Source organism: Bacillus sp. F56 (assembly GCF_001748205.1).
Lineage (GTDB): Bacteria > Bacillota > Bacilli > Bacillales > Bacillaceae > Bacillus > Bacillus stercoris.
On sequence record NZ_BDFC01000004.1, the window covers coordinates 1 to 873,366 of the forward strand.

The 873,366-nt window shown below is 44.3% G+C and carries 859 protein-coding genes, 5 tRNA genes, 1 other RNA gene, 22 pseudogenes, 7 riboswitches and 5 other annotated features; of the genes and pseudogenes, 626 read left to right on the forward strand and 261 right to left on the reverse strand.

The window, feature by feature from the left end:
- Positions 1–204: 204 nt before the first annotated feature.
- The 7 genes from gyrA to dnaA form a co-directional block, all read right to left on the reverse strand.
- Entirely contained in the window at positions 205–2,670 is a 2,466-nt protein-coding gene (gene gyrA / locus BFW96_RS00085) for a DNA topoisomerase (ATP-hydrolyzing) subunit A (RefSeq protein ID WP_014662458.1), read from the reverse strand.
- A 210-nt stretch (positions 2,671–2,880) separates the two neighbouring features.
- Positions 2,881–4,797, reverse strand: coding sequence for a DNA topoisomerase (ATP-hydrolyzing) subunit B (gene gyrB / locus BFW96_RS00090; RefSeq protein ID WP_014662457.1), 1,917 nt, complete (start codon positions 4,795–4,797; stop codon positions 2,881–2,883).
- A gap of 54 nt (positions 4,798–4,851) precedes the next feature.
- Positions 4,852–5,097 (reverse strand): extracellular matrix regulator RemB, encoded by a 246-nt coding sequence (remB, locus tag BFW96_RS00095; RefSeq protein WP_003219266.1) that lies wholly within the window; start codon positions 5,095–5,097, stop codon positions 4,852–4,854.
- Positions 5,098–5,114: 17 nt separating this feature from the next.
- On the reverse strand, positions 5,115–6,227 hold the full coding sequence (recF, locus tag BFW96_RS00100) for a DNA replication/repair protein RecF (RefSeq protein WP_040081112.1): 1,113 nt from the start codon (positions 6,225–6,227) through the stop codon (positions 5,115–5,117).
- A gap of 15 nt (positions 6,228–6,242) precedes the next feature.
- Positions 6,243–6,458, reverse strand: coding sequence for a ribosome maturation protein RlbA (rlbA, locus tag BFW96_RS00105; protein ID WP_003219264.1), 216 nt, complete (start codon positions 6,456–6,458; stop codon positions 6,243–6,245).
- Between the two features lie 130 nt (positions 6,459–6,588).
- The gene (gene dnaN / locus BFW96_RS00110) at positions 6,589–7,725 is read right to left on the reverse strand and encodes a DNA polymerase III subunit beta (RefSeq protein ID WP_014662455.1); all 1,137 of its coding nucleotides are present in this window, start codon (positions 7,723–7,725) and stop codon (positions 6,589–6,591) included.
- A gap of 188 nt (positions 7,726–7,913) precedes the next feature.
- Positions 7,914–9,254, reverse strand: coding sequence for a chromosomal replication initiator protein DnaA (dnaA, locus tag BFW96_RS00115; RefSeq protein WP_003242674.1), 1,341 nt, complete (start codon positions 9,252–9,254; stop codon positions 7,914–7,916).
- A gap of 626 nt (positions 9,255–9,880) precedes the next feature.
- On the opposite strand from dnaA, the gene rpmH reads away from it, so the two are divergent.
- The 8 genes from rpmH to noc all read left to right on the forward strand — a co-directional run bounded on the left by rpmH (position 9,881) and on the right by noc (position 17,369).
- Positions 9,881–10,015 carry a 50S ribosomal protein L34 gene (gene rpmH, locus BFW96_RS00120; protein WP_003178075.1) on the forward strand — a complete coding sequence of 45 codons (135 nt, stop codon included), beginning with the start codon at positions 9,881–9,883 and terminating at the stop codon, positions 10,013–10,015.
- Between the two features lie 150 nt (positions 10,016–10,165).
- Positions 10,166–10,516 (forward strand): ribonuclease P protein component, encoded by a 351-nt coding sequence (gene rnpA / locus BFW96_RS00125; protein ID WP_003242628.1) that lies wholly within the window; start codon positions 10,166–10,168, stop codon positions 10,514–10,516.
- 144 nt (positions 10,517–10,660) lie between these two features.
- Positions 10,661–11,446 (forward strand): YidC family membrane integrase SpoIIIJ, encoded by a 786-nt coding sequence (spoIIIJ, locus tag BFW96_RS00130; RefSeq protein ID WP_050982297.1) that lies wholly within the window; start codon positions 10,661–10,663, stop codon positions 11,444–11,446.
- Complete coding sequence (jag, locus tag BFW96_RS00135) at positions 11,443–12,069, forward strand: RNA-binding cell elongation regulator Jag/EloR (protein WP_069838277.1); 627 nt, start codon at positions 11,443–11,445, stop codon at positions 12,067–12,069. Before spoIIIJ ends, jag begins: the two co-directional genes overlap by 4 nt.
- Before the next feature lie 310 nt (positions 12,070–12,379).
- A complete protein-coding gene (gene mnmE / locus BFW96_RS00140) occupies positions 12,380–13,759 on the forward strand; it encodes a tRNA uridine-5-carboxymethylaminomethyl(34) synthesis GTPase MnmE (protein ID WP_069838278.1) in 1,380 nt (459 codons plus the stop codon).
- A gap of 20 nt (positions 13,760–13,779) precedes the next feature.
- Entirely contained in the window at positions 13,780–15,666 is a 1,887-nt protein-coding gene (gene mnmG / locus BFW96_RS00145; RefSeq protein WP_014666149.1) for a tRNA uridine-5-carboxymethylaminomethyl(34) synthesis enzyme MnmG, read from the forward strand.
- A gap of 13 nt (positions 15,667–15,679) precedes the next feature.
- Positions 15,680–16,399: a 16S rRNA (guanine(527)-N(7))-methyltransferase RsmG gene (gene rsmG / locus BFW96_RS00150; RefSeq protein ID WP_069838279.1), complete on the forward strand. Its 720-nt coding sequence runs from the start codon at positions 15,680–15,682 to the stop codon at positions 16,397–16,399.
- Between the two features lie 121 nt (positions 16,400–16,520).
- Positions 16,521–17,369, forward strand: coding sequence for a nucleoid occlusion protein (noc, locus tag BFW96_RS00155; RefSeq protein ID WP_040081122.1), 849 nt, complete (start codon positions 16,521–16,523; stop codon positions 17,367–17,369).
- Positions 17,370–17,419: 50 nt separating this feature from the next.
- Here the strand turns inward: noc and BFW96_RS00160 are convergent, their stop codons facing one another.
- Positions 17,420–17,860, reverse strand: coding sequence for a PH domain-containing protein (locus tag BFW96_RS00160; RefSeq protein ID WP_014666146.1), 441 nt, complete (start codon positions 17,858–17,860; stop codon positions 17,420–17,422).
- A gap of 248 nt (positions 17,861–18,108) precedes the next feature.
- Between BFW96_RS00160 and soj the strand changes: the two genes are divergently transcribed.
- Entirely contained in the window at positions 18,109–18,870 is a 762-nt protein-coding gene (gene soj / locus BFW96_RS00165; RefSeq protein ID WP_003219244.1) for a sporulation initiation inhibitor protein Soj, read from the forward strand.
- Positions 18,863–19,711, forward strand: a complete 849-nt coding sequence (gene spo0J / locus BFW96_RS00170; RefSeq protein WP_069838280.1) for a stage 0 sporulation protein Spo0J — start codon at positions 18,863–18,865, stop codon at positions 19,709–19,711. Before soj ends, spo0J begins: the two co-directional genes overlap by 8 nt.
- A gap of 38 nt (positions 19,712–19,749) precedes the next feature.
- Here the strand turns inward: spo0J and yyaC are convergent, their stop codons facing one another.
- Positions 19,750–20,367, reverse strand: coding sequence for a spore protease YyaC (gene yyaC / locus BFW96_RS00175; RefSeq protein WP_069838281.1), 618 nt, complete (start codon positions 20,365–20,367; stop codon positions 19,750–19,752).
- Between the two features lie 441 nt (positions 20,368–20,808).
- Here yyaC and BFW96_RS00180 point away from each other — a divergent pair, with 441 nt between their 5' ends.
- The 11 genes from BFW96_RS00180 (at position 20,809) to BFW96_RS00230 (ending at position 29,469) form a co-directional block, all read left to right on the forward strand.
- Positions 20,809–21,825: a YkvI family membrane protein gene (locus BFW96_RS00180; protein ID WP_040081127.1), complete on the forward strand. Its 1,017-nt coding sequence runs from the start codon at positions 20,809–20,811 to the stop codon at positions 21,823–21,825.
- Between the two features lie 93 nt (positions 21,826–21,918).
- Positions 21,919–22,125: a DUF951 domain-containing protein gene (locus BFW96_RS00185; RefSeq protein WP_003226838.1), complete on the forward strand. Its 207-nt coding sequence runs from the start codon at positions 21,919–21,921 to the stop codon at positions 22,123–22,125.
- Between the two features lie 50 nt (positions 22,126–22,175).
- Positions 22,176–24,179, forward strand: a complete 2,004-nt coding sequence (locus tag BFW96_RS00190) for a molybdopterin-dependent oxidoreductase (protein WP_069838282.1) — start codon at positions 22,176–22,178, stop codon at positions 24,177–24,179.
- Positions 24,180–24,305: 126 nt separating this feature from the next.
- A complete protein-coding gene (ychF, locus tag BFW96_RS00195; protein WP_014666140.1) occupies positions 24,306–25,406 on the forward strand; it encodes a redox-regulated ATPase YchF in 1,101 nt (366 codons plus the stop codon).
- Between the two features lie 110 nt (positions 25,407–25,516).
- Positions 25,517–25,804 (forward strand): 30S ribosomal protein S6, encoded by a 288-nt coding sequence (rpsF, locus tag BFW96_RS00200; RefSeq protein WP_014115888.1) that lies wholly within the window; start codon positions 25,517–25,519, stop codon positions 25,802–25,804.
- Positions 25,805–25,844: 40 nt separating this feature from the next.
- Positions 25,845–26,363 (forward strand): single-stranded DNA-binding protein SsbA, encoded by a 519-nt coding sequence (gene ssbA, locus BFW96_RS00205; protein WP_003219228.1) that lies wholly within the window; start codon positions 25,845–25,847, stop codon positions 26,361–26,363.
- A 43-nt stretch (positions 26,364–26,406) separates the two neighbouring features.
- The gene (gene rpsR, locus BFW96_RS00210) at positions 26,407–26,646 is read left to right on the forward strand and encodes a 30S ribosomal protein S18 (protein ID WP_003219224.1); all 240 of its coding nucleotides are present in this window, start codon (positions 26,407–26,409) and stop codon (positions 26,644–26,646) included.
- Positions 26,647–26,706: 60 nt separating this feature from the next.
- Positions 26,707–27,465 (forward strand): exodeoxyribonuclease III, encoded by a 759-nt coding sequence (xth, locus tag BFW96_RS00215; protein ID WP_069838283.1) that lies wholly within the window; start codon positions 26,707–26,709, stop codon positions 27,463–27,465.
- 61 nt (positions 27,466–27,526) lie between these two features.
- Positions 27,527–28,462 (forward strand): transcriptional regulator CcpB, encoded by a 936-nt coding sequence (gene ccpB, locus BFW96_RS00220; protein WP_069838284.1) that lies wholly within the window; start codon positions 27,527–27,529, stop codon positions 28,460–28,462.
- A gap of 54 nt (positions 28,463–28,516) precedes the next feature.
- A complete protein-coding gene (locus BFW96_RS00225; RefSeq protein ID WP_069838285.1) occupies positions 28,517–28,897 on the forward strand; it encodes a VOC family protein in 381 nt (126 codons plus the stop codon).
- A 17-nt stretch (positions 28,898–28,914) separates the two neighbouring features.
- Complete coding sequence (locus tag BFW96_RS00230) at positions 28,915–29,469, forward strand: sugar O-acetyltransferase (protein WP_069838286.1); 555 nt, start codon at positions 28,915–28,917, stop codon at positions 29,467–29,469.
- A gap of 33 nt (positions 29,470–29,502) precedes the next feature.
- Here the strand turns inward: BFW96_RS00230 and BFW96_RS00235 are convergent, their stop codons facing one another.
- The gene (locus tag BFW96_RS00235) at positions 29,503–30,858 is read right to left on the reverse strand and encodes an MFS transporter (protein ID WP_069838287.1); all 1,356 of its coding nucleotides are present in this window, start codon (positions 30,856–30,858) and stop codon (positions 29,503–29,505) included.
- 227 nt (positions 30,859–31,085) lie between these two features.
- On the opposite strand from BFW96_RS00235, the gene BFW96_RS00240 reads away from it, so the two are divergent.
- Positions 31,086–31,985, forward strand: coding sequence for a CPBP family intramembrane glutamic endopeptidase (locus BFW96_RS00240; RefSeq protein WP_069838288.1), 900 nt, complete (start codon positions 31,086–31,088; stop codon positions 31,983–31,985).
- Here the strand turns inward: BFW96_RS00240 and BFW96_RS00245 are convergent.
- The 6 genes and pseudogenes from BFW96_RS00245 to BFW96_RS00265 all read right to left on the reverse strand — a co-directional run bounded on the left by BFW96_RS00245 (position 31,982) and on the right by BFW96_RS00265 (position 37,089).
- Positions 31,982–34,051: a thioredoxin domain-containing protein gene (locus BFW96_RS00245; RefSeq protein ID WP_069838289.1), complete on the reverse strand. Its 2,070-nt coding sequence runs from the start codon at positions 34,049–34,051 to the stop codon at positions 31,982–31,984. The two genes, BFW96_RS00240 and BFW96_RS00245, sit on opposite strands and share 4 nt — an antisense overlap.
- Before the next feature lie 71 nt (positions 34,052–34,122).
- The gene (locus BFW96_RS00250; RefSeq protein WP_069838290.1) at positions 34,123–35,040 is read right to left on the reverse strand and encodes a DMT family transporter; all 918 of its coding nucleotides are present in this window, start codon (positions 35,038–35,040) and stop codon (positions 34,123–34,125) included.
- Positions 35,037–35,450, reverse strand: coding sequence for a MerR family transcriptional regulator (locus BFW96_RS00255; RefSeq protein ID WP_083252769.1), 414 nt, complete (start codon positions 35,448–35,450; stop codon positions 35,037–35,039). Before BFW96_RS00255 ends, BFW96_RS00250 begins: the two co-directional genes overlap by 4 nt.
- Positions 35,451–35,605: 155 nt before the next feature.
- Positions 35,606–35,751, reverse strand: a pseudogene (locus BFW96_RS21760) (hypothetical protein); the annotation flags it as partial.
- Between the two features lie 255 nt (positions 35,752–36,006).
- Entirely contained in the window at positions 36,007–36,573 is a 567-nt protein-coding gene (locus tag BFW96_RS00260; protein ID WP_069838291.1) for a dihydrofolate reductase family protein, read from the reverse strand.
- A gap of 159 nt (positions 36,574–36,732) precedes the next feature.
- Entirely contained in the window at positions 36,733–37,089 is a 357-nt protein-coding gene (locus BFW96_RS00265) for an MmcQ/YjbR family DNA-binding protein (protein ID WP_069838292.1), read from the reverse strand.
- A gap of 407 nt (positions 37,090–37,496) precedes the next feature.
- Here BFW96_RS00265 and satA point away from each other — a divergent pair, with 407 nt between their 5' ends.
- The gene (gene satA / locus BFW96_RS00270) at positions 37,497–38,018 is read left to right on the forward strand and encodes a streptothricin N-acetyltransferase SatA (protein ID WP_069838293.1); all 522 of its coding nucleotides are present in this window, start codon (positions 37,497–37,499) and stop codon (positions 38,016–38,018) included.
- Positions 38,019–38,113: 95 nt separating this feature from the next.
- On the opposite strand, the gene BFW96_RS00275 is transcribed toward satA, so the two are convergent.
- Together BFW96_RS00275 and BFW96_RS00280 are read right to left on the reverse strand one after the other, a co-directional pair.
- Positions 38,114–38,719 carry a YczE/YyaS/YitT family protein gene (locus BFW96_RS00275; protein WP_069838294.1) on the reverse strand — a complete coding sequence of 202 codons (606 nt, stop codon included), beginning with the start codon at positions 38,717–38,719 and terminating at the stop codon, positions 38,114–38,116.
- Positions 38,716–39,162: a GNAT family N-acetyltransferase gene (locus BFW96_RS00280; protein WP_069150705.1), complete on the reverse strand. Its 447-nt coding sequence runs from the start codon at positions 39,160–39,162 to the stop codon at positions 38,716–38,718. Before BFW96_RS00280 ends, BFW96_RS00275 begins: the two co-directional genes overlap by 4 nt.
- Positions 39,163–39,279: 117 nt before the next feature.
- On the opposite strand from BFW96_RS00280, the gene BFW96_RS00285 reads away from it, so the two are divergent.
- The 3 genes and pseudogenes from BFW96_RS00285 to BFW96_RS21765 all read left to right on the forward strand — a co-directional run.
- A complete protein-coding gene (locus tag BFW96_RS00285; protein WP_040081147.1) occupies positions 39,280–39,732 on the forward strand; it encodes a MarR family transcriptional regulator in 453 nt (150 codons plus the stop codon).
- Positions 39,733–39,898: 166 nt separating this feature from the next.
- Positions 39,899–40,561, forward strand: a complete 663-nt coding sequence (locus tag BFW96_RS00290; protein ID WP_069838295.1) for an MBL fold metallo-hydrolase — start codon at positions 39,899–39,901, stop codon at positions 40,559–40,561.
- A gap of 7 nt (positions 40,562–40,568) precedes the next feature.
- Positions 40,569–40,705: pseudogene (locus BFW96_RS21765) on the forward strand (LysR family transcriptional regulator); the annotation flags it as partial.
- A gap of 36 nt (positions 40,706–40,741) precedes the next feature.
- Here the strand turns inward: BFW96_RS21765 and BFW96_RS00295 are convergent.
- The 3 genes from BFW96_RS00295 to BFW96_RS00305 form a co-directional block, all read right to left on the reverse strand.
- Entirely contained in the window at positions 40,742–41,221 is a 480-nt protein-coding gene (locus BFW96_RS00295; RefSeq protein ID WP_069838296.1) for a DUF2798 domain-containing protein, read from the reverse strand.
- 82 nt (positions 41,222–41,303) lie between these two features.
- Positions 41,304–41,747, reverse strand: coding sequence for a GNAT family N-acetyltransferase (locus BFW96_RS00300; protein WP_014666120.1), 444 nt, complete (start codon positions 41,745–41,747; stop codon positions 41,304–41,306).
- A gap of 14 nt (positions 41,748–41,761) precedes the next feature.
- Positions 41,762–42,640 carry a LysR family transcriptional regulator gene (locus BFW96_RS00305; RefSeq protein ID WP_014666119.1) on the reverse strand — a complete coding sequence of 293 codons (879 nt, stop codon included), beginning with the start codon at positions 42,638–42,640 and terminating at the stop codon, positions 41,762–41,764.
- Positions 42,641–42,826: 186 nt separating this feature from the next.
- On the opposite strand from BFW96_RS00305, the gene BFW96_RS00310 reads away from it, so the two are divergent.
- Positions 42,827–44,041 carry an MFS transporter gene (locus tag BFW96_RS00310; protein WP_069838769.1) on the forward strand — a complete coding sequence of 405 codons (1,215 nt, stop codon included), beginning with the start codon at positions 42,827–42,829 and terminating at the stop codon, positions 44,039–44,041.
- A gap of 35 nt (positions 44,042–44,076) precedes the next feature.
- Here the strand turns inward: BFW96_RS00310 and BFW96_RS00315 are convergent, their stop codons facing one another.
- Positions 44,077–44,916, reverse strand: a complete 840-nt coding sequence (locus tag BFW96_RS00315) for a pentapeptide repeat-containing protein (RefSeq protein WP_069838297.1) — start codon at positions 44,914–44,916, stop codon at positions 44,077–44,079.
- Between the two features lie 146 nt (positions 44,917–45,062).
- On the opposite strand from BFW96_RS00315, the gene BFW96_RS00320 reads away from it, so the two are divergent.
- From BFW96_RS00320 to BFW96_RS00350, 7 genes are all read left to right on the forward strand, one after another.
- Positions 45,063–45,452 carry a YybH family protein gene (locus BFW96_RS00320; protein WP_040081156.1) on the forward strand — a complete coding sequence of 130 codons (390 nt, stop codon included), beginning with the start codon at positions 45,063–45,065 and terminating at the stop codon, positions 45,450–45,452.
- A 113-nt stretch (positions 45,453–45,565) separates the two neighbouring features.
- Entirely contained in the window at positions 45,566–46,036 is a 471-nt protein-coding gene (locus BFW96_RS00325) for a hypothetical protein (protein ID WP_040081157.1), read from the forward strand.
- 35 nt (positions 46,037–46,071) lie between these two features.
- Positions 46,072–46,317 carry a hypothetical protein gene (locus BFW96_RS00330; RefSeq protein WP_014666114.1) on the forward strand — a complete coding sequence of 82 codons (246 nt, stop codon included), beginning with the start codon at positions 46,072–46,074 and terminating at the stop codon, positions 46,315–46,317.
- 97 nt (positions 46,318–46,414) lie between these two features.
- Entirely contained in the window at positions 46,415–46,807 is a 393-nt protein-coding gene (locus BFW96_RS00335; RefSeq protein ID WP_069838298.1) for an Hsp20/alpha crystallin family protein, read from the forward strand.
- On the forward strand, positions 46,807–46,992 hold the full coding sequence (locus BFW96_RS00340) for a hypothetical protein (RefSeq protein WP_014666112.1): 186 nt from the start codon (positions 46,807–46,809) through the stop codon (positions 46,990–46,992). Before BFW96_RS00335 ends, BFW96_RS00340 begins: the two co-directional genes overlap by 1 nt.
- Before the next feature lie 15 nt (positions 46,993–47,007).
- Entirely contained in the window at positions 47,008–47,352 is a 345-nt protein-coding gene (locus BFW96_RS00345; RefSeq protein ID WP_069838299.1) for a hypothetical protein, read from the forward strand.
- A gap of 1 nt (position 47,353) precedes the next feature.
- Positions 47,354–47,701 (forward strand): hypothetical protein, encoded by a 348-nt coding sequence (locus BFW96_RS00350; protein WP_014666110.1) that lies wholly within the window; start codon positions 47,354–47,356, stop codon positions 47,699–47,701.
- 38 nt (positions 47,702–47,739) lie between these two features.
- Here the strand turns inward: BFW96_RS00350 and BFW96_RS00355 are convergent, their stop codons facing one another.
- Entirely contained in the window at positions 47,740–49,047 is a 1,308-nt protein-coding gene (locus tag BFW96_RS00355) for an MFS transporter (protein WP_069838300.1), read from the reverse strand.
- A 100-nt stretch (positions 49,048–49,147) separates the two neighbouring features.
- Between BFW96_RS00355 and BFW96_RS22050 the strand changes: the two genes are divergently transcribed.
- Positions 49,148–49,468, forward strand: a complete 321-nt coding sequence (locus tag BFW96_RS22050) for a hypothetical protein (RefSeq protein ID WP_069838301.1) — start codon at positions 49,148–49,150, stop codon at positions 49,466–49,468.
- Between the two features lie 11 nt (positions 49,469–49,479).
- The gene (locus BFW96_RS00365) at positions 49,480–49,926 is read left to right on the forward strand and encodes a DUF6376 family protein (protein WP_069838302.1); all 447 of its coding nucleotides are present in this window, start codon (positions 49,480–49,482) and stop codon (positions 49,924–49,926) included.
- Between the two features lie 32 nt (positions 49,927–49,958).
- On the opposite strand, the gene BFW96_RS00370 is transcribed toward BFW96_RS00365, so the two are convergent.
- Entirely contained in the window at positions 49,959–50,888 is a 930-nt protein-coding gene (locus BFW96_RS00370) for a manganese-dependent inorganic pyrophosphatase (protein WP_019716355.1), read from the reverse strand.
- 204 nt (positions 50,889–51,092) lie between these two features.
- Between BFW96_RS00370 and hypR the strand changes: the two genes are divergently transcribed.
- A complete protein-coding gene (gene hypR / locus BFW96_RS00375; RefSeq protein WP_069838303.1) occupies positions 51,093–51,470 on the forward strand; it encodes a transcriptional regulator HypR in 378 nt (125 codons plus the stop codon).
- Positions 51,471–51,499: 29 nt separating this feature from the next.
- Here hypR and cotF read toward each other — a convergent pair whose 3' ends face one another.
- Positions 51,500–51,982, reverse strand: coding sequence for a spore coat protein CotF (gene cotF / locus BFW96_RS00380; RefSeq protein ID WP_069838304.1), 483 nt, complete (start codon positions 51,980–51,982; stop codon positions 51,500–51,502).
- A 145-nt stretch (positions 51,983–52,127) separates the two neighbouring features.
- On the opposite strand from cotF, the gene BFW96_RS00385 reads away from it, so the two are divergent.
- The 4 genes from BFW96_RS00385 to rplI all read left to right on the forward strand — a co-directional run bounded on the left by BFW96_RS00385 (position 52,128) and on the right by rplI (position 55,896).
- Positions 52,128–52,277, forward strand: coding sequence for a hypothetical protein (locus BFW96_RS00385; RefSeq protein ID WP_003226909.1), 150 nt, complete (start codon positions 52,128–52,130; stop codon positions 52,275–52,277).
- Between the two features lie 227 nt (positions 52,278–52,504).
- Positions 52,505–53,434 carry a YybS family protein gene (locus BFW96_RS00390; RefSeq protein WP_069838305.1) on the forward strand — a complete coding sequence of 310 codons (930 nt, stop codon included), beginning with the start codon at positions 52,505–52,507 and terminating at the stop codon, positions 53,432–53,434.
- Positions 53,435–53,470: 36 nt separating this feature from the next.
- Positions 53,471–55,450 (forward strand): cyclic-di-AMP phosphodiesterase GdpP, encoded by a 1,980-nt coding sequence (gene gdpP / locus BFW96_RS00395; RefSeq protein ID WP_040081167.1) that lies wholly within the window; start codon positions 53,471–53,473, stop codon positions 55,448–55,450.
- A complete protein-coding gene (rplI, locus tag BFW96_RS00400) occupies positions 55,447–55,896 on the forward strand; it encodes a 50S ribosomal protein L9 (RefSeq protein ID WP_003226915.1) in 450 nt (149 codons plus the stop codon). The genes gdpP and rplI overlap by 4 nt, the downstream gene beginning before the upstream one ends.
- Before the next feature lie 36 nt (positions 55,897–55,932).
- Here rplI and BFW96_RS00405 read toward each other — a convergent pair whose 3' ends face one another.
- The 3 genes from BFW96_RS00405 to BFW96_RS00415 form a co-directional block, all read right to left on the reverse strand.
- Positions 55,933–57,993, reverse strand: coding sequence for an ArnT family glycosyltransferase (locus BFW96_RS00405; RefSeq protein ID WP_069838306.1), 2,061 nt, complete (start codon positions 57,991–57,993; stop codon positions 55,933–55,935).
- Between the two features lie 105 nt (positions 57,994–58,098).
- Positions 58,099–59,307 (reverse strand): CynX/NimT family MFS transporter, encoded by a 1,209-nt coding sequence (locus BFW96_RS00410; protein WP_069838307.1) that lies wholly within the window; start codon positions 59,305–59,307, stop codon positions 58,099–58,101.
- A 72-nt stretch (positions 59,308–59,379) separates the two neighbouring features.
- Positions 59,380–59,520, reverse strand: a complete 141-nt coding sequence (locus tag BFW96_RS00415) for a YycC family protein (RefSeq protein WP_003242786.1) — start codon at positions 59,518–59,520, stop codon at positions 59,380–59,382.
- A 120-nt stretch (positions 59,521–59,640) separates the two neighbouring features.
- Between BFW96_RS00415 and BFW96_RS00420 the strand changes: the two genes are divergently transcribed.
- Entirely contained in the window at positions 59,641–59,844 is a 204-nt protein-coding gene (locus BFW96_RS00420) for a hypothetical protein (protein ID WP_014666096.1), read from the forward strand.
- 47 nt (positions 59,845–59,891) lie between these two features.
- Here BFW96_RS00420 and BFW96_RS00425 read toward each other — a convergent pair whose 3' ends face one another.
- On the reverse strand, positions 59,892–60,092 hold the full coding sequence (locus BFW96_RS00425) for a DUF2188 domain-containing protein (protein WP_014666095.1): 201 nt from the start codon (positions 60,090–60,092) through the stop codon (positions 59,892–59,894).
- 169 nt (positions 60,093–60,261) lie between these two features.
- Between BFW96_RS00425 and dnaB the strand changes: the two genes are divergently transcribed.
- The 14 genes and pseudogenes from dnaB (at position 60,262) to BFW96_RS21350 (ending at position 71,680) form a co-directional block, all read left to right on the forward strand.
- On the forward strand, positions 60,262–61,626 hold the full coding sequence (gene dnaB, locus BFW96_RS00435) for a replicative DNA helicase (RefSeq protein ID WP_003226923.1): 1,365 nt from the start codon (positions 60,262–60,264) through the stop codon (positions 61,624–61,626).
- A gap of 120 nt (positions 61,627–61,746) precedes the next feature.
- The gene (locus tag BFW96_RS00440; protein ID WP_069838308.1) at positions 61,747–62,166 is read left to right on the forward strand and encodes a VOC family protein; all 420 of its coding nucleotides are present in this window, start codon (positions 61,747–61,749) and stop codon (positions 62,164–62,166) included.
- Positions 62,167–62,371: 205 nt separating this feature from the next.
- The gene (gene purA / locus BFW96_RS00445; RefSeq protein WP_014666093.1) at positions 62,372–63,664 is read left to right on the forward strand and encodes an adenylosuccinate synthase; all 1,293 of its coding nucleotides are present in this window, start codon (positions 62,372–62,374) and stop codon (positions 63,662–63,664) included.
- A 224-nt stretch (positions 63,665–63,888) separates the two neighbouring features.
- Positions 63,889–63,964, forward strand: a tRNA-Lys gene (locus BFW96_RS00450).
- A 9-nt stretch (positions 63,965–63,973) separates the two neighbouring features.
- A tRNA-Glu gene (locus tag BFW96_RS00455) sits at positions 63,974–64,045 on the forward strand.
- Between the two features lie 81 nt (positions 64,046–64,126).
- Positions 64,127–64,203: transfer RNA gene (locus BFW96_RS00460), tRNA-Asp, on the forward strand.
- Positions 64,204–64,238: 35 nt separating this feature from the next.
- A tRNA-Phe gene (locus tag BFW96_RS00465) sits at positions 64,239–64,311 on the forward strand.
- A gap of 383 nt (positions 64,312–64,694) precedes the next feature.
- Positions 64,695–65,402 carry a cell wall metabolism DNA-binding response regulator WalR gene (walR, locus tag BFW96_RS00470; RefSeq protein WP_003244363.1) on the forward strand — a complete coding sequence of 236 codons (708 nt, stop codon included), beginning with the start codon at positions 64,695–64,697 and terminating at the stop codon, positions 65,400–65,402.
- Between the two features lie 7 nt (positions 65,403–65,409).
- Positions 65,410–67,245 carry a cell wall metabolism sensor histidine kinase WalK gene (gene walK, locus BFW96_RS00475; RefSeq protein ID WP_014666092.1) on the forward strand — a complete coding sequence of 612 codons (1,836 nt, stop codon included), beginning with the start codon at positions 65,410–65,412 and terminating at the stop codon, positions 67,243–67,245.
- On the forward strand, positions 67,235–68,602 hold the full coding sequence (walH, locus tag BFW96_RS00480; RefSeq protein ID WP_014666091.1) for a WalRK two-component regulatory system regulator WalH: 1,368 nt from the start codon (positions 67,235–67,237) through the stop codon (positions 68,600–68,602). The genes walK and walH overlap by 11 nt, the downstream gene beginning before the upstream one ends.
- Complete coding sequence (gene walI, locus BFW96_RS00485) at positions 68,589–69,431, forward strand: WalRK two-component regulatory system regulator WalI (protein ID WP_014666090.1); 843 nt, start codon at positions 68,589–68,591, stop codon at positions 69,429–69,431. Before walH ends, walI begins: the two co-directional genes overlap by 14 nt.
- Before the next feature lie 21 nt (positions 69,432–69,452).
- Entirely contained in the window at positions 69,453–70,247 is a 795-nt protein-coding gene (locus BFW96_RS00490) for an MBL fold metallo-hydrolase (RefSeq protein WP_003226939.1), read from the forward strand.
- Between the two features lie 81 nt (positions 70,248–70,328).
- Positions 70,329–71,531 (forward strand): serine protease HtrC, encoded by a 1,203-nt coding sequence (gene htrC, locus BFW96_RS00495; protein ID WP_015250812.1) that lies wholly within the window; start codon positions 70,329–70,331, stop codon positions 71,529–71,531.
- A gap of 19 nt (positions 71,532–71,550) precedes the next feature.
- Positions 71,551–71,680: pseudogene (locus BFW96_RS21350) on the forward strand (hypothetical protein).
- On the opposite strand, the gene BFW96_RS00505 reads toward BFW96_RS21350, so the two are convergent.
- Both BFW96_RS00505 and BFW96_RS00510 read right to left on the reverse strand, forming a co-directional pair.
- Positions 71,677–72,177: a PepSY domain-containing protein gene (locus BFW96_RS00505; protein ID WP_069838309.1), complete on the reverse strand. Its 501-nt coding sequence runs from the start codon at positions 72,175–72,177 to the stop codon at positions 71,677–71,679. The pseudogene BFW96_RS21350 and the gene BFW96_RS00505 sit on opposite strands and share 4 nt — an antisense overlap.
- A gap of 159 nt (positions 72,178–72,336) precedes the next feature.
- The gene (locus BFW96_RS00510; protein ID WP_069838310.1) at positions 72,337–73,236 is read right to left on the reverse strand and encodes a PepSY domain-containing protein; all 900 of its coding nucleotides are present in this window, start codon (positions 73,234–73,236) and stop codon (positions 72,337–72,339) included.
- Positions 73,237–73,447: 211 nt separating this feature from the next.
- Here BFW96_RS00510 and BFW96_RS00515 point away from each other — a divergent pair, with 211 nt between their 5' ends.
- The gene (locus BFW96_RS00515) at positions 73,448–74,131 is read left to right on the forward strand and encodes a response regulator transcription factor (protein WP_014666085.1); all 684 of its coding nucleotides are present in this window, start codon (positions 73,448–73,450) and stop codon (positions 74,129–74,131) included.
- The gene (locus BFW96_RS00520; RefSeq protein ID WP_069838311.1) at positions 74,128–75,594 is read left to right on the forward strand and encodes a sensor histidine kinase; all 1,467 of its coding nucleotides are present in this window, start codon (positions 74,128–74,130) and stop codon (positions 75,592–75,594) included. The genes BFW96_RS00515 and BFW96_RS00520 overlap by 4 nt, the downstream gene beginning before the upstream one ends.
- Here the strand turns inward: BFW96_RS00520 and rocR are convergent.
- Positions 75,576–76,958, reverse strand: coding sequence for an arginine utilization regulatory protein RocR (gene rocR, locus BFW96_RS00525; RefSeq protein ID WP_069838312.1), 1,383 nt, complete (start codon positions 76,956–76,958; stop codon positions 75,576–75,578). The genes BFW96_RS00520 and rocR overlap by 19 nt on opposite strands.
- Before the next feature lie 240 nt (positions 76,959–77,198).
- On the opposite strand from rocR, the gene rocD reads away from it, so the two are divergent.
- From rocD to rocF, 3 genes are all read left to right on the forward strand, one after another.
- The gene (rocD, locus tag BFW96_RS00530; RefSeq protein ID WP_069838313.1) at positions 77,199–78,404 is read left to right on the forward strand and encodes an ornithine aminotransferase; all 1,206 of its coding nucleotides are present in this window, start codon (positions 77,199–77,201) and stop codon (positions 78,402–78,404) included.
- Positions 78,405–78,626: 222 nt separating this feature from the next.
- Entirely contained in the window at positions 78,627–80,030 is a 1,404-nt protein-coding gene (locus BFW96_RS00535) for an amino acid permease (RefSeq protein ID WP_069838314.1), read from the forward strand.
- Positions 80,031–80,102: 72 nt separating this feature from the next.
- On the forward strand, positions 80,103–80,993 hold the full coding sequence (gene rocF, locus BFW96_RS00540) for an arginase (RefSeq protein WP_003226959.1): 891 nt from the start codon (positions 80,103–80,105) through the stop codon (positions 80,991–80,993).
- A 35-nt stretch (positions 80,994–81,028) separates the two neighbouring features.
- Here rocF and BFW96_RS00545 read toward each other — a convergent pair whose 3' ends face one another.
- The gene (locus tag BFW96_RS00545) at positions 81,029–81,145 is read right to left on the reverse strand and encodes a Phr family secreted Rap phosphatase inhibitor (RefSeq protein WP_014666080.1); all 117 of its coding nucleotides are present in this window, start codon (positions 81,143–81,145) and stop codon (positions 81,029–81,031) included.
- Positions 81,146–82,243, reverse strand: coding sequence for a response regulator aspartate phosphatase RapG (gene rapG / locus BFW96_RS00550; protein ID WP_040081184.1), 1,098 nt, complete (start codon positions 82,241–82,243; stop codon positions 81,146–81,148).
- Between the two features lie 110 nt (positions 82,244–82,353).
- Between rapG and BFW96_RS00555 the strand changes: the two genes are divergently transcribed.
- From BFW96_RS00555 to fdhA, 6 genes are all read left to right on the forward strand, one after another.
- Positions 82,354–82,824 carry a GNAT family N-acetyltransferase gene (locus tag BFW96_RS00555; protein ID WP_069838315.1) on the forward strand — a complete coding sequence of 157 codons (471 nt, stop codon included), beginning with the start codon at positions 82,354–82,356 and terminating at the stop codon, positions 82,822–82,824.
- A 147-nt stretch (positions 82,825–82,971) separates the two neighbouring features.
- Positions 82,972–83,709, forward strand: coding sequence for a YiiX/YebB-like N1pC/P60 family cysteine hydrolase (locus BFW96_RS00560; RefSeq protein ID WP_069838316.1), 738 nt, complete (start codon positions 82,972–82,974; stop codon positions 83,707–83,709).
- 10 nt (positions 83,710–83,719) lie between these two features.
- The gene (locus BFW96_RS00565; protein ID WP_069838317.1) at positions 83,720–84,883 is read left to right on the forward strand and encodes a hypothetical protein; all 1,164 of its coding nucleotides are present in this window, start codon (positions 83,720–83,722) and stop codon (positions 84,881–84,883) included.
- Positions 84,884–84,898: 15 nt separating this feature from the next.
- Complete coding sequence (locus BFW96_RS00570) at positions 84,899–85,147, forward strand: DUF2651 family protein (RefSeq protein ID WP_069838318.1); 249 nt, start codon at positions 84,899–84,901, stop codon at positions 85,145–85,147.
- Between the two features lie 101 nt (positions 85,148–85,248).
- A complete protein-coding gene (locus BFW96_RS00575) occupies positions 85,249–85,419 on the forward strand; it encodes a hypothetical protein (protein ID WP_069838319.1) in 171 nt (56 codons plus the stop codon).
- 62 nt (positions 85,420–85,481) lie between these two features.
- Positions 85,482–86,708 (forward strand): formaldehyde dehydrogenase, glutathione-independent, encoded by a 1,227-nt coding sequence (gene fdhA, locus BFW96_RS00580; protein ID WP_083252771.1) that lies wholly within the window; start codon positions 85,482–85,484, stop codon positions 86,706–86,708.
- 33 nt (positions 86,709–86,741) lie between these two features.
- On the opposite strand, the gene BFW96_RS00585 is transcribed toward fdhA, so the two are convergent.
- Complete coding sequence (locus BFW96_RS00585) at positions 86,742–87,152, reverse strand: hypothetical protein (RefSeq protein WP_069838321.1); 411 nt, start codon at positions 87,150–87,152, stop codon at positions 86,742–86,744.
- Between the two features lie 184 nt (positions 87,153–87,336).
- Between BFW96_RS00585 and BFW96_RS00590 the strand changes: the two genes are divergently transcribed.
- The 4 genes from BFW96_RS00590 to BFW96_RS20845 all read left to right on the forward strand — a co-directional run bounded on the left by BFW96_RS00590 (position 87,337) and on the right by BFW96_RS20845 (position 91,758).
- Positions 87,337–87,507, forward strand: a complete 171-nt coding sequence (locus tag BFW96_RS00590) for a CxxH/CxxC protein (protein WP_003219122.1) — start codon at positions 87,337–87,339, stop codon at positions 87,505–87,507.
- Positions 87,508–87,587: 80 nt separating this feature from the next.
- Positions 87,588–88,067: a 23S rRNA (pseudouridine(1915)-N(3))-methyltransferase RlmH gene (gene rlmH / locus BFW96_RS00595; RefSeq protein ID WP_003226975.1), complete on the forward strand. Its 480-nt coding sequence runs from the start codon at positions 87,588–87,590 to the stop codon at positions 88,065–88,067.
- 99 nt (positions 88,068–88,166) lie between these two features.
- Positions 88,167–91,406, forward strand: coding sequence for a hypothetical protein (locus tag BFW96_RS00600; protein WP_069838322.1), 3,240 nt, complete (start codon positions 88,167–88,169; stop codon positions 91,404–91,406).
- 211 nt (positions 91,407–91,617) lie between these two features.
- A complete protein-coding gene (locus tag BFW96_RS20845; RefSeq protein WP_267888164.1) occupies positions 91,618–91,758 on the forward strand; it encodes a TdeIII family type II restriction endonuclease in 141 nt (46 codons plus the stop codon).
- A 254-nt stretch (positions 91,759–92,012) separates the two neighbouring features.
- Here BFW96_RS20845 and fbp read toward each other — a convergent pair whose 3' ends face one another.
- The 3 genes and pseudogenes from fbp to BFW96_RS00615 all read right to left on the reverse strand — a co-directional run bounded on the left by fbp (position 92,013) and on the right by BFW96_RS00615 (position 94,873).
- On the reverse strand, positions 92,013–93,938 hold the full coding sequence (gene fbp / locus BFW96_RS00605) for a fructose-1,6-bisphosphatase (protein WP_069838323.1): 1,926 nt from the start codon (positions 93,936–93,938) through the stop codon (positions 92,013–92,015).
- A gap of 203 nt (positions 93,939–94,141) precedes the next feature.
- Positions 94,142–94,303 (reverse strand): hypothetical protein, encoded by a 162-nt coding sequence (locus BFW96_RS00610; protein ID WP_069838324.1) that lies wholly within the window; start codon positions 94,301–94,303, stop codon positions 94,142–94,144.
- A gap of 40 nt (positions 94,304–94,343) precedes the next feature.
- Positions 94,344–94,873 (reverse strand): annotated as a pseudogene (locus BFW96_RS00615) (Pathogenicity island protein).
- Between the two features lie 239 nt (positions 94,874–95,112).
- Between BFW96_RS00615 and BFW96_RS21770 the strand changes: the two are divergent.
- Positions 95,113–95,234 (forward strand): annotated as a pseudogene (locus BFW96_RS21770) (hypothetical protein); the annotation flags it as partial.
- A 143-nt stretch (positions 95,235–95,377) separates the two neighbouring features.
- On the opposite strand, the gene ahpF reads toward BFW96_RS21770, so the two are convergent.
- From ahpF to gntR, 6 genes are all read right to left on the reverse strand, one after another.
- Complete coding sequence (ahpF, locus tag BFW96_RS00620) at positions 95,378–96,907, reverse strand: alkyl hydroperoxide reductase subunit F (protein ID WP_069838325.1); 1,530 nt, start codon at positions 96,905–96,907, stop codon at positions 95,378–95,380.
- Positions 96,908–96,920: 13 nt separating this feature from the next.
- A complete protein-coding gene (gene ahpC, locus BFW96_RS00625) occupies positions 96,921–97,484 on the reverse strand; it encodes an alkyl hydroperoxide reductase subunit C (RefSeq protein ID WP_014666061.1) in 564 nt (187 codons plus the stop codon).
- Between the two features lie 473 nt (positions 97,485–97,957).
- Positions 97,958–99,364 (reverse strand): decarboxylating NADP(+)-dependent phosphogluconate dehydrogenase, encoded by a 1,407-nt coding sequence (gene gnd, locus BFW96_RS00630; protein WP_069838326.1) that lies wholly within the window; start codon positions 99,362–99,364, stop codon positions 97,958–97,960.
- 22 nt (positions 99,365–99,386) lie between these two features.
- Positions 99,387–100,733 (reverse strand): gluconate permease GntP, encoded by a 1,347-nt coding sequence (gene gntP / locus BFW96_RS00635; RefSeq protein WP_014666059.1) that lies wholly within the window; start codon positions 100,731–100,733, stop codon positions 99,387–99,389.
- A 28-nt stretch (positions 100,734–100,761) separates the two neighbouring features.
- Positions 100,762–102,303, reverse strand: coding sequence for a gluconokinase (gene gntK, locus BFW96_RS00640; protein ID WP_069838327.1), 1,542 nt, complete (start codon positions 102,301–102,303; stop codon positions 100,762–100,764).
- Positions 102,296–103,027, reverse strand: a complete 732-nt coding sequence (gene gntR, locus BFW96_RS00645) for a gluconate operon transcriptional repressor GntR (RefSeq protein WP_069838328.1) — start codon at positions 103,025–103,027, stop codon at positions 102,296–102,298. Before gntR ends, gntK begins: the two co-directional genes overlap by 8 nt.
- 195 nt (positions 103,028–103,222) lie before the next feature.
- Between gntR and BFW96_RS00650 the strand changes: the two genes are divergently transcribed.
- Positions 103,223–104,371 carry a glycerate kinase gene (locus BFW96_RS00650; RefSeq protein ID WP_069838771.1) on the forward strand — a complete coding sequence of 383 codons (1,149 nt, stop codon included), beginning with the start codon at positions 103,223–103,225 and terminating at the stop codon, positions 104,369–104,371.
- 92 nt (positions 104,372–104,463) lie between these two features.
- Complete coding sequence (locus BFW96_RS00655) at positions 104,464–105,495, forward strand: polysaccharide pyruvyl transferase family protein (RefSeq protein ID WP_069838329.1); 1,032 nt, start codon at positions 104,464–104,466, stop codon at positions 105,493–105,495.
- 39 nt (positions 105,496–105,534) lie between these two features.
- Here the strand turns inward: BFW96_RS00655 and BFW96_RS00660 are convergent, their stop codons facing one another.
- From BFW96_RS00660 to BFW96_RS00670, 3 genes are all read right to left on the reverse strand, one after another.
- Positions 105,535–107,112 (reverse strand): Na+/H+ antiporter, encoded by a 1,578-nt coding sequence (locus BFW96_RS00660; protein WP_069838330.1) that lies wholly within the window; start codon positions 107,110–107,112, stop codon positions 105,535–105,537.
- Positions 107,113–107,254: 142 nt separating this feature from the next.
- Positions 107,255–107,665 carry a hypothetical protein gene (locus BFW96_RS00665; RefSeq protein WP_069838331.1) on the reverse strand — a complete coding sequence of 137 codons (411 nt, stop codon included), beginning with the start codon at positions 107,663–107,665 and terminating at the stop codon, positions 107,255–107,257.
- A gap of 14 nt (positions 107,666–107,679) precedes the next feature.
- Complete coding sequence (locus tag BFW96_RS00670) at positions 107,680–109,146, reverse strand: bifunctional DNA primase/polymerase (protein WP_069838332.1); 1,467 nt, start codon at positions 109,144–109,146, stop codon at positions 107,680–107,682.
- Between the two features lie 60 nt (positions 109,147–109,206).
- Between BFW96_RS00670 and BFW96_RS00675 the strand changes: the two genes are divergently transcribed.
- Both BFW96_RS00675 and BFW96_RS00680 read left to right on the forward strand, forming a co-directional pair.
- Positions 109,207–109,719 (forward strand): DUF1433 domain-containing protein, encoded by a 513-nt coding sequence (locus BFW96_RS00675; protein ID WP_069150669.1) that lies wholly within the window; start codon positions 109,207–109,209, stop codon positions 109,717–109,719.
- Positions 109,720–109,723: 4 nt separating this feature from the next.
- The gene (locus BFW96_RS00680; RefSeq protein ID WP_069838333.1) at positions 109,724–110,203 is read left to right on the forward strand and encodes a DUF1433 domain-containing protein; all 480 of its coding nucleotides are present in this window, start codon (positions 109,724–109,726) and stop codon (positions 110,201–110,203) included.
- Between the two features lie 97 nt (positions 110,204–110,300).
- Here BFW96_RS00680 and BFW96_RS00685 read toward each other — a convergent pair whose 3' ends face one another.
- Both BFW96_RS00685 and BFW96_RS00690 read right to left on the reverse strand, forming a co-directional pair.
- A complete protein-coding gene (locus BFW96_RS00685; protein WP_069150667.1) occupies positions 110,301–110,993 on the reverse strand; it encodes an LrgB family protein in 693 nt (230 codons plus the stop codon).
- Positions 110,966–111,367 carry a CidA/LrgA family holin-like protein gene (locus BFW96_RS00690; protein ID WP_069838334.1) on the reverse strand — a complete coding sequence of 134 codons (402 nt, stop codon included), beginning with the start codon at positions 111,365–111,367 and terminating at the stop codon, positions 110,966–110,968. Before BFW96_RS00690 ends, BFW96_RS00685 begins: the two co-directional genes overlap by 28 nt.
- A gap of 227 nt (positions 111,368–111,594) precedes the next feature.
- Here BFW96_RS00690 and BFW96_RS00695 point away from each other — a divergent pair, with 227 nt between their 5' ends.
- Positions 111,595–112,026 (forward strand): MarR family winged helix-turn-helix transcriptional regulator, encoded by a 432-nt coding sequence (locus BFW96_RS00695; protein WP_014666047.1) that lies wholly within the window; start codon positions 111,595–111,597, stop codon positions 112,024–112,026.
- A 55-nt stretch (positions 112,027–112,081) separates the two neighbouring features.
- Here BFW96_RS00695 and BFW96_RS00700 read toward each other — a convergent pair whose 3' ends face one another.
- Positions 112,082–113,152 (reverse strand): SDR family oxidoreductase, encoded by a 1,071-nt coding sequence (locus BFW96_RS00700; protein WP_069838335.1) that lies wholly within the window; start codon positions 113,150–113,152, stop codon positions 112,082–112,084.
- 129 nt (positions 113,153–113,281) lie between these two features.
- Here BFW96_RS00700 and yxaF point away from each other — a divergent pair, with 129 nt between their 5' ends.
- The 3 genes and pseudogenes from yxaF to BFW96_RS00715 all read left to right on the forward strand — a co-directional run bounded on the left by yxaF (position 113,282) and on the right by BFW96_RS00715 (position 116,268).
- Complete coding sequence (gene yxaF / locus BFW96_RS00705) at positions 113,282–113,857, forward strand: transcriptional regulator YxaF (protein ID WP_069838336.1); 576 nt, start codon at positions 113,282–113,284, stop codon at positions 113,855–113,857.
- A 91-nt stretch (positions 113,858–113,948) separates the two neighbouring features.
- Positions 113,949–114,952: pseudogene (locus tag BFW96_RS00710) on the forward strand (quercetin 2,3-dioxygenase).
- A 107-nt stretch (positions 114,953–115,059) separates the two neighbouring features.
- Entirely contained in the window at positions 115,060–116,268 is a 1,209-nt protein-coding gene (locus BFW96_RS00715; RefSeq protein WP_069838337.1) for a DUF418 domain-containing protein, read from the forward strand.
- A gap of 28 nt (positions 116,269–116,296) precedes the next feature.
- On the opposite strand, the gene BFW96_RS00720 is transcribed toward BFW96_RS00715, so the two are convergent.
- Positions 116,297–116,752 (reverse strand): RDD family protein, encoded by a 456-nt coding sequence (locus tag BFW96_RS00720; protein ID WP_069838338.1) that lies wholly within the window; start codon positions 116,750–116,752, stop codon positions 116,297–116,299.
- 254 nt (positions 116,753–117,006) lie between these two features.
- Here BFW96_RS00720 and BFW96_RS00725 point away from each other — a divergent pair, with 254 nt between their 5' ends.
- Positions 117,007–117,432 carry a DUF5391 family protein gene (locus BFW96_RS00725; RefSeq protein WP_069838339.1) on the forward strand — a complete coding sequence of 142 codons (426 nt, stop codon included), beginning with the start codon at positions 117,007–117,009 and terminating at the stop codon, positions 117,430–117,432.
- Positions 117,433–117,532: 100 nt separating this feature from the next.
- Positions 117,533–118,765, forward strand: a complete 1,233-nt coding sequence (locus BFW96_RS00730) for an outer membrane protein assembly factor BamB family protein (RefSeq protein ID WP_069838340.1) — start codon at positions 117,533–117,535, stop codon at positions 118,763–118,765.
- A gap of 43 nt (positions 118,766–118,808) precedes the next feature.
- On the opposite strand, the gene BFW96_RS00735 is transcribed toward BFW96_RS00730, so the two are convergent.
- Positions 118,809–119,276 (reverse strand): RDD family protein, encoded by a 468-nt coding sequence (locus tag BFW96_RS00735; RefSeq protein WP_040081231.1) that lies wholly within the window; start codon positions 119,274–119,276, stop codon positions 118,809–118,811.
- Positions 119,277–119,480: 204 nt separating this feature from the next.
- Entirely contained in the window at positions 119,481–120,818 is a 1,338-nt protein-coding gene (locus BFW96_RS00740) for an aldehyde dehydrogenase family protein (RefSeq protein WP_069838341.1), read from the reverse strand.
- A 142-nt stretch (positions 120,819–120,960) separates the two neighbouring features.
- Here BFW96_RS00740 and BFW96_RS00745 point away from each other — a divergent pair, with 142 nt between their 5' ends.
- On the forward strand, positions 120,961–122,103 hold the full coding sequence (locus tag BFW96_RS00745; RefSeq protein ID WP_069838342.1) for a TetR/AcrR family transcriptional regulator: 1,143 nt from the start codon (positions 120,961–120,963) through the stop codon (positions 122,101–122,103).
- A 517-nt stretch (positions 122,104–122,620) separates the two neighbouring features.
- Here BFW96_RS00745 and BFW96_RS00750 read toward each other — a convergent pair.
- The 5 genes from BFW96_RS00750 to BFW96_RS00770 form a co-directional block, all read right to left on the reverse strand.
- Positions 122,621–124,090 (reverse strand): beta-barrel domain-containing protein, encoded by a 1,470-nt coding sequence (locus BFW96_RS00750; RefSeq protein WP_069838343.1) that lies wholly within the window; start codon positions 124,088–124,090, stop codon positions 122,621–122,623.
- Positions 124,091–126,274 carry a peptidase domain-containing ABC transporter gene (locus tag BFW96_RS00755; protein ID WP_069838344.1) on the reverse strand — a complete coding sequence of 728 codons (2,184 nt, stop codon included), beginning with the start codon at positions 126,272–126,274 and terminating at the stop codon, positions 124,091–124,093. It lies immediately after the preceding gene.
- A gap of 81 nt (positions 126,275–126,355) precedes the next feature.
- Positions 126,356–126,601, reverse strand: coding sequence for a Blp family class II bacteriocin (locus BFW96_RS00760; protein ID WP_040081239.1), 246 nt, complete (start codon positions 126,599–126,601; stop codon positions 126,356–126,358).
- A gap of 23 nt (positions 126,602–126,624) precedes the next feature.
- Positions 126,625–126,822: a Blp family class II bacteriocin gene (locus BFW96_RS00765; protein WP_040081241.1), complete on the reverse strand. Its 198-nt coding sequence runs from the start codon at positions 126,820–126,822 to the stop codon at positions 126,625–126,627.
- 301 nt (positions 126,823–127,123) lie between these two features.
- Complete coding sequence (locus BFW96_RS00770; RefSeq protein ID WP_069838345.1) at positions 127,124–127,933, reverse strand: SDR family oxidoreductase; 810 nt, start codon at positions 127,931–127,933, stop codon at positions 127,124–127,126.
- A 117-nt stretch (positions 127,934–128,050) separates the two neighbouring features.
- Between BFW96_RS00770 and BFW96_RS00775 the strand changes: the two genes are divergently transcribed.
- Both BFW96_RS00775 and htpG read left to right on the forward strand, forming a co-directional pair.
- Entirely contained in the window at positions 128,051–128,302 is a 252-nt protein-coding gene (locus BFW96_RS00775; protein ID WP_069838346.1) for a hypothetical protein, read from the forward strand.
- A 168-nt stretch (positions 128,303–128,470) separates the two neighbouring features.
- Positions 128,471–130,351, forward strand: coding sequence for a molecular chaperone HtpG (htpG, locus tag BFW96_RS00780; RefSeq protein ID WP_069838347.1), 1,881 nt, complete (start codon positions 128,471–128,473; stop codon positions 130,349–130,351).
- 41 nt (positions 130,352–130,392) lie between these two features.
- Here the strand turns inward: htpG and BFW96_RS00785 are convergent, their stop codons facing one another.
- From BFW96_RS00785 to iolR, 5 genes are all read right to left on the reverse strand, one after another.
- Positions 130,393–131,778: a sugar porter family MFS transporter gene (locus tag BFW96_RS00785; protein WP_064671725.1), complete on the reverse strand. Its 1,386-nt coding sequence runs from the start codon at positions 131,776–131,778 to the stop codon at positions 130,393–130,395.
- Positions 131,779–132,016: 238 nt separating this feature from the next.
- Entirely contained in the window at positions 132,017–132,325 is a 309-nt protein-coding gene (locus tag BFW96_RS00790; RefSeq protein ID WP_069838348.1) for a DUF2653 family protein, read from the reverse strand.
- A gap of 3 nt (positions 132,326–132,328) precedes the next feature.
- The gene (locus BFW96_RS00795) at positions 132,329–132,973 is read right to left on the reverse strand and encodes a hypothetical protein (RefSeq protein WP_069838349.1); all 645 of its coding nucleotides are present in this window, start codon (positions 132,971–132,973) and stop codon (positions 132,329–132,331) included.
- A 257-nt stretch (positions 132,974–133,230) separates the two neighbouring features.
- Positions 133,231–134,163 (reverse strand): aldo/keto reductase, encoded by a 933-nt coding sequence (locus tag BFW96_RS00800; RefSeq protein ID WP_069838350.1) that lies wholly within the window; start codon positions 134,161–134,163, stop codon positions 133,231–133,233.
- Between the two features lie 52 nt (positions 134,164–134,215).
- On the reverse strand, positions 134,216–134,971 hold the full coding sequence (gene iolR / locus BFW96_RS00805) for a myo-inositol utilization transcriptional regulator IolR (protein ID WP_003227050.1): 756 nt from the start codon (positions 134,969–134,971) through the stop codon (positions 134,216–134,218).
- Positions 134,972–135,387: 416 nt separating this feature from the next.
- Between iolR and iolA the strand changes: the two genes are divergently transcribed.
- The 15 genes from iolA to BFW96_RS00880 all read left to right on the forward strand — a co-directional run bounded on the left by iolA (position 135,388) and on the right by BFW96_RS00880 (position 151,583).
- Positions 135,388–136,851, forward strand: a complete 1,464-nt coding sequence (iolA, locus tag BFW96_RS00810; protein ID WP_014666024.1) for a methylmalonate-semialdehyde dehydrogenase — start codon at positions 135,388–135,390, stop codon at positions 136,849–136,851.
- Between the two features lie 74 nt (positions 136,852–136,925).
- Complete coding sequence (gene iolB, locus BFW96_RS00815; protein ID WP_069838351.1) at positions 136,926–137,741, forward strand: 5-deoxy-glucuronate isomerase; 816 nt, start codon at positions 136,926–136,928, stop codon at positions 137,739–137,741.
- A gap of 23 nt (positions 137,742–137,764) precedes the next feature.
- The gene (gene iolC / locus BFW96_RS00820; RefSeq protein ID WP_014666022.1) at positions 137,765–138,742 is read left to right on the forward strand and encodes a 5-dehydro-2-deoxygluconokinase; all 978 of its coding nucleotides are present in this window, start codon (positions 137,765–137,767) and stop codon (positions 138,740–138,742) included.
- Positions 138,743–138,774: 32 nt separating this feature from the next.
- The gene (gene iolD, locus BFW96_RS00825) at positions 138,775–140,688 is read left to right on the forward strand and encodes a 3D-(3,5/4)-trihydroxycyclohexane-1,2-dione acylhydrolase (decyclizing) (protein ID WP_069838352.1); all 1,914 of its coding nucleotides are present in this window, start codon (positions 138,775–138,777) and stop codon (positions 140,686–140,688) included.
- A gap of 16 nt (positions 140,689–140,704) precedes the next feature.
- Positions 140,705–141,598 carry a myo-inosose-2 dehydratase gene (gene iolE, locus BFW96_RS00830; RefSeq protein ID WP_069838353.1) on the forward strand — a complete coding sequence of 298 codons (894 nt, stop codon included), beginning with the start codon at positions 140,705–140,707 and terminating at the stop codon, positions 141,596–141,598.
- A 14-nt stretch (positions 141,599–141,612) separates the two neighbouring features.
- Positions 141,613–142,929 (forward strand): myo-inositol transporter IolF, encoded by a 1,317-nt coding sequence (gene iolF, locus BFW96_RS00835; RefSeq protein ID WP_069838354.1) that lies wholly within the window; start codon positions 141,613–141,615, stop codon positions 142,927–142,929.
- A gap of 22 nt (positions 142,930–142,951) precedes the next feature.
- Positions 142,952–143,986 (forward strand): bifunctional inositol 2-dehydrogenase/D-chiro-inositol 1-dehydrogenase, encoded by a 1,035-nt coding sequence (iolG, locus tag BFW96_RS00840; protein ID WP_069838355.1) that lies wholly within the window; start codon positions 142,952–142,954, stop codon positions 143,984–143,986.
- 19 nt (positions 143,987–144,005) lie between these two features.
- On the forward strand, positions 144,006–144,875 hold the full coding sequence (locus BFW96_RS00845) for a sugar phosphate isomerase/epimerase family protein (protein WP_069838356.1): 870 nt from the start codon (positions 144,006–144,008) through the stop codon (positions 144,873–144,875).
- An 86-nt stretch (positions 144,876–144,961) separates the two neighbouring features.
- Positions 144,962–145,798 carry a 2-keto-myo-inositol isomerase gene (iolI, locus tag BFW96_RS00850; RefSeq protein WP_069838357.1) on the forward strand — a complete coding sequence of 279 codons (837 nt, stop codon included), beginning with the start codon at positions 144,962–144,964 and terminating at the stop codon, positions 145,796–145,798.
- Between the two features lie 20 nt (positions 145,799–145,818).
- On the forward strand, positions 145,819–146,691 hold the full coding sequence (gene iolJ / locus BFW96_RS00855) for a 6-phospho-5-dehydro-2-deoxy-D-gluconate aldolase (protein ID WP_069838358.1): 873 nt from the start codon (positions 145,819–145,821) through the stop codon (positions 146,689–146,691).
- 107 nt (positions 146,692–146,798) lie between these two features.
- Entirely contained in the window at positions 146,799–147,488 is a 690-nt protein-coding gene (yxdJ, locus tag BFW96_RS00860; RefSeq protein ID WP_014666014.1) for a two-component system response regulator YxdJ, read from the forward strand.
- Positions 147,485–148,462, forward strand: a complete 978-nt coding sequence (gene yxdK / locus BFW96_RS00865; protein WP_069838359.1) for a two-component system sensor histidine kinase YxdK — start codon at positions 147,485–147,487, stop codon at positions 148,460–148,462. Before yxdJ ends, yxdK begins: the two co-directional genes overlap by 4 nt.
- A gap of 143 nt (positions 148,463–148,605) precedes the next feature.
- Complete coding sequence (yxdL, locus tag BFW96_RS00870; protein WP_069838360.1) at positions 148,606–149,379, forward strand: ABC transporter ATP-binding protein YxdL; 774 nt, start codon at positions 148,606–148,608, stop codon at positions 149,377–149,379.
- Positions 149,354–151,222: an ABC transporter permease YxdM gene (gene yxdM, locus BFW96_RS00875; protein ID WP_069838361.1), complete on the forward strand. Its 1,869-nt coding sequence runs from the start codon at positions 149,354–149,356 to the stop codon at positions 151,220–151,222. The genes yxdL and yxdM overlap by 26 nt, the downstream gene beginning before the upstream one ends.
- 13 nt (positions 151,223–151,235) lie before the next feature.
- Positions 151,236–151,583 (forward strand): YxeA family protein, encoded by a 348-nt coding sequence (locus tag BFW96_RS00880; RefSeq protein WP_069838362.1) that lies wholly within the window; start codon positions 151,236–151,238, stop codon positions 151,581–151,583.
- A 42-nt stretch (positions 151,584–151,625) separates the two neighbouring features.
- Here BFW96_RS00880 and BFW96_RS00885 read toward each other — a convergent pair whose 3' ends face one another.
- On the reverse strand, positions 151,626–152,591 hold the full coding sequence (locus BFW96_RS00885) for an iron-hydroxamate ABC transporter substrate-binding protein (protein ID WP_040081278.1): 966 nt from the start codon (positions 152,589–152,591) through the stop codon (positions 151,626–151,628).
- Between the two features lie 176 nt (positions 152,592–152,767).
- Here BFW96_RS00885 and BFW96_RS00890 point away from each other — a divergent pair, with 176 nt between their 5' ends.
- Positions 152,768–153,166: a hypothetical protein gene (locus BFW96_RS00890; protein ID WP_069150640.1), complete on the forward strand. Its 399-nt coding sequence runs from the start codon at positions 152,768–152,770 to the stop codon at positions 153,164–153,166.
- A 42-nt stretch (positions 153,167–153,208) separates the two neighbouring features.
- Here BFW96_RS00890 and BFW96_RS00895 read toward each other — a convergent pair whose 3' ends face one another.
- Entirely contained in the window at positions 153,209–153,562 is a 354-nt protein-coding gene (locus BFW96_RS00895) for a hypothetical protein (protein ID WP_014666007.1), read from the reverse strand.
- Positions 153,563–153,809: 247 nt separating this feature from the next.
- Positions 153,810–154,175, reverse strand: a complete 366-nt coding sequence (gene cotNE, locus BFW96_RS00900) for an inner spore coat protein CotNE (RefSeq protein ID WP_014666005.1) — start codon at positions 154,173–154,175, stop codon at positions 153,810–153,812.
- A 90-nt stretch (positions 154,176–154,265) separates the two neighbouring features.
- On the opposite strand from cotNE, the gene BFW96_RS00905 reads away from it, so the two are divergent.
- The 17 genes from BFW96_RS00905 to BFW96_RS00985 all read left to right on the forward strand — a co-directional run bounded on the left by BFW96_RS00905 (position 154,266) and on the right by BFW96_RS00985 (position 171,001).
- The gene (locus BFW96_RS00905; RefSeq protein WP_014666004.1) at positions 154,266–154,691 is read left to right on the forward strand and encodes a DUF3255 family protein; all 426 of its coding nucleotides are present in this window, start codon (positions 154,266–154,268) and stop codon (positions 154,689–154,691) included.
- Complete coding sequence (locus BFW96_RS00910; RefSeq protein WP_069838363.1) at positions 154,681–155,238, forward strand: hypothetical protein; 558 nt, start codon at positions 154,681–154,683, stop codon at positions 155,236–155,238. Before BFW96_RS00905 ends, BFW96_RS00910 begins: the two co-directional genes overlap by 11 nt.
- 39 nt (positions 155,239–155,277) lie before the next feature.
- Positions 155,278–156,090 (forward strand): sugar-phosphatase, encoded by an 813-nt coding sequence (yidA, locus tag BFW96_RS00915; RefSeq protein WP_069838364.1) that lies wholly within the window; start codon positions 155,278–155,280, stop codon positions 156,088–156,090.
- A gap of 363 nt (positions 156,091–156,453) precedes the next feature.
- Positions 156,454–157,440: a choloylglycine hydrolase family protein gene (locus BFW96_RS00920; protein ID WP_069838365.1), complete on the forward strand. Its 987-nt coding sequence runs from the start codon at positions 156,454–156,456 to the stop codon at positions 157,438–157,440.
- A gap of 423 nt (positions 157,441–157,863) precedes the next feature.
- Entirely contained in the window at positions 157,864–159,189 is a 1,326-nt protein-coding gene (locus BFW96_RS00925; protein ID WP_069838366.1) for an LLM class flavin-dependent oxidoreductase, read from the forward strand.
- 13 nt (positions 159,190–159,202) lie between these two features.
- Complete coding sequence (snaB, locus tag BFW96_RS00930) at positions 159,203–159,700, forward strand: sulfur-containing aminoacid acetyltransferase SnaB (protein WP_069838367.1); 498 nt, start codon at positions 159,203–159,205, stop codon at positions 159,698–159,700.
- 24 nt (positions 159,701–159,724) lie between these two features.
- Positions 159,725–160,519, forward strand: a complete 795-nt coding sequence (locus BFW96_RS00935) for an amino acid ABC transporter substrate-binding protein (protein WP_003227109.1) — start codon at positions 159,725–159,727, stop codon at positions 160,517–160,519.
- Between the two features lie 22 nt (positions 160,520–160,541).
- Positions 160,542–161,216, forward strand: coding sequence for an amino acid ABC transporter permease (locus BFW96_RS00940; protein WP_015385098.1), 675 nt, complete (start codon positions 160,542–160,544; stop codon positions 161,214–161,216).
- Between the two features lie 12 nt (positions 161,217–161,228).
- Complete coding sequence (locus tag BFW96_RS00945) at positions 161,229–161,978, forward strand: amino acid ABC transporter ATP-binding protein (RefSeq protein WP_069838368.1); 750 nt, start codon at positions 161,229–161,231, stop codon at positions 161,976–161,978.
- 16 nt (positions 161,979–161,994) lie between these two features.
- Entirely contained in the window at positions 161,995–163,137 is a 1,143-nt protein-coding gene (sndB, locus tag BFW96_RS00950) for an N-acetyl-sulfur-metabolite deacetylase SndB (RefSeq protein ID WP_069838369.1), read from the forward strand.
- A complete protein-coding gene (locus BFW96_RS00955) occupies positions 163,134–164,471 on the forward strand; it encodes an MmgE/PrpD family protein (protein WP_069838370.1) in 1,338 nt (445 codons plus the stop codon). The genes sndB and BFW96_RS00955 overlap by 4 nt, the downstream gene beginning before the upstream one ends.
- Before the next feature lie 70 nt (positions 164,472–164,541).
- On the forward strand, positions 164,542–165,654 hold the full coding sequence (eutH, locus tag BFW96_RS00960) for an ethanolamine utilization protein EutH (RefSeq protein WP_069838371.1): 1,113 nt from the start codon (positions 164,542–164,544) through the stop codon (positions 165,652–165,654).
- Between the two features lie 72 nt (positions 165,655–165,726).
- Complete coding sequence (locus BFW96_RS00965; protein ID WP_069838372.1) at positions 165,727–166,554, forward strand: DUF1206 domain-containing protein; 828 nt, start codon at positions 165,727–165,729, stop codon at positions 166,552–166,554.
- Between the two features lie 134 nt (positions 166,555–166,688).
- Complete coding sequence (gene deoR, locus BFW96_RS00970) at positions 166,689–167,630, forward strand: DNA-binding transcriptional repressor DeoR (protein WP_069838373.1); 942 nt, start codon at positions 166,689–166,691, stop codon at positions 167,628–167,630.
- Between the two features lie 105 nt (positions 167,631–167,735).
- Entirely contained in the window at positions 167,736–168,407 is a 672-nt protein-coding gene (gene deoC, locus BFW96_RS00975) for a deoxyribose-phosphate aldolase (protein WP_040081299.1), read from the forward strand.
- 81 nt (positions 168,408–168,488) lie between these two features.
- Positions 168,489–169,670, forward strand: coding sequence for a nucleoside permease NupC (nupC, locus tag BFW96_RS00980; RefSeq protein ID WP_003244143.1), 1,182 nt, complete (start codon positions 168,489–168,491; stop codon positions 169,668–169,670).
- 29 nt (positions 169,671–169,699) lie between these two features.
- Positions 169,700–171,001 carry a pyrimidine-nucleoside phosphorylase gene (locus BFW96_RS00985; RefSeq protein ID WP_069838374.1) on the forward strand — a complete coding sequence of 434 codons (1,302 nt, stop codon included), beginning with the start codon at positions 169,700–169,702 and terminating at the stop codon, positions 170,999–171,001.
- Between the two features lie 43 nt (positions 171,002–171,044).
- On the opposite strand, the gene BFW96_RS00990 is transcribed toward BFW96_RS00985, so the two are convergent.
- The 6 genes from BFW96_RS00990 to hutP form a co-directional block, all read right to left on the reverse strand.
- On the reverse strand, positions 171,045–172,472 hold the full coding sequence (locus BFW96_RS00990; RefSeq protein WP_069838375.1) for an amino acid permease: 1,428 nt from the start codon (positions 172,470–172,472) through the stop codon (positions 171,045–171,047).
- A gap of 75 nt (positions 172,473–172,547) precedes the next feature.
- On the reverse strand, positions 172,548–173,507 hold the full coding sequence (hutG, locus tag BFW96_RS00995) for a formimidoylglutamase (RefSeq protein WP_069838376.1): 960 nt from the start codon (positions 173,505–173,507) through the stop codon (positions 172,548–172,550).
- Positions 173,500–174,765, reverse strand: a complete 1,266-nt coding sequence (hutI, locus tag BFW96_RS01000) for an imidazolonepropionase (protein WP_069838377.1) — start codon at positions 174,763–174,765, stop codon at positions 173,500–173,502. Before hutI ends, hutG begins: the two co-directional genes overlap by 8 nt.
- A 12-nt stretch (positions 174,766–174,777) precedes the next feature.
- A complete protein-coding gene (gene hutU / locus BFW96_RS01005) occupies positions 174,778–176,436 on the reverse strand; it encodes a urocanate hydratase (RefSeq protein WP_069838378.1) in 1,659 nt (552 codons plus the stop codon).
- Positions 176,433–177,959 carry a histidine ammonia-lyase gene (gene hutH / locus BFW96_RS01010; RefSeq protein WP_069838379.1) on the reverse strand — a complete coding sequence of 509 codons (1,527 nt, stop codon included), beginning with the start codon at positions 177,957–177,959 and terminating at the stop codon, positions 176,433–176,435. The genes hutU and hutH overlap by 4 nt, the downstream gene beginning before the upstream one ends.
- 112 nt (positions 177,960–178,071) lie before the next feature.
- Positions 178,072–178,518, reverse strand: a complete 447-nt coding sequence (gene hutP, locus BFW96_RS01015; RefSeq protein ID WP_069838380.1) for a histidine utilization transcription antiterminator HutP — start codon at positions 178,516–178,518, stop codon at positions 178,072–178,074.
- A gap of 287 nt (positions 178,519–178,805) precedes the next feature.
- Here hutP and BFW96_RS21355 point away from each other — a divergent pair.
- From BFW96_RS21355 to BFW96_RS01075, 12 genes and pseudogenes are all read left to right on the forward strand, one after another.
- Positions 178,806–178,932 (forward strand): annotated as a pseudogene (locus tag BFW96_RS21355) (hypothetical protein); the annotation flags it as partial.
- A gap of 161 nt (positions 178,933–179,093) precedes the next feature.
- On the forward strand, positions 179,094–180,503 hold the full coding sequence (gene abnB / locus BFW96_RS01025) for an arabinan endo-1,5-alpha-L-arabinosidase AbnB (RefSeq protein ID WP_069838381.1): 1,410 nt from the start codon (positions 179,094–179,096) through the stop codon (positions 180,501–180,503).
- 306 nt (positions 180,504–180,809) lie between these two features.
- On the forward strand, positions 180,810–181,175 hold the full coding sequence (locus BFW96_RS01030) for a YwqH-like family protein (RefSeq protein WP_069838382.1): 366 nt from the start codon (positions 180,810–180,812) through the stop codon (positions 181,173–181,175).
- 11 nt (positions 181,176–181,186) lie between these two features.
- Positions 181,187–181,456 carry a YwqI/YxiC family protein gene (locus BFW96_RS01035; protein ID WP_069838383.1) on the forward strand — a complete coding sequence of 90 codons (270 nt, stop codon included), beginning with the start codon at positions 181,187–181,189 and terminating at the stop codon, positions 181,454–181,456.
- Between the two features lie 19 nt (positions 181,457–181,475).
- Positions 181,476–183,092, forward strand: coding sequence for a ribonuclease YeeF family protein (locus BFW96_RS01040; protein ID WP_069838384.1), 1,617 nt, complete (start codon positions 181,476–181,478; stop codon positions 183,090–183,092).
- Between the two features lie 16 nt (positions 183,093–183,108).
- Positions 183,109–183,435, forward strand: coding sequence for an Imm8 family immunity protein (locus BFW96_RS01045; protein ID WP_014481380.1), 327 nt, complete (start codon positions 183,109–183,111; stop codon positions 183,433–183,435).
- 303 nt (positions 183,436–183,738) lie between these two features.
- Positions 183,739–183,987: pseudogene (locus BFW96_RS01050) on the forward strand (T7SS effector LXG polymorphic toxin); the annotation flags it as partial.
- A 136-nt stretch (positions 183,988–184,123) separates the two neighbouring features.
- On the forward strand, positions 184,124–184,567 hold the full coding sequence (gene yxxD, locus BFW96_RS01055) for a type II toxin-antitoxin system antitoxin YxxD (protein ID WP_069838386.1): 444 nt from the start codon (positions 184,124–184,126) through the stop codon (positions 184,565–184,567).
- Positions 184,568–184,612: 45 nt separating this feature from the next.
- Positions 184,613–184,921: a contact-dependent growth inhibition system immunity protein gene (locus BFW96_RS01060; protein WP_069838387.1), complete on the forward strand. Its 309-nt coding sequence runs from the start codon at positions 184,613–184,615 to the stop codon at positions 184,919–184,921.
- 374 nt (positions 184,922–185,295) lie between these two features.
- Entirely contained in the window at positions 185,296–187,125 is a 1,830-nt protein-coding gene (gene bglP, locus BFW96_RS01065) for a PTS beta-glucoside transporter subunit IIABC (RefSeq protein WP_069838388.1), read from the forward strand.
- A 21-nt stretch (positions 187,126–187,146) separates the two neighbouring features.
- Entirely contained in the window at positions 187,147–188,556 is a 1,410-nt protein-coding gene (bglH, locus tag BFW96_RS01070) for an aryl-phospho-beta-d-glucosidase (RefSeq protein ID WP_069838389.1), read from the forward strand.
- A gap of 102 nt (positions 188,557–188,658) precedes the next feature.
- Positions 188,659–189,105: a universal stress protein gene (locus BFW96_RS01075; RefSeq protein WP_040081325.1), complete on the forward strand. Its 447-nt coding sequence runs from the start codon at positions 188,659–188,661 to the stop codon at positions 189,103–189,105.
- Positions 189,106–189,138: 33 nt separating this feature from the next.
- On the opposite strand, the gene BFW96_RS01080 is transcribed toward BFW96_RS01075, so the two are convergent.
- Positions 189,139–189,870, reverse strand: coding sequence for a 2OG-Fe dioxygenase family protein (locus BFW96_RS01080; RefSeq protein ID WP_069838390.1), 732 nt, complete (start codon positions 189,868–189,870; stop codon positions 189,139–189,141).
- A 167-nt stretch (positions 189,871–190,037) separates the two neighbouring features.
- Between BFW96_RS01080 and BFW96_RS01085 the strand changes: the two genes are divergently transcribed.
- The 16 genes and pseudogenes from BFW96_RS01085 to dbpA all read left to right on the forward strand — a co-directional run bounded on the left by BFW96_RS01085 (position 190,038) and on the right by dbpA (position 200,521).
- A complete protein-coding gene (locus tag BFW96_RS01085; protein WP_069838391.1) occupies positions 190,038–190,781 on the forward strand; it encodes an SDR family NAD(P)-dependent oxidoreductase in 744 nt (247 codons plus the stop codon).
- Between the two features lie 67 nt (positions 190,782–190,848).
- Positions 190,849–191,784: a DMT family transporter gene (locus BFW96_RS01090; protein WP_069838392.1), complete on the forward strand. Its 936-nt coding sequence runs from the start codon at positions 190,849–190,851 to the stop codon at positions 191,782–191,784.
- 444 nt (positions 191,785–192,228) lie between these two features.
- Positions 192,229–192,699, forward strand: a complete 471-nt coding sequence (locus BFW96_RS01095; RefSeq protein WP_033881894.1) for a YxiF family protein — start codon at positions 192,229–192,231, stop codon at positions 192,697–192,699.
- A gap of 9 nt (positions 192,700–192,708) precedes the next feature.
- A complete protein-coding gene (locus BFW96_RS01100) occupies positions 192,709–193,071 on the forward strand; it encodes a hypothetical protein (protein WP_371326431.1) in 363 nt (120 codons plus the stop codon).
- Positions 193,072–193,117: 46 nt separating this feature from the next.
- A complete protein-coding gene (locus tag BFW96_RS01105; protein ID WP_069838393.1) occupies positions 193,118–193,534 on the forward strand; it encodes a YxiG family protein in 417 nt (138 codons plus the stop codon).
- A 41-nt stretch (positions 193,535–193,575) separates the two neighbouring features.
- A pseudogene (locus BFW96_RS20870) lies at positions 193,576–193,902 on the forward strand (DNA-binding protein); the annotation flags it as partial.
- Positions 193,903–193,974: 72 nt separating this feature from the next.
- A complete protein-coding gene (locus BFW96_RS20875) occupies positions 193,975–194,427 on the forward strand; it encodes a hypothetical protein (RefSeq protein ID WP_080478367.1) in 453 nt (150 codons plus the stop codon).
- 16 nt (positions 194,428–194,443) lie between these two features.
- Positions 194,444–194,932, forward strand: a complete 489-nt coding sequence (locus tag BFW96_RS01115; protein WP_083252773.1) for a DUF2716 domain-containing protein — start codon at positions 194,444–194,446, stop codon at positions 194,930–194,932.
- A gap of 25 nt (positions 194,933–194,957) precedes the next feature.
- Complete coding sequence (locus BFW96_RS01120) at positions 194,958–195,716, forward strand: hypothetical protein (RefSeq protein WP_069838396.1); 759 nt, start codon at positions 194,958–194,960, stop codon at positions 195,714–195,716.
- 28 nt (positions 195,717–195,744) lie between these two features.
- Entirely contained in the window at positions 195,745–196,227 is a 483-nt protein-coding gene (locus BFW96_RS01125; RefSeq protein WP_069838397.1) for a hypothetical protein, read from the forward strand.
- A 26-nt stretch (positions 196,228–196,253) separates the two neighbouring features.
- Entirely contained in the window at positions 196,254–196,565 is a 312-nt protein-coding gene (locus BFW96_RS01130; RefSeq protein ID WP_040081332.1) for a hypothetical protein, read from the forward strand.
- Between the two features lie 18 nt (positions 196,566–196,583).
- The gene (locus BFW96_RS01135; protein WP_069838398.1) at positions 196,584–196,880 is read left to right on the forward strand and encodes a YxiJ family protein; all 297 of its coding nucleotides are present in this window, start codon (positions 196,584–196,586) and stop codon (positions 196,878–196,880) included.
- Between the two features lie 15 nt (positions 196,881–196,895).
- Positions 196,896–197,357: a hypothetical protein gene (locus tag BFW96_RS01140; RefSeq protein WP_069838399.1), complete on the forward strand. Its 462-nt coding sequence runs from the start codon at positions 196,896–196,898 to the stop codon at positions 197,355–197,357.
- 11 nt (positions 197,358–197,368) lie between these two features.
- Positions 197,369–197,497 (forward strand): annotated as a pseudogene (locus tag BFW96_RS21775) (hypothetical protein); the annotation flags it as partial.
- A 353-nt stretch (positions 197,498–197,850) separates the two neighbouring features.
- Complete coding sequence (locus BFW96_RS01150) at positions 197,851–198,999, forward strand: rhamnogalacturonan acetylesterase (protein WP_069838401.1); 1,149 nt, start codon at positions 197,851–197,853, stop codon at positions 198,997–198,999.
- 82 nt (positions 199,000–199,081) lie between these two features.
- Entirely contained in the window at positions 199,082–200,521 is a 1,440-nt protein-coding gene (gene dbpA / locus BFW96_RS01155; protein WP_014665953.1) for an ATP-dependent RNA helicase DbpA, read from the forward strand.
- An 18-nt stretch (positions 200,522–200,539) separates the two neighbouring features.
- Here the strand turns inward: dbpA and BFW96_RS01160 are convergent, their stop codons facing one another.
- Entirely contained in the window at positions 200,540–201,826 is a 1,287-nt protein-coding gene (locus BFW96_RS01160; RefSeq protein WP_083252774.1) for an MFS transporter, read from the reverse strand.
- 205 nt (positions 201,827–202,031) lie between these two features.
- Here BFW96_RS01160 and BFW96_RS01165 point away from each other — a divergent pair, with 205 nt between their 5' ends.
- From BFW96_RS01165 to bglS, 3 genes are all read left to right on the forward strand, one after another.
- Positions 202,032–202,712 carry a hypothetical protein gene (locus BFW96_RS01165; RefSeq protein WP_069838403.1) on the forward strand — a complete coding sequence of 227 codons (681 nt, stop codon included), beginning with the start codon at positions 202,032–202,034 and terminating at the stop codon, positions 202,710–202,712.
- 94 nt (positions 202,713–202,806) lie between these two features.
- Positions 202,807–203,640, forward strand: coding sequence for a transcriptional antiterminator LicT (gene licT / locus BFW96_RS01170; protein ID WP_069150604.1), 834 nt, complete (start codon positions 202,807–202,809; stop codon positions 203,638–203,640).
- A gap of 283 nt (positions 203,641–203,923) precedes the next feature.
- Positions 203,924–204,652 (forward strand): beta-glucanase, encoded by a 729-nt coding sequence (gene bglS / locus BFW96_RS01175; RefSeq protein WP_069838404.1) that lies wholly within the window; start codon positions 203,924–203,926, stop codon positions 204,650–204,652.
- A 41-nt stretch (positions 204,653–204,693) separates the two neighbouring features.
- On the opposite strand, the gene citH is transcribed toward bglS, so the two are convergent.
- Positions 204,694–205,974 carry a citrate transporter CitH gene (gene citH, locus BFW96_RS01180; protein WP_069838405.1) on the reverse strand — a complete coding sequence of 427 codons (1,281 nt, stop codon included), beginning with the start codon at positions 205,972–205,974 and terminating at the stop codon, positions 204,694–204,696.
- A gap of 201 nt (positions 205,975–206,175) precedes the next feature.
- On the opposite strand from citH, the gene BFW96_RS01185 reads away from it, so the two are divergent.
- From BFW96_RS01185 to BFW96_RS01195, 3 genes are all read left to right on the forward strand, one after another.
- Positions 206,176–208,236, forward strand: coding sequence for a catalase (locus tag BFW96_RS01185; RefSeq protein WP_069838406.1), 2,061 nt, complete (start codon positions 206,176–206,178; stop codon positions 208,234–208,236).
- A 49-nt stretch (positions 208,237–208,285) separates the two neighbouring features.
- Entirely contained in the window at positions 208,286–208,570 is a 285-nt protein-coding gene (locus BFW96_RS01190) for a hypothetical protein (protein WP_069838407.1), read from the forward strand.
- 143 nt (positions 208,571–208,713) lie between these two features.
- Complete coding sequence (locus tag BFW96_RS01195; protein ID WP_040081349.1) at positions 208,714–209,385, forward strand: DUF3298 and DUF4163 domain-containing protein; 672 nt, start codon at positions 208,714–208,716, stop codon at positions 209,383–209,385.
- Positions 209,386–209,426: 41 nt separating this feature from the next.
- On the opposite strand, the gene BFW96_RS01200 is transcribed toward BFW96_RS01195, so the two are convergent.
- Positions 209,427–210,620 carry a NupC/NupG family nucleoside CNT transporter gene (locus tag BFW96_RS01200; protein WP_014665943.1) on the reverse strand — a complete coding sequence of 398 codons (1,194 nt, stop codon included), beginning with the start codon at positions 210,618–210,620 and terminating at the stop codon, positions 209,427–209,429.
- A gap of 127 nt (positions 210,621–210,747) precedes the next feature.
- Positions 210,748–210,849, reverse strand: a riboswitch (purine riboswitch).
- 152 nt (positions 210,850–211,001) lie between these two features.
- Here BFW96_RS01200 and BFW96_RS01205 point away from each other — a divergent pair.
- From BFW96_RS01205 to BFW96_RS01235, 6 genes are all read left to right on the forward strand, one after another.
- Positions 211,002–211,754, forward strand: a complete 753-nt coding sequence (locus BFW96_RS01205) for a (S)-benzoin forming benzil reductase (RefSeq protein ID WP_040081350.1) — start codon at positions 211,002–211,004, stop codon at positions 211,752–211,754.
- Positions 211,755–211,949: 195 nt separating this feature from the next.
- Entirely contained in the window at positions 211,950–212,798 is an 849-nt protein-coding gene (locus BFW96_RS01210; protein ID WP_069838408.1) for a methyltransferase domain-containing protein, read from the forward strand.
- 150 nt (positions 212,799–212,948) lie between these two features.
- Positions 212,949–214,364 carry a GntP family permease gene (locus BFW96_RS01220; RefSeq protein WP_069838409.1) on the forward strand — a complete coding sequence of 472 codons (1,416 nt, stop codon included), beginning with the start codon at positions 212,949–212,951 and terminating at the stop codon, positions 214,362–214,364.
- Between the two features lie 23 nt (positions 214,365–214,387).
- Entirely contained in the window at positions 214,388–215,104 is a 717-nt protein-coding gene (locus BFW96_RS01225) for a CoA transferase subunit A (protein ID WP_069838410.1), read from the forward strand.
- Positions 215,101–215,751, forward strand: coding sequence for a CoA transferase subunit B (locus BFW96_RS01230; RefSeq protein ID WP_014665937.1), 651 nt, complete (start codon positions 215,101–215,103; stop codon positions 215,749–215,751). Before BFW96_RS01225 ends, BFW96_RS01230 begins: the two co-directional genes overlap by 4 nt.
- 16 nt (positions 215,752–215,767) lie before the next feature.
- A complete protein-coding gene (locus BFW96_RS01235; RefSeq protein ID WP_069838411.1) occupies positions 215,768–216,541 on the forward strand; it encodes a 3-hydroxybutyrate dehydrogenase in 774 nt (257 codons plus the stop codon).
- Positions 216,542–216,590: 49 nt separating this feature from the next.
- Here the strand turns inward: BFW96_RS01235 and BFW96_RS01240 are convergent, their stop codons facing one another.
- The 9 genes from BFW96_RS01240 to BFW96_RS01280 all read right to left on the reverse strand — a co-directional run bounded on the left by BFW96_RS01240 (position 216,591) and on the right by BFW96_RS01280 (position 224,395).
- A complete protein-coding gene (locus BFW96_RS01240; RefSeq protein ID WP_069838412.1) occupies positions 216,591–217,727 on the reverse strand; it encodes a 5-methyltetrahydropteroyltriglutamate--homocysteine S-methyltransferase in 1,137 nt (378 codons plus the stop codon).
- A 77-nt stretch (positions 217,728–217,804) separates the two neighbouring features.
- A riboswitch (SAM riboswitch) is annotated at positions 217,805–217,911 on the reverse strand.
- A 61-nt stretch (positions 217,912–217,972) separates the two neighbouring features.
- The gene (locus BFW96_RS01245) at positions 217,973–219,100 is read right to left on the reverse strand and encodes a 5-methyltetrahydropteroyltriglutamate--homocysteine S-methyltransferase (protein WP_069838772.1); all 1,128 of its coding nucleotides are present in this window, start codon (positions 219,098–219,100) and stop codon (positions 217,973–217,975) included.
- Between the two features lie 81 nt (positions 219,101–219,181).
- Positions 219,182–219,288, reverse strand: a riboswitch (SAM riboswitch).
- Positions 219,289–219,353: 65 nt separating this feature from the next.
- The gene (locus BFW96_RS01250; protein ID WP_014665933.1) at positions 219,354–219,842 is read right to left on the reverse strand and encodes an LURP-one-related/scramblase family protein; all 489 of its coding nucleotides are present in this window, start codon (positions 219,840–219,842) and stop codon (positions 219,354–219,356) included.
- Between the two features lie 129 nt (positions 219,843–219,971).
- Complete coding sequence (locus tag BFW96_RS20880; protein ID WP_080478290.1) at positions 219,972–220,250, reverse strand: hypothetical protein; 279 nt, start codon at positions 220,248–220,250, stop codon at positions 219,972–219,974.
- Positions 220,251–220,527: 277 nt separating this feature from the next.
- The gene (locus BFW96_RS22000) at positions 220,528–220,653 is read right to left on the reverse strand and encodes a hypothetical protein (RefSeq protein WP_014665931.1); all 126 of its coding nucleotides are present in this window, start codon (positions 220,651–220,653) and stop codon (positions 220,528–220,530) included.
- A gap of 105 nt (positions 220,654–220,758) precedes the next feature.
- A complete protein-coding gene (gene pepT / locus BFW96_RS01265) occupies positions 220,759–221,991 on the reverse strand; it encodes a peptidase T (protein WP_069838413.1) in 1,233 nt (410 codons plus the stop codon).
- A gap of 49 nt (positions 221,992–222,040) precedes the next feature.
- Positions 222,041–222,697 carry a two-component system response regulator YxJL gene (gene yxjL / locus BFW96_RS01270; RefSeq protein ID WP_069838414.1) on the reverse strand — a complete coding sequence of 219 codons (657 nt, stop codon included), beginning with the start codon at positions 222,695–222,697 and terminating at the stop codon, positions 222,041–222,043.
- Entirely contained in the window at positions 222,684–223,904 is a 1,221-nt protein-coding gene (locus BFW96_RS01275; RefSeq protein WP_069838415.1) for a sensor histidine kinase, read from the reverse strand. Before BFW96_RS01275 ends, yxjL begins: the two co-directional genes overlap by 14 nt.
- Positions 223,905–223,921: 17 nt before the next feature.
- Entirely contained in the window at positions 223,922–224,395 is a 474-nt protein-coding gene (locus BFW96_RS01280; protein WP_069838416.1) for a CcdC protein domain-containing protein, read from the reverse strand.
- A 228-nt stretch (positions 224,396–224,623) separates the two neighbouring features.
- On the opposite strand from BFW96_RS01280, the gene galE reads away from it, so the two are divergent.
- The gene (galE, locus tag BFW96_RS01285; protein ID WP_069838417.1) at positions 224,624–225,643 is read left to right on the forward strand and encodes a UDP-glucose 4-epimerase GalE; all 1,020 of its coding nucleotides are present in this window, start codon (positions 224,624–224,626) and stop codon (positions 225,641–225,643) included.
- A gap of 30 nt (positions 225,644–225,673) precedes the next feature.
- On the opposite strand, the gene BFW96_RS01290 is transcribed toward galE, so the two are convergent.
- Entirely contained in the window at positions 225,674–226,603 is a 930-nt protein-coding gene (locus tag BFW96_RS01290) for a zinc ribbon domain-containing protein (RefSeq protein WP_083252775.1), read from the reverse strand.
- Between the two features lie 272 nt (positions 226,604–226,875).
- A riboswitch (guanidine-I (ykkC/yxkD leader) is annotated at positions 226,876–226,978 on the forward strand.
- Positions 226,979–227,054: 76 nt separating this feature from the next.
- On the opposite strand from BFW96_RS01290, the gene BFW96_RS01295 reads away from it, so the two are divergent.
- Entirely contained in the window at positions 227,055–227,891 is an 837-nt protein-coding gene (locus BFW96_RS01295; RefSeq protein WP_003242615.1) for a YitT family protein, read from the forward strand.
- A 41-nt stretch (positions 227,892–227,932) separates the two neighbouring features.
- Here BFW96_RS01295 and BFW96_RS01300 read toward each other — a convergent pair whose 3' ends face one another.
- Complete coding sequence (locus BFW96_RS01300; protein WP_069838418.1) at positions 227,933–229,390, reverse strand: aldehyde dehydrogenase family protein; 1,458 nt, start codon at positions 229,388–229,390, stop codon at positions 227,933–227,935.
- 183 nt (positions 229,391–229,573) lie between these two features.
- On the opposite strand from BFW96_RS01300, the gene BFW96_RS01305 reads away from it, so the two are divergent.
- From BFW96_RS01305 to BFW96_RS01320, 4 genes are all read left to right on the forward strand, one after another.
- On the forward strand, positions 229,574–230,467 hold the full coding sequence (locus BFW96_RS01305) for a PucR family transcriptional regulator (protein WP_069838419.1): 894 nt from the start codon (positions 229,574–229,576) through the stop codon (positions 230,465–230,467).
- A gap of 120 nt (positions 230,468–230,587) precedes the next feature.
- Positions 230,588–231,685 (forward strand): maltodextrin ABC transporter ATP-binding protein MsmX, encoded by a 1,098-nt coding sequence (gene msmX, locus BFW96_RS01310; protein ID WP_003242648.1) that lies wholly within the window; start codon positions 230,588–230,590, stop codon positions 231,683–231,685.
- A gap of 108 nt (positions 231,686–231,793) precedes the next feature.
- Positions 231,794–232,519 carry a ZIP family metal transporter gene (locus tag BFW96_RS01315; protein WP_041521454.1) on the forward strand — a complete coding sequence of 242 codons (726 nt, stop codon included), beginning with the start codon at positions 231,794–231,796 and terminating at the stop codon, positions 232,517–232,519.
- A gap of 102 nt (positions 232,520–232,621) precedes the next feature.
- The gene (locus tag BFW96_RS01320; RefSeq protein ID WP_069838420.1) at positions 232,622–233,461 is read left to right on the forward strand and encodes a polysaccharide deacetylase family protein; all 840 of its coding nucleotides are present in this window, start codon (positions 232,622–232,624) and stop codon (positions 233,459–233,461) included.
- Between the two features lie 13 nt (positions 233,462–233,474).
- Here BFW96_RS01320 and BFW96_RS01325 read toward each other — a convergent pair whose 3' ends face one another.
- The 3 genes from BFW96_RS01325 to cimH form a co-directional block, all read right to left on the reverse strand.
- On the reverse strand, positions 233,475–233,675 hold the full coding sequence (locus tag BFW96_RS01325; protein ID WP_069838421.1) for a hypothetical protein: 201 nt from the start codon (positions 233,673–233,675) through the stop codon (positions 233,475–233,477).
- Between the two features lie 57 nt (positions 233,676–233,732).
- Positions 233,733–235,421, reverse strand: coding sequence for a M56 family metallopeptidase (locus BFW96_RS01330; protein WP_083252776.1), 1,689 nt, complete (start codon positions 235,419–235,421; stop codon positions 233,733–233,735).
- Between the two features lie 122 nt (positions 235,422–235,543).
- Complete coding sequence (cimH, locus tag BFW96_RS01335; RefSeq protein ID WP_069838423.1) at positions 235,544–236,896, reverse strand: citrate/malate transporter CimH; 1,353 nt, start codon at positions 236,894–236,896, stop codon at positions 235,544–235,546.
- A gap of 555 nt (positions 236,897–237,451) precedes the next feature.
- On the opposite strand from cimH, the gene cydA reads away from it, so the two are divergent.
- From cydA to BFW96_RS01360, 5 genes are all read left to right on the forward strand, one after another.
- The gene (gene cydA / locus BFW96_RS01340; protein WP_069838424.1) at positions 237,452–238,858 is read left to right on the forward strand and encodes a cytochrome ubiquinol oxidase subunit I; all 1,407 of its coding nucleotides are present in this window, start codon (positions 237,452–237,454) and stop codon (positions 238,856–238,858) included.
- Positions 238,842–239,858, forward strand: coding sequence for a cytochrome d ubiquinol oxidase subunit II (gene cydB / locus BFW96_RS01345; protein ID WP_069838425.1), 1,017 nt, complete (start codon positions 238,842–238,844; stop codon positions 239,856–239,858). Before cydA ends, cydB begins: the two co-directional genes overlap by 17 nt.
- Entirely contained in the window at positions 239,858–241,561 is a 1,704-nt protein-coding gene (cydD, locus tag BFW96_RS01350; RefSeq protein WP_069838426.1) for a thiol reductant ABC exporter subunit CydD, read from the forward strand. Before cydB ends, cydD begins: the two co-directional genes overlap by 1 nt.
- On the forward strand, positions 241,558–243,285 hold the full coding sequence (gene cydC, locus BFW96_RS01355) for a thiol reductant ABC exporter subunit CydC (RefSeq protein WP_069838427.1): 1,728 nt from the start codon (positions 241,558–241,560) through the stop codon (positions 243,283–243,285). Before cydD ends, cydC begins: the two co-directional genes overlap by 4 nt.
- 85 nt (positions 243,286–243,370) lie before the next feature.
- Positions 243,371–244,201 carry an NAD(P)H-hydrate dehydratase gene (locus BFW96_RS01360; RefSeq protein WP_069838428.1) on the forward strand — a complete coding sequence of 277 codons (831 nt, stop codon included), beginning with the start codon at positions 243,371–243,373 and terminating at the stop codon, positions 244,199–244,201.
- Between the two features lie 13 nt (positions 244,202–244,214).
- Here the strand turns inward: BFW96_RS01360 and BFW96_RS01365 are convergent, their stop codons facing one another.
- Complete coding sequence (locus tag BFW96_RS01365; protein ID WP_040081383.1) at positions 244,215–245,588, reverse strand: cytosine permease; 1,374 nt, start codon at positions 245,586–245,588, stop codon at positions 244,215–244,217.
- Positions 245,589–245,801: 213 nt separating this feature from the next.
- On the opposite strand from BFW96_RS01365, the gene sigY reads away from it, so the two are divergent.
- The 6 genes from sigY to BFW96_RS01395 are packed head-to-tail and all read left to right on the forward strand — an operon-like array spanning position 245,802 to position 248,705.
- Positions 245,802–246,338 carry an RNA polymerase sigma factor SigY gene (gene sigY, locus BFW96_RS01370; RefSeq protein ID WP_014665908.1) on the forward strand — a complete coding sequence of 179 codons (537 nt, stop codon included), beginning with the start codon at positions 245,802–245,804 and terminating at the stop codon, positions 246,336–246,338.
- Positions 246,331–246,651: a YxlC family protein gene (locus BFW96_RS01375; RefSeq protein WP_040081385.1), complete on the forward strand. Its 321-nt coding sequence runs from the start codon at positions 246,331–246,333 to the stop codon at positions 246,649–246,651. Before sigY ends, BFW96_RS01375 begins: the two co-directional genes overlap by 8 nt.
- On the forward strand, positions 246,648–246,854 hold the full coding sequence (yxlD, locus tag BFW96_RS01380) for a sigma Y negative regulator YxlD (protein ID WP_069838429.1): 207 nt from the start codon (positions 246,648–246,650) through the stop codon (positions 246,852–246,854). The genes BFW96_RS01375 and yxlD overlap by 4 nt, the downstream gene beginning before the upstream one ends.
- On the forward strand, positions 246,851–247,039 hold the full coding sequence (gene yxlE, locus BFW96_RS01385; protein WP_003227293.1) for a sigma Y negative regulator YxlE: 189 nt from the start codon (positions 246,851–246,853) through the stop codon (positions 247,037–247,039). The genes yxlD and yxlE overlap by 4 nt, the downstream gene beginning before the upstream one ends.
- 5 nt (positions 247,040–247,044) lie before the next feature.
- Entirely contained in the window at positions 247,045–247,932 is an 888-nt protein-coding gene (locus tag BFW96_RS01390) for an ABC transporter ATP-binding protein (protein ID WP_069838430.1), read from the forward strand.
- Positions 247,929–248,705, forward strand: coding sequence for an ABC transporter permease (locus tag BFW96_RS01395; protein ID WP_069838431.1), 777 nt, complete (start codon positions 247,929–247,931; stop codon positions 248,703–248,705). Before BFW96_RS01390 ends, BFW96_RS01395 begins: the two co-directional genes overlap by 4 nt.
- Before the next feature lie 5 nt (positions 248,706–248,710).
- Here BFW96_RS01395 and BFW96_RS01400 read toward each other — a convergent pair.
- Positions 248,711–249,068 (reverse strand): annotated as a pseudogene (locus tag BFW96_RS01400) (MFS transporter); the annotation flags it as partial.
- 101 nt (positions 249,069–249,169) lie between these two features.
- A complete protein-coding gene (katX, locus tag BFW96_RS01405) occupies positions 249,170–250,813 on the reverse strand; it encodes a catalase KatX (RefSeq protein ID WP_069838433.1) in 1,644 nt (547 codons plus the stop codon).
- Between the two features lie 129 nt (positions 250,814–250,942).
- On the opposite strand from katX, the gene BFW96_RS01410 reads away from it, so the two are divergent.
- From BFW96_RS01410 to licH, 7 genes are all read left to right on the forward strand, one after another.
- The gene (locus BFW96_RS01410) at positions 250,943–251,533 is read left to right on the forward strand and encodes a DNA-3-methyladenine glycosylase (protein WP_083252777.1); all 591 of its coding nucleotides are present in this window, start codon (positions 250,943–250,945) and stop codon (positions 251,531–251,533) included.
- 28 nt (positions 251,534–251,561) lie between these two features.
- The gene (locus BFW96_RS01415; protein WP_014665900.1) at positions 251,562–251,720 is read left to right on the forward strand and encodes a hypothetical protein; all 159 of its coding nucleotides are present in this window, start codon (positions 251,562–251,564) and stop codon (positions 251,718–251,720) included.
- Positions 251,721–251,881: 161 nt separating this feature from the next.
- Positions 251,882–253,807 carry a transcriptional regulator LicR gene (licR, locus tag BFW96_RS01420; RefSeq protein WP_069838435.1) on the forward strand — a complete coding sequence of 642 codons (1,926 nt, stop codon included), beginning with the start codon at positions 251,882–251,884 and terminating at the stop codon, positions 253,805–253,807.
- Between the two features lie 128 nt (positions 253,808–253,935).
- Positions 253,936–254,244, forward strand: coding sequence for a PTS lichenan transporter subunit IIB (gene licB, locus BFW96_RS01425; RefSeq protein ID WP_069150575.1), 309 nt, complete (start codon positions 253,936–253,938; stop codon positions 254,242–254,244).
- A gap of 15 nt (positions 254,245–254,259) precedes the next feature.
- Positions 254,260–255,618: a PTS lichenan transporter subunit IIC gene (gene licC / locus BFW96_RS01430; RefSeq protein WP_014665896.1), complete on the forward strand. Its 1,359-nt coding sequence runs from the start codon at positions 254,260–254,262 to the stop codon at positions 255,616–255,618.
- An 18-nt stretch (positions 255,619–255,636) separates the two neighbouring features.
- Positions 255,637–255,969: a PTS lichenan transporter subunit IIA gene (gene licA / locus BFW96_RS01435; protein ID WP_040081398.1), complete on the forward strand. Its 333-nt coding sequence runs from the start codon at positions 255,637–255,639 to the stop codon at positions 255,967–255,969.
- Positions 255,966–257,294: a 6-phospho-beta-glucosidase LicH gene (gene licH, locus BFW96_RS01440; RefSeq protein WP_040081400.1), complete on the forward strand. Its 1,329-nt coding sequence runs from the start codon at positions 255,966–255,968 to the stop codon at positions 257,292–257,294. The genes licA and licH overlap by 4 nt, the downstream gene beginning before the upstream one ends.
- A gap of 32 nt (positions 257,295–257,326) precedes the next feature.
- Here licH and BFW96_RS01445 read toward each other — a convergent pair whose 3' ends face one another.
- The 7 genes from BFW96_RS01445 to BFW96_RS01475 all read right to left on the reverse strand — a co-directional run bounded on the left by BFW96_RS01445 (position 257,327) and on the right by BFW96_RS01475 (position 263,699).
- On the reverse strand, positions 257,327–258,418 hold the full coding sequence (locus BFW96_RS01445) for a branched-chain amino acid aminotransferase (protein WP_069838436.1): 1,092 nt from the start codon (positions 258,416–258,418) through the stop codon (positions 257,327–257,329).
- A 141-nt stretch (positions 258,419–258,559) separates the two neighbouring features.
- Entirely contained in the window at positions 258,560–259,318 is a 759-nt protein-coding gene (locus BFW96_RS01450) for an SDR family oxidoreductase (RefSeq protein WP_069838437.1), read from the reverse strand.
- 87 nt (positions 259,319–259,405) lie between these two features.
- A complete protein-coding gene (gene dltD, locus BFW96_RS01455; RefSeq protein WP_069838438.1) occupies positions 259,406–260,584 on the reverse strand; it encodes a D-alanyl-lipoteichoic acid biosynthesis protein DltD in 1,179 nt (392 codons plus the stop codon).
- Entirely contained in the window at positions 260,584–260,820 is a 237-nt protein-coding gene (gene dltC / locus BFW96_RS01460; RefSeq protein WP_003227325.1) for a D-alanine--poly(phosphoribitol) ligase subunit DltC, read from the reverse strand. Before dltC ends, dltD begins: the two co-directional genes overlap by 1 nt.
- 16 nt (positions 260,821–260,836) lie before the next feature.
- Positions 260,837–262,024 (reverse strand): D-alanyl-lipoteichoic acid biosynthesis protein DltB, encoded by a 1,188-nt coding sequence (dltB, locus tag BFW96_RS01465; protein ID WP_014665890.1) that lies wholly within the window; start codon positions 262,022–262,024, stop codon positions 260,837–260,839.
- Complete coding sequence (dltA, locus tag BFW96_RS01470; protein WP_069838439.1) at positions 262,021–263,532, reverse strand: D-alanine--poly(phosphoribitol) ligase subunit DltA; 1,512 nt, start codon at positions 263,530–263,532, stop codon at positions 262,021–262,023. Before dltA ends, dltB begins: the two co-directional genes overlap by 4 nt.
- A 17-nt stretch (positions 263,533–263,549) precedes the next feature.
- Entirely contained in the window at positions 263,550–263,699 is a 150-nt protein-coding gene (locus tag BFW96_RS01475; protein ID WP_003227330.1) for a teichoic acid D-Ala incorporation-associated protein DltX, read from the reverse strand.
- Positions 263,700–263,848: 149 nt separating this feature from the next.
- Between BFW96_RS01475 and BFW96_RS21360 the strand changes: the two genes are divergently transcribed.
- From BFW96_RS21360 to BFW96_RS01505, 6 genes are all read left to right on the forward strand, one after another.
- Positions 263,849–263,983, forward strand: a complete 135-nt coding sequence (locus BFW96_RS21360; protein ID WP_052438131.1) for a hypothetical protein — start codon at positions 263,849–263,851, stop codon at positions 263,981–263,983.
- Between the two features lie 161 nt (positions 263,984–264,144).
- A complete protein-coding gene (locus BFW96_RS01485) occupies positions 264,145–265,080 on the forward strand; it encodes a 1,4-dihydroxy-2-naphthoate polyprenyltransferase (protein WP_017697250.1) in 936 nt (311 codons plus the stop codon).
- A gap of 140 nt (positions 265,081–265,220) precedes the next feature.
- Positions 265,221–265,853: a GTP pyrophosphokinase YwaC gene (gene ywaC, locus BFW96_RS01490; RefSeq protein WP_014665885.1), complete on the forward strand. Its 633-nt coding sequence runs from the start codon at positions 265,221–265,223 to the stop codon at positions 265,851–265,853.
- A 138-nt stretch (positions 265,854–265,991) separates the two neighbouring features.
- Positions 265,992–267,185 (forward strand): MFS transporter, encoded by a 1,194-nt coding sequence (locus tag BFW96_RS01495; protein WP_069838440.1) that lies wholly within the window; start codon positions 265,992–265,994, stop codon positions 267,183–267,185.
- 6 nt (positions 267,186–267,191) lie between these two features.
- Positions 267,192–267,575: a carboxymuconolactone decarboxylase family protein gene (locus tag BFW96_RS01500; protein WP_014665883.1), complete on the forward strand. Its 384-nt coding sequence runs from the start codon at positions 267,192–267,194 to the stop codon at positions 267,573–267,575.
- A 67-nt stretch (positions 267,576–267,642) separates the two neighbouring features.
- On the forward strand, positions 267,643–268,482 hold the full coding sequence (locus tag BFW96_RS01505; RefSeq protein WP_069838441.1) for a helix-turn-helix transcriptional regulator: 840 nt from the start codon (positions 267,643–267,645) through the stop codon (positions 268,480–268,482).
- Between the two features lie 46 nt (positions 268,483–268,528).
- Here BFW96_RS01505 and ywaD read toward each other — a convergent pair whose 3' ends face one another.
- The 3 genes from ywaD to ywaE all read right to left on the reverse strand — a co-directional run bounded on the left by ywaD (position 268,529) and on the right by ywaE (position 272,058).
- Complete coding sequence (gene ywaD, locus BFW96_RS01510) at positions 268,529–269,896, reverse strand: aminopeptidase YwaD (RefSeq protein WP_069838442.1); 1,368 nt, start codon at positions 269,894–269,896, stop codon at positions 268,529–268,531.
- A gap of 149 nt (positions 269,897–270,045) precedes the next feature.
- The gene (tyrS, locus tag BFW96_RS01515; RefSeq protein ID WP_083252795.1) at positions 270,046–271,293 is read right to left on the reverse strand and encodes a tyrosine--tRNA ligase; all 1,248 of its coding nucleotides are present in this window, start codon (positions 271,291–271,293) and stop codon (positions 270,046–270,048) included.
- A 40-nt stretch (positions 271,294–271,333) separates the two neighbouring features.
- Positions 271,334–271,548 (reverse strand) — a binding site (T-box leader).
- Positions 271,543–272,058 carry a tyrZ transcriptional regulator YwaE gene (gene ywaE / locus BFW96_RS01520; RefSeq protein ID WP_069838444.1) on the reverse strand — a complete coding sequence of 172 codons (516 nt, stop codon included), beginning with the start codon at positions 272,056–272,058 and terminating at the stop codon, positions 271,543–271,545. It overlaps the preceding feature by 6 nt.
- Positions 272,059–272,208: 150 nt before the next feature.
- Between ywaE and BFW96_RS01525 the strand changes: the two genes are divergently transcribed.
- Positions 272,209–272,916, forward strand: coding sequence for a YwaF family protein (locus BFW96_RS01525; RefSeq protein WP_069838445.1), 708 nt, complete (start codon positions 272,209–272,211; stop codon positions 272,914–272,916).
- 115 nt (positions 272,917–273,031) lie between these two features.
- Positions 273,032–273,892: a glycosyltransferase family 8 protein gene (locus tag BFW96_RS01530; protein ID WP_040081424.1), complete on the forward strand. Its 861-nt coding sequence runs from the start codon at positions 273,032–273,034 to the stop codon at positions 273,890–273,892.
- A gap of 52 nt (positions 273,893–273,944) precedes the next feature.
- Here BFW96_RS01530 and sacY read toward each other — a convergent pair whose 3' ends face one another.
- The 3 genes from sacY to epr form a co-directional block, all read right to left on the reverse strand.
- Positions 273,945–274,787 carry a transcription antiterminator SacY gene (gene sacY, locus BFW96_RS01535; RefSeq protein ID WP_040081426.1) on the reverse strand — a complete coding sequence of 281 codons (843 nt, stop codon included), beginning with the start codon at positions 274,785–274,787 and terminating at the stop codon, positions 273,945–273,947.
- 53 nt (positions 274,788–274,840) lie between these two features.
- Positions 274,841–276,220: a SacY negative regulator SacX gene (gene sacX / locus BFW96_RS01540; RefSeq protein ID WP_014665875.1), complete on the reverse strand. Its 1,380-nt coding sequence runs from the start codon at positions 276,218–276,220 to the stop codon at positions 274,841–274,843.
- 430 nt (positions 276,221–276,650) lie between these two features.
- Positions 276,651–278,588, reverse strand: a complete 1,938-nt coding sequence (epr, locus tag BFW96_RS01545; protein WP_069838446.1) for a minor protease Epr — start codon at positions 278,586–278,588, stop codon at positions 276,651–276,653.
- Positions 278,589–278,815: 227 nt separating this feature from the next.
- Between epr and celB the strand changes: the two genes are divergently transcribed.
- Entirely contained in the window at positions 278,816–280,150 is a 1,335-nt protein-coding gene (gene celB, locus BFW96_RS01555; RefSeq protein WP_069838448.1) for a PTS cellobiose transporter subunit IIC, read from the forward strand.
- A gap of 78 nt (positions 280,151–280,228) precedes the next feature.
- Positions 280,229–280,905: pseudogene (locus tag BFW96_RS01560) on the forward strand (DUF2711 domain-containing protein).
- A gap of 38 nt (positions 280,906–280,943) precedes the next feature.
- On the opposite strand, the gene glxA reads toward BFW96_RS01560, so the two are convergent.
- A complete protein-coding gene (gene glxA, locus BFW96_RS01565) occupies positions 280,944–281,324 on the reverse strand; it encodes a glyoxalase GlxA (protein WP_014665869.1) in 381 nt (126 codons plus the stop codon).
- A 120-nt stretch (positions 281,325–281,444) separates the two neighbouring features.
- Here glxA and BFW96_RS01570 point away from each other — a divergent pair, with 120 nt between their 5' ends.
- Entirely contained in the window at positions 281,445–282,632 is a 1,188-nt protein-coding gene (locus BFW96_RS01570; RefSeq protein ID WP_069838449.1) for a class I SAM-dependent rRNA methyltransferase, read from the forward strand.
- 32 nt (positions 282,633–282,664) lie between these two features.
- Here BFW96_RS01570 and BFW96_RS01575 read toward each other — a convergent pair whose 3' ends face one another.
- From BFW96_RS01575 to BFW96_RS01590, 4 genes are all read right to left on the reverse strand, one after another.
- A complete protein-coding gene (locus BFW96_RS01575) occupies positions 282,665–282,862 on the reverse strand; it encodes a YwbE family protein (RefSeq protein WP_014481283.1) in 198 nt (65 codons plus the stop codon).
- A 33-nt stretch (positions 282,863–282,895) separates the two neighbouring features.
- Positions 282,896–284,098 carry an MFS transporter gene (locus BFW96_RS01580; RefSeq protein ID WP_014665866.1) on the reverse strand — a complete coding sequence of 401 codons (1,203 nt, stop codon included), beginning with the start codon at positions 284,096–284,098 and terminating at the stop codon, positions 282,896–282,898.
- Positions 284,099–284,199: 101 nt separating this feature from the next.
- Positions 284,200–284,877: a CidB/LrgB family autolysis modulator gene (locus BFW96_RS01585; RefSeq protein ID WP_014665858.1), complete on the reverse strand. Its 678-nt coding sequence runs from the start codon at positions 284,875–284,877 to the stop codon at positions 284,200–284,202.
- The gene (locus BFW96_RS01590; protein WP_003227375.1) at positions 284,859–285,245 is read right to left on the reverse strand and encodes a CidA/LrgA family holin-like protein; all 387 of its coding nucleotides are present in this window, start codon (positions 285,243–285,245) and stop codon (positions 284,859–284,861) included. The genes BFW96_RS01585 and BFW96_RS01590 overlap by 19 nt, the downstream gene beginning before the upstream one ends.
- Before the next feature lie 105 nt (positions 285,246–285,350).
- On the opposite strand from BFW96_RS01590, the gene cidR reads away from it, so the two are divergent.
- The 7 genes from cidR (at position 285,351) to BFW96_RS01625 (ending at position 292,464) form a co-directional block, all read left to right on the forward strand.
- Positions 285,351–286,256 carry a cidABC operon transcriptional activator CidR gene (gene cidR / locus BFW96_RS01595; RefSeq protein ID WP_040081438.1) on the forward strand — a complete coding sequence of 302 codons (906 nt, stop codon included), beginning with the start codon at positions 285,351–285,353 and terminating at the stop codon, positions 286,254–286,256.
- 7 nt (positions 286,257–286,263) lie between these two features.
- Positions 286,264–287,082, forward strand: coding sequence for a hydroxyethylthiazole kinase (gene thiM / locus BFW96_RS01600; protein ID WP_069838450.1), 819 nt, complete (start codon positions 286,264–286,266; stop codon positions 287,080–287,082).
- Complete coding sequence (gene thiE / locus BFW96_RS01605; protein WP_069838451.1) at positions 287,079–287,747, forward strand: thiamine phosphate synthase; 669 nt, start codon at positions 287,079–287,081, stop codon at positions 287,745–287,747. Before thiM ends, thiE begins: the two co-directional genes overlap by 4 nt.
- Positions 287,748–287,903: 156 nt before the next feature.
- Complete coding sequence (gene efeU / locus BFW96_RS01610) at positions 287,904–289,349, forward strand: ferrous ion permease EfeU (RefSeq protein WP_069838452.1); 1,446 nt, start codon at positions 287,904–287,906, stop codon at positions 289,347–289,349.
- Positions 289,346–290,503, forward strand: coding sequence for an iron uptake system protein EfeO (efeM, locus tag BFW96_RS01615; protein ID WP_069838453.1), 1,158 nt, complete (start codon positions 289,346–289,348; stop codon positions 290,501–290,503). Before efeU ends, efeM begins: the two co-directional genes overlap by 4 nt.
- An 18-nt stretch (positions 290,504–290,521) precedes the next feature.
- Entirely contained in the window at positions 290,522–291,772 is a 1,251-nt protein-coding gene (efeB, locus tag BFW96_RS01620) for an iron uptake transporter deferrochelatase/peroxidase subunit (protein ID WP_069838454.1), read from the forward strand.
- An 89-nt stretch (positions 291,773–291,861) separates the two neighbouring features.
- A complete protein-coding gene (locus BFW96_RS01625) occupies positions 291,862–292,464 on the forward strand; it encodes a DsbA family oxidoreductase (RefSeq protein WP_069838455.1) in 603 nt (200 codons plus the stop codon).
- A gap of 29 nt (positions 292,465–292,493) precedes the next feature.
- On the opposite strand, the gene BFW96_RS01630 is transcribed toward BFW96_RS01625, so the two are convergent.
- The 3 genes from BFW96_RS01630 to slrA form a co-directional block, all read right to left on the reverse strand.
- On the reverse strand, positions 292,494–294,035 hold the full coding sequence (locus tag BFW96_RS01630) for a solute symporter family protein (protein WP_069838456.1): 1,542 nt from the start codon (positions 294,033–294,035) through the stop codon (positions 292,494–292,496).
- Positions 294,032–294,340 carry a DUF485 domain-containing protein gene (locus BFW96_RS01635; protein WP_069838457.1) on the reverse strand — a complete coding sequence of 103 codons (309 nt, stop codon included), beginning with the start codon at positions 294,338–294,340 and terminating at the stop codon, positions 294,032–294,034. The genes BFW96_RS01630 and BFW96_RS01635 overlap by 4 nt, the downstream gene beginning before the upstream one ends.
- A 443-nt stretch (positions 294,341–294,783) precedes the next feature.
- The gene (gene slrA, locus BFW96_RS01640; RefSeq protein WP_014665849.1) at positions 294,784–294,942 is read right to left on the reverse strand and encodes a transcriptional regulator SlrA; all 159 of its coding nucleotides are present in this window, start codon (positions 294,940–294,942) and stop codon (positions 294,784–294,786) included.
- 354 nt (positions 294,943–295,296) lie between these two features.
- On the opposite strand from slrA, the gene slrC reads away from it, so the two are divergent.
- The 4 genes from slrC to galT all read left to right on the forward strand — a co-directional run bounded on the left by slrC (position 295,297) and on the right by galT (position 299,169).
- Positions 295,297–295,968, forward strand: a complete 672-nt coding sequence (slrC, locus tag BFW96_RS01645) for a transcriptional regulator SlrC (protein ID WP_014665848.1) — start codon at positions 295,297–295,299, stop codon at positions 295,966–295,968.
- A 17-nt stretch (positions 295,969–295,985) separates the two neighbouring features.
- On the forward strand, positions 295,986–296,369 hold the full coding sequence (locus tag BFW96_RS01650; RefSeq protein ID WP_014665847.1) for a GtrA family protein: 384 nt from the start codon (positions 295,986–295,988) through the stop codon (positions 296,367–296,369).
- A gap of 82 nt (positions 296,370–296,451) precedes the next feature.
- Positions 296,452–297,624: a galactokinase gene (locus BFW96_RS01655; protein ID WP_069838458.1), complete on the forward strand. Its 1,173-nt coding sequence runs from the start codon at positions 296,452–296,454 to the stop codon at positions 297,622–297,624.
- Between the two features lie 3 nt (positions 297,625–297,627).
- The gene (gene galT / locus BFW96_RS01660; protein WP_069838459.1) at positions 297,628–299,169 is read left to right on the forward strand and encodes a UDP-glucose--hexose-1-phosphate uridylyltransferase; all 1,542 of its coding nucleotides are present in this window, start codon (positions 297,628–297,630) and stop codon (positions 299,167–299,169) included.
- A gap of 71 nt (positions 299,170–299,240) precedes the next feature.
- On the opposite strand, the gene BFW96_RS01665 is transcribed toward galT, so the two are convergent.
- Positions 299,241–299,486 carry a GlsB/YeaQ/YmgE family stress response membrane protein gene (locus tag BFW96_RS01665; protein ID WP_009968363.1) on the reverse strand — a complete coding sequence of 82 codons (246 nt, stop codon included), beginning with the start codon at positions 299,484–299,486 and terminating at the stop codon, positions 299,241–299,243.
- Positions 299,487–299,999: 513 nt separating this feature from the next.
- Between BFW96_RS01665 and qoxA the strand changes: the two genes are divergently transcribed.
- From qoxA to qoxD, 4 genes are read left to right on the forward strand one after another with little or no spacing between them, the layout of a single operon-like run.
- Positions 300,000–300,965, forward strand: a complete 966-nt coding sequence (qoxA, locus tag BFW96_RS01670) for a cytochrome aa3 quinol oxidase subunit II (protein WP_010886637.1) — start codon at positions 300,000–300,002, stop codon at positions 300,963–300,965.
- A 27-nt stretch (positions 300,966–300,992) separates the two neighbouring features.
- Complete coding sequence (qoxB, locus tag BFW96_RS01675) at positions 300,993–302,942, forward strand: cytochrome aa3 quinol oxidase subunit I (protein WP_014665843.1); 1,950 nt, start codon at positions 300,993–300,995, stop codon at positions 302,940–302,942.
- A gap of 13 nt (positions 302,943–302,955) precedes the next feature.
- Positions 302,956–303,570, forward strand: coding sequence for a cytochrome aa3 quinol oxidase subunit III (gene qoxC, locus BFW96_RS01680; protein ID WP_069150551.1), 615 nt, complete (start codon positions 302,956–302,958; stop codon positions 303,568–303,570).
- Between the two features lies 1 nt (position 303,571).
- Positions 303,572–303,946, forward strand: coding sequence for a cytochrome aa3 quinol oxidase subunit IV (gene qoxD / locus BFW96_RS01685; RefSeq protein ID WP_014665842.1), 375 nt, complete (start codon positions 303,572–303,574; stop codon positions 303,944–303,946).
- Positions 303,947–303,987: 41 nt separating this feature from the next.
- On the opposite strand, the gene ywcE is transcribed toward qoxD, so the two are convergent.
- Entirely contained in the window at positions 303,988–304,251 is a 264-nt protein-coding gene (gene ywcE / locus BFW96_RS01690; protein WP_003227411.1) for a spore morphogenesis/germination protein YwcE, read from the reverse strand.
- A 227-nt stretch (positions 304,252–304,478) separates the two neighbouring features.
- Here ywcE and BFW96_RS01695 point away from each other — a divergent pair, with 227 nt between their 5' ends.
- The 4 genes from BFW96_RS01695 to BFW96_RS01710 all read left to right on the forward strand — a co-directional run bounded on the left by BFW96_RS01695 (position 304,479) and on the right by BFW96_RS01710 (position 309,047).
- Entirely contained in the window at positions 304,479–305,624 is a 1,146-nt protein-coding gene (locus BFW96_RS01695; protein ID WP_069838460.1) for a GNAT family N-acetyltransferase, read from the forward strand.
- A 207-nt stretch (positions 305,625–305,831) separates the two neighbouring features.
- Complete coding sequence (locus BFW96_RS01700) at positions 305,832–307,016, forward strand: FtsW/RodA/SpoVE family cell cycle protein (RefSeq protein ID WP_014665841.1); 1,185 nt, start codon at positions 305,832–305,834, stop codon at positions 307,014–307,016.
- A 105-nt stretch (positions 307,017–307,121) separates the two neighbouring features.
- Positions 307,122–307,871: an oxygen-insensitive NADPH nitroreductase gene (gene nfsA / locus BFW96_RS01705; RefSeq protein WP_014665840.1), complete on the forward strand. Its 750-nt coding sequence runs from the start codon at positions 307,122–307,124 to the stop codon at positions 307,869–307,871.
- 174 nt (positions 307,872–308,045) lie between these two features.
- The gene (locus tag BFW96_RS01710) at positions 308,046–309,047 is read left to right on the forward strand and encodes an LLM class flavin-dependent oxidoreductase (protein WP_069838461.1); all 1,002 of its coding nucleotides are present in this window, start codon (positions 308,046–308,048) and stop codon (positions 309,045–309,047) included.
- Between the two features lie 36 nt (positions 309,048–309,083).
- Here BFW96_RS01710 and vpr read toward each other — a convergent pair whose 3' ends face one another.
- Entirely contained in the window at positions 309,084–311,504 is a 2,421-nt protein-coding gene (gene vpr / locus BFW96_RS01715) for a serine protease Vpr (protein WP_069838462.1), read from the reverse strand.
- 530 nt (positions 311,505–312,034) lie between these two features.
- Here vpr and BFW96_RS01720 point away from each other — a divergent pair.
- Together BFW96_RS01720 and sacT are read left to right on the forward strand one after the other, a co-directional pair.
- A complete protein-coding gene (locus BFW96_RS01720; RefSeq protein ID WP_003222155.1) occupies positions 312,035–312,337 on the forward strand; it encodes a hypothetical protein in 303 nt (100 codons plus the stop codon).
- A 39-nt stretch (positions 312,338–312,376) separates the two neighbouring features.
- The gene (gene sacT, locus BFW96_RS01725) at positions 312,377–313,207 is read left to right on the forward strand and encodes a sac operon transcriptional antiterminator SacT (RefSeq protein ID WP_069838463.1); all 831 of its coding nucleotides are present in this window, start codon (positions 312,377–312,379) and stop codon (positions 313,205–313,207) included.
- Between the two features lie 39 nt (positions 313,208–313,246).
- Here sacT and BFW96_RS01730 read toward each other — a convergent pair whose 3' ends face one another.
- The gene (locus BFW96_RS01730) at positions 313,247–314,017 is read right to left on the reverse strand and encodes a formate/nitrite transporter family protein (RefSeq protein ID WP_069838464.1); all 771 of its coding nucleotides are present in this window, start codon (positions 314,015–314,017) and stop codon (positions 313,247–313,249) included.
- Between the two features lie 300 nt (positions 314,018–314,317).
- Here BFW96_RS01730 and scrA point away from each other — a divergent pair, with 300 nt between their 5' ends.
- From scrA to BFW96_RS01745, 3 genes are all read left to right on the forward strand, one after another.
- Positions 314,318–315,703: a PTS system sucrose transporter subunit IIBC gene (gene scrA, locus BFW96_RS01735; RefSeq protein ID WP_069838465.1), complete on the forward strand. Its 1,386-nt coding sequence runs from the start codon at positions 314,318–314,320 to the stop codon at positions 315,701–315,703.
- Positions 315,700–317,139, forward strand: coding sequence for a sucrose-6-phosphate hydrolase (sacA, locus tag BFW96_RS01740; protein ID WP_069838466.1), 1,440 nt, complete (start codon positions 315,700–315,702; stop codon positions 317,137–317,139). Before scrA ends, sacA begins: the two co-directional genes overlap by 4 nt.
- Before the next feature lie 93 nt (positions 317,140–317,232).
- A complete protein-coding gene (locus BFW96_RS01745; protein WP_014665831.1) occupies positions 317,233–317,481 on the forward strand; it encodes a hypothetical protein in 249 nt (82 codons plus the stop codon).
- 89 nt (positions 317,482–317,570) lie between these two features.
- On the opposite strand, the gene BFW96_RS01750 is transcribed toward BFW96_RS01745, so the two are convergent.
- Positions 317,571–318,386, reverse strand: a complete 816-nt coding sequence (locus BFW96_RS01750; protein WP_069838467.1) for a bifunctional hydroxymethylpyrimidine kinase/phosphomethylpyrimidine kinase — start codon at positions 318,384–318,386, stop codon at positions 317,571–317,573.
- A 177-nt stretch (positions 318,387–318,563) separates the two neighbouring features.
- On the opposite strand from BFW96_RS01750, the gene BFW96_RS01755 reads away from it, so the two are divergent.
- Together BFW96_RS01755 and BFW96_RS01760 are read left to right on the forward strand one after the other, a co-directional pair.
- Positions 318,564–319,370, forward strand: a complete 807-nt coding sequence (locus tag BFW96_RS01755; protein ID WP_069838468.1) for a glycosyltransferase family 2 protein — start codon at positions 318,564–318,566, stop codon at positions 319,368–319,370.
- A gap of 13 nt (positions 319,371–319,383) precedes the next feature.
- Positions 319,384–320,061, forward strand: a complete 678-nt coding sequence (locus tag BFW96_RS01760; RefSeq protein WP_014665828.1) for a uracil-DNA glycosylase — start codon at positions 319,384–319,386, stop codon at positions 320,059–320,061.
- 24 nt (positions 320,062–320,085) lie between these two features.
- Here BFW96_RS01760 and BFW96_RS01765 read toward each other — a convergent pair whose 3' ends face one another.
- Complete coding sequence (locus tag BFW96_RS01765) at positions 320,086–321,456, reverse strand: aldehyde dehydrogenase (RefSeq protein ID WP_069838469.1); 1,371 nt, start codon at positions 321,454–321,456, stop codon at positions 320,086–320,088.
- 166 nt (positions 321,457–321,622) lie between these two features.
- Between BFW96_RS01765 and BFW96_RS01770 the strand changes: the two genes are divergently transcribed.
- From BFW96_RS01770 to BFW96_RS01780, 3 genes are all read left to right on the forward strand, one after another.
- Positions 321,623–321,940, forward strand: coding sequence for a YwdI family protein (locus tag BFW96_RS01770; protein ID WP_069838470.1), 318 nt, complete (start codon positions 321,623–321,625; stop codon positions 321,938–321,940).
- Positions 321,941–321,959: 19 nt separating this feature from the next.
- On the forward strand, positions 321,960–323,282 hold the full coding sequence (locus BFW96_RS01775) for a purine/pyrimidine permease (RefSeq protein ID WP_040081477.1): 1,323 nt from the start codon (positions 321,960–321,962) through the stop codon (positions 323,280–323,282).
- A gap of 61 nt (positions 323,283–323,343) precedes the next feature.
- Positions 323,344–323,715 (forward strand): DUF423 domain-containing protein, encoded by a 372-nt coding sequence (locus tag BFW96_RS01780; RefSeq protein WP_014665823.1) that lies wholly within the window; start codon positions 323,344–323,346, stop codon positions 323,713–323,715.
- Positions 323,716–323,758: 43 nt separating this feature from the next.
- Here the strand turns inward: BFW96_RS01780 and gerQ are convergent, their stop codons facing one another.
- Entirely contained in the window at positions 323,759–324,295 is a 537-nt protein-coding gene (gerQ, locus tag BFW96_RS01785) for a spore coat protein GerQ (RefSeq protein WP_014665822.1), read from the reverse strand.
- A 319-nt stretch (positions 324,296–324,614) separates the two neighbouring features.
- Between gerQ and spsA the strand changes: the two genes are divergently transcribed.
- The 23 genes from spsA to bacF all read left to right on the forward strand — a co-directional run bounded on the left by spsA (position 324,615) and on the right by bacF (position 349,453).
- Positions 324,615–325,385: a spore coat dTDP-glycosyltransferase SpsA gene (spsA, locus tag BFW96_RS01795; protein ID WP_069838472.1), complete on the forward strand. Its 771-nt coding sequence runs from the start codon at positions 324,615–324,617 to the stop codon at positions 325,383–325,385.
- Between the two features lie 4 nt (positions 325,386–325,389).
- Positions 325,390–326,814, forward strand: coding sequence for a CDP-glycerol glycerophosphotransferase family protein (locus tag BFW96_RS01800; RefSeq protein ID WP_069838473.1), 1,425 nt, complete (start codon positions 325,390–325,392; stop codon positions 326,812–326,814).
- A gap of 20 nt (positions 326,815–326,834) precedes the next feature.
- A complete protein-coding gene (locus tag BFW96_RS01805; RefSeq protein ID WP_069150538.1) occupies positions 326,835–328,004 on the forward strand; it encodes a DegT/DnrJ/EryC1/StrS family aminotransferase in 1,170 nt (389 codons plus the stop codon).
- Positions 328,005–328,874: a GNAT family N-acetyltransferase gene (locus BFW96_RS01810; protein ID WP_069838474.1), complete on the forward strand. Its 870-nt coding sequence runs from the start codon at positions 328,005–328,007 to the stop codon at positions 328,872–328,874.
- On the forward strand, positions 328,874–329,995 hold the full coding sequence (locus BFW96_RS01815) for an N-acetylneuraminate synthase family protein (protein WP_069838475.1): 1,122 nt from the start codon (positions 328,874–328,876) through the stop codon (positions 329,993–329,995). Before BFW96_RS01810 ends, BFW96_RS01815 begins: the two co-directional genes overlap by 1 nt.
- Positions 329,988–330,710 carry a glycosyltransferase family protein gene (locus BFW96_RS01820; RefSeq protein ID WP_069838476.1) on the forward strand — a complete coding sequence of 241 codons (723 nt, stop codon included), beginning with the start codon at positions 329,988–329,990 and terminating at the stop codon, positions 330,708–330,710. The genes BFW96_RS01815 and BFW96_RS01820 overlap by 8 nt, the downstream gene beginning before the upstream one ends.
- A gap of 2 nt (positions 330,711–330,712) precedes the next feature.
- Positions 330,713–331,732 carry a PseG/SpsG family protein gene (locus tag BFW96_RS01825; RefSeq protein WP_069838477.1) on the forward strand — a complete coding sequence of 340 codons (1,020 nt, stop codon included), beginning with the start codon at positions 330,713–330,715 and terminating at the stop codon, positions 331,730–331,732.
- A gap of 24 nt (positions 331,733–331,756) precedes the next feature.
- Positions 331,757–332,497 carry a sugar phosphate nucleotidyltransferase gene (locus BFW96_RS01830; RefSeq protein ID WP_069838478.1) on the forward strand — a complete coding sequence of 247 codons (741 nt, stop codon included), beginning with the start codon at positions 331,757–331,759 and terminating at the stop codon, positions 332,495–332,497.
- On the forward strand, positions 332,497–333,444 hold the full coding sequence (rfbB, locus tag BFW96_RS01835) for a dTDP-glucose 4,6-dehydratase (protein WP_040081490.1): 948 nt from the start codon (positions 332,497–332,499) through the stop codon (positions 333,442–333,444). Before BFW96_RS01830 ends, rfbB begins: the two co-directional genes overlap by 1 nt.
- 13 nt (positions 333,445–333,457) lie before the next feature.
- Positions 333,458–334,309, forward strand: coding sequence for a dTDP-4-dehydrorhamnose reductase (gene rfbD / locus BFW96_RS01840; protein ID WP_069838479.1), 852 nt, complete (start codon positions 333,458–333,460; stop codon positions 334,307–334,309).
- The gene (locus BFW96_RS01845; protein ID WP_014665810.1) at positions 334,302–334,757 is read left to right on the forward strand and encodes a dTDP-4-dehydrorhamnose 3,5-epimerase family protein; all 456 of its coding nucleotides are present in this window, start codon (positions 334,302–334,304) and stop codon (positions 334,755–334,757) included. Before rfbD ends, BFW96_RS01845 begins: the two co-directional genes overlap by 8 nt.
- A gap of 324 nt (positions 334,758–335,081) precedes the next feature.
- On the forward strand, positions 335,082–335,546 hold the full coding sequence (gene bslB, locus BFW96_RS01850) for a biofilm surface layer hydrophobin BslB (protein ID WP_040081494.1): 465 nt from the start codon (positions 335,082–335,084) through the stop codon (positions 335,544–335,546).
- Between the two features lie 176 nt (positions 335,547–335,722).
- Positions 335,723–336,997 (forward strand): glutamate dehydrogenase, encoded by a 1,275-nt coding sequence (gene rocG / locus BFW96_RS01855; RefSeq protein WP_014665807.1) that lies wholly within the window; start codon positions 335,723–335,725, stop codon positions 336,995–336,997.
- A gap of 231 nt (positions 336,998–337,228) precedes the next feature.
- A complete protein-coding gene (gene pruA, locus BFW96_RS01860; protein WP_069838480.1) occupies positions 337,229–338,776 on the forward strand; it encodes an L-glutamate gamma-semialdehyde dehydrogenase in 1,548 nt (515 codons plus the stop codon).
- 73 nt (positions 338,777–338,849) lie between these two features.
- Positions 338,850–340,550, forward strand: coding sequence for a M20 family metallopeptidase (locus tag BFW96_RS01865; protein WP_040081498.1), 1,701 nt, complete (start codon positions 338,850–338,852; stop codon positions 340,548–340,550).
- On the forward strand, positions 340,550–341,962 hold the full coding sequence (locus tag BFW96_RS01870) for an amino acid permease (protein WP_069838481.1): 1,413 nt from the start codon (positions 340,550–340,552) through the stop codon (positions 341,960–341,962). The genes BFW96_RS01865 and BFW96_RS01870 overlap by 1 nt, the downstream gene beginning before the upstream one ends.
- 207 nt (positions 341,963–342,169) lie before the next feature.
- Positions 342,170–343,408 carry an MFS transporter gene (locus tag BFW96_RS01875; protein WP_014665803.1) on the forward strand — a complete coding sequence of 413 codons (1,239 nt, stop codon included), beginning with the start codon at positions 342,170–342,172 and terminating at the stop codon, positions 343,406–343,408.
- Positions 343,409–343,559: 151 nt separating this feature from the next.
- Entirely contained in the window at positions 343,560–344,174 is a 615-nt protein-coding gene (gene bacA / locus BFW96_RS01880) for a prephenate decarboxylase (protein ID WP_069838482.1), read from the forward strand.
- On the forward strand, positions 344,164–344,871 hold the full coding sequence (gene bacB / locus BFW96_RS01885; protein WP_014665800.1) for a 3-((4R)-4-hydroxycyclohexa-1,5-dien-1-yl)-2-oxopropanoate isomerase: 708 nt from the start codon (positions 344,164–344,166) through the stop codon (positions 344,869–344,871). The genes bacA and bacB overlap by 11 nt, the downstream gene beginning before the upstream one ends.
- 2 nt (positions 344,872–344,873) lie before the next feature.
- On the forward strand, positions 344,874–345,635 hold the full coding sequence (bacC, locus tag BFW96_RS01890) for a dihydroanticapsin 7-dehydrogenase (protein WP_069838483.1): 762 nt from the start codon (positions 344,874–344,876) through the stop codon (positions 345,633–345,635).
- 18 nt (positions 345,636–345,653) lie between these two features.
- On the forward strand, positions 345,654–347,072 hold the full coding sequence (gene bacD / locus BFW96_RS01895) for an alanine--anticapsin ligase (protein ID WP_040081504.1): 1,419 nt from the start codon (positions 345,654–345,656) through the stop codon (positions 347,070–347,072).
- The gene (gene bacE / locus BFW96_RS01900) at positions 347,069–348,253 is read left to right on the forward strand and encodes a bacilysin exporter BacE (protein WP_069838484.1); all 1,185 of its coding nucleotides are present in this window, start codon (positions 347,069–347,071) and stop codon (positions 348,251–348,253) included. Before bacD ends, bacE begins: the two co-directional genes overlap by 4 nt.
- Complete coding sequence (bacF, locus tag BFW96_RS01905) at positions 348,254–349,453, forward strand: transaminase BacF (RefSeq protein WP_069838485.1); 1,200 nt, start codon at positions 348,254–348,256, stop codon at positions 349,451–349,453.
- A 15-nt stretch (positions 349,454–349,468) separates the two neighbouring features.
- Here the strand turns inward: bacF and bacG are convergent, their stop codons facing one another.
- Entirely contained in the window at positions 349,469–350,248 is a 780-nt protein-coding gene (gene bacG / locus BFW96_RS01910) for an NADPH-dependent reductase BacG (protein WP_069838486.1), read from the reverse strand.
- 132 nt (positions 350,249–350,380) lie between these two features.
- Positions 350,381–351,145 (reverse strand): hydrogen peroxide-dependent heme synthase, encoded by a 765-nt coding sequence (hemQ, locus tag BFW96_RS01915; protein ID WP_069838487.1) that lies wholly within the window; start codon positions 351,143–351,145, stop codon positions 350,381–350,383.
- 269 nt (positions 351,146–351,414) lie between these two features.
- On the opposite strand from hemQ, the gene pta reads away from it, so the two are divergent.
- The 4 genes from pta to BFW96_RS01935 all read left to right on the forward strand — a co-directional run bounded on the left by pta (position 351,415) and on the right by BFW96_RS01935 (position 355,383).
- Positions 351,415–352,386 carry a phosphate acetyltransferase gene (gene pta / locus BFW96_RS01920; protein WP_014665793.1) on the forward strand — a complete coding sequence of 324 codons (972 nt, stop codon included), beginning with the start codon at positions 351,415–351,417 and terminating at the stop codon, positions 352,384–352,386.
- 145 nt (positions 352,387–352,531) lie between these two features.
- Positions 352,532–353,431 carry a cysJI operon transcriptional regulator CysL gene (gene cysL, locus BFW96_RS01925; RefSeq protein WP_069838488.1) on the forward strand — a complete coding sequence of 300 codons (900 nt, stop codon included), beginning with the start codon at positions 352,532–352,534 and terminating at the stop codon, positions 353,429–353,431.
- A 47-nt stretch (positions 353,432–353,478) separates the two neighbouring features.
- Positions 353,479–354,324: an octanoyl-[GcvH]:protein N-octanoyltransferase gene (ywfL, locus tag BFW96_RS01930; protein ID WP_014665791.1), complete on the forward strand. Its 846-nt coding sequence runs from the start codon at positions 353,479–353,481 to the stop codon at positions 354,322–354,324.
- A gap of 168 nt (positions 354,325–354,492) precedes the next feature.
- The gene (locus BFW96_RS01935) at positions 354,493–355,383 is read left to right on the forward strand and encodes a carboxylate/amino acid/amine transporter (protein ID WP_069838489.1); all 891 of its coding nucleotides are present in this window, start codon (positions 354,493–354,495) and stop codon (positions 355,381–355,383) included.
- Positions 355,384–355,527: 144 nt separating this feature from the next.
- Here BFW96_RS01935 and rsfA read toward each other — a convergent pair whose 3' ends face one another.
- Complete coding sequence (gene rsfA, locus BFW96_RS01940; protein ID WP_014665787.1) at positions 355,528–356,307, reverse strand: prespore-specific transcription regulator RsfA; 780 nt, start codon at positions 356,305–356,307, stop codon at positions 355,528–355,530.
- Positions 356,308–356,520: 213 nt separating this feature from the next.
- Here rsfA and BFW96_RS01945 point away from each other — a divergent pair, with 213 nt between their 5' ends.
- From BFW96_RS01945 to BFW96_RS01980, 7 genes are all read left to right on the forward strand, one after another.
- Positions 356,521–356,745 (forward strand): YuzB family protein, encoded by a 225-nt coding sequence (locus BFW96_RS01945; RefSeq protein WP_003222050.1) that lies wholly within the window; start codon positions 356,521–356,523, stop codon positions 356,743–356,745.
- Positions 356,746–356,906: 161 nt separating this feature from the next.
- Positions 356,907–358,208, forward strand: coding sequence for an HD domain-containing protein (locus BFW96_RS01950; protein ID WP_014665786.1), 1,302 nt, complete (start codon positions 356,907–356,909; stop codon positions 358,206–358,208).
- Between the two features lie 34 nt (positions 358,209–358,242).
- Entirely contained in the window at positions 358,243–358,743 is a 501-nt protein-coding gene (locus BFW96_RS01955; RefSeq protein ID WP_003227524.1) for a YwgA family protein, read from the forward strand.
- 111 nt (positions 358,744–358,854) lie between these two features.
- Positions 358,855–359,325 (forward strand): Rrf2 family transcriptional regulator, encoded by a 471-nt coding sequence (locus BFW96_RS01960; protein WP_069838490.1) that lies wholly within the window; start codon positions 358,855–358,857, stop codon positions 359,323–359,325.
- Positions 359,322–360,722 (forward strand): MFS transporter, encoded by a 1,401-nt coding sequence (locus BFW96_RS01965; protein ID WP_069838491.1) that lies wholly within the window; start codon positions 359,322–359,324, stop codon positions 360,720–360,722. The genes BFW96_RS01960 and BFW96_RS01965 overlap by 4 nt, the downstream gene beginning before the upstream one ends.
- 54 nt (positions 360,723–360,776) lie before the next feature.
- Positions 360,777–361,010: a binding site (T-box leader), on the forward strand.
- 33 nt (positions 361,011–361,043) lie between these two features.
- Positions 361,044–361,265, forward strand: a binding site (T-box leader).
- Positions 361,266–361,296: 31 nt separating this feature from the next.
- Positions 361,297–361,518 (forward strand) — a binding site (T-box leader).
- 53 nt (positions 361,519–361,571) lie between these two features.
- The gene (thrS, locus tag BFW96_RS01975; protein ID WP_069838492.1) at positions 361,572–363,488 is read left to right on the forward strand and encodes a threonine--tRNA ligase; all 1,917 of its coding nucleotides are present in this window, start codon (positions 361,572–361,574) and stop codon (positions 363,486–363,488) included.
- Positions 363,489–363,607: 119 nt separating this feature from the next.
- On the forward strand, positions 363,608–364,027 hold the full coding sequence (locus tag BFW96_RS01980; RefSeq protein ID WP_003242889.1) for a MarR family transcriptional regulator: 420 nt from the start codon (positions 363,608–363,610) through the stop codon (positions 364,025–364,027).
- 42 nt (positions 364,028–364,069) lie between these two features.
- Here the strand turns inward: BFW96_RS01980 and BFW96_RS01985 are convergent, their stop codons facing one another.
- On the reverse strand, positions 364,070–364,258 hold the full coding sequence (locus BFW96_RS01985; protein WP_040081512.1) for a 2-hydroxymuconate tautomerase: 189 nt from the start codon (positions 364,256–364,258) through the stop codon (positions 364,070–364,072).
- A gap of 108 nt (positions 364,259–364,366) precedes the next feature.
- Between BFW96_RS01985 and BFW96_RS01990 the strand changes: the two genes are divergently transcribed.
- Both BFW96_RS01990 and BFW96_RS01995 read left to right on the forward strand, forming a co-directional pair.
- The gene (locus BFW96_RS01990; protein ID WP_014665778.1) at positions 364,367–365,026 is read left to right on the forward strand and encodes a site-2 protease family protein; all 660 of its coding nucleotides are present in this window, start codon (positions 364,367–364,369) and stop codon (positions 365,024–365,026) included.
- Between the two features lie 13 nt (positions 365,027–365,039).
- Positions 365,040–365,558: a YwhD family protein gene (locus tag BFW96_RS01995; RefSeq protein ID WP_069838493.1), complete on the forward strand. Its 519-nt coding sequence runs from the start codon at positions 365,040–365,042 to the stop codon at positions 365,556–365,558.
- 316 nt (positions 365,559–365,874) lie between these two features.
- Here BFW96_RS01995 and BFW96_RS21780 read toward each other — a convergent pair.
- A pseudogene (locus tag BFW96_RS21780) lies at positions 365,875–366,449 on the reverse strand (serine hydrolase domain-containing protein); the annotation flags it as partial.
- Between the two features lie 246 nt (positions 366,450–366,695).
- Between BFW96_RS21780 and bla the strand changes: the two are divergent.
- Positions 366,696–367,625, forward strand: a complete 930-nt coding sequence (bla, locus tag BFW96_RS02010) for a class A beta-lactamase (protein WP_371326430.1) — start codon at positions 366,696–366,698, stop codon at positions 367,623–367,625.
- A 161-nt stretch (positions 367,626–367,786) separates the two neighbouring features.
- Here bla and BFW96_RS21785 read toward each other — a convergent pair.
- Positions 367,787–367,982: pseudogene (locus tag BFW96_RS21785) on the reverse strand (hypothetical protein); the annotation flags it as partial.
- A gap of 216 nt (positions 367,983–368,198) precedes the next feature.
- Between BFW96_RS21785 and BFW96_RS02015 the strand changes: the two are divergent.
- A pseudogene (locus BFW96_RS02015) lies at positions 368,199–368,621 on the forward strand (sensor domain-containing protein); the annotation flags it as partial.
- The gene (locus tag BFW96_RS21790) at positions 368,519–368,737 is read left to right on the forward strand and encodes a hypothetical protein (RefSeq protein WP_234698028.1); all 219 of its coding nucleotides are present in this window, start codon (positions 368,519–368,521) and stop codon (positions 368,735–368,737) included. The pseudogene BFW96_RS02015 and the gene BFW96_RS21790, both read left to right, overlap by 103 nt.
- Positions 368,738–369,104: 367 nt before the next feature.
- Here the strand turns inward: BFW96_RS21790 and BFW96_RS02020 are convergent, their stop codons facing one another.
- Positions 369,105–371,180, reverse strand: a complete 2,076-nt coding sequence (locus tag BFW96_RS02020; RefSeq protein WP_069838496.1) for a transglycosylase domain-containing protein — start codon at positions 371,178–371,180, stop codon at positions 369,105–369,107.
- Between the two features lie 201 nt (positions 371,181–371,381).
- Between BFW96_RS02020 and speE the strand changes: the two genes are divergently transcribed.
- The gene (gene speE, locus BFW96_RS02025; RefSeq protein WP_003227543.1) at positions 371,382–372,212 is read left to right on the forward strand and encodes a spermidine synthase; all 831 of its coding nucleotides are present in this window, start codon (positions 371,382–371,384) and stop codon (positions 372,210–372,212) included.
- 60 nt (positions 372,213–372,272) lie between these two features.
- A complete protein-coding gene (gene speB, locus BFW96_RS02030) occupies positions 372,273–373,145 on the forward strand; it encodes an agmatinase (protein WP_003227545.1) in 873 nt (290 codons plus the stop codon).
- Positions 373,146–373,176: 31 nt separating this feature from the next.
- Here the strand turns inward: speB and BFW96_RS02035 are convergent, their stop codons facing one another.
- From BFW96_RS02035 to BFW96_RS02045, 3 genes are all read right to left on the reverse strand, one after another.
- Positions 373,177–373,650 (reverse strand): YbaK/EbsC family protein, encoded by a 474-nt coding sequence (locus BFW96_RS02035; protein ID WP_069838497.1) that lies wholly within the window; start codon positions 373,648–373,650, stop codon positions 373,177–373,179.
- 97 nt (positions 373,651–373,747) lie between these two features.
- Positions 373,748–373,867, reverse strand: a complete 120-nt coding sequence (locus BFW96_RS02040; RefSeq protein ID WP_014665774.1) for a PhrC/PhrF family phosphatase-inhibitory pheromone — start codon at positions 373,865–373,867, stop codon at positions 373,748–373,750.
- Entirely contained in the window at positions 373,851–374,996 is a 1,146-nt protein-coding gene (locus BFW96_RS02045; protein ID WP_069838498.1) for a response regulator aspartate phosphatase, read from the reverse strand. Before BFW96_RS02045 ends, BFW96_RS02040 begins: the two co-directional genes overlap by 17 nt.
- A gap of 229 nt (positions 374,997–375,225) precedes the next feature.
- On the opposite strand from BFW96_RS02045, the gene BFW96_RS02055 reads away from it, so the two are divergent.
- Positions 375,226–376,581, forward strand: coding sequence for a YncE family protein (locus BFW96_RS02055; RefSeq protein WP_069838500.1), 1,356 nt, complete (start codon positions 375,226–375,228; stop codon positions 376,579–376,581).
- A 34-nt stretch (positions 376,582–376,615) separates the two neighbouring features.
- A pseudogene (locus tag BFW96_RS20905) lies at positions 376,616–376,825 on the forward strand (YncE family protein); the annotation flags it as partial.
- Between the two features lie 5 nt (positions 376,826–376,830).
- On the opposite strand, the gene BFW96_RS02060 reads toward BFW96_RS20905, so the two are convergent.
- Genes BFW96_RS02060 through sboA form a run of 9 tightly spaced genes read right to left on the reverse strand, consistent with a single transcriptional unit; the run spans position 376,831 to position 383,768 of the window.
- On the reverse strand, positions 376,831–377,532 hold the full coding sequence (locus BFW96_RS02060) for an antibiotic biosynthesis protein AlbG (protein WP_069838501.1): 702 nt from the start codon (positions 377,530–377,532) through the stop codon (positions 376,831–376,833).
- A complete protein-coding gene (locus BFW96_RS02065; RefSeq protein ID WP_069838502.1) occupies positions 377,529–378,809 on the reverse strand; it encodes a M16 family metallopeptidase in 1,281 nt (426 codons plus the stop codon). Before BFW96_RS02065 ends, BFW96_RS02060 begins: the two co-directional genes overlap by 4 nt.
- A gap of 4 nt (positions 378,810–378,813) precedes the next feature.
- On the reverse strand, positions 378,814–379,974 hold the full coding sequence (albE, locus tag BFW96_RS02070; protein WP_083252798.1) for an antilisterial bacteriocin subtilosin biosynthesis protein AlbE: 1,161 nt from the start codon (positions 379,972–379,974) through the stop codon (positions 378,814–378,816).
- Positions 379,964–381,274 (reverse strand): antilisterial bacteriocin subtilosin biosynthesis protein AlbD, encoded by a 1,311-nt coding sequence (gene albD, locus BFW96_RS02075; RefSeq protein ID WP_069838504.1) that lies wholly within the window; start codon positions 381,272–381,274, stop codon positions 379,964–379,966. The genes albE and albD overlap by 11 nt, the downstream gene beginning before the upstream one ends.
- Positions 381,267–381,986: an ATP-binding cassette domain-containing protein gene (locus BFW96_RS02080; protein WP_069838505.1), complete on the reverse strand. Its 720-nt coding sequence runs from the start codon at positions 381,984–381,986 to the stop codon at positions 381,267–381,269. The genes albD and BFW96_RS02080 overlap by 8 nt, the downstream gene beginning before the upstream one ends.
- Positions 381,983–382,144 carry an antilisterial bacteriocin subtilosin biosynthesis protein AlbB gene (albB, locus tag BFW96_RS02085; protein WP_003222006.1) on the reverse strand — a complete coding sequence of 54 codons (162 nt, stop codon included), beginning with the start codon at positions 382,142–382,144 and terminating at the stop codon, positions 381,983–381,985. The genes BFW96_RS02080 and albB overlap by 4 nt, the downstream gene beginning before the upstream one ends.
- 12 nt (positions 382,145–382,156) lie before the next feature.
- Positions 382,157–383,503 (reverse strand): subtilosin maturase AlbA, encoded by a 1,347-nt coding sequence (gene albA, locus BFW96_RS02090; protein WP_069838506.1) that lies wholly within the window; start codon positions 383,501–383,503, stop codon positions 382,157–382,159.
- A 39-nt stretch (positions 383,504–383,542) separates the two neighbouring features.
- On the reverse strand, positions 383,543–383,680 hold the full coding sequence (locus BFW96_RS20910) for a bacteriocin biosynthesis protein (RefSeq protein ID WP_083252778.1): 138 nt from the start codon (positions 383,678–383,680) through the stop codon (positions 383,543–383,545).
- Complete coding sequence (gene sboA / locus BFW96_RS02095) at positions 383,637–383,768, reverse strand: subtilosin A (protein WP_003222002.1); 132 nt, start codon at positions 383,766–383,768, stop codon at positions 383,637–383,639. Before sboA ends, BFW96_RS20910 begins: the two co-directional genes overlap by 44 nt.
- Positions 383,769–384,079: 311 nt before the next feature.
- Here sboA and BFW96_RS02100 point away from each other — a divergent pair, with 311 nt between their 5' ends.
- The 4 genes from BFW96_RS02100 to fnr all read left to right on the forward strand — a co-directional run bounded on the left by BFW96_RS02100 (position 384,080) and on the right by fnr (position 388,312).
- A complete protein-coding gene (locus BFW96_RS02100) occupies positions 384,080–384,508 on the forward strand; it encodes a YwiB family protein (protein ID WP_040081525.1) in 429 nt (142 codons plus the stop codon).
- On the forward strand, positions 384,505–386,175 hold the full coding sequence (gene argS / locus BFW96_RS02105) for an arginine--tRNA ligase (protein ID WP_069838507.1): 1,671 nt from the start codon (positions 384,505–384,507) through the stop codon (positions 386,173–386,175). Before BFW96_RS02100 ends, argS begins: the two co-directional genes overlap by 4 nt.
- A gap of 134 nt (positions 386,176–386,309) precedes the next feature.
- On the forward strand, positions 386,310–387,497 hold the full coding sequence (gene narK, locus BFW96_RS02110) for a nitrate transporter NarK (RefSeq protein WP_069150503.1): 1,188 nt from the start codon (positions 386,310–386,312) through the stop codon (positions 387,495–387,497).
- A gap of 98 nt (positions 387,498–387,595) precedes the next feature.
- A complete protein-coding gene (gene fnr, locus BFW96_RS02115) occupies positions 387,596–388,312 on the forward strand; it encodes a fumarate/nitrate reduction transcriptional regulator Fnr (protein ID WP_014665760.1) in 717 nt (238 codons plus the stop codon).
- Between the two features lie 31 nt (positions 388,313–388,343).
- Here fnr and BFW96_RS02120 read toward each other — a convergent pair whose 3' ends face one another.
- Complete coding sequence (locus BFW96_RS02120; RefSeq protein WP_069838508.1) at positions 388,344–389,063, reverse strand: YwiC-like family protein; 720 nt, start codon at positions 389,061–389,063, stop codon at positions 388,344–388,346.
- A gap of 143 nt (positions 389,064–389,206) precedes the next feature.
- Here BFW96_RS02120 and arfM point away from each other — a divergent pair, with 143 nt between their 5' ends.
- The 9 genes from arfM (at position 389,207) to BFW96_RS02165 (ending at position 400,999) form a co-directional block, all read left to right on the forward strand.
- Positions 389,207–389,683, forward strand: a complete 477-nt coding sequence (gene arfM / locus BFW96_RS02125) for a Crp/Fnr family transcriptional regulator ArfM (protein ID WP_069838509.1) — start codon at positions 389,207–389,209, stop codon at positions 389,681–389,683.
- 214 nt (positions 389,684–389,897) lie between these two features.
- Positions 389,898–393,584, forward strand: coding sequence for a nitrate reductase subunit alpha (locus BFW96_RS02130; RefSeq protein ID WP_069838510.1), 3,687 nt, complete (start codon positions 389,898–389,900; stop codon positions 393,582–393,584).
- Entirely contained in the window at positions 393,574–395,037 is a 1,464-nt protein-coding gene (narH, locus tag BFW96_RS02135) for a nitrate reductase subunit beta (protein ID WP_014665755.1), read from the forward strand. Before BFW96_RS02130 ends, narH begins: the two co-directional genes overlap by 11 nt.
- A gap of 25 nt (positions 395,038–395,062) precedes the next feature.
- Positions 395,063–395,617 (forward strand): nitrate reductase molybdenum cofactor assembly chaperone, encoded by a 555-nt coding sequence (gene narJ, locus BFW96_RS02140; RefSeq protein WP_069838511.1) that lies wholly within the window; start codon positions 395,063–395,065, stop codon positions 395,615–395,617.
- Entirely contained in the window at positions 395,614–396,285 is a 672-nt protein-coding gene (gene narI, locus BFW96_RS02145; protein ID WP_014665753.1) for a respiratory nitrate reductase subunit gamma, read from the forward strand. Before narJ ends, narI begins: the two co-directional genes overlap by 4 nt.
- Before the next feature lie 129 nt (positions 396,286–396,414).
- A complete protein-coding gene (locus BFW96_RS02150) occupies positions 396,415–397,044 on the forward strand; it encodes a YitT family protein (protein ID WP_069838512.1) in 630 nt (209 codons plus the stop codon).
- A gap of 102 nt (positions 397,045–397,146) precedes the next feature.
- Positions 397,147–398,649, forward strand: a complete 1,503-nt coding sequence (gene cls, locus BFW96_RS02155) for a cardiolipin synthase (RefSeq protein ID WP_069838513.1) — start codon at positions 397,147–397,149, stop codon at positions 398,647–398,649.
- A gap of 88 nt (positions 398,650–398,737) precedes the next feature.
- Positions 398,738–400,465 (forward strand): ABC transporter ATP-binding protein, encoded by a 1,728-nt coding sequence (locus tag BFW96_RS02160; RefSeq protein ID WP_040081533.1) that lies wholly within the window; start codon positions 398,738–398,740, stop codon positions 400,463–400,465.
- A gap of 9 nt (positions 400,466–400,474) precedes the next feature.
- Complete coding sequence (locus BFW96_RS02165; protein ID WP_069838514.1) at positions 400,475–400,999, forward strand: dihydrofolate reductase family protein; 525 nt, start codon at positions 400,475–400,477, stop codon at positions 400,997–400,999.
- A gap of 42 nt (positions 401,000–401,041) precedes the next feature.
- On the opposite strand, the gene BFW96_RS02170 is transcribed toward BFW96_RS02165, so the two are convergent.
- From BFW96_RS02170 to cls (BFW96_RS02180), 3 genes are all read right to left on the reverse strand, one after another.
- Entirely contained in the window at positions 401,042–401,314 is a 273-nt protein-coding gene (locus BFW96_RS02170) for a hypothetical protein (RefSeq protein ID WP_014665748.1), read from the reverse strand.
- An 80-nt stretch (positions 401,315–401,394) separates the two neighbouring features.
- Complete coding sequence (gene uvsE / locus BFW96_RS02175) at positions 401,395–402,357, reverse strand: UV DNA damage repair endonuclease UvsE (protein WP_069838515.1); 963 nt, start codon at positions 402,355–402,357, stop codon at positions 401,395–401,397.
- A gap of 12 nt (positions 402,358–402,369) precedes the next feature.
- Entirely contained in the window at positions 402,370–403,566 is a 1,197-nt protein-coding gene (gene cls, locus BFW96_RS02180; protein ID WP_069838516.1) for a cardiolipin synthase, read from the reverse strand.
- A 155-nt stretch (positions 403,567–403,721) separates the two neighbouring features.
- On the opposite strand from cls (BFW96_RS02180), the gene BFW96_RS02185 reads away from it, so the two are divergent.
- The 4 genes from BFW96_RS02185 (at position 403,722) to pyrG (ending at position 409,528) form a co-directional block, all read left to right on the forward strand.
- Entirely contained in the window at positions 403,722–405,839 is a 2,118-nt protein-coding gene (locus BFW96_RS02185; RefSeq protein WP_040081536.1) for a heterodisulfide reductase-related iron-sulfur binding cluster, read from the forward strand.
- Positions 405,836–406,975 (forward strand): acyl-CoA dehydrogenase AcdA, encoded by a 1,140-nt coding sequence (gene acdA, locus BFW96_RS02190; RefSeq protein ID WP_069838517.1) that lies wholly within the window; start codon positions 405,836–405,838, stop codon positions 406,973–406,975. Before BFW96_RS02185 ends, acdA begins: the two co-directional genes overlap by 4 nt.
- Before the next feature lie 182 nt (positions 406,976–407,157).
- On the forward strand, positions 407,158–407,679 hold the full coding sequence (rpoE, locus tag BFW96_RS02195; protein WP_069150494.1) for a DNA-directed RNA polymerase subunit delta: 522 nt from the start codon (positions 407,158–407,160) through the stop codon (positions 407,677–407,679).
- 241 nt (positions 407,680–407,920) lie between these two features.
- On the forward strand, positions 407,921–409,528 hold the full coding sequence (pyrG, locus tag BFW96_RS02200) for a glutamine hydrolyzing CTP synthase (RefSeq protein WP_069838518.1): 1,608 nt from the start codon (positions 407,921–407,923) through the stop codon (positions 409,526–409,528).
- 82 nt (positions 409,529–409,610) lie between these two features.
- On the opposite strand, the gene BFW96_RS02205 is transcribed toward pyrG, so the two are convergent.
- Positions 409,611–410,132, reverse strand: a complete 522-nt coding sequence (locus BFW96_RS02205) for a DUF2529 domain-containing protein (RefSeq protein ID WP_069838519.1) — start codon at positions 410,130–410,132, stop codon at positions 409,611–409,613.
- A 165-nt stretch (positions 410,133–410,297) separates the two neighbouring features.
- Between BFW96_RS02205 and spo0F the strand changes: the two genes are divergently transcribed.
- From spo0F to BFW96_RS02260, 11 genes are all read left to right on the forward strand, one after another.
- Positions 410,298–410,672, forward strand: a complete 375-nt coding sequence (spo0F, locus tag BFW96_RS02210) for a sporulation initiation phosphotransferase Spo0F (RefSeq protein WP_003227621.1) — start codon at positions 410,298–410,300, stop codon at positions 410,670–410,672.
- Positions 410,673–410,852: 180 nt separating this feature from the next.
- Positions 410,853–411,710, forward strand: a complete 858-nt coding sequence (locus BFW96_RS02215; RefSeq protein ID WP_003243339.1) for a class II fructose-bisphosphate aldolase — start codon at positions 410,853–410,855, stop codon at positions 411,708–411,710.
- A gap of 120 nt (positions 411,711–411,830) precedes the next feature.
- On the forward strand, positions 411,831–412,469 hold the full coding sequence (gene fsa / locus BFW96_RS02220) for a fructose-6-phosphate aldolase (protein ID WP_014665739.1): 639 nt from the start codon (positions 411,831–411,833) through the stop codon (positions 412,467–412,469).
- Between the two features lie 377 nt (positions 412,470–412,846).
- A complete protein-coding gene (locus BFW96_RS02225; protein WP_014665738.1) occupies positions 412,847–414,136 on the forward strand; it encodes a UDP-N-acetylglucosamine 1-carboxyvinyltransferase in 1,290 nt (429 codons plus the stop codon).
- Positions 414,137–414,166: 30 nt separating this feature from the next.
- Positions 414,167–415,132, forward strand: coding sequence for a class II fructose-bisphosphatase (glpX, locus tag BFW96_RS02230; protein WP_040081539.1), 966 nt, complete (start codon positions 414,167–414,169; stop codon positions 415,130–415,132).
- A 214-nt stretch (positions 415,133–415,346) separates the two neighbouring features.
- The gene (locus tag BFW96_RS21375; protein ID WP_003227632.1) at positions 415,347–415,508 is read left to right on the forward strand and encodes a hypothetical protein; all 162 of its coding nucleotides are present in this window, start codon (positions 415,347–415,349) and stop codon (positions 415,506–415,508) included.
- 30 nt (positions 415,509–415,538) lie between these two features.
- A complete protein-coding gene (rho, locus tag BFW96_RS02240; protein ID WP_003221939.1) occupies positions 415,539–416,822 on the forward strand; it encodes a transcription termination factor Rho in 1,284 nt (427 codons plus the stop codon).
- 118 nt (positions 416,823–416,940) lie between these two features.
- Positions 416,941–417,141 (forward strand): 50S ribosomal protein L31, encoded by a 201-nt coding sequence (gene rpmE, locus BFW96_RS02245; RefSeq protein WP_003151132.1) that lies wholly within the window; start codon positions 416,941–416,943, stop codon positions 417,139–417,141.
- 89 nt (positions 417,142–417,230) lie between these two features.
- A complete protein-coding gene (locus BFW96_RS02250) occupies positions 417,231–417,818 on the forward strand; it encodes a thymidine kinase (RefSeq protein ID WP_014478269.1) in 588 nt (195 codons plus the stop codon).
- 289 nt (positions 417,819–418,107) lie between these two features.
- A complete protein-coding gene (gene malS, locus BFW96_RS02255) occupies positions 418,108–419,805 on the forward strand; it encodes an oxaloacetate-decarboxylating malate dehydrogenase (protein ID WP_069838520.1) in 1,698 nt (565 codons plus the stop codon).
- Between the two features lie 81 nt (positions 419,806–419,886).
- Entirely contained in the window at positions 419,887–420,846 is a 960-nt protein-coding gene (locus BFW96_RS02260) for an AEC family transporter (protein ID WP_014478268.1), read from the forward strand.
- Positions 420,847–420,880: 34 nt separating this feature from the next.
- Here the strand turns inward: BFW96_RS02260 and racA are convergent, their stop codons facing one another.
- Positions 420,881–421,435 (reverse strand): chromosome-anchoring protein RacA, encoded by a 555-nt coding sequence (gene racA / locus BFW96_RS02265; RefSeq protein WP_069150493.1) that lies wholly within the window; start codon positions 421,433–421,435, stop codon positions 420,881–420,883.
- 121 nt (positions 421,436–421,556) lie between these two features.
- The gene (gene gloA2 / locus BFW96_RS02270; RefSeq protein ID WP_083252780.1) at positions 421,557–421,943 is read right to left on the reverse strand and encodes an SMU1112c/YaeR family gloxylase I-like metalloprotein; all 387 of its coding nucleotides are present in this window, start codon (positions 421,941–421,943) and stop codon (positions 421,557–421,559) included.
- Positions 421,944–422,068: 125 nt separating this feature from the next.
- Between gloA2 and prfA the strand changes: the two genes are divergently transcribed.
- From prfA to BFW96_RS02285, 3 genes are read left to right on the forward strand one after another with little or no spacing between them, the layout of a single operon-like run.
- Positions 422,069–423,139: a peptide chain release factor 1 gene (gene prfA, locus BFW96_RS02275; RefSeq protein ID WP_003227645.1), complete on the forward strand. Its 1,071-nt coding sequence runs from the start codon at positions 422,069–422,071 to the stop codon at positions 423,137–423,139.
- A gap of 1 nt (position 423,140) precedes the next feature.
- Entirely contained in the window at positions 423,141–424,007 is an 867-nt protein-coding gene (prmC, locus tag BFW96_RS02280; RefSeq protein ID WP_069838522.1) for a peptide chain release factor N(5)-glutamine methyltransferase, read from the forward strand.
- A gap of 59 nt (positions 424,008–424,066) precedes the next feature.
- Complete coding sequence (locus tag BFW96_RS02285; RefSeq protein WP_014665731.1) at positions 424,067–424,354, forward strand: DUF5316 family protein; 288 nt, start codon at positions 424,067–424,069, stop codon at positions 424,352–424,354.
- Positions 424,355–424,370: 16 nt separating this feature from the next.
- Here the strand turns inward: BFW96_RS02285 and BFW96_RS02290 are convergent, their stop codons facing one another.
- On the reverse strand, positions 424,371–424,733 hold the full coding sequence (locus BFW96_RS02290) for a UPF0715 family protein (protein ID WP_014665730.1): 363 nt from the start codon (positions 424,731–424,733) through the stop codon (positions 424,371–424,373).
- A gap of 140 nt (positions 424,734–424,873) precedes the next feature.
- Between BFW96_RS02290 and spoIIR the strand changes: the two genes are divergently transcribed.
- From spoIIR to BFW96_RS02385, 18 genes are all read left to right on the forward strand, one after another.
- Positions 424,874–425,548: a stage II sporulation protein R gene (gene spoIIR, locus BFW96_RS02295; protein WP_069838523.1), complete on the forward strand. Its 675-nt coding sequence runs from the start codon at positions 424,874–424,876 to the stop codon at positions 425,546–425,548.
- Positions 425,549–425,613: 65 nt separating this feature from the next.
- Positions 425,614–426,057, forward strand: a complete 444-nt coding sequence (locus tag BFW96_RS02300) for a GNAT family N-acetyltransferase (protein WP_069838524.1) — start codon at positions 425,614–425,616, stop codon at positions 426,055–426,057.
- A 156-nt stretch (positions 426,058–426,213) separates the two neighbouring features.
- Positions 426,214–427,254 carry an L-threonylcarbamoyladenylate synthase gene (locus BFW96_RS02305; RefSeq protein WP_069838525.1) on the forward strand — a complete coding sequence of 347 codons (1,041 nt, stop codon included), beginning with the start codon at positions 426,214–426,216 and terminating at the stop codon, positions 427,252–427,254.
- 78 nt (positions 427,255–427,332) lie between these two features.
- A complete protein-coding gene (locus BFW96_RS02310; RefSeq protein ID WP_069838526.1) occupies positions 427,333–427,890 on the forward strand; it encodes a manganese efflux pump MntP in 558 nt (185 codons plus the stop codon).
- Between the two features lie 75 nt (positions 427,891–427,965).
- A complete protein-coding gene (gene prpB / locus BFW96_RS02315) occupies positions 427,966–428,418 on the forward strand; it encodes a protein arginine phosphatase PrpB (RefSeq protein ID WP_069838527.1) in 453 nt (150 codons plus the stop codon).
- Positions 428,419–428,574: 156 nt separating this feature from the next.
- Positions 428,575–429,024: a ribose 5-phosphate isomerase B gene (gene rpiB / locus BFW96_RS02320; protein ID WP_014665723.1), complete on the forward strand. Its 450-nt coding sequence runs from the start codon at positions 428,575–428,577 to the stop codon at positions 429,022–429,024.
- Between the two features lie 12 nt (positions 429,025–429,036).
- Entirely contained in the window at positions 429,037–429,579 is a 543-nt protein-coding gene (locus BFW96_RS02325; protein WP_069838528.1) for a TIGR01440 family protein, read from the forward strand.
- A gap of 206 nt (positions 429,580–429,785) precedes the next feature.
- Positions 429,786–431,033: a serine hydroxymethyltransferase gene (gene glyA, locus BFW96_RS02330; protein WP_014665721.1), complete on the forward strand. Its 1,248-nt coding sequence runs from the start codon at positions 429,786–429,788 to the stop codon at positions 431,031–431,033.
- 136 nt (positions 431,034–431,169) lie between these two features.
- The gene (gene upp / locus BFW96_RS02335; RefSeq protein ID WP_003227670.1) at positions 431,170–431,799 is read left to right on the forward strand and encodes a uracil phosphoribosyltransferase; all 630 of its coding nucleotides are present in this window, start codon (positions 431,170–431,172) and stop codon (positions 431,797–431,799) included.
- Between the two features lie 424 nt (positions 431,800–432,223).
- Complete coding sequence (gene atpI, locus BFW96_RS02340) at positions 432,224–432,607, forward strand: ATP synthase subunit I (protein ID WP_003243159.1); 384 nt, start codon at positions 432,224–432,226, stop codon at positions 432,605–432,607.
- A gap of 7 nt (positions 432,608–432,614) precedes the next feature.
- Complete coding sequence (atpB, locus tag BFW96_RS02345; RefSeq protein WP_014665720.1) at positions 432,615–433,349, forward strand: F0F1 ATP synthase subunit A; 735 nt, start codon at positions 432,615–432,617, stop codon at positions 433,347–433,349.
- Between the two features lie 45 nt (positions 433,350–433,394).
- Entirely contained in the window at positions 433,395–433,607 is a 213-nt protein-coding gene (atpE, locus tag BFW96_RS02350; protein WP_003151167.1) for a F0F1 ATP synthase subunit C, read from the forward strand.
- Positions 433,608–433,769: 162 nt separating this feature from the next.
- Positions 433,770–434,282, forward strand: a complete 513-nt coding sequence (gene atpF / locus BFW96_RS02360; RefSeq protein WP_003244051.1) for a F0F1 ATP synthase subunit B — start codon at positions 433,770–433,772, stop codon at positions 434,280–434,282.
- Positions 434,279–434,824 carry a F0F1 ATP synthase subunit delta gene (locus BFW96_RS02365; protein WP_014665718.1) on the forward strand — a complete coding sequence of 182 codons (546 nt, stop codon included), beginning with the start codon at positions 434,279–434,281 and terminating at the stop codon, positions 434,822–434,824. The genes atpF and BFW96_RS02365 overlap by 4 nt, the downstream gene beginning before the upstream one ends.
- Before the next feature lie 16 nt (positions 434,825–434,840).
- Positions 434,841–436,349, forward strand: coding sequence for a F0F1 ATP synthase subunit alpha (gene atpA / locus BFW96_RS02370; RefSeq protein ID WP_040081551.1), 1,509 nt, complete (start codon positions 434,841–434,843; stop codon positions 436,347–436,349).
- Between the two features lie 76 nt (positions 436,350–436,425).
- Positions 436,426–437,289: an ATP synthase F1 subunit gamma gene (gene atpG / locus BFW96_RS02375; protein WP_069838529.1), complete on the forward strand. Its 864-nt coding sequence runs from the start codon at positions 436,426–436,428 to the stop codon at positions 437,287–437,289.
- A gap of 25 nt (positions 437,290–437,314) precedes the next feature.
- The gene (atpD, locus tag BFW96_RS02380; protein ID WP_014665715.1) at positions 437,315–438,736 is read left to right on the forward strand and encodes a F0F1 ATP synthase subunit beta; all 1,422 of its coding nucleotides are present in this window, start codon (positions 437,315–437,317) and stop codon (positions 438,734–438,736) included.
- Between the two features lie 23 nt (positions 438,737–438,759).
- Entirely contained in the window at positions 438,760–439,158 is a 399-nt protein-coding gene (locus BFW96_RS02385; RefSeq protein ID WP_014478254.1) for a F0F1 ATP synthase subunit epsilon, read from the forward strand.
- Positions 439,159–439,192: 34 nt separating this feature from the next.
- Here BFW96_RS02385 and BFW96_RS02390 read toward each other — a convergent pair whose 3' ends face one another.
- A complete protein-coding gene (locus BFW96_RS02390; RefSeq protein WP_040081553.1) occupies positions 439,193–439,666 on the reverse strand; it encodes a hypothetical protein in 474 nt (157 codons plus the stop codon).
- 169 nt (positions 439,667–439,835) lie between these two features.
- On the opposite strand from BFW96_RS02390, the gene BFW96_RS02395 reads away from it, so the two are divergent.
- The 22 genes from BFW96_RS02395 to BFW96_RS02505 all read left to right on the forward strand — a co-directional run bounded on the left by BFW96_RS02395 (position 439,836) and on the right by BFW96_RS02505 (position 458,640).
- Complete coding sequence (locus tag BFW96_RS02395) at positions 439,836–440,066, forward strand: DUF1146 family protein (RefSeq protein ID WP_003227691.1); 231 nt, start codon at positions 439,836–439,838, stop codon at positions 440,064–440,066.
- Between the two features lie 135 nt (positions 440,067–440,201).
- On the forward strand, positions 440,202–440,942 hold the full coding sequence (locus BFW96_RS02400; protein WP_040081554.1) for a YwmB family TATA-box binding protein: 741 nt from the start codon (positions 440,202–440,204) through the stop codon (positions 440,940–440,942).
- Positions 440,943–440,975: 33 nt separating this feature from the next.
- The gene (gene murA, locus BFW96_RS02405; protein WP_040081555.1) at positions 440,976–442,286 is read left to right on the forward strand and encodes a UDP-N-acetylglucosamine 1-carboxyvinyltransferase; all 1,311 of its coding nucleotides are present in this window, start codon (positions 440,976–440,978) and stop codon (positions 442,284–442,286) included.
- A 195-nt stretch (positions 442,287–442,481) separates the two neighbouring features.
- The gene (gene spoIID / locus BFW96_RS02410) at positions 442,482–443,513 is read left to right on the forward strand and encodes a stage II sporulation protein D (protein ID WP_069838530.1); all 1,032 of its coding nucleotides are present in this window, start codon (positions 442,482–442,484) and stop codon (positions 443,511–443,513) included.
- Positions 443,514–443,898: 385 nt separating this feature from the next.
- Complete coding sequence (locus BFW96_RS02415) at positions 443,899–444,582, forward strand: vWA domain-containing protein (protein WP_024571497.1); 684 nt, start codon at positions 443,899–443,901, stop codon at positions 444,580–444,582.
- 324 nt (positions 444,583–444,906) lie between these two features.
- On the forward strand, positions 444,907–445,581 hold the full coding sequence (locus BFW96_RS02425; protein WP_069838531.1) for a vWA domain-containing protein: 675 nt from the start codon (positions 444,907–444,909) through the stop codon (positions 445,579–445,581).
- 94 nt (positions 445,582–445,675) lie between these two features.
- The gene (locus BFW96_RS02430; RefSeq protein WP_014665707.1) at positions 445,676–445,837 is read left to right on the forward strand and encodes a hypothetical protein; all 162 of its coding nucleotides are present in this window, start codon (positions 445,676–445,678) and stop codon (positions 445,835–445,837) included.
- A gap of 102 nt (positions 445,838–445,939) precedes the next feature.
- On the forward strand, positions 445,940–446,728 hold the full coding sequence (gene fdhD / locus BFW96_RS02435) for a formate dehydrogenase accessory sulfurtransferase FdhD (protein WP_014665706.1): 789 nt from the start codon (positions 445,940–445,942) through the stop codon (positions 446,726–446,728).
- A 15-nt stretch (positions 446,729–446,743) separates the two neighbouring features.
- On the forward strand, positions 446,744–447,769 hold the full coding sequence (moaA, locus tag BFW96_RS02440; protein WP_040081560.1) for a GTP 3',8-cyclase MoaA: 1,026 nt from the start codon (positions 446,744–446,746) through the stop codon (positions 447,767–447,769).
- Between the two features lie 191 nt (positions 447,770–447,960).
- Positions 447,961–449,094 carry a response regulator aspartate phosphatase RapB gene (gene rapB / locus BFW96_RS02445; RefSeq protein WP_069838532.1) on the forward strand — a complete coding sequence of 378 codons (1,134 nt, stop codon included), beginning with the start codon at positions 447,961–447,963 and terminating at the stop codon, positions 449,092–449,094.
- 162 nt (positions 449,095–449,256) lie between these two features.
- Entirely contained in the window at positions 449,257–449,736 is a 480-nt protein-coding gene (locus tag BFW96_RS02450) for a hypothetical protein (RefSeq protein WP_069838533.1), read from the forward strand.
- A gap of 72 nt (positions 449,737–449,808) precedes the next feature.
- Positions 449,809–449,997: a stress response protein CsbD gene (locus tag BFW96_RS02455; protein ID WP_014665700.1), complete on the forward strand. Its 189-nt coding sequence runs from the start codon at positions 449,809–449,811 to the stop codon at positions 449,995–449,997.
- A 207-nt stretch (positions 449,998–450,204) separates the two neighbouring features.
- Entirely contained in the window at positions 450,205–451,461 is a 1,257-nt protein-coding gene (urtA, locus tag BFW96_RS02460) for an urea ABC transporter substrate-binding protein (protein ID WP_041351702.1), read from the forward strand.
- A 33-nt stretch (positions 451,462–451,494) separates the two neighbouring features.
- The gene (gene urtB / locus BFW96_RS02465) at positions 451,495–452,397 is read left to right on the forward strand and encodes an urea ABC transporter permease subunit UrtB (protein WP_069838534.1); all 903 of its coding nucleotides are present in this window, start codon (positions 451,495–451,497) and stop codon (positions 452,395–452,397) included.
- 11 nt (positions 452,398–452,408) lie between these two features.
- Positions 452,409–453,479, forward strand: coding sequence for an urea ABC transporter permease subunit UrtC (gene urtC, locus BFW96_RS02470; protein WP_069838535.1), 1,071 nt, complete (start codon positions 452,409–452,411; stop codon positions 453,477–453,479).
- Positions 453,454–454,203 (forward strand): urea ABC transporter ATP-binding protein UrtD, encoded by a 750-nt coding sequence (gene urtD, locus BFW96_RS02475; RefSeq protein ID WP_069838536.1) that lies wholly within the window; start codon positions 453,454–453,456, stop codon positions 454,201–454,203. The genes urtC and urtD overlap by 26 nt, the downstream gene beginning before the upstream one ends.
- Positions 454,200–454,901: an urea ABC transporter ATP-binding subunit UrtE gene (urtE, locus tag BFW96_RS02480; RefSeq protein ID WP_069838537.1), complete on the forward strand. Its 702-nt coding sequence runs from the start codon at positions 454,200–454,202 to the stop codon at positions 454,899–454,901. The genes urtD and urtE overlap by 4 nt, the downstream gene beginning before the upstream one ends.
- Before the next feature lie 99 nt (positions 454,902–455,000).
- Complete coding sequence (gene ureA / locus BFW96_RS02485) at positions 455,001–455,318, forward strand: urease subunit gamma (RefSeq protein ID WP_003227724.1); 318 nt, start codon at positions 455,001–455,003, stop codon at positions 455,316–455,318.
- On the forward strand, positions 455,315–455,689 hold the full coding sequence (ureB, locus tag BFW96_RS02490) for an urease subunit beta (protein ID WP_040081563.1): 375 nt from the start codon (positions 455,315–455,317) through the stop codon (positions 455,687–455,689). Before ureA ends, ureB begins: the two co-directional genes overlap by 4 nt.
- Entirely contained in the window at positions 455,686–457,395 is a 1,710-nt protein-coding gene (gene ureC, locus BFW96_RS02495; protein ID WP_014665692.1) for an urease subunit alpha, read from the forward strand. The genes ureB and ureC overlap by 4 nt, the downstream gene beginning before the upstream one ends.
- Positions 457,396–457,529: 134 nt before the next feature.
- Entirely contained in the window at positions 457,530–457,931 is a 402-nt protein-coding gene (locus BFW96_RS02500; protein ID WP_014665691.1) for an Rrf2 family transcriptional regulator, read from the forward strand.
- 67 nt (positions 457,932–457,998) lie between these two features.
- Positions 457,999–458,640: an NAD(P)-dependent oxidoreductase gene (locus tag BFW96_RS02505; RefSeq protein ID WP_069838538.1), complete on the forward strand. Its 642-nt coding sequence runs from the start codon at positions 457,999–458,001 to the stop codon at positions 458,638–458,640.
- 34 nt (positions 458,641–458,674) lie between these two features.
- On the opposite strand, the gene BFW96_RS02510 is transcribed toward BFW96_RS02505, so the two are convergent.
- Positions 458,675–459,058: a DUF5362 family protein gene (locus BFW96_RS02510; protein ID WP_040081566.1), complete on the reverse strand. Its 384-nt coding sequence runs from the start codon at positions 459,056–459,058 to the stop codon at positions 458,675–458,677.
- A 144-nt stretch (positions 459,059–459,202) separates the two neighbouring features.
- Between BFW96_RS02510 and mta the strand changes: the two genes are divergently transcribed.
- Positions 459,203–459,976, forward strand: coding sequence for a transcriptional activator Mta (gene mta / locus BFW96_RS02515; RefSeq protein ID WP_069838539.1), 774 nt, complete (start codon positions 459,203–459,205; stop codon positions 459,974–459,976).
- A gap of 21 nt (positions 459,977–459,997) precedes the next feature.
- Here mta and cls (BFW96_RS02520) read toward each other — a convergent pair whose 3' ends face one another.
- Entirely contained in the window at positions 459,998–461,446 is a 1,449-nt protein-coding gene (gene cls, locus BFW96_RS02520; RefSeq protein ID WP_042975513.1) for a cardiolipin synthase, read from the reverse strand.
- Positions 461,447–461,689: 243 nt separating this feature from the next.
- Here cls (BFW96_RS02520) and BFW96_RS02525 point away from each other — a divergent pair, with 243 nt between their 5' ends.
- Complete coding sequence (locus BFW96_RS02525; protein ID WP_014665686.1) at positions 461,690–462,127, forward strand: DUF5392 family protein; 438 nt, start codon at positions 461,690–461,692, stop codon at positions 462,125–462,127.
- A 77-nt stretch (positions 462,128–462,204) separates the two neighbouring features.
- Here BFW96_RS02525 and BFW96_RS20915 read toward each other — a convergent pair whose 3' ends face one another.
- From BFW96_RS20915 to BFW96_RS02540, 3 genes are all read right to left on the reverse strand, one after another.
- On the reverse strand, positions 462,205–463,992 hold the full coding sequence (locus tag BFW96_RS20915; protein ID WP_083252781.1) for an N-acetylneuraminate synthase family protein: 1,788 nt from the start codon (positions 463,990–463,992) through the stop codon (positions 462,205–462,207).
- 206 nt (positions 463,993–464,198) lie between these two features.
- The gene (locus BFW96_RS02535) at positions 464,199–464,717 is read right to left on the reverse strand and encodes a DUF5362 family protein (RefSeq protein ID WP_069838540.1); all 519 of its coding nucleotides are present in this window, start codon (positions 464,715–464,717) and stop codon (positions 464,199–464,201) included.
- Entirely contained in the window at positions 464,714–465,205 is a 492-nt protein-coding gene (locus BFW96_RS02540) for a GNAT family N-acetyltransferase (RefSeq protein ID WP_080488051.1), read from the reverse strand. The genes BFW96_RS02535 and BFW96_RS02540 overlap by 4 nt, the downstream gene beginning before the upstream one ends.
- Positions 465,206–465,347: 142 nt before the next feature.
- Here BFW96_RS02540 and spoIIQ point away from each other — a divergent pair, with 142 nt between their 5' ends.
- Both spoIIQ and BFW96_RS02550 read left to right on the forward strand, forming a co-directional pair.
- Entirely contained in the window at positions 465,348–466,220 is an 873-nt protein-coding gene (spoIIQ, locus tag BFW96_RS02545) for a stage II sporulation protein SpoIIQ (protein WP_014481160.1), read from the forward strand.
- A gap of 109 nt (positions 466,221–466,329) precedes the next feature.
- Positions 466,330–466,752, forward strand: coding sequence for a VanZ family protein (locus BFW96_RS02550; RefSeq protein WP_069838541.1), 423 nt, complete (start codon positions 466,330–466,332; stop codon positions 466,750–466,752).
- 39 nt (positions 466,753–466,791) lie between these two features.
- Here BFW96_RS02550 and bcrC read toward each other — a convergent pair whose 3' ends face one another.
- The 3 genes from bcrC to amtB form a co-directional block, all read right to left on the reverse strand.
- The gene (bcrC, locus tag BFW96_RS02555; protein ID WP_069838542.1) at positions 466,792–467,373 is read right to left on the reverse strand and encodes an undecaprenyl-diphosphate phosphatase BcrC; all 582 of its coding nucleotides are present in this window, start codon (positions 467,371–467,373) and stop codon (positions 466,792–466,794) included.
- A gap of 165 nt (positions 467,374–467,538) precedes the next feature.
- Positions 467,539–467,889 carry a P-II family nitrogen regulator gene (locus BFW96_RS02560; RefSeq protein WP_069838543.1) on the reverse strand — a complete coding sequence of 117 codons (351 nt, stop codon included), beginning with the start codon at positions 467,887–467,889 and terminating at the stop codon, positions 467,539–467,541.
- An 11-nt stretch (positions 467,890–467,900) separates the two neighbouring features.
- Positions 467,901–469,115, reverse strand: a complete 1,215-nt coding sequence (gene amtB, locus BFW96_RS02565) for an ammonium transporter AmtB (RefSeq protein ID WP_014665677.1) — start codon at positions 469,113–469,115, stop codon at positions 467,901–467,903.
- Between the two features lie 282 nt (positions 469,116–469,397).
- On the opposite strand from amtB, the gene BFW96_RS02570 reads away from it, so the two are divergent.
- From BFW96_RS02570 to BFW96_RS02590, 5 genes are all read left to right on the forward strand, one after another.
- On the forward strand, positions 469,398–469,859 hold the full coding sequence (locus BFW96_RS02570) for a hypothetical protein (RefSeq protein WP_083252782.1): 462 nt from the start codon (positions 469,398–469,400) through the stop codon (positions 469,857–469,859).
- A gap of 186 nt (positions 469,860–470,045) precedes the next feature.
- Complete coding sequence (locus BFW96_RS02575; RefSeq protein ID WP_069838545.1) at positions 470,046–470,615, forward strand: hydrolase; 570 nt, start codon at positions 470,046–470,048, stop codon at positions 470,613–470,615.
- On the forward strand, positions 470,615–471,973 hold the full coding sequence (locus tag BFW96_RS02580) for an MFS transporter (protein ID WP_069838776.1): 1,359 nt from the start codon (positions 470,615–470,617) through the stop codon (positions 471,971–471,973). The genes BFW96_RS02575 and BFW96_RS02580 overlap by 1 nt, the downstream gene beginning before the upstream one ends.
- 181 nt (positions 471,974–472,154) lie before the next feature.
- Positions 472,155–473,627: an allantoin permease gene (gene pucI, locus BFW96_RS02585; RefSeq protein ID WP_069838546.1), complete on the forward strand. Its 1,473-nt coding sequence runs from the start codon at positions 472,155–472,157 to the stop codon at positions 473,625–473,627.
- Positions 473,628–473,732: 105 nt separating this feature from the next.
- Entirely contained in the window at positions 473,733–475,139 is a 1,407-nt protein-coding gene (locus BFW96_RS02590; RefSeq protein ID WP_069838777.1) for a right-handed parallel beta-helix repeat-containing protein, read from the forward strand.
- A gap of 92 nt (positions 475,140–475,231) precedes the next feature.
- Here the strand turns inward: BFW96_RS02590 and BFW96_RS02595 are convergent, their stop codons facing one another.
- Positions 475,232–476,422 (reverse strand): MFS transporter, encoded by a 1,191-nt coding sequence (locus BFW96_RS02595; RefSeq protein ID WP_069838547.1) that lies wholly within the window; start codon positions 476,420–476,422, stop codon positions 475,232–475,234.
- 21 nt (positions 476,423–476,443) lie between these two features.
- Positions 476,444–476,857 (reverse strand): MarR family winged helix-turn-helix transcriptional regulator, encoded by a 414-nt coding sequence (locus tag BFW96_RS02600; RefSeq protein ID WP_003235672.1) that lies wholly within the window; start codon positions 476,855–476,857, stop codon positions 476,444–476,446.
- Between the two features lie 224 nt (positions 476,858–477,081).
- On the opposite strand from BFW96_RS02600, the gene BFW96_RS20920 reads away from it, so the two are divergent.
- The 5 genes from BFW96_RS20920 to flhP all read left to right on the forward strand — a co-directional run bounded on the left by BFW96_RS20920 (position 477,082) and on the right by flhP (position 480,471).
- Positions 477,082–477,192, forward strand: coding sequence for a protein usd (locus BFW96_RS20920; RefSeq protein WP_010886628.1), 111 nt, complete (start codon positions 477,082–477,084; stop codon positions 477,190–477,192).
- A 14-nt stretch (positions 477,193–477,206) separates the two neighbouring features.
- Entirely contained in the window at positions 477,207–477,488 is a 282-nt protein-coding gene (gene spoIIID, locus BFW96_RS02605) for a sporulation transcriptional regulator SpoIIID (protein ID WP_003221804.1), read from the forward strand.
- Positions 477,489–477,653: 165 nt separating this feature from the next.
- Positions 477,654–478,655, forward strand: a complete 1,002-nt coding sequence (gene mbl / locus BFW96_RS02610; RefSeq protein WP_014665668.1) for a cell shape-determining protein Mbl — start codon at positions 477,654–477,656, stop codon at positions 478,653–478,655.
- 160 nt (positions 478,656–478,815) lie between these two features.
- The gene (gene flhO, locus BFW96_RS02615; RefSeq protein WP_069838548.1) at positions 478,816–479,628 is read left to right on the forward strand and encodes a flagellar hook-basal body complex protein FlhO; all 813 of its coding nucleotides are present in this window, start codon (positions 478,816–478,818) and stop codon (positions 479,626–479,628) included.
- Between the two features lie 33 nt (positions 479,629–479,661).
- On the forward strand, positions 479,662–480,471 hold the full coding sequence (gene flhP / locus BFW96_RS02620; RefSeq protein WP_069838549.1) for a flagellar hook-basal body complex protein FlhP: 810 nt from the start codon (positions 479,662–479,664) through the stop codon (positions 480,469–480,471).
- 21 nt (positions 480,472–480,492) lie between these two features.
- Here the strand turns inward: flhP and rapD are convergent, their stop codons facing one another.
- Complete coding sequence (gene rapD / locus BFW96_RS02625; RefSeq protein WP_069838550.1) at positions 480,493–481,557, reverse strand: aspartate phosphatase RapD; 1,065 nt, start codon at positions 481,555–481,557, stop codon at positions 480,493–480,495.
- Between the two features lie 191 nt (positions 481,558–481,748).
- On the opposite strand from rapD, the gene fabZ reads away from it, so the two are divergent.
- Both fabZ and mscL read left to right on the forward strand, forming a co-directional pair.
- Positions 481,749–482,174, forward strand: a complete 426-nt coding sequence (fabZ, locus tag BFW96_RS02630; protein WP_003221796.1) for a 3-hydroxyacyl-ACP dehydratase FabZ — start codon at positions 481,749–481,751, stop codon at positions 482,172–482,174.
- Between the two features lie 70 nt (positions 482,175–482,244).
- Positions 482,245–482,640: a large conductance mechanosensitive channel protein MscL gene (gene mscL, locus BFW96_RS02635; protein ID WP_014665664.1), complete on the forward strand. Its 396-nt coding sequence runs from the start codon at positions 482,245–482,247 to the stop codon at positions 482,638–482,640.
- Between the two features lie 46 nt (positions 482,641–482,686).
- Here the strand turns inward: mscL and BFW96_RS21795 are convergent, their stop codons facing one another.
- Both BFW96_RS21795 and BFW96_RS21800 read right to left on the reverse strand, forming a co-directional pair.
- Entirely contained in the window at positions 482,687–483,658 is a 972-nt protein-coding gene (locus BFW96_RS21795) for a histidine kinase (RefSeq protein WP_234698026.1), read from the reverse strand.
- A gap of 177 nt (positions 483,659–483,835) precedes the next feature.
- Positions 483,836–485,773 (reverse strand): annotated as a pseudogene (locus BFW96_RS21800) (sensor histidine kinase); the annotation flags it as partial.
- A gap of 187 nt (positions 485,774–485,960) precedes the next feature.
- On the opposite strand from BFW96_RS21800, the gene BFW96_RS02645 reads away from it, so the two are divergent.
- The 3 genes from BFW96_RS02645 (at position 485,961) to BFW96_RS02655 (ending at position 494,062) form a co-directional block, all read left to right on the forward strand.
- Positions 485,961–487,037, forward strand: a complete 1,077-nt coding sequence (locus tag BFW96_RS02645) for a response regulator (RefSeq protein ID WP_069838552.1) — start codon at positions 485,961–485,963, stop codon at positions 487,035–487,037.
- Positions 487,038–487,357: 320 nt separating this feature from the next.
- Entirely contained in the window at positions 487,358–493,321 is a 5,964-nt protein-coding gene (locus tag BFW96_RS02650; protein WP_069838553.1) for a SpaA isopeptide-forming pilin-related protein, read from the forward strand.
- A 102-nt stretch (positions 493,322–493,423) separates the two neighbouring features.
- A complete protein-coding gene (locus BFW96_RS02655) occupies positions 493,424–494,062 on the forward strand; it encodes a class A sortase (protein ID WP_069838554.1) in 639 nt (212 codons plus the stop codon).
- 57 nt (positions 494,063–494,119) lie between these two features.
- On the opposite strand, the gene BFW96_RS02660 is transcribed toward BFW96_RS02655, so the two are convergent.
- The gene (locus BFW96_RS02660; protein WP_069838555.1) at positions 494,120–494,530 is read right to left on the reverse strand and encodes a YwpF-like family protein; all 411 of its coding nucleotides are present in this window, start codon (positions 494,528–494,530) and stop codon (positions 494,120–494,122) included.
- A gap of 174 nt (positions 494,531–494,704) precedes the next feature.
- On the opposite strand from BFW96_RS02660, the gene ywpG reads away from it, so the two are divergent.
- The 4 genes from ywpG to ywpJ all read left to right on the forward strand — a co-directional run bounded on the left by ywpG (position 494,705) and on the right by ywpJ (position 497,368).
- Positions 494,705–495,088, forward strand: a complete 384-nt coding sequence (gene ywpG, locus BFW96_RS02665) for a DynA interaction protein YwpG (RefSeq protein ID WP_014665658.1) — start codon at positions 494,705–494,707, stop codon at positions 495,086–495,088.
- Positions 495,089–495,164: 76 nt separating this feature from the next.
- Positions 495,165–495,506 (forward strand): single-stranded DNA-binding protein SsbB, encoded by a 342-nt coding sequence (ssbB, locus tag BFW96_RS02670; RefSeq protein ID WP_014665657.1) that lies wholly within the window; start codon positions 495,165–495,167, stop codon positions 495,504–495,506.
- A 222-nt stretch (positions 495,507–495,728) separates the two neighbouring features.
- Positions 495,729–496,505 carry a transcriptional regulator GlcR gene (gene glcR / locus BFW96_RS02675; protein ID WP_069838556.1) on the forward strand — a complete coding sequence of 259 codons (777 nt, stop codon included), beginning with the start codon at positions 495,729–495,731 and terminating at the stop codon, positions 496,503–496,505.
- A 5-nt stretch (positions 496,506–496,510) separates the two neighbouring features.
- Entirely contained in the window at positions 496,511–497,368 is an 858-nt protein-coding gene (gene ywpJ / locus BFW96_RS02680) for a phosphatase YwpJ (protein ID WP_069838557.1), read from the forward strand.
- Positions 497,369–497,492: 124 nt separating this feature from the next.
- Here ywpJ and BFW96_RS02685 read toward each other — a convergent pair whose 3' ends face one another.
- Both BFW96_RS02685 and BFW96_RS02690 read right to left on the reverse strand, forming a co-directional pair.
- Complete coding sequence (locus BFW96_RS02685) at positions 497,493–500,261, reverse strand: DEAD/DEAH box helicase (protein ID WP_069838558.1); 2,769 nt, start codon at positions 500,259–500,261, stop codon at positions 497,493–497,495.
- Positions 500,248–501,858 (reverse strand): SWIM zinc finger family protein, encoded by a 1,611-nt coding sequence (locus BFW96_RS02690; protein ID WP_069838559.1) that lies wholly within the window; start codon positions 501,856–501,858, stop codon positions 500,248–500,250. Before BFW96_RS02690 ends, BFW96_RS02685 begins: the two co-directional genes overlap by 14 nt.
- A 202-nt stretch (positions 501,859–502,060) precedes the next feature.
- Between BFW96_RS02690 and BFW96_RS02695 the strand changes: the two genes are divergently transcribed.
- From BFW96_RS02695 to BFW96_RS02750, 13 genes and pseudogenes are all read left to right on the forward strand, one after another.
- Positions 502,061–502,204, forward strand: a complete 144-nt coding sequence (locus tag BFW96_RS02695) for a YwzD family small protein (RefSeq protein WP_003242876.1) — start codon at positions 502,061–502,063, stop codon at positions 502,202–502,204.
- Between the two features lie 233 nt (positions 502,205–502,437).
- Positions 502,438–503,184, forward strand: a complete 747-nt coding sequence (tkmA, locus tag BFW96_RS02700) for a protein-tyrosine kinase activator TkmA (protein WP_069838560.1) — start codon at positions 502,438–502,440, stop codon at positions 503,182–503,184.
- Positions 503,174–503,890: a tyrosine-protein kinase PtkA gene (gene ptkA / locus BFW96_RS02705; RefSeq protein ID WP_069838561.1), complete on the forward strand. Its 717-nt coding sequence runs from the start codon at positions 503,174–503,176 to the stop codon at positions 503,888–503,890. The genes tkmA and ptkA overlap by 11 nt, the downstream gene beginning before the upstream one ends.
- Before the next feature lie 47 nt (positions 503,891–503,937).
- Entirely contained in the window at positions 503,938–504,702 is a 765-nt protein-coding gene (locus BFW96_RS02710) for a tyrosine-protein phosphatase (RefSeq protein WP_069838562.1), read from the forward strand.
- A gap of 194 nt (positions 504,703–504,896) precedes the next feature.
- Entirely contained in the window at positions 504,897–506,219 is a 1,323-nt protein-coding gene (gene uglF / locus BFW96_RS02715) for a UDP-glucose 6-dehydrogenase UglF (protein ID WP_069838563.1), read from the forward strand.
- A gap of 213 nt (positions 506,220–506,432) precedes the next feature.
- Positions 506,433–507,218 carry a YwqG family protein gene (locus tag BFW96_RS02720; protein ID WP_040081592.1) on the forward strand — a complete coding sequence of 262 codons (786 nt, stop codon included), beginning with the start codon at positions 506,433–506,435 and terminating at the stop codon, positions 507,216–507,218.
- Between the two features lie 57 nt (positions 507,219–507,275).
- Positions 507,276–507,380 (forward strand): annotated as a pseudogene (locus BFW96_RS21380) (hypothetical protein); the annotation flags it as partial.
- 219 nt (positions 507,381–507,599) lie between these two features.
- Positions 507,600–508,022, forward strand: a complete 423-nt coding sequence (locus BFW96_RS02725; protein ID WP_014665646.1) for a YwqH-like family protein — start codon at positions 507,600–507,602, stop codon at positions 508,020–508,022.
- Between the two features lie 9 nt (positions 508,023–508,031).
- Entirely contained in the window at positions 508,032–508,292 is a 261-nt protein-coding gene (locus BFW96_RS02730) for a YwqI/YxiC family protein (protein WP_003227825.1), read from the forward strand.
- An 18-nt stretch (positions 508,293–508,310) separates the two neighbouring features.
- Entirely contained in the window at positions 508,311–510,317 is a 2,007-nt protein-coding gene (locus BFW96_RS22005; RefSeq protein ID WP_069838564.1) for a T7SS effector LXG polymorphic toxin, read from the forward strand.
- On the forward strand, positions 510,317–510,802 hold the full coding sequence (locus BFW96_RS02740) for a hypothetical protein (RefSeq protein WP_069838565.1): 486 nt from the start codon (positions 510,317–510,319) through the stop codon (positions 510,800–510,802). The genes BFW96_RS22005 and BFW96_RS02740 overlap by 1 nt, the downstream gene beginning before the upstream one ends.
- A 190-nt stretch (positions 510,803–510,992) precedes the next feature.
- Entirely contained in the window at positions 510,993–511,649 is a 657-nt protein-coding gene (locus BFW96_RS02745; protein WP_069838566.1) for a hypothetical protein, read from the forward strand.
- A 104-nt stretch (positions 511,650–511,753) separates the two neighbouring features.
- The gene (locus BFW96_RS02750; protein ID WP_069838567.1) at positions 511,754–512,470 is read left to right on the forward strand and encodes an endonuclease V; all 717 of its coding nucleotides are present in this window, start codon (positions 511,754–511,756) and stop codon (positions 512,468–512,470) included.
- 84 nt (positions 512,471–512,554) lie between these two features.
- Here BFW96_RS02750 and BFW96_RS02755 read toward each other — a convergent pair whose 3' ends face one another.
- Complete coding sequence (locus tag BFW96_RS02755) at positions 512,555–513,436, reverse strand: LysR family transcriptional regulator (RefSeq protein ID WP_069838568.1); 882 nt, start codon at positions 513,434–513,436, stop codon at positions 512,555–512,557.
- A gap of 122 nt (positions 513,437–513,558) precedes the next feature.
- On the opposite strand from BFW96_RS02755, the gene BFW96_RS02760 reads away from it, so the two are divergent.
- Together BFW96_RS02760 and BFW96_RS02765 are read left to right on the forward strand one after the other, a co-directional pair.
- Positions 513,559–514,104, forward strand: a complete 546-nt coding sequence (locus BFW96_RS02760; protein WP_069838569.1) for a flavodoxin family protein — start codon at positions 513,559–513,561, stop codon at positions 514,102–514,104.
- Positions 514,101–514,322, forward strand: coding sequence for a hypothetical protein (locus tag BFW96_RS02765; RefSeq protein WP_024572835.1), 222 nt, complete (start codon positions 514,101–514,103; stop codon positions 514,320–514,322). The genes BFW96_RS02760 and BFW96_RS02765 overlap by 4 nt, the downstream gene beginning before the upstream one ends.
- A 26-nt stretch (positions 514,323–514,348) precedes the next feature.
- On the opposite strand, the gene chrA is transcribed toward BFW96_RS02765, so the two are convergent.
- Genes chrA through chrS form a run of 3 tightly spaced genes read right to left on the reverse strand, consistent with a single transcriptional unit; the run spans position 514,349 to position 515,959 of the window.
- Entirely contained in the window at positions 514,349–514,885 is a 537-nt protein-coding gene (chrA, locus tag BFW96_RS02770; protein WP_069838570.1) for a chromate resistance efflux protein ChrA, read from the reverse strand.
- Positions 514,882–515,469: a chromate efflux transporter subunit ChrB gene (gene chrB, locus BFW96_RS02775; protein WP_014665633.1), complete on the reverse strand. Its 588-nt coding sequence runs from the start codon at positions 515,467–515,469 to the stop codon at positions 514,882–514,884. The genes chrA and chrB overlap by 4 nt, the downstream gene beginning before the upstream one ends.
- Before the next feature lie 13 nt (positions 515,470–515,482).
- Positions 515,483–515,959, reverse strand: a complete 477-nt coding sequence (gene chrS / locus BFW96_RS02780; RefSeq protein WP_069838571.1) for a chromate efflux transcriptional regulator ChrS — start codon at positions 515,957–515,959, stop codon at positions 515,483–515,485.
- A 213-nt stretch (positions 515,960–516,172) separates the two neighbouring features.
- Here chrS and ggt point away from each other — a divergent pair, with 213 nt between their 5' ends.
- The gene (ggt, locus tag BFW96_RS02785; protein WP_069838778.1) at positions 516,173–517,750 is read left to right on the forward strand and encodes a gamma-glutamyltransferase; all 1,578 of its coding nucleotides are present in this window, start codon (positions 516,173–516,175) and stop codon (positions 517,748–517,750) included.
- 2 nt (positions 517,751–517,752) lie between these two features.
- On the opposite strand, the gene BFW96_RS02790 is transcribed toward ggt, so the two are convergent.
- The 3 genes from BFW96_RS02790 to BFW96_RS02800 all read right to left on the reverse strand — a co-directional run bounded on the left by BFW96_RS02790 (position 517,753) and on the right by BFW96_RS02800 (position 519,590).
- On the reverse strand, positions 517,753–518,097 hold the full coding sequence (locus BFW96_RS02790) for a DUF4181 domain-containing protein (RefSeq protein WP_014665630.1): 345 nt from the start codon (positions 518,095–518,097) through the stop codon (positions 517,753–517,755).
- Between the two features lie 156 nt (positions 518,098–518,253).
- Positions 518,254–518,871 (reverse strand): flavin reductase family protein, encoded by a 618-nt coding sequence (locus BFW96_RS02795; protein WP_069838572.1) that lies wholly within the window; start codon positions 518,869–518,871, stop codon positions 518,254–518,256.
- A 173-nt stretch (positions 518,872–519,044) separates the two neighbouring features.
- Entirely contained in the window at positions 519,045–519,590 is a 546-nt protein-coding gene (locus tag BFW96_RS02800; protein WP_083252783.1) for a CotG/ExsB N-terminal domain-containing protein, read from the reverse strand.
- A 141-nt stretch (positions 519,591–519,731) separates the two neighbouring features.
- On the opposite strand from BFW96_RS02800, the gene cotH reads away from it, so the two are divergent.
- The 3 genes from cotH to BFW96_RS02815 all read left to right on the forward strand — a co-directional run bounded on the left by cotH (position 519,732) and on the right by BFW96_RS02815 (position 522,820).
- Complete coding sequence (cotH, locus tag BFW96_RS02805; protein ID WP_069838573.1) at positions 519,732–520,820, forward strand: spore coat protein CotH; 1,089 nt, start codon at positions 519,732–519,734, stop codon at positions 520,818–520,820.
- Between the two features lie 127 nt (positions 520,821–520,947).
- Positions 520,948–522,084: a spore coat protein CotH gene (locus tag BFW96_RS02810; protein ID WP_069838574.1), complete on the forward strand. Its 1,137-nt coding sequence runs from the start codon at positions 520,948–520,950 to the stop codon at positions 522,082–522,084.
- Positions 522,085–522,142: 58 nt separating this feature from the next.
- On the forward strand, positions 522,143–522,820 hold the full coding sequence (locus tag BFW96_RS02815; protein ID WP_069838575.1) for a DUF2642 domain-containing protein: 678 nt from the start codon (positions 522,143–522,145) through the stop codon (positions 522,818–522,820).
- 54 nt (positions 522,821–522,874) lie between these two features.
- Here BFW96_RS02815 and BFW96_RS02820 read toward each other — a convergent pair whose 3' ends face one another.
- Positions 522,875–524,203, reverse strand: a complete 1,329-nt coding sequence (locus BFW96_RS02820) for an arsenic transporter (RefSeq protein WP_069838576.1) — start codon at positions 524,201–524,203, stop codon at positions 522,875–522,877.
- A 210-nt stretch (positions 524,204–524,413) separates the two neighbouring features.
- Positions 524,414–525,322 (reverse strand): acetoin biosynthesis transcriptional regulator AlsR, encoded by a 909-nt coding sequence (alsR, locus tag BFW96_RS02825; RefSeq protein ID WP_069838577.1) that lies wholly within the window; start codon positions 525,320–525,322, stop codon positions 524,414–524,416.
- 156 nt (positions 525,323–525,478) lie between these two features.
- On the opposite strand from alsR, the gene alsS reads away from it, so the two are divergent.
- From alsS to BFW96_RS02840, 3 genes are all read left to right on the forward strand, one after another.
- On the forward strand, positions 525,479–527,191 hold the full coding sequence (alsS, locus tag BFW96_RS02830; RefSeq protein WP_069838578.1) for an acetolactate synthase AlsS: 1,713 nt from the start codon (positions 525,479–525,481) through the stop codon (positions 527,189–527,191).
- A 61-nt stretch (positions 527,192–527,252) separates the two neighbouring features.
- Positions 527,253–528,020 (forward strand): acetolactate decarboxylase, encoded by a 768-nt coding sequence (gene budA, locus BFW96_RS02835; RefSeq protein WP_014665621.1) that lies wholly within the window; start codon positions 527,253–527,255, stop codon positions 528,018–528,020.
- A gap of 99 nt (positions 528,021–528,119) precedes the next feature.
- Complete coding sequence (locus BFW96_RS02840; RefSeq protein ID WP_069838579.1) at positions 528,120–528,647, forward strand: NAD(P)H-dependent oxidoreductase; 528 nt, start codon at positions 528,120–528,122, stop codon at positions 528,645–528,647.
- Positions 528,648–528,686: 39 nt separating this feature from the next.
- On the opposite strand, the gene BFW96_RS02845 is transcribed toward BFW96_RS02840, so the two are convergent.
- The 8 genes from BFW96_RS02845 to BFW96_RS02880 all read right to left on the reverse strand — a co-directional run bounded on the left by BFW96_RS02845 (position 528,687) and on the right by BFW96_RS02880 (position 535,409).
- Positions 528,687–528,983 (reverse strand): DUF3892 domain-containing protein, encoded by a 297-nt coding sequence (locus BFW96_RS02845; RefSeq protein WP_069838580.1) that lies wholly within the window; start codon positions 528,981–528,983, stop codon positions 528,687–528,689.
- A gap of 155 nt (positions 528,984–529,138) precedes the next feature.
- Complete coding sequence (locus tag BFW96_RS02850; protein WP_014665617.1) at positions 529,139–529,675, reverse strand: SH3 domain-containing protein; 537 nt, start codon at positions 529,673–529,675, stop codon at positions 529,139–529,141.
- A gap of 81 nt (positions 529,676–529,756) precedes the next feature.
- On the reverse strand, positions 529,757–530,674 hold the full coding sequence (gene rbsB, locus BFW96_RS02855; RefSeq protein ID WP_069838581.1) for a ribose ABC transporter substrate-binding protein RbsB: 918 nt from the start codon (positions 530,672–530,674) through the stop codon (positions 529,757–529,759).
- A 12-nt stretch (positions 530,675–530,686) separates the two neighbouring features.
- Positions 530,687–531,655 carry a ribose ABC transporter permease RbsC gene (gene rbsC / locus BFW96_RS02860; protein ID WP_069838582.1) on the reverse strand — a complete coding sequence of 323 codons (969 nt, stop codon included), beginning with the start codon at positions 531,653–531,655 and terminating at the stop codon, positions 530,687–530,689.
- A gap of 1 nt (position 531,656) precedes the next feature.
- Entirely contained in the window at positions 531,657–533,138 is a 1,482-nt protein-coding gene (gene rbsA / locus BFW96_RS02865; protein ID WP_069838583.1) for a ribose ABC transporter ATP-binding protein RbsA, read from the reverse strand.
- A 15-nt stretch (positions 533,139–533,153) separates the two neighbouring features.
- Positions 533,154–533,549 (reverse strand): D-ribose pyranase, encoded by a 396-nt coding sequence (rbsD, locus tag BFW96_RS02870; protein ID WP_069838584.1) that lies wholly within the window; start codon positions 533,547–533,549, stop codon positions 533,154–533,156.
- Positions 533,546–534,427, reverse strand: coding sequence for a ribokinase (gene rbsK / locus BFW96_RS02875; protein ID WP_040081619.1), 882 nt, complete (start codon positions 534,425–534,427; stop codon positions 533,546–533,548). The genes rbsD and rbsK overlap by 4 nt, the downstream gene beginning before the upstream one ends.
- Positions 534,420–535,409: a LacI family DNA-binding transcriptional regulator gene (locus BFW96_RS02880; RefSeq protein WP_069838585.1), complete on the reverse strand. Its 990-nt coding sequence runs from the start codon at positions 535,407–535,409 to the stop codon at positions 534,420–534,422. The genes rbsK and BFW96_RS02880 overlap by 8 nt, the downstream gene beginning before the upstream one ends.
- A 783-nt stretch (positions 535,410–536,192) precedes the next feature.
- Here BFW96_RS02880 and pgsB point away from each other — a divergent pair.
- From pgsB to pgdS, 5 genes are all read left to right on the forward strand, one after another.
- Entirely contained in the window at positions 536,193–537,374 is a 1,182-nt protein-coding gene (gene pgsB / locus BFW96_RS02885; protein ID WP_003227883.1) for a poly-gamma-glutamate synthase PgsB, read from the forward strand.
- A 14-nt stretch (positions 537,375–537,388) separates the two neighbouring features.
- Positions 537,389–537,838, forward strand: a complete 450-nt coding sequence (pgsC, locus tag BFW96_RS02890) for a poly-gamma-glutamate biosynthesis protein PgsC (RefSeq protein WP_003227889.1) — start codon at positions 537,389–537,391, stop codon at positions 537,836–537,838.
- Positions 537,839–537,856: 18 nt separating this feature from the next.
- Entirely contained in the window at positions 537,857–538,999 is a 1,143-nt protein-coding gene (pgsA, locus tag BFW96_RS02895; protein WP_069150442.1) for a capsular polyglutamate synthetase PgsA, read from the forward strand.
- A 14-nt stretch (positions 539,000–539,013) separates the two neighbouring features.
- Complete coding sequence (gene edmS / locus BFW96_RS02900) at positions 539,014–539,181, forward strand: extrachromosomal elements maintenance protein EdmS (RefSeq protein WP_014665607.1); 168 nt, start codon at positions 539,014–539,016, stop codon at positions 539,179–539,181.
- Positions 539,182–539,321: 140 nt separating this feature from the next.
- Positions 539,322–540,563 (forward strand): gamma-DL-glutamyl hydrolase, encoded by a 1,242-nt coding sequence (gene pgdS, locus BFW96_RS02905; protein ID WP_083252800.1) that lies wholly within the window; start codon positions 539,322–539,324, stop codon positions 540,561–540,563.
- Positions 540,564–540,598: 35 nt separating this feature from the next.
- Here the strand turns inward: pgdS and ywtE are convergent, their stop codons facing one another.
- The gene (gene ywtE / locus BFW96_RS02910; protein WP_069838586.1) at positions 540,599–541,459 is read right to left on the reverse strand and encodes a 5-amino-6-(5-phospho-D-ribitylamino)uracil phosphatase YwtE; all 861 of its coding nucleotides are present in this window, start codon (positions 541,457–541,459) and stop codon (positions 540,599–540,601) included.
- A 156-nt stretch (positions 541,460–541,615) separates the two neighbouring features.
- Positions 541,616–542,584, reverse strand: a complete 969-nt coding sequence (tagT, locus tag BFW96_RS02915; protein WP_014665604.1) for a polyisoprenyl-teichoic acid--peptidoglycan teichoic acid transferase TagT — start codon at positions 542,582–542,584, stop codon at positions 541,616–541,618.
- A 332-nt stretch (positions 542,585–542,916) separates the two neighbouring features.
- Between tagT and BFW96_RS02920 the strand changes: the two genes are divergently transcribed.
- Positions 542,917–544,290, forward strand: a complete 1,374-nt coding sequence (locus BFW96_RS02920; protein WP_040081624.1) for a sugar porter family MFS transporter — start codon at positions 542,917–542,919, stop codon at positions 544,288–544,290.
- Positions 544,291–544,325: 35 nt separating this feature from the next.
- Here the strand turns inward: BFW96_RS02920 and BFW96_RS02925 are convergent, their stop codons facing one another.
- Genes BFW96_RS02925 through gerBA form a run of 3 tightly spaced genes read right to left on the reverse strand, consistent with a single transcriptional unit; the run spans position 544,326 to position 548,010 of the window.
- A complete protein-coding gene (locus tag BFW96_RS02925) occupies positions 544,326–545,450 on the reverse strand; it encodes a spore germination protein GerBC (RefSeq protein WP_069838587.1) in 1,125 nt (374 codons plus the stop codon).
- Complete coding sequence (gene gerBB, locus BFW96_RS02930) at positions 545,447–546,553, reverse strand: spore germination protein GerBB (RefSeq protein WP_069838588.1); 1,107 nt, start codon at positions 546,551–546,553, stop codon at positions 545,447–545,449. The genes BFW96_RS02925 and gerBB overlap by 4 nt, the downstream gene beginning before the upstream one ends.
- 5 nt (positions 546,554–546,558) lie before the next feature.
- Positions 546,559–548,010: a spore germination protein GerBA gene (gerBA, locus tag BFW96_RS02935; protein WP_069838589.1), complete on the reverse strand. Its 1,452-nt coding sequence runs from the start codon at positions 548,008–548,010 to the stop codon at positions 546,559–546,561.
- 264 nt (positions 548,011–548,274) lie between these two features.
- On the opposite strand from gerBA, the gene manA reads away from it, so the two are divergent.
- The gene (manA, locus tag BFW96_RS02945; protein ID WP_040081630.1) at positions 548,275–549,225 is read left to right on the forward strand and encodes a mannose-6-phosphate isomerase, class I; all 951 of its coding nucleotides are present in this window, start codon (positions 548,275–548,277) and stop codon (positions 549,223–549,225) included.
- Between the two features lie 129 nt (positions 549,226–549,354).
- Positions 549,355–551,997 carry a beta-N-acetylglucosaminidase LytD gene (lytD, locus tag BFW96_RS02950; RefSeq protein WP_069838590.1) on the forward strand — a complete coding sequence of 881 codons (2,643 nt, stop codon included), beginning with the start codon at positions 549,355–549,357 and terminating at the stop codon, positions 551,995–551,997.
- 58 nt (positions 551,998–552,055) lie between these two features.
- On the opposite strand, the gene BFW96_RS02955 is transcribed toward lytD, so the two are convergent.
- The 3 genes from BFW96_RS02955 to tagA form a co-directional block, all read right to left on the reverse strand.
- The gene (locus BFW96_RS02955) at positions 552,056–553,384 is read right to left on the reverse strand and encodes a phage baseplate protein (protein ID WP_069838591.1); all 1,329 of its coding nucleotides are present in this window, start codon (positions 553,382–553,384) and stop codon (positions 552,056–552,058) included.
- 119 nt (positions 553,385–553,503) lie between these two features.
- On the reverse strand, positions 553,504–554,649 hold the full coding sequence (locus BFW96_RS02960; protein WP_069838592.1) for a CDP-glycerol glycerophosphotransferase family protein: 1,146 nt from the start codon (positions 554,647–554,649) through the stop codon (positions 553,504–553,506).
- A 33-nt stretch (positions 554,650–554,682) separates the two neighbouring features.
- The gene (tagA, locus tag BFW96_RS02965; RefSeq protein ID WP_069838593.1) at positions 554,683–555,453 is read right to left on the reverse strand and encodes an N-acetylglucosaminyldiphosphoundecaprenol N-acetyl-beta-D- mannosaminyltransferase; all 771 of its coding nucleotides are present in this window, start codon (positions 555,451–555,453) and stop codon (positions 554,683–554,685) included.
- Positions 555,454–555,853: 400 nt separating this feature from the next.
- Here tagA and tagD point away from each other — a divergent pair, with 400 nt between their 5' ends.
- The 5 genes from tagD to tagH all read left to right on the forward strand — a co-directional run bounded on the left by tagD (position 555,854) and on the right by tagH (position 563,269).
- Positions 555,854–556,243 (forward strand): glycerol-3-phosphate cytidylyltransferase, encoded by a 390-nt coding sequence (tagD, locus tag BFW96_RS02970; RefSeq protein WP_003227921.1) that lies wholly within the window; start codon positions 555,854–555,856, stop codon positions 556,241–556,243.
- A 160-nt stretch (positions 556,244–556,403) separates the two neighbouring features.
- Positions 556,404–558,422, forward strand: a complete 2,019-nt coding sequence (tagE, locus tag BFW96_RS02975; RefSeq protein ID WP_069838594.1) for a poly(glycerol-phosphate) alpha-glucosyltransferase — start codon at positions 556,404–556,406, stop codon at positions 558,420–558,422.
- A gap of 11 nt (positions 558,423–558,433) precedes the next feature.
- Positions 558,434–560,674, forward strand: a complete 2,241-nt coding sequence (tagF, locus tag BFW96_RS02980; protein WP_069838595.1) for a teichoic acid poly(glycerol phosphate) polymerase — start codon at positions 558,434–558,436, stop codon at positions 560,672–560,674.
- 164 nt (positions 560,675–560,838) lie between these two features.
- Positions 560,839–561,666, forward strand: coding sequence for a teichoic acids export ABC transporter permease subunit TagG (gene tagG / locus BFW96_RS02985; RefSeq protein ID WP_040081639.1), 828 nt, complete (start codon positions 560,839–560,841; stop codon positions 561,664–561,666).
- 19 nt (positions 561,667–561,685) lie between these two features.
- Positions 561,686–563,269, forward strand: a complete 1,584-nt coding sequence (tagH, locus tag BFW96_RS02990) for a teichoic acids export ABC transporter ATP-binding subunit TagH (RefSeq protein WP_069838596.1) — start codon at positions 561,686–561,688, stop codon at positions 563,267–563,269.
- A 37-nt stretch (positions 563,270–563,306) separates the two neighbouring features.
- On the opposite strand, the pseudogene BFW96_RS02995 reads toward tagH, so the two are convergent.
- Positions 563,307–563,891, reverse strand: a pseudogene (locus tag BFW96_RS02995) (UTP--glucose-1-phosphate uridylyltransferase); the annotation flags it as partial.
- 517 nt (positions 563,892–564,408) lie between these two features.
- Here BFW96_RS02995 and BFW96_RS21385 point away from each other — a divergent pair.
- From BFW96_RS21385 to BFW96_RS22055, 4 genes and pseudogenes are all read left to right on the forward strand, one after another.
- Positions 564,409–564,601: pseudogene (locus BFW96_RS21385) on the forward strand (adenylyltransferase/cytidyltransferase family protein).
- A gap of 965 nt (positions 564,602–565,566) precedes the next feature.
- Positions 565,567–566,907: a glycosyltransferase family 2 protein gene (locus tag BFW96_RS03005; protein ID WP_069838597.1), complete on the forward strand. Its 1,341-nt coding sequence runs from the start codon at positions 565,567–565,569 to the stop codon at positions 566,905–566,907.
- Positions 566,908–567,030: 123 nt separating this feature from the next.
- Positions 567,031–569,730 carry a poly(glucosyl N-acetylgalactosamine 1-phosphate) glucosyltransferase gene (locus tag BFW96_RS03010; RefSeq protein ID WP_069838598.1) on the forward strand — a complete coding sequence of 900 codons (2,700 nt, stop codon included), beginning with the start codon at positions 567,031–567,033 and terminating at the stop codon, positions 569,728–569,730.
- Between the two features lie 162 nt (positions 569,731–569,892).
- Positions 569,893–570,304, forward strand: a pseudogene (locus tag BFW96_RS22055) (Teichoic acid translocation permease TagG); the annotation flags it as partial.
- 116 nt (positions 570,305–570,420) lie between these two features.
- Here the strand turns inward: BFW96_RS22055 and galU are convergent.
- Positions 570,421–571,299 (reverse strand): UTP--glucose-1-phosphate uridylyltransferase GalU, encoded by an 879-nt coding sequence (gene galU, locus BFW96_RS03015; protein ID WP_040081646.1) that lies wholly within the window; start codon positions 571,297–571,299, stop codon positions 570,421–570,423.
- 246 nt (positions 571,300–571,545) lie between these two features.
- On the opposite strand from galU, the gene wecB reads away from it, so the two are divergent.
- A complete protein-coding gene (gene wecB, locus BFW96_RS03020; protein ID WP_069838599.1) occupies positions 571,546–572,688 on the forward strand; it encodes a non-hydrolyzing UDP-N-acetylglucosamine 2-epimerase in 1,143 nt (380 codons plus the stop codon).
- A 40-nt stretch (positions 572,689–572,728) separates the two neighbouring features.
- Here the strand turns inward: wecB and tagU are convergent, their stop codons facing one another.
- Positions 572,729–573,649, reverse strand: a complete 921-nt coding sequence (gene tagU / locus BFW96_RS03025) for a polyisoprenyl-teichoic acid--peptidoglycan teichoic acid transferase TagU (RefSeq protein ID WP_040081649.1) — start codon at positions 573,647–573,649, stop codon at positions 572,729–572,731.
- Positions 573,650–573,832: 183 nt separating this feature from the next.
- Between tagU and lytA the strand changes: the two genes are divergently transcribed.
- The 12 genes from lytA (at position 573,833) to BFW96_RS03085 (ending at position 588,301) form a co-directional block, all read left to right on the forward strand.
- A complete protein-coding gene (gene lytA, locus BFW96_RS03030) occupies positions 573,833–574,141 on the forward strand; it encodes a membrane-bound protein LytA (protein ID WP_040081650.1) in 309 nt (102 codons plus the stop codon).
- A 23-nt stretch (positions 574,142–574,164) separates the two neighbouring features.
- On the forward strand, positions 574,165–576,282 hold the full coding sequence (locus BFW96_RS03035) for a SpoIID/LytB domain-containing protein (protein ID WP_069150427.1): 2,118 nt from the start codon (positions 574,165–574,167) through the stop codon (positions 576,280–576,282).
- A 37-nt stretch (positions 576,283–576,319) separates the two neighbouring features.
- On the forward strand, positions 576,320–577,810 hold the full coding sequence (gene lytC, locus BFW96_RS03040) for an N-acetylmuramoyl-L-alanine amidase LytC (protein ID WP_040081652.1): 1,491 nt from the start codon (positions 576,320–576,322) through the stop codon (positions 577,808–577,810).
- Positions 577,811–578,036: 226 nt separating this feature from the next.
- Entirely contained in the window at positions 578,037–578,696 is a 660-nt protein-coding gene (locus BFW96_RS03045) for a sugar transferase (RefSeq protein WP_003242561.1), read from the forward strand.
- A gap of 55 nt (positions 578,697–578,751) precedes the next feature.
- Positions 578,752–580,203, forward strand: coding sequence for a teichuronic acid biosynthesis protein TuaB (tuaB, locus tag BFW96_RS03050; protein ID WP_041521536.1), 1,452 nt, complete (start codon positions 578,752–578,754; stop codon positions 580,201–580,203).
- A complete protein-coding gene (gene tuaC / locus BFW96_RS03055; RefSeq protein ID WP_069838600.1) occupies positions 580,200–581,369 on the forward strand; it encodes a teichuronic acid biosynthesis protein TuaC in 1,170 nt (389 codons plus the stop codon). The genes tuaB and tuaC overlap by 4 nt, the downstream gene beginning before the upstream one ends.
- Before the next feature lie 61 nt (positions 581,370–581,430).
- Positions 581,431–582,816 (forward strand): UDP-glucose 6-dehydrogenase TuaD, encoded by a 1,386-nt coding sequence (gene tuaD / locus BFW96_RS03060; RefSeq protein ID WP_082032967.1) that lies wholly within the window; start codon positions 581,431–581,433, stop codon positions 582,814–582,816.
- 84 nt (positions 582,817–582,900) lie between these two features.
- Positions 582,901–584,367 (forward strand): teichuronic acid biosynthesis protein TuaE, encoded by a 1,467-nt coding sequence (tuaE, locus tag BFW96_RS03065; protein ID WP_069838601.1) that lies wholly within the window; start codon positions 582,901–582,903, stop codon positions 584,365–584,367.
- A 28-nt stretch (positions 584,368–584,395) separates the two neighbouring features.
- Positions 584,396–585,076, forward strand: a complete 681-nt coding sequence (gene tuaF / locus BFW96_RS03070) for a teichuronic acid biosynthesis protein TuaF (RefSeq protein ID WP_069838602.1) — start codon at positions 584,396–584,398, stop codon at positions 585,074–585,076.
- A gap of 23 nt (positions 585,077–585,099) precedes the next feature.
- Positions 585,100–585,858 carry a teichuronic acid biosynthesis protein TuaG gene (gene tuaG / locus BFW96_RS03075; RefSeq protein WP_069838603.1) on the forward strand — a complete coding sequence of 253 codons (759 nt, stop codon included), beginning with the start codon at positions 585,100–585,102 and terminating at the stop codon, positions 585,856–585,858.
- A gap of 28 nt (positions 585,859–585,886) precedes the next feature.
- Complete coding sequence (gene tuaH / locus BFW96_RS03080; protein WP_083252801.1) at positions 585,887–587,080, forward strand: teichuronic acid biosynthesis protein TuaH; 1,194 nt, start codon at positions 585,887–585,889, stop codon at positions 587,078–587,080.
- Positions 587,081–587,224: 144 nt separating this feature from the next.
- Entirely contained in the window at positions 587,225–588,301 is a 1,077-nt protein-coding gene (locus BFW96_RS03085) for an MraY family glycosyltransferase (RefSeq protein ID WP_069838605.1), read from the forward strand.
- A 71-nt stretch (positions 588,302–588,372) separates the two neighbouring features.
- On the opposite strand, the gene tagV is transcribed toward BFW96_RS03085, so the two are convergent.
- Both tagV and BFW96_RS03095 read right to left on the reverse strand, forming a co-directional pair.
- The gene (gene tagV / locus BFW96_RS03090) at positions 588,373–589,548 is read right to left on the reverse strand and encodes a polyisoprenyl-teichoic acid--peptidoglycan teichoic acid transferase TagV (protein ID WP_014665565.1); all 1,176 of its coding nucleotides are present in this window, start codon (positions 589,546–589,548) and stop codon (positions 588,373–588,375) included.
- On the reverse strand, positions 589,548–590,201 hold the full coding sequence (locus BFW96_RS03095) for a YigZ family protein (protein WP_014665564.1): 654 nt from the start codon (positions 590,199–590,201) through the stop codon (positions 589,548–589,550). The genes tagV and BFW96_RS03095 overlap by 1 nt, the downstream gene beginning before the upstream one ends.
- A gap of 216 nt (positions 590,202–590,417) precedes the next feature.
- Here BFW96_RS03095 and degS point away from each other — a divergent pair, with 216 nt between their 5' ends.
- The 30 genes from degS to minJ all read left to right on the forward strand — a co-directional run bounded on the left by degS (position 590,418) and on the right by minJ (position 616,555).
- Positions 590,418–591,575, forward strand: a complete 1,158-nt coding sequence (gene degS, locus BFW96_RS03100) for a two-component sensor histidine kinase DegS (RefSeq protein ID WP_014665563.1) — start codon at positions 590,418–590,420, stop codon at positions 591,573–591,575.
- Between the two features lie 82 nt (positions 591,576–591,657).
- Entirely contained in the window at positions 591,658–592,347 is a 690-nt protein-coding gene (gene degU / locus BFW96_RS03105) for a two-component system response regulator DegU (protein ID WP_003219701.1), read from the forward strand.
- A gap of 97 nt (positions 592,348–592,444) precedes the next feature.
- Entirely contained in the window at positions 592,445–593,290 is an 846-nt protein-coding gene (locus tag BFW96_RS03110) for a DegV family protein (RefSeq protein WP_014665562.1), read from the forward strand.
- A gap of 106 nt (positions 593,291–593,396) precedes the next feature.
- Entirely contained in the window at positions 593,397–594,779 is a 1,383-nt protein-coding gene (comFA, locus tag BFW96_RS03115) for an ATP-dependent helicase ComFA (protein WP_069838606.1), read from the forward strand.
- 68 nt (positions 594,780–594,847) lie between these two features.
- Positions 594,848–595,144, forward strand: coding sequence for a late competence protein ComFB (gene comFB / locus BFW96_RS03120; protein WP_014665560.1), 297 nt, complete (start codon positions 594,848–594,850; stop codon positions 595,142–595,144).
- The gene (locus BFW96_RS03125; RefSeq protein WP_069838607.1) at positions 595,108–595,830 is read left to right on the forward strand and encodes a double zinc ribbon domain-containing protein; all 723 of its coding nucleotides are present in this window, start codon (positions 595,108–595,110) and stop codon (positions 595,828–595,830) included. The genes comFB and BFW96_RS03125 overlap by 37 nt, the downstream gene beginning before the upstream one ends.
- 73 nt (positions 595,831–595,903) lie before the next feature.
- Positions 595,904–596,323 carry a TIGR03826 family flagellar region protein gene (locus BFW96_RS03130; protein WP_069838608.1) on the forward strand — a complete coding sequence of 140 codons (420 nt, stop codon included), beginning with the start codon at positions 595,904–595,906 and terminating at the stop codon, positions 596,321–596,323.
- 80 nt (positions 596,324–596,403) lie between these two features.
- Positions 596,404–596,670: a flagellar biosynthesis anti-sigma factor FlgM gene (gene flgM / locus BFW96_RS03135; protein ID WP_069838609.1), complete on the forward strand. Its 267-nt coding sequence runs from the start codon at positions 596,404–596,406 to the stop codon at positions 596,668–596,670.
- A gap of 14 nt (positions 596,671–596,684) precedes the next feature.
- Positions 596,685–597,167 carry a flagellar protein FlgN gene (gene flgN / locus BFW96_RS03140; RefSeq protein ID WP_014665556.1) on the forward strand — a complete coding sequence of 161 codons (483 nt, stop codon included), beginning with the start codon at positions 596,685–596,687 and terminating at the stop codon, positions 597,165–597,167.
- Positions 597,168–597,185: 18 nt separating this feature from the next.
- A complete protein-coding gene (flgK, locus tag BFW96_RS03145; protein WP_069838610.1) occupies positions 597,186–598,709 on the forward strand; it encodes a flagellar hook-associated protein FlgK in 1,524 nt (507 codons plus the stop codon).
- 10 nt (positions 598,710–598,719) lie between these two features.
- Positions 598,720–599,616 carry a flagellar hook-associated protein FlgL gene (gene flgL, locus BFW96_RS03150; protein WP_069838611.1) on the forward strand — a complete coding sequence of 299 codons (897 nt, stop codon included), beginning with the start codon at positions 598,720–598,722 and terminating at the stop codon, positions 599,614–599,616.
- A gap of 46 nt (positions 599,617–599,662) precedes the next feature.
- A complete protein-coding gene (locus tag BFW96_RS03155; protein ID WP_069838612.1) occupies positions 599,663–600,238 on the forward strand; it encodes a DUF6470 family protein in 576 nt (191 codons plus the stop codon).
- Positions 600,239–600,258: 20 nt separating this feature from the next.
- Entirely contained in the window at positions 600,259–600,690 is a 432-nt protein-coding gene (gene fliW / locus BFW96_RS03160; RefSeq protein WP_069838613.1) for a flagellar assembly protein FliW, read from the forward strand.
- Entirely contained in the window at positions 600,684–600,908 is a 225-nt protein-coding gene (gene csrA, locus BFW96_RS03165) for a carbon storage regulator CsrA (RefSeq protein ID WP_069838614.1), read from the forward strand. The genes fliW and csrA overlap by 7 nt, the downstream gene beginning before the upstream one ends.
- Positions 600,909–601,051: 143 nt before the next feature.
- A complete protein-coding gene (hag, locus tag BFW96_RS03170; RefSeq protein WP_069838615.1) occupies positions 601,052–601,915 on the forward strand; it encodes a flagellin Hag in 864 nt (287 codons plus the stop codon).
- Between the two features lie 233 nt (positions 601,916–602,148).
- Positions 602,149–602,478, forward strand: a complete 330-nt coding sequence (flaG, locus tag BFW96_RS03175; protein ID WP_014665550.1) for a flagellar protein FlaG — start codon at positions 602,149–602,151, stop codon at positions 602,476–602,478.
- Between the two features lie 17 nt (positions 602,479–602,495).
- Entirely contained in the window at positions 602,496–603,992 is a 1,497-nt protein-coding gene (locus BFW96_RS03180) for a flagellar hook-associated protein 2 (protein WP_069838616.1), read from the forward strand.
- Between the two features lie 21 nt (positions 603,993–604,013).
- Positions 604,014–604,415, forward strand: a complete 402-nt coding sequence (gene fliS, locus BFW96_RS03185; protein ID WP_003243747.1) for a flagellar export chaperone FliS — start codon at positions 604,014–604,016, stop codon at positions 604,413–604,415.
- A complete protein-coding gene (gene fliT / locus BFW96_RS03190; protein WP_003242603.1) occupies positions 604,412–604,753 on the forward strand; it encodes a flagella biosynthesis regulatory protein FliT in 342 nt (113 codons plus the stop codon). The genes fliS and fliT overlap by 4 nt, the downstream gene beginning before the upstream one ends.
- A 9-nt stretch (positions 604,754–604,762) precedes the next feature.
- Positions 604,763–605,140, forward strand: a complete 378-nt coding sequence (locus BFW96_RS03195; protein WP_069838617.1) for a DUF8042 domain-containing protein — start codon at positions 604,763–604,765, stop codon at positions 605,138–605,140.
- A gap of 188 nt (positions 605,141–605,328) precedes the next feature.
- Positions 605,329–605,898, forward strand: a complete 570-nt coding sequence (gene hpf / locus BFW96_RS03200) for a ribosome hibernation promotion factor (RefSeq protein WP_014665545.1) — start codon at positions 605,329–605,331, stop codon at positions 605,896–605,898.
- 167 nt (positions 605,899–606,065) lie between these two features.
- Positions 606,066–608,591, forward strand: a complete 2,526-nt coding sequence (gene secA, locus BFW96_RS03205; protein WP_014665544.1) for a preprotein translocase subunit SecA — start codon at positions 606,066–606,068, stop codon at positions 608,589–608,591.
- A gap of 69 nt (positions 608,592–608,660) precedes the next feature.
- Positions 608,661–609,762, forward strand: a protein-coding gene (gene prfB, locus BFW96_RS03210; protein ID WP_010886623.1) for a peptide chain release factor 2 whose coding sequence is annotated in 2 segments (ribosomal slippage) — positions 608,661–608,732 and positions 608,734–609,762 — 1,101 coding nt in all. Because the reading frame shifts where the segments join, the coding sequence is not laid out codon by codon here.
- 166 nt (positions 609,763–609,928) lie between these two features.
- Complete coding sequence (locus tag BFW96_RS03215) at positions 609,929–610,774, forward strand: YitT family protein (RefSeq protein WP_040081675.1); 846 nt, start codon at positions 609,929–609,931, stop codon at positions 610,772–610,774.
- A gap of 48 nt (positions 610,775–610,822) precedes the next feature.
- Positions 610,823–611,161 (forward strand): cytochrome c551, encoded by a 339-nt coding sequence (gene cccB, locus BFW96_RS03220; RefSeq protein ID WP_014665540.1) that lies wholly within the window; start codon positions 610,823–610,825, stop codon positions 611,159–611,161.
- Between the two features lie 232 nt (positions 611,162–611,393).
- A complete protein-coding gene (gene ftsE, locus BFW96_RS03225; RefSeq protein ID WP_014665539.1) occupies positions 611,394–612,080 on the forward strand; it encodes a cell division ATP-binding protein FtsE in 687 nt (228 codons plus the stop codon).
- Positions 612,073–612,963: a permease-like cell division protein FtsX gene (gene ftsX, locus BFW96_RS03230; protein ID WP_015251119.1), complete on the forward strand. Its 891-nt coding sequence runs from the start codon at positions 612,073–612,075 to the stop codon at positions 612,961–612,963. Before ftsE ends, ftsX begins: the two co-directional genes overlap by 8 nt.
- 140 nt (positions 612,964–613,103) lie before the next feature.
- A complete protein-coding gene (gene ctpB / locus BFW96_RS03235; RefSeq protein WP_069838618.1) occupies positions 613,104–614,546 on the forward strand; it encodes a carboxy-terminal processing protease CtpB in 1,443 nt (480 codons plus the stop codon).
- 383 nt (positions 614,547–614,929) lie between these two features.
- On the forward strand, positions 614,930–615,283 hold the full coding sequence (gene swrA / locus BFW96_RS03240; protein WP_015251121.1) for a swarming motility protein SwrAA: 354 nt from the start codon (positions 614,930–614,932) through the stop codon (positions 615,281–615,283).
- Between the two features lie 78 nt (positions 615,284–615,361).
- Positions 615,362–616,555, forward strand: a complete 1,194-nt coding sequence (gene minJ, locus BFW96_RS03245) for a cell division topological determinant MinJ (protein WP_069838619.1) — start codon at positions 615,362–615,364, stop codon at positions 616,553–616,555.
- Positions 616,556–616,602: 47 nt separating this feature from the next.
- On the opposite strand, the gene BFW96_RS03250 is transcribed toward minJ, so the two are convergent.
- The 3 genes from BFW96_RS03250 to BFW96_RS03260 form a co-directional block, all read right to left on the reverse strand.
- The gene (locus BFW96_RS03250; protein ID WP_014665535.1) at positions 616,603–617,937 is read right to left on the reverse strand and encodes an MFS transporter; all 1,335 of its coding nucleotides are present in this window, start codon (positions 617,935–617,937) and stop codon (positions 616,603–616,605) included.
- 30 nt (positions 617,938–617,967) lie between these two features.
- Positions 617,968–618,537 carry a TetR/AcrR family transcriptional regulator gene (locus tag BFW96_RS03255; protein WP_069838620.1) on the reverse strand — a complete coding sequence of 190 codons (570 nt, stop codon included), beginning with the start codon at positions 618,535–618,537 and terminating at the stop codon, positions 617,968–617,970.
- Positions 618,538–618,611: 74 nt separating this feature from the next.
- A complete protein-coding gene (locus tag BFW96_RS03260; protein WP_069838621.1) occupies positions 618,612–621,107 on the reverse strand; it encodes a PEP/pyruvate-binding domain-containing protein in 2,496 nt (831 codons plus the stop codon).
- Between the two features lie 429 nt (positions 621,108–621,536).
- Between BFW96_RS03260 and BFW96_RS03265 the strand changes: the two genes are divergently transcribed.
- The 4 genes from BFW96_RS03265 to hag (BFW96_RS03280) all read left to right on the forward strand — a co-directional run bounded on the left by BFW96_RS03265 (position 621,537) and on the right by hag (BFW96_RS03280) (position 628,024).
- A complete protein-coding gene (locus BFW96_RS03265) occupies positions 621,537–621,767 on the forward strand; it encodes a CsbA family protein (protein WP_003228053.1) in 231 nt (76 codons plus the stop codon).
- Between the two features lie 184 nt (positions 621,768–621,951).
- Complete coding sequence (uvrB, locus tag BFW96_RS03270; protein WP_069838622.1) at positions 621,952–623,937, forward strand: excinuclease ABC subunit UvrB; 1,986 nt, start codon at positions 621,952–621,954, stop codon at positions 623,935–623,937.
- A 7-nt stretch (positions 623,938–623,944) separates the two neighbouring features.
- Positions 623,945–626,818: an excinuclease ABC subunit UvrA gene (uvrA, locus tag BFW96_RS03275; RefSeq protein WP_069838623.1), complete on the forward strand. Its 2,874-nt coding sequence runs from the start codon at positions 623,945–623,947 to the stop codon at positions 626,816–626,818.
- A gap of 336 nt (positions 626,819–627,154) precedes the next feature.
- Positions 627,155–628,024 carry a flagellin Hag gene (gene hag, locus BFW96_RS03280; protein WP_069838624.1) on the forward strand — a complete coding sequence of 290 codons (870 nt, stop codon included), beginning with the start codon at positions 627,155–627,157 and terminating at the stop codon, positions 628,022–628,024.
- Between the two features lie 198 nt (positions 628,025–628,222).
- Here hag (BFW96_RS03280) and BFW96_RS03285 read toward each other — a convergent pair whose 3' ends face one another.
- Positions 628,223–628,453: a hypothetical protein gene (locus BFW96_RS03285; RefSeq protein WP_040081687.1), complete on the reverse strand. Its 231-nt coding sequence runs from the start codon at positions 628,451–628,453 to the stop codon at positions 628,223–628,225.
- Between the two features lie 217 nt (positions 628,454–628,670).
- Here BFW96_RS03285 and yvlA point away from each other — a divergent pair, with 217 nt between their 5' ends.
- The 4 genes from yvlA to BFW96_RS03305 are packed head-to-tail and all read left to right on the forward strand — an operon-like array spanning position 628,671 to position 630,682.
- Positions 628,671–628,997, forward strand: coding sequence for a protein YvlA (gene yvlA, locus BFW96_RS03290; RefSeq protein ID WP_014665526.1), 327 nt, complete (start codon positions 628,671–628,673; stop codon positions 628,995–628,997).
- Positions 628,998–629,021: 24 nt separating this feature from the next.
- Positions 629,022–630,119, forward strand: a complete 1,098-nt coding sequence (locus tag BFW96_RS03295) for a DUF4097 family beta strand repeat-containing protein (RefSeq protein ID WP_069838625.1) — start codon at positions 629,022–629,024, stop codon at positions 630,117–630,119.
- Between the two features lie 4 nt (positions 630,120–630,123).
- Positions 630,124–630,321, forward strand: a complete 198-nt coding sequence (locus tag BFW96_RS03300) for a PspC domain-containing protein (RefSeq protein WP_003228065.1) — start codon at positions 630,124–630,126, stop codon at positions 630,319–630,321.
- Position 630,322: 1 nt separating this feature from the next.
- The gene (locus tag BFW96_RS03305) at positions 630,323–630,682 is read left to right on the forward strand and encodes a phage holin family protein (protein WP_069838626.1); all 360 of its coding nucleotides are present in this window, start codon (positions 630,323–630,325) and stop codon (positions 630,680–630,682) included.
- Between the two features lie 27 nt (positions 630,683–630,709).
- Here BFW96_RS03305 and BFW96_RS03310 read toward each other — a convergent pair whose 3' ends face one another.
- Together BFW96_RS03310 and BFW96_RS03315 are read right to left on the reverse strand one after the other, a co-directional pair.
- The gene (locus BFW96_RS03310) at positions 630,710–631,909 is read right to left on the reverse strand and encodes an MFS transporter (protein WP_069838627.1); all 1,200 of its coding nucleotides are present in this window, start codon (positions 631,907–631,909) and stop codon (positions 630,710–630,712) included.
- A gap of 20 nt (positions 631,910–631,929) precedes the next feature.
- Positions 631,930–632,448 carry a MarR family transcriptional regulator gene (locus BFW96_RS03315; protein ID WP_069838628.1) on the reverse strand — a complete coding sequence of 173 codons (519 nt, stop codon included), beginning with the start codon at positions 632,446–632,448 and terminating at the stop codon, positions 631,930–631,932.
- 429 nt (positions 632,449–632,877) lie between these two features.
- On the opposite strand from BFW96_RS03315, the gene pchC reads away from it, so the two are divergent.
- Together pchC and cypX are read left to right on the forward strand one after the other, a co-directional pair.
- Positions 632,878–633,624 (forward strand): cyclo(L-leucyl-L-leucyl) synthase, encoded by a 747-nt coding sequence (gene pchC, locus BFW96_RS03320; RefSeq protein WP_069838629.1) that lies wholly within the window; start codon positions 632,878–632,880, stop codon positions 633,622–633,624.
- 14 nt (positions 633,625–633,638) lie between these two features.
- On the forward strand, positions 633,639–634,859 hold the full coding sequence (gene cypX / locus BFW96_RS03325; RefSeq protein WP_069838630.1) for a pulcherriminic acid synthase: 1,221 nt from the start codon (positions 633,639–633,641) through the stop codon (positions 634,857–634,859).
- 36 nt (positions 634,860–634,895) lie between these two features.
- Here cypX and BFW96_RS03330 read toward each other — a convergent pair whose 3' ends face one another.
- A complete protein-coding gene (locus BFW96_RS03330) occupies positions 634,896–635,369 on the reverse strand; it encodes a MarR family transcriptional regulator (protein ID WP_069838631.1) in 474 nt (157 codons plus the stop codon).
- A gap of 164 nt (positions 635,370–635,533) precedes the next feature.
- On the opposite strand from BFW96_RS03330, the gene BFW96_RS03335 reads away from it, so the two are divergent.
- Complete coding sequence (locus BFW96_RS03335; RefSeq protein WP_069838632.1) at positions 635,534–639,403, forward strand: lamin tail domain-containing metallophosphoesterase family protein; 3,870 nt, start codon at positions 635,534–635,536, stop codon at positions 639,401–639,403.
- 19 nt (positions 639,404–639,422) lie between these two features.
- Here the strand turns inward: BFW96_RS03335 and nagR are convergent, their stop codons facing one another.
- From nagR to nagA, 3 genes are read right to left on the reverse strand one after another with little or no spacing between them, the layout of a single operon-like run.
- On the reverse strand, positions 639,423–640,154 hold the full coding sequence (nagR, locus tag BFW96_RS03340; protein WP_069838633.1) for an N-acetylglucosamine utilization transcriptional regulator NagR: 732 nt from the start codon (positions 640,152–640,154) through the stop codon (positions 639,423–639,425).
- Between the two features lie 17 nt (positions 640,155–640,171).
- Positions 640,172–640,900 (reverse strand): glucosamine-6-phosphate deaminase, encoded by a 729-nt coding sequence (gene nagB, locus BFW96_RS03345; protein ID WP_069838634.1) that lies wholly within the window; start codon positions 640,898–640,900, stop codon positions 640,172–640,174.
- Positions 640,897–642,087: an N-acetylglucosamine-6-phosphate deacetylase gene (gene nagA, locus BFW96_RS03350; protein ID WP_069838635.1), complete on the reverse strand. Its 1,191-nt coding sequence runs from the start codon at positions 642,085–642,087 to the stop codon at positions 640,897–640,899. The genes nagB and nagA overlap by 4 nt, the downstream gene beginning before the upstream one ends.
- 181 nt (positions 642,088–642,268) lie before the next feature.
- On the opposite strand from nagA, the gene hprK reads away from it, so the two are divergent.
- Genes hprK through hprF form a run of 5 tightly spaced genes read left to right on the forward strand, consistent with a single transcriptional unit; the run spans position 642,269 to position 646,155 of the window.
- A complete protein-coding gene (gene hprK / locus BFW96_RS03355; RefSeq protein ID WP_014665519.1) occupies positions 642,269–643,201 on the forward strand; it encodes an HPr(Ser) kinase/phosphatase in 933 nt (310 codons plus the stop codon).
- Positions 643,202–643,214: 13 nt separating this feature from the next.
- Positions 643,215–644,024 carry a prolipoprotein diacylglyceryl transferase gene (gene lgt, locus BFW96_RS03360; protein WP_014665518.1) on the forward strand — a complete coding sequence of 270 codons (810 nt, stop codon included), beginning with the start codon at positions 643,215–643,217 and terminating at the stop codon, positions 644,022–644,024.
- A 23-nt stretch (positions 644,025–644,047) separates the two neighbouring features.
- Entirely contained in the window at positions 644,048–644,986 is a 939-nt protein-coding gene (locus BFW96_RS03365) for a nucleoside recognition domain-containing protein (protein WP_014665517.1), read from the forward strand.
- A complete protein-coding gene (gene ppaX / locus BFW96_RS03370; protein WP_069838636.1) occupies positions 644,983–645,633 on the forward strand; it encodes a pyrophosphatase PpaX in 651 nt (216 codons plus the stop codon). The genes BFW96_RS03365 and ppaX overlap by 4 nt, the downstream gene beginning before the upstream one ends.
- A gap of 3 nt (positions 645,634–645,636) precedes the next feature.
- On the forward strand, positions 645,637–646,155 hold the full coding sequence (hprF, locus tag BFW96_RS03375) for a heptaprenylglyceryl phosphate O-acetyltransferase (protein ID WP_069838637.1): 519 nt from the start codon (positions 645,637–645,639) through the stop codon (positions 646,153–646,155).
- 19 nt (positions 646,156–646,174) lie between these two features.
- Here the strand turns inward: hprF and pelC are convergent, their stop codons facing one another.
- Both pelC and BFW96_RS03385 read right to left on the reverse strand, forming a co-directional pair.
- Positions 646,175–646,840, reverse strand: coding sequence for a pectate/pectin lyase PelC (gene pelC, locus BFW96_RS03380; RefSeq protein ID WP_069838638.1), 666 nt, complete (start codon positions 646,838–646,840; stop codon positions 646,175–646,177).
- 241 nt (positions 646,841–647,081) lie between these two features.
- Positions 647,082–647,834: a C39 family peptidase gene (locus BFW96_RS03385; protein WP_069838639.1), complete on the reverse strand. Its 753-nt coding sequence runs from the start codon at positions 647,832–647,834 to the stop codon at positions 647,082–647,084.
- 250 nt (positions 647,835–648,084) lie between these two features.
- Here BFW96_RS03385 and BFW96_RS03390 point away from each other — a divergent pair, with 250 nt between their 5' ends.
- From BFW96_RS03390 to BFW96_RS03505, 24 genes are all read left to right on the forward strand, one after another.
- Positions 648,085–649,260 carry an ATP phosphoribosyltransferase regulatory subunit gene (locus BFW96_RS03390; RefSeq protein WP_069838640.1) on the forward strand — a complete coding sequence of 392 codons (1,176 nt, stop codon included), beginning with the start codon at positions 648,085–648,087 and terminating at the stop codon, positions 649,258–649,260.
- Positions 649,253–649,894, forward strand: coding sequence for an ATP phosphoribosyltransferase (hisG, locus tag BFW96_RS03395; protein ID WP_040081700.1), 642 nt, complete (start codon positions 649,253–649,255; stop codon positions 649,892–649,894). The genes BFW96_RS03390 and hisG overlap by 8 nt, the downstream gene beginning before the upstream one ends.
- A complete protein-coding gene (gene hisD / locus BFW96_RS03400; protein ID WP_069838641.1) occupies positions 649,891–651,174 on the forward strand; it encodes a histidinol dehydrogenase in 1,284 nt (427 codons plus the stop codon). Before hisG ends, hisD begins: the two co-directional genes overlap by 4 nt.
- Positions 651,171–651,755, forward strand: a complete 585-nt coding sequence (hisB, locus tag BFW96_RS03405) for an imidazoleglycerol-phosphate dehydratase HisB (RefSeq protein WP_069838642.1) — start codon at positions 651,171–651,173, stop codon at positions 651,753–651,755. The genes hisD and hisB overlap by 4 nt, the downstream gene beginning before the upstream one ends.
- A complete protein-coding gene (hisH, locus tag BFW96_RS03410; protein WP_069838643.1) occupies positions 651,756–652,394 on the forward strand; it encodes an imidazole glycerol phosphate synthase subunit HisH in 639 nt (212 codons plus the stop codon).
- Entirely contained in the window at positions 652,391–653,128 is a 738-nt protein-coding gene (gene hisA / locus BFW96_RS03415; protein WP_069838644.1) for a 1-(5-phosphoribosyl)-5-[(5-phosphoribosylamino)methylideneamino]imidazole-4-carboxamide isomerase, read from the forward strand. Before hisH ends, hisA begins: the two co-directional genes overlap by 4 nt.
- On the forward strand, positions 653,125–653,883 hold the full coding sequence (gene hisF / locus BFW96_RS03420) for an imidazole glycerol phosphate synthase subunit HisF (protein WP_069838645.1): 759 nt from the start codon (positions 653,125–653,127) through the stop codon (positions 653,881–653,883). Before hisA ends, hisF begins: the two co-directional genes overlap by 4 nt.
- Complete coding sequence (hisIE, locus tag BFW96_RS03425) at positions 653,880–654,503, forward strand: bifunctional phosphoribosyl-AMP cyclohydrolase/phosphoribosyl-ATP diphosphatase HisIE (protein WP_024571940.1); 624 nt, start codon at positions 653,880–653,882, stop codon at positions 654,501–654,503. The genes hisF and hisIE overlap by 4 nt, the downstream gene beginning before the upstream one ends.
- A 263-nt stretch (positions 654,504–654,766) precedes the next feature.
- Complete coding sequence (locus BFW96_RS03430) at positions 654,767–656,425, forward strand: DUF2339 domain-containing protein (protein WP_069838646.1); 1,659 nt, start codon at positions 654,767–654,769, stop codon at positions 656,423–656,425.
- Between the two features lie 130 nt (positions 656,426–656,555).
- A complete protein-coding gene (locus BFW96_RS03435) occupies positions 656,556–657,287 on the forward strand; it encodes a lipoprotein YvcA (RefSeq protein WP_069838647.1) in 732 nt (243 codons plus the stop codon).
- Between the two features lie 133 nt (positions 657,288–657,420).
- Positions 657,421–658,116 (forward strand): lipoprotein YvcA, encoded by a 696-nt coding sequence (locus tag BFW96_RS03440; protein WP_069838648.1) that lies wholly within the window; start codon positions 657,421–657,423, stop codon positions 658,114–658,116.
- 387 nt (positions 658,117–658,503) lie between these two features.
- On the forward strand, positions 658,504–659,229 hold the full coding sequence (locus BFW96_RS03445) for a lipoprotein YvcA (RefSeq protein WP_069838649.1): 726 nt from the start codon (positions 658,504–658,506) through the stop codon (positions 659,227–659,229).
- A complete protein-coding gene (locus tag BFW96_RS03450; RefSeq protein WP_069838650.1) occupies positions 659,222–661,129 on the forward strand; it encodes a DUF6792 domain-containing protein in 1,908 nt (635 codons plus the stop codon). Before BFW96_RS03445 ends, BFW96_RS03450 begins: the two co-directional genes overlap by 8 nt.
- A 14-nt stretch (positions 661,130–661,143) precedes the next feature.
- On the forward strand, positions 661,144–661,503 hold the full coding sequence (locus BFW96_RS03455; protein WP_069838651.1) for a hypothetical protein: 360 nt from the start codon (positions 661,144–661,146) through the stop codon (positions 661,501–661,503).
- A 166-nt stretch (positions 661,504–661,669) separates the two neighbouring features.
- Positions 661,670–663,439, forward strand: a complete 1,770-nt coding sequence (gene bmrA / locus BFW96_RS03460) for a multidrug resistance ABC transporter ATP-binding protein/permease BmrA (protein WP_014665495.1) — start codon at positions 661,670–661,672, stop codon at positions 663,437–663,439.
- A 125-nt stretch (positions 663,440–663,564) separates the two neighbouring features.
- Positions 663,565–665,019 carry a tetratricopeptide repeat protein gene (locus BFW96_RS03465; protein WP_069838652.1) on the forward strand — a complete coding sequence of 485 codons (1,455 nt, stop codon included), beginning with the start codon at positions 663,565–663,567 and terminating at the stop codon, positions 665,017–665,019.
- 380 nt (positions 665,020–665,399) lie between these two features.
- Positions 665,400–666,809 carry a peptidoglycan DL-endopeptidase CwlO gene (gene cwlO, locus BFW96_RS03470; protein ID WP_069838653.1) on the forward strand — a complete coding sequence of 470 codons (1,410 nt, stop codon included), beginning with the start codon at positions 665,400–665,402 and terminating at the stop codon, positions 666,807–666,809.
- 217 nt (positions 666,810–667,026) lie between these two features.
- Positions 667,027–667,977, forward strand: a complete 951-nt coding sequence (gene trxB, locus BFW96_RS03475) for a thioredoxin-disulfide reductase (RefSeq protein ID WP_069150380.1) — start codon at positions 667,027–667,029, stop codon at positions 667,975–667,977.
- A 318-nt stretch (positions 667,978–668,295) separates the two neighbouring features.
- A complete protein-coding gene (locus BFW96_RS03480; RefSeq protein ID WP_080478281.1) occupies positions 668,296–668,772 on the forward strand; it encodes an 8-oxo-dGTP diphosphatase in 477 nt (158 codons plus the stop codon).
- A 24-nt stretch (positions 668,773–668,796) separates the two neighbouring features.
- Complete coding sequence (rapZ, locus tag BFW96_RS03485; protein WP_003235371.1) at positions 668,797–669,684, forward strand: RNase adapter RapZ; 888 nt, start codon at positions 668,797–668,799, stop codon at positions 669,682–669,684.
- A gap of 1 nt (position 669,685) precedes the next feature.
- A complete protein-coding gene (mgfK, locus tag BFW96_RS03490) occupies positions 669,686–670,639 on the forward strand; it encodes a gluconeogenesis morphogenetic factor (protein ID WP_040082505.1) in 954 nt (317 codons plus the stop codon).
- A 22-nt stretch (positions 670,640–670,661) separates the two neighbouring features.
- A complete protein-coding gene (gene whiA / locus BFW96_RS03495; RefSeq protein WP_003243775.1) occupies positions 670,662–671,612 on the forward strand; it encodes a DNA-binding protein WhiA in 951 nt (316 codons plus the stop codon).
- A gap of 23 nt (positions 671,613–671,635) precedes the next feature.
- Complete coding sequence (locus tag BFW96_RS03500; RefSeq protein WP_003219835.1) at positions 671,636–671,893, forward strand: HPr family phosphocarrier protein; 258 nt, start codon at positions 671,636–671,638, stop codon at positions 671,891–671,893.
- The gene (locus BFW96_RS03505; protein WP_082032946.1) at positions 671,894–672,658 is read left to right on the forward strand and encodes an arylamine N-acetyltransferase family protein; all 765 of its coding nucleotides are present in this window, start codon (positions 671,894–671,896) and stop codon (positions 672,656–672,658) included. It abuts the gene before it with no gap.
- 35 nt (positions 672,659–672,693) lie between these two features.
- On the opposite strand, the gene BFW96_RS03510 is transcribed toward BFW96_RS03505, so the two are convergent.
- Positions 672,694–672,903, reverse strand: coding sequence for a hypothetical protein (locus BFW96_RS03510; RefSeq protein WP_014665489.1), 210 nt, complete (start codon positions 672,901–672,903; stop codon positions 672,694–672,696).
- Between the two features lie 146 nt (positions 672,904–673,049).
- Between BFW96_RS03510 and psdR the strand changes: the two genes are divergently transcribed.
- From psdR to psdB, 4 genes are all read left to right on the forward strand, one after another.
- Complete coding sequence (gene psdR, locus BFW96_RS03515) at positions 673,050–673,763, forward strand: two-component system response regulator PsdR (protein ID WP_069838654.1); 714 nt, start codon at positions 673,050–673,052, stop codon at positions 673,761–673,763.
- Positions 673,757–674,827: a two-component sensor histidine kinase PsdS gene (psdS, locus tag BFW96_RS03520; RefSeq protein ID WP_069838655.1), complete on the forward strand. Its 1,071-nt coding sequence runs from the start codon at positions 673,757–673,759 to the stop codon at positions 674,825–674,827. Before psdR ends, psdS begins: the two co-directional genes overlap by 7 nt.
- An 82-nt stretch (positions 674,828–674,909) precedes the next feature.
- Positions 674,910–675,689, forward strand: coding sequence for a lantibiotic ABC transporter ATP-binding protein PsdA (gene psdA / locus BFW96_RS03525; protein WP_014665486.1), 780 nt, complete (start codon positions 674,910–674,912; stop codon positions 675,687–675,689).
- On the forward strand, positions 675,664–677,604 hold the full coding sequence (gene psdB, locus BFW96_RS03530; protein WP_069838656.1) for a lantibiotic ABC transporter permease PsdB: 1,941 nt from the start codon (positions 675,664–675,666) through the stop codon (positions 677,602–677,604). Before psdA ends, psdB begins: the two co-directional genes overlap by 26 nt.
- A 36-nt stretch (positions 677,605–677,640) precedes the next feature.
- On the opposite strand, the gene BFW96_RS03535 is transcribed toward psdB, so the two are convergent.
- Complete coding sequence (locus tag BFW96_RS03535) at positions 677,641–678,618, reverse strand: 2-hydroxyacid dehydrogenase (RefSeq protein WP_083252786.1); 978 nt, start codon at positions 678,616–678,618, stop codon at positions 677,641–677,643.
- 382 nt (positions 678,619–679,000) lie between these two features.
- Here BFW96_RS03535 and BFW96_RS03540 point away from each other — a divergent pair, with 382 nt between their 5' ends.
- Positions 679,001–679,594 carry a beta-class carbonic anhydrase gene (locus BFW96_RS03540; protein WP_083252787.1) on the forward strand — a complete coding sequence of 198 codons (594 nt, stop codon included), beginning with the start codon at positions 679,001–679,003 and terminating at the stop codon, positions 679,592–679,594.
- Positions 679,595–679,612: 18 nt separating this feature from the next.
- A complete protein-coding gene (locus tag BFW96_RS03545) occupies positions 679,613–681,205 on the forward strand; it encodes a SulP family inorganic anion transporter (RefSeq protein ID WP_069838659.1) in 1,593 nt (530 codons plus the stop codon).
- A gap of 27 nt (positions 681,206–681,232) precedes the next feature.
- Here BFW96_RS03545 and BFW96_RS03550 read toward each other — a convergent pair whose 3' ends face one another.
- The gene (locus BFW96_RS03550; protein ID WP_040081731.1) at positions 681,233–681,553 is read right to left on the reverse strand and encodes a MazG nucleotide pyrophosphohydrolase domain-containing protein; all 321 of its coding nucleotides are present in this window, start codon (positions 681,551–681,553) and stop codon (positions 681,233–681,235) included.
- Positions 681,554–681,669: 116 nt separating this feature from the next.
- Between BFW96_RS03550 and BFW96_RS03555 the strand changes: the two genes are divergently transcribed.
- From BFW96_RS03555 to pgmB, 10 genes are all read left to right on the forward strand, one after another.
- Complete coding sequence (locus tag BFW96_RS03555) at positions 681,670–682,245, forward strand: LOG family protein (RefSeq protein ID WP_014665480.1); 576 nt, start codon at positions 681,670–681,672, stop codon at positions 682,243–682,245.
- Positions 682,246–682,445: 200 nt separating this feature from the next.
- The gene (locus tag BFW96_RS03560; RefSeq protein WP_040081733.1) at positions 682,446–683,396 is read left to right on the forward strand and encodes a LacI family DNA-binding transcriptional regulator; all 951 of its coding nucleotides are present in this window, start codon (positions 682,446–682,448) and stop codon (positions 683,394–683,396) included.
- A 112-nt stretch (positions 683,397–683,508) separates the two neighbouring features.
- Positions 683,509–685,278, forward strand: a complete 1,770-nt coding sequence (mdxD, locus tag BFW96_RS03565) for a maltogenic alpha-amylase (protein WP_069838660.1) — start codon at positions 683,509–683,511, stop codon at positions 685,276–685,278.
- 95 nt (positions 685,279–685,373) lie between these two features.
- On the forward strand, positions 685,374–686,627 hold the full coding sequence (gene mdxE / locus BFW96_RS03570; RefSeq protein ID WP_069838661.1) for a maltodextrin ABC transporter substrate-binding protein MdxE: 1,254 nt from the start codon (positions 685,374–685,376) through the stop codon (positions 686,625–686,627).
- Positions 686,628–686,666: 39 nt separating this feature from the next.
- On the forward strand, positions 686,667–687,974 hold the full coding sequence (gene mdxF / locus BFW96_RS03575; RefSeq protein WP_040081736.1) for a maltodextrin ABC transporter permease MdxF: 1,308 nt from the start codon (positions 686,667–686,669) through the stop codon (positions 687,972–687,974).
- A complete protein-coding gene (gene mdxG, locus BFW96_RS03580) occupies positions 687,975–688,811 on the forward strand; it encodes a maltodextrin ABC transporter permease MdxG (protein ID WP_069838662.1) in 837 nt (278 codons plus the stop codon).
- A 4-nt stretch (positions 688,812–688,815) separates the two neighbouring features.
- Positions 688,816–689,700 (forward strand): DUF1189 domain-containing protein, encoded by an 885-nt coding sequence (locus BFW96_RS03585; protein WP_069838663.1) that lies wholly within the window; start codon positions 688,816–688,818, stop codon positions 689,698–689,700.
- Complete coding sequence (locus tag BFW96_RS03590) at positions 689,678–691,951, forward strand: glycoside hydrolase family 65 protein (RefSeq protein ID WP_069838664.1); 2,274 nt, start codon at positions 689,678–689,680, stop codon at positions 691,949–691,951. Before BFW96_RS03585 ends, BFW96_RS03590 begins: the two co-directional genes overlap by 23 nt.
- Positions 691,944–693,629 (forward strand): oligo-1,6-glucosidase, encoded by a 1,686-nt coding sequence (malL, locus tag BFW96_RS03595; protein ID WP_069838665.1) that lies wholly within the window; start codon positions 691,944–691,946, stop codon positions 693,627–693,629. Before BFW96_RS03590 ends, malL begins: the two co-directional genes overlap by 8 nt.
- Positions 693,626–694,300 (forward strand): beta-phosphoglucomutase, encoded by a 675-nt coding sequence (gene pgmB / locus BFW96_RS03600; RefSeq protein ID WP_069838666.1) that lies wholly within the window; start codon positions 693,626–693,628, stop codon positions 694,298–694,300. Before malL ends, pgmB begins: the two co-directional genes overlap by 4 nt.
- 46 nt (positions 694,301–694,346) lie before the next feature.
- On the opposite strand, the gene clpP is transcribed toward pgmB, so the two are convergent.
- Positions 694,347–694,937 (reverse strand): ATP-dependent Clp endopeptidase proteolytic subunit ClpP, encoded by a 591-nt coding sequence (clpP, locus tag BFW96_RS03605; RefSeq protein ID WP_014665471.1) that lies wholly within the window; start codon positions 694,935–694,937, stop codon positions 694,347–694,349.
- Between the two features lie 268 nt (positions 694,938–695,205).
- Between clpP and BFW96_RS03610 the strand changes: the two genes are divergently transcribed.
- Positions 695,206–695,281: transfer RNA gene (locus BFW96_RS03610), tRNA-Arg, on the forward strand.
- A 148-nt stretch (positions 695,282–695,429) separates the two neighbouring features.
- On the forward strand, positions 695,430–695,942 hold the full coding sequence (locus BFW96_RS03615) for a DUF3231 family protein (RefSeq protein ID WP_069838667.1): 513 nt from the start codon (positions 695,430–695,432) through the stop codon (positions 695,940–695,942).
- A gap of 35 nt (positions 695,943–695,977) precedes the next feature.
- Here the strand turns inward: BFW96_RS03615 and BFW96_RS03620 are convergent, their stop codons facing one another.
- The 6 genes from BFW96_RS03620 to sacB form a co-directional block, all read right to left on the reverse strand.
- Positions 695,978–696,298, reverse strand: coding sequence for a DMT family transporter (locus BFW96_RS03620; RefSeq protein ID WP_069150367.1), 321 nt, complete (start codon positions 696,296–696,298; stop codon positions 695,978–695,980).
- Positions 696,298–696,633 carry a QacE family quaternary ammonium compound efflux SMR transporter gene (locus BFW96_RS03625; protein WP_014665468.1) on the reverse strand — a complete coding sequence of 112 codons (336 nt, stop codon included), beginning with the start codon at positions 696,631–696,633 and terminating at the stop codon, positions 696,298–696,300. Before BFW96_RS03625 ends, BFW96_RS03620 begins: the two co-directional genes overlap by 1 nt.
- Positions 696,634–696,714: 81 nt before the next feature.
- The gene (locus BFW96_RS03630; protein WP_069838668.1) at positions 696,715–697,299 is read right to left on the reverse strand and encodes a TetR/AcrR family transcriptional regulator; all 585 of its coding nucleotides are present in this window, start codon (positions 697,297–697,299) and stop codon (positions 696,715–696,717) included.
- Positions 697,300–697,394: 95 nt separating this feature from the next.
- A complete protein-coding gene (gene aspP, locus BFW96_RS03635) occupies positions 697,395–698,957 on the reverse strand; it encodes an aspartate/proton symporter AspP (protein ID WP_069838669.1) in 1,563 nt (520 codons plus the stop codon).
- A gap of 107 nt (positions 698,958–699,064) precedes the next feature.
- Positions 699,065–700,615, reverse strand: coding sequence for a 2,6-beta-fructan 6-levanbiohydrolase (levB, locus tag BFW96_RS03640; RefSeq protein WP_069838670.1), 1,551 nt, complete (start codon positions 700,613–700,615; stop codon positions 699,065–699,067).
- Between the two features lie 79 nt (positions 700,616–700,694).
- The gene (gene sacB, locus BFW96_RS03645; RefSeq protein ID WP_040081740.1) at positions 700,695–702,113 is read right to left on the reverse strand and encodes a levansucrase; all 1,419 of its coding nucleotides are present in this window, start codon (positions 702,111–702,113) and stop codon (positions 700,695–700,697) included.
- Between the two features lie 538 nt (positions 702,114–702,651).
- On the opposite strand from sacB, the gene BFW96_RS03650 reads away from it, so the two are divergent.
- The 4 genes from BFW96_RS03650 to padC all read left to right on the forward strand — a co-directional run bounded on the left by BFW96_RS03650 (position 702,652) and on the right by padC (position 705,798).
- A complete protein-coding gene (locus tag BFW96_RS03650) occupies positions 702,652–704,007 on the forward strand; it encodes a serine hydrolase (protein ID WP_069838671.1) in 1,356 nt (451 codons plus the stop codon).
- 15 nt (positions 704,008–704,022) lie between these two features.
- Complete coding sequence (racX, locus tag BFW96_RS03655) at positions 704,023–704,706, forward strand: broad specificity amino-acid racemase RacX (protein ID WP_069838672.1); 684 nt, start codon at positions 704,023–704,025, stop codon at positions 704,704–704,706.
- Positions 704,707–704,834: 128 nt separating this feature from the next.
- A complete protein-coding gene (locus tag BFW96_RS03660; protein ID WP_069838673.1) occupies positions 704,835–705,290 on the forward strand; it encodes a DUF3237 domain-containing protein in 456 nt (151 codons plus the stop codon).
- Positions 705,291–705,312: 22 nt separating this feature from the next.
- Positions 705,313–705,798: a phenolic acid decarboxylase gene (padC, locus tag BFW96_RS03665; RefSeq protein WP_069838674.1), complete on the forward strand. Its 486-nt coding sequence runs from the start codon at positions 705,313–705,315 to the stop codon at positions 705,796–705,798.
- 26 nt (positions 705,799–705,824) lie between these two features.
- Here padC and BFW96_RS03670 read toward each other — a convergent pair whose 3' ends face one another.
- The 3 genes from BFW96_RS03670 to slrR all read right to left on the reverse strand — a co-directional run bounded on the left by BFW96_RS03670 (position 705,825) and on the right by slrR (position 708,022).
- Entirely contained in the window at positions 705,825–706,016 is a 192-nt protein-coding gene (locus BFW96_RS03670) for a hypothetical protein (RefSeq protein ID WP_069838675.1), read from the reverse strand.
- Positions 706,017–706,018: 2 nt separating this feature from the next.
- Positions 706,019–707,488: a para-nitrobenzyl esterase gene (pnbA, locus tag BFW96_RS03675; RefSeq protein WP_069838676.1), complete on the reverse strand. Its 1,470-nt coding sequence runs from the start codon at positions 707,486–707,488 to the stop codon at positions 706,019–706,021.
- A 75-nt stretch (positions 707,489–707,563) separates the two neighbouring features.
- Positions 707,564–708,022: an HTH-type transcriptional regulator SlrR gene (gene slrR / locus BFW96_RS03680; protein ID WP_014665457.1), complete on the reverse strand. Its 459-nt coding sequence runs from the start codon at positions 708,020–708,022 to the stop codon at positions 707,564–707,566.
- Between the two features lie 245 nt (positions 708,023–708,267).
- Here slrR and BFW96_RS03685 point away from each other — a divergent pair, with 245 nt between their 5' ends.
- The 15 genes from BFW96_RS03685 (at position 708,268) to BFW96_RS03755 (ending at position 724,008) form a co-directional block, all read left to right on the forward strand.
- On the forward strand, positions 708,268–708,972 hold the full coding sequence (locus tag BFW96_RS03685) for a YveK family protein (protein ID WP_069838677.1): 705 nt from the start codon (positions 708,268–708,270) through the stop codon (positions 708,970–708,972).
- Positions 708,973–708,977: 5 nt separating this feature from the next.
- Complete coding sequence (gene epsB / locus BFW96_RS03690) at positions 708,978–709,661, forward strand: protein tyrosine kinase EpsB (RefSeq protein ID WP_040081747.1); 684 nt, start codon at positions 708,978–708,980, stop codon at positions 709,659–709,661.
- Positions 709,662–709,895: 234 nt separating this feature from the next.
- Positions 709,896–711,716 (forward strand): polysaccharide biosynthesis protein, encoded by a 1,821-nt coding sequence (locus BFW96_RS03695; protein ID WP_200761845.1) that lies wholly within the window; start codon positions 709,896–709,898, stop codon positions 711,714–711,716.
- 11 nt (positions 711,717–711,727) lie between these two features.
- The gene (locus BFW96_RS03700) at positions 711,728–712,873 is read left to right on the forward strand and encodes a glycosyltransferase family 4 protein (RefSeq protein ID WP_069838679.1); all 1,146 of its coding nucleotides are present in this window, start codon (positions 711,728–711,730) and stop codon (positions 712,871–712,873) included.
- Positions 712,870–713,706, forward strand: a complete 837-nt coding sequence (gene epsE, locus BFW96_RS03705; protein ID WP_069838680.1) for a glycosyltransferase EpsE — start codon at positions 712,870–712,872, stop codon at positions 713,704–713,706. The genes BFW96_RS03700 and epsE overlap by 4 nt, the downstream gene beginning before the upstream one ends.
- Positions 713,699–714,853 (forward strand): glycosyltransferase family 1 protein, encoded by a 1,155-nt coding sequence (locus tag BFW96_RS03710; protein WP_069838681.1) that lies wholly within the window; start codon positions 713,699–713,701, stop codon positions 714,851–714,853. The genes epsE and BFW96_RS03710 overlap by 8 nt, the downstream gene beginning before the upstream one ends.
- On the forward strand, positions 714,850–715,953 hold the full coding sequence (gene epsG / locus BFW96_RS03715; RefSeq protein ID WP_069838682.1) for a biofilm exopolysaccharide biosynthesis protein EpsG: 1,104 nt from the start codon (positions 714,850–714,852) through the stop codon (positions 715,951–715,953). The genes BFW96_RS03710 and epsG overlap by 4 nt, the downstream gene beginning before the upstream one ends.
- Positions 715,954–715,977: 24 nt before the next feature.
- Positions 715,978–717,012 carry a glycosyltransferase family 2 protein gene (locus tag BFW96_RS03720; protein ID WP_069838683.1) on the forward strand — a complete coding sequence of 345 codons (1,035 nt, stop codon included), beginning with the start codon at positions 715,978–715,980 and terminating at the stop codon, positions 717,010–717,012.
- A gap of 4 nt (positions 717,013–717,016) precedes the next feature.
- Positions 717,017–718,093: a polysaccharide pyruvyl transferase family protein gene (locus BFW96_RS03725; RefSeq protein WP_069838684.1), complete on the forward strand. Its 1,077-nt coding sequence runs from the start codon at positions 717,017–717,019 to the stop codon at positions 718,091–718,093.
- Positions 718,090–719,124 carry a glycosyltransferase gene (locus BFW96_RS03730; protein ID WP_069838685.1) on the forward strand — a complete coding sequence of 345 codons (1,035 nt, stop codon included), beginning with the start codon at positions 718,090–718,092 and terminating at the stop codon, positions 719,122–719,124. Before BFW96_RS03725 ends, BFW96_RS03730 begins: the two co-directional genes overlap by 4 nt.
- Complete coding sequence (locus tag BFW96_RS03735) at positions 719,121–720,638, forward strand: MATE family efflux transporter (protein ID WP_014665447.1); 1,518 nt, start codon at positions 719,121–719,123, stop codon at positions 720,636–720,638. Before BFW96_RS03730 ends, BFW96_RS03735 begins: the two co-directional genes overlap by 4 nt.
- Positions 720,635–721,243, forward strand: a complete 609-nt coding sequence (locus BFW96_RS03740) for a sugar transferase (RefSeq protein ID WP_069838686.1) — start codon at positions 720,635–720,637, stop codon at positions 721,241–721,243. The genes BFW96_RS03735 and BFW96_RS03740 overlap by 4 nt, the downstream gene beginning before the upstream one ends.
- Positions 721,240–721,890, forward strand: coding sequence for an acetyltransferase (locus tag BFW96_RS03745; RefSeq protein ID WP_069838687.1), 651 nt, complete (start codon positions 721,240–721,242; stop codon positions 721,888–721,890). The genes BFW96_RS03740 and BFW96_RS03745 overlap by 4 nt, the downstream gene beginning before the upstream one ends.
- Before the next feature lie 4 nt (positions 721,891–721,894).
- Positions 721,895–723,061 (forward strand): DegT/DnrJ/EryC1/StrS family aminotransferase, encoded by a 1,167-nt coding sequence (locus BFW96_RS03750; RefSeq protein ID WP_069838688.1) that lies wholly within the window; start codon positions 721,895–721,897, stop codon positions 723,059–723,061.
- On the forward strand, positions 723,040–724,008 hold the full coding sequence (locus BFW96_RS03755) for a polysaccharide pyruvyl transferase family protein (RefSeq protein WP_069838689.1): 969 nt from the start codon (positions 723,040–723,042) through the stop codon (positions 724,006–724,008). Before BFW96_RS03750 ends, BFW96_RS03755 begins: the two co-directional genes overlap by 22 nt.
- A gap of 9 nt (positions 724,009–724,017) precedes the next feature.
- Here the strand turns inward: BFW96_RS03755 and yvfG are convergent, their stop codons facing one another.
- The gene (yvfG, locus tag BFW96_RS03760) at positions 724,018–724,236 is read right to left on the reverse strand and encodes a protein YvfG (protein ID WP_003219905.1); all 219 of its coding nucleotides are present in this window, start codon (positions 724,234–724,236) and stop codon (positions 724,018–724,020) included.
- 78 nt (positions 724,237–724,314) lie between these two features.
- Here yvfG and rpoN point away from each other — a divergent pair, with 78 nt between their 5' ends.
- Positions 724,315–725,625 carry an RNA polymerase factor sigma-54 gene (gene rpoN / locus BFW96_RS03765; RefSeq protein ID WP_069838690.1) on the forward strand — a complete coding sequence of 437 codons (1,311 nt, stop codon included), beginning with the start codon at positions 724,315–724,317 and terminating at the stop codon, positions 725,623–725,625.
- Positions 725,626–725,651: 26 nt separating this feature from the next.
- Here rpoN and lutP read toward each other — a convergent pair whose 3' ends face one another.
- On the reverse strand, positions 725,652–727,343 hold the full coding sequence (gene lutP, locus BFW96_RS03770) for an L-lactate permease LutP (RefSeq protein ID WP_069838691.1): 1,692 nt from the start codon (positions 727,341–727,343) through the stop codon (positions 725,652–725,654).
- 227 nt (positions 727,344–727,570) lie between these two features.
- On the opposite strand from lutP, the gene lutR reads away from it, so the two are divergent.
- The 7 genes from lutR (at position 727,571) to ganB (ending at position 736,476) form a co-directional block, all read left to right on the forward strand.
- Complete coding sequence (gene lutR / locus BFW96_RS03775; protein ID WP_069838692.1) at positions 727,571–728,293, forward strand: L-lactate utilization/bacilysin biosynthesis transcriptional regulator LutR; 723 nt, start codon at positions 727,571–727,573, stop codon at positions 728,291–728,293.
- Between the two features lie 181 nt (positions 728,294–728,474).
- Positions 728,475–729,467 (forward strand): galactan degradation operon transcriptional regulator GanR, encoded by a 993-nt coding sequence (gene ganR / locus BFW96_RS03780; RefSeq protein WP_069838693.1) that lies wholly within the window; start codon positions 728,475–728,477, stop codon positions 729,465–729,467.
- 141 nt (positions 729,468–729,608) lie between these two features.
- The gene (gene ganS, locus BFW96_RS03785) at positions 729,609–730,874 is read left to right on the forward strand and encodes an arabinogalactan oligomer ABC transporter substrate-binding protein GanS (RefSeq protein WP_069838694.1); all 1,266 of its coding nucleotides are present in this window, start codon (positions 729,609–729,611) and stop codon (positions 730,872–730,874) included.
- 39 nt (positions 730,875–730,913) lie between these two features.
- Positions 730,914–732,170 (forward strand): galactooligosaccharide ABC transporter permease GanP, encoded by a 1,257-nt coding sequence (ganP, locus tag BFW96_RS03790; RefSeq protein WP_040081765.1) that lies wholly within the window; start codon positions 730,914–730,916, stop codon positions 732,168–732,170.
- Positions 732,171–732,173: 3 nt separating this feature from the next.
- The gene (gene ganQ, locus BFW96_RS03795) at positions 732,174–733,025 is read left to right on the forward strand and encodes a galactooligosaccharide ABC transporter permease GanQ (RefSeq protein ID WP_014665437.1); all 852 of its coding nucleotides are present in this window, start codon (positions 732,174–732,176) and stop codon (positions 733,023–733,025) included.
- 18 nt (positions 733,026–733,043) lie between these two features.
- A complete protein-coding gene (gene ganA, locus BFW96_RS03800; protein ID WP_083252788.1) occupies positions 733,044–735,107 on the forward strand; it encodes a beta-galactosidase GanA in 2,064 nt (687 codons plus the stop codon).
- A gap of 79 nt (positions 735,108–735,186) precedes the next feature.
- Entirely contained in the window at positions 735,187–736,476 is a 1,290-nt protein-coding gene (gene ganB, locus BFW96_RS03805) for an arabinogalactan endo-beta-1,4-galactanase (protein ID WP_069838696.1), read from the forward strand.
- Between the two features lie 53 nt (positions 736,477–736,529).
- On the opposite strand, the gene rsbP is transcribed toward ganB, so the two are convergent.
- Positions 736,530–737,741, reverse strand: a complete 1,212-nt coding sequence (rsbP, locus tag BFW96_RS03810) for a phosphoserine phosphatase RsbP (RefSeq protein ID WP_069838697.1) — start codon at positions 737,739–737,741, stop codon at positions 736,530–736,532.
- A 34-nt stretch (positions 737,742–737,775) separates the two neighbouring features.
- Positions 737,776–738,585 (reverse strand): sigma factor SigB/phosphatase RsbP regulator RsbQ, encoded by an 810-nt coding sequence (gene rsbQ / locus BFW96_RS03815; RefSeq protein ID WP_069838698.1) that lies wholly within the window; start codon positions 738,583–738,585, stop codon positions 737,776–737,778.
- A 284-nt stretch (positions 738,586–738,869) separates the two neighbouring features.
- Here rsbQ and BFW96_RS03820 point away from each other — a divergent pair, with 284 nt between their 5' ends.
- The 9 genes from BFW96_RS03820 (at position 738,870) to BFW96_RS03860 (ending at position 748,234) form a co-directional block, all read left to right on the forward strand.
- Positions 738,870–739,775, forward strand: coding sequence for an ABC transporter ATP-binding protein (locus BFW96_RS03820; protein WP_083252789.1), 906 nt, complete (start codon positions 738,870–738,872; stop codon positions 739,773–739,775).
- Positions 739,776–740,513 (forward strand): ABC transporter permease, encoded by a 738-nt coding sequence (locus tag BFW96_RS03825; protein WP_069838700.1) that lies wholly within the window; start codon positions 739,776–739,778, stop codon positions 740,511–740,513.
- Between the two features lie 3 nt (positions 740,514–740,516).
- Positions 740,517–741,632: a two-component system sensor histidine kinase YvfT gene (yvfT, locus tag BFW96_RS03830; protein ID WP_069838701.1), complete on the forward strand. Its 1,116-nt coding sequence runs from the start codon at positions 740,517–740,519 to the stop codon at positions 741,630–741,632.
- Between the two features lie 16 nt (positions 741,633–741,648).
- Positions 741,649–742,251, forward strand: coding sequence for a two-component system response regulator YvfU (yvfU, locus tag BFW96_RS03835; protein WP_040081775.1), 603 nt, complete (start codon positions 741,649–741,651; stop codon positions 742,249–742,251).
- 189 nt (positions 742,252–742,440) lie between these two features.
- Positions 742,441–743,157, forward strand: a complete 717-nt coding sequence (gene lutA, locus BFW96_RS03840; RefSeq protein WP_014665428.1) for a lactate utilization iron-sulfur protein LutA — start codon at positions 742,441–742,443, stop codon at positions 743,155–743,157.
- A 26-nt stretch (positions 743,158–743,183) separates the two neighbouring features.
- Entirely contained in the window at positions 743,184–744,623 is a 1,440-nt protein-coding gene (lutB, locus tag BFW96_RS03845; RefSeq protein ID WP_014665427.1) for a lactate utilization iron-sulfur protein LutB, read from the forward strand.
- The gene (gene lutC, locus BFW96_RS03850) at positions 744,623–745,345 is read left to right on the forward strand and encodes a lactate utilization protein LutC (RefSeq protein ID WP_069838702.1); all 723 of its coding nucleotides are present in this window, start codon (positions 744,623–744,625) and stop codon (positions 745,343–745,345) included. The genes lutB and lutC overlap by 1 nt, the downstream gene beginning before the upstream one ends.
- A 109-nt stretch (positions 745,346–745,454) precedes the next feature.
- The gene (locus tag BFW96_RS03855) at positions 745,455–746,489 is read left to right on the forward strand and encodes a glycosyl hydrolase family 18 protein (protein ID WP_069838703.1); all 1,035 of its coding nucleotides are present in this window, start codon (positions 745,455–745,457) and stop codon (positions 746,487–746,489) included.
- A 97-nt stretch (positions 746,490–746,586) separates the two neighbouring features.
- Positions 746,587–746,822: a binding site (T-box leader), on the forward strand.
- A 68-nt stretch (positions 746,823–746,890) separates the two neighbouring features.
- Positions 746,891–748,234 carry an amino acid permease gene (locus tag BFW96_RS03860; protein ID WP_069838704.1) on the forward strand — a complete coding sequence of 448 codons (1,344 nt, stop codon included), beginning with the start codon at positions 746,891–746,893 and terminating at the stop codon, positions 748,232–748,234.
- 40 nt (positions 748,235–748,274) lie between these two features.
- Here the strand turns inward: BFW96_RS03860 and BFW96_RS03865 are convergent, their stop codons facing one another.
- Entirely contained in the window at positions 748,275–749,192 is a 918-nt protein-coding gene (locus tag BFW96_RS03865) for a DMT family transporter (RefSeq protein WP_069838705.1), read from the reverse strand.
- A gap of 99 nt (positions 749,193–749,291) precedes the next feature.
- Here BFW96_RS03865 and BFW96_RS03870 point away from each other — a divergent pair, with 99 nt between their 5' ends.
- Complete coding sequence (locus BFW96_RS03870) at positions 749,292–750,170, forward strand: LysR family transcriptional regulator (RefSeq protein WP_069838706.1); 879 nt, start codon at positions 749,292–749,294, stop codon at positions 750,168–750,170.
- 156 nt (positions 750,171–750,326) lie between these two features.
- Positions 750,327–751,337 carry an LLM class flavin-dependent oxidoreductase gene (locus tag BFW96_RS03875; RefSeq protein WP_069838707.1) on the forward strand — a complete coding sequence of 337 codons (1,011 nt, stop codon included), beginning with the start codon at positions 750,327–750,329 and terminating at the stop codon, positions 751,335–751,337.
- 48 nt (positions 751,338–751,385) lie between these two features.
- Here the strand turns inward: BFW96_RS03875 and araR are convergent, their stop codons facing one another.
- Complete coding sequence (gene araR / locus BFW96_RS03880) at positions 751,386–752,474, reverse strand: arabinose utilization transcriptional regulator AraR (protein WP_069838708.1); 1,089 nt, start codon at positions 752,472–752,474, stop codon at positions 751,386–751,388.
- Positions 752,475–752,678: 204 nt separating this feature from the next.
- Here araR and araE point away from each other — a divergent pair, with 204 nt between their 5' ends.
- The 7 genes from araE (at position 752,679) to eno (ending at position 761,591) form a co-directional block, all read left to right on the forward strand.
- Positions 752,679–754,073, forward strand: a complete 1,395-nt coding sequence (gene araE / locus BFW96_RS03885) for an arabinose-proton symporter AraE (RefSeq protein ID WP_069838709.1) — start codon at positions 752,679–752,681, stop codon at positions 754,071–754,073.
- Positions 754,074–754,370: 297 nt separating this feature from the next.
- Positions 754,371–755,393 carry a gapA transcriptional regulator CggR gene (cggR, locus tag BFW96_RS03890; RefSeq protein ID WP_014665418.1) on the forward strand — a complete coding sequence of 341 codons (1,023 nt, stop codon included), beginning with the start codon at positions 754,371–754,373 and terminating at the stop codon, positions 755,391–755,393.
- Between the two features lie 46 nt (positions 755,394–755,439).
- Entirely contained in the window at positions 755,440–756,447 is a 1,008-nt protein-coding gene (gap, locus tag BFW96_RS03895; protein ID WP_003219957.1) for a type I glyceraldehyde-3-phosphate dehydrogenase, read from the forward strand.
- A 317-nt stretch (positions 756,448–756,764) separates the two neighbouring features.
- Entirely contained in the window at positions 756,765–757,949 is a 1,185-nt protein-coding gene (locus BFW96_RS03905; protein WP_040081789.1) for a phosphoglycerate kinase, read from the forward strand.
- 30 nt (positions 757,950–757,979) lie between these two features.
- Positions 757,980–758,741, forward strand: a complete 762-nt coding sequence (tpiA, locus tag BFW96_RS03910) for a triose-phosphate isomerase (RefSeq protein ID WP_069838710.1) — start codon at positions 757,980–757,982, stop codon at positions 758,739–758,741.
- Entirely contained in the window at positions 758,734–760,269 is a 1,536-nt protein-coding gene (gpmI, locus tag BFW96_RS03915) for a 2,3-bisphosphoglycerate-independent phosphoglycerate mutase (protein WP_069838711.1), read from the forward strand. The genes tpiA and gpmI overlap by 8 nt, the downstream gene beginning before the upstream one ends.
- Before the next feature lie 29 nt (positions 760,270–760,298).
- Entirely contained in the window at positions 760,299–761,591 is a 1,293-nt protein-coding gene (gene eno / locus BFW96_RS03920; RefSeq protein WP_003151625.1) for a phosphopyruvate hydratase, read from the forward strand.
- Positions 761,592–761,960: 369 nt separating this feature from the next.
- Here eno and BFW96_RS03925 read toward each other — a convergent pair whose 3' ends face one another.
- Positions 761,961–762,425 (reverse strand): GNAT family N-acetyltransferase, encoded by a 465-nt coding sequence (locus BFW96_RS03925; protein WP_069838712.1) that lies wholly within the window; start codon positions 762,423–762,425, stop codon positions 761,961–761,963.
- A 126-nt stretch (positions 762,426–762,551) separates the two neighbouring features.
- Between BFW96_RS03925 and BFW96_RS03930 the strand changes: the two genes are divergently transcribed.
- Positions 762,552–764,369 carry a zinc ribbon domain-containing protein gene (locus BFW96_RS03930; RefSeq protein ID WP_069838713.1) on the forward strand — a complete coding sequence of 606 codons (1,818 nt, stop codon included), beginning with the start codon at positions 762,552–762,554 and terminating at the stop codon, positions 764,367–764,369.
- Between the two features lie 35 nt (positions 764,370–764,404).
- Here the strand turns inward: BFW96_RS03930 and BFW96_RS03935 are convergent, their stop codons facing one another.
- Complete coding sequence (locus BFW96_RS03935) at positions 764,405–765,103, reverse strand: zinc ribbon domain-containing protein (RefSeq protein WP_069838714.1); 699 nt, start codon at positions 765,101–765,103, stop codon at positions 764,405–764,407.
- Positions 765,104–765,235: 132 nt separating this feature from the next.
- Positions 765,236–765,514 (reverse strand): annotated as a pseudogene (locus tag BFW96_RS22060) (YvbH-like oligomerization domain-containing protein); the annotation flags it as partial.
- Positions 765,515–765,610: 96 nt separating this feature from the next.
- On the opposite strand from BFW96_RS22060, the gene BFW96_RS03940 reads away from it, so the two are divergent.
- Positions 765,611–766,246: an NAAT family transporter gene (locus BFW96_RS03940; protein WP_083252790.1), complete on the forward strand. Its 636-nt coding sequence runs from the start codon at positions 765,611–765,613 to the stop codon at positions 766,244–766,246.
- Between the two features lie 18 nt (positions 766,247–766,264).
- On the opposite strand, the gene opcR is transcribed toward BFW96_RS03940, so the two are convergent.
- A complete protein-coding gene (gene opcR, locus BFW96_RS03945; protein ID WP_069838716.1) occupies positions 766,265–766,822 on the reverse strand; it encodes an opuC operon transcriptional regulator OpcR in 558 nt (185 codons plus the stop codon).
- A 263-nt stretch (positions 766,823–767,085) separates the two neighbouring features.
- On the opposite strand from opcR, the gene opuCA reads away from it, so the two are divergent.
- The 4 genes from opuCA to opuCD all read left to right on the forward strand — a co-directional run bounded on the left by opuCA (position 767,086) and on the right by opuCD (position 770,521).
- Positions 767,086–768,228 carry an osmoprotectant ABC transporter ATP-binding protein OpuCA gene (gene opuCA / locus BFW96_RS03950; protein ID WP_069838717.1) on the forward strand — a complete coding sequence of 381 codons (1,143 nt, stop codon included), beginning with the start codon at positions 767,086–767,088 and terminating at the stop codon, positions 768,226–768,228.
- A 22-nt stretch (positions 768,229–768,250) separates the two neighbouring features.
- Complete coding sequence (opuCB, locus tag BFW96_RS03955; RefSeq protein WP_003228349.1) at positions 768,251–768,904, forward strand: glycine betaine/carnitine/choline/choline sulfate ABC transporter permease OpuCB; 654 nt, start codon at positions 768,251–768,253, stop codon at positions 768,902–768,904.
- Between the two features lie 64 nt (positions 768,905–768,968).
- Entirely contained in the window at positions 768,969–769,835 is an 867-nt protein-coding gene (opuCC, locus tag BFW96_RS03960) for an osmoprotectant ABC transporter substrate-binding lipoprotein OpuCC (protein WP_083252805.1), read from the forward strand.
- A gap of 17 nt (positions 769,836–769,852) precedes the next feature.
- The gene (opuCD, locus tag BFW96_RS03965; RefSeq protein WP_069838719.1) at positions 769,853–770,521 is read left to right on the forward strand and encodes a glycine betaine/carnitine/choline/choline sulfate ABC transporter permease OpuCD; all 669 of its coding nucleotides are present in this window, start codon (positions 769,853–769,855) and stop codon (positions 770,519–770,521) included.
- 31 nt (positions 770,522–770,552) lie between these two features.
- On the opposite strand, the gene BFW96_RS03970 is transcribed toward opuCD, so the two are convergent.
- Positions 770,553–771,086, reverse strand: a complete 534-nt coding sequence (locus BFW96_RS03970) for a GbsR/MarR family transcriptional regulator (RefSeq protein WP_003243347.1) — start codon at positions 771,084–771,086, stop codon at positions 770,553–770,555.
- Positions 771,087–771,369: 283 nt separating this feature from the next.
- Here BFW96_RS03970 and opuBA point away from each other — a divergent pair, with 283 nt between their 5' ends.
- Genes opuBA through opuBD form a run of 4 tightly spaced genes read left to right on the forward strand, consistent with a single transcriptional unit; the run spans position 771,370 to position 774,812 of the window.
- Complete coding sequence (gene opuBA, locus BFW96_RS03975; RefSeq protein ID WP_040081797.1) at positions 771,370–772,515, forward strand: choline ABC transporter ATP-binding protein OpuBA; 1,146 nt, start codon at positions 771,370–771,372, stop codon at positions 772,513–772,515.
- 14 nt (positions 772,516–772,529) lie between these two features.
- Positions 772,530–773,183, forward strand: a complete 654-nt coding sequence (gene opuBB, locus BFW96_RS03980; protein WP_069838720.1) for a choline ABC transporter permease OpuBB — start codon at positions 772,530–772,532, stop codon at positions 773,181–773,183.
- Between the two features lie 11 nt (positions 773,184–773,194).
- Positions 773,195–774,115 carry a choline ABC transporter substrate-binding lipoprotein OpuBC gene (gene opuBC / locus BFW96_RS03985; RefSeq protein ID WP_069838721.1) on the forward strand — a complete coding sequence of 307 codons (921 nt, stop codon included), beginning with the start codon at positions 773,195–773,197 and terminating at the stop codon, positions 774,113–774,115.
- 16 nt (positions 774,116–774,131) lie between these two features.
- A complete protein-coding gene (gene opuBD / locus BFW96_RS03990) occupies positions 774,132–774,812 on the forward strand; it encodes a choline ABC transporter permease OpuBD (RefSeq protein WP_040081801.1) in 681 nt (226 codons plus the stop codon).
- 39 nt (positions 774,813–774,851) lie between these two features.
- Here opuBD and BFW96_RS03995 read toward each other — a convergent pair whose 3' ends face one another.
- From BFW96_RS03995 to rghR, 4 genes are all read right to left on the reverse strand, one after another.
- On the reverse strand, positions 774,852–776,552 hold the full coding sequence (locus BFW96_RS03995; protein ID WP_069838722.1) for a methyl-accepting chemotaxis protein: 1,701 nt from the start codon (positions 776,550–776,552) through the stop codon (positions 774,852–774,854).
- Between the two features lie 133 nt (positions 776,553–776,685).
- Positions 776,686–777,012 carry a catDE operon transcriptional regulator CatR gene (gene catR, locus BFW96_RS04000; RefSeq protein ID WP_003242888.1) on the reverse strand — a complete coding sequence of 109 codons (327 nt, stop codon included), beginning with the start codon at positions 777,010–777,012 and terminating at the stop codon, positions 776,686–776,688.
- A gap of 91 nt (positions 777,013–777,103) precedes the next feature.
- Positions 777,104–777,523, reverse strand: a complete 420-nt coding sequence (locus BFW96_RS04005) for a helix-turn-helix domain-containing protein (RefSeq protein WP_014665398.1) — start codon at positions 777,521–777,523, stop codon at positions 777,104–777,106.
- 29 nt (positions 777,524–777,552) lie between these two features.
- Positions 777,553–777,960, reverse strand: a complete 408-nt coding sequence (gene rghR / locus BFW96_RS04010; RefSeq protein ID WP_069838723.1) for a transcriptional repressor RghR — start codon at positions 777,958–777,960, stop codon at positions 777,553–777,555.
- Between the two features lie 152 nt (positions 777,961–778,112).
- On the opposite strand from rghR, the gene BFW96_RS04015 reads away from it, so the two are divergent.
- Positions 778,113–778,346: a helix-turn-helix domain-containing protein gene (locus BFW96_RS04015; RefSeq protein WP_009968172.1), complete on the forward strand. Its 234-nt coding sequence runs from the start codon at positions 778,113–778,115 to the stop codon at positions 778,344–778,346.
- A 33-nt stretch (positions 778,347–778,379) separates the two neighbouring features.
- On the opposite strand, the gene BFW96_RS04020 is transcribed toward BFW96_RS04015, so the two are convergent.
- Positions 778,380–779,153, reverse strand: a complete 774-nt coding sequence (locus BFW96_RS04020; RefSeq protein ID WP_069838724.1) for an alpha/beta fold hydrolase — start codon at positions 779,151–779,153, stop codon at positions 778,380–778,382.
- Between the two features lie 148 nt (positions 779,154–779,301).
- On the opposite strand from BFW96_RS04020, the gene secG reads away from it, so the two are divergent.
- The 11 genes from secG to azoRB all read left to right on the forward strand — a co-directional run bounded on the left by secG (position 779,302) and on the right by azoRB (position 789,193).
- Positions 779,302–779,532: a preprotein translocase subunit SecG gene (secG, locus tag BFW96_RS04025; RefSeq protein WP_003220028.1), complete on the forward strand. Its 231-nt coding sequence runs from the start codon at positions 779,302–779,304 to the stop codon at positions 779,530–779,532.
- Positions 779,533–779,663: 131 nt separating this feature from the next.
- The gene (locus BFW96_RS04030) at positions 779,664–780,404 is read left to right on the forward strand and encodes an alpha/beta hydrolase (protein ID WP_003242610.1); all 741 of its coding nucleotides are present in this window, start codon (positions 779,664–779,666) and stop codon (positions 780,402–780,404) included.
- Positions 780,405–780,422: 18 nt separating this feature from the next.
- The gene (gene rnr, locus BFW96_RS04035) at positions 780,423–782,762 is read left to right on the forward strand and encodes a ribonuclease R (RefSeq protein ID WP_014665394.1); all 2,340 of its coding nucleotides are present in this window, start codon (positions 780,423–780,425) and stop codon (positions 782,760–782,762) included.
- 144 nt (positions 782,763–782,906) lie between these two features.
- Positions 782,907–783,377: an SsrA-binding protein gene (smpB, locus tag BFW96_RS04040; protein ID WP_003220025.1), complete on the forward strand. Its 471-nt coding sequence runs from the start codon at positions 782,907–782,909 to the stop codon at positions 783,375–783,377.
- Positions 783,378–783,553: 176 nt separating this feature from the next.
- Positions 783,554–783,916: a transfer-messenger RNA gene (gene ssrA, locus BFW96_RS04045) on the forward strand.
- 182 nt (positions 783,917–784,098) lie between these two features.
- Positions 784,099–784,893, forward strand: coding sequence for an SDR family NAD(P)-dependent oxidoreductase (locus tag BFW96_RS04050; protein ID WP_014665393.1), 795 nt, complete (start codon positions 784,099–784,101; stop codon positions 784,891–784,893).
- Positions 784,894–785,003: 110 nt separating this feature from the next.
- Positions 785,004–785,576, forward strand: coding sequence for a TetR/AcrR family transcriptional regulator (locus BFW96_RS04055; RefSeq protein ID WP_069838725.1), 573 nt, complete (start codon positions 785,004–785,006; stop codon positions 785,574–785,576).
- Positions 785,573–785,932, forward strand: coding sequence for a DMT family transporter (locus tag BFW96_RS04060; RefSeq protein WP_014665391.1), 360 nt, complete (start codon positions 785,573–785,575; stop codon positions 785,930–785,932). Before BFW96_RS04055 ends, BFW96_RS04060 begins: the two co-directional genes overlap by 4 nt.
- Positions 785,929–786,330, forward strand: a complete 402-nt coding sequence (locus tag BFW96_RS04065; RefSeq protein ID WP_040081811.1) for a YvaD family protein — start codon at positions 785,929–785,931, stop codon at positions 786,328–786,330. The genes BFW96_RS04060 and BFW96_RS04065 overlap by 4 nt, the downstream gene beginning before the upstream one ends.
- A gap of 172 nt (positions 786,331–786,502) precedes the next feature.
- A complete protein-coding gene (locus tag BFW96_RS04070; protein WP_069838726.1) occupies positions 786,503–788,398 on the forward strand; it encodes an FUSC family protein in 1,896 nt (631 codons plus the stop codon).
- A 159-nt stretch (positions 788,399–788,557) separates the two neighbouring features.
- Complete coding sequence (gene azoRB, locus BFW96_RS04075) at positions 788,558–789,193, forward strand: FMN-dependent NADH-azoreductase AzoRB (RefSeq protein ID WP_069838727.1); 636 nt, start codon at positions 788,558–788,560, stop codon at positions 789,191–789,193.
- Between the two features lie 35 nt (positions 789,194–789,228).
- On the opposite strand, the gene iolW is transcribed toward azoRB, so the two are convergent.
- Positions 789,229–790,305 carry a scyllo-inositol 2-dehydrogenase gene (gene iolW, locus BFW96_RS04080; protein ID WP_069838728.1) on the reverse strand — a complete coding sequence of 359 codons (1,077 nt, stop codon included), beginning with the start codon at positions 790,303–790,305 and terminating at the stop codon, positions 789,229–789,231.
- Between the two features lie 127 nt (positions 790,306–790,432).
- Here iolW and csoR point away from each other — a divergent pair, with 127 nt between their 5' ends.
- The 11 genes from csoR (at position 790,433) to BFW96_RS04135 (ending at position 806,289) form a co-directional block, all read left to right on the forward strand.
- Positions 790,433–790,738: a copper-sensing transcriptional repressor CsoR gene (csoR, locus tag BFW96_RS04085; protein WP_003228404.1), complete on the forward strand. Its 306-nt coding sequence runs from the start codon at positions 790,433–790,435 to the stop codon at positions 790,736–790,738.
- Between the two features lie 73 nt (positions 790,739–790,811).
- Entirely contained in the window at positions 790,812–791,021 is a 210-nt protein-coding gene (gene copZ / locus BFW96_RS04090) for a copper chaperone CopZ (RefSeq protein ID WP_040081817.1), read from the forward strand.
- A gap of 83 nt (positions 791,022–791,104) precedes the next feature.
- Positions 791,105–793,516 carry a copper-exporting P-type ATPase CopA gene (gene copA, locus BFW96_RS04095; RefSeq protein ID WP_069838729.1) on the forward strand — a complete coding sequence of 804 codons (2,412 nt, stop codon included), beginning with the start codon at positions 791,105–791,107 and terminating at the stop codon, positions 793,514–793,516.
- Positions 793,517–793,674: 158 nt separating this feature from the next.
- Positions 793,675–795,783 carry a heavy metal translocating P-type ATPase gene (locus BFW96_RS04100; RefSeq protein WP_139123522.1) on the forward strand — a complete coding sequence of 703 codons (2,109 nt, stop codon included), beginning with the start codon at positions 793,675–793,677 and terminating at the stop codon, positions 795,781–795,783.
- A 119-nt stretch (positions 795,784–795,902) separates the two neighbouring features.
- Positions 795,903–796,571, forward strand: coding sequence for a disulfide bond formation protein BdbD (gene bdbD, locus BFW96_RS04105; RefSeq protein ID WP_069838731.1), 669 nt, complete (start codon positions 795,903–795,905; stop codon positions 796,569–796,571).
- A gap of 4 nt (positions 796,572–796,575) precedes the next feature.
- Positions 796,576–796,992 (forward strand): disulfide oxidoreductase, encoded by a 417-nt coding sequence (locus tag BFW96_RS04110; RefSeq protein ID WP_069838732.1) that lies wholly within the window; start codon positions 796,576–796,578, stop codon positions 796,990–796,992.
- A 186-nt stretch (positions 796,993–797,178) separates the two neighbouring features.
- A complete protein-coding gene (locus tag BFW96_RS04115; RefSeq protein ID WP_069838733.1) occupies positions 797,179–797,787 on the forward strand; it encodes a trimeric intracellular cation channel family protein in 609 nt (202 codons plus the stop codon).
- A 192-nt stretch (positions 797,788–797,979) separates the two neighbouring features.
- A complete protein-coding gene (gene helD / locus BFW96_RS04120; RefSeq protein ID WP_069838734.1) occupies positions 797,980–800,304 on the forward strand; it encodes a DNA helicase IV in 2,325 nt (774 codons plus the stop codon).
- A 170-nt stretch (positions 800,305–800,474) separates the two neighbouring features.
- A complete protein-coding gene (locus BFW96_RS04125) occupies positions 800,475–802,292 on the forward strand; it encodes an assimilatory sulfite reductase (NADPH) flavoprotein subunit (protein ID WP_069838735.1) in 1,818 nt (605 codons plus the stop codon).
- A 25-nt stretch (positions 802,293–802,317) separates the two neighbouring features.
- A complete protein-coding gene (gene cysI / locus BFW96_RS04130) occupies positions 802,318–804,033 on the forward strand; it encodes an assimilatory sulfite reductase (NADPH) hemoprotein subunit (protein WP_014665377.1) in 1,716 nt (571 codons plus the stop codon).
- Between the two features lie 243 nt (positions 804,034–804,276).
- Positions 804,277–806,289: a Na+/H+ antiporter gene (locus BFW96_RS04135; protein WP_069838736.1), complete on the forward strand. Its 2,013-nt coding sequence runs from the start codon at positions 804,277–804,279 to the stop codon at positions 806,287–806,289.
- A gap of 46 nt (positions 806,290–806,335) precedes the next feature.
- Here BFW96_RS04135 and yvgO read toward each other — a convergent pair whose 3' ends face one another.
- Positions 806,336–806,821 (reverse strand): stress response protein YvgO, encoded by a 486-nt coding sequence (gene yvgO / locus BFW96_RS04140; RefSeq protein WP_014665375.1) that lies wholly within the window; start codon positions 806,819–806,821, stop codon positions 806,336–806,338.
- A gap of 222 nt (positions 806,822–807,043) precedes the next feature.
- Here yvgO and pgoN point away from each other — a divergent pair, with 222 nt between their 5' ends.
- Positions 807,044–807,874, forward strand: coding sequence for a glyoxal/methylglyoxal reductase (gene pgoN, locus BFW96_RS04145; RefSeq protein ID WP_040081825.1), 831 nt, complete (start codon positions 807,044–807,046; stop codon positions 807,872–807,874).
- Positions 807,875–807,903: 29 nt separating this feature from the next.
- On the opposite strand, the gene modB is transcribed toward pgoN, so the two are convergent.
- Positions 807,904–808,596, reverse strand: a complete 693-nt coding sequence (modB, locus tag BFW96_RS04150) for a molybdate ABC transporter permease subunit (RefSeq protein WP_134975116.1) — start codon at positions 808,594–808,596, stop codon at positions 807,904–807,906.
- On the reverse strand, positions 808,568–809,350 hold the full coding sequence (modA, locus tag BFW96_RS04155; RefSeq protein ID WP_069838738.1) for a molybdate ABC transporter substrate-binding protein: 783 nt from the start codon (positions 809,348–809,350) through the stop codon (positions 808,568–808,570). The genes modB and modA overlap by 29 nt, the downstream gene beginning before the upstream one ends.
- 110 nt (positions 809,351–809,460) lie before the next feature.
- On the opposite strand from modA, the gene BFW96_RS04160 reads away from it, so the two are divergent.
- The gene (locus BFW96_RS04160; protein WP_069838781.1) at positions 809,461–810,387 is read left to right on the forward strand and encodes a substrate-binding domain-containing protein; all 927 of its coding nucleotides are present in this window, start codon (positions 809,461–809,463) and stop codon (positions 810,385–810,387) included.
- Positions 810,388–810,416: 29 nt separating this feature from the next.
- Here BFW96_RS04160 and BFW96_RS04165 read toward each other — a convergent pair whose 3' ends face one another.
- Complete coding sequence (locus tag BFW96_RS04165) at positions 810,417–812,270, reverse strand: LTA synthase family protein (RefSeq protein WP_069838739.1); 1,854 nt, start codon at positions 812,268–812,270, stop codon at positions 810,417–810,419.
- 99 nt (positions 812,271–812,369) lie between these two features.
- Positions 812,370–812,852 carry a metal-dependent hydrolase gene (locus tag BFW96_RS04170; protein ID WP_014665369.1) on the reverse strand — a complete coding sequence of 161 codons (483 nt, stop codon included), beginning with the start codon at positions 812,850–812,852 and terminating at the stop codon, positions 812,370–812,372.
- Positions 812,853–813,017: 165 nt separating this feature from the next.
- On the opposite strand from BFW96_RS04170, the gene sspJ reads away from it, so the two are divergent.
- Positions 813,018–813,158: a small acid-soluble spore protein SspJ gene (sspJ, locus tag BFW96_RS04175; RefSeq protein ID WP_014665368.1), complete on the forward strand. Its 141-nt coding sequence runs from the start codon at positions 813,018–813,020 to the stop codon at positions 813,156–813,158.
- Between the two features lie 116 nt (positions 813,159–813,274).
- Positions 813,275–813,454: riboswitch (Lysine riboswitch) on the forward strand.
- Positions 813,455–813,557: 103 nt separating this feature from the next.
- Positions 813,558–814,967, forward strand: coding sequence for an amino acid permease (locus BFW96_RS04180; RefSeq protein WP_069150306.1), 1,410 nt, complete (start codon positions 813,558–813,560; stop codon positions 814,965–814,967).
- A 363-nt stretch (positions 814,968–815,330) separates the two neighbouring features.
- Here BFW96_RS04180 and BFW96_RS04190 read toward each other — a convergent pair whose 3' ends face one another.
- Positions 815,331–816,278 carry an iron-hydroxamate ABC transporter substrate-binding protein gene (locus BFW96_RS04190; protein WP_069838741.1) on the reverse strand — a complete coding sequence of 316 codons (948 nt, stop codon included), beginning with the start codon at positions 816,276–816,278 and terminating at the stop codon, positions 815,331–815,333.
- Positions 816,279–816,484: 206 nt separating this feature from the next.
- Here BFW96_RS04190 and BFW96_RS04195 point away from each other — a divergent pair, with 206 nt between their 5' ends.
- The 6 genes from BFW96_RS04195 (at position 816,485) to BFW96_RS04220 (ending at position 822,625) form a co-directional block, all read left to right on the forward strand.
- The gene (locus BFW96_RS04195) at positions 816,485–817,531 is read left to right on the forward strand and encodes a FecCD family ABC transporter permease (RefSeq protein ID WP_069150795.1); all 1,047 of its coding nucleotides are present in this window, start codon (positions 816,485–816,487) and stop codon (positions 817,529–817,531) included.
- Entirely contained in the window at positions 817,531–818,541 is a 1,011-nt protein-coding gene (locus tag BFW96_RS04200) for a FecCD family ABC transporter permease (protein WP_069838742.1), read from the forward strand. Before BFW96_RS04195 ends, BFW96_RS04200 begins: the two co-directional genes overlap by 1 nt.
- A gap of 14 nt (positions 818,542–818,555) precedes the next feature.
- Entirely contained in the window at positions 818,556–819,365 is an 810-nt protein-coding gene (locus BFW96_RS04205) for an ABC transporter ATP-binding protein (protein ID WP_069150302.1), read from the forward strand.
- A gap of 171 nt (positions 819,366–819,536) precedes the next feature.
- On the forward strand, positions 819,537–820,730 hold the full coding sequence (locus tag BFW96_RS04210) for an efflux RND transporter periplasmic adaptor subunit (RefSeq protein WP_069838743.1): 1,194 nt from the start codon (positions 819,537–819,539) through the stop codon (positions 820,728–820,730).
- The gene (locus tag BFW96_RS04215; protein WP_014480848.1) at positions 820,714–821,403 is read left to right on the forward strand and encodes an ABC transporter ATP-binding protein; all 690 of its coding nucleotides are present in this window, start codon (positions 820,714–820,716) and stop codon (positions 821,401–821,403) included. Before BFW96_RS04210 ends, BFW96_RS04215 begins: the two co-directional genes overlap by 17 nt.
- Entirely contained in the window at positions 821,396–822,625 is a 1,230-nt protein-coding gene (locus tag BFW96_RS04220; RefSeq protein ID WP_069838744.1) for an ABC transporter permease, read from the forward strand. The genes BFW96_RS04215 and BFW96_RS04220 overlap by 8 nt, the downstream gene beginning before the upstream one ends.
- Before the next feature lie 33 nt (positions 822,626–822,658).
- On the opposite strand, the gene BFW96_RS04225 is transcribed toward BFW96_RS04220, so the two are convergent.
- From BFW96_RS04225 to BFW96_RS04235, 3 genes are all read right to left on the reverse strand, one after another.
- Positions 822,659–823,069: a regulatory YrvL family protein gene (locus BFW96_RS04225; RefSeq protein WP_014665358.1), complete on the reverse strand. Its 411-nt coding sequence runs from the start codon at positions 823,067–823,069 to the stop codon at positions 822,659–822,661.
- Between the two features lie 60 nt (positions 823,070–823,129).
- Positions 823,130–824,287: an oxalate decarboxylase gene (gene oxdC / locus BFW96_RS04230; RefSeq protein ID WP_014477958.1), complete on the reverse strand. Its 1,158-nt coding sequence runs from the start codon at positions 824,285–824,287 to the stop codon at positions 823,130–823,132.
- A 120-nt stretch (positions 824,288–824,407) separates the two neighbouring features.
- Positions 824,408–824,560, reverse strand: coding sequence for a YvrJ family protein (locus BFW96_RS04235; RefSeq protein ID WP_003244090.1), 153 nt, complete (start codon positions 824,558–824,560; stop codon positions 824,408–824,410).
- 201 nt (positions 824,561–824,761) lie between these two features.
- On the opposite strand from BFW96_RS04235, the gene sigO reads away from it, so the two are divergent.
- The 5 genes from sigO (at position 824,762) to BFW96_RS04260 (ending at position 829,089) form a co-directional block, all read left to right on the forward strand.
- The gene (sigO, locus tag BFW96_RS04240) at positions 824,762–825,292 is read left to right on the forward strand and encodes an RNA polymerase sigma factor SigO (protein ID WP_003228469.1); all 531 of its coding nucleotides are present in this window, start codon (positions 824,762–824,764) and stop codon (positions 825,290–825,292) included.
- Positions 825,293–825,295: 3 nt separating this feature from the next.
- Positions 825,296–825,535 carry a sigma-O factor regulator RsoA gene (gene rsoA / locus BFW96_RS04245; RefSeq protein WP_014665355.1) on the forward strand — a complete coding sequence of 80 codons (240 nt, stop codon included), beginning with the start codon at positions 825,296–825,298 and terminating at the stop codon, positions 825,533–825,535.
- A gap of 151 nt (positions 825,536–825,686) precedes the next feature.
- Positions 825,687–826,400, forward strand: a complete 714-nt coding sequence (gene yvrH / locus BFW96_RS04250) for a two-component system response regulator YvrH (protein WP_041521425.1) — start codon at positions 825,687–825,689, stop codon at positions 826,398–826,400.
- On the forward strand, positions 826,397–828,139 hold the full coding sequence (yvrG, locus tag BFW96_RS04255) for a two-component system sensor histidine kinase YvrG (protein ID WP_069838745.1): 1,743 nt from the start codon (positions 826,397–826,399) through the stop codon (positions 828,137–828,139). Before yvrH ends, yvrG begins: the two co-directional genes overlap by 4 nt.
- Positions 828,140–828,210: 71 nt before the next feature.
- Positions 828,211–829,089, forward strand: coding sequence for an SMP-30/gluconolactonase/LRE family protein (locus BFW96_RS04260; RefSeq protein ID WP_069838746.1), 879 nt, complete (start codon positions 828,211–828,213; stop codon positions 829,087–829,089).
- A 37-nt stretch (positions 829,090–829,126) separates the two neighbouring features.
- Here the strand turns inward: BFW96_RS04260 and BFW96_RS04265 are convergent, their stop codons facing one another.
- Positions 829,127–829,918: an SDR family NAD(P)-dependent oxidoreductase gene (locus BFW96_RS04265; RefSeq protein WP_015384617.1), complete on the reverse strand. Its 792-nt coding sequence runs from the start codon at positions 829,916–829,918 to the stop codon at positions 829,127–829,129.
- Between the two features lie 152 nt (positions 829,919–830,070).
- A riboswitch (cobalamin riboswitch) is annotated at positions 830,071–830,210 on the forward strand.
- Positions 830,211–830,316: 106 nt separating this feature from the next.
- Here BFW96_RS04265 and BFW96_RS04270 point away from each other — a divergent pair.
- From BFW96_RS04270 to liaR, 11 genes are all read left to right on the forward strand, one after another.
- Positions 830,317–831,261, forward strand: a complete 945-nt coding sequence (locus tag BFW96_RS04270; RefSeq protein ID WP_069838747.1) for an ABC transporter substrate-binding protein — start codon at positions 830,317–830,319, stop codon at positions 831,259–831,261.
- On the forward strand, positions 831,224–832,285 hold the full coding sequence (locus BFW96_RS04275; protein ID WP_069838748.1) for a FecCD family ABC transporter permease: 1,062 nt from the start codon (positions 831,224–831,226) through the stop codon (positions 832,283–832,285). The genes BFW96_RS04270 and BFW96_RS04275 overlap by 38 nt, the downstream gene beginning before the upstream one ends.
- On the forward strand, positions 832,285–833,613 hold the full coding sequence (locus BFW96_RS04280) for an ABC transporter ATP-binding protein (protein WP_083252806.1): 1,329 nt from the start codon (positions 832,285–832,287) through the stop codon (positions 833,611–833,613). Before BFW96_RS04275 ends, BFW96_RS04280 begins: the two co-directional genes overlap by 1 nt.
- A 23-nt stretch (positions 833,614–833,636) precedes the next feature.
- Positions 833,637–834,224: a cob(I)yrinic acid a,c-diamide adenosyltransferase gene (locus BFW96_RS04285; RefSeq protein WP_069838750.1), complete on the forward strand. Its 588-nt coding sequence runs from the start codon at positions 833,637–833,639 to the stop codon at positions 834,222–834,224.
- Between the two features lie 168 nt (positions 834,225–834,392).
- Positions 834,393–835,661, forward strand: a complete 1,269-nt coding sequence (locus tag BFW96_RS04290; RefSeq protein WP_014665343.1) for an MFS transporter — start codon at positions 834,393–834,395, stop codon at positions 835,659–835,661.
- A gap of 161 nt (positions 835,662–835,822) precedes the next feature.
- A complete protein-coding gene (gene liaI, locus BFW96_RS04295) occupies positions 835,823–836,203 on the forward strand; it encodes a cell envelope stress-induced membrane anchor protein LiaI (protein WP_040081851.1) in 381 nt (126 codons plus the stop codon).
- A 26-nt stretch (positions 836,204–836,229) separates the two neighbouring features.
- Positions 836,230–836,907, forward strand: coding sequence for a stress responsive protein LiaH (liaH, locus tag BFW96_RS04300; protein WP_069838751.1), 678 nt, complete (start codon positions 836,230–836,232; stop codon positions 836,905–836,907).
- 100 nt (positions 836,908–837,007) lie between these two features.
- On the forward strand, positions 837,008–837,883 hold the full coding sequence (gene liaG / locus BFW96_RS04305; protein ID WP_069838752.1) for a LiaG family protein: 876 nt from the start codon (positions 837,008–837,010) through the stop codon (positions 837,881–837,883).
- 33 nt (positions 837,884–837,916) lie between these two features.
- The gene (gene liaF, locus BFW96_RS04310; protein ID WP_069838753.1) at positions 837,917–838,642 is read left to right on the forward strand and encodes a LiaRS two-component regulatory system accessory protein LiaF; all 726 of its coding nucleotides are present in this window, start codon (positions 837,917–837,919) and stop codon (positions 838,640–838,642) included.
- On the forward strand, positions 838,639–839,721 hold the full coding sequence (liaS, locus tag BFW96_RS04315) for a two-component system sensor histidine kinase LiaS (RefSeq protein ID WP_069838754.1): 1,083 nt from the start codon (positions 838,639–838,641) through the stop codon (positions 839,719–839,721). The genes liaF and liaS overlap by 4 nt, the downstream gene beginning before the upstream one ends.
- Positions 839,699–840,334, forward strand: a complete 636-nt coding sequence (gene liaR, locus BFW96_RS04320; protein WP_040081859.1) for a two-component system response regulator LiaR — start codon at positions 839,699–839,701, stop codon at positions 840,332–840,334. Before liaS ends, liaR begins: the two co-directional genes overlap by 23 nt.
- Before the next feature lie 7 nt (positions 840,335–840,341).
- On the opposite strand, the gene gerAC is transcribed toward liaR, so the two are convergent.
- From gerAC to gerAA, 3 genes are read right to left on the reverse strand one after another with little or no spacing between them, the layout of a single operon-like run.
- Entirely contained in the window at positions 840,342–841,463 is a 1,122-nt protein-coding gene (gene gerAC, locus BFW96_RS04325) for a spore germination receptor protein GerAC (protein ID WP_069838755.1), read from the reverse strand.
- Positions 841,460–842,557 (reverse strand): spore germination receptor protein GerAB, encoded by a 1,098-nt coding sequence (gene gerAB, locus BFW96_RS04330; RefSeq protein ID WP_069838756.1) that lies wholly within the window; start codon positions 842,555–842,557, stop codon positions 841,460–841,462. Before gerAB ends, gerAC begins: the two co-directional genes overlap by 4 nt.
- Positions 842,526–843,974 (reverse strand): spore germination receptor protein GerAA, encoded by a 1,449-nt coding sequence (gerAA, locus tag BFW96_RS04335; RefSeq protein WP_032726836.1) that lies wholly within the window; start codon positions 843,972–843,974, stop codon positions 842,526–842,528. The genes gerAB and gerAA overlap by 32 nt, the downstream gene beginning before the upstream one ends.
- Before the next feature lie 117 nt (positions 843,975–844,091).
- Here gerAA and BFW96_RS04340 point away from each other — a divergent pair, with 117 nt between their 5' ends.
- Together BFW96_RS04340 and fumC are read left to right on the forward strand one after the other, a co-directional pair.
- Positions 844,092–844,277, forward strand: a complete 186-nt coding sequence (locus tag BFW96_RS04340; protein ID WP_003221676.1) for a YvzF family protein — start codon at positions 844,092–844,094, stop codon at positions 844,275–844,277.
- 66 nt (positions 844,278–844,343) lie between these two features.
- Positions 844,344–845,732: a class II fumarate hydratase gene (gene fumC / locus BFW96_RS04345; RefSeq protein WP_003228523.1), complete on the forward strand. Its 1,389-nt coding sequence runs from the start codon at positions 844,344–844,346 to the stop codon at positions 845,730–845,732.
- A gap of 39 nt (positions 845,733–845,771) precedes the next feature.
- Here the strand turns inward: fumC and BFW96_RS04350 are convergent, their stop codons facing one another.
- Positions 845,772–846,647: a TetR/AcrR family transcriptional regulator gene (locus BFW96_RS04350; RefSeq protein ID WP_069838757.1), complete on the reverse strand. Its 876-nt coding sequence runs from the start codon at positions 846,645–846,647 to the stop codon at positions 845,772–845,774.
- Between the two features lie 167 nt (positions 846,648–846,814).
- Between BFW96_RS04350 and spxO the strand changes: the two genes are divergently transcribed.
- The gene (gene spxO / locus BFW96_RS04355) at positions 846,815–846,979 is read left to right on the forward strand and encodes an anti-adapter protein SpxO (RefSeq protein WP_003221681.1); all 165 of its coding nucleotides are present in this window, start codon (positions 846,815–846,817) and stop codon (positions 846,977–846,979) included.
- A gap of 28 nt (positions 846,980–847,007) precedes the next feature.
- Here the strand turns inward: spxO and cssS are convergent, their stop codons facing one another.
- Positions 847,008–848,363, reverse strand: a complete 1,356-nt coding sequence (gene cssS / locus BFW96_RS04360) for a two-component system sensor histidine kinase CssS (protein ID WP_069838758.1) — start codon at positions 848,361–848,363, stop codon at positions 847,008–847,010.
- Complete coding sequence (cssR, locus tag BFW96_RS04365) at positions 848,360–849,037, reverse strand: two-component system response regulator CssR (RefSeq protein ID WP_003228529.1); 678 nt, start codon at positions 849,035–849,037, stop codon at positions 848,360–848,362. The genes cssS and cssR overlap by 4 nt, the downstream gene beginning before the upstream one ends.
- A gap of 278 nt (positions 849,038–849,315) precedes the next feature.
- Between cssR and htrB the strand changes: the two genes are divergently transcribed.
- Positions 849,316–850,692 carry a serine protease Do-like protein HtrB gene (gene htrB, locus BFW96_RS04370; protein ID WP_069838759.1) on the forward strand — a complete coding sequence of 459 codons (1,377 nt, stop codon included), beginning with the start codon at positions 849,316–849,318 and terminating at the stop codon, positions 850,690–850,692.
- A gap of 44 nt (positions 850,693–850,736) precedes the next feature.
- Here htrB and mrgA read toward each other — a convergent pair whose 3' ends face one another.
- Both mrgA and BFW96_RS04380 read right to left on the reverse strand, forming a co-directional pair.
- A complete protein-coding gene (mrgA, locus tag BFW96_RS04375; protein ID WP_069838760.1) occupies positions 850,737–851,198 on the reverse strand; it encodes a metalloregulation DNA-binding stress protein MgrA in 462 nt (153 codons plus the stop codon).
- Positions 851,199–851,287: 89 nt separating this feature from the next.
- Positions 851,288–852,130 carry an oxidoreductase gene (locus tag BFW96_RS04380; RefSeq protein WP_069838761.1) on the reverse strand — a complete coding sequence of 281 codons (843 nt, stop codon included), beginning with the start codon at positions 852,128–852,130 and terminating at the stop codon, positions 851,288–851,290.
- Positions 852,131–852,263: 133 nt separating this feature from the next.
- Here BFW96_RS04380 and BFW96_RS04385 point away from each other — a divergent pair, with 133 nt between their 5' ends.
- From BFW96_RS04385 to BFW96_RS04400, 4 genes are all read left to right on the forward strand, one after another.
- Positions 852,264–854,060, forward strand: a complete 1,797-nt coding sequence (locus tag BFW96_RS04385) for a M3 family oligoendopeptidase (RefSeq protein WP_069838762.1) — start codon at positions 852,264–852,266, stop codon at positions 854,058–854,060.
- A gap of 109 nt (positions 854,061–854,169) precedes the next feature.
- A complete protein-coding gene (locus tag BFW96_RS04390) occupies positions 854,170–854,607 on the forward strand; it encodes a YusW family protein (protein ID WP_069838763.1) in 438 nt (145 codons plus the stop codon).
- Between the two features lie 216 nt (positions 854,608–854,823).
- Positions 854,824–855,651 carry an ABC transporter ATP-binding protein gene (locus BFW96_RS04395; RefSeq protein WP_079288351.1) on the forward strand — a complete coding sequence of 276 codons (828 nt, stop codon included), beginning with the start codon at positions 854,824–854,826 and terminating at the stop codon, positions 855,649–855,651.
- 25 nt (positions 855,652–855,676) lie between these two features.
- Complete coding sequence (locus BFW96_RS04400; protein WP_083252791.1) at positions 855,677–855,964, forward strand: YusU family protein; 288 nt, start codon at positions 855,677–855,679, stop codon at positions 855,962–855,964.
- A gap of 19 nt (positions 855,965–855,983) precedes the next feature.
- Here BFW96_RS04400 and BFW96_RS04405 read toward each other — a convergent pair whose 3' ends face one another.
- Positions 855,984–856,871: a LysR family transcriptional regulator gene (locus BFW96_RS04405; RefSeq protein ID WP_069838764.1), complete on the reverse strand. Its 888-nt coding sequence runs from the start codon at positions 856,869–856,871 to the stop codon at positions 855,984–855,986.
- A gap of 133 nt (positions 856,872–857,004) precedes the next feature.
- Here BFW96_RS04405 and BFW96_RS04410 point away from each other — a divergent pair, with 133 nt between their 5' ends.
- Positions 857,005–857,745, forward strand: coding sequence for an SDR family NAD(P)-dependent oxidoreductase (locus BFW96_RS04410; protein WP_040081880.1), 741 nt, complete (start codon positions 857,005–857,007; stop codon positions 857,743–857,745).
- An 18-nt stretch (positions 857,746–857,763) separates the two neighbouring features.
- Complete coding sequence (locus BFW96_RS04415; RefSeq protein WP_069838765.1) at positions 857,764–858,147, forward strand: tautomerase family protein; 384 nt, start codon at positions 857,764–857,766, stop codon at positions 858,145–858,147.
- 36 nt (positions 858,148–858,183) lie between these two features.
- Here the strand turns inward: BFW96_RS04415 and mdtP are convergent, their stop codons facing one another.
- From mdtP to BFW96_RS04435, 4 genes are all read right to left on the reverse strand, one after another.
- On the reverse strand, positions 858,184–859,806 hold the full coding sequence (gene mdtP / locus BFW96_RS04420; protein ID WP_083252792.1) for a multidrug efflux MFS transporter MdtP: 1,623 nt from the start codon (positions 859,804–859,806) through the stop codon (positions 858,184–858,186).
- Entirely contained in the window at positions 859,803–860,273 is a 471-nt protein-coding gene (mdtR, locus tag BFW96_RS04425) for a MarR family transcriptional regulator MdtR (RefSeq protein WP_069838766.1), read from the reverse strand. The genes mdtP and mdtR overlap by 4 nt, the downstream gene beginning before the upstream one ends.
- Positions 860,274–860,431: 158 nt before the next feature.
- On the reverse strand, positions 860,432–860,764 hold the full coding sequence (locus BFW96_RS04430; RefSeq protein WP_003222766.1) for a spore coat protein: 333 nt from the start codon (positions 860,762–860,764) through the stop codon (positions 860,432–860,434).
- Positions 860,765–860,776: 12 nt separating this feature from the next.
- Positions 860,777–861,022 (reverse strand): hypothetical protein, encoded by a 246-nt coding sequence (locus BFW96_RS04435; protein ID WP_003228567.1) that lies wholly within the window; start codon positions 861,020–861,022, stop codon positions 860,777–860,779.
- A gap of 94 nt (positions 861,023–861,116) precedes the next feature.
- On the opposite strand from BFW96_RS04435, the gene BFW96_RS04440 reads away from it, so the two are divergent.
- Positions 861,117–862,025, forward strand: coding sequence for a proline dehydrogenase family protein (locus BFW96_RS04440; RefSeq protein ID WP_069150278.1), 909 nt, complete (start codon positions 861,117–861,119; stop codon positions 862,023–862,025).
- 24 nt (positions 862,026–862,049) lie between these two features.
- On the opposite strand, the gene BFW96_RS04445 is transcribed toward BFW96_RS04440, so the two are convergent.
- Positions 862,050–862,196: a YuzL family protein gene (locus BFW96_RS04445; RefSeq protein ID WP_003240817.1), complete on the reverse strand. Its 147-nt coding sequence runs from the start codon at positions 862,194–862,196 to the stop codon at positions 862,050–862,052.
- A gap of 174 nt (positions 862,197–862,370) precedes the next feature.
- On the opposite strand from BFW96_RS04445, the gene BFW96_RS04450 reads away from it, so the two are divergent.
- The 12 genes from BFW96_RS04450 (at position 862,371) to metQ (ending at position 872,993) form a co-directional block, all read left to right on the forward strand.
- Positions 862,371–864,740 (forward strand): 3-hydroxyacyl-CoA dehydrogenase/enoyl-CoA hydratase family protein, encoded by a 2,370-nt coding sequence (locus BFW96_RS04450; RefSeq protein ID WP_069838784.1) that lies wholly within the window; start codon positions 862,371–862,373, stop codon positions 864,738–864,740.
- 10 nt (positions 864,741–864,750) lie between these two features.
- Positions 864,751–865,926: an acetyl-CoA C-acetyltransferase gene (locus BFW96_RS04455; protein WP_014665314.1), complete on the forward strand. Its 1,176-nt coding sequence runs from the start codon at positions 864,751–864,753 to the stop codon at positions 865,924–865,926.
- Between the two features lie 14 nt (positions 865,927–865,940).
- Positions 865,941–867,725: an acyl-CoA dehydrogenase FadE gene (gene fadE / locus BFW96_RS04460; RefSeq protein WP_069838767.1), complete on the forward strand. Its 1,785-nt coding sequence runs from the start codon at positions 865,941–865,943 to the stop codon at positions 867,723–867,725.
- A 110-nt stretch (positions 867,726–867,835) separates the two neighbouring features.
- On the forward strand, positions 867,836–868,192 hold the full coding sequence (locus BFW96_RS04465) for an arsenate reductase family protein (protein WP_003222779.1): 357 nt from the start codon (positions 867,836–867,838) through the stop codon (positions 868,190–868,192).
- Positions 868,193–868,258: 66 nt separating this feature from the next.
- Positions 868,259–868,642: a glycine cleavage system protein GcvH gene (gene gcvH / locus BFW96_RS04470; RefSeq protein WP_014665312.1), complete on the forward strand. Its 384-nt coding sequence runs from the start codon at positions 868,259–868,261 to the stop codon at positions 868,640–868,642.
- 55 nt (positions 868,643–868,697) lie between these two features.
- Complete coding sequence (locus BFW96_RS04475) at positions 868,698–868,934, forward strand: YusG family protein (RefSeq protein ID WP_003228581.1); 237 nt, start codon at positions 868,698–868,700, stop codon at positions 868,932–868,934.
- 72 nt (positions 868,935–869,006) lie between these two features.
- Positions 869,007–869,369: a toprim domain-containing protein gene (locus BFW96_RS04480; RefSeq protein ID WP_041521423.1), complete on the forward strand. Its 363-nt coding sequence runs from the start codon at positions 869,007–869,009 to the stop codon at positions 869,367–869,369.
- 1 nt (position 869,370) lies between these two features.
- Positions 869,371–869,691 (forward strand): thioredoxin family protein, encoded by a 321-nt coding sequence (locus BFW96_RS04485; RefSeq protein WP_040081889.1) that lies wholly within the window; start codon positions 869,371–869,373, stop codon positions 869,689–869,691.
- A 106-nt stretch (positions 869,692–869,797) separates the two neighbouring features.
- The gene (locus BFW96_RS04490) at positions 869,798–870,142 is read left to right on the forward strand and encodes an SCP2 sterol-binding domain-containing protein (protein WP_014665309.1); all 345 of its coding nucleotides are present in this window, start codon (positions 869,798–869,800) and stop codon (positions 870,140–870,142) included.
- 114 nt (positions 870,143–870,256) lie between these two features.
- Positions 870,257–870,363, forward strand: a riboswitch (SAM riboswitch).
- A 105-nt stretch (positions 870,364–870,468) separates the two neighbouring features.
- The gene (gene metN / locus BFW96_RS04495) at positions 870,469–871,494 is read left to right on the forward strand and encodes a methionine ABC transporter ATP-binding protein MetN (protein ID WP_069838785.1); all 1,026 of its coding nucleotides are present in this window, start codon (positions 870,469–870,471) and stop codon (positions 871,492–871,494) included.
- A complete protein-coding gene (metP, locus tag BFW96_RS04500; RefSeq protein WP_003228593.1) occupies positions 871,487–872,155 on the forward strand; it encodes a methionine ABC transporter permease MetP in 669 nt (222 codons plus the stop codon). Before metN ends, metP begins: the two co-directional genes overlap by 8 nt.
- 13 nt (positions 872,156–872,168) lie before the next feature.
- Positions 872,169–872,993, forward strand: a complete 825-nt coding sequence (metQ, locus tag BFW96_RS04505) for a methionine ABC transporter substrate-binding lipoprotein MetQ (RefSeq protein ID WP_014665307.1) — start codon at positions 872,169–872,171, stop codon at positions 872,991–872,993.
- Positions 872,994–873,366: the final 373 nt, after the last annotated feature.

Sequence of the window (873,366 nt, forward strand, 5' to 3'; positions counted from 1 at the left end):
AACTTTGTGTGCTTCCCTCGAAGCGACTACTTAATAGTAACATTTTTAGTTAACTAGGTCAACACTTTTTTGAAAAAGTTTTTACTAGTCATGATTGTTACGTTTGCGTCTTTTAAAAGACAACAAAAATGATTATACCATAATTTTTAAGACTGTAAAGAGGAATAAAACAAAAAAGCGCAGCTATTTTAGCTGCACTTTTTCTCACACTTCTTCTTGTTCTTCTTCATTCTCATCTTCTTCGTTTTTCTCTACTAAAGCTACTGTAGCAACATGTTCTTCTTCTGCCATTCTGATGAGACGCACACCTTGAGTGACACGTCCGGTGATTGAGATATCACTGATGTCCATTCTAATGAGTACGCCGCTCGCTGTAATAATCATTAGATCCTCTTCACCTTTAGTAGCTTTCACTGCTACTAGTTGGCCGTTGTTCTCGGTGATTTTTGCTGTTTTGAGCCCTTTTCCGCCCCGGCTTTGGGTTCTGTACTCTTCAGCCGGAGTCCGTTTTCCGTATCCTTTTTCAGTTACGATAAGGACGTGTGACTCTTCCTCTAATATCTCCATGCCGACAACAACGTCGTCATCTGTCAGGGTGATGCCTTTTACGCCTGCCGCAGTTCTTCCCATCTCCCGGACATCTGTTTCAGGGAAACGGATCAGTAAACCGTTTTTCGTTCCGATGATGATTTGTTTTGTACCATCAGTCAGACGTACACCCATCAGTTCATCATCCTCACGAAGACTCAAAGCGATTAGGCCATTGTTGCGGATATTAGCGAATTGAGACAGCGAAGTTCGTTTTGAAACCCCGTGCTTTGTTGTGAAGAAAAGGTAAAGCTCCGCATTGAATTCCGTGACTGGAATAATCGCGTTGATCCACTCACCCTTTTCTACTTCCAGCAGGTTAATAATCGGGATTCCTTTTGCTGTTCTGCCGTATTCAGGGATTTCATACCCTTTTGCACGATACACTTTTCCCTTGTTTGAGAAGAAGAGAATCGTGTCATGAGTTGACGTAGAGATCAAATGCTCAACGAAATCATCTTCGTTTGTTCCCATTCCTTGTACACCTTTACCGCCTCGTTTTTGACTGCGATAAGTTGATGCAGGAAGACGTTTGATGTACCCGTTGTGTGTCAGAGTGACGACGATATTTTCTCTCTCAATGAGATCTTCATCTTCAATTGTCTCTAGTCCAGAAGTGACGATCTCAGTACGTCTTTCATCGTTAAAACGCTCTTTGATTTCCGTGAGTTCTTCACGAATAATCTCAAGCACTTTATATTCATTTGCCAAGATGTCTTTTAGCTCTGCAATTAATTTAACAAGAGATTGGTATTCTTCTTCGATCTTTTCACGTTCCAGTCCTGTTAAACGCTGGAGCCTCATATCAAGGATCGCTTGTGCTTGCTTCTCTGTCAGTGAGAATTGTTCAATTAAACCTGTTCTCGCAATTTCAGCCGTTTGAGAATTACGGATAAGGGAAATAACTGCATCGAGATGATCCAGAGCAACTCTCAAGCCTTCAAGGATGTGAGCTCTCGCTTCCGCTTTACGCAATTCATAGGCAGTACGGCGTCTAATTACGACTTTTTGGTGGTCAAGGTAATGCTCCAGGCATTGCTTAAGAGTTAAAACTTTCGGCTGACCATCAACAAGTGCAAGCAAGTTGATACCAAAAGATGTCTGTAGAGCAGTTTGTTTGTACAGATTGTTTAGAATGACATTTGCATTAGCATCACGTCTAATTTCAATGACAATTCTCATACCTGTACGATCTGACTCATCACGCAGATCTGTAATGCCCTCTATCTTTTTATCCCTAACGAGATCAGCAATTTTCTCGATTAGTTTCGCCTTATTTACTTGGTAAGGCAACTCTGTAACAATAATTCTTTCTTTACCTGAAGATGTTTGTTCGATCTCAGCTTTTGCCCGAATTGTAATAGAGCCTCGGCCAGATTCGTATGCTTTCCGTATACCGCTTCGTCCCAAAATTTGACCCGCAGTCGGGAAATCAGGACCTGGAATGACTTCCATAAGCTCTGGAATTGTAATGTCCGGATTCTCACTGACCGCAAGTACACCGTCAATGATTTCTCCCAGCTGGTGCGGAGGAATGTTTGTTGCCATACCTACCGCAATGCCGGCAGCACCGTTCACGAGCAGATTTGGGAACCTCGAAGGCATAACGACAGGTTCTCTTTCTGAACCGTCATAGTTATCCTGATAATCGATTGTGTCTTTTGTGATGTCTCGAAGAATTTCCATCGAGATTTTAGACATTCTTGCTTCTGTATAACGCATGGCAGCCGCTGAGTCTCCGTCAACAGAACCGAAGTTTCCGTGACCGTCAACGAGCATATAACGGTAGTTGAAATCCTGAGCCATTCTGACCATGGATTCATATACCGCTGAATCACCGTGCGGATGGTATTTCCCGATAACCTCTCCAACGATACGCGCGGATTTTTTATAAGGCTTGTCACTGGTCATGCCCAAATCATTCATTGCATATAAAATCCGTCTATGAACCGGCTTTAAGCCGTCACGAACATCCGGAAGAGCACGGGACACGATAACGCTCATTGCATAATCCAAGAAGGACGTACGCATTTCCTGACTGATATTTATTTCACGAACTTGTGGTGTGTTTTGTTCACTCATTAAAAAACCTCCCTGAAGTATCACATGAAATATGTGGGAGTAGATTGTCCATTATGACCTTCAATACGATTTCACTATTCTCCATTATATCAATAAACTTATGATTATACACATTAAATTGCTAGAATATATAGGTATTGCAAGCATTGCTGCATCTGATCTTGTTTAGAAAAAAGCCTTATTTCTTATTGGAAATAAGGCTTTTTATGATTAGATGTCAAGATTTTTAACGTATCTCGCATTTGCTTCTATGAAGTTTCGGCGCGGTTCTACTTTGTCGCCCATCAGCATTTCGAATGTCTCATCCGCATCCATTGCATCTTCAAGAGTTACCTGAAGCAGCGTTCTAGAGCTAGGATCCATGGTTGTCTCCCATAACTGGGTGGCATTCATTTCACCAAGACCTTTGTAACGCTGCAATCCAGGCTTAGGTGTTTGAGGAAGCGTTTTTAACAAGTCTTCAAGCTCCTTGTCATTGTACGCATATTCAACACGTTTCCCCTGTTGAACCTTGTAGAGCGGCGGCTGTGCAATGTACACATAGCCATTTTCGATAATTTGGCGCATATATCTGTAAAAGAACGTTAACAGCAGTGTTCTGATGTGCGCACCGTCAACATCGGCATCTGTCATAATGACAACTTTATGGTAACGGGCTTTCTCTAGGTTGAAATCTTCCCCGATACCTGTGCCAAGTGCTGTAATCATAGAGCGAACTTCGTTGTTAGAAAGGATCTTGTCCAGTCTTGCTTTTTCAACGTTCAAGATTTTACCTCTAAGCGGCAAAATAGCTTGGAAATGTCTGTCCCGTCCTTGTTTAGCAGATCCACCGGCAGAGTCACCCTCTACGATATATAACTCGGAAATGCTCGGATCTTTTGAAGAGCAGTCCGCTAGCTTACCGGGAAGGTTTGAAATTTCCAAAGCGCTCTTGCGGCGTGTAAGTTCACGCGCTTTTTTCGCAGCCATTCTAGCTCTTGCCGCCATTAAACCTTTATCGACAATTTTTTTGGCCGCATCTGGATTTTCCAGCATAAATGTTTCCATTGCCGCAGAAAATAACGTATCAGTGATGGTCCGAGCTTCTGAGTTGCCTAGCTTTGTTTTCGTTTGGCCCTCAAACTGCGGATCAGGGTGTTTGATTGAAATAATCGCGGTCAGCCCTTCTCTTACATCATCTCCGCTTAGGTTAGGGTCATTTTCTTTAATAAGCCCTTTTTTTCTGGCATAGTCGTTGATAACACGAGTCAGGCCCGTTTTGAAGCCAGCTTCATGGGTACCGCCTTCGTACGTGTTAATGTTGTTTGTAAACGAGTAAATGTTGCTTGTGTAGCTGTCATTGTATTGTAAAGCCACTTCAACCGTAATGCCGTCCTTTTCGCCTTCAATGTAAATCGGCTCTTCATGGACAACTTCTTTAGAACGGTTTAAATACTCTACATAACTTTTAATTCCGCCTTCGTAATGGTACTCGTTTTTACGCTCTTGCCCTTCACGTTTATCTTCGATCGTGATGTTTACGCCCTTTGTCAAAAAGGCTAATTCACGCACGCGGTTGGCAAGCAGATCATAATCATACTCAGTTGTTTCTGTGAAAATTTCAGGATCCGGGACAAAATGTGTCGTCGTTCCTGTATGATCCGTTTCGCCAATGATTTCAAGGTCTGAAACCGGAACTCCGCGTTTATAGGTTTGGCGATGAATTTTACCGTCACGGTGAACCGTCACATCAAGCTCTGTTGATAGTGCGTTCACGACCGACGCACCTACACCGTGTAATCCTCCGGATACTTTATAGCCGCTTCCGTCAAACTTTCCTCCGGCATGAAGCACCGTCATAATGACTTCTACCGCAGGACGGCCCATTTTTTCATGAATACCGACTGGAATACCGCGGCCATTATCTACAACCGTGATACTGTTGTCTTTTTCGATTTGAATATTGATATCTTTACAATAACCGGCGAGGGCTTCGTCAATACTATTGTCGACAATTTCCCATACCAGGTGGTGAAGGCCTTTGCTGTTTGTCGAGCCGATATACATCCCCGGTCTTTTACGAACAGCTTCCAATCCTTCTAGTACCTGTATCTGATTTTCATCATAACTGTTTTGCTGCTGTTCCATAGCCACGTCATTCACCTACACTTTTCTAAACGATATATTCGTGATAAAAAATTTCTAAGAATCTATTTCAAACATAAATTGCGCACGTTTTTTTAATGTGCTGGAAGATAAGGGAGAGTAATATATATTCTGAACCGTGACTACGATAGATTTGGGCGTGCCGTTTACGGAAGGCACCACCTTGTGTTTCTGTTTTTTCAGAAATTCTTCAACAATAGGCGACATGTTGGCTTTAAAGTCAAAAATGCCGACAATATCTCGTGTTGAAACCACAAAGTCATCACCTAAATGAATATACAATTGCTCACCTCATTTCTTCACTTCACTAACGCACCATTTTGCACACGGAACATTCCTGCTTGACGTAAGGTTTCGTGATCAATGCCATCAACGCTTGTCGTTGTGACAAACGTTTGTACACGGCCTTGGATCGTATGAAGCAAGTGTGACTGGCGATAATCATCCAGTTCACTCAGTACATCATCCAATAGTAAAATGGGATATTCTCCGATTTCTTCATGGATCAGGTCAATCTCCGCCAGCTTAAGGGACAACGCCGTCGTTCGCTGCTGTCCTTGAGAACCATACGTCTGCACATCGCGTCCGTTCACATAGAAAAGGACATCGTCACGATGAGGCCCTGACAAAGTAACACCGCGCTCGATTTCTTTTTCTCTTAATTTAGAAAACGCTTCTTGATAGCTATCTCCTATTTTCGACAAGTCTACGGGATCTGATACATCAAGAGCTGTATGGTACTTCAAGGTCAGTTCTTCAAGCCCTCTTGAGATGCCTGCATGGACGGGCTGCGCCCATTTTTCGAGCTGTGCTGTAAACTGCAGGCGTTTTACGACGACTTTTGCTGCAACTTCCACAAGCTGATCGGTCAAAACATCGAGCATCGTCCGGTCTGTTTGTTTTCTTGTTTGCAGCTGTTTTAAAAAATGATTCCGCTGGGAAAGGATTTTCTGGTAAAGAGAAAGGTCATGAAGGTAGACGGGAGAAACCTGTCCGATTTCCATGTCAAGAAACCGCCTTCTCACTTGAGGGCTTCCCTTTACAAGATTTAAATCTTCCGGCGCAAACATAATGGTGTTGAGGGCCCCGACATACTGGCTGAGCTTTTGCTGTTCAATATGATTGACCTTGCCCTTTTTACCTTTTTTGGAGATGACGAGCTGCATCGGGATCGCCCCGTTTTGCTTCATCACTCTTCCCTCTATTTTAGCATAGTCTTTGTCCCACCGTATAAGTTCTTTGTCATTTGATGTCCTGTGCGATTTCGCCATGGACAAGACATAGATCGCCTCCATAAGGTTTGTCTTCCCCTGGGCGTTTTCACCGATGATCACATTTACTTTATTTTCAAATTGAAGTTCAGCATGGTCGTAGTTGCGGTAAGATGTCAGTTCTAAGTTCTGGATATACAATCAGTGTCACCCGCTTTAATTGACGACTTGAAATGAACCAAATCCTTCAATCTCTACCACATCTCCAACATACAGCTTTCTGCCTCGGCGGTTGTCCGGCTCGTTGTTCACAAGCACTTCATGCTCGCTTAAAAACCACTTCGCCATCCCGCCAGACTGAATCACATCGGCTAATTTTAAGAATTGTCCGAGTGTAATCATCTCTGTATCAATTGAAATCGGATTTGCCATTATATCGACCTCTTTCAAATATCACTAATATCTAATTGTACTAAAAAAAAACGAATTAGGGAAAGGGAAAACTTGTCGGAGCAGTTGCCGAATAGAAAAGCTGCCGACGGGTCGGCAGCAGTGTAACGGATTAATAGGTTCTGACAGGAAGGATAAGCTGTACAATCGTTTCATCATTCGGCGTGCGAATTAAGAAAGGTCTCATTGCACCTGTAAAGCTTACGCGTATTTCTGCTCCTTCAAGCACCTTTAGTGCATCCATCATATATTTTGGACTAAAAGAGATATTTAATTCCTCACCCTCAATTTGATCCGCAACAATTGCTTCCACAACTTTACCGATTTCAGGGGAGTTAGAAGAAATTTCAATGGATTCAGCTGGTTTTGCGGACAGCTTCACCACGTTGTTGCGTCCCTCTCTGGCTAAAAGAGATGCACGATCAATGGCCTGAAGGAATTCTTTTGTGTTCACAATGATTTCTGTTTTGCTGTCTTGCGGAATCAGACTGGTTGTGTCTGGATAATTTCCGTCCAGAAGCCGTGAGAAAAATAAAACGTTTTTCGCTTTAAACAGAACTTGAGTTTCTGTGATCACGATATCTACGAGTTCCTGATTGTCATCCAAAATCTTGCTGAGTTCAGTTAAACTTTTTCCTGGAATCACGACGTTATAAGATCTGTCTTCTGGAATATCAAGTTTCGCTTTTCTTAAAGCAAGACGGTGACTATCCGTTGCAGTGCATAATAATTCACTTTGTTCCACTTTCCAGTTTACACCTGTCAAGATAGGACGTGTTTCTGAGGTGGACACTGCGAATACTGTTTGTCTGATTAAATTTTTTAACAAATCAGTTGGAATCTGAATCGCATGATGTTCTTCAATCTGCGGCAAGTGAGGATACTCATCGGCATCCAGTCCGTTTAGATTAAATTCGGCTTTACCAGAACGAATAATCGTTAAATACTGATTTTGCACTTCGATTTCTACAGTTGCCATCGGCAGTTTTTTTACAATTTCGCTAAAGAAGCGAGCTTGCAAAACGATGCTTCCGGGCTGTTCGATAGTGACGATTTCTTTATCTCCTTCTTCTTTTGGAATGAAGGATTCAATAGATATATCTGAATCACTTCCTGTAAAGGATACACCATCATCTGATGCAACAATTTTAATACCAGTCAGAATGGGAATCGTAGTTCTGGATGAAACTGCTTTTAATACATCTTGGACACTTTCAACAAGACGATCTTTTTGAATCGTGAATTTCATTTTTATCCTCCTAACGGATAATGTATTAATATATATATTTTTAAAAAATAGTAGAAGTAATAGTAGGGCCTGTGGATTTGTGGATAAGTTGTGAAAAAGACAGGAAACACAGCCTATCCACATGTGGACAGACTGTGTATGACTTCCGAAAAGTTATTCACACTTTCCCCGATTAATCCCCGGTCCTGCTATTTAAGCTGTTCTTTAATTTCTTTTACATGCTGCTGAAGCTGTTCGTCATCTGCCAGCAGTTTTGAAATTTTTTCATGCGCATGAATAACGGTTGTATGATCCCGTCCTCCAAACTCTTCGCCGATTTTAGGAAGAGAGGAATCAGTCATTTCCCTTGATAAGTACATGGCGATTTGACGCGGAAAAGCTACTGACTTTGTCCGTTTTTTTGCTTTGAAATCCTCGAGTTTAATATTAAATTGCTGGCCTACTACCCTCTGAATTTCTTTTATCGTAATGACTTTCGGTTTTGATGAAGGAATAATATCTTTCAGCGCCTCAGCGGCCAGATCAGCATTAATATCTTTATTAATTAAAGATGAGTAAGCAACAACTCTGATTAATGCGCCTTCCAGCTCCCGAATATTGCTGTCGATTTGATTCGCGATGTAAAGCATAACCTCGTTTGGAATATCGAGGCCCTCTGCTTTGGCCTTTTTTCTTAAAATCGCAATTCTCGTTTCCAGATCAGGCGGCGTGATATCTGTAATCAGGCCCCATTCAAAACGTGAGCGCAATCTGTCCTCAAGTGTCGGAATTTCCTTTGGCGGCCGGTCACTTGAAATGACGATTTGTTTGCTTTCTTCGTGCAATGTGTTAAATGTATGGAAAAATTCTTCCTGGGTTTGTTCTTTCCCCGCTAAAAATTGAATATCATCTATCAAAAGCACATCAACATTTCGATAGCGATTGCGGAAGTCGACGGCTTTATTATCTCGGATAGAGTTGATGAATTCGTTTGTAAATTTCTCAGAAGACAGATAAACCACTTTGGCAGAAGGATTATGATCTATTACATAATGGCCGATCGCATGCATTAAGTGTGTTTTCCCTAAGCCGACGCCCCCATAGATAAATAAAGGGTTGTAAGCTTTCGCGGGTGCTTCCGCTACTGCAAGGGAAGCTGCGTGTGCAAATCGGTTTCCAGATCCGATGACAAAAGTATCAAAAGTATATTTTGGATTGAGCATATTTTGAGGAAAATCAGATGTATCTTCTTTGACCGCCTTTTTGACTTGCGGTTTCGGCATAAAGTCCTCAACATCTTGATTTTGAGGAATGACAAACTTAATGCTCAATTCTTCCCCGGTTAATTCATATATAGTATCTGCAATCAGATGCAAGTATCTGGACTCCAGCCAGTCTCTGGCAAATTCATTGGGAGCCGTGATCGTTAAGGTATCTCCTTGCAGTGAGTGGGCTTTGGTTGACTTCATCCAAGTCTCAAAACTCGGTTTGCTCAACTTTTTTTCGATTTGAGCAAGGGCTTGGTTCCACAGGTCTAATATATTTTCCATCTTCCGGCACGTCCCTCCTTTTCATAGAAAATGGCATCTTTCTCTGTTATAGAACACAAAAAAAGAGCAAATGGCGCTTACCATTCGTACACATTAAATGTTGAAAACATATAATATAGTAGATAAATAGCTTTTCGACAAATTTCACAACTTGTGGACAACCTTCTACACAAGCTGTGTGAAATCAATCCACAACTTATCCACACTTTGTGGATAAAGAGGAAAGGTAAGATTAGTAATCAAGAGTTAAAACACAAATATAATACCAAAATAAACGAGAGCTTGCAATGGTTGTCATAATCTTATCCACAAAGCGGACAACCTGTTGAAAAAATATTGTCCACAGGGGTTGGTAATGTGAAAATGTTGTCGATAACCTTTGTGGATATTAAAAAAAGTCGAAAAAGATATCCACACGCGTGATTTTAGGGGCAAATTGTTTGGATTTGTCTTTTTTTCGTTAAATTAAGGAATCTAAAAAATAAGGTTTCGAAAGTTGAAAAGGTATGGTATCCTATTATGGTTGCAAGAAATAAAAGCACTAGTAAAGTTGACAATGAATAGGTAACGCAAATATAATAAGTAAGACTGTCTTTAACAGCTATTCCTCGAGGGAGGTGTCATAAATGAAAAGAACATTCCAACCGAATAACCGTAAACGCAGCAAAGTTCATGGCTTCAGAAGCCGTATGAGTTCAAAAAACGGTCGTCTAGTTTTAGCACGCCGTCGCCGCAAAGGCAGAAAAGTATTATCAGCTTAGGCCACTGAATAATGTCAGTGGTCTTTTTTCACGTTATGGGAAAAGATAGATGTGATGCGTAATGAACCGGGGCTTGCTTCCTGGTTCAATGCATCTCATTTTCATAATAAATTTTAAAAGTTTCTGCCAGCCAGTATCGGAGTGAGTCATTTGAAGAAGCGAAATCGTTTAAAGAAAAATGAAGATTTTCAAAAAGTGTTTAAACATGGGACATCAGTTGCAAACCGCCAGTTTGTCTTATATACGCTTGATCAGCCTGAAAATGATGAGCTGCGTGTCGGGCTTTCCGTCAGCAAAAAAATTGGCAATGCTGTGATGCGAAATCGGATCAAACGTTTGATTCGGCAGGCCTTTCTTGAAGAGAAAGAGAGACTGAAGGAAAAGGACTATATCATTATTGCCAGAAAACCGGCGAGCCAGCTGACATATGAGGAAACGAAAAAAAGTCTGCAGCATCTATTCAGAAAGTCTTCATTATATAAGAAATCTTCGTCAAAGTAGGCATCACCACTGCTTTCTTACAACTTTTAAAAGCGCTTCCTTTCTGGTTGATCAGAAAAAGACACCATTTAAAACTGAAAGATGCTAAAATACATACAAGTATGCTTTGCAATAAAAGAGTGTAAAGATTAATTATAGGAGGAAATGTTGTTGAAAAGGAGAATAGGGTTGCTATTAAGTATGGTTGGCGTATTCATGCTTTTGGCTGGATGCTCGAGTGTGAAAGAGCCGATCACTGCAGATAGTCCGCATTTCTGGGACAAGTACGTAGTATATCCATTGTCTGAGCTCATTACGTATGTAGCGAAATTGACGGGAGATAACTACGGACTTTCAATTATTCTAGTTACCATTTTAATTCGTTTATTAATTTTACCGCTGATGATTAAGCAGCTGAGAAGTTCGAAAGCGATGCAGGCTTTACAGCCGGAAATGCAAAAGCTGAAAGAAAAATACAGCTCAAAGGATCAAAAAACACAGCAAAAGCTTCAGCAGGAAACAATGGCTTTATTCCAAAAGCATGGTGTTAATCCATTGGCGGGATGTTTCCCGATTTTGATCCAGATGCCGATTTTAATTGGATTCTATCATGCGATCATGAGAACACAGGCGATTTCAGAGCATAGCTTCTTATGGTTTGACTTAGGAGAAAAGGATCCTTTCTATATTCTTCCTATCGTTGCCGGTGTCGCCACATTTGTTCAGCAAAAACTGATGATGGCGGGCAATGCGCAGCAAAATCCGCAAATGGCGATGATGCTTTGGATTATGCCAATTATGATTATCGTATTTGCGATCAACTTCCCGGCGGCTCTTTCTCTTTATTGGGTAGTCGGTAACTTGTTTATGATTGCGCAAACTTTCCTCATTAAAGGGCCTGATATTAAAAAAAATCCTGAGCCGCAAAAAGCCGGAGGAAAGAAAAAGTGAGGAATGTGACTGCTGCAGGGCGAAATGTCGATGAAGCAGTACAGTCCGGATTGCAAGAGCTGGGATTAACGAGGAATAAAGTAGAAATTACTGTTATTGAAGAGGGACACAAAGGGTTTCTCGGTATTTTCGGTAAAAAGCCGGCGGTCGTCAAGCTAGTTGAAAAGATTGATCCGATTCAGCAAGCGAAGTCTTATCTTCAAACGATCGCCGAAGCCATTGCCGGAAAGTCTGATGTGACTGTTCAAGAAAGCAAAAAGACAGTGAGATTCCATATAACAGGTGAAAAAACGGCATTGTTGATTGGGAAAAGAGGACAAACCTTAAATGCTCTTGAAACATTGACACAGCTAGTTCTTAACCGTTATCCAGGCCAATATAAAAATGTGACGGTGGATGCAGAAAACTATCGTTTGAAAAGAAAGGAAACGCTGAGCCAGCTGGCCATCAGGCTTGCTGACCAGGTCTTGAAAACGAAAAAAGCAATCCAGCTTGAGCCTATGCCATCCAGTGAAAGAAAAGTTATTCACGATACTCTTTCTGGATATGCAAACCACCAGATCAAAACATATTCAATGGGTGAAGGCGAAAATCGCCATCTCGTTATTTCCCATAAAAAATAGCATAAAACCGAAGTCCGGTAAAAATCGGATTTCGGTTTTTTTGTATGCGAAAAATCTACTTTTCCTAGTAATATCAAGGTTTTGCCGTTTAAGTTTTTTCTTTTTAGGTGTATCCTGTTGATAAAAAGGAAGTTCAGGAAATAAAATTAATTGTTATTCACATGTGGATAAGTTAAAGTAATAAGGGATGAATTTCTATTTCTGTGGATAACACATCTTCCACTTCGAACCAAACTATGTTATCTTTTAGTTTTGGCATAATAAAAATTTTTTTATATAGATGAAACATAAGTAAAGAGAGGTGAACAGCATGGATACAATTGCGGCAATTTCCACACCGATGGGAGAAGGCGCGATTGCGATTGTACGGTTGAGCGGACCAGAAGCCATTCAAATCGCAGATAAAATTTATAAAGGACCGAAGGGGAAAACACTCGGCTCGGTTGAATCACATACGATTCATTATGGTCATATCGTAGACAGACCTTCAGATCGTGTCGTTGAGGAAGTAATGGTATCAGTGTTAAAAGCGCCGAGAACTTTTACACGAGAAGATGTTATCGAGATTAACTGTCACGGGGGAATTGTGACTGTGAACCAAGTGCTTCAGCTCGCATTGAGAGAGGGAGCGAGACTGGCAGAGCCTGGCGAATTTACGAAACGTGCGTTTTTAAACGGGCGAATCGATCTTTCACAGGCGGAAGCGGTTATGGACTTAATCAGAGCGAAAACGGACCGGGCAATGAACGTTGCTATGAATCAAATGGAAGGGCGTCTTTCTGCTTTGGTGCGCCGTTTGCGCAGTGAGATTTTAGAAACCCTGGCTCATGTTGAGGTGAATATCGATTATCCGGAGTATGATGATGTAGAGGAAATGACGCATCAGATTTTAGTTGAAAAGGCAACCGCCGTGAAAAAGGAAATTGAGGCGCTGTTGAGAACTTCTGAGCAAGGAAAAATCTTGCGTGAAGGTCTTTCTACCGTCATTATCGGCCGGCCGAACGTAGGAAAATCATCTCTTCTGAACAGTCTCGTTCATGAGGCAAAAGCCATTGTAACCGATATTCCCGGAACGACACGGGATGTAATTGAGGAATACGTGAATGTAAGAGGCGTTCCGCTTCGTCTGGTTGATACAGCAGGTATTCGCGAAACAGAGGACATTGTTGAGCGAATCGGTGTTGAACGTTCTCGCCAGGTTCTGAAGGAAGCGGACCTGATTTTACTTGTTCTTAATAATAGTGAAGAGCTTTCTGAAGAAGATGTAAAGCTTTTTGAAGCCGTTGAGGGCATGGACGTTATCGTGATTTTGAATAAGACTGACCTTGAGGCGAAGATTGACACTGAGCGTGTCCGTGAACTTGCCAATGGACGTCCAGTTGTTACGACATCCCTTTTAAAAGAGGAAGGCATCAATGATCTGGAAGAAGCGATTCAATCGCTGTTCTATACGGGTGCCATTGAAAGCGGGGATCTGACTTATGTCAGCAACACACGTCACATCTCTATTTTACAGCAAGCAAAACGGGCCATTGAAGATGCGCTTAGCGGCATCGAACAGGATGTCCCGATCGACATGGTGCAAATCGACCTTACAAGATGCTGGGAGCTTTTGGGCGAAATCATCGGAGATTCTGTCCACGAAAGCTTAATTGATCAGCTCTTTTCACAATTCTGTTTAGGAAAATAATAAAAGGAGGAACTAGAATCATGGGGTATGAAGCAGGCCAATACGATGTGATTGTGATTGGCGCCGGGCATGCCGGTGTTGAGGCTGCCCTCGCATCTGCACGCCAAGGCGCCAAAACGCTTGTCTTGACCATCAACCTAGATATGGTTGCATTTATGCCATGTAATCCGTCTGTCGGCGGCCCCGCAAAAGGGATTGTCGTCCGTGAAATTGACGCGCTTGGCGGAGAAATGGGAAGAAACATCGATAAAACGCATATTCAAATGAGAATGCTGAATACAGGAAAAGGTCCTGCGGTTCGTGCATTGCGTGCGCAAGCAGACAAATTCCAATATCAGCACGAAATGAAAAATACACTTGAAAAAGAACCAAACTTAACATTGCTGCAAGGAATTGTGGAGCGGCTGATCGTTGAAGACGGTGAATGCCGAGGTGTGATTACACAAACCGGCGCACATTATCGGGCGAAAGCAGTTGTCATGACGACAGGGACCTATCTAAGAGGACGAATTATTCTTGGCGATCTGTCTTACTCAAGCGGCCCGAACAACCAGCAGCCTTCTATTAAGCTTTCTGAGCATTTGGAGGAACTGGGTTTTGACCTTGTTCGTTTTAAAACAGGTACGCCGCCTCGCGTTAAAAGCGACACAATTGATTACAGCAAAACGGAAATTCAGCCTGGTGACGAAGTGCCTCGCGCTTTCTCATATGAAACAGTGGAATATATCACAGATCAGCTCCCTTGCTGGCTGACATATACAAGCCCTGAGACACATGAGATTATTGACAGCAACCTGCACCGTTCACCGATGTATTCCGGTATGATCAAAGGTACTGGCCCAAGATATTGCCCGTCCATTGAAGATAAAGTTGTACGATTTAATGATAAACCGCGTCACCAGATCTTCCTTGAGCCGGAAGGCAGAAATACACAGGAAGTCTATGTCCAAGGTTTATCTACTAGTCTTCCAGAAGACGTACAGCAAAGAATGCTTGCAACGATTCCTGGACTTGAAAACGTGCAAATGATGAGAGCCGGCTATGCGATCGAGTATGATGCGATCGTACCGACACAGCTCTGGCCGACACTTGAAACGAAAAAAATCACCAACCTTTACACTGCAGGCCAAATTAACGGAACATCCGGTTATGAAGAAGCCGCGGGACAAGGAATTATGGCGGGAATCAATGCAGGACGAAAAGCGCTTGGAAAAGAAGAAGTGATTCTAAGCCGTTCTGACGCCTACATTGGTGTTCTGATTGATGACCTTGTAACAAAAGGAACTAATGAGCCTTACCGTCTCTTGACATCACGTGCTGAATACAGATTGCTTCTTCGCCATGATAATGCTGATTTGCGCCTGACAGAAATCGGGCACCGCATTGGATTGATTTCTGATGAGCGGTATGCAGCTTTTGAGAAGAAAAAAGCGGCGATCGAAGCGGAGAAAAAACGTCTGTATTCTGTAATTATCAAGCCGTCTCCAGAAAACCAAGAATATATCCGTTCTCTTGGCGGAAGCGAATTGAAAGATGGAGTTCGCGGCACAGACTTGATGAAACGTCCTGAAATGAACTATGAAACAGTCACAAAACTGGCGCCGCCAGAAGTACCGGTTCCTCAAGACGTGGCAGAACAAGTAGAAATCCAAGTGAAATATGAAGGATATATTGAAAAATCTCTTCAGCAAGTGGAAAAACTGAAGAAGATGGAAAATAAAAAAATTCCGGATCGAATTGATTATGACGCAATCAAAGGGATCGCGACTGAGGCGCGTCAAAAGCTGAAAAATGTGCGCCCTCTGTCTGTTGCCCAAGCTTCCCGCATTTCCGGTGTAAACCCGGCGGACATTTCAATTCTATTGGTATATTTAGAGCAGGGACGCATTGCGAAGATAGCCGAGTAGAAAGGATGACGGCATGAATATTGAAGAATTCACTTCCGGTTTGGCGGAAAAAGGGATCTCCCTTTCTCCCCGTCAGCTGGAGCAATTTGAGCTGTATTACGACATGCTGGTTGAATGGAATGAAAAAATCAATCTGACTTCAATTACAGAGAAAAAAGAAGTGTATCTGAAGCATTTTTATGACTCCATTACAGCTGCTTTCTATGTCGACTTCAATCAAGTGAACACGATTTGTGATGTCGGAGCGGGAGCGGGTTTTCCAAGTCTGCCGATAAAAATATGTTTTCCGCACCTCAATGTCACAATCGTGGATTCACTGAACAAACGGATTACCTTTTTAGAAAAGTTATCTGAAGCTTTACAATTGGAGAATACAACATTCTGCCATGACAGAGCTGAAACGTTCGGACAACGGAAAGACGTGCGGGAAAGCTATGATATTGTGACGGCGCGAGCAGTTGCAAGATTATCTGTTTTGAGTGAGCTTTGCTTGCCTATGGTGAAGAAAAACGGTTTATTTGTTGCTTTAAAAGCGGCATCAGCTGAAGAAGAACTGAATGCAGGCAAAAAAGCAATCACGACGCTTGGAGGAGAACTTGAGAATGTCCATTCCTTTAAGCTGCCTATTGAAGAAAGCGATCGTAATATTATGGTGATACGCAAGATAAAAAATACACCTAAGAAGTATCCAAGAAAACCGGGAACTCCTAATAAATCGCCAATTGAAGGGTAATTTAGACAGCCTGATATGACAATACCATCATATTTTCATCAAAATTGATGGATGTATAGCAGGAAAAACCATGAGAAAATAGAATTATAAAAATGGCAGTTTTTAAAGGTGGTGTAGGTACATGAAGCATTCATTCTCTCGTTTCTTCGGGCTTGGTGAGAAGGAACAGGAGCCGGAGATTGCTGAACATGATACAAACAAAGAAGAGATTCTGGAAATACCGGTAAATGCTATCGTTCCCAACCGTTTTCAGCCACGCACCATTTTCTCAGATGAAAAAATCAAAGAGTTAGCAATGACCATTCATACACACGGCATTATTCAGCCGATTGTTGTTAGGCATACAGAAGAAGGCCAATACGAACTCATTGCAGGTGAAAGACGCTGGAGAGCGGTGCAATCGCTTGAGTGGGAAAAGATTCCGGCGATTATTAAGGATTTTTCCGACACGGAAACCGCTTCTGTGGCGTTAATTGAAAACTTGCAGCGGGAAGAATTGTCTTCTATTGAGGAAGCCCATGCTTATGCTAGGCTGCTTGAGCTGCATGATTTAACACAGGAGGCACTCGCACAGCGTTTAGGAAAAGGGCAGTCTACAATTGCAAATAAGCTCCGGTTATTAAAGCTGCCTCAGCCAGTCCAAGACGCGATTATGGAGAAGAAAATCACCGAGCGTCATGCCAGAGCGCTGATTCCGCTGAAACAGCCTGAGCTCCAAGTCACACTGCTCACAGAGATTATTGAGAAAAGTTTAAATGTAAAGCAGACGGAAGACCGCGTGGTGAAAATGCTGGAGCAAGGCCAGAGAAAGCCAAAGCCGAGACGCAAAGCGTTCAGCAGAGATACAAGAATTGCGATGAACACGATTCGCCAGTCACTATCAATGGTGGAGGACAGTGGTGTAAAATTGAATACGGAAGAAGAAGAATTTGAAGAATATATTCAATTAACGATTCGCATACCAAAATAAAAGCTCTCCTGAAAAGCAGGAGAGCTTTTTATATTCGTTGAAAAAGGTAATTAATTACTTTTAGTGAAAATTGTTATATTAGAATTCTTTTCTTTGAGCTTGTGGATAAATTCTTCAGTATTTTGCGGTGAAATCACCGCATGTCCCCATCCTCCCTGATAGTAGACCGTGATGGCATGACGTGAGCCGATAAGACGGAAACCTGACCACAGCTTCTTTTTTTGGATCACTTTATCGATTGTTTCGTAAGGAATTTGATGTTTGATCAGTCCGGCTTTAATGATCAGATGGTGCTCCTTCAATACATATTTCAGATCAATAAAGCTCCATATGATGAGTCCGTTTAAAAGAGTCAGCAGAATAAAAATGACCCAGCCCGAAACTCTCATATTACCCAGCACAAAAGGAACAATGGCATCTGCTTGTATCAGTAATATGAGAAACACAATCATCAGCGTAACGGGTACATCTCTCTTTGTTTGATAAACCATTTTCTCACCGTCCTGTTTCCGCGTTCTGTTACTGTGACTTCTTCTTTTTTTCTTTAAGAAATTCCTTTTTTAAGTCAAAAAAACATAGAAATTGTAGAATTTATAAGAGAAAGCATAAAGCGTGCTTGAATTTTCAATTATTTCCCTTCTGATTCGGAACAAAATGATGAAAAAAATGAAACGCTTTAATCTTTTTTTGATAGAATAGAAGCAAGATAGTACATGTTCATGTGAAAGTAGGTGACATCGTGGGAAAAATCATAGCAATTACGAACCAAAAAGGCGGGGTCGGCAAAACAACGACGTCTGTCAACCTTGGGGCATGTTTGGCTTACATAGGGAAAAGGGTTCTGCTGGTAGATATTGATCCGCAGGGAAATGCGACAAGCGGATTAGGGATTGAAAAAGCCGATGTAGAGCAGTGTGTGTACGATATTTTAGTAGATGATGCAGATGTTATAGATATTATTAAAGCAACGACAGTCGAGAACTTGGACGTGATCCCTGCGACGATTCAGCTTGCCGGGGCTGAGATCGAGCTGGTTCCTACAATTTCAAGAGAAGTGAGATTGAAGAGAGCACTTGAAGCAGTAAAGCAAAATTATGATTACATTATCATTGATTGTCCGCCGTCACTAGGGCTGCTGACGATTAATGCCCTTACTGCCTCGGATTCCGTTGTGATTCCTGTACAGTGCGAATATTATGCCTTGGAGGGGCTCAGCCAGTTATTAAATACAGTACGTCTTGTGCAAAAGCATTTGAATACGGATTTAATGATTGAAGGTGTATTGCTGACAATGCTTGATGCTCGGACAAACCTCGGCATTCAAGTGATTGAAGAGGTTAAAAAGTATTTTAGAGATAAAGTATATAAGACAGTTATTCCGCGTAATGTCCGTCTGAGTGAGGCACCGAGTCACGGAAAACCCATCATTTTATACGATCCGCGGTCAAGAGGTGCGGAAGTATATTTAGATTTAGCAAAGGAAGTGGCTGCGAATGGCTAAAGGCCTTGGAAAAGGGATTAATGCGTTATTTAATCAGGTCGATTTGTCTGAAGAGACAGTTGAAGAAATTAAAATTGCCGATTTACGCCCTAATCCTTATCAGCCAAGAAAACACTTTGATGACGAGGCATTAGCTGAACTTAAAGAATCAGTGCTGCAGCATGGCATTCTTCAGCCGCTTATCGTCAGAAAATCTTTAAAAGGCTATGATATTGTTGCGGGGGAACGGCGTTTTCGGGCAGCAAAGCTGGCGGGTTTAGAGACAGTTCCGGCGATTGTCCGTGAATTATCAGAGGCATTAATGAGGGAAATTGCTTTATTAGAAAACCTTCAGCGCGAAGATTTATCTCCGCTTGAAGAGGCACAGGCATATGACTCTTTGCTGAAACACTTAGATCTCACGCAAGAGCAGCTTGCCAAACGTCTTGGGAAAAGCAGACCGCATATTGCGAATCATTTAAGACTGCTGACACTGCCAGAAAATATTCAGCAGCTTATTGCCGAAGGTACGCTTTCTATGGGACATGGGCGCACGCTTCTTGGCTTGAAAAACAAAAATAAGCTTGAACCGCTTGTTCAAAAAGTGATTGCGGAGCAGCTTAATGTCCGCCAGCTTGAGCAGCTGATTCAGCAGTTAAATCAGAATGTTTCACGTGAAACAAAGAAAAAAGAACCTGTGAAAGACGCGGTTCTAAAAGAACGGGAATCCTATCTCCAAAATTATTTTGGAACAACAGTTAATATTAAAAGACAGAAGAAAAAAGGCAAAATCGAAATTGAATTTTTCTCCAATGAAGATCTTGACCGGATTTTAGAGCTTTTGTCTGAACGAGAATCATAAATGAAGAAACCATCTTTCATGCGAAGATGGTTTTTGTTTTATATGCGCCCAGTGAGCCTTTGCAGCGGGTTCAGGCGTTCTTGCCTCCACTCTGTCCGATCTGTTAAACTCAATCCTTCCGCGAGAACATTGGCCATATTCATGACCAGGTTGAGTCTTGTGTTTTGCAATACAAAATACTCCATGAAACCGCTCACATTCACGATTCCGTTAATATGAAGATCTCCCACTTCAGGAAGGTCTTTTTGCACACCGGCTCCTGGCTTTAATGGCCCGTCTCCGATTTGAAATGAACCCACACTCTTAACGCGGCCTAAGCATGCATCGACCGCTATAATAAATGGGTTTTTATGTAATTTATGAATGTCACTGATTTTGTCCTTCATGTTCACAGCATGGACGGGGTCAGATAAGGTTCCGTAGACATGGAATCTGGTGAGCTGCATCTGTTTGAGTTTCATTCCTACGAGCGGGCCCAACGAATCACCGGTTGAACGGTCTGTTCCGATACAAACCACGACAATTGGTTTGCCGGCAGCTTTACGTAAGGATGAAGAAAGAATGGTTTGGATTTGCTTTGCTGCAGCTGCATCTGTATGTGAAACGTATTGTTTTACTCGTTCCTGAGAGGAAAAAAGCCCGCCTTTTCGATTCATAGGTTTCACTTCCTTGTTATAGTAGGTAACAGAATTGCTATGGTGTGTGTTTCGTTATGTAAGGTTGTTTACAGTATATCCAGCAGTACGGTTTTTTATGCTTTGTGTATGACACCGGAGATTTAAAAAAAGTAGAGGTTATGATATGAATGGTTAGTGGGTGAATTACAAATATTGTCCCCCATTGCCTCGATCATGATCAAGCTATGGTCTGCTTACAAAACACTTTATAGATAGGTATGGTTAATGAGGTTCATTCCTTCATTCCGCGGCAAAATGATATTTTTTAGACTGCCTGCATCAGCAGTCTTTTATTATGAGTATTTCGGATGGTAATTTCAGCTTGTGTTCAAATGTCTATGAAAATATGGCATTTTTACCTTCTTTTATTTATATAGTAACAATAACGGAAACAAGCTGATCTTTGTCTATGAGGTGATGATGTTGTGGAGAGCCGGAATGAAGTGGATGCTGCTCATATTAGGGAGCCTGATCGGGGCCGGATATGCGAGCGGTCAGGAGATTTGGCAGTTTTTTGGGGCGGAAAGCGGACTTGCTATTGTGCTGTTTACAATCATGTTCATTTTCTCGTCTTATATTGTGATGAAAATCAGTTTTAAGGTTCAATCCACTCATTTTCTGCCGGTTCTGGAGCATTTAATGGGGCCGTGGCTGGCGAAAATTTATGATGTTCTCATCATTTTTTATTTGTTTTCGACGACTATGGTGATGATTGCCGGAGGCGGTGTGACCCTGCAGATGTACAAGCTTCCTTTCTGGTGGGGAATCGCGCTGATTTGCATCGTGACAGTGTGTTTGTTTTTGTGGGATGTGAAAGGAATATTATCAATAAATAGTATTTTGATTCCTGTGTTAGTAGCGGGGCTTTTATATGCGCTGATCTCTTTTCAGAGCACACATCACCATACGTGGACGATTGATTTGTCTCAGCAGTATAACTGGCCTGCGAGCATAACGTTTACTTCTTTAAACATCCTTTCAGTTGTTGCGATTTTATCCTCTGTTGGGAAAGAGATGAAAGGACTCGGAGAAGCGAAAATCGCAAGTGTGGCAAGCGGTCTCATTTTTGGCGTGATCTCATTTGTTTATAATGAAACGTTAGTGGAGCTGGCGGGCTCCCTTTCTCAGTTTGAAATACCGCTGTTTGCCGTTTTGGAGGGTGCGCCTTATGTCCTTTTTTTATGTATGACGGGGGTGCTGTGTCTGGCCATTTACACGACGACGGTAGCGGGATTGCTGGGGCTGTCCAGCCGGCTGATGGGGTTTGTTCATATGCCGAGATGGTTGATTGTGTTGATTTTGTTAGTGTTAATGGTACCTTTTACTTCTTTCGGATTTTCTGATTTGATCGCGTTTTTGTATCCGATATACGGGATGTTAAATTTGTATTTGTTAGTTTGTCTTCTCTTATATCCTATTTTAAGTAAATGGAAATAAGAGGAAGTATTTCTTTTCAAGTATCTTGATTGCTCTTATGATCAGTTTTTTTGTACAATAGATACAGCAGTTTATGAAAAGAGGTGAAGGGTCTTGGCGGATAAAGACTTTGGCCTGAATGATATCGTAGAAATGAAAAAACCGCATCCATGCGGAGCGAACAGCTGGAAAATTATACGCATGGGAATGGATATTCGAATTAAGTGTGAGGGATGCTCTCACAGTGTTATGATTCCGAGAAGAGAATTTGAAAGAAAACTAAAAAAAGTACTAGTCAAGCATGAGGAGCCTACTTCATAAATAGGCCGACACTCATGCTTTTTCATATAGAAGGTAAGGAGAAGACGGCGATGAGCAAAGTGCATCAGTCGGCATGTCCGCTGAATTGTTGGGACAGCTGCGGCTTTTTGGTGACTGTTGATGATGGAAAGGTAACAAAAGTGGACGGAGATCCAAACCATCCGATTACGGAAGGTAAAATCTGCGGCCGCGGCAGAATGCTTGAGACAAAAACAAATTCTCCTGATCGGCTTCGCTATCCAATGAAAAAACAAAATGGCGAGTTTGTGCGGATTTCTTGGGAGCAGGCACTTGATGAAATTGCCGATAAACTTCGGGAAATCAAGGAAACGTCGGAGACGACTGCTGTTTTGCACAGCCATGATTATGCGAATAACGGTCTGTTAAAAGCGCTTGATCAGCGTTTTTTTAATGGATATGGAGGCGTGACTGAAATCGTCGGAAGCATATGCTGGGGCTCCGGCATCGAGGCGCAAAGCTGGGATTTTGGCCGTTCGTACGGTCACGGCCCGCTTGATATTTACAACAGCAAGCATGTTGTTGTGTGGGGAAGAAATGTATCCAGAACAAATATGCACTTATACCATCACTTGCAGCAGGTGAAAAAGAAGGGCGCCACGATTACGGTGATTGATCCGATCTTCAATCCGACTGCTAAGCTTGCCGACCGCTATATCTCTGTTAAGCCGGGAATGGATGGCTGGCTTGCGGCAGCCGTTTTGAAGGTTCTGATTGAGACGGGGAGAATGGATGAAACGTTTATTTCTGAGCACTCTGTCGGTTTTGATGATGTGAAAGAGCTATTGAAAACTGTTTCTCTGGAAGAGTTTATTGTGAAAACAGAAACTTCTATGGAGGAGCTGGAGTATTTGGCCGGTTTGTATGCAGATGGTCCGGTGTCTACTTTTATGGGGCTAGGCATGCAGCGATATAAAAACGGCGGCGGAACGATTCGCTGGATTGATGCACTTGTTGCGGCAAGCGGAAATGTCGGAATTAAGGGCGGCGGCGCGAATTTCGGAAATGTCCAGATTGGCGAGAGCTTTGCGAAAACAAAGCTGACGCTGCCGGAATTAAAAACAGCATCACGTTCATTCTCAATGATGACGCAGGCTGAAGAGGTGTTGACCGCTGCTGATCCTGCGATTGAGATGATGATTGTGACGTGCGGAAATCCGCTGACTCAGGTGCCGAATACAAACAAAGTCAGACAAGCTTTTGAAAAGGTTCCGATGACAGTCGCGATTGATTCCATTATGACGGATACCGCAAAGCTGTGTGATTATGTTTTGCCGACTGCCACTGTTTTTGAAGAAGAGGATATCTACTATTCCAGTATGTATCACCACTATGTTCAGTACGGAAAAAAACTTGTGGAGCCCCAGGGTGAAGCGAAGTCGGACAGCTGGATCTGGTCAGAGCTTGCAAAACGCCTTGGGTTTGGCGAGCTTTTTGAGCACAGTACTGAAGAATTTCTAGAGATGGGGCTTTCTTCATTGGAAGCAGAAGGTGTGACACTCGAGCGTTTAAAAGAAAAAGGCCACCTCCCTCTTCCGGTCAAGCAGGTTCCGTGGGATGACTATGAGTTTTTGACGCCGAGCGGAAAATTTGAATTTACTTCGTCGTTAGCTGAAGAAAAAGGATTTAGCGGCTTGCTTCAATTAAACGTGCCCGAAGAGTCTGTTTTCCATAATGAGGCGTTAGCTGGGAAGTATCCTTATACGCTGTTGTCCATTCATCCGCAGCGTTCCAACCATTCACAGCATGTGCCGTTTATTGAAAAGCTTCAGCACGTTCAGGTCGATATTTCTCCAGATATAGCGGCTGAGCAGGATCTTCAGGATGGAGACGAGGTTGTCATCTTTAATGACCGCGGACGCTTGAAGGGAACGGTGAAAGTGATGAAGCAGGCTCATGCGAAGACGATTAATATAGATGAAGGCATGTGGGCGGCTTTTGGAGGTTCAGTCAATGCACTGACAAATGATACAAATTCTGATAATGGAATGGGAAGTACGCTTTTTGACTGTTTAGTAGGCTTGAAAAAAGCATAATCAAAGGGATTGGCAGGCTGAAAATGCTTTTTTGTCAGCTTGTCTTTTCCAGTGAACCTCCTTATAATTGCTCTAGGTTCAAAATACGTTCATACAATGACGGTTTTATATAGAGGAGATGAAAGAATGGCTTTAACAGCTGGAATTGTTGGTTTGCCGAACGTCGGGAAATCAACACTATTTAACGCAATTACACAGGCCGGTGCCGAATCAGCGAACTACCCGTTCTGTACGATTGATCCGAACGTGGGAATTGTAGAAGTACCTGATGATCGTCTGCAAAAGCTTACTGAGCTGGTCAACCCGAAGAAGACTGTGCCGACTGCTTTTGAATTTACTGATATTGCAGGGATTGTAAAAGGCGCATCTAAAGGAGAAGGACTCGGTAACAAATTCCTATCCCATATTCGCCAGGTTGACGCGATTTGCCACGTTGTCCGTGCTTTTTCCGATGACAACATTACACACGTTTCCGGAAAAGTTGATCCGATTGATGACATTGAAACGATCAACCTTGAGCTGATCCTCGCCGATATGGAAACGGTTGAAAAGCGGATTACACGCGTCAGCAAACTTGCGAAACAAAAAGATAAAGACGCTGTATATGAGTTTGAGATTTTATCTAAACTGAAAGAAGCGTTTGAGAGTGAAAAGCCTGCTCGATCTGTAGAATTCACTGAAGAGCAGCAAAAGCTTGTGAAGCAGCTCCATTTACTGACTTCGAAGCCTATTTTGTATGTGGCCAATGTAAGTGAAGATGAAGTGGCTGATCCATCTGGCAATGAAAATGTAGCGAAGATTCGCGAGTACGCTGCCGGCGAAAACGCAGAAGTTATCGTTGTGTGCGCGAAAATCGAATCCGAAATTGCTGAGCTTGAAGGCGAAGAAAAGCAAATGTTCTTGGAAGAGCTGGGCATTCAAGAATCAGGTCTTGATCAGCTGATCAAAGCGTCTTACTCTCTTCTTGGCCTTGCAACATACTTCACGGCGGGAGAGCAGGAAGTCAGAGCTTGGACATTCAAAAAAGGCATGAAAGCCCCTGAGTGTGCAGGAATTATTCATAGTGACTTTGAGCGAGGCTTCATTCGCGCTGAGACAGTTGCTTATGAGGATCTTCTTGCGGGCGGCGGTATGGCAGGAGCCAAAGAAGCAGGAAAAGTCCGCCTCGAAGGGAAAGAATATGTGGTTCAAGACGGAGATGTTATTCATTTCCGATTTAATGTTTAGGATGCAGTTGTAAAGGGACAAGAGCTTTGGTATAATATAAAATTGTGAGTAATAGAATTATTGCTCCTTGCCCATTATGGGCCGCTTAGTCCAAAAGGAGGTGCAAACAGATGAGAAAGTACGAAGTTATGTACATTATCCGCCCAAACATTGACGATGAGTCTAAAAAAGCAGTTATCGAGCGTTTCAACAACGTTCTGACTTCTAACGGTGCGGAGATCACTGGAACAAAGGATTGGGGTAAACGTCGTCTTGCTTACGAAATCAACGATTTCCGCGACGGTTTCTACCAAATCTTAAACGTTCAAGCTGATGCTGCGGCAGTTCAAGAATTTGACCGTCTAGCTAAGATCAGTGACGATATCATTCGCCACATTGTTGTTAAAGAAGAAGAATAAGCAATTTTGAAATATATAATGGTAAAAGGTGGTCTTTCTTATGCTTAACCGAGTTGTATTAGTCGGAAGACTGACAAAAGACCCAGAGCTTCGTTATACGCCAAACGGTGCGGCTGTTGCTACGTTTACTCTTGCTGTGAATCGTACATTTACGAACCAGTCCGGAGAACGTGAGGCCGATTTCATTAATTGTGTCACTTGGAGAAGACAAGCCGAAAACGTTGCAAACTTCTTGAAAAAAGGAAGCCTTGCAGGCGTAGATGGCCGTTTACAAACAAGAAACTATGAAAACCAGCAAGGACAGCGTGTCTTCGTGACAGAGGTCCAAGCTGAAAGTGTTCAATTTCTTGAGCCGAAAAACGGCGGCGGTTCTGGTTCAGGTGGATACAACGAAGGAAACAGCGGCGGAGGCCAGTACTTTGGCGGAGGCCAAAATGATAATCCATTCGGGGGAAATCAAAACAACCAGAGACGCAATCAGGGGAACAGCTTTAATGATGACCCATTTGCCAACGATGGCAAACCGATTGACATCTCGGATGATGATCTTCCATTCTAATGTGATTATCGCCTAAAATGAAAAAGAAAGGAGGGAAATGACAATGGCAGGAGGACGCAGAGGCGGTCGTGCGAAACGCCGTAAAGTGTGTTATTTCACTTCTAACGGCATCACGCACATCGACTACAAAGATGTAGATCTTCTTAAAAAGTTTGTTTCTGAGCGCGGTAAAATTTTACCACGTCGTGTAACTGGAACAAATGCTAAATACCAACGTAAATTGACTGCAGCTATCAAACGCGCACGTCAAATGGCTTTACTTCCATACGTAAGCGGTGAGTAAGCTGATACGTAAAGAGCAAGGACCTTCGGGTTCTTGCTCTTTTTTATAGGGGGATGAAACATGAAGCTGATTTCATGGAATGTAAACGGCCTGCGGGCTGTGATGAGAAAAATGGATTTCCTCTCTTATCTGAAAGAAGAGGATGCAGATATCATATGTCTTCAGGAAACAAAGATACAGGACGGACAGGTTGATCTCCAGCCTGAGGGCTATCATGTGTATTGGAATTATGCAGTGAAAAAAGGATATTCCGGCACAGCTGTTTTTTCTAAGCAAGAGCCGCTGCGTGTCATGTACGGTATCGGAATAGAAGAGCATGACCAAGAAGGCAGAGTGATTACGCTGGAATTTGAAAACGTGTTTGTGATGACCGTTTACACGCCAAATTCCAGAAGGGGATTAGAGCGAATCGATTACCGCATGCAATGGGAAGAGGCTCTATTGTCTTATATTCTTGAATTGGATGAGAAAAAACCAGTCATTTTATGCGGTGATTTGAATGTAGCCCATCAGGAGATTGATTTGAAAAATCCAAAGGCGAACCGGAAGAACGCTGGATTTTCCGATCAAGAAAGAGGGGCATTTACTCGTTTATTAGAGGCTGGCTTTGTTGACTCCTTCCGTCATGTTTATCCTGATCTTGAAGGCGCTTTTTCCTGGTGGTCGTATCGTGCCGGCGCCCGGGACAGAAATATAGGATGGCGCATTGATTATTTTGTTGTTTCTGAAAGCCTTAAGGAACAGATTGAAGGTGCCGGCATATCAAAGGATGTCATGGGTTCCGACCATTGTCCTGTTGAACTTATCATCAATATATGATGAGATAGCAGTAAGGATTTTACACTTACTGCTTTTTTTTATATGAAAAAGGAGAAAGAGGATGGCAAATATAAAAGAGATTGCAAGACTGGCAAATGTATCTGTTTCAACTGTTTCGCGTGTATTGAATCATCATCCGTATGTGTCTGTAGAAAAGAGAAAGCTTGTGCATCAAGTCATGAAGGAATTGAATTATACACCAAATCGAACCGCAATCGATCTCATTCGCGGGAAAACCCATACGGTTGGTGTGATTCTGCCTTATAGCGATCATCCCTGCTTTGATAAAATCGTTAACGGAATCACCAAGGCTGCTTTTCAGCATGAGTATGCAACGACCCTCCTCCCCACCAATTATAACCCCGCTATTGAAATCAAATATTTAGAGCTGTTAAAAACAAAGAAAATTGACGGCCTCATTATTACTTCCCGCGCCAATCATTGGGACAAGATTTTAGCTTATCAAGAATATGGGCCGATCATCGCTTGTGAGGAAACCGGTGACATTGATGTCCCATGTGCGTATAACGACAGAAAAGCTGCTTATGCAGAAAGCTTTCGCTATCTAAAAAGCCGCGGACATGAGAATATCGCTTTTACATGCGTCAGAGAAGCCGACAGGAGCCCAAGCACCGCTGATAAAGCTGCGGCCTATAAAGCTGTCTGCGGAAGGTTGGAAGACCGCCATATGCTGTCCGGATGCAACGATATGAATGATGGTGAGCGGGCAGCTGAACATTTTTATATGAGCGGGCGGGTCCCGACTGCTATTTATGCAAACAGTGATGAAGTGGCAGCTGGAATTCATCTATTTGCCCAGAAGAATAATTGGGATGTTGAAATCATAGGTGAGGGAAATACTTCTATTAGCCGTGTTCTTGGATTTCCATCGCTCGATTTGAATCTTGAGCAGCTTGGCACCGCCGCATTTTCTCTTTTTTTGCAGGATGAACCCGTTGATATCAAAATTCAGCATAACTTTGAGAAAAAAGCTTGAACTGAAATGCATTTCATACGTTATAACTTCATTGAAGGTAAAGGAGGAGAAGACATGCGGATTGAACATACAGCGGTCTGGGTCAATGATTTAGAGCGAATGAAGTCTTTTTATGAAACGTATTTTAATGGCAAAGCGAATGATTTGTATCATAATGAGAAAAAGGATTTTAAATCTTATTTTATTACGTTTGATTCCGGGGCAAGGCTGGAGATTATGAAAAAAGAGAATGTGACCGATCCGCCTTCACAAACGATGACAGGCTGGGCGCATATTGCCTTTTCCGTAGGAAGCCGGGAGAAGGTTGATGAACTGACTGCCCGATTGAAGAAGGACGGTTTCGCAGTAGTAAACGGCCCAAGGACAACGGGAGACGGCTACTATGAAAGTGTGATTGAAGATGATGAAGGAAATTTAATTGAAATTACAATTTAACATCTGGAGTGACTTGAATGCTGAGGACAGAAAAAGAAAAAATGGCAGCCGGCGAATTATACAATCCGGAAGATCAACAACTATTACTAGAACGCAAGCATGCGAGACAGCTGATTAGACAATATAACGAAACACCAGAAGATGACGCAGTGCGGACAGAGGTTTTGAAGGAGCTGCTCGGTTCGGTTGGGGATCAAGTCACGATTCTGCCGACATTTCGCTGTGATTATGGCTATCATATTCATATCGGAGATCATACATTTGTTAATTTTGACTGTGTCATTTTAGATGTTTGTGAGGTGCGTATCGGCCGTCATTGTTTGATTGCGCCAGGTGTACATATCTACACAGCCGGCCATCCTCTCGATCCGATTGAAAGAAAGTCCGGGAAGGAGTTCGGTAAGCCTGTGACAATTGGAGATCAAGTTTGGATCGGAGGCCGGGCAGTGATTAACCCAGGAGTGACAATTGGTGATAATGCGGTGATTGCTTCAGGATCTGTTGTGACTAAGGATGTGCCCGCTAACACTGTTGTAGGCGGAAACCCTGCGAGGATATTGAAGGAATTGTAAAGAGATCAGTGCGGCAGCTCCGCACTGACTTTTTTAAATTTGTTTCGCATTGGTATTAGGGCCGAAGCAGATTAACAGCAAGGAGCATGCGAGCCAGCAGCCGCCTATAAACAAGAAGACGCTGACATAGCCGAGCTGAACGGCAATAAATCCGACAAGCAATGAGCCGAAAATGTTTGAAAAACGGCCCAGACCGTAGGCTAATCCGCTGCCGGACGAGCGGTATTCAGTCGGATAAGGTTCAGATGTATAGGCGTATAAGTTCGACGTGAAAACCCGTTCTGTGATATTCACGATAAAGCCAAACACAATGATCATGATGGGAATAAAAGTCATGCCATATAAGAGCCCTGCGATGGCCGTCAGAAACGCGCTGGCAGCTAAAATCCACTTTCTTTGAAATCTCTCAGAAATCATGGAGCCGAGCAGTGCGCCAAGCGGAGCACCGACAGAATGCAATACGTTATACCACAATGTATTTTCCATGGTGACGCCATTGCTTTTTAATAGGCTTGGAACCCATGAGGCAAATCCGTAAAACCCAAATGTCTCAAAAATCCATACAGCAGATAAAATAATAGTGATTTTGAGGTTTCTGCCTTTCAATAATCCTGCGTAACCGGCATGCTGTTGAACGGAACTGTTTGCTTTAGGTGGAGCCGGTGCCGGAAGCGGGCCTTTCTCATGTTCAACCTGCGTCTCAATTCGATTGAGGATCGCGTCAGCCTTCGCATATTCACCGCGATTTTCATGCCAGCGAGGTGACTCTTCCAGACGGCGGATGAAGAAAAAATAAATAAGGCCGACGGCACCCCATACAAATACAAGCCTCCATCCCCATGAACCGAGGGGAATGACAAAGGCAGACACAATATTGGTGATCGGGACGCCGATCAAACCAATCATGGCACAAAAAGAAATATATTTTCCACGTACACTTGAAGGGAAAAACTCCGCCAAATAGCTATTCGTAATGACCATGGCTGCTGCGACGCCAAATCCGGTGAGAAAACGGAATGTCATTAAAGATGGAATGTCCCATGCCGCGGCATTGCACAGCGATGCGATTGAGAAAACAAAGACAAATAGATTTAAGGCTTTTTTGCGGCCGATTCGATCGGACAGCCGTCCGCCCAGCGAAGCGCCTAAAAACATGCCTAAAAATGAAGCCGCCGTCACGTTGGCAATGGTTGAAAGCGGAATGCCCCAATGCTCGATCAGTGCCGGTGCTACATTGCTGAGGGTAAATAAATCTGCGAGATCAAAGAAATAAACGATGCCGAGAGCGGTTAACACTTGGAAATGAACGCGTGAAATCGGAAGGCGGTCTAAACGATTCGCTGCGTTTGAGAAAGGATGTGCGTTCTTCTGATTGAAGATCGTATTCATAAAAAACCCCCTTTTAAAGTAGTAAGAAAAGACTGATAATTCCCCTCTTGGGAATATTATAAGTATCTTGGTTCATTGGCGACAGAGTTCAAATCACTAGATGGGAGAACTATATTCGCACTTTTTCCGTACATTTTGCTTAAAAAATTTCCAAAACAGTAGATTCATAGACCAATTTATGCAAATATATAGTGATATTCTCATTGAAAGGAAGAGACATAGAAGGAATGAATTCATTTATCCGTCCTATAGAAGGAAACAATACGCTGTGGAGATACTTTTTCGCTTTTTTGGTGATGGTAGGATTATATGTATTTGGGAATATAGCTTACCTTTTCGCTATATTGTTCACGGTTATTGTGAATCCCGATATCACGTTTGATTTGGATGAAGCTGTGCTGAGTGATCCTCTCGTTGATCTTTATTTGTCCCATGTGATTTATTTATTGGCCATTCCTGGAGTTTGGCTGGCTGTGCGCTTTATTTTGAAGCGGCCCTTCCGAACGGTGATTACACCAAATTCAAAGATGAATTGGCGGAGAATTTCCTTTGGTTTTATTGCTTATTTCTTGCTGATGATCGCCGTACAATTGATTGATTTTGCGATTCATCCAGACAATTATTCAATGCAAGCCTTTGATGCATCACGATTTATCTGGCTGCTTGCAGCAGCCCTCATTTTGGTTCCGATTCAGACATCAGCTGAGGAATTGTTTTTCAGGGGATTTTTGCTTCAAGCCTTCGGGAGATTGACGAAAAATCATCTTATCTTGACATTGATTGTCGGGGGATTGTTTGGCGTATTGCATTTTGCGAATCCAGAAATGAACAATGGAGCTGTTTGGGCAGGAATTGAGTACTTAACATTTGGTTTTGTGTGGACCTATTACACGATTAAAACTGGCAGTATTGAAATCTCACTTGGCGCCCACGCTGCGAATAATATGTTTTTGTGTATGTTTATCACAGAAAAAAACAGTGTGTATGGAGGAATTCCTTCTCTATTTACGGTTACGCGGGGGAACCCAATGTGGGAGGCTTTCTTGACGATTGCGGTCAACCTTGTGTTTGCGGGGATCGCTTTATGGCACCATAAGAAATCAAAAAGTAAGCAGCAAGGGTCTTAATCCTTGCTGCTTATTAACGTTTGGATGGCTTCTTCGATAATCGTTGTCGGCTGCTGGCAGGCGAAGTTTTCACAAATATACACGGTTGTTTTGCCGTCTATAATGCGGTAGTCTGCTGCAAATGGCGCAATGTCTTTGCATTGCTCGGGCTGCTCTGCCACCAGAATGGAGTCGTTGGGCTTAAAGGCTTTTTGGAGCTCCGTTATGATTTGTTTTCTGGCTAGATCGTCTGCACTGCCAAAAATCACGATTTCTTTTTTAGGCATCAGATGCCTTAACACACTTTGCATAAAGAAAGCATGGCCGCTCGGATACGCGTCGATGTCCGGCTTGAACACGGAAAACATCGTTTCTGCTTTTTCAATCAGTGATAAGTCACCTGTGACTTGTCCAAGACGCAGCAGCTGAACGGCTGCCACACTGTTCCCGGAAGGCATGGCGCCGTCGTACACTTCTTTTTCCCGTACGATTAAGGCTTCTGCATCATGCCCGGAAAAATAGAATCCGCCATGCTCCTCATCCCAAAATAAGCCGATCATATCGTCTGTCAGTTTCTTCGCTTTTTGTAAATAAGAAAGATCAAACGAAGCTTCATAGAGATCGAGATAGGCCCATAGGAGAAAAGCGTAATCGTCGATAAAGCCTTTGTTTTTCACTTCGCCGTCTCGATACCGGACCATCACACGGCCGTCGATGATTAAATTTTTTTCAATAAATGTAATGGCGTCTTGCGCTAAGCTGAGATATTTCCGTTCCTGGAATACCTTTGCTGCTTTGGCGAGACCCGCGATCATCAGCGCGTTCCATGAGGTCAGCACTTTATCATCGACATGCGGATAGGTTCTTTGCTCGCGAATGTTCAAGAGCTGCTGTCTTGCGTTTTCGAGCTTGATGCTGAGCTCTTCTTCGGTTAAGCCGGCATCCGCTTTGATTTGTTCTCGCTTTGTGTGAATGAGGTTCGGAATATTTTTGCCTTCAAAGTTTCCTTCTTCAGTGATGTCATACACTTGGCAATACAGCGTTCCGAGTTCGTTTCCAAGCGTTTTCAGTATCTCTTCCCTTGACCATACGTAGTACTTTCCTTCTTCTCCTTCTGTGTCCGCATCTAAAGCGGAGAAAAAGCTTCCGTCTTCATGGGTCATTTCCCGCTGAATGAACGTAATGATCTGCTCACAAATCTCTTTATAACGGCTGTTTTGCGTGACCTGATAGGCTTCGGTATAAGCGGTCAGCAGCAGCGCATTGTCGTAGAGCATTTTTTCAAAGTGGGGAACGAGCCACTCGTCATCGGTTGAATAGCGGGCGAACCCATACCCGATATGATCGTAAATGCCGCCATTCGCCATGCTGTCCAGCGTTTTCGTCACGTTGTATAAAGCATTCTCCTGCCCTGTATTGTGGTAATAACGAAGCAAATACATCAGCATATGAGGCATCGGAAACTTCGGTGCTTGCCCGAAACCGCCGTAGATCGTGTCAAACCCGCTGGCAAGCTGCTGGAATGTCCGGTGAATTGCTGACTCGCTAAGGCCTTCACCAGATTTCACAGCTGTTTTGGTTTGCAAATGTTTAGCGGCGTTCTCCGCAATATCCTCGACATGCTCGCGGTCGTTCGCAAACGTCTCAGACAGATGCTCAAGCACATCAACAAAACCAGGACGATTGAATTTACTCGTCTTTGGAAAATATGTACCCGCGTAAAACGGCTTCTGATCAGGCGTAATAAACACATTCAGCGGCCAGCCGCCCTGCCCGGTCATCAGCTGGCAGATTCGCATATAAACAGAATCCACATCCGGCCGCTCTTCCCGGTCGACTTTAATCGCCACAAACCGTTCATTGAGAAGACGCGCGATTTCTTCGTCTTCAAAGCTTTCGTGGGCCATGACGTGGCACCAATGGCATGTCGAATAACCAATGCTGACAAGAACCGGCTTGTTTTCGCGTTTTGCTTTTTCGAAGGCTTCTTCTCCCCAAGGGAACCAATTCACAGGGTTATGAGCATGTTGAAGTAAATAAGGAGACTTCTCAGCGATTAATCTATTGGGTTTACTTTTGTCCGGCATGGGATCACCTGCTTTCTGTAATTAGTTTATATTTAACTTAACACATTTTCTCAAAAATAATCCCTGCTTCTTTATACAGCTGACTGTTCTCTAGTATTGTACTTAGGAAAACGTATTACCCCTGAAGCAGTTAAAACGCCTAATATAACTAACACAGCCCCAATAATTTGAAATACCTTTATTGGTGTGCCAACGGCAAATGAAATAATCATCGTTACAACGGGAACAAGGTTGAAAAATAAAGATGTTTTACCTGCCCCAATCTCCTTAATCCCCTGATTCCACCATAGGTAACCCAAAACGCTTGTAAAGAAAGCCATAAAGGCAATTGCCCCCCAAACTCCAATCGGGATGCTCGATAAAGAAACAGGTTTAGATGTAAATAATGAAACTACTATTAAACTAACAGCACCGATAACCATCGTATAAGTGGTTGTAGATAGCGGAGTGCCATCTTTTACAAACCGCCGTCCAAGTACACCATAAAGTGCCCAACAAACGTTACCTGTAAAGATTATTAAATCTCCGCCTGAAATTGATAAGGTTTTAATGGTTTCGATAGAACCTTGTGTAATGACTAGCAATACGCCGATGAAAGCAAAGAATATGCCGAGCACTTGTTTTTTTGTCATTTTGTCCTTTAAGATAATTCGAGCGAGAATTGCTGTTAATAAAGGATTCAGCCCCATTATTAATGCTCCGTTAACGGGAGATGTGTATTTCAAACCAATAAAAAACAAGGCGTTAAATCCAAATATTCCTATAATTCCGAGAACAATGTATGAAACGGCGTTTTTCCGTAATTGACTCTTCTTTATACCTTCAGTAAAAATCAAAATGAGGAGCATCACCGCAGCAGCTAAACCGAAACGCCATGCCGCAGAAGACGATGGTGAAAAATATCCAACCGTATATTTTGCAAGATTAAAAGTAGCTCCTGTAAAAATAGAGAAGCCAATTAACATCAGATATATATTTAAATGTTTCATTTGTTTTCCACTTCCTCTTTCAAAATTGAATAATATGTATCCAGTTTTCCTTTTGTAGTTGAAATTACTTCTTCCAGCTCCTTTTTTTTCATTTCCATTTTCTCTAAGTGCTTGGTTAAAATCTCAATACGTTTATTTATAGATGGGGAGAGTTGTGCTGATTTCACATCTGAATTGATTTTTTCCAAAATGCAGCCGTCTTTGACAAACTCATTAATATCCTCCAAAGACATACCTGTTTCCTTTAAACTTTTCAGGAATAACATGAACTGAATATCAGCCTCTGTATAAAAACGCCTTCCACTGTTTTTTCGTTTTGGTGGTGGAAGTAACCCAATCTTTTCGTAATATCTTAATGTATACGAGCTAATACTAGTCTTCTCAGCAGCTTTACTAATGGAATACAACAAACATCATCCCTCTCTTTTGATTAAAGTTAGTTTACAACTTAGAGTTAACTCTAAGTCAAGCAAATAAAAAAAACCTGCCACCGCATGGTTACGGATTACAGGCTTTAGATAATGAATGACATAAAAGGTAAACTGTATTATTAGAACACATGGTATTATCGTTTAAAATGGCTTCTGTTAATGGAGTTCCGCACGATTTGATTATCCCAGGCCACGAATGGCATGTTCTTTAGATTAGGCATCGTTAGCTATACCCAATAGATAGAAGAACAGGCTTGTTTTCGCGTTTCGTTTTTTTATAAATACAGAACTTAGCTGAGTTACTTAAAAGAGGGAGAATAAAATATCTATACTGTTTAATTATGTTAATTTGTCCTTTTCAGTCTTCTTTTCTTTTATTATAGGAAAAGATATTTTGGGCTCTGTTAAAATTCGATGTTGATAATTCCATAGTATTAAGGGGAACCCATTATTTATGGATTCCCCTTTAGTTCAATAAGAAAAATAACTGTCGAGTGTTACCTTACTATGTATATTTTGGAGGGGAAGATTTTTTTTAGCCATTCCAATGATAAACGATTTGCACAACGCCAGAGGAAAATGTTCTTGTATTCACCATTTTTAAATTTATCCTCTGTTTTACATCAATAAACAACGGTTTTCCTTCTCCCAAAACAACAGGGTGAATAGATAATCTAAATTCATCAACAAGCCCCAAATTTATAAAAGTTGTAATGAGACTCGCTCCACCATATAGCCAGATGTCTTTACCAGGATTTTCCTTCAATTTATTTACTTCTTCAAGGATATTATCATTTATAAATATGGCTTGATTATCAATCTCATTTTGTGTTCTGGAAAAAACATATTTCTTTTTACTATGAACCAATTTCCAAAGTTCCTTTTCTGTATCAGGGTCTTCATTTTTTGGAATATATTGTCCCCATAAATCGTAGCTTTTTCTGCCATATAAAATAGTATCAATTTGATTTAAGAAATCAGTAAACCCCATATCAGGGTCCATAATGCACCAATCAACTTCTCCATTTTTCCCTTCAATAAAACCATCTAAAGTAACTGCTAAATCTAAAATTATTCTTCTCTGTTTTAAGTTATTTGTCATAACTATTCATCCTTTTCCATAAGAAGTTGGTAGAAATTCTTCTCCCACTCTCGCACCAGATAGACTAAGTTGCGTTTATGGACAGAGTGAAGAACAATATTCTAAAATGAAAGTGCCCACTACTCTTCGCAGCTTGATTAGCAGGAACACTCTTTATCTTCACTTGGTTAAATGAAAACTCTGCTCGATTAAGTAATAAATTTCGCCTGCTGGATCTATACGTTCCAAAACAAGTGAAATCCAATGTTCCTTATCCATATGATATCCGGGTAAGATATTTTTGCCATTTCTTAAGCTATCACTTATTTCAGGGGGACATTTTAGATTCAGAATATCTATTTCGTCATGTCCTTCTAAGCCTAATTTTTCCGGGAGAACATTCATAATAAGACCGTACCATTTTTTGTTTGATTCATGTCTCAAAGAAGCATAGTTTGGGTATTTCTCCCACGGATAATCAGGCGATGTGCCGTATTTTTCTTTGACGTGTTTAAAGATACCTTCTCTTGTTAACATACTCAATTACTCCTTTATTCACTCTCATTTCTTCTTGGAAAAATCAAAGAGCAATCCTTGGTTGTCCTATGGATGCTTCAATAGAGATGTCACCAATGGCAGAAGCTGTTTCTCATCCTTACTAATATAAGTTTTTTTGCTTTGGCGAAGCTTCCTATTTCCATGGGTACTAGTCAACAGGGGTGTGGGCGAGTTTTATTATTAGTGGGCATGGGATCATCTTCTTTTCTCTTGTTTCTGTTCCTTTTTACTGTACCACAAGCCTCTCTGGTGAAATACCTCATTATGATAGTGAAATAGAAAAATCGCTATATATAAGGTAATGTTAAAGAGTGCACTTTTGGAAGCTGTTATTGAATAGTGTCGAAATGATTTTTCTAAATATTTCTCGATTGGCGGAGATTGATATGATCATGAAAATGACTCATTTGAATATGAAAGATTTCAATAAACCAAACGAACCTTTCGTTGTTTTTGGGAGAATGATACCTGCTTTTGAAAACGGTGTTTGGACATATACTGAGGAACGATTTTCTAAACCTTATTTTAAACAATTTGAAGATGATGACATGGATGTTAGTTATGTTGAAGAAGAGGGGAAAGCCGCTTTTTTATATTATCTTGAAAACAACTGCATTGGCCGGATTAAGATCCGTTCTAACTGGAATGGGTATGCACTAATAGAGGACATTGCCGTGGCAAAAGACTATAGAAAAAAAGGTGTTGGAACAGCATTATTACATAAAGCGATTGAGTGGGCAAAGGAGAATCATTTTTGTGGTCTTATGCTTGAAACCCAAGATATTAATATTTCAGCTTGTCATTTTTATGCCAAACATCACTTTATAATAGGTGCGGTTGATACGATGCTTTATTCCAACTTTCCAACAGCAAATGAAATTGCGATTTTTTGGTACTATAAATTTTAATTGATTATAAAATCTCAACAGTACCAGAGATAAAGAATTGACGAACGAAACGGGGCTTGTTTTGCGTTTCGATTTTTGGATCGAGAAGAGGTTTCTTAATAACCTCTTCTATTCTTTGATAAGAAATGTCTTTCCACAATAGGCATAAAAACGTGAAGGAGCATTCCTCCCAAACAGACGGTTAATAGGGTTCCGATGCCGATAGGGCCTTTAAAGATGATGGCTAATACTAAGAAAAGAGCGTATACCAATGTTCTTGAAAACAAGATTGTTCTTTTGGTGAGATCTCGGATAATAAGTGTCAAATGATCGATGGGCGTTGATGCAAACTTCGTCTGAAGATAGATGGCTGTTCCAAGACCGATGAGCACCAAACCAATTCCAAAACAATTCAATTTGCTTAACAACGCGTTTAGATAGATGGTGTTTTTTACAACAAACAACCATAGGTCAATGCCTATTCCAGTAATGAATGCTGTAATCAAGCCCAGCAAAATAGGTTTTTTTCTCGTTAATATAGCGTTGCAGATTAAGAGAATCATAGAAATAAGGACCTCCCAGCTTCCTACGGTAAGACCGATTTCTTTTGACAGACCAACCAAAAGGGCATCGAAGGGTGATGTGCCCAGTCCTGATTGTATGGTTAAGGAAATGCCCAAACTTAATATGAGTATGCCTATTCCGTAATACATATATTTCATGTTATATTCCGCGATATTTCTTTTGTCATCAAGACGTGAGGGATGCCGTCCTCCATAAATTCCTGTGAAGAAATCTGGTAGCCCAGTTTTTGATAAAAGCCTGCCGCTTGTGTTTGACCATGCAGCTTATATGAAGTCAGTCCTTTTTCTTTCATGATTTCCTCTAACCCGCTTACGATGATCTTCCCCAATCCGTACTTACGGTAAGGTTTTAGGATGCAGATTCTTTCCAGCTTTGCTGTATGGCCAACGATGCGCGCGCGTCCGGTGCCGACAGGCTGATTCTCATGATATACCAAGATATGCTGGCATTGTTCCTGAAGCGTATCAAATTCATCGAACTCATCGGCTTCAGACACATGTTGCTCCTCAATGAAAACGCCTCTTCTAATCTTTAAAGCTTCATGTAAATCCGCTTCAGTTGTTATTCTTTTTATACTCATCTAAATCAATCCTTTTCTGATATTAGTCTGGACTGTCCAGCATGCATGTGGTCTTATAATAGTAAGGTTAAAACAGTTTTGTTGTAATTACAACAAAAATACGTGAGGGGTTTTAGAATGAATGATATTTTGCGTGAAATCGGCATGATAGCAAGAGCGTTGGATTCCATAAGCAATATCGAATTTAAAGATTTGGACTTAACAAGAGGGCAGTATCTCTATCTCGTACGCATATACGAAAATCCGGGAATTATTCAAGAAAAATTGGCGGAAATGATAAAAGTGGACCGGACAACGGCCGCGCGGGCCATTAAGAAGCTGGAAATGCAGGGATTTATTCAAAAACTGCCAGATGAGCAAAATAAAAAAATAAAAAAATTGTTCCCGACTGAGAAAGGGAAAAAGGTGTATCCCTTGTTAAGAAGAGAAGGAGAACATTCCACGGAAGTCGCTTTGTCTGGTTTTACACATGAGGAAAAGGAAACCATTTCTGCACTCCTTCATAGAGTGAGGAAAAATGTAGAACGTGATTGGGAGTATGTGAAGAAGGGGAACAAAAGGGATTATTAATGTACAAAATGTACCTTATCGACAGAACCAAATATGAGTCCGGGAAGGGCCAATTTCCTGTTTCGATCATTTCACAATGCAAGTTACAAAAATGTGCGTAGTTACATATTGAATTGATTTGTATTACAGTAATGATAGCAAGAAATTTCCAAAGGGAGTGGTTTTGATGAACTTGAGACAACTATCAGAACATGTCTTTCAATGTGAATTTGAGCTTGATGTTCCCCTTCGTGTCCCGGTTCATACTTGGTTTATTAAAGATGGCGATGATGTTTATATTGTTGATACGGGGATAGAACGTTTTGCTGATGCTCAAATTAGGGCAGCGTTAGCGATCGGCAATCCAAAAGCCATTTTGCTTACCCATGGCCACAGTGATCATATCGGAGGTGCATCAAAATGGTTAGAGAGATTTGATCTTCCGATTTATGCCCACCAGAAAGAACTTATATATATCAATGGAGAAGCGCCTTATCCGAACAAAAATGAAGCAGAGAACACAGGGGTAGCCCATATTGTTCAGCCGCTGACAGAGCAAACGTTTGCTCACTTGCCTTTGCAATATGATTTAACACCCGGACATTCCCCGGGGCATGTCGTGTATTATCATAAAATCGATCGTACTCTATTAACGGGCGACCTTTTTATCACGAGTAAGGAGGATTTACACCCACCTATAAGAAGATTCAGTGTTGATATAAATGAGAACATCGATAGCGGCTCAATCATAGATCAAATCAAACCAACGCTCATTTGCTCTTCACATGGCGCAGAAATTCTTTATAACGAAGAATTGTATAAAAACTATGTGGTAAGGTATAGGGACTAATGGAAGTGAAAAACATAAGCTGAAAATTCTTCAGCATGGTGAAGCATTTGTTCCGATTTACTACATTTGTTGCGCAAAAAGAAAAAATGGCAGCTGCCTGCCGCAGAGGCTTTTGCGGAGCTTGTTTTACATTTGATTCGTTAGAAAAAGGAGTGAGCGTCAGGCTCACTCCTTTTCTATTTAAACTGCAGCTGTGAGCTTTGGTTTTACAAATTTCATGAAAATCCCTCTGACTAATGGGCCCATAATCAGTAATTGCAATGGATAGGCCAGGATGAAATTTTTCAACACAATCATAAGATAGGTGCTGAAGAGGCTGTCTCCGTTCAGCCCATTTGCCAGAACCGCTGTCACTAAACCGAACACAGACATACAAAGCACCATGCCGATCACCATACAAGTTGACATGGCAAGGATGACATATATTTTTTTAGTCTTGTCGAACGGCAAGCTGAATGCAATCTTCTTGGCGAGGGGGCCCACTAACAGTAAATCTAACAGGAGGGCGACCATAAAACCGATGGCCATTTCAAAAACGGTCATCATTGAAAAATCCTGAATGGCTCCGTTGATGATGGCGTTGTAAATCGACATGACGCAGACCATTCCAAAGCACATCATCACGCCAAATATAAGGCCTTCTTTTTTATTTGCTGGCATACAATCATTCCTTCTCTCTATAATCGGTGATTAGTATACCAATGAACCGTTCATGCTCATAAGTGACAAATTTGTGAATAATCTATAGCGCAGAATCGTCCTGTTTTGTCATCAGCACATGCGGAATGCCGTCCAGCATAAATTCTTCTGATGCAGTCTGATAGCCTAGCTTTTCATAAAAGCCTGCTGCCTGTGTCTGGCCGTGCAGTTTGAAGGCAGATATGCTTTGTTCTTTCACGATACGTTCTAATGCACCGACGATTACTTTTCCCAGACCGAATTTGCGGTAAGGCTTCAGAATGCAGATTCGTTCCAGTTTTCCCGCGTGGTCAACGATACGGACGCGTGCAGTGCCAACGGGTACATTCTGATGATAAGCCAGAATGTGCCGGCAGTCACCGTGGAGTGTATCGAACTCATCGAATTCATCCGAAATAGGACAGCCTTGCTCCTCTACAAATACTGCCTTTCTGATTTCAAACGCTTTATGTAAATCTTGTTCTGACGTGATTTTTTTGACCTTCATGCTTGAATCCTCCCTTACTCCGAAAAATGGCTGATGACATATTGTTTAAAGGTCTCAGCAACCGGTGATAAAAATCTGCCTTTTATCCAGGCAATCCCTATGACACGCTGACATTCCGGCCAGCTGACGCGGATTTTGGCGATTTTGCTTTGGTCTAAGCCTTTCAGGTCTGGCAGAATAGATATGCCCAGTCCGGCTGCCACAAAACCTGCGGCAGTGGCGGCTTCTTCTCCTTCAAACATAATGTTCGGCTGTATATCAGCCTTCTCAAACAGCTCATCGACCGTCATTCGAAGCGCGTAGCCTTTTTTCAATAAAATGAACCGTTCCCCGGCAATCTCGGTCAGGGTAATGCTCTCACGATTGGCTAATGGGTGATCAATTGGCACAAATAAAAAGAGCTCTTCACTCCATAGCTTGATCCATTGGATCGGATTTTCAGGCTTAATCGAAGCGAGCAGACAGAGGTCGAGATCACCGGATTTTAATCGTTCAAGCAGCCAATAAGAGTGGTTTTGCTTCAGCTGGAAGGCAATGTTGGGGTATTCCTGCTGAAAGGAGCCGATGAGATCGGGCACGAGCGTAGTGCCTAATGTATGCAAAAAACCGAGAGAGACTACGCCTTGGTCTGGCTTTAATAAAGCTTGGATTTCTTCTTTTCCTTCGGTGTACTCCTTCATCATCGCCTGCACCCGCCGCAAAAAAATGTGTCCGTATTGATTTAAGGTAATGGATCGTCCTTGCCTGTCAAAAAGCGGGACGCCTAAATGATTCTCCAGCCTGGCGATAGAGCGTGAAAGTGCAGGCTGTGTGATGGAGAGGCTTTTTGCGGCTTTCGTCACGTGCTGCATCCGGGCCAGGGTTTGAAAATATTCAAGTTGTTCCCATTCCAATCATCATTCCTCCCTTATTACATATAAGCATCAAAAGGATATTTTATATGCATTATACATCATATATCGACGGTGCTAAGATAAAAGTATAAACAGACTCGAGGATGTTTGAAATCGGAAGAATAAAGGATGGTTTTATATGAATTGCAGTGCTCAACAACATGCGGAGGGGCAGGTAATACCCCGATGACATACATTCAAAAAGGCACACCGGTTTTTCGTAAAATTACGTTTGCTTTCTTCGCCGCAGGCTTCAATACATTTGCGATTCTTTATTGCGTACAGCCGCTTATGGAGGAATTCACGCGGGAATTTCATGTGACGCCTACTGCGGCGAGTCTCTCTTTATCCGTTACCACAATGCTGTTAGCGGTGAGCATGCTTGTCTTTGGCTCATTATCAGAGGTATGGGGGCGCAAGCCGATTATGGGTATTTCCATGCTGGCCGCATCGGTTCTCTGTCTGGCATCGGCCTTCAGTCCGAACTTTCATACGCTCCTCGTATTGCGAACCATTCAAAGCGTTGCGCTCGCAGGCCTTCCGTCAATTGCGATGGCTTATCTCGGAGAAGAAATTGAACCTGGAAGTCTCGGATCAGCGATGGGACTGTATATCAGCGGAAATGCAATCGGCGCCGTTTTTGGAAGGATCGTTTCCGGGCTTCTGAGCGAGTACGTGAATTGGCATATGGCGATGGGATCAATTGGTGTCATTAGTTTGATTGCTAGTGTTATATTTTTTATAAATTTGCCTCCATCCAGGCATTTTACGCCAAGAAAATTGGAGCTCGGGAAGTTGGGGATGTCTCTGATCGGCCACTTGAGAGACCGCAAACTATTCAGCTTGTTTCTCATTGGTTTTTTGCTGCTCGGAAGCAATGTTGCATTGTTTAATTACATTGTGTATGTGCTGCTGGGCCCGCCGTACTCGCTTAATAAAGCATTTGCCAGCTGGATCTTTATTGTGATGATTGTAGGTATTTTCAGCTCATCTTTCATTGGAAGAATGGTTGATCGGTATGGCTATCCAAAAATACTAGTGATGAATATTTTCATTGTCATTGCAGGTGCTTTATTCACGATAAACAGTATGCTGGCAGTGAAAATACTGGGGATTGCCCTCTTTACATTCGGTTTTTTCGGAGGGCATTCAGTTGCCAGCAGCTGGGTGGGCAGGAGAGCTCTTTACAACAAAGCACAGGCTTCATCGCTGTATTTGTTTTTCTATTACGCCGGTTCAAGCGTTTGCGGAACAGTCGGAGGGCTATTCTGGTCTGCTTATCACTGGCTGGGCGTCGTCGGTATGATCACCTTCATGCTGCTGGCTGCGTTATGGCTGTCGGGATACTTGGCAAAAAGTATGAAAATGCCGGATAAAAGGAACGAAAAAGGATTGAATTGATGACAGTAAAAAAAGGACCGTAAGCGGGTCCTTTTTTATTTCCAATGGGCAGGGATTCGTAAAGACGGCGGCAGCTTTGTGTTCGAATCACCGTTGGCGGCGTTCACCTGTGCCTGTGTCAGAAAGATGCATCCGGTCAGGTCGGCGCCGCTGAGATCAGCGTCTCTCATATCTGCACCGATAAAGTCTGTCATTCTCAAATCGGCATTTCTCAGATCTGCGGCTATGAGCAGCGCCCCTCTTAGATTTGCTCCTCGCAAATCAAGCTCTTTTAGTTTTGCGCCGATCAGGACACTTCCCCGGCTGACTTTTTTCGGGAGTTTTGGATTGCGGGCTTGGGCACGCACCAGCTCACTCGTTTTTAACAGCCATTTATTGACCTCAGCTCGATGCTCGTCCACCTGCAGTGTCAGCAAGCGTTCTTTGCTGAGTCTGGTGAGGCTTTCTATTTTTTCAAAACTGGTTCTCAGTTCAGGGTGAATCGGCTTTGCTATATCTATAGAAAGAGCTTCATGTAAATACCAGAGCATTTCATGCAGCTGCTGCATGATAGGAAAAACGCCAAACATCTCGTTGGCCGTTCCCGGGCTGTTTCGCCAATCCTTTCCCTCATAAGTGATTTGGGATACCTTTTGGCCGGCGCCAAAGCATTCATATGCAGAGCAGCCTCGAAATCCTTTTTCTCTGAGATTTTTATGGATCGAACATTGATAGTTTGATTGTAAGTTGCGGCAAGGCGTGCCTCCGTCTTTGTCAAAAGCAAAATCTGCCGACTTCGCATAAGGCAAGGCGACACAGCACAAGCCAAAACAATGCTGGCAATCCGCGCTTAAATCATGATGTATATGGTCATGTAATGTTACTTCCGCAGACAAAATTGTCCACCCCTTCACTTGGGTACTTTGTTAAATATATCTATTTGATTATATAGGAAATAGGGATCCTTTTCATTTTGTTTTTACGGTTTCAGCGTGTCAAACATTGTATAATATATCCAATCATGATGATTGGGGGAATTCATTTGGAACAGCAATTGAAAGACATCATCTCTGCATGTGATGTGGCAATCCAAAATGAAGATTTTGATACACTGATGAATTACTACTCGGAAGATGCCATTTTAGTTGTGAAGCCTGGCATGATCGCGCGAGGCAAAGAAGAAATCAAAAAAGCGTTTATCACGATCGCGAACTATTTTAATCATCATATTGTGCCGACACAAGGAGAAATGATCATGCTGGAAGCAGGTGACACTGTCCTCGTTCTTTCTCAGACACTGCTTGATTCAGATAAAAAGGACTCCGAGTATGCGATGGAAAGAAGGGCGACCTATGTCTTTAAGAAGAATGCGCAAGGCGAGTGGCTTTGCGTAATCGATAATTCATATGGTACGGATTTAATTGGTCTTTAGCTTACGGACGTGTTTAAGTCAGCTACTGCTTGAAAAAGAACCCGAACCAATAATCGATGTAAAACATATTGTAAAGTAATGGACTGAAAAGACATATCAAGGACTGAATAAGATTGAATCATCGACAAGCAGTAAACCAGGTTCAAGTCAGCAACATTAGCGTGATTTCAATTGATACCTCCTCAGGAATATTTATTGGAACCAATTATGCGCATAATTGGTCTTCGCATCGGAAAAACAATTACGGACTCGGATCAATGACCAACTCCCAGGTGTCTCACAATTTTAGCTATGTGATGGATAACGATGAGGTAGATACGCCGATTCATCATGAAAACAGGATTTCCTTTGAAGGGAACTCGGGAGAAAACCAGAATGATATTGATGTTGGAGAAATGAATATTAACGTTCTGGATACATGTGCCGCCATTTCAGTTGGCGAAAACGAACTTACCGGCTGGAGTTCACATAGTAAACGAACGTCCGGCCAGGGAAGGTTATTAGGCACGATTCAAAACACTCAAAACTCGTCATTCGTGATAGATAACGACGAAAATGACTGTCAAATAAATGATTACTTTTAAGAGGCTGCCTTGGTTTGAAAAGGAGGAGGATTTGTTTGGCTATCGGTTTTACACTCGGTGCAATCAATGTGAATTCCCAGCAGACAAATACAGCCATCGCGATTGGAGAAAATCAGTTACCCGGATGGGCTGCGCATCGTAAGGTAAATAACGGAATCGGCTTCTTCGCAGGAAATGTCTTGAACCAGGGGAATGTTTCAACGGTTATTGACCCTGATGGCATAGACGGTGTCATGAATAACCAAAATATATCGCCAAGTGTACAAAATCAAACTCTTTAACGGTGAATAGTTTTCTTTTAGCATACCTCCAAAAAAAGCACATAAGCATAGTTATAGATTCTAAAGATGTATGGCTATGTGCAGGGGGTTTTTATTTATGCCAAAATCTCATTTTTATCCCCATGTGAAAGAAATGATGGGAAAGGATTTCGCTGAGCTGCTGCGCGAAATTGCTCCCTTTGTCGAACCGAGAGCCGATCTCATAAAAACAAACCACAGATTGACGATAACCATTGATGCAGCTGGTGCACGTGTAGAGGATATGTCAATCAGCCAAAAGAATCGCACACTCATCATTGAAGGAAAGATTACCCCCCAGCCGATGGAAGAGGAACAAGAGTGGATCGCCAGAGAACGGTTTTACGGCCCTTTCAAACGGGAGATCGCCATTCCCGAAGAGTATGATCTGCGTCAGATTCATGCGAAATTTGAAAGCGGAATAGTAACGGTTACCGTTCCGCACCGCACTAATGAAAAAGGAGAAGAGTGATGACCTCTATCAAATACGGTTCTTTGCGGGTTAACCATCTGAGAAATTCTTCTGGCCTCTTTGTCGGAACAAATGTCCAAAAAGGCAGAAAAAGTGAAACCTTTATCAATGAAGGTTTTGGCGCCATAAAGGGGAAACATAATAAAATCAAAGGAAATGCGGGAGCTGTGGAGAAAAGTTTTTAAAAAGGGATGGCGTATATGAGCATAGATGAGGTCCTAAAAAAGCTTGAAGAATTAGCCCAAAAAGTCCATACGCTTGAACAATCCTCCCAGGAGAAACGCACTCCTTCTGTTTTTGTGAAGATGGATGTACAGGAATTGAATGTAGAGAAGCTGCATTTAGACGATTTAGCGTTTCATCTCGATCACCTGGATGTACAGGAGCTAAGCGGGATGCTGAATCTTGGCAACGTATTCTCTCCTCATGTTCATCCGAAATCCACATCGCAGTCTCGATTAAAGAAAGCAAAAAAAGATGATATTGAGGTCAAAATAGATGGAAAACCAGTACCGTATACCATCAATCAGGGAAAGGATGTTTAACGTGAAACGGTTTTCTCCCTCTTTTTTTATTGGCTCCATTTCCATTGGTACGGTTGAAGGCGCATCATGTGTAAACCTCGGAAACAACCTCCCCAGCGGTTTTGTGAATTATAAAAAACAAAACCAGGGATTCGGCTCCATTTCAGGAGACCATAATGATATCCACGATATTTTAGCGACAATAGAGGAAAACGGCACACAGGATGCTTTTCATTATGAAGGTGGTCTTCAAGGAAAAAACGAGCAGGTGCTCGAACAGATAGAGCAGGAAATGCTAGCTTCGGGGCTTGATATAGAGGAACAGGACGAGGAGAAGGTAAATGGGGACGGGCCGGATTCTTTGATGTAATGGGAGAGCTGCCAACTGGCAGCTCTCTTTTTCATGTTCTATAGTTTAATTCGTTTTACATCCCCTAGTACAAACACATAAAAAACCAAGCCCAGCAACAGCACAAAACCGGCTACCAGAAAGCTGAGCGTAAAGGAGCCTGTCACATCAAACAAATACCCTGTCAGTGATGCAGCAATAATGCCTCCGAACAGGTTGTTTGCGAGGTTCACCATGGAGCTCAGCATAGATACGGAACCGATCGGCGCGAGCTCAGCGGAGATGGACCAGCCAACCGGAGCGGTAGCAGAAATTCCAGCGAGCCCGATGGAAATACAAATAATCGCTACGGTAATATTGTTCGTCAGAATGGAGCCTAAAAAGAAAAAGCCGAAGCTCATCCCGACTATGATTACGGTTCGATACACCTTGGTGTTTGGATAGCCCTTCTTAATAAAATAATCGACGAGCAAGCCGCCGACAGCGATTCCGGAAATGGTTGAAATCAGCCACGGCACAGCTGTAAATAAACCGGACGACATGAGGTCCATCCCGTATGTATGTTTAAAGAAAGTCGGAAGCCAGGTGAGAAGCAGATTGAATGTATACCCGTATCCTGTAAATCCGATCATTAAGCCCCATACTTTGCGGTTGGTGAAAAGCTTTTTTAAAAGCGGACCCGTTTTGTAAGGGATTTGCTCTGTATTAATGGTGTTGTGTTTTTGAATATAGTTGAGTTCACTTTTGGAAATGCGTTTGTGCCGTTCAGGCTGTTCATAATACTGCCAGAAAAAGATCGTAAACAGCACATTGATGCATCCAATCGTCAAAAAGGCGACACGCCAGTCAAACGTTGTGACAAGAAAGGCGACCAATGGCGCTCCGATGACGTTTGAAAACTTGGCGGCTGAATCGAACAGTGAATTTGCCAATCCCCGCTCACTTGGAGGAAACCATAAAGCGGTTGCCTTAGAGGCAGCAGGGAATGCAGAGGCGCTCGTCAGCCCAATGAGAAACCGGAACAGATACAGCAGCAATTTTCCCTGTAAAAAAGCAAGAAGGATCGTTAAAATGCTCCATATTGTCATTCCAACCCTTGTGACCCATGCCACCCCAAATCGGTCCAGCAAACTTCCGACAGGCAGCTGCATTAGTGTATAGGAATACGTGTAAATGGAAAATACGATGCCGAGTTCAGTTGCAGTAAGGTGAAACGAATCTTGTATCGCAGGTGCCGCTACAGAGATGGCCACTCGGTCAAAATAATTAAGAATAATAATGCCGCTAAGTAACGAAGATATGTACCATCTGGTATGCCCCGGCCGTTTCACGCGCTCTTGACTCATGATGAAAACCTCCTCTTTCATAGCATGATCTCCTGGTGGAAAAACCATTCAAATTTTAAATACCACAGCGCGCTTTTATGTAAACGGAAGGAATTTGACTGGAACAGATGGGTGCTTTAGAATGAAAGTAATAAAAATGAACACTCCAAAGGGGAGTAGCTTTCACAGTAAAGTCGTCATTACGGGACAAGATGTCCTCGGCTTTGCTGGCAATCTAATTGTTAGCGAGACCTTTGCCAAATCTGATTTGGTGAAGGTCTTTTTGTTTCGGAACTTCACCAAATTGGTGGAGTTTTTTTCATTTTTATCAAAAAGGGAGAGGAGCGTCAGGATGTCTACGTTGAAAAAGTGGCTGAAGCGTGAACTGGTGAGGAAAGGGCTGCCGTTAGCGAAAGAGAAATTGATTCCGATCTTAAAAGAAAAAATGAAGAAGAAACGATGAGGAGGCTGACAATGAAGATTATTTTGACAGTACTTGCCGGAGTGGGTCTTTTGAGTGCAGGCGGCTGCGGCATGCTTGATCAGGTGAACGACGGATTGAACTATACGGGTGAGGCAGCGGGGTATGTGGAGAAGGTGAAGACATTTGCAGAGGAAGCGCCTGAATTGGCTGAGAAAGCTGTAAATGACACCGAGGCGAAAGAAAACCTTGAAGCGCAGCTTGAGTCGATTCAGAAGGCTGCCGCTGATTTTAATGAATTAACACCGCCTGATGCTGCAACGGAGATTCATCAAACCATTCAGGAGCATAACGAAACCTTGCAGAAAAGCGCTGAAGAGGTGTTGAAACAAGTGGAGGAAGGCAATGTATCGCTTGAAGATTTGGAGCAGTCAGATCTGGTCCAAAACGCAAAGCAAATCACTGATGTGATGGGACAGATTGAAAAGCTGGGTGAATAAGAAAAAGCATCCCGACACGGGATGCTTTTTGATTATTCAGCCATTGCGTCTGTTAAGACAGGAACGACTTGTTTTTTACGGGACACAACGCCTTTTAAGAGAGCTGTGTTGTTTTCTAATGTCACGTTGAACGCTTTTTCCACTTTTGCTGCTTCGTTACCGATTGCAAGAGCAAGTGAATCATTTTCTAAGATATCTGTGATAACAAGAAGGAACAGATCAAGATTCTTCTCAGCAACTACCTTTGAGATCACAGCTTCTAATTCAGCTTGGCGTTTTTTCACATCTTCAATGTCCACTGTGTTTACTTGTGCGATTTCGACTTTCTTGCTGCCGAGTGTAAATTCTTTCGCATCAAGAGAAATGAGCTCTTCCACTGTTTTCTTGCTTAGATCGGCGCCTGCTTTCAGCATGTTCAAGCCGTATTCTTCAGCATCTACGCCAGCGATCTCAGCAAGCTCTTTTGCTGCTGCTACGTCTTGGTCCGTGCAAGTTGGGGATTTGAATAACAGTGAGTCAGAAATGATCGCAGACAGCATCAGGCCGGCAATTTCTTTTTCGATTTTCACGTTATTTTCTTTGTACATTTTGTTTAAGATCGTAGCCGTACAGCCTACAGGCTCAGCACGATAGTAAAGCGGCTCAGCTGTTTCAAAGTTAGCGATGCGGTGATGGTCGATAACCTCTAAAACCTGAACATCTTCAATGTCTTTGATGCTTTGCTGGCGTTCGTTATGGTCAACCAGGATAACGCCGTTTACTTCGTTTGCAGCTGTTTCAACAAGGCGCGGGCTTTCTTGTTTGAAATAGTCAAGCGCGTATTGTGTTTCGCCGTTTACTTGTCCAAGACGGACAGGCTCAGCATTGAAGCCGAGTTTGTTTTTCAAATCAGCATAAGCAATCGCAGAACAAATCGTATCTGTGTCTGGGTTTTGGTGTCCGAAAATAAGTATCTTTTCCATGATAGCTCCTATCCTTTTTTAAGTAGTGTCATCTTTATATAGTTTAACACGTCTTGCTGCAGGTGTAATCATGCAAACCCTTAAAAATTGATGTGAATAAGAAGCATTTTCTTTGAGCTGAGGAGAAAAGCTGTGTAAAATACTGGGTAGCTTAGTTGCAAAATGTAATGTAGTATCAAAAAAGGTACTATTGGAGGGGCATAAATGAGTGAAAAAAAGAATATATACCCGAACAAAGAAGGCTGTCCAGTTGAATTTACGCTAGATGTCATTGGCGGAAAGTGGAAAGGAATTCTTTTTTATCACATGATAGAGGGCAAGAAACGGTTTAATGAGTTTCGGCGAATTTGCCCGAATATTACTCAAAGAATGCTTACTCTTCAGCTGCGGGAGCTGGAAGCGGACGGCATCGTGCATCGTGAGGTTTATCAACAGGTGCCGCCGAAGGTTGAGTATTCTCTGACAGAATTCGGGCGAACACTTGAACCGATTGTTTTGCAAATGAAAGAATGGGGAGAATCCAACAGAGACGTGCTGGAATCTTATCGTTCGAACGGCTTGCTGAAGGATCAGCAAAAATAGCAGCAAAGGGAACTCCTTTGCTGCTTGTTTTATTTCATTGAAAGGGCTCTGTTGGCGTTTCTGACGTCATTTTTCAACAGTTCAGAAAGGTTGTAAGACGGATAGTATCCATGCTGATACATGTATCGATAAACTTGGCCGTGCAGCTGGATGGCAGCATTCAGCTGTTTGACCAGTACGTTTCTTAATTGAGGTGTGGCTGTTTCTGTAATGGCGATGGCATAGCTGCGGACAGATGTTTTAGCAAAACCGAGCAGGTCACCGCTGTAAAATGGGTTATCTGCGCGTTCTTCTTCCTCATCCTCTCTATGCGGAGCCTGTGGAAAGAACGGAAGAAGCTCTCTTACATTTTGCTCAACGGCCTGAATAGACACGTTATAAAGCTGTTTGAGCTGAGGGTCTTTTACTTCTCTTACCATTTTCTTCAGTTTAATGAGTCCGTTTGATTGAAAAGCAACCAGCTCGTGCATTTCTAATGTTTCATGCCAAGCCAATGTTCTGCGTTCATCCATGTGAAAATTCTCCTTTATCAATCAGATTCCATATCAGCATATGCCCAACGCTCAATGTTGTTCATGATGTTTTGAAGTTTTTAAAAAGGGAAATTCATCTTATATAGGCTACGGGTTGAGAACATGCACAAAGAGGTGAAATTCAATGTGGGACATGATAAAGAACTTTTTCTTGTTTAGCAGCGGCGTTCTGCAAGCAACAACCCTTTTACTGGTGATCTTAATTTTTATGTATGTCAGAAAAACGAAAAAGAAAAACAAAGAATCTTCTGGCTTTATGGATGATAAACATTAATGGTGATGGGCATTCTTTTCCAAGAATGTCTTTTCCTTTTTTTATGTTTCACATGAAACATTAGCGTCATTTTACTTGCGATTTGGACTTATGTTAAAATATAAAAGTAAAATTTAGAGATGATATAAAAACATTCGGTGCAAAGCATGTTGCAGCGATGAAAAAAAGAGCAGTCGTTTATGCTGCTCTTTTCTATTCGTATGTTCAAGATGATACGAGGTGACTAAGTGAAACAAACGAGAGCATTAATGGAAGGTGCTATTTTAATCAGTCTGTTTGCGATCATCACGCTTTTGGTCGTTTATGTTCCTGTGATTGGAACAATTCTGTTATTTGCACTGCCGCTGCCAATGATCCTGTATACGATCAGACATGGATTGAAGCTAGGGATATGGATGGGCGCTGTCAGTCTTCCGGTTGTTTTTATTGTCGGGTCCTTTAACGGACTTATTGTAGCTTTTATGTCAGCTTGCGCCGGCATTGCCATGGGACATTTTTTCAAAAGGAAAGAGCCCGGGCACGCCATTATTTCGGGCGCGCTTATTTATATGCTTAGTATTGTCTTCTATTTTGTGATAAGCATTCAGTTTTTGGGTATCAATATCATTGATGAGGCGATGACACAATACCGGCAATCTCTTGATATTGTAGAAAATGTAGTGAAGCAGTCGGGCAATGCTGAACAGTTTGAGAAGCAATTAAAACTGATGGAAGAACAATTGGGTATCGTTCAATATCTTTTTCCAACAGCTATTGTGATGGTAGGAGCTATTTTTTCTTTCCTCAGTTACCTTATCGCTAAGCCGCTCTTAAGGCGATTCTCCCCCGATATTCCTAATCTAAAGCCTTTTAGAGAGTTGAAGTTTCCGCAAAGTGTTGTAGTGCTGTATTTGATCATTGTCATGCTTTCATTTTTGCCTTTAGAAAAAGGCCAAATGCTGTACTCTATCGCTTTAAATGGGGAGTTTATACTCGGGTTTCTGATTTTTATCCAAGGTTTATCATTTATCTTTTTCTATTGCCATAAGAAACAATATCCGAAGGCTGCGGCTGTGATTGCTGTCGTACTCGGGTTTGTGCATCCGGTATTCATGGCAGTCATTCGCATTTTAGGCGTCTTAGATATGGGCTTTCATATAAGGAATAAGGTGAAGTGAACATGAGTTTTACTCACATGGTGGGGAGTGATAGAAATGCCAAGCTTTTATGAAAAACCGCTGTTTCGGTATCCCATCTACGCATTGATTGCTCTGTCAATCATTACAATCCTCATCAGCTTTTATTTTAACTGGATTTTAGGAGCCGTCGAAGTGCTGCTGCTGGCAGTTATTTTGTTTTTTATTAAACGTGCTGATTCTCTTATTCGAAAAGAGATAGATGCTTATATTTCAACGTTATCCTACAGGTTGAAAAAAGTCGGTGAAGAGGCATTGATGGAAATGCCGATCGGAATCATGCTTTTTAATGACCAATATTATATAGAATGGGCAAATCCGTTTCTTTCCTCTTGCTTTAATGAAAGCACTTTAGTGGGGAGATCACTTTACGATACTTGTGAATCGGTAGTGCCGCTGATCAAACAAGAGGTGGAATCGGAAACGGTTTCATTGAATGACCGCAAGTTTAGGGTTGTCATCAAACGGGATGAGCGTCTCTTATACTTCTTTGATGTTACAGAACAAATCCAGATTGAAAAGCTATATGAAAACGAAAGAACCGTGCTGGCCTATATTTTCCTTGATAACTATGATGATGTGACACAAGGATTGGATGACCAGACGAGAAGCACGATGAACAGCCAGGTGACATCTCTGCTGAACGCTTGGGCGCAGGAGTACGGGATCTTCTTGAAACGGACGTCTTCAGAACGCTTTATTGCTGTGCTTAATGAACACATCTTAACTGAACTCGAAAATTCGAAGTTTTCGATTCTTGATGAAGTGCGGGAAAAAACCTCATTTGACGGTGTAGCGCTGACGTTAAGCGTCGGTGTCGGGGCTTCAGTCTCTTCCTTGAAAGAACTTGGCGATTTGGCGCAATCCAGCTTGGACTTAGCACTGGGACGCGGCGGAGACCAGGTAGCCATTAAGCTGCCAAACGGCAAGGTGAAGTTTTACGGCGGTAAAACAAACCCAATGGAGAAACGAACAAGGGTGCGGGCCCGCGTCATTTCTCATGCCTTAAAGGAAATCGTCTCTGAAAGCAGCAATGTGATTATCATGGGGCATAAATTCCCCGACATGGATTCTATCGGCGCAGCGATCGGGATTTTAAAGGTGGCACAGGCAAATAACAAAGATGGCTTTATTGTGATTGACCCAAATCAAATCGGATCAAGCGTGCAGCGTTTGATTGAGGAAATCAAAAAATATGAAGAGCTGTGGTCAAGATTTATTACGCCTGAAGAAGCGATGGAAATTTCTAATGATGACACGCTTCTTGTGATCGTTGATACACATAAGCCGTCGCTTGTTATGGAGGAACGGCTGGTCAATAAAATTGAACATATCGTGGTCATCGACCATCACCGCAGGGGTGAGGAGTTTATCAGAGACCCGCTGCTCGTTTATATGGAGCCGTACGCTTCTTCCACAGCGGAATTGGTGACAGAGCTGCTTGAATATCAGCCGAAGCGCTTAAAAATCAATATGATTGAAGCAACAGCCCTATTAGCTGGTATAATAGTGGATACAAAGAGCTTTTCTCTCCGCACGGGCTCGCGGACTTTTGATGCGGCTTCTTATTTAAGGGCAAAAGGCGCCGATACGGTGCTTGTGCAGAAGTTCCTGAAAGAAACCGTTGATTCCTATATTAAACGGGCGAAGCTGATCCAGCATACGGTCCTCTATAAAGATAACATTGCGATTGCTTCTCTTCCTGAAAATGAAGAGGAATACTTCGATCAAGTCCTGATTGCGCAGGCTGCCGATTCGCTGCTGTCGATGAGTGAGGTTGAGGCTTCATTTGCGGTGGCGAGACGGGATGAACAAACGGTTTGTATCAGTGCGCGGTCACTTGGCGAGGTAAATGTGCAGATCATCATGGAGGCGCTGGAAGGCGGAGGGCATTTAACAAATGCGGCGACGCAGTTGTCCGGCATTTCAGTTTCTGAAGCGCTGGAACGGCTGAAGCACGCCATAGATGAGTATTTTGAGGGAGGCGTACAGAGATGAAGGTTATTTTCTTACAAGATGTAAAAGGAAAAGGAAAAAAAGGTGAAGTCAAAAACGTAGCAGACGGTTATGCGCATAACTTTCTCATTAAAAAAGGCCTCGCGGTTGAAGCGAACGCGTCAAACATCAGCGCGCTAAACGGACAAAAGCAGAAAGAGAAAAAAGAAGCTATTGCCGAGCTTGAGCAGGCTAAGAGCTTGAAAGAGACATTAGAAAAACTGACTGTTGAACTTAGCGCAAAATCAGGTGAAGGCGGCCGTTTATTTGGTTCAGTGACAAGCAAGCAAATCACTGAACAGCTGCAAAAAGACCATAACATTAAAGTAGATAAGCGGAAGCTTGAACTGCCGGACGGCATTCGTGCATTAGGATACACAAACGTGCCTGTGAAGCTGCATCCTGAGGTGCAGGCAGTGTTAAAGGTACATGTAAAAGAAGAAGCTTAATAGAACAAGAGGCTTGGATCAATCCAAGCCTCTTTTTTATTCCACGAGATAAAGAGTTTGCTGGCTTTCTCCGCCAGGTCCTCCTCCCATGCCTTGCAGGCCGCTGTTTATGCTGCTGGAGGAACTGCTGTACTCTTCAGACGATATTTCTTTTCCGTTTTTCTTAATCCAGGAAACAAGTTCGCTGTTGCCTGAGTTGTTTTCTGAGAGAAGAAAGTATTTCACTTTGCCTTCTTTGATTAGTTTTTTCAGTTCGGACACAGTCAGAATGGGATCCGTGCCGTTAAACCCACCCATTGCCATAACAGACTCATTTTCGTTAATGATGTATGGCGCAGCTGTTACGGTTGTCAAAGTGGCAAATAAATATTCTTCGCCAGTATTGTGCTTTCTCAGATAGGACAGGAGCCCGCTGTCGACCTCTGAAGAGAACATGTTTCCGCCGTTTGCCGAGCTTTTGAGCTGCGGGCCGGATTCAGGAAGGACGCTGTTGCCTCCGTATAGAAGCGGCGTTGCTGACCAATATATTGGTGTGAGCAGCAGAATGCACAAGCTGAGGATGGTCAGTTGCTTACTGAACGGATGATTGCGTTTAAGCATCAGAAGTGCAAGGGTGATCCCGAGTCCTAAGAGTCCCAGTACGTACATCCATACACTGCCGATTTGGCTTGTATAAGCACTCAGGATATACACCTGGAACGCGGCTGTGATCAAAACGGCTGCTGGCAGAAGATAGCTGGACCAGTCTTTATTGTTTTGGTATAAGCGGTACATCGAATGCCAGCCGATGCCAGAAAGCGCGGCAATCGGCGGTGCCAGCATAATCAAGTAATACTGGTGAAAGAATCCCGCGATGCTGAAGAAACCAGCCACAGGAACGAGCCATGCCGTCCAGAATAGCGTTTCTTTCATTTCAGCAGCCTGTCCGCGGCGATTACGATACCAGCTGACGATTCCGCCTAGCAATCCGATCAATGCGAATGGAAGCATCCAGCTGAATTGACCGGAAAGTGCCGATTGGAAGAGACGGAGCGGTCCAGCATCACCGGTGCCGAACATATTCATGCTTTTTCCGCCGCCACCGCCGTGCCCTCCATTTCCAGGTCCGTTGCCGCCTGGGGGAGGTGTGCCTCCGCCTCCATTGGAAGCGCCGGTTTGTCCGTTAGGCGGCTGAGGCGCCTGTGAGTGGTTTCCGAATGATTGATTTCCGTTCTGAGAAAAAGATGAACCGTTGCCATTTGGCGCTTGCATGTTGTCTTGATTCTGCATGTTCCCTCCGCCAGCAGCATTCATATCACCCTTTGCCAGGCCCGTAGTTTGTCCAAGCAGTCGCTCGGTGCCGTTGTAGCCAAAGGCCAGTTCTAACACGGAGTTGGTCTGGCTGCTCCCGACATAAGGCCGGCTGGAGGGTGAGGTCGAATCCACTGCAACCGCCCATGAGAGTGAGAGGCCTGTGAGAAGGACAAGAGATAGAATCAGAGACCCAATTTTTTTCTTCAGAGCAACCCGGGAAGCAATCAGGTAGAATATCACAAATGCAGGCAAGACCATAAATGCTTGCATCATCTTCATATTAAAGGCGAGCCCAATTAGGGCAAATGCCGTCAGCAGCCAAACCAGCTTGCCTTGTTTTACTGCCTTAAGCAGGCAAGCTGAACCGAGCAATAAGGTAAAGACAAGCATGCTGTCAATATTGTTTGTCCGGCTGACAGCTGCTGCGATAGGGGTCAGTGCCATGACAAGTGCGGCAATGCGGGCCGCTCCAACTCCAAAAGTCGGCTTAATCATTCTGTAGAGAAGGAACACGGATCCAACTCCGGCGAGAGCCTGAGGAAGGATCACACTCCACGTGTGAACGCCGAAAATCAGTGCGAAAATCGTTTGAACCCATAACACAACAGGCGGCTTATCCACTGTGACAAATCCGGAAGGGTCAAATGACGCATAGAAGAAATTGTGGAAGCTTTGCGTCATGCTTTTCACAGCAGCCAAATAGTACTGGTTCGCTGTGTCATCCTGCCAAATGTTATACATATTCAGAAAAGCTGCTGTAAGCAAAATAAGAATAAGAGCTGCGTCGAATCGTTTGGTTTTCATCGTTTTTCACCTCTTTATAGTGTCTCATTGTAAAAAACAAATATGAAAAACCTGTGAATAAATCATAAATATTCAAAGAAAAAAGCGGGGATATCTTCCCCGCTTTTATGCTGAATTTCTTTGTTTTGCTGACTGAAAAATGTATCGATCTTGTCCGGCTCCCTGTCCGGCTGCCCCCATTATGATCAGGGCAGCAATGAGAAGCACGATCGGCATCGTCCATGAATGCGTCTGGTCAAAGAGATAGCCGACAAAGATTGGCCCGACTGCTGCCAGCAGGTAGCCGAATGACTGAGACATGCCTGAAAGCGCAGCGGCCTGCTGGGCATTTTCACTGCGGAGACCAATCAAAGTGAGCGCCAGACTAATGCTGGAGCCTTGCCCGATACCGATAATGATCATCCAGATGGCAAGCAATGTATGGCTGCCGCCCGCTAATAATCCGCAGAGGCCGATTAGATAAACTGAGGCCAGCGCCGCAACGATACCGCGCTGCTGTTTCACACGATCAGCTAAAACCGGTGTCAGAAAAGTGGAAGGCAGACTCGCAAATTGCATGAGTGATACCATCCACCCGGCTGTTGCCGTATCAATCCCGTGTGAACGGAGAATTTCAGGAAACCAAGCGATGCTGCTGTAAAATAAAAACGATTGCAGTCCCATAAAGATGGTGACATACCATGCCATTTTGGAAGCCCAAATGGAACTGTTTTGAAGCTTCACTGCCTTGTTTGCTGTATCCCGATGGCGCAGCTGGGGTATCCAGATCAGCAATGCAAGTAAAGCCAGCCCGCCCCATAAGAGAAAGGCCTGTTTCCATCCGCCATCCATCTGGGTCGCTAAAGGAACACTGACACCTGATGCCAACGCAGCGAATATATTCATTGATGTCGTATACAGGCTGATCATGAGCCCTGGCTTTTCAGGGTATTTATGTTTGATTAAGCTTGGCAAAAGTACATTTCCAATCGCGATTCCGACTCCGATTAGTGCCGTTCCAAAAAACAAAGCGGCAGTATAGCCGGTAGAACGAGTCAAAACACCGATCAACAGTACCACGAGGCCTAGCCATAAGGTTCGCTCATTTCCGAGGCGCTGTCCAAGCTTAGGCGCAAGCGGAGAAAGAACTGCAAATGAAAGCAGCGGCAGTGCGGTCAAAAACCCGGCTGCCCCATTTGACATGTGCAGCTCTGCCCGGATAGAGCTGATGACCGGACCGACTGAAGTGATCGCGGGCCGTAAGTTAAAGGCGATAAAGATAATGCCGGCGATCAGCCAAAAAGATTGGATTTTTTTATTTTGTGGATGTGGCAAAGCAGTTACTCCTTTTTTCTAACATATACATCATATTATCCCGAAACCAGTAAGCAAGTATGTGAATGAAGGCTATGATTTGTCCTCTTTTTGCAATTCAGCCATTTTGGCCAGCAGAATATGCTGAGGCATATGCATGATCTGTTCAAGCGGCAGATTCAAGGACTCTGCAAGCTTTTGTGCAGTTTCAGCAGAAATTTGCAAAGGTCTCACAAAAGATCCCTCCTCTCTTCTGTCCATTGTACAAGAATCAAATGTGAAATGTAAGAAGATGTAACAAAGGAATAGAGCAATCGAAAAATGCCCGTTATAAATGAGGTAAGGAGGGCTCTTATGCACGCACCGTTGTCCTTATTAAAACAAATGCTGAAGGAACACCAAATAGACACTGAAAAAGCTGTCACATTCGAAGAATACTTAGCAGTGAGGCTAAAGCTTCAGGAGCTGATGGGAAAATTTGCTTCGCTCGAGGAGTGGGATCTGTATCAAAAAGCGGCAGATTTGATGATGGACATAGGCATCCAATGGATGAAATAAACCGATAACCGCTAAAAAACCCTCGCTGCAGCGAAGGCTTTCATTCACTAAAATGAGAGTTCCTCTTCCACATTTTTAAACTGGTCATAAATGACAAGCTTTGCCGGACTGTTTTCCTTAGCCACCTGTTTGGCCTTTTCAATAGCGGCGTCTTTAGACGTATACAAAGCTGTCGGCGCCACATTCTCCACCTCAATAAACCAGCCGTCCGCATCAACATTCGGTGTAATCGCGTATTTTTTTATCATTTTTCATTCCTCCCTTATGTTTTATTGCATTTTTCCCGCCTTGTTACTGTCCAAAACGATCCAATCTGCTAACTGAAAAAAACAGGAAACAGACAATTTTTCTATTTTTTTTCTGTAGAAATGGTAGAATGGAGGTTGGAGATTTTTTAATGAGAGGACGGTGCTTAGCATGACAGACCTTCTGAATGATCGGCTTCCTCCGCAAAATATAGAAGCCGAACAAGCCGTGTTAGGCGCTATTTTTTTACAGCCGTCTGCTTTAACACTGGCTTCAGAAGTATTGATTCCAGATGATTTTTATAGAATGTCCCACCAAAAAATCTATAATGCGATGCTGGTGCTCGGTGACCGAGGTGAGCCGGTTGATCTGGTGACGGTAACTTCAGAGCTTGCGAACACAGACCTGCTGGAAGAAGTAGGCGGCATTTCATATCTGACAGATATCGCAAACTCGGTGCCGACAGCGGCTAACATAGAATATTACGCGAAAATCGTTGAGGAAAAATCGATTCTTCGCCGATTAATCAGAACCGCGACAACGATTGCTCAAGACGGGTATACCCGTGAAGACGAGGTCGAGGATTTACTCAGTGAAGCGGAAAAAACAATTATGGAAGTGGCACAGCGCAAAAATACGAGTGCCTTCCAAAACATTAAGGACGTCCTTGTCCAAACTTATGATAATATCGAACAGCTTCACAATCGAAAAGGTGATATCACAGGGATTCCAACAGGTTTTACGGAGCTTGACCGGATGACTGCGGGTTTCCAGCGCAACGACTTGATCATTGTGGCTGCCCGTCCGTCAGTGGGGAAAACAGCCTTTGCCCTGAACATCGCACAAAACGTGGCGACCAAGACCGATGAGAGCGTAGCGATTTTCAGTCTTGAGATGGGTGCAGAGCAGCTCGTTATGCGTATGCTCTGTGCCGAGGGAAATATCAATGCCCAGAATCTCCGGACAGGTAACCTGACTGAAGAGGATTGGGGCAAGCTGACGATGGCAATGGGAAGCCTGTCGAACAGCGGAATTTACATCGATGATACACCGGGGATTCGGGTAAGTGAAATCCGCGCCAAGTGCCGCCGCTTGAAGCAGGAAAGCGGGCTTGGCATGATTTTGATCGATTACCTGCAATTGATTCAGGGAAGCGGCCGTTCAAAGGACAACCGTCAGCAGGAAGTATCAGAAATTTCCCGTGAACTGAAGTCGATTGCCAGGGAGCTGCAAGTCCCTGTTATCGCGCTTTCTCAGCTTTCTCGGGGTGTTGAGCAGCGTCAGGATAAACGTCCGATGATGTCTGATATCCGGGAATCAGGAAGTATCGAGCAGGACGCGGATATTGTCGCGTTCCTTTATCGTGATGACTACTATGACAAAGAAACCGAGAATAAAAATATCATCGAAATCATTATCGCCAAACAGCGTAACGGCCCGGTAGGAACCGTGTCTCTTGCGTTCGTAAAAGAATACAACAAATTCGTCAACCTGGAACGGCGTTTTGATGACGCAGGCGTTCCGCCCGGCGCATAAGCCCCAAGAGCTGCTCTTGGGGTTTTTTTCATTCGAAAGGTGGAAGAAATACCGTCCGCTCAGCGTATGAAAAATTGAAAGCGTTTTAATAAAATGGTGCAAAAAGGAGATGGTATCAATATGGGAAACCGTTTTTCATCTTTTCACGCAGCACAAATCCGAATTGCGCGTCCTACAGGCCAGCTTGACGAGATTATCCGTTTTTACGAAGAGGGACTGGGCTTGAAACGAATAGGAGAATTTTCACGGCATAACGGGTATGACGGTGTCATGTTCGGCCTTCCTCATGCCGCTTATCATTTGGAATTCACCCAGTATGAAGGGGAAAGCACTGCCCCCGTTCCCCATCCCGACAGCCTCCTTGTTTTTTATGTGCCGAATGCAGATGAACTGGCAGCGATCACTTCAAAGCTAAAACACATGGGCTATCGAGAGGTTGAATCAGAGAACCCGTACTGGAGCAATGGGGGCGTGACGATAGAGGACCCGGACGGCTGGCGGGTCGTTTTTATGAATTCAAAAGGAATATCAGACAAATGATTCTTTTTCATGGTAAAGGATGAAAGTTTCACAAGCTTTTTAAGACAAAGCAGTGAGAAAACGCTTATAAAACGAATGAAAGCGAACGAATATAGATTTACAATAATTTAATGTTCGGATTTACAATTGACTTTCTGTTTCTTCACTGATAAACTTGATTTGTTTGAATAGAATCGTTTTGAAAGGTTAACGGAGGTGCACGGACATGTCTTCAGTAGTTGTAGTAGGTACGCAATGGGGCGATGAAGGAAAAGGTAAAATCACAGATTTCCTATCAGAAAATGCAGAAGTGATCGCCCGTTATCAAGGCGGAAATAACGCAGGGCATACAATCAAGTTTGACGGAATCACATACAAACTTCACTTAATCCCGTCTGGAATTTTTTATAAGGATAAAACGTGTGTCATCGGAAACGGAATGGTTGTAGATCCGAAAGCATTAGTCACAGAGCTTGCGTATCTTCATGAACGCAACGTCAGTACAGATAACCTGAGAATCAGCAACAGAGCTCACGTCATTCTGCCGTATCATTTGAAATTGGATGAAGTGGAAGAAGAGCGTAAAGGGGCTAACAAGATCGGTACTACAAAAAAAGGAATCGGCCCTGCTTACATGGATAAAGCAGCCCGCATCGGAATTCGCATCGCGGATCTGTTAGACCGTGACGCGTTTGCGGAAAAGCTTGAACGCAATCTCGAAGAAAAAAACCGTCTGCTTGAGAAAATGTACGAGACAGAAGGGTTTAAAATTGAGGATATCTTAGACGAATATTATGAGTACGGCCAGCAGATCAAACAATACGTTTGCGATACATCTGTTGTCTTAAACGATGCTCTTGATGAAGGGCGCCGTGTATTATTTGAAGGCGCACAAGGGGTTATGCTCGATATCGACCAAGGAACATACCCGTTTGTTACGTCATCTAACCCGGTTGCCGGCGGTGTCACGATCGGTTCTGGTGTCGGCCCGACGAAAATTCAGCACGTTGTCGGTGTATCAAAAGCATATACGACTCGTGTCGGAGACGGTCCTTTCCCGACTGAGCTGAAAGATGAAATCGGTGATCAAATCCGTGAAGTCGGACGCGAATATGGAACAACAACAGGCCGCCCGCGCCGTGTCGGCTGGTTTGACAGCGTCGTTGTCCGCCACGCCCGCCGTGTGAGCGGAATTACAGATCTTTCTCTGAACTCAATTGACGTCTTAACAGGAATTGAAACGTTGAAAATCTGTGTGGCGTACCGCTACAAAGGCGAAATCATTGAAGAATTCCCAGCAAGTCTTAAAGCACTTGCTGAATGTGAGCCGGTTTATGAAGAAATGCCAGGCTGGACTGAGGATATTACAGGTGCGAAGAGCTTGAGCGAGCTTCCGGAAAATGCGCGCCATTATCTTGAGCGTGTGTCTCAGCTGACAGGCATTCCGCTTTCTATTTTCTCTGTCGGTCCAGACCGTTCACAAACAAATGTCCTTCGCAGTGTATACCGTGCGAACTAAATAGAATATGCCTGCAAGCCCCTATATCTGGGGCTTGTTTTTTGTTTGAAAGCCGCATATAAGTTGGTCTGAGAAAAAAATATGAAAAAAAACCAAAAAAGTTATTGCCACTTCTATTTGTTCGTGATATTATAAATCTCGTTGTTACGGAAACTGCTTCAATAGAGTACGAGATAAGAACTAGATCTAAGTCGTTTGCTCTATAGAAATTCCGACATCTTTAAGAGCCATTAGCTCAGTTGGTAGAGCATCTGACTTTTAATCAGAGGGTCGAAGGTTCGAGTCCTTCATGGCTCACCATTTCGTGAAGGCCCGTTGGTCAAGCGGTTAAGACACCGCCCTTTCACGGCGGTAACACGGGTTCGAATCCCGTACGGGTCATTGATTTACTTTAGCGTTATTGCTAAATTCCTTATTTGTCTGTGAGAGCTGACACGACAGCTCTCCGGGCAATTACTGTAAGGTCCGGTAGTTCAGTTGGTTAGAATGCCTGCCTGTCACGCAGGAGGTCGCGGGTTCGAGTCCCGTCCGGACCGCCATTTTACTTTACTTAGTAGAGAAAAATAAAACATTTGGCTCGGTAGCTCAGTTGGTAGAGCAACGGACTGAAAATCCGTGTGTCGGCGGTTCGATTCCGTCCCGAGCCACTTACCAAACGCATCTGCAATCGTAGGTGCGTTTTTTCTTTTAGGAAAAAGGCAAACATGAGGAATGTTATAATAGAAGAAAAAGGGAGAACCGGCCCTGCGGCCGGTTCAAAGAAGAAGACGTCATTGATAAAGACGCACTCCGGTGAGGGGAGGTTTCAATAAAGTTATCTTTTTTAAAAAAAGTTGACCAGCATGACAAAAGATAAACAATGGGCGATAAAGGTGAAATGTGTGTTTTTTTTCTAAACCTTTATTTTTTTTATCTTTTGACCTTAAACCGTTATAATAGACAAGGACCCATTCTTTACATGGGCCTTAAGTGATGAAACGAATGTGATATAGATGAAATGAAGTCATTCGGCAGGAGGAAAATCAAAATGATGGATAAAAAGATCCTTGTAGTAGATGATGAAAAACCGATTGCAGATATATTGGAATTTAACTTAAGAAAAGAAGGCTATGAGGTGCACTGTGCCCACGACGGAAACGAAGCCGTTGAAATGGTAGAAGAGCTTCAGCCTGATTTAATTCTTTTAGATATTATGCTCCCTAATAAAGACGGCGTTGAAGTATGCCGTGAAGTCAGAAAGAAATACGATATGCCAATCATTATGCTGACGGCTAAGGATTCAGAAATTGACAAGGTTATCGGACTCGAAATCGGTGCTGATGACTATGTCACAAAACCATTCAGCACACGCGAGCTTCTGGCGCGTGTAAAAGCGAATCTGCGCCGCCAGCTGACAACAGCGCCTGCGGAGGAAGAGCCTTCCTCTAACGAGATTCATATCGGCTCTCTCGTCATCTTCCCTGACGCGTACGTTGTATCAAAACGAGATGAAACAATCGAATTGACTCATCGTGAGTTCGAATTGCTTCATTATTTAGCAAAACATATCGGACAAGTGATGACCCGTGAACACTTGCTTCAAACCGTTTGGGGCTATGATTACTTCGGCGATGTCAGAACGGTTGACGTAACAGTCCGCCGGCTTCGTGAAAAAATTGAGGACAACCCGAGCCATCCAAATTGGATCGTCACACGCCGCGGTGTAGGTTATTACTTGAGAAACCCAGAACAGGACTAATGCCCATATGAATAAGGTTGGTTTTTTTCGGTCGATCCAATTTAAGATTACCTTGATTTATGTGCTTTTGATCATCATTGCTATGCAAATCATTGGTGTGTATTTTGTCAATCAGGTAGAGAAGTCGCTGATCAGCTCTTATGAACAATCGCTGAATCAGCGAATCGACAACCTTTCTTATTATATCGAACAAGAATATAAGAGCGATAACGACAGCACTGTCATAAAGGATGACGTCAGCCGTATCCTGAGTGATTTCACGAAAAGTGATGAGGTTCGGGAAATTAGTTTTGTAGATAAAAGCTACGAAGTGGTCGGTTCTTCAAAGCCGTATGGTGAGGAAGTGGCAGGGAAACAAACGACCGATCTGATTTTTAAGAGGATTTTTTCCACCAAACAGTCGTATTTAAGAAAATATTATGACCCGAAAAGCAAAATCAGAGTTCTTATTTCCGCGAAGCCCGTCATGACTGAAAACCAAGAGGTTGTCGGCGCGATCTATGTTGTCGCGAGTATGGAAGATGTCTTTAATCAAATGAAGACAATCAACACGATACTAGCGTCCGGCACAGGTTTGGCACTCGTTTTGACGGCTCTTCTCGGTATTTTTCTGGCAAGAACCATTACCCACCCGCTTTCAGATATGCGAAAGCAGGCGATGGAGCTTGCGAAGGGGAATTTCTCGAGGAAGGTTAAAAAGTACGGGCATGATGAAATTGGTCAGCTCGCCACAACGTTTAACCACTTAACGAGAGAACTTGAAGATGCTCAGGCGATGACTGAAGGGGAACGAAGAAAGCTAGCCTCTGTTATTGCCTATATGACAGACGGCGTTATCGCCACAAACCGAAACGGAGCAATTATTCTCCTAAACAGTCCGGCGTTGGAGCTGTTGAACGTTTCACGTGAAACAGCTTTAGAAATGCCGATTACAAGCTTGCTGGGGCTTCAAGAGAATTATACTTTTGAAGATTTGGTGGAGCAGCAGGATTCTATGCTGCTTGAAATTGAGCGCGATGATCAATTAACGGTGCTTCGCGTGAATTTCTCTGTGATTCAAAGGGAACACGGCAAAATTGATGGTTTAATCGCTGTCATTTATGATGTAACCGAACAAGAGAAAATGGATCAGGAACGCAGAGAATTCGTTGCGAATGTATCACATGAGCTGCGGACGCCGCTCACGACAATGCGCAGCTATTTAGAAGCGTTAGCTGAAGGCGCGTGGGAAAATAAAGACATTGCTCCGCGCTTCTTGATGGTGACGCAAAATGAAACAGAGCGCATGATTCGGCTTGTCAATGATCTGCTTCAGCTGTCGAAATTTGACAGTAAGGATTATCAATTTAACCGGGAATGGATTCAGATTGTCCGGTTTATGTCGCTTATTATTGACCGTTTTGAAATGACAAAAGAGCAGCATGTGGAGTTTATCCGCAATCTGCCGGACAGAAATCTGTACGTCGAGATTGACCAGGATAAAATTACGCAGGTGCTCGATAATATTATTTCTAACGCATTAAAATACTCACCTGAAGGCGGACATGTCACGTTCTCGATTGATGTCAATGAAGAGGAAGAACTGCTCTATATCAGCGTGAAGGATGAAGGGATCGGCATTCCGAAAAAAGATGTCGAAAAAGTCTTTGACCGCTTCTACAGGGTGGATAAAGCGAGAACGAGAAAGCTTGGCGGCACCGGCCTGGGATTGGCGATTGCCAAGGAAATGGTACAGGCGCACGGCGGAGATATTTGGGCGGACAGCATAGAAGGAAAAGGCACGACGATTACATTTACTCTTCCATATAAAGAGGAACAAGAGGATGATTGGGATGAAGCGTGAAAATATAAAAACGATATTACTTACCGTACTCGTCGTCATCAGTCTTGTTTTCACATGGGGGATATGGACGTTCCAGCCAAACTTTTCTGAAGGCTCATCCTCAACAGAGTCTACTGTGCGTGAGAAACATAAAATCGAAAAAACGACCCAAAAGCTGTCTGAAACGGTAAGGCCGAGAGACATGTTTATCCATGATGACGGCGCTCATTACAAAGTGGATGACAATGCCCTCTATGAAGAAATCTGGTCTGACTTGCCGCATTGGGATGTAAAAGGAATTAAAGATATTTCGGATCAGTATGACAAGTCTGGATTCAAGAGCTGGTTTTATGGAATAGGCGGTTCTGAAGCCAAGCTTGATTTGCAATTCAGCGATACGATCCCGATTGATATTTTCCAAACGCTGTTTAAATGGTCTAATCAGTCGTTTGAATACAGTTCGTTTGATCATATTCTGATCCCATTCAATGAAACAAAAGCGAACAAGAAAATCTATTTGGTATCTTACAGCAAACAGCTCATTCTTGAAGTGACGGTTGAGTCGGCAAACTACCGGAACATTATGAACGACTTGAAAAACAGGCAATCAAATATGCCGGCGTTCAGTTTGTTCTCCATTGGCTCAAAGAAAGAGTTCTTGCTGCCAAACAAACCGCTTACGATGGACAAAAAAGAATTTGTCACTGAATCGATTAAAACAAATACCTTTAAGCAGGCTTTGTTTAGCGATCCGAGCATTGTAAGGGAAGATTCGAATTACAACAACAGAAATGTACTGACAGATGGGATCAGCCGTTTAGATGTGAATCTTAGCCAGCGCCAGGTGCAATTCCAGCAGCGCAATTTGGTGCAGAGCACATCCTATCAAACGGGAGAATTAATCAAAAAGAGCCAAAAATACCTTGAGGATACCGGAAGCTGGACGGATCACTATCAATTTTTCAGTATCAATGACAGCCAGCAGCTGAGCTTCTATATCTTTATGGATCAGCTCCCGGTCATTAACAGCACCACCAAACCTTTCGGAGCGACATCGGCGATTACGGTGCAATGGGCGAATGATGACATTCTCAGCTATAAGCGGCCGAATTACAGTCTCGGAACGAATCCGATTAAAACAAGTGAAACAGAGCTGATGAGCGGCAGCGAAGTGAAGATGCTGCTTTCGAGACAAACCGCTTATGATACGGACAAAATTGATCAGATCTTCCTTGCTTATCAATTGGTATCCACATCAACCAACGATGATCCTCTCGTTGAACTGGAACCGGTTTGGGCGATGAAAGTAAATGGAAAAATTGTGCCGATTACAAAGGACTTATTGAAAAAGGAGGAGGCTAACAGTGGAGTGGAATAAGACAAAATCAATCTTCATCGTTGCCTTCCTCATTTTAGATATTTTCTTAGGCTATCAGTTTTTTCAAAAATGGCAGGCTACCGGCAAGGAATATGAAGTCATTAAAAATGATGTCGAGCACGACATGAGGGCCGATCATATCACGTATGAAGGCTTGAATAAGGAAGCGACAGAAGGCTATCGGATCACAGCAAATCAAAAAGCCTTCACCAAGGAGGAAATTGAGGCGCTGAAGGATCAAAAGCCTTTGATGGACATGCCTAGTGATGATCATAAAGTAACGAGCCTGAAAATGAAGTTTGCAAATCCAATCGCCCTGTCAAAGAAGAATATCGAAGACGATGCGCAGGCACTTGTTTCTTCGAAGATTCAAGATGGCGAAAAATATAAGCTTTGGAAGGTTGATAAATCGAAGAAAGAAATTATTTTCTTCCAAACGTACGAAGGCCATTATATTTACCAAAAGACCGATAATCCCTCTAATATGATCGGGCAAGTGGTATTGCACTTAAACGGTAAAAACGAGGTTGTGTCGTACGACCAGACAACGCTTGAGACCTTCAAGCAAATCCAGAAAGAAAGCTTAATTACTGAAATGGATGCGGTCGAGCTGTTGTACTATCAAAATCAATTAAAAGAATACAGCACTGTGAAGAGCTGTAAATTCGGCTATGTAGCACAATATCCGCTGACAAGTACGCAGGTGCTGGCGCCGGTATGGAGAATTACAGTCGAGTACGATAAAAAAGTGAACGGCGAGAAAAAGACAGTACAAGAGTATTTTACTGTGAATGCTTTGGAGAGTACGATTTTAGATACAGATCAATGAAAATAATGGAGTGAGACAGACATGAGCTTGCAATTTAGCGTACTTGCGAGCGGGAGTACGGGAAATGCGTTTTACCTTGAAACAGAGGATCACGCATTTTTGGTGGACGCCGGTTTGAGCGGGAAAGCCATGGACGGGCTGATGGCGCAGATCGGGCGTAAGCTGGATGATGTAGACGGCATTTTTGTGACGCATGAGCATAGTGACCATATTAAGGGCCTTGGTGTGGTCGCCAGAAAGTACAAGCTTCCGATCTATGCGAATGAGAAGACTTGGAAAGCGATGGAGAATCAAATCGGGAAAATTGACACCGATCAAAAGTTTGTATTTCCGATGGAAACAGTGAAGTCGTTCGGCGGACTTGATGTTGAATCATTTGGCGTTTCCCACGATGCGGCCGAGCCGATGTTTTATGTATTCCATTATAACGGCCGAAAGCTCGCGTTAATGACAGATACGGGATATGTCAGCGACCGGATGAAAGGCATTATCCGTTCAGCGAATGTGTTTGTGTTTGAAAGCAATCATGATGTCGGCATGCTGCAAATGGGAAGATACCCGTGGAGCATCAAGCGACGGATTTTAAGTGACGTCGGGCACGTTTCAAATGAAGATGCTGCCCTGGCGATGACGGATGTCATTGGCGATGAGACGTCCCGTATTTACCTGGCGCACTTAAGCCAGGACAACAACATGAAGGAGCTGGCAAGGATGTCTGTGCAGCAGACATTGGCTTCTAAAGGATTTGTGACGGGTGAGACATTTGACTTATACGACACCGATCCGAAGAAGGCCACTCCGCTTTGCGCTGTATAATTTTTCTATGTAAATCATGACTATTCTAGGAGTTTCTAACCCACAATATAACCATATTAACGTTCTTGGAAAGGATGGAATATGGTGGATTACGAACGTGAGGAAGAACATACTACTCCTGAACAGCCAAAGAGAAGCAAAAAAGGATATTTTCTTTCAAGTCTGATTGGCGTGATTGTCGGTGCCGTATTAATGGCGTTTATCATGCCGTACCTTTCAAATGAAGGGCTAGATACAGGCGCTTTAGATCAGCAGCAGAACAACAACGGCCGGGAATCAATCAGGACGGTGAATGTCAGTGTCAACAATACGGTCACCAAGATTGTCAGCAATGTGTCGCCCGCCGTTGTCGGTGTTGTGAACATCCAAAAATCAGATATACGGGGAGAGAGCGGCGAGGCTGGGAGCGGATCTGGCGTCATCTATAAGAAAAATGACCATTCCGCTTATGTCGTGACCAACCATCATGTCATCGAAGGCGCTTCCCAAATTGAAATCAGCTTGAAAGACGGCTCACGTGTATCAGCTGATCTTGTCGGCAGCGACCAGCTGATGGACCTTGCCGTTTTACGGGTGAAAAGCGATAAGATTAAAGCAGTCGCCGATTTCGGAAATTCAGATAAAGTGAAGTCTGGGGAGCCGGTTATTGCGATCGGGAACCCGTTAGGCCTTGAGTTTGCTGGCTCTGTCACACAAGGCGTCATCTCGGGTACGGAGAGGGCGATCCCAGTGGATTCAAACGGTGACGGACAGCCTGACTGGAACGCAGAAGTCCTGCAAACAGATGCGGCCATTAACCCTGGGAACAGCGGCGGCGCTTTGTTAAATATGGATGGGAAGGTCATTGGCATCAATTCAATGAAAATTGCCGAGTCAGCTGTTGAAGGGATTGGCCTGTCCATTCCGTCTAAGCTCGTGATCCCTGTGATAGAGGATTTAGAGAGATACGGAAAGGTCAAACGCCCGTTCCTTGGCATTGAGATGAAATCCTTAAGCGATATCGCAAGCTATCATTGGGATGAAACATTAAAGCTTCCTAAGAACGTCACCAATGGAGCGGTTGTGATGGGCGTAGACGCCTTTTCACCTGCCGGAAAAGCAGGACTGAAGGAACTCGATGTCATCACGGAATTTGACGGATACAAAGTAAATGATATTGTTGATCTGCGAAAACGGCTTTATCAGAAAAAAGTCGGTGATCGGGTGAAGGTGAAGTTTTACCGCGGCGGAAAAGAAAAATCTGTTGACATCAAGCTGTCGTCCGCAGACCAATTAGGAAGTTAATCAAACAGTCTGGCATCGTTTGCCAGGCTGTTTTGATATGCAAAAAAACTGAACGGGGGTCACGCCCGTTCAGTTGAAAAGGATATATCGAATATGAAGAAAAATACAAGATGGATGTTACACGTGAAACAGCAGTAAATGGCTGTTAGCTGCAAATACTTCCGTTATCTGCATTGACTTTAATGGTTTGAACCGTGTGGTTGCTGGCTGTGATGGTGATGATGTACACATAGGTGCCATTTTCTTTCTTCAATGCTGAAGATGTGACGGTACCTTTACATTTGTTCAACGCAATGCTTTGTGCTTTTGCTTTTGTGATCGCGGCTTGTTTATTTTCAACGTGATGCTTGACGATTTTTCCGCTGCTGCGGTTAATGTTAAAGGTGTGAATTTTGCCATCCTCTCCAAACACTTTAATGACATAGACATAAACGCCATCTGCTTTCTTCATTTGTGCTGATTGAACTGCGCCTTTGCAGTTCTTTAAAGCGACAGTTTTTGCTTTAGAGAGCGTAATAGAAGCCTGCTGCTGGGTTTGAACTTTAGCAGTGTCCTCTTTATGCAGAACAGCCGCGTGTGCGGATGATAAAGAACTGATTGAAATGACCGCGCCTAAAGCAGTTGCAGAACATATTTTCATATTCATTTGTAGGTCCTCCTTAGAAAAAGAACTGAACGCGGGTCACACACGTTCAGTTTAAAAGAGTATTTAGAAAAAGGTAGACATGAACTTAGAACTTTGTGTAAAACAAGACTGGTGTTATACGTTGAATTTCAGTTATTTTACTGCTGGCAAGCAGTTATTTTATTTGCAAATGCTTCCGTTTTCAGCGTTCACTTTCACTGTATGTTCAGTGTGGTTTTGGGCAGTAATTTTGAACACGTAAACGAATGTGCCGTTCTCTTTCTTCAAATCAGTAGATTTCACTGTGCCTTTGCATTTATTTAGTGCAATTTGATGTGCTTTTGTTTTTGTAACGGCTGCGTTTTTCTTTTGCACTTCTTGTTTTACGATTTTACCGCTGTCACAGTTGACATGGATTGTATGAGTTTTTCCATCTTCGCCAAGCACTTTGACAACGTAGATGTATGCGCCGTTTTCTTTCTTCAGTTCAGAAGATTGAACTGCGCCTTTGCATTTGTTGAGTGCGATTTGATGCGCTTTTGTTTTAGAAAGATGTGCTTGTTTCTTTTGCTCGTGTTTTGCGACTTTGCCGTTTTCTCCATTGATATGGAGCGTGTGAAGGCTTCCGTCTTCACCCATTACTTTCACGACGTAAGCGTAAACACCGTTTTCTTGCTTCAGCTCAGAAGATTGAACCGCACCTTTACAGTTTTTCAAAGCGATCGATTGGGCTTTTGTTTTGCTGATATAGATTTGTTTCTTTTGAACATCATGTTTCACAACTTTGCCGCTGTTGCAGTTGACGTTCATCGTATGCTGTTTGCCGTCCTCACCGAGAACTTTCACAACATATACGTATGTGCCGTTCACTTTCTTCATTTGGGCCGTTTGAACAGTACCTTTGCATTTGTTCAAAGCAACCTGTTTTGCCTTTGCTATTGTGATGGAAGCCTGCTGCTTCGTCTCGACCTTCGTTGATGTATCATCCTTTTGAATGACCGCGGCGTGAGCAGAAGTGAAAGAACTGATTGAAATAATCGTTCCCAGTGCAGCTCCTGATAAAACTTTAGTGATATTCATGTGAGATTCCTCCTTTATTTCATTGTTGGCTGTACCAACTAAGGCAATTGTATAGGCTGAAGCTGAAAATCAAATGAGGGCTGGCTGAAAACTTGCTGAATTCAGCTGATTTTTAGGGAAGATTCAGTTTGTTTTCAGGTAAAAACGAATAATAGGAGGGGAAGGGAAAAAACTAATCAGAGGTTTATGCCAACTAAGGAGAGAGCACAGCATGAATAGGATGAAAGGCATCAAGATTTTGCTCGTGGACGATGAACCGGCGATATTAGATTTTTTGACAATGGGCCTTGAAAATGAAGGCTTTGAAGTGAAGACAGCAGCTGACGGAATGACAGCGATGAACACCGTAAAGACATTTCAGCCGCATGTGGCCATCCTGGATGTGATGATGCCTGGAATGGATGGACTGGAAGTATCGAGGATGATGAAAAAAACCGGCCATACCGCCGTTATTATGCTTACGGCCAAGGATGAGGTGGGGGTTCGGGTAAAAGCGCTGACAGAGGGCGCTGATGATTATATGATCAAACCCTTCAGCTTTGAAGAACTGCTGGCGCGAATCTATGCAAGAATTCGGGATCACTTTCCCAACCTGTTTGAAGAAGTCGCGCTCGGTCCGTTTCGAATTGATGATCGGCGCAGAGAAATCCGCTATCAGGAAGAGGTGCTCAAGCTTTCAGCAACAGAATACGAGCTTTTAAAGTTTTTGGTGCTGAATCACGGTCTTGTGCTCAGTAAAGCGAGGATTCTGGATAAAGTATGGGGGTATGATTTTTACGGAGAAGAAAATATTGTCGAAGTGTACATCCGTTCCTTGCGGGAAAAGCTGAATGACAAAAAGCATGAAGTAATCCGAACGGTTCGGGGCGCGGGATATCGGGTGGATATAGAATGAAAAAACGATTCAAAACGCTGCGCTTTCAGCTTTTATGCCGCTCATTATGCATTCTCGTTCTTCTATTGGTGTTTGTCGGCGCTTTGCAATATGTGTTTGGAAAACGCCTATTATATGAAAACCGGGCTGTCAGCATTCAGAGTTATATCAATTCGACGGAGCCGACCATCTGGAATAACATTAAAACATACAAAAGCCATTCCGGCGGCTTGAAAAAATCAGATGGTGCTGTCCGTCCCGCCTTTATTTATCCGGGCGTGACCATTGTTTTTATTGATAAGAAAACAAAAGACAGTACGGTATTGTCGACCGACCCATATGCGGGAGCGCCGCCGAAAGTGAAAAAAAGTGTATATGATGAGGCATTAAAAGATACGATGGCTTTGCATTATAGAGTCACGAAAAATGAATCCGGCGAGGAAGTGCTGATTGTATTTCAGGCTATTAATATCGATGGAAAAGAAGCAGGCGTGATTCAAATGAGTGCTTTAACAGAACCACTGAAGGACGTACTGCTCCGGCAAATCAGCACTTACTCCACGCTCTCGCTTGTTGCGCTCCTGCTCGGGGTTTTTACATTCTTGCCAGTGGTCAGACATACGCTTAAACCGTTATCACAAATGGTACATATGATGGGTGAAATCAATGCAGGAAATTTGAATAAAAGGCTTCCTGTATATCGAAAACAAATGGAAATCGACACGCTCGCCATTTCGTTTAATCGCATGCTGGAGCGGATTGAAACGTCATTTAAAGCAGAAAAAGAAGCGAAGGAGCGCATCCGGCAATTTGTATCAGACGCTTCACATGAATTGAGAACGCCTTTAACGTCCATACACGGCTTTATCGAAGTGCTGCTGCGTGGCGCCGCGCTTCAGCCGGAGCAGAGAGATAGGGCGCTGAATAGTATGTATGAAGAGTCGAAGAGAGCCACCCGGCTGATAGAGGATCTGTTGTTTTTAGCAAAAATTGATCGGGTGCCGAGCTTTGAAATGAAGAGGGGAAATCTCGATGCGCTCATAAGGGAAATGGAGCCGCAGCTCAGTCTGCTTGCAAAAGAAAGAAGACTGCAGCTGCTGCTAGAAGATGATGCTGAAGCGGTGTTTGACAGGGATAAGATGAAACAGGTCATTTTGAATTTGGTTTATAACGCGGTGCAGTATACAAAAGAGAAAGCCGGTGCCATTACCATCTCACTGCAAAAAGGCCGTGATAGCGTTATGCTGATGATAGCGGACAACGGCACAGGCATCGCGCCGGAGCACTTACCGCATGTGTTTGACCGGTTTTACAGGGCAGACCCATCCCGCTCCCGGAAATATGGAGGTTCGGGATTGGGCCTTGCCATAACGAAATCGATTATCGACAGCCACAATGGGACAATTGACGTGAAAAGTGAAATCGGCAAAGGTACTGTATTTATGATCAGGCTTCCTGCACCAGCTTATTCATCAGATGAGTGAGAAAATTTCTTCAGCCGGTATTGAAGGCTTTGTCGGCTGATGCCAAGTTCCTGAGCGGCTTTCGAGATGTTATGGCCGTGTTTTCTTAACACGTTCTCTATCACATATTTTTCGAAGCTTTCCATTTTTTCTTTTAAGTCCGCGGCCGGCTGATGTCTTGGTTCAGGATCTGGGATGTCAGCAGGCTTGATTTTCATGCGGTATTGATAGGGCAGATGGGAGGCTGTAATCGTTTGCTCGTCCGTCATGAAATTCATGGCGCCTTCGATCATATGCTCAAGCTCACGAATATTTCCCGGCCAGTCATAAGAAAGGAAAAATTGCTTCACGTCATCGCTGATGTGTTCAACATTCATTTGGAACAAATGGTTGTTTTTCTGGATGAATTCCGATGCGAGAAGCAAAATGTCTTCTTTTCGTTCTCGAAGCGGCGGGATGATCAGCGTCACGACACTCAGCCTGTAATACAAGTCCTTCCGCATTCGCTCGCCGGCAATCGCGTCAATTGGGTCTTCATTCATCGTGGCAATAATACGTACATCAATCGGAGTATCCTTTGTTGAACCGATACGCCTGATTTTTCGTTCTTGAAGGGCGCGCAGCAGCTTTGCCTGAAGGCTGAGATTCAACGAATTGATTTCATCTAACAGCAGCGTGCCGCCATGGGCTTGTTCAAACAGGCCGGGCTGGTCGACTGCGCCCGTAAACGCGCCTTTTTTCGTTCCGAACAAAATGCTTTCAACAAGGCTGTCTGGCAGTGCCGCGCAGTTTTGCGAAATAAACGGGCCGCCTGAACGATCGCTGCCATTATGAATACTTTGCGCGAACAGCTCTTTTCCCGTGCCGGTTTCACCTGCGAGAAGGACAGATGATGACGTGCGGGTTGCCCGCTTGGCGTTTTCGATGACGTCTTGAATGGCCGGGCTGGTGCCGAGGATGCTGTCAAACGTATAGGTGGTGCTGCCCTTTTTGTTCATATTCTCCCTGATCAGCCGTTCTAGCTTTGTCACATCCTTGGCAATTTCAACGGCACCCTTGATTTTGCCGTCCTGGACGATGGGATAGGTATGATTGATCGTCGTGATTTCCTGGCCCTTATTATTGAAGTAGCTTTGCTTCACATTTTTAATCGTCTTGCCTTCCTGGAGAGCTTGTACCAGTGTACTGTCCTGCTGTTTTGAAAACATAAACACATCCATCAGGTTTTTATTTAGGACGTCATGCTTCTCCATATCTTCAATCTGCATCATTTTATTGTTATAAACGATCGTGTTACCATGCTCGTCCACTACGTGCAGGCCAACATCGATTTCATCTAAAATGCTCTGAAAAACCAATGTGAGGAATTCGCTGTCCTTGACCACTGTATGAACCTCCCTCAATTATTTTCTTAATATTTCTTCTATTTTATAAAAAAATGGAGAGGATATGCAAAAGAATTTTGCACTCATTGAAATTTTTGCTCGAAATATCAGAATGTTTTTGCACCTTGTCCTCGAAAATTGTAGAAAACACACGAATTCTTGATTTGGCACAGAACTTGCATTTATATAAAGGGAAAGCAGGATAACATGTTGAAACAGAAAACAAGGGGGAATTCAAATATGCCAGCTTTATCTAAATCCAAAGAAATTATTGATCAGACGTCTCATTACGGAGCCAACAATTATCATCCGCTCCCGATTGTTATTTCTGAAGCACTGGGTGCTTGGGTAAAGGACCCGGAAGGCAATGAATATATGGATATGTTGAGTGCTTACTCTGCGGTAAACCAGGGTCACAGACACCCGAAAATCATTCAGGCATTGAAGGATCAGGCTGATAAAATTACCCTCACATCACGCGCGTTTCACAACGATCAGCTTGGGCCGTTTTACGAAAAAACAGCTAAGCTAACAGGCAAAGAGATGATTCTGCCGATGAATACAGGAGCCGAAGCGGTTGAATCTGCGGTGAAAGCGGCGAGACGCTGGGCGTATGAAGTGAAAGGCGTAGCAGACAATCAAGCGGAAATTATCGCGTGTGTCGGGAACTTCCACGGCCGCACGATGCTGGCGGTATCTCTTTCTTCTGAAGAGGAATATAAACGAGGATTCGGCCCGATGCTTCCGGGGATCAAACTCATTCCTTACGGCGATGTGGAAGCGCTTCGACAGGCCATTACGCCGAATACAGCGGCATTCTTGTTTGAACCGATTCAAGGCGAAGCGGGCATTGTCATTCCGCCTGAAGGATTTTTACAGGAAGCGGCGGCGATTTGTAAGGAAGAGAATGTCTTGTTTATTGCGGATGAAATTCAAACGGGTCTCGGACGTACAGGCAAGACGTTTGCCTGTGACTGGGACGGAATTGTTCCGGATATGTATATCTTGGGCAAAGCGCTTGGCGGCGGTGTGTTCCCGATCTCATGCATTGCGGCGGACCGCGAGATCCTAGGCGTGTTTAACCCGGGATCACACGGCTCCACATTTGGCGGAAACCCGCTTGCATGTGCAGTGTCTATCGCTTCATTAGAAGTGCTGGAGGATGAAAAACTGGCGGATCGTTCTCTTGAGCTTGGCGAATACTTTAAAAGCGAGCTTGAGAGCATTGACAGCCCGGTCATTAAAGAAGTCCGCGGCAGAGGGCTGTTTATCGGTGTGGAATTGACGGAAGCGGCACGTCCGTATTGTGAGCGTTTGAAGGAAGAAGGGCTTTTATGCAAGGAAACGCATGATACTGTTATTCGTTTTGCACCGCCATTAATCATTTCCAAAAAGGATTTGGATTGGGCGATAGAGAAAATCAAGCACGTGCTGCAAAACGCATAAACCCGCACCATGAAGGGATATTCACTTCGTTTGTATAAATTTACAACAGAAAAATCAGCACTCCCTATTTGCTCAGCTACAGTATTTTAGTATAATGTATCTTTATGAGAAGAAGTGAATTTTATATTAAATAGATAGAGGCTCTTTGGACAGCAAACTGGGATAGCACCATGCAGATGTTCCAGCTTAGATCCAATACAAGTTGCTGAAGGGGTGCAGAATGTGAATACAAACCAAGATAACGGAAATCAGCTCCAGCGGACAATGAAATCACGCCACTTGTTTATGATTTCATTGGGCGGAGTGATCGGAACCGGTTTCTTCCTTGGAACCGGGTTTACCATTAACCAAGCGGGACCGCTCGGCGCGGTTCTGTCCTATTTAGTGGGCGGCTTTATCATGTTTTTAACCATGCTCTGTTTAGGAGAGCTGGCAGTCGCCTTTCCCGTATCGGGGTCCTTCCAGACCTACGCGACGAAATTTATCAGCCCGGCTTTCGGGTTTGCGTTCGGCTGGCTGTACTGGCTCGGCTGGGCGGTTACATGCGCCATTGAATTCTTATCAGCGGGGCAGCTGATGCAACGCTGGTTTCCGCATATAGACGTGTGGATCTGGTGTCTGGTCTTTGCGGCACTGATGTTTATTCTAAATGCGATCACCACAAAAGCCTTTGCGGAATCTGAATTCTGGTTCTCAGGCATTAAAATTTTGATTATCCTTTTATTTATTATTCTCGGCGGAGCCGCCATGTTTGGCCTGATTGATCTGAAGGGCGGAGAGCAGGCGCCGTTTCTGACACATTTTTATGAAGACGGGTTATTTCCGAACGGCATAAAGGCAATGCTGATTACGATGATTACCGTGAACTTTGCGTTCCAGGGAACTGAGCTGATCGGGGTTGCGGCCGGAGAAAGTGAAGACCCAGAAAAAACGATTCCGCGGTCGATCAAACAGACAGTATGGAGAACGCTTGTGTTTTTTGTTCTTTCCATCGTTGTCATTGCCGGCATGATTCCGTGGAAACAGGCTGGAGTCGTGGAAAGTCCGTTTGTTGCCGTATTTGAGCAAATCGGAATCCCATATGCAGCTGATATCATGAACTTTGTTATTTTAATCGCACTGTTATCTGTTGCGAACTCAGGTTTATACGCATCAACACGTATTCTGTACGCAATGGCCAATGAAGGACAGGCCTTCAAAGCGCTCGGCAAAACAAATCAGCGCGGTGTACCGATGTACGCGTTAATCGTAACGATGGCTGTGGCCTGCCTATCACTTCTGACAAAGTTTGCGCAGGCTGAAACTGTATATATGGTACTGTTATCTTTGGCGGGCATGAGCGCGCAGGTCGGCTGGATTACGATTTCGCTTTCCCAAATCATGTTCAGACGCAAATATATCCGTGAGGGCGGGAAGATAGAAGATTTGAAATTTAAAACACCGCTGTACCCGGTCCTTCCGCTGATCGGCCTAACGTTAAATACGGTCGTGCTCATCAGTCTTGCATTTGATCCGGAGCAGCGTATCGCGCTGTATTGCGGCGTACCGTTTATGATCATTTGCTACATCATTTATCATGTCGTCATTAAAAAACGCCAGCAGGCGAATCGTCAGCTAGAGCTTTAAAACGTTGTCCGCAAGTCATCTTTGTTATAACCCGCATAGGACATTATCTTAAATGTTGAGGTGGAATCACAGATGGATAAAACGATTTCGGTTATTGGAATGCCAATGGATTTAGGACAAGCACGACGCGGAGTGGATATGGGTCCGAGTGCCATCCGGTACGCTCATCTGATCGAGCGGCTGTCAGACATGGGGTATACGGTTGAAGATCTCGGTGACATTCCGATCAACCGCGAAAAGATCAAAAATGACGAGGAACTGAAAAACCTGAATTCCGTTTTGGCGGGAAATGAAAAACTCGCGCAAAAGGTCAACAAAGTCATTGAAGAGAAAAAATTCCCGCTTGTCCTGGGCGGTGACCACAGTATTGCGATCGGCACGCTGGCAGGCACAGCGAAGCATTACGATAATCTCGGCGTCATCTGGTATGACGCGCACGGAGATTTGAATACACTTGAAACTTCACCATCGGGCAATATTCACGGCATGCCGCTCGCGGTCAGCCTCGGCATTGGCCACGAGTCACTGGTTAACCTTGAAGGCTACGCGCCTAAAATCAAACCGGAAAACGTCGTCATCATTGGCGCCCGGTCACTTGATGAAGGGGAGCGCAAGTACATTAAGGAAAGCGGCATGAAGGTGTACACAATGCACGAAATCGACCGTCTTGGCATGACAAAGGTCATTGAAGAAACCCTTGATTATTTATCAGCATGTGATGGCGTCCATCTGAGCCTTGATCTGGACGGACTTGATCCGAACGACGCACCGGGTGTCGGAACCCCTGTCGTCGGCGGCATCAGCTACCGGGAGAGCCATCTGGCTATGGAAATGCTGTATGACGCAGGCATCATTACCTCAGCCGAATTCGTTGAGGTTAACCCGATCCTTGATCACAAAAACAAAACGGGCAAAACAGCAGTAGAGCTTGTAGAATCTCTGCTAGGGAAGAAGCTCCTGTAATAAGAAAACCCCCGCATCCCGCGGGGGTTTTTCATTTATCCAATCATTTTCTCAGCGACTTTCATCTCCTGTGAATGGGTTTGATGATCCGCAATAAACCAGCCTGATAACATCACCGCTGCGACGCCTGCGCCAATCAAAAATTTTTTCATTTATATAACCTCCGTTCGTTTAATCAGTTCTTCAATTTGTAAGGCTTCATAAAAAAAGTGGGCAGCTTCTTTGTAAAGCTCAAGTTCCCTATACCGTTCGCCAGCCAAAATGGAAAGTTCTCTTACACTGTCATACTCTTTCTCGGACAACAAGTCATCCATATGTTGTTTGCATAAGTAAAACGTTTCCGCATGACCCCCTTCTGCATAAATGGCATATAAAATGTCTATTTTTGCCTCACATATTCTATTCGGCTCAGCAGCCAATTTTTCCTTCACTTCTTGGTAATAAGATAAAGCCTGTTCTTTCTTTTTGACCTTAAACAGCTCTCGTATCAGCAGGTAGGCAGAATGATAATAATAGGCGGAGCGGGCATACTCTTCGTTCTGCAAGGCCTCTTCTAATTTGGAGACTGCTTGTTCTGATTGGCCGCTTTGCGCATGGAGAAGTCCGAAGTTATGCAAAAGCTGGGCTTCAAAAAAATGATCCTCCAATTCTCTTGTGATCCGAATTGCTTCGTCCAAATATGTTTTAGCTTCTTCAAATTGCCCAATTTCTGTAAAATTGCCTGACATGGTAATCAGGGCTGAAGCCAGCTTCTTTTTATAATCAGTCTCTTCCCTAAACGTTTTGACCGCTTGCCGTGTATGATTGAGGGACACAATATTTTGTCCCAGCTTATAATAGAGCTTTCCGACCTTCAGGTGAAATTCGGCTTTCTCAATCGGATCGGGAATGTTGTTGAGATACTGCTCTGCATCTTTATACAGCCCAATGGCAATATCATAATTATTTTTATAGGCCTCATACATGCCTTCAAACAGAAAAAAGTAATATTTCAGCATGTCAGACGTAGCATTCATATGAGAAGGCTCCTCATGCTGAAAACCCTGTCCTCTCGCCTCGTGAAGCAAAACCTTGTGGCGCAGTTCCAATAAGGAGAAGTAGGCAAGCACCTCTTGATCCTCTTCCATGTCATCCAATAAAGGCTTCACTTCTTCAAATAAACGGGAGGACTCTTCCACTTCATGTTTCTTGATAGCAAGGTACCAATCGTTGAGCATGCTAGCGATTTCTGCAGGTGCAATCTTATTCATGTGAAACTCCTTTCTCTAGTGACTTATCAATCTCAGTTGCTTATTCTGATAGTAACACCTCTTTCTATTTTATGTAAAATCCTCTAGTCAATATATGAAGGAGAGATGATATGACAATCATACTGACCCCTATGCAGACAGAAGAATTTCGGTCCTATCTCACGTACACAACAAAGCATTACGCGGAAGAAAAGGTAAAAGCGGGAGCATGGCTGCCTGAAGACGCACAGCTTTTGTCTAGGCAGACGTTTACTGATCTGCTTCCGAGAGGGCTGGAAACCCCCCATCACCATTTGTGGAGCCTCACGCTGAATGAAAAGGAAATCGTTGGCTGGCTCTGGATCCATGCTGAACCGGAGCATCCGCAGCAGGAAGCATTTATTTACGATTTCGGGTTATATGAACCGTATCGGGGCAAGGGCTACGCAAAGCAAGCATTGGCAGCATTAGATAACACGGCCCGCAGCATGGAAATCCGGAAGCTGTCCCTTCACGTCTTTGCCCATAATCAGACGGCGCGAAAGCTATATGAGCGAACAGGATTTCAAGAAACAGACGTGGTAATGAGCAAAGAGCTTTAACGAAAAGGGCCTAGTAAAGGCCTTTTTTAGTCTTCTGTAAATAAATTCTAAAAATTCTGTAAAAGGACTAGTTTCTTTCCATATATTCCTAATATAATAGAGAAGGGAAGTATATTTTCCTACATTTAAATGAAAAGAGGAGATGTAATGAGAATGAAGAAAAGGGTATCAATATTTATGGTAGCGCTTACAATATGCGGCGGCCTGTTTGTTTCTCCAGCGAAAGCCGTAAAGACCACAAACTATGCAGAAGAAATCGCCGCACTGCAGCCAGGCACGACACCGGAGGAAATTATGAAATCGGCCAGCCAGATTGCCAAACAGCAGCACGTAAAGCAAGACGTCATCCTAAAACAGTTCTATAAGGAAATCACAGCTGACAAAGCAGAAGGTGACAAGCTCGCCAAGGAAAGCGGCATGTCTATCATGGGCGGCTCGTCCGGCACGAAAAAACTTCCGACAAGCGCGAAAGGCAATATCTATTACACGAACTCCTACACAGCCTACTATAATCATGGCCACGTCGGCATGTATTCCGCCGCAGACAAAATTGTTGAATCTGTCCCGGGCGACGGTGTCAGGCAGATCGCTTACAATGCCAGAGACGTGGAAGACAACTCCATTGTGCAGACCGTCAGCGTTACCTCATCTCAAAAAACAGCTGCTGCCGACTGGGCGGTATCAAAAGTCGGCGACCCATACTCATTTAACTTCGTCAATAACAGAAGTACCGGCCATGACGGCGCCAAAAACTGTTCAAAGCTCCTATGGTCCGCCTTTTTGCTGAAAGCCGGCATTGATATAGACAGCAACGGAGGTTTAGGGGTGTATCCGCGTGACATCACCAGCTCATCCTATACAGCAACCATTATGACCATCAGATAAGGAGAGGGATATGAAAAAGTGGATGATCACCATTGCCATGCTTGTTCTCGCAGGAATCGCACTATTTGTCTTCGTTTCCCCTCTCAAAAGCCATAAAGCCGTGAGTCAGCAGGATCTCAGAGATCCCGGTTTTCTGGATGACAAAGAAATCCTGCTGTATTTCTCATCCTCTGCGGATCAAGATGCATTTGGCGGCGGGAAAAGCTACGCCCTGTTTATCAGCCAGGACGGGTCGCTGTCTTCCTTTAAGATGAAGGGCCTTGAGCTGGGCTCAGCCAAGGTTCACGGCGACAGTGTGATGCTGGAGGACAAAAACACGATTTACACGATCAAAAACGGCTTGCGCTCCCATAAAAGAACCTACCAGCACACCGGAGACAGCGCGGGCTTTCTGCAAAACACGGACGGTTTTTATACCTTATACAACTCCGGCTACGACAAAAAGAGAGACGGATACCGCTCAGAGCTGTACCGCCAAATGGATGGAGAGTGGAAAAAAGACGTCATCCCATCCTACATTCGGGCCTCCGGTTTTCATAACGGTGCGATTTTCGCACTTGTCCCGACAGCTGATGAAAAAGGCTATGAGCTCCTTCAGATTCAAGCGGATCAGAAGAAGCTCACCTACCACAAGATAACGGAATGGCAGTACAGGGAAGGAGCCTCAGTCGAATCCCAGCTTGCCGTGGACGATCAAGCTGTGTATGTCATGATCCGCGGCCAAAAGGCGCGGAATCTCTATCAAATGGTCAAGATCAACAAAAAAAGCGGCAAAGTAGAGCTGCACGACATCGCCGAATACAAAAACGACGAACAAACGATATACAGCTCCATGCCCTTTAGCTTCAAAAAAAGCTTCTTCTCTTATGACGGGAACCTGTACTTCATTGACGGCTTCGGAAAGGTACACAAAATCGATGCAAAGACAGGAAAAACAAGCATCGCCTTCACTCTTTCCCGAGACAAAATGAAAGCCGATTTCAAAGAAATCACCCAAAAAGGTAGCAGCCTCTACTTCTTCACATACACGTATAACAAGCCTGCCTACATTGAACAGTACAGTCTGAAAACCGGAAAGAAAATGAAAGAAAAAGAGATTGGGAAGGTAAAGGACGTTGTGACGCCGAAGAGTCATTTGAAGCTGTATGATGTTGAGGTGATGAAGGGGTTTTAAGGGCAAGGAGGTTTTATGGGAGCTATCGCCGTTTTATTTATCGTTTTTGGTTTTCCGATCATTGCAGGTGTATTTGGTATAGCGGGTCATTTTTTATTTAAGAGTTTTTGGGTGGCGCCGCTCATCGTCCTTATCGCGAGCTTGATATTGTTATTTACGTTAGCTTCGGGCAACAGCTCATTCTTGTTTTGGGTTGTTATGTATACGGCAATTGCGTTAGTAACCAGTATTGTCACATTATTTCTCAGGAAATTTTTTAATTGACCTGTTTATGAAGAGACTGGTATAAAGTCTCTTTTTTTGTTGAACCGAAGTTCGCAGAGATTTTGGGTATGGTATAGAAACGAATCTAAAGGAGTAATGACATGCGGACCAAACGGGTTATTCTTCTGGCAGTTATGATCAGCCTGGTTTCGGCCATTACTGTGTTCCTGTTAAATGGACGTAAAGTCGACTGGTTTGACCTCATCGCAACCATTATTGGCTGCTTTCTTGGCATCTTTATCGTTATAAGAATACAGAAAAAACAGTCGTGAGAAAGGGAAAGGGTCTTGCCGAACCGAAGTCATGTTCAAGGGCCAAGAGTCCAAACACATGAATGGGAGGAATGGCGTTGACAGGAAACAAAGCGGTTGTGTACAAAGGCAAAGGGACTGTAGCGGTGGAGGATATCGGTTATCCGGAGTTAATCTTAAGGGACGGACCCGGCGTTCCGAAGGCGAATGTGAATCGGAAATGTGAGCACGGGGTTATTCTCAAAGTCATTACAACCAACATTTGCGGAAGCGATCAGCATATGGTCAGAGGCCGCACAACAGCGCCTGAAGGCTTGGTGCTCGGGCATGAAATTACCGGAGAAGTTATTGAAACGGGGCGGGACGTTGAATTTATCAAAAAAGGCGATATCGTATCCGTTCCTTTCAATATTGCCTGCGGACGCTGTGTGATGTGCAAAACGCAGAAAACGCACGTGTGCCTGAATGTCAATCCTGACCGGCCGGGATCGGCTTACGGCTACGTCGATATGGGCGGCTGGGTCGGCGGCCAGTCTGAATACGTCATGGTGCCGTACGCCGATTTTCAGCTTTTGGTATTCCCTGATAAAGAACAGGCGCTAGAAAAGATTCTCGATTTGACCATGCTGTCCGACATTTTCCCGACAGGCTTCCATGGAGCTTACACAGCAGGCGTGCAAACAGGTTCAACCGTTTACATCGCGGGAGCGGGGCCTGTCGGCTTGGCAGCTGCACACTCCGCTCAGCTCCTTGGCGCCTCCACCGTGATTGTCGGCGATCTGAACGAAGACAGACTGGCACAGGCGAGAAGCTTCGGCTGTGAAACGGTCAACGTGCAAAAACATGACCGCCTCGGCGAGCAAATTGAACAAATACTAGGTGAACCAACCGTTGATGCCGCAGTGGACTGCGTCGGCTTTGAAGCATCTGGCCACGGCAATCAAGGAGAAGCGCCAGCCGCCGTGCTGAACTCAATCATGGACGTCACCCAGGTCGGAGGCAGCCTTGGCATTCCAGGCTTATACGTGACCGAAGATCCCGGTGCAACGGATGCGGACGCCAAAACAGGCTCACTAAAAATCCGCTTCGGACTCGGCTGGGCCAAAGCCCACACCTTCGTCACCGGACAAACGCCCGCCATGACATACAACCGCAATTTGATGAAAGCGATCCTGAGCGGCAGAGCGCAAATCGCAAAAGCAGTCAACGCCACCGTCATTTCTCTGGACGACGCGCCAAAAGGCTACAGCGACTTCGACAAAGGCGCAGCCAAAAAATTCGTCATCGACCCGCATGGAACATTGAAGTAAAAGAAAAAGCCGGACGTTCTCTGAACGCCGGCTTTATTGCTGGTAATCTGTTTCTTCAAAGCGATCTCCTGTTTCGTCTTGAACAATTAAATCCCCTTCAATTTTGTCCAGTCCAATCAAAATATAAGGATTTTTCTCATTTGCCTTAGGAGCAGGTTTTCTTTTCACAGTCACAATTGTTTCTTTAGGCGAGTATTTGACGTCTGACACATCAAGCTTCTTATCATTCGCGCTACTTCCGAGAGACACCACGACCATTTTTTTGCCTTCAGATATGGTGAAGACTTGATATCCTTTCACGTCATCATGCATTTGAAGATCATTTACGTACATTTTTATATCTGTCACTTCATCAAGTCGATCCTTCTCCAACACCCAATAAGACGGCTGACACCCAGCAAGCAGCAACATGATCACAAAAAGCCAAACCCATTTGAGCCGCAAATGCAGACCTCCCCACACATTGGTTACCTCCAAACTAACACACGAGCGAAATAGAGTCATCAACAGCTTGTTTGTCGAATTGTGGATAAAACTCAGCCCGAAGCACTACTAACATGTGAATAAATAGGTTATATTGAGAAGAGAACAATTGTAAAAATGGAAGAAAACATCGGAGGATTTGAACATGAAACAAGCGTATTATTCCTGTGAAGAACACATCGAAACGGTACTGGATATGTACATAGACGACCACGAGCTGCCGCCCGAAATCAGAAAAATCGAACATACTAACAGTTTATCCACAGCCTGTGAATTATGTGGAGACCCCGCAGTATATATAGTGGGGAACGAATGATCTTACACAAAATACAGAAAAGATATCCACAATTGTGGACAACATATATGAATAACTTGTTTTTAAAGTGGGGATGACCTGTGAATATCAATATTGTGACAATCGGAAAACTAAAAGAAAAATACCTCAAGCAAGGCATTGAAGAATACACCAAACGACTTTCGGCCTACGCAAAAATCGACATCATCGAACTCCCGGACGAAAAAGCGCCGGAAAACCTAAGCGACCAGGACATGAAAATCATAAAAGACAAAGAAGGCGACCGCATCCTATCCAAAATCAGCCCCGACGCCCACGTCATCGCCCTCGCCATCGAAGGAAAAATGAAAACATCCGAAGAACTAGCCGATACAATAGATAAGCTGGCTACTTATGGAAAAAGCAAAGTCACCTTCGTCATCGGCGGATCACTTGGACTGAGTGACGCGGTGATGAAGCGAGCGGACGAAAAGCTGTCGTTTTCAAAGATGACGTTTCCTCATCAGTTGATGCGTCTCATACTAGTCGAGCAGATTTATCGGGCTTTTCGGATTAATCGTGGTGAGCCGTACCATAAGTAAATGAGGTTTTTGAGGCGTAAGATTTACGCTTTAGTAAGTGATAGCATATAGAGAAACTAAAAGATTTAATAAAGTATTGATGAATAGAGGAGGGAAGTTATGGGGCAAGTTGCACGAAATGCACTTAAAGGTTACACATTTCAACACTACATATTTACGCTGTTTGTAGCAAAGATGGATGTTGAAAGGAAAATCAAAAAAATTGAATCGGAAACGATTATTAGTGGAAACTTTGATGATTTATATATAGAGGCTGATGAGAATTATAGAATTCAAGTAAAAAATTACCCTAGTACTACATTGGATGACATTGTTATTACCAAAGACAGTGTTCGAATCAAAGGAAACTCTAATGACTACAATCAAGATGAGAATAATATTGTAATAATTAATACTGATCAGATTGATACAGATTCAGAGTTCATGGGTTTTCCAGCAAAAAAAGTAAACGGAATTGTGATAATACCACTAACTCCATTTGATGTACAAGATTTACTTGATGAGATGTTTAGTACTGAAAGTAGAGAAATTCAGATAATTCAGTTCGCATTTTCTTTGATAACTTCCTCAAACTTTGTGATAAATGAAGAGGAACTACCAAAAATGATAAGAATGTCTTTAGACTTAAATGACAGAACAATCTTAATTCGAGAACCATTAGAAAGCGTGGAGAAAGGTATTTTATGGATATATGGTAAGCCAGGTGTAGGCAAAAGCCATTATGTCGAAGAGTTGATTCAAAAATATAATGATGCAATAGTGTATAGGTTTTGGACTGGATCTCAAGATGAACGACTTATGAAACGGTTGCAATTTGATACGTTTTTAAATGATGTGGCACTAGGAATTTTCAATTCTCCAAGGAGTTACACCATCGAAGAACTGATTCAAGAAATTATTAGACAAGAAAAAATATTGATTATTGATGGTCTAGATCATGTTGAAAATTATAATCCGAAAGAGCTTCAACTATACATAGATTTTATTAATTCATTGAAAGAAGCTCGTTTGGTTGTTTTATCAAGACCACTTTTAGCTAAAGTTAGTTGGCAACCTATGGAATTGATAAATTGGAGTTTTGACGAAACTGCATTATATTTGGCTATGGCTTACAACATCTATGAATACAGAGTTGTTAAGGAAATCTACGAAGTTACCGATGGTTATCCGATAATCACTTATTTTATTGCTGAACATTATATAATGCATAAAGAGATTAATATTGGGCTTGAGATTGAAAACTTAAATCAATATTATAGTATTTTGCTTGAAAAAGCTAATCCAAAGTCATTATTATCTATTTTTGCAACAAACAATAGTTTCTTCACAGAATCCGAGCTTAGAACTATTCTTAACGAATCTTTCGTGGTAGACGCAATCATGGACTTTATTGAAGTACATCCATACTTGTTTAAAAGGACAATGAATAGGATTTCTTTAATTCATGATAGTTTTAATACATACTTGAGGTATCAACTAGAAAGTTATCCAGAATTAAAAGGCAGAGTGAATCAGTTTGTACAGAGTAGTTTATTGAATGGAGATATTAATTTCATGTCAAGATTGTCTTCATTTGAACTTAGTGAAGATTTCTATAATGAACTATTATGGATGTATAGCGAGGTTGATAATTTTTCAGCTCTACTTGAAAGAACTTTAGATTATAATTCAATAACCTCATTTTACAACCAGCTACAGAAGTTATTAGAGCAACGAGAAGGAGTACTAGATCTATATCATTATTATTCATTTGCTTTGGTTTATCAAATGGCTAATCGTAATGACTTAATTGGATATGATGGTTTGGTGTATCAAATTCTTATATATATGAATGATCATTTAACTATAGAGGAAGAGATATTTAGTACTGGTGTTTTATGGAATATTTTTATCCTTTTAAAGTTGAAGGACGAAGCATCATATAAAAGGTATTTAGCAGATAGAATGTATGATCCAAATCAAATAAATGAACTATATGAGAAATTGAATGATGAACATTGCTACTTTGAAAAACGGAAAGAAAAGCCGAACTACAAAGAAACATTAGAAAAGTTACAAGAAAATGATATATTCGAATTTGGTAAACAAGATATCTTAATAAGACATATGGTAAAAGTCTGGGTTCACCAAGATAAAGAGGATATCTATTATAAAATACTAGATGAATTCTTGAATAACGATGAAAACATAGCAACATATCGATTAAGGAAAATTGTCGAAGAGAATGGTATTAGAGGTAGATGGTCAGCCAGGATACTATCATCTGTTAAATACCAACTCAATGAGATAGGTGAATTAGGAGAAAAGAATTTCTTTTATGGTAAATCTTTGAGCGACATTATAAGGAATAGTGTTCCAAATGGATCTTTTGAAACAGTAGAGTATGCACAATCCTTTATAAGGTTAGCCAATCATGAAAAGAGACAGATTGATATTTATTCAGTTAATCGAGTGTGGGCAATGTATTACAATCGAAAAGATTACAGTGTTTATACTCTAGATAGTGCATTAACAGTGTTTGAGAAATTTGGTTTTTTAGAAGATTTAAAGTCGATTGAAATACTAAGAAAAGTAATGAATCAAAGTGAAAAAGGGATTAGGCATCTACTTGGAAGCTATATAAATCTGAAAGATGATTCACTTATAAATAAATTAGGTCAAATTGGTGCATTTAATGATAGTGATTTTCCGGTAGATATATTCGATTTAACACCCGAGAAAATAAATTGCCTTGATGTTAAGCACGTTGATCAAAGAATATATAAAATGCTTTCATATCATAATTATGGAAAAACCATTGAATACAGAGATATACTAAATCCATTGCGAAGTAAGTACTTTAATCGTGTTCTTGACGCTATAGATTACTATGGTTACAAAATATTCGGGCTGATTGATGATGAAGAAATTGAGGAAATGATTACTGAAAAAGGAATAGAAATACTAAAGCAAGTAAAAGAAGAAGACAGCTATATCCCATTTAAACATGGATGTATTCATGAAGCAGACATAGAGTATATACATGAAAACCAAATCGGATATCTTGAAGTATCAAGATACTCTGATGGGTGGCATTCCTGTTTACCGTTTGTAGATTTATATTCTCTTTATAACTTGGATGAAATCAGAATGTCCCACTTAAAGATAATACATAATGCAATGTTTGCTAGAGTATCAGATAGAGAATACATTGGTAATTGGAATTTGTTGATTGGTAATATACCGCGATTTCTTGAACAATACGAGATTGATATCAACTGGAATAAAATGTACGAAATTCTAAAGTGGTTTCTAAGAGAATCATTGATTTACGATGTAGATGTAAATAATCAGTTATAATGATTCTATGAAGTTCATTAATAAAAACGAGTTTATAAATACGCTCCTTAGCCTTAATGGCCCCTCTCTATTCGTAAGCTTTTTATAATAAAAAATATTATTTTGGAGATAAAAACATGATATGGAAAATTGCAGTAGGAGTACTAATAAGTGAATATCCCACAACATAATGGTGTTTGTAAATAAAGCTAAAATAAAATAAAAACATAAAATACCTGCAAAATTTTTTGATATGGATGATACTAACTTTGTACTTGTTGACTCCTCTTTTTGGAATCAGATTGGAAATGATTTAAATACATATACAGAACTACTCGATATTTTTGATGAGGTAGGGCAACATACATCTTAACGAATTAGAAGAGAATACTTCGGATTGTAAGAGGCGGATAAAAACCGCTTCTCTTTTTACTTATTCTATAAATAAACGAATCCATCAAGATATTCCTTGTTTTGGATACCCATCCATTGCCTCCATTCTTCTTTAGTTCATATTTATATACATTTATTGGAAATGGTTTATTTTTAAGAAGGTGTCGCACTAAATAGATCTGGAAAACGCAAAAAAGAGCCCAGAGAAAATCATCTCTGAACCCTAAATATTCCTCACTTCATATACCGATACTCCCGCAAACTCTCCAAAATCGCTACTTCCTGCAACAGTTCCTCACCCACATTCGTTTCCTTCACTTTCTTCCGCTCAAGTTCTTTGTCCACTAATCGTTTGACCGTTAAGACGTCGGTTCCGGTGCTTAGGACTTCTGCCTTGGAGTTGAAGTGTTTATGGGCGACGAGCTGCATGCCGTAGGAGTTGTATAGCAGTGTGTAGCCGGCGATGCCTGTTGTGGATTGGTAGGCTTTGGAGAAGCCGCCGTCGATGACGATCATTTTTCCGTTTGCTTTGATTGGGTCTTCTCCTTCGATTTCTTTTACCGGTGTATGGCCGTTGATGATATGGCCATGATCTGGATTGAGGCCGAATTCTGCCAGGATGTTTCGGCAGGTTGCCTCGTCCTCGCGTAAATAATAATACGGGTTTTTCTTTTCTTTATGCGTTTCCTTCTCTTTAATGAAATACCGCTCAAATGTCGTCATGGCCCGTTTTCCGAAGAGAGAGGAGTATTCGCCTGTCCATAAATACCAGGCCATATCTGTCGCCAGGTCATCGGTTTCTTCCGGGTGGGCAAAGGCTTCCCGTAAGAATCGTTCAAATACATCGAGCAGCTCACGGCCCGCATACGGTTTATCCTCAATCATCATCGTTTCCATATTGCCGTTTTCATCGACAGGAATACAGCCGTGAATCAACAGGTTGCCGTTATATTTTAAATAAAGGCTGCCTTTTTTCATCATAAAATTCATATGACGGCCCAGCTTTTCGGAATGCTGGACAGAGAACAGCAGCTTGTCTATGACTTCTGTTTCTTCTTCTAATAGCTGATCTGGCTGCTCCGGATTAATCGTCGCAAAGCAGGTGTTTTCCAATTGATATGTTTTTCCGTTTAGCGTGATTTCGTTTTTGTCATAATCTATTTTCTCTAATAACAGCCGCTCTTCCATATTAAAGTTCGGCCGTCTCTTGATAATCGGGCTCTCAAGCTTGAATTGGATCATCGCAATCGCTTGATGGATTTTTGTGATTTGCTTAATCTCATCCTCTGGCCTGTTGTCGTCTGCTTTTGGACGGAACGCTGGATTATCATCGTAATATTTTTCGGCCAGGTTCAGCAGCGGTCTCAGGTTGATGCCGTACACGTCCTCAATAATATCCAGGTTGTCATAGCGGGCACAGATACGGATAATATTGGCCAGGCACACTTTGGAACCGGCATAGGCACCAATCCAAAGGACATCGTGATTTCCCCACTGAATGTCGACAGAATGATAGTTGATCAGTTCTTCCATAATTCTATCCGGCTGCGGTCCGCGGTCGTAAATATCGCCGACAACATGCAAATGGTCGACTACCAGCCGCTGAACGCTGTAAGCAAGGCCGGTGATCAACTTATCGGCTTGGCCAAGTTCAATGATCTGATCAATGATTTCGGAGTAATATTGCTCCTTGTTGCCAGCTTGTTCTGTTTTGTATAACAGCTCCTCCGTAATATAAGCAAACTGGGCAGGCAGTGCTTTGCGCAATTTGGAGCGGGTATACTTGGAGGAGCAATATGAAACGAGCTTAATCATTCGATTAATCGTTTCTTTATACCACTCGTTTAATGCCGGTTTCGCATCAAAGTCATGTTTGATTAACTTCAATTTGTCTTCCGGATAATAGACCAATGCCGCTAATTCATCGATTTCTCTATCGTAAATGACACCGCTGAAGATGTCGCGTATCTTCTCTTTGACTCGTCCTGAACCATTGCGCAGCACGTGCTGGAATGCCTGATACTCCCCGTGCAAATCACTGACAAAATGCTCAGTGCCCTTTGGCAGGTTCAATATCGCTTTCAAATTAATGATTTCTGTTACCACTTTTTCTTCACAATCGTATTTTTGCGCGAGTAGATCTAGGTACTTGCTTTCCAAAATCGTCCATCCCCTTTTTAGAATAAACCCCTATTTATGAGCATGTGCATGATAAGGTGAATTTAAAAGTATGACATTGGTTTTCATTATTGGACCTTTATATGATAGTACCGCATAACTGCTTTTAGAGACAATTGAAACGAGTGGATAAAGTGAAACACAAAAAAACCAGATGTCAAATCTGGTTTCCTGTTCAAAGCAAACTATTGTTGTTTTTCTTTCAACATCTTGATAAAGAGGAAAAAGACAATGAATACGATAAAGTAGTTCATTGGATTCTTAACGATGCTCATCTCTAGTGAAATTTGCAAGAGTATCCAGAGCGCGAAGATGACTAGTATGACAGGAATGATGATTTTGTACATGTCGACCACCTTCCATAGTTAATGAAAGAAGAGTTCTATATTAGAAGCAAGATGCAGCAGCCCCTGTCATCCCACCGCCAACAGCGCCAGCCCCTACAGTTCCAATGCCGGGGATTGTGACTGTCCTACGGCAGCTCCTGCAAGACCTAGTGTACCGCCACCAGTTATCGCACCGTCGCCAGTACCTAGAATACATTTTCCAACGGATTGAGTGCTGATTGTACCGCTAGTTTGTCCAGAGTCTTGGTTTACTACTTTGATTAAAACGCCATGAACGAGTTTTTCGTATTGTAGTGTAACAGGAACACCATTTTTGTCAGTTGAGCTTTTAGGGAGAACTTGTTCTTCGCCTGTTACATGATCTTTTAATATTGCATTTCCATCAGCAAGCTGAACATCTGCATGATCGAACGTCATCTTCAGCTCACTATCATTGAGGTTTTCAATATTGTATATAGCTTGGGATTCTGTAGCATTCGCTGCAATAGGTAAAACCGGGAGGGATAAGGCACCTACTAGGAATACCAAGGTCGCCAATTTTACTGTGGTTAGCTTCATTATCCTTTGCATCATTTATCCTTCTCCTTTGGTTGCCATACTAACAGAGACGTTTCGCCTGTTAAACCTTAATTTAAGAAATGACTGAAATTTGATTATACTGAACTAACTATATTTACATTTTCGCTTCAAAAGTCATAGATAATTGATGGTGACTTTTCATTCTAGTAACAACACTTTTTTACTGAAGTATTCATAAAAGAAAAAGAGTTGCTAATGTAAAATAGTTCACAACAAAAAGCAAGCTATGTTTAATCGGCTATACGCCTTGGGGCATTATTGACGCTACTACGGCATGATCTATGTTGATCGTGACAATGAAGGAAACGGATCCATGAAGCGATATAAGAAAGACTCATTTGAGTGGTACTAAAATGTCATTCAAACGAATGGCGAGGAACTATAAGAAGCCGGCCCGAATCAAGTACTTTTACTGAAGTGCGGTTCGGGAGTTTTTCTATAAAATAAGAAAAATCCGCTATCCTGCCAATCTGGCAATATAGCGGATTTCTTATATTAGTTACGGATTAGGTAATCAAACGCGCCGAGAGCGGCAGTTGCACCTGAACCCATAGAAATAATAATCTGATTGTACGCACTGTCTGTGCAGTCGCCGGCAGCAAATAAGCCTGGTACGCTTGTTGCGCCGTGTTTGTCGACAATGATTTCGCCGATGCGGTTGCGTTCAACCGTTCCTTCTAACCATTCTGTGTTTGGCACGAGACCGATTTGGACGAATACACCTTGAAGTTCAACGTGTTTTTCTTCGCCCGTTTCGCGGTCTGTGTATGTGATGCCGTTAACGCTCTGATCGCCTGTGATTTCTTTTGTTTGTGCGTTTTTCACGACAGTAACGTTAGGCAGGCTGTAGAGACGTTTTTGCAGGACTTCGTCTGCCTTCAGTTCCGGCGCGAACTCTAGCACGGTAACGTGATTGACAATACCTGCAAGGTCAATCGCTGCTTCGATTCCAGAGTTTCCGCCGCCGATTACCGCAACGTCTTTGCCTTCAAACAATGGCCCATCACAGTGCGGGCAGTATGCGACACCTTTGTTTTTGAACTCTTGTTCACCAGGTACGTTGACATTGCGCCAGCGTGCACCTGTTGAAAGGATCACTGTTTTACTTTTCAGGACAGCGCCGTTTTCGAGTTCAAGCTCGAACAGATCTTTCTTCTCAAGGCGTTTCGCACGCTGAAGGTTCATGACATCAATATCATATTCCTTCACATGCTCTTCAAGGCTTGCCGCAAGCTTCGGTCCTTCCGTCGCTTTGACGCTGATGAAGTTTTCGATGCTCATGGTGTCGAGAACCTGTCCGCCGAAGCGCTCAGCGACAACACCAGTGCGGATGCCTTTACGTGCAGTGTAGATCGCTGCACTTGCACCAGCAGGTCCGCCTCCGACAACAAGAACGTCAAACGGCTCTTTGTCAGCAAACTCAGATGCATCTGCGCCGCTGCCCATTTTCGCAAGAATTTCTTCAAGCGTCATACGGCCGCTTCCGAACGATTCGCCATTCAGGTAAACGGTCGGCACTGCCATAATGTTTTTGCTTTCAACTTCTGCTTTGTATGCTGCACCGTCAATCATCGTGTGCGTAATGTTCGGGTTCAGCACGCTCATCATGTTTAAAGCTTGTACAACATCAGGACAGTTGTGGCATGTCAGGCTGATATAAGATTCAAAGTGGTATTCACCGCTGATCTTCTTCACCTGATCAATGACTTTTTGGTCTACCTTAGGCGGTCTGCCGCTCACTTGGAGCAACGCCAACACTAATGATGTAAATTCGTGGCCCAGAGGGATACCGGCGAAAGTCACGCCAGTGTCTTCTCCGACACGATTGACACTGAAGCTTGGCGTTCTGTTTAATTCAGCTTTTTCAACTGAAATTTTAGATGACATGGAAGCCAGCTCATCAACGAGAGCCAGCATGTCCTTAGAAGTGTCATCTTCGCCTGCGCTAACTTTGAGAACAATTTCATTCTCAATTAGCTGCATATATTGATTTAATTGTGCTTTGATATTTGCATCAAGTACCAATTGAATGCACTCCTTAGATTTTACCTACTAGATCAAGGCTAGGTGTAAGAGTTTCGCCGCCTTCTTCCCATTTAGCCGGGCAAACTTCACCTGGGTTTTGACGAACGTATTGAGCTGCTTTTACTTTGCTGATCAGGTTGCTTGCGTCACGGCCGATACCGCCCGCATTGATTTCTACAGTTTGGATAACGCCATCTGGATCGATGATGAATGTTCCGCGGTCAGCAAGACCAGATTCTTCGTCAAGAACATCGAAGTTGCGAGAGATCGTTTGAGATGGGTCACCGATCATTGCGTAAGTGATTTTGCCGATTTTTTCAGAGCTGTCATGCCAGCCTTTGTGTACGAAGTGAGTATCTGTAGAGATAGAGTATACTTCAACACCTAATTCTTGAAGTGCAGCATATTGGTTTTGAAGATCTTCAAGCTCAGTTGGGCATACGAAAGAGAAATCTGCTGGGTAGAAGCAGAACACGCTCCATTGGCCTTTCAAAGATTCGTTTGTTACATCGATGAATTCACCGTTTTTGAATGCTTTTGCTTCGAATGGAAGTACTTCTTTACCGATTAAAGACATAATGTATATTCCTCCTAAAAATGTATTAGAAAGCATATTCGCTTTCAATAATAATTCTAATTATATATGAATTATTAATTAATATATATTTTTTGTCAAGCCATAACCTACTTTTTTTCATCTTGCTAAAGGTGTGACAGGTAGGATTTAGGCATTTCTTTTATAACAGATGAGAGGCCGATTCTCAATTAGACAAGGTTTTCAGGGACTTTTGTAAATGAGAATGCCAGAACGTTTTGAGCATTTGAACATTTTATGACACCATAGGCAAGGAGCAAAGGACAATGACCAAAAGCAGAATAGAACAAAATAGCAAGCCGCTGTCACATGATGGTCTTGGGGATTGTTTCTAGCTATTATTGTATCACTGTTTATGAGATTTAAAACATAACTTATGTCTTCTGTTGTTTGAGAAGAAAACATAGATGAAAAAAACACGGTTCAGTTGAAACTGACCGTGTTTTTGATACAGGTTATTCAGACCAATTTGTATGGAAAACGCCGTCCATATCAGTCCGTTCATACGTATGAGCGCCAAAGTAATCGCGCTGCGCCTGCAAGAGGTTCGCATTGGAACGCCCTGCGCGGTAGCCGTCGTAATAAGAGAGCGCTGTTGTTAAGCATGGGAATGAGCTTCCGGTGCTGATGCCCTCGCAAACGACTTTTCGCATGCCTGTTTGATAAGCCTGGAGCTTATCTGAGAAATAAGGCGCAATCATCAGGTTTGACAGGTTTGGCTGCTCGCTGAATGCTTCGCTGATGACATTTAGGAAATCTGCGCGGATGATGCAGCCGCCGCGGAAAATCAACGCGATGTCTTTGAGCGGCAGGTTCCAGCCGTAAAGCTCAGATGACATTTTGTATTGGGCAAAGCCTTGTGCGTAGGCGCATACTTTCCCCATGTAAAGAGCCTGTCTGACGTATTCGATCCACGTGTCTTTATCAAAATGTTTTTCTTCCGTTTCCGGGCCTGCTAACACATCTTGAGCCGCTACGCGTTCTTCTTTTAAGGATGACAGGTAGCGGGCGAACAAGGACTCTGTGATGATCGTGGACGGGATGCCGTTATCAATTGCCTGCATGCTCGTCCATTTTCCGGTTCCTTTTTGGCCGGTTTTATCAAGAATGACATCGATCAGAGGCTGCCTTGTTTTTTCGTCTTTTTTGCGTAAAATCTCAGCTGTAATCTCTATTAAATAGCTTTTCAGCTCACCTTGATTCCATGTTTCAAAAATAGATGCAATTTCATCAAGCGGCAGACGCAGTGTTTCTCTCAGAAACGTATACGCTTCTGCAATCAGCTGCATGTCGGCATACTCAATGCCGTTGTGCACCATTTTTGTAAAGTGCCCTGCTCCTTTTGGTCCGATATAGACACAGCAAGGGTCGTTTCCGACTTGAGCTGCGATTTTTGTCAGGATAGGAGCGGCTTTCTCATAGACGTCGCGATCTCCGCCCGGCATGATGGAAGGCCCTGTTAATGCGCCGACTTCACCGCCGGAAATGCCGACTCCCAGGTAGCCGATCCCTTTTTCTTTCAGCTCGTCATATCTTCTTTCTGTGTCTTCATAGTGGGAGTTTCCTCCATCCATGATGACGTCGCCTTCTTCAAGCAAAGGCATTAATGATTGGATGACGGAATCTACGGGTTTACCCGCTGTGACCATCAAAAAGATTTTTCTTGGTTTCTCTAACGATTGAACAAAGTCCTCTAGCTCGTAATACGGGCTGAGAGATTGTCCATCCAGCTTTTGAACAAGCTGGTCCGTTAGATCTCTGGTGTAATTATAGACAGCGACGTTTTCACCTTTATTTGCCATGTTTAAGGCGATGTTGCTTCCCATTACGCCTAAGCCTATGACACCAATCGTATTCAACATGTGTTACAGCTCCTTCTTAATTTCATACAACTAAACTTAACAATAAAATGAATCCCAGTCCAGCAACGGAAATAATGGTTTCCAGCAATGTCCATGTGGCAAATGTTTCTTTCATGCTTAATCCGAAGTATTCCTTGAACATCCAGAAGCCGGCGTCATTGACGTGTGAAGCGATGACACTTCCGGCGCCTGTTGCGAGCACGACTAACGCCAGGTTAACATCAGAATGCCCCAATAACGGTATGACCAAACCCGTTGTGCTTAGCGCGGCAACAGTGGCTGAACCTAGAGAAATGCGCAGGATCGCTGCGATAAGCCATGCCAGAATGATTGGCGATAATGCCGTTCCTTTGAATAAGTCTGCTACGTAATCGCCAACACCGCCGTTGATCAGCACTTGTTTGAAGGCGCCGCCGCCTCCGATGATTAAAAGCATCATGCCGATTTGTGAAATGGCAGTTGAACAAGAGTCCATCACAGTTTTGACTGGAATGTTGCGTTTGATCCCCATTGTATAGACTGCAACCAATAACGAAATAATCATAGCAGTCGACGCGTTTCCAATCAATCTGATAAAAGCTAAAACGCCATTATCTGCAAACCCGATTGTTTCTTGAAGCAGGTCGATAATGGTCGCGACCGACATGATGATAATCGGGAGCATTGCAGTAAAGACACTGATTCCAAAGCCGGGTGTTTCTTCAAGGTTAAACGTTTTTTGTGTGCCGAGTGATGCAATATTGCCGTTTTTCTCAAATGATGCAGGAACGATTTTTTTCGCGAACTTTGTAAATAACGGTCCTGCGATGAGCACTGTCGGAACAGCAACGATAAAGCCGTACAGCAGCACTTCTCCAATGTTTGCGCCATACTCACCAGCGATCGCCGTTGGTCCTGGGTGCGGCGGCAGAAAACCGTGCGTGACGGATAGTGCTGCGACCATCGGGATTCCGAGAAATAAAATAGAAATCTTCAATTCTCTTGAAATCGCAAAGACAATGGGAATTAATAGAACGAGTCCTACTTCAAAAAATAACGCAATCCCAATAATGAATGAGGCAATGACAACAGCCCATTGAATATTTTTCTCACCGAATTTGTTAACGAGCGTCATCGCAATGCGCTGTGCGCCTCCTGAATCCGCGATCAGCTTGCCCAGCATCGCACCGAGTCCGAAGATGAGCGCGATGTGGCCAAGAGTCCCCCCTATTCCTTGTTCGATGGAGCTGACAACTTTATCGAACGGCATCCCGAGTGCCAGTGCCACGCCGAACGATACGACCAGCAGGGAAATAAATGTGTTTAGTTTTAAGCCCATAATCAAAAATAGTAATGCTAAGATCCCAAGTGCAACGATGATTAACGGCATGGTAATGCCCTCCCCTTCATGTCATGTACTATTTGTGTGTGATTAAGCCCCTCTGATAATTTGCAATTTGCGTATATTGATTTTCTAAGGATCTTGATAGATTGATGAAAATCGGCATTAATGTTCTGTACTCTTTGGCTGAGTCTTCGATCGGCGTATGTCTGTATGTGCTGCCGATCATGTCGGACACGGCGTCAAAAGAATCGATTTTTCCTGTTGCATACAGGCCTAAAATGCAGGCGCCGAGACATGAGCTTTCGTAGCTTTCCGGAACGACAACCTCTGATTCGAAGATATCCGACATCATTTGGCGCCAAACCTCCGACCTTGCAAATCCCCCTGTCGCTTGGATGCGGGTTACCGGGCCATCCATGCATTCTGTTAACGCCAGGAACACCGTGTACAGGTTGTAAATGACGCCCTCTAATGCCGCGCGTATCATATGCTCTTTCTTATGCGACATAGTCAGGCCGAAAAAGGAGCCGCGTACATCTGGATTCCACAACGGAGCACGTTCTCCGGCGAGATATGGGTGGAACAGCAGACCGTCAGAACCGGGTCTGACGCGTTGGGCAATTTTCGTCAGCACGTCATATGGATCAATGCCCAGCCGTGTCGCTGTTTCGATTTCGGAAGAGGCAAACTCGTCTCTGATCCAGCGAAGGACGATGCCCCCATTGTTCACAGGTCCCCCGATCACCCAATGCTTGTCCGTCAAGGCGTAGCAGAAAATTCTCCCTTTTTCATCGGTTTGCGGTTTGTCAATAATTGTCCGGATGGCGCCGCTTGTTCCAATGGTGACGGCGATTTCGCCTTTTTTAATGGCGTTGACGCCGAGGTTGGAGAGCACGCCGTCGCTGGCCCCGATGACAAAAGGCGTTTCCGGATCGATTCCCATCTGAATCGCTATTTCCGGGCTGCAGTGCTGAAAGATCTCGGTTGTCGGCACGAGTTTGGATAAGTGATCCGGCGTAATGCCTGCGATGCGCAGTGCCTCTTCGTCCCAATCCAAGCTTTTCAGGTTCATCATGCCTGTCGCTGATGCCAAGGAGTAATCGATGACATACTCATTGAACAGCTGTTTAAACATGTACTCTTTGATGCCGATATATTTTTTTGCCTTGGAAGCGATTTCTTTCCGTTCATTCGTGATCCAGGCAATTTTACTTAACGGTGACATCGGATGAATCGGTGTTCCCGTCCGTTTGTACACCTCATGTCCGTTCAATTCATCCTTGATCTTATGCGCCCAGCTTTCGCTTCGGTTGTCGGCCCATGTAATGCATGGCGTCAGCGGCTTGTCATTTTCGTCGATTGCAATGACGCTGTGCATGGCGCTGCTGAACGAAATGAAAGAGATCTGTTTTTCGGGATGCTGTTTTGTAATTCTCGCTGTTGTTTGGATGACGGCCTGAAAAATCTCTTCCGGATTTTGTTCAGCTGTTGAGATGTCCGGTGTATAGAGCGGGTAGCCGATGCTTTCTTTCTGTACCACATTTCCGTTTTCACTGAACAGCACAGCTTTTGTGCTTGTTGTGCCGATATCGATTCCTAACATATAACTAGTCATTGTTGCATTCAGCTCCTTTTGCCAGCATTTGTTGTGAGAGCCACAGGTCTTCTACCTTTTCTTGCACATCATCAAAGTTTTGGTGAAGCGACTGAATCATCAGCGCCCTATCCTTTGTTTTGATGGCTTGAATATAAAGCTCATGGTTATCTAAAATCCTTGTGAAGTCATCATATTTTTCCTTTAACCGTACCCGCATGGATAAAAGAATAAAGCTTTCCATGACAGGTTTTAGATTGTTCCAGATCATTTGAATGTATGAATGATCGATGGCTCTGATTATCGTTTCATGGAACAGCACATCTTGAAATGAAAATTCGTCAGCGTCTTCATATTTGATTGAAACTTTCATCATTTCAAGAATTTTGCTGAGATCCTTAACTAAAGGCTCAATGTCTATTTTGACGAGCCGTTCAAAGACAAATGTTTCTAACAGTAAACGCACATCATAAATTTCCGCGATTTCCTTCTCAGTTAAACCAATTACGACCGCTCCCATTCGTTCTAAGCGGATGATTTTTTCGGATGCGAGTATTTTTAGTGCTTCACGAACCGGCGAACGGCTTACTGAAAACTCGGCGGCTATCGTATTTTCTGATAAAATGGTACCGCTTTCAATCAGGCCTGAAACGATCCGCATTCTCAGCTCGTATGCGACACGAACCCCGGTTGACGCTTTTGAGAGCCACTTTGCGGGATACAACAGGTCTTTGGAATCTAGCATACACTCACCTTCCTCACTCAAGGAGTATACTTGTATACAAGTATGATAACGTGAATGTTTCTTTTATGCAAACACTTTCATTTCTAATTTTTAATTAAATTTTTACCATATTATATAGTATTTATTTCCAGTGATAGTGTGGTACATTGGAGATCAATAGGTTAAGTGAATCATGTTCTGAAAGAGGCGATTTGGATGAAAATCATCATTGCACCTGATTCTTTTAAGGAAAGTTTATCAGCTCTGGAGGCCGCCGACGCGATAGAAAGAGGTTTCAAATCGGTCTTTCCGGGTGCTGATTACAGAAAAATGCCGATGGCGGACGGCGGCGAGGGAACCGTCCAGTCGCTCGTTGATGCCACAAATGGAAGGGTCCTAGAGCAGGTTGTGACAGGACCGCTGGAGAAACCAGTAAAAGCGTTTTTTGGCATGATGGGTGATGGGAGAACAGCTGTGATTGAAATGGCTGCTGCTTCAGGGCTGCATCTGGTGCCCGTTGATAAACGAAATCCGCTCGTCACCACAACAAAAGGAACGGGAGAATTAATCGGAGCGGCTCTTGATGCGGGAGCGGAGCGTTTGATCATCGGAATCGGGGGGAGCGCCACGAACGATGGAGGAGCCGGAATGATCCAGGCATTGGGCGGAAGGCTTCTTGATGACTCAGGACGCGAGATCGGCCCAGGGGGCGGCGCGCTATCACAGCTTGCATCAATAGATATTAGCGGGCTTGATCCCAGGTTGCAGAATGTCAAACTGGAAGTCGCGTGTGACGTGGATAATCCGTTGACAGGGCCAAAAGGAGCTACGGCTGTTTTCGGGCCGCAAAAAGGCGCGACGTCCGACATGGTGGATGTACTAGACCAGAACGTAAGCCATTTCGCTGATATCGCAGAAAAAGCGCTCGGAGCAACCTTCCGAGATACAGAGGGCGCCGGTGCAGCGGGCGGTCTTGGGTGGAGCCTGCTGACTTTTCTTCAGGCTGACTTGAAAAGAGGCATTGATATTGTTCTTGAAGCGGTTGATTTTGAAAATATCGTTCAAGATGCAGATCTTGTAATTACCGGGGAGGGCCGGATTGACAGCCAAACGGTTCACGGAAAAACGCCGATCGGGGTGGCCAAGGCGGCTAAATCATACGATGTGCCCGTCATCGGCATTGCGGGATCAATATCACCGGATAGTGATGCCGTCTACCAGCACGGCATCGATGCGCTTTTCAGCATCGTTCCCGGAGCCGTGCCTCTAGAAGACGCGTTTGAACATGCCGCGGAATATATGGAAAGAACGGCGCGGGATATCGCGGCGTCTATCAAATTGGCGAAAATGATGTTTTTGATATAGCCGGTGCACATGCCAATGCATAGCCATCCTTCTTTTGGGGTAGAGACAGTTAACACATAATGAGGAATTCATCCCAGAAGGAGGACGCAGATATGACTGTACAAGAAATCAAAGGCAAAAAACTAGTTAAAGGCATTGCGCCAAATGTGGAGCCAGAAGCTCTTTTAAATGATAAACGAAAAGTATTTTTGTTTGGTTCCCCTAGTTACACAAACATTGGCGACCAAGCGATTGCGTATGCGGAAGAGAAATTTATCAAAAATCACTTTCCGTATTATGAATACATTGAGATTATGGATTATGCGACGGATGAGGGCATTGAACTGGTGAAGGAGATCATTCGTGAAGACGATATTGTCTGCTTTACAGGCGGAGGAAACTTAGGAAACCTTTATCTCGATATTGAGGAAGACAGAAGAAAGGTCTTCTCGGCGTTTAAAGACTACAAATCGATTTCTTTGCCACAATCCGTTTATTTTGAGGATACAGAGGAAGGGCAGAAGGAAAAGAAAAAAACACAGGATGCGTACCATCAAAATACAAACTTAACGATTGCTGCGCGCGAGACGCAAACACTCGATGTGGTGAAAGAGACCTTCAACTCCAATGTGATCTTTACACCGGACATGGTGCTTTCCTTGGATATTGTGCCGCGAGAGCTCGAGCGGGACGGCGTTCTCTTTATTTTAAGAGCGGATAAGGAGAAAGTGACTGACGAAGATTTTATTTCACAGATGAAGAAATGGGCAGAAAAAACAACTTACACGGAGCGTACCGATACGGTTCTGGATACGGTCGACACCATCGATTACGCCGATCGTGAAAAGCATTTTATGGAGATGCTGGACCGCATCGGCTCCAGTAAATTGGTGATTACCGACCGCCTTCACGCGATGATTTTCTCGATTATCACGAAAACACCTTGCCTTGTCTTCGGGAACAGCTATGGCAAAGCCAAACATTCATATCGAGATTGGCTTGAAGGCTTAAACTTCATTGAGTATACGGATAAGAATGATGTTGATGAGCTGGAGCGCATGATTGACCGCTTGCTTCAAGCAGATCCGAATGACGTTGATTTGTCTAAGGATTTTCAGCCGCTGATTGATTTTTTTAGATCATAAGGGAAAAAGCAGACTGCTGACAGTCTGCTTTTTTGTGTATTAATGATCGTCTTCCAAACGAACGATTTCATCAATGATCCGGGCTTGCTCTTGCTCAGCCACTTCGTTTGAGATGATATCTTCTTTTGATAGGTTTTCAATCGCTTGGTATTGAGCGTATAACGAATGTTTCTTCAAAATGGTTTGTTGTTTGTTTTTGAGTTCTGGGTACGTTTCGAATAATTGATTTGTTTGTTGATGCAGCTGGCTGACCTCTTCTTTGTATTGGTCTGTCAGTTCGCTGGAGACAGCTTCGTGTATAAGCAAATGATGTTTGGATTGCTGGACTTCTTTGATGGCGGTTTCTAAGCGATGTCCTTTTGCTAGCAGTTCCTCATATTCCTGATTGCCTTCATCTTTTTGATTCACGCCTAACCGTTCAAGAAGCGGTTTGATGCTGAGGCCCTGGACAACGAGGGAGAATAAAACAACACTGAAGGCGAACACAAGAATGTCTTCACGCCCCGGAAAGTCTCTCGGCAGGCTCAGCACCAGTGCGATGGATAGAGAACCCTTCAGCCCGCCCCAATTAATCGTATGCTGCCATGAAGCCGGAAAGTTTTTGATAAAGGCCAGACTGATATAGACGGCGGCACTACGGGCGATGAGCACAATCACAATCGCCGTAACGGCCAAACCCCATTTATCAGTGAGGTCAATTCTCGTAATCTCAAGCCCGACCATTAGAAAGACAAGGGAGTTCGCAAGCAAGGCGGCGACGTCCCAAAAGTTATTGATATTCAGCTTTGTCGTCGGGCTCATGCCGATGTTGGCACCATAATTACCGAAAATAAGAGCGGCGACAACAACGGCGATTACCCCGGAGGCACCTGCCATTTCCGCTAATAGAAATGAGCTGTAAAACAGAATGATACTGAAAATAATTTCTAAAGGGTAATCATCAAAGTACTTGGTGAGCTGGGAGAAGACATATCCAAGTATGCCTCCGATGATCAGGCCGAGAGAAATCACTTTGACAAACTCCCACAGGCCTAAACCGGCGCCTTGGATGCCGAGATCCATATAAGTCATCAAGTAAAAAGCGGAAATGTTGAACAGCACAACCGCCAGCCCGTCATTGAACAGGCTTTCTCCTTCAACGACGATCGAAAGCTTTTTCGGCGCGCCGACACTTTTGAATATGGACAGCACACTCACGGGGTCAGTCGCGCTCATCAGCGCCGCAAAAACAAACGCCGCTGGAATAGCCAGATGCATAAGCCACATGGAAGAAAAGCCGACGATCAGAAACGAGATGAGTGTACCGCCGAAAGCCAGTGCCAGAACGGGTCGTTTGTTTTCTCTCAAATGGGAAAAAGGAAGTTTCAGCGCCGCTTCTCCTAATAAAGCCGGCAAGAATAGTGTTATGATGACAAAGTTAAAGACTTCTCCTTCAGTAATAAAATCTTTAAGCGGTTCTAAGAGCGGAATATGTACAAGTCCAATGATCGTTCCGACAATCACCAGTGCGATGGGATAAGGCTGCCTGCACTTCTTGGCAATCGCAGTGATTCCGGCTGCGATCATAACCAGCAAAAAACCCAGTTCGAAAATATGATGCAAGTCTAAGTGGTCCATTTGAACCTCCTTTATGTTAATCGTGCAACGAAAGAATTACCCTCATTTTGTGAATGATAAACATATCTTATGTAAGACAGCTCTATGTCAGTCTGGAGACAGCAAAAAAGCAGGCAATTTGCCGGCTTTTGGTTTCTTTATTCTATAAGCCAATGGAATTTACTGCGCTCGACACATGAGCACGAACTTTATCAAATGATAATTGATCCTTCATTTTATCAGTGACACTGTCAATCGCTTTTCCTGACATATGATGGTCGAGCATTTCCCGCTTTGTCTTAACAGCCTGCTCGGCATCTGTGATGCTATCAAGGATTGAAGACAAGTGTTTGCGGTCTTCCTGAAGAGCATAGCTTAGTTGTTTCTTGATTGAATTCATCAGCGCCAACTTTTGTTCTTGTCTTTTCTTCTCTTTGTACACCGCCAATTGTTCCGGTGTCATTTCAGATGTATCTAGATGGGCATTTGAAAAAAGCGAGGTGCTTGAATGCTGGCTCGTTACTCTTTGCATAAAACGGTCTGCATCTGTTGGTTTTTTATTCATAAAATTCATGTCTCTTTCTCTCCTTACGAAATCCCCATCCGGCTGGCCGCTGCCAGATCCGCATCATGGTAAGCGTGTCCCATATGGCCAAGGTCATCTGACACCATATGAAGCAAGTGCTGTAAATGAAGTGCTGCATCTACAGCCTGATCATACTTCTCTTTTGAGTAAAAAAGGTGATGCGGTTTGTTCATTTTAAGCTTATTGATCAAATCATCGACATCAGAAATTGATAATTCATCATATGTGCCAAAACCAACCATTCGTGTATGCATGTTCCTGACATCCTCAATAGAAGCCTTTACGATGTCATCAATTCTTTCAATTTGCCGTATAATCTTAGTCCATTCTGATTCAGCGATATGTTTTAACTGTGTGCTTGTATTCATCAATACATGTGACTTAATGAGAATTGAAACACCTGTATTGCCTTTTACATTCGTTGATTTCATTTGCTTAAGCATCGCTACCGCAAACTCTGGATTGTTTTTTAACACATCATCTACAGTTTGGACAGAGCCATCTGAATTGAAGTTATAGCGGTCCAGACCGTGACTCCCCATTAATGCTTCAACAAATAATGTGACATCAAGAGATTGATTGCCGTAATGTTTAAGAGCAAGCCCAAGCATTTTCACTTCATTAGGGAGACCATTATTTTGTACACCATTCGGCAAAGCCTCGTCATACATTACTTTCACTTGACCCACTTCAGCGGCATCCCGATTCAGCAATGATAAACCATCATTTAAATTAATATATTCTGTTAAGCGGCTGCGGAAATCCCCTTTTAACGCCCGGGCTTTGACATCCTCAGGCAGGTTTTCATATATGTTTGGATTCTCGAAAGTAACGCCGCGTTTGATAAAGTCATTCATCACGACAGCATAGCTTGCGTTAGAACCGCCTAATGAGTGACCGGTGACTTGAATGTCAGCATTTTTAAAGTCTTTATGTATTTTTTTTGCATATTGATCCGCCTGAATGGCTTGGTTCTCTGTCCCGTCATCAAATGGTTTTTTGCCCACCAAATAACTAGTGTCCATGTGCAGCCAATCCTGCAAAATCTCATTTGAATATTCACGAAGCCCTTTTGCTGAGTCATAAAAGGAGCCATCTTCATCTTTAGGAATGTTGATTCCTTTTTTCTCTACTTCTTTAATAAGCTGTTCCCGCTCATCACGATATTGTTTTATTGTATCTTGGAATTGGCCGGGGCTGATGGGTTCTGATCCGCGGTATGCGATGATGGCGTTTTGGATTTTTTCTTTGTCTTTTCCATTATTTGAAATTGTATAATCTCTTTCATTAACAAGAGTTAAGGCATCAAGACCCTTTTCAGTTTTTTTATAATCAACAACATACAGCTTTTGGCCGTTGCTAATTTTAATTGTTTGACCAATGTGGTATTTTTTAAGGTTATATGCTGAACTGGAAATTTCATTATAATCTTCATCACTAATTTTTAAAGTGTTTTTTCTTATAGCCATTTCACTATTCCCCCAAACTTTACCTATCTTGTATAATAAAATAAAAAAGGATGAAATACCATGATAAATCCCAAAAAAATACTAATTGTAGGGGCAGTTTTATTAATCTCACTAACATGTGCTTTTTATATTAATCATCAACTAAATAAACCAGAAAAATCGGAGGTCACAGGAGGTAAAAAAAATATGAATAATAAAGAAAAAAGCGAACAAGAAAAAGCAGAAGCATACGTTGAGGAAATGAAGCCGAAAATAGAAGAAGAATTAAGAAAAGAGGATATTCATCATTTTATAAAGTCTGTAACTTTCGAAGATAAAGTTAATATAAACCCGATGGGAAGAATTGTAGTGAATGGTTATATAAATGAAAATCCAGAGAAATTCGATTTTTCCGCAGATTTGATATACGAGTCCAATAAAGTTGATGGAATAAGCTATTCCCAAGATGTCTCAGATCGTTTCAGAGATTGGAGCGAATATAGCAAAGAGGTAAAAGATAAATATATCAAAACCGCATACCCTGATAAAAACGAACGGGAACAATATTTAAAAGACATAGGTGAAAAGAAATAAAAATATGAAAAAACAAATGCGATTCAAATTACTAGCTTTTGTGATCGTTTTATTCATCGTAATGGGTGGCTGCACTTATAAAATAGTAAAAACGTCAGATGTTACTAATAAAAAAAGTGAACAAGAAAAAGTTGAAGACTACGCTGAAAAGATGAAACCAAAAATAAAGGAAAAATTGAAAAAAGAGGATATTCATCATTTTATTAAGGATATTAAGTTTAATGAGAAGGTAACAATAAGTCCAATGGGAATGATTGAAGTTACTGGTTACATCAATAATGAGCCAGAGAAATTCTTATTTGATGCCTCTTTATATTATAAATCGAATGAAGTAGATTCTATAGGATATTCAAAAGAAGTGGGAGACCGTTTTACAGATTGGAGCGAATACACCAAGAAAGAAAAAGAAGAATACATCAAAACCGCTTACCCCGATAAAAAAGAGCGTGAACAGTATTTAAGAGATATCGGAGAACTAAAATAAACAGGAAACATGCCAGTTTACTTTTATGATGCTATCTCTAACCACAGTGTAAAATAGATGAAAAAAGACTGCCCTCCGCCGGGGCAGTCTTTCTTTGTTAAATATGAAACAGCCAGACGACGAGCGGGCCGAAGAATGAGCCGAGCACCGCACAAAGCGTCATGGAGACGGAACTCATGGATACGGCCAGTTCCCCATATTCCAATGCTTTGGAGGTGCCTAGTGCATGGGAGGCGCTTCCTAATGCAATGCCTTGTCCAAGGGAGCTGCGTATGCGAAGCCATTTTAGGAAAAGCGGCCCGAGGATGACGCCTGAAAAACCCGCTATCATGACAAATACGACTGTCATGGAAGGGACGCCTCCTAGACCGGCGGCGATTTGAATAGCGACAGGGGTTGTGATCGACTTTGGCAGAATGGATAATAAAAGATCATGATCAATCCCGAATGCTTCTGCGAAGACCAGCCCGCTGATCATTCCCATGCATAATCCGACCAGGACGCCGCCTAGAATGGGAATGCAATGTTTGACAATGATATGCCATTGTTTATAAAGCGGATAAGCCAGTGCCACAACAGCCGGCCCAAGCAAAGAATTGATCCATTTCCCCCCGATCATATAGCCTTCATACGAAACATGGAACATGATCAAAACCGCTACAATCAATATGGTCGTTGTCAGAACAGGGATCAGAAATGGAAGCGGGAATCGCTTATAAAGTTTGGCCATCGCTACATAAGCGGCCACTGTTAAAAGAATTATCATGATTGCGATACATGCTTGCTGCATTTCTCTTTCTCCTCACGTTTATTTGCTTTTTTCTCTAATAGCTGGCTGGCGAATCCAGCTGCAATGATGGTGACGATGGTGCTGAGTACGACTGTAATCAGCAGCATCAGACCATTGAATGAAATAAGTGACGGATAGTTCATCACTCCTGTCATGGCCGGGATGAACAATAATGGAAGAAAGGACAATAAAAAACCTGCTCCGTCTTCAATGATGGAGACGGGGACAATACGGAGGCCCAGGCAGATCAGCAGCAATACCAATCCGACGATGCTTCCTGACACAGGTAAATGAAACAGGTGCTGAAGGGCTTCCCCGATCATAAAAAATACATATAATATCAACACTTGCAAGATAACTCGTATGACTTTCACATCAAGTGCTGCTCTCCAATGAGAACAGCTTCCTCCTTTCTGGTGACTTGCTTCTAGGATGGTTCTGAGGAATCGCTTTACTTTCTATTTATATGATTGTACTATACAAGTATAATAATTGATTTGGTCATATAACGACTTGTATTCATTCAGTTAATATACATTTGTATTATACAAGTATATATGATGTTGTCAATGACGGAGATTGGAATGGGGAGCGAGAGCGATTGCGAAAACAAAATCCAGTTGAATTAATTGAATATGAGCTGACGACTTTTATCAGGAGAGCCGTTTATCTGGATCAATCAGAGAAAAGAACAGGGAAGTTAGAGAGATCTTCGTACTTATTGCTGAGACAATTGGATGAGTTTGGCCCTGCTCGTGTAAAGGAATTGGCAGAATCGTTCAAGCTTGATATTTCTACTCTTTCGAGACAAGCAGCTGCATTAGAGGCAAAGGAGCTTATCCATCGCTTTTCAGACCCATCTGATGGGAGAGTCAGCCTGTTTACCATTACAAAGCTCGGTAAACAAATTTTAAAAGCCGATCAGCAAAAGCGCCTTGAACGTTATGAACAGATGCTGCAAGAATGGTCAACACAGGAAAAAGAGATATTCGGCGAGCTGCTGCAGCGTATGAACAAGGCTTTTATTGATTAACAGCTAAAAACCCATGGTTCGATGGAACAGCATGGGTTTTTCTTATGGGCAGAGATTATTTGCATCGTTTGGCGGCAGCCCAAGCCACTAGTCCGGCAACAACAGCCGCCGATACAATCGGGCGCTTCGTAGCCTTCGTGTAATAGCTCCTTGACCGCATCCATCCTTTATTTGTGCCCCTGTCATGCATGCCGTAGCCCGCTTCATAAAGCGCGCTTTCTTCTCGCGGGTTGGACGGTCTTTCGGCATGCTGGCTGTGATACATGATTTTTTCCATCAGTCTGTCGGTCAGACGAGGGAAAAGCGCGCCCAGCATGGCGATGGCTTTTGCCTGTGACCCGATATACATGTCGCGCTTAGGGTGTTCGGCGGCAAACAGGATGGCTTCGGCGACTGCTTCCGGCGGATAGATCATGGAGCGGTAATGAGCCGGCTGTTTGTCAAGGTAGCTGTGCGCGTGCTCGTTATAGGGTGTGTCGATTCTGCTGGGATGGATGAGCGTTACCGAGACGGGCGCTTGTTCCTTTTCGAGCTCCATTCGAATGCTTTCCGTCCAGCCGTGAAGCGCGAATTTGGCTGACGCATATGTGGATTGAATGACCGTTCCCCTGTCTCCGAACAGGCTTCCTACATTAATGAGTGCGCCCGGCACGCCTCTGCCGGTGTAGTGTTTGACAGCCGCTCTTGTTCCGTAAACGGGCCCCCAGAAATTTGTGTCAAACATCCGCTTCATGTCTTCGACGGTGACGTCCATGGCATGTCCGAAAGTCGAGACGGCCGCATTGTTAACCCATGTGTCAAAGCGGCCAAATGTACTGATTGCGGTTTCGGCGATGCGGTTGACGTCCTCTTCTTTTCCGACATCCGCCTTCACCCATATGGCGTCGTGCCCTTTTTCCTTTAGTTCATCAGTGAGCTCCTTCAACGCATCTTCATTTCGCGCTGCTGCCACGACCTTTGCGCCTTTTTCAGCTGCCATTCTCGCAGTGACAAGTCCGATACCGCTTGAAGCGCCGGTAATGACAATTACTTGATCCTTGAGTTTTTTCAGTTTGATCTTCGTTTTTATGCCGGGGTTCTGTTGTTCAAGCTGTTCTGTATTCGTGACTGAATAATCGTTTGCCATTGAGATCCCTCCTAGAGGCTGTTTTTTAACATTTACCCCATCCGGGAAGGTCTTACCCCTTTTGACAATCACAGGGTTCTTTTTTATATTATATAAGTCGCTCTACCATACCTAGGAGGGAATGTTTTAATGACTAGCAAAGGAGATTCACGTGAAAAAATCCTTCACACGGCGTCACGTCTGTTCCAGCTGCAAGGATATCACGCGACAGGTTTGAACCAGATTGTGAAAGAAAGCGGTGCTCCTAAGGGATCGCTCTATCATTTTTTTCCGAATGGCAAAGAAGAATTAGCAATTGAAGCGGTTACATATACAGGGAAATTGATTGAACATCTGATACAGCAAAGCATGGAGGAGTGCTCTGATCCAATAGAAGCGATTCAGTTTTTTATCAAAAAAACAGCCAGCCAATTCGACAACACCGAAAGCATTACAGGTATTCCAGTCGGTTTGCTGGCGAGTGAGACAGCGTTAATCAGTGAACCGCTGCGGACGGTTTGCATGAAGGTGTTTCAAAGCTGGGAAGCGGTTTTTGCCAGAAAATTAATGAAAAACGGGTTTGCAGAAGAAGAGGCAAATCAGCTTGGAATGCTGATTAATTCGATGATTGAGGGCGGTATCATGCTTTCGTTAACGAATAAAGACAAAACGCCCCTTCTTCTCATTGCCGAACAAATACCAGTGCTGGTGAGAAAAAAAGGGTAGCATTTTGTTATCCTTTCTCCTACAATTATATAGAACGGTCTAGTCAGAAAGTTATATTATATAGACTGGTCTAAATTGGAGGAAACGATTTATGAAAACATTATGGAAACATTCATTGCCTAAAGAAAAAATGCCGTATTTGCTCCGGAGCGGGGAAGGCGAGCGTTATCTGTTCGGCAGACAGGTTGCCACGGTGATGGCGAATGGAAGGAGCACGGGCGACCTGTTTGAGATCGTGCTGCTTTCCGGGGGAAAAGGAGATGCCTTTCCGCTTCATGTCCACAAGAATACGCATGAAGGAATTCTCGTTTTGGACGGGAAGCTTGAGCTGACGCTTAATGGAGAACACTATTTATTGATATCAGGTGATTATGCCAACATTCCGGCGGGGATACCGCACAGCTACCGGATGCAGAGCCACAGAACAAGACTGGTGTCTTACACGATGATAGGAAACGCAGCCCACATGTATTCCGTGATTGGGAATCCGTATGATCACGCTGAACATCCGCCGTTCGCAAGCGAAGAAGTGCCAAACGAGCATTTGCAGAAGCTGCCGCTGTAGCGGACATTGTATTTTTAGATGAAGAAAAGCCTGCATGTTCGGCAACATTAGCGGAACTTACAGAGCTGCCAGATGGAGCCGTTCCATACGTTCTTGAATCTGGAGAAGGAGATCGATTATTGACGGGAGATCAGCTTCACCGTATTGTGGCTGCCCAAAAAAATACAGACGGCCAGTTTATCGTCGTAGTATCGGACGGCGACCGAATCGTTGATCACTACCATGAACATCATACAGAAACATTTTATTGCCTTGAAGGGCAGATGACGATGTGGGCAGATGGCCAGGAAATTCAGCTGAACCCGGGAGATTTCCTGCATGTCCCTGCAAATACCGTTCACTCCTATCGACTGGATTCTCACTATACCAAGATGGTGGGTGTCTTGGTTCCTGGCTTATTTGAACCGTTTTTCCGGACGTTAGGCGCCCCTTATGAAGGCCACATTTTTCCAAGTGCGCCTCAGGATCTGCGCTTCGACCGTGTTTTGCAGAATATTGAAGCATTAGATTTAAAGGTAATAAAACCATAAAGATGACAGGATTGTAAGGTTTTCATGACTGCCTGACACCTAAATCGATGGTTCCGTGCTCCTTTTTTTCATACCCTTAAGGTACAGAAAAAAGGAGCGTGATGGCTATGTCTTCATTACAGCCAACTTTGGCAAATGAGCGGATCGGTGTGCTTGATGTGCTGAGAGGAATGGCGATTTTCGGTATCTTATTTGTCAATCTGGCACATTTCAGTTATCCGGATATGTATTTGTCTATGCTTGGAAAAGAGAATTTTTTCATGGATAAGTGGTCTGAAGCTGATTTTGCCGCCGTAGACATACTGAAATTCTTCATTCAAACAAAATGTATTTTATTGTTTTCCTTTTTATTTGGATTTGGCATGATTGTCATGATGGAGAGAGCGGAAAACAAAGGGAAACGGTTTGTTCCGTTATATGTGAGAAGGTTAGCAGCGCTTCTCTTGTTTGGAACGATTCATGCCTTTTTGATATGGGACGGGGATATTTTAACAGAATATGCCCTGCTTGGTTTTGTCCTGCTCTTGTTTCGAAAAGCAAAGCCGAAAACACTGCTGATATGGGCGGTCACTTTGTATCTTTTGTTTTCCCTGCCGTTCATGTTGACAAGTTTTGATCAATCATACGGACAGGAATGGGTACAAGCGGTAACGCAGCAGGCAAAGCAAGCGATGCATGTTTATGGAAGCGGCAGCCTGAGGGACATTGCAGAACAGAGGATCCACGATCGGCTAGTTTACATGTCTTCGAATGGCATGCTTACGTATAATCCGCTTAACTTCTTCTTTGCATCCATTCCTTATTTCAGCATGTTTTTGCTGGGAGCTGCGGCGGCAAAGTCACGGTATTTGCACGAACCGGAAAAGCATCGGAAAGGATTAAAAAGATTATGGATAGCCGGGCTTATCATCGGCATCGGCGCCCAGGTGCTGTACAGTGTAACGGAAAAGGAACTATTTCTGCTGATTGGCGCGCCTTTTCTCATGTTTTTCTATGTCACAACGGTTGTCTATCTTTATCAAAAAACAAGCGTGAAAACAGTGCTGCAATCTTTCTCCGCTGTCGGGAGGATGGCATTTACCAATTATCTGATGCAGTCTATTGTATGTACTTGGATTTTCTATCATTACGGTTTGGGGCTGTATGGAAAAGTGTACCCTGCTGCCGGTGTGCTCATTACGATTGCTGTTTGTGCCGTTCAAATGGTCTTCAGCCACCTATGGCTTCGTGTCTTTCGGATGGGGCCGTTTGAGTGGCTGTGGAGAAGCGCTACGTATCTGTCGTGGCAGCCTATTGCAAAGAAAACAAAAGTCTAGACGCCTATTGGCGCTAGACTTTTTTGTATTATTTATACACGACACGTGTTTTGCAAATGATGTCATGCAGACCTTTTTTCTCACCAAAGGCGATCATGATAAATCCAATATAAAAGATGATTCCAGATAAGATATAGGCAAAGTAACGGCCAATTGCCTGGCCGATAGAAACCCGTTCACCTTGTTCATTGACCACCTTCAGGCCAAGAATTTTTTTGCCGAGTGTGCCCTGCATTTTAGAAGCTGTGATCAGTCCGTAATATAACACACTGATGACGACCATGATCAGCATAGTAGGCAAAAATGCAATCGTCATGTATGTCACCATATACTCCTCTTGGGTCATGTAAGGGTTTGCTGCCACAGCCCCAGCTACAAATACAGAATTGATAATAAATAGAATAATATAACTAGGAACAGATACAATAATGCCGTCAATAAAATAAGCTAAAAAACGAATCCAAAATCCTGCTGGTTTTTCCATGTATTTTTCTCTCTCCTCTGAATTAATCTGGAATAGTATACTTTGAAAAACAAGTACATGCAATATGATATGGTGATAAAATCCTGATATTACAGAAAAATGAGTCTTTTATCCTTTGTTTTTTACTATATAAATATACTAGAAAGAAGCATAGTATTTGCTTGTGCATTCTGGAATTTATTAATAAATAATGAATTTTCTACTCAGCTCTCTTATAATGAAAAGGTTAATATTTCTATCTGAGGAGGAGTTTGATGTCTAGAAAAAACAGCGTGGCGATCATGACAGCCATTTCTGCGTTTCTTTTTTGCGCTGTGATCGTGGCGGCTTCACTTTCGCCGCTGGCCGGAACGGGAGCGGTGGCCAATCAGTTTAATTCAGTTGGCATGTGGTCATCTGTCGGGATGATCCTTGTCTTGTATTTCATTCCTTTTCTCATTTATATGCTCGGAGTAGATGCGATGAGATATGTCATGGCGGTGCTTTGCGGCTTTGGGCTTCTGATCCATTTGTCTTCGGCCGGTTTTAGCTTGATGTTTAGTTTCTTTAGTGACCACCTGCTTTCTGAAGTGATTTTTGTGGTCGGGGTTAGTCTCGCTGCGGCTGCTGTCAATGTTATTTGGTTTGTGGCTGCATTTCGTTCGGGTGCTGAAAAAACGTCTGCGCATACTCTTACATAGTTTTCTAGTTTGTGATGGTTTTGTGAAGTAGAATGATAAAATGGATGAATATGTTATGATGGTCACATATTAGAAAATACATATAATGGGGGTCTCAATGATGGTTAAGTCATTTCGAATGAAAGCTCTGATAGCGGGAGCTGCGGTGGCGGCTGCTGTTTCGGCCGGCGCTGTTTCTGATGTGCCCGCTGCCAAAGTGCTTCAGCCGGCAGCTGCTTATGCGGCGGAAACGGTGTTTTCTCAAAATAATGAAGCATCCGGCTTTTTGACAGGAAGATATGATGTACAAGCGATGGCGCCGGCCATGTTTAACTGGTCACGCGAAAGCCGGTTCGCCGGAAATACAGACGGGACGCTGAAATGGCAAAACGACATCAGAACGACTCCGCAGAATGGGGCGGGGGCTGTGATTGACGGAGACGGCACAGTATATCTTCATTCCAGAGACGGGGAAATGAAAGCCTTTAATCCGGACGGCTCAGTCAAATGGGTGACAGGCAATTTGGGAAAAACGTTCACACAATCCCCTGTACTCGGAACCAACGGCGTTATCTATCTGGCATCTTATGATAAAAAGATTTATTTTATCGACAAGGAAACGGGTGAGATTTTAACAACGGTTCCGTTAAGCGGCGGGCCAAGCTCTGAAACGGTGATCGGTTCAGACGGCACGTTGTACTTCTCAACACTTGATAATTATGTTCACGCGATCAAACCGACGTCCAAATCAACTTGGACAGAGCGCTGGAAGTTGAAAACAAATGGTGTCGTCAGCTCTGTGCCGGTGCTTGCCAAAAACGGCACCGTGTATGTCGGCACATACAATAACGTGTTTTATGCGATCAATTCCGGAACCGGACAGGTGAAATGGTCCAGAACGACGTCAAATGCGTTTAAAGGATATCCGGTGATTGATAAGGATGGCACCGTTTATGCGGGCAACCAAGACGGACAACTGTATGCGTATACGTCAACAGGCAGCTTAAAATGGACATTCCCGCTCAACGGGTTCTCAAGTTCATCGCCTGCGATCGACCATAACGGCAACATCTATATCGGCTCAGGAAGCGGCGAGCTGTTTTCCATCAGCAAAAACGGGGATATGAACTGGTCATTCTACACAGACGGCCCTGTCAGAACGGCGCCGCTGATTGACGCGAAAGGAACGGTTTATTTCGGGTCAGATGATATGAAGGTTTATGCGGCGGACGCAAACGGCAATGAATTATGGAGCTATCAAACCGACAGCAACGTCGTGTCATCTCCGCAGCTTGCTGAGGACGGAACGCTTTATATTGGAAGTTATACGAAGCTGATGGCTTTTGGGAAATAGAAGAACAGGCTGGCGAGGTGATCTCGGCAGCCTGTTTTTGGTATCAATCAAGATGTTTATTTTTATAGATCACCTTTGTCCCGCAAATATAATCGTGTAATGCCAGTTTAGAGGGGAAAGCCGCCATAATGTAACCGATATACAAAATTCCTGATGGTATGTAAGCGAAAAAACGGCCAAAGCTGTGCCAAAATGAAATTCGCTCGCCATACTGATTGACAACGATGATACCCATGAGTTTTTTGCCTAGTGTTGCTTGCATTTTTGAAGAAGTCAGCAAGCTATAATAAAGAATGCCGAAGATATATATGATGGCGATAACAGGAATCGTCCCGAATATCAGGATATAAAATTTATATTGATCTTCTGTCATATAGGAGCTTCCTGCATCAATGAGAGGCAGGACAATGAAGGTGTTAATTTGGATCATAATAAAAGCAAAAAAATAGATAATTAAATCATCAATAATAGAGGCAACTGCCCGAATCCAAAATCCAGCTGGCTTTTCCATGTATAATATTCTCTCCTTTGAAGTTTTCTGGGATATTATACGTTAGAGGCTGCGCGGTTTCAATGAGATATACTAGAGGAATTTGGTCTCGTAGTGAAAATGGTATTTTATAACTATATATTTCTTTATTTTGCCTTTTTGTCTTTAGGTGAATAGAATGATAAAAAAGAACCTGCAAGTTAATGCAGATTCTCTTCACTACAATTACTTAGCGGCTTGAATCAATACACCCTTCTCATGAGAAAATTCTTTGAATCCGTATACCCCATGATAGGAGCCGATTCCGCTTGTGTTGACGCCGCCGAATGGCAGGTTGACGTCACTGAAATGGACGACGACATCATTGATGGCCGCATTTCCTGATGTCGTGTGCTGAAGGACGTTGTCAATCAGGTCTTGGTTTTTGCTGAACACATAAAGTGCAAGCGGTTTATCGCGGTCATTTACGTAATCGATGACCTCGTTGATGTCTTCATAGTTCATCATTGGCAGGATCGGTGCGAAGATTTCCTCCTGCATGATTTTCATATCAGGCGTGACGTTTTTCAAAACGGTTGGCGAGATCGTGCGGTCGCTGGCATCAAATACGCCGCCGAACACGACTTCCGCCCCTTTTTCGATGGCATCGTCGAACAGGTCTTTGACGCGGTTGAAGTTGCGGTCATTGACGATTTGCGTGAACTTGCTGCGGTCTGGGGTGTGATCATCCTCCATAAATCCTGCGTTGACAATTGTTTGTAAAATGCCTGCGAACCTGTCCTGAACGTCTTTTTTAATGAACAGGTAATCAGGTGCGATGCAGGTTTGGCCGGCGTTTACGAATTTGCCGACGGCGATTTTTTTCGCTGCGTCCATGAGATCGTATTCGCTGTCGATAATCGTTGGGCTTTTGCCGCCAAGCTCAAGTGTGACAGATGCCAAGTGTTTGGCCGCCGCTGTCATGACGATTTTCCCGACATTTGTGCTTCCAGTGAAGAAAATATGGTCGAACGGCTGGTCAAGAAGCTCGGTTGCCACCTCAACCTCTCCTTCAAAAATCGCGACTTCTTTTTCATCAAACGCGTCTCTGATCACTTTAGCGGCAATGTTGCTTGTGTTCATCGTAAAATCGGACAGCTTTACAATCGCGCTGTTTCCGGCTGCGAGAGAAGCGGCAAGCGGCGCCATCGTCAGCATAAACGGATAGTTCCACGGGCCGAGAATGAGTGTGACGCCTTTAGGTTCGTACATAAGAATCCCGTTTGCCTCAGGGCTTAACGATGAACCGACTTCCTTAGGCGCCATCCATTGTTCCAGGTTGTTCATATTATCTCTGATCGCTTTTTTCGTTCCTTCGATTTCCGCTTTTTTGACCTCGTGATATGGTTTGCGGACGTCTTTGCGGATCGCTTCAATGATTTCTTCCTCATGGGCGATGACGGAATCTAAAAAGCGCTGAAGCTTCTCTCTGCGCTGTTCCGCTGTTGAAGCACGCAAGGCTTTTTGCTGTTTTTTCTGAAGCTGAAAGACACGCTGGATGTCGTCCTTTACTTTCTGTTCCATTGTAAGATCCCCCTCATTTGCTTTCTTCTTTTCTCGGTCCTATTATAAGGTGGTACCTTTTTTATAAGAAAGACAACGGTGAACCATCTATACGTTACCGTACATATATTGAACAACTGTCTAATGATTGGAGGTGTCTTTTGTGCCGGAATCTGCCGAAGCTCAAGTGAAACAGGCGCTGCTGGCTTTATTGGAAGAAAGAGATATTCAACATATCACAATGAAAGAAATCGCTGAGAAGGCCAAAGTGAGCCGCGGATCGCTCTACCTTTATTATGAGGATAAGTTTTCAATCATTGAGGATTTAATCGAAGACATGAAGGAAGGGCTGGGCAAAGCGCTTTTTGACGCTTTCAGTCATTTGGATACCCTCCATTTGAACAAAAAACGGCAAACGGTGCATCCGACGCTGTCCTTTGTTCACGAGCATCGATCCTTTTTTTCTGTGATGATGAACAGAGGGCATTTCCATCGTTTTTTTAAGGATGTGTTTCAGCATGATGTGCTGCTGGCTCCGATCCATGTGAATTTGACGCCGATCGAACGGGAGATTTACGGACATTACCGGGCCTTGTACACGTACGCAATTATCCTGTATTGGCTGAATGAGGATGCGGCCGCGACTCCGGAAGCTATCAGCCAAAAGGTATGGGAGCTTGTTTCTCAAAAGAGATTTTATTGGCTTTTTGGACAAGCTGTGCCAGGAGAGCGAGAGAAGGACAAGCCAATCGACAGGCGGGTGGTTCGAACGAGAGAGGCGCTCCAGCAGGCATTTCTGGACGTATTGGCGGAGAAACAAGACTACGCGGGCATCACGATTTCGGATATTACGCGTAAAAGCAATATCCGCCGCGCAACTTTTTATGATCACTATGCCAGCAAAGAGGAATTGCTGCATACCATGATTCAGCAATCATGTGCGGAGATCATTGATCACCTGACGATTGCCTCAAGTCCGAATGAGCTTTCCTTCGAAGAAGCGGAGGAGGCGCTCGCCGGCCTGCTTTCTGCTTTAGACCGCATGCCTATTGTCCATTTGCTCAATCGGGACTGGGTTGTTCCTCATGTGATACCTAATATGTTCAAAGCGCTAAAATCGTTTTATCTGCATCAGAAAACTGATATTCACGCGGAGAAAAAGCTTTATGCCCATTATGTATCCGCAATGATTATCGGGCTGATTTTGTATCGGCTGGATGAAGGGAAGGCGCATCCGCCTGAAGTGCTGGCAAGGGAGTTTTTGCAGTTTTTGGATGTGAAGAAGTATAAGGTTGTTTTGCTATAAACGAGAGAAACCAGCCAGTGGCTGAAATGGAAGGCCGGAGAGTAACTTCAGTATGTTATGAAAAGAAAACCTGAGAGAGGTAACGTTTACAGGATATAAATTTGCCCGGATAGTCAGTCCGGGCTTTGTGTCGTTATGTCACTTGGTCTTGTGAGTTTCTTTCTTTTCTTTCAAAGTGAAATTTAAAAATAGAAGGGCTAAAAGAATTAGCGCAATGTTCACCGACCAAGATTTCCAGCTTGAAGTAGGATCTAAAATCGTATTGAAGAGCAAGTGAATGATAGAAGAAAATGAAAAGAGTAAAAATAATAGTTTGTTTTGCGACATAAATTGCTTGACCTTTCTGTTGAAAATTTAGTTGTAATTATAGCATAATTACATAAAACAAGAAATAAATCCACAAAAATGAAATTGCATAATAGTTTATTTTGAGTGGTTCACTTATTCTAAGTACATTATTTCAGACCGGTGAGTAACCCATAAACAGATTGCCTCTGTTGGATTTATATTTATTATATTATTGTAAATGTAGTATTTCTAGTAGATAATCAATGTACCTTTTAGAATCCACTATAATTGATACATCGGTCTGCATTCCATTTTTTAAGTGTAAAGTTGATCCGTTATCGTTCATAACTTTATTTTTCTCTATTGTGCTTTCAGCAATATAAAATTTTTGCCCGCTTTGATCACTTATACTGTCTGGACTTATTTTTGTAATGACACCTTTGATGGTTTGATTTGTATTTTCAATATGGAATCTTACTTCATCTTTTTCATTAATATTTGTGATCTCATGACTCGGAATATAAATATTAGCTTTAAGCTTCTCTTTATCAGGGATAATAGTCAAAATAGCAGTGCCTGCTTGTAAATTGTCACCTGGAGATATATTTGTTAGTACATTAACATAGCCGTCACTTGCTGCTTTTATTTTATATTTTTCTAATTGTAAATCTATCATCTTTAGATCATCCTCTTTTGATTTAAGAGTGGTCTGAAGATCTGTTTGCTTTTGAGATGTCTGATTTAGCAAGTTTGTTTTGAGCTGTTCAATAGAAAGCTTATAATTTGTTTCCTCTGAGTTATCGGAATCACTGTCAGAATCGTCACTTTTAATTGAACTGTTAATCTCATCAAGAGATTGATTTAATTCGTCTTTTTCTTCACTTAGTTTTACTAACATATCTTGTTTTAAACTTTCAAGCTGTCCGTTCAAGTTCTCTTTCTGCTGTGAAAAACTGTTTTTATCGAGCTCATCTTTCATCTTCCGTAGATCATCAAGCTGCTGCTCTACATTTTGTTTGTTAGATTGATAACTATTATAGTAAGAACTGTACTTATCATCCTGTTTGGCAAAGGGTTTATTGTTTTTAATGGAGTCTTGCAGATCAGAAATTCTTTGAAGCTTTAGTTTGACTTTGTTTTTTGTCTTATCCAGACTATCTTTTATGCTTTTTTTCTGCTTCTTAAGTTTTTTCTGCTGAGTTTTTGCATTTTCTTTTGATGACTCTAACAAAATACTTTGTTTTTCGTACGAGAGATATTGATCTTGATAACCCCAATGATCGTCCTCACTGAATAAATTTTTGTCATTTTCAATACTTTTTTTTAGAGTTTTGTTTAACGCAGCTTGTTCTTTTAAATCTTTGATATCTGCTTTAACAGCTTTTTTCTGCGCTTGGATTTCCGTATCGTCTAGAGTTAATAGAGTATCTCCCTTTTTCACCTTATCAACCTGTTTAATGTCAACTGTTTTTACTTTGCCGGCTACTTCGTTTGTTACGTTGCTGTTAGGCTTTGTATATTGGATGTCAGCTGTCGTTTTTAGAATCACTTCTTTCTTTCCATAGAAACTAAAAACAATACATGCAATAAGTAAAGCTATCAGTATATATGTAAAGAAAACACCAATTGGTTTGGGTTTTGATTCATAGAATTCTCTGCTATCCTTCAAATCATGTAAATTGAAAAAGTTACGTTTCATCTAAATAGTCACCATCCCTCTGGATGGCATTTGGTTCTCCCACAACTCATAGTACTTGCCTTTTTTCTTCAATAAATCATTGTGGTTCCCATACTCTATGATTTCTCCATTTTCCATGACAAATATTTTGTCACAATTCATAATTGTACTCAAACGGTGAGCGATTATAATCGTAGTTATACCAACAGTCTGATCGTATATCATTTTTGATATTCCCTGTTCGGTAGTCGTATCGAGATTGCTTGTTGATTCATCCATTATGAGAATGTTAGGTTTTCTTAATAATGCTCTGGCAATTGCGAGTCTTTGCTTCTGGCCTCCAGATAAATTAGACCCGTTTTCCTCTATGAGAGTATCGTATCTCATAGGTAAATCATTGACAAAATCGTGTACATTTGTTTGTTTGCATACTTCTATAATCTCTTCAAAGGTAAAACTGCCTGAGTTACCGAGCAGAAGGTTTTCAAAAATGGAACCCTGTATAAAGTGAGATTCTTGAGGGATATAACTTATACTTTCTCTTAATGAATGAGCATGAATATCATTGATATGATAACCATTAATTAAAATATCACCAGACTCAGCTGTATAAAATTTCATTAAGAGCTTAGTTAGAGTAGATTTTCCGGAACCGCTCTCTCCAATAAAAGCGACTTTCTCCCCTTTATCTATACGTAGTGTAATATCTTTTAGGATTAGTCGCCGAGTACCATATCGAAAGTTAATTTTAATAAATTCAATTGGGCCATTAATAGACCCTGGCGTTGTTATTTGAGCATCCTTATCTTTTATTTCGTGTTCTACTTCTAGTATTTCTCCCAGTCGTTTAGAAGCAACAGAAGCTGACTGGAGTTTCGATTGAAGGCCTATTATGTTCTGTAAAGGATTCAAAAAATATGTTAACAATGCATTGTATGTAATGAGCTGACCTATTGAAAGAGTTCCTTTCATCACTTGAGTTGAACCAATCCACAATATGAATGCTCCACTTGCTAAATCCAGAAACATTTTAATAGAATTTTGAAGATTATCGATAACTCCATGCTTAAAAGCAGAGCGCAAATATTTCACAAATCTCTTTTCTGTCTCATATGACATCATATATTCAGCATTATATGCTTTAATTGTTTCAATACCGTTAAGTGTCTCAACTATTTTTGAAGTCAGCTGAGCATTGTTTTCCATTTCAGTATTGTTGATGGATTCATATGGCTTCATAAAAAACCAAACTGTAAGAACATAAAATGGGATAAAAGCCAATGTAATTAAAAATAAAGTTGTATTTTGTAGATATAAAAAGATGCCTACCATTACAAGCATTACTGTATCAAGTACTACTGATAGAGAGGCGCTAATAATAGCATCAATTACTTTGCTAGCATCATTAAATCTAGATATAATCTCCCCGATCTTTCTAGTGCTAAAAAACTTCATCGGTAAGCTAAGTACATGTTTGAAATAACCAAACATTATTGAAATACTTAATTTTTGGCCCAATAATATCATTAAATATTGCCTAAAGGCTGTTAAAAGGACTTTAAATAAGTACATAATGATGAGGCCGAATGAAAGTATATGTAACGTGCTATTCAATCCATTTGGTAAAATCTCATCAATGACCGTTTGAAAATAAAAAGTCCCCATAATACCGAAAACTGTAATGATAAAGGATGCTAAAATTGTGTGGATGATCAATGATTTTTGATGAAGTATTAATTTGAATATATCACTTCGTATAGTACTGGTCTCTACATGGATCTTATATGTTTCAGAAGGAGTCAGTAAAATTAAGATTCCTGTCCAAACCTCTAAAAATTCTTTTTTTGTGTACTTAATGATTCCGCGGCCAGGATCTGCAATGATAATCTGGTCTTTTGTAATTTTATGAATAACAACATAATGTAATAATTGTCCATTAAGAATGATATGTGCAATAGCCGGCAGTGTAAAGGGTTCTTCTAAAGCTGTTTTGTCAGCTTTTACTCCTTTTGCTGAAAAGCCTAATTGTTCAGCTGCTCTGACTAGTCCAAGTGCGCTTGTGCCTTGTTTATCTGTTCCCGCAATATCTCGAATTTTATTTATTGATAATTTGGAGCCGTAATGCTTCAATATAGTGGCTAGACAAGCTGCTCCACAGTCTTTTTCATCAATTTGTTTTACATATTGGTACTTTTTAAAGAACATCTAAATACTCCATGATTCTAATTATTTTAAAAAAGAAAGACAATCTGTTAATCAAACAGATCGTCTTAAGTTAAGGGATTTTTAAGCCCCTTTATATCCTAAGTAACCACCGATGGCTCCTCCAACTACAACACCAGCGGCAACTCCCCATGCTCCACCTAGTCTTCCATATTTCGCGCCATTTTGGGCCCCTTTTACTACACCGCCTAGTATAGCTCCTCCTGTGAGTCCTCCAGCTACACCATCACCATAGCCTGAACCCCCTTCTACTAACTCAAGCTGATTATCAGATAAGACTTCAAAACTTTTATTTTCTAAATTATTCATATGTATATTCCCCTAACATTGTATTATTTTCTGTGATCCAAAGCGTAACCAATAGCGTATGCAGCAGCTCCATAATGAGCCCCAACAAAAGCGCCCGCTGGACCACCAAACATTCCTCCGATTGCAGCTCCATCAGCAGCAGCAAATAGAGTATTCTTGGTGACATTTTGCCAGTTTCCGCCTTCCACTTTTTCTAATTCTAAATTAGATAATTCTTTCATAAATAACCCTCCTTTTGTACTGGTTTCCTAGTTATTCTAGTATAAATTATTGGTAAAATCAATATCATTTACTATATTTTTCTTTGGTAATTAACTTACTTTTAGATGATGAAGATGTTGGAGTTTATTTAATTTCTTTTGGACAAACGACTTGACTTTAAATGTATATTCAAGAGGATAAATTGGATTATTACTATAATGTTCTAATAATCTACTGTATAAGATTTTTGAAATGCTAATCCTAAATTCAATAAAAGAGGGCAGATTTCTATCCACCCTCTTTTATGAATCATACTGTATTTTATTTCAATTTCTCATCAATCAGCATCTTCCCAGGCCATGTATACGCCATGATACCGCCGTCTGCGGTGATGTCTTCTCCTGTAACGTATGAGCTGTCGTCTGACGCGAGGAACAGCGCTACTGTTGCCATTTCCTTCGGCTTACCGAGGCGCCCGAGCGGCGTGATCCATTTGTTGGCTTCGCGGAATGTTTCACCCATTTCCTGTTCTTTGGTGCCTGCTAATTTGTCAATCAGCGGGGTTTCGATCGTACCCGGCGAAATGGAATTGACTCGGATGCCGTCTCGTGCGTAATCGATGGCCATCGCCTTTGTCAGGTTGGTGATACCGCCTTTTGCCGCGTTGTAGCCAGAGCGGTCAAGATCCGCGGCACGGCCTGACATGGAGGAGGTGTTGATGATAGAGCCTCCATTGTCGAGCATGAGCGGAATCAGATATTTGCTGCAAAGGAACGTGCCGCGCAGGTCGACGGAGATAATGCGGTCAAACAGGTCAACGGGATATTCGTGGACTTTTCCGCCTTCCTGATCAACGCCGGCATTATTAAACAAAATATCAATCGTTCCGCATGCATCCTTGATTTGGTCAGCAAAAGCTTTCACACTGTTTTCATCTGACACATCGAGGTGAAAGGATTCTGCCTGTCCTCCGTTTTTTCTGATTGCGTCCACTGTTTCTTCCATTTGATCTGTATTGATATCTCCGATCATCACGCGCGCGCCTTCATTGGCAAAAACCTCTGCCGTCGCTTGACCAATGCCTGTCGCGGCGCCTGTGATCACTGCTGTTTTGTTTTCAAGTCTTCCCATGATACGAGACCTCCTTTTACTATTTGTCTTCCCGCTATGTGCAGTGATAAACATGCGAGAAAAGAAATGCCAGCATATGTTAAGATGGATTAGAAATTGTTGGGAGGTTTGTAAGTTTTGAAGGTACAGCATAAGAAGGAGCTTACATTTTATTGCTTCGTGACCATTCCAGCTGCATTTGTTGTGCTGACTGTCATCTCTTTTGTATTGCAAGAGATTACGTTTCCGGTGACTGCAAGCGCATTTCTGTATGCTTCATGGCATAATCTATTGTTTTTGATACCGTTCGGTTTGTTTTTCTATCCGGTGCATATATGGATGAAGCGGGAGTTTGGCTGCTGGAATGACGCAGAAAAAAAGAGAGGATGATGAAGCCTCTCTTTTTTTATTAGAAAGAGTGTGAAAAAGAGTGAAAACAAGCCCAACTAATGTTAAATTTACATATATATGCATCTATCAATCTAATTGACAATTGTCACCGTATGTGATAAATAGATGCTGAAAAGGGTTTACATAACGTTAAAGGAGCGATCAAGAGTGGCGAAAAAAGAGTTTAAAGCAGAATCTAAACGCTTGCTGGATATGATGATTAACTCCATTTATACCCAAAAAGAAATTTTCCTGCGCGAGTTAATCTCCAATTCGAGTGATGCAATTGACAAAATCTATTACAAAGCGCTGACGGACGATGCGCTTACGTTTGATAAAGACAGTTACTACATAAAGGTCGCGGCTGACAAAGATGCGAGAACATTAACCATCTCTGATACGGGGATTGGAATGACAAAGGATGAGCTGGAACAGCACCTCGGCACGATTGCAAAAAGCGGTTCCCTCGCATTTAAAAAGGAAAACGAGCTGAAAGACGGGCATGACATTATCGGGCAGTTCGGTGTCGGTTTTTACGCGGCGTTTATGGTTGCCGATGTTGTGACGGTCATCAGTAAGGCACTTGGCAGCGATGAGGCTTATAAATGGGAGTCTGCGGGTGCAGACGGCTATACGATTGAGCCGTGTGAAAAGGATGCTGTCGGTACAGACATTATCCTGAAAATCAAAGAGAACACAGAAGATGACAGCTATGACGAGTTTTTAGAGGAATATCGTTTAAAAGCGATCATCAAGAAGTACTCCGACTTTATTCGCTACCCAATTAAAATGGACACAACCATTAATAAGCCGAAGGAAGGCAGCGAAAATGAGTTTGAAGAGGTGCAGGAAGAGCAGACGGTCAACAGCATGGTGCCGATCTGGAGAAAGAACAAAAGCGAGCTGACAGATGAGGACTACGAAAAATTTTATGCTGAAAAGCATTACGGGTTTGATAAACCGCTGACACACGTTCATATCAGTGTGGATGGAGCGGTTCGCTATAACGCGATTCTATTCATCCCTGAGAACATGCCGTTTGACTACTATTCCAAGGAATATGAAAAAGGCTTGGAGCTGTATTCCAATGGCGTGCTGATTATGAATAAGTGCGCAGATCTGCTTCCGGATCACTTCAGTTTTGTGAAGGGCATGGTCGATTCTGAGGATCTGTCGCTGAACATTTCCAGAGAAATGCTGCAGCATGACCGCCAGCTGAAGCTGATCGCGAAAAACATCAGCAAGAAAATCAAAAGCGAGCTGCAAAGCCTGTTGAAAAAAGACCGCGAGAAATACGAGACGTTCTACAAGTCGTTCGGCAGACAGCTGAAATTCGGCGTGTACAATGATTTTGGCGCGAATAAGGATCAATTGAAGGATCTCCTATTATTCTATTCTTCAAAAGAGAAAAAACTGGTCAGCTTAGATGAGTACGTTTCCAGAATGCCAGAGGAGCAGAAATACATTTATTACGCAACTGGTGATTCATACGATCGCATTGAGAAACTGCCGCAAACAGAAATGGTGGCGGATAAAGGCTATGAAATTCTCTACTTTACTGAGGACATCGATGAGTTTGCGATTAAAATGCTGGCATCTTATCAGGAAAAAGAATTCAAATCCGTATCAAGCGGAGACCTTGGCATAGACACGGATGAGGATCAGAAGCAGTCCGAGGAAGCGGAAAGCAAGTATAAGGATCTATTTGAGGAAATGAAAAACATTCTGTCAGACAAGGTGAAAAACGTCAGAATCTCAAAACGGCTTAAATCACATCCAGTCTGCCTTGCTGCTGACGGCGAAGTAACAATTGAGATGGAAAAAATCTTAAACGCGATGCCTGACAGCCAAAATGTAAAGGCGGACAAAGTGCTGGAAATTAACCCGAATCACGAGGTATTCCAAACGCTCCAAGACGCGTTTGCACAGGATAAAGAAAAGCTGAGCCTGTACACAAACCTTTTATACAATCAGGCGCTTCTCATTGAAGGCCTGCCGATTCAGGACCCTGTTGAATTTACGAACAATATTTGCAAGGTCATGGTGTAAACAGAAAAAGGAATCGTCTCATAAGGAGACGATTCCTTTTTTTATAATGTACGCTCATTCAGCATTTGGTTTTGGGTGCTCTTCTTCTTTTTAAATCGGTTTTTCAGGCTTGCTTCAATTTCCTCCAAGCTTCGCCCTTTGGTTTCCGGCACCATGTAGAAAGCGAAGAAAAATGAGAGAAGACAAATGACTGAGAAAACCATAAAGACCCATGCAATGCCCATTGCGCTTAGCATCAGCGGGAAGACGAGCGACACGATCAGGTTGGCTGCCGATAACACCAAAGTCGTGAACCCTGTCGCGGCTCCGCGCGCTTTGGATGGGAAGAGCTCAGGCATGAGCACCCACACTACCGGACCCCATGTCGCCTGGTAAAAGACGATATAGACGCCGAGAAAGACTACTGTCATCCACGCTGTTGATGCGGAAAGCCCCAGTGTCAGGAGCACGCCTGATAAAGCAGCAAGGCTCAGTGTAATGCCGACACTTCCCCAGATCAGAAGTTTTTTGCGTCCTACACGGTCAATTAAAATCATGGCAGTGATACACATGATGACGTTAAGGACGCCGATTCCCATTGTGCCGAGTGCGGAAGCTGACGTGCCAAGACCGGCCTTCGTAAAAATGGTCGGCGCGTAGTAGATGACCGTGTTAATGCCGACAGCCTGCTGAAAAATGGCAAGACCGACGCCAATCAGAAGCATAGGGCGAATCCATTTGGCTTTTAGGACGCTGAGTGTTGTTTCTTTTTTCTCTGCTTCTCCTTGCTTCATCTCTGCCAATTCCATTTCGATGTCTTTGGGATCATGAGTGATGTTCATGATGCGTCTCGCTTCTTCTTCGCGGCCGCGCTTCACGAGCCATCTTGGAGATTCCGGCATGAACGCGATGCCGATTAATAGAAGCACGGCAGGCACCGCGGCCAGACCGACCATCCAGCGCCACGCTTCAAACGGTGTGAACAGGTAGTTCACAATATAGGCGAGCAAAATTCCTGTGACAATCATTAAGTTGTTCATTGTGCCGAGTGTACCGCGAATTTTTGTCGGTGCCATTTCTGAAAGATATACGGGCACAAGCGCCGTTGAACCGCCGACGGCCAATCCGAGAATCACCCTAGATGCAATCAGCATGCCGATTGTTTGAGAAAATGCGCAAGCGAGCGCTCCGATAATGAAAATGATGGAAAGGACAAATACAACCTTTCTCCTGCCCCAGCGGTCTGAGCATGTGCCGCTCAAGGCTGAACCGAAAATCGCGCCAAGGAGCAGCATGCTGACAACCAATCCTTCTGTCAATGTCGTTAAAGGAATATCGTTATTGATAAACAGGAGTGCCCCGGAGATAACGCCTGTATCGTAACCGTAAAGCAGTCCCCCTAAAGCGCCGAAAAAGTAGATCATATATTTCCTTGTGTCTTTCTTCACAAATGTCTCCTCCTCAGTTGTTGAGCCAATGAGTAACTAAAAATATGTAACAAAGTTAATAGATTAGTACCCATTTCCTATCTCATTTGAAACATTTGTTTTGAAAAAACGGAAACTTTAAAGCCAAAAGAGATGATCACAGATCCGCTGAGTTTAGGAAAAACGAAATAACTTTATGCTCAGAGAAACCATTAAAAAAACCTTACCCGCGCGGAGTAAGGTTTTGATTAAGACATTTTTATTCTTCTGCTTCGTTGACGAAAACCAAGGCGGAGAAGCCTTTTTTCTTATCAAATTGCAATTCAACGACGGTAACGTCCGGATTGAAGTTGTGGTATTCCTCTAAGAACTGAATAATGCCTTCCGAAATGTCATCTGACATAAGCTGCTTGTGGTGCAGGCCAAATGTGGCTTCTGCTAAGAATCCTGTACGCTTGTTGTAGGATAGTTCTTTTACTTCAACGTCTTCAGGGCAGATATCTTCTTCATTGGAAATATACACGCAAATTCCGTCTACCATTTCTTGCTCATTTAATATTAATCTCATTGCCTAAAATCTCCTTCTGTACGTCTTCGGTGCTTTAAACGCGCGAATCAGCGCGATGACAATGATGAAAATAAGGATTAAAGCGATGATATCAACGATCCACGCAATGGGGGAAGCGCCATAAGAAACATAGCCTGGGCCTCCGACTGGATGATAGGTGTAACCCCATGGGTGCATCATACTGATCATGAACATCCCTGTTGTAAATCCGCTATAATATCCAAACCATCCTGATGGCGCGAAACCTGCGTGATAGTAATGATTGACTGAAACATAACGTCCGCCAACATAGGCTTTAGTTGTTTTCCCGCTGTATGTCTTTCCGCTTACTTTTGATGTAGCGCCGGAAAAGGTGCCTGACGATTTTTTAGCGCTTGATGAGCTTGCCTTTTCCGATGGCTTCTTTTTCAGCGAAATTGATGATGAATCATCAGACTTGGATTTTTTGCTTGAGGAGCTTGATCCTGAGCTGTAGCTTGACTTCGGGCTGGATTTATAGCTTCCGCTGTATGATGAGCTTGAACTTCGGCTGCTGTAACTAGATGATGAGCGGCCGCTAAAGCTTTTTGCATGAGAAATCGTTGATGGCAGCAGTACACCTAAAGCAACAATTACTGCGACTAAGGCTTTTACATATTTAAGTTTCATTCTGTTTCCTCCATAGACCGCCGAAACGGCCCGCTATTCTGAGCTGCGAATCAAAGAAGCTGGATCAGCTTTTTTGATTGATATGAGTCTATATTTCTAGGTGAGATTAACATTGCATGCTTTTGCTTTTTCATCACTTTCTTTCTGAGATTCAACTCCCTTTATTTTATCGGATGTATGGCTCTTTTTGTAAGATTTTGCTTCTAGGAATTTATCGCGCAAAAAAACAGCCTTCCCCAATGGAAGGCTGTTTTCTCTTATGCGAACAGCTTATCAATAAACGAAATATCCTCTTGAGAAAGCGTTACGTCGGCTGTTTTGATGTTATCAATCAGCTGATCGGCACGTTTTGCTCCAGGGATTATAATATCAATTTCCGGTCTTGCTAAATACCAAGCCAATACGACGTGAGGGATATCCACGTTGTGTTTCTCAGCAATCGGCGCAAGCTTGTTGACCTTTCTGATATTTTCTTTGAAACGCTCGCCCTTGAAGTGTTCCTGTTCGTTGCGCAGGTCGCCTTCAGGGAACGTTGTATCTTCTGTATACTTTCCTGCCAATAAGCCAGATACGAGCGGGAAGTAAGGGATAAATGAAATATTATGCTCCTTCGTATACGGGAAGAATGTGTTTTCCGCTTCACGGTTTAACAGGTTGTATTCGCCTTGCAATACATCTACCAAACCGTCTTTGTTTGCTTCTTTCAATTGCTCTAAAGAGAAATTGGATACACCGATGGAGCGGATTTTTCCGGCTTTCTTCATTTCATTCAATGCGTTAACGGCTTCATCCTTCGGCGTATGTTCGTCAGGGAAGTGAATGTAGAACAAATCGATATAATCGGTATTCAAACGCTTCAGGCTTTCATCAACTGACTTTTTAAGAAATGCTGGTGAATTATCAAAGACAAAATCATTGCCTTGTTTTCTGTGAGCGGCTTTTGTCGCGATGACAACATCTTCACGGTTGAATTCACGCAGCACTTCACCGATTAATTCTTCGGAACGGCCGATCCCGTAAATATAAGCGGTGTCTAACATGGTCACGCCATTACGAATCGCCTCGCGCACCAATTCTTTTCCGGTTTCTTCATTCAGGTTCGGGTAGAGGTTATGCCCTCCGACAGCATTTGTTCCTAATCCGATAGGGAATACCTGCAAGTCTGATTTTCCGAGCTTCGCTTTTTTCATGATCTGCCTCCTAGAATAAAATGGATATGAACTCTCAACACTATTGTAAACGTTAGGCCAGATGAATGCCGATTTGATGCTCATTGCAGTACTGTGTGTACTCGTCGTCTAATGGCTGAGAGGTCACAATGCAATGCAGCCTGTCAAACGGCGCATATGTCAGAAGCGTTGATTTTCCGAATTTAGAATGGTCAGCTAATAGATACACTTCTTTTGCTTTTTCTGAAATCCTCTTTTTAATTTCATACTCCAGCAGATCCGAATTGGTCAATCCGTGTGTCAGCGTCGTTCCGGTAGCAGACATAAAGGCTTTGTTGATATTGTACTTATCAAGCATAGCCGGGTCGTCCATGCCGACAAAGGAGCGGGTTTTTCTCTTATAGTTGTTTCCGATAATGATTAAGTTGATATTCTTCAAAGCTGACGCCGCATTGATAATGTCTAAACTGTTGGTTAAGATGGTGACATTTTTGGCAGGGTCAAGCGTATCAAGAATAGACTTTGTCGTCGTTCCTGAATCAATAAAGACCAAATCGTGATCTTCAATAAAACGGGAAGCATAATGGGCGATTTTTGTTTTTTCATCCTGGTGCTGAATGGTGCGATTTTCAAAAGGAACTAATGCGGTTTTTTCAATAGATGTTACGCCGCCATATACTTTTTCTATCGCACCCTTTTCTGTTAGCTTGTTGATATCACGTCTGACTGTGTTTTTAGAGACATTGAACACTTGGCACAGTTCATCTAAGGAAACAGTGCCATGCGATAAAATGTACTCCTCCATTTCCTGAATCCGCATCAGTTTCATATCAAAAACTCCTTCTTGAATCTTTACGTAACTTAAATATATAATAAAAACCAAAAGTTAATCAATAGTTGCTTAAAAAATGATAACATCGTTATATATCTTTCGCAAGATTCGATGGATTTCTCGTCACTCTTCTCATTGATTAAAAGATTAATATCATAAAAATAATGAAAAAATGTAGTGTTTATGATTGACTTATGGGTATTATACGATTAGAATATAACCAAGAAATGACCAAAAAGTAACCTGATGTGCATGAAATGGTTGCTTGTATGTAAATATACACCCGCCATTTATTTTTTTGGTTTTTTTGAAAGCGTTTAATTCTTGGCTTACTGAAAAGTGGATATTAATATGAATCTATCCTGAACCATCCATACAAGTGTATGTGTTTACTAATGAAGGAGGCAATAAGAATGGCAGAAATCAGAAAATTAAAAAACTACATCAACGGTGAATGGGTTGAAAGCAAAACAGACCAATATGAAGATGTCGTCAACCCGGCGACGAAAGAAGTACTGTGCCAAGTGCCGATTTCTACAAAAGAGGATATTGATTACGCAGCGCAAACAGCGGCTGAAGCATTTAAAACATGGTCAAAGGTGGCGGTTCCTCGCCGCGCCAGAATTCTATTTAACTTCCAGCAGCTGCTGTCCCAGCATAAAGAAGAACTGGCTCATCTGATTACCATTGAAAACGGAAAAAACACAAAAGAAGCTTTAGGTGAAGTGGGACGCGGGATTGAAAACGTAGAGTTCGCCGCTGGAGCACCTTCCCTGATGATGGGTGACTCACTTGCTTCCATCGCAACGGACGTTGAAGCGGCCAACTACCGCTACCCAATCGGAGTTGTCGGGGGAATCGCGCCATTTAATTTCCCGATGATGGTCCCTTGCTGGATGTTCCCAATGGCGATCGCACTCGGCAACACATTTATTTTAAAACCATCAGAGCGGACACCGCTGTTAACAGAGAAATTGGTTGAGCTTTTTGAAAAAGCGGGCCTTCCGAAAGGGGTATTCAACGTCGTATACGGTGCGCATGACGTTGTGAACGGCATCCTCGAGCATCCTGAAATTAAAGCGATTTCATTCGTAGGCTCCAAGCCGGTCGGCGAATACGTCTACAAAAAAGGAAGCGAACACTTAAAACGCGTTCAATCTCTGACCGGCGCGAAAAACCATACGATTGTCTTGAACGACGCGCATCTTGAAGACACGGTCACAAACATCGTCGGTGCTGCCTTCGGTTCTGCCGGTGAACGCTGCATGGCTTGTGCGGTTGTGACGGTTGAAGAAGGTATCGCTGATGAATTTATGGCAAAGCTGCAGGAAAAAGTGGCGGACATTAAAATCGGCAATGGCCTTGATGACGGTGTGTTCTTAGGACCGGTGATTCGCGAAGACAACAAGAAACGCACGCTCAGCTATATCGAAAAAGGCCTTGAAGAAGGCGCGAGACTCGTATGTGACGGCCGTGAAAATGTGTCTGACGACGGCTACTTTGTCGGCCCGACGATCTTTGACAATGTCACAACAGAGATGACGATCTGGAAAGATGAAATTTTCGCTCCAGTTTTATCTATCATCCGTGTGAAAAACCTGAAAGAAGCGATTGAAATTGCCAATAAGTCTGAGTTTGCGAACGGCGCCTGCCTGTTTACATCCAACGCAAACGCAATCCGCTATTTCCGTGAAAACATTGATGCGGGAATGCTCGGCATCAACCTTGGTGTGCCGGCTCCAATGGCATTCTTCCCATTCTCAGGCTGGAAGTCTTCATTCTTTGGGACGCTGCATGCGAACGGAAAAGACAGCGTCGACTTCTATACGCGTAAAAAAGTGGTTACGGCGAGATATCCGGAACCTGATTTCAACTAAACGACGAAAAGCCGAACGGCGTCCATGTGCGCTGTTCGGACTCATTCTGCCAATAGAAAGAGGAGGGCTTCACTATGAGTTATTTGTTGCGTAAGCCGCAGTCGCATAAAGTGTCTAATGGAGTCAAACTGGTGCACGAAGTAACGAAATCCAACTCTGATCTCAATTATGTAGAGTTTAAGGTGTTAGATCTAGCTTCCGGTTCCAGCTATGCAGAAGAATTGAATAAACAAGAAATCTGTATTGTGGCGGTAACGGGAAAAATTACAGTGACGGATTATGAGTCGACTTTTGAGAATATCGGCACGCGTGAAAGCGTATTCGAACGAAAACCGACCGACAGCGTTTATATGTCAAATGACCGTGCATTTGAGATTACAGCGGTCAGCGACGCAAGAGTGGCGCTTTGCTATTCTCCATCGGAAAAACAGCTGCCGACAAAGCTAATCAAAGCGGTGGACAACGGAATTGAGCATCGCGGGAAGTTTTCAAACAAACGTACTGTTCATAACATTCTTCCGGATTCAGACCCTTCAGCTAACAGCCTATTAGTGGTTGAAGTCTATACAGACAGCGGCAACTGGTCCAGCTACCCGCCTCACAAACATGATCAAGACAATTTGCCGGAAGAATCTTTCTTAGAAGAAACGTACTACCATGAGTTAGACCCGGGGCAGGGCTTTGTGTTTCAGCGCGTATACACAGATGACCGTTCTATTGATGAGACAATGACTGTAGAAAATGAAAACGTTGTCATCGTTCCTGCGGGATACCACCCGGTAGGTGTGCCGGACGGATACACATCCTACTATTTAAATGTCATGGCAGGGCCGACGCGGAAATGGAAGTTTCATAATGACCCGGCGCATGAGTGGATTTTAGAACGTTAACAAGTGAGGAGTGGCTGTTTACGATGAAGTATATATTCAATGAAGAGAAGGCTTTTGATATTGTTGCCATCGGCCGGGCATGTATTGATCTGAACGCAGTCGAATACAACCGCCCAATGGAAGAAACGATGACATTTTCGAAATATGTCGGCGGTTCACCTGCGAATATCGCGATCGGCAGCGCGAAGCTTGGCTTAAAAGCGGGCTTCATCGGCAAAATTCCAGATGACCAGCATGGAAGATTCATAGAGTCCTATATGAGAAAGACCGGCGTGGATACTACACAGATGATTGTTGATCAAGATGGACACAAAGCAGGCCTTGCATTTACAGAAATCCTCAGCCCTGAAGAATGCAGCATTTTAATGTATCGCGATGATGTGGCGGATCTTTATCTTGAGCCTTCAGAGGTAAGCGAGGACTATATCGCAAATGCGAAAATGCTGCTTGTCTCCGGGACAGCGCTCGCCAAAAGCCCGTCACGGGAAGCGGTGTTAAAAGCTGTTCAATACGCGAAAAAGCATCAGGTCAAGGTGGTATTCGAACTGGATTACCGGCCATATACGTGGCAGTCAGCGGATGAAACAGCCGTTTACTACACTTTGGTTGCCGAGCAGTCTGATATCGTCATCGGCACACGCGATGAATTTGATGTGATGGAAAACCGCACAGGCGGAAGCAATGAGGAATCCGTCAATCATTTATTTGGCCATTCAGCCGACCTCGTTGTCATCAAACACGGCGTCGAAGGCTCTTACGCATACAGCAAATCCGGCGAGGTATTCCGCGCCCAAGCGTACAAGACAAAAGTGCTGAAAACCTTTGGAGCCGGTGACTCCTATGCGTCAGCCTTTATCTATGGCCTTGTCACCGGAAAAGACATCGAAACGGCATTGAAATACGGCAGTGCTTCAGCTTCCATTGTGGTGAGCAAGCACAGTTCGTCAGAAGCGATGCCGACTGCGGATGAAATCGTACAGCTTATTGAAGCACAGTCATAATTGAAAAAGATCGAGTAAAGGTGGGATCGTTTGTGGGTAAGAAAATTCGCTTAACAACAGCACAGGCGCTGATTAAATTCTTAAACCAGCAGTACATCCATGTTGATGGAAAGGAAGAGCCTTTTGTCGAAGGGATTTTCACGATTTTCGGCCATGGAAACGTATTGGGGATCGGGCAGGCGCTTGAGCAGGATGCAGGCCATTTGAAAGTCTATCAAGGGAAAAATGAACAAGGAATGGCGCATGCGGCCATGGCGTACAGCAAGCAAATGCTGAGAAGAAAAATATATGCGGTGTCTACATCCGTCGGACCCGGAGCGGCTAACCTGGTGGCGGCAGCCGGCACTGCATTGGCAAACAATATCCCAGTTCTCTTGATTCCGGCAGACACATTTGCGACAAGACAGCCAGACCCTGTACTGCAACAAATGGAGCAAGAATACAGTGCGGCGATTACAACAAACGATGCATTGAAACCTGTATCGAGATATTGGGACCGCATTACGCGCCCTGAGCAGCTCATGAGCAGTTTGCTGCGCGCGTTTGAAGTCATGACTGATCCGGCAAAAGCAGGTCCGGCAACGATTTGTATTTCTCAGGATGTTGAAGGGGAAGCATACGATTTTGATGAAAGTTTCTTCGTCAAACGGGTTCACTATATTGATCGCATGCAGCCGAGCGAGCGCGAGCTTCAAGGTGCGGCCGAGCTGATTAAATCCAGCAAAAAACCTGTGATCCTTGTCGGCGGAGGCGCAAAATACTCCGGTGCGCGGGATGAATTGGTTGCCATTTCTGAAGCCTATAACATTCCATTAGTTGAAACACAGGCAGGAAAGTCTACTGTTGAGGCTGATTTTGCGAACAACCTTGGCGGAATGGGCATCACAGGCACACTTGCAGCAAATAAAGCGGCCCGCCAAGCTGATTTGATTATCGGCATCGGCACAAGGTATACAGATTTTGCGACATCCTCTAAGACCGCTTTTGATTTTGATAAAGCGAAGTTTTTGAACATTAATGTCAGCAGAATGCAGGCGTATAAACTTGATGCATTCCAAGTGGTAGCGGATGCGAAAGTGACGCTTGGCAAACTGCACGGCTTGCTTGAAGGCTATGAGAGCGAGTTCGGCACAACGATCCGGGAGCTGAAGGACGAATGGCTAGCTGAACGCGAGCGTCTCAGCAAAGTGACGTTTAAGCGGGAAGCATTTGATCCGGAAATCAAACATCACTTTTCTCAAGAGGTCCTGAATGAATATGCTGACGCGTTGAATACGGAGCTTCCGCAAACAACGGCATTGCTGACAATCAACGAGACGATTCCTGAAGACAGCGTCATCATCTGTTCAGCAGGCTCACTCCCAGGAGATTTGCAGCGTCTGTGGCATTCTAATGTTCCGAATACGTATCACCTGGAGTATGGATATTCTTGCATGGGCTATGAAGTGTCCGGGACACTCGGTCTTAAACTGGCCCACCCTGACAGAGAAGTGTATTCAATCGTCGGAGACGGCAGCTTCCTGATGCTTCATTCTGAATTGATCACGGCGATTCAGTACAACAAGAAAATCAATGTGCTGCTCTTTGACAACTCAGGATTCGGATGCATCAACAACCTGCAAATGGATCACGGCAGCGGCAGCTACTATTGCGAGTTCCGCACAGACGACAACCAAATCCTGAATGTCGATTACGCGAAAGTCGCTGAGGGATACGGCGCGAAAACCTACCGCGCGAACACAGTAGAAGAATTAAAAGCGGCGTTAGAGGATGCGAAGAAACAGGAAGTATCAACATTAATAGAAATGAAGGTTCTGCCAAAAACAATGACGGACGGATATGACAGCTGGTGGCATGTCGGAGTGGCAGAGGTATCTGAACAAGAAAGCGTTCAGAAAGCTTACGAAGCAAAAGAGAAAAAGCTGGAATCTGCGAAGCAGTATTAGAGGGGAGGCACCATAGATGGGCAAAAATGAAATCCTGTGGGGAATCGCTCCCATTGGGTGGCGGAATGATGACATGCCTGAAATTGGAGCGGGAAATACACTTCAGCATTTGTTAAGTGATATCGTTGTCGCACGTTTTCAAGGCACGGAGGTCGGGGGCTTTTTCCCCGAACCTGCCATCCTGAACAAAGAACTGAAGCTTCGGAATTTACGCATTGCAGGCAAATGGTTCAGCAGTTTTATTTTGCGTGACGGACTTGGTGAAGCGGCAAAGGCATTTACCCTGCATTGTGAGTATTTGCAGCAAGTAAACGCGGATGTCGCAGTTGTCTCTGAACAAACCTACAGCGTGCAAAGCTTGGAGAAAAACGTGTTCACAGAGAAGCCGCACTTTACAGATGATGAATGGGAGCGGCTTTGCGAAGGGCTGAATCACCTTGGCAACATTGCTGACCAGCATGGCTTGAAGCTCGTCTATCATCACCATCTCGGCACTGGTGTCCAAACAGCGGAAGAAGTGGACCGCCTGATGACAGGAACAGACCCTGCGCATGTGCACCTCCTCTATGATACAGGCCATGCGTATATTTCTGACGGCGATTACATGGGGTTGCTTGTGAAGCATATCGGCCGCATTAAGCATGTGCACTTTAAGGATGCCCGCCTGAATGTCATGGAACAATGCAGGCTCGAAGGACAATCGTTCCGGCAATCATTTTTAAAAGGCATGTTTACGGTTCCCGGTGACGGCTGCATTGATTTTAGAGAAGTATATCAGCTGCTATTAAAGCATAGTTATTCCGGATGGATTGTCATTGAAGCTGAACAGGACCCCGATGTGGCAAACCCGCTTGAATATGCATTGATCGCGAGAAACTATATTGATCAGCAGTTGTTGGATTTGGCTTAATGGGGACTGAACATATGGGCAATACCAATGGAGATTCAGCCTTCAATAAACGGACAATCGCGGCAGCGTTGGCCAACTATATTGATGCCGGTTCAATTGTGGCGGGCTCTGCCGGTTTATCGTTATGGGTCAGTTACCTTAAGCTGTCCGATGCGCAGATCGGGCTGCTCGGCGCGCTGAGCGCAAACGCGATTTCTGCTGCTGTCGGCGCGCTGCTCGGCGGGTTTCTGGCTGATAAAGTCGGACGGAAGGCTGTTTACACCAATAGTATGTTGGTTTATGCACTAGGGATTTGTTTGGTTTTATTTGGGGTTAATTTCCCCATGTTGTTAAGCGGTTACATGATTATCGGTTTATCGGTAGGAGCTGATATTACCGCATCATGGACCATTATTGCGGAAAATGCGCCAAAGAAGAATCGGGCCCGTCATTGTGGCGTGGCACAAGTCGCTTGGGCCGCGGGGGCTGTCGTTGTACTGCTACTCTCCGTACTGGCCGGTGACTTGGGACTCCTGGGGAATAAAATCGTATTTGCCCATCTGCTTGTGATTGCGCTGATTACGTACATCCTGAGAATCAGGCTTCCGGAGTCAGATGCCTGGCAGTCAAACAATCAGCCGGCGGATGCTCAAACAGAGAAGGCGGCAGTATTGAATAAGACATCGTATTTTGATTTGCTCAAGCCTATGTATCTCAAAAGCATCCTGTTTTTGATGGGTGTGTACTTGATTTGGAACTTAGCCGCCGGGGTCATGGGCTTCTTTATGCCATACATTTATCAGCAGGTCGGCGGTGTTTCTGCCAGCACGGCCAATCTTTTGCAAATGGGGCTGTTTATTTTCACAGGATTGGGGGTCGCTTTGATCTTCATGCCCTTTGCCGACAAACATAGAAAAACCGTATTTGGAATCGCCGCTTTCATGGCGGTGATCGGATGGACACTGTTTCTGCTGCCGGTTGAAGGCCTGCCGATTCTGCTCCTGTTTATTGTCGTGATCGGCATTAATAACGGGGCCGGGCAGCAAGCGAACTATCAGTTATGGGCGAGTGAAATCTTCCCTACGCAATATCGTGCTTCCGCACAGGGACTGATGTTTTTCCTTGTCCGTATTTCAATAGGGATTTGGAGTCTGTTTGTCCCAATGATTATTACCAATTTCGGCATTGGAACGATGGCTGCAATTCTTCTCGGATGTGTGACGGCCAGTATGATCATCGGGCTGCTCTTTGCGCCGAATACGTCTGGCAAGTCGCTTGAACAAATTCAAGAGGAACTCTACGGATCTCCTCAGAGCCAAGTAAAGCAAGGAACAGAAAGCAAAATTATGTAACCAACAGAAGGAGTGGCTGTCAATGAGTTTACGTATTGGCGTAATTGGAACTGGAGCAATCGGAAAAGAACATATTAACCGCATCACGAACAAGCTGTCCGGCGCAGAAATTGTAGCTGTAACGGATGTTAATCAAGAAGCTGCACAAAAGGTCGTTGAGCAATACCAATTAAACGCGATGGTTTATCCGAATGATGACAGCCTGCTTGCAGACGAAAATGTAGACGCTGTCTTAGTGACAAGCTGGGGGCCTGCGCATGAGTCAAGCGTGCTGAAAGCCATTAAAGCCCAGAAATATGTGTTCTGTGAAAAACCGCTCGCGACAACGGCTGAAGGATGCATGCGAATCGTCGAAGAAGAAATCAAAGTGGGCAAACGCCTTGTTCAAGTCGGCTTCATGCGCCGTTATGACAGCGGTTACGTACAGCTGAAGGAAGCACTCGATAACCATGTGATTGGCGAACCGCTTATGATTCACTGCGCGCACCGCAACCCGACTGTAGGAGATAACTACACAACCGATATGGCCGTAGTCGACACGCTTGTTCATGAAATTGATGTACTGCACTGGCTCGTCAATGATGACTACGAGTCCGTTCAAGTCATCTACCCGAAAAAATCGAAAAATGCGCTCCCTCATTTAAAAGATCCGCAAATCGTCGTAATTGAAACAAAAGGCGGTATCGTCATCAATGCTGAAATCTATGTGAACTGTAAATACGGCTATGACATTCAATGCGAAATCGTCGGAGAAGACGGCATCATCAAGCTTCCCGAGCCATCAAGCATCAGCTTGAGAAAAGAAGGCAAATTCAGCACTGATATTTTGATGGATTGGCAGAGACGCTTTGTGGCTGCGTACGATGTGGAAATCCAAGACTTTATTGATTCGGTTCAAAAGAAAGGCGAGGTCAGCGGACCGACGGCATGGGACGGCTATATTGCCGCTGTTACAACGGATGCTTGTGTGAAGGCCCAAGAATCCGGACAAAAAGAAAAGGTTGAATTGAAGGAAAAACCGGAATTCTATCAATCTTATACAACAGTTCAAAACTAAAAAACAGAGGAGTGAAAATATGAAGTTAGCATTAGATCCATCCATGTATCGTGATGATTTAACTTTGGAGGAAACGGTCTATAAAACGGCGGAGCTTGGCTACGAATATATCGAACTTTCGCCGCGAGAGGATTTTTGTCCATTCTATAAATATCCGAAAGTCGATTCAGCAAAGATCAAACAATTAAAGCGCCTTTTAAGGGATACAGGTGTTAAGCTTTCATCACTCCTTCCGCTTTACCACTGGGCGGGTCCTGATGAAGACCGCCGGCAGGCAGCGGTGCGCAATTGGAAGCGGGCGATCGAAATTGCGGTTGAACTTGAAGTGGATTTGATGAACAGCGAATTCAGCGGATCAAAGTATGATCATTTAACAAGTGAAGAAAAATTTATCAAATCCATGGATGAGCTTCTCCCAGTCTTTGAAAAAGAAGGCATTAAACTCAACCTTCAAGCCCACCCATACGATTTTATCGAAACGCACAAAGGTGCGATGGATATGATCCGCGCGCTTGACAAGGATTGGATCAATCTTGTCTACTCGACTGCGCATACGTTCTTCTATGATGACGGCAAAGGCGATATTGAGACCATGTTTGACGAAGCCGGGGACCGCCTCACACATGTTTTATTTGCAGACACCTATAATCATAAAGCGGCTCATGGCTTGCGCTACATCGTCAATCCGCCTGACGCGAAAGTAACGGTTCACCAGCATTTGGACATTGGCCAAGGCGAAGTTGATTTTGAGACGATTTTCAGAAAACTGAGAGAGATGAAGTTCGACGGAATTGCGACAAATGCCGTATTTGCTTGGGTCGACGAAAGAGCGGATGAATCAAGCCGATTTATGCTTAAAAAAATGAAAGAAGAATTAGGTCTGGCATAAGTTGAGCATGGAGTTCGGCGGGATATGGCGAACAGCCTTCCTGCCGAACTCCCTTCATATCTAACACGCAGATGGGGGAGTCTGACATGAAACTTTGTTTTAATGAAGCCACAACATTGGAAAACTCAAACCTTAAACAGGATTTAGAGCTTTGCGAAAAGCACGGCTATGATTATATTGAAATCCGCACAATGGATAAGCTGCCGGAGTACTTAGAAGACCATTCACTGGCTGAGCTTGCGGAGTATTTTCAAACTCATCACATCAAGCCGCTTGCCTTAAATGCGCTCGTTTTTTTCAACAATCGTGATGAAAAGGGCCATAATGAGATCATCACTGAGTTTAAAGGCATGATGGAAACGTGCAAAACACTCGGTGTGAAATATGTGGTAGCCGTTCCGCTTGTGACAGAGCAGAAGATTGTAAAAGAAGAGATCAAAAAGAGCAGTGTAGAGGTGCTGACTGAGCTTTCAGATATCGCGGAGCCGTACGGCGTAAAAATCGCGCTTGAATTTGTCGGCCACCCGCAATGTACAGTCAATACGTTTGAACAGGCGTATGACATCATAAACACAGTCAACCGGGACAATGTCGGGCTTGTCCTTGACAGTTTCCACTTCCACGCCATGGGTTCGAACATTGAGAGCTTAAAGCAGGCGGACGGAAAGAAAATCTTCATCTATCATATCGATGATACCGAAGACTTCCCGATCGGCTTTTTAACGGATGAAGACCGCGTCTGGCCGGGACAAGGGGCGATTGACTTAGATGCCCACTTATCAGCATTGAAAGAAATCGGTTTTTCAGATGTTGTATCGGTTGAGCTCTTCCGCCCTGAATACTATAAGCTGGATGCTGAGGAAGCCATTCAAACAGCGAAACAAACAACAGTGGACGTCGTATCAAAATACTTCAATATCTAATGGAAAAAGGAGGGGTGGACATGGCTTTTGTATCGATGAAAGAGCTTCTTGAAGATGCAAAGCGGGAGCAGTATGCGATCGGCCAGTTTAATATCAACGGTTTGCAGTGGACGAAGGCGATTTTGCAGGCGGCGCAAAAGGAGCAATCACCGGTCATCGCCGCGGCTTCCGATCGCCTGGTCGACTATTTAGGCGGATTTAAAACGATTGCCGCCATGGTCGGCGCGTTAATGGAGGACATGGCGATTACCGTTCCCGTGGTGCTTCATCTTGATCACGGAAGCAGTGCGGCACGCTGCAGACAGGCCATTGACGCCGGATTCAGCTCAGTGATGATTGACGGCTCCCATCAGCCGATTGACGAGAATATCGCGATGACAAAAGAAGTCACCGATTATGCCGCAAAGCACGGCGTGTCAGTAGAAGCGGAAGTCGGCACGGTCGGCGGAATGGAAGACGGCCTGGTCGGCGGGGTCCGCTATGCCGATATCAAAGAATGTGAGCGGATCGTCAAAGAAACCAATATCGACGCGCTGGCCGCTGCCCTCGGCTCTGTACACGGCAAATATCAGGGTGAGCCGAATCTCGGATTTAAGGAAATGGAGGCTATCTCCCGCATGACTCATATTCCCCTCGTTCTTCACGGGGCATCCGGGATTCCGCAGGATCAGATCAAAAAAGCCATCACGCTCGGCCACGCGAAGATCAATATCAATACGGAATGTATGGTCGCCTGGACAGACGAAACACGCCGCATGTTTCAGGAAAACAGCGATCTGTACGAACCGCGCGGCTATATGACACCCGGCATTGAAGCCGTGGAAGAGACAGTGCGAAGCAAAATGAGAGAGTTCGGATCAGCTGGTAAAGCAGCTAAGCAGCAGGTCGGCTGAAGAGACCAGAAACCGCCGGGATGGCGGTTTTTTTGCGCGGTGTTGCGTCCGTACGCCCAAAACGATTATGATGATGGCAGCAGTGTAAGAAACGGGAGTGGTTCAGTTTGAATAAAATCATGATTGTGGAAGACAGTGAAGACATTCGCGGACTATTGCAGAATTACCTTGAAAAATACGGATATCAAACAGTAGTCGCCGCGGATTTTACGGCTGTTCTTGATGTCTTTTTGCGGGAAAAGCCCGATGTGGTGCTGCTTGATATCAACCTGCCGTCCTATGACGGCTATTATTGGTGCCGCCAGATCCGCCAGCACTCCACAAGCCCGATCATTTTCATTTCAGCCAGAAGCGGGGAAATGGATCAGGTGATGGCGATTGAAAACGGCGGAGACGATTATATCGAAAAACCGTTTTCCTACGATATTGTGCTGGCGAAAATCAAAAGCCAGATCCGGAGGGCGTACGGAGAGTACGCCGCAAAGCAGGGGGAGAAAGTGGTTGAATATGCCGGCGTCCAGCTCTTTGTGGAACGTTTTGAACTGCGTTTTCAGGATGAAAAAAGCGAGCTTTCTAAAAAAGAAAGCAAGCTTTTGGAAGTGCTGCTGGAGCGGGGAGAAAAGGTGACGAGTCGGGACCGTCTCATGGAAAAGACGTGGGACACCGACATATTCATCGATGATAATACACTTAACGTGTATATCACGCGGCTCAGAAAAAAACTGCGGGAGCTGAATGCACCTGTTTCTATTGAAGCGGTGCGGGGCGAAGGCTACCAGCTGAGGGCGCAGTCATGAAGCTGTTTCTCCGGTCTCATGCAGTGCTGATTCTGCTTTTTCTCCTTCAAGGGCTGTTTGTCTTCTTTTATTACTGGTTTGCAGGTCTTCATTCTTTTTCTCACCTGTTTTACATATTGGGCGTGCAGCTTCTTATTTTGGCGGGCTATCTTGCCTATCGCTGGTACAAAGACCGCGGTGTGTATCATTGGCTCAGCTCGGAGCAGGAAGGGACGGACATCCCGTATCTCGGTTCTTCAGTGTTTTGTTCAGAGCTATATGAAAAGCAGATGGAGCTAATCCGGCTGCAACACCAGAAGCTCCATGAGACCGAAGCTAAGCTGGAAGCGCGAGTGACGTATATGAATCAATGGGTGCACCAAGTGAAGACGCCGCTGTCGGTCATTAATTTAATCATTCAGGAAGAGGATGAACCCGTTTTTGAACAAATCAAAAAAGAGGTTCGGCAGATTGAATTCGGGCTGGAGACGCTTCTTTATTCATCAAGGCTCGACCTGTTTGAGCGGGATTTTAAAGTCGAAGCGGTTTCCTTATCAGAGCTTCTCCAATCAGTCATTCAAAGCTATAAACGATTTTTTATTCAATACCGCGTTTATCCGAAAATGGACATTCGCGATGACCATCAGATTTACACTGATGCAAAATGGCTCAAATTTGCGGTCGGCCAAGTGGTTACAAATGCGGTCAAGTATTCGGCAGGCAAGAGTGACAGACTGGAGCTGAATGTCTTCCGTGATGAAGACAGGACGGTGCTTGAAGTCAAAGATTACGGTGTCGGCATTCCCTCGCAAGACATCAAGCGGGTGTTTGACCCATATTATACCGGCGAAAACGGGCGGCGTTACCAAGAATCTACGGGAATCGGCCTCCATCTCGTCAAAGAAATTACGGACAAGCTCAATCATACGGTGGACATCAGCTCGTCTCCCGGTGAAGGGACATCGGTTCGATTTTCATTTCTTACAAAAATGTAAGGCTGCGTTAAGAAAACAACATAGCTCGTTTTGTTTCCCCTTGATAACATGGATTTACGTCAAGGGGATTTTTATGTTAAATGCCCCGGCACTACATGAAAGCAGCCCAGATCAACAAGAATAAAATCATAAGGAGGATTCTCATGGCGAATATGCTTGAAGTCAAACATATAAATAAAACCTATAAAGGACAAGTATCTTATCAAGCCTTAAAGCAAATTTCATTTTCAATAGAAGAAGGCGGGTTCACGGCGGTGATGGGGCCGTCCGGGTCCGGAAAAACAACGCTTTTGAATATCATTTCAACGATTGACCGTCCAGATTCAGGCGATATCCTGATTCACGGAGAAAACCCGCATCGCCTGAAGCGGACAAAGCTCGCTCATTTCCGACGCAAGCAGCTCGGATTTGTGTTTCAGGATTTCAATCTTCTGGACACGCTGACAATCGGTGAAAATATCATGCTGCCGTTAACGCTTGAAAAAGAAGCGCCGTCTGTCATGGAAGAAAAACTGCACGCCATCGCGGCAAAGCTCGGTATCGAAAACCTGCTTAACAAACGGACGTTTGAAGTATCCGGAGGCCAGCGCCAGCGGGCCGCCATCGCAAGAGCGGTCATTCATAAGCCGTCACTCATTCTGGCCGATGAACCAACTGGAAACCTTGATTCCAAAGCGACAAAAGACGTTATGGAAACGTTGCAGAGCCTGAATCGGGATGATCATGTCACGGCTTTGATGGTGACCCACGATCCGGTTTCGGCAAGCTACTGCCGCCGCGTCATCTTTATAAAAGACGGCGAATTGTTTAATGAGATTTACCGCGGGGAAAACCGCCAAGTCTTTTATGAACAAATTCTTGATGTGCTGTCTATGCTGGGGGGAAACGCAAATGACCTTTCTTCAGTTCGCTTATAAAAACGTCACGAGAAACAAAAGGGCCTATCTTGCATTCTTTTTAAGCAGCGCCTTTTCCGTTTTGATTTTCTTTACCTTTGCGATGTTCCTGTTTCATCCGGCATTAAAGGAAGGCTACCTGAATAACATCGCCAAAAAAGGCCTAACCGCTGCGGAATGGATGATCTTTGTTTTTTCTTTCTTATTTGTTCTGTATTCGGTTAATGCATTTTTGAAATCGAGAAATAAAGAATTCGGCATTTTGCTTATGCAGGGTATTACGCCGGTGCAGCTGAGAAAGCTCATTACGGCGGAAAACATGATCATTGGCGTCATGTCGATTGCAGCCGGGATTATCGGAGGATTCATTTTTTCAAAGACGTTCTTTACGGTCGGCGCTTATATTTTAGAAATGGACGCGCTGCCTCTGTATATGCCTTGGAAAGCGCTCGGCATTACGGCCGGCGGATTTCTGCTCTTATTTTTCCTTTTATCGCAGTTCACAATCCTTTTTGTCAGATCAAATACCGTTATCAAATTAATAAAGGGCACTGACAAGATTAAGCCGGAGCCGAAGCCGTCCGTGCTTCTGTCCTTATTCGGCATCGCCTGCCTGTGCGTCGGGTACGGAATGGTTCTGAAAGGCAATGTCCACGGGACTCAACCGTTTATCATTTTACTGCTCACCGTCATCGGTACGTATTTCTTTTTCAGCCAAAGCAGCATCTGGATTCTGCGCGCGCTGAAGAAGTGGAAAACCTTTTATTTGCGCGGGAAAAATGTCATTTGGGTTTCTGATCTTGTCTATCGTTTAAAAGACAACGCCCGCCTGTTCTTTATCGTCAGCATTATTTCCGCGGTTGCGTTTACGGCGACAGGCGTGCTCGCCATGTACAAATCGACCGTCGGGGCTGAAGAGTCCGCTTATGAGATGGAATATATATCTTTCAGCAACAATCCAAAAGAACAGACTCATTTGAAAGATATTGACCATGAACTGAAAACACACGGCTTTACGTATAAGAAAGACAAAATAGATGTTTCCTATGTTCGCTATCAGGAAGGAGAAACTGTTCCCCCTGTTTACATGATCAGCGAATCGGATGTGTCAAAATATTTCCATGTTAAGCTGAACGGCCTGAAAAGTGATGAGGCTGTCTATTTTCCGGGCACGTATGACCGCAATTTCAAAAACGAAGCGCCGGATCAGCTGAAGCTGCTGAATCAAAAAGGCAAGCCGTCTGACCAAAAACTGTCGGTAAAAGAAGTCCAAAAACCGCTGATTTCATTGAATGCCATCATCGCGGTGAACGATCAAACCTTTGATCAGCTTAAATCACTAGGTGATAAAGCGTCATTATACGGCTACAGCTATGATCATTGGAAAGACAGTCTTGGGATCAGCCAATCCTTGAAAAATGAGATTTACGGCAACTATATCGACGTGCATTCTGATTTTATGGCAAAAGCCGGGACTTACTATGATACGGTGCAGCTGCCGAGCTTGAGTTTATTCATCGGGCTGTTTATCGCGATCGTCTTCTTTGTCGCGGCAGCAAGTTTCTTATATTTCAGGCTGTTCACCGATTTAGATGAAGATCGGGAGCGCTACCGTTCACTGGCCAAAATCGGCCTGAGTGAGCGTGAAATGTCACAAAGCGTGACGATACAATTGGCGATTCTCTTTTTCTTTCCATTTGTCATTGCCGTCATGCATACGCTGTTTGCCCTGAGAACATTGGCCGTCGAAGGCTATTCCGATGTAGTGGGACCGCTCAGTCTCACGATCGGAGGGTTTTTCATTTTTCAGCTTTTGTTCTTCCTCGTGGTGCGATCAAACTATTTGAAAAAAATGAACAAGTAAGGGGAGTACAAAGATGAAAAAAGCATTGGCGATCCTGGCCGTCTTGGCGGCTGCTGCCGTAATATGCGGTCTTCTCTTTTTTCATAATGATGTTACAGACCGATTTAATCCGTTTATTCACCAGCAAGATGTCTATGTGCAGATTGATCGAGATGGCAGACATCTTAGCCCGGGCGGTACTGAATATACATTAGACGGATACAATGCATCCGGGAAAAAAGAAGAAGTGACCTTTTTCGCCGGCAAAGAGCTTCGGAAGAACGCGTATTTGAAGGTGAAGGCGAAAGGAAAGTATGTCGAGACTTGGGAAGAAGTCAGGTTTGAAGATATGCCGGACTCCGCACAGTCAGCATTAAAATGAATCATAAAAAAGGCACAGTCCCTCATGACTGTGCCTTTTTCTTTACTTTTTATTTTCTTCGGCCCGTTTGATCAGCATGTCGGCGATGATATCCACCTGTTTGCTGACAGAAATCGGATCGTACGGGTAGAACGTGTCGAAGTCATTGATAAACACGCGATTATGTTTAACAGCGTCAAGGTTCTTCCAAATAGAGGAGTTCTCCAGCTTGTCGAGTGTTTTGCTTTCGCCCTTCGGGTTGTAGTCCGTAATGAACATATAATCTGCGGCATACTCAGGAATCACCTCTTGAGAGAGCTGTTTCATCTCTCCTTTTTTGATGACATCTTGTTCAATTTTTTCAGGCGCTTTTAACCCGAGCGCATTGTATACAGCTTGGCCGCCGCGTCCGCCATTGTCATTGAATACCCAGAATTCGCCCTTGTCTGTGTTTTCATAAATGCCGAAGGTCGCATCTTTGTCGATGACGCCGGCAATTCTCTTTTTAGCCGCGTCCGCTTTTTTGTTAAAGTCAGCCATAAATGAGGTTGCTTTGTCTTTCGCTCCGGCGATATCTCCGAACATGCTGACTGTGTCCTCGACGTTTTTCGCTGTGTTATAAGGTATGACAACAGTCGGAGCGATTTTCTTTAATTTATCGACATTCTCTTCATTCATGACAACAATGAGGTCAGGCTGAAGCTCCATCACTTTTTCAACGCTGATTGGATCACCGACATCCTTCACATTTTTCAGCTTTGATTTTAAAAACGGATTATCAAATGACCACGAGCCTGAGCCGACTACATTGGCCCCGACAGAAAGCAATTCACCGGCATAAAAATCAGTGACGATGCGTTTTGGATGTGCAGGAATGTTGACGTTCCCTTTAGGTGATTTGTATGTCCTCATTTCTGTCTTTTCGGAAGCAGAATCGCTTGAGCTCCCTTTAGAAGCCGTGCCGCTGCAAGCGCTGACAAACATGAGAAGCAGCACAAGCATGCCCACGAGCAATGTGTTCTTTTTCATCAAAAACCCTCCCAATATGTATGTGAATAGATTAGTAATGATTATCATTATCAATTAATAATATAGCAAGAAACCCATTCTCCGTCTATCACTATTTTCAAGGAAGAACGTTTTTTCATTTATAGGTGACGCGGTATGCCTAATCGATTATTATAGGTAAATAGGAGGAGAAAAATATGGGAATTACAAAAAGAGGTGCCGCTTGGGAATGGCTGCATAGCTGGTGGATGCTGTTTATTTTCATGCCTTTTGCCATTACCAGTTTTTTTGCCTTTTTATTTATTGGCATCAAGGTTAGAAATAGAAAGTGGATAATGTACGGAATCATTTATTTTTTCATTTTTGCGTTTGGTTTTGTTTTGCCCGATCTGCCTGGCGTTTTTGTTGTGCTCCCGTTGTGGGCTGTGACCATTATTCACGGCTTTAAAGTGCGCCCGCTGTATTTGATTCAGCTGGATGTCTACAAGGATCATGTGGAGGCACGGGCTTTTGCCGAGGCAAGAAGTGAAGCCGAAAGCAGATTTCATGCGCCGAAACAGTCTATTCAGGATATACATATTCGCAAAGAACAGTAAGAAAAAAGCTCAACACTCGCATTGTGTTGAGCTTTTTCTATCCTACTGCTGGTAGGATTGCTGTTGAAATGGCGTATTTTGGCCGAATGGAAGTGTAGACACATTCGTATTCATCACGCTGGATTGTCCAGTAAGTTCCTGCTGCATTTGGTTGCACATGTTGACAACCTGCTGGCACTTTTGAATCGCCATGTCATGTCCGTGCAGCGCTTGTTGAATCGTATGTGCTGCTTGTTGTTCGTGGTTTAGAATTTGCTGCAGCATTTGAATGTTTTGCTGCTCCTGGTGAAGCATTTGGCGGTATTGCTGGCTGCTTTGCTGTGTTTGCTGAATGAGCTGCTGAGCAGTCTGGCGGCATTGGTTCAGCTGCTGCAAGCCGTGTTGTGTATGATGCATAAATCATTCCTCCATGTGATCGATTGACGTGAGTCGGTATTATCATGCAACTGGCATGAAAAGAAATTCTGTCAAAGAGGAACTACAATTATTTTCCTCAGCCCCTCTGTCTTTGAATGAAAACGGTAAAGATTGTATACTGGGTACAAACCCTTTTTATGTAAATGTTCCGTTTTAACATATAAGAATGGCGGAAAACGAAACCCTGAATTGGGAGAATCGTCTTCCGCTTTTTTTCTTTGTTTGCTCAGAAACCGCCTTCCCCTGCAGTAAATGGGATATTCAGTCTGTTTTCTACTGTGCGGAGGCGCTGATTGAGCCGATTTAAGCGGCGTGTATGGCGTTCAACAGCCTGGCTTAGCTGATTGACCTGTTCGGCAATCCGTGCAATTTCCCGATTTTGACGGCGGTCTTCGTTTGTCAGACGGGTTAATTCTCTCGACTGCTGTTCATTTTGCCGTTCAAGTGCCGCGATTCTTCTTTCCAATGCAGGCTGTCTTTCCATTTGGTATGGCTCGTATATATCCTGCTGTGGATAAGGGCTGTATTCATAGTGGCTATAGTAAGGTTCCTGCTGAGGCAGCTGTGGGCTGTAATATTGATAAGGGTTCATTATGATCAATCTCCTTGTGGGTGAATTCCTTATAACTTATGTAGTCATTGGCACAGTGCCACGGCATTCGCCTAAAAAAAGGAGGAAAGGATGGGGATCTCCTTGAAAAACAAATATGGCATTTTGTTATTTATTGCTGTATGCATGATGGTATCCGGCTGCCAGCAGCAAAAAGAAGAGACGCCGTTTTATTACGGAACGTGGGATGAGGGAATTGCTCCCGGGCCAACGGACGGCGTGAAATCAGCAACGGTCACATTTACCAAAGACGAGGTTGTGGAAACGGAAGTGATGGAAGGAAGAGGAGAGGTTCAGCTGCCTTTTATGGCATACAAGGTAATTTCCCAAAGCGCTGACGGGTCTATCGAGATTCAGTATCTCGGTCCCTATTATCCGCTCAAAAGCACGCTGAAAAGAGGAGAAAACGGGACGTTGATATGGGAGCAAAATGGACAGACAAAAACGATGACAAGAATTGAATCAAAGACCGGCAGGGAGGAGAAAGATGAGAAATAAAAATGCTGAAAGACTGGTGGCAGCGGGACTTGTTTTACATATCATTCAGTGGATATTTATATTATGGGCTTTTCTCAAGGTCAAACATTTATTTAGTGACTATACGATCTATAACCCTAATGTCATCAGCGGCTCCATGCAGTCCTTATCGTTTATACAAATGATGCGCGCTATGGTGTACTCAGGGGCAATCGTGAATTATGTGTTGTTTTTTGCCCTTGTATTGCTTATTTATGGCATCGTGCTTCATGCCATCCTGATCGTTTTGGAAATGGCGGCTTACGTTATGATCAGACGGAATCCTGCATCTTCATGGGGATTCTTTTTCATCGCGGCTGGTGTGAAGCTTGCCATCTTAAATATAACCGGCATTCCGTTTATAGCTGCCGGCTTTATGCTGATGAAACAGAAAAAAGCAGAAAACGTCGTGAAAACAGAAAGAAAGCGGGAACCGCGAAAACGTATCCGAAGACAAGGTCGGCGTCTAAACAGAATCCGGAGAAAACCATCTCTTCCGGTTGAATATCAAAAAGGAAAAACGATATGATGGGACTATAGACTGAAAACGACATGAAGGAGATGCAGGATGTACAAACTCATTGCAATTGATATGGATGGAACACTTTTAAATGATCATCATGAAGTAACAGAGGAGGTCCGCAACGCGCTTCACGCGGCAAAAGCGGAAGGTGTCAAAATCGTGCTTTGCACCGGCCGGCCTATCGGGGGTGTGCGGAGATACTTAGATGAACTGAATTTAATTGAAGAAGGCGACTATGTCATCGCTTATAATGGGGCGCTTGTTCAAAATACGCATACAAATGAAGTGGTCTCAGAGCTGTCTCTCGGCTATGATGATTTGGCTTCATTATATGACCTGAGCTTAGAGCTGAAGACGCCGATGCATTTCTTTGATTCATCTCATTTGTATACGCCTAACCGGGATATTAGCGAATTTACCGTATACGAATCCTATGTGACACAGGTGCCGCTTCATTTCCGCAAGATTGACGAGGTGCCTAAAGATATCCTCATCCCGAAAGTGATGTTTATTGATAAACCGGAGAACTTAAGCCGCGTCATTACATCGATTCCAAAAGACGTGAGAGAAAAATATACAATGGTCAGAAGCGCGCCGTTCTTTTACGAAATTCTGCACCCGGAAGCCAGCAAAGGAAATGCTGTACGCCAGCTGGCACAGCTGCTCGGAATCGAGCAGGCTGAAGTCATGAGCATAGGCGACAACGGGAATGACCTGACAATGATCGAATGGGCGGGCTGCGGGGTTGCCATGGCAAACGCCATCCCAGAAGTATTGGGAGCCGCGAACTTTCAAACACGCTCCAATAATGAACATGGGGTTGCGCATGCGATTCACGAGCTTGTTTTGGCGAAATAATAATGAAATCCAGCCTTTTAGGCTGGATTTTTTGTTATGTTGTGCCCGGCCGGTCTGTAAGCGCCATGAAGCCTTTTTGCGGAATGGACGCTACAACTTCTTTTCCTGCTCCTTATAATATCAGCGATTGATCATGAAACTGCAACATTTCTGATTGGCTCTGATACAGCAGGGGCTAGTAAAAATAAAAAGGAAGCTTTCACCATAAACATCAGCATAGTACATTGAAAGAATCTCTTCGTCTTTATGTTGGAAGGTGATGTCAATCTTTTGACGAATCTCTTTGTCTTTCGTTATGCTGATAAAACAAGTTGTTCACAAAATGTATGATTTTAGCCTGAAATGGAAAGGGGACTGAATAAGATGTGCACAAGTCTTACATTGGAAACTGCTGACCGGAATCATTTATTAGCGAGAACAATGGATTTTGCATTTCAGCTGGGGACGGAGGTCATTCTCTATCCGCGCCGTTACAGCTGGAAGAGTGAAGCTGACGGAAGGGTGCATCAAACACAGTACGCGTTTATCGGTATGGGGAGAAAACTTGGAAATATATTATTTGCCGACGGAGTTAATGAAAGCGGTTTATCTTGTGCGGCGCTTTATTTTATGGGATATGCGGAGTACGAAAAAACACTTCGGGGAGACGGCGTTCATATTGCCCCGCATGAATTTGTAACATGGGCGCTATCAGTTTGTAAGTCTTTGGATGACGTAAAAGAAAAGATCCACTCTTTAACGATTGTGGAGAAGAAATTAGATCTATTGGATACCGTTTTACCGCTGCACTGGATATTGTCAGACCGGACGGGACGCAGCCTGACGATCGAACCGAGAGCAGACGGCATCAAAATCTATGACAATCAACCAGGTGTCATGACGAACAGCCCCGACTTTTTATGGCATGTGGCCAATCTTCGGCAATATATAGGATTACGGCCGAAACAATTCGAGAGCAAGGAGTTGGGCGGATTGGTGCTGTCCGCTTTTGGCCAGGGCTCGGGTACAGTGGGTCTGCCGGGAGATTATACACCGCCTTCACGGTTTGTCAGAGCTTGTTTTCTGAAAGAACATCTAGAGCCTGCGGCAGATGAAACGAAAGGTGTATCAGCAGCTTTTCAGCTTTTGGCAAACATGGCGATACCCAAGGGTGTTGTGATAACTGAAGAAGACGAAATTGATTATACGCAATACACTTCTGTGATGTGCAGCGACACGGGAAACTACTACTTTCACCACTACGACAATCGGCAAATCCAAAAAGTAAGTTTATTTCATGAAGACCTAGACCGCCTTGAGCCTAAAGTGTTTTCTGCTAAAGCGGAAGAAAGTATTCTAGAACTTAATTAAGATACAATGAGCTGATTTCGGTATGAATCCGGGATCAGCTCATTTTTTTATGCGATGTCTCAGCTTCTGAATGAGTGACAAAATGAACCGTTCTGCGACGGCGATCACGCGCGTTTATTAGCAAAGAGCAAAAGCGACGGCAAAACGCGTATGGTCGGAAGTACAGATATGCATTTATATAAAACTTTGAATCAAAACGAGTCTCAGCATCATCAGGCTGTTTTGTAAGGATACAGGTTGCACAAATGCCATCCCATGATGCTGCGAGATTCTTTTCAGCTTAAAAAGAAAAATTTGATCTTAACTCATTGACAAACGTCCAAGACAAAGGTACATTTTGATTTATTCATATTAAACGACTAGGAATATAGGAGTTTATTTTTCGGATTATTCAGCCTAAAACATGATAAAAGGAGTATCGTCATGACAAGCAAAAAGAAACAAATCAAATTAGGGGTATTTTTAGCAGGCACAGGCCATCACGTCGCGTCTTGGCGGCACCCCGACGCGCCTTCAGATGCGAGCATGAATTTGGATTATTTTAAAGAACTTGCGAAAACAGCGGAGCGGGGCAAGCTGGATATGCTGTTTTTAGCAGATAGCCTATCAATTGACAGTAAATCACATCCAAATGTATTAACAAGGTTTGAGCCATTCACCTTGCTCTCTGCCTTGGCGCAGGTCACATCAAGAATCGGACTGACAGCAACAGCCTCCACTACATACAGCGAGCCGTTTCACATCGCCAGACAATTCGCGTCATTGGATCATCTGTCCAACGGCCGTGCCGGATGGAACGTCGTCACTTCATCGATTGAATCAACAGCGCTGAATTTCAGCGGTGAAAAGCACCTTGAACACCATTTGCGCTACAAGCGGGCAGAGGAATTTGTCGAGGTTGTAAAGGGGCTTTGGGATTCATGGGAAGAGGGCGCCTTTATCCGCAATAAAGAAACAGGTGAATTCTTTGAGAAGGAAAAAATGCATGAGCTGAACCATAAAGGAGAATATTTCTCGGTTCGCGGGCCACTGAACGTTTCAAGAACGCCGCAGGGCCAGCCAGTCATTATCCAGGCAGGATCATCAGGAGACGGAAAAGCGCTGGCTGCCAGAACAGCAGAAGTGATCTTCACAGCGCAAAACCACCTGGAATCCGCTCAAGAATTTTATCAATCCATTAAAGAACAGGCTGCGGAATTCGGACGTGATCCAGAGAAAATCGCCATCATGCCGGGGATTTTCCCGATCATTGCTGATACCGAAGAAGCGGCACAAGCCAAATACAAGGAGCTTCAAGACCTGATTATCCCATCTGTCGGTCTGCAAATTCTCCAAAATTACTTAGGCGGAATTGATTTGTCTGCGTATCCGCTTGACGGGCCGCTGCCGAAGCTTGACGCCGAAGCTTCCAATGCGGTGAAAAGCCGCTTTAAGCTTGTTCAGGAGATGGCTGAACGTGACAATATGACGATACGCGAGCTTTACAAATATGTTGCAGGCTCCAGAGGCCACCATATCTTCGTCGGCACGCCGGAGCAGCTCGCCGACAAGATGCAGGAATGGGTGGATAAGAAAGCGTGTGACGGATTTAATATCATGCCTCCGCTTCTACCAGAAGGAATTGAAGTGTTTGTTGATCAAGTGGTTCCGATTTTACAGGAGCGCGGCGTGTTCAGAAAAGAATATGAAGGCACAACATTAAGAGATCACTTCGGTTTGGAAAAGCCGGTCAACCGCTATGCAAAGTAAGGAGGAACGCTAGATGAAGCCACAATATCGCCTTGCAGTTGAACGTGATGCTGAACAGCTTCTCGAGCTGACATTGCGGGCTTATGAACCGATTCGAAAGCTCGGCATTCGTTTTGCCGCCGCTCATGCGGATTTGGATTTGGTGCTGAAAAATATCCGGAAAAATGCCTGCTACGTCATGGAAGAAGACGGGCGGATTATCGCGACCATCTCCTTAAGAATGCCGTGGGGACAGCAGCCGGGACCGTATGGCGTTCCGCATATCTGGTGGTTTGCTGTGGACCCCGATACCGGTAAAAAAGGAATCGGAACAAAGCTGCTTCAATGGCTGGAGGAAACAATCCTCCGCGATACGTTAAAGGTTCCGTTTGTCTCACTCGGAACAGCGGATAAGCATCCGTGGCTGATTGAGATGTACGAACGAAAAGGGTATGTCCGCTCAGGTGAACAAGACCTTGGAAAAGGGCATATCACAGTTTATATGAAAAAACAATTGCGACATGATCTATAAAAATAGAAAAGGCGGGAAAATCAAATGAAAATGAAAAAATGGACTGTGCTGGTCGTTGCTGCATTATTAGCGGTGCTCTCCGCTTGCGGCAATGGAAACAGCAGCAGTAAAGAGGATGACAATGTGCTTCATGTCGGTGCGACAGGACAAAGTTACCCATTTGCTTATAAAGAAAACGGAAAGCTGACAGGTTTTGATGTGGAAGTGATGGAAGCGGTCGCTAAGAAAATTGACATGAAGCTGGACTGGAAGCTGCTTGAATTCAGCGGGCTGATGGGAGAGCTTCAAACAGGCAAGCTTGACACCATTTCCAACCAGGTAGCTGTGACAGACGAACGCAAGGAAACGTATAACTTTACGAAACCATACGCTTATGCGGGAACACAGATTGTCGTCAAAAAAGACAATACTGATATCAAATCAGTAGACGATTTAAAAGGCAAGACAGTCGCAGCCGTTCTCGGTTCAAACCACGCGAAAAACCTTGAAAGCAAAGATCCTGATAAAAAAATCAATATCAAAACGTACGAAACACAAGAGGGTACGCTGAAGGATGTTGCGTACGGCCGGGTAGACGCTTATGTCAACAGCCGAACTGTATTGATCGCGCAAATCAAGAAGACCGGTTTGCCATTAAAGCTTGCAGGAGATCCGATTGTTTACGAACAGGTTGCATTCCCATTTGCCAAGGACGATGCGCACGACAAGCTCCGCAAAAAAGTCAATAAGGCGCTTGATGAATTGCGTAAAGACGGAACACTGAAAAAACTCTCTGAAAAATACTTTAATGAAGATATCACAGTAGAACAGAAGCATTAAGAAACGGCGGTGAATCACCAGAATGAACACGATTGATTGGGAATTCATGATATCAGCGTTCCCGACTTTAATTCAGGCCCTTCCGATCACCTTGTTTATGGCTATAGCGGCTATGATTTTTGCCATTATCGGAGGACTTATTCTCGCACTCATTACAAAGAACAAAATTCCAGTGCTTCATCAGCTGTCAAAGCTGTATATATCCTTTTTCCGGGGCGTGCCGACACTTGTGCAGCTGTTCTTAATCTATTACGGGCTGCCGCAGCTATTTCCAGAGATGAGCAAAATGACAGCTCTCACAGCTGCCATCATCGGGTTAAGCTTGAAAAATGCAGCATATTTAGCAGAAATCTTCCGGGCGGCCCTCAATTCTGTTGATGACGGGCAGCTGGAGGCGTGTCTGTCTGTCGGCATGACAAAACTTCAGGCATACAGACGGATTATTTTGCCGCAAGCGATCCGAAATGCGATTCCGGCAACGGGTAATACATTTATCGGACTGCTAAAAGAAACGTCACTGGCCTTTACATTAGGGGTCATGGAGATGTTCGCCCAAGGGAAGATGTACGCTTCAGGAAACCTCAAATATTTTGAGACGTACTTGGCGGTTGCGATCGTCTATTGGGTTCTTACCATTATCTACAGCATGTTGCAGGACTTGTTTGAACGCGCCATGAGCAAGCCATACCGGACTTAGAGGTGAAATCAGTTGATAACAGTAAAAAATATTCGCAAAGCGTTTAAAGATCTCGTCGTGCTAGATGGAATCGAACTAGAAGTGAAGCGCGGAGAAGTGGTGGCGATCATCGGTCCGTCCGGTTCCGGAAAATCAACGCTTCTCCGGTGCTTGAATCTATTAGAACGTCCGGATCAAGGCATCATTGAAATCGGAGAAGCCAAACTGAACGCGGAAAAGTTTACACGCAAGGAAGCACACCGGCTTCGCCAGCAAACGGCCATGGTTTTTCAAAACTACAATCTGTTTAAAAATAAAACGGCTTTGCAAAACATTACAGAAGCTTTAATTGTGGCTCAACACAAATCACGCGACGAAGCAAAACGTATTGGAATGGAGATTCTGAAACAAGTCGGTCTGGAGCATAAGGCTGACAGCTATCCGATCACAATGTCCGGCGGCCAGCAGCAGCGAATCGGCATCGCCCGGGCGCTTGCGGTCAATCCGCATGCGATCTTGCTGGATGAACCAACGTCAGCGCTTGACCCTGAGCTCGTCGCAGGAGTGCTTCAGGTCATCAAATCCATTGCGGAAAAACAAACAACGATGATCATCGTGACACACGAAATGGCGTTTGCAAAAGAGGTCGCTGATCAAGTGATTTTTATGGCAGACGGCCATATTATCGAACAGGGAACGCCAGAAGAACTGTTTGACCATCCAAAGAACGAACGGACAAAACGGTTTATCAAGCAGGTGGGAGAGCCTGCAGAGATTATATAAGAAGGGGAGAAGAACAATGGCCGACAAAACGTTTCATACCCGTTTAATCAATATGCGGCGTGATCTTCATGAACATCCTGAACTGTCATTTCAAGAGATTGAAACGACGAAAAAAATCCGCCGCTGGCTTGAGGAGGAGCAAATCGAAATACTGGACGTTCCTCAATTGGAGACTGGTGTGATTGCGGAAATCAAAGGACGGGAAGACGGCCCTGTGATAGCCATACGGGCGGACATTGACGCGCTCCCGATCCATGAACAGACGAACCTGCCGTTTGCTTCTAAGGTTGACGGTACGATGCATGCGTGCGGACACGATTTTCATACCGCTTCTATTATTGGTACAGCGATTTTGCTGAACCAAAGACGGGATGAGCTGAAAGGTACCGTCCGCTTTATCTTTCAGCCGGCCGAAGAAATTGCCGCGGGAGCAAGAAAGGTCATAGAAGCTGGCGTGCTTGATGGTGTTTCTGCCATTTTCGGCATGCACAATAAGCCGGATCTGCCTGTTGGGACCATTGGTGTAAAGGAAGGTCCGTTAATGGCAAGTGTTGACCGGTTTGAGATCGTCATCAAAGGGAAAGGCGGTCACGCCGGCATCCCGAATAACAGTATTGATCCAATCGCTGCCGCAGGACAAATCATCAGCGGGTTGCAATCTGTGGTCAGCCGCAACATCAGCTCACTGCAAAACGCAGTCGTCAGTATCACAAGAGTACAGGCGGGGACGTCGTGGAACGTGATTCCAGATCAAGCTGAAATGGAGGGAACGGTTCGAACCTTTCAAAAAGAAGCAAGGCAGGCTGTTCCGGAGCATATGAAACGGGTGGCTGAAGGAATTGCAGCGGGCTATGGGGCACAAGCCGAATTCAAGTGGTTTCCTTATTTGCCTTCCGTTCAGAATGACGGCACCTTTTTGAATGCGGCATCCGAAGCTGCGGCACGGCTTGGCTATCAAACCGTTCACGCTGAGCAGTCTCCGGGCGGAGAAGACTTCGCTCTGTATCAAGAGAAGATCCCGGGATTTTTTGTCTGGATGGGAACGAACGGAACGGAGGAGTGGCACCATCCGGCCTTTACCCTGGATGAAGAAGCCCTTACGGTTGCCTCTCACTACTTTGCGGAGCTGGCGGTTATTGTATTGGGGACCATCAAATGAGCAAACAAGGGCTGACAGCAGGTCTTGCAGAGGCTGTGAGAACGTCACAGCCGGAGCATTCAGTTGACGCGATTCGCGAAGCAAAAAAAGGATTACTTGATTTTACTGCCGCTTCATTTGCAGGAAGAGAAGATAAAGGCATTCAAAAGCTCCTCCGTCTGATAGAGGATGAAGGAGGCCTGCCCCTTGTTCCTCTTATCGGACAAGGCAAAAAGGCCGCGCCATTACAATCCGCGATGCTCAATGGGTTTATCGCTCATGCATTGGATTTTGATGATGTCCACTCCGATGTAAGAGGGCATCCCAGTGCGGTCATCGTGCCTGCTCTTATGGCTTCTGCCGCTCGCGGACATGACGAGCGGCTTCTTGGCGCTTATATTGTTGGTGTTGAAGTAATGGCACGTCTGGGCGAATCAATTGGCAGCCGCCACTATGAAAAGGGCTGGCATAATACGGGAACGCTTGGTGCGATTGCTGCCGCCTGCGCCGTAGGTTATGCTGAAGGACTGCCTCAAAAAGAGCTGGAAAAAGCGATTGGTTTTGCGGCTACGCAATCTGCTGGGATGAGGATGCAATTTGGAACAGAAATGAAACCGCTGCACGCCGGTCTGGCGGCTCAGGCTGGCTTGATGGCCGTTAAGCTGGCCCAATCAGAATTTGGCGGGTCCCGTACGGCACTTGATGGAGAAACTGGTTTTTTCAATCTGTACGGTGATTTGGAAAAAGCACAACACACTTTGCTATACGATTGGGGCGCACCGTGGAGAATCGTAAAGCCGGGCCTATGGTTTAAAATCTATCCATTTTGTTCCGCGGCACACCATGCTGCAGACGCGGTACGAAAGCTTATCTCTGAAGAAGCCATTTCTGCTGCCAATACCGAGCGGATTGAAGTGGTTTTTCCGCCAGGCGGAGATGCTGCATTGACGGAACGGTCTCCGAAAACTGGAGAGGAAGGCCGTTTCAGCGTTGAATATGTGATTGCTCTTGCTTTGCATGGACACGAGCTGACCGTTGAACATTTCAACAGCCAGCCGATCCCTAGCAACATTCAAACAACAATGGGGCGAATTCAGCGAGTATATGACAATGCTATTCAGCCGGCTCCACATGCCGTTCCGAAAGGCCGTTTCACGATTGTCCGGGCCTATTTATCAGACGGCCGAATTTGCGAAGCGCGTGTGGACTGTCCAAAAGGGGCTCCGGGAAATGAGCTGTCGGAAGAAGACATAAAAGAAAAATTGAGAGTAACGGTTCCGCAGGAAAAAGCGCGACGCATTATAACAGCCGTTGAAAAATCTGATATCAAAGAATTTTTAGCTCATATAGAATAAGATTCAGCTCCAATCAATGATTTCAGATGATATGATAAAACCAATCATACGTTTGAAAAAGGAGAAAACCATGACGGTGAATGACGCGGTTGTATTCATTTTGGCTGCCTTTTTACTATGGGGAGCGGCGGATTATTGTTTGGGAAACAGATGGGGGCTGGGCGAGCGGTTTGCGGACGGCTTCAAGGCTATGGGGCCGCTGGCGCTGTCCATGATCGGTATTGTGTCACTGTCCCCAGTGCTGGCGGCAATCCAGATTCCCATTGTTGCTCCGGTTTACACAGCGATTGGCGCGGACCCTTCTTCCTTTGCGAACACCATTTTGGCGATTGATATGGGAGGATATGCGCTGGCCGGAGAAATGGCGAAAGATCCGCAGGCCGGGCTGTTTTCATGGGTGTTTTTAGGAACAATGATGGGACCGGCAATCGTCTTCACGATTCCCGTCGCTCTTGGCATCATCGAGAAAGAGGACCATCCGTATTTTGCGAAAGGCATATTAATCGGGCTGTGCACAGTGCCGATCGGTTGTTTCACCGGCGGATTATGCGCGGGCTTTGACATCGGCATGATAGGTAAAAACCTTCTGATCCCAAGTCTGTTATCTGCTGTGATAGCTTTTGGGTTATGGCGGTATACCGACAGTATGATTCGGTTGTTTCATCTCTTCGGGAAAGCGGTCAGTGTGGTTGCGATTATCGGGCTTGCGGCTGTCTCCGTTGAAACGCTGACAGGCATTGTGCTGATTCCAGGAATGGAGAATGTCGAGACTGGGATACAAACGACAGGGACCATCGCCATTGCTCTGGCAGGGGCGTTTCCGATGACGGCTTTTATTACAAAAACCTTTAAAAAACCGCTTCAGGCTCTTGGGAAATGCCTTCATTTAGATGAGACAGCAACAGCAGGCTTGGTGACCTCTTTGGCGCATCATATCCCGATGCTGGCTTCATTAAAGGATATGACGCCGAGAGGAAAGGTCATCAATGTTGCGTTTGCGGTCAGCGGCGCCTTTGTACTCGGCAGCCATCTCGGTTTTGTAGCCGGAATGAAAAAAGAAATGGCGGCGGCCATGATCATTGGAAAAGTAGCAGGCGGAGTCACAGCTGCCGCCGCGGCTGCTTGGATGATGCCTGCACAGTCAGCTGATCAGCAAAAACGTATCTCAGCCGGCCATAGCTGAGGCAGAAGCTGTTTCAACTTTGTCCAATCGGGAATGTTACAGTAAAGATTTCTGTGAAAGAGGGTTGGACACATGGCGGGGAAAGACCAGTACGTGTCAAAAATAAAACAGGAAACCAAGCCTTGGATCAAACGATTCGGTAGGCTTGGTTATTTTGCATTCGGCGGCGTTTTTATTCTGCTTGGGATTTTGGCATTTATGACGGCTGCCGGGGCAGGCCGCGCGAAAGACTCGAGCGGAGCGCTCCAAACGCTATCACACATGCCGTATGGATCGTTATTGCTTTTTTTAATAGGTGTCGGCCTTATCGGCTATGTGATCTGGATGGTGTTAAGCGCGATCAAGGACACGGAGGGCCACGGAAACAGCAGGCGCGGCCTGTCACGGAGAATAGGAAACTTTTTCAGTGCCGCCGTTTACGCATCCATCGCTTGGAATGCCTTGCGATTTGTGTTTGGCCAAGGGAAAGGCGGCACTTCAGAACAGACGTGGTCAGCTTACATATTGGCGCAGCCGTTCGGCCAATGGCTTACAGGGCTTACGGGTGCGGGTTTTATCGTATTTGCGATTGTTCAATTTATGAAAGGCGTTCGGGCTGCTTTTATGAAAGAATTCGATACGTCAAAAATGAACAAACAGATGATATGCATTACGAAAAACACCGGACGCGCAGGCAATATCGCCCGGGCCATTATTTTCTCGGCTATCGGCTATTTTCTCATCAAAACAGCCATGACCGCTGATCCCGACGACACAAGAGGCTTTGACGGCGCGCTCGCCGAACTCGCGCAGCAGCCGCATGGCAAATTGATTCTGTCTATATTAGCGTTAGGCCTGATCTTATATGGAATGTATGCCATTATGAAAGGCATTTATCAGCACATGACATGGGAGGAGTGAGCTCTGGGCGGGTCCGCGCCAAGAGCGTTTTTCAGTTTCTCAGAAATCAGGTGGATGAAAGCTGGCGCCAGCCTGTATAATAAAAGCAAATCAAAAGCAGTTTTCATCAGGACTGATCCACAAGGAGGTGCGGAATGGATCGGGAAAAACAACAATTAAGCATAGAAGCGGCAAGGCTTTACTATCAGTCTGACTACAGTCAGCAGCAAATTGCTGAGCAGCTCAACATTTCAAGGCCAACCGTTTCCCGGCTGCTGCAATATGCAAAGGAAAAAGGGTATGTCCAGATTCGCGTCATGGACCCTTTTGAGGATTTGGATGCGCTCGGTTCCATGCTTGAAGAGAAATATGGTCTCCTCGAGGCGCATGTTGTGTTTTCCCCGACACCCGATTATGCAGGAATTACACATGACCTAAGCCGCTATGGTGCAGAATATATGCATGAAACGGTAAAAGACGGCGACATTGTCGGCGTCAGCTGGGGAACCACCATGTATCAAATCGCGCAAAACATGCAGCCGAAGCAGGTAAAAGGCGTCGAGGTCGTCCAGCTGAAAGGCGGTATCAGCCATTCGCGGGTGAACACGTATTCCGCTGAAACAATTCAGCTGTTCGCGGAGGCTTTTCAAACGATGCCGCGCTACCTCCCGCTTCCTGTCGTGTTTGATAATGCAGATGTGAAGCGAATGGTGGAGAATGACCGTCATATTGAGCGGATCATCGAGATGGGCAAGCAGGCGAATATCGCTCTCTTCACGGTGGGCACTGTCCGTGACGAAGCGCTGTTGTTTCGGCTAGGATATTTTAACGAAGAAGAGAAAGCCCTGCTGAAAAAACAGGCCGTTGGGGATATTTGTTCACGCTTTTTTGATGCGAAAGGGAATATTTGCAGCAGTGCCATCAATGACCGGACCATCGGTGTTGAACTTGAAGACCTCAGACTGAAGGAACGCTCGATTTTAGTGGCCGGCGGAAGCAGAAAAGTATCTTCCATTCACGGAGCATTAACCGGAAAATATGCCAATGTTTTAATCATTGACCAGCATACCGCAAGGGTGCTTGTTAATGATTTGTGACACGTTCAAACCGTTCGCTGAACAAAATTTCAATTACCAATTTACATATGTTCAAAAGTCGGTTATGCTAAAAAATATCTTAACAAAAAAGGAAGTGTGCGAAGGATGTCATTAGCTAACATAATTGATCATACAGCTTTGAAACCGCATACACAAAAAGCGGAAATTCTCAAACTTATTGAAGAAGCGAAAACATACAAGTTTGCTTCAGTATGTGTCAATCCGACATGGGTGGCGCTTGCTGCGAAAGAGCTTAAGGGAACTGGAGTCGACGTTTGTACGGTCATCGGCTTCCCGCTCGGTGCCAATACAACTGAAACAAAAGCGTTCGAAACTAAAGACGCGATTTCAAAAGGCGCCACTGAAGTGGACATGGTCATTAACATTGCCGCTTTGAAAGACAAAGAAGACGATGTGGTGGAAGCGGATATCCGCGGTGTGGTGGAAGCTGCTGCCGGAAAAGCGCTTGTCAAAGTCATTATCGAAACATGCCTTCTGACCGATGAAGAAAAAGAACGTGCGTGCCGTTTAGCGGTTTCTGCGGGAGCGGACTTCGTGAAAACATCAACAGGCTTCTCTACAGGCGGCGCAACGAAGGAAGATATCGCCTTAATGCGCAAAACAGTAGGTCCTGATATCGGCGTGAAAGCATCTGGCGGAATCAGAACGAAAGAAGATGTAGACACAATGGTTGAGGCCGGAGCAAGCCGAATCGGCGCCAGCGCAGGCGTTTCCATCGTAAAAGGAGAAAATGCATCAAGCGGGGACAACTATTAAAAAGCTGACGGAAGGCAGACTGCTTTCCGTTTTCTGAGGAAACAGTGATTGTAAGCGAATACAAATAAAGGAGAAACACATATGAAGTATTTGATTGGGATTATCGGTTTAATCGTGTTTTTAGGCCTCGCGTGGATCGCGAGCAGCGGCAAAAAAAGAATTAAGATCCGCCCAATTGTTGTTATGCTCATTTTGCAATTTATCCTTGGCTACATTCTCCTCAATACCGGGATAGGGAATTTCCTCGTAGGAGGATTTGCAAAAGGATTCGGTTACCTGCTTGAATACGCGGCAGAGGGAATTAACTTTGTGTTTGGCGGCTTGGTGAATGCGGACCAAACGACATTCTTTATGAATGTTCTCTTGCCGATCGTGTTTATTTCCGCTCTGATCGGGATTCTGCAAAAGTGGAAAGTCCTCCCGTTTATTATTAGATATATCGGCCTTGCCCTCAGCAAGGTAAACGGTATGGGAAGATTGGAATCGTATAACGCAGTGGCTTCTGCGATTTTAGGTCAGTCGGAAGTATTTATCTCCTTGAAGAAAGAACTCGGTCTTTTAAATCAGCAGCGCTTGTACACGCTTTGCGCATCTGCGATGTCCACTGTATCAATGTCGATTGTCGGCGCGTATATGACAATGCTGAAACCGGAATATGTTGTAACAGCGCTTGTTTTGAACTTATTTGGCGGTTTCATTATCGCTTCTATTATCAATCCGTATGAGGTTGCAAAAGAAGAGGATATGCTTCGTGTTGAGGAAGAAGAAAAACAATCCTTCTTCGAAGTGCTCGGAGAATACATCCTTGACGGTTTCAAAGTAGCGGTTGTCGTCGCTGCGATGCTGATTGGATTTGTCGCGATTATCGCCTTGATCAATGGCATTTTTAATGCAGTATTCGGTATTTCGTTCCAAGGCATTCTTGGATATGTGTTTGCTCCATTCGCTTTTCTTGTGGGTATCCCATGGAATGAAGCTGTTAATGCGGGAAGCATTATGGCAACAAAAATGGTGTCGAATGAATTTGTCGCCATGACGTCGCTTACGCAAAATGGTTTCCATTTCAGTGGCCGTACAACAGCAATCGTATCGGTATTCCTTGTGTCATTTGCGAACTTCTCCTCAATCGGAATCATTGCCGGTGCCGTAAAAGGACTGAATGAAAAGCAAGGAAATGTCGTCGCTCGTTTCGGCTTGAAATTATTATACGGTGCTACGCTTGTCAGCTTTTTATCAGCAGCAATTGTGGGCTTGATTTACTGAACTTAATCGAAAAGGATCGGTGACCAAACATGAGAATGGTAGATATCATCATCAAAAAACAAAACGGAAAAGAACTCACCACTGAAGAAATTCAATTTTTTGTGAACGGCTATACGGACGGAAGCATTCCTGATTATCAGGCAAGCGCGCTTGCTATGGCGATTTTTTTCCAGGATATGAGTGACCGTGAACGCGCGGACTTGACGATGGCTATGGTGAACTCCGGTGAAACGATTGATCTTTCTGCCATTGAAGGAATTAAAGTGGATAAACACTCCACCGGCGGCGTCGGCGACACGACAACGCTCGTTCTCGCCCCGCTAGTTGCGGCTCTTGATGTGCCGGTTGCCAAGATGTCCGGCCGCGGACTAGGCCATACGGGCGGCACGATTGATAAGTTAGAGGCAATCGCCGGCTTCCACGTGGAACTGACGAAGGATGAATTTATTAAACTTGTGAACCGCGATAAGGTTGCGGTCATCGGCCAAAGCGGCAATTTAACGCCGGCTGATAAAAAACTGTACGCGCTTCGTGACGTAACGGGAACGGTCAATTCCATTCCGCTCATTGCAAGTTCGATTATGAGTAAAAAGATCGCTGCCGGGGCGGACGCCATCGTGCTTGACGTAAAAACGGGAGCGGGCGCCTTCATGAAAACAGAAGAAGACGCAGCTGAACTTGCCAAAGCAATGGTACGCATCGGAAATAACGTCGGCCGCCAAACAATGGCTGTTATTTCAGACATGTCTCAGCCGCTTGGCTTTGCGATCGGAAACGCGCTTGAAGTCAAAGAAGCGATCGACACGCTCAAAGGCGAGGGGCCTGAGGATCTTCATGAGCTTGTCTTAACGCTCGGCAGCCAGATGGTTGTGCTCGCGAAAAAAGCCGACACATTGGACGAAGCGAGAGCGAAGCTGGAAGAAGTCATGAAAAACGGCAAAGCGCTTGAGAAGTTCAAGGATTTCCTGAAAAACCAAGGCGGCGACAGCTCAATTGTTGACGATCCGTCTAAGCTTCCGCAAGCGGCATATCAAATTGAGGTGCCTGCGAAAGAAGCGGGTGTCGTCTCCGAAATCGTCGCGGACGAAATCGGCGTCGCAGCAATGCTGCTGGGTGCCGGACGCGCCACAAAAGAGGACGAAATCGATTTAGCCGTCGGCATCATGCTCCGCAAAAAGGTCGGCGACAAAGTAGAAAAAGGCGAACCGCTCGTGACGCTTTACGCCAACCGCGAAAACGTCGATGAAGTCATCGCAAAAGTCTATGACAACATCCGCCTCGCCGCGGAAGCGAAGGCGCCGAAGCTGATTCATACGTTGATTACAGAGTAAAAAATAAAGCACATCCCATGCTGAGCGGGGTGTGCTTTATTTTTTATAGGATGTGATCAGCCGGATATTCCTCTTGGCTGATTTTTTTCACTTTTGAAACATTTCTTTTGAAATGGTAGATGAGATAACAAAGGATGATACAAGGAATTCCGCAGAAAAGTGCGATTCTTTGATTGGGATCAAAAGCAAGACCGATACAAGAAGCTGAACATAATAAGAGAGCGGCTATAGGCATAAGAGGATAAAGCGGCGTGCGAAATGTCAGGTCTTTTACATTTCCCCCTTTTTTCAGAAACCTCTTTCGAAACAAGAGCTGGGACAAGGCAATGCTCATCCAGACCACGACTCCTGCAAATCCAGCAATTGCAACCATCACCACATAGACAGTTCCGGGGGCCACGATACTCGAAATGAGAGATAAACAAGATACAGCCATACTGATCATTAAGGCATTTAAAGGAATACCTTTCGATGTGACTTTCTTAAAACGGGAGCTGATCATGTTTTCATTTGCTAACGACCACATCATACGGGTCGAAGCATATAAGCCTGAGTTGGCGACAGACAGCAAGGCTGTTAATATCACGAAATTCATAATGTCCGCGGCGTAAGGGATTCCGATCTCCGCAAATACGGCGACAAACGGGCTTTCAATCACGCCTGCGTCCTGCCACGAAATTAGCCCGGATAAGACGAAGACAGCGCCAATGAAAAAAATGACTGTTCTCCATGCGACATTACGGATGGATCGCGGAATATCCTTTTGAGGATTTGCTGATTCTCCTGCTGTAACGCCGATTAACTCTGTACCGGAAAAGGCGAAGCTCACAGATATCATCGCGATAAAAACGGCGAGAAAGCCATTCGGAAACAGCCCGCCATGGTCTGTGAAATTCGACAGCATAGGAGCATCCGCCATCCCGTTTAAAGAGATCAGGCCAAACATGGCGGCTCCTCCTAAAATGATAAATAAAATAATGGTGACAATCTTTACGCTGGAAAACCAAAATTCAGTTTCCGCAAATAACTTAACTGAAAATGCGTTGCATACGAAAAGAAGAGCCGCAAAAATCGCACTCCACATCCACACACTGCTGTCCGGGAACCAGCGCTGCATGAGAATACCGGATGCGGTAAACTCAGAACCTACCGTCACCACCCAATTGATCCAGTACATGATGCCGACCATAAAACCGGTAGATGGACCGATAAATGTTGTCGCATATTTTTGAAAAGAGCCGGTTACCGGCATGGCAACCGACAATTCCCCGAGACATTGCATGACGAGGTACATCATCAATCCGCCGATTACATAAGCGAGTATCGTACCGCCGGGTCCGGCTTGATGAAGCGTATAGCCTGTACTGAGAAAAAGTCCTGTGCCTATGACGCCTCCCAATGAGATCATAAATAAGTGCCTGCTTTTCATTGTGCGTTTTAGCTGTTGGCCGCTGTTCTCCTGAAGATTCACTGTCTCGCCCTCCTTTTAGCTGCCATTCATTAGGCAGATGAGTTTCTCATACCCAAAATACAACCTGCCAGAAGATCACTTGAATGGGGAGAGTTTCATTCCTTTTAATGCGTGTAACAGAACATGGGCTGCAGCTCTGCTTGTCATATCTCGAAAATCAAGGGTAGGATCAACTTCAACGATTTCAATCCCGGCGACATTGGGCTGTTGTGCGATGAACTTGACGGCTTCAAGCAACTCATCTGTATAGAGACCGCCCGGGCCAATCGCTGGACAGCCGGGTGCATGGGACTGGTCTAAGACATCCATGTCAACAGATATAAAAATGAAATCTGTTCTTTTTTGAACGGCAGGCAAAATCTCTTTTATCGTTGGGAGTAGTCCTTTTTCCCGGATCATGCCCATCGTGTGAATGTTCACATTATGCTTTTTTGCATAAGCTTCATAGGCCTGGCTGTTGCTGAATTCTCTGATACCCAGCTGGATCAAATGTTGGCCCTCAATAATCTCTTCATCCAAAAGGCGGCGGAAGGGAGTGCCGTTTGTCGGCCCCCCGTCCTCCGTATTGCGGACATCATGATGGGCATCAAATTGAATCACAGCTGTCGTTCCTTTTGTTTGTGCTATCGCTTTTATGGTGGAGTAGCTGATCGAGTTATCTCCCCCGAGTACGAGCGGCACCCAATCAGGATGGTCCGAAAGCAGAGCATGCATGGTTTGGAAAATGTGATGATGTGACTTTACGATATCAGTGACATGAATATCGATATCCCCCAGATCATATAGAAGATCTGATACGACGTGCTCTCCAAGCTCAGCAGAATAGGCTGATGAATGTTTCAGAGCCTGACGTATTGTTCCGGGTGCAAAGGAAGCGCCTGAATGACTGATGGAGGATTTTGATAGGGGGACACCTATCAATGCCGGTCCCTTAATGTCTTGGCCGTCCCATGCTGCGATGAGGTCACTCATTTTTGTGACATCCCGGTCCTTAAACGAATACCCGGCTTCTCTAAGAAAAGGGTACTTATCCAAGAATGGCTCCCTCCCTGTTGACAACAATTGTTCCGTTTTTCATGACTTGATGTACATGGTTGACTCCGTAGTGATACGGAATATACATATAGTTCGAGGCTTGCCAAATGACAAGATCAGCTGAGCGTCCAGCTTTGAGCTGACCGGCTTCTTCTCCTTTTCCTATGGCATATGCAGCGTTGACTGTGACCGCATGCCATATTTCTTCTGCTGTCATCTTCAAATGAAGCGCGGCAATCGACATGATCAGCTGGATATTTTCAGTCGGCGAGCTGCCAGGGTTAAAATCCGTTGCCAAGCTGATACATACCCCTTCATCGATCATAGCTCTTGCCCTGGCGTATGTGCTTTTGCCAAGATAAAATGTTGTTCCCGGCAAGAGGACGGCAATCGTTCCTGCCTCGGCCATTTTCGATATGCCTTCGTCCGATGCACCTACCAAATGGTCGGCTGATATAGCCTTTAACTCACCTGCTAATTCGGCTCCTCCAAGCGGATCGATTTCATCTGCGTGTATTTTTAATCCGAAGCCCGCCTCAGCTGCTTGTTGTAAATAACGGCGGGATTGGCTGACTGTAAAAACGCCTGTTTCTGTAAAAATATCAGCAAAGCTGGCGAGCTCTTGTTCTTTGATTTCTGGCAAAAGGGAAAGCATTTGATCCAAAAATTGATCTGGATCGTTTTGATATTCGGGAGGAATCGCATGGGCTCCCATAAATGTGGAAACAAGATCAACAGGCTGGTTTTCATGCAGTTTTTTTGCGACACGCAATTGTTTCAGCTCTGTATCTTTTTCCAAGCCGTAGCCGCTTTTCACTTCTGCCGTGGTCGTGCCGTAGGACAGCATTCTTTGCAGATGAAAATGGGCTTTTTGCAGCAGCTCTTCTTCTGAAGCCGCCCTGGTGTCCTTGACTGTAGACAGAATCCCGCCGCCCTGCGCCAGAATATCCAAATATGAAATGCCCTGAAGCTTAAGGTTCATCTCCTTTTCACGAGATCCGCCAAATACAAGATGGGTGTGCGGATCAACGAGGCCAGGCGTTACAAGGCGTCCCGAACAGTCAATGATTTCGTCTGCGTCGTAACCGGCTTCAGCCCCTTTTTGTCCGGCGAACACAATTTTCTGTTCATGGATGCCGACAACAGCGTCTTCGATTATATGAAGATCCTGCATGCTTTTGCCTGCACGCGGACCGTTGCTTTCCATCGTCAAAAGCTGACCGATGTTGGTGAGAATCGTATCAATTTGCTTTGGCATATCATCACTCCTTTATTTTTGCATCGGCACGATAATGTCCTGTTCCTTCGCTACTTCAACGGCACGTTCATAACCGGCATCAGCGTGGCGGATAATGCCCATTCCCGGGTCGCTCGTTAAGACACGGGCGAGCCGCTCGTCAGCCAGCTCACTTCCATCGGCAACGGCAACCATACCGGCATGCAGGGAATAGCCCATTCCGACGCCGCCGCCATGGTGGAAGGAAACCCAGCTTGCACCCGCCGCCGTGTTGACAAGCGCATTCAGCACAGCCCAATCGCCGACAGCGTCACTTCCGTCCTTCATCGCTTCTGTCTCCCGGTTTGGAGAGGCGACAGACCCGCAGTCCAAATGATCTCTCCCAATTACGACAGGCGCTTTTAGCTCCCCGGTTCTAACCAGCTCGTTAATGGCGAGGCCCATCTTTTTTCGTTCTCCATATCCAAGCCAGCAAATACGGGACGGCAAGCCTTGGAACGTGACTTTTTCCTGTGCCATATCAATCCAGCGGTGAAGGGCTTTATTTGTCGGGAACAGTTCTTTTAATAACGCATCCGTACGGTAAATATCTGCCGGATCACCGGAAAGCGCCGCCCAGCGGAACGGTCCTTTTCCTTCACAGAATAGGGGGCGGATGTAGGCAGGGACAAACCCCGGAAAATCGAAGGCATTCTCCAGCCCTTCATCCTTTGCGACTTGCCGGATATTGTTGCCGTAGTCAAATACAATAGAGCCCTTTTGTTGAAAGGCCAGCATGGCTTCGACATGTTTTTTCATGCTTTGCTTCGCAAGGCGCACGTAAAGATCTGGGTTGTCTTGACGCAAACGGTCAGCTTCAGCAAGTGAATAGCCCTCGGGAACATAACCGATTAAAGGGTCATGGGCAGATGTCTGGTCAGTCACAATATCAATTTTGACACCGCGGTTCAAAAGTGTGTGATGCACCTCAGCCGCATTTCCGAGAAGCGCAATGGACAAAGGTTTTCCTGCCAATTTTGCCTCTTCAGCCCACGCTAAGGCTTCCTCAATCGATGCTGTTTTTCGATCGCAGTATTTTGTTTCGATCCGCTTGTCGATGCGTTTCTCATCAACCTCGACGGCAATGACGACGCCTTCATTCATCGTGACAGACAGCGGCTGGGCGCCTCCCATTCCGCCGAGACCCGCTGTCAGCGTCAATGTTCCTTTTAAGCTGCCTCCGAAGTGCTGTCGCGCGAGCTCAGCAAAAGTTTCATAGGTTCCTTGCAATATGCCTTGTGAGCCAATGTAAATCCAGCTTCCTGCCGTCATCTGTCCGTACATCATTAACCCTTTTTTCTCAAGCTCGTGGAAATGCTCCCAGTCTGCCCACTTCGGAACAAGAACGGAATTTGCTAAGAGCACGCGCGGGGCCTGCGGGTGTGTACGGAACATGCCAACGGGCTTTCCGGATTGCACGAGCAAGGTTTCATCATTTTTTAGTGTTTTCAAGGAATGCTCAATGGCGTGAAAAGCGTCCCAATCCCGTGCGGCTTTGCCAATGCCGCCATATACGATGAGATCCTCTGGCTTCTCGGCGACTTCCGGATCAAGGTTGTTTCGAAGCATCCGAAGCACCGCCTCTTGCTCCCACCCTAAGCATTCAAGCTCTGTTCCTCTGTTGGCACGGATTGATTTTTTTACATCAGTCATATGTTCATCCCCCTTAGTTCTTCATTCTGATGATCAGGTAATAAAGATTCTTTCTTTAGCCAGTCAGTCAAGCGTTCAATGTCATAGGAAAAAACACGGTCCTGCTGAATGGACGGCACGACTTTTCTCATTTCCTGAAAAAGCTGTTTCGTATAGGACGCTGCATGTTCTATGCCTCTGTATTCAACCGCCTGCAATGCGCAAATCGCTTCAATCGCAATGACTCTCCTTGTATTTGCGATCACCTGATAAGCATGCCGAGCGGCGATGGTTCCCATGCTGACATGGTCTTCTTGGTTTGCGGATGACGGAATAGAATCCACACTTGCAGGATGGGCCAGTGTTTTATTTTCAGAAACGAGTGAGGCCGCGGCATACTGCATGATCATTGCACCGGATTGCAGACCGGGATGAGGGCTTAGGAACGGCGGCAGGTCATTCAGCTGCGGATTCACAAGTCGTTCGATCCGGCGCTCTGCGATATTCGCAAGCTCTGAAATTGCGATTTTCAGAAAATCCATGGCAAAGGCGATCGGCTGTCCGTGAAAGTTTCCGCCGGAAATCACTTTGTCACCATCATTGAAAATAAGCGGATTGTCCGTAGCGGCGTTCATTTCAATCTCTAATTTTTCTTTAACATAGCCTAGCGTCTGCCAAGTTGCACCGTGTACCTGCGGAATACAGCGCAATGAATAGGCATCCTGTACCCGCAGTTCTCCCTGAGAGGTTATGAGGCCGCTGTCAGATAGATAAAAGCGAATTCGTTCTGCGACATCGATCTGCTCCTGATAGCCGCGGGCTAAGTGAATATCCTCGTCAAATGCATCGATAATTCCCCGCAAGCCTTCAATCGTTAAACTGGCAATTCGCTCTGTTTGATAGGCTAGTTTCTCAGCTTCAATGTAGGCGACCACTCCCATTGCAGTCATGGCCTGAGTCCCGTTAATCAAGGCAAGCCCTTCCTTGGATGTCAGCGTTACCGGCTGAATACCGGCTTTTTTCAAGCCTGTCATTGCCGGCATTCTTTCCCCCTCAAAAAAGACTTCTCCTTGCCCGATCAGCGCAAGCGCCAGGTGGGAAAGCGGCGCCAAATCTCCGCTTGCGCCAAGTGATCCTTGCTGGGGAATGACAGGATGGACGCGTTTATTTAAAAAAGCAAGCAACTGTTCGATCAGCTCAGCGCGTACACCGGAAAAGCCTTTTAACAGCGCATTGGCGCGCAAAAGCAGCATTGCCCTGGACACACACTCGGGAAAAGGATCGCCGACACCGCAGGCATGAGAGAGGATTAAATTCAGCTGCAGCGCCGCCGAGTCTTCTTTCTGAATCAGGACATCGCTGAATTTGCCAAATCCGGTGTTGATGCCGTAGATTGTCTTTTCGTCACGTACAATCCGTTCCACCGCCGCTCTGCTTTTTTTCACGCGCTCCATACTTTCCTCGGAAGCTGATGCCTTCTCAAAATCAAACAGCACACGAGCGACGTCGGCTGTTGTCAATGAAGAACCGTCTAAAATCACCATAAGTCCAACTCCTTTGTCTTTACTTTGGTAAAGCGCCCATACAAAAAGGAGCTATGCTGTGAACATCTGTTTTCACGCATAGCCCCCTATCGCCTATGATCTATGGGCTGTTTCATATGTGATTAATTCCAACACCGAATGTCTCGTGCTCAAGACCTTTAATCGGCGCCCCGATTGTTCCGTAAAGCGAGACAGCAATCCAATCGCCTTCCGCTTCACTTTCATAAGGATTTCCCCTCAAAACAGCAAACCTCAAGCCCACCGTCCGAAGCAGTGATCCAAGCAGCATTTCACCTCTGGTCACGCCGTGCAAGGCCTCCATCGTCGCATGATAAAGCGCGTGTGACTCCCGATAACCCTCAGATTGAATGACACCGCTCTTTTTGGAAGCGGTTTCAATTGCGGCTACTACTTTATGCGCGTCCATTGATCCTACCTTGCCGAGACAGACCTTCCATCCATCTCGCTCCAGCTCCTCGACCTGTGTACGCTCTTCCGCCTCATTCAGCAACAGAAGAACAGACAGCCGTCCGATCCGACGCTCTTTGTGCAGTGTCATATGAATCACTCAATTCCTAAAAATTCTGATAACTATTAACTGAGTATTATATTAATTGGTTCAGCAGCAGAAGTCAAAAGGTTTTTTACAGTCTTTAACAAGTTAGATTGCTATTGTGATAGCGAGACGCAGACACGATATCCAGACAGGAGGCAAGCGCCGCTGTCTTACTCTCAATATGCATTTACTACGTCGTATTTTTCGCAAGGCATTTTCTAAAGAGCCAGCCAACTGCCTCAGGTGTTGACGGGCAATCAGCCATCATCTTAAAAAACGCCGACAACGAAATGGCTGTATCACAATCGATGCAAAACCTGACAAAGCAGTTATTACATGTACGCGAATGAAAACAGAGTGATGAAAGAAGGAGAAACAGCAAAAGAGTTGAACTATGAAGGAGAGGATATGCAAGCAGCAGTTCTGCGCAAGACTGACAGACATCAGTCTGACTATGTAAGAGAAATCACCTATCTGTTTGAATATGAAAACATTCGGCTGTTTTTAATAGGCGGGGTATTTTCATAGTGAAATGTAAGCGTTTAAAATTTAATAAAAAAGAGAGGCGAATTGTTTAGATGTTCAACCGATTGTTCCGTGTATGTTTTCTTGCAGCTCTTATCATGGCCTTCACCCTCCCAAACTCCGCCAATGCACAAAAACCTATATTTAAAGAAGTCAGCGTCCATGACCCTTCCATCATTGAAACAAACGGCACCTTGTATGTTTTTGGATCTCATCTCGCTTCAGCAAAAACAAATGACCTCATGCAATGGCAGCAGCTGACCACCAGCGTAAGCAATGACAACCCACTGATTCCGAATGTCTATAAAGAATTAAAAGAAACCTTCGAATGGGCGCAATCCGATACTCTTTGGGCGGCTGACGTCACGCAGCTGGCGGACGGCAAATACTACATGTACTACAACGCCTGCCGGGGCGACTCGCCTAGGTCCGCCATGGGTGTTGCCGTCGCTGACAACATCGAAGGGCCATACAAAAACAAAGGCATCTTTTTGAAATCAGGCATGGAAGGCACAAGCAGCGATGGAACCCCGTATGACGCAACTAAACACCCGAATGTCGTCGACCCGCATACCTTCTTTGATAAAGACGGCAAGCTGTGGATGGTGTACGGATCATACTCAGGCGGCATTTTCATACTTGAAATGAATCCGAAAACGGGCTTCCCGCTTCCTGGACAGGGATACGGGAAAAAACTGCTCGGCGGAAACCACAGCAGAATCGAAGGCCCGTATGTTCTCTACAATCCAGACACCCAATACTACTACTTATACCTGTCATTCGGCGGTCTCGATGCAACAGGCGGCTATAACATCCGTGTGGCCCGCTCCAAGAAACCGGACGGTCCTTACTATGATGCAGAAGGCAATCCAATGCTCGACGTCCGCGGCAAAGAAGGCACATTCTTCGACGACCGCTCCATCGAACCATATGGCGTCAAACTCATGGGCAGCTACACTTTTGAAACAGAAAATGAAAAAGGCACCGGGTATGTTTCACCAGGCCACAACTCCGCATACTATGACGAGAAAACCGGGCGTTCCTATTTAATCTTCCACACCCGCTTCCCGGGCAGAGGTGAAGAACACGAAGTCAGAGTCCACCAATTGTTCATGAACAAAGACGGCTGGCCGGTAGCAGCGCCATATCGTTACGCAGGCGAAACATTGAAAGAAGTAAAACAAAAAGACATCACAGGAACGTACAAACTCATCCAGCACGGAAAAGACATCTCAGCCGACATCAAAAAAACCATCAACATCCAGCTCAACAAAAACCACACCATTTCCGGGGAAATGACCGGAACATGGAAGAAAACCGGAAAAAATACAGCTGAGATCACATTAGCGGGCAAGAAGTATAACGGGGTATTTGTACGCCAGTGGGATTCGGTGAGAGAGAAGAACGTGATGACGTTTAGTGTGTTGAATGGCAGCGGTGAGGCTGTTTGGGGATCTAAATAAGATGGAGAAACGCCTTCGAGGGAAGGCGTTTTTTTATGATTATTATTGACTAATAGTAATAGTTAAGCACGAGGGGGGAATGTAAATGTTAGTGAGATGAAAGACCTGAACGAAAAGTCCCTGTTGTGATTATTAGCCCTCTTGTGAAATCGTAAAAACTGTATTTTTAGCAAATTAGAACCGCTATAACTCCCCATAAGACAAACCTTTTTACCTATTTATCCAATATGACCCATCATGTAATATGAAAATAGTCTGTATTGTAAAGAATTGACACAGTTTGATAGAAACACGAGGTGTTGCGGCGTGCATAGTGAAATGTTGTTACATTCGGTAAAAGCCGACTTACATGAAAAGCAGGAACAGATCCATCAATTAAAACGAGTGCTGCACGAAATTAGGCAAATCAAACACGATTTCTCTGAGGCTCAGCATCTCATTCACCGGCCTCATCTTAACCGAGAGGCATGGAGAGGAACACATGCGGAGCGGTTTGAAGATATTCGTGAAGGAATGAACAAAGCATATCAGCAAATCAAAAGCGATCAAGTAAGCGGAATCATCGAAAGCATTCAAGGCAAAATCCACTCATTAGAGAGCGATGTGTATTCCATCAGACACCAAATCACAAGGATAGAGCATGAAATAGAGATGGAAAAACATAAAAAGTGAGGTGAGCACAAATGGCACAGGAAATTAAAGTGGTCTATGGCACAGTGAAGCAAGGGCTTTCTCAGCTTAAGAATTCAGCTGAACTCAAATCCTCCTTGCCCGGTCATCTCTCAGGCAGAAACCATTTGAATGTTGTGAAGTCCATCGAGCAATTAAATGAGGATATCAAAGAGCTGACTGAAGCATATGCGTCTGTTCTGGCCAAGCATATTGCACAAACGGAAAGTGCAGTAAATGCCATGAAGGAAACGGATGAAAACATATCATCTTCCATGAAATAAAGCGCGGGAGGACAAGGGATTGAAAACATTAGATGTCCACGCTCTTCACGAGGGCATTCAGCATACGATTGAGAAACTGGACAAGCAAAAACAGCAGCTGGAGAAACTGGAAAAAAGCGTTGAGCATCTGGCAGGCATGAAGGATGCGCTAAAAGGAAAAGGTGGAGACGCCATCCGGACTTTTTTCGAGGAGTGTCACAAGCCTTTTCTCCTTTTCTTTGGCATGTTTATCGACGAATACAAAAAAGTGCTGAAACAAACACAGCATGCGATTGCCTCTGTAGAATCTGACTCTCACGGCATGATTGCGGAGGTTTTTCTCTCACACGATGCGAGACATGGGGTCAAGCATGCACGAGAAGTGACAGAGCAGCTCACAGACGCAGTCAATCGCCAGACATCAGCCATCGGCCACATCGTCAGCTTGCCGACAGTCAATGATACCTTTTTCCGTATGGAAACAGAACAGGCTGAGCGGCTGATTTCAGACACCCTGCATAAGCTCTTTCAATTTGACGGCCAGCAAACCCAAGCACTAGAAACCGCAAAATCAGATTTTCAAACGATGAAAAAATATATAGACCAGCTCGAAACCATGTACACCGGCCCGAAAATTGAAATCACAGGCTACAAAAGCGGCTCCATCCTGAAATCACAGGAAGAAGAAAACATCAACCAAACCTTCGGCGCGATTAACCCGCAAATGAAGCAGGCGGATGATTCACCGATGGAGATGATGCTGAAGAAGCTAGAGAAACATAAGCAGTCCAACGTTGATACTGTGATGAAGGATGGCAAACAACAGAAGATTGAGCGTGAGATTTATGGTGATGACAGTAACGTAACAGTTCTGCAGAAAGAAGCAGCAGCTCACCCGAAAGTCTATGGAGACATACGGGTGATAAATGATAAACTATATAATCATAAAGGATTAAAAAAGATAGATACGATAGAAGTGATTGACGAACTAACCCGCGATACTGCAAGCATCGACTACGTCGGCGGCAAATATTTTGTATATGCAAACGGCCAAATTGTGAGAGAATTCTACGCCGGAGGGAAAAAGCGGCTAGAAGAAGTGTCTTACATTCCAGAGGATAAAGTAGGCGGAGCTAAGCCACTTGATTCGTTTCTTGCGGAAACTCAATATGAATTTATTGAGTGGGTAAGCCCTCAGGGTGCTGTTAAAAAATTGGCGGTCCGAGGCGGGAAACGTGTTGTCACAGATGTTGCTAAACATGTAGCGGAGAAGGATATAAAGGGAGACGTAAAAAAGAAACCTTCTAAAGGCAGTGTTAATAGTAAGTGGTGGCATCCTGGATATGTAGATAATTTAAGCTCTTCCCAAACGGTTATAGGAATAAAGAATTCCCCTAAAGGTTTATCAACTCTTGGTAGCTCAACACGTCAGAATGCACTAGATGCAGGAAAAGGCTGGGTTGGTCAAGGAGCGGAAAAAATGTATGATAAAGCAGGAAATTTTTTAGGGTACAAAAGTGTAGATAAAATGAGAGCTTTCAGATTGCAATATAAACCAAAGGAAAAAATGTGGAGAGCGAACTTCACTGAAAATGAAATTACTGTTGTAGGATCAAAAACAGAATTAAGAAATGTACATGTTGATATTTTAGATTAAAAGGTGGGATATAATTATGTTAGAAATTAAAGCTTTAACTAAAGACTATGAAAATTGGGGTGAGGATGCTGATGATTTCTACGTTTCATTTGAACTTGACGTAGGATTGCCTGATATACCAGGTGCTTCTGATTTATTTACTTTTAATATTATTAGTCCTAAAAGATTGGATAAGATACTTGAAAGTACAAAAATTGAATTAGGTCATGGATATCTCATAATGAGAGATTTTAACATAAAAACTGTCAATTCTACTGTAGAGACTATCATGAATAAATGTAAAGACGATGACTATGATAAGTATATGAATAATTTAGCTCAATACTTTAAATTACAAGGATAACACCAAAAGAGTTGTTGGCTAGTCGCTTATAGTTATACTAAAAGAATATGAATATATCGGAACTGTAATCAATTTCGAATTTAATACACATGTTATATGATAAACAACTAGAGGTTTTTCATGTTAGAAGATATTCCTGGTTATAAAAATCTCACGTCATAACTATTTTAATTAAATGGTTTTCAGGACCCTCTGGTTTGCTTCCTAGTGAGTAGCTTTAGAAGTGTAGTGGTAACTGTTTTACCTTGATTGGCAAAGTGCCTTTCAAGGTTTTTTAATAAAAATAATCTTTTATAGCTAATTCATAAACCCTTTCTCCTTTTCTTTGGCATGTTTATCGACGAATACAAAAAAGTGCTGAAACAAACCCAGCAAGCGATTTCCTCTGTAGAATCTGACTCTCACGGCATGATTGCAGAGGCTTTTCTCTCACATGATGCGAGACATGGGGTCAAGCATGCACGAGAAGTGACAGAGCAACTCACAGACGCAGTCAATCGCCAGACATCAGTCATCGGCCACATCGTCAGCCTGCCTACAGTCAATGATTCCTTATAATTGAGAATACTTTTGGCGGAGAACATGAATGGTGGAATATGCATCCAGCAAAATTTCCTAACGAGCATCAAGCTGGGATTCATGGTACAGGCTCACCAGCAAATGAATTATTTAAAGGAGGCAAAAAAAAATGAGTTATAATTTTATAAAAGCAAACAAAGAAAATGATTTTTATCCAGTGAATCAAAGTGAGATTGAAGAGGTTGAAAAAAACTTAAACTTGAAATTACCTAATGAATTAGTGAATTTTTATTTAGAAGTTGGCTATGGGTTTATTAAAGGATCAGAGTTTAATACTAATCGCATTTTGGATCCATATTCTGTAAGAGACTTTCGATTGAGGATAAATGACTTTGAATTTTATCCTGACATAGAAATATATGATGAGTTTGAGAATGATAAATTAATATTTTTTGAAGGTAGTGAATCGGCATTAATGTCAATTGAATTAAATGATAATAATGAAAATCCGATTTACTATTATGATGTTCAAATTGCAACTTCTCTTACCGAGTTCTTAAGAAAAATAGAAGAGAATGATCAGTATTATCTTGATTTATTAGATGATGAATGATTTTAACATTATCCCATTACCGCTCCCTTAAAGGAGCGAAATGACATGTTATCGATCAATAAACAAGAGGACCCGGTTTTTCAATTTTTAGCTGGAACATTCCATCAGGATATTGAATCTCCCGATGACGCTTTACAAGAGTTATTAGCAGAGGAAAGTAAGAAATATTTGGAGGATGCTATTGTCTTTTTAACGGATTTTATAGAAAGTGAGCATTCAGACAATGAGAAAAATGAATACATTCAATCTTGCGCAGATGGCGTGTATTTTCCTGCGTTTAATTTAGAACCAATAGATTGGCTAAAGAATGTAATAGTGCAGATAAAGAAGTCTTTAATAAAATTTAAATGGTAACGATTCTTAACCTTGATTGGAAAAATGCCTTTCAAGGTTTTTAATCATTTTTTATTGAAGTTAATACTATGTTCAAATCTTTATGATTATTTTTGTCTAGGAACGATAGCCAACACCAAAAATGAAAGCGTTGACATCATCTGAATCTAGTGCTAAAGTATACCTACAAACAAATAAAACGACCCGTCAGGATTGTTACTGCGAAAGCAGGCAAAACCTAAATGGTGCAGGTGCAGGAGGAGACTCTCGCAATCTGCGTCATTTAGGTTTTTTTATTCTCATTTAGGAGGTGATGCGTTTTTTGATACAAAAAAAGCTGGTGAAAGGCGGCCACCTTTCATCCAGCAGTCCCCCCATAAAAAGGAGGTATACACATGGATTATGATAAATTATCGAAAGACATATTACAACTCGTAGGCGGGGAAGAAAATGTTCAGCGCGTGATTCACTGCATGACGAGACTGCGTTTTAATCTTTATGATAACGCGAAGGCGGATCGCAGTCAGCTGGAGCAGCTGCCGGGGGTGATGGGCACCAATATCAGCGGCGAGCAGTTTCAGATCATTATCGGAAACGATGTGCCGAAGGTGTATCAGGCAATTGTGCGGCACAGCAATCTCAGTGATGAAAAGAACGCTGGTTCATCCTCTCAGAAAAAGAATGTGCTGAGTGCGGTCTTTGATGTGATTTCTGGTGTGTTTACTCCGATTCTGCCTGCGATTGCGGGAGCGGGGATGATCAAAGGGCTTGTTGCGCTGGCAGTTACGTTTGGCTGGATGGCGGAGAAGAGCCAGGTTCATGTCATTTTAACGGCTGTCGGTGATGGCGCGTTCTACTTCCTGCCGCTCCTGCTTGCGATGAGTGCGGCGAGAAAGTTCGGGAGCAATCCGTACGTAGCGGCTGCCATTGCGGCGGCGATTCTGCATCCGGATTTAACAGCTCTGCTCGGTGCGGGGAAACCGATTTCCTTTATCGGGCTTCCTGTAACCGCTGCCACTTATTCGTCAACAGTCATTCCGATTTTGCTGGCGATTTGGATTGCTTCCTACGTGGAAAAATGGATTGACCGTTTTACACACTCGTCTCTCAAATTGATTGTGGTTCCGACGTTGACATTATTGATTGTCGTGCCGCTGACATTGATTACAGTTGGTCCGCTTGGCGCTATTTTAGGAGAATACTTGTCTTCTGGTGTCAATTATTTGTTTGATCATGCAGGGCTTGTGGCGATGATTTTGCTGGCGGGAACGTTCTCTTTAATCATCATGACGGGCATGCATTATGCCTTTGTGCCAATTATGATCAACAACATCGCTCAAAACGGACACGATTATTTACTGCCGGCTATGTTTTTGGCGAATATGGGGCAGGCCGGGGCATCATTTGCCGTCTTCCTTCGCTCCAGAAACAAAAAATTCAAATCACTCGCGCTTACCACGAGCATCACGGCGCTGATGGGGATCACAGAACCTGCGATGTACGGCGTGAATATGCGTTTGAAAAAGCCGTTTGCGGCCGCTTTGATTGGCGGTGCAGCAGGTGGCGCGTTTTACGGCATGACGGGTGTTGCTTCCTATATCGTCGGTGGAAATGCAGGACTGCCGAGCATCCCTGTCTTTATCGGGCCAACGTTTATTTACGCGATGATCGGTCTTGTGATTGCGTTTGCGGCGGGGACAGCAGCTGCGTATTTGCTTGGATTCGAGGATGTGTCTTCTGACGGCAGCCAGCAGCCGGCAGTGCATGAAGGCAGCGGAGAAATCATTCACAGCCCGATTAAGGGAGAAGTGAAAGCCTTAAGCGAAGTCAAAGATGGGGTGTTTTCTGCCGGGATCATGGGAAAAGGATTTGCCATTGAGCCTGAAGAAGGAGAAGTGGTTTCGCCTGTTCATGGAAGCGTTACCACCATTTTTAAAACAAAACACGCCATTGGCATTACGAGTGATCAGGGAGCTGAAATTCTCATACACATTGGATTGGACACCGTTAAGCTGGAGGGACAATGGTTCACGGCTCATGTCAAAGAAGGCGACAAGGTCGCACCGGGAGATCCGCTCGTATCCTTTGACCTGGAGCAAATCAAAGCCGCGGGATATGACATCATTACCCCGGTGATTGTGACCAATACAGACCAATATTCGTTTTCGCCGGTGAAAGAGATCGGTAAAGTGCAGACAAAAGAAGCGCTGCTTGCTTTATCTTAAAAAACTGATGGGGTGATCAATATGAGTTCAAATGCAAAACGATTTCCAGAAGGATTTTTATGGGGCGGCGCGGTTGCTGCCAACCAAGTGGAGGGTGCTTATAACGAGGGCGGTAAGGGGCTTTCGACAGCTGACGTATCGCCGAACGGCATCATGTCTCCATATGATGAATCAATGACTTCCTTGAATCTGTATCACAACGGGATTGACTTTTATCATCGTTATAAAGAGGATATCGCTTTGTTTGCAGAAATGGGATTTAAGGCGTTCCGCACATCGATTGCGTGGACGAGAATTTTTCCGAATGGCGATGAAGAGGAACCAAATGAAGCAGGACTCACATTTTATGATGATTTGTTTGATGAGCTGTTAAAGCATCATATTGAGCCTGTCGTAACCATCTCTCATTATGAAATGCCGCTCGGTTTAGTGAAGAAGTATGGCGGCTGGAAGAATCGCAAAGTCATAGAGTTTTATGAACGCTATGCCAAAACGGTTTTCAAACGCTATCAACACAAAGTGAAGTATTGGATGACGTTCAATGAAATTAACGTGGTGCTCCATGCGCCGTTTACGGGAGGCGGCCTTGTCTTTGAAGAAGGAGAAAACAAACGAAACGCGATGTACCAGGCGGCACACCACCAATTTGTCGCCAGTGCTCTCGCTGTCAAAGCGGGTCACGAGATCATCCCTGATTCGAAAATCGGCTGTATGATAGCGGCAACGACAACCTATCCGATGACCTCTAAGCCGGAAGATGTCTTCGCGGCAATGGAGAATGAGCGCAAAACACTATTCTTCTCAGATGTTCAGGCAAGAGGCGCGTACCCGGGATATATGAAACGCTATCTGGCAGAAAACAATATCGAAATTGAAATGGCTGAAGGCGATGAAGAGCTCTTGAAAGAACATACGGTAGATTACATTGGATTCAGCTACTACATGTCGATGGCGGCGAGCACTGATCCGGAAGAGCTTGCAAAATCAGGCGGCAACCTGCTGGGCGGAGTCAAAAACCCTTACCTGAAATCATCAGAATGGGGCTGGCAAATTGACCCAAAAGGCTTGCGCATTACGCTCAACACATTATACGACCGCTATCAGAAGCCGCTGTTCATTGTTGAAAACGGCTTGGGCGCCGTAGACAAAGTTGAGGATGACGGCACAATTCAGGACGATTACAGAATCAACTATCTGCGTGATCATTTAATTGAAGTGCGCGAAGCCATTGCGGACGGCGTTGAATTAATCGGATACACATCATGGGGGCCAATTGACCTTGTCAGCGCATCAACTGCGGAAATGAAAAAACGCTACGGCTTCATTTATGTGGACCGGGACAATGAAGGAAACGGAACATTAAACCGCATCAAGAAAAAAAGCTTCAACTGGTATCAGCAGGTCATCGCTACAAACGGAGAGAGTCTCTGACAACTTTTTGAAAACTCGTGCGCTTCAATTGACAATAACGAAAAGCAGGCGGACAATAAAAGAGAAAGATGAACCACCCACAGTCCGAAAGGCGGGAAGAGCATGTTTAACAAAATGTTAGTTGCGATTGACGGATCAGATATGAGTGAAAAAGCGCTTGATGCCGCAGTGCATTTGGCCAAAGAGCAGCAAGCGGAACTAAGCATTCTTCATGTGGGGAGAGAAGCCGTCGTCACGACTTCTTCTCTGACGGGAATTGTCTATGTGCCTGAACATTTTATTGATGAAATCAGGAACGAGGTTAAAAAAGAAGGCCTGAAAATCCTAGAGAACGCAAAAGAAAAAGCAGCCGATAACGGTGTTCAAGCTGAAATCATTTACGCGAATGGCGAGCCGGCACATGAAATACTAAATCATGCAAAAGAGAAAGGCGTCAGCCTGATCATCGTTGGCAGCCGGGGGATCAGCGGCCTGAAAGAAATGATGCTTGGAAGCGTCAGCCATAAAGTGTCTCAATTATCAACCTGCCCGGTTTTGATTGTTCGATAGATTTATTGAAAAAGCGCCCCTTGGGCGCTTTTTTTATTTATTAGAAAATGTAACTAATAATATATCTCGATGTGCACCATCTCTATTGGCAGTGCCGACCGGTGTAACCGCATGAAAGACCTTTTGCCCGAGAGCAAGTGTTTCAAGCGGGTCTGTCAGCCGCAGCACTTTATCAATTTGCTTAACAGACGGAGCAATTAAGTTATCTCCTCCGATAGCATCCTCGCTCAGCTGAAATAGATGGACGAAAACAAGCGGTTCATCGTCACGATGCAGCCAAATGGGTGAGCTGTATGAAGGCGCGTCAGGTGTCACTTGATATCTGACTTGGTGGAGCCCGACGATCACTTCTTTCTCCCAATCTACAAAATCGGTTTGGCGGGCCATTTCTACATTTGAATGTATCATTTGCCTCGTTACAGGATGCTGTAGAAACTCATCTGATATTTTTTCGAATTGTCTGACGATACCGCCATCATCATAATTATATTCTTTTGATTGGAAATATCCATTATCCGGATCTAATTCAAGAGTGTCGGAGTGAGGAGGCAAAATGTAGCGGGAATGCGCTCTGTAACGGCCGCCTCCTTTAGGATCAGCTTTCAAAGCGTCATATGTAAGCTGTAATTCGCGGACTGCGGCGTCTGTATTTTTTTGCCGGTAGAAATCTGCTGGAATATACGAATAGCCGTTTTCCTTTAAAAAAGAAGCATATTTAGAAATATCGGATCTCAACTCTTTTTGTACGTTTGAAACTTGAACCATATGAATCTCTCCTTAAAAAGTAGATGATTTTTTTAGTAATTTCCTGTATGATAGAAAATGTGGAAAATAGAGGATGTAGTGCAATGCTAAATTATTTGTAATATATTGTCAAATAATAATATTCAGATTATTACAAATTACCAAAATGAAAAAAGGCAGAATGTAAAATGATGAAAAAAAAGAATATAATGATCACTGGGGCAAATAGCGGAATCGGCTTTGCGGCAGTAAAGCAATTTCTAACAGAAGGCTTTCGAGTCGTTGGAGTGGATATTCAAACGAATAAAATGTCAGAATTTATAGTAAACAGTGAGTTTCAGATGGAAAAAGCAGACTTGTCTGATGTCCAGCAGGCGGAATCTTTGATGCCAAAACTTGAACAAAGCCGATTGATCCCGGATATTTTGATCAATGCAGCAGGGATAAGAGAAATCACCCCTGTTCTTGAATTATCGGCAGAATCATTCAAAAAGGTCATAGACATTAATCTCACGGCAGCCTTTATTCTTTCCCGAGATGCGGCAAGGCTGTGGTCAAAGCTGGGAAAACGAGGCTGTATAATCAACATCGCCTCTGTGTCCGGTCTGATGGCAGAGCCTGCGCGGGCTGCCTATGTGTCTTCCAAGCACGCGGTCATCGGACTGACGAAGCAGCTCGCTATGGAATTTGGATCAAAGGGGATCAGGGTGAATAGCATTTCACCGGGCGTGATCCAAACAGAATTAACGGAAGAGTATTTTCAAGACGATGAAATGGTTCAGCTGATCAAGGATAACCATGCCCTTCATACGTGGGGGCAGCCGAGTGATATTGTTTCCTGTATGAAGTATTTGGCTTCTGATGAGGCGCACTTTATTACAGGTTCAAACTTTGTCATAGACGGCGGCTGGACGGCCGGCAAGAAACTATAAAAAAGGGAAAAGCACCTTGCAGTTGGGGTGCTTTTCCCTATACATAACTGGAGGTAGAATACGCTTGATGCAGCAAGATCTCTCAATCACACCAAAACAAAAATCAACAGCCGTAATCAAAATGGTCATCTCTATGGTGATTTTCGGCTCCATCGGCTTTTTCTCAGAGCATACCAATCTGCCGTCATTTGAATTGGTCTTTGTCCGCTGCCTTTGCGCGACGCTATTTTTAAGCTTTTGCTGGCTGGCGTCCGGCCAATATAAAACCGAAAAGTGGAGAAAGAGAGACGTGCTGCAAACATTGGCGTGCGGTTTCTTTCTTGTATTCAACTGGGTGTTCTTATTTAAGTCTTTTGAAGAAACGTCCGTTACAATTGCTATCTCCGTTTATCACCTAGCACCGGTGCTTGTTCTTCTCCTGGGAAGCATCATCTACAGAGAGAGATTACATGTCATCTCCGTCAGCTCCATTATCATCTGTTTTCTGGGAACTGCGCTGATTTCCGGGATTAACGGCAATACTTCATTGACGCAGCTGATGGGATCAGGGATCATTTGGGCCGTTCTCGCCGCACTGTTTTATGCGTTCACCACTTTATTAGGAAAAGGCATTCAAAACCTCAGCCCTTACACGACCACCTTCCTGCAAACGGGTTTAGGAGTTATCATCCTGATTCCGTTTATTCACTTCGGCGCTTTTGCTGACCTGTCTCAGGGAAACTGGATTATGGTGGTATCTACCGGTATTATTCATACGGGTATTGTATATTTGTTGTTTTTTGACAGCTTGCGATTTTTATCAACGAAATTTATTTCAATCATTGTCTTTCTTGACCCCGCTGTCGCGATCGTGCTCGATACCGTCTTCACAGGTTTCCGCCCTGACCTCTATCAAACGCTCGGCATCGTGCTGATCTTTGCGGGCATGGCCTTGACGCTTGTCAGGAGGAAGGGGAAGGAGAATGTGGCAGCTGAAGGTACGGATATTGAACAAATCCAATAATGAAAAAATGTAAAAAGGCCTATGCGGCCTTTTTTTGATTCTTAAAATAATATAAACATTCCAGAAAAATATTGTAATCCTATTCCAATGACGCTAACATGTTAAATCAATAATACAATTATTTCAAATTCTTGGTGGGGAAAAAGGCTTTCACAATTGCGGTAAGGGGAAAAGTGAATGTACTATTTTTATGAAATATCAACTCTTAATGACTATGATTGGCTTGAAAAAGAATATAAAACAATAGAGTATATAATATTCGATGTATTGAAAAATATAGAAAACAACAATTGGGTGAGTTTTAAATAGTTGAAAAAAAGCTTGTATCAATAAGCGATACAAGCTTTTTTAGAACAAATCTAAACATGAACGACAACGAAAACAAGAGAATTATGAATCAATTTAAAAGAACTTGAGAAATTGACGGCGGAGGGAATGCAGCTCATGCAAAAAAGATTAATCGAAAAACTCGCCGAGAATAAAAGACATATGTTGATGAGCGAAATCAAAAAAAAACTAGTTCCTTGTGTAGAAAGAGGCTTCACTTATCGTTTTGCTGATCTGGCGCAAAGCAAGCAATTGCTTGAGCTGGTTTTATCAAATTCAATACCAGCCAACACCCGTGAGGTTGATGCCCTCGAAAAAACGGAAGCGAAACAGTTGATCTGGAAAATATCTCAGTCATATGTTGCTTATGATGACCGGGACGTTCTGCTGTTTCATCAATACAGCAGCGAAATTGGTGCGTTAATTTCTTCTTTTGGAAAATGTCTCGAGCACCTTGACGGCATATTCGAATGTATTGGGTTCGACAAAGGGCTTCTCAATCATAGTTTTATTTTGGTTGAGCCTAAGGGTCAGTTTGGATTATGTATATTGCACACGGAATATGGCTGTGAGGTTGTATATTGGTAGATTGGTTTCCTGGGAGGAAACACCATTCGGAATCATTTATGGGAAAATATTCAATACCTAAATAACAGTACGGTGCTTTGCATACTAATAACAAATCATTTAGTACTTGAATACGTGGTGATCAAATTGAGCGAACCAAAGCTAATAGAATGCATAAATAAAATCAAAAGTGTCTTAAATGGACAAACAACAAGAGAAGAAGTGTCGGATTGGGCTGGAACTTATGTTCATGCGGATGACCCCGAAGTAGAAGATGATAGAGTCTGGAGTATGTTAATCCTTCTAAGCGGGATTGATTTGAAAGATTCTCCTGAAACTTATTTGCATTCAACAGATGATTTAAATGATTGGATCAAACAATATACGGGGTAATTTATGTTTGGTGGTAAGGTGTTATTGATTAAGAAAGAGGCAGGAGATGACAATGTACAAAACAATTAATGAATGGGTTGATTACATAGATGAGGGGTGCAGTGTCCTTCATTTAGATTTTAATGTGTTTAAAAAAGAGCTCTCACTTAATATCAAGGTTTTTGAAAGTGAAGCTGAATATACGCATAAAATAGTATTTCAAAATGTGGCATCCGCTTATTATAGTGCAGATGTTGGCGACATGAGATTGGAAAAAATAGATCCGGAAGAATACAATTGGCAAGTATTTGAGATGAGTTATCACCCAGAAGGGATCGGGAATCTATCAAATTCTATAATTCCGGAGTATCAATCAAATGCTAACTTTCTTATTGACATGAACAGAATGCTGATTGCTATAGAAGCTGAAACAGTTCGCTTTGATGATCAATCGTTTTATGCATACCAATTAAACACTAAATGATTTATTCTTATCATTTCATTTCTAACCTAGGAGCATAACAAATGAAAAAATTAAAAATGAATAAAATCATCAAAACGAACACCCAAGATTGTTTTTTCCATGCCGATCCACAGGGGTGTGTCTACATTGGAAAAGGTGAGAAAGGAGATATCACCATTTCAATCTATGATCCTTCCGGTGACGTTCGGGATTTTAGAGTGAAAGAGCAGATTGCATACAGCGATATTCAGCTCTTTCAACAATGTGCAGATGGCTATGTCTTCGTTTATTACGAATCGTACGAGCCGAAGGTAAAGGTTTTTTCAGAAGAGGGAAGGGTGAAAAGTGCTTTTCACTTGCCTTCAGGGGTTTCCTGCTGTCTTTTGGATGAGAAACAAAACCTTTGGGTGGGTTTAAATGATGAAGGCATTTATGATGATGAAAATCCCAACGGCCATAGTGTGTGGTGTTTTACGTTAGATGGTCAGCAGAAGGAAATACACATTGATAGAAAGCTCGAAGAAATGGATGCGCCGGCTGTAGATGATTGTTATGGGCTTGCAGAAAAAAACGGCTTGATTTATATGCTGTATTACGGAGATGCAGTCATTGCTGCGTTTGACGACACGGTCGTGAGGCGGGTATGGATTCTGTCGGATAAAGAGCCGAACTCAGAAGCATTTTATCAGCTTGCGATATCTGAAGAAGGTTTTTTGGTTGGGACGTTCAATTGTTACAGTGAAGAGCTCGAGTCGTCTCTTTATTTAATTTCTGCCGATGTGAGTCAAGAGATGGAAGAGATAACATGCTGTGACTCGAACGGTGAAGCCCTAGACGTTCAACAGCTGAAACTGACAAGTAACGCTGTTTACGCAGTGGCCTCTTCTGGTGTTTATAAACAGGATATCCAATAGGCGTAGGGATGAGATCATGATGAATTGGCGCGCTTTAAGTCAGACAAAACAAGACCGCATCTGGTCAGAAGTGAACAAGCTCATAAAATGGAAACCCGGAAACAGATGTCATCACATCATCCCGCCTGATCCATATCGAGTGTTTGATATCTCAAGCGAGATGAGCAGTAAAGGTGGTCAAATTGATGTGAGCGGAGTGCTGAGTGATTTAGAGACTTCTATTTTAAAAGCATTTCAATTATGTACTGGAAAGAAAGATGTAATGTACGCACTAGATTGGCAGCATGACGGATATACCTTTAGTCCTCATCAGGCAATGCCTAAGGATGAATTTGGCGAATGGCCTGTTCCCGTATTTCCAAATGGAGACTATTATTTCTTTTTTCATCAGGACTTCTCTTGGGGACTTTTGGGAGACCCGTGGAAATTGACAATCACTGTGTTTGGTGAAGAGCTGTTGGAGGCGATAGATAAATATCCGCCGATTCTGTTTCAAAATAGATGAGTGTTCTGAAAAACGGAGGTGAAACATGGGCTTTTGGGAAGAGAAATATAAAAATAAAAAGATATTCGTAAGTGATGATGGTTTGGATATTTGTCACGACGCCATCGAAGATTTTCACGCTGTGTTCCTGGAACAATTGGATCGCAAGCCTACTCTAAATGAATTTATTTATACTCTCTTTCAGGTATTAAACTCAGACGGCGATTCGCTTTTTAAAGAATTAGAAGGAAAACAAGTCACCGATATCAACCTAAAGATGAAAAAAAGAACTACTTTAAGTGAAGTTAGGCCTGGTGTTGTCATTGAAATCCCTTTACGGCAAATCAATCAGTTTACATATGCATTAGTGGTAAAAGGAGATTTAGCAACAGATAAAAATGATGATCTTCTCATTCAGTATTTTGATATTTTTACAGATCAACGCTTGAATAAAAAAGACATTTCTCTCATGATGGCAGAAAAGCAAAGAACCCTTTTTATTGCGAATACAGGATATACAGGCTTTCTTCAGGGAAGTTGGAAGGTTGTTTCCAAGGTGCCGATAGATTTGATGAGGAAATTTGATCAATCTGCTATAACATTTGTCATGTATGAAGATGGAAAATACCTCATTAGCCAAGACGATTCATTAGCGTCAGAGAGTGATTTAATAGAGGTTGATGAAAAGCGGGGGAAGACGTTTAGCAATCCGATTGGGCTATTTGGTCATTTGAGTATCGAGGATATTCTTTATCAATATTTCAAAGGAACCTCGATGGAGGAATTGATCAAGTATGAGTTGTAAAAAGGGTTTTATTGGTGGGGAGGTACATATGAGCAGGTATTGTCTGGAATATGCGAATTCTGAACTTTTTCTTTTAAGTGATTTTTTCAAACAATTCCCTCTCCCTATCACTGAGTATCATTGGGTCATTGGCGATATTTTGAATATGATGGATGTATCCGAGGATAAAGATCATTGGAACGATATCATTGGCGGGCGTGAAGACTATCTTTTTATCACAGGTGAGGAGTTTCATCGAATATTAAATGAATTTAAGGTTTATGTGATTTTTTCTACTTTAACAGCTGTACCTAAAGAGACGTTACCCTATAATCTAACAAATGTGCCTTTTGTCGATGGGAATGTTGACTATTATGTAGATGATTATGTTTCTCCTGTGAAAGAGTGTATTTTTGAAGTCGGTTTCTTTGATTCAACAGATATTATATTTACAGTGACCGATGAAAACATAGAAAGAATGTTGAAGGATGCTTTTCCTGATTTGAAGCCTTACTGTGAGTATGGAGTATAAAGACGCTATCAACGGAGGAATCAAAATTGAGTATTTCAGGAGCTACTCCTATTTTGTTTCAGCATATCAAGAAATGGCGTTTTTATCGGGAAACAGATCACGTGCTTGGTGCCATTTATACGATTGAGCTAGTAGCTGTTTATCATTCACGCACGATTGTTGTCATATTCAAAGACGTTTCAGCCGTTACGATACGAGAAATCGAAACCCTTTCGGATATGTCTGATTGCCTTCTCAGCATTGAATCGCAGCCGCAAGGCATCTACCTTGTGGAAGAATGGGAAGAGGAGACGTTCCGTTTTTATTGCCGGCAATATGAGGTGATGGAAGTTGAATAGGGTGAGGAGAGGATCAACGTGCTTCAAAAACTGAAAAAAAGACAGCGAGAGCTTGAAGAAATGCCGTACCCTGATGAATTGTACGGCTTTGAAGCGGAAATCTATGAGTTTTTTATGCTAGTTGATGGCAGTTTGGATTATGTGCTGGTGAATAAAAGGATGCCCCGGCATCAGCGGCGTTCGTTGGAGAAAAGCTTTTTTGAGCTGTATCCTGATATACTTCCGGATATGATCAAAAACGATAAGGATCTGTATCATCACATTCTCTTGTATGAACAAGTCAGGCAAGAGATTTGCGTTGCGCTATCCAACTGATAAGGGGAAGATTTTATGGAAATAACCTCTATAAGCAGTATCGGCAATTTGGACATGATCGTTCTTAAGCCTCACCAAGTTGTTATGTCTTGTGAACTTGAAGATGCAGAGTCGTTTTATCGTTTTTGGGAAGGGCTTGCCTACGATCGAATCATGATACAGGTAATAACGACTGGTTCATTTATAGAACACCTTTCCGAGTATTTTGAAGGACATGCTTACAAGTTGACGAAGCTGGCCAAAAGGGAATTCCGTTTCGAATCCGTAATACAGAAAGCAGACCGTGACATTGCAGGTTATCTCTTTCTGTTAGCTTCCATCAATGACGATGTTTTTCTGATCACTGATCCTAAACCGGATAAAAGCTATTTTTCAGAAGGGAAGCTCCAATGCCTCACGGACTCAGGCGAACGGATCATGTGGTTTGAATACGATGCAGTGGACATTTATATGGTTGGCAGTGAATCAAAAAAATAGGGGGAATTCATTTGTATATCACACAATACGAGAAATTGAAAAAGCATCTTTCTGATGCGGATACAGGTCCATTTACATTAAACGAGTTTTCTTTCTATATGAAAGAAGATGATCGTTATATCCATATTCCTGTGTTTGAATTAAAACTATCTGCTCAAACCTGTGACATCCATTTGCGGTTTGAAGACATTAGTGCATCAAGGCTGGATGACCTTGAATCCATCGATGCGGTTGAGTTGGAGATTGAACCGACTGATGATCAATGGGAAAGACTCCGTTATTATGTGTATGACGAAGAAGACCAAATAAGCTTCTATTGCGGAGGTTGGGATGTGATCAAGTGTGACAAGAAGTCACACTGATTTTCCCCTTCTTGAGACTCTCCCCTCATTTTTATTCCTCAACGCCATTTTTTTCTCCCTTCAGCCATCATAAAGAAACAATCACCGAGTATGCATTAATGTATGTGTTTTCATAGAGGGGGGGTTTCTTGATGAAAAAATGGATGGCTGCGGTTTTTGTAATGATGTTGATGCTGTGTTTTGACGGGAATGAGAGTGTGAAGGCAGCGGAGCAGAAGGTGTATCAGTTTGATTTTGGAAGCGGTTCGGTTGAGCCTGATTACATTGGTGTTAGGGCGTCTGATCGGTATGACCGGTCAAAGGGCTACGGCTTTCAAACACCGGAGAATGTGAAGGATGTGGCGGCATCCGGGACTGGTGTGAAGAGTGATGCGGTTCAATTTTTAGCGTATGGGACGAAAAGCAATAACACGTTTCAAGTGGATCTCCCGAACGGCCTTTATGAGGTGAAGGCGACGCTTGGCAATACGGTAAGGGCCAGTGTGGCGGCGGAGGGCGTGTTTCAGGTCATCAATATGACAGGGGATGGCGCGGAGGATACGTTCCAAATTCCTGTCACCGACGGGCAGCTGAATCTGCTGGTGACAGAGGGGAAAGCTGGCACCGCTTTTACGCTTAGCGCCCTGAAAATAAAGAAATTGTCTGATCAGCCGGTGACGAACCGAACCATTTATGTCGGCGGCGACTCGACGGTGTGCAATTATTATCCGCTCAACAGCAGCAAGCAGGCGGGCTGGGGGCAGATGCTGCCTCACTATATCGATAAACACACCTTTCAAGTGAGGAACATGGCGTCTGGCGGACAGATCGCGAGAGGATTCAGAAATGATGGACAGCTTGAGGCGATCCTGAAGTACATCAAGCCGGGGGATTATTTTATCTTGCAGCTCGGCATTAATGACACAAATCCGAAGCATAATGAATCTGAAGCGGAGTTTAAAGAGATGATGCGTGATATGATCCGCCAGGTGAAAGCGAAAGGAGCGGACGTCATCCTATCAACGCCTCAGGGCCGGGCGACCGATTTTACCTCTGAAGGCATCCATTCGTCTGTAAACAGATGGTACAGGGCCTCTATTTTGGCTTTGGCCGAAGAGGAAAAAACACATCTCATTGACTTAAATGTCCTCAGCTCGGCATACTTTACATCGATCGGTCCGGAAAAAACACTCGCGCTTTATATGGACGGAGATACGCTGCATCCGAACCGCGCGGGGGCCGACGCACTGGCGCGATTGGCTGTTCAAGAGCTAAAACGCCAGGGAATCGATGGCTTTTAACACGTCATTTTTTCGACAAAACACATACGCCTTCGTCAATTAGAGTATAATGAGAACATCTGCAAGAGACAGGAGTTTATACATGAGTCATTTTAAAAACTATCAAATCAGTCATGACATTTTACGAGCACTGGAAGGACTGGGATATACAGAACCGACCAAGGTGCAGCAGAGCGTGATCCCGGCTGCCCTTGAACGAAAGGATCTAGTCGTCAAATCACAGACGGGAAGCGGGAAAACGGCTTCGTTCGGGATTCCTCTCTGTGAGCTGGCGGATTGGGATGAAAACAAGCCGCAGGCGCTTATTTTAACACCGACCCGTGAGCTTGCGGTGCAAGTAAAAGAGGATATCACGAACATCGGACGATTTAAACGAATCAAAGCGACAGCTGTATTTGGAAAGTCCTCCTTCGATAAACAAAAAGCCGAGCTTAAGCAAAAAAGCCACATTGTTGTTGGCACGCCGGGACGTGTTCTGGATCATATTGAAAAAGGCACGCTGCCGTTGGATCGTCTCTCTTATTTGGTCATTGATGAAGCGGATGAGATGCTGAATATGGGCTTCATCGAGCAGGTGGAGGCGATTATCAAGCATCTGCCGACTGAGCGCACGACGATGCTGTTTTCGGCAACGCTGCCGCAGGATATCGAGAAGCTGAGCCGTCAATATATGCAAAACCCGGAGCATATCGAAATCAAAGCGGCCGGCCTAACCACAAGGAATATTGAACATGCGGTGATTCAAGTAAGAGAAGAGAATAAATTTTCATTGCTGAAAGATGTGCTGATGACGGAGAATCCCGATAGCTGCATCATTTTCTGCCGAACGAAAGAGCACGTCAATCAGCTGACCGATGAATTGGATGACTTAGGATATCCATGCGATAAAATTCACGGCGGAATGATTCAGGAAGACCGGTTCGACGTCATGAATGAATTTAAACGGGGCGAGTACCGTTACCTAGTCGCGACAGATGTCGCCGCGCGCGGGATTGATATTGAAAATATCTCCCTTGTCATCAACTATGATTTGCCGCTTGAAAAGGAAAGCTACGTGCACCGCACAGGCCGGACAGGTCGCGCAGGGAACAAAGGAAAGGCCATTTCGTTTGTCGCGGCCTTCGAAAAACGGTTTTTAGCCGACATTGAAGAATATATCGGATTTGAGATTCAAAAAATGGAGGCCCCTTCTCAAGAGGAAGTGGCTAGAAAGAAACCTGAATTTCTAGCTAAAATGAATGACCGTCCGGAAAGCAAAAAGGACAAAAGCGAAGAGCTGAATAAAGACATTATGAAGCTATATTTTAACGGCGGAAAGAAAAAGAAAATCAGAGCCGTTGATTTTGTAGGAACGATTGCCAAAATTGATGGTGTGTCAGCTGATGACATCGGCATCATCACGATTATGGATAACGCCTCATACGTTGAGATTTTAAATGGGAAAGGCCCTCATGTTCTCCAAGTGATGAAGAACACAACCGTCAAAGGGAAAAAGCTCAAGGTAAATAAAGCGAATAAATGATGAATGACCTGCTCCCAGTTAAAGGGGCAGGTCATTTTGCTGCTGGCTGACATCGGCGCTGGTCTCCTCCGGAACAAAGGCAAGTATCACAATGCCAATCACGAACAAAATGATCAGGCTGAACACCGCAGTCGAGGATTTCCCGGTCAGCTGGGCGGTCACGGCAATGAGCAGCGGTCCCATAATTGAGGCGAATTTCCCGAAAATGTTGTAAAAACCGAAGAATTCATTGGCGTGGCGCTTTGGCACAAGCTTGGCGAAATAGGAACGGCTGAGGGCTTGAATACCGCCCTGCGAGGTGGCGACAAGCATGGCCAGTATCCAGAAATCAAGCGTTGTCTCCATAAAATAGGCGTACACGCAGACAATCATATAAATGACGATCCCAACGTACAGCATTGTCTTCCCCGTGAAGCGTTCTGCCAGTTTTCCGTATACAATCGAAAACGGCGCGGCGACGACCTGGGTGACAAATAGGATGATCAGAAGGCTTGAGGAGCCGATCCCTAAATCTGATCCATAGGATGTCGACATCGTAATAATCGTGCCGACACCGTCGATATAAAAGAAATAAGCGAGTAAAAAGAGGAACAGTGCCCGGTATTGCCTGATCCGTTTCATCGTTTGGCCGAGCCGCTTAAAGCTGTTGATGACAATATGAGGTTCTCTTTTGATGTAATAGCGTTGATGGACATGTTTGATCATGGGGATGGTGAACAGCCCCCACCAAGCAGCCGTTATAAAAAAGGACAGCTGGCTTGCAGCCGATACAGACATTGGAATTGTTTCTGCTTGAGCGAGCAGGATGACAGCAATGCTGATGATAAATGGAATCGTGCTTCCAATGTATCCTAAGCCAAAACCCCGTGCTGAGACGAGATTCATCCGCTTCTCAGGCGTGACGTCCACGAGAAAGGCATCATAAAACACATTGGCGCCGGAAAAACCGATAGCCGATATCGTATAAAACAGCAACAATAGCAGCCAATGTTCACTAGGGATAAAGGCGAGCATCGCGGTGCTGGCGACACCGGCAGACACAAAGAAACCGAAGAACTTTTTCTTGCACCCTTCATAGTCGGCGATTGTGCCTAAAATAGGGCAGAGCATCGCAAGAATAAATGTTGAAATCGCAATGGTATAGCCCAGATAGGCAGTCGATTGAGCGGCGCTGACACCGCTTTCCGCAGCCGCTGATTTATAAAATAACGGAAACACCGCGGTGGTCACGACAATTGAGTAAGCCGAATTTGCCCAGTCATATAACACCCAGCTGTTTTCTTGTTTCGAAAAACGTTTCATCATCAGAGCCCCTCTCCGGTAACGATACTTCTATTGTACGAGAAATGGGCCTGAAAAGAATGGAATGCACGTCAATTTTTACAAAATATTTATGTTTTTTCGCTTCAAATCATACTTTTGATTTATTGCTGGGGTTAGGTGCATCTGGTACCATTTAACTATATTTTATGGTATTTTCCAGAAGGATTCAGCAGAGAGGAGACAGAGCATGAGGCGAATAGGCTTGTGTATAAGCCTGCTGGTCACAGTTCTTGTGATGAGCGCATGCGAAAGTGAAGGTGAGGCTCAGACGTTCGCAGACTGTGATCAAAAGACAGTAAAACAAACCGCAGCCAAACCGATGAGCAGTAAGAAAAAGCAGGATTTCCAAGCCCTTGCAAGCGAAAGGCAGCTGGCCATTGTGTTCAGTTCCATGATCAAAGTGAGCGAAGCATTTGATTATGGGATCGGCAATCCAGAATACTTCGTGCGAAGCAGCATGACTGAAGAAGAAGCAGACATTGCGAAAGAGAACCTTGAATCGATTAAAATTGAAAGCAAATCGCTCAAAAAACAAAACAGCGAGGCGATCGCCTTGCTTGAAAAAACGCGAAATCAAGACATGATCCGCAGCGAAATTCAGCAGCTGACAGAAAATAGAGCCGCTTTTTTTGAGATCACAGGCCGTATGATCAACCTCATCAGCCAAGTCACACCGAAAAACGCGAAGACGACAAGACAGCAGCTGGATCAGCTGAAAAAACAATATACACAATACAGCGCTGAAAGCGTCAAAATCATAAATAGCATTGTCAGAAAGCAGAAAGCGGATAAGGCATTATTTGAACGCTACCTGGAGGCGCTGCTTCAAAAACAGCCCGGACAGCCGGTATTGAGTGAATTGTACTAACTGGTTCCCGTCTTTCCCTGATGATATTGACCTAGTGCAAAAAGGATGTACAATCAAGATATAGCCTGTTCTTAGTTGATTGGAGGGACATGTCATGAAAATTGCGAAGGTGATCAACAATAATGTGATCAGCGTGGTCAATGAACAGGGAAAAGAGTTGGTTGTCATGGGCAGGGGGCTCGCGTTCCAGAAAAAGTCCGGCGATGATGTCGATGAAGCCCGCATTGAGAAGGTGTTTACGCTCGATAACAAGGATGTATCAGAAAAATTTAAAACCCTTTTGTATGATATACCGATCGAGTGCATGGAAGTATCCGAAGAGATTATCAGCTACGCAAAATTACAGCTCGGCAAAAAGCTCAACGACAGCATCTATGTGTCGCTGACCGATCATATTAACTTTGCCATCCAGCGCAATCAGAAAGGGCTTGATATCAAAAACGCCTTGCTGTGGGAAACAAAACGGCTGTACAAAGACGAATTTGCCATTGGCAAAGAAGCGTTGGCCATGGTAAAAAACAAGACTGGCGTGTCTCTGCCAGAGGATGAAGCAGGCTTTATTGCTCTGCATATTGTCAATGCCGAGCTGAATGAAGAGATGCCCAATATCATCAACATTACAAAAGTCATGCAAGAGATTTTGAGTATTGTAAAATACCATTTTAAAATTGAATTCAATGAAGAATCGCTTCACTATTATCGGTTCGTCACCCACTTAAAGTTTTTCGCACAGCGTCTTTTTAACGGTACACATATGGAAAGCCAGGATGATTTTTTGCTGGAGACAGTGAGAGAAAAGTATCATCGGGCGTATGACTGCACGAAGAAAATCCAAACCTACATTGAGCGGGAGTATGAGCACAAGCTCACCAGTGACGAGCTGTTGTATTTAACGATTCACATAGAAAGGATAGTCAAACAAGCATAATGAGAGCGCTGACATTTTTATTTTCGTGTGTTCGTTTTTTCTTACATTTCAATATGATGATGGTAGGATTGTTACTGATAAAGCAGGCAAAACCTAAATTACAATGAGTGCGGATCATTTATGTCTGGGCTAATGGTAATTTAGGTTTTTATTTTTTTAGAGGGAGGGTGATCATAGCAATCAGTAAGATTCGTTATTATCATTATTTTGACCGATGTCCCCTTTTAAAAGAATCATGTAAGATCAACATAGAAAACGCTTTCAATGAAAGGGGAATGCCAATATGCCTTATCTGAAACGAGTGTTGTTGCTTCTTGTCACTGGATTGTTTATGAGTTTGTTTGCAGTCACTTCTACTGCCTCGGCTCAAACAGGTGGATCGTTTTTTGACCCTTTTAACGGCTATAACTCTGGCTTTTGGCAAAAAGCAGATGGTTATTCAAATGGAGATATGTTCAACTGCACTTGGCGTGCTAACAACGTATCAATGACATCATTGGGTGAAATGCGTTTGGCGCTAACAAGTCCATCTTATAACAAGTTTGATTGCGGGGAAAACCGCTCTGTCCAAACATATGGCTATGGACTATATGAAGTCAGAATGAAACCAGCTAAAAACACAGGGATCGTTTCATCGTTCTTCACTTACACAGGTCCAACAGATGGAACCCCTTGGGATGAGATTGATATCGAATTTTTAGGAAAAGACACAACAAAGGTTCAATTTAACTATTATACAAATGGTGCAGGAAACCATGAGAAGGTTGTGGATCTCGGGTTTGATGCAGCCAATGCCTATCATACGTATGCGTTCGATTGGCAGCCAAACTCTATTAAATGGTATGTCGATGGGCAATTAAAACATACTGCAACAAACCAAATTCCGACAACACCAGGAAAAATCATGATGAACCTGTGGAATGGCACGGGTGTCGATGATTGGCTCGGTTCCTACAATGGTGTAAATCCGCTATACGCTCATTACGACTGGGTGCGCTATACAAAAAAATAATGTACAGAAAAGGATTTCCGCCAGCGGAAATCCTTTTTTGATTAAAACGAAATAATCCCGATCAAAAGCGCCGCAATCGTCATCACAATCGTTGTCCCCACGGCCCATTTAATAGTGAATTTTTGATGGTCGCCAAAGCTGACGCCTGCCATTCCGACCAATAGATAGGTGGAAGGCACGAGCGGGCTGAGCAGATGCACGGGCTGACCCAGCAAGGAGGCCCTTCCGATTTCAGCGGCGTCTATTCCGTAAGCGGAAGCAGCTTCGGCGATGATGGGAAGGACACCGAAGTAAAAGGCGTCATTCGACATGAAAAAGGTGAAGGGCATGCTGACGATCGCAGTGATCAACGGCAGATGCGGACCCATGGCGTCAGGGATGAGTGAAACGAGAGAATGCGCCATGGCATCCACCATTTTTGTGCCGGAAAGAATGCCTGTAAATATCCCTGCCGCGAACACCATTGAGACAACGTTTAACGCGTTACCCGCATGCGCCGAGATTCGTTTCTGCTGCTCTTTGACATTTGGATAGTTGACCATCAAGGCGATGGCGAACGCGGTCATAAAAAGAACAGGGAGCGGCAGCAGGCTGGTGATCAGAGCGGCCATCAGAGCGATAGTCAGCAGCAGGTTAAACCATTGGAGAGCGGGACGCTTCAGCGGCGTAGCCTCTGGATCGGAAGACGGTGCGTGATCAATCGAAATGACGCCGAGCCGCTTCCGCTCTTTCTTTCCGAGGATATAAGCAACGGCGATCACCCAGAGAATGCCGGCGATCATAGCGGGAATCAGCGGCGTGAAGACCTCTGACGTGTCCAATTTTAAGGAGGCCAAAACCCTCGCAGTCGGCCCGCCCCACGGGATAATATTCATAACCCCCGAACCGAGCATCGCTATTCCCGCTAACACCAAACGATTCATGCCGAGCCGTTTGTACAGTGGCAGCATCGCCGCAATCGTAATCATATAGGTTGTTGTCCCATCTCCGTCCAGCGAAATGGTCATAGTCAGAACCGCTGTGCCTACGGCGATTTTTAACGGGTCTCCTTTGACAAACGATAAGATTTTGGCAATGAGAGGATCAAACAGGCCTGAGTCGATCATAATGCCGAAATACAGGATGGCGAATAACAGCATAATCCCGGTAGGAGCGAGGTCTGTAACACCCTGAATCATCATCTCGCCAAGATCTTTGCCAAATCCGCTGATCAGGGCAAACACAACAGGAACGACAATCAAAGCAATAAGTGCGGAAAGCCGGTTAGACATAATAAGGTACATAAAAACAATCATCATCACAAAACCGAGTATGGCAAGCATGATATGACCTCCCCTATTCAACAGCTTTTTTTCGTAAGCGCTTCCATACTTTCTTTCTGTAAAGAAGGCTTATTTCAAATGTGTATGACCTCATCCTGATATGTAGACCTAAAATCCTATTGAGCGGATTGGCAGTTTATCTGAAGGACGCCACGGGTAAATGTGCTGTAGAATGTTTCGTTTTAAAAAGGGGGAACAGACATGAGTGATGATCAAAATAAACGTGTAAATGAACACTCAAAGGACGAGCAGCTTGAACAGTACAGGACCGATAACAGCGGGAAGAAAATGACGACAAACCAAGGCTTGCGGGTGTCAGAGGATGAGCATTCGTTAAAAGCCGGGGTTCGCGGCCCGACGCTGATGGAGGATTTTCACTTCCGGGAGAAAATGACGCACTTTGACCATGAGAGGATTCCGGAGCGCGTTGTGCATGCGCGCGGGTATGGCGTGCATGGCTTTTTTCAGGTTTACGAGCCAATGACCGAGTATACACGGGCCAAATTTCTTCAGGACCCTTCAGTGAAGACACCGGTATTTGTCCGTTTCTCTACGGTTGCGGGTTCTAAAGGCTCCGCAGACACGGTGCGGGATGCCAGAGGCTTTGCGACAAAGTTTTATACTGAAGAAGGAAATTATGACCTTGTGGGAAATAATATTCCGGTGTTTTTCATTCAGGACGCGATCAAATTTCCGGATTTGGTTCACGCATTTAAGCCTGAGCCACACAATGAAATGCCTCAGGCTGCGACTGCTCACGATACGTTTTGGGATTTTGTCGCCAATAACCCTGAGTCGGCTCACATGGTGATGTGGACGATGTCAGACAGAGGCATTCCGCGCAGCTACAGAATGATGGAAGGCTTCGGCGTCCACACGTTCCGTTTTGTCAATGAGCAAGGGAAGGCGCGTTTCGTGAAATTCCATTGGAAACCGGTGCTCGGCGTGCATTCTCTCGTATGGGATGAAGCGCAAAAAATTGCCGGGAAAGATCCCGATTTCCACCGCCGCGATCTGTGGGAAACAATTGAAAACGGCGGCACGGTTGAATACGAGCTTGGCGTGCAGATGATTGACGAAGAGGATGAATTCAAGTTTGATTTTGATATTCTTGACCCGACCAAACTGTGGCCGGAAGAGCTCGTGCCAGTGAAAATCATTGGGAAAATGACGCTGAACCGCAACCAGGATAATGTGTTTGCGGAAACAGAACAGGTCGCATTCCACCCTGGAAATGTCGTCCCGGGCATCGACTTTACAAATGACCCGCTCCTGCAGGGACGGCTTTTCTCTTATACAGATACACAGCTCATCCGCCTTGGCGGCCCGAACTTCCATGAGCTTCCGATTAACCGGCCGGTATGTCCATTCCATAACAACCAGTATGACGGCTATCACCGGATGACGATCAATAAGGGACCTGTCGCTTATCATAAAAACTCTCTGCAAAACAATGATCCGTCGCCTGCGACAGCTGAAGAAGGCGGATACGTCCACTATCAGGAAAAAGTCGAGGGCAAAAAAATCCGCCAGCGAAGCGACAGCTTCAACGATTATTACTCACAGGCGAAGCTGTTCTGGAACAGCATGTCTCCTGTGGAGAAGCAGCACATTATTTCTGCTTTCTGCTTCGAGGTCGGGAAGGTCAAAAGCAAAGACGTCCAGCGGCAGGTCGTTGATGTCTTCAGCAATGTCGATGAAGATTTGGCGCAAGAAATCGCCAAAGGAGTAGGTGTGGCGGCGCCAGCGAAGCGTAAAGCATCTAAAGAAATTCTTACTTCGCCTGCGTTAAGCCAAGCCCGTACAGTGAAAACCGCGTCAACAAGAAAAGTCGCTGTACTTGCTGGAAACGGATTTCACGAAAAAGAGCTGCAAACAGTGCTGGATGCTTTAAAGAATGAAGGAGTTACAGTGGATATCATCAGTCAAAATCTAGGGTATATGACAAGCGACACCGGACAGCAGCTGGAGGCCGGCGGCACGTTTCTTACTGTTGACTCTGTTCTGTATGATGCCGTCTATGCCGCAGGAGGGCCGGAGTTAAAAGACAACAAACAAGCGATGGCGTTTATCAGGGAAGCTTACGATCACTACAAGGCGATCGGTGCGGCAAATGAAGGAATTGACCTTCTTCAATCCTCTGTCGGAACAACAGAGGGACCAGGCATCGTGACGGCTAAAGATGAATCTGACTACACCGCATTCAGCAAGGCATTTATTGATGCGGTTGCCGCTCATCGCCATTGGGATAGACGAATTTGATCGGCTCCTGTATCTTAAAGAAAGATACTTTTCATAAGGAGCATGACAAATGAACGAAAAACAGCTCGCTGAAGCTTACGAACGCGATGAAAATATGATGATTTTGGTGTTTGCCCAATGGTGCGTGAACCATGACCTTGATCCGATGGAGCTGTACGCCAAAGCGTATCCGCAGCAAAGGCTGAATGAAAGCTTGAAAAAAACCATGGACGATCTGGTCGTGCCAAAACACGAAGCAGAGCACATTCCGAACCAGACTGTCATTGCGGTATTAGAGATGTTCGGAAATACAGATTTGGCACAAGCTGTTCATGAAGCGATTTCCGGGCGATAAAAAAGAGACATTCTGTGTCTCTTTTTTAGTGGGAAAAATCATGCTGTTAGACCTAGAAACTTCTTTCGACTTAATCAGTCTATAAAAGTGTGAATTGCTTAAATAAGGGAATGATAAACAGCGACATCAAAGGAGGAGATCGAATGAAGTGGAAAAACATACTGAAAGCTGCGGGGATTGCAGTCTTGCTTTTTTCCGTATTTGCATATGCAGCCCCATCTTTAAACGCAGTTCAAACGAAAAAACCAACTGTCAGCACCCATACGTACAAAAAAATCAAGGAATTAAAGTATCCACAAGTGCATCACATCGGGAATGCGGCTTTTGAAAAGAAAATCAATCAAGAGCTGAAAGCCTACATTGAACAATCGTATCAGGAATATCTGAAAAACAAAAAAGCAGGTGAACAACAAGGCTTCAAAACGGAATATCAAACATCCTTCAGCGTCAAGTACAATGCGGCGGGCAAGCTCAGCATTCAAACGCTCAATTATATCTATTCAGGTGGCGCCCATGGTTTAACGTCTGTTCAGTCTTTCAACTATGACTTGAACACACAAAAGCGCGTGACGCTGAATCAGATTCTGAACACCAAAACAAAAGTCAGCAAAACGAGAGATTATCTGTATAGTTATATCAAAAAACACGATGAGCTGTTTTTCCCTGATGTAAAGAAAGAGGATATCACCCTAAACCAAAACACAATGTTTTACTTTACGGCAAATGGGATCGCCATCGTCTTCGGCCAGTATGACTTGGGGCCTTATGTAGCAGGAATTCGGGATGTGCAGGTTCCAGCCTCTATTTATCAATAATCAAAAGAGCCATATCCGAAAAGGGATATGGCTCAATGTTTCTACCACACAAACAGGCCGACAATCGCAGCACTTAATAAAGATACCGCAATTCCGCTGACGAGGAGCTTCCACACGTTTCTCCCGATGACCGTTGACTTTTCTCCGTCAAGGATCGAGTTGTACGTGCCGTAAATCATGCCGACCGTACTGAAGTTTGCGAAGGACGTCAGGAATGTCGTCGCCACCGCAACGGTGTGAGGCGGAAGGGATTTGAGATTGTTTTTCAAGTCAAGCATCGCAACAAACTCGTTCGTTGCCAATTTCATGCCCATCAGCTGAGCAACATACATCGCATCATGCACTGGCAATCCAAGCAGGAATGCGAACGGACTGAACAGATAAGCAAAAATCGTCTGGATGGTCAGGCCGTGTACGAAAACGCCAAGAATGCCATTCACTGCTGACGTTAGTGCGACATATCCGATCACCATGGCCAAGATTACGATAACCATGTTCATGCCGACAAGCATACTGTTAGAAATCGTAGAGAAAAAGTCTTTCTTTTCTTCTTTAGGCGGTGTATAGATGATATCTTCATCCTCCGGCACGTGAACAGGGTTCAGCAGGTTTGCGATAATCAGCGCATTTAAGCAGTTTAAAGGAATCGCTGTAAACACGTATGTCGCCGGCACCATTGACAGGTAAGATCCGATAATAGAGCCGCTGATGCTGCTCATGCTCATTAAACCGAATGTAAGCAGGCGGTTGTTATTTAATACCGTAAGCTGCTGGCGGATGACCGCAAGTGCCTCGGTATTTCCCAGGAACATCATTTGAATAGAGAAAAAGCTTTCTAATTTCGGCAAGCGGGAAGCCTTTGAAATCACCCATCCGATTTTATCAATCAGCCAAGGCAAAATTCCGAAATATGTTAGAATATCAAAGAATGTGACGATAAAGATAATTGGAAGAAGCGCACTAAAGAAAAAGTCTACTGTTTCATTCGCCATCACTGACGGAAAGGCAAACGCGATACCGTCACTGGCGCAAGCAATCAGCCAAGTGAAGAAATCACCAATTTTACCGATGGCCCAGCTTCCGACTTTTGTTCCCAGCATAAACCAAGTAATCAGCAATTCCAGAACAATTAATGTCATGATCGGGCGCCACTTGATTTTCTTTTTCTGCGGAGAACATAGGAATACAACTGCCATAATCACAATGAGACCAACAAGGTTTAGTAAAAAGTACATGATAGCAACTCCTATGAGGGTTATTATGGAAACAAAAAAAGCTCTTATCCTTCACAAATTCTGGAAGTGCAGAAAGTGTGAAAAATAAGAGCAAACAGAAAAGAACTTGTCCTTTTCAACTCGTTCAAATTTATTCAAACTTTCTTGTAGTCTAGTTTTTTACGGTTACTAGGTAGAAACAATCAGACCATATTACTGATCATATACAAGAATGTCTTTTTCTAAGATGATAGCAGTATTTTATCCTTTCACTTTTTGAAAATCAACCTTTTTAACTATTTTCACAATAATAAAATTTATATTCTGAAATGAGAAAATAAAGGAAAAACATGCTGGATTGCTATGTTGATATGATGATTGAAAATCAGGAGGGGAAAAATAATGAAGCATATTATCATTACGGGCACGTCAAGAGGAATTGGAGAAGCCTTAGCCCAAAAGCTCATCGATTCTAACCATCGGCTGTATTGTATATCAAGACGTCCTAATCAAAACCTGATAGATCAGGACAACCATATGCAATATTACTCGTTCGACCTCAAAGAGACCCACAAAATTGAAGCATTTTTTCAAAATTTGTTTGCACATATCAAACGAGATCCGCATCCGGAAGGCATTTATTTGATCAATAATGCCGGCGTGCTGTCACCTGTGGCGCCGATAGAACATAATAAAGCGGAGGATATTGCCCGGCATATGCAGATCAATTTAATTGCTCCGATGGTTATGACCTCCCATTTTGTGCAGCACACGAAGCACATCGAAACGGATAAGCGAATCATGAATATCTCGTCAGCCTCTGCCAAATATTTAATGCCCTCACAAAGCTGTTACAGCACGTCAAAAGCGGGGCTGGATTCCTTTACGAAAAGCATCAATTTAGAACAGGAGAATCAGCGGAATCCAGTGAAAATCGCAGCGGTTTATCCCGGGGTGGTGGACACTCGGCTGCAAACTGAAATCCGCTCCGTCCGCAAAGAAGATTTTCCTTATGTTGATGAATTCATTCAGTTAGAGAAAGCGGGGAAATTACAGTCTCCTGAAGAAACCGCAGACGCATTACTTCATTTTCTGAATCAGGATGACTTTGGAAAACAAGCAGTCGTTGAACATCTCATTCCGGTTTCTGGATAATTGTTGTATGATAGGAGAGGGGAAACCCATACAGCAAAAAGGGAGTTTTTTTCATGATTATCCAATTCATTCGTTATAGATAATGACAGGTGTAGACAAACTGCCAGACCTGGCCAATTTTTGAGATAGGCCCAGGTTTATTTGTCTATGCCTTTTTCATTTATCTAAAAATGAATGAATGAGGTGTTTTTTATCATGAAGCAAACAGTTGATTTCAGCTTGTTTCGATGTCCGCTCTGCGGTTCTTCCATGGATGCGGCATCAGGAAAAAGCTTGATTTGTACAGAACGGCGGCATACATTTGATTTATCTCGGCACGGCTACGTGAACTTCCTGACAAAGCCGGTCAAATCCGGTTACGGTGCCGAGCTTTTTGAAGCGAGGAGCAGGCTGATTGGAGAATGTGGTTTTTTTGAGCCGCTCCATGATACGATAGCAGAACTCATCAGCCATCCCAAATCCGGTCAAGAGGCATTCACCATCCTGGACAGCGGTTGCGGGGAGGGTTCTCATTTGAATGCGCTTTGCGGGTTTGATTATGCAGGGAAAGCAGCGATGGGAATCGGCATCGATCTTTCGAAGGATGGGATCTTAAAAGCTTCTAAGGCATTCAAAGATCAGATGTGGGCGGTTGCCGATGTGGCGCGTGCTCCTTTTCATGATCGCCAATTTGATGTTGTTCTGTCTATTTTTTCGCCGTCCAATTATGCAGAGTTTCATAGACTGCTGAAGAATGATGGCATGCTCATAAAAGTAGTGCCGCGAAGCGATTATTTAATAGAATTAAGGCAATTTTTATATACTGATTCACCAAGGCGTACGTACTCTAATGCGGCAGCTGTTGAGCGTTTTACAGCACATGCGGCGCACAGCCGTCCTGTCAGGCTCCGCTATATCAAAACGCTTGACCGGCAGGCGATCCACTGGCTTCTCAAGATGACGCCGCTTGCCTGGTCGGCGCCGAAAGACCGAGTCAGCCTGCTGAAAGAAATGACATCAGCCGATATTACGGTTGATGTTGATATCCTAATAGGAATGAAATGAATGGCAGAGGAAAGCTCCGAAAAAAGGGGCTTTCCTTTTTTAATCGGAATAGTTGGCCCACACTTCTCGTACATATGGAAAGGGGACGGAAACAGCCGATGCGGACAGGTTTTGTAAACGCTTTCTAGTTGACAGAAATGGGGGATGTGTGTGGAACTGATCATCATTCTATTGGCGTTAGGTTTGCTGATGTTTACGGCGTATCGGGGATTTTCTGTCATATTGTTTGCGCCGATTTGCGCGTTATTCGCGGTGCTGCTGACAGATCCAAGCCATGTGCTTCCTTTTTTCTCATCAATTTTTATGGAGAAGATGGCGGGGTTTATTAAGCTGTATTTCCCAGTGTTTTTGCTCGGTGCGATTTTTGGAAAGGTCGTTGAAATGGCCGGACTTGCGGCATCGATCGCGAAAACGATTGTCAGGCTTGTCGGGGCAAAAAGAGCGATACTTGCCATTGTGCTGATGGGCGCTGTCTTGACGTACAGCGGCGTCAGCCTGTTTGTTGTCGTATTTGCCGTATATCCTTTTGCGAAAAACATGTTCCAAGAAGCAAACATACCGAAACGCCTCATCCCGGGAACGATTGCTTTAGGGGCTTTTACGTTTACGATGGACGCGCTTCCGGGAACGCCGCAAATCCAAAATGTCATTCCGACGGCGTTTTTCAAAACAGACATTTATGCCGCCCCTTGGCTGGGTTTGATGGGCGCAGTCATTGTGCTGGCAGCTGGGATGCTCTATTTGGAATCAAGGCGGAAAAAAGCGCAGGCATCTGGCGAGGGTTATGGCGGTTTTGATTCGCTGAATGCTGCTCCTGAATCGACTGAGTCCCGTGCTAAACCGGACAAAAGCCCGATTCGGGATGCACTTGCCTTTGTCCCGCTTATTCTTGTCGGTGCAGTGAATAAATGCTTCACCATTTACCTGCCAAAGTGGTATCCGAATGGATTTGATTTTTCCTCCATAGGATTAAAGGAGTTCGGCAGGCTTGATATTTCTTCTGCCGCTGCCATTTGGTCGGTGGAGATTGCTTTAGTGATCGGCATCATCACAACGATTTTATTTGATTGGAGAAGCGTGTTTGGTCAAATAAAGGAAGGGCTGAATGAAGGGATCGGCGGAGCCTTGCTGGCATCTATGAATACGGGTGCCGAGTATGGGTTCGGCGGCATTATCGCCGCGCTGCCGGGATTTCATAAGCTGAGCAGCGGAATTTCTCATACTTTTACCGATCCGCTTGTCAATGGCGCCGTTACGACAACTGCGCTGGCGGGAATCACCGGCTCGGCTTCAGGTGGCATGGGCATTGCGCTAAGCGCGATGTCAGAGCAGTACTTACAGGCGATTCAGGCTTACAATATTCCGCCGGAGGTGATGCATCGAGTCATTTCAATGGCGTCAGGCGGGATGGACACACTGCCGCATAATGGCGCCGTCATTACGCTTCTGGCTGTGACGGGACTGACTCACAGGCAATCGTATCGCGATATTTTTGCGATCACGCTCATCAAAACGGCTGCCGTATTTGCTGTGATCGCGATTTACAGCCTGACCGGCCTAGTGTAAGAGAAAACGAAAGGGGCATCAATATGGGAAAAGTGTTGTCATCTACTAAAGAAGCTGCGAAATTGATTCATGATGGAGATACGCTGATTGCGGGAGGGTTTGGGCTGTGCGGCATTCCTGAACAGCTCATTTTGGCGATAAGAGATCAGGGAGTAAAGGATTTAACCGTTGTCAGCAACAATTGCGGAGTTGATGACTGGGGGCTCGGTTTGCTTTTGGCTAATAGGCAAATCAAGAAAATGATCGCATCCTATGTCGGTGAAAATAAAATTTTTGAGCGGCAGTTTTTAAGCGGAGAGCTTGAGGTCGAGCTTGTTCCCCAAGGAACGCTCGCCGAGAGAATTCGTGCAGGCGGTGCGGGCATACCGGGATTTTATACGGCGACAGGCGTCGGCACCACCATAGCCGAGGGAAAAGAACATAAAACATTCGGCGGCCGGACATATGTGCTGGAGCGAGGCATTACCGGCGATGTGGCGATCGTCAAAGCGTGGAAAGCGGACACCATGGGCAATTTGGTTTTTCGGAAAACGGCGAGAAATTTCAATCCCGTTGCCGCCATGGCAGGCAAGATCACGATTGCCGAGGCGGAAGAAATCGTGGAAGCGGGAGAGCTCGATCCAGATCATATCCATACGCCGGGAATTTACGTACAGCATGTCGTGCTTGGTACGAGCCAAGAAAAACGGATTGAAAAGCGAACAGTTCAGCAAGCATCGGGAAAGGGTGAGACGAAGTGAAGGAAGCGAGAAAACGGATGGTCAAACGGGCTGTACAAGAAATCAAGGACGGCATGAATGTGAATCTCGGGATTGGAATGCCGACGCTTGTCGCAAATGAGATACCCGATGGCGTTCACGTCATGCTTCAGTCGGAAAACGGCCTGCTCGGAATCGGCCCCTATCCTTTGGAAGGGACGGAAGACGCGGATTTGATCAATGCGGGGAAGGAAACAATTACCGAAGTGACGGGCGCTTCTTATTTTGACAGCGCTGAGTCATTCGCGATGATAAGAGGCGGGCATATCGATTTGGCTATCCTTGGCGGAATGGAGGTTTCGGAGCAGGGTGATTTGGCCAATTGGATGATCCCGGGCAAAATGGTAAAAGGGATGGGCGGCGCCATGGATCTCGTCAACGGGGCGAAGCGGATTGTTGTCATCATGGAGCATGTCAATAAGCATGGCGAATCAAAGGTAAAAAAAACATGCTCTCTGCCGCTGACAGGCCAGAAAGTCGTGCACAGGCTGATTACGGATTTGGCTGTTTTTGATTTTGTGAACGGCCGCATGACACTGACGGAGCTTCAGGATGGCGTCACAATTGAAGAGGTTTATGAAAAAACAGAAGCGAATTTCGCTGTAAGCCAGTCTGTACTCAATTCTTAATGGGAAGGTGTTTGACATGAGAAAACAAGTCGCCTTGGTGACTGGGGCTGCCGGCGGAATCGGATTCGAAATGGCAAGAGAATTCGCCCGTGAAGGCGCCAGCGTCATCGTTTCAGACCTCCGTCAGGAAGCATGCGAAAAAGCAGCCTTCAAGCTTGCAGAAGAAGGCTTTGACGCGGCGGCCATTTCGTGTGATGTGACAAAGGAAGCACAAGTTGCTGATATGGTGGACGCCATCCAAAAACGATACGGCCGCTTGGATATTTTGGTGAACAATGCCGGTATACAGCACGTCGCCCCGATTGAAGAGTTTCCGACAGAAACCTTTGAACTGCTGATCAAGGTTATGCTGACGGCGCCCTTTATTGCAATGAAGCATGTTTTTCCGATCATGAAAAAACAGCAGTATGGCAGAATCATTAATATCGCGTCTGTTAATGGCTTAGTCGGTTTTGCGGGAAAATCCGCTTATAATAGCGCCAAGCATGGCGTCATTGGACTCACAAAAGTCGGTGCGCTGGAAGGCGCGCCCCACGGCATTACAGTCAATGCGCTCTGTCCGGGTTATGTCGATACCCAGCTTGTCCGCAATCAGCTTAGCGATCTATCAAAAGCAAGAAATGTCCCTTACGACTCGGTACTTGAAGAGGTCATTTTTCCGCTTGTGCCGCAAAAACGGCTTCTTTCCGTCAAGGAAATTGCGGATTATGCCGTGTTTTTAGCAAGCGAGAAGACGAAGGGCGTCACTGGGCAGGCTGTCGTCCTTGATGGGGGCTACACCGCACAATAACATAAAAAACACACTTGCTCCGCTAGGAATCAAGTGTGTTTTTCTTTGCTTATTTCCAAACATCATTCGCGATCTCAACCACATGGCGGAGCTTCGCCCATTGCTGTTCTTCAGTCAGCTTGTTGCCTTCCTCAGTTGAAGCGAATCCGCATTGAGGGCTGAGGCAAAGCTGGTCTAAGCTGACATAACGGGACGCTTCTTCGATACGGCGTTTCACGTCATCCGGATGTTCAAGCTCACCGAATTTAGATGTCACTAAACCAAGAACAAGCTGAAGATCAGACCGTTTCACATAACGGAGCGGCTCAAATCCGCCTGAGCGCGAATCATCATACTCTAAGAAAAGGCCGTCAAGATTCAAGCCGTCAAAAATGGTTTCGGCTGCTGCGTCATAGCCGCCTTCTGCTGTCCAAGTGGACTGGAAGTTGCCGCGGCAAATATGCATGGTTACCGTCAAGTCATCCGGACGGTCTGCAATCGCGTCATTAATGGATTTCGCAAACAGCTGGCGAAGCTCGTCAGGCGTTGTTCCGAACGCTTCGATTTGTTTTAAGCCTTTTTCTGATAAGAAAACGGCCCACGCCGTATCATCAAGCTGGAGGTAGCGGCAGCCTCTGTCATAAAACGCTTGAATCGCTTTTTTATATGCTTTGGATACATCATGCTGGAAAAGATGATAGTCGTTTTTATACGCATCCTTTTCCAGTTTTCCGCGGAAAAACAGCATATTCGGGCTTGGAATCGTCATTTTTGGCGTCGCGTCACCAGCAATGCTATGGAGAAATGAATAATCTTCAAGCATTGGATGAGTTGAAAAATCGATATCACCTGTGACTTTAATGCCGCGTGCTTTTGTCTGTACGTTATGGAATTGGATTCCGTGCTCAGGAGTAAACGGCTCAACGCCATCTAAGTTTTCAAGGAAATCAAAGTGCCACCACGCTCTGCGGAATTCACCGTCTGTCACGACGTTCAGGCCGGTTTCCTTCTGTTTCTCCACAATGCGGATGATTTCATCGTTTTCGATCTGGCGAAGCTGCTCAGCCGTAATATCGCCGGCCGCTTTTTGCAGCCGCGCTTTTTTGACGGGCTCAGATCTCAGCAGGCTTCCGACTTGATCCGCGCGAAACGGCGGTTTTTTTCTTTGAAGTGATTTTTGTTCTGCGGGTGTTGTTTGTTGTGACATGTTGTCCATTCCTTCTTTCCATTCAAATATAAAAAAGCTCTTCCTTTGGATAAGGAAGAGCTTGCGTGACAATCTCAACCTTATCTTCAAGAGCAATCATTGCTCTAAAGGATTTAGCACCATTCTGTTAAACAGCGGTTGCCGGGTATCGCAGGGCCAGTCCCTCCACCTCTCTTGATAAGGAAAACCTTTTTATGAAATTTTCTGATAGTATCTATTATTCACACATTTTCTATTTCTGTCAATCACACATCGTTGGCGATGTCGATGACATGGCGAAGCTTGGCCCATTGCTGTTCCTCTGTCAAAAGGTTGCCTTCTTCTGTAGAGGCGAAACCGCACTGCGGGCTGAGGCATAGCTGATCCAAGCTGACAAAACGCGCCGCTTCATTGATACGGCGTTTCACATCCTCAGGATTTTCAAGCTCGCCGTATTTCGATGTGATCAAGCCGAGCACGATTTGCAGATCCTTGCGTTTCACAAAACGGAGCGGATCGAAGTTTCCGGAGCGGTCATCATCGTATTCCAAGAACAGGCCGTCAAGGTTTAAGCCGTCCAAAATCGTTTCCGCTACAGCGTCGTACCCTCCCGATGCCGCCCAGGTTGAGCGGAAGTTGCCGCGGCAAATGTGCATTGTGATCGTTAAATCATCAGGCCGGTCTGCCACTGCATCGTTAATCGTTTTGGCAAACAAGGCGGGCAATGTTTCTGGATTGCCTCCGAGCGCCCGGACAACCTCTCTGCCTTTTTCCTCAAAGAAGAGAGACCATGACGTATCATCAAGCTGGAGATAACGGCAGCCAACATCATAGAAGGCTTTGATTGCCTTTTTGTACGCTTGGGCCAAATCATGAAAATATTCCTCTTGATCGTCATAGATGCCTTTATCCGCCTTTTCGCCAAAAAACAGCATATTCGGACTCGGAATCGTCAGCTTTGGTGTCGCGCCACCGGCAACTTCATGTAAAAATTGATAATCAGCAAGTGCTGGGTGGCTCGTAAAATCGAGTTTTCCCGTCACTTTGATGCTGCGCGCTTTCGTTTTCGCGTTATGGAACTGAATCCCCTCAGCCGGGATGAACGGCTCCACTCCGTCAAGCCCTTCCAGGAAGTCATAATGCCACCAGGAACGGCGGAATTCCCCGTCTGTTACCACTTCAAGACCGATTTCTTTTTGTTTTTCCACGATGCGGGTGATTTCTTGATTTTCGATATCACGAAGCAGTTCCGCTGTCATCTCACCTGCCGCTTTTTTTTGCCGGGCTTCCTTCACCGTAGCGGAACGAAGCAAACTGCCGACGTGATCGGCGCGGAAAGGTGCTTTGCGTTGTTTTTCTGTTTTTTGTCCTGCAACATTCGTTTGGTGAGCCATGTCATTCGCCTCTTTCTGAAATATTGAGCATGTAAAAAGCTCTTCCTTTGTGTAAGGAAGAGCTTGAACGATCAAATCTCCGCCTCATCTGCAAGAACGCAATGTTCTTAAGGATTTAGCACCATTCTGTTTGAAACAGCGGTTGCCGGGTATCATAGGGCCAGTCCCTCCACCTCTCTTGATAAGGTACAACTTCATATTTAAATTTCAATTATCTTAATATTATTACTTTTGGATCAATTGTCAATGCTTTTTAGAAAATACTTTCATCTTCATCGTTATATAAAACCATATCAAGAACGATCGCGATGGCAGTGCAAATCAGAACATCTTCCTCGTTTGCAATCTGCAAATGATAGGAATCACCCCAGCTGAGCCACTTTTTGCTCACTGACATCCGGACATTTTCCCCGTCCGTCAGCTGGAATTCATCCCTCCATAAGTCACCATCGATTTCCCAGTTAAGGCCGGAAATCACAAATTTCGGTTTGAAAAACGTTACTTTCTTCGTTACCTCACAAACCGTTTTCCCACCAATTGAAATCTCATAGCGCGGCAATAAAGACATGAGTTTTTGTTCTATGGAAACGAGCGTTTTACCGGATGAATCTGTCATTTGTAATGAGTCCCCTAACGAGAAAAAACGCCCCTCTACCTTGAAGATTTCTTGTTCATCCCGGTCATAAATGTGGAATGCATCTTTAAATGAGAACATTTTTTGTTTCATAAATAACTCGATCATTGCAGAAGTCTCCTTTTGGATTTGCCTTGTATGAAATTACGGATAGAGGATAAAAAGGTTTCAGGCTCTATCTCAACATAATTTTAAAAGGCTGCGTCATTCCGCAGCCTTTTCGTTTGAAATATAGAATTAGGAAAGATGCATCCGGCGTTTTTGGCGGATAGCGTCAAGGTCGATTAGGTTGTTGTGATGAGATGCGGCTGCTGGAAGAGGGCTTGTCTTTTGCGGTTTGCGGCGATTGTCCTTGCTGAAAGAAAAAAGAAGATAGCCGCATAAAGCGATGATAATAAATAGGATCATATTACATACCTCCCAAAAAAAGTTTTGGTACTCTCTATTGTACGGATAAAAAGTCAAAAAGTATTCAAAAAATTCTAAATCAAATAAAAATAAATAACTGCCCCTCAAAAACAGTCTAACCTGATGACCTGAAAATAGTCTTGAATTATGGTGATTGTTCTTGTTGATGATTGGTTCTATAGTTACTATCGACGATAAAATGAATTCCTTTATATAACTTTTAACCTAAATTAAAGTAATTCAAATTACCTGTTTTTGGATGCCGTTATCTTTCTTAATTAGTTTATACCCTATTTTGCGGAATTGAACACAAAAAACCCAAATTACGGAGCATTTGGGCGGTACGAGAGAATGCGGATTTTGTTTTGGGGATTTGGATGACTGGTCAGAAGAAGCGTTTGAACATTTTTCTGATTTTTTGAAATGGGCTGGATTTCTTTTGCGTGTTAAGCGGCCTGGAAATGATCCATTTTTTCAATAGGCTCTTTGCAGCAATTGCATGTTTTGTCATTGTTTTTCCTCCTCATTTGTTGATACTTGTTTTACGGAGGACGTGTTTAAAATGTTTCATTTTCACATAAAAAAAACCAGCCCTTTTTTGGACTGGCTTTTGGCATTACGCTTGCTCTTCAAACAGCTTTGCAATCTCAACGATGACATTTACGGCTTTGACCATGTTATCAGCTGAGATGTATTCAAATTTGCCGTGGAAGTTTTCCCCGCCGGTAAAGATGTTTGGCGTCGGAAGTCCCATGTAGGATAGCTGCGATCCGTCGGTGCCGCCGCGGATGGGGGAAATTTTCGGTTCGATGCCGAGGTTTTCCATCGCTTGCTTGGCAATGTTGACGATTTCGATGACAGGTTCAATTTTCTCTCTCATGTTGTAGTACTGGTCGTTCATATCCAGCAAAATCCGGTCTTGCCCGTATTCGTTCTGAAGTTCTTCAACGGCGCGCTTCATTGTTTCTTTTCTGCTTTGGAAGTTCTCTTTGTCAAAGTCTCTGATAATGTAGTGAAGCTTTGTTTCCTCTACGTCTCCTTGAATCGACAGCAGATGGTAGAAGCCTTCATAGCCTTCTGTATATTCAGGCGCTTCGTCTGCCGGCAGCAGGCTGTTCAGCTTCATCGCGATTTTCGCAGAGTTGATCATTTTCCCTTTTGCCGTTCCGGGATGAACGTTGTTGCCTTTAATCGTAATTTTCGCGGCAGCGGCATTGAAACTTTCGTATTCAAGCTCGCCGAGCGGGCCGCCGTCAACCGTGTAGGCAAAGGATGCATTAAACCGTTTCACATCAAATTTGTGCGGTCCTCTTCCGATTTCTTCATCAGGCGTAAAGGCGACTCTGATTGTGCCGTGCTTGATTTCTGGGTGTTTGATGAGGTAATCCATGGCCGTCATGATTTCAGCGATACCGGCCTTATTGTCTGCGCCGAGAAGGGTGGTGCCGTCTGTGGTGATGAGTGTGTGGCCCTTATAGCCAGACAGCTCAGGGAATTGATCAGGTGACAGGGTAACCTGCAGCTGTTCGTTAAGAACGATGTCATTACCATCATAGCTTTCGATGATTTGCGGATTCACGTTTTTGCCGGTAAAGTCTGTAGCGGTGTCGACGTGAGCGAGAAAGCCGATTGTCGGCACGTCTTTTTCAGTATTGGAGGGGAGCGTCGCCATGACATAGCCGTTTTCATCAATGGCTGCATCCTGCATGCCGATGGACTTCAACTCATCAACGAGCATGTTTCCTAATGTCAATTGGCCGGGTGTGGAAGGGCAGGTGTCAACGGATTCATCGGACTGTGTGTCGACTTTTACATATGTAGTAAACCGTTCAATGATTTCTTCTTTCATTTCCAATCATCTCCTTTGTCTTATTTTATCATGGCGGGTTGAGAGATTTCTATTGCACAATACCGTTTCGAATGGCAAAAACGACTGCCTGTGTCCGGTCTTGGGCATTGCATTTTTGCAGGATGCGGTGCACGTGGGTTTTCACGGTGCTTTCACTGACGAAAAGCTTTTCCGCAATGTCCTCATTTCTCAGCCCGTAGGCCATTTGCTGAAGAACCTCGAGCTCTCTTTTGGTGAACGGCTCTGCCAGTTCTTCGACATGAGTTTGCTGTTTCGCCCGAAATGTCTCACTAATAATTTTAGCGGCCGTGACTGTGCGGAAAATCGCCTCGCCCTTGGCCGCAGCGCGAATCGCATCTATCAATTCTTCAGGAAGCGCATCCTTCAGCAAATAGCCGACTGCGCCTGCACGGATGCCTTCAAATACATATTCCTCCGTGTCAAAGGTCGTTAAAATGACAATCTTTGTATCTGGAAGGGCGGACATGATGTCTTTCGCCGCTTCGATGCCTGAGCAATGCGGCATCTGGACATCCATGAGGATGACGTCAGGTTTTGTTTGTTTTGCGAGTGCTATAATATCGTGACCGTCGCCGGCCTCGCCAGAAACTGTCATATCCGTCTGGGCGTTGATGACGTACCGGAAGCCTTCACGCACAAGCGGCTGATCATCGGCAAGCGCGACGCGTATTTTATCTTTGTTCATCTTTTTGCTCCTTATTCGTTGTCGTGAGCGGCAATGACAGCTTAATTTGCAGGCCGCTCGGCTGCACGGCGCTAAAGGTAAGAGAACCGCCTGCTTTTTCAGCGCGTTCTTTCATTCCTGTCAGGCCAAATCCATAAGTAAGGCTGCCGGTGAATTGTCCGTCGTCGGTGATTGTGACATAGAGATGGGTCTGGTCGTTAGAAATGACAGTCGCCGCATGAGAAGCGTCGGCGTGACGAATGATATTGGTCAGCGCTTCCTGCAAGATGCGGTAAATCGTTTCGCTTATGTTTTGAGGCCAAAACTCTTCTGACAGTCCGGCAGTATCTAAAGAAACGTGCAAGCCGCTCCGTTCCTCCACTTGATGAATCAGCCCCCGCAAAGCGGTAAGCCCCACCATCGATTCACTACGGCCCATTTGGTGAACGACAGACCGCACTTCTTGAAGACATTCTCTGGCGACACTCAGTACATTTTGAATGACTTTTTCTGGGTCCTCCTCGCTGCTTTTGAGGATATAGGGAAGAGATTGAAGCTGAACAATCACAGAAGTCAGCTCATGGCCGATGCTGTCATGAATGTCTCGGGCAATTCTTGTACGCTCCTCGAGGACCGCGTACCTTAATGAAAGAACAGAGGCCTCCTGCAGCTCTGCATGCGCTTTCTGGAGTTCTTGATGAGCATGCTCCAGCTGCACATGCATTTTCGCCAATTCAGCATGATTTCGATCAGCCTCCTTTCTCGCTTCTCGTCTGAAACGCATGGAGGAGAAGAGGACGTACAACCCGATCATGATCGAGATGTTGCTGACGATATCGTCCCAGCTGGTGTCAAAAACAGTATACAAAAAGAAAACATTGCCCCCAATTAGGCACACTGTAAAGATCAAAGACAGCCGTGCAGGGAGCTTTATGGCCGCATAAACCATTAAAAATACGAGTAAGAAAAAGGCGGCTCCCTGCTCTTGGCCGGAAACAGCCCAAAGAAAAACGGTCAGGAGCCAAAGCCCGACGAATATGCTCAAATGAACAGCAGTGGATGCCACATAGGGAATGACCCAAATGAATGCTAAGTACACCGCAAATACAAATGCCAACAAGATGGGGTCAGCTTTGGCTGGGTGAGATAAAAACTGTATGCAATTCAAAATGAGAATAAGGCTCGGCACAAGCTTCTTGTAGTGCCGAGCCGGAGATAGTCCGTTCATGCTGGTCCTTCTTTCAGTTATTGAATGGATACTTTGCCAGCGGTCAGCCGTCTGTATGCTTTATAAAGCATAATGTTACGGGCTGTGATGGTGCCGAGGGGAATGAAGAACATAGAATGAATAATGGCAATAAACATCTCGTTGCTCTCAGGAAGCCATGTTCTCGCGGCCATGCGCAAAGAAAGTATCACTAGAATGAGAATAACACTTCCAAGGGAGCCGCGTGAAGTGACCTTTCCGGTTTCCGGGTGAATCCGCACGTTTACCATCTTTCCAATGCCAAATCCGCAGGCCAGCCCGATCAGTAATAAAATGCCGCTGATCGCCACATGTAATACGGAATGAAAATACGCCGGCTGAAACGATGCGGATACGCCCCATAAGAGCAGCAGCGGAATGATCAGCAACTTCCCGGGTCTGACAGTTCTCTCCCGGTACATCGATAAAATAATAAGAATAAAGACAATCAAAATAGATGGGCTCATCGCCATGTCATCAAATCCTTTCTGCATTAAGCATAGCGAAAATAGGAAAGAAAAACGTCAACCGGCAGATTGATTTTTCAGCTGATAGACTTGTTCGAGCTGCATAAAGGTATGAAAATGCAGATAATATATGAAGAAACTATTAATAAACGATTAAACTTCTTGAAAATGGATGTGGACCGGTTCTAAACACTATATAATGAAATCAGGTCATTTTTTAGGAGGGTTTACATCATGGCAATACTTGTTACTGGCGGTGCCGGATACATTGGCAGCCACACATGTGTTGAACTATTGAACAGCGGCTACGAGATTGTTGTTCTTGATAATCTGTCCAACAGTTCGGCTGAAGCGCTGAACCGTGTAAAGAAGATTACAGGAAAAGATTTAACGTTCTACGAAGCGGATTTATTGGACCGGGAAGCGGTAGATTCCGTTTTTGCTGAAAATGAAATCGAAGCTGTGATTCATTTTGCGGGGTTAAAAGCAGTCGGTGAATCTGTTGCGATTCCGCTCAAATATTATCATAACAATCTGACAGGAACGTTTATTTTATGCGAGACCATGGAGAAATACGGCGTCAAGAAAATCGTATTCAGTTCATCTGCGACAGTGTATGGCGTTCCGGAAACATCGCCGATTACGGAAGACTTTCCATTAGGCGCGACAAACCCTTATGGACAGACGAAGCTCATGCTGGAACAAATATTGCGTGATTTGCATACAGCCGACAACGAGTGGAGCGTTGCGCTGCTTCGTTACTTTAATCCGTTCGGTGCCCATCCAAGCGGACGGATCGGTGAAGACCCGAACGGAATTCCGAATAACCTCATGCCGTATGTGGCACAGGTAGCCGTTGGCAAGCTTGAGCAATTAAGCGTATTCGGAAATGACTATCCGACAAAAGATGGGACAGGCGTACGCGATTATATTCACGTCGTTGATCTCGCAGAAGGCCATGTCAAAGCGTTGGAAAAAGTATTGAACTCCACTGGGGCCGATGCATACAACCTTGGAACAGGCACAGGCTACAGTGTGCTTGAAATGGTCAAAGCCTTTGAAAAAGTGTCAGGGAAAGAGGTTCCGTACCGTTTTGCGGACCGTCGCCCGGGAGACATCGCCACCTGCTTCGCAGACCCTGCGAAAGCCAAGCGGGAACTGGGCTGGGAAGCAAAACGCGGCCTTGAGGAAATGTGTGCAGATTCCTGGAGATGGCAGTCATCTAATGTGAATGGGTATAAGAGTGTAAAATAACAAAAGGCTGGGGTTCTCCCCAGCCTTTTGTTATTTATCTAAGTTTACTTCAAATGTAAATGGATTGATTGTAATATCGTAGTTTTCGGAAGATCCTTCTAAAATAATGTTTGCCGTTTTGCTGTCGATTTTAGGGAAAACAATAATTCCTTCAGTTTTAACTCCCGGTAAGATTTCACTTTGAATTTCAGGATACTCAGAAAGGTCGGATTTAGGCTCAATCTGTTTATTATCAGCTGTAATTTTGGCATTGAAGTCATAAAAGCTGATTTCATCTTGTGATTTGTTTTCTATCTTTACATAAAGGCGAGTTTCTTTTTCAGCAAGTTCCACTTTTTGAAGCGTGAGTGCAAATCCGTGCTGATTCTGTGTTTTATTCACGTTAATTGTTTTTTGAGCTGGAGCAAAAGCTGTTGCATAGTTGCTTTTTTCAATGGAATCGGCAATGATTCTCGGTGCTGAAACGGAACCGCCCAAAGCATTTTCACCATCATATTTGTCTTTCACCGTACCGACTACATGAATAATGTCGTCATCTTTAATGTCTAAATCAGAGTCGTCGCTCATTATAAGCGTATTTTTGCTTAACTTTTCTGGATTATTGTAGCCTTGAAGATATGTACCATCATCGTCCTGTTCAACGTCAAAAACTTTTACATACAGATCAACTTTATAATTTTTGAATTGATTGGCATTGGTATATAGTTTCTCCATATCAGCCTTTTGCACTGTTTTTGTCGACTTTTTAGATGTGGAGCTGGTTGTTGTAGTAGAAGCTTGAGAGTCTCCGCTGTTTCCAAGGTTTGCAATAATGATAATGACTACTATTGCTAAAATTAACGTGATGATTTTATGTCTCATAAAAAAGTTGCGTTGGTCTTTACCGCAATTTGGACATTTTTTAACACCTTTTGCAATCTCTTGACCGCAAGCTTTGCAGTGCAATAGTTTACCTGACATTATATTTCCTCCTATGTAATTAATTGTTTAATATATATGTTCTATTTTGCCTATATAATCTCATATAGTCAATGATAAATTAGAAATGTGATTTTAGTTTTTTCTTAAAAGGGGGTACTTTGTTTCATATCGACTAAAACTTTTATTTATTAACAGCGACCATCTTTTTAATTCTATTAATTTACTGATGAAATCTCCGCAAATACCCCTTGAACCAATTCGAGCCGTCCCGTATAATGCTAATATTGGAAAGTGAAAAGGATATGATCAAAACAGTGGTTTTCTAGGGTTCCGCAATGCAAATTGGACTGTGACCGAGAGAAAACACATAGCAGCTTGGCTGTTATGACACGGTGGGATAAAAGCCCAGGAGTTTCTGCTCTTTTTCGAGAGCGTTCTCCTGGGTTTTTTTATTTGCTAGAACAGAACTATGAGAAGGAGTGTTTTCGTGATGAAAAAGAGAATGCTGGATGTACTTATGCTTGTGATTGGCGCTTTTTTCTTCGCGCTTGCGGTTAATTTATTTGCGATTCCCAATGATCTTGGGGAAGGCGGAGTCACTGGGATTACGCTGATATTGTATTATCTGTTTCAATGGTCTCCCGGTGTCACGAACTTTATCTTAAATGCGTTTTTGCTTTTAATCGGCTACAAGTTTCTGGATGGAAAAACAACCGTTTATACGATCATTGCGGTCGCGGCAAATTCGCTTTTTCTTCATCTGACACATGGGTGGAGCATTCCGTCTGATGAATTGATTATTAATACGATTTTCGCAGGTGTATTTGCGGGAGTCGGAATCGGCATGATTATCCGGGTCGGCGGGACGACAGCCGGTTCCGCGATTCTGGCCAGAATTGCTAATAAATATTTAGATTGGAATATCAGTTATGCGCTCTTGTTTTTTGATTTAATCGTAGTATTTAGCTCTTATTTTATTATTGGTGCGGAAAAAATGATGTTTACGATCGTGATGCTGTATATCGGTACGAAAGTGATGGACTTCATTATTGAAGGTTTGAATACGAAAAAAGCCATTACGGTGATTTCGGAAAATAAGAGTGAGATTGCAGAGCAGGTAAATACCTTGATGGATCGGGGCGTGACAATTTTATCAGGGAAGGGAAATTATACGGGCCAATCAAAAGAGATTTTATATATCGTCATTAACAAACAGGAGCTGTCCATGCTGAAAAAAATCATTAGAAGCTGCGACAAAAAAGCGTTTGTGATCGTTCATGATGTACGCGACGTGTTTGGTGAAGGATTTGTGGACATATCAAAATAAAGAAAAATCCCTCTGTACTTGAAGCAGAGGGATTTTTTCGTTTAGAACGGATATTTGCGGTATTGCTTCTGGATCGAAATCCATTTCGTCACAGTAAATTCCTCGACGACCCACGGATTGCCGAAGCGGCCGACACCGCTTGCTTTGTTTCCGCCAAAGGCAATATTCGGTGAATCATTGACGGACTGGTCGTTGACATGGGTCATGCCGCTGTCAATTTGCAGGGCGAGCTTTTCACCTTTTTCTAAATCAGAAGTGAAAACCGCAGAGCTGAGGCCATACTCGGTATCATTTGCCATGTCAATCGCTTCCTGATCGCTGCCGGCTTTGATAATGGTTGCGATTGGGGCAAACAGCTCCGTTTGGGCAATTTTGCTGTTGTTGTCCGCGCCGACAAAGACGTACGGCGTGAGTACGTTTCCGACACGTTTTCCTTCAACCGCAAGCTCTATGCCGTCTGCCTTTGCCTGCTCAATGATCTCCAGCGCTTTCTCGATTTGGCGCTCGTTAATCAGCGGGCCGACAACGGTTTTCGGATCGGTTTGATCACCGTACGGAAGCTGTTTGACACGGGAGGTGAATTTTTCTACAAACTCATCGTATACATCCTGATGAACGATGATCCTGTTGATAATCATACAGATTTGTCCCTGGTGAATAAATTTACCGAAAATCGCGGCATCGACAGCACGATCGACATCCGCATCTGAAAGGACGGCAAATGGATTGTTGCCGCCAAGCTCAAGAGCCATCCGTTTGAAGGCACGGCCGGCGATTTCACCGATGTGGCGCCCGACTGCGGTTGATCCCGTAAAGCTGATTAATCTCGGGATTGGATTGGTGAGCATGCCGTCCCCGATTTCCTTTACATCCGCCAGCATGACGTTAAGGACACCGGCAGGAAGACCAGCGTGCTCAAACGCTTTCGCAATGATGGTTCCGCCGGAAAGAGCGGTTTGGATATCAGGCTTGTGAACAACGCTGTTTCCCAGCGCAATCGCGGGCGCAATCGTTCTCATAGATAAATTCATCGGAAAATTAAATGGAGAAATCGATGAAATGACACCGAGCGGAAGGCGGTAAATCTTATTGATTTTCCCCTCAATGTCGGATGGAACTTCTTTGACGCCGCCTAATTCACCAGTATACGTCATGGCTTCATCTAAAATGGCAATCGTTTGTTCCAGTTCGATCGTTGATTTCATAATCGTTCCGCCAGTTTCGCGAGCGATCATCATAATGATGTCATCACGGTTTTCCTGTAAATAGCCGCGCGCTTTTTGCAGCACGGCTTTTCGGTCTTCCGTCGTGCTTTTAGCCCACTCTTTTTGGGCTTTCTGTGCAATGTCAAACGCATCCTCCAGCTGTTTGCCCGTTGCCAAAGATGCTGTTGTGATCACAGACTGGTCATACGGATTCAAAATGTCCTCCGTACGTCCGCTTTCTCCCTCAGTCCATTTTCCGTTGATAAAACTTTTGTTTAACGTTTCGAAACTCATAAGATGACCCTCCTTTTGGCCCTGCATATCCTCTTCTATTTCCGCTGACGCCAATATGTAAACGAATGAGGTTTTCTTTCAGTTTTTCGTCTATCTATACCGGATATACTCTTTTTTAGTGGAGAACATGTGTATTTCGCCTTATACTGAATATACAGATCCTTACATAAGAGAGGAGACTCTATGAAATCGCTGCTGGCTATTTATCCCGGTTCGATTGTGTCTGAGGAGCTTTGCATAAGGGAAGGCTGTCTATGTTTTTTTGATGAGAGCAGTCAGAGGTACATCTCCATTCCGAAAACAAAGATCAGCGAAAAAGAGGTATTGGTGCTGCAGTCATTTTTGACGGCTGCGGATGAGGGCAATCAAATGTCTGTGAAATCAGTGGAGGAAAACAAGTGGTTTTCGTTCCTTTTTTCAAGAGGAGAATTGCCGGAGAACATAAAGAAACGGACAAGGTTTGTTCACTTTCATTTATTCGGCAAAATAGACAGGACGTCCTTTACGGAAGCGGTACGCCATTTTTGGCCGGTGTCTTTTGTGATTGTGTGGATCCATGAGGACAGAGGAGTCATTGTTGAGCAGGAAAGTGAAGCTGCGGCGGAGAAGGACGAACTGGAATCGCTCGCTAAGGTTCTTGAAAGTGATTTCTACTTCAGTGTCCGTTTTTACGCGGGAAGATTTTACGAGCCGGATGAGTGCCTGCGAAAACATTACGCTCGTGAACAGGCGTATTTTCTGTTTGCTGAAAAACGGCTGCCTCAGATGCAGAGTGTGACCTTTGAGATGATTTTTCCTTTCATATTATTAGAAACAGAAAAAGAAAAATTGGCAACGCTGCTATCTGAAGAAGCTGAGCTTTTATTTGGCAGTGAATCTGAGCTAAGGAAGACCATTAAGCTGTTTATTGAAAACAATTCAAACGTCACATTAACAGCGAAAAAGCTGCATCTGCATCGCAACAGTCTGCAATATCGGATTGATAAATTTATTGAGCGGTCAGGGATAGATATCAAATCGTACAAAGGCGCGCTTCTTGCCTATTTTATCTGCCTGCAAAGTGAAAGTTCAGAATAAATTGGAAATATGCACGAAAAAGGGCTGGGTGATTTTATGAACGCTGCCCATTTTAGCGGGAGGAAATTGCTGTTACACTCAATATAAGAAAGCGTTTACAATAACAAAGGGGGATGTTAGATGGCTGAATTGCGGATGGAGCACATTTATAAATTTTATGATCAGAAGGAACCGGCGGTTGATGACTTTAACCTTCATATTGCCGATAAGGAATTTATCGTATTCGTCGGCCCGTCCGGCTGCGGGAAGTCAACGACGCTGCGGATGGTCGCGGGACTTGAAGAAATTTCGAAAGGCGATTTTTATATTGAAGGAAAACGGGTCAATGATGTAGCGCCAAAGGACAGGGATATCGCAATGGTGTTTCAAAACTACGCGCTCTATCCGCATATGACGGTCTACGATAATATCGCGTTCGGACTGAAGCTTCGGAAAATGCCGAAGCCAGAAATTAAAAAAAGAGTAGAGGAAGCCGCTAAAATTCTCGGGCTTGAGGAATATTTGCACCGTAAACCGAAAGCGCTGTCAGGAGGACAGAGACAGCGGGTCGCGCTTGGGCGGGCAATCGTGCGGGATGCAAAGGTGTTCCTGATGGATGAGCCTTTGTCAAACCTGGACGCAAAGCTGAGGGTGCAAATGCGGGCGGAAATCATTAAGCTCCACCAGAGACTGCAAACCACAACGATTTATGTGACGCATGACCAGACAGAAGCCCTGACGATGGCGACACGGATCGTAGTCATGAAAGACGGGAAAATCCAGCAGATCGGGACGCCGAAGGATGTATACGAGTTTCCTGAAAACGTCTTTGTCGGCGGTTTTATCGGGTCACCGGCGATGAACTTTTTCAAAGGAAAGCTCACGGATGGCTTAATCAAAATCGGTTCTGCGGCATTAACCGTGCCGGAAGGAAAAATGAAGGTGCTGCGTGAAAAAGGCTACATCGGCAAAGAGGTTATCTTCGGCATCCGTCCTGAGGATATTCATGATGAATTGATTGTCGTGGAATCGTATAAGAACTCCTCGATTAAAGCAAAAATCAATGTCGCAGAGCTGCTCGGTTCAGAAATCATGATTTATTCGCAGATCGACAACCAAGACTTTATTGCGCGGATCGACGCCCGCCTCGATATTCAATCAGGCGATGAGCTGACGGTTGCATTTGATATGAATAAAGGCCATTTCTTTGACAGTGAGACAGAAGTGAGAATTCGATAAGATCAGCAAAACCGGACATGGAGACATGTCCGGTTTTTTGTTCTTTGTTTGCGAGGTTTACGGAAAAAACGGCAGCGGGTAGTGGTTGGTAAGAAAGGGGAGATAGAGATGTGGAATGCGGCAATGTGGGGCGGGATATCGGGCTCTGCTGTACTGCTGGGCGCGCTGGCGTCCATGTTTCTTCCGATTCGCAAACAGATCATCGGCTATATTATGGCTTTTGGCACAGGTGTATTAATAGGCGCGGCCGCTTATGAGCTTCTTGGGGACGCAGTAGCAGAGGGCGGAATCGTGTCGACAGGCGCGGGATTTATTGCGGGAGCTGTTGTGTTTACGATTTTTGACTACGCGGTTTCCAAACGGGGCGCGTCACAAAGAAAAAGATCGGGACAAACAGCTGCCGGCGGCGGAATCGCCATTTTTATCGGCACGATCATGGATGCTGTCCCAGAATCGATTATGATTGGCGCCAGCCTTCTCGAAGAACAATCGGTCAGCTTTCTTTTGGTGATCGCCATTTTTATCAGCAACATCCCTGAAGGGCTGTCTAGTACAGCAGGACTGAAAAACAGCGGGTACTCGAAAACGAAAATTATGCTGCTTTGGGCCGCGGTGCTCGTGATTTCAATTCTTGCCTCATGGTCAGGATTTTTCTTTCTCGACGGCGCTTCTGAAGAAATCATGTCAGCGATTGCAGCATTTGCGGGCGGAGGCATCATTGCGATGATTGCTTCAACGATGATGCCTGAGGCGTACGAAGACAGCGGTCCGATGACAGGTTTAATCGCCGCACTCGGCCTGTTAACCTCGCTGGTTTTGAATCAGTTTTCTTAAATGTGAGCCGGTCATGATTTCATGTCCGGTTTTTTGCTATTGAAAATCTCAGAAACAGACCGATGAAAAAGGAGGAAGAAATAGACAGAAAGCAGGGAACCAATGAAACGTTTTATCTTAAGCATCTTTCTTTTGGGAAGCTGCTTGGCTCTTGCGGCTTGCGCTGATCAAGAGGCGAATGCAGAGCAGACGATGCCCAAAGCGGAACAAAAGAAACCGGAAGAAAAAGCAGTACAAGTTCAGAAAAAAGAAGACGATACAGCCGGATGGATCAAAACAGAGACACCGGCAAAGCTGCCGATTTTGATGTACCACAGCATTTCCTCAGGAAACAGCCTTCGTGTGCCAAAGAAAGAATTCGAAGCGCATATGAAGTGGCTGCACGATAACGGCTATCAGACATTAACGCCAAAAGAGGCGTATCTCATGCTGACGCAGGATAAAAAGCCGAGTGAGAAATGCGTGCTAATTACGTTTGATGACGGCTACACCGACAACTATCAAGACGCGTATCCGGTGCTGAAAAAGTACGGGATGAAGGCGACGATTTTTATGATCGGCAAATCGATCGGACATAAGCACCATCTGACAGAGGACCAAATGAAAGAAATGACACAGCACGGCATATCGATTGAAAGCCATACAATTGACCACCTTGAACTGAACGGGTTAACGCCTCAACGGCAGCAAAGCGAGATGGCAGATTCGAAAAAACTGTTTGACAACATGTTTCATCAGAAAACCACCATCATCAGCTATCCGGTAGGGCGCTACAATGAGGAGACGCTGAAAGCCGCCAAAGAAACGGGGTATCAAATGGGCGTGACGACAGAACCGGGCGCGGCTTCGAGAGATCAAGGAATGTATGCTCTCCATCGCGTGCGCGTGTCCCCAGGCATGTCAGGCTCGGCTTTTGGTGCGTACATCGAATCAATGAAATAAAAAAAGGCGGCGCTTAATCGCCGCCCCCTCCGCCACCACAGCCGGAATCGCTGAAACCCCCGTCACTGCTGCATCCATCATGGTGTGAGCCATTGTCTGAATAGCCGAAATACCCGCTGTCCGCCTGCTGGCGGCTTTTATGCTCCGATGGCTGCGGCTGAATGACTGAAAGAAAAACAATAATAGATATAAACAATAAGATGATCACAATCACTTCTCGTCACTCCCTTTTTTCACCATATCTGTTATACGGATGAAACGCTGACCGGTTTCATTTCAAAGTGATCGATTCTTTCAGGCGGTCTCTGAGCCAACGCTTCAGCACCCCGTGTCCTTTGTTTGACAATAAAGTGCCGACACGCCAATACATAGGAGGATGAGGGGCGAACTGAAAATCAATCAATCTGAAAAGCCAGCTTTTATCCCGGGTGAGAGAGTCAATTTGAAGCTCGTCTTCATCTGCTTCAGCGCTATAGGCACTTTGTTTCTGTATGTCCTCATCCTGCCGAACCGCCAAGATTCTCAAGGCTTCAGCCATTTGTTTGTAACCGCCCTCCAGCAAGGATGCGCCAAGGTTGTCAGCACGCACCTCCATCCATTGTGAACAAAAGGATTGATAGAGCTGAAACAGGATAATGATTGCCATAATGAAAGCCCAAAGCGCAATTTTGTGGGCCTCGGGGTGGATGATATGCTGCTCAAACAAGAGGATAATCCCAACGACAGCTCCAAGATAGAGAAAACGCAAAATCTGTGATGACAGTACATCACGTTTTTTAATATGAATCGCCTCATGGGCCAGAATGCCCTCGATGACACGTAGCGGCAGGGTTAGTGTGGCGCTTGTCAGAATGACCATTGACCTTCCGACATTCATGCCGACTGCCATTCCGTTGTAATCATCACTCTCCGTTTCGTATATGCGGACATGGGAAATGCCGGCCTTGCGGAAAATCTCGTCAGCCGCTGCCTGTACATGCGGATGATGACAGGGCTTGGCGTCCATCGCCGCCCGCAACACACGGTCTGACATATACATGTTGAATACCCAATACAGGATAACCGCTGCAGCCATGACCCATGGAGAGGCGTGTAATGCGTATAACACGAGCACCAATAAGGCGTAAGCGGATATCCCTTTTACGCTGGCGGCAAAATAAAGCTTCCCGAGCAGCCGCTTCACATTTTTTCTATGATAAAACGGCAAAACAGAAATCACATTGTCCACATTGATTTCTTCATCTGCGTATTCTCGGAAAATCGTTTTCCATTTTTGCGGTTCCTTCACCGTCAGAAACAGTGTTTCGCCGGGAAGAGACAGTTTAATGACTTGCTGAAAGCTTGTTGTCAGATCTAAACGTGATGAATACATCGTCATAAGCGGATGGAGCTTTAAGAGATCAGCCGTAGATTCAAGCTGAATGTCCTTCAAATCGTAAAGCGGATATGTACGGGTTTCATAGTGTGAGCTGATATGCAATTTTTCTAAGGCTGCTGAATAGAAAACCTTTACACTGAAAACATTCAGTATTCGCTTCACCAGTGCTCCTCCACCGGAGATCATGCCGAGAAGGATTACATATTTGAGAGGGCTTGGGTCAGGTCCATAGATGAAAAAAATAACAGCCCCTGCAAACACAATGGCGGTCAGCGTAATGTCTGACAGGAGACGTGTTTTGTTTCTGGCAAGCTCGATTTCCTGCCAGTCTCCCGAAGGTTTTTCCGCACGTTCTGAAACAATGAGATCCATTGCGGTCCAATAGCAGTAGAACATTGTCGCGATTGAGACAATGCCGTCCATGAATGAGAGATGAGAGAAGATGTAAGCTGCAGCGCCGACCCATAGCACAATATCAATCCAGAAGTCTATGGCCGGAATGAGTTTTGCAGCCAGGGCTGATATCAAATAAAATCCCAGCCCGAGAAGCATAAAGAGAAATAGATGAGTTCCCATAGGCATGCCAGATTCCTTTCTATCTAGTATTTCCAACTATTACTATAGCATGGGATGGGAACTTGCAAAAATACGGACATGCAAAAAGCAAGCCCTTTCGTTTTCCGAAGAACTTGCTCCGAGGTGTATCAATAAAATTGGTGCAGCAGCAATAAGGTTAAGGATACTGTAATCGCTCCCCCGATGCGGGTAGACACCTGGGCGAACGGCATCAGCTCAAGCCTTTCCGCCGCGCTTAAAATAGCGACGTCACCGGTGCCGCCTTGCCCTGAATGGCATGCATTAATAATGGCGGTTTCAATCGGATACATGTTCAGCCATTTTCCGGTGAAGAAGCCGACGGCCATCATGGTCACAACGACAGACAGAATTGTAATGATATTGCTGAGGTTAAAAGCAGCGATAAGCTTGTCCCACGGCGTCATGGATACCCCGATCGCAAAGAGCAGCGGGTAGGTCACAGCTGTTGAAAAGAAGCGGGATACTCCAAACGCGCCATTTTCAATTGAGGCAGGCGCCAATCTGAACAGCTTGATTAGAACAGCCAGTAACAGCATGGCAACGGGTGCCGGAAATCCGAAAAAATCATGGGCGAGCATGCCGACTAAGTATAAAGAAACAGCAAGGATACCGCCTGACGCAAATAAAGAAAGGTTGAACATGTGCTGACCGCTCTGTGATTCCTCCAGCGCAGGGGACTCTTCTTCGGAGCGGTCCACTTTGCCGTTTCCAGTCAATCCCGGTTTTTTCTTTCCGATTCTGTTCAGCAAGCCCGCTAGAATAATCGCGCACAGGCTGCCCAGCATAATCGATGGGAGAACAAGTGCAAACGCTTCCCCTTGAGAAATGGGCATGATGTCAGAATAGCCAATGGACAGCGGGATAGCACCTTCTCCGACTCCTCCGGCCATGATAGGAATAACGATATACAGCAGTGTATGCTGAAATCCGATTCCGAGCAAAGTCCCGACAGCCAGTCCGACAATAGCGGCTGTGACAGAACCGACAATAAGCGGAATAAAGATTTTCATAAATGCTTTTACGAGTGTTTCTCTTTTCATGCCGAGGATGCTTCCGACGACAATACCGGCGATAAACAAATATAGAAAGTTTGAGTTTTCTGTAAATTCTGTTGTGGATTTGACGATATCATTAGGCAGCAGGTGATAGTACACGACAGCGGATGGAATAAAAGTAGCTAGGATGGCCGGGCCGCCGATAGAACGAACAATCGGTATCGATTTGCCGATTTGGGCAAAGGTAAACCCGAAAAACGCCATGACGGCAATGGATGTCAGAATGTCACTTTTTACATCGTGATGCATAACAAAAACAGTGATTAATATAAACAGCAAGGCATACACAGGAAGCGGTATGATGCCTACTTTTATATTCATGGCTTTCGCAAACCAATTCTCTTTTCGAACCCCTTCGTGAATTGTATCCGTTTGCAATTGCATGTGTGTTTGAAGCTCTCCCATTGAAAAACCTCCCCTATTCTTGATGCAGTGAAATTGTTCACTATGTTAAGTATACTAAAAAATTGAAATTATTAATATATTAAAAATTTACTATTCAGCTTTTCTCCTCTTGCCGGCTTAAATGGAAAGAGGCATTCTGACTAAAATCGGTTTATGACGGAATGCTGAGACTCGAGTGCTGAAGCGGGTGTGAGCATTTTGTTCGCAAGGAACGATGTGTTGATGTACGATGATAAAGGGTCATTTATCCTAGCAGCCGACATAAATAAGCAACAAAATAGACAAAAAACCGTCACATAGTATGGGACTTTTTAGGTGTTTTAGGCTTTATTTTTGAAATGAATCGTTGTAAAGTACTTAATATGAACCAGTCAGAGATTGTGTCATTTTGTCAGTCTAGCAATCTTGCATCATATTGGACGACTTTTTAATACATTTGTGAAATATTGAACAATATTTTTTTCGTCTATTTTGTGAATTACTGATCAAAGTTTTGGTTCTATTTGTGAAGTGGTGAGCAAATTAACAGATTCAACCGGAAATGGAGGAGAAAGCATGAGTGAATTGGTATTAGCCCGCATACAATTTGCATCTACAACGTTGTTTCATTTCTTGTTTGTGCCGATGTCTATCGGGCTTGTGTTTATGGTTGCGTTGATGGAGACTCTTTATCTTGTGAAGAAAAATGAGCTGTATCTCAAAATGGCAAAGTTTTGGGGACACTTATTCTTAATAAATTTCGCAGTCGGTGTTGTAACGGGGATTTTGCAAGAATTCCAGTTTGGACTGAACTGGTCTGATTACTCCCGTTTTGTCGGAGATGTATTTGGCGCTCCGCTTGCGATTGAAGCCTTATTGGCGTTTTTTATGGAATCTATTTTTATCGGATTATGGATATTTGGCTGGGATCGCCTGCCGAAGAAAATTCACGCTCTCTGCATATGGCTCGTATCATTCGGAACGATCATGTCATCTTTCTGGATTTTAACAGCAAACTCCTTTATGCAGGAGCCAGTCGGCTTTACGATCAAAAACGGCCGCGCGGAAATGAATGACTTTGGCGCGCTGATCACAAACCCTCAGCTTTGGGTTGAATTCCCGCACGTTATTTTCGGTGCGCTTGCCACCGGGGCTTTCTTTATTGCCGGAGTGAGTGCTTTTAAACTATTGAAGAAAAAAGAAGTGCCGTTCTTTAAGCAATCTTTTAAACTCGCAATGATTGTCGGTCTTTGTGCCGGTCTTGGCGTCGGCCTTAGCGGACACATGCAGGCTGAGCATTTAATGGAATCACAGCCGATGAAAATGGCTGCCAGTGAAGGCCTGTGGGAAGATAGCGGTGATCCCGCTGCTTGGACCGCTTTTGCGACGATCGATACAAAAAATGAAAAAAGCTCAAATGAGATCAAAGTTCCTTATGCTTTGAGCTACTTGGCTTATCAGAAATTCAGCGGAAGTGTCAAAGGGATGAAGACACTTCAGGCTGAGTACGAAAAAATATACGGAAAAGGCGACTATATTCCGCCGGTCAAAACGACATTCTGGAGCTTCCGCATCATGGTTGGCGCAGGCGTTGTCATGATTCTTGCAGCGTTAGGCGGCCTTTGGCTGAACCGCCGCAAAAAGCTTGAAAACAGCAAATGGTATTTGCGCATCATGATCGCTTTGATATCCTTCCCGTTTCTTGCGAACTCCGCGGGCTGGATTATGACAGAAATCGGGCGTCAGCCTTGGACGGTTATGGGCTTGATGACAACGGCTCAATCCGTGTCGCCTAACGTAACAGCGGGCTCCCTGTTATTCTCAATCATCGCATTCGGTGTGATGTACATGGTTCTGGGCGCGCTGCTTGTCTTCTTGTTTATCCGTGAGATTAAAAAAGGTGCCGAGCATGATGATCATCATGAAGTGCCTGTATCAACAGATCCATTTAGTCAGGAGGTATACCATGGCATCTCTTCATGATCTTTGGTTTATACTCGTTGCTGTATTGTTTGTAGGATTCTTCTTTTTGGAAGGCTTTGATTTCGGGGTCGGCATGGCGACCCGTTTTCTTGGCCATAATGAATTAGAACGCAGAGTGCTGATCAACACGATCGGGCCGTTCTGGGACGCGAATGAAGTGTGGCTTTTGACTGGCGCAGGCGCCATTTTCGCGGCATTTCCAAACTGGTATGCAACGATGCTTAGCGGTTATTACATTCCGTTTGTCATTGTGCTGCTTGCGTTAATGGGCCGCGGGGTCGCGTTTGAGTTTCGCGGCAAGGTGGATCATTTAAAATGGGTAAAGGTTTGGGACTGGGTCGTTTTCTTCGGCAGTCTGATTCCTCCGTTTGTGCTTGGTGTTCTGTTTACGACATTATTCCGCGGAATGCCGATTGATGCCGACATGAACATTCACGCACATGTATCTGATTATATCAATGTATATTCTATACTTGGCGGTGTGACGGTAACACTTCTTTGCTTCCAGCACGGATTAATGTTTATCACGCTGCGTACGATTGGTGATTTGCAAAACCGCGCCCGGAAAATGGCACAAAAGATAATGGGTGTTGTTTTTGTAGCGGTTCTTGCCTTCGCGGCTCTTTCTGCGTATCAGACAGACATGTTTACACGCCGCGGAGAAATTACCATTCCGCTCGTTGTTTTGATTGTCATCTGCTTTATGCTCGCGGCTGTATTTATCCGTAAGAAAAAAGACGGCTGGACATTTGGGATGACAGGCGCTGGTCTTGCGCTGACCGTGGGAATGATCTTTATTTCCCTATTCCCTCGCGTAATGGTCAGCTCGCTTCAAAGCGCATACGATTTAACAGTAGCTAACGCTTCTTCCGGTGATTATTCGCTTAAAGTCATGTCAATTGCAGCATTAACGCTATTGCCGTTCGTCATCGGCAGCCAGATCTGGAGCTATTATGTCTTCCGGAAGCGCGTCAGCCATAAGGAGCCTATGACTTATTAATGGGAAAAGACCTGTTTCGATATAAAGGAATGAAGCGGATTCTCACCGTGATTACTTGTTTAACGCTGATTCAGACAGCCGCTATTATTATGCAGGCAGAGTGGCTGAGTGAAGCCGTAACCGGACTGTTCAATGGGAAGAGCATTACCTCCCTTTTTCCGGTGATCGGCTTTTTCCTCATCGCTTTTATCGCCCGGCACGGGGTGACGGTGGCGCGCCAGAAAATCGTCTATCAATATGCCGCCCGGACAGGAGCAGATTTGAGAAAAAGTTTTCTTGATCAGCTGTTCCGTTTAGGCCCCCGCTTTGCAAAGAAAGAGGGCACGGGGCAAATGGTGACGCTGGCGATGGAAGGCATCAGCCAGTTCCGCCGCTACCTGGAGCTGTTTCTGCCGAAAATGGTCAGTATGGCGATTGTGCCTGCGGCGGTTGTCATTTATGTGTTTTTCCAGGATCGTACGTCGGCCGTCATTTTAGTCGCAGCGATGCCAATTCTGATCATTTTTATGATTCTCCTTGGCCTTGTCGCACAGAGAAAAGCGGATCGTCAGTGGAAATCCTATCAGAGACTTTCCAATCATTTTGTTGATTCTCTTCGGGGGCTGGAGACATTGCGTTTCCTAGGTTTGAGCAAGTCACACAGCAAAAATATTTTCTACGTGAGTGAGCGGTATCGCAAAGCAACAATGAGCACACTCCGGGTGGCGTTTTTATCATCATTCGCCCTCGATTTCTTCACGATGCTGTCGGTGGCGACAGTCGCGGTGTTTCTGGGCCTGCGCCTGATTGACGGCGATATTTTGCTTGGTCCCGCTTTAACGGCGCTTATTCTGGCGCCTGAGTATTTTCTGCCGGTGCGGGAAGTGGGGAATGATTATCATGCAACGCTGAACGGCCAGGAAGCAGGAAAAACCATTCAAGAGATTTTGTCACAGCCTGGTTTTAAAGAAGAGACGCCGCTTCAGCTCGAGGCTTGGGGTGATCAGGATGAGCTGAATCTGTCAGGCGTGTCAGTCGGCCGTTCGGTGTGTAATATTGATCTGTCATTCAAAGGTAAGAAAAAAATCGGCATTATCGGTGCAAGCGGTGCCGGAAAATCAACATTAATTGATATCCTCGGCGGATTTTTAGAGCCGGATGGCGGGATGATTGAGGTGAATGGCACAAGCCGGTCCCATTTGCAGGACGGCAGCTGGCAGAAAAATCTTCTGTACATCCCTCAGCATCCGTACATTTTTGATGATACGCTTAGCAATAACATTCGCTTCTACCACCCAAGCGCTTCGGCAGAGGATACAGTCCGTGCCGCTGCTGCGGCGGGTCTGACGGAGCTGGTGGATAAGCTTCCTGACGGATTAGAGGGGCGGATCGGGGAAGGCGGCCGGGCGCTCAGCGGCGGACAAGCACAGCGTGTCGCGCTGGCCCGCGCCTTTTTGGGAAACCGCCCGATTCTGCTGCTGGATGAGCCGACCGCCCATCTTGATATCGAAACAGAATATGAAATAAAAGAAACGATGCTGGATTTATTTGAGGATAAGCTCGTCTTTCTCGCGACTCACCGCCTTCACTGGATGCTCGATATGGACGAAATTATCGTGCTTGACGGGGGCAGGGTTGCGGAAATCGGGACTCACGATGAACTGCTGAAGAAAAACGGTGTGTACACCAAACTCGTGAAGGCACAACTGGGGGAAAGAGCATGAAGAAAGAAGAATGGATTTTGCCGTATATCAAGCAAAATGCCCGCCTGTTCGTTCTGGTTATCTTTTTGGGCGCGGTGACGATTTTTTCTGCTGCTTTCCTCATGTTCACCTCAGGATTCTTGATTTCTAAAGCGGCGACAAGGCCGGAAAACATCCTGCTCATTTATGTGCCGATTGTCGCTGTCCGAACCTTTGGGATTGCACGGTCTGTGTCGCGATATATGGAACGGCTCGTCGGCCATCACATCATTTTGAAAATCGTATCTGACATGCGCGTCCGCCTTTACAATATGCTTGAGCCGGGTGCTTTGATGCTGCGTTCCCGTTTTCGCACAGGGGATATGCTCGGCATTTTGTCTGAGGATATTGAACATTTGCAGGATGCTTTCTTAAAAACGATTTTTCCTGCGATCTCAGCCTTGCTCCTGTATGCTGTGTCAGTGATAGCGCTCGGCTTCTTCTCTTGGCCGTTTGCCATATTGATTGCGCTGTATTTGTTTGTTCTTGTTGTATTGTTTCCGGTTGTGTCTTTGCTCGTGACGAGAGCGAGGAATGCGAAGCTGAAAAGCGGACGGAATGTGCTGTACAGCCGTTTGACAGATGCCGTGATGGGTGTCAGCGATTGGATGTTCAGCGGACGCAGGCATGCTTTTATTGATGCGTATGAAAAAGAGGAGCATGATTGGTTTGAGCTTGAACGGAAAAAACAACGCTTTACAAGATGGCGGGACTTTGCTGCGCAATGCCTTGTCGCCGGCCTTATTTTGCTGATGCTCTTTTGGACAGCAGGACAGCAAGCGGACGGCGAGCTCGCTAAAACAATGATTGCCGCTTTTGTGCTTGTGGTGTTCCCGCTGACGGAAGCCTTTTTGCCGCTTTCGGATGCCTTAGGCGAAGTGCCGGGCTATCAGGATTCTATCAAACGCATGAACAGGGTGGCTCCTCAGGCGGAGGCATCACAAACAGAATCAGGAGCACAAACGCTTGATCTCCAAGATGTTACCCTGTCCTTTCGTGATGTGACGTTTTCTTATGACAACAGCAGCCAAGTGCTTGACAACTTTTCCTTTACGCTGCGCCAAGGAGAAAAAATGGCGCTGCTTGGCCGAAGCGGCTCTGGGAAATCAACGTCGCTTGCATTAATCGAAGGCGCCTTAAAACCGGACTCCGGTTCTGTAACGTTAAACGGAGTGGAGACAGCGCTGTTAAAGGATCAGATTGCTGATGCGGTGGCTGTGTTAAATCAAAAACCGCACCTGTTTGATACAAGTATTTTGAACAACATCAGGCTCGGAAACGGAGAAGCAAGCGACGAGGATGTACGCCGTGTCGCAAAGCAGGTCAAGCTGCATGACTACATTGAGTCGCTTCCTGACGGATATCATACCTCTGTACAGGAAACGGGCATCCGTTTTTCCGGTGGAGAGCGCCAGCGGATCGCACTTGCGCGGATCTTGCTGCAGGATACGCCGATCATCATCCTTGATGAGCCAACAGTCGGCCTCGACCCCATCACTGAGCGTGAATTGATGGAAACGGTGTTTGAGGTGCTGAAAGGAAAAACGATTTTATGGATTACACACCATCTCGCGGGAGTGGAAGCAGCCGATAAAATCGTATTTCTCGAAAACGGCAAAACGGAAATGGAAGGAACCCATGAGGAGCTGTTGGTGGCAAACGAACGATATCGCCGCCTGTATCACCTTGATGTTCCTGTAAAATAGAAGACAGCCCTAAAAGGCTGTCTTTTTTTGTTTGAAATAGAAAGGTACAGGAAAAATAGGAAAAGAAAGCAGAGGAGGGATAGAGATGAATGTTCCATTTTGGACGGAGGAGCATGTGAGGGCCTCGCTCCCTGAAAGAGATGCCGAGAGCCATAAAGGCACGTACGGTACGGCCTTGCTGCTGGCGGGAAGCGACGACATGCCGGGCGCGGCGCTTCTGGCGGGGCTCGGGGCGATGCGGAGCGGTCTCGGCAAGCTTGTCATCGGCACGTCTGAAAGCGTGATCCCGCTGATTATTCCTGTTCTGCCTGAGGCGACCTATTGGCGTGACGGCTGGAAAAAAACGGAGGGGGATCAGCTTGAAGAGAAGTACCGGGCAATTGCCATCGGACCGGGGCTTCCGCAAACTGAAACCGTACAGCAGGCAGTCGATCATGCACTTGCGGCGGATTGCCCTGTTGTTTTGGATGCCGGAGCGCTGGCAAAGCGCACGTATTCGAAACGGCAGGCGCCCGTCATCCTTACGCCGCACCCGGGCGAGTTTTCCCGCATGACAGGAGTGCCAGTGAACGAGCTGCAAAACAAAAGAGCGGAGCATGCAAAGGAGTGGGCGGCTCGGCTGCAGACTGTCATTGTATTAAAAGGAAATCAAACCGTCATCGCGTTTCCTGATGGCGACTGCTGGCTCAACCCAACCGGAAACGGGGCGCTCGCCAAAGGCGGAACCGGTGACACGCTGACGGGCATGATATTGGGGATGCTCTGCTGCCATGAGGACTCAAAGCACGCCATATTAAACGCAGTCTATCTGCACGGCGCGTGCGCCGAGCTCTGGACGGACGAGCACTCCGCTCATACGCTGCTTGCTCACGAGCTTTCTGACATGCTGCCCCGCGTGTGGAAGCGATTTGAATGATAAAAAGCTGTCTTCATAGAGAAGACAGCTTTTCTTGATACCCCGCCCGTTTTTTTAAACGCGGTTTCATTAATACATAGTAAAGCACAGAAGGAACAGCCAAGCCGATAATCCATGCGATGTCTCCGCCGCCAAACATTTTGGCTAGCGGTCCGATGTAAAAGGTTGTATTGATAAACGGAATTTCCAACAAGATGGACAGAACGAACGCAATCGTGGTGATCCAATTGACCTTTCCATAAGGCCCGTTTACATCGAACATGGCTTTGACTTGATACTTTCCGTGGCGGACAAAGTAGTAATCGACTAAATTGATGGCCGTCCATGGAATTAAGAAATAACTGATGAAAAAGATAAAACTCAAAAACAGCTCCATAAAATTGCTTTGCCCCAGCAGGCTTAAGACTGTGCCGACAAGCGTGACACCCAGGATCATGGTGATTCTGACTTTGGGCGTGACTTTTAATTTCAGAAACGGCTCCAGCGTTGTTGTCGTGGACATGAAAGCTCCATACAGGTTAAAAACATTGATTGCCATTTGTCCAAATAACACAATGATCAGCATAATAAATGAGAAGGGGCCGAACAATTGGACAATCTGGCTTCCTGAGTTTGCCGTAAAGTCAGGCAGTGCAGTTGTCAGCAAAGCGCCGAGCAGCATCATCCAGATGGAGCTGACAGACGTACCTGCATAGCTGTACCAAAATGTTTTTGAAGCCGGTGTTTGTACTGGCAAATATCTTGAATAATCGGCAACATACGGCGCGTAGGCAAGCTGCCACGTCGCAACTGCGCTGACTGCCACCAAGAAAATGGGCAGATCAACTGCTCCGGGAATCCAGCTGCCTGCCGGAATAGGCAATTGAAAAATAAGAATCGTTGCAGCGAAAAACACAGCAAAAGAGGTCCAAGAAAGGATTTTTTGCATTTTGTGAATCAAATCATGACCGAAAATGGTGAGTAAAAAACATACGGCGCTTAAGCCTATAATGCTCCATGATCCCGGGATGGGAACAAAGCTGCTTAAGGTTCCGGCCGCCAAAATCGTGCTGCTTGCGAAGAAACCAAGGTAGATAAACATGACTAAGAAGAGGGGAAGAATCGCTCCAATTACGCCGAATTGGGCACGGCTTTGAATCATTTGCGGGATGCCAAGCTGAGGGCCTTGCGCGGAATGAGACGCCATAAATATGGCACCGATTAAGGTTCCGCAAATAATAGCGGCAACACTCCAAAACAAATTAAGTCCCATTGCAACGGGAATCGTGCCGGTCACTAACGTGGTGATATGCATATTAGCCCCGAACCATACGGGAAATAAATCTTTCGCTTTACCATGTCTTTCTTCATTCGGAATATATTCAATCGTTCGCCTTTCTACTTTCAATGCATCGTCCTCCATATTGGATGTTTTTTTGAAATCGACATAAAGTCATAGCTTAACAGACTATGAGGGGGTTTACAAATAAGGATATGCAGCCAAACGGCTGGGAAGCCTGATCTGTCAATGGCTGAAAAGAATTGTAAAAAAAGATGAACGCTTTTAAATCCGGTGTCGTCACATAAGGCAGAAAAACAAAAAAAGGGGGGATCGCGGCCATTGGATACACACGAAGAACAGCAGCTGATACAACAGGCGAAAGAGGGAGACGACGAAGCGTTTACAGCTCTTTTCCACTATCATTATTCTTTTTTATATAAATATTTGCTAAAACTTTCTCTTCATCCTGACCTCAGCGAGGAGCTCGTTCAGGAAACCTTTTTGAAAGGGTACATTCATTTAAGAAGCTTCCAAGGCCGTTCCAAATTCTCCACGTGGCTGATTTCTATTGCATCCAGGCTCTACCTCGATCACCAAAAAAAGAGAAAGAGAGAATGGAAACGGAATCAGGCGGTTACGGAGGAAGCAATCCGCAAGATCAAGTGGGACGTGTCAGTGAAAGGAGCAGAATGGAGCGAAACGCTCGATCTGTTTTCAAAGCTGGACCCTAAACTGCGCACGCCGGTTTTATTAAGGCATTACTACGGCTATACCTACGCCGAAATCGGGCTGATGCTGCAGATCAAGGAAGGCACGGTGAAGTCCAGAGTGCATAAAGGGCTCCAGCAAATCAGAAAGGAGTGGGACGATGAATAAAGAAAAGGTATCTCTTCATTTAAAATCAGAATTGCAGAAAATTGATGAAACAGCCAATCCCTCTATACCGAATCAAAAAGAACTGCTTTACCAGCTGTCACAAATGAAAGCTGAACGCAGAAGAAAACTGCTAAAAGAGATCATCTTATTTGTATTCTGCGCGCTGATGGTTGTGAGTGCGGCGATCCTGGCATTCACTCAAGCTCCCGCTGTGTTTATTGTACTTCAGGTTTGTGTGCTTGCTACCCTGCCGATTTTGATTGTGACCGAGAAAAAAAGACAGCTCGGGGAATGCGAGGTGGAGCGCCGATGACACAAACAGAAATTGTCATCACGGTTACGGCTTATCTCATCGTATTGGCGCAGGGAATCTTTTTATTTATTGATGCGAAAAAACGAAATCGCATGGCATGGGTTTGGGGGATTGTCGGATTGATTACAGCCCCGATGCCGCTGATTTGTTATTACTTTTTTGTCATTAGGCCTGATCGGAAGAAAAGGGGGATCAAGCAATGAATATTTCTTGGGAAATGATTTTGCCGCTGATTGTATTACAGTTGGCTTTGGCGGTGTTTGCTCTCATCAGCTGCATAAAAGAAGAGCGGACAAACGGGCCAAAGTGGATGTGGGCTGCAATTATCGTATGTATCAATATTATCGGGCCGATTTTATTTTTCACCGTCGGCAGAAAGCAAAGGTGAGTGGCATGCTGTCTATTGAGTCATTATGCAAAACATATCGGCATCATGAAGCTGTAAAGAATGTCAGTTTTCACGTGAATGAAAATGAGTGTGTCGCACTATTAGGGCCTAATGGAGCCGGCAAAACCACGACTCTGCAAATGCTGGCCGGATTGCTTTCGCCAACCTCCGGAAGCATTAAGCTGTTAGGAGAAAAAAAGCTGGATCGGCGTTTGATTGGGTACCTCCCGCAGTATCCTGCTTTTTCTTCGTGGATGACCGCAAATGAATTTTTAATATTTGCCGGGCGACTATCCGGTTTTCCAAAGAAAAAGTGCCAAGAGGAGATCGGTGAGATGCTGGAATTTGTCGGTTTGCACGAAGCTGCACACAAAAGGATCGGAGGCTATTCAGGAGGCATGAAACAAAGACTCGGTCTGGCACAGGCACTGCTCCATAAACCGAAGCTTTTGATATTGGATGAACCGGTGTCTGCACTTGATCCGACAGGACGGTTCGAGGTGCTGGACATGATGCGGGAGCTGAAGAAGCATATGGCCGTTCTGTTTTCAACACACGTTTTGCACGATGCAGAGCAGGTGTGTGATCAAGTGGTGATTATGAAAAACGGTGAGGTTTCATGGAAAGGTGAGCTGCAGGAGCTGAAAAAACAGCATCAAACGAACGTTTTTACCCTTACAGTGAAAGAGAAGCTGAAGGGCTGGCTTGAAGAGAAGCCTTACATCTCAGCTATTGTCTATAAGAATCAATCCCAAGCTGTTTTCGAGCTGCCTGATATACACGCTGGCCGATCCTTATTAAGTGATTGTATCCGGAAGGGATTGACCGTCACCCGTTTTGAACAGAAAACCGAGTCTCTCGAAGACGTCTACCTCAAGGTGGTGCACGCATGAAGGTGATGATGGCGCTATTGCAGAAGGAATGGCTGGAAGGGTGGAAAAGCGGCAAGCTGGTTTGGCTGCCGATTGCGATGATGATCGTCGGACTGACACAGCCGCTAACCATTTATTATATGCCGGACATCATCGAACATGGAGGAAATCTTCCTGATGGCATGAAAATCAGTTTTACGGTGCCCTCCGGGTCTGAAGTGATGGTCAGCACGCTTTCTCAATTCAACACGCTTGGCATGGCTCTAATCATCTTTAGCGTGATGGGCTGTGTAGCCAATGAAAGAAATCAAGGGGTAACGGCGCTGATCATGTCACGGCCTGTGACGGCAGCCCATTATATCGTGAGTAAATGGCTCACCCAAAGTGTGATCGGCATTCTGTCGTTCGCAGCTGGATACGGGCTTGCTTATTATTACATCCGGCTGCTGTTTGAGGACGCGTCATTCAGCCGCTTTGCCGCAAGTCTTGGCCTTTACGCTCTTTGGGTGATATTTATTGTGACTGCCGGCCTTGCCGGAAGCACGATATTCCGGTCTCTCGGAGCAGCTGCGGCTTGCGGGATCGGGTTCACAGCAGCTGTTTCCTTTGCTGTTTCACTATTCCCAGATCATGCGAAGTGGCTTCCGGCCGAGCTTTGCAAGCAGGCGGAGCATATCCTTCTTCATGGAGAGCGGGCAGATTTTTTCGGATGGTCACTCACTTTCTCCATACTGTGCATCATGCTTCTTACAATGTTTTCTGTGTGGCGCTTCCAGCGGTATGAAAGCTATTAATTGATCATGCTACCAAACAGCCGGGCGGCCAGCACGAAGAAGAATGAATCAAACACCAGAAATAGCAGGCTGCTTAGGACGGAAAAGCCGAACCCGGCAATTAACAATTGCTTGCGCAAAGAAAACAGGATATCTGACAGAAGGCCGAGCGGGAAGCGCAGAAGGATTTGCGTGACCCCGTAGCTGCCGAGAATGATGCCGATTGCGCCGTATGAAAAGTGCAGATCCTCCAAATACAGGCTGAATACAGGCACATAAATATAGCCTGAAAACCAGAAACAAAATACCATGCATAAAAAAACGGCGTGATCTAAAGCGCCGATTGTTTTTTTTCTGAGGAATCAAGTCCTGCTGTAATTCCATTGTTCTCTCCACCCCTTTCCTTCCAGTACAACACAATTATTGAAAGCGTTTCAATAGAAAAATAAAAAACAGGACTTCTAAAAAAGCCCTGTTCGCTGTTTTTAATACGGATCAGATGGATGGCTCTCCTGTTCAGCCTGCTTTGCAGCCTGTTCCGTTTCAGTTGTGCCGATCGGCCCGTTGCTGTTGTTTTCGGAAGCTTTTTTCAGCCCTTCCGCGACGCGTTTTCCATAGTCAGGATCAGCTTTTGTGAAATTCTCAATCATCTGATCCTGAATTTCTTTTCGGCACGTAGAAAGCGTATTCACCAAATTCGTAATCAATTCGTTCCGTTCAAATTCAGTAAATCTCCGGTACGTTTCTCCAGCCTGTCCGAAGTTGTTTGTTCTGTCAATTGCTTCACGCTTTACATCACCTTCGACATGCGGGGTATGGTCTTTTCCATCCTGCTTCGCTTCATTCAGACCGCCCATAATGGATGGCTCATAGTTGACATGCGGGTTTTGTCCTTCTGCTCTATCAACCCGATATTGCATTTGCCCGCCTTCTTGGTTGGTGGCGACATGCTTTTTCGGCGAGTTGATCGGGAGCTGCAGGTAATTTGCGCCTACACGGTAGCGCTGCGTATCAGAGTAGGCAAACGTCCGCCCTTGAAGCAGTTTGTCATCGGAAAAATCAAGACCGTCGACAAGCACCCCCGTTCCAAATGAAGCTTGCTCCACTTCCGCATGGTAGTTTTCCGGATTTTTGTTAAGCACCAATTTGCCGATCGGTTTCCATGGGAAATCGTCTTTATACCACAGTTTTGTCGGATCAAGAGGATCAAAGTCCAGTTCAGGATGTTCATCATCACTCATGATTTGGGCATACACTTCCCACTCCGGATAATCGCCATTTTCGATCGCGTCATATAAATCCTGTGTGGCATGGTTAAAGTTTTTCCCTTGGATCTCTTCTGCTTCCTTCTGTGTCAGGTTGCGGATACCCTGCTTCGGTTCGAAATGGTATTTCACGAGAACGGCCTTGCCCTCCTCATTTACCCATTTATAGGCATGTACCCCTGAACCCTGCATTTGCCGGTAGTTGGCCGGAATGCCCCAAGGCGAAAACAAGAAAGTGATCATATGCGTCGCTTCAGGAGACTGAGAAATGAAATCGAAAATACGTTCACCATCCTGGATGTTGGTCACTGGATCAGGCTGAAATGCGTGTACAAGATCCGGAAATTTCAGCGGGTCGCGGATAAAAAAGATTTTCAGGTTGTTCCCGACCAAATCCCAGTTTCCGTCTTCTGTATATAGCTTTACGGCAAAACCGCGCGGGTCTCTCAATGTTTCAGGTGAGTGTTTTCCATGATTCACAGTTGAAAAACGGACAAATGCCGGTGTTTTCTTGCCTTTTTCCTGAAAGAGCTTGGCCCGGGTATATGTTGAAATCGGTTCGTCTCCGAAGCTTCCGTACGCTTCAAAATACCCGTGTGCACCTGCTCCCCTGGCATGAACAACGCGCTCTGGGATGCGTTCCCGGTCGAAGTGGCTGATTTTTTCGAGAAAATCATAGTTCTCAAGCGTTGTAGGCCCTCTGTTCCCGACGGTTCTCACATTTTGGTTGTCAGTAACAGGATGCCCCTGCCTATTCGTTAAGGTATCCTCTGACTCATTTTTCCCGGACGTCTTATGAGAAAGCGCATCCTCGCTGCCCTGGGCATTTGATCCGTGCTGCTTGTTATGATGATCATCTTTCAATGGGTTGACCCTCCTTTTTTGAACGGTAACAATATTCCCTGAATGGAAAGATTTTAAAACAGCCGTTTTTTTTCATCTGCTTCGGGAATGGTACAATGTACAAAAATCGGTAAAAGGAGAGGTCGATTCGTGATAAGAGAAAAAAATCCGCTGCCCATCACGTTTTATCAAAAAACAGCTCTTGAGCTTGCCCCATCGCTTCTCGGCTGCCTTCTTGTAAAAGAAACAGACGAAGGCATAGCGTCAGGCTATATTGTGGAAACAGAGGCCTATATGGGGGCTGGGGACAGAGCGGCACACAGCTTTAACAATCGCCGGACGAAGCGGACTGAAATCATGTTTGCAGAAGCTGGGCGGGTGTATACATATGTGATGCACACTCATACATTGCTGAATGTCGTTGCCGCGGAAGAGGATATCCCGCAAGCGGTATTAATCAGGGCGATTGAGCCGCATGAAGGCCAGCTGTTAATGGAGGAGAGAAGACCGGGCAGGAGTCCTAGGGAATGGACAAACGGTCCCGGAAAGCTCACAAAAGCGCTTGGCGTCACGATGAATGACTATGGGCGCTGGATCACGGAAGAGCCGCTTTACATTGAAAAAGGGAACACACCGGAGCAGATTTCAACCGGTCCGCGCATCGGCATCGACAACAGCGGGGAGGCCCGCGATTATCCATGGCGTTTCTGGGTGACGGGAAACAGGTACGTGTCGCGTTAGCATGTTTAAGGAAGAGGCAATCAGGGGAATGGTTGAGAAAAAAGAAGGGAGAATCGGAGCTTTGAAAAAGATGATCAAAACCGTTATCAAATGGGCGCCGCTCATTTACCCGATTGTTCGAAAAATCATGAAGGATCGAAAGGCGTCTAAACAAAAGAATATGTCAACATCCAGAACAGCCGGCTGACCCCGGCTGTTTTTTTATGGGTCAGTTTTCCTCTCGTCCTCCGGATGTTCATTGACTTGCCATTCTCTCCATTATAGAATTTATATACATTTCGCATCCCTTCATCATCCTTTCTGCCTATTCACTGAATCCCTGCATCTACTAGATAGGAGGTTTTTCTCATGCTTCATGGGCGACTTCGTGATATTCTGCGCTTGCTGATGGCGGCTGAAGCCCCGTTGACAAGCTCGTTTTTTGCCGCACAATTAAATGTAACGACGCGGACGGTCCGCAATGATATAAAGGAACTGCAAGGTGTACTAAGCGGTCATGGTGCCTTTGTACAATCGGTAAGAGGCTCCGGCTACAAGCTCAGCATTAATGATGAGCAGACTTTTAGGGTGCTGCTGCAAGATGTGTTTCAGCAAAAAAAGGGCCTGCCGGTATTGCCGGAGGAGAGAATGGCCTATCTGATGAAACGTTTGCTGCTGGCGGATCATTACCTTAAGCTCGATGAACTGGCTGAAGAACTATTCATCTCAAAATCTACACTCCAATCGGATATAAAGGAAGTAAAGAAACGTCTGCTGCCTTACCGCATCGTCATGGAAACACGTCCGAATTATGGCTTCAAGCTGCGCGGGGACGAGGTGCAGATGAGGTACTGTATGGCGGAGTACATCGTCGATGAAAGAGAAACGGAGATGGATGTTTTGAATGAAAAGGCTGATATCTTGCCAAAAGAAGAAATTGAGATCATCCGTTCCGCCATCCTGAAAAAAATGAGAAACGACCGCATTCCTCTGTCCAACTTGGGACTGAATAACCTCATTATCCATATCGCTATCGCCTGTAAACGGATCAGAACGGAAAACTATGTATCTCTTTTCCCTGAAGATATGGATCATATCCTGCATCAAAAAGAATACCAGGCTGCAGAAGCCATCGTAAAAGAACTGGAATCAGCGCTTGCCGTTACGTTTCCGAAAGACGAGACAGCGTACATCACCATGCATCTCCTTGGCACAAAACGAATGACACAATCACAATGCGGAGAGGACACATTTTCAATAGAAGAAGAAACCGATCAGCTGACATTTGCCATGATCAAAGCCGTTGATCGTGAACTGAAGCTCGGCATTCTGCATGACAAAGAGCTGAAAATCGGATTGGCCCTGCATGTGAAGCCGGCGATCAGCCGCAACCGATATGGCATGAATCTTCGAAATCCGATGCTGGCAGCGATCAAGGAACATTACCCGCTCGCTTTTGAAGCTGGGATCATTGCGGGGTTGGTGATAAAGGAACAAACAGGCATCGACATTCATGAAAACGAAATTGGATATTTGGCTCTCCACTTTGGCGCCGCGATTGAACGAAAAAAAACAGAAAGCCCGCCGAAACGCTGTATCATTGTATGCGCATCGGGTGCCGGAAGCGCCCAGCTTCTGCGCGAAAAACTCCGTTCCCATTTCGGCAATCGGCTCGATATTCTTGGAACGGCTGAGTATTACAGTCTTGACCAAATATCCTATGAATCCATTGATTTTGTCATCAGCACCATTCCGATGAAAAAAGAGCTCCCTGTACCCGTACTGAAGGTTAACACACTCTTAGGTGGAAATGACTTTACAAAAATAGAATCCATTCTAAGTGATGACAAGGAAAAAGCAGATCGCTATCTAAGAAAGGAACTCGTTTTTTTTCAGGAGGATTTGCGCACAAAAGAAGAAGTGATTCAATTTTTAGGGCAGAAAGCGGTCGAATGCGGCTATGCAGATGAAGAAATCATAGATTCCATTTTTGAAAGAGAAGACATGTCGCCAACGTGCTTTGGCAATCTAGTTGCCATCCCGCACCCGCTCGTTCCGCAGACAAAAAATACGTTTTGGGCCGTTTGTACGCTCAAAAAACCGATCGATTGGGAGAATCAGCGTGTTCAATTTGTCTGTCTGCTTTGTGTCGAGAAGGAGAACACAACGGATTTGCAAAGCATGTATAAACTTCTGGGCAGCATTTTGGATGACCCGGCGGCGGTGAACCAGCTGATCAAATGCCGTTCGTATCAAGAGCTTTCGGATGTGTTTGACCAAAAAAAGCTGGGCTGACAGCCTGTATATACCTTTTTTCCGTTTCCTGCGGAAAAACCTTGAGTGTTTATGAAAGCGATTTCATAATATGATGATAGCAACAGCAGGATATAACAAGATTGATCAAACTCTAGGGGGTCTTTTACATGAATATATTACTCGTTTGTGCAGCAGGCATGTCTACTAGCTTACTGGTGAGCAAGATGGAAAAAAGTGCGCAGGAACAAGGAAAAGACTATACCATTTGGGCAGTTTCAGGCGATTCTGTACAAAATCATATCGATAAAGCGGATGTACTGCTTCTCGGGCCGCAAGTCCGTTATATGCTTCCGCAGCTCAAAAAATTAGGAGAGTCAAAGGGGGTTCCGGTAGACGTCATTAATACCGTCCATTATGGCACGTGCAACGGGGCAGAAGTGCTGAAATCGGCTGAACAGCTTGGAAATGTGTCATAGAAAGGGGCGGGCTATGTGAATAAAGTCAATCAGATCTTAGAAGAAAAGGTCATGCCTATAGCAGGAAGAATTGCAGGACAGCGTCATTTGCAGGCGCTGCGTGATGGTATCATCCTCACGATGCCACTGATTATCATCGGCTCCTTTTTCCTTATCATCGGCAATCTCCCAATCCCGGGATATGCTGAGTTTATGGCAAAAACGTTTGGCAGCTCCTGGTCTGAAAAACTGGCCTACCCAGTTGACGCCACCTTTGAAATTATGGGGCTAGTCGCCGCGTTCGGCATCGCCTACCGGCTCGCCGAGAAATACGGCGTCGATGCTTTGTCGGCCGGAGCCATTTCCCTTGCGGCATTTTTATTAGCAACACCTTATCAAGTGCCGTTTACACCGGATGGAGCGACGAAAGAAATCATGGTCGGCGGCGGGATTCCGCTTTCGCTCATGGGAAGCAAAGGCCTGTTTGTCGCCATGATTATCGCGATGGTGTCCACAGAGATTTACCGCCTCATTATCCAGCGCAATTTAGTCTTCAAAATGCCGGACGGCGTTCCGCCGGCGGTAAGCAAGTCATTTGTCGCTTTAATTCCTGGCTTTGCCGTCATCTTTCTGATTTGGGCAGCCCGGCTGGCAGTTGAAGCGACACCGTTTGAAAGTCTTCATAATATTGTAAGCGTTTTACTGGGGACTCCGCTTTCCATTCTTGGAGGAAGTCTTGGAGGAAGCCTTGTCGCCGAAGCCGTCAAAATGCTTTTATGGGCCTGCGGACTTCACGGCGCCAATATTGTCGGCGGCGTCATGGCACCGATTTGGTACGGTGCAATGGATGCCAACCGAATTGCGTTCCAAGCAGGAGAGGAGCTTCCTAAGATTTTCACCCAGCAATTTTTCGATATCTGGGTCAATATCGGCGGAAGCGGCGCGACATTGGCACTGGTTGTCACGATGTTCCTGCGTGCCCGAAGCAAACAAATGAAACAGCTCGGAAAACTTGCGATCGGCCCGGCCATCTTCAATATTAACGAACCGATTATATTCGGGATGCCGATCGTCATGAACCCAATGCTCTTACTTCCGTTTATCATCACGCCGCTTGTCACAGTGACACTCACGTACATCGGAATGAGCACCGGCCTTGTCGCCAAACCGGCGGGTATCGCAGTGCCGTGGACCATGCCGCCGATCTTTTCAGGCTACTTGGCGACAGGAGGAAAAGTCTCAGGCGCGGTCATGCAAGCCATTAATATTGCCGTATCCTTTGTTGTCTACTATCCATTCTTCAGAATGTGGGATAAGCAGAAGCTGAAAGAAGAAAACGATCTGGAGCTGGTCCAAACACCTGCTGCATCAGATGACAAGGAAGCGGCTCTGTAGAGAAAGGAAGTGAATCGCGTGAATGAGAAAATGGAACAAATCATTTTTCAAATTATCCTTCACGGAGGAAACGGAAGGAGCTCCGCAATGGAGGCCATTGCCGCAGCGAAAAGCGGCGACGCAGAAGAAGCGCGGAAAAAGCTTCAAGACGCTGCTGAAGAATTGTCAAAAGCCCATCACTATCAGACAGAGCTGATCCAAAATGAAGCAGGCGGAGATAAGACGGAAATGACGCTTCTGATGGTTCATGCACAGGATCATTTAATGAATGCAATGACAGTGAAGGATATGGCTGCAGAGATCATTGAGTTATATGAAAAAATCACCGAGCAAAGGGGAGCAAGCATATGACAAAAGGATTGAAGATTGTAACGATTGGCGGAGGTTCAAGCTATACGCCCGAGCTAGTGGAAGGGTTCATTAAACGGTATGATGAGCTGCCTGTGCGTGAATTATGGCTCGTCGATATCCCTGAAGGCGAAGAAAAGCTGAATATTGTCGGCACACTCGCCAAACGGATGGTTGAAAAAGCAGGCGTCCCGATCGACATTCATCTTACGCTCGATCGGAGAAAAGCGCTGAAAGACGCAGACTTTGTTACGACTCAATTCCGTGTCGGACTTTTGCAGGCAAGAGCAAAGGATGAGCGCATTCCACTAAAATACGGAGTAATTGGCCAGGAAACAAACGGTCCGGGAGGCCTGTTTAAAGGATTACGCACGATTCCGGTCATCCTTGAGATCGCAAAGGATATAGAAGAGCTCTGCCCGAACGCTTGGCTTGTTAACTTCACAAACCCTGCCGGCATGGTAACAGAAGCCTTGCTTCGCTACTCCAACCTGAAGAAAGTCGTCGGTCTTTGTAATGTTCCAATCGGCATTAAAATGGGCGTAGCCAAAGCGCTTGATGTAGATGTGGACCGCGTAGAAGTCCAATTCGCCGGACTGAATCATATGGTGTTCGGGCTGGATGTTTTCTTGGACGGCGTAAGTGTGAAAGAGCAAGTCATCGAGGCGATGGGTGACCCGAAAAACGCGATGACGATGAAAAATATCTCAGGCGCTGAATGGGAACCGGATTTCTTAAAAGCGCTCAATGTGATCCCTTGCGGCTATCACCGTTACTATTTCAAAACAAAAGAAATGCTGGAGCACGAACTGGAAGCATCACAAACGGAGGGCACTCGCGCTGAAGTCGTGCAGAAGGTCGAAAAAGAGCTGTTTGAGCTCTATAAAGATCCGAACCTTGCGATCAAACCGCCGCAGCTGGAAAAACGGGGCGGAGCTTACTACAGTGATGCAGCATGTAACCTAATCAGCTCCATTTACAATGATAAACATGACATTCAGCCGGTGAACACGATCAATAATGGTGCAATAGCGAGCATTCCGGACGATTCCGCAGTTGAAGTGAACTGTGTGATGACGAAAACAGGCCCTAAGCCAATTGCTGTCGGCGACTTGCCGGTGTCTGTCCGAGGCCTCGTCCAGCAAATCAAATCCTTTGAGCGTGTCGCAGCAGAAGCGGCAGTTACAGGTGACTATCAAACCGCCCTCCTTGCCATGACGATTAACCCGCTTGTCCCATCCGATACTGTGGCCAAACAGATTTTAGACGACATGCTGGAGGCGCACAAAGCGTATCTGCCGCAGTTCTTCAACAAAATTGAAGCGTAAAAAAGCCGGCCTGTAATGGGCCGGCTTTTTTCTTACTTGCTTTCAGTCAGTGCTGCAACTTCGGTCGTCCATCCGAATTCGTCTGTGACAGCGCCTTTTTGAATGCCTGTAATCGTGTCATATAATTTTTTTGCGATTTCCCCTGTTTCACCATTGTTAATTGACAGTGTTTCACCCTGCCAAATCAGCTCGCCGACTGGGGAAATAACGGCTGCTGTACCTGTTCCGAAGGCTTCTTCAAGGATGCCGTCTTTATGGGCTTGGATGACCTCATCGATCGCAATTTTTCGTTCTGAAACAGGAAAGCCCCAGTGCTTAAGCAAGGTAATGACAGAATTGCGCGTAATGCCTTCCAGGATGCTTCCGTTCAGCATCGGTGTTACGATTTCACCATTGATTTTGAAGAAAATGTTCATGCTTCCGACTTCTTCGATGTATTTCTTTTCGATTCCGTCCAGCCAAAGCACTTGTGAAAATCCTTTCTCTTCGGCTACCTGCTGCGCTTTTAAGCTTGAAGCATAGTTACCTGCGGTTTTGGCATTTCCTGTTCCGCCTTTTACCGCACGGACAAATTCACTTTCAACAGCGATTTTGACAGGCTTAATGCCTTCTTTGTAATAAGAGCCGACCGGAGAAAGAATGATTAAGAGCTTATACGTGTGAGATGCCGCAACACCAAGAAAAGGCTCGGTTGCGATGATGAACGGACGGATATAAAGGGATGTGCCCTCCGCATTCGGAATCCAGTCTTTATCAATTGCGACAAGCTGCTTTAAGCCATCAAGAACCTGTTCTTCATCAATTTGCGGGATGCAGAGGCGGTCGTTTGATTGATTCAGGCGTTCCATATTTTTTTCCGGTCTGAAAAGCAGGACATGGTCATCCTCTGACACGTAAGCCTTTAACCCTTCAAACACGGTTTGGCCGTAGTGATAGACCATCGCGGCCGGATCCATTGATAAGGATTGATAAGGAATGATTCTTGGATCGTACCAACCTTTATCTGCCGCATAGTCCATTACAAACATGTGGTCTGTAAACACTCTTCCGAACGAAAGCTGGTTTGGGTCTGGTTTCGGTTTTTTTGTTGATGTCAATTCAACGCGAATCGTTTGTTTAGTCATGGTCAATCTCCCTGCTGTTAAATTATTTATATTATCAAACTTATTTGAAAATAATTTATATTCTATTGTATACCTTCACCAAATATTCGCAATAGGTTTGCTCAAATTTGTAAGAAATTCATAAGAAAAAAGCAGGAGAAATTAATTCTCCTGCGAGTTCATTTGCTCGAATACCCTGTCATAATCGGCGCGAGTGGCATCCCGAAGACCTTCAACACGTTCATTTGTAATCTCTTGTTTGCCTTCCTGCAAGCCATCCAAGAAATATTGAACATATTCTTCAGTTGAAATGCCCCGGTACGTCAGGCCTTGTTTATCGCGCGATTTTTGGTTTAAGCCTGTGTCCACCATAGGAGGCGCCATTTCAATCACTTCCACGCTTGTATCGCGAAGCTGGTGTCTGAGCGTAAGCGAGAACGAGTGAAGTGCCGCTTTTGTTGCACAGTACACCGGATAAACAGCTAACGGGTTAAACGCAAGCCCGGATGTAACCTGAACGATTGCCGCCTCGGGCTGCTTCATCAAATGAGGCGTAAAAAGGGCGGATAAATGGACAGGCGCTTGGAAATTAAGTTCAATTTCGTCTCCGTCCACAAAAAGCTCCTCTGTCCCTTTTTTAAAGTCAATTTCCTTTTGAATGCCGGCGTTGTTGACGAGAACATTCAGGGCCGGAAATTCCTTTAGCGCCCATTCAAACAATGCTTCCCGCTGCGACCGGTCTGCCACATCACACTGCTTTGTATGGATGTTTGGGAGCTGCTGCTTCGCTTCTGCAAGACGTGCCTCGCTGCGTCCGCAAATGATAACTTCATTGCCGAGCTCCAGCAGGCGCTTGGCCAGTTCAAGCCCGATGCCAGCAGAACCCCCTGTGATTAAAACCGTATTGCCTGTCATCTTCATGGATGTAACACCTCTTATTCAGTTGGCTGATTTCCTTTACTATTTCAAATCTTAGCAGGAAATATACAGCCGCGTCCTATGAGATGCTCAGGATGAAGTGACTTTACCGGTTTTATAAAATTCGTCAATTGCTTTATCGACATACACCCAGCCTTTCCAGCCAATGTGGATGGTGTCTTTCATGAAATACGGGTCATATTCATGCCCTGAGAAATCAGCAACCTGGAAGCCCTTGGCTCTGATTTGTTTATTTACCTTTTTGTAATAGTCAGTGCGTCCTTTTTTCGGGAAGCCTGTGTAATCGTACCATTTTCCGTTAACCGGAATGGTGACAAACATAGGTTCTGCGCCCGCATCCTTCAGGATATCCAGCATTATTTCAAAGTCGCCGTATTCCGGTGATACAGCATACGATCTTCCTTTGTTTTTCCCTTTCAGCTTTTGCACTTTTGGCTTCAGCTTTTTATAGACAGGGTTGTCGATACGAAAATCGTTAGACCCGGAGTGGCGTTTGCCCGATTGATCTGCTAGTTTATTCAGTTCAGACCATGACTTATCTTTTACTGACTGCGAGATATAACGCTTTGGTCCGGGTGATTCTGTCGTTGAATAATACAGATCTTTCTTTTCCAGCATGCTGTAATACACTTTCGCCGCCGGCTTTAGCGCGTTCACTTTCCACGTCTGGCCGTTTACGATTGCTTTGCACAGCTCGGAAAGAATCGCGTCGTTTTGCACAGCCTTAAAGCGCAGCATGCGTTTCATCATTTTCTTTTTTATTTCAGGATCGATCTGATCGTTAAACGCCAAATCAAGCCCTTGCAGCGCAGAATAGTTCGGCGCGAAATGCTGTTCATCAGACCCGCGTTTAATAAACCATTGCGGAGACACGATGAATACGATTTTTTTGCCTTTCAGCTGATCCATATGGGCAGCGAAGTTTAAAGAATGAATCAATGATTGGGACCCGCCTTTGCCGACAAGGTATGGCGTGAATCCCTCATTGTTTACCTGAAAATAATTAGATGGATGGAACTCGTCCAGCCGTGAAAGCTCAGAAGATCCGTAAATCGGAAGATATGTCGGATCTTTGAGCATCTGATCTTGTAAATATAGCCCTTGAAACATGCTCGGATTCAAGGCTGTTGCTGACTCTTTCACACGCTTATCGGTGATGAAGCCTGTCAGCCATGAAGATGGAATTGCGATGGCGCCTGCGAATAGAATAAACGCCAAAATAATTGGACCGAAAAAACGCTTTTTCATTATTTCAACTCAGACAGCTGATTTACAATGTTGTTAGGGGTATTCCAAACGTCCCGGTCAAATTCAGTGATCGGCACTAAAATATCAAAACGGTTTTCAATCGCAAGCAGCAATTCTACTGTTCCAAAAGAATCAAGCAAACCTTCTTCAAAAATTTCAATATCAGGATTTTCCTTTACGATGTCATCCTGGCAAACCTCTGCTAAAACGTCTAATACCTCTTGTTTAAAATCCATAGCTTTCTAATCTCCTTTAATGGTGGTGATGAAATGGTTTTCCTGAGAAAATATAAAACCCGAAGCAAACGAAATGGAACGTGATCACAATAGCGAGAATGGTTGTCCAGCGGTTGGACGGCAGCCATTTATATTTCTTATTCCACTTCTCGAAAAAGTTGTAACACGTCATCAGCACGGCGTGATAAAGGCCGTAGATGATATATTGCGGCGCAAGCCCGTGCCAAACCCCCATCAGCATAAACAGCAGGAAATACCCGATGTTTGAGACAGCCATGCGGTTTTTGATCCACTTTTTCTTTGTCATCCAAAATACGAATCTCATAAACACATAATCTCTGAACCAAAATGACAGAGACATATGCCAGCGATTCCAGAAATCTTTAATATTTTTACTGATAAACGGTTTATTAAAGTTTTCTGGAGATTTAATGCCCATAATGTAGCTGACCCCGACGGCAAACATCGTGTAGCCGGCGAAATCAAAGAATAAATACATGCTGTAGCCGTACATGTACAGCAGGTTCCCAAGAATCTTATTGTGCGTGATTGCGTGAAGATTCATGATGAAGTACGTATTGATCGCGTAGCCGATAATAAATTTATACAGGAAACCGATGAAGATTTTATGGATCCCCGTATACAGCAGGTCGGCGTATTCTTCTTTCGTCCAAGCCTTTTGTTCATCCTTGACGAACCGGCGGTATCTGTCGATCGGGCCGGAGGAGATCGTCGGGAAAAACAGGATGAAATACAGCAGGCGGTGCAATGGCAGCTGTTCTTTCAGCAGTCCGTCTCTTGCTTCCATAATCAGCTGAACGCCTTTAAAGGTTAAATATGAGATCCCTAAAAAGCTGATCAGGTTATGCGGCGGATGATGCGGCTGCGGGTGTGAAAGAAACGGCCATATTTTTGACAGAAATAAAGGCAGAATCGACGCGATAACAGCCCCGCAAAACACAAAGCCGCTGTTCGCTTTCTGCCGGTATGCCAGATAGCCGCTGACCAAGAGCACCTGCCATATTGTAAACAGGCACAGTGCAATGACCCCATGTAAGTCGTGCGAAAAAATTAAAGCCAATATAATGATAGATATGAACATGTTGTATGCTTGAAATCTTTTTCCGTTTAAGCCGAGGATGATCGTCGGCAGGAGAAGAATGCCAAGCAGTATAAAGAATAAAAACGAGCTGTAAGGCGTCATACAAGAACCTCTTCGCCAATGCGTTTTCGGTCAATTTTGCCGTTAGCCGTCATTTGAATGTGATCCTGATAGATAAATTTTCTCGGGATCATATATGCCGGAAGAGAAGCGGCAAGCTCTTTTTTAATAGCGCTTGTCAGCTGGAATTCCTTCTGGAAATCATGCTCCTCAGGCACAATAGCAGCGATCAGGTACTCAACTGTTCCGTTTGGCTGATAAGGAATCACGACAGCAGAGCGAACGTACTGTGACTGTCTGACATGAAACTCGATTTCCTCCAATTCCATTCGGTAGCCGTGAAGTTTAATCTGAAAATCCAAACGCCCTTGGCAGAAAATCTGACCGTCTTGAATAAAGCCGGCATCGCCAGTCCGGTATGCCCACTGGCCTTCATGAGAGAAAAACGCTTTTTCCGTCAGTTCCGGCTCACCAAGGTAGCCTCGGCTTACGCTCGGCCCTGCAATGACGATTTCCCCTTTTTCTCCATCAGGAAGCGGCTGTCCCTGTTCATCCATAATGAAAATGTTCATATCTGGTTTGGCGAAGCCCACTGGAAGCGATTCGCTGCGGCTGATCACGTCATCTGTAATTTCAACCGATGTGACAGCCACTGTCGCTTCAGTCGGGCCGTACGTATTAAAAATCTTTGCTTTCGGAAAACGCTCAAGCAGCGCTTTTGCCACAGAAACCGGAAGAACCTCTCCGCAAAACATAAATGTGTCCGCACCAGGCAGCAGGTCCTGTGAAAAACCCGGGTCCATCAAGCACATTTGCACAAAAGAAGGTGTTGATGTCCACACATTCAGCCCGGACTTCTTCAGCTCTTCAAATAAGATTTTCGGCTTATTCACAGCATCCTTTGTCACGCAATGTAAAGTCCCGCCTGATTGCAGGCACGGATATAGGTCCATGACAGATAAATCAAATGAGAATGGCGCTTGGTTTAAAAATGTTTTTCCGCCGTTGACTGGGAAGTCTGCACAAATCCAGTCTGTGAAGCTTTGAAGGTTAGAAGCGGAAATCTGCACGCCTTTCGGATTTCCTGTGCTTCCAGAAGTGTAAATGATATAAAACGTTTCGTGTTCTTTGACCCATTGATCTTCGGTGACAGAGCCGCCTTCGTTTTCCAGCAGTTCTTCCGCTGAAACGGCTTGAATCTGCTGGCTGACTGCATCAATTGGAAGTCCGGCTGCATGGATCAGCAACTCTGCTCCAGAGCTTTCGATAATTTTCGCAATCCGTTCAGCCGGAATGGACAGATCAACCGGAATATAAGGATGTCCCGCTTTGACGCTCCCCAAGAAGGAAACGATCATGTGCGGTTCCATATGGCCGTAAACAAGGATAGGAGATTTCTTTTCCCCAGCAATGCGTTTTTGGATCGCGGCAGCCGCGCGGTCAGACTGCTCCCATAACTCCTGATACGTGAGCGACTGGCCTTGAGAGCGGAAGGCATCGGTTTGCGGATAAGTTTCCGCATGTGTTTGAATAGCATGTAAAAGTTTCATAGTTATTCTCTCTCCAATTAGAAATCGTTATAAATATATGAACCGGTATTCGCGGTGTGAAAACCATACATAAAAAACAAAACAAGCAGTATCATCAAATAAAAGCCTGTATGACATGTCCACTTGACAGCGGGTTTTTCATACAGCTGTTTCATTAATTGCAGCATATCAAAAATTCCCTTCCCGTTTTTTCGACAATCACATGATTATTTGACGATCAGATGCTCAAAAAGTTTCATTTTTTCCCTAAACTCCCTCAAATTAATATATCGGCGTCTGTTTTTAAAAATGAATCTTTATACCTGCAGGGGCAAGAATGGAATGTTTCGAGCTGATTCATAATAAAGGAAAAGATACATGGAGTCAAAAGATCTTTTTAACTTTTAAAAAGCGTAATGTACTTAAAAAAATTTTTCTGTACCTGTTCGATCAAGTGGAAGCAGAAACCTAATGAAATCGGGGCGGAAGCGCATAATAAGAAAGAAAACGCCTTCTTGCGGTATCTTGTGAAATAAGGGAGAAGTCATTATGATAGATAAGGAAGCAAAAGGAGTTTTTTATTAAGCTGCCGGCTGAAAAAAAGTAAGCCTTTTAATAGAAAGGAAGAGGAAGATGAACCAAACAAATAAGGGTGAGGGTCAGACAGCGCCGCAAAAAGAAAGCATGGGGCAGATCCTTTGGCAGTTAACCCGTCCTCATACGTTAACCGCATCGTTTGTGCCTGTGCTGCTCGGAACCGTTTTGGCGATGTTTTATGTGAAGGTTGATCTGCTGCTGTTTTTGGCTATGCTGTTTTCTTGCCTATGGATCCAGATCGCGACGAACTTATTTAATGAATACTATGATTTTAAACGCGGGTTAGATACAGCAGAATCAGTCGGAATCGGAGGGGCAATTGTACGCCACGGAATGAAGCCCAAAACGATTTTGCAATTAGCTCTCGCATCATACGGGATTGCCATTCTGCTCGGTGTCTATATTTGTGCCAGCAGCAGCTGGTGGCTCGCTTTGATCGGCCTTGTCGGCATGGCGATCGGCTACCTGTATACAGGCGGGCCGTTGCCGATCGCGTACACGCCGTTCGGTGAATTATTCTCAGGCATTTGCATGGGTTCGGTGTTTGTGCTGATTTCGTTTTTTATTCAGACAGATAAAATCAATATGCAAAGCATTTTGATCTCGATCCCGATTGCGATTCTTGTCGGCGCGATTAACCTGTCAAACAACATTCGCGATATTGAAGAGGACAAAAAAGGCGGGCGCAAAACATTGGCGATTTTGATGGGGCATAAGGGAGCTGTTACTCTGTTAGCTGCGTCGTTTGCCGTCGCTTATATTTGGGTTGTCGGCTTGGTTATTACCGGTGCCGCAAGCCCTTGGCTGTTTGTCGTCTTTTTGAGCGTGCCTAAGCCGGTTCAGGCAGTAAAGGGCTTCGTCCAGAAAGAAATGCCGATGAATATGATTGTCGCAATGAAATCAACAGCCCAAACAAATACATTTTTCGGATTCCTGCTCTCAATCGGTTTATTGATCAGCTATTTCCGATAATAAAAAGACCGCTCGTTTCGTGCGGTCTTTTTTTGTTACAATCGACCGCAAATTGTAAAAAAATTCATAGAACCTTGCTGCAGACAGGTACGTCTAGTACATGGACAGCGGATAAAGTTCCGTTAAAGGAGATGACGAAAATGGATTTATCTGTAACACATATGGACGATTTAAAAACAGTAATGGAAGATTGGAAAAATGAATTATTAGTTTATAAATTTGCGCTAGATGCACTCGATACAAAGTTCTCAATTATCAGCCAGGAATATAACCTCATTCACGGACACAACCCGATTGAACATACAAAATCCCGTGTCAAAAGCTTTGAAAGCATCGTAAATAAGTTGATGAGAAAGGGCTGCGAAATTACGACGAGGGAAATGAAGGAGCATATTCACGACATTGCCGGCGTGCGCATCATCTGTTCCTTTATTTCTGACATTTATAATGTCGTAAATGTGTTGAAGCAGCATGAAGATTTGAGAATCGTAAAGGTAAAGGATTATATCCAGACACCCAAACCGAATGGCTACCGAAGCCTGCATTTAATCATTGAGATGCCTGTGAATTTAACGAATCGTGTGGAATACGTCAAAGCAGAAATTCAAATCCGGACGATCGCGATGGATTTCTGGGCGAGCCTTGAACATAAAATTTACTATAAATTGAACAATGACGTTCCTAAGCAATTAACAGATGAGCTGAAGGAAGCCGCGGAAATCGCCCATTACCTAGATGAGAAAATGCTGGGGATTAAGAAAGAAGTGGATTGATAAACAAAATGTTTTACAAAAGCGAAGCCTGACAGGGTTTCGCTTTTTTGCTTTGCTAGTACTTTTTATACCAGTATAAACTCACTTCTGTTTCCATGATTGAACCTGCTTTATCATGCATGAAGAAAGGAGGTAAACATGATCCATTCCATTTCATTATCGAGAGGTTTGATTTTTCTTATAGCGGTGACTTGCGGGTTTACTGTAGCTAATGTCTATATCAATCAAACTTTGCTTGTCAGCATGGCAGGCACGTTTCATGTGACGCCGGCACAAGCGGGGATGATTGCTACATTGGCGCAGATTGGCTATGCGGCTGGGAACTTGCTGCTTGTTCCATTGGGAGATCTTTTTGAACGCCGCCGCTTCATTGTGAGCCTGCTATTTTTAGTGGGGGTTTGTTCGGCCGCTTCAGCGTTAGCTGTAAGCTTTCCATGGCTAGTCATCACAAATTTATTATTGGGATTCTTCACGATTATTCCTCAAATCCTTGTGCCGTTTGCGGCAGGTTTAGCAAATGACAGGAACAGAGGAAAAGTACTCGGAAACGTAGCCATCGGCTTGGTTTGCGGAATTTTAGGGGCGAGAGTGGTCAGCGGAGCGATAGATGCCCATTATGGCTGGCGCGTGATGTATTGGATTGCCTGTGCAGCAGCCGTCATCATTATGTTGATCATTCACTTCTGCTTTCCGAAAAGCAAAGGGACACATGCATTTCATTACGGAAAACTCATTTCTTCATTATTTCCCCTTTTGATCAAAGAGAAAGTGTTAAGAAAAGCATGTGTAAACCAAGGCTTCATGTTCGGCGCCTTCAGTTTATTTTGGACGGCGTTAGTGTTTATGGTGAGTGAACCTCCATTCTCGTTTGGCAGCCAGACTGCCGGAACAATCGGTTTGGTGGGAATTGGCGGGGCTTTTGCGACTCCGCTGATCGGCCGGATTATTGATCAAAAAGGAGCTGCTTTTTCCAACAAGCTTTGTATGTCTTTTACCTTATTGTCATTTGTTTTATTAATGGCAGGCCAGGCTTCATTGATTGTGATTGTATTGGGCGCTTTATTCATCACTATGGGCATTCAGGCGAATCAGGTGGCGTGTCAGGCGGAGATTTTCCAATTGTCGGCTGAAATGAGAAGCAGATTGAATGGCATCTTTATGGTCAGCACGTTTTTAGGCGGCGCCTTGGGATCGTATGCAGGGGGTGCAGTCTGGATGCTGTTTCATTGGAACGGCGTTTGTATTATGGGGATGATCATGGTCGGTATTGCCTTCAGTTCAAGGATTACCATAAATCGTACTACTAAAAAAGCGATATTGGAAGGGAGATAGAAGCTGGTGCAAACAAGTGAACGTTTTAAAAAAGGGTTAGATATTCTGAAACAAATTGATGAGGAGAACTATGAAGCGATCGTGGACAATTTTAAACATTCCATCGCTCCGGACCTTGGTGTGCTTGCCGTGGAGTTTAACTACGGTCAGATTTTTTCAAGACCAGGTCTTGATCTGAAATCCAGATTATTAGCAACCGTTGCTGGATTGACTGCATTGGGCAATACCCAGCAGCTAAAATTCTATATTAACGGAGCCCTGAATGTCGGATGGACACAAGAAGAACTCATAGAAGTGATGATGCAGATGATTATTTATTCAGGTTTCCCGAATGCGCTGAATACCATTCTTCCTGTGGCCGCGGAAGTATTTGCAGAACGAAACAAATAATATAAAAACCTTCTCCTTTTTATGTAGAATACTAATAGGAAATTCTATGCGGAAGGAGAGTGTGTATGTGGACAGTATGGCAGAAAAACGGAAAGAGCTAGGGGAGTTTTTAAAACTTAAAAGGGCACAGATTTCTCCGCAAGAGTTTGGATTGCCTATGGGCACCAGAAGGAAAACGACAGGCTTGAGGAGAGAGGAATTAGCCCAGCTGTCCGGTATAGGTGTCACATGGTACACATGGCTTGAGCAGGGAAGGGATATTCGGGTATCTACACAGGTACTGGAAAGCATATCGAGAGTGCTCAAATTGAATTACGAGGAAAAACGCCATGTCTTTCTGTTGGCGGGCCATCATGTTCCTTTAGACGATCAGGATGAAGAAAATAAAAGCCTTCCTCTGGCTGTGCGGCACTTTATTGATCATTTAACCAATTGCCCTGTTTATGTGACTGACGAAAAGTGGGACGTTATTGCTTGGAACACAGCAGCTTGTGCTGTGTTCGGCAATTTTGGCCAAATGAGCAGAAAGGAAAGAAACGCCATATGGCGATGTTTCACCTCGAAGGAGTATCGGAATCTGCTTGACGACTGGGAAAGCCACGCCAAAAAACTGATCGCACAGTTTCGATCGACAGCCAGCCGGTTTCTTGGGGAAGCATGGATAAAAGAGCTGATCGATGAGTTAACTGAAAGAAGCCCGGAATTTAAAAAATGGTGGAACCACCATGAAGTATTAGGCACACACGCAGGAGAAAAAGTACTTCATCACCCGGCAGCCGGAACAATGGTGATGGAGCATATGACATTACAAATATATGACTCTCCTGATTTGAAACTGACCATTTATCGGCCGTTAGAAAAAGAAAATACAGTTGATAAACTGAAAGCTTTACTTATAGACGGCTAAACAGCTGATCATTATAAAAAAGACGGCACCCAAGTGCCGTCTTTTTTTATTTGATATCTTCATAAATGTCAGATGCTTTGGCCTTCATTTGTTTCTTAATGGTTTTCGGTTTCTTCTCTTTTTTCACAGCCTCATAGACAGCGGCTGTCACAAGATCGCCTGCTTGCTGGAGGCGGTCCTTGCTGATATGTTCGATCGAGTCTTCGGGGGTATGATACCATGGCTCAACTTCTTCTGTTTCCGGGTCTCCCCAAATAAAGTTGGCGGAATCAATGCCGGCTTCATGGAATGGCACATGATCAGATGATCCTCCCTGTGTCAGAGACAGGCTGTCAAACCCTATTTTTTCAGCGGCCGTATGGCTGGATTCCCAAACAGCGTTTGATTGGCCGTCCAATGTGTTGACATACAGCTCAGACGCTTTTTCCCAGCTTGTGCCTACCATATCTAAGTTGAAGTTCACTTCGCTTCGTTTCAGCTCTTTTTCGGATAGATGATCTACATAGTGAGAGGAACCGAGCAAACCGAGCTCTTCAGCGCCGAAAGCGATAAAGCGGATTTCTTTATCAGATGGAACGCTTTTTAAGACACGCGCCATCTCCAGCATAACAGAGGTTCCTGAGCCGTTGTCATTTGCTCCGGGCGAAAAAGGAACACTGTCGTAATGGGCCGTCACGTATACAATGTCTGGATGTTTGATATTCTTTGGTTTTTTGATTCCGATGATGTTCTGGGAGGTTTGGTTTGTGAATGCTTTTAGTTTTAAAGTGGCTTCTTTTTGCTGGGTAAGTGCTTCGCCGTCTTCTTTCTTAATGCCGACGACCGGAATGCCGGATTTATTTCCCGACAGGTTTGGCGTCATAGGCACGAGGCTTTCTTTGTTGTTATAAATGATGACAGCTTTCGCTCCAGCGGCTTCGGCATTTTTGGCTTTCTCGTAATAAGTCAGGTCTCCTCTGGAAATTAAGGCGATTTTGCCCTTGACGTCAGCGGTAAAGTCCTTTTGATAGCCCAAGCCTGCATTGTAAAGCGGAGCCGTTAGTCCTTGTTCCTCAGTCGGAGCCGAGCCGGACGCCGCTTGGAGAAGAATATCGCGTCCTTCTGAAGACAGCGTTCCCTCAAGGCGGTCAGGAATGTCGAATCGTTGAACCTTTACATCAAGCTTTAATTTTCTCATTGATGAGGCGATCAATAGGGCACTCTTTTTTTCAGCTGCAGTTCCGGCTATTCTGGGGCCGATTGCTTCACTTAGCTGAGAAATGGTAGAGTACGCACGCTTTGCTTTGAATGGAAGCTCGCGCTCGCTATCTGATAGTTGTACAGCGTGCGCCGCAGGAGTAACACTCTGTGCCGGCAAGAGCAGTGTGCCGGCAGTTAAAACAGCCATCGTCATGACAGTCAAAAGCTTTTTCATCAAAAATAAACCTCCCCTAAATATATGGTTGGGGAATATTTCGGGATGCTAAAGGAGTTTCCTGCAAGATGAAGAGTGTTTTTGAAAAGACAGTGCTTTATACCTGCAAAAAACGCTTATGAATGAAGGATCATAAGCGTTTCGGGATATCAGACTTTTTTGAGCTTTAAAAACTTGCGTTTGCCGACTTGGATGATCATATTCTCTCTTATCTCTGCTTTGGCGTGAACATCTGTTATTTTCTCTCCGTCGATGCGTACACCGCCGTTTTGAATCATGCGGCGCGCCTCGCTCTTCGAAGAGAGGAGTTCCAGCTTGACGAGCAGATCAATCATCGCTATCGTTTTCTCGCCTTTCCAGTTTACGGCCGGTATATCCTCTGGCAGGCTGTTTTCCTGAAAGACTGTTTTAAACGAGTGTTCGGCAGCTTCTGCGGCTTTCTCGCCGTGATACATTCGGACGATTGTTTTAGCTAAAAGCATTTTAGCATCACGCGGATGAACGGCGCCGGTTTCTAAGTCTTTTACCAGCTGTTTTTTCTCTTCAAGCTCTAAGTCTGTCGCCAGGTGGATGTATTTTTTCATCAGGCTGTCGGGCAGTGACATCGTTTTCCCGTACATGTCGTTTGGATGTTCGTCAATGCCGATGTAGTTGTGTTTCGACTTCGACATTTTCTCCACGCCATCCAAGCCTTCCAAGAGCGGCATCAGGATGACGACTTGTTTTTCTTTGTTGTATCGTTCTTGGAAATGCCGTCCCATGAGGACATTGAAATGCTGGTCTGTTCCGCCAAGTTCAATATCGCTTTCGAGAACGACGGAATCGTATCCCTGCATCAATGGGTAAAAGAATTCATGAAGCGAGATCGGTTTTTGCATGGCGATGCGTTCTTCAAAGTCGTCACGCTCCATCAGGCGGGCTACGGTTATTTTGCCTGCCAATTCAATGACATCCTCCAGATTCAATGTTTTCAGCCATTTCGAGTTGTAGTGAAGCTCGACTTTTTCAGGATCCAGCACTTTTCCGAATTGCTGAAAATATGTTTTGGCGTTGTGTTGAACTTCTTCATCAGTCAGCTGCTTTCTTGCTGCTGATTTTCCGGTCGGATCACCGATTTTCCCTGTGAAATCCCCAATTAACAGCTGGACAATGTGGCCGTTTTCTTGAAATTGACGCAGCTTGTTTAACACAACCGTATGGCCCAAATGTACATCTGGTGCAGACGGATCTAATCCAAGTTTAATTTTGAGCGGTGTGCCTGTCGAAATCGATTTCACGAGCTTTGCCTTTAATTCCTCCGGCGGTATGACTTCGTGGGCGCCTGTCATGTATAGCTGAAGCTGTCTTTCGACTTCTTTTTGCTGTGCTGCTGTGAGCTGTTCAAATGTTTTCATCACTTTTCCTCCTTTTTTAAAACACAAAAAAGAGCCCATCCCGATAAGGGACGTGGCTCAATGCACGCGGTACCACCCTGGTTGAAGACATCGTCTTCCGCTCATTCGAATAACGGTTTCCCGTTCTTTGCTACTTTTAAGGTTCACAAAGAAAGCTCGGGGAGGTAATTCACGTTTGCCTGTGCGCCGGCTCGCACCTTCCGCCGGCTCTCTGGAACAGGGAGACAAACCCTACTGGATTCCCGTCAAAGCTTATGGTGTATGAAGATTGTCAGCTACCTTTCTAAGCAGCCCTGTCAATGTTTTCTGTTCGTCCTTTGTCATTCCCGCTATGAGCTCTGTTTCCCCTTTGTGAAACTCAGGGTAGAGTTCTTCGATCGCTTGTTTGCCGGAATCGGTGATGGAGACAAACACGAGTCGACGATCTCTTGTGTCGATGCTTTTACGGCAAAAACTCTTTTTTTCGAGCGTTTTGATCACGTTGCTTGCTGTAGCTGTAGATATCCCTGACAGCTCAGCGATTTTTCTTGTCTCGAGCGCTCCCCATACCCATAGATCATAAAGAATGGAGAAAGCGGTCCAAGAAAGGTTATAGGAAGAAAGAACCTCAGTCTCCATTTTGACACGGAGCCTTTGCGCAGACCGATACAGATTCGTAGCGATCGAAATGGCTTCCAGGTTGAGTGACTCGACGGGCATTTGTTTGAGCTTAGAAAGTGTATCGTGTTCTTCCTTCCGAAGCTGCTGATGTTGATGTGAACGTTCCATTTTTTAGGCCTGCCTTAAATTATCAGAATCATTAGCTATGAAACGAATTGTAACAGAGTCTGATATGAACTTCAAGCCCATATATCGGTTGTATAAAAAAAGCCCAAACAACGCCAAAATAAACAAAAACCCGCAAACGGGGGTGCAGTTTTGCAAAAGTATATTCAATCTGTCTATAAGCATGATCCGTTTCATCTGTTTTCGACAGAGCATGTAGTGACGTTAGTGATTATCGCTCTTTTGGCCGTTCTGTTGTTTCTGTTTCAAGATGGGATTAAACGGTCTAAGGCCAGCCGGTTTTTGCGTTTTTTGTTTGTGTTTCTTTTGCTTGGTTCGCAAATCGGCTATCAAATATGGATGATCGCCACGGGCAGGTGGTCAGTGCGTACGTCATTGCCTCTCCAGCTTAGTGACCTGTCGGTGTATTTGTCAGCCATTATGCTAGTGACAAAAAGCAGAAAGCTGTTTGTATTTTTGTTTTTTGCCGGCATTGGCAGTTCGATTCAGGCTCTTGCCACTCCCGACCTCGGCATGTATTCTTTTCCGCATATCCGATATATCCTCTTTTTTATTTCGCACGGGTCCGTGTTTTTATCCTGTCTGCTGATGGCGGTGATTGGCACATACAGAATGGGCCAGCGCTCGTTATGGGTGACTGTCCTGCTTGTTAATGTGTACGGCGTCTGCATTTACCTGATTGATCGATGGCTTGGCGCGAATTATATGTATTTGACGAAAAAACCGGGAGGATCCTCTCTCTTGGATGTTCTCGGGCCATGGCCGTGGTATATCGTCTCGGCTGAAGCCATCACGATCGCCAGCTTTTTCATTCTTTATTGGCTTTATCGCATCTTCTAAAAATGACACCTTTTTTGTTGTATCACACATTCTGTTTTAAAAAATGTCGGAGAACGTGTTTATTTTTTTGAAAAAGGGTATGTAACTTGTACAACAAAAAGGGAGATGAATACCATTGAGGAAAGATGAAATCATGCATATCGTATCATGCGCAGATGATAATTATGCTCGTCATTTGGGTGGGATGTTCGTTTCTTTATTGACTAATATGGATCAGGAGAGAGAGGTTAAATTATACGTCATTGATGGCGGAATTCAGCCTGATAACAAAAAAAGACTGGAAGAAACTACTTTGAAATTCGGCGTTCCGATTGAGTTTTTAGAAGTGGATACCAACATGTATGAACATGCTGTAGAGAGCAGCCATATTACAAAAGCAGCGTATTACCGCATTTCGATTCCCGACTTAATTAAGGATGAAAGCATCAAACGAATGATTTACATCGATTGCGATGCGCTTGTCCTAGAGGATATTTCAAAGTTATGGGACTTGGACATTGCGCCATATACCGTTGCCGCTGTTGAGGATGCGGGGCAGCATGAACGCCTGAAGGAAATGGACATCACTGATACAGGGAAGTATTTTAACTCAGGTATCATGATTATTGATTGTGAGTCTTGGAGAAAGCAAAACATCACAGAAAAAGTCATCAACTTTATCAATGAACACCCAGACGAAGACTTTCTTGTGCTGCACGACCAAGATGCACTGAATGCGATCTTGTATGATCAGTGGTATGAACTTCATCCGCGCTGGAACGCTCAAACCTATATCATGTTAAAGCTGAAAACCCCACCGACTCTGTTAGGGCGGAAGCAATATAATGAAACGAGAGAAAACCCGGCAATCGTGCACTTTTGCGGCGGAGAAAAGCCTTGGAACTCCAATACAAAACATCCGTATCGCGATGAGTATTTCCATTACATGTCGTATACGAAGTGGAATACGATTGGGAACCCGGCGATCAACCAATAATATAGATATAAAAAACGCTTTTGAGATGATCAAAAGCGTTTTTTTGTTTGCTTCAGCGTGCGACTGACCGTTGGTAGAACCGCTGAATATGCATGGCGATGTAGCACAATTCTTTTTCAGGAAACTCAAAGCCGTATTCCTTTTTCACAAAGGTGCCGATGCTAAGGGCGCACAGGAAAGCATCCTTAAACCTCTCTTTAATGATGTCGATCATTTCTGCGTCCAGCTCATAAATGGATTCGCCCGCTTTGATATGCTGAATGGCAAAGCGGAGATGGGTCACGAGCCGTTCATAAGAGATGGTATCTTCCACGATATTGATAGACAGCTGAATTTCGATAATCTCGATAATATCACGGATCATTGTTGTAATATCTAGCGTTTGGGTCATATCGCCGGCATTGTTTCTTGCTGTGTGGATATGCATGGCAATATTGCCGATTTCATCATCTGGAATGTGAATCCCCAGTTTATCTTTAATCAGTGCTCTGGCCCATAAGCCGATCTGGAACTCCTTCGGATAAAGGACCTTGATTTCATTTAGCAGCGGATTTTTAATGACCATCCCATTGCTCAGGCGTTCAATCGCAAAGGAAAGATGGTCTGAAAAAGCGACATGAATGCGCTCATTGATTTTGATGTTCAGCTCTTTTTCGGCATGAGAGATAATTTGCTCAGAAATCTGAATATGGTCTTCAGGCAATGTTTCTAAAATCTCTTCGAACTGCTTATAGTCAGCTGTATCTTTTCTGATAAAGGTTTTTTCTATTTTTGACGGATCAACAATATCATTCTTCTTTTTGTCGAACCCAATTCCTGCACCCAAGAGAATCTTCTCTTCATTTTGATCCTTTACGACGATAGCATTATGATTTAAGATTCTTTTAATTTTCATAGCTTTTTTGTCCTTTCATCCCCCGTTTTATGAATGAAAACGAATAAATCCAGTTATTCTGTCTCTTCTTTAAACCCGAGAAACAATGTAGCTATAAAAGCAGAGACGGCGGCGATCAAAAAACCGATCATATAATGAACAAAATTCGCGGCGCCAAACGGCAGCACAATTGAAATCATCGGAATGCCTGTCAGCCCGTAGGAATTTGCCACAACTTGTACCGCGACCACGTACGCTCCGCCAATAGCACCGCCGATGGCTGCACCGATAAAGGGACGGATCAGTTTGAGATTCACCCCGAATACAATCGGTTCAACAATGCCTAAAAACGCGGTCAGAGAAGCAGGGAGCGCAATTTTTTTCAGGCTTGATTGTTTCGTTTTGAGGAATACTGCAAGCCCCGCTCCGCCCTGGGCCACATTCGCCATCGACCATATCGGCACTAAAAAGTTGACACCGACATGCGGATTCGCAAGCAGCGTTGCTTCAATCGCATAAAAGCTATGATGCAAGCCAGATAGGACGATAGTAGAGTAGATGCCGCCGAAAAGGGCTCCGGCGGCAATGCCGGCGTGATCATAAATATAGACTATCGATTGTGTCATGATTTGGCCGACGATAGAAGCGGCGGGATTCATCACAATCAGCGCGAGGCACCCTGTCACCATGACCGTAATAAAGGGAATGATCACGACATCAAGTGACTTCGGCACAATCGCTTTTAATAGCTTCTCAATTTTGCTCATGACAAAAACGGAGAGAAGAATCGGTATGATGGAACCCTGATAGCCCATCATCGGGATGTGAAGCCCCCATATATCTAAAGAAGACGGGGTTTTGCTGCCGAGCATAGACGGGTCCAGCAGATCAGGATGCGTCAAAAGCCCCGCGATCACTGCCCCTAGATATGGGTTGCTGCCAAATTGCCGTGCGGCACTGAAGCCGACTAAAATCGGCAGCAAAATAAAGGCTGTGCTGGACACGAGGTCGAGCATTTTAATCCATGGGCTGCCGGCAGCGAACCAGTGAAACACCTTAATCATGCCAATCAGCCCCATGAGCAGGCCGCTTGCTGTTATTGCCGGAATAATCGGCACAAAAATATCAGACAGTGTTTTCGCAAAAGCTGCGGCAGGGTTCAGCTTCCGGCTGGCTTTTTTCTGGTGAACAGGCTCTTCAGAAGGCGCGGCCTCCCACACTTGAACGACTTCTTTATATATTTTGTTGACGACGCCTGCTCCGAAAATAATCTGGAATAGTCCGTATCGGAAAAAGGTGCCCTGCACACCTTGCAGGTTCTCAATGGCACGTATATCAATTTTCGTCTCGTCCTTTACATCAAAACGAAGACGGGTCGTACAATGGCTGATGCTGATAATGTTGTTTTTTCCTCCTGCTAGCAGCAGTAAGTCTTTTGCAATCTCATTATGCAAGCAATCAAAACCTCCTTTGCTGAAGAAAAGTCGGCTTGTTCATCGTATCAAATGAAAAGTTGACAATCAAAATGAAAAAAGTGAGAAATACCGGTTGAAAATGACAAAAATGCCCGCGTCGGTGACGGAGCATTAGTATAGGAATTGTTGTCCAAGGCGCCGTTATGAGACCAACACGAAAAGAAGAGTTAAAATGCCCTGCTTTTTTAGGCACTAATACTCCCTTTGCATCATTGGGTCTTGCCTGCCTGCCCAGTCACAATCCCGCCATATGTGGTGATAACTGTAATAACGTTCATTTTATGCTGTTCATGGCTGTATAGCAATAGTATGAAAAGCCTGTGCGATGGATGGGAAAAAGGTTGTGTGCGGTGTTCTAAGAAGATAAAAACCCTTTAAGACCTGGTATGCAAGTCTTAAAGGGTTTTGGTTACTTTTTCGCTTTGACGGTGTTCAGCCGTTTTTGCAGCTTTGTTTTTTCATTGGATGCTTTTAATTGGTTCACTGCAGACTGAGCGGATGTCTTCGATTTCTTTGTTTTGTCTTTCTCCGCTTTCTTTACTTTAGCTTTTGCCGTTTCGACTTTTTTTGCTTCAGCTGCCGCCACTTTTTTCTTCACTTTGTCTAACCGTTTTTGCAATGCTGTTTTGTCCTTGCCTGATTGAAGCTGATTGACGGCTGATTGTGCTTTTGCCGCATTTGCATCAGTTGATGTCTTTTCAGCGAAGGAGACGGATTGCTGCGCTGTTTTCAAATTGGTGCTTTTCACTTTGGCAAGGCGTTTCTGCAGGGACGTTTTTTCTGAACCTGCCGGCAGCTTGCCAACTGCTGATTGTGCGCTATCCACATCTGTTTTCTTTTTGCTTTTCTCCGCTTTCGCAACTTTGTCTTTCGCCTGCTTTGATGCGATGTAGCGTTTAACTTGGTCTAACCGTTTTTGCAGGTTCTTTTTGTCTGTTCCGTTCGGCAGCTTGTTAATGGCAGGTTGGGCTGTATCAACGGTTTGCTGTGTTTTGTACTTTTCTGCCTTTGCGACTTTGTCTTTCGCATCTTTTACATTTCTGTATGACTGTACTTTATCCAGTCTTTTTTGCAGGGCAGTTTTGGCGTCGGAGTCCGGCAGCTGGCTGACGAGTTCCCGCGCTTTGTCGATATCGGTTTGTGCTTTTGATTGTTCCGCTTTTTTCACCGCTTGCTCTGCTGCCGTGTACGCTGAATTTGTTGCCTGTGCTTTATACTGGATTAAGCCGTAGCCAAATTGCTGATCGCGGCCTGCGGTACCAAGATCAACGATGTTTTTCCGCATTTCCTCACGAAGCTGGACGTTTGTCTCGTCAGGGTCCCGCTGTTTTAACAAAGCAAACATGGCAGCGGCGTGGGGTGTCGCTTGGGATGTCCCGCTTCCTGTCGCATAATACTGGTTTACGTAAGTGCTCGTGATGTTTGTTCCCGGCGCTGAAAATTCAACTTCATCTCCAGTTGTTGAGAAGGAGGCAAGCTGATTCTTTTCGTTTGTTGCCGAAACCGCAACGACACTGCTGTACGCCGCCGGATAATTCACTGGTTTTCCGTTTCCGTCATTCCCGCTTGCTGCAACAAGCAGAACGCCTTGTTCATATGCTTTGTCCACGGCGTCATGAAGGATTTTGCTGTCTGACGTCGTGCCAAGGCTCATATTGACGATGTCCATCCTGTTTGCGATCGACCAGTCAATTCCTTGGAGAAGGCTTTGAAGATCCCCCGAGCCGTTCTGATCAAGCGCTTTAACCGCGTATATTTGTGCTTCCGGTGCGATGCCGTCAATTCCGTAGCCATTGTGCTTGGCTCCGATAATCCCTGCGACATGTGTTCCGTGGCCGTTATCATCTTTGTAAGAAGAGGTATAACTGACAGCTGAATACCCGCCGGCAATCGACAGGTCATCGTGGGGGGAGATTCCGCTGTCAATGACGGCAATTTTGACACTTTTTCCTGTCAGTCCTGCCTTCCAGGCCTGTTTTACCTGAATGGGCTCAAGGTTCCATTGCTCGAAGTTGTCAGAGGTGTCAGCGCCGTCTGACAGCACTTTGAAATCCGTGCTGTCTGCTGCGGTAAAGGATACGTTATTTTCTACATACAAAATATCAGGATCCTGCTTTAATTCTTTTACTGTCTCCTGATCTGCTGTGACTGCTACTGCGGGAAGATGCTTATACTGCTTTTCAACATCAGCATCGCTGTCCAGGATGGTTTCCTTTCCGGCCTTGTTTTTATAAACCACAATGACCTCTTTCTCGCTGCTGTTTTGCGCATGAGCGAGAGGGCCTATGGCGAGAAAACTGAAAAACAGAGTGACTGATACAACAAGTTTGCAAGACATGTTTTTCATGATTAATCTCCTTTTTCTATGATGTTTGATATATATATCGGAGAAAAAAAGAGAGATTGATAGTAAGAAGGAAAAAAATTTTCATGGGCAGGGTTGTTTAGCAAAATGCAGATTTTTTCCGCAGGAAGAGGAAATTTTCCAAATGAATTTGTAAGCGTTTTCAAAATAAGATAAAGAAAACATTGCGGAGGTTGTTCACAAAGCAATGAGAAAAGGGGGCTTTTCAGATGAGCGCATTCACTCGGGTAATGGAAGAAAAAATAATGCCTGTCGCCGGGAAAATTGCCGGACAGCGGCACCTCAGCGCTTTGCGTGACGGAATTATCCTGACCATGCCGCTGATTATTATCGGGTCTGTCTTCTTGATTTTAACGAGCCTGCCGATTCCGGGGTATGCTGATTTCATGGCGAGTGTGTTTGGGAAGGAGTGGGCTGATAAGCTCGGATATCCCGTCAATGCTTCGTTTGATATTATGGCGATGATCGCCGCTTTCGGGATCGCCTATCGGCTGGCGGAAAGCTATGGTGTTGATGCCCTTTCGGCCGGAGCGATTTCAATTGCCGCATTTCTATTGGCAACGCCGTTTGAGGTGCCGTTTACGCCGGATGGCTCAACGGAGTCCATCATGGTAGGGGGCGGAATCCCGATCACGCTGCTCGGCAGCAAAGGCTTATTTGTCGCCATGCTGATCGCTTTGTTTTCAACCGAAATCTATCGATATATTATTCAAAAGAATATCGTCTTCAAAATGCCAGACGGTGTGCCGCCTGCGGTAAGCAAATCGTTTGTCGCGCTGATCCCCGGCTTTATCATTGTGTTTCTCGTGTGGCTGGCGCGTCTTCTGATTGAAATGACACCTTTTCAGAGCCTGCACAATGTCGTAGGAGACCTGCTTGGCACACCGCTTTCCATCCTTGGCGGCAGTCTCGGCGGAAGCCTGATTGCTGAATTTGTGCAGATGCTGCTTTGGTCGTGCGGGATTCACGGGGCTTCCATCATTGGCGGAATCATGGCGCCAATTTGGTACGGCGCGATGGATGCCAACCGTCTCGCCTTCCAAGCGGGTGAGGCGCTGCCAAGCATTTTTACGACTCAGTTTTTTCAAATTTGGATCAATGTCGGCGGAAGCGGAGCGACGCTGGCGCTTGTCTTGACGATGCTTGTCCGGTCTCGCAGCAAACAAATGAAGCAGCTTGGCCGATTAGGGATTGGGCCCGCGCTTTTTAATATCAACGAGCCGATTATTTTCGGCATGCCGATTGTCATGAACCCGCTGCTCATTGTTCCATTCATCATCGCGCCGCTCCTCACGATTACCGCAACTTATATCGGCATGAGCACCGGATTGGTGGCGAAGCCGGCCGGAATCGCCGTGCCATGGACGATGCCGCCGCTCATATCAGGCTATTTGGCGACAGGCGGCAAGGTCTCGGGCGCCGTTATGCAGCTGGTGAATCTGTTGATCACCTGTGCTATCTACTATCCGTTTTTCAGAATATGGGATCATCAAAAATGGCGGGAAGAGAGTGCGGTTGAATCCGGAGATAAGAATGTGACGTGATAGATGATCAGCCTATCATAGGGCTGATCATCTTCTTTCAAACGAATGGAAATGTTAGAATATGTAAAGGAGGTGCGCATGTTAGATTATATATGGTTCGATGACGAATCACCGATCTTACAACAAATACCTGTTGAATACTCATCAGCTGCTCTTATTTTTTCTCCTTTTATCCAAATGCCTGAAGGATGGGAGAAAGCAAAGAGAAAACATGATTACGAGCATATTTATCCAAACGATGATGAAATAAGAAGAAAAGGCAAGGCTGTTTCCTGGGAGAAGGTTATGTCCTCTTGCGGCTTGCAAACACATGCTGAGCTGGCGCTGGCTTTAATGACATCGATAGGCGCCTTAAGGGACGAGTGCGCGAGAGAGGATTTGGCTGAGCTTTTACATGAAAACATAATGGAGACCTCTATTATCCCAGTGAGGATCATATTTCAAATTTTCATATTCCGGGTTTGATAAAGGTGTTAGGTATGAACGGATCTAATCGGTTTTATTACGCAGAACCGATTGTGGAAAACAGCGGCTTTTTGGACATAACTGAGGCGAACTTGCGAACGGTTCTTGATGAAGCCGCGGCAGAGCTCGTTTTGACTGATGAGAAAATGGAGTTTGTGTTTATGAGCGTATATGACTCATTCATTAATGTCTTTTTAGCAAAAGATAAAAACATCAATGACCTGGTTCAGCGTATGGACTGGGAAGCGATGGTTTGCGATGAGTCGACGCATATCAGTTGGTACAGATAAAAAAGAACGTACATCATAGTATGTACGTTCGTTATTTTTTACCGCTGAAAGAACTCAATCCACTCACCGTCAGGGCCTTCGATATAGAAATAACGGTATCCGTTTGGAAGTGTTGTGATCTCCTCGTCAATAAATTTTGCGTTCATTCTTTCCGCTTTTGTATATTCAGCCGCGATGTCATCCGTCAGCAGGGCAATGTGGTGCACTTTTCCTTCGGAGGGAAGCTCACTGCTGTAGCCTTGAATCAGTTCGATTTCTGTTTCCGGGCCGTCTTCAAAGCCGAGAAAAGCAAGCTCGATTACACCGTTCGTATGTGTGATGCGATCCTTCAATTTCATGCCGAGTACCTCTTCATAAAATGTGATGGACGCGTTAATATCTCTTACCATGATGCCTGTATGGTCAATTCGTTTTGGCATGCTGCTCCTCCTCGTAACTCTTTTTGTCTATCGTAGAAAAACCTTTCCTTTCTGTCAATGCAGACATCTTGGCGTTTTGTGGTACGATAAGAGAAAGCAAACAGAAAGAGGACGACATATATGAAGCTACTCACCCTAAAGAAAGCACACGCTGCCAAAATCAAAAAAGGCTATCCCCTTATCGAAAAAGAAGCTCTCGCAGGGAGTGCGGGGCACATGAAAGAAGGAGACCTCGTTGATATCGTGTCTGAGAGCGGCGAGTTTCTCGCACGGGGCTATTATGGCCTGCAAAACAAAGGGGTCGGCTGGACGCTTACCCGCAATAAACATGAACAGATTGACCAAGCCTTTTTTCTCAGCAAATTAACAAAAGCGGCCCAAGCGCGCGCCACATTATTCGAGACTCAAGATACAACGGCCTTCCGCCTGTTCAACGGTGAGGGCGACGGTGTCGGCGGCGTCACCATCGACTATTATGACGGCTATCTGCTGGTACAATGGTACAGCAAGGGCATTTACACCTTTAAAGATATGCTGATTTCCGCTTTGGATGAGATGAATCTTGATTATAAAGCGATTTACGAGAAAAAACGCTTCGACACGGCTGGACAATACGTTGAAGACGATGACTTCGTGAAAGGGAAAAGAGGCGAGTTCCCGATCATCACCCAGGAGAATGGCATTCAATACGCGGTGGATCTGAATGAGGGTGCCATGACGGGCATCTTTTTGGATCAAAGACATGTGCGCAAGGCAATTAGAGACCGCTATGCAAAAGGGAAAACCGTTTTAAATACGTTTTCTTATACGGGTGCATTCTCCGTGGCGGCGGCGCTTGGCGGAGCGGAGAAAACAACAAGCGTGGACGTGGCAAACCGAAGCTTGGCCAAAACGATCGAGCAATTCAGCGTGAACAAGCTGGATTACGAAGCGCACGACATTAAAGTGATGGACGTGTTTAATTATTTTTCATATGCTGCAAAAAAGGATTTGCGCTTCGATCTCATTATCCTCGACCCGCCTTCCTTTGCGCGTACAAAAAAACGCACCTTCAGCGCGGCCAAGGATTATAAAAACCTGCTGAAGGAAACGATCGCCATCACAGCTGACAAGGGTGTCATTGTTGCCTCTACAAACAGCAGCGCCTTTGGCATGAAAAAGTTCAAAGGCTTTATCGATGCCGCCTTTAAAGAAACAAATGAACGCTACACGATTATTGAGGAATTTACACTGCCGGAGGATTTCAAAACGATTTCGGCATTTCCGGAAGGCAACTATCTGAAAGTGGTCTTTCTGCAGAAAAAATAACGAAAAAGCTGCCCTGTTCGGGGGCAGCTTTTTTATGTAGAAATGATCTGCTGGACGCGGCCGATACGGCCATCTTCAAGCCGGACTTTAATGCCGTGCGGATGAAAGCTTGATTTCGTCAAAATATCCTTCACTGTCCCTCGCGTCAGTTTTCCTGTTTTTTGATCCTCTTTCAATACAATATCAACCTGCAACCCTTTCGAAATGCTGTTTCGCTCTTGCCCGTTCATAACGCACATCCTTTCTTTTGTTCATTATAGTCATTATGGTTTAAAAGTAACAGCCGGCTGATGAAGTGTATTTTTGTTTTTTTCAGCCTTCATTAAATATAATGTCAAGCCAAAGCCTGCTATGCTCAGAATGCCAAAAAGCAAGTAGACTGCGAAGATCGATACGTAGTCAAAAATATACCCGCCCGCAAATGTGCAGAACCAGTTGCCGAACCCGTTGCCGATGGCGGCGTACATGGTCAGCGCCGTCGCTTCAACGTGTCTTGGAGTAATCTTTTTCACATATTGAAGTGCTGCCGGGATAAATAAACCGATGGCCACTCCTTGAAGAAAGACCGTCGCATAAATGATCCATAGTGAAGGCGCCGTGAAATAGAGCGCCCACCTGAATAATGAAACCCCGCCTGACAGCATAATGACGTTGAGCAGCCCCATTTTATCTATAAATGTTTGGGCAAATCGCATAAATGGTATTTCCGAAATGACGCCGATAAAAAATAAAATGCCGATAGCGGAAAGTGACGCGCCGCTTTTGTCCAGAAAAAGACTAAAATACGTATTGTTTGCTAAGTTTGGAGCAAATGTCGTAAAAGTGATGATCATAAAGATGAGGAAGGTTTTGTTGCTGATAAGCTCCCGGAATCCTTTGCGGATATTGACCTTTGTTTTCGTTTTCTGCTGGCCCGGCATTTGAGAAGCCAATATGGCGGCAATGCATAGAAAGGCACAGCCGAAGATAAAGATCACATGAATGGGATACAGCTGATTCGTCACCTGTCCCATCACAAACACCGCGACGCCGAAGCCGAGAGAACCAAACAGGCGGATTCCGCCATAATTGCCGTTTGTTTCTTGTGTGTACCTTAGTGAAATGCTGTCCGAAAGTGGAATAATCGTGCTTTGAAAGGCTGCAAAACAGGCCGCAATCAAAATAAACAGAGGAAAGCTGTCAAATGCAATATAGCCTAGTCCAATGATGCCTGTGATTGATGTGCAAACCGCCAGCAGGCTTTTCGTTTTTTGTGTATAGTCGCTCAGCATGCCCCAAAATGGCTGAAAGAAAATCATCACAATCGGGCCCAGTGACATGATCAAGCCGACCTGTGATCCGCTTAAATGCTGTTCCTTCGTTAAATACATACTGAGTAGGGGAATCATGCTGCCCGTACCGAGAAAAGCAAACAAATAAAATCCTTTTAACGCGGCATAATGCCGTCTCACCTGCAAGTTGTGCATCAGGGTGCCTCCTTTGGGTATCCACAAATACATTATATTGGAATTCGCCAGCTTTTCAATAAGTGGAAGCACATAAAAAAACTGCCCTTGATAGGACAGTTTTACATAAATGAAAGCAAAAACGGCGCCGCGCAAAGCGTCATAATCGCAGCTAGGATCATCGACACGCTTGAAATCGTGCCGGACACAGAGCTGAGCTCAAATGCTTTTGACGTTCCCGCTCCGTGCGCGCTTGTGCCGAGCAGCACGCCTCGTGCGATTTCGTTATCAATGCGGAAATAGCGGATGACCATCGGGCCGATCACTGTGCCGAACAAAGCGGTTAAAATCACAAACACGGCAGTGACGGCTGGCATTCCGCCGATCATTTCAGATACGTTCATCGCGATCGGCGTTGTCACTGATCTCGGGACGAGGCTGTCAATTAAGCCGGTGCCGAGATGAAGCCATTTCGCAATAAGAGCGGTAGAAATAATCGCGATGCATGAACCGACAGCCACATTCAAAATAATTTCCACTGCGTATTTCTTTAAAACAGGGAAATATTTATATAGCGGGATCGCGAATGCCACGGTGGCCGGCTGAAGCATATCGGTCAGCAAACCGCCGCCGAGATTATAGGACTCGTACGGGACATTCACCAGCAGCAGCAGACCGACTAACACAGCGGGCGTCAGCAATAGCGGCGACGTATAAACACGCGGAAAGCGTTGATAGACCTTTTTTGCTCCTAAATACACCAAAACCGTTAAAAACAAACTTACAATTCCGATGAACACGTATGCTTTTTCTCCTTTCTCTTTGCAATGAGTTGTGTAAGCGTTCCTGTAGACACCATCACGACAAACGTGCTGATGATGACAACCAGCAGAATGCTGACACCAAATTTCGACATAATGTCTCCGTATTCAATCACTCCGACGGCAGACGGGATAAAAAATAAAAGCAGCTCCCCGAGAAGCCACGCTGCACCAAGCTCAATCCATTCAAGCTTGATGATATTAAAGTGCAATAATGTGAAAAGAATCACAATCCCTATTATACTGCCGGGAATATTTATATGAAGAAGGGCTGTCACCCAATTAATCAGCCGAGCAAATATAAATAACAGAGCGATTTGAATAACGGTTAGCAACAGTTTTTTCATATTGATGCCTCCCTTATATTCATATTGTACATAAGGTCTCGCTATAGGTAAAATATATATTAAGAATAAGAAGTATTCCTTTTGTCTATAGAAAGGGTGAAGCACATGGATATCCGCCATTTAACATATTTCTTGGAAGTCGCCCGTTTAAAAAGTTTTACGAAGGCTTCCCAATCCCTTTATGTTTCTCAGCCGACGATATCAAAAATGATCAAAAATTTAGAAGAAGAGCTTGGGATTGAACTGTTTTACCGAAATGGCAGGCAGGTGGAACTGACAGACGCCGGCCATAGCATGTATGTGCAGGCGCAGGAAATTATTAAATCATTTCAAAACCTGACGTCAGAATTAAATGATATTATGGAAGTCAAGAAAGGGCACGTACGGATTGGACTGCCGCCAATGATCGGCTCGGGGTTTTTCCCGAGAGTGCTCGGCGATTTCCGTGAAAACTATCCGAATGTCACCTTTCAACTAGTCGAAGACGGTTCTATAAAAGTCCAAGAAGGTGTCGGGGACGGCTCTCTTGATATCGGCGTTGTGGTCCTTCCCGCAAACGAAGACATCTTTCATTCGTTTACAATCGTAAAAGAAACCTTAATGCTTGTCGTTCACCCTTCCCACCGGCTGGCTGATGAGAAAGAATGTCAGCTGCGTGAGTTGAAGGACGAGCCTTTTATTTTCTTCAGGGAGGATTTTGTCCTGCACAACCGAATTATGACGGAATGTATCAAGGCGGGATTCCGGCCTCATATCATTTATGAAACCTCACAATGGGATTTTATTAGTGAGATGGTGTCAGCCAACCTTGGAATCGGGCTTTTGCCGGAACGAATTTGCCGCGGACTTGACCCGGAAAAAGTGAAAGTCATTCCGCTTATCGATCCGGTCATCCCTTGGCATCTCGCCATTATTTGGAGAAAGGACCGCTACTTGCCGTTTGCCGCCAGAGCTTGGCTCGAACATACGAAATCGTATTTATGGGACCCGAAAAAAGATAGTAAAGGATGATGCAAACATGGATGCACAATCAGCAGCAAAATGCCTGACTGCTGTCCGCCAGCATAGCCCTCTGGTGCACAGCATAACCAACAATGTTGTAACGAATTTCACAGCAAATGGCCTGCTCGCGCTCGGCGCATCGCCCGTTATGGCGTACGCGAAAGAAGAGGTTGCCGATATGGCGAAGATTGCGGGGGCACTCGTTTTGAATATCGGAACGCTGAGCAAGGAGTCAGTCGAAGCGATGATCATCGCGGGAAAATCAGCCAATGAACATGGCGTCCCCGTCATTCTTGATCCTGTCGGTGCCGGAGCAACACCGTTCCGAACTGAATCGGCACGTGACATCATTCGTGAGGTGCGTCTTGCTGTAATCAGAGGAAATGCGGCGGAAATTGCCCATACCGTCGGTGTGACGGATTGGCTGATCAAAGGTGTTGATGCGGGTGAAGGCGGAGGCGACATCATCTGGCTGGCTCAGCAAGCGGCACAAAAGCTAAACACGGTCATTGCGATTACTGGTGAAGTCGATGTCATTGCCGACACATCAAACGTATATGCCCTTCATAATGGCCACAAGCTGCTGACAAAAGTAACAGGCGCCGGCTGCCTGTTGACTTCCGTTGTCGGTGCGTTTTGCGCTGTGGAAGAAAATCCATTGTTTGCTGCTATCGCTGCTATTTCCTCGTATGGAGTCGCAGCTCAGCTTGCCGCACAGCAAACAGCTGACAAAGGTCCGGGAAGCTTTCAGATTGAATTGCTGAACAAGCTTTCGTCTGTTACTGAACAAGACGTCCAAGAGTGGGCGACAATTGAAAGGGTGACTGTCTCATGACTCGTATTTCTCGGGAAATGATGAAAGAGTTATTATCTGTTTACTTCATTATGGGGTCAAACAATACGAAAGCCGATCCTGTCACAGTTGTACAAAAAGCGTTAAAAGGCGGTGCCACCCTGTACCAATTCCGTGAAAAGGGCGGGGATGCACTGACTGGAGAGGCTCGGGCTGAATTTGCTGAAAAAGTGCAGGCAGCCTGCCGCGAAGCTGGTGTTCCGTTCATTGTCAATGATGATGTGGAATTGGCTCTGAAGCTGAAGGCTGACGGTATCCACATCGGCCAGGAAGACGCAAACGCGAAAGAGGTAAGAGCTGCTATAGGTGATATGATTCTCGGCGTTTCCGCCCATACGATGTCTGAGGTGAAGCAAGCCGAAGAAGACGGAGCGGATTATGTCGGACTCGGGCCGATCTATCCGACTGAAACGAAAAAGGATACGAGAGCGGTACAAGGGGTATCTCTTATCGAAGCAGTCCGCCGCCAAGGCATCAGCATCCCAATTGTCGGCATCGGCGGCATCACAATAGATAATGCCGCACCTGTTATCCAAGCGGGGGCCGATGGTGTCAGTATGATCAGCGCCATCAGTCAGGCGGAGGATCCTGAGAGTGCTGCACGCAAGTTTTGTGAGGAAATTCAAACATATAAAACAGGAAGATAACCGTTCATCTTTCTTCAAAAGGCTGTTCTGTAAAAGGACAGCTTTTTTGCTTTCCATCAAGGTTTTCAGACCTTCAAATTTTAATTGACAAAGGACAGGAACTGGCTATGATTATGTTATACAATGATAATCATTTTCAGTTATAGGAGGAACATGATGGCTCGGGGGCTGGCACTTATTTTATTCAGCTTGTTGATGGTTTTCGGTTCTGCGGCACACGCGGAAGATGATCCGATCGCTGCATTAATTCAATTAAACAAGCAAATGATCAAATCCGTACAAGACGGAGATATAGACTCGGCACAACAAACGTTTGAAACCTTCAAGGCGAAGTGGAAAAAAGAAGAACCTTCTATTAAGAAGGAAAACCTTTCTTCTCACAGCGAAATGGACGCGAATATCGCAATGATTTCTCTTTCTTTTATCAATCAAGATGCAGACAAGCTCAAAACACAGCTTGAAGAGCTTTCGTCTCATTTAGAAACCTATCAGCAGGCTGTCGTGCTGAAAAAGACATCCTCAGGTCAATCAAGGGCATCCTTAACAGCCTATATACACAGCTTGAAAGACACGAAGCAGTTCATAGAAAAAAAACAATTGGATGAAGCATCATCCGCAATCGACAATTTAGTTACATCCTGGCTCGCCGTAGAGGGAGACGTCGTTTCCCAATCGAAAGAAGCCTATACGACGTCAGAGGAAAATCTGGCGCTGATGAAAGCTGAGATCGGCAGCCATCCCGAAAAGGTATCAAAGCAAATTGACGAAATGATTCAATTGCTCGAGCCGATCGCTTCAAGCAGCTACAGCTGGTGGGACGCGGCGCTGATCCCGATTCGTGAAGGAATGGAGGCCCTCCTTGTCATCGGAGCGCTGCTAACCATGACAAAAAAAGCGCGGGTCACGCGCTCCTCGGCATGGATCTGGGGCGGGGCGTCCGCCGGCATGGTTGTTTCCTTAGCAGCGGGCATCGGTGTCACGGTTCTGTTCTCCTCCAGTGTATTCGGAGAAAACAATTTCTTGCTTGGCGGTGTTACCGGCGTATTGTCCGCTGTCATGCTTTTGTATGTCGGGGTGTGGCTGCACAGAAACGCCTCAATGGATAAATGGAGAGAGAAAATCAATATCCAGAAGTCACAGGCACTGAAAAAACGTAGCCTGCTTTCCTTTGCGCTCATTGCATTTCTGGCCGTTGTAAGAGAAGGTCTCGAAACGGTCATCTTTTTCATCGGGCTTGTCGGGAAGCTCCCGCTCACTGAACTGATCGGCGGAACTGCCGCAGGGCTTATCGTTCTCGTTATCGTCGGTGTTCTGATGATCAAGCTCGGGATGCGCATTCCATTGAAGCCGTTCTTTCTTCTATCAATGGCGGTTGTCCTGTATATGTGCGTGAAATTTCTCGGAACCGGCGTTCACAGCCTTCAGCTGGCGGGCATTCTTCCGTCTGATGCACAAAGCTGGCTGCCGTCTGTATCGGTGTTAGGAATTTATCCGTCCGTGTACAGCACGATTCCGCAATTGCTGATTTTACTCTTTTTATTGATTGCACTTGTTTCAGAAGCGGCAAAACATTTTACAAACGGAAAGGAACTGACAAAATGAATTTCACAAAAATCGCTGTATCAGCCGGATGCATCCTTGCGCTGTGCGCGGGCTGCGGAGCCAACGACACATCTTCAACCAAAGAAAAAGCTTCATCTGAGAAAAGCGGGGTCACGAAAGAGATCTCCGCATCGGTAAATAAAATGGAAACCATCATTTCCAAGCTGAATGACTCAGCGGAAAAAGGAGACCAAAAAGAGATTGAAAAGAAGGGGAAAGAGTTAAACAGCTACTGGCTTTCCTTTGAAAACGATATTCGCAGCGACTATCCATTCGAATATACAGAAATCGAAAAGCATCTTCAGCCAATCTACACAGAAGCGCAAAAAGACAAACCGGATACAGCAAAAATCAAGACAGAATCCGAGTCACTGAAAGCATCCTTAGAAGACCTGACAGAAGCAAAGAAGAGCGGCAAAAAGGCTAGCGATCAGCTGGCAAAAGCAGCGGATGAATATAAAGGCTATGTCAAAGAGCAGAGTGACCAGCTTGTCAAAGCGACTGAAGCATTTACAAGCGCTGTGAAATCCGGCGATATCGAAAAATCTAAAACGTTATATGCGAAAGCGCGTGTTTATTACGAGCGAATCGAGCCGATCGCTGAAAGCCTTGGAGATCTTGACCCGAAAATTGATGCACGAGAAAACGATGTTGAAGAAGGAGACAAATGGACAGGCTTCCATAAGCTTGAGAAGGCCATTTGGAAGGATCAAGATATTTCCGGGGAAAAGGCAACAGCTGACCAGCTTCTCAAAGATGTAAAAGAGCTTGACGGTTCAATTCAATCACTGAAATTAACACCTGAACAAATTGTAGCAGGCGCGATGGAGCTTCTGAACGAAGCCGGGATATCGAAAATCACGGGAGAAGAAGAACGCTACTCACGAATCGACTTAGTCGACCTTATGGCAAATGTGGAAGGCTCCGAAGCCGTTTATCAAACAGTGAAAAGCGCGCTTGTAAAAGATCACTCCGACTTGACGGAAAAACTGGATACGGAATTCAGCGAATTTGAAGTTTTAATGGCAAAATACAAAACAAATGATCAGTCCTATACGTCTTATGATAAATTAAGTGAAAAGCAAATCAGAGAGCTGAGCACTAAGCTGACGACTCTTTCTGAAACCATGTCGAAGATTGCGAATGTGCTATAAAAGGAGTTTTGTAACATCATGAGCGATGAACAAAAAAAGCCAGAACAAATTCACAGACGGGACATTTTAAAATGGGGGGCAATGGCGGGGGCAGCCGTTGCGATCGGTGCCAGCGGACTCGGCGGACTCGCTCCGCTTGTGCAGACCGCGGCTAAGCCATCGAAAAAGGATGAAAAAGAGGATGATCAGGTCGTTCCGTTTTACGGAAAGCATCAGGCCGGAATCACAACTGCCCATCAAACGTATGTCTATTTTGCTGCGCTGGATGTGACAGCAAAAGAGAAAAGCGACATCATTACATTATTTAGAAACTGGACAAGTCTCACACAGATGCTGACGTCTGGCAAGAAAATGTCGGCTGAGCAGAAAAATCAATATCTGCCGCCGCAGGATACAGGTGAGTCTGTTGATTTACCCCCTTCCAACTTAACGGTCACATTCGGATTCGGGCCTGGCTTTTTTGAAAAAGACGGAAAGGACCGCTTCGGGCTGAAAAGCAAAAAACCGAAACACTTGGCCGCTCTTCCAGCGATGCCGAATGACAACCTGGATGAAAAGCAGGGAGGCGGGGACATCTGCATTCAAGTGTGTGCAGACGATGAGCAAGTGGCGTTTCACGCGCTGCGCAACCTGTTAAATCAAGCGGTCGGCACTTGTGAGGTCCGCTTTGTGAACAAAGGCTTTTTAAGCGGAGGGAAAAATGGTGAAACACCGCGCAACCTCTTCGGGTTCAAAGATGGAACAGGCAACCAGAGCACGGAGGATGACAGCTTGATGAACTCAATCGTGTGGATTGAGTCCGGTGAGCCTGACTGGATGACGGGCGGCACCTATATGGCTTTTCGGAAAATCAAAATGTTCCTTGAGATATGGGACCGCTCTTCCCTCAAGGACCAAGAGGATACCTTCGGCCGCAGAAAAAGCTCAGGGGCGCCTTTCGGACAGAAAAAGGAAACAGATCCCGTGAAGCTGAATCAAATTCCGTCTAATTCGCACGTCAGTCTAGCGAAATCTACTGGAAAACAAATTTTGCGAAGAGCTTTCTCTTACACAGAAGGACTTGATCCGAAAACCGGCTATATGGATGCAGGTCTCCTGTTTATCAGTTTTCAAAAAAATCCCGACAATCAGTTTATCCCGATGCTGAAGGCTCTTTCGGCAAAGGATGCGTTAAATGAATATACACAAACAATCGGTTCTGCTTTATACGCATGCCCAGGCGGCTGCAAAAAAGGAGAATATATTGCCCAGCGCTTGCTGGAATCATAAAGAAGCCTAAATTGGCTTCTTTATTAAAAAAACAGTTGTAACTTTAATTGTTACAGTTTAAAATCAATTTATACGAAAGGAGAATTATCATGACAGTACACATCAAGGTTTATTCAGATTATGTCTGCCCATTTTGTTTCGTTGGAAAAGCCGCTTTTGAAGAAGCGATAAAAGGAAAGGATGTTGAAGTCGAGTGGATGCCGTTTGAACTGCGCCCAAGCCCATCCCCTCAGCTTGATCCGGTCAATGATCCTTCCAAACAATACATGTGGCAGACATCCATTCTGCCAATGGCGGAGAAATTAGGAGTCGAGATCAATTTTCCAAACGTTTCGCCCCATCCGTATACAGATCTCGCGTTTGAAGGCTTCCATTTTGCGAAGGAATTCAATAAAGGACATGAATACAACACCCGTGTCTTTCAGGCATTTTTTCAAGAGGGCCAAAATATCGGCGACATTGACATCTTGACGAAGCTCGCCGAGGAAGTGGGATTAGACGGAGCATCATTTCAATCAGCACTGGAAGCAAGAACATATCAGGACGTGCAGCGCCAAGCCTTGAAGCACGCCTATGAAGAGGCTGACATCACAGCCGTTCCAACCTTTATTATTGGCGACACTGTCATTCCGGGTGCGGCCGGCAAGGATGTATTTGAAAAAGCGATTTCTGACGAGCAGAAGAAAAAGTAAGGAAAAAGCTCTCGATAAAGAGAGCTTTTTTACTCCTGTTCCATATGAATGCCAGTATGCGCCTTCACCTGTATTTCTGCAAACGTATCTTCATCAATTTTTTTGTCAGACGACAGCACCGTTCCGAGCCACGCGCCGAGGAAGCCAAGCGGGATGGAAATAATCCCTGGATTAGACAGCGGGATGAGCGGATCGCCGGTGAAAATAGCACCTCCAGCCGGGTCCCACACGCTAGGGCTCATCGACACAAGCACAAGCGCGCTGATCAGGCCTGTCAGACTCCCCCATAAAGCGCCTGACGCATTGAATCGTTTCCAAAAGACCGTAAACACAATCAGCGGGAGATTTGCGCTGGCGGCTACCGCAAACGCAAGGGCAACAAGGAATGCCACATTTAAGGACTGTGCAAAAATCGCTAGGAGAATCGAGAGCACTGACACGGCGACAGAAGCCCATCTGGCCGCTTTCATCTGTTCTTTTTCAGTTGCCTCTCCTTTTCTGATGATCTGGCTGTAAATATCATGGGCAAATGCTGAGGCGGCAGACAGCACCAATCCTGTCACGACAGCCAAAATGGTAGCGAAGGCAATGGCTGATACAAACGCGAATAGGAAGTCTCCCCCGAGCGCTTTTGCTAAAAGCGGAGCCGCCATATTTCCCGCTTGATCAGCTGCCGTAATCGCGTCAAAACCGACAAATGCAGCAGCGCCAAAGCCGAGAAACACCGTCATAATGTAAAACACGCCGATAATCCATGTCGCTGACACAACGGATGTACGGGCCGTCTTGGCATCCTTAACGGTATAAAACCGGATCAAAATATGCGGAAGCCCGGCGGTTCCCAGCACGAGTGCCAAGTTTAACGATAAGGTCTCAAGCGGCACCTTGTATTTATTCCCGGGATTCAAGAAATCAGCGCCAAGCGGAGTAGCCGTTTTCATCTGTTCAAACATGGTATTAAGGCTAAAGCCGAATTTTGAAAACACGATGATCGAAATCACGAGTGTGCCGGCCATCAGCAAAACGGCTTTAATAATTTGAACCCAGCTTGTCGCGATCATGCCCCCAAACACGACATAAATGGTCATCAGCACTCCGACGATGAGAACCGCCGCGGTGTAATCCAGTCCAAGAAGCAGTTTGATCAGCGCGCCTGCCCCCACGAGCTGGGCAATCATATAAAAAGTAGAGATGGCAATGGTATTGAGCGCCGCAACTCCGCGGATTTTCTTTTCTTTAAATCGAGCGGCTATCATGTCTGCCATTGTATACTTTCCAAGATTCCGAAGCGGTTCCGCCACGATATACAAGACAACGAGATAAGCCACAAGAAAACCGATGCTGTAAAAGAAACCATCAAATCCATATAACGCAATCATTCCGGCAATCCCAAGAAACGAGGCGGCAGACATGTAGTCACCCGCAATTGCCAGTCCATTCTGAACACCGGTGAGCCCGCCGCCCGCCGTATAAAACTCACTTGTCGTTTTTGTCTTCTTCGCGGCAAAATACGTGATAATAAGTGTCAGGCCGACAATCGCCAAAAACAATAAAAAAGCGGTCATATTCATGTCTGTTCACCCTTTAGATCTCCTTTTAAAGCGCTTACATACCGATCGAAATGAGCTGCTCTTCGGGAATACACCGTACTCAGTATCCAAGTCATGGCGAATTGGGCGATGGCGAACAGCCAAGCCCATGAAACAGCTCCAATGGCCGGCGCATTCAAAAAGGTGAAATAAGAAGTCAAAACAGGAAGTGAAAAATAAAAGACAAAAAAGAAAATCGCAGAAGGAACAATAAAAGCACGTTTCTGCTTTAAAAAAGCTTGGAAAGACGGCGTTGCAGCAATCTGTTTGTAATCAGCTTTGTACATGGCTTTCCTCCTTTTATTCGCTATACGTAAGCAAAAAGGTACACCAATAGGTATGTACTGAAAGTCTGATTTATGCGTTGAACTATACCTGGAGGATGAAAAAAGAAGGAAGTCGTGAAGAGGTGAACACAGTGGTATAAAGACAGGCGAAGGTTTTCAAGCTCGGCCGTGTATAAACGAGTTTGCTTTCAAAACCTCACCGAATGCAGCTTCTTCTCAGCAAAGCTGCTGTTTATCAGAGCACGGTTATCATATTCGCATCACCTCTTTATGACAATGCATGTGCCAAGAGGTGATCGCATCACCGGCTGTCTGTCGTAGTTAGCTGACACACCGTTTGTCCTCAAGCTAAGCGCAGCAATGTGCTTTCGAAATAGAGGATATGGTGAAAACTCAGATCAGGTGATAGAAAAGCCAGAGGTAAATAGATCCGCCTGTTCGGATTAGTCTTGGCGGACGGTTTTTTTGTGGTTTTTCTTTCTCGATGCTGCTTCAGATTCTAAAAACTGCCTCACATCATGAATGCCTAATCCAATGGATCTAGCTTCTTGAATCAACATATGCCAACCTTTGTCCAAATCTTTTTTAACATGAGTTTTCATAGTAACCTCCAATTGTATAAAATGTTTTCCTGCAACATGCGGGCAATAAAAGACAAGCCGGCGCGATGATGAGGCGAGTACAACAAATTTCACACATAGTTGCTCGGTGTTCACAAACTGAAGGAAAAACCACCTACCTATTCCCTAAAAAAATGACTAATATAACCAATGGATCTTAATTATAATAATAAACAATTAAATACTGACTGGATAGTATGTAAATGAAAATAAATCAATTAGCCTATTAAAAATGACCCCTGGGAAACCGAATAGCATAACCGTTCAAAGAAATAAATACCGCTAAAGATTGATCCGGTGTAAGATAAGGGTAATCATTACCGCCAGGAGAAAAATATGAAAAAAAACAAATTTCAAATCAAAAGAGAAGCAACATTTGAAAGTTTTATAGAAGCTGGCGTGAATTTGTTGATTGATCGAGCGTATGATCCGGTTTCTGTAGAAGATATCAGCAGAGCCGCCGGATACAGCAAAGGAGCGTTTTATGTTCATTTTGTCAGCAAGGACGATTTTCTGCTGTATCTTCTTGAAAAACGCCAGATGAAAAAAAAGATCATTATAGGGTACCTTGATCAAATGGAGCGGGAATCAGTGAAATCGCTGACATTGGACGAGGCTGCAAAACACGCTGCAGAACTGCTTTATTCCTATTACATAAATAAACCGTCGTGGGACATTACCTCGTTTGCCATGAACATGCCGACATATAAAGTCTTACAGAAATGCAAGGCCTATGTCCGGCTGTACGAATTGTGGGTGGAAGAAAATGTGTTGTTTATTAATTGGCTGAAGGAGAGAAAGCTGATTGACGCCTGTATTGATCCGGAATATACGGCTAAAATAATATGTGCAGTCCTCGACGGAATCATCAAACAATCATATGTATTGGGCCAGCCCGCCACCTTCCGCAGCTTTTTAGACGCACTTTCGGCATTTTTCACCTTAGACAGAGAGCACGAGAGGCCAAGAATTTTGAAAAGTTTTTCAGAAAGCGAGGAACATCAGTGAAGTATAGAGAAATGATTATGTATGTCATTATGGGGGTTTTCACAACCATTGTGAATATCGCCAGCTTTTATATATTGGTAGAGATGATGAATATGGATTACAAAGCCGCCACTGTCGCTGCTTGGATTTTGTCCGTGCTGTTTGCTTACATAACAAATAAATTATATGTGTTTCAGCAAAAAACACATGATCTGCAGAGCCTGCTGAAAGAGATCACTGCTTTTTTCAGCGTTCGGGTCCTGTCTCTCGGCATAGATTTAGGCATGATGATCATTCTTGTCGGCCAGTTCAATACAAATGAAACCTTGGCCAAAATACTCGACAACGCAGTCATTGTTGTCGTCAACTATGTTGCGAGCAAATGGCTCGTCTTCAAAAAAACAAAAGAAGAAGGGGTATGACAGAGGACAGCAGCATATGATCTACCGTTTTCTCTGAAGAAATAAAGGGAATAAAAAATAAAAACCAGAAAGGTGATTGCACATGCGGGAAGAGCTAAAGGGGATATTTGCAAGCGTATTCGGAGAAAAAGAGGGGTTACGGTTTTTTTTCGCACCTGGAAGAGTGAATTTGATTGGAGAACATACTGACTATAACGGCGGGCATGTATTTCCGTGCGCGCTGACAATGGGTACATATGCTGCTGTTGCAGAAAGAAACGACGGACTTGTCCGGATGTATTCAGATAACTTTAAAAACGCAGGCATCAAGGAGTGCAGCCTTGGCGACATTCACTATCAAAAAGAAGACGACTGGGCGAACTACCCGAAAGGCGTTATTTATGAATTTCAGCAGAGGGGCTATTCTGTTCCCCATGGCTTTGACATTGTATTTTCAGGAAATATTCCAAACGGGGCGGGGCTGTCGTCGTCCGCTTCTATTGAACTGCTGATGGGAGTCGTGCTCCAAAGCTATTTTCATCCTGAAGTAGATGCGCTTGAGCTTGTGAAAATGGCGCAGCATGCGGAAAACCACTTTATCGGCGTCAATTGCGGGATTATGGATCAATTCGCAATTGGAATGGGGAAAAAACATCATGCGATGCTGCTGAACTGTGACACGCTTGACTATGAATATAGCAAGCTCGATGTCTCTGGCCTCGCGCTGGTCATCGCGAATACGAACAAAAAAAGGACATTGGCAGACTCAAGCTATAATACGAGACGCCAAGAATGCAACGATGCATTGCTTGATCTGCAAAAAGGCCTCGATATTGCCTCGCTGGGCGACGTCACGCCTTCTGATTTCGATGCGCATTCCAGCCTGATCCAAAATGAAACGAACAGACGACGGGCAAAGCACGCTGTATACGAAAATCACCGTGCCATCAAGACAGCCCATATGTTCAAAGAAAACAATATAGATGAGATCGGGCGTTTAATGAAGGAATCCCATCTTTCATTGAAGGATGACTATGAAGTAACATGCCCTGAACTTGATGAGCTTGTGTTTGCGGCGTGGGATCACGAAGGTGTAATTGGATCAAGAATGACGGGCGCGGGCTTCGGCGGCTGCACCATCAGCATTGTAAAAGATGCCTTTATTGATGATTTTATTCAAAAAGTTGGAGATAGATATCAAGAAAAAACAGGGCTCCAAGCGGATTTTTATGTCGCTGATATCGGAGAAGGTGCAAGAGAACTAAAGGGGGAGTGACACATGAGTATTGTAGAACATCTAGAACAGCTGCTTGAGTATGGCCTAGAACGAAAACTGATTTCAATCTGGGATCGGGAATATACGAGAAACCGTCTTTATGAAGCGCTGGGCATCACACATCCCGAGCCGGTCTCCAGCACCTCTATTAAGCAGTCACAAAGCCTTCCGGACTTACTCGCTCCCATTTATAAATGGGCTGCGGAAACCGGCCGAATGGAAGCGGATACAGATACGTACCGTGACCTGCTTAGCGCAAAGCTGATGGGCTGTTTTGTACCTGCTCCATCCGAGGTCATTCGCAAGTTTGAAGAAACAAAAGCATTATACGGCCCAAAACAGGCGACAAAGGAATTCTATCAATATTCAGAGGATGTTTATTATATACGGACAGACAGAATCGCCAAAAATGTTCATTGGACAGTGCCGACCGAATATGGCGAGCTGGAAATGACCATTAACCTATCCAAGCCTGAAAAGGACCCGAAAGCGATTGCGGCTGCAAAAGAGCAGGCGCAGACAAATTATCCGATGTGTTTGCTGTGTAAAGAAAATGTCGGGTTTGAGGGAAACGTGAACCATCCAGCCCGGCAAAATCACAGAATCATTCCAGTCATCCTTGAAGACGAACAATGGTTTTTGCAATTCTCGCCATACGTCTATTATCCAGAGCATTGCATCGTCTTAAAAGGTGAACATGAACCGATGGAGATCAGCAAAAAAACATTTGAAAGGCTGATGTCATTTCTTGGGCAATATCCGCATTATTTTATCGGTTCGAACGCGGATCTCCCGATTGTCGGCGGCAGCATCCTAAGCCATGATCATTTCCAAGGCGGCGCACATGATTTTCCAATGGCACGTGCAGAAGCGGAAGACGTTTATGACTTAAATGATTATCCCGGCGTGTCGCTGGGCTTAGTGAAGTGGCCGATGTCTGTGCTCAGGCTCCGAGGAGACAAACCGGATCGTATCGCTGAAGCTGCTGATCATATCTTCCGCACGTGGCAAACGTATTCTGATGAAAAAGCCGGCATTTCCGCCTATACAGGCGATACGCCCCATAATACAGTCACACCGATTGCGCGGCGCAGGGGAGACCTGTACGAACTCGATATCGTCCTGAGGAACAACCGGAAGAATGAGGAGCATCCATTAGGAATATTTCATCCTCATCAGGAAGTCCACCATATTAAAAAAGAAAATATCGGCCTGATTGAGGTCATGGGATTGGCGATATTGCCTGGCCGCTTACAGGAGGAAATGAAAGAAACGGCAGCGGCGCTATGCTCTGCTGATCCGAAAACAGCCTTAGAACAAAATCCGCTCACGGCAAAACATAGTGAATGGGCTCTTCGGATGATGGAAAAAAGAACCATAACGAAAGAGAATGCAGATCTAGTCATAAAGGAAGAGCTGGGACAGGTATTCGCGCGCATTCTGGAACACGCCGGTGTATTTAAACAGACAACAGAGGGAAAACAGGCCTTCAGAACGTTTATCGATCAGTTGGGCGCCAAACCAGTCAAAAGCCTCAACCGCTAGGGTTGAGGCTTTTTCGATTTTTATGGCAAAACAAAACACCCAAAGCGCTGACGCCTCGGGTGCTGTTGCATTTATCCTCTTTTTCTGGTTAACAGGCTTACTAGAAAGACAACAATGGCTGCGCCGATTACCGCTGGAATAATAGCGAATCCGGCTAGGTGCGGCCCCCATGTTCCAAGCAGCCCGTGACCGATCCAGGCGCCAATAAGACCTGCGATCATAGACCCAATAATTCCTCCGGGCATATCTCCTTTTACAAAAAGGCTTCCAAGCCATCCGATAATAATAGCTACGATAAGTGAAATAAGAAAACTCATCATGCAACACATCCTATTTTTATTATTTGCTTATATCATTCCTCATTTTTGTATAAGATAAACAACTGGATGCTCTCTTTGAAAAATGCGGACAATTCAGAGCATATTGGCTCTTCATTGAGCCTTTTCTTTCAATATTTGATGCGTTAAAATGGTAACCATGTGAAAAGATGCTAGACAAGGAAAAAATAATTCCTATCTAGAAAGTTTAACAAAATGAAACTTTTGATTGACCTAAGTTTTTTATTGTGGTAAACCTTAATTTGTCAGAATTAGTTCTTCATCATCTTTCTTTACTTTATATGCGGAAATAACTAGAAACTTTTCATCTTAAGCGATAGATGTGAATAAAGTTGGAGCAATTTTTGTCGATTTTATGACATTTAAGCGAAAATGGGATGAAGTTTATAAAAAAATAAAGCTAATAAGTGAACTTTTTGATAGCATAACAAAGTAGAGAAAAGATTTTGAGGAAGTATGCACTTCAGATTTATTACATCAATAGGAAGGATGGTGATCTTCTTGTTCAGAGCATTAAAACCGTTGCTTGTATTAGCGCTGTTAACTGTGGTTTTCGTCCTTGGGGGATGCAGCAATGCTTCAGTACTAGATCCGAAAGGGCCTGTAGCTGAACAGCAAAGTGATTTAATCCTGTTATCTATCGGATTTATGCTGTTTATCGTCGGGGTCGTCTTTGTTCTATTTACCATTATTTTAGTAAAATACCGCGACCGTAAAGGCAAAGATAATGGATCTTATAACCCAGAAATTCACGGTAACACGTTTTTAGAAGTAGTCTGGACAGTGATCCCAATTTTAATCGTCATTGCACTTTCTGTGCCAACAGTACAGACGATATATTCGTTAGAAAAAGCTCCTGAAGCAACAAAAGACAAAGAGCCTCTTGTTGTTTACGCTACTTCGGTAGACTGGAAATGGGTATTCAGCTACCCTGAACAGGATATTGAAACGGTCAACTACTTAAACATTCCTGTCGACCGCCCGATCTTGTTCAAAATCTCATCTGCAGATTCAATGGCTTCGCTATGGATTCCTCAGCTTGGAGGACAAAAATATGCGATGGCCGGAATGCTGATGGATCAATACTTACAGGCTGATAAAGTGGGTACTTACGAAGGCCGCAACGCGAACTTCACAGGTGAACATTTTGCAGACCAAGAGTTTGATGTGAATGCAGTCACAGAAAAAGACTTTAACAGCTGGGTGAAAAAGACTCAGAACGAGGCTCCTAAGCTGACAAAAGAGAAGTATGATGAATTGATGCTTCCTGAAAATGTGGACGAATTAACGTTCTCTTCTACTCACCTGAAATACGTTGATCACGGACAAGACGCTGAGTACGCGATGGAGGCGCGCAAACGCCTTGGCTATCAAGCCGTTTCTCCGCACTCTAAAACAGATCCGTTTGAAAACGTAAAGAAAAACGAATTTAAGAAGTCTGATGATACAGAAGAATGATATTGATCAGGAAAGGAGGAAGCCCGCATGAAAATGAAATGGGACGAATTTTTCGTAACTGGTGACCCATTAATTCTGGGCGCACAAGTTTCCATTGCGCTTTCAACCATTGCCATCATTGTTGTACTGACTTACTTCAAAAAGTGGAAATGGCTTTGGTCTGAATGGATAACTACTGTTGACCATAAAAAACTCGGAATCATGTATATTATATCTGCTGTAATTATGTTATTCCGCGGCGGTGTCGACGGTCTGATGATGCGTGCCCAGCTAGCGCTTCCGAATAACAGTTTTTTAGACTCAAACCACTATAATGAAATTTTTACAACTCACGGTACAATCATGATCATCTTCATGGCGATGCCGTTCTTAATCGGTCTTATCAACGTTGTTGTACCTCTTCAAATCGGTGCTCGCGACGTTGCGTTCCCTTACTTGAACAACCTGAGCTTCTGGACGTTCTTTGTAGGTGCGATGCTTTTCAATATTTCATTCGTAATCGGAGGTTCTCCGAACGCAGGCTGGACGAGTTATATGCCGCTTGCAAGTAACGACATGAGCCCTGGGCCGGGTGAGAACTACTACCTCCTCGGACTTCAGATTGCCGGTATCGGTACCCTGATGACAGGGATCAACTTTATGGTAACAATCTTAAAAATGAGAACAAAAGGCATGACATTAATGCGTATGCCAATGTTCACATGGACAACACTGATCACAATGGTTATTATCGTGTTTGCGTTCCCTGTACTTACAGTAGCATTAGCACTTTTATCATTTGATCGTTTGTTCGGCGCTCACTTTTTCACATTGGAAGCAGGCGGTATGCCGATGCTTTGGGCTAACTTGTTCTGGATTTGGGGACATCCTGAAGTATATATCGTTATTCTTCCGGCATTTGGTATTTTCTCAGAAATCATCTCAAGCTTTGCAAGAAAACAATTGTTTGGTTACAAAGCGATGGTTGGTTCTATTATCGCCATCTCTGTATTGAGTTTCTTAGTTTGGACTCACCACTTCTTCACAATGGGGAACAGTGCGTCCGTTAACTCATTCTTCTCAATTACGACAATGGCAATCTCAATCCCAACCGGGGTTAAAATCTTTAACTGGCTCTTTACGATGTATAAAGGCCGAATCAGCTTTACAACACCTATGCTGTGGGCGCTTGCGTTCATTCCTAACTTCGTTATCGGCGGGGTTACAGGGGTTATGCTTGCGATGGCAGCAGCGGATTATCAATACCATAATACGTACTTCCTTGTATCTCACTTCCACTATGTGCTGATCGCGGGTACTGTATTTGCTTGTTTCGCCGGATTTATTTTCTGGTATCCAAAAATGTTCGGCCACAAGCTGAACGAAAGAATCGGAAAATGGTTCTTCTGGATCTTTATGATCGGTTTCAATGTATGTTTCTTCCCTCAATATTTCTTGGGGCTTCAAGGCATGCCTCGCCGTATTTACACATACGGACCAAACGACGGCTGGACAACATTGAACTTTATCTCAACTGTCGGAGCTTTCATGATGGGTGTAGGATTCTTAATCCTTTGCTATAACATCTACTACAGCTTCCGTTACTCTACTCGTGAAATCAGCGGAGATTCATGGGGTGTGGGACGTACGCTTGATTGGGCGACTTCTTCTGCGATTCCGCCGCATTACAACTTTGCGGTGCTTCCTGAAGTCAAATCTCAAGATGCATTCCTGCATATGAAAGAAGAAAAAACTGAATTATACCCTGAAAGCAAATTCAAGAAAATCCATATGCCAAGCAACTCAGGCAGACCATTCTTTATGTCTGTTGCCTTCGGTCTTGCAGGCTTTGGACTTGTCTTTGAATGGTACTGGATGGGCGTAGTCGGATTGATCGGAGTCCTGCTCTGCATGGTTCTGCGTTCATTCGAATACGACAACGGCTACTACATTAGTGTTGATGAAATAAAAGAGACGGAAAGAAAGATTTCCGAATAAGGAGGCGTGAGTTATGGAACATGCAGAACACGGCAATTCTAACGCGCCTATGGAATATCAATCTGAAACCGGCAGACTTAATATTCTCGGGTTTTGGATCTTTTTAGGGGCAGAAATTGTGTTGTTCTCAACACTATTTGCAACCTTCTTCGTTCTTAAAAACAGAACAGCTGGAGGTGTCTTGCCAGACGAACTATTTGAAGTCAATCTGGTAATGATTATGACGTTCTTGCTGCTTATCAGCAGCTTTACCTGCGGGATCGCTGTTCATGAAATGCGCCGCGGAAGTTTAAAAGGCGTCGTCATTTGGACAATTATCACTCTTCTTCTCGGTGCCGGCTTCGTCGGATGCGAGATCAGCGAGTTTGTCCATTATGTACATGAAGGAGCGGCTCTCAGTACAAGTGCGTTCTGGTCTGGATTCTTTGTTTTACTTGGAACTCACGGAACTCACGTAACAATCGGTATTTTCTGGATTACAGGAATTCTGATTCAGTTGAAGAAACGCGGCTTAACTCCGCAAACTTCATCTAAAATCTTTATCTCAAGCTTGTACTGGCACTTCTTAGATGTTGTATGGATTTTCATCTTTACAGGTGTCTATCTCATGGGATTGGGGGGTCTGTAAAATGGCAAACAAATCTGCTGAACACAGTCACTTTCCATGGAAGCACATTGTAGGTTTTGCACTGTCTATCGTTTTGACCCTGCTGGCTCTATGGGTAGCGGTGTACACTGACCTGAGCTCATCAGCAAAACTTTGGATTATCTTCGGTTTCGCCTTCATTCAGGCGGCGCTGCAGCTTCTCATGTTCATGCACATGACAGAGAGCGAAAACGGCACAATCCAAGTCGGAAACACGCTGTTCGGATTCTTTGGCGCGATCGTTATCGTACTTGGCTCCATCTGGATTTTCGCGGCTCACTATCACCATGGTGACCATATGGACGGAAATCCTCCTGGAGGCGCTAAACACTCAGAGCACTCAGGCCACAACGAATAATACAAAAACCCTCTTCGTTAGAAGAGGGTTTTTTGCTGTCTTCAGCTGCTTCGCTTTCTGCGAAGATACGGAAGACCGTAAATGATAAATGCGGCGATATGAGCGACAATGACGTTGACGGCAAACAAGATAATCATGAGAGTGTGTCCTAGTGGAGAAAGGCTTTCTGTTGCGTAAAAGAAGAAGAATACCCACATTAAAATGATTGGCGGAATAGCTGAGAGTGCGACTTTTTTGTTATCAAGCCAAATAAAGAGAGGCGTTGCGCTGGCAACCAATAAGTAAGCGAAAAACATGTCCATCATACCCGTCTCCTTTCATTTTGTGATAACGTTTACAAAAATGAAATAGAGGAACTGAGTTGTGTCTGTTTTGTGGTTGTTTTGTGAACATTCTGTTACAATTATTATACCATGTTTTCCAGAAATTGATACACGTTTTCGTGAAAATGAGTTAGACCTATTGTCTTATTTTTATGCTTTATAAGATAGGAGATTGTACGGAGCTTTCTTTTAGAACAGGGGGGATGTAGATGTATCAGGTAATAAAGCTTGAAAAAGAAGACTGGCAAGAAGTAATCAGTATGTCTGAATATGCTTTTCAGAAAGAACTCAGTGATGAGGAACGAGAAGAGAAAGTAAAAGCTTTAGAGAACCATTACATCATCGGAATCAAAGAACAAGAGAAGCTCCTTTCTAAGCTTCACATCATTCCCTTTTCTGTCATGCTGGAAGAGCAGGAGATGAAGATGGGAGGTATTGCCGGGGTAGCAACCTGGCCTGAATACAGAAGAAAAGGAACAGTAAAGGAACTTATTCTAGACGCTCTAACGGTTATGAAGAAAAGAAACCAAACCATCAGCTTTTTGCATCCGTTCCTGATCTCCTTTTACCGCAAATTTGGCTGGGAACTCTGTTTCTATCAAAAACGCCTGACTTACCTTAAAGAACAGTTTCAAAAACTAGGCGATGCCCCTGGGGACGTGAGGAGGCTTCAAAAGGATGAAACAGATGCAGTGAATGCCATCTATAATCAGTACAGAACAAAGCATAATGGGCTGATGAAGCGTTCAAAGGAGCATTGGACAGAGAAGATCCATGGGATGAAAGCTATGTACATCTCTGAAGATGGGGTGCCCTGTGGATATCTTGTGTATGACATCAAAAATAAAACGATGCGGGTTGAGGAATTTGTTTATTTGAACAGAGAGGCACAGAGAGGCTTGTGGAATTTTATTTGCCAGCATGATTCGATGCTAAATGAAGCGGAACTGACTGTACGGATGGAGGAAGATCTTGATTTTTTAACTGCCGAACCCCGGGTCAAACAAGAGATATATCCTTATAGTATGGCGCGCATCGTTGACGTTGAAGGTTTTTTACGGGAATATCCAAAATCTCGGGTAACAGCTCCCTTTGACTTTAAGGTAACGGATCAATGGGCACCGTGGAATCAACAGACTTTCCGCGTCGATTCGCAGCAGGTGCAGATCATTCCAGAAGAGTCATCTGACCATCTAATAGAATGCAGCATATCTTCTTTAACCGCTTTCTTCCTAGGCGCCAGGAGTGCCCGTTTCCTTTTTGAAGCAGGCATGATAAAAGGAACGGCATCGGAAATCAAACGGCTTGATGACGACTTTCAACTAAAACCTCCATTTCTTATGGATTTCTTTTAACCCCTTATTTAAAAGGGGTTTTTTATTTGAAAAGTTTTGTGTCAATCGAAACATTTCGGTTTATCATACGTCATATGTCGTGTAGCTGAAAAGCGCCACAAGTGCGGAAAAAACTTAAAAGGAAGCGAGCTTCACGTGTCATCTTGAACGTGGTTCATGTATAATAAACATTAGTGATTTTCCGATGAAAATGTAAGGCGGGATAGAATGAGTCGATATAAGAAACAGCAAAGTCCCTTTTACCAGGGGGATTTGATTTTTATATTTGGTGTGTTTTTTATTATAAGCGTATTGGCGATTTATGCTGCCGGTCAGTTTGGGCAGTATGGAGATAATGCCTGGACGAAACAAATTATTTATTATGCTTTGGGGGCTATTGCCATTTCGGTACTGCTGTATTTCGATTTGGAGCAGCTTGAAAAATTGAGTTTATATGTATTTTTATTCGGGATTTTGCTTCTTTTGATATTGAGAGTCAGTCCTGAGTCTATTGCACCAGTGAAAAACGGTGCAAAAAGCTGGTTTCAGTTTGGTTCTGTAACGTTACAGCCCTCTGAATTTATGAAAATTGGGCTCATGATGATGGTAGCCTCAGTGATTTCAAAAGCAAGCCCTAAAAAAATCCGAACGCTCAGAGATGATGTGCATCTTTTGCTTAAGATTGCAGGTGTATCGGTAGTGCCGATCGGACTTATCCTTCTTCAGGATGCTGGTACAGCTGGGATATGTATGTTTATTGTGATTGTCATGATCTTTATGTCAGGAGTAAACTGGAAGCTGATTGCAATCATTGGTGGTTCTGGTATCTTACTTATTTCTCTTATTTTATTAGTGATGATTAATTTTCCTGATGCTGCTAAATCAGTTGGGATTCAAGAGTATCAAATAAAGAGGGTAACATCCTGGGTTTCTGATACAAATGGAACAACTCAGGAAGATGCAAATAGCAGCTGGCAGGTTGATCAGGCTGTTATGGCTATCGGCTCAGGCGGCATTGTCGGAAATGGCGTTCACAATTTGAAGGTGTATGTACCAGAAGGACAGACCGACTTTATCTTCGCCATTTTGGGTGAAAGCTTTGGCTTTATAGGCTGTGCAATTGTTGTCATTATGTTCTTCTTCTTAATCTACAGGCTTGTCGTTCTGATAGACAAAATACATCCGTTTAACCGTTTTGCTTCCTTCTTTTGCGTTGGCTATACGGCGTTAATTGTCATCCACACATTCCAGAATATCGGAATGAACATCGGCATTATGCCTGTTACCGGGATTCCGTTGCTGTTTGTCAGCTACGGTGGAAGCTCGACGCTTGCAACGCTAATCGGTTTCGGGATTGTGTATAACGCGAGTGTGCAGCTGACGAAATACAGAAGTTATCTCTTTAATTCTTAAGATGAAGACAGCCTTTTCAGAGGCTGTCTTTTTTTGTGCAGAGCATTTCACTTTTGGGAATACTTTTTTTCGGATATGATAAAAAGAGATAAGGAGGTTTTTGTGATGAATAACACAATCGAAACCATATTGAATCATCGGTCGATCCGGTCTTTTACTGATCAGCTTTTGACAGCTGAAGAAATTGATACATTAGTGAAAAGTGCGCAGGCTGCGTCTACATCCAGTTATGTGCAGGCATATTCGATTATCGGGGTTTCTGATCCTGAGAAAAAACGTGAGCTGTCTGTGCTTGCTGGGAATCAGCCTTACGTTGAGAAGAACGGGCACTTTTTTGTATTTTGTGCGGATTTGTACCGCCATCAACAACTGGCTGAGGAAAAAGGGGAACATATCTCTGAGCTGCTTGAGAATACGGAAATGTTTATGGTTAGCTTGATTGATGCGGCGCTCGCAGCGCAAAATATGAGCATTGCGGCTGAATCTATGGGGCTTGGCATTTGTTATATCGGCGGCATTCGGAATGAGTTGGACAAGGTGACAGAGGTGCTGCAAACGCCTGACCATGTGCTCCCGCTATTCGGGCTGGCAGTAGGTCATCCAGCGAATCTATCCGGCAAAAAACCGAGACTGCCAAAGCAGGCCGTTTATCATGAGAATGCGTATAATGTGAACGCAGACGATTTCCGTCATACTATGAATACGTATGACAAAACCATTTCTGATTACTATAGAGAAAGAACAAACGGACAGCGGGAAGAAACGTGGTCCGATCAAATACTGAACTTTATGAAGCAGAAGCCGCGTACGTATTTAAATGACTACGTCAAAGAAAAGGGCTTTAATAAAAACTAAAGCCAACCTCTCCGTCTAGGAGGGGTTTTTATGTTTCACGTGTAACATATTCCGACAAATAGGGACATGCTTTCACAAATAAACGGCGAATGATGGGAGACACTGATAAGCAGTGTGAGCGGCTTTGAAGAAAAATTAGGGGATCAGTGATACGATGAGGATGAGGTGGTAGGGATGGTTTCATTAAGTATATTAGATCAATCTCCAGTATCAAAGGGCAGCAATGCAGAAACGGCCTTGCAGCAAACCGTTGCGCTTGCCCAAGCTGCTGAGGACCTTGGATATAAGAGATTTTGGGTTTCTGAGCATCACTTTTCTAAACGGCTGGCAGGGTCTAGTCCTGAGGTGCTCATCAGTCATATAGCGGCGAAAACAAAGCGAATCCGCGTTGGATCAGGAGGAGTTATGCTGCCGCATTACAGTGCTTATAAAGTAGCTGAAAACTTTCGTGTTCTGGAGGGGCTGACACCGGGAAGAATTGACCTGGGGCTTGGCAGAGCACCGGGGGGAATGCCGATTGCATCATGGGCGCTGAATGACGGCGGTAAGCGCAATTCTGATCAGTATCCGCAGCAAATTAAGGAGCTGACCATGTATTTGCATGATTTGGCGGATGACAAACACCGTTTTCCGAATCTGACGGCTGCGCCGCATATTTCAACTGCTCCGGATGTATGGCTGCTAGGCTCTTCTGGAGAAAGCGCGCTGCTCGCCGCGGAATCTGGCGCTGGCTATATGTTTGCCCATTTTATCAATGGAGAAGGCGGAGAGGATACTGTCAGACAGTATAAGAGACGATTCAAACCGTCTGTATTAGGAGATGCACCGCGAGCGGCAGTTGCTGTTTTTGTTCTTTGTGCTGACACAGAGGAGAAGGCAGAGGAGCTTGGGGCTGTGCTTGATTTTACACTTTTGGCGGGAGAGCAGGGGATTCCTTTAGAGGGAGTTCCTTCGTATGAAGCTGTTCGGGAAAACTCGTATTCTCCCTATGAACAGAGACGAATTACTGATAATCGAAATCGAATGATTGTGGGTACGAAAGAACAGGTTAAGGAGCGGCTGCTAGCTTTGAGTAAAGCGTATGAAACAGAGGAAATCATGGTGGTGACCATTACACATCATTTTGAAGATAAGCTCCGCTCGTATCGTTTATTGCAGGAGGCGTTAGCTGACTGATCGTTAAAAAGCCCTGCCAATCGGCAGGGCTTCTTCTTATTCAACAGTGAAAGGCTCTTCGGTCAAAACCTGGCTTGATTTGCCTTTGTTCGCGGCATAGGCGAGCAAGTAATACTCTCCGGCCGGAAGCTTGGTTCCGCCATTAATCGTGCCGTCCCAGTCAAAGTACTGATAACCTTTATCTTGATTTTTATAAATGCCTGCTTGGCCTGCGAAATCAAGATTGCTGTCATAGACGAGGAACGCCAGCTCTTCCGCTCCCGCAGGAAGGTATGTTTCTATTTGATAGGTGCCTTGTACAGACCCTTCACTGACGGAGACAGATGTGACTCTCGGATAATCGGGCTCTTTCACAATCAGCAGTGTAGGTACCTTAGCGACCGTTTTTCCGCCTTCTCTGACGATAACTGTACCTTCATAGGTGCCTGCTTTTGTTTTCTTCGTATTGACTTTTACTTTTGCAGTGGCTTTTCCGGTTTGATGTGCCGGAATCACAACACGGCTTGTCCCGGATGTAGAGATGCCGCTGCCGTTAAATGAATATTCCAGTGTGTATGACTTTCTAATGGAAGATTGATTTTCAATCGTAAACGTTTCTTTTTTCGTTTCATTTCCGTTTTCCTTCAAGAATGTGCCGTATGAATAGCTTCCAGGAGAGACGAGCGAATCGGCTTTGATCGCGTTCATAATTCTTGCGCTGCCCGCGCCTTGGGCATTATGCGGATATACTTCCCCATCGCCATCCTTTAAAGTGACGGCGGTATTCATGATGGCAGCTTTAATCTGTTCAACGCTCCATTTTGGTTTGGCTTGTTTAATGACGGCAACTGCTCCGGCGATATGAGGCGATGCCATGCTTGTTCCTTGTTTTGATCCGTAGCCGTAAGGATGCTCAGGATTGTGTGTTGGGATCGTGCTGACGATATTGACGCCTGGCGCGGAAATATCAGGCTTAATCATCCACGTATCCATAACAGGGCCACGTGATGAGAAATCAGCCACTTGTTCACCGAGCGCTTTTGAGACCGTCAATTTGAATGTAGTTTTTGTCTCACCAGCTTTCAAGGCGCTGACGAGTTTTTCGCCGTCTTCTAATGAAAGTTTAATCGTTGGGACAGACATGCCTGGCACATTGGCTTCAATTTCTCCAGAGAAGTTGTTATACACAACCATGCCGATGGCACCGGCCTTTTTAGCGTTATCCGCTTTATCCACAAATGCAATGCTGCCTCGTTTGACAACGGCGACTTTGCCTGTCAGGTCTTTTCCTTCAAAGTCCTTTGCTTCGCCGATTCCCGCTTCGACGAGCTCAACTTCTTTGTTATTGAGTGCTTTGACTTCGTCCTCCTTGTTATAGCCCATCACTTTTGCTGAAGAGTAGGAGCCGAATTTGACGGCGTATTCATTGAGCGGCAGCTGAGTCGCACCGACAGAAATCGCTTCTCTTGATGTGCCAGGCGATCCGACTGTCCAGCCGTTTGGTCCGCTGTTGCCGTTTGATGTAACAGCGACAACCCCTTCTGACATGGCCCAGTCAAGTGCTGTGCTTGTCGCCCAGTCCGGGTTGTTTAAAGAGTTTCCGAGAGAAAGGTTCATCACATCTGCTCCGTCCTGTACAGCGCGTTCCACGCCCGCAATGACGTTTTCCGATGTCCCGCTTCCGCCAGGGCCTAACACACGATAAGCAAGAAGTGTGGCATCAGGCGCTACACCTTTAATCGTTCCGTTTGCAGCCACAGTTCCGGCTACGTGTGTGCCGTGGTCCGTTGCACCGCCCCTTGGATCGCCGGTTGGTGTTTCCTTTGGATCGTAATCATTGTCCACAAAATCGTATCCTTTATATTGTCCAAAGTTTTTCTTCAGATCTGGGTGATTGTATTCAACCCCAGTATCAATAATCGCCACCTTGACGCCTTTTCCTGTGTAGCCTAAATCCCATGCATCGTTTGCTCCGATATAAGGCGCACTGTCATCCATTTGCGGAGATACGGCGTCTTCAGAGATCGTGACGTCTTTATCCTTCATATTGTCTGTTTTATACGTGACGTTCGGGTATACTGCCTTCACGTCTTTTACCGCGAGAAGTTTTGGAATCTCATTAGCTGGGAGTTTCATAGAGAAGCCTGAGAATACCTGCTCATATTCCCGGTTTACTTTTCCGTTTTTTACCGCTTTGATTGCTTTGTTTTTTGCTTTTGTGCGAGCGGTTTTCAGCTTGCTTTTCGATTGGCTTTCTCCAGCTTCCTTCGCTTCTGCCAAGGATTTTTCTTTTAATTCCACTATAACGGTTGTTTTTTTGCTTGTTGTCATGTCGATATCACCGAATACCTCGGCTTTTTCCAGGTCAGCCGACGTTTTTGAAGACGGCGGTGCTGCCTTGACGCCCGTAACACCTGTGGATAACGTAAAAAATAAGACGAAACTGACAAGCAGAAAGCGAAAGATCCCCTTTTTCAATGTGTTTCCCCCTTTGTATTTAGAAAAAATGTGAAAGATCTAGTATATATTTCTTGAAAATTCAAAAAAAATCCTTGTGTCATTTGGACCATTTATTGGATTTTGTTTGTGTATAAGGAAGGAGTTATACACAGAACCCTGTGCATAAGTGAATAAACCTGTGTATATATATAGTTGGGAATAAATGTTCGTATACAAAATATAGATAGGGTTTGTGGACATGTGGATATCTATTGTGATTAAGTTGTTCTTATCTTTGGGATAACTTGTGTATAAAGTTTTCAAACCGTTCTCCAATTTTCATTTCAATTCTTTCAGCTTTCAACAAAACTTCTAAAAACTAGTTGGTTTTTTCACTCATATTGTGACAAAGAATTCTCTTTCCACGGTCTATCATAGAGTCATGAGTTTTGCTAGAGCTGCTAGTTTGCGAGAAAAGAAATCGGCCGTCTTTTCCTGCGGGCTGCGGCTGAGAAAACGGGCTGCTAAAAAAGGCTGCCTGCCAAAAAGAAGCGGAGGGATGTTTTTCTATGAAACGTTTGCTTGTATCTTTACGGGTGTGGATGGTCTTTTTGATGAACTGGGTGACGCCGGACAGAAAAACTGCGGCTGCCGCGGTCTACTCGGCTCAGCGTACATACCAAAGAAAGGCGGCGGTGCAAGCCGCGGGACTTGTTTCGTTTTATGAATGGCGGATGGCTGTGAATGAGGAAGAGAAACAGAAAGCGAAAGCCGCCGCGCTTTATAAAAGAAGGTGTTTGCAAGCCTTCAAGGAATCGCCAAAGCAGGAGAGAGCGGGCCCGCATCTTTACATGGCGGTCAAAAGGAGGTAAAATCCCAGTCAAAAGCAAATTGGCGGGAGAGATAACCTCTTGAAAATCTATAAAGTATTAAACAACAATGCGGCTTTAATAAAAGAGGATGATCAGGAAAAAATCGTGATGGGTCCGGGAATCGCTTTTCAAAAAAAGAAAAATGATCTCATCCCTATGAATAAAGTGGAAAAAATCTTTGTCGTGCGCGACGAGAATGAAAAATTCAAACAAATCCTGCAAACACTGCCGGAGGAGCATATAGAGATAGCTGAGGATATCATCAGCTATGCGGAAGGGGAGCTCGCGGCGCCGCTGAGCGACCACATTCATATCGCGCTTTCTGACCATTTATCCTTTGCGATCGAAAGGGTTCAAAATGGGCTGCTTGTGCAGAATAAATTGCTGCATGAGATAAAAGCGCTCTATAAAAAAGAATACGAGATCGGCCTGTGGGCGATCGGACATGTAAAAGAGACATTAGGCGTGTCTCTGCCTGAAGATGAAGCGGGTTATATTGCCCTTCACATCCATACGGCCAAGATGGATGCGGAGAGCATGTATTCAGCGCTGAAGCATACGACCATGATCAAAGAAATGATAGAGAAAATAGAACAATACTTTAATCGAAAGGTGGATGAAAACAGCATTTCCTATCAACGCCTTGTCACGCATTTGCGATACGCGGTCAGCCGGTTGGAATCAAATGAAGCGCTCCATCATATGGACGAGGAGATGCTTTATTTCATCCAAAAAAAGTATTCATTTGCCTATCAATGTGCGCTGGAGCTGGCGGAGTTTTTGAAAAATGAATATCAATTACATTTGCCGGAATCCGAGGCCGGCTATATCACGCTGCATGTCCAGCGTCTTCAAGATCTCTCGGAATAACCGCTTTGACTTGCAGGGAGTGATCTCTGGAAGTTTTTTTTATTGATCAGGATTGAGTGTGTAGTACATCCAGCCCATCATGACCATTCCAGCGGTCAGATTCCCGAGCGTAACGGGAATTAAGTTTCTGACTGCTCCCATCAGTGTCACTGTATCAGGGTGCTCGACCAAAAGTGAGATGGCGAATGTGCACATATTGGCAATGCTGTGTTCAAAGCCGGAAATAAAGAAGCAGAAAACGAAAAGCATCATGGTAAAGAGCTTTGCGCCTTCCCCTTTGAGAGCCATTGGAATGAAAAAGGCGAGGCACACAAGCCAATTGCACAGCAATCCTCTGAAAAACAGTTCGGAAGCCGGCGGCTCCATTTTGTGTTCTGCCAGATGAATCAAAAAGGAATGTACGGAAGACTCCTCAAAAAGCCCTGTCGCGCTGATCAGGATGGCAAACAAAATGGCGCCGATTAAATTGCCGGCATAGCTTGATATCCACAAGTACAGGGTGTCGCGCCAGCGGAGTTTTTTTCGGAGCGCGGTATAGGTGAAATAAAAGGTATTGCCGGTAAATAAATCTCCGCCTCCGTAAGCGATCAGCACAATAGCGGCCCCGAAAGTGACAGCGGCTGCCGGAAAGGCAAATGGAGAATCAGCCATATAGAAATAACTGCCGGTTTTACTTGCGGCTGTAATGCCAAAACCAATAAACATACTGGCCAAAATGGACCGTAGCACATAACGGATTTTGCTTGAAGCGAATATGTGTTGTTTTTTCAAAGCGTACTGTTCAACCTTTTGCAATGCTTGAGTTTCCATGGTCTTTTCCTGCTTTCTATCATGATTGAGCATAGTATAGCATGATATTGTGAACTATTTCACAAATATTTTTTACGAATTTTTGTCTACATGTTTTATCAAACTATTTAACTAAAAAGTAGTTGACGAAAACGCTGTCATGTTTTATGATGAAAGCGTATTCTCAATCTGAATAAGCGGGATTGTGACTGGTAAAGCAGGCAAGACCTAAAATTTGCGAAATGAAAAAAGGATCACTGTGTCCTTTATTCGTTGGCGAATTTTAGGTCTTTTTTGTTTAAATAAAAGGGGGAGAAACAGATGGATTACAAAGAGACTGCAAAACGCCTCATTGAGCTTCTCGGAGGGAAAGATAACATTATCAGCGCGGCTCATTGTGCAACAAGACTGCGTTTAGTGATGAAAGATGAATCAAAGATAGATCAAGCACAGGTTGAAGAGCTTGATGGTGTCAAAGGGGCCTTCAGCAGCTCTGGCCAGTACCAGATCATTTTCGGAACAGGCCTTGTGAATAAAGTATTCGATGCTTTTTCTAAAGAAGCTGATATTGAGCGTGAGGAACACGTCAATCATCAGGATGCGGCAAAAGAAAAGCTGAATCCTGCTGCGAGATTTGCGAAAACGCTTTCTAATATTTTTGTCCCAATTATCCCGGCTATTGTAGCCAGCGGCCTATTAATGGGATTGCTGGGTATGATCAATGCGTTTCATTGGATGAGCAAGGATTCTGCGGTTTTTCAGCTGCTTGATATGTTTTCAAGTGCAGCATTCATTTTCTTGCCGATTCTAATTGGAGTAAGCGCTTCAAAAGAATTTGGCAGCAACCCGTACTTGGGAGCGGTCATTGGGGGAATCATGATTCATCCAAACCTTTTGAATCCATGGGGTTTGGCTGAAGCGACACCTGATTATATGCATCTTTTCGGATTGGATATCGCGCTTCTAGGCTATCAGGGAACTGTCATTCCTGTTCTGCTGGCGGTTTATGTAATGAGCAAGGTAGAGAAATGGACAAGAAAAGTGGTTCCGCATGCGGTAGATTTGCTTGTTACACCTTTTGTTACTGTAATTGTCACCGGGTTTGTTGCTTTTATCGCGATTGGCCCTCTGGGAAGAGCCCTTGGCTCCGGGATTACGGTTGCTTTAACTTATGTGTATGACCATGCCGGTTTTGTTGCAGGTTTGATTTTCGGGGGCACGTATTCACTCATCGTACTGACAGGTGTTCATCACAGCTTCCATGCGATTGAGGCGGGGCTAATTGCGGATATTGGCAAAAACTACTTGCTGCCAATCTGGTCAATGGCGAATGTCGCACAGGGCGGGGCCGGCCTTGCCGTCTTCTTTATGGCCAAAAAAGCAAAGACAAAAGAAATCGCGCTTCCGGCTGCATTTTCCGCTTTTCTCGGCATTACTGAGCCCGTCATATTCGGAGTCAACCTTCGCTACCGTAAGCCATTTATCGCCGCGATGATCGGAGGCGCATTGGGCGGTGCTTATGTCGTCTTTACGCATGTTGCTGCAAACGCTTATGGGTTAACGGGTATTCCGATGATCGCCATTGCTGCGCCGTTTGGCATGGGCAACTTGATCAACTATCTGATTGGGATGGCCATAGCGGCAGTGTCAGCGTTCATTGCAGCATTTGTCATGAAGATTAATGAGGATGAGGGGAGAAAAAAATGACAGCACATGATCAGGAGCTTCGTCGCCGGGCTTATGAAGAGGTGGAGAAAAAAGAGCCTATCGCTGACAGCGATCCGCATCGCCAGCATTTTCACATCATGCCGCCGGTTGGGCTGCTGAATGACCCGAATGGCGTGATTTATTGGAAGGGCACCTATCATGTATTCTTTCAGTGGCAGCCGTTTCAGACGGGGCACGGCGCGAAATTTTGGGGGCATTATACGACACAGGATGTTGTGAATTGGAAGCGGGAAGACATTGCGCTCGCTCCGAGTGATTGGTTCGATAAAAACGGCTGCTACTCGGGCAGCGCTGTCCCGAAAGATGATCAGCTCTATCTGTTTTACACAGGAAATGTCAGGGACCAGGAGGGAAATCGGGAAACGTATCAATGCCTTGCTGTTTCTGACGACGGGATGTCCTTTGAGAAAAAGGGTGTTGTCGCCCGCCTTCCGGAAGGATACACCCCCCATTTTCGCGACCCGAAGGTATGGGAGCATGAAGGTACATGGTATATGGTGATTGGTGCGCAAACGGAAAATTTGAAAGGGCAGGCTGTATTGTTTGCTTCTGATAACCTGACAGAGTGGCGATTTCTTGGCCCGATAACTGGCGCGGGATTCAACGGGCTGGACGATTTTGGATACATGTGGGAATGCCCTGATTTGTTTCCCCTTCAAGGATCCGACGTGCTGATTGTCTCGCCTCAAGGGCTTGAGGCTGACGGTTTCCTTTATCAGAACGTGTACCAGTCAGGTTATTTTGTCGGGCGTCTCGATTATAACAAGCCTGAACTGAAGCATGGTGATTTTAGGGAGCTTGATCAAGGTTTTGATTTTTACGCGCCGCAAACACTTGAAGATGATCAGGGCAGACGAATTTTGTTTGCATGGATGGCTGTGCCTGACCAGGATGAAGGATCTCATCCGACGATTGACTATCACTGGATTCACTGCATGACGCTGCCGAGACAGCTGACGCTATCAGGCGAGAAGCTGATTCAGCAGCCGCTGCCTGAGCTGAAAGCCATGCGCAGAAACGAGAAGAAATTACAAATCCACATGCACGAATCATCTGGCACACTTCCAGTGGAAAACGCTGAAAGAGCTGAGATCTTGCTGGAAGACATTCATACGGAGTCCGGTTTTTCAATCAGTATCCGCGGAACGGCTTCGTTTTCCTTCCATAAAGACGAGGGGATTGTTACGCTGGAACGGACGAGCTTCGACGGAAAAAGAAAAGAGTCGAGACATTGCCGCATCAAGGATTTGCATACCGTGCACATGTTTATCGACGCATCCTCTATTGAAATCTTTATCAATAACGGAGAAGAGGTCTTTAGTGCGAGATATTTTCCTTTCCCGGGAAATCATGAAGTAACAGCCAGTTCGACCGGGAAATCTGAAATGAATGTCAGAATTTGGACCCTTATGTAGAAAATCCTTCTATTTTCTTATGTGAAATCTAAGCCATCTGTGCTATTCTTCAACGATAACCTACTATTTTTTTCTGTAAAAGGAGTTGTTTTCTTGAATATACATGAACAGAAGATAACACCGGCATGTTTGGAAAAGGCTGCGGACCAAGTTGAAGATAAGCGGGAAGAATATAAGGATGTGCTGCTTCAGCTGAAAAAAATGCTTGGCGGAACAACACCGCACAGTGAAACGGCGGAAATTCTCACGCGGGCATATGAACAAATGAAGGAATATGCACTTTTTGTTCAGTCGATAGAAGCATTTTTGAGGAAATCTGCAAATAATTTAAAAATCAAATAAACAGGCTGCCGAGGGATCGGCAGTTTTTTCTGTGAAAAGTCTTCGGTGATTTAAAAGCGGCTGCCTCTCAGTAAGGCAGCCGCTTTTTTTTATGATTGTTGATTCAGGCGCAGCGCAGAATGCTTCGTAGGTCCGACATACTGGTTTAACGGGAAGGATTCTTTAATGGCAGCTGTGATGAATTCTTTCGCTGCGTAAATGGCTTCTTTGACTTCCGCACCTTTGGCAAGCTCCGCTGTCACGGCTGCTGAGAATGTACAGCCTGCGCCATGTGTATAAGGCGTATCGATCATTTCGCTTTCAAGGACTTCCGCTGTTTTACCGTCATAGAGAACATCAACGGCTTTCTCATGTTTGAGTTTGCCTCCGCCTGTAATGACGACATATTGAGCGCCGAGTGCATGAATTTTTTTCGCGGCTTCGATCATATCGTCAACTGTTTTTAGTTCATCCATGCCGCTGAGCTGGCTGGCTTCAAACAAGTTTGGCGTAATGACAGTGGCTAGCGGAGCCAACTGCTCACGCAGGGCTTGGGCATGCTCTGGATAAAGGACTTCATTAGCACCTTTGCAAACCATAACCGGGTCAATTACCACATTTTTTAATTGTTTTTCTTTGATTGTTTTTGCTGCAAGCTCGATAATGTCAACGGTTGGCAGCATTCCTGTTTTCATGGCGTCCACACCGATGCCGTCCGTAATCGTTGCAAGCTGGGCGCGGATTGTATCCGTATCGATCGGGAATACCTGGTGGTTCCAGCTGTTGTTCGGGTCCATCGCAACGATCACCGTTAAGGCGGTCATCCCGTATACGTTTTTTTCTTGAAATGTTTTTAAATCAGCTTGAATCCCAGCACCGCCGCTGGAATCTGAGCCGGCAATGGTGAGTGCTTTATGCATAGACATGTCTTGAACCTCCATCGTGTTTTGTCTTTCATTATAGTTAGATTTTCTCTGTATCACAATATAGAATGCTTAGCATCTCAAGGTCACCTTTCCTGTTTCAGTAGGATATTCCCACTGATCTCCCGTGCAATATATGTTTTAATAGTACATGACTATGAAAATGAGAAGGAGAGCATCATGAAGATTTCTATCGTAATTGTGACCTATAATCGGATTCCGGCTTTGTGTGAGCTTTTGGAGTCGATTTCCCGCCAGACCTTGAAGCCGTATGAAATTATTATTGTGAATGATGCGGGGGAATCGGTCGTGCCAGTCAAAGCACTGTATCCGGAGCTGCCGATTGCTGTCATCAATTTAGAAAAGAACTCGGGGCATGTGGCTGCGAGAAATGCCGGTGTAAAAGAGGCGTCTGGCGATTGCATTATGCTATGTGATGACGATGATTTCTTTACGCCAGGGCATGTGGAGAGAATGGCGAAGGAAATAGAAACGGCAGATTTCGTTCATTCTGATGCGGAAATTGTCTCGTTTGAAGAGAAAAACGGAACAAGATATCCTATTTCACGGAAGCTGTTTGCTTATACCGCTGACTATGAGGATATGAGAGTGTTCTCTACATATGTGCCGTCGGGCAGCATGTACAGACGTTTCTTGCATGATGAAATCGGGTATTTCGATGCTGATGTGCACAATTATTGGGACTGGGATTTTTATTTACGCGCGGCCAAGGATTACCGGGTGAAGCGTGTCCCTTGCGCCAGTGTGATTTATGCCTTCAGTGACGCGGGAGACAATCAGTCTGCGGACCTTGGCGCCAAGCGGAAGCAATATTTGGATCGGTTAAGTGAAAAGCACGGACTCGGAGAGCTGCCGACGAAAAACTTTGCCGTCCTGCTTGAAGAGCCTGAGATGAAAAGGCGGGAAGCAAAAAGTGAAATGGTTTGGGATGGCGAACCTGTTTATTCCAGACTTCATCGTTCGTAAGGAGGCCTGAATCTTGAAACAGCTTTTACAAGACAGCTGGTGGGATCAGCTAAAGGAAGAGTTTGAGAAACCGTATTATCAAGAGCTCAGAGAAATGCTGAAGCAGGAATACGCGGAGCAAACGATTTATCCGGACAGCCGGGACATTTTCAATGCGCTGCATTATACGTCCTATGATGATGTCAAGGTCGTCATTCTGGGGCAAGATCCGTATCACGGGCCGGGACAGGCTCAAGGCTTAAGCTTCTCTGTAAAGCCGGGTGTAAAGCAGCCGCCTTCGTTAAAAAATATTTTTCTTGAGCTGCAGCAGGACATCGGATGCAGCATCCCAAATCACGGATCGCTTGTGAGCTGGGCAAAGCAAGGGGTTCTTTTGCTGAATACTGTGCTGACAGTAAGGCGCGGACAGGCGAATTCCCATAAGGGAAAAGGCTGGGAGCGTCTGACAGACCGGATTATCGATGTGCTGAATGAAAGAGAGCGGCCGGTTATCTTTATTTTGTGGGGACGGCATGCTCAAATGAAAAAAGAACGGATCGACACGTCCAAGCATTTTATCATTGAATCAACGCATCCCAGCCCGTTTTCTGCAAGAAACGGATTTTTCGGGAGCAGACCGTTTTCCCGGGCGAATGCCTATTTGGAGAAAATGGGAGAGGCACCGATTGATTGGTGTATTAAGGATTTGTAAAAAGCGCAGGTGATCTGCGCTTTTTTATTTGAGTATTTTTCGAATCATTCGCAGCCCGTTTTTGGAGGAAGGATAACGAAATGCGAAGTCGAAGCGGTTCGTTTGTTTGACGATGCTTTTTTTGTGCGTAAACGTGTTAAAGCTGTCAAATCCGTGATAGCTGCCGATGCCGCTTTCCCCGATGCCGCCGAATGGCAAATACGGCGTCGCAACATGCATTAACGTATCGTTGACACAGCCTCCGCCAAACGACAGATTCTCTAAAACAGCGCGCTCAGTTTCTTTGTTTGTGGTGAAGAGATACAGGGCGAGCGGCTTTGGGCGCGATTGGACTTTCTCAATGACTTCCCCGATATCACGGTATGTAAAGAGCGGAAGAATCGGCCCGAAAATCTCCTCCTGCATCACTGGAGAGTCATCCCTCACTTGTTCGAGAATGGTCGGCGCGATTTTGTGATGATCAGGATCGGATTGTCCGCCTGTGAGCGGGATGCCATCATTCAGAAAGCTGAGCAGCCGCTGATAATGCCGTTCACTGACGATTTTCCCGTACTGTGGATTCCGTTCAGGCTGAGGGCCGTAAAATTCTCTGATTGCATGCTTCATTTCTTCTGCCAGCTTCGTTTTGATGTCTTCGTGGACAAATAAATAATCCGGTGCGATGCAAGTTTGTCCCGCATTTGTAAATTTTCCGAAGACGATGCGTTTTGCGGCAAGCCGTATGTCAGCATCCTTATGGACGATGCAGGGGCTTTTTCCGCCGAGCTCCAAGGTTACGGGAATTAATTGTTTGGCGGCGGCCTCCATGACGACTTTTCCGACGGCTACGCTGCCTGTAAAGAAAATGTAGTCAAAGGGCTGCTGTAATAATGCCGTGCTGACGTCGGGCCCGCCTTCTGCCATAGCGACATAATCGGTCGGAAAAACACTGCTGATGAGTTTCGAAAGTGCAGCGGAAACAGCCGGCGTATATTCTGATGGTTTGAGAACGACCGTGTTCCCCGCCGCAATGGCTCCGATCAACGGGGAAAGCGCCAGCTGCAAGGGATAGTTCCAAGGCGCAATCACCAAAACGGTTCCATACGGCTCAGGGATGATGATGCTCTTGGAGCCTAGATGAGTCAGTGGCGTTTTGACTCGTTTCGGCTTGGACCATTTTTTCAGCCGTTTCATGACAAAGCTGATTTCCTCCAAGATGATTCCGATTTCTGTTGAGTACGCTTCTTGCTCAGATTTGTGGAGATCCTGGTAGAGAGCGGCTATGAGATCGGCCTCATGAGTTTTGACGGCTTGTTTCAGCTTCTGCAAAATGTTCAGTCTCGTTTCAAGCGGTCTCGTATGTCCCGCTGCAAAATAGGTTTTATGCTTGCTGACGATAGAGGGGATGTTGTTCATTCCGTCTCTCCTTTTTGTAAGGTATGGTGATTTATTATGTGAAAAATCTCTTCTGCTTGTCAATTGCGCAAGGTTTGTCAGAAAAAATAACAAACTCATTTCTGCGTTCACGGCAGGAATTTGATAAAATGCAGGAAGATAACATTTATTTTTTGGAGGGTGCTTCATGAACATTCATATATCTGCTTTGATTCAAAAGATGGAAGAAGAGCTGAAAAAAGCAAAAACGGCTGAACGAGATGAGGAGCTGAAGCGTTATGTAGCGGTTGTCCGTTCTCTGTGTGATGTCGTGCTTGATCAGCCGGAGACCGAGAGCGCGCCCCGCATACAGCCGAGCGTTACGCCAAGTCCTGCCCCGCCGCCATCGACAGACCAGCTGATGATGGAAAAAATGATGGGGAGCGCGGGATTAAACAAATATCGAAAGCAAGAAAAAGAGAAGCAGGAAGAGGACGGAAACGGAGAGTCTTTATTTGATTTTTAAAGAGAGAGGTTGAGCTTACGTGAAATTGGTTCTTGGCGCGCTGCAATGGACAGCGTTTATCATTGCTGCGGCGATTGTTGTTCCGGTGGCGGTTGCCCAGTCGTTTCATCTGGATCACTCGGATTCTGCGAGATTGATTCAAAGCACTTTTTTTGTACTGGGAATTGCTGCCGTCATTCAGTGTTTGAAAGGCCACAGACTGCCGATCAATGAAAGCCCCGCCGGTTTGTGGTGGGGAGTGTATACGATCTACGCAGGGCTGACGGGAACTGTGTTTGCGACATATGGAGACACACTGCGGGGGTTGCAGGGAGCTCTTCTTGTAAGCGCTGTATGTTTCTTTTTGTTAAGTGTTTTCAAGGTCATTGACCGGCTTGCAAAATTGTTTACTCCGGTTGTCACGGGCGTCTATTTATTGCTTCTTGTGATGCAGCTGAGTCAGCCGATTATAAAAGGAATTCTCGGGATCGGCTATCGAAAGGACGGGGTGGACGGTCTTGTATTTGGTTTGGCGCTTGTTGTAATCGCTGCCGCCTTTATGATGACAAATTCGAATATCATGTTTTTTAAGCAATATTCTATTTTATTAGCTTTGTTTGGCGGATGGGTGCTGTTTGCGGCTGCCGGGGCGGCAAAGCCGATTGAAATGCCGGACCGGCTGTTTCAGCTGCCCTCCCTGTTTCCTTTTGGGACTCCGTTATTTAACAGCGGCCTGATCATTACTTCTATATTTATTACCATCTTGCTGATCGTGAATATGCTGGCGAGCATGAAGGTCGTGGACATCGCCGTGAAAAAATTCAGCAAACAGCCTGATGGAAAGCATCATGAACGCCATGCCGGTTTTGCCGCTTCATTCAGCCATCTGCTTAGCGGCTTGACGGGTGCCATTGCACCGGTTCCGATTTCGGGAGCCGCAGGTTTTATTGAAACAACCAAAATGCCTTCTAAAAAACCGTTTATGCTCGGCAGTATTCTGGTTATCGTGATCAGCGTGATCCCGTTTTTTATGAATACGTTTGCGAGCCTGCCGTCACCCGTGGGATTTGCGGTGAATTTTGTTGTTTTCTCCGCAATGGGCGGTCTGGCCTTTGCCGAATTTGATTCATATGAGAAAGAAGAATTAAAAAGGGTGCGGTCTGTCATCGGCATCTCGCTGCTGACAGGGGTCGGTATCATGTTTGTTCCTGAAACTGCGTTAAAAGGATTGCATCCGGTATTTATTTCTCTGTTAAGCAACGGGCTCGTATTAGGGACGCTTGCTGCAATAGGGGCTGACCAGTTCCAGCTTTGGCGCAGGAGAAAATCCGACAATCTCGTGTCAACGGAGAACAAACATTGAATTTTGGTGCAGGTGCGATAAGATAAATGATATGAGTTTAACGAAAAGGCGGGAGAGATAGATGAAAGTTTTTATCATATTAGGGGCCATTAACGCCCTGCTTGCTGTGGGGCTCGGAGCATTTGGCGCTCACGGATTAGAAGGGAAAATACCTGATAAATATCTTCAGGTTTGGCACACAGGCGTGCAGTATCATATGTATCACGCTCTGGGGCTTTTCGTTGTCGCGTTTCTGGCTGATAAATTATCCGGCATAGGCAGTGTCACGACAGCCGGATGGCTGATGTTTGCGGGAATCGTGCTGTTCTCCGGAAGCCTGTATATTCTAAGTGTGACGCAAATCTCCATTCTTGGCGCGATCACTCCGCTCGGCGGTGTGGCGTTTATTATTTCTTGGATTATGGTTGTTGTCGCCGCCGTCAAATATCTCTAAACAAAAAAGCCAATCCTCATCATATGAGTGATTGGCTTTTTTCTTATCTTGGCGAATAGGACGCCATGGAATATGGATACGTATAAGCAATTTCTTCATCAAACGTAATGTAATCGAGATAGATTGTCAGGAGCAGATAGCGTGTTCCTGATTTCGGGTCGCTGATAATGATGTGGTCCCGGCCCGCTGCTTCGATGACGCCGCGAAAGATCTTCGAGCCCCATTCCTTGCTGTTTTCAAATGTCATATAAATGGTGGCCGTTTTTCCCCGATTCAGTCGCAAAATATTTTCGATGTAAGATTCCTCAACAGGCAGCATGCCGGGAACGCTTTGGCCCGGTGCTGATGGTGTAGGCCCCGAAGGAATTTGAAATCCGCCGCCCTGCTGCTGGCCCGGAAATCCAAACCCCTGCTGTCCTTGCTGTCCCTGCTGCATTGGCATCATTGGCTGCATCCCCATCGTCTGCATTTGTGACCCTTGGCCTTGCTGCGGGTAAGGGTTGGCGCCGAACTGAGGCTGATACCCCTGCATATTATCAAATCCCTGCATTTGCTGGTATTGATTTTTTTTCGGTTTCATATCGTTCCTCCTTTTTATGAAAGCCATTCAAAACATGTTCTGGATGTATAGGTGAACGCTCCGCGATGACTCACCTCCGATGGAAAACGATCTTAGTCGCTGGTGCGATTTTTATCTCTTTCACCTTATGAGGCTGATGCTTGGAATATGCTGAAAAAGAACAGCGGACGGATCAGATTTCACTCTGGGCAGCCGCGGTTTTTCATAGACATACACAAACTTTTCGCATATTGGTTTGTATCCCTAGCGCAACTTGAGTGTAAGCAACATAAGATAACGATAGTTTCAGGTGTGAAGTTCCAAGAAGGAGGTGTAGGATTTGCCGAAAGTATCAGTCATTATGACGAGCTATAACAAAAGCGATTATGTGGCAAAGTCCATTTCTAGCATACTCTCACAAACGTTTTCAGATTTTGAATTGTTTATTATGGATGACAACTCCAATGAAGAGACGCTGAATGTAATCCGTCCTTTTTTGAATGATAACCGAGTGCGTTTTTATCAAAGCGATGTATCTGGAGTAAAGGAAAGAACAGAAAAAACAAGGTACGCGGCACTGATCAATCAGGCAATTGAGATGGCGGAAGGTGAATATATCACCTATGCGACGGATGACAACATCTATATGCCGGACCGGCTCCTGAAAATGGTGCAAGAGCTCGATGCCCATCCTGAAAAGGCTGTGATTTACTCAGCCTCCAAAACCTATCATTTAAACGAGCATCGCAACATTGTAAAAGAAACGGTCAGGCCTGCCGCTCAAGTGACATGGAACGCGCCGTGCGCCATCGATCATTGCTCGGTGATGCACAGATATTCGGTGCTTGAGAAGGTGAAGGAGAAGTTTGGCTCCTATTGGGATGAAAGCCCGGCGTTTTACCGTATAGGAGATGCCCGGTTCTTTTGGAGAGTCAATCATTTTTATCCGTTTTACCCGCTGGATGAGGAGCTGGACCTGAATTATATTACCGACCAATCGATTCACTTTCAGCTGTTTGAATCAGAAAAAAATGAATTTGTCAGGAACCTGCCTCCGCAGCGAAATTGCCGAGAGCTGCGTGAATCATTAAAAAAGCTTGGAATGGGGTGAGAGCTTGTCGGCCTATTTAAGCAATTATTGGGTGCTGTACCGGAAGTATGTCGAGCTTTTTGACAAACTTCGCTACAAAGGGATTCCGCTTGGGCTTATCAGTAATTTTTATCAATACATCAGCCCTGAGCTGAGGGTGATGATGGAAGAAGAACCGGAGTTATTCGGACCGGTGGACCAGCATATTGATGAGGGGCAGATTCAGCCGTTTTTTGAAGAAAGAATCCAAAACATCGTTAAAACAAATGACGAACCTGTTAAAGGGAAAGTCATTTTGCACTTTGATTACCTGCGTTTTTCAAACGAAAATTACTATCAATTTGATCCTGAAAAAACGGCTGTTCTGGCCAGATGGAGTTTGCCGCATTATTGTGATCTGCCTGTGATTAGCAAGCGGGAGATTGCGGAATCATGCCAAAAAGGCGATTCGAAGCCTTATCTCGAAACAGCCTGTTCGATTCTCGCCCCTTATGATGACCATCCGGCATTTGGTGATCAAGCGTTTCGTGACCGGCTTTTCAAAGACATTCCTTTATTTATAGAGGCCATTGATACAGTTGATGCGCTGTTTGAACAGGAAAAAATTTCAGCAGTTATTGTCGGCACGGCAGAAGATATTTACAGCAGGGTGCTTGCTCTCATGTGTCAAAGGAAAGGGGCCGTCAGCATTTGTCTTCAGCATGGCGCGTTGATGGGCGATGAAGCCTTCATTCCTGTTTTTACAACCTATCAAGCAGTTTTCGGTGCGTATGAAGCAGAGTGGTTCTTACGAAAAGGCTGTAAACCCGAGCAGATTCTAGTAACGGGACATCCCCGCTTCGATCAGATTTTTAACAGAACACCAATGGATATGTCCATATTCTATCGGAAACTTGCTTTTCACCCGTCTAAAAAAATTGTGCTCATTGCCACTCAGCCCTTTTCAGAAGATTTTTATTCCGGTGTGCTGGAAGGGCTTTCTGATCAGAAGCAGCTGCAAATCATCATCAAACCCCACCCGTGGGAAATCGGAAAAAACAAGCTTGATCTGTATCACGCTGCGGCGAAAAAACATCAAGCATGCAGAGTCATCAAAAAGGAGCTGGATCTTTATGATTTGCTGCCGTATGCTGATGCCGCAGTGACGCAAAACTCAACAGTCGGTCTTGAAGCCATGCTGTTTCAAAAGCCTGTGCTGATCGGAAAATCATCCGGAAATCGCTCGTATCCGTACTATGAATCTCTTGGCGATTTTATGTTTGACCAGCCGGATGAACTGGCGCGCACCTTGGTTGAGGTTCTTCGAAGCCCCGACGTGCATCAAAAAGCGGAAGAGGCGCGTCTGGCATTTATAGCGGCTAATTATCCGGTGGCAGAATCAACAAACGCTTTATTTATGGAACTGAAAGCCAAAACAGGGGTTGATTATAGGCGGGAAGATACTGAATAAAATGATAGGAGCGCAAAGAAATGGTGCAAAAGAGAAATCATTTTCTCCCTTACTCATTGCCGTTAATCGGTAAGGAAGAAATTCAGGAGGTTACTGAAACGCTTGAATCGGGATGGCTCTCCAAAGGCCCGAAGGTTCAGCAGTTTGAAAAAGAGTTTGCCGCATTTGTCGGGGCGAAACACGCCGTGGCGGTGAATTCATGTACCGCAGCTTTATTTTTGGCTTTGAAAGCAAAAGGAATCGGTCCTGGGGACGAGGTCATTACCTCTCCGCTTACGTTCAGCTCGACCGCCAATACGATTATTCATACAGGAGCGACGCCTGTGTTTGCGGACATTGACGAAAATACGCTCAATATTGACCCGGTAAAGCTTGAGGCAGCCGTCACACCGCGAACGAAAGCAGTTGTACCTGTCCACTTTGGCGGGCAGTCCTGCGATATGGATGCGATTTTGGCAATTGCCCAAAAACATGGTTTATTCGTGCTGGAGGATGCGGCGCATGCGGTATATACGACTTATAAGCACAGAATGATCGGTTCTATCGGGGATGCGACGGCATTCAGCTTTTACGCCACCAAAAACCTGGCGACAGGGGAAGGCGGCATGCTCACGACAGATGATGAGGAGCTTGCCGATAAGATTCGGGTGCTAAGCCTTCACGGCATGAGTAAAGCCGCATGGAACCGTTATTCTTCAAATGGCAGCTGGTACTATGAAGTCGAATCGCCCGGCTATAAGATGAATATGTTTGATTTGCAGGCGGCTCTTGGACTTCATCAGCTGAAACGGCTGGATGATATGCAGAAACGGAGAGAAGAGATTGCCGGTCGCTATCAAACCGCTTTTCAGCAGATTCCGGGGCTGATCACACCGTTTGTTCATGATGACGGCAGACACGCCTGGCATTTATATGTTCTGCAAGTTGATGAAAAAAAGGCTGGGGTTACGCGAAGCGAAATGATTACGGCTCTAAAGGATGAATACAATATCGGCACGAGCGTTCATTTTATTCCAGTACACATTCATCCGTATTATCAAAAACAATTTGGATTTAAGGAATCGGACTTCCCGAATGCCATGAATTACTATAAACGAACCCTTTCCCTCCCGCTTTATCCGTCAATGTCTGACGATGATGTACGTGATGTCATTGAAGCTGTGCGGGATATCGTAAAAGGGGCTGGTTAAGTGTATACGGTAAAAGAACATGTCTCCAAAGAGGCGATTGAGGAATTTCTCCAAAGCAGACAGCTTACATTGGATGTTCCGTATCAATTTTCCCTCGGCCTTTTTGAAAACAGCAGGCTCCAAGGCGTATTGCTTTACGAAGATTCTTTGTGGGAAAGCAAGGTGCTTCAGAAGAAAGTCATGAATGTCAAACTTCTTGCGGCGAACAGCACCGGGCAGCTGAAGAGGCTGTTTGAAGCTTTTTATTCTGTACGCCAAATGGATGAAACGGATTTTATCTTTGTCCGTGTTCCGGCTGAAGATATCGGAGCCGCGCATGTGATACAGCAACAGCCGTCCTCTTACTTTGTCGGCAGTTTGCTGAAGCTGGCGATGCCTCCGTCTTTTTATGACAAAACCCCGCCATTTTTTGAACTGGGTCCGCCTGAGCCCGGAGACACAGAAGCGATATGTGAGCTGGCCCGAGACTCGTTTGCAAAAAGCAGATATTTTCAGGACCCTCATCTCAGCCGCGATGCAGCAAACAACATTTTTCAGGAGTGGACACGAAACAATCTGAATGGAAGGGCGGCGGTTAATATTGTCGCTAAACACAATGGCGAGGTCATCGGTTATCTTCAGGGCTTATCAAGGGATGATGAGTGCATTCTCGATTTGATGGCTGTAAAGCCGGGATTTGAAGGAAAACGCATTGCCTTTCATTTATTGGCGAATCTCATAGAACAACCGGAGATCCAGAAGCATAGAACGGTAACAGCGGGGACGCAGCTTCACAATGTAAGGGCGATCCGCCTTTATGAACGAATGGGCTTCACCGCTGAACAATCGTATTACTATTATCATATTTGGCCGGGCAAGGAGGCGAAATAATGGCAAAGTTTCAGATTGCAAATAAAACTGTAGGCCATGACGCTCCTGTATTTATTATCGCCGAGGCGGGGATTAATCATGACGGGAAGCTTGATCAGGCTTTTTCGCTGATAGATGCCGCGGCGGAAGCGGGAGCGGATGCCGTGAAATTTCAAATGTTCCAGGCTGATAGGATGTATCAGAAAGATCCTGGTTTGTACAAAACGGCAGCGGGCAAGGACGTCTCTATTTTTTCTTTGGTTCAATCTATGGAAATGCCCGCTGAGTGGATTTCACCGTTATTGGATTACTGCCGCGAAAAGCAGGTAATCTTTTTAAGCACGGTATGTGACGAAGGGTCAGCTGATCTGCTTCAGTCCACCTCGCCGAGCGCTTTTAAAATCGCATCCTATGAAATTAACCATCTCCCGCTGCTCAAATATGTTGCCAGGCTGAACAGGCCGATGATTTTCTCGACAGCCGGAGCTGAAATCTCTGATGTTCACGAAGCTTGGAGCACCATCAGGGCAGAGGGAAACAATCAAATTGCCATAATGCATTGTGTGGCGAAATACCCCGCACCGCCGGAGTACAGCAACCTTAGCGTCATTCCGATGCTTGCCGCCGCTTTTCCTGAGGCGGTGATCGGCTTCTCGGATCATAGCGAGCATCCGACAGAAGCGCCATGTGCCGCGGTTCGGCTTGGAGCAAGATTGATAGAAAAGCATTTTACGATCGATAAAAATCTGCCGGGTGCCGACCACTCGTTTGCATTAAATCCGGATGAATTGAAAGAAATGGTCGATGGCATCAGGAAAACGGAGGCTGAGCTGAAACAGGGGATCAAAAAGCCGATCTCTGAAAAACTGCTTGGCAGTTCATACAAAACAACAACCGCCATCGAAGGAGAAATCAGAAATTTTGCATACAGAGGCATTTTTACAACAGCTCCGATTCAAAAAGGTGAGGTCTTTAGTGAAGACAATATCGCAGTGCTTCGGCCCGGACAAAAGCCGCAGGGACTGCACCCGAGATTTTTTGAACTGCTGACCGGCGGTGTTCGGGCTGTAAGAGACATCCCGGCCGACACAGGCATTGCCTGGGATGACATTTTAATGAAGGACAGCCCGTTTCATGAATGACATTCTCTTTATCATTCAAGCGAGAATGGGTTCAACAAGGCTGCCGGGAAAAGTGCTTCGGCCGATTGGATCGGATCGTTTACTTGATATTCTCGTTCATCGCGTCCGGAAAAGCGCGTTTTACCAAAAGGATCGGGATAATCTTGTCATTGCCACGTCTGACAAAGAAACCGACGACATATTAGAGGCGCATTGCACCAAACATGGCTATCGCGTTTTCCGCGGGAGCGAAGAACGTGTTCTCGATAGGTTTGTCAAGGTCATAGAGGCTGTCAAACCGTCAGTTATCATCCGGTTAACGGGTGATCATCCGTTTGTTGATCCAGAGCTGCTCGATGTAATGATTAAGGCGCATTTTGATCAAGGCGCGGATTATACGTATCTCCTGAATGCCCCATTAGGGATTTGCGGCGAAGTGGTCAACGCCAACCTGTTAATTGACATCAGCCGTATTCAGGCTTTGGAGGATCAATATCAGGAGCATGTCACGTTATATGTGAGAAATCATCCAGCTCTTTATCACGTCCAGTTTTTAGAAGCACCGGAACGGTTTCGCGCCCCTCGATATCGGCTGACCATTGATACAAAGGAAGACTATGAATCGATAAAGGCCCTCTATCAAAAAGCAGGCGAGCGCCCCAATGTATCAGCCTCTGAGCTCATCAGCATTCTGAACCGAAACTCTGATGCGGCGATCAAACGAGAGGCTGACTAGCCATGCGTGTTGGGATCGTTGCAGACGGGGGCTATGAAAAGGGAATGGGCCATGTTGTCCGGATGAAGAGACTTGCGGAAGAACTCAAACAGAGCTGCTTGATTACGTTTTACACGAATCAGGAGTCTGAAGCGTTTCTTCATGAAGAGCATTGGCGTGTCATCGTAAAACCGGAGCTGCAGCAGCACGAATTTATTCTCCGGGAAATAAAAAGCAAGAAGCTTGATTTGCTTTTATTTGATATTCTAGGTGCGCCTGCAGAGCTGTTAAAGAAAATAAAGACGGAAACAGATGCGAAAATTGTTCTCTTTGAAGAGAAAAATGGTAAATCGATTCAATTTAGTGACGCGGTCATTAACGGCATTTACGGTGACATCAGAGGCAGGGTGTACGTTCAGGGAAACACACGCATCTATGAAGGCCCGGACTATCTTATTCTTCACCCCGCCTTTCAGGCCGCAAGAGAGAATTACACACTTAAGAAAGACTGCCGCACTATCCTTGTTGCATTAGGAGGAAGTGATCCGAAGCAGCTTATTTTTAAAGTGCTGGCTGCCGCTGATCAAGTCCCCGCTATAAAAGACAAAAACATGATGTTGGTGATGGGGGGCGCTTCACCGCATCAAGAGGCAGTCCGAAGGCAGATCGAAAAGAAGCCGCAGTACAAGGTGATCGAACAGACAAATGATATGGCGGGTTTGATGAAACAAGCGGACGCAGCAATTGTCGCCGGCGGCATCTCACTGTATGAAGCCATTTGCATCGGCGTGCCGTGCCTTGTTCTCTCTCAGGTTGAACATCAAACGACAACAGCCAAAACATTTGCCGAGCAAGGTGCCGCTCTTGATCTTGGCTTGGGTGAGCTTGTACCGGGTGAAACACTCATTTATCAGATGTCGCGCATTGTGAGCAGCTATCCTCTTCGCCTTTCTTTGCACAAAGGAGGAAGGCTGTTCGTGGATGGAAAAGGCATCAAGCGGGTAACAGCTATTCTTCAAGAATTACATGAACAAAAGGTATAAAAATGCATGTAAGGAAGTGTTAATGTGAAAGGTGTTATTTTAGCCGGAGGAAACGGCTCACGCCTTATGCCCTTAACGAAAGCCGTCAACAAGCATTTGCTTCCTGTAGGCCCGTATCCGATGATATACTGGTCGATTATGAAGCTGGAGGAAGCCGGAATAACAGACATTTTACTCATCAGCCAAAAAGAGCATATGCCGCAATTTTATAAACTGCTTGGAAACGGGGAAGAGCTTGGCGTTACAATCACTTATCAGGTACAGCCTGCAGCATCGGGCATTTCGGATGGGCTGTCTTATGCAAAGCGCTTTACGAAAAAAGAGCCTTTCATTTTATTATTAGGTGATAATATATTTGAAGATTCATTAAAGCCTTATACAGAACGCTTTGAACAGCAGGGGAAAGGGGCAAAGGTGCTGCTGAAAGAAGTTGATGACCCGGAACGCTTCGGAATCGCTGAGATTGATGAAAAAAATACACGGATTCGTTCCATCATCGAGAAGCCCAAACAGCCGCCGACCAACCTTTGCGTTACCGGCATTTATATGTATGATGCGGAGGTATTTTCGTATATTGAACAAATATCACCATCAAAGCGAGGCGAGCTGGAAATCACCGATGTGAATAATCTATACATCGAAAACAGCCAGCTTACGTATGATGTGTTATCAGGCTGGTGGGTAGATGCCGGAACTCACGAATCGCTTTATCTCGCTTCCCAGCTTGTACACAAGGCTTTACAGAAAGGACAGGACGAAAAGTGATGGCAAAATCATATTTAATTACTGGCGGGGCCGGCTTCATCGGGCTCACGTTTACAAAGCTCATGCTGAGGGAAACGGATGCGCGCATTACCGTTTTAGATAAACTGACGTACGCCAGCCACCCGGAAGAAATGGAAACATTAAAGCAAAACAGCCGCTTTCGCTTTATAAAAGGGGACATCAGCGTTCAGGAGGATATCGACCGCGCGTTTGACGAGACCTATGACGGGGTTATTCACTTCGCTGCAGAATCGCATGTGGACAGAAGCATTTCCCAAGCAGAGCCGTTTATCACCACAAATGTCATGGGGACTTACCGATTGGCGGAAGCGGTCTTGCAAGGCAAAGCTAAGAAGCTGATTCATATTTCAACGGATGAGGTGTACGGAGATTTAGAAGCGGATGATCCAGCATTTACAGAAACGACGCCGCTTTCTCCTAATAATCCTTACTCAGCCAGCAAAGCAAGCTCTGATTTGCTCGTATTGTCTTATGTGAAAACCCACAAGCTTCCGGCGATCATTACACGATGCAGCAACAATTACGGCCCTTATCAGCACAGCGAAAAAATGATTCCGACGATTATCCGTCATGCGAAGCAAGGCCTGCCGGTTCCGCTGTATGGAGATGGACTTCAGATTAGAGATTGGCTGTTTGCGGAGGATCATTGCCGCGCCATCAAGCTGATTTTAGAAAAAGGAACCGTAGGCGAGGTGTATAACATCGGTGGCGGAAATGAACGCACGAATAAAGAGCTTGCGAGCATCATCATGAAGCACCTGGGCTGTGAGGAATTGTTCGCCCACGTGGAAGACCGAAAAGGGCATGACCGGCGCTATGCAATCAATGCATCAAAACTGAAAAACGAACTGGGCTGGCGGCAGGAAGTGCCATTTGAAGAAGGCATTGCGCGTACGATTCAGTGGTATACAGACAATGACCGATGAGAAGGTGATCTGATTGAAAAAGGTATTGGTGACTGGGGCGGGAGGACAGCTTGGGCTGGAACTGTGCCGCCAGCTGAAGCAAGCCGGATACGAGGTCATTGCGTTAACAAAGAAGATGATGAACATTGCTGACCAGCGCTCAGTACGGCATTCGTTTGGCCATTATCAGCCGGATATTGTGGTCAATACCGCCGCGTTTACGTCGGTTGATCAATGTGAGAAAGAGCTTGATAAAGCGTACTTGATCAACGGAATCGGCGCTTATTATACTGCGCTAGAGGCAACCCGCATCGGCGCTCAATATGTTCATATCAGCACAGACTATGTATTCGATGGGAAAGGAAACCAGCCTTACAAGGAAAACGATCCCCTTGATCCAAACACCATCTATGGCAAAAGCAAAAAGCTCGGAGAAGAACTGATTCGTTTGGCAACAAAAGACAGCACGATCATCAGAACATCATGGGTGTACGGACATGGCGGCAGCAATTTCGTTCATACCATGCTGAAGCTTGCTGAAACGAAACAAGAGCTGCGGGTTGTCAGCGATCAAATAGGTTCGCCGACTTATACGAAGGATTTAGCAGAAGCGGTCATCAAGCTGTTCAGCCATCCGCCGGGCATCTATCATGTCAGCAATTCAGGCATATGCAGCTGGTATGAGTTTGCGGAGGCAATTATGGAAGAAAGCGGGCTGGAAACAGTCATTTTGCCTGTAACGACAGAGGAATATGGGAACCAAACGCCCCGCCCGGCATACTCTGTGCTGAGCCATCGGGCTATTGAAGAAGCCGGCATCCGCCCCCGCCACTGGCGGGAAGCGTTACGGGAGTATTTGCAGGAAAGGAGCAGTGCGCATGATTGATGGAGTCAAGGTGAAAAAATTGACGAAGCATAGCGATGACAGAGGCTTTTTTGCTGAGCTGGTCCGGGATGATGAGAATCTTCTTGAGCATTTCGGGCAGGCCTCTTGGTCGAAAAGCTATCCGGGTGTGATTAAGGCATTTCATTATCATGAGAAGCAGGATGATCTCTGGTTCTTCCCAACCGGTCACGCTCAGGTTGTCCTCTACGATCTTCGAGACGACTCAAAGACAAAAGGAGAAACGGACGTCTATTATATGGGCGAAGACAACCCGATGCTGTTATTAATCCCAAAAGGGGTGGCCCACGGATACAGAGTGCTGGGAGAAACGCCGCTGACAATTATCTACTTTACCACCATGTCGTATAATCCGGATCAGCCTGATGAAAAAAGAATTCCTTGGAATGATGAGACGATCGGTTTTAACTGGAACACTGAATTCAGATAAAAATAGGAACGTGATCAATCGAAGAGCAGAGGCATCTTCGACTTTTTTTGTCCTTTTTTAAAATAGGATAAAAGATAGAAATCAGAAGGTATAAGTTACTAGAAAAAGAGTGAGAAATCCTCCATTTGAACCTTGTATAAACAGGAAGTAATTCACAAGTGATTCCAAGTTTTAATATTCCTGAAAAAGCATTTACTTCCATGGAAAATGATGATAGATTAATTTTTAAGAAAAAGAACTGTTAATTCGCGAATTGCAAAAAAAACGCTTTTTCTGCAGAGGACGCTCTGGCCAATTTCAACAGTGATTTGAGGAGGAAATGCCATGTTAAAAAGAACTTCATTCGTATCTTCATTATTGATCAGTTCAGCTGTCTTACTATCAATCTTGCTTCCTTCAGGCCAAGCTCATGCACAGTCTGCATCAATCGAGGCAAAAACGATCAACAGCACAAAAGAGTGGACCACTTCTGATATTGAAGTGACATATAAACCAAATGCGGTGCTTTCTCTCGGAGCGGTAGTATTTCAATTTCCTGACGGGTTTCATGCTACGACAAGAGATTCAGTAAATGGAAGAACACTGAAAGAAACACAGATTTTAAACGATGGAAAAACAGTCAGACTCCCGCTTACGCTTGATTTGTTAGGCGCATCCGAATTTGACCTCGTCATGGTGCGCAAAACTCTTCCTCGCGCAGGCACTTACACGATTAAAGGCGATGTAGTAAACGGTTTGGGAATCGGCAGTTTTTATGCTGAAACGCAACTGGTGATTGATCCCCGTTAATCGATAGATTTGTAGTCAGAGACTGAGATGTTTTCAGTCTCTTTTTTTTGTGGATTCAAAAGCTGGTACGGATCTTGCATGATTATATGGTGAATCCAATGAAGAAAGGAATTGGCGGGCTGATTTTTTAAAGCGCTTACATTGCAGCCGGCCAAAAAAACAATGAGGTGAAAAAGATGTCAGCAAAGCAAGTCTCAAAAGATGAAGAAAAAGAAGCTCTTAACTTATTTCTGTCTACCCAAACGATCATTAAGGAAGCCATTCGGAAGCTGGGTTATCCGGGCGATATGTATGAACTCATGAAAGAGCCGCAGAGAATGCTCACTGTCCGCATTCCGGTCAAAATGGACAATGGGAGCGTCAAAGTGTTCACAGGCTACCGGTCACAGCACAATGATGCTGTCGGTCCGACAAAGGGGGGCGTTCGCTTCCATCCAGAAGTCAATGAAGAGGAAGTAAAGGCATTATCCATTTGGATGACGCTCAAATGCGGGATTGCCAATCTTCCCTACGGCGGCGGGAAGGGCGGTATCATTTGTGATCCGCGGACAATGTCATTTGGAGAACTGGAAAGGCTGAGCAGGGGGTATGTCCGTGCTATCAGCCAGATCGTCGGTCCGACAAAGGATATTCCAGCTCCAGATGTATACACCAATTCGCAGATTATGGCGTGGATGATGGATGAGTACAGCCGGCTGCGGGAATTCGATTCTCCGGGATTTATTACAGGCAAGCCGCTCGTTTTAGGCGGATCGCAAGGACGGGAAACGGCGACGGCACAGGGCGTCACGATTTGTATTGAAGAGGCGGTGAAGAAAAAAGGGATCAAGCTGCAAAACGCACGCATCATCATACAGGGCTTTGGAAACGCGGGTAGCTTCCTAGCCAAATTCATGCACGATGCGGGCGCGAAGGTGATCGGGATTTCTGATGCCCATGGCGGGCTCTACAACCCGGACGGCCTTGATATCCCTTATTTGCTCGATAAACGGGACAGCTTCGGCATGGTCACCAACTTATTTACTGACGTCATCACAAATGAGGAACTGCTTGAAAAGGAATGCGATATTTTAGTGCCTGCCGCGATCTCCAATCAAATCACAGCCAAAAACGCACATAACATTCAGGCGTCAATCGTCGTCGAAGCAGCGAATGGACCGACAACCATTGACGCCACTAAGATCCTGAATGAAAGAGGCGTGCTGCTTGTGCCGGATATCCTGGCGAGTGCCGGCGGCGTCACGGTTTCTTATTTTGAATGGGTGCAGAATAACCAAGGATATTATTGGTCGGAAGAAGAGGTTGCAGAAAAATTGAGAAGCGTCATGGTCAGCTCGTTCGAAACGATTTATCAGACAGCGGCAACGCATAAAGTGGATATGCGCTTGGCGGCTTACATGACGGGCATCAGAAAATCGGCAGAAGCATCGCGATTCCGCGGATGGGTGTAATTTTCGGATTTGAAGCCAATGCAAAATAATTTTGCGTTTTTCTTTGTGGGAAGGGCAAAAACCGCAAAAATAATTTGCTTTCAAGCTCGGAAAAAGAGAAAGGTGATCACCTGTTAGACAAATTTCTGTTCGATTCAACAAGTTTTTTCAGCAAAAGACAAGAAAATGGCATGATTCTTGCATTTTTATTCATATGCGAAGATATATTTCATAACACGAGGGGGACTACATATGACAGTCACATACGCGCACGAACCATTTATAGATTTTACGGAAGCAATGAATAAAACAGCATTTGGGGAGTCATTGGCCTTTGTAAACACTCAGCTTGGCAAGCATTATCCGCTTGTTATCAATGGAGAAAAAATTGAAACGGACCGCAAAATCATTTCTATTAACCCGGCTAACAAAGAAGAGGTGATTGGGTACGCGTCTACAGCTGATCAAGAGCTTGCTGAAAAAGCGATGCAAGCCGCATTGCAGGCATTTGAATCCTGGAAAAAACAAAGACCGGAGCACCGCGCGAATATTCTCTTTAAGGCAGCGGCTATTTTGCGCAGAAGAAAGCATGAATTTTCAAGCTATCTTGTGAAGGAAGCGGGAAAACCGTGGAAGGAAGCGGATGCGGACACGGCTGAAGCGATAGACTTTTTAGAGTTCTACGCGCGCCAAATGTTAAACCTTAAGGAAGGGGCTCCGGTGAAGAGCCGTGCTGGCGAGTTCAATCAATATCATTACGAAGCGCTTGGCGTCGGCATCGTCATTTCACCATTTAACTTCCCGCTTGCAATTATGGCGGGAACAGCGGCGGCAGCGATTGTGACAGGAAATACGATTCTCTTAAAACCGGCTGACGCAGCACCGGTAGTGGCAGCAAAATTTGTCGAGATCATGGAGGAAGCGGGCCTGCCAAACGGTGTTCTGAATTACATTCCGGGAGATGGAGCGGAGATCGGTGATTTCTTAGTTGAGCATCCGAAGACACGATTTGTCTCATTTACAGGTTCCCGTGCAGTCGGCTGCCGGATTTATGAGCGAGCCGCCAAAGTGCAGCCGGGCCAAAAATGGCTCAAACGGGTAATTGCTGAGATGGGCGGAAAAGACACAGTGCTTGTCGACAAGGACGCTGATCTTGACCTTGCTGCATCCTCTATCGTGTACTCAGCATTTGGATATTCAGGACAGAAGTGTTCTGCGGGCTCCCGCGCAGTTATCCATCAGGATGTCTATGATGAAGTGGTGGAAAAAGCTGTGGCGCTGACCAAAACGCTGACTGTCGGCAATCCAGAAGATCCTGATACGTATATGGGACCCGTGATTCATGAAGCATCCTACAACAAAGTGATGAAATACATTGAAATCGGCAAATCTGAGGGCAAGCTATTGGCCGGCGGAGAAGGCGATGATTCAAAAGGCTACTTTATTCAGCCGACGATCTTTGCAGATGTTGATGAAAACGCGCGCTTAATGCAGGAAGAAATTTTCGGCCCGGTTGTTGCGATTTGCAAAGCGCGTGATTTCGATCATATGCTGGAGATTGCCAATAACACGGAATACGGATTAACAGGCGCGCTTCTGACGAAAAACCGTGCGCACATTGAACGGGCACGCGAGGATTTCCATGTCGGAAACCTATACTTCAACAGAGGCTGCACCGGAGCAATTGTCGGCTATCAGCCGTTCGGCGGTTTTAATATGTCCGGAACAGACTCAAAAGCAGGCGGTCCCGATTACTTAATTCTTCATATGCAAGCCAAAACAACGTCCGAAGCTTTTTGATTTGAGAGAAATCAAATCGTGCGATTCTTGAGCGGATCGCACGATTTCAACTTTTTGATCAGGAGGACAATTTATGCAGTATACAAAAATCAGTCACATGAATCCGGCTGAAAGAGTGGAGGCGCTGACAGCATCTCTGGTCAGCCTCAGCAGTGTGAACGGCACCGTTGGAGAAGGGACAAAAGCGGATTTTATCAAAGAAGTGATCACGAGCTATCCTTATTTTCAGGAACACCCCAGTCATGTGTGGGAACAGGCCATTCCCAATGACCCATACAATCGCAAAAATATTTTTGCGTTTATTGAAGGATGTGGAGAAAGCCGAAATACAGTCATTTACCATGCCCATCTGGATACAGTCGGAATTGAAGATTTCGGCCCTTTAAAGGATATCGCTTTTGATTGTGAGAAATTGGCGGAGTATTTCAGCCGCTATGAGTTCGATCAGGATGTTCAGCGGGATGCCAAATCAGGCGATTGGATGTTCGGAAGAGGATCTGTCGATATGCAGAGCGGCATCGCCGTACATTTAGCCAATCTCCTGCATTTTTCGGAGAACCTTGAAACATTGCCGGGAAATGTATTGTTTATGGCAAATCCCGATGAGGAGAGCCAGCATTCGGGCGTGCTCGCCAGCATTTCAGAGCTGAACCGGCTAAAAAAAGAAAAACAGCTTCACTATCTGGCTGCCATTAATACAGATTTTATTACCCCGCTTTACGATGGTGATCAGACAAGATATATCTATACTGGAGCCGCGGGAAAACTACTGCCTTGCTTTTACATTTACGGCCGTGAAGTCCATGTTGGCGATACACTGGCAGGGATTGACCCGAATTTCATTTCAGCTGAAATCACAAGCCGTCTCCACAATAACATTCATCTGGCAGAAAAGGTTGAAGGAGAGTTGGTTCTGCCCCCATCCTGTTTGTATCAGCGTGATAACAAGGAATCCTATAATGTGCAAACGGCTGTCAGCACAAGCTTGTATTTCAATTGTTTTATTTATGAAAGAACAGCAAAGGAAATGATGGATTTGCTTATTGAAGTCACTGAGGAAGCATGCCGGGAAACAGAACAAAAATTATCAGACTATTATGAAGAATATGTAAAAAGAGCCAACCTGCCAAAGAAACATTTATCATGGGGCATCCAAGTGTATAGTCTGGAGCAATACTTAGAAAAGCTGAGAAACCGGGGAATAGACCCCGAACAGTGTATCGAGCAGACATTCAAAGCCAACGAGCACCTAGAACTTCGTATGAGATGCTTTCAGGCAATCGAAGAGCTTCAAAAGCTTGACCCCGATCAAGGCGCAAAAGTCATTCTATTTTACGCACCTCCTTACCTGCCGCATAACTATTTGAAAGAAGATAGCACAAGAGATCAGCTTTTGCAGCATGTGATTAAAGAAGCGGCTGACAAAACCGCTGCATCGACAGGCGAAACATTTGTCTTCAAAAAGTTTTTCCCCTACTTGGCAGACGGCAGTTTCTTATCGCTGCATGAAACCGATGACGAAATTGATTCTTTTATCAGAAACTTCCCTGGGTGGAATATGATTGGAACCATTCCGTTTAAAGACATACGCAAGCTGAATATTCCATCCATTAATATGGGCGTGTATGGAAAAGACGGCCATAAATGGACGGAACGAGTCTATAAACCATACACATTTCATGTATTGCCTTTCCTCATACAACAAACCACCGTCCATCTTTTGCAAAGCTACCGGATGACCATCACGGCAAAAGAATCAAAGGAGGAAGGATGATGCAGAATCATAAAAATGAATTGCAGCGCAGCATGAAAAGCAGGCATTTGTTTATGATTGCTTTAGGAGGGGTGATTGGCACAGGGCTGTTTCTGGGCTCCGGCTTTACCATTAGCCAGGCGGGACCGCTCGGCGCCATTGCCGCGTATATCATCGGCGGATTTTTAATGTATCTCATCATGCTTTGTTTAGGAGAATTGGCTGTTGCCATGCCGGTGGCCGGATCGTTTCAGGCCTACGCCACTAAATTTCTGGGACCGTCAACAGGTTTTATGATCGGCTGGCTGTATTGGTTCAGCTGGGCGAATACAGTAGGTTTGGAGCTGACGTCAGCAGGCATTTTGATGCAAAGGTGGCTGCCCTCCGTTCCGATTTGGATATGGTGTCTCGTGTTTGGGATTGTCATCTTTTTGATTAATGCGCTGTCTGTCAGAAGCTTTGCAGAAATGGAATTTTGGTTTTCAAGCATCAAAGTGGCGGCGATCATCTTATTTATCGTGATTGGCGGAGCCGCTGTGTTTGGCTTGATTGACTTTAAAGGCGGACACGAAACACCCTTTTTGTCTAACTTTATGACTGACAGGGGACTTTTCCCTAATGGGGTGCTGGCCGTTATGTTTACGCTGGTCATGGTGAATTTCTCCTTTCAGGGCACGGAGCTTGTCGGCATTGCGGCAGGGGAAAGTGAAAGTCCGGAAAAAACACTGCCAAAGTCCATTCGGAATGTCATTTGGCGCACGCTGTTTTTCTTTGTACTGGCAATGTTCGTCTTGGTTGCCATTCTTCCGTACAAAACGGCGGGCGTCATTGAAAGCCCGTTTGTAGCGGTGCTCGATCAAATCGGCATCCCATTTTCGGCAGATATCATGAACTTTGTCATCTTAACGGCGATTTTATCTGTTGCCAATTCGGGTTTGTATGCGGCGTCGCGCATGATGTGGTCACTTTCATCAAATCAAATGGGCCCCTCCTTTCTCACCAGACTGACAAAAAAAGGCGTGCCGATGAATGCCCTGCTAATTACGCTCGGCATTTCCGGCTGCTCGCTGCTGACAAGTGTCATGGCCGCAGAAACAGTGTATTTATGGTGTATCTCAATTTCGGGCATGGTGACAGTTGTTGCGTGGATGTCCATTTGTGCGTCGCAATTTTTCTTTCGCAGACGTTTCCTCGCTGAAGGCGGAAATGTGAATGATCTGGAGTTCAGAACGCCGCTTTATCCGCTAGTCCCGATTCTCGGATTTTGTTTATACGGATGCGTGTTGATCAGCCTTATTTTCATTCCGGATCAAAGGATCGGCTTGTACTGCGGCGTGCCGATCATTATTTTCTGCTATACGTACTATCATCTGAGCATCAAAAAGCGTATCAAACATGAACCGGCAGAAAAAGAACAGGCAGAGGCGCAATAGGAAAAGCTCTCCGGGAGACCGGAGAGCTTTTTGGTATGTTAAAATCAGTTGATTTTCAAAATGAAACGAGGAAATCTATATTGGGATATAAATGAAAATAATTAAAAATGTAAAGGTTTCGTTCGAATTGTAAATGATGAAAAAACAATGCTAAACTATAATACAACTTTATGATAAGAAGATTATGGAAGAGGTGGTTGAGAAAGAATGAACAGCAATCAAAACAATGACATCAAAACAAAACATCATTTTCCACTATTGTTAGCACTGGCTTTAACGATGGGGGTATTTGCGGCCGGATCAGAAGAGCTTGTGATCTCACCGCTGCTGCCGGATTTAGCAAAAGCCTTCAGCTCAGATGTCAGTGTCCTTGCATTATCTATCAGTATTTACGGCATTATGATTTTTATCGGTGCGCCGCTTTTGGTTCCATTAGGAGATAAATACTCCAGAGAACTGAGTTTATTGGCCGGGCTTATGATCTTTATCATAGGAACAGTGATATGCGCTTTGAGTCAAAATATCTTTTTCTTCTTTTTAGGCCGGGCGCTTTCGGGATTGGCTGCGGGAGCTTTTGTGCCGACCGCTTACGCCGTTGTCGGTGATCGTGTCCCTTATACATACCGGGGTAAGGTGATGGGGCTGATCGTTTCAAGCTGGTCGCTGGCGCTGATTTTTGGAGTGCCGCTCGGATCATTTATCGGCGGCGTCCTGCATTGGAGATGGACATTTTGGATTTTCGCCTTGATGGGCGTTTTCGTCGTCCTGCTGATTCTCCTTGAAATGCGCCGTCATGCCCAGCATCAAACAAGCGGCGAGGAAGAAAAAGAAGAGCCGGCAGGAACATTCCGGGATGCGCTGAAAGTTCCGCGTGTACCTGTTTATATCACGATAACCTTTTGTAATATGATTGGATTTTACGGTATGTATTCCTTTTTAGGTACCTATCTTCAGGACGTTTTTACCGGAGGAAACACAGCTGCGGGCTTATTTATCATGATTTACGGAATCGGGTTTTCCATGAGTGTCATTACAGGAAAGGTGGCCGACCGCATCGGAAAAATGCGCTCCCTCTTGATTGCGCTGGGGGTCATCAGCGTTCTGCTGGCATGTTTACCATATGCACCGGCGTCAATGTTTCTGTTAATTGTCAGCCTATTTATATGGGGATTAATGCAAAGCTTGACGGTGACGTTGCTCAGCACCATTTTGAGTGATTGCTCAGAGCGTCATCGCGGAAAAATCATGGTGTTTTACAGTCTCGCCTCGAATCTGGCCGTGACATTAGGATCTGCTTTGATGGGACCTGTCTATGTGGCATACGGCTATGCAGCCGTCGGATGGATTTGCGCCGCCATCACAGTGCTCGGATTTGTACTCAGTGTATTCGCATATAAAAAATACGGCAAGCATGAGCAGAAGGCCGATCAGTCCTTATCTCAATAAACAAAGTTTCTAAATTCCTATAATTAAAAACCCTTTTTAAAGGGTTTTTTTGTTTGTATGGGAATAATTATCAATATTTTCAAAAAACATTGACAGTTCAATTTCCGCTGGATAAAATTTACTTAAAATTTTAAAAGATTGGTTGGTGCTCATGATTATATTGGATAATAGCATTCAGACAAAAAAAAGAACTGATTCACTATCCAAACTCATTACAGTCAACACGCTCGGCCCTGAGGGGACAAGCAGTGAGTACGCAGCAAAGCATTTCATTTCCAACTTTACTCTTCTACAAGGGCTGAACAGTAAATTGTCCTTGCATGATACTTTTGAATCATGCATTGAAAGGACACTCCAAAGCCCGCTGGAATATACCATCGTCCCACACGCTTACGACGGCATTAAGCATTTCTACATGAGGCCGGATTTGCAGCTATTGCAGATCTTCAGGTGCGATACACCGATGTATGGCCTGGCTGTTCGTCCTGACTTTGAATTCAGAGACGATATGCTTGATATATCTGTTGTTGTTTCACATCCATCACCTATTAATTTAATCAAATATTTTACCCGCAAAGATGTACGTTTCAAACTGGTCAATTCGACCAGCCAAGCTGCAAGAAAAGTAAAAGAAGGCTTGTATGATATTGCCTTAACCAATGAGCTTGCAAGGCAAAAGTACGGGCTAACCTTTGTAAAAACATTCAAAAGCATTCCAATGAGCTGGTCATTATTTGGAAAAGGAGACATTGATGATGAAAACTAAAGAAGATATGCAGGAGCTTTATTTCCCGACTCCGAAATTAATTGAATGGGAAAACGGAGTGAGGCAGTATTCAACCGTACGAGGAGATACTGAAGTATTAATGTCTTACGTCCCGCCGCATACCAATGTTGAACCCCATCAGCATAAGGAGGTCCAAATCGGCATGGTCGTTTCCGGCGAGCTGATGATGACTGTCGGAGATGTGACAAGAAAAATGACAGCCTTGGAATCTGCCTATATCGCGCCGCCGCATGTGCCTCACGGGGCAAGAAACGACACAGACCAAGAAGTGATTGCTATTGATATCAAGCGGCTGAAAGCCGATGAAACGTATACAAGTCCTGAGGACTATTTTTTGGATATTTTCAAAACAAGAGACCTGCTGCCGGGCATGGAAGTCACGTTCTTTGTTGAGGATTGGGTAGAGATTATGCTTGCCAAAATCCCTGGAAACGGCGGAGAAATGCCTTTCCATAAACATCGCAATGAACAAATCGGCATCTGCATCGGCGGCGGCTATGACATGACGGTCGAAGGCTGCACAGTCGGGATGGAATTCGGCACAGCTTATTTCTGTGAGCCTCGCGAAGATCATGGTGCCATCAACCGTTCAGAAAAAGAATCAAAATCGATTAACATCTTCTTCCCGCCGCGCTATAACAGGGCTAAGGCAAAAAAAATGAAGGCGGATGAATAATCATGAACCTCACCGATAAAACCGTCCTCATAACAGGAGGCGCATCAGGGATTGGTTATGCGGCGGTTCAGGCTTTTTTGAACCAGCAGGCCAATGTGGTTGTGGCGGATATTGACGAGAAGCAGGGAGAAGCAATGGTCCGGAAAGAAAATAATGACAGGCTGCACTTTGTGCAAACGGACATTACAGACGAAGCTGCCTGTCAGCACGCTGTTGAATCGGCGGTCGATACATTTGGCGGGCTGGATGTATTGATTAATAATGCAGGCATCGAAATCGTGGCGCCCATTCACGAGATGGAGCTCAGCGATTGGAACAAGGTGCTGCAAGTCAATTTGACCGGCACGTTTTTAATGAGCAAACACGCACTCAAGCATATGCTGGCTGCCGGCAAGGGCAACATCATTAATACATGCTCAGTCGGCGGACTCGTGGCATGGCCTGATATTCCTGCCTATAATGCCAGCAAAGGCGGCGTTTTGCAGCTGACTAAATCAATGGCCGTTGATTATGCGAAGCATCAAATTCGCGTGAACTGCGTATGCCCGGGGATTATCGACACACCGCTGAATGAAAAATCATTCCTTGAAAATAATGAAGGCACACTTGAAGAGATCAAAAAAGAAAAGGCAAAGGTAAATCCGCTGCTGAGGCTGGGGAAACCTGAAGAAATCGCAAATGTGATGCTGTTTTTAGCCTCGGATTTATCAAGCTATATGACCGGAAGCGCCATCACCGCAGACGGAGGATACACCGCACAATAGAGAAGGAGTGTTTTACATATGGAGAGAAAAACAGTATTGGTCATTGCTGATCTTGGAGGCTGCCCGCCTCACATGTTTTATAAAAGTGCTGCTGAAAAATATAACCTGGTCAGCTTTATTCCAAGGCCTTTTGCAATTACAGCCTCCCACGCAGCTTTGATTGAAAAATACTCGGTCGCGGTCATAAAAGATAAAGACTATTTTAAGAGTTTAGCTGATTTTGAGCATCCTGACTCCATTTATTGGGCGCATGAGGACCATGACAAGCCTGAAGAAGAGGTTGTCGAGCAAATCGTCAAGGTTGCCGAAATGTTTGGGGTGGATGCCATCACAACAAACAATGAATTATTCATTGCCCCGATGGCGAAAGCCTGTGAACGTCTGGGTCTGAGAGGTGCCGGCGTGCAGGCTGCCGAAAATGCCAGAGATAAAAATAAAATGAGAGACGCTTTTAATAAGGCTGGCGTCAAATCAATCAAAAACAAACGTGTTACAACTCTTGAGGATTTCCGTGCCGCACTTGAAGAGATCGGCACACCTCTTATTTTAAAGCCTACATACTTAGCGAGTTCAATCGGCGTCACGCTGATTACGGACACTGAGACGGCAGAAGCAGAATTTAACAGAGTCAATGACTATCTGAAGTCGATTAACGTGCCAAAGGCGGTTACGTTTGAAGCGCCGTTTATCGCTGAAGAATTTTTACAGGGTGAGTATGGAGACTGGTATCAAACAGAAGGGTACTCCGACTATATCAGCATCGAAGGCATCATGGCCGACGGTGAGTATTTCCCGATCGCCATTCATGACAAAACGCCGCAAATCGGATTTACAGAAACATCCCACATTACGCCGTCCATTCTGGATGAAGAGGCGAAAAAGAAAATTGTCGAAGCCGCCAAAAAGGCAAATGAAGGTCTTGGCCTGCAAAATTGCGCAACACATACAGAGATCAAGCTAATGAAAAACAGAGAACCGGGTTTAATTGAATCGGCAGCCAGATTCGCCGGCTGGAATATGATCCCTAATATTAAAAAGGTCTTCGGCCTTGATATGGCGCAATTATTATTAGATGTCCTTTGTTTCGGAAAAGAGGCCGATCTGCCTGACGGATTATTGGATCAAGAGCCTTACTATGTCGCCGACTGCCATTTGTACCCGCAGCATTTCAAACAAAATGGCCAGATTCCAGAAACTGCTGAGGATTTGGTCATTGAAGCGATCGATCTGCCTGACGGGCTTTTAAAAGGAGATACTGAAATCGTTTCTTTTTCGGCCGCAGCGCCAGGCACTTCAGTTGATTTGACACTGTTCGAAGCTTTCAACTCCATCGCTGCATTCGAACTGAAAGGCAGCAATTCACAGGATGTCGCTGAATCAATCAGACAAATTCAGCAGCATGCGAAGCTGACGGCAAAGTATGTGCTGCCAGTATGAAACAGCTGAAGCCCAACTCTAAATACTTGCTTTACGGGCAGGCGCTATCTTTCATGGGAGACTATTGTGTTCTCCCTGCCCTGCTCATTTTGTCTACATATTATCACGATTATTGGGTGACGTCCGGGGTCATCGTGGTCAGAAGCATTCCGATGGTGTTCCAGCCGTTTTTGGGGGTTCTGGTCGACCTGTTAGACAGAATTAAGATCATGCTGTGGACGGATATTATCAGAGGCATCATTTTTTTGGGGCTCACATTTCTTCCAAAAGGCGAATATCCGCTCATTTTTCTGGCTCTGCTGTTTATTTCTTATGGAAGCGGCGTGTTTTTTAATCCGGCCCGTCTTGCCGTCATGTCGTCCTTGGAATCAGATATTAAAAGCATCAACACGTTATTTGCAAAAGCGACAACCATCTCCATTATCGTCGGGGCGGCTGCCGGAGGGCTCTTTCTGTTAGGCGGATCTGTGGAGCTGGCTGTGGCCTTTAACGGTGTGACATACCTGATTTCGGCATTTTTTATCAGCCGTATCAAACTGCAATTTGTGCCGATTCAATCTGAAAACATCAAAGAGGCCTTTCAGTCTTTTAAAGAAGGACTCAAGGAAATCAAAAGCAATGCATTCGTATTAAACGCCATGTTTACGATGATTACAATGGCTGTGCTGTGGGGAATTGTGTACAGCTATTTTCCGATTGTCAGCCGCTTTCTTGGTGATGGAGAAATCGGCAACTTTATCCTCACATTCTGCATCGGCTTCGGCGGCTTTATCGGGGCGGCGCTTGTCAGCAAATGGGGATTTAACAACAATAGAGGCCTGACGTACTTTACCGTTTTATCGATTGTTTCGCTGGCGCTGTTTTTATTCACGCCGATATTCGCTGTTTCTATCATCGCGGCGATCCTTTTTTTCATCGCGATGGAATACGGGGAAGTGCTTGCAAAGGTGAAGGTTCAGGAGAATGCGGCAAACCAGATTCAAGGGCGCATTTTTTCAGTAGCCGAAGCGTCTATCGGATTATGCATTTCTGTTGGTTCAATGTTAATCAACGTCTTCAGCGCTCCGGTCATTATGGGGCTGATTGTTGTGATTGTATGCGGATTGTTTCTGCATACGAAGCTTGTTAACAAATCGTTTTTGGAACGGGATAATAAAACGGAGCAAAAAGGAGTCTTTTAGATGGAAATAACACCGTCCGATGTCATCAAGACACTTCCAAGGCAGGAGTTTTCTCTCGTTTTTCAAAAGGTAAAGGAATTGGAAAAAACGGGGGCCCACATCATTAATCTCGGACAAGGAAACCCTGACCTTCCCACTCCGCCGCATATCGTCGAGGCTTTGCGGGAGGCGTCTCTGAATCCTTCGTTTCATGGATACGGCCCATTCAGAGGTTATCCTTTTTTGAAGGAAGCAATCGCTGCTTTCTATAAAAGAGAATACGGCGTGACAATCAATCCTGAAACGGAGGTCGCCCTTTTCGGAGGCGGGAAAGCCGGTTTGTATGTGCTGACACAATGCCTGCTCAATCCGGGAGACATCGCTTTAGTCCCGAATCCAGGCTACCCTGAATATTTATCAGGGATTACGATGGCGCGAGCTGAGCTTTACGAAATGCCGCTGTATGAAGAAAATGGCTATCTGCCGGATTTTGAAAAGATTGATCCAGCCGTGCTGGAAAAAGCGAAGCTTATGTTTTTAAACTATCCGAACAACCCCACTGGAGCTGTGGCTGATGCGGCTTTTTATGCAAAAGCGGCTGCTTTTGCGAAAGAGCATCATATCCATTTGATTCATGACTTTGCATACGGGGCGTTTGAATTCGATCAAAAACCGGCCAGCTTTCTTGAGGCAGAGGATGCTAAGGCTGTCGGAGCAGAGCTTTATTCATTTTCAAAAACATTTAATATGGCAGGCTGGAGAATGGCGTTTGCGGTTGGGAATGAAAAGATCATTCAGGCCGTTAATGAATTTCAGGATCATGTATTTGTCGGCATGTTCGGCGGGCTGCAGCAGGCGGCGAGTGCGGCGCTTTCCGGAGATCCGGAGCAAACGGAATCGCTGAAACGAATTTATAAAGAACGAATTGACTTTTTTACGGCGCTTTGCGAAAAGGAATTGGGCTGGAAGATGGAGAAGCCAAAAGGAACCTTTTACGTATGGGCTGAAATTCCGAATACGTTTGAGACATCTCACCAATTTTCCGATTACTTGCTGGAGCATGCCCATGTCGTAGTCACACCGGGCGAAATTTTCGGAAGCAACGGAAAAAGGCATGTCAGAATCTCAATGGTGTCGAAGCAGGAGGATCTGCGGGAATTTGTCATGCGGATTCAAAAACTGAACCTGCCGTTCGGGTCATTACAAGAAACATCCCGCTAAAAAGCGGGATGTTTTTTATATGCTTTTCATGCTGCCGCCATCAGCAGAAATTTGCTGTCCTGTGATGTAGGAGGCTTCCTCAGAGGCAAGAAACGCGGCGAGCGCTGCGGTTTCTTCGGCTGATCCGACCCGTTTCATCGGAATCCCGGAAGCGATCTGTTCCACTGCTTCCTGTTTGGATATGCTGTTTTTTTTCATCACATTTTCCACAAATTGCTGATAACGGTCCGTAGCGATAAAACCAGGGTTAAGGCAGTTGACTGTAATGTTGTGAGGAGCAAGCTGGATGGAAATGTTTTTACTGGCGTTAATTAAAGCGGCATTCATCATACTGTTTGTGAACATGTTGGCCCCGGGTTCTTTCCACAGATTTCCGACAATGTTGATGATTCTGCCAAACTCATTTTGTTTCATCAGTGAGGAAGCACGCTTGATAGCGTCAATATAGGCAACGGTCTTTTGTGTGAACGTGGCTGTCATATCCTCTATATTGCAGTTATCAAATGTGTCAGGCGCGCCGCCCGGTATATTATTAATCAGAACATCAAGCCGTCCGCATTGAGATTCGATTTCCTGAAAAATGCCCGCTCTCGTATGCTGGTCAGACATATCCCCCGCAAGGACAATGACGTTCGCCTCAGGATGCTTGCCCAAAATATCTTCTTTGACAGATTCAATATTATCCAAATTTCGTGAATTAATGATGAGGGAAAAATGCTGGTCTGCTAATTTCAGAGCGATTGCTTTCCCGATCCCTTGACTGGCTCCCATAACAAATGCGGTTCGTTTTGACAAATCACTGCACCCCTTTGAAAAAATTGGATTATTATCTACATCGTAAGAAAAAACAGAGAAAATAGCAAATTTTATTTAAATTCTGATAAAGGCGGATTGAAAAACTCCCGCCGAATAGGGCGGGAGGGGATATTATACATACAGGAATTGAGGAAGTGTATCAAGCGAAAGGTGATTGCCGACAAAGAATGAACCGAATTCGCCATAACGGGCGCTGACTTCGTCAAAACGCATTTCATACACAAGCTTCTTGAATTGAAGGACATCATCGCTGAATAATGTAACGCCCCACTCGTAATCGTCAAAGCCGACAGAGCCAGTGATGATCTGTTTGACTTTCCCCGCATAGCTGCGGCCGATTAAGCCATGGCTTCTCATCAAGTTTCTGCGTTCTTCCATAGAAAGCATGTACCAGTTGTCATTGCCGGATCTTCTTTTATCCATTGGATAGAAGCATACATATTTAGACTCCGGCAGTTCAGGGTAAAGGCGCGCGCGCACATGCGGATTTTCGTAAGGATCGCCGTCACCGCTTGCCAAGTAGTTGCTAAGCTCTACGACTGATACGTAGGAGTATGCTGGAATGGCGAACTCAGCAAGTCTTGATTTGTTGAATTCAAGCTCGATTTGATTTAATTCTTCCATTGTAGGACGAAGGATCATCAGCATAAAATCAGCTTTTTGGCCGACGATGCTGTAAAGAGTTTGCGATCCTTTTCCTTCTTTTTGAGCTACGCCCCATTTTTCAAGCAACCCGGTGAATTCGTGTATGATAGATTGGCGCTCATCACTGGACAGCAGCTTCCAGGATGTCCAGTCCATTGTGCGGAAATCATGAAGCGCATACCAGCCGTCAAGCGTTTTTGCCGCTTCATTCGTCATTTGCTGTTCACTCATTTATCTTCACTCCTATTATCTTTTCATGATTGCCTTCACTATACCATAGTTTATCCGATTCTACTGTGGAGAAACCTTGAACATCCCTTCCGTATAACTCCATCAAAATAGAAGAACCTATAAGGGAAGATTGAGTCACTTAAATTAGTTAGAAAAATAAGATTTTTTTATGAAAGCGCTATAATGAAAGTTGGCTGTTTGAATTTGATTGGAAGAAGAGTATGCTAGTAAAAGAAAGCGTTTTTGTAACTTTTTGAGGAGGTTTTATTGTGGCAGATTTATTTTCAACAGTGCAAGAAAAGGTAGCTGGAAAAGACGTTAAAATTGTATTTCCTGAAGGCTTAGACGAGCGTATTTTAGAAGCGGTCAGCAAGCTTGCAGGAAACAAAGTGCTGAATCCGATTGTGATCGGCAATGAAAATGAGATCCAAGCAAAAGCAAAAGAATTGAATCTTACGCTGGACGGCGTTAAGATTTATGATCCTCATACATATGAAGGCATGGAAGACCTTGTACAAGCATTCGTAGAACGCCGCAAAGGCAAAGCGACAGAAGAACAGGCTCGTAAAGCGTTATTAGACGAGAACTACTTCGGTACAATGCTGGTGTATAAAGGCCTTGCAGACGGACTCGTAAGCGGAGCGGCTCACTCAACTGCTGACACTGTCCGCCCGGCTCTTCAAATCATCAAAACAAAAGAAGGCGTGAAAAAGACATCCGGCGTGTTCATCATGGCTCGCGGAGAAGAGCAATACGTATTCGCAGATTGCGCGATCAACATTGCGCCTGACAGCCAAGATCTTGCCGAGATTGCGATCGAAAGTGCCAATACGGCAAAAATGTTCGACATTGAGCCTCGCGTGGCAATGCTCAGCTTCTCTACAAAAGGCTCAGCAAAATCTGATGAAACAGAAAAAGTAGCGGATGCTGTGAAAATCGCGAAAGAAAAAGCGCCTGAACTGACACTTGACGGCGAATTCCAATTTGATGCTGCATTTGTTCCATCTGTAGCTGAGAAAAAAGCGCCGGATTCCGAGATCAAAGGGGACGCTAACGTATTCGTATTCCCAAGCCTTGAAGCGGGAAACATCGGCTATAAAATCGCTCAGCGATTGGGCAACTTTGAAGCGGTAGGACCAATCCTGCAAGGCTTAAATATGCCTGTGAACGACCTTTCAAGAGGATGTAACGCTGAAGATGTTTACAATCTCGCATTAATTACAGCGGTGCAAGCACTGTAATAAAAATGAAGACGATGGCAGCTCTCGACTGAGGGCTGCCTTTTTTGCGCTTCCGTATAGCCTTCTTTACCAAGACGGATGATATGAGTACAATAAAGAAAATTAATCATAACCATATATTTCATTAATGACAGGGGTGGGGTTTTTGTATTACGACGTGCTGAAAACGTTTATAGCGGTGGTAGAAGAAAAAAACTTCACAAAAGCGGCGGAAAAGCTGATGATTTCCCAGCCCAGCGTCAGTCTGCATATCAAAAATCTTGAGAAAGAATTTCAAACCGCTCTTCTGAACAGGTCGCCAAAACACTTTACGACAACGCCGACAGGAGACATTTTATATCAAAGAGCAAAGCAAATGGTATTTCTCTATGAACAAGCCAAGGCTGAAATCTATGCGCATCATCACTATGTGAAGGGTGAATTGAAAATCGCTGCAAGCTTTACAATCGGAGAGTATATTCTTCCGCCGCTATTGGCCCAGCTGCAAAAGCTGTATCCAGAGCTGAATCTCGATGTCATGATTGGCAATACAGAGGAGGTCAGCGAGCGTGTGCGGATGCTTCAGGCTGATATCGGGCTGATCGAAGGACATACAAACGAGAATGAGCTGGAAATTGAGCCGTTCATGGAGGATGAAATGTGCATTGCCGCTCCCAATCAGCACCCGCTGGCCGGACGAAGAGATATTTCGATCAGCGACTTGCAAAACGAAGCGTGGGTGACAAGAGAGAAAGGCTCCGGGACGAGAGAATTTCTCGATCATGTGCTCAGTTCAAATGGACTTCGGCCGAAATCAATGTTCACCATCAGCAGCAACCAAGGTGTAAAGGAAGCGGTGATCAGCGGCATGGGACTCTCGGTTCTATCCAGAAGCGTGCTCCATAAGGATTTGATTCACCGCGACATTTCAATTCTGCATATTAAAGATTTCTCGTTAAAGCGCAAACTGTCTTACATCCATTCTCCTCTCATGGAGAATACCAAAAACAAAGAAATTTTTATTACGATGCTGAAAAGCAATTATCAATCGCTGCGACTGAAATGATATAATAGTTTTTGTTCATAAGCCTAACATGAAAGGGTTTTACATAGATGGCAAACCAACCGATTGATTTACTGATGCAGCCGAAATGGAGAGTCATTGACCAATCCAGTCTCGGCCCTTTATTTGATGCGAAGCAATCCTTCGCAATGGATGATACGCTGTGCATGTCTGTCGGAAAAGGCGTGTCGCCGGCGACAGCGCGTTCATGGGTTCATCACAATACAATTGTCCTTGGAATACAGGATACACGTCTTCCGTTTTTGCAGGATGGCATTTCCTTGCTGGAGAGTGAAGGATACCGTGTGATCGTACGCAATTCCGGCGGTCTTGCTGTCGTATTGGATGAAGGTGTTTTAAATATCTCTCTCATATTCGAGGACGAAAAGAAAGGCATCGATATAGACAAAGGATATGAAGCGATGGTTGAGCTGATGAGACGAATGCTGAAACCGTACAACGCAAAGATCGAAGCCTATGAAATTGAAGGGTCTTATTGTCCCGGCAGCTATGATCTTAGCATAAATGGCAAAAAGTTCGCCGGCATCTCCCAGAGACGCGTTCGCGGCGGAGTCGCTGTTCAAATTTATCTCTGCGCGGATAAAAGCGGCAGTGAAAGGGCCGACTTGATCAGACGATTCTACCTAGCGGCGCTGAAGGATAAAGAAAATGATAAAAAAGGCGTCTATCCGGAAATACGTCCGGAAACGATGGCGTCCTTAAGTGAGCTTCTGCAAACAGACATCTCCGTACAAGACTTAATGTTCGCTTTACTGACAGAACTAAAAGCGTTAAGCACCCATCTATACGCAGCGGGCCTGTCCATTGACGAGGAAATGGAATTTGAGAAAAACCTCGTCCGGATGGCTGAACGGAATGCAAAGGTATTTGGGTGAACGTTCTTCGCATGCCGGCTGTATATGCCGGCATGCATTTTTTATCTCAAGCGGCATTTTACCCCCAAAGATCTTATTTTCAGATAAATCCTTCTTACATACAGATAACCGTGACAAATAGAAAAACGATAAAATGACATTAGCATCCATATTAAAGGGGAGAGGCAGATGAAAGGGAATATTTACAGCCTTTTTGTATTGATTGCGGCTTTTTTCTGGGGGACCACGGGAACCGTTCAGGCGTTGGCTCCAGAAAGCTCCACACCGCTGGCATTTGGCGCGTTCAGGTTATTAATAGGAGGAAGCGCCATGCTGCTTGCGGTTTGGATCAGCCGGGAGCTTCACGTGAAAAATTGGTCATGGCCGCTCATATGTTTAGCCGCTGTTTGTATGGCGTGTTACCAGCCGCTGTTTTTCACAGCTGTTAAAGAAACGGGAATTGCGGTGGGAACTGTGATTGCCATCGGCAGTGCGCCTATCATTGCCGGGAGCCTTGAGTGGGCCGTATTGAAGAAACGCCCGCGAAACTCCTGGTGGATTGCGACCGTGCTGGCTTTAGCGGGCTGCTGGCTTCTTTTTTCCGACAGTTCCAATGTTCGGATTGATGTGGGTGGTGTTCTTATGGCGCTTGGAGCAGGTGCTTCTTTTGCGGGCTATACGCTCATCAGTAAAGCGATGATGAAAACCCAGCCTCCGCGAGCGACTTCCGCCGTTGTCTTTATGATCAGCGCCATCTTGCTGACGCCGCTACTATGGCAGTCAGATATCTCGTGGATATTGACCCCTAGAGGACTGGGAACGAGCCTTTACATCGGGTTAATTGCAACATGTGCCGCATATTTTTTGTTTGCGAAAGGGCTTACCGGGGTTCCGGCCTCGGCGGCGGTCACGCTGTCTTTAGCCGAACCTCTGACTGCTTCATTGCTTGGCGTGTTTTTCATAGGAGAAATGCTTTCGCCTTCCTCGTGGATTGGCATTGCACTTATGATGCTGGGGCTTTTGGTCATTTCTGCTGCGCCTCGGAAACATAAAACGGCCGAGGCAGCTCACATGTCTTAATAGATTCACATAAGCTTGGCCTCATTTTACAAGAATAGCTGATCCGGCTGCAAAATGAGGAAATCCTCTTTTCTCAACAGAAAAGGGGAATTTTGTACATGGCGAAAATCCCAAAACCGCTGCCCGTTTTGGGATTTCACTATGTTATTCTGCTAACTTTTCTAAATTGCCGTTCCTGTCCATTTTGAAGGACGGAGAGGCATGTTCATCTTCTTCAAATAAAACTAGCTTTCTGGCTCTGTTCATAATTTTCACCAAGGTTTCATAATCTTCTTGGATCGTTTTTTGGTCTTTTTCAAGCTTTTGAACTTCTGCCTCAAGCTGCTCCGTCTTGCTTTGCAATTCCTGATTTTCTTTCTTTAAACGTTCATTTTCCATTTTTAATGCTGATGATTGCTCGTTATTGCCTTCGTAATTCTGCAGGAAGCGGATCACATCATTCATCGTCATCTCAGGCGCAGCTGCAGGCGTTTGAGGAGACAATAAGTGTGATAGACTAGCTAACTCTTCCTTAAAGCTTTCATCAACAAAAGGCATATGTTCGCCAGACATTAAAGGCTGCTGCTCATTTTCGGCAGATGGTGCATCCGTTTTGACTGGTTCCTCTGCAGCGGTTTCTTGAATGATTTCAGGATCAACGGCAGGAGGCTGATATAATAATCTTTTTTTCGCAGGCTGCCCGTTTCCGAGCGCTCTCATCCGCTGTTTTCGCTGTTTCTTCGCAAGCTGAAGCGCTTTTTCATATTGATGGCGGACCACCGCGTTCCATCTGAATCCGCAGGCTGCGGATGTCCGGTTTAATTTATCGCCGACTTCTTCAAAGGCATTTAATTGAGTGCTGCCCTCTCTCACATGCCGAAGCACTGTTTCGGCTAAAAGCAGATCGTTTTCCTCTGACCAAGCGTCTTGTCGTTGTTTTGTCATTTATCTCAACTCCCATTTTTCTTTTCATGGTATTAGAATGTCCAGGTTGGAAAATATTTATACAAATTGGCTGAAAGAATAGGAGATACGAAGGATGGAGCGGCTTGCAGGAACAGTCGAATCCTTGTAAAATGAAGAGTGATGTGATTTTTTTGAAACGTGATTTTAGGTTATTCACATAGATGAACATAGAAATGAAGGGAAGCGTACGTCATGGCTAATGAATTTCGAGTGTGTGATGATTGCCAAGCCACTAATATCAAAACATTGCTGCCGCGTTTGAAAGAAGTGGACCCGGACGCAAAGGTTGAGGTAGGATGCCAATCTTATTGCGGGCCCGGACGGAAAAAATCATTTGCTTTTGTGAACAATCGCCCGCTGTCAGCTCCGACAGAGGATGAGCTGATTGACAAAGTAAAAAAGAAAATAAAAAAGTAAAAACATATTTTTTCTTAGCCTCGGCCCTCAGGTCAGGCTTTTTTGCTTCACAAGATGTGTTTTTCATGAAGATGGAACAAATCGCCGGGCAAATTCAAGGATGTTTTCAAAGAATAGAGTCGATATAATAGAAACACGGCTAAAAAAAAGAGGGAATGACGATGGCGTATCCAAATGGAAAATTATCAGAAGAAAAAGTGTTTAAAGATCCGGTGCACCGCTATGTTCATGTTCGGGACAAGCTGATATGGGATTTGATCGGAACCCGTGAATTTCAGCGTCTCCGCAGAATTAAGCAGCTCGGCACGACCTATTTGACGTTCCATGGGGCTGAGCACAGCCGGTTCAACCATTCTCTCGGTGTCTATGAAATTGTCAGGAGAATGGTTGATGACGTCTTTAAAGGCCGCCCTGAATGGGATGACAGTGAGCGCGAACTCTGTTTGGCCGCGGCGCTGCTTCATGATCTCGGGCACGGGCCGTTCTCGCATTCATTTGAAAAGGTCTTTCACCTTGACCACGAAGATTTTACAAGAGGTATCATTTTGGGAGACACGGAGGTTAACCAGGTGCTCAGAAAGGTGAGCCCGGATTTCCCCCAGGATGTTGCTGAAGTCATTGCCAAAACATATAAAAACAAGCAAGTGGTCAGCCTCATTTCGAGTCAAATTGACGCAGACCGGATGGATTACCTGCAGCGTGACGCATATTATACGGGCGTCAGCTACGGCCATTTTGATATGGAGCGGATTCTTCGTGTGATGCGGCCGCGCGAGGATCAGATCGTCATTAAAGAAAGCGGAATGCATGCTGTCGAAGACTATATCATGAGCCGTTACCAAATGTACTGGCAGGTCTATTTCCATCCTGTGACCAGAAGTGCAGAGGTCATTTTAACGAAGATTCTTCACAGGGCGAAGCAGCTGCACGATGAAGGCTATGTCTTCACTCACGCTCCGGTTCATTTCTATTCTATTTTTGAAGGGAAATTGACACTGGAGGATTATGTAAAGCTGGATGAATCTATTATTTTGTATTACTTCCAGGCCTGGGAGGATGAAGAAGACGCGATTTTATCCGACTTGTGCCGCAGATTCATTAACCGCCAGCTGTTCCAATACGTTGAATTCAATCCGAATGAAGAAATGTCGGCTTATTTTGAGCTGACGTCATTGTTCAAAGAGGCGGGGATCGATCCGAGCTATTATTTGGTCGTTGATTCTTCTTCAGATCTGCCATACGATTTTTACCGGCCGGGAGAGGAAGAGGAGCGTCTGCCGATCCATCTCTTGACGCAAAACGGCCAAATTAAAGAGCTGTCAAGGCAGTCGGCTATTGTGGAATCCATCTCCGGTAAACGGCGGACGGACCACAAGCTGTACTATCCAAAGGACTTGATTTGTGACGGCTCTAAACATCCGGAAGCGAAAATGAAAATCCGGCAGCTGCTGGGACTGACATAGAAATTGGAAAGAAGGAAAAGGAGATGTCGGGAATTTGTTGAAAGAACATGCAAAACTGATGAAGGTGTTCTCGGATTCTGGAGAAATCATCGGGCGAAAGAAGCTGCAGAAAATGATTTATATCGCCAAGAAAATGCAGTTTCCTTTCTATGAGAAATATGATTTTCACTTTTACGGACCATATTCAGAGGAACTGACGCTCCAGATTGAAGAGCTGTGCAACCTTGGATTTCTGCATGAGGTGAAGGAAAAAAAGGGCGGCTACTTTCAATACCGGTATTCGCTGACTGAGACAGGCTCCGCATTTTTAGACCATGCTGATCTGGACATGCCGGATATGAAAGGCTATATCGACAGTGTAAACAGCCGTTCATCACGGTTTTTAGAGCTGGTTTCCACGATCCTTTACTTTGACGGGCTTGAGGATGAGGAAAAGAAAGAAAAAGTCTTTACAATCAAAAGCAAGCAAAAATATACAAATGAAGAATATGACGAAGCGCTTCAATACATAGAGGAACTGAAGCAGATTTGTTAAGGATACCAAGCAAAAGAAATGAACCGTTTCTTTTGCTTTTTTTATTGACAAAAGCCGCTAAGGGATCTATTGTGGATAATAGTTATCCATAATGAATCGGGAGTGTGTATGATGAAAATGAAATCCGGGATGGAGCAGGCGGTTTCTGTGTTGCTTTTACTGTCACGGCTGCCTGTACAGGCTTCTTTGACGTCAGAGGCAATAAGCCAGCGATTGCGCGTGTCTCCGTCTTATTTGAAGAAGCTGATGAGAACATTGGTTCAAGCAGGTTTGGCAGAATCCTTGCCAGGGACGAAGGGCGGTTTTACCCTGACGAAGCCTTTGGCGGACATTACGCTTTATGATATTTATCAAGCGGTCGAAGGCAGAGGTTCGATGTATCAGGGAAAAGGTCTGCTGCAATCTGTATTCGAGGGTGAAAACTGTGTGCTGGAGACAGTCATGGCGGAAATCGAGGATAAATGGGCCAATCTCATGAGAGAAGAGTCCTTGCAGCATGTCATGGACAGAGTCGGGGAATTGTATGATCTTGAAAAAATAGATGATTGGATAAACGAGCAAATGAAAGGGCAATTGCAATGAAAAACAGCGGATCTTTACACAAAACAGATTCATCAACAGGAATATCTGTACTGATCGTGCTCGCTCTGGGTTTTCTCATGGCTACTCTTGATGTAACCGTTGTGAATGTGGCGATGGCGGATATGAAAAACACTCTTTCAATGTCACTTTCAGGTGTAACGTGGGTTGTGGACGGGTACATTCTTACTTTTGCGTCGCTTCTGCTGGCGGGCGGAGCCTTGGCCGACCGTTTCGGATCGAAGACGATCTATATCCTGGGTTTAGCTGTTTTTGTTCTCGCCTCTTGTCTATGCGCTGCATCCTTTAATGGGCAGATGCTGATTGCCGGACGTCTTATACAGGGAATTGGCGCAGCCTTGTTCATGCCAAGCTCACTCAGCCTTTTGGCTGCCTCTTACCCTGATGAACGGGCGCGGGCGAGAATGTTTGGACTGTGGGCCGCGCTTGTTTCCGCCGCTTCAGCCCTTGGGCCTTTTATTGGGGGTGTGCTGGTACAGTTGGCAGGCTGGCAGAGTATTTTTCTGATCAATGTGCCGTTGGGGGCTGCTGCGCTCATTTCAGCTTACCGAATTCTCAGCCGCGTCCCGGGAAAAACCGGCCGCGTGAACATCACCGGGCATCTGCTTGGCATGATGGCTCTCGGCTTTCTTTCCTATGCATTGATACAGGGGCCATCAGCGGGCTGGCGCTCGCCCGTGATTCTTCTAGCATGTACAGCAGCGATTTTGGCATTTGTGCTGTTTTTGCTGCGGGAAATTTCTGCGAAAACACCCATCCTGCCGGCGTCCTTATATAAAAACGGCCGTTTCTCAGCGGCCCAATTTATCGGGTTTTTGCTGAATTTTGCTCTTTTTGGCGGCATGTTTATGATGAGTCTTTTTTTGCAGGAAGCAGGAGGCGCAAACTCCTTCATGGCCGGAGTTGAGCTGCTGCCGATGATGGCGGTCTTCGTGATCGGCAATCTGCTGTTCGCCCGTCTGGCGAATCGATTCGAAGCCGGGCAGCTTATGTTTGTCTCAATGGCGGTCAGCTGTATCATTGCATTGCTGTTGTTTGTGCTGATTTCTCCGGATTTTCCTTATTGGCAGCTGGCGGTTTTGATGTCTGTCATGAACCTCTGTACCGGTATTACAGTTCCTGCCATGACAACTGTGATCATGCAGGCTGCCGGGCAAAGGCATGCGAACATTGCCGGTGCGGCGTTAAATGCAAACCGGCAAATCGGAGCTTTGGTCGGCGTAGCGATAACCGGGGTGATCATTCATCTGTCCGCCACTTGGTACGCCGGTGCCGGGTTTACATTTTTGATGATGGGGGCGGCGTACAGCCTCGCTGCATTGCTTGTATGGCTGTTTCTGGCTGCCCATAACGGGACTGCCGCGTCAGAAAAAATGTAAATCACTGATTGCGCTTTGTGGGAATATATAGTAAGATATAAAAAATTATTGAAACAACAGGCACTGATAAGGACATGAGATGCTTTTTACGGTTTCCAGAGAGGGAAGGGCCGCTGAAATCTTCCTAACGCAGAGAAAGTAGCTTACCGCCTTTGAGCCGTATCGGGGAAAACAAGTATCTGATACCGTCATGCTGCGTTACAGCATCTTCAAGCCGATCACCATGTGTAATTGAATTGATCGGGAATTTGGGTGGAACCACGGATGATCAACACATTCGTCCCTTTTAGAGGGATGGGTGTGTTTTTTTATATGAATTGAATACATGCAATGAAAAGGACATGAATGATAGTTACGGTTTTCAGAGAGGGAAGGAAAGGTGAGAGCTTCCCAGCTTAGGAGTATCATTTACCGCCTTGGAGCAGCATTGGGGAACTGAAGTATCCAATGCCGTCTATGCTGCGTTACAGCACCGAGCCGACAACATCGCGTTTGTCGGGAACTTGGGTGGAACCACGGGTTAATCACACACTCGTCCCTATCTGTGGGACGGGTGTGTTTTTTTATGAATTGAATATATGCGATGAAAAGGACATGAATGATTTTTACGGTTTTCAGAGAGGGAAGAAAAGGTGAGAGCTTCCCAGCTTAGGAATATCATTTACCGCCTTTGAGCAGCATTGGGGAACTAAAGTATCCAATGCCGTCTATGCTGCGTTACAGCACCGAGCCGACAACATCGTGTTTGTCGGGAACTTGGGTGGAACCACGGGTTAATGACACACTCGTCCCTATCTGCGGGACGGGTGTGTTTTTTTATATACAACAATGAATAAGGAGTGTTTTAAAATGAGTAAACATGTGCACATTCAGCTTCCGGACGGACAGATCAAGGAATATCCGAAAGGCATCACAATCAGGGAAGCAGCTGGTTCGATCAGTTCCAGTCTGCAAAAGAAGGCGGCTGCAGGTCAGGTCAACGGCAAGCTTGTTGATCTCAGTTTCAAGCTGGAGGAGGATGCTGAGCTTTCGATTGTCACACTCGATTCACAAGAAGGCTTGCAGGTGCTTCGCCACACATCAGCGCACGTGCTGGCTCAAGCAGTAAAACGGCTGTACGGCGAAGTGTCATTGGGGGTAGGGCCTGTGATTGAAGACGGCTTCTACTATGACATGAAGCTGGAGAAAAGCTTGGGATCAGGAGACTTAGAGGCTATCGAAAAAGAAATGAAACACATTATAAATGAGAACCTTGAAATCAAACGTATAGAGGTTTCTTACGAAAAAGCTGAAGAGCTGTTTGCACAAAAAGACGAGCGGCTTAAGCTTGAGATTTTAAAGGATATTCCGCGCGGGGAGGATATCACGCTGTACCAGCAAGGAGAATTCATTGACCTGTGCCGCGGGCCGCATCTTCCTTCTACAGGAATGATCAAGGCGTTCAAACTGACAAGAGTATCAGGCGCTTATTGGCGGGGAGACAGCAAAAATGAAGTCCTGCAGCGGGTGTACGGGGTTGCGTTTCAAAAGAAAAAAGATTTGGATGCGCACCTGCATATGTTGGAAGAAGCGGCAAAACGAGACCATCGCAAGTTGGGCAAACAGTTAGGGCTGTTTATGTTTTCTGAAGAAGCGCCGGGGATGCCGTTTTATTTGCCGAAAGGGCAGATTGTCCGAAATGAGCTGGAACGCTTCTCGCGTGAACTGCAAACAAATGCCGGCTACGATGAGGTGCGTACGCCGTTTATGATGAATCAGCGGTTATGGGAGCAGTCAGGCCATTGGGATCATTATCGCGACAATATGTACTTCTCAGAAGTGGATGATACAAGGTTCGCAATGAAGCCGATGAATTGTCCCGGCCATATGCTCATCTTTAAAAACAGCCTGTATTCTTATCGGGATCTGCCGATTCGCATGGCGGAATTCGGACAGGTGCATCGCCATGAATACAGCGGCGCTTTAAACGGAATGCTTCGCGTTCGGACGTTCTGTCAGGATGACGCCCATATTTTCGTTCGGGAGGATCAGATTGAGAGTGAGATTAAAGAAGCGATTCGGCTGATTGATGAGGTATATCGGACATTTGGTTTCGAGTATTCAGTTGAGCTTTCGACTCGCCCGGAGGATTCATTAGGCGATGACAGCCTTTGGGAAGCGTCGGAGCGTGCCTTAGCACGCGTCCTTGAGGAGCTTGGCCTCTCTTATGAGATCAATGAAGGCGATGGGGCGTTTTACGGGCCGAAAATTGATTTCCACATAAAAGATGCCCTAAAACGGAGCCACCAATGTGCGACAATTCAGCTTGATTTTCAAATGCCGGAAAAATTTGATTTAACATATATCAACGAACACAATGAAAAGGTTCGTCCCGTTGTCATCCACAGAGCGGTTTTCGGCTCGATCGACCGTTTCTTCGGTATTTTGATCGAGCATTACGGCGGGGCTTTTCCAGTCTGGCTCGCCCCGATCCAGGTTCAAATCATACCGGTTTCGCACGTACACTTGGATTATTGCAGAAAGGTGCAGGCGGAGCTGAAGCAGGCGGGGATAAGAGCCGGCATTGATGAGCGCAATGAGAAGCTCGGCTATAAAATCAGAGAATCTCAGATGCAGAAAATCCCGTACGTGCTGGTGCTTGGAGATCAAGAGGAGCAGGAGAACGCGGTTAACGTCCGCCTATTCGGACATCAGCAGAATGAACACGTTTCTTTTCAGACATTCAAAGATAAGCTTGTGAAACAGGTGGAAAATCGAGGCATGTAGGATAAAAGCTGTGAATTCACATTTTGCTTTTTTGACTTTCCCTATTCGGAATCAGTAAAATAATAAGTAAATCATATCGTTCGTATGTTATGAATGCATCTCGAAATGGGGAAATTGACATGGACCATGACAAACTGGAAGCAAATTTGCTGGATCACGCACTTACAAAATATTTGAAAAGCACGAAGCAATTAGATGAAGCCACCGTTCCGAAACACGTGAATAATGTAAGAGGATTTATTCTGCGGATCATATACAGACATGGGAGCTGCACCATAAAGGATATTTTGAAGGAGGTCACACTGTCTCCCTCTGCCACGACTACAGCTCTGAATCATTTAGAGCAGGAAGGGTTTATTGAGAGATCCAGAAATAATAATGACCGTCGCACTGTATGGATTACGCTTTCTGAATCGGGCCGGGGAGCGGCTGAACAAATGATCGAAAACCGCCAGCAGCTGATTGACGGGATGTTTGAACGTTTAACAGCCGAAGAGAAAAAGACGTTCTTGGCGATTATTGCGAAGCTGGCTCAATAGGGATAATAAAAGCCGGTGCGCGAAGCGCCGGCTTTACAGAGATTATTCCATATCGCTTAGGCGTTTGCCTGCAACGGCATAATGGTCTTTTTTCATTTCTTCTATAAAGACAACAATTTTTTCTTCAGAAGCGCCGGTTGTTTCCTTTACGGCTTCTGTTACTTTCTCAACAAGATTGCGTTTTTGCTCGTCTGTACGGCCTTCGAGCATTTTGACAGTTACGTATGGCATGTGTGCTGAATCCTCCTTTATCTCGTTTCCTCTCTTTAGAAAAAGAGGCTTCTTATAGTATACTGAATAAAGTAAATTCTTGCATTTTGAGAAAGAGGGATATCTCACTTGGACCGTTTTTTATATTATCCGTTGTCTTTAATGCCATACCTCGTCATCACGCTAATTGTGTCGTTTACGATGCATGAGCTTGCCCATGCTTATGTCGCATACAAATTTGGTGACGATACGGCGAAAAAACAAGGAAGACTGACGCTGAATCCTATTAAGCACCTTGATCCGTTCGGTACCATTTTGATTTTGGTGGCCGGCTTTGGATGGGCGCGTCCCATTCCCGTTAATCGCCGTTTCTTTAAGAAACCCCGGCTTGCCGGTGTGCTCGTATCTATAGCCGGGCCTGTCAGTAACCTGATTCTTGCCTTTATCGGTTTCTTTTTGTTAGTGTTGATGCATGCGTACGGAATGGAAATGCTTGCGGCATTCAGCACGGGATTGGATCAGTTTTTTTCTATTTGGATACAGCTGAATCTTGTCTTGTTTTTATTTAATCTGCTGCCGCTTCCTCCGCTCGATGGCTATCGAATTATAGAAGATCTTGTTCCGCCGGGCGTGCGTGCCAAAATGACGCAAGCGGAGAACTACGGCTTTATCGTGTTTTTGGTTCTGTTTGTGACACCGCTCGGATCTTACGTGCTGTGGCCGCTGCTTAATGCAGGAAGAGATTCGATTTTAAAGCTGTTTTCAGCGATATTTCAACCGCTTTTGTAGGAGGTAGAACTTCATGGAAGAAAAAAAGAAAAAATCAATCGGGTTTAATATTATCAAAAGTGATCCGACAGACGGACACGGCGGTTTTGGCGTAGGGGCACTCAGCCTTGATAACATTTCTCCCGTGTTCGTCGATGTAGAGGAAAAAGAAGCGTTCGTAGACATCGGTGCCATGCATGCCCGCAGCACCGTTGAAAAAGGAATTAAATTTCTGCCTAATAAAGAAGATGTTCCAAACGGCAAACCATACTGGCTTGTGTGGGTGACGATTGACAGAAGAGAAGAGGGCCCTTATTACGCAGGGGTAACAGCCTGTGAAATGACGGTCGACAGAAGCATCAGAAGAGGCTACAAGTCACTGCCTGAGCATGTGAATCTGATGGATAAATCCATGAAACGGAAAATCATCGTTGATAAAATGGACGACAGCTCGAAGCGTGTACTAGGCGAATTTCTGAAAAATCATGATCAGGGCCTATGGGACCGTTCCTCAGATGAGTTAAAAACGAGCCTGCTTCCGGAAGACAATTAATTTGTGAATTTTCTGTGAACTTTTAGAATATTTGAGATATTTTTCGTGAACATTGAGTAAACTGGTGATACAGAAATAGGACATGGAAAATCCCGAGCCGAAACAAGACTCGGGGTTTTTCATTTTTAGGGGGATATGATGTACGAAACCATTCGAGTCGGCGATTGGTTGATAAAAGCCGACGTGGAAGAAACGAGAAAGCAGTATGAGAAAGATATAAAGGATATGTGTGAATGCGGTAACTGTCCTAACTATTATAAGGCAGTGAATGAACTGCCGGTCCAAAAGGATCAAGTATTAGAGAGTCTAGGTCTCATTCCGTCATATTCAAATCTGTATAGGATGCAATCCCGCTTGTATGTTTCAATAACTGACGAATGGTTTTACCGTCATACCCATTACCCTGTACGATCCCCGGTAACCATTTTTCAACCGAATCATCAAGGTTTAATTGTTTCTCCTCAGCCAACTGCAGTATAACGGACGCTGTGAACGTCTTCGTGATGCTTCCAATACGAAATGAAAAGTTCGGTTCTACTGCGCGCGGTACCTCGTAACTCGCTGTCCCTGTTGCATAAGGCCAGCGTTTACCCTTCTTTAATCCGCCTGCTATGACACTTGGGATTTTTTAATTGTTACTACCTGTTTGGTTTTCCCTGCAAACTCTGAGACTAAAATATTCTTGATATGTTTTTCTGCTCCTAGTACATTGATGTTTATCGAAATGACATGTTGACCATCTTCCGTTCCACCTGCAAAGTTAGTAAACCCGGGAATGCCACCACCATGCCCCCATACTTCGGTACCGTCCAGCAATTTTGTTGCATGTATGCTAAGCCCATACTTTCCTAACGGGGAATCAGCTGTACTAGTCATCATTTCCTTTTGCATGCCTATTTCTGTATCTGATGAATTACAACTATTTGCTCAAAAAATTCAAAGCTTCTTGTATGTAACATAAAACCCTTCTCTATGTAGGTTCTATTTTATCTTAAGGTTAAATTATTTTTTTAAAAGATATGGAACAATATTGTTATTTAGATTGTCTATTAAGTGTAATTTTAAAAACTGATGTTCAAATTCAATACAATTGTATCTAATTTAACATCTGTTTTAAGTATTAAAAGTCTGAAGGGAATGATCATTTTGAAAAGTACAAGGATGCTAAAAATAGGGGTGTGTGTTGGCATACTAAGTTTAAGCCTTGCAAGCGTAAAATTCTTTATAGGTGAACCATTGCAAGTTGAAGCAAAAGAAAAAACAGAGCAAACCAATCATGCAAACCATGCGACTCATCGAGAGTTCGCTCAACTTGAGAAAAAGTTTGACGCTCGACTAGGTGTCTATGCTATCGACACTGGTACAAACCAGACAGTAACTTATCGACCTAATAAACGGTTTGCTTACGCATCTACCTACAAAGCTTTGGCGGCAGGAGCTGTATTACAGCAAAACTCAATTGACAAATTAAACGAGGTCATTACCTATACCAAAAATGACTTAGTTACGTATTCACCAGTCACAGAGAAACATGTGGACACTGGGATGACCCTTGGGGAAGTTTGCGAGGCTGCTATTCGTTATAGTGATAACACTGCGGGGAACCTTTTATTCAAGAAACTAAACGGACCTAAAGGCTTTGAAGAAGCGCTTAGACAGATTGGTGATAACGTTACCGTGGCTAATCGCTTTGAGACGGATTTGAACGAAGCTATTCCGGGAGACATTCGTGATACAAGTACAGCAAAAACACTTGCTACCGATCTTAAGGCTTTCACAGTCGGAAATGCGCTCCCAGCTGACAAACGTAAAATTCTTACAGATTGGATGCGTGGAAATGCTACAGGAGACAAACTCATCCGCGCTGGCGTACCAAAAGACTGGGAAGTCGGTGATAAATCTGGAGCCGGTAGCTACGGAACACGAAATGATATCGCCATCATTTGGCCACCGAATAGAGCACCTATTATCATCGCAATTCTGTCCAGCCGAGATAAGAAAGATGCTACCTATGATAATGAACTGATTGCGCAGGCTGCCAAGGTTACAATTAATGCTCTCAAGTGATAATATCTCAGTTTCCTCATTCCTTTATCCAATGTTATCTAGAGGATAAAACTAGAAACCGATTCTTTTTAGTGTAAAGAGAATCGGTTTTTTGCATGCTTATCATTTCCATTATAAAAATAATAATCCACTATATTAGACGGAGAAATCTGTTTTATATTTGGATCGCCGGTGGGACCATAAGGTATAGCCAGTCTTTTGAGAAGATCAGACGTAAAGCTCATACTTGTAGATTTCATATCTAATGGTTTAAAAATATTCTTTTCCATATATTTCGAGAAATTTCTCTACTGTTAACCTTGTGAGCGCAAATGAGGCGTTGTCATACGTATAAGCTTCTCCTGATGGCCGTACCACGTATGAACAGAGTGTAGCAAGCGCGGCGAGTCATAGCCGATAGTGAACTTTTGTCATTTTTATAAAGGGTAACAAAAATTGAGTGGGCTGCCGCTGTCTAGGTAGTTATGTCATACAAACCGTGACACTTTGACACTACCGTATGTGACAGAAAAATACTTAGAATCAAAAAGTAGCTTTTACCGCATTGACAATGAATGAGGAGGAGAGATTTTAATGACGAAAGCATCAGCTCAAAAAACTTTGCAAGATTTCTATTTCTTGTTATTTACCTTTGCATCCGGATTCTTTTACTTTTGTTTCTATCTGGTCAGCATTACATTTGCATTAGTAATGACGGTTATCTTTTTTGGTATTCCCTTGTTAGCTTGGGTGCTACAAACAATTCACACGTTTGTTCAGTATGAACGCATTCAGACAAAGGTTTATACGGATATATCGATAGAGTTATTCGAATCAAGGAGAAGAAAGGAGGGAGATAAATGGATTAAAGCGAGCGATACAATCTTTAATAATAGCAACTGGAGGGCTATTTTTTGGCTGATGCAGAAGTTCTTTATCGGAATAATGAGTCTTATATGCGCTATTTTACTGTATGTAACGCCGCTAGTATTTATCGTTACGCCCTTACTTTTTCGATCAATGCTGACGGATCCTTTATGTTCCGTCCGAAAGATCTGTTACTGCGTCAAGAAGCAAGTGCCTTGCTGGATTTAGCTTTTGGCTATTATGCATTGCCTATTAAACGACAATAGATATTTATCCTGATTTGAATAATGAAAAAAATTGCATTCTAGTATCTTTTCAGCATCAAGCTAAAATAAAACAAGAAATTCAACTTTATAAGAGCTTTATGGAAACGGAAACGATTCTAAAGATAATGCGATACATCTTAAGTTTTTGCATTGAAAGAAGGGGTTCTGGTGCAAATACTTAGGAAAGATATAAAGGGGCAAAACATTTTCTAGTGGAATCTAGTCTTAAGCATTAAGCAGGAATTCCAAATAGTTGATGGATGAAATTCACTTGAGTTCGGACAGACTTATCCAGTGAAACAAGTTGCTTCCATGGGGCATTGACCAACCATACGAATAACCCGGCCTCCGAGAAGCCGGGTTATTTTCAATGATTTCGCCCCAGCCATTTGTCCCACCATTTTTTCTCGGAAGCGGGCTTTTCTTTGGCTGGAAGCCGGTCTTTTGTTTGTTTTGCGGGTTCTGCCCCGTAGCACACGTTTGATGGTTCTGTGCCTTTCACAAAATATGTGTAATGCTTTGCGGCGCAGCCGGGACCTGATGAGTAGCCTGTCTTTGGATCAATGTACACGCCGGTTACGCCTTTTGGCGGCTTGAACGCGGTTTCCGGATCGCCCTTGAGCGCGTTCTCCATGAAGTCCGCCCAAATGGTTTTAGCATAGCTTTTTTCTTCGACCGAGTCGATGGTGCTGCTTTTGTCATAACCAGTCCAAACACCCGCGGCCAACTTCGGATTGAAGCCGATCATCCAGCTGTCTGCGCTGGTGGTTCCTGATTTTCCGGCATACGTTCTTGTCAGGCGGTTGGCTATCGTTCGTCCGGTTACCGATGTATATCCGTTTAAATCGGTATCAAACATGCCTGTCATCATACTCGCCGTGACAAAAGCGGCTTTTTCATCAAGAACTTGTTTATGCTGACTCGGGTTTTCGTACAGCACATGGCCCGCCGCGTCCGTAACTCGCGAAATAAAAGTCGGTTCGATTTTCTTTCCGCCGTTTGCGAGCATGGCATAGGCGTTGACCATCTCAATCGGGCGCACAGGTTCAGTGCCGAGTGCCAGGGACGGCAGTGCTTGAAGATGGGCGGTAATGCCGAATTCCTTTGCGGCCTTTACGAGTTTGTTCGTGCCGAGAAAAAGATGCGTTTTCACAGCGTAAATGTTGTCGGAAAGCGCCAGCGCCTGCAGAAGCGTAATCGGCTTGTTGGCGTAGTATCCGTTATAGTTGCTTGGAGAATAGGTTTCTCCCTTTGCATCAATTTGAAACTCGGTTTCTTCGCTTTTCATCAAAGTGACTGGCGTAAATCCGCTTTGAATCGCTTTATAATACAGCAATGGCTTGATCGTCGAAGCAGGCTGGCGCTTCGCCTGTGTCGTCCGGTCAAACGGGCTTTTTTGATAATCCCTGCCGCCGACAAGGGCGAGAACGTTTCCGGTGCGGGGATCAATGGCTGAAAACCCGACTTGAATGTCAGAGCCCGCGTTAACCGTTTTGGTAATGGTCTCCTCGGCGATGCGCTGCATCCGTTTATCCACCGTTGTATAGACGTTTAACCCGCTCGTTTCAATTTGCTCCCGCGTCATGCCAAGCTTTTTCTCCAGCTCTCTCATCGCATTGTCATAAAAATAAGGGGCCTTTCTCTTGGAAACTTGTTTATTCAAAGGCTGATAGGAAAGAGGTTCCTTGATCAGTTCATCCGCTTTCTTTTGGCTGATCATCTGCTGCTTTTCCATCATGCGCACAATCGTTTTCTGGCGTTCTTTGGCTTTTGTCTCATTGACATACGGTGAATAGCCGGAAGGGCCTTTCGGGATTCCTGCCAAAAGCGCTGCCTCCGCATCCGTCAGGTTTTTGGCATGCTTGCCGAAATACAGGCGGGAAGCGGCTTCAATGCCGTAGGCGCCATGACCGTAGTAAATCGTATTTAAATAGCCTTCTAATATCTCGTCCTTAGAATAGTTTTGTTCCAGACGGATCGTGTAGAATGCCTCATTCCATTTCCGTTTCCACGTTTTGTCGTGTTCAAGGTATAAGTTTCTCGCATATTGCTGGGTGATGGTGCTTGCACCCTGAACCTTGGCAAATGCTTTCAGATCAGCAAGCGCCGCGCCTGCCATGCGTTTATAATCAAAGCCGTGATGATCGTAGAAATTCTGGTCTTCAATCGCCACTGTCGCTTTTACGATCGTCGGATTCATGTCCTTTAAGGGGACCCAATAGCGCTTTTCGCCGTAGTTCGTTTCCCCGAGCTTTGATCCGTCACTCGCATACAAAATCGTGGATTGCGGCACCTGCACCGAGGGAGCGCCCTGGTATTTGGCTATCAAAATGACAGTCATAAACACGGCCGCTGCCGCAAAGGCCGCAAAAGCCCCTAAAAAGATAAAGGCGCGAACGGTTTTCAGCGTCAGTCTCAGCCGTTTATTTGTCATTGCATCCACAACGGGTTCCCCCTTTTTTTATGTTTCTACTATTATGAGGAAAAAAGATCGTTTTTAAACATTGCTGAACAGGACGCATCTTTACTTTTTTCCCGCCATCCTCTATACTTTTTCCTTAGGTGAAAATGAGATTTCAACCGAGAATAAAAGCTGATTAGACGCTTACAATAAATGAATACAGCCTGGAAAGGGAGATGACAATTGAGCGAACTTTGGTACACAGAGAAGCAGACGAAAAACTTTGGCATTACGATGAAGGTTAACAAAACGTTACATACAGAACAAACGGAATTTCAGCATTTAGAAATGGTGGAAACAGAAGAGTTCGGCAACATGCTGTTTTTGGACGGCATGGTGATGACATCTGAAAAAGACGAATTCGTCTATCATGAAATGGTGGCGCATGTGCCATTATTCACGCACCCAAATCCGGAGCACGTTCTGGTAGTCGGCGGCGGTGACGGCGGCGTTATCAGAGAAATCCTGAAGCATCCAAGCGTGAAAAAAGCGACACTTGTAGATATTGACGGCAAGGTGATCGAATACTCTAAAAAGTTCCTTCCTTCTATCGCAGGCAAACTGGATGATCCGCGAGTTGATGTGCAGGTAGATGACGGATTTATGCACATTGCGAAATCTGAAAATCAATACGACGTCATCATGGTAGATTCAACTGAACCAGTCGGACCGGCTGTAAACCTGTTTACAAAAGGATTCTACGCAGGAATCGCGAAAGCGCTGAAAGAAGACGGCATTTTTGTCGCACAGACGGACAACCCATGGTTTACACCGGAATTAATCACAAATGTACAGCGCGACGTGAAGGAAATCTTCCCGATTACGAAGCTGTATACGGCGAACATTCCGACATATCCAAGCGGTCTGTGGACATTTACAATCGGCTCGAAAAAATATGATCCGCTTGCAGTGGAAGACAGCCGTTTCTTCGATATTGAGACAAAATATTACACAAAAGATATTCATAAAGCGGCGTTTGTACTGCCGAAATTTGTGAGTGATCTGATTAAATAATGATGGTATGGCGCAGGAGCGAATCTTGCGCTTTTTTACAGGAAAGCGAGGGTATTATAGATGAGATTTGATGAAGCTTATTCAGGAAAAGTATTTATCGCGAGCCGTCCCGAGTGGGAAGAGGCGGACGCCATTCTTTACGGCATGCCAATGGACTGGACAGTCAGCTATCGCCCGGGCTCACGCTTTGGCCCAAGCAGAATCCGTGAGGTATCAATCGGCCTTGAAGAATACAGCCCATATTTAGATCGTGATCTGGCTGATTTGAACTTTTTTGACGCCGGCGACATTCCGCTGCCGTTCGGTAATCCGCAGCGAAGCTTGGATATGATTGAAGAATACGTGGACAGCATTTTAGAAAAAGGGAAGTTCCCAATGGGTATGGGCGGGGAGCACCTCGTGTCATGGCCTGTCATTAAAGCGATGTACAAGAAATACCCAGATCTTGCGATTATCCATTTTGACGCACATACAGATCTTCGTGTTGATTATGAGGGAGAACCGCTTTCTCACTCCACGCCGATCCGTAAGGCGGCAGAATTGATCGGACCGCACAATGTGTATTCATTCGGAATCCGTTCCGGCATGAAAGAAGAGTTTGAATGGGCGAAGGAAAACGGCATGCACATCTCAAAATTTGAAGTGCTTGAACCGCTGAAAGAAGTGCTTCCGAAGCTCGCGGGCCGTCCGGTTTATGTCACAATCGACATTGACGTATTAGACCCTGCCCACGCACCAGGAACAGGAACGGTTGACGCCGGCGGCATCACGTCTAAAGAACTGCTTGCATCCGTCCATGAAATCGCGCGTTCAGAGGTAAATGTAAAGGGCGCTGACTTAGTGGAAGTCGCACCGGTTTATGACCACTCGGAGCAAACGGCAAACACAGCCAGCAAAATCATCCGTGAGATGCTGCTTGGGTTTGTGAAATAGGTAAACATCCAGACGATGTCTGGATGTTTTTTTATTCCCAGCCTTTACAAACATCGATCCACGCTTTTAAGAAAGAAAATTCGGATAATTCTTCAGGCGTTAATTCAATAGCGGAGTTTCTGCTGCCGCAAGCCGGGAAAACAGTCTCAAACCGTTTCAGCGATACATCAAGATAAACCTCAAGATCATGAGCCAACCCAAACGGGCAAACACCTCCAATTTCATGGCCTGTCTGCTCCAGCACCTCATCAGGAGAGAGCATTCTTGCTTTAAAGCCAAATGTTTGCCTGAACGTTTTGTTGTCGATCTTGGCATCTCCGGCTGCCACAATCAGAATCGCCTGATCTCCTTCCCCTCTGAAGGACAGGGTCTTGGCGATTCTAGCCGGGCTCACGCCGATCGTCTCAGCTGCTTGTTCAACTGTCGCGCTCGACGTTTCGAACTCCATCACATCATTTTGTCGATACCACTGTGTAAAGTGGGTTTTCACACTTTCCAGAGACATACTGTATTGCCACCTCTTCAAGATTATTGAAAGAATCATAGCATGGATTGGGAGGATGGGTAAAGAGGGGACAGAAAAACCGCCGATAGACGGCGGTTTAGATCATGGCGCGCTGCGCAACATCAAAATGTTCTGTTGATGAATTTGATACTTCGACTGTGATAAATACAGCACTCACAGCTAAACAAGCGAGTAATAATTTATACTTCCATTTCATATAAATTCACCCCCCCTTGAATGTGCTGTCTTGCTTCTTCAACCTTTAAAAAGTAATGAGATGCTTTTTTGTAATTTTCCTGTTGATGATAATATTTAGCAACATCAAGTGCGAAGTCCTCGATATCTGCATACATCATTTTACCTTCAAGAAAAACAAAACATTTTTCTATCCGTTCCTCATCCGGTCCAGACAAGTATAAAGATTCCAAAAATTCAAACTCCGTTAGATACACGGTATCTCCCGCAGCTGCAGAATACTCTTTTCCCTTTTTATGATATTCACAGGCGTTATCAATCTTACCTAATTTAAAATAAATTTGTGTAATTAGGAAAAAAGCTTGTGGCAGTGAAGGGAGCATTTTAGATCCTTCAAATACTTGAATGGATTTTTTTACATACTCTATCGCTGATTCAAAACTGTTTTGGTTTTGCTTGCAGAGTGCTATGTTATAAAGAGTTCTTCCCATTAATTGCGGCTGCTGCTCTGCTTCTGCAAGTGTAAAGGCTTTTTGAAAATGGGCAATTGCTTTTTCGTATTGTTTTAAATCCAAAAAGTTGGCTCCGAATAAGGACTGACATTGAATCATTCTGATATCATATGTAGTCTGTTCACTGTATATTTCGAATGCTTGACGTGCATAGTCCATGGAGACATAAGTTTGTTTCATATAATAATAGACTTCTGACATTTTGAAAAAGAATTCCGCTTTATCGATTTTGTCTTTCACAAAAACCAGTTTGCTCTCAGCTTTTTTAAAGAATTGAATGGCTAATACATATTCACGGCGATCCAGCTCATACATGCCTCTAAAGAAATTAAAATAATACTCAAGCAGACCAGTTAAACGAGCCTGTTTTTTATCAATCTCAAGCAGCAGATCAGACAGTCTCGGCTGTTCCTCAATCCTCATTTTTTCTAACGGTTCAAGGTACTCAAGCATCAGGTTGTGCCGAAACTCCATTAGTGAATAGTACAAATGAAGGTCTTGATCTTCTTCCATTTGATCCAGCTCTTGCTTGATTTCTCGTCGCAAATATTCTGCATCGGGTATGCTGAATCGGCGTATGTACATATACCATTCGTTAATCTTTTCTCCGATGGAAGAAGAAGATATGACACCTGTCACGTTTGTAAATCCCTCCCTTCATTATTCTATATATGTCATATTTTATCATCTTCATTCTTGTGAGAAGCGCAAAAAAACCGCAATGTTTTCTTTCGTTACACCGCATATCAGAGGGGATTTTTTCAAAAAACCGCTTTTACCCTCGGCAATTTGTACAAGCAAACAGATTCACCTTCCATATTCTGTTGTATCTGCGTGAGCAGTGTATGTCTGAAAAGGAAGTGAAGATATGAGAAAAAACAAGCTTTCCTTTAAAGAAAAAGCAGAAGCCGCACAAGAAGAATGTTTATGTTTTTGTGAGGAAGAAGCAAGCCGCGAGGCCATGTTTCAAGCACCGATTGAATTACCTGAAGGGTTTGTCGTTGATCCGGCTGAAGCTGTTGCAGGTGTCACGTGGAATGCGGACAGCCTTTCCTGTGTCAGTGAACGATGCTTAATTCAAACGGGGCCTGAGCCTGATGAGATCGGTGTTCAATTTGCAGTGCGCCTGCAGGGAACCGTTACGCTGCTCGTCAGTGTCTCACCTGTGCGAAATCAATATGGACAAGGGGATGGGGCTGTTTCCGTCATTCATAATGCAGAGATCGATCAAGTCGTCTATTATTCCGATGAACCGGAAGATTGCCCGGATATCAGTGACATTACGATCGAAAACCTTGTTGTTGTTCCGCCCTTTTACGGCAGTCCTTTATCGGTGACGGGGACGATTGTGCTTGTACCGGAGCCGGAGCCTGTTTATGCGTTTACAGCGAATCCAAATGATCAATCAGTTTCTGTGATTGATACAAACACTCACGCCGTTGTGACAACGATTGCTCTTCCATATAGGCCGACAGATATTGAAGTGACCCCGGATAAAAGCGCTGTGTTTGTTTTGCACTTCAACAACAATGTGATTTCTGTCATCGATTATGACACATTAACAGTGACAGCATCCATAATGCTGGATCAGCCGCCTCGATCGATCAAATTTATCCCTAATCATGAGTTTGCTTATGTTTTCGCCGGTACTGAAATTTATGTGATTGGAATTGATACGCTGGCTGTTGATAGGTCTATTCCTGTGGAAGGGTTTGATGTTGCAATCGATCCCAATGGGTTATTCGCCTATGTTCTTAATTTTGGTTTAGTGCAAAAAGTGGACCTATCTACCGGTGAAGTCATAGGAACGATTGAACGAGAGCTTATCGTATTATCCATAGAAACAAATTGGCCGGAGCGGTATGCGTATGTGTTAGAACAAGAATTCTTATTCAATTATTTGACGGTTATTGATTTAAATACGTTTACGATCAGCATTACTCAAGGACTGGAGCCTGACGACCAATATGAAATGTTTACGAGTGGATCAGAGGTGTATTTACTTGAGAACTACACTGGAAATTTATATTCTGTCAGTCCGAATGGAGCAGGCGTTATAGGAAATGTTCCACAGCCGGCAAGTTCTTTTGCGTTTACCCCGAATGGCGAATTTCTGTATGCAACCCATTTTTTAGAGCAGAACATCACTGTTTACAACACGGATGATTATTCTGTGGAAACTATCATATCTCTTGGGGTTTCACCTGGAGCTATTGCGATCTAATCAACTGAATGCTGTGCATTTCTAAAAGGATCCTGATAACCTCACTATCGTCAATACAGCTACACACACCATAATTGCAAACGTGTCTCTGCCCGGCGCCTTTGACCTCACCGTAACGCCGGACAATCAGTATATTTATGCGGCACAGCCCAACGACAATGCTGTGACCGTGTACCGCACGAGCGATTATACAGCTGTGACGGTGATTCCGGTTGGCGCGGGTCCGTCTGCGATTGCAATGTAGAAGCTTTATAGTTCGAAAGAAGCGGGGCGGCGATCAGAGATGTGCTTATATATTGATGATCCGATCTGCTGGATCGCCGCTACGATGATCAGAAACAGCAGTTCACTTATAGTGAAACTGAGCATCCACCATATCCCGGCTGCTGCAAGCGCTCCCGCAAGCACTTTTCTGAATAGGCTGCCGTGCTGCAAAAGCTGCAGCAAATACGTTCGCATGCAAAACAATAAATACAAGATCAGTAACAGCGCAAGCCCCATTGAAACGGCAGGGGGCGTGTAAAGGCGGAAAGGGACGGCTTTGACGATTTCAAATATGCAGCCGAATATGACGACTTGGCATAATACAGCAGCCATCACGTATGTTTGGCGGACGTTTTTATAGCTGTCACGCAGCGATTTGACGTCTTCTGCATAGCGGCTGCATAGGTTGTGTTGCTGAAAGTCACAGCAGCTTTGATGAGACTGTGTGAGTTTCTGAAAAGCTGCTGTCATGTTTTTCACGGATTGGGTGACATAGTGAAGATAGAGAAAAGCAGGCAGCATCAGGACGGCGGCGGTACAAGCCAGCAGTCCGAGCCGCACGGCATCACTGTTGATCATCTGTACATATTGGGCGGCGGATTCGGCGGCGGCCTTAACCCAGCCGAAGGAATAAGCCGCCATACCGATAAGCAGCAATAACAAGGTAAAGACAGTGCTTTTTCTCATTGTTTGATCGCCTCTTTCTGGGAAACATGAATGATCGCTTTGTTAGAAGATGCCAATGCATCAATGAGAGACAAGAAAATCTGCGTATCCATATCTTGAATGATGTGGTACATGTCAAGAAACGAGCAATCGTTCCTGTCACACTCGGCCGCCCATTCGAAGCATTTACGCACATAATCGCTGTCATAAATGATCGCGTCCGTAAAAGAGTCCTTGCCGTATTGAAGCCAGGACGCAACCTGTTCTTTCTGCTGCGTGACGTAGTATGATGCGACATCAATATAAGCTGAAGAATGGGTCCCTTGACTGTGAAGGATCAAGAAACCGCCATCCTCATATATATGTGTCTCGGCTGACAAGCGATCGATTTCCAGGCGATACGTTTGCTGAATTTCTTGAAAAAACGGTGAATCTAATTGAAATAGAATACGAGACGCGATATCCCAATAAAGCTTTACGGTCAACAGATCGTTTTGCCCGGGAAGTGCGCCGATCTGTAATCCGGTCCATGTATCTTCCATCCGCTCCTCATCACCCAGCACCATTTTTTGTGAAAGGGGTGGAGGGCACGCCGGGATGATTTTCTTTTTAGCTTGATCATGCGGACGCTTCTGCAGCTGAAGGTGAGGAGGTAATAGCATTTCCGTATCTTCTGAACCCCCAATCAAAAACAGCGTCATCCGATGGCCTTTGTAGGCGGCTTTGTAGGCTTTTTGTAAATCACCAATGTTCAGCGCGTTAATATCCTCGATTCTGCCTGCCGGGAAAACGGCAGCAGGTGAGGCGGGAGCAAGCATGCTGATCAGCTGATAATGATATGAGAGCTGATGGTTAAGGTGTGCTGTTTGAATTTCGCTTGTAATCACAGCTTTTTCCTGAGCGACAATCTTTTTGTCAAATGAGTGGTTCCATAAAGCATCAAGCAGGATGGGGATCGTTTGTCTGAGCCGATCCGGTAATGAGGTAAACATGAAATTGGTATCGGTGTAGGTAGTGAATGCGTTTAAAAGCGCGCCATGCGCAAAAAAATCATTGTACAGGTTGCGGCCGTTATGCCAGAAGAGAAGATGCTCTAAAAAATGTGCTGTGCCATACGGAAGCAGCGTGTCGCCGGATTCTGCCTGTAAGCAGACATCACGGCTTCCGAAATCGATTTTCACATTGCACAGGCGCAGGTGGGCGCGGGGAAATTTTAATCTGAATATTTTCAGCCCGCTTTCTGTGTATTTGATATCGGTTCGTTCATCCAGCTGTTGAAAAAAGGCTTTCTTTTCCATCTCTTCATCCCCTTACTACATGAGCTCCGATATAATTGATAGTCGCTATGAATTGCAATACATCACGGCACGTTACCGCTGAGATGCCATCCAGCAAGGCTTCTTTCGTGCAGGAGAAGCGGCGAAGAATCCCCATATAGGCCAACAGACCTTCGGGAGAATCGAATTGCAGCAGCATTTCATTCCGTAAAAATTGCTTTGCCTGTTCCAGTTCCCGCTCATTCGATTGAAAAGCTGAGACAGCTTCCAAAACGCGCGGAGGTATATCCTTTTCATGAAGCTGATCCGTACATATAGAAACAAGCAGCAAATTGTTCATGACATCGTAACGGGTGATGACGTGATAGACTGCCAGATCCTTCTCTCGGAAATGCTTGAATAAAGCGGAATGGCCGTACTTTCCCAGTAGTCCGTCTATCAGCTGGATTTTGATATAATCGCTGGCATCTTTCATTTCTCCGCAATCAAATCCGAGTGTCAAGACGGAAGGGCCTGCAGCGCTGCGTGTCTCTGTTTCAAAAACATGCCGGTTTACGGGTATTCTTCCGGACGTTACAGTGGACGTTTGCGGGGCATGTCCCTGAGCATCACATGCTTGAACTTGTCCCAATATGTTCAGCTGTTTTTGCTGGGACATTAAATCAACGATAAAGTCCGTTGCGTCAAGAAACCGTTTAGGATGAATCGCCTTTATCCTGTCTTTCCGGCCAAACATGCCTGTGCCGTACATCGGGTTTCCGAAGACCTCCTCAGTCAATCGCGCCGCCGAGTAGGAGAAGGGATCAGTGAATTTCTTTTCGATTCTCAGCAGCAGCTCATTCCTGGCCTTTTCAACTGCTTCGAATGAAAGAGAAGAAGGGAAAGACATGTCTGCAAAAGTTTTCATTAGGGCGTCAACATGAAGATCCCCGTTATACAATGGGTGAATCAAACGGGTCCCGCAGGTTTTCAGCTGCTGATCAAAAAAGAGATTCGCCGAGTACATGAAACGGCTGCCGGCAGCATAACCGAAAGCGTCAATGATTTGCTCCTTCAGGTATGCGGCGGCGCCGTAAAAATAAATTGTTTCTTCCTCAGGTTCCGCCGCGCTTTCGATCGGTTTCAGAAAGCTCGCGGCGATTGAAATAGTTGAAAATTGATGAGTCTTCAGCAGGTTAACTTCCAAGCCGTTCTCTTTTGCTTGTATCAAAGAAACCACCATCCTGTTTTTGCAGGTAATAGACTATGATCAGACCGGCTATCGGAACGACCGCCAGGGAGACAGCGGTGCCGGCTAATGTGGCTAAGAATAGGGGAAGACAAAACAGATAAGACCGATATTTTGAGAAACCGCTCCATAGCTGCTGCTCCGTCTGCCAGCTGAAGAAGGGCCTTTTTTCATCCGCGGTTAACCTGATAAACGCTCCCGCCAGCAGCAACTCAATGCACTGCAAAAAAGTGAGAACTGAAATCGGACGGCCGCTGATGAAACCCACAATGATCGCGACAAGGAGAAATCCGCCTGCCAATAGACCGGCATAAAAGCGATATTTCGCCCAAAACATCGTTTTCCGCTTGATCGGAAGCGTGATAAGCAGCATCCGGTCGTTTTTTTCAATCGAGTACAATAGGGCGATCGGTGAGCTGATGAGCAAAAGCGCGGAAATCACGATATAAATCACTTGCTGATTGAAGATGCCGGTGTTCATCATCTGGAACGAAAAGAATCCGCTGAACGCCGCCATCACCGCGTAATTTAACAGCATCGCTTTAGAAGAGATAAATCGGTTCCATTCTCTTTTGTAAAACGAAAATTCAGATCGCCGCATAAATGAATGCATCTTGCTCTGCTGCGGAGGCGCCTGCAGAAAGACAGGAAAGTCAATGACCACCGCCCACAGGATATGAACCGCGCAAAGCGGAATCGTGGCGGCCGGCATAAAAGCGACGCTGAGGCATACACAGGCGAATATCGCCGCATGCAGCAGAAACATCCAGTTCTTTTTTTTGGCGAAATAGTTGCTTAGCACAACTCCGAAAATAATGGAGTAAACGGTAAAAAACGAAAATCTGCCGAGCCAAAACAATGTTTGCGCCCCTGACAGCGTTCCGTTTCCAAATAAGAACAGCGGTAAAATGAAAAAGAATAATGTTCTTCTCAAACAAGTGTCGACAAACAGAACGACACTCTGGGCAACCCAAAAGCTCCGTGAAGAAATCGGCAGCAGGCAGCTCAGCTTCATATAAGATTCCTTCCATTGAGATGTCACAGAAAGAAACACCATATACGCATTCATCAAGAGAAGCGCGAGTATGATATACGTTTTCCCTAACACCGATTCGTTAATGCCAGCCTGTCGGATCAGCCCGATCTCAAACACGGCCAGAATGACAAGGCCTGCGGCAATGCGGATGGCATCCTTTTTCCCTTGCCGGCTGTAAAGCTGTTTGAACAGCAAAGACATGATGGAGATTATGCTATTCATGGCCGATCACCTCAAAAAATTCCCGCCGCAGATCGGTCTCCTCTCCAATCGGAATGACCTTTTGGATCTGTTTGTTGTGAAGAATGGCCGCATAATCACAAAATCTTTGCACGACATCGAGCAGATGAGAAGAGAACAAAATGGTTCCGCCTGACTCACAGTACTCGCGCATTTTCTCATAAAAGACCTCTATCGATTCCACATCCAAACCGACGAGCGGCTCATCCAAAATAAACAGGGGGGCGCGCAGCAATAAGCCTGTCATCAACACAACCTTTTGCCTGTTCCCCAAGGACAGCTCTGAAATTCTCCTGTTGATGTATTTTGAAAAATGAAAGGCCTCGGCCAAACCGGCAAACTGCTGCTCTGAAAAATCCTTTTGGTAAAGCGAATGGACGAAAGACACATAGTCCTTCGCCGTAATTTCTGTAAACAGCAGCGGATAATCGGCGGCGAAGTAACGGTGAATCTTCAGCTGATCTGATGTTTTCTGGGGCATGCCGGCCCCCGCTTCAATTCCGCACAGCGTAAAGCGCCCGCTGAAATTGCGATTCACGCCTGTCAGCGTATTAATCAGTGTCGTTTTTCCGGCGCCGTTTACCCCAAGCAGGCCGTAAACGGCGCCTTTTTCTAAATGTAAATCCACTTGTTCTAAGATGACGTTGTCCCGTTCATACCAAACGGATACATCGTGTATATCCAAAATGCTCATCGCGAGTCAGCCTTCCGCGCGCGCATCCCGAATAGAATGGCAATGGCAATGAAAATCAGCGTAAACAGATAATCGCTTTTGACAAAATAGACGACTGCGCCGATGACAAAGATAAATGAAAGGATATACAGTAAAATTCTTCTTTGTGCTGGTGACAAATCGTTTCCCTCCTAAATAAGCTGGACCACGTCTTCTAATTGTTCATTTTTCGCCCAAGAGCAAATGTTTTTCCGGTGATATTTGTTAGAGTTCAGCCCTTTTAAGTAACAGCCTCCGCAATAACCGCTGAACGGGCATTTGTCTTTCATGCAATGCTCGCTGAACCGCGGCGCCTGCGCTTGCCACAGTTTATGGACGAGAGGGGAGTTAAAGATGCTTTCATAGGAATCATGAAAAATATTTCCCAATGAAAATTCCTTTGGAAAGAGGGCGCACGGACGTACTTCGCCGAACGGGCTGATCACAATGGACTTCCAGCCAGCGCCGCAATTTGCCGCGCGTTTTCTCTCATAGGGAATAATCGGAATTAAATCTTTAAACTCATCAATCACATTTTGCTCGTATTCCATAAACTTGCGGTGCTGCTCGGCGTCTTTCGTTGGATGGACAATATCCCTGCCTCTTCCGAAATCATCAACCCAATTGTAAGAGAACGCCTTCGCTCCAAGATCCCGAACTTTTTGGGCCATATCGTGGATTTCCCACATGTTTTTTTCGAAGACGGACATGGCGACTCTGACAAATATACCGTGGTCACTCAACAATTTTATCGTTTTACAAGTTTGGGCAAAAGAGCCTTTTCTCCCTCTAAAGGAGTCATGAACCTCGGAATTGACACTATCAAGTGAAATGCCGACGATGATTTTTTGCTTGTAAGTTTTCAAAAGCTCCAGGCTCTCTTTTCGCATGAGTGTTCCGTTTGTTAATACAGCGACTTTTTTGAACTTTTTACACACATAGTCAAGAATCTCATTGGCGTTTGGATGGACAAAAATTTCCCCGCCCGTGATTTCGCATGTCAATACACCGTTATCAAACAGCATATCAGCCGTTTTTTTGAATTGCTCAATCGACACGGTGCCGAGCGCTTCAGGTGAGCTTTCCAAATAACAGTGGGCGCATTTCAAATTACAGCGGTGCGTCAGCTCAAATGTGGCGTGCAGCGGCATTGGAAATTCATTGCTTCCGCTCGTGATGATTGTATGGCGGCTTGCCCGGTTGCCAAGCTGGATGACCTGCTTGTTCTGGAGCATGTTGAGCATGTCGTAATACCAGTCTTTATGGTCTTCGGGAGATTCATCATACACGGCACATTGCTCAGCTAAAATCTGTTCAGCTGTTTTTTGGCCATCCATGCGCATGCAAAGCTCGTAAGCCGTTTTGTTGAGGTCCAAATACTCAAAGTCAGAAATGGAGACATTATCGCGCAAGTAGTCGATTTCTAACACGCCGCCCTCAGGAAGCTGGTGAACTCTTACACTTTCATTAATAAATGGAAACATCTGCTCTATAAACAAAATACCATCCCCTATATCTATGATTCAAATGAAAAACGATTATGTATGTATATCCAAGAGGTAGATTTTAGTTGAAAAATGTAATTTACTTAAAAAGGGCATAGTAGAAAGACTATGCCCTTTTTGGAGAACCTTATCCCCATAGACCGAATAGGCCTGTTGCACCGGCAATTTCAAAATCAGGGATAGGGCCGTCCACTAAACAAGCGGCTCCGATCGAGCATGTTGCACAACCTTTGTTTTCTACAATGACAGCTTTTTTCATAATTGAATCCTCCCTTTTTTTGTTTTTCTAGCAGATCTATGTTGTACTTTTATCTTAAAACTATCAAATTACTAATTCAATACATATATTTTGAAAAAAATGTGAAATGGAAATGATAGATTTCGGAAAAATGTAACATTTCCTAAAGGTAATTAGTGATATGATTTTCTCTTCTATTAAGGAAATGCTTTTTATGAGGTTTATCTTCAAATCTGATGAGCAATGATGGTAAGATAGAAGCAGTTGAAGTTTACAAACCGAATGATTATACTATTCAAGTCAAAGTGGAATGATGAAAAGGACGTGTCAGAATGAAGCAAGAGACACCGATAACACTCCATGTGAAGTCTGTGATCGAGGATGACGGAAACCAAGAGGTCATCGAATTCCGCACCACCGGATTTTACTATGTAAAACAAAATAAAGTGTATCTATCTTATTATGAAGAACACGACTTAGGCAAAGTCAAAACGATTGTGAAAGTAAGCGAAGGCGAAGTCTTGGTCATGAGGTCAGGCGCTGTCAAAATGAATCAGCGTTTCGTAACGGGAGCTTCCACAATTGCTAAATATAAAATGTCATTTGGTGAGCTTGAGCTGAAAACAAGCACAAAATCGATTCAATCTGATCTCGGTGAAGAAAATGGCCGTATCAGCATCGCATATGACATGCATGTCGGAGACGAGCAGGAGCATTTACATAATATGACGATCACGTATGAGGGAGGAACTCACGCATGAACATTGCGGAACAAATGAAGGACGTGCTGAAAGAAGAAATCAAAGCGGCCGTTCTGAAAGCGGGACTGGCTGAAGAAAGCCAGCTTCCTAATGTCGTTTTAGAAACACCGAAAGATAAAACACACGGCGATTACTCTACAAATATGGCGATGCAGCTGGCGAGAGTCGCAAAAAAAGCGCCGCGCCAAATTGCTGAAGAGATTGTCGCTCATTTTGATAAAGGAAAGGCTTCGATTGAAAAACTGGATATCGCCGGCCCGGGTTTTATCAATTTCTATATGAACAATCAATATTTAACAAAGCTGATTCCGTCTGTACTGGAAGCAGGGGAAGCATACGGGGAAACGAACATCGGAAACGGCGAACGAGTTCAGGTCGAATTCGTATCAGCGAATCCGACGGGAGACCTTCACCTCGGACATGCACGCGGTGCGGCTGTCGGTGACTCCTTATGCAATGTGCTTTCAAAAGCGGGTTACGATGTAAGCCGCGAATACTACATTAACGATGCGGGAAACCAAATCAACAATCTGGCGCTTTCTGTTGAAGTCCGTTACTTTGAAGCGCTCGGCTTGGAAAAACCGATGCCGGAGGACGGCTACCGCGGCGAGGATATTATTGCGATCGGAAAGCGTCTCGCTGAGGAATACGGCGATCGTTTTGTTAATGAAGAGGAAAGTGAACGCCTCGCGTTTTTCCGTGAATACGGCCTGAAATACGAGCTGGATAAGCTGCGCAAGGACTTGGAAAACTTCCGTGTGCCGTTTGATGTGTGGTATTCCGAAACGTCTCTGTACCAAAACGGAAAAATCGATAAGGCGCTTGAAGCGATCCGCGAAAAAGGCCATGTCTATGAAGAAGACGGCGCGACTTGGTTCCGTTCCACAACGTTTGGCGATGATAAGGACCGCGTATTGATCAAGAAGGACGGCACGTACACGTACCTGCTTCCTGATATCGCGTACCATAAGGACAAGCTTGACCGCGGCTTTGATAAGCTGATCAACGTTTGGGGCGCCGATCACCACGGCTACATCCCGCGCATGAAAGCGGCAATCGAAGCGCTGGGCTATGAAAAAGGAACGCTTGAAGTAGAAATCATTCAGCTCGTTCACCTTTACAAAAACGGCGAGAAAATGAAAATGAGCAAACGGACCGGTAAAGCTGTAACGATGCGTGATTTGATTGAAGAAGTAGGCTTGGATGCCGTGCGTTACTTCTTTGCGATGCGCAGTGCGGACACACATATGGATTTTGACTTAGATCTTGCTGTATCAACATCTAACGAAAACCCTGTGTATTATGCACAATATGCGCATGCCCGTATTTGCAGCATGCTTCGCCAAGGGGAGGAGCAGGGACTTACACCTGCGGCAGACCTTGATTTCAGCCATATCCAATCAGAAAAAGAATATGATCTGCTGAAAACGATCGGCGGCTTCCCAGAGGCAGTTGCGGAAGCAGCGGAAAAACGAATTCCGCACCGTGTCACAAACTATATTTATGACCTGGCTTCCGCTCTGCACAGCTTCTACAACGCAGAGAAAGTCATCGACCCTGAAAATGAAGAGAAAAGCCGCGCGCGCCTGGCTTTAATGAAGGCAACGCAAATTACGCTGAACAACGCGCTTCAGCTGATTGGCGTATCGGCTCCGGAAAAAATGTAATGATGATCAAAGGACAAAGTCTTCGGGCTTTGTCCTTTTTTTATGAGGAAAACGTGTGATGTATTTCACAATCCTGTTTGCCGAGTTTTTGTATGATAAGACTGATTATTGAATCATTGAAAGGGGCAAGCCAAATGATCAACCGTCAACACATTCAATTATCGTTACAGTCATTAAGCTTGGTGGCAGGGTTTATGGTTTGGGTGCTGATTTCATCACTCATTTCCCAAATCACATTAGATATTCATTTAAGCAAGGGCGAGATTTCTTTGGTGACGGCGATTCCTGTGATCCTCGGGTCGCTTCTCCGCATTCCTTTAGGGTATTTAACGAACCGGTTTGGCGCGCGGCTGATGTTTATGATCAGCTTTATCTTGCTTTTGTTTCCTGTATTTTGGATCAGTATTGCGGATTCTTTGTTTGATTTAATCGCCGGCGGCTTTTTCTTAGGGATCGGGGGAGCGGTATTCTCCATTGGGGTGACCTCCCTTCCGAAATATTATCCGAAGGAAAAGCACGGTGTCGTCAATGGGATTTACGGTGCAGGAAATATCGGGACAGCCGTTACGACATTTGCGGCGCCGGTTATCGCTCAAGCCGTCGGTTGGAAAGCAACCGTGCAGATGTATCTGGTTTTGCTGGCTGTCTTTGCCTTACTGCATGTTTTATTCGGCGACAGGCATGAGAAGAAGGTCAAAGTTTCTGTAAAGACTCAAATCAAAGCCGTTTACCGAAATCATGTCCTGTGGTTTCTGAGCCTGTTTTATTTTATTACGTTTGGTGCCTTTGTCGCCTTCACCATCTATTTGCCGAACTTTCTGGTGGAGCATTTTGGACTGAGTCCGGCGGATGCCGGTTTGCGGACGGCTGGCTTTATTGCGGTCTCTACGCTGCTCAGGCCTGCGGGCGGATTCCTGGCTGATAAAATAAGCCCGCTCCGCATCTTGATGCTCGTTTTTGCGGGGCTTACATTATCAGGCATTATCTTATCGTTCTCGCCGACTATCGGCCTTTATACGTTTGGGTCATTAACTGTAGCAGTTTGTTCAGGCATAGGAAACGGGACGGTTTTTAAACTGGTGCCTTTCTATTTTTCGAAGCAAGCGGGGATTGCCAATGGGATTGTGTCTGCAATGGGCGGATTAGGCGGTTTTTTTCCTCCGCTGATATTAGCGAGTGTATTTCAGGCAACAGGCCAATACGCGATCGGGTTTATGGCGCTTTCAGAGGTGGCGTTAGCCAGCTTTGTCCTTGTGATCTGGATGTATTGGCAGGAAAGAATGAAAACGCACACGGAGAGAAACAGTCAGAGCATCAACTAACACTGGAGCATTCACAAGATTGTTAGTTTTTTCTCGATGGGTACAAATCAATTCACGTTACAATAAACACACAACGTGACTTTCTTCGAGGTGAGCTCATGAATTTTCTCTCTGTTCGACCATCTGATAGCGATCTTATATCCAGTGATCTGCATGAATTGCTGGAATCGATCAGCACGAAAAGAAAAATGGAAAAACACACGTATTTGTTTCGAGAAGGAATGGATGCAGAAGAGCTTTATCTGATTCAATCAGGACTCATTGAAATCGGCAAGCTGACATCTGACGGAAAAGACCTGACGCTTAGAATCTGCCAAAAAAACGATATCGTCGGTGAATTAACACTTTTCACTGAAGAACCGAGGTATATGCTCAGTGCAAAAGTGCTAGAGGATGGCGAGGTGCTCGTCATTAATAAAAATAAGCTGGAAAAAGAATTAATCCAAAACGGCGCTCTGACATTTGAGTTCATGAAATGGATGAGCACCCATCTCCGGAAAATTCAGTCCAAAATCAGGGATCTGCTTCTTCACGGCAAAAAGGGTGCGCTCTATTCCACCCTTATCCGCTTATCAAACAGCTACGGAGTGGAGCGAAGCGACGGCATTCTGATTAATATTGTCCTGACAAATCAGGATTTGGCAAAGTTTTGCGCGGCTGCACGGGAAAGCGTCAACCGTATGCTCGGAGATCTCCGCAAACAAGGGGTTATTTCGATAGACGAATCTGGAAAAATTATTTTGCACAAGCGGGACTATTTGCGGTGTGAAATTGAGTGTGAAAATTGTCCGCTGGAGATTTGCAATATTGACTGAAAAAAACAAGGACAGCGGTGTCCTTGTTTTTTTACCTTGTCATAAAGAAGCACATGACGGCAAAAAAGAAGCAGGCGTTCACGATTTCCAGAATGCCAATCGTTTTCACAGGCCAATCCCTGCCATGAAAAAACCATGCCCGCAAGCTGCTTGGGATAAAAGCGAGAAACGCCCATCCTGCTCCGAAAAGAGCGGATAAAAAGGGGAGCAGCAGGTGATATCCCCATGACCAGTATGCAAATGCCCTGTTTTTTCTCTCGCGGATCACCGATTTCACATAAAAGGAACTCCCGATAAAAAATAAAGCGGACTGCAAGAAAATAAACCAAGCCCAGCCGTCAAGGGTTCCCATCCCCAGCCAGCAGCTCGCAAGACCTCCCGAACAAAAGAACAAAACACCCGCAACATCATTCAATAGGGCTCGTTCATTTTTTCGGCGGGCAAAATACATATGGATGAGAAACAGCGGCAGTAAAGAAACGCCCACCCAGATGAGAGGAGGCTTATGAAAGAGAGGGATCATCAAAAAGCAGCAGGCGGGAAAACCGTAATAACACATCCACTTTTGATATGGTTTGATTTGTTTCTTTTTTAAGGCAAGTGTAACGGGATAAACCGCTAAGTATAGGAAAAGCCAGCCAAGGAAAAGCGGGATATGCCAAATAACGGGGCCTCCCTTGACTATGCCTAGTAAAAATGGGATCAGCAGCATCGCCCATGCGCCGTGCTGCTTCGGAATCAGCGCTTTCATCGAAACCCTCCTTTTTTCTTCCATTATAAATGCAGTCACCCTCCTGATAAGTGACATTCATCATACAGGCTGTGAAATACATCACTGCTGTACAGGCTCAGTCGAGCTACACTAAAGCTATCCTTAGCACAGGAGGCTTTCTTATGAATCAGTGTGACTATTTATTATTTCTGAAACAACTTCCCATGTTTAATGAAGTGCCTCTATCCATTGTCGAAACCTTGCTGAAAAACGGCACGTTTATCAGCGGCCCATGTGATCAAACTCCATCCTTTCTTCATTCACAATCTGTTTATATTGTATTAAAAGGCAGTGTCCGTTTTATGGACACCAGGCTCCCTGAAGGGTCGAAAACCGTTGCGCTGTGGGAAAAAGGCGATGTGTTTCCGATTGATGAAAAAGGCGGGCTTTATTTATCACCTTTTATCTCAGTTAATGCCACTTCAGACATTCTGATTCTCAATATCCCTTATTACGTATTTAAAAAAATGATGTCTTACAATCCGCAGCTGCAAATGAACTTTTTGGCCATGCTTCAGCAAAATGTTTTTTGTTCCTATCAATTATTTTTGCGGTATTTGCATACATCACAAGACGAAAATGCTGAGCCCGGTTCTTAAATAGAGCCGGGTTTTTTGATCTTTGAATGAAAGGCGGCTTATGATCAGGCGTGTTGCAAACGCGGCCTTCCTCACATCCTGTGAAAATCCTTCCTTCTCCTTTGTGTGAACATTTTGTGAAAAAAGCAGAGTGTGTGACATAGTTCACAAGGGAACACGCTGTCTCTGTTTATAGTGAACTTAGCACCACCTGACTCGGAAGGAGTGAACTCTCATGAAGAAAAAGAAAATGAGTCCGTTGTTTAGGAGATTGAATTTTTTCTCTCCTATAGAACACCATTCAAATAAACATAGCCAAACCACCCGCGAAGATCGCGATTGGGAGAATGTATACAGAAACAGATGGCAGTACGACAAAGTCGTTCGCTCCACCCACGGCGTTAACTGCACGGGGTCTTGCAGCTGGAATATTTATGTGAAAAACGGAATTGTCACGTGGGAAGGACAAAATTTGAATTATCCATCAACAGGCCCGGATATGCCTGATTTCGAACCGAGAGGCTGTCCGCGGGGGGCCAGTTTTTCATGGTATATCTACAGCCCGCTCCGTGTGAAATATCCATACGTGCGCGGTGTGCTGATCAATTTGTGGCGGGAAGCATTGCAGATGCATCAAAATCCGCTGGATGCCTGGAAATCAATCGTTGAAAACCCTGAAAAAGCGAAGTCCTATAAACAGGCGAGAGGGAAAGGCGGTTTTGTTCGTGCTGAATGGCCGGAGGTGCTGAAGCTGATTTCAGCCTCTCTGCTGTATACAGTGATGAAATACGGGCCAGACCGGAATGTCGGCTTTTCTCCGATTCCGGCCATGTCCATGATCAGCCACGCGTCAGGCTCCCGGTTTATGTCGTTAATCGGCGGCCCTATGCTCAGTTTTTATGACTGGTATGCGGATCTTCCGCCGGCGTCCCCGCAAATTTGGGGTGACCAGACGGACGTTCCAGAAAGCAGTGATTGGTACAATTCAGGCTATATCATCACATGGGGCTCCAACGTGCCGTTAACGAGAACCCCTGACGCGCACTTTTTAGCGGAGGCCCGCTATAAAGGCGCTAAGGTCATTTCGATCAGTCCGGATTTTGCGGAATCCTCAAAGTTCGCGGATGACTGGCTGAGTATCCGCCAAGGGACTGACGGGGCGCTTGCGATGGCCATGGGTCACGTCATTCTTCAGGAATTCTACGTGAACCAAGAAACTGAACGTTTTATTGAGTATGCGAAGCAATACACTGATTTTCCATTTCTCGTCACCTTATCAAAAGAAAATGGCGTATACACAGCAGGCCGGTTTTTGCATGCGAAGGACATCGGGCGGCAGACAAAGCATGATCAGTGGAAGCCCGCGGTCTGGAATGAACAGACAGGCGCATTTGCCATACCGCAGGGGACAATGGGTTCCCGCTGGGACGGGAAGCAGAAATGGAACCTGCATATGATTGATGAAGAAACAGGAGAAGCGATTGAACCCCGTCTTTCTGTGCTCGGAATAGAAGATGAAATCGGTACGGTGCGCATCCCGTATTTTTCAAATGACGGAAACAAAGTGATCGAGCGGGATCTTCCTATTAAAAAAATGAACCTGAACGGTGAAGAGACGTACGTCACGACCGTGTTTGACTTGATACTGGCTAACTACGGCGTAAATCGGGGCATCGGCGAACAACAAGCTGTCTCCTATGATGATCCTGAGCCGTTTACGCCTGCCTGGCAGGAACAAATGACAGGAATCAAAAAAGAAGCTGTCGTTAAGATTGCCAGAGAGTTTGCTCAAAATGCGATCGATACAGACGGCCGGTCCATGATTATCGTAGGAGCCGGCATTAACCACTGGTTCAACTCCGACACGATCTACCGAGCAGTGTTAAATCTTGTTTTGCTTGTAGGCGCCCAAGGCGTAAATGGCGGAGGCTGGGCCCATTACGTCGGGCAGGAAAAGCTCCGACCTGCTGAAGGGTGGCAGACGATTGCAACTGCAAAGGACTGGGAGGGCGTGCCCAAGCTGCAAAACGGCACTTCATTTTTCTACTTTGCGACAGATCAGTGGCGTTATGAGGACCAGCCGATCAGTGATTTGGCATCACCGATTGCTGCGTCATCTCGCTACAAGCACCACGCTGATTACAATGTGCTGGCGGCGCGGCTAGGGTGGCTTCCGTCTTACCCGACTTTCAATCAAAATGGCATCGATCTGTATAAAGAAGCTGAAAAAGCAGGGGCAGCAACACCTGAAGACATAGGTGCGTTCGTGGCCTCACAGCTCCAAGAGAAAAAACTGAAATTCGCAATTGAAGATCCTGACAATGAAGTGAATTTCCCAAGGAATCTCTTTGTATGGCGGGCAAATCTGATCTCAAGCTCAGGAAAAGGGCATGAATATTTTCTCAAGCATTTGCTGGGGACAACGAACGGTTTAATGAATGACGACAGCGACAGCATCCGCCCAGAAGAAATCAAATGGCGGGAGCAGGCGCCGGAAGGAAAGCTCGACTTATTAATCAATCTTGATTTTCGAATGGCGGGTACGGCGCTGTATTCTGATATCGTGCTGCCGGCGGCGACATGGTATGAAAAACACGATCTCAGCAGCACGGATATGCATCCGTTCATTCATCCATTTGCTCCGGCGATCTCGGCTCCGTGGGAATCGAAGTCAGACTGGGATATTTTCAAGGCGCTGTCAAAAGCCGTTTCAGATCTGGCAGAAGAAGTCGATATGGAGCCGGTGAAAGAAGTGGTTGCGACGCCGCTCCTCCACGACACCATGCAGGAATTGGCCCAGCCATTCGGCAAAATCAATGACTGGAGCAAGGGCGAATGTGAAGCCATTCCGGGAAAAACGATGCCGAACATCCAAGTCGTTGAACGGGATTACAAACACATTTTTCATAAAATGACCGCACTCGGTCCTAACGCTGCTTTAAAGCCGAGCGGAACAAAAGGGATGAGCTGGTCAATAGCCGATGAATATGAATCACTCAAAAAGAGACTGGGAGAAATCACCTCAGACAGCGTGGCAAAGGGATGTCCAAATATAAGTGAAGCAAAGCAGGCGGCAGAAGCGATTTTAACCCTATCGTCCACTTCGAATGGAAAGGTCGCCGTAAAAGCATGGGAATCACTTGAAAACATCACAAACCTGAAGCTGAAAGACCTGGCGGAAGAGCGCGAGGAAGAATGCTTTACGTTCGAACAAATTACAGCCCAGCCGAAAACGGTCATCACCTCTCCGGCGTTTACCGGCTCAGAAAAAGGCGGGCGCAGGTACTCGCCGTTTACGACGAATGTGGAGAAATTAATCCCGTGGCGAACGCTGACAGGCAGACAATCCTATTATGTCGATCATGAACTGATGATGGAATTCGGTGAAACGATGGCGACATTTAAACCGATCCTCCAACACCGCCCGTTTCTGAGCAAGCGGCCTGATCAAGAGGGAAAAGAAATCGTCCTCAATTATTTGACGCCGCATAATAAATGGTCTGTCCACAGCATGTATTTTGATTCTCTGCCGATGCTGACGCTGTTCCGCGGCGGGCCGACCGTATGGATGAATAAAGATGATGCAGAGGACACGGATATCAAAGACAACGATTGGATTGAATGCTTCAACCGAAACGGCGTTGTCGTCGCGAGAGCGGTTTTGTCTCATCGGATTCCTAAAGGAATGGCGTTTATGCACCATGCCCAGGACCGCCACATCAACGTGCCAGGAACAAAGCTGACGAATAACCGCGGAGGCACCCATAACAGCCCGACAAGGATTCACGTCAAGCCGACACAGATGATCGGGGGCTACGCCCAGCTCAGCTACGGCTTTAACTATTACGGTCCAACGGGGAATCAGCGCGACCTGAATGTCGTCATCCGCAAGCTGAAGGAGGTCGATTGGCTTGAAGATTAAAGCGCAAATCGGTATGGTCATGAACTTGGATAAATGCATCGGCTGCCACACGTGCAGCGTCACCTGTAAAAACACGTGGACAAACCGTACCGGTGCGGAATATATGTACTTCAATAATGTAGAAACAAAGCCGGGCATCGGCTACCCGAAGCAATGGGAGGACCAGGACAAATATAAAGGCGGCTGGACATTGAAAAAAGGGAAGCTCGAGCTGAAATCAGGCTCGAAAACAAACCGGCTTGCGGGCCTTTTCTACAATCCGAACCAGCCGACGATTGATGATTACTACGAACCTTGGAACTATGATTATGAAACATTAACGAATAGCCCGCAGAAAAAACACCAGCCAGTGGCACGACCGAAATCGTCCTTGACGGGGGATTTCATGAATATCGAATGGGGGCCGAACTGGGAGGATGATCTCGCAGGCGGCCACATAACGGGACTTGAAGATCCAAACGTGCAAAAGATGGAGGAATCGATCAAAACAGAATTCGATGAGGTCTTTATGATGTATCTGCCCCGTATTTGCGAGCACTGCATCAACCCGGCGTGCGTTTCATCCTGTCCGTCCGGCGCCATGTACAAACGCGAGGAGGACGGCATTGTGCTTGTGGATCAAAACGCATGCCGTTCATGGAGATATTGCGTCTCATCGTGTCCTTATAAAAAAGTCTATTTTAACTGGCAAACGAACAAAGCCGAAAAATGCACACTCTGCTTTCCGCGTTTGGAGGCGGGGCTGCCGACCATCTGCTCCGAGACGTGTGTTGGCAGAATCCGCTACCTCGGCGTCATGCTGTATGACGCGGACAAAGTGGAGGAAGCGGCATCTGTTGAAAATGAAAAGGATCTCTACCATTCACAATTAGACGTTTTTCTTGACCCAAATGATCCTGAGGTTGCCAAGCTGGCAAAAGAACAAGGCATTCCGGCTGAATGGATAGAGGCTGCGCAGCAATCGCCGATCTATAAAATGATCATTGACTGGAAGATTGCGCTGCCGCTTCATCCTGAGTACCGCACGCTGCCAATGGTGTGGTACATTCCGCCGCTCAGCCCGATTATGAATCTCTTTGAAGGAAAAGGCAGCCGGCAAACGGCGGAAGATATTTTTCCGGCTATCGACCAAATGAGAATCCCGATAGATTATTTGGCGCAGCTGTTAACAGCCGGTGATACGGATCATATTCGGTCAACATTAAAGAAAATGTCTGTCATGCGCCAGTATATGAGAGCGGTCCAGACGAATAAATCAATCGATCCGGAACTGATCTCCAGTGTCGGCTTAACAGAACAGCAAATTGAAGATATGTATCGGCTGCTTGCGATTGCCAAATATGATGACCGCTTTGTGATTCCGAGCAGCCATCGAGAAGAAGTATCAGATTTATACGCTGAACAAGGAAGCTGCGGCTTATCATTTTCAGGCGGTCCCGGCTCCTGTTTCTAACTTTTGATAAATGAGGTGTAACAAGATGAACACCACAGACCGGCAAATCACGTTCTCTGCTCTTTCCTGTCTTCTCTCTTATCCGGATGAAGAGTGGAGAGCCGAGCTTCCCGATTGGAAGGCTCTTATCCATGAAATCGGCAACCGGCAAATCCGGGAGAAGCTGCTGTACTTTTTCGAGGCGTCAGCCAGCTTTTCTCCGGAAGCGCTGATTGAACACTATGTCTATACATTCGACTTCGGGAAAAAAACAAATATGTATGTCACCTACTTTAACTCAGGCGAGCAAAGGGAACGCGGCATCGAATTGCTGCATTTAAAAAACACCTATCAGCAATCCGGTTTCCTGCCGACAGAGAAGGAACTGCCAGATTACCTGCCGCTGATGCTGGAATTTGCCGCAGTTGCAGAAATTGAAGCAGCGAGAAGTGTGTTTGAGAAATATCTGTCAAATGTAAGGGAGCTGGCATCCCGCCTCGAAAAAAATGACAGCATATACGCTGAGCTGCTGCACGTGCTGCTGGCCGCGCTGGAAAACCTCGGCGTTCGTGAAAGCATTGAAGGGACTGTTCAGGCATGAACGGACAGATCCTCTGGGGCGTGATGCCATACATTGTATTGACGATCTTTATCGGCGGCCATATTTACCGCTACCAGCATGACCAATTTGGCTGGACGGCGAAATCAAGCGAGATGTTAGAAAAGAAAAAACTTGCGGCGGGCAGCACTCTTTTTCATTGGGGACTGCTGTGCGTTGTCGGCGGGCATGTCATGGGAATTTTGATCCCGGAAGGCGTGTATGGTGCAATTGGCATTTCAGAGCACATGTATCACAAAATGGCGATTGGTGCAGGCCTGCCGGCGGGGATTGCGGCATGTACCGGACTTGTCATCCTGACGTACAGACGGCTGTTTGACAAAAGAATCCGCAAAACCAGCTCGCCATCGGATATCCTTACGCTCATCCTGCTGCTTTTCATGATGCTGTCGGGTGTTGCGGCCACGTTTCTCAACATTGATTCGAAAGGCTTTGATTACCGGACAACAGTCGGACCGTGGTTCAGGGAAATCGTTTTGTTCCGACCTGACCCCTCGTTGATGGAGAGTGTCCCGCTATGGTTTAAGTTTCATATTGTGATAGGCTACGTTGTTTTTATCCTGTGGCCGTTTACAAGATTGGTTCATGTGTTCAGTCTGCCGCTCAAGTATCTGACTCGAAGCTATGTCGTGTATCGGAAACGCTCGTAAAAATCCCCCTTCAAGAGGGGGATTTTTTTATCTTGATGAAAACATAAGATATTTTCTGCCAAGATAATGGCTGGGCGGCCGGCAGTCTTGTTATGTTTGTATTGCATCATCTGAAAAGGAGAGTGAAGAATGAAGCGGATTTTACTCATTTTAATGGCTTGTGTTATGACAAGCGCCGGAATCCTGACACTCAGACATTCTCATGTATTAACCGGCGGCACGGCTGGACTGTCACTAAGCCTCACATACTGGTTTCACTCCTCGTTTGCCATCATCTTCTTTCTGATCAATATCCCGTTTTATGTGTTTTCTCTCATCAGAATGGGCATCAGATTCACTCTATCTACCGTATTTGCAGTCACGGCGCTGACTCTGTTCACAAGCGCGGATCACTGGCTGCCGTCTGCCTCTTTTTCACCGCTTGCCGGGGCGATTTGCGGCGGGGCGCTGATCGGGCTCGGCCTGTCGCTCATGTTTTACCATCAGGCTTCACTCGGCGGTGCCAATATTCTTGCTTTATTTCTGCAAAAACGATACGGCTGGAACCCCGGGACAGTTAATTTTCTCTTCGATTTTGCCGCAGTGCTGGCCGGCATTTTCTCAGTCGGCTTGCTGAAAGGGCTCTGCTCCTTAGTGTCCATCGCGGTCACGGGCCTGATCGTCGGCTTCTTCAAAAATAAAATCAAAAGCAGCTACTCCCTCAAGCCGGTTATGCTCAAGAACATGACACCCGGCCAATCTCAGGAAGCCTCATCATAGGCCTTTCCGCTTTTTTGCGGTGAGGCTTTTTGCATAGAAGGTTTACAGACTAGAAAAAAGAGGTAATACAGAGGTAATCGAATCAGATAGGAGAGAATTAGGATGCTGAAAAGGAGACTGGAATTTTTCTTTTTATATATGATGCTCATCGGGGCATATGTCATATGGTTTTTTCCGGTTTCCAGACTTGAGTTTTACGGAGGATTGCTTTGCTATATAAGCATTATTTTGTTCAGCATCTATTCATTAATTCTTGAAAATCGCACCTCGCAGCACACGCTGTTATGGATCCACATTCTTGTCTTTTTTCCAATCGTCGGCTACGTGTTTTATCTCTTTTCCGGACAGCTTTATGTAAAGGGAAAGCTGTTTAAGACAAAACGAATGTATAACAGGGAGAAGCTCAGGAAGCTGTTTGACAAGGAGGAAACGCCCGAAGTGACAGGGCTGAAGGACAATCAAGAGAGGTTCTTTACATATTCCATCAGGGCTGCCCATATGAATATCAATACGAAAAGCAAGATCAAAGTGCTGAAAAACGGCGAAGAAACCTTCCCTGAACTTTTCAAAGCGATGAGAAAAGCGGAGTCTTACATACATATTGAATACTACATGTTTAAATCAGACATGCTTGGGCGCGGCATGATGGACATTATGATGGAAAAAGCGCGCCAGGGTGTCGAGGTGAGGTTTTTATACGATGCGGCAGGGAGCATGAAACTGTCAAGAAGAGACATTATGAGAATGAAACAAGCGGGAGTGAATATCGTTCCGTTCTCTCCGCTGAAATACGGGTTCTTCAACCAGAAGCTGAATTTCAGAAATCACCGGAAAATTGTGATCATCGATGGAAAAACCGGCTTCGTGGGCGGCTTAAATGTCGGGAAGGAATATATCAGCCGGGATCCGCACATCGGGTTTTGGAGAGACACGCACCTGCGGCTGGAAGGTGAGATTGTGCAAACGCTTCACGCCATCTTTATGCTGGATTGGGAATACGTCTCCAATGAAGTGTTAATTGATCAAGAAGAGTACAATACCCCTGTGCCCGTGGAGGGAGGGGGCATTTATCAAATTGTCGCGACAGGCCCTGACATGAAGGAAAGCATGAGCGACCTATACTATGAAATGATTTCTTCCGCACAGAAGTCAATCTGGATCGCCACGCCCTATTTTGTCCCCAATGAATCCATTCGCACAGCGCTGAAAGCAGCAGCGACAAAAGGCGTGGAGGTAAGGGTTATGGTGCCGGAGAGGAACGACAGCTTTTTGACCCAATACGCGTCGAGATCCTATTTCCCGGAGCTGCTTCTTGAGGGGATTGAAGTGTACTCCTACCAAAAAGGCTTCATGCATCAAAAAGTCATGATCATTGATGGCGATCTCGCCTCCGTTGGCACGGCGAATATGGACATGCGCAGCTTTCAGCTCAACTTTGAAGTGAATGTGTTCTTTACGGATGCTGAAGCGATTCGCACCCTCGAGGCCCATTTTGAAGAGGATATGCAGGAAAGTGAAAAGCTCAGCCCTGTCGGCTTTTATAAAAGAGGCGTGGCTGACCGGACAAAAGAGTCATTTGCCCGTTTGTTTTCAGGGGTTTTGTAAGAAAAAAGAAATCTGATCTTTCAAAACGGCCTGTGTATAGTATAATTGAGAAATATTATCAGTTATTTATACATTGGGGGAAGATAGGGTGCTGCGGCAATTTTTTTCATATTATAAACCATATAAAACGTTGTTCTTTCTCGACTTTTTCTCAGCGATCGCGGGAGGTTTAATGGAGCTTAGCTTTCCTTTGATCGTCAATTATTTTATTGATACCTTGCTGCCGGGCAGGGACTGGGGGCTGATCATCGCGACCTCAATCGGCTTATTTGCGGTGTATGCGCTCAGCTCAGCTCTTCAGTATATTGTGACCTACTGGGGGCACATGCTCGGAATTAATATCGAGACGGATATGAGAAAGTCGCTTTTTGACCATTTGCAAAAGCTCCCGTTTAAATTTTACGACAACAACAAGACGGGAACCCTGATGTCGAAGCTGACGAACGATTTAATGTATATCGGTGAAGTTGCCCATCACGGTCCGGAAGACTTATTCATTGCCGTCATGACCATTCTTGGTGCGTTCGGAGTGATGCTGTTTATTAACTGGCAGCTGGCATTATTAACGTTTATCATTATGCCGATCGTCATTTGGCTGGCGCTTTATTTCAACAAAAAGATGACCAAAGCATTTACCACACTGAACAAAGATATCGGGGACTTCAGCGCGCGGGTAGAAAATAATATCGGCGGGATCCGGCTTGTGCAGGCGTTCGGCAATGAAGCGTTTGAAAAAGAACGCTTCGCCGTCAACAACCAGCGTTTTCGTGTCACAAAGCTTTCTTCCTACAAAATCATGGCGAAAAACGGTTCAATCAGCTATATGCTGACCAGATTTGTCACGCTGTTTGTCCTTTTGTGCGGGACGTGGTTTGTTATTCGCGGCTCCTTATCGTACGGGGAATTTGTGGCGTTTGTGCTCCTGACGAATGTGCTGTTCAGGCCTATTGACAAAATTAATGCCATTATTGAAATGTATCCGAGGGGGATCGCCGGTTTCAAAAGCTATATGGAACTCATGGAGACCGAGCCGGATATTCAGGATTTACCTGATGCGAGAGATGTTTCCGGCCTGAAGGGCAATATCCGCTATGAACATGTTTCGTTTGGCTATGATGACCATCACAACGTCCTCAATGACATTAACCTATCCATTCAAGCGGGGGAAACGGTTGCGTTCGTTGGTCCGTCAGGTGCGGGAAAATCAACGCTTTGCAGCCTGCTTCCGCGCTTTTATGAAGCGTCGGAGGGCGACATTACAATTGACGGCATCAGCATAAAAGACATGACGCTTTCTTCATTGCGCGGGCAAATTGGCGTCGTACAGCAGGACGTTTTCTTATTCGCGGGTACGCTTAGAGAAAATATCGCCTACGGCCGATTAGGCGCATCAGAAGAAGACATTTGGCAGGCTGTGAAGCAGGCGCATCTGGAAGATCTCGTCCATAGCATGCCGGATGGATTGGATACTATGATTGGCGAACGCGGCGTGAAGCTTTCCGGCGGGCAAAAACAGCGTTTGTCAATTGCGCGGATGTTCTTGAAAAATCCGTCGATCCTGATTCTCGACGAAGCCACCTCAGCCCTTGATACGGAAACGGAAGCGGCGATCCAAAAGGCGCTTCAAGAGTTGTCCGAGGGGCGCACGACGCTCGTCATCGCCCACAGGCTGGCGACAATCAAAGACGCGGACAGAATTGTAGTCGTTACAAACAATGGGATTGAAGAACAAGGCCGTCATCAAGACCTGATCGAAGCCGGAGGCCTATACAGCAGGCTGCATCAAGCGCAATTCGGGCAAATGGTGCAGCGATAGGGGGAGAACATGGACAGAAAAAATGTGCTGTACATTGCTGTTTCATTGGACGGGATGATCGCAAGAGAAGATGGAAGCATCAATTGGCTGGATGAATTTGAAGGTGAAGGCGACAACGGCTACAGTGATTTTTATCAGACTGTTGATACAGTCATTTTAGGGCGGAGCACATATGAGCACGTTAAAGTGCTAACCCCCGTTTTCCCGTATCAGGATAAAACCTGCTATGTTTTTACAGGATCGCCCGACAGTTATCAGGATGAACATGTGACGTTTATCAATGAGGGAGCCAGAGCCTTCACTGACCGTTTGAAACAGGAAAAAGGCTTAAACATCTGGATAGCTGGCGGGGCAGAGCTGGTGAATGCCTTTATGAAAGAAGATGCCATCGACGAATTCATCATCACCATTATTCCGGTTGTGTTAGGAAGCGGCATCCCGCTGTTTCAAGAGCTAACGAACGAAACAAAGCTACGGCTAAAAGGGATGAAACAATTTGGACAAGCGGTTCAGCTCCATTATGTAAGATCATAAGAAAAAGGATAGACAAGATGTCTATCCTTTTTATATGTAAATTTAAAGCGCTTCTCTTTCAGCAGGCTCGATGAGATTTTGGAATTTCTCAATCAGCTGTGGCGCTTTTGTTCCTTCCACTACGATCAGATATTCCTTTTCGTTATGAGCCATGCGGAATGTTTCAAGCTCAATTAAGCTTTTGATTTTGCACATCGTTTTCTTTGAGTAAATATAAACCTCGTGACTTCCGGAATGGCACATTTTATAAAGATGAATCAAATTTCTTAAAGTAAATGCCTGTGCGGCTACTTTCAGAGACTTGATGTTTTTCATGATCTTTCTCCTCCATCGATTGTTGTCTTATATAGCCTATGTTCCCAGAGCGAGCAAGCCGTAAACCTGTTTTTGCACATTTATGACTTCCATTGCAGCGCGCCGCCGCCAATGCGTTTGACACCGCGGATGGAGCTTAATTCATCCATCAAGCGGAGAAGCGCCTTGTCTTTCTGCTTTGCTTCGATCATGAAATCTATATTTGTTCCCCATTGCCTAAAGCGTTCCAACAGCGGCAGCAAAAAGTTGGCGTCAACATAATCGGCATGGCTGCGTATGGCTTGCTCCGATTTTGGGGAAGACAAGTGAACCTTTGGCTGAAGGCCGATCCGCTCCCACGTTTTGATCATCCGGGGCAGCGCTTCATTCAGGTCGGCGTGATCATCTGGATTGGCGTAAAAATGATGAAAGTCAAAGACAAACGGAACATTCTCCTGCTCACAGACCTGAAGCGTTTCTTCCGTCGTATATGTTTTATCATCATTTTCAAGTGTCATCCGCTGCTTGATCTCCTGTGGCAGCTGTTTTATATTGTGATGAAATTGTGCGGTCGCGGTGTCTTTATTGCCGTAAGCGCCGCCAATATGAATATTGATCACGGAGCGATCAGCAATGCCCATGGCTTCAAGCATACGGTAATGATACGCCATATCGGTTAACGCATTGTTTGTGACAGATTCCTTCGGGCTCGTAAACAGAGTGAATTGGTTTGGATGAAAGCTTGATCTCAGTTGATGTGTTTTCACAAGCTCTCCAATCTCCCGAAACTCTTTTTGAAATGGTGTTACAAAATCCCACATCACTTCGGGGTGCGTAGCCAGCGGCACAATCGAACTGGAAAAACGGTACAAAGGAATGCCGTGTCCAATGATATAGTGAAGGGTTCTCATCGTATTGCGTAAATTGGCTTTTGTCACAGTCAGAAGCGCTTCTTTTCTTTCAGTCTTTGAAAGCTTTGAATAACGCGCGAATGTCAATGTTTTAGCGGGAGACGCATCCCAAAGGCTCATCGCATTTGAAACGAACCCGAATCTGAAAATCATAGGAACTCTCCTTTATAAGAAATAAGATAACGCCTTGCCGAGCCATTCCGCCGGTCGCTGCCTGAATGTGCGCTTGCTGAAATCCTCCATCGTCAGCAGCTCCGACTTTTTCATATCCTCCTCAATCGTGGCATAGACTTCACTTGTAAACGCTTCGTCATCAATTTCGACATTCACCTCTTCATTTAAAAACAGGCTTCGTTTATCGAAGTTGGCTGTTCCGATTATGCTGAGATGGTCGTCTATGATGACAGCTTTTACATGATAAAACCCTTGATAATAACGATAAATAAGACAGCCGGCATCCAAGAGCTCCGAATAATACGTAAAAGCCGCTTCTCTCACCAGCGGATGGTCTGATTTCATCGGTACAATGATTCTCACGGATACGCCGTTTTTTCTTGCATTGAGGAGGGCTTCTTGGAGCGGTTTTGATGGAATGTAATAAGGCGTGCAAACCGTAAGGCGATTCTTCGCTTGGGCGATATTGGCCAAGTATATGTTTTCAAGGGAATAACCGTCGGTCGCATAGATCTTGTGAGAAATATTCCCTTGCTGAAGCTTTGGCCAAACATCCGAACCCAATGTGATTTCGGTATTTCGTTTTAGATCGGAAGCAAAAAGCGTTTGAAGATCATGTACGCCTTCTCCCTTTATACGCAGATGATAATCCTCCCAATTGCCGAACTTCGCCTTCTTTCCAAGATATTCTTCGGCGATGTTAAACCCGCCGATATAACCGATTTTTCCGTCTATCACCGTAATCTTCCGGTGATTCCGCTTTTGCATGTGAAAAAAGAAAAAAGGAAAACGGGGACGATTCATCACATGGACATGGACGCCGGCATTTTTCATCGTCTGCAGCGCCGTTTTTTTAATTGCCCGGCAGCCCGCCCAATCCAGAAGCAAATAAACGGAGACGCCAGCCTGGGCTTTTGTTTTCAGCAGGGTATACATATTGTGGCTGACCTCATCATTTTTCATAATAAAAAACATCATGTGAACAGAAGAGGCGGCCTGGCGAATATCCTTCATCATCCGCTCAACGAGATCAGATCCGCAGTGGATCAATTCGATGTCACTCTTCTTTTTTGAAAAAACAGGCTCGTACGCCTTCTTTCTGTATCCGGCACGGCCCATGAAGATATCAAGCAGAATCAAAGCAAAAAAAATAACGACAATGATCATAATCACGATAAATACCTTCATACCGGCACTCCTTTCCGTAGTAAAGGTAGTGTGCCCGAACAGAGGGAATTTAATTATTGACTGAACACTCATTCATTATTTATCATAAAGGTAATCTTATACAGATTCGGGGGTAGGGGATCGCGGTCTTTATCCAGTAAAAAGGGGGAATTGGAATGAGCGGCTTTCTCATCGCAAATGCATTATTATTTTTGATTGTAACCGCTTACGCTGTCTATTTGTTTGTGTACTTGGTCAAAACGAGACTGGCCTACATCAAGCTCGGCCAGAAAGAACAATTTGATCAACGGTTCAAGGAACGGCTTCGCGCCATATGGGTGAATGTATTCGGACAGAAAAAACTGCTCAAGGACAAGAAAAGCGGTATCATTCACGTCATGTTTTTCTATGGATTTATTTTGGTTCAGTTTGGAGCGATTGACTTTATCATCAAAGGACTGGCTCCCGGCAGAAATCTGCCGCTTGGCCCGGTCTATCCCGCTTTCACTTTTTTTCAGGAAATCGTTACGTTTCTCATTTTAATTGCTGTGGGATGGGCATTCTACAGACGTTATATCGAAAAGCTCGTGAGGCTGAAACGCAATTTCAAAGCCGGACTCGTTCTGATTTTCATCGGAGGTTTAATGCTGACCGTTCTGCTTGGGAACGGGATGAATCTGATCTGGCATGAGCATGGGCTTTCTTGGAGCGAGCCAATTGCTTCAGGTATTGCGTTTATGCTTAGCGGAGTCGGGAAAACAGGTGCGGCAGTGATTTTCTATATCGCATGGTGGATCCATCTTCTGTTCTTGCTTAGCTTTTTAGTGTACGTGCCCCAGTCGAAGCATGCCCATTTAATCGCCGGCCCGGCAAATGTCTTTTTCAATCGAATGGAATCTGCCGGAAAACTTGAAAAAATAGATTTTACCGACGAAACGAAAGAAAGCTACGGAGCGGGTAAAATTGAAGATTTCAGGCAGTCCCAGCTGCTTGACTTGTACGCGTGTGTCGAGTGCGGCCGCTGCACCAATATGTGCCCTGCAACAGGCACCGGAAAAATGCTGTCTCCGATGGACTTGATTTTGCGTCTCAGAGATCACCTCACGGAAAAAGGCGCCGCCGTCACCTCGCGCTCGCCATGGGTGCCCGCGGCAGCGTTCCAACATACGAGAGGCAATCAGCTGGCGGCAGCGTCAGCGGGCAGCGGGTCGCAGGAAGCCGCGGCAGCGCTGGATTACAATCCAAGCTTGATCGGCGACGTCATCACAGAGGAAGAAATTTGGGCGTGCACCACTTGCCGAAACTGTGAGGATCAATGCCCGGTCATGAATGAGCACGTGGATAAAATCATCGACCTCCGCCGCTACCTCGTACTGACTGAAGGAAAAATGGACAGTGACGCCCAGCGCGCGATGACTAGTATCGAGCGGCAGGGAAATCCGTGGGGACTCAACCGCAAGGAACGCGAAAACTGGCGTGACGCGGCGCCGGATGCTGAGATACCGACCGTGAAAGAAATGAAAAAAGAAGGAAAAGAATTTGAGTACCTTTTCTGGGTTGGTTCCATGGGGTCCTACGACAACAGAAGCCAGAAAATCGCGATTTCCTTTGCCAAGCTGCTCAATCACGCAGGCGTGTCCTTCGCGATCCTCGGCAATAAAGAAAAAAATTCAGGAGACACGCCGCGCCGCCTCGGAAATGAATTTTTGTTCCAAGAGCTGGCTGAGAAGAATATTTCTGAATTTGAAAAAAATGATGTCAAAAAAATCGTTACGATCGATCCCCATGCATACAATTTATTTAAAAACGAATATCCGGATTTCGGATTTGAAGGCGAGGTTTATCATCATACAGAGGTGCTGGCCGAGCTTGTGAAAAACGGAAAGTTAAAGCCGCAGCACCCGCTTCATGAGACGATTACCTTCCATGATTCGTGTTATTTGGGCCGGTACAATGAAGTCTATGATCCGCCGAGAGAGATTTTGAAAGCCATTCCGGGCGTGCAGCTGATTGAAATGGAGAGGAACCGGGAAACCGGCATGTGCTGCGGAGCCGGCGGGGGATTAATGTGGATGGAGGAAGAAACGGGCAACAGGATTAACGTCGCCAGGACTGAGCAAGCGCTCGCAGTCAACCCATCGGTGATCAGTTCCGGCTGTCCGTACTGTCTCACGATGCTTGGGGACGGCACAAAGGCGAAGGAAGCCGAAGACCAAGTCAAAACATACGACGTCGTCGAGCTTCTGGCTCAATCCGTTTTAGGCGCTGACCTGAAAATGGGGGAGAAGGAATGAATTTTTCATTATCAGAAGAACACGAGATGATACGAAAATTGGTGCGCGATTTTGCGAAGCATGAGGTGGCTCCGACAGCGGCAGAACGAGACGAACAAGAACGCTTCGATCGCGAGCTGTTTCGGGAAATGGCAAATCTGGGGCTGACGGGTATTCCGTGGCCTGAAGATTACGGTGGAATCGGGAGTGACGATTTGGCCTACGTCATCGCTGTGGAGGAGCTGTCAAAAGTGTGCGCCTCCACCGGTGTGACGCTTTCCGCCCATATCTCTCTTTGCAGCTGGCCGCTGTTTGCCTTTGGGACGGAGGAACAGAAGACAGAGTACTTAACACAGCTGGCCCTAGGAGAGAAAATCGGCGCATTCGCTTTGACCGAAGCAGGGTCAGGTTCTGACGCCGGCGGCATGAAAACAACTGCTGAACGAATCGGCGATGACTATGTGTTAAATGGTTCAAAAGTGTTTATCACAAACGGCGGTGTTGCTGATATTTATATTGTTTTTGCAGTCACCGATCCCAAGAAAAAGAAAAAAGGCATTACCGCTTTTATAGTAGAAAAGGATTTTGAAGGATTTTTTACAGGCAAGAAAGAAAAGAAGCTGGGCATCCGTTCTTCACCGACAACGGAAATCATGTTCGAAGATTGTGTAGTCCCTGCATCAAACCGTCTCGGAGCAGAAGGAGAAGGCTTCAAAATCGCGATGAAGACGCTTGACGGAGGCAGAAACGGCATTGCCGCACAAGCCGTGGGCATCGCTCAAGGGGCGCTTGATGCGGCGCTTCAATATGCAAAAGAGCGAAAGCAATTCGGAAAAGCGATCGCTGAGCAGCAGGGCATCGCTTTTAAACTCGCGGATATGGCTACAATGATAGAAGCTTCAAGGCTACTGACCTATCAGGCTGCATGGTTAGAATCATCAGGCCTTCCATATGGAAAAGCTTCCGCCATGTCCAAACTGATGGCTGGGGATACGGCGATGAAGGTGACGACTGAAGCCGTGCAGATTTTCGGCGGCTACGGCTATACAAAAGATTACCCAGTAGAACGCTATATGCGTGATGCGAAAATCACGCAAATCTATGAAGGCACTCAAGAAATTCAAAGACTTGTCATCTCCAGAATGCTCGCGGATTAACGGAAAACATCTCTCAGTCGGATCACTCTTGTAAAATTATTTAAATTAACGCTGTTAAGGGTAGCATATTCTGTTTTATTTTGTTTATAATGAGAGGTATGGTTTGTATAAGAACGATACAAAATCGCTTTCATTATTGATAAAACAGATACATATAAGTAATAGAAAGGGAGTGTCCGACCTTGGGTATCAAACAATATTCACAGGAAGAGCTAAAGGAAATGGCTTTAGTTGAAATCGCTCACGAATTATTTGAAGAACATAAAAAACCAGTTCCTTTTCAGGAGCTTTTAAATGAAATTGCATCTTTGCTCGGCGTGAAAAAAGAAGAGCTTGGAGACCGCATCGCTCAATTTTATACAGATTTAAACATTGACGGCCGCTTCCTGGCGCTTTCTGACCAGACGTGGGGGCTTCGCAGCTGGTATCCATATGATCAGCTTGACGAAGAAACACAGCCGACAGTCAAGGCGAAAAAGAAAAAAGCGAAGAAAGCAGTCGAGGAAGATCTTGATCTTGACGAGTTTGAAGAGATCGACGAGGACGACCTTGATTTGGATGAAGTTGAGGAAGAACTTGATCTTGAGACCGACGATTTTGATGATGAAGATATTGATGAAGATGATGACGATCTTGAGATTGAAGAAGATATTATTGATGAAGATGATGAAGACTATGACGATGAAGAAGAGGAAGTTAAATAGTATCAGATTTCATCTTCAAAACGATCTTGACTTTCATAGTCGAACTATGTAGTATGTATTTTGGGCTCTTCAAAAACGAAGAGAGAACATAGTACGTTATGCTCCCTTTCAAGAAATTGAAAGGGAGCTTTCTTATTTTCACCCCTCATTTTTCTTATAAATCATTTAAAAGGCTAAATGATTTTTTATAAAATAGTACATTTTAAAAATGTAGCTAAGAGCGAAGAGAGGAGCAAACGAAATGACGAAATATATTTTTGTAACCGGGGGAGTTGTATCCTCACTTGGAAAGGGTATTGTAGCAGCTTCATTAGGACGTTTGCTGAAAAACCGCGGACTGAACGTGACGATTCAAAAATTCGATCCATACATCAATGTTGACCCGGGAACAATGAGCCCGTACCAGCACGGTGAAGTATTCGTAACGGATGACGGCGCTGAAACAGACTTGGACCTTGGTCACTATGAGCGTTTTATCGACATTAATCTGAATAAATTCAGCAACGTGACAACAGGTAAAATCTATTCAACAGTTCTTAAAAAAGAACGCCGCGGAGATTACCTTGGCGGAACCGTACAGGTCATCCCGCACATCACAAACGAATTGAAAGACCGTGTTTACCGCGCAGGAAAAGAGACAAACGCAGATGTCGTTATTACAGAAATCGGCGGTACTGTCGGAGACATCGAATCATTGCCATTCCTTGAAGCAATCCGCCAAATGAAGAGCGACATCGGCCGTGAAAACGTAATGTACATCCACTGTACGCTTGTCCCTTACATTAAAGCTGCTGGGGAATTAAAAACAAAACCGACACAGCACAGCGTAAAAGAATTGCGCAGCTTGGGCATTCAGCCAAACATTATCGTCGTTCGTACAGAAATGCCGATTTCTCAAGACATGAAAGATAAAATCGCGCTATTCTGCGACATCGATACAAAAGCGGTTATTGAATGTGAAGATGCGGACAACCTCTACTCCATTCCGCTTGAGCTTCAAAAACAAGGGCTTGATAAGCTTGTTTGCGAGCACATGAAATTGGCATGCGAAGAAGCGGAAATGTCCGAGTGGAAAGAGCTTGTTAACAAGGTCAGCAACCTGTCTCAAACGATTACAATCGGCCTTGTCGGCAAATATGTTGAGCTTCCTGACGCATACATTTCTGTTGTCGAGTCCCTTCGCCATGCGGGCTATGCGTTTGACACAGATGTAAAAGTGAAATGGATCAACGCGGAAGAAGTGACAGAAAACAATATCGCAGAACTCACAAGCGGAACTGACGGCATCATTGTGCCGGGCGGATTCGGAGACCGCGGTGTTGAAGGCAAAATCGTCGCAACAAAATACGCGCGAGAAAACAATATTCCGTTCTTGGGCATTTGCTTGGGCATGCAGGTGGCGTCTATTGAATACGCACGAAACGTATTGGGCTTAAAAGGCGCTCACTCAGCGGAAATTGATCCGTCAACTCAATACCCGATCATTGACCTTCTTCCTGAACAGAAGGATGTTGAGGATCTCGGAGGAACGCTTCGTCTCGGCCTTTACCCTTGTAAGCTTGAAGAAGGCACGAAAGCCTTTGAAGTGTATCAGGATGAAGTGGTGTACGAGCGCCACCGCCATCGCTATGAGTTTAACAATGAATTCAGACAGCAAATGGAAGAGCAAGGCTTCGTATTCTCAGGCACAAGCCCTGACGGACGCCTTGTTGAAATCATCGAGCTGAAAGAACACCCTTGGTTCGTGGCTTCTCAGTTCCACCCAGAGTTCAAGTCAAGACCGACAAGACCTCAGCCTCTATTCAAAGGCTTTATCGGAGCGTCTGTCGAAGCTGCGAATCAGAAGTAACAAAAAAAGACTTGCCGTTTGTCAAAAGCGGGCAAGTCTTTTTTATTTGTTTCCGGCAAGATCAAGCATGTACAATAAGATATTATGCATACTCTTGCAGAATTTCTTTTAGGGTAAACGATAAAGCGTGATAGACATACAGTGCCGTCATTAAAGAGGGAAATCCGTAACGGGTGCCGTCTTCATCGGGAACAAGCGGCATTTTTAATTTAGAATCAATATGCACATCACAATACTGTTCTATTCCCGCGCTATCTTTGGCTGCGGGCGAAACGCATACGACTCCCGCGCCTTTTTCATACAGCTCTTTTGCGAGCGCCTGCTCTTCGGCTGTGCCCGGCCCCGAGCAAAACATCAGCACCCTGTCGCTTTCTGTCACTTCTTCAGCGCTTTCTGGAAAGGCTTTGACAGATGGAAAGGGTTCTTTGCTTTCAGTGGCCTCATAAAAGACGCCCTGAAGCTCATTCGCTCCGTATAAATAAATGGAATGCCCGCTGATCACCGCTTGAGCAAGCAGCCGCGCCCCATCTTCAATCGCGTCAGATTCCTTATCCTGAATGCGGAAAAAAATACCTGTTAACTGCGTCGTAAATATTTTCAACATAAGTGAATCCTCCTTTATAACGTACAATATCAGTATACAACAAAAGAGAAAATGCTCAGAAAATGTCGTAAAGTAGACTATTATAATTAAAGGAAATAGGAAAATCAAACAGAATACATACACTACTGCTTACTTTTGACGAAAATCATAATATTGGGGTGTAAAATGATGAATGAAAAAATTTTAATCGTTGATGATCAATACGGCATTCGTATTTTGCTTAATGAAGTGTTCAATAAAGAAGGCTACCAGACGTTTCAGGCTGCAAACGGCCTGCAGGCGCTTGACATTGTGACAAAAGAACGGCCCGATCTTGTGCTTTTAGACATGAAAATTCCCGGCATGGACGGAATCGAAATCCTAAAACGGATGAAGGTCATTGACGAAAACATCCGGGTCATTATCATGACGGCATACGGAGAGCTCGACATGATCCAGGAATCAAAGGAATTGGGCGCTCTGACGCACTTTGCAAAGCCGTTTGACATCGACGAAATCAGAGATGCCGTCAAAAAATATCTGCCCCTGAAGTCTAACTGACAAAAAGAAGAAACAAATGAATGATGTCATTGTGTTGCCGATTTGTCGAAAAGTTGGTATCCTAGTTATGGAGAAAAAGCGATCTGAGTATTTACATATGACAGCAATATATGGGTCATGCTAGGGTGGAAAGCTTTTTTCGCTAGAAGACAATCAGGCTACATAAGGAGGACATTCGACATGCCTTTAGTTTCTATGACGGAAATGTTGAATACAGCTAAAGAAAAAGGGTACGCTGTAGGACAATTTAACTTAAACAACCTTGAGTTTACTCAAGCGATTTTACAAGCAGCTGAAGAAGAAAAATCTCCAGTGATCCTTGGTGTTTCCGAAGGTGCGGGACGCTACATGGGCGGCTTCAAAACAGTCGTTGCTATGGTAAAAGCACTTATGGAAGAGTACAAAGTGACAGTTCCTGTTGCGATTCACTTAGACCACGGTTCAAGCTTTGAATCTTGTGCGAAAGCGATTCATGCAGGTTTCACATCTGTAATGATCGACGCTTCTCACCATCCATTTGAAGAAAACGTAGCAACAACTGCTAAAGTTGTTGAGCTTGCTCATTTCCACGGAGTATCTGTAGAAGCTGAGCTTGGAACAGTAGGCGGACAAGAAGATGACGTTATCGCTGAAGGCGTAATCTACGCTGACCCTAAAGAGTGCCAAGAGCTTGTTGAGCGCACTGGCATCGACTGCCTTGCACCTGCATTAGGTTCTGTTCACGGCCCTTACAAAGGCGAACCAAACCTTGGTTTCAAAGAAATGGAAGAAATCGGGAAATCAACTGGTCTTCCGCTAGTTCTTCACGGCGGTACTGGAATTCCGACTGCTGACATCAAAAAATCAATTTCACTTGGTACAGCTAAAATCAACGTGAATACTGAAAACCAAATTTCTTCTGCAAAAGCTGTTCGCGAAACATTGGCAGCTAAGCCTGACGAGTACGATCCACGTAAATATCTTGGACCAGCTCGTGAAGCGATCAAAGAAACAGTTATCGGTAAAATGCGTGAATTTGGTTCTTCAAACCAAGCTTAATTCAATTGGAACTTTTTATAGCCGCCTGACAGCTTGACAGGCGGTTTTCCGTCTATCTATAGAAAGCGCAATCATAATTCACAGTTCAGAAAATTTCTTAATCAGGGAGGCTTTTTGAAAATGTTATTCTTTGTTGATACAGCGAATATCGATGAAATTAAAGAAGCGAATGAATTAGGAATTCTCGCCGGTGTTACGACGAACCCTAGTTTAGTAGCAAAGGAAGCTAACGTATCATTCCACGACCGTCTTCGCGAGATTACAGACGTCGTGAAAGGGTCTGTAAGCGCAGAGGTTATTTCTTTGAAAGCTGAGGAAATGATCGAGGAAGGAAAAGAACTGGCGAAAATCGCTCCGAACATTACGGTCAAAATTCCAATGACGTCTGACGGTTTAAAAGCGGTGAGAGCACTTACTGACTTAGGCATCAAAACAAACGTTACATTGATCTTCAATGCCAACCAGGCGCTTCTTGCTGCAAGAGCGGGGGCGACGTATGTATCTCCATTCCTGGGACGTTTAGATGACATCGGCCACAATGGACTTGACCTGATTTCAGAAGTTAAACAGATTTTTGACATTCACGGACTTGACACGCAAATCATTGCAGCGTCTATCCGCCACCCGCAGCACGTGACAGAAGCCGCTTTAAGAGGGGCTCACATCGGCACAATGCCGCTGAAAGTCATTCATGCGCTCACTAAACACCCGTTAACAGACAAAGGAATCGAACAATTCCTTGCAGACTGGAACAAATAATGAAGGGGCGGCAAACAGCTTTATGCCTGTTTGCCGCGGCCTTTGTTTTTCACCGACCTGATACAGCGGACCTTCAGATGCTGACGCCGCTTTACAGAGAAGGAATCATTGGGCTGCAGAAGCTGATATCGGAATGAAGGGTTTGCGTACTGCTTTTGCCGGATGAAGACGATGTCTCTTAAGCCGGCGGGTCTCTGTGCAACTTTTGAAACCTGTGCCCCGCAAAGCTTCGCTATTTTCTTCCTGATATTTTACAATGTGTTGTATTCTTTCTCTTCGAATTGGCTAGATTTTGGACATGAGCTTTATTTGCAGAGACAGAATAAAATGACATTTTATTTAGCTCCGCAGCTATCTTCTTATGGAAGGAGACTATCATGGAAAAGTTGAATATTGCCGGCGGTGACTCGTTAAACGGTACAGTACATATCAGTGGCGCTAAAAACAGCGCTGTTGCGTTAATACCTGCAACCATTTTGGCAAATTCCGAGGTGACAATTGAAGGGCTTCCAGAGATTTCAGATATTGAAACGCTGCGTGACCTGTTAAAGGAAATCGGCGGCAACGTGCATTTTGAGAATGGGGAAATGGTTGTTGACCCTACATCGATGATCAGCATGCCGCTTCCTAACGGGAAAGTAAAAAAGCTTCGCGCGTCGTATTATTTAATGGGGGCGATGCTAGGCCGCTTCAAGCAAGCAGTCATTGGATTGCCTGGCGGCTGTCACTTAGGGCCCCGCCCGATTGATCAGCATATCAAAGGCTTTGAGGCGCTCGGAGCTGAAGTAACCAATGAACAAGGCGCCATTTATTTGCGAGCTGAAAGGCTGAGAGGCGCACGGATTTATTTAGATGTCGTAAGCGTAGGAGCAACGATTAACATTATGCTCGCCGCTGTTTTGGCAGAAGGGAAAACGATTATCGAAAACGCTGCCAAAGAGCCAGAGATTATTGACGTCGCGACATTGCTTACAAGCATGGGCGCCAAAATCAAAGGCGCGGGCACCAATGTGATCCGAATCGACGGCGTTCAGGAACTGCACGGCTGCAAGCATACGATCATACCGGACAGAATTGAAGCCGGGACATTTATGATTGCGGGCGCTGCAATGGGCAAGGAAGTCATTATCGATAACGTCATTCCCACTCATCTTGAGTCGTTAACGGCAAAGCTGAGAGAAATGGGCTATCATATCGAAACAAGCGACGACCAGCTTCTTATTGTCGGCGGGCAGAAGAACTTAAAGCCGGTTGACGTCAAAACCCTCGTATATCCGGGGTTTCCGACGGATTTACAGCAGCCGATGACGGCGCTTCTGACAAGGGCAAAAGGGACAAGCGTCGTTACAGACACCATCTACTCGGCAAGATTCAAGCACATTGATGAGCTGAGACGGATGGGTGCCAATATGAAAGTGGAAGGCAGATCCGCCATCATCACAGGTCCTGTCGAGCTTCAAGGCGCAAAAGTGAAGGCGAGCGATCTTCGTGCCGGTGCCTGCTTGGTGGTAGCCGGACTGATGGCTGACGGCGTCACGGAAATTACAGGACTGGAGCATATTGACCGCGGCTACAGCAGCCTTGAGAAGAAGCTTGAGGGGCTTGGAGCGACAATTTGGCGTGAAAGAATGACAGACGAAGAAATAGAACAGCTTCAAAATTCATAATGGTTTCTTGTGAGAGGAGATCGTGTTGAAATGGAAAGAAGTTTATCAATGGAATTGGTACGTGTAACCGAAGCTGCGGCATTAGCATCGGCGAGATGGATGGGCCGGGGAAAAAAGGACGAGGCTGATGAAGCGGCAACAAGTGCAATGAGAGACGTTTTTGATACAGTGCCGATGAAAGGGACCGTTGTAATCGGTGAGGGAGAAATGGACGAAGCGCCAATGCTGTATATCGGGGAAAAACTCGGAAACGGGTACGGCCCGCGCGTTGATGTCGCAGTTGACCCTCTTGAAGGCACAAACATCTTAGCAAGCGGCGGCTGGAACGCGCTGACGGTGATCGCGGTAGCAGACCATGGCACGCTGCTGAATGCTCCTGACATGTATATGCAAAAAATTGCAGTCGGTCCGGAGGCGGTGGGCTGCATAGATATTGAAGCACCTGTCATTGACAACCTTAAAGCGGTGGCAAAAGCAAAAAACAAGGACGTTGAGGATGTCGTTGCCACCATTTTAAACCGTGAAAGACACGAAAAAATCATTTCCGAGCTTCGTGAGGCCGGCGCCAGAATCAAATTGATCAATGACGGCGATGTCGCTGGCGCCATCAACACGGCTTTCGACCACACGGGCGTTGACATCCTGTTCGGATCAGGCGGCGCTCCTGAGGGTGTGTTATCCGCTGTCGCGCTAAAAGCGCTCGGCGGAGAAATCATTGGTAAACTTCTTCCGCAAAACGAAGAAGAAATCACACGCTGTCATAAAATGGGCCTTGATTTAAGCAAAGTCCTTCGCATGGAAGACCTTGTGAAGGGTGATGACGCGATTTTTGCAGCTACAGGGGTTACTGACGGCGAGCTGTTAAAAGGAGTTCAATTTAAAGGCTCTGTCGGAACAACTGAAAGCTTAGTTATCCGTGCAAAATCAGGCACTGTCCGTTTCGTTGACGGCAGACACAGCTTGAAAAAGAAACCAAATCTTGTAATCCGTCCATAACAAACAGAAAAAGCGGGTGAGAGCCCGCTTTAACTTTTGCAGAAAAGCGTCAACTCTATCAATTCCATGTCAAAACCTTATTTCAGTTGAATAATTTTTTGAAATAAGGTAAAAATAAAGAGTGCTGCGAATTTTACTGCGTAATACCTTCTTTTAAGCACTAGGAAAGTTTCAATTTCTACCGCATACAGACGATATAAGTATTGATCTTCTCATGTTTTTGTCCTCGCTTCCTTCAAAACTCATTAAGACAATCCTTTTAACAAAAGCGCCGATCATGGGTGGAAGTGTTACCGATAGAAGTTCCTTTATGTTAAAAAAAGAATGTGCTTTGGCGGATGTTGTGCAAAAGCAGCAGATGACATGTTCAGAGTAAGATATTGACTATGAAAAGCGTGGTGTTTTTATGAAAGACGTATCTATTTCCTCATTGGAAAATATGAAATTGAAAGAGCTTTATGAACTTGCAAGACATTATAAAATCTCCTATTACAGTAAACTGACAAAAAAAGAACTCATTTTCGCCATTCTGAAAGCGAATGCAGAACAGGAAGACCTGTTGTTTATGGAAGGCGTACTTGAGATCATCCAGTCTGAAGGTTTCGGCTTCCTGAGACCGATCAACTACTCTCCAAGCTCAGAAGATATTTACATCTCAGCTTCACAAATCCGCCGTTTCGATTTGCGGAACGGAGACAAAGTATCCGGCAAGGTTCGCCCGCCAAAAGAAAATGAGCGTTACTATGGACTTTTGCACGTTGAAGCAGTGAACGGGGATGATCCCGAATCAGCAAAAGAGCGTGTGCATTTCCCTGCTCTTACGCCACTTTATCCAGATCGCCAAATGGTGCTTGAAACAAAGCCGAACTTCTTGTCTACAAGAATTATGGACATGATGGCGCCGGTCGGATTTGGACAGCGCGGATTGATTGTGGCGCCGCCGAAAGCCGGAAAAACGATGTTGCTGAAGGAAATTGCCAACAGCATTACAGCGAACCAGCCTGAAGCAGAGCTAATCGTGCTTTTAATTGATGAAAGACCTGAGGAAGTAACCGATATCGAGCGTTCTGTAGCTGGGGATGTCGTCAGCTCAACGTTTGATGAAGTGCCGGAAAACCATATTAAAGTGGCCGAGCTTGTGCTTGAACGCGCGATGCGTCTCGTGGAACATAAAAAAGACGTCATCATCCTGATGGATAGTATCACTCGGCTTGCCCGCGCCTACAACTTAGTGATTCCGCCAAGCGGAAGAACGCTCTCCGGAGGGATTGACCCAGCGGCGTTCCACCGTCCGAAACGCTTCTTCGGGGCTGCGAGAAATATCGAAGAGGGCGGCAGCTTAACCATCCTTGCTACGGCTCTGGTTGATACAGGATCACGTATGGATGACGTTATTTATGAGGAATTCAAGGGAACAGGCAACATGGAGCTTCACCTTGACCGCTCTCTGGCAGAGCGCCGCATCTTCCCTGCCATTGATATCCGCCGTTCTGGAACGCGCAAAGAAGAGCTGCTTGTGCCTAAAGAGCATCTTGATCGTCTATGGTCGATCCGCAAAACGATGTCTGATTCACCTGATTTCGCAGAAAAGTTCATGAGAAAAATGAAAAAAACCAAAACAAACCAGGAATTTTTCGATATTCTCAATCAAGAATGGAAACAGGCAAATCTATCATCTGCAAGAAGGTAAATTGTATTTGCAAAAGAAGTAAATCACTGATATAATTTTCTCATATGCGTTTCGGACAACGCTCCGAAATAATAACTCTGTTTCCACACGGGATTCAGGGCGGAAGGAGATGGATACAATGAAAGCAGGAATTCATCCTAATTTCAAAAAAGCAACAGTTAAATGCGCTTGCGGAAATGAATTTGAAACAGGCTCAGTAAAAGAAGAGGTACGCGTTGAGATTTGCTCTGAATGCCACCCATTCTACACTGGTCGTCAAAAATTCGCTTCTGCTGATGGTCGTGTTGATCGCTTTAACAAAAAATACGGTCTTAAGTAATAATAGATTTCTCAACAGGCAAGAAGCAATCTTGCCTGTTTTTTATATTGTCTAAAGCACAGCTAGCAGAGAGAGGGGGGGCGAAGCCTATGTACATAATGAAACAAAGCGGGTGGCTTGAGCTGATTTGCGGCAGCATGTTCTCGGGGAAATCTGAAGAGCTGATCAGAAGAGTGAAGAGAGCGACTTACGCCAAGCAGGAAGTCAGGGTATTTAAGCCTGTGATTGATAACCGATACAGCGAAGCTGCTGTTGTCTCCCATAATGGAACATCAATGACGAGCTACGCCATTTCGTCTGCTGCTGACATTTGGGATCACATCAGTGAAAGTACAGATGTGATTGCGGTTGATGAAGTGCAGTTTTTTGATCAGGAAATTGTTGAGGTTTTATCATCTCTTGCCGACAAAGGCTACCGTGTGATAGCAGCGGGCCTCGATATGGATTTTAGGGGAGAGCCGTTCGGCGTCGTGCCGAATATTATGGCGATTGCAGAAAGTGTGACAAAGCTGCAAGCCGTTTGTTCTGTCTGCGGATCACCGGCGAGCAGAACACAGCGCCTCATTGACGGCAAACCGGCTTCTTACGATGATCCGGTCATTTTGGTTGGTGCCTCTGAATCGTATGAAGCCAGATGCAGACATCATCACGAAGTCCCAGGAAAATCTAAAAAATAGTCCAAAACATGGGTATAAAGATAGAAAGCACCGGCTGAAAACACCGGTGTTTTTTTTATATTCTGATAATATTCAATTAAAAAATTTAATTAAGTATATTAAAAAATTAAGTAATTTTCTTCCCTTGAATTTTGATTTTGACAGGCATACAATAGCTTACGTAATGTAAATAGTTTTGAGACATTGTTCGAATAATTGTCACAAAGTCGCATAAAGATCATGATCGGTCATATTTTAGATGGGTTATTACTTAACTTGGTTAACTATTTCAAGAAAGAAGGAGATTTGCTTGAATAACATAAAAAAAACCAAAGAAGGGCACTTAGAAACAACTCTTAGAGGAAAAGAAGTTTTATCTATTCCTACTTTAAATAAAGGCGTTGCTTTTTCACTAGAAGAAAGACAAGAACTTGGCTTAGAAGGGCTTCTTCCGCCAACTGTACTTTCTCTTGATCAACAAGCACAACGCGCGTACGAGCAGTTCCAAGCGCAGCCTGACCGCCTTCGTCAAAATGTTTACTTAAGTGATCTTGCAAACCGCAATGAAGTTCTTTTCTATAAATTGCTGCAAAACCATCTTCGCGAAATGCTTCCTGTTGTGTACACACCAACAGTTGGTGAAGCGATTCAGGAGTACAGCCATGAATATAGAAGACCTCAAGGAATCTACTTGTCAATCGACAACATTGACGGTATTGAAAAAGCGTTTGAAAACCTTCATGCGACAGCAGGCGATATTGATCTTATCGTTGCTACTGACTCTGAAAGCATTCTCGGTATCGGTGACTGGGGTGTAGGCGGTATTAACATCGCTATCGGTAAATTAGCTGTTTACACTGCTGCAGCTGGTATTGACCCTAGCCGTGTTATCCCGGTTGTGCTTGATGTCGGTACGAACAACGAAAAGCTTCTAAACGATCCTTTATATATTGGGAACAAGCATGAACGTGTTCAAGGTGAACGCTATGAAGCTTTCATTGACGCTTATGTAAAAGCTGCATTGAAATTCTTCCCTAAAGCGCTTCTTCACTGGGAAGACCTTGGCAACAAAAATGCACGCAATATCATGAAGAAATACAATCATGAAATCCTGACATTTAATGATGATATTCAAGGTACTGGCGCGATTACACTTGCTGGTGTGCTTGCCGCTATGAAGAAAACAGGCGCTTCTATTAAAGATCAGCGTGTTGTTATTTTCGGTGCTGGTTCTGCCGGTATCGGTATTGCTGACCAAATCCGTGACACAATGGTGCTTGCCGGATTGTCTGAAGAAGAAGCTAACAAACGTTTCTACACACTTGATTACAGAGGCTTGCTGACTGAAGACATCGAAGGCATCCTTGATTTCCAAAAACCTTACCTTCGCAATGCGGATGAAGTGAAAGACTGGAAGCGCGATGAAAAAGGTCAAATTCCATTCGATGAAGTGGTTCGCCAAGCGAAACCAACGATCTTGATTGGCACTTCAGGGGTTTCAGGTGCGTTCACAGAGGAAATTGTAAAAGAAATGGCATCTCACGTAGACCGTCCGGTTATCATGCCGATGTCTAACCCGACTCACCTTGCTGAAGCAGTTCCTGAAGACCTGTTCAAATGGACTGACGGAAAAGTGCTTATTGCAACAGGAAGCCCATTTGACAATGTAGAATACAACGGTGTTTCTTATGAGATCGGACAATCTAACAACGCATTCGCGTTCCCTGGTCTTGGACTTGGTTCAATTGTAGCTGAAGCGCGTATCATTACACCTGCTATGTTTGCTGCAACTGCTGATGCGATTGCTGAAATGGTTGATCTTGAAACACCTGGAGCAGGGCTGCTGCCAAGCATTGATAAGCTTCAAGAGGTTTCTATTCAAGTTGCGATTGCCGTTGCTGAAGCAGCAATTAAAGACGGCGTGGCAAATCGTCAGCCTGAAGATGTGAAACAAGCGGTTCTTAATGCAATGTGGACACCGGAATACAAAAAAATCATCGCGAAATAATTAGCGAGTAAATTTTTCTGTCCGAGGGAAAGCTTTTTGTAAAGCTAAAGTATACGGACATAGGATTTGGAGGAGAATATTTTGAGCATCTTAGATATCTTAATCCTCCTGGCGCCGATCTTCTTTGTTATCGTGCTGGGTTGGTTTGCAGGACATTTTGGAAGTTATGATGCCAAGTCGGCAAAAGGGGTAAGTACGTTAGTAACGAAATACGCACTTCCAGCTCACTTTATCGCTGGTATTTTGACAACTTCCAGAAGTGAATTTTTATCACAAGTTCCTTTAATGATTTCTTTAATTATTGGGATTGTTGGTTTCTACATCATCATTCTTTTGGTTTGCAGATTTATTTTCAAGTATGATTTAACGAACTCATCTGTATTTTCTTTGAACTCTGCACAGCCGACATTCGCGTTTATGGGTATTCCTGTATTGGGAAGCTTATTCGGAGCGAATGAAGTTGCGATTCCGATCGCGGTCACAGGTATCGTGGTAAACGCGATTCTTGATCCGCTCGCGATCATTGTTGCTACTGTAGGTGAGACTTCTAAGAAAAACGAAGAGGGCGGCGACAGCTTCTGGAAGATGACAGGAAAATCAATCCTGCATGGTCTTTGTGAGCCGCTTGCAGCTGCTCCGTTAATCAGTATGATCTTAGTGTTGGTGTTCAACTTCACTCTTCCTGAGCTGGGTGTTAAAATGCTCGATCAGCTTGGAAGCACAACATCTGGTGTTGCTCTCTTTGCTGTCGGTGTTACCGTTGGTATTCGTAAAATTAAACTCAGTATGCCGGCTATCGGTATTGCGTTACTAAAAGTTGCGGTTCAGCCTGCGTTAATGTTCCTGATTGCTCTTGCAGTCGGACTTCCAGCTGACCAAATGACAAAAGCGATCCTTCTTGTTGCATTCCCTGGTTCTGCCGTTGCAGCCATGATTGCGACTCGTTTCGAGAAACAAGAAGAAGAAACTGCGACTGCGTTTGTGGTCAGTGCGATTCTGTCTTTGATTTCACTTCCAATCATTATCGCGCTTACTGCGTAACAAAAAAAGCTCCCTTTACGGGGAGCTTTTTGCTTTAGGTTTGAAATTTGAACAGTGACAGCAGCGGTTTTTTTCTTGTTTTGGTTTTTTCAGAAGCAGCAGCGGTCTCGGGGATCGGCTGAGCGGTGAATTCTTTCATTTGTGAGGTCAGTGATTGCAGGTCTGCAAGAATATCATCAATTTCTCTGCGGTGCTGAAGCAGCTGGTAAGATACACCTTCATCGGCTTTTTGTTTCAGCTGGCGTTCCAGCTCCGAAATCCTTGCTATCAGTTCGTTTTCGTCCTGCCTTTGCTGTAAAAGGGTGTCCAGCTTTTGTTCAAGCTGCTCGATTCTTCGTTCTGTGTCGCCATTTGTTTTTTGGACAAGGAAGCCTGTGCGCTTTTTAGCGCTTTTCGGCAGATGAATATCCTGAATCGCCGTGCCTTCAGAGATTTGTTTTTGAACAGATTTTAGAACCTTCACGTCTTCTGCCGTGAACGAATAATGTCCGAGCTCATTGCGTTCGGCCGGGAGATTCAGCTGCTTCACCCACCGCTGCACCGTTTTTGCGGAGACGCCGAGTTCACTTGCTACCATATTTGTATTCATGATCCCATACCTCCTTTTTAGCTAGGTATTCGACCATAGAATGCGGTTCCCTTCCCGTTAGACAAAACAAGAAAAGATTCGGCAAAGAAAGTGGGTTTCTCCTTTTTTTCTTCAAAAAATATTATTGTTCATACAGTTCTAAAGGAAGCTGGTCAGGATCAAAAAAGAAGGTGAAACGCTTTCCGGTCAGCGGATCTGTTCTGATTGGCTCTGTTTCGATCCCTTTTTCATGAAGCGCCTGAACCGCCTCATCCAAGCTGCTGACTGTAAAGGCGAGGTGACGCAGGCCTGCAGCTTCAGGCCGGGTTTGGCGTTCGGGCGGGTCGGGAAACGAGAACAGTTCAATGGCATACGAGCCGTTAAGCGACAAATCAAGCTTATAGGAGCCGCGCTCTTCGCGGTACGTTTCTTGAATCACCTGAAAACCAAGCTTATGTACGTAGAAAGCTTTCGACTTTTCGTAATCTGAACATATGATTGCAATATGATGTATGGATTTCAGCAACAATATCCCTCCTCGATTCCCAGTATAGCAGAGGAGGCTTTTAAAGCTGGGATTGAAATGCTTTTGACTGGGGTTAATCACTATACTATAATGAGAATGTTACGCACAGGAAAACAGAGGTGAAGACCGTGTTAGACCGTTTAAAATCAATCGAAGAACGATACGAAAAATTAAATGAGCTTTTAAGCGATCCAGAAGTAGTCAACGATCCGAAAAAGCTGAGAGAATATTCAAAAGAGCAATCTGATATACAAGAAACAGTTGACGTATATAGACAATACAGAGATGCGTCAGAACAGCTGGCTGATGCAAAAGCAATGCTTGAAGAGAAGCTGGATGCTGAGATGCGCGACATGGTGAAGGAAGAGATTTCTGAACTTCAGAAGGAAACGGAGACACTGTCAGAACGTTTGAAAGTGCTCCTGATCCCGAAAGATCCTAATGACGACAAAAACGTTATCATGGAGATTCGCGGAGCTGCGGGAGGCGAGGAAGCCGCTTTATTCGCTGGCAACCTGTACAGAATGTATTCCCGTTACGCTGAGCTTCAAGGCTGGAAGACAGAGGTCATGGAAGCGAATGTAACCGGAACAGGCGGCTACAAAGAGATCATCTTTATGATTACGGGAAGCGGCGCATATTCTAAACTCAAATATGAAAACGGCGCCCACCGCGTACAGCGTGTTCCGGAAACAGAATCGGGCGGACGTATCCATACATCCACTGCAACGGTAGCTTGTCTTCCTGAGGCAGAAGAGGTAGAGGTTGACATCCATGAGAAGGATATCCGCGTCGATACGTTTGCTTCAAGCGGACCGGGCGGACAAAGCGTTAACACAACAATGTCTGCCGTTCGTCTGACGCACTTGCCGACAGGTGTTGTTGTATCATGCCAGGATGAAAAATCTCAAATCAAGAACAAAGAAAAAGCAATGAAGGTTCTTCGTGCCAGAATCTATGATAAATTTCAGCAGGAAGCCCAGGCTGAATATGATCAAACACGGAAATCAGCAGTCGGATCTGGTGACCGTTCTGAACGTATCCGCACATACAACTTCCCGCAAAACCGTGTGACGGATCACAGAATCGGTTTGACGATTCAAAAGCTTGATCAGATTCTTGAAGGAAAACTTGACGAAGTGGTTGAAGCACTGATCGTAGAAGATCAGGCGAGCAAGCTTCAGCAGTCGGAAGGTTAAGATGAAGACGATATTCGAAGCCCTGAAATGGGCTTCTTCTTATTTAACCGAAGCGGGAAGAGAAGAAAATGCTGCCGAGCTGCTATTGCTTTATGATACTGGAATGGAGAGAAGCAGGCTGCTCGCCAGCTTGCAGGAACCGATTGGCGAAGACGAACTGTATCGCTTTACGCGTCACGTTGAGATGCATAAAGAGGGCGTGCCGGTGCAATACATTATCGGAAAAGAGTTTTTTTACGGGCGGGAATTTATGGTGAATGATGATGTGCTGATCCCGCGGCCGGAAACAGAAGAGGTTGTCCTTCATTTGCTTGAAAAATATCGTAATGTCTTTTCTGAAGATGACCGGCTCGAAGTCGTTGACGTTGGTACAGGGAGCGGCGCGATAGCCGTCACGCTTGCGCTTGAAAACCAAAACTTTTCTGTGTCAGCAGTCGATATTTCGAAAGAGGCGCTGCAAGTCGCCTCTGCCAATGCAGAAAAACTTGGAGCGAATGTGCGCTTTTATCAGGGCGATCTGCTTGAGCCTTTTATTAAGGCGGGAAAAAAAGCAGATATCATTGTCTCGAACCCGCCATATATTTCAGAGGAAGAAATGGCTGATCTATCAGAAATTGTCCGTTTTCATGAGCCGCTGCACGCGCTCACCGATGGCGGAGACGGGCTGAAATTTTATAAGCGGTTTATGGAAGACATCCCGCTTGTCATGAAGGAGAAAGTATTTGTCGTTTTTGAAATCGGCTGGAAACAGGGGGCGGCGGTCAAAGACTTGATCCTCAAGGCGTTTAAGGATGCGGAAGTGGAAGTGCTGAAAGATATTAATGGAAAAGACAGAACCATATGCGCTCTGATTCATAAAAATAAATAAGCAGCTTGCCGGCGAGTGAATGGATCAAGCTGTTGAACACCAGCAAAGGGGATGTAAACATGAAAAAGGCCCTGACAGCAGGAATCCTGCTCATCGCGATTGAGAGCATGATTGGCACCATTTTTTCACAGGCTCCTTCATATGAAGCGATTTTTGGCGTTGCGTCTCTCGTTTTAGTCGGGCTCGCGATCATCACATCGGGTTTGGCTGTAAGCGGAAGCGATCAGCGGGCAAACTACCATTCAGAAACCAAAGAAGGCCGTACATCACGTCTAAAAATGGCAGCCGCTTTTTTTGTTGCGGCGATACCTTCCATTCTATGTTATTTGCTGACGGTTTTGTTTTAATAAAAAAGGAAGCCTTTTAGGCTTCCTTTTTTTGCAATAAAACAGAGTCCCATATCCAATAGATAAGAGCTGTTAATACAGCGAAAAGATAGAAGGCTGTATTTTGAAACAGAGATTGTCCCGAAGGCTGAAGCACGCCGAAAATGATCGCGTTGGCAATAAAAGCAGCGACAAGGTAATACAGCAGGTACAAAGGGCTGAACCGTTTCGGCTTTTTATTCATCATGATTTGAAGCGGCAGTGCGAAGATCAAATAAGGAAACAGAAAATAAAATGCCATTGTGATGAGAGCGGCAATAATAAATGAATGAATATAAATAACCGAATAAAGAACCGACATCGTGAATGCTGATAAGAGCACTGTATAATTGTATTTCATCTTAAACCTCCTAAAACACTATCGTACCATAAATAAGATTAACAGCTTGCTAGATTTTTTTCACCCTGCACGTTTACCCCAGGTTCTCCTTGTCCATAATAGGGCTAGAAACAAAGCACGGAGAGGAACGGTGGGGACCGATGAAAAAAACAGTAATCATTTGTATATATATCTTTCTTTTATTATCCGGAGCGCTCGTAGGGCTTGCGAAAGAAGAGACGGCACAGCAATCAGAAAATCAGCCGGTGGTCATACCGGATCAGGCGATTCGTTTGAGAATATTGGCAAACAGCGATAGTGATCAAGACCAGCAATTAAAACGTCATATCAGAGATGCGGTGAATAAAGAAATCACAACTTGGGTAAAGGATATTACTTCTATTGAAGAAGCGCGTCGTGTGATTCGCTCAAAGCTGCCTGAAATCAAAGCGATTGCAAAGGAAACGATGGAGAAAGAAGGAGCGAATCAGTCGGTATCCGTTGATTTTGACAAAATCTCATTTCCGACAAAGCTTTACGGCAACATGGTTTATCCAGCCGGTGAGTATGAAGCGATTTTGATCACGCTTGGAAACGGCGACGGCGCCAACTGGTGGTGTGTGCTGTTCCCGCCCCTCTGCTTTCTCGATTTTTCTAACGGGGAAGCCGTCAAAGAACAAGAAGATAAAGAAGCCTCAAAAAAGCAGACTGAAAAAGTGCTTGAGGACGTAACCGCTAAAGCAGAGAAAGCAAAAAAAGAAGAGAAAGAAGAGAAGGAAGAGGGCACAGAAGTGAAATTCTTCTTAGTCGAATGGATTTCCGACCTTTTTTCCTAATCATCTGGTCTAAAAATAGTTTTGCCTCATAGATTTGAAGAAAGAACGAAAAACGGGGTGAACGGATGTTTTATCAACTGCGGGTGGCAAGGGAAAAAGACGGAGATGTGCTTGAGGAATTTTTAAAACAGGCGAAAACCAGCTATGAAGGCGTGAAAGAAGGCTTCACTCAATTTCTTATGCTGGAGGACAATGAGAAAAACATTGCCGGCTGCCTCGGTATTGAAAAAATAAGCTGTGACCAAGGGCTGCTGCGGTCGCTGGTCATATCGGACAAGCTTCACCAAGGCCATATTGTCACGCTTTTTCAAAGCATGGAGGTGCTGTGCGAAAAGCATCAAATCAAAACCGTATATCTAGTAGCGAATCAGCATTCCTCTGCGGACTTTCTGTCGGCCATGGGATTTGAAAGAGCTGAAAGTGTACCGGAAGAACTGTTCTCTTCTGATCATTTCTGTGAATCGCGGCAAACAGAAGGGGCCGTTTTGATGAAAAAAACGTCTGGATAATTGCAGTTTATACACATACTTATCCACTTCTTTATTAGCGTTGTCCACAATTTGTGGATAACGCTTGTTTTATTACAGGACATCTTTTATACTTTCAAAAGGATTACACGCGTAAAACAATCGTTTTATTGTTGTGAATAAGGAGTTTGGTCAGAAATGAAAACGAAAAGATGGTTTGTGGATGTAACTGACGAGTTATCCACAAATGATCCACAAATTGCACAAGCAGCCGCTTTGCTCCGAGAAAATGAGGTCGTTGCCTTTCCGACAGAAACGGTATATGGCCTAGGCGCAAACGCGAAAAATACGGATGCCGTCCAAAAAATATATGAGGCAAAAGGGCGGCCGAGCGATAATCCCTTGATTGTCCACATCGCGGATATCAGCCAGCTTGAGGATTTAACGGGCCCAGCGCCGGAAAAGGCGAAAACATTGATGAAGCGATTTTGGCCGGGAGCACTTACGCTCATTCTGCCTTGCAAACCCGGTGCGCTTTCACCTCGTGTAACGGCAGGTCTTGAAACGGTTGCTATTAGAATGCCGGATCATCCGCTTGCCCTTGCATTGATTCGTGAATCAGGACTGCCGATTGCAGCACCGAGCGCCAATCTATCAGGCAAGCCAAGTCCCACAAAAGCGGAGCATGTGGCTCACGACTTGGATGGCCGCATAGCCGGTATTATGGATGGAGGCCCTACCGGAATCGGAGTCGAATCAACCGTGCTTTCATGTGAGGGTGACGTCCCTGTTCTCCTGCGCCCGGGCGGCATTACGAAGGAACAAATTGAAGCGGTGATCGGACCGATCCATGTGGATAAAGGGCTCAGCGACCAAAATGAGAAGCCGATTTCTCCAGGGATGAAATATACACATTATGCGCCGACAGCGCCGCTTGCCATTTGCGAAGGCAGCCCAGAGCGCATGCAGCACCTCATTCAAGAATATCAACAGGGCGGAAAACGGGTCGGTGTCCTGACAACAGAAGAAAACGCGGGCGTTTATTCCGCTGATTATGTAAAGAGCTGCGGAAGACGTGCTCAGCTTGAGACTGTTGCGGCAGGGCTGTATGATGCTTTACGCAGCTTTGATGAGAATAATGTGGATGTTATTATCTCGGAATCCTTTCCGGACACAGGTGTCGGTCTCGCCATTATGAACAGGCTGATGAAAGCCGCCGGAGGAAGAGTGATTCGCTGAAAGCAGTCGGATGTTCTAACCCTTTTTGGACACGCATAGGCTAAAAAAGCGGGGCGTGTCCAAGGGGGTTATTTATGTATGTCGGATTTGTTTATAGGCGAACTGATGACATTAAGCATCATGGCGTTTGCTTTAGGGATGGATGCTTTTTCTGTCGGCCTTGGAATGGGCATGGTCAAACTCAGAAAGAAGCAGATATTCTATATCGGTTTCATCATCGGCCTTTTTCACGTTATCATGCCTCTCGCGGGGATGACGGCCGGTAACATGCTGTCAGGGCTCCTCGGCGTGTTAGCGGTTTATATCGGAGGGGCGCTGCTTTTTGTTCTTGGGGTTCAAATGCTTGTGGCTTCTTTTAAACAGTCAGAAGAACGATTGATGTCGCCGGCAGGGCCGGGCTTATTGCTGTTTGCCGTCGGCGTCAGCCTTGACAGCTTTTCCGTCGGCTTGAGCTTGGGGATATACGGCTCGCATCCGCTCCTCACAATCACCCTTTTTGGGCTGTTCAGCATGATGCTGACATGGCTTGGCCTTTTGGTCGGAAAACAAGTGCAGTCATGGCTTGGCACATACAGCGAAGCGCTCGGGGGCATCATATTAATCGTATTCGGCCTAAAGCTGCTATTGCCAATTTAATATACCAATAAAAGAAACGAAGTCGCCGTTTCTTTTTTCTTCATATATAATAGAGAAAAATAAGGGGTGACTGACATGGATATTATTTTTGTCTGTACTGGAAATACGTGCCGCAGCCCAATGGCTGAGGCGCTTTTTAAATCAATTGCAGAAACGGAAGGGCTGAATGCCAGTGTCCGCTCGGCAGGCGTGTTTGCTTCGCCTAATGGGAGAGCGACGCCTCATGCAGTCGAAGCGCTGTTTGAAAAACACATTGCTCTAAATCATGTGTCTTCTCCATTAACTGAAGAACATATGGAATCGGCAGATTTGGTTCTGGCTATGACCCATCAGCACAAACAGATCATTGCCAGCCAATTTGGACGTTATCGTGATAAAGTGTTTACATTAAAAGAATATGTCACAGGCAGCCATGGGGATGTTATCGATCCGTTCGGCGGCTCAATTGACATCTATAAACAAACGCGAGATGAGCTTGAAGAACTTCTTCGGCAGCTGGCAAAACAGCTGAAAAAAGAAGGCAGGTAAGTTGCCAGAATATCTGCAAACAGGTCATTTGCAAATCCTGCGTGAAGGAGTAGAATATAGTGAAAAGCACATCATATGGTGTGAATCAAAGAGCGGACAGGCTGCGCGGTCAATAAAGCGGGCGGGCCGCATCACACACGCTGGGAGGAAAAGCAGATGAAAGTAGCCATTGCATCGGATCATGGCGGCGTTCACATTCGAAATGAAATCAAAGATTTAATGGACGAATTGCAAATTGAATATATTGATATGGGCTGCGACTGCGGCAGCGGCTCTGTCGATTATCCGGATTATGCTTTTCCGGTGGCCGAAAAAGTGGTTAGCGGCGAAGTTGACAGAGGAATTTTAATTTGCGGGACAGGCATCGGCATGAGCATTTCCGCAAATAAAGTAAAAGGGATTCGCTGCGCGCTGGCGCACGATACCTTCAGCGCCAAGGCGACGAGGGAGCATAATGACACAAACATCCTTGCGATGGGTGAACGGGTGATCGGCCCTGGTTTGGCTCGGGAAATCGCAAAAATCTGGCTGACCACTGAGTTTACCGGGGGAAGACACCAAACGCGTATTGGAAAAATCTCAGATTATGAAGAGAAAAACCTGTAGGGGTGCTGTTTAATGAATGAGATGAAACAAACGTGGCAGGCGATGCTGTCTGAGTTTCAGGAACAAGCTGAATTGAAACAAGATCAGCTTTTCGTCCTTGGATGCAGCACGAGTGAAGTGGCCGGCAGCCGGATCGGCACATCGGGGAGTGTAGACATTGCAGAAAGCATCTTCAGCGGACTTGCCGAGCTTCGGGAAAAAACGGGAATCCATCTCGCGTTTCAATGCTGCGAGCATTTGAACAGAGCGCTTGTTGTCGAAGCAGACACGGCCCGGCTGTTCAGGCTTCCAACCGTTTCTGCCGTGCCCGTTCCAAAAGCGGGAGGCGCGATGGCGTCCTATGCGTTTAAACAGATGAAGTCTCCTGTTCTTGTTGAAACCATTCAGGCTGACGCAGGAATCGATATAGGCGATACGCTTATCGGCATGCATCTGAAGCCGGTGGCTGTCCCTGTGCGTGTCTCTCAAAACAGCCTCGGTTCAGCCCATGTGACATTCGCGCGTACACGGCCGAAACTAATCGGCGGGGTGCGGGCGGTTTATGATTGCGAATGAAAGGACTGCATGGCCAGTCTTTTCTTTTATTTTAAGACAGTGATATAAATTCCGAACTTTAAATCAAATTTAAGTTATCATTATTCGTTTTTACCAATAAAAATTTAGATTTTTTAAAAATAATCTTTTACATCGGCCTTAAAAACCATGTACAATAGTGATGGTAAAAACAAAGAACAGGATACGGATAGGAGAGGATCTCGCTGATGAAACATTTACCTGCGCAAGACGAACAAGTGTTTAACGCCATTAAAAATGAGCGTGAACGCCAACAGACTAAGATCGAATTGATTGCTTCTGAGAACTTTGTAAGTGAAGCGGTTATGGAAGCACAAGGATCTGTTTTGACAAATAAATACGCAGAAGGATATCCGGGCAAACGCTACTACGGCGGATGCGAGCACGTCGATGTCGCTGAAGATATCGCTCGTGACCGCGCGAAGGAAATCTTTGGAGCGGAGCATGTAAACGTTCAGCCGCATTCAGGCGCACAAGCAAACATGGCAGTGTACTTCACGATTTTGGAGCAAGGCGATACTGTACTTGGGATGAACCTCTCCCACGGCGGCCATTTAACACACGGAAGCCCAGTCAACTTCAGCGGTGTTCAATATAACTTTGTTGAGTACGGCGTAGATAAAGAAACTCAATATATTGATTACGATGACGTGCGTGAAAAAGCCCTCGCTCATAAACCGAAGCTTATCGTAGCAGGAGCAAGTGCGTATCCTCGTACAATCGACTTTAAGAAATTCCGTGAAATTGCTGATGAAGTCGGCGCTTACTTCATGGTGGATATGGCGCATATCGCAGGACTTGTTGCGGCAGGCCTTCATCCAAACCCGGTTCCTTATGCTGATTTCGTTACAACAACAACCCATAAAACACTTCGCGGTCCTCGCGGCGGTATGATCCTTTGCCGTGAAGAGTTTGGCAAGAAAATTGATAAATCAATCTTCCCTGGCATTCAAGGCGGCCCGCTGATGCACGTTATTGCCGCAAAAGCTGTTTCATTCGGCGAAGTATTGCAGGACGATTTCAAAACATATGCACAAAACGTCATTTCAAATGCGAAACGTTTGGCTGAAGCGTTAACGAAAGAGGGCATCCAGCTTGTTTCAGGCGGAACTGACAACCACCTTATCCTTGTTGACCTTCGTTCTCTCGGATTGACTGGTAAGGTTGCAGAGCACGTACTTGATGAAATCGGTATTACATCTAACAAAAACGCGATTCCATACGATCCTGAAAAACCTTTCGTTACAAGCGGTATCCGTCTTGGTACAGCTGCTGTAACCAGCCGCGGTTTTGACGGAGACGCATTGGAAGAAGTCGGTGCTATCATTGCGCTTGCATTGAAAAACCACGAAGATGAAGGAAAACTTGAAGAAGCAAGACAGCGTGTAGCTGCTCTGACTGATAAATTTCCTTTATATAAAGAATTAGATTATTAAGATCCAAAAAACCCGCATGGCGCTTATGCCCGGCGGGTTTTTTGACGATGTTCTTGAAACTCAATGTCTTTTTTTGTAGAATCAATAGAAGTGTGTAATTGTTGATGGGACAATAAAAAAGGAGCTGAAACACAGTATGGGAAAGGTTTATGTATTTGATCATCCTTTAATTCAGCACAAGCTGACATATATACGGAATGAAAATACAGGTACGAAGGATTTTAGAGAGTTAGTAGATGAAGTAGCCACACTTATGGCATTTGAAATTACCCGCGATCTTCCTTTGGAAGAAGTGGACATCAATACACCGGTTCAGGCTGCAAAATCGAAAGTCATCTCAGGGAAAAAACTCGGAGTGGTTCCTATCCTAAGAGCAGGATTGGGAATGGTTGACGGCATTTTAAAGCTGATTCCCGCTGCAAAAGTGGGGCATGTCGGCCTTTACCGTGATCCTGAAACCTTAAAACCCGTGGAATACTATGTCAAGCTTCCTTCTGATGTGGAAGAGCGTGAATTCATCGTGGTTGACCCGATGCTCGCTACAGGCGGTTCCGCAGTTGAAGCCATTCACAGCCTCAAAAAACGCGGTGCGAAAAATATCCGTTTCATGTGTCTTGTAGCAGCGCCGGAGGGTGTGGAAGAATTGCAGAAGCATCATTCGGACGTTGATATTTACATCGCGGCGCTTGATGAAAAATTAAACGAAAAAGGCTATATTGTTCCAGGTCTCGGAGACGCGGGAGACCGCATGTTTGGAACAAAATAAAAAAGAAAACCCCAAAATAAAGGGGTTCTTTTTTTATCCAGTTTTTTGATATTCGGTCAATTTGTATACAATTATAGGTGAAAATGTGAACATTCTGTGGAGACGTAAAGTATAAAAAGTTTTTTAACTTTAAACAGATTGACACATGTTAGGGGCTATTGTATGCTAAACGAGGGTATTATGAGAAGGTTTTCATAGCTTTCATTATAGTCCTCATCCCCAATGTAAATCCTCTCAGCAAACCCGTATTATGAGGATTTATTTAAGCGAATGAAACAGCATCCCTGCAAGGCTTGCGGATGAATGATTTTTTCGAACAGGCCCGTTTTTTGCCGGTCAAAAAAGGTCTTCTACTAAGGGTTAACCGCTGATTTTTGCCGTATCCAAGCTATACATTATTTTTTCATCAGGAGACAGATAATTGATGGACGATCCCAAGCTTACATTTAGCAGACAACGCAAATATTTATTGTTCATTTTGGCAGTGTATGTACTGGGTTATGGTTTAACAGCGTATAAAACCGTTTTTTTAGGCCTTATTCTGGGAACTGTTTTCAGTTTGTTTAATTTTTTACTGCTCGTCAGGAGAATGAATGCTTTTGACAGAGCTGTTGAGAAAGGAAAGTCCATACGATCTCTCGGGAGCGCAGCGCGGTGGTGCAATGCGATTCTTGCTGTGGCTGTCGCCTATAAAAATCCCGAATATTTTCATATGGCAAGTACAGTTATTGGATTAATGACAATATACCCTGTCATTATGATAGATTCCTTTATCCAGCTTAAACGTTCATCAATGGAAGAGAGGTGAAAACCCTTTGAATCATGGTTACAGAACTATAGAATTTCTAGGTCTTACTTTTAATCTGACAAACATTCTGATGATTACTGTGGCGAGTGTGATTGTTTTATTGATTGCTATATTAACGACAAGAACGCTTTCGATCCGTCCTGGAAAAGCCCAGAACTTTATGGAATGGATTGTTGATTTCGTCCGCAATATTATTGGCAGTACAATGGATTTAAAAACAGGGGCTAACTTCTTGGCACTTGGTGTCACATTGCTGATGTACATATTTGTGTCGAATATGCTGGGGCTGCCGTTTTCTATTACAATCGGACATGAGCTCTGGTGGAAGTCTCCGACAGCGGATCCTGCCATTACATTAACGCTAGCCGTGATGGTTGTTGCTTTAACCCACTACTATGGTGTGAAGATGAAAGGGCTCAAGGAATATTCCAAAGACTATTTGAGACCTGTGCCATTCATGCTCCCGATGAAAATCATCGAAGAGTTTGCGAATACGCTGACTCTCGGTTTGCGGCTTTATGGTAACATCTTCGCCGGAGAGATTCTTCTCGGCCTGCTTGCAGGATTAGCGACAAGCCACTATTCGCAAAGCGTGGCTCTCGGTCTTGTCGGTACAGTCGGCGCGATTCTGCCGATGCTGGCATGGCAAGCATTCAGTTTATTTATTGGTGCCATCCAGGCATTTATCTTTACGATGCTGACGATGGTGTACATGTCTCATAAAATCAGTCATGATCATTAAAACATTATATCCAAACGGATAACATTTTAAAGGAGGAACTTTTTCATGAATTTAATAGCAGCTGCGATCGCAATTGGTTTAGGCGCACTTGGTGCAGGTATTGGTAACGGTTTGATTGTTTCACGTACAGTAGAGGGGATTGCCCGTCAACCGGAAGCAGGTAAAGAACTAAGAACTCTTATGTTCATGGGTATCGCATTAGTTGAAGCCCTTCCTATTATCGCTGTCGTTATCGCATTCTTAGCGTTCTTTGGCTAAGCATAAAAGCCTTATATGAACTAAAAATGGCGAAGATCATTCCAAGAGAACCTTCGCCATTGCTTTATGTCTGATAAGCATCCCGCCTTGCCGGCTGAAAAGAGACAAGTGCGGCTGCTGGATCAGCAAAGAAAAACCTGCAGAAGGGAGTTGCCGTAGTAGATGTCTCAATTACCACTTGAACTAGGATTGTCGTTTAACGGCGGAGATATCCTGTTCCAACTGTTAGCTATGTTAATCTTATTAGCGCTTCTGAAGAAATACGCTTTAGGGCCGCTATTAAACATAATGAAACAGCGTGAAGACCACATCGCTGGAGAAATTACGTCTGCTGAAGAAAAAAATAAAGAAGCGCAGCAGCTGATTGAAGAGCAGCGCGTTCTTTTAAAAGAAGCAAGACAGGAATCCCAAACTCTTATCGAAAACGCAAAGAAACTGGGAGAGAAGCAAAAAGAAGAGATTATTCAGGCTGCACGTGCAGAATCTGAACGTCTGAAAGAAGCAGCAAGAACTGAAATCGTGAAGGAAAAAGAACAGGCGGTTTCTGCTCTCCGTGAGCAAGTAGCGTCTCTTTCTGTCATGATTGCGTCGAAAGTGATCGAAAAAGAACTGGATGAACAAGCTCAAGAGAAATTAATCCAGGACTATCTTAAAGAGGTAGGAGAAAGCCGATGAGTGGATCAGCTGTCTCTAAACGATATGCATCAGCTCTTTTTGATATAGCCAATGAGTCCGCTCAGCTGAATCAAGTAGAAGAAGAGCTAATTGTTGTAAAACAAGTATTTCAAAATGAAAAAGCGCTGAATGATGTGTTAAACCATCCGAAGGTGCCGGCTGCGAAGAAAAAAGAGCTGATTCAACATGCATTTGGCTCTTTGTCACAGTCCGTACTCAATACGATTTTTCTTTTGATTGACCGCCATCGTGCCGCGATTGTCCCTGAGCTCACAGATGAGTTTATCAAACTCGCAAATGTGGCCCGTCAAACAGAAGATGCTATCGTATATTCAGTGAAACCGCTGACGGATGCAGAAATGTTACCATTATCACAAGTGTTTGCAAAAAAAGCCGGAGTCGCTTCATTGAGAATCAGAAATGAAGTGCAGACGGATTTAATAGGCGGCATTAAAGTCCGCATTGGAAACCGGATTTATGACGGCAGCGTAAGCGGGAAGCTTCAGCGCATCGAACGTCAATTAGCCGGGGAAAATCGATAGAAGGGGTGAAACCTAAGTGAGCATCAAAGCTGAAGAGATTAGCACACTGATAAAACAGCAAATACAAAATTATCAATCTGATATTGAAGTTCAAGACGTAGGTACAGTCATCCAAGTCGGTGACGGTATTGCTCGTGTGCACGGCCTTGACAACTGTATGGCCGGTGAACTTGTCGAATTTTCAAACGGTGTTTTGGGTATGGCCCAAAACCTTGAAGAATCAAACGTAGGTATCGTCATCTTAGGACCTTTCAGTGAGATCCGTGAGGGAGACGAAGTAAAAAGAACAGGCCGCATCATGGAGGTCCCTGTTGGTGAAGAGTTAATCGGCCGTATCGTAAATCCGCTAGGCCAGCCGGTAGACGGACTTGGCCCGATCCTGACAAGCAAAACTCGTCCGATCGAAAGCCCTGCACCAGGCGTTATGGACCGTAAATCCGTTCATGAACCGCTTCAAACCGGTATCAAAGCGATCGATGCACTGATTCCAATCGGCCGCGGCCAGCGTGAGCTGATCATCGGTGACCGTCAAACAGGTAAAACATCTGTTGCGATCGATGCGATCCTGAACCAAAAAGACCAAGACATGATCTGCGTATATGTTGCGATCGGTCAAAAAGAATCAACAGTCCGCGGCGTAGTAGAAACATTGCGTAAACACGGCGCGCTTGATTATACAATTGTTGTAACGGCGTCTGCGTCACAGCCGGCACCGCTTCTGTACCTGGCACCGTATGCTGGGGTTACAATGGCAGAAGAATTTATGTACAGCGGCAAGCACGTTCTTGTTGTATATGATGATCTTTCTAAACAAGCAGCTGCTTACCGTGAGCTGTCCTTGCTTCTTCGCCGTCCGCCAGGCCGTGAAGCGTTCCCTGGGGATGTATTCTATCTTCATTCCCGTCTGCTTGAGCGTGCAGCAAAGCTTAGCGACGCGAAAGGCGCAGGATCAATTACAGCTCTGCCGTTCGTAGAAACACAAGCCGGAGATATCTCTGCTTATATTCCGACGAACGTCATTTCCATCACCGACGGACAGATCTTCCTGCAATCTGATTTGTTCTTCTCAGGCGTACGTCCAGCGATCAACGCCGGATTGTCTGTATCCCGTGTCGGCGGCTCAGCGCAAATCAAAGCGATGAAAAAAGTATCAGGTACTTTGCGTCTTGACCTTGCGTCATACCGTGAGCTGGAAGCATTCGCTCAATTCGGTTCTGACCTCGACCAAGCGACTCAGGCAAAACTGAACCGCGGTGCGCGTACAGTTGAAGTGCTGAAGCAGGATCTGAACAAGCCGCTTCCGGTTGAAAACCAAGTAGCCATTCTTTATGCGCTGACAAAAGGATATCTTGATGATATTCCTGTGGCGGATATCAGACGTTTTGAAGAAGAGTACTACATGTACCTTGACCAAAACCATAGAGACCTGCTTGACGGAATTGCGAAAACAGGAAACCTTCCTGCTGATGAAGACTTCAAAGCTGCAATCGAAGGCTTCAAACGCACATTTGCACCAAGCAACTAACTCGAATGCTGATGAGAGAAAAAGGTTCTCTTTTTCTCTCTTTTTACGCAGATGAAGAGAAAAGGTGGTGAAATCTTTGGCCTCATTACGCGATATTAAGTCAAGGATCACGTCAACGAAAAAAACGAGCCAGATTACAAAAGCCATGCAGATGGTATCTGCGGCTAAGCTGAATCGTGCTGAAAACAATGCAAAATCATTTGTGCCATATATGGATAAAATCCAAGAGGTTGTGTCAAACGTCGGGAGAGTTTCCGGCAACGTGAAGCATCCGATGCTTCTCAGCAGAGAAGTGAAAAAAACGGCATACCTTGTCATTACGTCTGACCGCGGTCTTGCCGGCGCTTTTAACAGTTCGGTTTTACGAAGTGCTTATCAGGCCATGCAGGAACGTCATCAGTCTAAGGATGAGTATGCGGTGATTGCCATCGGAAGAGTGGGCCGTGATTTCTTTAGGAAACGTGAGATTCCGATCATTTCCGAGTTAACAGGGCTTGGAGATGAAGTAACGTTTACAGAAATTAAGGATCTTGCCCGTCAAACGATCCAAATGTTTATAGACGGTGCGTTTGATGAACTGCACCTTGTTTATAACCATTTTGTCAGCGCCATTTCTCAAGAAGTAATGGAGAAAAAACTTCTGCCGTTATCTGATTTGGGCAGCAGCGGCGGAAAAAGAACGGCGTCTTATGAATTTGAACCATCTGAAGAGGAGGTTCTGGAGGTTTTGCTTCCTCAATATGCAGAAAGCTTAATCTTCGGTGCGCTTCTTGACAGTAAAGCAAGTGAGCACGCTGCAAGAATGACGGCGATGAAAAATGCGACGGATAACGCGAAGGAACTTATCGATTCACTTTCGCTTTCATACAACCGCGCTCGCCAAGCAGCCATCACACAAGAAATTACGGAAATTGTCGGCGGAGCAGCCGCTTTAGAATAGAAAGATTTTGTCAGGAGGGATAGCGATGAAAAAAGGACGCGTTAGCCAGGTATTAGGACCGGTCGTCGACGTGCGTTTTGAAGACGGCCACTTGCCTGAAATTTATAATGCGATTAAAATTTCACAGCCAGCTGCAAGTGAAAACGAAGTAGGTATTGATTTAACGCTTGAGGTCGCTCTTCATTTAGGCGATGATTCAGTCCGTACAATCGCAATGGCATCTACGGATGGTGTTCAGCGCGGTATGGAAGCTGTAGATACAGGAGCGCCAATCTCAGTACCGGTTGGTGATGTAACACTCGGACGTGTATTTAACGTTCTTGGAGAAAATATTGATTTGAATGAGCCGGTTCCTGCGGATGCGAAAAAGGATCCGATTCACAGACAGGCGCCTTCATTCGATCAGCTTTCAACAGAAGTTGAAATTCTTGAAACAGGTATTAAAGTTGTTGACTTGCTTGCTCCTTACATCAAGGGCGGTAAAATCGGATTGTTCGGCGGTGCCGGTGTAGGTAAAACCGTATTAATCCAGGAATTAATCAACAACATCGCGCAAGAGCACGGCGGGATCTCTGTATTCGCCGGCGTAGGAGAGCGTACTCGTGAAGGGAACGACCTTTTCTATGAAATGAGTGACTCTGGCGTAATCAACAAAACAGCCATGGTATTCGGACAAATGAACGAGCCGCCGGGCGCACGTATGCGTGTTGCTTTGACAGGCCTAACAATGGCTGAGCACTTCCGTGATGTACAAGGACAGGACGTACTGTTCTTCATCGATAACATTTTCCGTTTCACACAAGCGGGTTCTGAGGTTTCAGCCCTTCTTGGCCGTATGCCTTCAGCGGTTGGTTATCAGCCGACGCTTGCAACTGAAATGGGTCAGCTCCAAGAGCGTATCACGTCTACAAACGTTGGATCAGTTACATCTATCCAGGCGATCTACGTGCCTGCCGATGACTACACTGACCCGGCGCCGGCGACAACGTTCGCTCACTTGGATGCGACAACAAACCTTGAGCGTAAATTAACTGAAATGGGTATTTACCCTGCGGTTGATCCGTTGGCATCTACATCACGCGCCCTTGCTCCTGAAATTGTTGGAGAAGAGCATTATGCTGTTGCACGTGAAGTACAGTCAACGCTTCAGCGTTACAAAGAGCTTCAAGATATCATTGCGATTCTCGGTATGGATGAATTAAGTGATGAAGACAAGCTTGTCGTTCAACGCGCACGCCGTATCCAGTTCTTCCTTTCTCAAAACTTCCACGTGGCTGAACAGTTCACTGGACAAAAAGGTTCTTACGTGCCTGTAAAAGAGACGGTACAAGGCTTCAAAGAAATCTTAGCCGGTAAATACGACCATCTTCCAGAAGATGCGTTCCGTCTTGTAGGCCGTATCGAAGAAGTTGTTGAGAAAGCAAAAGAAATGGGTGTAGAAGTTTAATCTGGTCCTAGGAGGGTAAAAGCATGAAGACCGTTAAAGTCAATATCGTTACTCCCGACGGCCCAGTATACGATGCGGATATCGAAATGGTGAGTGTGAGAGCCGAAAGCGGCGATCTCGGTATTTTGCCAGGTCATATTCCAACCGTGGCTCCTCTTAAAATCGGCGCTGTCCGTCTGAAAAAAGACGGACAGACTGAAATGGTTGCCGTCAGCGGCGGATTTGTAGAAGTCCGTCCTGATCAGGTCACCATCCTAGCCCAGGCTGCCGAGACAGCGGAAGGCATCGATAAAGAGCGCGCTGAAGCTGCACGCCAGCGGGCGCAGGAGCGTTTGAATTCTCAATCAGATGATACTGACATTCGTCGGGCTGAGCTTGCGTTACAGCGGGCTTTGAACAGATTGGATGTAGCAGGGAAATAAGAAAAAATCCTTCTCTTTATGAGAAGGATTTTTTTTATGAACGCACTAGAGAATCAAACAGCGACAGCAGCGGGCGATCCTCTTTTTGGCGCAAGTATAAACCATCACAGGTATTCATGGTATGCCACGATTTGCGATGTCTTCTAAAGCCCAGTGTATAAGCGCCGTCTTTATACGGATAAGGTTTTACAACCCATTCAGCATCTTCATGGCGGGCAATCACGCAATCTATAAGATAAACACTGATCATTTTCTCGAATTCTTCAATAGGAAGATTCCAATCAGCAAGCAAAAGCTCTTGTATACTTTGAAAATAGAGGTTTTCCAGCTCTTCAAGGCTTTCTCTCGTATAGGTAAGAGAAATGTTAAAAAACTGACACAATTCATTCAGTTCTTCAATCTGTGACTGTCTATAATCATAATAGAATGCAATTGCTTCCCATTCCTGTTCAAAAATTGGCAGGTCCTCACCATATTGCTTTTCAGGCTGAAAAAAAGAATGATTCACATTTGCCAGCTCCTTTCCAATAAAGTATATCATGTAAAAGAATCACACTTTAAGTGGGGGTTAGCCCTAGATTTGGCTGATTATTCCGTTCTGTATAAAATGTATCATCTTTATCTGCGCTTCTTATATAATAAGAAAGGGTATGAGCGCAGAGAAAGGAGTGTAATAGATGAGTGTATTGGGACAGCAGGCTGCAATCGGCATTGTCGTTCACCTGATTTTTATAGCAGTGACTTGGTGGGCGCTGCAAGCCGTCAATATAGATCCGTTAATCAAAAAAGGCAAAGTCGTGCAGGCAAGACTCCTGATGATTTTGCTGACAATCGCTATTGGAACGGCGGTTGCGAATTTCTTTTTAGATTACCTCAATTATTCACAGCAGCTTCCCTATCTATTTTAATAGGTTTTGACTATCGTCATCATGGGAATGGTTGGAGGAAGCGGGGTTGAAGCTATAGCTCGAGTTTTGACGAAGATTTTTACGTATGGCGCCTCTTGCCTCCGGTAAAACTGGAGATAAGGGGGAGAGATAAACATGAAGAAAAAACAAGTAAGCCACGCCATTATGATTTCCGTCATGTTAAGCTTCGTCATTGCTGTTTTCCATACCATTCATGCGAGTGAATTAACGCCGTTGGCACAAATAGCAGAGGGGATGGAACGCCAAGATGTGTCAATAGATAAGTGGACATTGCATGCAAAACAAAACATGTCACTGACCGAAAAAGAATTTGATCAAAAAGTGCAACGTTTAAAATCAGAGTATCGTCAATATGATTGGACGATTGCGCAGGAAGATAAAGTCGTAAAGGCAATTGGCACATATACTGACAAAAAAAATCGCACTTCTTTTAGACTGCAGCTTGTCACAACCCTCAAAAAACACAACCCAACTTCGTATTTATTATATGAGCAAATGAGTCTTGAGACACCGGATAGCTGGAATGATACATATGAACAGTTTGAACGGGAGACACTTGGGATATTCCAAGAAAAAGTAGTTATTTTTACTTGTCTAAATGGTCATTTAGATGATAATATGAATATTGTTTTGCAAAAAAAAGCAAATCAGTTATTAAATGAATTTCAAGCAAGATCAGTAGAACATGTAGTTGAGCCAAATTTCGTTTCTATTTCTGCGTTTACAGATGAGTGGGAAGAGTACATTATGACCTCGAAACATAAGATGAATTTGCAAATTGCACTTAGAAGTGCAGGAATGGGCGGAAAACATACCGTTACGGTTGGCACACCAATCGTTACGACTGAATATTAATATAGAGAATTTAGGGACGCGGAGGGGAATACCTTGGAAAAAATCATCGTCCGCGGCGGTCAGAAGTTAAACGGCACAGTCAAAGTTGAAGGCGCTAAAAATGCCGTTTTACCTGTTATCGCTGCATCTTTATTAGCAAGTGAAGAAAAAAGCGTAATTTGTGATGTACCTACGCTCTCCGATGTATATACAATTAACGAAGTGTTGCGTCATTTAGGAGCAGATGTGCATTTTGAGAATAATGAAGTGACTGTGAATGCTTCATACGCTTTGCAAACTGAAGCACCTTTTGAATATGTTCGTAAAATGCGTGCGTCTGTGCTTGTCATGGGGCCGCTTCTTGCGCGTACAGGTCATGCAAGAGTTGCGCTTCCGGGTGGATGCGCAATTGGTTCCAGACCGATTGATCAGCATTTAAAAGGTTTTGAAGCAATGGGCGCAGAAATCAAAGTCGGTAATGGCTTCATTGAAGCTGAAGTAAAAGGCCGACTGCAAGGCGCAAAAATTTATCTGGACTTCCCAAGTGTAGGAGCTACAGAGAACCTGATTATGGCAGCTGCTTTAGCTGAAGGAACAACAACGCTGGAAAACGTGGCGAAAGAACCCGAAATCGTTGATTTAGCAAACTATATCAACGGCATGGGCGGAAAAATCCGCGGAGCTGGCACCGGCACCATCAAAATTGAAGGAGTCGAAAAGCTTCACGGCGTAAAACACCATATTATTCCTGACCGTATTGAAGCGGGCACATTTATGGTTGCTGCTGCAATCACTGAAGGAAACGTATTAGTAAAAGGAGCGGTTCCTGAGCACCTTACCTCTTTAATCGCAAAAATGGAAGAGATGGGTGTAACAATTAAGGATGAAGGTGAAGGCCTGCGTGTCATCGGCCCGAAAGAACTGAAACCGATTGATATCAAAACAATGCCTCACCCGGGCTTCCCGACTGATATGCAGTCACAAATGATGGCGCTTCTGCTTCGTGCAAGCGGCACAAGCATGATTACAGAAACTGTTTTTGAAAACCGTTTTATGCATGCGGAAGAATTCCGCCGTATGAATGGTGATATCAAGATTGAAGGACGTTCTGTCATCATTAACGGTCCTGTACAGCTTCAGGGAGCTGAAGTTGCAGCGACTGATTTGCGTGCAGGTGCAGCGCTGATTCTTGCGGGGTTAGTGGCTGAAGGTCACACACGTGTTACTGAACTGAAGCACTTAGACCGCGGTTACGTTGGTTTCCATAAGAAGCTTGCCGCTCTGGGCGCAGACATCGAACGTGTAAATGATGAGTCTGCTTCTGAGCAAGAGAATAAAGAAGTCGTTTCTGACTTAAATGCATAAACTTACTTGAAAATCAGTATGTCACTCTGGCATACTGGTTTTTTATTTTTTGTGTATTATCATCATTATGCGCAAAATAGCAAAAAAGAATACGTAAATGACAAATAAAGTTTCTGTCCAAAACGAGAGTCATATTAGCTTGTCCCTGCCCATAGACTAGACTAGAGTCGAATCCCGAGCAGGAGGCAGCTGAATATGAAACAATTCGCAATCACACTATCCGTACTATGTGCATTGATTCTCTTGGTTCCCACCCTTTTGGTTATTCCGTTCCAGCATAATAAGGAAGCGGGGGCCAGTGTAGAATCAGAAAAGACAGCAGTCAGCACGAAACCAGCATCGAAAGGAGCAGAAACATTGAAAGCATCACCTGTTTCTATTCCCGTCTATCGAACCGCAAATCAATCCGTAGAAAACATTCCGCTTGAAGAGTATGTGATTGGAGTCGTCGCCTCCGAAATGCCGGCAACCTTTAAACCTGAAGCGCTGAAAGCCCAGGCCCTCGCCGCCAGAACATTTATTGTCAGACTGATGGTTTCAAATTCAGCGGTTGAGGCCCCTAAAGGCTCACTGGTGGATGATACACAAATGTTCCAGGTGTATAAAAACAAAGCGGAGCTAAAAAAGCAGTGGGGCACAAGCTATGAAGCAAAACTGAAGAAAATCACAGATGCGGTTGCCAGTACGCAAGGCAAAATCCTAACGTACAACAACCAGCCGATTGAAGCCTCCTTTTTCTCCACAAGCAATGGCTACACAGAGAATGCAGAAGCTTATTGGACAAGTGCTATCCCATATTTAAAAAGCGTCAAAAGCCCATGGGATAAAAAGTCTCCGAAATATAAGTCAACAAAAACCTTTACAGCAGCAGAGTTTGAGCAAAAGCTCGGCGTCAAGCTGGATGGGTCTAGCGCAGTAGGAAGGATTACCGGAGAGACACCGGGCCACCAGGTCGCAACAGCCGTCATTAACGGCAAGACGCTGAAAGGAAGAGACATACGTGAAAAGCTGGGTCTCAACTCCGCCGATTTTGATTGGAAGCGAAATGGAGACACAATTACAGTCACGACGAGAGGATTTGGCCACGGTGTAGGGATGAGCCAATACGGAGCGAATTTTATGGCGAAAGAAGGAAAAACGGTTGATGACATCGTGAAGTACTATTATCAGGGCACACAAATTTCTGAGGCCGATTCGTTTTTGAATAAATATATGGCGAAAAAGTAGAAAAAGACGCTCATTGAGCGTCTTTTTCTATTCCTGAATGTCTTTTATCTAAGGGCGGTTGAAACGGTTTAGAGGAGCTTCTGGCAGTCTTTAAGGACCAGTCCTTTTTTCCTGATTGCAGGTTTTAAGATTGTGGTAAAGTCATCAACATTTGTCGACAGACTTCGACAGACTCATATAACGAAAGCCGAAAGGCGGACAATCTTCTTTTTTCATAGGAGCGTTAGGTGGAAATCACTAATAAAAACATAGGTTTCTATGCAAAAGTAAACAACAGCAATGGGGAAGCCCGCCCTATTTATTTCTCGGTTTTTGTCGATTACGATAGGTTATGTTCAGCGTTGAACATCTGCACGCAGAAACAAATTGGTAAAGGGGTACGAACATGAAGAAAAGATTTTCACTGATCATGATGACGGGATTGTTATTTGGATTAACTTCACCTGCTTTTGCAGCTGAAAAGAAAGAAACGGAGGCTAAAGCTCCTGCGAACGTGGCAGTCTTGCTTGATGCCAGCGGAAGTATGGCGAAAAGAATAGACGGTGTCTCTAAATTTAATTCAGCCAAAAAAGAAATTTCAAAGTTTGCAAGCTCATTGCCAGAAGGAACTCAGGTGAAAATGAGTGTGTTTGGCTCTGAAGGAAACAATAAAAATTCCGGAAAAGTTCAATCATGTGAAGCCATTCGCAACGTATACGGCTTCCAAAGCTTTAACGAGCAAAGCTTCCTCAATTCTCTTAATACAATTGGGCCGACTGGCTGGACGCCAATTGCCAAAGCGCTGAATGAGGCGAAATCTTCTTTTGACCAGCTTGACGCAAAAGGGGAAAAAGTGGTGTATCTGTTGACAGACGGTGAGGAAACGTGCGGAGGAAATCCGATTAAAACAGCAAAGGAACTGCAAAAAGACAATATCACTGTGAATGTGATCGGTTTTGATTATAAAGAGGGATACAAAGGCCAGCTGAACGCGATTGCGAAAGTAGGCGGCGGTGAATACTTCCCTGCTTATACCCAAAAAGATGTTGAGAAAATCTTCACTCAGCAATCATTGATGTTATCTAAATAAGAAAAAAAAGAGGCTGATAGCGGTCAGCCTCTTTTTGGTATGTAACATAATGTTCAAAAGTGATCAGGTATCAGCCTGTAGCATAGTAGCAGATTTCCGTTTTTCTGTGATGATCAAGGCGAAAAAAGAATGAATCATGACTCAATCTGCATATGCTTTTTGGGCGAAAAAGGCTACATATCAACGGCATTTCAAGTGATTTTGAACAGAAAGTGAAAGCAGCACAAAAGGCAGCTTGCCCTATATCTTTTTGCATTTTCATATTCTAGCATAAAGAAGAATCCAGCTATAGTTGGAAAATATGATAAAGAAAGGAAGAAAAACATGAAAAAACTGCTGGCTGCCGGTATCATTGGATTGCTGACTGTCTCCTTTGCCTCCCCGTCTTTTGCCGCTGAGAAACAGACTGACACAAATGTAGCTGTTTTGTTTGATGGAAGCGGAAGCATGATTCAAAAAACAGGGGGAGAGCGCAAAATTGACATTGCCAAAAAATCAGTAAAGTCTTTTGCCGAGCTGCTTCCGAAGGATACAAATCTCATGCTTCGCGTTTTCGGACATGCTGGAAACAATAAATTGTCCGGCAAAGCTCTCTCATGCAGCACAACGGAAACCATTTACGGCCTTCATCCATATGAAGGGTCTCTGTTTGACAATTCATTGAGTGAGATCAAGCCGACTGGCTGGACACCGATTGCCAAAGCACTTTCAGATACAAGAAAAGAATTTGAAGCTTTTGACGCTGACGGAAAAAATGTGGTGTACTTAATCACTGACGGTGAAGAAACGTGCGGCGGAGACCCTGCGGCGGAAATCGAAAAGCTTCGTGCATCGAATGTGGACACGATCGTAAACATTATTGGCTTCAACTTTGATGTTAAAGGCAATGAAGAGATGAAACAAGCGGCTGTAGCTGGAGGCGGAGAATACATTTCAGCGAACAGTGCGGATGAGTTTGAACAGGCTTGGGAAAAAGAAGCACAAAAATTTACTGAGTAAGGAACCTAAAGATCAGGCGCTCCCCCAGGCGCCTTTTTTTATTGGTTTAAAAACAGTTGGGGCGGGAATGATACCCTTAAAAGGGGTTGGACATATGAAATTATTAGGAATGATTTTTCTTATAGCCACCGTGGCATTCATATTGATTGGTGTTCTTCTAAAACTGGCAGCCTTCTTTTTTGTCAGCATTCTCACCTTAATCGCAGCTATCGTGCTGTTTACGGTCCTGAGAAAGAATCAGCATAATCAAACATAGAGTCCTTTGTACAGAGGGCTCTTTTTTATGTCTCAGAATTCGACAAAATCCGAGGAGTGTGAAAAAATATAAAGGCAGGAACATTGCGGAGGGGAAGAGACATTGAACGATAAAGCAACTGCGGTCAGGGATGTATGGCGCTATGAACAAGGGGAAATAAGCAAAATAAAAGACCGGATGGTGACGGAATACCCTTTGACAGTGATACTGAATGGCAGTGAATTTGTGACGCTCGTTTGCACGCCTGAGCATATCAAAGAGCTTGTCATCGGATTTCTCGCATCAGAGGGTGTAATACGATTTCAAAAAGAGATTAAAAGGTTTACAATAGATGAAAGTCTCGGTTTTGTTTATGTCGACCTCGTTCATCCTGAGACGTTGGATCAAAAGGATTATACGAAACGGGTGATCGGCTCATGCTGCGGAAAGGGCCGTCATTTTTATTTTCAGCAGGATGTCAAAACAGCCAAGACGGCTGTCAGCCAAATCAAGATATCGCCTGATGCATGTCTGGCGCTTATGAAAGACATGCAGCAAAGGAGCGGGACGTTTCAGGAGACGGGAGGCGTCCATAATGCGGCGCTATGCGACACAGAGAAACTGCTGTTGATGCGCACAGATATCGGCCGGCACAACGCACTTGATAAATTATACGGACATTGCCTTCTAAATGGGATGTCCGTCCGTGACAAACTGATTGTGTTCAGCGGCAGAATCTCATCAGAAGTTCTGTTAAAGGCGGCAAAAATCGGCGTGTCGATTGTCATTTCCAAATCGGCCCCGACGGAGCTTGCGATTCAAATGGCGGAAGAATTGAATATCACAGCGATCGGATTTGTCAGAAACGAATCATTTAATGTATATACACACCCCGAGAGAATCGGGGGATAGGAAGGGGCTGTAGCTATGATTACAGAGTCGCGTCAGATGTTGGATAAGAGAAACAGACCGCTGAGAGACCTTCGCATTTCTGTTACAGACCGCTGCAACTTCCGATGCACGTACTGTATGCCCGCCGAATTATTCGGTCCGGACTATCCTTTTTTAAAGAAAGAGGAGCTGCTTTCATTTGAGGAGCTGGAACGGCTTGCGACACTTTTTGTCACAAGATTTGGCGTTGAAAAAATCCGCTTGACCGGCGGAGAGCCCCTCATGAGAAAGGATATGCCGGAACTAATCAAAAAACTGGCCCGCATTCCGGGTGTCCGTGATATTGCGATGACGACAAACGGTTCACTGCTGCCTGTTTATGCGGAGAGGCTCAAGGAAGCCGGGCTGAAACGGGTTACGATCAGCCTTGATTCTTTAGAGGATGAGCGTTTTAAAAAGATAAACGGGCGCGGCGTTTCTGTCAGCAAGGTGCTGGAAGGCATTGAAGCGGCGAAGCAAGCGGGGCTCGGTGTTAAAATCAATATGGTCGTCCAAAAGGGCGTCAATGAAAAAGATATATTGCCAATGGCCCGTTATTTTAAAGAAAAAGGCCATATCTTGAGATTCATTGAATTTATGGACGTAGGCAATACCAACCAATGGGAAAAGAAAGACGTTATGACGAAGGCGGAAATCATAGATTTGATCAATGAACACATGCCGGTTGAGCCGATAGCGCCTAATTATACAGGCGAAGTGGCTTCCAGATTCCGCTACTTGGACGGCTCCGGAGAAATCGGCGTCATCTCATCTGTATCTGATGCGTTCTGCGGATCTTGCAACAGGGCCCGTCTTTCTGCGAGGGGTGAGCTGTTCACCTGTTTATTTGCTTCAAGCGGATTTGACCTCAGAGCTCCGGTTCGGCAGGAATTAAGTGATGACGAACTGTCAGAAATGATCGGCACAGTCTGGAAAAACCGGATCGATCAGTATTCAGTCGATCGTACGCTATCAAAAGCATCAGGCAAAAAGAAAGTGGAAATGTCTTATATTGGCGGTTAATATGAAGTCAAAAGCTTATCGGCGCTGTCCGGTAAGCTTTTTTTATCAAAATCTGAGTGCAAAAAATTCGTATAAAAACCGAAATATATAAGGATAGGCATAAAGAAGGATTCATTGTAAGAAATTTTAATTCCAAAGCCATACATTATGATAAAATATAACCAATTAGAAAATAGAAAGGGTTGGAGGGCATGGCCGCGTACGAGATCCCGTCATCTCAAGTAGGAGTGAAAATCAATAAGTGGTATAAGCACATTTTAGCATTTCAAGTGGCTGATGCCGTAAAGCTGAAGGAAGAAATTGATCAAGACATAGAACAGATGGAAGAGGATCAGCTGCTTCTCTTGTATTATCAGCTGATCAGCTACCGGCACCAGATTATGCTGGATTATGTTAAGCCCGACCTGCACGAGGAATCTCAGCTTCAATATCGTGAATTGATCAAAAGGCTGGAAAGCAATCAGGACAGCATCTCCGGATTATCTGAGTATTATTTTCACTTGTTTAGAGGAATGTACGAATTTGAACAGAACAATTACATCTCCGCTATATCCTTTTACCGGAAAGCTGAGAAGATGCTTGCGTTTGTAGAAGATGAAATTGAAAGAGCGGAATTTCATTTTAAGGTGGCGGAAGTCTTTTATATTATGAAGCAGACGCACTTTTCCATGAATCACGCCGTACAGGCGCTGGAGACGTATAAGGCTAATGATTTTTACAGAGTCAGAAGAATTCAATGCCATTTCGTCATATCAGGAAATTACATAGACTACAGAAATTATGAAAAAGCGCTTGAGCATTTGGATGACGCATATCGTCTTGCTTTATTGGAGGGACAGCCCCGTTTGATCGGATCAGCTCTTTATAATATCGGAAATTGCTATGATGACAAGGGGGAGCTGGATCAAGCCGCCGAATACTTTGAAAAAGCGCTTCCTGTCTTCGAGGATTATCAGCTGGAACAGCTTCCAAAAACGCTCTTCAGCCTGACCCGCGTTCTTTTCAAAAAACAAGATGCCGAGGCTGCCATGCACTACTATGAAAAGGGAATTGCCATCGCCAAAAAGCGTAACGACTTCTTCAGTCTGGCAAAATATAAATTTCTGCAGGCCTTATATGTGGAATCTGTCAATATGGATATGATTCAAGAAGTATTTGATTATATGGAAGAAAAAGGCCTGTACGTATATATTGAAGAATTTGCTTTAGATGCTGCCTCCCATTTCAGTCATCGTGAGCAATATAAAGAAGCGGTGTATTTTTATGAAAAAGCGGTCAGCATGAGAGAGATGATTCAAAGGAACGATTGTTTATATAAAGTATGAGACAAAACCATCTGCCGGCAGATGGTTTTTTTATATGCAAAAAAAAGGGGAGCATCGGAACGTTTATTTCCGGGGAGAACAGGAAAAATCGCTACAGCACTGTTTTTTGTACAAAAGCCGTTTTGGGATGCAGATATACATGATTGATTGAGGGGGAATTCGATGTTTGGTTTCGATGATATGGTGAAGTTTCTATGGTCTTTCCTCATTGTTCTGCCGCTTGTACAGATCATACATGTTTCGGGGCACAGCTTTATGGCCTTTATTTTTGGCGGAAAAGGCTCATTGGATATTGGAATGGGAAAAACACTGCTTAAGATTGGGCCAATACGGTTCAGAACGATTTATTTTATCGATTCTTTTTGCCGATACGGGGATTTGAGGATTGACAATCGATTCTCAAATGCACTCGTGTATGCCGGAGGCTGCCTGTTTAATCTGATCACGATTTTTGCAGTCAATCTGCTGATTATACACAGTGTATTAAAGCCGAATGTGTTTTTCTATCAGTTTGTCTATTTTTCTACGTATTACGTGTTTTTTGCCCTGCTGCCGGTTCGGTATTCAGAGAAAAAGTCATCAGACGGGCTGGCGATATACAAAGTGCTCCGTTACGGAGAGCGCTACGAAATCGATAAATAACATTGGAATGTTTATTGCCTCTCAGATCGGGAAGGTAACAAGTACACACATAAATGAGGGGAGAGAATCAACATGGGTAACGATAGTGTAAAAGACAAAATGAAAGGCGGCTTTAATAAAGCCAAAGGAGAAGTGAAGGATAAAGCCGGAGATATGACTGACAGAACGGACATGAAGGCTGAGGGCAAAAAAGATAAGGCGAAAGGCGAAATCCAAAAGGATATCGGGGAAGCCAAGGATAAATTCTCAGATAAAGATTAATCATACGGAAGAGGCAGGAAACGATATGTTTCTTGTCTCTTTTTTTGTTCACTTTTTCTGATGTGAATAAATATAACAAAAAAAGCATCTGATTTGGTCAAAATATCTAAATTTTTCAAATATTATTTGAATTGATGAATCTCTTCTATATAATAATGACATGAGTTGTTAACTTTTGTGACATCACATGACAAAGGGAGGTTCTGAATGAAAAACAAAGGGGTTGGAATACAGGCTGTTTTTCTGTTGTGTCTGATCATGGTGTTGATGGCAGGGTGTGCTGCGCCGAAGAAAGTGTCAGAAGCCAGCGGAAGTGCGAAAAAAACAGTTGATATCGACACAAGCGGGGATTCAGTGAAGGTAGGGATTCTTCACTCACTAAGCGGGACAATGGCGATCAGCGAAGTGTCCGTCCATGATGCAGAGTTAATCGCGATTCAAGAAATCAACCAAAAAGGCGGAGTTCTCGGCAAAAAGCTTGAACCCGTCGTGGAAGACGGCGCTTCAGACTGGCCTACATATGCGGAAAAAATGAGAAAGCTGCTTCAGCAAGACAAAGTGGCTGCTGTTTTTGGCGGATGGACATCTGCTAGCCGCAAAGCCATGCTTCCGGTTGTGGAGCAAAACAATGGGCTGCTGTTCTATCCGGTGCAGTACGAAGGAATGGAGACATCACCTAATATTTTTTATACCGGAGCAACGACGAATCAGCAAATTGTGCCAGCTGTGGATTGGCTGCTCAAAAATAAAGGTAAAAAGTTCTTTCTGATCGGATCAGATTATGTGTTCCCGAGAACAGCCAATAAAATCATTAAAGCACAAGTAAAAGCGGACGGAGGAGAAATTGCCGGTGAAGAGTATACGCCGCTAGGCCACACCAATTACAGTACGCTCGTCAGCAAAATCAAAGAAAAACAGCCCGATGTCATTTTTAACACATTAAACGGCGACAGCAACGTGGCGTTTTTCAAACAGCTGAAAGATGCGGGGATATCGGCTGATGATATGCCTGTCATGTCGGCAAGTGTCGCTGAGGAAGAAATTAGGGGGATCGGCCCTGATGTACTAAAAGGACATTATGCGGTGTGGAATTACTTCCAGACAACCAATACGAACGAAAATCAAACATTCGTGAAGAACTATAAAAAAATGAACGGCGATAGCCGGGTGACGAGCGATCCGATTGAAGCCGGCTATAATGCGGTCTATCTCTGGGCAGCGGCAGTTGAAAAAGCCAAGTCCTTTGATGTCGATAAGGTGAAGAAAGCGGCTGACGGGATTTCATTCAAGGCCCCGGGCGGCACAGTGAAAATTGACGGTGATACACAGCATCTCTACAAAACGGTCAGAATCGGGCAAATCACGGGGGATGGACAGTTTAAAGAAGTATGGAACTCAGGTGAACCGGTAAAACCTGATCCATATTTAAAAACGTACGACTGGGCAAAGGGGTTATCTAAATAAATCAAAGCCGTTTGCGGGGGGAGGAGGCGGAGCATGTCTGTCGTCGTTACTCAATTATTTAACGGGATCAGTCTCGGTTCTATTTTAATTCTCATTGCGATTGGATTGGCCGTTACATTCGGTTTGATGAACATTATTAATATGGCGCACGGTGAGCTGATTATGGCAGGAGCCTACACGACATATGTCGTTCAGCAGCTGTTTTTAAGCTATTTGCCGGCTTCTCTGTTTTCTTACTATTTTTTAATCGCGATCATCATGGCGTTTGCGGTTGCGGCGCTTATTGGGATTGTCATTGAAAAAGTGATTGTCAGGCGATTATATGACCGCCCGCTCGACAGCCTTTTGGCGACGTGGGGGGTGAGCTTGATACTGCAGCAGGCAGCAAGATCAATTTTTGGCGCGCCGAATGTGGCCGTCAAATCACCTGAGTGGCTGACGGGAGGGGTGACGCTGTTTTCGGTTACCTTTCCGTATAAAAGGCTGTTTATTTTGGCGCTCGTTCTTTTTACGCTGGCACTGCTCGGTTTCTATTTATTTAAAACCTCTGCGGGGCGGCGGATGCAGGCAGTTACGCTGAACCGGAGCATGGCATCGTGTCTCGGCGTATCTGTGAGAAAAACAGATACATTGGCTTTCGCGCTCGGAAGCGGACTGGCCGGTATCGCGGGGAGCTCACTCACATTGCTTGGTTCGATCGGACCTACTCTCGGTTCCTCATACCTCGTCGATGCCTTCATGATCGTCATATTAGGCGGAATTGGAAAATTAAAAGGCACCATTATCGGCGCGGTGACGGTCGGTTTGCTGAGCACATTCGTTGAGTATTCCACAAGCGCTACGATTGCAAAGGTAGTCGTGTTTGCATTTATTATTCTCTTTCTGCAATGGCGGCCTTCAGGTCTTGCGAGTGTCAGAACGAGATTACTTGATTAGGAGGGAACCGGATGAAGCGGTTTTCACAATTCAGTCCGTATCTGGTGATGTTTGCCCTTTTTATCTCCGCTCCGTTCTTTCTGCAGGAGTTTCGATTAGGGCTGTTGGCGAAGTTTTTATGCTTCGCGATTGTGGCGGTCGGCATTTGCCTGATTTGGGGATATACAGGCATTTTGAGTTTGGGACATGGCGTCTTTTTCGGGTTGGGCGCTTACTGCATGGCCATGTACTTAAAAATAGAAGCCTCACCGTCAGGCATTCCTGATTTTATGGAGTGGACCGGCGTCAGTGAACTGCCGTGGATATGGGCAATGTTCAGGCATCCTTTTTCTGCGATTGCTGCAGCCGTTATTGTTCCTGTTTTTTTGGCCTTTTTACTCGGTTACTTTACCTTCCGCAACAACATAAAGGGTGTTTATTTTTCGTTGATCTCTCAGGCTGTTGTGGTTGTTGTTGTCACATTGTTCATCGGCAGCCAGGACATCACCGGCGGCACGAATGGCCTCACGAATTTCTTTACCGTTTTTCAATATGCTCTGGCCGATCCTGCAATAAAGCAGATTTTGTATTTTACGACAGTCTTTTTCCTCGGTGTTTCTGTCATGTTTGCTTTGTTTCTGACGAGAAGCCGTTTTGGGCGGCTATTGCAGGCAGTGCGCGACGGAGAAAGCAGAGTCCGTTTTTTCGGATATCACTCCACCGTTTTTAAAGTGTTTATTTACTGTGTATCTGCTGCGATGGCGGGGATTGCCGGGATGCTGTTTGTGCTTCAGGATGGGATGATCTCGCCGGAAATGATGGGCATCATCCCTTCGGTGGAAATGGTGCTGTGGGTCGCAATCGGCGGCAGGCACTCCATTTTCGGGGCGGTGCTTGGCGCGCTGTTAACGAACTGCATGAAAAGCTATTTAAGCGAATATTACCCTGACATTTGGCTGTACTTCCTCGGCGCGCTGTTTATCATTGTGGTGCTCTATATGCCAAAAGGGATTGTCGGGCTATTCGAGAAGATTAGAACCCAGCTTTCTTCCTCGAAAAAGAAAGGAGCGGCTGCTTATGAAACCGATACTTACCTGCCGTGACGTGAAGGTTGAGTTTGACGGATTTTGGGCCTTGCAGGGCGTTGATATCAGCGTGCAGGAACGTGATATCCATTTTTTAATTGGGCCGAACGGCGCCGGAAAAACGACTTTGCTGGACATCATTTGCGGAAAAACGAAGCCGCATTCAGGCGAAGTGCTATTTCAAGAAACGAATGAACTGACAAAAGCGCGGGAATATCAGATCGCCAAACTGGGGGTCGCCAGAAAGTTTCAGGCTCCGAGTGTTTTTATGCAGCTGACTGTGTTTGAGAACCTCGAACTTGCCATGAAACAGAAAAAAACGATCCTTTCACTGCTGACAGCTCGTATGACAAAAGAGCAAAGTGACGGGATCATAGACATCCTGCGGCTGATTGGGTTAGATGACAAATGGGATCTAACAGCTGGCAGCCTGTCACACGGACAGAAGCAATGGCTTGAGATCGGCATGCAGCTCGCCATGGAGCCGAAGCTTTTGCTGCTGGATGAACCGATTGCCGGCATGACAGGAAAGGAGCGGGAAAAAACCGGAGCCCTGCTTGAAGAAATTGCAAAAACGTGCTCTGTTCTGATTGTCGAGCACGATATGGATTTTGTGCGCTCGTTTTCAAGAAAAGTCACGGTCATGCATGAAGGCAAAGTGCTTTGTGAAGGGTCGATGGATGATATCACAAGCAATGAAGAGGTGGCAGAGGTATATTTAGGAAGGAGCGGTGTGTCATGATTGCCGTCAGGAATGTAACGTCCGGTTACGATCAATCGATGGTTTTGCACAGCCTCAGCATGGAGGTTCGCGAGGGGCAGATTGTCGCTGTATTAGGCCGAAACGGAGTCGGCAAATCCACCTTGCTGAAAACAATCATAGGCCTGCTTCCGGCAAAACAGGGGGATATTTGTTTTAATCAAACGTTTGTTCAAAACGAAAAGGCGGAAACACGGGCAAGAACGGGAATTGCGTACGTTCCGCAGGGAAGAGACATCTTTTCCTCCTTAACCGTTCGTGACAACCTGCTGCTTGGGGAAGAGCCGCTTCCGAAGAAGGAGCGAACGGGGCAGGTCAAGGAAGAGATTTTTCAATGGTTTCCTGTTTTAAAGGAGATGCTTGACCGCAAAGGCGGCGATTTAAGCGGAGGCCAGCAGCAGCAGCTTGCAATTGCCAGAGCGCTGATGGGAAATCCAAAAATTATTTTACTTGATGAACCAATGGAAGGAATTCAGCCATCAATTATCGAACTAATCAGACAAGTTATCGTAGAAATTTCCAGAAAAAAAGACATTTCCGTTGTTTTAGTCGAGCACAGTCTGGAAAACGCGTTAACATGTGCTGACTACCTTTATGTGATCGACAGGGGAACGGTTGTCGACCATGGAAAGGCCGATGAAGAAACGGCACGCCGCTTTGAAAGGCATCTTACCGTATGACCCGGTACTTGAAGAAAGGGAGGTGATGTCCCGCCTGCATGCTCCACAAATTCGTAGTAACCGCATCCGCTTTATATGACAAAAGAAGGAGGATTACAGATGAAACTGACACCGGTTGAACAAGAAAAATTGCTCATTTTTGCAGCGGGGGAATTAGCCAAACAGCGAAAGGCGCGGGGCGTTCTGCTGAACTATCCTGAGGCTGCCGCTTATATCACCTGCTTTATTATGGAAGGCGCGCGTGATGGGAAGGGAGTAGCAGAGCTGATGGAAGCCGGCCGCCATGTGTTAACGGAAAAAGATGTGATGGAGGGTGTGCCTGAGATGCTGGACAGCATTCAGGTAGAGGCCACATTCCCGGATGGAGTAAAGCTTGTTACGGTACATCAGCCAATTTCTGCGGAGGTGAAGTCATGAAGCCGGGGGCATTTCAAATTGCTGAGGGAACGATAACGATTAATGAAGGCCGTGAGACACGGGAGATTACGGTAAAAAACACCGGATCACGCTCCATTCAAGTCGGCTCGCATTTTCATTTTGCGGAAGCAAACGGGTCTTTATTATTTGACCGTGAGCTGGCGATCGGCATGCGCCTTGATGTTCCATCGGGCACGTCGGTCCGTTTTGAGCCTGGAGAGCAGAAAACGGTCACACTTGTGGAAATCGGGGGACGCAAGACAATTAGAGGCCTGAACGGAATGGCTGACACGTTTATCGATGAACGCGGCAAAGAAAAAACGTTGGCCAACTTAAAACAAGCCGGCTGGATGGAGGGTGTAATCCGATGAAAATGTCACGGAAGGAATATGCGGAGCTGTTTGGCCCGACAACGGGCGATAAAATCAGATTGGGCGACACGGATTTATGGATCGAAGTCGAAAAGGATTTCACAGTCTACGGTGAAGAAATGATCTTTGGCGGCGGAAAAACGATCCGCGATGGCATGGGCCAAAACGGCAGAATTACAGGGAAGGACGGCGCTTTGGATTTGGTTATCACCAACGTCGTGCTATTGGATTACACAGGCATTGTCAAAGCTGATGTCGGTGTGAAGGATGGCCGGATTGTCGGCGTCGGAAAAAGCGGAAATCCTGATATCATGGATGGTGTCGATCCGCATATGGTCATCGGAGCGGGTACGGAGGTGATTTCCGGTGAAGGCAAAATTTTAACAGCCGGGGGAGTGGACACACACATTCATTTTATTTGTCCACAGCAGATGGAAGTTGCGCTTTCTTCAGGTGTGACGACCCTTTTGGGAGGCGGAACAGGACCCGCAACCGGCAGCAAAGCGACCACTTGTACATCCGGCGCATGGTATATGGCGAGAATGCTGGAAGCGGCCGAAGCGTTTCCAATCAATGTCGGCTTTTTAGGGAAAGGGAATGCATCCGATAAAGCCCCGCTGATCGAGCAGGTGGAAGCCGGCGCCATCGGCCTTAAGCTTCATGAAGATTGGGGCACGACGCCAAGCGCCATTAAAACGTGTATGGAAGTTGTGGATGAGGCTGATATTCAAGTTGCCATCCATACCGATACGATTAATGAAGCGGGGTTTTTGGAAAACACGCTCGACGCGATTGGGGACCGGGTCATTCATACCTATCACATTGAAGGTGCAGGCGGCGGCCACGCCCCGGATATTATGAAGCTCGCCTCTTACGCGAACATTCTGCCGTCATCTACAACGCCAACCATTCCTTATACCGTTAATACGATGGATGAGCATCTTGATATGATGATGGTCTGTCACCATTTAGATGCGAAAGTGCCTGAAGATGTGGCGTTCAGCCATTCCAGAATTAGGGCTGCGACGATTGCCGCGGAGGATATTCTCCATGATATCGGTGCGATCAGCATGACATCATCGGATTCCCAAGCGATGGGACGGGTCGGTGAAGTGATCATCCGAACGTGGCAGGTAGCCGACAAAATGAAAAAGCAGCGAGGCGCTCTTGCCGGCGAAAACGGAAACGACAATGTGCGCGCAAAACGGTACATTGCCAAATACACGATAAATCCGGCAATTACGCACGGGCTCAGCCATGAAGTCGGCTCGGTAGAAAAAGGGAAGCTTGCCGATCTCGTTCTGTGGGACCCGGTATTTTTCGGTGTAAAACCGGAACTGGTCTTAAAGGGCGGCATGATTGCACGTGCGCAAATGGGAGATCCGAACGCTTCCATCCCGACTCCTGAACCGGTTTTCATGCGCCAAATGTATGCGTCTTACGGAAAAGCCAACAACTCAACCTCGATTACATTCATGTCACAGGCAAGCATAGAGCGGGGTGTGGCGGAAAGGTTAGGGTTGCAAAAAAGAATTTCTCCTGTCAAAAATATCAGAAAGCTGAGCAAGCTGGATATGAAATTGAACTCAGCTTTGCCCAAAATCGAGGTTGATCCAAAAACCTATCAGGTCTTCGCTGATGGGGAGGAATTGTCTTGCCAGCCTGTCGATTATGTTCCGCTTGGACAAAGATATTTTTTATTCTGATAAGACGCGGCCGGAGTGCATCCGGCCGTTCTATTGACTAAAAACGGTGCACAAAACACGTGTATTTAGTGTATATTAGATGTTGACAAACGAACTAAATGTAACTATTATAGTTACAACGGTGGTGAAAAAACATGATTAACAGCCGTCTTGCTGTTGCCATTCATATTTTATCCCTCATCTCGATGGATGAAAAAACATCTTCAGAAATCATTGCTGACAGTGTCAACACGAATCCGGTAGTGGTCCGAAGAATGATCAGCCTGCTGAAAAAAGCTGATATTCTCACCTCACGCGCAGGTGTGCCTGGTGCAAGCCTCAGAAAAGATCCGGCGGATATTTCTCTTTTAGAAGTGTACCGGGCTGTCCAAAAGCAAGAAGAACTCTTTGCGGTTCATGAAAACCCAAACCCGAAATGTCCGGTAGGGAAAAAAATTCAGAACGCCTTGGATGAAACGTTTGAAAGTGTCCAAAGAGCGATGGAAAATGAACTGGCAAGCAAGTCATTAAAAGATGTTATGAATCATCTCTTTTAGACAAAAGGGATGACTTCTCACCGCTAACATGTAACTAAAATTGTTACAAACAAGGAGGAAATGAAAAATGAAAATTGGAATTATCGGGGCAAGCGGAAAAGCAGGAAATGAGATTTTGAAAGAAGCGAAAACAAGAGGCCATGAAGTGACTGCCATCGTCCGAAACGCTTCAAAAGTGCAGGAACAGGACGTAGCGGTTTTGGAGAAAGATGTGTTTGAACTGACTGCAGAAGACATCAAGCCGTTTGACGCGGTCGTAAATGCTTTTGGGGCAGCGCCCGGCCAGGAACATCTTCATGTAGAAGCAGGCAGAGCACTCATCAGCATATTAAAAGACGCGAAGCACACAAGATTGCTTGTTGTTGGCGGAGCGGGAAGCCTGTTTGTTGATGAAGCCAAAACAATCCGTTTAATGGATACGCCGGAATTTCCGAAAGAATATTTGCCAACTGCATCAAATCAAGGCGAGAACCTGAAAGACTTGCAGCAGACAGACTCTATTTCCTGGACATTCCTCAGTCCTGCGGCATTTTTTGATCCGGCAGGAAAACGGACTGGCTCTTACCAAAAAGGGAAAGACAATGTCATCGTAAATGCCAAAGGCGACAGCTATATCAGCTATGCAGATTATGCCATTGCCGTATTGGATGAGCTTGAACAACCTGCACACAAAAATGAGCGCTTCACAGTAGTAAGCGAAGCGGAATAATAAAAAACCCGGAGCCAGCTCCGGGTTTTTCTCATTAATAAGTGCTGTACGTATCGCTGAATATGCCGTCAGCAATCCCAAGCATGAAAAAGATAAAGAAGGCGATGATCGCAAGAATGGATACAGCAATGCTTACGATCAAATAAATCCCTTGCATCTTTACGAATTTCGCGTAATTCTCCAGCATTAAGTCTTCAGACTGTCCGCTATTGTGTTCAGCCATTTGGCCTGCTTCTCTAGCTGACCTCATCAAAAAGATGCCGGAAATAATTTGAAGCACGCCCGGCACGGCACCGATTAGAAAAAAGAACGCGCCTGAAAGCGCGGTAATTGCGCCCATAATAATAAATAAAATGCCTGTAGCTTTTCCCCATTTTGAAATGCTGATGAGGGTTTTGTTCATTGTTTCAGGATTCATGTATAGTAGCTCCCCTTTACAAAAAAATACTCACTTTTCTTTTATACACTATTTGTGAGAAGTTTTGTATATAGAAAACAACATTTTTGGGATTGACCCTAACGCTGCGTGATTGTTTACGATAAAAAAGAGGAGGTGTTATGTATGAAATATCAAGTCAAACAAGTGGCGGAAATATCGGGCGTCAGCATTCGGACGCTTCATCACTATGACCATATTGAGCTTCTGATTCCTTCAGCGCTTACTGATGCTGGGTATCGATTGTACAGTGATGCAGATCTGGAACGACTGCAGCAGATTTTATTTTTCAAGGAAATTGGGTTTCGTCTGTATGAAATTAAAGAGATGCTGGATCATCCGAATTTTGACCGGAAAGCGGCGCTTCAGTCGCAAAAGGAAATATTGATGAAGAAAAAACAAAGAATGGAAGAAATGATTCACACAATAGACAGGACGCTTTTGTCCGTTGATGGAGGGGAAACGATGAATAAGCGGGATTTATTTGCCGGATTAAGCATGAAAGACATTGAAGAGCACCAGCAGACATACGCTGATGAAGTCAGAAAGCTGTATGGAAAGGAAATCGCAGAAAAAACAGAGAAAAGGACGTCTTCTTACTCGGCAGATGATTGGCGCTCGATCATGTCTGAATTCGATTCGATTTACAGACGAATTGCGGCACGAATGAAACATGGGCCCGATGATGCAGAGGTTCAGGCCGCAGTGGGGGCATTTCGCGATCATATTTGCCAATATCATTACGATTGCACACTCGACATTTTCAGGGGACTTGGAGAAGTGTATATCACTGACGCGCGATTTACTGATTCGATCGATCAATATGGAGAAGGTCTTGCCGCTTTTTTGCGGGAGGCGATCATTATTTACTGTGACCATCAAGACAAAACCCGGCCGTAAAGGCCGGGTTTTTGGCGCATCTTATAAGATCGGCGACAACAGCCGCGAGACGGATTCTTTTATTCGAATCCACAATGGGCGCTGCAGGTACTCCTCATAGGTGAATTTTCTGGATACTAGCAAATCTTCTTTAAAAGTTGAAACCAGTTTTTTAGCAATGGTGATATCGTAAATAAATGCATTAACCTCAAAATTCAGCCTGAAGCTTCGGACATCAATGTTCGCTGTGCCGACTGAAGCGATTTCGTCATCCACCACGATGGTTTTCGCGTGAATAAAGCCGTTATCATAAATATAGACAGTCGCTCCGGCCTTCAGCAGATCGCCGATGTATGAAAGCGTGGCCCAGTATACGAAGGCGTGATCAGGCTTGTTCGGAATCATAATGTTGACGTCAATGCCCGAAAGGCAAGCGATCCTTAATGCATCCAGAAGGCTTGCATCCGGGATAAAATAAGGCGTTTGAATCAAAATGGAACGCTTGGCGTTCGATATCATTTTAATGTAGCCATTTTTAATTTGTTCCCATTCCGAATCAGGGCCGCTTGTGACAATCTGCATCCCGACGTTGCCTTTTGGGCCGTAATCAGGAAAGTGATTCGGAATATATGTCAGCGTATGGTGATGTGAAGCTTGGTTCCAGTCAAGGATGAACCGTGTTTGGATGGCGTGCACGGCCGTCCCTTGCAGCCTGATATGCGTATCCCGCCAATAACCGAATTTCGGATTAAGCCCCAGATACTCATCTCCGACATTAAAACCACCGACATAACCGGTCATGCCGTCTATGATCACAAGCTTTCGGTGGTTCCGGTAATTCAGCCGCAGGTTAATCGGCCTGAGCTTTGAAGGAAAAAAGACCTCCACATGCCCGCCAGCCTCGCGAAGCTCTTTAAAAAACTTTTTTCTCAGCGTTCTGGACCCGAGTTCATCATAAAGCACTCTGACCTGAACACCTTCTTTCGCTTTTTGGATGAGAGCGTCCCGCAATTTTTTGCCTAATTCATCACCTTTATAAATATAATACTGTAAGTGGATATGATCCTTAGCCTTTGAAATGTCATTCAGCAGCCGCTGAAATTTATCCCGTCCGTCTGTAATGACGTCAACTGAATTATCCTCTGTAAACACAGCATGGTTATTCATGATCAGCATATAAATTAAATCCTTGTTATCAAAGGTTGCCCGGTTGTTGAACTGGAATTGCTTGGTTTCTAAATCTTCAAGCTGATGCTTCAGCAGCCTTTCGATTCCAATCTTTTTTCGGTCTTCCCATTGAAACAAATGCTTGCGTCTAAGATTATGGCCGAATAATAGGTATAAAATAAAGCCTAAAACGGGAATAAAGAAAAGAACAAGCAGCCACGCCCAAGATGCGCTGGCATCGCGCCGTTCTTTGAAGATGACAATGATCGCCAAAAGAATATTTAAAATGAAAAAAAGTGATAAAAGGATGGAAGAAATACTCACTTTGTAACCCCGCTCATTCATATTTATCAAGAAGATTGCCATTAGTATTCCATGAATAACAGTAATCTGATTCCCATTACAAATTATAACACTCACATTTTAAAAGAATAAAGAGCGGCGATCCAGATTCTTCGTGAAAAATACGGGCAGATTTCTTTAAAACCGGCTTGCACCTGCGTTAAAATAAACACATATGATAACGTTCGTGAAGCCTTGCAACAACAAATAAAGGGGGAGGATAACATGAACTTTTACAGAGTCGAACAAATGCCGGGGTTCATCAAAACAGAAATGCAAAAAATTCAAAAGGCTGTACAGCCTTTCATGAAAAAAACCGTCATTTACCGTTTTCTTGCTATTCCGCTTGCTGCATTCTCTCTCTTTAATTTAGCTGCTTTTCTATTTCACGCTTCAGCTGACAGGGGATCCCTGATCAGTGCGGGCATATTCGCTCTTTTGGCGGCGCTCGGGCTGGCGTTTTTTAAAGAGGCAGGCTATCAGCACAAACAAATCCAAAAAACGGTTCACATCTATATGCTGAACAGGATCAAAAAGAGCGACATCCTTTCAGAAGAACGGAAAAACTCCTACGCCCGACAGATAAAGGAAGAACCATTTGCGATGCGGAGTTTTGTTGAATTTTTGACTGAGGAAGACAGACGCAAGAAAATGTATGAATAAAAGCTGCACCCGGATTGTTGGATTTTCCAGACATCCGGGTGTGTTTTTTGTATGACTTGGAATACGGACAAGAGTTGTTATTTATTTTTGGGTAACAGCGTTGCTTTGTTGATTTCCTCTACCAGTGATGCCTGATCGATCCATTTGGTCGACACATCTTGATTTATCTTTGAAATGTGCCGGTTTTCTGTTAAATAATCTCTTATTCGGCTGAAATAGAGCGGTTCGTTTTTAACATCCAGATTTTGGTATATTTGTTCGAACAATTCTAAGTCTTTAGGTTCATCTAGGGTTAAACGCCAAGATGGATAATGGAGTTCTTTCGGCAGGCTTACTTGATTGATGTTAAATAGGGAAGGATTGTTTACAAAATAAAAGGAAAGATATTCTGTATGGGTTAACGGTTTTGGCTGCTGCACAAGCCGCTGAAGAGCTTCAACTGTAATAATATTCCCGGAAATTCCTGCTGAACTTGAAAGTTCCTGTGTATAATCTGCTCCTTTTTGCAAGTGTTGTTCAATTAAATATTGAAGCACTTCAGGTGAAACCGCTGGACAATCGCCGGTCACCCGGATAATGATATCGGCTTTTGTTAACGCCGCGGCTTCAAGCATTCTTTCTGCCACATTTTCGGGGGAGCCTCTTACGATTCTGACCTTTTCATTTAGAGTAAAAGCTTCAAGTGGATCGTCATCAGGAAGATTAGACGTTGCCAACACAACTTCGTCAACAGAAGGGACAGCCAGACAATTGATTAAACAGCGCTCGACAGATGGAATTCCATAAATCGGGAGCAGTGCTTTTTTTGGCAAACGGGTCGATTTTAACCGGCATATTACCGCAATCGTAATTCTTGGATTTTTAATATCGTTGGGTGTAATTGGCTGGTTTAACGATAAATCAGCAGTTGCGACTTGAGGGAAAGTGTCTTCGGCTTGTAAAGGCATCAGTGCATTCTCATTTCCGCATCTTTTGTAACTCGTTTTTTCCAGTGTTATTATTTCTCCTTTTTTTATATCCCGATTGGCAATCACACGTAATGAGGAATCATGCAAATACTTTCGTTCAGATTCATTTACTTCAGTTGACCCCGCTGCAATTTGGGCCTGCTTGAGCTTTTCCGTCATTAGTTTGAATTCGTTTGGCTCTAGTGAAGAATAATAATCAAACCCTTTAGCTGACCGGTTTAGGGTTATATGTTTTTCAATAACAGAGGCCCCTGAGAAAAACGCATAGACAGGAAGGTCGGCTGCAAGCGGATGATCTGCGTCAATGTGATCTGCAAATCCAATTTGAACCTGGTATCTTTCTTTTAGATATTGAACCCGTTTTAGGTTAATATCCTCTAATGTTGTCGGATATCCTTGGAATCCGTGCATGAGTATGAGCTGATTGTCCATATGTTGTTTTACAAGCGGCATCAACTGATCGATCTCTTCTTCATACCATCCCCCAACTCCGATGAGCACAGGCTTCTCAGTCATACCTATCGTTTTCATGATCTCCGTGGATTGAAGGATGGTTGTTGGAAGCTTAATGCCATCAATGTCACGCTGCAGGTGCTTAAAAAGCTCTGCTCCCCATGAATCGAAAATATCCACCCATATTTCTAATCCAAGCCTTTTTCCATATGCAACACAATTTTTCCATACGTCTTCATTCAAAAACAGCTCGATATACGACTCGTAAGCAAAAAAACAAGGTGTTGCAATACAGTCATATTTGAACCACTGAAATTTCACACCATCTGCTCCGCTTTCAGCTGCAGCCTTGATGAGTGCTCTGAGGTTCTCCTCTTTTCCTTGATGGGCGTTTGCGATTTCAGCTATCACTTTTACTTTTTCCGAAGGGCTGTTATTTTCCAAATGTCCCACTCCTTTATGTTTATTGAGACAAACCTGCTGATGCCGCTTTCGAGTTGAAAGACCGAGTCATTTTAATAGATTGTATGCTTGCTTCAAGACTTGGTGTTTACGCCAGCCTGCTTTGATTGACAATTTTACGGAAAATCGTCAAATAAAAAGGCATGGTTCCGTTTGATCCGGAACTCATGCCCTTTCCTGTTTCATCATTATTCAAACACCGGATCGTCCTCATAATAGTAAGAATCCGGATCATCATACGAAGGGGTATTTTCAAAAGCAGCAATGCCGATTATCACCAGCACGAAAATGGTTACAATGATTCCGATCAGGCAGGTGACGATACTGGATGCTGCGTAAAACAGCTGCATTTTAATAAATGTCGCGTAATTTTCAAGCATGCTTTCGCCAGCGCTGCCGGCTAAATTTCCTTCGGCTTCAGCGGCTGCTTTTGCCGAGCGCATTAAAAATACGCCTGAAATAATGAGCAGTACGCCCGGAATGGCGCCAATCACTGTCATTAAAGCAGACAGTGTAACAAGCGATCCCATAATAATGAACAAGATGCCGGAAATTTTGCCCCACTTGGCAATGGCGGATAGCGACTTGACAGCAGAGGCGCTCAGCTGGCGGCTCTCATTTTCCGCAGGCGCAGTCTCCTGCTCAACGGGGCTGTTTTCTTCATTATGATTTTCCATTTCGTTTTCATCTTTATCCAAACTAATCATGACAGCTCTCTCCCTAAAATTTTTAAATCGTATCTTTTCCCGTCCATTTCGGCAATGCCGGGGAATAGTCCCCATTCTGCAAACCCGTGCTTCTCAAACAGCTTCAGGCTTGGTTTATTATGTCCGAAAATGAAGGCCATAAGTGAGCGGATGCCAAGATCCGGCGCAATGCGGAGCGCTTCCTGAAGCAAAAATGATCCAACACCTTTGCCGCGGCATGCTTCGTCAATGTATATGCTGACCTCCGCAGTTTTATTATAGGCCGGCCTTCCATAAAATGTTTCAAAACTGATCCAGGCAGCGACGTTTCCGTTTTCGTCCTCGGCAACATAGAGCGGACGTGACTCTGTATGTCCCAAAAACCATTCCATCCGATCTTCAGGAGTTACCGGTTCGGTATCGGCTGTTACCATTCGAGAAGCAATCGTTGAATTATAAATCGCAACAACAGCTTCCAGATCTTTATGTTCAGCAAGACGCAATGTCATGTTCATGCGTATTTGGCACTCCTCTCAAAAAAATGACATATTTTCGTATTAGTCTGCGCAAACTACATCTAAAAAAAGTTTTTTTGGATAGGTGTATATATTTTCAGAAAAGTGTTCAGAATGTTGCTGAGGTGATGAAACAATGAGAGAGGAAGAAAAGAAAACTTCTCAAGTCAAAAAACTTCAGCAGTTTTTTCGTAAACGCTGGGTGTTCCCTGCAATTTACTTAGTCAGTGCGGCCGTCATTTTAACAGCTGTCCTTTGGTATCAATCAGTATCAAATGATGAGGTAAAGGATCAGTTAGCTGATAACGGCGGAAACTCTGCATATGACAACAACGACGATGCAGTTGAAGTAGGAAAGTCAATGGAAAATGTCGCAATGCCGGTTGTTGATTCTGAAAACGTTTCTGTTGTGAAAAAGTTCTATGAAACCGATGCCGCAAAAGAAGAGAAAGAAGCAGCACTCGTTACCTATAATAACACGTACAGCCTAAGCAAAGGAATTGACTTAGCTGAGAAAGACGGAAAAGATTTCGATGTTTCTGCTTCTCTGAGCGGTACGGTTGTCAAAGCTGAAAAAGATCCAGTGCTGGGATATGTTGTGGAAGTTGAACATGCCGACGGTTTGTCGACTGTGTATCAATCCCTTTCTGAAGTAAGTGTTGAGCAAGGTGACAAAGTAAAACAAAACCAGGTGATCGGAAAATCTGGCAAGAACCTTTACAGTGAAGACAGCGGAAACCACGTGCACTTTGAAATCCGTAAAGATGGAGTCGCAATGAATCCGTTAAACTTTATGGACAAGCCGGTTTCTTCTATTGAAAAAGCAGCAGCCGCTGAAGAAAAAGCTGCCACACAAGAAACAGAAGAATCCATTCAGCAATCTTCCGAAAAAAAGGACGGATCAACTGAAAAAGGAACAGAAGAAAAGTCCGGTGAGAAAAAGGACGATTCAACTGACAAATCTGGTTCTAAAGAAAGCAGCACAACAGAAGACACTGAACAGTCTTAATCTAGAAAACGTCTATCCGTGTGATGGGCGTTTTTTTTGTTACTTTCTGCTTTATTTAATCGTCTATGTAGTTACACATAGGCACGTAGACTATAAAGGAGGTTATGTCATGAACCGCCTATTGCTTGCAGGCTGGATCTTTTTTATCCTGCTTTCTGTTTGTACGGAAAGCTTCAGCGGCATGGTCGTATCGCAAACGGTGGCTTTTCATTTTCAGCCGCACCCTGATCTGTCTCAATTTTTCGTTATGGATTTTACTGAGCTTACTGTACCTGAAGCGTGTATTCAAAAAATCGGGCACGCGTTTTCCTTCTTTGTGCTGACTTATTTGCTGTGGAAACAGTGGGGCAGCATAAGATCAGCTGCAGCCGGCTCATTCGCGTTTGCTTTTTTCACAGAAGTTCTCCAGCTTTTCTTCAGCAGGAACGGGTGCATTCGAGATGTGCTCATCGATGCTGTTGGAATTGGATTGTTTTATGGATTATATGTGTTGGCGAAGCGGAGAAAACAAGAGATGTATGAAAAATATTAAAGCCGGCTGTCTTGGTTAAAGACGCCAGCTTTTGTCTTTTTAGAAATTTTGATCGGTTGGTTTTTTCGTCAGTTTATTGATCATGGCTTCATAGATCCTCACGACCAAATCGACGAATGGGCGAAGCAGTTCTGAAAATCTAAAGAATAGGAACCCGATAATGATGCCGACAACGAGGCTGCCTAATACATCTACCGGATAGTGATGTCCCACCCAAATTCTCGAAAAGCCTGTCAAAAGCCCGAAAATGACAAGCGGCCAGCCGATTTTGCGGTTTCTGAAAAGCATCGCAATAGAAATCGCTAATGCACCTGTCGTGTGGTCACTTGGAAATGAAGCATCCGCAGCATGCGGTATCAATGTATGCACAGTATGCGCAACGAACGGGCGCGGTTCGAAATAAACAAGTGTAATCAAATAGTTGATCACAAGACCTGCAATTCCTGTGATGCCTGCGTAAAGTACATTTTTTCTGCTTTGTGTGTTCCCGAACAGCCAGATCGCCAATAGGATAAGGGCATAGGCGACAATGGCATATTCCGTGATGAAGACCATAATAGAATCGAGAACGGAATTGTGATGAGATAGACCATGGATGGCTTTAAAAATTTCGTAGTTCAAATAATCACCTTTTACATTTTTAATAATAGACTCATTATACTCATAAAAAGTTTCAAATCAAAAAGAGTTTGTCAGAAAGAATGACGCTTGAAGAGAATTCGAAGAGGGCGCGATATTTATGGGGGCAAAAAAAGAGACCCGGAATTTCGGATCTCTTCTAAACCATTAAAGTGCTTCAGGTCCTTCTGCGCCTGTGCGGATGTTGATCGTATTGCTGATTTCATAGACAAATATTTTACCGTCACCCGGCGATCCTGTTTTCAGCACCCTTTTAGCGATCTCAGTCACTTGATCAACAGGCACCTTGCTGACCACGATTTCAATTTTTAGACGCTCATATACATTGCTTTCTATTTTTACCCCTCGATAGAGCTCCGTATGTGCTTTTTGAAGGCCGCAGCCGTGAACATTGGAGAAGGTGAGAGAGGTGACACCGATTTTTCCGAGTTCCTGCTTCAGCTTTTCAAAATTTGCCGGACGCGTTACAATTTCTACCTTGAACATTTGACCGCTCATAACGTCACTCCTCACATAGAATCTTGATATGCTTTTTCCCCGTGCATCGTCAAGTCAAGCCCAAGTGATTCTTCTTCTTCGGTTGCACGAAGGGGAAGGAAGAGGCTTACAAATTTAATAATAACGAAAGTGACAATAAATACAAAAACATAAGTGGCGGCTATCGCGAGAATTTGTTTCCAGATTAAGCTTGCGTCACCGTAGAATAACCCATTTGCTCCCGCTGAATTAACAGAGGTTGTTGCGAATAATCCTGTCGCGATTCCGCCCCATGTCCCGCCGATCCCATGCAGGCCAAAGGCGTCAAGCGCGTCATCGTATCCGAATTTCTTTTTCAGCGAGAATACACCCCAGAAACAGACGGCCCCGCCGATGATGCCAATAATAATGGAAGAAAACGGTGTGACAAATCCGGCTGCCGGCGTAATGGCGACAAGCCCGGCAATCGCGCCGGATACTGCTCCGAGCATTGTTGGTTTTTTGTTAATGATCCACTCAACTAAGATCCAGCCGGCAATTCCGGCTGCTGCCGCGGTGTTTGTGTTGATGAAGGCATACATGGCCACGCCATCTAAGGTCAAAGCGCTGCCGACGTTAAAGCCGAACCAGCCGAACCAAATCAAGGCTCCTCCTAAGAAGGTGTAAATAAGGTTATGCGGAGAAGACGCTGTGCCGTCTTTCCGTTTGCCTAGCACAATAGCAAGAACAAGTCCTGCCACACCGGAGGAAATATGAACAACATTGCCGCCGGCGAAATCGAGCGCCCCTAGCTGGCCGATCCAGCCGCCGCCCCATACCCAATGCGCTACGGGTGTGTAAACCAAAGAGGACCATAAAACCGAGAATAAAAGAAAAGCGCCGAATCGCATCCGCTCTGCGAAAGCCCCGGAAATAATCGCTGTAGTCAGGACAGCGAACGTCATTTGGAACATCATGAATAACGAGTGGGGAATGGTATCGCTGTAATCTCCCGGATCAAATCCGACCCCTTTGAGGCCTGCCCACTCCAGTCCGCCAATGATGGAATTGCCTGGTGCGAAGGCAAGTGTATATCCGAACAGCACCCAAACGATGGAAACGATGGCAATGGAAGAGAAACTGTGCATGGCAGTGCTCAGCACATTTTTGCTTTTTACCATCCCACCATAAAATAACGCTAATCCCGGGGTCATCAGCCACACGAGTAAAGCGCAAAAGAACATAAAAACTGTATCGCCCATTTGCATGTCTCATTCCTCCGTATCTTTCAGAATAAAAAGCAATTATTATAGTTCTTCATTATAGAGAAAAAAGAACGATAAAACATTTTCATGTAAGATTTCCTAACATGGTTTTTCAGGGAATGTTATCGAGGGATGGAAAGAAAGAAGAACAGCATTTTTTATGATATAAGACTTTATATCTATAAAAGAAGCTGTTCATATGAGCGGAAAAGGGAATTGACATTGATTAGAAAGCTCTATACTGTATTAAGTGTACTACATCAAATAATACACTGAGGGGGATGTATGATGAATAAAGGCGGCAGGTTGAGGAGAGCGGTATGTAAGTCGATTCCCGCGACGTTCCGATTGTTTTTAGCCTTTAATTTTTTCGTGTATGGTTTGGCGAAAGTGGTGATTGGCCAGTTTGGCGAGGTGACGCCTGAAATCGAGGCGGCTGCCGGGAAGGGGTTTACCATCGCGTGGACATTTTTCGGTTATTCTCATGTCTATGAATTGTTTATAGGTTTTGGTGAAATCCTAGCAGCTGTTTTATTACTGATTCCGCGAACGGCTGCATTAGGGGCAGTTATTTTTATGCCCATTATAGTGAACATCGTCTTGATTAACTATTGTTTTGATATTGGTGTGCAGGATCTTAGCACGATATTAATGGTTATGTGTCTCGTCCTGCTTTGGGTGGATCGCCGCAAATTCATAGGCATTTTCAGGCAGGAACCGATAGACGGCAGGCAGGTGATGAAGTGATGACGCCCCTTATGATTACAGTGCTTGCCGGTTTGTTCGTATGCACAACTTGTTACTATTACATAAAAGAAAAATCATGAGAAAACGCTCCTTCTGAGAATTTCACAAGCATCAAAAAAGAACTTAGGCAGTGTGAAGAGTAAAATATGCGATGTGAGAAACACTAACAGTATCAGGAGGAGACGTATGATGAATACACTCAACATTGATTTTCAAAAAACAGCATTGGTGATCATTGATTTACAAAAGGGAATTGTGCCGATTGATCAAAGTGGCCAGGTTGTTCCGAATGCGAAAAAGCTTGTAGATGAATTTCGGAAACAGAACGGGTTCATCAGCTTTGTAAATGTAGCCTTTCACGATGGAGCCGACGCTCTAAAGCCGCAAACGGATGAGCCCGCGCAGGAAGGTTCAAGGGAGATGCCGGCGGACTGGGCCGAATTTGTTCCGGAAATCGGTGTGCAGGATAGAGATTACACGGTGACAAAACGGCAGTGGGGTGCGTTTTTTGGCACGGATTTAGACTTGCAGCTGAGACGCCGCGGCATTGATACGATTGTACTGTGCGGCATTGCAACGAACATCGGGGTGGAAAGTACAGCGCGCGAGGCCTTTCAGCTTGGCTATCAGCAGATTTTTATTACAGATGCCATGTCCACGTTTAGCGATGAAGAGCATGAAGCTACACTGCGCTTTATTTTCCCGAGAATCGGTAAATCGCGGACAACGGAAGAATTTCTGGAACAAGTGAAATGATGTTATCGAAAAAAAGCCGGGCTGTATTTTTAACAGCGGTGGCTTCGGGAACAATGCTGAATCCGCTGAACTCATCTATGATTTCTCTCGCGCTCCATAGTATCCAGCATGAGTTTCGCCTCTCGTTTACAACGGTTTCTTGGCTGATTTCCTCGTTTTACCTGGCAAGTGCCGTAGCGCAGCCTGTAACGGGAAAGCTCGGTGATTTAATTGGGCGGAAACGCTTGTTTTTATTCGGGCTTATTCTTGTAGCGGTTTCAGCCATCGGAGCACCGTTTGCGCCAACATTTATGACATTATTGGTCATGCGGCTGTTTCAATCGGTGGGGAGCAGTGCGATTTATCCGTCAGGCGTCGGATTGATTCGGAATCATATTCATGAGCGCCAAGCTTCAGCCTTGGCTGTACTTTCTATCTTTGCGTCCGCCATGACGGCGCTGGGGCCGACAGTCGGCGGGTTTTTAATTGTGTGGGGCGGCTGGCCGGCGATCTTTATCGTTAATTTGCCGTTTATTATCCTCAGCTTCTTTTTGGGCCTGTATATGTTCCCGAAAGATCAGAAAAAAGGGGCAGGAATCAAAACGATTATTCGGCAGCTCGACATTCTTGGAATTGTTTTATTTGCCGGGGGAATCATTTTCCTTCTATCCTTCCTGCTGTCGTTCAGCACAACGCCGCATGCGGTTGAAGGTGTGCTTGGCGTGCTTCTGCTCTGTGCGTTTGTCTGGCGCGAGCTGAAAACGGATAAGCCCTTCATTGATGTCCGTCTGTTTAAAACACAGCGAAACCTGTCAGCTGTATATGTTCAATTTATTTTGCTGAATGTTTTCTTCTATTGTTTATTTTTTGGTCTGCCAAGTTATTTTCAGGATGAAATGCATCTTTCTGTTCAAACGAGCGGCCTGTTTATGCTGTTTATGTCTGGAATGAGCATCATTGTGTCACCTGTTACGGGCAAATGGATCGACCGATCAGGTGTTGTCAAGCCAATCTTTGCTGGAGCGCTTTTGATGACGGCTGGAGCTGTGCTCTTAACCATCTTTTTCATCAATGTCGAGACCATTGGGAAAGGCCTCATTCTATCGCTCTTGGGCATAGGCTACGGACTGGGAAATGTCGCGCTTCAGGCAGCAATGCTGAAAACGAGTCCTTCCAACATGGTAGGAACGACTTCCGGACTGTTTCAAACCTGCCGTTACCTAGGATCGATTTTGTCTTCGGTGATCCTTGGCATTCTTTTTGGTAAAGAAATCACGGCAGCCCATTTTGATATGATGGGAATCATTATGATCATCACGGGGGGAGCAAGCCTATTAATGGCTGTGAGATTTGCTGCATTAATGAAAACTGCATCTTGAGAAAGAGACGGGCTCTGAGGGTCTGTCTCTTTTTCTTGTTTAGGCTGTTCAAATACAAATAAGAAAATTGTACATCATAGCCAATGTTATTGTCTGATTCTTCAGTTATATTAAGTGACATCGAATGTCAGAAAACGATACATGAAATGGAAAGCAGACAATATCGAAAGGGGAGCCGGCTATGAAATTAAAAGAGAGTCAGCAGCAATCCAACAGGCTGAGCAATGAAGATCTGGTGCCTTTGGGGCAGGAAAAACGGACATGGAGAGCAATGAACTTTGCCTCCATTTGGATGGGATGTATACATAATATACCGACATACGCGACGGTGGGAGGATTAATTGCGATCGGCCTTTCGCCTTGGCAGGTGCTGGCGATCATTATTACGGCATCGCTTATCTTATTTGGCGCTCTTGCCTTAAACGGCCATGCGGGGACAAAATACGGGCTGCCGTTTCCAGTGATCATCCGGGCTTCTTACGGGATATACGGCGCAAATATCCCTGCGCTTCTGAGGGCGTTTACAGCCATCATGTGGCTTGGCATCCAGACCTTTGCGGGCAGCACGGCACTGAACATTTTGCTTTTGAATATGTGGCCGGGCTGGGGTGAAATTGGCGGCGAGTGGAACATTCTCGGCATTCACTTGTCTGGTTTGCTTTCTTTTGTATTCTTTTGGGCCGTTCATTTACTCGTATTGCATCATGGCATGGAGTCAATTAAACGTTTTGAGGTATGGGCAGGGCCTTTAGTGTATCTGGTATTTGGCGGCATGGTATGGTGGGCCGTCGATATTGCCGGAGGATTGGGGCCGATATACTCTCAGCCAGGAAAGTTCCATACGTTCTCAGAAACATTCTGGCCGTTTGCTGCCGGAGTGACCGGCATCATCGGCATCTGGGCGACATTAATTTTAAATATACCTGATTTTACAAGGTTTGCTGAAACGCAAAAGGAGCAAATCAAAGGGCAATTTTACGGTTTGCCGGGAACATTCGCGCTGTTTGCTTTCGCCAGTATTACGGTGACCTCCGGCTCGCAGGTCGCGTTCGGAAAACCGATTTGGGATGTTGTCGATATTTTGGCGCGGTTTGATAACCCTTATGTCATCGCCTTGTCCGTGATCACGCTCTGCATCGCCACGATCTCTGTAAATGTCGCGGCGAACATCGTATCGCCCGCTTATGATATAGCGAATGCCCTGCCGAAATATATCAATTTCAAACGCGGCAGCTTTATCACAGCATTGCTCGCTTTATTTACGGTTCCGTGGAAGCTGATGGAGAGTGCGACAAGCGTGTATGCGTTTCTCGGCTTAATAGGCGGCATGCTTGGACCGGTGGCAGGCGTGATGATGGCCGACTATTTTATCATTCGCAAACGTGAGCTCTCGGTAGATGACCTGTATTCCGAAACAGGACGGTATGTGTATTGGAAGGGCTACAATTACCGTGCGTTTGCAGCCACAATGTTAGGGGCGCTGATTTCGCTGATTGGCATGTATGTTCCTGCATTAAAGAGCTTATACGATATTTCTTGGTTTGTAGGTGTGCTGATCTCCTTTCTTTTCTACATTGTTCTGATGCGTGTTCACCCGCCTGCATCGTCGGCGATTGAAACGGTTGAACCTGCACAGGTCCGCCAGGCTGAATAAAATCTATATAAACGGTATATTTTCATATTTTTGAAATGGTTTTCCATAAATAGAGCATTTATAATGGTTTTAGAAATCTATTCTAAAACGAAATGGGAATCGAAAATGAGAAAAAGGTATTTTATTCATTTGGCAGGTGTTTTAGCGTTGGGCATCTTCGCTTTCGTTTTTGATGAGACAAAAGCGAATGAGGAAAGAGATGAAGACTGCCTATATGTTTCGCCAAATGGCAGTGATCAAAATGAAGGAACAAAAGAAAAACCGTTTCGTACATTGGCACACGCATCTGAGAAGGCTGCTGCCGGCACAACCGTCATGATTCGGGAGGGCACGTATCATGAAATCCTTGATGTGAAGCACAGCGGTACGAACGGAAAGCCTATCACGTTCCGAAACTATGAAAATGAAAACGTCGTGATTACCGGTGAATCCGTTGCGAACGCTGAATATGAAACACCGCTGATTCGCATTCACGATAAACATGACATTGCCATCAGCGGTTTAACGATTCAAGATCTTTCTGTTTCATCTGAGGAAGCAACTGCTATGGGGATTTATGTGTCAGGGTCCAGCAGTCATATCGCCATCAAGGATAATCATATCCAGGGGATTAAAACAACAGCGGATGAAGGAAATGCCCACGGAATCGCAGTTTATGGGACTGGCAGCATGAAGGACATCCGAATCGAAGACAATACAGTTGAGAATCTGACGCTTGGAGCGAGTGAAGCAGTTGTGCTGAACGGAAATATCGATGGCTTCACTGTTGCAGGCAATGTGGTCCGCAATAATAACAACATCGGGATTGACCTAATTGGTTATGAGGGAACCGCGGATAAAAACGATTACGTGCGAAACGGTGTCGTGGAAAACAATACGGTTTATCAAAACTCGACTTACGGCAATCCTGCCTATGGGGACGACTACTCAGCGGGCGGGATTTATGTCGATGGCGGACACGGTATCGAGATTAAGAACAACACAGTTTACGATAACGATATTGGGATTGAAGCAACATCTGAACACAAAGGAAAGTATGCAAATGCCATTCAGATCACAGATAACAAAGTGTACAACAATGCGTACACCGGTATTTCAATCGGAGGATATGACAAAAAGCGGGGCGGCACCAGCAATTCTCTGATTGCCCGCAATATTATGTACCGGAATGACACAAAGGGACTGTACGGCGGACAGCTGCTGCTGCAGTACGATACGAAAAACAACACTATTGAAAAGAATATTTTGACGGCCGGTGATTCCAGATTATTTATCGGAAACGATTTTACTGAAAATGAAGGAAATACGGTCAATCATAACGTGTACCACAAGGAAGCGGATCAAGACGGCATATGGATGTGGAAAAAGAAAGAATATGATTCGTTTTCGTCGTATCGAAAAGCAACAAATAACGATTCGCAATCCATTTATGCCGATCCGATGTATCGTGATGAAGAGTCGTATGACTTTACGCTAGATCCTGATTCACCTGCGCGGAAAGTCATTGAATAATTGCTATAAGCGGCGTTCTCTCGTTCAATCGAGCGGAACGCCTTTTTTTATATGCAAAAAAGACTGCCGGGATTTCCCGGCAGTCTGACAAGTTATTCTGCGATAGATACTTTTCCTTCAGCCTCAGCAGGTTTTCTCTGGCTCCACGTGTAGAGAAGCAGAGCAATTAAAACGAACAGACCCGCTGATAAATAAATGGCAGAGAAGCCGGCAGATGCTACAAACAATCCGAATACATACGATCCTACAGCAATTCCGCTGTCAAAGAAGGTAAAGAACGTTGCTGTTGCAAAACCTGAGCGGTGAGCCGGAGATTTCTGGATCGCCAATGTTTGCATACATGGAACGATTGATCCGTATCCAAGCCCGATAACCGCTCCTGAAAGCAGAAGCATCAAGCCGCTGTGTGTGAAGGACAGCATGCAGAGTCCCACAGAGAAAATCAGGATTGATGGGTAAATGACAATGCCAGGTCCGACTTTGTCGAACAGTTTCCCTGTGAACGGACGTGCAATCATCATTGTCACCGCAAAGCAAACAAAGAAATATCCGCTGATATCCGAAAGATCAACTGATTTGGCGAATACAGACAGATATGATGTAACAGTTGAATAACAGAAAGAAATAAACAAACCGACCGTCGCAATTTTGAGTGCGCCTTTTTCAAACATATCCGAGAACGCAAAACGGAATACAGTCGTGCCGCTGTCTTTACTTTGCGGCACTTTTATTAAGAACGAAACAAGTAAGCCCGCAACCATAAACAGCGCAAAGGCTGTAAAGAATACAGGGAAGCTGACCACCCTCATCAAATTCAGGCCAAGGAAAGGCCCGATCGCCATAGCCAGGTTCATGGACATGGCAAAGTATCCAAGCCCTTCACCGCGCCGTTTGGCTGGAATAATATCAGCGGCAATTGCACCTGTGACAGTCGTTAAAATGCTGAACCAAATCCCTTGGAAGAACCGCAATCCGAGCAGCAGGGAAAAGTTATGAATCGGCATATACAGAAAAGATGATAGGGCGAATAACGCCATCGATACAATCGCCATTCTTTTCTTCCCGAAACGCTCAATAATGGCTCCGGAGAATGGCCGAGTAATGATCGCAGACAGAAGGAACAGGCTGATTAAAAGCCCGCCTTGTGATTCTGTGCCGCCAAGCTCTTGAAGCGTATAGATCGGCAATACAGTTAAAAATGTATAAAAGAACACAAACACAAATAAATTGACAAGCAGGACCATAATAAAATCCTTGGTCCATATCGCATCCGCTTTTTTCAAATGTATGTCACTTCCTTATTATCATTGTTGTAAAAACATGCGGAATAAATGAGAAAAGGCTTCTTTATCTTCATCCCGGAAATCTGCAAGCAGCTCTTCCTCGAATTTCAGCATTTTCACATTGATTTCTTCGTATTTTTTCTCGGCTTCTTTGGTGAGGACAACAAGTTTTTCCCGTTTGTCTTCACCTTGCCGTCTCTGGACCCAGCCGTTCTCCTCCAGGCGTTTGATCGTCCGTGTGACAGTCGGCGCTTCCACATTTAAATAGGACCAAATTTCTTTTTGAGTCATTGGTCCGATCGTACGCAAACAATATAAAACTGACCATTGAGATGAATAAAGGCCGAATGGCTCCAGCTGTTCATTGGCTTTCTTGGCAATCAGGCGGGCGCTTTGGTTGATTTGATGAATGAGGTGTCTGTTGACGTAGGTCATGTCTGTCTCCTTCTAAAAAACTTACCTAAGTAACTAATTGCTTATTTCATTCTACAGGAGCGGTGGATAGATGTAAAGATGAAAATTTAGTGACGCGAAATAGTTTGCTGACGCTGAAAAAGTTCGTTTCACCCCTTGTCCTTATTGAGTTTTTAGCATATTCCCAAAAGAATGCTAATACACTGTTACAAACCTAACAAAGAGAGTGTTTGAGGTGAGGGATCGTGGGCATATTTCACAAACTTACTTTTAAAACCATACAACGAAGAAGCGGCATAATGAATGACTCTTTACAGAATACGGATCTCATTTCACACTTCTCACATCCATTTTAGGGAGGTCGAGTGGTGTGCACGATTACATCAAAGAGCGAACAATCAAGATAGGGAAGTACATCGTGGAGACAAAGAAAACCGTTCGTGTCATTGCGAAGGAATTTGGTGTTTCCAAAAGTACAGTACACAAGGATTTAACAGAGCGTCTGCCTGAAATTAACCCCGACTTGGCAAACGAAGTGAAAGAAATACTCGATTATCATAAATCCATCAGGCATTTAAGAGGAGGAGAAGCGACAAAACTCAAATATAAAAAAGATGAAATACTTGAGGGAGAGCCTGTTCAGCAATCGTAATCGCCTGGCGTTGTCTTCTTGAAATCGTTCATAAAACATCCGCAAAAATTTGTAAAGAACTTAATGTGCTTCCAACTTTTTTTCTATATTTTATGATAATATATATAATTAGGGCACAATGTGGATATTTACTGTGAAACAGATTTTCAAGGAGGATATAAATAGATGTTTGCAAGGGATATTGGTATTGACCTCGGTACTGCAAATGTACTGATCCATGTTAAAGGTAAAGGAATTGTTCTGAATGAACCTTCCGTAGTTGCACTTGATAAAAACAGCGGCAAAGTGCTGGCGGTTGGCGAAGAGGCAAGACGAATGGTTGGACGTACACCTGGGAATATTGTTGCGATTCGCCCGCTGAAAGACGGAGTTATTGCTGACTTTGAAGTAACAGAAGCAATGCTGAAACATTTTATTAACAAGCTAAATGTAAAAGGCCTGTTTTCAAAGCCGCGCATGCTCATTTGCTGCCCGACGAATATTACATCTGTTGAGCAAAAAGCAATCAAAGAAGCTGCAGAAAAAAGCGGCGGGAAACATGTATACCTTGAAGAAGAACCTAAAGTTGCCGCTATCGGCGCGGGTATGGAAATATTCCAGCCAAGCGGTAACATGGTTGTAGACATCGGAGGCGGTACGACGGATATCGCGGTTATTTCAATGGGCGATATTGTCACCTCCTCTTCTATTAAAATGGCTGGGGACAAGTTTGACATGGAAATCTTAAATTATATCAAACGCGAGTACAAGCTGCTGATCGGCGAACGTACTGCGGAGGATATTAAGATTAAAGTCGCAACGGTTTTCCCAGACGCACGTCACGAGGAAATTTCCATTCGCGGACGGGACATGGTTTCCGGTCTTCCAAGAACAATTACAGTCAACAGTAAAGAAGTTGAAGAGGCCCTTCGTGAATCTGTCGCTGTTATTGTTCAGGCTGCGAAACAAGTGCTTGAAAGAACACCGCCTGAACTTTCTGCTGATATCATTGACCGCGGCGTTATTATTACCGGCGGAGGCGCGCTCTTAAACGGCCTTGACCAGCTGCTTGCCGAAGAGCTGAGGGTACCGGTCCTCGTTGCTGAAAATCCAATGGATTGCGTAGCCATCGGCACAGGTGTCATGCTTGATAATATGGACAAGCTTCCTAAACGCAAACTAAGCTGATTTCACAAACCTCATTCTGAAAAAGAATGAGGTTTTTTTATGAAAAGCCTTCACGAAAAGATATTAAATGACGATAATAGGATAAAATACTGATTTCCATTATAGAACAAACGTTCCTATATGACAACTGGAAAAAATGCCATTTTTAGAGGTGGGAAATTTGTTAAAAGGATTATATACAGCAACATCCGCAATGATTGCCCAGCAAAGAAGAACGGAAATGCTTTCAAATAACATTGCAAACGCAAATACATCAGGATATAAAGCTGATCAAGGCTCGATGCGAGCGTTCCCTGAGATGCTGCTCAGCAGAATTGAATCAAAATCTCCGGCCGGAACATCGAGGACGGAAATCGGTTCCGTGAATACGGGAGTGTACATGCAGGAGCTTAAGCCACTCCTTACACAGGGGAGCCTGAAGTCTACAGAACAGCCTACAGACATTGCATTGGTCGAAAATCAAGTTCCGATCAATGCGGAAACCAATGAAAACGCGGCTCTTTTTTATCCGGTTCAAACAGCGGATGGAATCCGTTATTCAAAAAGCAGCACATTTTCACTAAATGAGAATAATCAGCTGACGATCAACGGACGCCCTGTTTTATCGACGGATGGCCAGCCAATTACTGTTGATAATGAGAATTTCACTGTGTCTGAAAACGGTACTGTGGCAACAAACGGACGGACAGCCGGCCAGATTGATGTCAGAATGGCGGAAGATGTCCGCAATCTGAAAAGGGACGGAAACGATTTGTACAGCACGGCGGACGGCAATGATCTGCCAAGCGCAGCTGGAAATAATCAAGTATCCTATTCATTAAAACAAGGCATCTCAGAGCTTTCAAACGTGGATGTGACGAGCGCCTATACAGAAATGACTGAAGCGTACAGATCGTTTGAGGCGAATCAGAAGGTTATTCAGGCTTACGATAAAAGTATGGATAAAGCAGCGAATGAAATCGGAAAAATTTAAGATAACGGAAGAGAAAAACGGGGGACATGAACCATGCTCAGGTCAATGCTAACGGCATCAACAACCTTAAACCAGCTGCAGCAGCAGATTGACACAATCAGCAGCAACCTTTCAAACAGCAACACAACCGGCTATAAGGCAAAAGATACGAATTTTTCTGAGCTTGTCAGACAGCAATTCGATCAGGTTGATGAAAAAAACGAGGAAGTGGCAAAAGCCCGAAAAACGCCGCCCGGCTTGCGCCTTGGCGTCGGAGCGATGATGAATTCACGCCTTGTCTCTGGTCAAGGAAGCGTTCAGAAGACAGATCGTGATCTTGATATCGCGTTTACGTCACCATACCAATATCTTCAGGTGAATGTAAATGGAAACCGCCAGTATACGAGAGACGGAGCATTATATTTAACGCCTTCAGCCAATAATGCCAACCAGCTTCAGCTCGTTACTGGAAATGGGTATCCGGTTCTTGATGAAAACGGCAATACAGTGAACATCGACAGTTCAATGAAGAATATCACCATCAATAAGAACGGCACGTTAACCGCCTCTAACGGAAATGCGGTCCAGCGGTTTAACCTTGGGGTTGTCCAAGTGAATAACCCTCAAGAGCTGAAATCGGAAGGGAATAACCTTTTCTCTATTGATAATGCGGCAGCTTTTGAAGAGCTGAATGGCGCAAATAGACAAAACATTGGCATGCAGCAGGGCTCACTTGAGATGTCCAATGTCGATATTTCAGAACAAATGACAGATTTGATTACGTCCCAGCGTTCATATCAGCTGAACAGCAGAACGATCACAATGGGAGATCAAATGCTCGGTTTAATCAATTCAGTCAGATAATAAGAAAATGGGCGTTTTCAATCAGCCGCGCATGATAAAAAAAGCGGCTTTTTCGAAATCGTCCTTTTTTTTGTAGTATTCCGTAATATCTTCTAGCAGGACTTCTAAATCCACCCACGCCTCGATTTTTTCTAATTCAATCACATATTCGAGCAGCTGCTCATAGGGATCTTCCGCTGAGGTGTAGAGGGCTTCAAGCGTTTTTAACTTTAAATAAATGGTTTGAATGTCTACCTTTTCAGATAATTCTTTTCCTTTTTGAAGGACGGCTTTAGCTTCTGTGATGTTACCTGTTTTAAAAAGCGCTCTGACAGACTCGTACACACAATGAAGATATGAGACTGGTGAATTCAATTCAAATTCTTGATTCTTTAATACTTTTCTAAAGTAAAGAAGCGCTTCCTGGTCTTTTTTTTCGGTTGCTTTTAAAAAGCCAAGGTTGTAATAAGCGTGGCATAGCAGGTTTTCGTCATGTAGTTGCTGGGTTTTGTTAATGATTTCTTTGAAAAGCTGTTCAGCTTTTTCATAGCGTTCTTGATCAATATAATTCACGGCGAGCAAAAGTTTACAGGTGATTACCTTTTTAATATAGCCGAATTGGTGCAAATAGATGTGTAATGCTTTTTTGACGTATTGGATGGAAAGCGGCGGTGATTTCATCAAGTAATAGGCGCCTGCGGTTTGATAATATAAATCAGCGGCTTCAAACGTATTGTGAATGGCGGCCAGGTACTGTTCAGCTTTTTTAAAATGATGTACTGCATGTTTCGGAGCTGTTTTGACCATTTCATATAATCCAGAGAAAAAATACAGATAATACTTCAATTCATCATCCATTTTGTCTTCCAGGCCATATAGGTCATCGAACAATGAATCGAGTCCGTTCTGGTTTTCAAAAAGCAGCTGATGGCGGGCCTGAAACAATTGATAACGCACCCAAAGCTTTGTGTTCTTTTTGATCTTCGGAAGGTGCTGGTCAATTTTCTCTTTCAGTGTGCAAACGTGATTCATTTTGCGTTTGCTCATTGCGGAATACCACTCGTCTAACATGTTTAGCATTCTTTTTTCAATAAACTTCGAAATCATTTTCCTACCTCTTTGCTATTGGTAAAATCTATAATTATCATATCATAACTTTTGACGGCTCTCATTGACAGTTGGTTACATTTTGGCGCGGTTGAAAAAGAGATTAATTCATAATATACTTTTCAAATGTACAGATTGGATCTTTGATGATTGCTATACATACTAATGCAGATGAAGGAGATGTCAAGACAATGCTTGATACTCAGCAAATTAAAGAAATAATTCCTCACCGTTATCCGTTTTTGCTTGTGGATCGGATTACGGAAGTTGAAGAGGGTAAACGGGCGAAAGGCTATAAAAATGTAACCGCAAATGAAGAGTTCTTTAACGGACATTTTCCTCAGTATCCGGTTATGCCCGGCGTATTAATCGTAGAAGCGCTTGCTCAAGTCGGAGCTGTTGCGATGCTGATTAAAGAAGAAAACCGCGGCAGACTGGCTTTTTTTGCAGGCATCGATAACTGCCGCTTTAAAAAACAAGTCAAGCCTGGTGACCAGCTTCACCTTGAGGTTGAAATCATTCGTGCCCGCGGCACAATCGGGCGCGGAAAAGGCGTTGCCACAGTTGATGGCGAGGTCGTTTGCGAAGTTGAACTGACTTTTGCCCTCGGAGAATAAATGAAAAAAGGCAGATGGCCAGCGGCACATTTGCCTTTTTCTTTACAAAAATAGAAAAGCAGGTGATTGTATGTGGAATGAATTTAAAGCCTTTGCCATGCGGGGAAATATCGTAGACTTAGCGATTGGTGTTGTGATAGGCGGCGCTTTCGGCAAGATTGTCACATCTCTAGTAAATGATATCATTATGCCTTTGGTCGGTTTGCTGCTGGGAGGGCTTGACTTCTCAGGCCTGTCGTTTACGTTTGGCGACGCTGTAGTGAAGTATGGCAGCTTTATACAGACGATTGTGAACTTCTTAATTATATCGTTCTCCATTTTTATCGTCATTCGGACTTTGAATGGATTAAGGCGCAAAAAAGAAGCAGCAGAAGAAGAGGCGGCGGAGGAAGCTGCGGATGCGCAGGAGGAGCTGCTGAAAGAAATCAGAGACCTGCTGAAGCAGCAAACGAAGTCGCCGGAATAAAAAAGATGCCGTTAGAAACGGCGTCTTTTTTTATCTCTTTTTTCGTTTAGGTGCGTTCTATGTCCTTCAGTCCCGCGGGGCTTTCCGTTGTTTCAGCGAGATGAATGAGCATTGAGACTGAGGTGCCTGCATCCGGATTGCTGCTGATCATCAACTCGCTTCCGCAAAAATGTTTCAGCCGCTGATTGATATTCTTTAATCCGACGCTGCGATCGAAATCCGCAGATAAGAGATCTTTTTGTTTTTCCGGATGCATCCCCGCACCGTTATCCTCTACTTTAATGTAATACTCATTTTTGCTTTGTTTTTTAGCTGTCAGTTTGATCCATCCTCCGCCTCTTTTCTTGCTGACACCGTGAAGAACGGCATTTTCCACCAAGGGCTGAATCATTAAAGGCGGAAGGATAAAGTCGATGTCTTCATCTATATCGAAAAGAACCTCAAGCCGATTGCCGAATCGCGTTTTTTCTATAGAAAGGTAGGAATTGATAATCGAAAGCTCATGTCTGAAGGAACTGATGGCAGATGTATTTTGAAAGTCAAAACTCATTCTCAAATAGTTGGTAAATTCCTCTGTTACCTCCCGGGCCTTTTCAATATCCAAATGCGTGAGAGAAATAATCGTGTTTAAGACATTATAAAGAAAATGAGGCTTGATTTGCGATTGGAGAAATGCCATTTCCATTCTTGTCGCTTGATTTGCTGTATGTTTCATCATGATCAGGTTTTGAATACGCGCCATAAATTCAGAGTAATGATAAGGTTTTTGCAAAATGTCATTCGCTCCGGCATGAAACGCCTTGTATTTGTCATGGCCGATAATGGCTGCTGTAATCATCAGAACCGGGAGATCGACCATGCTGAATCGTTCGCGAATTTTCATACAGACTTCAAAACCAGTCATATCCGGCATCATCAAGTCCAAAATAACCAAATCAAGCTTCGTGCAAGAGATGATTTCTAATGCTTCCTTTCCATTCTTCGCAGCAATCACATTGTAGGGCACACCTTCAAGCATATCGCTCAAAATTTTCAAACTATCAATGTTATCATCGACTATCAGAATGGTTGGAGCGTCAATACGCTCAGAGTAATAAGGTGTGCTAAATGAGATATCCGACAGATCTTTCCTGGAATGCAATTCAGGAAGACGTTTCTTTGTTTCAGATACAGATTCATTTTGGGCGATTGGCAATGTGAAATGGAATGCCGAACCTTTTCCCTCTTTCGATTCGACCCAAATGTCTCCGTTTTGGAGCTGAACCAGCTGTTTGACAATGCTAAGGCCAAGACCGGCACCATCGTCTTTATTCGCTTCGGCTTGCTGAAAAGACTCAAAGATGGTTTGGCGATCAGCTTCTGAAATGCCGCTTCCCGTATCCATTACTGTCACTTTGATCATGCTGTCGTTCAGTCTTGAAGCAGAAAGTGTGATTTGGCCCTCTGTTGTATATTTGATTGCATTATCGACTAAATTGGTTAATATTTGGCGGAAGCGGTTTTCATCCGCGAGCACTAAAGGAAGATCGTCCGGGATATGATTCACCATATTCAAGTTTTTATGTCTAGATAAAAGATTGTAGAAATTCATTTCCGAACAAACTAAAGTATAAATATCAACAGGAACCGGGTGGATTTGAAGCATGCCCTGCTTTATTTTTTCTAAATCCAAGATGTCATTTACGAGATTGGACAGCCTGTAGCCCATGCGGATGACGAGCTGCATATTTTCCTTCTCTTCTTCTATTGTTCTTTTTCTTTTGCCGGCCAGCAGGGTCTGGCATATATTAATGATGCTGTTCAGCGGTGTTTTGAATTCATGTGATGTTTTGGCGATAAATTCATCTTTTAAACGGTCACTTTTGAGCAATTTCCACGATAGCACTTCATTTTCACGGAATGCCCCGGCGAATTGCTGTGCCATTAGCAGAACGATCGCCAGCAAAGCGATAACTGTTGGCAATGAATAAATCGAATTAAAGGAAAAGGCTGTTTTGCCGCTATAAGCTGATATGGTGGTTAAAATGACAAAAGCACTCATTGATATAGAGGCGATGGTCAGATACAGACTTCCTTCCATTTTGCGGATCGCAGCAATCGTAAAAATATATGTAATATAAACCAGAGTCGAGACGGCTAGCACAGAATGTAAGATGTACGAGGTATGGCCGATAAAACCGACGGTTAAAAAATCTGTGACTAAGACCAGTCCGGAAGAAACGGTGGCTATGCGAATAAAACGCTTTGAAACAATCTCTCTGTAAGCAAAATAGAGATAGAGAAAAACCGCAATGCTGACAAGCACTGTAGAGATGGCCCTCAATGAATTTAGCAATGAAAATGAAATTGACGGATAAAGGAGAAATATAATCCGCTCTTTTCCGATCATCAGAATAATGAACGAAAACAGAAGACACATAACAGAAAAAAACAACAAATGTTTATCTTTTTTTCTTTGCAGGAAAAAGCCCAGAAAATATAATCCGGTAATGAAAAAAGCTGTAATCATGATCGTATCATTAAGAAAGGAAATTTTGTTTTCCCGCACTATTTGGTCCTGAGTGCCAAAAGTAATTGGCTTTGCGATTCCCCATCCCGGCGTTTTTCCGAAGTTCGAAAATTGTACGACAAGTTCATTGTCACCTTTGTGAAGCGTAAAAAAGCTCGTATATGGGCGGTTTTGTGCCGCGAAATCAGGATTATCTGAAGGACTTCCGCTTTGGCCAATGCGTTGTCCATTAAAATAGATGCGATTGGCGCTGTAAATAAACGACGTGCTGATCCCAAATACCTGATGGTCTTGCTTTGATCTTATGGTTAGCTTATATGTTCCGTAATCTACATTCATACCTTGTTTGGACAGCTTTACATTGCTGGGAACATCAACGAAGAGAGGATCTTTTCCTTTTGCTGTAGCGATCTCTTTTGGTGACAGAAACTGATTTGGATACAATGCCCATTTTCCGTTCAGCTGTACATTCCCATCCTTCTGAAAATCCCAATTCTCTAAGTTCATGACCCCATGCCTTGCCTCAGGAAGCGTTGACCCGGAAGAATAGTCAATGGCAATGAAAACCATAAAGAATGCAGCGTAACCGAAAATAATCGAAGTAAAGATGAATTTCTCTTTCATATCATGGCTCCTTTATTCAAATAGGATCAGATCATTCTAAATTCCTATTTTTTTATAAATATTGTAAGTGCAAAATTTCAAAAACTACAATAGAAAGAAAAAGAATCCAGATAAAGGGGTTATTTGTCATGATATAATAGAAGTTATTTACTGATATCTCGATTTTACATATAGGGTGGGATGTTTTGTGAAAGCGTTAATTGTTGATGATGAGCACTTGGCATTGCTTCATTTTAAGAAAATGCTTGAACGAACAAACGCCTTTCAATCTATTATGGCGTATCAAGATCCGGTTGAAGCCTTGGAGCATCCTGAGACTCCTGCTGTAGATGCGGTGTTTCTTGATATTGAAATGCCGGGGGTAAATGGCATTGAGCTTGCTGAGGCCATTCAATCGATGAATGAAAACATCCAAGTCGTTTTCATCACGGCTTATAATGAGTTTGCTATCAAAGCGTTTGAGCTGAATGCCATTGATTATTTGCTGAAGCCTGTCGTATACAAGCGGCTTGAGACTACTGTTGAACGAATCAAAACAAATCATATGCTCAGACAAAATGCAGAAAATACCGAGGCGCATTTTGCGATCCAATGCTTTGGAAGCCTGCAGTTTCATCAAATCTTAAAGGGTGCCAAAACAAACATTCCAGTCAAGTGGAGAACGTCGAAAGCACGTGAAATATACTTATTTTTACTTCACAATCATGGCCGTGTGGTCAGTAAAGACATGCTGATCGATCTTTTTTGGCCTCATTATGATATTTCAAAAGCAAGCACCCAGCTTTACTCGACCATTTATCAAATACGAAAATTATTCAGCCAGATCCCTTTCAGCCAAACAATCGAGAAGACTGATACTGGATATATTCTTCGGCTTTCAGGCGCAAAAATCGATGTTGTGGAATGGGAAAAATCACTAAAAGGGGCGCCGCCGCTAAATGCAGCTACATTACATTTGCACATGGATATTTTCATGTCCTATCAAAATCATTATCTAATGGAGCACGGCTATCTTTGGGCAGAACCGGAAAAGGCGCGTCTTTCCCAGCTTTGGCTTGGAAAGGCCTATGAACTGATCGATTATCATATTCAGGAAATGAACGATCATCAAGCGATGGACGTTTGCCTGCAAGCCGAGAAAATTGAGCCTTGTGATCATAAAATCATGCAATACAAGCTGCAGCTATTTAACAAAAACGGGAAGGTAGAAGAGGCGATAAAAGAATATCAGCGTTACAAACAAATGAAGGATCAAATTAATTAAAAAACTCCAAACCAGTATGTGTCGATTGCCTTTCGATGCACACTGGTTTTTTTGTGCATGTCAGCTAAAGGGAAGGCCCTCGCCATATGTCTCCTGGTTGAATCTTCAACTCTCCAATTCACTTCAATCATACATGATTTTTGAGTTGTACAGAAATTGTATAGTTCCATTTCATACAATGTAGTTTGGTTCGGATGGCAAATCTTAGTTTTGGAGCACATTCGGTATTAGCAGTTCATTGTGGGGGATGAGACATGATGTTATGGTCTCGCGGATCAATCGGCAAGTGAAAAATAGATATGAGAGGGAGGAATGAAAAGTTGAGAACGAGGAGTTTTCCCTTAGGGCTGAAAAAAAGCGGGCGGATCGTCATGATCATAAGCCTTGCTATCTTTTTCTTCTTCAGCCAGATCGCCAGCTATACTCTTACAGCGCAGGCTGTAGGTGTAACGCCAAGTGACAGTCAATTCTTCGATTCGGTAACAGTTAAGGACGCTAAGGGCCGGATTGTTGACGGATCAAAAGGGAGTGAACCGGCACTAACACCGGAGGACGACGTGACACTGACATATGAATGGTCATTGGAAAAAGTCAAAAAAGCAGATAGCGAACAGGATATCAATGTGGAGATACCTAAAAGCTTTACATTTGATAAAGGTGCAGAAGGTGAGATCAAATCTGCTGATCAGGTCATCGGCAGCTATCAAGTGCCGGCGGGCAGCAGCACCATGACGGTAAAATTAACAACTGCATCCGCGGATTCTCTTGATGCCAAGGGGATCATTACACTGCCAGCTAAGTTTACTGCAGACGTAAAAGACGATGAACATACAGCAGCAGCCCTTTTTCAGCTAGGGGGAGGCAAAACCCAGCAGGTGATCATCCCTGTTAAGAAAGAGGAGACACCAGATGGCGAGGCGGAAGAGCCAAAAAACGACTCTTCTGATACTGCGGGTGATCAGGAAGGGAAAGATGACAAATCTGCACCTTCAGCCAGCAAGGAGCAAAAAGAGGAAGAACAACAGCCGTCAGCGGACTCTAAGAGCGGCGAATCCTCTAAGAGTGATGACTCAAAAAAAGTGTCATCCTCAAGTCAATCAGCTTTCAAAAGCTTGCAAACTGAAGAAAAACAAATCACGCAAAATATTTTAACTGGCGTGACATTGACGGATGCAAACGGAGAGCCATATGACAAGGGCAATCGCGCCAATACGAATTCTCCGGTGAAAATTTCAATTGATTGGGCCATTCCCGACGATTTAGGAAAAACAATCAATGCCGGCGATAAATATGAATTTGATTTGCCTAAAGAATTTATTATGCATAATGACCTTGTGAACCTGCCGTTAAGCGCCGGAGACACCACCTACGGGACATTTTCTATTGATACGAACGGACATGTGGTGATGACATTTAACGGCGAGATAAAAGAAAGTTCTCATGTCAAAGGTACTTTGGTTATCAATACGCAGTTCAACGAGAAAAAAATAACGGGTTCGACAACACAAAAGATTCCATTCCCTGTGAATGCCGATACGCCTGAAACAACAGTTTATTTTAAACCCAATGTGAGTAAAACCGTTGATAAATCTGGTGTGCTGGATAAAGGCATCAACCCTGGTAAAGTAACATGGACGGTCGATGTCAATAAAAAGTTGGATCAAGTCAAAAATGCCAAACTCACGGAAAGCCTTCCAGATGGCGTAATCTACCGTTCAGTTAAAGTGTATGAACTCAATGTGAACATTGATGGTTCTGTCAGCAGAGGAAATGAAGTTTCTTCCGGCTACAGTGTTGATTCAAAAGGAAATGTCACATTTGACGGGACAATTGATTCAGCCTACCGTCTTGTATACGAAACCGACATTGATAATAGTGCGAAGCCGAGTGAAGGCGGAAATATAACGCTGACGAACAAAGCAGCATTCAGCGGAGATCAACTGGAGCCCATTTCTGCAGAAGCCACTGTTGCAGCCAAATATGGAAAAATGATCGCGAAATCATCAACAGGCTATGATGGAGAATCTCAAACATTCAGCTGGGCTCTTGCATACAACTATGGTGAGAAACAGATCGACCAATCCAAGGCCAGCATTAAAGATTCTTTTGGAACTGGCGATTTGCATCTTGTAAAAGATTCCTTGAAGGTTGTTCCTATTACCTTTGGACAGAATGGCAGCGAGCAAGCGGGAACGCCTTTAAAGGAAGGCGAAGACTACACGCTGATCGATAATGGAAGCGGATTTGAAATCAAATTTAATAAAACCATTACCAGCGCTTACAAAATCACATATCAAACAAAGGTCAACAGCGGAGTGATCATTGATAAATCTACAACATATACCAATAGCGTGGTGACCGGAACAGGGGATTCAAAAGAAGCTTCCGGAATAGCCATTCAGCAGAATCTCATCAAAGGATATTCAAACGTAGATTATGAAAAGAAGACGGTTGATTGGACGATTACCGTTAATAAAAATAAATACTTGATGCACAATTGGGCTTTGGATGATCAATTTGAAAGCGGCGGAATGGTTCTGCTTGATGAATCGTTCAAGCTTCAAGACATAACGAACAACAAAACATTGCAGAAAGACAAAGACTACACGTTAACAAAAAAACCGGATCATAAAGGCTTTACTTTGGCATTGATCGGGGATTATGCAAAAACAGACAGTCAATTTAAGATCACTTATACGACAACATTCAATGCCGATTATTCTAACGAAAGCGTTAAGAATACAGCTCAGTCGACATGGACTGATCAAAACGGCAATGAGCGCACGAATAAAGTATCAAGCAGTTTTACGCCGAATCACCAGACTTCAAATAATGGGTTTAAAAACGGTTCGTATAACGCGGTTTCAAAGGAAATCACGTGGAAAATCGGCGTCAACTATAACGGCGAGCCGACGAAAAAACCTTATATCAAAGATGCCATAACAGATCCTCAGCAATTTGTGCCGGGTTCCGTTGTCGTTAAGAGTTATACGATCAATAAAAACGGCTCGATCACAGAAGGAGACGCGCTTGATCCTTCCAAGTATGATGTCGAAGAGCCTTCTGCGAATAATCAACGCACTCTGACGGTACATCTTAAAACAGGCGATTCTGTACCATATCTGATTGAGTTTAAGACATCACTCAAAGGGCAGGTCATTGATCAGAATCAGTACACAAACAAGGCAACCTACTATAATGACGGTTATGCAGACCGTACGTTGACGGGCTCTGTTTCAGTTACGAACGGAGGAAGCCTGGTTTTCAAAGGCGGCAAACAAAATGGAAACTACATCGATTGGAACATCAATGTCAACTCCAGCCAATCAACGCTGGATGATGTAAAAGTCACAGACACGCCGGATGAAAATCAAATTTTAGATGTAGATTCTTTTAAAGTATATCAAGCAAAATATGATGAAAACGGAGTGGTCAAAGACAGCAGCGGAAATCTGACCGCGGGCGATCTTGAGCTTCAAAAAGACAAGGATTACACGTTAGACATCAAAACGGACAATACAACAGGTGAACAATCATTTGTCCTTACATTTATAGGAAGCTATAAACAAATTGACCGTGCCTATGTGATTAAATACCGGTCTCTGATTAACATAGCCGGCACGAGCGGCCATGTTAAAAATAAGGTGTCCATTTCAGGAACTAATGTGAAGGAGCAGACTCAAGAAAACAGCAGCTCGATCTTTGTTGCTATTTCAAGCGGTGACGGTTCCGGATCTGGAGAAAAAGGAAGCCTGACGATTTTTAAGACTGGAGAGGACGATAAAGCTCTAGAAGGAGCAGAATTCCAGTTATGGTCTGAGGACTCCAAACAGCTCCTCCGCACTGGCACGACGGATGCCGGCGGGAAGCTTGCATTTGGAAATATTCGCTATGGTTCCTATGTATTAAAAGAAGTAAAAGCGCCTGACGGATATACCATCAGTGATGCTTATGCAAAAGGAGTCTCTGTGAAAATAGACAGCAACTCCTCCAAGACAGGAGCGCTGTACAAAGTCGTAAATCAACAGAACAAGGTGACGCTTATCAAACAAGACGAACAAAACAACCCTTTGGCAGGTGCTGTTTTCAAGCTGGAGAAAAAGTCAAATGACGGCACCTATACTCTCATACGAACAGATATCAAATCTGATAAAAACGGAAAAGTAGAAATGAACGGTTTGCCGGCGGGCTACTATCGCTTGACAGAAACACAAGCTCCTGCAGGCTTTATCGTAAATACAAAAGCGATTCACTTCTCAATCGCAAAGAATGAAAAGAATCAAGTGTCTGATGTGAATTTAGGAAAAATGACCAACTATCAAGGGAAAGTCTCACTGACGAAGGAAAATGCTGAAGGCCAGAAACTTGAAGGCGCAGTATTCAACATTGTCGATCAAGATGGAAAGGTCGTTCAAGAGAAGCTGACTTCAGATAAGGAAGGAAAAATTGAGGCTTCGGGCCTTGCGCCGGGCCGCTACGCCTTTGTGGAAACAAAAGCGCCAGCGGGTTATGTGCTGAATACAAAGAAAAAAGAATTTACCATCTCAGAATCTGCAGCAGGAAAACCTGAAGCCGCAGATGCCGGAATCGTCGTTAACGATAAAGGCTCTGTTGAGTTGACGAAGGAAGATGCCGATGGCAAGAAGCTTGAAGGAGCCGTCTTTAAAATTATCGATAAGGAAGGCAATACGGTTCAAGAAGGACTGACCTCGGATAAAAACGGGAAAGTCGCAGCTTCAGGCCTTGCACCGGGACGCTACGCTTTTGTTGAAACGAAAGCGCCAGCGGGCTATGTGCTGAATACAGAGAAAATTGAGTTTGAGATCTCTGATTCCTTTGAAGGAAAGCCTGAAGCTACAGATGCCGGAATCGCTATTAACCATAAAGGCTCCGTTGAGTTGACGAAGGAAAATGCTGAAGGCAAGAAGCTTGAAGGTGCAGTTTTCAACATTATCGACGAAAAAGGAAATACGGTTCAAGAAGAGCTGACTTCCGATAAAGACGGAAAAGTGAAGGCTACGGGTCTTGCGCCGGGACGCTACGCCTTTGTGGAAACGAAAGGGCCAGCCGGTTATGTGCTGAACACGGAGAAAAAAGAGTTTATCATTTCTGAATCAGCAGCAGGAAAGCCAAAATCCGCAGATGCCGGAATCGTCGTGAACTATCAAGGATCGGTTCAGCTGACGAAGGAAGACCAAGATGGAAAAGGCTTAGCAGGTGCGGTATTCAAAATCACGGACAGCGATGGGAACACTGTGAGAGACGATCTAGTCTCAAAAGAAGGCGGTAAAATTGAAGTTGACGGGTTAGCGCCGGGAAGCTATCAATTTGTTGAAAAACAGGCGCCAGATGGATATCTTTTATCCGAAAAACCAGTGTCATTCACCATTAAAGCAGAATATGGCGGCAAACCTGAGCAAGTGAAAGTGACAGCGGTTAATACAAAGAACCTTGTCGTTCTCACCAAAGTGGATCAGCATGATAAAAATAAAGTTCTGCAAGGCGCGGAGTTCAATTTGGCAGATGCCAACGGCAAAGTGCTGAAGTCCGGTTTGGTTACCGATGACAAAGGACAAATCACGGTGCACGGCCTTAAAGCTGGCGAATATCAGTTTGTTGAAACAAAAGCGCCTAAAGATTATGAGTTGAACCAAACTCCTATATCGTTCAAGATCACAAACACAGACACGAAAACAGTCGAAATCACCGCGGAAAACATTTTGGCACCAGGTGACGTAAATGTGAAAAAAGTGGATCAAGATGATAAAAATACCGTTTTGGAAGGCGCTGAATTCAAGTTATTGGATGAAAGCGGCAAGCCTGTAAAAACTGACGGATATGGAAAAGAGCTTTCTGAACTCTGGAAAACGGATCAAACTGGGCAGTTCACTGTAAAAGGCCTTGCGCCTGGAAGCTATCAGTTGATTGAAACAAAGGCTCCCGAAGGTTACAAACTTGATGAAACACCGATTGAATTCACAATTGAAAAAGGACAGTCAAAAGCTGTTGAGATCGTTGTTTCTAATCAAAAAGCGAAAACACCAACGCCAGATAAACATGATCATCCTGATAAACCTACACCGGGCGGAAATGGTAAAGATGATGGAGATCATTCGAAAAACAATGGTACAGATGGCAGCTCGGATGGTCAGACGAACACAGACAAAACCCTTCCGAAAACCGGAGATGCAGACAGCATGCTGACGGCCATGATTGGCATCCTGCTGCTTATGGCAGGCGGAGGCTTAGCTGTTGCCTCAAGAAAGAAACAAAGAAAAGGATAAAGAGGAAGGCACCTGATCATTGAAGAACCGATCAGGTGCTTTTTTAAAAGTGAAACTGACAAGGCGCATTTTTAGAAGGAAGCATAAGAAAGGGTTTTTTGCATGTACAAAAAAATGATCATTACGGTGTTCATTCTTTTAGGACTGCTGCTGATCTCTTCTCCTTATATCAAAGGAGGAATCATAGCCTATCTTAGCAAAAGCCAAAGTGAGTCGGCCTTAACTGTAGAGCAGCTGAAAAAAAATAATGAGAGAGAAGCGGAATTTGAATTTGATTCAATCGAACCGCCTGAGTTGATGGATGCTATAAAGGCCGGCTTTGAACACGATCAAAAAGCGGTTATTGGACGGATAACGATTAAAAGTGTCGATCTGGAGCTTCCGATCGTAAAAGGAACAACCAACGAAAATCTATTGATAGGGGCGGCAACAATGCGCCCGGATCAAAAAATGGGCGAGGGGAATTATCCGTTGGCGGGCCATCATTTGAAGCAAAAGAGTCTTCTGTTCGGACCTCTGGAAAGCGTAAAAACAGGTGCCCAAATTGTTATCACGGGTTTTAAAAAGGATTATATCTATTCTGTGACATCTAAAGACATCATATCGGAAATGGATGCAGATGTAATTGAGGAGACAAACAAAAAGGAGATTACGTTAATCACATGTGACAAGGCGGTCAAAACCGAAGGGCGCCTCGTTGTGAAAGGGGAATTGGTTGATTCTTTTGGCCATACCAATTAATTATGCAAGAGTGAAAAAAAGCTGCCGTTTTAGAACGGCGGCTTTTTCGCTTCTTTTTTATATTTTTTGCTTAAATGCCTCAATAAGTTTTGTTCCTGTATAGCCCTCTTTTACAAGGGATTCGAGTATGGTCTCAGTGCCCTGCTGTTTTCTTGTGACCATTTGTCCGTAGAGTAAAACCTGTATGCTGTCTTCCAGCTCGACGATATTTTTCACTGCTGCTGTCAGCTGGGCGGGGCGATTGCTTTTTTTCGTAATCGTTACAAATACTTTGGCTTCAGATTGGCTGTTTTGAAGCTGTTCAAAAAAAGACAGATGTTCTTTCTGTACAAGCGCTTCAATCAGCCAGTGATTTTCACCGTCTTCTTTATTGATAATCAGTCCGTCAATAAGAGGAAACTGTTCAATTGATTGTTCTTCCTTGTCCACTCGTTCCACATTCAGGTCAACCAGTTTAAAGGTTTTCATTTCTTCTCACCCCGATTACTTCCAAAGATTTCTTGCCTTCCATTATAACATAAACGTTTTCGAGGAAAAAATGCTGCAATGCTGGGGCTAAAGAATTTTGTATGAGCGAAACATTTAATAATTTCTATTTTTTCATTATACTGTAACTGACTATGGATTACGGAGAGATGTGGTATGAATCAATTTCGTTTAAAGGAAATTTATATTGACGGCGCTCCTTCTGAAAACCATTTGATTCAAAAGGAAGTAACATATATGTTAAGCCGTAAGGAAGTGTTTGAGGTCCATCTGAACAAAAAAGGAAGGATAAGTTTTTTATACGAAACACAAGATGGCATGGAGCAGTATAAAATCAAGCTGTCAATGCCGGAAAAAAAGTTGAGCTTTCAGTGGTTTGCGTGGGATGGTTCTTCCTATGTGCGCATGAATACGCAAAATTGGCTGACGAAGCAAATCTTTTTCCGTTTTTTAAAAAGTACATATTTCTTTAAAGGGAAAAAGCAAAAGATGTTTTTAGCTGAAGGGAAAATGAAAACGAAAGATAAAAACAGAGGCTGAAAGCCATTTTTAAGCGTTTTTCTTTTCTTTTTGCATCATTTACAATACATACAACCGCAAGGAGAGGAGGAATCGCATGTTCAATCAGGTCATGCTTGTCGGACGTCTTACAAAAGATCCCGAGCTTCGCTACACTTCCGCCGGTGCGGCAGTCGCCCACGTTACGCTCGCGGTGAACCGCAGCTTCAAAAATGCTTCAGGTGAAATCGAAGCTGATTACGTCAATTGCACACTTTGGAGAAAGACAGCTGAAAACACCGCGTTGTATTGCCAAAAAGGTTCTCTTGTCGGCGTAAGCGGACGGATTCAGACAAGAAGCTATGAAAACGCAGAAGGGGTTAACGTGTATGTAACAGAAGTATTGGCTGACACTGTTCGTTTTATGGACCCTAAACCCCGGGAAAAAGCTGCTGATTGACAACCCCCGCTCCTCCCGTTTTCTATCCATTCACTCATTCGGATCTCCGCATCATCCCCTCAAAAATGACCAGTCGACCAGACTGGTTCTTTCTTTTTGTTTATTTAGGAAAAATTGGTTCATATGATGCGTTTTTGCTTAAAAACACTTAATAGTGTTGAATAAAATTGATAAAAAACTTATAATTACTTAAAGATGATTGCTAAGAAAAGGAATGAGGGCGTGTACCAAGAAGAAAGATTAGTAGCGATTTTGGATTTTTTAAAACAGCATAACCGAATTACAACAGAGCAAATCTGTACGCTCTTGAAAGTGTCAAGGGATACAGCGAGACGCGATCTAGTAAAGCTGGAGGAACAGAATGCCATCATCCGCACTAGAGGCGGGGCCATTTTGCCGACTGTTCATCAGAAAATTCAAAGCTATTCCGGCCGCTTGAAAACAGTATCAGAGGAAAAAAACAAGATCGGCAGGCTTGCAGCATCGCTTATTCATGATGGTGACCGGGTGATTTTAGATGCTTCGACAACCGTTCAGGCCTGTGCAAAGCATTTGCAAGCGGTTGATTGTACCGTAATCACCAACTCAATTAATCTTGCGGATGTGCTGTCCGATAAAGAAGGAATTGAAATTTATCTGCTGGGAGGCAAGCTGGAAAAGGAGCACCGCTTTCTGTACGGCGCCTCTGTGATTGAAAAGCTCTCAAGCTACCACGTCGATAAAGCGGTGATCGGTGTGGTCGGTATTTCCGAACACGGCATTACCATTGCGCATGAAGAAGATGGCATGGTGAAGCGGAAAATGATTCAGCAGGCAAAGCAGGTAATCGCGCTTGCAGACCATTCGAAGCTGGGCAGCACCAGTTTTTATCAGTATGCAGAGCTGAATGAAATCGATCTCTTGATCACAGACAGGCTGCCGAGTCAGGCATTTTGTGACTTGCTTGACCGCAACGGCGTGGAGCTTCTCGTGACAGAGCAGGATGAAGGAAAGGGCTGACAAACATGAAATTAATTGCGATTGACTTAGATGGAACCTTACTCAACAGCAAGCATCAGGTGAGCTTGGAAAATGAAAACGCACTGCGGCAGGCGCAGCGGGACGGCATTGAAGTGGTGGTGTCAACTGGGCGCGCTCACTTTGATGTCAGGTCAATTTTTGAACCGCTGGGGATCAAAACGTGGGTCATCAGCGCAAACGGCGCCGTCATTCACGATCCCGACGGCAGGCTTTATCATCACGAAACCATTGATAAGCAAAGGGCGTATGACATTCTCTCATGGCTTGAATCAGAAAACTATTATTACGAGGTATTCTCAGGTTCAGCCATTTATACACCGCAAAACGGCAGAGAACTTCTAGACGTTGAACTGGACCGATTCAGAAGCGCAAATCCGGAAGCAGATCTTTCTGTCCTTATGCAGGCTGCCGAGGTGCAATACAGCCAATCGGGCTTTGCTTACATTAATTCCTTTCAAGAGCTGTTTGAAGCGGATCAGCCAATCGATTTTTATAATATTCTCGGCTTTTCTTTCCTTAAAGAAAAGCTTGAGGCAGGCTGGAAAAGATATGAGCACGCTGAAGATTTGACGCTTGTCAGTTCGGCTGAGCACAACTTTGAGCTTTCTTCTCGCAAAGCTTCCAAGGGGCAGGCGCTGAAGAGGCTTGCGGAACGGCTGAGCATTCCGCTCGAGGAAACCGCGGCTGTAGGTGACAGTTTAAATGACAAATCGATGCTTGAGGCTGCGGGAAAAGGGGTAGCGATGGGCAATGCCCGGAAAGATATTAAAGCGATAGCCGACGCTGTCACCTTGACCAATGACGAACATGGTGTTGCACATATGATTAAGCATTTGCTATAGGTATAGGTGCTGCACCAAAAGTGCATCCTTGTTGATAACCGGCGTAACGGATTCTTGGAAATTCGGCGTGACGGCTATGAACGGAAAAAAGCTGGCTCTATAGAGCCAGCTTTTTTAGTCATGATCATTGCGCTGTTGCGCTTAATGTAAACAGTTCTTCGAGCTCCTGTGTGGAAAGCTCGGTAATCCAGTTTTCACTTTGGATAATTTGATCGTTCAGGGTTTGCTTCGATTCGAGCATGGCATCAATTTTTTCTTCGATTGTTCCAGTCGTAATCATTTTATGAACGTGGACAAAGCGCTCTTGGCCTATGCGGTATGCACGGTCAGTCGCTTGATTTTCAACCGCTGGGTTCCACCACCTGTCATAATGGATGACGTGATTGGCGGCGGTCAAATTAAGTCCCGTACCTCCAGCTTTGAGTGAAAGAATCAGTGTCGGATATTCTTTCCTCTGGAATTTCTCAACGAGTGTATCCCGCTCCTGCTTGGAGAGACTCCCGTTTAAAAATTGCACAGGTTCCCCGAACGTTTTTTCAAGCAGCCGCTTCATCATGTTCCCCATCTGAATGTATTGCGTGAAAATCAGGCAGCTTTCGTTTTGGGCGCGGATCGCTGTCATCAGTTCCAGCAATTTTTCGAGCTTGACTGATCTGCCAGCCAGCAGCTCGGTTTGCTCTTCCTTTAAATAGAGCGCGGGATGATCGCATATTTGCTTAAGCCGTCCGAGCATGCTGAGGATCAGCGCTTTTCGCTGCATGCCGGTCAGTGATGTCATATGGTCAAAAGTGTCTTTGACAAGCTGCTCATAAAGTGACGCCTGTTCGGCTGACAGCGGGATAAACTCTTTTTCTTCCAGCTTCTCAGGAAGATTAAGCGCGACCTCTTCATCACGTTTCGTCCGCCGCAGAAGGAACGGCCGGATTAACTGTTGAAGCTGTCCGATTCTCTTTTCGTCCCGGTCTTTTTCAATCGGCAGCACATAGCGTTTATGGAAGCCTGTCAAACTGCCGAGGTAGCCTTTATTCATGAAGTCAAAAATGGACCACAGCTCAGTCAGACGGTTTTCCATCGGCGTGCCGCTCAACGCGATATGATGAAGCCCCTTCAGCTTTCTGATTGCGCGTGATTGCTTCGTATGCGCGTTTTTAATATTTTGCGCTTCATCAAGGCAAATCGTGCTCCAGGTCACAGAAGAAAGCTCTTCCGAATCAGCATGAGACAGCCCGTATGAAGTGAGCACCACGTCTGCGTTTTCGTAATGAGCGGCGAAATCATTACCCTTTATACGGCGCGGCCCATAATGGAGCGCGACAGACAGATCAGGGGCAAAGGTTTGAAGCTCCCGCTGCCAGTTGCCGAGTACGGATGTCGGCGCGATAATCAAATGAGGCGTTTTTTGCCGGCCGCTTTCCTTCACGTGCAGGAAATAGGCGATCATTTGAATCGTTTTCCCAAGCCCCATATCGTCAGCCAGACAGGCGCCAAAACCGCTTTCCCGCAGAAATAGCAGCCAGTTCATGCCGTATTTCTGATAAGGGCGGAGTGTCCCTTGGAAAGAAGGGCTGACTTCGTGCTCCGGCAGGTTTTCTGCGGCAGTGAGCTTTCGAATCAGTGACCTGAGCTGTTTGGACAGATCAAATTGAATACCGGCAAAAGCGGATGTATCAATCAAATCTGAATCCTCAAGCCCGCCTTCCCCCTGATCCATTAGTTCACGCGCCAGAATATCGGACATGTGGAGTCCTTCCGATTCCGCTTTTTCCATCAGGCGTTTCATCTGTTTGATAAACTGCGGATCGATTTTTACCCATTGCCCCCGTATATTAACGAGGCGCCTGTTGCTGGCGACGAGATCATTAAATTCAGCCTCGGTCAGCTCAATTCCATTTGTCGCAAACCGCCAGTTGAAGTCAAGCAGCGCATTCATGCCGACAAATGACTCGCCGCGCGGGGCGGACGACACTTTTGCCTTCAGCATCATGTTGCTGTCTCTGACGATCTGCCACCAGGATGGGAGCAGAATTTCAACGCCCATATCGACAAGCGTCTCACTTGCTTCTGATAGGAAGATCCAGGCTTCTTCCTCAGAGATCAGGGTCGTCCCGGAATCAAATGACAGCCACGGAACCGTTCTGTGAAAGCGGTCCTGCTCACGCGCAATTTTATCGCTGTACGCCTGCCACGATTTTTTGAGGCTCTTCAGCCCGTCAAAAAATTCTACAGTACCGCTCTTTTTATCACGTAAAAACATTTCGATTTTCCAATCGTCTCCGTCAAAGTCCGGTTCATTTAAGCGCAAGCCGACTGTAAATGGAGATTGATCGTCAATCCAGCCAATCCCCTCCAAAAAATCCTCTTCATCAAGAAAATGGCCGCGGAATGTCGTAACCGCAGGCGATTTCTCCTTGATGTGTTCCCATTTTTCCAGGAGGTCATCGTCATATTGGATGTAATCCTGAACGGCAGCGGAAAACCATTCCGCAGTAAATCCTTCCAATATATTGTCGCGGTCCTTCCAGCGAAAAACACCGTTTGTCCATGCTTCATAGTCAGGCATAAAATCGCCGTCTGCGATAAATTCATAGATGGTCGATGCCGCCTCGATCAGCGGCTCCGTTTCTTTTGTAAGCTGCACGGAGCTGAATGAGTTGAACGAGTTTTTGCCGAGAAGCTCTACAGTCATCCATGGAGATAGCAGAACAGCAGTCGTCCCGATGAAGCTGACATCCTCAAGAAAGGTTCCGTAAAATGAGGATTCATGCCATTGGAACAAATGCTTTTTCATATGGCTGTAGGGAAGAGGCTGCTCATTCTCATCAAAGGCCGAGAGCGTAAATGATCCATCTTCCATTTGTTCGACGTGGATGAGAATTTCTTTAAGACTCGCCATCAATCAACTTTCCTTTCTGCAGTTCTTCTTGAAGCGCGCGCAGGCGCTTGTAATGTGAGCTCAGCTGCTGAATATACCGCTCCCACACCTTCAGCTTCTTTGCTTTTCTGTACAGGGTGCGCAGTTTTTTCAAATACCGTGCGGCTTCTTTGTACGAGCTGCGGTTCTTCTGATCGATAAAAAAGGACACTTCTCTATGGTAAGCGGGTATAAGCGCCTCTGGGTCGCTCGCTCCAATTTCCTTCAGCATGATTTTATCCATTTCATTGATGGAAAAGCCGACAAGGCTGTGAATTTCAATCCACTCGGCATAGCGTTTTTTTTCATATAAATGATGGCTGTATTCTGTGAACGTATACGGCAGACAGCCCGCGGCATAGCGTTCAAACAGCGCTTGATCATTGGTTTGCTTCACATAGGCATTCAGCAGAAGGAACAGCTCGCCGATCACATCGCGAATCTCTTTAAACGGCTTATCCAGCTTCGTATAACCCATCGCAATCGGTTCAATTTGCTGGTACCATGTTTTAAGCCGTTTCCAGTCCTTCTTGGCAGTCATTTCACTCAGCCATTGGAACGTATAAGGGAGCGCTTCCGGCGGGAATTGATCAACTTCCGCAAAAATCACGTCATCATTCTTTTGCAGGAACTCCAAATGCAGGCGCCCGAATTGCAATTCAGGAGAAAAACGCCGTCCTGCTTCTTTTTTCAATATCTCCTGTTCGCGTGTCACCCATTTTGGACGCGAAAGCAGCGCACTCCAAATTTCACCAAAGACACGGATGCGTTCATATTGGAAAATTTCTTCTTTCAACAGCAAATGCCGGATAACATCCGGTGTTTTATCCAAAAATGGATCGAGCGCAAAAGACAGTGCGTACGTTTTTAATTTATCAATAGAGCTGTAGATTGTATCCATCAGCTGTTCAACGTACGGATTGAGGGAATAAAAATCTTGTTCGGGGTTCAGCTTGCCTGCTTCGATCAATGTGAACATGCGAAGCCAAACCGCAATCGCAGAATGAATCTGATACAGGCTTTTCAGCTCCGGTTTGTTCGGCGCATGTTTTTTTAATGCGGACAGGTAGCCGTAATAGAGGCCCTGCATGTTTTGGCTGCCTTCTGGCGTGCGTGCCTGCCAGAGAGAAAACTCTGAATCAAAAAAAGTGAGCCAGCTTGAAAGCGATTCTTCATTCGGCAGCACCTTTTCCTGAAACTGGCGGCGGACGAGCTCCTTGCTTTCCTCAAGCTTTTCCCTCTCCAGCCAATACTCTGTAAAAGTACCCACTCGCTCGAACATTGCATATACATATAAAAACACAGCCAGCATATGGCGGCAGATTCTTCCGGACGGACATGAACAGCCGCTTTTGACTATGACAAACAAGTTCAATGTGACCCGCACAGGCACAACATCCTGCACGTAAGCCGTAATTTCCGTCGGACTCACTGCTTGTAAACGATAGACTGAATCCTGCCGATATAAAATAAGGGCTTTTTTGATCAGCTGAACATTTTCCTCATTGTAAGGAAGAAGTTCCTTTAACTGTTCAGCAGATGCCAGCACATCGTCTTTGGAAATCATATTCTGAAGCATGATTATCGCTCCTAACCGAGTCACGTAATAAAAAGATCCAATTTCTCTATTATATCGCAACACATCGGCCTTAAAAAGTTTTTCCTGAAAAAGGACATAAAAAATGGGATGTGTCGAATGATGTATTAGAGATTGCAAATTGATAACCGGCATCATATAATAATCGTGTTTTCAACTTATGGAAGCTGAAAGGAAAAAAAAGATGAGTGAAAAGAAATTGAATCAAGAAGAATTTCTGAAAATTTTGATGCATGCACATGAAATTGGTGAGCAGTCATCTGAAATGACGACGAAGGAAATGCTTGAAAATTTGATTTCTCATATTAAAAATGGATATGCAACATAAAAATCCCGCACGCCTTTTGCGGGATTTTTTTATGCGAGATGACGTGACTGCCTGAATAAGAGAAAAAGAGACAGCAGTGTCAAGACAGTTGATAAAGCGCTTACACAAAATGAAGGAACATAACGTTTTGTGAAAAAATGTCGAATTATGTCACGTGAAAAGCTTTAGAAATGCGGTTTCAACGTTGTATAATCGTAGATGGAAAAGGATGTTATAAGAGATTTGGAGGTATCATGGGAGAATCTACTAGCTTAAAAGAGATATTATCAACGTTAACAAAACGCATACTTTTGATTATGATTGTAACCGCAGCTGCCACTGCTGCAGGCGGACTCATTAGTTTCTTCGCACTTACACCCATCTATGAAAATTCAACTCAGATTCTGGTCAATCAATCGAAAAACGACCGAAAAGAAGTCCAATTTAACGATGTTCAAACCAATCTTCAGTTAATCAATACGTACAATGTCATCATTAAGAGCCCTGCCATCTTAGATGAAGTCATTAAAGAAATGGGCCTGTCGATGACATCCCAAGAACTGAATGACAAAATTACCGTATCCAGCGAACAGGACTCCCAAGTGGTCAACATATCGGTCAGGGATGAAAACGCGGAAACAGCGGCTCATATTGCCAATACCATCGCGTCTGTCTTTCAAGACAAAATCACATCCATTATGAATGTTGATAATGTCAGCATTTTGTCAAAAGCCGAGGTTTCAGAACATCCGTCGCCTGTATCGCCAAAGCCGCTTCTAAACATTGCCATCGCGTTTGCGGCCGGATTGGCGGGAAGCATCGGACTGGCCTTCCTGCTTGAGCATTTGGATAATACGATCAAATCGGAAGAGCAGCTCGAATCCCTGCTGGACATACCTGTTTTAGGGACGGTTTCCACCATTGCGAAGGAGCAGAAAACAGCAAAAGCCATACAGGGTTTCCAATCTGAAAAAGCGGGGAGTGGACATTTTGGCGCTTAGAAAAAGCAGAGGCTCTTGGATGCGCAGGAATGTCATTGCAATGACAGAACCGAAATCCTTGAACTCTGAACAATATCGGACGATTCGCACGAATATCGAATTTGCTTCAGTGGACCGGCAAATGAAATCAGTTATGATCACATCGGCTTGTCCGGGGGAAGGGAAATCAACAACGGCCGCCAATTTGGCTGTCGTATTTGCCCAACAGGGAAAAAAAGTGCTCCTGATTGATGCTGATTTGCGGAAACCAACAGTACATACGGCCTTTTTTCTTGAAAACACGGTTGGCTTAACATCTGTTTTATTAAAGAAAAGCTCAATGGAGCAAGCTGTGCAAGCCTCAAATGAAAAACATCTTGACGTGCTGACGAGCGGACCGATCCCGCCAAACCCGGCCGAGCTTCTCTCCTCGAAGTGGATGAAGGAGCTTGCTGAGGAAGCGAGTGCGGCATATGATATGGTGATTTTTGATACGCCGCCTATTCTTGCCGTAGCAGACGCACAGATTTTAGGCAACGTGGCAGACGGTTCTGTTCTGGTTATTTCAAGCGGAAAAACAGAAAAAGAACAAGCCGCAAAAGCGAAAGAAGCACTTGAATCGTGCAATAGCAAGCTCCTTGGGGCGATTATGAACGGCAAAAAGCTTTCAAAGCACTCTGAATACGGATATTACGGAAACAAAGACAATTTCATGCAAATTAAATAACGTGCATCGTGCCCGTTATTTATTTTTGTGAAAAAGGGGGCTAGGACATGATCGATATTCACTGTCACATTCTTTCGGCAATGGATGACGGGGCAGGTGATTCAGCTGACAGCATAGAAATGGCAAAGGCCGCTGTTCGTCAGGGAATCCGGACGATCATTGCGACACCTCATCATAAAAACGGTGTGTATGAAAACGAGCCAGCCGCAGTCAAAGAAGCGGCAGATCAGTTAAACAAACGTTTAATCAAAGAAGACATCCCTTTACATGTGCTTCCGGGACAGGAAATCAGAATCTACGGCGATGTGGAACAAGACCTTGCGAAACGGCAGCTTCTTTCGCTGAATGACACAAAATACATCTTGATTGAGTTTCCGTTTGATCACGTTCCCCGATATGCGGAGCAGCTTTTTTATGATTTGCAGCTGAAAGGATATATTCCGGTTATCGCCCATCCTGAACGCAACAGGGAAATTCGCGAAAACCCCTCCTTGCTGTATCATCTTGTGGAAAAAGGAGCAGCATCTCAAATGACTTCAGGAAGTCTTGCGGGGACCTTCGGCAAGCAGCTGAAAGCATTTTCTCTCCGGCTGGTTGAAGCCAATTTGATCCATTTCGTAGCCTCAGATGCCCATAATGTGAAAACGAGAAATTTTCACACTCAAGAGGCCCTTTATGTTTTACAGAAAGAATTCGGCCCGGACCTTCCTTACATGCTGACGGAAAATGCGGAGCTTCTCCTGCGGAACCAGACCATCTTCAGACAGCCTCCGCAGCCGGTCAAAAGAAGAAAATTGTTTGGTCTCTTTTAACAGCCGATTCTCATTTCACCACTTTCTTTTTGAGAGCGATATAATAGTGTATTGTATGATTGAATCACATTTCAGAAATCTGTACAGGCTGTACCCGACAGGCTATGCGGGAGATCATTCGCATTCATGATAGGATGTTCTCATACGATATTACGGAAGCTGCAAAGCAGCAATTTAACTGTTGGAGGGAAACAATGAATATTACAGTCATCGGAACAGGCTATGTCGGTCTTGTGACAGGTGTTTCTCTTTCTGAGATTGGACATCATGTAACCTGCATTGATATTGACGCTCACAAGATTGATGAAATGAGAAAGGGCATTTCCCCCATATTTGAACCTGGTCTTGAAGAGCTGATGAGAAAAAATACAGCTGATGGACGGCTGAACTTTGAAACGAGCTATGAGAAAGGCTTGGAACAGGCAGATATCATTTTTATAGCGGTCGGCACTCCGCAGAAAAGCGACGGACACGCCAATCTGGAGCAAATTACAGATGCGGCCAAACGCATCGCACAGCATGTCAAACGAGATGCCATCGTGGTAACGAAAAGCACAGTGCCCGTCGGGACAAACGATTTGATTAATGGACTGATCACTGAATATCTAGCTGAGCCTATCAGTATATCGGTCGCATCCAATCCGGAATTTTTGCGTGAGGGGTCGGCGATCTATGACACGTTTCATGGAGACAGGATCGTGATCGGAACAGCCGATAGGAAAACAGCCGATACGCTTGAGGAGCTCTTCCGTCCGTTTCAAATCCCGATTTACAAAACGGATATCAGAAGCGCCGAGATGATCAAATATGCCTCAAATGCTTTTCTGGCCACTAAGATCAGTTTTATAAACGAAATTTCGAATATATGTGAAAAGGTCGGCGCCGATATCGAAGCGGTCGCCTACGGGATGGGACAGGATAAGCGGATCGGGAGCCAGTTTTTAAAAGCGGGCATTGGCTACGGCGGTTCTTGTTTTCCAAAGGACACAAACGCCCTCGTGCAAATTGCCGGCAATGTCGAGCATGATTTTGAACTGCTGAAATCGGTTATCAAAGTCAACAACAATCAGCAGGCGATGCTGGTTGATAAAGCGCTGAACAGGCTCGGCGGGGTGACGGGAAAAACGATTGCCCTTTTAGGCCTGTCATTTAAACCGAATACGGACGATATGAGGGAAGCGCCGTCAATTGTCATTGCAGACCGTCTCGCTGCGCTCGACGCCCGTATTAGAGCCTACGATCCCATTGCAGTTAGCCATGCAAAGCATGTTCTCCCGCAAGCTGTTGAATATAAAGAGACGATCGAGGAAGCTGTCAAAGGGTCCGACGCCGTCATGATTTTAACCGACTGGGCTGACATTAAACAATTTCCGTTAGAGGCTTATCAGGATTTGATGGAAACGCCGCTCATATTTGACGGCAGAAACTGCTACACATTGGATGAAGCTTTGGCTGCAGGAGTGGAGTATTATTCTGTCGGACGAAAGGCGGTTGTGCCGTCAGGTTTAATTCAATAATTGAAAAAGAAAGGCTGGTTGCGCACCAGTCTTTTTTTCGTCTATTGCGGGGTGCTGAATACATTTGCTACTATTTAACTATTGTTTGGAAAAGTATGCAGAATTAGGGCTTCTTTACACAATCGTTTGATAAAAAATTAGAAGAAACGAAGAAAACCAGAAAATAAAATCTTTCAAAAATTATTGGAGATGCCGGAAAAGGAGAGTCATCTGATGAATCATCTGCCTGAAAAAATGAGACCGTACCGCGAATTGCTGGAGAAATCAGCGAAAGAATACGTAAAATTGAATGTCCGAAAAGGGAAAACAGGACGATATGACAGTAAAATTGCCGGTGATCCCTATTTCCCCAAGCATGAAACATACCCGACTGATGAAAATGGCCAGCCGATGAAGCTTCTGGCGCAGATTAATTTCTCGCACATTCCCCAGCTTGACGGCTATCCTTCTTCGGGTATCCTGCAGTTCTACATTTCTGTTCATGATGATGTCTATGGATTGAATTTTGACGATCGATGTGAACAAAAGGATTTCAGAGTGATCTATTTTGAAAATATCATAGAAAACGAAGACGAGCTTGTTTCTGATTTTTCATTTATTGGCACAGGCGAATGTGATTTTCCGATTTTATCAGAAGCAGCAGTTGAGCCTGTAAAATCTTCGGAATGGGTCCTGCCGACAGATTTTCAATTTGAGCAGTATACGGGCATGGAAACAATGGAGTTCTTTGGCCAGTTCGGCGAGGATGAAGAAGACGTTTATAATGAACTGGCTGAAAACGGATTTGGCCATAAAATTGGCGGATACGCTTCTTTTACCCAGCATGATCCGCGAGAATACGCATATAAAGAACACACCATCATGCTTTTGCAAATTGATTCAGACGATGATATCGATTCAATGTGGGGAGACGTCGGCATCGCCAATTTTTTCATCACACCTGACGATTTAAGGAAAAAAGACTTTTCAAACGTTCTGTACAACTGGGACTGCAGCTAATACAAGCTTTTGATCCAAAGGGTCATCCTGATCAGAAGCGGAAATAATATAAGCCAAATGACAAAATCAGACGTGGCCGAACCGATGAAGAACATAAACATGAACAGAGGCAGATCAACAACATCTGCCTCTTTCAAGTGCCTTTATTACTATGACTTTAGGTATTTCCATTTAATAAAACGCTTTTATCAGCTGTATAACGAACAAAAACAAGAGCATATACCTATGTTTTAAGAGTGTTATAAGCCTAAATTAAGCCGTTTACCCTATTTAAGCCGCCTTCTGGCTATTTTAAAATATAATATATGGAAATAAAGTATGGAAAAGTCTATCTTCATCAGCCCCTCCATACGACTTTTTGAGTATTAAGAGGTGATTCAGATGGGTTATGAAAGTATGCTGGCGAATATAAAAAGTTCGCTTAACGGAAAAATTTCCGACGTGGAAGACAAGATCGAAAAGCTGAAAAAAGCAAAAAAGGACATAGACACACTGCAAGAAGAGGCAATCACTGAAATCAAAGAAATTGTAAAACCAGAATTGGGCAAGCACTGGACGGGAACAAAAGCGGATGATTTCGACAAGGGAAGAGAAGAGGCGAAATCGGAAGCATCCAAGATTGTGAATGATAAATATAACGAGTATATGGCTTCGATTCAAAGCAAAATATTCTGGCTTGAGACAGAGAAATTTGAGCTGAATTTGACAAAAAGCGCAGCGAATGCCGCAGGCGACCTTCTTGCTAAAGGAGAAGACTTTGTAGAAGAAGCAGGAAGACAAATTAGTAAACTAAAATGGTGGTGATCTTTTTTTATGTCAGAAATTAAGCTGAAGTACGACACAGTCATCAAAACATTAGATTCTGTCAAAGATGCGCTTGCTGACGTTTCAATCGGCGCCGCGGGGTCCAATGGAAAAAACAAACTCGATTATACGAAAAAATATCATGAGCGTGAGGAGAACATCAAAACCATGCTCGGAGATTACAAAAAAGCGGTACAGAAAAATATTGAGGATACAAAGGATAACGTAGATTCACTCAAAGAGCAGGACGAGGCGATAGCGGTAAAATAGAACAGAAAGGGCAGTGCGATGAGTAAAGTATTTGAATCAAAATCTTTAATCGAAGAAGCGAAGAGCAGAAAAAAGCAATATGAGACGCTTGAGGAGCAGCTGAACACGCTGAAAAAAGCGTTTCAGGGAGTTGCAGATTTAGGCGATAATTTTAAAGGAAAAGGCGCGGACAATATTAAAGATTTCTTTCAGGGACAGGCGGAAATCGTCGAAAGCTGGCTGACGCTTGTCTCTGCTCAAATTGCGTTTTTAAATGGCATTTCAGGCGATATTAAAGATCAAGAACTGAATGATTCATATGTGGAAACTTCATTTTTGGATCATGAGCTGCCCAATGGAGACCTGAAGGCTTCAGAGATTGTCTCCGCTCATAAAGAAGAAATCGATTCTATTTTGTCAGGCATCAGCGATATTATTGATCTCGACATGTACACGCTTGACGACTATGCAGATAAGATGGGCGATGCCCAAAAAATCAGACGTGACACGATCACAGCTGTCGATAAGCTTGATGAATCCCTGACCACTGAATATCAAAATTTAGAATCTCTGGACAACGCAGTGCTCACCAAATATTCCGTTCTCATGCAGGCCACCAGCAACGGGAAGAGCGCATCCCCTATGTACTATGACAAAAAAGCCTTCCACAGCAATGAAGTCTACAAAAGTGTCATTGAAGTAGAAAATCAAGGAACAACCTATATCGATGCAAAAACCCAGCAAGCAGAAGCAAGACGTCTTCAGGAAAAAGCCGAGGAAGAAGCTAACAAACCATGGTACGAAAAAACATGGGATGGAGTTTGCAACTTTACTGGAGAAGTCACTGGCTATTATGATTATAAAAGAGCAACCGAAGGCGTTGATCCGGTTACCGGAGAAAAACTCTCCACCGCAGAACGTGTGACAGCAGGAGCTATGGCCGCTGCCGGATTCATACCAGTTGTCGGCTGGGCAGGCCGCGCCTTCAAAGGCGGAAAAGCCATCTACAAAACCGGAAAAGCAGCTATAGCTGCTGAACACGCTTTAGACGCCTACAAAACAGGCAAATCCTTAGACATTCTCAAAATGACAGAAATGGGTGCATACGGCCTTGTTGCGTCAAACGGATTCTCAGAAGCCGTCACAGGCCGGGATATGTTCGGAAACAAAGTGTCTGAGGAGAAGCGGAAACAGGGGGCGCTCGAAGCGGCATTGAGTTTGGTTGGAGCCGGTGCATTGGCGAAACACATTGATAAAGGCATCCCGCTTGCAAAATCGCCACAAGTAGCAAAAGTTGAAAAAGGGAAAAAGATTCTAGATCAAGTAAAAGAATTCAAAGTGCCGACAAATGTAAAAATTCGTGTCCACAAGACTGTCACACCGGATGGGACAACTTTCCCAATTGTTCACGCTGATGTGAAAAAGACTGCTGTGAAAGATCTTGGGATTGTGAAGATGGCGAGTAGAGGTAGCAGTGGAAGCACTACCACAAGATTAATTCCAGGGACTCCAGGAAAGGTTACAGGAGGGAGTTCAACTAAATTAGGTAAAAATATGTTTGAGCAAATGGGAATTCCACGTTCAACAAAACGTACCCCATATCAGGCTCAGCATATTATCCCGAAGGAGTTTCGAAGTCATCCTGTTTTGAAGAAAATAGGAATGGATATGGATGATGCGTCAAATGGCTTTTTCTTAAGGGTCCCGGATGATGATATAAGTGCTACTTCACGGCATAAGGGATATCATTCAGTTTATAGTAGTTTTGTGAGAAAAAAATTAGATGAGATTGATGTTAACCAAAGCGTAGACGTCATTGAAAAGCAGGTATATGATTTACAACAAAAATTAAGAGAATTACAAGAAAAAGGGTTGCCTCTTTATATGAGGGATGATTATTTAGAAACAGAATTAAAGAAAATAAAGGAGAAAGGATTAGAAGCATATAAATTAGAAAGGAAAGAAGATAGCGCCTCAAGAAAACCCGTTTGGAAAAGAGGCGGTGGAGCGACAGTTGATCTTTGGGAAAGGTGGTATAACAAGTAATGAATTTTGGAAAATATCATAATCTGGTGGAAGAGGTAATTGAATTTTCAAAAACCTTAAAACCTATAAATTCAGTTAATGTATCTAGTTTTACTCAAATAATTAATGACCAAGAAAAGGCTGAATACTTGGCTTATGAAGAAGTATATGGAGAAGATGAGTATACATGGAAAGATATAAGGGAAATTGAAATGAGTGAAGTATGGGAGCGGTTTTACGAATTAGAAGATAATCTAAAGCCGGAAGATATAGACGCACTATTAGATATTTTTTCTGAGAGCATCAGACATGCTTCTACTGAATTTAAGACTTTTTTTGAGGATATAGTAGCTGACCTAAACAATTGTGCTATTAATAGAGCAATTAATGGTAATACAAATAATTTTTTTGAAAAGGTTTTTGAAATTTATAAAGCGGGTTATTTCCCGTGTGGTTGGAATGGCGATTATCCTAACGGGACTTTTGTCGTTTTTAAAAAAGGTTAAGAGAGGTTTTCCAAAAACGTCAGTCAATGGATACCAAGGGCTGGCGTTTTTGTTTCTCATTGTATTGTATACAGCTTTCAATAGGAGATTAACTTTAGGAGTGCCTTGTTTACTGATATATTAGAATAGTTTAAACTTCTTTCTGGGTTGTCAATCGGCGGTTTTTTTAGAATAATGAAGGAGAAGCGGGATGAAAAGAGACCATATTTCTCAATTGCAGCCATTAAAAATCTGTAATGGCTGGTCTGTAGTACTGAACAATTCATGTTCAGAAAAAAGAATGCAAGAAAAATGTGAATTACTAATACTGCAAAATGAAAAACGTAAGGCCTTTATTAAGGTAAGTTATGAAAATAATCAATACTATATCAAAGTAGCTGGCTTACATACAGATAAGATTTATGAAGATAAGTCTTTTAATGAGATAGAACAATTATTAGTTGAGTTAGAATATCAAATCTGGAATGTGGGAAGCGGGGTTTTAGAAAATTTGCACCCGCTAACCCAACAGATTCCCAATTTCTTAAGGCTAAAGATACCGGCTGGTTGGACCGTTGATTATATTACTTTAAAAGATACTGATCCTAAGACTCTAGAGGCAAATGACGATGCTTGGTTATTTGACTTTAATCAAGATCTCCTACAGATTTCTCATAAGACAAAAAAATTGCTGCTTGACGTAGGGTGGTACCCAGAAGGTGATCAAGCCGGAAGCTACGGGATTGAACTAATAAAAAACGAAGATTGGGAAAATCCTTTAGAGGATATTATGTGTACTGAACTTAAAGAATTAATTAAACAATTGGATTATATTTTTATGAAAGAAATGAAAAATGAATATCATTGAAAAAAGCAGATTATACTATCTGCATTTTTCAATGATATAATTTGGAGTCATTGCTAAAATCGAAATGCAGGACAATTGAGCGCGAAGAGAGGGAAACAAGTAAAATGGAAATACATCAAATTCACGATTTTCATCTAAAAGATGAATCGGATTTTGTTCAAATACAACAATCCCTTAGAAATCGTATCAACCTATCCCACACGATCCATCCAGACTCCATTAACACCTGCGCAGGCGTCGATCTCGCCTATTGGGAGCAGAATGGAGAACCATACGGGGTGTGCAGTATTATCGTGGTTGACGCTGATACAAAAGAAGTCATTGAAAAAGTGCATAGCATGGGGAAAATCAGCGTACCGTACGTTTCGGGTTTTCTTGCGTTTCGTGAGCTGCCTTTGATCATCGAGGCAGCGAAAAAGCTGGAGCCGGAGCCGGATGTCTTCTTGTTTGATGGCAACGGATATCTGCATTACAATCATATGGGCGTTGCCACCCATGCGGCTTTTTTTCTTAATAAGCCGACGATTGGGATTGCGAAAACCTATCTCAAAATCAAAGGCTGCGATTTCGTGATGCCTGAAAATGAAGTAGGCGCATACACCAATATTCTCATTGACAGCGAGGTATATGGCCGGGCGCTGCGGACGCGGCGGGACGTGAAGCCTATTTTCTTGTCTTGCGGTAATTATATTGATTTAGAAAGCAGCTATCAGATCACGATGAGCTTAATCAATCAAGAAAGCAGGCTGCCGATCCCTGTCCGCCTGGCTGACCTTGAAACACATGTCTTGCGAACGTTTTATCAGAAAAATCACGGGTAACACTTGGGGCTCCAAGCCATCAAGTGTTTTTTTGTATGCTGTGTGCTTTCCTGATCTCAAAAACCTTGTCCTTGTGGAAAGATTTTATTTGAATGTTTTCCGCGTCAAATCGATAAAAGCCTTTAATGGCACAGACATCCACTTGTCCTTATGCCATGCTAATTGAGTGAAAACGGGGCAATCGCTCTGCCAATTGAGTTCTTTCATTCGGCCTGCTGCAATATCATCTTTTACTGTCACTTCAGGCAAGATTCCAATCCCAAGTCCGGCCATTACGCATTGTTTGATGGCTTCTATGCTGACGAATTCCAATTTGTTAGGATAGACACCGGAGTCATGCAAATTGTTCTCAAAGAGCGTGCGGTACGAGCAGCCGTCCTCTGTCAGCAGAAGAGTTTCGTTTTGAAGATCCTTCAATGTTACTGGTAGATCCGCAGGAAAAGGATGGTCATTAGCAGCCACCATTTTGATCTCATCCTGAATCAAAGATTCAACGTGCAGTGCGTCTTCCGTCCGGTTTACATCCAAGATAAAGGTGATATCAAGCTGGCCCTGTAAGAGCTGTTCTTTCGCTTGTTCATTGGAGATATATGGTTTGAATATGAGCTTTACTTGGGGAAATGCCTGTTTAAATTCTTTTATGATAGGCGGCAGGCGGTATGTGCACTGGCTTTCCGTCGCCCCGATTTTTAAGGTTCCGGTTGTTTCTTTTACTTGATTTGCGGCCATTTTCGCTTCTTCTGTTAACGCAATAATCTTCTGTGCATAAGATTTGAACGTTTTTCCTGCTTCTGTCAAGATAAGCCGCTTGCCGAGCCGTTCAAATAAAGGCGCCCCGATTTCTTCTTCAAGTGATTTGATCTGAGAAGTAACGCTTGATTGTGCATAATTAAGCATTTTGGCGGTTAGGGTGAAGTTTACATGTTCTGCCGCCGTAATAAAGGTGATCAGCTGCTTCAATTCCACTTGTTCTCTTCCTTTCTAAATCGGTTTTAGCGATTGGATTAATCGAAATAATCATCTGTATTGATTGATGAATCCATTATAAAATGAAGAAAATCATTCGTAAACAAAGGAGCAGATGCATCATGAAAATTGCGGTTATTAACGGCGGAACTCGGCCTGGCGGAAATACGGATATTCTTGCGGAGAAGGCTGTTCAAGGATTTGATGCAGAGCACATTCATTTGCGGAAATATCGAATCCAGCCAATTGAAGATCTGCGCCACGACCAAGACGGTTTTCGACCTGTTCAAGATGACTACGATTCTATCATTGAGCGGATATTGCCGTGCGATATTCTTGTATTCGCCACCCCAATTTATTGGTTTGGCATGTCAGGGACATTAAAGCTGTTTATTGATCGCTGGTCACAGACGTTGAGAGATCCGAGATTTCCTGATTTTAAACAGCAAATGTCAGCGAAACAGGCATATGTAACAGCAGTGGGCGGAGATAATCCAAAAATAAAAGGGCTGCCGCTGATTCAGCAATTCGAACATATTTTTCATTTTATGGGAATGCCCTTTAAAGATTATGTGCTGGGAGAAGGCAATCGTCCAGGCGATATTCTTCGTGATCATCAGGCGCTGTCCGCTGCGAGCCGCTTATTGAAAAGAAGCGATGCGATATGAAGTTTTTGCTGTCGGTCGTTGCTGGCATGCTGATTCTTGCATTCTTTTTATTTTGGAAGGTCCAGCCTCCTGTTTGGATACAAGTTGAAACCAATTCGTCCCAGTTGAAGCAATATGTGAGAATGGCAGGAACCACGCTGCAAGTCAAGCACATCATCAAGAGTGACGCAGGAGAAGAAACAGCTGTCATATCAAACGGCATTTCTGGGCCAAAATAAAAAAGCACCTGTCCAGGTGCTTTTTTCTATAAATGAGGGATCACAAGGCCCCCATATAAAAACGCCGCAAAAATCAAAAATGCCGGATGCATTTTGAATTTTGTCATGGCAAGGAGGGAGATCCCCGCAATTACAATAGATTGGATCCATCCGATTGCTTTGATGCCGTCTGCGCCGATTTGCCAGGTAAGAATGAGCATCATGACCGCGATGACAGGCTGAACGGACAGTGTCATGCCTTTGATAACAGGGGATTGACGGAAGCGCTGGATGATGCGCAGCAGGACGATCAATGCGAGCGCCGACGGTACAACGGTTGCAATCAGGGCAATCAGGAAGCCGGGCCAACCGCCTGCGCTGTAGCCGACATACGCGGCGATTTTGGTGGCGATGGGGCCCGGCAATGCGTTCGCAAGTGCGAGCATATTTGAGAATTGATCGTTTGAAAGCCAGTTGTATCTGTTTACGACTTCTTCAAACATTAGCGGGATAGATGCAGGTCCGCCGCCATATCCCAGTAGGTTTGCGATAAAAAACGCCATAAATAAATAGATCGATATCATGAGGCCGACATTCCTTTATCATGTTTATTTGTGACTTTGTCTTTCAGTTTAAAGTGAAACGCCCCGTACGCTAAGAAAATGATAATGACAAGGCCGGGATTGATCTGAAACGTTTGCAGGCCGATAAAAGCGATGATAAAAAACAGGATTCCGGTGACCCAGCCGAAACCTTTAAGCGCTTTTTGGCCAAACTCGTACGCCATAATTCCGAGCATTACTGCAATCACCGGCGTGACGGCGCCTATCATGCCGGCAACAACTGCTGAATGGCTTAACACATTTACTGCCGCAAACAAGCCCACCATTGCAAGACATGTAGGCAGAATGTGGGTGAGTGTCGCCACAATGGCACCTAATGTGCCTTTAAGCTTAAAGCCCAGATACGCAGCCATTTTTGTGGCAATCGGCCCGGGAAGCGCATTAGCGATTGCTAATATTTCTCCGAATTCATCATCGTCAATCCATTTATATTTATTGACCGCTTCATGGCGGATCAGCGGAATCACGGAAGGTCCGCCGCCGAATCCTAATATGCCGGTGCGCACCATCGCGGCCGCCATATCCCGATAAGGATGCTTTTTCATTTGTTTCTCTCCTTTACAGCTTCATTCCCATACGGCTTTTGTATCGTTTGATCAGCATCTGGCAATCAACACTGACGACGCCTCGCAATGGATACAGCCGTTTTGTTAAAAACTCTTCCATTTCTTGATCGTTGGCAAAGATCCCATGCATATGCAGCTTGCTCGGACCTGTCATGTGATAAAGGCTGGTGACCGCAGGCTCTTCCTCAAGCTTAAGAGCGACCTCTTCTAAAAATTGCGGTTCTACCTCGACATTGAAAAACACGGATACATGGATGCCGATTTTAGAGGGATTGATGACCGCGGTGAATTTTTCAATAACGCCGGCTTCAATTAATTGGTTGATACGAGCCTGGACGGCGACTCGGGACAAATCGACTCTTTTGCCAAGATCCGTATAAGAAATTCTGCCTTCTTCATGCAAAATCGTGAGAATTTGTTTATCAGTCTCATCAAGTACAAGGTTGGGGATTTGATATTCATGACTCAATTGCTCCACCTGCTTTCGTAGCCTTTTAGCCATCATTTTAACATAAAAAGTTACGTTTCGAACGAAAAAATTTTTATTTGTTTTCGAAATGAATGAATAAATATCTTATTGTTTGCGAAAAGAAGAAAGTTCGTCAGTTTTTCTGCCGGATCAGTAGATGTGAAAAATCAGGATCCCTATACTGAAGAAAATCTCTTAAAAAGGGGTCTTGTGATGAACAAATCTGTCATCGGTACAAAGCAAATGGTCGTTAGTCCGCATTATCTTGCTTCTCAGGCCGGAAACCGCATACTGGACAAAGGAGGTAACGCATTTGACGCCGCCGTTGCGGTGAGTGCTTGCCTGGCGGTTGTGTATCCGCATATGACCGGACTTGGCGGGGATGCCTTTTGGCTGACCTTTCATCAGAAAACAAAATCAGTAAAAGTCTACAATGGCACCGGACGTTCAGGAAAAAACGTAACGAGAGATGTATATAAGGGAAAAAGTGTGATTCCGCTGCGGGGAATTGACAGTGCCATTACCGTGCCCGGGATGGTTGATAGCTGGGATGCGGTACTGAAGGAGTATGGTCGCATGTCTCTTGAGGACGTGTTGGAGCCAGCACACGATTATGCCCAAAATGGGTTTCCTGTATCAGCCGATCAGTGTCGTCACACAGAAACGAATCTTGAACTGCTCGTCTCCACGCCTTACACAGCCGACATTTTTACAAGAAGAGGAAAAGCACCTATTCCGGGAGAGCGGTTTGTGCAAAAAGAGCTTGCAGAGAGCTTGAACATGATTGCCAAAAAAGGAAGAAGCGCATTTTATGAAGGAGATATCGCTCAGCGGATTGTCTCGTATTTACAAAATAACGGCAGTTACATGACACTCGATGATTTTAAAGCGCACCGGGGCGAGTGGACGGAGCCTGTCTCAAGTGATTATCGAGGATACAGTGTGTATCAGGCGCCGCCGAATTCTCAGGGATTTACCGGTTTATTAACACTAAACATTTTGGAAAACTATGATTTCACCAAAATCGAACATGGATCTTTTACGTATTATCATGTGCTTGTGGAGGCATTGAAAAAGAGTTTTCTAGATCGGAATGCCGTCCTGACTGATCCGGCGTTTGCAGACATCCCGCTTGAAAGGCTATTGGACAAACGTTATGCAAAACAATTGGCAGAAGAAATCGGCTATCTCGCAGTACCGGCTGCAAGCAGGCCGGTGGGAAGCGATACGGCATATGCGGCCGTAATCGATGCGGATGGCAACGCAGTGTCATTCATTCAAAGCCTATACTTTGAATTTGGCTCGGCAGTCACTGCCGGTGATACAGGCATTTTGCTGCAAAATCGCGGGTCATTTTTCTCATTGGATGAACATCATGTCAACACACTTGAACCGGGAAAGCGCACCTTCCATACGCTGATGCCGGCTATGGTCTGTAAAGGCGGAAAGCCGAAAATCCTGTACGGAACACAAGGCGGCGAAGGCCAGCCGCAGACCCAGACGGCCATCATTACCCGAATGCTGGATTACGGAATGGATCCACAGCAGGCAATCAGCGAACCGCGCTGGGTATGGGGCAGAACGTGGGGAGAGGAATACGAAGGCCTCAGAGTCGAGGGCAGATTCACAGAGAAAACAATCCAAAAACTGAAAGACAGCGGACATCTCGTGGAGGTTGTCGGTGACTATGATCCGCTGATGGGACATGCGGCAGCAATCAAAGTTGATGAAGAAGGATTTCTCCAAGGCGGAGCTGATCCCCGGGGAGACGGAGCGGCTGTGGGGGTTTGAGATTAGAAGAAAACACAAATATAAATAAGAATAACTAGAAGTGTGGCGGCACCAAATAAATAGTGTACATATTGTTTTTCTTCCTGCCTATATTTCCATTCCATAAATGTACGCAAACAATTCGACAAGAGCAGAAATAAAATAAGCATCTTCTCGGGAGGAAAGTGAAACAAAGAAAAACCTAATAAAATGAGCAAGATGATGTCCAGTAATCCTTGTGTAGTATTTACAGGTTTATACCACCGAGGTGGTTTAGGGATTCCAAGTTTTTTTCGGGCATAGGTATAAAAAGCAATATTGGTAAATAACATGACCAGTATCACAATCAAAAAATGAGTGCCTTCCATTCTAATCCCTCCTCTTTATCTTTTATACGAAGAAAAAGGAAAATTGTTTCATAAAAGAACACCCGAAACTTTCCCCGGGTGTTCTTTTTTATAGGTAACATTATGTAATCACAAGGTCTTTTTGACTAGTTTCTTCTATTTAAATAGTCCTTCTGTTCAGCTGGGACGAATCAGTGTGAATTCTTCCCCGAGCTTGGCATAATGGTTTCCCGCCAATCGTGAGGCTGGCTTTAATTCATCTGTCAAAATATATCCCTTTTCTGCATCATACACCTTTTCGTCTAGGTGGAAGCAGACGACTCTTCCGATGAGCAGATCTGCTGTAGTGACCCCTTTATCATTGTCAAAGGTAATATGCCGCTCTAATGTGCACTCAAAGCGAACTCGGGCTTCCTGAATGCCGGGAACCGAAACAGCGTTGCTTTCAACAGGGTGAAGCGAGGTGCGTGTAAGCTCGCTTTCATCCGGCCCTAAGTTTGCAGCCGTTTCATTGATATCTTCAATGATGGCTTCATCACTGACATGAACGACAAATTCTCCGTTTTCCACTGCGTTTCGCGCTGTATCTTTTTGGCGTCCTCCCGCCCTGTTCACAGAAATACTGAGGAGCGGAGGATCTGAGCTGACGACGTTATAAAAGCTGAAAGGCGCGGCATTTACCGCTCCTCCTGAAGAAAGTGTTGTCACAAATGCAATGGGGCGGGGAATAACGGTACCTGACAATAGCTTGTATGTGTCTTTGGCACTAAGCTGGTCAGCTTGAAATATGTACATGGCAACAACCGCCTTTATCGTTAGGATATCTTGATTATAACGAAATGGTTTCGAGGAAACCAAATGATGCGGGTTGCATATGTTATGTCATGACATATATCTAATACAGGGGAAAAGAAAAAATAGGCTTCCGTACCTCAGCCGGCAGCCTATTGAAACAATGGAAACTTAAATTATTTGTATTTCTTTTTGACTACCCAGCAATTGCCGTCTTTCCAGTATTCTTTTTTGCTGTCATAATCATCGTGCTTTTTGCAGTGTTTCTTATGGGAACGGTAAGATTTTTTGTGTGTGCGGCATGACTTCTTATAGCTTCGGGATTTTTTGTAGGAACGGCAAGATTTTTTATAGCTGCGAGATTTTTTGTAAGAACGGCAAGATTTTTTGTGGCTGCGAGATTTTCTGTGAGAACGGTAAGATTTTTTGTGGCTGCGAGATTTTTTGTGAGAACGGTAAGATTTTTTGTAGCTGCGAGACTTTTTGTGAGAACAGTAATATTTTTTGCGGCTGCGAGATTTTTTGTGAGAGCAGTATGATTTTTTGTGGCTGCGAGATTTCTTGTGAGAGCAGTATGATTTTTTATGGCTGCGAGATTTTTTGTGCGACTTTTTATGACTGCGTTTTTTTCCATGAGGCTCTTGGTATAAATAATCCTTTAAACCTTCTTTTTTAGCGGATTTCACCGCTTCTTTGATGTCAGAATGGGAGTAGTGGCCCAATTTGAAATCCTCCTTTTTAAAAATATGTTAAGGATGAAGATCCTTACTACCCTCATAGTACGCGCGGTTTTAAAAAGTGTATAAGTGTTCCGCTGAGATCGTATAAAAATAAACGCCTAAAATTTGTAAGGGGGATTATGGATGAAGAATCAATCCAATTTACCGCTTTATCAGCTGTTTGTTCATCCAAAAGATTTGCGTGAATTAAAAAAGGATATATGGGACGATGATCCGGTGCCGGCTGTGATGAAGGTAAACCAAAAAAGGCTGGATATTGATATTGCGTATCGGGGATCACATATCAGAGACTTCAAAAAGAAGTCATACCATATTTCCTTTTATCAGCCTAAGTTATTCCGCGGCGCACGAGAGATTCACTTAAATGCGGAGTATAAAGATCCTTCCTTGATGAGAAACAAATTGTCTCTGGATTTTTTCTCAGAGCTAGGGACGCTGTCTCCAAAGGCAGAGTTTGTGTTTGTAAAGCTGAATGGGAAGAATGAAGGGGTTTATCTTGAACTAGAATCCGTTGATGAATATTACTTAGCAAAAAGGAAGCTGGCGGACGGTGCGATTTTTTACGCGGTGGATGATGATGCTAACTTTTCTCTGATGAGCGATTTGGAAAGAGAAACGAAGACCTCGCTGGAGCTTGGATATGAAAAGAAGACAGGGACTGAGGAGGATGATTTTTATTTACAGGATATGATTTTTAAAATTAATACGGTCCCTAAAGCTCAGTTTAAATCAGAAGTGACAAAGCATGTGGATGTCGATAAGTATTTGCGATGGCTTGCCGGTATTGTATTCACCTCAAACTATGATGGGTTTGTCCACAACTACGCATTATACAGAAGCGGGGAAACCGGATTATTTGAGGTGATTCCTTGGGATTATGACGCGACCTGGGGCAGGGATATCCATGGAGAGCGGATGGCTGCCGATTATGTAAGGATTCAAGGGTTTAATACACTAACCGCCCGGATATTGGATGAACCCGATTTTCGCAGGTCTTACAAGCGCCTGTTAGAAAAAACGCTCCAATCTCTTTTTACAATAGAATATATGAAACCGAAAATCATGGAGATGTATGAACGAATTAGGCCGTTTGTCCTGATGGACCCGTATAAAAAGAATGATATTGAGCGTTTTGACCGTGAGCCGGATGTGATCTGCGAGTATATTATAAACCGTTCACAATACCTCAATAATCATTTAAGTATTTTATAAATGTGTGAAAATGGGTATTCGCTGAAAAAGCGACAATTAGGCTATTGAATTAGTTCAACAAATAAATGTGACACGTATATATGCAGTATGTTTATCATCTATGTATAAGTGACTAGGAGGAATTTGAATGAGCAAGAGGAGAATGAAATATCATTCAAATAATGAAATATCTTATTATAACTTTTTGCACTCAATGAAAGATAAAATTGTTACTGTATATCGTGGAGGTCCGGAATCTAAAAAAGGAAAATTAGCAGCTGTAAAATCAGATTATATTGCTTTACAAGCTGAAAAGAAAATAATTTATTATCAGTTGGATCATGTGAAAAGCATTACTGAGGATACCAATAATAGCACCACAACAATTGAGACTGAGGAAATGCCCGACGCTGATGATTTTCATAGCTTAATCGGACAATTAATGAACCAATCAGTTCAATTTAATCAAGGGGGTCCGGAATCTAAAAAAGGGAGATTGGTCTGGCTGGGAGATGATTACGCTGCGTTACACACAAATGAGGATGGAGTAGTGTATTTTAATATCCATCACATCAAAAGCATAAGTAAACATGAGCCCGATTTGAAAATAGAAGAACAGACGCTAGCAGGTGTCCTGGAAGCTGATGATTTAAGCGAGGTTTTTAAGAGCCTAACTCATAAATGGGTTTCCATTAATCGTGGAGGTCCGGAAGCAATTGAGGGTATCCTTGTAGATAATGCTGACGGCCATTATACTTTAGTGAAAAATCAAGAGGTGCTCCGCATCTATCCTTTTCACATAAAAAGCATCAGCTTAGGTCCAAAAGGGTCGCACAAAAAAGAGGATCAAAAGAATGAGCAAAGCCAAGAAGACAATCATGATAAAGACAGCAGTTCGTTCATTTCTTCAAAATCATCTAAACGATCACTAAAATCTTCAGATAATCAATCATCCAAATCTGGTCGTTCGTCACGTTCAAAAAGTTCTTCGAAATCATCTAAACGATCACTAAAATCTTCGGATGATCAATCATCAAAATCTTATCGTTCGTCACGTTCAAAAAGTTCTTCAAAATCATCTAAACGATCATCAAAATCTTCAGATTATCGATCATCAAAATCTTACAGCTCATCAAGTTCAAGAAGTTCATCAAAATCATCTAAACGATCACCAAGATCATCAGATTATTCAAGTTCCTTCAAAAATTCAGGAAGACAAAAAGAAGATTATAGCTATGAAACGATTGTCAGAACGATAGACTATCACTGGAAACGCAAATTTTAATTGATAACGGGGAGCATCAGATTGAGTGATGCCCTTTTTCAGTTAAAGGAGGAGAATAGTGAAAGGTTTGAATCAATTACTTGACACAGATGTTGAGGTTGTCATTTCAGGAGATACAAGGTTTGTTGGCACCCTCATAGATGTCGGACAGGATATTTTTGTTATATTTGATGGCTGCAATTATCTTTATATTCCATTGCTGCATCTTCATCAAATGAACAAGGCGAAAATAATGACCAGCACTGAGAAATCAATTTTGATCAATCCGGAAGATTCTATGACGGAGGCAGAAACTCAAGCTTTTTCATATAGAAATACATTAAACAAGGTCAAAGGCCAGTTTATTGAAGTTTATGTAACTGGGGGTCGTTCGATACATGGGTATGTTACAAACGTTTTAAACGATTATATTGTATTTTTCTCACCCGTATTTAAAATCCTTTTTATATCTATGCATCATTTAAAGTGGTTTACCCCTTATTCAACTGAACAAACACCGTATACTCTTGATAACTCACAATTGCCTGTCGTGCCTTCCAATGTTCCTCTTGTCCGTAATTTTGAGGAGCAGATCAAAAAATATATTGGTGAATTGGTCATATTCGATATGGGAGAGGTGCCAGAAAAAGTCGGACTATTAAAAGATGTTTCCAATAATATAATTGAGCTGATTAACGCAAGTGGAGAGCCGGTCATTTGGAAGTTGAATCATCTAAAGACAATGCATCTTCCCTAGTTTATAAGAACTGCCCTCTTGAATAGCGGAAGGCAGTTTTTCATTCCATACTGGCTAAAGAAATAACCAACTGATCCAAACATATAAACATGCCAACGTAAAAAGAACAGTCAGCGGAATGATGATAATGGTCGTTTTGATATATTCGCCCCATGAAATACTTTCATCATGCTGTTTTAGTATATGCATCCAAATAAGCGTTGCTAAGGTTCCTATAGGCAATAATAATGAACCGATATCACTGCCGATAATATTTGCCAAGTAGATGATTTTTGTTGTTGAAGGATTCAGTGGCATTTCAGTTAAGGTAAAAGTACTGATCATTAAAGCTGGATGGTTGTTAAATAGATTAGAAAAGACTGAAGTAGAGATACCCGATGCGAAAGTTGCATGGGCGAGGCTTCCAGAAACCACTGGTTCAAAATAGCTCACAAGCAACTCAGTGAATCCGATATTATGCAGGCCATAAATTAAGACATACATAGTAAAAGCGAATATAAAAATGTGCCAAGGAGATTTGTATAACAAGTCTTTTGGGGAGGTTTTGAAATAAATCCATCTCCAGCCCAAAAGAATAACAGATCCGATGACAGCGACAAGAGGAACAGAAATACCGGTATATGATGCTGCAAATAAACTCAATCTGACGAGAAAAACAAATGCAAGCACAAACAGCATGATTTTTGTTTGATTTCGTTCTCGTAAAGGAGCTGACGGCGAATGAAGAGGATGGTACCTTCTATGCTGCAGAGACTGAAAATGGCCCGGTATATCTGGCAGGCTTTTGGGAAGACGTTTATAAAAGAACATAAACAGTAGACAAGTCATAAAAATGAGTCCCATCATACTAGGGACAAACATCATGGCGGTATGAAGATAAAGATCCATTCCAATGATTTTGAGAGAAATTAAATTCACAATATTACTTACGCCAATCGGTGCGCTAGAGGCTGTGGCTATTAAAACACCGCTTAATAAATATGGGGTTTTTTGATGTTTTTTTAAACCTAAATATTTTAGTACAAGCAAAAGGATTGGGGTTGTGATCAAAACGCTCCCATCATTATTTAGGAAAATGGTCATGAGAAAGCAGAGCAAATTGGTTAGCCAAAAAAGCTTGATGCCAGAACCCCTGGATTGTTGGAGCAGTTTTGCAGCCACCCAATAAAAGAAACCAAAGCTTTCCAGTGCAATGGCCATAATCATAGTGGCAAGGATTGTAACCGATGCACCCGTGACTTTTGTTCCTATTTCCCCTAAGTCTGCCAATGACACACTTCCGCACAATAAAACCATTAAAGCGCCTAATGTTGCAGGGATAGCTTCATTTAGTCCTTTTGGCCTCCAGTAAATAAAAATCAGTGTTGCAAAAAAAGCGAGCAATGTTAATATGCTGGTGAACTCAATAATTTACTTCACCTCTCTATCTTTCATTTTTAAAATCAGACGATTGTCATGCGCTTACTAATGTCCTTGCCAACTATTTGTACTGTATGTATACGTATACTGATATGAAGTTGTACTAAGCGATTATATTAAATTAATAAAAATTCCATAAGAATCCCAAAAGAAAAAAGAGATTGCAAGTATCGTTCATGTACCTGCATCACTCTCTTTAGTTCTTGTCTGTTGACAATTTGAAATATGAATAAAGTGCTTTAAAAGCGGATTATGATTGTCTTTGCGGTAAGCGATAACCCATTCTGCATTAAGCTGTATTTGGTCCATATTTCGATAAGTAACATCCAGATTAAATAATTTTTTGGCTGAGGAAGGAACAAATGTAATACCAATTCCAGCACTGACTAAACCAATCACCATTTGATATTCTGTAGCTTCCTGGACGATGTTGGGTTTGAAGCCCGCTTGCTCACAGAACTGAATAAAATCCATATATAGAGTAGGCCATGCTTCTTTAGCTACAGTAATAATTGGTTCATCTCTTAAATCCTCAATCGTAATTGATTCTTTAGAAGTCAATGGGTGCTGCTTAGGCAAAGCTAAAACACAAGGGCTGCTTTGGGCGGTTTCGATATGCAAAGCTGTATGCTGTAAGGGAGGATGAAGTATACCAATATCAATGTTGCCCTTTAGTAGCTCCTCCTGCTGCCTAGACGAGGATATTTCACGTAACTCTATTTTTACAGATGGGAATTTTTTGCGATATTCCCGGACAATCGGCGGCAGAAATTCATATGTAGCTGATCCGACAAAACCGATTACGAGATGGCCGTGCTCGCCTCGGGCCGTCCGCCGTGCCAATTCAATTCCTTGTCCGATTTGCATCAATGCCATGCGGCAATGATTTAAAAAGATTTCTCCTGCTGCGGTAAGCTCGACAAATCGTTTTGTCCTTTTCAGAAGCGTCACCCCGACTTCTTCCTCCAGCTGTTTGATCTGCTGGCTGAGAGGAGGCTGCGTCATGTTCAGCCGTCGGGCAGCCTTTCCGAAATGAAGCTCTTCGGCTACCGCGATAAAGTATTGAAGATGGCGAAGCTCCATTAAATATGCATTCCTTTCCATAGGTTAATAATTCGTATTACATATTAATCATAAGGCGAATCGATATTGGAGGTCAATTTCCAAAGAGTGTATAGTGAAACGTATCACAAGTCATTTAAAATTTTACGTTAAAATGCATAATAAGGAGTGAGGGTGTTGACAAAAGCAACAAAAGAACAAAAATCCCTTGTGAAAAACAGAGGGGCGGAGCTTGTTGTTGATTGCTTAGTGGAGCAAGGTGTCACACATGTATTTGGCATTCCGGGTGCAAAAATTGATGCGGTATTCGATGCTTTACAAGATAGAGGACCTGAAATTATCGTTGCCCGGCACGAACAAAATGCAGCATTTATGGCGCAAGCAGTCGGCCGTTTAACTGGAAAACCGGGAGTCGTGTTAGTCACATCAGGGCCGGGAGCATCTAACTTGGCAACAGGTTTGCTGACAGCGAACACTGAAGGAGACCCTGTCGTTGCGCTTGCTGGAAACGTGATCCGTTCAGATCGTTTAAAACGGACACATCAATCTTTAGATAATGCGGCGCTATTTCAGCCGATTACAAAATACAGTGTAGAGGTTCAAGATGTAAAAAATATACCGGAAGCTGTTACAAATGCATTTAGGATAGCGTCAGCAGGGCAGGCTGGGGCCGCTTTTGTGAGCTTTCCGCAAGATGTTGTGAATGAAGTCACAAATACGAAAAACGTGCGTGCTGTTGCAGCGCCAAAACTCGGTCCTGCAGCAGATGATGCAATCAGTGCGGCCATCGCAAAAATCCAAACAGCAAAACTTCCTGTCGTTTTAGTCGGCATGAAAGGCGGCAGACCGGAAGCGATTAAAGCGGTTCGCAAGCTTTTGAAAAAGGTTCAGCTTCCATTTGTTGAAACATATCAGGCTGCCGGTACCCTTTCAAGAGATTTAGAGGATCAGTACTTCGGCCGGATCGGTTTATTCCGCAACCAGCCTGGCGATTTGCTGCTTGAGCAGGCGGATGTCGTTCTGACTATCGGCTATGACCCAATTGAATATGATCCGAAATTCTGGAATGTCAATGGAGACCGGACAATTATCCATTTAGACGAGATTATTGCTGACATTGACCATGCTTACCAGCCGGAACTTGAATTGATTGGTGACATTCCGTCCACGATCAATCATATCGAACACGATGCTGTAAAAGTGGACTTTGCAGAACGTGAGCAGAAAATCCTTTCTGATTTAAAACAATATATGCATGAGGGTGAGCAGGTGCCTGCAGATTGGAAATCAGACAGAGTGCATCCTCTTGAAATCGTTAAAGAATTGCGTAATGCAGTCGATGATCATGTTACAGTGACCTGTGACATCGGTTCACACGCGATTTGGATGTCACGTTATTTCCGCAGCTACGAGCCGTTAACATTAATGATCAGTAATGGTATGCAGACACTCGGCGTTGCGCTTCCTTGGGCAATCGGCGCTTCATTGGTGAAACCGGGAGAAAAAGTGGTTTCTGTCTCTGGTGACGGCGGTTTCTTATTCTCAGCAATGGAGTTAGAGACAGCAGTTCGACTAAAAGCACCAATTGTACACATTGTATGGAACGACAGCACATATGACATGGTTGCATTCCAGCAATTGAAAAAATATAACCGTACATCTGCGGTCGATTTCGGAAATATCGATATCGTGAAATATGCGGAAAGCTTCGGGGCAACTGGCTTGCGCGTAGAATCACCAGACCAGCTGGCAGATGTTCTGCGTCAAGGCATGAACGCTGAAGGTCCTGTTATCATTGATGTCCCGGTTGACTATAGTGATAACATTAATTTAGCAAGTGACAAGCTTCCGAAAGAATTCGGGGAACTCATGAAAACGAAAGCTCTCTAGCACTCTGCGCATCACGACACTGTTTTATGAACAGCACTAATTAAAAGGAGTGAAGGGAAATATGAAACGCGAAAGCAACATTCAAGTGCTCCACCGCGGCCAAAAAGATCAGCCTGTGAGCCAGATTTATCAAGTATCAACAATGACTTCTCTATTAGACGGAGTATATGACGGGGATTTTGAACTGTCAGAGATTCCGAAATATGGGGACTTCGGTATCGGAACCTTTAACAAGCTTGACGGAGAGCTGATTGGGTTTGACGGGGAATTTTACCGTTTGCGCTCAGACGGAACCGCGACACCGGTCCAAAAAGGGGACCGTTCACCGTTCTGTTCATTTACGTTCTTTACACCGGACATGACGCACAAAATTGATGCGAAAATGACACGTGAAGAATTTGAAAAAGAGATCAACAGCATTCTGCCAAGCAAAAACTTATTTTACGCTATCCGCATTGACGGATTGTTTAAAAAGGTGCAGACAAGGACGGTAGAATTGCAAGAAAAACCTTACGTGCCAATGGTTGAAGCGGTCAAAACACAGCCGATCTTCAACTTCGACAACGTGAGAGGAACGATCGTAGGTTTCTTGACGCCAGCTTATGCAAACGGAATCGCCGTTTCTGGCTATCACCTGCACTTCATTGACGAAGGACGCAATTCAGGCGGACACGTTTTTGACTATGTGCTAGAGGATTGCACGGTTACGATTTCTCAAAAAATGAACATGAATCTCAGACTTCCGAACACAGCGGATTTCTTTAATGCGAATCTGGATAACCCTGATTTTGCGAAAGATATCGAAACAACTGAAGGAAGCCCTGAATAAAAGAAAAAAAGAAAGCCCCTTTTTGCAGGGCTTTCTTTTTATTTGGCTCTTTTCCTGATTTTAGATAAAATAACATCAAAACAGTAAGGGTGTGGTCTGATGAAAATATTGGTTTTGGCAGTTCATCCTCATATGGAGACCTCAGTTGTTAATAAGGCGTGGGCTGAAGAATTGAGCAAACATGACAATATCACAGTACGGGATCTTTATAAGGAATACCCGGACGAAGCGATAGATGTTGCGAAGGAACAGCAGTTGTGCGAGCAATACGATCGGATTGTCTTTCAATTCCCGCTATATTGGTACAGCTCTCCGCCGCTCTTGAAAAAATGGCAGGATCTTGTGCTGACTTACGGCTGGGCATTTGGTTCAGAAGGAAATGCTTTGCATGGCAAGGAGCTGATGCTGGCTGTGTCAACAGGAAGCGAAGCGGAAAAATATCAAGCCGGAGGCGCCAATCATTACTCGATCAGTGAGCTATTGAAACCATTTCAGGCCACGAGTAATCTGATCGGTATGAAGTATCTGCCTCCATATGTGTTCTATGGCGTGAATTATGCAACTGCAGAGGATATTTCTCTCAGTGCAAAACGATTAGCCGAATACATCCAGCAGCCTTTTGTTTAAAAGAAAGCCCTGCCCGACATACGGCAGGGCTGTTTGTGATTAAAAATCCGGCAGTTCAGACAGGTTATTTTCCTTCGTGCCGTCCGGTTCACTTCGCAAAATGTCACGCCCGTATTTATGAAAGATATCCACATGAGCGAGCTTTCCTGCTTTTGCTTCTGACAGCGCTGTAGGGTAATCGAGCTCTCTTCCTGTATTGGTTTTCACTGCGATAATATTGTCTTCCTCATTTCTTCTAACCGCAATAATTTCTTCTTTTCCAGATGGGACATTTTCCTGATCGGCAGTTGTTTGCCGGGCTTTATACGATTCGTATGCTGCTTCAAATTGATCCATATTTACACCTCCGCTTTTTAGCGTGAACAAAAATGTCGATGATCATGTAAGGTTTTGACACAGCGTACGACAATATTTCCTGAGAAATATCGTGGGAATGTGACAAATCCATTCATAATAAAAGGGATTCCGCACAAATACGGAATCCCTCTCAGTTATTTTGTCATGTGTAAATCCTGTGTTTTCATATAACCTGTCGCACCGCCGTAATCAACGAATACCCAATCAAAATCAAAACCGCCTTTATTCGTTTTACTCCAGCCTAAAAAAGAAACGCTTGTGTTTGCTGGGAGAGTCTTAATGCTCTTTCCGTCAGCGGATGTGTATACTTTCGTTTTTGTTTTGGTTTTTACTGTTGTTGCTGCTTTTACAATGTAATGAGTGGAGACAAAGCCTGTTTTTCCGTTTTTATAATGAACCTTTGCCCAGTCAGCATTTGAGAAGGAAATCAGCTTTAAGCTATCGCCTAAGTGCAGTGTATCGGCTTTCTGGCTTGATGCGGAAGCCTTCGTTCTGACATTTAGAGCCTCTGCTGACACCAAATAAGAATCAATCGGATAACTGTATAAATCGTCAATGCTTACAGTTGTTTCTGGCTGTTGAGCATGGATCGTGTCAGCGCCGCCTGCAGCAGCCGCAGTCATTCCAGCCGCAAGTGCTAAAGTTGAAAATATTTTTATTGGTTTGTTCATGTCGTTCCTCTCCTCACGTAAGAGAAATAATTCACTCTATATCCCTATTCACGTTATCGCAGGTTCCTAAACATCAGACAATTATTTTTGTGTTTCTAGTTTGAGAGGCGCGGATATTGTTTTTTGCACTTTTTTTCCGTGCAAAATATCATCTGCTGCTTCTGTAGCCAATTTACCGATTAATTCAGGCTGCTGAGCTACGGTGGCTGACAGCTTTCCGTCTTTAATGGAAGCGAGCGCATCTTTATTGCCGTCAAAACCGATCACCAATATGTCTTTCCCCGAACTGTTAATTGCCTCGAGAGCACCGAGCGCCATTTCATCGTTGTGAGCAAAAACAGCTTGGATATCAGGATGGCCCTGCAGCAGATTTTCCATGACTGTCAGGCCTTTGGTGCGGTCAAAGTCAGCTGATTGTTTTGTGACGACATTGAGCTTTTTGTCTGCGATGTGATGGAATCCTGAGCCGCGTTCCCGTGTGGCAGATGCGCCGGGGACGCCTTCAAGCTCTGCTACCTTTGCTCCTTTTCCAAGTTTGTCGGCAATAAACGCCGCGGCCATTTCACCGCCTTTTATATTATCGGAAGCAACGAGAGTTTCAACTTTTCCTTGTTCGGCGGATCGATCGATTGTGACGACGGGCACACCGACTGCGTTTGCAGATTCTACTGCCGTTGAGATCGCCGAAGAATCAGTTGGGTTGATTAATAATGCATCAACGCCTTGCTGAATTAAATCTTCCACGTCACTCGTCTGTTTCGATGAATCATTTTGTGCATCAACAATGATCACTTTCATTCCCCGTTTTTCAGCTTCTTTTTCGATGCCCTTTTTTAATGAGACAAAAAAAGGATTATTAAACGTTGAGACGGACAAGCCGATGGTGAATTCCTTTTTGTTCCCCGAGTTTGACGGCTTTGCCCATTGGGGAGGCTCAAGCGAACAGGCGGTTAACAAAAATAATGATAACGTTAAAATGACGGATACAGCCTTTTTCATGTGAAAACCCTCCTATGCTGACTTCTTGCGGTCTAACAATACCGCAATTAAGATGACAATCCCTTTGACAACCAGTTGATAAAATGATGAGACGCCAAGCAGATTAAGCCCGTTATTAAGTGTGCCGATGATCAGCACCCCGATTAACGTGCCGACAATGCGTCCGCGGCCGCCGGAAAGACTTGTCCCGCCTAAGACGACTGCCGCGATAGCATCCAGTTCGTACGATTCTCCGGCAGTCGGCTGGGCTGAATGCAGGCGGGAAGTCAATATGGCACCTGCAAGAGCGGATAAAAGTCCGGCTAAAGAATAGATCATCACTTTCACGCGTGTCACTTTGATGCCTGAAATGAGCGCGGCTTTTTCGTTGCCGCCGATAGCGTATGTTCGGCGGCCAAATGGTGTTTTATGAAGAAGCACCCAAAGGATGACAAAGGCAAGAACCATCGTAATTGCCGGTACAGGAATGCCTAAAAAGTAACCGCGTCCGAACATCTGAAAAGCGTAGTTTGTGCCAAGTCCGGTAATTGGATTTCCGTCAGTATACACAAGCGTCAGTCCGCGAAACACAGTCATAGTCGCAAGTGTGGCGATAAAGGGCGCCATTTTTCCTTTTGTGATCAATAATCCGTTGATCATGCCGAGCATGGCACCAATGATACAGCCAAGGATGATCGCGAGAACCGGATCAACACCGGATACAATCATTCCCGCAACTAAAGCGCTGGACAGAGCAAGAATAGCGCCGACAGAAAGATCAATGCCGCCTGTCAAAATCACAAACGTCATGCCGAACGCGATTAATCCGTTAATGGCGACCTGGCGAAGCAGGTTTAAAATATTCAGCGGTTCAAGAAAGCTGGGATTTAAAATAGATACAATGATTACGAGAATAAATAAACCAAGAAACGGGCCGAGTTTTTGCATGACTCCGTCGAAGTGAATCCGTTTTTGTTCTGTTTGCAGTTGTTCCGTTTTCATATTACCGCCCTCCCGTGGCAAGTGTCATAATTCGTTCTTGTGTTGCTTCTCGCGCATTGATTTCTCCGCTGATTCTTCCTTCATGGATCACGATAATCCGATCGCTCATTCCAAGGATTTCCGGCAGTTCTGATGACACCATGATGATAGCGACGCCGCGTTCGGTCAGCTCATTCATCAGCGTATAAATCTCTCGTTTGGCTCCAACATCCACACCTCTGGTTGGCTCATCCAAGATAAGCACTTTCGGTCCGATGCCGATCCACTTGGCTATCACCACTTTTTGCTGGTTTCCACCTGACAAATGGCGTGCGTGCGTTTCCGGTGATGCTGTTTTGATAGTCAGGCGTTTGATTAACAGATCGACAAATTCAGCCTCCCGCTTGTGATCAATGAGACCCTTTGGTGAAAAGCTGGACAGATTGGGCAGGGCAATATTCTCGCGAATCGAGGTGTCGAGCAGAAGCCCTTCATCCTTGCGGTTCTCTGTAATGAAGCCGAGTCCTTTTTTCACCGCTTCCTGCGGGTTCTTAATAGCTGTCTTTTTCCCAGCGATCCATATCTCGCCCGTGTCCAGCCTGTCAACGCCGAACAGCGCTCTCATTATTTCTGTCCGGCCGGCTCCCATTAATCCTGATACACCGACGATCTCACCGGAACGAACATAAAAGCTGACATCTTCAAAACGCCCTTTTACAGAGGCATTTTTCACCTCGAATACTTTGTCACCGAGAGAAGGAGTGCGTTTTGGATATCGTTCAGTCAGCTCCCGTCCGACCATTTTTTTGACGACGTCATCAAAATCAGTTTCTGAGATGTTTGTTGTATCCACCGTTTTTCCGTCACGCATGATGGTAATTCTGTCGCAAATCGCAAAAATTTCTTCCATGCGATGAGAAATATAGACAATGGAGACGCCGTTCTTTTTTAATGCTGTAATGACCTCAAAGAGCTTGCTGATTTCTCGTTCGGTCAAAGCAGCGGTCGGCTCATCCATAATGATCACTTCGGCATTTGTCATAAGCGCTTTTGCGATTTCAATCATTTGCTGCTGTCCAACAGAACATTCACCAGCTTCTTGATCGAGAGAAAGAGAGACAGAGAGTTTATCAAATTGCTCTTTTGCTAGCGCTTTCATTTTTCTTGTTTGTAAAACGCCCAGCTTGGAGGATATCTCCTTACCGATAAATAGATTCTCCAGAACAGTCATTTCCGGCCAGATATTCAATTCCTGATGGATAAAGGCTATCCCATGCTGTTCCGCTTCTTTTGGATTGGAAAAATACGTTTCATTTCCGTTTATGCTGATTTGGCCTTGATCCGATTTGTGCAGGCCTGTCAGAATGTTCATAAGCGTGGACTTGCCGGCGCCGTTTTCTCCCATTAACGCGTGAACCTCGCCAGGTAAGAGCTGAAAGGAAACGCCTGATAGCACCTGGTTTTTTCCGAATGCTTTATGAATGTCTTTCATTTCAATCTGCATGTTTCCTCCTCCTTTCTAGAAAAGCACACCCGACTGCAGGATGCAGTTGGCATATGGTGTGAATTCACCCGTTCTAATGATGGCTTTTGCTTCTTTTGTCAGCAGCTTAAACTCCTCGTGAGAAAGGTATTCAATCTTTTGTTTAGAGAAAAGATTTTCTAGAAATCTCGCATTCTCCTGATTAGATGCTTTTATTTCAGCTGCAGCAATGACTTTTTCGACGACCATCTCGTCAGCGAGCACTGCCGCTGTCTCTTGGAAAGCCGGGAGACCCGGCTTTAATGAAAGATCAATTTTCAAAACGCCGTCAGGAACCGGGAGTCCGGCATCCGCGATGACAATTTTATCAGTGTGGCCAAGGTCAGCTAAAAGCTTGGCAAGATGGCTGTTCAGTATACCGTGTTTTTTCATGACAGCAGCTCCTCTACTTCATTTCTTGTCGGCATTCCGCCTTGGGCACCGAAGGAACAGACAGAAAGGGAAGCGGCACGATTGGCAAACCGCAATGCAGCTTCAATGTCTTTTCCTTCAGCCAGAGCCACGGCAAACGCTGCGTTAAACGTATCACCGGCTCCGGTTGTATCAACGGGCTCAACAGGGAAGGACGGGATGAGCACCTCTTTGCTGCCAGCTGAATAGCGGACGCCTTGTTTTCCTTCCGTAATAAAGAGCTTTGCCGGATAAAGCGCCAGAGCTTCAGAAATGGTAAGCTCAGGGAATAAGAGCGAAGCCTCGTGTTCATTCGGCGTGAGATAGGTGGCGTGATCAATTGTTTCCTGCTTCAGCGGGCGGGCCGGTGCCGGGTTTAGCATGATCGGGATATCGTGGGAATGGCAGTATTTGCATACCTCATCAACCGTTTCCTCTGGAATTTCCTGCTGAATCAGAACCATATCGACCTTTTCAATCTGTTCAAGCGCATGTATCGCATACGCTGGAGTGATGTCATCGTTCGCGCCTTTGACAACGACAATGCTGTTATCACCTTCAGCAAGCACAATGTGGGCGGTTCCGCTTTCTTTGTGTGTAACCGGTTCCATATAGTCAATGCAAACACCGTTTGCTTTTAAGTTATTCAAAATAGCTGTTCCATAATGATCGTCTCCAACCTTCCCGACCATAAATACTTGAGCCCCAAGTCTTGCTGCGGCAACCGCCTGATTTGCTCCTTTGCCGCCCGGCACAGTTTGAAACGACGTGCCAAGAACCGTTTCACCGGCTTTTGGGCGTTTGTCCGAGGTGACCACTAAATCCATAGAACAACTTCCAATCACACAAATATTACGCATCATCATCTTCCTTTCTTGTCGTCTTTCTTCCTATATAGGTGACAGGCATTTGAATGGCCGTTTCTGCCAGCGGCTGTTTTTTGATGATACGCAAAAGCAGTCTGGCTGCTTCTTTCCCCATATCATATGATGGCTGTTTAATTGTAGACAGCGGCGGGAACAGCAGCTCGCTTTGCGGAATGTCATCATAGCCGATAATTTGAATGTCCTCCGGCACTTTTTTTCCGCGCCGCAATGCTTCATGTAAAACTGCAGCGGCTTGAATATCGTTACTCGCGATCACACCGTCTGTCGCTGGATAAGCGGCAAACAGCTTCTTCGCCATTGATTGTGCATCTTTAATAGAAAATGAAGCAGTTTCAATCACCTGAAAATCAACTTCAGCCTGCTGTAAAATTTCCAAAGCGCCGTTAAAGCGGTCTTGAGCGGTCGGCAGGTGAGCGGGGCCTCTCAAGAGCGTAATGCGTCGGCTTTTTCCGTGAATAATAGCTTCGGCGGCTAACTTTCCTCCTGTATAGCCATCACTGGACACAGAAGGGGCCCCTTCAAGTGTTCTGTCCAGAAAAACGACCGGATAATTCATGCCGCTGTATTCCTCAAGATCCGGGTAATTCGTTGCGGCAATAATGCCTGCAACATGGTTTTGCTTAAATGTTTGAAGGTACTCAAGTTCTTTTTTCAATTCCTCGTCACTGTTGCCGAAAATAAGGCGATAGCCCTCCTGGTTCAATTCATCCTCCGCACCGCGGGCAAGCTGGGGGAAGAAAGGGTTTGTGATATCCGGGAGCAAAAGTCCGACCAGCCGGGATTCTCTTTTATATAGAGATCTGGCGACTTCATTCGGGTAATAGTTCAGCTTCTCCATCGCCGCTATGACACGGGTTCGCGTTTCTTCGTGTACATAGCCGTTATCATTCAGGACGCGGGAAACCGTCGCAACTGAAACGCCCGCCGCTCCGGCGACATCTTTAATTGTAGCCAAAACAGCTCCTCCTCATTTATGTAACCGTTTACATAGATAGATTATCATGGGTGATCCGAAGTTGGCAATAAAAATATCAAAAGAAATCTATTTGTAAATTGTATATATAATTGAAAAATTTAAGGTTTTCACTCTTTTTTTGACAAAGTCTTCACAAATATGGATGAAGATTTCTTGAACAAATATTAAGTTTTATTAAAATTGTTTCAATGTCATGCGTTTAGACCTGTAAATGAAAAGAAACAGGAAAGACTATCAGCCCAGAAAATGTTTAATTATGTTAGAGAATTCGGACTCGTAAATTTAGCGTTTTCATCTTGGAACTCCTTAGTCATTTTGGAATGGGCCTCATATTGCTTATTCCATGCAGAAAGGATGACATTATGACCTTATCCTTAAGAAACAGGATCAAACTATTTTGTGTTCATAAGAACCGGAAACATGCATGAGAGCGGGAGAAGTTTGATAATACAGGCTGAAAAAAAGATTGATTTGAAATGCATATTAAATTTAAACAGCAGGGTGTGACTATACGTACAGAAGGATATCAGAAGCAAAATGAAAGCGCATTCCTTTTGATTTTTTAAAAAAGAGATAAGGTGTAAGTCCTGCTGTTTACCAAAAATAGAAAACAGTTTGTAGGTATAAAATCTCTTTCAAAAGAGAATTTTGGCATAGTCGATGAGGGGAGATTATGTTACATAATGCCGATTGAGAATTCATAGTGATTCTATATACTGATGAATGAATTTACAACAATATAGAAGGAGATGTCGAAAAGCAATGTGGTTACTCATTATAGCCTGTGCTGTCATACTGGTCATCGGAATATTAGAAAAACGACGACATCAGAAAAACATTGATGCCCTCCCTGTTCGGGTGAATATTAACGGCATCCGAGGAAAATCGACTGTGACAAGGCTGACAACCGGAATATTAATAGAAGCCGGTTACAAGACTGTTGGAAAAACAACAGGTACAGATGCAAGAATGATTTACTGGGACACACCGGAGGAAAAGCCGATTAAACGGAAACCACAGGGGCCGAATATCGGAGAGCAAAAAGAAGTCATGAGAGAAACTGTAGAAAGAGGGGCTAACGCGATTGTCAGTGAGTGCATGGCTGTTAACCCGGATTATCAAATCATCTTTCAGGAAGAACTTCTGCAGGCCAATATCGGCGTCATTGTTAACGTTTTAGAGGATCATATGGATGTCATGGGGCCGACGCTGGATGAAATTGCGGAAGCGTTTACCGCTACTATTCCTTATAATGGCCATCTTGTCATTACAGATAGTGAATATACCGAGTTCTTTAAACAAAAAGCAAAAGAACGAAACACAAAAGTCATCATTGCTGATAACTCAAAAATTACAGATGAATATTTACGTAAATTTGAATACATGGTATTCCCTGATAACGCTTCTCTGGCCTTGGGTGTGGCTCAAGCACTCGGCATTGATGAAGAAACAGCATTTAAGGGAATGCTGAATGCGCCGCCAGATCCGGGAGCAATGAGAATTCTTCCGTTGATCAGTCCGAGCGAGCCTGGGCACTTTGTTAATGGGTTTGCCGCAAACGACGCTTCTTCTACTTTGAATATATGGAAACGTGTAAAAGAAATCGGTTACCCGACCGATGATCCGATCATCATCATGAACTGCCGCGCAGACCGTGTCGATCGGACACAGCAATTCGCAAATGACGTATTGCCTTATATTGAAGCAAGTGAACTGATCTTAATCGGTGAAACAACAGAACCGATCGTAAAAGCCTATGAAGAAGGCAAAATTCCTGCAGACAAACTGCATGATCTAGAGTATAAGTCAACAGATGAAATTATGGAATTGTTAAAGAAAAGAATGCACAATCGTGTCATATATGGCGTCGGCAATATTCATGGTGCCGCAGAGCCTTTAATTGAAAAAATCCACGAATACAAGGTTAAGCAGCTCGTAAGCTAGGGGGAAATGCAGACATGTTCGGATCAGATTTATACATCGCACTTATTTTAGGTGTACTACTTAGTTTAATTTTCGCGGAAAAAACAGGGATCGTGCCGGCAGGACTGGTTGTACCGGGATATTTAGGACTTGTGTTTAATCAGCCGGTCTTTATTTTACTTGTTTTGCTAGTGAGCTTGCTCACGTATGTCATTGTGAAATACGGTTTATCCAAATTTATGATTTTGTACGGACGCAGAAAATTCGCTGCCATGCTGATAACAGGGATCGTACTGAAAATCGCATTTGATTTTCTATACCCGATTGTACCATTTGAAATCGCAGAATTTCGAGGAATCGGCATCATCGTGCCAGGTTTAATTGCCAATACCATTCAGAAACAAGGTTTAACGATTACGTTCGGAAGCACGCTGCTATTGAGCGGAGCGACCTTTGCTATCATGTTTGTTTACTACTTAATTTAATGTAAGGTGTGTCAAACGATGAAAAAAGAACTGAGCTTTCATGAAAAGCTGCTAAAGCTGACAAAACAGCAAAAAAAGAAAACCAATAAGCACGTATTTATTGCCATTCCGATCGTTTTTGTCCTCATGTTCGCTTTCATGTGGGCGGGAAAAGCAGAAACACCGAAGGTCAAAACATATTCTGACGACGTACTCTCCGCCTCATTTGTCGGCGATATTATGATGGGCCGCTATGTTGAAAAAGTAACGGAGCAAAAAGGGGCAGACAGTATTTTTCAATATGTTGAACCGATCTTTAAATCCTCGGATTATGTAGCAGGAAACTTTGAAAATCCGGTAACCTATCAAAAGAATTATAAACAAGCAGATAAAGAGATTCATCTGCAGACGAATAAGGAATCGGTGAAAGTATTGAAGGATATGAATTTCACGGTTCTTAACAGCGCAAACAACCACGCCATGGATTACGGCGTTCAGGGGATGAAAGATACACTTGGAGAATTTGCGAAGCAAAACCTTGATATCGTTGGAGCGGGGTACAGCTTAAGTGATGCGAAAAAGAAAATTTCGTACCAGAAAGTCAATGGGATAACGATTGCGACGCTTGGCTTTACCGATGTGTCCGGGAAAGGCTTCGCAGCTAAAAAGAATACACCTGGCGTGCTTCCCGCAGATCCTGAAATCTTCATCCCTATGATTTCAGAAGCGAAAAAATATGCGGACATCGTGGTTGTGCAGTCACACTGGGGCCAAGAGTATGACAATGATCCAAACGACCGCCAGCGCCAGCTTGCAAGAGCCATGTCCGATGCGGGAGCTGACATCATCGTCGGCCATCACCCGCACGTCTTAGAGCCGATTGAAGTATATAACGGAACTGTTATTTTCTACAGCCTCGGAAACTTTGTCTTTGACCAGGGCTGGACGAGAACGAGAGACAGTGCACTGGTTCAGTATCACCTGAAGAAAAATGGAACAGGCCGCTTTGAAGTGACACCGATCGATATCCATGAAGCGACACCTGCACCTGTGAAAAAAGACAGCCTTAAACAGAAAACAATTATTCGCGAACTGACGAAAGACTCTAATTTCGCTTGGAAAGTAGAAGACGGAAAACTGACGTTTGATGTTGATCATAGTGACAAACTAAAATCTAAATAATCGGAGTGATAAAGATGAAATTTGTCAAAGCCATCTGGCCGTTTGTTGCCGTAGCCATCGTGTTCATGTTTATGTCAGCTTTTAAATTCAATGATCAGCTGACAGATCAGGAAAAACAGAAGATTGATACGGAGATGCATAAAATCCAACAGCAGGAAGAAACGGCAAGCACCAATAAATAATTCAAAGAAGAGAGTGTCTGATGAGACACTCTCTTTTTATTTACCCAGCATATTCATTCTGTAAAAATTTCAAAATGTTGCTTAACATATTCAAAAAAATACCGATGTTAAAACTGCAAAAAGAGGAGGAGATACGAAAAGTGAACTCACTAGCAAACTGGAAGAAGTTTTTGCTTGTGGCGGTTATCATTTGTTTTTTGGTTCCCATTATGACAAAAGCGGAGATTGCGGAGGCTGATACATCATCTGAATTGATCATCAGCGAAGCAAAAAGCCTGCTTGGTTATCAGTATAAATACGGCGGTGAATCGCCGAAGGAGGGCTTCGACCCTTCAGGATTGATACAATATGTTTTCAGTAAGGCTGATATTCATCTGCCGAGATCTGTAAACGACCAGTATAAAATCGGAACAGCTGTAAAACCGGAAGACCTAAAGCCGGGTGATATTTTGTTTTTCAAGAAAGAGGGAAGCAGCGGCACTATTCCGACACACGACGCTCTCTATATCGGAGACGGCCAAATGATTCACAGTACACAGTCAAAAGGGGTTATCATCACCAATTACAAAAAAAGCAGCTATTGGAGCGGGTCTTATATCGGGGCGAGACGAATTGCTGCCGATCCGGCAACGGCTGATGTTCCTGTCGTTCAGGAGGCTGAAAAATATATCGGCATTCCATATGTGTTTGGCGGCAGCACACCGTCAGAGGGCTTTGATTGCTCGGGGCTTGTGCAATATGTGTTTCAACAGGCACTCGGCATTTATCTGCCGCGATCAGCCGAGCAGCAGTGGGCAGTGGGCGAGAAGGTAGCCTCTCAGAACATAAAGCCCGGTGATGTCGTCTATTTCAGCAATACGTATAAAACAGGAATTTCACATGCAGGCATTTATGCGGGCGCGGGCAGGTTTATCCAGGCAAGCCGATCAGAAAAAGTAACCATTTCCTATTTATCAGAGGATTACTGGAAATCGAAGATGACGGGTATTCGCCGATTTGACAATCTGACAATCCCGAAAGAAAATCCGATTGTATCCGAAGCTACGCTTTATGTCGGAGAAGTGCCTTATAAACAGGGCGGAGTGTCTCCAGAGACAGGATTTGATACAGCTGGATTTGTCCAGTATGTATGCGAGAAAGCAGCCGGTATTTCCCTGCCTCGATACGCAACAAGCCAGTACACAGCCGGCACTAAGATTGAGAAGGCGGACCTGAAGCCGGGAGACATTGTGTTCTTTCAATCAACAAGCTTAAATCCCTCCATCTATATCGGAAACGGACAAGTTGTTCATGTCACATTATCAAACGGCGTGACCATCACCAATATGAATACGAGCACGTATTGGAAGGATAAATACGCAGGAAGTATACGGATGCAATAAAAGACAAAGACTCCAGAATCTCTGGAGTCTTTTCTTTATGCATATTGGCCGGAAAGCAGCTGGTCTATAAAGTAGGCCACACCATTTTCGTCATTGCTTTTTGTGACAAAGGTGCTTTTTTCTTTTAATTCATCAATCGCATTTTCCATGGCGATACGGTGTCCGGCGACTTCAAACATGGACAAATCGTTCGGACTGTCGCCGATCGCATAGATATCCTGTGTTTCAATTCCGTATATGTCAGCCAGCTTTGTTAACGCGCGTCCTTTTCCTGAAGAGGCCGGCAGGATTTCGATAATATGTTTTCCGGAAGAGGTTTGCGCCAGTTTTTTATGATGCTTCAACTCTTCCTTCGCTTGTTTCAGCTTGTCCATATCAAAGGAGAAGCAAAGAAGCTTATAAATGTTTTCACCGCCCTCAAAAACAGATTCGATATGAGGGATTGGTTTAATGCCAAACTGCTTGAATTGAGTCATGGCTCCTTGCCACAATTCATCTGTCAGCTCGTTTGGATTTGCGCTCTTTAGAATGTCTAGCTCCGCGTGCAGCTTAGCTTCGCCGTCAAAAGGAGAAAGCAGATGGTCATCTGTATATACCTCAAAGTAAATGTTTTTTGACAGTAAGTAATCAGCAATCGCTTTGCCGGCTTCCTGATCCATTAATGTCCGGCTGATCAAACGGTAACCCGTGTCGTGGATCGTGCCGCCATTAGCCGCAATGATAGGGATGTCCAAGTCATCCAGCAGCGCTTTTACATCAAATGTTGCTCTTCCCGTGCAAATGGTGACGAGGATGCCGGCATCGACGGCCCGCTTGATCGCCGCTCTGTTTTCCGCAGAAATGACGCTTTCTTTATTCAACAATGTTCCATCTAAATCAATCGCAATACATTTCATATGTAGGGGGAACCTCCTTAAAAATGAAGCTGCTTCGTGTAGTATGTTCAGCTTGTCTGCGAAACATAATCCATATAAACCAAGGCTAAACGTTACTTTGAAAATTTTCAACAAGGAAATATGTAAAACGGGATGGCGTAATCGCCATCCCGTTCATTATACACCTAAATCATTTTGCAGCTCTTTTTTAACTTCCTGCAGCTTTTGCTGATCCAATTTGAAATAATAAACGCCGGCAGGTTCGTAATCATAACCCGTCAGCTGAATAGACTCAACTGATTTCAATGAAGTGATGAACGGGAACAGGCCGATAGCATCTTTAAGAGATAAGTTCATTTTCAAATTTTGCCCCATCGTATCGACAATATCATCATAAGCTGGTATTGAGCTCAATGATTTTGATTTATCTATAATAGCGCTCAGCACTTCCATTTGCCTTTGCCCGCGTAAAAGGTCACTGTCCGCTTTACGTGTTCTTACGTAAGCGAGCGCTTCTTCCCCATCAAGCGTATGTGTTCCTTTTTGAAGAACGACTTTACCTTTTGTATCTTTTTTGATTTGCTGAATGACCTTATCGCTTTTTACTGTTACTTTGACGCCATTTAACTCGTTTACGACGTCTTCAAAAGCCGTGAAATTGCTTTCTACGACATAATCCACGGGAATATCCAGCATCTCTTCAACTGTTTTCACAGTCAGATCAACGCCGCCGTAGGCGTGAGCATGTGTGAATTTATCATACCCGTGGCCTGGGATGTTTACATAGGCATCACGAGGAATGCTCAGCATTTTAGCTGTTTTTTCTTTCCGATTAAATGTAACCAGCACATTCGCGTCACTTCTTGCCTGATCGACGGTCTCGCCGTTTTTCTCTCTGGCATCAATCCCTAAGAGCAATACAGAAAAAGAATCCTTTCCAGGATCAAATTCTTTAATCCGTTTTACTGATTGTTCTCCGCGTGCTAGGCTGACGTGCGCTTCTTTAGAAGCATTGTTCAGCTTTACAAAAGCATAGGCGCCGACAGAGCCTGCCGCAATGACTAAGAAAGCCATTAAACCGACAACGACTTTCACCCATTTTCTCAGTTTTCTCTTTTTCTTTCTGCGCTGTGATCGTTCTTCCATATATCAATACCTCACGTTTCTTTAATATTTGAAGCGTACCATTCATTTTGCCATGGGGCAACTCCTCGAAAGACATTTTCCGATAAATATTCCTATATTTATAATTTCTTGTTTTTGAAAATTGATAACGATGATGTGCTGAATCACCTTATATTGGACGCTGCAACAGGTAAAATGTTTCGGTGACATTGAAAAAAATACAAGTAAATGATTGGAAAACTCATGATCAACAAAATAAAAAGGTTTAATGACCGGAAAAAGAGGCTAAAAGATTTCTAAAAAAATCCCACAGACAATGTCATTGCAGCTGATGGAGAAAGGGAGTCATTTTTATGAAAAAGCAGTCAAATATATGGCTTTATTTTTTCGGAGCTCTTGGAGGCGCGTTATATGGCTATGATACCGGAGTGATTTCCGGAGCTATTTTATTTATGAAAAAGGAGTTAGGATTGAATGCGTTTACAGAAGGTCTTGTTGTCAGCTCCTTACTGGTTGGGGCGATACTAGGCTCGGGAGCGGCCGGCAAGCTGACTGACCGTTTCGGAAGAAAAAAAGCAATTATGGCGGCTGCGCTGTTGTTTTGTATAGGCGGTCTTGGTGTGGCACTGGCCCCAAATACAGGAGTCATGGTGCTGTTTCGCATCATTTTGGGACTTGCAGTCGGAACATCGACAACAATCGTGCCGCTTTATTTATCTGAACTGGCGCCAAAGCATAAGCGCGGGGCGCTGTCATCACTGAATCAGCTGATGATCACGGTCGGCATCCTTCTTTCTTATATTGTCAATTACATATTTGCCGATGCTGAAGCGTGGCGCTGGATGCTTGGATTGGCTGCTGTGCCGTCACTGCTCCTGCTCATTGGCATTTTATTTATGCCGGAGAGCCCGCGGTGGCTGTTCACGAATGGCGAAGAAAACAAAGCGAAGAAAATTCTTGAAAAGTTGCGTGGCACAACAGATATTGATCAGGAAATACATGATATAAAAGAAGCGGAAAAGCAGGATGAAGGCGGCCTGAAGGAGCTGTTCGATCCATGGGTGCGCCCAGCCCTGATTGCCGGTTTGGGATTGGCATTTTTGCAGCAATTTATCGGAACGAATACGATCATCTACTATGCGCCAAAAACCTTTACAAACGTCGGATTCGGAAACTCCGCTTCAATTTTAGGAACGGTCGGAATCGGCACAGTCAATGTTCTCATGACATTAGTAGCGATTAAAGTCATCGACAAGATCGGAAGAAAGCCGTTATTGCTATTCGGGAATGCGGGGATGGTGATCAGCTTGATCGTTCTCGCTTTAGTAAATCTCTTTTTCGGTGACACTCCGGCTGCCTCATGGACGACCGTCATTTGTTTAGGTGTGTTTATCGTTGTCTTTGCGGTCAGCTGGGGGCCGGTTGTCTGGGTGATGCTTCCTGAATTGTTCCCGCTTCACGTCAGAGGAATCGGGACGGGTGTTTCGACCTTAATGCTGCACGTTGGGACACTCATTGTTTCACTAACCTATCCAATGTTAATGGAAGCGATCGGAATCAGTTATTTATTCCTGATTTATGCCGCAATCGGTATCATGGCCTTCTTATTTGTCCGATTTAAAGTGACAGAGACAAAGGGAAAAAGCCTTGAAGAAATTGAGCAGGATTTACGGGACAAAAACGGACAAGGAGGACAGGCCGGAAAACAGCAAACTGTCGGAACATAAAAAAGGTGCGCGATCATGCGCACCTTTTTGATTGCTCACTTTCCCACCGAGCCAAAATTAATGATTTTAAAAGAAATATTGTACCTAAAATCAGTCTCAGTAAATATCTCATCCCAATGCCCTTTTACTTTATTCCAGTAGTCAGGATATTGAATCCTTATATGGTCTGAGAAAAAGACTGGATCGGTTTTATACTCGTGCTGCAGTTTTTCCATCACCTGCTTTACATCTCGTTCAAGCTTTTTCTCAAAAATGTTTTCCAGCCTGTGCAAATAACTTTTGCTGAAGGAGTTTTCATTCGGATTTTGGTCTTCTGTCAGGATGCCCTTCGTTTTAACAGTAATCTGAAAGACAGGCTTTCCGTTTTCAATGACCGGCTTAATTTTCGTTTTCGACTTTTTGATTTCAAACGTAATCGGATGTCCTTTATCTGTCGTCGGCATGACACCGCCTTGGATCGTCCCCATGACCCATGTCAGTGTCTGGGTTTCATCAGCTGAAAGAAATCCAACGAGTTTATTGCTGCCTCTTTTGATAATGCCTGCTCCGTCATACTTGGCTTTTCCCTTTTCGTTTTTCACGGCTTGAATAAGATAACTGTACCCGTTCTGAGAGTAGACAGAAGCTCTTCCGATGCGCAGCGGTATCATAATCTTACCGTTATATCCGCTGTGAGTTGTCAAATCAATCAGTTTTTCTGAGGGCATTGGCTGCTGCTGATTGGTTTTTCCTTTTGTAAAGATATCAGCCGCCTTCCCTCTGGCTGCCATCAAATAGCTGCTTCGCCGCAGCTCATCATCCCGGATAAAGTGGTTGAAGACTTGGTCAACATTTTGATTCCTCATCAGTTTTTCTCCCAGAAGAATCACTTTTAAATGATCGCTGTAAACAGGAGGGTCCTTGATGGCTACATCACTGACTGCTTCCAGGATCGTCTTCCCGTGGGACGTCACATTAACGAATTCGGGTTTTCCGGATGATTGGCTATCTTCGCTTTGGGGAAGCAGGTTTTGATACGTCAGTTTGTACTGGTGATCATCTGTCTCATCGATTGCCAGCCCTCTGGCAAAGGATAGTTTCTCGATATTTTTGACATCCCAGCACCCGCAGAGGACCAGCAGCATAAAAAACATGACTGCGAGCTTTGTTGCTGTTTTCATTGCAGCTGACCCCTCCCTAATTTTTTCTGTATCCAGCTTAAAAACCAGACGAAGAATGGAATTGTAATCACAATTAAGAAAGCATATCCAAGAAGTGTCCCGTAATAAAACACGTCATTCAAGTCCTTGGGATACATCGTTATGAAAAACGTCGCAGCCAGCATTGCAGTCAGCAGCCATGCATTGTTTTTATTTTTCAGATGAAAGATTTCCGTTAACCCGATATGGGCGCCTTTGAAGGATCCGAGCATACAGGCAAATTGCTGGGCTGTCCAAGTCAGCTGTAAGAACAAATCAAATCGTTCAATAAAAATACCCGGAACCTCTAATGCGTGAATAAGGGAAATGGTTGGCCATGTCACCGTTTTTGCCTCAGCCACAGTCATACAGCCAATCACAATGAGCAAAGTAATACTGTAGAACACTGTGGAAATCGCGATGCCCAGAGCAACAGCCTTTTTCACTTGCTTCGGATCTCTCATAAAAGGGACCAGGTAAAAAATGATTTCAAATCCTGAGAAATATAATAGTGTTTTTGGGAATAAAGAGAAAAAGCTTTGATAGCCTCCTTCAAAAACCGGCCGGATAAAATCAAGCTGGAACAAGCGAAAGCTGAACATCAGAAGCATCATAAAAATAATAAGGGTAATGGGAAAAATATAAGCGTATACCTTTGCAATTGGATAAACGCCTCCGCCCACATGATAGATGGCAACTGCAAGAAATAGAAACACCACAACTGCCATTGGCGTATTTTTCAACAAAAAGAAACCGACAACCTCCCCTAAAATCCGTGCTTGAAAGCCGACAACCCCAATGAAATAAAGACAGATATACAAATTCAATAGAAGGCCGATGAATTTTCCAGCCACAATGTTGTTGAGCTTAAAAAGGGTTTTTTCGCTGTTTTTTTGAAGAAAAGGCAAAAAAAGCAGAACGATGATAATAAAAATAACGCCCTGCAGCAGTATCATAAGCCATCCGCTCGGGCTATCGGTTTCGGCGGCTGAGCGGGGAAGGGTTAGCACCCCGGCACCGATCAATGTGCTGCTGATCATAATGAGCGTCTGCATAAATGTCAGTTTATGCTCTGATTTCCTCATAGCCATCACCTTTGTCTGATGTTATCTTCGGGATCGTTTCGTGTCGGTCTTCTTTTTAAAAACATCGTGGGAATACGGATGACCGTGTCTTTCAAATCCTGTCCAGGCTGCGCCATGATCGGGATAATGTAATCCTCGCCAAAGCTTTTCAGGCGCATTAAGTGACCGATTACAAACAGAAAGACCATAATGACGCCATACATGCCAAGTACTGCTGCGCTGATCATTGCAGCTATGCGTATCAGCCGCAGCGGAAAGTTATAAGCGTATGAAGGGACGGTAAAGGATGCCAGTGCAGTGACAGAAACGACAATGACCATAAGCGCACTGACGATTTGCGCCTGAACAGCTGCCTGCCCAATGACAACGCCGCCGATAAGGCCAATCGTCTGTCCAATCGGTTTAGGAAGCCTTAATCCGGCTTCTCGAATCAATTCGATCGTAAAGATCATGATAAAGGCCTCTACAAAAGGCGGGAATGGTACGTTAAGCCTGCTGCCTGCAATGGAAATGGCCATTCTAGTCGGCAATAGCCCGGTGTGAAAAGAAACGAGAGAAATATACAGGCCGGGCAAATAAATGGTGATCAGAACGCTGGAATAACGAAGAAGGCGTACAACTGACATTGGAAGCCAGCGCTGACTGTAATCATCGGGAGAATGAATAAATTCGTCAACCGTAGCCGGCACAATCAAAGCAAACGGCGTACCATCCACTAATATGGACACTCGTCCTTCTAACAGTGCAGCCTCTACACGATCTGGCCGTTCTGTGCTTAAAATCGTAGGGAAAATTGAAAATGGTTCATCTTCAATCAGCTGTTCAAGCGTCCCCGATTCTGGCAAATCATCTATATTGACTGATTTCAGCCTTTTAAACACTTCCTTGATGACATAATCTGGGGCGATATCTTGAATATAAGCGACAGCGACTTTCTTTTTCGTCCTTTTTCCGAGAGTCATTTCCTTGATGATAAGGTTAGGGTCACTCGTCCTTTCCCGCAAAAGCGCCGTGTTTGTCCGCAGGTTTTCAATAAACCCTACTTTAGGACCGCGTTCCACAACTTCGGATGAAGGTTCTTCAAGACTGCGTGTTTGAACTGACTTTGTGTCAAAAGCTAATCCTCCGCGATAGCCATCAGCTAGCAAAATGGCTTGCCCTGTAAAAACGAGCTGCTCTATTTCTTTCATTGTTGAAACAACGCTATGATGAAAGCCGAAAAAAAAGGCAGATAAGTCTTCAATCGAGCATTCCTTATGGGCTAAAGCCTCTTTTTGTAAAGGAGAAATGACATATTGCGCCAGCATTTTATTCTCTGTCAGACCGTCAATATACAGTAAACACGCCTTCCGTCTGCTATCTCCGAAAGCAAATGTATAAAACATCATATCGTCGTTTTGTCCCAATGTTTTTTTCAGTGTGTCTAAATTGTTCTGGAGATCAGAGTCGATTTGCATAGTTTCTCTCCTTCATAAACAGATTGACGGTTTTTATTAATTTGTATCAAAAAAGGAGAATTATTCTTCTCGAGGAAAAGGCTGAAACAAAGCTTCTTTTCAACGTGATATAATAGAAAGGAAGCGTTTTCTTTGAAGGGGTCATGAAAAGATGATGCTTTGTACATATGTTGTCATCTGAAAAAAGCAGCTTATACGGGCGTTTGTAAGAGGGGCGCACCGGGAAAATGATGATCAGTTATTTACAGGGGAGGGGTACGGATCATGACGCAATCACCAATTTTTCTAACGCCTGTGTGTAAAGAAAAAATCTGGGGCGGAACCGCTTTACGAGATAGATTTGGATACGGTATTCCTTCAGAATCAACGGGGGAATGCTGGGCCATTTCCGCTCATCCAAAAGGACCGAGCACTGTTGCGAATGGCCCGTATAAAGGAAAGACATTGATCGAGCTTTGGGAAGAGCACCGTGAACTATTCGGCGGCGTAGAGGGGGACCGGTTTCCGCTTCTGACAAAGCTGCTGGATGTGAAGGAAGATACGTCAATTAAAGTTCACCCTGATGATTACTATGCCGGAGAATACGAAGAGGGAGAACTCGGCAAGACGGAATGCTGGTACATTATCGACTGTAAGGAAAACGCGGAAATCATTTACGGTCATACGGCCCGCTCAAAAACCGAACTTGTCACAATGATCAACAGTGGTGACTGGGAGGGCCTGCTGCGAAGGATCAAAATTAAACCGGGTGATTTTTATTATGTGCCAAGTGGAACGCTGCACGCATTGTGCAAGGGGGCACTAGTTTTAGAGACTCAGCAAAATTCAGATGCCACATACCGGGTGTACGATTATGACCGTCTTGATAGCAACGGGAATCCGAGAGAGCTTCATTTTGCCAAAGCGGTCAATGCCGCCACAGTTCCCCATGTGGATGGGTATATAGATGAATCGACCGAATCAAGAAAAGGAATAACCATTAAAACGTTTGTTCAAGGGGAATATTTTTCGGTATATAAATGGGACATCAATGGCGAAGCTGAAATGGCTCAGGATGAATCCTTTCTGATTTGCAGCGTGACAGAAGGAAGCGGTTTGCTGATGTATGAGGGCGAAACATGTCCGCTCAAAAAAGGCGATCACTTTATTTTGCCGGCTCAAATGCCCGATTTTACGATGAAAGGAACTTGTACGCTTATCGTATCTCATATTTAAACTTAATCTCACTTCGAGATTAAGTTTTTTTTATTAGAAAATGGAAGTGATTCACCTATAAATGAAGCATGCGCGTGCCGATAAATAAACTAGTTTTATATACTCATAGAAGAAGAAAGAGGAGAAGGAATGAAAAAGAGATTAATCGCACCTATGCTTCTATCCGCCGCGTCCCTTGCCTTTTTTGCCATGTCTGGTTCCGCCCAGGCCGCCGCGTATACCGACTACTCCATATATAAGGTAGAGCCGTCGAATACGTTCAGTACAGAAAGCCAAGCCTCACAAGCTGTCGCCAAACTGGAAAAAGATACTGGCTGGGATGCATCCTATCAGGCTTCAGGCACAACAACGACCTACCAAATTTCCGCCTCAGGCATTCATAGCGACTCAGAAGCGAAAGCAATACTGAGCGGACTCACCAAACAGACATCGATTACCGGAACGTCAAGTCCTGTCGGAAGCAAACAGCCATATGTCACCATCTCGTCAGGTGCCATTTCCGGAGAAAAACAGGCCAACACAATCCTGGCAAAGCTGAAGCAGGAGACGGGAGTAGCTGGCGCTGTAAAAGCGTACGGAGCACCTCAGCCCTATATGAATGTCATGACATCAGACATTGCTGATGAGACAAAAGTCAAGGCGCTTATCCAGAGCCTGGCTAAGCAAACGGGGATTAAAAGCTCGTATCAGCCCATCACACACTCGGTGTCTGTTACAACCATCCAGTCAGGCACAATCGTCGGAGACAGCAGAGCAGCGCAGATCAAAAGCGCCTTTCAAAAGGAATCGGGGCTGCAGGCATCATTAAAGGAAACGGTGAAAGGACAAGCCTATTATACGTTTACAACTGCCGCCATTTCAGGTGAAGCGAATGCCAAAACTCTATTGCAGCAGCTGAAACAGAGCACTGGCATCACAGGCAGCTACAAGTCAATCAATCAAAAAACAACCATTGAGTCATACAATGTCCAATCAGCTTATTTCAAAGGCCTGAATACAGTAAAGGACGCCATCAGCCAGATCAAGAAAAACACCGGCTTATCCGGCAGTTACCAACAGGTTGGAAAAAGCACATCATATACCGTGAATATGAAAGGGATAACAAAACAGCAGCTCCAAAAAGTAGATACTTTCTTTAAAAAGAAAAAATGGCATTATACGTCATCCAGCGTCAAAAAAACAACAACGTCTGCGGCTTACCAAATCACGACAGCAAAGATGTTAGGCGAGCAGCAAGCAAACAAAGCAGCAGCCTTCTTTGCTCAGAAAAAAGTAAAAGCCACAAAAACAACAGCTGGAACTACAGCAGAAAATCAATATCAGCTCATCTCAGAAGAAACATCAGACCAATCAAAAGTCACAAAGGGATTGAACTTATTAAAGAAAAATCAGCTGAGTGCTTCTGCGAAATCAGTCAAAAAACAAATAGCTGACACATTCAAGATCACAACTGAATCTCTGCTTGATCAAACGAAAGTCAATCAGGCACTCACGTTTTTCAAGTCGAATCATATATCAGCAGCAAGCCAGAAAACCGGCCAGTCGGCAGCAAGCAGCTATCGAATCACAACTGAAGCCATCATCAGCCAAGAAGACATTGACCGCGTTTTAGCATTTTTTAAACAAAACAATATCGCCGGCACTACGGCAAAAACCATTGAAACGGGATATACACAATACAAAATCGTGACAGCCCAGCTCAGCAGCAAAACTGCATTGAACAATGGGTTAACCTATCTTAAATCGCAAGGTTTAACTCCTAGCTACACAACGAAAAGCAATACGCTTTATAAAATCAGCGTAAACGAACAGTTCACAGGCAATGATACAGCTGCTGCGGCATCATCGAAGCTAAAACAATTATACGGATGGGCATCATCTATCGTGAAAGTCAAAAACGGCCCGCAAATCATGAAAACAAATTACAATCTCTCGGTTCGTGATATGGTCCAAAAACAAATGACAGTAAGTCCGCAAACAGACGGGGCGGCTTACGTATCGCTCACGTACATTAATACAGCAACATCAACCGTTATGGCTGATGCACTAAATATCCGGTCAACGCCGGAAGTCAGCCCGACGAACGTGATCGGCCAATTTAAAAAAGGCGATAAGGTAAAAATCATCGGCCAGGCAAACGGCTGGGCCAAAATTAATTTAGGCTGGCGAAACGCAAGCAGTGATGAAGTGGTTCAATACGTGGACCCGAATAACTTTTCCAGAGACAGCAAGTACTACTTCCAATTTCTCAAGCTGTCACAGACGGCCGGACTAAACGCTACTGAAGTCAATCAGAAAGTGCTTGCGGGTAAAGGCATCCTGACAGGGAAAGCAAAAGCATTTATCGATGCCGCCAATAAATACGGCATCAACGAGCTGTACTTAATCTCACATGCTCTCCTTGAAACAGGCAATGGAACATCTGATTTAGCCAATGGCTTAACCTATAACGGAAAAACCGTATATAACATGTACGGAATTGGCGCCTACGACAGCAACCCAAATTACTACGGCGCTAAATACGCGTACGAGCAAGGCTGGTTCACACCAGAAGCGGCCATTATCGGCGGAGCCAAATTCATAGGCTCATCGTATATTCACAACACAGCCTACAATCAGGACACACTGTACAAAATGAGATGGTCAGCTACAGCGACACACCAATACGCAACAGACATCGGCTGGGCGTACAAACAAGTAAACCGCATGTACAGTCTGTACTCATTGCTGGACGGTTACACACTTTACTTTGATGTTCCGGAATATCAATAAAAACTAAGAAAGTTGCAAATAGGCTGTAGCTATTTAATAGCTACAGCCTATTTGTTCATCACACCTCAATCTTGTCCGCAACAATCATAAAAGTACTCATTCTTGAAGCATTTGAGATGGCTGCATCATCAGGTCTAATTTTTGTGCTCCCTTTCATAAAACCTATTTCAAGTACATTTGATTTTTCTCCGCCGGCAAAGTACCAGGACCCCATTCGGATATCCTTTTGTTTTAATCGGAAATCTCCTTCTATCGATTGATGCAGTAAACTAATATAGCGTTCATTTAATGTGACTTGCAAGTTTCCATCTGCATTGATAGTAATATTTCGGACTAAATTTGATGTGTAAGATGGTAAATAACCTGAAGTCGGAACCATCCATTTTTTGTTTTGAGCATTATATTCTAAAATGAAGGTTTGAATAAATGGTTGAAATCTTTCAGGAGGTGTATCTTTGTGCCCCACCGTTTTTAATAAAGGGGACCGAAGCATAGGCACATGATTCATAAAGTTTTCATAAGAATGATACGCATAAATTCTGCTTATACGATTTCCTTCTTTTCCACTTGTAATTCCTACCATTAATGATTTTGCCCCGGTTTCAGGATTGGTGTACATACAGATCCCTTCCGGTTCACGGAAGTTATTCTCATATCTAGTGGACAAGTCTTTGCCAACAGTAATTTCTTTTTGCAGCACTATTTTATTATCGGAATCAAATACAGTTATGAGATTCGGATAGCTCTTGCTGTTTGTATCTCCTGTATACCAATATAAATAACCGTCATCTAAAAAGAAACCTTGTAAATAATGAAGTTCGTCAGGAATGTTAATAGTATAAAGAGGATTGTTTTTATTTGCTATTGCATCGTCCAGATTAAAGATTGTCACCCACTGTTTATTATTATTATTTTTTGTATCGTATTGTCTAATTGCCAACTGTCTATTCTTCATATCAAGAGCAGGTGTAACCCTATGATCGAAAGGCATATTCGAGAATCGCTGAAGTTCTTTAGAATTTTCATCTAAAGTCGCGCCTGCTTTATATGGAAAACAAACTAATTCACTTTTATCTGTTTCGTTTGGTTTATCGTATAGTGACCAAATATAAATGGTGCCATTACGGTTTTCAATTCCTATATTTGTACCATGACCTCCATGTTTCAACAGCATGCTGTCTAATTGTAATCCTTCAAGAGATAGACGAGTTATGCGATAGCTTTGGGTATTGTCTTTTCCTAATCCGCTTGCGACTTGGGTTGTATAAATTTGGTGGTTTTTCTCATCAAAATTGAATGATTGAAGTACGGTTTTGTCTGCTACACGAAGTTCAGTAAATAATTTTGGTGTGATGTTGGTGAAATCAAACAGTTCTTTTTTTCTCATGAATTTACCACCTCTATAATTATTTGCTGCCATAAGCAACTAAATACATTAAACCAAACATACGTTCGCTAGTCAAGAGAAAAAAGAACACTTGTTCTGTGTTGAACAAGTGTCAGGATTTAGCTCATTAAATTTTCGACGAACAGCAATAAGTTTCCACTTGAGTTTCCTTTAGAATACTTATTCCATCTATCGGAAAAATTTTTTATTTTGGAATAATTAAATGGTGTTTGTATTTCATTTATTAATGTTTCCCTGTCGCAGCAGGCCTTTCCAGGTATTATGGAAAGATAATGATCAACCAATCCCCGCTTCTCTTGATAAAGTTTTAAATCATAAGTATAAAAAAGAATGGGTTTATTTAAAATCGAAAATTCAAATGGAATGGAAGAATAGTCAGTAATTAATATGTCTGCAGCCATGAGCAGATCAAACAAGGCATAATTAGAAACATCTTTAATATAATCACTAGAATATTTAATAGTTATATTGTTTTGAATGGCGGGATGCAACTTAACAAATAAAACATATTCTTCTTTTAGCTGATGAATTAATTGTTTTTCTGTAAAGGGCAATTGAATTGATTGCATATCATAGTCCCTAAACGTCGGTGCATATAGGATTATCTTCTTTCTTTGTTTGTTTAGAGTAGCCGAATTATTCTTCTTGTTTTCTTTGTAATAAGGATCTGTTAAAGGCATACCTATTTTTAAAATTTGATGATCTTTTACACCGAAAGATTTCTTAAAGATATCTGCCATTTCTTCAGATCCAACAGTTAAATAATCATACGAATTATATACTTTTTTGAATCTTTTAATATCAGCTTTTGTCCGTTGCAGATTTGTAATGTCTTCCAAACCAAATTTTTTGAGTGAGCCATTTGCGTGCCATACCTGAATGCATTTTGTTTGCTTCCGCTTATTTAACACACTTGTTAATAGAAAGTAATTATCTGTTATAACTACTTTACTGTTAAACATTAGGTATACAGCTTTAATGAGATGGAAAGGGTTTTTTTCTTGTAATAAATACGCATCTACATTAGGGAAGCTCTCGGCAATAGACGAGGCCTGTTGGGTATACAGGATATTAAGTTTATATGAGTATTGTCCTTGTTCATATTCCTCCAGAATCGCTTTTGCGTTTGCTTGGAATGAGATCAGGAGGGTCACTTTGCCTTCGGGTTTCACCCATTGCAGAAAAAAGGCGATTGCCGATAAAAAATACAAGTAGCAATTCGCCAGTAATGATCTTATTTTCATTTTTATCAATCCATTTATAAAAAAGTTTTCGTTTTATATCTGTTTTGTATGATCTTTTTCAGGCTTTGGATAGAAAGTTTTTTTGTTTTTTTCTTCTTTTAAAACTGTTAAAGCATACTTAGGGATGCTTAGCATTCTTTTCCATCGCCATGGATTCAAGATTAAACGGTAGAACCATTCTAAATTTAAACGTATCATCCAGGAAGGAGCGCGTTTGACATTACCGCTAAATACATCAAAGCTTCCTCCAAGACCGATAGATACGGCTTTAGGGAACAAATGTCTGTAGTTATGAATGAATTTCTCTTGATGAGGATACCCTAAAGCTACGAATACCATGTCAGGATTTGCTTTGGCGATTTGCTTTGCCACTAGGGTGCGATCTTGAACATAACCGTCTGAATAACCTGCGATTTTAATGTTAGGGTATTCGGAAGAAATTTTGGATACAACACCTTTGATAACATCTTTCTTCGCACCGTACAGAAATATACGTTTTTTCTTTTTGTCAGCAATGCCAAGAAGCTCTTTAAAAACATCGTAACCTGCAATTCGGGACTGAAGCCTGTTGTTAGTCAAACGTGACATCATGACTACACCGATCCCATCAGGCAAGATGAAGTTTGAAGAAGATAGTACATCAAAGTAGTCCCGATCTTTAATAGCTGCAAATGCAATTTCAGGGTTGACTGTGGAAATGACAGCACCGATCTTTTGATCAATATAATGTTTCTCTAAGTAATTGATAAATGATGTTAAGTTACTGTTAACATAAGGAATATTGTGAATAGTCTCTGTTTGCATGTCTGGCTCCTCCTTCCTTTAAGATTCTATTTATATAGTTAAAAACCGAGAGTTTCTGAAAGCAAAATCAAGCTATCTTATATTTTAACACAAATCTTCAACAAAGGATTAACATTATCTTTACATTAAATTTAAATATGTTTCCAATTTTACAATTGAATGAACGAATGAACAACAGTCCTTGGTGCTAATGGGGTCTGAATGTAATTACATATTTTGGAATGTTTTTCTCCTTGTGAGTACTTAACCTTTTTTAGGCGGTATGCTATAATTAATGATCAGTGAAGACATACGAGAAATATGTCGATATAAGGAACACAAACAGGTTTTTTAGAATTTAATCGCTAACGTCAGTAGTGTTTTTAATAGTGTTTAACATTAGGAAGGAGAGTTTCTTTAAATGAAAAAAGTTATCACATATGGAACTTTTGATTTATTGCATTGGGGTCACATTAAATTGCTTGAGCGTGCAAAGCAGCTTGGTGATTATTTAGTTGTTGCTATTTCAACGGATGAATTCAATTTACAAAAGCAAAAAAAAGCTTATCACAGCTATGAGCACCGTAAATTAATTTTAGAAACCATTCGATATGTGGATGAAGTAATCCCTGAGAAAAACTGGGAACAAAAAAAGCAAGATATTATTGATCATAATATTGATGTTTTTGTTATGGGGGATGACTGGGAAGGTAAATTTGACTTTCTCAAGGATCAGTGTGAGGTTGTTTACCTCCCAAGAACTGAAGGCATCTCTACAACAAAGATCAAAGAGGAAATTGCTGGTTTATAATTTAGGATCCTGATATCATTGGTTCAATATCTAATTAAAGTACTTCTTATTGAAATAAGAAGTACTTTTTGATGCTTGCATTGGTTTTTGTGGCTAAAGTGTCCGGGTAGATATAAATTTCAATGATCATTTATTCTAGATGCCGAAAGGGAGTAATAAATTGTCATTACATGCGGTGAGTGAATCTAATATAAAAAAAATTCCTGACATGGATTATTATTTTATCTCTGGCGGACTGCCAAGTAATTATGGCGGTCTGACGAAATCATTATTATTGCGTTCTAAATTATTCGGAGAAGAGTGTAACCAAAACACCTTTTTCTTAACGTTTCGTTTTGATTTAGAGTTGTCTTCAAAGATTGATGAATTGTACAGCAACGGTAAGATTGATGAAAAATTCACAAAAGTTATTAATCTATTCGATGATTTTTTAAGTAAAAGAACAAATGAGAAAAGATCATATGATGAAAGGATAGGCCTTGACCAGGTGAAAAAGCAAGTAGGCATGGGGAAGTTTGCGAAAGCCATGTCAAGATTACTTGGTAAGAATAGTAATGAAATTTCTGTATCCTATTATGGAGATGGAGAGACTATCCGTTATGTCGACTATTGGAACGATAAAAACCAGCTTATAAAGAGAGAGGAATATACCAAGAACGGAAACTTAGTTCTCGTTACTCATTATGATGTGCAGCTAAACAAGATGTATCTGCAGGAATATATTAATGACAAAAATCAAGTATATTTAGACAAACTCTATGTATGGAACAATGAAGAAAAAGATGTTCAATTATCTCATATTATATGGTACTCCCTTGAAGGTGAGATAAAAGTAAAAGATGAATCGGAACTGCGTCAATATTGGATAGAATATCTGCAAAAAGAAAATGATAAACCTAAGTTGTTTTTAGTGGACAGCAGACCGCAAGACAAACATGTGTTTAAAGTGAAAAAATCACCTTCTTCCTATTATGGAGCAATTATTCATAACAAGCATTACGGCAACAATAAATATCAAATTAAAGGCCGCTATAAAGAAGTATTTAGCCAGATGTATAATTTAGACGCTATCTTTTTTATAACTGAGGAACAGCTAGAAGATTTTAAATTGATCTCAGGGGAACAAGAGACGTTTTTCTTTACTCCGCATACAATTGATAAGCCCCTTGATCCTGCTGTATTGAATGTGCCGAGTGAAAAATACAAAGCTGTAATTATTTCAAGACTTGCATCTATGAAGAATCTGGTACATGCAGTAAAAGCATTTAGTCTAGTCGTGAAAGAAATTCCTGAAGCAAAACTAGATATATTTGGATCGGGTGAAGATTTCGAAAAAGTAAAAAAAGAGATTGAAGATACTAAACTGCAGAATAATGTCTTTTTGAAAGGCTATACAGATAACCCTGACGCAGAGTTTCAAAAAGCTTGGCTAACCATTTCAACCTCTCACTTTGAAGGATTCGGTCTATCAAATATGGAGGCACTGAGCAATGGGTGTCCAGTTGTAACATACGATTATGATTATGGAGCAAGGAGTTTAGTGACTGACGGAGTAAATGGGTATGTCATTGAACAGTATAATATAGAGAAATTGGGTCAAGCTATTATTTCTTTGATGAAAGACGAAAGTACTCATCAGAAATTTTCAGAACAAGCCTTTAAAATGGCTGAAAAATATTCAAGACCCAACTATATTGAAAATTGGGCTTTCGCTCTTAATCAGATGATTGAAGTGCGTGTAGAGAGAGAGAAGTTCTCTAAAAAGGTTGGAAAAAAAGATCCTTCTATTAGTTCCTATACTGAGGATTTTGATAAAACTAAAATAGAAATTGACATTGAGAACTTTGATCATGATGATATTAAAAAAATAAGTTTAGTGGGCTTGGACAGAAAGAATAAGGCCGAAATTATTTCAACAAACTTACAAAATGATCAACTGTTTGCAATTGATCTGGAAAAAGATGTGGATATCGAAAAGATAGCGGCTAATAAAACCAAAGTCATTGATTTTTATATTCTTTTCAATGCAAATAACCATATTAAAACAATGCGAAGACTTTCGAGTGAAGAAACAGAGTTGTCAGGAAACAGTATAGACACGAATGGCTATAGAGTAGAGTCCTATACAACAGTAAAAGGCAATTTCTCTTGGAGGGTCACAGAAATAAAAGAGAGTTAATATTTTGGGTAATGTCCTTAGTAGTTGACACTAATAAAAGGAAGCAAAAAGGAAAGAGCTTTTATACAGAGGAGCAGAAAAAAGTAATGATTGAAAACACTGTGATTAAATGTATTTTGAAAAGCTTGAAAAACAATTTAGGAAATCTTGAATTGTTGATCTCAATTGATTCAGAACACCAGTTTTTAGAAGATCACCAGTTATTTTTAAAGCTGAAAGAGAGACGTTCAGGAACAGAATCTGAATTTCCACTTCAAAACACTGGCTCATTAGAGTATAAAGCTGAGGTAAATGCTCATGTATTGCCTATGCCTGTTGAAATGGGACAAACATATGATTTTTATGTTGAATTTCGACAAAAACATGAAGATGCGGAGCAGGAACCACTCTTGAAGCGTCTTACTACTGAAGTAAAATCAATTGAGCGCGCCTTTCATGTCGATCAAACCACAGAACTTTTGATTTTACCTTATACAACTGATAAAGGCAACTTTTCTATTAAGGTGAAAAGAGAGGCCAAAATCATCAGATTTGATCAAATCGAGATTAGCTCTAAAGAAATAAGCATAATAGGTTATGCGGGCTACCTGAGTTCTGAAAATCAATACCGGATAAAAAACTTGAACCTTATTTTAAAAAAGGGTGGAGAAACACCGATTGAGGAAAAGTTTCCAATCAAGCTAGAAAGAAAAACACATGGGCTTGAAAATATGAGAGCAGACGGTTTTGTCCCGGAACTGTATGATTTTGAAGTGAAAGTGCCTTTAAAAGAAATTCCTTTCTCAAATGAAAAACGTTATGTTTATCGTCTTTTTATGGAATATATTTGCATTGACGAAGAAGGAACGGATATTCAGTTTAACAGCACTGCTCTTGTTCTAGGAAATCGAAAAAACAAATTAAAAGGACTAGTAAGTGTTATAAAAACAAACAACGCACCAGTTCGTTACGAGGTCTTTAAGAAAAAGAAAAAGCAGACTCTAGGTATCAGAGTAAACGACTACAGCCTTAAGACAAGGATTAAATACTTTGTTAAAGGAAAGAAGAAGAGATTAGTATCAAAAATAAAAAAAATCACGAAATTGAGAAACAAGATTATCACTAAAACATACAAATCACTATTCGTGATGGCTAGCACAATGCCAGTTAAAAGGAAAACAGTCATTTTTGAAAGTTTTAATGGGAAACAATACAGTTGTAACCCGAGAGCGATTTACGAATATATGCGGGAAAACCACCCTGAATATAAAATGTATTGGAGTGTAAACAAACAATATTCAGCGCCATTTGACGAAAAGGGAATTCCTTATATTAATCGCCTCTCATTAAAATGGCTCTTCGCTATGGCAAGAGCTGAGTATTGGGTTGTTAACAGCAGGCTTCCATTATGGATTCCGAAACCTAGTCATACAACATATTTACAAACATGGCATGGCACACCTTTAAAAAGATTGGCAATGGATATGGAAGAAGTCCATATGCCTGGTACAAACACCAAAAAATATAAAAGGAATTTTATCAAGGAAGCTTCTAATTGGGATTATTTGATTTCGCCAAATGGTTATTCAACTGAGATCTTTACACGGGCATTCCAGTTTAACAAAACAATGATTGAATCTGGATACCCTAGAAATGATTTTCTTCATAATGATAATAATGAAGAAACAATATCATTGATAAAGAGTAGATTAAATATACCTCGTGATAAAAAGGTCATTTTATATGCCCCTACATGGAGAGATGATCAGTTCTATGCAAAAGGGCGTTATAAGTTCGATCTTGATTTAGATTTGCATCAACTTAGACAAGAGCTTGGAAATGAATATATCGTAATCTTAAGAATGCATTATCTGGTAGCTGAGAATTTTGATTTAGGTCCTTTTGAAGGATTTGCATATGATTTTTCTGCTTATGAGGATATTCGAGAATTGTATATGGTTTCTGATTTGCTGATTACTGATTATTCTTCTGTATTCTTTGATTTTGCAAATTTAAAACGGCCAATGCTTTTCTTTGTCCCTGATATCGAAACCTACCGGGATAAGTTGCGTGGCTTCTACTTTGATTTTGAAAAAGAAGCTCCTGGTCCATTGGTAAAAACTACTGAAGAAACGATTGAGGCTATCAAGCAGATCTCATCGCCTGATTATAAGCTTCCGGTTTCTTTTGGTCCTTTTTATGATAAGTTTTGCTATTTAGAGTCAGGACGTTCATCAGAAAAGGTAGTTAATACTGTATTTAAAGCTGAATAATTTGCGTTATTCTGTAAAATGTATAGCTGTCGATATTTCGGCAGCTTTTTAGATACTTGTTGAGAAGTGAAAAAAAATGCAGGATCTGTTACAATAGTCAGCGGTGCTTTCAAATTTTCAAACGAAAGATTCCCAAAAACAATTAAGTCTAAGGAAGATAAAAAATGAATGATTTGTTGCGAATACTCAGAGAGCAAATAACGTCATTTCCTTTAATTTTAAGATTGGCGGCTTATGAAACCAAGTCTAAATATCAAATGAATTATTTAGGTGTCTTATGGCAGTTCTTAAATCCGCTTATCCAAATGCTGGCCTACTGGTTCGTTTTTGGTATGGGGATTAGAAAGGGCGGTCCTGTGGCAACCGGAGCGGGCGAAGTGCCTTTTATTATTTGGATGCTGGCGGGATTAATCCCATGGTTTTTCATCAGTCCAACTATACTTGATGGCTCAAACAGTGTATTTAAGCGCATTAATATGGTGGCTAAAATGAACTTTCCGATTAGTTCTCTACCATCCGTGGCCATTGCGTCTAACTTATTTAGTTATATGATTATGATGGGAATTTATATCATTGTACTACTAGTTAATGGTGTTTTCCCGAGTGTGCATTGGTTACAATATATTTATTACTTCATCTGTATGATTGCTTTTATGTTTTCTTTTAGTTTGTTTAACTCAACGATCAGTGTGCTGATTAGGGATTATCAATTTTTGCTGCAGGCCGTAACAAGACTTTTGTTTTTCTTGTTGCCAATTTTTTGGGATGTTAATGCGAAACTCGGCCATAGCCACCCCGAATTAGTGCCTGTTCTGAAGTTGAATCCACTATTCTATATTATTGAAGGATTTCGGAACAGCTTCTTAGACGGGGCGTGGTTTTTCCATGACATGAAGTACACGCTGTACTTTTGGTTGGTCACATTCCTTTTATTGTTAGTGGGTTCTATCCTGCATATGAAATTCAGAGACAAGTTTGTTGACTTTCTTTAATACGTAAGGAGATTGTACGATGAAACTAAAAGTTTCGTTTCGAAATGTTTCAAAGCAATATCATTTGTATAAAAAACAATCGGACAAGATTAAAGGGTTGTTTTTTCCGGCTAAGGATAATGGTTTTTTTGCTGTGCGGAATGTCTCCTTTGACGTGTATGAGGGAGAGACAATCGGTTTTGTAGGGATAAATGGATCAGGGAAATCGACCATGTCTAACCTGCTGGCTAAAATTATTCCGCCGACCAGCGGTGAAATTGAAATGAACGGCCAGCCGTCGCTGATTGCGATTGCTGCCGGTTTAAATAACCAATTAACAGGCCGGGACAATGTCCGGCTCAAGTGTTTGATGATGGGGTTAACCAATAAAGAAATTGATGATATGTATGACAGCATCGTTGAATTTGCTGAGATTGGCGATTTTATTAATCAGCCGGTTAAAAACTATTCGAGCGGGATGAAGTCGCGTCTCGGTTTCGCGATTTCCGTGCATATTGACCCTGACATCTTAATTATTGACGAAGCGCTCTCCGTAGGGGACCAAACGTTTTATCAGAAGTGCGTAGACAGAATAAATGAGTTTAAAAAGCAAGGAAAAACCATATTCTTTGTCAGCCACTCGATCGGTCAGATTGAAAAGATGTGTGACCGCGTCGCTTGGATGCACTACGGCGAGCTTCGTATGTTTGATGAAACAAAAACGGTTGTGAAAGAGTATAAAGCGTTTATTGACTGGTTTAATAAGCTCTCGAAAAAAGAAAAAGAGACATATAAAAAAGAGCAAACGGAAGAGCGGAAGAAAGAAGATCCTGAAGCGTTTGCCCGTTTCCGCCAAAAGAAGAAAAAGCCAAAATCATTGGCTAATGCGGTTCAAATTGCTATTTTGTCTATCCTGACTGTATTCATGGCAGGAACGATGTTTTTTAATGCCCCGCTTCGTACAATTGCTTCGTTTGGCGCTATCCCGCAAAATGAAGTGAAGAATCATCATGGCAATGCAAAGGGCAAGTCAGAGGAACGCTTAACCGCAGTTAATAAGCAAGGGTTTATATCAAATGAAAAAGCCCCTGCTTATAAGGATCAAGGTTTAAAACAGAAGGCTGACGTTACACTGCCATTCGGTACAGAGGTGACGGTAGCTGCAAAAGGCAAACAAGCAGCGAAAATAAAGTTTAACGGACAGTCTTATTTTGTGAAAAAGAGCGCTGTTGCAACTAATATGAAACATGCTAAATTGCATGCCGCTGCCTTTACGCCTTATGTCTCGCAAAATGCAGCATCTTCCTATGAATACTTTCTGAAATTCCTGGGAGACAGCAGCAGCAGCATCCAATCGAAATTGAATGGATATACTGAAGGAGATACAACTGACGTCAGAAAAACGTTAGATTTTGATTATGAAAAAATCAGCTATGTACTGGAGAATGATAAGGCATCAGAGCTTATCTTCCATAACATTTCTTCTGTTACGCCGGCGTCATTGTCTTTAAGTGACAGTGATGTATTGTATGACAGCAGCAAGAATCGTTTTCTTGTGAATACAGCTGATCTTGTCTTCGCAGTTGATAATGAAGAGCATACACTGACCTTGATGTCGAAATAAAAAAGGCTATTGGATGAATGTCCAATAGCCTTTTTGTTTAGATTTCTTCTTTGTTTAGTAAACCTTCCATAAATGGAACGAGCTGATCACGAAGCTCTTTATCCTGCATCGCAAATTCAAGAGTGGTTGTGATAAAGCCGAGCTTTTCACCAACATCATAACGCTTGCCTTCAAAATCGTAAGCAAACACTCTTTGAATTTCATTCAGCTTCTGAATAGCGTCTGTGAGCTGAATTTCTCCGCCGGCGCCAACCTGCTGCTCCTCTAAGTACATGAAGATCTCAGGCGTGAATACGTAACGGCCTAAGATGGCAAGGTTAGAAGGTGCTGTGCCTTTAGGCGGCTTCTCAACGAAGTTTTTCACCTGATAACGGCGGCCTTCACTTGTCAGCGGGTCGATAATGCCGTAACGGTGTGTTTCTTCTTCAGGCACCTGCTGAACACCGATAATAGAAGAAAGTGTTTTTTCATATTCATCCATTAATTGGCGCAATCCTGGTGTTTCTGCCTGAACAATATCGTCTCCAAGCAGAACCGCAAACGGCTCATCGCCGATAAAGTTACGCGCGCACCAGACAGTGTGTCCGAGACCTTTAGGTTCTTTTTGGCGGATATAGTGAAGGAAACTTATCACTTTTTTCAGAAGTGTTCAATTTTCCCTTTACCTAATCGAGTAATTGGTTTCATTTGTATCATATCGACAAAAAAACATGTGTAGTAGTTTAATTAAAGTCCCTTAGCCTGAAAAGACTTTACTATATCTTACCCAAAATTTTTAGGAACTACGTATTACAATTCGTTCCCGTTTTGACGATGAATTAATATGAGGAGGGCGTACAAAATAAATGACGTAGCAGAAAGAAAATCATTACACTTAAAAACGCGACAAAATCGATTCTTTCGGAATAGAAAACTTTTTGTAATGAGTATAGATAAGATGTCAGATGTATGTAAAAAATATACATCAATACAACTATGTTGTCAAAAAGTGCTGAGGATTTACATTTTTAAAGAGTCTTAACTTTTATAGGAACATATGCTATTATTGTTTATTATTAATGGAACGAAAACAATCAGTTAAGGGTTTTTGTTTTTGCTGGCAAACTCAGTTGAAAACGGTTGGAAGGTGATGTTATCTAATGAAGAAAGTGATACGTACGGAACGTTTGATTTATTTCACTACGGACATATGAAGCTACTGGAAAGAGAAAAAATCTGGATGATTGCTTAATCGTACGATTGTCTACAAAGGAATACTATGAGGCCATTTACCTTCCAAGAACAGAAGGCATTTCACCTACCCAAATCAGAAAAGACATGGCTAGTCTATAGAAGCGAATAACTAAAAGAGGCTTGAAGTAAATTCAGTTGCTTCTTTTTTTCTTGTTTGCGCAAATATTAATCTTCACTCTTTTAAGGAGTTCATGATGAAATATTTTATTATTGCAGAAGTTTACTAGTTAGAGTTATTCAGTTCTGTTTGAAATTTTTGCCCTTTGCCAAGAAACAATAAATTAATTTTTTGAAAGCTATTCTGTAAACAGTTTAGCTGCAATCCCCGAGCAATTTACGAATATCTGCTATAAAAAGGTTTTCTGTTAAGTGGATTTGGTATATGGCTACTGCTAAATATTGGATTGCAAACAGCCTGCTGCCTTTATGGATTCCAAAACCCAAAAACACATTGTAAGTGCAAACGTGGCACGGCACTCTGTAAAAAACTAGATATGATAAAGGCGAAGTGCACATGCCCGGAACCACAACTGAAAAGTATAAGCAGCTGCAGGAAGCCAGCAATGGGATTATTTAATTTCACTAATGCTTACTCGACTAAATTTTCATACGTGCATTTCAATAGGGAAGTTTTGAAAACAGGTTATCCGAGAAATAACATTCTATATTTATCAAATAAGGAATTAGAGAAAAATAATTTAATATGCACCAATTTTGCGGGATAATGAATTTTAAGAAAGTTGGCCAGTATAAATTTAAACTTTGATTTGATTAGAGGAAATGAAGAGAGAACCTTGGAGACTCTGTGGTTACAATTTAATTTAGGTAATTGTATTTTTGTATTTGATCTTCCAACTTATCGAGACTCCATGGTTTCTACTTTAATTTTCAACAGAATACGCCAGGAAACTTGGTTCAAACAAGTAAAGAACTTAGTTCCCATAATCCTTTTATAGATAATAACTATCAGGATTTTTATAATGAATTTTTGTAATTTAGAAGATGGCAAGGCTTCTAAAGAGCAGTTGAACGATACTTTAACTTCTAAATAAAGAGGTATTAACATGTTTTCTATCATAATGCCAATATATAATTCCGAGAATTATTTAAGGGACTCAATAGAGAGTGTCATTAACCAGTCAATTGGATTTAAGGAAAATATAGAACTGATATTAATAGATGATGGCAGCATTGACAGCAGTCCTCAAATTTGTAAATTCTTTAAAAACCTATATCCTAATAATATTAAAGTCTTGAAAATTGAAAATTCTGGACCTTCTGCTGCAAGAAATTATGGGTTATCAAATGTAAGTGAAAGATCTAAAATCATTGGTTTTCTTGATTCTGACGATGTATTCTCTCAAAATGCGCTGCAAAGTGTTTATAATTTTTTTTGTGATTCCGAAGATGTAAATATTGCCGTATTACCTATTTATTACACAGGTGAAAAAGAAGGCGAACATAAATTAAATAATAGATTTGAAAAAGGAACTAGAGTTATAAATATTCTAAACGATTATAAGGCTATTCATTTTTATATTGGCGGTACTTTTTACAGAAGACATATACTAAATAGTACTGCCCCGTTTGATGAAACTATAAAGTTTTGGGAAGACGCTATCTTTTTTAATCAGTTATTGTTGAAAGAAAAAAGATACGGAGCAGTTGCAGAAGGTAAGTATTTTTATACAAAACGAAAAGAACAGAACTCATTAGTTGATCGTTCATGGTTTAACAAAAAAAGGTACACATATTTGTTGAATGCATGTTATATGACTTTGTTGATGGATTCAATAAAAAAATATGATATAGTTCTGCCTTATTTGCAATTTTTAATTGTATATCATATGAAACTGTTTTTATATCCGAACTATAGAAATATTTATAAGTCTGTTTTAGATCAACAAGAGCAAAAAAAATTTGTTGATGATTTTATTAAAATTTTAAGATTTATTGAACCACAAATAATAAAAGAACAAGATATGCCCATGTACTATAAAGAATTTATGTATCACTTATTAGAAGCAAATACAGATGCTCTTGAAAATATAAAAAAAGAAAGAGTACTACAAAGTTCATGTACTATTACCTCGACAAAAATAAAAGGGCTTAAACTTGAATTAACAGGGCACTTTATTAACCAGTATTATGAGATGCAAGAAAATGATGGAGTTTATATAAAATATTTTAATAGATTAAAAAAATGCAAACGAGAAGAACTGAAAAAAACAATTGAAGTATGGGGATATAAATTAAGAGATTTTAGACATGCTGGCTTTATTGTAGAAATCCCAATTTGGGCCTTTGCATTTGACTTTGTCCTAAAAACACCAAATGATGCTTTAGAACTTAACCATGTAAACATTTTTAAAAGTTTGCTTACAAGGGTTTTTAAAAAAAGATAAAGAGTGCTTTTCATATATTTTACTAAATTAAAATTGTTTACGAAAATTAGTACTCTCTTTGGTTCTTACTTTTATTTACCCGGATTCTTATTCGTATAAACATTATGTTAGGAGTAATCTTTTATGAACGAAAAGAGTTTTAACTATGATTTCAGTGTTATAATGCCGATTTATAATGTTGAGTTATATCTAACTGAAGCTATAGAAAGTATCATTAATCAGACTGTAGGTTTTAAGAATATTCAGTTAATACTTGTAAATGACGACAGCCCTGATGAAAGTGAAATCATTTGTAAAGAATATGCCCAAAAATATCCCAATAACATTATATATGTAAAAAAACAGAATGGCGGAGTGAGCAGTGCCCGAAATTATGGATTAAAGTATGCTGAAGGTAGATATATTCAATTTTTGGATCCAGATGACTTAGTTTCAAAAGAAACTTTCGAAAATGTTTTAACTTTCTTTGAACAACATAAGAATGAAATTGATATTGTAGCAATTCCTATTTTTTTTGAAGAAGGAAGAACGGGAGAACATAATCTAAATAACAAGTTTTCTTGTACAAGAATATTGGATGTGGAAAAAGAACCACAGTATATATTAACCCATTGCTGTTCTACATTTATAAAAAAAGAAGCCTTAAAAAATATCAGATTTGATGAAAACTGTAAAATAGGTGAAGATGCAAAGCTAGTCAATTTAATTATATCGCGAAAGAAAAAATATGGGCTGGTTAAGGAAGCCAAATATCACTATAGAGTCAGAGAAGATGGATCTTCTGCCATGCAAACAGCTAAGGCTAATAAGAATTGGTTTAACCATTCACTTAATACCTTCTCCAAGAGTTTAATTGATATCACAAAGAATCATGAACAGAAAATACCGTTGTTTCTTCAATATATGGTTATGCATGATTTGAAATGGAAATTATTGATCAAGGATATTAGTGAAACACCCCTAGATGAAGATGAATACCAAGAATTTATAACGTTGATTCGAGAGGTACTATCGTATATTGACGATGATGTCATAATTGATACACAAAGTGTAAGCCATTTTTATCTGTATCATGCTTTGAAATTAAAGCACGGTGAAAATTATAGTAAGTATGTATATGAAAAAGAAACTGAACAAGATTATTTTTTATATAGAGAAGATGAAGTTGTTTCGAAATTATCGAATCAAACTCTAACTATTGAGATTTTAGAAGAAAATAAGGATTCTCTTCATATTGAAGGATTTTGGAGCTCTCTCTTTAATTCTAAAGGCTTTAATTTTTATGCTAAAATTGGAGAAACAAAAATAAAAGCAAAGAAAATAAAAAGAAGTCATAACGATTATATAAGTTTAGGAGAGGTAATAAAAAAATATCCTGGTTTTTCTATAGATATTCCCAAAAACTATCTTTCTGGCAATAACCATATTGAATTTTTTATAGCTAAAGGTAAAAAAAGAAAAATGGCAAAGCTTCGATTCTTTAAGTATTCAGGCTTGTCAAATGACCTATTTAACGCTTATACAGCTAAAAAGGATTATATCTTTTATTATAATTATAAAAAATTAATGTTCGAAAAAAACAATGTTAAAAATAGATTTATAAAAGAGTTTTGTTTCTTAAAATCCCTTCATAAATCAGGGGGAAAATCAAAAAAACGAAAATCAGCGATTAAGAAGGCACTTGTGGCAAGAATAGCACACCATGTTTTCACTATTTTTAATAGAAAACCAGTATGGTTATTCATAGACAGACAAGACAAAGCTGATGATAATGCCGAGCACCTCTTTAAATATGCAATCAACAAGAATGATGGAGTAAAAAAATACTTTATAATAAAAAAAGATAGCAAGGATTACGACAGAATTAAAAAATACGGAAAGGTTATACCATACAGATCTTTTAGACATAAAATTTTAACCTTATCCTCTTCCAAAGTAATATCGACACATGCAGATATATGGGTTGTAAATCCATTTTTCAATATGGAGATTTATTTTAGAGATTTATTTAATTTTGAGTTTGTCTTTTTACAGCATGGAATAACAATGGCTGATCATTCTGAATGGTTAAACAAATACAGCAAGAATATCAAATTATTAGTCACTTCAGCAAAACCTGAATACCGGTCTATTGTAAAAGGGAATTACAATTATAAAAGAGAAAACATCTTTTTGGGTGGATTTCCGAGATACGATAATCTTACGAAGAGTGAAGGGGAAAAGCAGCTTTTAATAATGCCGACTTGGAGAAAAGATATTGTATTACCGAAAGATCAGGCAAAAGGAGTCAGACCGTACAACCCCAAATTTAAAGATAGTGAATACTTTGTTAGGTACAATGCCTTGATTAATGATGAGCGGCTAATCGAATTTGCTAAGAACAATAATTATAAAATAACTTTCTTCCCACACCCAGACATTCAGCAACAGATTGAGGATTTTGAAAAGCATGAGTATGTGGAGTTTGCCGACTATAACAGCAGCTATCAAATGTTATTTAACTCTTCTAATATAATGATTACTGATTTTTCATCAGTTGCGTTTGATTTTGCATACGAGAAAAAGCCTGTGATCTATTATCAATACGAAAAGTCATACCATTTTAAACTTGATTACTATGATTATAAAAAAATGGGGTTTGGTGATGTAATAGAAGATCATAATAGCTTAGTTGATAAAGTTATCTATTATATGAAAAACAATAGTCGTATGGAAGAGAAGTATAGAAAAAGAGTAGATAACTTTTTTGCATATACTGATAAAAATAATAGAAAGCGGATTTATAATGCTATTTTGCAATTAGACAATATTAAAAATTGCTAAATGAGCTTGGATTTGGTCTTTAATGACACTTTAAAATTATGTGAGAAGTTTTGCGAGACTTCTCTTTACTTTTAAAAAAAACTCAACATTTGTTACAATATTCACCGATACTTTTAAATTTCTTTAACCTAAAAATCCAAAAAAACATTATGAATTTTTTAAAATCCTCTCATTCAAATGTTGGCGTAACTGGTTTGTATTTGGTATGGGATCCGTAACCGGTCATAACAGGTATCGGAGGAGTGCTTTTTATCGTTTAGATATTGGCTGGTTTGATTCTATGGTTATTTATTAGCTCGACGATTCTTGATGGATCAAACAATGTGTTTAAACGGATCAATATGGTCGCGAAATTCAATTTCCGATCAGTTCACTGCCTTCTGTTGTAATTGCTTCAAATTTAATTAGTTAAATTGTAATGATGGTTGTTTATGTCATTGGTCTTTTTGCAAGCGGTATTTACTTAGCTTGTATTGGATACAATATATTTACTATTTCATCTGCATGATTGTATTTATGTTTTCATTCATTTAGTTTGTTTAACTCTACAATCAGTGTACTTGTCAGATATTATTAATTTTTGCGGCGGGCCGCTGATCAGGTTTTTGCAGTTGATAATGAAAAACATACACTGACTTTGATACCTAAATAAAAAAAGGCTATTGGATGAATGTCCAATAGCCTTTTTGTTTAGATTTCTTCTTTGTTTAGTAAACCTTCCATAAATGGAACGAGCTGCTCGCGAAGCTCTTTATCCTGCATCGCAAACTCAAGAGTGGTTGTGATAAAGCCTAGCTTTTCACCAACATCATAACGCTTGCCTTCAAAATCGTAAGCAAACACTCTTTGAATTTCATTCAGCTTCTGAATAGCGTCTGTGAGCTGAATTTCTCCGCCGGCGCCAACCTGCTGCTCCTCTAAGTACATGAAGATCTCAGGCGTGAATACGTAACGACCTAAGATGGCAAGGTTAGAAGGTGCTGTGCCTTTAGGCGGCTTCTCAACGAAGTTTTTCACCTGATAACGGCGGCCTTCACTTGTCAGCGGGTCGATAATGCCGTAACGGTGTGTTTCTTCTTCAGGTACCTGCTGAACACCGATAATAGAAGAAAGTGTTTTTTCATATTCATCCATTAATTGGCGCAATCCTGGTGTTTCTGCCTGAACAATATCGTCTCCAAGCAGAACCGCAAACGGCTCATCGCCGATAAAGTTACGCGCGCACCAGACAGCATGTCCGAGACCTTTAGGTTCTTTTTGGCGGATATAGTGAATGTCAGCCAGGTTAGAAGCCTTTTTCACTTTTTCAAGCAGTTCGGTTTTCCCTTTTTCTTCCAGGTTTCTTTCAAGCTCAGGGGAGTAATCAAAATGATCCTCGATTGCACGCTTGCTTTTTCCTGTTACGATAATAATATCTTCAATACCGGCTTCAACAGCTTCTTCAATTATGTATTGAATGGTAGGTTTGTCAACGATAGGAAGCATTTCTTTCGGCATTGCTTTCGTAGCCGGGAGAAAACGTGTTCCTAAGCCTGCTGCTGGAATTATGGCTTTACGTACTTTTTTCATTTAAAAGGCACCTTCCTTATGATCGAAAAAATTTATGGTTAAACTATTCTCTATTTACCCTTTTCATTATGTTTTTACACATTTTTATGATATAGGATAAACCATTTTTAAACAAGCTTTATCCTTAATATTAAAAACTCATATCATTTTATTTGAATCAAGGATGAAATGATTTAAAATACTACATTTTCATGTAGAATATGTAGTATGAATTTATTTACTATAGCAGAAAATCAGGTGACAAATATGAAAAAACTAAAAGTTATGACCGTTTTCGGGACTAGGCCTGAAGCGATCAAGATGGCACCTCTAGTGCTTGAATTGAAAAAATATCCTGAAATAGATTCCTACGTAACGGTCACTGCACAGCACAGACAAATGCTCGATCAGGTGTTAGATGCGTTTCACATCAAGCCTGACTTCGATTTGAACATTATGAAGGAGCGGCAGACACTGGCAGAGATTACGTCCAACGCACTTGTGAAATTGGATGAGCTGTTTAAAGATATCAAACCCGATATTGTGCTTGTCCATGGTGATACGACGACGACGTTTGCCGGAAGCCTAGCAGCTTTTTATCATCAAATTGCTGTCGGCCATGTCGAGGCAGGGCTCCGTACAGGGAATAAGTATTCCCCATTTCCGGAAGAGCTCAATCGCCAGATGACAGGAGCGATTGCTGATTTGCATTTTGCCCCGACAGGCCAGGCGAAAGACAATTTATTAAAAGAAAATAAAAAAGCCGATTCTATTTTTGTAACGGGAAACACAGCGATTGACGCACTTCGCACAACGGTTAGGGACGGCTATTCACATCCTGTCCTCGATCAGGTGGGCGATGATAAGATGATTCTGCTGACCGCGCACCGCCGGGAAAACTTGGGTGAGCCAATGGAAAACATGTTCAAGGCCATCCGCAGAATTGTTGAGGAGTTTAACGATGTACAGGTCGTTTACCCTGTGCACCTGAATCCTGTTGTCCGGGAAGCGGCGCAGAAGCATTTTGGCGATTCGGACAGAGTGCATCTGATTGAACCGTTAGAAGTGATTGATTTCCATAACTTTGCGGCAAAATCGCATTTTATTCTGACAGATTCGGGCGGTGTGCAGGAGGAAGCTCCGTCTCTCGGAAAGCCGGTGCTTGTTCTGCGTGATACGACGGAACGGCCTGAAGGAGTGGAGGCGGGAACACTGAAACTTGCAGGGACGGATGAGGAAAACATTTATCAGCTGACAAAACAGCTGTTAACTGATCATGGTGAGTACAAGAAAATGTCCCACGCTTCTAATCCGTATGGAGATGGAGAGGCTTCCCGCCGGATTGTGGAAGAATTACTGTTTCATTACGGGTATAGGAAAGAGCATCCGGATTCATTTACAGGAAAATAAAAAAGAAGCTTTGCACATTGTGCGAAGCTTCTTTTTTGTTTTACTTTTCGAGGCTTTCCTTCAGCTCTTTTGTGATATCTGAAAGTGCGCTTTCATCAGCTTGGTAGTAGTAAATTCCATTGATTTTAGTGCCTGTGCCTTTCAGTTCGTGCTGTTTAATCTTTTTACGCGCGCCTTTGTAATCGGATTGGATATCCCACATGTCATCGAAGGTCAAGTTCGTTTTCACATTATTTTCAACGACTTTAAACATATCTCCGAATTTCGTGATGGATGAAATATTTGCGCCTTTATTAATGATTCCTTCTATGACTTGTCGCTGTCGGTCCTGGCGTCCGAAATCGCCTCTCGGATCCTCTTTTCTCATCCGGGTATAAGCGAGCGCTTCTTTTCCGTTCAGCGTGATTTCTCCTTTGCCGAACGAATAACCGTCATAGCTGAACGCGAATGTGCTGTTTACTGTGACGCCGCCAAGTGTATCAACAACGTCTCTAAAGCTTTCCATGTTCACTTTTACAAAATAATCAACTGGAACATCGAGGAAGTTCTCAACCGTGTCAACCGTCATCTGCGTGCCGCCGAAAGCGTATGAATGGTTGATTTTATCCATTGTGCCTTTTCCGATAATTTTTGTATACGTGTCACGCGGAATGCTGACCATGTCGGTTGTATTCGTTTTTGGGTTAACGGTCATATAAATGAGCGTATCGGCACGGCCTTTATCGCCGTCGCGTTCATCCACACCCATGATTAAGACGGAAAAAGGATCCTTTTTATTGATACTCACCTCTTTATCCCGCTTTTTCGATTTATCAATGCTTTCATGAATACTTGCCACGGTTGATGCTGCTTTATGCCATAAGTAGTATGCATAGCCGCCAGTTCCGAGTACAAGAAGTCCGATAATCGTTAAAATTGTCAGTAATAAAGTTTTTTTCTTCTTTCTGCGTTCGTTCCTCATCCTTTGCACCTCGTCTGTTAAATTATTTTCATTATGAGTTAAATTTCCAACAAATACAACTCTATTTAATACAAGAATGAAATCCTAAAATAGTCGTTTTTTATAAAAAAAAGTTTCACTGTTTCTTAATTTTTCTTTAAAATATAAAATAGGTTGACGATAAAATATAATGAGGTGAAAAAAATGAAAAAATTTATTGCTTTACTGTTCTTTATATTGCTTCTCTCGGGTTGTGGGGTTAATAGTCAAAAGAGTCAAGGTGAAGATGTATCGCCAGACAGTAACATTGAAACAAAAGAAGGTACTTATGTAGGGTTAGCTGATACTCATACAATAGAAGTAACAGTAGATAATGAAGCGGTTAGTCTTGATATCACTGAAGAATCGACAAGTGATCTTGATAAGTTTAACAATGGAGATAAGGTCACGATTACATATGAAAAAAGTAATGAGGGTCAGCTTCTGTTAAAAGATATTGAACGTGCCAACTAAGATATAGGGAGGAACCTGAAATTTTGAAATCTTGCAAACAATTGATAGTGTGTTCACTTGCTGCAATCTTATTATTGATTCCATCAATTACTTTTGCAGCAGACTCAAACATCTCAGTTAAGTTGTCAAATTATATTGGAAATAAATCAAGCATCAGTCTATCGCCTACAGGATTTTATAAAGTAACTGGAGATAATGTTGCTGTTACAAATCGCTTTGCAGGCGCTTCACGCTATGAAACTGCAACTCTTGCATCCAGCAGTCAGTGGAAAAATCCTAATACAGTGATATTGGTAAACCGAGATATTTTTATTGATGCATTGCCTGTTATTCCGTTGGCAAAAAAGCTGGATGCGCCAGTTTTATTTACTCAGCCTGATACGTTAACAAAGACTACTGAAAGACAAATTGCTAAGTATAACCCTGATAATATTTTAATCATTGGGGGAGCGCGAAGCATTTCAAAAGATGTAGAAAACAAGCTGAAATCATATGGCGCTGTAAAAAGAATAAGCGGAAAAAATAGATATGTATTATCAGAAAACATTGCAAAGCAAATGGGCAGCTATGATAAAGCGATCGTTGTAACCGGAAGAGTTTTTCAAGACGCTTTAGCCATTGCTCCATATGCAGCAGCACACGGATATCCTATTTTGCTTACAGATAAAGACAAGCTTCCGGATTATGATTTGCCAAAACAAGTCATCATTATAGGCAGTTCATTTAGCGTCAGTGATAGTGTAGAAAACCAAATTAAAAAAACTTCAACTGTGCAAAGGATTCCTGGATCGACCAGATATGAACTCACGGCAAATATAATTAAACAACTAAAGTTGAAGGCTGATAAAGTCGTAATGACGAACGGGACAAAATATGCAGACGTATTGGTAGGCGCAACGCTTGCCTCGAAGAAAAACAGCCAAATTTTATATATTAAACAAGATAGCGTTCCGGCTGCGGCTAAAAGTATAACGAAAGATAAAGCCACATATGCATACGACTTTATTGGAAGTACCAGTTCAATTTCTGCTGAAGTTGAGAATTCACTTGCTGATGAATTTTATTTAGCTAACGGTAACACCTATAATTTAAAAATCAGCAGCGGAAAATTAAATCTTGCAAACATCAAAACTTACGGAAACTCTCTAAGAATTAAACCAGAAAACTATTCTACTTCAAACAGGATTAGTCTTGATGGAAAGCAGTATCTTGGCACGGTTAATTTCTCAATTGAATCTACTAAATATATCCGACCGGTAAATGAAAATATTCCATTTGAGGATTACTTAAAAGGAGTGATTCCGAATGAAATGCCTGCTAGCTGGTCACTTGAGGCTCTTAAAGCACAAACTGTGGCTGCAAGAACGTACTCAATAACAAAAACAGGAGCTACTGTACCTGATACAACCGCTTTTCAAGTTTATGGAGGATACAGTTGGAATTCAAATACCAATAAAGCGGTTGAGCAAACGAAAGGGAAAGTTCTGAAATATAATGGATCACTTATAACTGCAGCTTATTCTTCCAGTAATGGAGGTTACACAGAAGCTAGTAATGAAGTATGGTCGTCAAGCGTACCTTACTTGATTGCAAAAAAAGATACAAAGGATCCTCAAATTGGCTGGACGCTTACCTTAGCAAAACAACAGCTAGATACGAATTCTCTGGACTTAACGAAGCCTTCTTCTTGGTGGTCTTCAGCAACTGAAACTGATTCTGCAAGACTTTCTGGAGTTAAGAACTGGATCTTGAAAAATAAAGAAACAAGCGCTGATTCTGTCAAAATTGCAAGTATTGAAGATTTGAGCTTTAGCGGTACGACGCAGGGGCAGCGCGCTAAAACAGCATCAATGAAAGTGAAGTATTTTGTTAAAAGCAGTACTGGCTCCTATAACTTGAGCAAAATTACAACCATAAGTGTACCAACGAGTGAGTTAAGAACAATGATTGGAGCGACTGTATTTAAAAGTACTTATGTAGCTGTAAAAAAAGATACTTCAAAGTACACAATTAGCGGTAAAGGATATGGTCACGGGATCGGAATGAGTCAATATGGAGCAAAAGCAAGAGCAGAAGCTGGAGATTCATATAGTTCAATTTTGAAATTTTACTATCCAGGTACAACTCTGACAACTTATTAATTATTTTAGGATAAACGCCTTTTAAGGAGGAAATCAATTGCGTTCTTATATAAAAGTCCTAACAATGTGTTTTTTGGGACTCATACTTTTTGTACCAACAGCTTTGGCTGATAACTCGGTGAAAAGAGTCGGGGGAAGCAATAGATACGGCACTGCTGTTCAAATATCAAAGCAAATGTATTCAACTGCAAGTACAGCTGTAATTGTCGGTGGGAGTTCTTATGCGGATGCAATTTCAGCAGCTCCTCTTGCTTATCAGAAGAATGCGCCACTGCTTTACACTAACTCTGATAAGCTTTCGTATGAAACGAAAACAAGATTGAAAGAGATGCAGACTAAAAATGTAATTATTGTAGGCGGAACACCTGCTGTTTCTTCCAACACTGCTAACCAGATTAAAAGTTTGGGGATAAGTATTAAACGAATTGCAGGAAGCAACCGTTATGATACGGCTGCACGGGTGGCAAAAGCGATGGGTGCGACTTCAAAAGCTGTTATTTTGAATGGCTTCTTATATGCAGACGCTCCGGCCGTCATTCCTTATGCAGCGAAAAACGGGTATCCAATTCTTTTTACAAATAAAACATCTATAAATAGTGCGACAACGTCCGTGATAAAAGATAAGGGAATTTCGAGTACCGTTGTTGTTGGAGGAACTGGAAGTATCAGCAATACGGTATACAACAAGTTACCTTCTCCTACAAGAATTAGCGGTTCAAACAGATATGAGCTTGCTGCAAATATCGTACAAAAACTTAATTTATCAACAAGCACCGTATATGTAAGCAATGGATTCAGCTATCCTGACTCTATTGCAGGAGCTACACTGGCAGCTAAGAAGAAGCAATCTCTTATCCTTACAAATGGTGAAAATTTATCTACAGGAGCCCGTAAAATCATTGGAAGTAAAAACATGTCAAACTTCACGATTATCGGAAACACTCCTGCTGTAAGCACCAAGGTTGCTAATCAGCTAAAAAATCCGGTAGTTGGTGAAACAATCTTTATTGACCCGGGTCACGGTGATCAAGATTCAGGAGCAATCGGCAATGGACTCCTCGAAAAAGAAGTCAACCTTGATATAGCGAAAAGAGTCAATACAAAGCTAGATGCTTCAGGTGCTCTTCCAGTCATGTCGAGATCTAATGATACGTTTTATTCTTTACAGGAGAGAGTAAATAAAGCAGCTTCAGCACAAGCAGATTTATTTATCAGTATACATGCTAATGCTAATGACAGCTCATCACCAGATGGAAGTGAGACGTACTACGATGCAACATATCAAGCAACAAATAGCAGGAGGCTAGCTGAACAAATTCAACCCAAGTTAGCTACTAATCTTGGAACGAGAGACCGGGGAGTAAAAACAGCTGCTTTCTACGTTATTAAATATTCTAAAATGCCGAGTGTTTTAGTTGAAACTGCCTTTATCACTAATGCATCCGATGCGAGTAAATTGAAGCAAGCGGTTTATAAAGATAAAGCTGCACAAGCTATTCATGACGGCACAGTATCTTATTACAGATAATCGAAAGAGACAAATCTAATCGCAGATTTGTCTCTTTTTTATATGAAATGATTAAAACAAATAGGACTTGTATATAAAATAGTAAAAGAGTATTAACAACATTTATCAGAAAAAACACGTAATTCACACTTCTTAACATACCATTTACATCCAATTAACATCCGTCTGCTAAACTGACTGGCATAGGTCATCATAACATCCCAAACAAATCGTGAGGTGTGTGTCAGTGAGTGCAGAGAAAAGCATGAATGTGAGTCGTGAATTCTCAGTTCAGCAAATACATTCTTTTACATTATCTGAAAAGACGGCTCGTTATTTGGCAATAAAGCGCGTAATGGATATTTGGTTTGCGCTCATTGGGTTGGCGATTGCGCTGCCAATGATTGCGGTATTTTCAATATTGATTTGTTTGGAGACGCCGGGGCCTGCCATTTATACGCAGGAACGCGTAGGGAAAGGCGGGAAACCATTTAAGCTTTATAAGCTTCGTTCCATGAAAATAGATGCCGAGAAGTCTGGTGCGGTTTGGGCGCAGAAGCAAGATCCGCGGGTGACAAGGATCGGAGCTTTTATCAGAAGAACGAGAATTGACGAGCTTCCTCAGCTGTTTAATGTGCTGAAAGGCGATATGAGTATGATTGGCCCTCGTCCGGAACGTCCCGTTTTTACGGAAAAATTCCAGAATGAGATTCCGGGCTTTACGCAGCGTCTGGCTGTTAAACCGGGATTGAGCGGCTGGGCTCAGGTGAACGGCGGTTACGATATGACGCCGAAGGAAAAGCTGATATTTGATTTATATTACATTCGCAACCTGACTTTCACTTTAGAATTAAAAATTATGTTAAAAACTTGTAAAGTAGTCTGGACAGGTGATGGTGCAAGATAAAATGGAATGCCGGTATTCACCATCAATCTGAGCTTAAAAAGAAGTAGGGAATATGATGCCAAGTATTACAAAACAAATTATGAGCGGCGCAAAGTGGACAAGTATTTCAACTATGTGTATTACAATCATACAAATTGTTCAGTTTGCCCTGCTTGGAAATATGATGACCTTAACAGAATTTGGGCTCGTCGGCATGATCACAACGGTTACAGTTTTCGCCCAGATTGTGCTTGATATGGGTTTTGGCGCAGCGTTAATTCAGAGAGACGACGCGACGGAGCGTCAGCTATCCACATTGTATTGGCTTAACATTATGACGGGCGTTTTGCTGTTTGTTCTTTTATATGTGAGCAGTCCTGTCATTGCGGGATTTTATCAAAGAGAAGAGCTGGTGTTTCTAGTTCGGATTCTGGCGATTATGTTTTTGATCGCGCCGATTGGACAGCAATATCAGTATATGCTGCAAAAGCAGCTGCATTTTAATACGTTAAGCAAAATAGAGATTTTTTCAAATGTATTGTCATTCGGATATTTAGCGATTGCGGTTTTTATGATGGATGCGATTTTGGCGTACGTCATTTCTCAGGTCCTGCTCCAGTCCAGTAAAGGGATTTTATATTGGGCCGTATACCGGAAAAAGTGGCATCCTGCTTTTGTTTTTGATTTGAGAGGCATGAAGGAGTTCTTTTCTTTTGGAGCCTTTCAGCTTTCTTCCCGTCTTGTGAACAGGCTGGGAGCTAATATCGATATGATTTTGATCGGCCGGTTTATTGGTGCTGAAGCATTGGGGATTTATAACCTCGCCTATCAGATAGTCACCATTCCGGTTTTGAAGATCAATCCGATTGTCACACGGGTGGCATTCCCTGTTTTCGCAAAAAACAAATATGAAAACAGCGTGATCAGAGAAGGCTTTCTGAATATGACAAAAATGCTGGCGCTTGTTTCGTTTCCGCTGTTAATCGGGCTCGTATCTGTGTCCGACGCCTTTATCACAGCGGTTTTCGGGGAAAAGTGGCTTGCTGCTGTTCCGATCCTAAATGTTCTGGCGATTGTCGGAATACTAAGAGTGCTTATGAATCCAAATGGATCTGTGCTGCTTGCTAAAGGAAGAGCGGATTTAGCATTTTATTGGGATTCCGGTGTGCTGATGCTGTATGGATTATCACTGTTTGCAGCGGTACAGACGGGAAGCCTGCTGACAGTCGCATGGGTGTATGCCACTATCAGCGTTGTCAATTTCCTGATTGGGCGCTGGCTCCTGGCATATGTTATCAAGCTTAACCTTTCAGCTTATTTCCAGTCGATTATGAAGCCGTTTCTGATTACTGCGGCGATGGGCATCATCGCGTTTGGTGTAAGCCTGAGTACGGAACACTTCAGTATGCAGGCAGAAATGCGGCTGGCCATTTCAGTTGCGGCAGGGGCGCTGTGCTATCTCTTTCTTTTGGTAAAAGCGTACCCTCAAACGAAAAGCAAACTACTAAGAAAAGGACGTTTGTCATGAAGATTCTGTGGATTACAAGCGTATATCCGAGCAGTCTGAAACCTGGTGAAGGTGTGTTCCATGAGACACAGGTGCAAGAGCTGCAGAAACTCGGGCTTGATATCACTGTGATATGCCCAAGGCCTTTTCATTCAGCACCTGTCCGTATGCTGAAAAAGACATATCGTAAAAAGGATGCCAGACCGGAGTATGAGATTAGGAAGGGGATACCGGTTTACCGGCCTTTCTACCGGGCAGTTCCCGGCCAGCTGAAGTGGGCGCAGCCTCACCGGAGAATTGCATCAGCGGTTATAAAAACCATGAAACAACGCGACCTAAATCCGGATCTGATCCATGCGCATTTTGCCATGCCATCGGGCGGGGCTGCGGCAGTCGTGTCAGAGTCAGCGCGAATTCCTTATGTCCTGACCTTGCATGGCAGTGATGTGAATGTCTATCCGCATTACAGCAAAGGAGCGTTTAAAGCCTTCAAGCGTGCCGTAGGTTCAGCGTCAGCCGTTTTAGCAGTCAGCCACAAGCTTCAGGAAGAAGCCAAAAAGCTTTCGGGCTTTGACAGCTCGGTTTTGCCGATCGGCATACAGCTCAGCCGCTTTCAGGAAAATGAGCAAACGAAAGAAGAACTCAGAAAAAAACTCGGGCTGCCACTCGATCAGCGTCTGGCTGTCTATGTCGGCCGGCTGGTCAGGGAGAAAGGCGTTTTTGAACTGTCCGAAGCCATCGAATCCCTGCAGGACCCTCCTCAGGCAGTCTTTGTTGGGGATGGTCCCGCAAAATCGATGCTGACGCAGAAGGGGCATATCGTCACAGGCCAAGTCCCAAATCATCAGGTAAGAGACTATTTGCTTGCGGCAGACCTATTCGTGCTTCCTTCTTACAGTGAGGGAATGCCGACTGTTGTAATTGAGGCGCTGGCGTTAAGGATTCCTGTCATCTGTACAGATGTTGGCGGAGTGGCATCTTTATTCGGAAAGCACCAGCATATGCTGATTAAGCCAAAATCCGCTCAAGCCTTGGCGGAAGCGATCACTCGGTACGAACATGAGCAAGTATGGAAGCCGGAAGTGGCAGATGATTTGTATGAAACTGTGCAGGCTCAATTTGACGCAGGAAAAAATGCCAAGGCCTTGCATCATCAGTATCAGACGGTCATGAAAACGTCCGTTTAATCGTCAGAAACTGCGACCAATATAAATAGGAAGATCATTTTACAGGAGAGGGATGAGCGCTGTGAAAAAAATAGCTGTGATTGGAACAGGTTATGTGGGACTCGTGTCAGGCACTTGCTTTGCGGAAATCGGCAATAAAGTTGTTTGCTGTGATATCGACGAATCAAAAATCAGAAGTCTGAAAAATGGAGTAATCCCAATCTATGAACCAGGGCTTGCAGACTTAGTTGAAAAAAATGTGCTGGGTCAGCGCCTGACCTTTACGAACGATATCCCGTCCGCCATTCGAGCCTCAGATATTATATATATTGCAGTCGGAACGCCTATGTCAAAAACAGGTGAAGCTGATTTAACGTACGTAAAAGCGGCGGCGAAAACAATCGGTGAGCATCTTAACGGCTACAAAGTGATCGTAAATAAAAGCACAGTCCCGGTCGGAACAGGGAAACTGGTGCAATCTATCGTTCAAAAAGCCTCAAGGGGAAGATACTCTTTTGATGTTGTATCTAACCCTGAATTTCTTCGGGAGGGCTCAGCAATTCATGACACGATGAATATGGAGCGTGCCGTGATTGGTTCAACAAGTCATAAAGCCGCTGCCATCATTGAGGATCTGCATCAGCCATTCCATGCTCCTGTCATTAAAACAAATCTAGAAAGTGCAGAAATGATTAAATACGCTGCGAACGCATTTCTGGCAACAAAGATTTCCTTTATCAACGATATTGCAAACATCTGTGAGCGAGTCGGCGCAGACGTTTCAAAGGTTGCTGATGGCGTTGGGCTTGACAGCCGGATCGGCAGAAAGTTCCTTAAAGCTGGTATTGGATTTGGCGGTTCATGTTTCCCTAAGGATACAACTGCACTGCTGCAAATCGCAAAATCGGCCGGCTATCCATTCAAGCTCATTGAAGCTGTCATTGAAACGAACGAAAAGCAGCGTGTTCATATTGTAGATAAACTTTTGACTGTTATGGGAAGCATCAAGGGAAGAACCATTTCAGTCCTTGGATTGGCCTTCAAACCGAATACGAACGATGTGAGATCTGCTCCAGCGCTTGATATTATCCCGATGCTGCAGCAGCTGGGCGCCCATGTAAAAGCATACGATCCGATTGCCATTCCTGAAGCTTCAGCAATCCTTGGCGAACAGGTCGAGTATTACACAGATGTGTATGCTGCGATTGAGCAGACAGATGCATGTCTCATCTTAACAGACTGGCCGGAAGTAAAAGAAATGGAGCTTGTGAAAGTGAAAACCCTCTTAAAACAGCCCATCATCATCGACGGCAGAAATTTATTTTCACTTGAAGAGATGCAGGCAGCCGGATACATTTACCACTCTATCGGCCGTCCCGCTGTTCGAGGAACGGAACCCTCTGACAAGTATTTTCCGGGTTTGCCGCTTGAGGAATTGGCTAAAGACTTTGGGAGCGTCAATTTATAAAAAGAAAAAGTATTACTTGGCTGAAGCTGCCGGCTGCTAGGCTCGGCCGCCGGCTCCTGAAACATCAGGAAAGGGGTTAAACATGTGAGTATCAAACGATCAGCGGTCCATACGCTAGCGTTACTGGCCGCTGCTATATTAGGAGTCGTTCTATTAGTGGGAGCCATCCATAAAGATATAGGTTTCGTGCAGATGGCCGCTGTGCTTGCGGTGTTGGCAATTGGTCTGTTCGCGCTGGCGCTTGCAACCGCATTTACAACAAAAGAACGGCTCTTTATGGCTGTAATCTATATTTTGATCGCCTGCACTTTTTTAAATAATGCATTTTTCGCCATTCATCTTGGATTTTTCAGTTTGTTCCTTTACAGGCTTCTGCTCATTGCCGCCGGGTGCCTTCACATTATTGGCATGGTTCGGAATCGTACCCATATCGAAAGATGGAATGGGCTGCAAGTGAAAGGGATATTGCTCTTTTTCGCCTTTTGGTTTATATACGGCCTTGTTTCTCTGCTGTGGGCCAAATCGGTAACAGCCGGCCTCAAATATTTGGCCTTATTGGCAATGGGCATTTTCTTCATTTATCTCATTGTCATGTACGTGCAAAAAATCGAGCGGCTGATGATTGTTTATGCCATTTGGCTGGTGATGACAGTATTTCTGATGATCATTGGTTTTTACAATCATATCACCCACCATCATCTTGCGAGTTCCACATTATACAGCGGACCGGAGTATAAGCAGCATTATCCGACATCAGTCTTTTTTAATCAAAATGACTTTGCGACCTTTTTATCGATCAGCTTCTTTTTTTACATCACGATGATGAAAAACAGTAAGAATGGATACATCAAGGCGATTGGCCTTGTGCTCTCGCTCTGTGCGTTGTATTTAATTTTTGCTACTGGTTCAAGAGCCAGTCTTCTGGGGATTTTTGCAGGTGTTGCAGTTTACATTTTCATTGTTTTGCCGCCTATTTTAAAGAAAATGGCCATCTGGCTGTCGGTGGCGGGAATTGCTCTTTTCGCAGTTCTTTTCGCCAGCAAAATGTATTCGAAGTTTTGGGAGCTGTTTCTGGCCCCGCAGACGCTGCATTCATTTCATGACAGGCTTCCATCAAATGTGGCCCGGGCCAATCTGCTGAAAAACGCTTGGCATTTCTTCCTGGATTCATACGGATTCGGAGTCGGGGCAGGAAATGTATCCTATTATCTTGAGCATTATGCTTTATATGATACGGACAATGTGGCAGAGGTGCATAACTGGCTCGTTGAAATTCTTGCTAATTTTGGCTTGTTCATCATGCTGGGATATCTGTCCATTTATGCCTACCTTATATGGGTGCTTTACAAGTTTTATGAAAGAAAATTAGAAAATCAGTCAAAACTGATCACAGAAGGGCTTATTACCGCTATGGTCAGTTTCCTGGTATCAAGTATCAGCCCAAGCTCTGTTTCAAATTTATTTTTCCATTGGGTGTTTATGGCGCTCGTCATCGCCGCTGTGAATGTGTTAAGGCGGTCCAGACAAATGCCTGAGCCGATGTACAGATAAACAGACTACAAAAAGCAGGGAGACTTATATGAACGATATATTGATAAGAATAGCCCGTCGCATAAAAAAAAATATCATTTGGATCATAGCGGTGCCAATTATATTAGGTGCGGCGGGGTATATCCTGCCGTCACAAATCGCTGGTCAAAAGAGCTATACAGCTGAAGATACTTTGGCTGTGGGGAGCTATGATCATCCGGTTTATAACAGCACAGAAGAGATTCCGCTTCTGCTAAAGAGCGACTCTTTTTTGAAGGAGGCGCTTCCTGATGAAAAGGATGAAGATATAGCAGAAATCAAAGAGAAGCTTACAATCAAAACAGAATCTAAATCGTTACTGACTTTAAGCTATAGCGACGAGGATAAGGATCGAACTGAATCTGTCCTAAACGCCATTTCCTCCACCTTTCTCAAAAATGATCAAAAGCTGTATGCAGAAAGAGAAGCCGTCATCCGCAGCAGCATAGATGCGCTTGAAGGCGAGAAGGTGAGCGAGGATTCAAAAGTGGATAAAGAGAGATTTTTGTATGAACTTAAAAATACTCAGCTTAATCTAAAAGCGGCCAGTGTTACAGATTCTGAAACCGTGAGTGAGACAGCAGGCGGCGGAATGTCTCCGAAAAAGAAAGCAGTTCTCGGCGTTATGATTGGCCTTACGATTGCCTTTATGTTCGTTGTCATTCCTGAATTTTTCAGAGAATCCTTTTAAAATCATACGATGGAGATGTGATCATGACCAATTGGAAACCTCTCGTATCTGTCATTACACCTTCCTATAATGCGCGTGACTATATTGAAGACACGGTTCATTCGGTATTAGATCAGAGCCATCCTCATTGGGAAATGATTATCGTGGATGATTGCTCAACGGATGGGACCCGCGACATTTTACAGCAGTATGAAAAAATAGACGAAAGAATTCAAGTGGTGTATCTGGAGGAGAACTGCGGAGCTGCGGTTGCTCGCAACAAAGCGTTGGAACGCGCTCAAGGGCGCTATGTAGCATTTTTGGACAGTGATGACAAATGGAAAAAAGACAAACTGGAAAAGCAGCTCGCGTTTATGATGGAGCGCTCCTGTGCGTTTTCTTTCACAGGCTACAGCTTAATGGAGCAGGACGGAACCCCGCTCGATAAATTCATTCATGCGCCGGAGAGCCTGACGTACGATGACGCTCTGAAAAATACAATTATCGGCTGCTTGACGGTGATGATTGACAGAGAGCAAACGGGACAGATCCAAATGCCGAATATCAGAACGAGACAGGACTTAGCCACATGGCTGTCTCTTTTAAAAAAAGGATTTACTGCCTATGGAATGAATGAATGCCTTGCTGAATATCGGCTTGTCAACAACTCAATTTCCAGCAACAAATGGAAGGCTGCGAAAAAAACGTGGTTTGTCTACAGGGAAATCGAACGGCTTCACTTCATGAAAGCGACATGGTGTTTTGTTCAATATGCAAAAAACGCGGTGAAAAAAAGATTATAGCCGCAAACAGAGAGAAAAGGTGATGAAGGTGGAAACAAAAGAAGCAATCATTCATGTCATCGTTGCCACTGCTGAATGGGGAAAAGACCAATTGAGATACAGAAGGCACCGGCTGGCAGAATTTTTAGCTGCTCAAGAGGAAACGAAGGAAGTCATTTGGGTATGTCCGGCTCCGCGTGCCAAAGGGAAAGAATTTCAAGAAGTCCATTCTGGGATCAGGCAATTCGCTGTCAAAGACCTGCTGCAGAAAAAAATGTTTCGTTTTGGACGATATACAGATGTTTTTTACAGACATAAGCTCTCGCCATTACTCGATGAGCTTGCATCTGCTTCTTCAAACGGTGAACGCTGCTGTTTATGGTACACGTTTCCGGGATTCCCGTTGCTGTCTTCGCTGTATTCTTGGGATCAGGTCATTTATGATTGCAGTGACCTATGGGCTGCGCCGATCAGCGGGCGTTCAAATCTGCTGTCTGAATTCCGGCGAAAAGTCATAAAATCGGCAGAGCTGAGAATTATACAACGAGCAGATTCAATTACCTGTTCATCTGATTATCTTCATAAGGAAGTAGGCAAAAAACTGACTGCGGGACGAGAAAAGGTTCATACTGTGGAAAACGGTGTGGAGTTTGAGCTGTTTTCTGCACATAAACAAGCTCCCGATCGCAGTATACTGCAGGGGAGAGAAGGAACGGTGTTAGGTTTTATTGGCGGGATTAAACCGAAGCTCGATTTTAAAATGATTGAAGCCGCCGCCCTGCAAAAGCCTGATTGGACATTTTTATGGGTTGGCCCGGATGCCACCAATGGTGACGTTTCGTTTCAAGAGCTGCTGAGACTTCCCAATGTTATATGGACCGGTCCGGCAGATCCAAAAGAAGTGCCTCATTTTATGGAGCTTATCGACATTGGCATCATGCCATATAAACAATCACCGTATAACCAAGCTGTGTTTCCGCTGAAACTATTTGAATTTTTAGCGGCAGGAAAACCTGTTGTAGGCACTAATCTTCCGTCAACCTCAAAAATGCAAAAGCCTTATGTATACGAATATGTAGAGGGCGATCATCCGATTGATTTTATAGCCGCTTGTGAAAAAGTTCTCGGACAAAACGGAGACGAGACCTATAAAGAAATGCGCCGAAACATCGCCCGCACCCAAGATTGGGATTGCTTATTTAGACAAATTATGAAATATACAGGGATTCAAAAACATGCGTAGTCCTATAAATTGGGATGCGCGTTTTTTGATTATACGTGTTTCTTTTTGATGAAGCTTGTTATAATAACTAAGGAGAAGGTATAATGGAAGGAACGGTTCTCTATATAAATAAAGACTTTATTTAATTCCAAAGGAGACTTCTTTATGCTTGACGAACGCATGATTCGCATTGTTGTTGCGTTTATTGTCTCGCTGCTGACAGTTTTAATCATAACCCCAATCGTAAAAAGGATTGCGATTAAAATAGGTGCAGTTGACCAGCCCAGCAATCGAAAAGTACATGACAAAATCATGCCCCGGATGGGCGGGCTGGCCATATTTATCGGGGTGGTTGCAGGCGTGCTTGCATCCGGTATATACACTGAAACAAGGATGACGGCTATTACAGCCGGAGCATTCATCATAATTGTGTTAGGTATTCTTGACGATAAATATCAATTAAGTGCAAAAGTGAAGTTTTTGATTCAATTAGGTGTAGCCATTATGATTGTAAGCACTGGCTTAAAAATGGACTTTTTCTCAGTACCTTTTTTAACAGAACGATTTGAATTAGGATGGATGGCTTATCCGCTGACCGTATTATGGATTGTCGGCATCACGAACGCAATTAACCTGATTGACGGATTGGATGGCCTTGCTGCCGGTCTTTCTGTTATTGGCCTGTCAACAATCGCCGTCATGGCGCTATCCGGCGGAAAAGTGCTCATTCTGTCACTCTCATTAGTTGTTATTGCCAGCACGCTTGGATTTTTGTTTTACAACTTTCATCCGGCAAAAATCTTTATGGGAGATACGGGCTCACTTTTTTTAGGGTATAGTATTTCGATTCTTTCATTATTAGGCTTGTATAAAAGTGTCACATTGTTCAGTATCGTTATCCCGATTATTATATTAGGCGTACCGATTTTTGATACAACATTTGCTATTATCAGGAGAATCTTAAACAAACAGCCGATTTCAGCGCCTGATAAGTCACATATCCATCATAGACTGATGGCCTTTGGCCTTTCACATCGGATGTCGGTCTTAGTTATTTATATGATTGGATTTATTTTCAGTATCAGTGCGATTGTGCTTAAAACTGCCACAATTTGGCTCTCTTTGTTTATTATCTTCATTTTAATCATTTTTATGCAAATCATAGCAGAAGTGACAGGACTCGTGAATGAAAAATTCAAACCGTTTACGAAATTTTATAAACGGCTGGTGAAAAGGAATTAAAAACTCCGGCTTATGTGCCGGAGTTTTTTTCTGCGCAAAAATGCCCGATCCTCTAAAGGACCGGGCATTTTTTAATAGGATGAACCAGTTGTTGAATTCGTTGTACCGTTTGAGCTTGTGCTGCTGTCATTCGAATAGCTGCTTCCGCTCGTCGTGCCGTCAGTTGTTGTGCCAGTGCTGTCAGAACCGCTTGAACTGTCAGTCCCATCTGTTGAACTTCCGGTACCGGAAGTGCCAGTGCTGCTTGTATCTGGAGTATAATCTAAATGCTCTTGAAGCGTTTTTCTGACTTTCTCGAGATTTGTAGCATCAGGTTCAAAGTAATACGTGTTGTTAGGACCTAAATACAAATCAGATCCTGTAATGCTCAACGTGTCGATTTTTTTGCTGGTAAAGCCGCTGTAAATCTGCTGAAGCGCTAAACCTTCAGTAATACGAATATTGGTTTCAACGTTTTCGCTGGCTTTTTCTGCGATTTTATCAATTTTAGCAATGTTGCTTGCACTTGACATTTGGTCAATCAGCGCGTTTAAGATTTGTTTCTGTCTGTCATTACGGCCAAAGTCTCCGCGTTTATCCTGTTTTCTCATTCGGGCATACGCCAAGGCTTGTTCGCCGTTTAAATGCATCTCGCCTTTTTTGAAGTAAATCCGTTTGCTTTCGTTTACGTCACTTTTTTCATCGAAATCGAAAGGCACGTCTACATCAATACCGCCGACTTCATTTATCACATCTTTAAATCCGTCAAAATCAACTGTGACATATTTATCGATCGGGATTTGCAAGAAGTTTTCAACAGTTTCAACTGTCTCATCTTTACCGCCTTTGCTGTAAGCGGCATTGATCTTTGTCTTGCTTCCGGTTGTGTCACCGGCTAATTGCACACGTGTATCACGCGGAATACTCAACATTTTCATGGTTTTATTTTTAGGATCCAGGGTAACTACAATAAGAGAGTCTGATCTCCCTTTTTGTCCTTTAGTCGCGTAATCCTCTATTCCCATAAATAAAATAGAAAACGGTTTTTTCTTCATGTCTACAACTTCGCTGCGAAGATTTGATTTATTCCCGCGAGATAGGGCATCGTACGAATCGTCGGCAGCGTTAATGGTTTTATAAAGTTTATATCCGCCAAGCCCTACAACTACTAATAATGCGAGGACGAACAATAACATTATTCTTTTTATAATTTTCCTGCGTTTGCTCTTTTTCTTTTTTCGCACCCGCACTCTAACGCGTTCAGCCATTATTCAGTCTCCTTTATGTGATTGACGGCTTTTTCAAGATACGTCAACTCTCCCTCTTTAATATCACTCTTTCCATTTGTCAGTTCTGTCATCCATTCAGAAAAAGCATTTGTTTCCTTTTCTTCCACGTATGTTTCGAATTCAACATTTTCTGAATAATGGATTTCCTTTAACAGAAATTGTGACTCCCTTAATTCATTTTCAATCTTGCCAAGCCATGTGTAATCTGCGGAAGTATGCATGATTCGCATAAGCTTCCGTTCTACCACACCTATATGATTTAATCCTTCAGACACTGATTTCCCATAAGCGCGAATTAATCCGCCAGCCCCAAGCTTAATACCTCCGAAGTATCGTGTAACGACGGCGCAAGTATCCTTAAGTCCGCGTTTTTTTAATACCTCAAGCATCGGCACTCCCGCTGTACCGCTTGGTTCTCCGTCATCATTGGCTTTTTGGATATGATCATTCTCGCCGATAACGTAAGCTGAGCAATTATGAGTCGCATTCCAGTGCTGTTTCTTTATTTTCTGTATAAATTCCTGTGCCTCTTGTTCGGTAGAAACACGGCTTAAATGACAGATAAAACGCGATTTTTCTATAACAATCTCGTGTTCTCCTGCTTCTTTCACAGTAAAATAGCTGTGCAGCATGCTAGCTGACCCTCCTGCTAAGCATAAAAGACTGCCTATACAAATTCGTACAGTCTTTAGAATTTTTGTGCGTATTTTGGTATCATAAAGAGTAGATAGTATATAAAAATGTTTTTTTCTAGAATATACGCATTCTTTCATTATAATTCGACATAATTTGCAGATCAATTACATTTATAATAAAAATATATGACAACGCCGTGACGGAGGGAAATTATGAATAAAACAAAGATGGATTCCAAAGTGTTGGATTCTATTTTGATGAAGATGCTGAAAACCGTTGACGGGAGCAAGGACGAGGTTTTTCAAATCGGGGAGCAGTCACGCCAGCAGTATGAACAGCTGGTTGAAGAACTGAAACAAATTAAGCAGCAGGTGTATGAAGTGATTGAGCTTGGCGATAAACTTGAAGTGCAAACCCGCCATGCGAGAAACCGTTTATCCGAGGTCAGCCGTAATTTTCATAGATTCAGTGAAGAGGAAATCCGCAATGCTTATGAAAAAGCCCATAAGCTGCAGGTAGAATTGACGATGATCCAGCAGCGTGAGAAGCAATTGCGCGAACGGCGGGATGATTTGGAGCGCAGATTGCTAGGGCTTCAGGAAATCATTGAGCGGTCAGAATCATTAGTAAGCCAAATTACAGTTGTGCTTAATTACTTGAACCAGGATCTGCGCGAAGTCGGACTGCTTCTTGCAGATGCTCAGGCAAAACAGGATTTCGGCTTAAGAATTATTGAGGCGCAGGAAGAAGAGCGAAAAAGAGTTTCAAGAGAAATCCATGACGGACCCGCTCAAATGCTGGCGAATGTTATGATGAGATCGGAATTAATCGAGCGGATTTTCCGTGACCGGGGTGCAGAGGACGGATTCCAAGAAATTAAAAATCTCCGTCAAAATGTTCGGAATGCCCTTTACGAAGTGAGAAGGATTATATATGATTTAAGACCGATGGCCCTTGATGACCTAGGCCTGATTCCAACTTTAAGAAAATATCTATATACAACCGAAGAATATAACGGGAAGGTCAAAATACATTTTCAGTGTATTGGAGAAACAGAGGATCAGCGGCTTGCGCCTCAGTTTGAAGTTGCGCTCTTCAGGCTCGCACAGGAAGCTGTGTCTAATGCGCTAAAGCATTCTGAATCTGAAGAAATTACAGTCAAAGTTGAAATCACAAATGATTTTGTGATTTTAATGATAAAAGATAACGGTAAAGGGTTCGACCTGAAGGAAGCGAAAGAGAAGAAAAACAAATCATTCGGCTTGCTGGGCATGAAAGAAAGAGTAGATTTATTGGAAGGAACGATGACAATAGATTCGAAAATAGGTCTTGGGACATTTATTATGATTAAGGTTCCGTTATCTCTTTGACTATGATTTGTAAAATAGAGCCAAAAGGCATATTGACCGAATGCTAGAGTATATAGAACAATAATACAAGGAGGCGTGGCTTGTGACTAAAGTAAACATTGTTATTATCGACGACCATCAGTTATTTCGTGAAGGTGTTAAACGGATATTGGATTTTGAACCTACCTTTGAAGTGGTAGCCGAAGGTGATGACGGAGACGAAGCGGCTCGTATTGTTGAGCACTATCATCCTGATGTTGTGATCATGGATATCAATATGCCAAACGTAAATGGTGTGGAAGCTACAAAACAGCTTGTTGAGCTGTATCCTGAATCTAAAGTAATTATTCTATCAATTCACGATGACGAAAATTATGTAACACATGCCCTGAAAACAGGTGCTAGAGGTTATCTGCTGAAAGAGATGGATGCTGATACATTAATTGAAGCGGTTAAAGTAGTTGCCGAGGGCGGCTCTTACCTTCATCCGAAGGTTACGCATAACCTCGTTAACGAATTCCGCCGTCTTGCAACAAGCGGAGTTTCTGCACATCCTCAACACGAGGTTTACCCTGAAATCCGCAGACCATTACATATTCTAACTAGGCGGGAATGTGAAGTGCTGCAGATGCTTGCAGACGGAAAAAGCAACCGCGGAATTGGGGAATCATTGTTTATCAGTGAGAAAACCGTTAAAAACCATGTGAGCAATATTTTACAAAAAATGAATGTGAACGACCGGACGCAAGCCGTTGTGGTCGCCATTAAAAATGGCTGGGTAGAAATGAGATAGTATATTAGGAGACTTGCCTTTTTCTAGGCAGGTCTTTTTTTAGGCTGCCGTTTCCCTTACAATAGAGTTATAAAGCAATAAGGCAGGTATCGAAGCTATGAATATTGCAGTCGTAACAGACAGCACGGCATATATTCCGAAAGAAATGCGTGAACAACATCAGATACATATGATCCCTCTCCAGGTTGTTTTTGGGGAGGAGACTTACCGTGAAGAAATTGAGTTGGATTGGAAAAGCTTTTACGAAGAAGTAAAAAAACATAATGAGCTCCCGACGACTTCTCAGCCGCCAATCGGCGAGCTGATTGCGTTGTATGAAGAGCTTGGCAAATCTTATGATGCGGTCATCAGTATCCATCTTTCCAGCGGGATCAGCGGAACATTCAGCAGTGCGGCAACGGCTGATTCAATGGTCGACAATATTGATGTGTATCCATTTGATTCAGAGATAAGCTGTTTAGCCCAAGGCTTTTATGCTCTTAAAGCCGCTGAATTAATTAAAAACGGAGCATCATCGCCGGAAGATATTATAAAAGAACTGGAAGAAATGAAAAAAACAGTTCGAGCTTATTTTATGGTAGATGACTTAGCTCATCTTCAGCGCGGCGGGCGATTAAGCAGCGCCCAAGCCTTCATTGGTAGTCTTCTAAAGGTAAAGCCTATCCTTCATTTTGACAATAAGGTAATTGTGCCTTTTGAGAAGATTCGCACACGTAAAAAAGCAATTTCGCGAATTTATGAGCTTTTAGACGAAGATGCGAGCAAAGGGTTGCCTATGCGCGCTGCTGTTATCCATGCTAATCGCGAGGAAGAAGCAGCGAAAATCATTGAAGAGCTTTCTGTAAAATATCCTCATGTTGAATTTTATAACAGCTATTTTGGCGCGGTAATCGGCACTCATTTGGGTGAAGGTGCGCTAGGAATTTGCTGGTGTTTTAAATAAGGCCAAATCTCCGTTTTAGCAACGGAGATTTTTTTATATTTCTATTTTGATTGTTCGACAGAAACTATTCATTCAGGCATACTGTCTCGAAAGGAGGCGGTGCTATGTGAAGGTGCCAACTGAAAAGAACATTTCCTTTTCTAGAGAATTGCAGCAGACGCTTCAAAGCCGTCATTTGCTCAGGACTGAGCTCCCATTTTCCGATGAAATGATTGAATGGCATATCAAGAATGGCTATATCACCGCTGAAAATTCTATATCAATAAATAAACAGGGCTATAGATGTAATAGGTGCGGCCAAACTGATAAGCGGTATTTTTCTTTTTATCACTCATTTGGAAAAGATCAGCTGTATTGCCGTTCCTGTATCATGATGGGCAGAGTGAGTGAGGAGGTTCCTTTATATTCATGGAAAGAGGGAGATAAACAAAACTGGAAGTCTGTTAAGCTGACATGGGGCGGCAAGCTTTCAAGCGGACAGCAAAAAGCCGCCAATATTTTAATTGAAGCAATATCAAAAAGAGAAGAGCTCCTCATCTGGGCGGTTTGCGGCGCTGGTAAAACAGAAATGCTATTTTCTGGTATAGAATCAGCGTTAAATCAAGGGCTGCGTGTATGTATTGCAACTCCTCGCACCGATGTTGTATTAGAGCTTGCTCCAAGACTCAAGGCTGCCTTTCAGGGTGCTGACATTTCAGCGCTTTACGGAGGAAGCGATGACAAAGGGCGGCTATCTCCGCTCATGATTTCCACCACGCATCAGCTTTTGCGATATAAAGATGCATTCGATGTTATGATCGTTGATGAGGTTGACGCTTTTCCGTATTCTGTTGATCAAACCCTTCAATTCGCTGTTCAAAAAGCAAGAAAGAAAAACAGCACCCTCGTTTATTTAAGTGCAACACCTCCTAAAGAATTAAAAAGAAAAGCGTGGAACGGACAGTTACATTCAGTTCGCATCCCCGCAAGACACCACCGGAAACCTTTACCCGAACCGTGCTTTGTATGGTGTGGAAACTGGAAGAAGAAATTAAACCGAAATAAAATTCCGCCAGCGGTGAAAAGATGGATAGAGTTTCATGTGAAAGAAGGGAGGCCTGTTTTTTTATTCGTTCCCTCCGTTTCTATTCTAGAAAAGGCTGCTGCGAGCTTTAAAGATGTTAATTGCCGAACCGCGACTGTGCATGCGGAAGACAAGCATAGAAAGGAAAAAGTGCAGCGATTCAGAGATGGTCAGCTCGATCTATTAATCACAACAACAATACTGGAAAGAGGCGTTACGGTTCCCAAGGTGCAAACAGGTGTACTGGGAGCGGAATCTCCTATCTTTACGGAAAGCGCACTTATTCAAATCGCAGGAAGAACTGGCCGGCATAAAGAGCATGCAGACGGCGATGTCATTTTCTTTCACTATGGCAAAACAAAGAGTATGCTCGATGCAAAAAAGCATATAAAAGAAATGAACGGCTTGGCAGCAAAAAATGAATGAACAGACTAGCCATTATTTGAAAACGTGGTACAGTATACTCATATAACCGATGATGAGGAGCTGTAAAAATGCTTGTCAATTCAAAAGAAATCGTAATGAAAGAACTGCTCGACCGTTATATGGACCAGCTTCACATGGCCTGCACGTGCCAAGTATGCCAAAACGATGTACTGGCACTTTCTTTAAACAAAGTGAGACCATCCTACGTTACTGATCTTAAAAAGATCGCATATACGAAAGCAGAGATGGTAGATAAACAAAAAAATACGGCTATGCTTGTCATTTTGGCTGAATCTGCAGCTGTGGTATCAGAGAGTCCAAGCGATTTATGCCAAACAAAGCAGGAGGAGGCATTCATAAACTGATCTGTCTGCTATGCGATTCGCAATTTTCTCAAGCTGTTACATGGAGAGCTCTTTTTTTATTAAAGCCTGACGAGAAGGTCTGTCATTCCTGCAGAAGTAAATTGAAAAAAATCACAGGACATATCTGCACCATATGCGGCAGACCTCAATCCGTTTATGCGGTATGCAGGGATTGTGAGGCGTGGAAATCAAGGATCAGTCACAGCTTGCTGCTCCGCCAAAATCGTTCAGTTTACACATATAATGATATGATGAAAGAAACGCTCTCCCGTTTTAAATTTAGAGGAGATGCAGAAATTATAAATGCTTTTAAAAGCGATTTTTCTTCAACCTTTTCAAAGGTTTACCCCGATAAGCATTTTGTTCTTGTTCCTATTCCGCTAAGCAAGGAACGGGAAGAGGAGCGCGGATTTAATCAGTCACAGCTCCTGGCAGAATGTTTAGGCAGGCCCATCCACCATCTCCTCATCCGCCTGAATAATGAGAAACAGTCTAAGAAAAAGAAAACAGAACGCCTGCTTTCCGCGCGTATTTTTGATACGAAAAACAATTCAGCAGAAGGTATGAATATCATTTTAATAGACGATCTATATACAACAGGCGCCACTTTGCATTTTGCAGCGCGCTGCTTATTAGAAAAAGGAAAAGCCGCTTCAGTGGCATCTTTTACCTTAATCAGAAGCTAAATGATTCTGTTTTTATGCCGATATAATCACTAGAAATTGACACAGGCATATTATCGAATAAGGAGAAAAAAAGATGGGAGAACTGGCGAATTGTCCGAAATGTAATACTTTATTTTTAAAGACAAAGCTGCAAACCGTATGTCAGGCGTGTATTAAGGAAGAAGAAAAATCATTTGAGACTGTTTATAAATTTTTAAGAAAGCAGGAAAATCGGCAATCAACTTTGAACCGGATAACTGAGGAAACAGGTGTGGAAGAAGAGCTGATATTGAAATTCATCAGGCAGAAGCGAATTCAGATCACTCATCTTCCTAATTTGGCATACCCTTGTGAAAGGTGCGGAACATCGATTCGAGAAGGCAAGTTCTGCAAGGCTTGCCAGTCCGATATCAAGGCTCAAATGGATCATTTGAACCACGAGGACGCTCTGGAAATCGAGAAAGAAAATAGTAAAAAAGACACATACTATGCCTATAATACCAAAAACAGCTGATTCCCTAAACTAACTGAAAACGCAGTCGATAAAAGGGTTAAGATTGTTTAAAGACTGCAACGGAAAGCGAGAGGAATCCTATGAAAATCAATCAATTTGGAACACAATCCGTTAATCCATATCAAAAAAATTATGAAAAGCAAGCGGTGCAAAAAACTGCTGCACAGCCTCAAGATAAAATTGAAATTTCGTCACAGGCTAAAGAAATGCAAAATGCATCCGACGCAGTCGCTGGTTCACGACAGGAAAAAATTGCGCAGCTTAAAGCGCAAATCGAAAACGGGTCATACAAAGTAGACGCAAATCACATAGCGAAAAATATGATTAATTTTTATAAAAAGCACTAAAAAGGAGAAAGCCCATGTCAGCAAAGGCCATTATTGAACAATTAAAGCGACTTTGCGTTCTGCATGAGCACCTGCTCACGCTGTCTGAAGAAAAGACGGAAGCACTCAAAGCCGGTAAAACAAAGGAGCTTTCAAACCTTTTGACAAAAGAGCAAAAATATATTCAAGCGATCACGCAGACAGAAGATGACCGGATCAAAGCAACCTCCGCCTTTCTCGGATACAGCGAAAATAACACCATTACCGCATGTATCGCCAAAACCTCAGGCAGCGAAAGGGAAGAGCTGGAACAACTATACGAATCTCTTTCTACAGTTCTCGGACGTCTGAAAAAAGTAAATGAGATGAATAGGCAGCTGACGAGAGACGCGCTGCAATTCATCTCTATTTCGTACGATATGCTGGTTCCTAAGGAAAATAACTTCAATTACAGCAAATCAATTAAAGCTGAGCTGCCGAAGAGCAGCCGAATGAAACTTTTTGATTCAAAAGCTTAGCAGAAAGGAATTCAGAAAATGACATCTACCTTTATGGGGCTTGAAACTGCAAGGCGGGCGTTAAGCGCTCAGCAGGCAGCGTTAAGCACGACTGCAAATAACGTGGCAAATGCCAATACTGATGGTTATACAAGACAGCGGGTCTCATTGGAGGCAACTGACTATTTCCCTGCGGTATCCAAAAATGCAGAAAAAACAGCTGGACAAATGGGTACAGGTGTTCAAGGAAAGTCAGTTGAGAGAATAAGAGATATCTTTCTTGATTATCAATACCGTCTTCAAAACAACAGTGCCGGATACTATGACACGAAAGCTAAAGCGCTGTCGCAAATGGAAGGCGTTTTAAATGAGACGGATGACAGCGGCTTGAACAGTGTGCTGAATTCGTTTTGGAATTCCCTGCAGGAATTATCGAATAATACAAATGAAGAAAGTGCACGTTCTGTTGTTGCTCGAAAAGGACAAGCTGTAGCTGAAACGTTTAATTATATTTCTGAATCACTTACCAATGTTCAATCGAATTTAAAAGCGGAGTTAAATACAACTGTGTTGGATGTCAATTCTCTGCTTTCTCAATTAAACAGTTTAAATAAGCAAATTGCACAAGTAGAACCGGTCGGGCTTCTTCCGAATGGTTTATATGATCAGCGAGATTTGCTGATCGATAAATTATCCTCAATGGTTGATATCAAAGTCAGCTATAACAAATCAGGCGGGAATGCACTTTCGTCTGCTGAGGGAACTGTATCAATTGAAATCCTTGATAAAAATAAACAGTCGCTTGGGACTGTTTTGGACGGTAAAAATTACGAGGTTTCAGAACTTACAGCCAACTATGATAATGAAACTGGTTTAGTATCAAGTATTTCAATCGGAGATAAAGCTGTGCAGGCGGAGTCCTTCAGCAGCAAGGGATCTCTTTTAGGATTTATAGAGTCTTACGGGTATATAACAGCAGATGGTCAAGAAAAGGGCGTATATCCGGAAATGCTTTCTGATCTTGACAATATGGCGCTTGAATTTGCCAAAGCTTTCAATGAAGTGCACAGAAATGGTTTGACCAAGAGCGGTGAACAAGGCGGAGACTTTTTTGATTTTACCGGCGGTGAAACTGAACCTGCAAAGGGAGCGGCGGGCAAGATTAAAGTGTCTGACAGTATAATAGATTCAAAAGGCGCAAACATTGCTTTCTCACTGACTGGTTCAGCAAACGATAACGCCAATGCTACAAAATTAGCAAATGTTTTAACCGGTAAAATAACCATTAACGGCAAAGAAACTAGTGTGTTAGATTATTATGCGGGTCTGATTGGCGAGCTAGGGATCGAAGCTCAAGAGGCTAATCGGCTGGCGTCTAATACAGAAACACAGCTGAATGATGCAGACATAAACCGTCAGCAAATGAGCGCAGTTTCTTTAGACGAAGAAATGACCAATATGATTCAATTCCAACACGCATACAATGCAGCTGCAAGAATGGTGACTTTACAAGACGAATTGCTTGATAAAGTGATCAACGGCATGGGTGTTGGAGGAAGGTAGGTAAAGTCATATGAGAGTAACACAAGGCATGATACAGCAAAACTCACTGAGATATATCGGTTCGAGCTACTCGAAGCTGGATAAACTCCAGTCGCAGATTTCTTCAGGGAAAAAAATCTCAAAGGCTTCCGACGATCCTGTAGTAGCAATGAAAAGCTTAAAGTATAATACGCAACTGTCTCAAGTGCAGCAGTACAAAAGCAATGCTTCTCAAGCCTTTACCTGGCTCGAAAACACTGAAACAAACATTACAGAAGGAATTGACATCCTATCAAAGGTCAGAGAATTAGCGGTTGAAGCTCAAAATGATACAAACGGCGAGGCGGAGCGGCAAGCGATTGGCGTAGAAGTGAAGCAGCTAAAGGGACAGCTTTTAAATATTGCGAATACACAAGTGAACGGCAGATATATCTTTAACGGGACAAATTCAGATAAGCCTCCGGTTACAGATAACGGAGACGGAACTTATACAATTTCTGATACAGCTGATGTCGTAGTCAATATATCAAATAATATGTCATTGAAAGTGAATTCAGATCCAAAGTCAGCTTTTGGAGGCACTTCTGAAAGCGGACAGAATGTATTTGAAATGCTTGATTCTTTTGAGAAAGCACTAAGTTCTGGCTCGCTAGATGGCATGGACAGTGTTTTAGATGATATTGATCATTTTTCTGACGGCATGAGCGCTGAACGCTCTGATCTTGGAGCGAGATATAATCGTCTTGAACTGGTTAATACAAGACTTTCAGCTCAAGAAGAAACAGCTACCAAAGTGTTGTCAGACAATGAAGATGTAGAACTGGAAGAAGTAATAACTGAATTTATTGCGCAGCAAAGTGTGCACAGGGCAACTCTGGCTGTTAATGCGCAAATTGTTCAGCCTACATTGATTGACTTTTTAAAGTAAGCGGCTCTTAGGAGTTCGCTTTTTTTATAGTTCAGGAGGTAGAGTGATGCAGATTCCCAGATTGATTATGCATAGTGTTCAAGGGAAAATAGGTTTAACAACGACGCCCGCCAGCTTAAAAATGGAGCAGCCGCAAGCCGATCTTGAGATCGAACAGCCGAGTGCGGAAATGGAAATATCGGTGACACCTGGAAAACTCACGATTGACCAGACACAAGCATGGGAAGAATTAGACAGAAAGCATGTTTTCAAGAGAATCGAAGAAGCCGCCCAACAAGGACATGAGGATGTAATGGAGGGGATAGCCCGTACTGCCGAAGAGGGAGACGAGCTTATGAGAATTGAAAATAAGGGGAACCCAATCGCTTCACAAGCAAGGAGGAACTCTGAGATGCACCAAATTCAATTAGGCGAACATTATGCTCCTTCTCTTTCGAGAGTGAAAATACAATATACTCCGTCACAGCTCGATGTTCAGATTACGCCGCGAAAGCCTGTTATTCAGGCTGAGCCGCATAAGCCTATTGTTGAATATACGCCAGGAAATGTTAAGGTTGACATGCTCCAATACCCTGATTTAAATATAGATGTAGAATACCCGAAAGAATCACCCGAAAAGTAAAAAGAAAAGGATCGTGAACAATGATCATTCATACGAAGTACCATGGCCAAATGAACGTAAAAGAAGAACAAATCATTCTTTTTGAAAACGGAATTCCAGGTTTTTTAGAAGAAAAACAGTTCGTCATTCTTCCGCTTTCGGAAGACTCTCCATTCGTGGCACTGCAGTCCGTCACTTCAGAAAATCTTGCGTTCATCGTTGTAAGTCCGTTTATCTTTTTTAAGAATTATGAATTTGACCTTGATGAATCAACTGCTGAACGTTTGGATATTGAAAATATTGAAGATATAGAAGTCATGACAATACTGACCATGGCAGAGCCATTCGAAAAGTCTACTGCGAATTTATTGGCTCCCATAATTGTGAATCGCAAGAACATGATGGCTAAGCAAGTCGTTTTACACAACTCCTTATATACGACAAAGCATCCGATTGGAGGAGAATCATGCTAGTTTTATCGCGGAAAATAAACGAAGCGATTCAAATAGGCACTGATATTGAAGTAAAAGTGATTGCGGTTGAGGGAGATCAAGTGAAGCTTGGAATTGAAGCCCCAAAGCATATTGATATTCATCGGAAGGAGATTTATTTAACCATTCAGGAAGAAAATAACCGTGCGGCGTCGTTATCCAGCGATGTGATCTCCGCATTATCCTCACAAAAAAAGTGAGGATTTTTTTATTTTTGTATTAACAAAATCAAAGACAATCCGATATTAATGATGTAGCCGGGAGAGGGCACAAATGGCTCCGCCGATTACAAAATTGAGGCACAAGGACGTGCCTAAACAACATATTCAGGGAGGAAATAAAAATGAGAATTAACCACAATATCGCAGCACTTAACACACTGAACCGTTTGTCTTCAAACAACAGTGCATCACAAAAAAACATGGAGAAACTTTCTTCAGGTCTTCGTATCAACCGTGCGGGAGATGACGCAGCAGGTCTTGCGATCTCTGAAAAAATGAGAGGACAAATCAGAGGTCTTGAAATGGCTTCTAAAAACTCTCAAGACGGAATCTCTCTTATCCAAACAGCTGAGGGTGCATTGACTGAAACTCATGCAATCCTTCAACGTATGCGTGAACTTACTGTTCAAGCTGGTAACACAGGAACTCAAGATACTACTGATTTAGCAGCGATTCAAGACGAAATCAACTCTTTAAAACAAGAGATTGGTGGAGAAGCTGGAAGTAAAGGTATTTCTGACAGAACACAATTCAACGGTAAAAACCTTTTAGACGGTTCATTTGCAGCTGGAACTGCAGACCTTAAATTCCAAATTGGAGCTAATGGCGGTCAACAGCTTACTGTTAACATTGGCAACATGAGTGCATCAGCACTTGGAGTGAACACTCTTGATGTAACTACTTTTGCTGCTGCTGCAGACGGAACAACGTTTGATAATGCTTTAGCTACTATTGATACTGCAATCAATAATGTATCTACTCAACGTGCAAAACTTGGTGCGGTGCAAAACCGTCTAGAGCACACAATCAACAACTTAAGCGCTTCTGGTGAAAACCTGACAGCTGCTGAGTCTCGTATCCGTGACGTTGACATGGCTAAAGAGATGAGCGAGTTCACAAAGAACAACATTCTTTCTCAAGCTTCTCAAGCAATGCTTGCTCAAGCAAACCAACAGCCGCAAAACGTACTTCAATTGTTACGTTAATTTTAAAGAAGACCTTGGCGTTGCCAAGGTCTTTTATTATATTTCTAACTCCGAATCATTCTCCTTGCTTTCTCTAACTCATGATATAATAACTGGATTCTCTCCACTGATTTTTTATAAATGCATTTCCGAACAAGAAATCTAAAACAGATGAGTTTTTTTCCAAAAATATGTGTAATCTTATCTCGACTCAGTCGATATAAACGATAGATTGGGGCATAGGGGATGATCAATTGAACATTGAAAGGCTCACTACGTTACAACCTGTTTGGGATCGTTACGATACTCAAATACATAATCAGAAAGACAATGAGAATGCAGTTCCTGTTCATCAAGTTTCATTTACCAACCTTTCTGAAATGGTTGGGGAAATGAACAAGCTTTTGGAACCTTCGCAAGTGCACCTCAAGTTTGAGCTTCATGAGAAGTTAAATGAATACTATGTAAAAGTAATAGAGGACTCTACAAATGAGGTCATCCGCGAAATTCCGCCAAAACGGTGGCTTGATTTTTATGCGGCTATGACTGAATATCTTGGGTTATTTGTAGATGAAAAAAAGTAGATTAGGAGTGGTTTGAAATGGTCACGAGAATAACAGGTCTGGCGTCAGGAATGGATATAGATGATATCGTCTCAAAGCTGATGAAGACAGAAAGAGCACCGCTTGACAGGCTGACACAAAAAAAACAGACTCTCGAATGGCAGCGTGACAGCTATCGTGAAGTAAATACAAAAATAAAAGAATTCCAAGATTATATGTCTAAAAATACGTTAACATATCCGAGTACGTATCAGAGCAAAACTGTGACAAGCTCAAATGAATCTGTGTTAACTGCTACAGGAAGCGCAAGCGCGCCAAACTCTTCTTCTACTGTTGAAGTAGCGAGCTTGGCAACCGCGGCAACGTATAAGGCAAATAATTATACGGGATACACACAAGGCGATTATAATTTGGCATTTAACGTTGTGGCGCCTGGTGAGACAACGGCCAAAACAGTGAATATCAGTGTGACGAGCGCTGATACGATTGATAATGTGATTTCTAAACTTAACAGCTCAGATCTAGGCGTATCAGCATTTAAAGATAAAATTTGGAATGGAACAGAGTATGTGGAAACGATTGCATTCTCTTCTAAAGCAACAGGCGCAGGAGGCAGCATACAGGCAGCAGACGCTTCTACAGCAGATTTTATGTCCGGTCAGCTAGGTTTTTCTTTGGACGCTGATAATAAGATTACTGCTTACAAAGAAGGAACGAATGCAAAAGTCACGATCAACGGCTTTGAAATGGAGAAGCTGTCAAATAATTTCACAGTTAATGGCGTTACGTATTCGATCAAAAATACAACTGCAGCCACAGGCCCTGTTACCACATCTGTTTCAACTGATGTTGACGGGATTTACAATCAAATTAAAGAGTTTGTGGATAAATACAATGAATTGGTTGACAGCCTGAACGAAAAGCTGCAAGAAGAAAAATACAGAGACTATACGCCGCTGACGAGTGAACAAAAAGAAGCTATGTCCGATAAAGAGGTAGAACTCTGGGAAGAGAAGGCAAAAAGCGGTTTGCTGAGAAATGATAGCAGCATCAGCACAGGTACGAACCAAATGCGGACGGATTTTTATTCTAAAGTGAACGCGGATGGAAAATCCTATCAATTAACTGAATTTGGTATCACAACCTCAGGTGCTTACCAAATGCGGGGCCATTTAGAGATTAATGAAGATAAACTGAAAGCTAAAATACAAGAAGATCCGCAAAGTGTTGCCGCCTTATTTACAAGCGGAACAAACAGCAGTGCTTATAGTGATAAAGGGATTATGAAACGTATTGGTGACACACTGAAAAGTACGGTGAAAAGCATTGAAGCAAAAGCCGGTAACTCGACAATGGGAACCAATGACTATTCAATCGGTAAAAATTTAAACACGATCAGCACTGATATCACCAAAATGCAGGACCGGTTGACCACGATAGAAAACCGCTACTATACAAAATTCAGTGCAATGGATTCTGCGATTCAAAAAATGAACGAACAATCGTCCTATTTATCACAGCTTCTTGCACAATAAATGTAATTTGGAGGATGACACATGGCGATCCAAAATCCTTATACAGCCTATCAGCAAAATTCAGTGAATACGGCTACACCCGGTGAGCTGACGCTTATGCTGTATAATGGCTGTTTGAAATTTATAAGACTTGCCGCTCAGGCCATTGAGAATGATGATATGGAACGTAAAAATGAAAATCTGATTAAAGCGCAAAATATTATTCAGGAATTAAATTTTACACTTAACCGTAACATAGAGCTTTCCGCTTCTATGGGTGCGATGTACGATTATATGTATCGCAGATTGGTACAGGCAAATATCAAAAATGATACGGGCATGCTGGCTGAGGTTGAAGGTTATGTAACAGATTTTCGCGATGCTTGGAAACAAGCCATTCAAAGTGAACGGAAGGACCGGCACGGATCAGGCGGGATCGCATGAATAACATAGATCAACTATACACTGAGACGAAGAGTATGCTGTCACACATACAAAATACGCCGGAAAGCGATGAACTTTTAAAGCAAATTGAAGACTTTGTGGCTACACGGTCTGAACTGATTCAGGAGATATCTCTGCCGCTTTCAGAAGAAGAGCGAAAGCAGATGAAACTTATCTTGACATGGGATCAGCTGATTGTGAAGGAAATGGAAAGACTGAAGCAGTCAATCGCAACAGAACTTCAGCAGATGAAAAGAAAACGTGTGATGCATACGACGTATTTAAATCCATATAACAACATTACGATTGACGGCACATATTATGACAAGCGTAAATAGGTGAGTGCCTTGAAGAGCATAGAAGATTATACGCTTTTATCAGCTTATTATCATCTTCTTTTTACCATTGAAGAAGGGTTATGTTATTTGATAGAGGCTGAAGAGAATTTATCAAAAACAGAAGGGGATCGGATCTATCAAGATCTGATCCAAGCCTTTTTTTATTTGGATTCAACACATTCAACACTTCTCTTCATTATGGATACGCGATGTGCTGAAATTTGTGTGAAAGCATTTGACCAAATTTTTGCAGAGTTTGATCAATTGGTCTCTTTCTCTTTTCCCTCTCATGAGTTCTGCGAGTATTTAAAAGAACATTTTCTGATTCACTATAGAAAATGGATGCTGTCTATTCATCAATGTATGGACCCCTTTTTAATCAATTAGGCGTGTGTGAGGTATTTGTTTTGTTCAATCAGCATATACATATACCTCCGAACCGCCATTAGCAGAAAATACAAACAATATTCGACAAAGTTCACTGAATTTTCACAAAAGATTTATGTTTCAGCAGGAATTGTAAAGGGTAAAAGAGAAATAGATACATATCCTTAATAAAAGGGAGGCGTTCTTTGATGAACTATCACATCAGAGGAGAAAATATTGAAGTGACACCTGCGTTAAAGGATCATGTCGAAAAGAAAATCGGCAAGCTGGAGCGTTATTTTGACCATAGCGTGAATGCCGATGTGAACGTCAACTTGAAGTTTTACAATGACAAGGAGTCTAAGGTTGAGGTTACGATTCCGATGACAGATCTGGCGCTTCGATCCGAGGTGCATAACGAGGATATGTACAACGCAATTGATCTCGCAACAAACAAACTGGAACGTCAAATCCGTAAGCATAAAACGAAAGTAAACCGTAAATTCCGTGAGCAGGGCTCTCCGAAATATTTATTAGCCAGCGGCTTTGGCTCTGATACAGATATTGCGGTTCAAGATGATATAGAAGAGGAGGAGAGCTTGGACATCGTCCGTCAGAAACGCTTTAATTTAAAGCCGATGGATAGTGAAGAAGCGATCTTGCAAATGAATATGCTCGGCCATAATTTCTTTGTTTTCACAAATGCGGAAACAAACCTTACAAATGTCGTGTACCGCAGAAATGACGGGAAATATGGCTTAATTGAACCGACTGAATAATGAAGAGAAGCCTTCCGTGATGTCCGCGGAAGGTTTTTGTCTTTCTTATTTGCAAATTCTTTGGAAATAACAAAAGGTGTGATATGATAATGAGAGGTATACATGGACTAGTAAATTATTTATACATGCCTCTAAAATAGGCATGTGATGATAGAGGAGCGTTATAAATGCTTGGAATTTTAAATAAAATGTTTGATCCAACAAAACGTACGCTGAATAGATACGAAAAAATTGCTAACGATATTGATGCGATTCGCGGAGACTATGAAAATCTCTCTGACGACGCGTTGAAACATAAAACGATTGAATTTAAAGAGCGCCTTGAAAAAGGGGCGACAACGGATGATCTTCTTGTTGAAGCATTCGCTGTTGTTCGGGAAGCTTCGCGCCGCGTAACAGGCATGTTTCCGTTCAAAGTCCAGCTCATGGGGGGCGTTGCGCTTCATGACGGAAATATCGCGGAAATGAAAACAGGGGAAGGGAAAACGTTAACGTCAACTCTGCCTGTTTATTTAAATGCGCTAACAGGTAAAGGTGTACACATCGTAACTGTCAACGAATACCTGGCAAGCCGTGATGCTGAGCAGATGGGTAAAATTTTCGAGTTTCTCGGTTTGACTGTCGGTTTGAATTTAAACTCAATGTCAAAAGACGAAAAACGGGAAGCTTATGCCGCTGACATCACTTATTCCACAAACAACGAGCTTGGCTTCGACTATTTGCGTGACAATATGGTTCTTTATAAAGAGCAGATGGTTCAGCGCCCGCTTCATTTTGCGGTAATAGATGAAGTTGACTCTATTTTAATTGATGAAGCGAGAACACCGCTTATCATTTCTGGACAAGCTGCAAAATCCACTAAGCTGTACGTACAGGCAAATGCTTTTGTCCGTACGTTAAAAGCGGAGAAGGATTACACGTACGATATCAAAACAAAAGCTGTACAGCTTACTGAAGAAGGAATGACGAAGGCGGAAAAAGCGTTCGGCATCGATAACCTCTTTGATGTGAAGCATGTCGCGCTCAACCACCATATCAACCAGGCCCTAAAAGCTCACGTTGCGATGCAAAAGGACGTTGACTATGTAGTGGAAGACGGACAGGTTGTTATTGTTGATTCCTTTACGGGACGTCTGATGAAAGGCCGCCGCTACAGTGAGGGGCTTCACCAAGCAATTGAGGCGAAGGAAGGGCTTGAAATCCAAAACGAAAGCATGACCTTGGCGACAATTACGTTCCAAAACTACTTCCGGATGTACGAAAAACTTGCCGGTATGACCGGTACGGCAAAGACAGAGGAAGAAGAATTCCGCAATATCTACAACATGCAGGTTGTCACGATCCCTACCAACAGGCCTGTTGTCCGTGATGACCGTCCGGATTTAATTTACCGCACGATGGAAGGAAAGTTTAAGGCGGTTGCGGAGGATGTCGCACAGCGTTACATGACGGGACAGCCAGTTCTTGTCGGTACGGTTGCCGTTGAAACATCTGAGTTGATTTCTAAGCTGCTTAAAAACAAAGGAATCCCGCATCAAGTGTTAAATGCCAAAAACCATGAACGTGAAGCGCAGATCATTGAAGAGGCCGGCCAAAAAGGCGCAGTTACGATCGCGACTAACATGGCGGGGCGCGGAACGGACATTAAGCTTGGCGAAGGAGTAAAAGAGCTTGGCGGACTCGCTGTTGTCGGCACAGAACGACATGAATCACGCCGGATTGACAATCAGCTTCGAGGACGTTCCGGACGTCAGGGAGACCCGGGGATCACTCAATTTTATCTTTCTATGGAAGACGAATTGATGCGCAGATTCGGAGCTGAGCGGACAATGGCAATGCTCGACCGCTTCGGAATGGACGACTCTACCCCAATTCAAAGCAAAATGGTATCTCGCGCGGTTGAATCGTCTCAAAAACGAGTCGAAGGCAATAACTTCGATTCGCGTAAGCAACTTCTGCAATATGATGATGTTCTGCGCCAGCAGCGTGAGGTCATTTATAAGCAGCGCTTTGAAGTCATTGACTCTGAAAACCTGCGTGAAATCGTTGAAAATATGATTAAGTCTTCTCTCGAACGCGCAATTGCAGCCTACACGCCAAGAGAAGAGCTTCCTGAGGAGTGGAAGCTTGACGGTCTAGTTGAGCTCATCAACACGACTTATCTTGATGAAGGCGCACTTGAGAAGAGCGACATCTTCGGCAAAGAGCCGGATGAAATGCTTGAACTCATTATGGATCGCATCATCACGAAATATAATGCGAAGGAAGAGCAATTCGGCACAGAGCAAATGCGTGAATTCGAAAAAGTTATCGTTCTTCGTGCCGTGGATTCTAAATGGATGGATCATATCGATGCGATGGATCAGCTTCGCCAAGGAATTCACCTTCGTGCTTATGCGCAGACAAATCCGCTGCGTGAGTATCAAATGGAAGGCTTTGCGATGTTTGAGCATATGATTGAATCAATTGAGGATGAAGTCGCAAAATTTGTGATGAAAGCTGAGATTGAAAACAATCTGGAGCGTGAAGAGGTTGTACAAGGCCAAACCACAGCCCATCAGCCGCAAGAAGGCGACGATAACAAAAAAGCAAAGAAAGCACCGGTTCGAAAAGTGGTTGATATCGGCCGAAATGCCCCATGCCACTGCGGAAGCGGGAAAAAATATAAAAATTGCTGCGGCCGTACTGAATAGTTCGCCCCGGCAAGTTTACTGACCGCGGCGCCTGCAGGCGCCTGCGGATCTTTTAATGAGGTGAATGAAATGGAATTATCAGAAATCAGAGCAGAGCTCGAAAATATGGCTTCTCGTTTAGCGGACTTTAGGGGGTCTCTTTGACCTCGAATCAAAGGAGGCCCGCATTGCTGAGCTAGATGAACAAATGGCTGATCCGGAATTCTGGAATGATCAGCAAAAAGCTCAAACGGTTATAAATGAAGCAAACGGTTTAAAGGATTATGTCAATTCGTATAAAAAATTGAATGAATCCCACGAAGAATTACAAATGACTCATGATCTTTTGAAAGAAGAGCCGGACACTGATCTCCAGCTTGAGCTTGAAAAAGAACTAAAATCATTAACAAAAGAGTTCAATGAGTTTGAGCTTCAGCTTCTTCTCAGCGAACCGTATGATAAAAATAACGCGATTTTAGAACTGCACCCTGGTGCTGGCGGTACAGAGTCACAGGACTGGGGCTCTATGCTTCTTAGAATGTATACAAGATGGGGAGAGCGCCGCGGCTTTAAAGTAGAAACACTCGATTACCTTCCAGGTGACGAGGCTGGAATCAAGTCAGTGACATTGCTCATCAAAGGACATAACGCTTACGGGTATCTCAAAGCAGAAAAAGGTGTCCATCGTCTTGTGCGGATCTCACCATTTGATTCATCAGGCCGCCGCCACACATCTTTCGTTTCATGTGAAGTTATGCCTGAATTTAACGATGAGATCGATATTGATATCCGTACGGAGGATATTAAAGTTGATACGTACCGTGCCAGCGGAGCGGGCGGACAGCACGTCAATACGACAGATTCAGCCGTTCGGATTACTCACTTGCCAACGAATGTGGTTGTGACGTGCCAAACGGAGCGCTCACAAATCAAAAACCGTGAAAGAGCCATGAAGATGCTGAAGGCCAAGCTGTATCAGCGCAGAATTGAAGAGCAGCAGGCAGAGCTGGATGAAATTCGCGGTGAACAAAAAGAAATCGGCTGGGGAAGCCAAATCCGTTCTTATGTATTCCACCCGTATTCCATGGTAAAAGACCATCGGACTAATACAGAAATGGGGAACGTTCAAGCTGTAATGGATGGTGACATTGATACATTTATTGATGCCTATCTGCGTTCTAAGCTTTCCTAAGCTGAAAAACACACCTGATGCATATGGGTGTGTTTTTTTATTCCTCATATCCTTGATTTCACTGCTGCTTTAGCATATTACCACTGTATTTGGGTGTTATTTACATCTAATCAGGGAAGGATTAAAATGCTATCGGAGAGCATTGGAAGAAACGGAGGATATTTTGATGGACGTACGGAATAAAACATTATGGATTTTGCGGGATTATGTATACATACTGATAGGAGCAGCGATTACAGCCGTGTCCTTTAATGTATTTTTGCTTCCGAACAAGATCGCCGCCGGCGGTGTCAGCGGGATCAGTACGATTTTACAATCATACGGTTTTGAAGCAGCGTATGTACAGTGGATTATTAATATTCCTTTATTTATTGCGGGTGTCATTTTGCTCGGCGGGAAATTTGGGCTAAAGACGCTTGCGGGTTCTGTTTTTTTGCCGCTAGTAGTGTTTTTGACAAGGGATATTCAGCCAGCCACTCACCATGAACTCTTAGCGGCAATTTTTGGCGGTGTCGGGATAGGTGTCGGAATTGGCATTGTGTACTTAGGGAAAGGTTCGACAGGAGGAACAGCCTTGGCTGCACAGATCATTCATAAGTACTCCGGCCTGTCATTGGGGAAGTGTCTTGCTATCATTGACGGAATGATCGTTATTACCGCTATGATCGTATTTAATATTGAGCAAGGCTTATATGCCATGCTTGGCGTCTATGTGTCCAGCAAAACCATTGATGTTGTGCAAGTCGGCTTTAATCGTTCCAAAATGGCGCTCATTATTACAAAGCAGGAGCAGGCGGTCAAGGAGGCTGTCTTACAGAAGATTGACAGAGGCGTGACGAAAATTTCAGCAGTTGGCGGATATACCGACGATGACCGTCCGATTTTAATGTGCGTGGTGGGGCAAACTGAATTCACCAAATTGAAACAAATCGTCAAACAGATTGATGAGTCTGCTTTTGTGATTGTAGCAGACGCGAGCGAGGTGCTGGGCGAGGGTTTCAAACGCGCTTAAACGAGGTTATAATATGGAAGAGATCGTAAAGGAGTTGTGCTTCTCAACATGAAATCAAAGTTATCGATACTAATGCTTGGATTTGCGCTTTCTGTTCTGTTGGCTGCCTGTGGTTCAAACGATGCAAAAGAAGAGAAGACAGACACCGGCAGCAAGACGGAAGCCACTGCATCTGAAGGGGAAGAGTTATATCAGCAAAGCTGCGTTGGCTGCCACGGCAAGGATTTAGAAGGTGTGTCAGGACCTAATCTCCAAGAGGTCGGAGGCAAATATGACGAACACAAAATTGAAAGCATTATTAAAAACGGCCGCGGCAATATGCCAAAGGGGCTTGTAAATGATAACGAAGCCGCTGTTATTGCCAAATGGCTGTCAGAAAAAAAGTAAGATGAGAAAATCCTTGCCGAGTGCTGGCAAGGATTTTTTATACCATAACAATATGAATGAAAAGAAACTGTAATAGTATTATGTCTAAATTTGACGTATAATGAAGTGTATTGAAAAAGGAAACTTTCAGATTTTTCATCTTTTTACAAATGAATGGGTCATAAATTGTCGAATGCATTCGAAGAGTATGACCGTGTGATAGATAAAATGATATAAAAGATTAGGTGATTTCATGATAGAAATGAAGGAAGTATATAAAGCCTATCCGAACGGCGTAAAAGCGCTCAATGGGGTTTCTGTTGCCATTCATCCCGGCGAGTTTGTGTATGTTGTCGGTCCGAGCGGAGCGGGTAAATCTACTTTTATTAAAATGATTTACAGAGAAGAAAAACCGACAAAAGGACAAATTTTAATCAATCATAAAGATCTCGCGGCAATTAAAGAAAAAGAGATTCCTTTCGTGCGCCGTAAAATCGGCGTTGTCTTTCAGGATTTCAAGCTTTTGCCGAAACTTACTGTTTTTGAAAATGTGGCATTTGCCCTTGAAGTAATTGGAGAACAGCCGTCTGTCATTAAAAAACGGGTGCTTGAAGTGCTTGATCTCGTGCAGCTGAAGCATAAAGCGAGACAATTTCCTGACCAGCTTTCAGGCGGGGAGCAGCAGCGTGTATCTATTGCCAGATCAATTGTGAACAACCCTGATGTTGTGATTGCTGATGAACCGACAGGAAACCTTGATCCGGATACGTCTTGGGAAGTCATGAAGACGCTGGAGGAAATTAATAACCGCGGGACAACAGTCGTGATGGCGACACATAATAAAGAAATCGTAAACACCATGAAGAAACGTGTCATTGCAATCGAAGATGGTATCATTGTGCGTGATGAGTCAAGAGGGGAGTATGGTTCATATGATTAAAATTCTCGGGCGCCACTTGCGTGAGAGTTTTAAATCTCTCGGGAGAAACACATGGATGACATTCGCATCCATTAGTGCTGTAACCGTTACGCTGATTTTGGTCGGCGTGTTTTTAGTGATTATGCTGAATTTGAATAACATGGCTACGAATGCTGAGAAACAAGTCGAAATCAAAGTGTTGGTTGATCTGACTGCAGATCAGAAGGCGCAGGACAAGCTTCAGAACGATATTAAGGAACTGAAGGGCATTCAGAGTGTCACGTTTTCATCTAAAGAAAAAGAGCTTGACCAGCTGGTTGATAGCTTTGGCGACAGCGGAAAATCCCTGACGATGAAGGATCAGGAAAACCCGCTTAATGATGCGTTTGTCGTCAAAACGACAGATCCGCATGATACGCCGAACGTGGCGAAAAAGATCGAGAAAATGGATCATGTTTATAAAGTCACTTACGGAAAAGAAGAGGTCAGCCGTTTGTTTAAAGTAGTCGGCGTTTCCCGCAACATCGGAATCGCGTTAATTATCGGCTTGGTATTTACGGCGATGTTCTTAATTTCCAACACCATTAAAATTACAATTTTCGCAAGAAGAAAAGAAATTGAAATCATGAAGCTTGTCGGCGCGACAAACTGGTTTATCCGCTGGCCGTTTTTCCTTGAAGGATTGCTGCTAGGCGTATTCGGTTCTGTGATCCCGATTGCATTGGTGCTGAGTACGTACCAATACGTCATCGGATGGGTCGTTCCAAAGGTTCAAGGATCATTTGTCTCTCTTCTTCCTTATAATCCATTTGTATTCCAAGTTTCGCTAGTGCTGATTGCAATCGGTGCAGTAATTGGAGTATGGGGAAGTCTGACTTCCATCCGCAAGTTTCTGCGAGTATAAAGTGAAAAAGCCGTCCCGCTTTCGGGGCGGCTTTTTCATTTGCCTTCTTTTTCTTCTATGATTACATGAAATCTCCATCCTTTACATATACTATCTCTAGGTTTTGATAAAGACAGTCTGGCATACAGGAGGAGTAAAGGATGAATCAAAAAATAATGGCTGTGATAGCAGCAGGGAGCATGCTGTTTGGAGGCGCCGGTGTATATGCGGGAATCAACCTGCTTGAGATGGATAAGCCCCAGACTGCAGCAGTTCCCGCGACGGCACAAGCTGACTCTGAACGGGATAAAGCTATGGACAAAATCGAAAAAGCGTATGAGTTAATTTCGAATGAGTACGTAGAAAAAGTTGATAGAGAAAAGCTGCTCGAGGGAGCCATCCAGGGAATGCTGTCTACGCTAAATGATCCTTATTCTGTTTACATGGACAAGCAGACAGCTAAGCAATTTTCTGATTCTCTTGATTCCTCATTTGAAGGCATCGGGGCTGAGGTTGGCATGGAAGACGGCAAAATTATTATTGTTTCCCCATTCAAGAAATCGCCAGCGGAAAAAGCCGGGTTGAAGCCTAATGATGAAATTATCAGCATCAATGGAGAATCGATGGCCGGCAAGGATTTAAACCACGCTGTGTTAAAAATAAGAGGAAAGAAAGGGTCCAGTGTTTCAATGAAGATTCAGCGGCCCGGAACGAAGAAACAACTGTCATTCCGGATCAAAAGAGCTGAGATTCCGCTCGAAACAGTTTTTGCATCAGAGAAAAAAGTGCAGGGGCATTCTGTCGGATATATCGCCATCTCTACTTTTTCTGAGCATACCGCAGAGGATTTTGCAAAAGCATTGAGAGAGCTTGAGAAAAAAGAAATAGAAGGACTAGTCATTGATGTACGCGGCAATCCGGGCGGATATCTTCAAAGTGTGGAAGAAATACTTAAGCATTTCGTTACAAAGAATCAGCCGTATATACAGATTGCTGAACGCAATGGTGATAAAAAACGTTATTTCTCAACATTGGCCCATAAAAAAGCGTACCCTGTCAACGTGATTACGGATAAAGGAAGTGCCTCCGCATCAGAAATTCTTGCCGGCGCGTTAAAGGAGGCTGGCCATTATGATGTTGTAGGCGATACGTCTTTTGGCAAGGGAACGGTTCAACAGGCTGTGCCAATGGGGGACGGCAGCAACATCAAATTAACGCTTTACAAGTGGCTGACGCCAAATGGAAACTGGATTCATAAGAAAGGAATTGAGCCGACCATTGCGATTAAGCAGCCCGATTATTTCTCCGCAGGGCCATTGCAGCTGAAAGAGCCGCTTAAAGTGGACATGAACAATGAAGACGTCAAGCATGCGCAGGTATTGTTAAAAGGTCTCAGCTTTGATCCGGGACGTGAGGATGGCTATTTCAGCAAAGACATGAAAAAAGCGGTTATGGCCTTTCAGGATCAAAACAAGCTGAATAAAACGGGTGTAATCGACACACGCACTGCAGAGGCACTGAATCAGCAGATAGAAAAGAAAAAATCAGATGAAAAAAATGATTTGCAGCTTCAAACAGCATTGAAATCATTATTTGTCAATTAAAGGAGATGGTATTCCATCTCCTGTTTCTTTATGCTTAAAGAGATTATGGATCATAAGTCACATAAAAAATGAGTTTTTGACAAGAAATTAAAAAAATTTTCACAAATAAACATTTATAAAGGACTGTTATTACCCGATATCAATATATGAGAGAGACTTTCTAACGAGTTAATATGCATTTAAAATGAAACTTTTGCAAGTTGCCTAGTCTTTGTTTACTTCATACAATATAAGAAGGTTCTAAAAAGAACAGTAATCAGGTTTATGGCAGCTGAACGACAGGTATTTAAAGAGTAACGTTAGCGAGAATGCTTGTTAGCACTCCAGTACTGCTGCGTATACTGGCCCGTGCTTATCTGGATAAAGAAAATGGGGGTTCACAATTGAAGAGGGCAAGTATTGTGCGTGAGAAAAAATATTATGAATTAGTGGAACAATTAAAAGACAGAACACAAGACGTAACATTTTCAGCTACAAAAGCACTAAGTCTTCTTATGCTGTTCAGCAGATATTTGGTCAATTACACCAATGTCGAATCAGTAAATGACATTAATGAGGAATGTGCCAAACATTATTTTAACTACTTAATGAAAAACCATAAGCGATTAGGAATTAATTTGACAGATATAAAAAGGTCGATGCATCTAATCAGCGGGTTACTGGATGTGGATGTAAACCACTATTTAAAGGATTTTTCACTATCGAATGTCACGCTGTGGATGACGCAAGAGAGATAAACTCTCCTGAGGATATCCAAGCCATTTAATATTTGATAGAATATGAGTAACATGTTTGGCTTGAGGCGGTGAGAGATAGTGTCTGTTCAATGGGGAATTGAACTGTTAAAAAGCGCGGGCCTGTTCTTCTTACACCCGCTTTTCTGGTTTTTTATCATCATAACTCTGGCTTTCGGCTATGTAAGAATCAAACGAGAACGCAAAACCTTTCATACAAGAATAGCAGATATTTATGATGATCTGAAATTTACATATACAAAGGGACTGATTCCAGGTTTTCTTTTGTCAGTTGTTTTAGGTGGACTCGGATTATCGATTCCTCTCGGTTTACTTGCGATTATTGCCGTTATTACTGCAGCGGCAGCGTTCACTCTTCGCGCAAACTGGATGTCTGCTGCATATATCGTCAGTGTGAGTATGCTGATAGGTTTTGGACTGCAAGTCTATCAGGCTGAGCCCTTTCTGGAGAGATTTCCGCAAGGATTTGCAGTTGTTTGGCCGGCTGTGGCTGTGTTTCTAGGTTTGCTGATTATCACTGAAGGAGCGGTTGCTTATCGTTCTGCGCATGTGAGAACATCACCGGCGCTTGTCGTAAGCAGCCGCGGTTTGCCGATCGGACAGCAGCTGGCAAACCGGGTTTGGCTTTTGCCGCTGTTCCTTCTCGTGCCCGGTAATGGTTTAGAATCGCATCTTAGCTGGTGGCCGGTGTTTACTGTTCCCGGCGGCTCATTCCATTTTCTATGGATTCCTTACTTTGTCGGATTCGGACAAAGGGTACAGGGATCGCTGCCTGAAACGAGTATAAGGATCACAGCGAAACGCGTTTGTATTCTCGGCCTTGCCGTCACAGTTCTTGGTGCAGCGAGCTTGCTTTGGACGCCGCTTGCGGGTGCAGCCGTCTGTACAGCTTTGTTAGGACGCATTTTTCTGTCTATAAAGCAAAGGGTGAATGATAACGCGGCTCCGTTTTATTTCTCGAAACGGGATCAGGGCTTGATGGTGCTTGGGATTATCCCCAATACGCCGGCTGAGGACCTGGAATTGAAAATCGGAGAAATCATTACAAAAGTCAATGGGATACCGGTTAAGAACGTTTCCGATTTCTATGAGGCGCTCCAGCATAACCGGGCATATGTGAAGCTTGAAATTATCGGTTTGAATGGAGAAATTCGTTTTGACCAGCGAGCTTCTTATGAAGGAGAACATCATGAATTGGGCATCCTCTTCGTAAAGGATGAACGTGAAGACGAAGCAGCCGCTTCGGGATCATAAAAGGCAGCCCGGCACCGCAGGAAGATGCGGGGCCGGGCTGTTTTGTATTACGCTGAGTTTTTTTCAATCCGTGCCGTTTCATCAGATTTGATGCCCAATGAAACAAAAACGCCGATAATGGATACAGCAAAGAGAATCATAAATAGGGTGTGATATCCCGAAATCAGGCCGATTAAGGCTGATGAAATGATGCTTCCGAAATAGCGGAAGGTCGAGAAAATGCCGGATGCCACTCCTGACATACTAGGATCTACTGTGGCAAGGGATGACACCTGCATGCTGGTCAGACCGACTCCGGAAGCAAGTCCGCCAAGGATAAGAGACAGCATGAGAAACAAGACGGAATGCGAGCTGCTTAACAGCAAAAATAATAGATTCGCTCCAGCCATCATAGCAAATGAAAGAAAAATGATTTTTTTTGCTCCCCACTTATGATGGAACTGTGCGCCCACCCAGTTGCTGGCTGACATGAAGATCGAAAATACAGAAAGCGCCATCCCGCTGTTAGACGTAGTAAGCCCAAATTGGTTCGTCATGAACAACGGCATGATCAATAAGACGGCATACATCATTAAATTGCTTAACAAGACTGATAGATTGGCATTTGTAAAGGTTGAGCTTTTAAACAGTGCAAAGTCAATGATTGGATGCTGCGTACGTTTTTCTCTTCTGAAAAAAAGCGGAACAAAAAGAAGTATTAATACACTGTATACCGCATAACCCCACGAAGCCTCATTTTTCGTCAGCAGGATAATGGAAACGATGCTGCCTGCAAGCAAGAGAGAGCCGATGATATCCAGCGGCGCGTCAGATTTATTTTCTTTATATTGAGGAAACATCGTTAATGCCGTAAATAAAGCAATGGCGAGGAACGGAATGTTGACCCAAAAAATCGAATGCCAGCTGAAGCTGTCAATCAGTATAGAGCCGATAAAAGGCCCGAGTGCTGCACCAAGTCCCGCGCCCAGTCCGAAAAATCCAAACACTTTCGGCAGGCGTTTTTCAGAAACCACATGCCGGATAATGGCAATGCTGTTTGGCGTAAGCAATGCCCCGCCGACTGCCTGCAATGCCCGAAAGACAATTAACAGGAGCAGACTTGGTGAGAGAGCGCAGCCTAGGGATGCGAATAGAAATAGGCCGACTCCCCATAAGTACATTGTTTTATTGCCGTACATGTCACCGAGCTTTCCTGCAATCGGCTGTGTGACTGCCATCACGATTAAATAAACGGTAACCACCCAAGTGATGCTTGCGAGGGATTCGTTATACGTATGGGAAATAGATGAGAGCGCGACCGCGATCATCGTTGAGTTAATGGGAACCAGAATGGCCCCCAATAATAGCGAGACGATCAGCGCCCATTCTTTTCTTGAGCTCATTGGGATCCTCCTTTTTATTATGCCAAGGAGTTAATCAGCAGAAATTCCTTTGACAAATAAAGCTGTGCTGTGCTCCAGCATTTTTTCCTGGGGCATTGATATGACCCGATTTCCTAAATGGAGACGGTGAATGAAATAACCGAAGATAATCGACATGAACACGTCGGCATGCTCCGCTTCATTTCCTGTCTGAATAACCCCTTTTTCACCCATCGTTTTGAGATAATCAACCAATAGCTGTTTCATAGATTGGGGATATTCAGTGACGTGGTTAATGACATCCTGAAACATGGCCGGTTCACGAAAGCTGATTTTAATGATATCTTTTCTATGTTCGAGCTCCTCCAAGAGACAGGTTCCGATATGAAGCAGGTCTTTGTACAAATCCCCTTCGGTTTGTTCCAAAATGCTGCTTCTGTTTGGAGAATGCTGAGAAAGCAAAGCCTCAACTAGTCCTTGTTTGTTTTTAAAGTTTCTGAAAATCGTCGCTTCACTTACGTTTGCTTTTTCTGCGATTTCTTTTGTAGTCGTTGCGCGATATCCTTTTTGGACGAGCAGCTGCATGGCAGCGTCAAGGATTCTCTTGTTTGTCGGTCTCAATACGTTTCACCTCACGAATATACTGGCAGGACAAGTATACACCCGCCCCGCTTGTATAAGAAAGAGGGGACGCATCAGGACCGGCTGACAACTGTGATTTTGCCGCTGCTTCCGTCAACCGTGATGATGTCTCCGTCTCGCAGTCTTTCTGTTGCCGTGCGTGTGCCGAGAACGGCTGGAATGCCGTATTCACGGGCGATAATCGCAGCGTGAGACAAAATGCCGCCCGTGTCTGTAATAACCGCTTTGGCGTCTTGAAACAGGCTGGTCCATAGCGGTGTGGTCATCTTGCAAACGAGTACGTCCCCAGGCGCGAATTGAGAAAATTCATTGGCGTCCCGAATGATCTTCACCGGACCTGTCGCAATGCCGCTTGACGCCGCAATGCCAAAAATATGATTCTCTGTGTTTTTTTCATCCTCTATCACAGCGCCGACAATTTCTTCAGCAGCTTTTAGCTGTTCTTTTGTCGGAGTGCCGAGATAGGCAGGGGCTTGGGCCAGCTCATACTCATGAAAGGTCTGCCTGCGTTTTTCAGCCTTTTCTTGCAGGGATACAGGATGAAGAAGCGCGTGTTCCACTTCGTCGTCATATAAGAACCAAAGATCCTCACGATCTTGAATAACACCGTTTTCCGCCAGCAATTCACCTACCTTCAGCAGAAAGATTCTCGCCTTGGCATCCAGCATGGCGTCAATATAAAAGTGGTGATCATCTTTTATATTTGCAGAGTTCAGCGTCCATTGATAAAGGCGGTCAAATTCTGTGCGTAAATCGGGATCTTCTATGTTTTCCAAGAATTCATTGTATAATTTCTCTCGTTTTTCTTTCGTTTTCTGAAATTCATTGTCAAAGTGATAGCCATTACGGACATAATTTTGAATATTGGCTAGAGCAAAATACGGATTTTCCGCCCAGATTTGTTCAATCAGATCATGACTTTTTACAGATCTCCATCCGTATTCATGCAAGAATTCATGGATATTCTTCAGGAAGCGTCTTCCCTCATCTGTTTGTTCCAATTTCTCTTGGAGCTGTTCAGGCTTGTTGTTTTCAAAAATGGCCAGAAGGTGCGGGTTCTCCTGAACTTCAACGGAAAAAAGCCATAGGCAGCGGTCAGTTTCCAGTGATTTGTTCATTTTTCCTGTCAGCATCTCGTAAAAATGAGCGTTTTCGGACTCTCCTTGAATGTCCTGATACATCGCTTGCAGTTTGTTTGTTAAAAGGATTTGCGGGAAAACGATATTGAAGTGCTCTTCATAAGCCGTGAGATAAAAGGCCTTTAGTTGTCGAAAAGCATCCAGTGCGCTTTCTGCAGTATGCTCAGTTTGTGCGAGCTGGTCCAGTGTCCGGTAAAAAGGAAGATAGGTGTGATTGATGATGTCATACATCCGCTCCGATAAAATTGGGAAAAGCTCTTTGCCACAGTCTTCAGAAGGAGGCTGTTGTCCTCCTTGATTTTTGGAATAAATATGTCCGCGATAAAGTTTTACTTCATCAACAACTACACCAATCGGGAACTTTTGCATGCTCTTCTTTAAGCCATATTCCAATGCCGGCACGATGAAGGATGAAAATAACGGACTCACCGGACCTTCAATATTAGACTCCATGTTAAGCCAGAAGTCATTCATATCAGCGTCGGTAATCATGAAGCTGCGTTTTTCTTCTGCCGCTTTTTTGTCCTGTTCAATGGTTGTAATCGGGCGAGCTTGCAGAAGGTATATTTGATGATCAGCAATTCCAAATTCTATATCAACAGGATACCCGTACAGGTCTTCAGTTTTTTTTGTGATTTCAGCCAAATCAATCACTTGTTCATCTGTAAGGCAAAAACGGCTGCGCATGTCTTCACTCGTTTCCTTTTCAGCAATTCCTTCTGCCGCAGACTCCATGTAGATTTCTTTTGCCCCTATTTCTTTCTGAATCTCAAACGAAGATTTATGAACAATGAACGTGTCTGGGGTAACACTTCCTGAAACGACAGCTTCACCCAGCCCGTAGCTGGCGCTGATTAAAAGCTCTCTATCATCATGGGTAACAGGGTTGCGGCTGAAAATAACACCTGACACTTCTGAATCGATCAGCCCCTGAACGACCACTCCCATTAACGGCTCTGTAATTTGATTGTTCATTTTTTTCTTGTAGCTGCTGACCCGCCCTGAAAAAAATGAGGCCCAGCACTCTTTCACTTTAGCCAGAAACTCTTCCTCTGTTTTGATATTTAAGTAGGTTTCATACTGACCCGCGAATGAGGCGCCTTCTAAATCTTCCGAAGCAGATGAAGAACGCACGGCTACGGATCGATATGATTCTCTAAGCTGATAAAAAGAACTAGTCAGCTCATTTTTCAGCTCTTCCGAAAATGTTCCGGAAATGATCCCGCTTTCGACGCTCTTGCTAGTCTCTTGAAGCTGGTTGTCCTCCATAAAACGTGCGAGCGCGTTCGTTTGAATAATAAACCCATCCGGAACAGGAAGACCGTGTTTGGTCAATTTAATCAAATTCATTCCTTTTGCTCCAGCCAGCTGGCTGGACTCTTCTGCCTGGCGAAATAAAACAGAATACATAGTTGAAACCCCTCTCTCCTTCATTTTATTTTTCTCTCTAGTCTTTTTATGGCGGAGCCTGTGTTTAAAAATGATAGTAAACACTATCATTCCATTGTAGGTTTTCAGGAAAATGCTGTCAAACGCAGAAAGTCCTAAATAAAATGAATAGTTAAGTTAGTTATATTATCATGAAATATACGGATGAACTGGTGCTGTATACCTATTTTCTTTTATTCTAGGAATCTGGCGGCGGACTTGATGATGTAATAGAAAAAGTGCCGCTGTGTGGGACAGCAGAACAATGTCCAGCACCAAAAATGCAAATATGGTGATTGATTTTGGATGAAAAGGGGTATGGTGTAGGAGAGGGAGCGAATGCATGATTGTCCGATTCTTCATTTTTTACTATAATCAGATCAGATGAAGAATCCCTGAGGAGGGTTTTTGTTGATTACAAAAGCCGTTTTTGCATTGTTTTTCCCTTTTATGCTTGTCGTTCTATTTACTAGAGTCACGTTTAATCATTATGTGGCGATCGCTCTAACAGCTGCATTGCTGTTTGCCTCTTATTTAAAAGGCTATACAGAAACGTATTTTATTGTAGGATTGGATGTTGTATCTCTTGTGGCTGGCGGACTGTATATGGCCAAAAAAGCTGCAGAGAAAAAAGAAGAATAATCGGACATAATGAATATAAAGACCGAATACCTGCTTTTACGTTTAAAAAGCAGGTTTTTTATACACAAAAACAGCTGGAAATAAAAAACCACCGAACTTTAGTTCGTATTTTTAGTGATTTTGCTTTCCATTGTGTTACTATATCTATAGGAAGATTTCGTTAAAGAAACGGAGGCTTATTTTTGTGAAAGATCGCTTTGAGTTAGTCTCGAAATATCAGCCCCAGGGAGATCAGCCGAAAGCCATTGAAAAGCTTGTAAAAGGAATTCAGGAAGGCAAGAAGCATCAGACTCTGCTGGGTGCGACAGGAACTGGGAAAACATTTACGGTGTCCAATTTGATTAAAGAAGTCAATAAGCCGACTCTCGTGATTGCCCATAACAAAACTCTTGCTGGACAGCTTTACAGTGAGTTCAAGGAATTTTTTCCGAACAATGCTGTCGAGTACTTTGTCAGCTACTATGATTATTATCAGCCGGAGGCGTATGTGCCTCAAACGGATACATTTATAGAGAAAGACGCTAGTATTAATGATGAAATTGATAAACTGAGACACTCCGCCACATCGTCTCTGTTTGAGCGTAGAGATGTCATTATTATTGCGAGTGTGTCTTGTATATACGGCCTCGGTTCGCCTGAGGAATACCGGGAAATGGTCGTGTCATTGCGGAGTGAAATGGAAATTGAGCGCAACGAGCTGCTCAGAAAACTTGTAGACATTCAATATGCCCGCAACGATATCGACTTTCAGCGCGGTACATTTCGTGTGCGCGGGGATGTAGTGGAAATCTTCCCGGCATCCCGTGATGAGCATTGTATCAGAGTTGAATTTTTCGGTGACGAAATTGAACGGATTCGGGAAGTGGATGCGCTGACAGGAGAAATTCTCGGCGATCGTGATCATGTTGCGATTTTCCCGGCGTCCCACTTCGTAACGCGGGCCGAGAAAATGGAGAAAGCGATTCAAAATATCGAGAAAGAGCTTGAGGAACAGCTGAAAGTTATGCACGAAAACGGCAAGCTGCTTGAAGCGCAGCGTTTAGAGCAGCGGACAAGATATGATCTTGAAATGATGCGTGAAATGGGTTTCTGCTCGGGTATCGAGAACTATTCAAGACATTTGACGCTGCGGCCTCCAGGTTCAACGCCGTATACGCTGCTTGATTATTTCCCAGACGATTTTATGATCGTAGTGGATGAGTCGCATGTGACCATTCCTCAGGTGCGCGGCATGTTTAACGGAGACCAGGCGCGGAAACAGGTGCTCGTGGATCACGGCTTCCGGCTTCCATCAGCGCTTGATAACCGTCCGCTTCGTTTTGAGGAATTTGAAAAGCATATGCATAATATCGTGTATGTATCAGCAACACCAGGGCCGTACGAGATTGAACACACAGATGAAATGGTCGAACAGATCATTCGTCCGACGGGGCTTCTTGACCCGCTTATCGACGTTCGTCCAATCGAAGGCCAGATTGACGACTTGATCGGCGAAATTCAAGCAAGAATCGAGCGGAATGAACGGGTGCTTGTGACAACTTTGACAAAGAAGATGTCAGAGGATCTGACCGATTATTTAAAGGAAATCGGCATTAAAGTAAACTATCTGCATTCTGAGATTAAGACGCTTGAACGGATTGAAATTATTCGTGACCTGCGCCTTGGCAAGTACGATGTGCTTGTCGGCATCAACCTGCTGAGGGAAGGCCTGGACATTCCCGAAGTATCCTTAGTTGCGATTTTGGATGCGGATAAGGAAGGCTTCCTTCGTTCGGAGCGTTCGCTGATCCAGACCATCGGGCGGGCAGCGAGAAATGCGGAAGGCCGCGTCATTATGTACGCCGATAAAATAACGAAGTCTATGGAAATTGCGATTAACGAAACAAAACGACGCCGCGAGCAGCAGGAGCGGTTTAACGCAGAGCACGGCATTACGCCGAAAACGATAAATAAAGAAATTCGCGATGTCATTCGTGCCACAGTAGCAGCTGAGGATAAAGCGGAATACAAAGCAAAAGCCGCGCCGAAGCTGTCGAAAATGACGAAGAAAGAACGCCAGAAAGTCGTTGAACAGATGGAGCATGAAATGAAGGAAGCCGCCAAGGCGCTTGACTTTGAAAGAGCCGCGGAGCTTCGCGATTTACTTTTAGAGCTAAAAGCGGAAGGATGATGAACAAATGGCTATGGATCGGATAGAGGTGAAGGGAGCCAGGGCGCATAACCTGAAAAATATAGATGTAACGATTCCGAGAGATCAGCTTGTCGTTGTCACGGGTTTGTCCGGATCAGGTAAATCCTCCCTTGCCTTTGACACGATATATGCTGAAGGACAGAGACGGTATGTCGAATCGCTGTCTGCTTATGCCCGCCAGTTTTTAGGGCAAATGGATAAGCCTGATGTTGATGCAATTGAGGGACTGTCTCCCGCCATCAGCATTGATCAGAAAACAACGAGCCGCAATCCGAGGTCTACTGTCGGTACGGTAACGGAGATTTATGATTATCTGCGTCTTTTATATGCGAGAGTAGGGAAGCCTCATTGCCCAGAGCACGGAATTGAGATTACATCCCAGACCATCGAGCAAATGGTGGACAGAATTCTGGAATACCCGGAACGGACGAAGCTTCAGGTGCTGGCGCCGATTGTCTCGGGTCGAAAAGGCGCTCATGTCAAGGTGCTTGAACAGATTAGAAAACAAGGCTATGTCAGAGTCAGAATTGACGGCGAGATGGCTGAGCTTTCCGACGATATCGAATTAGAAAAGAATAAGAAGCATTCCATTGAGGTTGTCATTGACCGGATTGTGGTGAAAGAAGGCGTGGCAGCCCGGCTGTCAGATTCATTGGAAACGGCACTCCGTTTAGGTGAAGGACGGGTTATGATTGATGTCATCGGTGAGGAAGAGCTGATGTTCAGCGAGCATCATGCCTGTCCGCACTGCGGATTTTCAATTGGTGAGCTTGAGCCGCGGCTGTTTTCGTTTAACAGTCCGTTTGGGGCGTGTCCGACGTGTGACGGTCTCGGAATGAAGCTTGAAGTGGATGCCGACCTTGTCATCCCCAATCAAGATTTGTCATTGAAGGAGAATGCGGTCGCCCCTTGGACACCGATCAGTTCACAATATTATCCTCAGCTGCTTGAGGCAGTCTGCACCCACTACGGGATTGATATGGATGTGCCGGTCAAAGATCTGCCGAAGCATCAATTGGATAAAGTGCTGTACGGCAGCGGAGACGACCTGATTTATTTCCGATATGAAAATGATTTTGGACAAATTCGTGAAGGTGAAATTCAATTTGAAGGCGTATTGCGCAACATTGAAAGACGCTATAAAGAGACAAGCTCTGATTTTATCCGTGAGCAAATGGAGCAGTATATGTCCCAAAAATCTTGTCCGACGTGCAAAGGCTATCGGTTAAAGAAAGAGGCGCTTGCCGTATTGGTTGACGGACGCCACATCGGAAAAATTACTGAGCAGTCTGTAGCCGATGCACTCGCCTTTTTCAAAGGCCTTACCCTTTCTGAGAAGGATATGCAGATCGCTAATTTGATTTTACGCGAAATTGTGGAGCGCTTAAGCTTTCTGGACAAAGTCGGCCTCGATTACCTGACATTGAGCAGGGCAGCGGGAACGCTGTCCGGTGGAGAGGCACAGCGCATCAGGCTGGCGACTCAAATTGGCTCGCGCTTATCCGGTGTGCTTTATATTTTAGATGAGCCGTCTATCGGTCTGCATCAGCGTGATAACGACCGCTTGATCAGCGCACTGAAAAATATGAGAGACCTGGGGAACACGCTGATTGTTGTCGAACATGATGAGGACACGATGATGGCAGCGGATTATTTAATAGATATTGGACCGGGTGCCGGCATTCACGGCGGACAGGTGACATCTGCAGGTACGCCGGAAGAAGTGATGGAAGATCCAAACTCATTAACTGGCAGCTATTTATCAGGGAAAAAGTTTATCCCATTGCCTCCTGAAAGAAGAAAGCCGGACGGACGTTACATTGAAATCAAAGGCGCTTCAGAAAACAACCTGAAAAAAGTGAATGCCAAGTTCCCGCTTGGGACGTTTACAGCAGTTACAGGTGTTTCCGGTTCAGGAAAGAGTACACTCGTTAATGAAATTTTGCATAAGGCGCTGGCGCAAAAGCTTCATAAAGCGAAAGCGAAGCCCGGCAGCCATAAAGAAATAAAAGGTTTGGATCATTTAGACAAAGTCATCGACATTGACCAGGCGCCAATCGGTAGAACGCCGAGATCCAACCCTGCGACATACACCGGTGTATTTGATGACATTCGCGATGTATTCGCGCAGACAAATGAAGCGAAGGTCCGCGGCTATAAAAAAGGCCGCTTCAGCTTTAACGTGAAGGGCGGTCGCTGTGAAGCCTGCCGCGGAGACGGGATTATTAAAATTGAAATGCACTTCCTTCCTGACGTATACGTTCCATGCGAGGTATGCCACGGCAAACGCTATAACCGGGAAACGCTTGAAGTGACGTACAAAGGAAAAAGCATCTCTGATGTGCTTGATATGACGGTTGAAGATGCTCTTTCTTTCTTTGAAAATATCCCGAAAATCAAACGCAAACTTCAAACCCTTTATGATGTTGGTTTAGGTTATATTACGCTCGGCCAGCCGGCGACGACCTTGTCGGGCGGAGAAGCGCAGCGCGTGAAGCTCGCATCAGAGCTGCACAAACGCTCGACCGGACGCACGCTCTACATTTTAGATGAGCCGACGACAGGTTTGCATGTCGACGATATCGCCAGACTTCTTGTCGTGCTGCAACGATTGGTAGACAACGGAGACACTGTACTGGTTATTGAGCACAACCTTGATATCATTAAGACGGCCGATTACATTGTGGATTTGGGCCCGGAAGGCGGAGCCGGGGGCGGAACCATTGTCGCGTCAGGAACGCCTGAGGAAATCACCGAAGTGGAAGAATCGTATACAGGCCGTTATTTGAAGCCTGTTATGAAGCGTGACAAAAAACGCATGAAATCGCTCTTGGAAGCGAAAGAAACGGCTACATCTTAAAAAACTTTATTAAGAGAGAACAGCTTGTCAGCAAGTCCATCCATGGGCTTAGCAGGCAAGCTTTTTCTTTACGGCATAATAGGTTTAGAATCGTCTTTGGGTAAAATTTCTTTGGGAAAACGCCTAAACATTTACAAATTGCTGTCGATATATGAATTGAAAGGCGGATGAAGATTTCCAAATCAAGAAGACAAACCCTATTAAGGGGTTTAAAGGCATCTTAATCAATAACTGAATCTACATAGGTTAGAAGCTTTATTGGAATCTCATACGCCAGAAATCAAAGAAAAGGAAGTCTTTGATTTCAAAATAAATACACATGGAGGTAATTTACACATGAGAATTAACCACAATATCGCAGCACTTAACACACTGAACCGTTTGTCTTCAAACAACAGTGCGAGCCAAAAGAACATGGAGAAACTGTCTTCAGGACTTCGCATCAACCGTGCGGGAGATGACGCAGCGGGTCTTGCGATCTCTGAAAAAATGAGAGGACAAATCAGAGGTCTTGAAATGGCTTCTAAAAACTCTCAAGACGGAATCTCTCTTATCCAAACAGCTGAGGGTGCATTGACTGAAACTCATGCAATCCTTCAACGTATGCGTGAACTTACTGTTCAAGCTGGTAACACAGGTACGCAAGATGATACTGACCTTCAAGCGATCCAAGACGAAATGGACTCTTTAATTGAAGAGATCGGTGGGCAAGACGGAAGTAAAGGTATTGCGGACCGTACGCAATTTAACGGTAAAAACCTGTTAGACGGTTCTTTTTCAGAAGCAAGCGGTAAACAGCTTACATTCCAAATTGGAGCGAATGGCGGACAGCAGTTAAGTGTAAACATTGAGAGCATGAAAGCTGCTGACTTAGGTTCAGACGCTATCAAAATCAAAGATATTAAAGTAACAGATTTCACAACTAATTCATTTGACGATCAACTTGGAGCTATCGACGCAGCAACGAATCAAGTATCTGCTCAACGCGCTAAACTTGGTGCGGTACAAAACCGTCTAGAGCACACTATCAACAATTTAGGGGCTTCTGGTGAAAACCTGACAGCTGCTGAGTCTCGTATCCGTGACGTTGACATGGCGAAAGAAATGAGCGAGTTCACAAAGAACAACATTCTTTCTCAAGCTTCTCAGGCGATGCTTGCTCAAGCAAACCAACAGCCGCAAAACGTACTTCAATTGTTACGTTAATTTCTGAAAAGCTATCTCTTTCTGATAGTCACAGCTTGCCGACAGAGTCCATTTACTGGATGTGCCGGCAGGCTTTTTTTGTTACAATCATGGTGTGACAGCTAGGGAATCACTTGTTTTTTCAAAACAAAAAAGGCAAGATATTATCATCTAACCTTTAGCTTTGTTTCAGTTATAATGATGAAATGTTTTCTGCAATTATAAAGTCTTCTTATACAGCTGCTTACTTACACTCATTAAATCTTGAACAATATGCGTGCTGCTGCTATCGAGGAGCACTTTTATATATTGGATATCGTGAGAGATCGGGAAGGGACCGTGAATCTGTTCAAGCTCGGCGATCATTTCACGATTCATTCTTTTTTGTTCATGAATCAGCTTTAACACGGATTCTTGTGTTACTGTATAGTCACTGGTATCTTTCTCCATTGCTTGTCCAGCCTCCTTGGTTGCCGTAAGCTTTTTACATATTGTAATCGGTATAGCCGGAAGATTCTACTTCTAAAACTTTTTAAAATCCAATTTCCGTAAATCGGAGCATGTCTAAAGAATGAATTTGAAACCTGAAGAGATTTTAAACGTATAAATAAGTAAAACGTCCCTGATCTTTTGTCATGGGCAATTCACAATAGGAGTGAGGATTAAATTGAACCGTAATCAAGCTATTATTGCATCACTTTGTTACTTCAGTGTGTTCATTGCGCCAATCATTGTGCCGATTGTCGCTTATTTTGTAGTAAATGAGAAAGAAACAAAACGCCATGCGATACGTTCTCTTATTTCTCACATTGTTCCGTTTGTCGGCTGGCTGTTCCTTTTTATTGCTTTACTTGGCGGAGCTATTGCGATTGATGGAGACAGCCTTCTTCCCGTATTTGTAATCATTGGGGGAGCGGTTATTTATTTCTTGGTTGTCATTGGCATTATCATTTGGAATGTGATTCAGGGCATTAAGGTCCTGCGTGCAGCATAAGTAGACAATGGGGAGGAGATCGTAATGAAGCAAGAAAAGGAACGAATCCTTAAGCTTGTTGAGGAAGGGAAGCTTACCGCACAAGAGGCTTTGACACTGATTGAAAAGCTTGACAGCGACTATAAGGAAAAAGAAGAGAAAATCACAGCGCTCTCAGTTCACGTTCATGACGAGGAAGAGCCATTTACAACGGCAAAAAAAGAGAACGGTAAGCCGTCTTTAGGAGCCAAGCTATTTGACTGGATTGATTCTGCTGTGAAAAAGGTCAAGGAAGTTGACCTTGATTTAAACTTCGGCCATGCATATGATGTTCAGCACATTTTTCAATTTAAAGATACTGACTTTTCCAGTGTTGAGCTGCAAATTGCCAATGGCAGCGTGAATATCGTCCCTTGGGAAGATGAGGATATCAGAGCGGAATGCCAGGCAAAGGTATATCGCGCTGACAGCCAGGATGCAGCGAGACATGCATTTCTTCAGCATATTGAATGCGAAATCAAAGGAAATAAGTTTTTTATCCGTACTGAGAAAAAGACGATGAAAACGAATGTCACTTTGTATATTCCTCAAAAGGAGTATGATAAGATTCGGGTGAAGCTGTTTAATGGACCGATCAGAGGGGAACATTTACATGTAAAAGAGTTCTCAGCGAAAACGACAAACGGCGTGCTGTCGTTCTCACATTTAACAGCTGGAAAAGCCATTGCTGAAACGGCCAACGGGCAAATTAAGCTCGCCAGCCACAGCTGCGGAACGATAGAAGCGGAAACCATTAACGGATTGATCGATCTCCGAGGGAAAAGCGAATCCATTGACGTTCAAAGCTTTAACGGAAATATTGCGATTAACGTAACAGAATCAGACTGCCGCTCCATTTATGCAAAAACAACGACTGGGAGTGTGGAGCTTGCGATTCCAGACGATCTCGCAGTGAAGGCAGAGCTGAAAAGCAATCTTGGTTCGCTGTCCCATGAATTAATGGATGTTGAGATGCTGAAGGAAAAAAATGAAACCATTCAAAAAGAAATGATGTTCACTTCAAATCAGGCACATGATCAAAACATCACCGTCTTCTCAGAATCACTAACAGGCGCCATCAAACTAAAGTACTCACAGAGGTGATCGAATGAATAAGCTTTATCGCTCAGAAAAAAATAAGAAAATCGCCGGTGTTATCGGAGGTCTCGCGGAATATTTCAATTGGGACGCATCACTCCTCAGAGTCATAACTGTCATCTTAGCCATTATGACAAGTGTCTTGCCGGTTTTGCTCATTTATATCATTTGGATTTTTATCGTCCCGTCAGAAAGGGATATGAAATGACATGGTAAAATGGGCAGTCAGCATTTTAGTCAATGCATTGTTATTAATCGTCATTGATGGATATATTGACTCCATCCATATCAGCAGCATTGGGGCAGCGATTATCGCCAGCCTCATTTTATCGATCTTAAACGTGCTGATTAAACCGCTTTTAATTATCTTTACACTGCCGGTCACCATGGTGACGCTTGGGCTCTTTTTGTTTGTGATTAACGCCATCACGCTGATGATGACCGCGTCCATTATGGGTGACAGCTTTCAAATCGACGGCTTCGGCACAGCGATATGGGCATCCGTTATCCTGTCGGTCTTCCATTTGCTGATTCAAAAAGGCATTTTAGAGCCGCTTAGAAGAAAATAAAAAAAAGCTGCCGCAAAGGCAGCTTTTTTACATGTGGTGTTTGATGTTATTCTGCGAGCGTTGCATGTGGGGCACAAGGCAGAAACTCAATACAGCAAATACAACTCCTAAAAGTCCAAATGACATGGCTGACGGCATTAGTGTAAGCAGATAAGCTGATACCATTGGACCTGCCGCCATCCCTGTATACCTGATAAAGTTAAACATTCCGATTGCACTCCCTCTGTTTTGCTCAAATTCATTGGTGATCATTGTGGAGTACAATGGAGGAATGGCCCCCATTGAGATGCCAAACAGAGCCAGTGTGAGAGCCATGAGAATGAGAGAAACGGAATGTGTAACAGCGAACAAGATGATACTGATGGCCGCGATCACATTGCTGCCAATAAACAAGGGGTGCAGCCCGATCTTTGCCTGTATTCTTTTAAACAGAAACGTCCCTGCAATCGTGCTCAGCGCCAGCGGCAAATATAGCAGTCCTGCTATGCTTACATCAATATGATAGTGCTCTGTCAGCAATATTGGGAGGTAGACGATCACCGCAAAATAAATGAAAAAGAGAAAAAAACTTAAAGTCAAAATGACGTTTCCTGTTCGATTTGTAAATATTGATTTATAATGAGCGAACAAATTGCCTTTGGCTTGCTGTTTAGATCCAGTAGGAGAATCTTTAGGAAAGGCGATGCTGTTTGTCACCAGCATAACGATAGAGATGGCCGTAAGGATCCAAAAAATCCCTTCGTACCCGGCTGCTCCTCCTATGAATCCCCCTAGAACTGGGGCGATAGCCGGTGCGGCGGACAGGAGCATTTGATACGTTCCCATTGCACTCCCGCGTTCACTGCCCGTAAACAGCTGGCTGATCGTTGTGGCAGCAATAAGAGGCAGTGCTGCGGAACCGGCTGCCTGTATCATTCTGAATATCAGAAACAAAGTAAAGTCAGTAGTCACCGCACAGCCGATGCTGGCTGCTGCCGTTGCCAGAATACCGGTAATCAAGACGATCCGAGCGCCTTTAAAATCAATGATGGCTCCTAATATAATTTGCATTATTGCTGTCACAATCATAAAAACTGAGACTGACAGGTTCACCATAGCTGCGGAAACATGGAATGATTCTTTAATGATCGGGAGAATAGGTGAATAAATGTTCTGGCTTAAAGATGCAAAAAATGCACTGAAGCAAACAGTGTATAAGATCAATGCCTTTGATTTTGTATGAGCCAAAGTGTACACCGCCTTTTAGTTTACTTTACAGGTTTGTTCGAAGTCCTATCGGTTTGTTCTGCTTCAAGTGTTGACGTCAACTGCTCTAGAAACTTCAATACAGCCTTTTGTTCTTCATGTGAAAATGAATCGAGGAATTGGTAAAAAGCCTGCTCCTTTTTTTTATGCAGTTTCTCATGTAAGTCGAAAATCCGTCTGCCTTTACGGGTTAATTTAAAATAAACTTCTTTTTTGTTATCTGTCAGCTGATAGCTGTTAATGAATTCTTCCTTGATCAGTTTTGTGCTGATTTTCGTTACATTCGCTTTCGATAAATTCATTTTCCTGGCGATCCCCGCGTTGTTAATGGGTTCATGCTGGCCGATACAGTCAATGACATGAATGCTTGTGATATTTTTAGGGATATCAATCACATCAATCACATCCTCTTCTGCAGCCTCCTTAAAAAATTGCTGAAGTGAAGTGTTCGCTTTTTGTTCATTAAGGTGCAGCATTCTCACGTATATGTCGTATATCATCTGCTTTGTCAAATCAGGCATAGGCTACCTTCTTTCTTAGGAATAATAGTTTACGATAAAACAATAAATAAAATTGTTTACTGGTGAACTATTTTATTTTATCTTTTCTTGCCTTCGTTGTCAATTGCTGGTGTTTAAACTTTATCCGGTGTTATGTCATGCTGAATAGGAGTGTAAAAAGTGTGTGAAAAATGTGATATTTACATTTATTTGAAAAAATATGTACTATTCATATTGACGGGTGGAACAATAAGGGATAAAATGACTAATGTTTACTAGTAAACATTTATTATGACATGAATATGAAAAAAGAAGTTTTGAAACTTAAAATAATTCACTTAGAAACTTTAAGTGCTGCCTGCCATTCGTCTTGTTCAGTTGTGCCAGTTATTCTATCTCATTTTTGAGGGTGATGACTTAAAGCGGGATAAGTTTTTAGAGGTGAATGAGATGACCGAAATGGTGACGGAAAGAAAGCCTGTAGTTTTTACTGCTGAGTCACTGACACAAAACTGCAGAGAAATATTTGAACGGCGCCGGCATGTTTTGGTGGGGATCAGCCCATTTAACAGCAGGTTTTCTGAGGATTATATTTACAGGTTGATTGGATGGGCAACAGCTGAATTTAATAGCGTTTCCGTTTTGCTTGCGGGGCATGAGGCGGCTAATCTTCTCGAAGCGCTCGGCACTCCCAGAGGCAAGGCTGAACGAAAGGTAAGAAAAGAGGTATCGCGAAACAGAAGATTTGCAGAAAGGGCTCTTGCGGCTCATGGCGGAGATTCGAAGGCGATCCATACATTTTCTGATTTCACGGAAAACAAAGCTTATCAGCTGATGAGACAAGAAGTTGAACATGCATTTTTTGAGGATCCTCATTTTCGGCATGCTTGTTTGGACATGTCTCGTGAAGCGATGATCGGTCGTGCGCGCGGAATCAGTTTGATAATGGAAGAGGTCAGTGAGGATATGCTGAATTTGGCTGTGGAATATGTCATTGCAGAGCTGCCGTTTTTTCTCGGAGCTCCGGATATTCTTGAGGTGGAAGAGACACTCCTTGTTTATCATCGTCCGTGGAAGCTCGGTGAGAAGATCAGTAACCATGAATTTTCTATTCGTATGCGGCCTAATCAAGGGTATCTCATTGTGCAGGAAACGGCGCAGATGCTTTCTGAAACACGGATCACATCTGAAGGATGATAGGGGGAGTGAACATGAATCAATCAATTAAGTTGTTTAGTGTGCTTTCTGACCAATTTCAAGAAAATCCATATGCTTATTTTTCACAGCTGCGGGAGGAAGATCCAGTTCATTATGAAGAGTCGATAGACAGCTATTTTATCAGCCGCTATGAAGACGTCCGCTATATTCTTCAGCATCCAGATATTTTCACGACAAAATCACTTGTTGAGCGCGCTGAACCCGTCATGCGCGGTCCTGTACTGGCCCAAATGCATGGGAAAGAACACTCCGCAAAAAGAAGAATTGTAGTGAGAAGCTTTGTAGGGGACGCATTGGACCATCTGTCTCCATTGATTAAGCAAAATGCAGAAAACTTATTAGATCCTTATCTAGAAAAAGGGAGAATCGATCTCGTCAATGATTTTGGAAAGACGTTTGCGGTGTGTGTCACGATGGACATGCTCGGGCTGGATAAAAGAGATCATGAAAAAATCGCTGAGTGGCACAGCGGAGTTGCCGATTTTATTACGAGTATCTTTCAGACTCCTGAAGCGCGGGCGCATTCTTTATGGTGTAGCGAACAGCTTTCCGATTACTTGATGCCGGTCATTGAGGAACGCCGCGTCAATCCGGGATCAGATTTAATTTCCATCCTATGCACTTCTGAATATGAAGGCATGGCGATGTCGGACAAGGATATACTGGCACTGATTTTGAATGTGCTGTTAGCCGCAACGGAACCGGCAGATAAGACGCTGGCACTGATGATATATCATTTGCTCAACAATCCCGAGCAGATGTATGATGTTTTGGCTGACCGTTCGCTAGTGCCAAGAGCCATTGCGGAGACGTTGCGTTATAAACCGCCGGTTCAGCTGATTCCGCGGCAGCTGTCCCAGGATACGGTGGTCGGCGGTATGGAAATCAAAAAAGATACGATTGTTTTTTGTATGATTGGAGCGGCTAATCGGGACCCAGAAGCGTTTGAACATCCTGACGTGTTTAATATTCATCGGGAAGATCTCGGCATCAAGAGCGCTTTTAGCGGCGCCGCTCGGCATCTCGCTTTCGGATCTGGCATCCATAACTGTGTAGGAGCAGCTTTTGCCAAAACCGAAATCGAGATTGTAGCCAATATTGTGCTGGATAAAATGCGGAATATCAGGTTAGAGGAAGGTTTTCGTTATGCTGAGTCCGGTCTGTATACACGCGGACCTGTTTCACTTCATATTACGTTTGACAGGGCTCAATAAGATTGAAAGGTCTCTCCCATGCGGGTGAGACTTTTTTTACATATATTTGATCCACAAGTTGAAAAACGCAGTCACTGTTTTTAAATCATCAATTGAAAATTCATTGAAAAGCTGTTTATATTGCTCCTTTGCTTTCTCATGAAGCTGTTCATGTAATGCCGCCAATTTTCTGCCGCTATCAGTTAGCGTATAAAAAATTTCTTTTTTGTTGCCAGGCTTTTTGGTTACTGTAATGATATTGTGTTTCAACAAAGCTTGAACCGCTTTTGAAACAGCGGCTTTTGAGATGTGTAAACGGGATGCTAAGAAGCTGTTGTTCACATTTTGGCTGGTATGTATGCAGGAAACAATGTGAAGCTGGGTCAAAGTCCAGTCTTTTTTGGGATGATCGTGATATTGTGAGGATATGCCAATGGATGGTATCTGCACCTTTTGCCAGACGCGTTTATCCCTTTTTAATGCGAATTGTTGTATAGCTTGAAATAATTCATCATGAATGCTGTTGTCCATCAATTTGCCTCTCTGATTTAATTGTTAACTGGTTAACTATCCTTAGTTTACTGGGTAATAGTGGGATTTTCAAGAGGTAGACGTTTTTTTGTTCTTTATGCACAAAAATGAACTCATAAGCTTCCCTGTTCAGACGCAAAATACATGAAAAGGGAGGTGTTTTGGTGAGGAAATACATTGTTATCGCTTCAGTACTATTGTTTTTTCTATCCATTTTATCTGGCGGCCATCATGAATCGAAAGCCGTTCCTGCTATACAGCAGGAACTATTTCAAACGCCTCATTACATACCTTTGCTTGAAAATCCTCCTCAAATTGATGTGAAAGCTGAAATGAGAAGCAACCTAATGATTGAGGCTCAAGTTCGCGACAATTCGTATCAAGCATTTTCCGCCTTTCTTTTTTACAAACAAAGTAATGAGCTGGGCTACAAAATGGTGCCGATGGATCCGACACCCGGGGCGGTCCGCAAGTTTTTGGCACAAATTCCGAAACGTTTGATTTGGAACAGCGAGCTTGAGTATTACATTGTGATGTCGAATGGGAAGCAGCGGGTGGAGTCGGAGACGCAGAAACTGAAGCTTGAAGGATACCAGGCTGACCTTGCGCATATTCCAGAGCTTCTGATCACAGAGCTGGCGGTTGATACGAAGAACATAGGACGCGCAGACGGTTATGAATTTATTGAGATTTATAATACGACTGACAGAACGATTGATTTTAAAGACTACCATATCCGTTACCGCTACCCAAAAGAAGGGCCAGACTCCGATTTGATTTGGAGACCTGATGAAAAGATCTTGATACCATCCGGCGAAACGTTTGTCATCTGGCTGAAGCCTGCCGGGCATCCAGAATTGACGCCGGAGGATTTCAATCGGTATTATCAGACACAATTAATAGAAGGGAAAAATCTCGCGGTGATAGACGAGACAGAGGGTATGGCCAATACGAGACCGCGGGCGGTTGTGATATCAACGAATACAGGAAAGGATATTTCGGCAGCGCATTATCGGAAACATGCGTTGCGCCGGCTGTCATCTGTGCTTTACAAGTATCCGCTAAACGGAACTGCAGAACTTTTGAACATTTCAATCGGGGAAAAAAATCCGTCTCCCGGAACCGTATTACAGGCACAGGTACCCGAGCAGAAACGGAAAATCAAGCTGGATAAAGAAAAGCCGGTTATTGAGGATTTGACTGACCGCAAGCCTGTCCGCCCTGCTGAAAGCATTGAGCTGCGGGCTGACATAAGGGATCGCAGTCTGGTGAAAACAGCAGCTTTTTACTACCGGACGGATGAAAACAAACCGTTTAAGCGAATTCTTGCTGAAAAAGACCACAACGATAATCTTTACCATTATATTGTGTATTCACCTGAACTGATTGGGAAAGATCAGCTTGAGTATTACGTGGCGGCCGGGGACGGGATGAATGAAGCAAGAACACCTGTTAAAATGATTGATATTAAACAAACAAGCAAGTCGCACGGTTTGCGGATGAACATTGAAAACAGAGACACGCTGTCGGGAACTCAGTTCCTCAAAGCCACGACAGACGGGCAAGCTGACAGCATTAAGCTATGGATTGACGGGAAAAAACAAGTGACAGAGCCCGCGATGGAAAAAGAAGTATATTTTGCATTCGATACGAGGAAAACGAACCTTTATTTTAAAAACGCGGTAACGATGGAAGGCAAAGTGCTAAAGGTGTTCGATGATACGACAAATAAATACCGCACCTATTCTGTTCCATTGCCGGAGACGCTGCTGCGCAAAGGGAAGCAGCTGCAGCGTATTACAATACGATCGGGTTCGAAGGTGTCTCCGTTTGATACGGCTGAAAACCGTGATGACTTCTTAGTCAAAAACGCCCGATTGGTGTTATCGGATGGAACGGTGATCAGGGATCAGAGGGTGTCTCCTGAGAAGGAACTCTTGATTGGCGATAATCAGCGCTCGAATAAAAGCTGGCAATTTCAGTTCAATCTGCCTGACGGACTATTTACATCACAGCTGCTGGAGTGGGACACATCAAAGCTTTCTGAAGGCGCTCACCATATTCAAGCAAGCGACGGCAAGGAAAATGTCAGCCTGGTTGTACGGGTAGATAATTCAGGACCTCACATTGAGCCGAATATCACCGAGGGGCAAACGTATAAAGGAAATCTTATCCTGCAGGCGGATATGTATGATAAATGGAGCAAAATTGAGGAAGCGGAAGCGTCTTTAGATGGAGAAAGCATTACACTCCCATATCATACGTCCTCTTCTGATCTTTTGCCGGGAAAACATTCTCTAAAAGTGACAGCAACGGATCTCGCGGGCAATAAAACAGTGATTGAGAGGATATTTAAAACCGAACGAGAGCATCCGGACCAGCCGGAGGTTATAGACAGCGAAGCCGACACGCATAAGGCCAAGCTTTCTGTGCGGGTGAAGGATCCGACGAATGATGCCATGGATGTTGGTTTTTATAGGGGATTTCAATATACAGCGCGCAATCATGTGAAAATATTTAAGCACGCGTCACTGACTGAACCGCCGAAAAGCTTTGTGCCGGAAAGGGAGACCCCATTTACGAATAAAGAATTGGAGCGGGTATCAGCTACTGATGGAAAAACAGTATCGACAGAAAACAAAGAGCTTTTCCCTTATCATCGCTTTGAAGTGACGGTTGATCCATCAATTGATGAGAATGATCTGGCAGAAGCGGTTTGGAAGGGCAGTTCTTTGCCGGGGAGAAAGGTGACGATGTATGCTTGGAATTATCGGACAAACGAATGGCAGCCTGTTGACAGCTTCGTCGCGAAGGATGACAAACCGTTTACGCTGAAAGCGTCTGTGATTGCCGCCGGTTTTGTACGGGAGTCGAAAATGAATGTGATTGTACAGGATGAAATTCCTCCTGCGAAGGATATGTACACATTTGTCTGGATGTCTGATACACAGTATTACGCCGAAAGCTATCCGCATATTTTTGATAAACAGACCGAATGGATAAAAGATAATCAAAAGCAGCTCAATATCAAATATGTGTTCCACACGGGTGATATTGTAGATGATTCTGCCGATATCAGACAGTGGAAAAACGCTGATCGGTCAATGTCCGTTCTGGATAAGAGCGGAATTCCATACGGCGTGCTGGCCGGTAATCACGATGTCGGACATAAGGATGGTTCCTACAGGGCGTTTGGCAAATATTTTGGCAGCGATCGTTTTGATAAAAAATTGCATTACGGCGGTTCCTATAAAAACAACCGCGGACATTATGACCTGATTTCGAGCAACGGCAACGATTATATCATGCTTTACATGGGATGGGGCATTACGGATGAAGACATCGCGTGGATGAATCAGATACTGAAGAAGCACCCTGACCGGATGGCTATTTTAGCTTTTCATGAGTATTTGCTGGTCAGCGGAAACAGAAGCCCAATCGGAGAGAAAATATTCAAAGAAATCGTAAAGCCGAACCCTAATGTTGTGATGGTGTTGAGCGGGCATTATCATAGTGCGATGAGAAAAACAGATGAGCTTGATGATGATGGTGATGGGAAACCGGATCGTCTCGTGCATCAAATGCTGGCCGATTATCAGGGCGGGCCAGAAGGCGGGCAAGGGTATTTGCGTTTGCTTCAATTTGACCAGGCCAATGACATGGTGCACGTATCGACGTACTCTCCGTATGTAAAGGATAAGAATTACTATGATACGGATACCTATGGCAACAAGGATGAATTTTCCCTTTCGCTTGATTTGAAGCCACGAATCAAAAAGGTGGAAACCGATTATTTTGAATGTAACGTATATACCAATGAAGAGCTCGGAAAACGAGAGCAAGTGAAGAGCGGGGATACAGCTGAATTCCGCTGGGATCATCTTGAACCGCAGTCTGTTTATTATTGGTACATTATAGTGGAAGACAGTTTTAACGGCAAAACGAAATCACCGATCTGGAAGTTCAAGACGAAAAAAGAGACATATCGTCCGGCACCAGACCAGTTTGATTTTCGCCATGTCTCCAATCCTTAAAAAGGGTTGGAGGCTTTTTTTATGAAAGACGATCCATATAGTGGACAAATGTATAACGGTCGCCTCTATATACGGATTTTGCATGCTCAAAAGCAGTTCCGTTCTGCAGATATGTTGTTCGTTTAATTAATAGGACAGGCGCTCCCTTTTGGATACCAAGAATGTGTGCTTCTTCCGAGGTGGCAGCGCTTGGTTCAAGCTCCTGTTTGGCACGGGCAATCGGTATGTTGTTGTACCTTTCAATATGCTCGTAAATCGACGACTGAAAATGCGGTTTATTTAATTCACCCGCAAGCTCAAACGGAATATGTGAGGACTCAATCGCCATCGGAATATCATTTGCCAGCCGCACCCGAGTGATTTTATGAATAGAGGAGGGGTGCCCGCAGCCTAATATAGCCGCGAGCTCCTCAGTTGAATCAATAAGCTGATAATCAATGAGCTTACTGCCCGGTTTCATTCCGCGGCTTTTCATATCCTCGGTAAAGCTTGTCAGTCCTTGGAGGGCTTGTTCCATTTTTGGCTTGCTGACAAAGGTGCCCCGCCCTTTCAGGCGATAGAGCAAGCCTTCATTAACTAAATTAGAGAGCGCCTGGCGAACCGTCATCCGGCTGATCCCGAATTGTTCGGCATATTCGCGCTCAGAAGGAAGAGGCATGTCCGGCTGCAGCTCTCCGCTCTTAATTTGGTTTTTTAGTTGCTCCATAATCTGATAATAAATCGGAATAGGCGATTGTTTATTGATATGCATAAGTCAGCATGTTCCTTTCAAGGTCTTAATGACGCGGCTTCACGATCAATCAAAACCGTAACATCGGAATGCAGGTGCAAAGCAGATGCGGGAAACTCTTCGCTTATGTTTCCTTCTAACAGCTTACTTACAGCTTCCGCTTTGCTTTTTCCAGAAATGATCAGCAGAATGCGCTTGCTTGAGAGTATTGTTTGAATTCCCATTGTCAGTGCTTTTTTCGGCACGCTGTCTATGGAAGGAAAATATCTGGCATTCGCTTGGCGGGTTTGCTCATTTAATGTCACAACATGAGTTCGCGACTTGAAGGACGTTCCCGGTTCGTTAAAGCCGATGTGTCCGTTTCGCCCGATGCCGAGAAGCTGTATGTCAGTGCCGCCCAGGGATTCGACTAGCTGTTCATACCGTCGGCATTCGGCTTCCAAATCGTCTGCATTTCCATTTGGAATAAAATGCCGGTTAGGCTTGCTGTTGATATGCTGAAAAAAACGGTCGTTCATATAGAAGTGATAGCTGTTCGGATCGTTGTTTGAAAGTCCGGCGTACTCATCCAAATTAACTGTAGTGACGTTTTGAAATGAGAGATTCTCAGTTTGGTGCAGGCGGATCAGCTCGCGATATGTGCCTTCCGGCGTGCCGCCTGTCGCTAAACCGAGAACGGCATCAGGCTTATCTTTGATTGTAGCTGCTGTTATTCTGGCTGCTTTTTGGCTTAGCTCTTCATACGTTTGACATTCCATTACTTTCATATCTGGTCAGCCTCCTTGGATATAAATGCAATGTTTCCGCGGCAAATGGTGAGAATCACCTCACAATCACTGCTGACAATCACCAGATCTGCATCTTTTCCCACTGCCACACTGCCTTTTCGGTCAAAGATGCCCAGCTGTTTGGCCGCGTTTGCAGAAGTTATATTAGCTATATCCATCCAAGAGCAATTTGTAAACTCACGCATATGCCGTGCGCCATCGTTCATTTTGAGGATCGAACCGGCAAGGGTTCCGTCTGAAAGAAGAGCTGTTCGTCCTCTTACCGTCACACTTTGGCCGCCGAATTCATATACGCCGTCCTTCAGTCCTTTTGCCCTCATGGAATCAGTAATTAAAATGAGCTTGCTGCTGCCTTTTGCCAGAAAAGCAAGCTTTGCCGATAAAGGATGGGAGTGGATGCCATCGGCGATAAGCTCTGTCACAAATCCATCATGAGCCAGTGCCGTTCCAATTACTCCGGGTTCTCGGTGATGAAACGGGCTCATCGCGTTGTACAGATGGGTCATATGGGTCGCGCCTGCTTTGACGGCCTCCGACAGCAATGCGGAATCGGCATCTGTGTGCCCCATGGACGCAATAATCGATTCGTCTTTCAAATGGCGGATCAGTTCAAAATGCTGATCCTCCTCCGGCGCAAGTGTAACAATTTTGATCAGTCCGCCCGCCTCCTGCTGCCACTTTTTGAACAGCGCAACATCAGTAGGCCTGATCCACTCTTTTGGCTGGGCTCCGGCTCTTTTAGGTGAAACAAAGGGACCCTCTAAATGAATGCCGAGCAGTTCTGCACCTAATAAGGAGGACTCTTCAGCCGCTTTCCACTCTCTTGCATTCACCAACGCTTGAGAAATGTTCCCATGCTCTTGGGTAATCGTTGTGGCTAAAAAGCTCGTCGTGCCTTCTTCGGGCAGTCTTGACGACATGATGTCAAGGGCGGAAAAGCTTGCGTCCATCATATCCGCTCCATAGCCCCCGTGGATATGAATGTCTATCATGCCGGGAAGCAAAACGGAATCCGCAGGTGCTTGAATCTCTTTTGAATATGACTCCTTGGGCCGTTCTGTTGAGACTGTGCTGATTTTTCCGTCATTGATTCCGACATAGCCGTTTTTGATTACTTCATTTTCTGTCACGATCGCAATGTCTTTGATAAGAAGACTCTCTGCCATAGATGATCCGCCTTTCTGGAATTTGAATACCTTTATTTTACTCTTTTTCAGACTAGTGATCTAGACCAGCTGAGGTGTTTTCCCGCCTTTTATAAAATCTGTTTTAGGTTCAAGCCTGAAAGTGATAAAATGAAAGTATTGTGAGCAAGCTCGGGGCAGCCCGGAACAGGAGGAACATATCGTGGCAAAGGTTCGCACAAAAGACGTAATGGAACAGTTCAATTTGGAATTAATCAGCGGAGAAGAAGGAATTAACCGCCCGATTACAATGAGTGACCTATCAAGACCAGGCATTGAAATTGCCGGATATTTTACATATTACCCGAGAGAGCGCGTGCAGCTTCTCGGAAAAACAGAGCTTTCTTTTTTTGAACAGCTTCCGGAAGAGGATAAAAAGCAGCGAATGGAGTCTCTGTGCACTGATGTAACACCAGCTATTATTCTTTCTAGAGATATGCCCATCCCGCAGGAGCTGATTGATGCTTCTGAGAAAAATGGGGTGCCAGTCCTCAGATCGCCGCTGAAAACGACAAGACTGTCAAGCCGTTTAACCAACTTCCTTGAGAGCCGGCTGGCGCCTACCACGGCGATTCATGGCGTTCTTGTCGATATATATGGTGTCGGCGTGCTGATCACAGGAAAAAGCGGTGTCGGGAAAAGTGAAACAGCGCTGGAGCTTGTGAAAAGAGGGCATCGCCTTGTCGCCGATGATTGCGTTGAAATTCGGCAGGAGGATCAGGACACCCTTGTCGGAAACGCTCCGGAATTAATTGAGCATCTCCTTGAAATCAGGGGGCTTGGCATTATCAACGTGATGACGCTGTTTGGCGCCGGCGCGGTCAGAAGCAATAAACGAATCACGATTGTCATGAATCTTGAACTTTGGGAGCAGGGCAAGCAATACGACCGTCTCGGGCTTGAGGAAGAAACCATGAAAATCATTGATACAGAAATCACAAAACTGACGATTCCCGTCCGTCCTGGCCGAAATCTGGCAGTCATCATCGAAGTGGCAGCAATGAACTTTAGATTGAAGCGGATGGGGCTGAATGCCGCTGAGCAATTTACGAACAAGCTGGCGGACGTCATTGAAGACGGTGAACAAGAGGAATAGGAGTTGGCGTTAAATGAATGAAGCGATAGAACCACTCAATCCGATAGCTTTTCAGTTGGGGCCGTTAGCCGTCCATTGGTACGGAATCATTATCGGTCTCGGCGCTTTGCTGGGGCTGTGGATTGCGATGAGGGAAAGTGAGAAACGGGGGCTGCAGAAAGATACGTTTATTGATCTTGTCTTGTTTGCCATTCCGATTGCAATTATTTGTGCACGAATTTATTACGTTGCCTTTGAATGGGATTATTATGCGGCACATCCGGGAGAAATCATTAAGATCTGGAAGGGCGGCATTGCCATTCACGGCGGGCTAATTGGCGCCATTTTAACTGGTTATGTGTTTTCAAGAGTGAAAAACCTTTCGTTCTGGAAGCTTGCGGATATTGCCGCGCCAAGCATTTTGCTCGGCCAAGCGATCGGCCGCTGGGGGAACTTCATGAATCAGGAAGCGCATGGCGAGGCTGTCAGCAGAGCATTTTTAGAAAGCCTGCACCTGCCTGAATTTATCATCAATCAAATGTACATCAATGGGCAATATTATCACCCTACCTTTTTATATGAATCACTATGGAGCTTTGTCGGCGTTATTGTTTTACTGCTTCTGCGCAGAGCGAATTTGCGAAGAGGCGAGATGTTCTTGATCTATATCATCTGGTATTCAATCGGAAGATACTTTATTGAAGGAATGCGGACTGACAGCTTAATGCTGACAGAATCACTTCGCATTGCTCAGGTGATTTCAATCGTATTGATTGTTTTGGCTGTGGCAGCCATCATCTTCAGACGCGTCAAGGGATACTCGAAGGAGCGGTACGCGGAGTAGACGTCAACAAAGGGGGATGGGGGATGAAGAAGATCTTTCTGGCCGGTCTTGCGGCAGGTCTTCAAACAACATGGACACTCGGTAAAGTCATTTTCCCGGTAACACTATTGGTCACTTTGCTTCAGCATACGCCTGTCATGGATTGGCTTGTACGGCTGATCACACCGGTAATGGGTCTCTTCGGGCTTTCCGGTGAAGCGGCCATTCCGCTTGTGCTGGGAAATATGCTGAATCTGTATGCGGGAATTGCCGGGATTTTGACGTTGGATTTGTCTGTAAAAGAAGTCTTTATTTTAGCTGTTATGCTTTCATTCTGTCATAATTTGATTATCGAATCGACAGTTGCCGCAAAGGTTGGCATCAGAATTGGCGTTATATTGGCGGTGCGTATCGGTTTGGCCGCTGTGTCAGCCATCGTCATCAACCTCATTTGGCATGGCGGACAGGAAACGGCACAGTACGGTTTTATCGCTGCGAAGAGCGTTGCGCCGGACAGCTGGCTGGCAATGCTGGCAGAAGCCTTAACGAAAGCCGGGCTTGGTGTTTTGCAGTTGGCGGCAATAGTAATCCCGCTGATGATCATCATCCAGTTTTTAAGAGATTTAGGCTGGCTGCATCGGTTCTCCAGGTGGCTCTCGCCGTTTACGCAGCTGCTTGGCATGAATAAAAATACGTCTATGACGATGGTGGCGGGACTGACGATTGGTCTGGCCTACGGAGCGGGTGTCATGATCAAAGCTGTCGAGGATGACGGCGTGAGCAAGCGGGACATGACTTTGGCATTTATATTTCTCGTTGCCTGCCATGCGGTCGTGGAAGATACACTTGTCTTTATTCCGCTCGGCATACCGGTCTGGCCTCTTCTTTTGATTCGTGTCACCACAGCAGTTCTGCTGACAATGGCTATTGCGCATACATGGAAAAAGTGGAAACCCTCAGCGGTTGGAAAGGAAGCAATATGAGTGACAAACAAGTAACGACGATTCTGTTTGATTTAGACGGAACGCTTATTAATACGAATGAATTAATTATCGCGTCCTTTTTGCATACACTGGAGCATTATTATCCGGGCAAGTATAAACGAGAAGATGTCCTTGCGTTTATCGGGCCGTCTCTTTTTGAAACGTTCTCCTCGATGGACCCTGATAAATGCGATGATATGATCGCTATGTACAGAGCGTACAATCATGACATGCATGATTCACTCGTCACTGAATATGAAACGGTATATGAGACCCTGGATGCATTAAAAAAAGCCGGCTTTCAATTAGGAATTGTGACAACAAAATTAAGAGATACTGTCAATATGGGCCTCAAGCTCACGGGAATCGGCGAATTCTTTGAAACGGTTGTTACCCTTGATGATGTGACAAATGCGAAGCCTGATCCCGAGCCTGTGCTGTTAGCGCTGAAACAGCTAGGAAGCAAGCCTGAGGAAGCCATTATGGTCGGTGATAATTACCATGATGTGCTGGCAGGGAAAAACGCCAGAACAAAAACCGCAGGAGTCGCATGGACGATTAAAGGGCCGGAAATGCTGGCGAAGCATGAGCCTGATTTTATGCTTGAGAAAATGAGTGATCTATTACAAATTGTTGGAGTGAAGTAATCTGTGAGAAAAACAGATCGTCATCCGGTCTCAGGAGCTAACTCACTTTGGCATGTCTATCAAACGGTCCCTTTTGTAAAGGTCGTTAAAAACTTCATTGTCATACAAATTGCGAGATATACACCGTTTATAGGGATGAAAAACTGGCTGTACCGTACATTTCTGCGGATGAAGGTTGGAAAACAGACATCCTTTGCCCTCATGGTGATGCCAGATATCATGTTTCCGGAAAAGATCTCAGTCGGAACGAATACAATCATCGGGTACAATACGACTATTTTGGCCCATGAGTATTTGATTCAGGAATACCGGATCGGCAAAGTTCTGATCGGAGACGAAGTAATGATTGGTGCCAACACGACTATTCTGCCCGGAGTGGAAATAGGGGATGGCGCAGTAGTGTCCGCCGGAACGCTTGTCCATAAGGATGTGCCTGACGGGGCATTTGTCGGCGGGAATCCGATGAGGGTCATCTATACGAAGGAAGAAATGCAAGAAAGATTGAAAAAGTCCGCTGAATAAACATCAGCGGACTTTTTTGTTAAAATTGAATATTGTTGTTTTCGTAAATATGCTGAACGCCAATCCATTTTTGACCGACATGAGAGTAGCGTGTGTTTGTCATTCTGACCGTGCTTGTTTTGCTGTCCGTCCGGAATATCGCTTCCTTCATGTTTGTGATGGTGCACTTATCAATGATCACATCAACGTGGAAGGTTGAACCGCCAAGCTGTCTAATGAACTTTCCGCCAATGTCTGCCGTGAAATTTTTCACTGTGAATGTACTGGCTTTATTGATTTGGAAAATCTTATCAGACGCTTTTTGAGCAGAGCCGCCGTCGATGGTCACTTTACCTTCCTTCTTCACGGTTAACGCATCCTCACCAACATCTTCCCACTTCACATTCTGAATGTTAACGTTTCCATAAGTGTGCACGCCATCAGCAGCAGGTGCGCCAAGCACCACATTTTTCAGAGTTGCTCCATCCTCCACACGAAAAACAGGTTTTTGGTTTTCGGACTGGCTTCCGTCACCTAGTTCTTTCCCTGCCACAAACCGCTGTCCTTTCCCGTCATATGTTGTATTTTTTGGTACGATAATTGTTTCGTGAACCACTTTGTCAGCTGCAAAAGCAGTTGATGACTGAAACTGGCTGAAACCCATAACCAAACCGAGCATACATAGGATAGACACGATTTTTTTCAATGATAAAATCCTCCCCAGATATCTTTCATTTTTTGCAAGAGAAGCGTCAGCGACTTGCACCGGCTTCTCTCACATAGATCGGGGCAAGGCTGAATCTGTTTTAATCATAAAAACAGACAGCCTGAAAGTAAAGATAATTTTGGAAAGTAAATGGAAAATGAATCAATCTTACCGATTGAAACAAAAAGCATGAATATCGTCGTGTTTGCTCAGGATAGAGCAAAGTGGGGATTCAAAATGTTTATTTTTGAATAACGACGGCTTGGCTGCCCATTTGTTTCCATGCTTTTTCAAAGCTCGTCCTATCGGTTTTTCTGTTTTTATAGCCATACGGGTCATTGAGATACACATATTTCTCATCATATCCCGTAACGGCGACGCTGTGTTCGCTGTACGTAATCTCTATCGTTCCGCTTGGCGTTTTCCATGTCTGCATGTTGTCAACTGGTGCAAAGCTGGCGGTCGTAATGACCCAAACTGGATTGCCTTTTTCAAGCTGCTGATAAACAGCGGAAATACTTTTTCCAGTCAGATCTGATACTTTGTCTCCGGCATAGGTTTTCGCCAGCTGATAGATCGGTCGATGGTAGACACCGAGACCAGGGCCATTTGCCATATCCCCGACAAATCCGTCATTCGGATTACCTTTTAATCCGCTGCTGTATGTCAAAGGCACTGTGGCAATCTGGTTTGCCAGGGTGTTTTTTGTCACGTCGTATCCCGCGTAATTCAGCACCATCGCAAGGCTTGTTACTTCACAGCCGTTATAGAGCCGGGGCGCGTCCATTTGATTGTAAAGGATGACATCAAGCGGCTTTGCGCTTCCCTTCAGCTCCTTTTTGCTATTCGCACCTGTATCTGTATCGCTGTCAGAAACCGCTTTTTTAAGACTGTTCAAAAAAGGAATATCTATATCTTTTGCATCTATTTTAAGTCCGAAAAAAATAACGCCTGAAAGAATCATCAGGACACATAGAGTTCGCAGTGTTTTCATCTTTATCTCCTTGTTCTCTATTTGATTTGTATTATAGCATGCCAAACATAAAGAATTTGAGATATTACGTACCTTTAATACATTGTTCATGATTTTTTCATAATGAGGAGAAGGATATTTGGACTAAAAAAATTCTGGCTGAAGTTAAGCATTGATTTTCATTCTTTCATCTGCTAACATATTATCATATTAGCGAACTAAAGGATTCGGAATTTTCCTTCATAAGATGACAACGGAGGTGCGCGGGTTGATGTTTATGTTTGAAAAACCGCACGGCATGAGAGATACACTGCCCGGTTTATACGAAACGAAAAAAAAGGTGAGACGATCGTTAACCGATTTGATTGATAAATGGGGATATCAATTTATGGAAACGCCGACACTGGAGTTTTACGATACCGTTGGCGTCAAGTCAGCAATAGAAGAGCAGCAGCTGTTTAAGCTTCTTGATCAGGACGGCAAGACATTGGTGCTTCGACCGGATATGACGGGGCCGATTGCAAGGGTGGCAGCATCAAAGCTTTTGAAACACGATCATCCGCTCAGAGTCGGCTATGCGGCAAATGTATTCAGGGCTCAGGAGCGTGAAGGCGGACGTCCTGCAGAGTTCGAGCAGGTTGGAGTGGAGTTAATCGGTGACGGCACGACGAGCGCGGATGCGGAGGTTATTGCTTTAGTCGTCGGTGCATTAAAAAACGCTGGGCTGGCATCCTTTAAAATTGCCATCGGCCATGCCGGTATTGCGGATGCTTTGTTTGTTGAGGTGCTCGGAAACGTTGAACGGGCTGATGTGCTGCGGAGGTTCTTATATGAAAAGAACTACGTCGGCTACAGAGAGCATGTCAAATCTCTCCCGCTTTCCTCCATTGATAAAAGCAGGCTGCTTGAGCTCCTCGAATTGCGGGGCGGCATAGAAGTATGCGGACGTGCTGAGGAAATCGTCGATTCTGCACAAGGAAAAAGCGTGGTTGATGAACTGAAGGCGCTGTGGGATATTCTTGAGGATTACGGATGTACGGAAAATGTCCGCCTGGATCTGAATATGGTCAGCCACATGAGCTATTACACAGGGATTTTATTTGAAGTGTACGCTGAGAATGTCGGTTTTGTCATTGGAAGCGGCGGCCGTTATAACAAGCTGTTGGGTCATTTTGATTCACCTGCTCCGGCAACAGGTTTTGGGCTTCGGATCGACCGGCTGATTGAAGCCCTTCATATGAAAGACGAACCTTGTGATATAGATGCTGTTATTTTCAGCAAAGAGCAGCGGGCGCAAGCCATCGCTTATGCGAATGAAGAACGGATGAAAGGGAACAAAGTGGTTCTTCAAGATTTATCGGGAATAGAAAATATCGACCAGATGACAAAATCTTTTGCAAACGTCACTTATTTTATCGGTGCCAGAAAGGAAGAGCAAAATGGGTAAGTTACTCACAATGGCGATGCCAAAGGGCCGGATATTTGAAGAAGCGGCAGGGCTGCTGAGGCAGGCGGGCTATAAGCTCCCTGAGGAGTTTGAAGATTCGAGAAAACTGATCATCGATGTGCCGGAGGAAAATCTCCGTTTCATATTAGCGAAGCCGATGGACGTAACCACGTATGTGGAGCATGGCGTGGCAGACGTCGGAATTGCGGGCAAGGATGTCATGCTGGAGGAAGAGCGCGATGTGTATGAGGTCCTGGATTTGAACATCAGCAAATGCCACTTGGCAGTCGCCGGACTTCCGAATACAGACTCGAGCGGCGTAGCGCCACGAATCGCGACAAAGTATCCGAATGTGGCCTCCAGTTATTTCAGAGAGCAGGGAGAACAAGTCGAGATCATTAAGCTCAACGGGTCAATTGAGCTGGCCCCCCTCATTGGACTTGCAGATCGGATAGTGGACATTGTTTCCACAGGACAGACGCTGAAAGAAAATGGGCTTGTAGAAATGGAGCACATTTGTGACATTACCTCCCGCTTTATTGTCAACCCGGTAAGCTATCGAATGAAAGACGATGTGATTGACGAAATGGCATCCCGCCTATCTCTTGTTGTGGAAGGAGAAACGGCAAAATGAAGATCAAAACCATCAGCGGAGCAGAGCGGCTTTCTCTCAAGCGTTCCATCGATGCAGGAACGGAAGAGCAAAGAAAGACGGTCCGGTCCATTATTGAAGATGTAAAGGCAAATGGTGATCAGGCGGTCCGCAGCTATACAGCGAAATTTGACGGGATCGACATAAACAGCCCGCTCGTCACAAAAGAGGAAGTTGAGGAGGCATACACCTCGCTGGATTCACATCTTCTTCAAGTGATTAGGCAGGCAATCGAAAATATTAGGGAATATCACGAAAGACAGCTGCAATCCTCCTGGTTTTATCACAGAAAGGACGGCACAATGCTGGGACAGAAGGTGACGGCGCTTGATTCCGCCGGTGTATATGTGCCAGGGGGAACGGCCGCATACCCTTCATCTGTTTTGATGAATGTGATTCCGGCGCTTGTAGCAGGCGTTGAAAGAATCGTTCTCGTCACGCCTCCGGGAAAAGACGGTCGGCTGTCTCCGGGGGTTTTGGTTGCTGCTGCTGAGCTTGGCATAAAAGACATTTACAAAATGGGCGGGGCTCAGGCAATCGCGGCGTTAGCATACGGAACAGAAACCATTGAGCCAGTGGATAAAATCACGGGTCCCGGCAACATTTATGTCGCGCTTGCCAAACGGGAGGTGTTCGGTGATGTCGATATCGATATGATTGCCGGACCTAGTGAAATCGTCGTGCTGGCTGATGAAACAGCGATACCGCATGAAATTGCGGCCGACCTGCTTTCGCAGGCGGAACACGATAAGCTCAGCTCATGTGTGTTTGTCACAGATTCCATGGCACTGGCCGAGGCGGTTTCAGCCGAGGTGAATGAGCAGCTGAAAACCTTGCCGCGACGAGAAATAGCGGAAGCTTCGGTGAGTGATTACGGTTGTATCTATGTGGCAGACACAATGGATGAAGCGATTGATACCGTCAATACGCTCGCGCCAGAGCATTTAGAAATCCTCACACAGTCTCCGGAAGCTTTGCTTGGCAGCATCAAACATGCGGGTGCGATTTTCTTAGGCAGATACAGCCCTGAGCCTGTCGGTGATTATTTCGCCGGGCCAAACCATGTGCTCCCGACAAACGGAACAGCCAGATTTTCAAGTCCTTTAAACGTAACGGATTTTCAAAAGAAATCGAGCATTATTTCTTACAGCCAATCAGCTTTTGAAGAACATGCCGAAAGCATCGCGGCTTTTGCCAGACTGGAAGGGTTAGAAGCCCATGCCAGATCAATTGAAGCGAGAGAACGGAGGAATTCTAAATGAGAAAAGCGGAACGCGCCAGAAAAACAAACGAAACAGATATTGAGCTGGCATTCGCAATAGACGGCGATGGACAGGCGGATATCAAAACAGACGTGCCGTTTATGACACACATGCTGGATTTATTCACAAAACACGGACAATTCGATCTTTCCATAAACGCAAAAGGCGATGTTGATATAGATGATCACCACACGACTGAAGATATCGGCATCTGCTTAGGACAGGCGCTGCTTGAAGCGTTGGGTGATAAAAAAGGAATCAAACGCTATGGCTCGGCGTTTGTGCCGATGGATGAGGCAATTGCTCAAGTTGTGATTGATTTAAGCAACCGGCCGCACTTGGAAATGCGCGCTGACTTCCCGGCGGCGAAAGTCGGAACTTTCGATACGGAGCTTGTACATGAATTTTTGTGGAAGCTGGCGCTCGAAGCCCGGATGAACCTGCACGTCATCGTTCATTACGGCACAAACACCCACCACATGATTGAAGCTGTTTTTAAAGCGCTGGGGCGCGCGCTTGATGAAGCGACAACGATCGATCCGCGTGTTAAAGGAATACCGTCAACGAAAGGGATGCTGTAAATGATCGGCGTGATAGATTACGGAATGGGCAATTTATACAGTGTCTCAAAGGCGCTTGAGCGTGTCGGCGTACCGTACTTTGTTTCTGAAAAGCCCGAGGCACTGAAAGAAGCCGATGCCTTCATTTTGCCGGGAGTCGGTTCATTTGGAGACGCGATGGACAATTTGCGCCACACGAAGCTCGATCAATTGATTCACGATATGGTCTCAGAGGGAAGGCTGCTTCTCGGGATCTGCCTTGGCATGCAGCTTTTATTTGAAGAAAGCGAAGAAAACGGCACCGCTTCAGGGCTCGGGCTGCTAAAAGGAAAAGCAGTCAGGCTGAAAGCAGAAGATGAAAAAGGAAACAAGCTGAAGGTTCCGCATATGGGCTGGAATCGCCTTTCCTTTCATAACGAATCTCCGCTGCTGTCTGAAACAGAACAAGGCTACGCTTACTTCGTTCATTCTTATTATATTGACGGGATGGAGGGGGATGCGCTTCTGGCAAGCGCCGATTATGGTGTGCGAGTGCCTGCATTAGTCGGAAAAGGGAATGTCTTCGGCGCCCAATTTCACCCGGAAAAAAGCAGCACGGTCGGAATGTCCATCTTAACCCAATTCACGAAAATGGCAGCAGAACAGAAGGTGAAAAAATGAGTGCTTTTACATTATATCCGGCAATTGATATGAGAAACGGCAAATGTGTCCGCCTTGTTCAAGGTGATTATAATAAGGAAACAATATATGGCGATTCACCGTACGACATGGCTGAGTTATTTGCGAGAGAGGGTGCCGAATGGATCCATCTCGTTGATCTCGACGGAGCCAAAGAAGGGAAAAGAGTGAATGACCGCCATGTGATTGAGATTGCGCAAAAGCTGAATCTGAAAGTTGAAATCGGCGGCGGGATCCGTTCTGAAAATGACGTCTATGAATATTTATCAGCAGGAGTCGATCGGGTGATCCTGGGAAGTTCAGCAGTTTCTAATCCTCCGTTTGTCAAAAAAATGCTGAAACAATATGGTGAGAAGATTGCCATCGGACTGGATGCGAGAAACGGTTTTGTTTCAACAGAGGGATGGCTGGAAACATCAACCCTTAAGGCAGCTGAACTGGGCAAAGAGCTGGCCAATGAAGGTGCGGAAGTCTTTATTTTTACTGACATCGCAACAGACGGAATGCTGTCAGGCCCAAATGTTCAAAGCACGGTCGAGCTTGCTAAGGAAACGGGGAAATCGGTGATCGCGTCCGGCGGAGTCAGCTCTGTCGCGGATCTCGAAGCCCTCGCCCGCTATCAGGCGGATGGCGTCTCTGGAGCGATCATCGGAAAAGCGCTGTACACCAATCAGTTTACGCTGAGTGAGGCGCTTGAAAGGGTGGAGCGCAAATGATCACAAAACGGATTATTCCATGTCTTGATGTCAAAGAAGGACGCGTTGTCAAAGGAATTCAATTTCTCGAATTGAAGGATGCCGGTGATCCGGTTGAACTTGCCGAAGTGTACGACCGGGAAGGTGCGGATGAACTGGTCTTTCTTGATATCTCCGCCTCGCATGAAGGACGAAAAACGATGGTAGACGTCGTGGAGCAGGTTGCCGCGAAGCTTGCGATTCCGTTTACAGTCGGCGGCGGCATCAATCAGCTCAGTGATATGAAAACGATTCTGCGTGCCGGAGCAGACAAAGTGTCGGTGAACACGGCAGCTGTTCTCCGCCCTGAGCTGATTACAGAAGGAGCCGAATTTTTTGGTTCCCAATGCATCGTTCTTGCCATTGATGCCAAGTATGACAAAGAATCTGACACATATAAGGTCTACACGCACGGCGGCAGAAAGAAAACAGATTGGGATGTCACCGAGTGGGCAAAAGAAGGCGTCAAACGCGGGGCAGGAGAAATATTGCTGACAAGCATGGACTCTGACGGTGAGAAAAAAGGGTTTGACCACAGGCTGACAAAGCTTGTTTCTGAAGCTGTCCCCGTCCCTGTTATCGCTTCGGGAGGCGCGGGAAGCGCGCAGCATATGCTTGAGGCTTTTACAAAAGGGGAAGCCGACGCTGCGCTGGCCGCCTCAATTTTTCATTATAAAGAAACATCAATTAAAGAAGTGAAATCATACTTGAAAGAGTACGGGGTGAATGTGAGATGAAACAGGCAGATGAACTGCGTTTTAACGAGGACGGATTAATTCCTGCCATCGTGCAGGATGCGGCAAGCAAAGAAGTGCTGACACTTGCCTATATGAATAAGGAATCGTACGAAAAAACGCTGGAAACGAAGGAAACATGGTTTTACAGCCGCTCCCGCCAAGCGCTATGGCATAAAGGAGAAACCTCAGGGAACACGCAAGCCGTCAAAGGTATCCGGTATGACTGCGATCAAGACGCGCTGATCGTACTCGTAGAACCGTCAGGCCCGGCATGCCACACTGGCAGCTACAGCTGTTTTACAAAGGAACAAACAGAAGAACAGGCCGCGGGCCGATTCGGCATCATGAACGAACTGGAGCGGGTAATCGCGGAACGCCAAGCGGAAATGCCTGAAGGAGCTTACACCACGTACCTCTTCCGTGAAGGCGTCGATAAGATTTTGAAAAAAGTTGGAGAAGAAGCATCCGAAGTCATCATCGCCGCGAAAAACCGGGATCATGAGGAACTCAAATGGGAAGCGGCAGACCTGCTGTATCACCTGCTTGTCCTGCTCAGAGAACAAGCCTTGCCGCTGGATGATGTGCTTGATGTATTGAAAAAACGCCATTCTGAAAAATAAAAGGATTGGAGCTGCTCATATGTCAGCTCCTTTTTTATGTATTTGTGGCAGCTGAACCATTTGTCTTGTCCTAATAGAAGAAATGAAAAAACCAATCGAATTTCCTATTTAACAAAAATTTCCCATGATGTAACATGACTAAGAATGAAAATCCCAAATGGATATCGGGTCTTTAGGATTATTTTATACAAACCGGTCAGGATAGTGAGGAAAAGACATAGTATGAAAAAGCGGCTGCTAATTATTCGAAAAATGAGGAGAGAATGGTGAACGAAAAAATTGATGAACTGAACAAAAGAGTTGGACGTTTAGAACAAGAACTGGAAAGTGTCAAAAGGGAGATCGCATATCTCGCTGCTGGCAAGAAAGAACAAACAGTAGTCAAAACGGAAGAGCATCCAAAAATCAACAAGGAAACCGAAGTTCCACAAAAGACGCCGGCTCCGCGAAAAGAGAACCGCACATTAGAAAACATGGCGGGAAATTGGCTTCCGAAGATCTTTATTTTTGTTTTTCTTCTTGGTATGATTTGGGCATTTGTGGCAGCTGCAGAAAAAGGCTGGATCAACGCATATATGAGGGTAGGGGCGGGACTTATTGTCTCTATTGTGCTATATGTTCTCGGTAGCAGGTCACATAAGAAAAATGCCAGTGTATTGGGCAGTTCATTATTGGCGGGCAGTAATATTGTCTATATTGTTTCTTTGTTTGCGGGTAACATGCTGTACCAGATTATACCGACGCCGCTTACGATGATCCTTCTTGCTGCAGGCGTTGCGGGCGGTGTGTACATATCAAGAAAATACCGATCACAAACGCTAATCGCCATTATCGGCGCAGCTGTTTACTTGTATCCTTTTTTATTTGGCGGGAAACAAGGAAATGAATACATCTTTTATGTATATGAGTTATTGGTTTTCGCAGGCTTAATATATGAGACAGTTAAACAAAAGTACAGCGTGGCATGGAATATAGCAAACTATGCTTTTATATTAGCGATTTTTGCTTTCTTATCATTTACAGATGCGCAGGTGACGGGTTGGACACTTGCTGTATTTATCCTACAGCAGGCGATTACGATTCTATCAGCCTTACGATCGAACAGCCAATTTAAAAAAGCTGTCTATCTCACAGCTGTTACAATCGGAGCTTTTGTCGTTTTCATTACAGGGGTTGTCCTGTACATGAAAAACGATACAGCCTTATACGCTTTTTATACTGCTGCATTTGTGTTTTACCTGTTGTTAAGCTTATGGAAAAGTAAAGAATTTGCCGAAATCAAACATACGTTTTTTCTCATTTCTATGATTTATTTTAATGTATTGGCAGCGGATGCATTAGCTGAAAATGTGAGCTTGCTGTACATCATATTCACCTTACAAGGAATCATGATGTGTTACGTGTCATACCGCAAAAAAAGCTGGTTGATCGGCATTGCCGGAGTGATTGTATTATTACAGGCAGCCTGCGGCCTCATACAATACCCGGCACGTTCATTACACGTTCTGAGCATTGTCTCTTGGCTGCTGCTGATCAGCTCACTATTTGGCGGCTATCTGTATTCGAAGAAAATACATTATAAACAAGTCACAACTGTTGTTTCGTACGCTGTTTCATTGCTGCTGCTTGTATTCTTCAGCAAATTATCCATATGGATGTCGGATAGGATTGACGGCGTATCAGTAAACGTCGGAGTATCCCTGTCTTGGTTTATATTTGTCATTGTGATGTATGCTGTTTATTACGCAACCAAAGACAAGACATGGAACCGAATTGGGCTGATCTTTTTATTCATTACACTTGCCAAAATAATTTTAATAGATTCTGCTTCGATTGATATTGTTTGGAGAGCGGTCTTATTCATCTTGTTAGGGGTCATTGGCCTGTTTATATCCAGAGTATTTTATTCGAAAAAAGAGTAACAATCATGTCTGGTCAAGACTGCCGATAGAACGCGGCGGTCTTTTTTCAGTATGATTCTATATTGTAATACGGCTAGAACTAAATAATCATGTTGTAACAATCTATCAGTTAAACCCGTGGAGGTTTGTCATGGAAAAAATCATCTTGCTTTGCTTCTGCTTATTACTTACTCTGACAGGCGGATGCAGTATGAACAACAAAGAAAAAAACAACACAAAAGAAAATAACACAGAAGCTCCAAAACCAAAAGACATGGATCCAAAAGATCTGCCGCAAGTTCCGGCATTTCAGGACGAGAAGACGAGAGAGTATATGGTGTCAACGAAAGAAGAGGAGCCAGGGTATTATTTGCTGGAGTCTAGGCTGAAAGGGTTTAGGATGTTGTTTCCGGAGGATGGTGAGTATCTTCCTAATTATTCCACATCAAATGGAAAGAATAGCGAATCGATAGGATTTCAAAGCTATAATGAAAAATCAAATATACTCTTAGATGCACAAATTAGCTACTATAACAAATCTTCTTTTATTAATAATCCAGAGACAATGTTGCGCCAAATTAGTAATGAGAATGGTTACAAAGGTGAATTTAAGAAAGAAAAAACTGACGGGAAAATAGTATATACTGCATCAAAAAAAAGCACTTTTAAAAACAGTGATCGTAAATACAATTATTCCTTTCGTTATTTTGGATATATAAAATCTAGTGATGAAGAGTACTTGGGAATAGTATATTCTTTTATAGTTCGTTGTAAAAAGGTTGATCAACCCTGTGCTTTGAATGGAGATCAAGCAAGAGAAAGAACTGATACTCTCATTCATTCTATTATCTTTTATAAGAAGAGGAGTAGAGATGGACAATAAGAATGTTTTCATGAACGAAAATATAAAGCTCTTTATAATTAACTCAGAGTATGACTATAAAGAAAAGTTTACACAGAATCACTTTTCAATTGGATCAGTAATATTGATTAGTTAAACCTATTGGAGGTTCGTCGTGAAAAAGACCATCTTGCTTTGCTTCAGCTTATTACTTGCCCTGACAGGCGGATGCAGTATGAGCGTCAGTGATAAATACACCACAAAATACAATAAAACAGAAGCCGTAAAACCAAAAGACATGGATCCAAAAGACCTGCCGCAAGTTCCGGCATTTCAGGACGAGAAAACGAGAGAGTATATGGTGTCAACGAAAGAAGAGGAGCCGGGGTATTATTTGCTTGAGTCTAAGCTGAATGGATTTAGGATGTTGTTTCCAGAGGATGCGGAGTATTCCGACTCTGAAACTTCAAAGACATACGAGTCACTATTTTTTGATAGCTTTAATAAAAAAACGAATATAGTAATGAATGCTTCAGTAAAGTTCTATCAAAATGAATCGTTTATAAACGAACCGGAGAATATGTTGGATATTATTAGCGGTAAAAATGAATACAAAGGTGATTTTGAGAAATTAGAAACGAAGGATAAAGATATTTACTTTGCCTCAAGACAAGAAAACTTTGACAAAGAAGAGACACCATCTTATATCTTCCTTGGTTATATAAAATCGAAAAAACAAGATTATTTAGGGATGGAATATTCTTTTATGTTTAGCTGCTCCGCCAATGCAAATACATGTAAACAAAACCCGAAAGACAATGAAGAAAAAGTTAAAAAAATAATAAACTCTACTACCTTTGGCGATATGTAAAGGAAAATACGAAGAAAGAGAGATATCTGCTCAAAAGAAAAAGGCTTTTGATGATGTAGAGGGAAAGAATAGTTTTTCTTATAGAGAATTATCGGGAAATAGAGTATTCGTTTCGATTTTCCTACTATAAAGATGAAGAGGTTAAGGTAAAAGCCGTATGATAAACGACATTATGAAAAAAGAAATAGGTATTTTGATGTGTTTGTGATGTTTTGCTTGATTTGTTAATGAAAAGAGAACGAAACAGAGTCAGATTTCCTATTTATCCAAATTCAGCCATGATGTAACATGAAAGAGGATAAAATAATCATTTCTTAACCAGGTCAATAGAATTATTTTCGGAACGAAAATAGAATTCTATTCTCACAAAACCCGTGGAGGTTCGTAATGAAAAAGATCATATGTATTTGCTTCAGCTTATTACTTGCCCTGACAGGAGGATGCAGTATGCATGACAATGATAAAAACACCACAAATGACAATAAAACAGAAGCCGTAAAACCAAAAGACATGGATCCAAAAGACCTGCCGCAAGTTCCGGCGTTTCAAGATGAGAAGACGAGAGAGTACATGGTGTCAACGAAAGAAGAGGAGCCAGGGTATTATGTGCTTGAATCTAAGCTGAAAGGGTTTAGGATGTTGTTTCCGGAGAATGGGAAGTATTCAAGCTATTTGTCTAGCCGTGATGAAAATGAAGAAATCATCGCATTTGATAGCTATGAAAAAACAAAAAATAAAATGCTAAATGCACAAATAGAGTATTATCAAGGAGTAACTTTTATTAACAATCCTGAGACAATGTTAGACCAAATTAGTAGTGAAAATGGTTATAATGGTAATTTTGAAAAACTAGAGAGCGAAGGTAAAGATATTTATATCGCCTACAGGAAAAATAATTTTGAAAACGATAAAAATAAATATAATTTTTCGTACAGATACTTCGGTTATATTAAATCTACTGAGAAAGACCAAAGAGGTATTGTGTTTTCGTTTATGTTTAGATGCCCAAATAATGATAAGCCTTGTACGTTAGACAAAGATAACTTAGGAGATCAGGTTAAAAAGCTCGTAAAATCTATCACCTTTTTAAATAAGGAGGGGAAAGATGGCTAACAATAATATATTTTCAAATGAAAATGTAAAACTGCGGTTAATAAATTTAGAGTATGATTATAAAAAAAAGTTTGCATCAAATAATCCTAAAGAAATAAAAGAAGCAAAAGTAGAATTTGAAGCGGAAGTCCGCAGGATCTATAAAGAAGAAACTAATCAAAATCTTCCTAAGGATATTGAGATTTATACATCTAAAGAACTGATTAAGAAAAATAACCAAAAAGATAAGTCAATAAAAGAATCGGGTTATGATGGTACGGCAATATATATAAAAGATAGTAAAAATCAAATAGACCAACTTCATATTATTTCGGAGGGTAGTGCTGATAACGAGGATTGGTCTTATAATTTTTTTGGCCTTTTCTTAGGGATCGACAGTAGCCAATACAGAGCAACGAGAGAATTTACTAAGGAAGCAAAGAAAAGAGCTGGAAATTCTGATGAGCTACATACTTACGCTCTTGGGCATTCACTTGCAAATAACAACCAGGTAATGGTTCAGTTAATAGATGGAGAGTTTGATGAAGTATATGGGGTAAACGGTGCTCAGGTTAGTGTAAATCATTTGTTACAAGCTGATAAAGATTTACTTGATGCTATGATCAATAAATTTAATGTTCTGAATACTGATGAACTTGAAAATGTCCGCAAAGAAGACCTAAAAAAAGCAATCACCCAATACTACAATGACAAAGGCGTCACAGCAAACATCACCCAGCGTATTTCCAAAGATGACCCGCTTTATGGCGTCAGCGGAAAGGCTGATTTTATTACATTTGGCAATGTAAAGATGAAAGATACAAATACAGATGTCAAAGGAATCAGAAGCATTATAGATAAGATTCCTGATGAGGAAGTCCGCTCTATCCAAACTTTTTTACGAAAGTATTCGGAAGAATATAAAAAAGGTGGGCTGAACGGATTTGTCATGGCTTCGACTGGGATAGATGCAGAGCTTGTCGGCAGTATTATTAGTGCTGATGGAAATATGGCGAAAGGGAAAATAGTTAAAGACCGGTTTGGTGACATACAGGTAATGGTTAAAAATATCGGGGAAAAAATGCCGGCCTTTATCAAATTCTTTCATACTATCTTGAATAATAGCGGAACAGTTGTGGATCAGCTTGAAGAGAATGGGTACATTAATGATACGCAAAAGAAGAGTATCAAAAAACAGTTAAAAATAGTTAATAATAAGATAGGCGATATAGAAATTCAATATAAACAGTTAAAATACGCGCTTTCTACTAATAATGTAGTTGCAATTGTTTATTATGTCTGTGAGTTAATAGGTAGTGTTAATGAATTAAAAGATGCATTTGAAACACTCGACACAGAAACAAAAGACGCACTAAAACTCATCGTCGACGGCCACAGCATCGTTCAAATGCTCAACGCCTTGTCGAAGGAAAAAGGCTTCAGCTATAAAGGCTCAGATATTTATTTTACAGGCAAGAGCGGCTCGGGAGAAACAATTCAAGTCAATCTCTCATCCGCTGTCAGAATCTATCAAAACGGTATGAAAATCGTTGAAGATATGGAAGATGCGATTTCTCAGTACCAGAAGGTTTACAGTCAGGAAATAGATGAAGACTTCATAGACAAAAAACAGGCGATCACCACGGCGATTCATCATATGGAAGAAAACCCTTCGCATTATGCCTTCGACCTTCAATTCCGGCTTGCAGCTGGTTTCAGCCACACATTCGATAAATTGGAAAAAATCTCAGTTCATGAATCATTCCACACAGGAGCGCTTCCTGCTAATGATGGAATTGTTGCTGAATTAAAAAAACAGACAACAGAAAAAAGAGATTTTATCAAAAATATCCGCGAGAGTATTGAAAAGCTGTTTGAAAAAGAAGAAATGATTTCTCAGTTATTTGATTTTCAGCCTTAGGAGGAATTTGAAGAGTGACTTCCTTATTTTCAGAAAGTGAAACAGAAATTGTATCAACCACCTATATGTTTCTGACCAAAGATGAAATGAAGGGGAAAGCGGGCACCCTCAATCAACCGATCAATGACTTTCTCAGCCTGACAAAGAAATTTGAGTCTTCATTAAAAGAGGAAATCAAAGGGCAAAAAGGGTTGATTGTAAAAAAAATAAAAGAAGAACTCGAGTCGAAAAGTGAGAAACGAAAAGCTGCCCTTCAGATGATAAAAGAAGAACATACCGCAAAAGTTGATCGGTACAAAATGATCATTGAAGACCTGCGGCAGCAGGATGTAACATTGACTTACAGAAAAAAGAAGCCAGTGAAAGATGTCTAACATAAAAAATCTCCTATTCAAACAATGAGTGGGAGATCTTTTATTTTCATCACAGAAAAAATATACTGAAAAAGTCTCTCGCCATTGATATGATTGAGAAAGAGTAAAAATCATCCTTTTGCTATGACTTTTCACCTTTCTGAACGCTGAAACAGGAGGAAAATATATGCCAACCCAGAAACAAAAATCTAAAAGTAAATTGAAACCCTTTTTTGCCTTAGTAAGACGGACCAATCCTTCTTATGGAAAGCTCGCCTTTGCGCTTGCCCTCAGTGTTGTAACCACGCTGGTCAGCCTGCTCATTCCATTATTAACGAAGCAGCTTGTCGATGGTTTTTCTATGTCAAATCTGTCAGGCACGCAAATCGGGTTGATCGCGCTGGTGTTTTTCGTTCAGGCGGGTTTAAGCGCTTATGCCACCTATGCGCTTAACTATAATGGGCAAAAAATCATTTCCGGGCTGCGGGATTTATTATGGAAGAAATTAATTAAGCTTCCTGTCTCTTATTTCGATACAAATGCTTCCGGAGAAACAGTCAGCCGTGTAACGAACGATACGATGGTTGTCAAAGAATTGATTACAACCCATATCAGCGGATTTATTACAGGCATCATTTCTGTCATTGGATCATTGACAATCTTGTTTATTATGAACTGGAAGCTGACACTGCTTGTGTTAGTGGTCGTTCCGCTGGCCGCTCTTATTTTGGTGCCGATTGGAAGGAAAATGTTCTCCATTTCACGGGAAACGCAAGATGAAACGGCCCGTTTTACAGGCCTGCTGAATCAAATTCTCCCGGAAATCAGGCTTGTTAAAGCTTCAAATGCGGAGGATGTCGAATACGGCCGCGGGAAAACGGGGATTTCCTCATTATTTAAGCTTGGCGTTCGAGAAGCTAAGGTTCAATCACTTGTCGGCCCGCTTATCTCACTCGTGTTAATGGCAGCCCTTGTCGCAGTCATCGGATATGGCGGCATGCAGGTATCTTCAGGCGAGCTCACAGCCGGAGCGCTCGTGGCTTTTATTTTATATTTGTTCCAAATTATTATGCCGATGGGCCAAATTACAACATTCTTTACACAGCTGCAAAAATCAATCGGTGCAACAGAACGAATGATTGAGATCTTGGCAGAGGAAGAGGAAGATACAGTGACGGGAAAACAAATCGAAAATGCGCATCTGCCTATCCAGCTTGATCGCGTGTCTTTTGGATATAAGCCCGATCAGCTGATCTTAAAAGAGATCAGCGCCGTCATTGAAGCAGGGAAAGTGACAGCGATCGTCGGTCCGAGCGGCGGAGGAAAAACGACGCTGTTTAAGCTGCTTGAACGCTTTTACTCTCCGACTGCAGGGGCTATTCGGCTGGGGGACGAGCCGATTGACACTTATTCGCTTGAATCGTGGCGGGAGCATATCGGATATGTATCACAGGAAAGCCCTTTAATGTCGGGGACTATCAGAGAAAATATTTGCTACGGATTAGAACGAGATGTAACAGATGATGAGATCGAAAAAGCCGCGGAGATGGCATATGCGCTCAATTTTATAAAGGAGCTGCCGAATCAGCTTGATACAGAAGTGGGCGAACGCGGCATCATGCTGTCAGGCGGACAAAGGCAAAGAATCGCGATTGCGAGAGCGCTTCTCCGTAACCCAAGCATTCTTATGCTTGATGAAGCCACTTCAAGCCTTGACAGCCAATCTGAAAAGTCAGTTCAGCAGGCGCTTGAGGTGCTGATGGAGGGCCGCACAACAATTGTTATCGCTCACCGCCTTTCTACCGTTGTAGACGCGGACCAGCTTTTGTTTGTTGAAAAAGGGGAAATTACCGGTCGTGGAACACACCATGAATTAATGGCTTCCCATGATCTTTATAGGGATTTTGCTGAACAGCAGCTGAAAATGAACGCGGATTTAGAAAACAAAGCCGGGTAAATTTTGGTCGAATCAGCCAATAAAAAAGAGGAGGGAATTTCCCAATCCTTCCTTTTGAACTATTGAGGGGCTTACGATTTATGGTATACTACTGACGGTAATATTGTATAAAACGGAGGGTAGTTGTGGGAAAACACACTTCTGAACATAAAAATCACGCACAAATTGTCCAGCTGCTTCAAGATGGACAATATTTTTTTCATAAAGGTTTGAAAGCGTATAAAGAGCGCAATCTGAAACGGGCAAGCAAACTGATTCAGCGCGCGGTTCATTTGGAGCCGGAGGATTCAGAGATGCTTTCACAGCTTGCGGTCATTTACTCGGAAATGGGCCAGTATCAAGAGTCGAACGATCTTCTTGACTATATCATGGCTAATCTGGAGGCCGAAATGCCGGAATGCCATTACTTTAAAGCGAACAACTTTGCCCACCTGGGGCTCTTTCAAGAAGCTTATAAAGAAGCGGTCGCTTATTCTGATGCGGACCCGGACGGTGAATTCGCCGAAGAAAATGATAGTCTGCTTGATTTACTCGATCTAGGGGACGATGGTATTGAGGATTCGTTGTATGATCAGGATGAACTGCTGATGAAACAGGACCGGGCAAAATCATTGCTGGAAAGCGGCCAGCTTGCTGAAGCGGTTGCAGCGCTTGAGGAAATCACAGCTGAATATCCGGAGCTTTGGTCAGCATACAACAATCTGGCGCTTGCCTATTTCTATTCCGGAAACGTTGTAAAAGCGAAGCAAACCGCGTATGAAGTGCTTTCTCATAATGAAGGAAATCTTCACGCCTTATGCAATCTTCTCGTTTTCTACTATTATGAAAGAGAAGATGAAAAAGTGGCGGAATTGAGTGAGCAGCTTTCTAATGTCTATCCAATGCTGTTGGAACAGCGTTATAAACTGGGTGCTACCTTGGCGCTTGTCGGCCGTTACGAGCTTGGGTATAAATGGCTCAAATCATTATATAAAACCGGCTTTGAAGGTGACGACACATTCTTTTACTGGCTCTCGTGCTCTGCTTATTTTACGGGGCATACCGACTTTGCCGAGACGATCTGGAGAAAAGTCGAGTCGCAATATCCCGGAGAAGACCGCCCTGCGCCTTGGGTTGAGCGAAGGGAGGCACTTCCTTCATCCGTAGAACAGCGTCTTGCAGCCTATTATATAAGCAGTACAAAGGGAGAAACGGAGCATCTTGAAGCGGTAATACGCTCAAAGAGAATTACCGCTCCTTTTGAAAATCACTTTGTAAAGCTGCTTTTGAATGGAGACTCTGTGGCAGCTGACGTTTCAGAGGATGCTCTGTTCGCCTATCAAACGGTCAAATTATTAGAGCAAGCTGAAAAAGAAGAGATGACAACAGAAGTCATGAGCTGCTGGGTTTTCCATGTCATCCAGCAAATCCGCGCAGCCGCTCCGTTGAAGAATGAGAAAGGCTGGGCGGCAGCGATCTGTTATATTTGGAAAGAAGCCCATGGCAAGCAAGACACGAAAAAAGTCACAGCAGCCCGATTTGGCATCTCTCCGGCAACGTTGACGAAATATATGAAATATATTGATGATATTCTAGAATAGTATATTTTGAAGAGTCGATTTGTTTAATCGACTCTTTTTTTGTTTGATAGATTATATTAAGAAAATAATATCGACAGTTTTTTTACACGCTTAAGAAAAATGACAAATGGTGTGTGGCTTGACATCTGTTTGAAACATAAATGTAATAAAATTTATCGCTAATTTGTCGAAACTTGATGGTATAATGATTCTCGTACATAAGGAATTAGTGTTTTTTACATATGATGTGAAATAAACGCTATACAACCAGAATAAGAGATGCACAGAATAATTAACCATAAACAACCATCATTCCTCGTAGAGTATGAGGAACGAAACTTGATGTTCAAAATACGATTCCAAATGAGGACAGGTTCACAGTAAAAGGGAGGATATAAAAAGTGAGAAAGAGTTTAATTACACTTGGTTTGGCTTCCGTCATCGGGACAAGCAGTTTTTTGATCCCATTTACAAGTAAAACTGCATCGGCGGAAACATTAGATGAAAAGAAACAAAAAATCGAAAGTAAGCAATCTGAGGTTGCTTCCAGCATTGAAGCGAAGGAAAAAGAATTAACTGAGCTTCAGGAAAATCAATCAAAGATTGAAAAAGAACTGCAAGACATTAACGCTAAGGCGCTTGATACAAGCAACAAGATCGAAGATAAAAAAGAAGAAAACGATAAAACAAAAGAAGAAATCAAAAAACTGAAAAAAGAGATTAAAGAAACAGAAGCACGCATCGAAAAACGCAATGAAATCCTGAAAAAACGCGTTCGTTCTTTACAGGAAAGCGGCGGATCTCAAGGATACATAGATGTTCTTTTAGGATCAACAAGCTTTGGTGACTTTATCTCTCGTGCGACTGCGGTTTCATCTATTGTGGACGCAGACAAAGATTTAATCAAACAGCAAGAGCAGGATAAAGCGAAGCTCGAAGATTCTGAAGCGGATTTGAATGACAAGCTGAAAGAAGTTCAAGCTGCATTGGCTAAATTAGAAACAATGCAAAAAGACCTTGATAAACAGCTTAATGAAAAAGACAAGCTTTTCGACGAAGCAAAAGCAAGCCAAAAGAAAACGGCTAAAGCGATTTCTGAATTAAAATCAGAGGCGTCTGAACTTGCAAATCAAAAAGCAAATACTGAAGCTGAACAAGCTCGCATCAAAAAAGAACAAGAAGCAGCTGCTGCTTTGATCAAAAAGCAGGAAGAAGCACAAAAAGCATCTGATGAAACACAAACAGATGACAGCCAAACGGCTACAACTGAATCAGCAAAAGCAAGCTCATCTGATGATTCTTCAGACAATTCTTCTAACGGTTCATCAGACAGTTCGTCTAACGGCTCATCTTCTAAGAAGAGCAGCGGCTCAAACAGTAATTCAGGCGGCACTGTTATCAGCAACTCCGGCGGAATTGAAGGCGCGATCAGCGTTGGTTCAAGCATTGTAGGACAATCTCCATACAAGTTTGGCGGCGGGCGCACTCAGTCTGATATCAACAATCGTATTTTTGACTGCTCATCATTCGTACGCTGGGCATACGCTTCTGCAGGTGTTAACCTTGGACCTGTTAGCGGAACGAGCACTGACACTTTAATTAATAAAGGAAGAGCTGTCAGCCCGTCAGAAATGAAGCGCGGAGACTTAGTTTTCTTTGACACATACAAAGTAAACGGTCACGTTGGGATTTATTTAGGAAACGGAACGTTCCTTAATGACAATTCTTCACATGGTGTTTCAATTGATTCTATGAATAACCCTTACTGGAAAAAATACTTCAATGGTAATGTAAGACGTGTTGTTCAATAATAAATAAGACAAGGGCCTTCTATGGACAGAAGGCTCTTTCTTTAATATATACATACCCTTTTGAAATACATTTAATCGCGTTTCAAAAAAAATGAGCAAAAAAATAGCGTATCACCATGAGATTTTATAGGATATGGGTAAGGAATACGTTTGATGGGGATTCTTATCTTATAAGAAAGAGCCCAAACTTGAAAAGATGGTTTAAGGAGTGAATAGTGTGTCAGAAGAAAAAATTTATGACGTGATTATAATCGGCGCGGGCCCTGCTGGGATGACGGCCGCTGTATACACATCGAGAGCAAATTTATCGACATTAATGATTGAAAGAGGAATTCCCGGCGGACAAATGGCCAATACGGAAGATGTAGAAAACTATCCTGGATTCGAAAGTATCCTTGGGCCTGAGCTTTCTAACAAAATGTTTGAACACGCGAAAAAATTCGGCGCCGAATACGCTTATGGCGATATTAAAGAAGTCGTTGACGGCAAAGAGTACAAAGTAATTAAAGCTGGTTCAAAAGAATATAAAGCGCGTGCTGTCATTATTGCTGCAGGTGCGGAGTATAAAAAAATCGGTGTGCCTGGCGAGAAGGAATTAGGCGGACGCGGTGTATCTTATTGTGCGGTATGTGACGGGGCTTTCTTTAAAGGCAAAGAGCTTGTTGTTGTCGGCGGCGGAGATTCTGCGGTTGAAGAAGGTGTGTACCTGACACGTTTCGCTTCCAAAGTAACGATCGTTCATAGACGTGATAAACTCCGTGCGCAAAGCATTCTTCAAGCGAGAGCATTTGATAATGAAAAAGTTGACTTCCTATGGAACAAAACCGTGAAAGAAATTCATGAGGAAAACGGCAAAGTCGGTAACGTAACGCTTGTCGATACGGTAACCGGTGAAGAAAGTGAATTCAAAACAGATGGCGTATTCATTTACATCGGCATGCTTCCTCTATCTAAACCGTTTGAAAACCTGGGCATTACGAATGAAGAAGGCTACATCGAAACAAACGACCGCATGGAAACTAAGGTTGAAGGGATTTTCGCTGCCGGAGACATTCGCGAAAAATCACTGCGCCAAATCGTAACTGCTACAGGAGACGGAAGCATTGCGGCACAAAGCGTTCAGCATTATGTCGAAGAGCTTCAAGAAACGCTGAAAACCTTAAAATAAAAAGGGCTGTCATACGAGTTTCATATTACGTTACTGGGTTTTAATTCCGCTGTAACACATGTGTAATGCTTTTCGGTTATGATTAATAAAGTAATTGACCCCCTTTTTATAATGAATACACTTTTTTGGCACGGATTCTCCAGTTATCCGTGTCCTTTTTTTGTCCAAAAATAAAAGATGAATGCCGATTAAAGCAAAATCATCTGAATTAACGAAAGAATATGCTGTAAAATAGAAGAAAAGATTGTCAATGTCTCTTCATTGTGGGAGGCATCTTGAAGCGGTATAATAAAGAGACGATGACAGGACGAAGGTTAGGTGACGTACTTGCAAAGAGTGACAAATTGTGTGCTTCAGACGGATGACAAAGTTCTTCTGCTGCAAAAGCCGAGACGCGGCTGGTGGGTCGCGCCGGGCGGCAAGATGGAGAGCGGAGAATCAGTCAGAGACTCCGTCATCAGAGAGTACAGAGAAGAGACTGGTATCTATATCATAAATCCTCAATTAAAAGGCGTTTTTACCTTTATTATTAAAGACGGTGACCACATTGTCTCCGAGTGGATGATGTTTACGTTTGTCGCTGATTCTTATACAGGACAAAATGTATCAGAATCAGAGGAAGGCAAACTGCAGTGGCACGATGTCAATGACATTCAGAGCCTGCCTATGGCCCCTGGAGACGGCCATATCCTTGATTTTATGATGAAGGGACAAGGGCTGCTGCACGGCACATTTACGTATACACCGGACTTTGAGCTGCTCAGTTATCGTTTAGACCCGCAGCATATCAAATAGAAAGACAAGTCAGGGGGGAGAAAGATGAGTGTTAGTGAATCACATGATATTCAGCTTGTCATTATAACCGGAATGTCGGGAGCGGGGAAAACTGTCGCCATTCAAAGCTTTGAAGATCTCGGCTATTTCTGCGTCGATAATCTTCCGCCTTCATTGCTTCCGAAGTTTTTAGAGCTGATGAAGGAATCAAATTCGAAAATGAGCAAAGTTGCGCTCGTGATGGATCTGCGCGGCCGCGAATTTTTTGACCGGCTGATTGAAGCGCTGGATGAAATGGCCGAGAATCCGTGGATCACACCGCGAATTTTATTCCTGGACGCGAAGGATTCCATTCTCGTCACGAGATATAAAGAAACGAGACGCTCGCATCCGCTGGCAGCGACTGGCCTGCCGCTTGAAGGCATTGCGCTGGAACGAGAGCTGCTTGAGGAATTAAAAGGCCGTTCTCAAATTATTTACGATACATCTGACATGAAGCCGCGTGATTTGCGCGAAAAAATTGTAAAGCACTTTGCCTCAAACCAAGGAGAGACATTTACCGTAAATGTGATGTCATTTGGTTTTAAATACGGTATCCCGATTGACGCAGATCTCGTCTTTGATGTCAGATTTTTGCCGAATCCGTACTATATCGAAAGCATGCGGCCGCTGACTGGCAAGGATGAAGAGGTTTCCTCTTACGTCATGAAGTGGAATGAAACGCAAAAGTTCAATGAGAAATTAATTGATCTGCTGAGCTTTATGCTTCCATCTTACAAAAGAGAAGGAAAAAGCCAGGTCGTCATTGCGATCGGCTGCACAGGGGGCCAGCACCGCTCTGTGACACTTGCCGAGAATCTAGCTGATTATTTCAAAAAGGATTACTATACTCATGTTACTCACCGGGACATTGAAAAGAGAAGCCGGAAATAAAATGGGACAAAAGCCGAAAATCGCAATCTTTGGCGGCGGTACAGGCCTTTCTGTATTGCTTCGGGGCCTAAAGCATAAACCTGTTGACATCACGGCCATTGTAACAGTTGCCGATGATGGGGGAAGCTCTGGCCGTCTGCGGAATGAACTGAAAATTCCGCCTCCCGGAGACATCAGAAATGTGCTTGCCGCTTTATCCGATGTGGAGCCGCTTGTTGAAGATCTTTTTCAGCACCGCTTCAATAAAGGGAATGACTTAACAGGCCATTCTCTCGGGAATTTGATTTTGGCAGCGATGACAAATATAACCGGTGATTTTTTTCACGCTGTCACAGAAATGAGCAAGGTGCTGAATGTAAGAGGGAAGGTTTTGCCAGCCGCAAATACCAGTGTTGTTTTGCATGCTGAGATGGAAGATGGCCGCGTGGTCTCAGGCGAGTCAACGATCCCGGCATACGGACAGCGCATTAAGCGTGTTTTTCTCACGCCTGAACAGATTGATCCGCTGCCGGAAACAATAGACGTGATCAGGGAAGCGGATTTGATTATTATTGGCCCGGGAAGCCTCTATACAAGCATTCTTCCCAATTTGCTCGTCCCAAAAATCGGGGAAGAAGTGATAAAGGCGCCGGCGAAAAAAGTATACATTTGCAACGTGATGACTCAGCCCGGTGAAACGCTCCATTACACCGCTGCTGATCATGTGAAAGCGCTCAATCAGCATATGGGCTGCGGTTTTATTGATACGATATTAGTGAACAGTGAAGACATTCCCGACGAAATAAAGCGTAAGTACGAAATGGAATCTGCACGTCCTGTTGATTTTGATATCGATGAGCTGAAAGCGATGGGGCTTGAAGTCATCAGAGACCAAATCGTAACGTATAAAAATGACGTAATTCGTCACGATACACATAAAGTGGCCTCTCTTCTTGTTGATTTACTGAAAGAATGAAGCCTTGAAATGAGGTGGCTATATGTCATTTGCATCAGAAACAAAAAAAGAATTAACCAATCTGGAAGTGAAAGACTGCTGCATTAACGCCGAGCTGTCTGCACTCATCCGGATGAATGGAGCTTTATCATTTACAAACCGCCATCTCGTACTCGATGTTCAAACCGAAAACGCGGCGATTGCCCGCCGCATCTATACATTGCTGAAAAAACAATATGACGTGTCGGTCGAGCTGCTGGTCAGAAAGAAAATGCGGCTGAAAAAGAACAACGTCTATATTGTGCGTTTTTCAGAAAATGCAAAAGCGATCTTAGAGGATTTAAAAATACTCGGGGAGAATTTTGTGTTTGAACGAAGTATTTCGAAAGAGCTGGTCAAAAAGAGATGCTGCAAGCGTTCTTATATGAGAGGAGCATTTTTGGCAGGAGGTTCGGTCAATAACCCGGAAACCTCCTCATATCATTTAGAAATCTTCTCTCTTTATAAGGAGCATAACGATTCATTATGTGACCTGTTAAATGAGTTTCAGTTAAACAGCAAAACGCTTGAACGGAAAAAAGGCTACATCACCTATTTAAAAGAGGCTGAAAAGATTACAGAGTTTCTGAACGTAATCGGCGCTCACAACTCGCTTCTGCGATTTGAGGATGTCAGAATCGTCCGGGACATGAGAAATTCGGTCAACCGCCTCGTCAATTGTGAAACAGCCAACTTAAATAAAACGATCGGCGCTTCGCTGAGACAGGTGGAAAATATTAAATACATCGATGAAAGAATCGGCCTGGAGGCGCTTCCTGAAAAACTTCGGGAAATCGCGCAGCTGCGGATTGATTATCAGGAAGTGACGCTGAAAGAGCTGGGGGAAATGGTAGCAAGCGGGAAAATCAGCAAATCAGGGATCAATCACAGGCTGAGAAAACTTGACGAAATCGCAGAACAGCTGCGGACAGGGCAAACCGTCACTTTAAAATAACCGTAAAGAAAAGGGGAGATCTTATGGTTCAACAGAAAGTGGAAGTTCGATTAAAGACAGGACTGCAAGCACGTCCTGCTGCTTTGTTTGTACAAGAAGCAAACCGGTTTACGTCAGATGTGTTTCTTGAGAAGGATGGGAAAAAAGTAAACGCCAAAAGCATCATGGGGCTGATGAGCCTGGCGGTAAGCACAGGCACTGAGGTTACCTTGATTGCCCAGGGAGAAGATGAACAAGAGGCGCTGGAGAAGCTGGCTGCTTACGTTCAAGAAGAAGTTTAGGTGATAAAAATGAGTGACTTTCTAAAAGACTGCTTTCAGAAAATCGGCTGGGAGAAAGACCATGTCAGCTTCGGCGATCTTCCTCTTTTTCTCAAAGCAATGGCATACCGTTTTCCATTTGAAAACCGTGCCGTACTCGCAAAAGAGAATTATAGGGTAACAAAAGAAGATCTGTGGCGCCGCCTGGTCAAAGAACAGCACGGCGGCCTATGCTACGATTTAAATGGCTTCCTTTATTTTGTCTTGCGTGATGCCGGGTTTCATGTGAAGCTCATTCGAGGAACGGTTTATGCAGGCAATCAAGAGGGATGGGCGCTAGAAGGGACGCATGCTGCTGTATTGCTGTCTGCGGAAAACGGCGATTACCTCGTTGATATTGGCTTCGGCATCAACCTGGCGCTTCAGCCGATACCGCTTTCCGGAGAAACGGTACAGTCACCAGTCGGGTCATTCCGAATCAAAAAAGAAGAGACAGAAATGGGCAGCCATTTGCTGCTGATGGACAAAGGAGAAGGCTGGCAAATTGGGTACGCCTTTACCCTTGAAGAGAGCGATCTCTGTGATTTAGATAACATGAAGGACATGATTCACTCTCATGAAAAATCTCCTTTTAACAAATCACCGCTTGCCTCAAAGCTGACACCGAGCGGAAGGATGGTCATGTCAGACCGCCATTTCACGATTCATGAAAACGGCGGTGACATTCAAAAAAGGGATATCGGCCCTTCAGAATTTGAAGAGAAATTAAATACTCATTTTTTGTAATGTGAAAAGCTTGCAGGTTATCTGCAAGCTTTTTCTTATGAGCAAGTGTAGATTGCTGTATCAAATGCGTCTTCAGGGATATACAGTTTTCCCTTTTCGTATTTATAAGGAATCTCATTCTCTTTAAAACACTCTTTGGTATAGTCAGTTAGTGTATCTCCAATTTCTATGTATTTCCCGGTATAGTTGGGCTGACATGCTGAAAGAATTGACGTAATGGCCAGAAACAGCATGATTTTCTTCATCACGACACCTGCCTATTATGAAAATTTTACCTATACCATTCTATCATATCGAAAAGAAAAAGACCGATTTACTATTCTGCACATGCTATAATAATTTTGGAATCTTCTAGAAAAATCATCGTGATGTACATATAAGGGGGATCAACGTGTATCAGATTTTGCTTGTGGAAGATGATGAGCGGATTGCTTCTTTGCTGGGCGGTCATCTTCAAAAATACGGATATGAAGTAAAAATTGCTGAACAGCTGAATGATATAAAATTGGAATTTGCAGAAATGAAGCCTGATCTTGTCCTGCTTGACATCAACCTGCCTTTTTTTGACGGGTTTTATTGGTGCAGGCAAATACGTACGATTTCTAATGCGCCGATTATCTTTATATCAGCACGGACCGATGAGCTGAATCAGGTAATGGCGATTGAAAATGGCGGCGATGATTATATCACAAAGCCGTTCCATATAGAGGTAGTGATGGCCAAAATCAAAAGCGTCCTGCGCCGCACATATGGTGAATATTCGCCCTCTTTGCCGCAGGAATCAAGAATAGTGGAACTTGGCGGGCTGACGATTTATCCTGATCAGAATGAAGCGGAGTGGAACAGTGTCCGAATTTTGTTTTCCCAAAAAGAATTCCAGCTTCTCTCGATTTTTGTGAGGGAGCATAAAAAAATTGTCTCCCGTGATGTGCTATTGGAGGCGTTATGGGATGACGTTGATTTTGTCGATGACAATACGTTAACGGTCAATGTCAACCGGCTGCGGAGAAAACTGGAGAATGCCGGACTGAAAGATTGTATTTCAACAATCAGAGGACAGGGCTATCAATTTCAAGTCAATCGGAAGGATGAAGCGGAGTGTTAAAGACGTATCTCATCGACCGTTTCGCCATTATACTATTTTCATTATTAGGGATAGGGGCCAGCATGCTGATTGCGTATTTAAGCATCATAGAGAGCGGCGCAGAACCATCTAAAGAAAATATGGTGTATATATGGATTTTGCCTGGTGTTCTTTTAGCTGCCGGTTTTGCAGCTGATTACGTTCGGCAATATTCCTTTCTCACCTATGTCAAAAAGCTTGCAGAGCAAGCGTCTGCTGCAAATGACATCGGACAGTCTTTGAAAGCCCGAAAGCCAAGAACAGGAGAGCAAGCGCTTTGGACGAAAATGATCAACGCGCTCGGGCAGCAATACGAAAGCAGGCTCTCACAATATATCAATCAGCAAAAGCAGCATTATACCTTCACCAATCAATGGGTCCACCATATGAAAACACCGGTATCCGTCATTTCCTTAATGATTCAGGAAGGAAAAAGCGGAACCGCACCCTCTTTTCCGACGTTTTTAGAGGAGCTGGAGGATGAGAATGAGAGATTTCGCCACGGTCTTGATATGATGCTGCAAACGGCTCGGCTGGAGGAATTTTCCTTTGATGTAAAACCGCAAACCTTTGATTTGGCAGAAATGGTTCGTTCACTGATCAATCAGGAAAAACGTCAGTTTATTAAACGGCGCCTTTTTCCAACATTACATGTGCCGCCAAATGCCGTTCAGATTTCCAGTGATCAAAAGTGGCTTTCCTTTGTTGTCGAGCAAATCCTTTTCAACGCTTTAAAATATTCAAAGCAAGGTGTGGGAGACCCTATTACAATCCGGATTGAAACGGAGGGACATGAGACGCGCCTGTCGGTTGCTGATGAAGGCATCGGTATACCGCCGCAGGATCTGCCGCGGATTTTTAACGCGTTTTTCACCGGAGAAAACGGACGAACCATGAAAGAGGCAACTGGAATGGGCCTTTATTTAGCAAAACAGGTGTGCAGCCGTCTCGGCCATAAGCTGTATGCGGAATCAGAAGAAGGAGCTGGCACTGTGATGACCATCGTGTTTTCAAGTGACACCCTCGTGAATGTGACAGCATTGTAAGGTTGGGGAGCGGAATTGCAAGAAAGTTCGATGGGAGGATGCTGACTTCCTTTTTATAATAAAGAAAAAGGAGGAGCAGAACATGAACGTGTTGCAAACAACGAACCTATCGAAAACGTACTATTCAAATAAAGGGACAATCTCATATCAAGCGCTCAGCGGCTTTGATCTCAGTGTGGCAAAAGGAGAATTTGTCGGGATTATGGGGCCGTCTGGAAGCGGAAAAACCACGCTCCTGAATTTGCTGGCTACCATTGATAAGCCGACGCAGGGCGAGATGATGATCAACGGCATTCAGCCGAAAACGTTAAAGGATCAGGACCTGGCTATGTTTCGCAGAAGAGAACTCGGCTTTGTCTTTCAGGACTTTAATCTGCTCGATACGCTGACAATACGTGAAAATATTCTCTTGCCGCTCGCATTAGATAAGGTAAAGCTGAAAGAAATGGAAGCCCGTTTGGATGAACTGGCGGATACGCTGCAAATTAAGCATATTCTTGACCACCGGACATACGAAGTGTCGGGCGGGCAGCAGCAGCGGGCAGCCTGTGCCAGAGCGATTATTCACAATCCGGCCCTCATTCTTGCAGATGAACCGACAGGAAACCTCGACTCAAAATCGGCAAAGCAAGTGATGAACACACTGGCTCAGCTGAATGAAGAAAAGGAAGCGACGATTTTATTGGTTACGCATGATGCTACAGCGGCAAGCTTCTGTAAACGGATTGTGTTTATTAAAGACGGACGTTTCTTTTCAGAGATTCACAGAGGAACAAACAGGCAGGTGTTTTATCAAAGTATATTGGATACCTTGAGTGTGTTGGGAGGCGATTTTCATGAATTTGAGAACCATCGCCCGTAAAAACATTCTTGGGAATCTGCAACGATATGTCGCCTACTTTTTAAGCTGTGTGTTTGCCGTTTCGGTGTTTTTTGTCTTCACATCTTTTATTTTTCATCCTGATGTCAATGAAGACAATATATATGGCGGAAGCCTTGTCAAAACATGCTTGAGTGCAGCTCTTGTCGTCATCATTGTGTTTTGTATATTTTTCATCACATATTCCAATTCGGCTTTTTTGCAGGCAAGAAAGAAAGAGTTTGGCCTGCTGACGCTGTTTGGCACATCAAAGCAGCAGCTTCGCAAAATGATTTATTATGAGCAATCACTCATTTCTCTTGCAGCGATTGCGGCCGGCATTGGAGCAGGTCTTTTATTTTCAAAACTGTTTTTTATGATCATGACATGGATGCTCAGCGTGAAGGTGCCGATTTCGTTTGCCATTGTACCGAAAGCGTTTGTGATGACAGCTGTCGGTTTTCTCATCCTGTTTCAGACGCTGCTCATTTTATCACTGGGGCGGATTCGGAAGCTGGAAATCATTGAACTGATTAAATCGGCCCAAAAGCCGAAAAGCCTGCCGGTCTATTCGAAATGGCTCACTGTGCTGTCTTTGCTATGTCTTGGCAGCGGTTATTACTTATCTGCAACAGCCAATGCGATCGACATGATGTTTCGTGTCTTTCCAATTTTGATCTTAGTATTGATCGGGACGTATTTCTTTTTTACCCAAAGCAGTGTGGCGTTCTTCCGCATGCTGTACAGAAAGAAAAACAGCTTCTATAAAGGCACGAATATTATTGTGCGTTCCAACATGATATTCAGGCTGAAGGATCATGCACGCATGCTGTTTTTAACCTCTGTCATTACGGCGGTCATACTCACAGCTACAGGTGTCATCTATATGTTTTATTCCGATTTACAAACGCAGGAGGAGCAAAGCATTCCTCAGTCTGTTTCCTGGGTGGAAAAAGACGCGTCGCGATTTCAGGTCATGAAGCCTGAGACGGCTGAGCATACATTGAAAAAAGCTCATGCTGTTATCAAGTATAAGGTGGATACAACAGGGATTCCGGTCACTTTCCAATCAGATTTGCCGTATGGAAACAAGAAAACAGAAACGGAAGCCTTGCTGATTCCAGCAAATATCTATAATCTAGTCGCAAAGGAAAAAGGGCTTCCAGTTATTCATTTACAAGAAAATGAAGCATTTATTAATGTTCCTTTTCAAATGATGGTGAAAGACACATTTGGAGAAGGGGAAACAGCGGCATTTCATATGAAGTCAGGAAAAACACTTTCCTACACAATGAAAAAGCAGCAAAACAAAGGGATATTGATGTCAGTCGATGGAGTCAGCCGTTTATTGGTCGTCAGCGAAAAGAGCTTTGACAGTCTGTCACAGAATGTGCCGCTGAAGGAACAGATGAGAGTGGTAGGTTATGAGCTTGAGAATTGGCAGGAGACGGTGGATGTCTCTGAAAAGCTTGAAAACATGGTGCCGAAAGAACATACATCTGATTTTCAAACGCGTGCTCCAAGCTATCAAATCGTGAAGCAGGGAGTTGCATTAATGCTGTTTATTGGTCTGTTTGTCAGCGTGCTGTTTTTTATCGTGCAAGGAAGCATGCTGTATTTGCGGATGTTTACAGAAATAGAAGATACAAGAGTGCAAGTTTTAGCATTAAAGAGAATGGGAATTACGGACAGAGAGATTCACTCGATCCTTGGAAAACAAATTGGATTTTTGTTCTTCATCCCATTTATTGCGGGCACAATTCACGCCGGCTTTGCGTATGCTGCGTTAAGCAATATGCTGAATTCCAACTTATTTTTTGAGGCAGTAATTGTCATCTTCATTTATTTTGTGTTCCAGGCTGTTTATTATATCGTTACCCGCCATATTTATAAGCGTGCTGTTCTTCAGCGTATGTAATATAAAATCCGGTCTGTATCAGACCGGATTTTTGATTTATTGAAATTCTCTTGTGAGATTTTTCGGTGTTTGTCCTTGAATGGCTGCGATCATATTTTCGGCAGCCTGTTTGCACATGTTGAAGCGCACTTTAGCTGTTGCTGAACCAATGTGAGGAAGCAACGTGACATTATCCAACTGTAAGAGCGGGTTATCTTGGGTAACAGGCTCTTTTTCGTATACGTCTAAGCCGGCTCCTCTGATCCAGCCTTCCTGAAGGGCGCGAATCAGCGCTTTTTCATCAACTGTCTTTCCCCGGGAAATATTGACGAAAATTGCTGAATCCTTCATCATCTTAAATTCACGTTCGCCTATCATATGGTACGTTTCATCTGTTAGCGGCGTAATGAGCAGAATAAAATCAGATTGCTTCAGCAATGTATCAAGCTCAGCGTACTTAACGCCGATGCTGTCTTCCGTTTCTTGTTTGCGATGGCGGTTATGATAAAGCACTTCCATATCAAAACCAAATTTGGCGCGTCTCGCTGCTTGTTCGCCAATTCTACCCATGCCGATAATGCCTAACGTTTGATGATGAACGTCAATGCCGAAAAGCGCTTCCTCTTCAACGGTTCCCCATTTTCCCGCTCTGACAAAACGGTCCAGTTCGGCAACACGTCTGGCAGAAGACAGAATCAAAGAAAAGGCCAGATCTGCTACTGTGTCATCCAGTGTATAAGGTGTATGAGTGCCGACGACTCCTCTTTCTTTCATTGCTTCTATATCGAAGTTATCGTAGCCTACTGATTGGTTGCTGACCACCTTGAGCTTTGGCGCGTGTTCCAGCAATTCACGATTGATTGACGGTCCGGACGTTCCTGACGTTAAAAGCCCTTCCGCATCTTTTAATTTCTCAAATAGCACATCACTCGGAAGCGTATCCTCCTGCCATACCTCATAACGGCAATGTTCACCGATGAATGCTTCAATCTCTTCAGGAATCGGTTTTGTGATAAATACAAATGGTTTCAACAAGGCTCCCCCTTTATGGCTGTCGTCCATTTTATTATATCGGAAATAAATAGATGTTAAAAATATGGCTGCGTCCATTTTAATTTCTGGTTCTTTTGAACTTAAAATGGAGATCGGACAGCTAAATCCGCTTAAAAAAGTTTTTTAATTATCAGAATTCACCTATATTTTTTGTCAGACAAATCATCAATATCGAGTTGGAGCCAGATTATAGGATTCAATAAATATAAATTTTATTATCTTTGAAAGATATAAATGTTTATGTTTTGATTCTACAGTCCAATTATAGTGTCTTTTTTTGAAAGCCTTTTCGCAGTGAATTCCTATGCTATAATTCCTTACTGTAAGCTGGGGAAGAAGGCTTGCAAAATTATATGGATGGGAGATGAATCAAATGGTTTCTTTAACATCAATTTTGGAACACAATCAGTGGTTTGTCAGAGAGAAGAAGTATGAACCGTACAAAACGACAAAGTTTCCTTCAAAAAAGCTCGTCATTGTCACCTGTATGGATACAAGGCTTACAGAACTTCTTCCGCAAGCAATGGGGCTTAAAAACGGTGATGCTAAAATTGTAAAAAACGCGGGAGCCATCGTTTCTCACCCATTTGGAAGCGTGATGAGAAGCATACTGGTGGCGATTTATGAATTGCAGGCTGAAGAGGTATGCATTATCGGCCATCATGAATGCGGAATGTCAGGACTGAATGCTTCCTCAATTCTTGAGAAAGCAAAGGAACGCGGAGTAGAGGATAGCTGCCTGAATTTGCTGACGAGCGCCGGACTTGATTTGAAAACGTGGCTGACCGGCTTTCACAGCGTGGAAGAAAGCGTTTCCCACAGTGTGAATCTGATCAAGAACCATCCGTTGCTGCCGAAAAAGGTGCCGGTACACGGGCTTGTCATTCATCCTGAAACAGGAAAACTAGATGTGGTCATTAACGGTTATGAAACTGAGCTCATAAACACACATTTATAAGGGAGGTTATAGCAAAATATGCGATTCTCAGGGAGATTCAAGGGATACAATTTGCAGAAATTTCAGAAAGATTTAATTGCAGGTATTGTAGTAGGTGTCGTGGCAATTCCATTAGGGATGGCGTTTGCCATTGCCTCGGGAGTCGAGCCTGAATATGGGCTGTACACTGTTGTTATAGCTGGGATTTGTATTTCTTTGTTTGGAGGATCTAAATATCAAATTGGCGGTCCGACGGGCGCCTTTGTCCCAATTTTATTCGGCATTATCATGCAGTATGGCTTGGAAAATCTGCTGATTGCCGGGTTTATGGCAGGAGTGATGCTGGTGCTGTTCGGGCTGTTTAAGCTCGGAAAAATAATGAAATTCGTGCCGAAACCCGTTATCGTCGGTTTTACAGCCGGAATTGCCGTGCTGATCTTTACGGAACAAATCGCTAATTTTCTCGGATTGAGAAATGTTGAAAAACATGAGAACTTTCATCACAACATGTTTGAAATTGTGCAGCAGCTCGGCACCTTTAACGTGTATGCCATTTTGACAGCTGTGATCGGGCTCGTCATTTTGCTTGTATCCGCCAAGGTGATGCCTAAAGTGCCGGGCGCTTTGTTGGCGCTTCTTATTTCCACAGTGGTCGCGGTTGTCTTTTTCCCTGACCGCATGGCAACGATTGGGTCAACTTATGGAGAAATCCCCCGCCATTTGCCTGAATTTCAGTTTCCTGAGCTTACTCTGGATAAAATGGTCATGCTGTTTCCGGCAGCGCTTGTCATCGCGCTTCTTGGAGGACTTGAGTCGATTTTGTCGGCAATGGTCGCTGATAACATGAAGGGCTCAAAGCATGACAGCAACAAAGAGCTTGTCGGCCAGGGGATTGCGAATATGGCAGCGCCCATGTTTGGCGGAATCCCGGCTACAGGAGCGATTGCGAGAACGGCGACCAATATAAAAAACGGAGCGGTTTCCCCCGTTTCCGGCGTCGTTCACGGTGTAGTCGTTCTCCTTGTCCTGCTTGTATTCGCGCCTTATGCCTCCCATGTGCCGCTTGCCAGTATGGCACCGATTCTTATGGTGGTGGCGTGGAATATGAGTGAGCGCAAGGAAGTCGCAAATATGCTGAGACTGAAAAACGCTGATTCCTTTATTTTGGCGGCGACCTTCGCCCTCACGGTTCTGTTTGACTTAATCATCGGTGTGGCAACCGGATTGCTGCTTGCATTCGTGTTCTTTATCAGAAGAATGAGCGAAGCGACCCGCATCCACAATCAGGAATCGCATCCTGTTCTGGCGAAGAGAGAAGATCCATCTGTCAGCATGTATGCAATAGAAGGGCCGCTGTTTTTCGGATCAATTGATTCGCTTGAATCGTCATTGCTGGAGCATGTACAGAAAAAACCGAAAACCCTCATCCTGCTCATGAATAAGGTGCACTATATGGATACGTCAGCTGAAGCGGTGCTAGGGAACATTATGAATCGAATTAAGCGCCACAATGGAAAGCTGATGATTGTAGGATTACAATCGCAGCCGAAGGAGCTGCTGCATAAAACAGGCCTTTTTCACAAAATAGGAAAACAGCATTTCTTTGATCACCATGATGAAATCACAGGTTAAAAAAAGCGGCCATTGCGGCCGCTTTTTTCATGCATGCTCAAATCGTTTTGTCAGTTTTTCTTGGTGGGCCTTCATGACGTCTTCTAAAGAGACACCATACATATCAGCAAGAATGGCGATATTTCCGATGACATCTCCCATTTCTTCGATCAATTCTTGTTTTTTCTCAGCGCGTGACGATTCTTTCTCATCCGGCCGGTCTCTGCCAATTTCATACGCCCTCACAGCCCGGGCCAGTTCTCCGGCTTCCTCCATTAAAAAGCCGACCCGAATAAACGGCCCGTATTCTGTCCAGCCTCTTTTTTCGTAAAACTCTTTCATCCATTTTTCTGCATCAGCCAGCTGCAACATCATCACTCCTGCATTCTTTATGTATTTCATATTGATATTATCACATGAAGATGGGACAATATATAGTGTCTTTCGGGATATTTAACACGATATATAGATGCGGAGATGACAAGATGAAAACCATTTGTGTATTTGCAGGGTCAAACCCAGGGGGAAATGAAGCGTATAAAAGAAAAGCGGCAGAGCTTGGCACGTACATGGCTGAGCAGGGAATCGGGCTTGTCTATGGGGGCTCCCGCGTAGGCTTGATGGGCACGATTGCTGACGCGATTATGGAAAACGGCGGAACTGCAATCGGGGTCATGCCGAGCGGTTTGTTCAGCGGGGAGGTTGTTCATCAAAACCTGACTGAGCTGATTGAAGTAAACGGGATGCATGAACGAAAGGCTAAAATGAGCGAGCTGGCGGACGGCTTTATCTCAATGCCGGGAGGGTTCGGTACATATGAAGAATTATTTGAAGTGCTTTGCTGGGCACAGATCGGCATCCACCAAAAACCAATCGGACTGTACAATGTAAACGGATATTTTGAACCGATGATGAAAATGGTGAAATACAGCATACAAGAAGGGTTTTCTAACGAATCGCACCTAAAGCTGATTCACAGCTCATCACGGCCGGATGAGTTAATTGAGCAAATGCAAAATTATTCTTATCCGATTTTAGAGAAAAAGTGGACGGAAATTTAAAAAAGAGCCTTTCTCGTGAAGGACGTATTTGGTCTAATTGCCGGGCAGAGAATGTATTAAAAATCGAGTTTTTTAACAATGTGAGGTTTCCAGAAGGAAATCTCTTTTTTATTTCTCTTTTGCCTGTATTGTATATTTAGCAGTAATAGAGGACTTTTTCACTAGTTTGGATAATAAGCACAGTTAAGGAGGGGATGAAAATGGCAACGTTGTCAGATGTGGCAAAAAAAGCTAATGTTTCGAAAATGACGGTATCACGAGTGATCAATCACCCTGAGACGGTGACAGATGAATTGAAAAAGCTTGTTCATTCTGCGATGAAAGAGCTGAATTACATCCCTAATTATGCGGCAAGAGCGCTCGTGCAAAACAGAACACAGGTTGTAAAACTATTGATTCTTGAGGAAATGGATACGACAGAACCATATTACATGAACCTGCTGACCGGAATCAGCAGGGAGCTGGATCGCAATCACTATGCTCTCCAGCTTGTGACAAGAAATTCTCTCAATATTGGCCAATGTGACGGCATTATTGCCACCGGCTTGAGAAGAACTGATTTTGAAGGTGTAATAAAAGCGTTTGAGAAGCCGCTCGTCGTATTCGGGCAAAATGAAATGGGCTATGACTTTATCGATGTGAATAACGAGAAAGGCACTTTTATGGCAACCCGACATGTGATGGGGCTGGGTGAGCGGGAGGTGGTCTTTTTTGGCATTGATTTAGATGAGCCTTTCGAACGTGCAAGAGAACAGGGGTATATACGGGCGATGAATAAAAGCTTTAAAAAGACGAATATGTTTCGGGTCGACAACAGTTCTACGAAAAGTGAAGGCCTTGCAAGAGAACTGCTGACATCCATGGACAATCAGGCGGCATTTGTCTGCGCATCTGATCGAATCGCGCTCGGCGTCATTCGTGCGGCACAATCGCTTGGAAAGCGAATTCCAGAAGATGTGGCGGTTACCGGGAATGACGGTGTGTTTCTTGATCGCATCTCCTCACCGCGGTTGACTACGGTCAGACAGCCTGTTGTTGAAATGGGAGAAGCCTGTGCGAAAATGTTGCTGAAAAAAATGAATGAAGACGGTGCTGCTCAAGGAAGCCTATTTTTTGAACCAGAGTTAATTGTACGAGAATCAACGCTGTAAGCGCCTTATTCTGTTATCGGTAACAGGGGGAAAAGGATTGTTCCTGCTATTCCGTCATGATACTTTCAAACTATGAGCCGGCTTCAATAACACGGAAATCAAAGGGGGAAAGATGATGGAATATGCAGCGATTCACCATCAGCCATTCAGTACTGATGCTTATTCTTATGATGGGCGGACAGTGCATATCAAGATTCGGACGAAAAAAGATGATGCAGATCACATTCGAGTCATTTGGGGTGATCCCTATGAGTACAACGACGGCAGCTGGTCGGCAAACGAGCAGCCGATGAAGAAAATTGTCGCAACAGACGTGCATGACTATTGGTTTGCTGAAGTGGTGCCGCCATTTAGGCGTTTACAATATGCGTTTGTTGTAACAGACGATCATGAAGACATCTTTTTCGGAAGTTCGGGTGTATGCCCTTATAACGAAAAAACACTGGAAACGATTCATTATTACTTTAAATTTCCGTTTGTTCACGAGGCTGATACATTTCAAGCGCCTGAATGGGTCAAGTCAACGGTTTGGTATCAAATTTTTCCGGAGCGTTTTGCAAATGGAAGAGAAGACTTGTCACCGAAGAATGCATTGCCGTGGGGGAGCAAGGACCCGGGCGTCAATGATTTTTTTGGAGGAGATTTGCAAGGGATTGTTGACAAGCTTGATTATTTAGAGGATTTAGGGGTGAACGGCATTTATCTGACGCCGATCTTTTCCGCGCCTTCTAATCATAAATACGACACGCTGGATTACTTTTCTATTGATCCGCATTTTGGGGATCCGGAGCTTTTTCGTACATTGGTCAGCCAGCTTCATCAGCGGGGGATGAGAATTATGCTAGATGCGGTTTTTAACCATATAGGAAGCGCGTCTCCGCAATGGCAGGATGTCGTCAAAAACGGAGCTCGATCCCGCTATAAAGACTGGTTCCATATTCACTCTTTTCCCGTCATAGGCGACAATTATGACAGGTTTGCTTTTACAGCTGATATGCCGAAGCTAAACACGGCTAATCCCGAAGTGCAGAAATATTTGCTTGATATTGCTTTGTACTGGATTCGCGAATTTGACATTGACGGCTGGCGTTTGGATGTCGCAAATGAAGTGGATCACGTGTTTTGGAAGACATTTAGGCAGGCTGTATCTACTGAAAAGCCTGACGTTTATATTTTAGGTGAGATCTGGCATTCTGCCGAACCCTGGCTTAGAGGGGATGAATTTCATGCGGTGATGAACTACCCTTTTACAGAACCTATGAATGAATACTTTGCTGACCAGACGATCCCAGCCTCACGTATGGCCCACCGTATCAATGCACATTTGATGAATGGGATGAAGCAGGCCAATGAGGTGATGTTTAATTTACTGGATAGCCATGATACAAAGCGCCTTTTGACCAGATGCCGCAATGATGAGAAGAAAGCTCGCGCGTTGCTGGCCTTTATGTTTGCCCAGACAGGCTCACCATGCATCTATTACGGAACGGAAATCGGGCTGGACGGTGAAAATGATCCATTGTGCCGGAAATGTATGGTTTGGGAAAAGGAAAAGCAAAACCAGGACATGCTGCGATTTATGAAACGGTTAATTGCTTTACGCAAGCAGGAAAACACTTTGTTGACTGAAGGACATCTTGAGTGGAATCTGCTGGATGACAAAAATGATTTTATCAGCTTTTCGCGGACTCTCGATGAAAAAATACTGATTTATTTCTTTAATCAGGGGAATGCGGTTCAACACGTCAGTTTACGAGATTTAAATATTGAAAGGAATAAGAAAATCTGCGATGCATGGACAGAGCAGCCGCTTCATCATCACGATGTCATTGCCGTTCAGCCGGGGGAATTTTTGATTTTGAGTGCTGCCGCCCCAGTATAACATTCTGTTATCGGTAACAAATCAAAAGTTGTTGTAACCGCTTTCTGCAGGACAATACAATTGTTATAGTTTCGTAAATAGAAGGGGGAAAAGAGATGGTTCTTTTTAAAAAGGGGTTCGCCATATTGGCGGCATCATTTCTGGCAATCAGCCTTGCCGCCTGCTCAAGTTCAAAAAATCCAGCAAGCGCTGATGGCAAAAAGGTGCTGACTGTGTCTGTCGAGGAAACGTATAAAGAATACATTGAAAGCATCAAAGCAAAGTTTGAAAAAGAGAATGATGTCACAGTAAAAATTGTTGAAAAGCAAATGTTCGAACAGTTGGAAGCGCTTCCTCTTGATGGCCCGGCGGGTAACGCGCCTGATGTTATGCTTGCTGCATATGACCGGATCGGCGGTTTGGGACAGCAGGGGCATTTGCTCGACATTAAGCCCTCTCATACAAAGAGCTTTGGAGAGAAAGAAATGCAGCAGGTGACAGTTGACGGCAAAGTGTACGGAATGCCGCTAGTCATTGAGACACTTATTTTGTATTACAACAAAGATCTTTTAAAAACAGCACCCAAAACATTTAAAGACCTTGAAAAGTTAATGGAGGATCCTCGATTCGCGTTTGCTTCGGAAAAAGGAAAATCAACCGGATTTTTAGCAAAATGGACTGACTTTTATATGTCGTACGGCTTATTGGCTGGATACGGCGGATATGTATTTGGAAAAAACGGCACAGATTCCGGGGACATCGGCCTGAACAACAAAGGGGCTGTGGAAGCGGCGAAATATGCAGAGAAATGGTTTAAAACCTATTGGCCGAAAGGAATGCAAGACAATTCAAGCGCAGACGACTTTATTCAGCAGATGTTTTTAGAAGGCAAAGCGGCTGCGATCATTGGCGGACCGTGGTCAGCTGCCAACTATAAAGAAGCTAATTTGAACTACGGAGCAGCTCCCATTCCGACTTTGCCAAATGGAGAAGAATACGCCCCTTTTGCCGGCGGGAAGGGCTGGGTTGCTTCGAAATATACAAAAGAACCCGAGCTGGCTGAAAAATGGATTGAGTATGCTGCAAATGATGCCAATGCTTACGCTTTTTATGAGGATACAAACGAAGTTCCAGCCAACACTGCTGCAAGGAAGAAAGCCGATGAGCAAAAGAATGAACTGACGTCAGCTGTGATTAAACAATATGAAACAGCAACGCCGACTCCAAATATTCCGGAAATGGCTGAGGTATGGACAGGAGCGGAAAGCTTGATTTTTGATGCAGCTTCAGGAAAAAAATCCACACAAACAGCAGCGGATGATGCTGTAAACACCATAAAGGAAAATATTAAAGAAAAGTATGTGAAATAAAACGGCGGGATAGCGTCCGGAAGAATAGAGGGCGGAAAAATGAATAAACATCATACACTTGCAAAGCAAAAACGAAAGGCAGGGCTTTTATCGATCATTCCAGGACTTGGGCAGATTGCGAATCAGCAGTTGTCAAAGGGGCTCTTATTTCTTGCCATCACAGGCTTGTTTGCTTTTGAATTATGCGTTTTCGGTATTCAGGCGCTAACCGGATTGATGACATTGGGAAGTGTTGCCGGTGAAGACCACTCGCTGTTTATGCTGATTGAAGGCACGCTGCAATTGATCGTGACGGTGATTTTCCTCATGTTCTATATCTTTAATATTCATGATTCGCGTAAGACCGCCGCAATGAAAGCGGCGGGTTTGGAGATCAATACATCGGCCAAGGATATGCTCAGTTATGCGGGTGATAAAGGGTTTCCATATCTCTTTACACTGCCGGCATATATCATGATGGTATTTGTGATTATCTTTCCGGTTTTGGTGACTCTGTTTGTTGCATGTACAAACTATGATTTTTATCATATACCGCCTAATCATCTGATTGACTGGGTCGGGTTTAAAAATTTCTTGAATATTTTTTTCCTTGGCTCCTATCGTGAAACATTTGTAAATGTACTCGGCTGGACGGTCATCTGGACCATTTGTGCAACAACGCTGCAAATCATTTTAGGTATTGTGACGGCCCTTTTCGTCAATCAGGATTTTATCAAAGGCAAGCGGATATTTCGAATGATTTTCTTATTTCCATGGGCTGTTCCGGCGTTTATTACAATCATGAGTTTTTCCAACATGTTTAACGACAGCATAGGAGCGGTGAATGCACAGGTGATTCCACTATTCAATCATCTGCCGTTTGTTGAGCTGCCTGCGATCGCGTGGAAGACCGATCCTTTCTGGACAAAGACAGCCCTCATTATGATTCAGACGTGGCTGGGCTTTCCATATATTTATGTCATGGTAACGGGAGTGCTTCAGGCGATTCCAGGTGAATTATATGAAGCGGCAAAGATTGACGGGGCCACTTTTATTCAGCGTTTTCGGCATATTACATTTCCGATGATTTTATTTGCGACAGCACCCGTGATGATTACTCAGTATACGTTTAATTTCAATAATTTCTCGATCATCTACTTATTTAATGAGGGAGGACCAGGCAGTGCGGGAGCCGGGGCCGGGTCGACCGATATCTTAATTTCGTGGATTTATAAACTGACAACAGGCACATCACCCCAATATTCTGTTGCGGCGGCTGTGACACTGTTAATTTCTTTCATTGTCATTGGAATTTCACTGATTGCTTTCAAAAAATCGAATGCTTTTGGCAATGAGGAGGTTATGTAGGTGAACGCGAGAACTGCCAGATTCCTTAGTAGAATCTGTACGTATTTGTTTTTAACGCTTTTAAGTATTGTCATTATATATCCGTTGCTGATTACGGCATCATCAGCCTTCCGTGTGGGGAATTCGGCGGCTTTTCAGCTCGATTTTTCGGGGGCTTGGACATTGGATCATTTTAAGCGGCTATTTGACGAAACGCTTTATCTCAATTGGTACAGCAATACACTCGTCATCGCGCTATCGGTTATGGTTTTGCAGGTTACAATCGTGACGCTTGCCGGGTACTCGTACAGCCGTTATCGGTTTGCAGGCAGAAAAAAGAGCCTGATATTCTTTTTAATCATTCAAATGGTGCCGACGATGGCAGCGCTGACTGCTTTTTATGTCTTAGCGATGCTGATAGGCGCACTCGATCAATACTGGTTTTTGACAGCCATCTATATCGGCGGCGGAATACCGATGAACACGTGGCTGATGAAAGGTTATTTTGATACTGTGCCGAGAGAAATTGATGAAGCCGCGCGAATTGACGGAGCGGGCCATCTGAGGATTTTCGCTTCAATCGTTCTGCCGCTTGTTAAGCCAATGCTCGCGGTGCAAGCACTTTGGGCGTTTATGGCACCGTTTGGCGATTATTTGCTGGCAAAGTTTTTGCTTCGCTCACCGGAAAGGCTGACCATTGCTGTAGGGCTGCAGTCCTTTATTTCAAATCCGCAGCAGCAAAAAGTCGCTCTATTTGCGGCTGGTGCCATCCTTGCCGCACTGCCGATATGCGTTCTATTCTTTTTTCTCCAAAAGAACTTTGTGTCCGGTTTGACAGCCGGCGGAACAAAGGGGTAATTCAATGAAGAATCTGGAGAATAAAAGCTTTATCATCCGCTGCCTGAAGGCGGTTGCATCTCCATCAGGTGTTTGCCGCTGCGGGAATACCTTCAGCTGGCTGCAGCTCTCTTTTCTCTTTATGTTTGTAACGGCCTCCTTGATGGCACCGTTGACAGTTTCGTTTCTGAAAATGGATCGTTTCAGCGTTGCATCTTTCGTGCCGTCAGCGATTCAAAAGGTGAATGATACATTTGCTGATCAATTACAAGGTGTTCAAATCAGAAATGGAAAACTAACAGGCGTGAAGAGCTCTGAGAGGATTGAAGATGGGCAGAATGTGATGGCGGTCGATATGAAGCATGAATATGAGACAAACGGTGAAAATGGGCGATTGAAAGTGAAGGGATTTGACAACGCCATCGTATTTCAGCCTGATCGACTGGTAATGACCGATCAAAACGGAGCAGGGTTTTCTGTTGGCTATGCAAAAATGGACGTTAAGCTCGAGAATCCAAACGCCCATGATGTAGAGGTTTTGATCGATACATTGTGGTTGGCGCAGTATAAGCCGATGATTATGCTCCTGGCATATGCGGTGATTTTGATGATCCAGCTGTTTGTAACGGTTGTTCTTGCCGGAGGCCTTTGGATCACAAAAAGATCAAACATGGTCTCTATTGCGTCATTCAAGGAAGCGGCATCTATAGCGATTTGCGCTTCAGCACTGCCGGCATTTGCGGCAGCTGCTATCGGCCTGGTTCATTTTGACTTAATTACTGTATTGATGATCCATTCGTGCGGCGTCACTTTGATGATCACTTTGGCATTTAGATATTTGACAAAAACCCGCCGTGATAATGGAAACTTACATTCGGGAGGAAATGATGATAAATCAGCGGTTATTTGAGATTGATGAATGGAAAATCAAAACAAATACATTTCAAAAGGAGCACATGCGGCTGCTGGAAAGCCTGACGTCTCTTGCCAACGGCTATATGGGGGTCAGAGGGAATTTTGAAGAAGGCTATTCAGGCGACAGTCACCAAGGCACATATATTGCAGGCGTGTGGTTCCCTGACAAAACGCGAGTAGGCTGGTGGAAAAACGGGTATCCGGAATATTTCGGTAAAGTAATCAATGCGATGAACTTTATGGGCATAGGCTTATATGTTGACGGTGAAAAAATTGATCTCTATCAAAATCAAATCGAATCATTTGAGGTGGAACTCAATATGAAAGAGGGGATTCTGCGGCGAAGCGCTGTTGTCCGCATTCAGGATAAAACCGTCAGAATCAGCTCGGAGCGATTTCTTAGCCTTGCTGTAAAAGAACTTTGCGCGATTCATTATGAAGCGGAGTGTTTGACGGGAGATGCTGTCATTACGCTTGTTCCATACCTGGATGGAAATGTGGCAAATGAAGATTCTAACTACCAAGAACAGTTTTGGCAGGAAGAAGTGAAAGGGGCTGATTCCCACAGCGGCTATTTAGCGGCAAAAACGATCGAAAATCCATTTAGAACACCGCGTTTTACTGTTTTAGCCGCAATGGCAAACGTGACAGATGGCTTTGTGAGTGAAAGCTCTCAAACAGCCGGGATGTATGTTGAGAATCGCTACAGCTACCAAACGAAGGCATCTTTGAAAAAGTTTATTATCGTCACGACTTCCCGTGATTTTCGGGAAGAAGAATTGTTAACGAAAGCTAAGGAGCTTTTGGCGAATGCTGTTGAGAACGGTTACGAAGAAGCAAAACGGAGGCACACTGATCAATGGAAGGAAAGATGGTCAAAAGCGGACATTGAGATTAAAGGGGATGAGGAGCTTCAGCAAGGAATCCGCTACAATATCTTTCAGTTATTCTCGACATACTACGGGGGCGATGCCCGTTTGAATATCGGGCCAAAAGGATTTACTGGCGAGAAATATGGAGGTGCCGCATATTGGGATACAGAGGCTTACGCTGTTCCGATGTATTTGGCGACAGCCGAGCCAGAGGTGACGAAAAACCTGCTTTTGTACCGCTATCATCAGTTGGAGCCTGCTAAACGAAACGCCGCAAAATTGGGGATGAAGGGGGCCCTTTATCCGATGGTGACGTTTACAGGGGATGAATGCCACAACGAATGGGAGATCACCTTTGAAGAAATTCACCGCAATGGCGCGATCTGCTATGCAATCTACAATTACATCAATTATACAGGCGACCGCGGCTATATGGAGGAATATGGGATAGACGTTCTTGTGGCAGTCAGCAGATTCTGGGCCGACCGCGTTCACTTCTCGAAACGAAAAAACAAGTATATGATCCATGGCGTCACAGGGCCGAATGAATATGAAAACAACGTTAACAACAATTGGTATACAAATGTCATTGCGGCTTGGACGTTGGAGTATACATTAGAAAATCTCGAAAGTATCTCAGCGGAGAAACGCCGCCTTCTTGATATACAGGAAGAAGAATTGAGCGTCTGGAGAGAAATCATCCAGCACATGTACTATCCGTATAGTGAAGAACTGCAGATTTTCGTTCAGCATGACACATTCTTGGACAAAGACCTGCAAACAGTTGATGAATTAGATCCAGCTGATCGGCCTCTTTATCAGAATTGGTCATGGGACAAAATTCTCCGCTCCAATTTTATTAAGCAGGCAGATGTTCTCCAAGGCATGTATTTTTTTAATGACCTTTTTACAATAGAAGAAAAACGGCGACACTTTGAATTTTATGAACCGATGACTGTTCATGAATCAAGCCTATCGCCCTCTGTCCATGCGATTCTCGCAGCCGAACTCAGGCTGGAACAAAAAGCGCTCGAATTATATAAGCGCACAGCAAGGCTTGATCTTGATAATTACAATCATGATACGGAAGAAGGCTTGCATATTACTTCAATGACGGGAAGCTGGCTGGCAATTGTTCACGGTTTTGCGGGCATGCGCACCGCGAATGAGACGCTGTCATTTCATCCGTTTTTACCGAAGGAATGGGACGGCTATTCATTCAACATCAATTATCGAAACCGATTACTCAATGTGACGGTTGACGAAAGGAGCGCCGTGTTTGAGCTTGTAAAAGGCGAGCCGCTGCATATGAAAGTTTATGAGGAACCGGTTGTCCTAAAGGGACGATGTGAAAGGAGAATCCCTAATGAATGAATGGTGGAAAGAAGCTGTCGTTTATCAAATTTACCCGCGCAGTTTTTATGATGCCAATGGAGATGGATTCGGGGATTTGCAAGGTGTGATTCAAAAGCTGGATTACATCAAAAATCTCGGGGCGGATGTCATCTGGCTCTCCCCGGTGTTTGATTCCCCGCAGGATGACAACGGCTACGATATCAGTGACTACAAAAACATGTACGAAAAGTTTGGGACAAATGAAGATATGTTTCAGCTGATAGATGAAGTGCATAAACGCGGAATGAAAATCGTCATGGATTTGGTTGTGAACCACACGTCGGATGAACATGCCTGGTTTGCTGAAAGCCGTAAATCGAAGGACAATCCTTACCGGGATTATTATTTTTGGAAAGATCCTAAACCGGACGGCTCAGAGCCGAATAATTGGGGATCGATCTTTTCAGGCTCGGCGTGGACATACGATGAAAGGACAGGACAGTATTATTTGCACTACTTTTCGAAAAAACAGCCTGATTTAAATTGGGAAAATGACGCCGTTCGCCGGGAAGTTTATGATGTAATGAGATTCTGGATGGATAAAGGCGTTGACGGCTGGCGAATGGATGTGATCGGCTCCATTTCCAAACACACCGATTTTCCGGACTACGAAACGGATCACACCCGCAGCTATATCGTCGGCCGTTATCACTCTAACGGCCCCCGACTTCATGAGTTTATTCAAGAGATGAACAGGGAAGTGCTTTCTCATTACGACTGCATGACGGTTGGAGAGGCAAACGGCTCTGATATTGAAGAGGCGAAAAAGTACACAGACGCAGGCAGGCAAGAGCTGAATATGATCTTTACATTTGAACATATGGATATTGATACAGAACAAAACTCGCCAAATGGAAAATGGCAGATCAAACCGTTCGATTTGGTTGCTTTAAAAAAGACGATGACAAGGTGGCAGACTGGGTTAATGAATGTCGGCTGGAATACCCTGTATTTTGAAAACCATGACCAGCCGAGGGTTATTTCCCGCTGGGGCAATGACGGGAAGCTGCGTAAGGAATGTGCGAAGGCATTTGCAACGGTTCTGCACGGCATGAAAGGAACGCCGTTTATTTACCAGGGAGAAGAAATCGGTATGGTTAACAGCGATATGCCGCTGGAGATGTATGACGATCTTGAAATCAAAAATGCTTATCGTGAGCTAGTCGTTGAAAACAAAACGATGTCAGAAAAAGAGTTTCTCAAAGCCGTGATGACAAAAGGACGGGACCATGCGAGAACACCGATGCAGTGGGATGCCGGAAAACATGCGGGATTCACAGCCGGAGACCCGTGGATACCGGTAAATTCCCGATATCAAGCTATCAATGTGAAAGAGTCCTTGGAAGATCAAGATTCCATTTTCTATTACTATCAGAAGCTCATTCAATTACGAAAGCAATATAAGATCATCATCTATGGCAATTATCAGCTGCTGCAGGAAAATGATCCGCAAGTTTTTTCTTACCTCCGAGAATATCAAGGGGAAAAGCTTCTCGTCGTTGTGAATTTGTCGGAAGAAAAGGCGCTGTTCGAAGCGCCTCCGGAACTGATTCATGAGCGTTGGAAAGTGCTGATTTCGAACTATCCGCAGGAGCCGGCTGACTTGAAAAGTATTAGCCTCAAACCTTATGAAGCTGTGATGGGCATTAGCATATGAGAGCGGTCATTTTTGATTTAGACGGAGTGATAACAGATACAGCTGAATTTCATTTTCTTGCGTGGAAGCACATCGCAGAACAAATCAATATCCCCTTTGACAGAGACATGAATGAAAGGCTAAAAGGAATCAGCCGAGAAGCGTCACTTGAAAGGATACTTATTTTTGGCGGAGCGGAAAAAAAGTATACAAATGCTGAGAAACAAGAACTCATGCATCAAAAGAATCAATATTATCAAACATTGATCAGCAAATTGACGCCGGAAGATCTTTTGCCGGGAATCGGCAGTTTTCTTTGTGAATTAAAAAACGAAAATATAAAAATCGGGTTAGCATCCTCTAGCCGCAATGCCCGCGCGATCTTAAAACGTTTGGCGATTAGTGATGATTTTCATGCCATTGTTGACCCGGCAGCTCTTGCGAAGGGGAAGCCCGATCCTGAAATCTTTTTAACAGCTGCAGCGCTGCTCGATGTTTCCCCGGCTGATTGCGCGGCAATAGAAGACGCAGAAGCAGGCATTTCCGCAATCAAATCCGCAGGGATGTTTGCGGTTGGAGTCGGTCAAGAACAGTCGATGCTTGGTGCTGATCTGGTTGTGAGGCAGACGAGTGATCTGACACTTGAGCTGTTACACGGGGAATGGGAGCAGTATAGAATCAAAAGTGTTTAAATGAAAAAACCTGCAAGAGACGCAGCTCTTGCAGGTTTTGTTGTGACTATTTGTCTTCTGTGTGAGTCAAAATTTTGTCAATCAGGCCGTATTCAAGCGCTTCTTCAGCAGACTTGAAGTTATCACGGTCTGTGTCGCGTTCGATTACTTCAAGCGGCTGGCCAGTACGTTCAGCAAGGACTTTGTTTAATTTGTCGCGAAGCAAGAGAATGCGTTTCGCGGCAATTTCAATTTCTGTCGCTTGACCTTGCGCACCGCCAAGAGGCTGGTGAATCATGACTTCACTGTTTGGAAGCGCATAGCGTTTGCCTTTTTCACCGGCTGCAAGCAGGAACGCGCCCATTGACGCAGCCATACCGATACAAATTGTAGATACTTTCGGTTTAATAAACTGCATGGTATCATAGATCGCCATACCGGCTGTAATAGAGCCGCCCGGGCTGTTGATGTAAAGAGAAATTTCTTTTTCAGGGTCTTCTGCTGCTAAGAATAAAAGCTGTGACACGATGGAGTTCGCAACGTTGTCATCAATCGCAGATCCAAGCATGATGATACGATCCTTTAATAGACGAGAATAAATGTCATATGCTCTTTCCCCGCGGTTCGTTTGTTCAATGACTGTAGGTATTAAATTCATAATGCTCCTCCTTCACCTTTTAGGTAAGTATGTAGTTACATGATACATTTTTGGTCAATAAAGGTCAAACAAAAAGCTGGCCTGATATGCAAAGTCGTCTCTTTTTCCCATTTTCCCCAAAAATACAGGGGTTCAAACCATCTTATGTCAAATTGCAAATTAAGATGCTGTGTCTATTTAAAAAGCGGCCTCTCGAAATAGAGGGTTGTTATTTGAATGAAATTATCGTATAATTAGTTGTGCTGACGTTCCATAACGCAGTCCATATGCGCTCGTAGCTCAGTTGGATAGAGCGGTGGTTTCCGGTACCACGTCTGTCGGGGGTTCGAATCCCTCCGAGCGCGTCCAATAGAACAACAGGAAAGACAAGGGTTTGGCATTTTGCCGCTCTTGTCTTTTTTGTTTCATAAATCTTTCTTGCTGCAACATAAATTTTCCTCCTCTCGGGCAGTTTATGAGATGTGCGATATTGAATTTGCGAGGAGGATGAACATGGGTATTTTAAGCGGAAACCCGCAGGATGAACCGATGCATTATGGTGAGATATTCGGCTTGTGGAGTTATGTGATGGCGGGCAATAAAATGGTCGGCAATTACCAGATGCTATTGCATCATGTCGGTGATGACGACCTGAAGAAGCTGCTACGTGAGTCTATTGAGAAATGCCAAGATGAAATCAAACAGGTCAGCACGATCCTGAAAGAAAACGGGGTGGCGCTGCCGCCGGCTTCTCCTGAACCGCCGACAGCAGATCTTAACGATATTCCGCCTGGTGCACGGTTTCTCGATCCGGATGTGGCGGCCTCCGCGGCAGCGGAAAATGCTGCAGGTCTTGTGACATGCAGCAAAATGATGGGGCAATCGATTCGTGAGGATATTGCCATGATGTTTGGGCAATTTCATATATCAAAAGCGGCAACCGGCGCAAAATACTTAAGGCTGCTAAAAAACAAAGGCTGGCTCATCCCGCCGCCGCTTCATCTTCAAAAACATCACGACGCTTAATGGCAAAGGCATATACAGCTGTATATGCCTTTATTTTATGAAGAAGACGTAAGACGCAAGCCGATGACGCCGGCTAGGATAAGGCAAAGAGAAATCACCTGTGAGAGCTGAAACCGCTCCTTAAACCAAATGAGCCCGACTGCCGAAACGCCAATGCTGCCAATGCCGGTCCAGACGGCATAAGCGACTCCGGCAGGCAGGACGATCATCGCTTGGGACAGGCAGTAAAAGGATAAGCCGAATCCAAGCGTCATCACAATGATCGGCCATTTTTTTCTTGTCCCATCAATATATTTCATGGCAACGGCAGCTATAATTTCTTCTATGCCGGCAATCACTAATAAAAACCATGCCATTATTGTTCACCTCCCGGCTGAGATTTGCTTTCTTTCGTAAATAATTTCATTCCTAAAATGCCAGCCAGCAACAAAGCTAGAAAGAACATCTGGGCTGCTGAGAAGGATTCGCCCAGAACAATTCCGGTCATATATGTTCCGACGGTTCCGATTCCGACAAACACAGTGTACGCCGCGGCCATCGGGATTTTTCGATAAGAGCGGATCAACAATAGAAAGCTGATCGCGATCAAGATAAAAATGATGACCCAATCCAAAAGCGAATCGGCATGTTTGAGGGAAGAGGCCCAAACAACTTCTAAAAGTCCTGCAATCAAAACAAGAACCCAATTCAAATGAAACACCTCTCTAATTTATGAATGAACGTCAGTCATTTTCAGGGCGTTAAAAAATGAGCGGTGTTACCCAGTCATTTTTTAAGCAGTACCTAAACTTCGTTTTAAGAAAGTAAAGATTTCTTTTTTATACACTTCAACATTTTCATCTTGTTCAAATCCGATATAGAATCGTTCCGCAGTGTTCTCGACCAAGTTGATAATCGTTCTGGCCGTCCATTTTGAATTGATTCCTTCCGTTATCTCATGGTTTGCAATGGCCTTATTGATGATTTTTTCAAGCCAGGAATAATAAGGCTGATAGATCGTTTCCCATTTTTCCATGGAGTGGTCGATCGCAAGCCCGGAATAACAGAGGACAATAATATCCTTATGGCGTTCTGTAATGAGAAATGTCTCATCAATTAATATATCTAAAACGGTCCAAAAATCCTCGTCCCCATGCAGCCTGCCTTTGATTTGATCAAATGTATGGGTGAGAAGATTTTCTGCAATGGCCGGTATGAGGGCATTTTTAGATGAGAAATACAAATAGAATGTTCCTTGTGCAGTGCCGGCCTTTTTGACAATATCAGAAATAGAAGCCTTATCCAGGCCTTTTTCAGAAATGACTTCTATGGCTGCCAGCAGAATTTTTTCATATTTGCCCGATGTTTGTTTTGGCAAGAGGAACACCTCCTAGAAATGACTGACTCTCATTCATTTTATCGCGTGTATGTATGTTTGTAAAGAATAAAGAAGCAAGAAAACCTCTTGCTTCTTTATTTATCATAATCAATTGCGGCTTTTGGGAGCCCGGTATACTTTGCCCAGTAATAAATCGCCAGTGAGCCGATCGCGACTAAAATGAGGTCGACGGGATTGCTGATGATCCCTAAACCATGTCCGAAAGAACCGATGTAGGAAAAGATCAGCATCATAATATAAAACCCGATAAGCCACCAGGCTGATTTCAGCTGCTGAGCGAGGCTGACATCTTCTTTAGGCGTATATTTGCTGAAACAGAGATAGATCAAAAACATCACGAGCTGTGAACCGAGCAGCCAGGAGACTGTTCTCCATCCTGACCAGTACACGATAAACGCTGTAAATATAAAGGAAAGCGGACCGATAATGCTCATTCCTTTTAAATAAAACGGCCTGTCTAAGTCCTTCGCGTTAACCCTCAGCGCAGCAGAAGAAATAGGTGCAATCGCATATGAAAGAATGAGCGCGACTGAACAGACATTGACGAGCGCGTTCCACGAAGGAAAGGGAAGTGTCCAGAAAATGGACAGGGCAAACGAAAGCCAAAGTGAAGCGCGGGGTGTCCCCGTTTCTTTATTGACCTTTGAGAATATGCCAAATAATGTCCCGTTGCGCGCCCAGGCGTAAACGAGCCGAGATGTCGTATTCATAAAAATATTCCCGTTTCCTCCTGGAGACAGAATGGCGTCTAAAATGACAAGCGTTGCAAGCCAGCCTAACCCAAGCATGACCGCAATATCCTTAAACGGCAATGAGAACTCCCGGCCTATTGCCGGCCAGCCATGCTTCAGCGTTTCTGTCGGAATTGCACCAATAAAGGTGACCTGCAAAACAGTGTAAATGATGGTTGAAACGATGATGCAAATGATTAAAGCGATCGGGATATTACGCTTTGGATTTTGCACTTCACCTGCTACAGATACAATTGGATGCAGGCCGAGATACGCAAACATCACGCCGCCTGTCGAGATGGCGGCCTGAATACCTGTAAATCCAAACGGTGCAAATCCTTCAACGGATAAGTTCTCCGGCTGAAAATGAAAGATCAGCACGATAATGATGGTAATCGGCACAATGTATTTAAAAATCGATATGATGAAATTCGCCTTAGCGAAGGTTTTGACGCTCCAATAGTTCAGCAGGAAAAACAAGCATAATAAGGCAAACTGCAAGATCCAGCCGGAAATGGTCGGTGAATCAGATCCTTTAATGGTCAGGCCGGGAAACCAATAAGCCACATACTGGCGCACAGCGGTCACTTCAATGGAAATCAAGCTTGTGTAAGCGACAATCGTGACAAACGAAATTAAATAGCCGACAAGGTGGCCATGTGAATAAACGGGGTATCGAATGATGCCTCCGGTACGGGGCAGAGCGGCTCCGAGCTCTGCATATACGAGCCCGATTAACAAGATAATGGCTCCTCCGAGGATCCAGGAAAAAGCGCCGGAGGGCCCAGCTTTTGAAGCGACATTACTGACAGCGAACAGCCACGCTGATCCAAAGATGGCTCCCATCCCAATTAAAATCAGATCAAACAGAGACATTGATTTCTGAAAATTTCCTTGTTTAGACATTCGCTTCCTCCTTCGAAACCAGCCTTATATTCCTTACAATGCCCAATATGTAACAGAGAATACCGCCCTTAATAAAAAAACAGGCGCAGCCTGCGCTGCACCTGTTTTTATTTATGAATCGAATCAAAGTGTTTTACTGTTATATTTTTGAAGGAGGCTGTGCCGCCATCAGAAAAAAGGGTAATGCCTTTATCTTCAGGCTTTGGGAAGACTTCATTTGAAAAAACGGTTTTCCCGTCGCCAACAAATACTTCTATCGTTGTTTTATCAACAAGTATTTTCAAATGCACCTTACGTTTGCTTCCATCATAAGGAGCTTTGCTTTCGACATAGGTATTGCTTTTGTCAGGCTGATTTGTGGCTGCTCTATTGACATATGCATAGCCGCCTTCAGCGAAAATGCCGACATCAATATGGCGTTTTTGGTCTTCTGATTCTCTTAGCCTGACGCCTGCATTCTTTAGCACTGACCAAGAAAGATCCGTATCAAGCTGGTACGTATCACCTGTTATCGACAGTGTTTTTGATCCGTTCACATCCTGATCCTCTATTTTGTCAGTTGAAACAGTCAGCTGCTCCAAAGCTTCAATCGGCTGTGAGACGAGGCTGTATGTTCCGTCCTGCTCCTGCAGCCGGAGTTCGCGTATGACAGAATCTGTGCCGTTAAAGCCATTCTTCATTGTCGGGGTGTTGTTGGCATAATCCCAATTGTTCATCCAGGCAAGCGCATACCGCTTTTCTGATGGATCTGTGCTTTTGCTGTCTTCGAACGTCACACCGCCGTACCAGTCAAAACCATAGTCAAGCCATTGGGCTTCAGTCTGATCCGCTGTGAATTCTTTTCCGTCGAAGCTTCCGGTCCAGTAGGCGTACGTATTTGGTTTGCCCCACGGTTTACCGTTAGCGCTCGCACCGAGAACCCATTTATTCGTTCCGTCGCTTGCCCGCATCATGTAGAGGTCAGGACATTCGACCATTCCCGCCTGCTCTGGGAAGAATCCGCTTGTGTAATGCCAGTCCTTAAGATTATCGGATTCATAAAAGCCGATTTTTGATCCTTCAGCCATGACCATGACCCATTTGTTATCCTGGTCATCCCATATCACTTTCGGATCTCTAAAATCGTCTGTGCCCGGATTAGGCATAACGGGGTTGCCACTGTAGAATTTGAATGATTTTCCTTTGTCTGTGCTGTACCACAAATATTGTTCCTGTTTTTTGTCTTTGGCTGAGGGCTGTGTCACAATCGCGACAAGCGCATTTTTCCCGAAGCCGGCTGTGTTCTCTTTATCCACCACGACGGAACCGGTCCAAATATCACCGTCCGGGTTTGTATATTTCGGAATCGCCACGCCTTCATCGGTCCAGTGCACCAAATCCTCTGAGACGGCATGGCGCCATTCTGTGCCGTTGCCTTTGGGGTAATCCCGGTTATATAGATAGAAATAATGATACTTGCCATCAAAATAGATCGGTTTTTGAGGGTCATTTTTCCATTTATCCGGCGTCGTAAAATGATATGCCGCCCGGTAGTCCGGTTTCTGTGTTGTTTTTGTTTTTTGGTCATGTCCTTCTTTTGGAAATAAGTCGATAAACAGCAATATTCCTAAAAAGCTCAGGAATACGGTTAGCCATTTGCCTGTTTTTTTATAGTTCATATGGGATTCACCTTTATGATGTTGATAAGAAATAAAAGAAAATGCCAATAGGATATCGGCATTTTCTTTTGCGTTTTTATTAGTTAACTGTTAATTGTCCTTGTTCAAGGATGCTGTTTTTCACAACAGATGTTTTCTTGCCTTTGATGTTCAGCAGGAAGCTTGGCGCAAACGTTGATTGTTTGTCTGCGTAGAATCCTCTGTTTGTCATGTAGCTTGTAATCACGACATTGTTTCCTTTCGCTTGAGGTACAGCGAAGTGTGAGTAAGTAAAGGTTACATCGTTAGGATCAAGATCCATTTTTAACACAAGGCCAGTTTTGTTCAGCGGCTTGTATGGGCCAGTTAAAGAATTAGAAACATAGCCAAGCATGTAAATATCGTTAGACGTGATGCCGTCAATCGTCATTTTTGACCCGCGGGAGTCAGTGAACAGATACCATTTGCCGTTCATTTTAAAGACGTTCGCACGTTCAATTTCGTCTGTTACTGTGTTAGATGCAATCAGCGGTTTCATCACTTTTTTCAGTGTGTAGTCATCGTTTAGCTCAATCATGCCGAGTGCGCCGTTAGCTAATTCAGCAGTGCGCTTTTTATCACTTTGCAGAAGTTTTTGACTTTCTTGACGGAAGAACGATGTGCTTTTGCCATAGTATGCTTTGTTAAATAAAGATTCTTCGCCTTGGTAGCCATCTTCAGTTCCAGTGTTTGCTTCAAATACTAAGTATTTGTGGCCTTTATCTTCTACGTAGTGAGGATCTCTCAGCGTATGGTTATCGCCTGAGCTGTAGTTGCCTTCATCGATGAACTGCTGTACATTTTGATACGTTTTGCCATCGCCGTCAAAGATTGATTTATGATCCTCTACACCGTTAATGTTCAAAGAGTTGTCTGATGTTGATACGTTAACTTGTGCAGTTGTCAGTGTTTGTTTGCCGTAATGTGTACCGGAAAAGTCAGTGTAGAACAAACGGATGTGACCGTCAGATGTGAATGTCGCTGAGCCAGACCATTCTTGTGTTTGTTCTTTCAGGATTGAATCATTTGCATCGAATTTGTCGCTGTCTTTGAAGACGCGGCCAGCGTTTTTCCAGCTGTCAATAGAAGTTTCGCCGACTTTTTGATAGAACATGTAGATAGATGTGTCATCCGCATTTTTAGGATCTCCGGCTAATGCAAAGACGATGTGGTAGCCGTGATAGTTTGCGACTGTGCCGTCAGCGTTTTGCAATGGCCAGCTGTCCCAAACGTCAAGGCCTTTTGCAGAAGAGATGTTTTTAATTGTGGACGAATCGAATTCAGGCACTTGATATTTTTCATTTTTTTGCTGTTCAGGGATTTGCAGCATATCATGGCGTGTAATATGGGAAATGCCGTAAGTTTCTTTATATGGTTTTTGAGTTGTTTCTTTCGCAAACGCTTGAGTTGCGCCTCCTGCCAGCAGTGCAGTAGTAAAGGTTAGTACTGTTGCTTGTTTTGCAAACTTTTTGATGTTCATCGTTCATGTCTCCTTTTTGTATGTACTGTGTTAGCGGTCTGCTTCTTCCAGCCCTCCTGTTTGAAGTTGGCAAGTCAGTTACGCACAATAAAAAAGACCTAAAATATGTAAGGGGTGACGCCAAAGTATACACTTTGCCCTTTACACATTTTAGGTCTTGCCTGCTTTATCAGTAACAAACCTGCGTGATTTACTTTTCGACCTCATTCTATTAGACTCTCGTTTGGATTGCAACTGGTCTATTTTCCTCTTTTGTTTGATAGAAAAACATAAACGGATTATAAGATTACAGGTCTAAGGAACTAAAATATCTATCGATTTCTTTTCGTTCTCTGCATTTTTTATTGCCTCTGTCGCATAGGCATAAAGTTGTCTTTTTAATAATAATTCAGAAAATACCACATGATCTCATCCCGCTAAACAAACGTGAACGGCGTGTATACGTGATCGATTAAAAAGGATCTCTAACTGAGGGATATTTCAAAATATTTGAAACGTTCATAGCCTGGTAACGTACAAAGCTATGGGAGGTGGAGGAATGAAGCAGAATAAAAGAAAGCATTTTCAGACGTTATTTGAGACATTAGGCGAAAAACATCAGTTTAACGGGACGGTTCTGGCTGCGGAGGGTGGCGATATTTTATATCATCACTCTTTTGGTTATGCGGAAATGACTGAAAAACGCCCGTTGCAAACCAACTCTTTGTTTGAGTTAGCGTCTCTGTCGAAGCCTTTTACAGCTTTGGGAATCATCTTGCTGGAGGAGATGGGGATTCTTGGCTATGAAGACCAAGTGGGTCGCTGGCTGCCTGGCTTTCCGTATCAGGGTGTAACGATTCGGCATTTATTGAACCATACGTCAGGGCTTCCTGATTATATGGGATGGTTTTTTGCCAATTGGGATCAAAACAAGATTGCGGTGAATCAGGATATTGTCGATATGCTGATGAATGAGGGGCTGCCCGGTTATTTTGAGCCAAATGAAGGCTGGCTGTACAGCAATACAGGGTATGTTCTGCTGGCGGTTATCATTGAAAAAGCATCTGGCATGAGTTATGCGGATTTTATGAAAACAAGTATTTTTTCACCGATCGGCATGAATGAAACAAGAGTGTATAACAGGAGGCTTTTGCCTGAGCGAATTGACCATTATGCATATGGATATGTGTATGATGTACACTCCGAAACATACGTCCTTCCAGACGACCTGGAGGAAACGAACTATGTTGTGTACCTTGATGGCATACAAGGGGATGGGACGGTGAACTCTGTCACAAGCGATTTATTTCGTTTTGATCAGGCTTTATACCAGGACGAATTCATCAGCAAGGCTTCTAAGGAATCCGCGTTTTCTCCAGTGCGCCTCAATAATGGAGAAACAATTGATTATGGCTTTGGCTGGGTACTGCAAAACAGTCCTGAAAAAGGGCGGGTTGTCAGCCACAGCGGAGGATGGCCCGGCTATTCGACGATGATGATCCGATATATCGATCATCGTAAAACGCTGATCTATTTGAGTAATAAGGAAGAGGATACTGAATATGAACAAGCGATTCTGAAGGCGGCGGAACATATTCTATTTGGCCAGCCATATGAGGTCCCGGAACGTCCTGCTGATAAAAAGAAAAAAGCAATTGATACGGCGATATACAGCCGCTATGTTGGCAGCTACTTGTTTCAGGATGGGACGGCTGCACAGGTGACAGCCGAGAATGAACGGCTTTATTTGGAGATCACCGGGCAGCTGAGACTGGAGTTATTCCCTTCCTCGGAAACGCGTTTTTTTCTGCGAGCATTGTCTGTTGAAGTCGAGTTTATGTTAGGCGAGGATGCTGCGAAAAGCTTTATCCTCTATGAGGATGGCTCAGAGGAAGAAGCGGTCCGTACGAATTAGAAAGGAATGAATTTGATGATCGGAATATTAGCCGGAATGGGGCCGAAATCGACCTCGCCGTTTATTGATAAGGTGATTGATTACTGTCAGAAGCTGTATGGGGCTTCAAACGATATTGACTACCCGCACATGATGATCTATTCATGCCCGACGCCCTTCTATGCAGATCGTCCAATTGACCATGCTGAGATGAAAAAAGCGATTATCGACGGGGCGGTAAAGCTCGAGAAAACAGGCGTTGATTTCATTGCGCTGCCTTGTAATACGGCGCATGTCTACTATGAAGAGATTCAGCAGGCACTGTCGGTTCCTATGTTGCATATTGTTGAGGAAACGATAAAAGAGATTCCGCATCCTGCAAAAAAAGCGGTGGTGTTAGGAACAGAGCCAACCATCCAATCCGCCATCTACCAAAAAGTTCTGGAGGAAAATGGACAAGAAGTTGTTCACAAGGACCATTGGCAGCAGACTGTGAACCAGCTTATCGCCGCAATCAAACAGCCTAATCATATGGAGCATACACAAGCATTGTGGCAGACGCTATATGAAGAAATCAGTCAGCATGCAGACATCATCATTTCAGCCTGCACGGATTTAAATGCGGTGTTAGATCATATTCAAAGTGAGATTCCGATGATAGATTCCTCTGCCTGTCTTGCAAAAAGCACTGTCAGCACATATCTTGCGTATCAAAGCTAGCTTAAGACAAGGACTGTCTTCAAACAGTCCTTGTTTTTTTATGTTCCTATTGTTTGACAGTTAACTGCAATGGTGTTAAAGTAGACATGTAAATAGTTACATGATTTTTTCTGAAGGTGAGGTGGCTCTTGAAGAAGCCGATTTTAAAACCATTCTCCTCTTTAGAGATCAAGGTTGATCCGCCTATCACAATTGGTGAGACAGGCCTGGGACTGAGACGATTTATTCCGGTTCGTTCGGGAACAATAACCGGGAAAGTAAAGGGACGTATTTTGCCGGGCGGCACCGATTCGCAAATGATACGTGCTGACGGCAGAACCGATTTATCTGCCAGGTATGTAATCGAAACAGCAGATCATGAACTGATTTACATTGAAAACAATGGAATACGGCAAGTCAGCGAGCCGTTTCGAAAACAAGCGGCAGCCGGGGAAATCATTGATCCGGAGCATGTTTATTTTCGTACGGTACCGACGTTTGAAACAGGCAGTGAAGCCTATCAATGGCTGCATGACCGCTTGTTTATCGGTTCCGCAGAAAGAACCCCTGATTACGTTCGACTAGACATTTATGAAGTACAGTAAAAGACTAAGGAGAGTGTGAAAGATGGAAAACTTTATCGGAAGCCACATGATTTATACGTATGAAAACGGTTGGGAATACGAGATTTATATTAAAAACGACCATACAATTGATTATAGAATTCATAGCGGAATGGTTGCCGGACGCTGGGTTCGGGATCAGGAAGTGAATATTGTCAAACTGACAGAAGGCGTATATAAAGTGTCTTGGACAGAGCCGACTGGCACGGATGTTTCATTAAACTTTATGCCAAATGAAAAACGCATGCACGGCATTATTTTCTTCCCGAAATGGGTGCATGAACATCCTGAAATTACAGTGTGCTACCAAAATGACCACATTGACTTGATGAAAGAATCACGCGAAAAATATGAAACGTATCCAAAATACGTTGTACCTGAATTTGCGGAAATTACATTTCTGAAAAATGAGGGAGTCGACAATGAAAAAGTGATTTCGAAGGCTCCTTATGAAGGAATGACAGACGATATTCGTGCGGGAAAATTATAAGAAACATCAAAACCCGGAAAAGAGATTTACTTCTCTTTTCCGGGTTTTCTTTTTGCTGAGTATGTGGGAACCATCATAATTCCCGCGAAAAACAGTGTGATGCCAGTCCAGCGCATAGGCTGGTAATAGGCTGTGTCCCGTAAACATAACACGGCCGACAAAATAATGATACAAGCTGCCACAATAATGGCAGCACCAATATATCCTGTTTTCCTCATGTTTATTCTCCTTTTGAAGGGAATAATTTCTGCCTTTTTTCAGAATCCGGATCGTTTTCGATCACAATCTCCGAATCAAAAATCAGCGTCTCTCTCGTTTCTTCGTGATACGCCGGCCAATTCACAGCTTCGGTGCTTGGGTTTCCTGTTTTGGCGAACGTGATCCATGCTGATTGTATCGTGTGAGAAAGCTGTTTCACCTCATCCGTAACCTCCGCGTTTGCCATCCGCTTCAACCCGTCCAGATTTCCAAAGACAAAAGGAAGCTCTAATGCGTGAAACGCTTTATTGTACGGCGGCTGCTCCGAGTGCCAATCGAACCTGTACATCCAAACCGGGGCGTAGTGGGACTGTGCGGATGCATAGGCAACGGCCGGGCGCCAAAATAACAAATCAGTCATCATGTGAATCTGGCTTTCCAGAGAACGCGGATACAGATCGGCGGCTTTCTTGGCCAGCGGCTGCCCTAATAAATACTCGAGTGCAGCATCAAGCGTTTCCTGAGAATGAACGTCTGAATCAGGGGTGAAAAATAAATATCCTTCATCACGGGTTGTTCCGATTAATAGAGGAATGCCGGCAGCAGCCCCTTCTGCTATTGCTTTTTCTGGTTCAGCAGGCAGCGTTTTCGGATCAAGGGCGGGCTGGAAAAACAGATGAAAGATATTTTCTTTTTCTGCGATCCGAAGCTGATCAGCCGCCTTTAGCAAATCTTCCGCAGAAACCGTATGCAATTTCTCCAATTGGCTCTCGTTAATCCCAAGGATCTGTAAAAAGGCTGCCGCGGTGCTCGCCGCTTGTTCTTTCGTCATCGTTCGAGAAGCGCCGCTTTCCATGATGGCTTTCTGGAACAGGCCTTTTGCCGCAGGCATTGCGAGCAGCGCGGCAATGCTCATGCCGCCGGCGGATTCTCCAAATACTGTTACGTTATTGGGATCACCGCCAAACGCTGAGATATTCTCCCGCACCCATTTCAGTGCGGCGGCTTGGTCTAAAAGCCCAAGGTTATCGGAATACGCCTCATCAAATGAAGACAAGTGCAAAAAGCCAAACGGCCCCAGCCGATAGTTCAGTGTAACGACAATGACTTCTCCCTGCGCCGCAAGTTTTGATCCGTCATACAATGGATCACTGCCCGCTCCAAGATAAAAAGCGCCGCCGTGAATCCACACCATGACAGGCAGGTTTTGACTTGGAGTGTCAGGCGCAAATACATTGAGACACAAGCAATCCTCGGACTGGCGCGGCAGTTCAGCATACGATAGTGAAAGTAAATCAGTCGGCTGCGGACAAACAGGGGCATAGGCTGTAGCATCAAGCATACCTTCCCATACTTCAGGCGGCTCAGGTGCTTTAAAACGCAATTGTCCGACAGGCGGTTTGGCAAAGGGGATGCCTTTCCATATATGTACGCCGTTTTCCGTTGTGCCTTTTACTTTGCCGTATTGAGTCGTTACTATTTGATGAGTCATTGTGTCCTCTCCCTTTTTCACCCATTATAAACAGATTTACCCTGAAGGTGCGAACGTTAGCCCTCTAGCCGATCATCATCTTCCCATCGTTTTTAAAAAGGATTTGACTTCATGGACAGTCAAGCCGATTTCTCTTGCTTCCGCCATCAGCGCTTTCCATTCTTCTATATTGGATTCCGTCAGTTTACGGTTGCGGTAAGAAGCCGTTTCAGGCTGTTCTTTCTTGAGTCTGTTCGTAAAAGTGAACAATTCTTCCTTTTCCATTCCGGCTTGTACGGCTTGCACTAAATGTACGCGCCACTCTTCTTCACCGCCGCTGATTTTTTCATACATCATGGTTTCCGCGTCAAATAATTCTGTTAATTCCACATCCAGTGTCGCCGAAACTTTTTTTAAAAATTGAACGGATGGATTCGTGTGAACGCCTCTTTCAATCTTGCTTAAATAGGATTTGGATACACCTGACTCAACCGCCAGCTGATTAATAGAATAGCCTTTTCTTTTACGGTATAAACGGATAATTCTTCCAATCATAATGTGAAATTCTCCTCTATTCCTGTCGTTATTTTGTTCATTATAAGGAATTATTCGTTCTTTATAAAATTTAAAATAATAAGGGAAGTGCAGTAAATTAGAGGAAAATCATGATTTTGTTCTCTAAAGAGAACTTATTGGCTTATTTTGCAATTTTTAAATAATACTATTTTCTTTTATAATCCAATCATTAACAGAAAGGGGCGCGGGAAGCCAGCCGCGGGAAGGCTGAAGGCTATGAATACATGAATGAGAATATGAGTTTTAAAGAATTATATGCGATTGTCAGACACAGATTCGTGCTGATTCTGCTCATCACAATCGGCGTTACCCTGATTACGGGTTTTGTGCAATTTAAGGTTATTTCACCGACCTATCAGGCGTCGTCACAGGTGCTGATTCATGAATCAGACGGTGAAGAAAACTCGAATCTCAGTGACATCCAGCGAAATCTTCAGTATAGCAGCACGTTCCAATCGATTATGAAAAGCACTGCCTTGATGGAAGAGGTCAAGGCGGAATTGCACCTATCTGAATCGGCTTCCTCGCTGAAAGGAAAAGTAATCACCAGCAGTGAAAATGAATCAGAAATTATCACCGTTGCCGTCCAGGATCACGATCCGGCGAAAGCGGCTGAGATTGCGAACACATTAGTGAACAAGTTTGAAAGAGCAGTAGATGAAAGAATGAATGTACAAGGCGTACATATATTATCAGAGGCGAAGGCTTCGGAAAGCCCGATGATCAAGCCGGCCCGGCTGCGAAATATGGTCATGGCTTTTGGCGCTGCTGTCATGGGCGGCATTACACTGGCATTTTTTCTGCATTTTCTCGATGATACGTGCAAAAGCGCACGGCAGCTCAGCGAGAGAACCGGATTGCCATGCTTAGGCTCCGTTCCTGATGTTCAAAAAGGGCGGAATCGCGGGATAAAACATTTCGGGGAGTGAAGCGAGTGATCTTTAGAAAAAAGAAAGCAAGGCGGGGTTTGGCTCAAATATCTGTTTTACACAATAAATCAGTTGTTGCGGAACAATATCGCACCATCCGGACAAACATTGAGTTCTCATCTGTCCAGACCAACTTGCGATCCATCCTCGTCACCTCCTCTGTGCCTGGTGAAGGTAAATCGTTCAGTGCAGCGAATCTTGCGGCTGTCTTTGCGCAGCAGCAGGAAAAGAAAGTACTGCTGGTGGATGCCGATTTAAGAAAGCCGACCATCAATCAGACGTTTCAGGTTGAGAATGTAACCGGGCTGACAAATGTGCTGGTCGGTAATGCTTCACTCAGTGAGACGGTGCAAAAGACGCCGATCGATAACTTATACATCCTGACAAGCGGCCCGACCCCGCCAAATCCGGCAGAACTGCTGTCTTCAAAAGCAATGGGAGATTTAATATCTGACATCTATGAACAATTCAGCCTCGTCATCTTTGATTCCCCTCCGCTTTTGGCTGTTGCCGATGCTCAGATTCTAGCAAATCAGACAGACGGCAGCGTGCTCGTCGTTTTAAGCGGAAAAACAAAAACCGATACCGTCCTGAAAGCAAAAGATGCACTGGAACAATCCAATGCGAAGCTGTTAGGCGCTCTTTTAAACAAAAAGAAAATGAAAAAATCGGAACACTATTCCTACTAGTTTTTGGAAAGGTGATGTCTCCTGACCTGTATCAATGGAGGCACTCGGCTCTGCTGTGGGCAGCTGAAGTTGCTGCCTTAGATGCTGGTCGTCGCTGGCGGGGCGTGAGGATGGGTTAAATGCCCACTTATCTGATATATACATAGGACGTGTTATCGGTTTAGCTGCTGCCGATGTTTTGGAGAGACGAAAACCGCCGCAGCTAAACCGATAAAAGAATTAGGGGGGAATAGGTTGAGTTACCGGAGAAGACTGTCAATGATTATTGCGCTGGATACTTACCTCGTTTTAAATTCAGTTATTGCAGGATATCAATTTTTAAAAGATTCCTATCAATTTTATGACTCCGGAGCATTACTGCTTACCGCTGTCAGCTTGCTCCTCAGCTATCATGTGTGTGCTTTCCTGTTCAATCAGTATAAACAGGTGTGGACATACACCGGGCTCGGCGAGCTGCTTGTCCTGCTTAAAGGCATTACGCTTTCCGCCGCTGTGACCGGCGTCATTCAGTATGCTGTGTATCATACGATGTTCTTTCGTCTGTTAACCGCGTGCTGGGTGCTTCAGCTTTTGTCCATTGGAGGGACGCGTATTTTATCCAGAGTATTAAACGAAAGCATTAGAAAAAAACGCTGCGCCTCGTCTCGCGCGCTGATTATCGGGGCGGGCTCAGGTGGGACTCTGATGGTCAGGCAGCTGCTTTCGAAAGATGAACCTGATATCATACCTGTCGCTTTTATTGATGACGACCAAACGAAACATAAATTAGAAATCATGGGGCTGCCCGTAATCGGCGGAAAAGAAAGTATCATGCCTGCGGTGCAAAAGCTCAAAATTAACTATATTATTATTGCCATTCCTTCACTCCGCACCCATGAGCTTCAGGTGTTATATAAAGAATGTGTGCGAACCGGAGTAAGCATTAAAATTATGCCTCATTTTGAGGAAATGCTGCTCGGCACACGAACTGCCGGACAAATCAGAGATGTAAAAGCTGAGGATCTGCTCGGCAGAAAGCCGGTGACCCTCGACACTAGCGAAATTTCAAACCGCATCAAAGGAAAAACAGTTCTCGTCACGGGAGCGGGCGGATCAATCGGCTCGGAAATCTGCCGGCAGATCAGCGCGTTTTTGCCTAAGGAAATCATTCTGCTCGGCCATGGGGAAAACAGCATTCATTCGATTTATACAGAGCTGAATGGACGATTCGGCAAACACATTGTGTTCCATACGGAAATCGCTGATGTGCAGGACCGCGATAAAATGTTTACCTTGATGAAAAAGTACGAGCCGCATGTTGTCTACCATGCAGCTGCACATAAGCATGTCCCTTTAATGGAACACAATCCTGAAGAGGCGGTCAAAAACAATATTATCGGAACAAAAAATGTCGCGGAAGCAGCCGATATGTCGGGAACTGAGACATTCGTGCTGATTTCATCGGACAAAGCGGTGAATCCAGCCAATGTAATGGGGGCGACAAAACGGTTCGCGGAAATGATTATTATGAATCTTGGAAAAGTCAGCAGTACCAAATTTGTTGCTGTCCGCTTCGGCAATGTACTCGGGAGCCGCGGCAGCGTTATTCCGATTTTCAAAAAACAGATTGAAAAAGGCGGCCCTGTGACAGTAACACATCCGGCAATGACCCGCTATTTCATGACGATTCCCGAGGCATCAAGGCTTGTAATTCAGGCCGGTGCACTGGCGAAAGGGCGCCAGATTTTCGTTCTCGATATGGGAGAGCCCGTAAAGATTGTGGATCTGGCCAAAAACCTCATCCATTTGTCAGGCTACACGACAGAGCAGATTCCAATTGAATTCACAGGCATTCGTCCCGGCGAAAAAATGTATGAAGAATTACTGAACAAAAATGAAGTCCACGCTGAACAAGTCTTTCCAAAAATTCATATCGGCAAAGCGGTAGACGGCGACTGGCCGGTGCTGATGCGCTTTATCGAGGATTTCACTGAACTGTCGGAAGCCGACCTGAGAGCGAGGCTGTTTGCGGCAATCAATACATCAGACAACATGACGGCTGCCGGTGTTCATTAGGGGGAGTGAAAATGACGAAAAAGATATTGTTTTGCGCGACTGTTGATTATCATTTTAAGGCCTTTCACCTCCCTTATTTTAAATGGTTCAAGCAAATAGGCTGGGAGGTTCATGTCGCCGCGAGCGGACAAACCAAGCTGCCGTATGTGGATGAGAAATTCTCCATCCCAATTCGCAGGTCACCTTTTCACCCTCAGAATCTATCCGTTTATAGGCAGCTGAAGAAAGTGATCGACACCCATGAATACGACATGGTTCATTGCCATACACCGGTAGGCGGCGTTCTCGCCAGGCTGGCGGCGCGGCAGGCGCGGCGGTGCGGAACAAAGGTGCTGTACACAGCGCACGGCTTTCACTTCTGCAAAGGGGCACCGATGAAAAATTGGCTTTTATACTATCCGGTCGAAAAGTGGCTTTCAGCATATACGGACTGCCTGATCACGATCAATGAAGAGGATTACACACGGGCGAAAGGACTTCAAAGGCCGGGCGGAAGGACGCAGAAAATACACGGCATTGGCGTCAATACCGAGCGTTTCCGGCCTGTTAGCCCGAAAGAGCAGCAAAGACTCAGAGAAAAACACGGATTCCGTGAAGATGATTTTATATTGGTTTATCCGGCTGAGCTTAATGTGAACAAAAATCAGAAGCTGTTAATTGAAGCCGCAGCCTTGCTGAAAGAAAACATTCCTTCGCTCCGCCTTGTGTTTGCCGGGGAAGGGGCAATGGAACAAACGTATCGAACGTTAGCTGAAAAGCTTGGCGCTTCCGCCAATGTCCGTTTTTACGGCTTTTGCCGTGACATACATGAGCTGATTCAGCTTGCAGATGTATCTGTCGCATCCAGCATGAGAGAGGGCCTCGGCATGAATGTGCTTGAGGGAATGGCGGCGGAAAAACCGGCGATCGCCACAGATAATCGCGGGCATCGGGAAATCATCCGCGACGGAGAAAACGGTTTTCTGGTCAAAATCGGTGACAGTGCTGCTTTTGCCCGCCGGATTGAACAGCTTTACCACAAGCCGGAACTCTGCCGAAAGCTTGGACAGGAAGGCCGAAAAACAGCCTTGCGCTTTTCGGAGGCGCGAACCGTGGAAGAAATGGCAGATATTTATTCCGCGTACATGGATATGGATACAAAGGAGAAAAGCGTATGAACTCAGGACCGAAAGTTTCTGTCATTATGGGCATTTATAATTGCGAGCGCACGTTGGCAGAAAGCATAGAATCCATACTCAGCCAATCCTATAAAAATTGGGAGCTGATTTTGTGCGATGATGCGTCAACAGACGGCACGCTCCGCATCGCGAAGCAGTATGCCGCGCATTACAGCGACCGCATCAAACTGATTCGAAACAAAACAAACAAGCGGCTTGCCGCATCATTAAATCATTGTCTTTCGCATGCGACAGGCGATTATATCGCACGTCAAGACGGAGATGACCTTTCGTTTCCGCGCCGTCTTGAAAAGCAGGTCGCGTTTTTAGAAAAACACCGCCACTATCAGGTGGTTGGCACCGGCATGCTTGTGTTTGATGAATTTGGCGTAAGAGGCACCCGCATCCTGCCTTCTGTTCCGGAGCCGGGCGTCATGGCAAAAGGGACCCCATTTTGCCACGGCACGATTATGATGAGAGCGAGTGCCTACCGCACGCTGAAAGGCTACCGATCGGTGCGCAGGACGAGACGAATGGAGGATATCGATTTGTGGCTTCGTTTTTTTGAAGAGGGCTTCAGGGGCTATAATCTTCAGGAAGCCTTGTATAAAGTGAGGGAAGACAGCGATGCATTCAAACGGCGGTCATTTACGTATTCGATTGACAACGCCATTCTTGTCTATCAGGCGTGCAGACGCTTGAAGCTTCCTGTATCTAATTACTTATATATCGCAAAACCGTTAATCCGCGCGTTTATGCCTCCAGCCGTGATGAATCGCTACCACAAAAAAAGGGTAATGAACCAAAAGGAAGGGCTTGTCAAGCATGAATAGCGGCCAAAAACGCGTGCTCCATGTTCTCAGCGGCATGAACAGGGGCGGCGCGGAAACCATGGTGATGAATTTATATCGGAAAATGGACAGAAGCAAAGTACAATTTGATTTTTTAACGTATCGAAATGATCCGTGCGCTTACGATGAAGAGATTTTATCCTTAGGCGGGCGGCTTTTTTATGTCCCGAGCATTGGGCAAAGCAATCCCCTTACATTTGTGAGGAATGTGAGTAACGCGATAAAAGAAAACGGGCCGTTCAGCGCCGTTCATGCGCATACAGATTTCCAAACGGGTTTTATCGCTCTTGCGGCAAGGCTCGCCGGAGTGCCGATCAGGGTCTGCCATTCCCACAATACGTCTTGGAAGACCGGCTTCAATTGGAAGGATCGCTTGCAGCTGATGGTATTCAGGCGGCTCATCTTGGCGAATGCGACAGCGCTGTGTGCCTGCGGAGAGGATGCGGGCAGGTTTTTATTTGGACAGTCCAACATGGAGCGGGAGCGTGTTCACCTCCTTCCGAACGGGATTGATCTTGAGCTGTTCGCCCCAAATGGGCAGGCGGCTGATGAAGAAAAAACAGCCCGCGGTATTGCAGCTGACCGGCTCATCATTGGCCATGTGGCCCGGTTTCATGAAGTGAAAAACCATGCGTTTCTCCTGAAGCTTGCCGCACATCTCAAAGAAAGAGGCGTTCGCTTTCAGCTTGTTCTCGCAGGAGACGGGCCGTTGCGAGGGGAGATAGAGGAGGAGGCGCGGCGGCAGGATCTGTTGTCAGAGGTTCTCTTTTTAGGCACTGAAGACCGCATTCATGAATTGATGCGTACTTTCGATGTATTTGTCATGCCGTCTCTGTACGAAGGCTTGCCGGTTGTGCTTGTGGAAGCGCAGGCGTCGGGGCTTCCATGCATCATTTCAGACAGCATTACAGAAAAAGTCGACGCCGGGCTCGGGCTGGTCACAAGATTAAGTCTCTCTGAGCCGATCAGCGTTTGGGCTGAAACCATTGCAAGAGCGGCCGCCGCAGGCAGGCCGAAGCGAGAGCTCATCAAGGAAACACTCGCCCAACTTGGCTACGATGCACAGCAAAATGTAGGAACGCTGCTGAATGTATACAACATCCGCACGGAAAAGGACAATAACCGATGATTGTATATGCCGTCAATATGGGGATTGTATTTGTTTGGTCTTGGTTCGCTAAAATGTGCGGCGGCCGTGACGATTCGCTTGCCACGGGGTATCGGCCGAATAAGCTTTTGATCTGGATTCCGCTCGCTTCACTTGTGCTCGTGTCAGGCCTCCGCTATCGAGTTGGCACGGATTTTCAGACGTACACGCTGCTGTACGAATTGGCGGGCGATTATCAAAATGTGTGGCAGATATTCGGTTTCGGCACAGCAAAAACGGCGACAGATCCGGGGTTTACCGCACTCCTTTGGCTGATGAATTTTATCACGGAAGATCCGCAAATCATGTATTTTACGGTTGCGGTCGTGACCTATAGCTTTATTATGAAGACACTCGCCGATTATGGCAGGCCGTTTGAGCTGAGTGTCTTTTTATTTTTGGGAACCTTTCATTATTACGCGTCTTTTAACGGCATCAGGCAATACATGGTGGCAGCTGTTTTGTTTTGGGCGCTCCGTTATATCATCAGCGGGAACTGGAAGCGATATTTTCTCATTGTGCTGGTCAGCTCGCTCTTTCATTCGTCCGCGCTGATTATGATTCCAGTGTACTTTATTGTCAGAAGAAAAGCCTGGTCTCCGGCGATATTCGGCCTATCCGCTTTATTTCTCGGCATGACCTTTTTATATCAAAAATTTATTTCTGTGTTTGTCGTTGTACTTGAAAACAGCTCATACAGCCATTATGAAAAATGGCTTATGACAAACACAAATGGAATGAATGTGATCAAAATCGCTGTTTTGGTTCTGCCGCTGTTCCTTGCATTTTGCTATAAAGAACGACTGCGGAGTCTGTGGCCGCAAATTGATATTGTCGTCAATTTGTGCCTGCTAGGTTTTTTGTTCGGCCTTTTGGCCACAAAGGACGTGATTTTTGCCAGATTCAATATTTATTTCGGTCTGTATCAAATGATCTTAGTCCCTTATTTCGTCAGGATATTTGATGAAAAATCGAATGCTCTTATCTATATTGCTATCGTTGTTTGTTATTTTCTTTACAGTTATTTGCTTATGCCGGTTGATTCATCGGTTCTGCCTTACAGAACGATTTTTTCCCGGTAATTTATGCACGAGGAGCCGGTCATTATGGAAACACCTGCGGTTAGTCTGTTAGTCGCTGTTTATAACACAGAAACATATATCAGAACGTGTCTCGAATCACTGCGGAACCAGACAGTGGACAATATTGAAATCATCATCGTCAATGACGGTTCAGCTGACGCCAGCCCGGATATCGCGGAAGAATACGCCAAAATGGACAACAGGTTTAAGGTGATTCATCAGGAAAACCAGGGGCTCGGTGCGGTTCGGAATAAAGGCATTGAGGCAGCACGCGGCGAATTTATCGCGTTTATCGATTCAGACGATTGGATCGAGCCTGATTATTGCGAGCAGATGCTCCGCGCAGCAGGCGATGAAACTGATCTGGTCATTTGCAATTACGCCGCGGAGTTTGAGGATACTGGCAAAACCATGGACTCAGACATTGCCCAAACCTATCAGGACCAGCCGAAGGAGCATTATATCAAGGCGTTATTCGAAGGGAAGGTCAGAGGGTTTTCATGGAACAAACTGTACAGAAGAAGCATGATTGAAGCACATCGGCTGTCGTTTCCGCTCCGAGGCGAGCTGGAGCATGTCGAGGATCAGTTTTTCAGCTTCAGGGCTCATTTTTTCGCCCGCTCGGTATCCTATGTAAAAGCGCCGCTCTATCATTACCGAATTCACCTTTCCTCCATTGTGCAGCGCTATCAGAAAAAACTGTTTGAATCAGGGCTTGCGCTGTATGAGGCGAATGCGGCGTTTTTACAGGAGAACAACAAACTGGAGGAGTACCGCAAGGAGCTTGATACCTTTATCGTTCTTCACAGCAGCATCTGTATGCTGAATGAATGGAAAACGCGCGGCAGCCGCCGGCTGTTTGAAAAGCTTAGAAATGTTGGCGTGATATGCGCGGATCCGGTGTTTCAAGAAAGTCTTTCAAAAACGGGAACAGCGCCTTTTGACGCAAAACGGTCATGCCTGCTTCTGATGGCGAAATACAGAATGATTCCGTTCGTCGCGATGGCATCGGCTGTGTATCAGCGGGTGATCGAGTACAAAATGAGAAACAGAGGGTGAGGACATGTCGTTACAATCGTTGAAAATTAATTTTGCAGAATGGCTGCTGCTTAAGTTCAAATACCCGTCCCAATATTGGCTGGGAGCGGCAGACCAGCCGGTAAAGGCCGCAGCACATCAGAAAAAAATCATACTGACCCTGCTGCCGTCACATGATAATTTGGGAGATCACGCAATTGCTTATGCCAGCAAGACATTTCTGGAGCAAGAATACCCGGACTTTGACATCATCGAGGTCGATATGAAGGACATTTACAAATCAGCAAAAAACCTGATCCGCTCGCGCCATCCGGAGGATATGGTCTTTATCATCGGCGGCGGAAACATGGGGGATTTATACCGTTATGAGGAGTGGACGCGCCGCTTCATCATTAAAACATTTCATGACTATCGGGTTGTCCAGCTTCCGGCAACGGCTCATTTTTCCGACACGAAAAAAGGGCGCAAAGAGCTGAAGCGGGCACAGAAAATTTATAATTCGCACCCGGGCCTGTTGCTGATGGCACGGGATGAAACGACGTATCAATTTATGAAACAGCATTTTCAAGAAAAAACAATTTTGAAGCAGCCTGACATGGTGCTGTATTTAGACAGAAGCAAGACCCCCGCAGAGCGCGAAGGGGTTTATATGTGTTTGCGCGAGGACCAGGAAAGCGTGCTTCAGAAGGAGCAGAGAAACCGGCTCAAAGCTGCGCTATATGAGGAATTCGGCGAGATCAAATCCTTTACGACAACGATCGGGCGCCGGGTCAGCCGCGATACACGGGAACAAGAGCTTGAAGCACTGTGGTCTAAGCTGCAAAGCGCAGAAGCCGTCGTCACAGACAGGCTTCATGGCATGATTTTTTGCGCGCTGACAGGAACGCCGTGTGTTGTTATTCGCTCCTTCGACCATAAGGTGATGGAAGGCTATCAATGGCTCAAAGACATCCCATTCATGAAGCTGATTGAACTTCCGGAGCCGGAGCGTGTAACAGCCGCAGTCAATGAGCTTTTAACAAAAGAAACACCCCGTGGCGGCTTTCCGAGAGATGTGTATTTTAAAGGTCTGCGTGACAAAATCAGCGGTGAAGCACAATGACCCCGCTCGTCAGCATTATTGTCCCGATGTATAATGTTGAACCATTTATAGGGGAGTGCATGGATTCTTTGCGTTGCCAAACGCTTTCTGATATTGAAATCATCCTTGTGAATGACGGAACACCGGATCGGTCAGGCGAAATTGCAGAGGACTATGCAAAACGGGATGCGAGAATCCGGGTCATTCATCAATCTAACGGCGGGCTTAGTTCAGCGCGAAATACGGGAATAAAGGCCGCGCGGGGCACTTACATCGGTTTTGTAGACGGAGACGATTATGTATCTTCCGCCATGTTCCAGAGACTGGCTGAAGAAGCGGAGCAAAATCAGCTCGACATCGCCGGATGCGGTTTTTACAAGCAGTCACCGGACAGGCGGACATATGTGGCGCCGCAGCTTGAGGCAAACCGCGTGCTGACAAAAAAAGAAATGACTGAATGGCTTAAATATGCTCACGAAACGAGATTTATCTGGTATGTATGGCGTTATCTTTACCGTCGTGAGCTTTTTGATAGGGCGAATCTGATGTTTGAGGAAGACATCCGTTTTGCTGAAGACTCTCCCTTCAATTTGTCCGCTTTTCGCGAAGCGGAGCGGGTGAAAATGCTTGATGAAGGATTGTACATTTATCGTGAAAACCCGAACAGCCTGACAGAAACTCCTTATAAGCCGGCGATGGATGAACATCTTCAAAAACAATATCAGGCTAAAATCGCATTCTACAATCACTATGGCTTAGCAGGCGCATGCCAAGAAGATCTGAATGTGTACATTTGCAGGCACCAGCTTCCGATGCTTTTGGCAAATGCCTGTGCTTCTCCGAATTCGCCGAAAGACATCAAAAAGAAGATCAGACAGATTTTGTCCTATGACATGGTGCGGCAGGCTGTCAGACATACACCGTTTCAGCATGAGAAATTATTAAGAGGAGAGCGTTTGATATTAGCACTGTGTAAATGGCGGCTCACTTTTCTCATCAAGCTGTTTTTCGAGCAGCGGGGGACGATGAAAGGCAGTGCGAAGCAGGCATGAAATTCACGATAAACTTCAGCGCGAACCTTACGGCTTTTCTCTTGTCTGTTTTCCTGTCGGTTTGGATGACGCCTTTTATTGTCAAAACGCTCGGTGTGGAAGCGTTCGGCTTTGTTCACTTGACACAAAATGTGATTAATTACTTTTCGATTATCACCGTGGCTCTCAGCTCGGTTGTCGTTCGCTTCTTTTCTGTTGCTGCCCACAGGGGAGAGCGTGAGAAAGCAAATGCGTATATCAGCAATTATTTAGCGGCCTCTGTTTTGATTTCATTGCTTCTCTTGCTGCCGCTTGCGGGCTCGGCTTTTTTTGTTGACCGCGTTATGAATGTGCCGCAAGCGCTTTTGGCTGATGTGCGTGTGTCGATTTTGATCGGCAGTCTGCTGTTTATCTTAACGTTTTTGACGGCTGGTTTCGGGGCTGCACCATTTTATGCCAACCGCCTTTACATCACCAGCTCCATTCAGGCGGTGCAAATGCTTGTACGCGTGCTGTCTGTGCTGCTCCTGTTTGCATGCTTTGCGCCAAAAATCTGGCAGATCCAGCTTGCCGCTTTAGCTGGTGCTGTCATCGCGTCTGTGCTGTCTTTCTATTTCTTCAAAAAGCTGATTCCATGGTTTTCGTTCCGTATGAAGGATCTTTCATTCCGCACAAGCAAGGAGCTGTTTCAAGCGGGCGCATGGAGCTCCGTCAATCAAATCGGCGTCCTGCTTTTTTTGCAGATTGATCTGTTAACCGCCAATTTGATGCTTGGAGCGTCCGCATCCGGGAAATACGCGGCGATTATCCAGTTTCCGCTGCTTTTGCGCAGCTTGGCAGGAACGGTCGCATCCCTGTTTGCGCCTATCATGACTTCATATTATTCAAAAGGCGATATGGACGGATTGATGAATTACGCCAATAAGGCAGTGAGGCTGAATGGCCTTTTGCTTGCACTTCCTGCTGCCTTATTGGGCGGGTTGGCGGGGCCTTTTCTGACAATCTGGCTCGGACCGTCCTTTTCGTCGATAGCACCGCTTTTATTTATTCATGCCGGATACTTGGTGATCAGCCTCGCCTTTATGCCGCTGTTTTATATTTGGACCGCTTTTAATCAACAAAAAACACCGGCGATTGTTACCCTGCTGTTAGGCGCAGTGAATGTGGTGCTGGCCGTCACGCTGAGCGGGCCGGCTCATCTCGGTCTGTACGGCATAACATTGGCCGGGGCGATTTCCCTTATTTTAAAAAATGCCGTTTTCACGCCGCTTTTTGTATCCCGCATTACAGGCTGCAAAAAGCACGTGTTCTTTAAAGGCATCATCGGGCCTCTTTCAGCCGCTGTGTTTGCCTGGACGGTCTGTAAGGCCATGCAATTTGTTGTGAAGATTGACGGCTGGACGTCACTGATAGCGACGGGAGTGACAGTCAGCTTCTGCTACGCTGTTTTCGCTTTTATGCTCGTTTGTACAAAAGAGGAAAGACAGCTGGTACTAAAACGGTTTCGAAAAACGAAAGGAGCTGTGAATCTTTGATCCTGAAACGACTTTTTGATCTGACGGCCGCCATTTTTTTGTTGTGCTGTACGAGTGTGATCATTTTGTTCACCATCGCCGTTGTCAGGCTGAAAATAGGATCACCTGTCTTCTTTAAGCAAGTAAGGCCGGGCCTGCACGGCAAACCGTTCACCCTGTATAAGTTCCGGACAATGACGGATGAACGGGACAGTGAAGGAAATCTGCTGCCCGATGAAGTTAGGCTGACGAAAACAGGCAGGCTGATCAGAAAGCTAAGCATTGATGAGCTTCCGCAGCTTCTGAATGTTCTGAAGGGCGATCTCAGCCTTGTCGGGCCGCGGCCGCTTTTGATGGACTATCTGCCCCTTTATACAGAAAAACAGGCACGGCGCCATGAGGTGAAGCCGGGTATCACAGGCTGGGCGCAAATCAATGGCAGAAACGCGATTTCCTGGGAAAAGAAATTTGAATTAGATGTTTGGTACGTTGACAACCGATCATTTTTTCTCGATTTGAAAATTCTATGTTTGACGGTGCGAAAGGTTCTTGTTTCAGAAGGGATTCAGCAAACCAATCATGTGACCGCGGAACGGTTTACCGGAAGCAGAGATGTGTCCTCATGAAAAACGTGGCCATTGTGGGTGACGGCGGACACGGAAAGGTGATCAGAGAGCTGATTAACGCCCGCGCAGATACGCGTTTAGCCGCGGTGCTGGATGATAAATTCAAAACGTTCGAAGGCGGAAAAGAATGGTACACAGGCCCGCCGGAAGCCATTAGTGAATTGCGCAGGCTCATTCCCGATGTGCTGTTTTTGATTGCTGTTGGAAATAACAGTGTCAGAAAACAGCTGACTGAGCGACTGGGACTGAAGAAAGATGATTTTATTACATTGATTCACCCGTCAGCCATCGTCAGCAAATCGGCTGCTATCGGGAAAGGGACAGTGATCATGGCGGGCGCAATCATTCAGGCGGATGCGCGCATCGGCGCCCACTGCATCATCAATACGGGCGCAGTGGCAGAGCACGACAATCAAATCAGCGATTACGTTCATCTGTCCCCGCGTGTCACACTGTCAGGAGCGGTTTCCGTTCAGGAAGGCGCTCACGTTGGAACCGGTGCGTCCGTCATACCGCAGATCACAATCGGGGCTTGGAGCATTGTCGGCGCCGGCTCTGCGGTAATCCGTTCCATACCGGACAGGGTAACGGCGGCCGGTGCACCGGCACGCATCATTTCTTCCATTCAAACATCAAACAAAGGATGATTCTATGCATAAAAAAATCTACTTATCTCCCCCTCACATGAGCGGCAGGGAGCAGCACTATATTTCGGAAGCCTTTCGCTCAAACTGGATCGCGCCGCTTGGGCCGCTCGTGAATTTATTTGAAGAACAGCTGGCAGAACGCGTCGGTGTAAAAGCAGCAGCTGCGGTCAGCTCTGGAACGGCTGCGATTCATCTGGCGCTGCGTTTGCTTGACGTAAAAGAAGGAGACAGCGTGTTTTGCCAGTCCTTCACATTTGTAGCAACCGCCAATCCGATTTTATATGAAAAAGCGGTGCCCGTCTTTATTGATTCTGAGCCTGACACATGGAACATGTCGCCGAAAGCCCTTGAAAGAGCATTGCAGGAAGCGAAAAGAAACGGAACTCTGCCAAAAGCCGTTATTGCCGTCAATCTATATGGGCAGAGCGCGAAAATGGATGACATTGTAAGCCTGTGTGATGCATACGGAGTTCCTGTCATTGAGGACGCAGCCGAATCTCTCGGAACAGTCTACAAAGGGAAGCAAAGCGGGACATTCGGGCGCTTCGGCATTTATTCATTTAACGGGAACAAAATCATCACCACATCAGGCGGAGGGATGCTCGTTTCAAATGATGAAGCCGCAATGGAAAAAGCAAGATTTCTCGCTTCGCAGGCTCGAGAGCCGGCTGTTCATTATCAGCACAGTGAAATGGGGCATAATTACAGGCTGAGCAATATTTTAGCCGGTGTCGGCATTGCTCAGCTTGAGGTGCTGGATGAGCGCGTAGAGAAAAGAAGGACCATTTTCACGAGATACAAAAATGCGCTCGGTCACATAGACGGCGTCCGCTTTATGCCGGAGTACGCAGCAGGCGTATCCAATCGCTGGCTCACCACGCTCACACTTGATAACGGGCTCAGCCCCTATGACGTAGTTCACCGTCTTGCTGAAGAAAACATTGAAGCCCGTCCGCTGTGGAAGCCGCTCCATACCCAGCCGCTGTTCGATCCGGCTTTATTTCATTCCCATGAAGATACAGGAAGCGTATGCGAAGAGCTTTTCAAGCAAGGGATCTGTCTCCCATCCGGGTCAAATATGACAGAAGATGAGCAAGATCGGGTTATTGACGTGCTACTGCACTTATTCCAAAATGCCGAGGTGAAGAAATGGACAGCAAGCATTCGATGATCAGCCTGAAACAGAAACTGTCCGGGCTGCTCGACGTCATTCCGAAACAATCCGAAATCATATACGCCGACTATCCTCTATACGGAAATGTAGGGGATTTATTTATTATGAAGGGAACAGAAGCTTTCTTTAAAGAACACGGAATCCGGGTCAGAAAACGCTGGAATCCCGACAATTTTCCCGTCGGCCGAAAGCTGGATCCAAATCTCATCATCGTCTGCCAGGGAGGCGGCAACTTCGGGGATTTGTATCCGTATTATCAAGGCTTTAGAGAAAAAATCGTCCAAACCTATCCGAACCACAAAATTGTGATCCTGCCGCAATCGATTTATTTTCAAAACAAAGACAACCTCAAGCGGACGGCGGAGATATTTTCTAAGCATGCGAATCTCCACATCATGACAAGGGAAAAAGCCTCCTATGCTACGGCACAGGCTTATTTTTCAAGAAATCACATTCAGCTTCTGCCTGATATGGCTCATCAGCTGTTTCCCGTCATTCCCACGCAGCAGCCGTCTAATCAAAAGCTGAGATTTATCCGAACAGATCATGAAGCAAACCAGGAGCTTCAGGAACACGCTAAAGCGGAGAGCTACGACTGGCGCACGGTCCTGTCAGCTTCAGACCGCCGGACGATCGCTTTTCTGCAAACGCTCAACGTCCTGAACAAAAAAGCGGGCAACCCTTTGCCTATTGCGTATATATGGGGAAAATACTCGGATTATATCGTCAAAAAAGCCATTCGGTTTTTCAGCCGTTACGAATCGGTGGAAACATCAAGGCTGCACGGCCACATCTTGTCTTCTCTTCTTCAAAAAGAAAACACGGTCATTGATAATTCCTATGGGAAAAACGCCAATTACTTCCATACCTGGATGGAAGGAGTGCCAAGCACCCGGCTCATCCAGGACGCCTCAAAGAAGGAAAACCTTCCTGCTCACGTGTGAGCGGAAGGTTTATTTTGATTCTCCACGTTTGACTTTGTTGTATGCTTCATCTAAATGCTGAATCCGCTTTAAGACGACAGCGTTTTTCGTCAGCTGGTCTTGCACGAGCGTAGAGACGACGGAACGGTAGTAGCTATTCATCGCGTGGATTTTATCCTCAGACTGATTCATTTCAATATGCTGTTTTAAATTCTCAATAAAATAAGGGACGGAAAAAAGTTCAGACATTTCTTCGGCAGCTCCTTTTTCATAAATGTATACGGTGTGATCTCAATCATGTACAATGAAGAAAGGGGAGTGAGCAAGATGGATATGAAACTTCAGCAAGTACAAGTATTAAAGCCTCAACTGACACAGGAGCTCAGGCAGGCCATCACGCTGCTTGGCTATCATTCGGCAGAGCTTGCCGAGTACATTGATGAGCTCTCACTGGAAAACCCTCTTATTGAACGAAAGGAAACAGACACACCGCCACTATCTTACCATAAAACAAATAAAAACAGGATGAATGCACAGGAAGCGGGCCTTCAATTAAGTGATCCGCAAAAAACATTGCAGGATGCGTTAAAACAGCAGTCACTCGATATGAATCTGTCAAACACTGAAAAAAAGATTTTTAATTATCTGATTTATTCGCTTGATTCAAACGGATACTTGGAAGAAGATGTGGAGGAGGCGGCACAGCGCTTATCTGTATCGGCCAAGGAAACAGAGGCTGTTTTGGCAAAACTCCAGTCACTAGAGCCGGCTGGAATCGGCGCGAGATCTTTGCAGGAATGCATCCTTCTTCAATTACAGCGGCTGCCGAACAGAAATGAACAAGCGGAAATGCTTGTTTCTGCTCATTTTGATGCATTTGCGCAAAAAAAATGGAAAGCGCTTTCAGCAAAAACTGGAATTCCGCTTGATACCATTCAGGATATATCAGATGATATATCGGCTCTTCATCCAAGACCGGGTCTTCTGTTTGCCCGTCCAGAGCAAGATGTGTATATCGAGCCTGACATTTTTATCACCGTAAAAAACGGGCACATTGCAGCGGAGCTGAATACCCGCTCGTTTCCCGAAATCGATCTGCATCCGCAGTACAGTACGCTTTTATCATCCGGCTCCTGTCAGGATACTGTCTCTTATTTATCTGCGAAATATCAGGAATGGCGCTGGCTGAGCCGCGCGCTGCGGCAGCGAAAACAGACGATTACGAGAATTGTCAATGAGCTGATCACACGCCAAAAGGATTTCTTTCTGAAAGGGCGAAGCGCAATGAAGCCGCTGACTCTCAGAGAGATAGCGGACTGCCTAAGCCTTCATGAATCAACTGTGAGCCGGGCAATCAAAGGAAAAACGATACAAACACCGTACGGATTGTTTGAGATGAAACTTTTTTTCTCAGCAAAAGCTGAGGCTTCAGGAGATGGAGAGGCATCTAACTACGCAGTTAAAACGCATCTTCAAGACCTCATCAATCAAGAGGACAAAACAAAACCGCTTTCAGATCAAAAGCTTGCCGATTTGTTATATGAACAGCGCGGCATCCAAATCTCCAGGCGCACCGTGGCAAAATACCGCGATCAAATGAACATTCCGTCATCGGCAGCGAGAAAACGATATAAATAAAATCCTCCCATGAAGGGAGGATTTTTTTAAGGAATCATCCAGCTGAACACATGATGCTGCAAAAAGGTAATGATGCAAACGAGCAGCAGCAAAAACAGGCTGTGCTTAATCGTAAAGCGGAAAAGATCTGATTCCTTTCCGGCGAGTCCTACCGCGGCGCACGCCACCGCAATCGACTGCGGCGAAATCATTTTTCCTGTGACACCGCCTGAAGAGTTGGCGGCGACAGACAGAACAGGGTCCATGCCGACCGACAACGCGGTGACTTTTTGCAGGTTGCCGAACAGCAGGTTGGCAGAAGTATCTGAGCCGGTAATGAAGACGCCGAGCCAGCCGAGAACAGGCGAGAAGAAGGTAAACATCGAACCTGTGAGAGCGAGTGTCATCCCGAGTGTCGTGCTCATTCCCGAGGAGTTGGTGACATAGGCAAAACCGACGACAGAAGCGATGGTCAAAATCGGAAACTTCAACTCTTCGATCGTTTCTTTAAAAACCGCTCCCCAGTCTTTCCACGAAATCGCCGTGATGAACTTTGACAGTACAGCGGCAATCAAGATGGCGGTGCCGGCTGAACCGAGCACGTCAAGCTTGTAAACCGCTTCAATCGGCGTACCGTCAGCATTGGCAATCTGATTGTTCAAAAAAGGCACACCAGGGGCAAAAGTCAGTTTTTCCCCAACAGCATTCAGCCATGTCAAGAACACAGCAGAGCCTTCATAATGCCCTGTCAGCGCGGATTTGACAGATGGAATGCCCCATATAGAAATCATCACCGTCAGCAGCAGAAATGGCGACCAAGCCTTGAAAATCTGTCCGCCGCTGTACGCAGGCGCAGCCGGACTCGTTTTCGCCGTTTCAATCGCGGCGGCCGATTCCTGTTCACCGGCAAACCGGAATGTTGTTTTCGGCTTCCACCATTTCAAAAACACAGCAAGCGCAGCCATTGAAACAAGCGCTGACAAAACATCAGGCAGCTCAGGCCCTAAAAAATTGGAACTGAGATATTGAACAACAGCAAAGGAAACACCGGATACGAGAATTGCCGGCCAGACCTCCAAGGCTTTCCTGAACCCGCTCATAATGATGATTAAATAAAGAGGAATAAATACGGATAAAAACGGCAGCTGCCGCCCGACCATTTGTGAAATCTCCATCGCCGGAATCCCTGTCGGCCCTTCTACGGCTGTAATTGGAATTCCAATTGCGCCAAAGGCGACAGGCGCCGTATTGGCGATCAAACAGATCCCCGCCGCATAAAGAGGATTAAAGCCGAGACCGACCAAAAGCGCGGCAGAAATGGCGACAGGCGCTCCGAAGCCTGCTGCCCCTTCTAAAAAAGCCCCGAATGAAAAAGCGATCAAGAGGGCTTGAAGCCGCCGGTCATCAGTAATCGAGAGAACCGAACTGCGAATGATATCAAACTGCCCCGTTTTCACAGTAATTTTATACAAAAAAACAGACGTCACAATGATCCAGCCAATCGGCAATATTCCGTAAACGGCTCCTTGTGTCGCCGACATCAGCGCTTTTTCCGCAGGCATCCGATAAACCAATACAGCAATGACAAGGGCGATCCCCAATGTGGCCAAGCCCGCTGTATACCCCTTCATCCGTTTAATCGCGAGTGCCCAAAAAAAGAAAATAATCGGTACAAGTGCGGCAAGCGCTGATAAAAGCAAATTTCCCCCTATAGGCGTATATGCCTGTGTCCATTGCATCCCAAACCCCTCCTTGAAACATAAACTGGCGTTGTATGTAAGCGGTTTCTATAGATGATATGATCATCTGATGACTGGGTAATAAGACCAGTTACTTAGCATTATATTTTGAAAAAAATCAAAGTACAAGACTTTTTGACAAAATAGTCAAAATCTTTTGGCGGCCCACAAAACAGAGTATAATAGATCGTAAACAGCCAGACCTACAAGTTACGGGGTGAATTGCATTGAAATACAAACAGATTAAAACAAAAAAAATATATGAAGAAGTAGCGGATGCACTATTAGATATGATCAAAAACGGCGAATTGAAGCCGGGGGATAAACTGGACTCTGTTCAGGCGCTTGCTGAGAGCTTTCAAGTCAGCCGTTCAGCGGTTCGCGAGGCACTTTCTGCGCTAAAAGCGATGGGGCTTGTCGAAATGAAACAGGGAGAAGGCACGTATCTGAAGGAATTTGAGCTCAATCAAATTTCTCAGCCGCTCTCAGCCGCCCTTCTTATGAAAAAAGAGGACGTCAAGCAGCTGCTCGAGGTCAGAAAACTGCTTGAACTCGGCGTGGCGTCATTAGCTGCTGAAAAAAGGACAGAAGCAGATCTCGAAAGAATTTATGATGCACTAAAGGAAATGGGGAGCATTGAAGCAGACGGGGAGTTGGGAGAGAAAGCAGATTTTGCATTTCATCTGGCGCTTGCGGACGCTTCTCAAAATGAACTTCTTAAACACTTGATGAATCACGTATCATCATTGCTGCTGGAAACAATGAGAGAAACGCGGAAAATCTGGCTGTTTTCCAAGAAGACCTCAGTTCAGCGGCTGTATGAGGAGCACGAACGGATTTACAATGCCGTGGCTGCCGGGAACGGTGCACAGGCGGAAGCCGCCATGCTGGCGCACTTGACGAATGTGGAAGATGTGCTTTCGGGATATTTCGAGGAAAATGTGCAATAACCAACTCATTTCCCGGGCAATTCTGCCGGTTCCGGATGATACGAACAACTGAGACTGAACCGCGAATGGTTCAGTCTTTTTACATGAGGAAGCCAGTGGCTTTGTACGCTTGACATTTTTGAAAAAGAAAGTAAAATATTTTACTAAAATGAATGCGAGCTGCATAATGGAGGCAGATGCAATGGCGACAATTAAAGATATCGCGCAGGAAGCGGGATTTTCAATCTCAACCGTTTCCCGCGTTTTAAATAACGATGAAAGCCTTTCTGTTCCTGACGAGACACGGGAGAAAATCTATGAAGCGGCGGAGAAACTCAATTACCGCAAAAAAACAGTAAGGCCGCTGGTGAAACATATTGCGTTTTTATATTGGCTGACAGATAAAGAAGAATTGGAAGATGTCTATTTTAAAACGATGAGATTGGAAATAGAGAAACTGGCGAAAGCATTCAATATCGATATGACCACTTATAAAATATCAGATGGAATCGAGTGCATTCCTGAACATACGGAAGGGTTTATTGCCGTCGGCACATTTTCAGATGAAGAGCTGGCTTTCCTTAGGAATCTCACTGAAAACGGCGTCTTTATCGATTCAACTCCTGATCCCGATTATTTTGACTCGGTAAGGCCTGACTTAGCACAAATGACAAGGAAGACGGTAAACATCCTGGCTGAGAAGGGACATAAAAGCATCGGCTTTATCGGCGGCACATACAAAAATCCGAACACCAACCAGGATGAAATGGACATCCGTGAAGAAACCTTCAGATCCTATATGAGGGAAAAAGGCATGCTGGACGAGCGGTATATTTTCTGTCATCGCGGATTCTCTGTAGAAAACGGCTACCGCCTGATGTCAGCGGCGATCGAGACATTAGGCGACCAGCTTCCGACTGCTTTTATGATCGCAGCGGACCCGATTGCAGTGGGCTGTCTGCAAGCCCTGAACGAAAAAGGAATTGCCATACCGAACAGGGTAAGTATTGTGAGTATCAACAACATCAGCTTCGCGAAGTATGTCTCACCTCCTCTGACGACGTTTCATATTGATATACATGAATTATGTAAAAACGCTGTTCAATTGCTGCTTGAACAAGTGCAGGACAAGAGAAAGACGGTAAAAACTTTATATGTGGGCGCGGAATTAATCGTCAGAAAGAGTATGAATTAAAAACGGCTTAGGACACTAAGCCGTTTTTTTAATTAGGTAAAATAATTTACCTAAAGTAGTAAATAGTTTGTTTACACATTTTCTTAAGCGTGCTATATTATTTTAAAAGCGCTTTCATTCATACCGAAAGGGTGACAATCAATGAAAAAGGCAAAAAGGTGTTCCGTACTCATGCTCTGCGCAGCTGTCAGTTTATCCTTGGCGGCTTGCGGCCCAAAGGAAAGCAGCAGCGCCAAATCGAGTTCAAAAGGGTCGGAGCTTGTCGTGTGGGAGGATAAGGAAAAAAGCAACGGCATTAAAGACGCTGTGGCTGCGTTTGAAAAAGAGCACGATGTGAAGGTCAAAGTCGTTGAAAAACCGTATGCCAAGCAGATTGAAGATTTGCGAATGGACGGACCGGCCGGCACAGGCCCTGACGTGTTAACAATGCCAGGTGACCAAATCGGAACGGCTGTCACGGAAGGATTACTCAAGGAATTACATGTCAAAAAAGACGTTCAATCACTTTATACTGACGCTTCCATTCAGTCTCAAATGGTCGATCAAAAGCTTTATGGACTGCCAAAAGCAGTTGAAACGACTGTGCTGTTTTACAACAAAGATCTCATCTCAGAAAAGGAATTGCCCAAAACGCTGGAAGAGTGGTACGACTATTCCAAAAAGACTGCTGATGGCAGCAAATTTGGCTTTTTAGCCTTATTCGATCAAATTTATTATGCGGAAAGTGTAATGAGCGGATACGGCGGATACATTTTTGGAAAGGACAAAGACGGCAGCTATAACCCGTCAGACATTGGAATCAATAATGAAGGCGCTGTCAAAGGTGCGGCGCTGATGCAGACGTTTTACAAAGAGGGCTTATTCCCGGCAGGCATTATTGGAGAACAAGGGATTAACGTGTTGGAATCACTGTTCACAGAAGGAAAAGCCGCCGCGATTATTTCTGGTCCATGGAATGTAGAAGCCTTTTCGAAAGCAGGGATCAATTATGGCATTACGAAACTGCCGAAGCTGGAAAATGGGAAAAACATGAGTTCCTTTATCGGCGTCAAAAGCTACAACGTCAGCGCATTTTCAAAGAATGCGGAGCTGGCGCAAGAATTAGCCGTATTCCTGGCAAATGAAAAAAATTCTAAAACACGATATGAAGAGACGAAAGAAGTTCCTGCTGTAAAATCTCTAGCCAATGACCCGGCTATTATGAAAAGCGAGGCGGCACGGGCTGTTACTGAACAATCCCGCTTCTCAGAGCCAACACCAAATATTCCGGAAATGAATGAAATATGGACGCCGGCTGATTCAGCATTACAGACAGTTGCAACAGGGAAGGCGGATCCGAAACAAGCATTGGATCAAGCAGCTGAAACGGCCAAAGGACAAATCAAGGCAAAGCACAGCGGAAAATAAAGAGAAAGCTAGATTTGTATTGTAATAGAGGTGAAAACGGTGCAGCATCGTCAAATCGCTTTGTTGCTGTCTATCATCCCGGGGCTCGGGCAATTTTATAACAAGCAATGGATAAAAGGCTTTGTCTTTCTTTTCTTAGGCGCATCGTTTTTTGCGGTCTTTGGAGATCTGCTCAATATGGGGTTTTGGGGAATCTTTACACTGGGAACAGAAGTGCCGCGGGATAATTCCGTTTTCTTGCTGGCGGAAGGAATTATCGCTGTCATCGTGACCTGCTTTGGCCTTGCGGTGTATTATGTGAATCTTCGCGATGCGTTTCAAAGCGGAAAGCAGCGTGATGAAAACAAGCCATTAAGTTCCTTAAAAGAACAATACCGGCATATCATTTCTGAGGGCTATCCTTATGTCGTCAGCGGCCCATCTTTGTTTATTTTAATTTTCGCCGTGATCTTCCCCATTTTATTCAGCTTTGCATTAGCGTTCACAAACTATGATTTGTATCATTCTCCTCCTGCAAAATTAATTGATTGGGTCGGTTTTCAAACGTTCGCAAATATATTCACAGTTGATATTTGGAGGTCGACCTTTTTTGATGTTTTGGCTTGGACGGTGGTTTGGACACTCGCTGCATCCACACTGCAAGTCAGCTTGGGGATTTTTCTCGCGATCATTGTCAACCAGAAAGACCTTCGGTTTAAACGCTTTTTCCGGACGATACTGATTTTGCCATGGGCCGTTCCCGGTTTTGTGACGATTTTAATTTTTGCGGGGCTGTTTAATGATAGCTTTGGTGCGATGAATCACGACATCTTGGCTTTCTTCGGGATAGATCCGCTTCCGTGGATGACAGATGCCAATTGGTCGAGGCTTGCGTTGATTCTCATGCAGGGCTGGCTCGGATTTCCGTACATCTTTCTCGTCTCAACAGGCGTATTGCAATCCATCCCGGACGATCTGTATGAAGCAGCTACGATTGATGGCGCTTCTGTCTTTTCAAAGCTGAGATACATTACGCTTCCAATGGTGTTCATCGCCATGGCTCCGATTATCATTACTCAGTTTACGTTTAATTTTAATAACTTTAATATTATCTATCTATTTAATGGCGGAGGTCCGGCTGTAACCGGATCGACAGCCGGCGGGACAGACATCCTAGTTTCATGGATTTATAAGTTGACAATGCAGTCCAGTCAATATTCACTTGCTGCGGCTTTAACGATTTTATTATCTGTGTTTGTCATCTCCATCGCATTATGGCAGTTCAGACAGACAAAGTCTTTTAAAGAGGAGGCATGAGTCATGCTGGCAGATATGAAGGTCAGAAAATATTTCCGTCTCCTTTTCTCTTACTTGTTGTTAGCCTTTATGGCGGTCATCATTGTTTATCCTCTCCTTTGGACGGCAGGCGCAAGCTTTAACCCCGGCAACAGCTTAATCAGTACATCCATCATTCCGAAGCATCCGACATTCGATCATTACAAGGAATTATTTGCGGGCAAGGAAAGCCTTCAATATGTGCAGTGGTATGTCAACTCAATGAAGATCAGCCTGTTTACAATGGCAGGGTCTTTGCTCTGTGTGACGTTTACGGCCTATGCGTTTTCGCGCTTTCGGTTCAAAGGGAGGAAATACGCTTTAACCCTCTTTTTATTGCTGCAAATGATTCCTCAGTTTTCGGCTTTAATCGCTTTGTTTGTATTGGCGCAAATCTTGGGCATGATCAATAGCCACTGGCTGTTAATCTTGCTTTATATCGGCGGCCTGATCCCGATGAATACGTATTTGATGAAAGGGTACATGGATTCGATTCCGATGGATTTAGACGAAAGCGCCAAGATTGACGGGGCCAGCAGCACCCGAATCTTCTTCCAAATCATTCTGCCATTATCAAAACCGATGGCGGCAGTGGTGGCCATGAACAGCTTTACAGGACCGCTCGGAGATTTTGTGCTGTCCTCAACGATATTGAGAACGCCTGAATCATATACATTGCCCGTCGGCCTATTCAATTTAGTGAATGATGTTATGGGGGCCAGCTATACGACATTTGCGGCCGGAGCCTTGCTTATCAGCATTCCGGTTGCCGTCATCTTTATCATACTGCAAAAGAATTTTGTGTCCGGATTAACCGCAGGCGGAACAAAAGGCTAAGAGAATAAGGAGGAGAATGTGATGTCAAAGCTTGAAAAAACGCACGTAACCGAAGCAAATTTTATGCTTCATGGGGGAGACTACAACCCCGATCAGTGGCTGGATCGGCCCGATATTTTAGCTGACGATATCAAACTGATGAAGCTTTCTCATACGAATACGTTTTCTGTCGGCATTTTTGCATGGAGCGCACTTGAGCCGGAGGAGGGCGTATATCAATTTGACTGGCTGGATGATATTTTTGAGCGGATTCACAGTATAGGCGGCCGCGTCATATTAGCAACGCCGAGCGGAGCCCGTCCGGCCTGGCTATCACAAGCCTATCCGGAAGTTTTGCGCGTCAATGCCTCCCGCGTCAAACAGCTGCACGGCGGAAGGCACAACCACTGTCTCACATCTAAAGTCTACCGAGATAAAACACGGCACATCAACCGCCTATTAGCAGAACGATACGGCAATCACCCGGCGCTGTTAATGTGGCATATTTCAAACGAATACGGGGGAGATTGCCACTGTGATCTATGCCAGCATGCTTTCAGGGAGTGGCTGAAATCAAAATACGACAACAGCCTCAAAACATTGAACCGTGCGTGGTGGACTCCTTTTTGGAGCCATACATTCAATGACTGGTCACAGATTGAAAGCCCTTCGCCGATCGGTGAAAACGGCTTGCACGGCTTGAACTTAGACTGGCGCCGGTTCGTCACCGATCAAACGATTTCGTTTTATGAAAATGAAATCGTTCCGCTGAAAGAACTGACGCCTGATGTCCCTATCACAACGAACTTTATGGCTGACACACCGGATTTGATTCCATATCAGGGCCTCGACTACAGCAAATTTGCGAAACATGTCGATGCCATCAGCTGGGACGCTTATCCTGTCTGGCACAATGACTGGGAAAGCACAGCTGATTTGGCGATGAAGGTCGGCTTTATCAATGACCTGTACCGAAGCTTGAAGCAGCAGCCTTTCTTATTAATGGAGTGTACGCCAAGCGCGGTCAATTGGCATAACGTCAATAAGGCGAAGCGCCCGGGCATGAATTTGCTGTCATCTATGCAAATGATAGCCCACGGCTCGGACAGCGTTCTCTATTTCCAATACCGCAAATCACGCGGGTCATCAGAAAAATTGCATGGGGCGGTTGTGGATCATGACAACAGCCCGAAGAACCGCGTCTTTCAAGAAGTGGCCAAGGTCGGCGAGACATTGGAACGGCTGTCCGAGGTTGTCGGAACGAAGAGGCCGGCACAAACCGCTATTTTATATGACTGGGAAAATCATTGGGCGCTCGAGGATGCTCAGGGGTTTGCGAAGGCGACAAAACGTTATCCGCAAACGCTTCAGCAGCATTACCGCACATTCTGGGAACACGATATCCCTGTCGATGTCATCACGAAAGAACAAGACTTTTCACCATATAAACTGCTCATCGTCCCGATGCTTTATTTAATCAGCGAGGACACCATTTCCCGTTTAAAAGCGTTTACAGCTGACGGCGGCATCTTAGTCATGACGTATATCAGCGGAATTGTGAATGAGCATGACTTAACATACACAGGCGGATGGCATCCGGATCTTCAAGCAATTGTCGGAATTGAGCCTCTTGAGACTGACACGCTGTATCCGAAAGATCGAAATGCTGTCAGCTACCGCGGCAAAACATACGAAATGAAGGATTATGCAACCGTGATTGATGTAAAGACTGCTTCAACAGAAGCGGTGTATCAAGAGGATTTTTACGCCCGTACGCCAGCTGTCACAAGCCATCAATATCAGCAGGGCAAGGCGTATTTTATCGGCGCGCGTTTGGAGGATCAATTTCACCGTGATTTCTATGAGGGTCTGATCACAGACCTGTCTCTTTCACCTGTTTTTCCGGTTCGGCACGGAAAAGGCGTCTCCGTACAAGCGAGGCAGGATCAGGACAATGATTATATTTTTGTCATGAATTTTACGGAAGAAAAACAGCTGGTCACGTTTGATCAGAGTGTGAAGGACATGATGACAGGAGAGATATTGTCAGGCGACCTGACGATGGAAAAGTATGAAGTAAGAATCGTCGTAAACACTCATTAGCCTGATGCTCCGCTCGATATGGGCGGATTCTTTTTTCTACATTTTAGAAAACGCTTACTAAATCGTGAGGGGTGGAATCATGAGGAATGGAGTGAAAATGTGCTTAGCGGCTGCCATCGTGTGGAGTGCATTCAGTTCACCGGGATCTGCCGCTGCCGTTGAGAAGGAGAAGCATGTGCCAGAGCTTCGGGCAGAGGATCTTTTTGTTAAAAAAGTAGAGGGAATGAACAAGGACTTTATTAAAGGGGCAGATGTGTCCAGCGTTATTGCTTTGGAAAACAGCGGTGTCACCTTTTACAATACAAGCGGAAAACGACAGGACATCTTTACAACTTTAAAACAGGCTGGGGTCAACTATGTTCGCGTCCGCATTTGGAATAACCCGTATGATTCAAATGGCAACGGGTATGGCGGAGGAAACAATGATATTCAAAAAGCCATCGAAATCGGAAAAAGAGCGACAGCGAACGGAATGAAGGTGCTTGCCGACTTTCATTATTCTGATTTTTGGGCAGATCCCGCGAAACAAAAGGTGCCCAAAGCTTGGGCGAATCTCAGCTTTGAAGCAAAAAAAGCCAAGCTCTATGAGTATACGAAACAAAGTCTGCAAAAGATGATCAAGGAAGGCGTTGACATCGGCATGGTTCAGGTCGGAAATGAAACAACAGGAGGATTTGCGGGCGAAACCGATTGGACGGAGATGTGCCAATTATTTCAAGAAGGAAGCCGAGCGGTCAGGGAGACAAATCCAGGCATTTTGGTCGCCCTGCATTTTACCAATCCTGAAACGGCTGGAAGATATTCATTTATTGCAGAAACACTCAGCAAAAACAAAGTAGATTATGATGTGTTCGCGAGCTCCTATTATCCTTTCTGGCATGGCACATTACAAAATTTGACCTCCGTGCTGAAGGCTGTTGCCGATACGTACGGCAAAAAAGTTATGGTGGCGGAGACGTCGTACACCTATACCGCTGAGGATGGCGATGGGCATGGAAATACAGCACCAAAAAGCGGACAGACGCTGCCATATCCCATTTCTGTTCAAGGGCAGGCAACTGCAGTAAGAGATGTAATGGCGGCAGTAGCGAATACGGGTAAAGCAGGACTTGGCGTTTTCTATTGGGAGCCGGCGTGGATTCCAGTCGGGCCGAAGACGCAGATAGAGAAAAACAAAGTGTTATGGGAAACATACGGGTCAGGGTGGGCCTCAAGCTATGCCGCAGAATACGATCCTGAGGACGCCGGGAAGTGGTATGGGGGAAGTGCTGTAGATAATCAAGCTTTGTTTGATTTTAATGGACATCCGCTGCCTTCTTTGCAGGTGTTTCAATATGCGGAATCAGGCCATATTCCAAAGAAACGCTGAAAAAGAAAAATCCATGAGATGTAACAAATTATTGTTATGTCTCATGGATCATTTTATTTTACATCCACTAATATAAAACATTCATCATCACTCTTATGATGAGCTTCCTTTTGATGTTGCAGCGATGTAAGGATTTTCTCCCTCAGGTCAGTGATTGGCGAATCAGGATGCTCTTTTAGTAAATTAAATAAATAGCATGAAGCCGTAGGATCCATCACGCCATCCGTGTATAGAAGCAGTCTTCCGCCATCCGTATATGAAAGGCTGCTTGACTGAAACACTAAGTCTTCAAACATCCCGATCGGAGGCGAGGTCGCGTGAAGCAGATGTTGAGTTCCGCTGTCGTCCTGCCATAGTGCCGGCGGATGCCCTGCGTTGACATAATCAATGCTTTGCCTTGCTATATCAATCTCAAGATAAATAGCAGTGCAATAATGTCTTGCTTCCTCATCATTTTGAAACAAGCTGTGAAGGTGCCGGTCTAATTCTTTCATGACGTTAACGGGACTGAGACCTTGCGTGATCTGGCGCTGAAACAAAGGATGAAGTGACATCGTAATCAATGCCGATGAAATCCCGTGCCCCATCACATCAAGGATAATAATGCCGTAACGGTGTTCATCGATTTGATAGAATCCGTAAAGATCCCCTGACAAATCACTCGATGCATTATAATAAGAGTCAATTTGCACCTGATCGTTTACAATCGGTTCAGTCAACGAGTTTTTCTGGATCTTTCTGGCGAGTTCAAGCTCTCTTTTGGTGTTTAATTTAAATTGTTGATTTTGTTTATTGATCTCAAGAAGTTCTTCTTGTTTTGCTTTCAGCGTTTCCAAGGCATTTTCTAACTCTGCATTTGCTTTCTGTTTAGCAAGCAAAGCTTCTTGAGCCGCGTTTCTGGCTATCAGCAGCTCATTTTCATATTCATTTCGCTTCCGCATTGGAATGAGAACACAATCGAAGACAGAAGCCCCGCTATCGTGTCTCGCAATAGCATTGACAAGGACGGGGACTTCTTCTCCATCTCTTGCTTTCAAGGAAATGTATATTTCTTCGATGTGGTGCTCCAATTTCAAAAGCGGAAAAAAATAAAGCTGGCAGAAAAGCTGTGCGGGAACGGTCAACATCGTATTCATATGCTGGCCAATAACCTGCTCCGCCCCATAACCCAGAATCTTGATAAGGGTCCGGTTGGCAGCTAAGATCGACCCCTCTTCTGACAAAGTGAGGAAACCGCATGGTGCATCATTCAATTGTTTGTCCATTAAGAGGGTCACCTCTATCCCTTTCGTTCCGCTATCACACGTGTGCTTTTAAATAATCGCCGATCAGCTGTATCGTCTCATCTGGATGGCTCATATGAGGGCAATGACCGCGAGCCTCCATTTGTTTCAGACTGCTATAAGGCAGATGCTTATGCATATAATCACCTACTGTTGCAGGTGCGATGATATCATCTGCACATTGGAGAATAAGAGAGGGAACCGTTACCTTCGAAAGATCCTCCCGGTGATCAGAAAAAAACGCCGCTTTCGCGAATTGGCGGGCAATGACAGGGTCAGTAGAACAAAAACGGCTTTCCAGCTCTTCCTTAATTTCAGGCCGATCTGGCTGATTCAGAACGGTTGCCGCAAATACAGTTGCCCAACCGATATAGTTTTTCTCCATCATCTCCAGCAAACCAAGGAGCTGCTCCTCTTCAAATCCTCCATAATACTCAGGCGGATCATTCAAATAGCAAGGAGAAGGCCCTACCATCACCAGTTGGGAAAAAAGCTCCGGGCGGCGGATTGATGCTAGCATCCCAATCACGGCTCCGACGGAGTGCCCCACAAACACGGTTTCCTCTAGATCTAATGCTTCACAAACATCAAGAACATCTTGAGCATAGCCGTCAAGTGTCTGGTAGCGATTCAGGTCATATGCGCGCAAATCTGAATGTCCCGAACCGACGTAATCAAATAAAATGACCCGATGCTCTTCTTCAAAGGCCGGTGTCACGGCATTCCACACGCTTTGATCGCATCCAAAACCGGGTGCGAACATAATAGATGCTTTGCCGCTGCCTTTCACCTTCACATGATTTCTAGACAAAATCGCTTCGTTCATGATTGGCTCCTTTCAGCCGGAAAGTAATATAAAGTTCAATGTGTCTATCATAACACTCGGACGGTTTGAAGAGTGTACTTTCTATGAAAGTCATAGCAGTTTAAAAGAAAGGGGACATGCGGCATAGAAAAGGTGATTGAATTGGAAGATGCAGAGGATGGATTGCCTAGACACTAACGGTGAGAAAGAATATGACATTTGTCACTCTATCATCATGACACCCCATACTAACAACAGCTGCTCAGGCATTTTACAATCAATGTAAGCCATCAGGAGGTGCTCATGTGATGAATGAGGCAGTATCAGTAAGCAACGTGACAAAACAGTTCCAGCAAAAAACAGCTGTAAACAACATCAGCTTCAGCATGAAAAAAGGAGAAATCGCAGCCATTCTCGGACCGAATGGAGCAGGGAAGACGACTGTCATCTCTATGATATTAGGATTGCTGAAACCGACTAAGGGAGAAATCAAACTATTTAACCGGGTTCCCGATGATCAACAGGTTCGCGAACAAATAGGCGTGATGCTTCAGGAAGTAAGTGTCATGCCGGGCCTGAAGGTGAATGAAATTCTCGAACTCTTTCGAAGCTATTATCCGAATCCATTGTCCTTGAACGAACTCGTTTCGTTAACAGCACTCACAAAAGAAGATTTGAAAACAAAAGCAGAAAAATTATCCGGAGGACAAAAACGCCGTTTAAGCTTTGCTTTGGCTCTTGCCGGGAATCCGGAGCTGCTTATATTTGATGAACCGACAGTCGGCATGGACACTTCATCAAGACATCGATTCTGGCAGACCATTCACGGACTGTCGGACCAAGGAAAAACGATTATTTTTTCAACGCATTATTTACAGGAAGCAGACGATGCCGCACAGCGAATCTTATTTTTTGCTGATGGACGGCTTGTGGCAGATGACTCACCGATGCAAATCCGCTCAAGAATTCAAAAACAGTCTGTTTCCTTTGCGCTCCATTCAGATGAATCGTTGGAAAAGCTGTCTCGGCACCCGGAAGTAGAGCGAGTGTTCCGCAGGCATCAAAGAATCATCATCCAAACATCAAATACAGACAAAGTGTTGGTGTTGATCTTTCAAGAAAACATCCCAGCACGGGATATTCGAATTGAACACGGGACGCTCGATGAGGCATTTCGCCGGCTGGCTGACGGAAACAGGGAGGCGATGTGAGTGAACATGCTGCAGAAACAAAGCGTAGCTGAAGTGAAAAGGGTGCTTAGGAACAAGTATTTTGTGCTTTGGTCGCTGATCATGCCAATTGTCTTTTATTATCTCTTTACAAATGTAGTGAATACCAACGTTCCCGACCAACGTGCATGGGACGCCCATTACTTAATGTCGATGACAGTCTTCAGCGTGATGGGTTCCTCTATCATGACACTGGGCATCCGTATGGTTCAAGAACGGTCACAAGGCTGGACTGCCTTTATCCGTCTTACACCTCTTCCAGATCATATCTATTTATTAGCTCAGATGATCGGACAAAGTGTCATTCACGTTTTATCGATTACCGTCATTTTTCTGTTCGGCGCAATGATCAATGACATTGCCTTGTCACCGTTTGAATGGATGATGAGCGGACTGTGGATTTTGTTTGGCGCATTGCCTTTTTTAGCATTAGGCACACTAATCGGCCTCATGAGAAAAGTAGAAACAGCGGCCGGAATCAGTAATGTGCTTTATATGCTGCTGGCTTTAGGCGGGGGGATGTGGATGCCGTTTGAGGTCATGCCTGACATGATGCAGAACATTGGCCAGTGGCTTCCGTCTTATCATTTCGGGAGCGGCGCGTGGGAACTAGTGCGGGGCGGGAGTCCGGATTGGAAAAATATCCTGATATTAATCGCTTATATGATGTTCTTCATGCTACTATCTAAATATATTAGAAGAAAACAAGAAGCGGTGTAATACATGAAAAAGGCAATATCAATTTTCCCGAAGCAATTCGGATTTTTCCCTTATATCTTTCTGGTGTACACCATTATGCCGTTCCTCTCTTTATTAAAAGAATCAGGGGTCAAACAGGTCATTGGATATGGCATCCTGCTTCTATTTATCGCGGCATATCGCCAGTTATTCTGCTGCGTGGGCAGAGTTTCGTTTACGTATTGGCTTATCGTGCAAATGGTGGTTATTTTGATATATAGTGTGTTTTACAATATCACCTATATATACTTAGGTTTTTTCCCGGCAAACTTTGTTGGTTATTACAAAGAGAAAACGAATTTTAACCGTGCGTTCTGCGCTTTAATCTTTATCCTGCTTTTTCCATGCCTATACCAATTTATCGTGAATTCAGTCACGCTCCGGGAGCTTTTTTCTGTTCTCCCGTTTCTCGTCATCATGCTCATTTCTCCATTCGGCATTCGTTCTATGTTTCGGAGAATTGAGCTTGAAGCTAAGCTGGCACAAGCCAACGAACAGATAAAAGAACTCTCTAAAAGAGAGGAGCGTGTTCGAATCGCCCGTGATCTTCACGATACTCTTGGCCATACCTTGTCGCTGCTTACATTAAAAAGCCAGCTCATTCAGCGGTTGGCTGCATCTGATCCAGAACGGACCAAGCATGAGGCAAAAGAAATGGAAACCAGCTCGCGAGCCGCACTCAAGCAAGTCCGAGAGCTGGTTTCTGATATGAGGACGGTCACGATAACAGAGGAGCTCGTAAACATTCAGCACATTTTAAGGGTGGGGAACATTACCTTTCAATACGAAGGAGCCGACGACTTTTCAGCGATATCTCCCGTCACTCAAAATATTATCAGTATGTGTATGCGGGAAGCCGTGACTAACATCATCAAGCACAGCAAAGCAACTCACTGCGCCATCACCATTTCTCAGTTTGCTGGCAAAATGAGGATCGTGATACGGGATGACGGAAAGGGAGCAGCGAAGGAGAAAACCTTTGGGAATGGCCTGCGGGGAATGGAAGAACGGCTCATGCTCATTGAAGGGGGATTAACAGTTTCAGATCATAACGGAACGCTTGTGACTCTGACGATTCCGCTGATTAAAAAAGCAGAATGATTGGAGGACGAAAAGAATGATTCGTCTGTTTATTGCTGAGGACCAGCGAATGCTTTTAGGCGCTTTGGGATCTTTGCTTGATTTAGAAGAGGATATGACAGTCATCGGACAAGCATTAAACGGGGAAGAGGCGCTACATGCTATTTTGAAGTTGGAGCCGGATGTATGCATCATGGACATTGAAATGCCGGTTCGAAGCGGACTGGATGTGGCAGAGGAATTAATGAAAAAAGGCTGCGTCAGCAAGGTCATTATTTTAACTACTTTTGCCCGCCCCGGATATTTTGAACGTGCGGTAAAAGCCGGTGCACATGGCTATCTGCTGAAAGACGGAGAAATTGACGATCTGGCCGATGCCATTCGAAAATGTGTAGAGGGAAAACGTGTCTTCAGCCCCGAGCTGACGTTTAATATGATGCGAGACGAAAATCCCCTAACCGTTAGAGAACAAGAAATTCTGAGGCTTGCGGCTTTAGGCAAGACAACAAAAGACATTACGCTGGAGCTCTATTTATCTCAAGGCACAGTCCGAAACTATATCTCAGAAATCATCCAAAAGCTTCATGCGAAAAATCGGACAGAAGCCGCCAGCATTGCTGAGGAAAAGGGCTGGATTTAACCGTATACTTTTCACCATTTACTGCACTCCTGGGAGATCAGGAGTGTTTTTGATATGCCTGCTAATGAAAATATCCCCAGAAAACCCTTCCCTTCCATTATCAGAATAGTGTACGATATTCATATAGTTATTTTAACTCAGGTCATCAGATGACCTGATCATATATTGGGGATGAGAGAGGGGTTCATCATGAAAGTCTCACTTTTTGTCACTTGTCTTGTTGATATGTTTCAAACAAATGTCGGAAAAGCAACGGTTGAGCTGCTGGAGCGGCTTGGGTGCGAGGTTGATTTTCCGGAGGGGCAGATTTGCTGCGGGCAGCCTGCTTACAACAGCGGCTATGTACATGACGCCAAAAAAGCAATGAAACGGATGATCGAAACGTTTCAGGATTCCGAATATGTTGTCAGTCCTTCCGGTTCCTGCACAACGATGTTTCGGGAATACCCGCACTTGTTTGCAGATGATCCGAAATGGGCCGATAAAGCGCAAAAGCTGGCGGATAAAACGTATGAATTGACAGATTTTATCGTGAACGTCCTTGGGGTAGAGGATGTCGGCGCGACCCTTCATACAAAAGCGACTTTACATACGTCGTGCCATATGACAAGGCTGCTCGGGGTTCGGGAGGAGCCGATGAAGCTGTTGAGCCATGTAAAGGGACTGCAGTTTACAGAGCTTCCGGGCAAACATAACTGCTGCGGATTCGGTGGAACGTTCTCCGTCAAAATGGCGCAGATTTCAGAGCAGATGGTCGATGAAAAAGTCGAATGTGTGGAGGAAACGGGAGCAGAGGTGCTGATCGGCGCTGACTGCGGCTGTTTGATGAATATCGGGGGACGGCTTGACCGAAAAGATAAGAATGTCAAAGTGATGCACATCGCCGAAGTGCTCAACAGCAGATAAAACTGGATTCAGAGGGGGAAAGGATCATGGCGATGAAAATCGGTACTGACGCTTTTAAAGAGCGGGTATCACAGGGGATTGATAATGAATTTATGAGAGGCGCTGTTTCAGGTGCACAGGAGCGTCTGCGGACGCGGCGCCTAGAGGCAGCCGAAGAGCTGGGAAACTGGGAGGAGTGGCGTTCTTTATCAGAGGAAATCAGGCAGCATGTCCTTGAAAACCTTGATTTCTATCTCGGACAGCTTGCCGAAAATGTGGCGAAAAGAGGCGGACATGTCTATTTCGCGGAAACAGCGGAAGAGGCGTCTTCTTATATTCGCGACGTCATTCAAAAGAAGAACGGGAAGAAAATCGTAAAATCAAAATCAATGGTTACAGAGGAAATCAATCTGAATGAGGTGCTGGAGAAGGAAGGCTGTGAAGTCGTCGAAACCGACCTCGGCGAGTATATTTTGCAGATTGATGATCACGATCCGCCGTCACATATCGTCGCGCCCGCCCTTCATAAAAATAAAGAGCAGATACGCGATGTGTTTAAAGAAAGGCTGGACTATCAACATACAGAAAAACCGGAAGAGCTTGTCATGCATGCGCGTGCCATTCTCCGGAAAAAGTTTCTGGAAGCGGATATCGGCATTACCGGCTGTAACTTCGCCATTGCGGACACGGGTTCTGTCAGCCTTGTGACCAATGAAGGAAATGGACGGCTTGTGAGCACCTTGCCGAAAACACAAATTACCGTCATGGGAATGGAACGGATTGTCCCGTCATTTTCTGAATTTGAAGTGCTTGTCAGCATGCTGACAAGAAGTGCTGTCGGACAGCGGCTGACAAGTTATATTACAGCATTAACGGGTCCGAAGCTGGAAGGTGAAGTGGATGGTCCGGAAGAATTCCATCTTGTCATCGTTGACAATGGACGATCCAACATCCTAGGAACAGAATTCCAGTCTGTGCTGCAATGTATCCGCTGTGCCGCCTGTATCAATGTCTGCCCTGTGTACCGCCATGTCGGCGGACATTCATACGGCTCAATCTACTCGGGGCCGATCGGAGCGGTTTTATCGCCATTGCTCGGCGGTTATGACGATTATAAGGAGCTGCCGTACGCTTCTTCACTGTGCGCTGCTTGTACAGAAGCCTGCCCGGTCAAAATTCCGCTGCACGAGCTTCTTCTCAAGCATCGCCAAAACATCGTCGAAAAAGAAGGCAGAGCGCCGATCAGTGAAAAGCTTGCGATGAAAGCGTTCGGACTTGGCGCATCCTCCTTGTCACTATACAAAATGGGCTCAAAATGGGCGCCGGCCGCCATGACACCTTTTACAGAGGACGAAAAAATTTCGAAGGGTCCCGGCCCGCTCAAAAGCTGGACACAGATCCGCGACTTCCCGGCACCGCATAAATCGAGATTCAGAGACTGGTTTGCAGACAGAGAAACAAGTGAACGCACGAAGGAGGAGCAGTGATGACGAAGGGAACCATTCAGAATCAAGAGAGCTTTTTAAACCGAATCGCATCCAGCCTTGGCCGTGAAAGAAGAACAGGAGGCGTGGCAGTTCCTGAGTGGGCGCATCAGCCGCAATATAAAACACTTGAAGGATATTCAGCGGATGACTTAGTCACAGTGCTCAAAAACCATTGTGTCAAAATCCATACAGAGCTGATTGAAACGGATTCAACCGGCCTTTACGATGCCCTGCGCGAGCAAGTCAGCCGCTTCTCCGGAGGCCCTGTCATCATTCCGAAGGACACCCGCTTTGAAAAATACGGTCTGAAAAGCCTGCTCACCAAGGACTGGCCGAGTGAGGGAACGCCAGTCTGGGAGTGGGATGCTGACAAAGGCGAGGAAAATATCAAAAAAGCGGAGCAAGCCAATGTAGGGATTACATTCAGCGAAATTACATTGGCTGAGTCGGGGACGGTTGTCCTCTTCTCCTCAAAAGACATCGGCCGATCTGTCAGTCTTCTGCCGACGACTTATATTGCGATCGTGCCGAAATCAAGCATTGTGCCAAGAATGACACAAGCCAGTGATATCATCCGCCAAAACATTGCAGACGGTGTCACTGTTCCTTCATGTATCAACTACATTACCGGACCGAGCAACTCAGCCGACATTGAAATGGATTTAGTTGTGGGAGTGCACGGGCCAGTAAAGGCAGCATATATTCTCGTCTCTGACCGCTAAACTCAGAAAGCCCGGCAAGCATATGCCGGGCTTTTTGCTTGAAAAAAAACTTCAACTTCCAATTTTTTGGCCGATGAGAAGAGTATGACTTGATACAGGAGGAAATGTGATGAAAAAATGGCTGATTATAGCGGTTTCACTGGCGATTGCGATTGTTCTGTTTATGTATACAAAAGGAGAAGCGAAGGCAGCCGGCATGACATTAGGCTACACGACTGGGGATACGGCTTCATACAATTCTCTTGCGAAATATCATACATACATGAATGCCATCGCAACCGATACATTTGCGTTTGAAAAAAACGGACAAATCATTGGCGATGCCCCAAGCAAGCAGCTGACATATGCGAAAAAGAAAAAAATCAAGACATGGGCTGTCATTTCAAACTATAATGATGCCATTTATGACTTTGACGGAGATTTGGCAAGTCGGGTCATGAGTAATAAAACAGCGAAAAAACGGTTCACTGATCAGCTCATATCTTTGGCGAAAAAGCACTCATACTACGGTATCAATATCGATTTTGAAGCAGTGAATCCAGAAGACCGATCTAAATACTCACGTTTTATTCAAGATGTCTCACAGGCTTTGAAAAAGAAACATATTCAAACAATGGTATCCGTTCCTGCCAAAAGCGCTGATGACAAAAATGATGACTGGAGCTGGCCGTATGATTATGCGAAAATCGGCAAATATGCCGACTTCGTACAAGTCATGACCTACGACGAACACGGCATTTGGGGTGAGCCAGGATCAGTGGCAAGCACAAACTGGATCAAAAGCTCTCTGCAGTTTTCAGTCAAAAAGATCAAAGCCAATAAAGTCATCATGGGCATCCCCGCGTACGGCTATGATTGGGATGTAAAAGACGGAAGCGGAAGCTCTGTGAGGGAATGGAATGAACTCAAATCCCTCATCCAAAAGCAAAAAGCAAAGCCGGCATTCAACAAAAAAACAGGTTCGATGACGTTTTCTTATGTTGATAAAAAGAAGCATAAACATGTCGTGTGGTATGAAAACGAAAAAACCGTTCAAACGAAAAGCCATTTGGCAAAGCAATTTAAAATAGCAGGTGTTTCAGTCTACGCATTAGGAAACGAGTCAGAATCCTTTTGGAAAGCCATTCAAAAAGGGACAAAATAACAGTTTCTTTTTTCTCTGAAGTTATTGACAGGGAAAAGAGAAGCACGTATATTATGTTAATATATTCAGATCATAAAATTTGAGTTTTTCAGAAAACTAAAACGCATAGATTGGGAGCAGTAAAAGAAAGTAATCAGAACAGAGAGCTGCGGGGTGGTGCGACGCAGCCTGATTCTTCTTTGAACTCGCCCGGGAGTGGTAAGACGGAACGGGATAGATTGACTATTCCCTATGTTTTAACGGCTAACCTTCGTTACAGGTCAAAAGCAGGATTCTTCATGAAGAATCAACAAGAGTGGTACCGCGGTCAGCCGAAGGCTCGTCGTCTCTTTATCTATTAGATTAGATAAGGGGCGGCGGGCTTTTTTGTTTTTGAAAACGAGAAGGAGAGGTAGCAGAGGATGAAAAACGACAATCAAACGTTAAAACGCACGATGACGTCCCGCCATATTATGATGATGGCGCTGGGCGGAGCAATCGGCGCGGGTTTATTTAAAGGGAGCAGCTCAGCGATCGATGTGGCAGGGCCATCTGTCATTATCGCATACCTGCTCGGCGGAATTATTTTGCTGTTTATTATGCAGGGGCTCGCGGAAATGGCTGTTCGAAACCGCAACGCCAGAACCTTCCGTGATCTTGTCCAGCAGGTATTGGGGAATTACGCCGCTTATTTCTTGGACTGGATATACTGGAAAATGTGGGTGCTCAACATTGCGGCTGAAGCTGTTGTAGCTGCGATATTCATTCAATACTGGCTCCCGGGCTGCCCGATCTGGGTGCTGGCATTGGGGATTTCTCTTATCGTCACGATCGTAAACTTGCTTTCTGTTAAAATCTTCGCCGAAACTGAATATTGGCTGGCCATGATCAAGATTACCGTTATTATCATCTTTATTATTTTAGGGTTATTGCTTTTATTCGTATCATTCGGTGATCATACAGCTGCTGGATTTTCAAACCTGACAGAGCACGGCGGATTTTTCCCGCACGGCGGCACAGGGCTGATTACGGCGATGCTTGTTGTCATCTACTCTTACGGCGGTACAGAAATTATCGGAGTGACACTTGCTGAAACAAAAAATCCAGAAAAGGTTGTCCCGAAAGCTGTCCGTAGCACACTGACACGGATTGTCGCGTTTTACCTACTGCCGTTTTTCATCATCGTCAGCCTGATTCCGTGGAACCAAGTCAATTCCGTTCCGGAAAGTCCTTTCGTGATGGTCTTTAAAATGGTAGGCATTCCGGGCGCTGATCATATCATGAACGCAGTTATCCTGCTGGCGATCATTTCTTCTATGAATTCAGGTTTATACGGATCATCACGCATTTTGTATACACAGGCAAGTGACGGAAGGCTTCCGAAGGTCTTCTCGAAGCTTTCATCAAAAAACGTACCGATGTTTGCAATTCTGATGTGCACTTCTTCTCTCTATATTGGCGTGTTGATTTCTCTGTTCGCAGGAAGCCAAACATTTAATTATTTAATGGGATCATTGGGATATACCGTTTTATTCATTTGGCTGATCATCGGATTCGCTCATTTGAAATCGAGAAAACAGCAAACGGAAAAACCGGCTTATTATGTAAAATGGTTCCCGTACACGACATGGTTTGCGATTGTGGCATTACTCGCCATTCTGATCGGTGTCATCATGACAACGTCAGTGGTCATTACCGGCATTACTGCGGCGATCTACCTTTTGATTACCGTTGCATATTTGGTCAAAGGACGCAAGCATCAGTAAATAAGAAACCCTCTCGCCGCATCCGGCAAGAGGGTTTTTATTATTGTGCAGCTTTCTCATTTATGCCAATCGCCGCTGCTTTCTGCGCTTTTGATTTTGTATTCACGAGACAGATGCTTGTGATAATCAGCAGCAGCCCTGCCAAGAGGCTAAGGGTGAGCGGTTCATGCAGGAAAATGGAGCTGGCCACGATCGATATGAGCGGAATCAAAAACGTATAAGATGCGACCTTGCTTGCTTCTCCTGAACCGACAAGCGTAAAAAAGATAAGCCAACCGAGTGCGATAACGAATACAGAGATGAACAGCAGGCTCGTGATAAACGGAGCTGTCCATTGGATCGCGGAAAAGCTTTCTGTCCAAAGACCGGATATAAGCAGAAACACGCTGCCGATCGTCAGCTGCAAGGCGACCATCCAAATGGAATCGACGCGGCTGCCTGTTTTTTTCATATATACCGTCCCGAGCGCCCAGCTGATTGCGGAACCGAGTGCCAGCAGAACCCCAATGACAGAAATATGCCCGCCAAAGCCCGCGGCACTAATGACGGCTACTCCCGCAAAACCGAGGATGAGCCCGATCACTTTCAATACAAACATGGATTCGCCGAGCCACAGCCAAGAAAATACGCCCATCAGAACAGGCTGAAAGAAGACGATTGCAGAAAACAGGCCGGCCGGAAGATAATTCAGCCCGATCGTTTGCAGGCCGTAGAATAACGTAATGTTTAAAAGTGCAGAAACAAGATAAATCGGCCACGTTTCTTTTAAACGTAATTTATGAAAACGCGGCAGTGCGACAATGACTAATAAAAGCCCGCCGATCAGCGTTCGGATGCCCGCGAATAATAAGGGCGGCGAATAGGCGAGCGCGGCTTTGGACAGCGGCCAATTGACGCCCCACATGATGACGAGAAATGCGAGCAGGAGAGCTGTCCGCGTTTTTGAGAGCTGCTTCATAGTTCATTCACTCCTTGTAGAACTTTTCCATCATATGATACGGTAGAACATAAGATAAATAAAATGAATCTTTTTTATGAGGAGCATAAGTAAATTGTTATGACTATTACACAATTAAAGGTTTTCGTCAAAATAGCTGAAACGGGAAGCTTTACAAAAGCGGGTCAGGCGCTGAACATGACACAGCCGGCTGTCAGCCATGCGATTTCTGCAATCGAAGCTGAGCTTGATGTAAAGCTGATTATTCGTGACCGCCGCAATGGCCTGATGCTGACTGATACGGGAAAACAGATCTTAGTACACATCAGGGAAGTCTTAAAAGGCATTGAAAAAGTTGAGCAGGTCGCAGCCGCGGAAAAAGGGCTTGAACTGGGTACAATCCATATTGGCACATTCTCAACTGCCTCGGCTTATTTTATGCCAAAGCTGATCAGTGAATTTAAACAAAAATATCCGAAACTGGAGCTTGTGCTGCACGAGGGAACTGTAAATGAAGTCAAGGAGTGGCTTCACACGCGGATGATAGATGTCGGCATTCTTCTGTATCCAACAGAGGAGATGGAGTATATTCATTTGAAAAAAGACAAAATAGCTGTCGTGCTCAGGGATGATCACCCGCTTTGCAGCCGTTCAGCCATTACGCTGAAAGATCTCGATGATGAACCGATGATCGTCTGCGACGGCGGCTATGAATCACCTTTTCACGATATGTTCAGGCAAGCGGGCGCTACGCTGAACGCCGCTTTCACAGTCTATAACATGAACACCTCGATCAGTATGGTCAAAGAAGGACTGGGTCTCGCGATTTTATCAGAAATGTCCATGTCGCACATGCCGCTGCCGGAGCATGTGGTGACCAGAGAGTTGGACCCGCAGGTATACCGTGATGTGCAGCTTGCTGTTCCGTCGCTGAAGGAGGCTTCTCTGGCAGCTAAGCTCTTTATTGAGATGGCTAAGGAGCTGTTTAGAGCAGAATAACGTACCAAACCGTTCGTTTTATATTGTTCGAATTTCATCGAATCAAATTCTTTTATTCCTGAATGCAGTTGTGTTATGGTGTGATAGAAGTACATTCGATCATGACCTGACAGCTTTGGGCTGTTTCCTGATAACACATTTGCAAAGGAGAACAATATGTCTAACAACCAACGCAAAGATACCTTGCTTTCTGTCTTGAATTTATCTCCGGTTGTTCAGGGAGGAACGATCGCGGAATCATTCCGAAACAGCATGGACTTGGCGCGCCGTGCGGAGGAATGGGGCTATCACCGTTACTGGCTTGCTGAGCATCATAATATAGAAGGTGTGGCAAGCTCTGCCACCGCAGTTTTGATTGGCCATATTGCCGGAGGCACTAAGAAAATCCGCGTCGGTTCCGGCGGCATTATGCTCCCGAACCACTCTTCATTAATCATTGCTGAACAATTCGGCACACTCGAAACATTGTATCCCGGGCGGATTGATCTGGGGCTCGGACGTGCGCCGGGAACGGACCAATTGACAGCAAGAGCGCTCCGCAGAAACATCAACAGCGGAGAGGATTTCCCAGAACAACTAGAGGAACTTCGCAATTACTTTAAACCGTCAGGAAATGTACGCAATCAAGTCCGCGCCATTCCCGGAGAGGGCATAGATGTGCCGATTTGGCTGCTGGGCTCAAGCGGCTTCAGCGCCCGCCTTGCAGGTGAACTAGGTCTTCCGTTTGCCTTCGCCGCTCATTTCTCGCCGGCGAATACGGTTCCTGCCTTGGAGCTGTACCGCAATTCCTTCACGCCGTCAGACGTGCTCGACGAACCGTATGCAATGGTCGGTGTCACCATTATCGCGGCAGATACAAACGAGAAAGCGCAGCACCTTGCGACTTCACATTATCAAAGATTTCTTGATCTTGTCCGCGGTACGCCGAACCAGCTGAAACCGCCTGTTGAGGATATGGACCAAATCTGGAGCCCGTATGAAAAAGCGATGGTCAATGAGCAGCTAAGCTCCACGATTGTCGGAGGACCGGAAGAAGTGAAGGCGAAGCTTGAAGACTTCGTCAAAACGACACAGGCTGACGAAATTATGGTTAACTCAGAAACCTATGAACACGCAGACAGAATGCGTTCGTTTGAAATCATCGCTGATGTTTGGAAAAACAGATAACAGCTATAAAAAAAGCAATGTAGCGGGGAGACCCATACATTGCTTTTTTTATTCATTCAGTTTTCGTGCGGACTGGCGAATGATCAACTCAGGCTCAAATATAACATCCTCTTGCTTTGGCTTTTTATGCTCAAGGGAGTCAATCACATATTTCGCCGCCGCTTTACCGAGCACGGATTTCGGGTGCTTGACAGAGGTTAGTTTCACTTCGGAGATTTGGGCGAAATGTGAATCATCATACCCGACGATAGACATATCCTCCGGCACTTTTAGATCCATCTCCCGCAGCATATCAATCACCTTCAGCGCAATTTCATCGTTATAACAAAGAATGGCTGTCGGCATATGCTTGCTGTTTTTCTCCAGTGTGGCCTTCACTTTCTCCAGAAGTTTTGATTCTTTTTCTTCCGTTGTAAATGTCACAATCATATCTGGAGAGGGGAACAAATCACGCTCCCGGTGTGCCTGTATAAATCCGTTCATCCGTTTCACGCCTTGTGTGTCATCAGCTTTGAAAATACCCATCATGTGCGTGTGGCCGAGAGAAAGCAAATGCTCAGCCGCCATCATGCCGCCTTTCACATCATCCAAGGTAAAACTCGGTGCGGCAAGCTCGGCATATGACGCGTTAATCATCGCAAAGGGAATGCCGTTTTTCTCCAAGTTCAGATAGTAGCCGATGTTTGGGGTTTGCAGGGCGCTTTTTGTCGGTTCTACGATGAGTCCGTCAATATGCTGTGACAGCAGGTTTTCTAAGCCTCTTCTTTCATTGTCCGGGTTGTTGTTTGTGCTTGTCAAAAGCATAGAGTATCCCTGCTCGCTTAAATAGGACTCGATTCCTCTAATAATGCTCGGGAAAATATAGTCTGATATGTAGGTTGTCAAAACACCGATCGTTTTATTGGAATGCAGCGCTGACTTCGCAGAGCGTGAAGCGACAAAGGTGCCTCCGCCTTGCACGCTGTACAGCAGACCTTGTGATACGAGGTCTCCGATCGCTTTGCGAATGGTATGCCGGCTGACGCCGAATTGCTGCATTAATTCGTTTTCGGTAGGGATTTTTTGATCGGGCAGTATTTTGCCTTGATTAATCCATGAACTAATTTCTTCTTTTACTTGCGCGTATTTTGGTAACATATCCATTCCTCCAAAATGTATACGGACAAATTTCAGTATATCACAGCGTTCTTTGTAAGAAAACATTGACAGAAAATGCAAACAAGATTATTCTATATTTGTACGTACTAATTAAATGTAATTTTCGTTAAATTTTAATATAAGTACGTACAATTGCAGATTGAAATGAAAACGCTTTACTCAACATTTCGGGAGGGCAGGGAAATGAAGAATACTCCAACTCAATTAGAACCAAATGTTCCTGTAACAAGAAGCCATTCAATGGGATTTGTCATTTTAATCTCATGCGCGGCGGGGCTTGGCGGCTTATTGTATGGCTATGACACGGCAGTGATTTCTGGCGCCATCGGTTTTCTGAAAGATTTATACAGCCTGAGTCCGTTTATGGAGGGACTTGTCATTTCAAGCATTATGATTGGAGGAGTTGTGGGCGTCGGGATATCCGGATTTTTAAGTGACAGATTCGGCCGGAGAAAAATTTTAATGACAGCCGCTTTGTTATTTGCGATATCAGCAATCGTTTCAGCGCTTTCTCAAGACGTGTCCACTTTGATCATTGCAAGGATTATCGGGGGCCTGGGAATCGGGATGGGCTCATCGCTTTCTGTTACGTACATTACAGAAGCGGCGCCGCCCGCCATACGCGGAAGTTTATCATCCTTATATCAGCTCTTTACGATCCTGGGTATTTCCGCAACATACTTTATTAATCTGGCTGTGCAGCGGTCCGGAACATACGAATGGGGCGTGCACACCGGCTGGAGATGGATGCTTGCTTATGGAATGGTGCCGTCCGTCATCTTTTTCCTTGTCCTGCTCGTCGTCCCGGAAAGTCCGAGATGGCTGGCGAAAGCGGGCAAAACAAGCGAAGCTTTAAAGATTCTGACACGTATTAATGGAGAAACTGTTGCAAAAGAAGAATTAAAGAACATTGAGAACTCTTTAAAAATAGAACAAATGGGGTCGCTCTCCCAGCTGTTTAAGCCGGGTCTCAGAAAGGCGCTTGTCATTGGAATCCTGCTGGCGCTGTTTAACCAAGTCATCGGCATGAACGCCATTACTTACTATGGGCCGGAAATCTTTAAAATGATGGGATTCGGGCAAAACGCCGGATTCGTGACGACTTGTATCGTTGGAGTTGTAGAAGTCATCTTTACCGTTATTGCGGTGTTGCTGATTGATAAAGTCGGACGGAAAAAACTGATGTCCATCGGTTCTGCTTTTATGGCTATTTTTATGATTTTAATCGGGACGTCGTTTTATTTTGAATTAACAAGCGGGATCATGATGATCATCCTTATATTAGGTTTTGTCGCTGCTTTCTGTGTCTCGGTTGGACCGATCACATGGATTATGATTTCTGAAATCTTCCCGAACCATCTGCGTGCGCGGGCTGCGGGCATTGCGACCATCTTTTTATGGGGAGCAAACTGGGCGATTGGACAGTTTGTGCCAATGATGATCGATTCGTTCGGACTCGCCTATACATTCTGGATCTTCGCGGTGATTAACATCCTTTGCTTCCTGTTTGTCGTAACAATCTGTCCGGAAACGAAGAACAAATCGCTTGAAGAAATTGAAAAGCTCTGGATAAAATGAAAACGCTTTAAAAGTACAGCCCTTTCTATGGGAAGGGCTGTTTATATTGGGATGCACCATTTGGCGATTTCTGTATAAGATAAAGATATATAGGAAAAAATAGTGCTAGTTAAAACGCCGCGGCATGAAAACTCTGCGAATATTGTCGATGAATTGGCTCTTAACAGTTGAATAAACAATTCCACCCTGTTAAAATAATTAAAGAAAGCAGAAATGATTTTTTTTGGCTATGATGGGACGTTTTTTGTCATAGCGGGACATATAATGTCCAGCAAAAAAGGAAGGAACGTTTGAGTCATGAACCAGTTAATACAAGCTCAAAAAAAATTATTGCCTGATCTTCTGCTCGTTATGCAAAAGAGGTTTGAAATCTTGCAGTATATCAGGCTGACAGAACCCATCGGGCGAAGAAGCCTGTCTGCCAGTCTCGAAATCAGCGAGCGTGTGCTGAGGGGCGAGGTTCAGTTTTTAAAGGAACAGAACCTGGTCGATATTAAGACAAACGGCATGACATTGACAGAAGAGGGCTATGAACTGCTTTCTGTTCTGGAAGATACAATGAAAGATGTTTTAGGTTTGACGCTTTTGGAAAAGACATTAAAAGAACGTTTAAATCTAAAGGATGTCATTATCGTATCCGGAGACAGCGATCACTCTCCATGGGTCAAAAAAGAAATGGGTAGAGCGGCTGTCGCATGTATGAAAAAAAGATTTTCAGGCAAAAATATCGTCGCTGTAACTGGCGGTACGACAATTGAAGCTGTCGCCGAAATGATGACGCCGGATTCTAAAAACCGCGAGCTTTTGTTTGTGCCTGCAAGAGGCGGTTTAGGCGAAGACGTGAAAAACCAGGCGAACACCATATGCGCGCATATGGCGGAGAAGGCTTCAGGCACTTACCGGCTTTTGTTTGTTCCGGGACAGCTGTCACAAGGCGCCTATTCATCTATTATTGAAGAGCCTTCTGTCAAAGAGGTGCTGAACACCATTAAATCAGCGAGTATGCTGGTTCACGGAATCGGCGAAGCTAAAACTATGGCTCAGCGCAGAAACACGCCTTTAGAAGACTTAAAGAAAATAGATGATAACGACGCGGTGACAGAAGCGTTTGGCTACTATTTTAATGCGGACGGCGAAGTGGTCCACAAAGTGCATTCTGTCGGAATGCAGCTGGATGACATAGACGCCATTCCCGATATTATTGCGGTAGCGGGCGGATCATCAAAAGCCGAGGCGATCGAGGCTTACTTTAAAAAGCCGCGCAACACGGTTCTCGTCACAGACGAAGGAGCCGCAAAGAAGTTATTAAGGGATGAATAATCCCTCAATATAAATATCTCTCACTTATTTAAAGGAGGAAACAATCATGGCAGTAAAAGTCGGTATTAACGGTTTTGGTCGTATTGGACGTAACGTATTCCGCGCAGCATTAAACAATCCTGAAGTTGAGGTAGTAGCGGTTAACGATTTAACAGATGCTAACATGCTGGCTCACCTTTTACAATATGATTCTGTACACGGAAAATTAGACGCTGAAGTTTCAGTTGACGGTAACAACCTTGTTGTTAACGGCAAAACAATTGAAGTTTCTGCAGAACGCGATCCTGCTAAACTTAGCTGGGGCAAACAAGGCGTTGAAATCGTAGTTGAATCTACTGGTTTCTTCACAAAACGCGCAGACGCTGCGAAACACTTAGAAGCTGGCGCGAAAAAAGTAATCATCTCTGCTCCTGCTAACGAAGAAGATATCACAATCGTTATGGGTGTTAACGAAGATAAATACGATGCGGCTAACCACGATGTTATCTCTAACGCATCTTGCACAACAAACTGCCTTGCGCCGTTTGCAAAAGTACTTAACGATAAATTCGGCATCAAACGCGGTATGATGACAACTGTTCACTCTTACACAAACGATCAGCAAATCCTTGATCTTCCGCACAAAGACTACCGTCGTGCGCGTGCAGCAGCTGAAAACATCATCCCAACATCAACTGGTGCTGCTAAAGCAGTTTCTCTAGTTCTTCCTGAACTAAAAGGCAAACTGAACGGCGGAGCAATGCGTGTTCCAACTCCAAACGTTTCTCTAGTTGACTTGGTTGCTGAACTGAACCAAGAAGTAACAGCTGAAGAAGTAAATGCAGCTCTTAAAGAAGCAGCTGAAGGCGACCTTAAAGGAATCCTTGGCTACAGCGAAGAGCCATTAGTTTCTGGCGACTACAACGGAAACAAAAACTCTTCTACAATCGATGCTCTTTCTACAATGGTTATGGAAGGCAGCATGGTAAAAGTAATCTCTTGGTACGATAACGAAAGCGGCTACTCTAACCGCGTTGTTGACCTTGCAGCTTACATCGCAAAAAAAGGTCTTTAATTTATAGCTGAAAAAGGACCTGACTTGGTTCTTTTGAATAGAAGCGCTATAATGAAAGCGGACAAGGGAAGGGGACGGACTCCCTTTCCCTTTTTCCATGAAGACCGGCTTTCAGAAAACGCTCTGTGAAAGAGAAACGACCGCGTTTTTAGCAGCTTTGCCGGCGCTTTCGCCTAAGGCCGCTGCCCTGGCTTTTAGACGAACTGCCCTGTGCCGAAAAAAGACTGCGATCTGCCCTAGCGGCGTTATCGCTTGACCAGACGGTTTCACGTTTTTCGTGCTGTATGCAAACCATTTTGAAGGAGGATCTCCTAGGCATGAATAAGAAAACTCTCAAAGACATCGACGTAAAAGGCAAAGTTGTATTCTGCCGCGTCGACTTTAACGTTCCAATGAAAGACGGGGAAGTAACAGACGATACACGTATCCGTGCTGCGCTTCCAACAATCAAACACCTTGCAGAACAAGGTGCAAAAGTCCTTCTTGCGAGCCACTTAGGCCGCCCGAAAGGCGAAGTGGTTGAGGAGCTTCGTTTAACTCCTGTCGCTGCACGTCTCGGCGAACTGCTTGGCAAAGAAGTGAAAAAAGCGGATGAAGCTTACGGCGATGCTGTAAAAGCACAAATTTCCGAGATGAAGGACGGAGACGTTCTTGTATTGGAAAACGTACGTTTCTACCCTGGTGAAGAGAAAAATGATCCTGAGCTTGCAAAAGCATTTGCTGAGCTTGCAGATGTATATGTAAATGACGCATTCGGTGCTGCCCACCGTGCTCACGCATCTACAGCTGGAATTGCCGAGCATCTGCCAGCAGTTGCAGGTTTCTTAATGGAAAAAGAGCTTGACGTACTCGGAAAAGCGGTTTCTAACCCTGACCGCCCGTTCACGGCGATCATCGGCGGAGCGAAAGTAAAAGACAAAATCGGTGTCATCGAAAGTCTTCTTGATAAAGTAGACAACCTGATCATCGGCGGAGGTCTTGCTTATACTTTCGTAAAAGCGCTTGGCTATGAAGTCGGTAAATCTCTTCTTGAAGAAGATAAAATCGAGCTTGCGAAATCATTTATGGACCGCGCTAAAGAAAAAGGCGTTAACTTCTACATGCCTGAAGATGTACTCGTTGCAGATGATTTCTCTAACGATGCAAACGTGAAAATTGTGCCGATCTCTGAAATCCCTAGTGATTTAGAAGCAATCGACATTGGTACGAAAACACGCGAAACGTATGCTGACGTCATCAAAAACAGCAAACTTGTAGTGTGGAACGGACCGATGGGCGTATTCGAAATCGACTTGTTCGCTCAAGGAACAAAAGCGGTTGCGGAAGCATTGGCAGAGGCGAAAGATACATACTCTGTCATCGGCGGAGGAGACTCTGCGGCAGCGGTTGAAAAATTCGGCCTTGCTGACAAAATGAGCCACATCTCAACAGGCGGCGGCGCATCCCTTGAGTTTATGGAAGGCAAAGAGCTTCCAGGGGTAGCTGCACTGAACGATAAATAATCTCAAAACTGCTATAAGGAAGTGGAACAGATGAGAAAACCAATTATCGCCGGTAACTGGAAAATGAACAAAACACTCGGCGAAGCTGTCAGCTTCGTTGAAGAAGTGAAATCTTCCATTCCAGCAGCAGACAAAGCTGAAGCTATTGTTTGCGCGCCAGCACTTTTCTTAGAAAAGCTTGCTTCTGCTGTTAAAGGCACTGACCTAAAAGTCGGCGCTCAAAACATGCACTTCGAAGAAAGCGGCGCGTTCACAGGCGAAATCAGCCCGGTTGCTCTGAAAGACCTTGGCGTTGACTACTGCGTCATCGGCCACTCTGAGCGCCGTGAAATGTTCGCTGAAACTGATGAAACAGTTAACAAAAAAGCACACGCAGCTTTCAAACACGGCATTGTGCCGATCATCTGTGTAGGTGAAACGCTTGAAGAGCGTGAAGCCGGCAAAACAAATGATCTTGTTGCTGACCAAGTGAAAAAAGGCCTTGCTGGTCTTTCTGAAGAACAAGTTGCTGCTTCTGTTATTGCGTATGAGCCAATCTGGGCAATCGGAACAGGCAAATCTTCTACAGCGAAAGATGCGAATGACGTGTGTGCGCATATCCGTAAAACCGTCGCTGAAAGCTTCAGCCAAGAAGCTGCAGACAAGCTTCGCATCCAATATGGCGGAAGCGTAAAGCCTGCAAACATTAAAGAATATATGGCAGAGTCCGATATTGACGGTGCTTTGGTCGGCGGCGCGAGCCTTGAGCCACAGTCATTCGTTCAATTATTGGAGGAAGGTCAATATGAGTAAAAAACCAGCTGCACTCATCATTCTTGATGGGTTCGGATTACGTAACGAAACAGTAGGGAACGCTGTCGCTTTAGCGAAAAAACCGAATTTTGACCGCTATTGGAACCAGTATCCTCATCAAACATTGACTGCTTCAGGCGAGGCTGTAGGTCTTCCTGAAGGGCAAATGGGGAACTCCGAAGTAGGTCACTTAAATATCGGTGCGGGACGTATTGTGTACCAAAGCTTAACACGCGTAAATGTTGCCATTCGTGAAGGAGAGTTCGAACGCAATCAAACATTCCTTGACGCGATCAGCAACGCGAAAGAAAACAACAAAGCCTTGCACCTGTTCGGTCTTTTATCTGACGGAGGCGTGCACAGCCATATCAACCATTTATTCGCACTGTTAAAGCTTGCGAAAAAAGAAGGGCTGACAAAGGTTTATATCCATGGCTTCCTTGACGGCCGTGATGTAGGTCCGCAGACAGCGAAAACGTACATCAACCAGTTGAACGATCAAATCAAGGAAATCGGTGTGGGTGAAATCGCCAGTATTTCCGGACGTTACTACTCTATGGACCGCGACAAACGCTGGGACCGTGTAGAAAAAGCGTATCGTGCAATGGCATACGGCGAAGGCCCGACATACCGCAGCGCACTGGATGTTGTTGATGATTCATATGCGAATGGAATCCACGATGAATTCGTTATTCCATCTGTCATCACAAAAGAAAACGGTGAGCCTGTTGCGAAAATCGAAGACGGCGATTCTGTGATTTTCTATAATTTCAGACCGGACCGCGCCATCCAGATTTCCAACACGTTCACAAACAAAGACTTCCGTGAATTCGACCGCGGCGAGAATTATCCAAAGAACCTGTATTTCGTCTGCCTGACTCACTTTAGTGAAACAGTTGACGGCTATGTAGCGTTTAAACCGATAAATCTTGATAACACAGTCGGAGAAGTATTATCTCAGCACGGATTAAAACAGCTTCGAATTGCAGAGACTGAAAAGTATCCGCACGTCACGTTCTTTATGAGCGGCGGCCGTGAAGCTGAATTCCCGGGTGAAGAGCGTATTCTCATTAACTCGCCTAAAGTTGCAACGTATGACTTGAAGCCTGAAATGAGTGCGTATGGAGTGAAAGACGCGCTTGTCAAAGAAATTGAAGCTGACAAGCATGACGCGATCATTCTGAACTTCGCAAACCCTGATATGGTCGGCCACTCCGGAATGGTTGAACCAACAATTAAAGCAATTGAAGCAGTGGACGAATGCTTAGGCGAAGTCGTTGACGCGATTCTCGCTAAAGGCGGACACGCCATCATTACCGCTGATCACGGTAATGCTGACATTCTGATTACAGAATCAGGCGAACCGCACACTGCGCATACAACAAACCCAGTCCCTGTGATTGTAACGAAAGAAGGCGTTACGCTGCGTGAAGGCGGAATCCTAGGAGACCTTGCACCAACGTTATTAGACCTTCTCGGTGTTGAAAAACCGAAAGAAATGACAGGAACATCTTTAATTCAAAAATAATTTGAAAATCAAAAGGAGAGACAAAACTCATGCCATACATTGTTGATGTTTATGCACGCGAAGTATTAGACTCCCGCGGCAACCCAACAGTTGAAGTTGAAGTATATACAGAAACAGGAGCTTTCGGCCGCGCTTTAGTGCCAAGCGGAGCTTCTACAGGTGAATACGAAGCGGTTGAGCTTCGTGACGGCGACAAAGACCGTTACCTTGGAAAAGGCGTGTTAACAGCTGTTAACAACGTAAACGAAATCATTGCTCCAGAGCTTCTTGGCTTTGATGTAACTGAACAAAACGCAATCGATCAGCTTTTAATCGAGCTTGACGGTACTGAAAACAAAGGCAAACTTGGTGCGAACGCAATCCTTGGCGTATCTATGGCTTGTGCGCGTGCTGCTGCTGATTTCTTACAGATTCCTCTTTACCAATACCTTGGAGGATTCAACTCAAAAACTCTTCCTGTACCGATGATGAACATCGTAAACGGCGGAGAGCATGCTGATAACAACGTGGATATTCAAGAATTCATGATCATGCCTGTAGGTGCTCCTAACTTCCGTGAAGCACTTCGCATGGGCGCTCAAATCTTCCACAGCCTGAAATCAGTTCTTTCTGCTAAAGGAATGAACACAGCTGTAGGTGATGAAGGCGGATTCGCTCCAAACCTTGGTTCTAACGAAGAAGCGCTTCAAACAATCGTTGAAGCAATTGAAAAAGCCGGCTTCAAACCTGGCGAAGAAGTGAAACTTGCAATGGATGCTGCATCTTCTGAGTTCTACAACAAAGAAGACGGCAAATACCATCTGTCTGGCGAAGGCGTTGTGAAAACATCTGCTGAAATGGTTGACTGGTACGAAGAAATGGTTTCTAAATACCCAATCATCTCTATCGAAGACGGACTTGACGAAAACGACTGGGAAGGCCATAAGCTTCTTACTGAGCGTCTTGGCAAAAAAGTTCAGCTTGTTGGTGACGACCTCTTCGTTACAAACACGAAAAAACTTGCTGAAGGTATTAAAAACGGCGTAGGCAACTCTATCCTGATCAAAGTAAACCAAATCGGTACATTGACTGAAACATTCGATGCAATCGAAATGGCGAAACGCGCAGGCTACACAGCTGTTATCTCTCACCGTTCTGGTGAAACTGAAGACAGCACAATCGCTGACATCGCTGTGGCAACAAACGCAGGACAAATCAAAACAGGTGCTCCGTCCCGTACGGACCGTGTTGCGAAATACAACCAGCTTCTTCGCATCGAAGATCAGTTGGCTGAAACTGCTCAATACCACGGTATCAACTCTTTCTACAACTTAAACAAGTAATAAAAAGACCGCCGAGTTAAGTCTCGGCGGTTTTTTTTGCAAACTTTCCTAGCCCCAGCTTTTATTCTCCTCCTGTCTATTTCCTATGTTGATGTACAAACAGTTTTGAGTTTTTTAAAGACGTCCCGACTGAATACTTCGGAAGAATTTTGTCACTTTTATTTTTTCTGATTGTAGTACCTCTTTCAGCAGCTGTTTACACAGGCCTTCTAGTGTTTATGGATGCTGATTATATCTGTCTGTTGGTCTGACTCTCATGCTGGCTTTTTTATCATATCAGTGAGACATGGAATGCAGCGGGATACCGGGAAAAAAGCCATCAGTTTTTTTTATTTCTATAGAAAAGAGCTGCCGATTTCGGCAGCTCTTTTATGAAAGATCCAAATAAAGCCTCACCATATCGCGGCATTGAATCCCGTTTTCAAAAATCTCTTCATCATAGTGTCTGATAAAGAAATCATGGTCGATTGCCTGAAGGCGGAATCCGCATTTTTGATAGAGAGAAAGCTGATGAATGCTTGAATTCCCCGTGCCGATTTCAATTGTGTCCGCCCCCAGCTCCTTCGCCTTTTCGATGGCGTCAAGTACAAGCTGTTTGCCAAAGCCCTTCTTCTGAAGAGATTCTTTTACGGCAATATTTACAATTTCAACCGTTTGAGGCCTTGTTTTTAGCAACACATAAACACCTGCAAGCTCATCATCGGTCCAAGCCGTGTAACATTCTCCCCTCTCAAGGTATTCATCTACAATGTCTTTGGACGGATCGGCGAGCAGCAATAGATCATATAATTCGTCATTTGTATCTTCTCTTAATTCGATCCTGAGCTTTTGCATATTCTTACCACCTTTTTTAGTCTGATAGACATTTAATTTTTTCATTCGTTCCCAATTTCATTCTGTTTTATTATAAAATATGAAAAGTAGTAAATGTTATCAATTCAGTAGAATAGGAGGAAAGTCATGTTTTTTTGCAAGAATTGCGGTACCAAGAATAATGAAGGGGCCAAGTTTTGTAAAGAATGCGGCACCCCGATCGGAGGGAGCAGTAAACAGGCCGATCCAGAAACAGCAAGCACTGCCGAAACGAGGCAGGCTCCGCGAAAACCGATCCCTAAGAAAACCATCATTTTATGGAGCAGCATTGCAGCAGCGTGCGTTATATTATTCGCCGCATATAAAACCGGAGCGTACTTTACTTCAAAGGATAGGTTAATTGACAAGTTTGAGCAGGCCGTAAATGATGAGGACAAGGATCAAATCGCGTCTCTTCTCACACCGGTAAATGACAAGCTGAAGCTCACTAAAAACAATGTAAAACCGTTTCTTACATATTTGAAGGACCATCCAGACAAAAAGGATGAACTTTTTGCATCGCTGCGTGATGAAGCAGCCCAGAAGGACATCGTATATACGGAAAAAGACGGGAAAAGCCTGCTGGTATTTGATCATTACGACTTAAAGATAGCACCTGTTTATTTTGAAGTAACTAGCAATTATAAAAATACCGATTTATATGTCAATAAAGAGGAAGCCGGATCTGTAAAGAAAGCCGATCAAGCACAAACCCTTGGTCCGTACATTCCCGGTGAATATACAGTCTCAGCCAAACTGAAAAACGATGTCGTCGATCTTGTGAAAAAAGAAGACATTCAGGCGGTTGGCGATAACAGCTTTCGTGTAGACCTCTCATTGGAAGCAGACGATGTGACATTCAGCTTAGCGGATGACATTAAGAGCGGGAAGGGAGATTTGCTGATTAACGGCAAGTCGATTCATAAAGATCCATTCAAATCCGTAACATACGGCCCGCTGCTGACAGATGGATCAATGACAGCTTCAGTCGAGGCAGAATTTCCGTGGGGAAAAACAAAAACAGCCGGCGTTCCCATCGAACATAAAGAAATGGAGTTAACATTAATTCCTGATCAAAATACACAGGAACAGATTATGAACACAATTGTCAAAACAACAAAACAATACTCCAAAGCGCTATCCGATGGGAATACAGCCCAGATGACAGAGGCGAGTGCCAAATGGAAGGCAGAGACGAAGGATACCGTTGATTCTATGAAAAATACGGACTCATACTTAAAAGATAGATACTTGGAAACTGATTTTGACCTGGACACATTTGCCCTCTCTCAGAAAAACGACGGGACGTGGCAGGTATCGGTAACAGGAAAAGAATTTCACCAGTCTTCTTCGTATAGCGACTATTCAAAATCTGAAATGACTGATGACAGTCCGAGTTATGAATATCTTCTTTCATATGATAAAAAACAGAAAAAGTGGATTTTTGAAGATGCAGAATCAACATTCGAATCTGCAGGCACAAATATAAAGAAAATCAAAAATGATAAACCAGAGACATACACATCGGCTTGGGCTGGTTCGAAAAACAAAGACAGTGGAAACTCTGCAAGCGGCGATGTTACAGATGAACAAGTGACATTATTTATGGGCAGTTATCTGCAAAGTCAGGCAGATGCCGTCAATCAAAATAATTTCTCACTAATGGAAGACAGCCTTGAGAAAGGCAGCTCCCTTTATTCCGACCAGCAGCATCTTGTGGCGAAATTAAATAAAGAGGGGACAACAGAAGACTTTAATAACTATGAAGTGAAAAGCTGGAGCCAAAATGGTTCAGCTATCACGATTAAGACGTATGAGGAATTCTATATCACAAAATCAGGCGGCAGTCCAAAGCTCAGAACATATAATTGGACTTATACCGGCGTAGTAAAGAACGGAAGAATATACTTAACGTCTATTCAATAAAAGAACCCCATCGCCAGCAGGTGATGGGGTTGTTTTTAAAAGAGCATATAACGGAAAATCTCTTTGACATAGTGTTCGATAATAAGCTGAAATGTGACGCAGATGATCAGATAAATCACAATCGTTGAGTAAATGACGTCAATCTTCCCTTTATATGAATGCTGGTAACTGCTCAGCATCGCAGGAGGAATGGCGAAGAATGCACCGATTAAACCAACGGCTAATATAGTAAAGCAAATGTCTGTATGTAATAAAAAGAAGAAAAGGGCAAGAATCAAAATAGCCGTAAACGGAATGAGAAACGCTCCGAATCTTGAGAATGAATCTTTAAAAGACACTTGGTTCCCCGCGATTTTCAGGGCGAAAAAAATGCATGCATGCAGGCCAAATAGAAATAAAATAAAATAAATGGTTGGCTCTAAGAAGATTGCTGTAAAGCTTACGCTTCCGGGACCGTCTGAAAAAAGAATATAAAACATCAAAGGGGTCAGCAAACTGAAAAGAACCAGCGTAATCACCGCGCTGATCAACTGCTCTCCGCCTGTTGCTTTACATTCCTGATAAGGGCGTTTCAGGACGGCCAGGACAAATGAACCGAACTGTTTTGCTGCTTGTTTTGCAGCGGCTCCAGTCTGAGATGTCTGCTGTTGGCCTGATTGACCAGGGAGCGGCGAACCGCATTTCTCACAAAACTTTCCGCCATCAGTTTGATGGCCGCATTGAGGACAATACATAAAATAACTCCTTTACCTGTAATATAGGGAAAATAGACTAATAGTTTTATTATAAAAGAAAAAAGTTGTAAAGTAATCAATATTCATACAAAAAAAGACACGAGCCTTATAGCAGCTGTGTCTTTTTTTATGCTAGTTATTCATATATTTCTCAAATACATCTCTAAAAATCCTTGATATGATACTGCGAGCGAACGGATGTCAGCCAAGTGAATCCGAATTCGGTCAGTCTTTATATTGCGTTTCAATATTGACGTGTTCAGGGCGGGCATGGTGAAGAATCGTCACTGTGGACATCAATGTCGAATTGTTCACCGCCCAGCTTAAACTTAATTTCAACATCCAAATCGACTTTTCAGCAGATTCAAGAAAAACGTCAGAGATTTTATATTGCGAATAAGAGTAGCGTTTCTAACAGACTATAAAGGTTTACCGGGAAATCACCTCCGGGTAAAAGGGGGAAGAATAATTCTATTTCCTGTGCAGACAATACCAACAAGGAGGTATATGATGTTCTCATTCATCGTTCACGTCTTCATTTCTTTATTCGCAGTATCAAATCCGATCGGAAACGTACCGATATTTCTGACGCTGACAGAAGGCTATACTTCAGCGGAAAGAAAAGCGATTGCCCGGAAGGCGGCTCTTTTATCCTTTTTTATTTTGGCGGCTTTTTTGGTTTTCGGCCATCTTATCTTTAAACTGTTTGATATCAACATTCATGCGCTCCGAGTGGCGGGCGGCATATTCATTTTCGGCATTGCCTATAATCTATTGAATGCGAAAGAATCACACGTGCAATCTCTTCATCATGATGAACATAAGGAAAGCAAGGAAAAAGCCGATATATCCGTCACGCCTTTATCCATTCCGATTATTGCTGGGCCCGGAACGATTGCAACAGTGATGAGCCTTTCCGCCGGTCATAGCGGCATTGGTCATTATATCGCTGTCATGATTGGCATAGCCGCAGTGATTGCCCTGACCTTTCTCTTTTTCCACTATTCTGCTTTCATTAGCAGCAAACTCGGAAAAACCGAGATGAATGTGATTACCAGACTGATGGGATTAATCTTAGCCGTGGTTGCGGTCGGGATGATCGGTGCCGGGCTGAAAGGCATGTTTCCGGTCTTAACTTCATGATGCAAAAAAGCAGCTCCCTTATTTTAGAGAGCTGCTTTCTTTTGTTTTCGGCACATATTGAAAGATTTCCTCACTCTCAAAAAATTCAATCAACCTGCTCAGCCAGTCATAGTAATGAAGCCATTCTTTTAATTCATTCAGCAGCTGATTAACCTTCTCTTCCGCTTCCGGGGTGAGCCCGTCCTTTTGTAAAAGATCAGTCAGCTCCCGGTTTAATTTTTTATAAAGCACTTTGTTTTTGCTCACGACCTTTGTCCAATTCGCCGCGAATAAAGAAATGAAGGTTTGATAATAATCCTGCTCGACGTCATAAAGGTCTTTTCGTACGCCTTTTTCAAACACCTTTTCGGCGATATTGGCATCGATCATTTCACGGACAACCTGGCTCATCCGTGTTTTGCTCATGCCCGTTGCCTCAGAGAGCTCGCTTAAGGTCATCGGTTTTCGATTCATATAAATAATTCCAAGCACACGTCCGACAGTTGAAGGCATTCCAAACGTATGCATATTTTCGGCAATCTTCTCAATGAGATGCTCTTCAGCATGTTCAATGATGTCGAGAGCGGTTTTTTTCACAGCTGATCATCCCTTCAAATGGCAATTGATGGTGTCAATATATCATATTTCTTCCTGATGTTGAAAATAGCTGAATGCAGAGGAAGTGGGAGGTATCCGGCGTAATTGTAAGAACACCCTTTCCGTCTCGGTCATAACAATAAATAATCTATAAATAACATATAATTTCAACACATTGTAAACTTTTTATTTTACAAAGTTCAAACTATAATAAGGATTATACTTTTCAGAAAATTTAATGGAAACCTGCGGAGGTGCACGGATTGCTGAATTTGGAACAAGTGTCAAAAGTATATAAAGGCGGCAAAAAAGCTGTGAACAGCATTGATTTAGATATTGCCAAAGGCGAGTTTATCTGTTTTATCGGCCCGAGCGGCTGCGGAAAAACGACAACGATGAAGATGATCAACAGGCTGATAGAACCATCGTCTGGAAGGATCTTTATCGACGGAGAAAATATTATGGAACAGGATCCTGTTGAGCTGAGGAGAAAAATCGGCTATGTGATTCAGCAGATTGGTTTGTTCCCCCATATGACCATCCAGCAGAACATCTCACTCGTACCAAAGCTGCTGAAATGGCCTGAGGAAAAACGGAAAGAACGGGCGCGAGAGCTGTTAAAGCTTGTGGATATGGGTCCGGAGTATTTAGACCGTTATCCCCATGAGCTCAGCGGCGGACAGCAGCAAAGAATCGGCGTGCTGCGCGCGCTTGCCGCGGAACCCCCTCTCATTTTAATGGATGAACCGTTCGGAGCGCTTGATCCGATTACGCGTGATTCGCTTCAGGAAGAATTCAAAAAACTGCAGAGAACACTAAACAAAACGATTGTGTTTGTTACCCACGATATGGACGAAGCGATTAAGCTTGCTGACAGAATCGTGATTTTAAAAGCGGGAGAAATCGTTCAAGTCGGCACACCTGATGAGATTCTCCGGAACCCGGCAAATGAATTTGTTGAAGAATTTATCGGGAAAGAACGCCTGATTCAGTCAAGACCGGATATTGAGCGGGTAGAGCAAATGATGAACAGAACGCCGGTGACGGTATCTGCGGACAAAACGCTTTCTCAGGCGATTCAGCTGATGAGAGAAAAACGTGTTGACTCGCTGCTAGTTGTAGACCGGCAAAACGTGCTGAAGGGCTATGTTGATGTGGAAATGATTGATCAAAACCGCAAAAAAGCGAGCATCGTTGGCGATGTATACCGCTCAGATATATATACCGTTCAAAAAGGGGCGCTACTTCGCGATACAGTCCGAAAAATTTTGAAGCAGGGGATCAAGTATGTTCCGGTCGTCGATGAACAAAACCATTTAGCAGGGATTGTGACAAGAGCGAGCCTTGTTGATATCGTGTACGATTCCATATGGGGCGACGAGGAAAACCAGCTCATGACGATCTGACCAGGGGAGGAGCTCTTTTAAGATGAATCAAATGATGACTTTTTTGCAAACGAACGGCGGAGAGCTGCTGTATAAAACAGGAGAGCATTTATATATTTCACTCATAGCCGTTGTATTGGGCATTATCGTTGCAGTGCCGCTCGGTGTTGCTCTTACCAGAATGAAAAAAGGCGCAGGTGCGGTTATCGGTTTCGTAAACATTGTGCAAACCCTGCCGAGTCTTGCGATTTTAGCCTTTTTTATTCCGCTTCTCGGCGTAGGAAAGGTGCCGGCGATTGTCGCTTTATTTTTCTATTCGGTGCTGCCGATCCTGCGCAATACGTATACCGGCATTAAAGGTGTAAATAAAAACCTGCTGGAATCGGGAAAAGGGATTGGCATGACCGGCTGGGAACAGATTCGGCTCGTCGAAATCCCGCTGGCGATTCCCATCATCATGGCGGGTATCCGCACATCAACGATCTACCTAATCGGCTGGGCGACACTTGCGTCGTTTATCGGGGGAGGCGGCCTCGGGGACTATATTTTTATCGGCCTGAACCTATATCAGCCTGAATATATCATTGGCGGTGCCGTGCCTGTCACAATTCTGGCCATTATCATTGATTATGTGCTGGCTGTGACAGAACGAAAGGTGACGCCGAAAGGCTTGCAAGGGATGAAGGAAGTTTCGTAAGGAGTTGGCACTGTTGAAAACGAAAAAAATCAAATGGCTTGGCGTGTGCGCTCTCGGCTTTGTCATGCTGCTAAGCGGCTGTTCTCTGCCGGGACTCGGCGGCGCTTCAGACGACACGATCAAAATCGGGGCGCAAAGCATGACTGAATCAGAAATTGTAGCGAATATGATCGCGCAGCTTATTGAACATGATACAGATTTGAATACCGCTTTAGTGAAAAACCTCGGGTCAAACTATGTGCAGCACCAAGCGATGCTGGGCGGTGACATTGATATTTCTGCCACGCGCTATTCCGGAACTGATTTAACAAGCACCCTGGGCAAGGAAGCGGAGAAAGATCCGAAAAAAGCGCTGAACATTGTGCAGAACGAGTTTCAAAAGCGCTTTTCTTATAAATGGTTTGATTCCTACGGCTTTGATAACACATATGCCTTCACCGTAACAAAAAAGTTTGTGGAGAAGGAGCATATTAACACCGTGTCTGACCTGAAGAAAAATGCCTCCCAATATAAATTAGGCGTCGACAATGCTTGGCTGAAACGAAAAGGCGATGGGTATAAAGGCTTTGTCAGCACATATGGCTTTGAGTTCGGCACAACGTATCCAATGCAGATCGGGCTAGTCTATGACGCAGTCAAAAACGGGAAAATGGACGCCGTTCTGGCTTATTCAACGGATGGACGGATTAAAGCCTATGACTTGAAAATTTTAAAAGATGATAAGCGTTTCTTCCCGCCGTATGACTGTTCACCGGTGATTCCGGAAAAGGTGCTTAAGACGCATCCCGAGCTTGAGGGTGTGATCAATAAGCTGATTGGGCAAATCGATACGGAAACGATGCAGGAGCTGAACTATGAGGTGGATGGCAAGCTGAAGGAGCCGTCTGTCGTAGCAAAGGAATTTTTAGAGAAACATCATTATTTTGACTAAGAAAAGAGGCGGATCATATGGAAGTACTACAGCAGCTTGGCACTTACTATTCGCAAAACGGCGGTTACGTGCTGCAGGAGTTTTACCGCCATTTTCTGATGTCGGTGTACGGCGTTTTATTTGCTGCCATTGTTGGAATTCCGCTCGGCATCCTGATAGCCAGATACAGAAGATTAAGCGGATGGGTTTTTGCGGTCACGAACGTCATTCAGACGATCCCGGCTCTCGCCATGCTCGCCGTGCTGATGCTTGTCATGGGGCTTGGCGCTAATACGGTGATATTGTCATTATTTCTGTATTCTCTTCTGCCGATTATCAGAAATACGTATACAGGGATTATCAGCATTGAACATGCTTATCTTGAAGCCGGAAAAGCAATGGGGATGACAAAATTTCAAGTGCTGCGGATGGTCGAGCTTCCGCTTGCGCTTTCTGTCATAATGGCCGGCCTGCGCACTGCGCTTGTCATTGCCATCGGCATTACGGCCATCGGGACATTTGTCGGTGCAGGCGGTCTTGGGGACATCATCGTCAGGGGATCAAATGCCACAAACGGAACCGCGATTATATTAGCTGGAGCAATCCCCACAGCTTTGATGGCGGTGATTGCCGATTTGGTCATGGGCTGGCTTGAACGAGCGTTAAGCCCGATTAAAAAGAAGAAAAACCTGGCCAGTGCTGCATAAGAAAAAACGCCTTGTAATAACAGGGCGTTTTTTACGGCTTCGGCACATATTTAAAAATGTCTTCGCTCTCAAAAAACTCAATCAAACGGCTGAGCCAATTATAATAATCGAGCCATTCCTTTAATTCCTTCAGCAGTTCATTCACTTTTTCTTCCGCTTCAGGAGTAAGCTCTTCATCCAACACGCTAAGCAGCTCCCGATTGAGTTTTTTATGCATCATTTTGTTTTTGCTGACGACTTTGCTCCAGGTGGCTGAAAACAGCGTGATAAACGTTTGATAGTAATCCTGTTCAACCTCATATAAATCTTTTCGGACGCCCTTTTCGAACACCTTCTCGGCGATATTGGCATCAAGCATTTCCCGCACTACTTGGCTCATGCGTGTTTTGCTCATGCCGGTGGCCTCAGATAATTCGGTAAGCGTCATCGGTTTTCGATTCATATAAATAATGCCCAGCACACGTCCGACGGTAGAGGGCATTCCAAATGCATGCATGTTTTCCGCAATTCTTTCTATAAAATGGTCCTCGGCTTGTTCAATGATCGTTAACGGATCTTTCTCCAACGGTTTCATCCTTTCAGCTAACAATTCCGATGTCAATATACCACATTTTTGATACGGCGAAAATGCTGTCAAAAGAGAATTTGGCAGGAAATTGGAGCAATAAGGAGATCAACACACGTCAATGCGGGTAAATCAGCGTTTACACATACTTTATAAATAATATGAACAAATTGTAAACTTTTTATTTTATAAACTTTAATCTATAATGGGAAGCATTCAATTGTCTGAAAAATTAAATTTAAACTGAACAAATTGAATAAATTTAATTTTGGAGGTGCGATGTTTGCTGACATTAGAAAATGTCTCGAAAACATATAAGGGCGGCAAAAAAGCCGTGAACAACGTGAATCTTAAGATTGCAAAAGGCGAATTTATCTGTTTTATCGGGCCGAGCGGCTGCGGAAAAACGACAACGATGAAAATGATTAACCGATTAATTGAGCCTTCCGCCGGGAAGATTTTCATTGACGGCGAAAACATTATGGAACAGGATCCTGTAGAGCTCAGGCGCAAAATTGGCTATGTGATTCAGCAAATCGGCCTGTTTCCCCATATGACCATTCAGCAGAATATCTCACTCGTCCCAAAACTGCTGAAATGGCCGGAGCAGCAACGGAAAGAGCGGGCGCGTGAGCTTTTAAAATTGGTCGATATGGGGCCAGAATATTTAGACCGTTACCCTCATGAATTAAGCGGGGGGCAGCAGCAGCGAATTGGTGTATTACGGGCACTTGCCGCGGAGCCGCCGCTTATCTTAATGGATGAACCGTTCGGGGCACTCGACCCGATTACGAGGGATTCCCTTCAGGAAGAATTTAAAAAACTGCAAAAAACCTTACATAAAACCATCGTATTTGTTACCCACGATATGGATGAAGCGATTAAGCTGGCAGACCGGATTGTGATTTTAAAAGCGGGAGAAATCGTTCAAATTGGAACGCCCGATGACATTTTGAGAAATCCGGCAGACGAATTTGTTGAGGAATTTATCGGCAAGGAGCGACTGATTCAGTCATCCAGCCCGGATGTTGAACGGGTTGACCAGATTATGAATACTCAGCCTGTAACGATCACCGCGGATAAAACGCTTTCTGAGGCCATTCAGCTAATGAGGCAGGAACGGGTAGATTCATTGCTTGTCGTCGATGACGACCACGTTCTGCAAGGTTATGTCGATGTTGAAATCATTGATCAATGCCGGAAAAAGGCCAATCTCGTAGGAGAGGTTTTACATGAAGATCTATACACAGTATTGGGCGGGACATTGCTGCGCGACACGGTCCGCAAAATTTTAAAACGGGGTGTCAAATATGTCCCTGTTGTGGATGAAAACCGACGTTTAATCGGAATTGTGACGAGAGCAAGTCTGGTCGATATCGTGTATGACTCCCTCTGGGGAGAAGAAAAGCAGCTCGCGGTATTGTCATAGGGAGGGGATAAGTCATGCATCATATTGTTCAATTTTTGCAAACCAACGGGGGCGAGCTTCTTTATAAAACATACGAGCATATTACGATATCGCTCATTGCTGTTATCTTAGGCGTGCTGGTTGCCGTCCCCCTAGGCATTGTGCTGACCAGAATGAAAAAAGGAGCCGGCACCATTATCGGCATTGTGAATATCATTCAGACGCTGCCGAGTCTGGCTATCCTTGCCTTTTTTATCCCGCTCCTTGGTGTAGGGAAGGTTCCAGCCATTGTGGCTTTGTTTTTCTATTCCGTATTGCCGATACTGCGCAACACGTATACCGGCATTCGCGGCGTCAACAAAAATTTGCTCGAGTCTGGCAAAGGCATCGGAATGACACCGGCTGAACAAGTCCGCTTGGTGGAGCTGCCGCTTGCCGCGCCAGTGATCATGGCGGGAATTAGAACATCGACGATTTACTTAATCGGCTGGGCCACGCTTGCTTCTTTTATCGGAGGCGGCGGATTGGGTGATTACATTTTTATCGGATTGAATTTATATCAGCCGGAATATATCATCGGGGGCGCGGTTCCCGTCACAATATTGGCGATTGTGATTGATTATGTGCTGGCAGTGGCTGAACGAAAACTGACACCTGCCGGCATGCAAAGGTTGAAGGAAGTGTCATAAGGAGGCGGCTTATGAAAAGAAAATATCTTACATTAATGATTGGTTTAGCACTTGCGGCAACATTGACGTTGAGCGGCTGTTCGCTTCCTGGTCTCAGCGCCGCTCCAGACCAGACCATTAAAATCGGCGCGCAAAGCATGAGCGAATCAGAAATCATCGCCAGCATGCTTGGCCAGTTGATCGAACACCATACTGATCTCAAAACAACAACAATTAAAAATCTTGGCTCCAACGCGGTGCAGCAGCAGGCTTTAATGAACGGGGAAATCGACATTGCAGCCACAAGATATACGGGAGACGCGCTGACAGGAACGTTGAGAATGCAACCGGAAAAAGACCCGGACAAAGCGCTGGCGCTTACTCAGCGGGAGTTTAAAAAAAGATATGATTTAAAGTGGTATGACTCCTACGGGTTTGATAATACATATGCCTTTACAGTCAGCAAGGAGCTGGCCGACCAATACCATTTAGAGACCGTATCAGACGTTAAAAAATGGGCGCCGCAATTAAAACTTGGCGTCGATAACTATTGGATGAAGCTCAAAGGAAACGGCTATCAGGATTTTACGAAAACCTACGGCATGACATTCGGAGGCACGTATCCAATGCAGATCGGCCTTGTGTACGATGCGGTGAAAAGCGGAAAAATGGACATTGTGCTTGCGTATTCAACCGATGGAAGAATCAAGTCCTATGGTCTCAAAATGCTGAAGGACGATAAACAATTTTTCCCGCCGTACGACTGCTCTCCGGTTGTTCCGGAAAAGGTGCTCAAAGAACATCCTGAGCTTGAAGGCATCATCAAGAAAATGATCGGAAAAATCGACACAGCCACGATGCAGGCGCTTAACTATGAAGTCGACGGCAATCTAAAGGAACCGTCTGTCGTTGCCAAGGAATATTTAGAAAAACATCACTACTTCGAATCGTGAAAGGGGGAAGGGGTCAATGAACGTGCTTGAACAGTTAATGACGTATTACGCGCAGAATGGCAGCTACGTCATGGGTGAATTTGGCCGCCACTTTCTTATGTCGGCTTACGGTGTTTTGTTTGCCGCTGTCGTCGGGGTTCCGGCGGGAATCCTCATCGCGCATTTTCGCCGTTTGTCAGCCTGGGTGTTCGCCGTAACAAACGTTATTCAAACAATCCCCGCGCTCGCTATGCTGGCCGTCTTGATGCTTGTTATGGGGCTAGGCGCAAATACCGTAATTGTATCATTATTTCTGTATTCCCTGCTTCCGATTATCCGAAACACGTACACAGGGATTGTCAGCATTGAGCATGCCTACCTAGAATCGGGAAAAGCAATGGGCATGACGAAATTCCAAGTGCTCAGAATGGTTGAGCTCCCGCTCGCGCTTTCTGTCATCATGGCGGGCCTTCGCACGGCTCTCGTCATTGCAATCGGGATTACAGCAATCGGCACATTTGTCGGCGCCGGAGGCCTTGGGGACATGATCGTCCGCGGATCGAACGCGACAAACGGAACTGCGATTATTCTAGCCGGGGCGATACCGACTGCGGTGATGGCGGTGGCAGCCGATTTGCTCATGGCCTGGCTGGAGCGGGCATTAAGTCCGGTGAAGAAAAAAAGAACAAGAGCCAAACACGTTCAATCAGCTGCATAGAATAGAAAAAGAGGCTGGAGTCCAGCCTCTTTTTTCTATTTAAATTGCAAACTGCTCCATCTTTGCATTAAGCTCCTTCGCCAGCCGCTCCAACTCCTCAGCATTTTGAAGCACTTGATCCATCGAATGGGCGGATTGCTCGGTAATTGAAAATGTTTCTTCAATACCGGCGGCCGACTCTTCGGATACAGAAGCGATATTTTCAATCGATTGATTGATGGTAATCGATTGGTTTGTTAACTGCTTCAGGCCATCCGTAACTTCCTTAATGCTGTCAGCAACATGAGTGACAGATTGTTTGATATGCTGCATAGCCTGTCCGGTGTCTGTCAGGTTTTCCGTTCCTTTTTCGACTTCTGTAAAGCTGCTTTCCAAGTACTTAATAACGGAGTGAATTTCCTGCTGTGTCCCGTTTACAATCCGGGTAATGTCCTGCACGGAATCAGAAACGCCGTCAGCCAGCTTTCTGACTTCATCAGCCACAACGGCGAAGCCTTTGCCGCTTTCTCCTGCGCGGGCAGCTTCAATCGCGGCGTTAAGGGACAGCAAATTCGTTTGCTCGGCAATCCCGTTGATGACCTGAACGAGCTTGTTGATATCCTGAGAATGCTGTTCAAGTGATCTCACTTTATGCACGGCTTCTTGAACGATATGGTGGATGGTTTTCATTTGCTGTAATGACGTATCCATATTTTCGTTTCCGCTTACCGCGAGTTCGAGAACGTTTTGAGACGTATCGCTGATTGTAATGCCGTGATTATAGGCTTTATCAATGCTTTCGGTAAACTCATTCATCGATTCGGCAATTGTTACAGCGTCTTGGGCCTGCTGTTCAGAGCCCTCAGCCATTTCGTTCATCGTTTCAGTAATATGTTTGCTGCCGGATCTTGTTTCATTCGTTGCGGTAGCAAGCACCTGTGAAGAAGAAAGAACCCGGCTTGAGATGTCTTTAGAATATCCGACAATATCTCTCAGATTCCCTACCATTTTTTGCAGCGCTTCATTCAGGTCGCCCAGCTCGTCTTTTGAGTTGAGCGGCTCCATGTCGTTCGATAGGTCTCCCTCGGCAATATGATTGGCAGACTCCTTCATGCGAATGATAGGCTTTACAATGTTTCGCGCGATATAAAGCCAGATGAAAATGCTGACGATGATCGAAGCTGCCACTAGCAGAGCAGTATAAATGAGCCCTTTTTGATAGACGGCCTTCGTTTCTTTTACTGCTGTGTTGCTGCCTTCTTTATTGTAGTCAACAAGCTGGGTGATTGTTTTTTTCATATCCTCAAAGCTGGCCTCAGTTTGGACCAATAAACCTCTTGCTTTGTCCATGTCATTTGTGCGGCCGCTTTCGATAATTTGCGCATGAATATCCATATAGGTGTTCACTTCAGTTTGAAGCTGCTCGAACAGTTTCTGCTCTTTATCAGTGGAGATCGTTTTTTCGTAGTTAGCAAGCTTTTGGTTAATGTCTTCCATGATTTGATTCATTTCTTGATCAAGTGTATCCATCTTGCTTTTGTCTGTATAAATCAGAAAGTCCTTTTCTTTAGAAGACAGGTGCTCGGTTACATAATTAATTGAAGTGATTCCTTTGATGCCGTCAATCCATTTCGTGTTGATTTCATCTGTTTTTTGAATGATATGCTGCATATTAAGAACGCCTATTCCGCCTACAAGTAAATTGATCAGGATCAGTGTCAAAAATACCAGGCTGAATTTGCGGGAAATCGTCAGTCGCATATAGTGGTCTCCTTTAAAAACGTAATGTGTGGATGTACTATATATCGGCTGAGATATCTTTTTTTCACCTGGAAAATAAAAAAATAAAAAACGGTTCTTTTTCTCGTCTTTGAGATCAGAACCGTTTTAGCAATTAGTCAAGAAAGGAAGGGTCAATCCATTCAGTCGCCCATTTAGAAATCTCACCTAAAATGGGGGCTAGCGCCTTTCCTTTATCGGTCAATGAATATTCGATGCGAACCGGAGTTTCAGGGATGACATCCCGCTTTACTACTCCTTCAAGCTCAAGTTCTTTCAGCCGTTCTGACAGAACTCTGCCGCTTAGATTTGGAAGTGCTGCTTCAATTTCGCTAAATCGCTGCGACCCGTTTAAGAGCTGAAATACGATTAAAGCGACCCAGCGTTTACTTAAGATGTCGACTGCTTTTTCAAATCTAGGACACATTTCTGATTGGTTCATACTTTTCACCTCGTCTGTCACTATTATAACGCAAATAACGAGGGAAGGTATGCAAGCGTGATTGATGAAATGCAGAAAGAGGAATAGGGGATTATGAGGAAGAAGCGCGTTTTTTTGCTTCCGAAGATAAAAAATCGAAGTATTTGCTGAGATTTTCAATATCCTGCTTTGAAAGATGTTCCCATTTTCGGCTATTGAAAATCGGGAGGTGCTCCGCTCCGCGCGTGACAGCCGTCTGGTAAATGTCATAAACGGACTGATAGCTTTCAGATGCTTCGCGGATTTCTTTAGGAAAGGCCTGAATATGGCCTGCGGCGGCCATTAGGTCTTCGTACGGCACCTTCAGGACGGACGCCAGTTTTTTGATCGTGGCGGGTTTTGGCGTCCCGCGCTTGCCGTTTTCAATTTTCGAAATGGTGGCCGAGCTGATGCCTGAGTACACCGCAAGCTGATTCACTGTCAGTTTGCGGGCGCGGCGCAGCTCCCGTAATTGCTGTCCGAACGGTGACATGGTCTATCGCCTCTCATTTCTATCAATAGTCAGTCATCAGCAGACCGTTTTTTGGCTTCGTCTGAAATAAACGAAAAATAATGATCGAGCATGAGCAAATCTTCTTTATTGAGATATTGCCATTTTTCGTTCTCAAGAAGCGCAAGGTTTTTCAGGTTATAGGCCTCCGCTTTTTCGAGCAGCTTGCACTTCGTTTCATAAGGAGCCTTGGCTTCATGAACTTCTTCGATGTAACCAGCCTTGTACATAAGCCCCTCATAAGGAATTTTTAAGGCCTCCGCCAGTTTTTTGATGGTGGCGGGTTTGGGAACGCCCCGTTTTCCGTTTTCGATTCTGGAGATGCCGGCCGCGCTTACGCCTGAATAAGTCGCCAGCTGGTTGACCGTTAACTTTCTCTCCTCGCGCAATGCCCGCAATTGTTCGCCAAAGCTTTCCATATGTCTCACCCCGTCCCTCACTGTTACTCATATTTTAGTATGTTTATTGACTAAAGGGAATAGGTAGACTGGAAATGTATTGACAAAAGTTAACATAAGCCGTAATGTAAAACTATAGAAAAAAGTTTTTTCAGGAATGGAAGGTGAGGAAAGTGCCAGTAGAAAAGATACAGATTAGACGTGATTATGTCTTGCAGTATATGGTTAATAACGATTATTCCCTTAATCAGCTTGCGCTGGAAATCGGAGTCTCACCCGCCACACTGAGCCGTGTGCTGAATGGTGAAAGGAGGCCGGGGCAGCTTGTGATCGGTAAAATGCTTCACTACTTTAATTTGAAATTTGAGGATCTTTTTTACTATGATTTTGTTGACAAAAGTCAATGAAAGAGAAAAAACGCAAGAAGATCCAAGCGTTTTCTATCTTGAATGATGTGTCAGCACAAACCCTGTCACCAGTTCATTGCATGTTTTCCATTGTTTTGTCGGCAACTGATGTCCCTGATATTCCAATCTGAAAAATTCGGCATGGCTGCAAGCCCTTCGGTAATAGCCTGCGTTTGTAAAGGTCCAGTCCCGCAGGCCGCCATACATAAAAAGCATTGGCATGTTTAGCCGAGGCAGCTGTTCAATGCAGTTGTAGCCTAGCGAATCCTGATAATACTGATGCCAATGAGCCTGGTCTGCTTTTTTCATATGGCCTGTTAATATGCTGCGAAGCTGTCTGTCTTCTGTGTGGCTCCCAGCGAGGATTCTCATGAGCAAACCGGGGTTTTTTTCAAGCAGATACATTCCCAGTTTGTGCAGCTTCTGGCCGATTACATTATGAACAGCGGGGTAGGCGCCTGACAGAATCAGGTGTGACACTTTGTCCGGGCGGATGAAGCCGATGTGCTGTGCGATTAAGCCCCCGGCGGAATACCCGAATAACACAGCTTTATCAATGTATAAAGCGTCCATGAATTGTACGATCTCGTTCGCATAATAGGAAATAGAAGCGGGTTCACCCGGGTGTTCACTGTCACCGTGCCCGCTTAAATCAGGAAAAATCACCTTGAAATGCTCTGAAAGAAGGCGTTGATAATAAAAAACCTTGCGTCCCATGCCCGGCGGGTGGATAAAAATGATAGGAATTCCCTGTCCATATTCTTCATAAAAAAGATGTTTCCTGCTGTCTATGCTGATAAGCGGCATCGCTTTTCTCCTTTGACCTTTTCATATGAATAGGGTAACCAAGACAAAACGTCTTATCCGGCCTTTTGGCGTCTGATACAGCGTGACATGCCAACCCTTTTCATGTAAAATAGAAGTAATGTAGCCAGTGAGTCTGGAGGTGTAAGGGATGCACGCAGTTTTGATTACCTTATTGGTTATCGTCAGCATTGCACTTATTATTGTCGTTTTGCTTCAATCCAGTAAAAGCGCCGGATTATCTGGTGCGATTTCAGGCGGAGCGGAGCAGCTCTTCGGGAAACAAAAAGCAAGAGGTCTTGATTTAATTTTGCACCGCATTACGGTAGTGCTGGCAGTCTTGTTTTTCGTGTTAACGATTGCGCTTGCTTATATCCTATAGGGCAATGTTTGTATAAGGTCTGATGTGAAGTCAGGCCTTTTTCACGTTTCTGGCTGATATTCATAACGTTTTTTTCTGATTAAACTGTGGAAAACTATAATGATCGTGCAGATAGAAAGGGAGACATGAGCATGAAAGTTGTGACACCAAAACCATTTACATTTAAAGGCGGAGACAAAGCGGTGCTTTTGCTGCACGGCTTTACAGGAAATACAGCGGATGTAAGGATGCTGGGACGATATTTGAATGAACGCGGCTATACGTGCCACGCGCCTCAATATGAAGGACATGGCGTCCCGCCTGAAGAACTTGTACATACGGGGCCTGAAGACTGGTGGAAAAACGTAATGGATGGCTATGAATACTTAAAATCTGAAGGCTATGAGAGCATTGCTGCCTGCGGACTGTCGCTTGGCGGGGTTTTTTCGCTGAAATTGGGTTACACTGTACCCATAAAGGGAATTGTCCCAATGTGCGCACCGATGCATATTAAGAGTGAAGAGGTCATGTATCAAGGCGTTCTTTCATACGCTCGCAATTATAAAAAGTTTGAGGGGAAAAGCCCTGAGCAAATTGAAGAGGAAATGAAAGAATTTGAAAAAACGCCGATGAATACCCTCAAGGCGCTGCAAGACTTAATTGCTGATGTGCGGAACAATGTCGATATGATTTATTCACCGACATTTGTGGTGCAGGCCCGTCATGACCACATGATTAATACCGAAAGCGCCAATATTATTTACAACGAAGTGGAAACTGATGATAAACAGCTGAAATGGTACGAGGAATCAGGCCATGTCATTACACTCGACAAAGAACGTGACCTCGTCCATCAGGATGTGTATGAATTTTTAGAGAAGCTCGATTGGTAATCAACAGGAGGTCGGATAATGGAAAAAGAAGCATTTATGGAAAAGCTTCTCTCGTTTATGAAGGAAGAGGCATATAAGCCTTTGACTGTTCAGGAACTAGAGGAGATGTTAAAAATTACGGAAGCCGAGGAGTTTAAAGAGCTCGTCAAAGCGTTAGTCGCCTTGGAAGAAAAAGGGCTTATCGTACGGACGAGAAGTGACCGCTACGGCATTCCGGAGAAGATGAATTTAATAAAAGGAAAGATTTCAGCGCATGCGAAAGGATTCGCCTTTTTGCTGCCTGAGGATACGTCGTTAAGCGATGTGTTTATTCCGCCTAATGAGCTGAATACGGCAATGAACGGCGATATCGTCATGGTTCGCCTGAATTCACAGTCAAGCGGCTCCAGGCAGGAAGGAACCGTTATACGGATTTTAGAAAGAGCGATTCAGCGGGTTGTCGGCACGTATACAGAAACGAGAAACTTCGGCTTTGTCATTCCGGACGACAAAAAAATCACGAGTGACATCTTCATTCCGAAAAACGGGAAAAATGGAGCTGCGGAAGGGCATAAAGTTGTTGTCAAGCTGACGAGCTATCCTGAAGGCCGCATGAACGCTGAGGGCGAGATTGAAACCATTCTCGGCCACAAAAATGATCCGGGCATTGATATTTTATCGGTCATTCATAAGCACGGCCTGCCGGGAGAATTTCCAGCTGACGCGATGGAACAGGCATCTAGTACGCCTGACACAATTGATGAAAAAGATCTGAAAGACCGCCGTGATCTCCGTGACCAGGTGATTGTCACCATTGATGGGGCGGACGCGAAGGATTTGGATGATGCAGTTACCGTGACGAAGCTGGACGATGGAAGCTACAAGCTTGGCGTTCATATTGCTGATGTCAGCCATTATGTAACCGAAAACTCACCGATTGACAAAGAAGCGCTTGAAAGAGGGACGAGTGTGTATTTGGTTGACCGTGTCATCCCGATGATTCCGCACAGATTGTCAAACGGCATCTGCTCCTTAAATCCAAAGGTTGACCGCCTGACGCTTTCTTGTGAAATGACCATTAACAGTCAGGGACAGGTGACAGAGCACGAGATCTTCCAAAGTGTCATCAAAACAACGGAAAGAATGACATATTCAGATGTGAATAAAATTCTTGTTGACGATGATGAAGAGCTGAAACAAAAATACGAGCCTCTTGTTCCGATGTTCAAAGACATGGAGCGCCTGGCTCAAATTCTTCGCGATAAGCGGATGGACCGCGGCGCCGTTGACTTTGATTTCAAAGAAGCAAAGGTGCTTGTCGATGACGAAGGAGCGGTTAAAGACGTTGTGATCAGAGAACGCTCTGTCGCCGAGAAGCTCATTGAAGAATTTATGCTTGTGGCAAATGAAACAGTAGCGGAGCATTTCCATTGGATGAACGTCCCGTTTATATACCGGATTCACGAAGAGCCGAATGCTGAAAAGCTGCAAAAGTTTTTAGAGTTTGTGACGACATTTGGCTATGTGGTGAAAGGAACGGCGGGAAATATTCACCCGCGCGCCCTGCAAAGCATTCTGGACGCTGTGCGTGACAGGCCAGAGGAAACGGTTATATCTACTGTTATGCTCCGTTCGATGAAACAGGCGAAATACGACCCGCAAAGCTTGGGGCACTTCGGTCTGTCAACGGAATTCTATACGCATTTCACATCGCCGATCCGCCGTTACCCGGACTTAATCGTTCACCGTCTAATCCGTACGTATTTGATCAACGGCAAAGTCGATGAAGCGACACAGGAAAAGTGGGCTGAACGCCTGCCGGATATCGCTGAACATACATCATCAATGGAGCGCCGTGCAGTTGACGCCGAGCGTGAGACGGATGATCTGAAAAAAGCGGAATACATGCTTGATAAAATCGGTGAAGAGTTTGACGGCATGATCAGCTCTGTGACAAACTTCGGAATGTTCGTCGAGCTGCCGAATACAATTGAAGGTCTCGTCCATGTCAGCTTTATGACTGATGACTACTACCGTTTTGACGAACAGCATTTCGCAATGATCGGCGAACGGACAGGAAACGTCTTCCGCATCGGGGATGAAATCACAGTCAAGGTTGTCGATGTCAATAAAGATGAGCGCAATATCGACTTTGAAATCGTCGGCATGAAGGGCTCTCCACGCCGTCCGAGAGAATTGGACAGCAGCCGGAGCAGAAAACGCGGAAAACCTGCCAGAAAACGCGTTCAAAGCACCAATACACCTGTTTCTCCAGCGCCGTCTGAGGAAAAAGGAGAATGGTTCACTAAGCCGAAGAAGAAAAAGAAAAAACGCGGCTTCCAAAATGCGCCGAAACAGAAACGGAAAAAGAAGAAATAACAGCTCAACCAGCAAATAGGGCCGCAGCGCTCTATTTGCTTTCTTTCGGAAACAGCTTTTCATTGTAGCGGTACGTGACATTTGGTAAAATAGAGCGTATCGCAAAAGGTGGACAGTTTTTCCTTAGAGAGAGGAGGTTCTGGCATGCCAAAAGGGTCAGGAAAAGTATTATCTCAAAATAAGAAAGCCAACCACGATTATTTTATAGAAGAAACCTATGAAACCGGCATCGTTCTGCAAGGAACCGAAATCAAATCGATTCGCGCCGGCCGCGTAAACCTTAAGGATTCGTTCGCCAAAATCGAACGGGGAGAAGTGTTTCTCCACAATATGCACGTCAGCCCATATGAGCAGGGAAACCGCTATAACCACGATCCGCTCCGTACGAGAAAGCTGTTAATGCACCGTAAGGAGATTAACAAGCTGATCGGGTTAACAAAGGAAAAGGGTTATTCTCTCGTTCCGCTGAAGCTGTATTTGAAAAATGGCTTTGCCAAAGTGCTTCTCGGCCTTGGAAAAGGGAAGAAGAACTATGACAAACGGGAAGACCTGAAGCGCAAGGACGCGAAGCGGGAAATCGAAAGAGCGTTCAGAGACAGCCAAAAAGGCTTCTAAAGGCATAGTGCTTGATTCGAAAATCAGGCCTGTGCTATACTGTGTTCACGATCAGATCACGTCGACATTCATTTGAAGGATTTGACAATTGAAAAGAGCCGTGATCATGTTATAATAAGACTATAGCCAGTTTGAGTGAGAGCTTGATATTTTCTCCCGTATTTCCCTTATACCAAGGGGACGTTACGGATTCGACAGGGATGGATCGAGCTTGAGCTGCGAGCCGAGAGGCGATCTCGTAAACACGCACTTAAATATAACTGGCAAAACTAACAGTTTTAACCAAAACGTAGCATTAGCTGCCTAATAAGCGCAGCGAGCTCTTCCTGACATTGCCTATGTGTCTGTGAAGAGCACATCCAAGTAGGCTACGCTTGCGTTCCCGTCTGAGAACGTAAGAAGAGATGAACAGACTAGCTCTCGGAAGGCCCGCCCGCAGGCAAGAAGATGAGTGAAACCATAAATATGCAGGCTACGCTCGTAGACGCTTAAGTAATCGATGTTTCTGGACGTGGGTTCGACTCCCACCGTCTCCATACATACTGACAATAAAGCAGAACCTCTCAAGAGGTTCTGCTTTATTTTTTCTCCAAATCACAGGCACAAAAAAGTGCGTACTTCCATTTCAATCCCAGCTGTTTCATACTGGTTGCAGAGCAGATGTTTCACCAAGCAGATTTCTGTCAATAAATAAGAGGAATCAAAAACGGAGGGATGAAGAATGAAGCTGAATTTACAAGGAAAAACCGCACTGGTTACCGGCTCGACATCGGGGATCGGAAAAGCTATTGCCTCTTCGTTAGCTGAAGAAGGGGCGGCAGTGATTATTAACGGACGCCGGGAAGAGAAAGTGAATCAGACGATAGATGAATTGAAAACACAACATGCTGAAGCGGTCCTGTATCCGGCTGCATTTGATTTGGGAACAGAAGAAGGCTGCAATGAGCTGTTTCAGGCATATCCGCACGTTGATATTTTGATCAACAATTTAGGGATTTTCGAACCGGCGGAGTATTTTGATATTCCGGATGATGAATGGTTTCGTTTTTTTGAAGTGAATATTATGAGCGGTGTAAGGCTGACACGCAAGTATTTGCATAACATGATCGAGAAAAAAGAAGGACGTGTGATTTTCATTGCCAGTGAAGCGGCGATTATGCCGTCACAGGAGATGGCTCATTACAGTGCGACAAAAACGATGCAGCTGTCCATTTCCCGCAGTTTGGCGGAGCTGGCAACCGGCACGAATGTCACAGTCAACACCGTCATGCCGGGCTCTACCTTAACAGAGGGTGTGGAAACCATGCTGAACTCGCTGTATCCTGATGAAAACCTGACTGTTCAAGAAGCTGAGGCTCGTTTTATGAAAGAAAACCGGCCGACATCTATTATTCAAAGACTGATCCGTCCGGAAGAAATCGCCCACTTTGTTACATTTTTAAGCAGCCCGCTTTCCTCTGCGATCAATGGTGCGGCGCTTCGGGCGGACGGCGGTTTGGTCCGCAGTGTCTTTTAAACCTCTCCCAATTGGAGAGGTTTTTTTATATATTGTTGATTTCCATAAAATGCTGTCGTATAATTTTGGTACTGAAATAGTTTTTGTAGTACCGAAAGCGGGGGATTGATATGGATAAAAGAATTCTGGCGGAAACCATCCGGCTGATTAAGCAGAAAGGATTTTCATTTACGATGAATGATTTGGCGGCAGCGCTGGGAACGAGCAAGCGGACGCTCTATGCATATTATTCATCTAAAGATCAGCTTGTTGAGGCGGTTGTCGAACAATTTATAGCTGAAATGAAGCAAATGGAAAGAGACATCTATGAAAATGAACGTTTAAATGTGCTTGAAAAGGTGAAAAAAATGCTGATCAGCCTTCCGCAGGGGATGGAACTGCTGAACATGGGATTATTAAATGAACTCAAGAAATACCATTATGACGCATGGCTTACATTAGACACGTTTATTAAGGAAGAATGGGCGATCGTCCTAGCATTATTAAACGAGTGCAAACAGCAAAAGAAAATCAGAAACATCAATCTGGACCTGTTTGTTCACATGTATATAGGGAGCATCAACCAAGTGTATGACCCTGAATATCCGCTGAAACATCAGTTCACGACAGGAGAGGTTCTTGAATCAATTGTAGATGTTTTGTTTAACGGTATAACAGCTGATGAGGAGGCTGATGCCACGTGAATTGGGTGTTTCTATGCTTGGCGATTTTGTTTGAGGTTGCGGGAACGGTCAGCATGAAGCTATCGTCCGGTTTTACAAAACTTATTCCCAGTGTGCTGTTGATTTTCTTTTATGGAGGGAGTCTTTTCTTTCTGACGCTTACGCTTAAATCCATTGATGTATCTGTTGCTTATGCTGTATGGTCAGGGATGGGAATTGTCCTGATTACAGTCGTTGGTTTTTTGTTTTTTCAAGAACATGTTAGTGTCATGAAAGTCATTTCAATTGGATTGATTATTGCCGGTGTTGTGTCTTTAAACCTGATCGAGCAGGCTGGGGTGTCTGAGCCGGTACATAAAAGCGGGCAGTACAAATGAGATATATGAAATTGTTTTTCCTCGTGACTGATATCGGCTTTATCTTGTACTGGCTGTCAGCCGGGTTTTCGCTCATACCGGAAAACTGGGCCTTTAAACATCATGACCATCCGTTTATGATCGCTTGGAACTGGTCTTTTTTTCCGCTGGATATCCTGATCTCTGTGACAGGGTTGTACAGCTTGTACTTACAGCGGGTGAATCGAGCTGAGTGGAAGCTGATGGCGCTGATTTCTCTTGTGCTGACCTGTTGTTCAGGTCTGCAGGCGATATCATTCTGGACATTCAGCCGGGATTTTGATCTTGTGTGGTGGCTGTTTAATGGGTATCTATTGATTTACCCTTTATTTTTTATCCACCTGCTCTTAAAGGAAAGCAGAAGGACAAAGCAGTCCTGACAGGTGCCGCTTTTATGATATTGCGAATAAACTGATGTCATGCAAGCAGAGACGGTCTAAGTCTCTGTTTTTTTTATCGGGCGCACCAATTGAGAAGGTAACGCGTTTTTGGGCATACTAAAGCGAAGAAATGGGAAGAGTTCTATATATTCATTGAAAAGGATTTTGTCAAATGAACAAAACTGCTGAGAACAATCAAAGAATCATGCCTATCGTGAAGGATGCCTTTCGCATTCATGCGAATCCATTTCCTTGGAAAAAGGCTATCGGATCAGGTTTCGCTTCAGGGTTTCCTGTGCTGGTCGGCGCATTAGCGGGTCACACGGATTACGGACTAACTGCAAGTATCGGAGGCTTTGTTTATTTATATGCGGGCGGTGAATCGTACAAAAAGCGCGCCTTGAAGCTGCTCTTGGTTTCTATTGGGATCGCCCTCTCATTTTGTTTAGGGACGCTTTTGTCCGGGACGCTTTGGATAATGGCGGCTGTTTTGGGGCTGGTCGGTGCAGCGGCGATGTTTATTTTTAGCGCGCTCGGCATTCAAGGCCCTGCGCCGATGTTTTTTGTCCTAGCCTTTTTAGTCAGTTCCGGGCTGCCGGCCGATCCTTCACAAGCGTTGCTCAGAGCGGGACTGACGTTTCTCGGCAGCATTTTCGCCATGGGCATCGCGCTAATTGGCTGGTTATGGAACAAGCATGGACCGGAGGGAGCGGTGCTGCAAAAAACATATGATCAGCTGGCTGCATGTCTTTCAGCCGTCGGAACGCCAGGTTTTCATCATGCGCAGCATCAGACGGTGCTCATGCTCAGAACAGCCCGCCAAACCGTTCTGGGGAAAGGGAACGGACGGAAAAAATCACAGCATGATGAACGGTTTTTCCGCCTGCTTGAAAAAGCTGACGACATATTCCTTGCCATTATTCATTTTTCAGCTGAAACGCCGGATGGAGAGACCGCGCAGATTGAAAAGGCACTTCGTCAAACTGGAGATATGCTTGCACATGCACGGGTTTTCAATACGTTTCAGATTAATGAAAATGAATCTGAGCCAAAGCGAAAGCTGTTTGAAGAAATCAACGAGGTTTTGCATATCGCTTCAGGACGTTTGGAAAAGCAGCTTGATGGGGAACCGAGCCGCCTGCCATCCTCTTTTTACTTTTTGAGAAATGCCTTTGACTGGAAGTCTCCGGTTTTGATTAGAGCGTTAAAGTACGGAATTGTTCTGTTTGCCGCCGATATGTTTGCCCTCGTATTCAGCTTTGCACGCTCCTATTGGATTCCGCTTTCGGCAGCAGCGGTCATGCTTGGCACTACTGTTGTTTTTACGCTTCACAGGGCTATTCAGCGTTCGGCCGGAACGGTGATCGGTGTTATGCTGGCAGGCGCAATCTTGTTTTTTAAGCCGGGCGGTGTTTATATTGCGTTTTGTATTGCAGCGCTGCAATGTCTTCTTGAGATGCTGATTGTCCGCAATTATGCGCTGGCTGTTCCCTTTTTAACCGCAAATGCGCTTGTTATCACAGAAAGTATGCATGGCGGCGCGGACACCGGTTATTTTATGATAGCGAGGCTGACGGACGTAGCTGTCGGCAGCGTGCTCGGGCTATTGGGAACAATGCTTTTGTGGCGGCGGTTTTCAACGAAGCGGCTGCCTGAACTGATGAGGAACGTCATCCGGCTGGAAGGGCAGTTTATGAAGAAACTGTTAACCGGGCAGAAAGCTGACGAACATAAATTAAGGGTGAGCCTCGTCAGGCTTCGGGATGCGTATGACAAGGCGCTTGGAGAGTTTCCTCATGCGAATGCGGATGCACTCTGGCCTGCTATTTCCGGTGCTCAGCACTTAGGCTATTATTTGCTCTCAGCCCAAGCTCACCGCCGTCCGCCTTCTCCGTTTTCTGATGAAGAGATCAACCAGCTGCGGACGTTTTTTGAACAGGCTGAGCAATCCTTTAACGTGAAAAGGATGCCGGCGGATATTCAAGTGCCGCATGTCGCTCATTATCCTCGGATCAGTAAAGAATTGTCCGCGCTGTATTCCGGCTTGAGAACAGCTTTTGAAAAGTAAGCTGTTTGGGAAAGGAAAATAATCTTTAATTCGAGATATTTTACTTGAAAGTAAATTTCTTTGTCTCTATAATAAAGTCTAAGAGAGACAGAATAATCATTTTGCATCTGTATGATAATAATTGATGTGTGATTTTTAAAAACGAAAGGACTGGTAAAAATGGCAAAAGTATTATATATCACTGCTCATCCGCATGACGAAGCAACTTCGTACAGTATGGCAACAGGTAAAGCATTTATCGAATCTTACAAAGAAGCGAATCCAAATGATGAAGTTGTACATATCGATTTGTACAAAGAAAACATCCCGCACATTGACGCAGATGTATTCAGCGGATGGGGAAAGCTTCAGTCAGGTACAGGCTTTGAAGAGCTTTCTGAAAACGAAAAAGCGAAAGTAGGCCGTTTGGGAGAGCTTAGCGATCAATTTGCATCAGCTGATAAGTACGTATTTGTCACTCCTTTATGGAACTTCTCATTCCCGCCAGTGATGAAAGCGTATCTTGATTCTGTTGCCGTTGCAGGAAAGTCATTCAAATACACAGAACAAGGTCCTGTCGGCTTGTTGACTGATAAAAAAGCAATCCATATCCAAGCGCGAGGCGGCTATTATTCAGAAGGCCCTGCGGCTGAGATGGAAATGGGACACCGCTACATCGGCATCATGATGAACTTCTTCGGCGTACCATCATTCGATGGCATTTTCGTAGAGGGACATAATGCGGAGCCAAATAAAGCACAGCAAATCAAAGAAGACGCGATCGCGCGTGCGAAAGAAGCAGGAAAAACATTCTAATGAAATAGCCTCCCCTTATTTGGGGAGGCTTTTGTTTATTGCTCCAGCATAATGGTTCGTTTCTCTTTACTGCTTTTCATTGCGGCTTCAATGATGCGGATGACATCAATACCTTCCTCAGCGGTGACTGGCAGCGCAGCACCTTCTCGTATGCTTTCCGCTATTTTTCGATAATAGGTAAGGTAGGAGCCATTTACTGATGGAATTGTTTCTGTTTTTTTGTCGGAGCCATGAACGGTTGTAAGCTGTCCGTAAAACTCCGGATCATCCGCACCCCAGCTGTCACCCTCTGGTTTTCTTCCCGCTCTGAGTGCGTCTTCCTGCCCGTCGATTCCGTATTTGATAAAGCTGGAATCCTTACCATGGATTTGATAACGGGGACCGTTTGCAGGAACAATTGATCCTCCGTATAGAATGGCTTGAAGCTTGCCGTAATCCAGGATTAAATGAAAATAGTCAACCGTTTCGGCATTTTCCCGCTGAGCCATTACGTTTGCAGTCACGGCTTTAGGCATCCCAAACAAATGCAGGGTCTGGTCTATAATGTGGGAGCCGAGATCATACAGCGTGCCAGTGGCAACGCCTTCTTTTTCCCGCCACCGCGCTTGAACTTCAGGTCTGTAGCGGTCATAGGAGACTTGATATGTATTGATATCTTCAAGAGATCCCTCAGAGATCAGCTTTTTAATCGTTAAAAAGTCGTTATCCCAGCGCCGATTATGATATACGCTTAACAATACGCCTTTTTCATCAGCGGCTTTCTTTAATTTCTCCCCTTCTGCGGCCGTCGCTGTCATCGGTTTTTCCAACACGACGTGTTTTCCCGCTTGTATGCACGCCATAGCATGCTCGTAATGAAGTCCGCTCGGTGTGGTGACAATGACGAGCTCAATGGAGGGGTCATTTGTGATTTCCTCAAGCTCATGCACAACTTCAGCATCAGGAAAATCCCGTTTCACTTCTTCCGTCCGTGATGTCATGATTTTGCTGATGTGATACTCATTTAGAACAGCCAGCAGCGGCCCGTGAAAAACAGAACCGGACAATCCGTATCCTAATATTCCAACCTTGATCGTATCCACTTTTCTTCTCCCCTTTAAAAGCGTTATCAACAGAAGTATATACCCTCCTGATGAAATGGTAAAACCTAACTGATTCAATTTTTGCGTCGGCATGCTTAGACAACCGTTTGGACAATCAGTATAATGGGAATTAATATCATTAAACAGAGGTGTACGCATGGAAAAGCATAACGAACATAAAACATTAAACCATAAAAGCTCGAAAGAAAAAGATCAGATTACAAACCGGCTTAAACGGATTGAGGGTCAGGTCAGAGGCATTCAAAACATGGTGGAAAACGACAGATATTGTGTAGATATTCTTGTGCAGATTTCAGCTGTTCAAGCGGCAATGAAAAATGTGGCGCTTCATTTGCTTGAGGATCATGCCCATCATTGTGTAGCGGATGCCATCAAAAGCGGAGACGGGGAACAAGCCATTTCTGAGCTGTTGGATGTATTTAAAAAGTTCACAAAATCATAAAGCGTTTTTTATTGTAATACCCTACGGGGGTATGGTAGGATGAAAACAGAAAGAATAAACAGGAGGAATTCATATGGAACAAAAAACATTGCAAGTCGAAGGAATGTCTTGTCAGCACTGTGTGAAAGCAGTAGAAACGAGCGTAGGAGAACTGGACGGCGTCAGTGCTGTTCATGTCAATCTGGAAGCGGGTAAAGTCGATGTTTCGTTTGATGCTGACAAAGTATCCGTCAAAGACATTGCGGATGCGATAGAAGATCAGGGCTATGATGTAGCCGATTGATTCAAGATATCGCGCCTTTATGGAGGTGCGATATTTCTTTCATTTTTATATACCCCCCGGGTGTATATAAAGGAGTGAGTATATTGAGTGAACAAAAGGAAGTCGCAATGCAGGTCTCTGGTATGACCTGTGCGGCATGTGCTTCCAGAATTGAAAAAGGCCTGAAGCGGATGCCCGGTGTCGCAGATGCCAATGTCAATCTGGCAACGGAAACTTCAAATGTAATCTACGATCCTGCTGAAACAGGGGCTGCAGCAATTCAGGAAAAAATAGAGAAGCTGGGCTATCATGTCGTTACAGAAAAAGCTGAATTCGATATTGAAGGCATGACCTGTGCGGCCTGCGCCAATCGGATTGAAAAGCGGCTTAACAAAATAGAAGGCGTCGCAAACGCCCCTGTAAACTTCGCTTTAGAAACAGTTACAGTCGAATACAATCCAAAAGAAGCGTCTGTCAATGATCTGAAAGCAGCGGTAGATAAGCTTGGATATAAGCTAAAGCTGAAGGATGATCAGGATGGTGAAGCAGCTGCTGCTAAAAAGAAAGAAGAACGGAAGCAAATGGCGAGACTGATCTTTTCAGCGGTTCTGTCGTTCCCATTGCTTTGGGCGATGGTGAGCCATTTTACATTTACATCATTCATTTGGGTGCCGGATATATTCCTCAATCCGTGGATGCAGTTTGCGCTGGCGACACCAGTCCAGTTTCTGATCGGCTGGCCGTTTTATGCGGGTGCGTATAAGGCGCTCAGAAATAAAAGCGCCAATATGGATGTATTGGTCGCGCTCGGAACGACTGCTGCTTACGCCTATAGTCTATATCTTACTTTTCAAAGCCTTGGTTCCCACGGACATACAGACGGCCTTTACTATGAAACAAGCGCGATTTTGCTGACGCTGATTTTATTAGGAAAGTTGTTTGAAACAAAAGCAAAGGGCCGTTCCTCGGATGCGATTAAAAAGCTGATGAAGCTTCAAGCGAAAACAGCGACTGTCGTAAGAGACGGAAAGGAGCAAATCGTCCCGATCGACGAAGTGCTTGTTAATGACATTGTTTACGTCAAACCTGGCGAACGAATTCCTGTCGACGGAGAAGTGGTTGAAGGCCGCTCAGCGGTTGACGAATCGATGATTACAGGTGAAAGTCTTCCTGTTGACAAAAATCCTGGTGACAGCGTGACAGGTTCAACCGTTAACGCAAACGGCTTCCTGAAAATTAAAGCTGTCAACGTCGGAAAGGACACTGCCCTTTCTCATATCATCAAAATTGTTGAGGAAGCACAAGGGTCAAAAGCGCCGATCCAGCGTCTCGCTGACCAGATTTCAGGCATTTTTGTGCCGATTGTATTGGGGATTGCCGTTCTCACTTTTCTCATTTGGTATCTTTGGGCGGCTCCTGGCGATTTTGCTGAAGCGATCAGCAAGTTCATTGCGGTTCTTGTCATTGCTTGTCCTTGCGCCCTCGGTCTTGCCACTCCGACGAGCATAATGGCTGGATCTGGACGCGCTGCTGAATTCGGCATTTTATTTAAAGGCGGCGAGCATTTAGAAAAAACACATCGTCTCGATACCATTGTTCTTGATAAAACCGGAACCGTGACAAACGGGAAGCCGCGTCTGACGGATGCCATTCCATTCGGACGTTTTGAAGAAACAGATTTGCTTCAATTTGCAGCGGCAGCGGAAACGGGATCGGAGCATCCGCTCGGCGAAGCAATTGTGGCTGGCGTGAAAGAAAAAGGGCTAGAGATACCGAAGCTAACCTGTTTTGAAGCGAAAGTCGGCGCAGGCATTTTGGCTGAAGCCGGAGGAAAAAGCATTCTCGTCGGCACAAGAAAGCTAATGGAGAGCGAACAGGTTGAGCATGGGGCTCTTCTCGCCCAAATGGAAGAGCTTGAGGCCAAAGGGAAAACAGTTATGCTTGTATCCATTGATGGGGAGGCAGCTGGGCTAGTAGCGGTTGCAGATACGATAAAAGACACGTCGCGGAAGGCTGTTGCCCGTCTGAAAGAGTTGGGGCTTGATGTCATCATGATGACAGGAGACAATCGCAGAACCGCAGAAGCCATCGCGAAGGAAGCGGGAATTACGAGTGTCATTGCGGAAGTCCTTCCTGAACAAAAGGCGGCAGAAATTGCCCGCCTGCAAAAAGAAGGCCGCCAAACAGCCATGGTAGGCGACGGAATTAACGATGCGCCGGCGCTTGCCACAGCCGATATCGGCATGGCGATTGGAACAGGCACGGATATTGCCATGGAAACAGCTGACATTACGCTGATTCGCGGCGATCTAAACAGCATTGCCGACGCCATTCGCATGAGCAGATTGACAATGAAAAACATTAAACAAAACTTATTCTGGGCGCTCGGCTATAACAGCCTCGGCATCCCAATCGCAGCGCTAGGATTTTTAGCACCATGGATAGCGGGAGCAGCAATGGCATTCAGCTCCGTTTCCGTAGTTCTGAACGCTCTTCGTCTGCAGAAAGTAAAATGAAAAACCGGCGATATGCCGGTTTTTGTTTTTCATTGACACTTTCTTGGAAAACAACATATAATAGGTGTAACTATTATATGAGTATATGCTCATATATGTATAACAAATCAATGCTCATTGATACGCTTTGAAGAGGGAACCCTAAATCGGAAGGTAAGGTGAGACTAGTGAAACAGGAATACGTTCTGGACGGTTTGGATTGCAGCAATTGTGCCCAAAAAATCGAAAATGGAGTCAAAGGCATAAAAGGAATTGACGGATGCGCGGTAAATTTTGCGGCAAGCACCTTAACTGTCTCGGCCAATGGGAAAGAAGAGCAATGGGTCATAAATAAAATAGAGAAAAAAGTGAAATCAATCGATCCGCATGTAACGGTTCGCCAAAAGCATAAAAAGAAATCAGCGGATGACGGCTATCGTTATCGAATGGTCAATATGCTGATCAGAATGGCGGCGGCTGTCATTCTCGGCGCAGCGGCATATTTGGTTCATTCCGGAACCATTGAATTTTTCCTATTTTTCGCTGCTTATTTGATCATTGGCGGTGACATTGTCATCCGCGCAGTCAAAAACATCATCCGCGGCCAAGTGTTTGACGAACATTTCTTGATGGCCCTTGCCACAATTGGTGCTTTTCTGATTCAGCAATACCCTGAGGGAGTCGCCGTTATGCTGTTTTATCAAATCGGTGAGCTTTTTCAAGGAGCCGCAGTCAGCCGGTCCAGAAAATCAATTAGTGCCTTAATGGATATACGGCCTGATTACGCCAATGTGAAAACAAAGAACGGCATCGAACAGGTTTCTCCGGAGGATGTTCAGACAGGAGATATCATTGTGGTTAATCCGGGAGAAAGCATACCCCTGGACGGTAAGGTCGTGCAAGGGTCAGCGATGGTTGATACATCTGCGTTGACAGGTGAGTCCGTTCCGAGAAAAGCTGCGGAAGGACAAGAGGTCATGTCAGGCTTTATCAATCAAAACGGCGTTCTGCATATTGAAGTCACAAAGGGCTATCAGGACTCAGCAGTATCAAAAATATTAGACCTGGTTCAGAATGCGAGCAGCCGCAAAGCCCGGACAGAAAACTTTATCACGAAGTTTGCTAAGTATTATACACCTGCTGTTGTCATTATCGCGGTATTGCTGGCTTTTGTTCCGCCGCTTGTTGTTTCTGGCGCCGCTCTTTCCGATTGGGTGTACCGCGCGCTTATCTTTTTAGTGATTTCTTGTCCTTGTGCGCTAGTTGTCTCTATTCCGCTCGGTTTCTTCGGAGGAATCGGAGCGGCCTCGAAGGCTGGAGTGCTTGTAAAGGGAAGCAATTATTTAGAAGCCTTGAATCAAGTCAAATACGCGGTGTTTGATAAAACGGGAACATTAACTAAAGGCAGCTTTGAAGTGACAGAAATTAAGCCTTCGGAAGGATTTACAAAGGACAGCTTACTTGAAGCTGCGGCATACGCTGAGCTTCATTCACAGCATCCGATTGCCGAATCTGTGCGTAAAGCTTATGGAAAAATGCTTTCCCCTGACGCCATAGAATCATATGAGGAAATATCCGGCCACGGCATTTTTGCAAAGGTAAATGGAACTGAGATCCTTGCCGGGAATAAAAAGCTCATGGAAAGAGAACAAATTGAGGATGTCCCGGATGAAAAAGCCGGAACAATCGTACACGTTGCCGTTGGTCAACGATATGCCGGAGCAATCATCATAGCGGATGAGATAAAGGAAGACGCAGCACAAGCGGTTGCTGATCTGAAGTCGCTTGGGATCAAACAGACAGCTATGCTGACGGGTGATTCGAAACAAACGGGAGAAGCCGTCGGAAAACAGCTTGGGATTGGTGAGGTATATGCAGAGCTGCTGCCGCAGGATAAAGTCGCGCAGGTCGAAGCATTGGAAGCTAAGCTTTCACCTAATGAAAAACTCATTTTTGTCGGTGACGGCATCAATGATACGCCGGTGCTTGCCCGCGCAGATATAGGGATCGCGATGGGAGGCCTTGGCTCAGACGCCGCAGTAGAAGCCGCAGACATCGTGCTGATGACAGATCAGCCGTCAAAAATAGCGGAAGCGATTCGGATTGCGAAACGGACACGGCGTATCGTGTGGCAAAACATCGGCTTTGCTTTAGGCGTAAAAGCGATCTTCCTCATTCTTGGTGCATTTGGAATTGCGACTATGTGGGAAGCGGTTTTCTCTGATGTCGGCGTTACGCTGCTGGCTGTTGCAAACGCCATGCGTGTCATGCGTCTTAAAAACAAATAAATTGTCGGAGAGAATTCATTTTTTCGGGGTTTTCTTATCTGTGCTTGTCTTGTTAAAATAAAGAAGTGGGTCAATTGCGACCCGCTTCTTTTTTAATTTTAAAACGATGAGGTGTCGGAGTGAAAAAGAAACAGCAGTCTTCTGCGAAATTCGCGGTCATCCTTACGGTTGTGGTCGTTGTATTGCTAGCAGCCATTGTCATCATTAATAACAAAACGGAACAAGGCGATGAAGCGGTTTCCGGACAGCCGTCTATTAAAGGCCAGCCTGTGCTTGGCAAGGACGATGCACCGGTAACTGTAGTAGAATTCGGAGATTACAAATGTCCGTCTTGCAAGGTGTTTAACAGTGACATCTTTCCAAAAATACAAAAAGACTTTATTGATAAGGGCGATGTGAAATTTTCTTTCGTGAACGTCATGTTCCATGGAAAAGGTTCAACATTAGCGGCTCTTGCATCAGAAGAAGTATGGAAGGAAGACCCTGACTCTTTCTGGGATTTCCATGAAAAGCTGTTCGAAAAACAGCCGGATACAGAACAGGAATGGGTAACCCCAGGCGTTCTCGGTGATCTTGCAAAAAGCACCACAAAGATAAAACCTGAGACGCTCAAGAAAAATCTTGATAAGGAAACATTCGCTTCTCAAGTGGAAAAGGATTCTGACCTTAATCAAAAAATGAACATAAATGCAACACCGACGATTTACGTCAATGATAAAGTGATCAAAAATTTTGCGAATTATGATGAAATCAAAGAAACGATAGAAAAAGAGCTGAAAGGGAAGTAACGATATGAAAAATAGAATCGTATTTTTATATGCTTCCTGGGTTGTGGCTCTTGTCGCTATGCTGGGCAGCCTGTATTTCAGTGAAATCAGAAAGTTTATTCCATGTGAACTGTGCTGGTACCAGCGTATCCTCATGTATCCGCTCGTCCTGATTTTAGGCATCGCTACCTTTCAAGGAGACACACGAGTGAAAAAATATGTGCTCCCGATGGCGATGATAGGGGCATTCATTTCGATCATGCATTACTTAGAGCAAAAAGTGCCCGGTTTTAGCGGCATTAAGCCGTGTGTCAGCGGCGTGCCGTGCTCGGGCCAATATATTAACTGGTTTGGTTTTATTACGATTCCATTCCTGGCCCTGATTGCTTTTATCCTGATTATCATTTTTATGTGCCTGCTGAAAGGCGAAAAATCTGAATAACAAAAAAAGCGCCCGCGTATGCCGGACGCTTTTTTAATTTCGCAAAACTCATGTCCATCAGCAATAGCCGTATTCCCTCTAAATTTATCTTTTTTTCTCATAAAAATGTTATTGCTTTTACGCTTGAGCGATTATAAAATCTAGAGGTCGTCAGAAAATTTAACAAACATAAAGGGAGTCATCAGAATGGCTTGGGAGCTGCTCAGTGTGATTGGCATCATTGCGTTTGCAGTCAGCGGCGCAATTGTTGCGATGGAAGAGGAATACGATATTTTAGGAGTTTATATATTAGGGATCGTTACAGCTTTTGGAGGAGGAGCGATCCGCAATTTGCTGATTGGTGTTCCGGTGTCAGCGCTATGGGAGCAGGGAGCGTACTTTCAAATCGCGCTTTTATCTATTACAATTGTGTTTCTGTTTCCGAAGCTGCTGCTGAAGCATTGGAATAAGTGGGGCAATTTGTCAGATGCGATCGGCCTCGCAGCCTTTGCTATCCAAGGCGCACTGTATGCCGTCAAAATGGGCCATCCGCTTAGTGCCGTGATTGTGGCTGCGGTGCTGACGGGAAGCGGGGGCGGAATCATCCGCGACCTTCTTGCCGGGCGCAAACCGCTTGTGCTGAAGGCGGAAATTTACGCGGTCTGGGCGGCTCTCGGCGGATTAATCGTCGGATTGGGCTGGCTGGGGAACTCGGTAGGCTTATACGTTCTGTTTTTTGTGCTCGTTGTCTGCAGGGTTTGTTCCTATATGTTTAATTGGAAGCTGCCAAACCGTTCTTTTCGCTTAGAGAATTAATAGCAAAAAAACCGATTTCGATGTGAAGTCGGTTTTTTTGCATATAAATAACCCAAACCTTGATTGATTTTGGGTAAATATGATAAGATAAATTGTATTTGCCAGTTTTCATCATATATTCGATATATGTATCCAATTATATTTTACAGTATTTCATCTATGTTTGTCAACTATTTTCTGGAGGTGCCGTTCATGAATCAGAAGGATAAGGAATGGAAGGAAGAGCAGTCAAGAATAGATGAGGTGCTGCAGGAACTCGGAAAAAAAGAGCGGTTTCTGGAAACGTCTGCGGGCGGGTTGAAGCATGATATCATCGGATTAAGAAAAAGCTTTTGGGAGGATGTGAAGGTTAATTTTGATGATGCCCATGAAGCGGTTGAAACGATGGCAAGCATTAAGCAGCAGGCAGAGCTGCTGTCTGATCGGGAACGGAATCATCGGCGCATGGCCCAGCAGCTCAAACGAATTCAACAATTAAAAAAATCGCCTTATTTCGGCCGGATTGATTTTATTGAAAACGGCGAGGAGCAGGCAGAGCGAATTTATATCGGTTTAGCTTCCTGTTTGGATGAGAAGGAGGAACACTTTCTGATCTATGACTGGAGGGCGCCGATATCAAGTATGTACTATAATTATTCCCCGGGAAAAGCGGAGTACGAGGTGTCCGGTGAAACGATAGAAGGGGAAATGGTGCTGAAACGACAGTTTATGATCAAAAACGGCGATCTCAAGGCGATGTTTAATACCGATATGACGATTGGCGATGAAATGCTGCAAGAGGTATTAAGCCATCATTCCGATACCCAAATGAAAAACATCGTGTCTACGATTCAGAAAGAACAAAATCAGATTATCCGTAATGAAAAAAGCAAATTCCTGATCGTGCAGGGAGCGGCTGGGAGCGGAAAAACTTCGGCAGCGCTTCAGCGTGTCGCTTATTTGTTATACAGGCACCGCGGCGTCATTGATGCCGGACAAATCGTTTTGTTTTCTCCTAACTTCTTATTTAACAGCTATGTCTCCTCTGTTTTGCCTGAGTTAGGAGAAGAGAATATGGAGCAGGCGACGTTTCAGGAATATATCGAGCATCGGCTTGGCCGCAGGTTTCAATGTGAAAGCCCCTTTGACCAGCTTGAGTATTGCTTGACTGAAACAAAGGAAGGCGATTTTCCAACAAGGCTTGCGGGTATCACATGGAAGGCGGGTTTATCTTTTCAGCAATTCATTGATGAATACGTCACAAGGCTGTCCTCTGAAGGGATGATTTTTAAAAATATTGTTTTCCGCGGCCAAAAGCTGATTACAAAGGAACAGATTCAATCCTATTTTTACTCATTGGATCAAAATCACTCGATCCCGAACCGGATGGAACAAACCGCGAAGTGGCTGCTGAGTGAGCTTAACAAGCTTGAGAAAAAGGAGCGGCGAAAGGATTGGGTCGTTCATGAAGCTGAGCTGCTTGACAAAGAGGACTACTTGGACGTGTACAAGAAACTGCAGGAAAGGAAACGGTTCAGCGAGAGTACGTTTAACGATTATCAAAGAGAGCATCAGCTGCTTGCCGCCATCATTGTGAAAAAAGCTTTCAAACCGCTCAAACAAGCGGTCAGACTCCTGGCATTTCTTGATGTGAACCAGCTGTATCTGCAATTGTTTTCCGGATGGGGAGGGGAATCCCAGCATGAGAAGACGGCAGCGATAGGAGAGCTGACCCGTTCGGCATTTACGGAAAATAAATTGCTCTATGAGGACGCGGCACCGTTTCTTTATATGCAGGATCTGATTGAGGGCAGAAAGAAAAATACGAAGATCAAATACCTATTTATTGACGAAGCCCAGGACTATTCACCGCTGCAGATGGCTTACATGAGAAGCATTTTTCCGGCTGCCAGCATGACAGTGCTTGGTGATATCAATCAGTCTATCTACGCTCATGCCATACACGGGGATCAGCGTATGGATGCGTGCTTTGAAGATGAGCCTGCTGAGTATGTTCGTTTAAAGAGAACGTACAGATCGACAAGGCAGATTGTCGAGTTTACAAAAGCGATGCTTCAAGATGGAGCGGATATTGAGCCGTTTAACAGAAACGGGGAAATGCCGATCGTGGTCAAAACTGAAGGGCATGAGAGCCTTTGCCAAAAGCTCGCGCAAGAAATTGGACTGCTCAAGAAAAAAGGGCACGAAACAATAGCCGTCATTTGCAAGACTGCGCAGCAATGCATACAGGCGCACGTTCACATGAGTGAATATGCAGATGTTCGCCTGATTCATAAAGAAAATCAACCATTCCAAAAGGGTGTTTGCGTGATTCCCGTGTATTTAGCGAAGGGAATTGAATTTGACGCAGTACTTGTCTATGATGCATCTGAAGAACACTATCATACAGAGCACGACCGCAGGCTTTTATATACTGCGTGCACCCGTGCAATGCACATGCTGGCGGTATTTTATACAGGTGAAGCCAGTCCGTTTGTAACCGCTGTGCCGCCTCACTTATATCAGATTGCTGAATGAAGAGAAGGGAGTCCTTCTCTTTTTTCTATTTATATGAAGCATAGCCGTTTTATCATTAGGATTCTTAATAGTTATCATCATGTAAATATATTTTACTTAAGCCTAGTATTCCGGTAAAGTTCAATTAGATGCAATTTTCGATCAGTTTATAACTTTGTGAGGTGGATACGTTGCAACTTCAGGTAATGAACAGTCCGTTTAATCAGGAGCAGGCAGAGCTCCTTAACCGCCTTCTGCCGACCTTGACCGAATCCCAGAAAATCTGGCTGAGCGGATATTTATCCGCGCAATCTGTTTCCGCCCAAGAAACTGCGGGTGCGCCGGCGGCAGCTGTGTCTGTGGAGGCACCAGCACCGGCCGTTTCAAAAGAAGTGACCGTTCTTTATGGTTCACAAACAGGAAACGCACAGGGGCTTGCAGAAAATGCCGGCAAGCAGCTTGAACAGAGCGGTTTTCAAGTGACCGTCTCATCCATGAGCGATTTTAAGCCGAATCAGCTGAAGAAGGTAACCAATCTTTTAATCGTGGTTAGTACGCACGGTGAAGGCGATCCGCCTGATAACGCGCTGTCGTTTCACGAATTTCTGCACGGAAGACGGGCGCCTAAGCTTGAAAATCTGCGTTTTTCCGTTTTGGCGCTTGGTGATAGTTCGTACGAATTTTTCTGCCAGACAGGGAAAGAATTTGATCAGCGCTTAGAAGAACTCGGAGGAGAACGGATTTCTCCGCGCGTTGATTGCGATCTTGACTATGATGAACCGGCAGCCGAATGGCTTGAGGGTGTATTGAAGGGATTAAATGAAGCTGGGGGCGGAAGCGCCGCACCTGCGCCGGCGGCTGCGGCTCAAACCGGTGAGTCTTCGTATTCCAGAACAAACCCGTTTCGGGCTGAAGTGTTAGAAAATTTGAATTTAAACGGCAGAGGATCAAATAAAGAAACACGCCATGTGGAGCTGTCTCTTGAGGGATCTGGCCTGACTTACGAGCCTGGTGACAGCCTCGGCGTCTATCCGGAAAACGATCCAGAGCTTGTCGAGCTGCTCCTTAAAGAAATGAATTGGGACCCGGAAGAAATTGTGACGCTTAATAAGCAAGGTGATGTCCGTCCACTGAAAGAAGCGCTGATTTCTCACTATGAGATTACCGTTCTCACAAAACCGCTTCTTGAACAGGCAGCCCAATTGACGGGAAGTGAGGAGCTTAGAGAGCTTTTAGCCCCGGGAAATGAGGAGAATGCAAAAGCTTATATTGAAGGACGCGATTTGCTAGATCTCGTCCGTGATTATGGCCCATTCAGTGTATCTGCGCAGCAGTTTGTCTCGATTTTGCGAAAAATGCCTGCCCGCCTTTATTCGATTGCAAGCAGTTTATCCGCAAATCCGGATGAAGTGCATTTAACAATCGGCGCAGTCCGCTACGATGCGCACGGCCGTGAACGAAAAGGCGTCTGCTCAATTTTATGTGCGGAACGTCTGCAGCCGGGGGACACACTGCCTGTTTATGTACAGCACAACCAAAACTTTAAGCTTCCGAAAGATCCTGAAACACCAATTATCATGGTCGGCCCTGGGACAGGCGTCGCACCTTTCCGTTCCTTTATGCAGGAGCGTGAGGAAACGGGAGCAGAAGGAAAAGCATGGATGTTCTTTGGCGATCAGCACTTTGTCACGGATTTCCTTTACCAGACAGAGTGGCAGAATTGGCTCAAAGACGGTGTGCTGACAAAAATGGATGTGGCGTTCTCGCGTGATACGGAAGAAAAAGTATATGTGCAGCACCGCATGCTTGAACAGAGCGCAGAGTTGTTCGAATGGCTTCAAGAAGGAGCGGCTGTTTACATTTGCGGAGATGAAAAGCACATGGCGCATGACGTCCATAACACATTACTTGAGATTATCGAAAAAGAAGGCAATATGAGCCGCGAAGAAGCGGAAGCTTATCTTGCCGATATGCAGCAGCAAAAACGCTATCAGCGTGATGTATACTGATTTGACTTGAAAGGAGTTTTTCAACATGGTGACCAAAATCTTAAAAGCACCGGACGGTTCTCCAAGTGATGTTGAACGCATTAAAAGAGAAAGCGACTATTTGCGCGGCACACTGAAAGAAGTGATGCTCGATCGGATCAGTGCAGGAATTCCTGATGATGACAACCGCCTGATGAAGCACCACGGCAGTTATTTGCAGGATGACCGCGATCTCCGCAATGAACGCCAAAAGCAAAAGCTTGAACCGGCCTATCAGTTCATGCTGCGCGTGCGTATGCCAGGGGGCGTTTCAACGCCTGAGCAATGGCTTGTCATGGATGACCTTTCTCAGAAATACGGGAACGGCACATTAAAACTGACGACACGTGAAACGTTCCAAATGCATGGGATTTTGAAATGGAACATGAAGAAAACCATCCAGACGATCCACTCAGCGCTTTTGGATACGATCGCAGCCTGCGGAGACGTAAACCGTAACGTCATGTGCGCATCAAACCCTTATCAGTCTGAAATCCATTCAGAGGTATACGAGTGGTCGAAGAAATTAAGTGATGATCTGCTGCCGCGGACGAGAGCCTATCATGAAATTTGGCTTGATGAGGAAAGAGTGGCAGGCACGCCGGAGGAAGAAGTCGAGCCAATGTACGGACCGCTCTATCTGCCGCGGAAGTTTAAAATCGGTATTGCCGTTCCGCCGTCTAATGATATTGACGTCTTTTCACAAGATCTCGGATTCATTGCGATTGTCGAAGATGGCAAGCTGATTGGATTTAATGTGGCGATTGGCGGCGGCATGGGAATGACGCATGGCGACACAGCCACATACCCGCAATTAGCCAAGGTCATCGGATTCTGCCGGCCCGATCAAATGTATGACGTTGCTGAAAAAACGATTACGATTCAGCGTGATTACGGAAACCGTTCTGTCCGCAAAAATGCGCGGTTCAAATACACAGTTGACCGCCTCGGTTTAGATACCGTAAAAGAAGAATTGGAAAACCGTCTCGGCTGGAGCCTGGAAGCAGCGAAGCCATATCATTTCGATCATAACGGCGACCGCTACGGCTGGGTGGAAGGCATCGAGGATAAATGGCATTTCACGCTGTTTGTCGAAGGCGGCCGTATAACGGATTACGATGATTATAAGCTGATGACAGGCTTACGGGAAATCGCCAAAGTTCATACAGGCGAGTTCCGTCTGACAGCTAATCAAAACCTGATTATCGCAAACGTTTCAAGTGAGAAAAAAGATGAAATCAGTGCGTTAATCGAGCAATACGGCCTAACTGACGGCAAGCATCATTCAGCACTCCGCCGCAGCTCGATGGCTTGCGTCGCTCTTCCAACCTGCGGATTGGCAATGGCGGAAGCAGAACGTTATTTGCCAACCCTCTTAGATAAGGTTGAAGAGATTATTGACGAAAACGGCCTTCGTGATCAGGAAATCACCATTCGCATGACAGGATGCCCGAACGGCTGTGCACGCCACGCACTCGGTGAGATTGGATTTATCGGAAAGGCGCCGGGCAAATATAATATGTATCTTGGCGCTGCCTTTGACGGAAGCCGTTTAAGCAAAATGTACCGTGAAAACATCGGTGAAGCAGACATTTTAAGCGAGCTTCGCGTCCTTCTTTCCCGCTATGCGAAAGAGCGTGAGGAAGGCGAGCATTTCGGTGACTTTGTTATCCGCGCCGGCATTATTAAAGCAACAACTGACGGTACGAATTTTCATGATTGAGAAAGAAAGACGAGAGACGGGGAATAGCTTCCTGTCTCTTTTTTTTGCAATTTGCTCTTATGCAAAAAAGTTCACTGTGAGCATATCATGAGAAAAAATACCCTAAAAAGGGTACTATAAAAGAAGACAAGTGTGGAGGAAACTCCTGCGAAACCACGTATCGGATGCAAGGCCAGCCTGGCTCAGCGACTTTTAGACAAGACTCACCATGCACGAAAGACAACAACGAAGGAGGTCATGCATTTGGACATATTTTTAGTTGTGCTCGTTTTATTAACGATTATTGCGATTTCTAATATCGTGAACCGGTTTATTCCGTTTATTCCGGTGCCGCTGATTCAAGTGGCTCTTGGGATTCTTGCCGCCTCATTTCCACAGGGTCTTCATTTTGAATTAAGCACCGAATTGTTTTTTGTTCTGTTTATCGCGCCTCTGCTATTTAATGATGGAAAGAGGACGCCGCGGGCGGAGCTTTGGAATTTAAGAGCGCCCATTTTATTGCTTGCCCTCGGCCTTGTGTTCGCAACTGTGATTGTAGGCGGCTATACGATTCACTGGATGATTCCTGATATTCCGCTGGCAGCGGCCTTTGGACTTGCGGCCATTCTTTCACCGACTGATGTCGTCGCTGTCAGCGCATTATCAGGAAGAGTGAAAATGCCAAAAGGGATTCTTCGCCTGCTTGAAGGTGAGGGGCTTATGAATGATGCATCAGGTCTTGTAGCCTTTAAGTTTGCGATTGCAGCGGCAGTGACGGGTGCGTTTTCACTAGCGCAAGCGGCTGTCAGCTTTGTCTTCATTTCTCTTGGGGGCTTGCTGTGCGGGGTAGTCATTTCATTTTTGATTATTCGTTTTCGCCTATTTCTCCGCCGCCTTGGCATGCAGGATGTCACGATGCATATGCTGATTCAAATTTTGACACCGTTTGTTATTTATTTGGCCGCTGAAGAAATCGGCGTTTCCGGCATTTTAGCTGTTGTGGCGGGAGGGATCACTCATGCGGTTGAACAGGATCGTCTGGAATCAACGATGATCAAGCTGCAAATCGTCTCCTCAAGTACGTGGAACATTATTTTATTTATTTTGAACGGCCTGGTCTTTGTTATTCTCGGCACGCAAATCCCTGATGTGATTTCTGTTATCTTTAACGATACCGCCATCAGCAACATGAAGGTGATTGGCTATATCCTAGTCATCACATTTACGTTAATGCTCCTCAGATTTCTGTGGGTGCTGTTCTTTTGGAACGGCAAATGGTTCTTTAATAAAGATCAAAACATCTATAAACCGGGTCTTCGTTCGACACTGTTAATTTCGATTTCCGGTGTGCGCGGAGCAGTAACGCTTGCGGGATCTTTCTCCATTCCGTATTTCCTGGAGGACGGCACGCCGTTTCCGGAAAGAAATCTGATTCTCTTTTTAGCAGCCGGCGTCATTTTATGCACGCTTGTCATTGCCACCGTAGTGCTGCCGGTTCTGACTGAAAAAGAAGAAGAGGACGAGGAACGAAATAAGAAGCTGCTGACGGCGAGACGCAAATTGATCAAAACAGCTCTTCAAACGATAAAAGAGGATATGAACGATACAAACAAAACGGCCTCTCTTGCGGTGATAGCTGAATACAATGAGAAAATGAAAAACCTTCGTTTTCAGCAGTATACCTCATCTAATCGTATCAAAAAGCATGAGCGAAAAGTCCGTGCGCAAGGGGTTAAAGCTGAGCAAGAGGCACTGATGAAAATGCTGGAGCGGGGAGACATCCCGGAAGAAACAGCAAATGTGCTGCAAGAACGATTTAACGAGTTGGAAATTTTGTATGCCAACCCGTTTAAGGTCGGCTTATCAAAAACAAGGCTCAAGCGGCTGATGTATTGGATTTTCTTCGGTGAACATAAAAAGCCGGAGATGTCGATATTAAATGAAGCGGGATTGATACGGGCAACAAGAATAAAAACGGCAAAAGCAGCGATAGAATATTTGGAAAAACATAAGACAGAAGAACATAAGGAAGTGTTTTTATCTGTCATTACATTCTATAAACAGTTAATTTTCAGGCTGGAGAACAGCCATCATGAGTTAAAATCAAGCGCACATTTTGAAAATCAAAAACTGGAAGTGAAGCTGAAGGCTGTGCAGGCGATCAGAAATGAAATTCAAACGCTGTTCGAGGAAAGAGAAATTTCCCGGGACATCTCCCATGAGCTTCGCCAATACATTAATGATGTCGAAGCCGCCATGCTTGAAGGCGGCGAATAAATGCAGCAAAAAAGCTGGTGCGTGAGAGCGCCAGCTTTTTTCTATATTAAGGGCGATGAAATTCGACAGTGCTGCCATCCCGGTCGAACCAGCCTCTGAAGGCCCAGTTAATCCAGCCGCCATCCCCTTTGTTTGTAAACGTTCCGTCTTCAAATACCCAAATGCCATACGTAATGCCGTCATAAACGGCTGAGCCATAAAATTGCACACCGTTCAAATGATCTTCATATTCCTGGCTTAAATTAAATACCATGACGTTATATTTTTGGCCGGACGCGTAGAAGGAAGACTCCATGAGATTCTTCACAAATCCATCCCGATTCTGTGCGGATTTGATGGCATCAGCGATCTGGTTGGCAATTCCAAGTACATCCAGGTTGACGTTTAAACCTACATCAGCGGCAGTTGTTCCGGCGGTTGTTGTCTGCGAGATCTTCGGAGCAGGATTTTCTTCAGCGGAAGCAAAGGACAAAGGGGCAATTGTCAAAGCGGCACCAAGAGCAAGTGTCATTGGGATACGAATACGTTTCAAGTTGTTTCCTCCTTTGTTTTCATTTGGTTACACTAAACGCATACCCGGCTCCATGTATTTGTAATCTCAATTTTGTTAAAATAGGAAAAAAATAGTACCCTGTTTTACCTGGGCTGTGAAAAAAGAAGCAAAAACAGGGCCTTAAGCGTATTATTGGTATCGGCTGAGAGGAATGTGAGATAATATAGACGCTTACATTTCAGTGAAAGGGTGGATGTTCAAGTGCCAACAAGTTTAAAAGATACGGTAAAGTTACATAACGGAGTTGAAATGCCTTGGTTCGGTCTGGGTGTTTTTAAAGTGGAAAATGGCAGTGAAGCGACTGAATCAGTGAAAGCGGCAATTAAAAACGGCTACCGCAGCATTGATACAGCAGCGATCTACAAAAATGAAGAAGGTGTTGGCATCGGGATTAAAGAATCCGGTGTGGCAAGAGAAGAGCTCTTCATCACATCAAAAGTGTGGAATGAAGATCAAGGCTATGAAACAACGCTTGCTGCCTTTGAAAAAAGCCTGGAAAGACTGCAGCTTGATTACTTAGATTTATATTTGATCCATTGGCCTGGAAAAGATAAATTTAAAGATACATGGCGCGCGCTTGAAAAGCTGTACAAAGACGGCAAAATCCGCGCGATCGGCGTCAGCAACTTCCAAGTTCATCATTTAGAAGAGCTGTTAAAAGATGCTGAAATCAAACCGATGGTGAACCAAGTTGAATTTCACCCTCGTTTGACGCAAAAAGAATTAAGAGACTATTGTAAAAAACACGGCATTCAGCTGGAAGCATGGTCTCCGCTCATGCAGGGACAGCTTTTGGATAACGAAGTACTGACACAGATTGCAGAAAAACATAATAAATCTGTAGCTCAAGTGATTTTGCGCTGGGATCTGCAGCATGAAGTTGTAACCATTCCAAAATCCATTAAAGAACACCGTATCATCGAAAACGCTGATATTTTTGATTTCGAATTGTCTCAAGAAGACATGGATAAAATTGATGCATTAAACAAAGATGAGCGTGTCGGCCCAAATCCTGATGAGCTTCTGTTCTAATCAAAAAACTCCCCTTTACGGGGAGTTTTTTAGTGCGTTTTTTTCTGTTGAATGAAAAACAGCATCAAAAAGGAAATGACAACAATACAGACGACCCACGCCCAGGCAAGGGTATTGTTTCCGGAATCCAATGCAACATATATGGCCGTCGGCAGTGTTTGTGTAACACCGGGGATGTTCCCGGCAAACATGAGTGTTGCGCCAAATTCTCCGAGCGCCCGCGCTAGGCTCAGGATGCTCCCGGTCAGCAAAGAAGGATAGGCAAGCGGGACGGAGATATGGATAAAGACCTTCCATCTGCTTGCGCCGTCTACCATTGCCGCACCCTGTATATCGGGGTCAATGTCAGCAAATCCGGTTTTGGCTGATTGATACATGAGCGGAAAGGCTACAACAGCCGAGGCGATCACAGCAGCCCACCAGGTGAAAATGACAGGCTGCCGGAAGATCCACTCGATGGCTTGCCCGATGAAGCTATGCTTTCCGAAAATGACGATCAAAATAAAACCGACAACAGTAGGCGGAAGAACGAGCGGAAGCATAAAACATGTTTCGAGCGCCGTTTTTCCAAAAAATGATGCCCGTGACATCCAAGCCCCAGCAAGTGTTCCAAGAATAATGACAACAATGCCGGCAACTGCCGCCACCTGAAAAGAAAGCATAACAGGTGTTAAGAATTCTGAAGCGTTTATGCTACTCAGCAGTAAAACCATATTTCTCAAATACTTTCATTGCTTCATCAGATTGCAGGTATTCGTAAAATTCCTTCGCTTCCTTACGGTGTTTTGTATCTTTTACGATTCCTAACGGATAGACAATCGGGCTGTGTGTATCTGCTTTTGCCTCGTCAATAATGGTGGCCTTTTTAGAGACCAGGGCATCTGTTTTATAAACAATACCTGCGTCTACATTGCCGGTTTCCACATAAGAAAGAACTTGGCGAACGTCTTTTCCGTACACAATTTTATCCTTCACTTTGTCCCATAAAGACAGTTTTGTCAGTGATTCTTTCCCATAAGCTCCTGCCGGTACGGATTCCGGAGTGCCAAGTGCGATTTTTTCTGATTCAGCCAGATTGCTGAAGCTTGTCACAGGTGAATCTCCGTTTTTCGGTACGACCAGCACAATTTCATTGCCGACTAAATCAGTGCTGTCTTTTTTTGCGATATCCCCATCATCCACCAGCTTTTTAAATTTATCCTCAGCAGCTGAGAAGAACAGATCTGCTCCTGCTCCTTGAGAAATCTGTTTTTGCAAGGCGCCGGATGAGCCATAGTTATCTTGGATGGTAATGTTTTCATGCTCTTTTTCATAATTTTTTTGGATTTCCTCAAGTGCATCCTGCGCGCTTGCGGCAGCTGAGATGGTTAATGTTACTTTTTTCCCGCTGTCTGTTGAAGACTGATTTGAAGAACAGCCTGCTGCAAGCAGAAAAGCGGTTAAGGCTGCGATTAAAATAGAATACTTCTTAAACATGATTGCACCCCTTATGATTAGTTATATCTAATTATAACTGATTATGTTTGGTTTATGTGGGTTTTTTTACATTCGGCGAAAAGGTATAATAAAATAGGAGAGTGATGATGATGAATGAAACCTCTTCCTATACGATAGAAGAAGTTGCAGGTCTGCTAAAGGTATCAAAGCTGACCGTTTATGATTTGATTAAAAAAGGCGTGCTGCCTGCATACCGTGTTGGAAGGCAGATGCGTGTGGATGAAGAAGATTTAAAGCAATATAAAACGAATATGAGAATGTCTCAGCCCATCGCTGCAACAGAAGCGCCGAAACAGGTGCAGGAGGCTGAGCCGGACGGCAGACCGAATGTCATGATCAGCGGACAGGACATTTCGATGGATCTTCTCAGCAAGCATTTGGAGAATGCCATTCAGGAGACGCCGCTCCGTAAATACAAAGGAAGCTTAAACAGCCTGATTGATATGTATCAAGGCAAGTGTGACATTGTCAGCCTCCATTTGTACGATGCAGAAACGGGCCAGTATAACGCCCCTTATGTAAAACGGATTTTGTCAGGTGAACCGTTTTGTCTCATCAATGTCGTTCTCCGCAAAGCAGGTCTGTATGTGCAAAAAGGGAATCCGAAAAACATTCAAGGCTGGAAAGACTTGAAAAGAACTGATATCCGGATCATCAACAGGGAAAAGGGTTCTGGCGCAAGGGTGCTCCTTGATGAACAGCTTGGCTTGCTTGGTGTGAAGCCGGCTGATGTAAAGGGATACGGCGATATCGTGACCGATCATTACGCTGCCGCTTCACAAGTTTCAAGCGGACAGGCTGACGCGGGAATCGGGGCGCAGCACGCGGCACATATGGGCAGTGTTGATTTTATCCCGCTCATCGACGAACAATATGATATCGTCGTTTTGAAAAAAAATGAGCAGCTGCTCAAGGCCGTGAAGGAGATTTTGAATTCTGAGGACTACAAGGCGAATCTGTCTCATTTAAACGGCTATGAAACGAAGCTGACTGGCAAGGTGATGTTGGAAACGTAAAAAATCCCTCTTTATATAGAGGGATTTTTTCATTCGGAAAACCTGAGCAGGTCACCATTTAAAATTTTATCAGAGAGAGACAGCTCTTCGTTTGCTTTCTCCTTATAAGGGAGGCACGCATCCTGATCTTCCAGTATTTCACCTGTTTTTTGGCTGTAGCACGTGTTTTTCGTGTAAATAAAATCGTTCGTAATAAAGCTTCCGTTTCGCAGAACGGCGAATGGTGTGCGATCGCCCGACAGCAAATCATTGCCGAATTGAATATCGCCTTTTGTGTCAACGCCGAGTAAATGCATCAGTGTCGGTCTGACGTCGACTTGTCCGCCAACATCAGAGATGGTTTCCGGCTGTTGATCGGTAATTCCCGGGATATGTATGATAAACGGCACCCGCTGGAGCTGAACATTGTCATACGGCGTGATTTCGTCTTTTCCTAAAAACTCTGCCAACGCCTCGTTATGGGCTTCTGAAATGCCGTAATGATCCCCCATAAATACAATCATCGAATTTTCGTATAAGCCTTCGTCCTTCAGCTTTTTGATAAAATGCTTTAATGCCTCATCCTCATAGCGCACCGTTGTCACATAACGGTTTAGCAGGGCGCTGCTCGAATTGTATTCATCAATCAGCTGATCCTTTTTATCAATCTCAAACGGAAAATGATTCGTTAACGTGATGAAACTGCTGAAGAATGGCTGCGGCAGACTTTTCAGCTTTTCGGCGGACTGCTCTAAAAATTCCTTATCCTTTAAGCCCCAGCTTGTCGATGTTCCGGGAGTGACATGGAAGTCATCAACATCAAAAAAGCGGTCAATCCCAAATGTATCGTACATGACATCTCTGTTCCAAAATGTTTTATGGTTGGCATGAAAGACGGCTGAATAATAATCATGCTGCTTCAGCGATTTGTACATCGTATGAAATTGATGGTCGCTTTTCGTGAAAAAGACGGCGCCGCTAAGGGAAGGATACATTGAGTTAGCAACGATGAATTCTGAATCAGATGTTTTCCCTTGTTCTGTTTGCTGATAGAAATGATCAAAGGAATAGCTTTTTTTAACGAGATCATTCATAAATGGGGTAATTTCTTTTCCATTGACTTTTTCATTCAAAACAAAGCTTTGGGTCGACTCAAGTGTTACAAAGATGACATTGCGGCCCTTTGCCAGTCCGAATTTGCTTTGATCAGGCTTGCTGTAATCAGCCTCTGTGTAATTTTTAATGGCAGTTATGCTGTCTTCATCAGCGAATGCCTTCGCGCTAATATTAACAGTCTGAGCAATCGTATCGTATATATGGAACTGAAACAGGCCGATGCTTTTGACGAGCATTTCCCGGTCAAAGGAATGTGCCAAAAGCTTCGGCTGCTGTACTTCTGCAAGTGCCAGCGTGCATAAAATCATGCCGCAGGAAGCTGCATAGTACCGTTTGATCGTGCGGGGAGCGGCTTTTGTCTGCGGCTGTTTCGTTTTTCTGGCGAGCAGCAGCAGACAAACCAAATCCGCAAACAGGGCAATAAACAGAGGATGGAACAGTTCTTTTACACTGCTGCCCATATCGCTCATGTTGCTGGCCTGAAATAAAACCGGAATGGTAATAAAATCGATATAAAAGCCGTAAAAAATCGTATTGGAGATCAAGATGACAGTCAGAACCAGATTGGCAATCAGCAAAAAGACCCGCTGCTTGTTTCCTTTCAGAAGCAGGCCTATCCCGAATAAAGGAAGGATAAAGCTGAGCGGATTGATCAGCAAAATCAGCTCTTCCAACAGAGTATCGATCTGCAAATCAAAGCCGAGTTTATATATCACATACGTTTTGATCCACATAAACAAGATCGAAAAACATAAAAACCGCTGATTGTGAAAAAAGGTTCCTTTCATCAATATGACTCCTCACGTTTTCTTGATCATCTGCATGAAATGCTTCTTAAGTAAAACCTACTAAAAACCGCCGGTTCAGACAAGTTTCAGCACTCGCATTTACAACATGCGTCCATGAAACAGCATATAAAAGTAGTAACATGAAGCAAGGGTCAGGCCGGCTAGTACGAGCTGCTCAGAAAAACTGCCTGTCTTCATATATAATGGAAGCCGCACGCGGATCGTTGAAGGGAATAATAATTTGATTCCGTTCACTGTCCAAGCGTCAAGAATCAAGTGGCTCGCCATTCCGATCATTAAGCCGGCTGAGATGTTTTTATCTGGAATATATGTAGAAGTGATAAAAAACATGATGAGCATAAACAGCAGGCTGTGTGTAAAGGTACGGTGGCCAAAAACGGAGCTGACCACTTTCGATAAAATAGGAAATTTTCTCCCGATTTTGCTTTGCGTGTGGCAGATATCGGGAATCAATGCCCCAACCGCGCCTGACGCAGCCATAAGCACTGGATCAAATCCATAATAATAAGCCGCTGCCGTACAAGAAGCGATGCCTCCCATGATGTGTGTTTTTCCTGTCATTTGCCGCTTCTCCTTTATCTTTTGCAAAAAATCTCTGAATTACAAATATATCAAGAGAATGTATGTTTGATCAACAGGACTTTGGACGATAAAAAATTTCCCGCATAATTTTTCAGGAAAAAGGCATCTTAAACATGTACCTATTTTTAAAAAGAGGTGATACGAATGGGTTTCTTTAATAAAGATAAAGGAAAACGTTCCGAAAAAGAAAAAAGCGTAATCCAAGGAGCTCTTGAAGATGCAGGTTCAGCTCTAAAAGATGATCCGCTTCAAGAAGCTGTGCAAAAAAAGAAAAATAATCGATAATCACATGCGGATAGGGCTTGGCTCTATCCGTATTTTCCATCTGTTCCCTTTGACAGATCATCCTTTCTTTGATAACCTTCTGGGAGTAACTGAATAATTAAATCCTCACTCTTTCTCAGTGAGGTAGAGGTTGCGCGGATGATAAGTCACACATGCCAGGCTGACAGGAGCTGTTAAACATGTGTAAAAGGCATCAGCGCCGAAGTGTGGAGAAAGCCGATCCTTCTCTATGCTGGGACTGTATCTGAATAAGTGCAGGACTGCCGCGTGCTTTTTCGCGGAGGGCTATCCGGAGATCAAGGGTGTGTGTTTCTTTAAGCATGGACTTTTGTTCAGGCTTTTTTTGCGTTTATATGATCTCGGGGTCTGGTCCGTACAAAGAATCATGGAGGTACTGGAATGGAACAGACAAAAAAATGGGGTTTTTGGTTATTAACGGCGTTTGTCGTTGGAAATATGGTTGGATCAGGAATTTTCTCCTTGCCAAGCTCGCTTGCTTCAATCGCAAGTCCGTTTGGCGCTACGTCCGCCTGGCTTTTGACAGGTGCCGGCGTGCTGATGATTGCGCTTGTGTTCGGGCACTTGTCTATTCGCAAGCCTGAACTGACAGCGGGACCGCAAAGTTATGCCAGAGCACTGTTTTCCGATCCGAAGAAAGGCAACGCTGCCGGTTTCACAATGGTGTGGGGCTACTGGGTGGCGAGCTGGATCAGCAACGTGGCGATCATCACAAGTCTCGCTGGTTACTTGACTTCGTTCTTCCCGATCTTGGTTGACAAACGTGAAATGTTTTCGATCGGCGGGCAAGAGGTGACGCTCGGCCAATTGCTGACGTTTGCCGTATGTACGATCTTGTTATGGGGAACGCACACGATTCTTGTTGCCAGCATTAACGGTGCAAGTAAATTGAACTTTGTTACAACGCTTTCTAAAGTATTAGGTTTTGTCTTCTTTATCGTTGCCGGTTTATTTGTGTTTCAAACGACATTATTCGGTCATTTTTATTTCCCGGTTCAAGGAGAAAACGGCACAAGCATTGGAATTGGCGGCCAGGTTCATAACGCCGCGATTTCTACACTGTGGGCGTTTGTCGGAATTGAATCCGCGGTGATCCTGTCCGGCCGTGCGCGTTCTCAGCGTGATGTGAAACGTGCGACGATTACCGGCTTGCTGATTGCTTTGAGCATTTATATTATAGTGACTTTAATTACGATGGGTGTTCTGCCGCATGATAAGCTTGTCGGCTCAGAAAAACCATTCGTTGATGTACTCTATGCGATTGTTGGAAACGCGGGAAGCGTGATTATGGCGCTTTTGGCTATCCTTTGTTTATTCGGAACGATGCTCGGCTGGATTTTGCTTGGCTCTGAGGTGCCATACCAAGCCGCTAAAGCAGGAGATTTCCCGGCAGTTTTTGCAAAAACGAATAAAAAGGGAAGTCCGGTCATTGCACTCATTATTACAAACGTCATGTCACAGGTCTTCATTTTCTCTGTTATTTCCCGGACAATAAGTGACGCATTTACGTTTTTAACGACAGCGGCGACACTCGCATATTTAATTCCGTATCTGGTATCTGCAATCTACAGCTTGAAGCTAGTCATCAAAGGTGAAACGTATGACCAGCTGAAAGGCTCCCGTGTAAGAGACGGATTGATCGCGATACTGGCGTGTGCATACTCTGTGTTTGTTATTGTTACAGGCACAGCAGATTTAACGACATTTATTCTCGGCATCGGTTTATTCTTTGTCGGCTTGATTGTTTATCCATTTGTGAGTAAAAAGTTTCAGAGAGAAAAACAAGCATAATGAAAAGACACCTGATTTGCTTTGTCAGGTGTCTTTTTTTATTGAAATACAATTTCTCCTGTTAGCAATCAGATTGTTAAAACAGCTGACAGGAAAGCTGAAATAGAAAGAAAAACCTTTACGGATAATCGTATTTGCAAAAAACGGTTTTTCAGCCTCTCCAGCAAACTAAACAGAATAAGCACTAAGATAAAAACAAGAAACACATCTGAAAAAGGTTTTCCGATATAGAGCCCGTTAAAAAAACTGATTGCGATGATGATACAGCTTAATATGAATTGAGTAAAAAAATATCCGATGTGGTTTAACATGAGCCGCTCCTTTTATTGCATGAAAAAAGAGCCGCTTGTCCGGCTCTTTCGTTTATTTAGTTAAGCTTTCCGTAATAAACTTCAGTTGGCCTTCTAATGAAATCGGATCGGTGAAATAGAAGCCAATCGGATCAATCTTATAGACATGGCCATTTTTAACGGCGTTCAGGTTCTTCCAAATGGAGCTGTCAAATACGCCGCCATCATCACCGCCTGATTGCCATGGGCCCGCGAAAATATAATCTCCGGCGAAGTCAGGGAGCTTTTCTAATGAAATACTTGTATAACCAGGTCCCTGGTCAATGGCTTTTTCTTTTGTCAGCTTTGTAGCCTTCAGGCCGAGGTCTTTGTAAATAATGCTTCCGCCTCTTCCAAAGTCTTTACCGAATACGTAAATGTCTTTTCCGTTCGTTTGCATAATGGAAATGGTTTTGTCACCGACCGCTTTTTTGATTTTTGTTTTAGCTGCCGCAACTTTTTTATCCCACTCGGACAGCCATTTTTCAGCTTTATCTTCAGTTCCTGTCATTTTTGCAAATTCTTTCAGCTGTCCGATGTTGTCGAGCTTATCGTATTTTACTGCGACAGTCGGCGCGATTTTTTCAAGCTTTTTAATATCAGCACCCTGTGTTGTCCAGACGATAATCAGGTCAGGGTTTAAATCAATGACCTTTTCAACCGAAGTGCCGTCTCCGATGTTTTCGACGCCGGCTGTTTTTCCTTTGTAGTAAGGGTTTTTAAATACGTTCTCAGGTGCACCGACAACGTTGATGCCAAGTGTTTTGAAGTAGCCGTAGTAGCCGTCAGCCATGACAACCACCCGTTTAGGATGCTTGGGGATTTTTACATTTCCGTTTTCAGCCTTGTATGTAAAGGTTTCTGAGTCTTTTGAATCAGAGGCAGAGCCTTTGCTTTCTGAGTTATTCCCGCAGGCTGCCAGCGCTGCAATCAATAACAGGGCAAAAAACGCGGCTCCGAGTTTCTTGTATATATGGGTCATATCTCATACCTTCTTTCTAAAAAAATAGATGAAAAAGAGAATCATTATCAACTGTGATTATACCACTGCAAGTGCCGGTTGACACGATATTTTTGCAAATGCATTTTCATTTTTGTTCAAAACACGCTATTAAATCTGTTGAAAAAAGTGATATACTGAAACAGCAATTGATAATCATTATCAGTATCAGAAAGGAAGTACGGCAGTTGAGTCAACATAAAAATATACAGACTGCATCAGAAGAAATCCAATGGACGTCAAGGACATATGGCGCGGTTATCGTCCTTATTGCAGGTCTATGCCTGCTTTGCCTTGGCGCACTTTTATCCATATCCCTCGGTGCAGCGGATATTCATTTGCACACTGTATGGAACGCCATTTTTCATTATCAGCCGACAAAGACATCTCACCAAATTATACATGATCTTCGGCTGCCGAGAACGGCTGCTGCCGCACTTGTAGGCGCATTGTTGGCAGTGTCGGGAGCGATCATGCAGGGGATGACGAGAAACCCTTTGGCAGAACCTTCGATTATGGGTGTGACATCAGGCTCTGCGTTTGCGGTTTCGATTGCGTTTGCCTTTTTCCCCGGACTTTCTGCAATGGGGCTTGTCCTATGGTCCTTTGCGGGAGCGGGACTGGGGGCATCGACGGTAATGGGCATCGGCATGTTTTCAAGGGGCGGTCTTACGCCTGTAAAGCTTGCTCTGGCGGGTACGGCAGTTACTTATTTCTTTACCGGAATTTCAACCGCCATTGCGATCCGCTTTGATGTGGCTCAGGATATCAGCTTTTGGTACGCAGGCGGGGTAGCGGGTGTGAAATGGTCGGGGGTCCAGCTTTTGCTTATTGCAGGGGCTGTCGGTTTAACGCTCGCGTTTTTCATCGCCCGTTCTGTGACAGTGTTAAGTCTCGGTGACGATCTGGCAAAAGGGCTAGGACAATATACATCAGCGGTGAAACTGGTTGGCATGCTTATCGTAGTGATTTTGACCGGAGCTGCGGTTTCCATAGCCGGCACCATCGCATTTATCGGGCTGATCATTCCGCATATTACCCGGTTTTTGGTCGGTGTGGATTATCGGTGGATCATTCCCTGCTCGGCGGTGCTCGGTGCTGTCTTGCTTGTTTTTGCTGACATAGCGGCGAGACTCATAAACGCACCCTTTGAAACGCCTGTCGGCGCACTGACTTCTCTCATCGGCGTTCCCTTTTTCTTTTATTTGGCACGTCGTGAAAGGAGAGGGCTGTAATGAAAACAACAACAAGAAAACCGCTCGCCGTAATGGCTGTGACTCTTATGCTCATCGTGCTGGTCTTTTTTATCAGTCTCAATTTGGGTGTTATCAAAATTGCACCGCTTAAAACGCTTCAGGTCTTTTTCGGCCAAGGAACTGCGCGTGATGAACTTGTCTTATTTGAGTTCAGGCTGCCCCGGATCATCCTTTCTTTGCTTGTTGGAGCAGGGATCGCCGTTGCTGGCGCCATTTTGCAAAGCGTGTCTCAAAATGATCTTGCTGAGCCTGGTATTCTCGGAATTAACGCCGGCGGCTCACTTGCCGTTGTGCTTTTTATATACTTTTTTCAAGGATCAGCTTCAGATCTAAGCTTTTTCGGAACATTTATGCTGCCGTTCAGTGCTTTGGCAGGAGCAATCCTCGCTGCGTTTCTCATTTATCTTCTGGCATGGAAAAAGGGCGCCACACCGATTCGGCTGATTTTAGTCGGCATCGGGGTAAATGCCGGATTCAACGCCCTGTTGCTGATTTTTCAGCTCAAGATGGACCCTCATGATTTTATGCAAGCCGCGGTTTGGATATCCGGCTCAATATGGGGGGCGAACTGGAATATGATCTGGGCGATCCTTCCTTGGATTGTGATCTTGCTACCATTTACTTTATATAAGGCACGCTATTTGAACATATTGCAGCTAGGAGACCAACTAGCGACCGGGCTGGGCACTCCTGTTGAAAGGGAGAGACGGATTCTTCTTCTGGCAGCCGTCACTCTTGCCGCTTCATGTGTGGCAGCTGCGGGAGGCATCGCGTTTCTCGGATTGATCGCGCCTCATGTGGCTAGAAGGCTGACCGGTCCGCGTCACCAGACGCTGATACCGGTCTCCGCCCTCATCGGCGCATTCCTGTTTTTGCTCGCTGATACAATGGCGAGAAATGTATTGGCACCATCAGAAATTCCGGTCGGACTTGTCATTTCCGTGCTAGGTGCGCCTTACTTTATTTATTTATTGATGAAAGCGAATTAGAGGAGGGGCCGAATATGAATTCATTATCAACGGAACAGCTTGGAATCGGTTATGGCGACAGGGTGATTGTAAAGGATTTAAATATATCGATTCCTAAAGGGAAAATTACCACCTTAATTGGCCCGAACGGCTGCGGGAAATCAACGATTTTAAAAACAATGTCCAGAATTATGCGTTCGCATGCAGGGGCCGTCTATTTAAACGGCAAAGCGATTCATAAGATGTCTACAAAAGACATTGCGAAAGATATGGCGATTCTGCCACAGACACCTGAAGCGCCGAGCGGCCTAACGGTGCACGAATTGGTGTCGTACGGCAGGTTTCCGCATCAATCAGGATTCGGCAGATTAAATGACGAAGACCGCCGGATTATCAAATGGGCGCTTGAAGAAACAGGCATGGCTGAATTTGCTGAACGGCCGATTGAGGCATTGTCAGGCGGACAGCGTCAACGCGTGTGGATTGCCATGGCGCTTGCGCAAGGGACGGAGCTGCTGCTGCTGGATGAACCTACGACGTATCTTGATCTTGCACACCAGCTTGAAATTCTGCAGCTGCTTGACAGACTCAACAAAGAGCAGGGGCGGACGATTTTAATGGTCATTCATGACCTTAACCACGCAGCTCGTTTTTCCCATTATATGATCGCGCTCAAAAAAGGCACTGTCATCAAGGAAGGTACTGCACTTGAGGTCATGACACCGGATATTTTGCAGCGGGTATTTCAGATTGATGCTGAAATCGTGACTGATCCCCGTACAAATAAACCTGTATGCTTGACCTATGATCTGATTAAAAATGAAAAAGAGCTTGTTTCTGTGTAAGAAAAATCCCGGTTCGAAGCCGGGATTTTTTTTTATTCGCCGCGAAAATACAATTTTTCTATTTGATTCCGTCATTTTAATAAAAAGATTGCAAGTCTTTTTGAATTAATAGATAATATTGGTTAGAATGTTTCGAAAATATTACAATGTTTACAGAAAGAGGAGATCGTTGTGTCCAAGAAGAAAAAATGGCTTATTGGCGGCGCGATATGTGCTGGTGTGCTTGTACTGGCTGGGATCGGCGCCGGCGGTTTTTACTTTTTTACTCACATGAACCAAATTGCCGTATCATCGGAGCCCTATGCTGAATCGGTAGCGGTATACATGGGAGGAGATTCAGAATCAGGCCAAACGTTTTCTGGAAAGGTTGAACCTGAAAAACAGCAGAAAGTATACATAGATTCAGAAAAAGGCAGTATTAAAAAAACATACGTCAAAGAAGGCGATCAGGTTAAAAAGGGCGATAAGCTTTTTGAGTATGAGGGCGAGGATCACTCTGATGAAATTGAGCAGGCCAATTTGCAAATCGAAATGACAACTTTGCAAATCAGCCGTTTGCAAAAATCAATAACAGAAACGGAAAAGAAGCTGAAAGCGGCAGGGAAAGAAGAGAAAGCCCAGCTTCAAGATGAAATTGACCAAGCCAATTTCGATTTGAAAACAAGCCAGCTCGAACTGAAACAGCATCAAAAAGAACTGGCTGGCCTGACGAAAAACAAAGGTTCCAATGTCATTACAAGCAAGCATGATGGAATCGTTCAAAGTGTCAATCAGGATATCGCTGACGGGGCAACAGGCGACCAGGCAACAGGCCCGTATATCCAGATTGTTTCGACAGGCAAATATCTGGTCAAAAGCCAAATCAATGAGCTGTTAATGGACACGATCAAAAAAGGCAGCAAAGTCAGGGTTACGCTGAAAACAGGCGGTGAGGGCGAGTGGAAAGGAAAGGTCACCTCGATTGGCAAGCTTCCAGCGGGAGCAGGCGAGGGTGAAGAATCAGAAAGCTTTTCTGATGAAGAAATGAATCCACAGTCCTCTAACTATCCTTTCACCATTTTATTAGACAGCCATAAAGGTCTTGAAGTCGGCTATCATGTCAACATCGAAGTGGTGAGTGATGATGCTGATGCGGATACGATCAAGCTGCCGTCCGACATGGTCATTCAGGATGACGGCGAACCGTATGTGTGGAAAGCTGATGAGAAGCAGAAAGCGGTTAAGCAGCCTGTTGAAATCGGAGAGACAGATGAAAATGACATGGTGGAAATTAAGAGCGGCCTGACGCCGGAAGATTATGTAATCTACCCTGATCCCGCGGTCAAGGAAGGAAAGCAGGTTACAGTCAATGCTGACACTGAATAATATTTCGAAATCGTACAAGCTGGGAAAAGAAGAAGTTCCAATCTTGAAACATATCAATCTGACTGTCCAGGCAGGGGAGTTTTTGGCTATTATGGGGCCTTCGGGTTCTGGAAAGTCAACGTTAATGAATATTATCGGCTGTTTGGACAGGCCGACCTCGGGAACCTATACGCTTGATCAGATCGATATATTGAAAGGGAAAGACGGAGCTTTAGCCGAAATTCGCAACGAATCAATCGGGTTTGTGTTTCAAACTTTTCATTTGCTGCCGCGTCTCACCGCGCTGCAAAATGTTGAGCTGCCGATGATTTACAATAAAGTGAAGAAAAAAGAGAGAAGGCAACGGGCATATGAAGCGCTGGAAAAGGTCGGATTAAAAGACAGGGTCTCCTACAAACCTCCTAAGCTGTCAGGCGGTCAAAAGCAGCGGGTGGCGATAGCGAGAGCCCTTGTCAATCAGCCGAGGTTTATTTTAGCTGATGAACCGACCGGGGCGCTTGATACCAAATCAAGTGAACAAATTTTGTCACTGTTTTCCGAACTTCATCGGGAAGGCAAGACCATTATTATGATAACCCACGACCCGGACGTCGCCAAAAAAGCTGACAGAACGGTTTTTATCAGAGACGGAGAGTTGGTATTAGATGAGAGAGGGGATATCAGCCATGCTTGAACATATTCGAATCTCCTTTCAATCCATTTTCTCTCATAAATTAAGATCCATTCTGACAATGCTAGGCGTGATTATCGGCATAGCGGCAATCATTGCGATTGTTTCAATGCTGAAGGGCCAAAGTGAGCAATTAAAGCAAAGTATGATCGGCATGGGAAACAACGCGATCAACGTTGTCTACCAGCCGTCTGGCGGTGAAGAGGAGGGCGGAGGCCCTCAGGTTTCGTATACGTCCGCGCCGCCTGTAGCTGAAGAAACAGTAAAGGCGATCAAATCTGATCCTATTGTTAAAGGATTATCCTTATATTACATGTCAGAAGGCGCGAGCGTTTTTCATTTAACAAACGTTTCGTATCCCCAAGTGTACGGAGTGGACGATGATTACTTCGATATGTTCCCAATCCGAATAACCGAAGGGAGAAAGCTGGCGGAAAACGAATTAAACACCACTCACCAAGTGGTGATGATCAATGAAGCTGTCAGAGATGAACTGTTTCCAGAAGGAGACGCTCTGCATAAAAGCATTGAAATGAATGGTGTGCCGTTTAAGGTCGTCGGTGTTTTTAAAGAAAAAAATCAACAGGAAAGCATGTTTGAAGGCGACTATGCGAACCCGGTTTTGTACGTGCCGAAAAAAGTGTGGCCGCTTATTGAAGGGTTTGACGCGCCAACGCAGATTGCTGTGCAGGCTGATTCTTCTGAGCATATCCAAGAAGCGGGTGTAATGGCTGCGGATCTTTTAAATCAGGGACTGTCAGAAGCTGAGTTGGAGAAAGCAGAGTACAGTGTAATGGATCTTCAGGAGATCGCGCAGGAAGTAGAGTCCTTTAATCAGTCATTTGCATTGCTGCTTGGCGGAATCGCCAGTATTTCACTTTTGGTGGGCGGTATCGGCGTCATGAACATTATGCTCGTTTCCGTAACGGAGCGCACGAGAGAAATCGGAATTAAGAAAGCGCTCGGTGCTAAGCGGCGTGTGATTTTATTTCAATTTTTAACCGAGGCTGTCGTGCTGACAAGCATTGGCGGAATACTCGGTGTGCTGGCGGGCTTCGGCATCGCCAAGCTGCTGACGGTCATTTTTCCGATGCCTTTTATCGTCTCCGTTCCAGCTGTTGTCGGAGCACTCATCTTTTCAATGGCAGTCGGCATTATCTTCGGTTTGCTTCCGTCCATCAAGGCATCTAAGCTTCAGCCTGTAGACGCGCTGCGCTATGAATAAAAAGAACGCATCCAATTGGAATGCGTTCTTTTTTTAGCTGGGAAGTGCTGAGTTGCATTTGTCTAAAATCAAAAATACGGCTGCGATGATCATTTCTTCAGTGGTAGACAGCCAGATGTCGCTGATCATTTCGTCTGTTGTATGAGCAGTCATCCATAAAAACAGAAGCTGGACGATGCCTGCTAGGAGAATGAATAAGCGTTTGTCTGTCTTAAAAAATGTAAAACTATGTATCATCAGGCGTTCAAACGGTTCTAGAAATAGCCCAAGGATAAGAAATAACACAGCAAAAAGCAGGACATGAGCTGCTGAGCGATAGCTCGTTCCCGCTAAAGAAAATAATATATAGATGACAGCAAAATAGGTCAGCACCACTGCTGCTGCGGCCAGCAAGTATTTGATGGAGAGCCGCAATAATAGTTTTGAAGACGTTTGATGTTTCACAGGTTCAGCTCCTTATGAAGGCTTGCAGAGAACGAGTGCTCTCTGCAAGCTGTAAGTCTATTATTTACTGCATTTCTTTTTCACAACTGGGTGCTTTTCTTTTGAAAGCACATCAGTAAAATCTTTGCCTAAGTCAAGGTGCGCTTGAACAAATGTTTCAGGAAGCATAGCAAGCCATTGGTTTAAAGATACATCGGCATAATGGTCGTCTTTGAAGATTTCTAAAAAGACAAGCGGTTCATCCCCAATGTTTTCAACATAATGACCCATTGCAAATGGTACATATCCGACATCACCGGCTTGGTAGTTAAACGTTCTGGCATGGCCGTCAGATGCAAAGACGGTCATTCTTGCTTTACCGGAGATGTAGTATTGCCATTCGTGTGTATTCGGATGCCAGTGCAGCTCTCTCATGGCGCCGGGTTCTACTGTTACGAGCGCTGATGCGATGGTTTTAGACACTTTGAAGTTTGTCGAATCTGCAATGTATACTTTCCCTCCCTCAGATTCAATCGGCTCTTGTTCAAGAAGGCGGTAAGTAAATGGATAAGGCACTTCGCCGTTCGGCCCTTCCACAATGTCATCTTTTAAGCTGCCAGGGAGTTGGTTTTCAAATATATATTTTTCTTTGCCTGGCAAATTAGCAATCTCTTCTTTTGTCACGCCGAAGTTCGCAGCAATCACTTCTTTTGGAGTGTGGGCAAGCCAATCTGTCAGCTGGAACGTGCTGTTTTCTGAGAATGATCCATCGTCAAACACAAGCAGGAATTCAGCCCCCTCATCCAGCGCTTGGATAGAGTGCGGCAGGCCTGACGGGAAGTACCAAAGGTCACCTTCACCTACATCATCAATAAAGCTGCGCCCTTTTTCATCAACAATTGTGACTCTTGCGCTTCCGTAAATCATATAAGCCCATTCTGCTTCTTTATGCCAGTGCAGCTCGCGAATGGCGCCTGGCTTCAGCCGCATATTTACAGATGCAAGGTTTTCTGAAATCGGCAGTTCACGTACTGTCACTTCACGGGCATATCCGCCTTTTTCTAATCGATTATGAGTGTCAGAGAACGAAAACTTCATATTGCTGACGGTGCCATGATCGGTTTCAGGCGGAACAAGCATATCAGGGTTTTGCCGGTCTCTTTCAATATTGCGTGGGATTTTTACCGTTGCTCCTTTGTCTCCTCTAATTGGCTGCGGAATGTCATTTTGTTTTTTCATGAAATGTTTCCTCCTTAGATTTAATTGTGATAGCAGAAAGAGAAGGTGAAAGGCCTTTCGTTTTCCCTTCTGTTTTGTTAAGTGAAAAAAATCAGTGAAAAGTCAACTTTGATTGAAAAATTATTTTTTTGCATGATCTTTCAGTTCTGTCATTAGTTCAATGAGTTGATCAAACTTCTTTTCGAACCGGGTCAGCAGGTACATTGCAATCAGCGCGGGAAACCCCAAATTGCCGATTTGTTTTACGACTTCCTCTATAAAAACCTGATCCATAGGAAAATACCTCCCTTCTTTTTCTGCAGTCATGTATGTAAGTGAAGGAAATCCGATAAAACGTAAACTGCTGCAAAGTATTTTGGAAGACACTAGTCGGAAAGTAGTAGTTTACTTTTTTTTGCTTTCCTTCATTTAATTTAGTAGGGAGGCGGTTTGATGGACTATCAAAGTCTTTTACGGTCAAAATGTAAGGAGATAATGAAGCATCCCATCGTGAAGCATTTTTTGAGCAATCCTCAGCATTACCGTTTGTTCAAAAACGTAATGGAAAGCCCTAACGAAAAAGATGCAAAATCATTGGACGAGCTATTTAAGCAGTTTTATAAAGAAATCCGCATCGTCAAGTATATGAATTCAATGATTCGCATCTTTTCTATTGATTTTGATAAGCGGGTTCGCAAAAATCAAAAACGGTATCCGCTGACGGTAGATCATCCGGAGGCAGGAGATCGACTTCCTTCCGAAACAGGAAGCGATGCATTTGAAGAATTTTTAGACCGGCAGGATGATTTGAGTCAGCATGTTCAGGATTATCAGCTCTACCAAGCGATTCAGAATCTGACTGACAAACAAAAAAGCGTGCTGACGAAAGTGTATCTTCACGGTGCCACGATGCAGGAGATTGCAGATTCATTAGGGGAGTCCCGGCAAAACATTTCCAACATTCATAAAAAGGGACTGGAGAATATCAGAAAGCAGCTAGCGGCGCAAAAAAAGGGGGAAAAGTAAGCTGTGAACGGCCAGTTTGAACAAAAAAAGAAACAAAATGACGAGACTTTTGACATTGAGCACCTGATTGCATGCTTTTCACCGATGATCAGAAAAAAACTCAGCAATACGTCCTATCAAGAAAGAGAAGATTTAGAGCAAGAGCTGAAGATCAAAATGTTTGAAAAGGCTGATATGCTTTTGTGTCAGGATGTCCCGGGATTTTGGGAGTTTATTTTGTACATGGTAGATGAGAACTCATAATATTTTCATATAAAAAAACATCAAAAGGGAGCGCTTGTTTGCTCCTTTTTTGCTGTTTTGATTTGCCAAGCTCCAATGTATTCAAAAATGTACCATAAATAAACGATATAATGATAAGATGAAAAAAACAGTGACAGAAAGGAACATAAAAGTGGAAAATGCGTCAATTTTAATCGTAGACGATGAGAAAGCGATTGTGGACATGATCAAACGCGTTCTCGAAAAAGAAGGTTATCGAAATATACTGGATGCGGCAAGCGCAGAAGAAGCGATTCCTGTTGTGAAGGCCAATAAGGTTGACTTAATTGTGCTGGATGTCATGATGGGCGGAATGTCCGGTTTTGAAGCCTGCACGCTGATCAGAGAGTATTCAGAAGCTCCGATTTTTTTCCTGACGGCAAGATCATCCGACGCGGACAAATTATCGGGCTTTGCGGTCGGAGCTGATGACTATATCACAAAACCATTTAATCCGCTGGAATTAGCGGCGCGGATCAGAGCGCATCTCAAGCGTACATATCAATCGAAAGAAACGAGTTCAAATCAAACATACACATATGATTATTTTACTTTTTCTCCGCAAAATGCCGAGCTGATTGTAGGCGGGGAAGCTGTTGCTTGTTCAGCTCAGCTTCTGCAACTTTTGCAGTATTTTTGTGAACACCCTAACGTGGTGCTTTCCAAGGATCAAATATATGAAAAAGTATGGGGCTACCCTTCCTATGGTGACAACAACACCGTCATGGTTCATATTCGCAAGCTTAGGGAGAAGATTGAGCGCGATCCGAGCAATCCGGAGTATATTGTAACCGTTCGAGGTCTCGGCTATCGTTTTATCCCAAATCCTGAAGGCAAGCGGTCATGAGGTTAAGATGGAAGTTTTTGTTTCACTTTTTCGGGCAGATGCTGATTGTGATCCTGCTGCTTACAGTAATGCTGGTAGCGTCGTTTTTCTATTTAGACGCTCGTTTTAGCGATGCGGAATCCAATTCGGGGCTGACAAAGGCGACGACCGACACACTTGAGGCATATCTCGATGTAAACGAAGACGGGACATGGGAAGTGGATAATTTCCTGAAGAAATCTGTCGATAAACAGCACGGCTGGATGCAAATCATTGATTCGGAAGGAAACACTGATTATTCCTACGGCGTGCCAAAAGACGTGCCGGGCACCTATACCAAGAAAGAGCTATTGTCTATTTATAAAATCAAAAAGCTTCATAACTATAAACTGAATTATTGGGCTATCAATATTGAAGATAAGTCGTATCTTCTATTGTTCGGCTGGAAATCAAAGAGTGAACAGCTCCTGACTTCCGTAGAAAAACGCGAACAAAAGATAGACGATCTAGCGCACTATAAGTCTGGCACCATCGACTATATTAAGCAGAAAAAAGGCGCTATTTACCTGTTAGACAGCAATGGAAACATTCTCGACAGCATCAACAGCACAAAAAGCGAAAGAAAAACGATGAACCAGCTGGAGCTGCTGAAATACAGCTCTAAACCTTGGAACTATAAGCGGGAAATTTCCGTTAAGATTCTCAATAAAGACAGATGGATGGTCGCTACGGTGCCGAACCCTGTCTATGTAACCGATCAGGAGTTTAACAAATCATTCCTGAAGGTTGTATTAAAAGCGATGTTTCTTGTTATGGGCGTTTTGTTCATGTATATCATTTGGATGACCGTTTGGTATATGTTCCGGTTCGGGCTGCCGATTTTTCACACGATTCGATGGCTGGTCAATCTGTCAAAAGGGAAGCTTGAGGAACCCAGAAACCGGGAAGGCCATCCTGTCAGCAAAAATAAAAAGGGGAAAATCAAACAGCCGTACCGCTTTTTCGGTGAGATATTTGAATCAATGGATCAGCTGACCGAAACGCTGAGAAGGGATAAAAGAAACAGGGAAAAAATCCAGGCGACAAGGGAAGAATGGATCGCCGGTTTGTCACATGACTTAAAAACACCGCTCAGCAGCATTTACGGCTACAGCATGATGCTCGAGTCGAAGCAATATGACTGGTCGCCGGAAGAAGTGAAAGAAATGGGGCAGGTTGTCAGAGAAAAATCTGAATACATGTCCAAGCTGATTGAAGACTTAAATTTAACGTATCGGCTGAAAAATGATGCTCTTCCTATTGAGAGAAATCTCACTAGCCTTATCCCGTTTTTTAAAAATGTCATTGAGGATTTTAAGAAAAATCCGTTTTCTGAAGGCTATGATATCTCGTTTGTATCCAAAGAAGAGCATATTGAATTTGCCCTTGATGAAGCGTGGTTCAGGCGCATATTAGAAAACCTCCTTGGGAATGCCGTGAAGCACAACGACAAAGGAACAGAGATTCAAGTCATTCTGGAGCAAACAAAAAATCATATATCTTTAAAGGTGAAGGACAATGGGAAAGGAATGGATGAAGAAACGATTACCCATTTGTTTAACCGTTACTACAGAGGGACGAACACAAAAGATTCAACTGCCGGAACGGGTCTCGGGCTCGCGATTGCCAAGGAGCTTGTCCATCTCCATAACGGAACGATCCATGTGAACAGCAGAATGAACATTGGAACGGTCATTACCATCCTTTTTAAAAAACAATAAACATCAAGTGGTTTGGACACCTCTTTGCCGGGAATAACAATATATAGACTGAAGCTAAAGAGGTGTAACACATGGATGCAGTATTGGAAGCAGACACTCGGGCAGTGATTGGAGAAGGCCCGTTATGGGATGAAGAAAACGGCCGCTTATATTGGGTTGATATCCTGGGGAGCGAGCTCCATATCTTTGACCCTGAAGAAAAAATCAACCGATCAATCAAATTCAAATCCTTTGTGACGGCGCTTGCGAAATATTCAAAGGATGAACTGATTATGATGATGAAGGACGGGTTTTACCTGTATCATCTTCGGGATGACAGCTTGGAAAAAATTAAACAGCCGAAGGACATGCATGAGAGCCTGAGATTTAATGATGCTAAATGTGACCCGTACGGAAGGCTTTGGGCGGGGACAACGAGCATGGAAGGCGAGCAAAAACAGGCGTCGCTGTACCGTTTGAATCTAGACGGCAGTCTTGTCAAAATCAAGGATCAAGTCTCCACCTCAAACGGTTTGGATTGGGACCGCGAGCGGAATTTGATGTATTACATCGACACGCCGACGCAGGAGATTGTGCGTTACAGCTATGATCCTCAAAGCGGAGATGTTTCGAATCCAGAACCTGTCTATCGTTTTGATCAGTCAGACGGATTGCCGGACGGCATGACAATTGACCAAAATGGCATGCTGTGGGTGGCGCTGTTTGGCGGCAGCCGCGTTGTTCACATTGACCCGTTTCAGAAAAAAGAAATCAATTCAATCAGCGTGCCGGCTAAATATGTCACGTGCTGCGCGTTCGGCGGCAGAGACTTAAAAACCCTTTACATTACAACGGCAACAGAACAAATGACAGAAAAAGAGAGATACGAGCAGCCTCACGCTGGAGGGTTGTTTTCAGCACAACTGGAAACAGGCGGATATCAGCCGGTACCATTTGCTGGAGACGTATAAAAAAAACGCATCCGAAACACGGATGCGTTTTTTTATACTACAGAGAACGGATAATGCCGCCTTCCACACGCTGTGCCGTGCCGTTAATGGCGGATGCGGCGTCAGACGCGAGGAATACGATTGTGTTAGCGACTTCTTCTGCTGTCGCGTATCGCTGAATAAGTGAGGTTGGCTCATTGACCTTGAAATAGTCTTTGATAAATGTGTCTGTATCCTGGCCGGCTGCTTGTGCGGCACCTTCCATATAGGATGCCACGCCCTCTGTCCAAGTAGGTCCCGGGAGCACTGAGTTAACCGTCACATTTGTGCCTTTTGTCATTTCAGCCATTCCTCTTGAAAGGCTGATCAGCGCCGTTTTTGTCATTGAGTATGGAATCATCGTTGGCAGCGGTTTGACGCCTGCTTCACTTGCAATATTTAAAATGCGGCCGCTGTTTTTGGCAAGCATTTTTGGAAGGAAGTGACGGCTTGTCCGAACGGCGCTCATCACGTTCACTTCGAAATATTGATTCCACTCTTCATCTGTCACATCGGCGAAGTCTTTTACCTCGAAGAAACCAAGGTTGTTGACAAGGATATCGATATCACCGATTTCATTTACTTTTTCGATAAAAGCCGCTGCTTCATCTGTTTTTGACAAATCGGCAGCAGCACCGTGCACTGTTCCATAGCCAGAAAGCTCTTCAATGGTGCGATCGACAGTCTCCTGTTTGCGTCCGTTGACAATGACTGCCGCACCCTCTTGCAGAAAGCTTTTTGCGGCGGCTTTCCCGATACCGGACGTCGAGCCGGTGATTAAGACGAGTTTGTCTTTTAGCTGTAAATCCATAAGAATCATTCCTTTTGATTGATGATGGTATTAAGTATACAAGATCAAATTTAGTGTTTACGAGGATTTTGCTCCCATACACAATACGGGAAAAGTCATTCAGGACACATATACAAGCCTGTCAGTCATATAGTATAATTACTCCGAAAAAAGGATACGAATGTCAAATAGGTGCCGGTCCGTGGACAACAGCCGGCTTAATAGGGAAACCGGTACAAGCCGGTGCGGTCCCGCCACTGTAATTGGCCAAAGCGCCAAGAGCCAGGATACCTGCCTGTTTGATCAGCACGAATTCTGCGAGGACAGATGAGGTGTAAACAATAGGCTTTTTTGTGTTGTTTACAGCATCTTTACCGTCGTAGAGATGCTTTTTTTAGTTCTTTTAGGAGGAAAAGTGTATGAAAAAACGAGCCGGGATATGGACTGCGCTCCTGCTGGCCGCTGTTATGCTGGCAGGCTGCGGCAATTCTGCGGATCAGAAGGATTCCAAGGCAAAACAAAAGACAGAAGCGTTCCCTGTCACCATTGATGATGCGTCAAACCAGGATGTAACCATCAAAAAAGAGCCGAAAAAGATTGTTTCATTAATGCCGAGCAACACAGAAATTACATATGCACTCGGCCTTGGTGACAAAGTGGTCGGTGTCACCACAAACGACACCTATCCAAAGGAAGTCAAAAAGGTTGAGAAAGTCGGAGATATGAATGTAAACGTTGAAAAAGTCATTTCTCTAAAACCAGATCTCGTTCTGGCCCATGAGTCTTCCATGTCAGCATCAGCGGATGCCATCAAACAGCTGAAGGACGCGGGCATTACCGTGCTGACTGTCAATGATGCACAATCATTCTCCGAGGTGTACAAATCAATCGAAATGATCGGAGAAGCTGCCGGGGCTGAGAAACAAGCCGATCAGCTCGTGAAAAGCATGAAATCAGATGTAAAGGATATTCAAGAAAAAGCGAAAACCATTTCAAAGGACGAGGAGAAAAGTGTATTTATCGAGGTTTCTCCTGACCCTGATATTTATACAACCGGAAAAGATACGTTCATGAATGAAATGCTGAATGTCATCCATGCTAAAAACGCAGCGGCGGATCAGACTGGCTGGGTGCAAATGACAGACGAGGCGATTGTAAAACTCAATCCTGATGCAATTGTTACAACGGACGGTGTGAAAGCGAAAGCTGTGGAAAAACGCAATGGGTGGAGCGAAATCAATGCTGTGAAACATCATCGTGTATATGATGTGGACCCTGATCTTGTGACACGTTCGGGTCCCCGTCTGATCGAAGGGGTCGAAGAACTTGCGGAAAGCATTTACCCAAATACGTTTAAGGAATAATCGTTTTACCGCATATATCATTGGTTTCTCATTTTTAGCCGTGAGCATCATCTTAGGAATTTCTTGCGGCAGCCTGCATATTCCTATTCCCGCTGTCTTTCGTGTCTTTTGGCATCAAGGTTTCGGCGGCTCTATCGGCTCTGATGATCCGATGTACTCTAATATTATGATGAATATCAGACTGCCGAGAGTTGTGCTGGCCGCCCTTGTGGGGGCGGCTCTTTCTATCGCAGGGGCCGCTTTTCAGGGGCTGCTGAAAAATCCGCTTGCTGATCCCTATACGCTCGGTGTTTCATCCGGTGCTTCAGTTGGCGCGGTTGTGACCCTATTCTTTAGCCTGCAGCTTCCTGGCATCGGAGGGTTTACACTCCCGGTTATGAGTGTAGCCGCGGCGCTTGCCACGATCGCGGCGGTCCTTTCCTTCAGCCGCCTCGTTCACACTTCGATGTCTGTTTCCACCCTCATTTTGACTGGTGTTATCATCAACTCTTTTTTGGGCGCATTTATTTCTCTTATCATCGCCTTGACAGGAGACAACCTGCTTCCGATTGTGCATTGGCTGCTTGGCAGCGTTTCAATGAGAGGCTGGAGTTATGTTATTCTGTTTCTTCCGTTTTTTCTTTTGGGAACCATTTTATTGATTATAAACGGAAGGGAGCTGAACGTGATGACATATGGAGAAGACAAAGCAAAGCTTCTCGGAGTCAGCGTTCAGAAAAGGAAGATGATGATTTTAATAGCCGGCTCTCTTTTGACCGGAAGCGCTGTGGCAGTGTCGGGCACGATCGGCTTTGTCGGCCTTGTCATTCCGCATATCACAAGGCTTTTGTGGGGAACAGACCATCGGCATTTACTGCCGCTTTCCGCCTTGCTCGGCGCAGGATTTCTCGTTTTAGCCGATCTGCTTTCCAGAACGATCATTGAGCCAATTGAACTGCCGATCGGGATCATTACGTCCTTGGCTGGAGCGCCTGTGTTCGCTCTAATTTTAATTCGGCAGCACCGCGGGAGGAAAAGCCTATGATGAAGGCAGAAGGATTGTCGGGAGGATACGGCGACAGCTGCCTAGTCAACAATGTCAGCTTAACAGTGGAGAAGGGGGAATTCCTCGGAATTCTCGGCCCTAATGGAAGCGGGAAAACCACGCTTTTGCACTTGCTGACAGGCACGCTGCCGGCCAAGGAAGGCAGCATTTATCTGGCCGGAAAACCGCTGGCGGACTATAAACCGAAGGAACTGGCGCAAATCATGGCTGTCCTGCCGCAAAAAACGGATCAAGCCTTCACCTTTACCGTCGAAGAAACTGTGGCCTTTGGCAGATATCCATTCCAAACGGGGCTGTTCAGACAGCAGACTGAAAAGGATAAAGCGATTGTACAGAAAGCAATGGAGCAAACAGGAGTGGCCGCTTTTGCGCAAAAGCCGGTCCGCGAACTAAGCGGAGGGGAACAGCAGCGGGTGTATTTGGCCCAAGCTTTGGCGCAGCAGCCGCGTATTTTATTTTTGGACGAGCCGACCAATTTTCTCGATCTGGCTTATCAAAAAGACCTGCTTGATCTGATTAAACGCCTGACGAGTGAAAGCGGATTGGCAACTGTCAGCGTTTTTCATGATTTGAACACCGCAAGCCTGTACTGTGATGGGCTCATGTTTATGAAAAACGGCACCGCAGGGCCTAAGCAAAAACCGGAATATGCTGTCACAGAACATCGCATAAAGGCGGTGTACGATACAGATGTCACCGCCTTGGTTCATCAAAGCTCACCTAAACCGATGATTGTGATTCAGCCTGAAAAAGACAGCGAAAAGCGGCAGTTTATCCCATTTGAAGCATTGCTCCAAGCGGGGCGTGATGATATTCTTCTGCAAACGGAAATCCCGCTTCGAACATTGTCCTCGACGCCTATCGGTGCAGGGTTTTCGTGGAGCAGAACGCTGATCCATAAACGGCTGCCAGATCAGTCAGATCGGATAAAAGGACTTGCAGCCTATCTTTCAGAGAACGGTTTTCAACTGGAGGAAACGTGTGCGACCGCATCTTCAGAAAGGCTTGACCGTTTCGTTTATCGAACGTTTGAAGATGAAGAGTTATCTGTTTTCATATGCGTTCTGACCGGCTTTTCCATTTGGATTTTGATTAATGGCTATGCGTCAGATCAATTCTTCATCAAAGCTCTTATGGCTGCCGAAGCAGAACGGACGAAAGTGCTGGGAGACAGACGAGATACAGGTGATATTCTCGTCGCCGCGACCCAAACTCAGCAATCTGAAAACACAGAACAGCGGCTGAATCAATTGATAAAGAACGGAACAGCTGAATGTGTAAAAGAGGCTGCTGAGCTGTTTGAATAAGTCTGTGTAAAGGAGGTTCAGGTATGAAACTATATACAAAAACAGGCGATAAGGGACAAACGGGCTTAATCGGGGGCAGAACGGACAAGGACAGTCCCCGCGTCGAAAGCTACGGCACGGTTGACGAGCTTAACAGCTTTCTCGGGCTTGCTTTGGCAGAGCTTTCCGGGCAGCCCGGTTTTGAAGATCTGACAGCAGAGCTGCTGACCATCCAGCATGAGCTGTTTGACTGCGGAGGCGATCTGGCAATCGTCACAGAAAGAAAAGACTACAAACTAACGGAAGAATCTGTTTCCTTTTTAGAAACGCGCATTGATGCCTATACTGCAGAAGCGCCGGAACTGAAGAAATTTATTCTTCCAGGCGGATCGAAGGGTGCTTCGCTTCTTCATGTAGCGCGTACCATTACAAGGCGGGCAGAACGAAGAGTGGTGACACTGATGAAATCGGAGGAGATTCATGAAACAGTGCTGCGTTATCTCAATCGACTGTCCGACTATTTATTTGCCGCTGCACGGGTTGTGAATGCAAGAAGCGGTATTGGCGATGTAGAATATGAAAGGAGTGCTATTGTGTTTCGGGACCGAAACAGCAGTGAATCGGAAAAGTAGAAGTGAGAGCCGGCGTGTTCATATACATGCCGGCTTTTTTGTTTTTCACCCTGTCAATTTCCCATTTTGCGACAAAAAATGAACCTTATGAATTATTGACTGAAAAATGGAAAAATGAGATATTGTAATAAATAGATGTAAAAAATAGGCAGTGGGGGGCTCTGATGGATGGTGAATTTAATTGAAAGTGATAGCATCTGGAAGAGAAATTTCAATTATCTGTTTTTCTCAAGAATAGTCAAGATATCCGGCGATATGTTCGCATTTAATTCAATATTATGGTTTTTAATTTATGATGGCAAAGGTGCGATCGGCACTGCTTTATTGATTGCTGTCACTTTTTTGCCGGAAGCCGTGCTGGCGCCTGTGACAGGGCCATTTATGAAACAGAGCACGCTGAAATTTTGGATGTACTTTTCAGATCTGACAAGGGCAGCAATTGTTTTGATTATCCCTCTATGCCATTTTGCGGGCTTCTCTCCGCTGTGGTTTGTCATGACGCTTATGATTGTGCATTCTGCTACTGGAGCTGCCTATAATCCCGCCTCTATCGCTTTGATTCCTCAAATCGTAAATGAACAGGGCATTCAAAAAGCAAACGCTGTGCTGCAATCCTCCGCTCAAATTGTCCGGCTCGGGGCTGTCACATTATGCGGCGCTTTTCTTACATTTATCAGCCCTTCTTATACGATGCTTATCGCACTTGTGCTCTATTTGGTGTCAGGTTTTCTCGTCCTTTTTATTAAGTACACTGCGGTTGAGTCTCAATCAGAGGCTGCTGTTGTGACACAGAGAGGCACGTATATCGGAAGGCTGAAACGCGGTTTTAGGCTCGTCAGAAAGCATCAGATTTTATATCCGCTCGCTATTTACTGTATTTTTATGAATTTCGCGGCTGCCCCTTGGGAAGCTCTCTCAGCCGTATACGTTGCGGAAGATTTAAACGGCCAGCCGATCGTTTACTCGCTTTTAAAGGCCACCACCGCCGCAGGCGCATTTTTATTAGGATTTGTGCTGGCGAAAGTCAAAGTAAACAGGTACGGGCTGCTATTCGTCACTGCCGGCATTATTGAAGGATTTGCTTTCTTTATTACCGGGATGAACACCTTTTTGCCGCTCGTGTTTTTCGCCGCGTTTACCTTTGGCGCCGCAGTCAGTGCTGTTAATGTTCCTGAGTACACGATTATCCAGACCTCTGTGGATAGTGAGGATCAGCCGCAGGTTTACGCCGTTATACATATGATCTCAAATATTTCGATCCCTGCCGGAGCTGTCATTTGCGGATATGCCGCAAATGCTTTCGGCTCAGGAAAAGTGATCGCTGCCGGAGGGATTGTCGAAATTATTGCGGGTATCGGAATTTTGCTGTTTACAAAACTGGCCAAAGCAGAAAGGTCCGACCTGATTAAAGAAAGGGAAGCAAGTGTTCATCTGTAAAGGGTTTTGAAAAGCCATGCCTCGTGCATGGCTTTTTTTTGTGCCGATGGGTCCGGTGCGAGATACGACTCGGGTCTTATATAAAAATCAATCTCTGATTCGTTTTGCATAAATGCCAACTTGTATAAGATGAAGACAAGGAAAACGAAAGGAGGATCTGCATGAAGATAAACAAAAAAACAGTAGGCGGATTCTTATTAATTGTATTTGGGATCTCCGTCTTTTTTGGAGGAGGAAGCTTCGGCTTTATCATCCCGCTCGCCATCGGGAGCTTAATGACATACGCAGGGGTCAAAAGGTTTGCCGCAGGAAAAACCATCACGGGAATCATCGTGGGAGGTATCGGAGCCATTATGCTCATCTGCTCACTTCCGTTTGTCGTCGGAATCGCATTGGCAGCCGCTATGGTGTATTACGGCTGGAAGCTGATGAAAAACGGATCAGCTGATAACGGTGTATCATCTTTTGAGCCTGAACCGGCTTCAGCTGCCTACCAATCTCACTTTGATGACGAATGGGAAGAATTTTTGAAGAAAAAATAATATCAATATATTAGGAGGAATTAGGTATGGTATTAAAAAGAATCAGAGACATGTTTGTTGCGTCAGTTCATGAAGGACTTGATAAAATGGAGAATCCAAAGGTAATGCTGAATCAATATGTACGCGATATGGAAAGTGACATTGCAAAAGCAAAGCAAACAATTGTGAAACAGCACACGATTGCCTATCAATTTAAGAAAAAATATGAAGAAGCCGCTGAAGTGGCTGGCAAACGGAAAAAACAGGCACAGCTCGCCTTTGACGCAGGTGAAGAAGAACTGGCGAAAAAAGCGCTGACTGAAATGAAGTATTTAGAAGGGAAGGCGGCAGAGCATAAAGTTTCCTATGAACAGGCTAACAGTCAGCTGGCTGACCTGAAAGAACAGCTGGCGGCTCTTGAAACAAAGCTTCAAGACGTAAAGGATAAAAAACAGGCGCTGATTGCGCGGGCAAATGCGGCGAAAGCTAAAGAGCATATGAATACGACATTTGACAAAATTGACAGTGAAAGTGCGTATCGTGAATTTTTACGTATTGAAAATCGTATTGAAGAAATGGAAATCCGCGCGAATTATTCAAAGTCAGCGGAAGCCGGCACCGAACTCACACGCAAAGAATTCGCAGATGACGTGGAAGCGGAGATTGAAAAAATGCGGGCGCTCTCACTGCAAAAATCAGACAAGACACAAGCGGCAAATGAATAAGCGGAACGGGGAAGGATTTGCGGTCAAGTCCTTCCCTTCCGCACGTATCAATTCGAAAGCTTTTCCTTTATAATAGAATGAATGAGAAGGATGAAACCGAATGAAAAAAATGCTTGGCAAACTGTTGATCACTGCCGGTATTCTTGTCTTTTTCGCCGTCGTCGTAAAAGACGTGTTTGCCGCAGGCTTGGGTTTCATAAATGGCACAGAAGCCGATTCAGCCAGCGCGTTGCCGCGGGACATTGACAGCATGGTCATAGAGTCCGATAGCAAGGATGTCCGGGTCATAGCGGAAGAACGAAATGACATATCAGCAGGCATTGAAGGAGACTCGGGAAAGTTATTTGTGACTGAAAACAAAAGAAAACTGGTGCTGACCGTAAAGGAAAAAGAATTTCAATTTTTGAATGGGTTTAACCGTTCGACTCTTATCGTCCGGCTTCCGTATGATTACAAAGGTGATCTGACAGTGCGAACCTCAAGCGGGGACGTGTCTGTGGCCGGGAATGGCCATCTTGCGCTTTCCAAGCTGAACGCAGTATGTGCGAGCGGAAATACGAGAGTGACGGACGTCCGCCTTCAAGACCTGAAAGTGAAGGCATCATCCGGGGATGTAACCATTTCAAATACCGTCTCCAAAACAGCCGGCATTGACTTAGCAGCTTCAGGAGACGCAAATCTGGTTCATGTATCAGGCTCTCTTGATGTGAAAATGACTTCAGGAGATTTTAATGCTGTATTGAAAAAGGTAACCGGCCCCGTATCTGTCACGCTGACAAGCGGTGATGCCAATCTAACCCTTCCCCAAAACGGCAGCTTTACAGTCAAAGCGAAATCAGCGAGCGGTGACGTCAGTTCGCCGTATTCATTTGCTGATACAGCACATAAAGAACAGCATCACATCACAGGCTCGCAAGGAAGCGGCCGGCATCCAATCGATATCAAAACGGACAGCGGGGATGTAACGATTCGGTAGCACCAGGCAGAAGAAAGGAGGCGGACACCAGGAATGACAAAAAAACAGCTTCTTGGATTTATTATTGCTTTATTCGGCATCAGTATGTTTTTGCAAATTATCGGAATAGGCGATCTGCTGTTTTGGCCGCTCTTTTTTCTGATTGCCGGCTATTTCCTTAAAAAATATTCCCGTGATTGGCTTGGCTCGGTCATGTATATCTTTGCCGCGTTTCTTTTATTGAGAAACCTCTTCAGCATCACCTTTAATTTATTCGGCTATGCGTTTGCCGCATTTCTGATTTACGCCGGCTACAGGCTTGTCAAAGGGAAGCCGATATTCGAACCGAATGAGAAACGGGTCAACCTCAATAAAAAAGAACATCATGAGCCGCCGAAAGATGTGAAACAGCCTGACATGCGCAGTTTTTTTATCGGCGAGCTGCAAATGATGAAGCAGCCGTTTGACCTGAATGATTTAAATGTCTCTGGTTTTATCGGTGATATCAAAATCGATTTATCTAAAGCGATGATTCCCGAGGGAGAGAGTACAATCGTCATTAGCGGAGTCATTGGAAACGTTGATATTTATGTGCCATCGGACCTTGAAGTGGCTGTCAGCTCGGCTGTTTTCATAGGTGACATCAATCTGATCGGCTCGAAGAAAAGCGGATTAAGCACGAAGGTATATGCCGCGTCAACTGATTTCAGCGAGTCAAAGCGCCGGGTCAAAGTATCCGTTTCCCTATTTATCGGTGATGTGGATGTGAAGTACGTATGAGAAAAAAACTGCTTGCCAGTCTTCAATGGCGCGCCATCCGCATGACAACGGGAATCAGCCTCCTGCTTTTTGCCTGCATGATTACCTTTATGATGTTTTACTACCGGCTCGATCCGCGTATTTTGCTGTCATCAAGCTGGTTCGGAATACCGTTTATCCTGATTTTGCTGCTGATCAGCGTGACGATCGGTTTCGCCTCAGGGTATATGTACGGCAACCGATTGAAGACAAGGGTTGATACATTAATTGAATCGATTTTAACCTTTGAAAACGGCAATTTCGCTTATCGGATACCGCCGCTCGGAGATGATGAAATCGGCCTGGCCGCCGATCAGCTGAACGAAATGGCGAAGCGCGTGGAGCTTCAAGTCGCATCCTTGCAGAAGCTTTCCAATGAACGTGCGGAATGGCAGGCGCAAATGAAGAAGTCGGTCATATCGGAAGAACGCCAGCGATTGGCCAGAGACCTGCATGACGCTGTCAGCCAGCAGCTCTTTGCCATATCGATGATGACATCAGCCGTGCTGGAACATGTCAAGGATGCTGATGATAAAACAGTCAAGCGGATCAAGATGGTCGAGCATATGGCAGGTGAAGCCCAAAATGAGATGAGGGCGCTGCTGCTCCATTTACGGCCTGTCACCCTTGAAGGAAAAGGGCTGAAGGAGGGCCTTACGGAGCTTTTGGACGAGTTCCGAAAAAAGCAGCCGCTTGATATTGAGTGGGATATTCAGGACACAAAAATATCCAAGGGTGTTGAAGACCACTTGTTCAGAATCGTGCAGGAGGCCCTTTCAAACGTATTTAGACATTCAAAAGCGTCTAAAGTAACCGTGATTCTGGGTATAAAGAACAGTCAGCTCCGTCTGAAGGTGATTGATAATGGAAAAGGCTTTAAAATGGGTCAGGTGAAAGCATCCTCATACGGCTTAAATTCTATGAAAGAACGTGCAAGTGAAATCGGCGGGGTCGCCGAAGTGATTTCAGTAGAAGGAAAAGGCACACAAATCGAAGTGAAGGTCCCGATTTTCCCGGAAGAAAAAGGAGAGAACGAACGTGATTCGAGTATTATTGATTGATGATCATGAAATGGTCAGAATGGGGCTCGCGGCTTTTTTGGAGGCGCAGCCAGATATTGAAGTCATCGGCGAAGCATCGGACGGCGGCGAAGGTGTTCGGCTTGCTGCGGAACTATTGCCTGATGTCATTTTAATGGATCTAGTCATGGAAGGCATGGATGGCATCGAAGCTACAAAGCAAATTTGCCGGGAGCTTTCCGACCCGAAAATAATTGTTCTCACAAGCTTCATTGATGATGACAAAGTGTACCCGGTTATTGAAGCTGGCGCGCTCAGCTATCTGTTGAAAACCTCAAAAGCGGCAGAAATCGCCGATGCCATTCGCGCCGCAAGCAAAGGAGAGCCAATGCTGGAATCAAAAGTGGCGGGAAAAGTATTGTCCAGGCTGCGCCACTCAGGTGAAAACGCGCTCCCGCATGAATCACTTACGAAACGGGAGCTCGAAATACTTTGCCTGATCGCAGAAGGAAAAACAAACAAAGAAATAGGCGAGGAACTGTTTATTACGATTAAAACAGTCAAAACACATATTACGAATATTTTATCAAAGCTGGATGTCAGTGACCGGACGCAGGCGGCGGTGTACGCGCATCGAAATCATCTCGTAAAATAGGCGGCTCCTATTTGTTTGCGCCTTTCGTTCCGAAGTCTCTGACGATCACATTGACCCGGTAGTCTATTTCCGCATTGCTGAAATAATCATCGTCCCATTTTCTTGCGATCTTTTTCCACTTTTGAGGATAATGAATTCTGACTTGGTTTCCCAATCCGGTTACGTCCGCTTTGATGTCTTTCTGCAGCTTCTCTGTAATAAATGTCGTTACTGTTTTGTGTACTTGTTTTTCGACTGTCTTTTCAATGCTTTTAATATATGAATCCTTAAACGAATCTTCATTTGGATTCCAGTCCTCAGATAGACGACCTTCAATAGTGCGGGTGACAGTGAATTTAAACTTTCCATCCTTGTAGTCCGTCTTGATTTTCCGATTGCTCGAATATACTTCATAAGAAAAGAGATGGCCATGGCGCTTCAAGTCAATGACGCCTCCTTCGACAGTGCCTGAAAATAAGTTGACATTTTGAACCTCAATCGGAGTGAGATCCCGGTGCCATAATTTATTTTTTATGATAGAGGCTCCGTTTATCGCGAGCTTGCCGTTTTCCTTACCGACATGAGGGATGAGGAATGAATCGTCAGAGGTTAAGTGTTCTGAGATCTCCCCCAATGTAACTGGCTCCATCATTCTGATTGACACCTTATTATTCTCTGTCAAATCATATATCACGTTGGATGCGGGTTCGCCTTCATCATTCATTTTAAATATATCCTTAGTTCGGCCGTTGGTGATAAAGACGTAGGAACTCCTCCTTGTTCCGTTGTCTCTGACAAACTGGTTAATGATCGCGTCCATTCCAATCTCATCCGCAATCACGCTCTTGGAAAGCAGAATAAGTCGCAAATGCTGTGAAAACGTAGGATTATGCTTTAATGCAGAGGTTCTCATCATTTGATGGACAGTTTCACCCTTTGTGATAGACAGCTGTGTCGGGTCAGATGAAGAGCCCTCCTTGGCGCTGATTTTTTTCGGCACGAGAATCTGCTGTGTCAGCTCTAAATTTTTATCGTTGGGCTTGTCTAGGCCTACTCCGATGACCAAACTTAATTCCTCGATATTCTCGCTGTCCCAACATCCGGACAGCAATAGGGTGCATATAAACATACATAAAATCCGGGTTTTCATTTTGCTGTAATCCTCCTTTTGAGAGCTACAATGAAAAAGAGAATGAAGGGAAGCAGAAACAGGAAGATGAAAATATATCCAAGATAATCGCTGTACATCATGACTTGATTGGCGTCATCCGGCCAAAGAGAAAAATAAAAGACCGTTATGCCGATGATCACCATACTTTTTTTAGTCGATAATCCGAATGTCTTCTTTAACCCATTAGCGGCAAAGTATCCGTAAATGACAAATGTTGTGAAAAACTGGATGATCCAGACCACCAGTAAAAATGATTCAAACCGTTCAATAAATATGCCTTTAAGCTCAAAGGACTGAAAGAGAGAAATAGTCGGCCAAATCAGCGTTTTTACCTCGGGAGCGGTCAAAGCTCCGACAACGATAATATACGTAAGGATATATAAGATAATCGGAATCAGAAATCCTAGAGACGCATATCTGAACGTGTATTTCTTTTTCTTCATATGTTCAGGAAGAAACAGCATCACTTCCATTCCTAAAAAAGAGATGGAAACGACGGTAAGGGAGTTTGCAATGGGTCCAAGGCCTTCGCCTAAAACAGGACGCAAATTATTAATATCAAAAATTTTAAAACTGATCCCAAACACAACCAGCAAAATAATAATGGTTACCGTTAAATAAAAGGGAAACAGCCGCGACACATCACTTAAACCCCCGACGATTAAATAAATACCGCAGCAAATAAACGTTAAAATAATGACTTGAATTGGGGTTCTCTCCAGCAGGAAAAACTTCACCATTTCAGCCATTGCCCGTGTCTCGAAGCTGGCTACGCCGAGGAAATAGCCGCAGATCAAAAGGCCGATGATGCTGCCGATCCATTTCCCAAGCCCTTCCTTCAAATATTCAAAGAGTGAAGGGTATTGATGTTTTTTCTGAATGAGCGTGTTTAAATAAATGAAGAAAATAAAAATGAAACCTTCTAATATCAGCGTGATCCAGCCGTCAGGCGTATTAGCCTTAGTGGTCAGCGCTCGCGGCAATGTTAAAAGTCCGGCCCCAAGCATTGTATTTGCAACAATAGAAATACCTTGAAAGGTATTAAGTTTCAGTGGAGTCTGTTTTTGGCTCATTTGGATTATTCGCCTCTTTTGGTTTGTTTTTAATTGGGAGACGGATAATGGAGTCATCCGTATTTTTCAGGCTAAAGAATCCGTTTGGCGAAAAATACGGAGACCCAAAGCTCGTTTGTCTCGTTAAGTGCGTATAAACGACAAGCATAAATAAAATAATGCCGTACAGCCCTAAAATAGCGGCGGAAAACATCGAAATAAAACGCAGCACCCGGAAAGACAGACCCATTCCGTATTGAGGAACGGTAAAGGATGCCAGGGCAATGACACTGACGACAATGACCATAATCGAACTGACGAGATTCGCTTCTACAGCAGCCTGTCCGATGACTACGCCCCCGACGAGGCCGATCGTCTGTCCGAGCGGATTGGGGAGTCGCAGTCCGGCTTCCCTTAGCAGCTCGATGGTGACTTCCATCAGCAGGGCTTCAAATATCGGAGGGAACGGCACGTTTTCCCTGTTCGCCGAAATTGTAACGGCGAGCGCGGTCGGCAGCAGCCCCTGATGGAAGGAAACAAGTGCTATATAAATCGATGACAAAAACAAGGTGATAAAGATAGAAGCAAAGCGCAGCGACCGGATAAGAGATGCTGAAATCCAGCGTTCATAGTAGTCATCCGGGGATTGCATCAGGATGCCGAGAGAAACCGGCACCAGCAGCACAAATGGTGAACTGTCGACCAAAATTGCCACACGGCCGTTAAACAGGGCTGAAGATACTTTGTCAGGTCTTTCCGTATTTTGAATCTGCGGAAATGGTGAATATTTATTATCTTCAATGAGTTCCTCGAGCGTTCCGCTGTCCTGGATATCTTCCAGCTGGATATTTTTAAGCCGCGCCTTCACTTCTTTTATGACGGACTTTTTTGCTTTGCCTTCAATGTACATAATGGCTGCAGGCTTCAGCTTGTTTTCGCCGATCATGATTTTTTTGGTGATCAATTTCGGATGAGAGGTTCTTTGTCTAATCAGAGCGAGATTTGTATCGATATCCTCTACAAACGCTACTTTTGGGCCGCGTACCACTTTTTCAGTTGTCGGCTCTGTCAGGCTTCTTGTTTTTTTCTTTCCTGTGGTCAGAATATAGGCTTTATCCAATCCGTTGATAAACACAGCACAATTGCCGTTGAGAATCGATTCAATCGTTTTTTTTGCGGTTTCAACAGGTCTTGCGTCAAGCTGGTCAAGGCGTTTTTTGACCTGGTCAAGCGTTAAGGTCTCCTCATCTTTAATTAAAGTTTTAATGGCTTCTGACACCTTATTCTCATCAGTCAGTTCACTGAAATAGAGATAGTAAAAAACCAGTCCGTTCGCAAGCATTTTTTTGTTTTTCACCAGATCATCGTTTTCTTTTAATTTTGGCAGCACCAATGCTAAATTATCGTGTATATATTCCTTAAACTCTGTTTGTTCCAATGAGGTCACCTCTTATCCAAAACCTTAGTAGAGGTTATCTTTTCCTGTTAAAAAAATGATATACTGTGTTAGAGTATTTCATGGAATAAGTTTTTTTATGAAAGCGGAGGATACGAAGTGGCACAGGTAAGGCTAGCTGGAAAACAAGAAGAAATTGAACAGCTCATTAGATCATTTGAAAAGCATTATGATGTCTCTTATACATCAAAGGAGTACGGAAGGACGAATCCAAAATACAAATATTCAAAGGATTCCCGCGTATATCTTGAATTAAAATTAAAATCTGCCAAGATCGAAAAATAAAAAGGATTTTTTGTGTCATTGGCGAATTATGATCTATTGAAGCAACCGTTATGGAGGGATACATAAATGGAATACAGAATTGAACGAGACACCATGGGAGAAGTAAAAGTTCCTGCTGATAAATTTTGGGGCGCCCAAACACAGCGAAGCAAGGAGAACTTTAAGATCGGTTCTGAAAAAATGCCGATGCGTGTTGTGAAGGCGTTTGCAATTTTAAAACGAAGCACTGCTTTAGCTAATAAACGCCTCGGCAATCTGGATGCTGAAAAAGCAGAAGCGATTGCAGCGGTTTGTGATGATGTGCTCAAAGGCAAGTACGATGACAACTTCCCGCTTGTCGTATGGCAGACCGGAAGCGGCACACAAAGCAATATGAACATGAACGAAGTGGTAGCCAACCGTGCGACTGCTTTATTAAAAGAGAAGAACTCTGATCAAACGATTCATCCAAATGATGACGTGAACCGAAGCCAAAGCTCAAACGACACATTCCCGACGGCGATGCATGTTGCCGCTGTTTTGGCTGTTTACGAGCAGCTTGTGCCGGCGCTTGATCAGCTTCGCAATACACTGGATGAAAAAGCAAAAGCATACAATGATATTGTCAAAATCGGACGCACGCATCTTCAGGATGCTACGCCACTGACCCTCGGACAGGAAATCAGCGGATGGGTTCACATGCTGGACCGTTCGAAGGAAATGATTTTGGAAGCGACAGATAAAATGCGTGCGCTTGCAATTGGTGGAACGGCTGTCGGAACGGGTATCAACGCCCACCCAGAGTTTGGAGAGCTTGTCTCAGAAGAGATCACTAAGCTGACCGGCCAAACGTTTAGCAGTTCACCGAATAAATTTCACGCGCTGACAAGCCATGACGAAATCACTTATGCGCATGGCGCATTAAAAGCGCTTGCGGCTGACTTAATGAAAATCGCGAACGATGTCAGATGGCTCGCAAGCGGACCTCGCTGCGGCATCGGGGAGATCGTCATTCCTGAAAATGAGCCGGGAAGCTCCATTATGCCTGGTAAAGTCAACCCGACACAAAGCGAAGCGTTAACAATGATCGCAGCGCAAATCATGGGGAACGATGCGACAATCGGCTTTGCTGCGAGTCAGGGAAACTTTGAACTGAACGTGTTTAAGCCTGTTATTATTTACAACTTCCTGCAATCTGTGCAGCTGCTCAGTGACGGCATGAATTCATTCCATGATAAATGTGCTGTCGGTATTGAGCCTAATAAAGAAACCATTCAGGAAAACCTGTCAAATTCATTAATGCTTGTTACGGCGCTGAACCCGCATATCGGTTATGAAAACGCGGCGAAAATCGCCAAGCTTGCACATAAAGAGGGATTGACGCTCAAAGAAGCAGCTTTGAAGCTTGAATTGCTGACAGAGGAGCAATTTAACGAAATGGTTAAGCCGGAAGACATGGTAAAACCAAAGGCGTAATAGTAAGAAAGAACGGCTGCTTTTTAAGCAGCCGTTCTTCTAAATATGTTGCTGTTTTAATAAATATTTAAGCTGTTCCGCATCTTTGGCGAGAGCTTCAGACTCCATCAGATTATGAATCATTCCTTTTATGATCGCCAGCTTCGGTGTTTTTTTCTTCATTTCTGCTTCAAGTATGTCCAAGCTCTCCGATAATTCAAGAGAGGAGTTTGTGTGTAAGCTGTTAATTTTGTCACGTAGGCTTTTCACAATCGATTCAGTCAGCGGGTCAGGCCGTCCGTGCGTAAGAGGCCCGAATAAAGAGCTCGCCTCTTCCAATGTGATGAAAGGCTTATCGTTTCGTTCAGACATGCCTTTTACCATATCATCAATTCGATTCATAATGATATCAGATAATTGAGACGGCTTTACAGCATACCCGAGCAAAATCATGCATTCCAGATAAATCTGGCTGATGCCCTCTATTAAAAAACAAAGCTCTGCAGTGTACGGTTCCGCTTTTTTTCCGTAGATGTTCAGCAGACTGTCGATATGAAATTGAAGTGAGGACTGGCGGATTTTTTTTGCGCACTGCTCCACTTCCTCTGTGTAAGGCAGAGAACCTTCCTTCATTTGCATGCTGATAAAATCCTTGTGTTCAAGGATGTTTTCATAGAGTACGGTCAGCTGTTTGCGGTAAGCCGTTCTGGGGCTTTCGTCCTTCGTTTTAATATTTAAAATTCGGGTAAACGTTTTATCATAATAGTAGTTCAGCATAGACAGAAGAAGCGCTTCTTTCGAAGGAAAATAAATATAAAAAGCGCCTTTAGATATTTTGCATTCTTTTGCGATTTCTTGGACTGATGTTGAGTTGTATCCTTTTTGTGCAAACAGTTTTAAGGCTGTTTCAATAATCAGCTTTTCTTTTTCCTTCAATGGTTCCACCCTTTCGGAGCCCTGAGGCCTGCTAGGATATGACCATATAGTCACACCTTCTGTTATAAAATTAACCTTATTGTAACTTGTTTTTTTATCATGTATTATTTATATTATAAATTGAGATGACCGAATGGTCAAAGCTCAAGCGAAAGGGTGAATCTAGAATGAGAGAATTGGACGAAATGATCAGCCGCTTGCGAAACAGAGGTATCAAAGTGGAGAAAGTCAAATATCCGAAGCAGACCTTGTCAGAGAAAAAATGGGTTCATCAATGCAAACAGCCGCTCAAAACAAATTACAGAGATTTTAACGGCTATTCTTTCACATAAAAAAATAGACTGCAAAAACATCTACAGTCTATTTTGGCACTGCTATGCGGTATGTTACACCCGTTTTGTCATTTTCAATTGAGATAGACGCCTTATGAAGAGTTAAAATTCGTTTTACGATGCTTAGACCAATGCCGAATTCGCCTTTCTTCCCTTTATTAAAAGGCTCATAGAGGCTGGAGAGCATCTCATTTTCAATATGCGGACCGTCATTTTTAATGGTGATCACGATATTTCGATCATCTTGTTTCATGCTGATTTCTATTTTTGTCTCAGCATAGCGGATTTGATTTTCCAGAATGTTTTCGAGGAGTTTGTTCCATTGCTCCGGATCACCCGGCATCAAAATATCCTCTTCTACATCAATTTCCCACGATAGTTCTTTCCGCGCCCACTTCAATCGTTCGATGACTTCTTCTGTCACTTCCACGATACTGAACATGTCGTGCTGCACTTTTTGTTTCGCTAAATAATCCAGCTTCGTTAAATATAATAAATCCTTTATTTTTTTCTCCAGCTTAAGCGCTTCGCATTCTATGACATCTACAGTGTTTTCAAGATCTCCTTTAGGGAAAATCCCGTCTTTAATTGATTGTGTATAGCCTCTGATGACCATGACCGGCGTTTTTAAATCATGAGAGATATTTTGCAACAGAGTTCTTTCTGTTTCATCCTTTTGCACAAGCTTTTGGCGCATCTCTTCGATGGTATGGCCCAATTTGCCGATTTCATCTTTCCGATCTACTTTTACTGGGTCATCCCAATCCTGTTCTGAAATCCGTTTGACGTGTTTTTCAAATGATACGAGTGGCCTTGATAAATACTTTGCAAGCCAAATGGCCGGAATCCAGCTTAATAAAATGACGACAGCTATAATAAACAGAAGCTGTTTGAACAAGGTGTAGGCCAAATCGTCCCGATAAGAATCAAGCGCATAAGAGAGCATCATCGCTGATTGGCCATTGACGGAAAGTCCCTTTTTAATAACAAAAAACACTTTCTCTCCATTGACGTCGGCGCTGTACCGTTTCTTTTTTTCCTCCTGCTTATCAGCCAGCTTGTATACCTTGTGGATAAACGAAGACGACAGAATGCTTAAATCCTTGTCTGAAGAAGCATCTTCATTTTCAGGCAGGAGCACGTGCTGTACGGAGCGGACTGTTGTCGGCGCCGTCGCTTCCTCACTGTAATAGCGCCTTTCAATTGAACCCGGCAGGCGGTACTCCGTCAGAACATGCTGCTCATTTTCAATCGTCGTATACGTTTCATTAGTGAAAAAATCTCGCAGCGTGTTTGAAAATAACACAAGCAGTAAAATCGATATCGCTAACAGGATGCCGGAGATAACAACCCATATCTGAAACGCGAGCGGTTTGTTTTTCATGATGACATCATCCTGTAGCCGAAACCGTAAATCGTCTCCACCTTCAATTCTGGCATCTTTCTGCGCAGTCTCCGAACGAGGTCATCAACGACCCGGTCTGTTCCGAAGTAGTCATGTCCCCATACTTTTAATAGGATATCCTCACGAGAGTATGGATGCCCTTTATGATGGATAAATAATAGCAGGAGATCAAATTCCTTCGACGTCAAATTGATGATATTTCCGTTTTCATCATAGACCTCGCGGGCGTCTTCAGCGACCCGATACGAGGAGACGGCAATTTCATTTTTTTGTACAGGCGGAGCTTCCTTATATACGAGCTGCAGCAGTTTTTGCACACGGATAATCAGCTCCCGCGGCAGAAATGGTTTTGAAATGTAGTCATTGCTGCCAAGCTCTAAGCCAAGCACTCTGTCAATATCTGCATCACGGGCGGAAATAAAAATGACCGGCACGTCAGGATCTTTCGCCTTGATTTCTTTAATTAATGTATAGCCGTCGGTATCGGGCAGCATGATATCGAGAATCCATAGGTGGGGAGACGGTGTCATTTTCTTTCTGGCGTCTTCACCTTTCGTAAAAGATGTAATGTTCCAGCCCTCATTCTCTAAATACTTCGTCAGCAGTTCATTCAGGTTATCCTCATCTTCAACTAGATAAATGGTGTATGACAAGGCTCTTCACATCCTTTCAACGTCATTATAAACTAGTTTTAACATACGGCTGGCAATTTTCATAATTTCACATATTCTTTTCATTTTTATCCCACAATGTTTGTTTATGATATGTATAAGGGAAGAAAGGAAGAGAAAAAGAGCGAGGAAGATGTAGGATGATCAAACATATTCTATTTTGGTGCTTTGCTTTTCTCCTCATTATTGGGACAATTGAACTTGTACATGCGATGAATATGTAACGATAAATGAATAACCGTTAAAGGGAGTGCAAGAACATGGATTATCGACGTGATGGCCAAAACGATCAACATCAAACAGAACCTTCACATACAGAACAGCATCATACAGAAAACCAGAAGCTGATAGGACATTCTGAACAAGAATTGCTTGACGCGCCTGTGTCGTATGATGCGGGACGGCAGGAAACAGCTTCTGCGTTAGAAATGGAAAAGCAAGAAACGGCTGTGAAAAAAGAAAAAAAACGGAGAGCCGCATGGCTAAGTCCGATTTTAGGCGGTATTATCGGCGGGGGCCTTATGCTTGGCATTGCGCCTTATCTGCCGTCGGACCAAAATCAGGCGACCGAGACCGCTTCTGCAAATAAACAGGTGCAGTCTGATAATTTTACTTCGACACCGATAACGAACGCTTCAAACGTCGCTGATATGGTAGAGGATTTAGAGCCGACGATTGTCGGAATTTCAAATATCCAAACCTCTCAAAATAACACATTCGGCACGGGAGGCGGCTCCAGCTCAGAAAGTGAAAGCGGAACCGGGTCAGGTGTTATTTTCAAAAAAGACAGCAATAAAGCGTATATCATTACAAACAACCATGTCGTTGAAGGCGCGAACAAGCTGACTGTTACGTTATACAACGGAGAAACGGAAACTGCCAAGCTTGTCGGCAGCGATACCATTACTGATTTGGCGGTTTTGGAAATCAGCGGAAAGAACGTCAAAAAAGTGGCGAGCTTTGGTGATTCTTCACAGCTGCGCACGGGCGAAAAGGTAATCGCTATCGGCAACCCGCTCGGACAGCAGTTTTCCGGTACGGTGACACAAGGCATCATTAGCGGGCTGAACCGGACAATTGATGTGGATACAACGCAGGGCACGGTGGAAATGAACGTGCTGCAAACTGATGCAGCGATCAATCCGGGGAACAGCGGTGGTCCGTTAATCAATGCAAGCGGCCAGGTCATCGGCATCAACAGCTTGAAGGTGAGCGAAAGCGGTGTGGAATCACTCGGATTTGCGATCCCAAGCAATGATGTCGAGCCGATTGTTGACCAGCTGCTGAAAAACGGAAAAGTGGATCGTCCGTTTTTGGGCGTGCAAATGATTGACATGGCGCAAGTTCCTGAAACCTATCAGGAAAATACGCTCGGCTTGTTTGGAGATCAGTTAGGCAAAGGCGTTTATGTAAAAGAAGTTCAAGCGAATTCACCTGCGGCAAAAGCAGGCATTAAATCTGAGGATGTTATTGTCAAACTAAACGGTAAAGACGTGGAAAGCAGCGCGGATATCCGCCAGATCCTTTACAAAGACTTAAAAGTCGGAGATAAAACAACAATCCAAGTGCTGCGAAACGGAAAAACGAAAACGTTGAACGTGACACTGACGAAGCAGACAGAAAGCAGCTCAAGCTAAGAAGAAAACAAAAAGCTGAACCCAATTAAGGTTCAGCTTTTTTGTTATCCTAAATAAGAGGAAAGCATCCACACTTGTTTTTCAACTTCTTCAATTAATCCGACAAATAAGTCCGCTGTCGCATTGTCTTGATTTTCTTCAGCCAGGCCGATCATGAATTTAGATTCGCTGCTGATTTGTTTGTAGTCGTTAACCAATGCTTGTACCATTTCTGAGGCTGATGTTTCGTTTCCGCCGTCTGTGATAGATGCATGCTCAGCGTATTCTTTCACTGTGGCAACAGGCTGCCCGCCGATCGCCAGCAGGCGCTCAGCGATGGTATCGACTGTTTCCGCCGCATGGTCATAAAGTTCTTCAAATTTCTCGTGCAATGTAAAGAAATGAGGTCCTTTCACATACCAATGGAAACGGTGGAGCTTAGAGTATAAAAGAAACCAGTTTGATAATTGTGTGTTCATTGAATTCTCAACTAATGTTTGATTTGTTTTTGCGTTTTCAGTTTTCATAAGATAACGTCCTCCTTGTGATCTGTTAATTTAATTATATCATATACTAAATAAAAATCAATACTAAATTATAATAATTATAATTTAGATTAGCTGAATAGTTTTTTCTTCAGGATAGATTCCCACGCAGACCAAGGAAAAAGCGATCGGAACAGCAGGGTAAGCTTGATGCCTTTTCCAACCGGATATCGCAATTTTTTTAAATGCTTTGTTGTTGCCAATTGATAAATGAGGTCGGCAACCTCTTGGGGATCTCCGCTTTCTTCTCCGTTTTTTTCAACGTACGAAAGGATCTTTTTATAGTATTGGTGATAGGCTGAATCGTCAGCAGGCTCCGACATAAAATTTGATAATGAGGTTGACCAGATCGATGTCTTGTATGAGCCTGGCTCGATCAAAGCGGTTTCGATACCGAACGGAAGCAGCTCGATACGCAGGCTTTCAGAAAAACCTTCCAATGCATGCTTGGAAGCTACATAGGGCGAGAGCGCAGGGAACCCGGTCAGTCCGCTGATGCTGCTCACGTTTATAATCTTTGCGCCGCCATGTTTTCTTATGTAAGGCAGCACGGTTTTTGTCACATGGATCACTCCGAAGACGTTCGTTTCAAATTGTTGTCTGAAATGTTCCATCGGCACATCCTCGATAAATCCTCCATAAGCCGTTCCAGCATTGTTGACGAGTAGGTCGATCGGGGCGTAAGCACTAATGGCTTTTCCGAATGAGACTATAGATTGTTCATCGGTGACATCAAGAGCCGTAATGAGAATGGAATCAGACACATTGTGTGCTGCAGCCAATTCCCGAAGCTGTTCCGCTTTTTCAGGCTGTCTTGATGTGGCAATCACGAAAAATGATCGGGCGAGCCTTACAGCTGCAAGCAAACCAAAGCCGCTTGATGCTCCTGTTACGATTGCTATTTTTTTATTCATCCTAACCCTCCTATTAAACTGCTACAGCTATTGTACTATCCTGAACACGAAATGACGCCTGTAATAGAAATTTTTATACAATAATTCAGAATTGTTCTATAATATAACGAAAGAAGGAAAGGGGTTTTGTGATATGGCGCTGCAAGGGGTAGACCAAAAATGGGATCTTGATTCATTTTTTAAGGGTGGGAGCCAATCAGAAGAATTCAAAGGGTATATTGAGAAGTTGTCACAAAGTCTGCGTGCATTTCAAGACATGACTGACGCGTTTCAGGTGCCTGCATCGTCTGAAGAGGCTGATGAGCTGGTCGCGTTGCTAGATTTATTCGAACAGACATCCGTCAAGCTTCAGCAGGCCGGCGCTTTCGTTGCTTGCCTTCAGGCCCAGAATATCAATGATCAAAAGGCTATAGAGCATCAGTCGCTTATGAATCGGCTTTACGCGGATTTTCAATCGTCACTCGTTACATTAGATCATAAACTTGTGGACGTAGATCAAGACGTGTGGAATGAATTGCTAACAAAACCGGGATTACGCGATATATCTTACATATTAAATGAAAGAAGACAGAGGGTTGCCGAAAAGCTTAGCCCAGGTAAAGAAAAACTGATCGGAAACCTTGCGGTGGATGGATATCACGCTTGGAGTGACTTATACAATATGGTAGTCGGGAAAATGACGATCCCGTATGAGGAAAACGGTGAAAACAAGCAATTGTCTGTCGGTCAGGCGGAGAATATGATGGACCATCAAGACCGAGCTGTCAGAAAAGCAGTTTATGAACGTTTCCATCAAGCATGGGAAAGCAAGCAGGATCTTTTCAGCAGCACGCTGAATCATTTGGCGGGATTTCGGCTTGAAACCTATAAAGCGCGCGGCTGGGAGAATGTCCTGAAGGAACCGCTGCAGATCAACAGGATGAAAAAAGAAACACTTGATACGATGTGGCAGGTCATCACTGAAAACAAGCAGCCGTTCGTTCAGTTTTTGAACCGGAAAGCATCCATGCTCGGTCTTGAAAAGCTTAGCTGGTACGATGTTGAGGCGCCGATCGGTTCTGACGGAAAGGCCTATTCCTATGATGAAGCCGCGAATATTATTACCAGCCAGTTTTCAACTTTTGGCAAAAAGCTGTCCTCATTCACTGAAAAAGCGTTTCGGGACGGCTGGATTGAGGCGGAAGACAGAAGTGGAAAAAGAGTCGGCGGCTTTTGCACCAGTTTTCCTGACAGCGGGGAATCCCGGATTTTCATGACATTTTCGGGCAGCGCCTCAAATGTCTCTACTCTTGCGCATGAGCTCGGGCACGCGTTCCATCAGGAAGCAATGCTCGACGTCAGGCCGTTAAACCGTTCCTACGCTATGAACGTTGCGGAAACGGCTTCAACGTTTGCAGAGATGATAGTCGCGGACGCGACTGTCCAGCAGGCCGAGACGAGGGAAGAAAAGCTTGTTCTTCTGGAGGATAAAGTGCAAAGAAGCGTTGCGTTCTTCATGAACATTCACGCGAGATTTTTATTCGAAACGAGATTCTACGAGGAACGAAAGCGGGGAGTGGTACCGGCCGGCCGATTGAATGAGCTGATGGAAGAGGCGCAAAGAGAGGCTTACTGTAATGCGTTAGGAGAGTATCATCCGCTTTTTTGGGCATCAAAGCTTCACTTTCACATCACGAGGGTGCCGTTTTACAATTTCCCTTATACATTCGGCTACCTGTTTTCTCTTGGTATTTACGCGCTGGCGCTTGAAGAAAAAGACACATTCGAAGAGAAGTATATGGCACTATTGCGTGATACGGCTTCTATGACCGTGGAGGATTTGGCGATGAAGCATTTGGGTGCTGACATCACGAAGCGCGATTTCTGGGAGAATGCCATCAAGCTGGCTGTGCGTGACGCCGAAACCTTTTTGCAAATGACCGAATCTTAAAGAAAAAGCCGTGGCGTTAAATGCCACGGCTTTTTCAATTCTTCTCTGAATGAGGATTTCATTCTCTGGATATACCTAAAACAAATGGAATCCTACAGGGGGGAAACATATGCATTTGATCAGAGCAGCCGGGGCTGTATGTCTCGCAGTGGTTCTGATTGCAGGCTGCCGTCTCAATGAAGACCAGCAGCAGGCAGAAGGAGAAAATACAGCCGCCACCCAGCTGAAGTCCGTTCCCTACAGCAATTTTTCGCTTCGTGTGAGCTACGGGGATGGTGAGCATAACCGTTATGAAGGAATCTATACAAAGAACGGGACTCAGGAAAAAGCGGAAATACAGGATAAGCTCTCCGGTGTCAATCAGGAGGGAGAAGAAGCATTGGATGAGATGAAAATGATTCTGAGCGAGCTTTCCGTGACAGATCAAATGGCTGAAACAGAAGTGATACACAGCGTACTGGCAGCATTTAATCTGGACAGTCATTATGATCATATCGATTTAAAACTAAAGCTGAAGGACGGCTCCATCAGAGAAATCAAGAAATAATCGTGTGATAAATAAACCATAAACGCCAATTATGTCCAAAAAACTAATTGAAAATGATTTTCAAAGTCAGTGTTTTCTGCTACAATGTGGGATAGATGACCATATCAAATGGCTGAATATCGAATCACTTGCATTGACGACAATTGACTGAAAAGCATGTATATAGAAAACGTGCAATACATAGTGCTGCTAAAAAGCCAGCAAAAAGGAGCGGTTATGGGTATGAGTGCAATTTCTACAGAAACGCTGAGCTTAGGATACGGGGATGCCGTTATTATTGATGAGTTGAATTTAACAATTCCCAAAGGTGAAATTACCGTATTTATTGGCAGCAATGGCTGCGGAAAATCGACACTTTTACGTTCATTAGCGCGCCTGATGAAGCCGAGAGGCGGTTCTGTGCTGCTGGAAGGAAGAGCCATTGCCAAGCTTCCGACGAAGGAAGTCGCAAAAGAGCTCGCCATCCTGCCCCAAGGTCCTTCGGCTCCAGAGGGGCTGACGGTGCACCAGCTGGTGAAGCAAGGAAGATATCCTTACCAAAACTGGCTGAAGCAGTGGTCAAAAGAGGATGAGGAAGCAGTTGAGAGAGCGCTTAAAGCAACAAAGCTTGAGGACATGGCTGACCGTGCCGTTGATTCTTTGTCTGGCGGACAGCGCCAGCGGGCTTGGATCGCGATGACGCTTGCCCAGGAAACGGATATCATCCTTCTAGACGAGCCGACGACGTATTTAGACATGACACATCAAATTGAAATTCTTGATTTGCTGTTTGAGCTGAATGAAAAGGAAGAGCGGACGATTGTTATGGTTCTCCATGACTTAAACCTGGCATGCCGCTATGCGCATCATCTTGTGGCCATAAAAGATAAACAGATTTATGCAGAAGGCCGTCCGGAAGAGGTTATCACTTGTGACCTTGTGCAAAATGTGTTTTCTATGAACTGTCAGGTTACACAGGACCCGCTGTTCGGAACGCCTCTTTGCATTCCTCATGGCAGGGGCAGATGCATTGTCCAGGAAGCGGCTTTCACATCACATGGATAAATAACGCCAGCGAAGGAGCTTTCATTTGAGAAAGCTCCTTGCTGTTTTTTCGAAAGGAAGATGGAAAATGGAACAAAAACTTCAGGAACAGCTGGATGGATTGCTGGAAAAGTATACGGAACTTCTGCTTGGTGAAACAAACGATGAGCTAAAAGAAGAAGTGAAGCAATGGATTTTGTACACGCATATAGCCAAGAGCATGCCTCCGCTTGCTAAGCATTGGAATGGGACATACCCCGACGCAAAGCAGGGCATTAAAGATATCATTCAGCATATTAAAGAATTAAATGAAGCGCATCGAAACAAACAATAGCCAAAAAGCAGTCTGCTCATCATAGCAGGCTGCTTTTTTGTGATTCGTCCGTTTTACCTGGTGCAAAGGAATCCATAAAGGTCCGCAGCGCGCTGCTGATAAATGAATCTTTTCGAACAATAAATTCTGTTTTCATCTGTCTGAGTGTTTCAGGCAGCGGGTACAATTGAATCGATCCTTCTGCCTCATGCTTCTGTACAACCGTTCTAGGCAGCAACGAGATGCCAAGACCTGCTGTAACCCCGCCGATAATTGCTTCAAGCGTACCAAATTCCATAATGACCGGCTGTGTGATACCGACGGAGCGCAGCCATTTTTCAAGTGTTTCTCGATACGAGCAGCCTGTGCTGTATACGAGAATCGGCTTTGTGATGGCTTCCTCAACATCGGACACAGAGGCAGCCGAAACAACTACTGGTTCTTCCTCGAATGCCGGATAGGATTCGAGCTCTGGATGATTGCATTCGCATCCGATAAACGCGCCGTCCAATTCATAACGAAGAACTTTATCAAGGAGAAATTGTGTATGTCCTGTTGTTAAAGACAACTGGACGTTTGGATGTTCTTCATAATAAGATGCCAGAAGCTTTGGAAGCCTTACCGCGGCAGTTGTCTGAGTGGAGCCGATCATAAGCGGCCCGCTTGGTTCTGCGGAGGATGAGAGCGCTTTAGACGCTTCATCAAGAAGGCCGATAATTTTATTTGTGTAGTCCAGCAGCAGCTTTCCGCTTGCAGAAAGTGTCATGCCCCGATTATGGCGCAAAAACAGCGTCGTACCCAGTTCAGCTTCCAATTGTTGAATTCTGGCCGTGACATTCGATTGCACATAGCCAAGCTGCAAGGCCGCTTTCGTAATGGTCCCTTCACGGGCTACCATTTGAAACACACGTAAATCTCCGCTCTCCATTTTGAACTCCTCCGTTTATTTGATATCAATCTGAATGATATCAATTATCTTTAACAATCATTATACGTAACATCAAAGCTGGATTACAATGGAATCAGAAATATATTTTAGTCAACAGCAAGGAGTGGCGGCAATGAATGTCTTGAACAAAATAGCTCTCGTAACGGGGGGCGGCACAGGAATCGGAAAAGCAGCCAGTATGGAATTGGCAAAGCGCGGGGCGATTGTTGCGGTGAATTATTCACGTTCTCAATCAGAAGCGGAGGAAACAGTGGAAATGATTCAAAAAGCTGGCGGGCAAGCCTTCGCCATCCAAGCAGATGTATCCAGAAACAGCGAAGTGCAGGATATGATTCAAGCAATCGTGAACACACACAGAACGGTTGATATTTTAGTGAATAATGCCAGCATTACACGGCATATTCCAATGGATGATCTTGAGGCTGCGACAGAAGACATATGGGATGAGCTGTATGCCGTCAATGTGAAAGGAATGTTTTTCTGCGCGCGGGCAGTGGTTCCGTTCATGAAGAAAAGCAAGGCCGGAGCGATCGTAAACGTCGGCAGCATCGCAGGGTTAACCGGTGCGGGCTCATCTATGCCTTACGCAGTATCAAAATCGGCGGTGCACGGTTTAACGAAATCATTGGCCCACGCTTTAGCGCCTGACATCAGAGTGAGCGGTGTAGCACCAGGAGCTGTGGCAACGAGATGGTGGGCTGGCCGGGAAGAAAAAATGAAAAGCATGATCGGTTCTTTGCCGCTGCAGTATATTGCTGAACCGGATGATGTTGCCAAATTGATTTGTTCACTAGTTGAACAGGAATCACTCACAGGACAAATTATCACAATTGACAGCGGACAGACGCTGTAAAGAGAGGGATGCAGGGAGATGCCATTTGTACAGATTCATTTACGGTCGGGAAGAAGCGAAGCGTGGCTTCAAAAACTGAGCAGGGCTATCCACCAATCGATGATTGAAGAAATCAATGTGCCGGAAGATGACTATTTTCAAGTCATCAAGCAATATGAAAAAGGCGAATTTTTCTATGATCCATTTTATCTCCAAGTTGAGCGTACTGATGAACTGATATACATTCATTTTACACTGAAACACTCAAGAACAACTGAACAGAAAAAAGCGCTTTACCGCTCAATCGCAAGCCGGATTCATTTCGAGCTTGGCGTAAGAAAAGAGGATGTGTTTATCATGCTGGCCGGAAATCAGAATGAGGATTGGTCTTTCGGAAATGGAAGGGCCCAGATGATTGAATAAAAAAACCCCGCGGTTTGATACCCGCGGGGTGCTCTATTAATGGGAAGGTGATTCAACGGCTTTTGCCGCTTTCTCTTTCACTTGTTCTCCCGTTTTCTTATTTGATAGTTTGATAGGTTTTAAGAACAATGTAAATACGGCTCCGACTGCGATAAAGATCAGACCTGTATAAAACACGCTGTGGAGTGAATCCATCAACGATGTTTTTAAAATCGGCAAAATATGGGATGAGAAAGCCGCAGGGATTTGTTTGACTGCGTCCGGACTGAACAGTGATTGCAGCAGCCCTTGCGGATTTGTATCAATCATACCCTTTAGCTGGGCGGCAAACGGGCTTGCCTGTGCCGGAAGAGAGTCTAAATACGGCACCAATTTATCTGTTAATAGATTTCCTGATCTCGCATTCATTACGGATCCCAGCATGGTAATGCCGAATGTTCCGCCGATAGAACGGAAGAATTGGCTGGATGAGGTGACAACGCCAAGCTCCTCTTTCGAAAAGCTTTCCTGTAAAGCCAATGTCAGAATCGGCATAACAAGACCCATTCCAAGGCCAATAATCGCCATATATGATGTAGCGACAAGCTTGCTCGTGTCAAGATCCAATGTCGTTAACAGCAAGAATCCGCCGGCCATAACCAGCATGCCTGTAATGATTTGCGGTTTAATTCCGATTTTGTACACAAGCTGGCCGCCGATAATACTTGTGATAATCATAGAGATCATCATCGGTGTCATAATTGTACCCGATTCAGACGCACTTACACCGACAATTCCTTGCATAAAGAAAGGAACAAACGTAATGGCGCCAAACATACCGATACTCATAAAGAAGCCGATCAAGTTTAGAAAGGTAAATGTTCTGTTTTTAAATAAATACATTGGCAGGATTGGCTCTTTTGCTTTTGATTCTACGATAATAAAGCTGACAATGCCGATCAGTGCGAGAGCGAACAAACCAAGAATCTGCCATGAATCCCATGCGTAATCTTTCCCGCCAAAGCTTAAGGCGAGCAAGAGGCTGACAACACCGACAATCATCGTGAAAATACCAGCGATGTCGAAGTTGATCGGACCAGTCTGCTGGCGTCCCTGTAATCCTCTTGCAATGAAAATAACCGCAATAATTCCGACTGGCAGGTTAATATAGAAAACCCATTTCCAGTTTAACGAGTCTACAATCCAGCCGCCGATTTGCGGCCCAATTACTGAAGCAAGCCCGTAAATCGCGCCAAAGACCCCTTGGAATTTAGCACGCTGTTTTCCTGTGAACAAGTCACCGATAACAATCATCGCCATCGGCATCATGATGCCTCCGCCAATTCCTTGCAGTCCACGGAAGATAATCAATTCTGTCATGTTGTTGGCCATTCCGCATAAAGCAGAAGCGGCCATAAAAATAATCAAACCTGATACATAGACAATGCGGCGCCCCAATAAATCAGCCAGCTTGCCGGCAATTGGAACAATGGTTGTTGATGTTAACAAATATGCAGTTGTCAGCCAGGTCATCATGCTCAAACCGCCCAGATCACCGACAATTTTCGGCATGGCCGTTCCGACAATGGTACCGTCAAGGGCTGAAAAAAACATGGCAATAATTAAGCCTGTTATTAATAGCGTCCGTTTGGATTGTTTGCCTTCTTTACTCATTTTCATCCGTTTCCTCTTTTCATGTTTTGCTTTTCATCCGTTTCCGCTGCTGCCTGTGCGAGCTTTGCTGTAATATGCGCCGCCTGAAGCATCTCCTCCTCCGTCAAAAAGGAAAGATAGCGCGCCATAATGACCTTTCTGCCTGCCAAAATCTCCTCGAACTTTCTGTCTCCTTCATCAGTAAGACTGAGATCAATCACTCGCCTGTCTTTTGTATTGTGTGTTCTGGCGATAAGATTTTTTTGTTCAAGGCGATCTGCCATTAACGTCACCGCGCTTGGCTTCACCTCCATACGCTCGGCAATTTCAGAAATTTTGAGGCTGCCGTGTTTCTTTAGGCTGGCCAGCACAAACAGCTGCGCTGGGGTGACACCTTGTTTCTCCATGCTTTCCAGCATCTCAGGCTGTATCTTTTGAAAGAGCGCCTGAAGCGATAATTGGATATCGGACATTAACTGATCCGCACTCTTCATATTCAATTCCCCTCTGTTACATACACTGTATATATATTTTGATGACAAAATAGTTAATGCTTATTAAATATAAATAAGCGTAAATGAAAAGTCAACTGATTTTACACAAAAAAAAGGATAGATGTCCGAAAGAACATCGTATCCTTTTTCTAATATTGTTATTGCTGATAAGGAGACTGCTGCTGAATGGTCTGCTGGAATTTTTGATAGGATTGCTGCAGCTTTTGGGCATCCTCCGCTTCAACAGAATACCATCCATATTGGAACATGAGGTCATACAGTTTTCTTTGCGCTTTTTGTGACTCATCAAAAATGGATTGAATATCCTGATAAAGAGACTCGTGGCTGAATTCGTGCAAGGCTGTGCAATAAGCTGTTGTCATGTATTTTTCGGTTGTCAGCAGTTCGTTGACGAAATCTCTGTCATTCATTTCCGATGTTGTCGGTACAGGTGTCTGAGGGTTGCTGATTTTTTGATTTTGTTGATTCATTCTGACGCCTCCTTATTGGATGTAGCCGGACTGCTGCTGCCCTGGCTGCAGGTGCTTTAATATTCTTTGATAGTGATCATGATGCATGTGTCCGACGCGATCGAGTTCTTGCTTTAACGTTTGATCCTGGCACTGCTGCGCCATGAAATGCGCTTTTTTCATCGCGAGCAAATTCCAGTTCAGCATGTCATTGAGATACAAATGATCCTTTGTTGAAATAACGGAAGGCGGCATTTGAGATTGCTGCTGATTGTCCATTGTGATCCTCCTTTGATTTCAGTTCATTTTATAGTTTCCTTCAGACTGGGAGTTGTATACAGGTGTTTTGAAGATGATGGCGGGAGGGAGTCGGATGTTGAGACATGTGTTTTTATTTTTATCTCAAAATAAAACGCTTACCAAGTTCGCAAAAGCATATGGAAAGAGGCTTGGAGCACGAAGATTTGTCGCAGGGGATACGATTGAATCGGCAGTTAAGACCGTCAAAAGGCTAAACAGATCCGGTTTGTGTGCAACAATTGATTATTTAGGCGAGTATGCAGCTTCGGAAAAAGAAGCGAACCAAGTCGCAGAGGAATGCAAGAAAGCCATTCAAGCCATTGCCGAACATCAATTGGAGTCGGAGCTTTCACTTAAACTGACCTCAATTGGGCTCGATCTTTCAGAAGAACTTGCTCTTACTCATTTGCGCGCCATTCTTTCCATTGCGAAGCAATATGATGTTGCTGTGACCATTGATATGGAAGACTATTCTCATTATGAACAGACACTTTCTATTTACAGGCAATGCAAACAGGAATTTGAGAAGCTTGGCACGGTCATTCAGGCGTATCTGTACAGAGCGGCAGAAGATATTAGAAAGATGCGTGACGTAAAGCCGAATCTCAGACTTGTGAAAGGCGCTTATAAAGAATCTGCGGCTGTAGCGTTTCCTGACAAAAAAGGAACAGACCTACATTTTCAGAGCTTAATAAAGCTGCAGCTATTAAGCGGGAACTACACGGCTGTCGCCACACATGACGATGACATTATTGCATTTACGAAACAGCTCGTCGACGAACATCAAATCCCCGCATCGCAATTTGAGTTTCAAATGCTATACGGCATCAGGCCAGAGCGTCAGAAGGAACTCGCGAAAGAAGGCTACAGAATGCGTGTGTATGTCCCATATGGAACAGACTGGTTCAGCTACTTTATGAGAAGAATTGCCGAACGGCCCGCCAATGCAGCATTTGTGTTAAAAGGAATTCTGAAAAAGTGAAAGCAGCCGCGGGAAGCAGCTGCATTATGATTGTTCCATGTTATGTTTTTTATACTGCTGATTTTGACTTGTCCGTTTTCCGCCGCCGTAATGCTGAGTCGGACCGGCATCTCCCTTTACGCTCGCCGCGCTGACTGCCGCAGAAGACGGATTTTTTTTCTCTCGCACCATTCCCTTCACCTCCGGGCTTAAGTTACCCGTCTTTTATAGGCTTCATACAAAAAAATAACAAATTAGCTATTGAAGTCGAACCGGAAATCTTTTAAGATGAAAGAAGAAACGGGTTTCATTTTTTTTAGTCAAAAAATGAATGACTATTCATTCAATGTTCAAGGGGGATATCTCATGCACAAACACATTCGGAAGGCAGCCGTTTTAGGATCGGGGGTAATGGGTTCCGGGATTGCGGCGCATTTGGCTAACATCGGAATTCCTGTCCTGCTGCTAGATATTGTGCCGAACGATTTGACAAAGGAAGAGGAAAAAAAGGGGCTGACGAAGGACAGTCCGGAGGTGCGCAGCAGGCTTAGCCGGCAGGCGGTGAAAAAACTGCTGAAACAAAAGCCCGCTCCCCTCACATCAGCGAAAAATACCTCCTATATTACACCGGGCAATCTGGAGGATGATGCAGAAAAACTGAAAGAAGCAGATTGGATTATTGAGGTCGTTGTCGAAAACCTTGAAGTCAAAAAGAAAATTTTCGCTCTTGTGGATGAACATCGAAAGACTGGAAGCATCGTCTCAAGCAACACATCCGGCATATCAGTGCAGGAAATGGCTGAAGGCCGATCGGATGATTTTAAAGCCCATTTTCTTGGAACGCATTTTTTTAATCCCGCACGCTATTTAAAGCTGCTGGAGATCATTCCGATTAAGGAAACGGATCCAGATATTTTAAAGTTTATGACAGCTTTCGGAGAAAATGTCCTCGGTAAAGGTGTTGTTACAGCAAAGGACACACCGAACTTTATCGCAAACCGAATCGGAACATTCGGGCTTCTCGTGACAGTCCAAGAAATGCTGAAAGGCGGCTATCAGGTTGGAGAGGTTGATTCGATCACAGGTCCGCTGATCGGCAGGCCGAAAAGCGCCACCTTCAGAACGCTTGATGTTGTCGGCCTCGATACATTCGCCCACGTTGCCCGAAATGTGTATGACAAAGCCGATGGCGATGAGAAAGAAGTGTTTCGCCTTCCAAGCTTCATGAACGATATGCTGGAAAAAGGGTGGATCGGAAGTAAGGCCGGCCAAGGCTTTTATAAAAAAGAAGGAAAAATTATTTATGAGCTTGACCCAGTGACGCTTACTTATGGCGAGCGGACAAAAATGAAAACACCGGCACTTGAAGCGGCAAAACAGGCAAAAGGGACAAAGGTCAAAATGAAAGCGCTTATTTACTCGGATGACAGGGCCGGCCGATTGCTGTGGAATATCACTTCTCAAACCCTGCTTTACTCAGCCGAGCTGCTTGGTGAGATTGCCGATGATATTCATGCGATTGACCAAGCCATGAAGTGGGGATTCGGCTGGGAGCTGGGGCCTTTTGAAATGTGGGACGCCATCGGCCTCAGGCAGTCAGCGGAAAAGCTTGAGCAGCTTGGAGCAGATATGCCTGGCTGGATAAAAGAGATGCTGGACAAAGGAAATGAAACCTTCTACATCAAAGAGAACGGAACGGTATTTTATTATGACCGCGGCGAATACAGAGCCGTGAAAGAAAACAAAAAACGAATTCATTTACAAGCGCTTAAAGAAACAAAAGGCGTGATTGCGAAAAACAGCGGAGCTAGCTTGATTGACCTTGGAGATGATGTGGCCCTTCTTGAATTTCATTCGAAAAGCAATGCGATCGGCCTCGATATCATTCAAATGATCCACAAAGGATTAGAGGAAACAGAACGGAATTACAAGGGCCTTGTCATCGGCAACCAAGGAAAAAATTTCTGCGTCGGCGCAAATCTCGCCATGATCTTAATGGAAGTCCAAGATGACAACTTTTTGGAAGTTGATTTTGTGATACGGCGTTTTCAGGAGACGATGATGAAGATCAAATACAGTGCGAAACCGGTCGTCGCCGCGCCATTTGGCATGACGCTCGGCGGAGGAACGGAAGTATGCCTGCCTGCGGCTCGCACTCAAGCGGCAAGCGAAGCCTATATGGGACTTGTAGAATCCGGTGTCGGCCTCATCCCTGGCGGAGGGGGAAACAAAGAGCTGTACATCAATCATCTTCGCCGCGGCCATGATCCGATGAATGCGGCAATGAAAACATTTGAAACAATTGCGATGGCGAAAGTGTCCGCTTCCGCCCAAGAGGCTCGTGAGATGAACATTTTAAAAGAAACCGATCACATTAGCGTGAATCAAGACCATCTGCTGTACGATGCGAAGCAGCTGGCCGCATCCTTATACGATACCGGCTGGCGGCCGCCTGTAAAAGAAAAGGTCAAGGTGCCGGGAGAAACCGGTTATGCAGCACTCTTGCTTGGCGCTGAGCAGATGAAACTGTCTGGCTATATATCTGAGCATGATTTCAAGATTGCGAAAAAACTCGCTTATGTCATTGCGGGCGGAAAAGTGCCGTTCGGTACAGAGGTTGATGAAGAGTATTTATTGGAGATCGAAAGAGAAGCGTTTTTGAGTTTGGCGGGAGAGGCAAAATCTCAAGCGAGAATGCAGCATATGCTTGTGAAAGGTAAACCTTTACGGAATTAGGAGGGAGCTTATGAAAGAGGCAGTCATTGTATCAGGTGCAAGAACACCGGTTGGGAAAGCAAAAAAAGGATCGTTGGCCACCGTTCGCCCGGATGATTTGGGAGCGATTTGCGTAAAAGAAACGCTGAAACGGGCAGGCGGCTACGAAGGCAATATTGATGACTTGATTATCGGCTGTGCAACACCTGAAGCGGAACAGGGGCTTAATATGGCGAGAAATATCGGGGCGCTCGCGGGATTGCCATACACGGTTCCGGCGATTACAGTCAACCGGTATTGCTCATCCGGCCTTCAGTCTATTGCATATGCGGCAGAAAAAATTATGCTCGGCGCCTATGATACAGCGATTGCTGGCGGAGCAGAATCCATGTCACAGGTGCCGATGATGGGGCATGTCACCCGGCCGAACCTTGCTTTGGCAGAACAGGCACCGGAATATTATATGAGCATGGGACATACAGCCGAGCAGGTTGCGAGAAAATACGGCGTCTCCCGTGAGGATCAAGATGCGTTTGCCGTTCGCAGCCATCAAAACGCCGCTAAAGCCCTTGCAGAAGGGAAATTTAAAGATGAGATTGTACCTGTCGAAGTGACGGTGACAGAAATCGGAGAAAACCATAAGCCGCAGGAAAAACAATTCGTGTTTTCTCAGGATGAAGGCGTTCGCCCGCAAACGACTGCAGACATCTTAGCGACATTGCGCCCGGCCTTTTCCGTTGACGGAACGGTGACCGCGGGCAACTCCTCGCAGACGAGTGACGGAGCGGCGGCTGTCATGCTGATGGATCGGGAAAAAGCCGATGCTCTTGGCCTGGCCCCGCTTGTGAAATTCCGCTCCTTTGCAGTAGGCGGCGTGCCGCCGGAAGTCATGGGAATCGGGCCGGTTGAAGCAATTCCACGCGCTTTGAAGCTTGCCGGCCTTCAGCTGCAGGACATCGGCTTGTTTGAATTGAACGAAGCTTTTGCCTCACAGGCCATTCAAGTGATCAGAGAATTGGGAATTGATGAAGAAAAAGTGAATGTCAACGGGGGCGCAATCGCGCTTGGGCACCCGCTTGGCTGTACGGGCACAAAGCTTACACTCTCACTCATCCATGAAATGAAACGGAGAAACGAGCAATTTGGAGTCGTGACCATGTGTATCGGCGGCGGGATGGGAGCGGCCGGTGTATTTGAATTATGCTAAAGGGGGAAAAACAAATGGCAAAAAAAACGGCTGACGTACTAAAAGGCGGCGGATTTTTAATTGAGGATGTCACATACGATCAAATGTATACACCGGAGGATTTCACTGACGAGCATAAAATGATTGCGAAAACAACAGAGGATTATATCGAGCAAGATGTTCTCCCTCATATAGATGACATCGAAAACCATCAATTTGAGCATTCTGTCAGACTGTTGAAGAAAGCGGGCGAACTAGGGCTGCTTGGCGCCGATGTGCCGGAAGAATACGGCGGGCTCGGCCTAGATAAGATCAGCTCGGCGCTCATCACTGAGAAATTTTCTCGTGCGGGAAGTTTTTCTCTTTCCTATGGCGCGCATGTCGGCATCGGTTCCTTGCCGATCGTCTTTTTCGGATCAGAAGAACAAAAGAAAAAATATTTGCCTGGCCTCGCTTCAGGCGAAAAGATCGCGGCTTATGCTCTGACTGAGCCTGGCTCTGGGTCTGATGCACTTGGAGCAAAAACAACAGCCGTGCTGAACGAAGCAGGAACGCATTATGTATTAACCGGGGAAAAACAGTGGATTACCAACTCTGCTTTTGCCGATGTTTTTGTGGTTTACGCTAAAGTGGATGGCGACAAGTTTTCAGCCTTTATTGTAGAAAAAGAGTTCCCGGGTGTCTCCACGGGACCGGAAGAAAAGAAAATGGGGATCAAAGGATCATCGACGAGGACCCTCATTTTGGATCAAGCTGAAGTGCCGAAGGAAAACCTGCTCGGAGAAATCGGCAAAGGGCATGTCATCGCCTTTAATATTTTAAACATTGGCCGCTACAAACTGGCGGTTGGCACAATTGGCGCATCTAAACGGGTCATCGAGCTGTCTGCGGCATACGCAAATCAGCGCCGCCAATTTAAAACCCCGATTGCAGGTTTTTCATTGACAAAGGAAAAAATCGGGACAATGGCCTCAAGGCTGTATGCGATGGAAAGCTCTGTATACAGAACCGTCGGGCTGTTTGAAGACAATATGAGCCAGTTCACGGCCGAAGATCTCAAGGACGGCCGGCAAATCGCCAAGTCAATTGCGGAATACGCCATCGAATGCTCTCTGAATAAGGTGTTTGGCTCTGAAACGCTTGATTATATTGTTGATGAAGGCGTTCAGATTCATGGAGGCTACGGCTTTATGCAGGAGTACGAAGTAGAAAGAGCGTATAGGGATTCAAGGATCAATCGAATTTTTGAAGGCACAAACGAAATCAACCGATTAATCGTGCCAAGCACTTTCCTGAAAAAAGCGCTAAAAGGCGAGCTGCCTCTATTTGAAAAAGCACAGTCGCTGCAGGAAGAACTCATGATGCTTATGCCTGAAGAGCCTGGAAGCGGCGTCTTAGAGCAAGAGAAATATATCGTTAAGCAAGCGAAAAAAATTGCGTTGTTTGCCGCCGGCCTAGCTGCGCAAAAATACGGAAAAGCCATCGATCATGAGCAAGAAATTCTCGTGAACGTCGCGGATATCGTCAGCAATGTATACGCAATGGAATCGGCCGTGCTCAGAACGGAAAAGGCCATTGCAGCACAAGGCGCTGAAAAAGCAGCGCAAAAGGTGCTGTACACAGAAATTTTCGTTCAAGAAGCCTTTAACGAAATTGAAGCGCATGCGAAGGAATCCCTTATCGCCATGGAAGAAGGAGACTCACTCCGCATGATGCTTTCCGCTCTGCGCAAGCTGACACGCGTAACGCCTAAAAACGTGATTCAGAAAAAGCGCGAGGCGGCGGCAGGCATTTTTGAGGCTGAGAAATATATTGTCTGATTGGCCATGAGCTCCGCATGCGCGGAGCTCTTTTTTAAGAAGCACTGTTTTAGGTTTTTAAAACAAACTGTGTTAAAATAACCTCGATTATTTTATTGAGGGGGAAGAAGATGTCGTTAACTTTTTACTGGTACCCTAAATGCGGAACGTGCCGCAAAGCAAAGAAGTGGCTTGAAGAGCATGGGAAAGAAATAAACGAAATACATATTGCTGAGCAGCCGCCAAGCAAAGAAGAATTAAAAGCGCTTTATGAAAAAAGCGGGCTGGATCTCAAGAAATTTTTCAACACGAGCGGCATGAAATACCGCGAGCTCAATCTCAAGGAAAAGCTGTATCACATGTCAGAGGACGAACAGCTCGAACTGCTGGCTTCAGACGGAATGCTGATCAAACGCCCGCTTACAACAGACGGCGAAAAAGTGACTGTCGGATTTAAAGAAGACCAATTTGAAGAAAACTGGGCTTAATGTAAATTTTTTTTGAAAAGTGTGGTATCTTCTTATTGTAGTGCTGTAAAAAATGGAGGGATTCAATTGAGCATACCAAAAGATTTGCGTTACTCAGGAGAACACGAATGGGTAAAAGTTGAAGGAGAAAAAGCCAGAATCGGAATTACGCATTTTGCCCAGTCCGAGCTAGGCGACATCGTGTTTGTCGAACTTCCTGAAGTGGGTGCTGAAATCAAAGCGGACGAGCCATTCGGCAGTGTTGAATCCGTTAAAACGGTATCTGAGCTTTATGCGCCGATTAACGGAACTGTTGTGGAAGTAAACGAAGATCTTGATGACAGTCCGGAATTCGTCAACGAATCTCCGTACGAAAAAGCATGGATGATCGTTGTTGAGCCGACTGACGCTTCTGAAATTGAAAAACTGATGACAGCAGAGCAATACGAAGAGATGACACAAGAAGACTAAAACAGGATAGCCGTAAAAGCAATTGGACACGCTAACGTTATGGGAGGTGTCCAATATGGCTTTCGACAAACAAAAGCTCGATGTCACCAACGACGTGACAGGCCGCTTTCAAAATGGCCGGCTCTCGTTATATCATGATAATGAGATGATCGGCCAAATGACAAGCATGAATGAATATGAGCTTAAGTCCGGTTATTCCTTTGAAAATGAGAAGTTTTATAAGACAGCCGATGTGGTCTCTGGTGACGACGCAAAATATGTAGATTGTGACTACGAAAACGGCTGGTGTTAAATGTTGGCGGTGAATTTCACTGCCTTCTTTTACAATCTGAACGTTTCAAATTTGACGCGGCAGGTGAAGAAGATGGATGAGCTGGAAAAGGTTATGATTGTCGAGGGGAAATCAGATAAAGAGAAAATCGAAAGCGTCCTGAATGAACCGGTGCGCATTATCTGCACAAACGGAACAATCAGCCAGCTGAAGCTTGAGGAATTGGCTGACGAGCTTTATGATAAAGACGTCTATATATTAGTTGATGCTGATGAATCAGGCGAGAAATTGAGAAAACAGCTGAAGCGTGAATTTAATGAAGCCTGCCATCTCCATATCGACAGAGCCTATAAGGAAGTAGCGGCTGCGCCCAGGCACCACGTCGCCTCTGTCTTACTGCGTGCGAATCTGAATGTCCATACTATTTTTCTTGAAAGAAAGTCCCGAGGTGTATAGCATGAAAGAACTCCAAGAACACGAACTTGATCACATTGAAGATGATGTGTACCTTCTATATTTATATACTCCGTTTTGCGGCACCTGCCAGCTTGCAAGCAAAATGCTGACAGTGGTGAAAGAAATGCTGCCTGATGTCGCCTTCTATCAAAACAATGTCAATTACTCTCCGACATTTGCAAAAGCATATCAAATTGAAAGTGTCCCTTGTTTTCTGCTGTTTAAAGGCGGAAAGGTGGTCGAAAGAGGATATGCGTTTCATTCCGTTTCTTATTTATATGAGCTGATTAAACAAAAATCATCTTCCGCATCCCAATTATGACATATTTCTCAGCATATCCAACGAAATTGTCGTTCGTTTTATAAAGGGGTTCTTGCGACAGAGAGAGAAATGTGTATGTATGACCAACAAATAGGAGGTTGTACATATGGAGAAAGCGGAAGTTTTAGAAGATGAGTATCAGCATCTGTTTTTAAAACCCCTTTTGAATGCCTCAACATTGCTCATTACCTTTCAAGGAGAAGCAGAAGCCTTAACCGTCTCAATAAACGAACAGGGAGAAATGAAAAAAGTTTCTCCGCCCCAAACGTCCAACCTGACCTTTTACGGAAACCAAACGGAAATTATTGATTTATTGCACGGAGATATTTCCCTTCAGCACTTGATTCAGAGCGGAAGCCTCAAAGTAAAGGGGTCATTCAGGGCCCTGTTAAAGCTAGAAGCCATTCTCTGGCTGACAAATGGATTTTTTCAGAGGATTTCAAAGAATTGAAAAATAATAAATTATTATAATAGTAAAAGTTGTCATCATTTATTTTATTGACATTTAATCATTCGCCGTGCTATTCTACATTAAGAATTTCCGGACGAAAAAGACTATATATTTCTCTTATCAAGAGAGGTGGAGGGAAGTGCCCTATGAAGCCCGGCAACCATCAACGCTGTTGAAATGGTGCCAATTCACACGAAGCGTTCAGCTTTGAAAGATGAGAGAAAGGCATTTTATATAAGCCTTTCTGCTCAAGTGTGCAGAAAGGCTTTTCTTTTGCAGAAAAAACCGGAAGATTTCTTAGAATAGTGTTAAGGCAGGTGATTGCTTTGATCAATCTTCAGGATGTTTCAAAAGTTTACAAGTCGAAACATGGAGATGTCAATGCTGTCCAAAATGTCTCGCTTTCCATTAAAAAAGGTGAGATTTTTGGAATTATAGGATATAGTGGAGCTGGTAAGAGTTCCTTAATCCGTCTGCTGAACGGCCTTGAGAAACCAACCTCAGGAACCGTGGAAGTGGCGGGAACAAAGATTAATGAAGTAAATGGACGCGGTTTAAGAAAAGCACGCCATGAGATCAGTATGATTTTCCAGCATTTCAATTTGCTTTGGTCGCGGACTGTCAGAGATAATATCATGTTTCCTTTAGAAATTGCCGGGGTGAAAAAGAGCGAGCGGATCAAGCGCGCCAATGAACTGATTAAACTGGTAGGTTTAGAAGGAAAAGAAAAATCATATCCGTCCCAGCTGAGCGGCGGTCAGAAGCAGCGTGTCGGAATTGCCAGAGCGCTTGCAAACAATCCGAAGGTTCTCCTTTGTGACGAAGCGACATCAGCATTAGATCCGCAAACGACAGATTCAATTCTGGATCTATTGTCCGATATTAATGAAAGACTCGGTTTGACGATTGTGCTGATTACGCACGAAATGCATGTCATCCGCAAAATCTGCAACAGAGTCGCCGTCATGGAAAACGGTAAGGTGGTCGAAGAAGGCGAGGTTCTCGACGTCTTCAAAAATCCAAAGGAACAAATGACAAAACGATTTGTTCAACAGGTGACAGAGCCAGAAGAAACGAAAGAAACGCTTCAGCACCTTCTTGATGATACAGCATCAGGAAAAATGGTTCAGCTCACATTTGTCGGTGAGTCAGCTGAAAAGCCTCTGATTACAGAGATGATCAGAAACTTCAATGTCAGCGTCAATATTCTGCAAGGGAAAATTTCGCAGACGAAGGATGGAGCTTACGGTTCACTGTTCATCCACATTGACGGAGACGAGGAAGAAGTGCAAAACGTGATCCGGTTCATTAATGACAAACAGGTGAAAGCAGAGGTGATCACGAATGTTTGAAAAATACTTCCCGAACGTTGATTTAACTGAATTATGGAACGCGACATATGAAACACTTTATATGACGCTGATTTCTTTGCTGTTTGCTTTTGTCATCGGGGTCATCCTCGGCTTGCTGCTCTTTCTGACGAGCAAAGGAAGCCTCTGGCAGAATAAAGCGGTCAACTCTGTGATTGCTGCCGTTGTTAACATATTCAGATCGATTCCGTTCCTTATTTTAATTATTTTACTATTAGGGTTTACGAAGTTTTTAGTCGGCACGATCTTAGGGCCAAACGCCGCATTGCCGGCGCTGGTCATCGGCTCGGCACCGTTTTACGCGCGTCTTGTTGAAATCGCGCTGCGTGAGGTGGATAAAGGTGTGATTGAAGCCGCTAAATCAATGGGCGCAAAAACGTCTACGATCATTTTCAAAGTGCTGATTCCGGAATCAATGCCGGCTCTTATTTCTGGCATTACGGTTACAGCCATCGCTTTGATCGGCTCAACGGCAATTGCCGGAGCCATTGGTTCAGGAGGCCTTGGAAACCTTGCGTACGTAGAAGGATATCAGTCTAATAACGCTGATGTTACCTTCGTTGCGACTGTGTTTATTTTAATCATCGTATTTATTATTCAAATCATCGGTGATTTAATAACAAATATTATAGACAAACGATAAGGGAGGATTTACATTGAAAAAGCTATTTTTAGGTGCATTACTGCTTGTATTTGCAGGAGTTATGGCTGCCTGCGGTTCGAATAACGGCGCTGAATCCGGCAAGAAAGAAATTGTCGTTGCAGCAACGAAAACACCGCATGCGGAAATTTTAAAAGAAGCTGAACCATTGCTGAAAGAAAAAGGCTATACGCTGAAAGTGAAAGTGCTTAGTGATTACAAAATGTACAATAAAGCTTTAGCTGATAAAGAAGTGGACGCGAACTACTTCCAGCACATTCCTTACCTTGAGCAAGAAATGAAAGAAAACACAGATTACAAACTTGTGAATGCCGGCGCTGTTCACTTAGAGCCATTTGGTATTTACTCTAAAACATACAAATCACTGAAAGACCTTCCAGACGGTGCGACAATCATCCTGACAAACAACGTTGCTGAACAAGGCCGTATGCTTGCAATGCTTGAAAACGCTGGATTAATCACTCTTGATTCTAAAGTGGAAACCGTTGACGCAACATTGAAAGACATTAAGAAAAACCCGAAAAACCTTGAATTCAAAAAAGTAGCGCCTGAATTAACGGCAAAAGCATATGAAAACAAAGAAGGAGACGCGGTCTTCATCAATGTAAACTATGCGATCCAAAATAAATTAAATCCTAAAAAAGATGCAATTGAAGTAGAATCAACGAAAAACAACCCATATGCTAACATCGTCGCAGTGAGAAAAGGCGAAGAAGATTCTGCAAAAATCAAAGCGCTGATGGAAGTTCTTCACTCTAAAAAGATCAAAGACTTCATCGAGAAAAAATACGACGGAGCTGTGCTTCCTGTATCTGAATAAGTCTGAAACCCCCGGATGAGAAATCCGGGGTTCAATTATTGACAAAGCCCTAAAACGATATTAGTTTTAGGGCTTTGTCCTCTTTTCAGCGTGATTGAAAACCCTTGAAGTCTAGGAAGGACGAGCATTGGAGCGGGCTTTCACAGGATGTGATGACGACGGCGTTTAGGCAGGATGCCTGAGAATTTAGCCGTTGATCCACTTCGCATTGAGCACCAACGCGCAGGTCCGACAACGAATGCGAGGGTTTGCTGACACGGTGAAACCCCCGGATGAAAAATCCGGGGTTCAATTATTGACAAAGCCCTAAAACGATATTAGTTTTAGGGCTTTGTCCTCTTTTCAGCGTGATTGAAAACCCTTGAAGTCTAGG

What these genes read in the sequence shown, in the direction of transcription:
- gyrA (WP_014662458.1), bottom strand. Translation starts at nt 2,670, where the DNA reads ATGAGTGAACAAAACACACCACAAGTTCGTGAAATAAATATCAGTCAG.
- gyrB (WP_014662457.1), bottom strand. Translation starts at nt 4,797, where the DNA reads ATGGAACAGCAGCAAAACAGTTATGATGAAAATCAGATACAGGTACTA.
- rlbA (WP_003219264.1), bottom strand. Translation starts at nt 6,458, where the DNA reads ATGGCAAATCCGATTTCAATTGATACAGAGATGATTACACTCGGACAA.
- dnaN (WP_014662455.1), bottom strand. Translation starts at nt 7,725, where the DNA reads ATGAAATTCACGATTCAAAAAGATCGTCTTGTTGAAAGTGTCCAAGAT.
- dnaA (WP_003242674.1), bottom strand. Translation starts at nt 9,254, where the DNA reads ATGGAAAATATATTAGACCTGTGGAACCAAGCCCTTGCTCAAATCGAA.
- rpmH (WP_003178075.1), top strand. Translation starts at nt 9,881, where the DNA reads ATGAAAAGAACATTCCAACCGAATAACCGTAAACGCAGCAAAGTTCAT.
- spoIIIJ (WP_050982297.1), top strand. Translation starts at nt 10,661, where the DNA reads ATGTTGTTGAAAAGGAGAATAGGGTTGCTATTAAGTATGGTTGGCGTA.
- mnmE (WP_069838278.1), top strand. Translation starts at nt 12,380, where the DNA reads ATGGATACAATTGCGGCAATTTCCACACCGATGGGAGAAGGCGCGATT.
- mnmG (WP_014666149.1), top strand. Translation starts at nt 13,780, where the DNA reads ATGGGGTATGAAGCAGGCCAATACGATGTGATTGTGATTGGCGCCGGG.
- rsmG (WP_069838279.1), top strand. Translation starts at nt 15,680, where the DNA reads ATGAATATTGAAGAATTCACTTCCGGTTTGGCGGAAAAAGGGATCTCC.
- noc (WP_040081122.1), top strand. Translation starts at nt 16,521, where the DNA reads ATGAAGCATTCATTCTCTCGTTTCTTCGGGCTTGGTGAGAAGGAACAG.
- BFW96_RS00160 (WP_014666146.1), bottom strand. Translation starts at nt 17,860, where the DNA reads ATGGTTTATCAAACAAAGAGAGATGTACCCGTTACGCTGATGATTGTG.
- spo0J (WP_069838280.1), top strand. Translation starts at nt 18,863, where the DNA reads ATGGCTAAAGGCCTTGGAAAAGGGATTAATGCGTTATTTAATCAGGTC.
- yyaC (WP_069838281.1), bottom strand. Translation starts at nt 20,367, where the DNA reads ATGAATCGAAAAGGCGGGCTTTTTTCCTCTCAGGAACGAGTAAAACAA.
- BFW96_RS00180 (WP_040081127.1), top strand. Translation starts at nt 20,809, where the DNA reads ATGTTGTGGAGAGCCGGAATGAAGTGGATGCTGCTCATATTAGGGAGC.
- BFW96_RS00190 (WP_069838282.1), top strand. Translation starts at nt 22,176, where the DNA reads ATGAGCAAAGTGCATCAGTCGGCATGTCCGCTGAATTGTTGGGACAGC.
- ychF (WP_014666140.1), top strand. Translation starts at nt 24,306, where the DNA reads ATGGCTTTAACAGCTGGAATTGTTGGTTTGCCGAACGTCGGGAAATCA.
- rpsF (WP_014115888.1), top strand. Translation starts at nt 25,517, where the DNA reads ATGAGAAAGTACGAAGTTATGTACATTATCCGCCCAAACATTGACGAT.
- ssbA (WP_003219228.1), top strand. Translation starts at nt 25,845, where the DNA reads ATGCTTAACCGAGTTGTATTAGTCGGAAGACTGACAAAAGACCCAGAG.
- rpsR (WP_003219224.1), top strand. Translation starts at nt 26,407, where the DNA reads ATGGCAGGAGGACGCAGAGGCGGTCGTGCGAAACGCCGTAAAGTGTGT.
- xth (WP_069838283.1), top strand. Translation starts at nt 26,707, where the DNA reads ATGAAGCTGATTTCATGGAATGTAAACGGCCTGCGGGCTGTGATGAGA.
- ccpB (WP_069838284.1), top strand. Translation starts at nt 27,527, where the DNA reads ATGGCAAATATAAAAGAGATTGCAAGACTGGCAAATGTATCTGTTTCA.
- BFW96_RS00225 (WP_069838285.1), top strand. Translation starts at nt 28,517, where the DNA reads ATGCGGATTGAACATACAGCGGTCTGGGTCAATGATTTAGAGCGAATG.
- BFW96_RS00230 (WP_069838286.1), top strand. Translation starts at nt 28,915, where the DNA reads ATGCTGAGGACAGAAAAAGAAAAAATGGCAGCCGGCGAATTATACAAT.
- BFW96_RS00235 (WP_069838287.1), bottom strand. Translation starts at nt 30,858, where the DNA reads ATGAATACGATCTTCAATCAGAAGAACGCACATCCTTTCTCAAACGCA.
- BFW96_RS00240 (WP_069838288.1), top strand. Translation starts at nt 31,086, where the DNA reads ATGAATTCATTTATCCGTCCTATAGAAGGAAACAATACGCTGTGGAGA.
- BFW96_RS00245 (WP_069838289.1), bottom strand. Translation starts at nt 34,051, where the DNA reads ATGCCGGACAAAAGTAAACCCAATAGATTAATCGCTGAGAAGTCTCCT.
- BFW96_RS00250 (WP_069838290.1), bottom strand. Translation starts at nt 35,040, where the DNA reads ATGAAACATTTAAATATATATCTGATGTTAATTGGCTTCTCTATTTTT.
- BFW96_RS00260 (WP_069838291.1), bottom strand. Translation starts at nt 36,573, where the DNA reads ATGACAAATAACTTAAAACAGAGAAGAATAATTTTAGATTTAGCAGTT.
- BFW96_RS00265 (WP_069838292.1), bottom strand. Translation starts at nt 37,089, where the DNA reads ATGTTAACAAGAGAAGGTATCTTTAAACACGTCAAAGAAAAATACGGC.
- satA (WP_069838293.1), top strand. Translation starts at nt 37,497, where the DNA reads ATGATCATGAAAATGACTCATTTGAATATGAAAGATTTCAATAAACCA.
- BFW96_RS00275 (WP_069838294.1), bottom strand. Translation starts at nt 38,719, where the DNA reads ATGAAATATATGTATTACGGAATAGGCATACTCATATTAAGTTTGGGC.
- BFW96_RS00280 (WP_069150705.1), bottom strand. Translation starts at nt 39,162, where the DNA reads ATGAGTATAAAAAGAATAACAACTGAAGCGGATTTACATGAAGCTTTA.
- BFW96_RS00285 (WP_040081147.1), top strand. Translation starts at nt 39,280, where the DNA reads ATGAATGATATTTTGCGTGAAATCGGCATGATAGCAAGAGCGTTGGAT.
- BFW96_RS00290 (WP_069838295.1), top strand. Translation starts at nt 39,899, where the DNA reads ATGAACTTGAGACAACTATCAGAACATGTCTTTCAATGTGAATTTGAG.
- BFW96_RS00295 (WP_069838296.1), bottom strand. Translation starts at nt 41,221, where the DNA reads ATGCCAGCAAATAAAAAAGAAGGCCTTATATTTGGCGTGATGATGTGC.
- BFW96_RS00300 (WP_014666120.1), bottom strand. Translation starts at nt 41,747, where the DNA reads ATGAAGGTCAAAAAAATCACGTCAGAACAAGATTTACATAAAGCGTTT.
- BFW96_RS00310 (WP_069838769.1), top strand. Translation starts at nt 42,827, where the DNA reads ATGACATACATTCAAAAAGGCACACCGGTTTTTCGTAAAATTACGTTT.
- BFW96_RS00335 (WP_069838298.1), top strand. Translation starts at nt 46,415, where the DNA reads ATGCCAAAATCTCATTTTTATCCCCATGTGAAAGAAATGATGGGAAAG.
- BFW96_RS00340 (WP_014666112.1), top strand. Translation starts at nt 46,807, where the DNA reads ATGACCTCTATCAAATACGGTTCTTTGCGGGTTAACCATCTGAGAAAT.
- BFW96_RS00345 (WP_069838299.1), top strand. Translation starts at nt 47,008, where the DNA reads ATGAGCATAGATGAGGTCCTAAAAAAGCTTGAAGAATTAGCCCAAAAA.
- BFW96_RS00355 (WP_069838300.1), bottom strand. Translation starts at nt 49,047, where the DNA reads ATGAAAGAGGAGGTTTTCATCATGAGTCAAGAGCGCGTGAAACGGCCG.
- BFW96_RS22050 (WP_069838301.1), top strand. Translation starts at nt 49,148, where the DNA reads ATGAAAGTAATAAAAATGAACACTCCAAAGGGGAGTAGCTTTCACAGT.
- BFW96_RS00365 (WP_069838302.1), top strand. Translation starts at nt 49,480, where the DNA reads ATGAAGATTATTTTGACAGTACTTGCCGGAGTGGGTCTTTTGAGTGCA.
- BFW96_RS00370 (WP_019716355.1), bottom strand. Translation starts at nt 50,888, where the DNA reads ATGGAAAAGATACTTATTTTCGGACACCAAAACCCAGACACAGATACG.
- hypR (WP_069838303.1), top strand. Translation starts at nt 51,093, where the DNA reads ATGAGTGAAAAAAAGAATATATACCCGAACAAAGAAGGCTGTCCAGTT.
- cotF (WP_069838304.1), bottom strand. Translation starts at nt 51,982, where the DNA reads ATGGATGAACGCAGAACATTGGCTTGGCATGAAACATTAGAAATGCAC.
- BFW96_RS00385 (WP_003226909.1), top strand. Translation starts at nt 52,128, where the DNA reads ATGTGGGACATGATAAAGAACTTTTTCTTGTTTAGCAGCGGCGTTCTG.
- gdpP (WP_040081167.1), top strand. Translation starts at nt 53,471, where the DNA reads ATGCCAAGCTTTTATGAAAAACCGCTGTTTCGGTATCCCATCTACGCA.
- rplI (WP_003226915.1), top strand. Translation starts at nt 55,447, where the DNA reads ATGAAGGTTATTTTCTTACAAGATGTAAAAGGAAAAGGAAAAAAAGGT.
- BFW96_RS00405 (WP_069838306.1), bottom strand. Translation starts at nt 57,993, where the DNA reads ATGAAAACCAAACGATTCGACGCAGCTCTTATTCTTATTTTGCTTACA.
- BFW96_RS00420 (WP_014666096.1), top strand. Translation starts at nt 59,641, where the DNA reads ATGCACGCACCGTTGTCCTTATTAAAACAAATGCTGAAGGAACACCAA.
- BFW96_RS00425 (WP_014666095.1), bottom strand. Translation starts at nt 60,092, where the DNA reads ATGATAAAAAAATACGCGATTACACCGAATGTTGATGCGGACGGCTGG.
- dnaB (WP_003226923.1), top strand. Translation starts at nt 60,262, where the DNA reads ATGACAGACCTTCTGAATGATCGGCTTCCTCCGCAAAATATAGAAGCC.
- BFW96_RS00440 (WP_069838308.1), top strand. Translation starts at nt 61,747, where the DNA reads ATGGGAAACCGTTTTTCATCTTTTCACGCAGCACAAATCCGAATTGCG.
- purA (WP_014666093.1), top strand. Translation starts at nt 62,372, where the DNA reads ATGTCTTCAGTAGTTGTAGTAGGTACGCAATGGGGCGATGAAGGAAAA.
- walR (WP_003244363.1), top strand. Translation starts at nt 64,695, where the DNA reads ATGGATAAAAAGATCCTTGTAGTAGATGATGAAAAACCGATTGCAGAT.
- walK (WP_014666092.1), top strand. Translation starts at nt 65,410, where the DNA reads ATGAATAAGGTTGGTTTTTTTCGGTCGATCCAATTTAAGATTACCTTG.
- walH (WP_014666091.1), top strand. Translation starts at nt 67,235, where the DNA reads ATGAAGCGTGAAAATATAAAAACGATATTACTTACCGTACTCGTCGTC.
- BFW96_RS00490 (WP_003226939.1), top strand. Translation starts at nt 69,453, where the DNA reads ATGAGCTTGCAATTTAGCGTACTTGCGAGCGGGAGTACGGGAAATGCG.
- htrC (WP_015250812.1), top strand. Translation starts at nt 70,329, where the DNA reads ATGGTGGATTACGAACGTGAGGAAGAACATACTACTCCTGAACAGCCA.
- BFW96_RS00505 (WP_069838309.1), bottom strand. Translation starts at nt 72,177, where the DNA reads ATGAATATGAAAATATGTTCTGCAACTGCTTTAGGCGCGGTCATTTCA.
- BFW96_RS00510 (WP_069838310.1), bottom strand. Translation starts at nt 73,236, where the DNA reads ATGAATATCACTAAAGTTTTATCAGGAGCTGCACTGGGAACGATTATT.
- BFW96_RS00515 (WP_014666085.1), top strand. Translation starts at nt 73,448, where the DNA reads ATGAATAGGATGAAAGGCATCAAGATTTTGCTCGTGGACGATGAACCG.
- BFW96_RS00520 (WP_069838311.1), top strand. Translation starts at nt 74,128, where the DNA reads ATGAAAAAACGATTCAAAACGCTGCGCTTTCAGCTTTTATGCCGCTCA.
- rocD (WP_069838313.1), top strand. Translation starts at nt 77,199, where the DNA reads ATGCCAGCTTTATCTAAATCCAAAGAAATTATTGATCAGACGTCTCAT.
- rocF (WP_003226959.1), top strand. Translation starts at nt 80,103, where the DNA reads ATGGATAAAACGATTTCGGTTATTGGAATGCCAATGGATTTAGGACAA.
- BFW96_RS00545 (WP_014666080.1), bottom strand. Translation starts at nt 81,145, where the DNA reads ATGAAAAAATTTTTGATTGGCGCAGGCGTCGCAGCGGTGATGTTATCA.
- rapG (WP_040081184.1), bottom strand. Translation starts at nt 82,243, where the DNA reads ATGAATAAGATTGCACCTGCAGAAATCGCTAGCATGCTCAACGATTGG.
- BFW96_RS00555 (WP_069838315.1), top strand. Translation starts at nt 82,354, where the DNA reads ATGACAATCATACTGACCCCTATGCAGACAGAAGAATTTCGGTCCTAT.
- BFW96_RS00560 (WP_069838316.1), top strand. Translation starts at nt 82,972, where the DNA reads ATGAGAATGAAGAAAAGGGTATCAATATTTATGGTAGCGCTTACAATA.
- BFW96_RS00565 (WP_069838317.1), top strand. Translation starts at nt 83,720, where the DNA reads ATGAAAAAGTGGATGATCACCATTGCCATGCTTGTTCTCGCAGGAATC.
- BFW96_RS00570 (WP_069838318.1), top strand. Translation starts at nt 84,899, where the DNA reads ATGGGAGCTATCGCCGTTTTATTTATCGTTTTTGGTTTTCCGATCATT.
- BFW96_RS00575 (WP_069838319.1), top strand. Translation starts at nt 85,249, where the DNA reads ATGCGGACCAAACGGGTTATTCTTCTGGCAGTTATGATCAGCCTGGTT.
- fdhA (WP_083252771.1), top strand. Translation starts at nt 85,482, where the DNA reads ATGGGAGGAATGGCGTTGACAGGAAACAAAGCGGTTGTGTACAAAGGC.
- BFW96_RS00590 (WP_003219122.1), top strand. Translation starts at nt 87,337, where the DNA reads ATGAAACAAGCGTATTATTCCTGTGAAGAACACATCGAAACGGTACTG.
- BFW96_RS00600 (WP_069838322.1), top strand. Translation starts at nt 88,167, where the DNA reads ATGGGGCAAGTTGCACGAAATGCACTTAAAGGTTACACATTTCAACAC.
- BFW96_RS00610 (WP_069838324.1), bottom strand. Translation starts at nt 94,303, where the DNA reads ATGTACAAAATCATCATTCCTGTCATACTAGTCATCTTCGCGCTCTGG.
- ahpC (WP_014666061.1), bottom strand. Translation starts at nt 97,484, where the DNA reads ATGTCTTTAATCGGTAAAGAAGTACTTCCATTCGAAGCAAAAGCATTC.
- gnd (WP_069838326.1), bottom strand. Translation starts at nt 99,364, where the DNA reads ATGTTGAATACGATTGGTGTCATAGGCTTAGGCGTAATGGGAAGCAAC.
- gntP (WP_014666059.1), bottom strand. Translation starts at nt 100,733, where the DNA reads ATGCCGTTAATCATCGTTGCACTTGGGATCTTAGCATTACTATTTTTG.
- gntK (WP_069838327.1), bottom strand. Translation starts at nt 102,303, where the DNA reads ATGACTAGTTATATGTTAGGAATCGATATCGGCACAACAAGCACAAAA.
- gntR (WP_069838328.1), bottom strand. Translation starts at nt 103,027, where the DNA reads ATGCTAGATTCCAAAGACCTGTTGTATCCCGCAAAGTGGCTCTCAAAA.
- BFW96_RS00650 (WP_069838771.1), top strand. Translation starts at nt 103,223, where the DNA reads ATGAAAATCATCATTGCACCTGATTCTTTTAAGGAAAGTTTATCAGCT.
- BFW96_RS00655 (WP_069838329.1), top strand. Translation starts at nt 104,464, where the DNA reads ATGACTGTACAAGAAATCAAAGGCAAAAAACTAGTTAAAGGCATTGCG.
- BFW96_RS00660 (WP_069838330.1), bottom strand. Translation starts at nt 107,112, where the DNA reads ATGGACCACTTAGACTTGCATCATATTTTCGAACTGGGTTTTTTGCTG.
- BFW96_RS00665 (WP_069838331.1), bottom strand. Translation starts at nt 107,665, where the DNA reads ATGAATTTTATGAATAAAAAACCAACAGATGCAGACCGTTTTATGCAA.
- BFW96_RS00670 (WP_069838332.1), bottom strand. Translation starts at nt 109,146, where the DNA reads ATGGCTATAAGAAAAAACACTTTAAAAATTAGTGATGAAGATTATAAT.
- BFW96_RS00675 (WP_069150669.1), top strand. Translation starts at nt 109,207, where the DNA reads ATGATAAATCCCAAAAAAATACTAATTGTAGGGGCAGTTTTATTAATC.
- BFW96_RS00680 (WP_069838333.1), top strand. Translation starts at nt 109,724, where the DNA reads ATGAAAAAACAAATGCGATTCAAATTACTAGCTTTTGTGATCGTTTTA.
- BFW96_RS00685 (WP_069150667.1), bottom strand. Translation starts at nt 110,993, where the DNA reads ATGCAGCAAGCATGTATCGCAATCATGATAATTCTTTTAACAGTGGCC.
- BFW96_RS00700 (WP_069838335.1), bottom strand. Translation starts at nt 113,152, where the DNA reads ATGGCAAACGATTATTCAGTCACGAATACAGAACAGCTTGAACAACAG.
- yxaF (WP_069838336.1), top strand. Translation starts at nt 113,282, where the DNA reads ATGACTAGCAAAGGAGATTCACGTGAAAAAATCCTTCACACGGCGTCA.
- BFW96_RS00715 (WP_069838337.1), top strand. Translation starts at nt 115,060, where the DNA reads ATGTCTTCATTACAGCCAACTTTGGCAAATGAGCGGATCGGTGTGCTT.
- BFW96_RS00720 (WP_069838338.1), bottom strand. Translation starts at nt 116,752, where the DNA reads ATGGAAAAACCAGCAGGATTTTGGATTCGTTTTTTAGCTTATTTTATT.
- BFW96_RS00725 (WP_069838339.1), top strand. Translation starts at nt 117,007, where the DNA reads ATGTCTAGAAAAAACAGCGTGGCGATCATGACAGCCATTTCTGCGTTT.
- BFW96_RS00730 (WP_069838340.1), top strand. Translation starts at nt 117,533, where the DNA reads ATGGTTAAGTCATTTCGAATGAAAGCTCTGATAGCGGGAGCTGCGGTG.
- BFW96_RS00735 (WP_040081231.1), bottom strand. Translation starts at nt 119,276, where the DNA reads ATGGAAAAGCCAGCTGGATTTTGGATTCGGGCAGTTGCCTCTATTATT.
- BFW96_RS00740 (WP_069838341.1), bottom strand. Translation starts at nt 120,818, where the DNA reads ATGGAACAGAAAGTAAAGGACGACATCCAGCGTGTCTTTCAGCTTCAG.
- BFW96_RS00750 (WP_069838343.1), bottom strand. Translation starts at nt 124,090, where the DNA reads ATGAAACGTAACTTTTTCAATTTACATGATTTGAAGGATAGCAGAGAA.
- BFW96_RS00755 (WP_069838344.1), bottom strand. Translation starts at nt 126,274, where the DNA reads ATGTTCTTTAAAAAGTACCAATATGTAAAACAAATTGATGAAAAAGAC.
- BFW96_RS00760 (WP_040081239.1), bottom strand. Translation starts at nt 126,601, where the DNA reads ATGAATAATTTAGAAAATAAAAGTTTTGAAGTCTTATCTGATAATCAG.
- BFW96_RS00765 (WP_040081241.1), bottom strand. Translation starts at nt 126,822, where the DNA reads ATGAAAGAATTATCTAATTTAGAATTAGAAAAAGTGGAAGGCGGAAAC.
- BFW96_RS00770 (WP_069838345.1), bottom strand. Translation starts at nt 127,933, where the DNA reads ATGGGAAGACTTGAAAACAAAACAGCAGTGATCACAGGCGCCGCGACA.
- BFW96_RS00790 (WP_069838348.1), bottom strand. Translation starts at nt 132,325, where the DNA reads ATGAGATTAATATTAAATGAGCAAGAAATGGTAGACGGAATTTGCGTG.
- BFW96_RS00795 (WP_069838349.1), bottom strand. Translation starts at nt 132,973, where the DNA reads ATGAAACTTAAATATGTAAAAGCCTTAGTCGCAGTAATTGTTGCTTTA.
- BFW96_RS00800 (WP_069838350.1), bottom strand. Translation starts at nt 134,163, where the DNA reads ATGAAAAAAGCGAAGCTCGGAAAATCAGACTTGCAGGTATTCCCTATC.
- iolR (WP_003227050.1), bottom strand. Translation starts at nt 134,971, where the DNA reads ATGAAACTGATGCGGATTCAGGAAATGGAGGAGTACATTTTATCGCAT.
- iolA (WP_014666024.1), top strand. Translation starts at nt 135,388, where the DNA reads ATGGCAGAAATCAGAAAATTAAAAAACTACATCAACGGTGAATGGGTT.
- iolB (WP_069838351.1), top strand. Translation starts at nt 136,926, where the DNA reads ATGAGTTATTTGTTGCGTAAGCCGCAGTCGCATAAAGTGTCTAATGGA.
- iolC (WP_014666022.1), top strand. Translation starts at nt 137,765, where the DNA reads ATGAAGTATATATTCAATGAAGAGAAGGCTTTTGATATTGTTGCCATC.
- iolE (WP_069838353.1), top strand. Translation starts at nt 140,705, where the DNA reads ATGGGCAAAAATGAAATCCTGTGGGGAATCGCTCCCATTGGGTGGCGG.
- iolF (WP_069838354.1), top strand. Translation starts at nt 141,613, where the DNA reads ATGGGCAATACCAATGGAGATTCAGCCTTCAATAAACGGACAATCGCG.
- iolG (WP_069838355.1), top strand. Translation starts at nt 142,952, where the DNA reads ATGAGTTTACGTATTGGCGTAATTGGAACTGGAGCAATCGGAAAAGAA.
- BFW96_RS00845 (WP_069838356.1), top strand. Translation starts at nt 144,006, where the DNA reads ATGAAGTTAGCATTAGATCCATCCATGTATCGTGATGATTTAACTTTG.
- iolI (WP_069838357.1), top strand. Translation starts at nt 144,962, where the DNA reads ATGAAACTTTGTTTTAATGAAGCCACAACATTGGAAAACTCAAACCTT.
- iolJ (WP_069838358.1), top strand. Translation starts at nt 145,819, where the DNA reads ATGGCTTTTGTATCGATGAAAGAGCTTCTTGAAGATGCAAAGCGGGAG.
- yxdK (WP_069838359.1), top strand. Translation starts at nt 147,485, where the DNA reads ATGAAGCTGTTTCTCCGGTCTCATGCAGTGCTGATTCTGCTTTTTCTC.
- yxdL (WP_069838360.1), top strand. Translation starts at nt 148,606, where the DNA reads ATGGCGAATATGCTTGAAGTCAAACATATAAATAAAACCTATAAAGGA.
- yxdM (WP_069838361.1), top strand. Translation starts at nt 149,354, where the DNA reads ATGACCTTTCTTCAGTTCGCTTATAAAAACGTCACGAGAAACAAAAGG.
- BFW96_RS00880 (WP_069838362.1), top strand. Translation starts at nt 151,236, where the DNA reads ATGAAAAAAGCATTGGCGATCCTGGCCGTCTTGGCGGCTGCTGCCGTA.
- BFW96_RS00885 (WP_040081278.1), bottom strand. Translation starts at nt 152,591, where the DNA reads ATGAAAAAGAACACATTGCTCGTGGGCATGCTTGTGCTGCTTCTCATG.
- BFW96_RS00890 (WP_069150640.1), top strand. Translation starts at nt 152,768, where the DNA reads ATGGGAATTACAAAAAGAGGTGCCGCTTGGGAATGGCTGCATAGCTGG.
- BFW96_RS00895 (WP_014666007.1), bottom strand. Translation starts at nt 153,562, where the DNA reads ATGCATCATACACAACACGGCTTGCAGCAGCTGAACCAATGCCGCCAG.
- cotNE (WP_014666005.1), bottom strand. Translation starts at nt 154,175, where the DNA reads ATGAACCCTTATCAATATTACAGCCCACAGCTGCCTCAGCAGGAACCT.
- BFW96_RS00905 (WP_014666004.1), top strand. Translation starts at nt 154,266, where the DNA reads ATGGGGATCTCCTTGAAAAACAAATATGGCATTTTGTTATTTATTGCT.
- BFW96_RS00910 (WP_069838363.1), top strand. Translation starts at nt 154,681, where the DNA reads ATGAGAAATAAAAATGCTGAAAGACTGGTGGCAGCGGGACTTGTTTTA.
- yidA (WP_069838364.1), top strand. Translation starts at nt 155,278, where the DNA reads ATGTACAAACTCATTGCAATTGATATGGATGGAACACTTTTAAATGAT.
- BFW96_RS00920 (WP_069838365.1), top strand. Translation starts at nt 156,454, where the DNA reads ATGTGCACAAGTCTTACATTGGAAACTGCTGACCGGAATCATTTATTA.
- BFW96_RS00925 (WP_069838366.1), top strand. Translation starts at nt 157,864, where the DNA reads ATGACAAGCAAAAAGAAACAAATCAAATTAGGGGTATTTTTAGCAGGC.
- snaB (WP_069838367.1), top strand. Translation starts at nt 159,203, where the DNA reads ATGAAGCCACAATATCGCCTTGCAGTTGAACGTGATGCTGAACAGCTT.
- BFW96_RS00935 (WP_003227109.1), top strand. Translation starts at nt 159,725, where the DNA reads ATGAAAATGAAAAAATGGACTGTGCTGGTCGTTGCTGCATTATTAGCG.
- BFW96_RS00940 (WP_015385098.1), top strand. Translation starts at nt 160,542, where the DNA reads ATGAACACGATTGATTGGGAATTCATGATATCAGCGTTCCCGACTTTA.
- sndB (WP_069838369.1), top strand. Translation starts at nt 161,995, where the DNA reads ATGGCCGACAAAACGTTTCATACCCGTTTAATCAATATGCGGCGTGAT.
- BFW96_RS00955 (WP_069838370.1), top strand. Translation starts at nt 163,134, where the DNA reads ATGAGCAAACAAGGGCTGACAGCAGGTCTTGCAGAGGCTGTGAGAACG.
- eutH (WP_069838371.1), top strand. Translation starts at nt 164,542, where the DNA reads ATGACGGTGAATGACGCGGTTGTATTCATTTTGGCTGCCTTTTTACTA.
- BFW96_RS00965 (WP_069838372.1), top strand. Translation starts at nt 165,727, where the DNA reads ATGGCGGGGAAAGACCAGTACGTGTCAAAAATAAAACAGGAAACCAAG.
- deoR (WP_069838373.1), top strand. Translation starts at nt 166,689, where the DNA reads ATGGATCGGGAAAAACAACAATTAAGCATAGAAGCGGCAAGGCTTTAC.
- deoC (WP_040081299.1), top strand. Translation starts at nt 167,736, where the DNA reads ATGTCATTAGCTAACATAATTGATCATACAGCTTTGAAACCGCATACA.
- nupC (WP_003244143.1), top strand. Translation starts at nt 168,489, where the DNA reads ATGAAGTATTTGATTGGGATTATCGGTTTAATCGTGTTTTTAGGCCTC.
- BFW96_RS00985 (WP_069838374.1), top strand. Translation starts at nt 169,700, where the DNA reads ATGAGAATGGTAGATATCATCATCAAAAAACAAAACGGAAAAGAACTC.
- hutI (WP_069838377.1), bottom strand. Translation starts at nt 174,765, where the DNA reads ATGCCAAAGCAAATTGATACGATTCTCACCAACATCGGTCAGCTTTTG.
- hutU (WP_069838378.1), bottom strand. Translation starts at nt 176,436, where the DNA reads ATGACTGATGTAAAAAAATCAATCCGTGCCAACAGAGGAACAGAGCTT.
- hutH (WP_069838379.1), bottom strand. Translation starts at nt 177,959, where the DNA reads ATGGTGATTTTAGACGGTTCTTCATTGACAACAGCCGACGTCGCTCGT.
- hutP (WP_069838380.1), bottom strand. Translation starts at nt 178,518, where the DNA reads ATGACACTGCACAAAGAGCGTCGGATCGGACGGCTGTCTGTTCTTCTG.
- abnB (WP_069838381.1), top strand. Translation starts at nt 179,094, where the DNA reads ATGTTCAACCGATTGTTCCGTGTATGTTTTCTTGCAGCTCTTATCATG.
- BFW96_RS01035 (WP_069838383.1), top strand. Translation starts at nt 181,187, where the DNA reads ATGGCACAGGAAATTAAAGTGGTCTATGGCACAGTGAAGCAAGGGCTT.
- BFW96_RS01045 (WP_014481380.1), top strand. Translation starts at nt 183,109, where the DNA reads ATGTTAGAAATTAAAGCTTTAACTAAAGACTATGAAAATTGGGGTGAG.
- yxxD (WP_069838386.1), top strand. Translation starts at nt 184,124, where the DNA reads ATGAGTTATAATTTTATAAAAGCAAACAAAGAAAATGATTTTTATCCA.
- BFW96_RS01060 (WP_069838387.1), top strand. Translation starts at nt 184,613, where the DNA reads ATGTTATCGATCAATAAACAAGAGGACCCGGTTTTTCAATTTTTAGCT.
- bglP (WP_069838388.1), top strand. Translation starts at nt 185,296, where the DNA reads ATGGATTATGATAAATTATCGAAAGACATATTACAACTCGTAGGCGGG.
- bglH (WP_069838389.1), top strand. Translation starts at nt 187,147, where the DNA reads ATGAGTTCAAATGCAAAACGATTTCCAGAAGGATTTTTATGGGGCGGC.
- BFW96_RS01075 (WP_040081325.1), top strand. Translation starts at nt 188,659, where the DNA reads ATGTTTAACAAAATGTTAGTTGCGATTGACGGATCAGATATGAGTGAA.
- BFW96_RS01080 (WP_069838390.1), bottom strand. Translation starts at nt 189,870, where the DNA reads ATGGTTCAAGTTTCAAACGTACAAAAAGAGTTGAGATCCGATATTTCT.
- BFW96_RS01085 (WP_069838391.1), top strand. Translation starts at nt 190,038, where the DNA reads ATGATGAAAAAAAAGAATATAATGATCACTGGGGCAAATAGCGGAATC.
- BFW96_RS01090 (WP_069838392.1), top strand. Translation starts at nt 190,849, where the DNA reads ATGCAGCAAGATCTCTCAATCACACCAAAACAAAAATCAACAGCCGTA.
- BFW96_RS01095 (WP_033881894.1), top strand. Translation starts at nt 192,229, where the DNA reads ATGCAAAAAAGATTAATCGAAAAACTCGCCGAGAATAAAAGACATATG.
- BFW96_RS01105 (WP_069838393.1), top strand. Translation starts at nt 193,118, where the DNA reads ATGACAATGTACAAAACAATTAATGAATGGGTTGATTACATAGATGAG.
- BFW96_RS01115 (WP_083252773.1), top strand. Translation starts at nt 194,444, where the DNA reads ATGATGAATTGGCGCGCTTTAAGTCAGACAAAACAAGACCGCATCTGG.
- BFW96_RS01120 (WP_069838396.1), top strand. Translation starts at nt 194,958, where the DNA reads ATGGGCTTTTGGGAAGAGAAATATAAAAATAAAAAGATATTCGTAAGT.
- BFW96_RS01125 (WP_069838397.1), top strand. Translation starts at nt 195,745, where the DNA reads ATGAGCAGGTATTGTCTGGAATATGCGAATTCTGAACTTTTTCTTTTA.
- BFW96_RS01140 (WP_069838399.1), top strand. Translation starts at nt 196,896, where the DNA reads ATGGAAATAACCTCTATAAGCAGTATCGGCAATTTGGACATGATCGTT.
- BFW96_RS01150 (WP_069838401.1), top strand. Translation starts at nt 197,851, where the DNA reads ATGAAAAAATGGATGGCTGCGGTTTTTGTAATGATGTTGATGCTGTGT.
- dbpA (WP_014665953.1), top strand. Translation starts at nt 199,082, where the DNA reads ATGAGTCATTTTAAAAACTATCAAATCAGTCATGACATTTTACGAGCA.
- BFW96_RS01160 (WP_083252774.1), bottom strand. Translation starts at nt 201,826, where the DNA reads ATGATGAAACGTTTTTCGAAACAAGAAAACAGCTGGGTGTTATATGAC.
- BFW96_RS01165 (WP_069838403.1), top strand. Translation starts at nt 202,032, where the DNA reads ATGAGGCGAATAGGCTTGTGTATAAGCCTGCTGGTCACAGTTCTTGTG.
- licT (WP_069150604.1), top strand. Translation starts at nt 202,807, where the DNA reads ATGAAAATTGCGAAGGTGATCAACAATAATGTGATCAGCGTGGTCAAT.
- bglS (WP_069838404.1), top strand. Translation starts at nt 203,924, where the DNA reads ATGCCTTATCTGAAACGAGTGTTGTTGCTTCTTGTCACTGGATTGTTT.
- citH (WP_069838405.1), bottom strand. Translation starts at nt 205,974, where the DNA reads ATGCTTGCCATACTCGGTTTTGTGATGATGATTGTTTTTATGTACCTT.
- BFW96_RS01185 (WP_069838406.1), top strand. Translation starts at nt 206,176, where the DNA reads ATGAGTGATGATCAAAATAAACGTGTAAATGAACACTCAAAGGACGAG.
- BFW96_RS01190 (WP_069838407.1), top strand. Translation starts at nt 208,286, where the DNA reads ATGAACGAAAAACAGCTCGCTGAAGCTTACGAACGCGATGAAAATATG.
- BFW96_RS01195 (WP_040081349.1), top strand. Translation starts at nt 208,714, where the DNA reads ATGAAGTGGAAAAACATACTGAAAGCTGCGGGGATTGCAGTCTTGCTT.
- BFW96_RS01200 (WP_014665943.1), bottom strand. Translation starts at nt 210,620, where the DNA reads ATGTACTTTTTACTAAACCTTGTTGGTCTCATTGTGATTATGGCAGTT.
- BFW96_RS01205 (WP_040081350.1), top strand. Translation starts at nt 211,002, where the DNA reads ATGAAGCATATTATCATTACGGGCACGTCAAGAGGAATTGGAGAAGCC.
- BFW96_RS01210 (WP_069838408.1), top strand. Translation starts at nt 211,950, where the DNA reads ATGAAGCAAACAGTTGATTTCAGCTTGTTTCGATGTCCGCTCTGCGGT.
- BFW96_RS01225 (WP_069838410.1), top strand. Translation starts at nt 214,388, where the DNA reads ATGGGAAAAGTGTTGTCATCTACTAAAGAAGCTGCGAAATTGATTCAT.
- BFW96_RS01235 (WP_069838411.1), top strand. Translation starts at nt 215,768, where the DNA reads ATGAGAAAACAAGTCGCCTTGGTGACTGGGGCTGCCGGCGGAATCGGA.
- BFW96_RS01240 (WP_069838412.1), bottom strand. Translation starts at nt 217,727, where the DNA reads ATGTCACAACAAACAACACCCGCAGAACAAAAATCACTTCAAAGAAAA.
- BFW96_RS01245 (WP_069838772.1), bottom strand. Translation starts at nt 219,100, where the DNA reads ATGGCTCACCAAACGAATGTTGCAGGACAAAAAACAGAAAAACAACGC.
- BFW96_RS01250 (WP_014665933.1), bottom strand. Translation starts at nt 219,842, where the DNA reads ATGATCGAGTTATTTATGAAACAAAAAATGTTCTCATTTAAAGATGCA.
- BFW96_RS22000 (WP_014665931.1), bottom strand. Translation starts at nt 220,653, where the DNA reads ATGACAAAACATGCAATTGCTGCAAAGAGCCTATTGAAAAAATGGATC.
- pepT (WP_069838413.1), bottom strand. Translation starts at nt 221,991, where the DNA reads ATGAAAGAAGAAATCATTGAACGGTTTACTACATATGTAAAAGTCGAC.
- yxjL (WP_069838414.1), bottom strand. Translation starts at nt 222,697, where the DNA reads ATGAACAAAGATAAAATACGCGTCGCGCTTGCCGATGATCAGCCGCTT.
- BFW96_RS01275 (WP_069838415.1), bottom strand. Translation starts at nt 223,904, where the DNA reads ATGAACGGACTATCTCCGGCTCGGCACTACAAGAAGCTTGTGCCGAGC.
- BFW96_RS01280 (WP_069838416.1), bottom strand. Translation starts at nt 224,395, where the DNA reads ATGGCGATGAGCCCATCTATTTTGATTGTCTTTATTCTTATTATTTTA.
- galE (WP_069838417.1), top strand. Translation starts at nt 224,624, where the DNA reads ATGGCAATACTTGTTACTGGCGGTGCCGGATACATTGGCAGCCACACA.
- BFW96_RS01290 (WP_083252775.1), bottom strand. Translation starts at nt 226,603, where the DNA reads ATGTCAGGTAAACTATTGCACTGCAAAGCTTGCGGTCAAGAGATTGCA.
- BFW96_RS01295 (WP_003242615.1), top strand. Translation starts at nt 227,055, where the DNA reads ATGAAAAAGAGAATGCTGGATGTACTTATGCTTGTGATTGGCGCTTTT.
- BFW96_RS01300 (WP_069838418.1), bottom strand. Translation starts at nt 229,390, where the DNA reads ATGAGTTTCGAAACGTTAAACAAAAGTTTTATCAACGGAAAATGGACT.
- BFW96_RS01305 (WP_069838419.1), top strand. Translation starts at nt 229,574, where the DNA reads ATGAAATCGCTGCTGGCTATTTATCCCGGTTCGATTGTGTCTGAGGAG.
- msmX (WP_003242648.1), top strand. Translation starts at nt 230,588, where the DNA reads ATGGCTGAATTGCGGATGGAGCACATTTATAAATTTTATGATCAGAAG.
- BFW96_RS01315 (WP_041521454.1), top strand. Translation starts at nt 231,794, where the DNA reads ATGTGGAATGCGGCAATGTGGGGCGGGATATCGGGCTCTGCTGTACTG.
- BFW96_RS01320 (WP_069838420.1), top strand. Translation starts at nt 232,622, where the DNA reads ATGAAACGTTTTATCTTAAGCATCTTTCTTTTGGGAAGCTGCTTGGCT.
- BFW96_RS01330 (WP_083252776.1), bottom strand. Translation starts at nt 235,421, where the DNA reads ATGCCTATGGGAACTCATCTATTTCTCTTTATGCTTCTCGGGCTGGGA.
- cimH (WP_069838423.1), bottom strand. Translation starts at nt 236,896, where the DNA reads ATGGGAGAGCTTCAAACACACATGCAATTGCAAACGGATACAATTCAC.
- cydA (WP_069838424.1), top strand. Translation starts at nt 237,452, where the DNA reads ATGAGTGAATTGGTATTAGCCCGCATACAATTTGCATCTACAACGTTG.
- cydB (WP_069838425.1), top strand. Translation starts at nt 238,842, where the DNA reads ATGGCATCTCTTCATGATCTTTGGTTTATACTCGTTGCTGTATTGTTT.
- cydD (WP_069838426.1), top strand. Translation starts at nt 239,858, where the DNA reads ATGGGAAAAGACCTGTTTCGATATAAAGGAATGAAGCGGATTCTCACC.
- cydC (WP_069838427.1), top strand. Translation starts at nt 241,558, where the DNA reads ATGAAGAAAGAAGAATGGATTTTGCCGTATATCAAGCAAAATGCCCGC.
- BFW96_RS01360 (WP_069838428.1), top strand. Translation starts at nt 243,371, where the DNA reads ATGAATGTTCCATTTTGGACGGAGGAGCATGTGAGGGCCTCGCTCCCT.
- BFW96_RS01375 (WP_040081385.1), top strand. Translation starts at nt 246,331, where the DNA reads ATGAATAAAGAAAAGGTATCTCTTCATTTAAAATCAGAATTGCAGAAA.
- yxlD (WP_069838429.1), top strand. Translation starts at nt 246,648, where the DNA reads ATGACACAAACAGAAATTGTCATCACGGTTACGGCTTATCTCATCGTA.
- yxlE (WP_003227293.1), top strand. Translation starts at nt 246,851, where the DNA reads ATGAATATTTCTTGGGAAATGATTTTGCCGCTGATTGTATTACAGTTG.
- BFW96_RS01390 (WP_069838430.1), top strand. Translation starts at nt 247,045, where the DNA reads ATGCTGTCTATTGAGTCATTATGCAAAACATATCGGCATCATGAAGCT.
- BFW96_RS01395 (WP_069838431.1), top strand. Translation starts at nt 247,929, where the DNA reads ATGAAGGTGATGATGGCGCTATTGCAGAAGGAATGGCTGGAAGGGTGG.
- BFW96_RS01415 (WP_014665900.1), top strand. Translation starts at nt 251,562, where the DNA reads ATGGTTGAGAAAAAAGAAGGGAGAATCGGAGCTTTGAAAAAGATGATC.
- licR (WP_069838435.1), top strand. Translation starts at nt 251,882, where the DNA reads ATGCTTCATGGGCGACTTCGTGATATTCTGCGCTTGCTGATGGCGGCT.
- licB (WP_069150575.1), top strand. Translation starts at nt 253,936, where the DNA reads ATGAATATATTACTCGTTTGTGCAGCAGGCATGTCTACTAGCTTACTG.
- licH (WP_040081400.1), top strand. Translation starts at nt 255,966, where the DNA reads ATGACAAAAGGATTGAAGATTGTAACGATTGGCGGAGGTTCAAGCTAT.
- BFW96_RS01445 (WP_069838436.1), bottom strand. Translation starts at nt 258,418, where the DNA reads ATGACTAAACAAACGATTCGCGTTGAATTGACATCAACAAAAAAACCG.
- BFW96_RS01450 (WP_069838437.1), bottom strand. Translation starts at nt 259,318, where the DNA reads ATGAAGATGACAGGCAATACGGTTTTAATCACAGGGGGTTCTGCTGGC.
- dltD (WP_069838438.1), bottom strand. Translation starts at nt 260,584, where the DNA reads ATGAAAAAGCGTTTTTTCGGTCCAATTATTTTGGCGTTTATTCTATTC.
- dltC (WP_003227325.1), bottom strand. Translation starts at nt 260,820, where the DNA reads ATGGATTTTAAACAAGAGGTATTAGACGTTTTAGCAGAGGTTTGCCAG.
- dltB (WP_014665890.1), bottom strand. Translation starts at nt 262,024, where the DNA reads ATGACGCCTTACAGCTCGTTTTTATTCTTTATACTGCTTGGCATTCTT.
- dltA (WP_069838439.1), bottom strand. Translation starts at nt 263,532, where the DNA reads ATGAAACTTTTACATGCTATTCAAACACATGCGGAAACTTATCCGCAA.
- BFW96_RS01475 (WP_003227330.1), bottom strand. Translation starts at nt 263,699, where the DNA reads ATGCTGCAATTAATGAAACAGCTGTATGAAAAACCCGCTGTCAAGTGG.
- BFW96_RS21360 (WP_052438131.1), top strand. Translation starts at nt 263,849, where the DNA reads ATGGAATGTTTCGAGCTGATTCATAATAAAGGAAAAGATACATGGAGT.
- BFW96_RS01485 (WP_017697250.1), top strand. Translation starts at nt 264,145, where the DNA reads ATGAACCAAACAAATAAGGGTGAGGGTCAGACAGCGCCGCAAAAAGAA.
- ywaC (WP_014665885.1), top strand. Translation starts at nt 265,221, where the DNA reads ATGGATTTATCTGTAACACATATGGACGATTTAAAAACAGTAATGGAA.
- BFW96_RS01495 (WP_069838440.1), top strand. Translation starts at nt 265,992, where the DNA reads ATGATCCATTCCATTTCATTATCGAGAGGTTTGATTTTTCTTATAGCG.
- ywaD (WP_069838442.1), bottom strand. Translation starts at nt 269,896, where the DNA reads ATGAAAAAGCTTTTGACTGTCATGACGATGGCTGTTTTAACTGCCGGC.
- ywaE (WP_069838444.1), bottom strand. Translation starts at nt 272,058, where the DNA reads ATGGAACGTTCACATCAACATCAGCAGCTTCGGAAGGAAGAACACGAT.
- sacY (WP_040081426.1), bottom strand. Translation starts at nt 274,787, where the DNA reads ATGAAAATTAAAAGAATCTTAAATCATAATGCTATCGTCGTAAAGGAT.
- epr (WP_069838446.1), bottom strand. Translation starts at nt 278,588, where the DNA reads ATGAAAAACATGTCTTGCAAACTTGTTGTATCAGTCACTCTGTTTTTC.
- celB (WP_069838448.1), top strand. Translation starts at nt 278,816, where the DNA reads ATGAGCGCATTCACTCGGGTAATGGAAGAAAAAATAATGCCTGTCGCC.
- glxA (WP_014665869.1), bottom strand. Translation starts at nt 281,324, where the DNA reads ATGCCAAAACGAATTGACCATACAGGCATCATGGTAAGAGATATTAAC.
- BFW96_RS01570 (WP_069838449.1), top strand. Translation starts at nt 281,445, where the DNA reads ATGAAGCTACTCACCCTAAAGAAAGCACACGCTGCCAAAATCAAAAAA.
- BFW96_RS01575 (WP_014481283.1), bottom strand. Translation starts at nt 282,862, where the DNA reads ATGAACGGGCAAGAGCGAAACAGCATTTCGAAAGGGTTGCAGGTTGAT.
- BFW96_RS01580 (WP_014665866.1), bottom strand. Translation starts at nt 284,098, where the DNA reads ATGCACAACTTGCAGGTGAGACGGCATTATGCCGCGTTAAAAGGATTT.
- BFW96_RS01590 (WP_003227375.1), bottom strand. Translation starts at nt 285,245, where the DNA reads ATGAAAAAACTGTTGCTAACCGTTATTCAAATCGCTCTGTTATTTATA.
- cidR (WP_040081438.1), top strand. Translation starts at nt 285,351, where the DNA reads ATGGATATCCGCCATTTAACATATTTCTTGGAAGTCGCCCGTTTAAAA.
- thiM (WP_069838450.1), top strand. Translation starts at nt 286,264, where the DNA reads ATGGATGCACAATCAGCAGCAAAATGCCTGACTGCTGTCCGCCAGCAT.
- thiE (WP_069838451.1), top strand. Translation starts at nt 287,079, where the DNA reads ATGACTCGTATTTCTCGGGAAATGATGAAAGAGTTATTATCTGTTTAC.
- efeU (WP_069838452.1), top strand. Translation starts at nt 287,904, where the DNA reads ATGGCTCGGGGGCTGGCACTTATTTTATTCAGCTTGTTGATGGTTTTC.
- efeM (WP_069838453.1), top strand. Translation starts at nt 289,346, where the DNA reads ATGAATTTCACAAAAATCGCTGTATCAGCCGGATGCATCCTTGCGCTG.
- efeB (WP_069838454.1), top strand. Translation starts at nt 290,522, where the DNA reads ATGAGCGATGAACAAAAAAAGCCAGAACAAATTCACAGACGGGACATT.
- BFW96_RS01625 (WP_069838455.1), top strand. Translation starts at nt 291,862, where the DNA reads ATGACAGTACACATCAAGGTTTATTCAGATTATGTCTGCCCATTTTGT.
- BFW96_RS01630 (WP_069838456.1), bottom strand. Translation starts at nt 294,035, where the DNA reads ATGAATATGACCGCTTTTTTATTGTTTTTGGCGATTGTCGGCCTGACA.
- BFW96_RS01635 (WP_069838457.1), bottom strand. Translation starts at nt 294,340, where the DNA reads ATGTACAAAGCTGATTACAAACAGATTGCTGCAACGCCGTCTTTCCAA.
- slrA (WP_014665849.1), bottom strand. Translation starts at nt 294,942, where the DNA reads ATGAAAACTCATGTTAAAAAAGATTTGGACAAAGGTTGGCATATGTTG.
- slrC (WP_014665848.1), top strand. Translation starts at nt 295,297, where the DNA reads ATGAAAAAAAACAAATTTCAAATCAAAAGAGAAGCAACATTTGAAAGT.
- BFW96_RS01650 (WP_014665847.1), top strand. Translation starts at nt 295,986, where the DNA reads ATGTATGTCATTATGGGGGTTTTCACAACCATTGTGAATATCGCCAGC.
- BFW96_RS01655 (WP_069838458.1), top strand. Translation starts at nt 296,452, where the DNA reads ATGCGGGAAGAGCTAAAGGGGATATTTGCAAGCGTATTCGGAGAAAAA.
- galT (WP_069838459.1), top strand. Translation starts at nt 297,628, where the DNA reads ATGAGTATTGTAGAACATCTAGAACAGCTGCTTGAGTATGGCCTAGAA.
- BFW96_RS01665 (WP_009968363.1), bottom strand. Translation starts at nt 299,486, where the DNA reads ATGAGTTTTCTTATTTCACTTATCGTAGCTATTATTATCGGATGGCTT.
- qoxB (WP_014665843.1), top strand. Translation starts at nt 300,993, where the DNA reads ATGAAAATGAAATGGGACGAATTTTTCGTAACTGGTGACCCATTAATT.
- qoxC (WP_069150551.1), top strand. Translation starts at nt 302,956, where the DNA reads ATGGAACATGCAGAACACGGCAATTCTAACGCGCCTATGGAATATCAA.
- qoxD (WP_014665842.1), top strand. Translation starts at nt 303,572, where the DNA reads ATGGCAAACAAATCTGCTGAACACAGTCACTTTCCATGGAAGCACATT.
- ywcE (WP_003227411.1), bottom strand. Translation starts at nt 304,251, where the DNA reads ATGATGGACATGTTTTTCGCTTACTTATTGGTTGCCAGCGCAACGCCT.
- BFW96_RS01695 (WP_069838460.1), top strand. Translation starts at nt 304,479, where the DNA reads ATGTATCAGGTAATAAAGCTTGAAAAAGAAGACTGGCAAGAAGTAATC.
- BFW96_RS01700 (WP_014665841.1), top strand. Translation starts at nt 305,832, where the DNA reads ATGAGTCGATATAAGAAACAGCAAAGTCCCTTTTACCAGGGGGATTTG.
- nfsA (WP_014665840.1), top strand. Translation starts at nt 307,122, where the DNA reads ATGAATAACACAATCGAAACCATATTGAATCATCGGTCGATCCGGTCT.
- BFW96_RS01710 (WP_069838461.1), top strand. Translation starts at nt 308,046, where the DNA reads ATGGTTTCATTAAGTATATTAGATCAATCTCCAGTATCAAAGGGCAGC.
- BFW96_RS01720 (WP_003222155.1), top strand. Translation starts at nt 312,035, where the DNA reads ATGAAACGTTTGCTTGTATCTTTACGGGTGTGGATGGTCTTTTTGATG.
- BFW96_RS01730 (WP_069838464.1), bottom strand. Translation starts at nt 314,017, where the DNA reads ATGGAAACTCAAGCATTGCAAAAGGTTGAACAGTACGCTTTGAAAAAA.
- scrA (WP_069838465.1), top strand. Translation starts at nt 314,318, where the DNA reads ATGGATTACAAAGAGACTGCAAAACGCCTCATTGAGCTTCTCGGAGGG.
- sacA (WP_069838466.1), top strand. Translation starts at nt 315,700, where the DNA reads ATGACAGCACATGATCAGGAGCTTCGTCGCCGGGCTTATGAAGAGGTG.
- BFW96_RS01750 (WP_069838467.1), bottom strand. Translation starts at nt 318,386, where the DNA reads ATGTCTATGCATAAAGCACTCACCATTGCCGGCTCAGATTCCAGCGGC.
- BFW96_RS01755 (WP_069838468.1), top strand. Translation starts at nt 318,564, where the DNA reads ATGAAGATTTCTATCGTAATTGTGACCTATAATCGGATTCCGGCTTTG.
- BFW96_RS01765 (WP_069838469.1), bottom strand. Translation starts at nt 321,456, where the DNA reads ATGAACAACATCCCCTCTATCGTCAGCAAGCATAAAACCTATTTTGCA.
- BFW96_RS01770 (WP_069838470.1), top strand. Translation starts at nt 321,623, where the DNA reads ATGAACATTCATATATCTGCTTTGATTCAAAAGATGGAAGAAGAGCTG.
- BFW96_RS01780 (WP_014665823.1), top strand. Translation starts at nt 323,344, where the DNA reads ATGAAAGTTTTTATCATATTAGGGGCCATTAACGCCCTGCTTGCTGTG.
- gerQ (WP_014665822.1), bottom strand. Translation starts at nt 324,295, where the DNA reads ATGAAACCGAAAAAAAATCAATACCAGCAAATGCAGGGATTTGATAAT.
- BFW96_RS01805 (WP_069150538.1), top strand. Translation starts at nt 326,835, where the DNA reads ATGGTGCAAAAGAGAAATCATTTTCTCCCTTACTCATTGCCGTTAATC.
- BFW96_RS01815 (WP_069838475.1), top strand. Translation starts at nt 328,874, where the DNA reads ATGGCAAAGTTTCAGATTGCAAATAAAACTGTAGGCCATGACGCTCCT.
- BFW96_RS01820 (WP_069838476.1), top strand. Translation starts at nt 329,988, where the DNA reads ATGAATGACATTCTCTTTATCATTCAAGCGAGAATGGGTTCAACAAGG.
- BFW96_RS01825 (WP_069838477.1), top strand. Translation starts at nt 330,713, where the DNA reads ATGCGTGTTGGGATCGTTGCAGACGGGGGCTATGAAAAGGGAATGGGC.
- rfbB (WP_040081490.1), top strand. Translation starts at nt 332,497, where the DNA reads ATGGCAAAATCATATTTAATTACTGGCGGGGCCGGCTTCATCGGGCTC.
- BFW96_RS01845 (WP_014665810.1), top strand. Translation starts at nt 334,302, where the DNA reads ATGATTGATGGAGTCAAGGTGAAAAAATTGACGAAGCATAGCGATGAC.
- bslB (WP_040081494.1), top strand. Translation starts at nt 335,082, where the DNA reads ATGTTAAAAAGAACTTCATTCGTATCTTCATTATTGATCAGTTCAGCT.
- rocG (WP_014665807.1), top strand. Translation starts at nt 335,723, where the DNA reads ATGTCAGCAAAGCAAGTCTCAAAAGATGAAGAAAAAGAAGCTCTTAAC.
- pruA (WP_069838480.1), top strand. Translation starts at nt 337,229, where the DNA reads ATGACAGTCACATACGCGCACGAACCATTTATAGATTTTACGGAAGCA.
- BFW96_RS01865 (WP_040081498.1), top strand. Translation starts at nt 338,850, where the DNA reads ATGCAGTATACAAAAATCAGTCACATGAATCCGGCTGAAAGAGTGGAG.
- BFW96_RS01870 (WP_069838481.1), top strand. Translation starts at nt 340,550, where the DNA reads ATGCAGAATCATAAAAATGAATTGCAGCGCAGCATGAAAAGCAGGCAT.
- BFW96_RS01875 (WP_014665803.1), top strand. Translation starts at nt 342,170, where the DNA reads ATGAACAGCAATCAAAACAATGACATCAAAACAAAACATCATTTTCCA.
- bacA (WP_069838482.1), top strand. Translation starts at nt 343,560, where the DNA reads ATGATTATATTGGATAATAGCATTCAGACAAAAAAAAGAACTGATTCA.
- bacB (WP_014665800.1), top strand. Translation starts at nt 344,164, where the DNA reads ATGAAAACTAAAGAAGATATGCAGGAGCTTTATTTCCCGACTCCGAAA.
- bacC (WP_069838483.1), top strand. Translation starts at nt 344,874, where the DNA reads ATGAACCTCACCGATAAAACCGTCCTCATAACAGGAGGCGCATCAGGG.
- bacD (WP_040081504.1), top strand. Translation starts at nt 345,654, where the DNA reads ATGGAGAGAAAAACAGTATTGGTCATTGCTGATCTTGGAGGCTGCCCG.
- bacE (WP_069838484.1), top strand. Translation starts at nt 347,069, where the DNA reads ATGAAACAGCTGAAGCCCAACTCTAAATACTTGCTTTACGGGCAGGCG.
- bacF (WP_069838485.1), top strand. Translation starts at nt 348,254, where the DNA reads ATGGAAATAACACCGTCCGATGTCATCAAGACACTTCCAAGGCAGGAG.
- hemQ (WP_069838487.1), bottom strand. Translation starts at nt 351,145, where the DNA reads ATGAGTGAACAGCAAATGACGAATGAAGCGGCAAAAACGCTTGACGGC.
- ywfL (WP_014665791.1), top strand. Translation starts at nt 353,479, where the DNA reads ATGGCAAACCAACCGATTGATTTACTGATGCAGCCGAAATGGAGAGTC.
- BFW96_RS01935 (WP_069838489.1), top strand. Translation starts at nt 354,493, where the DNA reads ATGAAAGGGAATATTTACAGCCTTTTTGTATTGATTGCGGCTTTTTTC.
- rsfA (WP_014665787.1), bottom strand. Translation starts at nt 356,307, where the DNA reads ATGACAAAACAACGACAAGACGCTTGGTCAGAGGAAAACGATCTGCTT.
- BFW96_RS01945 (WP_003222050.1), top strand. Translation starts at nt 356,521, where the DNA reads ATGGCTAATGAATTTCGAGTGTGTGATGATTGCCAAGCCACTAATATC.
- BFW96_RS01950 (WP_014665786.1), top strand. Translation starts at nt 356,907, where the DNA reads ATGGCGTATCCAAATGGAAAATTATCAGAAGAAAAAGTGTTTAAAGAT.
- BFW96_RS01960 (WP_069838490.1), top strand. Translation starts at nt 358,855, where the DNA reads ATGAAAATGAAATCCGGGATGGAGCAGGCGGTTTCTGTGTTGCTTTTA.
- BFW96_RS01965 (WP_069838491.1), top strand. Translation starts at nt 359,322, where the DNA reads ATGAAAAACAGCGGATCTTTACACAAAACAGATTCATCAACAGGAATA.
- thrS (WP_069838492.1), top strand. Translation starts at nt 361,572, where the DNA reads ATGAGTAAACATGTGCACATTCAGCTTCCGGACGGACAGATCAAGGAA.
- BFW96_RS01980 (WP_003242889.1), top strand. Translation starts at nt 363,608, where the DNA reads ATGGACCATGACAAACTGGAAGCAAATTTGCTGGATCACGCACTTACA.
- BFW96_RS01985 (WP_040081512.1), bottom strand. Translation starts at nt 364,258, where the DNA reads ATGCCATACGTAACTGTCAAAATGCTCGAAGGCCGTACAGACGAGCAA.
- BFW96_RS01995 (WP_069838493.1), top strand. Translation starts at nt 365,040, where the DNA reads ATGGAAGAAAAAAAGAAAAAATCAATCGGGTTTAATATTATCAAAAGT.
- bla (WP_371326430.1), top strand. Translation starts at nt 366,696, where the DNA reads ATGATCATTTTGAAAAGTACAAGGATGCTAAAAATAGGGGTGTGTGTT.
- speB (WP_003227545.1), top strand. Translation starts at nt 372,273, where the DNA reads ATGAGATTTGATGAAGCTTATTCAGGAAAAGTATTTATCGCGAGCCGT.
- BFW96_RS02035 (WP_069838497.1), bottom strand. Translation starts at nt 373,650, where the DNA reads ATGTCTCTGGAAAGTGTGAAAACCCACTTTACACAGTGGTATCGACAA.
- BFW96_RS02040 (WP_014665774.1), bottom strand. Translation starts at nt 373,867, where the DNA reads ATGAAATGGAAGTATAAATTATTACTCGCTTGTTTAGCTGTGAGTGCT.
- BFW96_RS02055 (WP_069838500.1), top strand. Translation starts at nt 375,226, where the DNA reads ATGAGAAAAAACAAGCTTTCCTTTAAAGAAAAAGCAGAAGCCGCACAA.
- BFW96_RS02060 (WP_069838501.1), bottom strand. Translation starts at nt 377,532, where the DNA reads ATGAGAAAAAGCACTGTCTTTACCTTGTTATTGCTGCTTATCGGTATG.
- BFW96_RS02065 (WP_069838502.1), bottom strand. Translation starts at nt 378,809, where the DNA reads ATGGAAAAGAAAGCCTTTTTTCAACAGCTGGATGAACGAACCGATATC.
- albD (WP_069838504.1), bottom strand. Translation starts at nt 381,274, where the DNA reads ATGAATAGCATAATCTCCATCATGTCTTTGCTGTTCAAACAGCTTTAC.
- BFW96_RS02080 (WP_069838505.1), bottom strand. Translation starts at nt 381,986, where the DNA reads ATGAGCATTTTGGATATACACGATGTATCCGTTTGGTATGAACGGGAC.
- sboA (WP_003222002.1), bottom strand. Translation starts at nt 383,768, where the DNA reads ATGAAAAAAGCTGTCATTGTAGAAAACAAAGGTTGTGCAACATGCTCG.
- BFW96_RS02100 (WP_040081525.1), top strand. Translation starts at nt 384,080, where the DNA reads ATGAAGCAAGAGACACCGATAACACTCCATGTGAAGTCTGTGATCGAG.
- argS (WP_069838507.1), top strand. Translation starts at nt 384,505, where the DNA reads ATGAACATTGCGGAACAAATGAAGGACGTGCTGAAAGAAGAAATCAAA.
- narK (WP_069150503.1), top strand. Translation starts at nt 386,310, where the DNA reads ATGATCAACCGTCAACACATTCAATTATCGTTACAGTCATTAAGCTTG.
- fnr (WP_014665760.1), top strand. Translation starts at nt 387,596, where the DNA reads ATGAATTTTCTCTCTGTTCGACCATCTGATAGCGATCTTATATCCAGT.
- BFW96_RS02120 (WP_069838508.1), bottom strand. Translation starts at nt 389,063, where the DNA reads ATGAAAGCGCTGATTCCGAAGCAGCACGGCGCATGGGCGATGCTGCTG.
- arfM (WP_069838509.1), top strand. Translation starts at nt 389,207, where the DNA reads ATGAATCAGTGTGACTATTTATTATTTCTGAAACAACTTCCCATGTTT.
- BFW96_RS02130 (WP_069838510.1), top strand. Translation starts at nt 389,898, where the DNA reads ATGAAGAAAAAGAAAATGAGTCCGTTGTTTAGGAGATTGAATTTTTTC.
- narJ (WP_069838511.1), top strand. Translation starts at nt 395,063, where the DNA reads ATGAACACCACAGACCGGCAAATCACGTTCTCTGCTCTTTCCTGTCTT.
- narI (WP_014665753.1), top strand. Translation starts at nt 395,614, where the DNA reads ATGAACGGACAGATCCTCTGGGGCGTGATGCCATACATTGTATTGACG.
- BFW96_RS02150 (WP_069838512.1), top strand. Translation starts at nt 396,415, where the DNA reads ATGAAGCGGATTTTACTCATTTTAATGGCTTGTGTTATGACAAGCGCC.
- cls (WP_069838513.1), top strand. Translation starts at nt 397,147, where the DNA reads ATGCTGAAAAGGAGACTGGAATTTTTCTTTTTATATATGATGCTCATC.
- BFW96_RS02165 (WP_069838514.1), top strand. Translation starts at nt 400,475, where the DNA reads ATGGACAGAAAAAATGTGCTGTACATTGCTGTTTCATTGGACGGGATG.
- BFW96_RS02170 (WP_014665748.1), bottom strand. Translation starts at nt 401,314, where the DNA reads ATGAAAAACATCAAGTCTCTGAAAGTAGCCGCACAGGCATTTACTTTA.
- uvsE (WP_069838515.1), bottom strand. Translation starts at nt 402,357, where the DNA reads ATGATTTTCAGATTCGGGTTCGTTTCAAATGCGATGAGCCTTTGGGAT.
- cls (WP_069838516.1), bottom strand. Translation starts at nt 403,566, where the DNA reads ATGAAGGTATTTATCGTGATTATGATCATTGTCGTTATTTTTTTTGCT.
- BFW96_RS02185 (WP_040081536.1), top strand. Translation starts at nt 403,722, where the DNA reads ATGAGCGGCTTTCTCATCGCAAATGCATTATTATTTTTGATTGTAACC.
- acdA (WP_069838517.1), top strand. Translation starts at nt 405,836, where the DNA reads ATGAATTTTTCATTATCAGAAGAACACGAGATGATACGAAAATTGGTG.
- pyrG (WP_069838518.1), top strand. Translation starts at nt 407,921, where the DNA reads ATGACGAAATATATTTTTGTAACCGGGGGAGTTGTATCCTCACTTGGA.
- BFW96_RS02205 (WP_069838519.1), bottom strand. Translation starts at nt 410,132, where the DNA reads ATGTTGAAAATATTTACGACGCAGTTAACAGGTATTTTTTTCCGCATT.
- spo0F (WP_003227621.1), top strand. Translation starts at nt 410,298, where the DNA reads ATGATGAATGAAAAAATTTTAATCGTTGATGATCAATACGGCATTCGT.
- BFW96_RS02215 (WP_003243339.1), top strand. Translation starts at nt 410,853, where the DNA reads ATGCCTTTAGTTTCTATGACGGAAATGTTGAATACAGCTAAAGAAAAA.
- fsa (WP_014665739.1), top strand. Translation starts at nt 411,831, where the DNA reads ATGTTATTCTTTGTTGATACAGCGAATATCGATGAAATTAAAGAAGCG.
- BFW96_RS02225 (WP_014665738.1), top strand. Translation starts at nt 412,847, where the DNA reads ATGGAAAAGTTGAATATTGCCGGCGGTGACTCGTTAAACGGTACAGTA.
- glpX (WP_040081539.1), top strand. Translation starts at nt 414,167, where the DNA reads ATGGAAAGAAGTTTATCAATGGAATTGGTACGTGTAACCGAAGCTGCG.
- BFW96_RS21375 (WP_003227632.1), top strand. Translation starts at nt 415,347, where the DNA reads ATGTTTTTGTCCTCGCTTCCTTCAAAACTCATTAAGACAATCCTTTTA.
- rho (WP_003221939.1), top strand. Translation starts at nt 415,539, where the DNA reads ATGAAAGACGTATCTATTTCCTCATTGGAAAATATGAAATTGAAAGAG.
- rpmE (WP_003151132.1), top strand. Translation starts at nt 416,941, where the DNA reads ATGAAAGCAGGAATTCATCCTAATTTCAAAAAAGCAACAGTTAAATGC.
- BFW96_RS02250 (WP_014478269.1), top strand. Translation starts at nt 417,231, where the DNA reads ATGTACATAATGAAACAAAGCGGGTGGCTTGAGCTGATTTGCGGCAGC.
- racA (WP_069150493.1), bottom strand. Translation starts at nt 421,435, where the DNA reads ATGAATACAAATATGGTAGCAAGTGAACTCGGCGTCTCCGCAAAAACG.
- prmC (WP_069838522.1), top strand. Translation starts at nt 423,141, where the DNA reads ATGAAGACGATATTCGAAGCCCTGAAATGGGCTTCTTCTTATTTAACC.
- BFW96_RS02285 (WP_014665731.1), top strand. Translation starts at nt 424,067, where the DNA reads ATGAAAAAGGCCCTGACAGCAGGAATCCTGCTCATCGCGATTGAGAGC.
- BFW96_RS02290 (WP_014665730.1), bottom strand. Translation starts at nt 424,733, where the DNA reads ATGAAATACAATTATACAGTGCTCTTATCAGCATTCACGATGTCGGTT.
- spoIIR (WP_069838523.1), top strand. Translation starts at nt 424,874, where the DNA reads ATGAAAAAAACAGTAATCATTTGTATATATATCTTTCTTTTATTATCC.
- BFW96_RS02300 (WP_069838524.1), top strand. Translation starts at nt 425,614, where the DNA reads ATGTTTTATCAACTGCGGGTGGCAAGGGAAAAAGACGGAGATGTGCTT.
- BFW96_RS02305 (WP_069838525.1), top strand. Translation starts at nt 426,214, where the DNA reads ATGAAAACGAAAAGATGGTTTGTGGATGTAACTGACGAGTTATCCACA.
- BFW96_RS02310 (WP_069838526.1), top strand. Translation starts at nt 427,333, where the DNA reads ATGTCGGATTTGTTTATAGGCGAACTGATGACATTAAGCATCATGGCG.
- prpB (WP_069838527.1), top strand. Translation starts at nt 427,966, where the DNA reads ATGGATATTATTTTTGTCTGTACTGGAAATACGTGCCGCAGCCCAATG.
- rpiB (WP_014665723.1), top strand. Translation starts at nt 428,575, where the DNA reads ATGAAAGTAGCCATTGCATCGGATCATGGCGGCGTTCACATTCGAAAT.
- BFW96_RS02325 (WP_069838528.1), top strand. Translation starts at nt 429,037, where the DNA reads ATGAATGAGATGAAACAAACGTGGCAGGCGATGCTGTCTGAGTTTCAG.
- glyA (WP_014665721.1), top strand. Translation starts at nt 429,786, where the DNA reads ATGAAACATTTACCTGCGCAAGACGAACAAGTGTTTAACGCCATTAAA.
- upp (WP_003227670.1), top strand. Translation starts at nt 431,170, where the DNA reads ATGGGAAAGGTTTATGTATTTGATCATCCTTTAATTCAGCACAAGCTG.
- atpI (WP_003243159.1), top strand. Translation starts at nt 432,224, where the DNA reads ATGGACGATCCCAAGCTTACATTTAGCAGACAACGCAAATATTTATTG.
- atpE (WP_003151167.1), top strand. Translation starts at nt 433,395, where the DNA reads ATGAATTTAATAGCAGCTGCGATCGCAATTGGTTTAGGCGCACTTGGT.
- atpF (WP_003244051.1), top strand. Translation starts at nt 433,770, where the DNA reads ATGTCTCAATTACCACTTGAACTAGGATTGTCGTTTAACGGCGGAGAT.
- BFW96_RS02365 (WP_014665718.1), top strand. Translation starts at nt 434,279, where the DNA reads ATGAGTGGATCAGCTGTCTCTAAACGATATGCATCAGCTCTTTTTGAT.
- atpD (WP_014665715.1), top strand. Translation starts at nt 437,315, where the DNA reads ATGAAAAAAGGACGCGTTAGCCAGGTATTAGGACCGGTCGTCGACGTG.
- BFW96_RS02385 (WP_014478254.1), top strand. Translation starts at nt 438,760, where the DNA reads ATGAAGACCGTTAAAGTCAATATCGTTACTCCCGACGGCCCAGTATAC.
- BFW96_RS02395 (WP_003227691.1), top strand. Translation starts at nt 439,836, where the DNA reads ATGAGTGTATTGGGACAGCAGGCTGCAATCGGCATTGTCGTTCACCTG.
- BFW96_RS02400 (WP_040081554.1), top strand. Translation starts at nt 440,202, where the DNA reads ATGAAGAAAAAACAAGTAAGCCACGCCATTATGATTTCCGTCATGTTA.
- spoIID (WP_069838530.1), top strand. Translation starts at nt 442,482, where the DNA reads ATGAAACAATTCGCAATCACACTATCCGTACTATGTGCATTGATTCTC.
- BFW96_RS02415 (WP_024571497.1), top strand. Translation starts at nt 443,899, where the DNA reads ATGAAGAAAAGATTTTCACTGATCATGATGACGGGATTGTTATTTGGA.
- BFW96_RS02425 (WP_069838531.1), top strand. Translation starts at nt 444,907, where the DNA reads ATGAAAAAACTGCTGGCTGCCGGTATCATTGGATTGCTGACTGTCTCC.
- BFW96_RS02430 (WP_014665707.1), top strand. Translation starts at nt 445,676, where the DNA reads ATGAAATTATTAGGAATGATTTTTCTTATAGCCACCGTGGCATTCATA.
- moaA (WP_040081560.1), top strand. Translation starts at nt 446,744, where the DNA reads ATGATTACAGAGTCGCGTCAGATGTTGGATAAGAGAAACAGACCGCTG.
- rapB (WP_069838532.1), top strand. Translation starts at nt 447,961, where the DNA reads ATGGCCGCGTACGAGATCCCGTCATCTCAAGTAGGAGTGAAAATCAAT.
- BFW96_RS02450 (WP_069838533.1), top strand. Translation starts at nt 449,257, where the DNA reads ATGTTTGGTTTCGATGATATGGTGAAGTTTCTATGGTCTTTCCTCATT.
- BFW96_RS02455 (WP_014665700.1), top strand. Translation starts at nt 449,809, where the DNA reads ATGGGTAACGATAGTGTAAAAGACAAAATGAAAGGCGGCTTTAATAAA.
- urtA (WP_041351702.1), top strand. Translation starts at nt 450,205, where the DNA reads ATGAAAAACAAAGGGGTTGGAATACAGGCTGTTTTTCTGTTGTGTCTG.
- urtB (WP_069838534.1), top strand. Translation starts at nt 451,495, where the DNA reads ATGTCTGTCGTCGTTACTCAATTATTTAACGGGATCAGTCTCGGTTCT.
- urtC (WP_069838535.1), top strand. Translation starts at nt 452,409, where the DNA reads ATGAAGCGGTTTTCACAATTCAGTCCGTATCTGGTGATGTTTGCCCTT.
- urtD (WP_069838536.1), top strand. Translation starts at nt 453,454, where the DNA reads ATGAAACCGATACTTACCTGCCGTGACGTGAAGGTTGAGTTTGACGGA.
- urtE (WP_069838537.1), top strand. Translation starts at nt 454,200, where the DNA reads ATGATTGCCGTCAGGAATGTAACGTCCGGTTACGATCAATCGATGGTT.
- ureA (WP_003227724.1), top strand. Translation starts at nt 455,001, where the DNA reads ATGAAACTGACACCGGTTGAACAAGAAAAATTGCTCATTTTTGCAGCG.
- ureB (WP_040081563.1), top strand. Translation starts at nt 455,315, where the DNA reads ATGAAGCCGGGGGCATTTCAAATTGCTGAGGGAACGATAACGATTAAT.
- ureC (WP_014665692.1), top strand. Translation starts at nt 455,686, where the DNA reads ATGAAAATGTCACGGAAGGAATATGCGGAGCTGTTTGGCCCGACAACG.
- BFW96_RS02500 (WP_014665691.1), top strand. Translation starts at nt 457,530, where the DNA reads ATGATTAACAGCCGTCTTGCTGTTGCCATTCATATTTTATCCCTCATC.
- BFW96_RS02505 (WP_069838538.1), top strand. Translation starts at nt 457,999, where the DNA reads ATGAAAATTGGAATTATCGGGGCAAGCGGAAAAGCAGGAAATGAGATT.
- BFW96_RS02510 (WP_040081566.1), bottom strand. Translation starts at nt 459,058, where the DNA reads ATGAATCCTGAAACAATGAACAAAACCCTCATCAGCATTTCAAAATGG.
- mta (WP_069838539.1), top strand. Translation starts at nt 459,203, where the DNA reads ATGAAATATCAAGTCAAACAAGTGGCGGAAATATCGGGCGTCAGCATT.
- BFW96_RS02525 (WP_014665686.1), top strand. Translation starts at nt 461,690, where the DNA reads ATGAACTTTTACAGAGTCGAACAAATGCCGGGGTTCATCAAAACAGAA.
- BFW96_RS02535 (WP_069838540.1), bottom strand. Translation starts at nt 464,717, where the DNA reads ATGATTAGTTTGGATAAAGATGAAAACGAAATGGAAAATCATAATGAA.
- BFW96_RS02540 (WP_080488051.1), bottom strand. Translation starts at nt 465,205, where the DNA reads ATGACATTGCGTCTTGCTGAACATAAAGATCTGGAAGCTGTTGTTGCG.
- spoIIQ (WP_014481160.1), top strand. Translation starts at nt 465,348, where the DNA reads ATGAGAGAGGAAGAAAAGAAAACTTCTCAAGTCAAAAAACTTCAGCAG.
- BFW96_RS02550 (WP_069838541.1), top strand. Translation starts at nt 466,330, where the DNA reads ATGAACCGCCTATTGCTTGCAGGCTGGATCTTTTTTATCCTGCTTTCT.
- BFW96_RS02560 (WP_069838543.1), bottom strand. Translation starts at nt 467,889, where the DNA reads ATGAGCGGTCAAATGTTCAAGGTAGAAATTGTAACGCGTCCGGCAAAT.
- amtB (WP_014665677.1), bottom strand. Translation starts at nt 469,115, where the DNA reads ATGCAAATGGGCGATACAGTTTTTATGTTCTTTTGCGCTTTACTCGTG.
- BFW96_RS02570 (WP_083252782.1), top strand. Translation starts at nt 469,398, where the DNA reads ATGATGAATAAAGGCGGCAGGTTGAGGAGAGCGGTATGTAAGTCGATT.
- BFW96_RS02575 (WP_069838545.1), top strand. Translation starts at nt 470,046, where the DNA reads ATGATGAATACACTCAACATTGATTTTCAAAAAACAGCATTGGTGATC.
- BFW96_RS02580 (WP_069838776.1), top strand. Translation starts at nt 470,615, where the DNA reads ATGTTATCGAAAAAAAGCCGGGCTGTATTTTTAACAGCGGTGGCTTCG.
- pucI (WP_069838546.1), top strand. Translation starts at nt 472,155, where the DNA reads ATGAAATTAAAAGAGAGTCAGCAGCAATCCAACAGGCTGAGCAATGAA.
- BFW96_RS02590 (WP_069838777.1), top strand. Translation starts at nt 473,733, where the DNA reads ATGAGAAAAAGGTATTTTATTCATTTGGCAGGTGTTTTAGCGTTGGGC.
- BFW96_RS02600 (WP_003235672.1), bottom strand. Translation starts at nt 476,857, where the DNA reads ATGACCTACGTCAACAGACACCTCATTCATCAAATCAACCAAAGCGCC.
- mbl (WP_014665668.1), top strand. Translation starts at nt 477,654, where the DNA reads ATGTTTGCAAGGGATATTGGTATTGACCTCGGTACTGCAAATGTACTG.
- flhP (WP_069838549.1), top strand. Translation starts at nt 479,662, where the DNA reads ATGCTCAGGTCAATGCTAACGGCATCAACAACCTTAAACCAGCTGCAG.
- rapD (WP_069838550.1), bottom strand. Translation starts at nt 481,557, where the DNA reads ATGATTTCGAAGTTTATTGAAAAAAGAATGCTAAACATGTTAGACGAG.
- fabZ (WP_003221796.1), top strand. Translation starts at nt 481,749, where the DNA reads ATGCTTGATACTCAGCAAATTAAAGAAATAATTCCTCACCGTTATCCG.
- mscL (WP_014665664.1), top strand. Translation starts at nt 482,245, where the DNA reads ATGTGGAATGAATTTAAAGCCTTTGCCATGCGGGGAAATATCGTAGAC.
- BFW96_RS21795 (WP_234698026.1), bottom strand. Translation starts at nt 483,658, where the DNA reads ATGCTTGAAGGTGTGCCCTACAATGTGATTGCTGCGAAGAATGGAAAG.
- BFW96_RS02655 (WP_069838554.1), top strand. Translation starts at nt 493,424, where the DNA reads ATGTACAAAAAAATGATCATTACGGTGTTCATTCTTTTAGGACTGCTG.
- BFW96_RS02660 (WP_069838555.1), bottom strand. Translation starts at nt 494,530, where the DNA reads ATGAAAACCTTTAAACTGGTTGACCTGAATGTGGAACGAGTGGACAAG.
- ywpG (WP_014665658.1), top strand. Translation starts at nt 494,705, where the DNA reads ATGAATCAATTTCGTTTAAAGGAAATTTATATTGACGGCGCTCCTTCT.
- ssbB (WP_014665657.1), top strand. Translation starts at nt 495,165, where the DNA reads ATGTTCAATCAGGTCATGCTTGTCGGACGTCTTACAAAAGATCCCGAG.
- ywpJ (WP_069838557.1), top strand. Translation starts at nt 496,511, where the DNA reads ATGAAATTAATTGCGATTGACTTAGATGGAACCTTACTCAACAGCAAG.
- BFW96_RS02685 (WP_069838558.1), bottom strand. Translation starts at nt 500,261, where the DNA reads ATGGCGAGTCTTAAAGAAATTCTCATCCACGTCGAACAAATGGAAGAT.
- BFW96_RS02690 (WP_069838559.1), bottom strand. Translation starts at nt 501,858, where the DNA reads ATGCTTCAGAATATGATTTCCAAAGACGATGTGCTGGCATCTGCTGAA.
- BFW96_RS02695 (WP_003242876.1), top strand. Translation starts at nt 502,061, where the DNA reads ATGAGTGAAAAGAAATTGAATCAAGAAGAATTTCTGAAAATTTTGATG.
- tkmA (WP_069838560.1), top strand. Translation starts at nt 502,438, where the DNA reads ATGGGAGAATCTACTAGCTTAAAAGAGATATTATCAACGTTAACAAAA.
- BFW96_RS02710 (WP_069838562.1), top strand. Translation starts at nt 503,938, where the DNA reads ATGATCGATATTCACTGTCACATTCTTTCGGCAATGGATGACGGGGCA.
- uglF (WP_069838563.1), top strand. Translation starts at nt 504,897, where the DNA reads ATGAATATTACAGTCATCGGAACAGGCTATGTCGGTCTTGTGACAGGT.
- BFW96_RS02720 (WP_040081592.1), top strand. Translation starts at nt 506,433, where the DNA reads ATGAATCATCTGCCTGAAAAAATGAGACCGTACCGCGAATTGCTGGAG.
- BFW96_RS02725 (WP_014665646.1), top strand. Translation starts at nt 507,600, where the DNA reads ATGGGTTATGAAAGTATGCTGGCGAATATAAAAAGTTCGCTTAACGGA.
- BFW96_RS02730 (WP_003227825.1), top strand. Translation starts at nt 508,032, where the DNA reads ATGTCAGAAATTAAGCTGAAGTACGACACAGTCATCAAAACATTAGAT.
- BFW96_RS22005 (WP_069838564.1), top strand. Translation starts at nt 508,311, where the DNA reads ATGAGTAAAGTATTTGAATCAAAATCTTTAATCGAAGAAGCGAAGAGC.
- BFW96_RS02740 (WP_069838565.1), top strand. Translation starts at nt 510,317, where the DNA reads ATGAATTTTGGAAAATATCATAATCTGGTGGAAGAGGTAATTGAATTT.
- BFW96_RS02745 (WP_069838566.1), top strand. Translation starts at nt 510,993, where the DNA reads ATGAAAAGAGACCATATTTCTCAATTGCAGCCATTAAAAATCTGTAAT.
- BFW96_RS02750 (WP_069838567.1), top strand. Translation starts at nt 511,754, where the DNA reads ATGGAAATACATCAAATTCACGATTTTCATCTAAAAGATGAATCGGAT.
- BFW96_RS02760 (WP_069838569.1), top strand. Translation starts at nt 513,559, where the DNA reads ATGAAAATTGCGGTTATTAACGGCGGAACTCGGCCTGGCGGAAATACG.
- BFW96_RS02765 (WP_024572835.1), top strand. Translation starts at nt 514,101, where the DNA reads ATGAAGTTTTTGCTGTCGGTCGTTGCTGGCATGCTGATTCTTGCATTC.
- chrA (WP_069838570.1), bottom strand. Translation starts at nt 514,885, where the DNA reads ATGATATCGATCTATTTATTTATGGCGTTTTTTATCGCAAACCTACTG.
- chrB (WP_014665633.1), bottom strand. Translation starts at nt 515,469, where the DNA reads ATGAAAAAGCATCCTTATCGGGATATGGCGGCCGCGATGGTGCGCACC.
- ggt (WP_069838778.1), top strand. Translation starts at nt 516,173, where the DNA reads ATGAACAAATCTGTCATCGGTACAAAGCAAATGGTCGTTAGTCCGCAT.
- BFW96_RS02790 (WP_014665630.1), bottom strand. Translation starts at nt 518,097, where the DNA reads ATGGAAGGCACTCATTTTTTGATTGTGATACTGGTCATGTTATTTACC.
- BFW96_RS02795 (WP_069838572.1), bottom strand. Translation starts at nt 518,871, where the DNA reads ATGTACATATTTCAAGCTGACCAGCTTAGTGCCAAAGACACATACAAG.
- cotH (WP_069838573.1), top strand. Translation starts at nt 519,732, where the DNA reads ATGAAGAATCAATCCAATTTACCGCTTTATCAGCTGTTTGTTCATCCA.
- BFW96_RS02810 (WP_069838574.1), top strand. Translation starts at nt 520,948, where the DNA reads ATGAGCAAGAGGAGAATGAAATATCATTCAAATAATGAAATATCTTAT.
- alsR (WP_069838577.1), bottom strand. Translation starts at nt 525,322, where the DNA reads ATGGAGCTTCGCCATCTTCAATACTTTATCGCGGTAGCCGAAGAGCTT.
- budA (WP_014665621.1), top strand. Translation starts at nt 527,253, where the DNA reads ATGAAACGCGAAAGCAACATTCAAGTGCTCCACCGCGGCCAAAAAGAT.
- BFW96_RS02840 (WP_069838579.1), top strand. Translation starts at nt 528,120, where the DNA reads ATGAAAATATTGGTTTTGGCAGTTCATCCTCATATGGAGACCTCAGTT.
- BFW96_RS02845 (WP_069838580.1), bottom strand. Translation starts at nt 528,983, where the DNA reads ATGGATCAATTTGAAGCAGCATACGAATCGTATAAAGCCCGGCAAACA.
- BFW96_RS02850 (WP_014665617.1), bottom strand. Translation starts at nt 529,675, where the DNA reads ATGAACAAACCAATAAAAATATTTTCAACTTTAGCACTTGCGGCTGGA.
- rbsB (WP_069838581.1), bottom strand. Translation starts at nt 530,674, where the DNA reads ATGAAAAAGGCTGTATCCGTCATTTTAACGTTATCATTATTTTTGTTA.
- rbsC (WP_069838582.1), bottom strand. Translation starts at nt 531,655, where the DNA reads ATGAAAACGGAACAACTGCAAACAGAACAAAAACGGATTCACTTCGAC.
- rbsA (WP_069838583.1), bottom strand. Translation starts at nt 533,138, where the DNA reads ATGCAGATTGAAATGAAAGACATTCATAAAGCATTCGGAAAAAACCAG.
- rbsD (WP_069838584.1), bottom strand. Translation starts at nt 533,549, where the DNA reads ATGAAAAAACACGGTATACTGAACAGCCATCTTGCCAAGCTTTTAGCT.
- rbsK (WP_040081619.1), bottom strand. Translation starts at nt 534,427, where the DNA reads ATGCGTAATATTTGTGTGATTGGAAGTTGTTCTATGGATTTAGTGGTC.
- pgsB (WP_003227883.1), top strand. Translation starts at nt 536,193, where the DNA reads ATGTGGTTACTCATTATAGCCTGTGCTGTCATACTGGTCATCGGAATA.
- pgsC (WP_003227889.1), top strand. Translation starts at nt 537,389, where the DNA reads ATGTTCGGATCAGATTTATACATCGCACTTATTTTAGGTGTACTACTT.
- pgsA (WP_069150442.1), top strand. Translation starts at nt 537,857, where the DNA reads ATGAAAAAAGAACTGAGCTTTCATGAAAAGCTGCTAAAGCTGACAAAA.
- edmS (WP_014665607.1), top strand. Translation starts at nt 539,014, where the DNA reads ATGAAATTTGTCAAAGCCATCTGGCCGTTTGTTGCCGTAGCCATCGTG.
- ywtE (WP_069838586.1), bottom strand. Translation starts at nt 541,459, where the DNA reads ATGAAATGTATTGCGATTGATTTAGATGGAACATTGTTGAATAAAGAA.
- tagT (WP_014665604.1), bottom strand. Translation starts at nt 542,584, where the DNA reads ATGGAAGAACGATCACAGCGCAGAAAGAAAAAGAGAAAACTGAGAAAA.
- BFW96_RS02920 (WP_040081624.1), top strand. Translation starts at nt 542,917, where the DNA reads ATGAAAAAGCAGTCAAATATATGGCTTTATTTTTTCGGAGCTCTTGGA.
- BFW96_RS02925 (WP_069838587.1), bottom strand. Translation starts at nt 545,450, where the DNA reads ATGAAAACAGCAACAAAGCTCGCAGTCATGTTTTTTATGCTGCTGGTC.
- gerBB (WP_069838588.1), bottom strand. Translation starts at nt 546,553, where the DNA reads ATGAGGAAATCAGAGCATAAACTGACATTTATGCAGACGCTCATTATG.
- gerBA (WP_069838589.1), bottom strand. Translation starts at nt 548,010, where the DNA reads ATGCAAATCGACTCTGATCTCCAGAACAATTTAGACACACTGAAAAAA.
- manA (WP_040081630.1), top strand. Translation starts at nt 548,275, where the DNA reads ATGACGCAATCACCAATTTTTCTAACGCCTGTGTGTAAAGAAAAAATC.
- lytD (WP_069838590.1), top strand. Translation starts at nt 549,355, where the DNA reads ATGAAAAAGAGATTAATCGCACCTATGCTTCTATCCGCCGCGTCCCTT.
- BFW96_RS02955 (WP_069838591.1), bottom strand. Translation starts at nt 553,384, where the DNA reads ATGAGAAAAAAAGAACTGTTTGATTTCACCAACATCACACCAAAATTA.
- BFW96_RS02960 (WP_069838592.1), bottom strand. Translation starts at nt 554,649, where the DNA reads ATGAAAATAAGATCATTACTGGCGAATTGCTACTTGTATTTTTTATCG.
- tagA (WP_069838593.1), bottom strand. Translation starts at nt 555,453, where the DNA reads ATGCAAACAGAGACTATTCACAATATTCCTTATGTTAACAGTAACTTA.
- tagD (WP_003227921.1), top strand. Translation starts at nt 555,854, where the DNA reads ATGAAAAAAGTTATCACATATGGAACTTTTGATTTATTGCATTGGGGT.
- tagF (WP_069838595.1), top strand. Translation starts at nt 558,434, where the DNA reads ATGTCCTTAGTAGTTGACACTAATAAAAGGAAGCAAAAAGGAAAGAGC.
- tagG (WP_040081639.1), top strand. Translation starts at nt 560,839, where the DNA reads ATGAATGATTTGTTGCGAATACTCAGAGAGCAAATAACGTCATTTCCT.
- tagH (WP_069838596.1), top strand. Translation starts at nt 561,686, where the DNA reads ATGAAACTAAAAGTTTCGTTTCGAAATGTTTCAAAGCAATATCATTTG.
- BFW96_RS03005 (WP_069838597.1), top strand. Translation starts at nt 565,567, where the DNA reads ATGTTTTCTATCATAATGCCAATATATAATTCCGAGAATTATTTAAGG.
- BFW96_RS03010 (WP_069838598.1), top strand. Translation starts at nt 567,031, where the DNA reads ATGAACGAAAAGAGTTTTAACTATGATTTCAGTGTTATAATGCCGATT.
- galU (WP_040081646.1), bottom strand. Translation starts at nt 571,299, where the DNA reads ATGAAAAAAGTACGTAAAGCCATAATTCCAGCAGCAGGCTTAGGAACA.
- wecB (WP_069838599.1), top strand. Translation starts at nt 571,546, where the DNA reads ATGAAAAAACTAAAAGTTATGACCGTTTTCGGGACTAGGCCTGAAGCG.
- tagU (WP_040081649.1), bottom strand. Translation starts at nt 573,649, where the DNA reads ATGAGGAACGAACGCAGAAAGAAGAAAAAAACTTTATTACTGACAATT.
- lytA (WP_040081650.1), top strand. Translation starts at nt 573,833, where the DNA reads ATGAAAAAATTTATTGCTTTACTGTTCTTTATATTGCTTCTCTCGGGT.
- tuaB (WP_041521536.1), top strand. Translation starts at nt 578,752, where the DNA reads ATGCCAAGTATTACAAAACAAATTATGAGCGGCGCAAAGTGGACAAGT.
- tuaC (WP_069838600.1), top strand. Translation starts at nt 580,200, where the DNA reads ATGAAGATTCTGTGGATTACAAGCGTATATCCGAGCAGTCTGAAACCT.
- tuaF (WP_069838602.1), top strand. Translation starts at nt 584,396, where the DNA reads ATGAACGATATATTGATAAGAATAGCCCGTCGCATAAAAAAAAATATC.
- tuaG (WP_069838603.1), top strand. Translation starts at nt 585,100, where the DNA reads ATGACCAATTGGAAACCTCTCGTATCTGTCATTACACCTTCCTATAAT.
- BFW96_RS03085 (WP_069838605.1), top strand. Translation starts at nt 587,225, where the DNA reads ATGCTTGACGAACGCATGATTCGCATTGTTGTTGCGTTTATTGTCTCG.
- tagV (WP_014665565.1), bottom strand. Translation starts at nt 589,548, where the DNA reads ATGGCTGAACGCGTTAGAGTGCGGGTGCGAAAAAAGAAAAAGAGCAAA.
- BFW96_RS03095 (WP_014665564.1), bottom strand. Translation starts at nt 590,201, where the DNA reads ATGCTGCACAGCTATTTTACTGTGAAAGAAGCAGGAGAACACGAGATT.
- degS (WP_014665563.1), top strand. Translation starts at nt 590,418, where the DNA reads ATGAATAAAACAAAGATGGATTCCAAAGTGTTGGATTCTATTTTGATG.
- BFW96_RS03110 (WP_014665562.1), top strand. Translation starts at nt 592,445, where the DNA reads ATGAATATTGCAGTCGTAACAGACAGCACGGCATATATTCCGAAAGAA.
- comFB (WP_014665560.1), top strand. Translation starts at nt 594,848, where the DNA reads ATGCTTGTCAATTCAAAAGAAATCGTAATGAAAGAACTGCTCGACCGT.
- BFW96_RS03125 (WP_069838607.1), top strand. Translation starts at nt 595,108, where the DNA reads ATGCCAAACAAAGCAGGAGGAGGCATTCATAAACTGATCTGTCTGCTA.
- BFW96_RS03130 (WP_069838608.1), top strand. Translation starts at nt 595,904, where the DNA reads ATGGGAGAACTGGCGAATTGTCCGAAATGTAATACTTTATTTTTAAAG.
- flgM (WP_069838609.1), top strand. Translation starts at nt 596,404, where the DNA reads ATGAAAATCAATCAATTTGGAACACAATCCGTTAATCCATATCAAAAA.
- flgN (WP_014665556.1), top strand. Translation starts at nt 596,685, where the DNA reads ATGTCAGCAAAGGCCATTATTGAACAATTAAAGCGACTTTGCGTTCTG.
- flgK (WP_069838610.1), top strand. Translation starts at nt 597,186, where the DNA reads ATGACATCTACCTTTATGGGGCTTGAAACTGCAAGGCGGGCGTTAAGC.
- flgL (WP_069838611.1), top strand. Translation starts at nt 598,720, where the DNA reads ATGAGAGTAACACAAGGCATGATACAGCAAAACTCACTGAGATATATC.
- BFW96_RS03155 (WP_069838612.1), top strand. Translation starts at nt 599,663, where the DNA reads ATGCAGATTCCCAGATTGATTATGCATAGTGTTCAAGGGAAAATAGGT.
- fliW (WP_069838613.1), top strand. Translation starts at nt 600,259, where the DNA reads ATGATCATTCATACGAAGTACCATGGCCAAATGAACGTAAAAGAAGAA.
- csrA (WP_069838614.1), top strand. Translation starts at nt 600,684, where the DNA reads ATGCTAGTTTTATCGCGGAAAATAAACGAAGCGATTCAAATAGGCACT.
- hag (WP_069838615.1), top strand. Translation starts at nt 601,052, where the DNA reads ATGAGAATTAACCACAATATCGCAGCACTTAACACACTGAACCGTTTG.
- BFW96_RS03180 (WP_069838616.1), top strand. Translation starts at nt 602,496, where the DNA reads ATGGTCACGAGAATAACAGGTCTGGCGTCAGGAATGGATATAGATGAT.
- fliS (WP_003243747.1), top strand. Translation starts at nt 604,014, where the DNA reads ATGGCGATCCAAAATCCTTATACAGCCTATCAGCAAAATTCAGTGAAT.
- fliT (WP_003242603.1), top strand. Translation starts at nt 604,412, where the DNA reads ATGAATAACATAGATCAACTATACACTGAGACGAAGAGTATGCTGTCA.
- hpf (WP_014665545.1), top strand. Translation starts at nt 605,329, where the DNA reads ATGAACTATCACATCAGAGGAGAAAATATTGAAGTGACACCTGCGTTA.
- secA (WP_014665544.1), top strand. Translation starts at nt 606,066, where the DNA reads ATGCTTGGAATTTTAAATAAAATGTTTGATCCAACAAAACGTACGCTG.
- BFW96_RS03215 (WP_040081675.1), top strand. Translation starts at nt 609,929, where the DNA reads ATGGACGTACGGAATAAAACATTATGGATTTTGCGGGATTATGTATAC.
- cccB (WP_014665540.1), top strand. Translation starts at nt 610,823, where the DNA reads ATGAAATCAAAGTTATCGATACTAATGCTTGGATTTGCGCTTTCTGTT.
- ftsE (WP_014665539.1), top strand. Translation starts at nt 611,394, where the DNA reads ATGATAGAAATGAAGGAAGTATATAAAGCCTATCCGAACGGCGTAAAA.
- ftsX (WP_015251119.1), top strand. Translation starts at nt 612,073, where the DNA reads ATGATTAAAATTCTCGGGCGCCACTTGCGTGAGAGTTTTAAATCTCTC.
- ctpB (WP_069838618.1), top strand. Translation starts at nt 613,104, where the DNA reads ATGAATCAAAAAATAATGGCTGTGATAGCAGCAGGGAGCATGCTGTTT.
- BFW96_RS03250 (WP_014665535.1), bottom strand. Translation starts at nt 617,937, where the DNA reads ATGAGCTCAAGAAAAGAATGGGCGCTGATCGTCTCGCTATTATTGGGG.
- BFW96_RS03260 (WP_069838621.1), bottom strand. Translation starts at nt 621,107, where the DNA reads ATGTATTCTGTTTTATTTCGCCAGGCAGAAGAGTCCAGCCAGCTGGCT.
- uvrA (WP_069838623.1), top strand. Translation starts at nt 623,945, where the DNA reads ATGGCTATGGATCGGATAGAGGTGAAGGGAGCCAGGGCGCATAACCTG.
- hag (WP_069838624.1), top strand. Translation starts at nt 627,155, where the DNA reads ATGAGAATTAACCACAATATCGCAGCACTTAACACACTGAACCGTTTG.
- BFW96_RS03285 (WP_040081687.1), bottom strand. Translation starts at nt 628,453, where the DNA reads ATGGAGAAAGATACCAGTGACTATACAGTAACACAAGAATCCGTGTTA.
- BFW96_RS03295 (WP_069838625.1), top strand. Translation starts at nt 629,022, where the DNA reads ATGAAGCAAGAAAAGGAACGAATCCTTAAGCTTGTTGAGGAAGGGAAG.
- BFW96_RS03300 (WP_003228065.1), top strand. Translation starts at nt 630,124, where the DNA reads ATGAATAAGCTTTATCGCTCAGAAAAAAATAAGAAAATCGCCGGTGTT.
- BFW96_RS03305 (WP_069838626.1), top strand. Translation starts at nt 630,323, where the DNA reads ATGGTAAAATGGGCAGTCAGCATTTTAGTCAATGCATTGTTATTAATC.
- BFW96_RS03315 (WP_069838628.1), bottom strand. Translation starts at nt 632,448, where the DNA reads ATGCCTGATTTGACAAAGCAGATGATATACGACATATACGTGAGAATG.
- pchC (WP_069838629.1), top strand. Translation starts at nt 632,878, where the DNA reads ATGACCGAAATGGTGACGGAAAGAAAGCCTGTAGTTTTTACTGCTGAG.
- cypX (WP_069838630.1), top strand. Translation starts at nt 633,639, where the DNA reads ATGAATCAATCAATTAAGTTGTTTAGTGTGCTTTCTGACCAATTTCAA.
- BFW96_RS03330 (WP_069838631.1), bottom strand. Translation starts at nt 635,369, where the DNA reads ATGGACAACAGCATTCATGATGAATTATTTCAAGCTATACAACAATTC.
- nagR (WP_069838633.1), bottom strand. Translation starts at nt 640,154, where the DNA reads ATGCATATCAATAAACAATCGCCTATTCCGATTTATTATCAGATTATG.
- nagB (WP_069838634.1), bottom strand. Translation starts at nt 640,900, where the DNA reads ATGAAAGTAATGGAATGTCAAACGTATGAAGAGCTAAGCCAAAAAGCA.
- nagA (WP_069838635.1), bottom strand. Translation starts at nt 642,087, where the DNA reads ATGGCAGAGAGTCTTCTTATCAAAGACATTGCGATCGTGACAGAAAAT.
- lgt (WP_014665518.1), top strand. Translation starts at nt 643,215, where the DNA reads ATGAATGAAGCGATAGAACCACTCAATCCGATAGCTTTTCAGTTGGGG.
- BFW96_RS03365 (WP_014665517.1), top strand. Translation starts at nt 644,048, where the DNA reads ATGAAGAAGATCTTTCTGGCCGGTCTTGCGGCAGGTCTTCAAACAACA.
- ppaX (WP_069838636.1), top strand. Translation starts at nt 644,983, where the DNA reads ATGAGTGACAAACAAGTAACGACGATTCTGTTTGATTTAGACGGAACG.
- BFW96_RS03385 (WP_069838639.1), bottom strand. Translation starts at nt 647,834, where the DNA reads ATGAAAACACTGCGAACTCTATGTGTCCTGATGATTCTTTCAGGCGTT.
- BFW96_RS03390 (WP_069838640.1), top strand. Translation starts at nt 648,085, where the DNA reads ATGTTTATGTTTGAAAAACCGCACGGCATGAGAGATACACTGCCCGGT.
- hisG (WP_040081700.1), top strand. Translation starts at nt 649,253, where the DNA reads ATGGGTAAGTTACTCACAATGGCGATGCCAAAGGGCCGGATATTTGAA.
- hisD (WP_069838641.1), top strand. Translation starts at nt 649,891, where the DNA reads ATGAAGATCAAAACCATCAGCGGAGCAGAGCGGCTTTCTCTCAAGCGT.
- hisB (WP_069838642.1), top strand. Translation starts at nt 651,171, where the DNA reads ATGAGAAAAGCGGAACGCGCCAGAAAAACAAACGAAACAGATATTGAG.
- hisH (WP_069838643.1), top strand. Translation starts at nt 651,756, where the DNA reads ATGATCGGCGTGATAGATTACGGAATGGGCAATTTATACAGTGTCTCA.
- hisA (WP_069838644.1), top strand. Translation starts at nt 652,391, where the DNA reads ATGAGTGCTTTTACATTATATCCGGCAATTGATATGAGAAACGGCAAA.
- hisF (WP_069838645.1), top strand. Translation starts at nt 653,125, where the DNA reads ATGATCACAAAACGGATTATTCCATGTCTTGATGTCAAAGAAGGACGC.
- hisIE (WP_024571940.1), top strand. Translation starts at nt 653,880, where the DNA reads ATGAAACAGGCAGATGAACTGCGTTTTAACGAGGACGGATTAATTCCT.
- BFW96_RS03430 (WP_069838646.1), top strand. Translation starts at nt 654,767, where the DNA reads ATGGTGAACGAAAAAATTGATGAACTGAACAAAAGAGTTGGACGTTTA.
- BFW96_RS03435 (WP_069838647.1), top strand. Translation starts at nt 656,556, where the DNA reads ATGGAAAAAATCATCTTGCTTTGCTTCTGCTTATTACTTACTCTGACA.
- BFW96_RS03445 (WP_069838649.1), top strand. Translation starts at nt 658,504, where the DNA reads ATGAAAAAGATCATATGTATTTGCTTCAGCTTATTACTTGCCCTGACA.
- BFW96_RS03450 (WP_069838650.1), top strand. Translation starts at nt 659,222, where the DNA reads ATGGCTAACAATAATATATTTTCAAATGAAAATGTAAAACTGCGGTTA.
- bmrA (WP_014665495.1), top strand. Translation starts at nt 661,670, where the DNA reads ATGCCAACCCAGAAACAAAAATCTAAAAGTAAATTGAAACCCTTTTTT.
- rapZ (WP_003235371.1), top strand. Translation starts at nt 668,797, where the DNA reads ATGAGTGTTAGTGAATCACATGATATTCAGCTTGTCATTATAACCGGA.
- mgfK (WP_040082505.1), top strand. Translation starts at nt 669,686, where the DNA reads ATGGGACAAAAGCCGAAAATCGCAATCTTTGGCGGCGGTACAGGCCTT.
- whiA (WP_003243775.1), top strand. Translation starts at nt 670,662, where the DNA reads ATGTCATTTGCATCAGAAACAAAAAAAGAATTAACCAATCTGGAAGTG.
- BFW96_RS03500 (WP_003219835.1), top strand. Translation starts at nt 671,636, where the DNA reads ATGGTTCAACAGAAAGTGGAAGTTCGATTAAAGACAGGACTGCAAGCA.
- BFW96_RS03510 (WP_014665489.1), bottom strand. Translation starts at nt 672,903, where the DNA reads ATGAAGAAAATCATGCTGTTTCTGGCCATTACGTCAATTCTTTCAGCA.
- psdA (WP_014665486.1), top strand. Translation starts at nt 674,910, where the DNA reads ATGAACGTGTTGCAAACAACGAACCTATCGAAAACGTACTATTCAAAT.
- psdB (WP_069838656.1), top strand. Translation starts at nt 675,664, where the DNA reads ATGAATTTGAGAACCATCGCCCGTAAAAACATTCTTGGGAATCTGCAA.
- BFW96_RS03540 (WP_083252787.1), top strand. Translation starts at nt 679,001, where the DNA reads ATGAATCAAATGGTTTCTTTAACATCAATTTTGGAACACAATCAGTGG.
- BFW96_RS03545 (WP_069838659.1), top strand. Translation starts at nt 679,613, where the DNA reads ATGCGATTCTCAGGGAGATTCAAGGGATACAATTTGCAGAAATTTCAG.
- BFW96_RS03555 (WP_014665480.1), top strand. Translation starts at nt 681,670, where the DNA reads ATGAAAACCATTTGTGTATTTGCAGGGTCAAACCCAGGGGGAAATGAA.
- BFW96_RS03560 (WP_040081733.1), top strand. Translation starts at nt 682,446, where the DNA reads ATGGCAACGTTGTCAGATGTGGCAAAAAAAGCTAATGTTTCGAAAATG.
- mdxD (WP_069838660.1), top strand. Translation starts at nt 683,509, where the DNA reads ATGATGGAATATGCAGCGATTCACCATCAGCCATTCAGTACTGATGCT.
- mdxE (WP_069838661.1), top strand. Translation starts at nt 685,374, where the DNA reads ATGGTTCTTTTTAAAAAGGGGTTCGCCATATTGGCGGCATCATTTCTG.
- mdxF (WP_040081736.1), top strand. Translation starts at nt 686,667, where the DNA reads ATGAATAAACATCATACACTTGCAAAGCAAAAACGAAAGGCAGGGCTT.
- BFW96_RS03585 (WP_069838663.1), top strand. Translation starts at nt 688,816, where the DNA reads ATGAAGAATCTGGAGAATAAAAGCTTTATCATCCGCTGCCTGAAGGCG.
- BFW96_RS03590 (WP_069838664.1), top strand. Translation starts at nt 689,678, where the DNA reads ATGATAAATCAGCGGTTATTTGAGATTGATGAATGGAAAATCAAAACA.
- malL (WP_069838665.1), top strand. Translation starts at nt 691,944, where the DNA reads ATGAATGAATGGTGGAAAGAAGCTGTCGTTTATCAAATTTACCCGCGC.
- pgmB (WP_069838666.1), top strand. Translation starts at nt 693,626, where the DNA reads ATGAGAGCGGTCATTTTTGATTTAGACGGAGTGATAACAGATACAGCT.
- clpP (WP_014665471.1), bottom strand. Translation starts at nt 694,937, where the DNA reads ATGAATTTAATACCTACAGTCATTGAACAAACGAACCGCGGGGAAAGA.
- BFW96_RS03615 (WP_069838667.1), top strand. Translation starts at nt 695,430, where the DNA reads ATGGGTATTTTAAGCGGAAACCCGCAGGATGAACCGATGCATTATGGT.
- BFW96_RS03620 (WP_069150367.1), bottom strand. Translation starts at nt 696,298, where the DNA reads ATGGCATGGTTTTTATTAGTGATTGCCGGCATAGAAGAAATTATAGCT.
- aspP (WP_069838669.1), bottom strand. Translation starts at nt 698,957, where the DNA reads ATGTCTAAACAAGGAAATTTTCAGAAATCAATGTCTCTGTTTGATCTG.
- levB (WP_069838670.1), bottom strand. Translation starts at nt 700,615, where the DNA reads ATGAACTATAAAAAAACAGGCAAATGGCTAACCGTATTCCTGAGCTTT.
- sacB (WP_040081740.1), bottom strand. Translation starts at nt 702,113, where the DNA reads ATGAACATCAAAAAGTTTGCAAAACAAGCAACAGTACTAACCTTTACT.
- BFW96_RS03650 (WP_069838671.1), top strand. Translation starts at nt 702,652, where the DNA reads ATGAAGCAGAATAAAAGAAAGCATTTTCAGACGTTATTTGAGACATTA.
- racX (WP_069838672.1), top strand. Translation starts at nt 704,023, where the DNA reads ATGATCGGAATATTAGCCGGAATGGGGCCGAAATCGACCTCGCCGTTT.
- padC (WP_069838674.1), top strand. Translation starts at nt 705,313, where the DNA reads ATGGAAAACTTTATCGGAAGCCACATGATTTATACGTATGAAAACGGT.
- BFW96_RS03670 (WP_069838675.1), bottom strand. Translation starts at nt 706,016, where the DNA reads ATGAGGAAAACAGGATATATTGGTGCTGCCATTATTGTGGCAGCTTGT.
- pnbA (WP_069838676.1), bottom strand. Translation starts at nt 707,488, where the DNA reads ATGACTCATCAAATAGTAACGACTCAATACGGCAAAGTAAAAGGCACA.
- slrR (WP_014665457.1), bottom strand. Translation starts at nt 708,022, where the DNA reads ATGATTGGAAGAATTATCCGTTTATACCGTAAAAGAAAAGGCTATTCT.
- BFW96_RS03685 (WP_069838677.1), top strand. Translation starts at nt 708,268, where the DNA reads ATGAATGAGAATATGAGTTTTAAAGAATTATATGCGATTGTCAGACAC.
- BFW96_RS03700 (WP_069838679.1), top strand. Translation starts at nt 711,728, where the DNA reads ATGACGAAAAAGATATTGTTTTGCGCGACTGTTGATTATCATTTTAAG.
- epsE (WP_069838680.1), top strand. Translation starts at nt 712,870, where the DNA reads ATGAACTCAGGACCGAAAGTTTCTGTCATTATGGGCATTTATAATTGC.
- BFW96_RS03710 (WP_069838681.1), top strand. Translation starts at nt 713,699, where the DNA reads ATGAATAGCGGCCAAAAACGCGTGCTCCATGTTCTCAGCGGCATGAAC.
- epsG (WP_069838682.1), top strand. Translation starts at nt 714,850, where the DNA reads ATGATTGTATATGCCGTCAATATGGGGATTGTATTTGTTTGGTCTTGG.
- BFW96_RS03720 (WP_069838683.1), top strand. Translation starts at nt 715,978, where the DNA reads ATGGAAACACCTGCGGTTAGTCTGTTAGTCGCTGTTTATAACACAGAA.
- BFW96_RS03725 (WP_069838684.1), top strand. Translation starts at nt 717,017, where the DNA reads ATGTCGTTACAATCGTTGAAAATTAATTTTGCAGAATGGCTGCTGCTT.
- BFW96_RS03730 (WP_069838685.1), top strand. Translation starts at nt 718,090, where the DNA reads ATGACCCCGCTCGTCAGCATTATTGTCCCGATGTATAATGTTGAACCA.
- BFW96_RS03735 (WP_014665447.1), top strand. Translation starts at nt 719,121, where the DNA reads ATGAAATTCACGATAAACTTCAGCGCGAACCTTACGGCTTTTCTCTTG.
- BFW96_RS03745 (WP_069838687.1), top strand. Translation starts at nt 721,240, where the DNA reads ATGAAAAACGTGGCCATTGTGGGTGACGGCGGACACGGAAAGGTGATC.
- BFW96_RS03750 (WP_069838688.1), top strand. Translation starts at nt 721,895, where the DNA reads ATGCATAAAAAAATCTACTTATCTCCCCCTCACATGAGCGGCAGGGAG.
- BFW96_RS03755 (WP_069838689.1), top strand. Translation starts at nt 723,040, where the DNA reads ATGGACAGCAAGCATTCGATGATCAGCCTGAAACAGAAACTGTCCGGG.
- yvfG (WP_003219905.1), bottom strand. Translation starts at nt 724,236, where the DNA reads ATGTCTGAACTTTTTTCCGTCCCTTATTTTATTGAGAATTTAAAACAG.
- rpoN (WP_069838690.1), top strand. Translation starts at nt 724,315, where the DNA reads ATGGATATGAAACTTCAGCAAGTACAAGTATTAAAGCCTCAACTGACA.
- lutP (WP_069838691.1), bottom strand. Translation starts at nt 727,343, where the DNA reads ATGCAATGGACACAGGCATATACGCCTATAGGGGGAAATTTGCTTTTA.
- ganR (WP_069838693.1), top strand. Translation starts at nt 728,475, where the DNA reads ATGGCGACAATTAAAGATATCGCGCAGGAAGCGGGATTTTCAATCTCA.
- ganS (WP_069838694.1), top strand. Translation starts at nt 729,609, where the DNA reads ATGAAAAAGGCAAAAAGGTGTTCCGTACTCATGCTCTGCGCAGCTGTC.
- ganQ (WP_014665437.1), top strand. Translation starts at nt 732,174, where the DNA reads ATGCTGGCAGATATGAAGGTCAGAAAATATTTCCGTCTCCTTTTCTCT.
- ganB (WP_069838696.1), top strand. Translation starts at nt 735,187, where the DNA reads ATGAGGAATGGAGTGAAAATGTGCTTAGCGGCTGCCATCGTGTGGAGT.
- rsbP (WP_069838697.1), bottom strand. Translation starts at nt 737,741, where the DNA reads ATGGACAAACAATTGAATGATGCACCATGCGGTTTCCTCACTTTGTCA.
- rsbQ (WP_069838698.1), bottom strand. Translation starts at nt 738,585, where the DNA reads ATGAACGAAGCGATTTTGTCTAGAAATCATGTGAAGGTGAAAGGCAGC.
- yvfT (WP_069838701.1), top strand. Translation starts at nt 740,517, where the DNA reads ATGAAAAAGGCAATATCAATTTTCCCGAAGCAATTCGGATTTTTCCCT.
- yvfU (WP_040081775.1), top strand. Translation starts at nt 741,649, where the DNA reads ATGATTCGTCTGTTTATTGCTGAGGACCAGCGAATGCTTTTAGGCGCT.
- lutA (WP_014665428.1), top strand. Translation starts at nt 742,441, where the DNA reads ATGAAAGTCTCACTTTTTGTCACTTGTCTTGTTGATATGTTTCAAACA.
- lutB (WP_014665427.1), top strand. Translation starts at nt 743,184, where the DNA reads ATGGCGATGAAAATCGGTACTGACGCTTTTAAAGAGCGGGTATCACAG.
- lutC (WP_069838702.1), top strand. Translation starts at nt 744,623, where the DNA reads ATGACGAAGGGAACCATTCAGAATCAAGAGAGCTTTTTAAACCGAATC.
- BFW96_RS03855 (WP_069838703.1), top strand. Translation starts at nt 745,455, where the DNA reads ATGAAAAAATGGCTGATTATAGCGGTTTCACTGGCGATTGCGATTGTT.
- BFW96_RS03860 (WP_069838704.1), top strand. Translation starts at nt 746,891, where the DNA reads ATGAAAAACGACAATCAAACGTTAAAACGCACGATGACGTCCCGCCAT.
- BFW96_RS03865 (WP_069838705.1), bottom strand. Translation starts at nt 749,192, where the DNA reads ATGAAGCAGCTCTCAAAAACGCGGACAGCTCTCCTGCTCGCATTTCTC.
- BFW96_RS03870 (WP_069838706.1), top strand. Translation starts at nt 749,292, where the DNA reads ATGACTATTACACAATTAAAGGTTTTCGTCAAAATAGCTGAAACGGGA.
- BFW96_RS03875 (WP_069838707.1), top strand. Translation starts at nt 750,327, where the DNA reads ATGTCTAACAACCAACGCAAAGATACCTTGCTTTCTGTCTTGAATTTA.
- araR (WP_069838708.1), bottom strand. Translation starts at nt 752,474, where the DNA reads ATGTTACCAAAATACGCGCAAGTAAAAGAAGAAATTAGTTCATGGATT.
- araE (WP_069838709.1), top strand. Translation starts at nt 752,679, where the DNA reads ATGAAGAATACTCCAACTCAATTAGAACCAAATGTTCCTGTAACAAGA.
- cggR (WP_014665418.1), top strand. Translation starts at nt 754,371, where the DNA reads ATGAACCAGTTAATACAAGCTCAAAAAAAATTATTGCCTGATCTTCTG.
- gap (WP_003219957.1), top strand. Translation starts at nt 755,440, where the DNA reads ATGGCAGTAAAAGTCGGTATTAACGGTTTTGGTCGTATTGGACGTAAC.
- BFW96_RS03905 (WP_040081789.1), top strand. Translation starts at nt 756,765, where the DNA reads ATGAATAAGAAAACTCTCAAAGACATCGACGTAAAAGGCAAAGTTGTA.
- tpiA (WP_069838710.1), top strand. Translation starts at nt 757,980, where the DNA reads ATGAGAAAACCAATTATCGCCGGTAACTGGAAAATGAACAAAACACTC.
- gpmI (WP_069838711.1), top strand. Translation starts at nt 758,734, where the DNA reads ATGAGTAAAAAACCAGCTGCACTCATCATTCTTGATGGGTTCGGATTA.
- eno (WP_003151625.1), top strand. Translation starts at nt 760,299, where the DNA reads ATGCCATACATTGTTGATGTTTATGCACGCGAAGTATTAGACTCCCGC.
- BFW96_RS03925 (WP_069838712.1), bottom strand. Translation starts at nt 762,425, where the DNA reads ATGCAAAAGCTCAGGATCGAATTAAGAGAAGATACAAATGACGAATTA.
- BFW96_RS03930 (WP_069838713.1), top strand. Translation starts at nt 762,552, where the DNA reads ATGTTTTTTTGCAAGAATTGCGGTACCAAGAATAATGAAGGGGCCAAG.
- BFW96_RS03935 (WP_069838714.1), bottom strand. Translation starts at nt 765,103, where the DNA reads ATGTATTGTCCTCAATGCGGCCATCAAACTGATGGCGGAAAGTTTTGT.
- BFW96_RS03940 (WP_083252790.1), top strand. Translation starts at nt 765,611, where the DNA reads ATGATGTTCTCATTCATCGTTCACGTCTTCATTTCTTTATTCGCAGTA.
- opuCB (WP_003228349.1), top strand. Translation starts at nt 768,251, where the DNA reads ATGAATCAAATGATGACTTTTTTGCAAACGAACGGCGGAGAGCTGCTG.
- opuCC (WP_083252805.1), top strand. Translation starts at nt 768,969, where the DNA reads ATGCTGCTAAGCGGCTGTTCTCTGCCGGGACTCGGCGGCGCTTCAGAC.
- opuCD (WP_069838719.1), top strand. Translation starts at nt 769,853, where the DNA reads ATGGAAGTACTACAGCAGCTTGGCACTTACTATTCGCAAAACGGCGGT.
- opuBB (WP_069838720.1), top strand. Translation starts at nt 772,530, where the DNA reads ATGCATCATATTGTTCAATTTTTGCAAACCAACGGGGGCGAGCTTCTT.
- opuBC (WP_069838721.1), top strand. Translation starts at nt 773,195, where the DNA reads ATGAAAAGAAAATATCTTACATTAATGATTGGTTTAGCACTTGCGGCA.
- opuBD (WP_040081801.1), top strand. Translation starts at nt 774,132, where the DNA reads ATGAACGTGCTTGAACAGTTAATGACGTATTACGCGCAGAATGGCAGC.
- BFW96_RS03995 (WP_069838722.1), bottom strand. Translation starts at nt 776,552, where the DNA reads ATGCGACTGACGATTTCCCGCAAATTCAGCCTGGTATTTTTGACACTG.
- catR (WP_003242888.1), bottom strand. Translation starts at nt 777,012, where the DNA reads ATGAACCAATCAGAAATGTGTCCTAGATTTGAAAAAGCAGTCGACATC.
- BFW96_RS04005 (WP_014665398.1), bottom strand. Translation starts at nt 777,523, where the DNA reads ATGTCACCGTTCGGACAGCAATTACGGGAGCTGCGCCGCGCCCGCAAA.
- rghR (WP_069838723.1), bottom strand. Translation starts at nt 777,960, where the DNA reads ATGGAAAGCTTTGGCGAACAATTGCGGGCATTGCGCGAGGAGAGAAAG.
- BFW96_RS04020 (WP_069838724.1), bottom strand. Translation starts at nt 779,153, where the DNA reads ATGCCGCTTATCAGCATAGACAGCAGGAAACATCTTTTTTATGAAGAA.
- secG (WP_003220028.1), top strand. Translation starts at nt 779,302, where the DNA reads ATGCACGCAGTTTTGATTACCTTATTGGTTATCGTCAGCATTGCACTT.
- BFW96_RS04030 (WP_003242610.1), top strand. Translation starts at nt 779,664, where the DNA reads ATGAAAGTTGTGACACCAAAACCATTTACATTTAAAGGCGGAGACAAA.
- rnr (WP_014665394.1), top strand. Translation starts at nt 780,423, where the DNA reads ATGGAAAAAGAAGCATTTATGGAAAAGCTTCTCTCGTTTATGAAGGAA.
- smpB (WP_003220025.1), top strand. Translation starts at nt 782,907, where the DNA reads ATGCCAAAAGGGTCAGGAAAAGTATTATCTCAAAATAAGAAAGCCAAC.
- BFW96_RS04050 (WP_014665393.1), top strand. Translation starts at nt 784,099, where the DNA reads ATGAAGCTGAATTTACAAGGAAAAACCGCACTGGTTACCGGCTCGACA.
- BFW96_RS04055 (WP_069838725.1), top strand. Translation starts at nt 785,004, where the DNA reads ATGGATAAAAGAATTCTGGCGGAAACCATCCGGCTGATTAAGCAGAAA.
- BFW96_RS04065 (WP_040081811.1), top strand. Translation starts at nt 785,929, where the DNA reads ATGAGATATATGAAATTGTTTTTCCTCGTGACTGATATCGGCTTTATC.
- BFW96_RS04070 (WP_069838726.1), top strand. Translation starts at nt 786,503, where the DNA reads ATGAACAAAACTGCTGAGAACAATCAAAGAATCATGCCTATCGTGAAG.
- azoRB (WP_069838727.1), top strand. Translation starts at nt 788,558, where the DNA reads ATGGCAAAAGTATTATATATCACTGCTCATCCGCATGACGAAGCAACT.
- csoR (WP_003228404.1), top strand. Translation starts at nt 790,433, where the DNA reads ATGGAAAAGCATAACGAACATAAAACATTAAACCATAAAAGCTCGAAA.
- copZ (WP_040081817.1), top strand. Translation starts at nt 790,812, where the DNA reads ATGGAACAAAAAACATTGCAAGTCGAAGGAATGTCTTGTCAGCACTGT.
- BFW96_RS04110 (WP_069838732.1), top strand. Translation starts at nt 796,576, where the DNA reads ATGAAAAATAGAATCGTATTTTTATATGCTTCCTGGGTTGTGGCTCTT.
- BFW96_RS04115 (WP_069838733.1), top strand. Translation starts at nt 797,179, where the DNA reads ATGGCTTGGGAGCTGCTCAGTGTGATTGGCATCATTGCGTTTGCAGTC.
- helD (WP_069838734.1), top strand. Translation starts at nt 797,980, where the DNA reads ATGAATCAGAAGGATAAGGAATGGAAGGAAGAGCAGTCAAGAATAGAT.
- cysI (WP_014665377.1), top strand. Translation starts at nt 802,318, where the DNA reads ATGGTGACCAAAATCTTAAAAGCACCGGACGGTTCTCCAAGTGATGTT.
- modA (WP_069838738.1), bottom strand. Translation starts at nt 809,350, where the DNA reads ATGTTTAAGAAGTATTCTATTTTAATCGCAGCCTTAACCGCTTTTCTG.
- BFW96_RS04160 (WP_069838781.1), top strand. Translation starts at nt 809,461, where the DNA reads ATGAATGAAACCTCTTCCTATACGATAGAAGAAGTTGCAGGTCTGCTA.
- BFW96_RS04165 (WP_069838739.1), bottom strand. Translation starts at nt 812,270, where the DNA reads ATGAAAGGAACCTTTTTTCACAATCAGCGGTTTTTATGTTTTTCGATC.
- BFW96_RS04170 (WP_014665369.1), bottom strand. Translation starts at nt 812,852, where the DNA reads ATGACAGGAAAAACACACATCATGGGAGGCATCGCTTCTTGTACGGCA.
- sspJ (WP_014665368.1), top strand. Translation starts at nt 813,018, where the DNA reads ATGGGTTTCTTTAATAAAGATAAAGGAAAACGTTCCGAAAAAGAAAAA.
- BFW96_RS04180 (WP_069150306.1), top strand. Translation starts at nt 813,558, where the DNA reads ATGGAACAGACAAAAAAATGGGGTTTTTGGTTATTAACGGCGTTTGTC.
- BFW96_RS04190 (WP_069838741.1), bottom strand. Translation starts at nt 816,278, where the DNA reads ATGACCCATATATACAAGAAACTCGGAGCCGCGTTTTTTGCCCTGTTA.
- BFW96_RS04200 (WP_069838742.1), top strand. Translation starts at nt 817,531, where the DNA reads ATGAAAACAACAACAAGAAAACCGCTCGCCGTAATGGCTGTGACTCTT.
- BFW96_RS04205 (WP_069150302.1), top strand. Translation starts at nt 818,556, where the DNA reads ATGAATTCATTATCAACGGAACAGCTTGGAATCGGTTATGGCGACAGG.
- BFW96_RS04215 (WP_014480848.1), top strand. Translation starts at nt 820,714, where the DNA reads ATGCTGACACTGAATAATATTTCGAAATCGTACAAGCTGGGAAAAGAA.
- BFW96_RS04220 (WP_069838744.1), top strand. Translation starts at nt 821,396, where the DNA reads ATGCTTGAACATATTCGAATCTCCTTTCAATCCATTTTCTCTCATAAA.
- oxdC (WP_014477958.1), bottom strand. Translation starts at nt 824,287, where the DNA reads ATGAAAAAACAAAATGACATTCCGCAGCCAATTAGAGGAGACAAAGGA.
- BFW96_RS04235 (WP_003244090.1), bottom strand. Translation starts at nt 824,560, where the DNA reads ATGGATCAGGTTTTTATAGAGGAAGTCGTAAAACAAATCGGCAATTTG.
- sigO (WP_003228469.1), top strand. Translation starts at nt 824,762, where the DNA reads ATGAAGCATCCCATCGTGAAGCATTTTTTGAGCAATCCTCAGCATTAC.
- yvrG (WP_069838745.1), top strand. Translation starts at nt 826,397, where the DNA reads ATGAGGTTAAGATGGAAGTTTTTGTTTCACTTTTTCGGGCAGATGCTG.
- BFW96_RS04260 (WP_069838746.1), top strand. Translation starts at nt 828,211, where the DNA reads ATGGATGCAGTATTGGAAGCAGACACTCGGGCAGTGATTGGAGAAGGC.
- BFW96_RS04265 (WP_015384617.1), bottom strand. Translation starts at nt 829,918, where the DNA reads ATGGATTTACAGCTAAAAGACAAACTCGTCTTAATCACCGGCTCGACG.
- BFW96_RS04270 (WP_069838747.1), top strand. Translation starts at nt 830,317, where the DNA reads ATGAAAAAACGAGCCGGGATATGGACTGCGCTCCTGCTGGCCGCTGTT.
- BFW96_RS04280 (WP_083252806.1), top strand. Translation starts at nt 832,285, where the DNA reads ATGAAGGCAGAAGGATTGTCGGGAGGATACGGCGACAGCTGCCTAGTC.
- BFW96_RS04285 (WP_069838750.1), top strand. Translation starts at nt 833,637, where the DNA reads ATGAAACTATATACAAAAACAGGCGATAAGGGACAAACGGGCTTAATC.
- BFW96_RS04290 (WP_014665343.1), top strand. Translation starts at nt 834,393, where the DNA reads ATGGTGAATTTAATTGAAAGTGATAGCATCTGGAAGAGAAATTTCAAT.
- liaI (WP_040081851.1), top strand. Translation starts at nt 835,823, where the DNA reads ATGAAGATAAACAAAAAAACAGTAGGCGGATTCTTATTAATTGTATTT.
- liaH (WP_069838751.1), top strand. Translation starts at nt 836,230, where the DNA reads ATGGTATTAAAAAGAATCAGAGACATGTTTGTTGCGTCAGTTCATGAA.
- liaG (WP_069838752.1), top strand. Translation starts at nt 837,008, where the DNA reads ATGAAAAAAATGCTTGGCAAACTGTTGATCACTGCCGGTATTCTTGTC.
- liaF (WP_069838753.1), top strand. Translation starts at nt 837,917, where the DNA reads ATGACAAAAAAACAGCTTCTTGGATTTATTATTGCTTTATTCGGCATC.
- liaS (WP_069838754.1), top strand. Translation starts at nt 838,639, where the DNA reads ATGAGAAAAAAACTGCTTGCCAGTCTTCAATGGCGCGCCATCCGCATG.
- gerAC (WP_069838755.1), bottom strand. Translation starts at nt 841,463, where the DNA reads ATGAAAACCCGGATTTTATGTATGTTTATATGCACCCTATTGCTGTCC.
- gerAB (WP_069838756.1), bottom strand. Translation starts at nt 842,557, where the DNA reads ATGAGCCAAAAACAGACTCCACTGAAACTTAATACCTTTCAAGGTATT.
- fumC (WP_003228523.1), top strand. Translation starts at nt 844,344, where the DNA reads ATGGAATACAGAATTGAACGAGACACCATGGGAGAAGTAAAAGTTCCT.
- spxO (WP_003221681.1), top strand. Translation starts at nt 846,815, where the DNA reads ATGAGAGAATTGGACGAAATGATCAGCCGCTTGCGAAACAGAGGTATC.
- cssS (WP_069838758.1), bottom strand. Translation starts at nt 848,363, where the DNA reads ATGAAAAACAAACCGCTCGCGTTTCAGATATGGGTTGTTATCTCCGGC.
- htrB (WP_069838759.1), top strand. Translation starts at nt 849,316, where the DNA reads ATGGATTATCGACGTGATGGCCAAAACGATCAACATCAAACAGAACCT.
- mrgA (WP_069838760.1), bottom strand. Translation starts at nt 851,198, where the DNA reads ATGAAAACTGAAAACGCAAAAACAAATCAAACATTAGTTGAGAATTCA.
- BFW96_RS04380 (WP_069838761.1), bottom strand. Translation starts at nt 852,130, where the DNA reads ATGAATAAAAAAATAGCAATCGTAACAGGAGCATCAAGCGGCTTTGGT.
- BFW96_RS04385 (WP_069838762.1), top strand. Translation starts at nt 852,264, where the DNA reads ATGGCGCTGCAAGGGGTAGACCAAAAATGGGATCTTGATTCATTTTTT.
- BFW96_RS04390 (WP_069838763.1), top strand. Translation starts at nt 854,170, where the DNA reads ATGCATTTGATCAGAGCAGCCGGGGCTGTATGTCTCGCAGTGGTTCTG.
- BFW96_RS04395 (WP_079288351.1), top strand. Translation starts at nt 854,824, where the DNA reads ATGGGTATGAGTGCAATTTCTACAGAAACGCTGAGCTTAGGATACGGG.
- BFW96_RS04405 (WP_069838764.1), bottom strand. Translation starts at nt 856,871, where the DNA reads ATGGAGAGCGGAGATTTACGTGTGTTTCAAATGGTAGCCCGTGAAGGG.
- BFW96_RS04410 (WP_040081880.1), top strand. Translation starts at nt 857,005, where the DNA reads ATGAATGTCTTGAACAAAATAGCTCTCGTAACGGGGGGCGGCACAGGA.
- BFW96_RS04415 (WP_069838765.1), top strand. Translation starts at nt 857,764, where the DNA reads ATGCCATTTGTACAGATTCATTTACGGTCGGGAAGAAGCGAAGCGTGG.
- mdtP (WP_083252792.1), bottom strand. Translation starts at nt 859,806, where the DNA reads ATGAAAATGAGTAAAGAAGGCAAACAATCCAAACGGACGCTATTAATA.
- mdtR (WP_069838766.1), bottom strand. Translation starts at nt 860,273, where the DNA reads ATGAAGAGTGCGGATCAGTTAATGTCCGATATCCAATTATCGCTTCAG.
- BFW96_RS04430 (WP_003222766.1), bottom strand. Translation starts at nt 860,764, where the DNA reads ATGAATCAACAAAATCAAAAAATCAGCAACCCTCAGACACCTGTACCG.
- BFW96_RS04435 (WP_003228567.1), bottom strand. Translation starts at nt 861,022, where the DNA reads ATGGACAATCAGCAGCAATCTCAAATGCCGCCTTCCGTTATTTCAACA.
- BFW96_RS04440 (WP_069150278.1), top strand. Translation starts at nt 861,117, where the DNA reads ATGTTGAGACATGTGTTTTTATTTTTATCTCAAAATAAAACGCTTACC.
- BFW96_RS04445 (WP_003240817.1), bottom strand. Translation starts at nt 862,196, where the DNA reads ATGGTGCGAGAGAAAAAAAATCCGTCTTCTGCGGCAGTCAGCGCGGCG.
- BFW96_RS04450 (WP_069838784.1), top strand. Translation starts at nt 862,371, where the DNA reads ATGCACAAACACATTCGGAAGGCAGCCGTTTTAGGATCGGGGGTAATG.
- BFW96_RS04455 (WP_014665314.1), top strand. Translation starts at nt 864,751, where the DNA reads ATGAAAGAGGCAGTCATTGTATCAGGTGCAAGAACACCGGTTGGGAAA.
- fadE (WP_069838767.1), top strand. Translation starts at nt 865,941, where the DNA reads ATGGCAAAAAAAACGGCTGACGTACTAAAAGGCGGCGGATTTTTAATT.
- BFW96_RS04465 (WP_003222779.1), top strand. Translation starts at nt 867,836, where the DNA reads ATGTCGTTAACTTTTTACTGGTACCCTAAATGCGGAACGTGCCGCAAA.
- BFW96_RS04475 (WP_003228581.1), top strand. Translation starts at nt 868,698, where the DNA reads ATGGCTTTCGACAAACAAAAGCTCGATGTCACCAACGACGTGACAGGC.
- BFW96_RS04480 (WP_041521423.1), top strand. Translation starts at nt 869,007, where the DNA reads ATGGATGAGCTGGAAAAGGTTATGATTGTCGAGGGGAAATCAGATAAA.
- BFW96_RS04485 (WP_040081889.1), top strand. Translation starts at nt 869,371, where the DNA reads ATGAAAGAACTCCAAGAACACGAACTTGATCACATTGAAGATGATGTG.
- BFW96_RS04490 (WP_014665309.1), top strand. Translation starts at nt 869,798, where the DNA reads ATGGAGAAAGCGGAAGTTTTAGAAGATGAGTATCAGCATCTGTTTTTA.
- metP (WP_003228593.1), top strand. Translation starts at nt 871,487, where the DNA reads ATGTTTGAAAAATACTTCCCGAACGTTGATTTAACTGAATTATGGAAC.